Raw genomic sequence first — 920,222 nt, forward strand, 5'->3', positions numbered from 1 at the left:
CGTCCCTACATGATTTCCCTGTTCCGCAGCCGCAACGGCTTGCGCTACTACCTTTTTCGCGGCATAGGCCTGAGTATCCTGCTGGTACTCGGCATATTCGGCGAGGGCGCATGGCAGGTGTACCACACCGGCTCGCAGCCCCTGCCCGGTCATGTCCGCGCCGATGCCGCCCTCGTGCTCGGCGCCGCCGCGTGGGACAAACGGCCTTCGCCCATCTTCCGCGAACGCATCAACCACGCCATCACCCTCTACCAAAGCCACCGCGTCGAAAAAATCGTTTTCACCGGCGGAACACCCAAAAAAGGCTACATGACCGAAGCCGAAGTCGGTCGGCGCTACGCCCTCAAGCAAGGCATACCCGCGCACAACATCCTCTTTGAAAATACCTCGCGCAACACCTACGAAAACATCCGCAACATCCGCCCGATATTGCGCGCCGAAGGCATCGGAAGCATCATCATCGTTAGCGACCCCTACCACCTCGCCCGCGCCCTCGAAATCGCCTCCGACCTCGACATCGAAGCCTACATCTCCGCCACGCCGACCACGCGGTTCGACCAAAGCAAAGAAAAAAACAAATTCCTGCTCCAAGAAAGCTACGCCCTCTTCCTCTACCGCATCGGCAAATGGAGCGAAAACTTTTGGGACTGGCTGACAATGAGTAAAACAGAAGACGAATAAAGGAAAAAAGGTCGTCTGAAAACCGAATTTTCCGGTTTTCAGACGACCTTTCATTGTCTGATTCCGTCTAAAAACAGTAAAATACCCGTTTTAAAAGATTCTGGAGCCATCATGACCGTCAAAACCCGTTTCGCCCCCAGCCCCACCGGCTACTTACACATCGGCGGCGTGCGCACCGCCTTGTTTTCATGGGCGTTTGCCCGCCATCACAAAGGCGAATTCTTATTGCGTATCGAAGACACCGACTTGGCGCGTTCTACCGCCGAATCCGTCAACATCATCCTCGACGGCATGAAATGGGTCGGTCTCGATTACGACAACGCCGACAACGTCGTGTATCAAACCCGCCGTTTCGACCGCTATACGGCCTGAGCCTATGATTTTTGCAGCCGCTATTTCAATCGGATGTAAAACGTACCGTCCGGCACGACGGGCAGGTATTTGCGGTAGAAGTCCAGATAGGTCTTGTTTGGGTCTATGTCGGCAAACTGCTGCGGATACAGGGTTTTGGCGATAAATTGCGCGCTGGCCAAATCGGAGAGCGAGCGGGAGGCGGTGTGGTAGATGCCGTAAACGCGTTTGTTTTTGACGGCAGGAATGTCTGCCCAACCTTTGCGTTTGACAAATCCGGCCAGGCGGCGTTGCGCATCGGCCTGGCTGATGCCTATGCCCATCGCCATAATGCCAGGCTTGTCTTTATGGCCGTTTTCCGTCCCCGAAATGACGATGACGTCGGGTTTGGCCGTCAGGAATTTTTCAGGGTTTATCGGTCCCCAGTTTTTAACGTAAGGCGCGGCGATATTGTTGCCGCCTGCTGTGTCGGCAATCGCGCCCCACATATCTTTGCCGAAGGTGTAGCTGTATTCGGACGGGCCTTTGTCGCCGAACTCGATATAGATTTTCGGTTTGGACTGCTTGGCGCGCGCGACGCGTTTTTGGATATCGGCAATGCCTCGGGCGTATTCGGCGGCAATTTTTTGGGCGCGCGCCTGCGTACCGTTGAGTTCGCCGAAAATTTCCGCACTGCGCGTGTGCCGCGCGACGGTTTCGGCGTTGAAATCGACCACGACGACGGGTATGCCTGCCGCTTTAATGCGCGGCAGGTGGGTGGCGACGGCCTTATACTGCCAGTCGGCCAGAATCAATACGTCCGGCTTGAGCGCGAGCGTTTTCTCCAGTGAAAACGTGCCGGTGTTGATGTTGCCGATGTCCGCAATGTTTTGCAGCGTAGGCAGCTTCTGTTTGAACATCGCCCAGCTGCCGGGATTGAATTTCTCCCAAAACTCACGCGAAATGCCGATGACGTTTTTAAATTTGTCCGCGCCCGTTACCGCGATATAGTCGGGATAGTAAAACGCCAAAACCGCGCGTTTGACAGGGACATCGACTTTGACTTCGCGTCCCAATACGTCTTTGATAGTTTTGATTTCGGCTTGGGCAAAAAGGGGCAGGAGGGCGAGGGCGGCAAATAAAGCGCGTTTGTTCATGAGCGGATACTTTCAAAGAAATGATTATCATTTGTCTTGTTTTCAGGAGAAAAGTTCCCAGACGGTCCTTCTGCGCCGACATTATTTTCAGACGGCCTTACATTGTTTAAACCTTGCCGAAAAAGTAAAATACCTGTTTTCAAAGACTTTGGAGCCATCATGACCGTCAAAACCCGTTTCGCCCCCAGCCCCACCGGCTACCTGCATATCGGCGGCGTGCGCACCGCCTTGTTTTCATGGGCGTTTGCCCGCCATCACAAAGGCGAGTTCCTATTGCGTATCGAAGACACCGACTTGGCGCGTTCCACCGCCGAATCCGTCAACATCATCCTCGACGGCATGAAATGGGTCGGTCTCGATTACGACAACGCCGACAACGTCGTGTACCAAACCCGCCGCTTCGACCGCTACAAAGAAGTCATCGCCGAACTCTTGGAAAAAGGCGCCGCCTACTACTGCTATTGCAGCAAAGAAGAGCTGGAAGCCATGCGCGAGAAAGCCGAAAAAGAAGGCACGGCGACTTACGACCGCCGCTGGCGCCCCGAAGCAGGCAAAACTCTGCCCGAAATCCCTGCCGACGTGCAACCCGTCGTCCGCTTCAAAACGCCTTTGGACGGCGTTACCAAGTGGACGGACTTGGTCAAAGGCGAAATCTCCATTCCCAACGAAGCGCTCGACGACCTGATTATCGCCCGCGCCGACGGCACGCCGACCTACAACTTCTGCGTCGTGGTGGACGACTACGACATGGGCGTTACCCACGTTATCCGCGGCGACGACCATGTGAACAACACCCCGAAACAAATCAACATCTTAAAAGCCATCGGCGCGAACCTGCCCGAATACGGCCACCTGCCCATGATTCTCAACGAACAAGGCAAAAAAATCTCCAAACGCAGCGGCGATACCGTCGCCATCACCGATTTCGGCGCGATGGGCATCCTGCCCGAAGCCATGCTCAACTATCTGGCGCGTTTGGGTTGGGCGCACGGCGACGACGAGTTCTTCACGATGGAACAATTCATCGAATGGTTTGATTTGAAAGACGTTTCCCCGTCTCCAAGCCGCATGGACTTGAAAAAGCTCTACTGGATCAACGGCGAACACATCAAAATCACGCCCAACGAAAAACTCGCCGAACTCGTCAAACCCCGCCTTGCCCTGCGCGACATTTACGACACGGCAAAACCCGCGTTGGAAGACGTGTTGGCACTGGTCAAAGACCGCGCCCAAGACCTGAACACCCTCGCCGACGAGTGCCTCTACTTCTACGTCAAACAAACGCCTGCCGAAGCGGACGTGCAGAAACACTGGGACGACGAAGCCGCCGCCCGTATGCTGCGCTTCGCCGAACGCCTCGAAGGGCTGGAAGACTGGAACGCCGAAGCCATCCACGACCTGTTCAAACCTTTCTGCGACGAAGAAGGCATCAAAATGGGCAAACTCGGCATGCCCCTACGCCTCGCCGTCTGCGGCACGGCGAAAACACCCAGCGTCGATGCCGTGTTGGCATTAATCGGCAAGGAAGAAGTGTTGAAACGGATACGTTCTTAAAACGTTGAAAAGGTCGTCTGAAAATTTTCAGACGACCTTTTTGGTTTCTCAGGGACTTATTCTTCGCTTTGGTTTTTATCTTTTTTGCGCCATAAGCCTTTAAACAGCGCGCCTGCACCAATCACGCCGACAGCAATCAATTTGCCGAATTTGGCGAGCAATGCGCCTGCAAGAGCCAACAAGCCCAGTTTTTTCGCAGCCAATCCGCCGACTAGAGCTGCCAATCCGTATTCCGCCACTTTGTCGGTCGCGGCATTGAAATCGCTGTAACGCTTGCCTTCATTGAATTCGATATTGCCCAATAATTCCCGTGCGATAGGTTTGTATTGGTCTACGCTATTCAAATCAGTAACCATGGTCAGTTCGATAAAACCTTCGCGGCCGAGCTGGTAAGTGTTGTAGTTGATGGCAGGATTTTGGTCGGGTTTGTTTTTCTCCAAAACGTCAATCGACCAAATCAGGCGGTGGGTAGCCGCATCATATTGCGGTTTTTCCACCCAGCCGCGCGTTTCCAATTCAGGCAGGTTGCGGGCGGCACGTTCTTTGTTTTGCTCCTCAGAACCTTCTTTCAGCTGCTTGAGCATGCCTTCGACATCCCATTCTTTGGCATCGTCGTCTTTGATGTAACCGGAATCATTGAAATTCAAATCGACCCACCAAGGGGCTGCGGTGTCTTTATTTTTTTGCTCCGGAATAATCAGCCCGTAGCGGTCGGGATTTGTGCCATTACCCCATTCTTCCATCAAGCTATTGGCGGCATCTTTTTTAATAAAGACCATTTTGGCGGGCAGTTTTAGTTTTGCCTGGTTACCCAAGTCGATAACTGCCGGGCCGGTGATTGTTTGTTTGGCGATCTCGTCCTCTGAAACAGTTGAAGCATTTTTCGAGTTCGGCGCAGATGCTTCGACGGCTGAAGCAGTATCCGGTTTGGCGGCATACGCAGGCAAGGTTTGGAGGGATAACAAGGCTGCCAAAACAGCGCAGGCGAGACGGTTGCTTTTCATCATGGGGTTTCCATAAAAATGAGTTAAAAAATGCGGACAGCCGAAACACCATACGCTCCGGCATGACCAAAGGAGGAGGTTTGCAATAAACAAACCTATGCTTGCATATTAATATGCCTATGGTTTGAAAAAAAATGCAGATAAATTTTCCGATTGGCAGCAATTTACTACCCAAAGGTATAGGCAGCGTTTTCGTCGGCTTAACGGACTGACTGGACGAATATTTCGAGCATTTTCGCAGTATCACGCCGCAACCGTTCCCACCAATCAAAAAGGTCGTCTGAAAACCGGAAATTCCCATTTTCAGACGACCTTTTCATGTTTCAGCTCCTATCAAGCGTCAATGTTTTGCGCAATCAGGGCGTTGTTTTCGATGAAGGCGCGGCGCGGTTCGACTTCGTCGCCCATCAGGGTAACGAACACTTCGTCGGCGGCGATGGCGTCTTCGATGCGCACTTTCAACAGGCGGCGAACGGCGGGATCCATCGTGGTTTCCCAAAGCTGCTCGGGGTTCATCTCTCCCAAACCTTTGTATCGCTGGATGGACATGCCTTTTTGGGCGTTTTGGAGCAGGATGTTCAACGCGGTTTCAAAGCTGTCCACGTCGTACTCGCTCTCGCCTTTGTAGAGCTTGGCGCCCTCGCCAACCAAGCCTTTGAGCGCGGCGGCGGTTTGGGTGAGGGTTTGGTAGGCTTTGCTGTTGAGGAACTTAGGTTCGATGTAGCTGACCATGACGTTGCCGTGCAGCTTGCGGGTGATTTTGATGAAGCGGTTGCCTTCGTGTCCTTCGATGCGTTCAAGGGCGACTTCTTTTTCGTCGAGTAAACCGGAAAGTTCGGCAATGGCTTTATCGGCGTTTTCAGACGACGTCAAATCAATAGGCGATGCGTGCAGCATGGCGCGCAGGACGAGTTCGTCCACAAAGCGGCTTTCCTGTTCGATAACGGTTTTCGCCAACAGGAATTGTTTGGCGATGTCGGCAAGTTCTGCGCCTTCGATGGTGCGGCCGTCTGAAACGATTTTGGCTTTTTCCAAAGCAAGACCGAGCAGCCATTGGTCTTTTTCAAGTTCGTCTTTGAGGTAACGCTCCTGCTTGCCGTATTTGGCTTTGTAGAGCGGCGGCTGGGCGATGTAGATGTAGCCGCGCTCGACCAGCTCGGGCATTTGGCGGTAGAAGAAGGTCAAGAGCAAGGTGCGGATGTGCGCGCCGTCCACGTCGGCATCGGTCATGATGATGATGCGGTGGTAACGCAGTTTTTCAGGGTTGAACTCTTCTTTGCCGATGCCTGCGCCCAGCGCGGTAATCAGGGTGGCGACCTCTTGGCTGGCGAGCATTTTTTCAAAACGGGCTTTTTCGACGTTCAAGATTTTGCCTTTGAGCGGCAAAATGGCTTGGAATTTACGGTCGCGGCCTTGTTTGGCGGAACCGCCTGCGGAATCGCCCTCGACCAGATAAAGTTCTGACAATGCGGGGTCTTTTTCTTGGCAGTCGGCGAGTTTGCCGGGCAGCCCCAAGCCGTCCATCACGCCTTTGCGGCGGGTGATTTCGCGGGCTTTGCGGGCGGCTTCGCGCGCGCGGGCGGCATCGACGATTTTGCTGGTAATGATTTTGGCTTCGTTCGGATTTTCTTCGAGGAAGTCGGTCAGTGCTTGGTTGATGACTTCGTTGACGACGGGGCCGATTTCGCTGGAAACCAGTTTGTCCTTGGTTTGGGACGAGAATTTGGGGTCGGGCAGTTTGACGGACAACACGCAGGTCAAACCTTCGCGCATATCGTCGCCGGCGGTTTCAACTTTGGCTTTTTTGGCGACTTCGTTGGCTTCGATGTAGCTGTTGATGGTGCGCGTCATGACTTGGCGCAATGCGGTCAGGTGCGTACCGCCGTCGCGTTGCGGGATGTTGTTGGTGAAGCACTGTACGCTTTCCTGATAGCTGTCGTTCCATTGCATCGCGCATTCGACGCTCATGCCGTCTTTCTCGCCGAACGCGTAGAAGATTTTTTCGTGCAACGGCGTTTTTTTGCGGTTCATGTATTGCACGAAACCAGCCACGCCGCCGGAGAGGGCGAAGCTTTCGTGTTTGCCGTCGCGCTCGTCAATCAATTCGATGTCCACGCCGTTGTTCAGGAAGGAAAGTTCGCGGATGCGTTTGGCGAGGATGTCGAAGCTGTATTCGACGTTGCCGAAAGTTTCCGCGCTGGCGAGGAAGCGCACAGTCGTGCCTTTTTTATCGGAATCGCCGACAACCCTTAACGGCTCTTCGGTTTCGCCGCGCACGAAGCGGACGAAGTGTTCTTTGCCGTCACGGTAGATGGTCAGCGTTACCCAGTCGGACAGCGCGTTGACGACGGACACGCCCACGCCGTGCAGGCCGCCGGAGATTTTGTAGCTGTTGTTGTCGAACTTGCCGCCCGCGTGCAATACGGTCATGATGACTTCGGCGGCGGAGCGTCCTTCTTTCGGGTGGATGCCGGTGGGCATACCGCGCCCGTTGTCGGCCACGCTGACGGAATTGTCGGCATGGATGGTTACGGTGATTTTGTCGCAATGTCCCGCCAGTGCTTCGTCGATGGCGTTGTCCAATACTTCGAACACCATGTGGTGCAGGCCGCTGCCGTCCTGCGTGTCGCCGATATACATACCGGGGCGTTTGCGTACCGCTTCCAAGCCTTCCAGCACTTGTATGCTGTCGGCGCCGTATTCTTCGTGTTTTTGGTCAGTCATGGTCTTTATCTGTAAGATTTTTTAAAAGAATTTCTGCTGAGGTCGTCTGAACGACAGTTGGGCGCGCCACCCGGACGGTCAAGCTGTCCGACGGACGGAAATAGACCGCCATTATACCTGATTCTGCTGGAAAATTCAGCAGCTTAGCACGTTTGCGGCGAGGTTTGGGGCAGCAAAGTTTCGTTATCAAACTGCATTGTCTTCAGTCTGCTTCGGTTTGCCCACCGTTCCATCTGGGCACGCCTTCGGTTTCGATGTCGAACATGTCCAAGGCATGTGCCACGCTGTGGGTAATGATGTCGTCAACGGTTTGCGGCTGCTGATACATAGCGGGGATGGGCGGGAAAATAATGCCGCCCATCTCAGTCACTCGGCGCATGTTTTCAATATGGGCGAGGTTTAACGGCGCTTCACGCACCATCAACACTAAGCGCCGGCGTTCTTTCAAGACCACATCGGCAGCGCGGGTCAACAGATTGTCGCCGAATCCGTGTGCGACAGATGCCAGCGTCCGCATGGAACAAGGCGCAATCAACATACCGTCCGTTTTAAACGAGCCGCTGGCAATGCGTTCGCCGATGTGGTTGACGGAATACACGACATCGGCGAGTGTATAGACTTCTTCTTTGGTGTAGCCCGTTTCCAAAGCGCGTGTCATTTCCGCACCTTTGGAAACGACCAAATGCGTTTCGACGTCATGTGCGCGCAAAAGCTGTAAGGCTTTGACTCCATATTGGAAACCGCTGGCACCGCTGATGCCGATAATCAGGCGTCGGGTCATAAATAATCTTTCTGTGGGTCGTCTGAAAAATAACCGAGGGGGTTCATTATAGTAAAAATCGCTACTTGGAATAACACAGCAATACAAATTGTCGGCGCTTGTGAATATCCGATAGAATACTGTTTTTTCATCCTTAGGGTCGTCTGAAAGGGACACGATATGGCAAAAGCAAAAGGCGGTTTGGGCCGCGGTTTAGATTCCCTGATTTCCAACGGCGTTGACAACAGCAGCAGCGACCGCCTGACTACCGTCGCCATCAACGACATCCAGCCCGGTCGCTATCAGGCGCGGGTTCAGATGGACGACGAAGCCTTGCAGGAGCTGGCGGATTCGATTAAAGCGCAAGGCGTTATCCAGCCGGTCATCGTGCGCGAACACGGCCTTTCCCAATACGAACTGATCGCCGGCGAACGCCGCTGGCGCGCATCCCAGCTCGCCGGACTGACCGAAATTCCGGTCGTCATCAAAACCATCAGCGACGAGACTGCGCTGGCAATGGGTTTGATTGAAAACCTGCAACGCGAAAACTTAAACCCGATTGAAGAAGCGCAAGGTTTGAAACGCCTTGCCGACGAGTTCGGACTGACTCATGAAACCATCGCTAAGGCAGTCGGCAAAAGCCGCAGCGCCATTTCCAACAGCCTGCGCCTGTTGAGCCTGCCCGAGCCTGTCCAAGAAATGCTCTACCATCGCCATCTTGAGATGGGACACGCCCGCGCCCTGCTGACCCTGCCTGTGGTCGAGCAGCTCGAATTGGCGCGAAAGGCAGTGAAAAACGGTTGGTCGGTACGCGAAGTCGAACGCCGCAGCCAAGCCGCCCATCAGGCAAAACAGGAAATCAAAAAAACCATCAGCCCCGATATACGTCGTCTGAACGACGTATTGACCGAAAGGCTGGGCGTTTACGCGGAAGTCAAAACCACCAATCACAAAAAAGGCAAAATCGTCCTCCACTTCGATACGCCGGAAACATTTGAGTATCTGTTGAAACAGTTGGGTATCGATTATCAGGCATAAGACGAAAATCAGATATCGACCAAAAGCCTTTTCAACCACTTTTTAAGCCGGATTTTGCATGATGCGAAACCCGGCTTTTTCAATATATAGAGACCTTTGCAAAATTCCCCAAAATCCCCTAAATTCCCATCAAGACATTTAGGGGATTTCTCATGAGCACCTTCTTCCGGCAAACCGCACAAGCCATGATCGCCAAACACATCGACCGCTTCCCACTATTGAAGTTAGATCAAGTGATTGATTGGCACCCGATCGAACAATACCTGAATCGTCAAAGAACCCGTTACCTTCGAGACCATCGCGGCCGTCCCGCCTATCCCCTGTTGTCCATGTTCAAAGCCGTCCTGCTCGGACAATGGCACAGCCTCTCCGATCCCGAACTCGAACACAGCCTCATCACCCGCATCGATTTCAACCTGTTTTGCCGTTTCGACGAACTGAGCATCCCCGATTACAGCACCTTATGCCGCTACCGCAACTGGCTGGCGCAAGACAACACCCTGTCCGAATTGCTGGAACTGATTAACTGCCAACTGACCGAAAAAAACCTAAAAGTAGAGAAAGCATCCGCCGCCGTCATTGACGCCACCATTATTCAGACCGCCGGCAGCAAACAGCGTCAGGCTATAGAAGTCGATGAAGAAGGACAAATCAGCGGCCAAACCACACCGAGTAAAGACAAAGATGCCCGTTGGACAAAGAAAAACGGCTTATACAGACTCGGTTACAAACAACATACCCGTACCGATGAGGAAGGCTATATCGAGAAACTGCACATCACCCCCGCCAATACCCATGAGTGCAACCACCTGTCGCCTTTGTTGGAAGGCATTGCAGAGGGTACGACCGTCTATGCCGACAAAGGCTACGACAGTGCGGAAAACCGACAACATCTGAAAGAACATCGGTTGCTGGACGGCATTATGCGCAAAGCCATCTGAAGGCGATGTGTTTAAACCTGTTGAAAGCGGCTAACAGGCTAAGTGTGCCTGTTGCCGCCTAAAAGGCGGTCGGATACCTGATTGATCAGGTATCCAAGGTGAATTACGGGGATATTTGAGTAGAATCAGTGGATATTTGAAACAAAAACAGCCGAAAATCTTTATTTGGATCTCGGCTGTCGGAAGGAAAGGAATTTTGCAAAGGTCTCTCCTTACCTTTAATCTATGAAAAACTAAACTTATGCAGTTTCGTTATATAAAAGGCCGTCTGAAACTGGATTTCAGACGGCCTTTGCGATTATTTCACAAACCGTACATCTGCCATAAACGGCCGTGTAGCGGCTGGTTTGGCGGAATAGAAGCGGGAGAAAGTGCTGTCGATTTTGGTCTGTATCGGCTTACCGTCCAATGTTGCCGATGCTTCCAATTTCACACCACCGCCACTGGTTTCGCCCAATTTCATATTTGGCAACGTCAGTTTGGCAATATTGAGTTTCACATTTTCCACTTTGGTATCGGGAGACATCAGCTGCTTGCCGACCGGACGGATTTTTTCACCCTCATCATGAGGCGCGGCACCACCGTTGTCGTCAACTACGCCGATATTAATCAATCTGGCAGACGCCAAATCCATCTTGCCGTTTTTGACCGGAATGCCGACAAACAGTTTTACGCCGCGATGAATGAACGTATTGTCCCGCCACTGAGTTTGGCCCTCTTTCGGCGGTTTGGTTTCTGCCGCCACCGAATAAGTGCGGCCCATAATCATCAATTTATAACCTGGAATTTTTTTCGAACCGAATCCATCAGTGATATCTTCGACCAGTTGCGGCGCAGTCAGGGTTTCGTTTGCCAAAATACGGGCTGAAGTTTCTGCCAGATGGGCAGGCTTGCCGTCTATGGTCAATGCCTGTTCATGGCCGAAATCAGACGCAAATGCAGGCACGGCGGCCAGTGCAGCGGCCAATGCTAGAATACGGATGGTTTTCATTGCAGACTCCTTAAAAATGTAATTGGGTTGATTACCCGATAAAATCCGAGCGATATTGGTAGGAGTCAATATTTTATATAAATGATACAGATTATCAAGAATATTTGTATTTCAAAATAAAAAAGGCCGTCTGAAACCTAGTTTCAGACGGCCTTTTCAATCTACTTAAAACCTTCTATCAGTCTTTGAAGCGTTTGAATACCAATGTGCCGTTGGTACCGCCAAAGCCGAAGGAATTGGAGATGGCAACGTCGATTTTCGCGTCGCGCGCTTCGTTGGCGCAGTAGTCCAAATCGCAGCCTGCTTCGATGTCTTGTTCGAAGATGTTGATGGTCGGCGGGGATTTCTGCTCGTGTACCGCCAACACGCTGTACAACGCTTCCACGCCGCCTGCCGCGCCGAGTAAGTGGCCGGTCATGGATTTAGTGGAGTTGACGATGACTTTGCGGGCATGGTCGCCCAGCGCGCGTTTGAGCGCTTTGGTTTCGTTGGCATCGCCCAGCGGAGTGGACGTGCCGTGTGCGTTGACGTAATCGACGTCTTCGGGATTCAGTCCGGCATCTTTCAGCGCGCGGGTAACTGCCAACGCAGGGCCTTCTTCGTTCGGAGCGGTGATGTGGTAGGCATCGGAACTCATGCCGAAGCCGACGATTTCGGCGTAGATTTTCGCGCCGCGTTTTTTGGCGTGTTCCAATTCTTCCAACACCAGCACGCCCGCGCCTTCGCCGATAACGAAACCGTCACGGCCTTTGTCCCACGGACGGGAAGCGGTGGCGGGATCGTCGTTGCGGGTGGAAAGTGCTTTCATCGCAGCAAAGCCGCCCACGCCCAAAGTGCTGATCGCGCCTTCGGCACCGCCTGCAATCATCACGTCCGCGTCGCCGTATTTAATCAGTCGGGCGGAGTCGCCGATGGAGTGTGCGCCGGTGGTACAGGCGGAAACCATGCCGTAGCTGGGGCCGCGGTAGCCTTTGAGGATGGTAACGTGACCCGCAATCAGGTTGATCAACGAACCGGGAATAAAGAAAGGATTGATTTTGCGCGCGCCGCCTTCAATAACGGCTTTACCGGTGGCTTCGATGCTGGGCAGACCGCCGATACCGGAACCGATGTTCACGCCGACGCGGTCTTTATCGAGGCTTTCCAATTCGTCCAAACCGGCATCGTCAATGGCTTGCAGCGCGGCGGCGATGCCGTAGTGGATGAACACGTCCATGCGGCGGGCTTCTTTGGCGCTGATGTATTGGCCGATGTCGAAATCGCGCACTTCGCCGGCGATTTGGCTGTTGATGTCGGATGCGTCAAAGCGGGTAATCCGGCCGATGCCGCTTTTGCCTGCGAGCAGGTTGCTCCATGCGGTGGCGACGTCGTTGCCGACCGGTGATACTTGGCCGAGGCCTGTGATGACTACTCTTCTCTGACTCATGATAATCTCGCTGTTGGTTTTCGGTGGGATGCGGCAAGATGCCGTCTGAAAATGATAATAGCGGTTCGGAATCGGATTCCGGGCGGCTATTATAACGGATTTTGCCCCACATATATAAGGTAACAGCCTCTATTGCGCTAACGCAGCAGAGGCTGGGGATGTTTGGTGCGGCCGATTAGCCGTTGTGGGCGTTGATGTAGTCGATAGCCAGTTGTACGGTAGTGATTTTTTCGGCTTCTTCATCGGGGATTTCGCAACCGAAAGCTTCTTCCAAAGCCATAACCAATTCTACGGTGTCCAAAGAATCTGCACCCAGGTCGTCTTGGAAGGAAGATTCGTTTTTGACTTCGGCTTCGTTTACGCCCAGTTGTTCAGCAACAATTTTCTTAACTTGTTGTTCGATGTTTGACATATCAGTCGTTCCTTTTGCCTTGCGGCGGGTTGTTTAAGAGAAATAAATTCGTCGGTATTGTACCGAGTTCGGATAGAGTTTTCCATCTAAGTCTGCATTCTAACACAGATTATTCTGGAAAAACCTGTTGTTGTGCATATTAGCATAGCCTGATTTTAACCTACAAGCGGGAATTTGTTTTTGTTTGTCGTCAGACGGTTAGTATTTTTTTCAACCCACCCCGGCTTTTACGGATGTCATTTTCCGTTCCGACCGTTCTCTGCGTCCTTCATCAGCACAATCACCAATTCGCTGTCGTCGGTTATTTTGATGGCGACATATTCGCTGCCGTCCGCCTTCAGGACGCTGCCCGGCCGCAATTCCTGCCTTTTTCCGCCGTCAAACAAAAATACCGAGCTGCCTTTGGTTTGGGTAACCAGCAGGGTGTGGCCGGGGTGGTTGTGGCGGGGGATTTCCTTGCCTTTGGGCAGGGTTTCGCGGATGACGGTGTAGTTGGTGCCTTCAAAGACTTTGCCCGTGCTTTGGGCGATTTCGGCGGCAGGCGCGGCAGCGGCGGAGAGGCCGATGAGGACGGCGAAAAGTTGGGTTTTGATGTTTTTCATGATGGTTTTCCTTTGGTTGCAGACAAAATTTATGGCGGACTAAAATCGCAATGATACGGCGTTGCCAACGCCCTTATGTATTCTAGCTGTACACAGCAGGCGTTGCTGTCTTGTCTCATTTTTATTTTAATCCACTATATGTTTCGGTCGGTTTGGGTCGTCTGAAAGCGGAATATGGCTGCGTTATTTGTTTTCGTAACCGGTTTGATTAGACTCCGTGCGGCGGTTTTCGTTTCGTTCTGAATGTAAGCCTACGGCTTACTGCCCTCTCCCTAACCCTCTCCCACGGGGAGAGGGGACGGGTTGCCGCAGCCTCGCTGTTTGCCGCATAAGCTCGAGTGCGGACTGCCATCGGTCTGAATCTTTGATTCTGCCGATCGATGCGTGTGCCTGTGGTGTTTCAAAAGGTCGTCTGAAAACGGAGCTTCAACGAAGTGAAAATTTACCTGAACCTTAAAGACAGCCTGCAACCCAATCCCCTCTCCCCGTGGGAGAGGGCTAGGGAGAGGGCGGCAAACGTAGGTTTGCTTGAGCGGTATTTTCAACGTGCAGGCTGCTTTTTGCTTCTTTTACAGCTTAGGTTTTAGCTTCGCAGAAACCCCCGCTTCCTTCGGAAGCTCCGTTTTCAGATGGCCTTTCAGTTTTCAGTGCACAGGCTTTGTGAAAGCGTTATCGACTTTGATGTAAGCCTGCGGCTTACTACCCTCTCCCTAGCCCTCTCCCACAGGGAGAGGGCTAGGGAGAGGGGACGGGTTGCCGTAGCCTCGCTGTTTGCCGCATAAACTCGGGTGCGGGCTGCCATCGGTCTGAACTTTGATTCAGCCGTTCGATGCGTGTGCCTGCGGTGTTCCAAAAGGTCGTCTGAAAATGGAGCTTCAACGAAGTGAAAATTTGCCTGAACCTTAAAAGCAGCCTGCAACCCAATCCCCTCTCCCCGTGGGAGAGGGCTAGGGAGAGGGCGGCAAACCGTAGGTTTGCTTGAGCGGTATTTTCAACGTGCAGGCTGCTTTTCACTTCGTCAAACCCGCGTTTTAGCTTCGCAGAAACTCCGCTTTCTTCGGAAGCTCCGTTTTCAGACGCCCCCCTACTCTTTCCCCGCCGCAACGGGTTCGGCCTTTTCAAACGCCGCCTTCAACTGTTCCGCCGCCTGTATCAACTGCCGCGCGCCGCCCGCGACAATGTAGTTCGCGGCAGGCATGACGATGATTTGCTTGCGCTTCCAAGCGTTCGTGCCGCGTACCAGCGCGTTATCCAACACTTCCATAGCCGCCGGCCCTTCCTGCCCGATGGCGGCGGTACGGTTGATGATGAAAATCCAGTCGGGGTTTTTCTCTTTGATGTATTCGAAGGAAACGGGCTGCCCGTGCCCCTCGTTGCGTAAAGATTCGTCCACGGGCGGCAGGCCGATGTCGCCGTGTATCCAACTTGCCAACCGCGACTGCGTGCCGAAGGCGGACACCTTGTTGCCCGTAACCGACAGCACCAGCCCGCGCCCTTTGCCTTTGGCGGCTTCGCACGTTTGGGCGAACAGCGCGTCAATCTGCGCCTTCAATTCCGCCGCGCGCGCTTCCTTGCCGAAAATCCGCGCCAGGGTTTCCATCTGTTTTTCGCCGCTGGTGCGGATATTGCCGTTGTCCACCGTCAGGTCTATGGTGGTCGCCTTTTTCGCCAACTGTTCATACGCTTCCGCGCCCGGCCCGCCGGTAATGACAAGCTGCGGATTGTAGCAGTGCAGGGCTTCGTAATCGGGTTCGAACAGCGTCCCCACCGTTGCCGCCTTGTCAAATGCAGGCTGCAAATAATCCACGCGCACCGGCGCGGTGGTTGCGCCCACATTCACGCCCAGCTCGGTCAGCGTATCCAACGCCGCCCAGTCGTAGACGGCGACGCGTTCGGGATTCTTCGGCACAATGGCATCACCCCGCGCGGTCGGCACGGTCAGCGTGGCGGCAGATGCAGATGCGGCTTGGGATGCGGCGGATACAGTTTTTTCGGCGGCAGGTTCGGGCGAACAGGCGGCCAGCAGGACGGCGCAGGCTGCCCAATAAAAACGTGGCTTCACGGTGTGCGGTTCCTTTGCATACGAATAAGAATGTTTATTATTAAACAAATAATCTGCAGAAACCACGCCGCAAAACGCAAAATTCCCGAAACGGCAAAACAAATTCCCGAAACGGGAAAGGCCGTCTGAAACACCCTTTCAGACGGCCTTTTCCGTTTCAACCAATCCCTGCGCTTGATTATTGGCAATAATTCCTATTTAATCCGCTTATCAGACAACCCGTTCCCATCCAAACATGAACACCGCCGCCATCTACCGCCAGTACCAAACCTATGTCCGCTCCGATAAATCCGGCTGGGCGTTGGACGGCTGTTCCGACAACGCGCTCATGGCGCAGGTAAAACAGCCCGGTTTGCATCTGGAAATGTGCATCAACCGCTTCGACTCGGGCATCACCCTGTCGCGGATGCGCGGCGGCGGAACGGGCGCGTTTCCCACCGAAATCCACAATTTCAGCCACAACTGCGCCCTGTTCGTCATGGTGTCGGGGCAGAACCGGTTACAAATGGGCGGCAGGGAATACCGCCCGTCTGCCGGAGAAATCTGGCTGGTACGCGGCGAACTGGCGGACGTATCCGAAACCCTGCTGCCCGACAACGGCGGCATGTGCGCGCTGCATTTGGATTTTTCGCTGGAAAAACTGCGCCGCTGGCACGATGAAGGTTTACTGGACGAACGCCTGTTTTCGCCGCAAACGATAGGCCGATTCGCCCTGCAACGGCTGGCGCAAAACGCGGCGGCACTGACGGCGGCGGCCTGCCCCCTGCTCCAACGCCCGTTCGAATCGGACGGCTTCGGCCTGCTCGCCGACGAAGCCGCCGCGCTGGAACTCTCCGCCCGATTATTGCGCTTCACCTTCCGCCGCCACGACAACGGCTACCGCCGCCGGCGCATAGACGAAGCCGCCGACATCCTGCAAAACGAATTCGCCCGCCCGCTGACCATCGCCGAAATCGCCCGCCGCATCGGACTGAACGAATGCTACCTGAAACGCTATTTCAAAGCGCAAACCGGCGAAACCGTCGCCGGACGCCTGCGCCGCCTGCGGCTGGAACACGCGCTCGCCCTCATCGAATCCGGCAGCACCGTCCAAGCCGCCATGCACTTTTGCGGCTACCGCCACGCGGGACGGTTCAACGAAGCGTTCAGACGGCATTACGGATTTTTGCCTTCGGATGTGAAGAAGTGCTGATGGGGCCGGCGGCATAGATATAGTGGATTAACTTTAAACCAGTACGGCGTTGCCTCGCCTTAGCTCAAAGAGAACGATTCTCTAAGGTGCTGAAGCACCAAGTGAATCGGTTCCGTACTATCTGTACTGTCTGCGGCTTCGTCGCCTTGTCCTGATTTTTGTTAATCCACTATATTTTGATTTGAAACAACCATTAAAAAAGGTCGTCTGAAAAAGCAGTTTCAGACGACCTTTTTTCATTCGCGGCGGCAGTGTCGCTCCCCGCCCTTACCCTAAAAATTCTTTCAAAAACAGCAACACGCAGGCGAGTTCATCGGCGGATTCGCGTTGCGTACCGTTGCCGGTATGGCCGCCGCCGTCCGGAGCGTAGAGCCACGATTGCGCGGAGGTTTCGCGCAGTTTGGCGTAGAACTTGAGCGCGTGGGCGGGATGGACGCGGTCGTCGCTGAGGCTGGTGGTAATGAGTACAGGCGGATAATTGATGCCGTCTGAAAGATTGTGATACGGCGACAATTCGCCCAGCCAGCGTTTGCAGACTTCGTATTTCTGCGGGTTGCCGTATTCGTCCGTCCAGCTTGCGCCGGCGGAGAGCAGCGGATAGCGGATCATGTCGGTCAGCGGCACTTCGCACACCAGCGCGCCTATGCTTTGCGGCTCGCGCACGAAGGCGGCGGCGGTAATCAGGCCGCCGTTGCTGCCGCCCTGCAAACCGATGTGTTGGGGCGAACTCATGCCGCGTTCGGACAAATCGCGTACGACGGCAAGCAAATCGTCGACGCTTTTGTGTTTGCTGATTCCCTGCGCCGCCTGATGCCAGCGCGGACCGAACTCGCCGCCGCCGCGTATGTTCGCTAACACGAAGGCGTTGCCCTCTTCCAGCCAGTATTTGCCGATACTGCCCAGATAATGCGGCAGCTCGGGCACACCGAAACCGCCGTAGGCATAGACCAGCGTCGGCGTATCGGGCGCGGCGTTTTTGCCGACGTGGAAATAAGGGATGCGCTCGCCGTCGGACGAAACCGCCCAAAACTGCCGCACTTCGAGGTCGTCTGAAACGAACTGCTGCGGCTGGCGGCGCATGACGGTCAGTTCCATCACGTTCAAATCCAGCGCAAACAGCGTCAGCGGCGTGGTGAAATCGCTGGCGGCAAGGTAAACCACATCGCCGCCCCACGGCTGGTCAGTCATTTCCAGCGCGCCCGAAGGCAGACACGGCAACTCGGCTTCCTGCCATTTGCCATCAGTAAAACGCCACGCTTTCAGACGACCCTGTACGTTTTCCAGCAGGCTCGCCACCACAAAACGCTTGGTCGTTTCCACGCTTTCCAATGCCTGCGTTTCATCGGGCGCAAACAAAAGCTGCGCCGCCCCGAGTTCGCCCCGATTCAGCCTCACCGCCACCAGTGCGCCGCTCGGATAGCTTTGGTTCGCGCGGTTCCAGTCCTTGCGCAACGTCAGCAGAAGATGCCCCGCCAGATAGCCGACCACGTCGCAATCGGCGGGCAGGTTCAACGGTTTCGCCTCGCCTTCGGACGACACCTGCAAATACGTCTTGGTGTAAAAACCGTCCGACGCTTCAATCAAATCAATCGGCGAACCCTGCGGATCGAGGTAACGCCACGCGTTCACCATCATCCCGTCTTCGCCGATTTGGTACACCGGCAGGCTTTCCTCGAAACTCTTGCCGCGCTCCACCAGCCACACCTCGCGCGGATAGCCCGATTCGGTCAACTGCCGTTCGTCCCAAGCCGGACAAACCCACACGCTGTTTTCATCGCGCCACGACACATGGTTTTTGCCTGCCGGAAAATGAAAGCCTCCCTCGACCAGCTCGCCCGCCTCCAAATCCACTTCCAGCGTATAAGCCGTATCGCCGCCCGACTTGCTCAAGGTCAGCAGCGCGCGGTTGGGCTGCTCCACCAAGTGCGACACCCCGCCCAAATACACATCGTCGCCGAGCAGCTCGTCGAAATCCGCCACTGAAAACAGGATTTTCCACTCTGGATAGCCCGAACGGTAGGTCGCCGCCGTACACACGCGGTACACGCCCTTCGGATACTCCGCGTCCTGATGGAAATGGTACATCCGCGCGCGGTGTTCCTGACAAAACGGAATCTGCCGCGTATCCTGCATCTGCGCCAAAATCCCGTCCGACAGCACACGCGCTTTATCGTTGTCCAAAAAACGCGCACGCGTTTCGGCATGCGCTTCAGCGGCGAAGTTTTGCGTTTCGGGGGCGTCGAGGTTTTCGAAATGGAGATAGGAATCGGGGTAGGATTTCATAGAAAAGAGGTCGTCTGAAAATAGCGAAAGCGGGAATTATAGCGGGAAAGCCTTGCAGACAGATGAAAAGGTCGTCTGAAAGCCGACAATATCAGCTTTCAGACGACCTTTTGCTGTTTTCAAACCCGAATCAGTCAAACAAATCGCCCACTTTATCCCAGAACGATTTTTTACGCGGGGTTTGGCTGCGGTCAAGTCCGGTGGAGATTTTTTCAAACTCTTCCAGCAATTCTTTTTGGCGGTCGGTCAGGTTGACCGGTGTTTCCACCACAACGTGGCAGTATAAATCGCCCGTCGCGCTGGAACGCAGGGATTTGATACCTTTGCCTTTGACGCGCATACGGCGGCCGGTTTGCGTTTCTTTCGGGATGCTCAGTTTGACTTTGCCGTCCAAGGTCGGGACTTCGACTTCGCCACCCAAGGCTGCGACGGCGAAACTGATGGGCAGCTCGCAATGCAAATCCAAGCCGTTGCGCTCGAAGATTTTGTGTTCTTTGACGCGGACGTTGACGTACAAATCGCCTGCGGGCGCGCCGTGCGTACCCGGTTCGCCTTCGCCGCTCAAGCGGATGCGTTGACCGTCGTCGATGCCGGCGGGAATGTTGACTTCAACGGTTTTGCTGGTTTTGGTGCGGCCTTCGCCACGACATTTGACGCATGGGTCTTTGATTTCCTTGCCTGTGCCGTGACAGGTCGGACAAGTCTGCTGCATCTGGAAAATGGCTTGGCGGACGTGTACCGTGCCGGAACCGTGACAGGTCGAGCAAGTCGATGCGGAGGTACCGGGTTTCGCGCCGCTGCCGTGGCAGACATCGCATTCTTCGTAAGTCGGGATGTTGATGCGTTTTTTGATGCCTTTGGCGGCATCTTCCAGCGTGATTTCGACGCCGACCTGCAAATCTGCGCCTTGATAGTTTGGCTGACGGCCGCCGCCCCCACCTCCGCCGAACATTTGGCTGAAGATGTCGGAGAAGTCGAATCCTTGTGCGCCGCCGAACCCGCCAAAACCGCCGAATCCGCCTGCGCCGCCGCCCATGCCCTGTTCGAACGCGGCATGGCCGTATTGGTCGTACATGGCGCGTTTTTCTTTGTCAGACAAGGTATCGTAGGCTTTTTGAACCTCTTTAAACTTCTCTTCCGCTTCTTTATTGTCGGGATTGCGGTCGGGATGGTATTTCATCGCCAGCTTACGGTAGGCTTTTTTGATTTCGTCGTCGCTCGCACCGCGCGCCACGCCGAGTGTTGCATAAAAATCTTGGTTGCTCATGATAGTAATGGTTGTTGATATGTGTAAAAACTAGGCTGGATATATGGGTGGGGTGGTGAAAACTCAAGTGTCTGAATGCGAGGTCGTCTGAAAAATACCGTTCTGTTTTCAGACGACCTTTGTCAAACCGACCTAACGACAACCTGCTATAATCCATCCTTTATTTTTCCTAACGTTTTCAAGCGAAAAACAGAATGACCATGCAAGAACATTACCAGCCCGCCGCCATCGAGCCTGCGGCGCAGAAAAAATGGGATGACGCCCGTATTTTCAACGTCTCCGAAGACGCTTCCAAACCCAAATACTACTGCCTCTCCATGTTTCCCTACCCCAGCGGCAAGCTGCACATGGGGCATGTGCGCAACTACACCATCGGCGACGTATTGAGCCGCTTCAAACTCTTAAACGGCTTCAATGTCATGCAGCCTATGGGTTGGGACGCGTTCGGCATGCCGGCGGAAAACGCGGCGATGAAAAACAACGTCGCCCCCGCCGCCTGGACCTACGACAACATCGAATACATGAAAACCCAGCTCAAAAGCCTGGGTTTTGCGATTGACTGGGAACGCGAAGTCGCCACCTGCAAACCCGAATACTACCGCTGGGAACAATGGCTGTTTACCAAGCTGTTTGAAAAAGGCATTGTCTATCGCAAAAACGGCACGGTGAACTGGGACCCGGTCGACCAAACCGTCCTTGCCAACGAGCAAGTCATCGACGGACGCGGCTGGCGTTCGGGCGCGTTGATCGAAAAACGCGAAATCCCGATGTATTACTTCAAAATCACCGATTACGCCGAAGAGCTGCTCAATGATTTGGACAAGCTGGAACACTGGCCGGAACAAGTCAAAACCATGCAGCGCAACTGGATCGGCAAATCACGCGGCATGACCGTGCGCTTCGCCGTTTCAGACGACAGCAAACAAGGTTTGGAAGGCGATTACGCGAAATTCCTGCAAGTTTATACCACCCGCCCCGACACGCTGATGGGTGCGACTTATGTTGCCGTTGCCGCCGAGCATCCGCTGGCAACCGCCGCAGCCGCCGACAAACCCGAATTGCAGGCATTTATCGCCGAGTGCAAAGCCGGCTCGGTTGCCGAAGCCGATATGGCGACGATGGAGAAAAAAGGCGTGCCGACCGGCCGCTACGTCGTCAACCCGCTCAACGGCGACAAGCTGGAAGTGTGGATTGCCAACTATGTATTGTGGGGCTACGGCGACGGCGCAGTGATGGCGGTTCCGGCGCACGACGAACGCGATTTCGAGTTCGCCACCAAATACAATCTGCCTAAAAAACAAGTCATTGCCGTCGGCGACAACGCATTCGACGCAAACCAATGGCAAGAATGGTACGGCGACAAAGAAAACGGCGTATTGGTCAACAGCGGCGACTTGGACGGCATGAATTTTCAGACGGCATTCGACGCCATCGCCGCCAAGCTGCAAAGCCAAGACGCAGGCGAACCGAAAACCCAATACCGCCTGCGCGACTGGGGTATTTCGCGCCAACGCTACTGGGGCTGCCCGATTCCCATCGTCCATTGCGAAAAATGCGGCGACGTACCCGTCCCCGCCGACCAACTGCCCGTCATCCTGCCTGAAAACGTCGTACCCGACGGCATGGGTTCGCCACTGGCAAAAATGCCCGGGTTTTACGAAACCACCTGTCCATGTTGCGGCGGCGCGGCGAAACGCGAAACCGACACCATGGACACCTTCATGGAATCGAGCTGGTATTTCTTCCGCTATATGTCGCCCAAGTTCGCAGAAGGCATGGTATCGACTGAAGCCGCGAAATACTGGGGCGCGGTCGACCAATACATCGGCGGTATCGAACACGCGATTCTGCACCTCTTGTACGCGCGCTTCTTCACCAAACTGATGCGCGACGAAGGCTTGGTCAGCGTGGACGAACCGTTTGAACGCCTGCTCACGCAAGGCATGGTCGTCTGCGAAACCTACTACCGCGAAAACGCCAACGGCAGCAAAGACTGGATCAACCCCGCCGATGTCGAATTGACTTTCGACGACAAAGGCCGCCCCGTTTCCGCCGTCCTCAAAGCCGACGGACTGCCCGTCGTCATCAGCGGCACGGAAAAAATGTCCAAGTCCAAAAACAACGGCGTCGATCCGCAAGAGCTGATTAACGCCTACGGCGCGGACACCGCCCGTCTGTTCATGATGTTCGCCGCACCGCCCGAACAGTCCCTCGAATGGAGCGACAGCGGCGTCGAAGGCGCACACCGCTTCCTGCGCCGCCTGTGGCGCACCGTTTACGAATACCTGAAACAAGGCGAAGCAGTCAAAGCGTTTGCAGGCAACCAAGACGATTTGTCTAAAGAACTCAAAGACCTGCGCCACAAACTGCACGCCACCACCGCAAAAGTCAGCGACGACTACGGCCGCCGCCAGCAGTTCAACACCGCCATCGCCGCCGTGATGGAATTGCTCAACCAATACGACAAAACCGACACCGGCAGCGAACAAGGCCGCGCCGTCGCTCAAGAAGTATTGGAAACCGCCGTACGCCTGTTGTGGCCCATCGTGCCGCACATCTGCGAAACCCTGTGGAGCGAATTGAACGGCGCGAAACTGTGGGAAGCAGGCTGGCCGACAGTCGATGAAGCCGCCTTGGTCAAATCCGAAATCGAAGTGATGGTTCAAGTCAACGGCAAACTGCGCGGCAAAATCACCGTCGCCGCCGACGCCTCCAAAGCCGACCTCGAAGCCGCCGCACTCGCCACCGAAGGCGCGGTGAAATTCATGGAAGGCAAACCCGCCAAGAAAATCATCGTCGTACCTGGCAGACTGGTGAACATCGTGGTGTAAAGCCCGATTCGGCATTGATTGCTGTAATTAAGAAAGGTCGTCTGAAAACTTGGAAACAGGGTTTTCAGACGACCTTTTTGCACAGTATGTTTTCGCAGACAAAGCCCGCATCACGAATTAATTAAGAGAACTCTTTAAAAGACAGCGGAAAAATGTGGTCCGATATATTAGAATAGCCCTCTTTTCCAGACCGACTGGAAACACGGGTTAAAAAATCCTAACAAAGCTGATAATAAAGGAAAAAACATGAAGAAATTTACACTCGTTGCCTTATTAAGTGCCACCCTGCTTGCAGGCTGCTACAGCCTGCCCAAACCGACGATCATAACGATGGAGCAAATCCGCAACCTCGACTACGGACGTTATCCGAGCGACTACGAACAAATCGTCAAACGCCATCTCGCGCGCACCCTCATCGACCCCAATTCCTTGATGCTGGATGGTATTTCCAAGCCGCGCAAATTTGTACGTCTCGAGCGGACCTCCCTTCCGGTAAAAACCGACACACCCATCCGTGACATCCGCGGTTACATTGTATGCGCCCGTATCAATGCCAAAAACAGATACGGCGGCTATACCGGCTGGCAAGAACGTGCCTACATCATCTATAACGGGCAACTGTATGAAGATGTGCTCGGTGCCCAGTGTTTCAACCAAGACGAACTTATGGTATCCGTCGAAGCAGGGGCTTACATCAAAGTAACAGAAAATGGTAACGAAATCCAAGTATACTAATAAGCCATACCCTTTACTTACCATCTTACCAAACCACGAGCGGGCTATTTATATCCAGCCCGCTCTCATTACAAACACGCATTTCCTAAAGTGGAAATTTATCCCTCGAACAACAGCCAAGACATCAAAAAATATTCAACAAACCGTAGCGTGGGCTTTGCCCACGAACAGGGTTTGACGACACGCCGGTGTAAAAATAACCGCTTTATTTATAGTGGATTAAATTTAAATCAGGACAAGGCGACGAAGCCGCAGACAGTACAGATAGTACGGCAAGGCGAGGCAACGCCGTACTGGTTTAAAGTTAATCCACTATACATCACAAAGGTCGCCTGAAAACCTTGTTTTTACGGGCGGTAGTGAAACATAGAGCCTGCTCTAAAGGGTGTTTTTCGCTATCTTCATCCGCGGGCAAAGCCCACGCTACGCTGTAAGTCTGAGATCAAATATTTGCAAAACGGTTGCCGATATTCAAAATGGATTCCCGCCTGCGCGGGAATGACGGCATGGGGGAATTTTTGTTTAATTGATGGGCTGTTTTCGCAGAAAAGTCCGCATTACAGGTTGAAAAACAAACAGCCGTAGCGTGGGCTTTGCCCACGGATTGTTTTTGGAAAAGCAAAGGTCGTCTGAAAGCCTGCGTACAGGTTGAACTGGCCCCCAAATCTTGGACACTCATAAAAGCCTTTTCAGGCGCTCTGTGTAAGCTGGGTTCTGTATGCGACAGGACTCAGCTTTTTCAATTTCAAACTGCAACGCTCCCGGTTGTAGTAATCCATATAGTCATCTATCTGCTTCATCAATTCGTCCACCGTCAATTCACCTGCGTTATAGAAACACTCCGTCTTCAACACCGCAAAGAAGCTTTCCATCGGCGCATTGTCCCAGCAGTTCGCCTTTCGCGACATGCTTTGAACCATGGAATGTTGGGCAAGCAATTCCCTATATCCCGCCGTACGGTACAGCACGCCTTGGTCGGAATGCAGCATCGTTCCTTCGCCGGTCAGCCGGGGCGCGGCTTTTTCAAGCATTTCCTTCACCATTTCGCTGTTAGCATTGCGGCTCATGGCGTAGGCGACGATCTCGCGGTTGAACAAGTCCAAGATTGGCGAGAGGTACAGTTTGCCGTCCTTTCCTTTGAGTTCGGTCACGTCGGTCAGCCATTTTTCGTTGGGCTTTCGGGCTTTGAACCGGCGTTTGAGGAGGTGTTCCGATATTTCGCCCATGGCGGGATGGCGGTAGGCTTTTTTCGCCCGTATTTTGGCTTTCAGCCCCATCTGCGTCATCAACCGCGCCGCTTTTTTGCGGTTCCAATCCAATGCTGCGGCAATGCGCCTTTGCCCGTAGCGTCCTTTATGCCGTTTGTAGGTTTCGACAAGGAGGGCTTTGTCGGCTTCATCGGGGTCGGGCCGGTCTTGATGGTGGTAGTAAAAGCTGCTTTTGGGCAGGTTCGCGATGTGCAGCAGGTATTTGAGCGGGTGTTGCGCCCTCAGTGTTTGGACGGTTTGGCTTTGTCCTTTTCGGTCTGCTTTTGGCTGAGGGCTTTTAACTCCTTTAGGTAGGCAACCTCTGCGCGCATATAGCACAACTCTTCGATAAGCTCCGCCTGTGTTTTTTCGTGGTCGGGTTTGTCGGCGATGAAGGGGTTTTTGCGGTGTTCGGTCATGGTTTTGGATTGTGGATGTTCGAGTGCGCCGATGCCGCCTTCTTGATAGGCGCGTATCCATCGTCTCAGGTGGGTTCGGGAAATGCCGTAGTGGTCTGCGGTACGCTGTTGGCTGCGTATATGCAGGTAGTGGAGTACGGCTTGGTATTTGAAGTGTAATGTATATTTGCTCATAAAAAAACTGCACCTTGTGAGTTGGAGGGGGGATGTCCAACTTTTGGGGTGCAGTTCAGGTTTCAGACGACCTTTTATATTTTCGCGGGCATAGCCCACGCTACCAGTTGAACACTGTTGGAAATATCGCTCTTTTCGATCGTGTTTCCCTTGATGTGGCGCAGTAAGCCGTAACCTGAATCTCTACTAACCGCGTGCGTGGCTACGCCACTCACCCTACCTGCGGGCGGCACAAACTTTAAAACCGAGGTGTAGGGTGTGTGCGGTACGCACGCACGCGGTTTTTGCTATTCTCAAACCATTGTTTCAAACTTTCAGACGACCTCAGACGTCGTCTGAAAACCCAAAACTTACAATCTGTCCTTACGAGCGGTAGTCTGCGTTGATGGAGACGTAGTCGTGCGACAGGTCGCAGGTATAGACCGTGGCGGCGGCTTGTCCGCGGTGGAGTTTGATGCGGACGGTGATTTCGTCTTTCGCCATCACTGCCTGCCCTTGTTCTTCGGTGTAGCTTGCGGCGCGGCCGCCGTTTTCGGCAACCAATACGTCGTCCAGATACATTTCGAGGGCGTCGGCATCCAAATCGGCGATGCCGGCGTAACCGATGGCGGCGAGCAGTCTGCCGAGGTTGGGGTCGGAGGCGAAGAAGGCGGTTTTAACGAGGGGCGAGTGGGCGACGGCGTAGGCGACTTGGCGGGCTTCGTCGCGGGTTTTGGCGTTTTCGACGCGGACGGTGATGAATTTTGTTGCACCTTCGCCGTCGCGAACGACGGCTTGGGCAAGTTCGAGGGCGAGGCTGCCGAGCAGGTCTTTGAGCTGTTTGTAGCGCGGGTCGGCGATGTTGTCGATTTCGCTTTGGCTGTTTTTGCCGGTGGCGATGATGACGAAGCTGTCGTTGGTGCTGGTGTCGCCGTCAACGGTGATGGTGTTGAAGGTTTCGTCGGCGATTTCTTGGGTCATCAGCTGGAGGATGGGTTGTGAAACTTTGGCATCGGTGGCGATGAAGGAGAGCATGGTCGCCATGTTGGGATGAATCATGCCGGAGCCTTTGGCGATGCCGGTGGCGCGGACGGTGTGTTTTTCGCCGACGCTGCCTTCGCGCGAGGCGGATTTGGGTATGGTGTCGGTGGTCATGATGGCGCGTGCGGCGTCTGCCCAGTCGGCGGGCTGCATTTTGGGCAGGGCGGCGGTGATTTTGCCGACAGGCAGAGGCTCGAGAATGACGCCTGTGGAGAAGGGAAGGACTTGGGAGGGTTTGCAGCCGGTTTGTTCGGCGGTGGCGGCGCAGGTTTCGATGGCGTCGATTCTGCCTTGTGCGCCTGTGCCGGCGTTGGCGTTGCCGGTGTTGATGATGATGGCGCGCACGCCGTCTTCGTCGAAGAGGTGTGATTTGGCGATGTGGACGGGGGCGGCGCAGAAGCGGTTGGTGGTAAACACGGCGCCGACGGTGTTGCCGCCAGAAAGTACCATCAGGGTAAGGTCGGCGCGGTCGGCTTGTTTGATGCCTGCGCAGGCGGTGAAGAGTTGGATGCCGTCGATGTTCAGCAGTTGGTCTGCGGTTTTTTCTGTAAGGTTGACTGCCATTTTGCTGCTCCTTTGTTTGGGGTTGTTGTTGATTTGGTTTTCAGACGGCCTTTTTGGTTCATCGAGAGTCGTCTGAAAAGTGTTCAGAATCCTAATACGGGGATGATAATCGGGGCGATGGCGGCGGTCAGTACGCCGTTGAGGGTCAGCCCCAGCCCTGCGTATGCTGCCATGCGCCGGCTGCGTTCGAGCGAGGCGGCGATGCCCATGGCGTGTGAGGCGGTGCCGAGCGACATGCCGACCGACGAGGGCATGCCGACGGTGTTTTTAAGCACGGTATAACCGGCTATCTGCCCGACCAGTCCGGCGACGATGACAGTGGCGGCGGTAATGGCGGGGATGCCGCCTATGGTGCGGGTGATTTCGATGGCTATGGGGTTGGTCACGGATTTGGCGGCGAGCGAGAGGACGACTTCACGTTCCGCGCCCAGCCATTTGGCAAAATACATGCCTGTGATGATGCCGGTAACGCTGCCGGCGAGCTGCGAGACGATGACGGGCAGCCACTGGCTGAAGATTTTTTGACGGTTTTGATAGAGCGGGACGGCGAGCGCGACGACGGCGGGCTTGAGCCAGAAGTCGATAAACTGCGCGGCATCGTGGTACACGGCGTAATCGATGTCGAGGATTTTGAGGTAGGCAATCAGGGTAACGGTGCTGATTAAAACGGGGTTGAGCAGCAGGTAGCCCGTCCGCGCGCGAAGGAGGAGTGCCAACGCGTACACCGCCAGCGTCAGGAAAAGCAGGACACTGGGCTGCTGCCACAGGGAAAGGATGCCGTCCATCAGATTTTCTCCCGTATCCATTGGTGCACCTTGCCCGTTACCAACAGGACGCACACGGTACTGGCGGCGGCGGAAACGAGTATCGACAGCCAACTGTCGGCAATCAAATCCAAATAGCTGATGACGGCGACGCAAGGCGGCACGAGGAAAAGCGTCAGGTTTGCCATCAGCGCGTCGGTAAGCTGCTGCAACCACTCGGCTTTCACCCACCCCGACTGAAGCATGGCAAACAGAATACCCATACCGATGATGCTGCCGGGCAGTTTGATGCCCGTAAGATAAGCGGCGGTTTCGCCGAGCGCGAGGCAGCCGAGCAGGACGAGCAAGGCGCGGATGGTGTGCATGGGTCGGGTTTCCTCTATGGTTTGCCGCTTTGCAGACGGGCGGTTTATGAATCTTTGTTAATATAATGGATTAACTTTAAACCAGTACGGCGTTGTCTCGCCTTGCCGTACTATCTGTACTGTCTGCGGCTTCGTCGCCTTGTCCTGATTTAAATTTAATCCACTATAATTAAATCATAACGCCCTTGGGGTCGTCTGAAAAGTATGGTTCAGCCCAAATGCAACATCGATTTGCTGTTTTTCGTATTTATCCGAATCAATCCATGTTGAAACCAAACGATAAGGTCGTCTGAAAGCATCTTGCCGGCTTTCAGACGACCTTGTTTTGTCGCTATTCATAAAAACGGCAAGGAATCAAACCTTGCCGTCGGATAGGATTTTCCGCCTAAGATTTCCGATATGGGTTTTCCACACCTTCAATCAAGGCTTGCAGGTATTCGCGCAACTGTTTTTCACTGCAGCCCATCAGAAGCGCGTCTTCAAATGCGTCTTGTGCTGCTTGATAAAGCTCGGTCATGTTTTCCGTCATGACTTTCACTTTTTCAGTGCAGGATACGATTTGCCCGTCGTCGTCATACCATTTGGGCATTTCAGGCATACTCACGTTGGTGCTTTCCTAGACTTAATTGAGGAAACGGGACGGATCGTTTTTCTTCACGCGGCGGGCGAAGGCGTATTTGGCATTCCAGTATTTGTTGCTGAGGCTGGTAACTTCGATACGTTTGCCGGTACGCGGCGCGTGGATGAAACGGTTGTTGCCGATGTAGAGGCCGACGTGGGAGATTCTGCCGCGACCCATCGTGCGGAAGAACACCATGTCGCCCGGCTGCAATTCGCTACGCGATACGCCGACACCCATTTTTGCCTGTGCGGCGGAAGTGCGCGGGAGGTTTACGCCCATCGAGCGTTTGAAGATGTGCTGCATGAAACCGCTGCAGTCGAAACCTGTGGACGCGGATGTGCCGCCGTAGCGGTAGGCTACACCCAAAAGACCCATCGCGCTGCTGATAAGTTCGTCTGCATTGTCTGATGACTGTACAGAGCTTACGGGTTGGCGGGGAGCGATCGCGGCAGTGATTGCGCGTCCGGGTTGGAGGAGTGCCGGGGAAGCAGGTTGTCTTGCATCTTCAAATTGGTTTAAAACCTGCTGTCTGCTTCTGACGAACGAATCGAGATCGTCGGCGTTTGCAAAATGAATGCCGGACAGCATATAGACCGAAGCCAATAGTGCCGCCAGCCTGGATAAGGCTTTCATGTTTGACTGATTCCATTTTCAGACGACCTGTCTGCCGCCTGCTATTATGTTATTCTGTATCTGGGATATTCAGGCGATTGTATATAAAAAACAGGATGTTTGGCAAAAAAGCGTCTGTTATATTGCGTTAAAGCGTTGTTTATAAAAAATTTTGCGAAGATACCCAACCAATGATGATACCTACTCTGCTCGCTATGCGCGACTTTTCCAGAATGCGCGAAATTATTACCGTACTGACGAAATACGGCTTGGGCGGCTTTGTGCAGCGCATCCGTTTGGGCGCGGCGGGCGGGGACGAAGTGCATCCCGACAGCCGTTATATGAGTACGCCGCGACGCTTTCGCAAAGCGTTTGAAGAGCTGGGTCCGACCTTCGTCAAGCTCGGGCAGGTATTGTCCACGCGGGTCGATATTTTCGGGGCGGAGTGGATTGAAGAGTTTGAACAACTGCAAAGCAACGTCGCGCCGATACCGTCGTCTGAAATCTATACTTTGGTCGAAGCCTATCTGGGCAAACCCGTTTCCGAAGTGTTCCGCAGCATAGACCCGAAACCCGCAGGCAGCGCATCGGTGGCACAGGTGCACCGCGCCGAACTTTTAGACGAAACCGCCGTCGCCGTCAAAGTCAAACGCCCCGACATCGAGCCGGTCATTCAGGCGGATTTGCGGATTTTGAACCACCTTGCCAGACTGATGGAATCCGAAATCCCCGAAGTGCGCCGTTACCAGCCCGTATTGATGGTCGCCTATTTTGCCAAGAGTCTGGCGAAAGAAACCGACTTATCGGTGGAGCTGCGCTATATGCAACGGTTCGGTCAGACCTTTTCAGACGACCCCTTGGTCCGCATCCCCGCCGTCTATCCCGACATTTCCAATCGGCACATCCTCGTACAAGACTACATCGGCGGCACGCTGCTGAAAGACGCCGACCTTGAAACCATGCCCCATACCTTGCGCAGCGGGCTTGCCGGACGGATTACCGACACCCTCTTCACCATGATGCTGCGGCAAGGCTTTTTCCATGCCGACCCCCATCCAGGCAACATCTTCATCAACGACAACGGCGGCATCACCTTCATCGACTTCGGGCTGGTCGGACACCTCGGCAACACCCGCCGCCGCGAAATCCTCAACCTTATCAACGCCCTGACCAACAACGACGCGCTGCTCATCCAATACGTCCTCAGCGACTGGGCGCAGGGTGATTTGCCCGACGAAAACCTGCTCGGCGCAGACGTCTTGGAAATGCTGCTTAACTACGAACATACCGCCGTCCGCGACCTGCGCGTCAGCCAAGTCATTAACGACATCACCTCCATCATGCGCCGCCACGGGCTGACCCTGCCCGGCGACCTCGTGATGCTCTTCAAGACCCTCATCACCCTCGAAGGCGTCGTCAAACGGCTCGACGGCAGTATCGAACTGCTCGAACGCGCCAAACCCATCACCGAAGCCGCCGTCAAAGAACAAGCCTCCGCCGCCCACATTGCCCGAAACGCCAAAACGCAACTACGCACCCTGTTGCAAATGGCGGAGTCGTTGCCGCAAGACTTCTTCAGGCTGACCAGAATGCTGCAAAAAGGCAAGCTCGGCGTTACCCTAGACCTCAAGCACTCAGACCGTATCAGCCATCAAATCGACAGCGCCGCCAACCGCCTGACCATGGGCATCGTCACCGCCGCCCTGATTATCGGTTCGTCCATCGTCATGAGTATAGACACCGGCCCCAAGTTTATCGGCTTCGTCGGCTACCTGATCGCCTTCGCCAACAGTTTGTGGATTATCTGGTCGGTGTGGCGGTCGGGGAAACACTAAATAAACTGCCTGCTTCCGAAACAGACCGCCTCAAAAGCAGGCAAGGTATTGTGTGCCTTACACGCCTTACGGCACGGTATTAAAACAACTTACGCACTTCGGCTTCGATATCCGCCGCACGCATAAAGGTTTCGCCGATTAAGAACGTATGCACGCCGTGACCGCGCATAAAGTCCACATCGTCTTTGTTTCGGATACCGCTTTCCGTGACGACCGTTTTGCCCGACAAATCGGGCAGCAGGTCTAAAGTTTGCTGGAGCGTGACTTCAAAAGTCCGCAGATTGCGGTTATTCACTCCCCAAAGCGGCGTGGTCATACTGCGGCATTTTTCCAATTCGGATTGGTCGTGCAATTCCAGCAGCACGGTCATACCCAAATCGTGGGCAACGGCTTCAAAATGCGCCAACTGCGCAGCATCCAAAGCCGCCGCAATCAATAAAACCGCATCTGCGCCCCATGTGCGCGCCTGATAAATCTGATAGTCGTCGATAATGAAATCCTTGCGCAACACCGGCAGGCTGACCGCCGAACGCGCCTGTTTCAAATATTCGGGCGAACCTTGGAAATACACTTCGTCGGTCAACACAGACAAACAGGCCGCCCCTGCGCTTTCATAAGCGCGCGCAATATCCGCAGGATGAAAATCAGGCCGTATCAGCCCTTTGCTGGGACTGGCTTTTTTGATTTCCGCGATAATGGCAGGCAAGTTTTGGGCGTGTTTGTTGCGGATGGAAGCAAAAAAGTCACGCACAGGTTCGGCATCGCGCAACTGTGCTTTGACTTCCGCAAGCGGTGCTGCCGCTTTTTGCGCGGCAACTTCTTGGGCCTTGGTGGCAAGGATTTTATTGAGGATATCGGTCATAAATGGCTTTCGGTCAATACATGGCGGAACCACGCAAAACAGCAGGCAACCCGATGCCGCCGCTTTTTGCGTCCTTCCATACCGTAAAGGGAAAAACGGTTTATCTTAACATTTACGAGGTCGTCTGAAAAACAGAAGATGGTTTCAGACGACCTCCCCGCGATGACAACACAACATACCCACCCCGCCCGCAACCGAAATCTACCGCCCATCCCGTCTTGCCGGTCAGACAATCCGCATATGCTATGATGTTTCACTGCCGCGCCATCCAACCGATATCCCGCCGCACACACCCGATACACCCAAAGGAATCATTTATGAAAAGATGGATAATATGGGGCCTCCTCCCGCTTCTCCTCATCTGGGCGACCAGCGTGGCTTGGCTGCATTACCAAGCCGTCCAAGCAGAAAAAGCATCCCAAAACATCAAACCTGCCGACATCGCCGTCATTTTAGGCAATTCCGTCAACAGGCGCGGCAAGCCCAATCCCTGCCTGCGTTCCCGAGTGGAAGCAGGCGTCGCCCTCTACCGCCAAAACAAAGTCAGCGGGTTGCTGATGAGCGGCGGCACGGACGGCGACGGCAGCAACGAAGCGGCAGCCATGCAATCTATGGCGATAGACATGGGCATCCCGCCCGAACACATCCGCATCGAAAACAAATCGGAAAGCACCTTTGAAAACATCGCCTTGAGCGCCCCGCTGTTGCAAGACGTATCCAACGTCATCATCGTCAGCGACGCCTTCCATCTCGCACGCGCCGAGTGGCTTGTCAACCGTCATTTAAAAGGCAAAAACGTCCAGTTTTACGCTTCCGATTCCTGCGGCGACTCCACGCCCAATTACCTGCGCAAGCTCTCCCGCGAAATACCCGCGTGGATTAAAGCCATGATTATGCACCGCTGAATCCTGTCCGTCCGAAGCAGACGGCTTTCGGTTTGGCAAGCAGCGTTCACAGCTAGACATTGTCTGCATGGTTCATCATTGACAAAAGGTCGTCTGAAAACCGAAATCCGTTTTCAGACGACCTTTCCGTTATTCATCCCTTCAAACGCCATAACTGCAAACACCAAGCCACATATCGCCGCAAACGCATTTCCGTTATATCCAAAGAAGCAAACAATATTTCCCGCGCGATTCCCACCTTGTTATATTCCCCGCTCAAGTATTTGTCTGATAAGGAAAATATGATGGGACTCAAATCATGGCTGGGCATTATCTTCATCGGCGCGACGGTGTGGCTCGCCTCATGCGGGCAGTCCGGCGGCACGTCGACAGGCAAACCCGAACGCGTCGTCATGTTGAATGTATCGTACGACCCGACACGCGAGTTCTACCGCGAATACAACCCGTTTTTCCAACACTACTGGCAAAAAACACACGGACAGGAAGCAGATATCCGCCTCTCCAACGGCGGTTCGGGCAAGCAATCATTGACCGTGCAAAACGGCTTGAAAGCCGATGTCGTGACGCTTGCGCTGGCATCCGACATCGACGCGCTCCATCACAGCAAAGCAGGCAGACAACTCTTGTCGGCAGATTGGCAAAAAGCCCTGCCGCACAACAGCACGCCCTACACTTCGACCATCGTGTTCCTGGTACGCAAAGGCAACCCCAAGCAGATTCATGACTGGGACGACTTGGTCAAAGGCGACGTACAAATCATCACGGCAAACCCGAAAACCTCAGGCGGCGCACGCTGGAATTTCCTATCGGCTTGGGCATACGCACAAGAAAAAGGCGGGGATGCGGCGGCAGAACAGTTTGTCTCCGAACTCTACCGCCGCGTGCCGGTCATGGACGCAGGCGCGCGCGGTTCGACCATAACCTTTACACGGCGCGGATTAGGCGATGTTTTGCTGGTATGGGAAAACGAAGCGCACCTCGCCTTGCAGGAAAATCCGAACCAATTTGAAATCATCACGCCGTCAATATCCATGCTGTGCGAACCGCCCGTCGCCGTGGTCAGCGCAGTAGCAAAAGAAAAAGGCACCGAACAAATCGCCAAAACCTATTTGGAAATGCTGTATAGCAAAGAAGCGCAACGAATGGCGGCACGCCATTTCTACCGCCCCACCGACGAAGCCGTACGCGCCGAATTTAAAACACGCTTCCCCGATTTGAAACTGGTCAGCATCGACGAAACCTTCGGCGGTTGGCGCAAAGCACAAGCACGATTTTTCAACGACGGCGGCGTATTCGATAAGATTTACCGACCGCAAAGCTGATTGCATTCAGATATAGTGGATTAACTTTAAACCATTACGGCGTTACCTCGCCTTGCCGTACTATCTGTACTGTCTGCGGCTTCGTCGCCTTGTACTGGTTTAAAGTTAATCCACTATAAAACAAAGGTCGTCTGAAAACCTGTTTCCAAGTTTTCAGACGACCTCTTGGTCTTCATACGCTTACACGAGCCAATCAGAAAAACAGCTCGCGCCAGCTGATACGTTGCAGACCACAGATACGGCCTTTTACTTCCAGCGATTGCGCATTATTCAGCAACAAACTGCGCTGGTCACCCTCTTTGCCTGAGAAGCATTTGTTGTTGGGCGTACCAGAACCCAACCCAAGCTCTTTATCCGTACCGGTTTCACCGCTGTCACCATCGGCAGTAACAGGATCGTCTGTACGCTTGTTCGGATCGATAAAGGTGAAGCTGACAATACCTTCTTGAGTCAAACCGTTGGCGTATTGCGTACCGAAACCACTCAATTCACGCTTAAATATATCAGGCGTAAAACGTGCGCTACGGCTATTGAGTGCACCGCCATTATCGGCATTGATGCCGAGGAAGGTTGTGCTGGTTACGGTTGACTTATTGTTGCTGACAGGCATACACAAGTCTTTTTCCGCTTCCTCCTTGCCGATAGTCTTACCGCCATCGGAAGCGTACTTGCGTATTGTAACGATGGCAGTACGCAGAATCATGGTCGGCTTAATGCTGACACGCTCGCCGGAACGCAGATTGATGAACCAGCCCTTATGTTTCTCTTCAATTTTTTCGTTGCTCAGATACAAAGCTTTACTGGTTTGCGGCTGATTGTTTCCATCGTTATATGACTGCTCTACCTCAGTAATAGTTTGTTCGCGCAGATTTTGCTCAGCAATATCTTTATTTGCCTTGTCTTCGAACAAATCTTTCGGCGTTTTATCCAATTTTTGGACAATACCGTAAATCGATTGTGTCTCAGTATTGCTCAAATCACTTTGGTAGATTTCACTACCCGTACCGAAAATCACGACGTATTCCTTAGCTCCTTTTCGTGATACGGCAGGAGCCGAGGTAATCGGCTTGCTTGACGAACCGGAGAAGATTTTAACCGCAGTCCAATCTTTCGGAGCGGCCCCGCGCAGGTCGAAGCGGTACATATTACCCCCTCGGTCGCCTGCAAAGGCAAAATCGACAACTCCGTCAAAATCGGTATCAAGCAGTGTCGGTGTAGACAGGCCGCCTACACCCCCCTTCACGACAATTTTCGCCAGTTGATCACCGGGTTTACCTGCAGCCTGACCGCGTTTCTCGCCTGTACCGACTTCTTTACCAAGCATTTCGTAAACATATAACGCCGTTTCGTTGGCTGTCGCATCTTTTTCTTCGGCTGCGTAGCCGCTGGCAAGGAAGCCCGCATAACGGATGTTTTCATCCAGTTTGGCACTACCATCGGTTTCACGTTTGATGGAAACACGACTGATTTGTGGCGTACCGATGGTAAAGCCCAAAGTATTGTCTTTACCTTTGGCCGTTTCAAACAAAGGAACTTTATCGCTCCAAGCAGCCGCATCCAGACCGGTATTGGTGGTTTGATCTTCTTTACCGCCTATATTGAGAGCGTATGCACCACGTCCGCCTTGTCCCATTGCGCCAAACATAAAGACACGTTGCTGAAACTTACTGCCTTGTTCTGCAACAGGGGTCTGACGCAAGGTAAAGCCACCATTCACGCCGTATTTATGGTTTTCAATGGATTTTCCGTAATCCGCATGCGCAATGTCTTTCAATACTTTGGCAAGCGTAATCGGGTTGCCTGACGCATCGTTTTCACGCTCCATCGCTGAAGGAAGATAGCTGACTTTCAAATCATAAGGATAGTCTCCTGCCGTGCTTTGGAAAATATGCACCATGCCATCGTTGGCTGCGGCAACCAAATATTTGCGGCGACCATGCTCAAGATTGCCGACTGCAGCAACAGAACCATCCAAAATATCGCCCAAATCACGCTCTCCGGGTTTACGGTCACGGTAAGGCTTGTATGCACTGTCATCATTGCCGACCCTGCCCGTCCAATTGAGCAGTTTTTTCCATTCGTCTTTGTCACTATTCTCAATGCCGAAATAGGCATTGTTGACTTTATCGGTAGGGATGGCGTCGATAGAGTAAGTATTAGAACCTGTGTTAATCAATGTTTTACGATTACCAAAGGAAGGCTGGGTAACCGTACCTTCCCGTCTACCATCACTATTATTCAATTTATTAAATAAAATCTGACTGCTCCAAGAGCCGGTATTCAGCTTGATGGTTGCCGCCAAATCGGGAATACCGCTGCTGGAAGTTGCCGGAGCGGTACCGCCATCCAAAGTAATCGGTTCACTTTGGCTATCATTTTTAATCGTATCTGTAATAGTTTTGAATGCCTCAAGTAAGGTTTCTGATTTATTAGCAATGTAATACCACTCTTTTTTACTGGCGCCTCGCTTCAGATAATCTTCACCTGCCAGGGTAATATCGCCACCAAAACCTACAGTAAATGTTTGAACAGTTTGCTTTTTGTAGTCCCCAAAATCATTTGGATCGCCATCCCAGCTCTTACCCGCTTTATCCTTACCACCGACTTTAAAGTCTTTTTCTGCTAGTTTTTTACTGAAAAAGGCCAAACCGTTACCGCGATCCCAAAACTGATCGTAGGAAGGCTCTGCCCTCATACAACGTAAAAGCCTATCCTGCCCTTTTCGTTCGCCGAAATATTCGTATGCTTTCTGGTAATCTTCACTATCATAAGCATTATGAACTCTCCAATTGTAATCTTTAGCAGCATAATAAAAACGACGGGCATCATAATCAAAAATCGTCCTATCTGGCCAATATGGAGAATTACCACAATAAGAGCTATAGTTAGCATCGCCATCCGACATCATGACGACATACGATTTTTGACAACGGTACTCAACCTTAGGCATAACAATCGTACTGACAATTTCAAAATAGCGGCGTGTTGCTGGGGTTGCATAGCCAGTACTCATCTTGTTGACACGCGTTTTCATTGCCTCTGGGTCAGAACTGAAAAAATCAGCATCTGATCGACCATTGTTATGAAGCGTCTGCAACCCCCAGTTAAACTGATCCTTATATTGATCAAGAATATCATTTAGCGCATTTTTCGTTACTTCTAACCTATTTAAAGGTTCCCCCCTTTTCCCCCTGGCTCCAGGTACAATAGAACCCATACTCGCCGAATCATCAATAAAAAACATAATGTTATGTTTGACTTTCGGCTGCTCTGTAATTTGGCTTTCGTTTTGCAAATAAAGCGGGGTTTTGGCAAATTGCGCTTGCGCTTGCGATGCGGCCCCCATCAGGGCGAGCGCGGAGGCGATGCTGTAAATCATCGGACGGATGGAGCCAGGGCAACGTGAAGATTTGTTTTTCATAATGCGTTCTTTTTTCATAAAATCGTCGGTTGACGGATGATGACGTTGTTTTTATTTTCTCGGAATGAGATTCTAACATTTACGATGTCATTTATGTGGGGTTCGGGCTGTTTTTTTTATCTGACGCGGCGAACAATGGCGAAAATGAAACAGGCGGCGCGATTGTAAAGGCAAAATCCGTTGCCAAGTCATAGCTTGAACGATGCGGCTTTTTGACGTAGAATGCATTGCTTCTACGGCATAGGCAGCTATGCCTGAAAAAGCACGTTACGCAGCAAAATCAAGGCTGCGGGGCGTGTTTTTTTTTAGCCGATATTTTCTCAGGCGGTCTTTTTTGTAAACAATTTTCAGACGACCCCTGCCCGTTTCTGCAAACCGACCATCATCAGGCAACAGGATTCCATCATGACCACTCCGGCTCTTCTCGTTCTCGCTGACGGCAGCGTATTTCACGGCACATCAATCGGTTACGAAGGTTCGACTTCCGGCGAAGTCGTGTTCAACACTTCCATGACCGGCTATCAGGAAATCCTGACCGACCCTTCCTACTGCAAACAAATCGTTACCCTTACCTATCCACACATCGGCAACACCGGTACCAACGCCGAAGATGAAGAAAGCCGCTGCGTTTACGTCGCCGGTTTGATTATCCGCGACTTGCCGCTCTTGCACAGCAACTTCCGCGCATCCGAAAGCCTGCACGACTATTTGGTACGCAACAAAACCGTCGCCATCGCCGATATCGATACCCGCCGCCTGACCACCCTGTTGCGTGAAAAAGGCGCGCAAGGCGGTGCAATCTTGACCGGTGCGGACGCTACGGTTGAAAAAGCACAAGAACTGATTGCCGCATTCGGCAGCATGGTCGGCAAAGACTTGGCAAAAGAAGTTTCCTGCACAGAAACTTACGAATGGACCGAAGGCGAATGGGAATTGGGCAAAGGTTTCGTTACACCTTCCGAACAGCCTTACCACGTCGTCGCCTACGATTTCGGTGTCAAAACCAACATCCTGCGCATGCTCGCCTCACGCGGCTGCCGCCTGACCGTCGTTCCCGCACAAACCAGCGCGGAAGACGTCTTGGCACTCAATCCTGACGGCGTATTCCTATCCAACGGCCCCGGCGACCCCGAGCCTTGCGGCTACGCCATCAAAGCCGTACAAAAACTGATGGAAAGCGGCAAACCGATTTTCGGCATTTGCTTAGGACACCAACTGATCAGCCTCGCCATCGGCGCCAAAACCCTGAAAATGCGCTTCAGCCATCACGGTGCCAACCACCCTGTACAAGATTTAGACAGCGGCAAAGTCGTCATCACCAGCCAAAACCACGGTTTCGCCGTCGATGCCGACACTCTGCCCACCAACGCACGCATTACCCACAAATCCTTGTTCGACAACACCTTGCAAGGCATCGAACTGACAGACAAACCTGTATTCTGCTTCCAAGGCCACCCCGAAGCCAGCCCGGGCCCGCAAGACGTCGGCTATCTATTCGACAAATTCATTGACAATATCAAAGCAGCAAAACAATAAAGCTGATTTTTTCAGACGGCCACACTCAACTCGACAACAGGCCGTCTGAAAACCAAACTTCAAAAATATAAATTCAGCCCCCTCTCAACATCTGTACAGCCTGAAAACCCAATCGTCTAATCAGAAAGGAAAACCAATGACTGAAAAACAAATGCACATTCTTTCCGTCACCGCCACCCTGGCCGGCGTCGGTATGTACGTTTCTTATATCCCGCAAATCCAAAACAACCTTGCCGGCAACCCCGGCTCGCCGTTGCAACCCCTCGTCGCCGCCATCAACTGCACATTATGGTTTGCCTACGGCTTTTTGAAAGAAAAACGCGACTACCCCATCATACTGGCAAACGCCCCAGGCATTATTTTGGGTTTGATTACATTTATCACTAGTTTTTAAGGAAGTTTTCAGACGGCCTGTGCAAATCAACATCTGTACAGCCTGAAAACCCAATCGTCTAATCAGAAAGGAAAACCAATGACTGAAAAACAAATGCACATTCTTTCCGTCACCGCCACCCTGGCCGGCGTCGGTATGTACGTTTCTTATATCCCGCAAATCCAAAACAACCTTGCCGGCAACCCCGGCTCGCCGTTGCAACCCCTCGTCGCCGCCATCAACTGCACATTATGGTTTGCCTACGGCTTTTTGAAAGAAAAACGCGACTACCCCATCATACTGGCAAACGCCCCAGGCATTATTTTGGGTTTGATTACATTTATCACTAGTTTTTAAGGAAGTTTTCAGACGGCCTGTGCAAAATAAAAACGCAAACGGTCGTCTGAAAAAAGTGGCCAAAATATCAATAGCAGGAATTTTTCAGGTAGTTTTTTATCGCAAGGCAGATGGAACAAACCCCGCGAGCGTTTTTTCAGACGGCCTTTAATATGTACCGCAAGGCACGCACGCGATGGGTTAAAGTGCAGGGAAAATGGAGAACGCGTGCGTATCGCACGCACCCTGCATACAAGCTAATAGCTTGCTATCTAAATACATTTGAGGAAAAAAGAATATGGACAAGTTTTCATCTGAAGTTTGCAAAGCCCTTGCATATTACGTTTACCGCTTAATTGACCCAAGAAATGGTGAAACTTTTTATGTAGGCAAAGGCAAAGACAACCGGGTTTTTGAACATTTGAAACAATGTTTGAAAATAGCGGAAGATGGCGAAGATGAACTGAATTTAAAATATAGTAGGATTCGCGCTATCCAAAAAGCCAAATTGGAAGTTATCCATGTCATTCATCGACATGGCATGAATGAGAAAACCGCTTTTGAAGTAGAAGCTGCTTTAATAGATGCCTATCCGGGGCTATCAAATGAACAAAGCGGACATGGCAATAGTGAATTTGGTTCGATGCATGTATCTGAAATACAAGATAAATACGATGCACCTGTTGCACAATTTGACAGCGATCATAATCTATTGATTATTAATATTAATCGTTCTTTAGATAAAGAAAAATCGGCTTATGATGCTGTTCGCCTAGCCTGGCGGCTTGATGTTGAGCGGGCAAAACGTGCGCATTACATCTTGGCGGTTGAAAAAGGCTTAATTGTGGATGTTTTACAAGCGCATGAATGGCTGCCAGCTACTAAGGAAAATTTTCCTGAGCTTAATGAAACCATAGTAGGACGTTTTGGTTTTCACGGCGAATCACTTTCTAAAAATGATGAAGTCCGCCAAAAATACCAACGTAAAAGGCTGCCTGAAGAATATCGTAAACGGGGTGCCAGCAATCCCGTTAAATATAGTTTTAAATAACCTGAAATCTCTAAGGTAAAACACCATGCCCAAACGTACCGACCTAAAATCCATCCTTATCATCGGCGCCGGCCCTATCGTTATCGGTCAAGCCTGCGAATTTGACTATTCGGGCGCACAGGCCTGCAAGGCTTTGCGTGAAGAAGGCTATAAAGTCATTCTGGTGAATTCCAACCCCGCCACGATTATGACCGACCCTGAAATGGCGGATGTTACCTACATCGAGCCGATTATGTGGCAGACGGTGGAGAAGATTATCGCCAAAGAGCGGCCCGACGCGATTCTGCCCACGATGGGCGGCCAGACTGCGCTGAACTGTGCGCTGGATTTGGCGCGCAACGGCGTGTTGGCGAAATACAATGTCGAGTTAATCGGCGCAACGGAAGACGCGATCGACAAGGCGGAAGACCGCGGCCGCTTTAAGGAGGCGATGGAGAAAATCGGCCTCTCCTGCCCGAAATCCTTTGTCTGCCACACGATGAACGAAGCCTTGGCGGCGCAGGAACAGGTCGGCTTCCCGACGCTGATTCGTCCTTCTTTCACCATGGGCGGTTCGGGCGGCGGTATTGCCTACAATAAAGACGAATTTTTGGCAATTTGCGAACGCGGTTTTGATGCGTCGCCTACGCATGAATTGCTGATTGAGCAGTCCGTTCTCGGCTGGAAAGAGTACGAAATGGAAGTTGTACGCGATAAAAACGACAACTGCATCATTATCTGCTCGATTGAAAACTTTGACCCGATGGGCGTGCATACCGGCGACTCTATTACTGTTGCGCCTGCACAAACATTGACTGACAAAGAATACCAAATCATGCGTAATGCTTCGTTGGCAGTATTGCGCGAAATTGGTGTGGACACGGGCGGCTCGAACGTGCAGTTTGCGGTGAACCCTGAAAACGGCGAGATGATTGTGATCGAGATGAACCCGCGCGTGAGCCGTTCGTCCGCGCTGGCTTCCAAAGCGACGGGCTTCCCGATTGCGAAGGTGGCGGCGAAGCTGGCGGTCGGCTTTACGCTGGACGAGTTGCGCAACGACATCACCGGCGGCCGCACGCCTGCGTCGTTTGAGCCTTCCATCGACTATGTGGTAACCAAAATCCCGCGTTTTGCGTTTGAAAAATTCCCCGCTGCAGACGACCGCCTGACCACGCAGATGAAATCTGTGGGCGAAGTGATGGCGATGGGCCGCACGATTCAGGAAAGCTTCCAAAAAGCCCTGCGCGGCTTGGAAACAGGCTTGTGCGGCTTCAATCCGAGAAGCTCCGACAAAGCGGAAATCCGCCGCGAACTGGCGAACCCCGGCCCCGAACGTATGCTGTTTGTGGCAGACGCATTCCGCGCGGGCTTTACGCTGGAAGAAATCCATGAAATCTGCGCCATCGACCCTTGGTTCTTGGCGCAAATCGAAGACTTGGTGAAAGAAGAACGGCAGGTAAGTGCAGGCTGCCTGCAAGATTTGGATTTCGCCGCCCTACGTCGTCTGAAACGCAAAGGCTTCTCCGACAAACGCATCGCGCAGCTTTTAGGCGTAAAAGAAAAAGAAGTGCGCGAACACCGCTACGCGCTGAACCTGCATCCCGTCTATAAACGCGTCGATACCTGCGCCGCCGAGTTCGCCACCGAAACCGCCTACCTCTATTCCACTTACGAAGAAGAATGCGAAGCGCGTCCTTCCGACCGTAAAAAAGTGATGATTCTCGGCGGCGGCCCGAACCGCATCGGTCAAGGCATCGAGTTTGACTACTGCTGCGTCCACGCCGCGCTCGCCCTGCGCGAATCGGGCTTTGAAACGATTATGGTGAACTGCAACCCCGAAACCGTGTCCACCGACTTCGACACCAGCGACCGCCTGTATTTCGAGCCGCTGACGCTGGAAGACGTGTTGGAAATCGTCCGCACCGAAAACCCGTGGGGCGTGATTGTGCATTACGGCGGTCAAACCCCGCTCAAACTCGCCAACGCATTGGTTGAAAACGGCGTGAACATCATCGGCACGTCCGCCGACAGCATCGACGCCGCCGAAGACCGCGAACGCTTCCAAAAAGTGTTGAACGACTTAGGTCTGCGCCAGCCGCCCAACCGCATCGCCCACAACGAAGAAGAAGCGCTCGTCAAAGCCGAAGAAATCGGCTATCCGCTGGTCGTGCGCCCGTCTTACGTCCTCGGCGGCCGCGCCATGCAGGTCGTCCACTCCGCCGAAGAGCTGCAAAAATACATGCGCGAAGCCGTGCAGGTATCCGAAGACAGCCCCGTGTTGCTCGATTTCTTCCTAAACAACGCGATTGAAGTCGATGTGGACTGCGTTTCAGACGGCAAAGACGTCGTTATCGGCGGCATCATGCAGCACGTCGAACAGGCAGGCATCCATTCCGGCGACTCCGGCTGCTCGCTGCCGCCCTACTCGCTCAGCGAAGAAATCCAAGACGAAATCCGCCGCCAAACCAAAGCCATGGCCTACGCGCTGGGCGTGGTCGGTCTGATGAACGTACAGTTTGCCGTGCAGGACGGCGTGGTGTTCGTATTGGAAGTGAACCCGCGCGCCAGCCGTACCGTCCCCTTCGTCTCCAAAGCCACTGGCGTGCCGCTCGCCAAAGTCGGCGCGCGCTGCATGGCAGGCATTTCCCTGCAAGAGCAAGGTGTGGAAAAAGAAGTCGTCCCCGATTTCTATGCCGTTAAAGAAGCCGTGTTCCCCTTCATCAAATTCCCCGGCGTGGACACCATCCTCGGCCCGGAAATGCGCTCCACCGGCGAAGTGATGGGCGTGGGCGCAAGCTTCGGCGAAGCCTACTACAAAGCCCAACTCGGTGCAGGCGAACGCCTGAACCCGACCGGCAAAATCTTCCTCGCCGTGCGCGACGAAGACAAACCGCTCATCGTCAAAACCGCGCAAAACTTCCAAGCACTCGGCTACGGCGTCTGCGCCACACGCGGCACCGCCGAATACCTGAAAGAGCACGGCATCATCGTACAAGCGGTAAACAAAGTGCAGGAAGGTCGCCCGCACATCGTGGACGCGATTAAAAACGGCGAAATCGCGTTGGTGGTCAACACTGTCAGCAGCTCGACACAATCCATCGCCGACAGCCACAGCATCCGCCGCACCTCCCTCACCCAACGCGTGCCGCAATACACCACCATCGCCGGCGGCGAGGCCATGAGCGAAGGCGCAAAAAGCCGCGACCACCTGGGCGTGTACAGCGTGCAGGAGTTGCATGGACGGTTGAAGGCGCTGAAGTAATGAAAATACAGGCTGCCTGAAAATAAAAAACAATTTCAGGCAGCCTGCAATTTGACAATACACAGCAAAAGGAAAATAAAATGTTTTGGTTATTAGTGATTTTGATAGTTATCGTTTTGTGGCTGGTGAAGGTATACAACAAGTTACAAAGCAGTATGCAGAATATCCGTGAAGGATTTTCCAATCTGCAGGCGGGATTAAAAAAACGTCAACAACTGAGCGGGCAAATTATTGAAATTGCTTCAGGTTATTTAGAACACGAACAGGTCACTCAACTGCGTGTGGCTCAGTCGCAGAACACCCAACAACTGGCTGCGATGGCACAAAATTTCCCCCAACTGAGAGCAGATGCTACCTATCAAAAACTGATGGGGCAGCTCGAAACATTGGAAAATGACATTTTGGCGCGCCGAGAAAATTATAATAACCGCGTGAAGCAATTCAACAGCTACCGTAATTCATTTCCTGCGGTGTTAGTAGCGCAAAAACTGTCGTTTGGCACAGTGGATTACTTTGACAGCGATGATGAAAAATTTGATGCACAAGTACAAAATTTTGCGCGCGATGATAGCGCTGTACTGCAAGAAATTATCGGAAGCAGCGCAAAAGCAGTAAAAAATATTTCCAGTCAGGCTGTTCAGGTGGTACAGGGCAACAAAAAACAACTGGGAAATCAGACTAACGATGTAACGCCACCCGCCAACAGCGCAGACAATACCGCTGATACACCGTCCGAAAAACCAGAATAAGCCTAGCCTGAGTACCAGGCAGTAAAGTTGCCAACGGTGCAATCTAAAAAGCCGCGACTATCTGGGTGTGTACAGCGTGTAGGAATTGCATGGACGGTTGAAAAGCAGAGGCTGAATCCAAATCAAATTTAGCTTGAACAAAAGGTCGTCTGAAAACCAATTTTCCGGTTTTCAGACGACCTTTTCTTTATTATCTGCCTACCTTATTCGGGACGCATCTGCGGAAACAAAATCACGTCGCGGATGGTTTGCGAATCGGTCAGCAGCATTACCAGGCGGTCGATGCCGATGCCGCAACCGCCTGTCGGCGGCAGACCGAATTCCATCGCGCGGATGTAGTCGGCATCGTAGTGCATGGCTTCGTCGTCGCCTGCGTCTTTTTGCGCGACTTGCGATTTGAAGCGTTCGGCTTGGTCTTCAGGGTCGTTCAACTCGGAATAGCCGTTTGCCAGTTCGCGGCCGACAACGAACAATTCGAAACGCTCGGTCAGACCTTGTTTCGTATCCGAAGCGCGTGCCAACGGGGAAACTTCGACCGGGTAATCGACGATGAAGGTCGGGTTCCACAGTTTGCTTTCGGCGCAACCTTCAAACAGGGCGAGTTGCAGGCTGCCGATGCCCGGGGACGGCGGCAGGCTTTCACCGTGTTTGACAATTTCTTTTTTCAGCCACTCCGCATCGTTCAACTGATCGTCGGTGTAGTGCGGATTATATTTTTTGATGGCTTCGAGAATGGTCAGGCGTTCGAACGGGCTTTCCAAATCGACTTCTTTGCCGTTGTAGCTGATTTTCGCCGTACCGTTTACCGTGCGCGATGCGTTGCGGATGATGTCTTCCGCCATCTGCATCATGCGTTCGTAGTCGGAGAAGGCTTCGTAGAATTCGATCATGGTGAATTCGGGGTTGTGGCGCACGGACATGCCTTCGTTGCGGAAGCTGCGGTTGATTTCAAACACGCGCTCCAAACCGCCAACCACCAAGCGTTTCAGATACAACTCGGGGGCAATGCGCAGGTAGAGCGGGATGTCCAAAGCGTTGTGGTGGGTCACGAACGGTTTCGCCGTCGCGCCGCCGGGAATCGGGTGCATCATCGGAGTTTCGACTTCGAGATAATGCTCGTTCACCATGAAATTACGCACGGATTGGATGATTTGGCTGCGTTTGATAAACGTATTGCGCGATTCTTCGTTGGCAATCAAATCGACGTAGCGTTGGCGGTATTTGGTTTCCTGATCGCTCAAGCCTTTGTGTTTGTCGGGCAGCGGGCGCAGGGATTTGGACAGCAGGCGGATGTCGGACACGCGCACGGTCAATTCGCCGTGGTTGGTTTTGAACAAAGTGCCTTCCGCGCCGACGATGTCGCCCAAGTCCCAGTGGTTGAAATCGTCCAAAACTTCCTGACTCACGCCTTTGTTGTTCAGATAAAGCTGGATTTGGCCGGTCACGTCTTGGATGGTAGCGAAGCTCGCCTTGCCCATTTGGCGTTTGAGCATCATGCGGCCGGCAATTTTGACGGGAACGGCTTGCGGGTCGAGTTCTTCTTTGCTGATTTCGCCGTATTGGGCGTGCAAATCGGCGGCAAAGCTGTCTCGCTTGAAGTCGTTGGGATAGGCAATGCGCTGTTGGCGGATGTTGTGCAGTTTTTCGCGGCGCAGGGCGATGATTTGGTTTTCGTCCAACTGCGGCTCGGTTTGCGGATTGTTTTGTTCGCTCATGGTGTTTTCCGGAAAAATAAATCAGGCGCAATCTGTTTCAGACGACCTGATTGAATCACAAAATTTGCGCATATTTTACGCGATGTCGGTGTTTTTTTCTATCCGGCTCAAAAGGTCGTCTGAAAAACATTGGACAGGGGTTTTCGGTCAATCCGTTTGGCGGGAAAAAAATACCTGAAATCAAGTTTGGAAAAACATTTGGCTTTTTTGCTGTTATACTCATTCCATTTATTTCAAATCAATATCTGAAGATTATGTACTGGTCTATTCCTGATATCCCCGATACCATCGTCGCCCGCAAAAACAGTAAGTGGAATACCCCTTGGGTATGGCTGACGGTATTGGCTTTGCTTTTCATTGCGGCGTTGATTGTTGTGTTGTGGCTGAAAATCAGCCCGTTTTATCTGTTGATACCGGTTGGCGTTTGGGGCGCGGCTTTGCTGTACCGCTTTATCTTGTCGATGAACCGCAGCGCGGCGGCAGATGCTTGGGAAACCGAAAAATCGAATATCCGCAAAAAATGGACGGATTGGGCGCAAAGAAGCATCGTGTTGGTCGATTCGCATACCATCCTGCCTGAACCCTTGTCGCTGCCGGACATCATTACCCAAGCGTCAGGCGGACGAAATGCCGACCTGTTTCTGTTTCCGCGTGACGAAGACGAAGACCTGTGGCGCAGCGGCTATCCTTACGTTGCCGAACATTTTCACCAAAAATTGAGCGAATTGGCGGAGTATCGGCAGCCTGTGACCCTGCACATCGATGCGCCGGATGAAGAAGCGTATTTGAACTGGCAGCAAAGATTTGAAGAAATCGCCGAAACGATGGGTGTCCGCGCGACCATCAAGTCTCTGTCTGATGGCGAAAACTTGATGGGTGATTGGGTGGAAAACCGTCAGTTTGAAGGCATCCATGTGATTTTTTCGGCATGGCTGAACGAAGACGCTTCAGATGCCGAGTTTACGGAAAACGCGACTTGGCTGGTGTTTGCCTCGTCTTATGCCGCCAAACAGAATAAATTGCCCGTCAAAGCGGTTTTGCAGCGCCCGATTGCCATCTCCTTGTCCGATGAAACGGCACAAAACAAAGCGTTTGGACATTACGCCGATTACGCTTTGAAAAACCGCACCGTCCATGCCGCTTGGTTTGCCGCACCTCCTAAAGATACGCAACAATACGTCGGCAAACTTCGCCAAGCAGGTGTCAGCTGGAACGATAATTTCGATCTGCCCCTCATACACACGCCCGAACCCTATACCGGTCAGCTTCCACGAGAAAGCCACTGGCTGACTTTGGGCTTGATGGCTGAAAACAGCGACCAGCAAAACCAATTGTTCGGCTGGCAGAAAGACGGCAATCTCTATATGGGCTGCCTGATTCATCAAAATTCAGTAGCATAAGCCGACTATCTTGTCATGGTACGAAAGGTCGTCTGAAAACTTGGAAGTTGAGTTTTCAGACGACCTTTTATTTAATCCACGCCAGTTTGTAGCGTGGGCTTTGCCCACGAAATCTATCTTCTAAAAACTGAATTGGATGGTCACGTTTCACTGATTTCGTGGGTAGAACCCACGCTACGGATTGCAGCAACGGCAACTTGTCCCTTCCCCCGTCCGACGGAGGAAGATTAGGATGGGGGTGGCTTTGTGGGTCTAGGTAAAATCAAATTCGTTTGACCCGTAGAACCACCCTCTCCCCAGCCCTCTCCCGCCAGACGGGAGAGGGGGCAGGTTGCAAGTAAAAATCAGGTCGTCTGAAAACGTGAAAACCGGTTTTAGTAAACTCGTTCACGCTCGTTTTCAGACGACCTCGTTTGTTCAATCAACGCGTGCTTGGGATAACTCAAGTAGCGTGGGCTTTGCCCACGAAATCCACTACTTAACCATTCAAATTAGACAATAATTGAATTTGCTTTCATCTCGTGGGCAAAGCCCACGCTACTCGTTGCAGCAACAGCAACCTGTCCCTTCCCCCGTCCGGCGGGGGAAGGTTAGGATGGGGGTGGTTCTATGGCTTGGGGTAAAATCAAATTCGTTTGCCCCGTAGAGCCGCCCTCTCTCCAGCCCTCTCCCACCGGACGGGAGAGGGGGCGGGTTACAGATAAAAACAAGGTCGTCTGAAAACCTGAATCCCAAGTTTTCAAACGACCTCTTTATTTTCAAACCTGACTTACTTGACGCGCCCTGCTTTCAACACGCGTTGGGCGAAGAACACCATGCCTGTGATGAAGAACGCCAGACCCAGCCAGGATGCGGTGGTTTCCCAGTTTTCCAGACCCAGTGCAAGTGGGGCGTCGGAGCCGCCGTTGGTCACGGAGAAGGCGATGATGAATGCCATCACTACACCGACCAGGCTTTCGCCGACAATCAAACCGGCGGAGAACAAGGTGCCGATACGTTCGGCGTTTTGAACTGCACCCCAAAAGTTGGACACATCCCCTCCAACTCACAAGGTGCAGTTTTTTTATGAGCAAATATACATTACACTTCAAATACCAAGCCGTACTCCACTACCTGCACATACGCAGCCAACAGCGTACCGCAGACCACTACGGCATCTCCCGAACCCATCTGCGACGATGGATACGCGCCTATCAGGAAGGCGGCATCGGCGCACTCGAACATCCCCAATCCAAAACCATGACCGACCACCGCAAAAACCCCTTCATCGCCGACAAACCCGACCAAGAAAAAACACAGGCAGAACTTATCGAAGAGTTGTGCTATATGCGCGCAGAGGTCGCCTACCTAAAGGAGTTAAAAGCCCTCAGCCAAAAGCGGACCGAAAAGGACAAAGCCAAACCGTCCAAACACTGAGGGCGCAACACCCGCTCAAATACCTGCTGCACATCGCACACCTGCCCAAAAGCAGCTTTTACTACCATCACCAAGATCGACCCGATCCCGACGAGGCCGACAAAGCCCTCCTTGTCGAAACCTACAAACGGCATAAAGGACGCTACGGACAAAGGCGCATTGCCGCAGCATTGGATTGGAACCGCAAAAAAGCGGCGCGGTTGATGAAACAGATGGGGCTGAAAGCCAAAATACGGGCGAAAAAAGCCTACCGCCATCCCGCCATGGGCGAAATATCGGAACACCTCCTCAAACGCCGGTTCACAGCCAAAAAGCCCAACGAAAAATGGCTGACCGACGTGACCGAACTCAAAGGGAGCGACGGCAAACTGTACCTCTCGCCAATCTTGGACTTGTTCAACCGCGAGATCGTCGCCTACGCCATGAGCCGCAATGCTAACAGCGAAATGGTGAAGGAAATGCTTGAAAAAGCCGCGCCCCGGCTGACCGGCGAAGGAACGATGCTGCATTCCGACCAAGGCGTGCTGTACCGTACGGCGGGATATAGGGAATTGCTTGCCCAACATTCCATGGTTCAAAGCATGTCGCGAAAGGCGAACTGCTGGGACAATGCGCCGATGGAAAGCTTCTTTGCGGTGTTGAAGACGGAGTGTTTCTATAACGCAGGAGAATTGACGGTGGACGAATTGATGAAACAGATAGATGACTATATGGATTACTACAACCGGGAGCGTTGCAGTCTGAAATTGAAAAAGCTGAGTCCTGTCGCATACAGAACCCAGCTTGCACAGAGCGCCTGAAAAGGCTTTTATGAGTGTCCAAGATTTGGGGGCCAGTTCAGTTTTTCAGACGACCTTCACGGTTTTCCGCTTGCTTGCCGATGATGTGTTTCAACACCGCCGCCAACACTGCGCCGATCACGATAGGCATAGTGACGGACGGCGGCAGGTAGATGCCCATGCCGACTGCGAGGACAGGCAGTGCGCGTTTGCCGCCGGACGATTTTTTCAACACCAAATCGACGACGATCAACACCGCGCCGATCGCGATACCGGTGAAGATGTACGCCCATTCAAGGTTGTGGGCGAAAATACCTGACGCGATGGTCGTCATCAAAGTTGCTTGGGGAGCCGCCAAAGCCTGCGCCGCGTCCATGCCTTCGCGCGGCATTGCGCCGGTAAAGCCGTAGGCTTCGTAGAGCAGTTCCAACACGGGCGAGATGACGAATGCGCCGACGATACAGCCGATAATCAACGCAATCTGTTGTCTCCAAGGCGTTGCTTTGAGCAGGTAGCCGGTTTTCAAGTCTTGCAGGTTGTCGTTGGAAATCGAAGCCACGCAAATCACTGCCGAACCGCAGAACAAGGTCAGAGCCAGCAAGAATTTGCGGTTGGCTTCATCCGCCATCAAGCCGCCGGATTCGCCCACGACCAACAACACCAGCGAAATGATAACGATGGAAACGATGCCCACGCCCGAAATCGGGCTGGAAGACGAACCGACCAAACCCGCCATATAACCGCAGGCGGCGGCGACCAAAAAGCCGATGACGGAAGCCAAAAGCGTACAAACGACCACCAAAAGCCAAGCCATGCCGCCCGTAATGTGCGAATCGCCGATAAAGTGATAAAACGATACGCCCAAAATCAGCATCATGGACAATACCCAAAAAATCATGGCTTTAGGTGACAAATCCTGTTCGGCGCGTTCCGCAGCGGGCGTACCGCCGCCGAAACTCTTGAACGACATTTTCAGGCCTTCCAGCATCGGCTTAAGCAGCATCAAAAGCGTCCAAACCGCCGCGATACCGATGGTACCCGCGCCGATAAAGCGTACTTTTTCCTTCCACAGCTTCATCGCAAACGCCGCCATTTCCATATCGGCAGGCTGCGGAATGTGCGATGAAAAATACGGCACGGCAATGCCCCAAGCAATCGAAATACCCAGCAGGATGGCGATACCGCCCGTCAGCCCGACCAAGTAGCCCGCGCCCAACAATGCCAGCGAAAAGCCCATCGGCAGTTGGAAAATCGCCGTGCCGCTTTTAAACCAATAACTCGCGCTGTCGGCAATCACGCGCAAACCGTTGGAACAAAAGCTCATAAAGCCCGCCAACGCGCCGCCTGCCGCCAGCTCTTTAATGCCGCTGCCACCCTGACGGCCTTCCTCCTCGTGGCTGCCGACTTTCAAAATCTCCGCCGCCGCCACGCCTTCGGGATAAGGCAACTCGCTTTTCACCACCATCGCGTAACGCAGCGGAATGGTAAAAATCACCCCCAAAATCCCGCCGGCAATACATAAAAGCGTCGTCTGCCAAAACGGGAAACCGCTCCAGTAGCCCGCCATCAGCAAACCGGGCAGGACGAAGATGATGGTCGAAAGCGTACCCGCCGCCGAAGCCTGCGTCTGCACCATATTGTTTTCCAAAATATTGCTGCCTTTGCAAAACTTCAAAACCGCCATCGAAATCACTGCCGCCGGAATCGACGAAGCAAAGGTCAGACCGACCTTCAAGCCGAGGTAAACGTTCGACGCGGTAAAGATCACGGTAATCAGCGCACCGAGTATCATGCCCCGAAGCGTCAGCTCGCGGCAATCCGCGTAAGGATCGTGGGTGGATTGTGTCATCGTAGATAGCCTTTCGGTTGATAAAAAACACGACGGCAGGCTCGAACCGGCTGCCGAATCTGCCTTTATGGTGTTGCGGCGGCAAGGAAATGTCAAGTTAGACAAAGAATGTGCAAAGAAAACGGAAAAGTATAGTGGATTAAAATTGCAATGATACGGCGTTGCTAACGCCCTTATGTACTACCCGTACACGGCGGGCGTTACCGCCTTGTCTCATTTTTATTTTAATCCACTATAAAAGGTCGTCTGAAACCGGTGTCCGCATTTTTAGACGACCTTAGCGGCTCAAATCGCCTCACCCAACCCTGAAAAAACCTCCGAATCCCACCATTTATAGTGGATTAACTTTAAATCAGGACAAGGCGACGAAGCCGCAGACAGTACAGATAGTACGGAACCGATTCACTTGGTGCTTCAGCACCTTAGAGAATCGTTCTCTTTGAGCTAAGGCGAGGCAACGCCGTACTGGTTTAAAGTTAATCCACTATATTCCTTCAATGACCGACCGTCCTTATATAAAAAAATCTGTTCCTCCCGTTGACGGATCGTTCAGATTCAGAGCCTGCTCCGGATTTCAGACGACCTGTTGTCGCTTTTACGCCACTTCAAACAACTTTAAAGATAACGTCATTTCATGACAAAACCTTGCAATCGGCTTGCAATCGCGTTCCAGCCGTGATTTCAACCTGATAGATACAGGAAATTTCACTTCAGACGGCCCAAACGGATTGAATAGCCAAGATTTACACGGTAAACTTATACAATTAAAAAATTTTATGATTTACTCACTATTATGAAACCCGCCTTCGACATAAAGTCAGCCCGGCTTGACGTGCTGGCTATTCACCTGCATACCGCAGACTTGACCGAACTGGAAGAATTTTTGCGCCAACGCGCCGGTCAATACCAAGAATTGGATGTCGTCCCCTTCGTTTTGGATGTGCAGGATTTTGACCATCCCGAGTCATTGGACATCGGTTCCATGATTTCCCTTTTCGCCCGTTACGGCATGCAGATTCTGGGGCTGCGCCACGAAAGCGAATATTGGGCATCCTTCGCAGCACGTTACCATTTGGTTTTCAGCCGTAGCGACAAATCCGAGCCGCAACAGCCCAAAATCAACCAAGAGCCTGCACCCGTTCAGGCAACGGTCATCAGCAACCCGACCGTCCTCATCAGCACCCCCGTCCGCACCGGACAACAGGTTTACGCGGAAAACGGCGACCTTATCGTTACCGGTATCGTCAGCCAAGGTGCGGAACTCATTGCCGACGGAAACATTCATATCTATGCGCCCATGCGCGGCAGGGCGTTGGCAGGCGCGAAAGGCAACACCAACGCGCGCATCTTCATCCACTCCATGCAGGCGGAACTGGTCTCCGTAGCGGGCATCTACCGCAATTTCGAACAAGACCTGCCCGACCACCTGCACAAAAAAGCCGTACAGGTTTCATTGCAAGACAACCGCCTGGTTATCAGCGCAATCGACACAGATTAACCATTCCAAGCATTTGATAAAGGAAACATCGTGACAAAAATCATCGTAGTAACTTCAGGCAAAGGCGGCGTAGGCAAAACCACGACCAGCGCCAGTATCGCAACCGGACTGGCTCTGCGCGGCCACAAAACAGCCGTCATCGACTTTGACGTCGGCTTGCGCAACCTCGACCTGATTATGGGTTGCGAACGACGCGTCGTTTACGACCTGGTTAACGTTATCCAAGGCGAAGCCACACTTACCCAGGCCCTGATTAAAGACAAAAACTGCGAAAACCTCTTCATCCTGCCCGCATCGCAAACCCGCGACAAAGACGCGCTGACCCGTGAAGGCGTTGAGAAAGTCATGCAGGAATTGAGCAGTGACAAAATGGGATTCGAATACATCATCTGCGACTCCCCCGCCGGTATCGAACAAGGCGCATTGATGGCGCTCTACTTCGCCGACGAAGCCATCGTCACCACCAACCCCGAAGTATCCAGCGTCCGCGACTCCGACCGCATCTTGGGCATCCTGCAAAGCAAATCCCGCAAAGCCGAACAAGGCGGCACGGTCAAAGAGCACCTGCTGATTACCCGCTACTCGCCCGAGCGCGTCAACAAAGGCGAAATGCTGTCCGTACAAGACATTTGCGACATCTTGCGCATCCCGCTCATCGGCGTCATTCCCGAATCGCAAAACGTCCTGCAAGCGTCCAATGCCGGCGAGCCCGTCATCCACCAAGACAGCGCAACTGCCGCAGAAGCCTACAAAGACGTTATCGCGCGCCTCTTGGGTGAAAACCGTGAAATGCGTTTCCTCGAAGCCGAGAAAAAAGGCTTCTTCAAACGGCTGTTTGGAGGCTAAGTCATGTCATTAATGGATATGTTGTTCGGCAGAAAACCGAAAACCGCCGCCGTTGCACGCGACCGCCTGCAAATCATCATTGCACAAGAGCGCGCCCAAGAAGGTCAAGCCCCCGACTATCTGCCTACCCTGCGTAAAGAATTACTGGAAGTATTGTCCAAATACGTCAACGTTTCTTTGGACGACATCCGCATTTCCCAAGAAAAACAGGATGGTATGGACGTTCTCGAATTGAACATCACCCTGCCTGAACAAAAAACGGAACAGAAAAAGGCTTAACACATGACCTTGACCGAATTGCGTTACATCGTAGCCGTCGCGCAGGAGCGTCATTTCGGACGCGCCGCGCGCCGCTGCTTTGTCAGCCAGCCCACCCTTTCCATCGCCATCAAAAAGCTGGAGGAAGAGCTGTCGGTATCCCTGTTTGACCGCAGCAGCAACGACATCATCACCACCGAAGCGGGCGAGCGCATCGTTGCCCAAGCCCGCCGCGTGCTAGAAGAAGCCGAGCTGATCAAGCACCTTGCCAGCGAAGAGCAAAACGAATTGGAAGGCGCATTCAAACTCGGTCTGATTTTTACCGTCGCCCCCTACCTTCTGCCCAAGCTCATCATTTCCCTGCGCGAAACCGCGCCGAAAATGCCCCTGATGCTTGAAGAGAACTACACGCACATCCTGACCGAATCGCTCAAACGCGGCGACGTCGATGCCATCGTAGTCGCAGAACCCTTCCAAGAGCCTGGTATCGTCACCGAGCCTTTGTATGACGAGCCTTTCTTCGTCATCGTCCCTAAAGGACACCATTTCGAAGAACTCGATGCCGTTACTCCGCAGATGTTGGGCGAAGAACAGGTTTTGTTGCTGACTGAAGGCAACTGTATGCGCGATCAAGTTTTATCAAGCTGTTCCGAACTTGCCGCCAAGCAGAAAATCCAAGGTCTGACCAACACCCTGCAAGGCAGCTCCATCAACACCATCCGCCACATGGTTGCCAGCGGTCTCGCCATCAGCGTCATGCCCGCTACTGCATTGACCGAAAACGACCATTTGCTGTTCAGCATCATCCCTTTTTCAGGCTCCGTACCGCACCGCCGCGTCGTTTTGGCATACCGTCGGAACTTCGTCCGCCCCAAAGCATTGACTGCTTTGCGGACCGCCATCCTCAATTCCCATCTTCACGGCGTTACTTTTGTCCAAGAGTAAAGCGCATTGAATGCCGGGCATCGATTAAATCATGCACAGGGCTGTCAATTGTGATGATATTCAACAAGCCGCCGATTTTTTTCGGCGGCTTGTTTTATTTGTGTCTTAGCAAATGGGTAAGCCGAAAATCGTGTAGAACGTTCGAGCAGATAAACTTGTACTTAATGCCTTAAAACATGGTTTCCTGCGAATTTGAGCAGGACAAGGCCTCCCACCCATTTCCAATCAAGCCAATCAACTGACCATCCAATACAAAACGTCGTCTGAAAACCCTCAATACAGTTTTCAGACGACGTTTTATTTTTAATTGCCTTAAATCTCGCTACCGCCGACGGTCAGTCCCGAATCAATCCGCAAGGTCGGTTGTCCGACGCCGACAGGAACGCTTTGCCCGTCTTTGCCACACACACCGACACCGCTGTCCAACGCAGTATCGTTACCTATCATGGAGACGTGTTTCAACACTTCAGGGCCGTTGCCGATGATGGTTGCGCCTTTGACGGGATATTGCAGTTTACCGCCTTCGACCCACCACGCTTCGGATGCGCTGAAGACGAATTTGCCACTGGTGATGTCCACCTGTCCGCCGCCGAAATTGACGGCGTAAATGCCTTTGTCGATAGACGCGATGATTTCGTCGGGTTCGTAGCCGCCGTTTTCCATAAAGGTATTGGTCATGCGTGGCATAGGGGCGGAGGCATAGCTTTCGCGGCGGCCGTTGCCGGTGGATTGCGTACCCATCAGGCGAGCGTTGGTTTCGTCCTGCATATAGCCGACCAAGATGCCGTCTTCAATCAATACGGTGCGGCGTGTTTCGTTGCCTTCGTCGTCGATATTGAGCGAACCGCGTCTGTCGGCGATGTCGCCCTGATCAACGACGGTAACGCCTTTGGCGGCAACGCGCTCGCCGATTCTGCCTGAAAAGACGCTGGTTTCTTTGCGGTTGAAATCGCCTTCCAAGCCATGTCCGACGGCTTCATGCAGCAACACGCCCGGCCAGCCGTTGCCCAAGACAACAGTCATTTCGCCTGCGGGCGCAGGGCGCGACTCAAGATTAATCAGGGCTTGTTTGACGGCTGAATCGACAAATTGCCGCACGAGGGTTTCATCAAAATAAGCCAAGTCGTAGCGTCCGCCGCCACCCGCACTGCCCTGCTCTCTCCGGTCGCCCTGTTTGGCGATGACGGTAACGTTCAGGCGCACCATAGGACGAATATCCGCGGCGTGTCTGCCGTCGAGGCGGGCGATGTAAATCATGTCGTATTCGCAGGTCAGCCCCGCCATCACTTGCACAATGCGCGGGTCGGCGGCTTTGGCAAGCGTTTCCACTTTGTTCAATAAGGCAACTTTGGCGGCGGAATCGAGACCGATAATGGGATTCAGCACCGCATGGACGGATTTGCCGTTTGCAACGGACGGCACTTTGACAGAAGCTTCGCCGCCTGCCGCGCCGATAACGCGGACGGCTTGGGCGGAACGGTTGATCGAATCGATACACAAACTGTCCGCATAGGCAAAAGCGGTTTTTTCACCCGAAACGGCACGTACGCCCACGCCCTGATCAATTTGGAAACTGCCCGATTTGACGATACCCTCTTCCAAGTGCCAGCTTTCAAAAGCAGTGCGCTGGCAGTAGATGTCGGCGTAATCGACGTGATGCGCGCCGATGATGCTCAGGCTTTTAGCGAGCAGCTCGGGAGAAAGGTGATTGGCTTCGAGCAAATCGCGCTGTACGGTGGCGTAAGTTGAGTGCATGGTTTTCAGACGACCTTCAGGGCTGGGGAAACTTGGGGCTTGATTATACGGCATTTGTTCTCTTTCTAGTCGAATAGATAACAAGCGTACTCAAGTTTCCGCTGCTACATTACAGACGGCAGGCAAGGCAGCATCATACCTTTACATTTTGTCTGATAGCTTGAGCGGGCGGCTTGGATTGTTTTTGCACTGGGGGTCGTCTGAATTGCTTGCCTGCAAAATTCCATCCTATTCATTTGAATGAATAATCGGCTTGCCCTAGCGTGTTAAATCATGTTAGGTTATGATGTTTCTTTTAATATATAAATAGATGGCCGACAGGTCGTCTGAAACGGAGAAAAGGCATGAATGCCGTAGTGGTTGCAGTAATCGTTATGCTCGTGTTGTCGCTATCGCGGGTACACGTCGTATTGAGCCTGACTGTCGGTGCGTTCGTCGGCGGACTGGTGGCGGGAATGCCGCTGGAAAACATCGTGGATACGGCGGGCAATGTCACTCAGTCGGGGATTATTCCCGTGTTTAACGAAGGCTTGAAGGGCGGCGCGCGGATTTCTTTGTCTTATGCGATGCTCGGTGCGTTCGCGATGGCGATTACCTATTCGGGGCTGCCGCAGCAGCTTGCGGGCGGCATTATCCGCAAACTCAACAACAGTCAGGATGCCGCGAAAGGCGAAAGTTCGGTGAAATGGACGCTGTTGCTGATTATTTTGGCGATGGGCATCATGAGTCAAAACGTCGTGCCTATCCATATCGCGTTTATTCCGATGATTATTCCGCCGCTTTTGCTGGTGTTTAACCGTTTGAAAGTCGACCGCCGCCTGGTGGCGTGTGTGATTACGTTCGGTTTGGTGACGACTTATATGTTCCTGCCTTACGGCTTCGGTGCGATTTTCTTGAACGACATCCTCTTGGGCAACATCAAATCTGCGGGCATGGACGTAAAAGGCATTAGCGTCATGCATGCGATGGCGATTCCTGCGCTGGGTATGGTGGCGGGGCTGCTGGCGGCGTTTGTCCACTACCGCAAATCGCGCATTTATCAAACCAATACCGTCGATACGGAAGACAACCGCGAAGCATCCGAACAGCCCCAGCCTTCGGCTTACCGCAGTCTGGTGGCGGCGGTGGCAATCGGCGTGTGCTTTGCGATTCAGTTGATGTATGAAGATTCGCTGGTGTTGGGCGCGATGTTGGGTTTTGCCGTCTTTATGATGCTCGGCGTGATGAACCGAGACGCTGCCAGTGATGTGTTCGGCGAAGGCATCAAAATGATGGCGATGGTCGGTTTCATCATGATTGCGGCGCAAGGCTTTGCGGCAGTCATGACCGCGACAGGCGAAATCAAACCGCTGGTCGAACACAGTATGCAACTTTTCGGCAGCAATAAAGGCATGGCGGCATTTGCCATGTTGTTTGTCGGATTGTTGGTCACCATGGGCATCGGCTCTTCTTTCTCTACTTTGCCGATCATTACCGCAATTTATGTGCCGCTGTGTATCAGCCTCGGCTTCTCGCCGCTGGCAACCGTCGCCATCGTCGGTACGGCGGGCGCATTGGGCGACGCCGGTTCGCCCGCGTCCGACTCGACGCTCGGCCCGACCATGGGTTTGAACGCCGACGGACAACACGACCACATCCGCGACTCCGTCATCCCAACCTTTATCCACTACAATATCCCGCTGATGATTGCCGGCTGGATTGCCGCTATGGTGCTGTAAATGAGTGAAATGGACGAATTGGAACACCGCATCATCGAGCTGGAAATCCAAACCGCGCTTCAGGAAGACTTAATCGGCAGCCTGAACGATACGGTGGCGAAAATGCAGCAGACGCTGGATTTGCAGCAGGCGCAGTTGAGGCTGCTTTATCAGAAAATGCAGGACAAAGGCGCAAGCGGAGAGCGCGAACCTTACAGCCTGCGTGATGAAATTCCGCCGCATTATTGAAACGGAAATATGAAAAAAGGTCGTCTGAAAAATGGTTTTCAGACGACCTTCAAATTTTAAAACCCAAATTAAAATGACGAACCTTCCTGTTTCAAAAATTCCGCCTCTTCCTCCGTGCCTTCACGCCCCAATACGGCATTGCGGTGCGGATAGCGTCCGAAGCGGTCGATGATGACTTTGTGTTTGATTTCAAAATCCAATGCGTGTCCGTCGGTATAGCGTTCAAACAGCGGAACGGCTTGTTCGTGGACAACTTGGCTTTCGCTGTGCATCAACGGCATAAGCATGAAATGGCGTTCGTGCGGCAGGAGGTCGGCGAAACCGGGCTGACGGACGGCTTCTTGGGCAAGGATGAGAGCGGCCAAATCTTGGCCAAATGCTTGGGGGCTGTTGCGAAACAGGTTGCGTGAGAATTGGTCGAGCAGGATGATTTCGGCGAGCCTGCCTTGCAGGGTGTCGCGCCAGTGTGCAAGCTCGCCATGGGCCGCCTGCTGCCAGACATCAAAAAATCGCGCGCGAATCTTGGCATCGAATTCATCGTTTTTGGCAAACAGAAAAGGACGGTTTTCTTTGGCAAACCAGAAATCTAAGACGGTTTGGGGTGTCATGAACATTCCTTGCAATAGAAGATTATAGTGGATTAAATTTAAATCAGGACAAGGAGACGAAGCCGCAGACAGTACAGATAGTACGGAACCGATTCACTTGGTGCTTCAGCACCTTAGAGAATCATCCTCTTTGAGCTAAGGCGAGACAACGCCGTACTGGTTTAAAGTTAATCCACTATATTAAGTGCAAGGTCGTCTGAAAAACTGAATCAAAGTTTTCAGACGACCTTCTTTATTACGCCTATATCTCGACAGCTTTTGATTAATCCACCCGCTCCAACTGACTTTTATGAACATATCCTTGGGTAGTCGTATCTTTTAATTGAACGAGATACCAATCCTTACGAACGGTTTTCAATTTTTCTACTATGGCGTTGTCGTCCAAGCGTTTGATTATGTCGGCATGAGCATCCGGTTGGCTCCTGAGATTAACCTTATGGCTATCTGTGGATTTAACGATGAAATCATTATTCATAATCAACGAGTAAATACAGCCCGAATCAGGAATTTGTTTAGCTGTTGTTTTTGGAATTTTTTCAAATTTTATAAGTTTGGCAGAATAATATTTACCATCACAAATGACTTCCGTACCCACTTTACCCATAGTAATTTGGGCAGGCTGTTTGACAGAATCTTCCTGATAGACGTAAAAATTCGGTGGAAGCACCAATTCTTTCAAAACAGCAGCTTGCTGCGATTTGCTCAAATTAAGGGAGATTCGGTTTTGATTCGATATTTTGGTGTCTTCAGGAATAAAGTCAAAATATAAAACCCTTTGACTCCGAGCATTACCATCTAAACTTTTACCCCAATAAACCCACAGCATGCCTTTTTGAGGAACGCCTTGTGCAAATGTCAGCTGCAATACGCTCAAAATAAAGCTGACAAAAATACAATAAATAAATTGTTTATTTTTCAAAGCCATTTTCAATGATGCTCAGAATCTACTTACCGAAATTACCCTTCTTTAAGTCCGACAGCAAACAATATCGTTGATTGTTTAATATATTCATAACAGAGGTCGTCTGAAAACAGTCACGAACCTCTCAAGCCAGTATTACTTCGCCAATTCTTTGTCGATTTCCTGATAAAGCGCGGCGAAGTCCGGCTCGCCGACAAAGGTTTTCAGGATTTCGCCTTTTTTATTAATCAGAAAAGAAGTCGGGTAAACCTGCGTGCCGAACGCTTGGGCGGCGGCTTTATCGGCATCAAACATGACGGTAAAGGGCAAACCGTATTCTTTGACGTATTGGTTCACACTTTCCAGCGGGTCTATCGGTTGGGCAATGCCGAGTACTTGAAAATCTTTTCCTTGATAGTCTTTGGACATTTTGATGACTTTGGGCATTTCACTGACACAGCCCGGGCAGGAAGGGAACCAAAAATTGATGAAGCTGACTTTGCCTTGCAAATTGGCGTTGGACACCGGTTTGCCTTGCAGGTCGGACAAAGAGAATGCGGGAGCAGGTTTGTTATCCGGAATGAGGACGATGGCGAGCAGCGCGCCGATAATGGCGACGGCGGCAATGGTAATGAGTTTTTTCATGCTTCAGCGTATTGTTTTAAAAGGGTAAATAGAGATTCGGGAATACTGATGCTCCGCCCGCTTTCTGCGCTGACAACCATCAGCGTACTTTCGGCTTCAACGGCATTTTTCCCACTGGGCAAAACGATATTTTGAGTAAGGATAATGTGGCGCGAGGTCAGCTCTTTCAGACGACCTTCAAAGCGCAATATGTCGCCATCGACGGCGGCACGACGATAACGGATGTCGGTGCGGACGACCACCAGCATCAAGCCGTCGATTTCAGACAAAAACCCGTGTTCCTCAAAAAATGTCCAGCGCGCTTCTTCGAGAAATTCGAGATAGCGCGCGTTGTTGACATGACCATAGCCGTCAAGATGGTAATTGCGGACGCGGACGTTCATCAGTTCAGATTAAAGGGTTGAAAGGCTTCACGGGCGAGCGGTTCGTGTTCGAGGTCGGTAATGACGGTAGAAAGCTGGATGTCAAACCATTCGTTGAAAATATCGGCGTCCAAATCAGGCCACTCGCTCTCATCTTCACACCAGTCGGCAAGTTCGGCAGCGAAAATGTCTTCAAACCGCGCTTCGATTTCGTCCCATACTTCGTCAGCGGTTTCACACGGACGAACGAGATAAGAATTGGCATCGGCTTGAATATCTTCAAGCGTCAAACCGTCAAGATGATTACCGGGCAGGGTTTGCAGCCAGTTCCAAAAAGGATCGAGCGGGATGAGCAGGAAGACGCTGCGGTTGACTTCGTACATGATGTTTTCCTTGGTTTCAGATAAGGGAATGATATAGCAAAGGCCGTGGAAACGCCATCTTTGCCTACTGAAGGATAGATAAGTTGGGGCAAAGCGATGTTTAAACTGCAACCCGTTTTCTGCTTCATTACTTTTTTGTAAATCTGATTACCGCTCTTTTCTCTTGTTGAATCAGCAAGTCAAACTAAGATTTGAAAAAACCAGCTTCTTCCAACACTGCATTTGCCACCAGTGTATCGGTATCTTTTCTCAATAATAAATGCAGCTCATGAAAATCTTGTTTCAAACGGGCAACTGCTTCCGGATGTTCATGCCAATAAATCATGGCTTCTGCCAGTTTTTCAGGCGTCGCATCATGTTGCAAAAGCTCTGGAACAGCACATTTGTTCAGCAAAATATTGGGCAAACCGACATGTGGCACTTTAACTTTACGCTTCACATAAGCATAAGTCAGAGGAGATATCTTATAGCTGATCACCATAGGACGTTTGCACAAAGCCACTTCCAGCGTTGCCGTCCCGCTGGTTACCAAGACCACATCTGCCGCAGCACAAACAGTATCTGCTTGTTTATCGACTAACGTAATAGGAAGACCCGAAAATTGCGCAGATGCAAGAATTTTTGATATACGACGGCGGGTTGCCTGCGTAGCAACCGGCATCAGAAACTGCGCCTGTGGGTAACGCTTCAACAGAAGTAATGCGGTTTGAAAAAACACGGGAGCCATGTAATCAATTTCGCTAACACGACTGCCAGGCATCAAGGCAAATACTGGGATAGACGGTGCAACTCCCAACTGACGACGCGCAGAAGATTGATCAACATCTACAGGCATGGTTTGAGCCATCGGATGACCGACAAACTCAGCCTTACCACCGGCATCTAAATAGAGTTGTGGTTCCATTGGGAAAAGGCACAACACCCGGTTAACTTGATGAACGATTTTGTTCACCCGTTCACGCCTCCACGCCCAAACAGAAGGGCTGACATAGTGAACCGTTGGAATACCCGTTTTCTTCAGTTTCTCTTCCACCCAAAGATTAAAATCAGGTGCATCAATCCCAACAAAAACATCCGGTTTTATACGAATAAGGTCATTAACCAGACCTTTTCGGATTTTCAATATTTCGGGCAAACGTTTAACTACCTCAACAAAGCCTCGTACTGCCAATTTTTCTTGGTCATAAAGACTTTCAAATCCTTCCGCCTTCATACGCTCGCCACCGATACCAATAAATCTTGCATCAGGACAACGTTTTTTAATCGCACTAATAAGATGTGCACCAAGCAGATCACCCGATGCCTCAGCAACACTCATTGCAATCGTGAGAGAAGTAGTCATATAAAATTATGGGATACAAAAAAGAATTTGGTAAGTGTAATACCTGGCGGCAAAGAAGTTCTTAGTTAAATTTCAGTTATAGAGACCTTTGCAAAAATAGTCTGTTAACGAAATTTAACTCATAAAAATACGCTAAAATTTTCAATTGACCAAAACCTTTATGATTTTGAGTAAAAGCTAGGAAAAATCAGAAAGGTTTTTCATTTTGAAAATAGTATTGAACATAAAATTTTAGTAACTTATGTTATTTAAAATATCTCTTATAATATGATACTGGAAAGAAATACTCTATCTATGGCAAACTCACTTACCTATCATTACAAAACAGAAAGAATAACTTCAATATACCGAGAGTATTTTAAATAGAGCATTTAAAATACTCAAAAGGTAGCTTGCATATAACAAAACACCATTTGAGAAAACAAATGGTGTTTTGTTATGGTGTATTAGATTACTCGGCAGCTTCTGCTGCTTTGTCTACTAATTCAATCAATGCCAAAGGTGCATTGTCGCCTTTGCGGAAACCATATTTCAGTACACGAACATAACCGCCATTACGGGCAGCAAAACGTGGACCTAACTCATCAAACAATTTAACTACAACATCACGATCACGAGTGCGGTCAAATGCCAAACGACGGTTTGCCAAGGAAGGTTTTTTACCCAATGTAATCAAGGGTTCTACTACGCGGCGCAATTCTTTAGCTTTAGGCAAAGTTGTCACAATAGTCTCGTGAGTCAACAATGAGTTCGCCATATTACGCAGCATTGCAGCGCGATGGCTGCTTGTACGGTTTAATTTGCGGTTACCATTACGATGACGCATGTCATTATCCTTTAATCTTCAAACTTACGGCTTTTCTAAGCCTACAGGCGGCCAAGCTTCCAATTTGGAACCTAGTGTCAAGCCTTTAGATGCCAACACTTCTTTGATTTCATTCAAAGATTTACGACCCAAATTCGGAGTTTTAAGAAGCTCTGTTTCAGTACGTTGAATCAAATCGCCGATATAATAAATATCTTCAGCTTTCAGACAATTAGCTGAACGTACAGTTAATTCCAAATCATCTACCGGACGCAGCAGGATAGGGTCAATAGGAGGAGCTTTTTCTTCAACTTCTTCTACTGGAGTACCTTGCAAATCAGCAAAGATAGACATTTGATCAATTAAAATACGAGCGGCACTACGTACAGCTTCTTCAGGATCAATAGAACCATCAGTTTCAATATCCAAAACCAATTTATCTAAATCCGTACGCTGCTCTACGCGTGCAGGTTCAACTTCAAAGCTAACACGACTGATGGGCGAAAAGCTCGCATCCAACTGAATTGCACCAATCTGGCGGTTTTCATCGCGCACAACACGACGACCGGAAACAGATTGATAGCCACGCCCCTGCTCAACTTTGATTTCCATCTCAATTTGACCATTCTCGGCCAAATGACAAATAATATGCTCAGGATTTAAAATTTCCACATCATGTGGTAATTCAATATCACCGGCAACTACTGTACCGGCCCCTGACTTTTTCAAAGTTAACTGAACTTGGCCACGCCCATGCAGCTTAAATACAATACCTTTGACATTCAACAAAATATCGACGACATCTTCTTGAACGCCATCAACAGTAGAGTATTCGTGCAATACACCGGAAATGGCCACTTCAGTAGGAGCAAAACCATTCATGGATGACAGTAAGATACGACGCAAAGCATTACCTAAAGTATGACCAAAACCGCGCTCAAACGGCTGCATAGATACTTTTGCACGAGTGGTAGATAAAGTATCGACATCAATTTGACGAGGTTTCAAAAATTCGGTTGTGCTATTTTGCATTTAACTGTCCCTCACTGAGCTAGCGTTATTTAGAGTAGAATTCTACCACCAGCTGTTCATTAATATCGCCAGTTAATTCTGAACGATCCGGCATATTTTTAAATACGCCTTCCAATTTGTCTGCATCAACAGAAACCCAGCTTGGTAAACCGATTTGAGTTGCCAGACTTAAAGCTTCCTGGATACGAACCTGTTTTTTAGCTTTCTCACGAACAGCTACAACATCACCAGCTTTAACTTGGAAAGAAGGAATATTTACAACCTGACCGTTAACGGTAATTGCTTTATGAGAAACCAGCTGACGCGCCTCAGCACGAGTCGAGCCAAATCCCATGCGATATACTACATTATCCAAACGAGACTCTAACAATTGCAGCAGCAATTCACCAGTAGAGCCTTTACGTCGATCTGCTTCTGCAAAATAGCGGCGGAATTGACGTTCCAATACGCCATAAATACGACGAATCTTTTGCTTCTCACGTAATTGCAAACCATAGTCGGACAAACGCGGTTTTTTTGCGCCGTGCTGACCAGGAGCGGAGTCCAGTTTACATTTAGAATCCAAAGAACGACGAGCGCTCTTCAAAAATAAATCAGTACCTTCACGGCGTGCTAATTTACATTTAGGGCCAATATAACGTGCCATGTTTCAATCACTCCTTTAAATACGACGTTTTTTAGGCGGACGGCAACCGTTATGAGGCAACGGAGTAACGTCGGTAATACTGGTAATTTTAAAACCAAGAGCGTTGAGTGCACGTACAGAAGACTCTCGACCGGGACCAGGGCCTTTTATACGAACTTCTAAATTTTTAACGCCATATTCTTGGGCAACTTTACCAGCTGCTTCTGCAGCCACTTGAGCTGCAAACGGTGTACTTTTACGAGAACCTTTAAAACCAGCGCCGCCAGAGGTAGCCCAAGACAATGCATTGCCTTGACGGTCAGTGATTGTAATGATGGTATTGTTGAAAGAAGCATGTACATGCACAATACCTTCGCTTACGGTTTTACGTACTTTTTTACGTACACGCGAAGCTGTGTTTGCTTTAGCCATTAATAAAATTCCTTAAAAATTATTTTTTACCAGCAATCGCTTTACGCGGACCTTTGCGGGTACGAGCGTTTGTGCGAGTGCGTTGACCACGACAAGGCAAACCTCGACGATGACGGAAACCACGGTAACAACCCATGTCCATCAATCGTTTGATGCTCATCGTTACCTCACGGCGCAAATCGCCTTCCACTTCATACTTGGCAACTTGTTCACGCAAAGCGTCTAATTGAGCCTCGTCCAAATCTTTTGCTTTTGTAGTGGGAGCAATATTTGCTGCCTCGCAAATTAATTTAGCACGAGTAGCACCGATACCATAAATAGCCTGCAAGCCAATTACGATATGTGCATTATTAGGGATATTTACCCCTGCAATACGAGCCATATTTTTTCCTTTAAACGGCAAAGTTCGTCACTATACCACAAAGTCTTGCTAAAAGAAAAGTTCCCTTAACCTTGACGCTGTTTGTGACGAGGATCAGTACAAATTACACGAACCACTCGATTACGACGGATAATCTTACAGTTGCGGCAAATTTTCTTTACAGACGGTTGTACACGCATTATCTTTCCTTATATCGTTTTATCTAGCTCGGAAGACAATCCGAGCTCGAGTTAAATCATAAGGTGTCAGTTCTACCGTCACCTTATCCCCAGGAGAGATCCGGATATAGTGCATACGCATTTTCCCGGAAATATGACCTAATACAATATGGTCATTCTCAAGCTTTACTTTAAAAGTTGCGTTAGGTAGAGTTTCAAGAATCTCCCCCTGCATTTGTATGGTATCTTCTTTAGCCATAATTCTACTTACGTGATAAAGATTTCATATCAAGACCGCTCATTAAACTCTCATATTGCTGAGTCATGCGGTAAGAGTTAATTTGGGTACTAAAGTCCATTGTCACCACGACTAAAATCAGTAAAGATGTACCACCCAAATAAAAAGGAACATTCAAAGCTGTTGTCAAAAATTCTGGAATTAAACAAATAGTTGTAATATATAATGCACCAAACAAAGTGAGGCGCAATACAACCTGCTCCAGATACTGAGAAGTTTGCTTACCAGGTCGAATTCCCGGCACAAAAGCACCGCTTTTCTTCAAATTCTCTGCCATTTCTTTTGGACTAAAAACCAAGGCTGTATAAAAATAGCAGAAGAAAATAATTGTCACTGTAAATAACAAAATATATAAAGCTTGCCCATGCTGAAGCAAACCAGCAATTTTATGCAACAAACTACCGGTATCATTAGAACCAAACCAGCTTAACAAAGTGGATGGAAACAAAATAATACTTGACGCAAAAATAGGAGGAATGACGCCTGCCATATTCAACTTAAAGGGCATATGTGTATTAGAACCTTGCATTACACCACTACCAACTTGGCGTTTCGCATAATGCACGGGAACTTTACGCTGTGCACTTTCAAAATATACAACAATATAAATTAATAGCAATGCACCAATAACAATTGACACAGCCGTAGGCATACCAATTGATCCTTGACTCGTTAAAGCTAATAATCTTGCTATACCGGAAGGAATACCGGCAGCGATACCAGCAGTAATAATCAAGGAAATTCCATTCCCAATCCCACGCTCCGTAATCTGCTCACCTAACCACATCAGGAACATTGTACCTGTGACTAAGCTCACTACCGTAGAAATATGGAACTCCAAAGAATTAGTGACAACCACACCTTGCTGGAATACAAAGGTAGCCACACCAAAACTCTGTAAGATGGCTAATAGCACTGTACCGTATCTTGTATATTTTGTAATAACTTTTCGACCCGCCTCCCCTTCCTTTTTTAATGCCTTTAAAGAAGGAATAATTTCAGAGGCCAACTGAACAATTATTGATGCTGAAATATATGGCATTATGCCAATTGCGAATATACTAAAGCGCTCTAACGAACCACCAGAAAACATGTTCAACATGCCTAGTATGCCGTTCCCAGCGCTTTCGTATAATTTAGCTAAAGCAACAGCATCTACGCCAGGTACAGGGATATGGGCTCCAATACGAAAAACAATTAACGCCCCTAAAAGAAACGTTAGACGTTTTTTCAGATCTCCAAATTTGGACAAGCCTGATAAAGATTGTTGATTAGCCACTATAATGCAAGCCTTATTCTTCCACTTTACCACCAGCAGCTTCAATTGCTGCTTTAGCCCCTTTAGTGGCTTTAATGCCCCTCAGGACAACAGCTTTTGAAAGCACACCAGAGGCAATAACTTTCACATTGGAAACAGTTGTAGGAACCAGCCCAGCTTGCTTGAGAACTAATACATCAATCTCATTCACAGCGAGCAAGTTCAATTCACTCAAACGAATCTCAGCATTTGCAGCAGCAGTCAACGATTTGAAACCACGTTTTGGTAGGCGACGTTGCAAAGGCATTTGACCACCTTCAAAACCTACTTTATGAAAACCACCAGAACGGCTTTTTTGACCTTTATGACCACGACCACCGGTTTTACCTAAACCGCTACCAATACCACGACCTACACGACGACGAGCGTGGGTAGCACCCTCAGCAGGTTGAATAGAATTTAGAAACATATCAAGACTCCACTTTCAACAAGTAGCTGATTTTGTTAATCATGCCACGGTTTTCAGGGGTATCTAAAACCTCTACTGTATGCTCACGATGACGCAAACCTAAACCACGAGCACATGCACGATGAGATTCAATTGTACCAATCAGGCTCTTCACCAATGTAACTTTAATCTTTTTTTGCTCAGTCATGGCTTGCTCCTAAAATGTCTTCTACTGTTAAGCCACGTTTAGCAGCGATATCAGCAGGTGTATACAACTTAGACAAGCCGTCTAATGTAGCTCGTACAATGTTATAAGGATTTGTAGAACCATGTACTTTAGCAGAAATGTTATGAATACCCATAGCATCGAAAACTAAGCGCATAGGACCACCTGCCTTTACACCACTACCTTCTTTAGCAGGTTGCATAAAGACTTTGGTAGCACCATGACGTCCAATAACCTCATGATGAATCGTACCATTTTTTAGAGGTACTTTAATCATAGAGCGACGAGCCTGATCCATTGCTTTTTGAACAGCTACCGGCACTTCTTTTGACTTACCTTTGCCCATACCAATACGACCATCACCATCACCAACAACTGTTAGCGCAGAGAAAGCCATGATACGACCACCTTTAACTACTTTAGTTACGCGATTAACTGCGACCATTTTTTCAATCAGGCCGTCACCACGTTCTTCAATTTCATGTTTTGCCATCTGAAAGTCTCCAATTATTAGAAGCTTAAACCATTTTCACGTGCAGCTTCAGCCAAAGCTTTCACACGACCGTGATATTGGAAACCTGAACGATCAAAAGCAACTTTTTCTACACCTACTGCTTTAGCTTTCTCAGCAATGCGCTTTCCTACTACTGCAGCTGCCTCGACGTTGCTACCAGATTTCAGACTACCACGCACTTCAGCTTCCAATGTAGAGGCTTGAGCCAATACTTTATCACCCTCAGCACTAATTACTTGAGCATAAATATGATTATTGCTACGGAACACACATAATCTTACCATTTTCAAGTCCGCAATACGTGCACGGGTTTTGCGTGCACGACGGAGTCGGGTTGTATGTTTATCCATTAGTGAACCTCAATTATTTTTTCTTGGCTTCTTTCATCACTACCACTTCACCTACATAACGAACACCCTTGCCTTTATAAGGCTCAGGAGAACGGAATGCACGAATTTCAGCAGCGACTTGACCAACTACTTGTTTATCTGCACCAGTCAAAACGATCTCTGTTTGGCTAGGAGTTTGAACAGAAACACCTTCAGGCATTTCATATACGATTGGATGAGAAAAACCCAAAGACAAATTCAAAACTTTGCCTTGAGCTTGAGCACGGTAACCCACACCAATCAATTGTAGTTTTTTCTCAAAACCTTCTGAAACACCTTTAACCATATTATTAACTAATGCACGAGCAGTACCTGACATAGAATTTGCCTGTTTACTGTCATTTTTTGCAGCAAAAGTTAATTTACCATCGTTTAATTCAATGGCGACATCAGAATGCAAAGGAAAGGACAACTCGCCATTCTTACCCTTGATAACCAATGCTTCTGTTCCAAATTTTACTTCTACACCAGCAGGAACAGTCACTGGGTTTTTTGCGACACGTGACATTTACTTTTCTCCACTAGGCTACAATGCACAACAACTCACCACCAACACCCTCAGAACGAGCCTTGCGGTCAGTCATCACACCTTTAGAAGTACTAACAATAGCGATACCCAAGCCATTCATAACATTAGGAATTTCGCTAGAAGCTTTGTAAATACGCAAACCTGGACGTGAAACACGTTTAATTTGCTCAATCACAGGGCGACCTGCATAGTATTTCAATTGAATTTCCAATACCGGCTTCGCATCAGCAGAAACCGAAAAATCCTCGATATAACCTTCTTCTTTCAAGACTTTTGCAATTGCACACTTTAATTTGGAAGAAGGCATGGCAACTACTACCTTATTAGCACGTTGCGCATTACGAATACGAGTCAACATATCGGAAATAGGATCATGCATACTCATTATTAATACTCCTATTACCAGCTAGCTTTAACAACACCCGGAATCTCGCCACGCATAGCGATTTCACGGATTTTAATACGACCCAAACCGAATTTACGGAAAGTACCACGAGGACGGCCTGTCAAAGCACAACGACGGCGTTGACGTACAGGAGCTGCATTACGCGGAATGGATTGGAATTTCAGACGAGCTTCAAAACGCTCCTCTTCAGTTGCATTCGCATCATTAATAACAGCAAAAATTGCCTCACGTTTGGCTGCAAACTTTTTCGCCAAAGCTTGACGTTTCAGTTCACGATTAATAAGTGCTTTCTTAGCCATGATTATCCTTTAAACGGAAACTTGAACAGCGACAATAAAGCTTTAGCTTCTTCATCAGTTTTTGCAGTAGTTGTAATAGTAATATTCAAACCACGCAAAGCATCAATTTTATCGTATTCAATTTCCGGGAAAATGATTTGCTCGCGAACACCCATGTTGTAATTACCACGTCCATCAAAAGATTTGCCACTTACACCACGGAAGTCACGTACTCGAGGTAATGCAATAGTAATCAAACGATCCAAGAATTCGAACATTTGATCACGACGCAATGTTACTTTGCAACCTACAGGATAATTATCGCGAATTTTAAAGCCAGCGATAGATTTACGAGCAACAGTAACTACTGGTTTTTGACCAGCAATTTTCTCTAAATCAGATACTGCGTGCTCCATAACTTTTTTATCAGCAACGGCCTCTCCAACCCCCATATTTAAAGTAATTTTTTCAATACGAGGAACTTCCATTACTGACTTGTAACCAAATTGTTTAATCAATTCAGGAACAACTGTATCTTTATAAAACTCTCTCAAACGAGCCATGTTATCTCCTTACGCTCCAATAACAGAGCCATTTGATTTGAAGAAACGAACGCGCTTAACTTTGCCTTCATTCTCAATCAGTTTAATACCAACACGGTCTGCTTTATTAGTTTCCGGATTCAGGATTGCAACATTAGAAATATCCAACGGCATTTCTTTTGAAACAATACCACCTTCAATACCACGCATCGGATTAGGTTTTTGGTGACGTTTTACAACATTAACACCTTCAACCACAACTTTACTACCCAATACGCGAACTACTTGACCTTGCTTACCTTTATCCTTACCAGTGATCACAACAACTTGGTCACCTTTAATGATTTTATTCATCGCGCTATTCCTTATAACACTTCAGGCGCCAATGAAACGATTTTCATAAATCGCTCAGTACGCAACTCGCGGGTTACCGGTCCAAAAATACGTGTACCCAGAGGTTCAAGTTTATTGTTTAACAACACGGCGGCGTTGTTATCAAATTTAATCAACGCACCATCAGGACGACGCACACCTTTAGCAGTACGAACAACAACCGCATTGTACACATCACCTTTTTTGACACGACCACGTGGGGCCGCATCTTTAACTGCGACTTTAATAATATCGCCAACAGAAGCGTAGCGACGCTTAGATCCGCCCAACACTTTGATGCACATCACGCGACGCGCACCAGAGTTATCAGCCACATCTAAGATGGTCTGCATTTGAATCATATTAGTACCTTTAAATTAACCAACTTAATTTACCATTTTCATATAACTCGCCCACTTATTTAAATTGAGCTAACTAAATGAAACCATCATGGTTCTAGTAAACCAGTCTTGGATCCCGAAGGGAAGAAACTTCCAGAAGAAACTGAAAGATAAGAAACGAAGTTTACACGCAAATTCACTTTGGCGCAACACTTCGTTTCTTATTAAAGCTAACTGTCTTAGATTTTAAACAGTACGTGCTTTCTCAACCAGTTCTTTAACAACCCAAGATTTGGTTTTTGACAGTGGACGAGATTCCGCAATTACTACTACATCACCAATTCCATATTGATTATTTTCATCATGGGCATGGATTTTAGTTGATAAACGGATGATTTTACCGTACAGAGGGTGTTTCACTTTACGCTCAACCAGCACTGTAACAGTTTTGTCCATTTTGTCGCTTACCACTTTGCCTTGCAAAGTACGAACATTTTTATTTTCGCTCATTACTTAGCACCTTTTTCAGTTAAAATGGTTTTAATACGAGCAATATCGCGACGTACACGTTTTAATTCGCTTGGCTTACCCAATTGACCAGTTGCGTTTTGCATACGTAAGCCAAACTGAGCTTTCAACAAGTCCAACAAATCTGCATTTAATTGCTCAATAGATTTGTCTTTCAATTCATTTGCTTTCATTATTGACCTACCTGTCTTACTACAAAGGTCGTAGGAATAGGCAATTTGGCAGCGGCCAATTCAAATGCTTCGCGAGCCAATGCCTCTGGAACACCGTCCATTTCATACAACACTTTGCCTGGTTTGATTTCGGCAATGTAATATTCCACGTTACCTTTACCGCCACCCATACGAACTTGAATAGGTTTTTCAGTAATTGGTTTATCAGGGAATACACGAATCCAAATACGACCACCACGTTTAATGTGGCGAGTCATTGTACGACGAGCAGCTTCGATTTGGCGGGCAGTCAAACGGCCACGACCAACGGCTTTCAAACCGAACTCACCGAAACTTACTTTGTTACCGCGAGTAGCAATACCAGTATTGCGACCTTTTTGTTGCTTGCGGTATTTCAGTCTAGTTGGCTGCAGCATTACGTCCACCTGCCTTTCTTTGTTTCTTTTCATGCTCAGGTTTAGCTGAAGTCTTTACATTACCTTCAGTATAGACCCAAACTTTCAGACCCAGCACGCCATAAGTGGTATGGGCTTCGCTAGTCGCATAATCTACGTTGGCACGCAAAGTATGCAGCGGTACGCGACCTTCACGATACCATTCGCTACGAGCAATATCTGCACCATTCAGACGACCTGAGGTCATAATCTTGATGCCTTTTGCGCCTGAACGCATAGCATTTTGCATTGCGCGCTTCATAGCACGGCGGAATTGAACGCGTTTTTCTAATTGCTGTGCAATACCATCAGCAATAATTTGCGCATCCAATTCAGGTTTACGGATTTCTTCGATATTCACATGAACAGGCACGCCCATCAAGGCTTGCAAATCACGTTTCAGAACTTCGATATCCTCACCTTTTTTACCAATTACTACGCCTGGACGAGCAGAGTGAATAGTAATACGTGCAGATTTCGCAGGACGCTCAATAACTACGCGACCAACAGAAGCATTCGCCAATTTTTTACGCAGATAGTTACGAACATCAATATCTTGTTTCAAAACAGCAGAAAAGTCGGTGCTTTTAGCAAACCATTTTGAAGCCCAGTCTTTAGTTACCGCCAGGCGAAAGCCTGTAGGGTTAATCTTTTGTCCCATAGCTTTTCCTTAGTTGCCCACTGTCACATTGATATGACAAGTTTGTTTTTCAATGCGGTTACCGCGACCTTTGGCACGAGCTTGGAAACGTTTCAAGCTTGGACCTTTGTCAACAAAGATAGTGACCACTTTCAACTCATCAATGTCGGCACCGTTATTGTGCTCGGCATTAGCAATAGCTGATTCCAATACTTTTTTAATCAACTCAGCACCTTTTTTAGGACTGAAAGTCAAAATATTCAAAGCTTGGGCAACGTCTTTACCGCGAATCAAATCAGCTACCAAACGAGCTTTTTGAGCTGAAATACGGGCATTTTTATGTTGTGCATTTACTCTCATGATTCACCTTATTTCTTTTTAGCCTTTTTATCAGCCAAGTGGCCTTTAAAGGTACGGGTCAATGAGAATTCACCTAATTTATGACCAACCATGTTATCGCTGATAAACACGGGCACATGGGTGCGGCCGTTGTGTACAGCAATGGTCAGACCGATAAAATCAGGCAGAATGGTAGAACGACGAGACCAGGTTTTAATCGGGCGTTTGTCGTTGCTTGCACGAGCAGCATCTACTTTTTTCAGCAAATGCAGGTCTACATATGGGCCTTTTTTCAATGAACGAGCCATACTAATTAACCTTTATTTGAGTAACGACGACGAACAATCATGTTATCCGTGCGTTTGTTATTACGAGTGCGGTAGCCTTTAGCAGGAGTACCCCATGGACTAACCGGTTCGCGAGCTTCACCGGTACGACCTTCACCACCACCATGCGGGTGATCGACAGGGTTCATGACAACACCACGAACGGTCGGACGAATACCGCGCCAACGATTGGCACCGGCTTTACCGATTTTTTTCAGGCTTTGCTCTTCGTTACCGACTTCACCGATGGTTGCACGGCAATCTACGTTGATTTTACGAACTTCGCCAGAGCGCAGACGGATTTGAGCGTATGCGCCTTCTTTAGCCAGCAATACCGCAGAAGCACCGGCAGAACGTGCAATTTGAGCACCTTTGCCAGGTTTCATTTCGATACAGTGGATAGTCGTACCAACGGGGATGTTGCGAATCGGCAGGGTGTTACCTACTTTGATGGCAGCTTCAGCACCGGAAACCAATACAGCACCAGCTTGAATACCGCGAGGAGCGATGATGTAGCGACGCTCACCGTCTGCATAGCACAACAGCGCAATGAAGGCAGTACGGTTAGGATCGTATTCGATACGCTCTACTTTTGCAGGGATACCGTCTTTGTTACGTTTAAAGTCTACAACACGGTAATGGTGTTTATGACCGCCGCCTTTGTGACGGGTGGTGATATGACCATTATTGTTACGACCGGCAGTAGAATTTTTCTTTTCGAGCAAAGGTGCATAAGGCGCACCTTTGTGCAAACCTTCTGTTACCACGCGAACCATGCCGCGACGGCCTGCAGAAGTTGGCTTCATTTTAACGATTGCCATTTTGTTTATTCCTTATCTGCAGCTGCAGCAGCGGCTTCCAAATCCAACTCTTGACCGGCAGCCAAGCTTACATAAGCTTTTTTAACATCGCTGCGGCGGCCCAAAGTACGACCAAAACGCTTAGTTTTGCCTTTAGTGGTAACGGTAGTTACAGAAGCAACTTGAACACCGAACAGCAGCTCAACAGCAGCTTTGATTTCAGGTTTGGTTGCATTTGCCAAAACTTTAAACGTCATTTGGTTGCGTTTTTCAGCCAATACGTTGCTTTTTTCAGAAACGATAGGTGCCAAAATCACTTGAGTCAAACGTTGTTGATTCATACCCATTGCTCCTCTAATTGTGCAACCGCATCTTTAGTGATGATTACTTTTTTGTAACGCAGCAAGCTGTAAGGATCAACTTGTTGAGCTTCCAAAACCAACACGTTTGGCAAGTTGCGTGAAGCCAAGTAAACATTCTCATCGAGCTGTTTGGTTACAAACAGCACTTGCTCCAGACCCAGATTTTTCACTTGTTCAGCAAAAACTTTGGTTTTAGGAGTTTCAGCAGTCAACGCTTCGATAGCAAACAAACGTTCGTCACGGGCCAATTGGGACAGGATAGTCGCCATACCGGCACGGTACATTTTACGGTTTACTTTTTGAGTGAAGTTTTCGTCGGGTTTGTTCGGGAACGCACGACCACCTTTACGCCACAGCGGAGAAGAAGTCATACCGGAACGGGCACGGCCGGTACCTTTTTGACGCCATGGTTTTTTGGTTGAGTGTTTTACTTCGGCACGGTTTTTTTGAGCACGGTTGCCAGAACGGGCGTTTGCCAAGTAGGCATTTACCAGCTGATGAACCAACGCCTCATTGTATTCGCGAGCGAACAAAGCATCAGAAACAGACAGACTGCCTGAAACTTGTCCTTTAGCGTCAATTACTTTCAATTCCATTACGCACCTACTTTCACGCTAGGACGAACTACAACATCGCTGTTGACCGCACCCGGAACAGCACCCTTAACCAACAGCAGTTGGCGTTCTGCATCAACACGGACAACTTCCAGTTTTTGGACAGTTGCTTTGGTGTTGCCGTATTGACCGGCCATGCGTTTACCGGGGAACACGCGACCTGGGTCTTGCGCCATACCGATAGAACCTGGAACACGGTGAGAACGGGAGTTACCGTGGGAAGTACGTTGGGCACCGAAGTTATGACGTTTGATCGTACCGGAGAAACCTTTACCTTTAGAGGTACCGGTTACATCGACCAATTGACCGACTTCAAACATAGAAACGGTGATTTCGTCACCGGCTTTCAATTCAGCCAGTTTTTCTTCAGTCAAAGCAAACTCAATCAAACCGCGACCGGCCTCAACACCTGCTTTTGCAAAGTGCCCGGCTTCGGCTTTGTTGACACGGTTAGCTTTTTTCTGACCAAAGGTAACTTGAACGGCAGTATAGCCGTCAGCATCTTTGGATTTTACTTGTGTAACGCGGTTGGCAGACATATCCAAAACGGTTACCGGAACAGAAACACCCTGTTCGTCAAACACGCGGGTCATACCAACTTTGCGTCCAACCAGACCTAAAGTCATGATTATTTTCCTTTTAAAGTAAAGGGGCGGGCTACGATTGGCCTGCCTTCGGACAATGATAAAACTTGGCACATTTGCACCAAGCCCTGCACTATACCACGACAATAAAGAAGTTTTCAAGCAAAATCTTAGGCTTGCCGCAGATTATTTACCGCTATCCGACAGATTTGAGGTTTACCCAATCCATCGATATTCTGTTCTGAATTTTGACAGTCTTAATTATTGTTCAACGATATAAAAGGTCGTCTGAAATTTCATCTACAACAAAATTTCAGACGACCTCTTCTCAATATATATGGTTTATTTTAAACCACTCAGATGCGCTTCATATCGAAACTGCTATTTCTGCAACTCCGTCGGCGGAGTTTGTTCGGGCTGGCGCGTGTGCAACTTATACCAGCCAAACAGCCGCACTAAACATAAAAAGGCAATAAACGGCATGCACAAGGCGGAAATCAAATAGCGCGGATTGTTGGTATTAAGGACATTCCCGCCCGCTGATAGAGCCAATGCGGCATTAAACCATTCCCACAACGAAGGCACGCTGAAAGCCAACACGGCAATCAATCCCAGCGTTCGAAAAATACCGATAGGCAAAATCTGCCGTTTTAGCACTGTACGGTTTAGCTGCAACAAGACAATCAATCCAAACCCGATGATGAGGACCATGCCGCCGTTTGCAACGATTTGCAGGCTGTTGAAAGCGATATCGGGCGTTACCGCCAGACCGCTGTCTGAAGCAGGCGTCGCTTGCTGCTGAAGGTTAAGCCCTTGAATAATATTTAAAACGAAACCATAAACCATATCGGCAAGCATAATACCTATGGGCAAGGAAGTGAGCATTCGTCTTAGCATGGTTGTGTCAGATAATGATGAAATAAGGTATGAATGGAAAGATGATGCCGTTTCAGACGACGTATTCGCACTATATCTATATATGTCTATTTATGAGGTCGTCTGAAAAGTTGCAGACGGTATTGTAGCGGATTGCCGGCTCTAACGTATGTAAAATTAAATTTAGCCTAAGTCATAAAATCCTGTAATTTTCCACCAATCATTTAACTTTGGGAGTAAAATTCCAAAATATTAATTTGCTTCATGATTTACGGCTTGGATATCTCAGTGTAAGTTTTAGATTTACAGTTTCAGACGACGTTGGGACGCTATTTTGTAATTTTCCAACAAAGCCGTATGCCATTTATCAACGGATTGACCGAAAGGACGCTTCACATGAGTAATGCAAAACGCGATGTAACCCGCATCAGCCACAACACCAAAATCGTCGCTACGTTGGGGCCGGGCAGCAACAATGTTCAGTTGTTGGAAGACATGATCCGTGTAGGCGGTCTGAATGTCGTCCGTTTCAATTTCAGCCACGGCACACCTGAATTCCATCAGGAAAACGCCCGCATCGTGCGTGAAGCGGCAAAACGTGCCGGACAGGAAATCGCCATCCTTGCCGACTTGCAAGGTCCGAAAATCCGTGTCGGCAAAATCGCCGGCGGTAGCATCGAATTGAACAAAGGCGAAACGCTGGTACTCGATGCCGCACTCGAAGGCGAAGGCACGCGCGACGCGGTCGGTTTGGACTACCGCGACCTGCCTGATGATGTCGTCGCAGGCGATGTTTTGTGGTTGGACGACGGTCTGCTGACTTTGACCGTGGAATCCGTTGAAGGCAGTAAGATTGTTACTAAAGTTGAAAACAGCCATGTGTTGAAAAGCAACAAAGGCATCAATAAACGCGGCGGCGGTTTGTCCGCAGGTGCGTTGACCGAGAAAGACTTCCGCGACCTGAAAACCGCGATTGCCATCGGTTGCGACTACCTCGCCATCAGCTTTGTGAAATCCGCCGAAGATTTACACATCGCCCGCGCCAAAGTAGAAGAAGAAATGAAAGGCAGCACTGCCGTTCGCCCCGGTTTGGTGTCTAAAATCGAACGCGTGGAAGCGATTGAAAACTTAGACGAAATCATCCTCGCCAGCGACGGCATCATGGTGGCACGCGGCGACTTGGCGGTCGAAGTTGGACACGCAGCCGTCCCCGCCCTGCAAAAACGCATGATCCGCCGCGCACGCGAGTTGCGCCGCTTCAGCATTACGGCAACCCAAATGATGGAATCCATGATCACCAACCCCGTACCGACCCGCGCGGAAGTCAGCGACGTGGCAAACGCGGTATTGGACGGCACCGATGCGGTGATGTGTTCCGCCGAAACCGCCGTCGGCGCGTATCCTTTTGAAACTGTCAGCCAAATGGCGATTATTTGTGCGGCAGCCGAAAAAGAGCAGGACTCGCTCAACGGCGTTGCCGAACAGGTCGAGTATCCCGAAGCCGTCAGCACCAACTTGGCGATTGCCGGCGGCGCGGTCGGCGTGGCGCGTGCGGTTCACGCCAAAGCGATTGTCGCCCTGACCGAAAGCGGCTCAACCGCCTTCGAAATCAGCCGCCACAACATCACTTTGCCGATTTTCGCACTGACCCCGAGCATTTCCGCCCAACGCCGTATGGCGATGTACCGCGGCGTGCGCCCGATGATTCTGGCGACCAGCACCGACCACGATACCGCGCTGAACGAAGTGGAAGCCATGTTGGTCGAACATAAAATCTTAAGCTCCGGCGACCAATACATCATCACCAGCGGTTCGCAAATGCGCGAATCCGGTTCGACCAATACGCTGGAAGTGTTGCGCGTTAAATAATCGATACACAAACGGCAGATAAACAAGAGGTCGTCTGAAAACTTGGAAACGGGTTTTCAGACGACCTTTTCGTTTTCTTTTGAAGTAAGATTTTTGAACACTGAAACAGTAGGAGTCTATAATTTTTTATAGTGGATTAACTTTAAACCAGTACGGCGTTGCCTCGCCTTGCCGTACTATCTGTACTGTCTGCGGCTTCGTCGCCTTGTCCTGATTTAAATTTAATCCACTATAATAGCCTCAAGTCTAGACGCAAAGACAGAAAAGTGTGCTGCTTTGAAAGCTGGAGAATATCTAACAGGCTTGAGGGCTAATGTAAGAGCTTCAACCAATCAACTTTCAATAAGAAAGAAATAAATATGCCCAAAGATCAAATGAAAGATAATTTTTTTGACCTTATAGAAGAATTTCTAAATTTATTTAATCAGAGAGATTTTAAACAACTCGAAATCAAATTTCAGATTAACAAAGGTGTGTATGAGGAAATTTTGGAAGAACTGGATGATGAAAATCTTTTAGATAAAAAATTATCATTACCTCCCAAAGCAATAGCATTGACCGCACGAAATGATAATAGGGCAATATTTGAAACATATGAAATGAATGGCACGGAAGAAGTTATAGGAATCGAATGCTGTTTATATGCAGATAACAGGGAAACTGACCTAACCCTAGAAGGTCGTTTTCATAAAAAAGATGGGAAATTTATTTTTGTTTATCATGGTCTTCGTGCTTAAGATTTAACAGCGGAACCAGACTAGCACAAAATCCCTCACTGACATCTTTACCACAGTCCCGCCCTCTCCTATCTGCGCAACACGCAAGTTTTTCTGAAAGAAGCCAAAAATATTAGGCAAAAGCGATAACGTGGTATAGAATCGAGCACCTACACTAATCAAACGGAATGACCGCTAGGAAACAACTGTACTTTGATTGAAAAACCGTTGCCCTTCAGCCCAAAATTCATGTCAGCCAGTCATTTGCTGCATTTTTTGCCTTGAAGGCCATCGTTTCTATTCAAAATACCGATTCCAAACCGTCAGCCCGCTCCCGATACGGAGGCGTTTGTTTCAGACGACCTCTTTATTATTTGTCCGCAGGTATAAGAAAATGACACACTCACCCATCAAACAAACCGTAATCTTACTCAGCGCAGTCTTCTTTTCCGGCGCAGTCCACGCTTCGGGCTACCACTTCGGTACGCAGTCGGTCAACGCGCAAGGCACCGCCAACTCTTCCGGCGCAGAAGCAGCCGACGCATCGACCATCTTCTACAACCCTGCAGGTCTGTCCAAACTCGACAGCAGCCAAGTTTCCGTCAACGCCAACATCGTCATGCCCAGCATCCGCCACGAGGCCGATTCCGCCCAATATTATCAAGGCGGCGATGTTTCCGGCTCGAAAAGCGGCAAAATCACCAAAACCACCGTCGCTCCGCACCTCTACGGCGCATACAAAGTCAATGACGATGTAACTTTGGGCTTGGGCGTTTACGTCCCCTTCGGCTCTGCCACCGAATACGAAAAAGATTCCGTGCTGCGCCACAACATCAACAAACTCAGCCTCACCAGCATCGACATCGAGCCGGTTGTCGCTTGGAAAGCCAATGAAAACCATGCTTTCGGTGCAGGTTTGATTGCCCAATATTCCAAAGCCGAATTGCGCAAATATTCCGACTGGGATGCCTCCGGCGCCATCAGCCAACTCGCCAGCGGCCTTGCCTCACGCGCAGCCGGCCGTCCTGTTTCCGTCAGCGCGCAAGGCAAATCTGATGGGCACGCCGAAGTGAAAGGCCACGACTGGGGCTTCGGCTATCAACTCGCTTGGATGTGGGACATCAACGACCGCGCACGGGTTGGCGTGAACTACCGCTCCAAAGTAACCCACACCCTAAAAGGCTCGGCAGAATGGGAAGCCGACGGCGCATACGCCCGCCGCGCTTGGGATTTGGGCGCACTTGCCGCCCGCGGTTACGTTCCGCATGAAAAAGCAAGTGTCAAAATCGTAACCCCCGAATCCTTGTCCGTTCACGGCATGTACAAAGCCACCGACAAATTCAACCTGTTCAGCGATGTAACTTGGACGCGCCACAGCCGCTTCAACAAAGCGGAACTGGTTTTTGAAAACACCAAAAACATCGTCAACGGCAAATCCGACCGCACCGTCATCACGCCCAACTGGCGCAACACTTACAAAGTCGCGCTCGGCGGTTCTTACCAAGTGACCGACCCGCTGCAACTGCGCGCAGGTATCGCCTTTGACCGCTCGCCCGTCAAAAACGCCGGCTACCGCATGAACAGCCTGCCCGACGGCAACCGCATCTGGTTCTCGCTCGGCGCGAAATACCATATCGGCAAAAACCACGTCCTCGATGCCGCTTACAGCCACATCCACATCAACGACACCCGCTACCACACCGCCCGAGCCACCGGCAACGATGTGGACAGCAAAGGCGCATCCAGCGCGCGCTTTAAAAACCACGCCAACATCGTTGGATTGCAATACACTTACAAATTCAAGTAAACCGTTTGGCGACGACATCAAAAGGTCGTCTGAAAACCTGAAACGAGGGTTTTCAGACGACCTTTTTGTTTGACTTGTTGGTGTGCTTATATTTCTATGCGGATGAACAGCGTCTCTAGGAAATCGCTATAACGTTGATTTGCTTTACTTTACGGTAAATTTTGCCGTTATAGTGGATTAAATTTAAACCAGTACGGCGTTGCCTCGCCTTGCCGTACTATTTGTACTGTCTGCGGCTTCGTTGCCTTGTCCTGATTTAAATTTAATCCACTATACTTTTTGGCTTGCTTAAATAACGGCTTACTGATTAAATAATAAAAATTATTTGCATTTGTATGATTCAATTTATAAACTCTTGCTTTTCAAGGCAGACAGATGGCGGTACTTTGTCAGACTTGGGATAAAGAGACGGAGGAATCAAATATCCAATAGATATTTTTGGCGTATCAGACAGTATTTCAAACCCGATATTTTCAAACAAAATTTCTACTGCCCTGTCTAACCGGGGTCGTCTGAATTTTTAGAGAGGTTTGTCATGTCCGTCATGCTGATACCGATAACCCTTTTCTTCTCTTTCTTCTTTTTTGCCTTATACCGCTCTATCGCGCCCGCGCCCGATAGGGTGTTGAACGGTGACACACTTATTTGTTTTAGCCGTAACAAGTTCTTCAGCCGTGAGCTTTTGTATTGCGGAACGCAGGGTGTGTTTGTTTATCGCGGACGGACTTTGATAGCGCATTACCGATTTGAAGAGGTCGTCAGACTGGCGAAGACCAGTTGGCATATCAACAAAGTCAGCGTTTGGGAAATCGAATGCGTATCGGGCGGTAAACATGCGCGGCATACATTTTGCCCGAGGGGAAGCCTGTGGTTCGGTCATGAAGGTTTCGACAGGCTTCATGAACATATGCTGCGTGTGAATCCGAATGCGGTGAAGACCAAATGGACTGGTTTTCCTCCTCATATTGATATTATTAAGTTTTAAGGTTTGTTTTATATATGTTGATTGCTTTTTTGATTATGTTGCGCGAGGGTATCGAGGCGGCTTTGATCGTCGGTATCGTCGCGGGTTTTTTGAAACAGTCGGGACATTCGCGGCTGATGCCTAAGGTGTGGCTGGGTGTGGCTTTGGCTGCGCTGATGTGTTTGGGCATCGGATACGGTATCCATTCGGCAACGGGCGAGATTCCGCAGAAGGAGCAGGAATTTGTGGTCGGCGTTATCGGTTTGGTGGCGGTGGCGATGCTGACTTATATGATTTTATGGATGAAAAAAGCCGCCCGTTCGATGAAGCAGCAGCTTCAGGATTCGGTTCAGACCGCCTTAAACCGCGGCAACGGCCAAGGCTGGGCTTTGGTCGGCATGGCTTTTCTGGCTGTGGCGCGCGAGGGGCTGGAGAGTGTGTTTTTTCTCTTGGCGGTGTTTCAGCAGAGTCCGACTTGGTCTATGCCCGTCGGCGCGGTATTGGGGCTGCTGACCGCAGTGGTCATCGGCGCGCTGATTTATCAGGGCGGTATGCGTCTGAATCTGGCGAAGTTTTTCCGTTGGACGGGCGCGTTTTTGATTGTGGTGGCCGCCGGTTTGGTGGCCGGTTCGCTGCGCGCACTGCATGAGGCGGGCGTGTGGAACCACCTGCAAGAGGTGGTGTTTGATTCTTCCAAATACCTGCATGAAGACAGCCCGCTGGGTGTGCTGCTCGGCGGCTTCTTCGGCTATACCGACCACCCGACGCAAGGCGAGGTGCTGGCGTGGCTGCTGTATTTGGTTCCCGTCATGATTTGGTTTCTGCACGGCAGCAGGCCCGCCGCAGTGCAGAGGTCGTCTGAAAGCCACTAGTGGCGCTTAAAAATTCCGTATCTCATTCTTATCAACATGCCAAAGAGGTTTGAAATGAAAAAACTCAATATAACTGCTTTATCCGTGATGCTGGCTTTGGGTCTGACCGCGTGTCAGCCGCCTGAAGCGGAAAAATCTGCGCCTGCCGCGTCAGGTGCTTCGGGTGCATCCGGCGCGAATACCGGCGGCGCCGTCAACGTCGGCGTGAACGACACTGCCTGCGAACCGATGGAACTGACCGTGCCGAGCGGACAAGTCGTGTTCAACATCAAAAACAACAGCGGCCGCAAGCTGGAATGGGAAATCCTCAAAGGCGTGATGGTGGTTGACGAACGCGAAAACATCGCCCCCGGACTTTCCGACAAAATGACCGTCACCCTGCTGCCGGGCGAATACGAAATGACCTGCGGCCTTTTGACCAACCCGCGAGGCAAGTTGGTAGTAACCGACAGCGGCTTTAAAGACACCGGCAACGAAGCCGATTTGGAAAAACTCGCCAAACCGCTTGCCGACTATAAAGTTTACGTCCAAGGCGAAGCCAAAGAGCTGGTTGCCAAAACCAAAGCCTTCACCGACGCTGTCAAAGCGGGCGACATCGAAAAAGCCAAATCCCAGTTTGCCTCCGCCCGCACCCACTACGAACGCATCGAGCCGATTGCCGAACTCTTCAACGAACTCGACCCCGCCATCGACGCGCGTGAAGACGACTTCAAAGACAAAACCGAAGACGCGGCCTTCACCGGCTTCCACCGTATCGAACACGCCCTGTGGGTCAAAAAAGACGTATCCGGCGTGAAAGACATTGCCGACAAACTCATGAAAGACGTTGAAGCCCTGCAAAAAGAAATCGACGCCCTCTCCTTCCCGCCAAACAAAGTCGTCGGCGGCGCGGCAGTGTTGATTGAAGAAGTTGCCGGCAGCAAAATCAGCGGCGAAGAAGACCGTTACAGCCACACCGACTTGAGCGACTTCCAAGCCAACATCGAAGGCGCGCAAAAAATCGTCGAACTCTTCCGTCCGATGATTGCCGAGAAAAACAAAGCCCTGCTCGAGAAAGTCGATGCCAACTTCAAACAAGTAACCGACATCCTCGCCAAATACAAAACCAAAGACGGCTTTGAAACCTACGACAAACTCAGCGACGCAGACCGCAAAACCCTTCAGGCACCGATTAACGCCCTTGCCGAAGACCTGAGCCAACTGCGCGGGACACTGGGTCTCAAATAAACTTGACCCGCCCGTTTCAGACGACCCCTTACCACTTAAGAGGTCGTCTGAAAACTTATCGCTGACAGCAGTCATGCCCGCGCGGCAATCGCAGACGTAGCGTGGGCTTTGCCCGCGAAAAAACCAAAGCCGTGTAGGTCGGACACTTGTATCCGACAAAGCAATCGTAGGTTGGGTCGAGACCCAACAAAACCTCTTCATTCCAACGTTTTGTCAGGTTTACCAACCCAACCTAACTCTGCCGTCAGCCCGTAACGTAGGCTTTGCCCACAAAAAAACTAAAACCGCGGCACACCTTGCCGCCATACCAAAATACATTCAGGAATCGTACATTACTTACCGTGTATCGGATTGACCGACAATTCAAAGTTTTCAGACGACCTTAAACGTCGTCTGAACATTCGACATAGCAAACTGTAAACGCAACACCCGCGTACCTACCGCAGCCCGAATCCCCCGCAAAGGACTCCGCCATGAGCCAAGACAACAACCCACAACCCACCCAACCGACCAAACGCACCCTGTTCAAAACCGTCCTCGCCGCAGGCGCAGCCGGCGCGGCAGGCTGGTTCGCCGGCAAACAACAAGGCGAAACCGCCGCCGAGACCCGCCTCAACGAACACTCCCCGCAAGCCTACCCCTGCTACGGCACCCACCAAGCCGGCATCACCACCCCGCACCAGCTCTTCGGCATCATGTGCGCCTTCGACGTAACCGCCAAAGACCCCAAACAACTCGAAAACCTCTTCCGCACCCTCACCGCCCGCATCGAATTTCTCACCCAAGGCGGTGAATACCAAGACGGCGACGAAAAACTCCCCCCCGCAGGCAGCGGCCTGCTCGGTAAAACCTTCCGCCCCGACGGCCTCACCATCACCGTCGGCGTCGGCAGCAGCCTCTTTGACGACCGTTTCGGACTCAAAGACAAAAAACCCCGCCACCTCCAAGAAATGCGCGACTTCCCCAACGACCGCCTCCAAAAATCATGGTGCGACGGCGACCTCAGCCTCCAAATCTGCGCCTTCACCCCCGAAACCTGCCAAGCCGCCCTGCGCGACATCATCAAAAACACCGCCCAAACCGCCGTCATCCGCTGGAGCATAGACGGCTGGCTGCCCAAAGCCGAACCCGGCGCCATCGCCGCCCGCAACCTCTTAGGCTTCCGCGACGGCTCCGGCAACCCCGACGTATCCGATCCCAAAATTGCCGACCAAGTCCTCTGGACAGGCATCGCCGCCAACAGCCAAGAAGAACCCGCCTGGACGAAAAACGGCAGCTACCAAGCCGTCCGCCTCATCCGCCACTTCGTCGAATTCTGGGACAGAACCCCCTTGCAGGAACAAACCGAAATCTTCGGCCGACGCAAATACAGCGGTGCCCCCATGGACGGCAAAAAAGAGAGCGACACCGCCGACTTCGCCAAAGACCCCGACGGCAAAACCACCCCCAAAGACAGCCACATGAGGCTCGCCAACCCGCGCGACCCCAAGTTCATGAAAAAACACCTGCTCTACCGCCGCGCCTTCAACTACTCCCGCGGCCTTGCCGCCAACGGCCAGCTCGACGTCGGCTTGGTGTTCATCTGCTACCAAGCCAACCTCTCCGACGGCTTCATCTTCGTCCAAAACCTGCTCAACGGCGAACCGCTGGAAGAATACATCAGCCCCTTCGGCGGCGGCTATTTCTTCATCCTGCCCGGCGTCGAAAAAGGCGGCTTCCTCGCCCAAAGCCTGCTCAGCGCGTGAACACAGATTTAGGATAAACCAATCCGTAGTGTGGGCTTTGCCCACGACCTTCCACCGAACATCCGAATCAAATTATCCCTGTTCATTCTGACAACGCAGAGGTCTTATCCATAAAACTCTTCCTGCAAAAAGGTCGTCTGAAAACTAAGTATTCCGGTTTTCAGACGACCTTTCCGTCAAATGGGCACAGACTTGGGGCAAACCGAACCCGTAGCGTGGGCTTCGCCCACGATCTTCCACTCAAACATCCGAATCCAATCATATCCGTTTATTCGTGGATAGAATCCACGCTACGGGCGGCTTGGTTTTTAATCAGCATTATGAACCACCATTCCCGCGCAGGCGGGTTTGCTGCATATTCTGAGGTGTTGCCACAAAGTGCCGCCGTTGCTTTTGTCTTGGCGGAGGTAGCGGTAAACGGTGCTGTGATGGAGCGTGATCCCGTGGTGTTTGCGCAGGTAGGCGCATACTTGTTCGGGACTGAGTTTGCGGCGGATAAGGGTGTCGATGTGTTGAATCAGCTGCGAATCGAGCTTATAGGGCTTTCGCTTACGCTGTTTGATAGTCCGGCTTTGCCGCTGGGCTTTTTCGGCGCTGTATTGCTGCCCTTGGGTGCGGTGCCGTCTGATTTCGCGGCTGATGGTGCTTTTGTGGCGGTTGAGCTGTTTGGCGATTTCAGTGACGGTGCAGTGGCGGGACAGGTATTGGATATGGTATCGTTTGTCTTGGGTCAGTTGTGTGTAGCTCATGGCAATCTTTCTTGCAGGAAAGGCCGTATGCTACCGCATACTGGCCCTTTTCTGTTATGGAAAGTTGCACTTCAAATGCGAATTCGCCGAATACTGAAACATGAACGCACAAAGACACCCGCCTCACTCTATACCACCAAGACATTTAGCAGGCCTACACACAAGGGAAGGAAAGCGTTACCTCCCCGGTACGCCGCTACCAAGTCAGCCGTATCACCATCTACAGCGCACTTAAGGCCGAAAGGGGTAAGTAACAATATTGTAGGAATCGCCGAAACGTTACATTGTCTTTCCCTGCCCTTTGCCACGGTAACAAGATCGGTTCAACAAACAAAAACGCCCACTCCCTTCCGGGATTGGACGTTTTTTATAGTCAATTAAAATCAAAATAGGACAGTAACGCATCGTCAAATCGGGCGTAATCAGACAATACGGTTCGCAGATACCGCTTAATATTCGCCCACACCTTCTCAATCGGGTTGAGCTCAGGTGAATAAGGTGCAAGAGGCAATACCTTATGTCCCCATTTTTCCGCCATTTCCCGTAAGACACCCATACGGTGAAATCGCGCATTATCTAAAATAATCACCGATTTTTGAGTCAATGCGGGCAGTAGGCATTGCTGAAACCACGCTTCAAAAAAGACTCCGGTCATCGTATTTTGATAAACCATCGGAGCAATCAGCCGGTTGCCGACTTGTGCGGACACCAGAGATAAGCGTCGGTATCTTTTCCCACTTATCTGCGCTTTCACTATTTGCCCTTTCAGGCTGCGGGCATAGGGGCGGAACAGGTAGCGGTCAAATCCTGTTTCATCCAAATAAACACGTTGGTAGTCGGAAAATTCGGCCGGCTGTGTCAAATAATGCGTTACTTTGGCCGGGTCTTGTTCTTTGTAAGTGGTGGTCTTTTTTTGCGCGTCATCCCCATCTGTTTGAGTGCATAGCAAACGGCGGCTGGCGTACAATCAAAATGTTTGGCGATTTCATGCAGATAGGCATCCGGGTGTTGCCCAACATATTGAGCCAGTTTTTGCCTATCCAATTTGACGGCATTTAGACCGGTAACTTGATGTTTTAGGCTGCCTGTTTGTTTTTTAAGGCGAATCCACAGGTAAAGCGTGTTTCTTGACAAGTTAAACGTCGCTGCGGTTTGGCTGATGTTTTTGCATTGTTCGTAATAGTTTAAAGCTTTGTTTCTTAAGTCCGCAGAGTATGCCATGGTTAGACCTTAAAAGTTGAGTATTGTACTATTTTGTTTTTAATTAACTATATCTGTACTGTCTGCGGCTTCGTTGCCTTGTCCTGATTTAAATTTAATCCACTATAGTTTGGCCATCGTATTCACACCTTCAATTCCATGAATACGCAAATAAGGCTATTTTTTAGGTGATGGGACGGCGTTTTTAGCTTTTGGGTTGACAGGTGCCGGGGCGACGGTTGCCTCCGCCTTCAGTTTGGAGAAGATGCCCTCACCGATACCTTTGACGTTTTTCAACTCCTCCACCGATTTGAAGGCACCATGTTGCTGACGGTAGTCCACAATGGCTTTGGCTTTGGCAGGGCCGATACCGGGCAGGGCTTCCAACTCGGACGGGGAAGCGGTATTGATGTTGACGGCGGCCAGAGACAGCGAAGCGGTCAGCAGGGAGAGGGCGGCAAAGAGGAATTTTTTCATAAGAAGGTACTCCATAGTTTGTGAATGCGGATGATGCCTGTGTGTGCGGCACCGTAAAATAGTTGGCTATCATATCCGTCTTACCGTTTCCGTTCAAACGATACCTGAAGATTTCTTAGTTTACTATCTCTTTATGTATTGATTCTGCAACATCCCTATTCTACCCGCACCCTCCCAATCCGTCACATTTACCCGCTGCGCCATCGTCGCACCCGCCTATCTCCACTCGTGAGCAAGTAAGCCATAGCAAGAAGGCAAGAAGGCAAGAAGGCAAGAAGGCAAGAAGGCAAGAAGGCAAGAAGGCAAGAAACAGCAATGACGAGTTTCAAGTAAAGGTATGAATAAAATATGAGATAAAAGTAAAAGCCCCCGACATCTGTCGGGGGCTTAGAATAGGTGTTTGGCAGTGACCTACTTTCGCATGGAAGAACCACACTATCATCGGCGCTGAGTCGTTTCACGGTCCTGTTCGGGATGGGAAGGCGTGGGACCAACTCGCTATGGCCGCCAAACTTAAACTGTACAAATCGGTAAAGCCTTAATCAATATATTCGGTGATGACTGAATCAGTCAGTAAGCTTTTTATTTGAAGTTCTTCAAATGATAGAGTCAAGCCTCACGAGCAATTAGTATGGGTTAGCTTCACGCGTTACCGCGCTTCCACACCCCACCTATCAACGTCCTGGTCTCGAACGACTCTTTAGTGCGGTTAAACCGCAAGGGAAGTCTCATCTTCAGGCGAGTTTCGCGCTTAGATGCTTTCAGCGCTTATCTCTTCCGAACTTAGCTACCCGGCTATGCAACTGGCGTTACAACCGGTACACCAGAGGTTCGTCCACTCCGGTCCTCTCGTACTAGGAGCAGCCCCCGTCAAACTTCCAACGCCCACTGCAGATAGGGACCAAACTGTCTCACGACGTTTTAAACCCAGCTCACGTACCACTTTAAATGGCGAACAGCCATACCCTTGGGACCGACTACAGCCCCAGGATGTGATGAGCCGACATCGAGGTGCCAAACTCCGCCGTCGATATGAACTCTTGGGCGGAATCAGCCTGTTATCCCCGGAGTACCTTTTATCCGTTGAGCGATGGCCCTTCCATACAGAACCACCGGATCACTATGTCCTGCTTTCGCACCTGCTCGACTTGTCGGTCTCGCAGTTAAGCTACCTTTTGCCATTGCACTATCAGTCCGATTTCCGACCGGACCTAGGTAACCTTCGAACTCCTCCGTTACTCTTTGGGAGGAGACCGCCCCAGTCAAACTGCCTACCATGCACGGTCCCCGACCCGGATTACGGGTCTGGGTTAGAACCTCAAAGACACCAGGGTGGTATTTCAAGGACGGCTCCACAGAGACTGGCGTCTCTGCTTCAAAGCCTCCCACCTATCCTACACAAGTGACTTCAAAGTCCAATGCAAAGCTACAGTAAAGGTTCACGGGGTCTTTCCGTCTAGCAGCGGGTAGATTGCATCTTCACAACCACTTCAACTTCGCTGAGTCTCGGGAGGAGACAGTGTGGCCATCGTTACGCCATTCGTGCGGGTCGGAACTTACCCGACAAGGAATTTCGCTACCTTAGGACCGTTATAGTTACGGCCGCCGTTTACTGGGGCTTCGATCCGATGCTCTCACATCTTCAATTAACCTTCCAGCACCGGGCAGGCGTCACACCCTATACGTCCACTTTCGTGTTAGCAGAGTGCTGTGTTTTTAATAAACAGTCGCAGCCACCTATTCTCTGCGACCCTCCGAGGCTTACGGAGCAAGTCCTTAACCTTAGAGGGCATACCTTCTCCCGAAGTTACGGTATCAATTTGCCGAGTTCCTTCTCCCGAGTTCTCTCAAGCGCCTTAGAATTCTCATCCTGCCCACCTGTGTCGGTTTGCGGTACGGTTCGATTCAAACTGAAGCTTAGTGGCTTTTCCTGGAAGCGTGGTATCGGTTACTTCATGTCCGTAGACACTCGTCGTCACTTCTCGGTGTTAAGAAGACCCGGATTTGCCTAAGTCTTCCACCTACCGGCTTAAACAAGCTATTCCAACAGCTTGCTAACCTAACCTTCTCCGTCCCCACATCGCATTTGAATCAAGTACAGGAATATTAACCTGTTTCCCATCGACTACGCATTTCTGCCTCGCCTTAGGGGCCGACTCACCCTACGCCGATGAACGTTGCGTAGGAAACCTTGGGCTTTCGGCGAGCGGGCTTTTCACCCGCTTTATCGCTACTCATGTCAACATTCGCACTTCTGATACCTCCAGCACACTTTACAATGCACCTTCATCGGCCTACAGAACGCTCCCCTACCATACCAGTAAACTGGCATCCGCAGCTTCGGTTATAGATTTGAGCCCCGTTACATCTTCCGCGCAGGACGACTCGACCAGTGAGCTATTACGCTTTCTTTAAATGATGGCTGCTTCTAAGCCAACATCCTGGCTGTCTGGGCCTTCCCACTTCGTTTACCACTTAATCTATCATTGGGGACCTTAGCTGGCGGTCTGGGTTGTTTCCCTCTTGACAACGGACGTTAGCACCCGCTGTCTGTCTCCCGAGGAACCACTTGATGGTATTCTTAGTTTGCCATGGGTTGGTAAGTTGCAATAACCCCCTAGCCATAACAGTGCTTTACCCCCATCAGTGTCTTGCTCGAGGCACTACCTAAATAGTTTTCGGGGAGAACCAGCTATCTCCGAGTTTGTTTAGCCTTTCACCCCTATCCACAGCTCATCCCCGCATTTTGCAACATGCGTGGGTTCGGTCCTCCAGTACCTGTTACGGCACCTTCAACCTGGCCATGGATAGATCACTCGGTTTCGGGTCTACACCCAGCAACTGTTCGCCCTATTAAGACTCGGTTTCCCTACGCCTCCCCTATTCGGTTAAGCTCGCTACTGAATGTAAGTCGTTGACCCATTATACAAAAGGTACGCAGTCACACCACAAGGGTGCTCCCACTGTTTGTATGCATCAGGTTTCAGGTTCTATTTCACTCCCCTCCCGGGGTTCTTTTCGCCTTTCCCTCACGGTACTGGTTCACTATCGGTCGATGATGAGTATTTAGCCTTGGAGGATGGTCCCCCCATATTCAGACAGGATTTCACGTGTCCCGCCCTACTTTTCGTACGCTTAGTACCACCATTGAGATTTCGAATACGGGACTATCACCCACTATGGTCAAGCTTCCCAGCTTGTTCTTCTATCTCGACAGTTATTACGTACAGGCTCCTCCGCGTTCGCTCGCCACTACTTGCGGAATCTCGGTTGATTTCTTTTCCTCCGGGTACTTAGATGGTTCAGTTCTCCGGGTTCGCTTCTCTAAGTCTATGTATTCAACTTAGGATACTGCACAGAATGCAGTGGGTTTCCCCATTCGGACATCGCGGGATCATAGCTTTATTGCCAGCTCCCCCACGCTTTTCGCAGGCTTACACGTCCTTCGTCGCCTATCATCGCCAAGGCATCCACCTGATGCACTTATTCACTTGACTCTATCATTTCAAGAACTTCTCTGACTTTGCCTGACATTCCGTTGACGAGAACATCAAACTTGAATTTCCTACTCTGATAAAGCTTACTGCTTGTTGTGTCTTAATCCCGCCTTTTGTCTTTCGGGATTAAGTCGATACAATCATCACCCAAATACTGTACCTGTTTTTCTTTTCCTATCCAGGAGACAACTGACCGTTTGCAATCGGTCAATCATCAAAAACAGATACATTGTCTTTGTTTGTTGATTTCGGCTTTCCAATTTGTTAAAGATCGATGCGTTCAATATTGCTATTTACTTCGCAAATCAAAATGAGCTGATTATTATAGCAGCCTTTCTTTTTCCGTCAAACTGATTCACAATCAGACTTCTCTTTAGAAAAAAAGAAAGCAGTTACACTGCCTTTTTAACTCGCTTTGATTTGGAAAGTATTGGTGGAGGCAAACGGGATCGAACCGATGACCCCCTGCTTGCAAAGCAGGTGCTCTACCAACTGAGCTATGCCCCCGTTCTTGGTGGGTCTGGGAGGACTTGAACCTCCGACCCCACGCTTATCAAGCGTGTGCTCTAACCAGCTGAGCTACAAACCCGGATTCTCTTCTTAAGCGAATCTTGTCTTCACTCAAGCATTTTTCCGCATCTTCTACAGTTTACCGATAAGTGTGAATACGACAGCCTCTTCTTTCTCTAGAAAGGAGGTGATCCAGCCGCAGGTTCCCCTACGGCTACCTTGTTACGACTTCACCCCAGTCATGAAGCATACCGTGGTAAGCGGGCTCCTTGCGGTTACCCTACCTACTTCTGGTATCCCCCACTCCCATGGTGTGACGGGCGGTGTGTACAAGACCCGGGAACGTATTCACCGCAGTATGCTGACCTGCGATTACTAGCGATTCCGACTTCATGCACTCGAGTTGCAGAGTGCAATCCGGACTACGATCGGTTTTGTGAGATTGGCTCCACCTCGCGGCTTGGCTACCCTCTGTACCGACCATTGTATGACGTGTGAAGCCCTGGTCATAAGGGCCATGAGGACTTGACGTCATCCCCACCTTCCTCCGGCTTGTCACCGGCAGTCTCATTAGAGTGCCCAACTTAATGATGGCAACTAATGACAAGGGTTGCGCTCGTTGCGGGACTTAACCCAACATCTCACGACACGAGCTGACGACAGCCATGCAGCACCTGTGTTACGGCTCCCGAAGGCACCCCTCCGTCTCTGGAGGGTTCCGTACATGTCAAGACCAGGTAAGGTTCTTCGCGTTGCATCGAATTAATCCACATCATCCACCGCTTGTGCGGGTCCCCGTCAATTCCTTTGAGTTTTAATCTTGCGACCGTACTCCCCAGGCGGTCGATTTCACGCGTTAGCTTCGCTACTAAGCAGTCAAGCTGCCCAACAGCTAATCGACATCGTTTAGGGCGTGGACTACCAGGGTATCTAATCCTGTTTGCTACCCACGCTTTCGGGCATGAACGTCAGTGTTATCCCAGGAGGCTGCCTTCGCCATCGGTATTCCTCCACATCTCTACGCATTTCACTGCTACACGTGGAATTCTACCTCCCTCTGACACACTCTAGTCACCCAGTTCAGAACGCAGTTCCCAGGTTGAGCCCGGGGATTTCACATCCTGCTTAAGTAACCGTCTGCGCCCGCTTTACGCCCAGTAATTCCGATTAACGCTCGCACCCTACGTATTACCGCGGCTGCTGGCACGTAGTTAGCCGGTGCTTATTCTTCAGGTACCGTCATCAGACAGGGGTATTAACCCCGCCCTTTTCTTCCCTGACAAAAGTCCTTTACAACCCGAAGGCCTTCTTCAGACACGCGGCATGGCTGGATCAGGCTTGCGCCCATTGTCCAAAATTCCCCACTGCTGCCTCCCGTAGGAGTCTGGGCCGTGTCTCAGTCCCAGTGTGGCGGATCATCCTCTCAGACCCGCTACTGATCGTCGCCTTGGTAGGCCTTTACCCCACCAACTAGCTAATCAGATATCGGCCGCTCAAACAGCGCAAGGCCAAATGGTCCCCTGCTTTCTTCCTCAGAAAATATGCGGTATTAGCTAATCTTTCGATTAGTTATCCCCCACTGCTCGGTACGTTCCGATATATTACTCACCCGTTCGCCACTCGCCACCCAAGAAGCAAGCTTCTCTGTGCTGCCGTCCGACTTGCATGTGTAAAGCATGCCGCCAGCGTTCAATCTGAGCCAGGATCAAACTCTTATGTTCAATCTCTAACTTTTTTAACTTCTGGTCTGCTTCAAAGAAACCGACAGGACAATGTCTAAAACATCATCTTGTCTGTCTTTCAAACAGTGTGAGGCTGTCGCACTCACACTTATCGGTAATCTGTTTTGTTAAAGAGCAAAAACGAATTATAAAGCATTTCAAATCATTGTCAATCAAAACTTTTCACAAAACCTCGAAAAATCAGACCAACTGTGATATACTTACCTGTTCGTTCAACCACCGCCGAAGCAGCGAAGAACCGAACTATACCCCCACCCGCAAAAACCGTCAACTCCTAAACCGCAAAAAATTCTAAAAAACCTAACAACAATCTGAAATAAAACAGATTTTAGTTCACTTCCTCAAAACATCATTTCAAAACACCCTCAATCCAAAATCCAAACAGCCCAAAACCATCCAACTCGCACAAAAACAAACAGCAACTCAACTCCCAACAAACACCAAAGGTCGTCTGAAATCTCTTTTTAGACGACCTTTGTATTTTCTTACTGCCTAATTCAATCAACCGATTTCGTTATTTTAGTCGGCAAACTGTTTTTTCATACGTTCGCGGCGTTCTTGTGCCTCTACGGAAAGTGTAGCAGTCGGGCGGGCAAGGAGGCGTTTGAGGCCGATGGGCTCGCCGGTATCTGCGCAGAAGCCGTACTCGCCTTCGTCGATGCTGCGGATGGTTGCTTGTACTTTGCCCAGAAGTTTGCGCTCGCGGTCGCGGGTGCGCAATTCCAGCGCGTACTCTTCTTCTTGAGTGGCGCGGTCGGCAGGATCGGGAGCGGATTCGTGTTCTTGCAGGTGGCCGGTGGTGGCAGATGCGTTTTCAATCAGTTCGTCTTGCATTTTTACCAGCAGTTCGCGGAAGAATGCCAACTGGTCGCTATTCATGTAGTCTTCTTCCGGGCCGTCCCAATTCAAAATGTCTTGTTCTGTCAGCTTTGCCATAATTTTTCTTTCAATCTATTGTGGGAAACGAAATGCTACTCAAGTGGTTTATTTTATTGATTTCTTAGAACTTCTTTTCTCAAGTCCGTTTAGAAATGGCGGCATAATACCATGTTTTCACAGCCGTGGTTTTGATTTTCACTTTTTTGCATTTTGCTTACGTCATACTGCAAATTCTTAATGAACTCGCTGTCTATTGCAGTAACCACAAGTTGATTTGACGGGTAATTTGAGGCGATAGACTGCTTAACCAAATCCAAAGTAATAATGCCAATATACTACCTGAAAAATCGTAGCGTTCGTACTTTAAAAATTGCACGGGAGAAAGTATGGGGCGATATATCCGTTCCAAAGCGACGGAAAGTTGGGAATAAGGATCTTTAATACTGAGCGCCATGCGGATAAACAACCCTATCAACAACACATAAGCTGCTGATTTAATTGTATTCAATACGGCCAGTATAAAATTGGCGATGATGATTTTGACGCTGAATGCGGTAGGCTGCGCCACTAAAGTGATGAAGGTCAATACGATGTAATATAACAACAGTCCTGACAACAGGCAGGCGGGGTCGTATTTTTTAACTGGCAGGATTTTGTGCAGCGGCTTAACCAGCCAATCGGTTGATCGCTTGCTGAACGCCAATAGCGCATGATTTTCACTCAATCCCGCCGCTTGCAGGAAGAGGCGTGCCAAACACAGGATAACGATGCCGTCGGCAAGCAATATCAATAAATCTCCTCGCATTTTCAGACGACCTTATATTGTTGTGCCATTTCCTGCGAACGCTTGACGCAGGCTTCAACGCCTTGGGCAATGGCTTCGGCGACGTGGCATGATTTGAACGTTTCGATGGCTTCGTGGGTGGTGCCACCTTTGGAAGTAACGTTTTGCTGTAATCGCGCGAAGTCTTCGCCGCTTTGTTCTGCCAAGGCAACCGCGCCTTTGAATGTCGCGAGACTGAGGGCGCGCGCATCTTCTTCGTCAAACCCTTGCGCCTGAGCGGCGGCTTGGAGTGCGCCGAGCAGGTAAAAGACGTAGGCGGGTCCACTGCCGCTGATGCCGGTAATGTTGTGCAACTTGTCTTCTTCGTCCAACCAAACGGTCAAACCGACGGAACACATAATCCGGTCGGCAGCGGCGCGATCGGCTTCGGAGACTTCCGCTGCGGCAAACATACCGGATACGCCCAAACCGATTTTCCCCGGCGTATTGGGCATGGTGCGGACGATACGGCGCGTTCCACCAAGGTAGCGACTGAGGGTATCAATAGACAAACCGGCAGCAACGGAGAGCACCAATGCGCCGTTGGCACGAACGTTGCGGCACGCGGCTTCCATATCCTGCGGTTTGACGGCAAGGATTAATACGTCGTCTGAATTCAGTTCGGGCAGGGATTCGGAAACCTCGACATTCAATTCTTTTGCCAAACGCTCGCGTTTTTCCGCGCCACGGTTGGCGATGTGAATGCGGTATCCGCCCTGCTTGACCAATCCGCCCGCAATGGCGGCTGCCATATTTCCACCGCCTAAAAAGTAGATGTTCATAAATTTCCTTAATTTTTTAAATGAGATACATTTGCTGAGGTCGTCTGAAATGCCGTTTCTATCAAACCGGAAAAATTTCAGACGACCTTTTTACCAACGGACGCTTTCGGGCAGCGATGTTCGGTATAAACCCTGTTTTTCCAAACAATCTAAACCTTCTTGTTTGAAAGTTTCCGCCAAAGGGCGTTTATCGCGGGTATGCCAAGCTAGTCCGCAAGCTTCAAACTTTTTGATTTTCCTCATGAAATAATCATTAGCTGCGGTACGGTAAGCATTGTCGTCAACAGAATAACTCCCGTCTGCAAAACGTGTTCCGCGGAAATCCTCGATAGAAGGCGGCGGCTCGCCTTTAATTTCCCAAAAATCTATTGCTGCCGGCTTTTTAGGCTTACACCAGCCTGATAAGGACTCACATTGATACCAGCCCATCACCCGACAACCCGTTAAGGTCAAACCAAGCAAAACGACCGAGACGATATGTTTCATTGACTATCTTTCCCTTTTTACTTCCGCCTGCCGAAAATCGCGCTGCCGATGCGCACATGCGTTGCGCCGCACGCGACCGCCACAGGCATATCGCCGGACATCCCCATCGACAACACATCCGCATCAACGCCCGCCGCATTCAGGTCGGCAAGCAGTTTCTGCATGGTTTGGAACTGAACACGCAATTCTTCATCATCGCTGTCGGCTTTGGCGACACACATCAACCCGCGTACAACCACATTCGGCAACTTCGCCACTTCCACCCCCAGCGCGACCGTTTCATCGGGCGCAACGCCGTGTTTCGCCTCCTCGCCTGCGATATTGACTTCGATGCACACCTGCAAAGGCGGCATTTCGGGCGGACGCTGTTCGCTCAGGCGGCGGGCGGTTTTCAGACGACCTATCGTATGCACCCAATGCGCGCGTTCGGCGACAAATTTGGTTTTGTTCGACTGCACATCGCCGATGACGTGCCAAACGATGTCGGGCAAATCCGCGAGCGTTTCCGTTTTCTCGTACCACTCCTGAATATAGTTTTCACCAAAATCACGCTGTCCTGCGGCATATACCTCGCGGATGTCGTCTGAAGGGAAGGTTTTGCTGACGGCAATCAGACCCACTTCGCCCGCCTGCCTGCCTGCCTTTTGCTCGGCCTCGGCAATACGGCGGCACACTTCCGCATAATTTTGTTGCAATACCGACATGATTTCTTCCTTTATTACATCAATTACAGCGATTTTGAAAATTTTACTTGGTCTGAACGGTTTATGTATTTAAAATAATACAATTTATCGGAACCTGAACAGGGAAACGCCCGGCATTCCGCGTCCGCATTTTAAATCGGGTTCCGCCTCATTATTCTAAACTAAAACAAGGCCACATTATGCAGATTACCGACTTACTCGCTTTCGGCGTCAAAAACAAAGCTTCCGACCTTCACTTAAGCGCCGGAATGTCCCCCATGATCCGTGTTCACGGCGACATCCGCCGCATCAACCTGCCCGAAATGTCCGCCGAAGAAGTCGGCAACATGGTCACTTCGGTCATGAACGACCATCAGCGCAAACTGTTCCAACAAGATTTGGAAGTGGACTTCTCCTTCGAGCTGCCCAACGTCGCCCGTTTCCGTGTCAACGCATTTACCTCCAACCGCGGCCCTGCCGCCGTCTTCCGTACCATTCCGAGCGACGTATTGACACTGGAAGACCTGCGCGCCCCGCGTATTTTCCAAAAAATCGCCGATAACCCGCGCGGCTTGGTATTGGTAACCGGCCCGACCGGTTCCGGTAAATCGACCACGCTGGCGGCAATGATCAACTACATCAACGAAACCCAACCCGCACACATCCTCACCATCGAAGACCCGATCGAGTTCGTCCACCAAAGTAAAAAAGCCCTCGTCAACCAGCGCGAGCTGCACCAACACACCCACAGCTTCGCCAACGCCCTGCGTTCCGCATTGCGTGAAGACCCCGACGTAATCCTCGTAGGCGAGATGCGCGACCCCGAAACCATCGGCCTCGCGCTGACTGCCGCCGAAACCGGCCACTTGGTATTCGGTACACTGCACACCACCGGCGCCGCCAAAACCGTGGACCGTATCGTCGACGTATTCCCTGCCGGCGAAAAAGAAATGGTGCGTTCGATGTTGTCCGAGTCCCTGCGCGCGGTTATTTCGCAAACCCTGCTGAAAACCCGCGACGGCAACGGTCGTGTTGCCGCACACGAAATCCTCATCTCCACTCCCGCAGTGCGCAACCTGATCCGCGAAAACAAAATCGCCCAAATCAACTCTGCCCTGCAAACCGGTCAAGCACACGGCATGCAAACCCTCGACCAAGCGCTGCAAACCCTCGTCCGCCAAGGCACCATCAGCCCCGACGTAGCCCGCAGCAAAGCGCAAAACAGCGACAGCATGAACATCGTCTGATCAGCACACCATTATCGGGAACAGACAAGGTCGTCTGAAAACGCAGTTTACACAACGAGAAAACCCGTTTCCCGTTTTCAGACGACCTCCGCAAGGCAGGCAACACCCAATAACAAACAAACCGCCCGCCGGTCTCAATATTCACTTACTGATAAAGAGTACACAAAATGAGCGAAACAACCCCTTTACACGACTTACTCAGCGAAATGGTGCAAGCCTACTCGCAAAAAAACCAACCGCCGCACATCCCCACCCCCGCCGAAATCGGCACACACCTCCATCCCCTGCTCGACCGCATGTGCGTTGAAGCAGAAAAACGCGGCGCATCCGACATCTTCATCAGCGCAGGCTTCCCGCCTGCCGTCAAAGTCAGCGGCACCCTGACCCCCGTCCCGCACAAAGCCCTGACCGGCGAAGACACAGCCGCCATCGTCGAATCCACCATGAACCCCGAGCAGCTTGAGACCTTCAACCGCGAATGGGAACTCAACTACTCCGTCCAATCCCGCAGCAACACCCGTTACCGTGTCAACGCCTACCACGAACAAGGCCGCGTCGGCATGGTCTTGCGCCGCATCAACCAAGAAATCCCCGAAATGGAGAGCCTCGGCCTGCCCGCCAAACTCAAAGACCTCTCCCTTTCCCCGCGCGGCCTGCTGATCCTTGCCGGCCCGACCGGTTCCGGTAAATCAACCACCATGGCATCCATGCTCGACTACCGCAACCACAAAATGCCCGGCCATATCGTCACCATCGAAGACCCGATCGAATTCATCTACAAACCCCGCCGCAGCATCTTCACCCAGCGCGAAGTCGGCATCGACACCAACGACTGGAAAATCGCCGTCCAAAGCGCGATGCGTCAAGCGCCCGACGTCGTCTGTATCGGTGAGGTGCGCAGCGAAGCCAGTATGGAATACGCCCTCCAGCTTGCCCAAACCGGCCACTTATGCGTCTTCACCATCCACGCCAACACCGCTGCCCAAACCATCGAGCGTATCATCAACTTCTACCAAGAAGACCGACGCAAACAAGTTCTCATGGATTTGGCACTCAACCTGACCGGCATTATCGGCCAGCGCCTCGCCATCAAGAAAAACCGCAGCCAGCGTACCGCCGTCGTCGACCTGCTGCTCAACACACCCGCCATGCAGGATTTGATTTTCAAAGGCGAACTCATGGAAATCCGCGAACTCATGATGCGCTCCGGCACAGACGGCATGCAGACTTTCGACCAACACCTGTTCGAACTCTACATCCAAGGTCAAATCGAATACGACGAAGCCCTGCGCCAAGCCGTTTCCACCAACGACCTGCGCCTGCGCATCCAAATGCACGAAGAAGGCAACGACCCCGACCGCCTCTACGACCGCATCAGCGATTTGAACCTGATTTCGTAAACACCCGATGTCAGGCAAGACAAAGGTCGTCTGAAAACCTGAAATACGGGTTTTCAGACGACCTTTTTTATATTTTATAGTGGATTAACTTTAAATCAGGACAAGGCGACGAAGCCGCAGACAGTACAGATAGTACGGAACCGATTCACTTGGTGCTTCAGCACCTTAGAGAATCGTTCTCTTTGAGCTAAGGCGAGGTAACGCCGTCCTGGTTTAAAGTTAATCCACTAGACCTTTTGCGAAAGTATCCTGAAGATTTACAATTCCCAAATGAAATACGAAAACCTCATCCAAAGAAGCGACAGGGAATTCAAACGGCTCACAGGTGTAACGCCCGTCCTTTTTCACGAAATGCTGAAAGTCACCACAGAAGCAGAAAGCCGGAAGGTCAAGTCAGGCAGGCCGCATACGCTCAGCTTGGCAGACCAACTGCTGCTTACCCTGAGCTATCTGCGTCATTACCATACCCAACTCGAATTGGCCGCCATCTACGGCCTTTCTGAAAGTAATGTCTGCCGCACCATCCGTAAAACCGAGGACGCCCTCATCCGTTGCAAACGCTTTTCCCTGCCAAAACACAAGAATCTGGGCGATCAAACGGTCATCATTGACGTTACCGAAAGCCCGATTGAACGTCCCAAAAAAACAGCGGCAGTATTACAGCGGCAAGAAAAAGCGGCACACGGTTAAAATCCAGGTCATATACGGCAGAGAAACTGAAAAAATCATCAGCATCCGGACGGGGATGGGTGCTCAGCATGACATGCGTTTAGCCAAGAGGCACCTTGCAGAGCTTTATCCCTACAAAATAGTCATTGCGGATAAGGGTTATCAAGGATTGGCTAAAACCGGATTACAGACCCCGAAAAAGAAATCCAAACATCATCCGCTGAACAAACAGGATAAAGAGGCGAACAGGCGGTTAGGCAAACTCAGAACCGTCATCGAGCACATCAACAGGAAACTGAAGATATTCAAAATCTTGTCGCTGCCTTACCGCAACAGGCGGAAACGGTTCGGGTTAAGGGTAAATCTGATTGCAGGACTGGTTAATGCGATGGGATGAATATTTTCGCAAGAGGTCTACTATATTTGATACGGCGATTATCCACCCCCTTATCAAGAAGGTTTTAGGGAAAGCACAACCATCGGATTGGCTTTAACCAGAACCAACACCCAGTTTTGCATGAGCGCTAATCTTAATGCCCTCTTTGCCGGAAGAAGCAGATTACCGAATACGATGTTTGCCGTTTCTGTCGATTTTTACCAATTTGACGTCGAATATCAAAACGGAATTCGGACCGATTTTATTGCCAAGCTTTTCTTCTCCGTAAGCAAGTTTGGCAGGAATATAAAAGGTAGCCTCGCCGCCTTCTTTCAAAAGCTGCAAACCTTCTATCCAGCCCGGTATGGTTTGGTCAAGCTGAAAAGAAATAATGCCGCCTACTCCATCATCACTTACACCTTCTTTACTGCTGTCGAAGACAGTACCGTCAATCAGGCGGCCTTCATATTCGACATGTACGAGATCGTTTTTCCGAGGCTTTCTGCCTGTACCCTCTTTGATCATTTTGTACTGCAAACCGGATGCTGTTGTTTTCACGCCCTCTTTAGTGGCATTTTCTTTCAAAAAAGCTTCGCCTTTTTCTTTATTGGCTTGGGCTTCTTCCTCGTATTTTTTCGTTGCTTTAGCTTCAAGTTCTGTCATGATTTCCACCTGCGCTATGCTGGCTTCCGATTCACTCAATTTAGTCTGTTTACCATCGTATACGGACTGTACGGCGTTAAAGAAGGCTTTCATATCAACTTCGAAACCCTGTTCCTTCATCTGCTTCAAGGATTTGCCAACGTCCATACCCATTGCATAGCTGCCTTTTTCATCCAAACTTTTGAAAGATGAAGATGTATCCGATTCAGCAGAAGCCTCGGTTTCTTTTGCAGTTGTACCATTAAGAGATGAAGGCGTGGTCGTAGTTGAAGAAGTATCGATGGTTTTATTGCTGCAGGCTGTCAGGGAAAACGTGGCAATCAGTGCCAACATGCTTAATTTCAAGGTTTTATTCATAGTATTTCTCTTTGCGAGAGGTTGGAAGAAGCAGGGATTATAACCTTCGCATAAAGAAATCAGAAAAAAATCATATAAACACGATAAAACAAAGGTCGTCTGAAACCCGAAAACCAAGTTTTCAGACGACCTTTCTCACGCTTATGGCAATAAAGCCACATCAACCAATGTAAACCGTCATCTAAGCCTTTATCATTTTTTCTACACTCCGCCGCCGCCGCCAAACGCCCCTCTCTCCACACAGCAAGCTCCATAAATCTTCATACTTTTCATCGTACTTTACGCAAATTATAAATCGCGCACCTCGACATTTCGGCCGGCACAAATTCAGTCGTTTCAATGAATTACAAACGTTAAGCACTTGAGAAAATGGGTAACGCCTCGGCAAAGGCGGTTGCGGGTCATCCGCAAGCGTCCGATACTGGATTCGTCGGAAGCAGAAACAAGCTTCCTGTTTATCCGTGAAGGAGCATTATCATGAAAAAAACCTTACTGACTGTTTTATTGGCTACCGCTTCCGCCATCACTTTCGCTGACGGTTCATTTACCGGCGCAGGCTTGGAAGTCGGCGCGGGCGTGACCAAAAGTGATGTGCGCAATGCCAAGCTGAATGAGAAAACCAAAGGCGACGTTGCCGTACGCGGCAGCTACAACACACAATTCGGACAAAGCAACTGGATTGGCGGCGTTGAAGCCGGTGTCAAACCGCTGCACCGCAAAATTGCGGGCAATGCGAAACAAAAAGTCGATGCCAACGTTTCCTACGTCCAAGGCTACCGCCTGACTGACAACGCGCTGGCTTACGGTAAGGTCGGCTACCACTACGGCCGCTTCGACAATCTGGGCGCGAAACGCAACAATATGAACGGCCTGGGCTACGGTGTGGGCGCGAAATACGCCGTTGCACCGAATGTCGAAGTCGGCGCAGAATGGGAGCAAACCCGTTATAAAAAAGACGATTTGAAAGTCCACAACAATAGCTACATGGCTACTGTCGGCTATCGCTTCAAATAATCTTTTTTAAACAGACAAAGGTCGTCTGAAACTGGATTTACGGTTTCAGACGACCTTTTTATAGTGAATTAACTTTAAACCAGTACGGCGTTGCCTCGCCTTGCCGTACTATCTGTACTGTCTGCGGCTTCGTCGCCTTGTCCTGATTTAAATTTAATCCACTATATCGATTCGGGCATCTTAGCGATGCCCTCTTCTTTCAGCCTTTAGTCTTTGCGCGTTTCCACCAAGACCATTTCGGCGGCGGCAACGGGTTCGGCTTCAACTTTCGGCACATCCGAGCGGCGCAGGCCGGATTCAGGTTCGGGCTGAACCTGTTCGGCAAAAGCGGCGACGGCTTCGGGATTGGTTTCGACAAACACCAAACCGCCTAAGTCGGGCATAACGGCAACGGCAGGAGCAGCAGTTTCTTCCGGTTCGGTTACTTCCACTTGGCTTACTGCCGGCACAGTTTGCGGTTCGGATTCTGCTGCTTGGGCAGCTGCGGCAGCCGCTGCTGCTGCGGCAAGGGCTTCGATGGCGGCAGCGGCTTCGCGCTCGGCTTTCCAAACGACCAGTTCTTCCTCCATTTCGGCAACGGCTTCGACCTCGCCTTCGGCAGGGACGGCGGTCATCGGTTGGTAGCCGTCTTCGGTTTCGATGGCGAACACGGAAGTCGAAGTTTCTTCAACGCTGCCGATGGCGGAGTCGATGATGCTGCATTCGTCATCGGTGCTGTCTTCGATCAGGATGTCGCTATCCACATCTTCGCCTTCGATGGAGAACACGAACGCTTCTTCAGCAACGGTAACGGGTTCGGAAACCACGACAACCAAAGGTTCGCCGCTATCCTCAGGAGCGGGGATGGTTACGGCAAACGGCTCTTCTTCGACGGTATCGCCCATAACGTGTGCGGCTGCGAAGAGGACTTTGTCGGCGGTATCGTGAATATTCAGGTACTGCTCGATTTTGGCGGCAGACGGAATATTGCGTTTTTTACCGTTTTGACGGCGGTCGCGCTGATTGTTGCGTTCGCGGCGGTCGCGTTGGTTGTTGCGCTCGCGTTGGCGGCGTTCGTTGCCTTTCGGTGCATTAGCCTCGGCAGTTTGTACGCCCTCTTCCGCCACGTTGTCCACTGCTTCGGACAGGGTTTCTTCCGCGCGGATGTCCGCTTGTTCGCGGTTGCGTTCGTTGCGGTTGTTGTTGCGGCGGCGTTTGTTGCCTTGCGCCTGCTCGCCTGAACGGGATTCGTTTTCAGACGACGTTGCGGCGGCAAGTGCTTGGACTTCGAGGTTTTCGGCTTCCGCTGCGGCGTTGCGCTCGTTTGGGCGGTTGCGGCTGCGGCGGTTGTCTTTGGCGTTGCGGGTTTCGTTTTCCGCTGCCTGATTGTCCGCTGCTTTGTCTTTGAAGTCCGCCACTTCGCGCACTTCTACCTTGCTGCCGTCGTGCCTATTGTTGCGGCGCGGGTTTTGGCGGCGGTTGTTTGCGCGGCGGTTGCCGGAATGGCTGTTGTTGCGGTTGTTGCCGCTTGAAGTGCGTTTTTCTGCCACTTCGGCAACAGGCGCGGTTTCGGCTGCGGTATTGCCGCCGAAAATGCGTTTGAGCCATGCTTTGAAGCTATCCCACCATGAACCGCTTTTCTGTTCGGATACGGTCGGCGCAGGCTGGGTATGGCGCACGCCTTTGACGGCGGGTTCGGGACGGGCGGCTTTGGCTCTTTCGCTGCCGAAAGGTTTGGCGGATTCGTCTTCTTCCGGCTCGGCAACGCGTTTGTAACTCGGTTCGCCGTCTTCTTCTACGTCGTCGATGCGGATGCGGTTGATTTCGTAGTGCGGATTTTCCAGATGGATATTCGGAATCAGGACGACGTTGACGTCCAAACGCTCTTCCATCGCAAACAGCTCGGCGCGTTTTTCGTTCAGCAGGAAGGTGGCGACATCGACGGGCACTTGTGCGTGCACTTCGCCGGTGTTGTCTTTCATCGCTTCTTCTTGAATGATGCGCAAAACGTGCAGGGCGGTCGATTCGATGCCGCGGATGACGCCGGTACCGGCGCAGCGCGGACAAGCAACGTGGCTGCTTTCGCCCAAAGCGGGTTTCAGGCGTTGGCGGCTCAATTCCAAAAGGCCGAAGCGGGAGAGTTTGCCCATTTGGACGCGGGCGCGGTCCTTTTTGAGCGCGTCGCGCAGGACGTTTTCAACATCGCGCTGGTGCTTGGGGTTTTCCATGTCGATGAAGTCGATGACGACCAAACCGCCCAAGTCGCGCAGGCGCATTTGGCGGGCGACTTCTTCAGCGGCTTCCATATTGGTTTTGAAAGCGGTGTCTTCGATGTCCGAGCCGCGGGTGGCACGGGCGGAGTTGACGTCAATGGAAACCAGGGCTTCGGTGTGGTCGATCACAATCGCGCCGCCTGAAGGCAGGCTGACGCTGCGGGCGAACGCGCTTTCGATTTGGTGTTCGATTTGGAAGCGGGAGAACAGCGGCGTGTGGTCTTGATAGAGTTTCAGACGGCCTACGTTGCTCGGCATGACGTAGCTCATAAACTCGGCAACTTGGTCATAAACCTCTTGATTATCCACCAGAATTTCGCCGATGTCGGGACGGAAATAGTCGCGGATGGCGCGGATGAGCAGCGAGCTTTCCATGAAGAGGAGGTAAGGGTCGTGGTGTGCCTTGCCGGCTTCCTCGATCGCCTGCCAAAGCTGTTTGAGATAGTTCAAATCCCATTCCAACTCTTCCGCGCTGCGGCCGATACCGGCGGTACGCGCGATGATGCTCATGCCGTTCGGAATGTCGAGTTCTGCCATAGCGGCTTTGAGTTCTTGACGCTCTTCGCCTTCGATACGGCGGGATACGCCGCCGCCGCGCGGGTTGTTCGGCATCAATACCAGATAGCGTCCGGCAAGGCTGATGAAGGTGGTCAGCGCCGCACCTTTGTTGCCGCGTTCGTCTTTTTCGACTTGAACGATGACTTCCATGCCTTCTTTGAGCACGTCTTGAATACGCGCCCTGCCGCCTTCGTAATCGCGGAAATACGAACGCGATACTTCCTTAAACGGCAAAAAGCCGTGGCGGTCGGTTCCGTAATCCACGAAACATGCTTCCAGCGACGGCTCGATACGGGTGATGATACCCTTGTAAATATTACCTTTGCGCTGCTCTTTACCCAGCGTTTCGATGTCCAAATCCAAAAGGTTTTGCCCATCGACAATAGCAACGCGCAGCTCTTCGGCCTGCGTTGCATTGAACAACATTCTTTTCATAATGATTACCTCGCACAGGCGGGCAGCCTTTTTCAGACGACCTGCCTGCTCTTTGTCAGACACTCTGCGAGACAGATGGGATTGGGCATAGCCCACGCCCCTTTTCGGCGCGGGATGCAGAAACCCGGATGAGCAATCAGTTTTTGAATTGAAGTCCGCAAGGTTGCACGCCGCCCAAAACAATGCGGCCGTGTGCGGAAGGGTACGGATAAAGAAGGCAATAAAGAACAATGCGGCGGAACGCTCCGTCCGCCGCCGAAGTCCGGACGGTACAGGTCCGGCTTAGAAAACAGGTAGCCGACATCTTCTTATTATCGTTATGCCGGAAGTTTCGAACGGTGCGGCGCGGCAGGTTTGTCAAACACCCGCCCCTCGTCTTATGCCCGGTCAAATCGGCAAAATCAAATCAAACTTAATTACGCTCCTGCGTTTACGGGCTTTGGCATAAACGCAGGGAAAATGCTTTGCAGAGTGCGTTTTTAATATAAAATCTCGTTTTAACAATACCATCCGTCCCATACGGCCTGTTTGTACAGGTTTCTGCCGAAACGGATGTTCGGGATTATAGATGAAAACGCACGCAATAAGCAAAGATTCAGTCAGCCTGATTACCGTCGCCGAACACGAAGCTGGCCAACGCCTTGACAACTATCTGATAAAAATCCTCAAAGGTGTACCCAAAAGCCATATCCACCGCATTATCCGTGCCGGCGAAGTGCGCCTGAACAAAAAACGCTGCAAGCCCGACAGCCGCATCCAAACAGGCGACCTGCTCCGCATCCCGCCCGTGCACACCGCCGAAAAACAAAGGTCATCTGAAAACCGCGCCCAAGCCGTACCCGCGCGCGAATTCAACATCATCTACGAAGACGACGCGTTACTCGTCATCGACAAACCCGCAGGCACCGCCGTCCACGGCGGCAGCGGCGTGAGTTTCGGCGTCATCGAACAAATCCGCCGCGCCCGCCCCGAAGCACGCTATCTCGAACTCGTCCACCGCCTCGACAAAGACACCAGCGGCCTCTTGATGATCGCCAAAAAACGCAGCGCACTCGTCAAACTGCACGAAGCCATCCGCAACGACCACCCCAAAAAAATCTACCTCGCGCTGGGCGTAGGCAAACTGCCGAACGACAGCTTCCACGTCAAACTGCCCCTGTTCAAATACACCGGCGCGCAAGGCGAAAAAATGGTGCGCGTCAGCGAAGACGGACAATCCGCACACACCATCTTCCGCGTACTCAACCGCTTTTCAGACGACCTCCTGCACCAAGTCGGCCTCTCACACCTCACCCTCGTACAAGCCACCCTGAAAACCGGCCGCACCCACCAAATCCGTGTCCACCTGCAATCCCAGCAATGCCCTATCGCCGGCGACGAACGTTACGGCGACTACCAAGCCAACAAACGCCTCCAGAAACTCGGTTTGAAACGAATGTTCCTCCACGCCGCCGAGCTGCACCTTGACCACCCGCTGACAGGCGAAAAACTCATCTTAAAAGCCCCGCTGCCGCAAGACTTGGCACAATTTGTCTTAATGCTGGAAAACGCAAAGAAGGTCGTCTGAAACCCGTAGCGCGGGCTTTACCCGCGACATGAGTGCAAAAACGATGGGCAAATTCGAATCGTCAGGCAGCAAGTTTCGTGGGCATAGCCCACGCTACAACTCGCTCAGAAAATTAAATACCAACCGCTCCTCGAAAACACCCGAAGGTCGTCTGAACCCCGTAGCGTGGGCTTTGCCCGCGGCATGAGTGCAAAGACACGGATGGATTCAAATTATCAGGCGGCAAGTTTCGTGGGCGTAGCCCACGCTACAACTCGCTCGGAAAATGAAATACCAACCGTTCCCGAAAACACCCAAAGGTCGTCTGAAACCGTAGCGTGGGCTTTGCCCACGAAATAAATGTGAAAATAAAGATGGTTTCAAATTGTCAGACAACAAGTTTCGCGGGCAAAGCCCACGCTACAACTCCACCGCCTTGAGAACCTAATCCCTTAATAACCCACGCCTTTCAGACGACCTTTTTTTCCGCTACCATAACGCCCGACACAAACACGGACAAACACCATGACCCCGACACAGCAACTCCAATCAGGAATACAGGCATTAGGTTTGGACCTATCCGCAGAACAGCAAACCCAACTGCTCGCCTACACCGACCTGCTCAAAAAGTGGAATAAGACCTACAACCTCACCGCCCTGCGCGACGAAGCGCAAATGGTCAGCCACCACCTGCTCGACAGCCTGACCCTGCTCCCCTACCTCCAAGGCGCGCACACTATGCTGGATGTCGGCTCCGGCGGCGGACAGCCCGGCATTCCCGCCGCCATCTGCCGTCCCGACCTCAACATCACCCTTCTGGACGCCAACACCAAAAAAACCGCCTTCCTGCAACAAGCCGTCATCGAACTCGGACTAAGTAACGTCCGCGTCGTCAGCGGCCGCGTCGAAGCCGTTCAAGACTTCCAAGCCGACATCATCACCAGCCGCGCCTTCGCCGAACTTGCCGACTTCGTCAACTGGACGGCACACCTGCTGAAAGACGGAGGTCGCTGGATCGCCATGAAAGGCGTATACCCCGAAGAAGAAATCGCCAAACTCCCCGACACCGTCGCCGTCGAACGCGTCGAAGCCCTCCACGTCCCAGGCTTGGATGCAGAACGGCATATGGTGGTTTTGAAGAAGGTTTGAGCCTTCCGAACGTTGATTCTGAATATTGCCAAGGTCGTCTGAAAACCCGAAACAGGGCTTTTCAGACGACCTTTCGTTTTATGGCTGCTTCGTTGCAAAATATATAGTGGATTAAATTTAAACCAGTACGGCGTTGCCTCGCCTTGCCGTACTATTTGTACTGTCTGCGGCTTCGTTGCCTTGTCCTGATTTAAATTTAATCCACTATAAACACGATTTGTCATAAATAAAGATAATTATTATCAATTATTTCGATTAAGCAAAAATATTTCCTATAATAGACCTTTTGCGAAAGTATCCTGAAGATTTACAATTCCCAAATGAAATACGAAAACCTCATCCAAAGAAGCGACAGGGAATTCAAACGGCTCACAGGTGTAACGCCCGTCCTTTTTCACGAAATGCTGAAAGTCACCACAGAAGCAGAAAGCCGGAAGGTCAAGTCAGGCAGGCCGCATACGCTCAGCTTGGCAGACCAACTGCTGCTTACCCTGAGCTATCTGCGTCATTACCATACCCAACTCGAATTGGCCGCCATCTACGGCCTTTCTGAAAGTAATGTCTGCCGCACCATCCGTAAAACCGAGGACGCCCTCATCCGTTGCAAACGCTTTTCCCTGCCAAAACACAAGAATCTGGGCGATCAAACGGTCATCATTGACGTTACCGAAAGCCCGATTGAACGTCCCAAAAAAACAGCGGCAGTATTACAGCGGCAAGAAAAAGCGGCACACGGTTAAAATCCAGGTCATATACGGCAGAGAAACTGAAAAAATCATCAGCATCCGGACGGGGATGGGTGCTCAGCATGACATGCGTTTAGCCAAGAGGCACCTTGCAGAGCTTTATCCCTACAAAATAGTCATTGCGGATAAGGGTTATCAAGGATTGGCTAAAACCGGATTACAGACCCCGAAAAAGAAATCCAAACATCATCCGCTGAACAAACAGGATAAAGAGGCGAACAGGCGGTTAGGCAAACTCAGAACCGTCATCGAGCACATCAACAGGAAACTGAAGATATTCAAAATCTTGTCGCTGCCTTACCGCAACAGGCGGAAACGGTTCGGGTTAAGGGTAAATCTGATTGCAGGACTGGTTAATGCGATGGGATGAATATTTTCGCAAGAGGTCTAATGTCGCATCCCTTCATCTTACGAGTTGAACATGCAATATTCTGCCCGCCTTTCCCTGCTTCCCGCCCTGATTGCCTCCGCCTTCCCGCTGTATGCCGCCGATACCACCGATAGCGAACATTACACTGCCACCCTGCCCACCGTTACCGTGGTCGGACAGTCCGACACCAGCGTACTCAAAGGCTACATCAACTACGACGAAGCCGCCGTTACCCGCAACGGCCAGCTCATTAAAGAAACGCCGCAAACCGTCGATACGCTCAATATCCAGAAAAACAAAAATTACGGTACAAACGATTTGAGTTCCATCCTCGAAGGCAATGCCGGCATCGACGCTGCCTACGATATGCGCGGCGAAAGCATTTTCCTGCGCGGTTTTCAAGCCGACGCATCCGATATTTACCGCGACGGCGTGCGCGAAAGCGGCCAGGTGCGCCGCAGCACTGCCAACATCGAGCGCGTGGAAATCCTGAAAGGCCCGTCTTCCGTCCTTTACGGCCGCACCAATGGCGGCGGCGTCATCAATATGGTCAGCAAATACGCCAACTTCAAACAAAGCCGCAACATCGGTGCGGTTTACGGCTCGTGGGCAAACCGCAGCCTGAATATGGACATCAACGAAGTGCTGAACAAAAACGTCGCCATCCGCCTCACCGGCGAAGTCGGGCGCGCCAATTCGTTCCGCAGCGGCATAGACAGCAAAAACGTCATGGTTTCGCCCAGCATTACCGTCAAACTCGACAACGGCTTGAAATGGACGGGGCAATACACCTACGACAATGTGGAGCGCACGCCCGACCGCAGCCCGACCAAGTCCGTGTACGACCGCTTCGGACTGCCTTACCGCATGGGTTTTGCCCACCCGAACGATTTTGTCAAAGACAAGCTGCAAGTTTGGCGTTCCGACCTCGAATACGCCTTCAACGACAAATGGCGCGCCCAATGGCAGCTTGCCCACCGCACGGCGGCGCAGGATTTCGACCATTTTCATGCAGGCAGCGAAAACGGCAGCCGAATCAAACGCAACTACGCCTGGCAGCAAACCGACAACAAAACCCTGTCGTCCAACTTCACGCTCAACGGCGACTACAACATCGGCCGTTTTGAAAACCACCTGACCGTAGGCATGGATTACAGCCGCGAACACCGCAACCCGACAGTAGGTTACCACCGCGACTTTTCCGCCTCCATAAACCCCTACGACCGCGCAAGCTGGCCGGCTTCGGGCAGGCTGCAACCCGTCGTCAGCCAAAACCGGCACAAAGCCGACGCCTACGGCATTTTCGTGCAAAACATCTTCTCAGCCACGCCCGACTTGAAATTCGTCCTCGGCGGCCGTTACGACAAGTACACCTTCAATTCAGAAAACAAACTCACCGGCAGCAGCCGCCAATACAGCGGCCATTCGTTCAGCCCCAACATCGGCGCAGTGTGGAACGTAACGCCCGCCCACACGCTCTACGCCTCATATAACAAAGGCTTCGCGCCTTACGGCGGACGCGGCTATTTGAGTATCGACACTTCGTCTGCCGCCGTGTTCAACGCCGCCCCCGAGTACACCCGCCAATACGAAACCGGCGTCAAAAGCAGTTGGCTGGACAATCGTTTGGACACCACCCTGTCGGTTTACCAAATCGAACGCTTCAATATCCGCTACCGCCCTGATGCGCAAAATGATCCCTACACTTGGGCAGTCAGCGGCAAACATCGTTCGCGCGGCGTGGAGCTGTCCGCCATCGGACAAATCATCCCCAAAAAACTCTACCTGCGCGGATCATTGGGCGTAATGCAGGCGAAAGTGGCTGAAGACAAGGAAAATCCCAACCGCGTGGGCATCCATTTGAATAACACCAGCAACGTTACCGGCAACCTGTTTTTCCGTTACACGCCGACTGAAAACCTCTACGGCGAAATCGGCGTAACCGGTACGGGCAAACGCTACGGCTACAATTCGAGCCAAAAAGCAACCACCACGCTTCCCGGCTTCGTCCGCACCGACGCCATGCTCGGCTGGAACCGCAAAAATCTGAACCTCACTTTCGCCGTCGGCAATCTGTTCAATCAAAAATACTGGCGTTCCGACGCCATGCCCGGCGCGCCGCGTACTTATACGGCGCGGGTGAATTACAGTTTCTAAATCCGGACAGGAAACAGAACAAAGGTCGTCTGAAAACTCGTGTTTCGAGTTTTCAGACGACCTCTCGTTTTGGCATGCGGGATACGCCTTATCCCAGCGAGACCATTTCGATTTGTTCCATGCTGCGTCCGAGGAAGCGTTCGCCTATGGTGCGGAAGCGCAGGGGGATGTCGCTGACGTAGAAGCGGTAGTCGGGGCTGTCGTTTTCAGTGTTGAGCAACCCTGCTTGGGCGAGTGCTTGGGCGGTGGCTTCGGCGGTGGTGATGGCGGAATCGACCAGGGCGACGTTTTGCGCCTCCTTGCCGATCAGGGGCTTGAGTAGCGGGAAGTGGGTACAGCCGAGGACGAGCGTGTCGATGTCGTCCACCAAGAGCGGTTTGAGATATTCACGCACGGTCAGGCGGGTCACTTCATGGTCAAGCCAGCCTTCTTCCACCAGCGGCACGAGCAGCGGCGTCGCCTGCGTGCGCACGAGCGTGTCGGGGTTTTGGGCGTGGATGGCGCGGGCGTAGGCGTTGCTGTTGACGGTGGTGTTGGTGGCGATGATGCCGATTTTGTTGTTGCGCGTGGTGTTCAGAGCGGCCTGTGCGCCGGCGGAAATCACGTCCAATACAGGCATATTGCCTGCTTTTTGGCGGATTTTCTGTCCGGCAACGGCGGCAATGGTGTTGCACGCGATGACCAGTGCCTTAACATCGTTTTCCAGCAGGAAATCGACAATCTGCATGGCGAAGGTTTCGATGGTGGCGCGGGATTTGGTGCCGTAGGGAACGCGGGCGGTGTCGCCGAAGTAGATGATGTTTTCCATCGGCAGGCGTTCCATCAGGGCACGGACGTTGGTCAGGCCGCCGACGCCGGAATCGAAAACGCCGATGGGGCGTTGTTTGCTGATAGTCATGATGCGGTTTGTACGGATTAGGTATGATGGGGCGGATTGTACACGTTCGGCGCAAGGCTTAACAGGGACGGAGGTCGTCTGAAAGGGTTTGAGTTGTGCGGAAACGGTATTTTCAGACGACCTCTGCGGCGTTTGGACGGCAGACGGCAAAGATGCCGATTGAACATCTTTATCTAACTTTATCCTCCCTTATGTTTGCAAATGCCCGTAAATACAGCATAATTAAGGTCTTTAGAACACGATAAGGCTGATTTCATGAGCGAGGGCGCAACCTTTTCCCGCCGGCTTCCCGACGAAGAGTCCACACTCGAGTTGGGCGGAAGTTGGGCAAAATCGCTGCGTGCGCCATTGGTCATCCATCTGCAAGGCGATTTGGGCGCGGGGAAAACCACGTTCACGCGCGGCATCCTGCGCGGACTCGGACACACCGGCGCGGTCAAAAGCCCGACCTACGCCATCGTCGAATCCTACCCGCTGGAAGCGTTCACGCTCCATCATTTCGACCTTTACCGCTTTGCCTCGCCCGAAGAGTGGGAAGATGCGGGTCTAGACGACCTGTTCTCCCCTGACAGCGTCTGCATCATCGAATGGCCGCAACAGGGCGGCGCGTTCACGCCGCCCGCAGACATCACCGTATCCCTGAATCACGCCGAGCAGGGCAGAACCTGCACCGCTACCGCACACACCGCCAACGGACAAAAAAGTTTAGAAGCATGGTTAAATTCAAACTGACACGAAGACAAGTCGTCCGCCAAACTGCCGGACTGTTGTTCACCCTCACGCCGATTGCCTCCGCCCTCGCCAAAGCCGCGCCGCCCGCCCAATTCGTCGCCGCCCGTATTTGGCCTTCGCACGCATATACCCGCATCACCATCGAAAGCTCGCGCGCGCTGCAATATCAGCATTTCGCCTTGGAAAACCCCGGCAGGCTCGTCGTCGACATCCAAAACGCCAACATCAACAGCGTCCTGCAAGGCATTTCCGGCAAAGTCCTGCCCGACGACCCCTACATCCGCAGCATCCGCGCCGGACAAAATACCCCGACGACCGTGCGCGTCGTGATCGACCTCAAGCAAAACGCTCATCCGCAAGTCTTCTCGCTTGCCCCTGTCGGCGGCTTTAAAAACCGCCTCGTGATCGACCTTTATCCGCACGGCGTCGATGCCAACGACCCGATGATGGCGCTGCTCAACGGTAACCCGCCGAAACGCATGCAAACCCAACGTCCTGCCGAGCGCACAAACATTGCCCAAGACACGCCTGCGCGTTCCAACCGCGGCGGACGCCGTCCCGTCATTATGATAGACCCCGGTCATGGCGGCGAAGACCCCGGCGCCATCGGACCCAGCGGCTTGAAAGAGAAAAACGTCGTCCTCTCCATCGCCCGCGAAGCCAAAAACCGCCTTGAAAGCATAGGCTACACCGTTTACATGACCCGCAACGAAGACATCTTCATCCCATTGGGCGTGCGCGTCGCCAAAGCCCGCGCCCGTAATGCCGACGTGTTCGTCTCCATCCACGCGGACGCCTTCACCAGCCCGTCCGCGCGCGGTACCGGCGTGTATATGCTCAACACCAAAGGTGCGACCAGCTCCGCCGCCAAATTCCTCGCCCAAACCCAAAACAACGCCGACGCCATCGGCGGCGTTGCCAAAAGCGGCAACCGCAGCGTCGATAATGCCATTCTCGACATGACCCAAACCGCCACCATGCGCGACAGCCGCAAGCTCGGACATTCCGTCCTGACCGAATTGGGCAAACTCAACCAACTCCACAAAGGCCGCGTTGACGAAGCCAACTTCGCCGTCCTGCGCGCGCCCGACATCCCGTCCATCCTCGTCGAAACCGCCTTCCTGTCCAACCCGACCGAAGAGCGGCTGCTCGGCAGCGATTCCTTCCGCCGCCAATGCGCCGACGCCATCGCCACCGGCATCCAAAAATACGTCAACAACGCCGTATTGCGCAGAGGTTAAACTGGGTTTGCCGGAAAAGATAAAAGGTCGTCTGAAACGGTTTTTCTGTTTTCAGACGACCTTTTGAATTCATACAAGCTATGGCTTGCTTATATTTATAATTGTCTAAATTTCCAATAATCTCTCCCTTCAATTTTCCAGTAACAGAATTCGTCTGGTATTAAATATCCAAAATCCATTGCTTTTGAAAACCAGACGTCATAGACATAATCTTCATGACATCTGTCCCAATCCATATGCAGATACACTTCCGTATCAAAATTGATATAGAACAAAGGCAGCCTCGAAGAAATCTGATTGATTTTTAAGAAATCGCTTTGCTGGCCAGAGTCTGAGATAGGATCATTGTACGACAGCTTGTTCTCAACAACGGAATATAACCTTACTGCTTCAGCAGAAGTAAACCCCTGAAACATCAGTTCCTTCAATTCATCCTTTTTTAATACAATGACTGAATCTGATTGAAGATAGCTTTCGAAATTGTCCTTAGTTAACTGCCAGATGCCGTTTCGGTAATAATAACTATTCATTTCATCCTGATATTGTTCTAACGTAATATTACCGTTTTTAAAATCCAAATCTAGGTCTAATTTCATGTTTAATATGAAATTTTCCAAATTATCTATAATAAATAATACGGATTTATTTATGACAAAAATAGATAAAGCTTTTCTATGATTAAACAAAGAACAAGTTAATTCATCTATATAGAAATTACTTTTTATAGCGACCAAACTCTTTTTTAAATTGTTTTTCATTTAAAACTCTCGCTTTAGAGGAATGTTTTTCTAAAAGAACCTCCCAAACTGGAGGTATTTTGTAAAGGTTTCAGCTTGTGCGGTTTGTTGGAAGAAAGTGCTCATGAGAAATCCCCTAAATGTCTTGGGTGGGAATTTAGGAGATTTTGGGGAATTTTGCAAAGGTCTCGGCTAATTTGTTACTCCAATGAAAAAGGTCGTCTGAAACCCTGTTTCGGGTTTGAACTGCACCCCAAAAGTTGGACACATCCCCTCCAACTCACAAGGTGCAGTTTTTTTATGAGCAAATATACATTACACTTCAAATACCAAGCCGTACTCCACTACTTGCATATACGCAGCCAACAGCGTACTGCAGACCACTACGGCATTTCCCGAACCCACCTGAGACGATGGATACGCGCCTATCAAGAAGGCGGTATCGGCGCACTCGAACATCCCCAATCCAAAACCATGCCCCAACACCGCAAAAACCCCTTCATCGCAGATAAACCCGACCAAGAAAAAACACAGGCAGAGCTTATCGAAGAGTTGTGCTATATGCGCGCAGAGGTCGCCTACCTAAAGGAGTTAAAAGCCCTCAGCCAAAAACAGACCGAAAAGGACAAAGCCAAACCGTCCAAACACTGAGGGCGCAACACCCGCTCAAATACCTGCTGCACATCGCAAACCTGCCCAAAAGCAGCTTTTACTACCACCGTCAAGACCGGCCCGACCCCGACGCAGCCGACAAAGCCCTTATCGCCGAAATCTACGAACAGCATAAAGGACGCTACGGACAAAGGCGCATTGCCGCAGCATTGGGTTGGAACCGCAAAAAAGCAGCGCGGCTGATGAGGCAGCTAGGACTGAAAGCCCTCATACGGGCGAAAAAAGCCTACCGCCATCCCGCCATGGGCGAGATATCGGAACACCTCCTCAAACGCCGGTTCACAGCCCGAAAGCCCAACGAAAAATGGCTGACCGACGTGACCGAACTCAAAGGAAAGGACGGCAAACTGTACCTCTCGCCAATATTGGACTTGTTCAACCGCGAAATCATCGCCTACGCCATGAGCCGCAATGCTAACAGCGAAATGGTGAAGGAAATGCTCGAAAAAGCCGCCCCCCATCTGACCGGCGAAGGAACGATGCTTCATTCTGACCAAGGTGTGCTGTACCGTACGTCGGGATATAGGGAATTGCTTGCCCAACATTCCATGGTTCAAAGCATGTCGCGAAAGGCGAATTGTTGGGACAATGCACCGATGGAAAGCTTCTTTGCGGTGTTGAAGACAGAGTGTTTCTATAACGCAGGTGAATTGACGGTGGACGAATTGATGAAGCAGATAGATGACTATATGGATTACTACAACCGGGAGCGTTGCAGTTTGAAATTGAAAAAGCTGAGTCCTGTCGCATACAGAACCCAGCTTGCACAGAGCGCCTGAATAGGCTTTTATGAGTGTCCAAGATTTGGGGGCCAGTTCAGTTTTCAGACGACCTTTTTATCTGATATCACTAACTCAAAATGCCCAAACCATTAAGAGAATAAAAAAATATAGTGGATTAAATTTAAATCAGGACAAGGCGACGAAGCCGCAAACAGTACAGATAGTACGGCAAGGCGAGGCAACGCCGTACTGGTTTAAAGTTAATCCACTATATAGTGAAACTGATTAGCTTGCTAGGGCAGCGTAAAACGGTTGCAACCATACATTGATGTAATCATCCGGATTACCACTCCATTCCGCATCGAAGCCTTGCTGCTGCAATAAAGAAACTATGTTATCCGCCAATTCAGCAATACCGCTTTCATCCTCCGCAATCATGCCGTAGTTCAGGTATAGACAACCAAATTCCCTTGCCCGATTTTTATTAGGCTCAGTATAGAAGCAGTAACCCGTGAAACGGCTGCGGTCGGGCTGCTGTTCCAATTTATCGAAGCATTCAGCAATACATTCTCCAACGGTATAGCTTGCGTTAGGTATAGCGATGATGCCTGCGCGTTCCAGTTGGGCAAAGGCTTTTTTGATTGCAGCTGTGGTTTTACGCCATGTGGCGGTATCGGTGCGCTGTTCGGGATATTTGGGCAGTGGGGGCGGTTCGGGAAGCGGCTGTCCCGTCAGTGTGCTGAGTAGTTGTTGAACGGCTTTTTGTTCTTGGAGATTGTCGATGCAGTCCACCACATGCCTGCCGTCGGATTCCAGCGTGGCTAAATCTGCGCCGTTGTCGATCAGGAATTGTACGATTTCAGTGTCGGGGCAGAATTCAGCGGCTATCCAAAGCGGCGAACGCGGGTGGCTGCCTTTGCTGATTTGATTGATCGGGCAGCCTGCATGAACCAAAAACCGCACCAATTCAAAATTGACATTGCCGCAATTATCAGCAACAAGTGTTTCGTGCAGCGCGTTGAAGCCGTATTTGTCCGTCGTGAAAACGGTTTGGGGATCAGCTTGAACCATATCCTGCACGGCAGCCAAATCGCCGGCACGGGCGGCAGCGCAGATATCGGAGTATTTGGGCATGGGCCTTTCCTTTAAAACGGAACAGATCGGATGACAAGATGTTTGAACGGAATGGTTTTACAGCCTGCACCGTTGGGTGGCACAGGCTGTTTCCGTTACAAAAGGCTAAAACGTAAACCCGGTTTCCAATTCATAATCGCCGACCAGTTCGACCAACAGCGCGTAAAGCGGTGCAAGTTCGGTGTAGCGGCGGGAGGTGCGGCGCAGGTAGTTGAGGAAACGCGGGATTTCGGGGCGGTATTTGTCTTTGCCGTCGCGGTAGTACAGGCGGGCGAAGATGCCGGCGACTTTCAGATGACGCTGTACGCCCATCCATTCAAACCAGCGGTAAAACTCGTCAAACGCGGCGGGTACGGGCAATCCGGCGGCGCGGGCTTTTTCCCAGTAACGGATGACCAAGTCCAATACGAATTCTTCTTCCCATTCGATGAAGGCGTCGCGCAGGAGGGAAACCAAGTCGTAGGAAATCGGGCCGTAGAGTGCGTCTTGGAAATCGAGTACGCCGGGTCGGTCGGTTGTGAGCATGAGGTTGCGGACGATGAAGTCTCGGTGGACGTACACCTGCGGCTGGGCAAGCAGCGGCGGCAACAGAGTGTCTACGGTTTGCTGCCAAAGCTGGCGTTGTTTGAAGTTGAGTTCGCGTCCGAGTTCTTTGGCGACGAACCATTCGGGGAAAAGGTTGATTTCGCGCAGCATGATGTCGCGGTCGTACTCGGGCAATTCGCCCGCGCGGCTCGCTTTTTGCAGCTCGACCAGTTCGTCTATGGCTTCAAGCAACAGGACTTTGTGTGCATCCGTGCCTTGCTCTTGCTGCATGGCGGTCAGGAAAGTGGTGCTGCCCAAGTCGTTGAGCACCATAAATCCTTGCGCTTCGTCGACGTGCAATACTTGGGGAACGTTAAGCATATTGAAAAGTTTTTGCACTTTTAGGTAAGGAGCGACGCTCATTTTATCGGGCGGCGCGTCCATGCAGATGACGGTCTTGCCGTCGGCAAACGTAGCGCGGAAGTAGCGTCGGAAGTCGGCATCGGCGGCGGCGAAGCTCAATTCGAAGTTTTGTTCGGGATAGACGGCGTGAAGCCAATTTTGTAATTCGGTTTGTCGTTGCATAGCGGTGTCGCGGATTTTCAGGTTAAAATAACCGCTATTCTAACTGGCAAACCGATTTAAGGGGCGATTTTGGCTCGTTTATTTTCACTCAAACCATTGGTTTTGGCGTTAAGCGTCGGCTTCGGCGCGGAAGGGGCATATGCGCAAAATGCATCTTTGCCGCAACCTGCCGATTACGAGCCGGTAAAGGCCACCCCGCCTGCGGTTCAAAGCGTGGAGAACCATCGTCCGGCCGATCAGGACAAATTGTCCTTAGGCGATACCTGCCTGTTTTGCCAGCATCAGGCTTCCGAAGCAAACAAGCAACCTGAAATCAAACGCAGTGGCGAAGAAGCCCTGCCGCAGGATTACACCCGCGTGATTGCGGACAAGGTTGCCGGACAGTCTAAAGTCGCCGTCCGCGCCGAAGGCGATGTCATCATCGAGCGCAATCAGGAAGTGTTGAACGCCGATTGGGCGGATTACGACCAAACCAGCGATACCGTCAGGGCGGGCGACCGCTTTACGTTGTATCAAGACGGTTCGACCGTCAGCGGCGATACTTTGGTGTACAACCTGAAAGACAATACCGGCTCGAGCGAATACGTCCGCGTCGATGCCGAAAAAGACGGCCGCCGCCTCCAAAGCGTCAGCGAAAAGGCGGAAATGAAAGGCAAAGGGCTGTACAAGCTCATCAATACCAAATTCAATACCTGCTCGCCCGGTGATGCGAGTTGGTTCATCAAAGCGAAAAGCATCGAAACCGATCAGGAAACGGGCATAGGCGTGGCAAAAGACGCGTCGCTGGTGTTCGGCGGCGTTCCCGTACTTTATACGCCTTGGGCGGATTTCCCGCTCAACGGCCATCGCAAGAGCGGTCTGTTGGTGCCGACCTTGTCAACCGGTTCGGACGGTTTGGAACTCGCCCTTCCCTATTATTTCAACCTCGCCCCCAACTTGGACGCCACCTTCCGCCCCGGCATCATCAGCTCGCGCGGCGTGCAGCTTGGCGGACAGGTCCGCTATCTCGAGCCGAAATTTAACGGCGTCATTGACGGCGATTGGATGCCGCACGATAAAAAACGCCATGAAAACAACCGCTATCAAATCAAGTTTGACCACAACCACCAACTGACCGACAAACTCAGCGGCGGCATCAACTTCAATCAAGTTTCAGACGACAATTACTACCGCGATTTCTACGGACGCGAGGACATTGCCAGCAACGTCAACCTCAACCGCCAATTGTGGCTGAACTACGGCGACAATATCTGGGGCGGCTCTTTTGACGGCGCGTTGAACGTACAGAAATACCAAACCCTTGCCAACCAAAACGGTTACAAAGACGAACCCTACGCCATCATGCCGCGCCTGACCGGACGTTGGCAGAAAACCATAGGCAAGGCGAATATCAACGTATTCAGCCAGTTCACCCGTTTCGTCCACGACAGCAAACAAGACGGCAGTCGTACCGTGCTGTATCCCAGCGTGCGTTGGGATTTCAACAACCAATGGGGTTATATCCGTCCGAAAATCGGCGTACACGCGACTTATTACGACTTAGGCTCGTTCGGCAACCAATCCAGCCGCCGCGTCAGCCGCGTATTGCCGATATTCAACGTCGATACCGGCATGACCTTCGAGCGCAACGCCAATGTGTTCGGCAAAGCCTATCTTCAAACCCTCGAACCGCGCCTGTTCTACAACTACATCCCGACCAAGTCCCAAAACGACTTACCCAATTTCGACACCTCGGAAAACAGCTTCTCTTACAACCAACTTTTCCGTGAAAATCTGTACGTCGGCAACGACCGCATCAACTCCGCCAACAGCCTGACCGCCGCCGCGCAAACCCGATTCCTCAATCCGAACAACGGTGCCGAGCTGTTCCGTGCCGGCATCGGACAGAAGTTTTATTTCAAAAACGACAACGTATTGCTGGACGGCAGCGTCGGCCGTTATGAACGCAGCCAATCCGACTGGGTCGGCTTCGCGCACGGCAAACTGAGCGACAGCATCCATGCCGGCTTCGATATCCACTACAACCAAAACGAAAGCCGCGCCGAAAGCTACGCCGCGACCGTCCGCTACAATCCCGAACCGGGCAAAGTATTGAGCGCGCGTTACAAATACGGCCGCAACGAACGCATTTACCTGCAATCGGACGGCAACTATTTCTACGACAAAATCCGCCAAATCGATTTGGCGGCGCAATGGCCCATCCGTAAAAACCTTTACGCCGTCGCACGTTACAACTACGAAATCCAAGCCAAGAAACCGCTTGAAATCTCGGTTGGCGCGGAATACAAAAGCGATTGCGGCTGCTGGAGCGCGAGCCTCGTCGGACAACGCTACGTAACCGGCGAAAACAGCCGCAAAAATGCCGTATTCTTCAATCTCCAACTCAAAGACCTGAGCAATCTCGGCAACAATCCATTTGAAAAACTGCGCTTGGCCATTCCCGGCTACAGCAAAACCAACGAGGTAGTTACCCCATGAACGTCAAACCCCTGATTCTTGCCGCCGCACTCGGTCTGGCATTGAACGCACACGCCGCGCCCAAAGCCGCATCCAAAGGCAAGCCGGTCAAAACGCAGAAAGCAGCAAAACAGGCAGCGGCAGCCACGCCTGCCGATTCGGGCGCCGTACGCCTTTCCGACGGCATCGCCGCCATTGCCGACAACGAAGTCATTACCCAGCGCCAGCTGGCACATGCTATTGCCGAAGCACGCCAACACCTTCCCAAAGGCACGCAAATCAGCGAAGACGAACTCCGCCAGCAAGTCCTGGCGCAACTGGTCAACCAATCCCTGATTGTTCAAGCGGGCAAACGCCGCAACATTCAAGCGACCGATGCCGAAATCGATGCCGTCATCGCCCAAACGCCGTCGCTGAAAAATCCGTCCGCACACACCCGTCGTGAAATCGCCGACACCATCATTATGGAAAAAGTGCGCCAGCAGGCCGTGATGCAAAACAGCCGCGTCAGCGATGCCGAAGTCAACAGCTTCATCGAACGCGCGCGCCAACAAGGCGTTGCCCTGCCCGAAGGCGAACCGATGCGCCAATACAATGCGCAACACATCCTGATTAAAGCCGACAACGACAACGCGGCGGCAGGCGCGGAAAGCACCATCCGCAAAATCTACGCGCAAGCCCGCAGCGGCGCTGACTTTGCCGGTTTGGCGCGCCAATATTCGCAAGACGGCAGCGCGAGCAGCGGCGGCGATTTGGGCTGGTTCGCCGACGGCATGATGGTTGCGCCGTTTGAAGAAGCCGTCCACAAACTCAAACCCGGTCAAGTCAGCCCACCCGTACGCACGCAATTCGGCTGGCACATCATCAAGCTTAACGACGTCCGTGACGCCGGTACGCCCGAAGAGCGTCAACGCAACGCCGTACGCCAATACATGTCCGAGCAAAAAGCCCAACAGGCTACAACCAACCTGCTGCGCGACCTGCACTCAGGCGCGTATGTCAACATCCGCTAATAATGTTGTTGAAAAAGGTCGTCTGAAAAGTTTCAGACGACCTTTTTTTGTTTGAGGACAACTTCCCTCTAACACATCAGCCTAATCGCAAATCGAATATCCATCGGGACAAAACAACGTAACCACGGGCAATTTGGCGGACAGCATCATACCGTCCGCGCCGATTCCAAATATAGTGGATTAACTTTAAATCAGGACAAGGCGACGAAGCCGCAGACAGTACAGATAGTACGGAACCGATTCACTTGGTGCTTCAGCACCTTAGAGAATCGTTCTCTTTGAGCTAAGGTGAGGTAACGCCGTCCTGGTTTAAAGTTAATCCACTATACATCTTAACCAAAAATAAATATTCTTATCTCATTAAGACACTCCCTAAAACATCCGCTAATTCTCCTCTAACATTCCCCCTCTAGAATGATGTTCAAGAAAAAAGAAAAACAAAAGTCTCCTCACATAACGAACGATAGTCTGCTCACACTGACACCGACGGAACATTATTTTCCCAACCATCGTTTTTCCCCTAAGGAGCGTATCATGAAACTGAATCTGCAAAAAACCACCGCTGCTGTTTTGGCTGTTTTGTTCAGCGCAGGCGTATTTGCCGCCAACAATGCCTACAATCCATTTGATTACGGTTACCAAAACCACAAATACGGCAAAAAATGGGGCAAACCCGCATCTGAAGCCGAAGGCGAAAAAGTGATGAAACACGCTGCCTACCGTTCAGGCGTACACTACACCAACGTAAACCGCATGCCCGGCAATGTAGACCGCAACGGCGTCAAAACCGTACAGGTTAACGACGCATACACCCGTCAAAACCTCGGCCGCTATGCGTTCAACACCATCAAGAGCGGCGGCTCTGAAGTGTACTACGGTGAATGGGTCGGCAAAGAATACGCTAAAGGCACCAATCGTGGCGTTTTCTACTCTGGCGACAAACGCGCTACCTCTATGCCGGTATCAGGCGTAGCCAACTACGCAGTTAAAGGCATCAACAACTACACCGGCAACAACCCGATGGCGGGTACTTTGCGCGCAGACTTCGGTCAACGCGTCTTGGCGGGTTCTATGAAGAACAACGCGGTAAACATGGATGTCCATGCCCGCATCAAACCGTCTAGCGCATCGTTTGAAGGTTATGCCCGCGCCAACGGCCACTTCGGTAAAACCGAAGGCCACTTCTTCGGTCACAACGCAAGCGCGCTGGCCGGTGTTGCCAAGTTTAAAACCGACCGCAACTTGGATACGGCATACGGCGGTGTAAAACGCTAAAATCCGTAGTTAAGTAAAATAAAGCCTGCTTCACGCAGGCTTTTTTAAACACCAGCCCGCCAACCACCTTCTCAAGGTCGTCTGAAAACCGCCGACCGGAAAGCCGACATCATGTACAAACCGTCTGCCTGCCTTCTCCTCTTTCTCGCCGCCCCCGTCCTTGCCGCGCCACGTTCTGACTTTTCAGACGACCGTACCGCACAACGCCTGTGGCAGGACACCCGCCAAACCATGCAGGAACAGGAACAAAAAGTGCGCGAATACCGCCTCGACATTCCAGCCGAAAACATCGGGCAGGCAGCCGAAACCAACCCCGAAGCCGACCAAGGCGAAGCCCTGTTTAACGCCGTCAACCGCAGCGACTGGCAAACCGTGCGCCCGCTGCTTGAACGTTATACACAGCAAACCGAATACGACCCCGACATCGCCCTCTTTGCCCGCGCCTCGCTTGCCCGCGGCGAAGGCAGATGGAAAGCCGCCAAACAAGACTACGAAACCCTGCTGCAACGCCACCCCGACTTCACGCGCGGACGGCTCGATTACGCCCGCCTGCTCTTTGAAGGTCGTCTGAACCGCGAAGCCACTTCCGAATTTATGCGCCTTCAAAACGAAGACCTGCCCGAAGCCGTCAAAGAAAACATCGGACATTTCCGCGATTCCTTAAACCAACGCCAAAGCTGGCAGGGCAGCCTTTCCGTCGGCGCCGTCCACAACAGCAACATCAACGAAGCCAGCGGCAAAACGTGGTGTAAAACCGAAATCGACGGCGAATGTTGGGAAGAATTTTCAGGCGACAAACCCATTTCCGCCAACGGCATCAAATACGAAGCCGCCGCCGTCCGCCGCTGGCAGATTAAAGGACACCACGGCATCGCCGCCCGCGCGCTCGGCTACGGCCGCTTCTACCGCGACCATAAAGACTTCAACGAACACACGCTCAACCTCAGCGCAGGCTACCAGTTTGAAAACCACCGCCACACCTTCGCCCTTGCCCCGCTTGTCGAATGGAACGGCAGCGGCGGCAAAACCCTCAACCGCGCCTACGGCGTGCGCAGCGAGTGGAACCTCGACAAAGGCAGCTGGACGTGGAACACCGAAGCCGAGTGGAAACACCTCTCCTATTCCGACAAAACCCGCCTGCTCGACGGCAACCTCATCTCCGTTTACAACACCCTGTCCTACTTCCCGCGCAACGACCTCATGCTCTACGGCGGCATAGACTGGCAGCAGCGCAAAGCCAAAGAACCGGTGGACAGCTACCGCCTCATCTCCGCACGGCTGGGCGCGGCAAAAATGTTTGAAGCCGGCTTCGACGCCTCCGCCTCCGCCACCTTCGGCATCCGCAGCCACCGCGAAGAAAACGCCGTACTCGAACAACGCCGCCGCGACAAAGAACAAACCTACCGCCTCAGCATAGGCGCGGACCGCTGGAAATTCGCCGGCCTCAAACCCGTCCTCAGCTACAAACACCGCCGCGTCCACGGCAACACCGACTGGCTGTACAGCTACAAACAAAACGAAGTCGGTCTGTCGCTGGTCAAATCGTTCTAACGCAGGACGCAGAAACACAAAGGTCGTCTGAAATTCAGTTTTCAGACGACCTTTTCGCGTTTTATAGTGGATTAAATTTAAATCAGGACAAGGCGACGAAGCCGCAGACAGTACAGATAGTACGGCAAGGCGAGGTAACGCCGTACTGGTTTAAAGTTAATCCACTATAAATTATTCCCCGTCTTTAACCGGATGATCAGGCAAGTACACATCGAAGCGGGTGCTTTTGCCCGTGTATTGGTAGGCGGGTTTTTCGCCGTTGAGAAACTCGCCGAGTCGCGGGCGTTTGACGACGACGCGTTTTTTGGCGACGGCGCGGGCGGCGGCAAGCAGCTCGGCTTCTTCTTGGGCAGCACCGACGACGCTGTGGAAATACGCCATTTCTTTTTTGACGGCGGCGGATTTTTGGCGTTCGGGGTACATGGGGTCGAGGTACACGATGTCGGGGCGCGATTGGGTGGCAAGTTCGCGCATCAATTCGACGGCGTTGCCATAATGGAAAGTCATGCGGCGGGCGATGTCTTGAATTTCAGGCTCTTGCAGCGCGCGTTCGAGGCCGTCGGCAAGCAGGCAGGCGACGGCGGGATGCTGCTCGAAAGTGTGGACGTTCAAACCAAGCGAGGCGAGGACGAAACTGTCGCGCCCGAGTCCGCCGGTGCCATCCCAGACGGTCGGTTTGGCTGTATGGTTGACCGCCTTGGCAATCAGCTCGCCGCCGCCTTTGGTGCGTCGGTATTGGGCTGCACCGCCGCCGAAATCGACACGGACGCGCCCCTTCTCCCCCGCGCGGCACAAGCTGACGCCTTCCGCATCGGCAAGCAGGTATTCGCCGCTGTCGGGCAGGTCGGACAAAATCGGAAGCTGGAATTGCCGTGCCAAACGGCGGGCGTGTTCGGTGGCGGTGTCGGCGAGATAAATGGGCGTCATAGCGGTTGCGGGTCGGGTCGTCTGAAAAAGGCGGATTATATAGTGGATTAAAATAAAAATGAGACAAGGCGGAAACGCCCGCCGTGTACGGGTAGTACATAAGGGCGTTGGCAATGCCGTATCATTGCAATTTTAATCCACTATATCGGGAATCCGCTTGAAGCCGATATGGCTTCATCAATACGGATTTTATCCGTTCTTGGGACAAAGGTCGTCTGAAAATCGGATTTCGGGTTTTCAGACGACCTTTGCCGTTCTTTACGCGCTGAATTTCCGTCCGTGTTCCATGTCCTGCCTTGCAGGTAAAGGAGAACGGTCAATGCGGCGCGGATAGAGGTTTTGGCTATATCCAAAGCATCAGGAGTTATTTAGCCTGCGTCAGCCCGTTTGTTAAAATCCGTCATTCTGCCGTTTGATTGAACGGCATTTTCCAATAGAAACAAACAATAACCATGACCCACACACAGCAAAAATCCCCCAACCTTTGGCTGGTGACCGCCGCTGCCGCCGCCATCCTGCTGATTACCATCGGTATGCGCATGACTATGGGACTGTTTGTCCGTCCCGTCGTCGACTCTACCGAGCTGAGTATCCAAGAGTTCAGCCTGATTATTGCCGTTTTCCAGTTGATGTGGGGCGTGTCCCAGCCGCTTTCCGGCGCGCTTGCCGACCGCTTCGGCGCGTTTAAGGTTTTGGGCGGCGGCGCGTTGCTGTTGGCTTGCGCCTGCCTGATGGTGCCACAGATGCCGACTTATTGGGGGCTGATGCTGGCAATCGGGCTGCTTTTTGCATTCGGAACGGGCGCGGGCGGTTTCTCCATCATCATGGGGCAGGTCGCGGCGAAAGTGCCGCCGCACAAACGCGGTTTGGCTTCGGGGCTGGTCAACGCGGGCGGTTCGGCGGGGCAGTTTCTGTTTGCGCCGCTGGTGCAGGGTTTGCTGGTGTTGCCCGCCGTCGGCTGGACGGGGACGTTTTATGTTTGGGGCGGGATTGCGCTTTTAATCCTGCCGATTTCGTGGTGGCTGGCGGGCGGCAAAAACGCTGTCGCCACGCACCACACGTCGTCTGAAAACGGGCAATCGCTGGGGCTGGCAGTCAAAGCGGCGTTTAAAGACCGCAGCTACATCCTGCTTCACTTAGGCTTTTTTACCTGCGGTTTCCACATTGCGTTTTTAGTGACCCACCTGCCCAACGAAATCGCGCTCTGCGGCCTGCCCGCTTCGGTCGCTTCGACTTCGATTGCGATTATCGGTTTGGCGAACATCGCGGGCTGCATTTTTTCGGGCTGGTGTACGGGGCGGTTTTTGGGCAAATACGTTTTGTTCGGACTCTACGCCTCGCGCGTGGCGATGGTGCTGATCTACCTTGCCGCACCGAGAACCGATGTCAATTTCTACATTTTCGCCGCCGCGCTGGGCTTCACTTGGCTCGCTACCGTCGCTCCGACCGCTGCGATTACGGGCAAACTGTTCGGCACGCGCTATCTGGCGACGTTGTTCGGACTGACGATGTTGAGCCATCAAATCGGCGGTTTTTTAGGCTCGTATATCGGCGGCATCGTGATTTACCGGTTCAACGATTACGGCTGGATGTGGTATGCCGATGCGGTGTTGGCGGGGACGGCGGCTTTGCTGAACCTGCCGATACGCGAAAAGAAAGCGGCGTAAACCGCTGACGCAACCAAGACAGGTCGTCTGAAAATCGGATTTCGGGTTTTCAGACGACCTTTTTTCCGCCGTTACATCAAGTCAGTTCAAAAGAGGCGTGGGCGAAGCGGCAAAATCGGCTAGAATAGGCTCGGGAAACCGGAAGTTCAGCGACAGGCCGTTTGAAACCGTCAACCGCCTAGAATCCGCACCGTCCGCCACCCCGTCCGTACCGTTTTCGAGTGGAATACATGAATCGTTGGTTTTACACGCAATTATGGCGCATCGCGCCGCCGCTTATCCGCCACTATCTCAAAAAGCGCGCCGTCAAATCGCCTGCCTACCTCTACCATTGGGGCGAGCGTTTCGGCGAACCGTTTGACCGACCTGTGCAGCATCCGATTTGGGTGCATGCCGTATCGGTCGGCGAAACCCGTGCCGCGCAGCCCTTGGTGGAAGCACTGCGCCGCCATTTCCCCGACGCGCCGCTGCTCATGACCCAAATGACGCCGACCGGACGCGCCGCCGCGAAAGAACTGTTCCCCGACGCGCAATGCCGTTACCTGCCTTACGACAAACCCGAATGGGTCGCCCAATTCCTGAAGGAACACCGCCCCCTGTTCGGCGTGCTGATGGAAACGGAAATCTGGCCCAACCTCATGCACGCCTGCGCCGACGCGCACGTCCCCCTGTTTCTTGCCAACGCCCGCCTGTCTGAAAAATCGCAGCGCGGCTATTTGAAAATCCGCAACCTGTTCGAGCCTGCACTGCAAACCTTAAGCGGCTGTTTCGCGCAAACCGCCGAAGACGCGGAGCGGCTGCACTTGATCGGCGCGTCCAACGTCCATGTCTGTGGCAACACCAAATACGATATTTCCCCGCCCGAACGGATGCGCGCACTGGCGGCGGCCTTCCGCGAACGCATAGGCACGCGCCCCGTCGCCGTCTGCGCCAGCACCCGTTTTTACAAAGACCAAGACGAAGCGGCGCTCTTGCTCGAAGCATGGAAAAAATATACCGGCGATGCCTTGCTGGTCGTCGTCCCGCGCCATCCGGAGCGTTTTCAGACGACCTTTGAAACGGCGCAGGCATTGGGTTATACCGTTCAAAAACGCAGCGACAACCTGCCGGTTTCCCGGCAAACCCAAGTCTGGGTGGGCGACAGCATGGGCGAACTCTTTGCCTACTACCTCAGTTCGGATGTTGCCTTTGTCGGCGGCAGCCTCGTGGACAGCGGCTGTCAAAACATCATCGAGCCGATAGCCTGCGGCATTCCGACCGTGTTCGGCTTTTCCACCTACAACTTTGCCGCCGCCTGCCGCAGCGCGTTGGAAGCCCAAGCGGCGGTGCAGGTGCAAAACGCGGACGAATGGTGCACCTTCGTCTCAGCCTGTTTGGAAAACCCGAGCGAGCGCAGCCATTTCGCCCAACAAGCGGCACACTTCGTCGCCGGCCATCAAGGTGCCAGCCGTCGGATGGCGGACGAAATCGCCGCGTCTGTGCGCCATCTGACACACGAAAAAGCTTAAGGACAAAATAAAGCTTATCCACAAACGAAAAGTCGTCTGAAACCCGAATTTGGGTTTTCAGACGACCTTTTGCATTCGCGGCAGCTCAGGCGACGTTGTCCGCCCTGCCCTGACATTGCGCCTATTCCCGTGCAGCTCAATACGGCAAAACGGTTTCCACCTTACTTCGCCATTTCCGCAAACACTTGATGCGCGGTGGCGATGGTTTCGTCAATCAGCTCGGGCGTGTGCGCGGCGGAGACGAAGCCTGCTTCGTAGGCGGACGGGCCGAAGGCAGTGTTGCGGTCGAGCATACCGTGGAAGAAGCGTTTGAAGGCGTCGATATTGGAGCGCGCCATGTCGCCGTAGTTTTGCGGGGTGTGTGCGGCGAAATACAGACCGAACATGCCGCCCACGCTGTCGGCAGTGAACTCGATGCCGTGTGATTTGGCGGCGGCGGCAAGCCCGTCGGCGAGGCGGCGGGTCAAAGCGGTCAGGTTTTCGTAGAAGCCTTCGCGCTGGATGATTTCGAGCGTTTTCAAGCCGGCGGCGACGGCAATCGGGTTGCCCGACAATGTGCCTGCCTGATACACGCCGCCCAGCGGGGAAATACATTCCATGATGTCTTTGCGTCCGCCGAACGCGGCAAGCGGCATACCGCCGCCGATGACTTTGCCCATCGTGGTCAGGTCGGGCGTAATGCCGTGCAGCGATTGTGCGCCGCCGAGCGCGACGCGAAAGCCGGTCATCACTTCGTCGTAAATCAACACCGCGCCGTGTTTTTCGGTCAATTCGCGCAGGGCTTTGACGAAGGCTTCGGTCGGGCGGACAAGGTTCATATTGCCGACGAAGGGTTCGAGGATGACGCAGGCGATTTCGTCGCCGTTGCGGGCGAACGCTTCTTCGAGTTGGGCGATGTTGTTGTATTCGAGGACTAAGGTGTGTTTGGTGAAATCGGCGGGAACGCCTGCGGAAGACGGGTTGCCGAAGGTAAGCAGGCCGCTGCCGGCTTTGACGAGCAGGCTGTCGGAATGGCCGTGGTAGCAGCCTTCGAATTTGATGATTTTGTCTCGTCCGGTAAAGCCGCGTGCGAGGCGGATGGCGGTCATGGTCGCTTCGGTGCCGGAGCTGACGAGGCGCAGCCGTTCGACCGACGGCATGATTTTGGCGATTTCTTCGGCGATGACGATTTCGCCTTCGGTGGGCGCGCCGAACGACAAACCGCCCAAGGCGGCTTCGCGCACGGCTTCGATGACTTCGGGGTGCGCGTGTCCGACAATCGCAGGTCCCCACGAACCGACGTAATCGGTATAGCGCGTGCCGTTTTCGTCCCAAACATACGCGCCTTCGGCTTTTTTGATGAAGCGCGGCACGCCGCCGACGCTGCCGAATGCGCGGACGGGGGAATTCACGCCGCCGGGGATGATGGCTTTGGCGCGGTCAAACAGGATTTCGTTACGGTTCATAGCGGGTTCTTTCTGAGGTCGTCTGAAAAATAAGCGGTATTTTATCATCAGATTGCCCGCGCCAGCCGTTTCAGACGACCCCCAAAGCCCAAACCGCCACGGCACAACGCCGTATCTGAAAATGAAAATTGTTCTGTAAAAACAATCACTCTGTTCATATTTGAAGCGTTTGTGCTATAATCCGCACCCATTTATACCATAAAGAAAACATCATGTTACGCGGATTCATTTTAATGCTTACCCTTTTGGTTTCCACCGCCTCCTACGCCGCCCAGCGCAAGCTGCCGAGCGATATGGACGCGGCGGTTTTGAAACAGGTCGAACTGCCTTATCTGAAAGTGAGCCGTGGCGGCTTCTCATGGACGCGCCTCTTAACGCTGGGCATTGCCGACGGCAATTCCGCCAAGCTGCAAATCACCCGTTTCACCAAAATCCACGACGAAAACGACCGCTTCATCCCGATGGGGCGGCTGGCGGGCAAAACCGGCAAAACCATCGCCTTCAAACACAACGACACCAACGCCCTCGTGCGCGAAGTGTGGGTTTTGACCGACGACGAAGCCTCCCGTTTTACCGCGCAAAAAGAAGTCCGCGACGAGGTTAAAAAAGACGCGCAATAAGCCGTCGTTTGCCCGTTTCAGACGGCCCAAACACACACCGCGTGGTTGGCTGTTGCAGCCGCAGCAGCGCAACCGCGCATTTTTGCGCCCTGACGAATCTGCGTTTCAGACGACCTGCCCACGTTCCAAAGGTCGTCTGAAATGAAGATTTTTATAACAATCAGCCCCGCAATTACGGGCTACCTGAGAAAGACACAAACCATGAAAAAAGTATTTATCCGCACCTTCGGCTGCCAAATGAACGAATACGACAGCGAAAAAATGCTCGCCGTACTCGCCGAAGAAAACGGCGGCATCGAACAAGTAACCGAAGCCGACGAAGCCGACATCATCCTCTTCAACACCTGCTCCGTGCGCGAAAAAGCGCAGGAAAAAGTGTTCTCCGACTTAGGTCGCGTGCGCCCGCTCAAAGAAAAAAATCCCGACCTCATCATCGGCGTTGCCGGCTGCGTCGCCTCCCAAGAAGGCGAAAACATCATCAAACGCGCGCCTTATGTGGACGTCGTCTTCGGCCCGCAAACGCTGCACCGCCTGCCTAAAATGATTGTGGATAAAGAAACCAGCGGCCTGTCGCAAGTCGATATTTCCTTCCCCGAAATTGAAAAATTCGACCACCTGCCGCCCGCCCGCGTCGAAGGCGGCGCAGCATTCGTATCCATCATGGAAGGCTGTTCCAAATACTGCTCGTTCTGCGTCGTCCCCTACACTCGCGGCGAAGAGTTCTCCCGCCCGTTGAACGACGTTTTGACCGAAATCGCCAACCTCGCCCAACAAGGCGTTAAAGAAATCAACCTCTTGGGGCAAAACGTCAACGCCTATCGCGGCGAAATGGAAGACGGCGAAATCTGCGACTTCGCCACCCTGCTGCGCATCGTCCACGAAATCCCCGGCATCGAGCGTATGCGCTTCACCACCAGCCACCCGCGCGAGTTTACCGACTCGATTATCGAGTGCTACCGCGACCTGCCCAAGCTGGTGTCGCACCTGCACCTGCCGATTCAAAGCGGTTCCGACCGCGTATTGAGCGCGATGAAACGCGGCTACACCGCCTTGGAATACAAGTCCATCATCCGCAAACTGCGCGCCATCCGCCCCGACTTGTGCCTAAGCAGCGACTTCATCGTCGGCTTCCCCGGCGAAACCGAACGCGAGTTCGAGCAAACCCTGAAGCTGGTGAAAGACATTGCCTTCGATTTGAGCTTCGTCTTCATTTACAGCCCGCGCCCCGGCACACCCGCCGCCAACCTGCCGGACGACACCCCGCACGCCGAAAAAGTGCGCCGCCTCGAAGCCCTGAACGAAGTCATCGAAGCCGAAACCGCCCGCATCAACCAAACCATGATCGGCACGGTACAACGCTGTCTGGTCGAAGGCATCTCCAAAAAAGACCCCGACCAGCTCCAAGCCCGTACCGCCAACAACCGCGTGGTCAACTTCACCGGCACGCCCGACATGATCAACCAAATGATCGATTTGGAAATCACCGAAGCCTACACCTTCTCCCTGCGCGGCAAACCGGTCGAAGCGTAAAGCCGTTCCGCCATAGCAAAGGTCGTCTGAAAACCTGTATCGTGATTTTCAGACGACCTTTTTGTATCTTGGGCAAGTTCGGAAAGACTTAGTGTTTATAAACGTACTTTAATTGACTTGTTCCACCAAAAAATCCACAAAAGCCCGGATTTTCGGGCTGACTGCATTATCGCCGTAATAGACGGCATAAAACGGTTTGGCTTCGTTTAAGGCGCGGTCGGACAGGAGTTCGTGCAGGTGTCCCGCTGCAATATCGGCGGCGACGGTGAAATCCGACAGGCAGGCGATGCCGTTGCCTTCCAGACACAGGCGGCGGATGGTTTCGCCGCTGTTGGCGGACAGTTGCGGCACGGCGGCGTAGGGCGTGTGGCCGGTGTCGGCAAACGGCCAGTTGTTCAGGGTTTTGGGCTCGGAGAAGCCGATGAGGGTGTGCTGCGACAGGTCGGCGACGGTTTGGGGCGTGCCGTGACGGGCGAGATAATCGGGCGCGGCAACGAGTTTCAGACGACTGTCAAACAGATGGCGGGCACGCAGGGCGGAGTCGTGCAGGCTGCCTGCGCGGATGGCGATGTCCACGCGCCGCTCGATGAGGTCGATGTAGCCTTCGGACGAGGTGAGCAGCAGCGACACCTGCGGGTAGTGTTCGCAGAACGGGCGTACCAGCGGGGCGACGAGGTGCAGCAGCGTGGGCGTGGCGGAATCCACCCGAAGCACGCCCTGCGGCGCGCCGCCTGCGGAGAGGATTTCGGCCTCGGCGGCTTCGATGTCGTGCAGTATCTGCCGCGCGCGCTCGAAAAAGCGGCAGCCTTCTTCGGTAAGCCGCAGTTGACGCGTGGTACGGTTGAGCAGGTTGGCGGAGAGTTTGTCTTCCAGCCGCTTCACGGTGCGGCTGACGGCGGAGTTGGCCAGCCCGAGCCGTTCTGCCGCGCGGCTGAAACTGCCGCTTTCCACCACCTGCACGAACACGGCCAGTTCGTCTGAATGGATTTTCATTGTTGCTTTTCCTAGAAAAGTGTTTTGCAATTATTGCTGTTTTCATTATAAAGCATCGGGGTACAATGATACTTTTTCAACGCAAATATTTGAGGAATGAACATGAATATTCTGTTAATCGACGGCGGCCAACATTTCGGCCATTCCGCCGGCCGCCTGAACCACACGCTGCACCAAACCGCACGCGACACGCTGAACGCACTCGGTCATGCGGTGAAGGAAACCGTGATTGAAGAAGGCTACGACAAAGATGCCGAAGTGGAAAAATGGCTGTGGATGGACGCGGTGGTTTGGCAGATGCCCGGCTGGTGGATGGGCGAGCCGTGGACGGTGAAAAAATATATCGATGAAGTGTTTACCGCAGGCGTGGGCGAGAACAAGCTGGTGGCCAACGACGGCCGCCACCGTGTAAACCCGACGGAAGGCTACGGCACGGGCGGCTTGCTGCATGGCAAAAAACACATGATTTCATCCACTTGGAACGCGCCGATTGAGGCGTTTACCCGAGAAGGCGATTTCTTTGAGGGCGCGGGCGTGGACGGCGTGCATTTCCATTTTCATAAAGCCAACGAGTTCCTCGGCACGACGCGGCTGCCCTCGTTCATCTGCAACGATGTAATCAAGAATCCGCAGGTGGAACGGTATTTGGCGGATTATCGGGCGCATTTGGAGAAGGTGTTCGGTAGGGCATAGTCGAGATGGCCGACCCGCCTGATTGCCGATACGGTATCTGCTATCCGCCGTATCGATGTAGGTAGGTTGGCTATACGCAGAGTAATTTGATATTCGTGTACACCAAATATAGTGGATTAACTTTAAATCAAAGGTCGTCTGAAAACCTGTATCGTGGTTTGAACTGGCCCCCAAATCTTGGACACTCATAAAAGCCTTTTCAGGCGCTCTGTGTAAGCTGGGTTCTGTATGCGACAGGACTCAGCTTTTTCAATTTCAAACTGCAACGCTCCCGGTTGTAGTAATCCATATAGTCATCTATCTGCTTCATCAATTCGTCCACCGTCAATTCACCTGCGTTATAGAAACACTCCGTCTTCAACACCGCAAAGAAGCTTTCCATCGGCGCATTGTCCCAGCAGTTCGCCTTTCGCGACATGCTTTGAACCATGGAATGCTCCGCAAGCAATTCCCTATACCCCGCCGTACGGTACAGCACGCCTTGGTCGGAATGAAGCATCGTTCCTTTATCAGTTAGACGGGGTGCGGCTTTTTCGAGCATTTCCTTCACCATTTCACTGTCGGCTCTGCGGCTCATGGCGTAGGCGACGATCTCGCGGTTGAACAAGTCCAAGATTGGCGAGAGGTACAGTTTGCCGTCCTTTCCTTTGAGTTCGGTCACGTCGGTCAGCCATTTTTCGTTGGGCTTTCGGGCTTTGAACCGGCGTTTGAGGAGGTGTTCCGATATTTCGCCCATGGCGGGATGGCGGTAGGCTTTTTTCGCCCGTATTTTGGCTTTCAGCCCCATCTGCGTCATCAACCGCGCCGCTTTTTTGCGGTTCCAATCCAATGCTGCGGCAATGCGCCTTTGCCCGTAGCGTCCTTTATGCCGTTTGTAGGTTTCGACAAGGAGGGCTTTGTCGGCTTCATCGGGGTCGGGCCGGTCTTGATGGTGGTAGTAAAAGCTGCTTTTGGGCAGGTTCGCGATGTGCAGCAGGTATTTGAGCGGGTGTTGCGCCCTCAGTGTTTGGACGGTTTGGCTTTGTCCTTTTCGGTCTGCTTTTGGCTGAGGGCTTTTAACTCCTTTAGGTAGGCAACCTCTGCGCGCATATAGCACAACTCTTCGATAAGCTCCGCCTGTGTTTTTTCGTGGTCGGGTTTGTCGGCGATGAAGGGGTTTTTGCGGTGTTCGGTCATGGTTTTGGATTGTGGATGTTCGAGTGCGCCGATGCCGCCTTCTTGATAGGCGCGTATCCATCGTCTCAGGTGGGTTCGGGAAATGCCGTAGTGGTCTGCAGTACGCTGTTGGCTGCGTATATGCAGGTAGTGAAGTACGGCTTGGTATTTGAAGTGTAATGTATATTTGCTCATAAAAAAACTGCACCTTGTGAGTTGGAGGGGGGATGTCCAACTTTTGGGGTGCAGTTCAGTTTTCAGACGACCTTTTTGTATCGTGTCGGCATCAACAGTCGGCTCACCGAATCCCGCCTGTCTTTTAGCAATTTCACGATACCGCGTATTGACAGCCCCATAGGGGTCGTCTGAAAATCAGTTTTCGCACTTTCAGACGACTTTTTTACATTTAAGAACCCGTCCGAAGCCGCCCTATATCCTCCGCGAGAAAAACCATGTCCCTGCAAAACCTTTCCAACATCCGCACCCTTGTCGTCAAAGTCGGTTCCAGCCTTGTTACCGCGGGCGGCAAAGGCATAGACCAAGCCGCACTCGACCGCTGGGCAGCGCAAATCGCCGAATTGGGCAAACAAGGCGTGCAAACCGTCCTCGTTTCCAGCGGCGCCATCGCAGAAGGCATCAAACGGCTGGGCTGGAGCAAACGCCCCACCGCCATCAACGAACTGCAAGCCGCCGCCGCCGTCGGACAAACCGGCATCGCCCAAGCCTACGAAGCCGCGTTCGCACCGCACGGCATCCGCACCGCCCAAATCCTGCTCACCCACGACGACCTGAGCAACCGCACCCGCTACCTCAACGCCCGCAGCACCCTGCAAACCCTGTTGTCCAAAGGCATCGTCCCCGTCATCAACGAAAACGACACCGTTACCACCGACGAAATCAAACTCGGCGACAACGACACCCTCGGCGCGCTCGTGACCAACCTCATCGAAGCCGACGCCCTTGTCCTTTTGACCGACCAAAAAGGCCTGTACGACAGCGACCCGCGCAAAAATCCGCAAGCCAAACTGATTCCGACCATAGCGGCCGACCATCCCGACCTCGAAAGCATGGCGGGCGGCGCAGGCAGCAGCGTCGGTACAGGCGGCATGTACACCAAAGTGACCGCCGCCAAACGCGCCGCACTCAGCGGAGCCGCCACCGTCGTCGCATGGGGCGGCGAACCCGACATCCTCGTCCGCCTCAAACAAGGCGAAAGTATAGGCACGCTCTTTACCAGCGCGCACAGCCGCGTCGCCGCCCGCAAACAATGGCTGCTCGGACACGTCCAAACCGCCGGCAGCCTGACCGTCGACAGTGGCGCGGCAAAAGCCCTGACCGAACAACATGCCAGCCTGCTGCCCGTCGGCTGCATCCGCGCGGACGGCCATTTCCACCGCGGCGAACTCGTCGCCATCCTCGATACCGAGGGCAAAGAAATCGCCCGCGGCCTGACCAATTACAGCAGCGGCGAAACCGCTAAAATCCTGCAAACCCCGTCCGAGCGCATCGCCGAAAAATTAGGTTACGCCCACGAAGACGAACTCATCCACCGCGACAATATGGCGTCGCATTGGTAAAAAAGGTCGTCTGAAACCATATGTTTGTGTTTCAGACGACCTCCTTTCCCATCCAACCAAAGGAAACCCGCATGAAAAAATTCTTCTTCCTCACCACCACCCTCCTGCTCCTCAACGCCTGCGCCGCCCAATCCGGACAAGGCAGCTCTGCACAAGTCTATGGTGAAATCAAAGGCGGCGTAGAAAGCAGCCACGTCCATTAAGCGGGCGGAACGGCAGGCATTGCCCACGCAGAAGATGCTGCCCCAATCATCCGTTCCCCTGAAATCCGCAGTGCCATAAAATCAAAAGGTCGTCTGAAACTTGGTTTACCCGGTTGAACTGCACCCCAAAAGTTGGACATCCCCCCTCCAACTCACAAGGTGCAGTTTTTTTATGAGCAAATATACATTACACTTCAAATACCAAGCCGTACTTCACTACCTGCATATACGCAGCCAACAGCGTACTGCAGACCACTACGGCATTTCCCGAACCCACCTGAGACGATGGATACGCGCCTATCAAGAAGGCGGCATCGGCGCACTCGAACATCCCCAATCCAAAACCATGACCGACCACCGCAAAAACCCCTTCATCGCAGATAAACCCGACCAAGAAAAAACACAGGCAGAGCTTATTGAAGAGTTGTGCTATATGCGCGCAGAGGTCGCCTACCTAAAGGAGTTAAAAGCCCTCAGCCAAAAGCGGACCGAAAAGGACAAAGCCAAACCGTCCAAACACTGAGGGCGCAACACCCGCTCAAATACCTGCTGCACATCGCAAACCTGCCCAAAAGCAGCTTTTACTACCACCACCAAGACCGACCCGACCCCGACGAAGCCGACAAAGCCCTCCTCGTCGAAACCTACCGGCGGCATAAAGGACGCTACGGGCAAAGGCGCATTGCCGCAGCATTGGGTTGGAACCGCAAAAAAGCGGCGCGGTTGATGAAACAGATGGGGCTGAAAGCCCTCATACGGGCGAAAAAAGCCTACCGCCATCCCGCCATGGGCGAGATATCGGAACACCTCCTCAAACGCCGGTTCAAAGCCCGAAAGCCCAACGAAAAATGGCTGACCGACGTGACCGAACTCAAAGGGAGCGACGGCAAACTGTACCTCTCGCCGATATTGGACCTGTTCAACCGCGAGATCGTCGCCTACGCCATGAGCCGCAGAGCCGACAGTGAAATGGTGAAGGAAATGCTCGAAAAAGCCGCACCCCGTCTAACTGATAAAGGAACGATGCTTCATTCCGACCAAGGCGTGCTGTACCGTACGGCGGGGTATAGGGAATTGCTTGCGGAGCATTCCATGGTTCAAAGCATGTCGCGAAAGGCGAACTGCTGGGACAATGCGCCGATGGAAAGCTTCTTTGCGGTGTTGAAGACGGAGTGTTTCTATAACGCAGGTGAATTGACGGTGGACGAATTGATGAAGCAGATAGATGACTATATGGATTACTACAACCGGGAGCGTTGCAGTTTGAAATTGAAAAAGCTGAGTCCTGTCGCATACAGAACCCAGCTTACACAGAGCGCCTGAAAAGGCTTTTATGAGTGTCCAAGATTTGGGGGCCAGTTCAGGTTTCAGACGACCTTTTCTATTGGACTGAAGACGAATGTTTGTACGGCAATCATTCCCGTGCCAAACAGGAAAGGACAAGCTGATGTTGCGACAACGTCGTCTGAAATAATGAAGTCTTCTTACATAAAATTTGTATTCAAAACTTTATTGGCTATAAGGATAATTTTGAACAATCTCATGTATTGTGGGATCAAAGTCATCAGCAATCCATAATCCTTCTGAACTCAAATGATCTTTTTCCCAGCCTTTATTTTTTTTATACGGACAAGCAATAAATTTCCAAATACGTACTTTATGTAAGAAATGATTTGAAAGATTACCATTTATGCCAGTATTCTCAAACCAATTAAATGCTTTAGCTCCTCTATCTTCATTATGAATTTCTCGTAAAACATTATAAATGAACTGACACATTTCATCTTTTAATCTTTGTTTTGGGGTTCTTCTTGTATTTCCATTTACTTTACGCTTAGATATTTGATTACCATGATACCCTGCAGCGCCCATTAAAACATCACATACTTGTAAACATATATTATTTGCACTATTTATGTATGAAACTTTATAGTCTAAATCATTTCGATCAAATATTCTTGGTAAATTTGTAATAAAATCACTCAATACATTTTTATGATGCTGACTTGAGTGTGTATCTAATCTCAGAATAATCTGATGAGGGTTTCTCTCGGAACCACCCCTTAAGTATTTTATTCCAAATGCTAATTTTAAAAATTGGTAATACTGCTTGAATTGAATATCCAAAGCTGTTCCATTAGCACCACCAACATAATGGTAAGAACGATCTTTAAACATCTGCCGATATTTAATATGTCCTGCGGTTATATGTTCTGCTAAACATCCAACCAACTCTTTATACATTTCTAGATTTCTGAAATCCAAATTTGACCATTTGATCTCTATTTTAGGACAATTATGTCTTTGTTTTATACGTTCCAAATGGGTAATCAATCTATCAATATATTTTTCTTCCCCCATGATACCACCAAAAAAATTATGGTATCGATTCAATGGTAGGCTTTCATGAGTCCATGCTTCATCTGCATATATGATGTATTTTGCCATTCTAAGAGTCCATAACTCATAAACGAAAAAGAACCCTAATTTCCTAATAACGCCGCTAATCATACAACTAGAAGCTCGGAAAAAAGAGTTCTTGCTAAGCATTATAGCAAATTTTTACTGCTTCACAAGCTTTATGTGTAAATAATGTTTATAAAGAAGAATGTTAACGGATAATCCCGCGCGTGGATTGGGCGAAGAAGTCTTTAAACACCGCCAGCTCTGCCTGCGTTTCGGCGCGGCGGAGGATGTCGGCTTTGGCTTCTTCAAACGGGATGCCGCGGTGGTAGATGGTTTTATACACATCTTTGACGGCGGAGATTTGCTCGGCGGTGAAGCCGTTGCGGCGCATGCCTTCGCTGTTGATGCCTGCGGGTTCGGCGCGGTAGCCTGCCGCCATGAAGTACGGCGGTACGTCTTTGTGTACGCCTGCGGCGAAGGCGGTCATGGCGTAGTCGCCGATTTGGCAGAACTGGAACACCAGCGTGTAGCCGCCCAAAACGACGTAGTCGCCGATGGTAACGTGTCCGGCGAGCGAGGCATTGTTGGCAAAGATCGTGTGGTTGCCGATGACGCAGTCGTGTGCGAGGTGGCAGTACGCCATAATCCAGTTGTCGTCGCCGATGCGGGTTTCGCCGATGCCGGTTACCGTGCCGAGATTGAAGGTAGTGAATTCGCGGATGGTGTTGCCGTTGCCAATAATCAGCTTGGTCGGCTCGTCGCGGTATTTTTTGTCCTGCGGGATTTCGCCGAGGCTGGCAAATTGGAAAATGCGGTTGTTTTCGCCGATGGTGGTGTGGCCGTTGATGACGGTATGCGGGCCGATTTCGGTGTTCGCGCCGATTTGGACATTGGGACCGATGACGGTGTACGCGCCAACTTTGACGCTGGAGTCGAGTTCGGCTTTGGGGTCAATGACGGCGGTCGGGTGGATGAGGGTCATGTTTTTCCTTTCCTGTCGTGTTGCCGCGAAGATGCGCGACGGCAACAGGTCGTCTGAAACTTTCAGACGACCTTTTTCTGAACACTCAAACCACGCGTTTGGCACACATGATGATGGCTTCAACGGCGACTTGTCCGTCCACTTTGGCGACGGCGCTGAATTTGCCGATGCCGCGTTTGTTGGTCAGCAGCTCGACTTCGAAAATGAGTTGGTCGCCGGGGATGACTTGGCGTTTGAAGCGGGCTTCGTCTATGCCGGCGAAGAAGAAGAATTCGTTTTCTTTGCGGCCGCCTTCGCTGAGGATGGCGAGTGTGCCGCAGGCTTGCGCCATGGCTTCGATGATGAGTACGCCGGGCATGACGGGCAGGTCGGGGAAATGGCCTTGGAACTGCGGCTCGTTCATGGTGACGTTTTTAATCGCGGTCAGGGTTTTCATGGACTCGAAGGCGGTAATGCGGTCGAGTTGCAAAAACGGGTAGCGGTGGGGAATGAGTTTTTGGATGTCTTTGGCTTCGATGGGGAGTTGTACGTCCATGTTCGTCGTATTCCTTGGTATTTCGGGTTGGCTGGGCGGTTTCATCGCGGGCATGCTTTAAAACGTTGGGCTTTCTCGCTTTGTTTGATCCTAAAGCGCATCCGCCATGCAAACCGATTGTGGGATTATTCGTCTTTTTCGCTGTCGCTCAGACGGTTTTCCAATGTTTTGAGGCGTTTGTTCATTTCACTCAGGCGGTGGATGTAAACGGCGTTGCGCGCCCATTCTTTATGGGTGGACATCGGGAAGATACCGGCAAGGTGTTTGCCGCTTTCGGTAATGCTGTGGGTGACGGACGTGCCGCCGCCGATGGTGGTTTTGTCGGCGATTTCGATGTGTCCGACCGTACCGACGCCGCCGCCGATGATGCAGTAGCTGCCGATGGTAACGCTGCCGGAAATGCCGGTTTTGGCGGCGATGACGGTGTGCGAACCGATTTTGCAGTTGTGTCCGATTTGGACTTGGTTGTCGATTTTGGTGCCGTTGCCGACGGTGGTGTCGCTCATCGCGCCGCGGTCAATGTTGGTGTTCGAGCCGATTTCTACGTCGTCGCCCAGCGTTACCGCGCCGGTTTGCGGGATTTTAAACCATGAATCGCCGGCGAAGGCGAGTCCGAAACCGTCTGCGCCGATGACTGCGCCGCTGTGGATTTCGACGCGGTTGCCCAGTGTGCAGCCGTAATAAACGACGGCGTTGGGACGCAGGACGACTTCGTCGCCCAGTTTGCAGTCGTGTTGGACAACGGCGTTTGCCAAGATGCGGCAGCCTTCGCCGAGTACGGTGTTCGCGCCGATGTAGGCGTTCGCGCCGATTTCGCAGCTTGCGGGAACGGTCGCGCTCTCTTCGACGACGGCGGTCGGATGGATGGCGCCGCACGCTTTGACGATGGGTGAAAACAGGCGGGCGACTTTGGCGAAATAGAGATAGGGATCGTCGGCGACAATCAGGTTGCGCCCTTCAAATTCGTCCACTGCTTTGGCAGAAACGATGACCGCACCCGCGCTGCTGTCGTGGACTTCGGCTTTGTATTTCGGATTGGCGAGGAAGCTGATGTGTTCTGCCTGCGCGTCTGCGAGCGGGCGCACGGCGGCGACGGAAATGTCCTTGCCGCGCCATTCGCCGCCAAGCTGCGCTGTGATTTGGGACAGGGTGTAGGTTTTTGAAGTCATGATGTTTCGTAAGCTTTGAGATGAGGTCGTCTGAAAAGGGACGGCGGGAGCAGTCGGACAGAACGGTTTGCTTAAAACGTATGCCGGCAGGAGTGATAAGACAGGTAATTATATCGTTTATTGGATTTTCAGACGACCCTTCGCTTGAAAGAGGTCGTCTGAAAACAGGTTTGTCGTATCTCGTTCAGCCTTCCGATTAACGTGTATTCAAGGCTTTAATCACGCTGTCAGTGATGTCGTAACGCGCATTGACGTAAATCACGTCCTGCAAAATCACATCGTAACCTTCGCGTTTGGCAAGATCGACGATGATGCGGTTGGCGTTTTGCTGGAGGGCGGCAAATTCTTCGTTGCGGCGCAGGTTGTAGTCTTCTGCCAGCTCCGCCTGTTTCTTGCGGAACTGCTGAACCAGCTCGCCCCAGCGTTTTGCCGCAGCTTCACGCTCTTTGCCCTGCAATTTGCCTTCGGTCAGGGATTTTTCGAGCTTTTCACCTTCTTGCTGCAATTTCTGCAAAGCGTCCTGACGGCTGCGGAATTCTTTTTCCAAGGTCGTCTGAATGCGTTGCGCCTGCTTGGACTCAAGATAAACGCGCTCGGTATTGATAAAGCCGATTTTCTGCACGGCTTCCGCCGCCACAGCTTGGTTCATCAACCCGAAGCCCAATAAAGCCGCGCCGCCGAGGCGGAAGGCGTTGGCAATGATGTTCATCTGGATTTCCTTGATTTTGTATCCCGCCCATCAGCGGGATGACGGTTTGTTTTTTAAAAAGAGGCAGAACGCCCTGCCCCTTTTCCTTCAGGTCGTCTGAAAACGTTTTACCCATCGGTATTTCAGTTTTCAGACGACCTTTTTCTGTCTACGTCAGAATGTTGTACCCAATTGGAACTGGAAGCGTTGGATTTCGTCGCTGTCTTTTTTCTTCAGCGGGTAGGCGTAGCTGAACTTCATCGGACCCAGCGGCGAGAGCCAGGTTACTGCCGCACCGGCGGAGTAGCGCAACTCTTCCTTGAAGGTCGATTTGTGGGTCGTGCCTAAGCCGTATGGGTTTTGAGGCTTCTTGCCAATCTCAGTAGGATTGCTACTGTCGTTGTTATACGTTTTGCCATCCCATACGCTGCCCGCGTCGGCGAACAGGCTCAGACGGACGGAGCGGGAATCTTTGATGCCCGGCATCGGGAACAGCAACTCGGCAGAAACGTTGGCTTTTTTGTTGCCGCCGTAGCTGATTTTCTCGCCGTATTCGTCATAAACTTTCGGACCCAGCGTGCCGGTCTCATAACCGCGTAGAGAACCTAAGCCGCCGCCGTAGAAGTTTTCAAAGAACGGCATGGTTTTGGTTTTGCCGTAGCCGTTGCCGACACCGACTTCGCCGCCGAGCATCAGGGTAAAGTCTTTGGTCAGCGGGAAGAACCAAGTTTGGTTATGGGTCAGCGTGTAGTATTGCAGGTCGCTGCCCGGCAGGGCGATTTCGCCGTTGATGCCGGTCATGTAACCGCGGGTCGGCCACAATGCGCTGTCGGTTTTATTGCGTCCCCAACCGATCGTACCTTTGTACAGCCAGCCTTTGAAGTTACCTAATCCCTCAACACATTCTTTGCCTTTTGTATCAATACCATTGGCACACTTACCATGTTCTGCCACAAATTCAGCATAACGTTTAGGCGCGCCTTTGTAGGTATTCACGGTCAGGTGTTCCGCTGCCAGACCTAAATTGACGCGGTCGTATTCGGTAACGGGGATGCCCATGCGCACACCGCCGCCTGCGGTGGTGGTTTTATATTGTTTCGCGCTGGAAGAGGCTTTACGCGGGTCGTAAGACTTGCCGTAAATATCGTAACCGAGGCTCACGCCGTCGGGTGTGAAATACGGATCGGTAAACGACAGCGAGCCGTTGAGCGTGGTTTTGCTTCGTGAAGCGCGCAGGGAAACGGATTTACCCGTACCGAACAGATTGTCTTGGGAAACGCCCACAGACATGACCAAGCCGGTATCCTGAACCCAGCCCGCACTCATATCCAAAGAGCCGGTAGAACGCTCGTTCACGCTCATGTTCAAATCGACTTGGTCGGGCGTATTCGCAACCGGCACGGCATCGAATTGTACGTTGTCGAAGTAACCCAGCAACTCGACGCGCTCTTTGGAACGTTGCAGCTTGGAGGTGTCGTAAGGCGCGGATTCCATCTGACGCAATTCGCGGCGCACGACTTCGTCACGGGTTTTGTTGTTGCCGGTGATGTTGATTTCGTTCACATAGATTTTGCGACCGGGTTCGACGTTCAGGACGAAATCGACAGTTTGGGTCTCAGCATTGGGAACGGGCTGAACATTGACTTCGCTGAACGCGTAGCCTGCCGTACCCATGCGGTTTTGGATGGATTCGAGCGATTTGACCATTTGGGCGCGTTCGTACCACTTGCCCTTTTTCATGGTCAGCAGTTTTTGCAGCTCTTCTTTCGGCACTTCGCGGGTGTCGCCTTCTATGCGCACGTCGCCCCAACGGAAGCGTTCGCCCTCGTCAACCGTAACTTTGATGGTTTGCTTGGTTTTGTCTTCGTTGGTCTGGATGTCGGTATCCAGAATGCGGAAATTGAAGTAGCCGTTGTTTTGGTAGAACTCGCTGATGCGCTCCATGTCTTGCGAGAATTTTTGCTCGTTAAACTGGTTGCTCTTAGTCAGCCAAGTCCACATGCCGCCTTCGCTCAAGGACATTTGTTTCATGAGCTTGCGGTCGGAATAGACTTTGTTGCCTTCAAATTCAATGTCGGTAATCTTGGTGGTTTTACCCTCATCGATGGCGATGTCGATGGAAACGCGGTTACGCGCGAGTTTGGTAACGGTCGGCGTGATTTGGACCGACTGTTTACCGCGGCTTTTGTATTCTTCCTTCAGGCTGGCGACAGACTGGCTCAGCGTGGCAGGATTGAAGTATTGGGATTGCGCTAAACCGAAGGATTCAAGGTTTTTCTTGATAACATCGTTTTGCAGCATTTTCGCGCCGGTGATGTTCAGCGTGCTGATGGTCGGGCGTTCGATAACGGTCAGTAAGACCTGATTGCCCATGGTCTCTACGCGGACATCGTCAAAAAAACCGGTCGCATACAGAGTTTTGATGATTTCTTCGCTGCGTGCGTCGCTAAATTGATCGCCAACTTTGACGGGCAGGTAATTGAAGACCGTACTCGGTTCGGTGCGCTGCAAACCTTCGACGCGGATGTCTTGAATGGTGAAGTCGGCAAATGCCAAAGGCGACATGCCCAATACCATCAAAGCAGAAGCAATCTGTTTCAATTTCATAAAATTATCCAAACAAACGGTTGATGTCATTAAAGAAAGCCAGTGCCATCATTAAGAGCATGGCAGCCAGTCCGAGGCGCAGGCCGATTGCCTGTATGCGCTCGCTCAAGGGCTTTCCGCGTATCCATTCGGCAGTGTAGAACACCAAATGCCCGCCGTCCAACACGGGGATGGGCAACAAGTTCAACACGCCTAAACTAATGCTGACCAATGCGAGAAATTCCAAATAGCTTTGAAATCCCAGCTGTGCCGTTTTTCCGGCGACGTCGGCAATGGTCAGCGGGCCTGAAATATGATTCAGGGAGGCATTGCCTGTAATCAGTTTTCCGAAGAATTTTACCGTCATCCATGCGTTGTTGACGGTTTTGTCCCAGCCCATCGCAAATGCTTCTGCGACAGACGGCTTATATTCGCGCTTGATTTCTTTTGCCCACGCTTCGTCGCTTTGGTGACCGAAGCCTACCCTGCCGACCAGCGTTCTGTCGGGTTGCTGGATACTGTCGGGGCGGATGGTCGTCTGAACGGTTTTACCGTCGCGCTCATAAATCAATTCGATTTTCTTACCCGGGCTTTGGCGTACGATTTCCACCCATTGCTGCCAAGACTCAATGTCTTGTCCGTCGGCACTGATCAGCTTGTCGCCTTTTTTCAAACCGGCTTTTTCAGCCGGGCTGTTTTCTTCCATTTTGCCGACACGGGTGGTGATTTTAAAAGGCGACAACCCGATATAGCCTTGGTTTTTCGCAATTTTACCTGCTTCAGGCGTGCCTGCGGCATCGATAATCCGCATGGTTTCTTGTCCCGAGGTCGTCTGAACGGCAACATTTACCTTGCCTGACTCGATGTTCAACACGATTTCTTGCTGGGCTTTTTCCCACTCGCCGACGTTAACGCCGTTAACCGAAATAATTTTGTCTCCAGGCTGAAAACCAGCTTTGGCGGCAATGGTATTTTGCTCGACCATGCCGACATAAGGGCGGATTTCGGTAACGCCGAAGGAAAAACTCAAGCCGTAAAGCAGAACCGCCAGAGCGAGATTGGTCAGCGGGCCTGCGGCGACGATGGCGATGCGTTTGGCGGGATGCTGTTTGTCGAAGGCGTAAGGCAGGTCTGCCTGCGCCACTTCCCCCTCGCGCGTATCCACCATTTTGACATAGCCGCCCAATGGGATGGGCGCCAAACACCATTCGGTATCGCCGCGCTTTCTGCTGAAAAACGGTTTGCCGAAGCCGACGGAAAAGCGCACAACCTTGACGCCGCACAATCGGGCAACGATGTAGTGTCCGAACTCGTGCAGGCTGACCAAAATCAGGATGGCAAAAATAAAAGCTAGAAGGGTTTGCAAAAGAATCTCTCTGGTTGGGTATGGGTTGACGTTGTCGATGTTTCAGACGACGTATCAAGGCAGAGGGGTCGTCTGAAAAGCATTCGCAATGTGTAGAAAATATTATTGGCGTTATTTTGCCGATTATAAAGTCAGTCTGCCGTTTTGTCCGCCACACATGACGGGTGGGCGGGTTTTCAGACGACCTGTCATTTTTTATAGTGGATTAACTTTAAACCAGTACGGCGTTGCCTCGCCTTGCCGTACTATCTGTACTGTCTGCGGCTTCGTCGCCTTGTCCTGATTTAAATTTAATCCACTATATCGTTGCGGCACGGTTTATCCCAATGCGGCGATAAATTCCTGCGCCTGTCTGCGGGTAACGGCATCTTGCGCCAGCAGGTTTTCGATATTACCGAGGTCGTCTGAAAAGTCTTGCGCAAGACAATGGGCGACGGTTTTGGCAATGTCGGTAAACTTAATCTGTCCGTCCAAAAAGGCGGCGACGGCAGCTTCGTTGGCGGCATTCAATACGCAGGGCGCGGCTCCGCCCGCGTTCATGGCTTCATAGGCGAGCTTCAGACAGGGGAAGCGGTCAAAGTCGGGCTTTTGGAAAGTCAGTGCAGACAATGCGTCGAAATCCAGGTCGCCGACACCCGAATCGATGCGCTCGGGCAAGCCCAAACAATAAGCGATGGGTGTACGCATATCGGGGTTGCCCAGTTGCGCCAACACGGAGCCGTCGCGGTAACGCACCATGCTGTGTATCACGGACTGCGGATGAATGACGACTTCGAGCTTGTCAGGCGGACAGTTGAACAGCCAATGCGCTTCAATCAGCTCCAAACCTTTGTTCATCATGGTGGCGGAATCGACGGAGATTTTGCGCCCCATGCTCCAATTGGGGTGTTTGACCGCTTGGGCGGGCGTAATGCTGTCGAACGTGCCTAAATCGGCCGTCAAAAACGGGCCGCCGGAAGCGGTCAGGATAATCGAACGGATGCCGTGTTCGTTCAGACGACCTGTGTAATCGCGCGGCAAAACTTGGAAAATGGCGTTGTGTTCGCTGTCGATGGGCAACACTGCCGCACCGTTTGCGCGCGCCGTTTCCATAAACAACGCGCCGGAAACCACCAGCGTCTCTTTGTTTGCCAGATAAATGGTTTTGCCTTTTTGCGCTGCCGCAAGTGCTGAAGGCAGCCCCGCCGCGCCAACAATGGCGCACATGACACCGCTGACTTCGTCGGCAGAGGCAACGTCAACCAATGCCTGCGCGCCGTGTAAAACCTGCGTCGCCGTGCCGTCGCGTTTCAACAGGGCTTCAAGTCGGGCGGCATGTTCGGCATCGGCAACGACAGCATAGTCGGGGCGAAACGTCCGGCATTGCGCTGCCAGTTTCTCAACCTGCTTATGCCCCGCCAACGCGAATACGCGGAATTTTTCAGGGTGGCGGGAGACAACGTCCAGCGTGCTTTCGCCTATGCTGCCGGTACTGCCTAATATGGTCAGGACTTGTGGTGTCATGGTGTGTTCTTTATGTACTGCTTCCGGATTTCAGACGACCTTTGGGCTTGGGGTCGGAAAGGTCGTCTGAAAACGCTTATTCGATATTGTGTTTGATGTGTTCCAACGATTTTTATAGTGGATTAACTTTAAACCAGTACGGCGTTGCCTCGCCTTGCCGTACTATCTGTACTGTCTGCGGCTTCGTTGCCTTGTCCTGATTTAAAGTTAATCCACTATAACCGCTTCAGAACAAGCTTTCAAAGGCGGCATAGACGCTGACAACGGCAATCAGGCTGTCCACGCGGTCGAACACGCCACCGTGTCCGGGCAGCAGATTGCTGCTGTCTTTAATGCCCGCCGCGCGTTTGAGCCAGCTTTCCAACAGGTCGCCGCATACGCTGACAACGGTCAACACCAAACCGATTAACACGGTATTGAACCAGCCTGCGTCAAACGTGAGCCAACCAGCCCACCACACCACAGTCATGTACACTGCCACGCAAATCGCGCCGCCGATTGCGCCTTCCCAGCTTTTGCCGGGGCTGACGGTCGGTGCGATTTTGTGTTTGCCGAACGCTTTGCCGCTGAAATACGCGAAAACATCGGCAACCCACACCAAACCCATCACGGCGAGCAGCGACAAGGCATAATCGGGATGCGGTCGCAGGGACATGAGTGCGAACCAAAACGGCATGACCAAAAGCCAGCCGACGGTATAAGCCTGCCAGCCGCCGTTCAATTTCCATTTGAATTTCAGCCACAAAGGCATGACGACCAGCCAAAACGCCAAAACAGCGTACCAGACGATATCCGGCAGCGTCCAACCGCCTGCGTAGGCAATCACGCCGAACACCAGCGTCGCGGCAAGATAATGATTGGTTTTCAGTTTCTCCAATCCACTCATGCGAGAGTATTCCCACAGCGTAACCAGAGAAATCAATCCGCAAAATGCCGCCCACAGCCATTGCGGCGCGTAAAACAGCATACCGAGCATCAACGGCAGCATCCAAAGCGCCGTGATAATCCGTTGTTTCAACATTTTTAACCCCTTTGCTGCTCTACCGGCAGCTGTTCCGAAGTGCGCCCGAAGCGTCGTTCGCGTTTTTGGAACGAAGCGACTGCATCGTCTAAGGCTTTGCTGTCAAAATCGGGCCACAGGGTATCGGTAAAATAAAGTTCGGCATACGCCATCTGCCAAAGCAGGAAATTGCTGATGCGTGTTTCGCCACCGGTGCGGATGAACAAATCCGGTTCCGGCGCATCGCCCAGCATCAAGTGTTTCGCCAGCGCGTCTTCCGTAATCTCGGATACGCCTTCGGCAATCAGTTTGTTTGCCGCCTGCAAAATATCCCAGCGGCCGCCGTAATCCGCAGCGATGCTCAGGGTCAGGCCTGTATTGTTTGCCGTCAAGGCTTCCGCCTCTTCGATACCTTGCAGAATTTGCTGATTAAAACGTTCGCGGCTGCCCAACACCTTGAGGCGCATATTGTTTTCGTGCAGACGGCGCACCTGTTTTTGCAAAGCCTGCAAAAACAGCCCCATCAGGAACGACACTTCGTCTTCGGGGCGACGCCAGTTTTCAGTCGAAAAGGCAAACACGGTCAGATATTGCACACCCAGTTTGGCGCAATGCTTCACCATATTTTCCAACGCGTCCAAGCCGCGTTTATGCCCCATTACGCGGGGAAGGAAACGCTTTTTCGCCCAACGGCCGTTGCCGTCCATAATCACGGCGATATGCTTCGGAACCGAAGTATGTTCCAAAATGGTCTGCGTGCTGCTCTTCATATCTGCCTTTCGCAGCGCGGCGGTTCAAAGGTCGTCTGAAACGCCGCGGACAAGGGTTTAAATCGCCATCAAATCTTCTTCTTTGGCAGCCAGCGTTTTATCGGCTTCGGCGATGTATTTGTCGGTCAGTTTTTGAACCGCCTCTTCGCCGCGACGTGCTTCGTCTTCGGAAATTTCTTTGTCTTTCAAGAGTTTTTTGATGTGGTCGTTGGCATCGCGGCGCACGTTGCGGATGGACACGCGTCCTTCTTCCGCCTCGCTGCGTACGACTTTAATCAAATCTTTACGGCGCTCTTCGGTCAACATAGGCATAGGCACGCGGATCAAATCGCCGACGGCTGCCGGGTTCAGACCCAAGTTTGAATCGCGAATAGCTTTCTCGACTTTGGCCGCCATATTGCTTTCAAAAGGTTTCACGCCGATGGTGCGCGCGTCCAGAAGCGTCACGTTGGCAACTTGGCTGACTGGAACCATGCTGCCCCAGTATTCGACTTCCACTTGGTCCAACAGACCGGTATGCGCACGGCCGGTACGCACTTTCGCCAAATTCTCTTTCAGCACTTCTACCGAGCGCTGCATTTTGCTTTCCGCTGTTTTTTGAATATCGTTAATCATTTTATACTTTCAAATAAGATACTGAATTTAAAACCTCGCCCGGACGCATGACCATCCGAACGGCAATCAAGCTGTTAACTGCGCATAGTACCGTCATTCGGCAATTCCGACAAGGCAGGGGCGGTTTTGGGCCTTGTTTCTTAACTGATATTTATAGTCAATTAAAAATAAAATAGTACAATACTCAACTTTTAAGGTCTAACCATGGCATACTCTGCGGACTTAAGAAACAAAGCTTTAAACTATTACGAACAATGCAAAAACATCAGCCAAACCGCAGCGACGTTTAACTTGTCAAGAAACACGCTTTACCTGTGGATTCGCCTTAAAAAACAAACAGGCAGCCTAAAACATCAAGTTACCGGTCTAAATGCCGTCAAATTGGATAGGCAAAAACTGGCTCAATATGTTGGGCAACACCCGGATGCCTATCTGCATGAAATCGCCAAACATTTTGATTGTACGCCAGCCGCCGTTTGCTATGCACTCAAACAGATGGGGATGACGCGCAAAAAAAGACCACCACTTACAAAGAACAAGACCCGGCCAAAGTAACGCATTATTTGACACAGCTGGCCGAATTTTCCGACTACCAACGTGTTTATTTGGATGAAACAGGATTTGACCGCTACCTGTTCCGTCCCTATGCCCGCAGCCCGAAAGGGCAAATAGTGAAAGCGCAGATAAGTGGAAAAAGATACCGACGCTTATCTCTGGTGTCCGCACAAGTCGGCAACCGGCTGATTGCTCCGATGGTTTATCAAAATACGATGACCGGAGTCTTTTTTGAAGCGTGGTTTCAGCAATGCCTACTGCCCGCATTGACTCAAAAATCGGTGATTATTTTAGATAATGCGCGATTTCACCGTATGGGTGTCTTACGGGAAATAGCGGAAAAATGGGGACATAAGGTATTGCCTCTTGCACCTTATTCACCTGAGCTCAACCCGATTGAGAAGGTGTGGGCGAATATTAAGCGGTATCTGCGAACCGTATTGTCTGATTACGCCCGATTTGACGATGCGTTACTGTCCTATTTTAATTTTAATTGACTATAAATGCCGTTACACATGAGTTTGGGACGGAAAAGCATGGACGACCTCGATACAGCCGAATTCATTTGCGTATAGACAAAAAGGTCGTCTGAAAACCTTGCCAACCGGTTTTCAGACGACCTTTATCCTATCCTACCTCCCAACCTCTCTATGGCTAAAGGCAGGGTGAAAAACAGAAAAATACGCTCCTGTTACGATGCAATCACGAACCAAAGGCCTCGAAGAAGCAGGTATATCAATAATGCGATAGTGATGTTGTTGTATCGCCATTTCATTTGGTTGATGGAAAAAACCAGCAGTATGAGGAGAAAGAATTGTCCTATGTATACCCATACCATGTCTGCTGACACCAATGCGGCACAAATCAATCCCAAAGGCAACAGAATCATCCAAGCAGGCAACGAAGCAATCGCCCACTTCGGTTTTCTATTACGTGCACGGACAAATTCTCCAACAGAAGAAAAGGTCGTCTGCTTCTGCGTAATCAAAGACAAAATACTCATGCCGCCATAAGCTACGGCGCAAATATACAGCAATTGTTTATAGTTGCTTACGAAGCTAATCGCAGCTAAAGGCGTAAGAAGTCCAAGTACGATAAAAGTCAATCGAGAAGAGCGCAGGTGCAGGCGTTCTGCCATAGCCGCGCGGGCGGCAACGCTGCATAAGACAACAGAAACAATGGAAGCAATAATTGGAGATACTGTATTGGATACACCTTCACTCAAGTATGAAAGATCTTCCGCGGCGGACAACATACCGGTTACGAACATGACCATGACAACAAACAGCAATAGGAGTTGCAACAGAGATCCTTCCCATTGATTGTTGCCGCGTTTGAACTGCAAAGCATTGACCAATATCAGACAGGCAAGCGCCCATGAATTAAGCGGCATAATCAACCATATGATGAAAACATCGCTGTCTTCATGGTTGAAATGAAACATCGTTAGGCCGAGCAGTATCCAGCCAACAAGGAAAATAACCCAACCGGTCAAAGGCGCGACAACAATCCTCGCCCAAGCCATCTGCCACGGAGACAAAGAGGACATACGCAACTGGTCAAATGCATTGCTGGATACATCTTGGCGCAAACTGCGCTCAATCTGCAGATAAAGGGCGATATTTGAAATGAATGCGCCGAATGTACCGACTCCGGCAATATATTCCACCAAGTCCTCAGAATTTGCTTTAGCAAAGATAAACAGGCTGTAGAGTATGATGATGCCTGCAATCATGCCCCAGCTCATGTTGAGCCACATCAGCCTTTGGAATTCGGCGTTAACCCGGATTTTAGGGATATTCAATTTATTGTCCATCGGCTTGCTCCTGTTTGTGGGGATTGAGGCTGTTTTGATAACTGTGCAGCAGCGACGCTTTAATGACGGCAGCTTCGCTCAAAGGCAAGTTTTGCTCAAACAGCTTACGCAACAAGGCTGCACGCGCTTCTTCTCCCGCATCCAATACGACGGTAACGGCATGATTGCTCCATTCTGCCCTCTTCACCCCTTCCGTATTGCGGACGCTCTTGAATATGGCTTCATCCAAACCGACAAATTGCAGCGAAACAGTCTGATCTTCGTTAACATCATCATTAACAGATTGAAATGCCTGAACACGTCCGCCTTTGATCACCAGCATATGCGAACAATATTCATCCAGCTCGGAAAGAATATGGCTCGATACCAAAATACTCATGCCTTCATCTTTGAGCTTCAGCAGCAACAAAGACAATTCATGTCGTGCCTCAGGGTCAAGACCGCTGGCGGGTTCATCCAAAAGCAAGAACTTAGGACGATGGATGATGACTTGTCCGATACCGACACGCTGCTTCTGACCGCGGGAGAGGTCGCTGACTTTGGCATAGAGTTTATGTTCCAAATTAAGCAGGCGAACGGTTTCCAGCAGCAAATCAGGAAGTCGCGCATCAGGAATACCGCGGGATTTGGCGGCATAAGTTAAGCACTGGATTACGCTCAAACCATCCGGCAAACCAAAAAAATCAGGTAGGTAGCCGAGTTTGGAAAAGCTGTCGCGCGGATTATCAAGAATAGGCAGACCATCAAGTAAGACATCCCCGGATGTCGGGATTTCCAATCCTGCCATACAGCGCATCAAAGTGGATTTGCCGGCACCATTAGGTCCGATTAATCCGGTAATACTGCCCTGCGGAAGCTCAACCGAGACATCGTATAAGGCCTGCGTATTGCCGTAGTAAAAATCTAGATGTTGGACATTAATCATAATATTTATAAGATATGAAGGGGTTGGATGCAAAAATCGGGAACGCTAACGCCAACTGATAAACCTTTATCACGCAGATGAAATGACAAAATGGCTTTTCAGACGACCTCAAACATTCCTTGGCATTTCATGATAAACATTCAGCCTCAGCAGTTCCGATCTTGAAGCCTTCGTATTATCAACAAAAAACTGTTTGACATACAAAAAACTGCTTCTGCGGTCGCTTTAATCGAAGGACGGATAACTTTACCCTATATTAGTGGACTTAAAAAAGCGGCAAGGACACCTTCCAAGCCGCTTTTTTGTCATTGGTTTGTTACCTTCCAACCTATAAATGGCATATGGAACATCATCAAACACCTCAAGAGATACGTTTTCAGACGACCCCACAATGACTTAGGGCGGCAACAAACGAATAATGGACAAATCCTGTTACCATATTTTCGACAGTTTTTCTTTAACTTTAGTCTCCATTTCAGCACTCAAATGGCGACCCAATATTTTGCCGAAATCCTCTTCAGGCGTATAGTTCACCAACTCAGGGGCTTTGACGACATCTCTAGCGACACTATATACGCTGCCGAAATCATCAATCAATCCCACTTCTTTAGCCTCCGAACCGGTATAGATACGGCCGCTGAAAACATCAGAATACTGCTGATCTTTCAAACGCTTTCCGCGTCCGAGTTTAACCGATTTAATAAATTCCTTATGGATATCGGTCAGCATTTTTTCCCAAATCTGAGTTTGTGCGGGCGTTTCAGGAGAAAACGGATCGCCCATGCCTTTATTGCTGCCCGCGATTTTCAGACGACGTTTGATACCGATTTTATCCATCAGCCCCGTCGCATCAAACCCTCCGCCAATTACACCGATACTGCCTACCACGCTGGAAGGATCCGCATAAATCTTGTCAGCCGCAGCCGCAATGTAATAACAGCCCGATGCACACATATCTTCCGCCACCACATACACAGGAATGTCTTTATGCTCCGATTTCATACGGCGGATTTCGTTAAACGCAATATTGGAAACCACAGGCGATCCGCCCGGACTATTGGCGCGGATGATAATCGCTTTAGCATTGGGATTATTGTAAACCGCCTCCATACCGGTGCGCAGCATCTCAACCTGATCATCAAGTTCATTGCCGATTTCGCCTTTCAAATCGATCACTGCTGTATGTTCCCCACTGCTTTGCACTGCATCGGTATCGTCTCCAAACAGTGACGCAATAAACATGAGAAATAAAATCACACCGATAACACGCCAAATATTGCGCCAAATACGTGCGCTACGCTGCTCTTTATAAGAAGCCAGCAATACTTCGCGTAATACTTCGCGCTCCCAAAACGAGCCGGAATGAGATGAGGGATTATTCCCCTCGCGAGAATAAGGTTCCTGCATGATCGGTACTTTCATTGTTCAAATTTTGACACTCGGAACCACAATTCAGGTAGCTCCAACATTTTAGAGGATGTCTCCTATCCAATACCCCCGCATTCTACCGTCCTAAAAGATAAAATTTCAATCATCAGCAAATATTTGAACAAAGTTTTCATTTTATAACGAAATTTTTGTTTTCCACATCAGGGGGAGTTCAAAGAGAACAGCGTCGGAAAATGATATGGGATATTATGCGTAATGATAAAAGCTTGAAGATGATTTATGATGCCTATTTTAAGTACGCAGTTTATACCTATCATAATGCTATTTTGTTCGGCAAAAAATACCGATACCGTCGATATAAACATTAAAAGTGCAGACAAACCGAACATCAAATGCCATCCTTCCGAGTATCGATTCAATATGCTGCCTCCGCCAACGCCTATTTTGGAAAACGCTTTTTTCAAAACATCCGAAGGAGTGCAGTAAGCGTAGATTGGGTTGGAAATCCAACATCTATCAAGGTCGTCTGAAAGTTTTCAGACGACCTCTTTGCCAATAGCAGTCGTCCTGTTTAATTATTCATATGGCTGTGATACACCGCCATCACAAACCTGCCGACCACATTTTCTAGGTAAAGAATTGATTGTTCGCTAACGGAGAAAAGGCTAAAAGCACAAAGAAACTATGAAAATGCCAAAAAAAACGTTGGAAAAATGCAGAAACCAGCCCCAGATGATTTAAATAACTTACTTGTCTATTTAAGGACTAAAATGACCAATCAAGTTAAATATGATCGCAATAAAGACCGTCAGGGATTGTTTAAAGAAGATTTTTTTAAAACCAGTTATTCTGAAAATCTACAACTGCTGCAAGAGTGGATAGAAGAAAGTAAGAGTGATTCAACTATTCCTTCAGATGCACTGCCTCAACAGCTTTATCTAACAATGCTTACCGAATACACCGCAGGATTTCCGATAGAAGAAATCAAGAAGCGTATGAATCAAATAGTTTATTACTGTAAGCAATGCCTGGATATACACAGGCAATACGGGCAAAAGGAAGACATCATGTTTATTTGGGGGCCGGAGGAGTGGGCGGGAGAAGAGCAACCCAACATTATCGGACTTTGCCTCTTGTTCGAACGGATTGACTGGCTGGAAACCATTAAAGACAGCCTCAATCCCTATAACGATGACGAAATGTATTACGACCCCTCGTTCAGGGCTTTGATGAATATGGCGATACCCACGAAATTTGATCCCCGCGCCAAATTTGCCAAAGGCGGACACAACTTCCGCAAACCCCTACTGCAAGCAATCATGGCAGAAAGCAAGGAAGAGTCTCTAAAATATCTCAACACCTACCTCTCCAGCTGGTACGAAGGCAACCGAAAAATCGGCAATCTCCTGATTGACACACATTTGAACCAAGATCCCGAATATGGCGGCTATATCGGCTACTGGAGTTTTGAATCCGCCGCCGTCGCCTATTTGAAAGATTTGGACGACACCTCCCTGCGGCAGTATCTGTACTATCCTAAAGATATGGTGGACTGGGCACGGGAGCAGGAGCAATACGACAAAGGTGGATTGATATGAAGAAAATCATTTTATTATTCTTTATTTATAGTAGTTTCGCTATGGCAGAACAAAATATTTTTCCTGTTCGCGAGGTGCAAAATTTGTTGGGTTATGGGCAGCTAGAGTTTTTAAAGCCAAATAAAAAAAACATTTTTATGCGCTATACGATGAAAAATAAAGGAATAAAAACATATTCCTTACAAGATGGCTGTTATCAAAAAGATGAAGTAGATAATTGTGTATCTGAAATGGTTTATCTGGAATCTTCGCCTGATGGCAAGTATTCGATATTTATGCACATAGAAGGAGGCATGGTAGAGGATTTGGAAGAAAATTCCTCGCATTACCATGAAACTAATAATATTTTGATTTTAAATCATAAAAGCGGGTGTTTGGTTATGGCGCCTTCTAAATACTACGTTAATTGGAAAGGAAAACATACCTTAAGTGATGGAGATAGAGATAGAGATATTGATTTAAATAAATATTTTAGAGGAATACCTATATTTTATAGAAATAATAAATTGGATGCGGAAAATTATTATGGCGTGGATAATGTAAATAGTTGCCGTAAATTTCAATGGTAAAAATTATAGTGGATTAACTTTAAACCAGTACGGCGTTGCCTCGCCTTGCCGTACTATCTTCTGTACTGTCTGTGGCTTCGTCGCCTTGTCCTGATTTAAATTTAATCCACTATACCTTCTTATTGGTGCTATCCAGCAAGCGTAGATTGAATTGAAAGTCTGTTATTGAGGTCGTCTGAAAAATTGAGGATTTCTGTTTTCAGACGACCCTTCGTCAAGTGGATACAGATTCAGGATAAACCGACCCGTAGCGTGGGCTTCACCCACGACCTTCCGCCCGAACATCCGAATCTAATCATCTCTGTTCATTCGTGGGTAGAACCCACGCTACGGGCGGCTGGCTCTCCCGTCTGGCGGGAAGGGGCTCTACAGTTTGCACGAATTTGATTTTACCTAGAACCATAAAGCCACCCCATCCTAACCTTCCCCCGCCGGACGGGGGAAGTGACAAGTTGCCGTTGCAGCAAATCGTAGCGTGGGCTTCGCCCACGACCTTCTGCCCGAACATCCGAATCAAATTATTTATGTTCATTCGTGGGCAAAGCCCACGCTACGGCTGCTAAAAATATAGTGGATTAACTTTAAACCAGTACGGCGTTGCCTCGCCTTGCCGTACTATCTGTACTGTCTGCGGCTTCGTCGCCTTGTCCTGATTTAAAGTTAATCCACTATAAGTGGGGCACAATATAAAAAACAGAGGTCGTCTGAAAACCCGAAATGCGGTTTTCAGACGACCTTTTTCTTACTCCTTATTGTAATTCGCGAACCTTATTCGCCGTAATAGGCTTTGGTCAGGATTTCTTCCATGTCGGCGACCAATGCCAGACGCGGGTTGGCGGGGGTGCATTGGTCTTCGAAGGACAGCATTGCCAGTTCTTTGCGGCCGTCGATGAAGGTTTTTTCGTCGATGCCCTGCTCTTTGAACGACATTTTGATGCCGACGTTGACCGCCAGTTCATGACAGGCGCGGGCGAAGGATTCTACGCCTTCGGCAGGGGTGGCGCACGGCAGGCCTAAGGTACGGGCGATTTCCTGATATTTCAGGTCGGCTTTGTAGTAGTTGTACTTCGGCCAGGTGGCGGTTTTCTGCGGGCGCGTGCCGTTGTAGCGGATGACGTGCGGCAGCAGGATGGCGTTGGCGCGGCCGTGCGGAACGTGGTATTTGCCGCCGATTTTGTGCGCCATTGAGTGGTTGATGCCGAGGAATGCGTTGGAGAACGCCATGCCTGCGATGGTGGAGGCGTTGTGCATGTGTTCGCGCGCTTCGGGGTCGGACGCGCCGTGTTTGTAGGAGCGTTCGAGGTATTGGAACACGAGCTTGATGGCTTGCAGGGCGAGGCCGTCGGTAAAGTCGTTGGCGAGCACGGAAACGTACGCTTCTACGGCGTGGGTCAGTACGTCCAGACCGGTGTCGGCGGTTACGCCGGCGGGAACGGTCATGGTAAATGCGGGATCGACGATGGCGATGGTCGGGGTCAGCGAGTAGTCGGCGATGGGGTATTTTTTGTCGCCGTCGCTGATGACGGTAAACGGCGTGACTTCGGAGCCTGTGCCCGATGTGGTGGGGATGCCGATGAATTTGGCTTTGCGGCCCAATTCGGGGAAGCGGAAGGCGCGTTTGCGGATGTCCATGAATTTTTGGACGAGGTCTTCAAAGTCGACTTGGGGCTGTTCGTAGAAGAGCCACATGGCTTTTGCCGCGTCCATCGGCGAGCCGCCGCCCAGCGCGATGATGGTGTCGGGTTGGAAGCTGCGCATCAAATCGGTGCCTTTATAGACGGTTTGGACGCTCGGATCGGCCTCGACATCGGTGAAAAGCTGGATAGTTACTTTGTTTTTGCGTTGGTGGAGCTGGTGGGTCACTTTATCGACGAAACCCAAATCGACCATCGAACGGTCGGTCACAATCATGACTTTTTCACAGTCTTTCATATCTTGCAGATATTGGATGGAATCGCGCTCGAAATAGATTTTGGCGGGTACTTTGAACCATTGCATGTTGTTTCTCCGACGGCCTACTTTTTTGATGTTTAACAGGTTGACTGCGCTGACGTTGCCGCCGACGGAGTTTTTGCCGTAAGAGCCGCAGCCCAAGGTCAGTGACGGCAGGAAGGCGTTGTAAACGTCGCCGATGCCGCCGAAGGTGGAGGGCGAGTTCCAAATCACGCGCAGGGCTTTGACGCGGGTGCCGAAGGTTTTTGCCAATTCATGATCGGCGGTATGGATGGCGGCGGAGTGTCCCAATCCGTCGAAGGCGACCATTTGTTCGGCAAACTGCAAGCCTTGTTCGGTGGAATCGGCTTTGAGCATCGCCAATACGGGCGAGAGTTTTTCGCGGGTCAGCGGCTCGTTGGGGCCGACTTCGCGGCATTCGGCGATGATGATGTTGGTTTTTTCGGGGACTTTAAACCCGGCCTGTTCGGCAATCCACGCTGCCGGTTTGCCCACAACGGCGGAATTGAGTTTCGCGCCGCCGCAGTTGGCGCAGTTTGCCGTGACGCCGAAGATGAAGTCTTCGAGCATGGCTTTTTCTTTTTTGTTGGCGAAGTACACGCCGTAGGATTTGAACTCTTCAACCAGCTCTTTATAAATCTCTTTGTCGGCGATGACGGCTTGTTCGCTGGCGCAAATCATGCCGTTGTCGAACGCTTTGGACATCACGATGTCGTGTGCCGCCTGTTGGATGTTTGCCGTTTTTTCAACATAAGCAGGCACGTTGCCCGCCCCGACGCCGAGCGCAGGTTTACCGCAGGAATAAGCGGCTTCCACCATCGCATTACCGCCGGTCGCCAAAATCGTCGCCACGCCCGGATGTTTCATCAGCGCGGAAGTACCTTCCATAGACGGTTTTTCAATCCACTGGATGCAGTTTTCCGGCGCGCCGGCGGCAATCGCGGCATCGCGCACGATTTGGGCGGCGTGGGCGGAACACTGCTGGGCGGAAGGGTGGAACGAGAAAATAATCGGATTGCGGGTTTTCAGCGCAATCAGGGATTTGAAAATGGTGGTGGAAGTCGGATTGGTGGTCGGCACGATACCGCAAACGACCCCGACCGGATCGGCGATTTCGGTAATGCCGGTTACATCGTCTTCGCTGATGACGCCCACGGTTTTCAAATCGCGCAGGCGGCGCACGACGTTTTCGCAGGCAAACAGGTTTTTGGTCGCCTTATCTTCAAATACACCGCGTCCCGTTTCTTCGACCGCGTGCATGGCGAGTACACCATGTTTGTCCAGCGCAGCAATGGAGGCTTTGGCAACGATATAATCAATCTGCTCCTGATTCAACTTGCGAAACTCGTCCAACGAGCGCAAACCCTTTTCAACCAAACTGTTGACCTCGGCTACGGCGGGGCTGACGACATTGTCGGCTGATGCGTTCATGGTGTATCTCCTTGATATAAGGTGGCAATAAAGTCGATAAATTTTCACTACGATTACTATAAGTAATTTTGTTACATTTCTCTTTGACTTACATCACAAACCATGCATGCTGTTTTCAGACGACCTCTTTCAGGATTTTTCTGTTTTTAATACATTGAAATAAAATCATTTTAACGAGTTTGATAAAAGGGGCTGCCGAGTCTTCCCCTTTGCCATATCGCTATTGTTTTACCCGCTGCAATTCATATGAAAATGAAATTTTTTGAATTTTGTATCGGAATTACAAATCAACATTTCAAACAAAATTTGCAGGCAAAACGGACAAGGTCGTCTGAAAACCAAATTAAAGTTTTCAGACGACCTTGTCGCATATTCACAAGAGATTGTCGGGAAAACGATAGTTTTTTTCTACAATTTCAGACATCAAACTTATAAAATACAACCATTCTCATTTGTACAATGAACGGAGAAATTGATGTTCCGACCCAATCTGACCGCTGCCGCCGTTGTGGCCGCTTTATCTTCCACTGTATTTGCCGCCGAAACGGTCGAGCTGGATACTGTCCATGTGAAGGGGCAGCGTTCGTATAACGCGATTGCCACCGAGAAAAACGGCGATTACAGCTCGTTTGCCGCCACCGTCGGCACAAAAATCCCCGCCTCTTTGCGCGAAATTCCGCAATCCGTCAGCATCATCACCAATCAGCAGGTAAAAGATCGTAACGTCGATACCTTTGACCAATTGGCACGCAAAACGCCGGGCCTGCGCGTGTTAAGCAATGACGACGGACGCTCGTCAGTTTATGCGCGCGGTTACGAATACAGCGAATACAACATCGACGGCCTGCCTGCGCAGATGCAGAGCATCAACGGCACACTGCCTAACTTGTTTGCTTTCGACCGCGTCGAAGTGATGCGCGGCCCGAGCGGCTTGTTCGACAGCAGCGGTGAGATGGGCGGTATTGTGAATTTGGTGCGCAAACGCCCGACCAAAGAGTTCCAAGGCCATGCAGCGGCAGGGTTTGGTACGCACAAACAATATAAAACCGAAGCCGACGTTTCAGGTCCTCTGAACGCCGACGGCAGCGTTCGCGCCCGTGTGATGGCGCAAACTTCGGGCGCGTCTCCCCGTCCTGCCGAGAAAAACAACCACCACGAAACCTTCTACGCGGCGGCGGATTGGGACATCAACCCCGACACGACTTTGGGCGTAGGCTATCTCTACCAGCAACGCCACCTCGCACCGTACAACGGCCTGCCCGTCGGCAGCAGCGGTAATTTGCTGTCCCTGCCCAACCACACCTTTGTCGGCGCGGATTGGAACAAATTCAAAATGAACAGCCATGACGTGTTCGCCGATCTGAAACATTATTTTGACGACGGCGGCTACGGCAAAATCGGTATGCGCTATTCCGACCGCGATGCCGACTCCAACTACACCTTCGCCGCCAACAAACTTTCTGCCGACAATAAGGCAAACGTCGTCGGCTTAGGCACGGAAATCAAACAAAAAGCCTTCGCAGTTGACGCAAGTTACAGCCGTCCGTTTGCCTTGGGCAACACCGCAAACGAACTCGTCGTCGGCGCGGACTACAACCGCCTGCGCAGCACCAACGAACAAGGCCGTGCAGCCGTTGCGCGTAATGTTGCCTTGGGCGATTTCCACTCTGTTCCCTATGTCAACCTGATGCAGAACGCCCGTGCCGGCGCGCGTGGTTACAGCCATACCGTCGCTACTGAAAACCTTGACGAATTCGGCGTTTACGGCAAATCCGTCTTCCATCCGGTCGACAGGCTGTCGCTCATCGGCGGCTGGCGTTTGGGACACTACAAAATCGAAGCGGGCGAAGGCGACGAGTTGCACAAAGCCAGCAAAACCAAGTTCACCGGCTACGCAGGCGCAGTTTACGACTTGAACGACAACAACAGCCTCTACGCCAGCTTCTCCCAACTCTACACGCCGCAAACCAGCCTCGGCACCGACGGCAACCTGCTCAAACCGCGCGAAGGCAACCAGTTTGAAGTCGGCTACAAAGGCAGCTACATGGACGACCGCCTCAACACCCGCATCTCCCTCTACCGCCTGAAAGACAAAAACGCCGCCGCACCGCTGAACCCGAACAACCGCAACACCCGTTACGCCGCCTTGGGCAAACGCGTGATGGAAGGCGTTGAGACCGAAATCAGCGGCGCGATTACACCGAAATGGCAAATCCACGCAGGTTACAGCTATCTGCACAGCCAAATCAAAACCGCCGCCAACTCGCGCGACGACGGCATCTTCCTGCTGATGCCCAAACACAGCGCAAACCTGTGGACAACTTATGAAGTTACGCCCAAGCTGACCCTCGGCGGCGGCGTGAACGCGATGGGCAGCATCTCCTCGGCAGCAGGGCTGCGTGCAGGCGGCTACGCCACATTCGACGCCATGGCGGCATACCGCTTCACGCCTAAACTGAAGCTGCAAATCAACGCCGACAACATCTTCAACCGCCACTACTACGCCCGCGTCGGCAGCGCAAACACCTTCAACATTCCCGGCTCGGAGCGCAGCCTGATGGCAAACCTCCGCTACGACTTCTAAAAACGGGAAAAGCAAAAGGAAAACAAATCACCGCCAAAAACCAGAAGACCAACACATTACGGAAACAGACCGGACAGGCAGGGAACACCACCTGTCCGGTTTTATCATTTATAGTGGATTAACTTTAAACCAGTACGGCGTTGCCTCGCCTTGCCGTACTATCTGTACTGTCTGCGGCTTCGTTGCCTTGTCCTGATTTAAATTTAATCCACTATATGTTCATGTTTGACATAGAGAAACAGCAGATATAGCCCAAAGGTCGTCTGAAACATCCGACAACCCGATAACACACACCCCACCCCACCAACACAACCGACAACCCCGCCATGACCTCACGCACCGCACACTGGCAAGCCGCCCGCCTGCTGCAAGCCGAAGAAACCCACATCCGCTCCGAGCACACCGGCCGCAGCTACCGCATCCAAACCGCCGCCGTCGGCGACCCGCCCCCGCAAGGCTATCCCGTCCTCCATATCCTCGACGGAGATGCCTTCTTTCCCGCCGCCCTCAGCATGGCGCAATCCCTGCTCATCAACCCCATGACCCGAAGCCGCGCCGCCTGCCTCATCGTCAGCATCGGCTACCCCAACGGCGAAGTCCGCGACCTGACCCAACGCGCCCTCGACTACACCCCACCCCTGCCCGAAACCGCCACCGAAGCAGACCGCCGCCAATACGGACAAGCAGACCGCTTCGCCGCCTTCCTCGACCGAGAACTCGCCCCGACCCTTGCCGCCAAATACCCCGTCAACCCCAAAGAACAAGCCCTGTTCGGACACTCCTTCGGCGCATTGTTCGGACTCTATTCCCTCTTCACCGCCCCCGACCGCTTCAAACACAACCTGCTCGCCTCCCCCTCCGTCTGGTGGCACAACCGCCGCGTCCTCGACTTCCTCCCGTCCGCCCTTCCCGCCGACACCGCCGTCCGCATCAGCGTCGGCGAACACGAAGGCCGTAGCAACCGCCCCGAACAAATCGGCAGGGAAATGGTCGCCCAAGCCAAACTGCTTGCCGGCACCCTCCAACACCTCGGCGCAGACGCACAATTTACCCTCTACCCCAACGCCAACCACGGCAACACCCCCTTCTACGCCCTCCCCGACCACATCGAATACCTCCGCCAAGCGTGGCAGAAGAAATAAACCGGCAGAAACGACAAGCCGTATTCCAAACAGAGAGGAATACGGCTTGAGTGATGGCGGTTGGGGATTTTCAGACGACCTTGGATTCAATTTTTTATGCAATCAACGCAGGTTTTATTCAATTAAATTGGAAACCCAACCCGTAGCGTGGGCTGTGCCCACGAAATCTGCCACCTAATAATCTGAATCAGTTATCTTTGTCCGTGTATTCACCTCATGAGCAAAGCCCACGCTACTTATTGCCGCAACGACAACTTGTCCCTTCCCCCGCCCGGCGGGGGAAGGTTAGGATGGGGGTGACTTTTGAGGTTTAGGTAAAGCAAATTCGTGCAAACCGTAGAGCCACCCTCTCCCCAACCCTCTCCCGCCGGACGGGAGAGGGGGCAGGTTACAGGTAAAAATAAGGTCGTCTGAAAACTTTGGGATTTGAGTTTTGGAGAAACTCGTTCATCCCCGTTTTCAGACGACCTTTATTCAATCAATACAGGCTTGTGATAACCCAAGTAGCGTGGGCTGCGCCCACGAAATCCGCCACCTAATAATCTGAATCAGTTATCTTTGTCCGTGTATTCACCTCGTGAGCAAAGCCCACGCTACGGGAGACCGCAAAAAAGCCCTTCCTGTCGTCGGCAATCCGGATTTATTCTGTCTGAATCTTTTTTCTAAAAATCTTAGTGATTAACCATCCCAGTAAAAACCACCAAATTGCATTCAGAAAGATAAATACCCAATTGGCTAACGGACCATTTACATAATTGGAAACGAATAAGGACAAAATGGAAAAGGGAAAGGCTGAGACGAAGAGAAGAAAACCTCCCCAGCTCCCCTCTGTACTATCACCCAAAATAACCATTGATGCGATTAGATAGATTAATGCCAGCCAGATACCTAATTTATTTTTAAAGAAAGGCATATATCATTTCCTCTTGTTTTCTATAATTATAAAGCATAAATCAATCAAAACGTTCACCAAATCGGGCGCTGCGTTCCATATGGGCGGACGCTTCCGCGGCATCTCCGGTAAAGGGCTGCAATCGGTTTATGTTCAGGAAAGGCGATATCTGTCCGACGGCAGGCTGCGCATTACCCGCAAACCCCTGATTAACGGCAAATGAAAACCTCCGGCACCACTAATCGACAAGCTCGGAAGAAACCCAGTCCGTAGCGTGGGCTTTGTCCGCGAACCTGCTGTCCGACAATCCGAATCGGGCGGTTGTCTTTATCTTCATTTCGTGGCAAAGCCCACGCTACGGGTCGTCTGAAAACCTGTTTTCAATTTTCAGACGACCTTCTTGCAACGTCCACCTTGCCTGTGCTCAAACCGTCCTAACGCTCGATGCCGCCGCACAACCGTTCGACGATTTCCGCCGCGCTGCCGGGGCGGCACAGTCCTGCGTTTTGTCCTGCCCAAAATGGAGAAAAGTCGTAGCAGCCTTGTTTTTCGGCGGTGGCTTTCAATGCGCCGACGGCTGCGCCTGCCAAGGGGAACGGGAGCGCTGCGTCATTCATCGGACCGGCTTCACGTATGAAGCGGTTGTAAAGCCCGCGTGCCGCGCCGCCGCTGAACAAGTTGGTCACCACGGTATCTTCAGGACGAGCAGTTTGGATGGCGGCGCGGTGGGCGGGTTTGGTCAGGGCTTCGTCTGCGAGCAGGAAGGCAGTTCCGACCTGCACTGCAGACGCGCCCAATTCCAAAGCGGCGCGGACGGCGGCGGCATCGGAAACGCCGCCTGCGGCTATGACGGGCAGGCGCACGGCCTTGCGGACGGCGGGCAACAGGGCGAACAAGCCGCTTTGGCTGTCGGGATTGCGGTTTAAAAACCATCCCCGATGACCGCCCGCCTCCCACGCTTGGGCAATCACGACATCCGCGCCGTTTTGTTCCAGCCAAACGGCTTCTTCGACCGTCGTCGCGCTGCTCCACACTTCCGCACCCGTCGCTTTGACGCGCTGCAAGTATTCGGGCGCGGGCAAGCCGAAGTGGAAGCTGACCACAGGCGGACGGTAACGTTCCACACATGCCAACGCATCGGCATCAAACGGCTGCCGTCCGCCGCCGCTGGGAATGTCGTTTTCCGTCAGCCCGTAAGCTTCGAAATACGGACGCAACACGGCAAACCAGGCATCGTATTGCGCGCGTTCGGCAGACGGCGTGCGGTGGGCGAAAAAGTTGAGGTTGTACGGACGGTCGCCGCCTTCCTGCTTCATCCGTGCCAACGCTTTTTCCAAACCCGCAGCGTCATACATCGCCCCCGCCAACGAACCCAAAGCGCCGGTTTTGCCGACAGCCAAAGGCAGCTCTGTGTCATGTGCAAACGCCATCGGTGCTTGAATCAGCGGATAGCGCAGTGAGGATAAAATGCGGCTCATGTCTGTTTCTCCTTGTAATCTGTTTGGTCAGCCGGCTTGAAATTTCTTCAGTTTAAATACGCGGACTGACCATGTGGAACATGGCTGAATTTTGCCACAAAAAATAGTCGGACATGACTGCAAGGTCGTCTGAAAACAAATCTTAGCGTTTTGTGTCAAGCGAGTGTTTGCGAAACCGAGCATATTGGAAAACCACCCCCTCCCATGCAATCCGATATAGAAAAAGGTCGTCTGAAAACCCTGTTTCGGGTTTTCAGACGACCTCTGCTTTGCCTTCAAACAGGCTTTAGGTCAGGATTACCATTGGTAGCCGACACCTGCGGTCGCGCCGTAGTGGCCGCGCGAGTTGCCGGTAGCGGTACCTTTGATGATCCAGTTGCCGCCGTCGGAGATGCTGGAGAAGCCGACTGCGTAGCCGCTTTCACCGCGGTAAACGCCGCCTGCAACCGCCATCATGCTCTTACCGGGCAGGTAGGCTTGCGGCAGACCTGCCACCGCCATGGCTGCTGCGGTACCGGCTTTGGAGTCGCTTTCCACATTGTCGATACGTTGGTTGATTTGGTTGCCCATGTTCACCACGTAATTGCCGATGTTGGTCACGTTTTGGTTAATCGCCTGATTGGTGTAATACAACTGGCTGCCGTTGATCGCATCGGTCGAATCCGCCGATACCACACCTGCCGCCACACCTTGTACCTGACGGGTTTCGTCCGTGCCGTTGCCGACGGTGACGACGCCGGCGACTTTGTTCGCTGCGGCAGCCGAACCTGCTTTGCCTGCCACGGCTTTGTCGTTCAGACCGCCGTAGGTGTAGGCTTCGCCTTTGGCCGCATCAGCCGTGCGGATGCCTTGGGTTTGGGCGCGGTCGCCGAGGTAGACGGAGTCTTTAACCGTGGCTTTGATGTTGCTGCCCAGTGCGTAGGCGTTGTCGGCGGATACGTTGTTGTTGTTACCGATGGAGTAAGAGCTGTTGCCGCTTACTACGGTCGGGTCACCGATGGCGCCGGAGTTTTTGCCGCTGACGATGTTGCCGGTACCGATGGCGATGGTGTTCTCGGCGTTGGCTTTGGCTCCTTTACCGATGGCGATGGCGTTGGTGCCTTTGGAGGCGGCTTGGAAGCCGACCGCCGTGGCGTATGCGCCGCTCGCGCTGGAGTCTTCGCTGTTGCGTGCCTGTACGTCGGGGTTCACTTCGCCGTCGTTGGTATGGAAGAACTTGATACCTTGTTCGTTCATACGGCCTACGGCTTCGATGACGTTGTTGGTCACGTACATGCCTTGGTCTTCGACGTTGTAGGTCACGAGGCTGTAACCGTTGGACTGGGCAATCTTGGTCTCGTTCGTGACGTTGGTCACGTTCGGATTATTGCTGTTGTCCACCAGGGTAATGTTTTTGATATTACCCAAGCCTGCTTTGCCGTCTGCTTCGACTGACGGTGGTGCGGTGTTGACGTTGCCGCCGTTGCTGCCGATCAGTTCGTAAACTTGGTGCAGTTGTCCGCCGTTGACGGCATCGGTGCTGCCTGCGGCGACGGTGCCTGCGGCGACACCGGTCACTTTCTTACCGCCTGCGTTGATACCGTCGGCAGTGATGTTGACATCGCCTGCTTTCAGACCGTCTTTGTCCAGCGCCACTTTGTCGCCGACGTTGACGCCGTTGTTGTTCACAACCGTATCGCCTGCTTTGACGCTGTCTACTTTCAGGTCTTTGTTGAGGCCGACCTGAATGCCGTTCGCGCCTGCGGTAGTGGTGATGTTGGCATCGCCTTTAACCGCCACGGTATCGCCCAGTTTGTTGGCTACGGTCGTACCGCTGTCGCCTGCGAAGCTGATGCCTTTGTTGTCTACCGCGTCTTTCGCCGCGACGCCTTTGGCGATGTCGGCTTTGACGGCTTTAGACAGGTCGACGGCGTAGTCGGTCACGTTGTCGGCGTCTTTGTTGCCTTTGGTCACGACGATGTTGTCGGAACCTGCGGAAACGCTCGCGCCGTCTGCGTTCACGGTGTAAACGGTTTGACCGTTCGCACCTTGTTTGCTGGTAACGCTTGCAATGTTGGTACCGGCTTCGACTTCGGTCTTGGCGGCGGCAGTCAGACGGTTCAGCTGTCCGACGTTGGCGGCATCGGTGTCTTTCACACCGGCGGCTACGTTGCTGATGACTTTGTTGCCTGCATTGATGCCGTCAGCAGTAATGTTCACATCGCCTGCTTTCAGACCGTCTTTGCCCAGCGCCACTTTGTCGCCAACTTTGACGCCGTCGTTGTTCACAACGGTATCGCCTGCGGTGAAGCTGTCGGCTTTGAGGTTAGGTGCGGTCGCCACTTTGTAAGTGGTGCTGCCGTCGGCATTTTGCTCTGGTGTGACGACGATGTTGTCGTTGCCGCTATCCACTTTGGACGTGGCTTTCGCTGCGGCTGCTTTGAGCTGTGCAACGTTCACTGCGTCGGTGTCGTCCGTACCTTTGGCTACGTTGGCAATTTTATTGCCTCCGTTGTTCAGACCGTCTTTGGTCAGGCTGACAGGTTTGCCTGCCTTGCCGTTGCCCACAGTCAGTCCGTTGTCGGTCAGGACGCTGCCGCCAACAGTTACTTTGTCGAAGGAGACGTCGTCTGAAGTCGCGACGGTGATGTGTTTACCGTTGCGGCTGACTTTGACGTTTTTGCCTTCTTTAAAGGTTACGGTGTCGCCTGCGGCAATTTTTTCAGACGAGGTTTCGTCGTTGGCGTTCAGGTTCCAGCCTTTGTCGGCAGTTTCTTTGACTGCGGCAATGGCGTCGTGGACGTTGTCTTTGCCCGTGCCGCCGATGTCGGTGGTGGTCACGTTGCCTTTGTCGTTGGCCGCGTTACCGCCGAGCAGTTTCGCCAGGTTGGCTTGGGCTGCGTTCAACTGCTCTTCGCTTGCAGCTTGACCTTTAGTGGCAAAGTCCGCACCGCCCAGGGTGGTGTTGCTCAGACCGCTGACTGTGCCGTTTACGCCGTCGATGCTGACAGGTTTGCCACTGTCTTGTCCGATTTTGACGGTGTCGGCAAGTTTCAGTTGTACGCCGCCTTCAACGGTTTCGCTGGTAATGTTGCTGTCGCCTTTGATGTTGACAGTGTCGCCCAATGCGTATTTGTTGCTGCCGCTTGTACCGCCGATATTGATACCTTTAGCAATATTTTCGGCATTGGTGTTGGCTTTCTGATCAACTTTGTACAGTTGCGCTCCGTTAACAGCGTCGGTGCTGTCAGCCGCAAGCGTGCCTTCGGCAACCTTAGTAATCTTGTTGCCGCCGTTGTTCAGACCGTCTTTGGTCAGGCTGACGGCTTCTTTGCCGCTGCTTGGCACCGGGGTCAGGGTGATGCCGTTTGCTGTGGTTTCGGCAATATTGCCGTCTTTGTCAGCCAAGGAAACATTGCCGCCGTTGATGGTGGTCACGTTGCCGTCGGTTTCAAATTGTGCGCTGTTCAAACCTTGCAAATCTTTGGCAAGTTTGACGTTGAGCGTGCCGTTAAGGTCGTCTGAAACCACGCCGATGTTGTTGTCGGACAGTTTCGCCGCATCCGCACCGCCTTTGACGAAAACTTGGTTGCCGAGTTTGCGCTCGAAATTCTTGTCTGCGTTGTCGCCGCCGAAAGTCAGGCCTTTTTGCAGCTCGGTACCGATGTTGTCCAACGCGCCTTGTACGGTGTTGACAGGTGCGGCCTGCGTGCCGTCGGTTTTGGTTACCACCAGATTCGGTACTTCAACCGCGCCGGTAGTCGGATTGACGGTTGCGCCCAATGCGGTTGCCAACGGAGTGAGCTGGCTGACGTTGACGGCGTCGGTATTGTTCACACCGGCAGCGATGTCGGTTGCTTTCTTACCGCCGTTAGACAGACCTTCGGTCGTCAGTTTGACGGGGTTTGCCGCCGTGCCGACGGTCACGCCGTCTGCAGAAACGGTGGTTTTGCCGCCTGCTGCGTCGATGAATTCAGACGAGGTCAGACCTTTCAGCTCTTTCGCCAGTTTGACGTTGAGTGTGCCGGTAGTGTCGTCTGAAACCACACCAATGTTGTTACTGTCGGACAGTTTGGTTGCATCGGCTTCGCCGCCTTTAACGGTGACAGTGCTGCCCAAACGTCGAGTTGAGGGCGTACCGGTATCTGCGGCAAACGTCAACGGTGTGCGTGCTGCATCGCTTAACGCACTTAATGCTTCTCCGACAGTATGGTAAGTCGCTACGCTGCTACTATCCGGATTGCCAGAAATAACTGTGTAATTCGGTGCAGTAATAGTGCCGTCAGCAGGATTAACCTGTGTGCCAAGTGCTTTGGCAACTTTGTCCAGCTGCGATACGTTTACCGCATCGTTTTGCTTCTGACCATCTTTAACGTTACCGATAATAGTCGGAGTCGAAGTTTGAGGATCAGTCGGATTCAATGCGGCAATGGTTACGTCATTGCCTGTATAGACAGATTCATTCTCTACATCGACAAACTTAACGGTGCGTGTTTGCGTCAGCGGATCAATGGCTACTTCGCGTCTCAACATTTTGCCGTTGGAACCAACATAAGAGAACGGTGTTGAATTACTAACCGTAGTCAATGTAGTTACATGGACGTTTTTAATCGCATCTGATAACTGCTCAAAATTCACTGCATCAGACGGATCACTACCTTTGGCAACATTGATAATCTTGTTGTTTGCCATATCCAGGCCGCCATTTGCAGTAATCTTGCCGGCAAAAGTCGGATTATCAACAGTATTGATGCTGACTGCACCTTTATTTTGGCTCAAACGGATATTTTGACCTGCTTCCAGCGTAATGGTCGCTCCATTGGTAATTTCTTCCAAAGAATAGTTTTCAGCAACACCATTGGTATTGTTGGTTTTAGCTGTATTCAGCTTGAACGATTTGTAGGAAGCGTTGTGGATAGAAGCAATGGCATCATGAATAGTGCTCTCACCCGTACCACCGATGTTAGTCATCTTAACAGTGCCGTCATTCGCAATAGTTGCGTTTCCACCCAATACGCCGACTGCGCTCTTACCGATTTTGTTCATGACGTTTTGAGTTGCATAAAGCTGGCTGCCGTTTACTGCGTCGGTGCTGCTGTCGCTAATGCGGCCTGCGGCGACATTGGTAATCGTACGCTCTTTGCCTGCCGTGCCGATGCTGAGTGTGGATGAAGGTGCGTTACCTGCGAAGTTGCCGAAGGTCAAATCGCCAACGGTAGCAGAGGTCGTCTGAACGGCTGCTTCAGTCGCGGAATTGACACCCAATGCGATGGAGTCTGCATGAGCGGCATTGGCTTTTTTACCGAAGGCAATGGCATTGCTTGCAGAAGCTTTTGCCGAATCGCCGAAGGCAAAGGAATCGCCTGCGGTGGCTTGGGCGTTTTTACCGAAGGCTACGGCACGGTTTTGCGTGGCTTGGGCTTTGTAGCCGATGGCGATGGTATCCTCTCTTTGCGCATCTGCTTCGTTACCCAATGCTAAGGCATTGTTGGCAACGGCTTTGCTGTTCCGACCTGCCGCGACGGTACCGAAAGCAGTTGCGCGGGTATTGAAGCCCAACGCGGTCGCACCCGCCTCTGTGGACTGGCTGTATGCGCCGATTGCAGTAGCGGAGTCTTGGGTGGCCTGCGCGCCGTCACCGACCGCTACGCTGGATTTACCCAACGCTTTGGAAGACTGACCGCCTGCGAAAGAGTTTTGACCGTAAGCATTGGATGATTGACCGACGGCGGTAGCATTGGTGCCGCTGGCTTTGGTGTTCGCACCAATAGCGACGGAACCTTCACCTTTAGTCAAACCGTTGACGGCAGCGACAGAGGCGGTATCTTCGTTGACAGAGGCGTTTTTACCGATGGCGATAGAGTTGGAGATCACTGCCTGCGCGCCTGTACCGACGGCTACGGCAAAGTCACCGGCAGCTTGGGCATCAGCGCCTGCCGCCAGAGCATCCAGCCCGGTTGCGCCGTTATTGTTGTAGTTGCCTCGGGTATTGGAGGCCGTATTAACGCTGTAAAAATGGCTGGAGCTGCCGCCGCCCAATTGGTCAATTTTATTGTTCATCGCTTCTAAAGCGTCGTGAACATTGGCTTTGCCTGTACCACCTAAATTGTTCAGGGTCAGATTGCCTGCATCGTCGATTTGGGTACTGCCACCCAAGGCATCTTTGACGTTTTTACCCAAGTTGAGCAGGTAAGAATTGGTCGCGTAAAGCTGGCTGCCGTTGATGGCATCGGTACTGGTTGCGCTGATGACACCCGCGGAGACGTTTTGAATTTGACGGGTGAAGTTGTTGGCAGGGGTGGTTGCATCGACTTTACCGACGGAAACCGTACCGTAAGACCATGTACCGGCGGCTGTGTAGTTACCGTTCAGTGTGTAATCGCCACTGTGGTGCGCTTCGGTCAAACTGCCGCCACCCAAAGCAACATCGTTTTCATTGACGGCATGGGATTCGTAACCCAAGGCAAGTGCTTTGACAGCATCAGCTTTGGTATATGCACCCAAAGTAACCGCACCTGCTTTTGCCGAAGTCGCAGATACACCCAAGGCGACAGTATTGCCTTCCGCAGCATTGGCGGAATGACCGATAGCAATAGCTTCTGCAGCAAGTGCTTTAGTCGTATTACCAAAGGCAATCGAGCTGTTGCCCGTTGCTTGGGTGTCAAGACCCATCGCCATTGCATAGTCTTCTGAAGCGACAGCGTTGCTGCCGATGGCAATGCCGTTGAGCTTGCTGTTGGTCACCTTTGCCATGTTACCGATGGCTACGGCAAAACGACCGGAGGCATTGGAATCGATACCCAATGCAACCGCCTCACTGCCCGAAGCGTTGGCACGCTGACCGACAGCGACGGAAGAAACGGCTCCGGCAACGGTCTCATGACCGATGGCTATGGTTTCGTGTGCGCTGGCATTGGCGGTCTTACCGATGGCGACGGAATTGTCGCCGCTGGCTTTGGAAACCATACCGACGGCAACTGCGGATTCTTTTTCTGCCAAGGCCGTTTTACCGATGGCTACGGTGTTGCTGAAGCTGCCTTTTGCAGCTTCACCGATGGCGACAGTGGAGGTGACGTTCAATTTTTGGGCATCCGTACCCATGCCTGCTTCTTTACCGATAGCGACGTTGTTCGCGCCAACCACAAATGCACCGGAACCCAGGCCGAGGGCGATGTTGTCAACACCGGTGGCGTTATTGCCCGTACCTTTACCGATAGAGATTTGGCGTTCGTTGGTATAGGCATTGCGACCGCTGTCCGCACCGATATAGACGGTGTCCGCGCCGACCTTGCGTCCTGCGGAAACAGTATCGTCGTACACGCCCGCGTTCGTACCCACTACGATATTGCCTGTACCTGCCGCTACGGCTTTGTTACCGATGGCAACGGCGTTGTTAGCGGTCGCTTTGCTGTTTTGACCGAGCGAAGTAGAAGTTTCTTTGGTGGCAATGGCTTCTTTACCGACCGCTACGCTGCTTAAACCGGTTGCCTGAGTGGAAAAACCGACGGCAATCGCGCCTTTGGCTGAAGCAGCGGTTTGCGGGCCGACTGCCAAGGCGTTTTCTGCATCTGCATTGCTGTCTACACCGAAGGCTGTGGCGCGCAGACCGTTTGCCGAGCTGCTTTTACCGACGGCAGTAGTATCGTGATTGACTGTCTTAGCACCATAGCCGATAGCTGTTGAGAAATTGCCGGTTGCGTTCGTACCTTTAGTCGGATCCTGACTACCGCCAATCGCGATGGAGGAAGCACCTAACGCATTCGCTTTACCACCGATGGCAATGCCGTAAGAGCCCGAACCTAAAGCCGATTCACCCACGGCAATAGCCCGTTGTCCGGTAGCAATGGCAGTACTCATAATCGCAAGGCTGGCTGCACCTGATGCATTCGCACCCTTGCCAACGGTACTCGCACCACCGATGGCTACGGCGCTCATACCCGAAGTATTGGAATTGAAACCGATGGAAATACCGTTACCTGCTGCTTCAGTAACAGTGGCGCTGGTGCCGATGGCAACAGATGATCTGCCTTGCGCATTTGAAGAGTCGCCGATGCCGACACTGCCGCTTTTGGTTTTCGCCAAGTTACCGATAGCGACGTTTTTGGTTTCCATACCGTTTGCGCCATTACCGATGTAAATGGACTGGGTACTGTCACTGCCACTGCCTGCGTTGGTACCGATGGCGATCACGTTATCGCTGTTCGTGCTGCTTTGTAACGCATTTTCACCGATAGCGATGTTTCGCCCGTTTGCAGAACTGGAGCCGGGACCCGCACCTTTACCGATAGCAATGTCAGCCTGACCTTTCGTTGCCGCACCTTGACCGATGGCAATAGTCTGGTTTTTGGCAGCATTGGCGGAAGAACCGATGGCAATAGAGCCGGTTTCGGCAGTAGCCGAATTCGGACCGATGGCGACGTTACTTTCCCCTTTGGTTTGAGCTCCTTGTCCGATGGCAACAGATTTACCTTGTTTCGGGGATTGTCCGTTATCTTGAGGAATGAAATCTAACGCTGTCGTATTATCATCGCCGCAGACAACGTTGTAGCTGACGGTATCGAAATAGCAGGTGTTATATTCGGTACCTTCGACAGCCTCGGCAACAGCTTTACCATTGGCAAGGGTTTTGCCGCTATTTTCTGCGGCCATAGCTTGACCGCTGGCAAGCAGCAGACCGGACATGATGGCGGTAAACGCGAAGCGCACGCCTGCGGAGGCAACAATACCGCCTATGCCTGATGAAGCTGTTTTCCCATGCGCTTTGGCAAATTCTGCCACCGCGTTCCACGTCTGTGTGGTTTCGTTCCATACGACACGATAGATTTTATTCATGCTGACTCTCTGATTTAAAATGTTAAACAAATAAACTTAATATATTATTGAACTGATGGAATAACCTGCTTTTCAAACATCCAATCCAATAACCAAAAATGAAAATATCGTATTTGATACCGATATTTCGATTGCAAAATTTATTCAACGGATATGACGCATATTGTCACTTTCAAACAAATTTCAGGATTTATCTATACCTCAGATAACAATCTCCCAAACATTGTTTGTCGACCTTTTGGCTATTTATCTATCCGATTATCTTTGATGACTTCTATTTTCTTAACTTTATTTTGCAATTAAAGCGAAACTTTATCTTTTTATCTGAAAGCAATTTATATGCCAAAACCCTTTTTACCTGAATTCATCCGTACTGAAAAAATGATATTTTTAAGTATCCGACATCCAAAAATAAGAAAAGAGGTCGTCTGAAAACGTTTCAGACGACCTCTGTAAAACTTATGTTAATTCAATATTAATGAATAGCTTTTAAAATACTATCCTCAGCAAGTTGGCGATGTTAGACGGCATTATTCTGTATAATGCCGCAATGTTTTTGAAACAAGGAATAAAAATGCTTACCCCAGAACAAGTCAAATCGCTGATTGAAGGCGTCGCCGCTTGCGAACACGTCGAAGTCGAAGGCGACGGACATCACTTCTTCGCCGTCATTGTCTCTTCCGAGTTTGAAGGCAAAGCCCGCCTCGCCCGCCACCGCCTGATCAAAGACGGTCTGAAAGCGCAATTGGCCAGCAACGAATTGCACGCGCTGTCGATTTCTGTTGCCGCCACGCCTGCGGAATGGGCGGCGAAGCAGCAATAAGCCGTTACCTCAGACAAAAAAAGGTCGTCTGAAACCTGAATCGGAGTTTCAGACGACCTTTTTTAATTTACACAATGTTGAATTGCCGCTTAATAAACATCAGGAATGCAGGCAGATCGGTGTTGCTCCTTATGCCGCCGCTTCGAGTTTTTCGACCATGCCGACGCCGACGCCGCAGATGCCGACGTGCACCGCCACCACCGGCGATACGGGGACGCCGTCATCCAAACAGATACCGGTCCGCTTGAAGAAGCGTTCTGCAAATATCCGATACCGGTCGCGTTCGCCCGTATAAAGACCGCCGAGGATAAATTGTTCCCTGTTTTTGCCTTGCATCAGTTTCAACACTTGGTCGATGATGGCATCAAACATTTTTTCGTCATCGGAAGTGGATTCGACCCGGCACAACTGATCTTGCGAAAAGCGCAATACGGCGCGCAGCCCCAACCAGTCGCACAACGAAGCGCCCAATCTTGCCATCGTGCCGCTGCCGACAAGGGATTTGATTGTGGACAGTCCGAAAATGATGTTGCAACGTTCTTTTAATTTTTCCAGATAGGCAACGATTTCAGTCGGATTTTTTCCTTCGCGCAACAGGCGGTCTGCTTCCAAAGCAAAAAAGCCTTCAGGCATACAGCATGTCCCTGTATCGACGACATGGACTTTTAATTGCGGAACCTGTTCGGCAACTTGACGCACCATATCGGCAGAATCACTTAATTTGTGGCTCAACGTCGTCACAATGGCTTCGTGATAACCTTGACCGACCAAATATTGAAAAGTCCTCAATAAATCTTCAGACGACGGCGGTGTTGTAGAAACATCGCTGTCCAAATGCTCGCGGCGCCAATTGCAATATTCTTCATTGCTGATTTCCAGTCCGTCAGCGAACTCTTGTTGTTCCATAAATACATTCAGATGCAGAATCTGAATCGGGCTGTCCCGATCAAGTATGCCCGACAAAGAGCCACTCGACGTGGACAATACCGCGCAACGATATAAGGCATAAGAGCCTGTCATACACTGCTCCCTTGTGCATCAAACAATGCAAAATCTCAAATAAATAAAGGACCATCTAAGCGGTCTATTTTAATGATAAACGGTATGTAAATTTTTGTCTATATATTAATAGTTTTGAACATTATTTTGAAACTAAACACTATATTCTAAAATAATAGTCATCATTCATTGCCATATGGTTTTTACGCCTCGTTTTGAACACCGGCGTTTACATATCGTTTACAATACATCTACTTATCAATCAAAAGACTATCCCATGCAGAAAATCACCCTTATTGCCGCCTGCGCACCCGACCGTTGCATAGGCATCAACAACACCATGCCTTGGCACTTGCCCGAGGACTTCGCATTTTTCAAATCCTATACCCTCAACAAACCCGTCGTGATGGGGCGGAAAACTTGGGAATCCCTACCCCGCAAGCCGCTGCCCGGACGCCGCAATATCGTCATCAGCCGTCAGGCAGGTTATACAGCGGAAGGCGCGGAAACCGTCGGCAGCCTTGAAGAAGCGTTGGCATTATGTGCGGCTGTGGAAGAAATCACCATCATGGGCGGCGCACAAATCTATGCCCAAGCCCTGCCGCTCGCCAGCGATTTACGGATTACCGAAGTGGCATTGAGCGTACAAGGCGATGCGTTTTTCCCTGAATTTTCGCCGTCAGAATGGCGCGAAGCAGCCCGCGAAACCCACACTTCTGCCAACGGCACAGGTTACGCATTCGTCCATTACACCCGCATCCGATAAACGAAAACAGGCGGTTTGCCGTCAAACCGTCCGCCAGCGATGCGATGAATCAATAAAATCACAAAGGTCGTCTGAAAACCGGTTTTCAGACGACCTTTGTGATTCTCAAACAGCCGATATAGCGAATTAAATTAAGCCAACCGTAGCGTGGGCTTCGCCCGCGAATCTGCCGATCAAATCCCGAACCGGACAATCGTCCAAGCCATTTTCCGCGGGCAAAGCCCACGCTACAATCCGCGACCAGTATCAGCGGCGTGCCGTTGTTCCCCAACCCGCCTACCAAGTCGAATAAGGATGTTTGCTCAAATACGCATTGGTAAATTTTCCTTCCGACGTAATCTCCGCGCCCAGCCAGTCCGGTTTTTCAAAGGGCGTATCTTCCGCAGGCAGCTCAAGTTCCGCCACCACCAAAGGCTCGTTGTCGCCGAAATACTCGTCGATTTCAAACACAAAACCTTTAAACTCCACCCGATAACGGTGTTTTTCCATCTTAAACGGACACATCGTCTCCATCATCTGCTGCGCGTGCGCCAAAGGAATTTCGTATTCAAACTCGCTGCGGCTGACATCCGAAATATAGCCTTTCAAAGTCAGCCAAGCCTTGTCGTCAATAATGCGCACGCGGATGGTGCGCTCTTTTTCCACGCTCAAATAGCCCTGCTGCAACACCTGCGGCGCAGAGGCTTCGCGCTTCCAATCATCGTTTTTCAACAGGAAACGGCGTTCGATTTCAATAGTCATCTGTTTGATTCCAATATAAAAGAAGGTCGTCTGAAAACAGGTTTTACAAACACATCAAAACGGCTTGAACACCACCATATACAAAGCAACAACCATCATCAATACGGGCACTTCGTTAAACACCCTGTACCACTTGTGCGAATGCGTATTGCGTTTTTCCTCAAAGCCGCGCAGCAGCGCGCCGCAATAAAATTGATAAGCCAAAAGCAGCAGGCCCATCAAAAGCTTTACATGCAGCCAGCCTTGCCCCCACCAACCCGTAACAAACGGAATCAAAATGCCGCACACCAGCGTCCCGAATCCCAACGGCGACATAAACTTATACAGCCGCCGCGACATCGCCGAGAGCCGCTCATATTCCACCGGCTGCTCCGCCGCTTCGACCTGCGCCAGATTCACAAAAATACGCGGCAGGTAAAACAGACCGGCAAACCACGAAATCACAAAAAACACATGCAAGAGCTTAAACCACAAATACATTTTCAGACGACCTCACGCTCGAAAACGCGTATTTTACCCGCCAAACCGCAGCGGCTGTTTTCTTTATATCAACGACTGTCTGTTTTACGCCCGAAAAATTGTAAATTACGTCATAATTTCGCACAGTCGATATGCAATAAGATTAAACTTTGTTAAAATGCGCATGTAATTAAAACTAATAGCCGCCATACCTCGCGGAACAAACACAAAACGGAAAGAAAACATGATTAAGCAATTTGAAATCAGCACCAGCGTTCAAAAACAACTCGGCGACTACCTCGCCGCCAACCAGACCGACCTCAAAACCGCCATGGCGGACGAAACCCGCAACGGCGAAGTCGCCGCCATCATCCATGCCGGCCTGCCCATGATGGTTCGCAAAATCTATTCTCTGGAAAAAATGAAAAACTTCTTCTGGACGAAAAAAGAGCTGATGGTCGAATTCGTCGCCATGCGCCTTGCCGCCGCCGAAAAGAAAAACGCCAAGAAAAAACGTTAATCCTTCCGGCTCATTGAAGAAAAAGACAAAAAGGTCGTCTGAAAACCAAAATCAAGGTTTTCAGACGACCTTTATCATTGTGAAATCACTATATAATACCGTCCATTAAATTTCCGATACGAGCCAGCCATGTCCGCATCCCAACCCACCATCGCCGCCATCGCCACCGCACCCGGACGCGGCGGCGTCGGCGTGATCCGTCTTTCCGGCAAAAACCTGCTGCCTTTGGCGCAAACCCTCAGCGGCGGCAAAACGCCCAAACCGCGCACCGCGCTTTACACCGACTTTCTCGGCGGCGACGGACAGCCGATAGACAACGGCATCCTGCTCTACTTCTCCGCCCCCGCCAGCTTCACCGGCGAAGATGTGATTGAATTGCAGGGACACGGTGGCCCCGTCGTAATGGACATGCTGCTCTCGCGCTGTCTCGAACTGGGTGCGCGCATGGCGGAGCCGGGCGAATTTACCAAACGCGCCTTCCTCAACAACAAACTCGACCTTGCCCAAGCCGAAAGCGTCGCCGACCTCATCGACGCCTCCAGCAAATCCGCCGCACGCATGGCGTTGCGTTCGCTCAAAGGCGCGTTTTCCCAACACATACACGAGCTGGTGGACGACCTTATTACCCTGCGGATGCTGGTTGAAGCCACGCTGGACTTCCCCGAAGAAGATATCGATTTTCTCGAAGCCGCCGACGCGCGCGGCAAGCTCCAAGCTCTGCAAGGTCGTCTGAAAACCGTCCTCGCCAGCGCGGAACAAGGCGCGATTTTGCGCGAAGGCATGAACGTTGTCCTCGTCGGCGCGCCCAACGTCGGCAAATCCAGCCTGCTCAACGCCTTGGCGGGCGACGACATTGCCATCGTAACCGACATCGCCGGCACCACCCGCGACACCGTGCGCGAACAAATCACCCTCGACGGCGTGCCCGTCCACATCATCGACACCGCCGGCCTGCGCGAAACCGACGACGTGGTCGAACAAATCGGCATCGAGCGCAGCCGCAAAGCCGTCTCCGAAGCCGATGTCGCCCTGATTCTGATTGACCCGCGCGAAGGCGTGAACGCCAAAACCCAAGCCATTTTGAACAGCCTGCCCGAAGGTTTGAAAAAAATCGAAATCCACAACAAAGCCGACCTGACCGGCGAACCCGTCGCCGTCCGTTCAGACGGCCTCGCGCAAACCGGCGCGGACACCGTCATCAGCCTGTCCGCCAAAACCGGCGCCGGCCTCGACTTGCTCAAACACGCGCTCTTACAAGAAGTCGACTGGCAGGGCGAAAGCGAAAGCCTGTTCCTCGCCCGCAGCCGCCACCTCAACGCCTTGCACGAAGCCGAAGCCGAGCTGGAAAACGCCGCCCTTTGCGGCAACAACCAAATCGAGCTTTTCGCCGAACACCTGCGCCTCGCCCAAAACGCGTGCAGCGAAATCACCGGCGAATTCACCGCTGACGATTTGCTGGGCGTGATTTTCTCGCGTTTCTGCATCGGCAAATAAGATTAAACCTTATCCATATGCGAAAGGTCGTCTGAAAACCAAGATTCAGGTTTCAGACGACCTTTGCCGTTTCAAAACATCGGTTTTTAATAAAATCCACGGATTGCTCACAACTTATCCACAATCCGAACCCCGCTCCAATTTAATCAAATCAAACCTAATCTATTGAAAAATATCAATATACAAAAGGTCGTCTGAAAATTTTCAGACGACCTTCTAAATTGTTCACAAAATTATCAACAGGGCTAGGATTGTCAGCGTCAAACCAAATTCTGCGGATTGCCCGCGACGAAGCGGTTGATGTTGTCCACAAGGATGTCAAACAGACGGTTGGCGGCCTCTTGGCTTGCCCATGCAATGTGTGGCGTGACAATGAGGTTGGGCAGTCGGGCTTTCAGCAGAGGGTTGCCGTCGCGCGGCGGCTCTTGTGTTAACACGTCAAAACCTGCCCCGCCGATTTGCCCGTATTTCAAGGCGGCGATGAGCGCGTGTTCGTCCACCAGTCCGCCGCGTCCACAGTTGATGATGACGGCGCCGGGCTTCATCTGCTGCAATTCGGCTTCGCCTATCATATTTGCCGTTTCCGGCGTGAGCGGGCAATGCAGCGACAGCGCGTCGGCAGTGCGGACGGCTTCGTCAAAGGAAACGTAGCCGTCGCGGACGGTTTCGGCGTGTTTGTGTTCGACAAACACGACCTTCATTTTGAACGCCTGTGCATAAGTTGCCAGCGTCTGTCCGATGTTGCCGCGACCGAAAATCGCCAGTGTTTTACCGTTTAAATCGCGCATCGGTGCGCCGAGGTGGCAGAAAAACGGCGAGTTTTCCCACAAGCCTGCTGCAACGTCTCGCTGATAGGCAGGCAGGTTGCGCATCAGGGTAATCATCATCATAAACGCGTGTTCCGCCACGGATTCATTGCCGTAAGCGCGGATGTTGCACACGCTCACGCCCGCTTGCTTGGCGGCAGCAAGGTCAACATTGTTGACGCCCGTCGCGGCTAGCGCAATCAGTTTGAGCTGCGGGTTGGCGGCGATGTGTTCGGCGGAAATCACGACTTTGTTGGTAATGATGATGTCCGCGCCCTGTATGCGTTCGGCGGTCTGATGCGCCTCAGTCGAACCATAGCTGCTTAAAGTATGCGGAAAATCAAAGTCAAACGGACGATCGGCAAGCGTGTCGCGGTCGAGAACGGCAATGCACAGTGGATTCATATTTCACCTATCAAAAATAAAATAATGATTTAAATAAACTAACATCAGATAAAACATTCAAAATATACGGCATAGTTGAGAATGGTTATTATCCGAATCATACAGACATCACCATATCAGGAAACCATCATGATTAAAACCATGACCTTTGCCATTTTACATTTCGCCACCGCGTTTGGCGTTGCCTATATTTTGACCGGCAGCATTTGCATCTCAAGCGCAGTCGCGCTGGTCGAGCCGCTTGCCAACACCGTCGTTTTCTATTTCCACGAAAAAGCATGGCGACGCTACGAAAAGAATAAAACCGTGAAACAGGAATGGACTACGCCGCTGCACCATTGTGGATAAGTTTTGACTGGAGGTCGTCTGAAAACGGATTAGGAAATATTGTTTCTCAATAGTAAATATTCTTTCAACAAAATAGATATTTATCAATCAAAAAGAAATCAATAAAATGCTTTCCATCGCTTGAACGCCTATGCAGTTCATCGTTTATATTCAACATCATAAGGAAAGTATCATGAAAAAAGCATTCTTCACCTCCCTCATCGCCGTAGCCGCCGCCGCATCTTTCGCCGATAGCCGCATTCCTGAATGGAACCATGCCAACGACTCCGGCCCCATTCCGGGCTTAACCCAAGTCGAATATCACGACGCGCACGATATGCGTAAAGATGATGACCGCGTGAAATTCACCGCACCTGCCACAGGCGTGCGCGAAATCACCGGCATCGGCTACAACGACACCTATGCCCGCTCATTGCAAAACGGCTCAAATTGATTGCCCATCGGTTGACGATAAGTTGAAAAGTCGTCTGAAAACGTACCCATCCGTTTTCAGACGACCTTTTGCTTTATCGGAAACGGCAGCTATGATACCCTTCAGCGCGGAATATCGAAGAGTCGATATTGTTAACTGATTGAAAACGCTATGAAAGGATAAAACATGAGCGGTTTGATTATTGAAGATTTGCAGGAAGGCCACGGCAAAGAGGCCGTGAAGGGTAAAGAAATTACCGTGCATTACACCGGTTGGCTGGAAGACGGCACCAAATTCGACTCCAGCCTCGACCGCCGTCAGCCGCTGACGATTACGTTGGGCGTGGGTCAGGTCATTCAAGGCTGGGACGAAGGTTTCGGCGGCATGAAAGAAGGCGGCAAACGCAAGCTGACCATTCCCGCCGAAATGGGCTACGGCGCACGCGGCGCCGGCGGTGTGATTCCGCCTAACGCAACGTTGGTGTTTGAAGTAGAGCTGTTAAAAGTTTATGAATAATGCCTGACGGTGTTGGGATGGATTTTCTGCTTTGAACTGAGCGAAAGGTCGTCTAAAAACTGTGAACTGGCCCCCAAATCTTGGACACTCATAAAAGCCTTTTCAGGCGCTCTGTGCAAGCTGGGTTCTGTATGCGACAGGACTCAGCTTTTTCAATTTCAAACTGCAACGCTCCCGGTTGTAGTAATCCATATAGTCATCTATCTGTTTCATCAATTCGTCCACCGTCAATTCTCCTGCGTTATAGAAACACTCCGTCTTCAACACCGCAAAGAAGCTTTCCATCGGCGCATTGTCCCAGCAGTTCGCCTTTCGCGACATGCTTTGAACCATGGAATGTTCCGCAAGCAATTCCCTATATCCCGCCGTACGGTACAGCACGCCTTGGTCCGAATGAAGCATCGTTCCCTTATCAGTCAGCCGGGGTGCGGCTTTTTCGAGCATTTCCTTCACCATTTCGCTGTTAGCATTGCGGCTCATGGCGTAGGCGACGATCTCGCGGTTGAACAAGTCCAAGATTGGCGAGAGGTACAGTTTGCCGTCCTTTCCTTTGAGTTCGGTCACGTCTGTCAGCCATTTTTCGTTGGGTCTTTCGGCTGTGAACCGGCGTTTGAGGAGGTGTTCCGATATCTCGCCCATGGCGGGATGGCGGTAGGCTTTTTTCGCCCGTATGAGGGCTTTCAGTTCCAACTGCTTCATCAACCGCGCCACTTTTTTGCGGTTCCAATCCAATGCTGCGGCAATGCGCCTTTGTCCGTAGCGTCCTTTATGCCGTTTGTAGGTTTCGACAAGGAGGGCTTTGTCGGCCTCGTCGGGATCGGGTCGATCTTGGTGATGGTAGTAAAAGCTGCTTTTGGGCAGGTTTGCGATGTGCAGCAGGTATTTGAGCGGGTGTTGCGCCCTCAGTGTTTGGACGGTTTGGCTTTGTCCTTTTCGGTCCGCTTTTGGCTGAGGGCTTTTAACTCCTTTAGGTAGGCGACCTCTGCGCGCATATAGCACAACTCTTCGATAAGCTCCGCCTGTGTTTTTTCGTGGTCGGGTTTGTCGGCGATGAAGGGGTTTTTGCGGTGTTGGGGCATGGTTTTGGATTGGGGATGTTCGAGTGCGCCGATGCCGCCTTCTTGATAGGCGCGTATCCATCGTCGCAGGTGGGTTCGGGAGATGCCGTAATGATCTGCGGTACGCTGTTGGCTGCGTATATGCAGGTAGTGGAGTACGGCTTGGTATTTAAAGTGTAATGTATATTTGCTCATAAAAAAACTGCACCTTGGTGGTTGGAGGGGATGTGTCCAACTTTTGGGGTGCAGTTCACTGAATTTTGAGGTTTTCAGACGACCTTTTTGTTTAATTCAAGCAGGTTGGGGCAAACCAAGTTGGTAGCGTGGGCTTTGCCCGCGAAACCTGCTGTCTAACCATGTCAGACAATAATCTCATTTGCTTTCATCTCGTGGGCAAAGCCCACGCTACGGGTGGCTGCAACGGCAATCTGTTCCTTCCCCCGTCTGACGGGGGAAGGCTAGGATGGGGGTGGTTCTCTGGCCTCGGGTAAAATCGAATTTGTGTAACCCTAAGAGCTACCCTCTCCCCAACCCTCTCCCGCCGGACGGGAGAGGGAGCAGGTTGCGAATAAAAACGAGGTCGTCTGAAAACCTTGAGATTCGGTTTTTTAGAGAAACTCGTTCATCCCTGTTTTCAGACGACCTTGGATTCGGATTTCAAGTGCAACACTAGTGTATCAGCGGTTTGAACAGATTCAAGAATAAAACACTTGGCGTTTCGTAGCCAAGTGTTTTTCTTGGCCGGTGGTTCAACTCATCTTGAACCCTGCGTATCTCCCGATCACTGATGTTGCGGAAATCGGTTTGTTTGGGGAAATATTGTCGGATGAGTCCGTTGGTGTTCTCATTCAGCCCTTTCTCCCAAGAATGGTAGGGGCGGCAAAAATAAGTCTCCGCTTTCAATGCTTTGGCTATTTTGGTGTGCTGGTAGAACTCTTTGCCGTTATCCATGGTGATGGTGTGGACTCTGGCTTTATGTGCCCTTAATACCCTAATGGCCGCTAGGGCAGTGTCTTCGGCCTTTAAGTTATCCAATTTGCAGATGATGGTGTAGCGGGTAACGCGTTCGACCAAGGTCAATAATGCGCTTTTCTGATCTTTGCCGACGATGGTGTCGGCCTCCCAATCGCCGATGCGGGTTTTCTGGTCGACGATGGCGGGTCGGTTTTCTATGCCGACGCGGTTGGGCCACTTTGCCTCTGGTCCATGTGCTGCCGTAGCGTTTGCGGTAGGGTTTGCTGCATATTTTGAGGTGTTGCCACAAAGTGCCGCTGTTGCTTTTGTCTTGGCGGAGGTAGCGGTAAACGGTGCTGTGGTGGAGTGTGATTTGGTGGTGTTTGCACAAGTAGGCGCATACTTGTTCGGGACTGAGTTTGCGGCGGATAAGGGTGTCGATGTGTTGAATCAGCTGCGAATTGAGTTTATAGGGTTTTCGCGGGTGCTGTTTGGTAAGCCGGTTTTGCCGTTGCGCTTTTTCGGCACTGTATTGCTGTCCTTGGGCACGGTGCCGTTTGATTTCGCGACTGATGGTGCTTTTGTGGCGGTTAAGCTGTTTGGCGATTTCGGCGATGGTGCAGTAGCGGGACAGGTATTGGATATGGTATCGTTCGTCTTGGGTCAGTTGTGTGTAGCTCATGGCAATCTTTCTTGCAGGAAAGGCCGTATGCTACCTCATACTGGCCTTTTTCTGTTATGGAAAGTTGCACTTCAAATGCGAATCCGCCGACCTTTTCCCCATCCCGTACCCGCAAGCGCCTTTCCACCTGTCAAATCCCCCCGAAAAAGCGTACAATCCCACGTTTATTTTTGAATTCATTATATTTTCAGACGACCTCTGTCAGAGAAAAGAGGTCGTCTGAAACCATTAGGCACGTTGACACACATGACCCACATGATTTACCCCAAAACCTACGACGTCATCGTCGTCGGCGGCGGCCACGCAGGCACGGAAGCCGCGCTTGCCGCCGCCCGCATGGGCGCGCAGACGCTTTTGCTCACACACAACATCGAAACGCTCGGACAAATGTCGTGCAACCCCTCCATCGGCGGCATCGGCAAAGGCCATCTTGTGCGCGAACTCGACGCGCTCGGCGGCGCGATGGCGTTGGCCACCGACAAATCCGGCATACAATTCCGCCGCCTGAACGCCAGCAAAGGCGCGGCAGTGCGTGCCACGCGCGCGCAGGCGGACCGCATCCTGTATAAAGCCGCCATCCGCGAAATGCTGGAAAACCAAGAAAACCTCGACCTCTTCCAGCAGTCGGTTGACGACGTAACGCTCGACGGCGACCGCATTTCAGGCGTAATCACCGCGATGGGCGTGGAATTTAAAGCCCGCGCCGTCGTGCTGACCGCAGGCACGTTTTTGTCCGGCAAAATCCACATCGGTTTGGAAAACTACGAAGGCGGCCGCGCCGGCGACCCCGCCGCCAAATCGTTGAGCGGACGTTTGCGCGAATTGAACCTGCCGCAAGGCCGTCTGAAAACCGGCACGCCGCCGCGCATCGACGGGCGCACGATTGATTTCTCCCAACTTACCGAACAGCCCGGCGACACCCCCGTGCCCGTCTTTTCCGTGCGCGGCAACGCCGATATGCACCCGCGCCAAGTGTCCTGCTGGATTACGCATACCAATTTGAAAACACACGACATCATCCGCAGCGGCTTCGACCGCAGCCCCATGTTTACCGGCAAAATCGAAGGCGTCGGCCCGCGCTACTGCCCGTCTATCGAAGACAAAATCAACCGCTTCGCCGACAAAGACAGCCACCAGATTTTCCTCGAACCCGAAGGCCTGACCACCAACGAATACTACCCCAACGGTATCTCCACCAGCCTGCCGTTCGACATCCAAATCGCCCTCGTGCGCAGCATGAAAGGCCTGGAAAACGCCCATATCCTGCGCCCCGGTTACGCCATCGAATACGACTACTTCGACCCGCGCAACCTCAAAGCCAGCCTTGAAACCAAAACCATCCAAGGCCTCTTTTTCGCCGGACAAATCAACGGCACGACCGGCTACGAAGAAGCCGCCGCACAAGGCCTGCTCGCAGGCGCAAACGCTGTGCAATACGTCCGCGGACAAGACCCGCTCCTGCTGCGCCGCGAACAAGCCTACCTCGGCGTATTGGTGGACGACCTCATCACCAAAGGGGTGAACGAACCCTACCGCATGTTCACCAGCCGCGCCGAATACCGCCTGCAACTCAGGGAAGACAACGCCGACATGCGCCTGACCGAAGACGGCCACAAAATCGGCTTGGTGGGTGAAGAGCAATGGCGCATGTTCAACGAAAAACGCGAAGCCATCGAACGCGAAATCCAACGTTTGAAAACAACATGGTACACGCCGCAAAAACTCGCCGAAGACGAACAAATCCGCGTGTTCGGACAAAAACTCAGCCGCGAAGCCAACCTGCACGACCTCCTGCGCCGCCCGAACCTCGACTACGCCGCACTGATGACGCTCGAAGGCGCAAAGTCGTCTGAAAACCTCTCCGCCGAAGTCATCGAACAAGTCGAAATCCAAGTCAAATACCAAGGCTATATCGACCGCCAAAACGAAGAAATCGATAGCCGTCGCGACATTGAAACCCTAAAGTTGCCCGACGACATCGATTACAGCAAAGTCAAAGGTTTATCCGCCGAAGTGCAGCAGAAGCTCAACCAGCACAAACCTGAAACCGTCGGACAAGCCAGCCGCATTTCCGGCGTAACGCCTGCGGCAGTGGCATTGCTGATGGTGCATTTGAAGCGCGGGTTTAAAGGGGCGAAATAGGCTTACCCGCAGATAGGAAAAGGTCGTCTGAAACCGAACATTAGGTTTCAGACGACCTTTTTTAATACCGACACATATTTATGTAGATTAAAATAGAACGCACCCCCTGCCGTCATTCCCGCGCAGCGTCGTAGCAACTGTATTTTTCACCCCGTCGGGCAAAAATACCAAAACTCAAATCAAGCCGTTTGGATACCATTTTCGGCAAAGTAATCACGCATCCGGGCATTCAATACCGTCAGCAGTTTGCGCATACATGCCGTAACGGCAACCTTATATGGCTTACCCTTGGACAGCAGGCGCTGGTAGAAATCCCGAATAAGCGGTTCAAAACGTGTCGCTACCATGGTAGCCATATACAGCGCCTTACGCACCGCAGACCTTCCGCCGAAGCAGCGGCTTTTGAATTTGGTTTCCCCGCTCTCCCTCGGGTGTGGCGCAATACCGACCAGACTCGCCAGCCGTTTGTGGCTCAGCCGCCCCAATTCGGGCAGCATCGCCATCAGCGTAGCCGTCGTTATCGAACCGATGCCTTTGATTTGTTCCGCTACTTGGGCTTTGCCGTCAAAATGCGTGTGGGTGTGGTCGTCGATTTGTTTGTCCAATTCGTCAATCAGCCGGTCAAAATGGGCAATCAGTTGTTTGACGCTTTCGACTTGCGTTTCATGAACCTGATGCAGACGGTTTTTCTCGGCAGTCCGCATATCCACCAGCTGGTTGCGGCGGTTAACCAATGCTTCCAACACTTCTTCCGCTTCGGTGGGCGGGTGGTAGAGCATGGTTTGCCAATCCTCTTTCTGTGCCGTCATCTGCGCGAAGAAGGCGAGCATTTTGGCATCTTTGGCGTCGGTTTTGGTCAGCGACTGTGATTGGGCAAACTGATGCGTCTGACGCGGGTTGGCGATAATCACGGCCATACCTGCGCGGTGGATGGCTTTGGCGGCGGGGATTTCGAGACCGCCGGTGCTTTCCATCACGACGAGGGCGACGTTGTGTTTTTTAAGGTATTCGACGGTATGGGCGATACCTTTGGGGTTATTGGTTTCGGTTTTGGTTTTAGACAAAGACGAAACGGCGATGACGAAGTTTCGTTTGGCGATGTCGATGCCTGCGTAATTGTATTGGGTACTCATCATAAACCTGCCTTGCATTCGGTTGTGTTGTCTGGCAACTGTCCGGTCGTGTCGATGGGTTGCCCGACCGCTCCCTGAGCTACGCAACGGTTGTTTGCCTTGGTCGGATGCGGGTGGCGGCCGGGCGGTTTGTTGCTATGATACGGGTGTTCCGATATACAAGGTCGGATTCTCGAATCCGACATCTTGGACTGTGTCGGATACAAGTATCCGACCTACGGCTTGCTGTGGCAGGCCTTCTACCGGGCCGACATCGAACGCAAAATCCGCGACGAATACCTGCTCGACAAAAGCGGTGCAGGCTGCTATAAAATCCGCAACGCCCTGAAAAAGGCCGCTCCGCAAACCGACTTCGCCCCCTTCGAAACCACCTACGCCGCCCTCGCTGCCAAACTCGAACCACTGGTGTACGAATACGGCTTTTTGAAAGAATAGGCAGCCTGAAAAAAGCAGCCTGCACCCCCAAAACAAGGAAACCCCATGCTCCCCACACAACACACCGTACTCATCACCGGCGGCGCCACCGGCATCGGCTTTGCGCTGGCAAAAAAGTTCCATGCAGCGGGCAACCGCGTGATTTTGGTCGGACGGCGCGAAGACGCGCTACGCCAAGCCGTAGAACAACTTTCAGGAGAACAGCTTTCAGGCAGCCCGCACGATAACGGCGCACGTTGCGGATATGCCGTCGCCGACGTTTCCCAAGCCGAAGACCGCGCACGGCTGGCGGCGCAGTTTCCCGAAACCAGTATCCTCATCAACAACGCCGGCATCCAGTTCACCAAACGGTTAGACGAGCAGACGGACGACGAAATCGCGCAGGAAATCGCCGTCAATCTCACCGCGCCCGTGCAGCTCACCCGCGCCTTCCTACCCATGCTGGCGGGCAAGCCGCAGGCCGCCGTTATCAACGTATCATCGGGCTTGGCGGTGGTGCCCAAGGAAACCTGCGCCGTTTACTGTGCCACCAAAGCCGCGCTACACAGCTTTTCGCAAGTGTTGCGCTGGCAGTTGGAAAACAGCGGTATCCGCGTGTTCGAAATCCTGCCGCCCATGGTCGCCACGCCCATGTACAAAGGCAAGGGGCACGCGCACCTGATAATTTCGCCCGACGAATTGGCAGACGAATTTTGGCGTGATTTTGAACGCAACCGCTTTGAAAGCATGATTGGCAAAACGAAGTGGCTCTATTGGATTAACCGCCTCTCCGCACGGCTGGGGCAGCGGATTATGCGGAAGGGTTTGTAATCATGAACGCTCCGTCTTCAGATTATCGTGCCGTATTGGATTTTTGGTTTCGCGAAACTGCGCCGCAGCAATGGTTTGCCCGATCCGATGCGTTCGACGGCATCATCCGCCAACTCTTTTTTGCCGTGTGGCAACGCGCCGCACAGGGCGAACTGGCCGACTGGCGCGCATGCCGTGCAATACGTCCGCGGACAAGACCCGCTCCTGCTGCGCCGCGAACAAGCCTACCTCGGCGTATTGGTGGACGACCTCATCACCAAAGGGGTGAACGAACCCTACCGCATGTTCACCAGCCGCGCCGAATACCGCCTGCAACTCAGGGAAGACAACGCCGACATGCGCCTGACCGAAGACGGCCACAAAATCGGCTTGGTGGGTGAAGAGCAATGGCGCATGTTCAACGAAAAACGCGAAGCCATCGAACGCGAAATCCAACGTTTGAAAACAACATGGTACACGCCGCAAAAACTCGCCGAAGACGAACAAATCCGCGTGTTCGGACAAAAACTCAGCCGCGAAGCCAACCTGCACGACCTCCTGCGCCGCCCGAACCTCGACTACGCCGCACTGATGACGCTCGAAGGCGCAAAGTCGTCTGAAAACCTCTCCGCCGAAGTCATCGAACAAGTCGAAATCCAAGTCAAATACCAAGGCTATATCGACCGCCAAAACGAAGAAATCGATAGCCGTCGCGACATTGAAACCCTAAAGTTGCCCGACGACATCGATTACAGCAAAGTCAAAGGTTTATCCGCCGAAGTGCAGCAGAAGCTCAACCAGCACAAACCTGAAACCGTCGGACAAGCCAGCCGCATTTCCGGCGTAACGCCTGCGGCAGTGGCATTGCTGATGGTGCATTTGAAGCGCGGGTTTAAAGGGGCGAAATAGGCTTACCCGCAGATAGGAAAAGGTCGTCTGAAACCGAACATTAGGTTTCAGACGACCTTTTTTAATACCGACACATATTTATGTAGCTTAAAATAGAACGTACTCTTGCCGTCATTCCCGCGCAGTGCTGTAGGTCGGATTCTCGAATCCGACATCTTGGACGGCTGTGTCGGATACAAGTATCCGAACTACGGCTTGCGATCAAAATTAAATTTTAGGAATTATTATGAAATTAGCGGAGCTGGTTAATCATTACAGAGCTAAATTGGATATTCTTTCTGATGCGGTTTTGATTGGGGAAATACCGGAGGGAATAGGTGAAATTCCTGATGAATTAAAGAAATTTTTAGTTTTAGAACATCAGGACTTTCTTAAGATATGCAATGGAGGGGCATTCGGAGATATTGTCCTTTGGAGTACGGATGAAATTTTAGACAACCAATTTCGCGTACCAAGTATTTTCAAGGATAAGGCGTATGAAATAGGTCAAGTCCTCTATGAACCTGTATTTCTTGATAGAATTTCAAAGCAAATCCGCTTTGAAGTGGATGTCGAAATAATATGCCCGTTTGATCAATTCATCACTGGTTATATTTTTGGGGATAATTATTCAAATATTTTCGCAAATGCAGCACAGGACGATATGTGGTTTGATTTTGTTGAAAGAAATAAACCTTTAGAATAGGCAGAATTTTAATCTTTTCAGCAGCCACAGGTCGTAGCAGCCGTAGGTCGGATACTTGTATCCGACACAACTGTTACTCTACGATGTCGGATTCAAGAATCCGACCTTGTATATCGGAACACCCGTATCATAGCAACAAACCGCCCGGCCGCCACCCGCATCCGACCAAGGCAAACAACCGTCGCGTAGCTCAGGGAGCGGTCGGGCAACCCATCGACACAACCGGACAGTTGCCAGACAACACAACCGAATGCAAGGCAGGTTTATGATGAGTACCCAATACAATTACGCAGGCATCGACATCGCCAAACGAAACTTCGTCATCGCCGTTTCGTCTTTGTCTAAAACCAAAACCGAAACCAACAACCCGAAAGGTATCGCCCATACTATCGAATACCTTAAAAAGCACAACGTCGCCCTCGTCGTGATGGAAAGCACCGGCGGTCTCGAAATCCCCGCCGCCAAAGCCATCCACCGCGCAGGTATGGCCGTGATCATCGCCAACCCGCGTCAGACGCATCAGTTTGCCCAATCGCAGTCGCTGACCAAAACCGATGCCAAAGATGCCCAAATGCTTGCCTTCTTCGCACAGATGATGACGCAGAAAGAAGGTTGGCAAACCATGCTCTACCAACCGCCCACCGAAGCTGAAGAAGTGTTGGAAGCATTGGTCAACCGCCGCAACCAACTGGTGGATATGCGGACTGCCGAGAAAAACCGTCTGCATCAGGTTCATGAAACGCAAGTCGAAAGCGTCAAACAACTGATTGCCCATTTTGACCGGCTGATTGACGAATTGGACAAACAAATCGACGACCACACCCACACGCATTTTGACGGCAAAGCCCAAGTAGCGGAACAAATCAAAGGCATCGGTTCGATAACAACGGCTACGCTGATGGCGATGCTGCCCGAATTGGGACGGCTGTCGCACAAACGGATAGCGAGTTTGGTCGGCATTGCCCCGCACCCGAGGGAGAGTGGGGAAACCAAATTCAAAAGCCGCTGCTTCGGCGGAAGGTCTGCGGTGCGTAAGGCACTGTATATGGCTACCGTGGTAGCGACACGTTTTGAACCGCTTATTCGGGATTTCTACCAACGCCTGCTATCCAAGGGTAAGCCGTATAAGGTTGCCGTTACGGCATGTATGCGCAAACTGCTGACGATATTGAATGCCCGGATGCGTGATTACTTTGCCGAAAACGGTACCACCGAAAACGGTATCCGAACGGCTTGATTTGAGTTTTGGTATTTTTGCCCGACGGGGTGAAAAATACAGTTGCTACGGTACCTGGTCTACGGCAGCACGGTACTTAAAAACACGCCATAAAAAGACGAAGTAAATGAAAAGAAGCATGTTGTATAAATTATCCAGAGAAACGCTTTATCCTTCCTATGTAGAACTTAAGGCATCTGGGGTAAGCGAAGAAACATTAGGAAAAATACAGTTTCTTGATGAAAATCCAACTGAACTATTTTGGGAGACATATATTTCTAAAACAGAAGATAGGGTTGCATATTTTGAGCATGATTTAACCATAAAATATTGCTATTCAGATTACACAGAATCAGAGGAAGAACTGTTTTATTCTGATCTTGATGCAGAGATTGGCGAAAATAAGATTTTTATACTTTTCCAAAGTTCAAAAATAAGTTTCTGTTTTTCAGAAGAAAATTTAAAAGAAATTTTAGATGCAATATATTTCATGGATAATGAGGATAATTTGCTTTATTGCCTTGATAGTAAAGTAATAATTACTGGAGGGTATAGGGGGTTCACTGTTTGGGAAAAATTAAAATCTAAATAGGTAAGCAACCGTAGGTCGGAATCTCGAATCCGACACGATCATTACACCCAAAAGTCAGATTCAAGAATCCAGTCTGAGGCAGTTTGCCGGAAAAGCAAAATCAAAGGTTCATGCAAATGAAACAACCCTACCAAATACACTCTGATTTTTTTAAGAAAATGATAGCTTCAGGCTGGTATGAAAATAGAGAAATTATTTTACATTCTCTACCTTCCCATCTGGAGGAATTGCCTGATGATGTCAAAAAATTCCTAAGAGAAATATGGTATTTAACCGTCAGCTATGATGCTTATTATCGGAGTAATGACCGTATTTTTCTGTCTACGGTATTGCATAGTTTTGGAGAAACCACCAATGCCTTGGTTGATTATTCGCTAGATGATGAAGATTTCAATTTTTATCAACAATCCATTGGTAAAAGATTAAGAAATTTCGGTTTTGCAGATAATCGGGAAATTCTGATTGATGAATTGGGCAGGATTTATTTTATTCCCGATTCAGGAGACTTATATTATCTGGGAGGAAAATTTTATGAAGGATTATACAATTTGATATTCAGAACCGGACAATCATATATCGTAGGCGATGATGGCGAACTCTTTGTCGAATCAGAAGAAGGCGTTTCGTCAGGAAATATAAATATTAGAGATACGGAATAAAAGCCGGTCTTAGCCCATAACCCCCCAAAAAACTTTCCAACCCATGAAAAAAATAAAAATCTTACTTACTTCCTTTGTTGCAACCCTGCTTGTTTTAGGCATTTTGTCCCAACTGTCCGTCTGGTACGACAACCGTGCTGCCGCGCCGGCAAAGCGTCTGTTGCAGGGTGAAATACCGCGCGGCGACAGTGAAGGAACGGATGCACTGTGGTTGATGCCTTACGATATTCCCGATGCCGACGAACGCCGTCAAATCATGGCAAAACTGGGCAATAAAGTGCCGGAGGACGACCAGCTGCCCGAAAGCCTCCGCCAGCGCAAACTGATTACGAAGGATGAAGAAGGGCAAAGCCTCGACTGTATATCTAGAAACAATGATGGAGCTATTGTTGCAGACTGCCTGCAAAACGTGCGCGCCCACGCCGATGCCTACCGTGCTGTTGTGGCGAAATATGCCAAACTTTTTGACAATGCCGACCGCGTGTCGCAATACAGCAATTTGGATGTGCGCGCTCTAAATATTTCGGATGCTTTTCCAACATACCACTATCTTGTTTACCAAACTACGCCTGCCGCCGTGGACTGGCTGGATGGCAAACCCGAAGCCGCATTTGCCCGAATCTGCCGCAACATCCGCACAGGTAAAACCTTACAGCAATCGCGTGGCGGACTCCTTCCTGCAATGGTTGGCGTCACCATGATCCAGAACAATACAAGACTCGCCGCCGCAATGCTCGCCGAGCAACCGCAATGGGCAGGCAAACTGCCTGAACACTGTGCCGACGCGTTCGCACCGACTGGCGACAACGCAGAAAACTACTGCCGTATCATGCAGTTCGAGTATCACTATATGGATGCCCTCATCGCCAATCTTCCGACCCAACTGAGCCAAGAAATGCCCGCATGGATCGTGCCCGTGTTGTTCTCGCCTGAGCACTCGCGAACACTTGCCAGCAAACAATTTGCTTTTGGCTGCGAGCCTCAGGCACAGCAGGCCTTCGCGCAAGATCTGCCTGTATGGGCGCCGCAGGATGCCCAAATGCCGCACACTTTCTGGCAGCAGTACGGCAGCCTTGCCTGTCTGCGTAACGCGCTGGGTTGCCGGTTTATTAACGGAGATTACGGCGGCGACGTTGATCCCTATGCCCGCCGCCTGCAAGACACGCAAATGCAGCAGCGTGCTTTTCAGGCTGCACTTGCCTTATACAGACTGCCCGAAAACCAACGTACCGCCGAGCTGCCCAATGTCCTTGCACGCTATGGCAGCCCATCCCGTGAGCTGCACTACGACCCCGAAGCGAAAGCCATCGTGTTTACCCCGTATCAACACCATGTACGGTTTATCTTGAATGTTCCGCTGGCATTGCCGCAGGGACAACATAATGAAATGACGAATAAACTGCCAAAGTCGCAGCAGCAATGAAATAGCGTAAACAACCTTGCTTCGCGCGGGAAACAACACCATGAAGCGCAAAAACTGAGAAGAGCAGCATTTTTTATCTGCTAAATAAACGTCAGCAAACCTTATTTGCATCCGCTCTCTATGAAAAAGGTCGTCTGAAAACATAAAAACCAAGTTTTCAGACGACCTCTCTTTATCCAAGCTGGTGCCGGAGAAGGGAATCGAACCCCCGACCTTCGCGTTACGAATGCGCTGCTCTACCGACTGAGCTACACCGGCACGGTGTTCGTTATCATATACATAAACGGGATAATCAGCAAGTTCGTATTTCCCGACAAGGTCGTTGCTCGGTGAAAATATATGCCGCGTTTTCAGACGACCTTTCTAAATTATCGATACATTAGGCAAAGCCAAACGCAGAGGAGATTTAATTAACAGCCGATAAGATTGCGTAAAGGCTTGGGGCATCTACGCATAATTCTTCTTTTCCCGAGCGGTAGCAGGTCCAGCTTTTGCCTTTGAATGTACGCTCGGAGGTGGTGTAAGTCTTGTTATTCATCAGTTTGGTCGAATGAGTCCATTTGCCGCCTGTCGGGTTGGATTCTTTCGTTTTCATAAAGGCTTCATACGAAAAAATAATCGTTTTTCCATTTTTCAATTTGTACTCTTCCCCGTTCCCCGCGATATAGCCGCCGCGTTTTTCATCGTAGACTTGTGCGCTTTCCCAAGTCAGGCTGCTGCAAGCCGTTGTTTGCGGTTGGCTGTTTGAGGCGGTCAAATCTTGGTATGTGCAAGTCAAATTGTCTGATGAATAGGTGTGGCTGGCATAGGCAGCCGTAGACAAAAACAGGATGGTAAAAAATATTCTTTTCATTTTGGCTTACCTTTTAAAAATCAAAACGATACGGAGTAAAACGACCTTATTCCACTTGGGAACGATGCGGCGCTCCGAATAGCAGACACCGAGAAGACGGGTATTGTACTTCCATCCGCGGAACACGTCAGCAAACCTTATTCGATTATCACGTTTTCAGACGACCTTGCCGCGCAAAATACGCTACAATACGCCCTATTTCAAGTTTCTAAAATTAAAAGGAAAATTCAATGTTCAGCTTCTTCCGCCGCAAGAAAAAACAGGAAACGCCCGCTCAAGAAGAAACCCGCATTCAGGAAACCGCCGCCGAAGCCGTAGAACACGCCGAAACTGCCGTTTCGCAAACGCTTGAAACGGTTCAGGAAAATATCGGCGAAAAAGTGGAAGAACTGACGGCGGCAGTCGAAACGGCGGTAGAAAGTGCAAAAGAGCGCGTTGAAGACATCCGCGAGACTGTGGCTGAACATGTTTCCGAAACGGTCGAACACGTCCGCGAGGCAGTCAGCGAAACGTCGTCTGAAACGGTCAAACAGGTGGAAGAGCACGTTGAAGCCGTCGGCGAAACCGTTGCCGAAAATGTTTCCGCAGCGGTAGAACACGTCCATGAAGCGGTCAGCGACGGGTCGTCTGAAACCGTAGAAGCCGTTGAAACCTTAGAAACCCAAGCTGAAGCCGCGCCTACAACATCTGAAGAACATTCCGTGCAAACCCTTAAAAATACAGCCGTCGCAACGTCGTCTGAAACCTCTGAACCGTCCGAAACCGAACCCAAACTCGGCTGGGCGGCGCGTTTGAAACAGGGTTTGACCAAATCGCGCGACAAAATGGCGAAATCGCTGGCGGGCGTGTTCGGTGGCGGGCAAATCGACGAGGATTTGTACGAAGAGCTGGAAACCGTGCTGATTACCAGCGACATGGGTATGGAAGCGACGGAATACCTGATGAAAGACGTGCGCAACCGCGTCAGCCTCAAAGGGCTGAAAGACGGCAACGAGTTGCGCGGCGCGTTGAAAGAAGCTTTGTACGACTTGATTAAGCCGTTGGAAAAACCGCTGGTGTTGCCCGAAACGAAAGAGCCGTTCGTCATCATGCTTGCGGGCATCAACGGCGCGGGCAAAACCACCTCCATCGGCAAACTCGCCAAATATTTCCAAGCGCAGGACAAATCCGTGCTGCTTGCTGCCGGCGACACCTTCCGCGCCGCCGCCCGCGAGCAGCTTCAGGCATGGGGCGAACGCAACAACGTAACCGTCATCTCGCAAACCACGGGTGATTCCGCCGCCGTCTGCTTCGACGCCGTCCAAGCCGCCAAAGCGCGCGGCATCGACATCGTGCTGGCCGACACCGCCGGCCGCCTGCCCACGCAGCTTCATTTGATGGAAGAAATCAAAAAAGTGAAGCGCGTGCTGCAAAAAGCCATGCCCGACGCGCCGCACGAAATCATCGTCGTCCTCGATGCCAATATCGGGCAAAACGCCGTCAACCAAGTCAAAGCCTTTGACGAAGCGTTAGGATTGACCGGCTTAATCGTCACCAAACTTGACGGTACGGCAAAAGGCGGCATCCTCGCCGCGCTTGCCTCCGACCGCCCCGTCCCCGTCCGCTACATCGGCGTGGGCGAAGGCATAGACGATTTGCGCCCGTTTAACGCACGCGCGTTTGTGGACGCGTTGTTGGATTAAACAACGCGGGCAAACAGTTTCATCACGGAAAATCCCGATAAACGGCAATGCCTGCGGACGCGTTTTGATTCAACACAGCCATTTTGCCGAACCATGAAAAAGGTCGTCTGAAACCGGAAAACAGGTTTCAGACGACCTTTGTTTGATGTGGCGGACGAAATATCGCTGCCGTTATAGTGGATTAAATTTAAACCAGTACGGCGTTGCCTCGCCTTGCCGTACTATCTGTACTGTCTGCGGCTTCGTCGCCTTGTCCTGATTTAAATTTAATCCACTATAATTTGTGCAACGCCTATTTCCTCCTGCCGAAAAGGCGAAAACCGTTTGAAAGCAACCCTTACGGAGACAAGTAGCTTTACAAACGGTTTTCAGGTCGGCCTAGCGACCCACCAACGATTATTATACCAACATCATGCTTTTTTGACAAACTCTGATTTCAAATTCATCGCGCTGCCGTCGATTTTGCAACCAATATTGTGGTCGCCTTCTTGCAGGCGTATGCCTTTTACCTTGGTTCCTTGCTTGATGACCATGGAGCTGCCTTTGACTTTGAGGTCTTTAATCAGGACGACAGTGTCGCCGTCTTGCAACACGGCGCCGTTGGCATCTTTGACGCTCATGGTTTCTTCGGCGGCTTCGCCGTCGTTTTCCGTCCATTCAAACGCGCATTCGGGACAGATGTATTGGCTGCCGTCTTCGTAGGTGTATTCGGATTGGCATTGCGGGCAAGGTGAGAGGGACATGGTGGGGATTCCTTTGGTTGAGAAGCGGGGAATTATAGTGGATTAAAATAAAAATGAGACAAGGCGTCAACGCCCGCCTTGTACGGGTAGTACATAAGGGCGTTGGCAACGCCGTATCATTGCAATTTTAATCCACTATATAAGGGAAAGGAGGCAAGGATACGACGGCTTTGTGCTGATGCTTCAATACAAAACGACCTGTCTTGCAACAGGTCGTCTGAAAACACGGATGCGGCTTAGAGGGACAGCGAAGCTGCCTGAATCAGACCGCGTGCTTTGGCTTCGGCTTCGGCGGCACGCTCTTGCGAGGTGAACGGACCCATTTTGACGACGTATTCGTAGTCGCGTTTCTCCATGGAAACTCTCGGGCTCATCATGCCGGCGGAAAGGTTTCTCGCCGCCTGGTTCATATAGGCTTGTGCTTCGCGTTCGGTACCGAAGGATTTCAAATCGACGAAAATATCTTTGCCATCATAAACTTGGGTGCTTTGACCCGGTACGATTTGTTCGACTTTGACATGTGCCGTGCCTTGGTTGATGAAACCCAATTGCTGGGCGGCGGCTTTGGACACGTCGATCACGCGGTTGCCGTGGAAAGGACCGCGGTCGTTGACGCGGACGATGACGCTTTTACCGTTTTTGGTGTTGGTCACACGGGCGTAGCTGGGAATGGGGAGGGTTTTGTGGGCGGCGGTCAGGGCGTTCATGTTGTAACGCTCGCCGCTGGAGGTTTTACGGCCGTGGAACTGGTTGCCGTACCATGAAGCGTTGCCGGTTTGGACGAAGGAGGATACTTTGGTCATCGGCGTGTAGCGTTTGCCGGCGACTTTGTAGCTGCGGTTGGCGGAGGAATGCAGCTTCTCGGTGCGGACGATGGAGTCGGCTGAGGCGGAATGAATGGAAAGGATGCTGATTGCAACGGCAGTCAGGGTGGAGAAAAGGGTAGTTTTAGATAAAGTCAAAACGTAGTCCGTTCTTGAGTTGATAACGCGGCGGGATGGCTCCCAGGCGGTTTCAGACGACGTATCGGCGGTTTGACAAAAACCAAGCTGTTGTCGGACAGTATGGCCTTGGTTTTTGTCAAACGGCTCAGGGAGACTCCCTTGCGGATGTTATACACCGCCTGCGTAACCGTTTTGCCGCCATGCTTCAAACAGAATCACGGCGACGGTGTTGGAAAGATTCATACTCCGGCTGCCGGGCTTCATGGGCAGGCGCAGCTTTTGCCCTTCGGGCAGGGTGTCGAGGATTTCGGCGGGCAGGCCGCGTGTCTCGGGACCGAACAAAAAGACATCGCCCTCAACAAAGGAAACTTCGTCGGGACGGGTTTTGCCTTTGGTAGTCAGCGCGAAAATGCGGCGTCCTTCCAAGGCTTTGAGACAATCTTCGAAATTCTCGTGTACCGTCAGTTTTGCAAACTCGTGATAATCCAAACCTGCGCGTTTCATTTTTGCCGAATCCAGCGGAAAACCGAGCGGCTTGACCAGATGCAAATCTGCTCCGGTGTTGGCGCATAATCGGATGATATTGCCCGTATTGGGCGGGATTTCGGGTTGGTACAAAACTATGGTAAACATATAAATCAATCACTTATAGAGCGGCATAATGCCGAAATGTTCCGTAGGTGTCAAAAACTTTAAGCTATTTTTTCATTGGCGGACGCGCCAAACTCCAGCAAAAAATCTTGCCTGCGCCTGATTTTTTCAGCGTCCGCGCCAGTTCGTTCAGAGTCGAACCGGTGGTGAACACATCGTCGATTAACAAAATATTACAGTTTTTCGGGATATGACCATTGATTTCAAAAGCATTTTTTATATTGCGAACCCTGTCTGCGCTTTTCAGCGTGCTTTGCGGCTCGCGATGTCGTCTGAAAACCGTCTGCCGCGGCAGCAGCGTCCAGCCGTAATGTTCGGACAGAATATCCGCCAATTCCTCGCTTTGGTTGAAGCCGCGGTGCAGCCGCCTTTCTTTGCTCAACGGCACGGGCAGCACAAAATCGAAACGCTCCGTTTCCAGCCAGTCGGGCGCATGGCGGCGCATCAGTTCCGCCAGCGGACGGCTCATGCCGAGGTCTGCCAAATGCTTCAACGCGCGTATCATACTGCTGACGGGCGGCTCATAATACAGCGAAGCCCACATCCGCTCAAATGCCGGCGGTTTCTTCTGGCAACCTCCGCACACCGCCCCGCCCTGTATAGGGCGGAAACACAAAGGGCAACTGTTTGCCGCGTCCGTAAAAAACTCTTCCAAGTCCGCCGCGCAGCCGCCGCAAAAACCGCCATACGGCGAGGTTTCGCACGCTGAAACCAAGGCGTGGCATAATACGCAACGGCTTTTGTTCCGCCATCCCGCATTGCGCCACCAAGAAAACACATCTATAGAGAAAACAGCCATGCCGTACTCCGCCAAAAAAGTTTATCTGATACACGGCTGGGCAGCGAACCGCCACGTCTTCGACGACCTCATCCCGCGCCTGAGTGCCGATTGGGACATCCGCGCCCTCGACCTGCCCGGACACGGCGACGCGCCCTTTGCCGAACCTTTCGACATTGCCGCGATTGCCGAAACCTTTGCCGCACAAATCGACACGCCCGCCCACATCCTCGGCTGGTCGCTCGGCGGCCTGGTCGCACTGTATCTTGCCGCGCTTTATCCCGACAAAATCCGTTCGCTCTGCCTGACCGCCGGTTTCGCCCGCCTCACTGCCGACACGGATTACCCCGAAGGGCTTGCCAATCCCGCCCTGGGCAAAATGGTCGGCGCGTTCCGGCAGGATTATGCCAAACATATTAAACAGTTTCTACAATTACAGTTGCTGCATACGCCTAATTCCGCCGAAATCTTACACAAAATCCTGCCCGACCTCTCCCGCCACGGCACACCCGCCGCCCTGCAAGCGGCGCTGGATGCCGTCAATCAGGCCGATGCCCGCCCCCTGCTCGCCCATATCCGAACCCCGTCGCTTTTGGTGTTCGGACAAAAAGACGCCATCACCCCGCCGCGCATGGGCGAATACCTCAACCGCCACCTGACGGACAGCGAATTGGTCTTGATGGAAAAAGCGGCACACGCCCCGTTTTTAAGCCACGCAGATGAATTTGCCGAACGCTACCGCGGCTTTGTTGAGAAGGTCGTCTGAAAAATATCTTTGATAACTATATTACAAATAATTAAAATGCAATTACATTGCAATTTAATAAGTTTTATCTTTAAATTTTATCTTAAAGGGACTATTAAACATGACTGGAAAGACTGTTTATTTTCGCCTACCCGAAACCGAACAAAAACATAAAAATTCTGTAACACAAGAAATGCTCGGGAAAAGTATTTCCCGTGCTTTTCGTTCCTACAAAGCGCAATTTCCGCAATATTCAAGCAAAGAATATGAGGCTGTTGCGAAACAGTTTTGCGAAGATTTCTTCTTAGCCGATGAAGCAATTGTTGCTAATTTTGCCAATCTTTCTTTGCAAGATAATGCGGAAAAAAGGATTTCTTTATCTATTCGAATTTCTTCCCATCCTATTTTCAATCAACATATCTCTCATAACATCGCGGTAGCCGTTATTGGGTATTGTCCGACTGCAACTAGTAGTCCTGTTTTTATTCCCGAACGAGTATTTCTCACATATGGAGGAATGGATGCGACTGCTTATGAAAAGCAAATTGAAGCTCATTTTTATCAATTACAGGAAAATTCATATCCGCCTCGCAGTCAACCTAATTTGCTTTCCTCTGATTTTACAAAATCCCTACCGGCATATGCCGCTAAAACTAAAGAACGCTTGTCGGGTTGGTTAGACTTTTTGACCTTTAAAAATAAGTTAATCAAACACAAAACTCAGGGGTTACGATACCTGAATTGGCAGTTCAATGAACAAACAGGGCAGGTACACTTTTTGGTCATTGCGGAAGATGAACAGGTATTGAAAAAAGCACGTGCCGCATTTAGCCGTCAAAACCTGCATGCTTTTAAAAGAGAAACTTCCGATCAACCCTTCCGTTTTTTACTACCTCAAAAAGACGCCTCGCGTGTGGAGAGTGCTTTCTCACAATTAGGACAACTTGCGAAAGACGGTGTCAAAATTATCCAATTCAACCATTCAGATAAAGCCAAGGTGAAAGCTTGTGAGGATTATCGTAAAGCGTTGCAACAAGAAAATGCAGGTGAAAAAAATCAATTTGATTTCAGCAAGGCGGTATTTGCCGATGTTTTTGTCGATATTTCCGAGGAGCTGAGTAACAAAATTTCCCAATTTGAAGATAATACCGATTCAGATAAGCAGGACGGTAATCAACATTCCCGCCAAGATAAAATTGATCATTTATTCCGAAATCTTCCCAAAAACGGTTTCTTGTCTATTTCTTTAGTCGGCGATTTAGCGTTGATTGAGCGTTATCGCCGGGCGGTAAAAAACCTGCAACAAAATGAAGGTTGTTATGCGCCGTATCTTTCAAGTTATCTGTTTGATATTGAAAATGCCAACCGGCCGAACGAGATTCCCGAAATTACCGAATGGGAAAATAAAAATCTGAATGACAAACAAAAATCTGCCGTACAAAAAATGCTGGCGGCACCTGATATATGTTTGATTCAGGGACCACCGGGAACCGGCAAAACCACGGTCATCGCCGAGGCCTGCCTGCAATTTGCCAAGCGCGGAGAAACGGTCTTGCTTGCAAGCCAAGCTCACGACGCATTGGATAATGCTTTGTCGCGCCTGCAAAACCATCCTGAATTAAGGGCTGTCCGTTTGGCAAAAAGTGCCAACCGCATTACGGAAGAAGGCAAACAATTTACCGGCGAAAGTATATTGAGCAAACATTATGTATCGTTGCGCAATTATGTGGCCAAAGAATACCTACAACCGTTTAATGAGTTGTCGGCTGAAACTGAAAAACTGCGCGAATGGGTACAACAGGCTGAATTTGTGGCACATGATTTGCAACGGCTTCGTGAAGAATACCGTACCAATCAAGGTCATCTGAAACAGGCAGAACAGGCACTTATCCAAGCTAAAATTGAGTTTGACGAACAGCAGGATATTTTCAGACGACATAGCCGCGATATAGAAAACATTGCACAGCTTATCGGCTTACTCAATGAGGAAAATTCCGGTGAAGCCTTGCGCAACAGCGATTTTGTTTTACCCGAAACACTTTATCCATTGGTAGAACATCTTACCAACTTTGAGCATCTGCATATCAGCCAACCGTTTTCTTACGAGCTGTTTCTTGCCGAAAGAGAAAACCAAGCTGCCATTCTTTATAAACTGATTCAACTTTATCAGCGTATTCAGGCAGTTTTGCCAAAAATGGAAGCAGATTTAGCACGATTGAACGGTGGCAATGGCACAATGGGGGCAGATACGAAAACCCTACTGAAAATAGAACAGTTACAGCAGGAAATCGATGAAATCGCTGACAAAATGGAAAATGATGACAGCGATGAGCTTTCCGCTCAATGGAAAGAAAAGCGCAAAGAATTACGTCGTCTGAAAGATAAACCGTCGGACGGTCTAAATCTCGAACCTTACCAAATTTTTAACGATGCAGAACGTTTTGCGCAAAATAATCCTGCAATGCTCAAACCGTTGCTGATACAGCGCGTTCAAAATCTAACCATATTCCAACAGCAATATCAGACATTGGTACAAGCCACAGTTTGGGATTTGAACAATCAGTTGCAAGGCTATGATTTGCAACCGCCAAGTGATAAAACCATACAGGAAAAGCAAGCTGACCTTGAGTCACTAGAAGAGATTAAATATCAAATTACCGAACGAGATCGTCTGAAAAAACAACAGTCAGCACAAATACTTATCGATGGCGGGTTTTCTGCCGAAGCAGACTTTTTGGCAGAATTTGCCACACAGCAAAGCCGTTTGAACTTATTAGAAAGAGAACTGCAAACCCTGCAAACACAAAACCAAGATTTTATGCCTTTATTCTCCCATTGGCAGGAAATCCTGAAAGAGCCGGAAAAAAGAGCGGAAAAAGATTGGAGCGAATTGGAAAAGCCATTTGTGGAAAGTTGCAATCTGGTTGCCATTACCTGCAACGAAAACGAGCGGACACTAACCGATAATGATTTTGACGGTTTTGATGTAGTCATTATCGACGAGGTATCCAAAGCTACACCGTTGGAAATGTTGCTGCCTCTTATGCGTGCCAAAAAAGCCATTTTGGTGGGTGACCATCGTCAATTGCCACCGATATTCAATGAAGCCGACGGACTGACATTTGAAGATGAAGTCGAACAAAGCGAAGCACAGGAAAACAAGCAAGATTCCGATACGGATTTGACCGAGGATAATCTGCATAAATTCGAAAAAATGGTCACGGCGAGTCTGTTTAAAGAATTGTTTGAAAAGGCTCCGGAAAGTTTACGCGAACGCTTAAATATTCAATTTCGTATGCACCCTGACATCATGAAGATGATCAACTACTTTTATGAAGGGCAATTGACCTGCGGCAATCCGGATGCCGAACGGCCTCATGGGATTGAGTTTAAAGGACTATTGTCCCAAAAAGACCATGTGCTGTGGATTGATACGACAGATGATGAAAAAGGAAAGCGTTTTTCGATTAATGACGGACAAAGCAATATCAACGTATTAGAGTCAAGAATGATTGCCAAAACATTGGTGGATATGAACCGTCAGCTTGAGACATTGGGTTATGGCAAGGACAACAAAATGAAAGTAGGTGTCGTTTCATTTTACCAGCCTCAATGCCGCGTCATTCGTGATGAAATCCGAAAAATCAATAAAGATAAATTATCGTTTTCCGCCATTGATGTAGAAATCAATACGGTTATCCGCTATCAAGGCAAAGAAAAACCGATTATTTTACTAAGCCTGGTAAAAAACAATGGTGGTGATAGAACCCAAAAATTCCGAGCCGGCAGAGCAAACATCGCCCGTTTTGAATTTATCAATGTGGCAATGTCTCGCGCACAAAATCTTTTATTGATATTCGGTGCAAGAAATATGCTGGAAAACCGGGAAGTCAAACTGCCTCGAATGGATAAAGCAGGATACGATAAAAAAATGGTTTATAAGAATATGTTCAAATATTTAGAACATTGGGCAGAAACAGGCGGAATTTGCGATGCGAAAGAATTTTCCGCCATCCTGCCAAACATACAACCTCAGCAAAAAGGGCGTAGATAATGGATAAATTGCTGGCAAAAAAGACCTTTTCCTATCCGATTTACCGCGCGGATACAGAGTATCGCTACCGTAAAATTGGTACGCCGACCGTATTTGCCGAGTTGTTGATGGGTCTTGCCCATAATGATTTTCCACAGTTGGCAGATAACAACTTGGCGCAGATTGCCCATATACTGAAACTGGATTTTACCTTTATCCGCTATACGTTGGAAAATCTTAATGATACGGGTTTAATTGAACATATTGACTTACCTGATAAGAAAGATGATTTAGATAAGTTACCTCTAATCGATTTAAAGCTGACCGACAATGGCAAAAAGTTTTACCATGAGAAAAAAATGCCGGGACGGCGTAGAACGGAATATGCTGAATTTTGGTTTAATCCATTATTGAATGAATATATCGGCAAACCAAAACAAAGCGCAAGCAACGTAGAAGATGTTGTTGAGCTGAATTGTTCCCTTTTCCCTGTTAATGAAGCTTTATTGCAGCAATTGAGTGGGCTGGAGTCTACAAATCAAAAATGGTTTGATGCCGAAACCGAATTGGAGCATGACGGCATCAGCGTAACGTGTGATGAAGATACATCTTTACCGCAAACTGTCCCTGTCAAGCTCACACTGGACGGCAACCGCTATTTGAATATCGATAGCGAAGACAAGCTGTTCTCCCAATGGATAAATACGCGCGAGCCACAAGTCATCAAAGAAGTTCTGCTTGAACCTATGATTTTTGATGCTGAAGACGCAATCGAATGGGATGTAGATTTGGATTTGCCTGAAAATGGTTTGCTGTCGCTGGTTTTGGCAGATCAGGAATCCGACACACGCCAAATCGGCGATGCGGTTGAAGTCAAATTCAATGAAGATCAGGAACTTGACGATAAAACACCACTGATTGTCTTCTCTAACATTGCCGAAGCTGAATTACACGGCAAACATCTTTTTATTCCTGCACGCTTAGATGATTCAGACGGTCTGACCCGCATATTTTTCCGTTTTTCGGATAATACGCTTTTCGTGGAGGAAACAGGTTATCTTGAGTGCTATTTCGATCATCAGCCGTGTCCGTTACCGGCAAAAATTTTATATCAAGAATCTGAAAATTGGCTTGCCGACCAGCCCGCCCTTTCTCAGCCAAATATGGCGGTTTTGGCATTTATGGCAAATTTTGTCCCCGCAGTCGATATTCTGAAAAAATTGCCTGAGATGACGATAACTCAAGCAGTTGGCTTTGCCAAATTGATTAAAACGACTTGGAACAAGCCGTTCAAACCCGAGGGCTGGGAAGAAAAAATCGAGCCTCTTAATAATGAAAACGATTTGGAACAATTTGCCGAACTTTTCCCCAATACAGATTTGAGCTTGGCAAGATTTTCAGCAGAAGCGCAACGGCAAGCCTTTGATTGGGCGGTCAATAATGAAAAATCGACGGCACGGAAAATTCCCGAATTGTCCGACCTGCTGGCGCAACATAAAGCATTAGGTCGTCTGAAACCCGACGAATTGAGGTTAAAAGACATCAAGCAAAACAGTTTGGAACAAATCGGTCAATGGCAGAAAAACGTTGAAAAAATCGACCGCACTTTTCCTGCAATTTCCGCTTCAAACGGCATTGTCAAACTGTCGGAGCGGCTAAAACAATGGCAAACAGCGGTATTCCGACTTTTCGAACCCCTAGATGAAACTCGGAAATTTGCCGTATTGGATACCAACTTTGTCCGCAAATGTCCCGGCAGTCTGTCTGCAATCCAAACGGAAGGTACGGTAATCCTTCCTCAAACCGTGTTAAACGAATTGGATTATCAAAAAGAGAAGTTCAAACGGGATTTAGCTACCGCCAAACAAGCCTTAGTGGAAAAAACCGAGCAATGTGAAGCCATTGTTTCAGTCGACATTGATGCACAAATTGCAGATTGCGATGCCCTTTTAGATCGTCTGAAAGCAGAGTTAGATGCGGTCAGAATGCAGTTGAACCAGTTAAACAGTAAGGAACGGCCAAATGGCTAAAAAAAACAAAAACAAGCAAAAACAGCAAAACCAAATCAACGGACAAGTCAAATCAGCGGTAGAAAAATCACCCGCAACGCTGGCGTTGGAGAAACAGCGCGATGAATTGAACGCGCAAATCCTACAAGTCCAAAACCAAAAATCCAAATGGGAAAAGAAAAAACGCGATTTGGATTTGAAGCGGCAGCAGGCAGAAAAAGAAAAAATCCAAGCGGAAGAAAGCGTTGAGCGGTTGGAACGGGAAGCCGCAGAAATACGCGCAGCCATACGCAAGATTGAAGAATTGAAACTGGCGCGGCATACGGAATCCGCCGAACCGGAAATTTTGGCATTAATGGGTGCAGAAGCAGACGGTCAGAACCGCAACGGACAAAACGATCAAGCCATCCTGGCTGTTGCCGCACGATATAAGTTGAATGATGTTGTGCTTTATACGAAAGATAAAAACCTTAAAAATCACGCTACGGCTGTCGGCATTAAAACCACATCTGAACCGTAACGTCGTCTGAAAACGATTTAGGAGACGAATAAAATGAGTCAAATCAGCGAAAACCGTTGGCAATTGGAACGCGAACGGGAAATCCGCGAAGCCGCACGCAAGGCAAGGGAAGCCGAAATCAGCCAAACAACGGAAATTTATCTGCGCCGTTACGAACAGCAGCTAAACGATTTGGAAAACAGCGATCTGGCTGAATTTGCTTTGCAAAACATCGCTACCATACGCACTGAGATTCAACGGGTACGGCATATGAACGCTTATGACGGACGTAACCGCAGTTTTGCTATTGGTCAGCTTGTACAAGCCATACGTTACGAAGCACAGGAAAATAAAAGGGTAGCGGAAGAACACCAACATCTGTTGCGTGAAGAGGCGGAACGTGCGGCGGAACGTTTGCGTGCTGAAATAAAAAACGTATGGATACAGGAAACAAGTAATTGGGAAAATAAGCAGGCACGAAATTTGGCATTCAAACCTTTAGCAATACTTCGAAAACGTATTACGGAGGAAAATCTAAGTATTGCTGACATAAAATCGGCGATTCACGAAATTAAACAATCGGCAGAGCAACAAGCCGAAGAAATACGGAAAAATTTTGCTAAAACCGTACAAGACGAAGTTGCACAAACACAAAAGTCCGATCTTTTAAGATTTATTGAAACGGCCAATCTGCCACAATCGGAATCCGAGCGGTTAAAACAAAAAATTGAGCAAGAAAATCAGAAGGATTTGACAGAAATCATCCAAGAAGCCCACCAAATCGAAGATACGGTGATTGAAAACGAAGCAGTCCGTAAGGAAATGGTCAAAGCCGTACATCAATCGCTGAAGCAAGCCGGTTTTACGGTTTTGCCGCCGGTCAAACAAGGTGTCGGCGAAGACAGCGTCGTTGTCATCCAAGCAAGCCGCCCGCAAGGAAACCGGGCAAAATTCCGTGTACGTTTAGATGGTGCGGTTCGCTATGAATTTGATAACTATAAAGGGCAACGCTGTAAAGAAGATATGCAAAAAGTATTGCCGAAACTATCCGAAGTTTATGGTGTAAATTTATCTGATGAACGTGTTCTTTGGGAAAATCCGGATGACGAACATGCCGATGCCAAACCCATCAATCCAACACATACGGCAAAATCGCACTAAGGTAAAAAAATGAACGAATACATCAATACATGGCTAGAAAACTTTGAACGTCAATCTATGATACGTCGGGCTTTAATCATCAGCGGAAACATCATTGACTTAGGTTTCAACCGTTATAACAAATTAATGCCGATAAACAGAATTATTGAAGAAAGTTTAAAAGCACAAGGTTTCGAACAGGTTGTATTTTACTCACGCTTGAATGGTATATCAGGTGTTTCCTCTCAGGAATGGGATGGATTGAACCGGCTCGGCATGCAGGCCGAAGTCGGTGAAGCTTACGATTTTGACGATGACGGTGAAGATAATAAAGCAATATCCGGATGCATTCCCATTCAGCCTCAGGATTTTTTTGCTACCGTTGAACAAGTCATGACCAAAACACAGAAAAAAGCCGCCTTTATCGTAGATTGGTCAAATTATCTGTTCGGGCAAATCAATGCCTTGAGTGAAACGGAACGGGCTTGGTTGCAACAAATCGCTACTGGCCTACGGGATGCCGAACAAACAACAACCGCAGAAGCGATGGGCCAACCGCAAAGCCTGTTGGTTTTTCTGTGCTCGGGCAATACCGCCTTACCGCCATCCGTTTATCTGAACAATCCTTTATTTGCCGAAATAACCATCCCCCTACCTAATATTTCCGAACGCGAAGCCGCTATTTTGGCAAGACAAACACAGTGGAAGGTTAGTGATAATTTGAGTGCGGGAAGTCAATCGTTGGCAGATTTTGTTACGTTGACCGACACCCTGACTTTACGCGATATAGATAACCTTGTCCGCTTATCCAGACAACAGCAGGCACCTATCAATATACAGAATTTAGTATCGCTGTACCGTTATGGTAAACGCCACTCCCCTTGGGAAAAATTGAATTATCAAAGATTGAAAGATGCCCAAATCACGCTGCAAAGGCGAGTCAAAGGACAAGAATCGGCAATTGGAGCCGTAAACAAGATTTTGATACGGGCATATACCGGGCTTTCAGGGTTGCAACATTCAGTTAAAGCCCGTATGCCTAAAGGCTCGCTGTTTTTTGTCGGACCGACAGGTGTAGGCAAAACCGAATTAGCAAAATCATTGGCACAATTTCTATTTGGTGATGAGGATGCCTGCATCCGCTTCGATATGTCCGAATTTAATCACGAACACGCCGATCAACGCTTAGTCGGCGCACCGCCGGGATATGTCGGTTTTGAAGAAGGAGGTCAATTGACCAATGCAGTGAAAACACGCCCATTTTCCCTGCTATTGTTTGATGAAATCGAAAAAGCCCATCCGCGGATTTTAGATAAGTTTCTACAAATATTAGAAGATGGCCGATTGACCGACGGCAAAGGCGAAACCATTTCTTTTGCTGATACCTTTATTGTTTTCACTTCCAATATCGGTGCAACTAATATTCGACCTGACGAAGATAATAAAGAAAATATTGCAGAACAATTTAAGCAGGCAGTGCAATCTCATTTTAGAGACGAACTAAACCGCCCAGAATTATTAGGACGTATAGGCGATGCAAACATTATCCCGTTTAACTTCATACAGGATGATGTTGTATTAAAAGATATAGCCCGCGCAAAACTTAAACCGTTGACAGGCCGTCTGAAAGAAAAATGGGGGCTTGAAAAACTTGTATTTGAAAATGAGGATAAAGCACTAGATGCATTAATCAAACAAGTAAATTACCAACACGGGGGACGCGGCGTATTAAACGTGTTAACAAAATATTTATTCGACCCACTGGCAGAATTTCTCTTTGAGCAAGTAGAACAGCCCCATAAATTAAAAGGCAGGACATTAAAAGTCTTGCAGGCAGGAAAATATTTTGATTTCGAGTTGGAATAATGCACTGGCTGAATATATCCCATATTGTTGAAGCTACCGAAGCTGAAGGACCGGGTCTGCGTTTTGTAATTTGGGTTCAAGGATGTCTGAAACGGTGTAAAGGTTGTTGCAATGGTGAATTACTGAAAATAAAACCTGCCCATCTTATGCGATCGAATGAAATCATCCAATTACTTAAAAACGCAACAGAAAAATATCCACTGGAGGGTCTTACCTTTCTTGGTGGAGAGCCTTTTTTACAAGCTGAAGGATTAGCCGATATTGCCGAGGCTGCACATAATCTAAATCTATCTGTAATGGTTTTTTCCGGTTACGAATATACCGAACTGTCAGAAAATAAATTTTCAGGCAGCAAAAGGCTATTAAACTCTACAGACCTATTGATCGACGGAGAATTTGATAATACACAAATAGAAACAACAAGAAATTGGGTGGGTTCGACAAACCAAAAATTCCATTATTTGACAAATCGTTATTCAGATGAGATTGAGACTCAAGAATTGTCGGTAACTAATGAGTGGAGAGTGGATAGTTGTAATAATATTCAAAGTAATGGATTACCTATTAAATTTTATCCATATTAATTTAACAACATTAAAATAATACATTTCTACCTATTATACGAAGACTTATACTATCAAATTATAAATAAAAAGGTCGTCTGAAACATGAACCCCCAAGACAAACGCTGGCAAATCCACCGCCATCTCGCCCAAGACACCGACGAGCGGCTGCAAATCGTCCGCAACGCGCCCAAGCGCATCCTGCTGGTCGGTGCGGACGCGGACATCAGCCGCAGCCTCCTTGCCGCGCGTTATCCGAACGCCGTATTCGAAGAATACGACCCGCGTGCCGATTTCCTCCAAACCGCCGCAGCCGCACGCAAAAGTGGTTTTTGGCAAAAACTCACCGGCAAAACCGTCGTCCAACACTGCCAAGCCCTCACCGACCCGCTGCCCGAAGCCTCCGCCGATATGTTGTGGGCGAACCTCAGCCTGCCCCGCGCGGACGGAATCCTGCCCGTCCTGCAAAACTGGGCAAACGCCTTGAAAACAGACGGTTTATTATTCTTCACCCATTTCGGCCGCGACAGCCTGACCGAGCTGACAGGTCGTCTGAAAGACGCGGGGATAGCGTGTGAAACGCCGATCTTAATCGATATGCACGACCTCGGCGACATGCTTGCCGACAACGGTTTCTACGACCCCGTTACCGATACCGCCAAGCTCGAATTGAGCTACCGCAAGGCGGCGACGTTCCGGCAGGACATGGAAACCTTAGGGCTATGGCACGCCTTGAAATTCAGCGACGCCCAAGCGGCTGAAGCGTTTGTGGATAAGATTTTCGAAACCGAAGGCGGTCTGACCGTTACACTCGAAACCGTGTACGGCCATGCCGTGAAAAAACTGACGCTGCCCGAGGGGGAAAATGTGGTGCGGTTTTATCCGAAAGGCTGAACGGTTTGTCGGAATAAATATAGTGGATTAAATTTAAATCAGGACAAGGCGACGAAGCCGCAGACAGTACAGATAGTACGGAACCGATTCACTTGGTGCTTCAGCACCTTAGAGAATCGTTCTCTTTGAGCTAAGGCGAGGCAACGCCGTACCGGTTTAAAGTTAATCCACTATAAAAGGTCGTCTGAAAACGTCTGACGAATGGCGTTAAAACGTTTTCAGACGACCTTTTTACGCGGCGGCAAGCCTGTTTCCTTTCCATTTCCGTCCAATGCCCGTTCGGACAGATGGCTCAATTCGACTCAGGCGTTCTGCTTCAATCCACGCTAACGCTGACAAAAGAGGTCGTCTGAAACCCAAAATCCGGTTTCAGACGACCTCTTTTCAAACCCGTATCCGTCAATAAAGTTCTAACGGCACGTCCAGCAATGCCTGCGCGTTTTCAATCTGCGCGGCGCAGGCGTAAACCTGCGGCAGGACGTGGGCGCAATAGACGCGGGCGTTGTGTTGCTGCGCGGCGTAAAAACCGCTGCCGAAGCCGTCGGCGTCGTCCTTTTGGGCGGCTTCGGCGGCAAGGTAGGCGCGGGCGAGTCCGATGGCGCCGAGCGTCAGCCCCATTTGTTGCAGGTAGGCGTTGGACGCGGCGGCGGCGAGGGCGGAACGGTCGGCGTATCCGACCATGCGGGCGATGCTTTGTTCCGCCGTTTCAATGGCTTGCGCCAGTTGCTGCGCGGCGGCGGGTTCGGCGGTGGCGAGTTTGTCCGCCAGCCCTTTGCCTTCGGCGAGCAGCTTCAAAGGCAGCGCACCGTTTTTGCCGGTGGTTTTACGGCCTGCCAAATCGGCGGCCTGTATGCCGTTGGTGCCTTCGTAAATCGGCGTAATCCGCACGTCGCGCAGGTATTGTGCCACACCGCTTTCTTCGACGTAACCCGCACCGCCGTAAATCTGGACGGCGAGGTTGGTCAGGACGACGCCGTTGTCGGTCGGCCAGGCTTTGACGATGGGAATCAGGAAATCCAGTTCGCGCTCGGCTTCTTTGCGCAATACGTTGTCGGAGCAGGCGGCGGCAACATCGGTCAGGGCGGCGGCGCGCAGATACAGGGCGCGTTGGGCGGCGAGCGTTGCCTTTTGTATCAATAACATACGGCGCACGTCGGGATGGCAGATAATCGCCACGTCGTCTGAACCGTCCGCCTCGTCGCGACCCTGCACGCGTTCTTTCGCATAGGCGAGCGCGTTTTGGTAGGCGCGTTCGGCGACGGCGTGTCCTTCAATGCCGACGTTCAGCCGCGCGGTTTTCATCATGGTAAACATATACGCCAAACCCTTGCCCGCCCTGCCGACCAGATAGCCTTCGGCGTTGTCGAACTCCATCGTACAGGTCGGGCTGGCGTGTATGCCGAGCTTGTGTTCGATGCCGATGGCGCGCACGCCGTTGCGTCCGCCCAAGCTGCCGTCCGCGTTCACCAAATATTTCGGCACGATAAACATCGACACGCCCTGCACGCCCGGCGCGGCATCGGGCAGACGCGCAAGCACCAAATGGACGATGTTTTCCGTCATTTCCTGATCGCCCCAAGTGATGAAGACTTTCTGACCGCTGAGGGCATACGCACCGTTTTCCTTCGGTACGGCGCGGGTGGCGATGTGGTTCAAATCCGAACCTGCCTGCGATTCGCTCAAATTCATCGTTCCCGCCCATTCGCCGCTGCACATTTTCGGCAGGTAGGTCTGTTTCTGCTCCTCGCTGCCGTGTTTGAACAGCGCATCCACCGCACCCAGCGTCAGCATCGGCATCAGCGACAGGGCAAGGTTGGCGGCGCACCACATCTCTTCACACGCCGCCGACACGACCGCCGGCAGCCCCTGTCCGCCAAACTCCGCCGGCGCGCGCAAACCCGCCCAGCCCGCTTCGCAGAAATCATAGTAGGCACGCGCCAAATCCGGATGGGTGGTAATCAGGTCGTCTGAAAAACCCGCGCCGTGCAGGTCGCCGGTGCGGTTGGTGTCCGCCCATTGCTCCGACGCAAACCGCGCCGCCTCGTCCAGCACCGCATCCACCGTTTCCGCATCCAATCCTTCCGCATGGGGCAGTTGCAGGATTTCGTCCAACCTGCCGTGCACGCGGATGCCGAAACGCAATTCGTTTACAGGGGCCGTGTAGCTCATGGAATCTCTCCGAAGTGAATGATTTGAAATGGATTTAGGATAAATTGGTATAGTTATACTAATCCTAAACCACAGGTTTGCAAAGCGCAGGTTTTCAGACGACCTCGGGCAAAATATAGTGGATTAAATTTAAATCAGGACAAGGCGACGAAGCCGCAGACAGTACAGATAGTACGGCAAGGCGAGGCAACGCCGTACTGGTTTAAAGTTAACCCACTATACAAGGCTATCCTTTTATTTTTAAAAAAATTATTTCAAATCAGGCAGCATGGGCGGAGCGCAGCAGGTTTGAGCGCGGTCAAAGTAGGTTGAGGTCGTCTGAAAAAGATTTCGGGCTTTTCAGACGACCTCCATTTACTAACGACAAGTTATCGTTTCTTCAAAACAATTGGCGGGACTTCTTCCATTTATCGTAATACATAAAACCCATTTGATCGATTTTCCATTCCCCGCCTTCCAAAACCAGCGTATAGGTTTTCTTTTCCTCCCCATTTTCCAACACATCTATTTCGTATTTTTTATCACTGATTTTCCGTTCGGCTGTAATGGTTTGGTTATATTCTGGCGGCATTTGAAAATCAGGAGCTTCTTGTCTAGCTTGCCTTAAAGATAAAGCTTTTTTAGATAAAAATTGGTGATGTATTTTTTTGATTTCATCAGATTGTTTTTTACTGTTTTCATCTACATCAATTTCAAAAAAAGTACCTTCATCCAAACTTTTTTGAGTAAGCCCTCCCCAATACAATTCATAATCTTTCATTTGTTGAATGAACTCAGCTAATGTTTCATGCGCGGTTTTCATATTACGAATTTCCTTTGAAGTGTTCTAAATTGCATTTTACTCATTTTCTATAAAAAGGTCGTCTGAAACGATTATCCGTGTTTCAGACGACCTTTTTAAGAAAACAAATTTTCCGGGAATCAGCCCTTCAATCAACTTTATCAAGGTATTGATTCTTAAGCCAACCGATGACAAGTTATCGTCTATTCAAAACAATTGGCGGGACTTCTTCCATTTATCGTAATACATAAAACCCATTTGATCGATTTTCCATTCCCCGCCTTCCAAAACCAGCGTATAGGTTTTCTTTTTCTCCCCATTTTCCAACACATCTATTTCGTATTTTTTATCACTGATTTTCCGTTCGGCTGTAATGGTTTGGTTATATTCCGGTGGCATTTGAAAAGAAGGAGCTTCTTGTCTAGCTCGCTTTAAAGATAAAGCTTTTTTAGATAAAAATTGTTGGTGTATTTTTTTGATTTCATCAGACATTTTTTTACTGTTTTCATCTTCATCAATTTCAAAAAAAGTACCTTCATCCAAACTTTTTTGAGTAAGCCCTCCCCAATACAATTCATAATCTTTCATTTTTTGAATGAACTCAGCTAATGTTTCATGCGCGGTTTTCATATTACTAATTTCCTTTAAAGTGTACCCAATTGCATTTTACTCATTTTGTATAAAAAGGTCGTCTGAAACGCTTATCCGTGTTTCAGACGACCTTTCGCTTTCAGGATTTAAAAAAACGGATTGCGCCGTTTTTCATGCCCGATGTCGGTCATTCTGCCGTGTCCCGCGATGACGCGTGTGTCTTCGGGCAGGACGAACAGTTTGGTGCGGATATTATGGATGAGGTCGACGTGGTTGCCGCGCGGGAAGTCGGTTCTGCCTATGGTTTCGTAAAACAATACGTCGCCCGCGATGAGCAGCCCTGCTTCGGCGCAGTAGAAAACGACGTGGCCGGGCGTGTGGCCGGGGATGTGCAGGACTTGGAAGGCGTGGCTGCCGACCTTGAGCGTTTCGCCTTCGGTCAGCCAGCGGGTCGGCTCGAACGCGGGGGAAACGGGAAAGCCGTATTGGGCGGTCGTGTCGGGCAGGGCTTGCAGCAGGAATTCATCGTCCGCATGGGGGCCGATGACGGGGACGGGGCGGTGTTCGCGCAATTCCACCACGCCGCCGGCATGGTCGAGATGGCCGTGGGTCAGCCAAATGGCGGTCAGGGTGAGGTTTTTCGCGTCCAGCTCTTGCAGGAGGTAGGAAACGTCGCCGCCTACATCGATCAGGACGGCTTCGCGGGTTTCGTCATCCCACAAGAGGGTGCAGTTTTGGCGGAAAGGGGTAACGGCAATGATTTCGGCTTGAAGTGCCATGAGGCGGGATTCCTTGGGTAGTGGTTGGACGGAGCGGATATTTTCAGACGACCTTCGGTCTGCTTATGCGGTATCATTATTATATTTGAAATAATCACTCACATTACAGGAACGTTTATGAGAACTTCAATGCAGGGCATGATACCGATTTTTGCCGCTTTTTTCATCCAAACGGCGCTCGGCGCGGATTTGATGCTGGCGCAGGAATACAAAGACCAAGACATTACAGGCTGGGCGATGAGTGAGAAGCTCGACGGCGTGCGCGCGTATTGGGACGGGCGGCAACTGGTCAGCAGGCAGGGCTACGCGTTTACCCCGCCCAAAGGCTTTACTGCGCAGTTCCCGCCCTATCCGCTCGACGGCGAGCTGTATCGCGGGCGCGGACAGTTTGAACAGATTTCCGCCGCCGTGCGCTCGTCTTCCGGCGATTGGCGCAGCATCCGCCTGCACGTTTTCGATGTACCCAAAGCGCAGGGCAATCTCCACCAACGCCTCGCCGTCGCAACGCAATGGCTGAAAACGCATCCGAACGCGCCCATCACCATCATCCCGCAAATCAAAGTCCGCGACCGGCAGCACGCGATGGATTTTTTGAAACAAATCGAAGCGCAGGGCGGCGAAGGCGTGATGCTGCGCCAACCCGAATCGCCTTATAGCGGCGGCAGGAGCAGCCAATTATTGAAGCTGAAAAGCCAATACGACGACGAATGCACGGTAACGCGGCATTATGAAGGCAAAGGGCGCAACGCCGGACGGTTGGGCGCGGTCGGCTGCAAAAACCGACACGGCGAATTCCGCATCGGCAGCGGCTTCAAAGACAAAGACCGCGACAACCCGCCCAAAATCGGCTCGGTCATCACATACCGCTACCGTGGCTTCACTCAAAAAGGCACGCCGAAATTTGCGACGTTTGTGCGGGTCAGGACGGACAGGTAAGAGCGGATGGTCGAAAGGTCGTCTGAAAACCGTATTTTTAGGTTTTCAGACGACCTTTTCACAAGTTTGACGGATACTGAATTAGTTTTCTGCTTTGGCGGAGAAAAGGAAGGCTTCGGTATATATAGTGTACAATTTTCGTCTGATTGGTTTTTAATGGATTGGTTTGATAGAGGGATAGATGATGGATGTGAATGATTTGATTAATGCAGCTTCCCAATTATTATTTAAGGAGAAAAAATACGCTGAAGCGATTGAAAAGCTGTATCAGGCTTTAGACGGGATTACGGATAAAAGCACTCAGATTGCAGAGCAAATTAGAATTAAATCTTGGCTTGGTCATTGTTATTACAAACAGGCCATGAAGGTTAAAGATACGGATGAAGCAGATAAATTGTTTGTCAATGCGATTACATATGTTCACAAGTCGTTAAAACTTGCCCAGAAACTGGAAAATGAACAATTACAACAATTACGTAGTAAGATACAGATCACTTTACAATTTTGGCTTGGTCATTGTTATCTTGAATGGATTAAGAGAACTAAAAGTACATCCAAAACGGTACAGGCTAGCGAAAAATTTTCTGCTGCCTCCGAACAATTATCAAATTTAAGTGATGAAGCAGAAAAAAAGGAATGGGAAAAAAACATCCGTCAAGGTTTAAGAGATATTGACTACCTCAATAAAGATTGGCATTCCTATTTCGAAAAGAAAAAACAAGAAATACAGGAATCGCTTTTCAAAGGCAAAACTTCACAACCGCAAGATGCCGTTTCAGCCGTGTTGGCGGTTCTCCATATTACGCCGATAGAGTTGGGCTTTACCCCGATGGCGCATTACACTTCCCCCCATGTATGCCATATATTATTCGGGATTGATGGCAACGAAATCGACAGTAAGATGCGGCTCGGCAGCTCGACCTATATGAACGACCCGTCTGAAGGCAAGGCTTTGTTGGACTTGCTGAACCAACAGGATTTAGGATTGGAAAACAAGGCGGATAGCGCGTCCCACAATGCCTTTTTTACCTGCTTCTCCAGCCGCGTCAACGACTTGAACCAGTTCCGCCTGTATGGCAAAGAAGGTGACGTAGAAGCTTCGGGCTGCTGCTTGGTGTTCAATAAAAACGGGGATTGGCTGGAAGAAGCAGATGTTTCCGCTTCGTTCCATAACCCGTCCCCAAAAAAAACTAGACAGGATTCAGACGACCAGCCGAAAGCCGATTCTCCGGATGATGAATACGAAAAGCTGCCGCTTTATCAAGTCGCTTATATTGCCTACAAAGATGAATATATTGCAGATAAGAAATGCGAAATATGGCTTTCTGCGCCCAATAAGGCTTTCGACCTTCATCAAAATTTAGCAAAAAAAAATTTGGGTTCGTCCATTCGATTCACGTTAAATACAAACATCAGTCGATTCGGTATCCGCCTGAAACCCGTCGGAAATGAAGAATGGCATCAGTTCCGCTTGGGAAAATTAAAAGAAGCGTTGGAAGAGCTTATCGGGTTTTTCAAGGACAAATCCGCCGTCAGTGACGAAGATAAAGAAGCCTTGGAATACATCCGCTATCTGTTCAAAGACTTTGCTTTCCGCGACGAAGAAGAGTTCCGTATGCTGGTCATCAAGCCAATCGATTCGGAGGAAATCGAATATTGCGATAAGACCCAATCCGTCTATGTCTCTTACGCCTATATACAGGATCAGGTGGACGAGGTGATTTTGGGTACGAATTACGAAAAAACCGGCAATCAACGCAAGGCGGAAGTGTTCCGCTATCAGATGAAGCAAAAATGCCCCGACGTCAAAGTCTCCCGCTCAACGCTGCCGATTAATCCGCCGAATAAGTAGCTTGGTTTGCGCGGCAATGCCGAACCGGCCGTAGGTCGGATACTTGTATCCGACAAAAACCTGCCATCCCAAAAACCGTCGGATTCAAGAATCCGACCTACTGAAACTGAAACCAAGCCAGTTCGGCGCATTCCGCCAACGCCCGCCACGCGGGATTTGCCTGCGAAAAGGGTTTTCCTGCTCAAAAAACGGCAATACGGGTCAAAGCGGCAGCGGGATTTCAGCCGTAGGTCGGATACTTGTATCCGACAAAAACCCGCCATCTCAAAAGCCGTCAGATTCGAGAATCCGACCTACTGCTACTGCAACTGATAGCTAGGCCGGTGTATTGAAAGCGATGGCAAAACCCGCTTCTCTGTTTTCAGACGACCTCAGCCCGATTTGGGTTTATAATTTCCTTTTTCCCAACTGATTTCCCCGTTTACCATGATCGATTTAGAAACCAAACGCCTTGAAACCCAAGCCATGCTTGATAATGCCGAGCTTTTGTTCGACCAAGACCAATGCCGTGCCGCGCTGCAAAAAGTGGCGGACGAGATTACGCGCGACTTGGGGGACAAATATCCGCTCCTGCTGCCTGTGATGGGCGGGGCGGTGGTGTTTACGGGGCAGTTGCTGCCGCTGTTGCGCTTTCCGTTGGACTTTGATTATGTTCATGTTTCCCGTTACGGCGACAAGCTGGCGGGCGGGGCGTTCAACTGGAAACGGATGCCCGACCCAGAGCAGATTCGGGGTCGCCATGTGGTCGTATTGGACGATATTTTGGACGAAGGGCACACGATGTCAGCGATTCAGTCCAAGCTCTTGGAGATGGGGGTGGCAAGCTGCCGTGCGGCTGTGTTTGCCAACAAGTTGATCGACAAGGAAAAACCAACCAAGGCGGATTATGTCGGAATGGATGTTCCCAACCGCTACGTCTTCGGCTACGGTATGGATGCAGCGGGCTGCTGGCGCAATTTGGGCGAGATTTACGCGCTCAACCAAGGCTGAGACAAGATTAAAAAAGGTCGTCTGAAAACCTTTTCAGACGACCTTTGTGCCACCATATCGCGCTATGTGGCGGGTGAACGGACGATACTTTCGCCCACACCGGCCGAATAAAATCATCAGGGAACACATCATGATCAACCTTTTAATCATTACCCACGAGGCAGTAGGCGAAGCCTACCGCAGCCTGACCCATCATTTCTTCCCGACGGGAATGCCGGAAAACATCCGCATCCTCGGCGTAGAGCCTGACGAAGACCAAAACGACATTATCAACAATGCCATCGCCGCGCTGCAAGAGTTTCCTGAAAACCACGGTGTATTGATTATGACCGACATCTTCGGCGCGACGCCGTGCAACGCCGCCCGCAGGCTGGTTCGCGCGGGCAAATCCGCCATCCTGACCGGACTGAACGCGCCGATGATGATTAAAGCGACCCAATACTCGCCCATGGCGGAAGACCTCGCCGCCTTCACTGAAACGGTCAGGGAGGCCGCCGTCAAAGGCATTTTCGCCATCACCGCCGAACCGGAAGATTTGGTGTGCAAACAGCACGCCGAAGCCGTCTAACCCGACTGACACGTTTTCAGACGACCCTGCACACCCGAAAGCCGAACATGCAAAAACAACAAATCGAAATCATCAACAAACTCGGACTCCACGCCCGCGCTTCAAGTAAATTCACCCAAACCGCGTCTCAGTTTCAAAGCGAAGTCTGGGTAACGAAAAACGGAAGCCGCGTCAACGGCAAAAGCATCATGGGCTTAATGATGCTCGCCGCCGCCAAAGGCACGGTCATCGAACTGGAAACCGACGGCTTGGACGAAGTCGCCGCCATGAAGGCATTGACTGATTTAATCAACGACTACTTCGGCGAGGGCGAATAATGAGTATCGTGCTGCACGGCGTGGCGGCGGGCAAAGGCATCGCCATCGGACAAGCCCACCTGATTACGCGCGGAACGGCGGAAGTGCCGCAATACGATGTTTCAGACGACCTCATCGACGCCGAAGCCGCCCGTTTCGATGCCGCCATCAAAGCCACGCGCAAAGAGTTGGAACAGTTGCGCAGCGCGATTCCCGAAAACGCGCCGACCGAATTGGGCGCGTTTATTTCGCTGCACCTTATGCTGCTGACCGACGTTACCCTCTCGCGCGAACCCGTCGATATTTTGAAAGAACAAAAAATCAACGCCGAATGGGCGTTGAAACAGCAAAGCGACAAGCTTGCTGCCCAGTTCGACAACATCGAAGACGACTACCTGCGCGAACGCAAACAAGACATGTTGCAAGTCGTCCGCCGCATCCACAACAACCTCGTCGGGCAAAGCAACGACCTGAATTTGACCGAAGGTTTGTTTGAAGACACCATCCTGATTGCCCACGACCTTTCGCCTGCCGACACCGTCCTCTTTAAAGAGCAGCGCATCACCGCTTTCGTTACCGACGTCGGCGGCCCGACCAGCCACACCGCCATCCTCGGCCGCAGCCTCGACATCCCTTCCGTCATCGGGCTGCACAACGCCCGCAGGCTCATTACCGAAAACGAAACCGTCATCGTCGACGGCATCAACGGCGTCCTCATCATCGACCCGGACGAAGTCGTCCTCAACGAATACCGCCGCCTCGCCCGCGAATACCGCCTCCACAAGCGCGAACTCAACAAGCTCAAAAAAACCGCCGCCACTACCGCCGACGGCATCAACATCGAGTTGCTCGCCAACATCGAATCCGCCGAAGACATCAAAGCCCTGCACAATTTCGGTGCAGACGGCGTCGGACTCTTCCGCAGCGAATTCCTCTATCTCAACCGCGACACCATGCCGACCGAAGACGAGCAGTACGAAGTGTACAGCGCGATTGTGAAAAAGATGAAAGGCAAAAGCATCACCATCCGCACTGTCGATTTGGGCGTAGACAAAAACCCCCGCTGGTTCGGTCAAAATTCCACCCCCAACGGCAGCCTCAACCCCGCGCTCGGACTCACCGGCATCCGCCTGTGTCTCGCCGAACCCGTCATGTTCCGCACCCAAATGCGCGCCATCCTCCGCGCCGCCGCCCACGGTCCCGTGCGCATGATGTGGCCGATGATTACCTCCTTGTCCGAAGTGCGCCAATGCCTTATCCACCTTGACACCGCCCAACGCCAGCTCGCCGAACGCGGCGAAACCTTCGGCACGGTCAGCGTCGGCTGCATGATTGAAATCCCGTCTGCCGCCCTGACCGTCGGCAGCATCCTCAAACTCGTCGATTTCATATCTATCGGCACCAACGACCTGATCCAATACATCTTGTCGGTTGACCGCGGTGACGACAGTGTCAGCCACCTCTACCAGCCCGGCCACCCCGCCGTCCTCAAAATGCTGCAACACATCATCCGCACCGCCAACCGCATGGAAAAAAGCGTCTCCATATGCGGCGAAATGGCAGGCGACACCGCCTACACGCGGATGCTGCTGGGCATGGGGCTGCGCCGTTTCTCCATGAACCCCAACAACCTGCTGCCCGTCAAAAACATCATCCTGCACAGCAACACCGCCCTGCTCGAAACCGAAACCGCCAAAATCCTACGCAGCGAAGATTCGGAAAAAACCGAAAAGCTGCTGAAATTGCTCAACAGCGCGGAACACGAAGAAGAGCGGCCGGAAGAAGACAGCCCGATAGCTCATGCGTAAACAGGGTTCTATAGTGGATTAAATTTAAATCAGGACAAGGCGACGAAGCCGCAGACAGTACAGATAGAGACCTTTGCAAAATTCCTTTTCCCCCATCAGCCGAAACCTAAACAAAGATTTTCGGCTGTTTTCGTTTCAAATATCCACTAATTCTACCCAATGCCCCCTTAATCCTCCCCGGATACCCGATAATCAGGCATCCGGGCCACCTTTTAGGCAGCAACAGGCACACTTAGCCTGTTAGCCGCTTTCAACAGGTTCAAACACATCGCCTTCAGATGGCTTTGGACACTCACTTTACACAGACCAAAATAGGGCTGCCCGGGCGTAGCGGAATTTACGGTGCAGCGTACCGAAGCTTTGTTCGACCACATAACGGGTCTTCGACAAATATCGGTTGCGTTTGGTTTGCACTTCCGTCAGCGGACGGTTGCGGTGGGCTTTGCGCATAATGCCGTCCAGCAACTGATGTTCTTTCAGATGTTGCCAGTTTTCCTCGCTGTCGTAGCCTTTGTCGGCATAGACGGTCATACCTTCGGCAATGCCCTCCAACAAAGGCGACAGGTGGTTGCACTCATGGGTATTGGCTGGGGTGATGTGCAGTTTCTCGATATAGCCTTCCTCATCGGTACGGGTATGTTGTTTGTAACCGAGTCTGTATAAGCCGTTTTTCTTTGTCCAGCGGGCATCGCTGTCCTTACTCGGTGTGGTTTGGCCGCTGACTTGTCCTTCTTCATCGACTTCTATAGCCTGACGCTGTTTGCTGCCGGCAGTTTGAATAATGGTGGCGTCAATGACGGCGGCGGATGCTTTCTCTATTTTTAGGTTTTTTTCGGTCAGTTGGCGGTTAATCAGTTCCAGCAATTCAGACAGGCTTGGATTCGGATTTCAAGTGCAACACTAGTGTATCAGTGGTTTGAACAGATTCAAGAATAAAACACTTGGCGTTTCGTAGCCAAGTGTTTTTCTTGGCCGGTGGTTCAACTCATCTTGAACCCTGCGTATCTCCCGATCGCTGATGTTTCGGAAATCGGTTTGCTTGGGGAAATATTGTCGGATGAGTCCGTTGGTGTTCTCATTCAGCCCTTTCTCCCAAGAATGGTAGGGGCGGCAAAAATAGGTTTTCGCTGCTAATGTTTTGGCTATTTTGGTGTGCTGGTAGAACTCTTTGCCGTTATCCATGGTAATGGTGTGCACTCTGGCTTTATGTGCCCTTAATACCCTAATGGCCGCTAGGGCAGTGTCTTCGGCTTTGAGGCTGTCCAATTTGCAGATGATGGTGTAGCGGGTAACGCGTTCGACCAAGGTCAGTAATGCGCTTTTCTGATCTTTGCCGATGATGGTGTCGGCCTCCCAATCGCCGATGCGGGCTTTTTGGTCGACGATGGCGGGTCGGTTTTCTATGCCGACACGGTCGGGCACTTTGCCTCCGGTCCATGTGCTGCCGTAGCGTTTGCGGTAGGGTTTGCTGCATATTTTGAGGTGTTGCCACAAAGTGCCGCCGTTGCTTTTGTCTTGGCGGAGGTAGCGGTAAACGGTGCTGTGATGGAGCGTGATCCCGTGGTGTTTGCGCAGGTAGGCGCATACTTGTTCGGGACTGAGTTTGCGGCGGATAAGGGTGTCGATGTGCTGAATGAGCTGCGAATCTAGCTTATAGGGTTTTCGCTTACGCTGTTTGGTCAGCCGGCTTTGCCGTTGGGCTTTCTCGGCGCTGTATTGCTGCCCTTGGTTGCAGTGCCGCTTGATTTCGCGGCTGATGGTGCTTTTGTGGCGATTAAGCTGTTTGGCGATTTCGGCGATGGTGCAGTAGCGGGACAGGTATTGGATATGGTATCGTTCGTCTTGGGTCAGTTGTGTGTAGCTCATGGCAATCTTTCTTGCAGGAAAGGCCGTATGCTACCGCATACTGGCCTTTTTCTGTTATGGAAAGTTGCACTTCAAATGCGAATCCGCCAGGGTGTCGTCTTGCGCCAGCCAGTTGCGGTAGCGGCATAAGGTGCTGTAATCGGGGATGCTCAATTCGTCAAAACGGCAAAACAGGTTGAAATCGATGCGGGTGATGAGGCTGTGTTCGAGTTCGGGATCGGAGAGGCTGTGCCATTGTCCGAACAGGACGGCTTTGAACATGGACAATAGGGGATAGGCGGGACGGCCGCGGTGATCTCGGAGGTAACGGGTTCTTTGGCGATTCAGGTACTGTTCGATCGGCTGCCAATCAATCACTTGATCCAACTTCAATAGTGGGAAGCGGTCGATGTGTTTGGCAATCATGGCTTGGGCGGTTTGCTGGAAGAAGGTGCTCATGAGAAATCCCCTAAATGTCTTGGTGGGAATTTAGGGGATTTTGGGGAATTTTGCAAAGGTCTCAGATAGTACGGAACCGATTCACTTGGTGCTTCAGCACCTTAGAGAATCGTTCTCTTTGAGCTAAGGCGAGGCAACGCCGTACTGGTTTAAAGTTAATCCACTATATAAACCAAAAGGTCGTCTGAAAACCAACTTCGGTTTGAACTGCACCCCAAAAGTTGGACACATACCCTCCAACCACCAAGGTGCAGTTTTTTTATGAGCAAATATACATTACACTTTAAATACCAAGCCGTACTCCACTACCTGCATATACGCAGCCAACAGCGTACCGCAGATCATTACGGCATCTCCCGAACCCACCTGCGACGATGGATACGCGCCTATCAAGAAGGCGGCATCGGCGCACTCGAACATCCCCAATCCAAAACCATGCCCCAACACCGCAAAAACCCCTTCATCGCCGACAAACCCGACCACGAAAAAACACAGGCGGAGCTTATCGAAGAGTTGTGCTATATGCGCGCAGAGGTCGCCTACCTAAAGGAGTTAAAAGCCCTCAGCCAAAAGCGGACCGAAAAGGACAAAGTCAAACCGTCCAAACACTGAGGGCGCAACACCCGCTCAAATACCTGCTGCACATCGCAAACCTGCCCAAAAGCAGCTTTTACTACCACCGTCAAGACCGGCCCGACCCCGACGCAGCCGACAAAGCCCTTATCGCCGAAATCTACGAACAGCATAAAGGACGCTACGGACAAAGGCGCATTGCCGCAGCATTGGGTTGGAACCGCAAAAAAGCAGCGCGGCTGATGAGGCAGCTAGGACTGAAAGCCCTCATACGGGCGAAAAAAGCCTACCGCCATCCCGCCATGGGCGAGATATCGGAACACCTCCTCAAACGCCGGTTCACAGCCCGAAAGCCCAACGAAAAATGGCTGACCGACGTGACCGAACTCAAAGGAAAGGACGGCAAACTGTACCTCTCGCCAATCTTGGACTTGTTCAACCGAGAAATCATCGCCTACGCCATGAGCCGCAATGCTAACAGCGAAATGGTGAAGGAAATGCTCGAAAAAGCCGCCCCCCATCTGACCGGCGAAGGAACGATGCTTCATTCTGACCAAGGTGTGCTGTACCGTACGTCGGGATATAGGGAATTGCTTGCCCAACATTCCATGGTTCAAAGCATGTCGCGAAAGGCGAATTGTTGGGACAATGCACCGATGGAAAGCTTCTTTGCGGTGTTGAAGACAGAGTGTTTCTATAACGCAGGTGAATTGACGGTGGACGAATTGATGAAGCAGATAGATGACTATATGGATTACTACAACCGGGAGCGTTGCAGTTTGAAATTGAAAAAGCTGAGTCCTGTCGCATACAGAACCCAGCTTGCACAGAGCGCCTGAATAGGCTTTTATGAGTGTCCAAGATTTGGGGGCCAGTTCAGTTTTCAGACGACCTTTTTTGTCAAACGACAAATTATTTAGCAGCGTCTTTCATTTTGTCCGCAGCTTCTTGAGTCGCATCAGCAGCTTTGTTCAAAGTGTCTTTAGCAGCTTCGGTAGCGGCTTCTTTGGCTTTACCCGCAGCTTCTTTAGTTTCGGTTACTGCTTTATCAGCCGCTTCTTTTACATCGGTAGCAGCTTTGTCAGCAGCTTCTTTAGTTTCAGTCATGGCTTTATCAGCAGTTTCTTTTGCGTCAGCGGCAGCGTCTTTGACTTTATCTTTGGCTTCTTGAGTGGCAGAAGCAGCAGAATCAGCGGCAGAAGCTGCAGTGTTTTTAACATCGGACGCAACGGCTTGAGCTGCTTCCTTAGTCTCTTGCTTGGCTTCTTGGGAACAAGCCGCCAGAGCAGCCGCCATCATCGCAGCGATCAGTAATTTTTTCATGTCCTATCCTTCTTGAGTTTTTGATTAAGATTTTGGTTAAAATACTGTTTTATGAAAACAGCTGGAAAAATTGTAACACATATCATGTTAATAATCTCTTTTATATGACGATAAACAGCGCTTTAAGTTCTATTTTGTTCCGAAAAAATACAGAAAAACATTGACACCGCTCATATGTTTCTATAAAATTCACAGCTTATCGGGTCGTTAGCTCAGTCGGTAGAGCAGCGGACTTTTAATCCGTTGGTCGAGCGTTCGAATCGCTCACGACCCACCAAATTTAAAAAGCTGAGTTGAAAAACTCAGCTTTTTTATTGCCTTTCTGCCTTAGTTCTAACATTCAGGCCGCGCCATCGTTAATCAAAGAACAGGTCGTCTGAAAACAGGATGATGTTTCAGACGAGCTTCCATCAACTTCCTGTGTAGTGGTCGAAGTCAGTTTGAATCAGGACAAGGCGAGACAATACCGCATTGATTTCAGCTTAATTTTATACCGTTTTCCATCAAAGCAAATCCGAACTATCTCGAAGCTTGGCAGTTTTACCATGAAAAAACGCACCTTGTAATAAGGTGCGTTTTGATTTGTACGGCTTAGAATTTGGCACCGGATTGGTTTGCCATATAGTCAGCCGCCGCTTTGACTTCGTCGTCGCTCAGGTTGGTATTACCGCCTTTTGCCGGCATGCTTTTGAAGCCTTCGAGTGCATGCTTATGCAGGGTTTCTTTGCCTTGTTTGATGCGCGGAGCCCAATCATCATTTTTACCGACGACTGGAGCGCCCGGGATGGTACCGCCGTGGCACATTTTACAGTTGGCTTCGAAAACGGCTTTGCCGTCCACTTTGGCGGACGAGGCATCTTTTTTCTCGTCGGCAGGCGCAGCTTCTGTTTTTTCAGCCGGTTTGGTTTCAGAGGCAGGAGCTTCTTTTACTTCTGATGCGGCTTTGGCGGCAGTATCTTCTACTTTGCTCGCCGCTGCTTGAGCGGAAGATACAGCAGCATCGGTAGCAGAAGCCGCAGCGTCTTTAACCTCGGAAGCTACGGCAGAAGCCGCCTCCTTAGTTTCCTGTTTGGCTTCTTGGGAACAAGCCGACAAAGCGGCCATCATCATCGCAGCAATTAGTAATTTGTTCATGTTCTATCCTTCTTAAATTTTTTAGTTAAGGTACTGTTTTATAAAACAGCTGGAAAAATTCTAACACACATCATTTTCATGTTCCCGCCGATGTAGTGGGTTGTAGTAACAAATATTGGCATAAGTCATGTTTTGTTCTGAAAAAAGGCAGAAAATGTTGACACCCACGCAATCATTCCTATATAGCCTCCGGCTTATTGGACGGTTTGAACCTTGTTTGCCATGCCTTTAAATCCGCCCAAATCCTGCCCAATTTCAAAATCCCGGCTTAAAAAGCCGGCTTTTTTATGGGCGCGCCATTTCATCCCAACTCATGCTCAAATCAATCCCTATTTTCTTTTTTCATCAAAAAAGGTCGTCTGAAACCCTACATCAGGTTTCAGACGACCTTCTTAACCTTATCCGCCAGCCTCAAAACATCTTTTTCATGGCTTTATGAATAAGGTCGAGTTGTTTTTTATATTCTCGGCAATGGGGGCATATCAGCAGGTGGCTGCCCAGAAAAACGCGTTCGGGAACGGTCAGGCGGGTTTCGTCCTGTTTTTTGGAGAGCAGGTAGGCGGTTTTGCGGCATTTGTTCATCGTGTTTTCCTAACGGGTTTAACCGGCATGTCCTGCATTGCCGAACCATTTGATTTGCAGGCATTGGCGCAGGGTTTCGCGGGCGCGGTGCATGATGGTGTGGTAGTTGGACATACTGATGCCGCATTGCTCGCGGATTTCGTCGGATGAGAAGCCGAGGATTTCCTTCATGGTAAACACGCGGGCGGTGTTTTCGGGCATTTGGTAGAGGCAGGTTTGCAGGATTTCACGAAACTCTTTGTTGTCCAACGTTTTTTCGGGCGAGGACCAAGTTTGCGGATGGCCGTCCGCCGTCCAATGCCCGTCTGATGCAAACCGTTCTTCAAAGGCTTCGTCCAACATTTCTTCCGCAGGCGTGGCGAATATTTCGCGCTGCCGTCCGATTTGGCGCAGGCAGTCGGTGATTTTGTTTTTCAGAATGGCAAACAACCAGCTGCCGACTTGTGCATCTCCTTTAAAACCTTCCGCAGCACGGTAGGCGGAAAGCATGGTTTCCTGCACAAGGTCTTCCGCCAAATCGGGGCGGTCGGGCAACTGGATACGGGCGAAACGCAGGAGCAGCTTGCGGGATTCGGCAAGCTCGGCGTCGGTCAATTCGAGTAGGGACATAATGTATCAGCATTGAATGAATTATGGCTGTGAACTTCTGATTTTACGCTGATACTGAGCGTGTGTGTCATCAAATACATAAATGATTGACGTAGCTTTTTTGTTTCTCAGTAACCGGCTACGCGTTTTCAGACGACCTGCCAAGCCTTTTAGCGGGTCTTTACCCCCAATATAAAAAAGGTCGTCTGAAAACAGTAAAGACCGCCGACATTTCGATTTCTGCCTGTCTCTGTGCCGTTTCCTTCGGGAAGGGGGGTACGATAGTGCCTTTATAGGAATTTCCTGCCCACTACGTCAATTCGATCATTTCAGACGACCTCGGCTGATGCGGCAACCAAAATGCCTTGTTCCAGCCAGTCCGCCCATTTTTGCCTTAATGCGTCCTGCCAGCCGCTTTCAGACGACATGAACTCTGCCAGCATGGCTTGCAGACCGTTTAGGGAGGCGGGCGTGTCTGCCAGCGTTTCCAGCAATAATGCGTCGAAATCGTCGAGGGTTTGGTACATCACGTCGTCTTCGCTGTCGCGCCATACCAAAACGGCGGTTTCCGCCTCCTGCAACTCGTCGGTCACGTCATACTGATAACGGCGGACAAAGGCGGCGGGAGAAAGGGTGTACGCCAAATCGTCTGAATCGGCGGGCGAGGCTTGGCTGTCGGTTTGGGCGACTTCAGCGAGCAGTTGGGTGTGTTCGAAGTCCATCAGTGCCAAGAGGTCGTCTGAAAGCGGCAGGCTTTGACAGTATTGGAGGAATTCGCCAGCGATTTCTTGGAAATAGGGGGTTTGGGCGCGCGCGTCTCGGATGAAGTCTTCTTTCAGACGACCCCATTCTCCGCTGTCGAGATATTGCGGCGTTTCGGTATAACAGCGGTCAATGAAGCTGTGGATATTGTTGCGTATCAGGCGGATATAGACGTTCAATCGGTCTTGCGGCAGTCCGTCGGCGGCTTCGCCCTCGCGTATGGCTTGGGCAAAGCGTTGTTGGTATTGGGCGGAGGTTTCAGGCTGCACGGCGGTATTCCTTTCCGGCGCGCGTTTGATATTCGGCGATTTTGGCGACTTCGGCTTCGAGTTCGGCAAAAGGCGGGAAATTGAAATCGCGTTCCAACAGGGTGGGCGGGATGGTCGGCAGCTTGGTGTAGGCAAGTTCGAGCAAGTCCCAAACGGTCGGTAAAACCGCCGCGCCGTGGGTATCAATCAAAAGCTCGGGGGTTTCGACGTCGTGTCCGGCGATGTGGATGTAACACACGCGCCCTGCGTCAACGTTTTCCAAAAAGGCTTCGGGCGACAACAGTCCGTGATTGACGGCGTTGACGTAGATATTGTTCACATCGAGATGAATGCCGCAGTCGGCTTCGCGGACAACGGCGTTGAGGAACTCGACTTCGTTCATTTCGGCAAGCGGGGAATGCAGGTAGTAGGAGGTGTTTTCTACGGCGATGCGGCAGCCCAATCGGTCTTGCACTTCGCAGATACGCCGCGCGGTATGCCGCACCATTTCTTCGGTGAAGGGCAGCGGCAACAGGTCGTAGAGATGGCCGCCGTCGTGGCAGTAGCTCAAATGGTCGGAGAAAAACGTGCAATCGTAACGGCGCATCATCTCTTTGATGCCGTCTATCAAGGCGGTATCCAGCGGGGCTTGTCCGCCCAGCGACATGGATAATCCGTGCAACGCCAATGGCAGCCGTTCCGCCACGCGGTCAAACTGTTTGCGCGCCCTGCCGCCCATTTTCAGCCAGTTTTCGGGGGCGGCTTCGATAAAGTGTATCGGGCTGTCGTCTGAAAGCGAGAGGAAGTCTTCTGCCAAGTCGCGGCGGTAGCCTAAGCCTGCGTGTTGAATCATGATGTTGCTCCGTTTTGGATGGTGTTCCGACGGTTTTGGTACGAAATTGCTGTCAAAATCAGATAAAAAGCCGCATTTATCAATAAAATGCGGCTTTTTGTTCTAAATTATTTAGAACCGCATTTACCTTCGCCGCATTTGCCTTCAACTGCTTTAGCTTTGGCTTTTGCTGCTTTGGCGTTTTTAGCGGGGGCTTTTTTCACGGTTGAACCGCATTTACCCTCGCCACATTTGCCTTCGCCTGCTTTAGGAGCAGCGGCACCGCATGAACCTTCAGCAGCTTTAGCCGCACCGCAAGAGCCTTGGGCAGATTTTTGAACGCCTGCTTTGCTGCTTACCGGTTTGTCAGCGGCAACAACGCCGGCAGCCAAAGACAAAGACAAAGCACCTGCAAGGGCAGCGGCTACATTTTTTTTCATATTGATTTCCTTTTTAAAGTATCAAGTTAAACAGATTAAGAATTTGAGTTGGCGCGTTTAAAGTCCGCTCCCCGACCTTTTTCATTGATTTCCGACGCGGCATTTCGGGCAGAAGCGTTTTTTCAACAACGCATCCAACGATAAACAGCCCGCGCCTTGCAGCAGAATCGGGATTAAAACCACGATATAAATCAAAGCCATTTTATAGCCGTTGTCGCAGACATTATAACCCGCACCGGCATGGACTGCCGCCCATGCTACCCCCGTTACAATGATTAATCCCAAGGCAGACAGGCGGGTCGCCAATCCTAAAATCAGCAAAACCGGAAAAACCAGCTCCGCCCACATCGCCAAGTTCCAATTCACGCTGTCGGGCAGCAGATAAAACGGAAAAGGAAATTGGTTGTTGATTTCGGCAAACCAGTTTTTGCCGTTAAATTTCTGCGTTCCCGCTTCCCAAAATTCGTAAGCGGCAAAAAGGCGCAAAACCAATAAGCCTAAAGCTGATTGCCACGGGGCTGTGATATTCGTTTTCATGATAACCGTTCCATAAAATCGTTTCATGCCCGATTAGACGCGGCAGTCTGAAAATGCTTACAAGCGAATTGAAAAAATTTTGTTTGTTATTGTTTTATAACGATATTAATATAGTGGATTAAATTTAAATCAGGACAAGGCGACGAAGCCGCAGACAGTACAGATAGTACGGAACCGATTCACTTGGTGCTTCAGCACCTTAGAGAATCGTTCTCTTTGAGCTAAGGCGAGACAACACCGTACTGATTTAAAGTTATAGTCAATTAAAAATAAAATAGTACAATACTCAACTTTTAAGGTCTAACCATGGCATACTCTGCGGACTTAAGAAACAAAGCTTTAAACTATTACGAACAATGCAAAAACATCAGCCAAACCGCAGCGACGTTTAACTTGTCAAGAAACACGCTTTACCTGTGGATTCGCCTTAAAAAACAAACAGGCAGCCTAAAACATCAAGTTACCGGTCTAAATGCCGTCAAATTGGATAGGCAAAAACTGGCTCAATATGTTGGGCAACACCCGGATGCCTATCTGCATGAAATCGCCAAACATTTTGATTGTACGGCAGCCGCCGTTTGCTATGCACTCAAACAGATGGGGATGACGCGCAAAAAAAGACCACCACTTACAAAGAACAAGACCCGGCCAAAGTAACGCATTATTTGACACAGCTGGCCGAATTTTCCGACTACCAACGTGTTTATTTGGATGAAACAGGATTTGACCGCTACCTGTTCCGCCCCTATGCCCGCAGCCTGAAAGGGCAAATAGTGAAAGCGCAGATAAGTGGGAAAAGATACCGACGCTTATCTCTGGTGTCCGCACAAGTCGGCAACCGGCTGATTGCTCCGATGGTTTATCAAAATACGATGACCGGAGTCTTTTTTGAAGCGTGGTTTCAGCAATGCCTACTGCCCGCATTGACTCAAAAATCGGTGATTATTTTAGATAATGCGCGATTTCACCGTATGGGTGTCTTACGGGAAATGGCGGAAAAATGGGGACATAAGGTATTGCCTCTTGCACCTTATTCACCTGAGCTCAACCCGATTGAGAAGGTGTGGGCGAATATTAAGCGGTATCTGCGAACCGTATTGTCTGATTACGCCCGATTTGACGATGCGTTACTGTCCTATTTTGATTTTAATTGACTATAATCCACTATATTTAGAAGGTCGTCTGAAAACCTTTATACAGGGTTTTCAGACGACCTTTTTCTGTGTCTTTTTAACGGTCAATCCGCCGTACAGATTTCTATGATTTCTTCGCCGTATTGGTCCAACCATTCCCCGCTCACGCCCTCTATTTTAGAAAGTGCTGTCAAAGTTTGCGGCCGGGCTTTGGCGATGGCACGTAAAGTCTGTTTTTTGGCGACGGCATGCATCTCTCCGCCTTCATATCGGGCGGTATCGAGACACCATTGGAACAGGCGGCGGGCGAGCTGGCGTTCTGCCTGTTTCGGCTCGGAAAGCCCGTCTGCGTAAGGGCGGCAGATGTCGAGTATTGCCTGCCCGTACTGGGCAATTCTTTCGCTGCCGATGCCGTAGATACCGAGCAGGTCGGCTTCTTCGGCGGGCGTGAAGACGACGAGGTCGGTCAGGCTGATGTTGGAAAAGATTTTGCCCAAGGCACATTGTTCAACGGCTGCCTGTTCGGCACGCCAAGTTTCCAGCTTTTGCTGTAATTGCTGTTCGCGCTCGGTTTGGGGGGTGAATAGAGGTTCTTCGTTGCTCGTTTTCCCGCTTTGGTTTTCGGCTGCGTTCTCGCAGACATTGAGGATGTCGATGCCGAATTTATTGATTTTCGCCTCACCCAAACCGTAGATTTGGTGCAAATCTTCCAGCGTTTGCGGCATTTTTTCGACGATGTCGCGCAGGGTTTTGTCGCCGCAGACGACGTAGGCGGGGACTTCTTCGGCATGAGCACGCTGCTGCCGCCAATGCCGCAATGCCTGCCATAGGCGTTCTTCGCGTTCGGTACGTAGCCAGTTGTCTTTGGGCTTTTGAGTGGCGGCTTTTTCGCGGCGCAATGGGCGCAACATGACTTCGGTTTCGCCTTTGAGGACTTTTTTTGCGGCTTCAGTCAGTTGCAATGCCTGATATTGGGCGACGTTGACGGTGAGGTAGCCGAGGCTGATGCATTGGCGGATGACGCTGCGCCATTCTTTGTCGGTTTGCCCGCTGCCGATGCCGAAGGTGGAGAGTTTGTCGTGGCCGTTGCGCCGTATCCAGTCGTCGCTTTTACCGCGCAGCAGGTTGATGATATAGCCGGCAGCAAAGCGTTGTCCGGCGCGGTATACGCAACTGAGGAGCTTTTGTACGAGGACGGTGCCGTCGAAGCGTACCGGCGGATGCAGGCAGTTGTCGCAATGGCCGCAAGGGGCGGATTCTTCGCCGAAATGTTTGAGTAGGAGGACGCGGCGGCAGGCGGCGGTTTCGCAGACGGAAAGCATGGCATCGAGCTTCTGCATTTCGATTTGTTTCTGCACTTCGTCGCTGTTGCCTTCGGCGATGCGCTCGCGCAGCAATACCCAGTCGTTCAGACCGTAACACAGCCAACTCACGGCAGGCAGCCCGTCCCTCCCGGCGCGGCCGGATTCTTGGTAGAAATGTTCGACGCTTTGGGGCATATCGAGATGGGCGACGAAGCGCACGTCCGGTTTGTCTATGCCCATACCGAAGGCAACGGTGGCGACGACGATAATGTTGTCTTCGCGGGTAAAACGGCGTTGGTTTGCTTCGCGCACTTCCATGCTCAAGCCGGCATGGTAAGGAATCGCCTCCAATCCGTTTTCGCAGAGGAATTGGGCGATGTCTTCGACTTTTTTGCGGCTGAGGCAATAGACGATGCCGCTTTGCCCTTCCATTTCTTTGCGGATGAAGTCGAGAAGCTGCTTTTTACCGTTGTTTTTTTCGATGACCTGATAATAGATATTCGGGCGGTCAAAGCTGGAGATGAATTCGGGCGCGTCTTCGAGATGGAGGAAATGTTTGATGTCGGCGCGGGTCGCCGCATCGGCGGTCGCAGTCAGGGCAATGCGCGGCACTTGCGGATAGCGTTCGGCAAGTAGCCCTAATTGCTGGTATTCGGGACGGAAATCGTGCCCCCATTGGCTGACGCAATGTGCTTCATCTATGGCGAAAAGGCTGATGGTTTGCTGGTCGAGAAAACGTAGAAAACGGTCGGTAACAAGCCGCTCCGGTGCGACGTAGAGCAGTTTCAGACGACCTTGGGCGAGTTTGTCCGCCACTTCGCGGGCTTCTTCCACCGTCGTGCTGCTGTTGACCGCTGCCGCCTCTATGCCTGCAGCGTGCAGGCTCGCCACTTGGTCGTTCATCAGGGCAATCAGTGGCGAAACGACGATGGCGACGCCTTCGCGCATCAGCGCGGGAATTTGGTAACACAACGACTTGCCCCCGCCCGTCGGCATCAATACCATCAGGCTTCCGCCGCCTGCCAATGTATTGACGACAGCCTCCTGCTTGCCGCGAAATTCGGGATAGCCGAATACTTCGTGCAAAATCTGTTGGGCGGAAGGCTGGGACATGATGGTTCCATAGGGAGGGAAAAGCGTTATTTTAGCGGTTTTAGACACTGCCTGCATGGGGGATATTTGAGTTATCCACATGGGGTCGTCTGAAAACGGATTATGCTTGGTTGGGTATCGTGGATTGATTTTTGATTGAGACAAGATGGCGGAACTGCTGACAATACGGATATGGGAAACTGATTCACTCAATGCGTTACCGTTCTCTTTAATCTCAGGCAAAGCGGCGGCATACCGGTTTCAAGTCAATCGGCTAGAAAACCTGTTTTCAGACGACCTTTTCATTTTTTGGCGGTTTTAAGACTTTGCAAAGCCGATTTACTGCCCCGCCGTCTTCGCGCATAATACGGCAGTCTAATAATTTATCCTAAGCAACCAAAACTTATGAACATCAAACACTTTTCCTTTATTTCGACTTTATCGGCAACCCTACTCCTGAGCGCCTGTCAAACGACTACGACCACAAGCGGCGGCGTCAGCGGCAACTGGGACAACATCGGCACGATTTCCGACGGCAATATCAAAGTGGCGATTGATAAAAACAGCATCAAGAAAAACGGTACTTTGGTTACTTTCCGCGATAGAAAAACCGTGTCAAAGATGAAAGAAGAACGCTTCGTCAACACGCCTGCCTACAAAACCGCCATCGGCGACTGGGAAATCCATTGCACCAACAAAACCTACCGCCTGACCGCTTTGCAGCTTCTTGACGAACACGGCAAAGAAATTTCCAAACACAACTACACCGCGACAAATATCCGCCCGATGAGCGTGATGAACGGTACGATTACCGAAAAACAATTCGAAGCCGTATGCGGCAGCAAGCTCTAATACTCAACTTATCTACATACTTATCCACAAGATAGTCAAATCAAAAGGTCGTCTGAAAACCATGAATATGGGGATTCAGACGACCTTTTTGATTTTTTTCGGGAAAGTTATATTCAGGATTATCCACATTTTATTGAAGTCGCGGTTTATCGGTTCAAACCATAATTTCTGCTCATCTCATCCATCCGATTTCTAACGCAAACGAACACCTGTTTCCCCATCAATAATCTGACTCGGCAACTTTTGTTTGCCGATTAAACCGTCGACTACCCATACATCTCTTCCAAACTGCCTTCTTACTTCCCGCTCCGTCCTACACGCGCGTTTGCCTGCGCGGTTGCACGAAGTCGAAACCAAAGGTGTTTTCAAAGCCTGACACAAGCGGCGCGCACCTACATGGGCAGGAACCCTGACCGCCAGTTTGCTGCGCCTTTTTCCGCGTAATGCGGGCAAAACGTCAGCAGCAGCAGGAAGCAGAAAGGTTTTGGGCGCAGGCCATTCGTTTCTGAGCATAGTTTGAATGTTTTCAGACGACCTTTTGAGCAGGGGCTGTAATTGCTCCAATTGGTTGCCAATGACAATCATGCCTTTATGTTGCGGTCTTTTTTTCAGATGAATCAGTCGGTTAAGTGCTTTAGGCAAGGTCGGGATACAGCCTATGCCATAGCAGGACTCGGTAGGATAGGCGACCAAGCCGCCTTTTTTAAGATGGGATTGCAGCTTGCGAAGCGTCGAAGCTGAAAGGATTCTGGGGAATGACATGACAGGGAAGGTCGTCTGAAACACAATCATGTTTTCAGACGACCTGTTTCTTTGATTAACGGTTGATGGCTTTGTCGGCAATGTCTTTACGGTATTGCATACCGTCGAAGCTGATTTTTTCCAATGCGCTATACGCCTTGGCTTTGGCTTGAGCTACATCGTCACCCAATCCTACGACACACAATACGCGACCGCCGTTGGTCAATACATCGCCTTTCTCGTTTGCCGTTGTGCCTGCATGGAAAACTTTGCCGATTTGGTTGGCTGCATCCAGACCGGAAATAACCTCACCTTTTTTGGGCGTTTCGGGGTAATTTTGCGCCGCCAGCACTACACCTACGGCAGTTTGCGGGTTCCATTCCGCTGTTATGCTATCGAGTTTGCCGTCTATTGCCGCTTCGACCAAATCCGACAAGTCGCTGTTCAGACGACTCATAATCGGCTGGGTTTCGGGATCGCCGAAACGGCAGTTAAACTCAATCGTATAGGGTGCGCCGCTTTGATCAATCATCAAACCTGCGTACAGGAAGCCGGTGAACTCATACCCTTCCGCTTTCATTCCCGCTATGGTCGGCAAAATAATCTCGTTCATCGCGCGCTCGTACACGGCGGGCGTTACCACAGGCGCGGGACTGTACGCGCCCATACCGCCCGTATTCGGGCCTTTATCGTCGTCTAAAAGACGCTTGTGGTCTTGGCTGGTCGCCATAGGCAACACATGATTGCCATCAACCATGACGATAAAGCTCGCTTCTTCGCCTTGCAGGAAATCTTCAATCACAACGCGCGCGCCGGCATTGCCCATTTTGTTGCCCAGCAGCATATCGTCAATCGCGGCATGCGCTTCATCTAAAGTCATCGCCACAATCACGCCTTTACCTGCCGCCAAACCATCGGCTTTGATGACGATAGGCGCACCTTTCTGATTGACGTAATCGTGTGCAGCATCGGCGTTTTCAAAGGTTTGGTATTGCGCGGTCGGAATATTGTATTTCGCCATAAATGCTTTGGCGAAATCTTTAGAACTTTCCAACTGCGCCGCATATTGTGTCGGACCAAATATTTTCAGCCCTGCGGCACGGAAATCATCCACAATACCCGCCGCCAAAGGCGCTTCAGGGCCGACGACGGTAAAAGCAATATTTTCTTTGCGGCAGAATTCGATCAAATCCTGATGCGCAGTCAAGGCGATGTTTTGCAACTTGGGTTCAATCGCCGTACCGGCATTACCGGGCGCAACAAATACTGTTTCCACTTTGGGCGACTGCGCCAATTTCCAAGCCAGCGCGTGTTCGCGACCGCCATTACCGATAACCAGCAGTTTCATGCCATCTCCTTGACAAATATGTACTTTTAACGAAAACTCGACACAAGGGGACTATTGTCCCATTCGAAGAAATTTTGGTGGAATCAAACAATAGACCACTTCATTCCACTCTGAAACCTATTCAACTTATCCACAAAATTAAAAAAGGACAAGCAACCATGCAAAAACGTATTGATGAAATCCAAAGCAAATACCGCGAATGGTGTCATTTGCTACCGCAATTGGAAGAAGACCTAAAACGCTGGAAACATGCCGTCGCTTTGATTCGCGATATGGATAATTTCTATACCCACGAATATCAGGCGTGTCATCAGGCTATTGAAGACGGAGCAGAACTGGATTTTCGTACGGAAGGCGAATACAGCATTATGAGTGAAGACGCGCTATGGAACGCGCTGGGCGAATTCCATCAACTGGCTTGGTTATATTTGCGCTCCAGCGTCGATGCCTTGAACAGATATACACAAGAAGAAGATTAATGAGCAAAGAGGTCGTCTGAAATACCATCACAAAGCATTTCAGACGACCTTTCATTCAAAAGGCTTTTCTGTGTTTACTTCAATCTGCCGTGTATTCTTCCAAGCCGCAACACAGGCCTCATAATTTGCTAACGACAAACTTACCGTCAATCGGCAATCCAACTGTAAATCCTGCTCCAATATATCCGCCTGATGTTGTTTAGCGATGCGTATCGCTTCATTCAAAAACGGATATTCACATCTCAGCCAAACGGTTTTTTCAATATTCTTTTCAACTACTTCCGCAACTGCCAACGCTTGAGCCGTTGCCTCTTTATACGCATGTATCAGACCGGGAACACCCAATAAAGTACCGCCGAAATAGCGCACGACCACGATCAAAACATCGGTTACACCCACCGAATCAATCTGTCCCAAAATTGGTCGCCCAGCGCTTCCTGACGGCTCTCCATCATCGTTGGCACGAAATTGCATGCCATCCACACCCAAACGATAGGCATAGCACCAGTGTCGCGCTTTATGGTGCTCTTCCTTTAACGGATCGAGGTATTTTTTCACATCAGCTAATGTCCGAATCGGATAGGCAAATGCAATAAAACGGCTGCCTTTATCTTTAAACTCAGCCTGCGTCGGGGAAGTAATGGTCTTATAAGTCGTAATCATGCTGAAAAGTTTTCAGACGACCTCATTAATAACAAGGTCGTCTGAAAGTTTCACGTGAAACATCAATTTTTCAATACTTCTGTTAATTGTGGAACGATTTCAAATAAATCGCCAACCAATCCGTAATCGGCTACATTGAAAATCGGCGCATCAGCATCTTTATTGATTGCAACAATCACCTTGCTGTCTTGCATACCGGCAACGTGTTGAATCGCACCTGAAATACCGATTGCAAAATAGAGCTGCGGCGCAACCACTTTACCAGTTTGTCCGACTTGCACGTCATTTGGCGCATATTCGGCATCAACTGCCGCACGGGATGCACCGATTGCCGCACCTAAAACATCTGCCAGCGGTGTCAGCACTTCATTGAATTTTTCCGCACTACCCAGCGCACGACCACCGGAAACAATGACTTTTGCCTGAGTCAACTCAGGACGATCGGAATGAGAAAGCTGGCGGTTCACAAAACGGCTCAGATTTTGAGCAGGGGTTGCTTCAACATTGATTGTTTCAGCATGACCACCCTGCGCTGCTGCTGCATCAAAAGCCGTCGCACGGAAGGTCAGCACCAATTTTTCTGAATCGGCTTGCACGGTTTCAAATGCATTACCCGCATAAATGGGGCGCACAAAAGTCGTGTTATCCACAATCTCGGTCAAATCAGAAATTTGTGGTACGTCCAATAAGGAGGCTACGCGGGGCAGAAGGTTTTTACCGAATGTGGTTGCCGTTGCTGCAACATAGCGGTAATCCGCCGCCAATTTGACAACCAGCGGAGCCAGTTCTTCAGCCAAACCTTCAGCATAATGGGCAGCATCTGCAACCAAAACTTTTTCCACCCCGGCTACTTGCTTCGCGGACTCCACTACGGCCGATGCACTGCTTCCGGCAACCAATAAATCGACTTTGCCCAGTTTGGCGGCAGCAGTAACAGCATGCAAAGTGGCAGGATTCAACTGTTTGTTGTCGTGTTCAGCAATAATCAATACGCTCATTTCAGTCTCCTCAAATCACTTTGGCTTCGTTTTTCAATTTTTCAATCAATTCGGGAACACTTGCTACTTTTACGCCTGCCTGACGCGCTTTAGGCTCTGCGAATTTTACTGTTTTCAGACGAGGTGAAATGTCGGCAACCAAATCGGCAGGCGCCAGTTTTTCCAAAGGTTTTTTCTTTGCCGCCATAATATTGGGGAGTTTGACAAAGCGCGGCTCGTTCAAACGCAAATCCGCACTGATCACAGCGGGCAATTTCAATGCTATGGTTTCTTCACCGCCATCGATTTCGCGCACAATCTGTACTTCGTCGCCTTCAATTTGTACTTTGGAGGCAAACGTACCTTGCGCCGCATTCAGCAAAGCTGCCAGCATTTGCGCCACTTGGTTGGCATCATCATCGATCGCTTGTTTGCCCAAAAAGAAAATTTGCGGATTCTCTTTGTCCGCAACGGCCTTCAGCAGCTTGGCAACGGCCAGCGGCTCCAATTTCGCATCGGTTTCAACATGAATGGCACGGTCGGCACCCATCGCTAAAGCTGTACGCAACGTTTCTTCGCATTTTTTCTCGCCCAAAGAAACCGCTACGATTTCGCTTACTTTTCCGGCCTCTTTCAAACGGACGGCTTCTTCCACAGCGATTTCATCAAACGGGTTCATCGACATTTTGACATTGCCGATATCCACATCCGAACCATCGGCTTTTACACGAACTTTGACGTTGTAGTCCACTACGCGCTTTACTGCGACCAGTGCTTTCATTGAATTCTCCTAAAAAGAACGTTGCTTTCACTATTCAGCGAAGCCAAACCTTCTTCTCTATAAAATCAAATCCGTTTTTCTTAAAAACGAATTCATTCAGAAATCTTTCAGATAATGCTTGCCGATTATACCATTTTTAAAGCATTTACTCAGGCTGGTAGATATACATTCTTATGCTTAACAAACTGAAAAATATCAGGCGCTATATCAGTTTCAGACGACCCTTTAGCCTTTGTCTGCTGCAACACAATCCATCAGCGTTTGATAAACCAAATCTGCGGTCGGAATCTGCCCGATATTGCCCAAATTTTTTGCAACAGCCGAAACCTGAACGCCTGTTTTAATCGGATCGGTATCGGTATAAATGCCGACCACAGGTTTTTCCAAGGCATTTGCCAAATGCAGCAAACCGGTATCCACGCCGACAATTCCGACCGCGTGTTTAAGCAGATACGCTGCCTGCAATAAATTCATTTTGTCGCACACGATGGCAAACGGCAGCCCATCTGCAATCTGTTCGGCACGCGCTTTTTCAGCTTCATTTCCCCATGGCAGATAAACGTTGCATTGTTGCTCTTCATTCAGCTTTTGCAGCAATGCTCGCCAGTTTTCCATAGGCCATAACTTACTGTCTCGGCTGGTCGCGTGCAAAGCCGCATAATACGGCTGCTCTAAATTTTTCAGACGACCTGCTTCGGGAACGGTCAAGCCGAATACCTGCGTTTCCGGCATTGCATACCCAAATACTTGGGCGAACAGCTCACGATTGCGCCAAACAGCATTTTTCCCTTTCGGTACAGCGTATGTTTTCGCATACGCCAGCGCAGCCAGTCCCTCGCGCGCGCTGTTTTTATCCAAACCATAAATAGGGGATTTTGCCATTTTGGCGAAACAAGCGCTTTTAATCAGACCTTGACTGTCCAATACAAAATCAAATGCTTCCTGCCGCAAAGCCTGTTTCAGACGACCTATTTCCCGCCAAGTTTCTGCTTGAAAAAGATGTTTGCGCCATTGCCGCCATTTCATCACATGGATTTTTTTCACAAACGGATGCAGGCGCGCAATATCCGCAAATCCGGCTTCACACAACCAATGGAGTTCCACATCAGGGCATTGTCGCGCTAAATCTTCAATTGCGGGCAAAGTGTGAATTAAATCGCCCATACTGGACAAGCGGACAAGCAAAATTTTCATATTCAGTAAGGGGGTTTCACGTGAAACAATTATAAATTATTGATTATTAATATATTTTTTAATTTCGTCGGCGTTTTTAAAGATGATTGCACCGGCAGAACGCATTTCCTGCCATGCCGTTTCAATGGTGTCCGGCGCAATACCGCGACAAGCCGCTTCATTGACGATAACCTGCCAATTGCCGCCTTTGAGTAACTGCAAAACCGTTGTTTTCACACAATAATCCGTAGCCAAGCCGCCGACAATGACCGTATCCGTATTTTGACAACGCAGCCATTCAATCAACCCTGTGCTCAGTTTTTCCTCGATATCGTGAAAACACGCGCCGTAAGGATGCAATTCAGGATCGACGCCTTTCCAAACGCAATAATCGTATTCTTTAGCAGAAGGCAGCCCGTCCAACAATTCATAGCCGCGCGTACCGACCATCGCATGAGCCACCCAAGTCAAATCCGCATCGGGCAAACCTGTCGGCTTCAACATATCAACAGGGTTATCCACAAGCCATTTCGCTGCCGCATGATGCGCATCTTTCGTCATCACGCGCAAATCCGCCAAAGCGGCTTGGGCATTCAATTCTTCGACAATCAAATGCCCCTCGTTCACAGGCAGCTCGTCAGGACACAAAGGCGTAAAAGTTTTTTGTGCATCAACATCAATGGAAACAATCATCTCATCATTTCAACGCGATTAAAATGCCCTGTATTATAACAAATTACTGCCCAAAAGCGGTAAAACCGGCTGTGATAAGATAACGTTTTTCCGAAAAACTTGTCCACAATCCTCATGACTTACACCATCGCCCCCATCGCCACCGCCCGCTCGCCCTACAAACAGAAATTCGGCGTCGCCCGCCAGCCCGGTTTGGTTCCCGCCGCAGAAGTTTGTATCGAGCTGAATCCCGAATTTACCGCAGACAGTGTACGCGGACTGGAACACTTCGACTATGTGTGGATAAGTTTCATCTTTCACGGCGTATTGGATGAAGGCTGGGCACAAATGGTGCGCCCGCCACGGCTCGGCGGCAAACAAAAAATGGGCGTATTCGCCACGCGCAGCCCTCACCGCCCCAATCATCTCGGACTATCACTCTTAAAACTCAACCGCATCGAAACCGGCAAACCCGTCCGCCTTTATTGCAGCGGCGCAGACCTGCTCGACGGCACGCCGATTGTCGACATCAAGCCCTACATCCCCTTTGTCGAATCCAAACTCGACGCCTCATCCGGCTTCGTCAGCGGCAAACCCGAAGAGCTGGAAGTCGTATGGCTGGAAAACATCGGCGCAGAAAATTTATCTGAAAGCACCAAAAACCTTATCAATCAAAGCATTGCCCAAGACCCGCGTCCCGCCTATCAAAATATTCCTGAACGGATTTACGTCATGAATATAGAGGATTATGAAGTCAGGTTTCAAATTGAGGAAAATCGTGCGACGGTTATCAGGATAAGCGTTGTTTAAATTTTTAGTGTCCGCTCCCATTCAAAAAGGTCGTCTGAAAACCGAATTACACGGCGAAATATGGTTTTCAGACGACCTCTTCAAAAAATTGGCATAAAACTTGCATGAAATTCAAGCGAGAAATTTACGTTTCACCCGAAATTTGATTAAACATCAAAAGAAACAACCAGTAACGCGATTTTACCCGTGCCAAACACACGCTTGCCTGAAGACGATATATCATCGCTTCCATTTATGTTCGTATGAAATTGTTACAAAGTGACAATAAATGTCATCAGAATGAAAAAGGCGGCGCACGGATAACATCGAATCTTGACCATGCAACAGGCGGTCTGACCAAAACTGCCGCCACCAAAAAGGATTAACCATGAAAACGTCCCGCATTGCCAAAACCGCCCTTTACCTCGCCGCCGCAGCCGTATTGTCAGCCTGCGCCGGCAAAAGCCACGTTAAAGCCGACGGAACCACAGACAACCCCGTCTTCCCGAAACCCTATTCCGTAACCTTTAACAAAAACCAAGGCACATTCCCGACCGCCGATGAACTCGAACTCATGAAACCGGGTCTGAGTAAAGACGACATCTACAAAATCCTCGGTCGTCCGCACTACGATGAAGGTATGTTCGGCGTGCGCGAATGGAACTACCTCTTCCACTTCCGCACCCCAGGCGTTCCCGCCAACCCCCACATCGGCTCTGACGTAGAAGGCATTACCACTTGCCAATACAAAGTCTTGTTCGACAAACACAAATACGCCCGCAGCTTCCATTGGAAAGCCGTCTTCCCGGAAGATGCCGTCTGCCCGCCCGTACAAGAAGTTGCCCCACAACCCGCGCCCGAACCTCAAATCATCATCCGTGAGGTTGCGCCTGAAACACCCCACCGCATCCGCAGATAATAGGAAACCATGTTTAAAAGAATCATCCTCGGCGTATCGCTGCTGGCAGGGCTGAACAGCTTTGCAGCAGCCGATGCCGCCAAAGAATACATGCAACGCAAAAAAGTCATCGTCAACACCGCCAAAGCTGAGCTGTGCTTTGCCGACGATGGTCAGTGTCACCCCGTACTCATCGGTAAAACCACGCCCAAAGGCAAATTCGACATGCAGTTGATGAAGACTTCCAAACCCGGCTACGGCGGCGAAGTCATCGGCTTCAAGCAGGAAAAAGACTTCCTCTTTGCCCTGCACCGCGTTTGGACGCTCAAACCTTCCGAACACCGCATGAAACGCATCGCCTCCGATGTCGTCTCCGACCGCATCATGACCAACGGTTGTATCAACGTAACCGACAAAGTGTACGACAAGCTGCGCAATTACTTCGTTTTAGAAGTGATTTGACGGACTACTCCGCATAACAAGGATGCAGAAAGGTCGTCTGAAAATCTGAAATGGTTTTCAGACGACCTTTTTATTTAATCAAAGCGAATCTTATTCAATGAACTTAGGATAAACCAAATCCGTAGCGTGGGCTTTGCCCACGAAACCTACCGTTTAACCATTCGAATGGGGTGGTTGTCCTTGCATTTTATTTCGTGGGCAAAGCCCACGCTACTCGTAGCTGCAACGGCAATTTGTCCCTTCCCTCGTCCGGCGGGGGAAGGTTAGGATGGGGGTGGCTTTGTGAGTTTAGGTCAAATTGAATTCGTACAAACCACAGAACCACCCTCTCCCCAGCCCTCTCCCGCCGGACGGAAGAGGGAGTAGATTGCAGGCAAAAACAAGGTCGTCTGAAAAAATTTTCAGACGACCTTTTCTCTTACTTATCCACAGACTGGTTTATCCAATTCGAAATCTTTTAGATTTTGCCTGCGAAGTATTCCAAAGTACGGACGAGTTGGCAGGTGTAGGACATTTCGTTATCGTACCAAGCGACGGTTTTCACCAGTTGTTTGTCGCCTACGGTCATCACGCGGGTTTGGGTGGCGTCGAAGAGCGAGCCGTATTCGATGCCGACGACGTCGGAAGAAACGATTTGATCTTCGGTGTAGCCGTAAGATTCGTTGGCGGCGGCTTTCATTGCGGCGTTGATTTCTTCTTTGGTCACGGGGCGTTCGAGGATGGAAACCAATTCGGTCAGCGAGCCGGTGGCGACGGGGACGCGTTGGGCGGAGCCGTCGAGTTTGCCGTTCAATTCGGGGATAACCAAACCGATGGCTTTGGCGGCGCCGGTGCTGTTGGGCACGATGTTGAGCGCGGCGGCGCGGGCGCGGCGCAAATCGCCTTTGCGGTGCGGTGCGTCAAGGGTATTTTGGTCGCCGGTGTAGGCGTGGATGGTGGTCATCAGACCTTCGACTACGCCGAACTCTTTTTGCAGGACTGCCGCCATCGGGGCAAGGCAGTTGGTGGTGCAGGAAGCGGCGGAGATGACGGTTTCGCTACCGTCCAAAATGTCTTGGTTCACGCCATATACGACGGTTTTCACGTCATTGCCGCCGGGCGCGGAAATAACGACTTTGCGCGCACCGGCGCGGATGTGGGCTTCGGCTTTGGTTTTGCTGGTAAAGAAGCCGGTACATTCGAGGACGACGTCTACGCCCAATTCGCCCCAAGGCAATTCTTCAGGATTCGGATTGGCGAAGACTTTGATTTCTTTGCCATTCACTACGATGGCATCGTCTTTCAATTCGGCAGTACCTTGGAATCGGCCTTGGGTGCTGTCGTATTTGAAAAGGTGCAGCAGCATATCGGCAGGGGTCAGGTCGTTGACGGCGACGACTTCGATGCCTTTGGCTTTTTCAATTTGACGCAATGCCAGACGGCCGATGCGGCCGAAACCGTTAATCGCTACTTTGATGCTCATTTTGATACTCCTGTCAGTAGGGAAAGGGATAAATTTCAATAAGGGCTATTGTAGCCTGAAATAAAACTACTACCTAGAATTACACGATGCTACTTTTAAAATGTTTGATTTAAATAAAAAAACCGTGAAATAGGTCGTCTGAAAATGTAGATTGGTACGGTTTGTCCCCATATTTGGGGATAAATTTTGGTTGTTTTTAAAATTAATATGTAATTATTTAAAAAAATGATGATGGTGATGAGTACCTTCCCGTTTTGTGGATAACCTTATTACTGGTTGTATAATCAATTTGTTGGATTCATTTAAAGGCTGCGTTCAAGTTCTGTTTTTTGTGAGAACAAAGTCGGATAATCTGTAATCGTTTGAATTTTTCTGTGGATAAAATCGGATTTTTCCACTCGGATTACACGGCATATTGTGGATAATCTTACCGGTACAAAGGGTCGTCTGAAAAATCTATGGTTCTGAAACACCTACATTAGCAAATACTATTAAAAATAATAGATTATTTTTTCCTTTTTATCGTATTATCCAAACATCAAACCAATTATTGAATAAGGAGGCGGTTTATGCTGCAACGAACTTTGGCAAAATCCATCAGCGTAACCGGCGTCGGGCTGCATTCGGGCGAACGGGTCGCGCTGACCCTGCACCCTGCGCCCGAAAACAGCGGGATTTCCTTCCGCCGTACCGATTTGGACGGCGAAATGGGCGAAACCATCAAACTTACGCCTTACCTCATCAACGATACGCGCCTGTCGTCCACCATCGTAACCGACAAAGGCGTGCGCGTCGGCACGATCGAACACATCATGTCCGCGCTGTCTGCCTATGGCATCGACAATGCGCTGATTGAGTTGAACGCGCCCGAAATCCCGATTATGGACGGCTCCAGCCTGCCGTTTATTTATCTTTTGCAAGATGCGGGCGTTGTCGATCAAAAGGCGCAAAAGCGGTTTTTGAAAATCCTCAAGCCTGTCGAAGTCAAGGAAGCGGGCAAATGGGTGCGCTTTACGCCGTATGACGGCTTTAAAGTGACGCTGACCATCGAATTCGACCATCCGGTTTTCAACCGCAGCTCGCCCACTTTTGAAATCGATTTCGCGGGCAAGTCCTACATCGACGAAATCGCGCGCGCGCGCACCTTCGGCTTTATGCACGAAGTGGAAATGATGCGCGCCCACAATCTCGGACTGGGCGGCAATTTGAACAACGCCATCGTGATTGACGACATGGACGTTTTGAATCCGGAAGGTTTGCGTTATCCCGACGAGTTCGTCCGCCACAAAATCCTTGATGCCATCGGCGATTTGTATATCGTCGGACACCCGATTATCGGCGCATTCGAAGGCTACAAGTCCGGCCACGCCATCAACAACGCTTTATTGCGTGCGGTTTTGGCGGACGAAACCGCTTACGAATGGGTGGAATTTGGTGACGATGAGAATTTGCCGTCCGCCTTCCACGAGCTGCCGGCGGCTTGAGATAAGACAGCGTACAAAAAGGCTGTGGATAAACAATCATCCACAGCCTTTTTATTGGATAAAGGTCGTCTGAAATCTTGATTTTAAGTTTTCAGACGACCTTTCAAGCGAGACAACCATCTCCCGCCAATATTTCAGACATGATTATCCACATGGCTATCTAATCTATCCTTCTGAAAAATAAAAAGATTATATTTTTTCTCAAATTTTATACACACTTTATCCATAGCTTTTCTCCAACGATAAAAAAGGTCGTCTGAAAACCCAAATTCGGATTTCAGACGACCTTTTATCCACAAGCCGATCGGTGATTAATCGCCCATGACTTTACCTTCGCGACGCGGGTCGGCACCGCCGAGCAAACCGTCTTTGCCGATCACAATGCCTTGTACGCCGGAATTCAAATCGCGGATTTGGACTTTGTAGCCCAGTTTTTCCAATGCTGCCGCTTTGTCCGCCGCCGCGGTTTTTTCCTCGATTTCATACTGGCTGCCGCGATTGAGCATATTCGGCAGGGAGATTGCCGCCTGAATGTCCATGCCCCAGTCGATATGCGCCACCAGCGTTTTGGCGACGAAACCGATGATGCGGCTGCCGCCGGGCGAACCGACTGCCAGATAAGGCTTGCCGTCTTTCATCACGATGGTCGGCGCCATTGAAGAACGCGGCCGTTTGCCGCCCGCCACGCTGTTGGCAACGGTTTTACCATCCGTGCCGACAGGGTTGAAAGCGAAATCGGTCAATTCATTGTTGAGCAGATAGCCGTTTGCCATCAGCCCCGAGCCGAACGCGTTTTCAATCGAAGTCGTCATCGACACGACGTTGCCGTCTTTATCCACAACCACCAAATGGCTGGTGGACGGCAGCTCTACCGCCATGCCCTGCGCGTATTTCTTGCCAAACTTGCCCGCCTGAATGTTTTCCAGCGCCTTGTCGGATTGACGGATTTCTTCGGCACGCGGTTTCAGGTAAGCCTGAGAAATCAAGGCACGGGTCGGGACGTTGACAAACGCGGGATCGCCAATGTAATGATCTCGGTCGGCAAACGCAATTCGCGACGCATCGCCTATCCAGCGCCAACTGTGGATATTTTCCGATCCCAACGCCTTCATATCCTGATTTTGCAAGACGCCCAAAATCTCGCCCAAAGCAATCGCCCCCGAACTTGGCGCGCCCATGCCGCAGACTTCGTATTCGCGATAAGGCGCGCAAACCGGTTGACGCTCGATAACGCGGTAGTTTTTCAAATCTGACAAACTGATTTTGCCGGGGTTATCCACAGCACCGGTAACGGCACGGACAATATTCTGTGCCTGCGCGCCCTGATAAAACGGCGCGCTGCCTTTTTCCGCCAACAGGCGCACGGAGCGGGCAAATTCAGGGTTTTTCAACACCGTTCCCGCTGCCAAAGGCTTACCCTCAGGCAGGAAATAGGCGGCGGTTTGCGGATAACGTTGCAACGGCTCCAGATTCTGCTCGATGGATTTCGCCATGCGCGGTGAAACCGTAAAGCCTTGTTCCGCCAAAGCAATCGGTTTGTCAAACAGGCTTGCCCACGGCAATTTGCCGTAACGTTTGTGAACATCTTCCAGCAGCTTCGGAATCCCCGGCACGCCGACCGAACGACCGCCGACCACTGCGTTCATAAAGCCCATCGGTTTGCCGTTCTCATCCAAAAAAAGCTCCGGCGTTGCCGCTTTCGGCGCCGTTTCACGAGCATCAAACGTCGTCAGTTTTTTCGCCTTATTGTCCCAATACACCAAAAACGCGCCGCCGCCCAAACCTGAAGACTGCGGCTCGGTCAGACCCAAGGTCGTCTGAATGGCGATCATCGCATCTATCGCACTGCCGCCGCGTTTCAAAATCTCGTATCCCGCCTCGGTCGCCAACGGATTGGCAGACGCCGCCATGTAATGCTTGGCGCGGATCAGTTTCTGCTCGGTCAGCCCCGTCCCTTGTTCCGGCGCATGGTTATCCACAGCCGTCGGCACAGGCGCGGCATCAGGTTTCTGCATCGGCTGGTGCGCGCACGCCGCCAAAACCAAAACTGCCAACAGGTTTAAGCCAAAGGAAAATTTCATATCTGCTCCCTTTTAATGAGATATTTTTCAGACGACCTTTACAGGGCTAAAACACGCAAAAGGTCGTCTGAAACATGAAAAACAATTGGACTCTTTATCTCGTCATACAGTTCCGTTTGAGATCGGTATAAAACCGGCAGGCTGTGTGTATAGCCGGAAAGTTATACACAAAACCAAACCGGATTTCAAAATTATCCACATCTGCCAACAAGGCAAACAGCGGTTTATCCGCATCCAAAATCTACATTCAACTCATTGAACTGAAAAAGGAATCAAAGTTATACACAAGCAAATGCACTACTCAATATAATCATCTATTTATTATTTAAAATCTTATTTATAGTTTGTTTTCCCATCGCGCAGCCAACGCCCGCAACGTAAAGGCATCTTTTCAAAAAATTAGATAGTTAAGGATTGTTAAACCTCTGTAAATCAGATAGAGTTACGGCTGATAAATTAAATTAATAATGGAGCTTCCATCAATGAAAGGCGATATCGGCGTCATCGGCTTGGCCGTTATGGGTCAAAATTTGATTTTGAATATGAACGATCGCGGTTTCAAAGTCGTGGCGTACAACCGGACCACTGCTAAAGTGGACGATTTTCTCAACGGCGCAGCCAAAGGCACCAACATTATCGGTGCCTATTCATTGCAAGATTTAGTGGATAAATTGGAAAAACCGCGCAAAATCATGATGATGGTACGTGCAGGTTCTGTCGTTGACGACTTTATCGAGCAACTTGTCCCACTTTTGGAGCAAGGCGACATTATTATTGACGGCGGCAACGCCAACTATCCCGATTCCACCCGCCGCACACACGAGCTGGCGGCAAAAGGCATCCGCTTTATCGGCGCGGGCGTTTCCGGCGGAGAAGAAGGCGCGCGTCACGGCCCGTCCATCATGCCCGGCGGCGACGAAGCCGCATGGCCTGCCGTCAAACCCATCTTCCAAGCCATTGCCGCCAAAACCCCGCAAGGCGAACCCTGCTGCGACTGGGTCGGCCGCGACGGCGCGGGCCATTTCGTCAAAATGGTGCACAACGGCATCGAATACGGCGATATGCAGTTGATTTGCGAAGCCTACCAATTCATGAAAGACGGCTTGGGTCTGAGCTACGACGAAATGCACCGCATTTTCAGCGAATGGAACCAAACCGAGCTGGATTCCTACCTCATTGAAATCACCGCCGCGATTTTGGGCTACAAAGACGAAAACGGCGAACCTTTGGTCGAAAAAATCCTCGATACCGCCGGACAGAAAGGCACAGGCAAATGGACCGGCATCAACGCCCTCGATTTGGGCATCCCGCTGACGCTGATTTCCGAAGCCGTGTTCGCCCGCTGCGTGTCCGCGTTCAAAGACCAACGCGTTCAAACCGGCAGCTTGTTCGGCAAAACCGTTATCCCCGTCGAAGGCGACAAAGCCGCATGGGTCGAAGCCCTGCGCCAAGCCCTGTTGGCATCCAAAATCATTTCCTACGCACAAGGCTTCATGCTCATCCGCGAAGCTAGCGAAAACAACGATTGGGCATTGAACTACGGCAACACGGCCCTTCTGTGGCGCGAAGGCTGCATCATCCGCAGCGCATTCTTGGGCAACATCCGCGACGCATACGAAGCCAATCCCGATTTGGTGTTCTTGGGTTCCGACCCCTATTTCAAAGGCGTATTGGAAAACTGCCTGCCCGCATGGCGCAAAGTCGTCGCCAAAGCCATCGAATGCGGCATCCCCATGCCCTGCATGGCTTCCGCGATTACCTTCCTCGACGGCTACACCACCGAACGCCTGCCCGCCAACCTGCTGCAAGCCCAACGCGACTACTTCGGCGCGCACACCTACGAGCGCACCGACAAACCGCGCGGCGAGTTCTTCCACACCAATTGGACAGGCAAAGGCGGCGATACCGCATCGACTACTTACGATATTTGATTTGTTTGAACCAGCAAAAAGGTCGTCTGAAAACCATGAATTTTGGGTTTTCAGACGACCTTTTTATTTGAATCTTTCAATTTGAGGCACGCTTGTTATGGGAATCTCAGCGACAAACTTCGGTTTTAAAAACGGATGCTTGCGGGCGCAGAAGGGTGGGGAAAACGCCCTGTAAAATCTACTGCTTGCGCACAACTTATCCACATTTTAATCTCAGTTAATCCACTATAAAAGCATGATTCATTGAACGCCGTCCCTATACAAAAAGGTCGTCTGAAAATCTTGGAACTGATTTTTCAGACGACCTTTGATGTCTCCGTAGCTTAAAAGACAAATGATTTAAAGCGTTTAATTTTTCCGCGCAGTAACAAATTCCGCCAAGAGCCGCAAATGCAGGGCTTTTGCGCCGAAGGGTTCGAGCAGGGCGGCGGCTTCGGCGGTCAGGGTTTCGGCGTAGGCGCGGGCGGCTTGCAGACCCATCAGTTTGACGTAGGTGGGTTTGTCGTTGTCGCTGTCTTTGCCGGCGGTTTTGCCTAGGGTGGCGGTGTCGGCTTCGCAGTCCAACACGTCGTCGATGACTTGGAACGCCAAGCCGAGTTTGGCGGCGTAGCTATCTAAGGTGCGGACGTCGTCTGAATTCAAATCGGGGCAGGCAAGCGCGCCCAATACGACGGCGGCGCGGATGAGGGCGCCGGTTTTGAGGCTGTGCATCTGTTCCAACTGCGCCTGATTCATGGCTTTGCCGACGTTGGCAAGGTCGATGGCTTGTCCGCCCGCCATGCCGAGGCTGCCGGATGATTTGGCGAGCGTGGACAACATGGCGATTTGGCGTTCGGCAGGCAGTCCGGTCGGACGGCTCAATACATCGAAGGCTTGGGTTTGCAGCGCGTCGCCGACTAAGAGGGCGGTGGCTTCGTCGTATTTCACATGGCAGGTCGGCTTGCCGCGCCGCAGGCTGTCGTTGTCCATGGCGGGCATATCGTCGTGTACCAAGGAATAGACGTGCACCATTTCAATCGCCGCCATGGCTTGTTCGACGGCGTTTTGGTCGGCATCGCCCAATTCGGACGCGGCGAGCACCAAAAGCGGGCGCAGACGTTTGCCGCCGTCGAGGGTAACGTAACGCATGGCTTCGTGCAGCGTGTGCGGCACTTGGTTTTCAGACGGCAGGAAACTCTCCAGCAGCAATTCGGTCTGCGCTTGGGCTTTTTGCTGCCAGGCTTTCAATTCATTCGCCGGGTTCAAGGTTCAGCTCCTTCAGTTCGTCCGCGTCCAATACTTGCAGCTTTTGTTCGACTTCCGCCAGCTTGGTTTGGCAGTATCTGACCAGCTCGTTGCCTTCCTGATAGGCTGCCAGAGCGTCTTCCAGCGGCATTTCGCTGCTTTGCATGGATTGGGTCAGGGTTTCGAGGCGGGCGAGGGCTTCTTCAAAAGATTTGGGGGCTTTTTTCATGATGATGCGGGCAAAAAATCAAAGCGGTATTGTAGCATTTTATGGGCTGCTTCTTGGACGGGAACGGAAAAAGGTCGTCTGAAAACCTGATTTCCAAGTTTTCAGACGACCTTTTGAGCTGATGATACGGTAAAAATCATTCTTTCAGAGCGGCGGCACCAAACGTACCGTTTTTAGATTCCAGAAGATGATCGAATCGGCCGGTAAGCTCTTCTGCTTGGGGGCCGAGGAACATACCCGACATGATTTTTTGTTCTTTCTCATCCACATGGAAGAAGCGGTTGCCGACGATTTGACCTTCCAGATTCACTTCATCAAATTCACCGTTTTCGGAGTAAACCGCACCGGAGAGGGATTTGCGGCCGAAGTCCACCATAAAGATGGAGTTGCCGAACGTATTGGCTTGTCCGACATCGCTGTAAAGCGCATAACCGCGGTAAAAAGCCTGACCCTCTTGAGGCATCGCTGCTTCCGGAGTAATAACGCCTTGGTAGAACATATACGATGTATGGATGTCAGTATCTCCATTTTTCAAGCCATAAAACCCGTAGCGGCCGTATTTCAGATGAGTGGCGGCAACCAGGACAGATTTTTCGTTCACATTACCGAATACTTCAGCCCTTTGAGGCTCAGTTTCGGGCAACAGCGGGATTTTTTGTCCATCCAATTCAAGAACATTAATGTCGCCGGTATGGGAAATATCGTCACCCGTCATTCCTGATTGGGAAATTTTGCTGTAATAGCCGTCAATTTGTTGGGTTACAGCAGCTTTGGCGGCTTTGCGTTCTGCTTCCACTCTAGCTTTCTCGGCTTCTTCAGCAGCCTTACGTTCGGCTTCCGCTTTAGCTTTTTTGGCTTCTTCAGTAGCCTTACGTTCTGCCTCAGCCTTAGCTTTTTCAGCCTCTTCAGCGGCCTTACGTTCAGCTTCAGCCTTAGCTTTTTCGGCTTCTTCAGCGGCTTTGCGTTCAACTTCGGCCTTAGCTTTCTCGGCTTCTTCAGTAGCCTTACGTTCTGCCTCAGCCTTAGCTTTTTCAGCCTCTTCAGCGGCCTTACGTTCAGCTTCAGCCTTAGCTTTTTCGGCTTCTTCAGCGGCTTTGCGTTCAACTTCGGCCTTAGCTTTCTCGGCTTCTTCAGCAGCCTTACGTTCAGCTTCAGCCTTGGCTTTTGCAGCCTCTTCAGCAGCTTTGCGTTCTGCTTCGGCCTTAGCTTTTTCAGCCTCTTCAGCAGCTTTGTGTTCTGCTTCGGCCTTAGCTTTGGCAGCTTCTTCCGCAACTTTACGTTCTGCTTCGGCTTTAGCTTTTTCAGCTTCTTCGGCAGCTTTGCGTTTTACTTCGGCTTTAGCTTTTGCAGCCTCTTCAGCAGCTTTGCGTTCTGCTTCGGCCTTAGCTTTTTCAGCCTCTTCAGCAGCTTTGCGTTCTTCTTCAGCTTTAGCCTTCTCAGCCTCTTCAGCAGCTTTGCGTTCCGCTTCAACTTTAGCTTTCTCAGCCTCTTCAGCGGCTTTGCGTTCCGCTTCGGCTTTGGCCTTCTCAGCCTCTTTACGTTCAGCTTCGGCCTTAGCTTTCTCGGCTTCTTCAGCAGCGTTACGTTCAGCTTCGACTTTGGCTTTCTCGGCTTCTTCGGCAGCTTTACGCTCTGTTTCAGCCTTAGACTCCTCAGCGGCTTTACGTCCCGCTAGGCATTCGGCGTTGCATTCTATTTTGGGTTGATTGGTATCGCTTGAGGTCGTTGACGGCGAACCGCCGCCTCCACCGCCTCCGCAGGCGGCAAGTAACGATAGGGCAAGGTAAGACAGGATATGTGGATAGTTTTTCATCGTAATGTACTTTTATATTTAAAATAGTTATGTGATATTCATTTTATGGGCTTTTTTATAACATGTCATTTATTTATTTGACGAACGGTACTTTTTGTTTATAAATAGTTTATTTTATTTGAATTTTTATGTTGCGAAATCGGCAAATTTTTTGATAGGCGGTTTTTTTGGTGGTCAAACGGTTGTAATTTGCTTGTGTTATAATCCGCACTTCATACAGGTCGGACAGACAGTCGCCGCGTATCGCGTAAGGCATACGGGGAGGAAAGTCCGGGCTCCGCAGAGCAGGATGCCGGCTAACGGCCGGGCGCGGAAACGCGACGGAAAGTGGAACAGAAAGCAATACCGCCGACGGCCGCCTTCGGGCGGCACGGGTAAGGGTGAAAAGGTGCGGTAAGAGCGCACCGTGCACTTGGTAACAAGGCGCAGCAGGCTAAACCCCATCCGGAGCAAGACCAAACAGAACGCTTTGACGCTGCTCGCCGAGCGTTCGGGTAGGTTGCTGGAGTGCATCAGTAATGGTGTGCCTAGAGGAATGACTGTCCGAGACAGAACCCGGCTTATCGTCCGGCCTGTATGTCCCGATTATCGAAAAGGTCGTCTGAAAACTGATTTTTGGTTTTCAGACGACCTTTTACCTTCGATAACCCGTTTCATCAAACCTATTCCCGCTGCTTTTTCAGACGACCTTTCCCCCGTCTCGCCCGCACGATTTACGGTATAATTCCCCATCTTTATCCATTGTTTTCCAAAGCATAAACCATGACACGCAAAATCCTCGTTACCTCCGCGCTGCCCTATGCCAACGGCAGCATCCACCTCGGCCACATGGTCGAACACATCCAAACCGACGTTTGGGTGCGCTTTCAAAAACTGCGCGGCCACGAGTGCCACTACTGCTGCGCCGACGACACCCACGGCACGCCCGTGATGCTTGCCGCGCAAAAACAAGGCATCGCGCCCGAAGACATGATTGCCAAAGTGCGCGAAGAGCACCTCGCCGACTTCACCGGCTTTTTCATCGGCTACGACAATTATTACAGCACCCATTCCCTTGAAAACAAACAGTTTTCCCAAGACATTTACCGCGCGCTGAAAGCCAACGGCAAAATCGAAAGCCGCGTCATCGAGCAGCTTTTCGACCCCGAAAAACAAATGTTCCTGCCCGACCGCTTCGTCAAAGGCGAATGCCCCAAATGCCACGCCCAAGACCAATACGGCGACAACTGCGAAGTCTGCGGCACGACCTATTCCCCGACCGAACTGATCAACCCGTATTCCGCCGTTTCCGGTGCCAAACCCGAATTGCGCGAATCCGAACACTTCTTCTTCAAACTGGGCGAATGCGCCGACTTCCTCAAAGCATGGACTTCCGGCAACAACCCGCACGACGGCAAGCCCCATCTGCAAGCCGAAGCCCTCAACAAAATGAAAGAATGGCTGGGCGAAGGCGAAGAAACCACCCTGTCCGACTGGGACATTTCCCGCGACGCGCCGTATTTCGGTTTTGAAATCCCCGACGCGCCGGGCAAATACTTCTACGTCTGGCTGGACGCGCCCGTCGGCTACATGGCGTCGTTTAAAAACCTGTGCGACCGCATCGGCGTCGATTTCGACGAATACTTCAAAGCCGACAGCCAAACCGAGATGTACCACTTCATCGGCAAAGACATCCTCTATTTCCACGCCCTGTTCTGGCCCGCCATGCTGCATTTCTCCGGCCACCGCGCCCCGACCGGCGTGTACGCACACGGCTTTTTGACCGTCGACGGGCAAAAAATGTCCAAATCGCGCGGCACCTTCATCACTGCCAAATCCTATCTGGAACAAGGTCTGAACCCCGAGTGGATGCGCTACTACATCGCCGCCAAGCTCAACAGCAAAATCGAAGACATCGATTTGAACCTGCAAGACTTTATTTCCCGCGTAAACAGCGACCTCGTCGGCAAATACGTCAACATCGCCGCCCGCGCGTCAGGCTTTCTGTCCAAACGCTTTGAAGGTCGTCTGAAAGACGTTTCAGGCAGCGCATTGCTGGCAAAGCTCGCCGCCGAAAGCGACACCATCGCCGAGCAATACGAAAACCGCGAATACGCCCGCGCCCTGCGCGACATCATGGCATTGGCGGATGCCGTGAACGAATACGTCGATGTCAACAAGCCGTGGGAGCTCGCCAAACAGGAAGGCCAAGACGCACGCCTGCACGAAGTATGCAGCGAACTCATCAACGCCTTCACCATGCTGACCGCCTACCTCGCCCCCGTGTTGCCGCAAACCGCCGCCAACGCCGCGCGTTTCCTCAATCTGGACGCGATTACCTGGGCGAACACGCGCGAAACCTTGGGCGAACACACCATCAACAAATACGAACATTTAATGCAACGAGTGGAGCAAAAACAAGTGGACGATTTAATCGAAGCCAACAAACAAAGCATTCAGACGACCCCCGCGCCTGCCGCCGAAGAGGGTAAATACGAAAAAGTCGCCGAACAAGCGAGCTTCGACGACTTCATGAAAATCGACATGCGCGTCGCCAAAGTATTGAATTGCGAAGCCGTCGAAGGCAGCACCAAACTCTTAAAATTCGACCTCGATTTCGGTTTTGAAAAACGCATCATCTTCTCCGGCATCGCCGCGTCTTATCCCAACCCCGCCGAATTGAACGGCCGCATGGTCATTGCCGTCGCCAACTTCGCCCCGCGCAAAATGGCAAAATTCGGCGTATCCGAAGGCATGATCCTCTCCGCCGCCACCGCCGAGGGCAAACTGAAGCTCCTCGATGTCGATGCCGGCGCGCAGCCCGGGGATAAAGTGGGCTAAAACGCTGAAAAAAAGCTGTCTGAAACAATCATGCAAGATGTTCGGACAGCTTTTTTTGTATCTTGAAACCAAGGAAAAACTGATGAAAAAACTGAAAAAACTGCTTTTTATCTTTTTGGGGCTGGCAAGTTTTAATATCTATGCCAACGGCTGTCCCGGACAATTTGACCCCGTCAGCGGTATTTGCCGCTTTCAGGGGAATAACGGGGAAATGGTTCAATATAATATGGCTCCACCCCAATCCTCCAACCGCGGTTCCGTGCAAAACGGTTCTAAAGTCGTCAACATCAACGTCCCATCCAAATATGGCGCATGGGCGGTTAACCTTAAAACGGGTATTGCAGGCGGCGCCCTCAACATGGATTCGCGTGAAGCTGCGGAAAAAGAAGCGATTAAAACCTGTGAAAAAGGCGGTCGCAATGCACCTTGCAAAATAGGAGCTTCTGTCAGGAATGGTTGTATTGCCGTTGCACAAGGTAAATTAGGGAATAAATGGAAAGCCTTTACTGGAATAAAAAAACCTGGTCTTGCAGAGGAGGAGGCGCTAAGGAAATGTCAGGCTTCCGGTTATTCGCAATGCACCATTTTTGCTCCTGAAGGCTGCTCGATGCCGCAATATTAACAGGCAAAAGGTCGTCTGAAAGTTTTCAGACGACCTCGGTATCAGGTTCTTGCTTTAAGAAAAGAGATTACGACCAAACAAAGGAATAAGACTAATGAAAAAACTGCTTTTTATTTTATTGGGGCTGGCGAGTTTTAATGTCTATGCCAACGGCTGCGGCGGAGAGTACCAGCCCGCGACGGGAACTTGTCGCATTATCGACAGCTCGGGACGGCAGATTTTATACAATGTCGGTACGCCACAATCTTCTAACGGCGGTTCTGTTCAAAACAGTCCTAAAGTCGTCAACGTCAATGTTCCGTCCAAATACGGTGCATGGGCGGTTAACATTAAAACGGGTATTTCGGCAGATATTATCAATGCCCCTTCCCGTGCCGTTGCAGAAAAAGAAGCGATAAAATCCTGTGAACAAGGTGGGCGTAATGCGCCATGTGTAGTGGCTGCTTGGGTTAGAAACGGCTGTATTGCCGTTGCCCAAGGGAAATCTGCCAAAAAGGTGAAGACTTTTTATGGAATAGAGGCTCCCGGACAGGCTGAACCAGCAGCATTAAGAAAATGTCAGGCTTCTGGGGCGATACAATGCAAAATCACCACGCCCGAGGGCTGCTCAATGCCTAAATATTGACAGGCAAAAGGTCGTCTGAAACCTTTTTTCAGACGACCTCGGCATCAGGTTCTTGCTTTAAGCAAGCAAAGAGAGATTACGACCAAACAAAGGAATAAGACTGATGAAAAAACTGCTTTTTATCTTGTTGGGGCTGGCGAGTTTTAATGTCTATGCCGCCGACCCAACCTATGATGCAACCAAAGGCGCATTGCAGAATAATTCGGCATTGTGTGCATACGGCTACAATTCCAACTGCGCATCTCCCCGCCAGTCTCGGCAGCAGCCTACGGAAATCGTCAATATCAACGTCCCGTCCAAATACGGCGCATGGGCGGTCAACCTTAAAACGGGTATTTCGGCTGGTTCAATCAATATGGATTCGCGTGAGGCAGCGGAAAGAGAAGCCATCAAATCCTGCGAACAGGGTGGACGCAATGCACCGTGTGTGGTGGGTTCTTCGTTTAGAAACGGCTGTCTTGCTGTTGCCCAAGGGAAATCGGGCAAAAAATTGAAGACTTTCTACGGAGGCGCAGCTCAAATCGGACAGGCTGAACCAGCAGCATTAAGAAAATGTCAGGCTTCTGGGGCGGTACAATGCAAAATCACTACGCCCGAAGGCTGCTCGCTGCCTAAATATTGACAGGCAAAAGGTCGTCTGAAAGTTTTCAGACGACCCCTGTATATAAACTATTCATCATTTTCCCATCTGTTTTTTGAAAGTACCCATATGAAAAAAGCCTTTGTATTTTCTTTGCTGCTCGCTGGTTTGTCCGCTTCTGCCGCCGCGCAAAACCAAACCGGTGCGTCATCCGATGCTGCGGCAAATAAAAAGCTTGCCGCTGAGTGCGGGCAATTGTTTAAAGATACCAATACTTTGGCGAACGGTTCGCTTTGTTATCGGGACAATAAAGAGACCGCCGAATATTTCGACCTTTTGTCTATGGTTTTGTTGTTTAACCATCCGAAAGTCGATCAGTGCCGACAATATCCGAAACTGGAGGAGGAATTCAAAAAACAAAGCTTTCACCATCTCGAAGATAAGGAGTTGAAGCGCCTTTGCGGGGAAAGCCGCGAAGAACGCGACCGTTTGCGCCGCCAGGTAGAGGCGTATATGGACAGTAAGATAAAACAGTATGCGGAAGAAGAAGCCCCACGCCGCGGTGTTCCCGTTGATGAATTGCTGCGTAAAACCGTTGCCGAAGAAGCCGAACGCCGCGCCAAAGCCGATGCCTTTATCCGTCAGAAAGATGGCAGATAGGGATAGACGGGGTCGTCTGAAAACTTCGGGCATGAATGTATAGTGGATTAAATTTAAACCAGTACGGCGTTGCCTCGCCTTGCCGTACTATTTGTACTGTCTGCGGCTTCGTCGCCTTGTCCTGATTTAAATTTAATCCACTATAATGCGTTCCGATATTCATGCTTTATTTGAAAATATCATTCCGGTTTAAAAGGAAAAACCATGAAACAATCTGCTTTAGGCTTACTTGCTTTGACTTTATCTTTTTCAGCCGCCGCGCAAGAGTCCGCCGTCAGTTTGAATGCGGAGCAGGTCGAACATTGCCGGCAAATGCTGCAAGATGCGGCGCTGATTGAGGCTACGGTGAATGTATGCGGCGGCAATGAGGACATCAAAGACTATGCCGGGCATTTATACTCTTTGTACATGGCTGCCGATCCGCAAGCCTTGCAATGCGTCAATTACAGCATGGCGATGGAAAAAGCGGGGAAACCGCTGCCTCATTACGGTTATTCCCCTGAGCAAGACAGCAAACAATATTGCGCCCAAAGCCGCAAAGAACGCCATCTTGCCCAACAACGCGCCGAGGCTTTGGTTGAAAAAGAGCTGCCGAACATTGCCCGCAAAGTCTCCGAAGAATCGAATGCGCTTTATCAAGAGCATCAAAAGCAATTGGCGCAACGACAAAATGCAGAACCGGACAACTGGGAAAAACCGAAATCTTCCAAGCAAATCTTGAACGAAATGCGCGAACAACTGGCGGCAAGCCGTAAAAAAGCGGAAATTGCCCGCCGGAAAATAGAAAAACAGTAACGAAGTTTCGGACAATATGGACAGACGGTCTGCCCTGACCGGATCCAAGAAACCCGCTTTTTGAAGCGGGTTTTTATCTTGGAATCGATTAAGGTTTTCAGACGACCTTTTGGCAGATTGGATTTCTATAGTGGATTAACTTTAAACCAGGACGGCGTTGTCTTGCCGTACTATCTACTGTCTGCGGCTTCGTCGCCTTGTCCTGATTTAAAGTTAATCCACTATAAGCTACCCACCTTAAGCCAACTTGACGGCGAGTTCTGCCAGCCGTTTGCCTTGTGCAAAGGCGATGTCGTTTTCTTCGGCGGTCAGGACGGGTTTGCCGTCATATCCGGCAACGTGGGACGCGCCGTAGGGGGTGCCGCCGCTTTGGGTGTTGCTGAGGGCGGATTCGGTGTAGGGGATGCCGCTGATGATCATGCCGTGGTGCAGGAGGGGGAGCATCATGGTGAGGAGGGTGGTTTCTTGTCCGCCGTGCAGGGAGGAGGTGCTGGTGAAGACGGTGGCGGGTTTGCCGGCGAGTTCTGCGCCGAGCCATTGGGGGATGGTGCCGTCGATGAAGTATTTCATGGCGGCTGCCATGTTGCCGAAGCGGGTGGGGCTGCCTAGGGCGAGGGCGGCGCAGGTTTTGAGGTCTTCGGCGGTGGCGTAGGGTGCGCCGCTGTCGGGGATGTCTTTTTCGACGGCTTCGCAGACGGTGGAGACTTTGGGGACGGTGCGCAATACGGCTTCGCAGCCTGCGACGCTTTCGATGCCGCGTGCGATTTGGCGGGCGAGGTTGAGGGTGCTGCCGTTTTGGGAGTAGTAGAGGACGAGGATTTTGAGGGGATTTGGGTTCATTTGGGTATTCCGTTACAATGGGGTTGATGGGAAATGGGTGTTAACTTCACTAAAGCTGTGTTTTCAGACGACGTGGTGTGTGCTGCGGGCGTTTTCTGTTTTTTTATTTTTAATTGGTTATTTTTTCGGGAAAGATTATGCCGTTTTTGAAATGGTGGCAAGGTTTGTCGGACAGTAAGGCGTTTGCTTTTGCGTGGTTTGTGGTTCGGCGTTTCGATGAGGAGCGTGTGCCGCAGGCTGCGGCGAGTATGACGTTTACGACGCTTCTGGCTTTGGTGCCGGTATTGACGGTGATGGTGGCGGTCGCTTCGATTTTTCCTGTGTTCGACCGTTGGTCGGATTCTTTTGTTGCGTTCGTCAATCAGACTATTGTGCCGCAGGGTGCGGACATGGTGTTTGATTATATCAATGCGTTTCGTAATCAGGCGGGGAAGTTGACGGCAATCGGTAGCGTGATGTTGGTGGTGACGTCGCTGATGCTGATTCGGACGATTGATAATGCGTTTAACCGGATTTGGCGGGTCAATTCGCAGCGGCCTTGGATGATGCAGTTTTTGGTGTATTGGGCGTTGCTGACGTTTGGGCCGCTGTCTTTGGGCGTGGGGATTTCTTTTATGGTCGGGTCGGTGCAGGATTCTGCGTTGGCTTCATTTGCGCCGCAATGGGTGGTGGGGTTACTTCAAACCTTAGGTACGCTGTTTTTTGCCACGCTTTTGCTGTGGGGGCTGTACCGTTTCGTACCCAACCGCTTTGTGCCTGCGCGGCAGGCGTTCGTCGGGGCTTTGATTACGGCGTTTTGCTTGGAGACGGCGCGTTTCCTGTTCGCTTGGTATATGGGCAATTTCGACGGCTACCGCTCAATTTACGGGGCGTTTGCCGCCGTGCCGTTTTTTTTGGCGTGGCTGAATTTGCTGTGGACGCTGGTGTTGGGCGGCGCGGTGCTGACTTCGTCGCTGTCTTATTGGCAGGGCGATGCGTTCCGCAGGGGCTTCGATTCACGCGGGCGGTTTGATGATGTGTTGAAAATCCTGCTGCTTTTGGATGCGGCGCAAAAAGAGGGCAAAGCTTTGCCTGTTCAGGAGTTCAGACGACATATCAATATGGGCTACGATGAATTGGGCGAGCTTTTGGAAAAGCTGGCGCGACACGGCTATATCTACAACGGCCGTCAGGGCTGGGTGTTGAAAACGGGGGCGGATTCGATTGAGTTGAGCGAACTCTTCAAGCTCTTTGTTTACCGCCCGTCGCCTTTGGGAAGGGATCATGTGAACCAAGCCGTCGATGCGGTAATGACGCCGTGTTTGCAGACTTTGAACATGACGCTGGCGGAGTTTGACGCGCAGGCGAAAAACCGGCAGCAGTCTTCTTAAGGATTTTGAAACACACAAAAGGTCGTCTGAAAACGGTTTTCAGACGACCTTTTGCTATAATCGGACTTCATCGTCCCGTTCGGTTTGGAAACTCATGAAAACGCTCGTCCTGCTGCTGCTTTCCTTCTCCACTGCCACCGCTTTTGCCGCATACGGTTTGGGTTTGGGGCAGGAGCCAAAATATCCCGCCGACTTTCGCGCCTACGAATACGTCAATCCCGACGCGCCCAAAGGCGGCGTGTTTTCCCTGCCGATGCAGGGCGGCTTTGATACGTTCAACCCGTTTACCCTCAAAGGCGACAAAGAAGTCGGCGTCCTTACGCTGACCGTGGACATGCTCACGGACAACAGTTGGGACGAACCCTTCTCCATGTACGGCTTGCTGGCGGAAGACTTCTGGCTTGCCGAAGACGGACTGTCGGCAACATTCAAGCTCAACCCGAAAGCCAAATTCCACAACGGCGATCCCGTGCTTGCCAAAGACGTCGCCGCCTCCTTCCGCCTGCTTACCCAAGACAAAGCCGCCAATCCCTCCTACCGTATCTACTGGAGCGATGTTGCCAAAGTCGAAACGCCCGACGACAGGACAGTCGTTTTCCACTTCAAACAGCGCAATGCCGAATTACACATGGTCTTGGGGCAACTGCCTGTATTTTCACATAAAAGCTATCCCGAAGGGCTGGAAAAAGGCGCGAACAAAATGCCCATCGGCTCCGGTCCCTACCGCTTCGTCAAAGCAGACATCGGACGCATGAGCGAATACGCGCGCGACAAAAACTACTGGGCACAAAACCTTCCGACCCGCAAAGGCAGATATAACTTCGACACCGTCCGCTTCAAATATTTCAAAGACAACAGCGTCCGCCTCGAAGGACTCAAAGCCGGACAATACGACTTCGTTTACGAAAATGTTGCCCGGAACTGGGCGCGGGGCTATTCCGACGAAATGCTCACCAAACGCGGCATGGGCAAGCACGAATGGGTGCAGAAAAGCGACGCCGGCATGCAGGGCTTCGTCATGAACCTGCGCCGCGCCCCGTTCAACAACATCCTCGTGCGGCAGGCGATGGTCGAGAGTTTCGACTTTGAAAGCATCAACGCGCGCATTTTCTACGGCGCATACCGCCGCAGCAACAGTTTCTTCACCAACAGCGAGATGGCGGCGACAGGCAAACCGCAAGGCGCGGAATTGAAACTGCTCCAGTCCCTCGGCAACACCCTCGACCCCGCCGTTTTGAACCAACCCGTCCCCGAACCGCCCCAAACCGCCCCGAAGACAGGCATACGCCCCAACCTGCTCAAAGCCCGTGCCCTCTTTGAAAAAGCAGGTTACCACTACAAAAACGGCAAACTGACCGACAGCCGAGGCAAACCCCTGACCTTCGAGTTCCTGACCGCCTCCAAAACCTACGAACGCATTACCGCCAAATGGCAGCGCGACCTCGCCAAAATCGGCGTCACCATGAGCATCCGCGTTACCGACCCCGCCTTATACCAAAGGCGTCTCAACGATTTCGATTTTGACATGACCATTACCGCCTATGCCAACAGCGAAAGCCCCGGCAACGAACAATACGATTATTTCGGCTGCGAAGCCGCCAAAATCCCCGGCAGCCGAAACCTCGCCGGCGTGTGCCGCCCCGAAGTCGAAAAGCTGCTCAAACATTTTGGCAGCTTTACCAACCGCGAAGAGCTGAAAACCACCTCCCGGGCACTAGACCGCACCATCCGCCACCAATACATCATCGTCCCCGCCTGGTACGCCGACCGCTACCGCGTCGTTTACCGCAACAACCTCGGCATCCCGCAACAACTGCCGAAATATTACGACCCGGTATCTTTTTCGCTGAGTACGGGGTGGTGGAAATAGGAGGAGTGAGCAGATAAAAGGTCGTCTGAAAACGGATACGGCAGCAATGCGTAGCGTGGGTTCTACCCACAAAATGAACGCCAATTCGGCTGTTGTTTGATTTGGTTGTTGGATGATTGGGGTTGTCAGACGGTGGCTTTCGTGGGCAAAGCCCACGCTACTCGTTGCCGCAAGGCAACTTGTCCCTTCCCCGTCCGGCGGGGGAAGTTTGCGTACGTATGCTAATATATTGCGAGAATTGTGCCTGTCAGATTTAGCCGTAATGGCAAGGCATTATTTCATTACTCAAAAATTCTCTATGAATTAGATATTTAAAATAAACTATTAAAATTTTAGGATACGCACATGCAAGATCAGGAAGAAAGTAAAAATCAGGAAATACAAGAAAAGCAGGAACAAGAAGACAAGGGTGCCATGACCAAGTTGCAAGATGTGTTCAATCTTTCGCATGACCAAGCTCATCCTGACAAAATCGATTCCGTCATCCGCGCCAATACTCGGGTGTCCGGAACCAATATGTGGGTATTGATGTTTGCCATTGCCGTGGCGAGTATCGGTCTGAATGTGAACAGCACGGCGGTAGTGATTGGCGCGATGTTGATTTCGCCGTTGATGGGGCCGATTGTAGGTATGGGTTACGGTTTGGCGGTAGGGGATACTGCGCTGATCCGTCAAGCCGGGCGCAATATTATTATATTCGTCGTCATCAGCTTGATTACCGCTACGTTGTATTTCCTGTTAACCCCGCTTAAAGAGGCGCAAAGCGAGCTTTTGGCGCGTACTCAGCCGACCCTTTGGGATGTGTTGATTGCCTTCTTCGGCGGTAGTGCGGGTATTGTGGCGCTGACTCGAAAAGAAGGAGGCAATGCCATACCGGGTGTGGCGATTGCTACTGCATTGATGCCGCCCCTGTGTACTGCGGGCTACGGACTGGCACATGGCAACTGGCAATATTTTTTCGGTGCTTTTTATCTCTTTGCCATCAACTGCGTGTTCATCGCTTTTTCGACCTTGTTGTTTTCCAAGCTGCTCAAGCTGCCGCGCAGGGGCCTGGTAACGGAATCCAAACGCCGGTTGCAAAGCATCATTATTACCGCCGTCGTGTTGGCTGTGATGATTCCGAGCGGCTATATGGCATCAGGACTGGTGCGTCAGGAGATCTTCAACACCAAAGCCAATGCCGCCATTGCCACTGCGCAGCAACAGGAAGGTTTTTTCGTGCTGCGTAAGGTGTTGAACCACAGAGAAAATATGGTCGGTCTGATTGTCAATGGAACGGGTAATGCCGAGAAAATTTCCGCCTTGCTGGTGAAAAGCCTTAACGCGTCGGGGGTGAAAGAGCCGAAGGTCAAAGTGGTCTATGCGGGAGGGGACGATGCCAAAATCGAAGAATTGCTGGCAAGCCGAAACAACCCGGTTCAGCAGCAAAATGAGCTGAAAGAGCAGCAGGCCTATATCGATGCCGTACTGGCAGACAAAGCCTCCGATATCGACGATGCAGCGGTACTCAAGGAATTAAAAGCCCAATATCCCGAAGCGGAAAAAATCGTTGTCGGACGCGGCTTGGTTTGGGAGAAAGCGCAAACAGAGCCTGTTTCCGAGCAGCCTGAAAGCAGCAAAAATACTAAATCGGAAACAGGCGAACATGACGATATTGTCGTGGTTTCGCTCGAATTTAAGGAGCCTTTGCCTGCCAAAGATCGCGAACGCTTACAGGCGTGGTTGAACCAGCGTTATGAAGGTAAGGTGGTGCGCATGTTTGTGAACACTCAAGTTTCAGACAGATAAACCGTCTAACGAATAATCGCCTTCAGGCTTTATCCATTTCCGAGAAATCATTTATTGTTCCTAGTACACCAAATCCGCCTCAAACACGCCCCTTAAGGCGTTGGAGAGGCGGATTTTTTCTGCGCGTTCGAGCATGTCGCGGGTGATGTGCGTTTCGATGACTGCGTCCGCGCCCAAGTAGGTTTGCGGCTGCTGCAACACGGCTTGGCGCATGACGCCGTTGAGGATATCCAAATCCAGAGACGGGGTGAGCCATTGCCCTTTGTATTTAATGAATACGTTGCTTCTGCCGCCTTCGAGCAGGAGGCCGTCTGAATTGAAAAACAGGCTGTCGAACGCGCCTTGTGTTTCGGCGGTTTGCCACGCTTGGTCGTACAGGGCGCGGCGGGTGGTTTTGAAGCGGCGCAGGTAGTCGCGGCGCGGAAGGGGTTGCGGGGCGGGGATGACGCGCTGCGGGGCGGGCAGCTCGGCGGTGGCGGCATGACTGAGGATGAGGCCGTCTGAAACGAGTTCGGCTTTCAGGCGGAAGAGGCCGTCGGGCAAGTCGGCGATGTATTGCCGGATTCGGGTTTCGCAGTCGTCGGGCAGGGGCAGGTTGAGGGCTTGGGCGGAGGTTTTCAGACGACCTAAATGCAGGTCGAGCAGGCGGCATTGCCTGTTTTCCACGCGCATGGTTTCGAAGATGCCGAAGGCGGGGCGCAATTCGTTGAGGAAACGGGCTTTCCAGCCGCATTCCCGATATTCGGCGGCGGGGTCGCTGTCGATGACGATGCCGGAACCGACGCCGTACACCCCTTGATATAGTGGATTAACTTTAAACCGGTACGGCGTTGCCTCGCCTTGCCGTGTCTGCGGCTTCGTCGCCTTGTCCTGATTTGTTAATCCACTATCTAGGTCGTCTGAAAATGGAAGGTCGTCTGAAATCGGGTCTGAAACGGGTTTGAGCGATAAGGTGCGGATGACGACGTTGAATATGCCTTCAAACCCAAGCCCACTTTCACATGGATTCAGGTAGCCGATGCTGCCGGTGTACAGGCCTCGCGGTTCGGCTTCGAGCGATTCGATAATCTGTATGCTCATGCGTTTGGGTGCGCCGGTGATGCTGCCGCAGGGGAAGGCGGCGCGGAGGATGTCGGCGGCGGTAATGTGCGGCAGAGCTTGGGCTTGGATGGTGCTGGTCATCTGCCAGACGCTGCCGAAACGCGATACTTTAAACGGCTCTGGCACGCATACTTTACCGGTTTGGGCGATTTTGCCGAGGTCGTTGCGCAGCAAATCGACAATCATCACGTTTTCGGCGCGGTTTTTCGGGTCGGCTTGCAACTCGGCGGCGCGGCGTTCGTCTTGACCGTCGCCCAAAATCGGCGCGGTGCCTTTCATCGGTTCGGTGCTGATGGTGCCGTCCGCACCGATTTTGAGGAAGAGTTCGGGCGAGAAACACAGCGTCCACGCGGATTGCCCTTCCGCATCGGGCAGGTGGGACAAGGCGGCATAGGGGACGGGTTGGCGCAGGCGGCGGTAGAGGCTGACGGGATTGCCGTAGGCTTGCAGGTGCAGGCGGGTGGTGTAGTTGATTTGATAGGTGTCGCCGCGTCGGATGGCTTCGTGGATTTGGCGGATGCGGTCGAGGTAATCGGCTTCGGATACGGAGGATTGCGGCGTGGAAATGCCGGCGGGGAGGTCGTCTGAATTTTGGGCAAGCCAGCTTTCGGCATTGATATCGGCGCAGTCGGCAAACCAGTGCAGGGCAAGGTTGCCGCCGCGTTCGGACTCAATCCCCATCAGCGGCAAACCGAATTCGTAGTCTGCAAACAACACAGCATGCAGCCCTTTTTGCCAGCCCTTTTGCAGCGTATCGTCTAGCGAATCCAGTTCGTTATGATGGAAAAGGCGGCTTTCCACATGATTTTGATAGAGTTTTGCGCGGCCGCTCACGGCATCGTCAAACAGGGCGAAATAGGGCATGGCTGTGGTGCAAATAGCCTGATTATACGCCGTTTTTACACAAATTAGCAGACCGCGCCGAAAAAAATGGAGCAGTGTAATTTTATGTAGTCCGCAGCAGTATAAAAGGAGTAAAATCAGGTCATCCCATACCATATCATTTCAAACTTAAGCAATAAGGAGACCCTATGGCAGATCATCAGTTAGAACCCTTCGAAAACGTTGAATTGGGCGAAAAGCAAAACCAGTTGCAAGTTTTCGAAAAAGCCGTTTTGGAACACGAAGGACGCGGTACGGACGAAGATTCCGGCAGTGCGCCGCTCCCCGCCAATTACCCCTACAAGCAACGTATGCGCCGCGCCGCATACGAAAAAGAAAAACAAAAGCTGCAAATCGAATTGCTGAAAGTGCAAAGCTGGGTCAAAGACTCCGGCCAACGCATCGTCAGCCTGTTTGAAGGCCGCGACGCCGCAGGTAAAGGCGGTACCATCAAACGCTTTATGGAACATTTGAATCCGCGCGGCGCGCGCGTTGTCGCTTTGGAAAAACCGACCACTACCGAACGTGGCCAATGGTATTTCCAACGCTACATCCAAAACCTGCCGACCGCAGGCGAAATGGTATTCTTCGACCGCTCATGGTACAACCGCGCCGGCGTAGAGCGCGTGATGGGCTTCTGCGAACCCAACGAATACCTGCTCTTCATGCGTCAAACCCCTGAATTGGAACGTATGCTTGTTGCCAGCGGCATCCACCTCTTCAAATTCTGGTTCTCCGTATCCCGCGAAGAACAACTGCGCCGCTTCATCTCCCGCCGCGACGACCCTCTGAAACACTGGAAACTCTCCCCCGTGGACATCCAGTCGCTCGACCGTTGGGACGACTACACCGAAGCCAAAAACGCCATGTTCTTCCACACCCACACTGGCGACGCCCCTTGGGTCATCATCCGTTCCGACGACAAAAAACGCGCCCGCCTCAACTGTATCCGCTACTTCCTGCATCAGTTGGACTACCCGGGCAAAGACGTGAAAGCCATCGGCAAAGTGGACGAAAAAATCGTCCTCATCCCCGATACGCGCTACAAAGAGAAAACCGTCGATATCGGTCATGACTGATTGAGCGGTCAGCCGTTTGAGCAGTAAAAAGGTCGGTCGTCTGAAAACCTGAAATACGGGTTTTCAGACGACCTTTTGTTTGTTTCAACCGTTTGCCTCAACGCTACGCCGACAGCCGTTTGGGAACATTATTCAAATTGTGCGAAATAAGACAATACGGTTTGCGGCAGCCATTGCAGGTTCAGACAACCCCCGTCGCGGCTGACGAAGCCGACATGTCCGCCGTGTTCGGGCTGCAAAAGCGTGACGGACGGAGACACTTCGTTCACATTCGGCAGGGCTTCGGGCGGCAGGAAGGGATCATTGACGGCGTTGAGCAGCAACAAAGGACTCGCGACTTTTTTGAGCCAAGGTTTGCACGAGGCGCGGCGGTAATAGTCGAAACGGTCGGCAAAACCGTGCAGCGGGGCGGTAAACGTATCGTCGAAGTCGCCCAGCGTTTTGCATTGTTTCAACAGGGCGGCAACATTGCGGTCGGGATGGGCATTCTGCAAATCGGCAACGTCGCGGGCTTTGGGCAGCAACGAGTTCAAAAAATAACGCGTATATAACAGGCGCGACATGCCTTTGTCGAAACGCGTACCCGCCAGCGTCGCATCGACCGGCGCGGAAATGACGGCGGCGGCGCGGGGCAGCGCATTGCTGCCTTGTTCGCCCAAATATTTTGCCAAAGCATTGCCGCCGAGCGAAACGCCTGCCGCGTAAATGACGGGATAACGTGCGGCAAGCGTGTCGAGCATAAAGGTGATTTCGGGCGTATCGCCCAAGTGGTAGAACACGGGCGCGGTATTGGGGATGCCGCCGCAACTGCGGAAATGCGCGACCACGCCGTTCCAGCCTTTGTCTTGTACCGCGCGCATCAACTCGACCGCGTAATGGCTCTGGCTGCTGCCTTCCAAGCCGTGAAACAAAACCACCAGCGGCGCGTCGGGATTGGGGCTGTCGACAAAATCGTAGGCGACTTGTGCTTTGCCGGTGCTGTCGGGCAGCAATTCGCGCCGGTATGCGGGGGAAGGGCGTTGCAGGAATTTGGCAAAGATGGTGTCGGCGTGGCCGTTGCGCAGCCAAAACGGCGTATTGGGCGATAAGTTATTCATAATCTGAAGATATTTGGGAGACGGCAGGGTCGTCTGAAAGATAGCGGCCCCTGAACACGAAATAATAAACCAACAACGCGGTCAGCGTACCGTTTGTCCAGCCCGCCCAAACGTCGGTCGGGTAATGCACGCCCAGATAAACGCGAGAAAAACCGGTACTCAGCGCAAAGGCGATGCCGATCAGCCACGCGACACGCCGATAGGGCGTCTCACGACACAGCATAATCATCATGACGGCGATGGCGGCGGAAAAGGTGCTGTGTCCGCTGGGAAACGAAAAGTTGGTCTCTTCAATCATGCGCGGCCAAAACAGCGGTCGCGGACGCTCAAACCAATTTTTAATCAACAACATATTCAGCGTCGGTATCAAGGCGGCGGAAACGCAAAACAATGCGCCGCGACGGTTGCCGACCCGATACAGCCACCAAGCCGCGATGCCGATTAGAGGGACGGCAATGGCGGTTTTGCCCAAATAATGCAAAACAGTGGCAATCGGGAAAAAGCCCTCGCCGATGTTATGGTGAACCCACATCATCAAAGGTTTTTCAAATTCAAAACCGCCGTGCGTGTGCAAACGGACGGCAATCAATATTGCCAAAGGCAAAAATACCACAGCGGCTATGAGCGCCACGCGGCGGAAACGGATATGAAAATTATGCATAAATCAAATAAAAATAGAGATTTGGAAAGGTTTTCCTGTTAATGAGCCATGTTTGATAAAAAACATCCGAAAGTGATAGTGCTTTTTATTGATTGTTGATAATTATTGCTTTTTTCTCTTTGATAAATTAGGTAAATACACCAAGTGACTATTCTGACAATGCTATTCTGAGCGCCCGGCAAAGCGGTTCAATATAGTGGATTAACAAAAATCAGGACAAGGCGACGAAGCCGCAGACAGTACAGATAGTACGGAACCGATTCACTTGGTGCTTCAGCACCTTAGAGAATCGTTCTCTTTGAGCTAAGGCGAGGCAACGCCGTACCGGTTTAAAGTTAATCCACTATAAAAGGGTATCCGCGTAAAGCCGCTAACTGCCTTACGGTACGCCATGATACCGAACGGCAGTATCAATAATAAACACAACAGCAAACATTTCGGAGGCTATATGTCAATTTTGTTTTTAAATTTAATCATGATCATCAGTTTGGCATCCATCGTCACACTCGCCGCAGTCTGGATGATGGAGCCCAAATTGTAATACCGATCAAAGGTTGACTGCCGAACGCAGTCGGTTTTCTAAAAAGGTCGTCTGAAAACAAGCATAGCACGGTTTAAACCCGCTACCTTTGTTTTCAGACGACCTTTTTTGCATTGGTTCTTTATCATCAACCCGCGATAACGCGCTTTACCGCCTGCACCATATCGGCAACCGCGTTTTCAGCGGTATGCAGGTAAAGGGCGGGTTCGACGAGTTCCAATTCATTGAGCAGCAACCTGTCGCCAATCAGCGTCCCGTCTATTCGGGCGTATGCCGGTATTTCAGGCAGCATGGACAATATCTGCCGTGCGGTTTCGATTGCTTTTTCCGGCGGTGCGGCAGGGCTGACGGCGACGCCGTAGGCGGAATTGGCGCGCCATTCGCCTTGGGGCGGCATACGCAGTACGGCATGGCTGAAACGCCCGTCCAAAAACACCAGCGAGGTTTCGCCCGCCGTTTCGATTTCGCGGATATAAGGCTGGACGATGATGCCTTGCGGATAATCCTCCGCCTTCAACGACACTTCTCCCGCCCTGATTTTCGCCACGCCGCGCCCGCTCTGCCCGATTACGGGTTTGACCACCGCTTCCCGCCAGCCCCGACTCTCTAAAACTTCTTCCAATTTTTCTTTTTCAGACGACGTCTGCACACTCGGAATCACGTCCGCTCCCCATTCTGCCAAATCGCACAAATAACGTTTGTCCATGTTCCAACGCATCAGCCCAACGGGGTTGATAAACCTTTGCCCGCACGCTTGCGCTTCGGTCAGCCACTGCCCAAACGCTTCAGGCTCCGCCGCATAATCCCATGCGCACAAAGGCAGGATAAAGGCGGATTTCGGGCGGTGTTGCCAGGGTGCGAAGGCGGTGGGGATGCCGTTTTGTGTCAGCGCATCCGCCAACGGCAGCAGGTTGGACGGCGGTTCGGGATAGGCGAGGCAGGTGGTAATCGTCAGCATGGCGGACTTTCGAAAAATGAAATGACAGAATATTGACAAGGGGTTATGTCTTTGCTTGATATTTCAGACGACCTTTTATCGGGCAAACGGCAGGCGTTGTTTGAACAATAAACACCATCACGTTTGCAATAAAAACTTCCCTGAATAACGGAACTTTTCCGTTTATTTTAAATCCATTAGTCTTGCATTATAAATAAGAAAGATTATTATTTATATACAAATCAGATATAACATTATTTATTACAAGGATTTTACTCTAATGAAACTTTCGCGCTTCTCCTCCCTTGCCCTTGCCGCCGCATTGGCATTCGGCACTGCCGCCGCCCATGCCAAACCGGTTCAAATTACCGATGTCAATGGCCGCAAAGTAACCGTCGACCTGCCCGCCAAACGCGTGGTTTTGGGCTTTTATTATCAAGACTACATGGCCATCGGCGGTAAAGACGCGCTGAATAATGTGGTCGGTTTCTCCAAAGCGGTTTGGTCCGACTGGGCGCCGCCGAGCTGGGCGGCGTTCAGCAAAGCCGTGCCCAAGTTGAACCAGCTTGCCGATGTGGGCGAGTTGGAAGTCGGCACGTTCTCCGTTGAAAAATTATTGGCATTGAAACCCGATTTGCTGATTCTGGCAGACTGGCAGTACAAAGCTCTGGGTTCAGACCTCGCCCGCATCAACAAAGCGGGCATTCCGATTGTGGTGTTGGACTACAACGCGCAAACGGTCGCCAAACATATCCAATCAACCAAACTTATCGGCACGCTGACCGGCCAGCAACAAAAGGCGGACAAGCTGGCGGCAGACTACAAACGCATCGCCGACACCATCCAGGCGCGCGTGAAAAAAGCCAACCTGCCCAAGCCTAAAGTGTATGTCGAATTCGGCAACAAAGGCCCTGCCGAACACAGCGTAACCTTTGGCAAGAGTATGTGGGGTTCGATGGTGACACTGGTCGGCGGCAACAATATTTCCGCTTCTTCGGTCGAATTCTACGGTCCGATCAATCCTGAAAAAGTCCTTGCCGCCAAACCCGACGTGATCGTGATTACCGGCCGCGAAACCGAATTGAAGAAAAACCCTGCCGCCATGGTCATGGGCTGGAGCATTTCGAAAGCGGAAGCGGAAAAACGCTTGGCAGGCTTTGCCAAACGCGCCGGCTGGGCCAACCTGCCTGCGATTAAAAACAACCGCCTCTATGCCGCCTACCACGCCAACTCGCGCACGCTGTCCGACAGCGCATCGATTCAATTTATGGCCAAAGCGATTTATCCGCAGTTGTTTAAGGATTTCAACCCTGAGAAGACCTATATGGACTTCTACCGCCAAAACCTGCCTGTTGTACCAAATGGTACGTTCTACCTGTATCCGAAAGGTCAGTAAGGCTGGTTTGCAGGTTTCAGACGACCTTTTTATGCGGAAGGTCGTCTGAAAGCAGCATGGGTTTTGTACAGAACCGTAGCGTGGGCTTTGCCGATGGGTGACGTTTGCGAAAATGATGGCGAATGGTATGAGGTTCCCCGTTTTCGTGGGCAAAGCCCACGCTACGACTTTCCGTCGTGCCGAGTGGGGGGCTTCAGGTGGGTTTGACTGTTTTGACCCTCTCCCTAACCCTCTCCCACGAGGAGAGGGGATCAGATAACTGAAGTCCGACCATTGTTTTGATTCCCTACAATTTGCTCCCTCTCACACGGGGAGAGGGAATCGGATAACTGAAGTCCGACTATTGTTGTGATTCCCTACAATTTGCCCCCTCTCCCCGTGGGAGAGGGTTAGGGAGAGGGTAAAGCCGTTTGGAATGCCGTTATCCCGATTTTCAAAAAACCACCCTTCAAAACGGATACAGACAAAAGAGATTGTCGGACATGAATATCCGACCTTGTTCCTTAATTTCAAAGGTTTAAAAAATGAATGATTCGGTTGTCGCCGAGATTGTGAGGAACCAGCGCAGGCTAGAAGGCAAGCGTTGGTTGATTGTTTTGATGTTTTTAATCATCGCGGCGGTCAGTTTTTTATTCGACATCGCCACCGGCCCGGCAATGACGGACACGCTGCCCGTCGGCGAAGTGGTCAATGTTTTGCTGGGCAAACCCGAAGTCGATGAAATGAACCGCCTGATTGTGATGGATTTGCGCCTGCCGATTGCGGTGATGGCGCTGGTGGTCGGTGCGGCTTTGGGTGTCGGCGGGGCGGAGATTCAGACGTTGTTGAACAATCCGATGGCCAGCCCTTATACGCTGGGTTTGGCGGCGGCGGCGGGTTTGGGCGCGTCGGCGGTGATTGCGTTCGGCGGTTTCGGGCTGCCTGAAACGGTCGCCGTCCCCATCGGTGCGTTTGTGATGACCATGCTGGCTTCGGGCATCTTGTTTCTGTTTGCCTCGGCGCGCCGCTTCAATTCGGCGATGCTGGTGTTGGTGGGGATTGCGCTTTTGTTTCTGTTTCAGTCGATTTTGTCGCTGATTCAGTTTATCGCCGCGCCTGAGATTTCGCAGCAGATTCTTTTTTGGCTGTTCGGCAGCCTGACCAAGGCGACTTGGGAAACGGTCATCGTTACGGCGGCGGTTACGGCGGTGTGCGTGTTGCTGCTTTCGCGCGATGTGTGGAAACTGACCGCGCTGCGCTTGGGCGAAGAACGCGCGGTCGGGCTGGGCATCAATCTGCAACTTTTACGCCTGAAAACGCTGGTGCTGGTGGCGGTGATGACGGCAACGGCAATCAGTTTCGTCGGCGTGATCGGCTTTATCGGACTGGTCGCGCCGCATGTGGCGCGGATTCTTTTGGGCGAAGACCAACGTTTCTTCCTGCCCGGCGCGATGCTGGCGGGGGCGGCGTTTTTATCGGTGGCGAGCGTGTTGTCCAAGGTGATTATCCCGGGCGCGCTGTTTCCGGTGGGGATTGTTACGTCGTTTGTCGGCGTGCCGTTCTTCTTCTGGATTGTGTTAACGAAACGGTAGGTCGTCTGAAATGTTGAAACTTGAAAACGTCCATATCCGGCGCGGCGATTATGTGGTCGCCGACAATATCGATTTGACGCTGGAACAAGGCAAAGTCTATTCCGTGCTCGGCCCGAACGGCACGGGCAAATCCTCGCTGATGAAAACGATTTTCGGCGAAGTGGCGCACAAAGGCACCATCCGCTACGGCGATGAAGCGTTGAGCAAAATCCACCTGCAAAGCTGGCGCAAACGCATAGGCTATATGCCGCAGGACACCGCCGCCGAAGCCTCGCTGACCGCGCTGGAAGTCGTGTTGCTCGGCCGCATGGACGCGCTGCACATGCACGTCGGCGACGAACTGCTGCACGAAGCCGCAAGTATCATGGCGGAGCTGGGCATCGGCCATCTGGCGCACCGCGACGTCATGCGGCTTTCCGGCGGACAGCGGCAGCTCGTCATGTTTGCCCAAGTCATGCTGCGCCGCCCCGAAATCCTGATGCTGGACGAACCGGTCAGCGCGCTGGATATGCACCACCAGTTGAACCTCTTGGAGCGCGTGGTGCAATACACGCACGAACACAATCTGGTTACGCTGATGGTCTTGCACGATTTGAGCCTCGCCGCGCAGTTTTCAGACGGCGTGATTCTGCTCGGCGAAGGCAAAGTACAGGCGCAGGGCGCGCCGCAGGACGTATTGCAGGCAGACATGATAGGCAGGCTGTACAAAGTGGACATCGAACTTTTATACGACAGCAAAGGCCTGCCCGTTATCCGCCCGATGCGGCAGAGTGCGTAACTTAACCGCCGTCGTCATTCCAATGGATTCCCACCTGCGCGGGAATGACGACGGTTGACAATTAACAATCCGCTCCTGCAAATGTCGGATTTGAGCATCCGGCCTGCGAACTCCCTGCAACTTATCCCCTCTCCCGCGGGAGAGGGAGAGGGCGGTAAGCCCAAGGCTTACCTCTCCGACTCATCAGCCCGTCCCATATTTTTTATAGTGGATTAACTTTAAACCAGTACGGCGTTGCCTTGCCTTAGCTCAAAGAGAACGATTCTCTAAGGTGCTGAAGCACCAAGTGAATCGGTTCCGTACTATTTGTACTGTCTGCGGCTTCGTCGCCTTGTCCTGATTTTTGTTAATCCACTATATCCTTAGAAAGGACTCCCCCCATGAAAAAATCCCTCTTCCTCCTGATGCTGACCGCTTCCCTCGGCGCATACGCCGCCAACCACGAAGTCAAAATGCTCGACAACGGCAAAGACGGCAGCATGGTGTTCGAGCCCGGCTACGTCAACGCCAAAGTCGGCGACACCGTAACCTTCAAAGCCGCCAACAAAGGCCACTGGGTGCAAAGCAAAGCCCTGCCCGACGGCGTTGCCGACTTCCTGTCCGAAGACGGCAAAGACTTCACCCTCAAACTCGACAAAGAAGGCGTGTACGTCTACACCTGCCCGCCGCACCGCATGATGAACATGAGCGGCGTGATCCAGGTCGGCAAACCGGTAAACAAAGCCAAAGCGCAAGCTGTCGTGGACGAACTGGAAAACCGCGCCATGCAGAGCAAGGGTCGTCTGAAAAAATACATGCAGCAAGTCAAATAAACCGCCGCACAAACAAAAGGTCGTCTGAAACCGTTTTCCGTTTTCAGACGACCTCTTTATAGTGGATTAAATTTAAATCAGGACAAGGCGACGAAGCCGCAGACAGTACAAATAGTACGGAACCGATTCACTTGGTGCTTCAGCACCTTAGAGAATCGTTCTCTTTGAGCTAAGGCGAGGCAACGACGTACTGGTTTAAAGTTAATCCACTATAGTTTTGGACGATGACCTTATTGCCCATCCGCCGAAATCTTCTCGTTCAGAAAATCAATAAAACTGCGCACTTTCGCGCTCAAAAACGCCCTGTCCACATAAACCGCGTTTAATTGATCGGTCCGCACGCGATAGTCCGGCAGCAGGCTGACCAGTCTGCCTTCCGCCAAATCCTGTCTGACCGACCACAGCGGTTGATAGGCGATGCCCGCGCCCGCCCTGACCAATTCGCGGATCATCAGCGTGTTGTCGCTTAGAATCACCGGATTGAGTGTCAGAATGCTTTTTTCGCCCGTTTCCCGATGGGTGATTTCCAAATTGCGTTGGTCGGTGTAGGACGGCAGGATGGCGGGATGGCGCATGACTTCTTCGGGCGTTTGCGGCGTGCCGTGTTTCGCCAGATAGTCGGGCGAGGCGAGCAGGACGAATTGGATTTGCGCAAGCGGCTTGATAATAAGCGACGGCGACAGGGTTTTTGCCACGCGCAAGGCGAGGTCGAAGCCTTCGGCGATTAAATCGACGTGGCGGTTGTCGAGTACCAAATCGAGCGTGACTTCGGGATAGCGTTCGCGGTATTCCGCCAGCCAGTTGCCGATTAAATTGCCCGCAAACCAAAGCGGCATAGTTACGCGCAACATACCCTGCGGCGTGTCCGCCCCGCCTGCCGCCTTTTGCGCGGCGGTGTCGAGCGTATCGAGCGCGTAGCTGCATTGGCGGTAGTATTCTTCGCCCGCTTCAGTCAGGTGGAGGTTGCGGCTGTTGCGGTGCAGCAGCTTGGCTTTAATCGAATTTTCCAGATGGCTGACGTGTTTGCTCGCCATCGCGGTGGAAATATCAAGCTGCTCGGCGGCGCGGGTGAAGCTGCCGCTTTGGACGACTTGGCGGAAAACTTTAAGGCTGAACAGGGTATCCATGTTTTCTTTTGGGGAAACGTTGTATCAATAAAAGCAGTATATATCTACTGGCAGTAATTATCTATACTGCCCAGATAAGATTAGTTTTCATTCCGTTCTTACATTTTGATTAGGAGTATGCCATGTCTGCAACCTGCGCCCGTATCCAACCTATTTTATTGTCCGTATTGCGTATCGTAACCGCCTACCTCTTCCTCTTGCACGGTACGGCGAAATTCTTCGGTTTCCCGACCGCCATGGGCAGCGGCTCGCCCGAAGGCTTGATGCTGGTGGCGGGCATTTTGGAAATCGTCGGCGGCATCATGCTGATTCTCGGAATGTTTACCCGTCCTACCGCCTTCGTCCTGTCCGGTCAGATGGCGGCTGCCTACTTTATGGCACACGCTGCCAAAGGTTCAGCGCTGTTCCCGCTTGCCAACGGCGGCGAATCGGCAGTCTTGTTCTGCTTCGTATTCCTCTATCTCGCAGCAGCCGGCGGCGGCTCATTGGCATTGGACAACCTGATTGGCAAAGACAAATCCTGATGTACTCAAAGGTCGTCTGAAAACAAACGACGCGGGTTTTGCGCATCCATTTCCAAACCCGCCAACAAATTAAACATCAATCAAAGGAAAAACAAAATGACTTATCAAACCTTACAACAAGCGGCCGAAACCCGCCGTTCCATTTACGCGCTGAACAAAAACCTGCCTGTCAGCAACGAAGAAATCAGCGAAATCGTCAAACACGCCGTTTTGCACACGCCTTCTTCCTTCAACTCGCAATCCACCCGCGTCGTCGTCCTCTTCGGCGAAGAACACGGCAAAGTCTGGCAATTCGTTGAAGACGCATTGCGCGCCATCGTGCCAGCCGAACAATTCGAGCCGACCGCGCAAAAATTAAACCTGTTCAAAGCAGGCGCGGCGACCATTTTGTTCTTCGAAGACCAAAACGTCGTCAAAGGCCTGCAAGAGCAGTTCCCTTCTTATGCCGCCAACTTCCCCGTTTGGGCGGACCATGCGAACGCGATGACGCAATACGCCATCTGGACAACGCTTGCCGCCGCCGGCGTGGGCGCGAACCTGCAACACTACAACCCGCTGCCCGACGCCGCCATCGCCAAAGAATGGAACCTGCCCGAAAGCTGGCTTCTGCGCGCGCAAATGGTTGTCGGCGGCATCGAAGCGCCTGCCGGCGAAAAAGCCTTTGAACCTGTGGAAAACCGTTTGAAAGTGTTCGGCGCATAATTGCCCGTCAAACAGAAAAAGGTCGTCTGAAAACCAACTTCGGTTTCAGACGACCTTTTGGTCAAATGGGTAAGGCTCAGGATAAACCAATCCGTAGTGTGGGCTTTGCCTGCGATCTTCCGCCCGAACATCCCTATCCAATCTTCCCTGTTTATCCGTAGGTAAAACCTACGCTGCGGGCGGTTGGCGGTTTAACGGATAGGGCAAAGCACAAAAGGTCGTCTGAAAAATTGGGATTCCGGTTTTCAGACGACCTTTCGCCCACTCTCTGCAATCCTTCTATAGTGGATTAACTTTAAATCAAGACAAGGCGAGGCAACGCCGTACTGGTTTAAAGTTAATCCACTATATAATAGGGTCTCCACCCAACCCCATATTTCGGGGAAACCCGCCCAGCGAAAGGACATCCCATGACCGCCCTGCAAACCATCGCCGAACACCTGACCCGACACCGCCAAACCGTCACCTGCGCCGAATCCTGCACCGGCGGCCTGCTGGCGGGCGCGTTCACCAGCATTGCGGGCAGCTCGCAATGGTTTCATCAAAGTTTCGTCACTTACAGCAACCAAGCCAAAGAAGAGCGCCTCGGCGTCATGCCCGACACGCTGCTGCAACACGGCGCGGTCAGCCGCGAAACCGTGTACGAAATGGCGCGCGGAGCGAAAGCCGTCTCCCAAGCCGACTACGCCCTCAGTATTTCCGGCATCGCAGGCCCGGGCGGCGGCAGCGCGGCGAAACCTGTCGGCACGGTTTGGTTCGGTTTGTCCACGCCGACCGAATCATTGGAACAGATGCAAGTCTTCAGCGGCGACCGCGAAGCCGTCAGAACACAGGCCGTCGAGTTTGCCCTTAATCTTTTGGCAAAACATTTGGTCTGACCGTTTTTTGTCGGCTGCGAATCCGTTGGCTTTCGAAAACCCGACGTATGCGGTTTTCACATACCACATAAAAAAACAGGGATGCCATCACGCACCCCTGTTTTTTATTTTCAGACGACCTTAAAACCTTGTGCCCAAGCTGATGTGCCAACGGAGTTTTTTGTCTTGGTGTCCGTAGGCGACGTCGAAGGAGAACGGGGCGACGGGGCTGAACCAGCGCACGCCGACGCCGGTACCGTGTTGCATACTCATGTTTTTGAAGTTGCTGGTAACGTCGCCGACATCGTGGAAGATGGCGCCGGATACGCTTTTGGTAATTGGGAATTGGTATTCGAGGCTGCCGACCAGTAACGCCCTATCGGGTAGGACGGAATTTTTCGGGCCTTCCAAACCGATGCTGTCGAGTTCGTAACCGCGGATAGAAGATGCGCCGCCGGTGCGGAACATGAGGCTGGAAGGTACGTCTTCGCCTTCGCGGGCGTAAACGTAGCCTGCCTGTCCGCGGACGATGAAGGTGCCGAGTTTTTTGTTTTCAGGCGTGTAGAAATAGCCTGCGCGGGCGGTGGCGCGCGCCATGGCGGTGGAAGAAAGGAGCTTGCCCAGTGTTACGCCGATTTTGCCGTCGAGGTAGTAGCCGTTTTCGGGACGCAGTTCGGTTTCGATGTTTTGGCGTTTCCACGAGGCGGTCAGCATGGTGGCGTGGCTGCGGCCGAGGTCGTAATTGGTATCGGGCACTTTGCGGTCTTCGGTAATAAATTCGATACCGAGGCGCGATTCGATGCCGTTGCGGTCGCGCACGCGCCAAATACCGCTGGTCAGGGCGCGTTTTTCAAGGTTTTGCGTAGTCGAGCGGTTGTAGGACGTGTTGGTCGTCCAGTATTTGCCTTCGCTGTTGCGCGGCTGGCTGATACCGGCGGCAAGGGTGGTTTCGTATTTGTCCATGTCCCAAACAACGGAGCCGATGTAGCCTTTGTTGAAGAGGTTGTAGTAGTCGTAGCCGATACGTCCGCCGAGGCCGTATTCGGAATCGTAGCGGATACCGGTTTCGAGTTTGTGGCGTTTGACTTCGGTTACGTTGACTTTGACGGGCACGCGATCGCCTTGGAGGCGGTCGAAGTCGGCTTGGACGGATGCGCCGGAGTAATGCCCGTTTTGTTCGAGCGCTTGTTGGAAGTCGAGCAATAGGTCGAGATCGTAAGGCGCGCCGGGTTTGAAGCGTGCCAGGCCGGCAACGACGTTTTCGGGATAGCGGCGGGTGCCGGTGATTTCAAAGTCGCCAAAATAAATGGGGCGGTTGCTTTCGACGGTAACGTTCAGATCGGCGGTGTTGTTGTTGGGATTGACGGTGGCTTGGCTGTTGCTGAGTTTGGCAAGCGGGTATTTTTTGCGGGTTACTGCGCTGAGGACGGAGGTTTTGCTGCTGCTCCAGCCTTCTTGATCGAAATTTTCGCCGACGGGCTGCTGCCAGTTTGCCATGGCTTTTTGGTAATACTCGGCAAGGTTGTTGTCTGACAGGATGTCGCCGAGGATGGCGACGCTGACGTTGTCGATTTTGGTGCGCGGGCCGGGATTGACGGTGACGGTGTAGCTCGAACCGTTGTCTTGGACGTTGACGCTGCCGTTGAAATAGCCTTTGGTTTTGAGCATGGTTTTGACGTTGTCGGGCGTTTCTTCGGCGAGGAAGCCGACCTGCTCTTTGTCCAACTCTTCGTCCTGCTGCTGGGTAATCAGCGGCAGGTATTCTTCGAGCATGGATTTGACTTCGCTGTTTTTGGTTTCGATTTTGACGGGAAACTTGGGCGTCAGTTTGCCTACTTTGGCAGCCTGCTCGGATTGCCCGCCCTGCTTGAAGCCGGGAATCGGTTCGTAGTCTTCGGCACGCGGCAGGTCTGCTGCGGCTGCGTGTCCGTAGGCAAGGGCGAGTGAGGCAATCAAGATGGGCGAAGTCAGTCTGATCATGGCAAAAAATGTTTCAACGACAGAAGAGTGCTAAATTCTACCATTATTTTCAATCGGGTTTAAAACCCGCCCGAGACGGAGGGGTCGTCTGAAAAGGTGGATACCAAAAAACACATTTACCCATTCAATACAAAAAATCAGGCACAAACTGTCCGACAAGTCCAAAAACAGGGCATTTTCCGCCACAACAATCGATTTGATATGTAAACCTGCGCAATAATTGATATTTTCTTTTAAAATGCAACGTTTCTTAACACATAAAGTAAGAGGATGTATCATGGCAAGTGGTAATCCACTGCTAAACGCAGTCAACCGTATCGGACTCGTACCGCAAATCATCATCGGTTTGATGTTGGGCGTCTTGGTCGGTACCATCTCCCCGAAAGCAGGCTTGGGCGCAGGGCTGCTCGGCGAATTGTTCGTCGGCGCATTGAAAGCCGTCGCCCCCGTATTGGTGTTTGTCTTAGTAACCGCCGCGCTGGTGCAATACCGCAAAGGCGGCGAAGCCAAAATCAAACCCATCATTATTCTGTATCTCGTCGGCACATTTGCCGCAGCTGCCGTCGCCGTTGCCGCCAGTATGGCATTCCCGACCGCGCTGGTGTTTAAAGACGTAGCCACCTCCACCCTCGCCCCGCCCTCCGGCATCATCCAAGTCCTCAAAGAGCTTTTGATGAAGCTCGTGTCCAACCCGATTAACGCCATCGCGGAAGCCAACTACATCGGCATTCTCGCATGGGCGTTGGTTTTAGGCTCCGCATTGCGCCACCACGGCTCCGACACCACCCGACAAGTCGTCTCCGACCTCTCCGAAGCCGTTACCACCGTCGTACAATGGGTTATCCGTTTCGCCCCCTTGGGCATTTTCGGACTGGTCTCCCAAACCGTCGCCGAAACCGGCTTTGCCGCCTTCCTCAGCTACGGACGCCTGCTGGCAGTCCTGCTCGGCAGCATGGCATTCATCGCCCTCGTTGTGAACCCGCTCATCGTCTGGTCGCAAACCCGCAAAAACCCTTACGGACTGGTCTTCACCTGCCTGCGCGAAAGCGGACTCTACGCCTTCTTTACCCGCTCCTCCGCCGCCAACATCCCCGTCAACATGGCATTGGCGAAAAAACTCGGCTTACATGAAGACACCTACTCCGTCTCCATCCCGCTGGGCGCAACCATCAACATGGCAGGTGCAGCGATTACCATTACCGTCTTAGCCATGGCAGCCGCCTACACCAAAGACATCGTCGTCGACTACCCAACCGCCCTGCTCCTGAGCCTCGTCGCCACTGTCGGCGCATGCGGCGCATCCGGCGTTGCCGGCGGCTCGCTGCTGCTGATCCCCGTCGCCTGCAGCCTCTTGGGCATAGACAACGACTTCGCCATGCGCGTCGTCGGCGTCGGCATGATCATCGGCGTAATCCAAGACTCCGCCGAAACCGCCCTCAACTCCTCCACCGACGTACTCTTTACCGCCGCCGCCGACTTAGGCAGCCGCCGCAAAGACTGAAAATTCGGTTGTTTTGTAAAACGTTAAAAAGGTCGTCTGAAATTTCAGACGACCTTTTTTAATCTAAATTACGGGTGAGCTTTAAGACATTGCCCCGTAGCTGCCATGTTCAGTTTCATCACTTCGGCTTTGCCTTCAGCCTCCGAAACCTGTTTCACATTTGCGCCACCGACAAAAGCGCCCATTTTGATATATTGACGTACGAAATAATGTTTGCCCGCTTCCATATGTAGCGACAGACTATTGGTGGAGAACTCCGAAGCAGTCGTTACCATATGCTCTTTGCCCCCATCAACTTCCGTATAGAAGAACACATTCGGTGCGGACGTACCCAAGCAGTGACCATCTACCCAAATATCTTTCTTCAATGCACCACCTAAGATACCCGAACGGTACACATACAGCCCCGCCTTGCCTTCCGATGGAGGAGCAAAAGTTTTGGCTTTTGAGGAAACATCTGCATTACCCATCGGTACGGAAGTGACACAGGCGGATAGCATCAAAACGGCAGATACTGCCGCCAGCATTGAAAATTTCATTATATTTCTCTTTCTTTATACATTAACAAAATTGCTACTGGGCAGGGTAGGTCGACACTCATACTATGAATTAAGCCAACCCACCCCAAAAGCTGCAAGAGTTTAATGAATTGCGCCGCGTTCCGCGCTAAAGCTGGTGTTTAAACTTTCCAGTTGCCCGACAATTGCTTGACCTTGGAATGTTGCCTTACCAGCCACTTCTTCCGCTTTTGGTCCGTAAAACTTACCTTCATAGCGGCCTTCTACGGTACGGAACAGGATATTGTCCTCACCTGCGGTTGCCTTGCCTGCAAACCCGTTACCTCTAATGTCAGCTTCTTTCAAAGAAATATCACGTCGAATACCATTAATTGCCAATTCACCACTGATTTTTTTCCGTCCGAAATCGGCATACAAAGTTGATGTTCCGATATTAGTTACGTTACCAGAAACATTGTCGTAACGGCTGGCATTACCCCTATATGTCGCAATACCTGATTTCGGCATATCGGCTGTAGTTGTCTCCAAGCCAAAATAGAAAATGTCACGTTTCGGGTCTTTACTGGCGTTATAAGCAGTTTTTAGTGCATAAGTTAAGGCTTGAGCTTGTAATCCTGCAAGTCCTGTGGCTTCTACACCTTTATTGATTAAATGTATCACTACCTTATCAATGACAATTTCATCTAATTCTTTATCTTTTTTCATTGCGCCATTGAAAGAGTAACTCCGGTTATAACCTGATAAGGTTGCAATACGCTTCCCACCAATTTTCATTCCAATATTGGTTAATTCCCCTTTTTCAAATTGGTTTTTATCCAAATAAATACCTGTATTCTCTAGTTTCGTTATTTCTTTAATTTCAGGTTTAGTTTCACTAGGAGAAGAAGGCTGGGCTTCTACTTTACTAGTATTATCAGTTTTGACCTCGTTTGGTTTGATTTCTCTCGGAGCAGGCGGTGTACTGGGTGCTGCTGTTGGCTCAGGCATTTTTGTTTCGGTTGCTTCGGTTTGAGTATTTTTAGTTGTTTCAGTATTGTTATCTGAAATAGTAGGTGTAGGTTCTACTGGTTTGTTATCTAAATTCACCGTTGGTGTCGGTGCTGCTGTCGGTGTCGCACCACCACCTCCGCCTCCTCCGCAAGCTCCTAATAGAATTGCTGTCGCACAAAGCAAGAAAGATTTTTTCATTTTATATTCCTGTGTTTGAATAGAAGATGTATTGAAAAATGTAATAGCTAGTTATTGCCGACATTTTGCTTTACTAATTAATGCATAAATTTGCAAAGATATGCCATTCAGGATAATATATTTACCGCGCATCACTTATCAATACCAATTATTATGATTTAAGACCGTTTATCGGAATAAATTCCCAATTTTAATTACATTCGACTACAAGGAGGCTGTGAATGTCCGTCAATGACAAAATCCGTGCTTTGCGCGAGTTGAACAATTGGTCACAGGAAGATATGGCAGAACGGCTGAATATGTCGAAAAGCAGTTATTCTCGGCTTGAACGGGACGAGAGAAAATTGGATTTAGCAAAAGACCTTTTGCGAAAGTATCCTGAAGATTTACAATTCCCAAATGAAATACGAAAACCTCATCCAAAGAAGCGACAGGGAATTCAAACGGCTCACAGGTGTAACGCCCGTCCTTTTTCACGAAATGCTGAAAGTCACCACAGAAGCAGAAAGCCGGAAGGTCAAGTCAGGCAGGCCGCATACGCTCAGCTTGGCAGACCAACTGCTGCTTACCCTGAGCTATCTGCGTCATTACCATACCCAACTCGAATTGGCCGCCATCTACGGCCTTTCTGAAAGTAATGTCTGCCGCACCATCCGTAAAACCGAGGACGCCCTCATCCGTTGCAAACGCTTTTCCCTGCCAAAACACAAGAATCCGGGCGATCAAACGGTCATCATTGACGTTACCGAAAGCCCGATTGAACGTCCCAAAAAAACAGCGGCAGTATTACAGCGGCAAGAAAAAGCGGCACACGGTTAAAATCCAGGTCATATACGGCAGAGAAACTGAAAAAATCATCAGCATCCGGACGGGGATGGGTGCTCAGCATGACATGCGTTTAGCCAAGAGGCACCTTGCAGAGCTTTATCCCTACAAAATAGTCATTGCGGATAAGGGTTATCAAGGATTGGCTAAAACCGGATTACAGACCCCGAAAAAGAAATCCAAACATCATCCGCTGAACAAACAGGATAAAGAGGCGAACAGGCGGTTAGGCAAACTCAGAACCGTCATCGAGCACATCAACAGGAAACTGAAGATATTCAAAATCTTGTCGCTGCCTTACCGCAACAGGCGGAAACGGTTCGGGTTAAGGGTAAATCTGATTGCAGGACTGGTTAATGCGATGGGATGAATATTTTCGCAAGAGGTCTAAAGTTGGAAAAGCTGGCGGCAATTTTTAAAATCGATATTGGCGAGTTGGTTGCTTCGGATGATAAAGAATTAGTTTTGTTGATCGGAATGAACAACAGCAACAATCCCGATTATGGGGCAAATGGGCAGATTACGATTGAACTCGAAAAACTAAAGCTAGGCTTGGAACACAGCCGTGAACTGCTGGCTCACAAGGATTTGCTGCTGGCGCAAAAGGATCGGGAGATTTCAGCTTTGCGGCAGTTGGTAGCACAGCTGCAAAAGTAAGTTATTGAAGAATGGGAGGTCGTCTGAAATTTCAGACGACCTTTTGTTGTATAAACTTCGTAAAATTAAGGAATAATCGGAACCTGCTCATACAGCCGCGTTCCAATTACTTTCATCATTTTAGGATTCGGATGTTCAAAAAAACCCTTGTTTTTATATTGATTTTGTTCTTTACCGCCGCGCTTTTGCCGCTGTGGATCATGTGGCGCGATTTCCAGGTGTCGCGGTTAGATGCGGATACAGTGCGTCCGGCGGATGCTGCGGTTGTGCTTTCGACGCGTTCTTATGAAGGGGGGCGTCTGAATCCTTGTTTGGTGGCGCGCGTTGAGGCGGCTGTCGAGCTGTACCGTGCCGGTAAGGTGAAGAAGCTGGTGATGTCGGGCGGACTCAGCCGCGATTTTCAGTCTGCTTCAGGCAATATGCAGATGATTGCGGAGAAAATGGGCGTACCGAAGGCGGACATTATCCAAGAGCGGCGGGCGGAAAATACGTTTGAAAACATCGTGTTCAGCCGAAAATTTATCGAAAACAGCCCGCGCGTCGTCATTGTCAGCGCCGGTTTTCATTTGGCGCGGGCGCGGATGATGGCAGACAGGCAGTGGCAGGGACACGATATTCAGGTGTATGCCGCGCCGTTTTGTTCCGAGCCTTACGGCGGCTATGGTTACACGGTATTGCGCGAGTCGGCGGCGTTTGTCAAAAACGCTTTGAAGGGCAGGTTGTAGTTTCAGACGACCCCAAGTTGCCGAGTCAAATCATGTATAATTGCAAACAATTTGACTGTTTGATTTAACCGTTTGACCGACCTACCGACAGGACTCCGACATGATCAACCCTATCGCTGCACTTTCCCCCCTAGACGGCCGCTACGCCCAATCCGTTGAAGCATTGCGTCCGATTTTCTCCGAATACGGCCTGATGAGGGCGCGCGTCAAAGTCGAATTGAGCTGGCTCAAAGCCCTCGCCGCCGAACCGAAAATCACCGAAATTCCCGCCTTCAGCGATTTCACGCTTGCCGAAATCGACAAAGTCATTGAAAACTTTTCATTGGAAGACGCAGCCGCCGTCAAAGCCATCGAAGCGACCACCAATCATGATGTCAAAGCCATCGAATACTGGCTTAAAGAACGCTTCGCCGGCGTGCCCGAAGTCGCCGCTGCCAGCGAGTTCATCCACTTCGCCTGCACCAGCGAAGACATCAACAATCTGTCCCACGCCCTGATGTTGCAAGAAGCGCGCGAAACCGTCATCCTGCCGAAACTTGCCGAAATCATCGAAAAGCTCACCGGCATGGCGCACGACCTTGCCGCCGTCCCCATGATGAGCCGCACCCACGGTCAGCCCGCCACGCCGACCACCTTGGGCAAAGAAACCGCCAACATCGTGTACCGCCTGCAACGCCAGTTCAAAAACCTTCAGGCGCAAGAATTCCTCGGCAAAATCAACGGCGCCGTCGGCAACTACAACGCCCACATGGTCGCCTATCCCGACGTCGATTGGGAAACCCACTGCCGCAACTTCGTCGAAATCAGCCTCGGCCTGACCTTCAACCCCTACACCATCCAAATCGAACCGCACGACTACATGGCTGAATTCTTCCAAACCCTCAGCCGCATCAACACCATCCTGATCGACTTCAACCGCGACGTTTGGGGTTATATTTCATTGGGTTACTTCAAACAAAAAGTCAAAGCGGGCGAAGTCGGCTCTTCCACCATGCCGCACAAAGTCAACCCCATCGACTTTGAAAACTCCGAAGGCAACCTCGGCATGGCCAACGCAGTATTGGGCTTCTTATCCGAAAAACTGCCCGTCTCCCGCTGGCAGCGCGACCTGACCGACAGCACCGTCCTACGCAACATGGGCGTAGGCGTAGGCTATGCCGTGTTGGGTTTCGCCGCCCACCTGCGCGGCCTGAACAAGCTCGAACCCAACCCCGCCGCGCTGGCCGCCGATTTGGATGCCACTTGGGAGCTGCTCGCCGAGCCGATTCAAACCGTTATGCGCCGCCACGGTGTCGCCAATCCTTACGAAAAACTGAAAGACCTGACGCGCGGCAAAGGCGGCATCACGCCCGAAGTGCTGAAAGTCTTCATCGAATCATTGGAAATCCCCGCCGAAGCCAAATCCCAACTGCTCGCCCTGACCCCCGCGCTGTACATCGGCAAGGCGGAAGAATTGGCGAAACGGATTTGATGCAGCCTTAATGATTTAAGATTGAGTTGAGACGACCTTTTCGTCAAATATAGTGGATTAACTTTAAACCAGTACGGCGTTGCCTCACCTTGCCGTACTATCTGTACTGTCTGCGGCTTCGTCGCCTTGTCCTGATTTAAAGTTAATCCACTATAAGAGTAGCATGGGCTTTGCACACGACTTTCAACCCAGACATCAGAATCCAATCATTTTTATTCATTCGTGGGTAAAGCCCACGCTACGGGTTCGGTTTATCCATAGCGTGTTTGGATTAATAAAAGGTCGTCTGAAAACTGGGAAACCAAAGTTTTCAGACGACCTCTTTCAATCTCAAACCTGCCTTCTTAATCAACGTAGGAAATGAATAAGATACCGTCAAAACAAACCGTAGCGCGGGTTCTACCCGCGAAACAGATGCGAGGACAACTGCCCGATTCAGACTGACAGGCGGCAAATCTCGTGGGCAAAGCCCACGCTACAGGTTCGGTTTATCCAAAGCGCGCGTCGATTTAAAAAAGGTCGTCTGAAAACTTGGTTTCCCAGTTTTCAGACGACCTTTTACCGTTCCAATCAGACTTTATTCAACCGTAACCGATTTCGCCAGATTGCGCGGTTTGTCCACGTCCGTGCCGCGTGCGAGGGCGGCGTGGTAGGACAAGAGCTGCACGGGGATGGTGTGCACGATCGGCGAGAGTACGCCGACGTGGCGCGGGGCGCGGATAACGTGCACGCCGTCGGTGGCGTTGAAATTGCTGTCCAAATCGGCGAAGACGAAGAGTTCGCCGCCGCGTGCGCCGACTTCCTGCATGTTGGCTTTGACTTTGTCCAACAAGCCGTCGTTCGGTGCGATGACGACGACGGGCATGTTTTCGTCCACTAATGCCAGCGGACCGTGTTTCAATTCGCCTGCGGGATAGGCTTCGGCGTGGATGTAGGTGATTTCTTTCAGCTTCAACGCGCCTTCGAGGGCGATCGGGAAGTGGATGCCGCGGCCTAAAAACAGTGCGCTGTTTTTCTTGGCGAATTTTTGCGCCCAGGCGGCGATTTGCGGCTCAAGGTTGAGGGCGTGTTGGATGCTGCCGGGCAGTTGGCGCAGCTCTTCGACGTATTCGCGCGCTTTTTCGGCGGAAACCAAACCGCGCTGTTTGCCCAGCGTTACCGCCAAGCCAAACAAAACAACCAGTTGCGTGGTGAACGCTTTGGTTGAGGCGACGCCGATTTCTGCGCCGGCGCGGGTGTATAGCACCAATTCGCTTTCGCGCGGCAGGGCGGATTCCATGACGTTGCAGATGGACAGGCTGTGTTTGTGTCCCAAAGACTGCGCGTATTTCAGGGCTTCCATGGTGTCCAAGGTTTCACCGGATTGGGAGATGGTGATGACCAATTGTTTCGGATCGGCAATCACGTCGCGGTAGCGGTATTCGCTGGCAATTTCCACGTCGGTCGGCATTTTGGCGATGGATTCGAGCCAGTATTTGGCGGTCAGCGCGGCGTAGTAGGACGTGCCGCAGGCGAGGATTTTGATGCTGCGGATGTCGTCGAACACTTCACGTGCGTTCGCGCCGAAGTTTTCGGGTTCGAAGCCGCCGTCAAGGAACACTTCGGCGGTATCGGCGATGGCGCGCGGTTGTTCGTGGATTTCTTTTTGCATGAAGTGGCTGTAAGGGCCCAATTCCAGCGACGCGAGCGACAGTTCGGATACTTTGACGGTGCGTTGGGTTTCAGTACCGGTTTTGTCAATGAGTTTGTCGATGCCGTTTGCGCTTAGAAGGGCAATGTCGCCGTCTTCCAAATAGGCGATGCGGCGGGTAAAGGCGATGACGGCGGATACGTCGGAGGCGATGAAGGTTTCTTGATCGCCCAGTGCCACCAAGAGCGGGCAGCCCATGCGTGCAACGACCATTTCTTCGGGTTTGTCCTGCGCCATCACGGCGATGGCATACGCGCCGTGAAAACGGGCGGTAGCTGCGCGGACGGCTTCAAACAGTTTGCCGCCGTTTTGGGTGTATTCGTGATTAACGCTGTGGGCGATGACTTCGGTGTCGGTTTGCGATTCGAAGGTGTAACCCAAGGATTGGAGGCGTTCGCGTTCGGCTTCGAAGTTTTCGATGATGCCGTTGTGGACGACGGCAATCATGCCGCCGGAGATGTGGGGGTGGGCGTTGGGTTCGGTTACGCCGCCGTGGGTCGCCCAGCGGGTATGGCCGATGCCGATATGTCCGAACACGCCTTTTTCGCGCGCCGCATCCTCCATCAGCTGCACGCGGCCGACACGGCGCACGCGCTTGATTTTGCCGTCCATGTTCACGGCGATACCCGACGAATCGTAGCCCCGATATTCAAGGCGTTTGAGACCGTCGGTCAGAAAATCGACTACATTGTGATTGGCGCGGATGGCGCCGACGATACCGCACATATAAGTTCCTTAGTATCTAAAGTTGAAAAAAGACAAGACGCCGGCTTCCGTACGCCTTGCCCGCACATTATATCAGAGCGTAATATATCATACTGAATTTTAAAGAAATTAACAGTAAATCCAACTGATTAATTGCTTTAAAAATAGTTTCAAATATCAGGCTTTCCGCCGTTTGAGTGCCATATGGCGGATTAGTTTTATCGAATAGGTTGATATGCTGTTTGTATAAATATAACATGAATCGGCTGGCTATTTCAGACGACCTTATACATTTCTTAACTGTCCAGCGTAAAAAGACGTACAAAAACCAAGCTGTCGCAATTGAATCATTTATAATTTCATGAAAATAAAAACAAGGATTTCACACCATGGCAAAAAAATTCCCCATCTTCCCCAAAGCGCCGGAGCGCATCTGCTGGGGTTGCGACAAATATTGTAAAGAAGACGATTTGCAATGCGGCAACGGCTGCGAGCGCATCCAACACCCCATCGAATTGGACGGGCGCGAGTGGTATAAAAAAGGCGACTGGAGCAATTTGTTGAGCGAAGAGCAGCAAATCGAACTGGGCTTGAAAGAAGCACCCAAACCCGCCAAGCCGCATATCAAACTGCCGTTGCGGAACAAAACGGCTTAAGCACCCCGCTGAACTTAAGGGGTCGTCTGAAAACCGAAGGGGCGCAATCATGCGCCCTTATCTTTAATTTCAACGATACACCAAGAAATTGACCCCACACGCGCCAAACCGCCGCTGCCCATCTCCCTAGCAAACATACTGAACTTTAAATATGGTATGTCATCAAATTCCGTCATTCCCACCCGCCTGCGCGAGGACAGGAACGCCAACGGTTCAAATCCCCTGTCCCGATATGGATTTCCTTAATAAAAGGTCGTCTGAAAATAAAAGGTCGTCTGAAAACGCAAAAATATGCTTTTCAGACGACCTTTCCCATCTCTCCCGAACCCGTCCGCGAAAAATGCTAAAATAACAAATTCATAAGCAAATCCACCTTTTCAGACGACCTCAATGCTCACCGATTTAGAAAAAAACGCCATCCGCGACCATTACCAAAATATCGGCAAAAACCTGCCCGGTTTCCGTCCGCGCGCTTCGCAGCGGGAAATGATTGCGGCGGTTGCCAACGCTTTTTCGCGGACGTTGACGCGCGAAGAGGGCGGCGAGCCGCCCAAGCGCGAGGGCGAGAGCATTGCCGTGATCGAAGGGCCGACCGGCGTGGGCAAATCGCTTGCCTACCTGCTGGCAGGCGGCATTATGGCGCAGACACGCGGCAAACGGCTGATTGTGAGCAGCGCGACGGTTGCCTTGCAGGAGCAGTTGGTTGACCGCGACCTGCCGTTTTTGGTGGAAAAAAGCGGTTTGGAACTGACCTTCGCGCTTGCCAAAGGGCGTGGCCGTTATCTCTGCCCCTACAAACTCTACCAACTCACGCAAAGCAACGCCCAGCAAAACCTGCTCGGCTTCGAAGCCCCCGCCGTGTTGTGGGACAGCAAACCCAAGCCCGAAGAATTGAAGCTGCTGCGCGACATCGCCGACGAATTTTCCGCCCGACGGTTCAACGGCGACCGCGACACTTGGCCGGAAAAAATCGACGACACCATCTGGATGAAGGTGAACAACGACAACTACGGCTGCCTCAAAGCCGCCTGTCCCAACCGCCCGGAATGCCCGTTTTACCTTGCCCGCGACACGCTGGAAACCGTCGATGTCGTCGTAACCAACCACGATTTGCTGATGGTCGACATCAGCATGGGCGGCGGCGTGATTTTGCCCGACCCTGAAAACAGCTTCTACTGCATCGACGAAGCGCACCACCTGCCCAAGAAAGCCCTCAGCCAGTTTGCCGCCGAGCATTCGTGGAACCAAGCCGTGTGGGCGTTGGAAAAACTGCCGCAGGTTACCGGCAAAATCGCCGCACTTACCGACAAAGGCGAGTTGGCGAACCTTGCTGACGAAGCCGCCGCCTCGCTGCTCGAAAGCCTACACGAATGGCAGTTCCACCTCGCCGAAGAGCCGTCTTTGAGCTTGGGGTCGTCTGAAAACGACAGACGGACCAACAGCGAACCGACTTGGCTGTGGGAAGACGGCAAAATTCCCGAATGTCTCGAAACCACCGTTTCCAACACCGCCATCGCGGCCCGCAGCCTCTACAAACACATCAACAGCCTCAACGACGCATTGTCCGCCGCCCGCCGCGACAAAGACCAAAACAGCGCGCAAATCGACCGCTTGAGTACCGAATTCGGCGTATTCCGCGCCCGCATCGAACAAATCACCGCCACATGGGATTTGCTCTCCACCGTCCCGCTCGAGGGCGAAGAACCGCTGGCAAAATGGATAACCCGCCGCGCCGACGACAAAAACGACTACATTTTCAACGCCAGCCCCATCAGCAGTGCGTCCCATCTCGCCAACAGCCTGTGGCGGCGCGCGGCAGGCGCAGTGTTGACTTCCGCCACCCTGCAATCCTTGGGCAGCTTCAACCTGATCCTGCGCCAAACCGGACTGCAATGGCTGCCCGAAACCACCACCCTCGCCCTAGAAAGCCCGTTTGATTTCGACGCGCAAGGCGAACTCTACATCCCGCCCGTGCACGCCAGTCCCAAAGACCCCGCCGCGCACACCGCCGCCATTGTCGAATGGCTGCCCAAGCTCATTTCGCCCACCGAAGCCATCGGCACGCTCGTCCTGTTTTCCTCGCGCAAACAAATGCAGGATGTCGCCCTGCGCCTGCTCGAAGACTACCTGCCGCTCCTGCTCGTACAAGGCGAATTGCCCAAAGCCGTCCTCCTGCAAAAACACCACCAAGCCATAGAAGAAGGCAAAGCTAGCATCATCTTCGGACTCGACAGCTTCGCCGAAGGACTCGACCTGCCCGGCACCGCCTGCGTGCAAGTCATCATCGCCAAACTCCCCTTCGCCATGCCCGACAACCCCATCGAAAAAACCCAAAACCGCTGGATAGAACAGCGCGGCGGCAACCCCTTCATCGAAATCACCGTTCCCGAAGCCGGCATCAAACTCATCCAAGCCGTCGGCCGCCTCATCCGCACCGAACAAGACTACGGCCGCGTGACCATCCTCGACAACCGCGTCAAAACGCAGCGGTACGGCCAACAATTACTAGCCAGCCTGCCGCCGTTTAAAAGGATAGGTTGAAACCCATAAAGAGGTCGTCTGAAACCTGATTTTCAGTTTCAGACGACCTCAACACAAACACAATCAACACATACCATGAACAAACTTACTTTCATCGCCCTGCTTGTCCCCCTGCTGGCTTCCTGCGGTTCGGTTTCACTTTCCCAATCCGACCGCAATTACACCCAAACCCATCCTGCCCCCAAAGCCTTTGACTCAAAGCGTACCCAATACACCTGCGCGACTTGGACACCGCCGTCCCCGCCCGATGCCGAATCCCATCTTTGGTATCGCGCCGCCACCCTGCTGGATGCCAAAGACTGGCGTATGAACAAACAGGAATTTCAGGACATGATTGTCTTGTACGAAGCTGCGGCATCAAAGGGGCATTATCAGGCAATCAACAACCTTTACCTGCTCTACACCCATGTACAAGGTTCAACCGGCATCATGTACAACCCCTTGCACAACCGCGCCCGCAAATGGCTGCATTACGGTCTGGACAAAAACTGGGCGATGGCAAACTATTGGCTGTTTGACGCTTTGTATGAAGGCAATGCAGGTTATCGTCGCAACCCACAACTTGGTCTTGCCTATCTGCAAAAAGCGGTGGATTTGGGTGTGCCGCTGGCGCAGTATGAGCTGTCCTTAATTTATGATAAACAGTTTAAAGATATGAATGCCCGTGAGTTACTACTTGGTTGTGCTGCCAAGCAGGGTTTTTCTGCTGCTATGGAAGAATTATCTAGAATCAAACGAATCCGTTATGAAAATCTGCAAGAATCCCTGCTGCTGATGCACAACGCAGTGCGCCAAGGAGGAGAAGGAGGTGGAGGGGCTGCTTTAAAGCTAAAAATGGTCTTTGCTAAGAATAAAGAACTTATGGATCAATTTTCTGACATCCATGCAGACCCCATCCGAGAAACGGCTTATAAAGAATTAAAAGTTGCTTTGAAAGGCACGGGCACAAAAAGCGGCAACCCCTTCTACACCTTCCCGCGCCTAGACGAAGTCCTCCCTTTACCGCCCGCTAAAACCCATTGGAAAGGCATCTACTCCGCAATGAGTAAAGAAGACGCGGCGTTCTATCAAAATCCACCCGACACCGCCGCTTTGGCCGCCGAGATCCTTAAACGCGGCATCGTCAAAAAAGAAGACGTCTATTGGCCGCCGCGTAAAGACTAAGACAAAAAGGTCGTCTGAAACCTGATTTTCAGTTTCAGACGACCTCAACAAAAACACAATCAACACATACCATGAAAAAACTCACTTTCATCGCCATACTTATCCCCCTGCTGGTTTCCTGCGGTTCGGTTTCACTTTCCCAATCCGACCGCGATTACACCCGCACCCATCCCGCACCCAAAGCCTTTGACTCGAAGCGTACCCAATACACCTGTGCGACTTGGACGCTGCCGTCCCCACCCGATGCCGAATCCCATCTTTGGTATCGTGCCGCCACTCTGATTCATGCTGAAGGTTGGCGCAAGAATACGCGGCAGGCTCAGGATATGATTACCCTATATGAAGCGGCAGCGTCGAAGGGGCATTATCAGGCAATCAATAACCTTTATTTACTTTATACCAACGGACAAGGGGCAAGCGGTACTTTGTATGCTCCCCAGCCCAGTCGCGCCCGCAAATGGCTGCACTACGGTCTGGACAAAAACTGGGCGATGGCAAACTACTGGCTGTTTGATGCGCTGTATGAAGGCAATGCGGGCTATCGCTATAACCCTAAACTCGCTCTTGCCTACCTGCAAAAGGCGGTGGATTTGGGGGTGCCGCTGGCACAATATGAATTGGCACGGATTTACGATAAACGATTTAAAGATTACAACACGCGCGAACTGCTGCTTGATTGCGCAGCTAGACAGGGTTTTTCTGCTGCCATGAGAGAATTGTATATGGTAAAGATCATACGCTATGACAATCTAAAAGAAGCACTGTTATTAATGCATAATGCGGTACGACAAGGTGGAGAGGGTGGAGGCAAAGCAGCATTAGGAATGTCTATGATTTATGCCAAAGATAAGGAGATTATGCATCAATTTACCGCTACTCCCGCCGATCCTGTTCGTAAAGCAGCTTATACTGAATTGAATAAAGCTCTTCTAGGTACAGGTACCAAAAGCGGCAACCCCTTCTATACCTTCCCGCGCCTAGACGAAGTCCTGCCCCTGCCGCCTGCCAAAACCCACTGGAAAGGCATCTACTCGGCAATGAGTAAAGAAGACGCAGCGTTCTACCAAAACCCGCCTGATACCGCTGCTCTTGCTGCCGATATTCTCAAACGCGGCATTGTCAAAAAAGAAGACGTATATTGGCCTCCGCGCAAAGATTAAGATAAACAGGCCCCTCACCTTTACCCGTACAAACTCAGGACAAACACGACATGACCTTAGACCAATGGCTGCGACATTCGCAGTTGCCGAGACTCGAAGCCCGTATGTTGCTGCAACATGCAGGCGGTTATAGCCGTGTGCAGTTGGTCACGCAAGGCGCCGATCCGCTGCCGGAAGCAGTAGCAGCGCAACTGGATATTCTGCAGGCACGTCGTCTGAAAGGCGAGCCGATGGCGTATATTTTAGGCGGACGGGAGTTTTACGGACGATGGTTTGAAGTCAGTCCCGACGTGTTGATTCCCCGTCCTGAAACCGAGCATTTGGTGGAGGCGGTAATCGAACATCTCCCCGCAAACGGGCAGGTTTGGGATTTGGGAACGGGCAGCGGGGCGGTCGCCGTGACTGTGGCGTTGGAAAGAACGGATGCGGTAGTGCGCGCTTCCGACATCAGCGGCGGAGCGTTGGCGATTGCCCGTAAAAACGCGAAAGCTTTGGGCGCAAGGGTCGAGTTTGCATTGGGTTCATGGTTTGAGACGGATAAGACGTCGTCTGAAGACAAACACCGCTTTGATGTCATTGTTTCCAATCCGCCTTATATCGAAGCAGGCGACGAGCATTTGAGCCAAGGGGATTTGAGATTCGAGCCGCAAACGGCGTTGACAGATTTTGCCGACGGCTTGACCTGTATTCGAGAGCTGGCGCAGCGCACGCCGGAATTTTTGAAAGAGGGCGGATGGCTGCTGCTGGAACATGGTTACAACCAAGGCGCAGCAGTGCGGCAGATTTTGACGGCAAACGGCTTTGCGAAAGTCAGTACGCAACAAGATTTGGCAGGGCTGGACAGATTGACCTTAGGCATGTTCCGCCACGTTGAATAATGTTCTTAGTGGCTGAAAGTGAAGCCGCCAATCTGCCGCCCGCCGCATCAAGTCAGTTTATAGCGGTTTAATCATGCAGCGTCGCAGCATGTAAAGTATTTTCCAATAAAGTAGCAATCGTCATCGGACCGACTCCGCCAGGTACTGGGGTAATCATACCGGCACGCTCTTTGGCGACATCAAACTCTACATCGCCACACAAGCTGCCGTCTTCCAAACGGTTAATCCCGACATCAATCACCACCGCGCCGGGTTTAATCCATTCCCCTTTGACAAAATTGGGAATCCCGACGCCCACCACCACAATATCGGCAGCCCCGACTTCTTTGTCTAGGTTCTCCGTCGCGCTGTGGCAAATCGTTACCGTGGCGCGGGCAAGCAGCAGCTCCAATGCCTGCGGGCGTCCGACAATATTCGATGCCCCGACAACCACCGCCTTCTTGCCTTTCGGATCGATGCCGTAAGCCTCCAGCAGCGTCATCACACCCTTGGGCGTACAAGGGCGCATCAGCGGCATTTTTACCACCAAACGACCCACGTTATAAGGATGGAAGCCGTCCACATCTTTGTCCGGATGGATACGTTCCAAAACAGCCTGACTGTCTAAGCCCTCAGGAAGCGGAAGCTGCACCAAAATACCGTCTACTTCCGCGTTCCCGTTCAATTCATCAATCAGCTTCAGCAAATCTTCCTGAGAAGTCGATGCAGGCAGTTCATAAGACAAAGACCTGATGCCGCATTTTTGGCAGGCCGATTTCTTGTTGCGGACATATACGGCACTGGCAGGATTGTCACCGACCAACACCACGGCCAAACAAGGCGCGCGCAATCCGGATTCAAGCCGCTTGGCTACCGCAGCGGATACCAGCTGCAAACGCTCCTGCGATATTTTTTTACCGTCAATCAATTGGGCTGTCATGAAATTTCCATTTGGTTATCAATAAATAGCAAACGCAATTATCGCATTTTTAAACCGATTTGGCAGTCGGATAACAGCAAAAACCGAAACTGTATTTTTGAACGGCATTACACCCGGTATGAAGTAGGCAAAAAATTAAATTTTAAATAAAAATAAACAGATAATTTAGAAAAAAGAAAAATGATCTTAAATTGGATTGACAGTGTTTCGACACATCTGTATATTCCCATTCTTCAGTCGGGGCGTAGCGCAGCCCGGTTAGCGCATCTGCTTTGGGAGCAGAGGGTCGTGAGTTCGAATCCCACCGCCCCGACCACCAAAATTCAGCACGAATCGGCATGAGCGCCCGTAGCTCAACCGGATAGAGCACCGACCTTCTAAGTCGGGGGTTACAGGTTCGATTCCTGTCGGGCGTGCCAAAAGTTAATGGTGGCTGTAGCTCAGTTGGTAGAGCCCTGGATTGTGATTCCAGTTGTCGTGGGTTCGAGCCCCATCAGCCACCCCAAATAAAAAATCCTGCATAGCAATATGCAGGATTTTTTATTGTCTATTGCATTTCAAATAGCGGTTGGACTTGCACATCATCCATGAGAATTGAAGTATTTGGTTTTTGAAGTGTCGTGGTATGTAAGATAAACTTTTAGGTGACTTTGAGGTCGTCTGAAAACAAATCTTCTGAAAGTAACAAATTTTCTGTGAAACTGAAGACTCCCTAGAGAAAAGGAGAACCATCATGCCCGTCCCTACCCACTTGCAGCCTTATATTCACGCTGACAGTCTGCATAGTTTCGATGGTATTGAGTACCGTTTTGCCATAGCCCATAATGGTTCAAACCGTTTCTACATCCGTTATTATGGCGAATTTTGCGATAGCCTGATTACTGATGCAGACAACGCCCCGGTCAAAGTTGTCGCCGTTGAGCCTGAAAGCGGACAGGAAATCCTGCTGTTTGATGGCGGTAGGCACGGCTACAATGCCATGTTGTGCGATGAACATTCTGAAGATTCTCTGAATAATCGCCCCCTGCAAGATTTGGATGACACGCTGTACCAAATTGAAGTTCATGCCTTCTACAATATCGACTATGAAGCCGAACGCGAAGATTTTTGCGATGAAAACGGCAAAGTAGAGCTGATAAACGGGGAAATCATAGATTTTGATCGCCTACGGCAGAGTGGTATAGATGCGATAGTCATTGAGCTTATTGATCCGCAAGGGAAACGGCGTGAAATTGTGAGGGAAGAGCTGGCTTAATCCATCAATCCCCAAAATGATAATTTTTAATGTCTCATCTAAACATGAAAAAGCACATCGACGACTTGCGCAATGTCGTGTATATCCATGACTTAACCGTTGCCTTAGAAGAAGATATCTCTGCTTTCCCCGCGACGTGGACGCTGACCCATCCTTATTTCACGCTGCCGATGACCATTGCTTTTTATAATGTGAACGATATCAGCGTTATACCGCTGCACGAGAGTTTCGGTTGCTATCTGATGGAGCAGCCCGAAATATCGCTGTATTTCACCAAAACCAACCGCCATTCGTGGCAGCATGATTTGACCGTTTTTATTAAAACGCTGATGCAATACATTCACTCAATCGAAGCGAAACGCGACAAGGCTGTCCGAAAGGACATTTGAACAAACGGTCTTCCGGTAAACACGGTTTTCCAAACAAAGAGACGTCGTCTGAAAACAGTAGAAGTTTTCAGACGACGTCTTTGCTTTTACGCAATGTTTAGAAGCGGTAGTTAACGCTCAGACGAACATCGCGGCCCGGTTCAGGCAGGGAGTTGGCACCGGCACGTTGGCTGTGCGGCTTGTAGTTTTTATTCAAGACATTGTTGACGGCGAAGTTGACGTTCAAGTCGTCTTTGCCCGTCGGCTTCCAGTTGGCGAAGACATCGTTGACGCCGTAGCCCGCACGGACAACATTCAGAGCTACGTCAGAGCCGCGCGATGTCGGGGCATAGCCTGCATTTTGGACATAACGCCCGCGCCAGCCGATTTCCAGATTCGGATTGTCGAATTGGTACGACAGACCTGTCGTCCATGTACGTCCCATCGGGATAGCGGTTGTCACGATGTCGGCGGTATCTCCGTTCAACTTCGGTCTGCTGTAAGCTACGCCTGCGCGGGCGGTCAGACCTTTCCAACGGTAGGCGGCGTTCAGTTCGTAACCTCTGTTTTTCAGCTTGCCGCCGTTATACCAGACGTAGTTTCGGCCTTCTTGGCGGATGGCTTGCACATCTTTGATTTGTTGGTGGAAGTAGCTGCCGGACAGTGTTAGGGCAGAATTCCAGTGGTAGTTAAAGCCGATTTCTGCATTTCGCGAGCGTTCTGCTTTCAAGTCAGGCGATGCAACAATCGGCCTGTTGTTTGCTAAAGCTGCTTCGTACAGGCGGGGGCTGCGGGTTGCATAGTTCAGGCTGGTGTTGATGGAGAATTCTGGAGAAATATCATAAACCAACCCGATGCTTGGATTGAAGTTGCCGTCTGAGTTTTCTGTTTTGCTGCTGGTTTTCATTTTCCAACGGTCATAGCGCAGACCTGTGGTCAGAGTAACCGGTGAGAGATCCCAAATACCTTCAACATATGCGCCTGCATCGTTTTTCTTCTCTCCACCTTCTCCATTTGAGCTACTTTTTTGAGTACGCCAGTTTAATCCGTATTTTAAGGTGTGACGGTCAAATAGACGACTGTCGAGATTGAGGTTGGCTCCGTATGTCCGTACTTCGCCGTCCAATTCATAATTTGGATTGGGGACTTCATCACGTTTGGTGTTCAAACGGTAAACATTGGCTTTGATTTTGTCGATAAAGCCCAAGTTTCCGCCTTTGAATTCCAAGTTAGTGGTGTCTTGGGTCAGCGTGCGGTAACGCGGCGAGTTGTTGGCGGTATTCGGAATGCGGTTGCCGTTGGCATCCAAAATGTATTGACCCGTGCGGCGGTCGGTTTGGAATACTTGTGAGAAATCAAACTCCTCACGCAGAGCGCGTTCCCCATATTGTTTCTCTTGGCGGTGGCTCAATTCAATACGGTTGTCTTCATTGAAGCGATAGCCGATTTTGCCCAGCAAGCCGCGCGAACCCAATGCACTGTTCAAAACCTTATCGCTTCCGAGCAGATTACGGTAGCCTTTGCCTGCCGTGTATTCTTTGTCGCGTACGAAATTGCCTGAAACCAAAGCATCAAAACCGCCTGCTTGACCGTAAACGCTTGCGCCGCGTGAATAGCCTTTATTGCTGCTGATACCGGCATTGACTTTGAAACCGACGTTTTGACCTTCTCTCAGCAAATCTTTGGCTTCAACCGTTTCGGCAACAATCGCGCCGCTGGTTGCACCGATACCTGCTGAGGCCGAACCCGTACCTTTTTGTACGGCAACGACTTTTACCAATGCGGGGTCAAGCATAAAGCGGCCGTTGTGGTGGAAAATCTGGCTGTCAGTGTAAGTATCGTCAACTTTATAGTCTATTTGGTCTTGTCCCATGCCTCGGATGGTTACCCATTGCGACTGACCGTTGCCACCGCCGAAACTGATAGAGGGTTCGTTGAACAATACGTCTTTTAAATCAGTGGAAGTCGTTTCTTCCATACGTTTCGTTGTTACACGGTGTGTGGCGCTTGTAGCCTGACCTTTGACGGTAACAGTATCAAGGGTAACGCTTTCTTTCGCTTCGTTTTCCGCGTGGGCAAAGCCGGCGGCGAGTGCCAGTGAAAGCAGGCTGAATCGGAACAGGGGGGGAGTCATGTAAATTTCCTTTTTGGATAAGTTTCAGTTCTTTAACTAAACTATTTATTAATAATAATTTCTATTTATTTTAAAGATAGGATATTATTTTGTAAAGGCGTGCATAGGTTTGCATCCATCGTTTCATGCCTTTTGCTGATAGAACCATTTGAAGCTCGCCGACTGTAAAAGTTCATCTGAAAATGTTTGCCTGTTTGAACCGTATTGAGAGATGGTGCGCAATCTGTCATGCCCGTTTTCAGACGACCCTGCATAGAAAATTTTTACTTCTTCCCTTGAATTTATCGGGCCGAACCCTAATTTGCCGCTGTGTTCAGGTAAGTTTGTTGACAAACTTACCGCCTTATTTTTCAAACCGCATCTGCCGGCTGAAGGCAGATGATTGTTTTCAAACTATTTATCGGAGCATAAAACATGACCATCCGTCCTTTACACGACCGCGTCGTCGTCAAACGCTTGGAAGCTGAAGAGAAAACCGCATCAGGCATCGTCCTGCCGGGCGCAGCCGCCGAAAAACCCGATATGGGCGAAGTAATCGCCGTGGGCGCAGGCAAAATCGGTAAAGACGGCAACCGCCGTCCGCTGGATGTCAAAGTTGGCGACAAAGTCATTTTCGGCAAATACAGCGGTCAAACCGTAAAAGCCGACGGCGAAGAGCTGTTGGTAATGCGCGAAGAAGACATTTTTGGGATTGTGGAATAAGCATTCCGTGCATTCAAAACGATAGGTCGTCTGAAAAGGCTATACAAGGTTTTCAGACGACCTCAGACAGAATCAAATGTATTAAATAAATTAGGAGAATCAAAATATGGCAGCAAAAGACGTACAGTTCGGTAACGAAGTCCGCCAAAAAATGGTCAGCGGCGTGAACACTCTGGCAAACGCCGTCCGCGTAACTTTAGGTCCTAAAGGCCGCAACGTAGTGGTTGACCGCGCATTCGGCGGTCCGCATATCACTAAAGACGGTGTTACCGTCGCTAAAGAAATCGAATTGAAAGACAAATTCGAAAACATGGGCGCGCAAATGGTGAAAGAAGTGGCGTCCAAAACCAACGACGTAGCGGGTGACGGTACGACTACCGCCACCGTACTGGCTCAAGCCATCGTTGCCGAAGGCATGAAATACGTGACCGCCGGCATGAACCCGACCGACCTGAAACGCGGTATCGACAAAGCAGTTGCCGCTTTGGTTGAAGAGCTGAAAAACATCGCCAAACCTTGCGATACTTCCAAAGAAATCGCCCAAGTCGGCTCGATTTCCGCCAACTCCGACGAACAAGTCGGCGCGATTATTGCCGAAGCGATGGAAAAAGTCGGCAAAGAAGGCGTGATCACCGTTGAAGACGGCAAATCTTTGGAAAACGAATTGGATGTCGTCGAAGGTATGCAGTTCGACCGCGGCTACCTGTCCCCTTACTTCATCAACGACGCGGAAAAACAAATCGCCGCGCTGGACAATCCGTTTGTATTGCTGTTCGACAAAAAAATCAGCAACATCCGCGACCTGCTGCCTGTTTTGGAACAAGTGGCAAAAGCCAGCCGTCCGCTGTTGATTATCGCTGAAGACGTAGAAGGCGAAGCCTTGGCGACTTTGGTCGTGAACAACATCCGCGGCATCCTGAAAACCGTTGCCGTTAAAGCCCCCGGCTTCGGTGACCGCCGCAAAGCCATGTTGCAAGACATCGCCATTCTGACCGGCGGTACCGTGATTGCCGAAGAAGTCGGCCTGTCTTTGGAAAAAGCCACTTTGGAAGACTTGGGTCAAGCCAAACGCATCGAAATCGGTAAAGAAAACACCACCATCATCGACGGCTTCGGCGACGCAGCCCAAATCGAAGCGCGTGTTGCCGAAATCCGCCAACAAATCGAAACCGCAACCAGCGATTACGACAAAGAAAAACTGCAAGAGCGCGTTGCCAAACTGGCAGGCGGCGTGGCAGTAATCAAAGTCGGTGCTGCTACCGAAGTCGAAATGAAAGAGAAAAAAGACCGCGTGGAAGACGCGCTGCACGCTACCCGCGCAGCCGTTGAAGAAGGCGTGGTTGCCGGCGGCGGCGTAGCCCTGTTGCGCGCCCGTGCCGCTCTGGAAAACCTGCACACCGGCAATGCCGACCAAGACGCAGGCGTACAAATCGTCTTGCGCGCCGTTGAGTCTCCGCTGCGCCAAATCGTTGCCAACGCAGGCGGCGAGCCTAGCGTGGTCGTGAACAAAGTGCTGGAAGGCAAAGGCAACTACGGTTACAACGCAGGCTCCGGCGAATACGGCGACATGATTGAAATGGGCGTACTCGACCCCGCCAAAGTAACCCGTTCCGCGCTGCAACACGCCGCGTCTATCGCCGGCCTGATGCTGACGACCGATTGCATGATTGCCGAAATCCCTGAAGAAAAACCGGCTATGCCTGATATGGGCGGCATGGGTGGTATGGGCGGCATGATGTAAGGTTGCCCAAACCTGAGCGCAAACAAAAACCTGCACGGACAACCGTGCAGGTTTTTTCTTTCAAAGAAGGTCGTCTGAAAACGGGTAGGGCGGATTTTCAGACGACCCCTAGCTTATCTTGCCTGCTCCATAGCAGCCATTAATGCATTAAAGTTTTGCATTAGCGTTGCTTTATCGAACCAGCCAGCCAGTGTAAACAGCTGTATAAAAATCCCTATAATCACAACCATACAGCAGAAGTACAAAAGATAGCCTTTGAATACCGTCCAAACTTTAACCTGCCCCATTTTCATCAAGCCGACAGCCTGCGCCCCAAACGCCCAAGTCTTCCAAAACATCAACAGCGGCGTAATTTGCGGGATATAAAACACAAGCAGCGCCGGAATCATCAAAGCCTCCGATGCCAAGATGAATCCCCATAAAGGCAGGCGCGGCGCGCCATTTATGCTTAAAACATAACGCATCACACGGCTCAAAATCAGCCACCTTATAACGGTAACCAACACGCCAAAGACGACAGCGGCAGTGCTGACGCCGAGCAAGGGAGACATATCTGCCGCATTAATCATGCCCAACAGCAGCAAAATCGCCAAAATGACAGGCAGCGTATAGAAATAATCAGCAGGATTTTTATAGCGCAGACGCAGAATATCCCACATATCTTTTAAAAAATCATACAACATCAAACAGATATCTTCAGAAACAAAAAAGCGATTGTATCTTAAAACGACACATAGGTCGTCTGAAATTGACAATCCATCCCCGATGGAAAAATTATGGGTGCTGACGGTCGATATCCGGCGGATTTTGTTCAAAATCATCGAAATTTAATTTAAGTTAAAACAAAAGTTTATAAAATATCTCTGCGCCATTTCAAAATAAACCTTGCATGAACCCGTTGTTTTTGGTTTAATGCCCACTTCCCTGCAACGCAGATGAAGGCCAGATAGCTCAGTTGGTAGAGCAACGGATTGAAAATCCGTGTGTCGGCGGTTCGATTCCGCCTCTGGCCACCACAAAAACCGCCTAAGGCGGTTATTTTTTTATCTCATGCCATCAAGCATCATCAAGCTAATCCCTCTTGATAAGACATCCCACAATTTTCAGTTGCATTCTGTTATCTGACCCTGCCCCTTTCCGCTAATCGAAACGTCTTTTGTATTTGAAATACAAAACGAAGGTCGTCTGAAACCTTGCAGACGACCCCATCCGACCAAGGAACCCCATGAACATCACCGTCCTCACCCTCCCGCACGGCATGGTGCGCGTCCTTCTGACCGAACAGCTCTACCGCGCCGTCTCCATCCTCCACAACCATCCCTACCACCGCGAATAACAAAAGCCGTTCCCGCAGGCAGGCTTCGCGTGTCCACCGCATAAATCGGGCGCAGGCGTATCTGTTGCGAATTAAATACATCAAGAAATAGTAAACTGGGAAATATTCAGATATTGTTTGAATGCCCGTCATAAGGACGATAAGATACCGACCTCATTTGATAAGGGATTGATTCAGAAACAGTTCGGGCTTGCCGAAGGCAACTTCGCCGTATGGTTTTGAAGTGAGCCACGATAAAACATCAATCCCCATTTTTATTTCACACAACAATAAACATCAAATTATTCGGTTTATGTTTCGAAAGGGGGCGGAATGAAGGAAATTCAGCGGGGATTTTCTTTGTCTCAATTGGTTTTCACCATCATGATGGTAGGGATTTTGGCGGCGATTGCTTATCCGTCTTACCAAAAATACGTCGCAGATACCAAGTTGCAGGAAGTGCGTGCCGCCATGCTGGAAAACGCCCAATTTCTGGAGCGTTTTTATCAAAAAAACGGAAGTTTCAAACAAAGCTCTACCCAATGGCCGGATTTGCCGATTAAGGAAATCGGCGATTTTTGCATCAAGGTGCAAGGTGACGCCAAAGGCACGCCGGACGGGCGGTTTACCCTGAAGGCAGTAGCGCGGTCGGATAAAAATCCCAAGGTATTGAAGATCAACGAAAGCTTTGTCACGGTATCGTGTGAAACGACCGAAAGCACCTGCGAAGACAAGGCGCAGCATTTCGCCAATACGGACAAATCATGCAAGATATTTGAGTCTTGAGGCATCGATAGCAAAAGGTCGTCTGAAACCGAAGTTGGTTTGCCGTTTTGCTTTTTCGGTGCCGCATTACTGCCCTTGGTTTCAGTGCCGCTTGGTTTCGCGGCTGATGGTGCTTTTGTGGCGGTTAAGCTGTTTGGCGATTTTGGCGACGGTACATTGGAGGGACAGGTATTGGATAGGGTATCGTTCGTCTTGGGTCAGTTGCGTGTAGCTCATATGGAAAGTTGCACTTCAAATCCGAATCCGCCGTCGTCTGAAAACGGATAGGGAGCGCATCCCCAAACTGAAAGGCTTTGATTTATAGTGGATTAACAAAAATCAGGACAAGGCGACGAAGCCGCAGACAGTACAGATAGTACGGAACCGATTCACTTGGTGCTTCAACACCTTAGAGAATCGTTCTCTTTGAGCTAAGGTGAGGCAACGCCGTACTGGTTTAAAGTTAATCCACAATAAAAGGCTTTAATTTACTTAATCTTTAGCCCATAAACCCGCTTGGTGGTTTATGGGCTATAAACGATCAAACCTTACAAACAAGCCATTTCGTTTGCCATTTGCTGTTCTAAGGTTTCGCGTCGGCGGATAAGCCGGTATTCATTGCCGTCCACCAAGACTTCTGCCGCCCGGTTGCGCGTGTTGTAATTGCTTGCCATGCTGGCGCCGTATGCGCCTGTGCTGCGGATAACCAGCAAATCGCCTTCTTCGCAGGCAAGGGTGCGGTCTTTGCCGAGGAAGTCGCCGGTTTCGCAAATCGGGCCGACGATGTTGGCGGTCAGCGGCGGGATGTTTTTTTGCTCCACCGCTTCGATATGGTGATAGGCGTCATAGAGTGCGGGGCGCATGAGGTCGTTCATGGCGGCATCGACCATGACGAAGTTTTTCTCTTCGCCGTGTTTGACGAACTCGACACGCGTCAGCAGCGAGCCTGCGTTGCCGACCAGGCTGCGGCCGGGTTCGAGGATGAGTTTCAGACGACGTGTGCCGATTAGTTTTTGAACTGCTTGGGCATACGCGCCCAAATCGGGGACGGTTTCGTCTTGATAAACGATGCCGACGCCGCCGCCTAAGTCCAGATGTTCCAAAACGATGCCTTCGGCGGCAAGTGCGTCAACCAAAATCAAAATGCGCTCGCAGGCTTCGATGAGCGGGCTTAAGTCGGTCAGTTGCGAACCGATGTGGCAGTCGATGCCAATGATTTTGAGGTGGCTTTGGCGGGCGGCGTGGCGGTAGGCTTCGAGCGCGTCGGCGTAGGCGATGCCGAATTTGTTGGCTTTCAGGCCGGTGGAGATGTAGGGATGGGTTTTGGCATCGACATCGGGGTTGACGCGCAGGGAGACGGATGCGGTTTTGCCCAAGCGTTCGGCAACCTTTTGAATGCGGTCGATTTCGGGGATGCTTTCCATATTGAAGCATTTCACGCCTGCATGGAGCGCGAACTCGATTTCCGCCTCGCTTTTGCCCACGCCTGAGAATATGGTTTTCGCCGCGTCGCCGCCCGCCGCCAAAACGCGCGCCAATTCGCCACCGGAGACGATGTCGAAACCGCTGCCCAGCGAGGCGAAGTGTTTGATGATGCTCAGATTGCCGTTTGCCTTGACGGCGTAGCAGACGAGCGGGGAAAGCGCGGCAAACGCGGTTTGGTAGTTTTCAAATGCTTCGGTCAGCGCGGATTGGCTGTACACATAAAGCGGCGTGCCGAATTCTTCGGCAAGGCGGGGGTAAGGGACTTGTTCGCAATGCAGGGTCATGGTGGTAAGACTTAGTCGTTGGTTTGATTGGTCGGCTCTTTGGAAGAATGGATTTTCAGGCCGGTTTGAACCACGCCGAAACGCGCCTTGTCGCCTTCTTTGGGCAGGTAGAGGTCGCCTTTGTAACCGCAGGCCGAGAGCAGGAGGGCGGTCGCCGCAGCAAAAAATACGCCGTATTTCATCGGTAAACTTCCTTCATAAGCGCGAATGTGGCAAGATTCGGTATCTTAAACAAAAAACACATAAAAAGCCATGATGACCGAAAGCGAATTCATCCGCATGAGCGAAGAATTGTTTGAACACATCGAAGACCAAATCGACGAAAACGGCTGGGATTTCGACTGCCAGTTTGCCGGAAACGTCCTGACCATCGAAGCGGCGGACGGCACGCAAATCATCGTCAACCGTCACACACCAAACCAAGAATTGTGGATTGCCGCTAAAAGCGGCGGCTACCATTTCGCCGAGCAAAATGGCAAATGGCTGGCAACGCGTGACAGCCGCGATTTCTACGATGTTTTGAACGAAGCACTGAGCGCGGCTTCAGGCGAAGCGGTTGAAATTGCCGAATTGTAATTTGAGAGTGATCACAAAGAGAGCGTTACCCAATGGCACAATTACCGCTATATCTGACTTCCGAAATCAAAGACTTTACTGTCGGCACGCCCGAAGTTTTACAATCATTTTTCGAACATGTCCCTTATGGCGTCGTCTTTGAAGACGACGGCGACACAGGCTACTTCTATGCTGCCTCGAAAGATGGGATTTTGGATGCTTTGCATATCTACAATGTCGAAGATGTATCCGACAAACATATCCCCAATCATGTTTTGATCTTATGGGACGATGCCTGCACTTTGGCAGCTTTGTGCATCAACGACTACATCCATGCTGTCTATGATTTTGTCGAGCAGGCAGGATATTGCCGCAACGGCTTCCCTGAAACAGACGGAGAATGGGTGAAAGTCGAAAACCGCGTCTTGGACGATGAATTGCTGGACAAAATCCTATCCCGAAAACCTACATAAACCACTCAAAAGGATAACAAAATGCCCCTGTTAGACAGTTTCAAGGTTGACCACACCCGTATGCACGCCCCTGCCGTGCGTGTGGCGAAAACCATGACCACGCCCAAAGGCGACACCATTACCGTATTCGACCTGCGCTTTTGCGTTCCCAACAAAGAAATCCTGTCCGAAAAAGGCATCCACACGCTGGAGCATTTGTTCGCAGGCTTTATGCGCGACCACTTGAACGGCAACGGTGTCGAAATCATCGATATTTCCCCGATGGGCTGCCGCACCGGTTTCTACATGAGCCTTATCGGCACGCCCGACGAGCAGCAGGTTGCCGACGCATGGCTCGCTTCAATGCAGGATGTGGTCAATGTCAAAGACCAAAGCAAAATCCCCGAGTTGAATAAATACCAATGCGGCACCTACATGATGCACTCGCTTGCCGAAGCGCAGGAAATCGCGCAAAACGTATTGACGCGCAAAGTGGCGGTGAACAAAAACGAAGATCTGACGCTGGATGAAAGTTTGCTGAACGCTTAAACGATAGGTATTGAAAAAGGTCGTCTGAAAACGGGAAACCGATTTCAGACGACCTTTTGTTTGAATAGAAAGGATGGACAGATTGTCCATCGAAGCGACAAACCGTTTACCGCCCTGCTTTGGTTCCGCCCGGACCATACACAGCACCCCACGCGGCATCGAGCTGCTGCCCAGCCTGTCTCAAGGTTTCCGCCTGCTGGCTTTTCACATTCATTGCCGCCTGAAGCTCGCCCTGCAAGCGGACGATGTCGGCTTGGGCTTTTTGCAGGCGGTATTGCGCGTCTTCAAGGTCACTTTGCAGGGAAATGATTTTGCTGTCGTTGCCGGTTTGCTGTTTCAGTGCGGCGCGGTAGGCGGAACGCGCGTTCATCAAATTGTCTTTCGCAGTGTCTGCCATTGCGTTCAGCGAAACGCCGATTAATATCAAGGCGATGAGTTTGTTGTTCATAAAACATCCTTTGATGCTGTCCCGCGATGTATAGTGGATTAACTTTAAACCAGTACGGCGTTGCCTCGCCTTAGCTCAAAGAGAACGATTCTCTAAGGTGCTGAAGCACCAAGTGAATCGGTTCCGTACTATTTGTACTGTCTGCGGCTTCGTCGCCTTGTCCTGATTTTTGTTAATCCACTATATTAGAGGTCGTCTGAAAACGGAAAAGCTGTTTTCAGACGACCTTTTTGATGCGGTAGGCTATTGATTAATATTGATATGCGGCGAGTTTGCGCTTGATTTCGGGCAAGGCGGCACGGGCGGCTTCTTCACCCAGCTGGATGGCGCGTCGTTTTTGGTCGAAACCGCCGATAGAACCCATCTCCAACACTTGCGGTTTAATCACGACGTTTGCCTGACCCAATTCATGTTGGAGCAGCGGAATGCTCATGACGTTGAACGTTTGGTCGAGGTAAGAGAAAAAGCCTTGGTTGACGTTTTTCACCGGACGGGCGGAAATATCGACGGCGATAATGAAATTGGCGCCTTGTTTTTTAGCCGCGCTGACGGGAACAGGCTGCGACAGACCGCCGTCAACGTATCGGCGGCCGCCAATCATGGTGGGCTGGAACACGTTGGGGATGGACGCGGACGCGCGGACTGCCTGTCCGACGTTGCCTCGGTTGAAGGCGACGGCTTTGCCGCTTTCAAAATCGGTGGCGACGGCGGCGAATTTAATCGGCAATTGCTGGATGGGGCGGTTGCCGACTTTTTGGTTGATGTAGTTTTGCAGTTTTTCGCCTTTGATGAAGCCGCTGCTGGATAGGGTCAGGTCAACCAAGTCGGTTTTGCCCAAAATTTCGGCTTCGAGTTCGAGGCGGTCGGGCGACATGCCTGAAGCGTACAGGCTGCCAACGATGGAGCCTGCGGATGTGCCTGTCACGACTTTGACGGGAATATTGTTTTCTTTCAAGACTTTGATAATGCCGATATGGGCAAAACCTTTGGATGCGCCGCCGCCGAGCGCGAGTGCGACCACGGCTTTGGGCTTGGCGGTATTCGCGGTATGGGTATGCGGCTTGGCATCCGATTTGTCGGAGGTATGGCTCGGACAGGCAGCGAGCATGAGTACGACAGACGCTGTCAGCGTAGTGCGCAGTGTTTGAATCAGCAATGGTTTCATTTTCAGACGACCTTTATAGATGGATTTTTGGTTTGGAACATATTGTCAGCCGAATGGCGCGAAACCCGTCACGGTATGCGCTCCGTCGTGTTTTTATCGGCGCGGCTGCAGTATAGTGGATTAAATTTGAATCAGGACAAGGCGAGGCAACGCCGTACGGGTTTAAAGTTAATCCACTATAAAGTGGCAGAAAACCTGTTGCCCGCTTGGTCATGAAAACAGGCGGAATCAGGGGAACAGGCAATCTGCCATCCGCCTTGTCAGGCGGCATAAGCGGGAAGTTTAGCGCATCGTTATGCCGAAATCAAAAAAGGTCGTCTGAAACCTGATTTTCGGTTTCAGACGACCTGTTGCTTGTCCGCTTTATCGGGCGGTTTTTAATGCTCCCACTCGACGTGTTCGTTGAGGAAACCGCCGCTCTGGTGCGCCCAAAGTTTGGCGTAGAGGCCTTGTTTTTCAAGGAGTTCGGCGTGGCTGCCTTCTTCGATGATGCGGCCTTTGTCCAAGACAATAAGCCTGTCCATCGCGGCGATGGTGGAGAGGCGGTGGGCGATGGCGATGACGGTTTTGCCGTCCATCATTTTGTCGAGGCTTTCTTGGATGGCGGCTTCGACTTCAGAGTCGAGCGCGCTGGTGGCTTCGTCGAGCAGCAGAATCGGCGCGTCTTTGAGCATGACGCGGGCGATGGCGATGCGCTGGCGTTGGCCGCCGGAGAGTTTCACGCCGCGTTCGCCGACGTGCGCGTCATAGCCGCGCCGCCCTTTGGCGTCGGAAAGGTTGGGGATGAAGTCGGCGGCTTCGGCGCGTTCGGCGGCGGAAATCATTTCGGCGTCGGTGGCGTCGGGGCGGCCGTAAACGATGTTGTCGCGCACGGAACGGTGCAGCAGCGAGGTGTCTTGCGTCACCAAACCGATTTGGGCGCGCAGGCTTTCTTGGGTCACGCTGTCCACGTTTTGCCCGTCAATCGAAATGGTGCCGCTTTGCGGTTCGTAGAAGCGCAAAAGCAGGTTGACGATGGTGGATTTGCCCGCGCCGCTGCGCCCGATCAAGCCGACTTTTTCGCCCGGGCGGATGGTGAGGTTGAAGCCGTTGAGCAGCGGTTTGCCGGCTTCGTAGGAGAAATCGACGTGTTCGAACTTGATTTCGCCTTGCGACACTTTCAGCGGCAGGGCGTTCGGCTTGTCGAGGATGGTTTGCGGTTTGGACAGGGTTGCCATGCCGTCGTTGACGGTGCCGATGTTTTCAAACAATCGGGCGGATTCCCACATGATGTATTGCGACAGACCGTTGACGCGCAACGCCATAGCGGTGGCGGTCGCCACTGCGCCGACGCCGACCTGTCCGTGATACCAAAGCCAGATGCCCAGCGCGGTCGTGCCGGCGGTCAGCGAGCTGTTGACGATGAAGCTGCATGTGTACAGGAGCGTCGCCAAACGCATTTGGGCGTGTACCGTAACCATAAATTCTTCCATCGACTGCTTGGCATAAGCCGCTTCGCGCGCGCCGTGGGAGAAGAGTTTGACGGTGGTGATGTTGGAATAGGCGTCGGTAATGCGGCCGGTCATCAGCGAGCGCGCATCCGCCTGACGCGAAGCGGTTTTGCCGAGCTTGGGAATCAGGAAGCGCATCACTAAGGCGAAGCCAATCATCCAGCCGATAAAGGGCAGCAGCAGCCAGCCGTCGAGCGCGACCAGAATCACGCCGGAGGTGATGAAATACACCAGCACATAAACGACCATGTCGGCAACCGTCATCACCACGTCGCGCAACGCCAGCGCGGTCTGCATGACTTTGGCGGACACGCGGCCGGCAAATTCGTCCTGATAGAAACCGAGGCTCTGCCCCAGCATCAGGCGGTGGAAATTCCAGCGCAGGCGCATGGGGAACACGCCTTGCAGGGTTTGCAGGCGCACGTTGGACGCGAGGAAGGTCCAGAGGGCGAAAAACACCATCATCGCCGCCATCGCCGTCAACGCCCAGCCTTTTTCGGCAAACAGGGTGGCGGGCGTGTATTTGCCGAGCCAGTCCACGACTTTGCCCATAAATTGAAACAGCAGGGCTTCCATAATGCCGATACCGGCGGTAAACACCGCCAAAACGGCAATCCATTTGCGCAAGCCTTCGATGTTGCTCCAGATAAACCGCCACAGCCCTTTTTCAGGTGTTTTCGGGGCGGCTTCGGGGTAAGGGTCGATTCGGGATTCGAACCATGAGAATATTTTTTGAATCATTGTATTGGGTTTAATTGAGAGAGAATGGATTTCAGACGACCTCTACGGTGGGGACAGGTCGTCTGAAAACAAGTATCGGGAGTTAAAGGCATTATTTTACAGGAAAAAACGGCGGGAAGACACCGTAAAGAAGTCGGGACGGACAAAGTGCCGTGATTGATGAGGGGTCGTCTGAAACAGCGTGCCGATAAGGAATACGGCTTTTATCCGTCCTTATATGGTCAAATTGCAGCTGAAATCCGTATCAAACCCATCGGCGTATCGGCTTATATCCATTCCAATTTTATTTTGAACGGACTGAAGCCAAAAAACAAAACCGAAAAAAATGTGCTTGTTCTCAGGCGTCACGCCGAATATGCCGTCACTTTGATGCGAAATCTGCAGGTCATCCAATATAGACAAGAAGTTCTCCAGATTTTGCCTGATGTCTTCTATCTCGCTTTTTTGAAGCTCCTCAATCAACAGGACTTCATTATCCAGACCGATGATGGTGGGCAACTGGGTCAGTTTTTCATAGATCGCTTTAACAGACATTTTTCAATACCTGTAAACCCGACGCGCGGGATACGGGCGCGGGTAAGGCGGGTAGGGATAGCCGTAGCGGTGTACCGGCTCGCTGTCCTGATAGATGACGGTCGTCCCCGGCGGGGCGTTGACGGTAACGGTTTTGTTGATGGTGGTTTGGGAATGGACGGGCAGATCGAGGACGGCAGTGCGCCCGTAAGGGGTTTCGGTGTAGAAACAGCCGCCCAGTGCGGTCAGCGTGAAGGCGTAGAGTAGGGGCTTCTTCATGGATTTCCTTCATTCAAAACGAAACGGGAAGGTCGTCTGAAAACACGGTTTCGATGCGGTTGAAGCCGTTTTTGGGTTTTCAGACGACCTTTCCGCTTACCTTAACACGGTCTTCGTCCAGCGGCCGACCCATTGTTTCTGTTTGGTGTCGATGTCGTTGCGGCTGGGCGAGTCGGTGTGTTTCGGGGCCTGGGCGAACTCGAACACTTTGGGCAGCGGCGTGTTTTTCACGGCGGGATAGACCCACATTTCGGTCGGCAGGACTTTTTGCACTTCGCCGCTTTGCAGCCACTGTACGAGTTTCGCCGCCAGCTCGGGCTGTTTCGCGCCTTTCAAGACTGCCGCGCCTTCGACTTGTCGGAACACGCCGCCTTTGAGGAAGAGGTTGCCGGTCGGCGGCACGCTGTATTTGCCTTTGGAGTAGTGGACTTCGGCAGCGGGGCTGGCGGCGTAGCTGACGACGAGCGGATATGCGCCGCCGTTTTGGGTGAAGTCGGTGTAATAGGCTTCACTCCAGCCTTTGGCAACTTTCACGCCGTTTTGACGCATCTGCGCCCACCATTTGAACGCGCCCTCTTCGCCCATGCCGCCGATGTTCGCCATCAGGAAGGCAAGTCCGGGCGAGGAAGTGGCGGGCGAGGGCGTAACCAGCAGGTTTTTATATTCGGGGCGGGTCAAGTCCTGCAAGGTTTTGGGCAGCGGCAGTTTTTTCTGTTCAAACCATTTTTTGTCGTAGTTGAGGGTAACGTAGCCGTAATTGACTGCCGCGATGACGGGCATCCCCGCTGAAACGGGCGCGGATTTGGGCTGCGCCGCCGCCAGTATGCCTGCTTCGCGCGCTTTGCCGATGTTGGCGTTGTCCAAACCGTACACCGCGTCGGCAATCGGGTTTGCCTTGCTGAGAATCAGCTTGTTGAGCATTTCGTTGCCACTGCCCGCCTTGATGACGGAGACTTTGGCGTCGTTGGCTTTTTCAAACTGCGCGATGACGGATTGGGGCAGGCTGAAGGATTTGTGCACGGCAAGGCGCACTTCAGTCTGGGCGGATAAGTTTGCCGAAGCCAGCAGGAGGGCGAGGGCGGATAATTTCAGTTTCATTCTCTAACCTTTGTACGGGTAAAATACGAAACATCATAACAAAATCCGCACCAACACACGACATGAACCTTTCCCCCGTCTGGCTCTTTGACCTCGACAACACGCTGCACAACGCCGATGCAGGCATTTTCTACATCATCAACCGCGCCATGACCGGCTACATGGCGCAACGCCTCAAGCTCTCCGAAGAAGCGGCGTCCGACCTGCGTCAGGACTATTGGCACCGATACGGCGCGACGCTTGCCGGCCTGCAAATCCACCACCCCGAAATCGACATCTGCGAATTTCTGCGCGAAAGCCATCCCATCGCGCAAATCTTGGCAAAATTGCAGGGCATGGAGGGAACCGAAAGCGTTTTAGGTCGTCTGAAAGGACGCAAAGCCGTTTTTTCCAACGGCCCTTCGTTTTACGTCCGCTCCATCATCGGGGCATTGGGTTTAGCAAACCGTTTTGACGCACTCTTCGGCACGGACGACTTCGGGCTGCGCTACAAGCCCGACCCGCAAGCCTACCTGACCGTCTGCCGCCTGCTCGACGTTGCGCCCGGACAGTGCATCATGATCGACGACAGCGCGGACAACCTGCACCAAGCCAAAGAGCTGGGCATGAAAACCGTATGGTTCGGCAGCAAAGCCCATCTCCTGCCCTTTACCGACGCCGTTGCAAAAGATATGCAGGCGCTCGCCGAATGTGCCGAAAAACTGTCGGCACTCGTCTGAAACCTTTACAATATCGGGTTTGAACAACGGCACCAAGCCGCCCGACCACAAGGACAACCATCATGCGATACACCGCCCTCATCCTCGCCGCCGCAGCCGCCCTGACCGGCTGTACCTGGGAAACCTACCAAAACGAATCCGGCCACACCTCCCTGCGCCCCAAATACGAAAAAGGCACGCGCATCTATTACGAAGACGGCACCTACTCCCGCGATATGCGTTACAACCAATACCGCCCCGAACGCCGCACCCTCAAACCGCTGCACGGCGACCAAGAAAACGTACGCGGTACGGTATGGAACAAACCCCAAGGCGCCGGACACGCCGCGCCCGAAACGCAAACCGAAGAATAATCCGCCCGCAGAGGTCGTCTGAAACCGCCTTTTCCGTTTCAGACGACCTCAAACATAACCGCCATCCCGTTCGTCCCATATCTGCCGTCCTTCACAAGGAGAAAACCATGCGTTCCCTCGCCCTGATTTTCGTTACCGCCGCCATCCTGAGCGGCTGCACCACAGACCGCTACGACTTCGACAGCCGTCCCGCCGACACATCCGCGCGTACGCCCTTGAAACCGACCACACTCGACCGCTTGGAACACGGCAGCCATGCCGACTCTTACCGGTTCACTCCCAAACCCAACAAACCATAACCTCCAAACGTCCGCACGCCAAACCCAAATAAAAAGGTCGTCTGAAACCCCGAAACCCGTTCAGACGACCCCTAAATACCCCCTTCATCAACATTGCATTCGAGAAAGCCCATCATGTCCGCCACACCCCTCAACATCGTCATCCTCGCCGCCGGCAAAGGCACGCGCATGTATTCCAAAATGCCCAAAGTGCTGCACCGAATCGGCGGCAAGCCCATGGTCGAGCGCGTTATCGACACCGCCGCCGCGCTGAATCCGCAAAACATCTGCGTCGTTATCGGACACGGCAAAGACCAAGTTTTGGACACCGTCAAACGCGACGTCGTTTGGGTCGAGCAAACCGAACAGCTTGGCACCGGCCACGCCGTCAAAACCGCCCTGCCGCACCTTGCCGCCGAAGGCCGCACACTGGTGCTGTACGGCGACGTCCCCCTGATTGACACCGCCACCCTCGAAACCCTGCTCGAAGCCGCCGGCAGCGAAGTCGGCCTGTTGACCGACGTTCCCGCCGACCCGACAGGCTTGGGCCGCATCATCCGCGACAGCCAAGGCAGCGTAACCGCCATCGTCGAAGAAAAAGACGCCGACACCGCCCAAAAAGCCGTCCGCGAAATCAACACAGGCATCCTCGTCCTGCCCAACGCCAAACTCAAAAACTGGCTGGACAACCTCTCCAGCAACAACGCCCAAGGCGAATACTACCTGACCGACCTCATCGCCAAAGCCGTTGCCGACGGCATCAAAGTCCATCCCGTCCAAGTGCGCGCCTCCCACCTCGCCGCCGGCGTAAACAACAAACTCCAGCTCGCCGAACTCGAACGCATCTTCCAAACCGAACAGGCCCAAGCCCTGCTCAAAGCAGGCGTTACCCTGCGCGACCCCGCCCGCTTCGACTTAAGGGGTCGTCTGAAACACGGACAAGACGTCGTGATTGACGTCAACGTCGTCCTCGAAGGCGACATCGAAATCGGCGACAACGTCGAAATCGGCGCAAACTGCGTCATCAAAAACGCCAAAATCGGCGCAAACAGCAAAATCGCCCCCTTCTCCCATCTCGAAGACTGCGAAGTCGGACAAAACAACCAAATCGGCCCCTACGCCCGCCTGCGTCCGCAAGCCCGCCTTTCAGACGACGTACACGTCGGCAACTTCGTCGAAATCAAAAACGCCGCCATCGGCAAAGGCACCAAAGCCAACCACCTCACCTACATCGGCGACGCCGAAGTCGGCAGCAAAACCAACTTCGGCGCAGGCACGATTATTGCCAACTACGACGGCGTGAACAAATACAAAACCATCATCGGCGACGAAGTCCGCATCGGCTCCAACTGCGTCCTAGTCGCCCCCGTCAAACTCGGCAACAAAGTCACGACAGGCGCAGGCAGCACGATTACCAAAAACGTCGAAGACAACAAACTCGCCCTCGCCCGCGCCCGCCAAACCATCATCGAAGGCTGGGTGCGCCCCGAAAATGGCGATAAGAAATAAAGCGGTAAACCGCCCAGCGCAACTCGTTGCAGCAACAGTAATCTGTCCCTTCCCCCGTCCGGCGGGGGAAGGTTAGGATGGGGGTGGCTTTGTGGGTTTAGGTCAAATCAAATTTGTACAACCCATAGAGCCACCCTCTCCCCGGCCCTCTCCCGCCAGACGGGAGAGGGGGCAGGTTGCAGATAAAAACGAGGTCGTCTGAAAACTTTGAGATTTGAGTTTTAGAGAAACTCGTTCTCCCCCGTTTTCAGACGACCTCGTTTATTCAATCAATACAGGCTTGTGATAACCCAAGTAGCGTGGGCTTTGCCCGCGAAATCTACCACCTGACAATTCAAATCAGACAACAGCCGAATGGGTATCCATTTCGGCATTTATCCCGTGGGCAAGGCCCACGCTACTCGTTGCAGCAACAGCAATTTGTCCCTTCCCCCGTTTAGCGGGGGAAGGTTAGGATGGGGGTGGCTTTGCGGCTTTAGGTCAAATCAAATTCGTACAACCCGTAGAACCACCCTCTCCCCAGCCCCCTCCCGCCGAACGGGAGAGGGGGCAGGTTGCAGATATAGTGGATTAAATTTAAACCAGTACGGCGTTGCCTCGCCTTGCCGTACTATTTGTACTGTCTGCGGCTTCGTCGCCTTGTCCTGGTTTAAATTTAATCCACTATAAAAACGAGGTCGTCTGAAAGCTCGGGGATTTGAGTTTCAGACGACCTTTTGCTATCGATGCCTCAAGACTCAAATATCTTGCATGATTTGTCCGTATTGGCGAAATGCTACGCCTTGTCTTCGCAGGTACTTTCGGTCGTTTCACACGATACCGTGACAAAGCTTTCGTTGATTTTCAATACTTTGGGATTTTGATCCGACCGAGCTACTGCCTTCAGGGTAAACCGCCCGTCCGGCGTACCTTTGGCGTCGCCCTGCACTTTGATGCAAAAATCGCCGATTTCCTTAATCGGCAAATCCGGCCATTGGGTGGAACTTTGTTTGAAACTTCCGTTTTTTTGATAAAAACGCTCCAGAAATTGGGCGTTTTCCAGCATGGCGGCCCGCACTTCCTGCAGCTTGGTATTTTCAACATATTTTTGGTAAGACGGGTAGGCAATCGACGTTAAAATCCCCACCATCATGATGGTAAAAACCAATTGAGACAAAGAAAATCCCCGCTGAATTTCCTTCATTCCGCCCCCTTTCGAAACATAAACCGAATAATTTGATGTTTATTGTTGTGAGATAAAAATGGGGATTGATGTTTTATCGTGGCTCACTTCAAAACCATACGGTGAAGTTGCCTGCGGCAAGCCCGAACTGTTTCTGAATCAATCCCTTATAAAATGAGGTCGGTATCTTATCGTCCTTATGACGGGCATTCAAACAATATCTGAATATTTCCTAGTTTACTATTTCTTTATGTATTGAATTCGCAACAGATACGCCTGCGCCCGATTGATGCGGTGGACACACGAAGTCTGCCTGCGGGAACGGCTTTTGTCATTCGCGGTGATAGGGATGGTTGTGGAGGATGGAGACGGCGCGGTAGAGCTGTTCGGTCAGCAGGACGCGCACCATGCCGTGCGGGAGGGTGAGGCTGGAGAGGCGCATCATCATGCGGGCTTGTTGTTTGAGGCGGTCTGTCATGCCGTCGGCGCCGCCGATGACGAAGCAGACGTGTTCGCCGTTTTGCTGCCAGCTTTTGAGGTATTCCGCCAACTCGACGGAGGTCGGGGCTTTGCCGCGTTCGTCGAGGACGACGAGGAACGCGCCTTGCGGGATGGCTTCGAGGATGCGTTTTTCTTCCGCCGCCATGCCTTGTGCGGCGTTGACGCCTGCGCCGCGTTTTTCGGGTTTGATTTCTTTGAGGGTGTAGGCGACGTCGCGTCCGAAGCGTTTGGCGTATTCGCCGACGGCTTCGTCCACCCAGCGGGGCATTTTGGTGCCGACGGCGAGGACGGTGATGTTCATGGGTTTCCTTGGTCGGATGGGGGCGTCTGAAAGGTTTCAGACGACCTTTGGGTTTGACGGATGATGTTGAAACGGGATTTCTGAAGCCGATATAGTGGATTAACTTTAAACCAGTACGGCGTTGCCTCGCCTTAGCTCAAAGAGAACGATTCTCTAAGGTGCTGAAGCACCAAGTGAATCGGTTCCGTACTATTTGTACTGTCTGCGGCTTCGTCGCCTTGTCCTGATTTTTGTTAATCCACTATATTGTTCGGTCAAGGGGTCGTCTGAAAACTTTGGTTTGGGCAAAGGGGGTTCGGGCGTGCGCAATAAAGCCGTCTGTATGCACAGACGGCTTGGGATGATGGTTTAGTCGGCGGCGTGCCAGGGTTTTTGCGCGCCGGCGTGGAAGCTGGGTTTTTCGCCGCCCCAGAGGGTGTCGATGTCGTAGAAGTCGCGGACGGCGGGCAGCATGACGTGGACGACGAGGTCGCCTGCGTCAACGAGCGTCCATTCGCCGCTGTCGCCTTCGGTGCTGAGGATTTCGAAGCCGGCTTCTTTGAGGCTGACGGCGACGTTGTTGGCGAGGGCTTTAACTTGGCGGGTGCTGTCGCCGCTGGCGATGATCATGCGGGCGAACAGTGAGGTTTTTTCTTGGGTTTCGAGGACGGAGATGTCTTTGGCTTTGATGTCTTCGAGGGCTTCGACGGCGGTTTCGACCATTTTTTGCAGGTCTTGCAATTCTTGTTCGTTCATTATTTTCCTAATGGTGGGAATGAAATGGGGTTTGGACGGTATTATAACTTATCTGTATGAATTTACGCTATTTTCCGCTTTGGTACAGTTTGTGTTCGCGGATGTAGCGGGCGACTTGGGGCGGGAGATCGTCTGAAAGTCTGCCGCTTTGGAGGGTTTGGCGGATTTGGGTGGAGGAGGTGTTGTGCAGGGGGGCGTTGAGGATGCGGACGCTGCCGTTTTGGAGGGCTTCGCCCAGCCAAGCGTGGAGTTCGCGCGGGGTTTGGTTGAGGTTGTCGCCTTGGCGCATGGCGACGGCGATGTGGGTTTGGCGCACGAGGGTCTGCCATTTTTTCCAAGTGTGCAGTTTCATGAGGCTGTCGCTGCCCATGAGCCACCAAAGTTGGGCAGCGGGGAATTGCTGGCGGAAGATTTGGACGGTGTCGAAGGTGTACGTCGCGCCGTCGCGGACGATGTCGCAGTCGCTGGCGGCGAAGCGGGGGTCGTCGGCAATGGCGAGTTCGGTCATGATGAGGCGGTCTTGGGCGGAGGCGCGGGACGGGTCTTTGTGGTAGGGGTCGCCTGCGGGTAGGAAGACGACGGTGTCGAGTCCGATTTCGTCGGCGAAGGCGCGGGCGATGTGGAGGTGGCCGTTGTGGATGGGGTCGAAGGTGCCGCCGAAAAGTCCGATGTTTTTCATGGGTGTCCTTGGGTGTGGGGTGTGCGCTCTGTTTGGGTTTCAGACGACCTGTCGGGTTTATGGGTTGGCGGGGTCGTCTGAAAGGCTTTTTGCCTCGGGGCTGCCGTCGACAACCAGGGTGAGTTTGCCGGTGGTCGGGTGGATGACGAGTCCGTGGACGGCGATGTCGGCGGGCATAAGCGGGTGGTTGCGGATGACTTTGACGGTGTGGCGGACGCTATCTTCTACGTTGTCGAAACCGGTCAGCCAGTCGTCGAGGTCTATGCCGGCGTTGCGCAGAGTTTCGATGCGGTCGTCGGGGATGTCGCTTTCGTGTACTTTTTCAAGGAAACCGGCGGCATTCAGCCCCTTCATGCCGCAGTCGTGGTGGGCGATGACCATGATTTCTTTGACTTTGAGTTCGAACACGGCGACCAAAAGGCTGCGCATGACCGACCCCCAAGGATGGGTAACGACTGCACCGGCGTTTTTAATGAGCTTGGCGTCGCCGTTTTTCAGTCCGAGCGCGTTGGGCAGCAGCTCGATGATGCGCGCGTCCATGCAGGACAGGATAGCGAGTTCGCGGCCGGGATATTTGTCAGTGAAATATTTTTCGTATTCGCCCGATTCGACAAAATTTTGGTTATAGGCGAGAATTTCGCTCAATTCGCTCATGGTGTTGTACCTCCGACAGAATGCGATGATTATAGCCTTTTTCGGACGGTTTGGCTTTGCAGCGTGTGCCGCCTGATTGCGGGCGGGATTGGTTGCAAATTGAAGCGGAGCGGATACAATCCGCTTTATGTTTATGTATTGATTGGATTGAGGAACAGCCATGTCTTCGCGCCCTTGTTTTTCCGAAACGCCCGACCGCCGCACCCATGACGCGCTCTACGATTGGGCGCGGGCAAGTTACGGCGCGGCAGACGACTGGAACACGCTCTATCTGAACGGGCTGGCTTTGGGTCGTCTGAATCCGTTTTGGCGCGAACGGATCAAACAAGACTGGCAGGAAGGGCTTTCTGAAATTTCAGACGACCTCTACCTGCAAACGGACAACTGGCTGGCGATGGGCGACAGTTTGCAGCACTTGGCGCACGAATGGAAAAGCCTCGGACTGCTGCACGGCTGGCGCGACGAAAAGTTTGACGTATGCGACGACGCGGGCAAAGTTCTTTTTGCGTTGGAACGCGCCGCCTTCCGCCCGTTCGGACTCATGAGCCAAGCCGTCCACCTCAACGGACTGGTGCAAACCGACGGCGGCTGGCATTTTTGGATAGGCCGCCGCAGCCCGCACAAAGCCGTCGATCCCAACAAACTCGACAACCTCGTCGGCGGCGGCATTGCCAGCGGCGAAACCCCGTTTGAAGCCGTCTGCCGCGAAAGTGAAGAAGAAGCCGGACTGATGCCGCCCGCCCTCGACACCCTCCGATCCGCCGCCCGAATCCACAGCCTGCGTCCCGTATCGCGCGGCATCCACAACGAAATCCTGCACATCTTCGACATCGTCCTGCCCGAAACCGTCCGCCCCGAAAACCAAGACGGCGAAGTCGCAGGATTTGAATTGATGAACGTTTCGCAACTCATCGAAACCATGTTGTCCCAAACCATGATGCACGATGCCCAGCTCGTTACCCTCGAAGCCCTCAAACGCTACGGCGCGCTCGACAGGCAGCACCCGTTAAGCCTTTGGCTGGACAGCCTTTGCCGCTGAACGAAACCAATAAACAAAACCCCGCCGTTTCCCTTTCCCGATTCCCCAAAAGGTCGTCTGAAACCCATGCTCCGACTTACCGACATCTGCAAACGCTTCGACAGCAAAACTGTCGCCGACCGCATCAGCCTGACCGTCGCCGCCGGCGAAACCCTCGCCGTCCTCGGACGCTCCGGCTGCGGCAAATCCACCCTGCTCAAAATCATCGCAGGCATCGTCAAACCCGACAGCGGCGAAGTCTGGCTGGACGGGCAGAACATCACCGCCGTCCCGCCCGAAAAGCGCAACGTCTCACTGATGTTTCAAGACTACGCCCTGTTCCCGCACCTGACCGCCCAAGAAAACGTCGGTTTCGGACTCAAAATGCGCCGCCTGCCCAAAGCCGAAATCGAAGCACAAACCATGCAGGCGCTGCGCGACATCGGTTTGGAAAACGAAGCCCGCCGCAAACCCGGCAGCCTCTCCGGCGGCGAACAGCAACGTCTCGCCCTCGCCCGCGCCTTGATTATCAAACCGTCCCTGCTCCTCTTGGACGAAGCCTTCTCTAGCCTCGACACCCACCTGCGCCACAACCTCTACCACCTGACCGACGAGAGCATCCGCCGTCAAAACATCTCCGCCGTCCTCGTGACCCATTCGCCCGAAGAAGCCGCCGCGCTGGCAGACCATATCGCCCTCATGCACGAAGGGCGCATCCTCCAATACGGCACGCCCGCCGAACTCTTCCGCCGCCCTGCCAACGCCCAAGCCGCCCGCCTGCTCGGGCTGCCCAACACCGACGAGACGCGCCACATCCCTACACACGCCATCCGTCCCGACCCGCAAGGCACACCCTGCCGCATCCTGTCCCTCACCCCCCTGCCCGACAGCCTGCGCCTGACTTTCACCCACCCCGAATACGGCGAACTGACCACCCTGTTACCCGCCGGACACTTACCCGTCGGCGATACCGTGCCGATCCATATCGATAAAGAACAAATCGTTTGGTTTGAACCATCGAGATGATGTTTTGTGTCCCGCCGTCGTTTGACCCGTCGGACAAATCAAAAAAGGTCGTCTGAAAATTTTCAGACGACCTTTTATGTTAACGCATCAAGGCGTTATCAAATATTGGTTTCCAGATAAACGACTTGGGTTTGCAGATATTCTTCCAAACCGTGTTTGCCGTCCGCGCCGCCGATACCGGATTTTTTCCAGCCGGCGTGGAAGCCCTGCATGGCTTCGAAGTTTTCGCGGTTGATGTAGGTTTCGCCGAATTGCAGGCGGCGGGTGACGTAGAAGGCTTCGTTCAGGTTGGTGGTGTAAACGGAGCTGGTCAGACCAAATTCGCAGTCGTTTGCCAAGGCGATGACTTGGTCGAGCGTGTCGAAAGTGGAAACAGGCAGGACGGGGCCGAAGGTTTCTTCCTTCATGATGTCCATGTTGTTGTCGGTGTCGGTCAGCAGGGTCGGCTCGAAGAAATAGCCGCGTCCTTCGGCGCGTTTACCGCCGCAGACCAGCGTCGCACCTTGTTTGACGGCGCGTTCCACTTTTTCGGCAACGGCTTTGACGGCGCGTTCTTCAATCAGCGGGCCCATTTCCAGCGCGCCTGCTTCGGCTTCGGCAGGGTTGCCGTAGCGCACGCCTTTCATGGCGGCGGTCATTTTTTCAATGAACGCGTCTTTCAGGCTGCTGTGGACATAGACGCGCTCGGCGCAGTTGCAGATTTGACCGGTGTTGCCGACGCGCGAAGCCAAGATGGATTTCACTGCCAAGTCCAAATCCGCGTCTTTCAAAACGATGGCAGGCGCTTTGCCGCCGAGTTCCAGCGAGACTTTGGTGATGTTGGCGGAAGCGGCTTCCATCACTTGGCGGCCCGCTTCGACGGAGCCGGTCAGGCTGACCATATCGACTTGCGGATGGGCGGACAAGGCATTGCCGATTTCCGCACCCGGACCGTTCACCACGTTGAACACGCCTGCGGGCAGTCCGACGGCATCGACGATTTCGGCGAAGATGTGGCAGTTGATCGGGGTCACGCTGCTGGGTTTGACGACGATGGTGTTGCCCGTGACCAAAGCGGGGCCCATTTTGCGGGCAATCAGGAAGAAGGGGAAGTTCCACGGCAGGATGCCTGCCACGACGCCCAGCGGACGTTTGAACAATAAAATATTTTCGCGCGGGCGGTCGCTTTGGATGATTTCGCCTTCATAACGGCGCGCCCATTCGGCTTGGTAATCGAGATAGTCGGCGGTAAACATGACTTCCACGCGCGCCAAGTCTTTGGTTTTGCCGCCTTCGGCAACGATGGTGTCGGTCAGCTCGTCGGCGCGTTCGCGTATGCCTTGGGCGATTTTGCGCAAATACGCGCCGCGTTCGACCGCAGGCAGCCGCTCCCATGCCGGTTGCGCCGCACGCGCCGCCGCTACGGCGCGGTCAACGTCAGCTTTGCCGCCTTTGGGTTCGCGGGCGATGGTTTCTTCGGTGGAAGGGTTCAATACGTCGCGCCATTCGCCATTGAAATCATTTTCAAAGCGTCCGTTGATGTACATGGCCAATTGTTTCATTTCAAGTTCTCCTGTCGTTGTAGTCGTGTGTGGTCAGTGTATGCCTTTTATGCCGCCGCTGCAATGGAAATGCTGTTTGAAAATGCAAATTTAATATAGTGGATTAACTTTCAACCAGTACGGCGTTGCCTTGCCTTGCCGTACTATCTGTACTGTCTGCGGCTTCGTCGCCTTGTCCTGATTTAAATTTAATCCACTATAATATGGACGTTTGTTTTCAGACGACCTTTTGCTTTTTTATGTGCAAGGCTGTAAGGTTTGGGCATTTACAACGTCTAACTAAACAAACCGTCCACACAGGAAACATAGAGATGAAACCCCGTACCTTCTTTTCCCTTTGCGCCAAGTTCGGCTGTCTGTTTGCGCTGGGTGCCTGTTCGCCCAAAATCGCCGACGCCGAAGCCGCGACCGTGCCGCACACTTTGTCCACTTTGAAAACCGCGGACAACCGCCCCGCCAGTGTTTACTTGAAAAAAGACAAACCTACCCTGATTAAATTCTGGGCGAGCTGGTGCCCTTTGTGTTTGTCCGAATTGGGGCAGACCGAGAAATGGGCGCAGGACAAGCGCTTCAGCTCCGCCAACCTGATTACCGTCGCCTCCCCCGGCTTTCTGCACGAGAAAAAAGACGGCGACTTTCAAAAATGGTATGCCGGTTTGAACTATCCCAAGCTGCCCGTCGTGACCGACAACGGCGGCACCATCGCCCAAAGCCTGAATATCAGCGTTTACCCTTCTTGGGCGTTAATCGGTAAAGACGGCGACGTACAGCGCATCGTCAAAGGCAGCATCAACGAAGCGCAGGCGTTGGCATTAATCCGCGACCCGAATGCCGATTTAGGCCGTCTGAAAAACGCGTTCTACAAACCCGACACACAGAAAAAGGATTCAGCAATCATGAATACGCGCACCATCTACCTCGCCGGCGGCTGCTTCTGGGGCTTGGAAGCCTATTTCCAACGCATAGACGGCGTGGTGGACGCCGTATCCGGTTACGCCAATGGCAAAACAAAAAATCCGAGCTACGAAGACGTGTCCTACCGCGACACTGGCCATGCCGAGACCGTCAAAGTCACCTACGATGCCGACAAACTCAGCCTCGACGACATTCTGCAATATTATTTCCGCGTCGTTGACCCGACCAGCCTCAACAAACAAGGCAACGACACCGGCACGCAATACCGCAGCGGCGTGTACTACACCGATCCCGTCGAAAAAGCCGTCATCGCCGCCGCCCTCAAACGCGAGCAGCAAAAATACAAACAGCCCCTCGTCGTCGAAAACGAGCCGCTGAAAAACTTCTACGACGCCGAGGAATACCATCAGGACTACCTGATTAAAAACCCCAACGGCTACTGCCACATCGACATCCGCAAAGCCGACGAACCGCTGCCGGGCAAAGCCAAAGCCACCCCGCAAGGCAAAGGCTTCGACGCGGCAACGTATAAAAAACCCGGCGATGCCGAACTCAAACGCATCCTGACCGAAGAGCAATACCAAGTGACCCAAAAAAGCGCAACCGAATACGCCTTCAGCCACGAATACGACCATCTGTTCAAACCCGGCATTTATGTGGACGTCGTCAGCGGCGAACCCCTGTTTTCTTCCGCCGACAAATTCGATTCCGGTTGCGGCTGGCCGAGCTTCACCCGCCCGATTAACGCCGCCGCCGTTACCGAACACGATGATTTCAGCTACAACATGCGCCGCACCGAAGTGCGCAGTCATGCCGCCGATTCGCACTTGGGACACGTCTTCGCCGACGGCCCCAAAGACAAAGGCGGCCTGCGCTACTGCATCAACGGCGCGAGCCTGAAATTCATCCCGCTGGAACAAATGGACGCGGCAGGCTACGGCGCATTGAAGGGCAAAGTGAAATAAAGGCGCGATAACACGAAAGGTCGTCTGAAAACAGAGGGTCGGGCATGAATGGCTTGCCCCGCTGTTTTTCAGACGACCTTTTTATCTCAGCTTTATCTCAGTGATAACTTTGTCTCAAAAGACATCAGGACGGACACTATAAAAAAAGGCGCATCATGCGCCCTTTTTGTCTTGAACCCACATCGTCTGAAACCCGACGACGGACAAGCCGTCAATCTTCTTTCTCCTCCTTCAAACCTTTATCCTGCAAAGCATCCTGCAAGGCGGATTCTTGGGCGATTTCTGTCAAATCGCGTTGCAGGCGTTTGGTGGTTTTCACGCCCAGCGCACGCAGTTTTTCGGCGCGGCTGACCAAATTACCCTTGCCCTGCGAGAGCTGTTTGTAGGCTTGTTGGAACTGGTTTTGCGCTTGGTCGATGTTTTTGCCGACGCCCTCAAGCGTTTGGACGAAGCCGGTGAACTTGTCGTAAAGCCTGCCGCCTTCAGCCGCGATGGCAAGGGCGTTTTGGTTTTGCTGCTCGTTGCGCCAGATGTGGGCGACGGTGCGCAGGGTGGCGAGCAGCGTACTCGGGCCGACCGGCATGATGCGCTTGTCGAAACATTCTTGGAACAGGGCGGCATCGTGTTGCAGGGCGAGCAGGTAGGCGGGTTCGACGGGGATGAACATAAACACGAAGTCCAGCGTGCGCACGCCTTCGAGGTCGGTATAGTCTTTTTGCGAAAGGCTGCGGATGTGGGCGCGGATGCTGGCGACGTGGGCGGCGAGTTCGCGCTCGGCGGTTGCGGCGTCGGCGGCTTGGGTGTAGCGGACGTAGGCGGTCAGCGAGACTTTGGAATCGATGACGATTTGTTTGCCTTCGGGCAGGTTGACGAGGACGTCGGGCTGGAGGCGGCGTGCGCCGTCTTCTTCTTGGCGGACGGCGGCGGCTTGGACGGTGTATTCGCGCCCTTTTTGCAGGCCGGAATGTTCCAAAACGCTTTCTAAAATCATCTCGCCCCAGTTGCCTTGGGTTTTGTTTTGCGTGCCGGTGAGCGCGTCGGTGAGGGCTTTGGCGTCGCTGTGCAGTTGGGTGTTGAGGGTTTGCAGGCGTTTGAGTTCGTTTTCGAGGGTCAGCCTTTCGCGCGCTTCTTTTTCGTAAGTTTGCTGAACCAGCTCGCTGAAGCCGTGGATGCGTTCGTTGAGCGGGGTCAGCAGTTGGCTGAGATGGTCGCGGTTTTGCTCGGTGAAGCGGCGGCTTTTCTCTTCCAAAATGGTGTTGGCGAGGTTTTGAAACTGGTCGCCCAAGCTTTGTCGGGCTTCGGCAAGGAGCTTGAGTTTTTCGTCGGCGGCGAGGCGTTCCTGTTCGAGCTGGATATGGAGGCGTTCGTTGCGGACGTGCAGGTTGTGCGCGTTTTCCTGAAGCTCGGCGTAATCTTGTTTCAGACGACTTGCTTCCTGTTCGCGCTCTTGGAGGTAGCCGATTTGGCGTTCGGCGGCGGCAAAACGGTTGCCCAATTCCTGCAACTCACCCTGCAAATCTTGGACGTGATAACGAGCATCGGCAAGCTCGGCAGTGGTTTGCGCCTGATTTTGTTCGGCAAATTCAAGATTTTGGCGGCACTCGGCAAGCGATTGCATCAGGGCAAACTGCTGCGTCTGCGCCTTATTTCGGGCGAGCAGCCAAGTGATGAGCGCGCCGGACAAAAAGGCAAGCGCGGCAGTCAGAAGGAGCGGGACATTCATAGGTTAGGTCGTCTGAAAACGGAAAAAAGCAAAAACGGCAATATAGCATGTTTGCAGGACAAGCTCGCTGCGCGCTTGCGTAGGATAGGGCGGAATGGCTGACAAACCGATGCCGAGCAGCGGATTTCAGAACGCAGGACGCAGAAACGGTACGGAACCGATGTGCTTGGGGCGTGAACGGTAGCACCGCCGCGACGTCCTTTCAGACGACCCTGCTAATCCATAAACACAAATAGGTCGTCTGAAAACCTGAAAACAAGTTTTACACGTTTCGCTGCGCCCAAACAGAGCTTTTACCGCCGACAGCTTGGAAAAACCGCCCACTTTAGGCAAAGCGGAACAATGCCGCAGCGCCGGATGAGAGATTTGCTGAGCAATTTCACAAGAAAACAGCGGATTCCGGTTTGTCGGGCAGGGATTTTGGTTTCAGACGACCTGTTTTTGCCAAAAATAGATAGATAATTTAAAAAATAGCAATGGTAATTATAGTCTGAAGCTAAAAACCCAAAAGCCAGGCGGAAAATTGTTGTTTTTTATCTAATTGAAAAAGAAAAGGAAAATTTAAAAATTTTCTAAAATGATGTAATTTGGCAACAAAAAATCCAAGAGCATCTATTCTAAAATAAACGATTTGTAATCGGCTTGTAACTAAGACATCGGTGTCATTCTTCAAGACATCGGTGTTATTTTCAAAAATAAAAATAATTTATCAAAATAATTACATTGAAGCATTTATACCGATATTTTCTTTACAAAAAAACTGTATAATTTATCAATTAAGGCGGTATCATGACACCTGTCGATATGGCAGACATGCCGATGATGGACACAGATGTTATTAAATAACATTTGATTAATATGTAAAAGGATTGCCCGAAATGAAAAATTTATTGACCTTGGCCGCAGCCTCTTTAATCGGTATGGCCGGTGTTACCGCTTCAGCCTCTATGGTTGCCCGCAATATCGAAACCGCTGCAAAAAAATAATTTGAAAACAAACGAAATATTTTAAACGCTTCCCAAACCCCACAAACAACCCTTCCCGCCCACGGCGGAGCGGCTTTCGGCTATCAACCGATTCCGGCATCAGATGCCGACACAAGCGCGAACCGCAGACCGCCAAGTTCGGCGGCGGGAACAAAAGAAAGAGAGATGACCATGAAAAACTTAATCAAATTGGCAGCCGCCTCCCTGATTGGCATGTCCGGTCTGACCGCCAGCGCGACGACCATCGCCAAAAACATCGCCGAAGCCGGCAAATAATAAGCCGACCCGACGATAACATCCGCAACACAAACACAAGAAAGAGACTCAAAATGAAAGAATTGATCAAACTCGCCGCCGCATCGCTGATCGGTATGTCCGGTCTTGCCGCCGGCGCAACCCACATCGCCGACAATATGCGTACCGCGATTAAAAAATAAGCTCGGGCTGTTTTAAATTCCCAAACTCTTGGAAGTCAAAGCAAAGGTCGTCTGAAAAGTTTCAGACGACCTTTTTTGATGAGGCTGGGTTTACGGATAAGGCGTAAGCCTCAAAACGGGGGCAGCCGTATTGGAGAAACTGTTTTCCTTTTGTTATCGGGCGGAAGAAAAGACAAGCTTGTCCGTCATGTCGAAGAGGTCGTCTGAAAACATGGAAACGGATTTTCAGACAACCTCTTTGCATTGAATCGGGTGTTCAGGCAAAGGTTGAACCGAATAAAAAACCGACCGTCCGTTTTGCAGCGGATGGTCGGTTTTATAGTGGATTAACTTTAAACCAGTACGGCGTTGCCTCGCCTTGTCCTGATTTGAATTTAATCCACTATACAAAGCGTTATGCCAATTCCAGCTGTTTTTCCAAGCTTTCCACCAGATTGTCGTCCAGTCCCAAGGCTTGCGACAGGCGGCTGAGGAAGACGATTTCTTTGCGCGACAAATCGGCGCAGACCAATCGTGCCGCCAGATAAGTTTCCGCTGCCAATGCCTGATCGCTGCCGACGGCGGCGGCGAGTTCTTCTACCGTTGCCGGATTGGCGTATTCGGCCGCAAGCCATGCGGCAGTTTCGGGGTCTTCGCCGCTTTCACGGGCGATGACTTGTTTTTCGGTTTCGTCAATCAGACCGTCCGATGCTGCTGCGGCAATCATGGTGCGCAAAATCACGCGGCTGTGGTCTTCGGCGAGCAGTCCGGCAGGCTCGAACGCGCCTTGCGGCACGACTTCTTGCTGTTGGTTTTTCTGCCAATTTTGATAACCCTGATACGCCAGATAACCCAACGCTGCGACGGAGCCGACTTTGACCAGCGATTTGGCGGTTTTTTTCTTCATCAGCATGGACGCCAGTCCGCCGACCAAGGCGCCGCCGCCAAAAGAATTGAGCGGGCTGTCGGAAACGGATTTGCCGCTTTTTTGAACGGTTCCCAAGATTTGATTGAGCAGGTTGTTGAAGTTCATGATGGTCCCCTCATGGTTGTCGGTTTGGGTCTGAAATGGATGCTCGGGGTCGTCTGAAATCGGGATGGGTGTTTCAGACGACCTTTTCGCACAAGGCTCTTAACCGCGTACCCGTTCGATTTTCGCGCCGACTTGACCGAGTTTTTTCTCGATGTATTCGTAGCCGCGGTCGAGGTGGTAGATGCGTTCGACGATGGTTTCGCCACCTGCGACCAAGCCTGCCATGACGAGGCTGGCGGAGGCGCGCAGGTCGGTCGCCATGACGACGGCGCCGGAGAGTTTTTCCACGCCTTTGACGAAGGCGGTGTTGCCTTCGGTGGTAATGTTCGCGCCCATGCGGTTGAGTTCGGGAACGTGCATGAAGCGGTTTTCAAAGATGGTTTCGACGACGCGGCTGTCGCCTTCGGCAACGGCGTTCATCGCCATAAACTGCGCCTGCATGTCGGTTGGGAAGCCGGGGTGGACGACGGTGCGGATGTCCACGGCTTTGGGGCGCTGCTGCATGTCGATGGAAATCCAGTCGTCGCCCGCTTCGATGATGGCGCCGGCTTCGACGAGTTTGTCCAAAACGACTTCCATGGTTTTGGGGGCGGCGTTGCGCAGGACGACTTTGCCGCCGGTCATGGCGACGGCGCAGAGGAAGGTGCCGGCTTCGATGCGGTCGGGCACGACGCTGTGTTCGCAGCCGTGCAGCTCTTTCACGCCTTCGACGGTCATGGTGGAAGTACCGATGCCGCTGATTTTTGCGCCCATTTTGACGAGGCATTCCGCCAAATCGACGACTTCGGGTTCGATGGCGCAGTTTTCGAGGATGGTCGTGCCTTCGGCGAGGGTTGCCGCCATCAGCAGGTTTTCCGTACCGCCGACGGTAACGACGTCCATGACGACGCGCGTGCCTTTCAGACGGCCTTTGGCTTTGACGTAGCCGTGTTCGATGGTGATTTCCGCCCCCATGGTTTCGAGGCCTTTGAGGTGCTGGTCGACGGGGCGAGAACCGATGGCGCAGCCGCCGGGCAGGCTGACTTGGGCTTCGCCGAAACGCGCCAGCGTCGGGCCGAGCACGAGGATGGAGGCGCGCATGGTTTTCACCAGTTCGTAGGGGGCGCAGGTGTTGTTGACGGTGCCGCCGTTGATTTCGAATTCGTGAATGTTGTCGGTCAAAACGCGCGCGCCCATGCCTTGCAGCAGTTTTTGGGTGGTTTTGACGTCGGCGAGCATGGGTACGTTTTTCAGGCGCAGGGTGCCGGAGGTCAAGAGTCCGGCACACATCAGCGGCAGGGCGGCGTTTTTCGCGCCGGATACGATGATTTCGCCGTTGAGCGGGCCGTTGGCGGTGATTTTGAGTTTGTCCACAGTGTTTCTTTCGTTGTTAAGACAAGTCCCGACGGCGCTGCCGGCAGGACGGGATTCGTTTAGATTCGGAATTATAAGGGATTTTGACGGTTTTTGCGGGCGGGCGGGAAGAATTCTTCCGAAGGGCGTTTACGGGGTACGAATGGTCGGAAGGGTCGTCTGAAAAAAGGTTGGGCGCAGCTTCGCCGATGTCTGTTCGGACTTCGTTGAAACTGCGCTTTCAGACGACCTTTTTACCGTTTGGCGAAGTGAAACCGCTGTGTTGCCCAAGCCTTGTCCGACAGACCGTATCCGCCGGACAAGGATGGGTAAAGGCGTTATTCGGCACCGACGACGACAATGTGTAAATCTTCAGGTTTGACGCGGCGCTGCCAAGCGTCTTTGACTTGCTCGACGGTCAGTTTGCCGATGGCTTTGGGGTAGGCTTCGAGATAGTCGTTGGGCAGGTTGTGGTAACCGATGATGCTGAGGTATTTCACCAGTTTGGCGTTGGAATCGAAACGCAGGGGGAAGCTGCCAATGATGTTGGCTTTGGCTTGTGCCAATTCTTCTTCAGTCGGGCCTTCTTCGATGAATTGTTTGATGACCGCCTGAGCCTGTACGAGCGAATCTTTGGTGTTTTTCTTCTGGGTGGAATAGGCGATGGTGAACATACCCGCTTCGGTCGCCGGTTCGAGGTTGCTGTATACGCCGTAGGTGTAGCCGTAACGGTCGCGCAAGACTTTCATCAGGCGGCTGTCGAAACCGCCGCCGCCGAGGATGTAATTACCCGCAACCAATGCGTAATAGTCGGGGTCGTGGCGTTTAATCAGCGGCATGCCGAGCAAGACTTGCGCCTGTTCGCCGGCAAACGGGATGTCGCGGCGTTGTGCCGGTTGTTGTTGAACCGCTGGGACGTTTTTAGCGGCGCTGCTGCGTTCGGGCAGTCCGTTCAACACGTTTTTCACAAGGCGGTCAGCCTGTTTGCGGTTGATGTCGCCGACGATGGCGACGATGGCGTTGTCTTTGCCGTAATGGCTGAGGTGGAACGCGCGGATGTCGTCAAGATTGACTTTGCGGATGCTCTCCGCGGTGATGTTGGCGCCGCTGCCGTAAGGATGGTCGGGATAGGCAAGCTTGGTCAGGGCGCGTCCGGCGGTGAAGTCGGGGGTGGTTTCCTGTTGTTGGAGGGCGGTAACCGCCTCTTTTTGACGGCGGTCGAACACGGCGGGGTCAAAACGGGGGCGGGTCAGGGATTGGTTGAGCAGTCCGGCGGCTTGTTTGAGCGTTTCGGGGCGGCTCAGGCTGCGCAAGACGGCGGCAGAGCTTTCCTGTCCGCTGCTGCTGTCGATTTGGGCGGCAATATCGTCGGCGGCGGCATTAAAGGCTTCTTCGTCCAGCTTTTCCGTACCGTCGGTCAGCAGGGCGGCGGTAAATTCCGCCACTTCGCTTTTGCCTTCGGGGTTGAACACGCTGCCCGCGCCTTTGAAGTTGACCTGCATATCGACGATGGGGTTGTCGTGTTGCTCGACCAAAAGGACTTCTGTGCCGTTGCCGGTGGTCCAGCGTTGGATGTCCACGCCTGCCTGCGCGGTGGTGGAGAGGGCGAGGGCTAATATGAGGGGAAGGGATTTCATCGGATATTCCTTTGCGGTTGAACCGGTTTGTCAGAGCGGAAGGGCGTTTGCCGCCGTATTCCGTCGCGTTCCGAGTCGTTTGCCACTTCGGGCGGGGCGGTTCGGAGGTCGTCTGAAAACGGGGAAAGCGGTTTCAGACGACCCCTTTCATCGGTTTATTTAGGTTGCGGCTTGTTTGCAGCCTGAACAATCGGGCGGTACAGGACTTTCGGATCGGGCATCACGACCACGGTCGCCAAACGGTCATCCGTCAGCAGCTGCGCGGCTGCCTGCACGTCTTCGACGCTGACGGCTTTCAGGCGGCGGCGGATTTCCGCTTCATCGCTGTATTGGAAGCCGCGTGCTTCCAGCCGTCCGAGCATCGAGGCTTGCGCTTCCATAGAATCGCGCTCGTAGATTTCAGACGCTTCCGACTGTGCTTTGATGCGGTTCAGCTCTTCGTCGCTGACGCCGTTTTCAGCGATGTCTTTCAATTCGCGGCGCAATTCGGCGATGACGGCATCGACTTCAAAGTTGTCGGTCGGCATGGCGAAGATGCTGAACAACGGCATCTCACGGCTGATCAGGTCGTAATTCGCGCCCGCACTCAAAGCCATCTGTTTGCCGCGTATCAGGTTTTTATCCAAGCGGCTGGACGAGTTGCCTGACAAGATTTCCGACAAGACATCCAGCGCATAAGGCAGTTTGTCGTCCAGACTTTCCAGTCCGGGGACGCGGTAGTTCAAGCTGACCAAGGGTTGGCGCGTGACCACCGAGGTCGTCTGAAAATTCACAGGTTCGCGTTTGAACGGTTCGTTGGCAAGCATATTGCGGTCGGGCTGCTGTTTGGCGGGAATGTTGCCGAACAAATCCGCCGCCGTTTTGAGTGTTTTCTTGGCATCGACATCGCCGACAATCACCAAAACGGCATTGTTCGGCGCGTAATATTGCTGATACCAGTCGCGCAAATCATCAGCTTTGAGCGTGTGCAGATCATTCATATAACCGATGACCGCGGCTTTCATCGAAGGCAGGGTAAAGCTGTTCAGATACACTTGTTCCCATAGTTTACCGTCCGCCGTATCTTCCGTGCGTTGGCGGCGTTCTTCGCGGATGACGTTCATTTCATTGAGAAATTCTTCATCGCTGAAATTGAGGTTGTGCATCCGGTCGGCTTCGAGCTTCAACACTTCGGGCAGGTTTGCTGCCGCGATGTTTTCGTAATAAACCGTCTCGCTGCGGTTGGTGTAGGCATTGTTCTCTCCGCCCAAAGCGGCGACGCGGCGGTTGAATTCTCCCGAAGGCACTGCCTGCGTGCCTTTAAACATCATGTGTTCCAAGGCATGGCTCAAACCGCTTTTGCCCTGTTTTTCATCCACGCTGCCGACTTTATACCAAAGCTGCGACACGGCGACCGGCGCGCGGCGATCTTCTTTCACAATAATCTTCAACCCGTTGGGCAAGGTTTGTGACACGGTCTGCGCCAGCGTGAGTACGGGCGCGGACAAAGCAAATATCAGGGCAAGATGGCGTAAGCTGTTCAATCTGGATTCCTCTCAGTCGGTCTGGCGCAGAGCAGTCTCTGCTTGAGTGCAAAATATTACCGAGAACGGGACGAAACGGCTGTCCGCCCGTTTCAGTCTGCGCTGAAGCAAAATCAATAAAAACGGTGATGAAGCCGCCGTTTTCGAGTGATTCCGCTTCAGCCCAAATATGCCGGAGAAACTTCAAATCAGACAAGGCGCGGCAACGCCGTATCGCTTTGAAGTCAATCCTTTTATAGAACGTTGCAATGATAAACAGTTCCCATACGCGTAAATAAAAAGGTCGTCTGAAAATCAAAGATTGGGTTTCAGACGACCCCTGCGTCACAAGATGGGGGTGAAATTCAATCAGATTGCCCCTCCAATACCAATTCCATCACCGACACCGTCTCGCCGTTGTGCAGACAGGTCGCGATTTCACACCAGCCGTATTTCTCGTAAATCGACTGTACGTCAGGCGTATAAAGGTAAAGCTTGGGCAGGCGCATTTGGCGGGCGGCGGCGAGGCAGTGTTCGATCAACAGACCGCCCGCGCCCGTCCCCCTGTGTTCGGGCAAAACGAACACATCGCCCAGCCAATATTCGTATTGGGGAAACTCTTCCATATCGTGCCGTTTGAGCGCGGCAGAACCCAGCAGCGCGCCGCCCTTTTCGACGGCGGCAAACGCCAGCGGCAGGTTTTCACCATTCAGGCATTCCGCGTAATAGGCGCGGATTTTGTCCATAGACGACCACGGCGCAAAATCGTGCCATTGCTGATAAAGCGCACGGGCGAGCGGTTCGACGTGTTCGGGGCGTAAAGGCGTGATGTTCATAAAAGGCATAATACGCCCGCGCCTTCCGCCTGAAAATGCCCCCTTTCTGCCGATACGTTTCAGACGACTCCCGCTTAAATCAAAATGCGGTTTCCCTGTTCGGCCTCAAACCTTTGCCATATGCCGTTTGACAAGCGTTTCAGATTCGGCTAAAACCGAAAAATGTTTGGCATCGTAAACTCCTGTAAATCCGAATAAAACCTTCGGATACGGGCGTTTCCGCCAAACCCGAAGGGTGCGGCAGGCAATCCTTAGGCACGCACCCGCTCTAAGAAAAATATTGAAAATGCCGGTGGGGAGGGCAGGTTTCCGCCGGGGCGGTCCGTCTGCCAAACCTCTGCCAACAGGAGAACTTTAATATGTCTGACAACCAGTCCGCCCGCAAGGAAAAAACCTTCTTCGGGCATCCCATCCAGCTTTCTACCCTATTCCATATCGAATTGTGGGAACGTTTCTCGTTTTACGGTATGCAGGGTATCTTATTGATTTATTTGTATTACGCTGCCAATAAAGGCGGTTTGGGCATAGACAAGTCGCTCGCCGGCGGCATTGTCGGCGCATACGGCGGCAGCGTGTATTTGTCCACCATACTCGGCGCATGGCTTGCCGACCGGATTTGGGGCGCGGAGAGAACGCTGTTTATTTCCGGCATCGTGGTCATGCTCGGACACATCGTTTTGGCAATCGCACCGGGGCTGTACGGGCTATTGAGCGGCTTGGTGTGTATCGCATTGGGCAGCGGCGGCGTGAAATCGTCGGCAAGCTCGATGGTCGGCTCGCTTTATGAGGCGGATCACATGAAGCCCCTGCGCGATGCGGGTTTTTCGATTTTCTATATCTCCATCAACATCGGCGGCTTTTTAGGCCCGCTCCTGACCGGCTTGCTGCAAACGAAGATGGGTTTCCACTACGGCTTCGGCGCGGCGGCAGTCGGTATGGCTTTGGGGCTGTGCCTTTACTCTGCGGGACGCAAACTGCTGCCGCATACGCCTGCCCCCAATCCGCTGCGCCCTGAAAAAGTGCAGACCGCTGCGGCAGTCGCCGTGTTGATTGTCTTGATTATCGGCAGCCTGATTGCCTCGGGCACGCTCAATTTGGACAACTTCCCCAAATTCCTGCTCGGTACGGTCATTCTGACCATTATCGCCTATTTCTCGCGCCTGCTCGGCAGCAGCCATGTGTCGTCTGAAAACAAACGCCACATCATTGCCTATATTCCGCTGTTTCTGACCATCTGCCTGTTTTGGGCAGTCTGGTCACAAGTCTATTCCGTAGCAACGGTATATTTTGACAAAACGGTTGACCGCACCCTATTCGGCTGGACTGTCCCCGTTGCTTGGAAAGATTCCATCCAAAGCATGTGGGTCATCCTCTTCTCGGGCATGATGGCGGCAATTTGGACGAAAATGGGCAAATATCAGCCGAAAACCCCGTTTAAATTCGTGTTGGCGATGATTGTTGTCGGCGTATCCTATCTGATATTCGTACCGTATGTCTCATCAGAGACACCCATGCCGATTAGTGTTTTCGCACTGTTCCTGCTCGTCCTCACCATAGGCGAACTGATGATTTCGCCGATTGCACTTTCCATCGCGACCAAAATCGCCCCGCCCATGTTCAAAACGCAAATGGTCGCGCTCAATTTCTTGGGTTTTTCAGTGGGTTTCACTTTGGGCGGCGTGTTGTTCAAAGAGGGATTCAAGGAGAAAGCACCGCTGGATTTCTACTGGATGATTTGCGGCATAGGCGTGATAACCGGTTTGGTATTGTTGCTGCTTGTACCTATTTTGAATAAAATGCTCAAAGGCGTAGATTAAATACTGATTCATTAAGAAGGTCGTCTGAAATGCCGTTTCAGACGACCTGTTTTTAAGGACTTTGAACCCATGAAACCCCACTCTTTCCTCCTGCTCCTCCTGCTTGCCGGAGCAGCCCATGCCAACGACAGCACGGGTACAGTCAGCACGAGCGGCATCAAATATCTGAAAAATCCGCATATCGATATGCAGAGCGAAGATTTGTACATCAGCGAACACCAGATTCGCGTGCATTACCGGTTTAAAAACACCTCCTCGCAAGACATTACCGAAACCGTCCTTTTCCCTTTGCCGATTGTTCCTTCCTTCACATATTCCGACTTTGCCGACACTAAGGGCTTGGTTGACAGCTTCCGAATTTACGCCGACGGCAAACCTGTCCGCCCGCAAGCCCACGTCCGTGCCTATTTTGAACGGAGTAACGGCTCGCTGGTGGACGTGACCGCCGATTTGAAGAAATGCGGTTTGAGCGATCAGGAACTGATGCACCCTTGGACGCAAAAGCAAGACGGTGAAAAAATCGGCAGCAAAATCAGAGCCTGCCGCTCCGCCAAAGTCCAATCCATGCTGCCCAAGCAGCCGGATGAACTGCCCGATTGGTCGGCGCAGATTGTTTACAGCTGGAAGCAAACCTTCAAAGCCGGCAGCGTCACCGAAATCAAACACCAATACACCCCGCTGGTCGGCGGCAGCTTCCTGCCTTCGCTCAAAGCCAAAGACAGCAAAGCATTTATTGACGCTTACTGCATGGATGAAAACTTCCTCAACAACTTTAAAAATGTGAAAGAAGAAAAGGTCTATCACCATTTGGGCTATATCCTGACCACAGGTGCCAACTGGGCAAAACCCATCGGTAAATTCACCCTGACCATAGACCGCGAGCCCAATACCGTACTGTCGCTCTGTTGGGACAAATCCCTGCGCAAAGTCGGGCCCAACCGCTTCCAAGCAGTCAAAGAAAATTTCCTGCCGAAAAAAGACTTGGACATTATTTTCGTTTACGACTAACCCAAAGCAGCATACATAAAAGGTCGTCTGAAACCTTGTTTTAGGGTTTCAGACGACCTTTTGCTACAATAAGGCTTTTCCGTTTTGCAAGGCATTCCCATGAGCAAATCCGCCGTTTCCCCGATGATGCAGCAGTATCTCGCCATCAAATCGCAGCACGCCGACAAGCTGGTGTTTTACCGCATGGGCGATTTTTACGAGCTGTTTTTGGATGACGCAGTGGAAGCGGCGAAGCTGTTGGACATCACCCTGACCACGCGCGGGCAGATGGACGGCGTGCCGATTAAGATGGCGGGTGTGCCGTTTCACGCGGCGGAGCAGTATCTGGCGCGGTTGGTGAAGATGGGCAAAAGCGTGGCGGTGTGCGAGCAGGTGGGCGAAGTCGGCGCGGGCAAAGGGCCGGTAGAGCGCAAAGTCGTGCGCATCGTTACGCCCGGCACGCTGACCGACGCGGCGTTTTTGGAAGACAAGGAAACCAACCGCATCGCGGCGGTGAACGCGGATAAAAAACACGTCGCCATCGCGTGGGCATCTTTGCAAAGCGGCGAATTCAAAACCAAGCTGACGACGGCAGACAAACTCGCCGACGAGCTGGCGCGTTTGCAGGCGGCGGAAATCCTGTTGCCCGAAGGCAAAAGCCTGCCTAATGGTTTTCAGACGACCTCCGCCAACATCACGCGCCTGAACTCGTGGCAGTTTGCCGCCGACGCCGGCGCGAAATTGTTGACCGAATACTTCGGCTGTCAGGACCTGCACGGCTTCGGTTTGGACGGCAAGGAACACGAAGCCGCCGTCGGCGCGGCGGGCGCGCTGCTGAACTACATCCGCCTGACGCAAAACCTGATGCCGCAACACTTAGACGGCATTTCGCTCGAAACCGACAGCCAATATATCGGCATGGACGCCGCCACGCGCCGCAATCTCGAAATCACGCAAACCCTCTCCGGCAAAAAATCGCCGACCCTGTTTTCCATACTCGACGGCTGCGCCACCCACATGGGCAGCCGTCTCTTGGCACTCTGGCTGCACCACCCCTTACGCAGCCGCGCCCACATCTGCGCCCGCCAAGAAGCCGTTGCCGCGCTGGGTTCGCAATACGAAGCCCTGCAAGGTCGTCTGAAAAACATCGCGGACATCGAACGCATCGCCGCCCGCATCGCTGTCGGCAACGCCCGCCCGCGCGACCTCGCTGCCCTGCGCGACAGCCTGTTTGCCCTGAATGAAATCGAACTGTCCGCCGAGGGCAGCAGCCTTTTGGAAACCCTCAAAGCCGTTTTTCCCGAAACCCTGTCCGTCGCCGAAACCCTCAAAGCCGCCGTGATGCCCGAACCCGCCGTCTGGCTCAAAGACGGCGGCGTCATCAACCAAGGCTATTCGGCAGAACTTGACGAGTTGCGCCACATCCAAAACCACGGCGACGAATTCCTGCTCGACCTCGAAGCGCGCGAACGCGAACGCACCGGCCTTTCCACCCTCAAAGTCGAGTTCAACCGCGTCCACGGCTTCTACATCGAGTTATCCAAAGTCCAAGCCGAACAAGCCCCCGCCGACTACCAACGCCGCCAGACCCTCAAAAACGCCGAACGCTTCATCACCCCCGAACTCAAAACCTTCGAAGACAAAGTCCTGACCGCGCAAGAGCAGGCATTGGCATTGGAAAAACGCCTGTTTGAAGCCCTCCTCAAAGACATTCAGACGACCCTACCCCAGCTTCAAAAAGCCGCCAAAGCCGCCGCCGCCCTCGACGTACTCTCCACCTTCGCCGCCACCGCCGCCGAACGCGGCTTCGTCTGCCCCGAGTTCGCCGACTACCCCGTCATCCATATCGAAAACGGCCGCCATCCCGTCGTCGAGCAGCAAGTGCGCCACTTCACCGCCAACCACACCCGCCTCGACCACAAACACCGCCTCATGCTCCTGACCGGCCCCAACATGGGCGGCAAATCCACCTACATGCGCCAAGTCGCCCACATTGTCCTCATGGCGCACACCGGCAGCTTCGTCCCCGCCGACACCGCCCAAATCGGACCCATCGACCAAATCTTCACCCGCATCGGCGCATCCGACGACCTCGCCTCCAACCGCTCCACCTTCATGGTCGAAATGAGCGAAACCGCCTACATCCTCCACCACGCCACCGACCAATCCCTCGTCCTCATGGACGAAGTCGGACGCGGCACCTCCACCTTCGACGGCCTCGCCCTCGCGCACGCCATCGCCGAACACCTGCTGCAAAAAAACAAATCCTTCAGCCTCTTCGCCACCCACTATTTCGAGCTGACCAAACTGCCGGAAGCACACGCGACGGCAGTCAACATGCACCTCTCCGCGCTCGAACAAGGACAAGACATCGTCTTCCTCCACCACATCGAACCCGGCCCCGCCAGCAAAAGCTACGGCATCGCCGTCGCCAAACTCGCCGGCCTGCCCACCCGCGCCCTCAAAGCCGCCCAAAAACATCTGGACGAACTCGAAGCCCAAGCCGCCGCCGTCCGCCCGCAGCTAGACATCTTCAGCACCCTGTTGTCTGAAAACGAATACAGCGGGTTTAGCCAAGACGAAACAGCAGACACTGAAGCCCAAACCACCGCAAGCCAAGAAAACCACCCCGCCCACCACGCACTCGCCGAAGCCCTAAACCAACTCCGCCCCGACGACCTCACTCCCCGCGAAGCCTTAGACGCACTGTACCGCCTCAAACAGATTGTTGAAGGTGTTGAAGGCGGGGAATAACGCGTTGGTTTATATAAACAAGGTCGTCTGAAAATTTTCAGACGACCTTTTTAACGGCAAGTTCACAGACAAAGCCCACGCTACTTGAGTTATCCCAAGCCAGCTTTCATTGCATAAATGGTCGTCTGAAGCCCAAAATTCAGGTTTCAGACGACTTCAAAAAGACTACAAAAAGTACGGGGATTGGTTGTATCAAGGAGGCTTTCAGCAAATACAGCCCTGGTGTTGTCATTTCCAATGTTCCAAGTACACCTGCTCCACTAAGAGGAAGAAAGCTTGAAGAAAATGTTATTATTAGGGATACAACAGGAAAGATTTACAAATGAAGAAAGATATTTTTTATTGTGAGCAGTGGTCTTATGGTTATAAGAAACTTCATAAGCCTTTTTCTGAGAAACAAGCTGAAGAAAAACATATTAAAGGGGAGTTATATACTGCCGTAATAGGTTCGGTGACACAACCTGAATATGTAATTACCTTGCGAGAGGAAGTAGGTTTTTTTTCGGTAAATTTTTTCGATAAATTTGGAAGGGATTATTTAACCCATCAATTTCAAAAATATTCTAATTCGAATTATTATTTTCTTTCTACGGCTGTATGGAGAGATTATATAACTTTGGAATCTCATGATTTGGCAGAAGGATATACTTATTTCTTCAATGAAAATACAGATGATTGCTATGTTTTGAAAGAGGATTTTATTAATAATGAGCGATATGAAAAAACAGAATTATATCCCCAAAAAGATAAGGTAATCCTATTTCCAAAGTTTGGTGAATATGATTTGGTGCTGAATCCGGATATTATTTGATTGAGTTTTAAGGTTCCTGGATTCGGATTTCAAGTGCAACACTATGGTACCAGTGGTTGGTGAACTGGCCCCCAAATCTTGGACACTCATAAAAGCCTTTTCAGGCGCTCTGTGCAAGCTGGGTTCTGTATGCGACAGGACTCAGCTTTTTCAATTTCAGACTGCAACGCTCCCGGTTGTAGTAATCCATATAGTCATCTATCTGTTTCATCAATTCGTCCACCGTCAATTCTCCTGCGTTATAGAAACACTCCGTCTTCAACACCGCAAAGAAGCTTTCCATCGGTGCATTGTCCCAACAATTCGCCTTTCGCGACATGCTTTGAACCATGGAATGTTCCGCAAGCAATTCCCTATACCCCGCCGTACGGTACAGCACGCCTTGGTCCGAATGAAGCATCGTTCCCTTATCAGTCAGCCGGGGTGCGGCTTTTTCGAGCATTTCCTTCACCATTTCGCTGTTAGCATTGCGGCTCATGGCGTAGGCGACGATCTCGCGGTTGAACAAGTCCAAGATTGGCGAGAGGTACAGTTTGCTGTCCTTTCCTTTGAGTTCGGTCACGTCTGTCAGCCATTTTTCGTTGGGTCTTTCGGCTGTGAACCGGCGTTTGAGGAGGTGTTCCGATATCTCGCCCATGGCGGGATGGCGGTAGGCTTTTTTCGCCCGTATGAGGGCTTTCAGCCCCATCTGTTTCATCAACCGAGCTGCTTTTTTGCGGTTCCAATCCAATGCTGTGGCAATGCGCCTTTGTCCGTATCGTCCTTTATGTCGCCGGTAGGTTTCGACAAGGAGGGCTTTGTCGGCTTCATCGGGGTCGGGTCGGTCTTGATGGTGGTAGTAAAAGCTGCTTTTGGGCAGGTTTGCGATGTGCAGCAGGTATTTGAGCGGGTGTTGCGCCCTCAGTGCTTGGACGGTTTGGCTTTGTCCTTTGCGGTCCGCTTTTGGCTGAGGGCTTTTAACTCCTTTAGGTAGGCGACCTCTGCGCGCATATAGCACAACTCTTCGATAAGCTCTGCCTGTGTTTTTTCGTGGTCGGGTTTGTCGGCGATGAAGGGGTTTTTGCGGTGTTCGGTCATGGTTTTGGATTGGGGATGTTCGAGTGCGCCGATGCCGCCTTCCTGATAGGCGCGTATCCATCGTCGCAGGTGGGTTCGGGAGATGCCGTAGTGGTCTGCGGTACGCTGTTGGCTGCGTATGTGCAGGTAGTGGAGTACGGCTTGGTATTTGAAGTGTAATGTATATTTGCTCATAAAAAAACTGCACCTTGTGAGTTGGAGGGGATGTGTTCAACTTTTGGGGTGCAGTTCAAAACCTTGTTTCGGGTTTTCAGACGACCTTTCGTTTGCCTGCCGATTAATATAGTGGATTAACAAAAATCAGGACAAGGCGATGAAGCCGCAGACAGTACAGATAGTACGGAACCGATTCACTTGGTGCTTCAGCACCTTAGAGAATCGTTCTCTTTGAGCTAAGGCGAGGCAACGACGTACTGGTTTAAAGTTAATCCACTATATCACGCGGCCTGCGGGATGGCTTCAATGTCGTGCAGGCTGCGGTAGCAGGGATCGAGCTGGTTGGCGATGAGGGTGAGCTGCCGGTGGAGGATGTGGCTTTGACGTTCGTCGCCTGCTTCTGTTTGTAAGGCTTCCAAGTCGGTTCGGATTTGGGAGAGGGTCGTCTGAAAATCTTGTTCGCTTGTTTGCGGGAGGCGTTCGAGCAGGTCGGCGATGCGGTAGCCGCTTTGGTAGAACTTGCGGACGAAGTCGGGGCTGCACGCGCCGTCCATTTCGCTGCGGTATGCGCCGAGCGCGGAGATGTAGCCGGTCAGGGCGTAGCTGGTTTTGAGGAGGGTGAAGCCGCTTTGCAGGTTGTTGCCGTATTTTTTGGGTTCGCTGCTCATGTCGGAGAGGGTGCTGCTGAGGGTGGCGGTGCGTTCGTGGGCTTGGCGGCGGACGGTGCGGTATTCGACGTCATCGGCGATGCCGTATTGGAGCTGGTCGAGGATTTTTCTGAGGTAGGCGCCGTTGCCGCCGACGGTTTGGGCGGCGGTTTTTTCGAGGGTGAGGTAACGCCAATCCGGCCAGAGGTAGGTGACGGCTGCCCACGCGAGGACGGAGCCGACGATGGTGTCGATGATGCGGACGGGCATGGCGGCATAGACGTCCAGCCCGGCGAGGGAGAAGCTGGTGAGGGCTTGGATGGTGATGAAGAAGGTGGAGAAGCTGTATTTGTAGCTTCGGGTCATGAAAAACAGGGTGGTGCTGGCGATGACGATCCAGAGTTTGGTTTCGACGGAGGGGGTGAAATAAGGCACGAGGGAGCCGACGATGACGCCAAGGATGGTGCCGGCAATGCGTTGGTACACGCGGCTTTTGGTGGCGGTGTAGTTGGGTTGGCAGACGAAAACGGCGGTCAGGAGTATCCAGTAGCCGAGGTTGAGATGGAGGATTTCGACGATGGTGCAGGAGGCGGCAACGAGGATGGAGAGGCGCGTGGCGTGACGGAACACGCCCGACTCGAAGTTAAGCTGGCTGCGGACGGTCTGCCAGACGTTTTTCAGGCTGCTGTTTTCGAGGGCGGCGATGCGGGTGTCGCTGCTGTTGTCGTTTTCGGCGGGGGAGTCGCTGTGTTGGAGTTGGCGCAGTTGGTGGTCGACGCTGCCGAGGTTGTCGAGCAGGCGGCGGATGTGGTGGATGTTGCGGCTTTCGGGGTGGTCGTCGGTGTAGTGGGCGAGGGATTGGCGGCAGCCTTCCATCGCGCGTCCGAGGCGTTTGCTGTATGTGTAGTCTTTGCCGTTCCTCAGGGCGGCGGCAACGTTGCGGCACGCCTGCCCCTGCATTTCGAGCAGGCGGCGGATGCGGAAGATGAGGTCGGTGTTTTTAAGGGTATCGGTCAGCTCAGTGTAGTCGGCGTGGGCGGAGCTGACGCGTTCGTGTATGTCTTGGGCGGTAAAGTAGTAGCGCAGCATTTTGGCGGTGCGCGGGTGGCGGTGTTTGCCGCGCAGGCGGTAAAACAGGGCGGCGCGGCATTGGTTGAAGGCAGTGATGACGCCGGTGTTGCTCATGGCAAGATCGATTTGGCGGTTGCCAAGCCAGGCGGCTTCGTCGGGATCGAAAAAGTCGGCTTTGGCGTCAAAATAGCCGCCGAGCGCTTCGTAGGCGTTGGCGACGCTTTCTTGGACGGGGCGGTGCGGGAGGATGATTTGGAAAACAAGTGTGCAGGTGCTGTATAACACGGTCCCGAGCAGAATCATGACGGGATTGGTCAGCCAGAAGGTGTCGGGGGTGTAGGTGAGCGTGGTGTAGGTGGCGACGGCAAGTGCGCCGAACGCGAAGGTGCGGTATTTCAGTCCGACCGCGCCCAAAATGGTAAAGCCGAAGGTCATCAGGGTCATGGCGAGAATAAAGGGCAGACCTGTGCCGAGCGTGCTTTGGGCAACGAGCGATGAAATGGTAAACAGGGCGACGGTGATGATGATGTTTTTCAGACGACCTGTCAGGCGGTTGTCCAAATCGACGAGGCCGCCCGCAATGATGCCGAGTACAAACGGCATGGCGAGCTTGGGCGTGCCAAACCGCCAGACGAGGGTCGCGGCGATAAAGACGCTGGCGAAGACGGGCAGCGAGGTGATGATGAGGGGTTTGAGCGGCGGGAGTTTCATCGTATTGGGCGCAGCTTTAAATGGGAATGGTTTGATTATTATGAATGAAATGAAACGGTATTCTAACAGGATTTTAGGGCGGGACGGGGGCTATGGGGTCGTCTGAAAACCTGTCCGACAGCGCCCCTGCGGAACGGATATGACCGACCTGCCTACCTATCCTCTGAAAAAAGGAACAGGATAGCCGCGCATGAAAAAGGTCGTCTGAAAACCCTAAAGTGTGGTTTTCAGACGACCTTTTCCTTTCAGTCGGCGTTATTGCATTTGCGCGGCTTTTTGTTTTTCCGCTTCTTCGATTTTGCGGTCGTCTTCGTAATCCGAACGGAAGAGCCTGTCGAAACGGATGGTGTATTTCAACTCGCCGCCGTATGAACGGCTGCCGACGCGGGCAACGGCTTGGATGGCGCGGGTGAGCTGGTACACGAGCTTGACCGACTGTTCGGCACTGGAAAGACCGTATTCGTAACCTGCGTAGAGGTTGTTGGTGAACTGCTTGCCGACGGTCAGCACTTGTTCGGCGGGGTTGAGTTCGCCGGTTTGGGCGTTGCGGCTGCGTTGGCTGGTGATGCCCAAATCGTCCACCAGTCCGAGCCTGTCGTTGACCTGTCCGGCAAGGAGCGCGCCTGCTGCTGCAGAAAGTGCGGCATTGTCGCCGTCGCTGCCGCTGCTGGCACGGTTGAGGATGAGCCAAGAAAGTTTGTCTTTTTCGCTCATCGCTTCTTTGGCAACGAGGGTCACGCGCGGATTGTTTAGGCTGCCGAGGACTTCGACGCCTGCACCGACGGGGGAAAGACGGCGTTCGGCGCGGATGTTCAAGTTGGGGTTGTTGAGCGGGCCGACGAAAGAAACCGTACCTTTAGTGATGTCGAGGTCTTGTCCGTAGGCTTTGTAACGGCCTTTGACGACTTTCACCGTACCGATGCCTTGGATGGCTTCGCCCGGGCGGGAAGTGATGGTCAGCTTGCCGCCTATGGTGATGTCTGCGCCGTAACCGACGAAACGGATATTGTCGTTGAGGTTGAGCGTGAGGTTGAGGTTGATAGGCGTCACGGCGGCGGTTTGTTTTTTCTCTTCGCCCAACACGACGACATCGTCGTCCAACGAGGGCATGGAGGATTTTTGCGAACCGAACATACCGTAGTCGCTGTTCAACGTACCGTTGAGGAACACGCCTTTTTGCTGGTTGTATTGCACTTTCGCGCTGCCGGAGAGGCGCAGGCGGCGGTTCGGACGGGAAAGGGTGTCGTATTTGTCGAAGACGACATCCACGTCAACGTCAGGGTCGGCGTTGGCAAGGTTGACCGAGCCTTTCAGCTCGAGCGTACCGCCTTTATGGAACTTGAGGCTGTCGATGACCCAGCGCTGTCCCTGCAAATGGGAACGTAAAACGCCGTTGTCGAGGATGAGGCCTTGGGTTTGGTTGCGGTAGTAGAGGTTTTCGCCGTTGAGCGTACCGGAAAGCTGCGGTTCGCCGACGCGTCCGCCAAGGCTGACGGCGGCATTCAGACGACCTTTGACGGTTTGTCCGACGGGCAGGAAGTTGCGGAAGACTTCGAGGTCGGCGACGTTGAGGTTGAGTTTGCCGCTCAAAGGCGCGGTGTCCATGCTGGCGCCTTGTCCGATGTTGACCGTACCTTCGGCTGTGCCGTAGTTGCTGGTGCCGTTCAAGGTGGCTGCGATGGTGGGCGAACCGACGCGCCCGCCTATGGTGGCGGCTGCGTTCAGACGACCTGTAATGCCTTGCGCGGTGGCGGGCAGGAAGGTTTTGATTGCGCCCAAGTCGGGGACGTTGAGGTTGATTTTGCCGCTTATGGGCGCGTTGGCGATTTTGTTGCCGAACTGCTGGCTGATGCCCAGATTGGCGTTGACGCTGCCGAAACGGGTGCTGCCGTCAAGCGTGCTGTCGATGCGGACGTTTTGGAAACGGGTGCGCAGGGAGAGCGCGCTTAAGCCCAAAGGCATCTGTTTTTTCGGGTCTTTGTTCGGCAGGATGATGTCGCCGCTTTGGCGGTTGATGTTGAGGTAGCCGCGGGCATTTTGACTGTACGCCAAATCCCAATCGCCGCCGAGTACCAAGTTGTGTTCGACGGGGATTTTGACGAAGTTTTGCAGCTCGGTGATGTGCAGGCTTTGCGCGCTGCCTTTGCTGGTGATGCCGGCTTTTTTGTCCCAAACGAAGTTTTGCAGGTTGAGGCTGCCGCCCATCGCGCTCCAGCGCGCCGCGCTCATGGAAACACGCTCCGCGCCTGCTTCGAGGTTCATGCGGTTTTGCAGTTTGAGGTTGAACGCGCCGCCGATGTCGAGCGTGTCCACGCTGCCTTTCCACTGATTGAAGTCTTTGTTCAGACCGCCCGCCGCGTTGACTTCGAGTTTGTAAGGTTTGCCGTCCAACGCCATGCTGCTGCTGCCGTATATGCGGTGTTGCGCACCCGTGCCGTTGAGCGACAGGTTGACCGCATCGATGACGGTTGAGCCGCCGGAAAGGGCGATGTGGCTGCCTTTGATGTCGGCGGCAAGCGGACGGTTGATGTCGGGCGTGCCTTTGAGCTTGAAGTCAAGCATACGGATGTTGACGGCATCGCCGACACGCAGTGCGCGCGCTTCGCCGGAAAGGTCGGCTTCGTAGGTTTTCAGCCCGCCTTTGAGGTCGCCTGAAATATAGCCGCGCATGTTGAGCAGCCCGCCCAGTCCGAAACCGAAACGGGAAAGGTCGGGAGCGGTGATGTCGATATTGAGACGGTCGCCTTTTTTGCCGAAGCTGCCGTTAGTTTTAACGATATTGTTGCCCAAACGCAGATCGGTCAGCGCGCGCGGGAGATGTCCGGATTCGTAAACGACGTCGGCTTTGCCGCTGAGGGGGACGTTGTTTAACGTACTCGGCGCAAACTGCATTTTGCCGGCGAATTTTTCTTTCGCCAGTTCGCCCGAGAGGTTGATGGTGCCGTTGACGCTGCCGGCGGGCAGTTTTGAGTCGAGGCGGGAAGGATTGAACGCCTTGCTGGAAACATCGAGCTTGAGCAGGCGGTCTTTGAAAAGCTCGAGCGAACCTTGCGCCGTCAGTTCGCCGCCGTTTTGCGGCGCGACGCGGACGCGGTCGAGTTTGAGGGTGCGTTGACCATGTTGTCTGTCGGTAACAAAGGATAGCAGACCGGAAAGTTGCGCGTTGCTGCTTTCAAGATTCCAGTCCACAGAGGGCGAGGCGGTTTCGCCTTTGACGCCGATAAATCCGTTCCACTGACCGGCAACATTGGTGCGGACGAGGTCGTCTGAAACCAGGTTGTTCACATTAATCTTGAGCGCAAGCGCGTTTTTCACCGTATCGACCGTACCGGCAACATTGAACGAACCTTCCTCCAACAACCCGATTTCAGACTCTTGGACAGTTACCACGCCGTTGTCGTTAATCGTGAAGTCCGCCAAAATATTGCGTACCGGAATGGCTTTGTCATCGGCAAAACCCGCCGCCTTGTTTTCCAAGTCGAGCGAACCGTCCAGCGCGATACCGTGCGTAAACGAAGGCACGACGGTCGCGTCAAACGTCAGGTTTGCCTTAGGCAGCGACGGCAGGAACGCGGTCGGGTTGATGTTGAAACCCTTAATCAGCACCTCGCCGATCATCTTATCCAGCGAAGCGGCAAACGGATGCACCGTCGATTTCGCCGACAAATGCACATTGTCGCCGTCCAGCAGAATTTCAGTCTGCACGTCCTGCAAACTGCCCCACAGACGCGCCTTACCCTCTATCGTCTCGCCTTCCAGCTCGCCCTTCGTCTGAATCGTCGTATTGAGCGCAAACGGCTTCTCCAGCCCGACCACCGCCGAACCCGTCGAATTGCTCCACGGCGTATCGAGGGCTTTCAAATCCAAGCGGTGTTCTTTCTGATCGTAATGGTATGCCGCATTCAGATGGTCGAGATAGACCGTCTGCTTGTCAAAATTTTTGCCCACGCTGAGCCTGCCCGTTTCCAAACGGTCAACGAACACCAACACAGGCAAATCAATACTCTCAGGCAGTCCTTTGGACGGCTTTTTCTCTTTCGGCGGCGTCTGCTTCGGCACGACCGCAATATCGCCCGCCACAATTTCAGTAATGTGCAGGCTGCACTGAAACAGCTCGGACGGCTTCCAATCAAAACGGAACGCACTGATTTTCACATCCGCCCCATCCGTTTCAATCATCCACTTATCGCCGTGAAAACCCTTAACCAGCGTACCTTCCAGCGTTTCCGACGCAATCTTCACGCCAAACCACGACGGAATCTTGTACAAACCGAAACGCAAGCCCGATTCCGTCCCCACCAGCCAAGCAATAACGCCCGCCAGCGCGCACACCAGCACAACCAACGTCAGCAACAGACCCCGCAACCAGCGTCTCTTGCGCTTGGGCGGGGTGGGTTGTGTTTCAGACGGCGTAGGCACACTGTTTGGCGTTTCTTGGGTTTCTTGGACTGCTGTTTCGGACATCTTGACTTTCTTGTATGACTTAACGGCTGCACAGGACTCCGCCGCACCCGACGGAATCGACTTTCCAGACGACCTATATTACCTATATTAAGGACAGGTCGTCTGAAAAAGGATAATCATATCCCATTGCGGCGAATTGTGCTTGGGAAAGACAGCATTTCAGGTTTCAGACGACCCCATATGCCCGAACGTCATGCCCGAAGCGGTAAAATGCCAACAAGAGACCTTTGCAAAAAAGCCCTTCCCCCGACAGCCGAAACCCAAACACAGGTTTTCGTCTATTTCCGCCCCCCCAAATCACTCCTAATTTTACCCAAATATCCCCTTAATCCTCCCCGGATACCCGATAATCAGGCATCCAGGCCGCCTTTTAGGCAGCAACAGGCACACTTAGCCTGTTAGCCGCTTTCAACAGGTTCAAACACATCGCCTTCAGATGGCTTTGCGCACTCACTTTGAGCAGACCAAAATAGGCTGCCCGCGCATAACGGAATTTACGGTGCAGCGTACCGAAGCTTTGTTCCACCACATAACGGGTCTTCGACAAATACCGGTTACGTTTGGTTTGCGCTTCCGTCAGCGGACGGTTGCGGTGGGCTTTGCGCATAATGCCGTCCAACAACTGGTGTTCTTTCAGATGTTGCCGGTTTTCCTTACTGTCATAGCCTTTATCGGCATAGACGGTTGTGTCTTTGGCTATTCCTTCCAGCAAAGGCAACAGGTGGTTGCACTCATGGGTATTGGCGGGGGTAATGTGCAGTTTCTCGATATAGCCTTCCCCATCGGTACGGGTATGTTGTTTGTAACCGAGTCTGTAGAGACCGTTTTTCTTTGTCCAACGGGCATCTTTGTCCTTACTCGGTGTGGTTTGGCCGCTGACTTGTCCTTCTTCATCGACTTCTATAGCCTGAAGCTGTTTACCGCCGGCGGTTTGAATAATGGTGGCGTCAATGACGGCGGCGGATGCCTTCTCTACTTTTAGGTTTTTTTCGGTCAGTTGTCGGTTAATCAGTTCCAGCAATTCGGACAGGGTGTCGTCTTGCGCCAGCCAGTTGCGGTAGCGGCACAAGGTGCTGTAATCGGGGATGCTCAGTTCGTCAAAACGGCAAAACAGGTTGAAGTCGATGCGGGTGATGAGGCTGTGTTCGAGTTCGGGATCGGAAAGGCTGTGCCATTGTCCGAGCAGGACGGCTTTGAACATGGACAACAGGGGATAGGCGGGACGGCCGCGGTGGTCTCTAAGGTAACGGGTTCTTTGACGATTCAGGTATTGTTCGATCGGCTGCCAATCAATCACCTGATCCAACTTCAATAGCGGGAAGCGGTCGATGTGTTTGGCAATCATGGCTTGTGCGGTTTGCCGGAAGAAGGTGCTCATGGAAAATCCCCTAAATGTCTTGATGGGAATTTAGGGGATTTTGGGGAATTTTGCAAAGGTCTCAACAAATGTAAAAAGGTCGTCTGAAAAGACTGCGGCAGTTAAACCCACATTTTCAGACGACCTCTGCGTATTTCAGCAACCCAACACAAATCAATGAAAAGAAATGCGTCAAGTTGCCTCAAGCTGCGGCTTACCTTCCCGTCAATACCGCCGCACCTGCTTTCGCGACGCTTTCGTCTTCATCGACCGAGCCGCCGCTCACGCCGACGCTGCCGACGATAACGCCGTTTTTATCCACCAGCAGCACACCGCCGGCAAAAATCACCAAACCGTCGTTGGTCACCTCAATACCGTAAAGCTCACCGCCCGGCTGCGAAGCCTTGCCCAAATCGCGGGTGGACATATTGAAATAGCGCGCCGTTTTCGCCTTTTTCTGCGCAATATCAATGCTGCCGATAAACGCGTCGTCCATACGCGCAAACGCCTTCAAATTACCGCCCGCGTCCATGACCGCGATATTCATCGGCACCTTGATTTCACGTGCCTTTTTCATCGAAGCCTGCACCACCGCCTGCGCCTGAGCCGTCGTCAAATCGCCCGGCAGCGTTTTGGTCAAACCCGCCGAAAACGCCGGCGCACCCAATGCCAAAGTACACAACAATGCAACTGATTTTATGCCGCGCATAACTGTCTCCTTGTATTGAATCAATGAAAGGTACTGCACTTTTGATTGTATGCCTGTCGGCGGGAAGAATAAAGGTCGTCTGAAAACCTGATTTTCAAGTTTTCAGACGACCTCGGATGGGTTAGGGTTTGGTAGTTTCAGTAGCAACTGTATTTTTGACCCCGTCAGGCAAAAATACCAAAACTCAAATCAAACCGTTCGGATACCGTTTTCGGCAAAGTAATCATTCAATATCGTCAGCAGTCGGTATACATTGTAGCGTGGGCTTTGCCCACGATAATGTTGGGTAAAAGAGGTCGTCTGAAATTTTGAGTTTGATTCGTGGGCAAAGACCACGCTACGGGTTTCTATTCTCTCCTGCTACGGTTTTTGCCGTAGGTCGGATTCTCGAATCCGACGGCTATTTGAGATGGCAGCGGCTGTTGTCGGATACAAGCCTCCAACCTGCGACCGGCTACGGTTTGCCCAGCATTATTTGCAACGCATCAGCGTACGCGTCCGCCAAACTTTTTTGCCTGAGCCGTCCGTCGAGTAATCACGGAATCTTTGCATCAGCACGCCTCGGTTTAACGAAAACTCAAAATTATCGTTATAAATCTGCGTACCTTGCTCCGGCTCCTCTTCCCGAACGCGTGCCGTACCTGCAATTTTATCGGGTGAATAAATTCGATAATTCAGTTTCGTATATTTCGCACCCCATTCCCAACCATTTAATTCAATTGATTTTTTACCTATTTCAATATAAAAGCCGCTATCTTCCGACACATCGACATTATCTATAGCAGCGTTTTCATCATAACCCATGGCACATAAAGCCCTTATATGTTTGGGAGATACCTTCCCTTCATAATGCCCGGCCCATTTGCCTTGAAACGCTTGCGGAATATCTTGGGCAGCGGCTTGGAATCCAAGAAGGAGCAAACCGGCGGTCAGAACAGATTTTAAAGTGAGCGACATTATTTTTGACCTTTCAAGAAAAAGTGTTCAAATCAATATGAATAATACAGGAAACGGAAAGAATATAAAAAGGTCGTCTGAAAACATTTAGAAGGTTTTCAGACGACCTTGGATGGATTTTGGGTTTCAAGCACCGCGTGCGTGCGTACCGCACACACCCTACACCTGATGCCCAGTTTCAGTAGGTCGGATTCTCGAATCCGACGGCTATTTGAGATGGCAGCGGCTTTTGTCGGATACAAGTATCCGACCTTGTATATCGGAACTCCCGTATCATAGCAACAAACCGCCCGGCCGCCGCCCGCATCCGACCAAGGCAAACAACCGTTGCGTAGCTCAGGGAGCGGCCGGGCAACCCATCGACACAACCGGACAGTTGCCAGACAACACAACCGAATGCAAGGCAGGTTTATGATGAGTACCCAATACAATTACGCAGGCATCGACATCGCCAAACGAAACTTCGTCATCGCCGTTTCGTCTTTGTCTAAAACCAAAACCGAAACCAACAACCCAAAAGGTATCGCCCATACCGTCGAATACCTTAAAAAACACAACGTCGCCCTCGTCGTGATGGAAAGCACCGGCGGTCTCGAAATCCCCGCTGCCAAAGCCATCCACCGCGCAGGTATGGCCGTGGTTATCGCCAACCCGCGTCAGACGCATCAGTTTGCCCAATCGCAGTCGCTGACCAAAACCGATGCCAAAGATGCCCAAATGCTCGCCTTCTTCGCACAGATGATGACGCAGAAAGAAGGTTGGCAAACCATGCTCTACCAACCGCCCACCGAAGCGGAGGAAGTGTTGGAAGCATTGGTCAACCGCCGCAACCAACTGGTGGATATGCGGACTGCCGAGAAAAACCGTCTGCATCAGGTTCATGAAACGCAAGTCGAAAGCGTCAAACAACTGATTGCCCATTTTGACAGGTTGATTGACGAATTGGACAAACAAATCGACGACCACACCCACACGCATTTTGACGGCAAAGCCAAAGTGGCGGAACAAATCAAAGGCATCGGTTCGATAACGACGGCTACGCTGATGGCGATGCTGCCCGAATTGGGGCGGCTGAGCCACAAACGGCTGGCGAGTTTGGTCGGCATTGCCCCGCACCCGAGGGAGAGCGGGGAAACCAAATTCAAAAGCCGCTGCTTCGGCGGAAGGTCTGCGGTGCGTAAGGCGCTGTATATGGCTACCATGGTAGCGACACGTTTTGAACCGCTTATTCGGGATTTCTACCAGCGCCTGCTGTCCAAGGGTAAGCCATATAAGGTTGCCGTTACGGCATGTATGCGCAAACTGCTGACGGTATTGAATGCCCGGATGCGTGATTACTTTGCCGAAAACGGTATCACCGAAAACAGCATCCGAACGGCTTGATTTGAGTTTTGGTATTTTTGCCCGACGGGGTGAAAAATACAGTTGCTACTGCTGCTGGATGATATGCACGTCTCGCTGCGGGAAAGGAATATTGATATTGGCAGCACGCAGGTTTTCCACTACCTGCTCGTTCAGCCCGAAGCGGAACGCGCCCAAATCGGCTTCGTTCGTCCACGCCCAAAGCGTGATTTCGATGGCACTGTCGGCCAAGTTGGTAATATATGTTACTGCCTCTTTGCCTTGGGTCTGTACGCACAAAGGATGTTCGGTGGCGGCTTTCAAGACGGCGGCTTTGGCGGCTTTCAAATCACAGGCGTAATCCACACCGACCACCACCTGCACGCGGCACAGCGGCATGGAAGAACGATTCACGATACAGTTGCTCATGACAACGCTGTTGGGCAGGATGACTTCTTCGTTATCCGGCGTACTCAGCGCGGTCTGCACCATTTTAATTTCGCTAACAAAGCCTTCGAAGCCGTTGACCTTGATGTAGTCGCCGACTTTAAACGGGCGGAACAGGATAATCAGCGCGCCGGCGGCAAAGTTCGACAGTTGGTCTTTCAGCGACAAAGCCACCGCCAAACCCGCGCCGCCGATTAAGGCGGTAACCGACGTGGTCGGGATGCCCAGTTTGCCCAGCGCGGCAATGATGATCAGGATTAACAGGCCGACATTAGCCACATTGCCAAGGAAGCTGACGAGCGTTCTGTCCACTTTGGCGCGGGTTAGCGCAGCTTTCATCAAAATAACAAGGCGGGCGGCAATCCATCTGCCGACAAAGAAAATCGCCAGCGCGGCAACGAGGTTGGTACCGAATGCCATGCCGGTTTCAGCAAGACGTTCCCAGCCCGCGAATGAAGAGAGGTTTTCAAGATCGAAATTCATGATTTTTATTTCTGGTTAAAGGATGGTTGGAAATCTGGATATTATTCGGTTTGCAGCAAGCCTGTCTATTTTTTCAGACGACCTTGGATGGGTTGGTTTTTGGGTTTTAACAACCGCGTGCGTGTTGTTGAGATACATACACAGTTCTAGTTTAATAGTTCTAACCTTGAGATAGCGCAGCTATAAACGAAATAGGAAAGTATATCAATAGGCTTTGGTGGATTCTGAAATTCAATCATTAAATTATAAAATATATTTATACACAAAGTTATCAACAGGCTTGCTCAAGAATTTTTTGAAATCCTTCCTAATTCCTAGGAAAAAAAATATTTTTATTTTATAATTTGAAAAAATCAAGGAGTTTTTATCATGAAAAGTCAAGATATTCTGCTACTATTAAAAATCTTTAGTCTTTCCTACTACGAAAAAATTGATCTTACCAATAAGAAAATGGCGAAGTCGGAATTTCTTACCGAGCAGCAAAGGAAACAATATTATTTAAATATTATTTATAAAAATAAAGAGTCGAAATACAACAACTATTACTTGAATAAGTATTATGGAGAAATTGAAAATTTCTATTCTAGAATAGATTTTAATAGCCTTTTAAACGAGAATAAATATTCGCTTTTGGCATTGGAAAAAAGTACAGGCATCAGCAAATCTCAAATCAGTCTCTCGTTAAAACGATGTATTGATTTAAAATTGCTACTAATTCGAGATAAAATACCCTATGTAAATACTCAGGATCTCCTGAATGTTGTAATCCCCGCATTGAGATTTTTTTTCCCTATAAAAAAAATAGGTAATGTTAGAGGAATACCTATTTCATATTCATCACCTTTTTTGTATGAGAACATCATATCAGGCAAAAAACTTCCGATGGTATGGGAAGATGCTAATGGTACGGTAGTAGGGGATGCTATTGAGCCACTATATAAAACAGTTCCATATGCTGCAGTAAAAGACCCTCTGCTATATGAATTATTAGTGCTGGTAGATTCAATTAGGCTCAATGCACCTAGGGAAAAGCAAGTAGCATTTGAGCAATTAAAAGATATTTTTATGGGAAAATGATGAATACGGCAAGTAAATTGCATTTTGATATGCTGAAAAAAGTAGTATCGAAGTTAACACCTTCATTAAGAGAAAAAATTGTTTTTGTAGGAGGCTGTACAACTTGTTTATTTGTAGATGATGTAAGTCAAGAAGATATTCGCAGTACAGAAGACGTAGACTTGATTATTTCTGTATTAACACATGGTGAATACAGACATTTTCAAGAAGAATTAAAAAGTTGCGGATTTAAAGAGCTTGGCTTAGAAGATGAGGAAGGGCCAATATGCAGAATGAAATTAGAGAATATCTTAATAGATCTAATGCCAACAAACGCTATTTTAGGTTTTGAAAATAAATGGTATCCAATAGCTTTTGAAACAGCTGAAAATTATCAATTAGATGACTTTATAATTAAATTAATTCACCCAATTTATTTTTTAGCAACCAAATTTGAAGCTTACAACAATCGAGGTAATGGAGACATTCTTGAAAGTAAAGATATTGAGGATATTTTGATTGTAATAAATGGACGACCCCAGATTTATGAAGAACTTTTTGAGTTTAAATCTAAATTTAAAGATAATAAGGTAATAGAATTTATTCAAGAGCAACTTAAGATATTAAAGAATGAAGCTTTCTTTTTATATAAACTAGACGAATACTCACGTGTAGAAGATAAGATTATCAAGATATTGGAATTATAATGAAAGTGATTTGGAGAAGTTGTCAGGGGAAAGATAGGAAATATAATAGCGATTATGGTGTTTTTTGCAATTATTCCAATTGCTATGTTTTTATAATTGGAGATGCAAAAGAAGAAATTGAATCCCAAAATTTTATTAAATATATTTTGGAATTCATTGCAAAAAAAATAAATTCAGAAAATCGAAATATTTTAGGCATATTAAAACATGCTAAGGAGTCATACGTTAAAGCAGTAGGAATACCAAACAAATTGCCAAATCAAATAGCATCTTTACATATATTGATAGTTGATAAGGGAAATTTCCAAACACAAAGTTTTAATCTTGGTGATTGTAGATTTGGTTGTAAAACAAATAACGAATGGAAATGGTTGACGGAACCGCATGTTATATCTGGATTGGAACACTATGTAACCCAATCATTTCGTACAAAGAAGTCAATTGGAGAAATTTGTAAACAAGAATTTATTTTAGACAAAACGAAAAGTTATTGTTTAGGAAGCGATGGATATTGGAAAGAAAATATGAATCAGTCTGATGACCATAGTCAATTATTAATATTAGAACTAGATATTGAGACACTAGAGACTAGTGATACAACAATAAATTTTAGTATATTTTGAATTATATCTTGAATGAAATGTCGTCTGAAATTTTCAGGCGGCATTTCATTCATACCATCTCAATGCGCCTCTTCCCAATTCATTCCCACACCAACCTCAGCCACCAGCGGCACTTTCAACATCCCTTCATCCACTTTCGCCATAATCTGCGGCAGTTTTTCTTTGACCAAATCCAGTTCGGCTTCGGGTACTTCCAACACCAGTTCGTCATGCACCTGCATAATCAGCTTGCTTTGCAAGAGGTCGTCTGAAAGCCAGAGGGATACGTCTATCATGGCGCGTTTGATGAGGTCGGAGGCGGTGCCTTGCATGGGGGCGTTGATGGCGGCGCGTTCGGCTCCGGCGCGGGCGTTGGCGTTTTTGTTATGGATGTCGGGCAGGTAGAGGCGGCGGCCGAACAGGGTTTCGACGTAGCCTTGGGCGGCGGCTTGTTCTTTGGTGCGCTGCATGTATTCGGCGACGCCGGGGTAGCGGGCGAAGTAGCGGTCGATGAAGGTTTTGGCGGACAGGTTGTCTATGCCCAGCGATTTGGCGAGTCCGTATTGTCCCATGCCGTAAATGAGACCGAAGTTGATGGTTTTGGCATAGCGGCGTTGCTCGGACGAGACGTTTTCGGGAGCGATACCGAATACTTCGGCGGCGGTGCGGCGGTGTACGTCTTCGCCGTTTTGGAACGCGGCGATGAGGGTTTTGTCGCCTGAGAGGTGCGCCATGATGCGCAGCTCGATTTGGGAATAGTCGGCGGAAACGATGACGCTGCCTTGCGGTGCGGTAAAGGCGCGGCGCACGCGTCGGCCTTCGGCGGTGCGGATGGGGATGTTTTGCAGGTTGGGGTTGTTGCTGGCGAGGCGGCCGGTGATGGCGACGGCTTGGGCGTAGGTGGTGTGCACGCGGCCGTCTTTGGGCGAAATCATTTCGGGCAATTTGTCGGTGTAGGTGGATTTGAGTTTCGCCAGGCTGCGGTTTTGCAGGATGATTTTGGGCAGGGGGTAGTCGGGCGCGAGCTGTTCGAGCACGGCTTCGTTGGTGGAAATGCTGCCTTTGGCGGTTTTTTTCAGGCCTTTGGTGGGGATGCCCATTTTGTCGAACAGGATTTCTTGAAGCTGTTTGGGCGAGTTGAGGTTGAACGGCTGTCCTGCGGCGGCATAGGCTTCTTGTTCGAGCTTCATCAGCTCGGCGCCGAGCTCTGCGCTTTGACGGGCGAGTTCGGCGCGGTCGATTTGCACGCCGTTGCGTTCCATTTCAAACAACACCTGCGCGACGGGCAGCTCCATTTTTTCATACATTTCAAGCTGCTTGGTGTCCATCTGCGCGCGCAGGTGCGCTTCGAGGCGCAGGGCGAAATCTGCGTCTTGGGCGGCGTATTCGGTCGCCTGCTCAATGGCGACGTCGGCAAAACCGATTTGCTTCGCGCCTTTGCCACACAGCGATTCGTAGGTAATGGTTTCCAAGCCCAGCCAGCGTTCGGACAATTCGTCCAAGCCGTGTCCGAGATGGCTCTCGATGATGTAGGAAGCGAGCATGGCGTCGCCGGCAATGCCGTTCAGGGCGATGCCGTAGTTGGCGAAAACGTGTTGGTCGTATTTGAGGTTTTGCCCGATTTTTTTCAGGGCGGGGTTTTCCAAATGCGGTTTCAGACGGCCTAATACGTCTTGCAAGTCAAGCTGTTCGGGCGCGGCAGTCAGGCTGTGTCCTACGGGAATGTAAACCGCTTCGCCTGCTTGGAACGCGATACTGATGCCGACCAGCGAGGCGTTCATCGCGTCTAGGGACGTGGTTTCCGTATCGATGCCGATTTTTTCCGCTTGCGACAGTTTGTCCAACAAGGCGGCAAACTGCGCTTCAGTAGTAACGGCTTGATAATCCAGCTTTTCGGGGGCTGGGGCATGTTCTATGATTTTTTCAGACGACGTTTCCATGTCCAACGCCGCCTGTTCGCCTATCGTATCGCTGCCAAACAAATCGCCGTCCGCCGCTTCGTGCATACGGCTTTCCGCTTCTTTCAACCAAGTGCGGAAGCCCCAGCGTTTGAAATCGACCGCAAGCTGCGACCATTTCGGCGAAGTGCGGCGCAGGCTTTCGAGGCCGTCTGAAAGCTCGGTGTGCAAGTCCACATCGGTTTTAATCGTCACCAAATCATACGACAGCGGCAGTTGGGGCAGCGCAGCTTGCAGGTTTTCGCCGACCTTGCCCTTGATTTCCGCAGCGTGTTCCATCACACCAGCCAGCGAGCCGTAGGCTTCCAGCCACTTCACCGCCGTTTTCGGGCCGCACTTCTCCACGCCCGGCACGTTGTCCACCTTGTCGCCCATCAGCGCGAGATAATCGCGGATTTGGTCGGGGCGCACGCCGAATTTTTCCTTCACGCCTTCAATGTCCAGCGTTTCGCCGCTCATCGTGTTCACCAGCGTCACGCGCTCGTTCACCAACTGCGCCATGTCCTTATCGCCGGTGGACACCACCACATTCCAACCCGCTTCGCCAGCCATCGCCGCCAGCGTGCCGATAACGTCGTCCGCTTCGACTTGCGGAATGACCAACACCGGCCAGCCCATCAACCGCACCAAATCCGGCAAGGCTTCCGCCTGCGGGCGCAAATCGTCCGGCATCGGCGGGCGCGTCGCCTTGTAGTCGGGGAACATCTCGTGGCGGAAATTCTTACCTTTCGCATCAAACACCACCGCGCAATAATCGTGCACATAATCCGCCCGCAGCCGGCGCAGCATGTTCAACACACCGTAAAGCGCACCCGTCGGCGCACCGTCAGACGCGGTCAACTGCGCCATCGCGTGATACGCGCGGTAGAGATAAGAAGAGCCGTCAACGAGGAGAAGGGTGGGTTTGGACATGGTGAACCTGCTTGAAATAAGTGAAAAATAGATGGATGGATTATAAAGGAAAAGCTCGGTTCTCCCTATGTATCTGCAAACGTGTTTCAGCGTGCCCTAAGGTTTACATAAATAAACCATTTCAAATATTGCGCCTTGTCATCTCATCTTGTATATTCGTATACAAATGAATACAAATCAAATCAAACGAATATGAATGCGACAAACCGTATCCCCGTTAGCGTGAGAATTACTCAGGAAGATGCTGATTTTATTGCTGAATTAAAAATCGAAGGAGCGAATACGCCGTCTGAAAAAATCCGCGAGCTGCTCAAGCAGGCGCGTTTGGCGCATACGCAGACGCGCGATTACGGTTCCGCGCTGACGGCGCAGGAGCAGTTTTTCCAAGCGGCGAAACATGATGTATTGCACGCGGAAAAGCAGGCAGGGGTGCATTCGCATATCGTGGCGCGTTTGTTTGAGCAGTTGCCCGACTTGGGCGCGACGCTCGCCGCCGATCTACCCGAAGAAGCCGACCTCGACAGTTTGAAAAAATACGAACGCGAACTGATGTGGCGCATCGTCCGCCTGACCGACAGCATCTTGCAGCTCGCCGTAACCGGCAAAGGCGCGGCATACGACGATACCGTGCTGCAACAGCTTGAAAACACTTTGAAACTGGCGAAGATTGTGCAGCAGGCAGGCAAGGTTTGAGGCGTGAAGGAAAGGCTGAATGAAAAATGGAGTACGGCAGCGAGAAAAGTGGGCGCATGATACCCAAAATAAGCAAAACAGATTTGATTGCCGCCGTGATAATGCTCAGTGTACCACTGGTTTTAGTGGGCAGTACGATGGCACTAAGTCTGTTCCAGCCTGTACGTGAAGAAGCTGTGCGCCTAAGTGGCGATATTCAATATATTCCACCCAAACGCCCTCCCTTTGCCGCACTGGAGTATGGTGGGAAGCATTATTCCGTGAATACCGCTCGGTTTGTTGACGGGCAAGGACTCAAGTTTTTCGATAACCACCGTCCGGAAAAAATCATCAGCATTGAAGGCTTCCGCTTCTATACGCCGTTAAGCTATCGAGACACGCCACAGGGTTTGGTGATACAGCAGATGGAATATGTAGAGGATGGTAGACATCAAGTGTTGGTTGTGCCGCCGGAACAATTGGCTGTCGCGTTGAGAGATAAACGGCTTGAGCCTTGGTTTGACCGCTTGGTCTGTTACGGCATGTATCTAGCCGCTTGCGGCAGTTTGTATGCGTTTTATCGAAAAGAAAAATTAAAAGGAAAATCCAAATGAGCGAAACCCTATCTTGCAGATTGGGTTGTTTAGTGAGTGGCGATTTTCATGCCTTGATTGTGCAGCAGGCGAGGAAGGTTTGAGGTCGTCTGAAATCCCCTTCCCTCTCATTCCTAAACATCCATGTCGGACATCAAAGACAGAGGCAAACTAATGGAAAAATGGATAGCAGAAGCATACGAATTATTTGCACCTTACAGCGTGCGCTTCCCGCTGAATATCTGCACTTGCAATAGCTGCTCTCCCGAAGACTTCCAACAGGCGTTGTTGGAATATCCGTTGCGCAAGATTCCTACCGATATGTTACAGGCGTATTTGGGCAGCGTGCCTTTGGACAAAGGAGCTGCGACGGCTTTAGACATGAAACATTTTCTGCCGCGTATTTTGCAGGCTTTGGTCAACGAGGAAGATGTCCGATCGCTTGATGAAACGTTGCTTGATAAGTTGCGTTGCGATTTGCCCGAATGCTGGACAAAAGAAGAAATCGATTGGTTAAAACGTTTCGCCGCCGCTTGGTTTGACTTGCAACTGACCGCGCCACGCTATGAAGGCTGCTTGGTCGTTTGGCTGAATATGTTTCAATTCGCCGGATTGGATGTTGTTGACGAACTGCTGGCAGTGTGGACGGAACAGGCGGATAAAACGGCAGCTTTACGCGATTTTGTCGATTTGTACTTAGACATTCCGTATGGCAGCAACGAGCCGGATTGGTACAAAGTCTGCTATCTGCCCGAGCATTGTCCGAATAGAACGCAATTCGCTGCCCGACTGTCGGCTTGGTTTACCCACCCAAATACCCGCACTACATTCAGACGAGCTTTAGAACAAGCCCTGCTGGAAGGCAAAGAAGACGAAAACGAAACATTGTCATGGGAGCAATGTTACGACTGGTTGGCACAATCGGATGCCGGCTAAACACAATATTTCTCATGATTTTATAAAGAAAGGAAAATCCAAATGAGCGAAACCCTATCCCGCAGAGTGGGCCGTCTGGTGAGCGGCGGATTTCATGCCCTGATTGATGCGGCGGAGAACCTTGCGCCTGAGGCGGTCATGAACGAGAGCATCCGCGAAATTGAGCGGGCGGTGGACGAGGTGCGTGCCGAATTGGGCAAAGTGTTGGCGCAGAAACACCTTGCCGCCAAGAAAATGGCGGACGAGAGCAACCGCCACGAAGCCATCGATGCCAACCTGCAAGCCGCCGTAGCCGCTGGGCGCGACGATCTTGCCGAGGCGGGCATCGCCGAACAAATGGACATCGAAGCGCGTCTGCCTGTTTTGGAAAACACCATTGCCGACTGTGCCGCGCAGGAGAAAGAGCTTGAGGGCTTTATCGCCGCCTTGCAGGCGAAAAAACGCGAGATGCAGCAGCAGTTGCAAGACTGGCGCGCCGCGCAGCAAAGCACGGGCGCAGGCAAAGCGGCAGGCGGCAGCGACCTCAACCGCATCGCCCGTGATGCCGAAAAAAGCGGCAACGCTTTCGACCGCGTGATGGGTCGTCAAAACGCGGTACACAGCAGCACCGATGCGGCGCAGTTGGCAAAATTGAAGGAATTGGAAGACTTGAGCCGCAACAACCGTATTGCCGAACGATTGGCAGCGTTGAAGGCGGGGAAATAAGATGAATTTTGTTGATAAGATTCATGAGCTTGATGAGCAGATTGCTTACTACCATAAGATGTTGAATCACCATGCTGCATGGTTGCTGTTATCAACTGTTGCGGTTTGGTCTCTTAGTGATAATCACCCCATTCCCGCAATAGTTGCTGCTATTTTAATCGTGGGATTCTATGTTGTTATTATTACGGATGACTTGAAGGCAAAATATGACGGAAAATTGATTGTGGATGTCTGGAAAATCCATATCAAAAAAGCCATAAAAATGCTGAAAGCAGAGATTTCGGAAGGTTGTGAAGAGTCGGAGCGGCAAAAACTCTTAGATTTATTAGAGGAGAAATGCCATAGCCGGATAAAGTTCAAAAATTCCCTCAAGTACCGCCCGTTTCTAATTGCATATATTTTTTGGGTTTGGATGTTTTATGAAAATTTGATTGCATTTCTTCGTTATATAAAATAAACCAAGTTTTCAGACGACCCTCTCTATCGGAAAGGTCGTCTGAAAAGAAAAACGCCGCGCGGAGCTTGTCCTTGCGGCGTATGGCGGAACAAATCAGTAGTCGATGCGTTCGCTGATGATGCGTAAATCCGGCCATGAGAAAACGATGTCGTATTCGCGTCCGTTTTTGAAGGCTTCGGCTTTCAATACGGGGCGGCCGCGGCGGTCATCGGCTTCGATTTCGTGAACTTGGTAGCCGCGTCGTTCGAGAATCCGCATCACTTGTGCGCGTTTTTGCTCGAAAGACGGATCGCTGTAAATTTGGTGTTCGATGTAGTCGTCATCGTAATACTTGCCGTCGCGGTAACGGTAGTCGTCATAACGGTCGTAATCGCGCTCATAACGGTCATCATAGCGGTCATCGTAACGGTCATAACGCTGCTCGTAGCGGTCGGTACGATAGTCGTCATCGTAATAGTCGTAAGGATAAGGGGCGGCACAAGCGGTCAGTGCGATGCTGCCTAGGAGTAATGCCGGTAAAAGTTTTTTCATGTCGTATCCTTTCGGGACGTGGGGTAAGTCAAATTAAGAATATTCGGAAGCGGATTATAAATCGACGCGTTCTACGAGTATGTTCAAATCGGGATAAGACATCACGATTTTGTATTCCAAGCTGCCTTTGTAGGCCTCAAATTCCAAAACGGGTCTTGCCCAATGCAGGTCGGTGTCGGAATCGTGGACCTCATAGCCTCTGCTGTGCAGGATGGACAAAGCGCGGTCGTGGTGTTGCGCGAACGCAGGGTCTGTCTCCATGCGGTATTGGGCGTAGTCTTCGTAAAGGTCGAAACCTTCTGCTGCAAGAAAAATGGCGCAAACAGCGGCGACAGGAAGCAGCAATTTTTTCAAAAGCGGTTTGGACGGTTTTGTATATTGCGACTGAGAATGTTTCATTTCGTTCCCTTTGCGTCTGTTGTCGGTATAGACATTTAAACACGCAGGACTTAGGGAAAAGTTAGGAGCAGTTTCAGACGACCTTTCTTTACGATACGCACAGGTCGTCTGAAAAATAGGGGAATTTGATGATTTTTGCCATTTTGATCGGTTTGCTAACCGCCGTATTGCTTTACTTTGTGATGTTTAAGGATTGGGAAGAATTTGTCGAATGCATCGAATTCTATTGCACGCCCGACATTATCAGCGCGCTGCGGGGGAGGTATTGGGATGACGTATGGGCGGAAACCAAAATCCTGCTGTGGCTGGGCATCAGCGTGATGGCCGGCGTATCTGCCTATTTCTGGCTCGAATAGAACCGACGTTTTAAGGCTGATACGGTCTTATTGCCGCGAACAGTAAATAATTGAAAGGAATGTCAAAATGAGCAAAAAACACACCTACCGCACCGCGACAACATGGACGGGCAATCTCGGCGAAGGCACATCATCCTACACCGCTTATTTGCGCAACTTTACCGTTTCCGCCGAGGATAAGCCCGACCTGCACGGTTCCGCCGACCCTGCTTTCCGCGGCGATGCAGGTCGCTGGAACCCCGAAGAAATGCTGTTGGCCGCCGTTTCTGCCTGCCACAAACTATGGTACCTGCACCTGTGTGCCGATGCGGGCATCTGCGTTACCGCCTACACCGACCACGCCGAAGCGGTGATGGACGAAGGTGGGAATGGGAACGCGGGGCGTTTCGTCTCCGCCGTGTTGAAGCCGCGCGTTACCATCGCCGCAGGAAGCGACCGCGCCAAGGCTTTAGAACTGCATCACGAAGCGCACCGCCTGTGTTTCATCGCCAACTCGGTCAACTTTCCGATTGAATGCCGCGCAGAGATTGAGTGCAAAGAGGTCGTCTGAAAACCCAATACCCCTTTGAAATGCAAGAATAAAAAGGAACACGATAATGTGGAATTTAATCAACGCCCCCGAAACAGAAATCTTCGGCATCGCCATCGCGCTGATGGTTTTACTCGGCGTGTTGGAAGTCATCTCCATGCTGGCGGGCGGCATCAGTGACTGGCTGGACAACCTGCTGCCCGACAGCCTGACCGAAACCGCACACGCCGAAGTCGGGCTGGACGCGGCGGACGCGGGCGTGTTCGTCAGGTTTCTGAGCTGGCTGTATGTCGGTCGCGTGCCGGTGTTGATGCTGATGGTGGTGTTCCTTGCCGTGTACGGACTGACGGGCTATCTCTTTCAGACGACCTTTGCCGCCGTGTTCGGCAGCTATCTGAACGGATGGCTGGCGGCAGTAGCCGTGTGGTTCCTCTCGCTGCCGCTGGTGCGCCTGACCGCGGGCGGACTGTACAAAATCATGCCCAAAGACGAAACCACCGCCGTTTCGCAGGAAAGCCTGATCGGACGCATCGGCACGGTAGTGCTGGGTGAGGCGCGGGCAGGCAGCGCGGCGCAGGTGCGGGTGAAGGATGTGTACGGACAGCAGCATTATGTGATGGCAGAACCGGATTCCGACGAAGTGTTGAAACAGGGCGACGCGGTGTTGCTGGTGTCGCTGGAGGGAAATACGTTTAAAGCGATTTTGAACCCGAGCGGGAGTTTGGTGGATTGAGGTCGTCTGAAAAGATATAGTGGATTAACTTTAAACCAGTACGGCGTTGCCTCGCCTTGTCGTACTATCTGTACTGTCTGCGGCTTCGTCGCCTTGTCCTGATTTAAATTTAATCCACTATAAACGTCGGTTTGCAATGAACCATCATTTTTATCAATTAATTAGAAAAACAAAACGGGGATAGATATGGATCATTTGGCGCAGTCCGAGCGCGATATGCAATCCCGCATCGAAGCGTTGAAAAACAAGCTGCCGCGAGGTGTCATCGTTGTCGGCGACGGGCTGCTGTTTAAACATTCATTATTCAGAGGTTTGTTGTTTCAACCCTTGGTTGCTTTCTTGTTCGGCCTCATCGGCGTAGGCGGTCTCTGGCTGAAGATAGTGAAATGGATGGATCTATCACTTTCAAGCAACATGACTTGGCTGCTGGCTATTATGCTCACGCTATTGTGGCTGTGGCGCGTGGAACGTTGGTGGAGTGGGCTGACGACCCGGAAATCAATTTATATTGATCACGAAAAATTGATTATTTACGGCGCATTCGGACGCATCCGTTATCAAGGCGGGCATGACGGGGCTTACAGGAAGTTTGACCGTATCCATATGAGTGACATCGTCGGAGTCAGTCTGATTACCGAACGCAGGGGAACAACAGTCATTTTCGGGCTGCTGGGCTTAGGAAGGCACAATATTTGTACAACAGCTTCTCGAAACGCATTGATTGAATTAACAGGTTGGCAGTGATATTCAAGGTATAAGCTCGGCAGGTCGGATTCTTGAATCCGACAAATTGCCCCGCTTCAGCCGTATTGCACATAACCGAAATTGTCGGATTGCAAGAATCCGACCTATCTTTAAAACCCCAGATTTTTAACCTTTCAGACGACCCCAAACCCTAAAAAACCGTCTGAACCGACGCCCCTCAAGAGGTCCGTAGCGTGGGCTTCGCCCACGAAGCAAACATCTCGGATGATCGTTTGATTCAAACGACAGTAGGTCGAGGGTAAAGCCGACGCTACGGTTTGCAAAAAACAGAAATGGTAGGTCGGATTCTTGAATCCGACGAACCGCTCCGCTTCAGCCGTATTGCACATAACCGAAATTGTCGGATTCAAGAATCCGGCCTACCTTTAAAACCCAAAATTTTTAACCTTTCAGACGACCCCAAACCCTAAAAAACCGTCTGAACCCACACCCCTCAAGGGTATATCGACAACAAGAAAGGAAAACCCATGAACTTAGTTTCCATCGGCATCATCGCCGGCGTCATACTCGTTGCGCTGTTCGTACTTGGCCTCATCCTCACCCGCCTGTACCGCCGCGCCAGCAAAGAAGTCTCCTTCGTCCGTACCGGCTTCGGCGGCGAAAAAGTCATCATGAACGGCGGCGCGATGGTGCTGCCCGTGCTGCACGAAATCATCCCCGTCAACATGAACACATTGCGCCTCGAAGTGCGCCGCGCGGCGCAGCAGGCGTTGATCACCCGCGACCGGATGCGCGTCGATGTGATGGCGGAATTTTACGTCCGCGTCAAACCCAGCGCCGAGAGCATCGCCACCGCCGCGCAAACGCTGGGTATGAAAACCATGTCGCCCGACGAATTGAAAGATCTCGTCGAAGGTAAATTCGTCGATGCCCTGCGCGCCGTTGCCGCCGAAATGGCGATGGAAGAGCTGCACGAAAAACGTGTTGATTTCGTTCAAAAAGTGCAACAAGTCGTGAGCGAAGATTTGTTTAAAAACGGCCTCGAACTCGAAACCGTTTCCCTGACCGGCCTCGACCAAACCAGCTTTGAATTTTTCAACCCGCAAAACGCCTTTGACGCGGAAGGTCTGACTAAACTGACCGAAACCATCGAAGGCCGCCGCAAAAAACGCAATGAAATCGAACAAGACACCGATTTGGCGATTAAAACCAAAAACCTCGAAGCCGAGCAGCAACGCCTGAAAATCTCGCGCGAAGAAGAATACGCCAAACTCGAACAAGAACGCGAAATCGCCGTGCGCCGCGCCGAACAGGAAGCCAGCATCGCCGAGCAGGAAGCGCAGAAAAAACGCGAGGCGGAAGAAGCCAAAATCGCCGCCGAACGCGAAGTGGATTTGAAACGCATCGCCGCCGAACGCGACATTAAAAACGAAGACATCCGCAAAGCCCAAGCCGTCGAGCAGGCGGAGGTCGAGCGTCGCAAAGCCATCGAGCTTGCCGAACAAGACCGCGCCATCGCCGTCGCCGAAAAATCGCGTGCCGAATCCGAAGCCAAAGCCGAGGCCGACAAAGCCCGTGCCGCCGCCGTGCGTGAAGAAGAGAGCGTGATTACCGTACGCGAAACCGAACGCGCCGAGCGTGCCAAAGCCGTCGAACTGATTGCCGCCGAAGAAGCCGCGCAAAAAGATGCGATTTCGCTTACTGTCGCCGCCGAAGCCGAGAAACAGGCCGCGCAAGACCGCGCCGAAGCCGTGCGCATCGCCGCCGAAGCCGAAGCCGAGAAACAACGCCTGCAAGCCAAAGGTGAAGCCGATGCCAAAGTCCTGTTGGCACAAGCGCAAGAGCAGCAATACAAAGTCGATGCCGAAGGTACCCGTGCCGTGAACGAAGCCGCCAACGTCCTGAGCGTCGAGCAAGTCGAAATGCAAGTGCGCCTCGCCCTGTTGAAACACCTGCCCGACATCATCCGCGAATCCGTGCGCCCGATGGAAAACATCGACGACATCAAGATTCTGCAAGTCAACGGCTTGGGCGGATTCAGCGGCGCTGCCAACGGCTCCGAAGGCGTGTCGGAAGGTCAAACCACACAAGCCAGCCTCGCCGACCAAATGGTCAACAGCGCACTGCGCTACCGCAGCCAAGCCCCGCTGGTTGACGGCCTCTTGAAAGAGTTGGGTCTGAACGGCGGCGACATCAACGGTCTGACGCAAGGGCTGGATAAAGGAATCGGCAAAGAATAAGCCGCGCCGTTAAGAAAGTCTGAAAGCAAAGGTCGTCTGAAAACTGAACTGGCCCCCAAATCTTGGACACTCATAAAAGCCTATTCAGGCGCTCTGTGCAAGCTGGGTTCTGTATGCGACAGGACTCAGCTTTTTCAATTTCAAACTGCAACGCTCCCGGTTGTAGTAATCCATATAGTCATCTATCTGTTTCATCAATTCGTCCACCGTCAATTCCCCTGCGTTATAGAAACACTCTGTCTTCAACACCGCAAAGAAGCTTTCCATCGGTGCATTGTCCCAACAATTCGCCTTTCGCGACATGCTTTGAACCATGGAATGTTGGGCAAGCAATTCCCTATATCCCGACGTACGGTACAGCACACCTTGGTCAGAATGAAGCATCGTTCCTTCGCCGGTCAGACGGGGGGCGGCTTTTTCGAGCATTTCCTTCACCATTTCGCTGTTAGCATTGCGGCTCATGGCGTAGGCGATGATTTCGCGGTTGAACAAGTCCAATATTGGCGAGAGGTACAGTTTGCCGTCCTTTCCTTTGAGTTCGGTCACGTCGGTCAGCCATTTTTCGTTGGGCTTTCGGGCTGTGAACCGGCGTTTGAGGAGGTGTTCCGATATCTCGCCCATGGCGGGATGGCGGTAGGCTTTTTTCGCCCGTATGAGGGCTTTCAGTCCTAGCTGCCTCATCAGCCGCGCTGCTTTTTTGCGGTTCCAACCCAATGCTGCGGCAATGCGCCTTTGCCCGTAGCGTCCTTTATGCCGCCGGTAGGTTTCGACGAGGAGGGCTTTGTCGGCTTCGTCGGGGTCGGGTCGGTCTTGGTGGTGGTAGTAAAAGCTGCTTTTGGGCAGGTTTGCGATGTGCAGCAGGTATTTGAGCGGGTGTTGCGCCCTCAGTGTTTGGACGGTTTGGCTTTGTCCTTTTCGGTCCGCTTTTGGCTGAGGGCTTTTAACTCCTTTAGGTAGGCGACCTCTGCGCGCATATAGCACAACTCTTCGATAAGCTCTGCCTGTGTTTTTTCGTGGTCGGGTTTGTCGGCGATGAAGGGGTTTTTGCGGTGTTCGGTCATGGTTTTGGATTGGGGATGTTCGAGTGCGCCGATGCCGCCTTCCTGATAGGCGCGTATCCATCGTCGCAGGTGGGTTCGGGAGATGCCGTAGTGGTCTGCGGTACGCTGTTGGCTGCGTATGTGCAGGTAGTGGAGTACGGCTTGGTATTTGAAGTGTAATGTATATTTGCTCATAAAAAAACTGCACCTTGTGAGTTGGAGGGGGGATGTCCAACTTTTGGGGTGCAGTTCAAACCTGATTTCAAGTTTTCAGACGACCTTTTGCATTCATGCCGGTCCAGCCTTAGCGAAAACTAAGCCTCCGCCACAGAATCGCGGCTGAAGGTTTTTTCGCAGTAGTGGCATTTGAGCTTGGTCTGCCCGCTTTGTTTGCGGACGTAGAAGCGGCTTTTCACCGGCTCGCCGTGGCTGGCGCAGTTGGTGTTCGGGCAGCGGAACACTTCGGCGATTTCGTCGGGCAGGGTGAGCCGGCGTTTGTTGATGACTTTGAAGTGGTCGATGGTGTTGACGACGGCTTCGGGGGCGAAGAGGGCGAGGCGGTTGGCGGCGTTGTCGTCCAGCCAGACGCCGGTGATTTTGATGATGTCTTTGCTGCCTTGGGTTTTGCTGGGCAGGTTGAAGCCGACGGTGACGGCGCTGCCGTAGTGCAGCAGTTTGAATTGGCGCAGGATAATCAGGCCTTTGCCTGCGGGGATGTGGTCGATGACGGTGCCTTTTTCGATGGCTTCGACGCTGAGTTTAGGGGTTTCCATATTTGCTCCTTATACTTCTTCGTTCAACACCAGCGATAAAATCGCCATGCGGGCGTAAACGCCGTTGGTCGCCTGCTCGAAATAGTAGGCGTGCGGCGTGGCATCGACGTCGGGGTGGATTTCGTCAACGCGCGGCAGGGGGTGCAACACGCGCAGGTTGGGGCGGGCATTGGCGAGCATGGCGGCGTTGAGGTTGAATTTGCCTTGTATTTTGGCGAACTCTTGTTCGTCGAAGCGTTCGCGCTGGACGCGGGTCATGTACAGGATGTCCGCCCATTCGACGGCGGCTTCGAGGTCGGGCAGGATTTGGTAGCGGCAGCCTGCGGCTTCGAGTTCTTCGGTGATGTATTCGGGCATGGCGAGGCTGGGCGGGGAGACGAAAGCGAATTCGCAGTCCCAGCGTTTGAGGGCTTGGCAGAGGGAATGGACGGTGCGGCCGTATTTGAGGTCGCCCGCCATGGCGATTTTGAGCTTGTTCAGACGACCTTGGGTTTCGTAGATGGTCACGAGGTCGAGCAGGGTTTGGCTGGGGTGTTGGTTGGTGCCGTCGCCGGCGTTGATGACGGGGACTTTGGAAAACTCGGCAGACACGCGCGCCGCGCCGTCTTTGGGGTGGCGTTGGATGATGGCATCGGTGTAGCTGGAAATGATGCGGGCGGTGTCAGCGAGGGTTTCGCCTTTTTTCGCGCTGGTGTTCGCGCCGTCGGAGAAGCCGATGACTTTGCCGCCCAAGCGTTGTACGGCGGTTTCAAACGACAGGCGCGTGCGGGTGGAGGGTTCGAAAAAGCATGAGCCGATGAGTTTGCCTTCGAGCAGGTCGTCGCGCGGGTCGGCTTTGAGCTTGAGGGCGGTTTGCAGGAGCAGCTCGAGCTGTTCGGTCGTCAGGTCGGAAATGGAGATGACGTGTTGTCGGTAAAGCGGGTTGGGCATTCGGCTTCCTTTCTTCAATTCGGCAAAAACCCCGCTAAGGCGGGGTTTTACGAAACAACGACGGACGCGCCGCGGCGTGCGGTACGGGCAAAACGGGCGGGGCGGGCGTTAAGGCACATGGGTCGTCTGAAATCGGTTTGAGGTGGCGGTATTATCGCATATTTGACGACGCAGGGCTTCGGATTTTCGTGCAAAGGGGTCGTCTGAAAATGGGGTTGCATCCGTTTCAGACGACCTCTCTTATTCGGTTTTGCCCGTCAGGACTTTCATACAAAGCTGATATTCCGCCTTGCCCGTATCGCGGGCGAAGATGGCGTAGTCGGATTTGGGGACGGCGTTCAAAGCCGATTGCGGAAAGTGGTATATGTTTTGCGCGACGCGTTCGGTTAGCCCTTGAATGAAAGAGCGGCTGTAATCGTTTTTGGCAACAACCATAAAGCGTTCGTTCATTTTCTCTACGGCTTGTTCCATGCCCGTGCCGGACAAACGTTCGCCCATGGCGGTTTGAGCCATCAGTCCGACCAGGGCGCATTGGTCTTGGAAGGAGGCTTCTTGCGGTTCGGCGTGTACAACAGAGAATGTGGCGGCGAGCAGGAGGGCTGCGGTATATTTTTGTATGTTCATGGAGGTTTCTTTGGAATAGAGGTTGTTGGAGCAGGCGGGAATTTACATGAAGTATTCTGTGGTGGCAACAACACGAAGACGGCAGGATTTCAGGCGTGAAAAAGCGAGAAGGCGAAACCGTTTACCGTTTGGGCATTATTCGCGGGCGAAACGGCGACGAACATCAGACGCAGGTCGTCTGAATTTTACTTGCCGGAATAATTTAAGGCTATTTGAAATAGTTTCAGACGGTCTTATGTTATTCCCTATGAATTTAAGCAGTTGCCGGAAATTTTGTGAAAACATCATAGAACGTACCGATAATTTGAGAACTTATCTTCCTGTTTAATAGTCTATTTTATTGTCGAGAATACCCCGACAGGATTCCATGATATGCAAAATCAAAATGAAGCATCCGTTAGGTGCGGGTCGTCTGAAACCGCTGTTTCCCGACTTTCTCTGCTGCTTTGGGCGGGAATTGTAGCGGCGGTGTGCTGGACTGTTGCCGATATGCTGCTGGTCGGATTCGTGCAAACGCCGGAACGTTATCCTTTGCTTTCGCAGACGCTGGCGCCTCAGTTGGGCGAGGCGGCGGATTTTGCCGTGCTGATGCAGGCCGGCTCGCCCGAGCGGCTGCTGTGGGGTGTGTTGCCGGCGACGTTTTCTGCGGCGCTGTATCTGGCGGCGGCATTTGGCGTTTACCGGTTGATGCGGCCTGGGTGCACGGCCAGGGTCGGTTTTGCAGTGCTGTTTTTCGGATATGCGTTGTCGCCTTTGGGACATGCCGGTTTCTATTTCACGGGCATGGCCGCCAAGGTGCTGCTGAATGCTGCGCCGGACGATTATCCGGCGTTGCTTGCGCTGTTCCGCCATTTTTACCGGATGCTGGAGGTGCACTGGATGGCGTCGGTCGGTTCGATTGCGGCGGGATGGCTGCTGTTGCTGGTACAGACGCTGCGCCGCAGGACGCTGCTTCCGCGTGCCGCCGCGTGGTGCAATCCGTTGCCGGTAGGAACGGTTATTGCGGTTTCGTGCAGCCTGTTTCCGCAATCGCCCGTTGCCGCCGCACTTGGCGGGGCGACGTTTAATCTGGCGCAGTTGGTGTTTTTTGTTTGTGCGGCGGCGTGTGTCCGCAGGCGGGAAATAGGGATGCAGCCGGGCTGAAATAAAACGATGCCGCCTTTGCCGGACGGCAATCATCCGCCTTTGCGCCGATGCTTGTAATACAGGTAATCCGCCGTTTCGTCCCAAACCCATCACACATTATATTGCTGCTACGGCTCAAAGGTCGTCTGAAATTTGACGCTCCATTTTCAGACGACCCCTTGTCATTTTCGAAAAACCAACACCGCCCCCGAACGCCACGAAGCACGGACAGTAGGGTATAATTGCGAAATATATTCTTTTGTGAAATCAATAAAAAACAAAGACGCACAGCAGTTTTTGAAAGGTTTCACCCTAATTTCAAACTCTACACAGGAAACCGCCATGTTAGTCTGCAACCCCTACGAAGTCGTGATTCACGGCACAACCAACAAAGGCAAGATTTTCCGTCCCAGTGACTGGGCAGAACGCCTGTGCGGCATATTGTCCTCATTTACCAAAGACAACCGGCTGTCCTACTCCAACTGGGTGCGCCCCATGCTGGTGGACAACGTCCGCTGCGTCGCCGTCGATAAAAAACTCGAAGAAGACAATCCGCAGATGTTCCGTTTCCTGATGGACTTCGCCGCCGACAACGACCTGCGCATCATCGACTGCAAAGAGCTTTTGAAAGAACAGGAAGACAAAGCACAAGGCGAACCGGCCGAACGCGTCCTGCTGGCACAAGCCATCGAAGAAAAACACGCCGCCGAAAAAGCGCCGGTCCAAGCCGCCGCTGCCGACTACGTTTTGCGCGAAATCCCGCCCGAAGATACATCCACCGCCTTCGCCGCCCTCAGCGTCCTACGTTCTTCATTGACCGACATCAGCAAATTCACCGAACAAATCAACACCATCCAACGCCCCGCCGGCTACCGCCTCTTAGGTATTTTTGAAGAAGGCAAACACAACGCCGTCGCCGTCTGCGGCTTCCGCGAGTCTTGCAACCTTGCCAGCGGCCGCCATATCCACATCGACGACATCGTTACCCTGCCGCAAAGCCGCCGCAAAGGCTACGCCTCCCGCCTGTTGGCAGAGGTCCGTAAAATTGGCGCGGAAACGGGCGTAACCAAAATCCACCTCAACGTCCACGTCAATCACGACCGCGTCGATGCGCACCGCCTGTATTTCAAAAACGGCTTCGAAATCTGCGCCTACCATTTCCGCTGCGATCCTAAATAAACGAAAAGGTCGTCTGAAAGTTTTCAGACGACCTTTTTTAAAGTTGGGTTTTTAACCTAACCTATGCTAGCTAATCAGTATTTTTTACCTTTATTTTTCAAATAGTCGGTATATATCTTCGGCAGTGGGTCTTGATAGCTTTCGTCTATTTTTATGCCCTGCCTTTTCAGCTCGCGTTCTTTTTCCATACGGTATTTATCATTAGACTGCAATACTTCTTCCACCATGGGCAGCCACTTTGCAGGGATAAAGCGGTCGTCGTTATCTCGCTTGTAAACACCACTGTAATCCTGAAATTTATATTCCAAAGCATCAAACTCCATACTAATCTTATATATCGAGTAGCCTTGCCAATATTCATTGGAGTCCGCATTAAGGCTAATAGACAATAAAACTCCGTCGGCATACAGTTCATAGGAAAGGCTTTCAAGTCCTTGGGTAAAGACATTTAGCCACTCCTGCTCGCTCGGTTCGTAATCTATATAGACATATTCCCCACCCTGAAAAATATCTATTTTATCGACCATCCGTGCGCCGCCAGGATAGTAATACCGCTTCCAGCCTTTAGCTTGCAGCTCCCGCAGCAACTCCAAAAACTTTTTCCTTGCCTGAAGATGTTTGTCAGGTTGGTCGGAGCGGTAAAACTCCGCATCCACTTCAATACTGGTTACGCCCCAGCCGTTTCCTTCCTGACTGGAAGCCAGTATATGACTGTTGTCCGGCAGCATAAAGCCGTGTTCCCCATGCTTGAAGCGTATCTTGGGATAACCGCCCAGACTGATAAAGGCTGTACTGTATATTTGTTCGTAACCGCCGTTTAAGCGGTTAACCAAATCTTGCTCGTTTTCACGCAGGGAGATTTCGGGAATGCCTGTATTAATTTTCCAATCCTTTTGGGCAAACAGGGGGGTATATGCAATAGCGCATACGGTAAATACTGCTAAGACAGGGAGGATTTTGAGTAGTTTTTTCATATACGCTTCAAATTCTAAAAAACTTTATCTTAAGCGGTTTTGCCACACTTGTATAAATCTTACTACTATGCTTGGGTATGCTGACAACCACTACTTTGCCTATTACTCTCTACTATGTCCACTTTTACACCTGACCCCAGCATAACACTAATCTTATTGAGACCTTTGCAAAATTCCCCAAAATCCCCTAAATGTCTTGGTGGGAATTTAGGGGATTTTGGGGAATTTCGCAAAGGTCTTAACCCCTTAAAACTTAGGTTCTTTCTGCAAATAAGGTAGTAAATCGGGATCCTGATAGCCCTCATCGATTTTATACCCCTTGCTAACCAACATGGCCTCCTCTTTTTTGCGTTTTGCCAATTCGATGGCACGGTAGCGTTGCCAGTATTCCGGCAGGCTGGAGCTGATTTTATCCATTTCTTTTTGAAGTTTATCGATATCATAACCGTTAGGTATAAATGTGTTATATATGTCATTTCGGGTGCTGTAGCGCGCGGTCGTGAATGAGATCCTCATCATATACTGCCCCCATTCTTTAAAACTCAATGTTTTATTAATTTGATCTAAATCTTCTTGGTCTCTGACGGTTCGATCAAATGTAAGACTCATTTCAATACCATCTAAATAAAAATCTGCAAAAATGGCTCGTTGTATTATCACGCTATACCATGTATTGAAATCTGGAACTGCACCGGGATCGGTAATATTACCCAAGCCAAAATTTTCTTCATCTTGGAAATATCTGATGGCATCTTTACCTGTCAGCCGAGGACTGGATAAATAAATATAACGTTGCCAGCCACTGTCCTGTATCCGCTTCATCAGCTTAACCCATAAATCATAGGCTTCACGATGGCGGATAAGTTCGCCGGCACTGATGCCGCTGTTTAAAACAATATTATTTACTCCCTCTCCCTCAGGTTCGGAACGTACCGATCCCATGGCGGTAAAGGTATGCGGAATAGTCAGGTCATGGCCGCTGTGGCGGATGGTGACGGTTCCCAATTGTTTTGACGGCCACTTCAAATCTAAAAAGCCGACCAGTTCTCCTGCGGTATGGTGATCTGCAACCGCCCCTGCCTGTTTGAAGCTTTCCGGCCCTTTTTTGCCCAATTGTAAAGTTACTTCCTGCGGCATGATTTTCTCCTTGTCGTCTGAAGCATGAACTGTTAATGAGATCAGAGCGAGCAAAAGAGTAGCGAGCAAAGCTGCTACAACCCGCTCACTGATTGCCTTGTGGGTCGTTCCAAGATTCATGGTTTTCTCCTTTTTTGGTGCTACCTATCCAGCCTGCTATGGTTTGCAGGTGTCTTTCGATATATTCCTACTTTTCGGATTCGGACAATACGGCTTCCTGCGGACGGATTTCAAATGCTGCGCGCTGATTGAGATAGGAATACAGTGGCAGGGAGGAATCGGTCGAGGTGGCGGTGATTTCGACGCGGTAGGCGGTGTTGGCGGCTTCGGAGGCGGTGAAAGAACGAACGGAGAGGGAGGGGGAGAAACGGGCGAAGGTGAGATGATAGGATTGGCAGGCAGTCATGGCGTTGAATTTAAAGATAACAATGAGGTTCGTATGGTAACTTGAGCGTCATTAACGGTAAAGCAAATGGGATAAACGGTAGAAAGGTCGAGACCTTTGTAAAAATAGTCTGTTAACGAAATTTGACACATAAAAATGCACCAAAAAATTTCAATTGACTAAAATCTTCCTAATATTGAGCAAAAAGTAGGAAAAATCAGAAAGGTTTTGCATTTTGAAAATGAGATTGAGCATAAAATTTTAGTAACCTATGTTATTGCAAAGGTCTCAGGTCGTCTGAATGGAGGTTTTTCAGACGACCTTGATAAATTCAATCTGTACTTGCTTGAAACTTAGTCAAGGATTCAAATAATGAAAGATTTAACTCAATAATCGCCCCAAGCAAAATCCTTTAACTGCTTCATCTTTAATTATCTCTCCACTGCTCCCAAGATAAATATGCCTCTCACAGAAATCGCCCGAGTCGCGATGAATTTCCATGAACTTCTGCTTTGGAGTTGGTACAGATTCATCTGTATAGAATACATCATCATTATCTGGCTGGAAAAAAGAAAAACCAAGATAGAGGGTTTCATTAATATTTTTTTTATTATATGAGAAGTAGATCGGGGAAGATTCATTCTTCTCTAAATTGAAACCCCAGTAATTTTTCATTGCTTCATCCTCAGTCTGATTGTCATACGTTCTAGAAACATTGACTTGCAGCCAATAAGGAGATGAATTATGGATGACGATTTGTCGTTTTTGTTCAGTAATAAAGTCATGTATCACAAAGGGAAACACGCAAAGCAATATTAGGAAAATTATTTTTTTCATGATAGGTTAGGAAACCAAAGGTTCAAAGGGGGGGCTTTTTCTGCTCAATAAAACAATTCAACCAGCCACTGGATAATTTTTGCATCTATCCGTTGAAGGAGGTTTGGGTGCAGTGGAGCAACAGGACCGCCGTCAGGTCCACCACTCCAGCCGATATATTCGTCATCGATAGAGGGTCTTGCAAAATTTTCAGGAACCCATTCGGTGCCAAATGGGGATGTATCTCGATAATAGTAGAGCAAATTATCCTTTTCATCGGCAATAAAGATTGCTGTCCTAAAACCATTCCATCCTCTACAGGCAAAGATTTTTCTATTTTGTAATGTCTTTTGATCCTGTAATAATTTATTTTTAAATCTAATTATCTCTTCAACTTTTTCTTTCTCTCTGCTATGTCTGGTTTCACAAAACTCATATTCCTTATCATCAGATAATCCTTTTGAGATTTTGTTTATAAAATAAAATCCACAAGAATAATTGTTATATTCAATAAAGTCATTATTCTGGTAGCATTTGCTATTTATATCCAGGTTATTAATTTCCTTTCCAATATCCTTGATTCTCCAATATTCCACTAACCCAAATATCAATATAAAGAAACCAAACCATTTCACTATTTTTTTCTTTTTCATAAATTTTGCCTATTATTTCAAAACCACTTCAATTGGAGGGTTACAACGATATTTTTTCAAAGATGAAAATATCAGCAGATCCCCGCCTAGTTTGTTTAAATCTCGCCATTTGTTGAAATGGCTGTTCCTAACTGGGTAGAAACGGTCTTCCGGCTTGGAATCGAAAAGAGAAGGGGGGCTGCTATATAGGCTGAGGCTGCTATAATCTCATTTTTCTTATCTGAAAGCTGATGGCTATAAAACACATCAAATCCTGTATGATTCCAATGCCCTAGGTATTGATATCCGCCATTATCGTTAAGAAAATCAAATGTATCTCGGATATAGAGATAAACGCTTTCTACAATTAATTTATTTCCAGGCATGCGGTATTTTCCGATGGCAGCTGCCAAAGTACAGCCTGCGACAGTGGCGAAAAATTCGTCTTTCAATACACTTTACAAATATTGAATATCTACGGTTTAATACAAAGTCCATCATATTGTTTAACATCGGAAATTTTCTGATTTTCATCCAGGTAAATTTCCATGGTACAAAAGGTTATATCTTCTTTTAAAAAGATAGCTGTGTCATGTTTTGATATTAAAATAATACCATCTGGCTCAGATGACCAATCGAATGGAAAATAAAAAGTTACATTATTAGTAAAAAAAGGACGCAAGTATTCCTTACTACCATCACTCCTAATTAAGGTAATACTAGTGCGCTTACCTTCATTATAGTAAAAATATGTTACCTTAGGGTGGAGATTTTTATAAAAAAAACATAATAAAAAGATACATAAAACCATTAAAATTTTTTTATTCATAATCTATAACTTATTTTTACTTTCTAAACAAGTATGCCTTTTTCTTGCATCTGGCAATTTATTATCAGGAAGTTTATTCAGCTCATCCAATACATCATTTGCAGTTAGTTTATCAGCAAATTTACCAAATTTCTTATACAAAGAAAAGCCTATATTAATTGCAGTAACATCATCAATCGGATCTCCGGCATCCCCTCCTGAACTATCTATTATCTGTGCCAAATTTGCTCCATTTAATAGCGTTTCCTTTTGAAAACCAACACTTAAACCAACATACCCATAATGTATGTTTGACCAAATATCATATCTGTAATCATAATTTTTATATTTATGCCAATGCTTTTTGAATGTCCGATTTTGTTTAAGTTTATGAGAATAAGCCGAACGCACAACTGCATAACCCTTAAATGTTTCAATGATATATTCTTTATGATCCCACGGTCTCCCCTTAAAAACACGCTCAGTCCATAATGTTTTTGCTATTATTAAATTGCGTGGATCAGGCTGTGTCAATAACCTCACTATAAGAGACGAATTTTTCCACTCGTTGAACCTCTTCGTATACTCCTCTTCAGAAGCGTAATATCTAATATTCTCCGCTATTTTACTCCGAGTGTTCTTTTTGATTTCTCTGACTATATACTCCGCCACCTTTACCGCACCATCGATTTTATGTTCGCAAGGAGTCGTAATTTTCTGCTTGACCAAAAAATTATCTCCTTTGACAAATTTTCCTTTTGTCGTCTTCAATTCATTTCCCATGATTTTCTTCTTCCTTTAGATGTAAGTGAATTTTGGCAATACTGGCTTTTTCGCTGTAAAACACCTGTGTCATTCCATTTTCGTCTGTAACACCTTCCAGCTTTTGATAATCGGATAAATAAACCGTGTATTTCTTATTGGCATGCGGGAGATTATTATCATCCGTCAGTTGATATTGCAACTTGTAAGTCCCTGTCATTTTAAAAAGTGGCAATGCCGGAATGGAAAGACTTTCCACCCCACCCACCTCCATCGGCGCCTTCACCCTAACCAGCTTCGGACTCCCAATCTCAACCTCCCCGTTCGCCAGTTTGATATACGCCCCTTTGCAGGTAATCAGAATCTCCTCCTTCGCCGCAATGGTGATTTTCCCTGCGCTGCTGGTTAACGTTGCATCCTTCAGCGCATTCAGCTGCAACTCGTCATTCTGTGCCTGTACTTCCACTTTACCCTGATTGGCCTGTACCTTAATGCCGCTGCTTTGGGCAAACAGGTTGAGGCTTTCTACTGCATGGGCGGTCAGGCTTTGTCCGGCGGTGATGTCGGTATGGTTGCCGCTGACGAGATGGATGTTTTCATTGGCGGTGTGCAGTTGGCTTTGCTGGGTTGCGGTAGCAATACCGGCAGGGGCGGTTTGGATCAAGCCGGCTTCTTTGAGGTCTTTAAGGGCGTCTTTCAGACGACCCCTTTGGGTTTCTTCATCGGTGTGGTGGTTGTTGGCGGTTTGGGCGGCTTTGTTCAGGCTTTTGGCGAGGGAAAGTGCCTGTTCGAGTTGGGAAATGGCATCGTCCATATCCAGCACTTTGCCGTTGGCGTCTTGGTTTTGTGCGCTGACGAGTATGCCTTTCCCCGCCCGTACGGCACCCCAGCCGTCGGTTCTGAGTTCGAAGCCTTCGCCGTTCTCTCCGCGTTTCTCCCTACCGCTGTCAACGATGTGGCCGAGGTTGAGTTGGGATTTCTGGTAGTCGGTGGCGAGTTTGATGTGTTCCTGTCCCTTTTGGTCTTCCATCCTGAGTTTGTTGTTCGCCCAGGTACGGATGACGTTCCTTGTGTTCCAATCGGCAGGAATATGGTCGGGATGGGCACTGTCGTGCATGACGCCGGAGATATACGGGCGGTCGGGGTTGCCTTGGACGAAGGACAACATAACTTCGGTGCCCTCGTGCAGGGGGAAGTGGATACCGTATTCGGGACCGGCATAGGGTTTGGCGAGTCGGACGGGACGGCTTTCTCCGCCGGGGCTCCATTCGTCCAAATCAAACGGCAGTTTGACGCGGTAGCGTCCCATGTCGTCGATGTAGGCGTAGGTGCAGTTCTCTGCCGCGGTCACCCGTGCGGGCAGTGTGCCGGCGATATGGGGACGCGGGGTGGTGCGTTCTGGACGGAAGGCGAGTTGGGCGGGTATGGCGGTAAAGGTGTGGGTGTAGGCGGTATCGCGGCTGCCGCTGTGTTCCATGCTGAGTACCAGCCAGCCGTCGGGTGCTTCGGGGAAGGCGGTATCGGTTTGGAACACTTTCATCGGTGCCATGGAGACGACGTTGCCGCTGCCGTTGGCGACGGTTTGGCGGCAGAGGACGGCTTCGTTCAACAGGGTCGTCTGAACTTTGGCTTCATCGGGGGTTTTGGGATGAAGGCCCCAGTTTTGCTGTTTGCCCAATAAGACGGTATTGTCGGCAGACTCTTCGGATTGTTTGTTGTCGGTTTCGGCAAAGAGGTCGGTATCGGCAGTGCGGTAGTTGTAGTCGGCACTGCGTATGCCTTCGACGATGGGATTGTGACGGATGCTTAAGTTGAAGAGTGCTTCGGTACCGACGCTTTCCAGTCCGGCATGGGGACGGTAGGAAACGGGTAGGCTTTGGTCGCGGAAGTAGTGTTCGGGACTGTCGCCGAAGACGACGATATCGCCGTGTTGTTCATGCTGTTCGAAGGCATACCAAATGCCTTCTTCCTCACACAGACGGTTGATAAAGGCAAAGTCGCTTTCGAGATACTGGGTCACATACTCGCGGACGCTGTAGCTGCGGCTTTTTTGGAAACGGTAGTCGACACCGGAGAAGCCGTGGTGCTTGAAGACGGCGGCAACGATGTCGGGGACGGTTTGGTTTTGAAACAGTCGGGAAGATTGGAAATGTTTTAAAGCCGCGAAACGCGGCTCTAAAACAAAGCGGTAAACGGTTTCATCCTTGGAGACCGACAGTTTCTCGCATGAAGTCACAATGCCCTGCCATTGTTTCGCCGGAGACTCGTCCGAACCGGCTGCGAAGGCGGCGGCGACTTCGGACAATACGGCCTCCTGCGGACGGATTTCAAATGCTGCGCGCTGGTTGAGGTAGGAAGACAGCGGCAGTGAGGAATCGGTGGAGGTGGCGGTGATTTCGACGCGGTAGGCGGTGTTGGCGGCTTCGGAGGCGGTGAAGGATTTAACGGAGAGGGACGGGGAGAATCGGGCGAAGGTGAGATGATAGGATTGGCAGGCAGTCATGGCGTTGAATTTAAAGATAACAATGAGGTTCGTATGGTAACTTGAGCGTCATTAACGGTAAAGCAAATGGGATAAACGGTAGAAAGGTCGCCTGAATGGAGGTTTTTCAGACGACCTTGATAAATTCAATCTGTACTTGCTTGAAACTTAGTCAAGGATTCAAATAATGAAGGATTTAACTCAATAATCGCCCCAAGCAAAATCCTTTAACTGCTTCATCTTTAATTATCTCTCCACTGCTCCCAAGATAAATATGCCTCTCACAGAAATCGCCCGAGTCGCGATGAATTTCCATGAACTTCTGCTTTGGAGTTGGTACAGATTCATCTGTATAGAATAGATCATCATTATCTGGCTGGAAAAAAGAAAAACCAAGATAGAGGGTTTCATTAATATTTTTTTTATTATATGAGAAGTAGATCGGGGAAGATTCATTCTTCTCTAAATTGAAATTCCAGTAATTTTCCATTGCTTCATCCTCAGTCTGATTGTCATACTTTCTATAAACGTTGACTTGCAGCCAATAAGGAGATGAATTATGGATGACGATTTGTCGTTTTTGTTCAGTAATGAAGTCATGTATCACAAAGGGAAACACGCAAAGCAATATTAGGAAAATTATTTTTTTCATGATAGGTTAGGAAACCAAAGGTTCAAAAGGGGGGGGGCTCTTTCTGCTCAATAAAACAATTCAACCAGCCACTGGATAATTTTTGCATCTATCCGTTGAAGGAGGTTGGGGTGAAGTGGCGCAGCAGGACCGCCGTCAGGTCCGCCACTCCAGCCGATATATTCATCATTGACAGATTGTCTTGCAAAATTTTCAGGAACCCATTCCGTACCAAATGGGAATGTATCTCGATAATAGTAGAGCAAATTATCCTTTTCATCGGCAATAAAGATTGCTGTCCTAAAACCGTTCCATCCTGTACAGGCAAAAGTTTTTCTATTCTTTAAAATTCTGCGATTATCTGCCAAAATCTTTTTTTCCAATTCTATTTGTTCTAAACGTTCTACTTTATGTTGATATAAATACTCACATTCGGGGTTATCTTTGTAGCGTAATTCCCGATAAATTGCTTCAGGATTTTGCATAAAATATAGTCCACAAGAACCTTCTTGATAGTTCACTAAATATTTGTTTTGGTAACAATCACTACTCACAGAGAGATTTTTTATCTCTTCTCCCATCCCCGTTATTCGCCAATACTCAACCAACCCAAATATCAATATAAAGAAACCAAACCATTTCACTATTTTTTTCTTTTTCATAAACTTTGCCTATTATTTTAAAACTACTTCAATTGGGGATTGAAACAATATTATTTAAGGATAAAAATACCGGCAGATTTCCACCTGCCTTTTAAGTAATTGAATTATATAAAATAATATAGATTAAAATTTTATTTATGGCATAAATTATCAATAAATTTTGCTTCTATCCTATGGAAAATAGATGGGTTTATAGAAAAGGACTCTGCTTGAGCATATAGACCTAAATCGAATATACCTTCTTCATCTAAGTTCAAGTCTAATGGCATTCCTAGCCAAACCTCATTATAGAGATAATAAAAAGACAGTAATTTACCTTATTCATCATATAAATAGATACCGGAGTTGAGGCCGTCTATGCTCAAAAAATTTCCTATACTATCCAAACAAACAACAATTTTTTTATTTTCACTTACGCTAAACCTTTCACATTGGTCTCCATCACTAGGAACTTGATAACTAGGTAAAGTCTTTTCTTTATAATGGCAATATGCGCTATATCTAAAATAAAAATAAGAAAAAATTATAGTTAACAAAATGGTTATTAAAGCAAATTTTTTAAACATGATTCCACTTCAAAAGAAGGTCGTCTGAAAAGGCTCAGATGACCTTTATCAATTTTGGATTTCAACTCAATCTGTACCTACTCAATACATTGATTAAGAAGAGCTTTCTTCTTATTTAAATATTTTTTTATTTCCCTGATATTTTTTAATTTAAATTTCGTTTTTACATCAGAGCCACCATCATATCCTGAAACATTTTTACCTAAAATATGATCTACAGATATAATTTGTATTTTACTATTTTCTTCACCTTTATAAATTTGATATAAATGAATCGTATAATCTTTACCCTCAGGTTGAGGGTAACAACAAAATTCCTCTGAAAATAGAGTAATAAGCAATGGGGGATGGCGATTATTCTTATATACACTCACTGCTTCCAAGTTGATTTTCCTACTTGGACTATTCTCTTTTCTAAAACTTTTTAATTCATATTTTTTCCCATTAACCAATATACTGTTATGGATTATTTCTTCTATTCCATCTATTCCGTTGATTTCGTCTATTTCTTCATTATGAATGGTGATACAGTGTGATGCCGAAAATAAAGCATCATTTGTTTTGAAAAGGCTTAATTTGTAATTCTGATCATCACATGATCCATCATTTTTAATGGGATGAATTTCCTGGGCGATGCAAAAGCCGGATGAACAAAACAGGATTATAGATATGATCAAAGATCTCATGATGTAACCTTTAGCAAAGAGGGTAAGTAGATTGGTAAGTAGGTTGGGCGTAGCGCAATAACACCTTCAAATCGCTAAAAATATTGGATTCAGCCCACTCTAGGATTACAGTTCTTTTTTAAGCGTTCGTGTATCAAAGTCGATGACAAAAGGCTTGGATCGATAGCCACGCTCCATTCCTTCATAGAACACAGCTATACATTTAAATGTATATCTTTTTTGTTCAAATTTATCCTGTACACAATTAAATCGGTCATCGTTGCTGCATAATCGTACACTTCCTGTCAACCTATCACTCTGGCTATTTTTTATATCACTAGATTCCGAATCAACAAAACCTAATAACTCTATAACATATGTTTTTTCGCTACTTTCACAATGAACAGGTTTTGTATTGGTTTGCTTTAATTTATTTATCATTTCCTGTTTTGTATTGATAAAATCCATATCAAATACAACTTCATCAAATTCTTTGTTGATCACATAATTTTTAGGTTGTAGTTCATAATCATTAAAAGAAACGATACATGAGGTCAGGAATAAAACTGCGATAAAAATTAAATATTTACCTTTCGACACTTTTTAACTCCTCTGGATAAGATGGCAAAAGCAGGTTTGTCTGTTTTCGAATTACTTTTGCGTAAAATGACGATGAACGAAGCTGACCAGTTGCTTAAATATTAGTGCTTACTACGGCTGTTGTTTAAGCATCCGTGTATCAAAGTCGATGAGAAAAGGCTTGGATCGATAACCGCGATCCATTCCCTCATAGAATGCAGCTACACATTTAAATGTATATCTTTTTTGTTTAAATTTTTCCTGTATACAATCAGATGAGTTATGGTATCTGCACAAGCGGATACTTCCTGTCAAACTATCAGTCTGACTATTTTTTAGCTCACTATATTCTGGACCAAGAATAAATCCAAATAACTCTACTTCACCAAATAACTTTGCATCATGTGTTTTTTCTACACTTTCACAATTGGCATGGTGTGTATATGCTTTTTGTAAATTATGTATCATTTCCTGTTTTGTATTAATAAAATCTATATCAAATAAAACTTTATTAAATTCTTTGTTGATCACATAATTTTTAGGTTGTAGTTCATAATCATTAAAAGAAACGATACATGAGGCTAGAAAGATAACCGCGATATAAAGTAAATATTTACCTTTCGACACTCTTTAATTCCTCTCGATAAGGCAGCAAAAGCAGGTTTTGTCTGTTTTCGAATAGCTTTTGGGTAAACATGGCAGAGAAAGAACGGGGTAGAACTAGCGGTCAGCCATGACGGTTTGGATGGGTTTATGATGAAAGTCTGAATATAAGTCAAAATGACAGGTAGGATAAACAACGGAGGATAAGAGGTAAAGATGTTGTATGGGTGGTTTTGTAAGGGAGGGAGATGAATGGGTCGGGGATGAAAGAAGGTCGTCTGAAAGTGGGTTTTCAAACGACCTTTTGACGTTAGACGGGTTCGTGGGCGAAGCCCACGCTACTTTTGATTTCAGACGACCTTGGGTCAGAGGTCGAAGGCGGCGTTGATGAGGCGTTTGGTGTAGTCTTTTTGGGGGTGGTGGAAGATTTGGTCTGCGCTGCCGTATTCGACGAGTTCTCCGTGCTGCATGACGGCGACGTTGTCGCTGACGGCGCGGACGACGGAGAGGTCGTGGCTGATGAAGATGTAGGTCAGTCCGTATTTGGTTTGGAGTCCGCGCAGCAGTTCGACGACTTTGATTTGGACGGAGCGGTCGAGGGCGGAGGTGGGTTCGTCGAGGAGGATGAACTTGGGCCGCAGGATGAGGGCGCGGGCGATGGCGATGCGTTGGCGTTGTCCGCCTGAGAATTCGTGCGGGTAGCGGTTGAGCGCGTCGGCGGGCAGGGAGACTTCGTCCAGGACTTTGAGGACGAGTTCGGTGCGTTGGGCTTTGGTCATTTCGGGGCGGTGGACGGTGAGGCCTTCGCCTATGATTTCGCCGACGGTGAGGCGGGGGGAGAGTGAGCCGTAGGGGTCTTGGAAGACCATTTGGCGTTCGGCTTTGAGCTGGCGCGCGCGTTCGGGGGTGAGGGCGGCGAGGTCGCTGTTGTCGAAGTGTATGCTGCCTTGGTAGGGGAGCATTTGCATGATGGCTTTGCCGAGCGTGGATTTGCCGGAACCGGATTCGCCGACGATGCCGAGGGTTTCGCCTTGGCGGATGGCGAGGCTGATGTTTTTGACGGCGTGGAAGGTTTTGAGGGGTTTGCCGAAGAAGTTGTGTTTGAGGGTGAAGTGGACGTTGATGTTGTCGGCACGGATGAGCTCGGGCGGGTTGCCTTCTACGGGGTCTTTCATGCCTTTGGGGACGGAGTGGATGAGTTGGGCGGTGTAGGGGTGGGACGGGTTGGCGAAGACTTGTTTGATTTTGCCGCGCTCGACGATTTCGCCGTCTTTCATGACGCAGACGGTTTCAGCGTAGTGTTCGGCGAGTCCGAGGTCGTGGGTGATGAAGATAATCGCCATGCCCATTTGTTTTTGGAGGTCGTGCAGGAGGTCGAGGATTTCTGCTTGAATGGTGACGTCGAGGGCGGTGGTGGGTTCGTCGGCGATGAGCAGGGCGGGGTCGTTGAGCAGCGCCATGGCGATCATGATGCGCTGGAGCTGGCCGCCTGAGAATTCGTGGGGGTATTGTTTCAGACGACGTTCTGCTTCGCGGATGCCGACGCGGTTGAGGAGGTCGAGAATGCGTTCGCGGGCGGCTTTGCGGGTGATGGTTTTGTTGTGGACGCGCAGGGCTTCTGTGAGCTGGGTGCCGATTTTCATGAAGGGATTCAGCGAGGTCATGGGCTCTTGGAAGATGAAGCTGATGCGTCCGCCGCGCAGGCTGCGGAGGGTTTTTTCGTCTGCATCGAGGATGGATGTGCCGTCGAAGGTGATGCGCGAGTCTTGTCCGTAACGGGTACTATTTTCGGGCAGGAGGCGCATGAGGGACATGGCGGTAACGGATTTGCCGGAACCGGATTCGCCGACGAGGGCGAGGGTTTCGCCTTTGGCGACTTGAAAGCTGATGTTGCGCACGGCGTGGACGGTTTTTTCGTGGAGTTGGAAGCGGATGTCGAGGTTTTCGACGGTGAGTAATGGGGTGGTCATGGGTGTGTCCTCGTTGTGTGTGTCAGCGGTCTTTGGGGTCGAGTGCGTCGCGCAGGCCGTCGCCGATGAAGTTGAAGCAGAAGAGGGTGGCGACGAGGAAGAAGCAGGGGACGAGGAGCTGCCATGGGGCGGCTTCCATGGAGGCTGCGCCCTCTTGGAGCATGGAACCCCAACTGGTTTTGGGTTCTTGTACGCCCAATCCGAGGAAGCTGAGGAAGGATTCGAACATGATCATGCCGGGGACGAGCAGGGAGGCGTAAACCATGACGACGCCGAGTACGTTGGGGATGATGTGGCGGGTAACGATGCGGCGGCGGGATACGCCTGTGATGCGGGCGGCTTCGACGAATTCTTTGTGTTTGAGGCTGAGGGTTTGTCCGCGGACGATGCGGGCGACGTCCAGCCATGAGACGAGTCCGATGGCGACGAAGATGAGTAAGAGGTTGCGTCCGAAGAAGGTGGTCAACAGGATGACGAAAAACATAAACGGAAAGGCGTTGAGGATTTCGAGCAGGCGCATCATGACGGAGTCGAGTTTGCCGCCGAAAAAGCCTGCGAGTGCGCCGTAGAGCGTGCCGATGACGACGGCGACGAGTGCGCCTGCGATGCCGATGAGCAGGGAAATGCGTCCGCCGGCGGCGGCTCGGGTAAAGAGGTCGCGTCCGAGCAGGTCGGTGCCGAAGTAGTGGCGGGTGGCGAAGGAAGGCGGGATTTGCATGTTGTCCCAGTCGGTGTGGTCGTAGGTGTAGGCGCTGACCCAGGGGACGGCGATAACGAAGAGGATAATGGCGGCAAGGATGAAGACGCTACACAGGGCGGCTTTGTTGTTGCTGAAACGCCGCCATGCGTCCTGCCACAGGCTGCGTCCGTGTACTTGTGCCTGTTCGGCGGCTTCTGCTATGGCGCGGGAATTTTTCTTGTTGAATAGCATGGTGTTCTCCGTTTTTTGTTCGGGGGTCGTCTGAAAACGGCAAAACCGGTTTTCAGACGACCTTTTTTGCTTTTAATAGCGGATTTTGGGGTCGATCAGGGCGTAGAGGATGTCGAGTATGGCGTTGAAGACGATGGTCAGTACGCCGACGAGGATGGTCAGCCCCAAGATCATGCCGTAGTCGCGGTTGAGCGCGCCGTTGACGAAGAGTTGTCCGATGCCGGGCAGACCGAAGACGCTTTCGATGACGATGGCGCCGGTGATGATGCCGACGAAGGCGGGAACGAGATAGGAAAGGATAGGCAGCATGGCGGGACGCAGGGCGTGGCGCAGGACGATGCTGTTCATTGATAATCCTTTGGCGCGGGCGGTGCGGATGTAGGGGCTGTTCAACACTTCTATCATCGCGCCGCGCGTGATGCGGGCGAGGCCTGCGACATAGCCTATGGAGAGGGCGGCGACGGGCATGATGAGGCTGGTCAATGAGCCGTCATTCCAGCCGCCGGCGGGCAGCCATTTGAGGGTGATGGCGAAGATGAAAATCATGATGGGGGCTTTGACGAAGCTGGGGACGACGATGCCGGTCATGGCGGCGGTCATGATGGTGTAGTCCGCCCATGTGTTGCGCCTGAGTGCGGCGATGGTACCCATGAGTACGCCCAAGACGGTGGAGATGATGAAGGCGTACACGCCCAGCTCGACGGAAACGGGCAGGGCTTGGGCGAGCAGCTCGTTGACGTTGTAGTCTTTGTATTTGAACGAGGGGCCGAGGTCGCCGTGGGCGAGTTGTTTGAGATAGTTGAAGTATTGCAGGTACATCGGGTCGTTCAGATGATATTTGGCTTCGATGTTGGCCAGTACGGCGGGCGGTACGTTTTTGTCGCCGGTGAAGGGGCTGCCGGGTGCGAGCCGCATCAGGAAGAATGAGACGGTAATCAGTACCAGCATGGTGGGGATGGCGGAAAGTATGCGGCGGATGATGAATTTCAGCATATCGTACCTGCTCGGGGCGTGGTGGGTCGGAATATGCCTGAATACGGGAAGGCGGTCTGAATGGGGTTCGGACGCTTGGGGTGGTTTCTCTTCTTTGTAGTCAGGCCCTTGGTTTTGGAGTGTGCGGGCTTTTGTTTTATGGTCGTCTGAAAACTTTAGAATAGGATTTCGGACGGTTTTTTATTGTGGCAGTCGCGGGCGGAAGCCTGCGTTTTGGGTTTGTTTCGGAGGTCGTCTGAAATCGGATTTTTGGTTTCAGACGACCTTTTTGCTGGTGTTTCTCGTGGGCAAAGCCCACGCTACGGCCTTTTTCAGACGACCTTTGCGGTTAACGCGCCAGCGGTTCGGTGCGTTTGATCAGCCATGCTTTTGCCGCGCCTTCGGTCAGCGGCTCGAGGCGGCGGCGGACTTCGGCGTGGTAGCGGTTGACCCAGTCGATTTCGCCGTCGGTCATCATGGCGGTATCCATCAGGCGGGTGTCGATGGGGCAGAGGGTCAGGGTTTCGAAGTAGAGAAAGCTGCCGAACTCGGTTTCCTGCGGGTTGGCAACAGCTTGGTTGGCGGCGAGGTTCTCAATGCGGATGCCCCATTTGCCGGGACGGTAGAGTCCGGGTTCGATGGAGGTAACCATGCCTTTTTTCATGGCGTGCTGCGGGCCGGGAACGGCGGCACAGGCGATGACTTGCGGGCCTTCGTGGACGTTGAGGAAATAGCCTACGCCGTGTCCTGTACCATGACCGTAGTCGCATTGCGCCTGCCACAAGGGTTTGCGGCAGATGGCGTCTATCATCGGCGAGAGGATGTTTTCGGGGAACACGGCTTCGGCAAGCGCGATATGGGCTTTGAGAACGAGGGTGTTGTCGCGTTTTTGTTCGGCGGTCGGTGTACCGACGGGGACGACGCGGGTGATGTCGGTCGTGCCGCCTTTGTATTGCGCGCCGGAGTCGATGAGCAGCAGACCGTTGCCGCTGATGGTGCTGTGGCTTTCGGGCGTTGCGCTGTAATGCGGCAGGGCGGCGTTGGCGTTGAAGCCCGCGATGGTGTCGAAACTCAATGAAATGAAGCCCGGACGTGCGCTGCGGTGGCGGTGGAGTATGGTGTCCACGTCGATTTCGGTCAGGCTGCCGCCGTTGTCGATGATGTCTTCAAACTCGGCGAAGAATCCGCACAACGCCGCGCCATCTTGTTCCATCGCTTCACGGATGTGGGCGATGTCGGCTTCGGATTTGACGGATTTGAAGAAGGTGGACGGGTTGATGCCTTCGATCAGGCACAAGCTTTCGGGCAGGCGCACGAGGGTGCTGACGGCGGTTTTGTTCGGCTCGATAAGCAGCGTGCCGCCGATTTGCGCGAGTTTGTCGGCAACTTGGGCGTAAGGTTCGATCGTGATGCCTGCGGTTTGCAGCGCGGCGGCGACTTCGGCGTTCAGACGACCTTGGTCGGTAAACAGGACGGCGTTGTCTTTGCCGATAAGCAGGAAGGATACGAAAACGGGGTTGAAAGGCACGTCGCTGCCGCGCAGGTTGGTCAGCCAAGCGATGTCGTCAAGCGAGGAAACCAAGTGGTAATCCGCGCCTTTTTCCGCCATGACGGCGCGCACGCGGGCGAGTTTTTCGGCGGCGGTTTCAGAAACGTAGGCGGGGTCGTGGATGAACACTGTTTCGGCGGGGATGGCGGGACGGCTTGTCCACACTTGGTCAAGCAGGTCGTCGGGGTGTTCGATGTGGATGTTTTTTGCGGCTAGGGATTGCGCCAAAGTGCGTTTGCCGGTGAGCGACACCATATCGGAAGGGATGCCGACGGCGGCGTTTTCGGGCAGGTTTGCCGCGAGCCATTCGTTGTACGGCGGAACTTGCCCGCTTTTTTGCAGCTCGATGCCGCTGCCCGCAAGCTGTTTGGTCGCCTGCTCCCAATAGCGGCTGTCCACCCAAACGCCCGCTTCATCGGCGGTAACGACGAAAGTGCCGACCGAGCCGGTAAAGCCCGACAATTCGCGACGCGCCTGCCAGTGTGCGGGCAGGTATTCGGAAAGATGGGGGTCGGCGGAGGGGATGACGAGTGCGTCCAAGCCTTGCGCCTTCATGGCTTCGCGCAATGCGGACAGGTAATTCGATACGGTATTCATGAACGGGATTCTCCAATAGGGTTTCGCGGTTTCAGACGACCTCTTCAATTTAGTGTACAGGGAGGTCGTCTGAAAAACGTGTCTATGTTATCAAATCACTTCTTGGGTGCAAACGACCAATTCTTGACGGTGTAGTTTTTCAGCGGGTCGCGGTCGGAGTAGCCTTGGATGTCGGGTTTCACCAGATTGATGCTGACTTGGTGATACAGCGGGATAAAGGCGTCGTCGCGTTGCAGCATCGCCTCGGCGCTGACGTAGCGGCGGGCGCGCTCTTCGGCGGAAATGCCCGCTTCGAGCGTGCTGTTCATCAGCTTGTCGAATTCGGGATTCTTGTAATGGAAGGCGTTGTTCGGATTGTTGGATTTGAAAATATTGAGCATGCCCGCAGGGTCGTTGTAGTCGGAACACCAGCCTGCAAACGCCATGCTGAAATTACCTTGCATACGCTTGTCCAAGAAGGTTTTCCATTCTTCGTTCATCAACGTGGGGCGAACGAACGGCACGGTCGCCTTCCAAATGGATTGCAGCGCGGTGATTTGTTTTTTGGCGGCCTCGCTGGTGGTATAGACGATTTGGAACTCGAACGGTTTCTCTTCGCTATAACCCGCTTCGCGCAAGAGTTTTTCTGCTTCGGCAATACGCGCTTCGCGTTTCAGCGGCTTCCACGCAGGCGCAGACTCGCCGCCGCCCTGCATATTCGGCGGGGTAAGCTGGAACGCTTCCTTGTCGCCGCGTGCGGCAACCTTGGTAATGATGGCGCGGTCGGTCAGCAGGTTGAGCGCGCGGCGGACTTTGGGATTTTTAAATTCGGCGGATTCCAAGTTCGGCTCTAAAAACCAAGAACACAGCAAAGTCGCGCGCCGAACCTGACCGGGAAATTCTTTCTCGGCAATCTTAATCTGGTCGGAAGGGATGCCGTAGGTAACGTCCACTTCGTCGGCGCGGTAGCGGTCGTATTCTTTGCCGCTGGCGAGGAACACCGCCCGCGGGATGGATACTTTTTTGCTGTCGTAATAAGCAGGGTTTTTATCCATGGTGATGTGGCTGTTGACGTGCCATTCTTTGAGGATGTATGCGCCGCTGGAGACATAATTGCCCGGCTGCGTCCATTTTTCGCCGAATTTCTCGACGGTGGCGCGGTGGACGGGATAGGTGAACTGCTGAACCAGCATATCGGGGAAATACGGCACAGGCGCGGTGAGCGTGAATTGCAGCGTTTTCGCGTCCAAAGCCTTCACGCCCAAAGTATCGGGCTTCGCCTTGCCTTGCAAAATCTCCGCCGCGCCCTGTACTTTCGCGTCCTCCAAGTAGCTGCTGTTAGGTGCGGCGGTTTCGGGATCGGCGAGGCGGCGGAAGCTGTAAACGAAATCTTCGGCGGTAATCGGGTCGCCGTTGCTCCATTTTGCATCGCGCAGGTGGAACGTCCAAACACGCCCTTCATCCGACGACTCCCATTTCAACGCCAGCGCAGGAATGGTTTTGCCTTCGGCATCCGTACTGACCAAGCCATCCATCATCTGACGGATAATCGCGCCTGCCGCCATATCCGAGCTTTTTTGCGGGTCGAGCGTACTCGGTTCGACCGCGTTGCTGATGACGATTTTATTGTATTCGCTGCGTTTGAATTCAGGCGCGGGCTTGACTTCGCGGTTGCACGCCGACAGCGCGAACACCACGGCAAGCGATAAAGCCGATATGGAATAAAGTTTGTTCGGCAGCACGTTTTTTCTCCTCTTCTCGTTATCTCCCTCAGGTTTGAGTCTTGCAGAAATAAAAATTACATATGACTACAAGATAGGGGAATATTCTGAATTTAGGCGAATAAAAAGATTTATTCTCTATAAATATCTGAAACAATCCGCCTGTTCTTGGAATTGGTTTGCAAGATAACACAAAAAAACGCCGTAAAAAACATTTTTGAAAATAAAAGTTACAAGCGATTACAAAAATATTGATTTTTTTGCACGCCTAAAATAGTATAAAACCCTGTTTAAACGCAGACCCAGAAAAATCAAGTAAAAGGAGAATAAAATGAAGAAGTTATTAATGATTGCGGTTGCCGTCCCGCTTGCCGTCCCCGCATTGGCATCCGATAACGAAGCCAAAATCGGCGGACGGATATTTACTTCTATCGAACACGAACGCAACGGCAAAGGGCAATCCGCTACCGATATATCCGACAACAACAGCCGTATCTGGATTATGGGCAGTGAAAAACTCGACAAAGACCTCAAGCTCATCTACGGCATCAATTCATTCGTCGCCTTCGACTACAACGGCTGGAGTACAGACGACTCCTATATCGGTCTGCGCGGCGATTTCGGTACCGTCCGCGCCGGCTGGCTCAGTACCCCCATGCACTACCTGACCGGCGAACAAGACGCGTTCAACGGCAACAACCACACCCAAACCATGGGGCGCATGACCCGTTTCGGCGGCCGTGAAATCGCCCTGAACTACGAATCCAAAACCTTCGACAACGGCTTCAACTACCGCGTCCAAATCGCGCCCGGTGCCAACAAATATAAAGACAGGAAACGCAACGGCGACTGGATGGCGGGCTTAGGTTTGCACTACAAACACCCGACCAACGGCTTCAACGCCCACTACGCCCTCGAATACGCCCGCAACGGCTCGCCTGACGATACCAAAGACAGACAGGTTCATTCCATGAAAGTCGGCTACGACAAAGACAACCTCTACCTCGCCGCCGGCATGATGTACGCCCGCAATGTCGCCGACAAATTCCACTGGGAAGACGAAACCAAAACCAATACCAACACCCGCGATTTCCAAGTGACCGCCGGCTACACCATGGGCAACATCACCCCCAAACTCGGTGTCGCCTACGGCCGCTCCGATACCGGCAAGAACTACAAACAGCTTGCGTTCAACACCGAATACAAATTCTCCAAACGCACGACCCTCTCGTTCAACTCAGGCGTAGTCAAAGAAAGCAAAGACCCCAAAACCGGATGGGCGGCAGGCGTGTCATTGGAACACAGTCTGCAATAACGCGGGATTTGAAGCATAAAAGGTCGTCTGAAAACCTGAATATGGTTTTTTCAGACGACCTTTGTGTTTATCAAATACCTGTCAGACGCATTCTTGCAAACGATGCTTCCGATATTCAAACCCTCATGAAAAAACGTCGTCTGAAACTGATTTTCAGACGACGTTTGTCATTCATGTGTATGGCAGAGTTATTCCGCTTTCTCCAGTAAGGCGAAGCCTTCCGCTTTGTTTCTCGGGCGCGCGCCCTGCCAGATTTTCGTCCAGCCCGGCGGTGCGTCGGTGTTTTTAGGCTGCTGCACCAGACGGTAGCGGCAGGCAGCGTCGTCGATATGGGGTTTCAAGTTGCTGTATTGCGCCCAAGCGATACGGGCGCGGTGGTCTTCGTTGGCGATGCTGATACATTCTAGGTCGTCTGAAAGCCGTTGTTTCAGTTCGGGAGAGAGGGCGGCTTCCATTTGGAGGACGACGGGCGCGTGGCTTTTGGCGGCGTCGAGCCACGGCAGGAACAGGGTCATCAGCAATGCCCATGCCAGCGTAACGCCTGCCGCCCAGTTGGTCACTGCCTGTCTGCCGCGGATGTTTTTGCGGGTAATCGCCCACAGCCACAGCGGGGTAAACAACAGGGCGACCGCCATCGGTATCGGGTCGATGTCGGGCGTGTAATACGGGCTGAAATAGGCGGCGCGTTCGGCGAGTTTGGCAGGCCAGCCGTAGTTCATGGCGAAGAAGCCCGTCCACAGGAAAATGGCGAAAAGTCCGAACGCCATGACGCCGAACCAGTTGATAAACGCCGCCGCGCCGCGCCGCAGTCCGTCCAGTTGCGCCGCGCCGAGCAGGGCAAGCGGGGGCAGCAGCCAAACGAGGTTGTCTTGCAGGCGTTGCGGGCTGACGGCAAGAATACTGAGGACGATAAAGAACCATGAAATGCACAATACGCTCCAGTTTTTTTCGCGTATGCGGGGGCGGCTCAACGTCCATGCGGCGAGCGGCCACGCGGGCAGGGTAAACCAGAGCAGGTTTTTCAGGTAATAGAACAGGCTGAAGGTCGTCTGAAAATCACCAAAGCCGCCGAATGCGCCGAGCGAGTGATGTTGCAGCCAGATGGAAAACAGTTCGGGCTGCGTTCTGGAGAAGATGAGCGGATAAACCGTCAGCAGCGGCAGCCCGATGGCAAATGCGCCGACCAGCGTCAGGTAATAACGTTTGACGCGCCATTTCTCATCGAGCAACAGGGCGGGTGCTAAAAACATCAGCGCGGCGGTCATCAGATAGCCCGATGAAAGCGACAGTAACGCCCAGCCACCGCCCAGCAGCAGTGAGGCAGTGATGACGCGGCGTTGCGCCAATGAAAAGCCGCACAATATCATGCCCGATGCGGCAAAAGCGGCGGAAGCGGGGTTGAGGAAGTGCGCGACCGAGAGCAGTCCGATGCTGCCGATCAAGATGAGGACGACGCTGCGTCCGTGGTGCCTGCCCAAAAAGTTGAATCCGGCAAAACCGCAGGCGGTCAGCCCGATAATCGTGAAGAAAACGCCCGCAAAACGCGCGGCATCATAAGCGTCCGCCGCCCAAGGCGACAAGAGGTGTTTGAATGCCGCCGCCACCCACAAATAGACGGGCGGAATCTGAAAATCCGGCTGTCCCAACACATGGGCAACCAACGGCGTCGCGCCTGCGTCTAAGGCTTCGACGGCGGTAAAGACGGTGGGTTCGGCGGGGTTCCACAAGTCGTGCGAAAATACGCCCGGCCACAGCCAGGCAAATGCCATCAGCAGCAAGAGCCAGGGTTTTTCATGGGTTTTGGCAGGTTGGCGCGGGTCTGGCGGGGTGTAAGTGAGCATAGGTTTGAGGGTGTTGAACGTATTTTCGTGTAGTTTAGCAAAGATTCGGCGGGAGGTCGTCTGAAAGGAAGGATTTGGTTTTTTACTGCATTCAAACCACGTTTTCAGACGACCTTATATCGACCCTACCGCTGACGCAAATCAAGTGCAGACAAATCCCGCCTTTACCGATGCGCCCCGTTCGCGGATAATTGAGAACATTCCCATTTCCGTTTCCAACCTTCACAAAGGATACATCATGGCATTTCTGAAACTGACCGAACAAAACGTGCAGGGCAAAACCGTCCTCATCCGCGCCGATATGAACGTGCCGTTCAAAGACGGCAAAATCAGCGACGACACCCGTATCCGCGCCTCGCTCGCGTCCATCAAATACTGCTTGGACAACGGCGCGTCCGTTATCGTGATGACCCACTTGGGCCGCCCGACCGAAGGCGAGTTCCATCCTGAAGACGATGTCGCGCCCGTTGCCGCGCACTTGGGCGGCCTGTTGGGCAAAGACGTGAAAGTATTGAACGACTGGCGTGAAAACAAACCCGCCCTGAACGCGGGCGATGTCGTCATGCTGCAAAACGTGCGCATCAACAAGGGCGAGAAGAAAAACGATTTGGAACTGGGCAAAGCCTATGCCGCCTTGTGCGACGTGTTCGTCAATGACGCGTTCGGCACCGCCCACCGCGCCCAAGCCTCGACCGAAGCCGTTGCCCAAGCCGCGCCCGTTGCCTGCGCCGGCGTATTGATGGCGGGCGAACTCGACGCTTTGGGCAAAGCCCTGAAAGAGCCCGCGCGCCCGATGGTGGCGATTGTCGCCGGCAGCAAAGTGTCCACCAAACTGACCATCCTCGAATCGCTGGCGGACAAAGTCGACCAACTCATCGTCGGCGGCGGCATCGCCAATACCTTCCTCTTGGCGGAAGGCAAAGCCATCGGCAAATCGCTGGCGGAACACGATTTGGTGGAAGAATCCAAAAAAATCATGGCGAAAATGGCGGCCAAAGGCGGCTCCGTACCGCTGCCGACCGATGTCGTCGTTGCCAAAGCCTTTGCCGCCGATGCCGAAGCGGTCGTGAAAGACATTGCCGACGTTGCCGAAGACGATATGATTTTGGACATCGGCCCGAAATCCGCCGCCGCACTTGCCGAACTGCTCAAAGCCGCAGGCACGGTGGTGTGGAACGGTCCGGTCGGCGTGTTTGAGTTTGACCAATTCGCAGGCGGCACGAAAGCACTTGCCGAAGCCATCGCCCAAAGCAAAGCGTTCTCGATTGCGGGCGGCGGCGACACGCTGGCGGCGATTGCCAAATTCGGCGTTACCGACCAAATCGGTTACATCTCCACCGGCGGCGGCGCGTTCCTCGAATTCTTGGAAGGCAAAGAGTTGCCCGCCGTAGCCGCTTTGGAAAAACGCGGCGCGTAAGCGGTTTGACGTAAAAAAGAGGTCGTCTGAAAACCTGAATCGGGTTTCAGACGACCTTTTTGTATGGTTGCCGCGTTTTGACGGCAAGGTAGGATATGTTTTATTTCAACAGATTTTTCAAAGCCAAGCGCACGCCTTCGCCGACTTCCGTGCCTTTCGGAATACCCTTGATGGCGGCTTTTGCCTCGCGTTCGTTGTAACCCAATGCAATCAGGGTGTTGACGATGTCGTCCGTTTCGTCGGCGGCAGGCGCGGCGGCGAAAAGCCCATCGGCAGCGGCATGGGAAACCAGTTTGCCGCGCAGTTCCAAAACCATGCGTTCGGCGGTTTTTTTGCCGATGCCCGGGGCGGAGGACAGGCGTTTGATGTCTTCGTCGGCGACCGCGCGGGCAAGCTCGTCGGCGGACATGGCGGAGAGTATGCCCAGCGCGGTTTTCGCGCCGATGCCGCTGACTTTGACCAACTGGCGGAACGTCGCCCGCTCGTCGGCAGTGGCAAAGCCGAACAATAAATGCGCGTCTTCGCGGACGACAAGCTGGGTGTAAAGCTGCACGGTTTCGCCCAAGGCGGGCAGGTTGTAGAAAGTCTGCATGGATACGTCGGCTTCGTAGCCGACGCCGTTGACGTCGATGACGATTTGCGGCGGGTTTTTCTCGATGAGTTTGCCGGTCAGTCTGCTGATCATGTCGATTCCGAGTGGGGTTGTAGGGAGAGGGGTCGTCTGAAAACGCGGTTTTGTACGATAGCGGCGTTTTAGACAGCCGAGATTGTTTGGCGGGTTAGTTTTAAACCGATACGACGTTTCTGTATGGTTTGGGTTGCGTGTATCTGAAAGATAATAAAAAAGCTGAGTTTTTCAACTCAGCTTTTTAAATTTGGTGGGTCGTGAGCGATTCGAACGCTCGACCAACGGATTAAAAGTCCGCTGCTCTACCGACTGAGCTAACGACCCGATAAGCCGTGCATTATATGGATGCCGTTGGAGTGTGTCAACTTATTTTTGCCGGTGTCGCATAATTTTTTGTTTCTAATGGGTTTTATGTTTGATTGTCCGGCGTGTTCGGTAAAAAAAGCGATGTGCTTACAGCAGCCAGCCGCCGTCGAAACGGTTTAAAAATTCGCTAAATTGCTGTTGCGCCCTCTGGATGACGATTGCGTCCTGCGTTTCCAATACGGCTTCAAAACGCGCCACTTCCGCAGCGATGATGTGCCGGTTGTCTCCGAGAAATTCTTCGTATAGGCGTTTGGCTTTTTCTAGTAGATAGATATTGTGCTGCTGGTCGCGCGGATGGATTTTCAAGGCGGCGAGTTTGCGCAGGGAGGCTTCGATTTCTTCAGGCGTCAGGCTTTGGCTGTTTTGACGGAAAACCTGATTCATGTGCAGATTCAGGTCGCGGTTGCTGATATCGACTTCCAAAAGCCCGTTGACATCGTAGCTGAAGCGGACGTCTATCGATACCTGACCTTTCGGCTTGGGCGGGACGTTGACCGACAGTTCGCCCAGTTTCAGGTTTTCTTTCGCCAACATGGATTCGCCCTGCAAAACTTCGACACTGATCACTTTCTGCCCGTCGTGGGAAGTAATGAAAGTTTCGACGCGCGAAACGGGAACGGGCATATTGCGTTCAATAATTGGGAAAAACCGTCCGGTAACGTATTGGTCGCCGATGTCCATGCCGGCTTCCGTGCCGAGCGAGAAGGGCATCACGTCGGTAAGGACGACTTCTTCCACGCTTTCGTTACGCGCAATCAGTGCTGCCTGCACCGCCGCGCCGCGTGCGATGGCTTCGTCGGGATTGACCGAAACAAGCGGGATGCGGCGGAACAGTTGGGCAATGGAATGACGGATCATCGGCATCCGCGTCGCGCCGCCGACCAAGATGATGCCGTCGATTTGCGAAGGGTGCAGCTTGGCATCACGCAATGCGCGTTCCAGCGGTTGACGCAGGCGGCCCATTAATGGCGTGGCGGCTTCTTGGAATTCCTCGCGGCTGATGACGGCAGAGTGAACCGTGTCGCCGTAATGGAAACGGATTTCCGCCTGCATTTCTTCGCCGAGTTTGCGCTTGGCGGTTTCCAATACCTGCCACAATTCGCTGTTTTGCGCCAGTTTGTCGCTTTCAGACGACGTCAGTGTCGTACATTTTTTCAGGAAGCACTGGCGCAAGACGTTGACGAAATCTTCGCCGCCCAAATGGTTGTCGCCCGCGCTGGCGGATACTTGGACGACGCCGTCGAAATAATCGAGTACGGATACGTCAAACGTCCCGCCGCCCAAGTCGTAAATCAAAAAGCGCGTGTCGTCGGGTTTTTCCTGCAAACCGTAAGCAAGACCGGCGGCAGTCGGTTCGTTGAGCAGACGCAAGACGTTCAAACCTGCCATCTGCGCCGCGTTTTTCGTTGCCTGACGCTGAATGGCGTTGAAATAGGCGGGAACGGTCAGCACGACATCGCATACTGGTTCCCCCAAAAAGGCTTCCGCATCTTCTTTCAGGCTTTTCAAAATCAGCGCGGACAATTCTTCGGCGCGGAACGTGCGCTTGCCCAAATGGAAAGTTTTATCCGTTCCCATAAATCGCTTGAATGCCGAGGCGGTCAGCGTCGGGGCGGTGGAGAGGCGTTCGCGTGCGGCGATGCCGGTCAGGATGCTGCCGTCTTCGGCGACGCTGATGACCGACGGTGTCAGAAAATGGCCGTGTTGGTTGGGGATCAGGCGGGTTTCGCCGTTGTGGAACTGGGCAATCAGGCTGTTGGTCGTGCCTAAGTCGATACCGATTTGCAGGGTCATGAATGTCTCGTTTCGGAGGGGTTTGAATGTGTTTCAGACGACCTTTCACATCATTCGCATGGGGTCGTCTGAAAGAGGGAAGATTGCAAAATCATAACATTTCTTCCATTTATATGGAAAATCCGGCGGTGTTTCAGACAGGCGGATGGCGGGCTGCGTTGCCGTTTGGGGGAAGGGAAAAGGGGTTGGAATGGTTTTTATAGTGGATTAACTTTAAACCAGTACGGCGTTGAAACCAGTACGGCGTTGCCTCGCCTTGCCGTGCTATCTGTACTGTCTGCGGCTTCGTCGCCTTGTCCTGATTTATAGTTAATCCACTATATCGTAAGGCGGTTTTTGTATTTGCCGACGTTTCTAATCCTACATTGTTCTTGTCAATATAAATAAAAATAATAATTATTCTCTAATTTGGGAAAATATGTTAGGCTGATTTCTTTATTGTGTTAACGACTTAAGACGATGCCTGATATCAGCTCAACCAACCTCATCACCGCCTTCGGCATCGCCCTCGCCGCCGGATTGTTCACCGTACTCGGCAGTGGGTTGGTGATGTTTTCTAAAACGCCCAACCCGCGCGTATTGTCGTTCGGATTGGCGTTTGCGGGCGGGGCGATGGTGTATGTGTCGCTGACGGAGATTTTCAACAAATCCAGCGAAGCCTTCGGGCAGGTTTACGACAAAGACAAAGCCTTTGCCGCCGCGACGCTGGCTTTTTTGGCGGGCATGGGATCGATTGCGCTGATTGACCGCCTTGTGCCGAACCCGCATGAAACGCTCGACCCGCACGACCCCGCCTTTCAGGAAAACAAACGCCGCCACATCGCCCGCGTCGGCATGATGGCGGCGTTTGCCATTACCGCACACAACTTTCCCGAAGGTTTGGCAACGTTTTTCGCCACGCTGGAAAACCCCGCCGTCGGGATGCCGCTGGCGCTCGCGATTGCGATACACAATATTCCCGAAGGCATTTCCATTGCCGCCCCCGTTTATTTCGCCACCCGCAACCGCAAAAAAACCGTCCTCGCCTGCCTCGCTTCAGGGCTTGCCGAACCTTTGGGCGCGGTTTTGGGCTACACCCTGCTCAAGCCGTTTTTATCGCCTTTCGTGTTCGGCGCGGTGTTCGGCGTGATTGCGGGCGTGATGGTGTTCCTCGCGCTGGACGAATTATTGCCCGCCGCCAAGCGTTATTCCGACGGACACGAAACCGTTTACGGTCTGACGTCCGGTATGGCGGTGATTGCCTTGAGTTTGGTGTTGTTTCATTTTTAAATCTGAACTAGACAGGCGCGGCAGAGTCAAACGCAGTGCCGAGGTCGTCTGAAACTTTAAGCAGGGCGGGTTGGCTAAGGAATGCGGATAAATCGAAAAGATAAATAAAGGTAGTAAGTATAATATGCTAAAAATGCATATAAAATCGCATATTTCAACTGCAAATTAGGCTTTTCGTAACATAAATTTACGAAATTTTATAGGTTTATTATTCAATAGAAATAGAATCTATGTGAAATTAATATCATTATTCTGCTATACTTAAAAACACTTTCTTAATATTGACTATCCGTTTGGAGAAAAAAATGTCCGAAAATACACCTCTGCAATCTTCTCGTATTACCGATGACAAACGACTTGTTGCCTCTGTTTTGGCGTTCTTTTTAGGTTGCTTTGGGGTGCATAAATTTTATTTGGGCGTAAACAAAGTCGGTATCATCTACCTGTTGATTTGTATTTTAGGTTCGTTTATTCTCGTTGGTCCGATGATTGTTTTTGTTTTCTGTATCATCGACATCGTTAAATACCTGAAATGTACGCCGGAAGAATTTGAACAAGTTTATGTTATCGGTAAGAAAGAGTGGTTTTAAGCATTGGCTGATGCCTTTGAATATTGAGCGGATCGATAGCGCGAAGTTTCAAATATTCAGTACATCGTAAAAACCAAAAAAGGTCGTCTGAAAATTTTCAGACGACCTTTTGCTATTGCGGGGAATGAAACGACTAACCTGGAAACGGCATCAGCCGCCCAGATACCAGAATTTCAACGCCCACAATACGGCGACTATCCACACCATAGGCGGCACGTCTTTGACGCGGTTGCATAAAAGTTTAATCACGGCATAGCTGATGAAGCCGAAGGCGATGCCGTCGGCAATCGAGTAGGTGAACGGCATGAACACGATGGTCAGGAAAGCGGGAGCGGCTTCGGTCATATCGTCCCAGTCGATTTCACGCGCGCTGCGCAGCATTTGCGCACCGACGTAGAGCAGCGCGGGCGCGGTGGCGAAGCCGGGGATACTCTGCACTAGCGGCGAGAAAATCAGACACGCCAACATCAATACGCCGACGGTTACGGCAGTCAGACCGGTGCGGCCGCCTGCGGACACGCCTGCCGCGCTTTCGACATACGGCGTGGTCGAGGACGTACCCAGTGCGGCACCGGCGACGATGGCGGTCGAGTCGGCGAATAGGGCGCGTTTCAGACGAGGCAGTTTGCCGTCTTCCAGCAGGCCCGCACGGTGGGAAACGCCGACCAGCGTGCCGGTGGAGTCAAACAAATCAACCAGGAAAAAGACGAAAATCACGCTGATCATGCTGATTTTAAAGAGACCATTGAAATCCATCTGCATGAAAGTCGGCGCTATGCTCGGAATTTCTCCGACCACGCCTTTAAAATCGCTCAAGCCCAGCAGGGTGGAAATGGCTGTGATTGCCAGAATGGTCAGGATAATCGCTCCTTTGACGCGGAAATGCCCCAAAGCCACCACCATAGCGAAGCCTGCCAGCACCAAAAGCGCGGCAGGTTGGTGGATGTCGCCCAGTTTCACCAAAGTCGCGTCGCTGGCGACGATGATGCCGGAACCTTTGAGCGCAATCAGCGACAGAAACAGTCCAATACCGGCGGCAATCGACATTTTCAAACCCATAGGCAGCGCGTTCACCAGCATTTCGCGCACTTTGAAAAAGCTGAATAAAATGAAAATGATGCCGGAAACGAATACCGCGCCCAAAGCCACCTGCCAGGGCACGCCCATGCCTTTGACGACGGCGAAAGTAAAGTAGGCGTTCAAGCCCATGCCCGGCGCGAGCGCAATCGGATAGTTGCCGACGAAGCCCATCACGAAGCAGCCGATGGCGGAAGCGATGCAGGTGGCGACGAATACCGCGCCCATGTCCATGCCCGTCTCGCCGAGAATCAGCGGATTGACGATGATGATGTAACACATGGCGAGGAAGGTGGTCAGACCTGCCATCAGCTCTGTGCGCACATTCGTGCCGTTTGCGCTTAAATTGAATATGCGCTCCAGCACATTTTGATTTGAAGTAGTCATGATTTATGCTTTTCAAAAAAAAGGAAAATTTGCGGGCGGTATTATACTGAAAACGCCTTGCTGTCGGGTGAAAAATTGTCAACATTCCACTTGGGGCAACGTGCTGCTATTTTTACCGTATCTGTGCGTAAATGAGAACAGGGCAGAGCGTGAGGTCGTCTGAAACCGTGTTCCGAATACATTGTCCGCACTGGCACGCAAGCGTAAAATTTCCGTTTTCCCAAAATGTGCCACACTCATGGAAACCGCCCTGCTCCTCGCCGGCAAAATCACCGAGCTGACCCTGATTGTCCTGATGGGCATGGCGTTGGTGAAATCCAAGCTTCTGAATTCCGAACACAGCCGCACGCTCTCCGTCATCGCGCTCTACCTCATCAGCCCGTCGGTGATGATTCACGCCTTCCAAATCGAGAACACGCCCGACATCATTGACGGGCTGAAACTCTCGGTCGCCTTGGCGGTCGTGTTCCATATCCTGCTGATCGCGCTGGGCAGGCTTTTCAAAACCCTGTTCAAGCTCGACACGCTCGAACACGCCGCCACGGTTTACACCAATTCCGGCAACCTCATCATCCCGCTGGTGATGTCCATTTTCGGACCGCAATGGGTGATTTACACCAGCGGCTTCATCATCGTCCAAATGTTCCTTTTCTGGACGCACTTGCGCCTGCTGCTTTGCGGGCGCGGCAATCTTGCGTGGAAAACCGTACTCACCAACATCAACATCCTTTCCATCTTTATCGGCGTGTTCATGTTCGCTTCCCAAATCAAACTGCCGCACATCATCGACAATACGCTCGCCACCGTCGGCAGCATGATCGGTCCGGTCGCCATGCTCGTTGCCGGAATGTTGATTGCCTCTCTGCCACTCAAAGAAATCGTCCTCTCCAAACGGATTTACCTAGTCGCCTTCCTGCGCCTGATACTTATCCCGCTGATTCTGCTGGTGTTTGTCAAAGTTTCAGGCATAGCCCATCTCGGCGGACACAGTGACACCGTCGTCCTTATCAGCTTCCTCGCCACTGTCAGCCCCGCCGCTTCCACTGTTACCCAAATGGCGATGGTTTATGGTCAGAACGCCCGTAAAGCCAGCGCAATTTACGGCATCACGACGCTACTGTGTGTCATCACCATGCCGCTGATGATCGCGTTGTATCAAGCGATGGTTTAAAAGGGTTGGGAAAAGGGAAAGGTCGTCTGAAACACCTCGAACAGGGTTTTCAGACGACCTTTTCTTGCTACAATCCGTTTTTTTTCTCATTGCCATTATCATGAAAACCAGCGTCTGTCTCTCACTATTGTTCCTGCTCGCCGCCTGCCAACCCGACTCCGCAGCCGTAGATACCGCCGCGCCGACCGCGCGCAAGCCTTCTTATCTTGAGTCTGACAAACGCCAAGCCGCCACGCCGGTTAAAACGCAAACGCCCGCGCTGTCCGCCATCCGCAGCCGCGCCGATTTCGACCTGCTTTCGCGCGTTTACGAACAAGACAGCGAATATGAAATCCCGCACGTCCTCTTCCTTATCGACCGCGAAGACAACAACCGCACCGACTACATCAACACGCCGAAATACCGCCTGCACGAAAACTATCTCGCCGAGATTTTGAAACCGATGCCGACGCGCAAAGAATTGTTGGAACAATACCGCAGCCCGAACCGCCGCTTCCTGTTCGGCACCATCAGTTGGCAGAACAGCACTCAAGAATACGTTTACGAATTTTGGGAAGGTGACAAAATCACGCCCGAATTGCTGAAATTGGCAGAAGGCCGTCTGAAAGACAGTTTCTTCGCCCCGCTGCGCTACAAAACCAATTCCCTGTGGCAGGAAACCGTTGCCGCGCAAAGCAAAGTCCCCTTCGTCACCCAAGAAAGCCTGATACAGAATTTCCCCTATCTGCCGTTGCACAGGGGGAAAGCGGTAGGCACATTGCGCGTCATCACTCAGGAAGACGACCTTTACGATGTCGGTGCGGACGACATCATCATTTTGAAAGAAGTGCCGCTGGTGTTGCCGCCCGTAGCAGGCATCATCAGCGAAAAACCGTCCACCGCGCTGTCGCATGTGAACGTCTTGGCGCGCGGCTGGGGCATTCCCAACATCTACCTCAAAGACGCGGAAAAAATCCTCGCGCCCTACATCGGCCGCCGTATCGAACTGGCAGCCGACGCAAAACAATACCGGGTCACCCAAACCAACCGAAACACAGCCGCCAAAACATTTTCAGACGACCTCTCCCTGCCGCAGCCCGACACTTCCGATTACAGCCTGCGGCCGCTTGCCAACTTGCGCCGTGAAGACAGCCGTTACTGCGGCAGCAAAGCCGCCAACCTCGGCCATATCCGCGCCCATATCGCAGGCAGCAACGTCCCCGACGGATTCTGCATCCCCTTCGCCTACTACCGCGCCATGATGGACAAACTCGGCATCAACGCGGCAACACTGGCGCAAATCGAAACGCAAAGCGGCGGCGACAACCGCAAACGCCGCACCGCCTTACTCGCATTGCAGAAAAAAATCACCGATGCCGAAATCCCGTCCGAATGGAAACGCACATGGGCGGAACAATGGCGCAGCCAATTAAACAGCAAAGGCGTGTTCGTACGCAGTTCGTCCAATTCCGAAGACCTGCCGAATTTCAGCGGCGCAGGGCTGTACACCACCGTGCCGAACGTAACCGGCGAAAACGCGCTGGCGGAAGCAGTGAAACAATCTTGGGCTTCCGTCTTCAATTACAGCGCGTATGAAGCCCGCCGCATCGCCGGACTGCCGCACGACAGCGTGAAAATGAGCGTCTTCGTCCAACAAAGCATCAATGCCGACCTCTCCGGCGTACTCGTTACCGTCAATCCCTACGATACCGCGCAGAAAAACACTTCCTACATCGCCGCCAAACGCGGTCTGGGCATTCGCGTGGTCGAAGGAAAACGGGTGGCGGAACAAGCCGTTTACAACCGCCGCAACGACGCCGTACAACGCCTCAGCTCCTCCAACGAAACCACCGCGCTGCAACTGGATGAAAACGGCGGCATCAGGGAAGTACCGATAACCGGCGGCAACGTCATGAACCACGACCAAATCCGCCGCCTCGACCAAGCAGGACAGCAAATCAAACAGCTTTTCGGCAACGGCGAACAAGACATAGAATGGGCTTTCGCAGGCGGAAAACTCGTCATCCTTCAGGCAAGGCCTTATTTAAACGGCGGACGGTAAAATGGGAAAGGGAAGAGGTCGTCTGAAAACGCAGCTTCAATGAAGTTCAAAACCAAAATCTAGCAAAGGAAATATCATGAATTATCAGGATTTCATCAGCCAAACCGAAACACAATACGGCATCTCCCTGCCCAACCTATACAAACGCCTCGCTGCCGACGGTATGTTGGACTGGGGCGAATTGGGTAGCAAATGGTATAGCGAAACCTTTCCCAAGTTGCTCGAATATCCGCCTTTACTGCTGGTCGGCTCGGAATTTGAACTGCCTCACGCCGACGAATTGCAGGGAATCAACGAACAGCTATGCGACGACAGTGAATGGATGAGTTTGAAACCCGAATACCGTGGCAAACTCATCGCCTTTGCCGGAGCGGGTAACGGCGATTACTACGCATTCGACTACCGTCAAGAAGGCGAACCATGTATCACACGCTTGTATCACGACGACGACTTCAGCGTAGTAGAAGCCGAAAATTTAGCAGATTTTATCTTCCGCAGACTGTTGCAAGCCCAAGCGGACTATTTCCCCGAAGAAGATACTTCCCCCGAAGACTACCGCAGGCAACTGTTTGCCCAATTGGAAAGCCACCACCCCTACCTCTCCGCCGAACAATATGAATTCCTCCGACAAACCTATCAAAAACCCTATCAAAAAGACCAATGGGACGGATTGTTCATGTTGAGCGATGAAGAAACCAAAGCCGCCGAGCAACAGTTCATCTCATGCGAACGGCTGGACGAAGAGTTCGAACCTTTCGACTACGACTAGTGGGTATATTGGTTTCGGTTTAAATCAGGATAAAAATACTAAAGAAAAAGATGTAAGAAAATACCGCATTGTTTACATAACAGGTGTAGATTGAATTGGAACCCCAACTTTCACAAAGGTCGTCTGAAAGTTTTCAGACGACCTTCTTTCGTCCCAAATCTATTCACCCATCACTTTCAGAAACCATCCATACGACATTTTTACCGTTTGTCATTATCCGTTTGTCTTGCTCGCTTTTTTGATTTATGTTCAAGCTTTCATCATAAATCCTCCAGATCGTCATGACTGCCCGCCAATCCTACCACCTCACCTTCGCCCGTTTCTTCCCCTCCCTCTCCGTCAAATCCTTCACCGCCTCCGAAGCCGCCAACACCGCCTACCGCGTCGAAATCACCGCCACCTCCACCGATTCCTCACTGCCGCTGTCTTCCTACCTCAACCAGCGCGCAGCATTTGAAATCCGTCCGCAGGAGGCCGTATTGTCCGAAGTCGCCGCCGCTTTTTCAGCCGGTTCGGACGACGCTCCGGCGAAACAATGGCAGGGCATCGTGACTTCGTGTGAGAAGCTGTCCGTCTCCAAGGATGAAACCGTTTACCGCTTTGTTTTAGAGCCGCGCTTCGCGGCTTTAAAACATTTCCAATCTTCCCGACTGTTTCAAAACCAAACCGTCCCCGACATCGTTGCCGCCGTCTTCAAGCACCACGGCTTCTCCGGTGTCGACTACCGTTTCCAAAAAAGCCGCAGCTACAGCGTCCGCGAGTATGTGACCCAGTATCTCGAAAGCGACTTTGCCTTTATCAACCGTCTGTGTGAGGAAGAAGGCATTTGGTATGCCTTCGAACAGCATGAACAACACGGCGATATCGTCGTCTTCGGCGACAGTCCCGAACACTACTTCCGCGACCAAAGCCTACCCGTTTCCTACCGTCCCCATGCCGGACTGGAAAGCGTCGGTACCGAAGCACTCTTCAACTTAAGCATCCGTCACAATCCCATCGTCGAAGGCATACGCAGTGCCGACTACAACTACCGCACTGCCGATACCGACCTCTTTGCCGAAACCGACAACAAACAATCCGAAGAGTCTGCCGACAATACCGTCTTATTGGGCAAACAGCAAAACTGGGGCCTTCATCCCAAAACCCCCGATGAAGCCAAAGTTCAGACGACCCTGTTGAACGAAGCCGTCCTCTGCCGCCAAACCGTCGCCAACGGCAGCGGCAACGTCGTCTCCATGGCACCGATGAAAGTGTTCCAAACCGATACCGCCTTCCCCGAAGCACCCGACGGCTGGCTGGTACTCAGCATGGAACACAGCGGCAGCCGCGATACCGCCTACACCCACACCTTTACCGCCATACCCGCCCAACTCGCCTTCCGTCCAGAACGCACCACCCCGCGTCCCCATATCGCCGGCACACTGCCCGCACGGGTGACCGCGGCAGAGAACTGCACCTACGCCTACATCGACGACATGGGACGCTACCGCGTCAAACTGCCGTTTGATTTGGACGAATGGAGCCCCGGCGGAGAAAGCCGTCCCGTCCGACTCGCCAAACCCTATGCCGGTCCCGAATACGGTATCCACTTCCCCCTGCACGAGGGCACCGAAGTTATGTTGTCCTTCGTCCAAGGCAACCCCGACCGCCCGTATATCTCCGGCGTCATGCACGACAGTGCCCATCCCGACCATATTCCTGCCGATTGGAACACAAGGAACGTCATCCGTACCTGGGCGAACAACAAACTCAGGATGGAAGACCAAAAGGGACAGGAACACATCAAACTCGCCACCGACTACCAGAAATCCCAACTCAACCTCGGCCACATCGTTGACAGCGGTAGGGAGAAACGCGGAGAGAACGGCGAAGGCTTCGAACTCAGAACCGACGGCTGGGGTGCCGTACGGGCGGGGAAAGGCATACTCGTCAGCGCACAAAACCAAGACGCCAACGGCAAAGTGCTGGATATGGACGATGCCATTTCCCAACTCGAACAGGCACTTTCCCTCGCCAAAAGCCTGAACAAAGCCGCCCAAACCGCCAACAACCACCACACCGATGAAGAAACCCAAAGGGGTCGTCTGAAAGACGCCCTTAAAGACCTCAAAGAAGCCGGCTTGATCCAAACCGCCCCTGCCGGTATTGCTACCGCAACCCAGCAAAGCCAACTGCACACCGCCAATGAAAACATCCATCTCGTCAGCGGCAACCATACCGACATCACCGCCGGACAAAGCCTGACCGCCCATGCAGTAGAAAGCCTCAACCTGTTTGCCCAAAGCAGCGGCATTAAGGTACAGGCCAATCAGGGTAAAGTGGAAGTACAGGCACAGAATGACGAGTTGCAGCTGAATGCGCTGAAGGATGCAACGTTAACCAGTAGCGCGGGGAAAATTACCATTGCGGCGAAGGAAGAGATTCTGATTACCTGCAAGGGGGCGTATATCAAGCTGAGCAACGGGGAGGTGGAGATTGGGAGTCCGAAGCTGGTTAGGGTGAAGGCGCCGATGGAGGTGAGTGGGGCAGAAGAAATCAATATCCCGTTACCGACAACACCGCTACATCGATATGCTCGGCAGTTTGTCTTACAGGATGAATGGACAGGCGAGGTTTTGGCAGGAGTACTGTATAAGATATATAGAGGGAAAGAACTTTTGTTAAAAGGAAGGTCGGATAAAAATGGACTGACCAAATTCGTAACCACTGAAAATATGGAAGAAATCCGTATTGAAATTGAAACCAGGGAGTAAATCATGGCAGACAAAATAGAAACACATGGTACATATATGACAGTTACAACGGAAGAAGCAACTACCGTATTAATAAATTCGCCGGGAAAACCTTTTCCGGTAAGACTTCCTCCCAAATCAAGAAAATTAACTTCAGGAGAAATCGCTTTGGCACGACTTATCTTCAAAGAGTCGATTCCTTATGAAAAAGTTAGGATTGTAAGGGGAGGGTTGCTGGGTATACCTGACAATTCAAGAAATGCAATGACTCCATTTGGCGAAATTCACTTGCCGATTAAAGTTTATGATGTGATTAAAGATTTTTCTGGTCCTTTGACAAACAAAGAGGATAATCAACGATGGTTTATTCATGAAATGACACACATTTGGCAATATTTTGCAATGGATTTAAGTGTAGCCTGTAGAGGGGTGCGATTGGCATCAATTGGAGGATATACTGAAAGAGATAGATCAGGACGTTTAATGGCTTATGCATATGACTTATTAGGCATAGATAGAGGTAAAGAGTTTAAGGATTTCAATATTGAACAACAGGCAGATATCGTGTGCCATTATTACTTAGTTAAATATCATGCGAACTATGTATCTCAAGAACCACAATTACGGAATTTGATCAGTCAACAATCACGTAGAGAATATGTTTTGAGAGATTTTTTGAGAAACCCTTTAGATAGAAAATTAAAATCTGAAGAATGGACAACGAAAATACATCATCAGAGAGAGAAAGAAAATAATAGAATTTGGTATGAGGCGATGACTAAAGTTCGTACTTTTTAAAATAAAATTATTTATAGAAGATTTTTATGAGAAGAAGTAAATTTTTATTTATTTATTATGTCATATTGAGTTTAAACGCATACGGATTTTCTCATATGCCTTATCCTGACGGAGATGTGAATGTTATTATAAAAAATAATAAACCTTGTGTCTATATTGATGCTAATGGTTTAACGGGTAGTTATATGTTAAGGATTGGTTATGTTGACGAAAATACCGGAAATTCAGAATATTGGCGTTATTTAAGTTCATTCGAAAAACAATATCCTGTAAAGGAAAAATGTATTTTTGCGGATGAGTCAAACTTTCCAAATATAAATTTTAGGAATAATGTAAGTTATAGTTTTACTCTAAAGGCAGCTTCAGTACCTAGAGATGATAGGTATATTCCTAATAATTTTGATGGATTTAGCAGTACGTATTGCTTAAAAAATACTAATGGAAAATTTGAGGTTCAAGATTTTGATTTTTCAAAGAATAGGTGTGTAGATAAAGTTGAAATATTATCTTCTTCTGATACAAAACAACGGATAAGCTGGTTAGATTCGTTATTTAGATGGTTTATGGACTTATGGAAGTAAGTAAATTTCGTAGTTAAGGATCAACAAGTGTAGGTTGATCATGATTCCTACATTTTAGATCGTTCAATAACTTTTTTAGAGGCAACTTAATCTATATTTGCATGGAGATGGATAAACGAACGGGGCAGGATGATTAAAGCCTGGACGCAAAAGTAGTTGATGCAGCCCTTGAAGCCCTAAAAAAGGCGACCGACTGGACGATAGAGGAAATTAAAAAGATAGGCTGGATGCAGGTCATCGCTGTCGGTACGTCGTGGTTCTGGTTATTGTCATCGGCGTGGTGGTCACGTTTTTTACCGCTGGGACGGGTACAGTTCCGTACACCGCTTCGGTTAAGGTTTTTTTGACTTCTATTAGGAGTAGGTACGGCGGCAGTCGGTGCGGCTGCCATGTAAACGAACAGGCCGAAAATTTTAATAACTTATGTTATTGTAAAGGTCTCTATCTGAGACCTTTGCTTCGTATCCGTTACAATATCTGTTTTAAACCCTGCCTACCCGTTCCATGAAAACTCTGTTTCGCTCGTTTCCTGCTACTGTTTTGCTTGCGCTGTTGCCTTTGGGTTTCTTGGTGGTGATGGTGGTTGCGCCATTGGTGGCGATGGCGGCTTATGACGGGTCGGCTTGGTCGTTGGTATTGGCCGATGATTATATGCAGCATCGCTTGGTTTGGACGGTGGTTCAGGCGGCGGTCACTTGTGTGCTGGTTTTGCTGCTTGGGATTCCGGTGGGGTGGTCGTTGGCGAGGTTGTCGTTTCGCGGGCGTGAGGTGATTTTGCGGCTTTTGATGTTGCCGTTTGTGATGCCGACTTTGGTGGTCGGGGTCGGCGTGTTGGCTTTGTTCGGGGCAAACGGTGTGTTGTGGGCGGGCTGGCAGGATACGCCGTATTTGTTGCTTTACGGTAATGTGTTTTTCAATTTGCCTGTGTTGGTACGCGCGGCGTATCAGGGTTTTTTGCAGGTGCCGCAGGCGAGGCTGCAGTCGGCGCAGACGCTGGGTGCGGGGGCTTGGCAGCGGTTTTGTTTTGTGGAATGGCCGGTGTTGCGCCCTTGGTTGGCGGGCGGGGCTTGTTTGGTATTTTTGTATTGTTTTTCGGGTTTCGGACTGGCTTTGTTGCTCGGCGGCAGCCGTTATACGACGGTCGAGGTGGAGATTTATCAGTTGGTGATGTATGAGCTGGATATGGCTCAGTCGTCGGTTTTGGTGTGGATGGTGTTGGGTGTGACGGCATTGGCGGGGCTGCTGTATGCGTATTTGAGTCGGCAAACGGCTTCTGATAAAGCGGTTCGTGCTTTGCTGCCGCATCGTCCGCAATCTTTGGGCGAACGTGTTTTGCTGGGTTTTTCTTTAATGGTGTTGCTGCTGTGTTGTCTGTTGCCTTTGGCGGCGGTGGTTTTTCTGGCGGCATCGGCAGGCGGGTCTTGGGGCGTGTTGTTGGAACGGGAAACCTTGGCGGCGGGATGGAATACGCTGCGGTTTTCGGGGATGGCGGTTTTGACGGCGGTTGTACTGGGTGTGATGTATGCGGCAGTTGCGCGACGGGTGGCGTGGGTGCGCGGTTTGGTGTTTTTGCCGTTTATGGTTTCGCCTGTCTGCATTGCCGCCGGTATATTGCTGCTTTATCCACAATGGACGGCATCGCTGCCTTTGTTGGTTGCCACTTATGCGCTGCTGGCGTATCCGTTTGTGGCAAAAGACGTGTTGGCGGCTTGGGACGATTTGCCTGAAGATTATGTGTCGGCTGCGCGCGGTATGGGGTCAAATGCTTTTCAGACGACCTTGTATGTGACCGCTCCGTTATTGAAACCTGCTTTGCGACGCGGTTTGACTTTGGCGGCGGCAACCTGTATCGGCGAATTTGCCGCCACGCTGTTTTTGTCGCGCCCCGAATGGCAGACGCTGACCACGTTGATTTATTCGTATCTGGGTAGGGCAGGGGCAGACAATTATGCGCGGGCAATGGTGCTGACGACGGTTTTGATGCTGCTGTCGCTGATGGTGTTTTTGCTGTTGGACGAACGTGAAAAAACTTGATACCTGCTTTTGAAATGTAGCATGATGTTTATAGAGGTCGTCTGAAAACATTTCAGACGACCTCAAATCCATTCGGATTGTCAGCAATTCCATTCAAAAATATAGTGGATTAACTTTAACCCAGTACGGCGTTGCCTCGCCTTAGCTCAAAGAGAACGATTCTCTAAGGTGCTGAAGCACCAAGTGAATCGGTTCCGTACTATCTGTACTGTCTGCGGCTTCGTCGCCTTGTCCTGATTTAAAGTTAATCCACTATAAAAAGATACGCGGCGAAACCATGCCCCGACATTTTTATTTTCATTCGCTATCCTTTACAATACCTTCCTTTATCTTTCATTCCAGCTTCCTTATGAACGAACACGTTTCCGTCCCATCCCCCGTCGGCGAAGACTACCTTCTTTTGGGTCAGTACGCCGAACGCGCCTATCTCGAATACGCCATGAGCGTGGTCAAAGGCCGCGCGCTGCCTGAAGTTTCAGACGGTCAGAAGCCCGTGCAGCGGCGCATTTTGTTTGCCATGCGCGATATGGGTTTGACGGCGGGGGCGAAGCCGGTGAAATCGGCGCGCGTGGTCGGTGAGATTTTGGGTAAATACCACCCGCACGGCGACAGTTCCGCCTATGAAGCGATGGTCCGCATGGCGCAGGATTTTACCTTGCGCTATCCCTTAATCGACGGCATCGGCAACTTCGGTTCACGCGACGGCGACGGGGCGGCGGCGATGCGTTACACCGAAGCGCGGCTGACGCCGATTGCGGAATTGTTGTTGTCCGAAATCAATCAGGGGACGGTGGATTTCGTGCCGAACTACGACGGCGCGTTTGACGAACCGCTGCACCTGCCCGCCCGCCTGCCTATGGTGTTGCTCAACGGCGCGTCAGGCATCGCAGTGGGCATGGCGACTGAAATTCCGTCGCACAATTTGAACGAAGTGACGCAGGCGGCGATTGCGCTGTTGAAGAAACCGACGCTGGAAACTGCCGACCTGATGCAGTACATCCCCGCGCCCGATTTTGCCGGTGGCGGTCAAATCATCACGCCGGCGGACGAATTGCGCCGGATTTACGAAACCGGCAAAGGCAGCGTGCGCGTGCGTGCGCGTTACGAAATCGAGAAACTGGCGCGCGGGCAATGGCGCGTGATTGTGACCGAACTGCCGCCGAACGCCAATTCCGCCAAAATTCTTGCCGAAATCGAAGAACAGACCAACCCGAAACCGAAAGCGGGCAAAAAGCAGCTCAACCAAGACCAGCTCAACACCAAAAAGCTGATGCTGGATTTAATCGACCGCGTGCGCGACGAGTCAGACGGCGAGCATCCCGTACGCCTTGTGTTCGAACCAAAATCCAGCCGCATCGATACCGATACCTTCATCAACACGCTGATGGCGCAGACTTCGCTGGAAGGCAATGTGTCCATGAACTTGGTGATGATGGGGCTGGACAACCGTCCCGCGCAGAAAAACCTGAAAACGATTTTGCAGGAATGGCTGGATTTCCGCGTCGTGACCGTAACACGTCGTCTGAAATTCCGTTTGAACCAAGTGGAAAAACGGCTGCACATCCTCGAAGGCCGTCTGAAAGTCTTTCTGCACATTGACGAAGTGATTAAAGTCATCCGCGAATCAGACGACCCGAAAGCCGATTTGATGGCGGCGTTCGGGCTGACCGAAATCCAAGCCGAAGACATTTTGGAAATCCGCCTGCGCCAGTTGGCGCGTTTGGAAGGTTTCAAACTCGAAAAAGAATTGAACGAATTGCGCGAAGAACAAGGTCGTCTGAATATTCTTTTGGGCGACGAAAACGAAAAACGCAAGCTGATTATCAAAGAGATGCAGGCGGACATGAAGCAGTTCGGCGACGCGCGCCGCACGCTGGTGGAAGAAGCCGGACGCGCCGTGCTGACGCAAACCACCGCCGACGAACCCATCACGCTGATTCTGTCGGAAAAAGGCTGGATACGTAGCCGAGCCGGACATAATCTCGATTTGAGCCAAACCGCGTTCAAAGAAGGCGACCGCCTCAAACAAACCCTTGAAGGCCGTACCGTTTTACCCGTCGTCATTCTCGACTCATTGGGTAGGACCTACACGCTCGATGCCGCCGAAATCCCCGGCGGACGCGGCGACGGCGTGCCGGTTTCATCGTTAATCGAGCTGCAAAACGGCGCGAAGCCCGTCGCCATGCTCACCGGGCAGCCCGAACAGCACTACCTGCTCTCAGGCAGCGGCGGCTACGGCTTCATCGCCAAGCTGGGCGATATGGTCGGACGCGTAAAAGCGGGCAAAGTGGTGATGACCGTGGACAGCGGCGAAACCGTCCTGCCGCCGATTGCGGTTTATGCCTCTTCTCTCATCAATCCCGACTGCAAAGTCGTACTGGCCAGCAGCGACCACCGCCTCTTGGCGTTTTCCATCGGCGAACTCAAAGTCATGCCCAAAGGGCGCGGTTTGCAGTTGATGTCGCTGACCGACGGCGCGTCTTTGGAACACGTCCTCGTGACCACGGCTGCGGAATTTATCGTCGAAACCGTCGGTAAGCGCGGTGCGGCGCATCAGGAAAAATTGCGCATTTGCGATATCGACGGCAAGCGCGGCAAAAAAGGGAAGGTTTTGGACATCTCAGGTCGTCTGAAAACCTTGTCCGCTGCCTTCGCATAAACAACAAAAGGCGCGGTAACACATTGAAAACCTAGAAAACACGGTCGTTTTATGTTATGCTGACAAAATTAAAAAAATATTTACGACCATCTGCGGCAATGTCGCAGAACGATTTCAAAAACAGGTACTAATAATGATAAAAATAAACAAAAAGGGTTGCGGATATGAGTAAGTCCGGCTTTCAGGAACTGGGAAACCTGAGCGAGCGGATACCCGGTTTAATCAATATTGCCCGCATTGCCATCGTGCTGCCGCTGTTGGTCATGCATGCTTTCGGCGTTTACAGCAATGGCACCCATATCGGCATGTCATTCCCCCCCGTCGAATTTTACAGCTGGGCAGCGCTGTATTCTTTCCTCATCTTGTTATCCGTCGCCCGTCCGGACTGGCAATGGCAGACTTTGGATTTGCCCAATGCCAGCGCAGTCGTCGATATTTCGATGATGATGATACTGGTGTATATCGCCGGCGGAGTCGATTCGGGCTTCGGCATCCTTGTCCTTCCTTTCGTCGCGACGTCCTGCCTCCTCAGCTACGGGCATTATCCCATGCTGTACGCAGGCTACGCGTCCATGCTGTTCTTCTTCAATCTGCTGCTCGACGGCAGCATCCGCCTGCATCCGTTTGATTGGGATACACAACCCCTGATTACTACGGTCCTGCTCTGCGGCGCGTGTTACCTTGTCGCCATGCTGACTTCGTTCGCCGCCCGCTATTTGGAACAGGCGACCGAATCTGCCAGCCGCCATCAGCTTGCCTACCGCCGTATCAGCGGGTTGAACCGCCTCGTTCTCAACCGCGTGCAGGAAGCCGTTATCGTTATCGACAGCACCCAGCGCGTCTGGCTTTTCAACAAACAGGCAAAAACCTATTTCCCCGGTTTGGTGGTTGACCAGCAGGAAGTCGTGTTCGGCGAATTGGTTACACGCTGGCAATATCATCCCGACAAACCGTTTGAAACCGATATCCACATCTTCCAACACGCCATGCACGTCCGCGCCGTCCCTCTGATTCAGGAACAGACGGAACTGCTCATGCTGTATGTCCGTTCGCTGCGCGAAGTCGCAGCAGAGGCCATGTCCACCAAGCTCACCTCGCTCGGACAGCTTACCGCCAACCTCGCCCACGAAATCCGCAATCCGATGTCCGCCATCCGTCACGCCAGTGATTTGCTGCAGGAAAGTGATGACGATGCCGAACCCGATCCTGTTAAAGCCAAGCTTTGCGGCATTATCGACAGCAACATCCAGCGCATCGACAAAATGTTGGAAGACATCTCCCTGCTCAACAAGCGCGACAACATCAGCCGCGAGCCGATCAACCTGATGAAATTCTGGCTCGACTTCAAACAAGAGTTCACGCTCAACAATTCTGAAGCCATCGGCTGCCTGCGCATGAACATGGACGGCAACAACCTTACCGTCCTCGCTGATGTGATGCACATCCAACAAATCATGTGGAACCTCTGCAATAACGCATGGCGGCACAGCCGTCAGGACGAAAACGCGATTACCGTCCTGATCCGCCCCAGCGGCAGGATGCACATTTCCATCGTCGTTGCCGATAACGGCAAAGGCATTTCGCCCGAAGTCCGCAACCATCTCTTCGAGCCGTTCTACACCACTGAAAAACAAGGTACGGGATTGGGATTGTACGTTGCCCGCGAACTAGCACACGCCAATATGGGCCAACTCCATTACCACCCCGAAATGAACGGATTTGAACTGATTTTACCGAGAGAACACAATGAGTAAGCTGCAAGACCCAGTATTGGTCGTCGACGACGAGGCCGACATCCGTGACTTGATGGAAATGACGCTGATGAAGATGGGACTGCGCGTGCAGACCGCCGTCGGCGTAGAAGATGCCAAAGACAAGCTCGACAATAACGACTATTCCCTCGTCTTGACCGATATGCGGATGCCCGACGGCTCCGGTCTCGAAGTCGTCCAATACATAGACGAACTCATGCTCGACACCCCTGTCGCCGTCATTACCGCCTTCGGTAATGCCGACCAGGCTGTCGAAGCCCTTAATGCGGGTGCGTTCGACTACCTGCAAAAGCCGATTACCCTTTCCCAACTGCGCTCGTTGGTTAAATCTGCCGTTTCCGTTTCCAACAGTACGGACGAAATTACCCAGCCTCCGATAGAAAAACCATCTGCGCCCGTCGCCGCCGCATTCAACAAACCGAAAACGCCCCCCAAACCGCCCAAGCGCGATTTGAGCGGCTCCGTTACCGTTCCTGAAGGTCTGCGTTCCATGAAAGAACGCTTTGCCACCGGCGAAATCGCCATGCGTGCGAACGAAGACGTACCGGAATTGGGCGGCGAAGAGGATATGCCGCGACTGCTCGGCAGTTCGCCCCAAATGGTCGAGGTCCGCCACCTGATCCGCCGCCTGGCCCGCAGCGGTGTGCCCGTCTATATTTCCGGCGAATCGGGTACCGGTAAAGAACAGGCAGCGCGTACCATCCACGAATTGTCCGATCGTGCTGACAAGCCCTTTATCGCCGTCAACTGCGGCGCGATTCCTGAAAATCTGATGGAAAGCGAATTCTTCGGCTACAAAAAAGGCAGCTTTACCGGCGCCGACCAAGACCGTCTCGGCTTTTTCCAACACGCCGACGGCGGTACGCTGTTCCTCGACGAAGTTGCCGACTTGCCGCTAGCCATGCAAGTCAAACTCCTGCGCGCCATCCAAGAAAAAGCTGTACGCCGCATCGGTGATGCCCGCGAAACTTTCGTCGATGTCCGCATCATCTGCGCTACCCACAAAAACCTCGAAGCCCTTGTTGACAGCGGCGCATTCCGTCAAGACTTATATTACCGCCTCAACGTCGTTACCCTGCACATGCCGCCCCTGCGCGAAATGCGTGAGGACTTGGGCGCGCTGATTCTGTACCTACTCTACAAACACCGCCACGGTACGCAAACCTACAAACTCAGCCCCAAAGCGCAAGAAGCCCTGCTGCATTACAGCTATCCCGGCAACTTCCGCGAACTCGAAAACATCCTTGAGCGCGCCGTCGCTCTGACTGTCGGACAAGTTATCCAACTGGATGATTTGCAAATCCAAAATACGCCGACACCGAAAAACGACCATCCAAACCTTGATCTCGACGACATCGCCGATTCCGAAACACGAAAAGGCGAAACTTTGGATCACCAGCCGCTTCCGCCGTTTGACCCGCGCACCATGCAGATTCAAGATTACCTTGACCAAATCGAGCGCGGCATTATCGAACAAGCGTTGCAGCAAACCCGTTACAACCGCACTCAGGCTGCCAAGCTTTTGGGTATCAGCTTCCGCTCCATGCGCTACCGTATGGAACGTTTGGACATCAATTAAGCTTGCACTTTATATTGTCTGCACGTTTAGGAGACAAACTCCGAATATGTGCTTCAAATCTCAAACCGCGTATCTGCCATTCAGTCGGATACGCGGTTTTTGACGTTTGTTATGTGCAGGGGTCGTCTGAAAATTTTCAGACGACCTCTCTGTTTTAGGAGATTTATGGATAAATACGGTTGAATATAGTGGATTAACTTTAAATCAGGACAAGGCGACGAAGCCGCAGACAGTACAGATAGTACGGAACCGATTCACTTGGTGCTTCAGCACCTTAGAGAATCGTTCTCTTTGAGCTAAGGCGAGGCAACGCCGTACTGGTTTAAAGTTAATTCACTATGAAATGGTGGCGACAATCACGCCTGTAATATTGTGTTGTAAAGCCGTCAGTCCGACGCTTTGCCTACCGCCGTCCATATCTGGGCAAACTATCAAAAAAACGCCGAAATCTTTATAATTCGGCACATATCCTATTTTTCAGACGACCTATCTCCGATAGCGCATCCTTTTGTGGATTAACTGTGGATAAGTTTGTTCTGACCCCTTTCCAGGAATACCTTATGATCCGTTTCGAACAAGTTTCCAAAACCTATCCCGGCGGTTTTGAAGCCCTGAAAAACGTCAGCTTCCAAATCAAAAAAGGCGAAATGATATTTATCGCCGGCCATTCCGGCTCCGGCAAGTCCACCATCCTCAAGCTGATTTCCGGTATTACCAAGCCCAGCAAAGGCAAAGTGTGGTTCAACAACCAAGACTTGGGAGAATTGAGCGACAACCAAATCGGCTTCATGCGCCAGCATATCGGCATCGTGTTCCAAGACCACAAAATCCTCTATGACCGCAACGTCCTGCAAAACGTCATCCTGCCGCTGCGGATTATCGGTTATCAGCCGCGCAAAGCCGAAGAGCGCGCCCGCATCGCCATTGAAAAAGTCGGCTTGAAAGGCCGCGAATTGGACGATCCCGTAACCCTGTCGGGCGGTGAACAGCAACGCCTGTGTATCGCCCGCGCCGTCGTCCACCAACCCAGCCTCCTGATTGCCGACGAACCGTCCGCCAACCTCGATCGCGCCTACGCGCTCGACATCATGGAATTGTTCAAAACCTTCCACGAAGCAGGAACCACCGTCATCGTCGCTGCCCATGACGAAACCCTCATGGCAGACTACGGCCACCGCATCCTGCGCCTCTCGAAAGGACGACTCGCATGAGCATCATCCACTACGTCTCGCTGCACGTCGAATCCGCGCGTACTGCGCTCAAACAGCTCCTACGCCAACCCGTCGGCACGCTGCTCACCCTCCTAATGCTCGCCGTCGCCATGACCCTGCCGCTTTTCATGTATTTGGGTATCCAAAGCGGACAAAGCGTTTTAGGCAAGCTCAACGAGTCGCCGCAAATTACCCTCTATATGGAAACCGACGCGTCCAAAGCCGACAGCGATGCCGTCCGCAACCTGTTGGAACGCGATGCCCGCCTCAACAAAATCCGTTTCATCAGCAAGCAGGAAGGCTTGGAAGAGCTGCAATCCAACCTCGACCAAAACCTTGTTTCCATGCTCGACGGCAACCCCTTGCCCGACGCATTTATCGTAACGCCCGATCCCGCTACGCCGCCCGCACAAATGCAGGTGATTTATCAGGATATGGTCAAGCTGCCCATGGTCGAATCCGCCACCATGGACACCGAATGGGTGCAAACGCTGTATCAAATCAACGAGTTCATCCGCAAAATTTTATGGTTTCTTTCACTGACGCTGGGCATGGCGTTCGTCCTTGTCGCGCACAACACCATCCGTCTGCAAATCCTGAGCCGCAAAGAAGAAATTGAAATCACCAAGCTGCTCGGTGCGCCCGCATCGTTTATCCGCCGCCCCTTCCTCTACCAAGCCATGTGGCAGAGTATCTTCTCCGCCGCCGTCAGCTTGGGACTGTGCGGCTGGCTGCTTTCCGCCGTGCGTCCGTTGGTCGATGCCATCTTCAAACCCTACGGACTCAATATCGGCTGGCGTTTCTTCCATTTCAGCGAAGTTTCGCTGGTGTTCGGCTTCGTCATTGCCTTAGGCGTCTTCGGCGCATGGCTTGCCACCACGCAACATTTGTTGGGCTTTAGAGCCAAGAAATAAAACATTGGATTGAAGCAAAGGCAAAAGGTCGTCTGAAACTCTAAAACAAAGTTTCAGACGACCTTTGATTGGCTGCCATTTATTGTATAAGGAAATAATATGCAGGGGAATCTACTGCCACTCGACTATGACCTGAGTTTGAGCAAATTCTTGAGAAGGATGGCGCAGATACTGTTCATCTTATCCTTGTGCTTACCTGCCGTGAATGGAGATATGGGTTTGCAAATTTGGTCGGCAGGCTTATTTTTCCTTTGGCATCCGGTAGGTTGGCCTACATTTGCCAATGTAATTTTTATTGTTTTATATATCAGATTGAATGATGAGAAAGAGATCTTGCCTTTGTTACCCTGTTTAATGTTAACCCTGATGATACCGGGGTCGATATTTGGGTTATCTGGTGTATTTGGCTGGGGATATGTGGTTTGGGTGATGTCGGGTATGCTTTTATGTGCAGATTGGTTATGTAGCCTTATGCCGCACAAACAGCGCCTGATTGTCAGGTTGGCAATCATGGTTTGTCTGATATGGGCTGTCGGCTTAATAGGGCTTGGGCAGTATCAGCAAAACTCAAACGATAAGGGTGCCTTTGGAGATCATTTTAGTGTGTTTTACAATCCGTTAGGTCATCTATAAGCTTTGTATCAACAGTGAAAAGCCAAATCCGGTTGTAACCATCTTTAAAGACTCTTTGAGATTGGACGGTTTACGATGGGGTTTTGAGTAACGTTGATGGGTCGATTTTTGATTTAAACTCTTTAAAATCATCATAGTGCTATAACTTATTTTGTCGTATGGATTTTGATTGGGTAATGTTTTACTGAAGTGTAACGATAAAGTGCTTGACAGTTTTTTCAAGAGTCTGTCGTTGTCAGATGCCATCTTCAAACCCTACGGACTCAATATCGGCTGGCGTTTCTTCCATTTCAGCGAAGTTTCGCTGGTATTCGGCTTCGTCATCGCCTTAGGTGTCTTCGGCGCATGGCTTGCCACCACGCAACATCTGTTGGGCTTTAGAGCCAAGAAATAAAAACATTGGATTGAAGCAAAGGCAAAAGGTCGTCTGAAACTCTAAAACTAGGTTTCAGACGACATTTGATTGGCTGCCGTTTATCGTGTAAGGAAATAATATGCCGGGCAAGCTACTGCCACTCGACTATCACATAGGTTTAAGAAAATCCTTAAGAAGGATGGCGATAATGCTGTTCTTCTTATCCTTGTGCTTGCCTGCCGTAAAAGGAGCGCTAGGTTTAGAAATATGGATGACAGGTTTGATTGTTTTTTGGCATCCGGCAAGCTGGCCTACATTTGCTAATGTAATTTTTATTGTTTTATATTTCAGATTGAATGATGAGAAAGAGACCTTACCTTGGTTACCCTGTTTAATGTTAATCCTGATGATACCGGGGTCGATATTTATGTTGCCTGGTGTATTTGGTTGGGGGTACGTGGTTTGGGTGATGTCAGGTATGCTTCTATGTGCGGATTGGTTATGTAGCCTTATGCCGCACAAACAGCGCCTGATTGTCAGGTTGGCAATCATGATTTGTCTGATATGGGCTGTCGGCTTAATAGGGCTTGGGCAGTATCAGCAAAACTCAAACGATCAGGATATCTTTGAGAATCTATATTTCAGTGTGTTTTACAATCCGTTAGGTGTGATGAGAGGATCTTTTTATCAATAGTGAAAAGCCCAAAAACCGCTTGCAATCATGTTTAAAGGCTCTTTGAGATTGGACGGTTTACGATGGGATTTTGAGTAACGTTGATGGGTCGAATTTTGGTTTGAGCTTTTTAAAATCATAAGGTTGTTGGAATTGATTTTACCGTTGCGAATTTGAATGGTTAATGAATTGCTCAAATTCGGCGACAAATAGCTTGACAGTTTTTTCAAGTATCTGTATAGTTCTATTTTCTGACGCGGGATGGAGCAGCATGGTAGCTCGTCGGGCTCATAACCCGAAGGTCGTAGGTTCGAATCCTGCTCCCGCAACCAAATTTTCAAACCCTCGGTTCTGCCGAGGGTTTTTTCTTGGTCTGATGACTGGGGTAAGTGAATCCCTATACCTTAAGAAGGTCGTCTGAAAACTTGATGTTCGGGTTTTCAGATGACCTTTGTTTTCAATCATTTTCGTGGACAAAGTCCACGCTACGAAACCACGGCGCAAATGTTGCCAAAAAACTTTGTAGCGTGGGCTTTGCCCACGAATCACTAAACATTTCAGACGACCTTTCCTACACCTTCCCGCATCGGCAATATCTGGCTTCACTTCTGTCCGCTTTGTTCCACCTGCCGTTTGAAGCGTGTGCCTGCGGCATGGTAGAAGGGGAGGGGGGAGAATTGGCGGGAGACTTGTGAGGCGAAGATGCAGGCGATGAGCAGCCAGAACAGGAGGTTTTGTCCGCCGGTCATTTCCATCACGACGACGGCGGAGGTGAGCGGGGATTGGGTGGCGCCGGCGAGGAAGGCCGCCATGCAGAGGAGGACGAGGACGTGGGTGCCTTGGGTAAGTCCGGTGAGGACGGCGATGCGTTCGCCCAAGACTGCGCCTATGGTGAGGGAAGGGGTGAAGATGCCGCCGGGTGTGCCTGTCCAGTAGGTCAAGACGGTGGAGAACCATTTGGCGACGGCGAGTCCGGCGGGGGCTTCGTGGATGCCGCGCAGGGCTTGGGCGGCTTCGTGGTAGCCTGTGCCGTAGGTTTTGCCTTGGTAAAGCGTGCCGATGGCGGCGAGCAGGATGCCGATGAGGGCGGCGGTAATCAGGGGATGGCGGCGGATGTGTTCGCGCCATTTGGCGGGGGCGAAGGCGGTGGCGCCGAGATACAGGGTGCGCCCGAACAGTCCGCCTGCGATGCCGCACGCGAGTCCGCAGCCCAATACCCAGCCGAGCATATTGTCGAGTGCGCCGCCGCTGAAGCCTGAGAAATAGGGGTTGTTGCCTTGGATGGCGACTTGGATGAAACCGGCGGCGAGGACACCGAGCAGGATTTGCCGTTCCCAACGCAGCATGACTTCGCGCCCGAGTTCTTCGATGGCGAAAATCACGCCTGCCAGCGGGGCGTTGAACGCGGCGGCAAGCCCGCCTGCCGCGCCTGCGGCGATAAGGTCGTTTTCCTGCATACCGCGGAATGCGAAGCCGTGTTTTTTGCACCATGCGCCCCACGCGCTCATGACTGCCGCGCCGACTTGGACGGACGGCCCTTCACGTCCGACGGATGCGCCTGCAAACATAGCGAGGAAAGTCAGCGGGATTTTAAGGAGGGTTTCGCGCAAGCGGATCAGGCGGGTTTTGTTGGCGCCGTAGGGCAGGGCGAGGCTGGCGAGCACTTGCGGGATGCCGCTGCCGGATGTGTAGGGGGCGAAACGGCGGGTAATCCAGACGATGAGCGGCAACCCGAAGGGCAGGGCGACCCAGGCAAACCAAGGATATTTTTGCACCAGCTCTGCATTCGTTTCTAACGCGAAATCCGCCATCCAGGCAAACAGGAGGGCGGTCAGTGCGACCAGCGCCGAACCTGCCAGCAAGAACAGAAAAGCAATGCTTTTGCGCGAAATGCGGCGGGTTTGGCGGATTTTGTGCGTGATGTGGTAGGCGGGCGGTTTGGTCGGCATAGTATGCGGAAGTGTGGAAAAGGTCGTCTGAAAAGGGTTATTGCGGAAGGCGGTTTATCAATGCGCCAAGATAGCCTAAACGAAAGACAGTAAAAATGCCGAAGCGATGCCGACACCCCAGTAAATAGATCGGTGCTGAGTAGGTTTGTCAGTGTTGGCGCGCAGCAGTTTGAAATAGAGTGCGAACGTGGCGGATGAGATGGCGAAAATCAGTAAACAGCCTAAGAGGGAGACAGATGAATAAGAGACGTAGACGATTATTGCAGGTTTCAGTGTGTAAAGCACGCCCGCGCCTACCGCCCATTTCCAGATGGGATAGAGCCTGTCGGGGAAATCCAGTGTCCCCACAGCTTGAAATCTGCCGAATGCCAATATCAAAGCAATGTCAAAAAAGATGGATGCAAAGAGTAACACCATAAAATAATTTCCTTGTGAGTAAGATTTTTTTTGTTTTTCAGACGACCTCGAGGTCGTCTGAAAAAAGAGGGTCGGCATTCAACCTATTACCCCTCCAGTCAATGCATAATAAATAAGTTCGCCAAATAAAACAATTTTTCGGTCAGTAGGGTTAAGGCTATACCTGAAAGAATGCCCACTCCCCAATAGATAAACTGGCGGCGTTTCGGGTTGGACGTGGTACGCAACATTCTGAAATACAAAAGCAAGCAGCCGAACATGCAGATAGTTTGAAACAGAATGAGGGGGAGGCTGTCAATGGCTTTGGAAATCGAATCAGAAAGGCTGCTTGTCACTGTGCGTATACATAAATAAATCAAAGCCGAGCCTGCCGCCGAATGCCAAAAAGGGATGGGCGTGTCGGATGAGTCGGGTGTCCTGTGGGGTTGAAGCCTGCCGAATAACAATATAAATACAATGTCAAACATAATGAGTCGCCTTGACGTAAGCTGTTTTTGTTTTTCAGACGACCTCGGGGTCGTCTGAAATGTTATGGTGCGGCGATATGGAGTAATACCGCGCTAAGGTGTGTCAGTACGTTGATCATCTGCAATGTCGAAGCGGCTGCCATATCCCTGTAAATACAGTGATGCAGCAGAACAGTATGGGCTTCTGCTGATAAAGCCCGCGTTACGGTTTTGTGCTTGGTCTAAAGGTCGTCTGAAACGGTTTTCAGACGACCTTTTTTCGTACTGCCTTAACCTGTATTGCGCAAACCTTGTGCCACGCCGTTGATGGTCAGGTGTACCATCAGGAGGGTGTGCGGGTCGTGCGGGTCTTTGCGCAGGCGTTTGAGCATGGCGACTTGCAGGCCGTTGAGCGCGTTCAGGTACGGAATCCGCAGGGCGAGCGAACGGGCGAGGCTGCGGTTGTCGCGCAAGAGTTCGTCGGTTTGCAAAAGGTCGAGCAGGGCTTTGCGGCTGCGTTGGTATTCTTCCTTAATCATGCCGAAGATGACGGCGGCTTTTTCGGGCGATTCGCTCAAGCCGGCGTAGTTTTCGGCGAGGGTGATGTCGGTTTTCGCCATGACTTGTTCCATATTGGAGAGCATGGCTTGGAAGAATGGGTTGTGCTGCGCGTGTTCCCGCAGGGCGGCGAGGGTTTCGGGTTTGCCTTCGCACAGGTTTTCCACTGCGCTGCCGAAGCCGTACCACGCGGGCAGCATGAGGCGGTTTTGCATCCATGAGAATACCCACGGTATTGCGCGCAAATCCTGTATCCGCGCCAAGGTCTTGCGGCTGGCGGGGCGGCTGCCGAGATTGAGCGTGGCGATTTCCTGTATGGGGCTGGTTTGCAGGAAATAGTCGATGAAGTCGGGGTGGGTAATCAGCTCGCGGTAGTATTTGAACGATACGTCCGACAATGCCTGCATGAGCGCGGGTTCGGGGTCTTTTTGATCGGGCAGCAGGCTGGCTTCGAGCGTTGCGGCGACGAGGGTTTCGAGGTTGCGCACGGCGTTACCGGGGTCGGCGTATTTGGCGGTGATGACTTCGCCTTGTTCGGTGATGCGGATTTGTCCCGCCACGCTGCCCGCCGGTTGGGCGAGAATGGCTTGGTAAGACGGGCCGCCGCCGCGTCCGACGCTGCCGCCGCGGCCGTGGAACAGGCGCATACGGACATCGTATTTTTTGAAGAGTTCGACCAAACCCAATTCCGCCTGATAGAGACACCAAGAGCTGGTAACGTAGCCGCCGTCTTTGTTGGAATCGGAATAGCCGAGCATGATTTCCTGAATGTTGTCGCGGCTTTGCAGCAGGTCGCGATACCATTCGTTGCTGAACATGGTTTCCATGACGGGGCAGGCGTTTTCGAGGGCTTCGATGGTTTCGAAGAGCGGGACGATGTTGATGCGGCTTTGCGGTTTGCCGTTTTCGATTGTCAACAAACCGCTTTCTTTAAGCAGCAGCGCGAGCGCGAGCAGGTCGCTGGGCTGTTCGCAGTTGGAGATAATGCTTTGGGTAACGGCGTTTTCACCGAATTCGTCTTTGATGTTGCGCGCTTCGTTGAAAATCGCCATTTCGCGGCGGATGTGTTCGCTGTACGTGATGAACGGGCTGGACAGCGGACGCTGGTGTTTCAACTCGCGCAGCAGGACGGTTTGTTTTTCCGTTTCGGAAAGGCTGGCGTAGTCTTCCAAACCGGCGTGTTTGAAGAGTTCGGCAACGACATCGGCGTGTTTTTCCGCGTGTTGGCGCAAGTCGAGCGGCATCATGTGGAAGCCGAACACGGACACGGAACGGATCAGGTCGGCGAGTCTGCCTTCGCCCAAAAGCGCGCTGCCGTTGTCGCGCAGGGAGCGTTGCAGCTTGTGGAGGTCGTCTGAAAACTCTTGCGCGGAGGCGTAAGGCAGCATGAAGCCGAATTTGCAGCCCATACCCAAACCGAGCGAGCGGGCTTTGCCCATGACGCGCGCCATGATGTAGGCGATGGCGCGGCGGTACGGCTCTTCGGTGCGGGCGATTTCTTCGTCGGGCGATTCGTCGGACAACGCCATCACGTCATCGTTGACTTTGACGCGGCGGACGGAAAGCGGCAGCTCGCGGTAGAGTTTGTCGAGTTCGCCGCGGTAAAAACGGAACACCGCGTCGGCATGGCGGCGGAAAGCGAAACGCAGGGTCTCGGCGGAGACAAACGGATTGCCGTCGCGGTCGCCGCCTATCCAGCCGCCGATTTTTAAGATGTCGGGCACGTCAACGTCAGGATAGGTCGTCTGAAACTCGCGCTCCATGCTGCGGTAGAGTTTGGGCAGCGCCTCGAAGAAACTCATCGGGAAGATGGATACGCCGTTGTTGATTTCATCGTTGACGCTGAGTTTGTGGTGGCGCGTTTCGCTGGTTTGCCACAAGCCCAATAAGATAGTGTCGATTTCGCGGCGCAATTCCGCCAGCGCGTCGGCATGGGTGCAGCGTTCGCGGCGGGGCAGGAGGGCGCGGATGCGGCGGTTGAAGTTCAACACGGTTTGGCGTTGCACTTCGGTCGGGTGCGCGGTCAGAACGGCGGTAACATTGGTTGTATTTAATTGTTTTTGAACTGCCTTGCCGCCGATTTTCGCCGCTTTGAGTTTGCGTACCGTTTCCGCCAGGCTGCCTTCCGCGCCGCCGTGTCCCGCTTCTTCGTGGATTTGGCGGCGGCGTTCGTGGTGCACGTCTTCGGCGATGTTCAGAATCTGCGCGAACAAGCCGCAGGCAAGTGTCAGGTCGTGGGTTTGCTGTTCGTCCAGTTGCGGCAAAACCTTCTCAATCAAAGCCGCGCTGTCGTCCGAAGTGGACAACAGCTTGACCGTTTCTACCACCAAAGGCGAGGCTTCTTCGTGCAGAAGTTTGTACAAAGACTGTTTCAAAAATTCCGCGTCTGCTGCCAGAGCGGCGTCCTTGGGATTGTTCAGGATATGCAGTTGCATGATTTTCTCTCTTTATTTATTTATCTCAAAAACAAACGTAAAACATTGTATAGCAGGTCGTCTGAAACCGCCATCGGAAAAGGTGTTGCAAAACGCTGAAACTTGATGTAACCCGCGTCCGCACAAGTCGAGCCGTTAATTGCTTAACAAAGTCGCGCGTGCATTTCAGTCCGATTATTCTGCCGTTCGTATCCGCAGCATAGTCCGAAGCGCAGAAATCCCGTAAAATATAGTGGATTAACTTTAAACCAGTACGGCGTTGCCTCGCCTTAGCTCAAAGAGAACGATTCTCTAAGGTGCTGAAGCACCAAGTGAATCGGTTCCGTACTATCTGTACTGTCTGCGGCTTCGTCGCCTTGTCCTGATTTAAATTTAATCCACTATACTACGACATAAAATCCTATTTTCACGCAGGCACAGTATGTTCAACTTCAATTCCGTACGCGAAAACGACAAACGCCAACCCACCGTCCGCACCGCCGTGGCAAGCGGCTCCATCAATATGAGTACCTCCGCCATCAAAGTTTTGGCGGAAAACGCCACCCAAAACGCAGGCATCCTCAACGTCGCCCGTATCGCCGCCGTACAAGGCATCAAGCAGGTCGGACTGCTTGTCCCGCTCTACCAACCCCTCCCCCTGCAACACGTCCGCGTCGATTTCGATGTCGATATCGAACTCGCCTACGTCAAAGCCACCGTAACCGTTTCCTCGGAAGTCGGTAAAAGCATCACGACCGAAGCCATCACCGGCGTCAACATCGCCCTCATATCCATCTACGACATGATGAAAGAAGTCGACCAGTCCATGATGATGACCCGCATCCACCTCGAATCCGAAAGCGGCGGCGAACGCGGCCCGTTCGTATTCGACGATGCCTACGAAAACATCGAATTCTGATTGAACAAAAAAAGGTCGTCTGAAAACCGGTTTGAGGTTTCAGACGACCTTTGGCATGAGGCATACGAATGGATACAACAGGGGGCAAACGTCGGTACGGCGTTGCCCGTTTTGCCGATTCCATCCGCGATACAACATTCAGACGACCCATCATGAACGACCACCAACTGCTCCGTTACAGCCGCCACATCCTTCTCGACGAAATCGGTATCGAAGGGCAGGAAAAAATCCTTGCCGCCAGCGTCCTCGTTGTCGGCTGCGGCGGACTGGGCGCGGCAGCCATCCCGTATCTTGCCGCTTCGGGCCTCGGCAGACTCATCATCGCCGACCACGACACCATAGACGACACCAACCTCCAACGCCAAACCACTTTCACCGAAGCAGATATCGGACAAGCCAAAGCGCAAGTGATGGAAGGTCGTCTGAAAGCCGTCAACAGCGCGTGCGACATTACCGCTCTGACCGAAAAGCTGGACGAAGCCCACCTGACCGAACTCATGCGCGCCGCCGACATCGTCCTCGACTGCACCGACAACTACCCCACCCGCCAAGCCATCAACCGCGCCGCCGTCGCTACCCGTACCCCGCTGGTTTCCGGCGCCGCCGTGCGTTTTGAAGGACAAATCGCCGTGTACCGCCCCGACTTGCCTGACAGCCCTTGCTACGCCTGCTTGTTTGACGGCGATAACGCCGACGACGGCGCCTGCGCACTGTTCGGCGTATTTTCCCCACTGGTCGGCATCATCGGCGCCACCCAAGCCGCCGAAGCCCTCAAAATCCTGACCGGCGCAGGCGAACCGGCACACGGCAAACTGACAACTTACAACGCCCTTACCGCCAAATGGCAGACATTCCGCGTCCATAAAAATCCCGATTGCGGCGTATGCGGCAAAGCGCACCGGTCGTAGTGGGACAGTTCGCTAAAAGTGATAAAAGATAAGGAAACGGTGTTTCAGACGACCTTTTCAAGAAGGTTTAAGCCGTAGGGAAGGTCGGTTTTGCATCGATAAAACTGCCCCACGCGGCTTATTTCACATAAAATGGGGTTGCCTGAATAACCAGCAATCTTGGGATACGCTATGGACACAGACCTCCAGCAAACTGAACACCTGCAAATATCCTTCTCTCCTACCGATCAAGACAGACGCTATGTGGGAAGGCGGCTTTTGCGTTATATAGAGCCTGCTTGGCGGCGCAAATATTGGTTTGGTTCGGCTGCATTCCTGCTGGTGTGGGGTAGTCTATTCGTCTTTGCTTGTTGGTTGTTTAACGGCATCAACAACACCTATGTTCAAAACTGCTATCTGTTTGCCGATTCGCAAACTGATAGTTTGGAGTACTGTCTGTATAAAGCTGGGGACGACGGCAGCTCCCTATGGATAATGGCAGGTCTCATCTACGCCACCACCATGGTGATGTATTTCGATCAGCGTTGGACATATCGCAGCTTTACCCGCATAGTCAGCCATCCTCTGGATGGGCGACGTTTCTCCGTCATCCTTTCAGCCGAAGGCCTTACTCAGGAGGAGGCAGGGCGCAGCAGGCATTTCCATCATTGGGCAGGCGTGGAACGTATCATCGAAGACCAAGCATTCCTGCTGTTTTATATCGACCGTAACATCGCCTATTTTATTCCGATTGCCGCTTTTGCAGAGGCGGGAATGGATGCCCACGCGTTTTATACCCGAGCGATGGAGTTGAAGGCTGCGGCAGAGTAGGTAAATCCAAACGAGACAAAGGCTACCTGAAAAACCATTTTTGGTTTTCAGGTAGCCTTTTTTCTTCAAATACAGGGCTGATTCAGTCTTTCAACTTCGCCAACTGATTTTGAACTTTCGCCATTTTGTCTTCCAATTCTGCCAAATGGCAGACATTCCGCGTCCAAAAAAATCCCGATTGCGGCGTATGCGGCAAACCGTATCGACCCTAGAGCGACAGTTCGTTAAGAGTGATAAAAGATAGGGAAACCAAGTTTCAGACGACCTTTGTTATTATCAAGTACAATTAAGAGACCTCGTATATAGTCACACAAGGGATGCCTGCAAATTCAGCAATTTTCTTGCACAAGCTGCTAGCTGACACTTCGCCAACATTCGGGAAAACAACAGCAAAATCGGAATAAGCCATATCGGCATCAGTGGTATCCGACGGTAAAAAGCGATAATACAAATCTTCAGTTCCACAAACAGAACAAGTGAGATAGCCACCTTCGTCATCAAAATCAAACGAAGGCAATAGGTCTTCTATATCCATCTCCTCACCTTGAGCATAATGTTGACTGCAATGCGGACAAACAAGCTCGCCGTTTCCAAAGTTTTCCAAAGCAGTGAACAGCGTCGGCTCATCTTCAATCTGAAAGTAGATGCCGCGGGAATATCGGGCATTTCTTTCATCTACAAATTCAATAATTCCTTTGTTGGTAAACGTATAACCTAGCTCTCCATAATAAAAAACTTCTTGCAACTCAGGATGAATCCATCCTTGCTCCAGCATATAATTTCGGATCTGTTCTGCAAGCTCCTTTTTTTTCTTCCCTACGGGAGAGACAGGAACTATATAGTAGCGATGATCAGACATTTTTTTCCTTTCTAAAAAGGTCGTCTGAAACCCATTTTCAGACGACCTTTCCGTTTCTTCAACCTATCAGTCTTTCAACTTCGCCAACTGATTTTGAACTTTCGCCATCTTGTCTTCCAACTCCGCCAAATCGGCTTTGTCTTTTTCCACCAGATGCGCGGGGGCTTTTTCGGTGTAGCCGGGTTTGGAGAGTTTGGCATTGAGTTTGTCCAAAGCTTTTTGCAGCTTCTCGGCTTCTTTGCTCAAGCGGGCGGTTTCGGCGGCTTTGTCGATTTCGACTTTCAGCATCAGGCGCGCGCCGTTGCAGACGGCGACGGGCGCGTCTTCGCTTTCGGGCAGGGCGGCGACTTGCTGTGCTTCGGTCAGGCGGGTCATCATCGGCAGGTATTTGAGGTAGTCCGCCAAGTCGTCCGCGCTTTCGACAAACAGCGGGGCTTTCACGTTGGGCTGGATGCCCATTTCGCCGCGCAGGTTGCGGACGGCGCCGATCAAATCCTGCAACACGGTCATTTGCTCGAAGGTCGTCTGAACGATTTGTTCGCGGTCGGCTTCGGGAAAACGGGCGAGCATGATGCTGTCGGCGGTTTTCGCGTCGCACATGGGGGCGACGGTTTGCCACAGTTCTTCGGTGATGAACGGGATAATCGGGTGCAGCAGGCGCAGGGCGGCTTCGAGTACGCGCAATAAGGTATGGCGTGTGGCGCGCTGACGGCTGGCGCAGCCGGTTTGGAGCTGTACTTTGGCGAGTTCCAGATACCAGTCGCAATAGTCGTTCCACACGAAGCTGTACAGGGTTTCCGCAGCCAAATCAAAGCGGTAGGTTTCGTAGGCTTGCGTAACCTGCTCGATGGTTTGATTCAGACGGCCTATGATCCACATATCGGGGAAGGAGTAGCCGCGCGGTTCGGTGGCGGTTGCGCCGTAGCCGCAGTCTTGGTTTTCGGTGTTCATCAAGACGAAGTTAGTGGCGTTCCAGATTTTGTTGCAGAAGTTGCGGTAGCCTTCGGCGCGTTTGAAGTCGAAGTTCACGCTGCGACCCAAGCTGGCGTAGCTTGCCATGGTGAAGCGCAAGGCGTCCGCGCCCATGCTGGGGATGCCCTCGGGGAAGAGTTTTTTCGTGGCTTCTTCCACTTTCGGCGCGGTTTCGGGTTTGCGCAGACCGGTCGTGCGTTTCACCAGCAGTTTGTCCAAGTCGATGCCGTCAATCAAATCGACGGGGTCGATGACGTTGCCTTCGGATTTGGACATTTTTTTGCCTTCGTGGTCGCGCACGATGCCGTGGATGTACACGTCTTTAAACGGCACTTTGCCGGTGAAGTGGGTGGTCATCATAATCATGCGCGCCACCCAGAAGAAGATGATTTCGTATCCGGTAACCAAGACATTGGACGGCAGGAAGGCTTTGAGTTCGTTGGTTTCAGACGGCCAGCCGAGCGTGGAGAACGGCACGAGCGCGGAGGAGAACCATGTGTCCAATACGTCTTCTTCGCGGGTCAAACCGGTTTTGCCGGCTTGTTTTTCGGCTTCCGCCTGATTGCGGGCGACGTAAACATTGCCTGCTTCGTCGTACCACGCGGGGATTTGATGGCCCCACCACAGTTGGCGCGAGATGCACCAGTCTTGGATGTTGTTCATCCATTGGTTGTAAGTATTGACCCAGTTTTCGGGGATAAAGCGTACCGCGCCGCTGTCAACGGCTTTTTTGGCTTTGTCGGCGAGGCTTAAGCCTTTGAATTCGCTGTCAGGCTCGCCGCCGTTTGGCGTGGCGGACATCGCCACAAACCATTGGCTAGTCAGCATCGGCTCAATCACTGAGCTGGTTCGGTCGCCTTTCGGCGTCATCAGCGTGTGCGCTTTGATTTCGACCAACAAGCCTTGTTCCTGCAAATCGGCAACCATTTGTTTGCGCGCGGCAAAGCGGTCTAAGCCTGCATATTTTTCAGGCAGGGCAAAGCCTTGTTGCGCTTCGCCTTTGAAGTTGAACACTTCGGCGTTTGCCAGCACTTTGGCTTCCAAGTCGAACACATTAACCAAGCGCGTGTCGTGGCGTTTGCCGACTTCGTAGTCATTGAAGTCGTGCGCAGGCGTGATTTTCACGCAACCTGTACCGAAGTCTTTTTCAACGTATTCGTCGGCAATCACGGGAATGGTGCGGCCGGTCAGCGGCAAGATTAATTCCTTGCCGATTAAATGGGTATAACGTTCGTCTTCTGGATTGACGGCTACGGCAACATCGCCCAGCAGCGTTTCAGGACGGGTGGTCGCCACGATAACGGCTTCGGCGGGATTGTCCGCCAGCGGATAGCGGATGTGCCACATAGAGCCTTGTTCTTCCACGCTTTCCACTTCCAAATCCGATACCGCCGTGCCAAGAACGGGATCCCAATTCACCAAGCGTTTGCCGCGGTAAATCAAGCCCTGTTCATACAGGCGCACGAACACTTCGGTCACGGTTTCGGCGCGCACGTCGTCCATCGTGAAATACTCGCGCGTCCAGTCGGCAGAGCAGCCCACGCGGCGCATCTGCTGCGTAATCGTGCCGCCGGAAACTTCTTTCCATTCCCACACTTTTTCCAAGAATTTTTCGCGGCCCAAGTCATGACGGGACACATTTTGCGCGGCAAGCTGACGCTCGACCACGATTTGCGTGGCAATGCCCGCATGGTCGGTGCCGGGAATCCAGGCGGTGTTGCAGCCTTTCATGCGGTAGTAGCGGGTCAGGCCGTCCATAATGGTTTGGTTGAAGGCATGGCCCATGTGCAGCGTGCCGGTTACGTTGGGCGGCGGCAGTTGGATGGAAAAAGACGGTTTGGTCAAATCCATATCGGGCTGGAAATAACCTTGGGTTTCCCAGTTTTGATAGTGTTTGGATTCGATTTCGGCGGGATTGTATTTGTCTAACATGGTAAAAAATGCTGTCTGTAAAAGGGTTTGCGGGCAAACGTCTGTTTAAAAAATAATTGCGGATTATAGCGCAAAAAGGTCGTCTGAAACGGAATATCGTTTCAGACGACCTTTTTGAAACAAATCGAAACGGGCTTATTTGCCTTTGTCGGATTTGGCTTCTTTTTTCAAGGAAGCGTACAACTCAGGGTCGCGGTTTTTCAGCAGGGAGGCAATTGCCAAGTCGTCGCGGTTTACTTTTGCCAAGTCAACGCGTTCGATGTGTACCAAGCGCAGCAGCTCGCGTACAGGTTTGGGCATATTACGACCGGATTCGTAACGTGAACCACCGGACTGAGTTACGCCGATACGGCTCCAAAAGTCCATTTGGTTCAAACCGAGTTTTTTGCGGATATCGCGGATGTTGTCAATTTTCTCAAACGACTTCATGAAAATTCCTTTTTCTTCTGTATTGTTTGTTGATAAGCAATTCTGCTTCTTCACATTGGGAAAGTGCAAATTAGTTTTCGGCAGCAAAGTTCCTTACAGGGGGAATCATTAATTGCGACATAGAAAACTATCTATACTGAATTGTTAGACAGTATATTCGAAAGAAGTTTTGTAGAATTCTTCATAAATTGGCTAAATATTTCCAAGTTAAATATTTTATAGAAGAAAAAACATTTAAAACAATAGGATAGTAATTGGGTGTCGGTAATATTTTACACAAATAAACAGTCGTTTCGGGAATGTTGCGTTTGACATTATTTATTATACATAATTGTTTTGCATGAAATTATGGAGAAAGTACAGTGGAGATGGGCAGATTTGTCTATATCTCAGCCCGATGTTTAGATCTGGATTGGGTGGTCGGGAATGGTTTTGATGGAGGCAATTTAAAAGGTCGTCTGAAAACGAGGTTTGCGGGTTTCGCCAACAACCTTGTTTATATTTCAGACGACCTTTTTGCTTTGAAAGCGGGATGGTTTGACAGATTAGGGTTTGCCGGTGGCAGGGCTGATGGTCAGGATTTCGTAGCCGGTTTCTGTCACTAAAACTTCATGTTCCCATTGGGCGGAGAGGGAGCGGTCTTTGGTCACGACCGTCCAGCCGTCGTTTAGGATGCGCAGGTGGCGTTTGCCTTGGTTGATCATCGGCTCGATGGTGAAAATCATACCGGGCTTCAGGACGACGCCTTGTCCTTTTCGGCCGTAGTGCAGGACTTGCGGGGCTTCATGGAAACCGCGTCCGATGCCGTGGCCGCAAAATTCTTGTACGACGGAGTAGCCTGCGTTTTCGGCAACTTGTTGGCAGGCGTAGCCGATGTCGCCCAAGGTTGCGCCGGGTTTGACGGCGGCGATGCCCGCCATCATGGATTCGTGGGTAACGTCAATCAGGCGTTGGGCGATGGGGGAGACTTTGCCGACGGTAAACATACGGCTGGAGTCGCCGTGGAAGCCGTCTTTTTTGATGGTCAGGTCGATGTTGATGATGTCGCCTTCTTTGAGCGGCTTGTCGTCGGGAATGCCGTGGCAGATGACGTGGTTGACGGAGGTGCAGCAGGATTTGGGGTAGGGCGGGTTGCCGTAGTGCAGGGGGGCGGGATAGCCGCCTTGGACGTTGACGTGGTAGTCGTAAACGAGTTTGTCGATTTCGTTGGTGGTCACGCCGGGTTTGACGAATTGTCCGATGTAGTCGAGGGCTTCGGCGACGAGTTTGCCCAGTTCGCGCATTTTCTCGATTTCTTCAGGGGTTTTGATGATGATTTCGTTCATGTTGTTTCCTTGATGGTTTCAGACGACCTTAGTGCGGCACAAAGGTCGTCTGAAAGGGAAGGGGATGAGTCGGCAGCTTGCTTTAAGCACACTGCAACGAGGCGTGCGGACGTTTCGGCTTTTTTGGATTCGCGACTGATGCCGGAAGTTCAGATTAAAGCCGAACGCCAGTCCGCACTAGAATAGATTGTCGATGACTTCTTTGGATTTGGAAGGGGCCTTAGGTTTCGGAGTCGGCTTAGGTGCAGGCTTGGCTGCTTCGGGTTGGCGTTGTTCGGGTTTTGCCGCAGGTTTGGATTCGGTCGACTGTTCCGACGGCGTACGTCTGTTGCCTGCTGCGGGAAGTGTACTGCGCGGCGTTTTTTCTTCGGTATCGGGCGTTTCGGTTACAGCAGGTTTGGCGTTTGCTTTGTTATTGGCGGGTTTGTCTTCTGAGGCTTCGTCCGCGGTCGGGGTGCTGTTGCTGTTTTTGCCGTTTGATTTGTTTTTAGGCGGGATGACGGGATTGCGGGAATCGGTTTTTTCGTCATCGTCAAGCTCGGCTTTGGCGGCAGGCTTGGTTCTGTCCTCTTCGGGAGCGCCGATGGGACGCCAGACTTCGACAGGGGTGTCTTTGGGAACGGGTTTGTTTTTAATGGCTTCGCGTTCTTGGGAGTCGTGGCTTTTGATGGTGCTGATGACGCCGATGACCAAGGCGGCAACGGCAATGATGCAGACGCCGAAAAAGGCTCTGATTAAATGTTTAGGTTTGAGTTGGAATGAGGATTTAGGGGTTTTGGACATGATAAATCGGTAAAAATGAAATCAATCGGGCGGATTGTATCGTAATAGGTCGTCTGAAACAAAATTGGGTTTCAGACGACCTCTCAGTCAAGGAACAATCCTATGGCTGTGGGGTGTAGTTTTGATACAGGGTAACGACTTTTTGTACGCCCACGGTGGTGCTGACGCGTTGGGTCACTTTTTCCTGTTCTTCAGGCGTCAGGATGCCCATTACATAGGTCACGTTGCCGTAGGTCACGATTTTGACGCGCGCCTGCGTGGTGGGTTTGAGGCCCAAAAGGGCGGTGCGGACTTTGGATGTGCCCCATGTGTCGTTGGTTACGTCGCCGAAGGTGCGTCCTTGGGGGGCAACGGTGATGTAGTTGTACACGCCTTCGGCGGCTTGTTCGGCACGGGCGATTTGTTCGACGAATTGTTTTTCGCCTTCAGTGGCGACTTGTCCGAGCAGCAGCAGGTGGCGGTTGTAGCCGACGACGTTGAGTTTGGGTGTGTACCCCTGCGCTTGGTTGTTTTGGCGCAGGTAGGAGCGGGCAGTGGTTTCGACGCGCACTGCCATTACGTTGTCGTCGGTTTGCGCGCCTGTGGTGCGGCGGTCGACGGCGGATTTGGTGCCGACTGCCGCGCCGCCGAGGAGTACGCCGACACAGCCGCTGAGTGTCAGGCTGAGGAGGAGGGCGGTCAGAACGGGTGCGGTATGACGTTTGATGTTCATATTTTTTCCTTGATGATGGGTTCGGCGGATATGTTTCAGACGACCTTTAAAAGAGGTCGTCTGAAAAAAAGGCTTACATTCCTTCAAGCAACATGGAGTCGATGCAGTCGCACATAGCGTGTATCAGCAGGATATGGTTTTCCTGAATGCGGGCGGTGCGCGGGTAGGGGACGTTGAGCAGTACGTCGGTGTCTTTGAGCATAGCGGCGATTTTGCCGCCGTCGCGGCCGGTCATGGCAATGACGTGCATATCGCGTTCGTGTGCCGCTTTGATGGCTTCGATAACGTTGGCAGAGTTGCCGGAAGTGGAGATGCCGACCAAAACGTCGCCGGCACGTCCGAGCGCGCGCACTTGTTTGCTGAACACATGGTCAAAACCGTAGTCGTTGCCGATGGCGGTCAGCGCGGAAGTGTCCGTCGTCAGCGCGACGGCGGCAAGTTCCATTCGCTCTTTTTCAAAGCGTCCGGTCATTTCGGCGGCGAAGTGCTGCGCGTCGGCAGCCGAACCGCCGTTGCCGCAGGCTAAAATTTTGCCGTCGTTCATCAGGCATTGCAGCATCAATTCGGCTGCTTGAGCAGTCGGCTCGACCAGCACTTTTTCGGCTTCCTGCTTGGCAAGGATGCTTTCGGCGAAATGGGCGGCAACGCGCTCTTGTAAAGTCGTCATATCGTCAACCTGTAATATTCTTTATCCATTCGGGCGGGCGGTTTCCTTCTATCAGTACCGCATCGATGCGGCACGCGGTATCCGTCATGCCGTTTTGTTGCAGATAATACTCCGCAGACCGTTGCAGTTTCAATAACTTAGACGGCGAAATACTGTATGCGGCACCGCCGAAACCCTGATTTTTGCGGTATTTTACTTCAACAAACAGAATCATGTTACCGTTTTTGACAATCAAATCGATTTCGCCGTAAGCGCAGTGCCAGTTACGCGCCACGAGTTTGCAGCCTTGCGAAAGAAGAAACGCCAGTGCGGCATCTTCGCCCGCCACCCCTTGTTTGTGGTTCAGACGCATGGAGGTTTACCCCGTATAATATCGTTATATTGTTTTCAGACGACCTGATAAAGCCATGTTTCAAAAACACCTTCAAAAAGCCGCCGACAGTATTGAAAAACGGACATTATACGTTGTCGCCACGCCCATCGGCAATTTGGCGGACATCACCCTGCGCGCGCTCGCCGTCCTGCAAAAAGCCGACATTATCTGCGCCGAAGATACGCGCGTTACCGCACAGCTTCTGAGCGCATACGGCATACAGGGCAAGCTCGTCAGCGTGCGCGAGCATAACGAACAACAGATGGCGGACAAAATCATCAACCATCTTTCAGACGACCTCACTGTCGCACAAGTTTCCGACGCAGGGACGCCTGCCGTCTGCGATCCCGGTGCAAAACTCGCCCGCCGCGTGCGCGAGGCTGGGTTCAAAGTCGTCCCCGTTGTCGGCGCGAGCGCGGTCATGGGTGCATTGAGCGTCGCAGGCGTTACCGAACCCAATTTCTACTTCAATGGTTTTTTGCCGCCGAAATCCGGCGAACGGCATAAGCTGCTTGCCAAATGGGCGCAGGCTGATTTCCCCGTCGTGATGTTTGAAACCCCGCACCGCATCGAAGCCACCCTTGCTGACATGGCAGTCCTCTTTCCCGAACGCAGCCTGACCCTCGCCCGAGAAATCACCAAAACCTTCGAAACCTTCCTCAGCGGCACGGTTACTGAAATTCAGACGACCCTGAAAAACGACGGCAATCAGGCGCGCGGCGAAATGGTGCTCATCCTCCATCCTGCGCCCCGTGAAAAACACGATACCTTGCCCGATGCCACCCAAAACGTTATGAAAATCCTCGCCGCCGAGCTGCCCACCAAGCAGGCCGCCGAACTTGCCGCCAAAATTACCGGCGAAGGCAAAAAAGCCTTGTATGATTTGGCATTGGAGTGGAAACGGGTTTCAGACGACGTTTGAAGGTGAAAGGTCGTCTAAAAAAGAGGGAAGGGCAGTTATTGAATGATGATGGTATTAACGTGGGTTATGTCCTGAATCACAGAATATTCTGCGAAAAGAAAATCCGCCAAAGACTTGCCTGATTTTTATCGTTTTATTTTAAACGAAATAAAACAGAAACCCTCATAAAGCCTGATGTCGAAGGTCGTCTGAAACGTTCAGGCGACCTGCTTTTAAAGTTAAGGTGGAAATATTGAAAATTCTGCAATCTAATGTCTGTAATTGTATGTAATGCGTGATATAATGCGAACTCTTTGCCTTACGTTAAGACAAAGTTGGATATGAACTCACAAAGATTAACATATTGCTTGACGTTCATAGGCTTCTTGATTATATTTAGCCTCGCATTACTGTCGGGATTTCCCGTTTTTATGAAGCAGATTCTCATCTTACAAATTCTGGTTTTGACAGCGGTTGCGCTGATTAGCGCCGCATTTTCAGGTTTGGCAGGATTTTGGTCTGCTGTTGCAGGTGGGTTTTCCTACCTTGTCCCTTCCGCTTTCGCAGTTTTACTTTTAAAACTTTCCAAACGTAATCCTTTGTATCATGGTAAGGCTTTCATTATTGGGGAAGTTTTAAAAGTAGTGCTGTCGCTGGTGATGATGCTTGCCGTATTTATGGTTTGGCATCAGTCTTTGATATTCTTTCCGTTCTTGTTCGGATTGCTCGGTGTCAGCCATTTGGTTTTTTTAGTATCGTTGAGAGTGAAGCATTATGGCAGGTGACAAAATTACTGCTACTGATTACATCACGCACCACTTGCAAAGTTTAACCAGCCTTTCCGATGTAACTAAAGGACAGGGCTTGGACAATATTGCTGATTTTTCTTTTATTAATATCGATGCAATATTTTTCTCTGTATTGTTGGGCGTAATCGGCAGTTTCCTACTTTTGCGTGGAGCCAAGAAGGCGACAGCAGGTGTACCCGGTCGTTTTCAGGCTGCTGTCGAGATTTTGTTTGAATTTGTGGATGATATGTGTAAAAGCATTATTCACAACGAACAATCCCGAAAAGCCATTGCTCCGTTGGGCTTGACCCTGTTCGTATGGATTTTCCTGATGAATGCCATGGATATGCTGCCGGTGGATTTGTTCCCGTGGCTGTGGCAAAACATTATTACAGGTAACCATCATGCATTGCTGCGCATTGTGCCGACTGCAGATTTGAATACTACTTTGGCGTTGGCTATCGGTGTCTTGGTAATTTGTATTTATTACAATATCAAAATCAAAGGTGTTCGTGGTTGGATTCATGAGTTGTTCAGCGCTCCGTTTGGCGCCAAACTTGCTCCCGCCAACTTTCTTTTGAATCTGGTTGAATTCCTCTCTAAAACAGTTTCTCACGGTATGCGGTTGTTCGGTAACATGTATGCCGGTGAGCTGGTGTTCCTCCTGATTGCTTTGCTGGGTGGTGCTTGGGCATCATCTGGAAGCGTTGAAGTGTTGGATCCGATTCTGTTTGGTTTCCACATCCTTGCCGGATTGGCATGGGCGATTTTCCATATTTTGGTGATTACCCTGCAGGCATTTATCTTTATGGCCTTGGCGTTTGTCTATATCGGACAAGCTCATGATGCACATTAATTATTAGGTAGTTTTTCATTAACTTTCTTTGTTTCCTCAAGGAGTAAAAAATGGGTTTGGTAGCAATTGCATGTGGTTTGATCGTAGCATTGGGTGCATTGGGTGCCTCTATCGGTATCGCAATGGTTGGTTCCAAATATTTGGAGTCTTCTGCGCGTCAACCTGAATTGATTGGTCCGCTGCAAACTAAATTGTTCCTGATCGCTGGTCTGATTGATGCTGCATTCCTGATTGGTGTGGCTATTGCGCTGTTGTTCGCCTTCGTTAAACCATTTGGTGCATAATCAAACGGCGTGTTCCGTCTAGGTACAGACTTTGGTCTGTTTGATTAACACTAGTACGAAGGTTAACTAACGTGAATATTAATGCAACCTTATTCGCTCAAATCATCGTCTTTTTCGGTTTGGTTTGGTTTACCATGAAATTTGTGTGGCCGCCGATCGCAAAAGCATTAGATGAGCGTGCCGCAAAAATTGCCGAAGGCTTGGCTGCTGCCGAGCGCGGTAAGAGCGATTTTGAACAGGCAGAGAAGAAAGTTGCAGAACTCTTGGCTGAAGGGCGTAACCAAGTTTCCGAAATGGTAGCTAACGCCGAAAAACGTGCCGCCAAAATCGTAGAAGAAGCGAAAGAGCAAGCTACTGTCGAGGCGGTGCGAATTACAGCACAAGCTAAAGCTGATGCCCAGCAAGAAATGAATCGTGCACGCGAAGTTTTGCGTGAACAGGTTGCTGCGTTGGCGGTTAAAGGTGCCGAGTCTATTTTGCGCAGTGAAGTGGATACTTCAAAACATGCGCAGTTGCTCAGTGCTTTAAAACAGGAGCTGTAATCTTATGGCTGAGTTCGCAACGATTGCCAGACCTTATGCGAAAGCATTGTTTAATCTGGCGCAGGAAAAAAACCAAATTGAGTCTTGGTTGGGCGGACTGGAAGAATTAGCCGCGGTTGTTCAAAATGAGAAAGTCATTTCTTTGATTGAGCGACCTGAAACAAATACTTCTGAAAAGGTAAATGTGCTTGCCGAACTCGTTGAGTTAAAAAGTGATGAATTGAAAAATTTCATTACTGTTCTGGCAGAGCAAAAGCGTTTGCCTGTATTGCCTGAAGTCTATGCTCAATATCAAGCTTTAACCTTGTCATTCAATCATACTAAGTCCGCTGTAATTTACAGCGCTTATCCATTGACTGAAGATCAACTGGCTGAGTTGGCTGAAATATTGAAAAAACGCTTTGACAGTAAGTTGCAAATTACAACTGAAGTTGCGCCTGAGTTAATTGGCGGTGTCAAAGTTGAAGTGGGTGACCAGGTCTTGGATTTGTCGGTGCAGGGTAAATTGAATGCCCTGTATGCGACTATGACAAATTAGGAGAGTTTTCATGCAGCTTAATCCTGCTGAAATTAGCGATTTGATTAAAGCTAAAATTGAAAATCTGTCTGGAAATACAGAAGTACGTACCCGTGGTACGGTTATTTCTGTAACAGACGGTATTGTTCGTATTCATGGCTTGTCAGACGCAATGCAAGGTGAGATGCTCGAATTCCCGGGTAACACTTTCGGTTTGGCGATGAACTTGGAGCGTGACTCCGTCGGCGCCGTGGTGTTGGGTGAATACGAACATATTAAAGAAGGCGACACAGTTACTTGTACCGGCCGTATTTTGGAAGTGCCTGTCGGTCGTGAATTGGTTGGTCGCGTTGTAGATGCACTGGGTCGCCCGATTGATGGCAAAGGCCCGATCAATACATCTTCTACTGCACCTATCGAAAAAATTGCACCAGGTGTGATTGCCCGTAAATCAGTTGACCAACCTATGCAAACCGGTCTGAAGGCCATTGACTCAATGGTTCCGATTGGTCGCGGTCAACGTGAGCTGATCATTGGTGACCGTCAAACAGGTAAAACAGCCGTAGCATTGGATGCTATTGTCAACCAAAAAGGTACAGGCGTTATCTGTATTTATGTTGCAATCGGTCAAAAAGCGTCTTCTATTGCTAACGTAGTACGCAAATTGGAAGAGCATGGTGCAATGGAACACACTATTGTGGTTGCTGCGACCGCTTCTGAGGCTGCCGCTCTGCAATATATCGCACCTTATGCAGGTTGTACGATGGGCGAGTTTTTCCGCGACCGCGGTGAAGACGCATTGATCGTATATGATGACTTGTCCAAACAAGCTGTTGCTTACCGTCAAATTTCCCTGTTGCTGCGCCGCCCACCTGGTCGCGAAGCATATCCTGGCGACGTTTTCTATCTGCATTCCCGCTTGTTGGAACGTGCTGCCCGTGTAAATGAACACGAAGTTGAAAAACTGACTAATGGCGAAGTGAAGGGTAAAACAGGCTCTTTGACTGCATTGCCGATTATTGAAACCCAAGCCGGTGACGTATCTGCGTTCGTACCGACAAACGTGATTTCGATTACCGACGGTCAGATTTTCTTGGAAACCGACTTGTTTAACGCTGGTATCCGTCCTGCGATTAATGCCGGTATTTCAGTATCGCGCGTAGGTGGTGCAGCGCAAACTAAAGTAATTAAAAAATTGGGTGGCGGTATCCGTTTGGCACTTGCCCAATATCGTGAATTGGCAGCCTTCTCGCAATTTGCTTCTGATTTGGATGAAGCTACACGCAAACAGCTGCAACACGGTGAAGTGGTTACTGAATTGATGAAACAAAAACAATTCAGCACTTTGGATACAGCTGAAATGGCTTTGACTTTATGGGCCATTAATAATGGTTCTTACGAAGATGTACCGGTACCCAAGGCATTGGCTTTCGAAGCGGAATTTTTGAGCTTTGTACGCACTCAGCATCCTGGTGTTTTAGAAGCAATCAACGCATCAGGTGCGATGTCCGATGAAAGTGAAAAAACATTGACTGAAGCCATGAATTCTTTCAAATCTTCTTATGCTTACCAAGCCTAAGAGCTGAAATGAAAGGAGTCTGAAATGGCAGTCGGAAAAGAGATTCTCACCAAAATCCGTAGTGTTCAAAATACCCAAAAGATCACTAAAGCGATGCAAATGGTGTCAACCTCTAAAATGCGGAAGACTCAGGAACGGATGCGCTTAGCGCGTCCGTATGCCGAAAAAGTGCGGACAGTTATGAGTCATTTGGCGCGAACCCATGAAGATCACGGTATTAAATTATTGGCACCTCATCGTGAAACACGTCGGGTAGGTTTCATTTTAATCACCTCTGATAAAGGTCTTTGTGGTGGTTTGAACGCGAATGTTTTGAAGAAATTCTTAGCGCAAGTCCAAGAATACCAAGAACAAGGCATTGAAGTTGATGTCGTCTGTTTAGGTAGTAAAGGTTTGGCAGCTTGTCAAAATATCGGTTTGAACGTTATTGCCAGTGCGATTAATTTGGGTGATACCCCAAGAATGGAATTGCTGCTTGGTCCATTGACTGAAATCTTCCAACGTTACGAGAAGCATGAGTTAGATAAGATACATCTGGTGTATTCATGTTTTGTGAATACCATGCGTCAAGAACCACGGTTGGAGGTTCTGCTGCCTATCGGCGAAAATGTGATAGAAGACGAGGAGAGTTATTCTTCATTCAGTTGGGAATACCGTTATGAGCCAAGTCCTGTCGCTGTGTTGGAATATCTGGTTCGCCGCTATTTAGAGTCTGTGGTTTACCAAGCATTGAGTGACAATATGGCATCTGAGCAAGCTGCGCGTATGGTGGCAATGAAAGCAGCCACCGACAATGCGGGCAATGCCATTAAAGAGTTGCGTTTGGTATATAACAAATCGCGTCAAGCTGCGATTACCACGGAATTGTCAGAAATTGTAGCAGGTGCGGCGGCAGTTTAATGTCGTCTGAAACCTGAACAGGAAATTAGGATACGATAATGAGCCAAGGCAAAATCGTACAAATTATTGGTGCGGTAGTTGACGTGGAGTTCCCGCGTGATGCCATTCCGCGTGTTTACGACGCCCTGAAATTGGATGCAAACGGCCTGACTTTGGAAGTGCAACAGCTTCTGGGTGACGGCGTAGTCCGTACTATTGCAATGGGTAGTTCGGATGGTTTGAAACGCGGCATGACTGTAAGCAATACAGGTGCGCCGATTACAGTACCGGTAGGTAAAGGTACTTTGGGACGTATTGTCGATGTATTGGGTACGCCTGTTGATGAGGCAGGTCCGATTGATACCGACAAACACCGTGCCATCCATCAGACAGCTCCGAAATTTGATGAACTGTCTGCGACTACTGAGCTGTTGGAAACCGGCATTAAAGTGATTGACTTGCTGTGTCCGTTTGCTAAAGGCGGTAAAGTAGGTCTGTTCGGTGGTGCCGGTGTAGGCAAAACCGTCAACATGATGGAATTGATTAACAACATCGCCAAAGCACATAGCGGTTTGTCCGTGTTTGCAGGTGTGGGTGAGCGTACCCGTGAAGGTAATGACTTCTACCACGAGATGAAAGATTCCAATGTATTGGACAAAGTGGCGATGGTTTACGGTCAGATGAACGAACCTCCGGGTAACCGTCTGCGTGTAGCCTTGACCGGTTTGACGATGGCCGAATACTTCCGTGATGAAAAAGACGAAAGCGGCAAAGGCCGTGACGTATTGTTCTTCGTGGACAATATCTACCGTTACACCCTGGCCGGTACCGAAGTATCCGCATTGTTGGGCCGTATGCCTTCAGCAGTAGGTTACCAACCGACATTGGCTGAAGAAATGGGTCGTTTGCAAGAGCGTATTACCTCTACCCAAACAGGCTCCATTACTTCTATTCAAGCCGTATATGTACCTGCGGATGACTTGACTGACCCGTCTCCTGCAACGACATTTGCCCACTTGGACGCTACTGTCGTATTGAGCCGTGATATTGCCTCCTTGGGTATTTACCCAGCAGTTGACCCACTCGATTCCACTTCGCGCCAACTGGATCCGATGGTATTGGGTCAAGAACACTATGATGTAGCCCGCGGCGTACAATCTACCCTGCAAAAATACAAAGAATTGCGCGATATTATTGCCATTCTGGGTATGGACGAATTGTCAGACGAAGATAAACTGACCGTGATGCGTGCGCGTAAGATTCAACGCTTCCTGTCGCAACCGTTCCACGTTGCCGAAGTATTTACCGGCTCTCCCGGCAAATATGTATCGCTGCGTGACACCATTGCCGGCTTTAAAGCTATCTTGAACGGTGAATACGACCATCTGCCTGAACAAGCTTTCTACATGGTAGGCGGTATCGAAGAAGCGGTCGAGAAAGCGAAAACCTTAAACTAAGGAGGTCGGCATGAGCATCATGCGAGTTGAAGTGGTAAGTAGCGAGCAGAACATCTATTCAGGCGAAGCCAGTTTTGTAGTGGTTCCGACTGTTCAAGGTGAGCTCGGTATTTATCCGCGACACGAGCCGATTATGAGTTTGGTACGTCCCGGTGCATTGCGTTTGACCGTGCCGGGCGAAGCCGAAGAAGTTCTTGTTGCCGTTTCCGGTGGAGTGCTGGAAGTGCAGCCCAACCAACTTACTGTGTTGGCGGATGTTGCCGTACGCAGTTCCGAGATGGATCGGGAGCGCGCGGAAGCTGCCAAGAAGGCGGCGGAAACAGGCATTTCTCAAGCCAAAGACGATAAATCGCTGGCTGAAGCGCACAAAGCCTTAGCCGCAGCGATTGCCCAGCTCAAAACCTTGGATTATCTTCGTTCGCACAAAAACAAATAAGCAGTTTTGTTTTACAAAAAGCACGGTTGATTACCGTGCTTTTTTATTTTTGGGATTGGCTGAGCGTATAGATGATCAAGGGAAAGATAGAAGCAGGTCGTCTGAAAACCATGCTCAAGGTTTGATGCCATGGAGGCTGCGTTTTCAGACGACCTTTTCATCGCTATTGCTTCACAGGTTTCAAAGTCGGCAAAACCGTATCCCAAATCGCCAGCACTTCGGCTTCGCTGCGCTTCGTCCCGTCTTTCTTCTCCGCGCCGAACTGTATCATGATACGCGGATCACCGCCGTCACGCTCCCAAAAGAACATATATGTGTTGCCGCCCCATTTCACCAATTTTTCCTCGCCGGACATGCCGTTGATGGTGCGTTTTCCTTGGCGGATGGTGTGCGTTAGGGCTTTAACCATTACACCCTTATCTAAATTAACCTTGCGTTTCAACAGCGTCGGCTCACCTGCTTTCAACACGTCACCATGCATGATTTCCAGACTCATATCATGTTGCTTGGCAAATTCGACGGTGCTATGAACTTCAAACGGTTTTTTACCGTCATCGGCGATAAAACCGCCTATCAAGCAGATGCCGTGTTTATTTGGCACTTCAAATTCCTGTCTTGTTTTCAAACCGCTGAGAATTTCTTGGCGGAATTTTTTCTCTATGGTGTTGATCGCTTCTTTTTCTTGGGCTTTCCAGTTGGCAGGAGCTTTGCCGTTTTCGGCGGGGATATAGAAAAAACTGCGTACGATATAAGCGTCATCATTATCCAGCTTGAAATATAAGTCGGCTTCGTAGGGCATACCGTCCTTCCCGATAATATTTTCCCAATGGAATCCCCCGCGCGTTACCTGCATCATCGCCCGATCCGGAATCAGAGTGCGGGTATCGACGACAATATCGGTTCCATCATACCCACTATGTTTGAACCTCTTGATAGTCCTAACGTTTCTATTCCAATCATTAAACATGACCATCACGCTCCAGCCGTTGTAACCAAGATGCGTACTGCCATGACGGCGTTTGGATGGCAGGCGCAATTGATAGCGGCCGCTGCAATAGGGCTGTTCTGTCCAGTAGGCGGTGTCGATGGCGGTTTTGGTAACGGTTGGCGAAGTTTCTGCCGATGGGGACGCGGTAGGCGTGCAGGCTGCGACGGCAAGGATCAGGGATAATGTAGTCAGACGGATGGTCATGGATAAGCTCCGTGATTGAATAGGGGTCGTCTGAAAGTATAGTTTGATTCAGACGACCTTTGTCATAAAACGGACTTGGCGGTATTTATTGAATATGGGTGGAAATCTGAGGTGTGTTTGGGCGTGCTTGAGGTTTGGGATGGCTTTTGCTGCCTGATGGTTTGAGACAAGTCTGTGTTTATGTCGAACTATTTTTTCTTCTTTATTGAAACCCAATGAGATAAATATATAGGAATGATGAGATAAATGGGAAGAAGTGGGATGATGGGGGATTAGGCGGGATGGAAAAAGTGAAAAAGAGTTGCAAATAGTGAAACAAAAAACGGACGGTTTTTTCTCGTCCGTTTTTTGTTGTCAGAGTCCTTTTTTGAGGGCGGCGATGGCGATGTCTAGGATTCGGCGTTCGGCGTCTGGTTGGGGTTGGTTGTTGCCGTTGATGGGGAGATAGGGGCGCGCGGGGAGGTTGGTTTTGTGGCCGCGGCCTGCTTGACCGCCGAGGTGGTGGATGGCGGCGTATTTTTTGTTGCTGCCGATGCGGGCATAGTTGCTGCCGACCTGTGTGGTCAGGCTGGCGGCAAGTTGCCCGCTTTTTTGCAGGGTCTTGCCTCCCTCGTCTGCGGCGCGCCGGCTTTGTTTCCATCTCTGTCCGCCCCAACCTTCGGATTCGAAGTTTTCTTCGGTCATGGACAGCAGCTCGGTGGCGATGCCCCGCATCATGGTGCGGGTGTCAGTGGCGTTTTTGAGCAGTGTACTTAAACCGTGGTCGAGCCTCTCTGCATCTAATTTAATCTCAAGCATGGTCAGCCCCTCAGTAATTCGCGCACCCATGCCAATGATTCGGGGGTTAGGGCGTTTTTGAATTTTCGGTTACCCATCATGGTCTTGATGGCGATACGGGCGATGTCCGGATGGGTTGCCTGTGCTTTGTCTATGGAGATTTGCGCCATGCGGGACAGCATGGATTTACCTTGGTTGGCATTGAAGCCTGCGTTTGGGGCGATAAATTTGTTGTTGATGCGGATGCCGGTTCGTTGTGCGTAACGCTCCTCGCCGGTATAGGGATTTGAACCTATATCGACGGTAATGGTTTCGAGCGTCGGGCGGGGTTGGACGCGTCCCTCACCCGCACTGCGCGAGAGGGGTTTGACGCGGCACCGACAGCGGAAATCAAGTGGCGGATATAAGGTATCCCAAACAGGGTCGTCGGCAGCATAGACACGGTTGTGCATCATACGGTGAGTATCGCGGGTGCGGCTGTCGTTGATGGCGACGTACTGCCAATAAGGGTGTGTGTCAATGGAGTCCATCATTTCGGCGTAGCGACCTGCCATGTAGGCTGACTGCATATTGGTCAGATAGATGGTTTTCAGGCGGTGGGGGCTGCCGAGCTGTACGCTTTGGGTTTCGCCTTCGGGATTTTTAATTTCCTGCCTGCCCCACCAGCCTTTGCGTTGTAAGACGGGGGCGAGTTCGCGGCTGAACTCTTCCAGCGTACGACCTTGTTCGGCGGCATCGACAACGGCGGAATAGATGTCGGAGAGCACATCCATTTTGGCGGTTTTGGCCACCGTAAAGGCAGTGGCGTGCGCGTCGTCCAACATATCCTGCCAGTCCCAAGATACGACAATGCCTTTTTGCTTGAGATAGGCGACGGCGGCTTCCGGCTTCATGCCGAAGACGGCTTTAATATCTTCGGAGTTCACGATTTAATCTCCCGCGCTACTTCAACTTTTCCAACCAATTCTGAAAGAAAAATCAGGCGTGCCAACTCGTTTTGCAAGGCGGTATCGTCCATATTCGGATAGGCGGCGGACAGACGGTCGAGCAGGTTTTCGGCGGTTTCTCCACGACTTAATTCGGCCACTAGGACGGCAGTCAGCCATTCGCCTTGTTTATTCAGAATGTCTGTATCGGGGGCGAGTCCGTCGATGACCGAACCTGCATCCGTCAAATCGAACTCCGCAAAATCAGCAGCTCTACCCTCTTGGGTTGGTTGGACTGCGTCCGCCAAGTCGCCGTCCTCAAGGCCGTATGTGCGCTGCCAGTATTGGTTGGTGAACTTGGCACCGGCATCCACCATCATCTTATCTCTTTCGGCCCGTTCTTTTGTGCCGCTCTCCTCGTTTTCAAACAGCACGAATTTCGGCGCAGATACTTCCCCGAAATTAATCTCCACCACCCACTTTATCAACTGATTTAATGCCGCCTCAACAATACGGGTATCGCCGTCACGGATGTCGTCCGTTACCTCCAAACCAGCGGTCGCGCTGGCGTGGGTACTGTCTTTTTCGGTAGTTTGGTCTTGTCCGAGCAGAGCAATGCTGATTTCGGAGCGGCAATAACGTATGAGCTTGTCGTAGGCATCAATAGATGATGCCTTGCCGCTTGCCTCGTGGATTTCGACGCTGGAATCATTGGGAATGGTGCCGACGCTGTTGCCGATTAGAGCTTCGAGCGCGTCTAGCAATTTGTCGGTATCCTGCGGGGTATTGGAACGCGGCTCTTTACCAATCAGCCAAGGCGCACCGTACTTTTCGGTGAATTGCATCCAGAATTTAAGGCCGCCGCGTTTGAAGGTGACCAGCCAAAAAACCAAGCCCAAATCGCCCAAACCGTAGGGGTTGAGATAATCTGCCTCGTGTGTTGGGCAAAGAAACTTATAAGGCGGCGGAACGGTATCGGTCAGCCCGTTTTGGATGTAACGCAACTCGCCGTCGTCGTTGAAGGCGAACCACTCTTGCGGCTTGGCGATGATTTTGTCAGGCAGCCATGCAGAATCGGTACGCCAAATCAGCTCGATGGGTTGATAGCCGTAAAAAACGGCGTTTAAAACGTCTTTAATCAGGCGGTAAACATCGGTTTCAGCCAGCCAGCTATCAATAAAATCCCGGACATTTTTAGGCGTATCGTCGCCCTCAAGTCGCCATTCGAGGCGGGCGACGGCGGCTTTTCGGCGGCGTACCAACGAGCCGACCAAGGGGTCGCGCATCAGCTCGCGGTAAACGGAGATTTGCCTGCCCATTTTGCGCAAAACGGGGTCGGGATTAGGCAGCCAGCCGTCAAAACCGCTGAAAAACGGGCGGGAAACGGCGAGATGGGCAGATAAATCCTGCGGCTTGAAGGTCATGATGCCTTGACTGGTTTTGAGTTTGAGGTGGGGTTTGGGCATGATATGTACTCTTTAAATACCTTAATAACCTTTGGTTAATGCGCTTTTTCGGCGGATTCGGCGGCTGGCTACGCGTATCGGGCCGGTATTCAGCTCGCGGCTGGCGTAATGGGCAAGGACAAAGGCAATCGCCGCGTCTCCGTGGCGTTTTTTGCCGTCTTGACCTTTGGTGCGTACATCGGGGATGCGCGGCACGCCTCTGACCAGCTCGAAGGCGCGCAGGTCGGTCAGGATGTCTTCGTCTTTGGGGATTGCGTCCAACGTGCCGTCTTCGAGTGCGGCTTTGAACGGAGCTGTATGGGTGCGGTACCAGTTTTCCGAGAGCATGACCGACTCGCATACCTCCGCGCCAAATTCGTCGCGCATGGCTTCGGCGATTGATTGACCGTTGCCGCGCGCGTCCAATGCCGCTCCGCGCAGATTGGGTAAGCCGTGCAACAGGTGTTTCATGATTTGCTCTTGTTGGGCAAACGGCATATTGCCCAACTCCAACACGAACGGCGACTTAAGGCTTAAATTAGTCTGCTGCAACAAAGGGACGATGACGGTACGGTCTCCGCTGCGGGCAAAGTCTTCGCCGACAAAGCTGGTGCGGGTTTTATCCAAACCATCGAGCAGCGGTTGCAGGGTGTCGGCTATCCAGTCCGCCACTTCGGCAGCGCGGCGCGGCTCGGGCAAGAGGCCGAACTCATCGCTTTGGTCGTATCTGATAACCGGCGTATAAGGACTCATACGGCTCTCAATCAAGGCTCGGTTGAGCCATTTGCCGCCGCCGTTTTTAGGGATGCAGTCCAACTCTTCGCTGGCATCTTCACCGTAGAAATCGCGGATTTCCTTGCACCACGCGGCTTCGCCGTCTGCCGTCCACTCTTTGCCCAAGCGCAGGCAAATGCGGCGGTAGAGGCCGTCTGAAACGGCCTCGTCGAAAGTAATGCGGTGGATGGAGTACGGCTTTTTGCCCGCACGAATGTCGGTAATCAGCTCGTTGAACGGATTGTCCACCCCGTCATGCGTAGAGATGATATGCACCTGGCCGCCCCACATCAGCAATGCCATTGCCGCTTTGAGCAGCTCGCCGAGCTGCTCGTGGAACGCCGCCTCGTCGATGATGACGCGCCCCTGCTTACCGCGAAGGTTTGAGGGGCGACTGGATAAGGCAGTAACGCGCCAGCCGGACGCGAAACGGATGACGAAGGCGAGGACGGATTTTTTGTCGTCCCCCTCGACGAACACCTCCTCGGTCTCTTCGATTTCTCCCGCCGCCAAACCGTAGAATTTCGCCCAGTTGGCACAATCACGGATAAACTCCAAAGCCATGTCTTTGTTGTAGCCTATGTACCATGCGTCCATGCCGCCCGATGAGGCGGCAAGTAAGGCGGTATCGGCAGCCTCGCCCCAGCTCAGACCGATGCGTCGGGATTTTTCGCAGAGTTTGACGGGAGAGTTATCGGCGCACCAACGCTGCTGGTAAGGCAGCAATGCCGATGGCGTTCGGTCTTCGGTTTTGGTCGTCATGATGCGATACCTAAAATCTGTTTGCGGATGGCTTCGGCAGCCGCGTCGGACAGCCCGCCTTTTTTTGCCTGCTTGGCCACGTTTTCGGCGGCGGCTTCGACTTTGGCTTTAACTTTTGCCTGATATTCCTTCAGGCGCGTACCGGCGGTAATCAGCCCGCTGATTTTGCGCGCGCCCTCGCTCATAATACCGAAGCGGTCAAGCGCGTTTAACTCGTCTTCGGGCATCTCACCAATCTGCACCAATGCCTCAAACAACTCTGTCTGCAACATCGCCATCAAGGCTTCGGAGCGGGTATCCCCCTCGTCTGCCGCACCTTCGGCAATCAGGCGTGCCGCTTCGGTGCTGTTTTTGATGGCGGCAAACCGACGCTGTACTTTTTGGCCGTACCGATGGGCGGCGGAGCGGCTGATTTCGTATCCCTGTTGCTGCAACCATTCGGATAATGCCTGATAGTCGGCGAAGCCGTTTTCGACGAGTTTCCGTTCGAACTCGTGGCGTACAGCTTCGGGGAGTTGGTCGATGACGCTGCGTTTTGCCATATCAGCTCCACACTTTTTCGGGGCGGGCGATACCGGCGCGGCACTCGACTGTGTATTCGGCAATATCGACACCCAAACTGGTCAGGTCGGCAAACCACAAGCCGTGCGGTGCTTTATTCAGCTCGACCATTTTGCGGTCGGCAAGGTAGTCGAGCTGCTGGCGCAGTTCGGTGGCGGTGGTCTGCGGGTAAATCGCGTTCATGATGTCCAGCAGAAAGGCCTCGCTGGTGGTATGAGGGCGGGCTTTATTAAGGGTGTTGATGATGTTCCAACGCATCCCCTCGCGGCGTTGTTTGGCAATCAATTCTTGGCTAATCATTTCTTTACGCTTTCCATTTTGTATATTTCGGTGAGTTTTTCGGCGACGTTGTCGAGCTTGGCTTCGAGGACGACCTGATTGCGGATGTAGTCTTCCCGCAAAACATAGGTCAGGGGCAGTCCGGCGTTGAATTCCGCCAGTTTGTTTTCCATGATTTCGACTTTGCCTTGCAGGCGCTCTTGCTGTTTTTGGCGTTCGTCCTGCTGCTCGCGGAATTGCGCCAGCAGCATTTTGCCGAAGGTAAAACAGATGCCGAGGAAGGAGAGAAGAAATCCGACCAACTGCCAAAATTCGATGTGTATAAAGGTTTTTTCCATTTTTAAGGCCATCCGTGTTCGAAATATTCTTGGCAAACGATGCAGCGGGTGCAGCCTTTGACTGCTTTTCGCCTTGCGTCCGGTATCGGGCTGCCGCAATCTTCGCAATGGCTCAGGCTGTCGGCACGTTCCGGTGTGTTTTGATGTTTCGCCAGGGACTCTTCCAAAAATATGGCTTCACGCTCTGATGCGCGGTCGGCAAAATCAGTCATTTTTCAGACGGCCTTTCGTGTACCAGTCCTGCCACCCGGAGACTTGGACTTCCAATTTTTGGCAGTATTCGCCGTAACGTACGGCATGGTTTAAGAGTTGTTCGGGTGAGCCGCCGGTCGGACGCTCAGGGCGTTCGTATTTGACCAGCAGCCCGGTAGATACAGGCGGCAAATCCACTGTCGGTACGGTTTTAATCGGGGTATCCGAAGGCACGGTTGTATAGGTGCAGGCTGTTAGAGCCGATACCGTTAAAACCATTGCCGTCTTTTTTAATCGCGTCATGCGTTTGCTCCTGTAAAGTGTTTTTATTTTTATCCAGTTCGCTCAGGGCGGATGCCAGCTCGATGCTTTGATGCTGCGCGAAGTCATGCCAACGCTTCGTTTCCGCCTGCGCTTTTTTAAGCTCGTCGGCGTATTGTTTGGCTGCCGCCATTGATGAGTTTTGGTAGGCGGTAATCAGGGCGGTTTGCTTGGCATCGGCTTTGTCGGCGGCATAGTGATAACCGCTTAGCCAGATGCCCAAAACAATCAATGCACGCCATGCCAATGCCGATTTGTTTTTGTACAAAAAATCAATCATTGCCGCTCCATTCTTCCGGATTCTCGGATTTTTTGATTTCCGCCAACTGCGGTACGGTGGCAATGCCGCGTTTGATTAAGGCGTAGCCGCCGACCATTGCTCCGTATGCCCACCAAAGCCATTCGGGGGCATCGGGCGCGAGCGAGAATTTATAGGTCATCGCTGCGGCGGCAACGTTTGCCCATAATTTGGTATGGCTGATTTTTCCGGTTGCGGGATTGGAGACTAAACCGCCCAGCCATCGGAAAAAGCCGGTCATTTTTGACGGTTTTTCTTCGCGGCGCGTTTCGCTGCTGCTACCCCGCTTGGACGGTGAGGCATCGTCCGACATCCCTGAGAAGGTATAGCTGAACGAATGCCCAGATCGACGCTGAAACTGGGAGACATCACGGCGGCCATTAGGGCGAGTAAAGACTTTTTTGACATGATTGCTCCTTTTTTAATCAATGTTGTCCGCTGATGCGTGGATCAGGTTTTGCGCGACGCGGCGGACCCAACCTTTACCGAAAGACGTGAACGTACCGAGCTTGGTATAAAAGACCAGACGCTCGGCGTTGAACCGCAATAAAAGGTCGTTTTCGGGGAGGGAATTGATGGCTTTGAGACTGATTTCGCCGATGATGCCGTCGTCCGGCACGCCTGCGGCGCGTTGGAGCATACGGGCGGCATTGCCGTAACCGTGGTTGACGCAGGCATCAAAAAATTGGAAAGCGACCGCTTCGGGCATTTGGTCTGCGTGGTAACGCTCCCAAAACGCCTTTCGATAAATGCCGATAGCCTGTTCGCGGGTCATGGCGCGCATGGAACCGTTAAAGCCGTTTGCCATTGCGGTACGCTTGGTGATGCCCCAGTTGGTTTCGCCGCCGGGGTCTTTGGGATGGTTGACGTAACCGCCCTCGTGAGAGAGGACGCGGTTGATGAATTGGTTGAATTTGTCTGACATGGAAAAATCCCTGTATTGAGGTTGAAATCAATACAAGGATTTTAGAAAAGGTCGTCTGAATGGGCTTTTAAAGGGGGTTAAAACTCAAGTTTCAACTAATCTGATTAAATAAACTCAAGTTGTATGAGATTACAAATGTTATTCAATTTATTCAGCTTTTGCTGTCAAAACCACGCTCGGTAAATTGGTAACGGTAGCTTTATAAACCACCCCGCCGCGTACCCATTCTCGGGTTGGGTCTTTTTTCGCATTATGGTTGTCAATCGCTATTTTGATTTGGTCGCCGGTATCACGCAGCAGTGTGCGGTCTTCCGGGGCGGTTGCCGCAATCAATGCTGCGGCAGCTTTGGACAGTTTTCCCGCTTTTTGAGGCACTGCATCTGTGTTCCAGACCACTCGGACGGCAGTGATTTTGTCAGCTTTATCGGTATCAACGGTTAATGTGAGGCCGTCTGAAAAATCATGCAGCAGATTCTTCCCTTCTGCATTATCGGTTGGGGATACATGTTCAGGCAGGGATAGCCCGGTTTTTTGGTCGGCAAGCCCTTTATTGGCTGCTGCTTGATATTCGGCATAGCTTGCCGACATGGTTTTCAATTCGGATTGAACTTGCTCTTGAGGCTGGGCAGGTGCCGGTTGCTCTTCAGATTGGCCGCTACACGCAGATAAAGCACAGGTAGCGGCAATTAATAAAGCGAGTATTTTCATTCTATTTCCCTTTTTGATTGTGGCTAGTTCAGGTCTTTTGAAATCTGAACCACTTGGCCAATAACCTGTATGTCCGGATGGTCTGACAACATCAGCGGCATGGGCGGATAGGTTGAATTGTCAGAAATCAAGAGCAGGCTGCCGTCGATTTGGCGTTGGACTCGCTTTACCCATAACACGTCGCCGCTGCGGATAACGTAGATATGGCCGTCGCGCGGATTGGTTTTGGAGGTATCAACCAGCAGCGTGTCTTTGCTGCTGATGGTCGGCTCCATGCTGTCTCCTTTGGCTGTAACGATGTTGAGGTCTTGCTCATGCAAGCCGCGCTGGAGCAGCCATTCTCTTCTGAATGCCAGATGATTGGCGGGGTCGGTTACACCGTAGGCAGTCGTGCCGTTACCCGCAGATACTTCTACATCGAACATGGGGATATAGGCGTAATCGTCTGACAATGCCGTCAAACTAGAAATATTCCTTTTACTATTCTTTTTTCCAGAAATCAGCCAGTTTGCATCAACATCAAATTTGCTCAATATTTTTTCCACCATATCAAATGGTGGACGCTGTTTTCCGCTTAAAACATCATTTACCCTAGATACTTTTTCATCTATCAAATCGGCAAATTCGGCGATAGTCAGCTCTTCTTTCGCAAGAAGTTCACGAATATTTCCAGTAAAAATCAAACTCATAGAATTAATCCTTAAAAATAAACTAGAAATAATCTTGCTAGCTAGAAATATTCCTATTATACTTGCATCAAGTTTGATACAAGATTGTTTAAAGATTTAAACAATCAGGATTTTAACACGAGAACCAAACAGGAGATATTCCGTGAAAGCAGAAAAAATAAAAGCAGGTTTCCGAGAGCGCGGCGAAACGATTAAGGATTGGTGCATGTCGCGTGGCTATGACCCGACTTATGTGTCCCGCATTCTGAACGGAACCGTCAAGGCAAATCGGGGGAAGGCGCATCAAATCGCGCTGGAACTCGGGCTTAAGTCCAAACAAGACGCAGCGTAGGAGTCGATATGGCAGAAAGTAAAAGGGTACAGCGACTATTGAGGGTCTTTATCGCGCTTGATGAACATCCAATTATCGGCCTGAGTAATAAAGATTTATCGGTTGGGCTGGGGATGACACCAACACAAATCAGTAGGGATCTCGATGATTTGATTGCTTCTGGGTTGGTGGTCAAGTTGGATAACGGAAACTACGCCTACGGCATCAAAACCCTGCAAATCGCAGAGCGATTTAGAAAACAGCAAGAGCGGTTAAATGCGCGCTTGCAAGAATTGGAAAACCGAATTTACTAAATGCGACGACGTCGTCGTATTTGAGGAGCAAAAGAAATGGCAACAGAAATTTTAGGACATACGGTCGGCGCAACGGCAAACGAGCTGGCTATCCATAGCATGGAGGTTATGGACAAGTTTTCGAGCGGCGAGGCCTACAACGAGACGGTATGGATCGAGCGCGGACGATTTGCGGTACGCCAAACGATGGAAGGGATGTTTGAGCTGGGACGCGCACTGATCATCATCAAAGAACATACGCCGCATGGGCGGTTTGCCGAAATCGCTGAAAAAGAATTCGGCATCGGACGGCGGGAATCTCAAAGATTGATGAATGCCACCCTCCGATTTATCGACCCGAAAATGAAACAGGTTCAGCCTAAGCTGATGACGTTGGGCAAATCCAAACTGCTCGAGCTGCTGGTTGAAGACGATGACACTTTGTTGGAGCTTGCCGAAGGCGGTGAGGTCAACGGCAACACTTTTGACGATGTTGACCGTATGACGGTCAAGGAGCTGCGCGTCGCCCTGCGCGAAATCCGCGAAACGGCGGAAGCGAAAGATAAGGTAATTGCCGATAAAAATAAAAAGGTCGATGAACTGGCAGAAAAGCTGTCGAAAAAGCAGACGGGTGTCAAAGAGCCTAAACCTGCGGATGTGGGCATCGAGCTGACGATGCAGCTTGGCAGCTTGGAAGTCGGTATCCGCTCGCAAATCAGCCGATTGCGCGAGATGTTCGAACAGATGGCGGCTCACGGCGAGGCGCATGGATTTGACCACCGCGCGAAGATGGTCGGCACGCTCAATCAAATTATTTTGGACTGCGAGCAACTGCGCGAAAGCTATGCCCTACCGACCGAAGCACCGACAGACAATGTGCCGGAATGGTTGGGCGGTGAAACGGGAGAAGGCGATGAATCCGGCAATGATTGAGCGTCTTAAGGCAGTCGAGAATCAGGCGGAAGCAATGGGACGCGGCGCACGCTCTGCATATCTTAAGCAGCAGGCGCAGGAATTGGGCATCAGCCTTGCCACGCTATACCGCAAGCTGGAGGCGGTCAGCGTCAAGCCGACGCGCAAACGGCGCAGCGATGCGGGCAAGACGGAACTGAAACCAGAAGAAGCCAAATTGATTTCGGCGGTTTTGGTGGAGGCGATGAGGCGCAACGGCAAGCGGTTGATGTCGGTGCGGCAGGCGGTGGAAATGCTGCGCGCCAACGGAAAAATCGAGGCGGCGCGGATTGATGAGGAAACCGGGGAAGTCATCCCCCTTTCTGAAAACACTATTACCCGAGCTTTACGAGAGTACAAGCTGCATCCCGACCAACTGCTCCAACCCGACCCGGTCAGTCGGATGAAATCAGAACATCCGAACCATTGTTGGCAAATCGACCCGAGTTTGTGCGTTTTGTATTACCTGCCCCGTCAGGGTAAGGATACGGGGCTGCGGGTGATGAAGGAAGAGGAGTTTTATAAAAACAAGCCGAAAAACGTCGTCAAAATCGAAAACGACCGCGTCTGGCGGTACACGGGGACAGACCATGCCTCCGGCACGATTGCGGTGCGTTATTACTTCGGCGGCGAGACCAGCGCGAACCTCTGCGACTTTTTCATCTACATGATGCAGCAAAAGGCAGACTCGCTAAAAGACCCGTTTCGCGGCGTACCACGCATGGTCATGCTTGACCCGGGCAGCGCGAATACTTCGGCGGCGTTTAAAAATTTGTGCAAGTCGTTGGATGTGCATGTGCAAATCAACAAGCCGGGAAATCCGAGAGCCAAAGGGCAAGTAGAAAAAGCCAACGATATTGTCGAAACGGCATTTGAGAGCGGGTTGCGCTTTACCGAGGTACACGACATCGACCAGCTCAATGCTTTATCGGAACGGTGGATGCGTTACTACAACGGTACGCAAAAGCACAGCCGCCACGGCATGACCCGCTATCAGGCCTGGAACAAAATCAAACCCGAGCAGCTCATCCTGCCGCCGCCTGCGGATTATTGCCGAGAGCTTGCCATCAGCGCGCCGAAAGAGGCGAAAGTCTCGGCGGATTTGGAAATCCGCTTCGGCGGACGGGTATATAGCGTGAAAGGCATCCAGGGGATTTTGGTCGGTCAGAAGGTTTTGGTCGGTAAGAACCCTTGGGAGGTAAACGGGGCGCGGGTCGCCACTTATGACGAGGAGGGTAACGAGGTTTGGGTATCCGTACCCGAAGTGGTGTTTGACGAGATGGGCTTCAGGGCTGATGCGGCAGTCATCGGGGCGGAATACAAAGCTCCTGCCGATACGGACGCGCAGCAGCATCGAAAAGAGCTGGACAAGCTGGCGATGGGGGCGGAAACGCTGGAGGAGGCAGCCGCCAAACGCAAAGGCAAAGCAGTCCCATTCGGCGGCGAAATCGACCCGTACAAACATCAGGAAGATACGCTTGCCGCGCGCAATACGCTCTTTATGCCCAAACAGGGACAGCAGATGGCGTACAACCGGATGGAAGTCTCTGAGCAGGTATTGAGCAAGGTCGAAATCGCCAAACGCTTAAAACCCCGCGTCGAGGCAGACGGCGGCGACTGGAAACCGGCGATGGCGGTCATCCTCAAACACTACCCGGAAGGCGTGGTCGAGAGCAAATTGGACGAGGTTTACGACAGGCTTAAGACGATGGGTCGTCTGAAACTGCATAAAACCGGTTAGGCAAATGCGACGACGTCGTCGCATTTGAAAAAGGGAAAGCATGAAACAGACCTTTAAGCAAATCGGCAAATCCTATGCCGCCGCAGCAGCCGAAATCGGATGCAGCAAGCCGATGCTGGTGGCGGTAGTCAATCACGGGCAATGGCCGAAAAAAAACGCAGCCGAGCTGCGAAGGAAATTGAAACAATTTTTTGAAACGAATGGTGCGGAAATCCCAGCGAGCCTGAGAAACGAGCCGGAAGCCGCACCTGCCCAAGCAACTTACGAAGACAAGGACAATGAGATGTTACTACGAAAAGCAACTTTAAACCAAGCGGCAAAACAACATTTTAGCTTATTCCGCGACCCGTTTAACGACGAAATCCAGTCTGCGGACGATGTGTATATGACGCCGGATGTGCGCTATGTGCGCGAGGCGATGTTTCAGACGGCCTGCCACGGCGGTTTTGTGGCGGTGGTCGGCGAAAGTGGAGCGGGTAAATCCACACTGCGCGAAGACCTGCAAGACCGCATCAACCGCGAAGGCCGACAAATCATCCTGATCGAGCCTTATGTGTTGGCAATGGAAGACAACGACCAAAAGGGCAAGACACTCAAAGCGGTACATATCGCCGAAGCCATTTTGGAGGCGGTTGCGCCTGGAACCAGCCCGAAACGCAGTCCGGAAGCACGTTTCCGCCAAATCCACCGCGCTTTGTCGGAAAGCGCGAAAGCAGGCAACAAACACCTGCTCTTGATTGAAGAGGCGCACGGTCTGCCGCTGCCAACCCTGAAACACCTGAAACGCTTTTTTGAGCTAAAAAACGGGTTTGAACGCCTGCTCGGGATTGTCTTAATCGGTCAGACGGAGTTGGCACAAAAACTTAGCGAAAACAATCCTGCGGTGCGCGAGGTGGTGCAACGCTGCGAAGTGGTTACGCTCTTGCCGCTGACCGACGGCAAGCTCGAAGGCTATCTCAAGCACAAATTTGACCGCGTCAATGCGGATATGGCAAAGATTTTAGACCAGAGTGCGATTGATGCAGTTGCCGAGCGTCTGACAGTCAAAAGCCGCACGAGCAAGGGATTAGAAACCAACAGCCTACTCTATCCGCTGGCGGTCAACAACTTGGTGGCGGCAGCGATGAATCAGGCGGCGGAGCTTGGTTTTGAGATGGTTGACGGCGATGTGGTACGGGGGGTGTGAGATGGATAACAAATTCGGAAAATTTATTGACCCCAATCACTTGCTGCTCCCACTTAGAAAACAGGTAGCTACCGGGAAAGTCGGCAGCATGGAATACACGATGGAAATCTCTGTGGGATGTGAGCCGATGGTCGTCAGTAAAGCTACTGGGAAGCGGTTTGTATTGACTTGGCAGGACATAGTGGAGTTAGCCGTTCTGGCCGGAATCAACGAATCGGAAGAGTCTGAAAAATAAAGGGGAAATCATGAAAAAAGATGAAATCGAATTTGCCATTGTAATTGTGCTGCTGTCCATCGTCGTGGCCATACAGGCAATGCTGACCGAACCTTGCCGCCAAAAACAGCCTATGCAGATCAACGTCTATGACAGGGGGCAGTACAAATGAGGGGTTTATGGATATTAACCGTCATGTTGGCCTCCTGCCAGCCGGTCGCGGCAACGGCAGAACAAAGGGATGCTCTGGAAGCTGATAAAAACTGGGAAGCAGTTTATGGCGGAATGAGCGAGACAGACAAAATAACAGGCGTGGTTTTGGAACCCGCGGGAGAAGAAAAATGAACAGGGATTACAGCAAAATAAAAGTATCAGTTTGGCGGGAGAAAGGCGGTCATCTTGCCGCCGAGCTGACAACGGTATCGGGTCAGTTTGTGATGATGTATGTGTCGTCTCAACTATCGGATGAAGTTGAGGATGTGGTTCAGACGGCATTGCGGTGCTTGAGCCGTAAGGATTTGGAGGCGGCGCGATGACAATTTATCTAAATATCGCCCGCGACGGCATTATCAAGATTACTCAGGATGCTGCTTTGGGTAACCAAGAAGGCGATACAGATTACCTGAGTAAAGAGCTGAATGAGGGCTGTACGCTTGAAGAAGTTTATGCGGTTGTCGCCGCAAATACATCTTGGAAAAACGGGTTGTTTTATTTCCCTCCGGTGGATGTAGAAGATGGTGATCGGGCATGTGATGCAGCTATTGATTTTTCCGACTTGGTTTACTGCAGCCTTAAAAGTCTGATGGAGGCGAGAACATGAAAGTACGCTGCCCTACCTGCGGTGCGGTGATGAGCTTGGATGTATTAATCGCCCATGACGATGCCCGCGAAGCCCTGATTGCCCTGACCGGCATTTCAGACGACCTTTTTAAGGCGGTATTGCGGTATCTGACGCTTTTTCGCCCCGCCGAAAAGGATTTAAGTTTTAACCGGGTTTCAAAGCTTGTCGGCGAGATTGCGCCGATGATACGGGACGGCAAGATTGTCCGTAACCGAAAAACGTACCCGGCCCCGCGCGAGGCTTGGATTTGGGCGGCAACACGATGCCTTGAGGCACGGGATGCGGGAAAGCTGACACCGCCGCTGACCAGCCACGGTTATTTGTTGGAAAACATCACGTTTTGGTCGCCCGAAAAGACGGCGGGAATTGCGGTTTTGCCCTCTTCCCAACCCTCTCCCGCGAGAGAAGGGGTAAATACCAAATTGAGGAGCGGGTTGGGCGGTTTGATGGAGTGGTCAAATGGAGGACAACAATAGCTGGCTGAAAAAAGCAATCGCGCAGGGTTTTATGATGCTCGCCGCCTTAAACCTCAAAGGCCGCCCTGCCTCGGCGGATTTGACGGCAGTCGCCGAACTTTGGTTGGGCATACTGAGCGGCCGGCCGTGGCAACCGGAACAGGACGGAATCAGGATACAGGCAGCCTTTAGAGCTATCGCGGCATCCTCGTCAGAGTGGCCAAACCCTGCCGACCTTATCAAACACCTGCCGCCGCCCGAAATCAGGATGGTGCCGAAATTGGAAAAGAAGCACCGTCCGACCGAATACGGCAAAGCGCAGGCCGCCAAACTCAAACAGACACTCAGCCTGCTGGAAAGATCCCCTTGCATGGACAGGGATTGGATACACGGGCCACGCCACCGGTCAGTGGATGAGTGTAAAAGGATTAATGCCGCAAGGCAGAAAGGTAAAACAAAATGAATAGCGTTGACATGAAAGAATACAAACAGGATGCCAAAGGCAATCTCGTGCCTCTGGCCAATATTAAAGAAATCGACCTGCTGCGTGACGAGCTGGTGCTGGAAATTGCTGCCAAAGCGCGCGCCGTGCAGGATGACTTAATCACTTTCAAACGCGAGGCGATGGACGATATTGCCGCGTTTGTGCAGTTGAGTGCCGACCGCTACGACGTAAATGTCGGCGGCAAGAAAGGCAATATCAGCCTGCACAGCTTCGACGGCGCGTACCGAGTCAACCTTGCCATGCAGGATACGTTGGTATTTGACGAAGGTTTGATTGCCGCCAAAGCCTTGATTGATGAGTGTATCAACGAATGGACGGAAGGCAGCCGCACGGAATTGAAAACGCTGATTAACGCGGCGTTTCAGGTGGATAAGGAAGGCAATATCAGCACTGCCCGCGTACTCGGACTGCGCCGCCTGCAAATCACCGACGAAAAATGGCAACGGGCGATGGACGCGCTCTCCGACAGTTTGCAGGTGCATATCAGCAAGCCGTTTGTGCGGGTGTATCAGCGCGGCGAGGATGGGGAGTATCAGTTGATGAATTTGGATGTGGCGAAGGTGTGAACATGGCGACGGTAAATATCCTCATCAGCGATCAGTCGGGTGGTCTGTTTGTCAAGCTGACTTCGGACGAACCGATGCCGAAGGATGACGAAGACGGTGGCAGCATCGCCCAAAGTGCAGGCCTTTTGTGTCTGGCCATCCTTAACCGAGAAATTCGACAGGTAACCGGCAAAGAGCTGGAGTTAGTCAATATCCAATAAACCGCGCGGCACGGTCTGCCGCATTTAAATCTAAATAGGAGTCAAAAAGTGAATAAATCCGAATTAATCCAAGCCATCGCCGATGAGGCGGAATTGAACAAACGCGATGCGGCGGAATTTGTCGATGCGTTTGTCAGCGTGGTAACGCAGACGCTTAAGGACGGCAAAGACGTTACGTTGGTCGGCTTCGGCTCGTTCCACACCGCCCAATCTGCCGAGCGTAAAGGCCGCAATCCGAAAACGGGCGAACCGCTGACCATCGCGGCACGAAAAACGCCTAAATTCCGTGCAGGCAAGGCGTTGAAAGAAGCGGTTAACCGTTAAAGCCGCTGATGTTTAAAAGGTCGTCTGAAGAGATTCAGGCGACCTTTTTTGCGTCCTTCCGTTTTAGTTGCACTGCGCAAAAATCCCGAATAGAATATCATTATTTATTGATTTTCTTGAAAAAAGTGAAACGTTGTTTCACTTTTTTGAGGTTCTTAGGGGGCTGGAAATGGAAACCCGTGCTCAGAAAAAACAGCGGTTGATACGGCTCATCCATGTGGCTAAAACCCAGTTGATGATGGACGACGGCGAATACCGCGCGCTGCTCGCCAACCTGTCATGCGGCAAGACGAGCAGTACCAAACTGTCGGTCGAAGAGCTGGAGCTTGCCGTACGGGCAATGAAGATGCGGGGTTTTGTGGTTACCACAAAAGCGCAGGCGGCATCAAGCAAGCCTGATTTGCCGGTGCATATGCCCAACCGCATGATGGAGGCGCAGGTCAAAAAGATACGCGCGCTTTGGTTGGAGCTGCACCATTTGGGCGCGGTGCGAAGCCCGTCTGAATTGAGCCTGGCTCGATTTGTCAAACGCATGACGGGCATAGATTATCATGGATGGTTAGGAACTGATGACGCGATACGGGTCATCGAGCATTTGAAGAAGTGGAAAGTGAGGGTGGAAAATGGCAGACAACAGAGTGCCTGAGCTGGTGGCGGACTTGGAAGACCAGGCGGTCGCCTGCTTGATGTCGGTATTGCCGATGGAGCGGCAGCAGGCGGTCGAGGTATCTAAAAAGCTGTCTCATCATCTGACCAGCAACTGGGGCGGGCAGTTGATTTATTTCCCCAAAAACCTTTTGGGCAGGGTATCCGAGCGCGACCTGAAGATTTATAAGGAGTTTAACGGCAAGAATCATGTGGAGCTTGCCCGCAAATATGATTTGACCGTCCAGCACATCTACCGCATCGTCAAGGAGGTCGGGTTGGCGGAGCGGGCAAAAAATCAGGGAGATTTGTTTGTGTGATTACCCGATTTATTCAAGATAGCGGTCAGGATTCGTCCTGACCGCTTTTTTAGCGCATTTGTCGGCTCGGATAAGGGTTTGCCTATCCCAATGGTAAAACGCTCTAAAAACGCGATTTTAACGCCTTTTTGAACAATCATTCTTTAAGCCGCATTAAAAGCGGTTTCAGACGGTCTTTGCCACAATAGCCTCATCCATCCGATGAGGCTTTTTTATGTCTTACGAAATTTTCCGTGCAGGAACGCGCACCGATGCAAACGGCAATACGGTAACGATTACCGAGGCCGACCTTGCCGCCGCTGCCCAAGCATATGACCCGAAGGTGCATGAGGCTCCTATTGTGGTCGGGCATCCCAAGGCAGATGCGCCCGCCTACGGCTGGGTCAAGTCGCTTGGTGTGCAAAACGGCGTGCTGACGGCGGACTTTGCCCAAGTTGATGAAGGCTTTGCGGATTTGGTTAAAGCCGGACGATATAAAAAAGTGTCGGCAAGTTTTTACCCGCCAACCAGCCCGAACAATCCTAAACCGGGTGTTTGGACGCTACGCCATGTCGGCTTTTTGGGCGCGCAACCGCCCGCAGTCAAGGGTTTGTCCGCCATCAGTTTTGCCGAGGGCGAAGTTTATGTCGAGTTTGCCGAAGACGCACACCTTCAGACAGCCTCGTTATTAAGCCGTTTCAGAGACTGGTTTATCGACCGTTTCGGTCTGGAAGAAGCCGATAAAGTGCTGCCTGACTGGCAAATTGAGGCAATTAAAGAATTGGCTGCCGTGCCTCAAACCCATGCGCCTGCCGAATTTACCGAATCACCCCCACCCCCAGAAAACCATGAAAACAAGGAGACCCCTATGTCGTTGGAACAAGAGCTTGCAGCCGAAAAGGCCGCCCGCGAAGCTGCCGAGAAGGAGGCCGCCGAATCGAAGGCGGAATTGAAAAAGCTGCAACACGAGCAGCATACCGCCCTGCGCGATGGTGCGCATGAGCAGAATGTCGAATATGCCGAAGGCTTGGTCAAGACAGGCCGTCTGAAACCTGCCGACAAGGATTTGGTCGTCAAGGTTTTGGATTTTGCTGAATACCCCGCCGACGTAACCGCCGACTTCGGTGAAGGCAGTAAGAAGCAGCCTTTGTCTGATGCGCTGCGTGCGTTTTTTACCGCTGTCCTGCCTAAGCAGATTCAGGGCGGCGAGATGGCTAAAGGCGAAACGCCGTCAGGATTGGCGGCAGACTTTGCCGAAGCGTCGGACCCGGAAGCCTTGAGCCATCACCAACGTGCATTGGCATTGGCGGCGAAGGAAGGTATCCCTTACGAAGAGGCTGCCCGCCGTACTATTGCTTAAATCATCAACCCATCAAATGCGACGACGTCGTCGCATTTGACCTAAAAAAGGATAAAACATGAGTGCATCTCATTTGCGCGGTCTGCGCGGCCAGCTTGATCCGGTTTTGACCAAGCTCGCACTGGGCTACAAGCAGGCGGATTTTATTGCCGAGAAAATCTTCCCGGAGGTTTTTGCTGACAAAGAAGGCTTGCGTGTGCCTGTGTTCGGCAAGGGTTCGTTTGTCGAATATCAGACCGAACGTGCGGTCGGCGCGGCATCGAATGTGATTACGCTGGACTCGCCAAACTTTATGCCGGTCGTGCTGGAAGAACATGATTTGGCCGCCGGTGTGGATTACCGCGAACAAGCGGAATCCATGTACGACGAGCGCGCCAAGGCAACACGCCGCGTGGTCAAGGGCGTGCAGCTGCGGCAGGAAATCGAAACTGCCGCCCTCCTGCAAAACAAATCGGTTTATCAGTCAGGTTTCAGCAAAGATTTGGCCTCCACCCAAAAATGGAGCGATAAAAACTCTGATCCGTTGGCAGACATTGAAACCGCCCGCGAAACGGTTCGCGCAGGCTGCGGTGTACGCCCGTCGGTGCTGGTGGTTGGTGCAAGCGTGTTGGCAGCACTGAAACGCCACGAGAAGCTCATCGGCGCGCTGGGTGCGAATGAACGCAAGTCCCTGCTCACGGTCGAGCAGCTGAAAAACCTGCTGGAGCTGGACGAAATTATCGTCGGCGAGGCGGTATCTACACCTGCCGCCAATAAGGCCACCCAAGATATTTGGGGCAAATTCGCCAGCCTGATTGTGCGTCCGAATATAGCTTCCGGTGGCAATGACGAGGGTGAGCCGAGCTTTGGCTATACCTTCCGCCGTCGCGGTATGCCGGTAGTCGACCGCTACGAAGAGGTCGGCGGCAAGGTGGAATACGCGCGCTATACCGACATCCGCAAAGCGGCGGTGGTCGGCGGTGCATGCGGGTTCTTGTTTGAAAACGCGGTTGCTTGATAAGTAAAAGGTCGTCTGAAAGGCTTCAGACGACCTGTGGAGAGAAAAATGGCACAAACGAAACAAGTGGTCTTGGTAACCACGGTCAAAACATCAGGCAAGGTGGTCAAAAACCGCTTTGTGGATTTTGCAGGCAAACAGGCCGCCGCCGGTGTGAAAGTGCTGGGTACTGCTACTTTGGATGCGGATGCGGGCGAAATGTTGGCCGTTGATGTATTGGGTATCGCCTTGGTCGAGGCAGGCGGCACGATTGCCGTTGGCGATGAGGTGGCAGCCGATGCGCAAGGCGCGGCAGTCAAGGCGGCAGGTAATGCCAAGATTGCCGGTACGGCGCGCTCTGCGGCAACGGCGGCGGGCGAAGTCATCCAAGTATTTCTGAAAGGCTGATCATGGCTAAAGTTTATATCGCAAACACCCCGTTAATTTTGGAAAACGCCCAAGGCGGCCAATTCCGCGTCGAAGCCGGCGAAGCGGTCGAATTGACAGCGGAGCAGTACGAATCAGTTGCGGCACACGTTACCCCGACACTGACAACCGGCGAAGAGCCGGATGCGCAACAAAATGGCACTCCGCCGTCCGAGGATACGCCGTCAGATGATACAGGCAATGCCGCTGCGGGCGAAGTTGAAAAACCGAAACGCGGTAAAAAACCGGCAGCTGCCGAAGAGGCGGAGTAAGCCATGTATATTGGTGCGGATGATTTGACGGCTGCGATGGGCAAAATGGAGTTGGTACAACTGACCAACGACAATGCGCGCGGGACGGAACCCGACGCTCAGGTCATTGATGCGGCAGTGCGTTATGCCTGCGATTTGGTGGACGGATACCTGCGTGGCAGATATGTGCTGCCTTTGGCGGAAACGCCGACGGTGTTGCAGCCTTTATGCATCAACATTGCCCGCCATTTTTTGCACAGCCGCCGAATCAACCGCGCCGACTTTCCGAAACCGCTGGAAACCGCCTACAACACGACGATTAAAACACTTGAGTCTATCCGCGACGGCAAAATCCATATCGGTATCGCCACATTGGACAAGCCGTCGCAACCTGAGCCGGGCGCATATCACGTCCGAGTGCGCGACAAAATGGATTTGGGAGGCTACTGATGAGCGCGACACGTCCGATTATTGATGCGGTAGTAGAGCATTTGCAGGCAGCTATCCCGTGGGTCAGCGTTGAGGCTTTCCCCGAGCGTCCGTCCGAATACCAATTTATCCATCCCGTCGGGGCAATCTTGGTCGGCTACGGCGGCAGTAAATTTGGCGATATTGAGCAGCTCGGTCGTATTGCGCAGCAGCGCGATGTCAGGCTGATGCTGACCATCTTTGGCAGCAGCCTTAATGCGGATGACGGCACTTTGGCCATCTTGGATGAGACACGTCTTGCTATGGTTGGTTTCGCACCGCCGAACTGCCAGCCCTGCCACCTTATCAGCGAGGAGTTTTTGGCCGAGGATGCGGGTGCATGGCAGTATCAGCTGGTTTTGCAGACCGAAACCCAGCAGGTCGAAGTCTGCCGCAAAGAAAAACGCCCGCTTTTCATCGCTGCCCACTACCGCCGCCCCGACCAAGACCTCAACCCCGATTTAAAACCTAAAAAATAGGAGTATCCATCATGGCAGCAGCCTACCATCACGGCACGGAGACCATCCGCATCGACGGCGGCTCCAATCCCGTCTATACCGTTGACGGCGCAATTACCGCTATCGTCGGCACTGCGCCGGTCGGTGCGGTCAACGAGCTGACTGTATGTCAAACGAAGAAAGACTTTGGCCAATTCGGCGGCGAGCTGACTGCTCAAGGCTTCACTCTGCCGGATGCCGCACACATTTGGACGCGCTACGGCAGCGGTGTCGCCTATGTTGTCAATGTTTGCGACCCCGCCAAACATAAGACAACCGTCAGCAACGAAGTATTGACGGTTGATCCTGACACCTTGACAGCCAAAACTGCCAAGCCTGCTCTGCAAAGCGGCTACACACTGACGGACGGCGGCAATACGCTGACCGAAAACACGCACTACACCATCAACACCCTGACAGGTGAGATTACCTACAAAACCAAACCTAACTCGCCCAAAATCAGTTATACCTATACCGACCCGACCAAGGTTCAGGCTGCCGACATCATTGGTGCTTACGTTGCCGCTACAGGCAAACGGACTGGATTAGAGCTGTTGACGGAAGGGTTCAACCGCCAAGGCGCGGACGCCAAAATCATTATTGCGCCTGATTTTGATCGCCATGCCAATGTGCGCGCGGCGATGGAAGTCATTGCGGGCAAGCTGAAGGCCATTGCTTATGTGGCTGCTCCGCAAGGTACGAGCCTGAGCAAAGCTCTAGAAGGTCGTGGTCCGTTGGGTACGATTAATTTTCAGACATCGTCCGACCGCTGCCAACTCTTTTATCCACACGTCGTCGGCTTACTCGGTCTTGAAAACCTTGCCACCCATGCGGCAGGTCTGCGGATGAAAACCGATGTGGAACAGGGCTACTGGTTCAGCATCTCCAACCGCGAGCTCTTGGGCGTAACGGGTGTGGAAATCGGTCTGACCGCTCGTGCGGACGATCCACAGTCCGAAACCAACCGTCTGAATGAAAAAGGTATTACGACTGTATTCAACAGCTATGGTACGGGCTATCGTATGTGGGGTAACCGCCTTGCCTGCTTCCCGACTACATCGCATATTAAAAATTTCGAAGTGGCGCAACGTACCGGCGACATTATTGACGAGTCTATCCGTCGTTTAGAGTTGCAGTATGTTGATAAACCGATTGATGCAGACGATCCGAATGCCTTGATTGACAGTCTGCTTGAGAGCGTCCGCACCTATATGTCTACGCTTAAATCTATTGTGGGCTTCTCGGTGGATTTGGACTATGAATACGATTTAGTCGATGCGTTTAGCAAAGGTCAGGTCCCCATCGTTTACGACTACACGCCGAAACTGCCGGCCGAGCGTATTACCAATACCAGCGTGATGACCCGCAAGTATCTTGTCAATCTGTTATCGGCTAACTAAGGGTCGTCTGAAAAGGAAGAAATATGTCTGCAATCAATGCAATCTACAATGCCAATATCTATATCGACGGCAACAGCCTTTTGGGTAATGCATCCGAGTTTAAATTGCCTGAGTTTGAGTTTGGTCAGGACGACTTTACCGGTTTGGGTATGGTCGGCACGATTAAGCTGCCAAACGGCGTCGAAGCCCTGGAAGGCGAAGTTACTTGGAACAGCTTTTATCCTGAAGTGGCTAAGAAGGCATCCAACCCATTCAAGGCCGTGCAACTGATGGTACGCGGTAACCTGCAAACCTTTAATGCAGCAGGTTTGGCGGAAGAAGTCCCCATCGTAACTACGGTAACGGCGATGTTTTCAAAAAACGCCTTGGGCGGTTACAAGCCTAAGGAAAAGGCGGAATTTAGCTCAACCTACCAGGCGACAGAAGTCCGCCAAGTCGTCGGCGGTCGAGAAGTGCTGTACTACAACGCGATGAAAAACATCTACCGCGTAGACGGTCAGGACGTTTTGAGCCAAATGCGTAAAAACATTGGTGCTTAATCTTTAAATCGGATTAAAAGCCGTTTCAGACGACCTTTGACTACAATCACCGTATCTTTACCGATACGGTGATTTTTTATTTTTATAAACGTTTTGGAGATGGAAAATGAATGAAGCCAAGCAGTTGCAAGAACATTTGGGTGTAAATACCGTTGTGAAACTGAAATATCCGGTCAGACTGGCGACGGGTCAGATGTTGGATCAGGTAACCGTCCGCCGTCTGTGTGTGGGTGATTTGCGCGCCGTCTCGCATCTGACGAATGAGGCAGAGCAGGAGCTGGCCCTGTTTGCCCGCATGACAGGCATGATTCCAGAAGACTTGGATTGCTTGGATTTGGTGGACTGGAAACAGTTGCAGGAAACGTTTCGCCGATTCACGGAATCCGACCAAAACAAATAGTCCACCTCTTTCAAAGCCTGAGGCGCAGCGGCAGTTGCTGTCTGCCGCTGCTGATTTGGCATGGTGGTTCGGTTGGAGCGTGGATGAGGTTTATACGCTGCCGCTGGACGAATTTGAAGACTGGCAGAAAGAAGCAACCCGCCAAATGAAGGCGGGTTATCGAAGAGGTGGGATTTAGAATTTCAGAGCCGTGCCGTTCGCGGTACGGCTTTTGATTTTGTCTTTAATAAATATTGTTGCAGCCGATAAACCTCCAACCAGCACTCCGACAATAAATGTAGGAATGAATCCGACAAGCAACCAAGCTATTGCCCCTAAAAAACATGCCAGCAGCAGAACGGGCAACATGACGGCAAGGTCGGCAGGCGTATTAGTTATAACAGCCCAAGCAATGCCGAGCATATAAACGGCAAACAGACCTTTTGCCGCCAGGTCGCTGACGCGGTCAAACACAGTTTCATATTTGCTGTTGATATACATGGCCATCCCTTTCTTTTCTTGAACAAATTCTAAATTGCAGGCAGTCATATGGCAAGCGGTTTTTCTTTAGGCATTACCATCGGCGCATCGGTCGGTGGTGCAGTTGCCGGTATCAAATCAGTCAAGTCGTCTTTGGACGTTTTGGATAAAACAGTCAAAGGTCTGGCGGCACGGCAAAGCCTGCTTGGCGAAACGTTGCAAAATCCTCTACGGATGAGCCGCAAACGTGTTGGCGAACTTAGACGAGAATATGACCAGCTTGGTCAGACTATCGCCAAAATTAACCGCAAACGCAGCCTCGTTGCTGATTTGCAGCAGCAGAAACAGGCTCATTACGACCGCCGCCGCGCGATCAAAGACGAATTTTGGGGAGCAGCCGGAGCTGTGGCGGGGGTGGCATTCCCGGTGAAACTGGCCGTCGAATTTGAATCGGCAATGGCAGATGTCAAAAAGGTCGTTGATTTTGATACGCCCAAGCAGTTTAAGGAAATGGAACAGGACATTTTGCGCCTGACACGCACTATCCCTATGGCAGGGACAGAGCTGGCAAAAATCACTGCATCAGGCGGTCAGCTGGGCGTGGCGCGCAAAGACTTGCCTAAATTCACAGAGACCATCGCCAAGATGTCGGTAGCGTTCGATATGGCTGCCGATCAGGCAGGTGACAGCATGGCAAAACTTGCCAATGTCTATCAGATACCAATCGACCAAATCGGCAAACTGGGCGATGCAGTCAATCATTTGTCCAACTCAAGCCCTGCCAAGGCGGGCGATATTATTAATACGCTCGGTCGAGTGGGTGGCGTTGCCAAACAATTTGGATTGACCGAAATTCAGACGACCTCTTTATCCAATGCGTTTATCAGCCTAGGCAAAACGCCTGAAATCGCCGGTACGGCAATTAACGGTATGTTGACCAAATTGATGACTGCGGATAAGCAAGGAGCGAAATTCCAAAAAGCCCTGAAAAATATGGGGATGGAATCAAAAGATTTGAAGAAAGCCATCAAGGAAAACGGCGAGCAGGCGTTGATGGACTTTTTGAAACAGGTCGGAAAACTGCCTAAAGAAAACCAAATGGGCGCACTGGTTGATTTGTTCGGCCTGGAATATGCCGATGATGTCGCGGTATTGGTTAGCGGGTTGGAGACCTATAAGAAATCAATCAATGAACTCAAAAAAACCTCAAAAGACGGTAAACCTGCGTTTATCGGCAGTATGGATAAAGAGTTTGCCGCCAGGTCTGCCACGACAGCAAACAACTGGCAAATCTTTAAAAATAGTTTGACGGAAATCGGTATCACAGCGGGCAGTGTATTGTTGCCCGCGCTCAATCAGCTGATGACGACCATCCGCCCGATTATAAACAGTTTTGCAGATTGGGCATCAAAAAATCCCGAAGTTGTATCCGCACTCGTGCATCTTGCGGCAGGGTTTGCGGCGTTGAAGGTCGGTGGGCTAATGTTCCGTTTTGTAGGGAATGAGTTGTCCGGGTTGATGGTGTCGTTCAGGCTTGCAAAAGCCTTGCTCGGCGTTGACTGGCTTGCCACTGTTATCAGGTTTAAATCAGGCATTGGTGCGCTGGCCCGTATTTTCGGTGTAGTAAAAACGGCGGCAACACTGTTAGGTAGTGGTCTGATGAGTCTGGGTAGGTTTTTATTAATGTCGCCTATTGGCATTGCTTTAGCACTTCTTGGTGTTGCCGCTTATATGCTTTATAAAAACTGGGATGGTGTAGTCGGTGGTGCAAAAGCATTGTGGCAAGATTTAAGTAATTTCATCAGCGGCGTAGTTAATTCCATAGCCTCTTTTTTCGGTGCATGTTGGGAACGCATCAAGGCATTTTTCAATAGCGGCATAGGCAATATCTCAGCGCAGATTATCAACTGGTCGCCGTTAGGGTTGTTTTATCAGTCGTTTGCCTCTGTTATGTCTTGGTTCGGCGTACAGTTGCCGTCCAGCTTTACCCAGTTTGGTGCCAATATCATCCAGGGGCTGTGGAACGGTCTCAAATCAAAAATTGAATCGGTCAAAACTTGGTTTGCACAACAGGCCGCATCTCTCAAGCAAACTTTTGCCGGTGTAATGGGCATTCATTCGCCCAGCCGTGTTTTCCGCCGTTTCGGTGGATGGATGATGGAGGGGCTGCAAATAGGTTTAGACAAAGGCGCGTCACGCCCAATCACTTCGGTGGCCAATACGGCTGGTCGTCTGAAAAGCGGGTTTGCAAACCATATGGGACAAATGGCGGCGCGGATATCATCTGGCCGCGCTGCATTTGCGGATGCACGCAGCTCTCAGTCAACGGGTGGGATGACCATCAATTACAACCCGACCATCAATGCGCCGGGCGGTAATCCTCAGCAGATTGAGGCTGCGCTGCAGATGGGTTTGCGTGAATTTGAAGCAATGTTCCGCCGTATGATGGAAGACAAAGCACGGAGGGCTTATTGATGTATGCGATGTTAGGTGATGTGCGCTTTGAGCTTTTAAACAGTTTTACTTCGCTGGAGATGGAACATGCAGCGAACTTCGCCAAACATGAGGTCTTAAAAGGCCGACCGCGGCTGCAGGCCTTGCAAAACGAACTGACGACGCTGCGTTTTTCTCTCAAGTTGCATTGGCGGCTGGGCAATCCTGATACGGCTTATAAGGGTCTGCTGTCGGCTTTGGAAGCGCAGCAGGCGGTGTCTTTGGTTTACGGCAGCGGTCGTTTTGTCGGATGGTTTGTGCTTGAGCGGTTGACGGAGCGCACGTTGATTCAGGACGCGCAAGGCCGGACGGCGGCGCGGGAATTGGATGTAGAGTTGACCCAGTTTGTCGGCGATCCGAATAATCCGCTCCCGACTCCTGCCGTCAAGTCGGGCGGTCAAAATCCGCTCCTATCCTTATTGCCGGAGAGCGTGCAGGCAAAAGCGGGCAAATTGGTTTCAGCGGTGGAAAAAGGTGTGAAAATTTACCGTGCCGCTGAAGCGGGTATCAGCGATATGCAGAATCTGATACAGGCTGCCAAAAATCTGAAAAACGACCCGTCAGGGGCATTAAACCTGTTAGGGGACGCACTCAATATTGGCGGCAGCACTTTAGGACGGCTCAATGCCTTGCCGGAGGTAACAGCGGTTTTCGGCGACATAAAAGGCGCGGCTGAATTTGCATTGCAGGCCGGGCAAGCGGCCAACAGGCTGGGCGGTGCCGTCGGTGCATTGCGTGCCGGGTATGAGAGCGGCTCCATCGGCGGCTGGCTGACTGCTGTCGGGGAAGGTGTTGCCGAGGCATCTGATGCGATGGCAAACGGCTCTGCCGCTGCCCAGGCTTTGACCGGCTGGTTGGCGGCAAGAAAGGATAAATGATGAGTGCGGTAATACGCTACACCACCCAAGACGGCGACCGCTGGGATTTGATTGCGCACAAGCATTACGGCAATGCGCTGTTGATTGACGGCCTGATTGCGGCCAATCCTCACTTGCCGTTGGCGGAGGAGTTTACGGGCGGCCTAACGGTCTTTGTCCCTGTCCTCGAAACTAAGCCGAAAAACAACCAAGAGGAGCTACCGTGGTGGATGCGTTAGGTGCGTTTTTAAAATCAAAAGGCCTTGACGGCGGAGGCAGCACTCATCCGGTTACCATGCCCGATTTTGTCCTGTCTTACGAAGACAAGGATATAACGGCAGATGTCGCGCCTTATCTGATTTCGTTTAGCTATACCGATTATCTTGAGGGGCAGTCGGACGAATTGCAGGTTGAGTTTGAGGATGCGGACGGACGCTGGCTGCGTCATTGGTATCCCGAACAGGGTGATGCTTTGTCTTTGAGCCTGGGCGACCAATTTACCGGGCTGTTGTCTTTTGGCAAATTTGAGATTGCCGAGATTGAGTACAACCATCCGCCGTCGACGGTCAGCCTGAAGGCCCTATCGACCGGGATTACCAAGTCTAGCCGCACTTTGCGCGGTAAGGCGTATGAAAACACGACTCTGGCCGCCATTGTCCGTCAGGTGGCAGGCCGTTTGAAGCTGGAGGTAACGGGTACGGTCAAAAACATCCCCATCAAACGTGTTACGCAGTACCAAGAGCGCGACATCGAGTTTTTGGCACGTTTGGCGCAGGAGTACGGCCACAGCTTTAAAATCGTCGGCAACAAACTGGTATTTGCCGATAATACCGAACTAAAACAGCGTCCTGCCGTTGCCGTATTGCTGCCCGAGGACATCATCCGTATCCGCCTGCGCGATTTGATTAAGGGGGTTCCGTCTAAAGTAGATGTCAAAGGCTACGACCCTAAATCCAAACAGACCGTGTCGGCGAGCCGCAGCAGCAAATCAAGACGCGGCAAAGCCAAACACGGCAGTACGGGCGATACATTACGTATCGTGCCTAATAAGGGGGAGAGTACCGCCCAATTAAATGCCAGGGCAGATGCCAAATTGGCAGATGCGCAGGACGACCAATGTGCGGGTACCGTTACACTGGTCGGCAATGCGCTGTTGGTGGCAGGTCAAATGGTACGGCTTAAAGGATTTGGCAAGTTCTCAGGTAAATATCTGGTCAAGCAATCAAGACATGATTTCACGCGCCACGGCGGATGGACGACCGAATTGGAGATCAAAATGACGGAGTATGTCGCAGACGAGGAGGAAAACAATGAACACTCATGATTTTACGGCAACGATGCAATTTGGCATTGTATCGGCGATTGATGCGGCGGCGCACAGCTTGCGGGTAAAAATTCCCGTACTCGACGACATGGTAACCGACTGGCTACCTATGGCGACCCCTGCGGCGGGCGGTAACCGGTTTTACAGCCTCCCCGATGTGGGCGAACTGGTTGTCTGCCTGCTGGATGTGCGGGGTGAGACCGGCTGCGTTATCGGCGCGATTTACAATGCCTCAGATAAGCCACCGGTATCCGACCAAAACAAATGGGTCAAACGGTTTACCAATGGCACGGTCATCTCACATGACCGCAGTAGCGGCGAAGTAGTCGTTGAGACGCCGGGTAAAGTCCGAATAAAAGCGGCGAAAAAAGTAGACATCCAATCACCGGAGACAGAAATCACGGGCAATGCGACGGTAAAAGGGCTGTTGACTTATACCGCAGGTTTGACGGCCAGTAATGCCGGCGGAGGTGAGGCGGCGAATATTAAGGGTAAAGTCATCATTGAAGGCGAACTTATCGTCAACGGCATCAATATCGGCAAGCACATCCATGACGGCGATTCAGGCGGACAAACCGGCGAGCCGAAAAATCATTAAACCGCATTAAAAGGCGTTTCAGACGGCCTTCTCTACAATCCCTGTATCTATAAGCGATACAGGGATTTTTTGATGTTTTACGCCGCGCCCATCTCAAAACACTGGCAGCTCGCACCTGAAGGTTCGGGCGTGGTTCAGGGTGCGGACGACATCGACCAATGTATCCGCAATATCCTGTCCACCCGCAAAGGCGCGGACGTTACCCGTCCTGATTTCGGCTCCGACCATTACAAATGGCTGGACACCCCCGAAGATGTGTTTGTCCCCAATATCGTGCGTTCGACCATGTTGGCAATACAGACGTGGGAGAAGCGGGTGGTGGTCGAAGACATTATTTTCGGCGGCGCTGCGCCGCATCTGACGATGACGGTTTACTGGCGCGTCTCAGATGAGGTTGCGGGCGAGATTTATACGACAGACATTATCTTGGAGCAGGCAGTATGGATTTGAGCAAACTTAAGCGGGAAGAGGTTAAGGTGGTTCCAGACGATCTCGCTGAAGTGCTGGCACAAACCATTGCCGACTATGAGAACCGCAGTGGTAAAACTCTGCAACCCGCCCACATCGAGCGGCTGCTCATCAATACCTACGCTTATCGCGAGACTTTGGCGAGAAAAGCATTCAATGAAGCTTATCGCCAACAGCACCCGCGTTTTGCAACGGGGTTGATGCTGGATTTGTGCGGCGATGACGTCAACACCCCGCGGCTTGAGGCCTCTGCCGCCCGATGCACCATCCGTTTTACGTTGGTTGCCGCCAAAGCGGAGCCTGTTTTGATTGTACAAGGCACTCAAGTGGCCGCCGGGGCGACCGTGTTTCGGACGGTTGTATCCGGCACGCTCTCGCCGTCGAGCCGTACTTTGGATTTGGAGGCTATCTGCCTCCAAACCGGCGTGTCCGGTAATGGTTTTGCCGCAGGGCAGGTTAATACGCTTATCAATCCGATTGACGGCGTTACAGCCGTCAACACTACTGTGCCGACGGGCGGCGCGGCGGAAGAATCTGATGAGGCATACCGCCAACGCATCCTGCTTGCCCCCGAAAGCTTTAGCGTTGCAGGCCCTGTCGGGGCTTATGAGTATTTTGCCCGCCGTGTCAGCCCTGCTATTTGCGACGTACATGTGGGCAATTTAACGGGGTCGGACGGCCTCCCGATAGGGGGGCAAGTAAGGGTAACGCTATTAACCAAAAACGGGTTGCCGTCTTCGGAGTTGGTGAGCGAGGTGCAAAGGTTTTTGTCCGGAGAACGCGTCCGTCCGCTTTGCGACACGGTAACCGTAACTGCTCCGACAGCAATCGACTATACGCTGGACGCAGAGCTGGTTTTGTATACCGGGGTTAATGCTGCCGAGGTTTTGGCGGCAGCAAAACAAGCATGGGCGGAGTATGAAGTAACGCGAAGTGAAAAATTGGGCATGGATATTGTGCCTTTAGACATCCAAACAGTTTTAAAAGTCGCTGGCGTTTATAACGTAGTCCTTAAAAAACCGACCCTAACCGTCGTCACGCCCGACCAATGGGCAAGATGTACGTCCGTCAATATCCGGGCATTGTCCGAAACGGCAGAGGGGTAGCAACAATGGCAACACTGAGTTATGCCTCCGTTATCAAGCGCGATCAACGTTATCGGATGCTGGCCGATTTAGGCTTGAGGATGAGCGACATTGACGCGGTCAAGCTGATGCCGCGTTTGACTGAGCTGGTCGCGCCCGAACATTTGGAACTGTTGGCGGAGAGTCGAAGCATATTGGGCGAGGACGGCTATTGGCTTGCCGAGAGCGATGAAACCCGCCGCAAACTCATCAAGGGTGCCTACCAGCTCCACAGGTACAAAGGCACACCCTGGGCAATACGCGAGATTGTGCGCCGTCTCGGGTTCGGCGAGGTCGAGATCGTCGAGGGCTTAAGCAATAAGCTGCACAACGGCGAAATCCACCGTGACGGTAGTTATACACACGGTCATACAGACCGTTGGGCGCATTACCGCATCATTATGACCAATACCATTACCAACGATCAGGCAGCCTTGCTGAGGCGCACATTGCGGGCGTTTGCACCTGCCCGATGTGTTTTGGCGGCATTGGATTACCAACACGTCTCCTTGAGGCACAACGGACAAGCATTAAGGGACGGCACGTTTAATCGAGGGACAGCATAGATGGCAAATTTAAGCGAGATAAGCCGCTGGGAGGCGGGCATTTACCAATGGGAGACCTCCGACCCTGTGCAGGGCGGCCCTAACGGTATCGACAACCGCCCGACACGGGAGCTGGCAAACCGTACACGCTGGCTTTATGACGAGCTGGGCAGGGTAAAAGCCCGCATGGACGACCCCAATTTTTACAAAAGCATCACCGTATCCGACAGCAAGGCATTGTTTGATGCCGGTAATTATCTTCACATCGGCGCTGATGCCACCGGTGGCTACATCCGCAATAAAAAGACAAACAAGGGCATACGGCTTCAGAATGATGGCACGCTCCAGTACGACGGGTCAGACATTATTACCGCCCGCAAAGTAAGCCACAACCCTGATGACTACACGGTTGCAACCGTCCCGTCATCGTTTGCGCTCAATAAGGCGTTTGACAACTCAATCAAGCGCGGAGGCGCAATCGGGCTGGGCGGCACGGCGCATCAGATTGCTATTGGCTGGGATACGCCCGGACTGGTCGCCAAAGTAGACACCCAAACCTTTAACGTCGGCGTCCCGACAGGTGCAATCGCCTATTTTGCCCATACCACCATCCCCTTTGGCTGGCTAAAAGCAAACGGCGCGGCAGTGTCGCGCACCGTCTATGCCAACTTATTCGCCCTCATCGGCACCACTTATGGCGCAGGCGACGGACGAACTACCTTTAATCTCCCGGATTTGCGCGGTGAATTTATCAGGAGTTGGGATGACGGGCGAACTGTCGACAACGGACGTGTCATAGGCTCATGGCAGGCAGATGAATTCCGAAGTCACAGCCACGGCATCGGTGTCAAAAGCATGTCCGACACCGACAGGGGTAGCAATACGTCAACCGTATCGATTGACACTGTCGGCCAAACCGACCCGGCTGGCGGCATTGAAACCCGCCCTAGAAATATCGCCCTGCTGGCATGCATCAAGGCATAAGCCGCCTTAAACCGTTTAGAAAGGTAAAAAAAATGACCCAAAACATCCAATGGACAAAACCCGTCTGTCAACTTGATGACGAAAATCTTTATATCGGACAGGTGGCTGCCGATCTCGACATTATGGCGCGCGACGGCAGCTATATCATCCCGGGCGGCTGCATCAATACCACCCCGCCTGAAATCCCTGCCAATAATGTCGCCCGCTGGACGGGCGATAAGTGGGAGTTCGTCGAAGACCATCGCGGCAAGGTTGCGTATAAGAAAGACGACGGCGAGGAGATGCTCGTACTCAAAGTCGGCGCGCTGCCGGACACCCTAACCCTGCTGCCGCCACCGTCGCCATACTGCGACTGGGATGGCGATAAATGGGTTGAGAACCCAGCCAAAAAAGCGGAGGCGGAGCAACGCTATCTCAATCTTGTCAAGACGATGGATCTTAACGACATCGCCAATGCGGCTCAAGACATCGTTGCCGAAAAGTCAGGTATGGACAAGCTGCCCGCCTTTGAGGTGGGTACTTGGCCGCTGCAGGCGGCTGAGGCTCACGCATGGCAGGCGGATAACAATGTCAAAACGCCGCTACTCGACCAAATTGCCGCGTCGCGCGGCATCGACCCGGTCGAACTCAAGGCTGCCGCCCTGCGCAAAACCCTTGCATATGAGGCATTGTGTGCAACCGTTGCAGGGCAACGGCAGGCGATGGAAAAGCAAATAGAAATGGCCGAAACCGTCGAAGCGGTCCGTGCGGTAAGTCCTAGATTTAAGGTCGTGATATGAAAGCATATTTTAAAAATATCGCCATCGCCGCCGATCAGCTTGCCAACGCCATGATTGCGGGCAGTCCGGACGAAACCGTCAGCAGCCGTGTCTATCGAGGTGCAGTGTTGGCGGCACAGCCGACCCGCGTTGCCCGAATGGCGTATCGCGTAATAAATACACTGTTTTTTTGGCAGGACGACCATTGCCGTGCGGCCTACCTGCGCGAAAAGCAACGCGCGCATTTGCCGGATGGGTTGAAATGACTGCCCGCGTTGATTTTGCAGTGAAGCGCGGCACAACTATGCCGATAACCTTCGTTATTGTGGATCGGAAAGGTTATGTACATCCATCTCTTAAACATTTGGATTCGGCGACATTGGTCATTACACCAACCAGCGGGGATGCAGTCAAAGTTCCATTGACCGTCAAGCCCAATACAATCAATTCAGACGGCGGCGTCGGCACGGTTTTAACAGCCGAGCAGACGGCGGCTTGGACATGGCGTTGGGCGCGATATGAAGTTCAGGTTGAAGTTAAGGGCATCCGCTCTGTGGTTTATGAGGGGAATTTAACCCTTGAGAATAATTTAGGAGCTTAAGAATGGCCGAAATCAAAGGCGGTATTACCGTCACCGGCGACAGTGTCGATACGATGCCCGTCATCTTGGATGGTAGGCAAAGCCTTTATGAAGAGGCAATTGAGAAAGGCACCATCTCAAGGGATACCTCTTATGAGGAATTCTTGGAGCGTTTGGCAGTCAAGCCTTCGGAGCTTAGTCAGGCAGTTAAAGATGCAGTAGAAAAGCAGTTAGACAAAGCAGTCAAGGTTGCTGTTGATGCTAACTTGGAAACTGCGGTCAATACCGCCGTGGATACGGCGGTAGATAAGGCTGTCGCTGCAGCAGTCTCTGCTGCTATTGCCAAAATTGAAGCAAATCGAGCAAGTAACCCAGCACCGACGCAACCGGCAACAGGTGACACTGGTGCCAACACGGCGGCAACGCCCAATCCTGCCCCAACACAACCGGCAACTGGCGGCACGGGTAACAACGCAGCAGCAACGCCCACTCCTGCTCCAACACAACCGGCAACGGCCGGCACGGGTAACAACGCGGCAGCAACGGACAATAGCGGGGTTAGTGATGAGGCACTGGCAGATATTTTGAAGGATTTGGGTAGTTAAAAATGGCTAAAGAATTGAATAATTTGGAAAAGGCGTTATCGGCGATTGCCAAAAATACGAAGATTGCAAAGGATAATGCGGCTGAGGCGAAAGAAATGGCTGCTCCCGCCAAAATCACCACTGCCGTAAACAGCGCGCTATCCGAAGTTGAGACTGCTACCAAAGTGGCGGCGTTGCAAGCCAAGCACGAAACAGGTATGAAGCTGGCAGTCGAGCGCGGCGTGTACTACCTCGAAGACGCGCTGACTGAAGAATTGCGCGAAAAAGTCTTGTCTGGCTTCTTCAAAACCAATAAACAGACTCCTACCGAAGCTGCTGTAATCAGCCGTGCCGTTACCGAATACATCGAACGTATCCCCAATGGTTCATATATTACCGCTCGTCAGGGTTCGGTTTTCAGTGTGGATAAAAACGTGGGGTATAAGCCTGATGTTTTTGGTGCGGACGGTCGAAAAGTCACGGTCGGTGGGATGACCCTGACTATTGACGGCGCGCAGCCGTGTATCTACATCCGCAATAAGTCTAATTGTTTCTTCGATTTCCGCGGTGTCATGTTTATTGCCGAATCCTTTGGCGTCAACGTGTTCGAAATGGACGGCGGCGAAGGTAACGTTATTATGCATGGCGGTGTTATTCGTACCCGTCGCTGGATGGAAAAAGGCTATGTCGGCGGGCGTCAAGGGTTGTTTGCGCCGATTGATGGCTGGACGCCCGAGAATCCGCATATCGGCTATGGATATGCGGATAAGGGGTTGTATGACTTAGGTTTTAATACCACTCGCCTTTTACATGACCTTGCCCGTTACCGTAACAATGCTGCTCAGGTGCAAGATGTCAAAAAACCTGATGATTTAACATGGGCAAAAATCAAAGAATACGAACGTCAACAGTCAAGAAAAGTTGATTTAGGCGTTGGCGGCTATTGGAACGCTGACGGCACGAAAAATGAGTTCCCGCAGGAAGACGGCACTGTTTCTGAGACGTGGGGTAAATGGAGCGGTGGTCAGCGCGGGTCTTCGGCAAATGGCTGGTTGATTTATGATGTTTACCACTTGGTCGTCTGGGATTTTGATGTTCGCGGGATGACCGGTAGTGCAATACAGTTTGGTCTTTATTCTACCCGAGATTGTCGTGACGTTAGCGGCGGTGATATTGATACCGCCATTCGCGAGAAAATGGTTTGCTACGACTGCAAGGTTTACGGCGGCTTCATGTCTGACAACTATATCGGCGGCATTGGCGTTGTCCGTGGTGTCGGCATTACTGTCGAGGGTATGAACTGTCTGCAAGGGCGTGTCGGACATCCGGATGCTTCGGTCGAGCATTCCCGCGACAACAGTCAAGTTACCGTTGACCCAGGCTATTGGTTGTGGACAAGCCGATACCTACCGCAAATTGGTATCCGCTTCATCAACAACCACTTCGGTTTCGCTGCGCGTAAAGTTGCTGATGCACATACTGGTAACAATATCCAAATTATCGGTAATAGCGGCTCATGCCTCTACTACGGTACGGGTGTCGTCATCGAGGAAACCTTCGCGCAAGACACCACTAAGGGCGGTCGCGCAGACAATAGCAGCTTTAAATATCAGGAATCCAATATTGTCATCAAAGACAATGAGTTTATCAGCGGCATGAATGGGATTTTCCTGATTAATGGTGCAACAGGGGTAAAAGCCCGAAAAGATAAGGATTTGTGGTGGCTGCGTGCCAATATCACTGTCCAAAACAATCGCATTTACGCGCCGCGAGGCGTACCGTGTAATTTCGGTCACAACCGATTCACGATTTCGGACAATTCCTGTACTTTTGCCCTGCCTTTTGGTGAGGCGTTTGGCCTCCGCTATTTGAGCAATATTGCCATTAAAAATGGCGGAACCGGATACAGTGCGGATACCAAGATTGTGATTACAGGCGGCGGCGAAGGTGCGCGCGGCGCGGCGGCAACCTGTACGGTCGAAAATGGTGTGATTACGGGTATTCGAATTACCGCCAGCGGTACGAAATATTCCGATGCGAAAAGTCTGAGTATTGAGGCCGTCGATCCAGCCGGAAGCGGTAGCGGTGCAGTATTTGAAGGATTTGTGAATGACTCTACTTATGCTTACTTGATAGGCGCAGAAAGTAGATACGGCACAATTGATGGCAGCTATTTTGCGAACAACACCGCTCGAAATGGCCCTGACGGCAACTATGCCCGTCAGTTTTTAGCGGGCAATCTGACTGGTTGTACCGTTCGGGACAACCGTTTGGATGTGACGCCTTATACCAAGGGGGATAAGCCTGCGAAGCCTTATATCTCGGATTACGCCTATGTTCATCGTAGTGGTATAGCGAGTCAGGGATTCTATCAAACTGGTACGCATACCGATTGTTGTCACGACAACAATAAAACATGGGATCAGCGAACAGGGGTATTTACCGACCATGTTTTCCGTAATACTACGACTGCCAAAGGCACTGCTGAGGCGAATGTCAAACTGACGAAAACTGAAGTTCAGGCGCTTATTGATGCCGCCGTTGCAGCGGCTGTTGCCAAGCTGAATGTCGGTAAGGGCGAAAGTAGTGGTACGGCGACAGATACTAAGCCTGCTAACCCTGCCGAATCTCCTAAAGCAGAGGGTGGTGAACAATCATCGGCAACAACACCCGCCGAATCCCCTAAAACGGAGGGCGGAGAACAAGCGGCAACAACACAGCCTGCACAGCCTCCTAAAACGGAGGAAGGTGGCCAACCAGCTACGCCGCAACCTACTACACCGTCTGAAAGTGCAACTGAAGAGCCTGCCGCAAAATCCGCAACATCCATCACGTTTACTTTTGATGGGCTTGAAGCCACAGCAGCCGAGGCAATTGGTAGTAATAATGTGGCGAAATTGAAATCAGTTAATAATTCCGAAAGAGCAGGTGAGCCTGAAGGTTGGGCGGGGGCATTCGGTGAGGATTCTGGCCATAAAATCATGCGTTCTTTAGTGGCCGGCGAAGGTAAAGGTATTAGATTCATTGAATCGGATGGACTGACCTCTGATGGTTCGACTGATTCAGCAATCATCATTCCGTTTAAACAATCCGCTGGTGGAACGGCTGGTTCAGGATTTACAGCAATCGTTTTGAAAGGACGTAGTGTTGTAAGTAATGGTCTAATTTCTACCAACGAAGAAACTGGCTTCAAATTGCGTTATTTCGAAGGTACAACAATTAACGGTAAACCTATTTCTACAACAACAGTTTATCCATATGATAAATGGCATGTTGCAGTAATTCCTGTATTAGCAGGTACTGATAAAGCCTTCGATAAAATCAGAATAGGCATGAATCATGCAGGCAATGTGGGACGAAACGTCATAGTCGGCGCAGGCATTGAATTTATTCAAGGTGACATCAGTAAGGTGGAGGAGAAAGTCACTGCACTGATGAGTGAGTACGGTATCAGTTAAGAGAAAAGGTCGTCTGAAATTTCAGACGACCTTAGAGAGGAGATTGAAAAAATCAGTGGGACGGCGACGTAGCGGTGCGGGAACACCGCTACGCCAGCCAAGCAGATAGTGCCTGCATTGACTTCTAGGCCGCCTTAGTCTCTAGAGACCGAGGCATTCTATCCGTGATATGGGAGTGAGTGCAAATGCAAATCTACCGCGAAATGCGCTGCAAATACTGCGGCAAACTGCTTGCCAAAGGCAGCGGATACGTGCAAATCAAATGCGCACGTTGTAAAAACATCAATTCATTCAGTAACTAAAAAATCAGCAGAGTGCCGTTGAGCATCACATTTTATCTGACTCCGAGCGTCCCGAATGCCGTAAATTAGGAGTATATATATGATGCAAAAAACACAACAAACTCTACCGATTATCCCTTGGATGGGCGGTAAACGCCGATTGGCAAAACACCTGTTGCCCATGTTCCCCGAGCATTCTTGTTATGTTGAGCTGTTTTCCGGCGGCGCGGCGTTGTTCTTTATGCGCCCAACGCCTGCTAAAGTAGAGGTACTTAACGACATCAACGGACAGCTCATCAATCTCTACCGTGTGGTACAGCACCACTTTGACGAGTTCGTCCGCCAGTTTGAGTGGACACTGACAAGCCGAGAGGTATTTGCTCGCCTGCAAAGCACACCGCCTGACTGTATGACCGATATTCAACGTGCCGCTCGGTTCTTCTACCTTCAACACAACGCCTTCGGCGGCAAGACCATCCATCAACATTTTGGTACGGCAACCACATCAAAAGCGTGGGATGCGTCGCAGATTAGAGCAAAACTGACAGCAGCCCAAGCCCGGCTGAGAGGTGTGTTCGTCGAAAACGAGACGTGGAATCGATGCTTCAAGCGGTATGACCGAGAGCATACCTTCTTCTACGCAGACCCGCCGTACTGGCAAACCGCAGGTTACGACCACACCTTCGATTGGTCGCAGTATGAGCTGCTGACTAAAGCGATGGCGGAGAGCAAAGGCAAATTTATGCTATCTATAAACGACCATCCTGATATAAGGGAGTTGTTCAAAGACTTCCGTATCACACAGCTTGAGCTTGCCTATACGGTTGGCAGAGACAAAACCGGTAAAACAAGCGGCGAGCTGGTCATATGTAATTGGTAAAATAAAAAGCGACGGTGACGTCGCTTTTTAAAAAGTGAAAAAGAGTTACAAATAGTGAAACAAAAAACAAAATAAATTTTCTCAAAAAATGGTTTATTTTTTCGCGGGCGGCTTCACTTTATTGTCTTTCCCAAGGTATCGTCTTTTGTTACGGCTTTATTTGCAAAAATTGTTAATATCCGAAAATTTGATTATACTCATAAAGTATTAGTGCTTTTGGTTTATAATCTATTGTTGTAGATTCACTTTTTAGTCTGAATCTGCCAATGCCCGATTGAAGACCGTTATGTAAAAAATGGCAGCGATGCGTATTTCGATTGCTGTTTTTCTCGGTGGATTTAAATAAACAGGCAAGGCAGGAGCTTGGCGTTTTATTTCAATCCGCTCAAAACAACAGAGAGAATTTATGGACACAACCAAACCTACTCCTCGTTCCGAACAACAAGCGAACCGCCGCTATCTGACCGTGTGGCGGTGGCATTTTTATTTCGGACTTCTGGTCGCCCCCTTTCTGACACTGCTTGCCATCACAGGGTTGGGAATGCTGCTATTCGCCAACATTACCGGCAAAGAGGGTGAGCGTATACACGTTACCCCGCAGGCGCAGGTGCAGCCTTTGTCGGCGCAGGCGGAAGCGGCGCGGCAGTCTGTGAACCCTGAAACCGCTTCGGTGGTGCAATATATCGCGCCGCGCGCCGACGATATGGTTGCCGTGTTCCGCGTGAACAACGACGACAAAGCGACCATGGTCGCCGTCGATCCTTACACGGCGAAAGTCGTCAGTTCCATGCCGCGCAATGAGGGCTGGTATCACACGATGGACGGAATCCACGGCGATATGATGCTCGGCACGGTGGGCGATTATCTGATAGAAACCGCCGCGTCGCTGACCATCCTGATGATGATTACGGGGATTTATTTGTGGTGGGCGAAACAGCGCAGCCTGAAATCCATGCTTGTGCCGCAAACGGGCAAAGGACGCTCGTGGTGGCGTAGCATGCACGGCGCATTCGGCACTTGGGTTTCTTTGATTTTATTGTTGTTCTGCCTGTCGGGTGTTGCTTGGGCGGGCATTTGGGGCGGTAAGTTCGTTCAGTCGTGGAGCCAATTCCCCGCCGGCAAATGGGGGGTCGAACCGAACCCCGTATCCGTCGTGCCGACCCACGGCGATGTGTTGAACGACGGCAAAACCAAAGAAGTACCGTGGATTCTGGAACTCACGCCCATGCCTGTTTCCGGTACGACGAAGGGCGAAAACGGCATCAATCTGAGCGAACCGATGACTTTGGAAACGGTTGACCGCTTCGCCCGCGAAATCGGTTTCAAAGGCCGCTACCAGCTCAACCTGCCCAAAGGAGAAACGGGCGTGTGGACGCTGTCGCAGGATTCGATGAGCTACGACATGATCAGCCCGACCGCCGACCGCACGGTGCACATCGACCAATACAGCGGCAAAATCCTGGCCGACATCCGTTTCGACGATTACAACTTCTTCGGCAAATTCATGGCGGCCAGCATCGCGCTGCACATGGGGACGCTGGGCTGGTGGAGCGTGTTGGCGAACGTTTTGTTCTGCTTGGCGGTCATCTTCATCTGCGTCAGCGGCTGCGTGATGTGGTGGAAACGCCGCCCTGCCAAAGCGGGCGGACTGGTTCCTCCGGCGCAGAAAATCGAGCTGCCGGTATGGTGGGCAATGGCTGTGCCGCTGTTGATTGTGGCGGTATTGTTCCCGACCGCCATCGCCGCCATCGCTGTGATTTGGATTTTAGATACGGCTTTGCTGTCGCGGATTCCGGCGCTGTCGCGGTGGTTCAAATAAACTATAGTGGATTAACTTTAAATCAGGACAAGGCGACGAAGCCGCAGACAGTACAGATAGTACGGCAAGGCGAGGCAACGCCGTACTGGTTTAAAGTTAATCCACTATAAACGCTTATGGCGCGTGGCAAACGATAAACCGTCAGGCTTGATTTGCCAAAGCTAAAAGGTCGTCTGAAAACCAAATTAGGTTTTCAGACGACCTTTTTTGACGATTAACTGCAAATACTTGAATCGGTCAGAAGCTGAGGGGAGATAATCTACACCGGTTCCTTAATTATTTTTTGGGTTGTATGAAATGCTCCGCTTCCTTCAAGATTTCAGGTTTCACGATTCCCTGCAAATCCTTAGTGGGGATAGTAAACTCAGGTCTGCCTAAAACATATGCACCGATTTCGTAACTTTGATACAGGAAAGTCAAACCGTTTTTATCGAAACGCCAGTTTTCCGTAGCGGAAAATTTGTCACTATTGTATCCACTAATGTAATTACGTGCTTCTTCTTCGGTGTCACCACTATTTTCCTTCAGGTATTTGACATAGGCTTCTTCAAGCAGGTGTGTCAGTTTTCCTTCTTGATTGGGTAATAAGATGTCGTTCAATTGAAGAGGCTTTGGATTAGCAATGCCGCGCTTCAATACTGTCAGCGTGTGCACGCCGTATCCGTGCGGGCCACAATTGTATTCCCAGTCTTCTTTTCCGAAAACGGCATAATTGGGCGTATAGCCTTCCAGTTCCAACGTATCTATATAGTCCAAAGCACAAGGATACTCACCGGCTTTGTGGAGTTTTTGGTTTTCCTTATTGGTCTCCTTTACGTCTTTGTCGCGTATTAAGGTCGTCTGAACCGATTTCTGCGTAGGCAGTTTGCCCCCCATTTGTTTTCTGACCCAGTTATCCAAATGCTTGTCGCCCGTAATCGGATAGCCGACGGTAAGTTGATGGCAAAGGGGTTTGCCATCTCTGTCTTTACCGTCACAGGATTTGGCTTCCAAGGTTTTGGATTGAAACGATAAAGGGGCAGCCTGAACATTTGCAGAGAAAACGAGGGACAGTGCTGCGGCAGCAAGCGTTTTGCGGAACATATCAACACCTATTAGGATTTGGATTTAATCAGCGGGAAGCCCAATGCTTCTCGGCTTTCGACGTATTTTTGCGCCACGATACGGCTGAGGGCGCGGATGCGGCCGATGTAGGTGGCGCGTTCGGTCACGGAAATGGCGCCGCATGCGTCTAAGAGGTTGAAGGTGTGTCCGGCTTTGAGGACCAGCTCGTAGGCGGGCAGGGCAAGGCTGGCGTTTTCTTCGGCGAGCAGGCGTTTGGCTTGCGCTTCGTAGTCGTTGAACTGGCGCAGCAGCCAGTCGGCATCACTGTATTCGAAGTTGTAGGTGGATTGTTCGACTTCGTTTTGGTGGTACACGTCGCCGTAGGTGACGGTGTTGCCGTCCAGCGTTTTTGCCCAAACGAGGTCATAGACGTTTTCTACGCCTTGCAGGTACATCGCCAAGCGTTCGATGCCGTAGGTGATTTCGCCGAGTACGGGGGTGCAGTCAATGCCGCCAACTTGTTGGAAGTAGGTGAACTGAGTTACTTCCATGCCGTTGAGCCAGACTTCCCAGCCCAAGCCCCATGCGCCGAGGGTGGGGTTTTCCCAGTCGTCTTCGACGAAGCGGATGTCGTGGACTTTGGGGTCGATGCCCAATTCGCGCAGGGAATCGAGATAGAGGTCTTGGATATTGGCGGGCGCGGGTTTGAGGGCGACTTGGAATTGGTAATAGTGTTGCAGGCGGTTGGGGTTGTCGCCATAGCGGCCGTCTTTGGGGCGGCGGCTGGGTTGGACGTAGGCGGCAAACCAAGGCTCGGGGCCGAGCGCGCGCAGGCAGGTGGCAGGGTGGGAAGTACCGGCGCCGACTTCCATGTCGAAAGGTTGGATGACGGTGCAGCCTTTGTCTGCCCAGAATGTTTGCAGTTTGAAGATGATTTGTTGGAAGGTGAGCATGGCTTATGTTTCGGATTGGGATAAAAGGGGGATTTTACTGTTTTGACAGTGTTTTGGGTAGGTGTACAGGCAGATGGAATGGCGGGTCGGCGGTGTGATTTGACTGTCAATAAATGCGGAAACATGCCACAATGCCGTTATCCTGTTGTCTGTTTTAATCTGTTTTGATTGAATTTGAGGAGTCGCCCATGACCCCGATTTTGGCTTTCGATATTGAAACCGTGCCTGATGTGAACGGCATCCGCCTGTTGTACGATCTGCCTGCTTCTTTGCCGGACGACGAGGTGGTCTTGTTCGCCCAGCAGAAACGCCGTGCCCAAAACGGCTCTGACTTTATGCAGCACCACCTGCACCAAGTGGTCGCCATTTCCTGCTGTATGCGCTGGGGGCAGGACAAAATACACGTCGGCACCATAGGCGAAATGCACGACAGCGAAGAGGAAATGATCGCCAAGTTTTTCGACCTTATCGAAAGCCATACGCCGCAATTGGTGAGCTGGAACGGCGGCGGCTTCGACCTGCCCGTCCTGCATTACCGCGCGCTGATACACGGTATTGCGGCGGCGCGTTATTGGGATATGGGCGAGGGCGATTTTGGCGACAGCCGCGATTTCAAGTGGAACAACTACATCAGCCGCTATCACAACCGCCATTGCGACCTGATGGACTTGCTCGCTCTGTACCAGCCGCGTGCCAATGTGCCGCTGGACGATATGGCGAAACTTTGCGGTTTCCCCGGCAAATTGGGCATGGACGGCAGCAAAGTTTGGGAGGCGTTCCACGTAGGTCGTCTGAAAGACATCCGCGATTATTGCGAAACCGATGCGGCAAACACTTATTTGATGTTCCTGCGCTTTCGCCTGATGAGCGGCGCTTTGGATGCGGACGAGTATGAAGTGGAAGTCAAACGGCTGAAGCATTACCTGACCGGACAGGCCCAGGACAAGCAGCATTGGAACGAGTTTGTCGCCGCGTGGCGTTAACAACGCGGTGATTTTCTAAAGCCCTGACGATGGGCGGAAAGCCGCTAATTTACAAGAGTGTTGTATCGGGCTGGATTGTTTTCCTGATACTGACAAGCAGTTGGCATTTGGTTTGGTAAAGCGGTTATTGGGAAAAAAGGGAGCGCGGGCGGTTTGATTGTAAGGATGTGAACGATATTGGATGAAAAAGGTCGTCTGAAATTTGTCGGCTCCTATATTGTTAGGGAACTGAATTTCAGACGACCTTTGCATTCGGAAAATTCCTTTGCTTTTAGAACAACACTCCTGTCGGTTCGCTGCCTTCCGGGATGTCATATTTCGGATAGCTCGGCGTGCTGGCGGGGGCGTTGTACAGTTTTGCCGGATTTGCTTCAGGACGAACGCTTTGGTTTGGTGCGGAAGCGGGTGTATCGTCAGCTTCGACTTCGATTTCAGTACCTTTAGGCAGAACCACATCTTTGACCGGAGCAGGCTTAGGCGCAATTTTAGGTTTGCTGAAAGCGCTGGAGCCGCTCGTCCAGGCGAGTGATTTCAACGGGGTTTTGAGTTTGACGCCTTTGGCACAGGTCAGACAGTTGGCGGCACCGGTGCGGTTTTTTAAAATAGCGTCTACTTTAGCCGGATTAATGGTTTTACCGTGTGCTTTTGCCCAAGCGGCAATACTTTTCTTCAAGACGGCAGTATCCAGATTTTTTTTGCCGTATGGGTCGTGGTATGCGGCCAGCCAAAGGTTTTGGTTGGCATCTTCGTTGAGGCTGGCCATTTGGTAGATGACGGAGGCGGGAGCGCCGGAGGCGATTGTTTTGGCAAATTCCAGTGCATCCGGAGACTTCATACGGACGCAGCCGTGACTGCGGACGCCCGGTACGCTGGCAGGGGCATTAGTGCCGTGAATGCCTAAACCGAGTTTGGGATCGCCGAGACGGACAAAAACGGGACCGAGCGGATTGTTAGGGCCTGCTGGTACACTTTTGACGCCGTCGCCACGTTCTTTTTGGATGGATTTAGGGATGTGCCAAGTCGGATTGAAGGCTTTTGCACCGATTTTGTGTTCGCCCAATGTGGTTTGGGTCATGGCCTTGCCGACGGCGACAGGATAGATTTTGGTCAGTTTGCCGTCTGTATATAAGAATAAGCGTTGTTGCGGAATATTGATGACGACGTGCTGACCTTCAGAAACGGGAGAGACGTCCGGGATGGGTGTGTTGGCTGAGGCGGCGGTAACGAAGAAGGCAGCGGTCAGACCGAAAATGGTTTTTTTCATGTGTCGTAATACTTGTAATAAATGAAAAGAAGATTTTGGGAAATCATACCTGAATCTGTATTTTTTTGTGCGAAAATATGCCCTTTCGGTTGCTTGTCGATTTGAGCGGCAGGTATGGATTGGGGTCGTCTGAAAAGATAAACCGGGTGTCGAGTGGATAAGTGATGGCTGATACGAAATGTTTTGACGGCGTGGCTGATGTTTTTTCTTTGGATTATGAGGGGCGCGGCGTTGCCAAAGTACATGGCAAAACAGTCTTTATTAAAGGTGCGCTGCCTACTGAGAAAGTGTCGTTTCGGGTGCTGAGGGAGAAGAAACAGTTCAGCGAAGCAGAGACAGTAGAAGTATTAAAAGAGTCGGTTGAACGAGTCCGCCCTGCGTGTGGTTATTATGAGACATGTGGCGGCTGCTCGTTGCAACATGTGTCTCCAACCGCTCAAGTTGCATTGAAGCAACGTATTTTAGAAGAGCAGCTTGAACGTATCGGCAGGGTCAGGCCGGAGCAGATTTTGCCACCTATTTATGGTTCGGCTTGGCATTATCGGGATAGGGCGCGACTGAGTGTTTCAGTTGATAAGAATGGTCGTCTGAAAATGGGTTTTCAGGCGAAAAAAACCAATGAAGTAGTCGATATTGAGGTATGTCATGTGTTGCCGCAGCATATTTCAGATGTCCTGCCTGTGGTGAAATTATTGTTGCAAACGCTGTCTGATGGCGGGGCGGCAGTCCAATTTGTAGAATTTTTTAATAGCCGTGAATTGGTTGTTTTGAACATTTGTTTCATAAAAAAACCGTCTAGCCACTCTTTGAAGCAAATTGAGGAATGGTTTGATAGGATATTGGGTGGGGCAAAACGGGCTTGGCAGATTTGGGTTCAATATGGGCGTGAGCCATCATCTGCGCTATATCCTAAAGATTTGCCTGAATTGAAGTACAGTTTGCCTGAATTTTCTGTGGAAATGCCTTATCAGCCAGGTGATTTTACGCAGATTAATGCAGAATTGAATGCTGTAATGATCAGCAGGGCTTTGCGCCTGTTGGATATACAGCCCAATGACAGGGTGGCGGATTTGTTTTGTGGTCTCGGCAATTTCAGCCTGCCTATGGCAAAGAGTGGTGCATCAGTAATAGGTATTGAAGGTCTGGATTCGCTTGTTTTACGTGCAAAACAAAACGCTCTTCGAAACAGTTGTGTAAAATATGTGTCGTTTAAGACGGCAGACTTGTTCGATACGGATGAAAAAACAGTAGCCTCATGGGGTGTGTTCGACAAAATATTACTCGATCCGCCAAGGAGTGGCGCTTATGCTGTTGTCAAATCGCTACACGCTCCATATCTGCCGAAAAGAATCGTATATGTTTCATGTAACCCTTCAACTTTTGCGCGCGACGCGGAAGTCTTGGTAAATAAGGGATACAACTTCAAATCCGCAGGCGTAATGAATATGTTTGCACAGACTTCACACGTCGAATCCATCGGCGTGTTTGAGTTGTAAATCCGATAGTGGGAGTGTCTGACAAATGGTTTTTAATGTAATTATTGGTTGAATCATGTTATCATAATTCAATTGGGGAATAGATGATTCGGCTGTTTCCATAAATGCCGAACATCGAATATATGTAGTTTTATTTGCTGCACCACAGTATCGGGAGGTGTTCTTGAATTATCTTTTAATCATATTGCTAGTGCTTTTGTTTATGGTGTTACTGTTTATTTTTTATAAACAGAACGGCACAGCTAAAACTAAAAAGACGACAAAAGCAGCTAAAGCATCATCCAAAAAAAACCATCACCCAAATCAAGAAAGTATTGAAGGGGGAAGTCCGGATTGGGTTGATCAAATCAATCAATCCGTTTCCGATCCGGATCAACAAGATTGGGAATGGGGAGGCAGTAGTTCTGCCGGTTCAACTACGTCGGTATCTGCGCAAGAAGTCGATCCGCTGACGGAATATCAAGTATATAAGCAATTCGGTTATGAGAGTAAAGCTGCCGAATCCTTGGCAGGTTATTTGAATGGCCTGAGCGACGGTGCGCCTGAAAAATTAGTGCATGAGCTTGTCGGGCTGAGTCTGCGGGTTGGCAATATCGATATGTTGACAGATGCCTTGGAGCGTCATGGCTCTGTCTTGTCTGAAGAAAGTTTGGCTGAGTACGTTAAAGCAGGCTTGATGTCCGATCAAACACATTTGCCATTACGTGTATTGGCAGAAGGACGTTTGGGCTGGAGTATGCAGGAGATCGAGCGTCAAATCGGAGAACAACCTGATTTGGAAGAGACATCCGCATCCGCGCCTGCTACAGCTAATGATAATACTGGTGCCCATCATGCTCCTGGCGTTTCTAAACGTTCTTCTATCGTATTAGGCAAGAAAGAGTTTACGGATATTACGCCAGAAGAGATGGGTGCTGTTATCGGGTTCGTTAAACCTGAACAAAGTGCCAAAATCTTGAAAGACAAAGTAGGTTATGAAACTGCTGTTCAACAATATAACCGTGCCATTCAAAGTTCTTCCAAGCCTGCAAGCCTTATCATTGATGCATTAAAACTTGACTATCAACATGAAGAAATTAGTCAGTTTGCTAAACACTTGTGGAAGCTGTACCACTCATTGGGTCAGTATGGCCGCCAAGTGAAAGAACGCATGCTAGGTTGGGGGTATAGCCTTGGTTATCATGAAGTATTTGATGATTTGGAGAAAGGACCTAACGAAAATAAAATCAGAGAAATTGGTTTGGAAAGGGGTTATATCCAACCTACTTCTCTACAAATGAAAGCTAAATATCGCGAACTGGTACAAAAGGATTCTTCTATTATTAGTGTCAATGCCTCTCCTGCGGATGAAGCATTGAAAGAAGTGGAATCTTTGCTGATGTACGGTCAGTTGGATTTGGCCATAGGTACTTTGGAACAAGCTGTTTTACAGTACCCGCAAGAATCTCAATTGTATGTGATGCTGTTCGATCTTTACGAAAGAGTAGAGGATTGGGCGCGTCTGGAACAATTCTTGCGCTTATTGCGTGAACGCGTTGTCAGCCTTCCAGAAGAAGTGGTATTGGCAATGAGCCGTTTGCTGCAACATGTAAATCAACATTCAAAAAAATAAAATAATTAGAGAGTACCATGATGGATAATCTGTTACCTAAAATCAAAACCATACGGATTATGCTGCGCGATATGAGCGAGCAGCAAGAAGCCGTTTTCCGTATGGCCTTTAAAATGCACAATACGACGAACTATCAGATTCTTGACTCAGATTCAGATGAAATACCAGATTTAGTATTGGTAGATACTGATACTGCTGAGGGCATTGAAACTTGGAAAACGCTCAAAATCAAATATCCTGATATTCCTGTTGCGATGTTTTGTTCGCAAGAGCCATCTGTTACAACGCCGTATTTGGCTAAGCCGGTTAAATTCGATACCTTATTCCCGATTTTGAGAAGTTTGGCGCAGGGCGGGAATATTTTTGATGCTTCGGCTCAAAAGGCGGGAGTACAAGAAGGAACGCAAAACGGTAACGAAAGTAGAAAGGCTACTATTCGTCGCTTTAATCCGAATAAAGGATTACTTGGTGCTTTGAAGTTTGCCAGTCAAGGCCATCAGGATATTGCCGTTTTACATGAGGGCAAACCGGTATTAATTGTTTTCCCAAGTATTCAAAGGGTATTGCTGACAGTCAACGCCCATGAGTTAGAAGGGCTTTGTAAAAATGACAGTTTGTCTGTTGTATGCAAAGTCGTGCCGGATAATCCCCAGTGGAAAGAAAAAGCCAAAGTAACGATTATGTCTTGTTTGTGGCAGATGGCAATTTGGACTGCTCAGGGAAGATTGATTTATCCGATGACTCCCCAAACGATTTTCACTTTAAAGCGTTGGCCTAATTTGACCAGGCTTGCTCCGGTTCCAGAGTCTATGAGGTTATCTGCGTTTTTAACTAAAACATCAGTCAACTTAAATATCCTCTATAAAGTTATGCCTTTGGAAATGCCGGATATCTTGAATTATTTGGCGGCAACTTCTGTAACAGGCTTTTTGGCAACCGATAGCGAATATGCTCCGAATCAAGCTAATCAGCATGCCAATATTTCTGAACATGTTAGTGTTAATAGTGATGTGCCTGATAGTCAGATGGTTAAGGATGCAGAAAAAGTGGCAGGTCCTTCGCAAGAGCAGCCACGCGGTTTGTTACAGCGCTTAATGCGTAAATTATTGGGAAAACGCTAAAAAGGACATGTAATGAAAGAAAATAAAATTATCTTTACCGGTCCGGTTGGAGTAGGTAAAACAACAGCAATTTCTGCGTTATCAGATGAGCCGCCTGTACAGACAGATGCATCTGCATCAGATATGACGCTGGTTCGTAAGGGGTATACCACCGTAGCAATGGATTATGGTGTGATCCATTTGGATGAAGAAGTCAAAGTTCATTTATATGGTACACCGGGGCAAGAACGTTTTAACTTTATGTGGGAAATTCTAAGCCAGGGTAGTATGGGATTGGTATTGCTTTTGGATAATACACGAACAAACCCATTGAAGGATTTGCAATTCTTCTTGGAAGCATTCCGAGAATTATTGAAAACAGCGCCATTAGTAGTAGGCGTTACCAAAATGGATATTCGTTCATTGCCAAGCGTTGATGTATATCAGAAATATTTAGCACAAAATAATTTTAATGTACCGGTTTTTGAGATTGATGCTCGTAGAGAAGATGATGTCAAACAATTGGTTAGCGCAATGTTGTTCTCAATTGATCCGGGTTTAGAGGTATAAAATGGAATCAACACTTTCTTTGCAATCAAATTTATATCCCAGAATTACACCTGCTGGTGCTTATTATGCAGTAACCAGCGATACACCAAGTGCAAGTAGAACATTGCTATATAGCTTATTGCGTGCAAACCCGTCAGAGGTCATTAGTAGCGAAAAAATTCTAGCTTGGGCTGATACCAGTGATATCAATACGGCTTTAAACTTGTTGTACCGTTTGCAACGTTTAGAGTTTTTATATGGTGATGAAAATATTAGTAACGAAGATATTCATTTAACAGATGAGCAGTTACCGGAATTGTTAGAGCAGTTGTCTAATTCAGGTAAAGCTTTGCTGGCTGATGAGAATGGCCTGTATTTCGCCAATGCTAATTTTCATCATGAAGCTGCTGAAGAGTTGGGCCTGTTGGCAAGCGAGGTGGCTAAGATGGAAGATGGTCATCGCCTGCTGATTCGTAACAATTTGCATATCAATAATAGTGCATGGGGGATTTGTGATCCTTCTGGTCAGAGCGAGTTAACATTTTTCCCATTGTACATTGGTGAAACTAAGCTGATTCTAGTTATAGGTGGTATGCCTGACTTAAATAAAGAGGCGTTCGTGACACTGGTTAAAGTGTTGTACCACAGATATGGTAGCCGCCAGCAAACTATATAACTAAAGTTATAATTTGAGAATGGAATAAATATGCAACAATTATTAATCTCTGTGTTGAGTGATTTAAATAATACTTCTCCCGATATTACAGCTTCAGCTGTAATATCGACTGATGGTTTGCCAATTGCTACAATGCTTCCATCACATTTGAATGCGGACAGAGTTGGTGCTATGTCTGCAACATTGTTGGCATTGGGCAATCGTTCAGTGCATGAGCTGGCATGTGGTGAGTTGGATCAAGTGATGGTTAAAGGTAAAACAGGTTATATTCTGTTGAGTCAAGCAGGTGATAATGCAGTATTGGCACTGATGGCGAAGGAAAGCGGTAAGCTGGGTTTGATCTTGCTGGATGCTAAACGTGCTGCTAAACATATTGCAGAAATTTTATAAAACCACATATAAATCATATCATTAATGATAATAGGGGATTAATTCTTGACTTCTTGTTTTTTTAAGATATAATCCCTTTTCTAATTCCCCGATAGCTCAGTCGGTAGAGCGACGGACTGTTAATCCGCAGGTCCCTGGTTCGAGCCCAGGTCGGGGAGCCAAATATCAAAAGCCTGAACATCGAAAATATGTTCAGGCTTTTTTATAAGGTAAATTGTATTGATATTTTCTTTATTCAATTGTTTCGTGGAATTGAATTGTTGTCATAAAAGCGCAAACCTGTTGCATCTTACAAATAGTAGCAATGCATGGACGGATTTTCAGACGACCTTGGATTCGAATTTGAAGTGCAACTTTCCATAACAGAAAAAGGTCAGTATGCGGCAAGTGTTGTACTTCCAATCCGAATCAGACGACCTCCTCAAACCATTCTCAGTTTGATACTTTTGATCAAGATTCTCAGTTTAAAAATACTGAAAGTCAGTATCTGCAGACTGTAAATTTGCACTAAATCTCTGTTTTTCAAAGGTCGTCTGAAACCATCCTTTCTTCATATGAAACCGTCTTTTTCGCATCAAACCATATATCAAACTGTAAAAATACAATAAAATCCCATATTAGACTGAAAATCACGGAGTAAACATGAAACTGAAAACCCTTACCCTCGCTGCCGCCCTACTGGCGCTGACCGCCTGCGACAACAAAGCCCAAACCAGCGTACCTGCAGCCTCAGCAGCCTCCGCTGCGCCTGTCGCTTTAGTTGAGGGGCTTAACTACACCACTCTCAGCACCCCCATTCCTCAGCAACAAGCAGGCAAAGTCGAAGTCCTCGAATTTTTCGGCTACTTCTGTCCGCACTGCGCCCACCTCGAGCCCGTTTTGAGCAAACACGTCAAAACATTCAAAGACGACACCTACCTTCGTACCGAACACGTCGTCTGGGGCGATGAGATGAAACCGTTGGCGCGCCTTGCTGCCGCCGTCGATATGGCGGTCGCAGACACCAAAGACATTGCAAACAGCCATATCTTTGATGCTATGGTTAATCAGAAAGTCAAACTGCAAGACCATGAAACTCTCAAAAAATGGTTGGCCGAGCAAACCGCTTTTGACGGCAAAAAAGTCCTCGCCGCCTACGAATCCCCCGAAAGCCAAACCCGCGCAGACAAAATGGCAGAGCTGACCAATACCTACAAAATCGACGGCACGCCTACCGTCATTGTCGGTGGTAAATACAAAGTCGAATTTGCCGACTGGGAATCAGGTATGAAAACCATAGACCTGCTTGTAGACAGAGTGCGCGAAGAACAAAAAACTGCCAAATAATCCCAAAAAAGCAAACAGCCGTCCGAAACCGCGATTTCAGGACGGCTGTTTTCACAAAAAAACCGGCAAAAAACCAAGAGGGACAGAGAAACGGGCGCACATCCCCCATATCCCTTATAATATCCCCCATTCCCATTTTTTCAGACGACCTCCGCACAAAAGGTCGTCTGAAACCCAAAATACAAGAGAACACCATGAAATTCATCGACGAAGCAAAAATCGAAGTCGCCGCAGGCAAAGGCGGTAATGGCGCAACCAGTTTCCGCCGCGAAAAATTCGTACCGCGCGGCGGCCCCGACGGCGGCGACGGCGGCAAAGGCGGCAGCGTCTGGGCAGAAGCCGACGAAAACACTAACACCCTTGTTGAATACCGCTTCGTCAAACGCTACCAAGCCAAAAACGGCGAAAAAGGCCACGGCTCCGACCGCTACGGCGCAGGGGCGGACGACATCGTCCTCAAAATGCCCGTCGGCACCCTTATCCGCGACCTCGACACCGACGAAATCGTCGCCGATCTCACTTACCACGGTCAGCGTGTCTGCCTCGCCAAAGGCGGCAAAGGCGGCTTGGGCAACATCCACTTCAAATCCTCTGTCAACCGCGCCCCAAAACAATCCACGTCCGGCGAAGAAGGCGAAACCCGTTCCCTGCAACTCGAACTCAAAGTCCTCGCCGATGTCGGCTTATTAGGCATGCCCAATGCCGGTAAATCCACCCTGATTACCGCCGTATCCGCCGCACGTCCCAAAATCGCCAACTATCCCTTCACTACACTGCACCCGAATTTGGGCGTCGTACGCATCGACGAAAACCACAGCTTCGTTATGGCAGACATCCCCGGTCTGATTGAAGGCGCTGCAGAAGGCGCAGGCCTCGGCCATCGCTTCCTCAAACACTTATCGCGCACCGGTCTGTTGCTGCACGTCGTCGATTTAGCCCCCTTCGACGAAACCGTCAACCCCGCCGAAGAAGCCCTTGCCATCATCAACGAATTGCGCAAATACGACGAAGAACTTTACGGCAAACCACGCTGGCTGGTGCTGAACAAACTTGATATGCTTGACGAAGAAGAAGCCCAAACGCGCACGGCCGCCTTCCTCGAAGCCATCGGCTGGGATTACCCCAAACCGGACGACCGCTTCCAATTCGACATGGAAACCCCGCGCCTCTTCCAAATCAGCGCACTGACACACCAAGGTACGCAGGAGTTGGTACACCAAATCAACCAATACCTGACTGAAAAAAAACGCATCGAAGCCGAGAAAGCAGAAGTGGAGCAGGCAGCAGCAAATACCGAGATTGCCGAGCAACAGCCTAAAACCGATACAGGCGTGTTTAAGCCGGAATAAAAAATTTCAGACGACCTTTATTTATTAAAGAGGTCGTCTGAAAAATATGAAATAGAACAAACACAGTAATGGCTTCCCACCATAATCTTGGTAGACAGTAATCATCGTTTTTTAATCATTATTAGAACTAAAAGTTACTGAATATCCACAAACTTGTTTTAGAATCTAAATAAACTTGATTCCATTGGTAGACGTCGTCTAAGCGGTTTTCAGACGACCTCATATACTAACGACACCTTTTAGTGAAAACCCATGACCACCATCTACAACACCCTTACCCGCCAAAAAGAACCCTTCGCCCCCATCGACCCCAAAAACGTGCGTATGTACGTTTGCGGTATGACCGTTTACGACTATTGCCACTTGGGTCATGCCCGCGTGATGGTTGTGTTCGACATGATTGCCCGCTGGCTGCGCGAGTGCGGTTATCCGCTCACTTATGTGCGCAATATCACCGACATCGACGACAAAATCATCGCCCGCGCAGCTGAAAACGGCGAGACCATCGGCGAACTGACTGCGCGTTTCATCCAAGCCATGCACGAAGATGCCGATGCTTTGGACGTATTGCGTCCCGATATCGAGCCGAAGGCGACGGAAAACATCCCGCAAATGATTGCCATGATTGAGACCCTGATTCAAAACGGCAAAGCCTATCCTGCTTCAAACGGCGACGTTTACTACGCCGTGCGCGAGTTTTCGGCTTACGGACAATTATCGGGCAAATCGTTGGACGACCTGCGCGCAGGCGAGCGTGTGGAAGTGGACGGTTTCAAACGCGACCCGCTTGATTTTGTGTTGTGGAAAGCGGCGAAAGCAGGCGAGCCAGCATGGGAAAGCCCGTGGGGAAACGGTCGTCCGGGCTGGCACATCGAATGCTCTGCCATGAGTGAAAACCTGTTCGGCGATACCTTCGACATCCACGGTGGTGGCGCGGATTTGCAGTTCCCGCACCATGAAAACGAAATTGCCCAAAGCGTCGGCGCCAGCGGTCATACCTGCGGCCACGACCACGCGCAAACCCACCACGGGCAAAGCATTGCCAGCCACGTCAAATACTGGCTGCACAACGGCTTCATCCGTGTGGATGGCGAGAAAATGTCCAAATCGCTGGGTAACTTCTTCACCATTCGCGAAGTGTTGAAACAATATGACCCGGAAGTCGTGCGTTTCTTCATCCTGCGTGCCCACTACCGCAGCCCGCTGAACTACTCCGACGCGCATCTGGACGACGCAAAAGGCGCACTGACACGCCTGTACACCACCTTGAAAAACACCCCAGCTGTCGCGTTCGAATTGTCCGAAAACGCCAACGACTACACCCGCCGCTTCTACGCCGCCATGAACGACGATTTCGGTACGGTTGAAGCAGTTGCCGTGTTGTTCGAACTGGCAGGTGAAGTGAACAAAACCAACGACGCGCACCTCGCCGGCTGCCTGAAAACCTTGGGCGGTATCATTGGTTTGTTGCAACGCGATCCGACTGAGTTCCTCCAAGGCGGCGCGGTTTCAGACGGCCTCTCCAATGAAGAAATCGATGATTTAATTGCCCGACGCAAACAGGTGCGCGCGGATAAAAACTGGGCAGAGTCCGACCGCATCCGCGACCTTCTGAACAAACACAAAATCATTCTGGAAGACAACGCCGGCGGTACGACTTGGCGGCGCGGCTAATTTGATTTGATATATAAAGGTCGTCTGAAAACATTTTCAGACGACCTTTATATATTTGGTTGGAAACCGTGATGTGTGTACTTAATCTTCTAACAGGTTCTTCTTGATGACCGCAGGATTCCCAGCGGCGACGCAATACGGCGGTACATCTTTAGTTACCACCGCCCCCGCGCCGATGACCGCTCCTTTGCCTACTCGGACACCGCCCATAATAATCGCGCGCCGTCCGATCCAAACATCATCCTCAATCACAATCGGATTGACCCCCGTGTAGCCCTCATACTTCAAAGTCTCGCGATTAAACTTATGATTATTAGAATAAAACAAACATTCCGGCCCCATCATGACATTATTGCCTATCGTCAAGCCGTAGCAAATTTCGCAATTAACGCCGATGCCCGAGTTATCGCCGATCACCGTATCCGGCATGACGTACGCGCCTTTGTCAATATTGACGTTTCTGCCGATATGCGAAGAAATTCCCGATGCAAGGAAAGCTCTGATTTTTTTAGAAGGCGGTCCTATAACCCTCATATAAGACTGGGGCAACATTCCGCCCAGTCCGCGTAGCAGCCAAGAACAGGTTTTTGTTTTAAAACTCATCATCCAACTTTCCATTTTAAGGGCAGGTTTGCATGAGACCCGACCTGTAAGATGAAGTTTATGAAAAATGGTAAATTTCGGTATGTTTATAATCTAAACAACAATAACAAAAAGTATAATGTCATTTGTGGATTATTCGCTAGAATGGTAGAAGCTTGGCGAGTACAAGGTCACTGCTTCAAGACAATCCACCATCTTAAATCTGCAGCTTAATAGTTGGAGGCGTTAAAAGAAACCTTATTTACAACAAATATTGCTCAGACGGATACCTGCTGACCATAACGTTTTCTCAGCAAATTCGCATATCGTGCCGATAAATAACGATTTTTCCAGAACCGTATCCGGCGTAGAGGTAATATCTTCTTGACAAACAAACAAAAATTATCAATAATCGCCAGCTTGTTTGAAGCATAGGTACATCCCCTATGCCCGCTTAATCGAAAGGAAACAACATGAAACAAGACATCCATCCTAATTACCACGAAATCAATGTTACCTGCTCTTGCGGTAACAAATTCGTCACCAAATCCGCTCTGGAAAAAGACAGCTTCAACATCGAGGTTTGCTCTTTGTGCCATCCGTTCTACACCGGTACTCAAAAAATCGTCGACACTACCGGTCGCGTGGATAAATTCAACAACAAATTCGGCAACCTGTTCAAACGCTAATCGCCGCTTTGTGACAAAAAGGACTGCTATACGCAGTCTTTTTTGTTTTCATGCCCTAAAAACAGTCAATTTGTAACCCAATGACATACTGCGTAGCGTAACAAACAACGGTTTATACGCCGATATGTTGCCATCATCAAAAATGGGTAAAATGATTTATCTAAATTATTTGCTGAGTATTTGCCCGTCTTATGCAGATGATGTATTTGTGCAACATATTTTCACAATATGCAAAAAAGTTATGCAAAATACTTGCATTTAAATTTCATTTTTTTACAATTGCAGGTGCAACTTTCTTCAAGTGACTATCACCGTTAAGACCATGCGGTGTCACTTTTTCAGTTTACGGGGAAAAGAGAAGCTTGAATAACGTCCTTACACCCACCACAAAAAGGTAAAAAACATGAAAAAATTTAACGTAAAAGCATTGAGTCTGGCTGTTGCGGCAGCTGTAGTGAGCAGCGCTGCGGGCGCGGCTGAAAGAGATTTGGGTTCAATTCCCGAAAAAGCACAAAATGCTATGGCATTTCAGACCGTTTTTGGTGAAAACACCAAATTCGATGAAGATACTGGGAAATTCACTTTTGACAAGGATAGCTCAGCCCTGTTGTTGAAAACTATGGAGCTGGAGCAGGCAGTTAATGGCTTTGCTGCTGGCAGCAACTTCGTCGCTACTAATGAAGATGGCAGTAAAACCGTCCGTGAAGCCACTAATGCAGATATCGAAGCCGACAGCATGAAAGGTGTGGGTTTGGCAGGCGGTATTACCGCTGTCAACACACGAGTGGATAATTTAGCTAAAGACATAGATGAAGCTTTGGATGAGCAGGACCAAACTGTAGAGCAACTGAAAGCCGCTATTACCAGCAATAATGAGCAGATTGCCAAAGTCTCTGAAGATATGGCAGGAATGGGCAAAGAAATTTCCACCAAGTTTGACGAAGTGGACAGTGAAATCTCCAAAGCCTCAGACGAGCTTTCTGGAGCCATTGAAAAAGTAAGCGAAGACGTAACCGCAGTAAACACCCGTGTGGACAGCCTGACGCAAGACACATCAGATGCCAAAGCCGCTGCCAAAGCCGCCGAAGACAAAGTAACCGAACTTTCTGCCAACGTTGACAGCAAAGTAAAAGAAGCCAAAGATGCCGCCGATAAAGCCGTAGATGCAGCTTCTAAGATTGACGCAGTTACCGAAAAAGCTGACAAAGCAAGCAAAGGCGTAGAAGACTTGGCTAAAGAGTTAGAGGCTACACAAAAAGCTGCTGCGCAAGCCGCATTGGCAACAATTGAGAATGCCCAAGAGCTCAACGGTTTCAAGGAAGGCGATCAAATTGTTGTAACTAAAGACGACGGTTCAAAAGTCATCCGTACTGCCACAAAAGAAGATGTTGAAAATGATGATTTAGATGGATTGGGCTTAAAAGAAGTTGTGGCACAACACGACGCCAGCCTGTACGATCTGACTGAAACCGTCAACGACAACAGCGAAGCATTGGTAAAAACCGCTGAAGTTGTTAATGCCATCAGCGCAGATGTGACTGCCAACAAAGAGGCCATCAAAACCAAAGCTGACAAAGCAGATGTAGAAGCAGCCCAAAAAGCTGCTGCACAAGCCGCATTGGCAACAATTGAGAATGCCCAAGAGCTCAACGGTTTCAAAGAAGGCGATCAAATTGTTGTAACTAAAGACGACGGTTCAAAAGCCATCCGTACCGCTACAAAAGAAGATGTTGAAAATGATGATTTAGATGGATTGGGCTTGAAAGAAGTTGTGGCACAACACGACGCCAGCCTGTACGATCTGACTGACACCGTCAACGAAAACAGCGAAGCATTGGTGAAAACTGCAGAAGTCGTTAATGCCATCAGCGCAGATGTAAATGCCAATAAAGCAGCATTGGAAGAGCAAAAAGAAGCTAACGAAGGCTTCAACAATGCGATCGCCAGCTTGGATAAAGACATCGGTGATCTTGCCTCGGCAGGTAAAGCTGCGATGGAAGCTTTAGAAGTTAACCGCCAAGATATTGATGCCAACAAAGCAGCCATTGAAACTAAAGCCGATAAAGCTGACTTCGAAGAATTGGCAAAATACACTGCCGACATGGGCAAAAAAGTTAACGACATCGGTGATGAAGTAACTGCCCTGAGCGACGCAACTAGCGCGGCTATCACTCGCCAAGATAAAGACATCGTTGACTTGGCGAAGGGCTTGCAGCTTGCGGCAGAAGCTGTAGAAGACAATCGTAAAGATATTGATGCCAATAAAGCTGATATCGAGATTGCTAAAAAAGCAGCTGTTGAAGCTGAAAAATCAGCTAAGTCTGTACAAGGTTCTGTTGAAGTTGCCCAAAAATCTGCTGAAACTGCTGAAAGCCATGCCAAAGCTGCAAAAACATCCGCTGATGCTGCCAATAATGTAGCAAGTGCGGCGCAAACTGCTGCTGCTCAAGCCCAAGATGCAGTTAAAGCTAATGCCTCACAAGTTGCCGCTAACAAAGCCGATATTGCTACGCTGCAAACAGCAAGCAACCAACACGCTGCAGGCATTGCTAAAAACTCCGCGCGTATCGACAGCTTGGATAAAAACGTAGCTAATCTGCGCAAAGAGACCCGCCAAGGTCTTGCTGCACAAGCAGCCCTCAGCGGTCTGTTCCAACCTTACAGCGTTGGTAAGTTTAATGTTACCGCTGCTTTGGGTGGTTTCAAATCTGACACCGCAGTTGCAGTGGGTGCAGGCTACCGCTTCAATGAAAACTTTGCGGCTAAAGCCGGTCTTGCAGTGGGCACCTCTTCAGGCAGCTCCGCATCTTACAACGTAGGCGTGAACTACGAATGGTAATACCGGTTTAGTGTTAAATAGGTATCAAACCCGCAGCTATGCTGCGGGTTTTTTGTTTTGTCTGGCGGGTTTGCTCAAGCGTACATGAATCTCGAAGAAAAGGCTTAACTCCTGATGCCTATACATAAAGAGAGGTCGTCTGAAAACCCAATTTCAGTTTTCAGACGACCTCTCTTATATTTCCTGCCGATTACATTCCGGGGAACATTCCTTTCATACCCTTCATGCCTTTTGCCATACGCATCAGTTTGCCCAGTCCTTTTCCGCTAAACATTTTCATGACTTGTTGCGATTGTTCAAACTGTTTGAGCATTTTGTTGACTTCCTCTACGCTGGTGCCGGCGCCTGCGGCAATGCGGCGTTTGCGGCTGGCTTTGAGCAGGGCTGGATTAGCGCGTTCTTTGGGCGTCATGGAGTTGATGATGGCTTCGACTTTACCCATGGCCTTTTCTGCCGTACCTTCGGGAATTTGTTTGGAAATCTGACCCAGTTCGCCCGGCATTTTTGACATCAGGCTTTCCAGCCCGCCCATATTGCGCATTTGCTGGATTTGTTCTTTAAAATCATTGAGGTCGAAGCCTTTGCCTTTTTGCAGCTTTTTCGCCATTTTGGCGGCAGCTTCTTCGTCTATGCCTTTTTGGACATCTTCAATCAGGCTTAATACGTCGCCCATACCGAGGATACGGCTGGCGATGCGGTCTGGGTAGAAGGGTTCGAGTCCTGTGATTTTTTCACCGATACCGATAAATTTGATGGGTTTTCCGGTGACGTGGCGCACAGACAATGCCGCGCCGCCGCGTGAATCGCCGTCCATTTTGGTCAGGATGACGCCGGTCAGCGGCAAGGCTTCGTTAAATGCTTGTGCGGTGTTTACAGCGTCTTGACCCAACATGGCATCAACGACGAATAAGGTTTCTACAGGATTGACGGCTGCGTGCAGCGCTTTGATTTCATTCATCATCTCTTCGTCAATCGCCAAGCGTCCGGCGGTATCGACCATCAAGACGTCGTAAAAGTGTTTTTTTGCATAATCAATCGCAGCAGTGGCAATTTCGACAGGTTTCTGATTGGAGTCGGAAGGAAAGAAGTCAATGCCGACTTGCTCAGCCAAAAGGCGCAACTGTTCGATGGCGGCAGGGCGGTACACGTCGGCTGAAACGACCAAGACTTTTTTCTTCTGTTCGTTTTTCAGCAGGCGGGCGAGTTTGCCGACGGTGGTGGTTTTACCCGCACCTTGCAGACCCGCCATTAAAACGACAGCAGGCGGTACGGCCGCCAAGTCCAAAGAGGAATTTTCCTTACCCATCAATTCGATCAGGGCTTGGTTGACGACACCGATAAAGGCTTGGTCGGGAGTCAGGCTGCCGGCAACTTCCTGTCCGAGGGCTTTTTCTTTGACGTTGTTGACAAATTCTTTTACAACGGGCAGGGCTACGTCCGCTTCGAGCAGGGCAAGGCGGACTTCCCGCAGCGCCTCTTTGATGTTGTCTTCTGTCAGTTTTGCTTGACCGCGGATATTTTTGAAAACTTTACTAAAGCGGTTGGTTAAGTTGTCTAACATGCTTGTCCTTGGTAATGATAATAGCTGCCCTGTTTGGGGCATTCTTTGCTAAAATAAAATTGAGATTATTTTACACTATCGCGTGCGGTTATGTATGCGTGCCAAGAAAGTTTGTTATGCCGACTATCCTGATTTGCCTGATACTGGTGTATGCCGGATTGGGTATATTCGTTTGGTTCAACCACAAGACCCGAGAGATTAAAGATTATCCTCTAAAAGCCGAGTTGGCTGTTTTGGGTGCTGCGCTGACCATGCACGGTGCTGTATTGCTTATGCCTGTCATTCAAGACAAGATTTTGATTATGGGCTTTGGGTATTCCATCAGTTTGATCGTATGGTTGATGCTGCTGGTGTATTTCGTTGGTAGTTTTTTCTATCGTCTGCGCGGATTGCAGCTACTTTTATATCCGTGTGCAGCGTTTACCTTATTATTGGGCGCGCTGTTTCCAGGAAAATATGTCGGTTACCAAATCAATGATTTGCCGTTTATGTCGCACATTGGTACATCGCTGCTGGCATACGGTTTATTCGGCATTGTGACCTTGTTTGCCGTTTTGATTTTGCTGCTCAACCGTAACCTGCATAGGCGACGTGTTTCCAGTTTGTCCGGTTTTCTGCCGTCTTTACTGAGTTTGGAAAAGCTCATGTTCCAGGGGATGTGGGTAGGTTTTATTTTATTGACCTATTCGGTTGTCAGCGGGACATTTTTTGCAGAGGCTGTATTCGGTAAACCCGTTACATTTACCCATAAAACCGTATTCGGCATTCTCTCATGGATAATTTACGGTGCGTTGCTGCTTAAGCACAGTATGACGGCATGGCGGGGTAAAAAAGCAGCCGTTTGGACAATCATCGGGTTTGTCAGCCTAATGTTCGCTTATGTAGGAAGCAAGTTTGTATTGGAAATCTTGCTGCAGCGTTAAGGTGAGAGTTATTCGGGTAATAGTGTATTTGGATTAATAAAGGTCGTCTGGAAGGGATTTCAGACGACCTTTGCTGTTGATTGAGTTTGGTTTGAGAATATTTTGAAATAAAAGTCTTTGTATTTCAGGTTGTTGTTAGGTTTTGTGGAATTTTTTGTTATTTGGGAGTTGACGGGTTTTGAGGGGAGGGGTATAGTTCGGTTCTTCGCTGCTTCGGCGGTGGTTGAACGAACTGGTAAGTATATCACAGTTGGTCTGATTTTTCGAGGTTTTAAGAAAAGTTTTGATTGACAATGATTTGAAATGCTTTATAATTCGTTTTCGCTCTTTAACAAAACAGATTACCGATAAGTGTGAGTGCGACAGCCTCACACTGTTTGAAAGACAGACAAGATGATGTTTTAGACATTGTCCTGTCGGTTTCTTTGAAGCAGACCAGAAGTTAAAAAAGTTAGAGATTGAACATAAGAGTTTGATCCTGGCTCAGATTGAACGCTGGCGGCATGCTTTACACATGCAAGTCGGACGGCAGCACAGAGAAGCTTGCTTCTTGGGTGGCGAGTGGCGAACGGGTGAGTAATATATCGGAACGTACCGAGCAGTGGGGGATAACTAATCGAAAGATTAGCTAATACCGCATATTTTCTGAGGAAGAAAGCAGGGGACCATTTGGCCTTGCGCTGTTTGAGCGGCCGATATCTGATTAGCTAGTTGGTGGGGTAAAGGCCTACCAAGGCGACGATCAGTAGCGGGTCTGAGAGGATGATCCGCCACACTGGGACTGAGACACGGCCCAGACTCCTACGGGAGGCAGCAGTGGGGAATTTTGGACAATGGGCGCAAGCCTGATCCAGCCATGCCGCGTGTCTGAAGAAGGCCTTCGGGTTGTAAAGGACTTTTGTCAGGGAAGAAAAGGGCGGGGTTAATACCCCTGTCTGATGACGGTACCTGAAGAATAAGCACCGGCTAACTACGTGCCAGCAGCCGCGGTAATACGTAGGGTGCGAGCGTTAATCGGAATTACTGGGCGTAAAGCGGGCGCAGACGGTTACTTAAGCAGGATGTGAAATCCCCGGGCTCAACCTGGGAACTGCGTTCTGAACTGGGTGACTAGAGTGTGTCAGAGGGAGGTAGAATTCCACGTGTAGCAGTGAAATGCGTAGAGATGTGGAGGAATACCGATGGCGAAGGCAGCCTCCTGGGATAACACTGACGTTCATGCCCGAAAGCGTGGGTAGCAAACAGGATTAGATACCCTGGTAGTCCACGCCCTAAACGATGTCGATTAGCTGTTGGGCAGCTTGACTGCTTAGTAGCGAAGCTAACGCGTGAAATCGACCGCCTGGGGAGTACGGTCGCAAGATTAAAACTCAAAGGAATTGACGGGGACCCGCACAAGCGGTGGATGATGTGGATTAATTCGATGCAACGCGAAGAACCTTACCTGGTCTTGACATGTACGGAACCCTCCAGAGACGGAGGGGTGCCTTCGGGAGCCGTAACACAGGTGCTGCATGGCTGTCGTCAGCTCGTGTCGTGAGATGTTGGGTTAAGTCCCGCAACGAGCGCAACCCTTGTCATTAGTTGCCATCATTAAGTTGGGCACTCTAATGAGACTGCCGGTGACAAGCCGGAGGAAGGTGGGGATGACGTCAAGTCCTCATGGCCCTTATGACCAGGGCTTCACACGTCATACAATGGTCGGTACAGAGGGTAGCCAAGCCGCGAGGTGGAGCCAATCTCACAAAACCGATCGTAGTCCGGATTGCACTCTGCAACTCGAGTGCATGAAGTCGGAATCGCTAGTAATCGCAGGTCAGCATACTGCGGTGAATACGTTCCCGGGTCTTGTACACACCGCCCGTCACACCATGGGAGTGGGGGATACCAGAAGTAGGTAGGGTAACCGCAAGGAGCCCGCTTACCACGGTATGCTTCATGACTGGGGTGAAGTCGTAACAAGGTAGCCGTAGGGGAACCTGCGGCTGGATCACCTCCTTTCTAGAGAAAGAAGAGGCTGTCGTATTCACACTTATCGGTAAACTGTAGAAGATGCGGAAAAATGCTTGAGTGAAGACAAGATTCGCTTAAGAAGAGAATCCGGGTTTGTAGCTCAGCTGGTTAGAGCACACGCTTGATAAGCGTGGGGTCGGAGGTTCAAGTCCTCCCAGACCCACCAAGAACGGGGGCATAGCTCAGTTGGTAGAGCACCTGCTTTGCAAGCAGGGGGTCATCGGTTCGATCCCGTTTGCCTCCACCAATACTTTCCAAATCAAAGCGAGTTAAAAAGGCAGTGTAACTGCTTTCTTTTTTTCTAAAGAGAAGTCTGATTGTGAATCAGTTTGACGGAAAAAGAAAGGCTGCTATAATAATCAGCTCATTTTGATTTGCGAAGTAAATAGCAATATTGAACGCATCGATCTTTAACAAATTGGAAAGCCGAAATCAACAAACAAAGACAATGTATCTGTTTTTGATGATTGACCGATTGCAAACGGTCAGTTGTCTCCTGGATAGGAAAAGAAAAACAGGTACAGTATTTGGGTGATGATTGTATCGACTTAATCCCGAAAGACAAAAGGCGGGATTAAGACACAACAAGCAGTAAGCTTTATCAGAGTAGGAAATTCAAGTTTGATGTTCTCGTCAACGGAATGTCAGGCAAAGTCAGAGAAGTTCTTGAAATGATAGAGTCAAGTGAATAAGTGCATCAGGTGGATGCCTTGGCGATGATAGGCGACGAAGGACGTGTAAGCCTGCGAAAAGCGTGGGGGAGCTGGCAATAAAGCTATGATCCCGCGATGTCCGAATGGGGAAACCCACTGCATTCTGTGCAGTATCCTAAGTTGAATACATAGACTTAGAGAAGCGAACCCGGAGAACTGAACCATCTAAGTACCCGGAGGAAAAGAAATCAACCGAGATTCCGCAAGTAGTGGCGAGCGAACGCGGAGGAGCCTGTACGTAATAACTGTCGAGATAGAAGAACAAGCTGGGAAGCTTGACCATAGTGGGTGATAGTCCCGTATTCGAAATCTCAATGGTGGTACTAAGCGTACGAAAAGTAGGGCGGGACACGTGAAATCCTGTCTGAATATGGGGGGACCATCCTCCAAGGCTAAATACTCATCATCGACCGATAGTGAACCAGTACCGTGAGGGAAAGGCGAAAAGAACCCCGGGAGGGGAGTGAAATAGAACCTGAAACCTGATGCATACAAACAGTGGGAGCACCCTTGTGGTGTGACTGCGTACCTTTTGTATAATGGGTCAACGACTTACATTCAGTAGCGAGCTTAACCGAATAGGGGAGGCGTAGGGAAACCGAGTCTTAATAGGGCGAACAGTTGCTGGGTGTAGACCCGAAACCGAGTGATCTATCCATGGCCAGGTTGAAGGTGCCGTAACAGGTACTGGAGGACCGAACCCACGCATGTTGCAAAATGCGGGGATGAGCTGTGGATAGGGGTGAAAGGCTAAACAAACTCGGAGATAGCTGGTTCTCCCCGAAAACTATTTAGGTAGTGCCTCGAGCAAGACACTGATGGGGGTAAAGCACTGTTATGGCTAGGGGGTTATTGCAACTTACCAACCCATGGCAAACTAAGAATACCATCAAGTGGTTCCTCGGGAGACAGACAGCGGGTGCTAACGTCCGTTGTCAAGAGGGAAACAACCCAGACCGCCAGCTAAGGTCCCCAATGATAGATTAAGTGGTAAACGAAGTGGGAAGGCCCAGACAGCCAGGATGTTGGCTTAGAAGCAGCCATCATTTAAAGAAAGCGTAATAGCTCACTGGTCGAGTCGTCCTGCGCGGAAGATGTAACGGGGCTCAAATCTATAACCGAAGCTGCGGATGCCAGTTTACTGGTATGGTAGGGGAGCGTTCTGTAGGCCGATGAAGGTGCATTGTAAAGTGTGCTGGAGGTATCAGAAGTGCGAATGTTGACATGAGTAGCGATAAAGCGGGTGAAAAGCCCGCTCGCCGAAAGCCCAAGGTTTCCTACGCAACGTTCATCGGCGTAGGGTGAGTCGGCCCCTAAGGCGAGGCAGAAATGCGTAGTCGATGGGAAACAGGTTAATATTCCTGTACTTGATTCAAATGCGATGTGGGGACGGAGAAGGTTAGGTTAGCAAGCTGTTGGAATAGCTTGTTTAAGCCGGTAGGTGGAAGACTTAGGCAAATCCGGGTCTTCTTAACACCGAGAAGTGACGACGAGTGTCTACGGACATGAAGTAACCGATACCACGCTTCCAGGAAAAGCCACTAAGCTTCAGTTTGAATCGAACCGTACCGCAAACCGACACAGGTGGGCAGGATGAGAATTCTAAGGCGCTTGAGAGAACTCGGGAGAAGGAACTCGGCAAATTGATACCGTAACTTCGGGAGAAGGTATGCCCTCTAAGGTTAAGGACTTGCTCCGTAAGCCTCGGAGGGTCGCAGAGAATAGGTGGCTGCGACTGTTTATTAAAAACACAGCACTCTGCTAACACGAAAGTGGACGTATAGGGTGTGACGCCTGCCCGGTGCTGGAAGGTTAATTGAAGATGTGAGAGCATCGGATCGAAGCCCCAGTAAACGGCGGCCGTAACTATAACGGTCCTAAGGTAGCGAAATTCCTTGTCGGGTAAGTTCCGACCCGCACGAATGGCGTAACGATGGCCACACTGTCTCCTCCCGAGACTCAGCGAAGTTGAAGTGGTTGTGAAGATGCAATCTACCCGCTGCTAGACGGAAAGACCCCGTGAACCTTTACTGTAGCTTTGCATTGGACTTTGAAGTCACTTGTGTAGGATAGGTGGGAGGCTTTGAAGCAGAGACGCCAGTCTCTGTGGAGCCGTCCTTGAAATACCACCCTGGTGTCTTTGAGGTTCTAACCCAGACCCGTAATCCGGGTCGGGGACCGTGCATGGTAGGCAGTTTGACTGGGGCGGTCTCCTCCCAAAGAGTAACGGAGGAGTTCGAAGGTTACCTAGGTCCGGTCGGAAATCGGACTGATAGTGCAATGGCAAAAGGTAGCTTAACTGCGAGACCGACAAGTCGAGCAGGTGCGAAAGCAGGACATAGTGATCCGGTGGTTCTGTATGGAAGGGCCATCGCTCAACGGATAAAAGGTACTCCGGGGATAACAGGCTGATTCCGCCCAAGAGTTCATATCGACGGCGGAGTTTGGCACCTCGATGTCGGCTCATCACATCCTGGGGCTGTAGTCGGTCCCAAGGGTATGGCTGTTCGCCATTTAAAGTGGTACGTGAGCTGGGTTTAAAACGTCGTGAGACAGTTTGGTCCCTATCTGCAGTGGGCGTTGGAAGTTTGACGGGGGCTGCTCCTAGTACGAGAGGACCGGAGTGGACGAACCTCTGGTGTACCGGTTGTAACGCCAGTTGCATAGCCGGGTAGCTAAGTTCGGAAGAGATAAGCGCTGAAAGCATCTAAGCGCGAAACTCGCCTGAAGATGAGACTTCCCTTGCGGTTTAACCGCACTAAAGAGTCGTTCGAGACCAGGACGTTGATAGGTGGGGTGTGGAAGCGCGGTAACGCGTGAAGCTAACCCATACTAATTGCTCGTGAGGCTTGACTCTATCATTTGAAGAACTTCAAATAAAAAGCTTACTGACTGATTCAGTCATCACCGAATATATTGATTAAGGCTTTACCGATTTGTACAGTTTAAGTTTGGCGGCCATAGCGAGTTGGTCCCACGCCTTCCCATCCCGAACAGGACCGTGAAACGACTCAGCGCCGATGATAGTGTGGTTCTTCCATGCGAAAGTAGGTCACTGCCAAACACCTATTCTAAGCCCCCGACAGATGTCGGGGGCTTTTACTTTTACCTCATATTTTATTCATACCTTTACTTGAAACTCGTCATTGCTGTTTCTTGCCTTCTTGCTATGGCTTACTTGCTCACGAGTGGAGATAGGCGGGTGCGACGATGGCGCAGCGGGTAAATGTGACGGATTGGGAGGGTGCGGGTAGAATAGGGATGTTGCAGAATCAATACATAAGGAGATAGTAAACCAAGAAGAGACCTTTGCAAAATTCCTTTTCCCCCGACAGCCGAAACCCAAACACAGGTTTTCGTCTATTTCCGCTCCTAATTACTCCTGATTTTACCCAAATACCCCCTTAATCCTCCCCGGATACCCGATAATCAGGCATCCGGGCCGCCTTTTAGGCGGCAACAGGCACACTTAGCCTGTTAGCCGCTTTCAACAGGTTCAAACACATCGCCTTCAGATGGCTTTGCGCACTCACTTTGAGCAGACCAAAATAGGCTGCCCGGGCATAGCGGAATTTACGGTGCAGCGTACCAAAGCTTTGTTCGACCACATAACGGGTCTTCGACAAATATTCGGTTGCGCTTCGTTTGATTTTCCGTCAGCGGACGGTTGCGGTGGGCTTTGCGCAATGCCGTCTAACAACCGATGCTCTTTCAGATGTTGCCGGTTTTCCTTGCTGTCGTAGCCTTTGTCGGCATAGACGGTCGTACCTTCGGCAATGCCCTCCAACAAAGGCGACAGGTGGTTGCACTCATGGGTATTGGCTGGGGTGATGTGCAGTTTCTCGATATAGCCTTCCTCATCGGTACGGGTATGTTGTTTGTAACCGAGTCTGTATAAGCCGTTTTTCTTTGTCCAGCGGGCATCTTTATCTTTACTTGGTGTGGTTTGACCGCTGACTTGTCCTTCTTCATCGACTTCTATGGCCTGACGCTGTTTGCTGCCGGCGGTCTGAATAATGGCGGCGTCAATGACGGCGGCGGATGCTTTCTCTACTTTTAGGTTTTTTTCGGCCAGTTGTCGGTTAATCAGTTCCGGCAATTCGGACAGGGTGTCGTCTTGCGCCGCCAGTTGCGGTAGCGGCATAAGGTGCTGTAATCGGGGATGCTCAATTCGTCAAAACGGCAAAACAGGTTGAAATCGATGCGGGTGATGAGGCTGTGTTCGAGTTCGGGATCGGAGAGGCTGTGCCATTGTCCGAGCAGGACGGCTTTGAACATGGACAACAGGGGATAGGCGGGACGGCCGCGGTGGTCTCTAAGGTAACGGGTTCTTTGACGATTCAGGTACTGTTCGATCGGTTGCCAATCAATCACCTGATCCAACTTCAATAGTGGGAAGCGGTCGATGTGTTTGGCAATCATGGCTTGGGCGGTTTGCTGGAAGAAGGTGCTCATGAGAAATCCCCTAAATGTCTTGGTGGAAATTTAGGGGATTTTGGGGAATTTTGCAAAGGTCTCAAGAAATCTTCAGGTATCGTTTGAATGGAAACGGTAAGACGGATATGATAGCCAACTATTTTACGGTGCCGCACACATAGGCGCCATCCGCATTCACAAACTATGGAGTACCTTCTTATGAAAAAATTCCTCTTTGCCGCCCTCTCCCTGCTGACCGCTTCGCTGTCGCTGGCCGCCGTCAACATCAATACCGCTTCCCCGTCCGAGTTGGAAGCCCTGCCCGGTATCGGCCCTGCCAAAGCCAAAGCCATTGTGGACTACCGTCAGCAACATGGTGCCTTCAAATCGGTCGAGGAGTTGAAAAACGTCAAAGGTATCGGTGAGGGCATCTTCTCCAAACTGAAGGCGGAGGCAACCGTCGCCCCGGCCGCTAAAAACAAAGCCGACGTGCCTGCCGCTAAAAAATAAACCTGAACACCCTCCCAAACGGGAATGTGCGCAACAGACCGCGTGATATAGTGGATTAAAATTGCAATGATACGGCGTTGCCAACGCCCTTATGTACTACCCGTACAAGGCGGGCGTTGACGCCTTGTCTCATTTTTATTTTAATCCACTATAAAAGGCCGTCCGAAACCCTCGGGGATTCGGGCGGCCTTCGTGTCGGGCAGGTATGACGTCGTGACTGTTCTTGTTTCATTCACCGTCAGAACGGGATAGACGGAGGCATACGGATGGATTGGGGAGGAAGAATAGGTCGTCTGAAAAGGTAGCGGGCTGCAATACTGTCTTAGTATGCGCTGTGAGAACGCTTGTTATTGGATACGGCTGCCTTGCTCGCGCGCAATGCCGACTACGTCCCCACCAAATAGCGCGTTCACGTCCGTTTCGTCAAATACGTATTTGGTGTGGCAAAAGTCGCAATCGATTTGGATACTGCCTTGTTCTGCAACAATACCGCCAACTTCTTCTCTGCCTAACATAAGCAGCATATCGCTGACTTTGCCGTGCGAGCAGGTACAGGCAAATTCGATGCTTTCGGGATCGAAAACCCGCGGAGGGGTTTCATGGTAGAGACGATAGAGAACGTGTTGTGCGTCTAGAGTAGTTAGTTCTTCAGGTGTCAGCGTTTGGGTCAGTGTGCTGATGAGCTCCCATGATACGGTGTCCAGTTCTTCTTCGGGCAGACGTTGTACCAGCAATCCTCCGCTGACATGATCTGAAGCACTGAGGACGATGTGAGTGTCGAGTTGCTCGGAACGTTTTATATAGTTCATGAGCATTTGGGCGATATTGTCGCCTTCAAGCGGGACAACGCCTTGCCAAGGTTCGGCATCTTTGGGTTGATGTGTGAGTACGAAAACGCTGTTGCTGCCCAAAAGGTCGGTCAGGCTTTCGTCATCACGGATATCGGCGGTTTCATCCCAGCGGGCGGTAGCGCGAACGGTGTTGTCGGAAGTGGCTTCGACCACAAGCATTTTCAGACGACCTTGTCCTTGTACCTGGACAATGAGCGTACCTTCGTTTTTAATGTTGCTGGAGAGAAGCGCACCTGCAGCGAGAAGTTCGCCTAAAGCTCGGCGGATGGCGGCAGGGTAGTGTTTTTGTCCGACAATGTGTTCCCACACGTTTTCAAGGCGGACGTGCAGCCCGCGTACAGGCATATCGTCAAAGATGAAACGCGTGCGGATATCGGCGTGTTTGATGTCGGTTTGCGGCATAAATTCCTCTGTTTTTCTGAATGATGGGTTGACGGCTATATGGTTGCGCTTGCAGAGAAATCAAGGGACTTTATAATCTGTCCTGCCTTCTTAACATTTTGCTCTTAATCGCCATGTTCTACCTCTACCAATCCAACCGCCTCGAATCGCTAGCTGCCCTGTTTGCCGGGATCCAAAGGGTCAGGCCGCTTGAGTCTGCTTTTGCGGCGGAACAGATTGTGGTGCAGAGTCAGGGGATGAGGCGTTATTTGAGTGTGTATCTGGCGCGCGAACTGGGGGTAGCGGCGAATTTGCAATTCAGCCTGCCGGCGGGTTTGACGTGGCAGTTGATGCAGAAGCTGATTCCCGATATTCCCGCGCTCAGTCCGTTTTCGCCGGAGGTAATGCGCTGGCGGCTTTTGGATTTGTTCCGCAGCGAGCGTTTTCAGACGACCTCTGAATTTGAAAACGTCCGCTCTGTCTTGCAAAGCTATTTGGGCAGCGGCGAGTCGGCGGATTATCAGTTGGCGGGGCAGTTGGCGGATATTTTCGACCAGTATCTAGTGTACCGACCGCAGTGGATTGATGCCTGGCAGGAAGGCAAATTTCTGGGGCTGGGCGACGACGAGGTCTGGCAGGCGCAGCTTTGGCGGTATTTGGACGACGGCAACCAATCCGCGCCGCACCGTGTGGCGTTGTGGGAAAAGCTGCTGTCGTCTTTGGATAAGGCGCACCTGCCTGAGCGGTTTTTCGTGTTCGGCATTTCGACGATGGCGCCGATGTATTTGCAGCTTTTGCAGAAAATTTCAGAACATTGCGATGTGTTTGTGTTCGCGCTCAATCCGAGCGGCCAGTATTGGGGCAATGTGATTGAGGCGGCGCAGCTGTTGAAGGGCGACGACGATGCGGATTTGTCGCAGACGGGGCATCCGCTCTTGGCATCGTTGGGCAAGCAGGGGCGTGATTTTTTTGATTTTCTGACGGAAATCGGCTTGGAGGAGCAGCCTGTGTTTGAAGAGGTTTCAGACGACACGCTGCTGCACTGCCTGCAAAACGATATTCAAAACCTGCGGATGCCGTCTGAAAACAGCCGCACGGATTTGCTGGACGACGGTTCCGTCCGTATCGTCTCGGCACACAGCCCCTTGCGCGAATTGCAGATTTTGAAAGACAAGCTGTTGCGGATTCTGCACGAACATCCCGACTGGCAGCCGCACGATATTGCCGTTTTGACGCCGAACATCGAGCCGTACAGCCCGTTTATCGAAGCGGTGTTCGGGCAGGCACAGGGTGGGGCGCAGGCTTTGCCGTATTCGGTGTCGGACGTGAAACTCAGCCGCCGCCAGCCGCTGCTTTACGCGCTGGAGCAGACGCTGGATTTGCTGGAAAGCCGGTTTGAGGTCGATAAAGTGCTGCCGCTGTTGGAAAGCGGTTTGGTGCTGCGCCGTTTCGGGCTGACGGCGGACGATTTGCCACTGCTGCATGACACCGTTGCCGAATTGAACGTGCATTGGGGTTTGGACGGAACGATGCGCGGCGCGGCGGACAATCTGTTTACTTGGCAGCAGGCGTTGGAACGCATCGTGTTGGGTTGGATGCTGCCCGACGACGGCAGCCCGCTCTGGCAAAACGTCAGCGCGTGGCACGGCGATGTCAACCGTCTTGATGTGTTCGGCCGCTTTGCCGCCTTCATCCGCACGCTGTCCCGTCTTGCCGCCGAGTGGCGCAAACCCGCAGCGGCGGAGGAGTGGACGGAACGCTGCCGCGATTTGGTGCAGTCATTGTTCCTGCCCGACGCCGACGACCAATACGCCTTGCAGCAGTTTGAGCAGGCGTTGGCAAAATGGCAGGAAGAAACCGCGTTGGCAGGCTTTAACGGCACTTTGCCGCAACACACCGTCATCCGCCACATCCGCCACTTTTTGGGCAGCGAAAGCCAAGCGGGATTCCTGCGCGGCGGCATCACCTTTTGCAGCATGGTGCCGATGAGGAGCCTGCCGTTTAAAGTCATCTGCCTCTTGGGTCTGAACGACGGCGATTTCCCGCGTAACACCAAAGCCGCCGTGTTCGACCTGATTGCAAAACATCCGCAAAAAGGCGACCGCGCCCGCCGCGACGACGACCGCTACCTCTTCCTCGAAGCCATCATCAGCGCGCGCGACATCCTTTATCTCTCCTACGTCGGCCGCAGCATCCGCAACGACGACGAACTCGCCCCGTCCGCCCTCGTCAGCGAACTCATCGACACCATTGCCGCCATGACCGGACGGCGCAGCAAAGAGCTGGCGGCACACTGGGTCGAGCAACATCCCCTGCAACCGTTCTCACACCGCTATTTCATCGCAGACAAAATTTCAGACGACCTCTTCAGCACGCGACAAGACTACACCGAAGCCCTCAACCGCCCGCGCGAACAGGCGCGTCCGTTTTTCAGTGAAGCCCTCGAAGAAAACAGCCCCGAACCGACCGTTTGGCAGGACGACTTTATCCGCTTCTGGAAAAATCCCGTCAAAGCATGGCTGCAACAAACCTTGGGCTGGCGCGAACCCTACCGCGACGAAGCATGGGAATCCGCCGAACCCTTCGAGCCGCAACGCGCCGACAAAATTGCCGCCGCCTACCTCGACGCCCGCCGCCACAACCAAGACTTTCAAGAAACCGCCGTCCGCCTCGACGCCGAAAGCCTGTTGCCCGCCGGTGAACTGGGTAAATTGTGGCAACAGAATTTCCAAGCCGCCGCCAAACGTATAGACGGCGCATTGCTGCAAAGCCCCAAACTGCCGCCTTTCGCTTACGAAATTCCGTTCGACGGGCAAACCCTGCAAGGCAGCCTCGGCAACCTTTACCAATGCGGCCAAGTGTTCTACCTCGACCGAAAACCCAACGCCCCGCAGCGCATCGCCCTCCTGCTCGAACATTTAATCTTTTGCGCGGTAGGGCTGTCCGAAACCGAAACTCGCCAAACCCATATCGTTCAGCCTGAAGAAACGACGTTTTATCCCGCAATCCCTAGCAGCCAAGCGCAACAAATGCTGCAAAAATGGCTGACGTTCTTCAACCTCGGACAAACGCGCCCGCTGCCTTTCTTCGCCAAAACCAGCCTCGCCGCCGCCGAAGCCTACGGCAAAAAACAGAACTGGGAAGATGCCCTGAACAAAGCCAATGAAAGCTATCACGGCAACAAAGTCAGCAAAGGGCAAAAAGACTATACCGAAGTCGCCCTAGTGTTCGGCAACGAAGACACCGAGCCGGTGGAAGGAGCGTTGTTCCAAAGATTGGTGGAAGAGCTGTTGATACCGCTGTTGGACGCGGTCAAGGAGGAATCGTCCGATGCGGCATAGAAGCCGCAAATCGGAAGAGGTCGTCTGAAAACGCAAACGGAGCAAATCATGTTGAAACATTTCATTGCGATTGCTGTCGCCGTTTTATTGAGTCAAACGGCGTACAGCCAAACCAAACCGAGACCAGCCATGTACACCGACTACACTGCCATTGTTGAAGACAAATGCGCCATCGCGGCGGACGGCGGCAGCATGATGCTGACCGTGCGCAATGCGGCTGGTAAGGAAACGGTTTTCTTTATCAACCGTGGCTTTGATGTCAAAAATACGCCTAAGTACAACCAAGTCCGTGATGATAAAGGACGTAAACGGAGCGACAGCGAGAAACAGCAGTTGTTTGCACATCTGAAGACTTTAAAAACAAGGTGTCGCAACAAGGACTGCGCCGAGTTTGTGGATTTGTTCGTCAGGTAAGCCGCATATCGTTTCGGATGGTATTTCTTGTTTTCAGACGACCTTTGGCTTCAAGAACTTATGTGATAAACGAAATCCGGTTTCAGGAATGCGGGTCGATATGGCGCGCCATTTCCAACGCAGTGGCAACGGCGGTCATGAGGCTGCCTGAGTCTGCTTTGCCCGTTCCGGCAAGGTCGAGGGCGGTGCCGTGATCGACCGAAGTGCGGATAAAGGGCAGCCCGAGCGTGACGTTGACGCCTTGTCCGAAGCCTGCGTATTTGAGCGTGGGCAATCCTTGGTCGTGATACATCGCTAAAACGGCATCGGCATCTTTGAGCAAGAAGGGCTGGAACACCGTGTCGGCGGGATAGGGGCCGCGTGCGTCTATGCCTTCGCTTTGCAGCTGCTTGAGCGCGGGGATGATGATGTCGATTTCCTCATTGCCGAGATGACCGTTTTCGCCTGCGTGCGGATTCAGTCCGGTAACCAGAATACGGGGGCTGTCGATGCCGAATTTGTCGCGCAGTTCGGCGTGAAGGATGCGGGTTACGGATTTGACCAGCGGGCGGGTAATGGCGGCGGCGATGTCTTTGAGCGGAAGGTGGGTAGTGACGAGCGCAACCCGCAATCCGCCGCCTGCGAGCATCATGACGACTTGTTCGGTTTGGCTTTTTTCGGCGAGGTATTCGGTGTGGCCGCTGAAGAAATGATCGCTGGCGTGTCCGTCGTTGATGACGCCTTTGTGCAGCGGCGCAGTAACCATGCCGTCGAAGAGGTCGTCTGAAATGCCTTGATAGGCAGTGTCTAGCAGTTTGAGGACGTAGGCGGCATTGGCAGGATTGAGTTTGCCCGCTTGGCAGGGCGCATCTAAAGGAATGTGCAACACTTCCAATATGCCGCGTTCGGGCTTGCCGCCCTGCGGGTCGAAATCTTGCAGGGTGATGGTTTTGCCTAATTGCTCGGCACGGCGTTGCAGCAGATATTTGTCGCACAATACGACACAACGGCACGGCAAATCGGCAAACGCCAAATCCAAGCAGATATCGGGGCCGATGCCGGCAGGTTCGCCCGAAGTGACGGCTAAAACAGGTAAAGTCATGCGGATTCCTTATTGGATGAATCGGTTGCAGAGAAATGAAATAAGCGTTGTATGGTATGCTTGAGGTCGTCTGAAAAGTTTTCAGACGACCTTTTGCTTATGCCCGCATCAGGCTGCGGTAGGCATTTTGTTTCAAAACGAGCATCAGCCAGCCGAGGACAAAGGCAATCGGGTAAAACCACAGCATCCGATTTCCGCCAAGCGGCAGGATAAGCGTCAGCATACATGCCAGTACGCCGAAACCCAAAGGCGTCCAAATATCATTCCGTTCGGTATAGTCGGCACACCGCTGCGGCAGCGTCAGCATCCAAACCAGAGCGGAGGCGAATGAAGCGGCTGCCCTGACAGGAAAGGATGCGTTGGGCGAACAAGGTGCCAGCTGGAATTGTGCCTGTTTTTTTGACAGATGGGGATGGAACGACCGTAGATACAGATTGGCGCTGAACCACAACAATATCATCAAAGCCGTCAGGATAAGCAATACCGAGTTGCCCGCCGTTTGCTCCAAGTGTTTGTTTAGCACATTGATTATCGGAAACATGGACATCAAGGACAGATTGACCGTCAGACCGCCGACAATACTCCGTTCGCTTTTGATGTAGGAGAAAAAGGTACACCATGAATATATCCATGCGAGTACGGTCAGCAGGAAGAACATTACCGAACCGGTCGGGGTCAGGCACACGGCGGTCATCACGACAGGCAATACGAAAGCGCGCACAATCGCCGCTTTTTTAAACACAAAAGTCGCCGTGAAGAGTTTGTATAGAGACGGCAGCCATGTGAAAAACATGCTTCGGAAGGCATTGACCAAGAAACACAAGAGCGCCAGTGTGAGGGTGGAGACGAGGGCCAACGAATAATACGTCTCGATATAGGCGGATAAAGCGTCATCGGCTGCCGCTGTAAACATGGCGACGAATATCGCCACAATCGGCAGCACAATCCGCATCTGCCGCCATGATTGCGCTTTCTGTAAAACAGACGTCAGTTTCGTCTTGCACCTCATCAGCGCCGTGCGTACGGATGGCGATATTTCTTCCTGTAAAGCCGTGTTCAGGAAAAACGCATTCACCGTTGCCCGCATATCGCGCCCTTGCTCGGTCAGGCGGTTCAAACTATGTAAGAGCGGGAATTTGCCATTGGCGTTGTCAGATAAAACTTCTGCCGCATTGATGTAGTCATAAACCCACTCCAGCTCGTCCGTGCTCATACGGTGGAGAACTTCGCGGCTCTCGTGCCAGCGGAAATAAGACGCCCATTGCGCCCATACGATGATATTTGAAATATACCGATCGCGCAGAAAATCCAAAAAATCCCAAGCAATATATTCCGATTCGCCCAAAGGCAGCCGGTCCAATAAAGCGCGGATGTCGTGCCAGGAGCGTTCCAACGCTTCACTTTTCCCTTCATCGTGAATGCGTCCGATTTCCGCCAAAATATAGTCTGAATCTACGCCATCGTATCCATTGTATGAATAAGCCTCGGCAGTTGCGCCGCTATATCCGTAGGGGTCGTCTGAAACATCAGTTTCTTCAATATAGTCGGTTTCTGCGTCTTTCCATGTATCGTGCGGATAGGCTTGGGTCGATTCATATTCTGCCGCTGCCCCGTCAACATATTCAGTCTGTGCTTCATCAGGGTCGTCTGAAACATCCGCCTCATCGTTATCGGCATGATCCCAAGACCAATCGTCTGCGTCCTCTTCCTCATCGATGTAGGGCGCACGCGCCAAAGCTTCATCAAACGCCTCGCGCAGCCGCTGATATCCCTCTGCGTCATCGTCCGGACGCGTCGATTTCAACAGCTTCGCATAAGCACGCCTGATGGCACGTTCGTCACAGGTAGGCGCAATTTGCAGAATTTCCCAGCAATCCATAGATTTCCTTGTTGTGGTATGAACAGCGACAAGTCATAAAGTATACAGCCTGGTTTGGTTCAAATTCAAAGGAAACGATACCGATATCGGCAGAACACAACGCCACTTGCCTTCAAAATATAGTGGATTAACTTTAAACCGGTACGGCGTTGCCTCGCCTTAGCTCAAAGAGAACGATTCTCTAAGGTGCTGAAGCACCAATTGAATCGGTTCCGTACTATCTGTACTGTCTGCGGCTTCGTCGCCTTGTCCTGATTTAGTTAATCCACTATACCGTTAAAAAGGTCGTCTGAAACCCGATTCCGTTTCAGACGACCTTGTTATTCAAATCCCGTTATTCGTATTTTTCGCAACGGATGGCAGAGTCTTCGCAGAACATCGCCGAAGTTTCCGCATCGCAGGCAGTGCGGACGGCGCGGCGCGCCTCCCATTCGTTTTTCCCCGAAGCCTCAAACAACTTCTGGAACGGCTTGACGCTGCACACATAAACCCGATTCGGGTTGTACTATTTTGACTTGGCAAGGCGTTTTTCCAATTTACTGATACGGGCTTCCAAAGCCGCTATCCGCTCATCCTCTCCCATGCCGGAACGCGCCTCCTGTGCGGCAATCAAAGCCTCAATACGCGCCAGATCCGCAGCTAACCGCGCCAGTTCCGTTCCCATCTCAACCTGTGCTGATTCCAACCGAGCCTGTTCGGCAGTCAAAGCCGAAATCTGCCCATCCCGTTCGGTAACCGAAGCCGCATTGGCAGCAGGCAAAACAGCGGCAAGCATCAGGGCAAAGAAAGATTTTTTCATGGTATATCTCTACGACAGTTAAAAAAACGGCATATTGTATAGAAAACCCATATTGAATCAGCCGGCATTACCTTGCTTTGTCTGGATTTAAAGAAAATTTACCGAAACGCAGACAGAAATGCGACAAAGATGCCTCCCCTCACTGAAGCTCCTTTTCAGACGACCTTATACCCATTTCAAGCAAAAAACGTTAAAATTCCGCCATTCACCTATCCGACAGCAGCAAAAACATGAGCGCACAAATCCTCGCCGTCGCCAACCAAAAAGGCGGCGTCGGCAAAACCACCACCACCGTCAACCTCGCGGCATCGCTCGCCTCCAAAGGCAAACGCGTCCTCGTCATCGACCTCGACCCGCAAGGCAACGCCACCACAGGCAGCGGCATAGACAAAGCCCGCCTCGAAGAAGGCGTGTACCAAGTCGTATTGGGCGATACCGACATCAAAACCGCTGTCGTCCGCAGCGGAGACGGCAGCTACGACGTACTCGGCGCAAACCGCGCGCTTGCCGGCGCCGAAATCGAGCTGGTGCAAGAAATCGCCCGCGAAATCCGCCTCAAAAACGCCCTGCAAACCGTCGAAAACGACTACGACTTCGTCCTTATCGACTGCCCCCCTTCGCTGACCCTGCTCACGCTCAACGGGCTCGTCGCCGCCAACGGCGTCATCGTCCCCATGTTGTGCGAATACTATGCCCTCGAAGGCATCTCCGACCTCATCGCCACCGTGCGCAAAATCCGTCAGGCAATCAACCCGCGCCTCGACATCACCGGCATTGTCCGCACCCTCTACGACAGCCGCAGCCGCCTCGTCGTCGAAGTCAGCGAACAGCTTTTCCAACATTTCGGCAACCTGATGTTCCAAACCGTCATCCCTCGCAACGTCCGCCTCGCCGAAGCCCCCAGCCACGGCATGCCCGCACTCGCCTACGACGCCAACGCCAAAGGCACCAAAGCCTACCTCGCCTTGGCGGAAGAATTGTTGGAGCGTACTAAAGGTTGATTGAGCCTGAAAGATAAAGTCTGAAAGATAAAAAGGTCGTCTGAAAACTTGATTTTCAAGTTTTCAGACGACCTTTTTGTATTGAAGGGTCTCTTTTAGCAGACAGTAAGCAATGAGTCAAAAGGCAGTAGGTAGCCATTGCGATGTAAGCGAGGATATAAGCAGTTAGATAGTGAGGTTGCCACAAAATTTCCTCGTTTATCAGTTTCGTATGATCTCATCACACCGTCGGTCTTGAAATTATAAAAATTTCTTTAGTTATATTTTATTGGTTGTCAAGTTTCTCATTTCGGAGAAAAGGGGTAGGTTTTTAATTGTTTTATTTGTAGGTTTTAATAAATTTGTTAAATGGATCGTGATTAATTTTACCTTTTTTGAAAATGTAATGGCTGATTGTTCAAAAAAATGTATCTTAAGTGCGACAGTGAAAAAATAATTTAAAAATACAATGGTATGCAAGGTATTGATTTTTATGCGTTAGTGATAAAAAATCATTGTGTAGTCAACAGAATAGTAAAATATCCTAGATTTGTTTATTTGTCTGGTTATTTATTTGTTGTAAAATTTTTTCGACTATAAAAGTCATTAATTTACATTAATTATTAAATCTTCAAGGTTAAGGATACAAATTTATGAATAAAACTATGAAAACAACAGCATTGGTTTGTGCTGCTTTATTCGCGGTAACGGCGTGCAGCAGTGGCGGTGGCAGTGGCCCACAAGCTAATCCCTCAACCTCTACGCCTGCCAAACCCGCTACACCGGCAGCACCTTCCAAACCAGCAACACCTGCTACACCGGCAGCACCTTCCAAACCAGCAACACCTGCTACACCGGCAGCACCTTCCAAACCAGCAACACCTGCTACACCGGCAGCGCCTTCTAAACCAGCAACACCCGCTACACCGGCAACACCTTCTAAACCAACCACTCCTGCCAAACCTGCTACTCCAAGCGCGTCTGTTAGTGGCAATGCAATGGTAAGTAAAAACTTTTCTCATAATACAGCCAAATATACTGCGCCCAGTGGCAATATGAATACCAGCGTAACGGTTGACGGTCGTACCATTGATCTGTCCAAAGCCAATGAAGCATTTCGCTTCAAGGAAGAGATAGCTGCAGCTGAAGGCAATATATCTACCCGACAAACTCTTTTGAGCGGTCGTAAATACAGTCATGTCCGATTTGGTGGGCAAGGCATGGGTGTTGTCGATGCGAATTATCGACCAACGCATTACCATGATACTTTCGCAATCGGTAACATTACGCCGTTGAATGGAGCAGATGCAATGCCAACATCAGGTAAGGCAACCTATATCGGTGATGCCGTGGTGGGCACAGCAGGAGTTTTGCTTTCCTCAGAATCTAAATTTAATGTGGATTTTGGGGCGAAGACCATCAAAGGTTATATTGACACTGCGTACGAAATTCCTCTGTCAGGTAAGATCGTCGGTGCGTCTTTCAGTGGTGACCAAGACGGTGTTACGATGAAGGGCAATTTCTTTGGACCTAAGGCTGCAGAATTGGGTGGCGTGTTCAGTGCCGAGCATCGCAACAGTTCTTACCAAGGTGCATTTGGCGCGAAAAAACAATAATTAGCCGTTTCTAACCGTCCGGCAGACAGCCGGACGGTTTGTTTTATTAGAGGTCGTCTGAAAAAAGACTCTTTTTATTTTTCAGATGATTCGAATCAAGAGGGAACATCATGCGTTATCCGACTTTGGCTTTAGTTTTATATGCGGTGGCTTGCTATGCCGCGGCCGCTCCCTCCCCACGAGATGAAATTCTGCCTGATCTCAACCGCAATCAAATCCGTCAGGCCGAGAGTCAGAGAGTAGAAGATACTGAAGAGTCTGAACAGAAACAGGTTTCGATGTCATCCGAAGATCTGCTTCAATATCCCGAAATGCTGACTGATGCAATGGATACTGCTTTGGAACGACAAAACATCGATAATGTCCGTTTCTTATTGCCACTCTACCGCCGTCTGGAAGGGTACGACGAAACCATGGCATCCTATGCCGATGCAATCCTCTATCGTGCGGATGGCGATTACAAGGCGGCAGAACAGAGTTTCCACAACATCATCAAAGAACATCCCGATTACGCTCCTGTACGCCTGCAGCTGGCACTGACCCTCTCGCAGGACGGCAAAGCGCGTGAAGCGGCAAAAGAGTTGCAGGAAGTCCGCAATACCCCCGATCTGCCTGAATCGATGAAAGAGTATTTAAGTCAGTTTGACAAATACTTAAAAAAAGACAGGGCTTGGAACTTTGATGGCAATCTTTCCTATGTTCGAGAAAGCAATGTATCCAATGCACCAAAGGAAAGAACTTACGGTGGTCTCGAATTTGAACCTCCACGCAAGGCACATGGTGTGATTTATGATGTGTCCGCACAGAAAAATACCCCGATTAAAGGGCATTGGGTTTGGAAAAAGAACCTTTCCGCTGGCGGTAAGTTTTATTGGGATGCGCACGCTTACGACGATTTAACTATCCGTGCTGAAACGGGTGCAGGATGGCGCAATCATGAGCAAGAAATTTCGTTGTCGCCGTTTTATGAAAAACGTTGGTATGGTACCGAACCGTATTCCGATACTGCGGGCGGCGTCCTGCGCTATTCGCATATGTTGTCACCCAAATGGCAGGTGTTCGGCGCATGGCAATCTGGTTATCGTAAGTATAAAGAGCGGAAGTTCCTGAACGGGGTAAACCATGTTGCGTCAGTATCAGTGTTATACAGGCGGACTGGCGGGGAGTATTTTGTTCTGGGAGCGGGTAAAGGTTACAGTAGTGCTCGCGACCGTTCTGACGCTTATCAACATGAAAACCTGCGGGCCGGCTGGACAAAAGCATGGGGTAAAACAGGTAATTTTTCGACTTCGTTCAATGGTACAGTGCAATATCGCCGCTATCAGTCAGAAGACATTTTTAACATCAAACGGAGTGATAGAGAGACTTATGTCAATTTGGCGGTATCACATAAGAAGTTGTCTTGGAAAGGTTTCACTCCCCGCTTGAACTGGGCTTGGACGCATGTTCACAGCAACCATTTTTATTATCGTCAGAACCAACATCGCGTATTTTTTGATGTTTCCAAGCATTTTTAGAAGGGATGGTTGTAAAAAAGGTCGTCTGAAAACTTGATTTCCAAGTTTTCAGACGACCTTTTTAGTTATCAAGTCCATATTCTGATGAAAAGAATTGTCAACAATAATATCATTCAGATTAAAAATATTTAATTAATAAACAAAAGTAGTCTTGTGTAATGGCATGATGATTATAAATATTTTGATGATTTTAAAAATGCCATATGTAAAAAATTCGAAAACAAAAGGCTATTCTTTGACAATTTTTAACTCATACCCTAATATCCATTCGTTTGAATCTTATCGGGCAAATACTCGAAAAGAACAATAGAAAAACATTTTTTGAGAGGTAAAACAATTATGGAATGGGAATTTAACAGCTACTACACGTTGATTGCCGCCACATTGGTTTTGTTGATTGGTAAGTTTTTGGTCAAAAAAATCAAATTCCTGCGCGATTTCAGCATTCCCGAGCCTGTGGCAGGTGGCGTGGTTGTTGCGATTATCCTGTTTGCACTGCATCACGCTTACGGCGTGAGCTTCAAGTTTGAAAAACCGCTACAAGACGCATTCATGCTGATTTTCTTTGCATCCATCGGTTTGAGCGCGGACTTCTCCCGCCTGAAAGCAGGCGGTCTGCCGTTGGTGATTTTCACTGCTGTTGTCGGTGTGTTTATTGTCGTTCAAAACATTGTCGGTGTCGGCTTGGCATCGGTTTTGAACTTGGATCCGCTGTTGGGTTTGATGACCGGCTCGATTACCCTGACCGGCGGACACAGTACGGCTGGCGGCTGGGGGCCCGACTTTGAGAGCAAATTCGGCTTATCCGGAGCGACCGCATTGGGCATGGCTTCGGCTACCTTCGGATTGGTGTTCGGCGGTTTGATCGGCGGTCCGGTCGCACGTCTTCTGATTAATAGAATGGGTCGTAAGCCGGTCGAGCAGAATGCGCAAAAAAATGAACACAACGATTCAACCGACGATATCTTTGAACAGGCGAAGCGCACCCGCCTGATTACTGCGGAATCCGCTATTGAAACGCTTGCCATGTTTGCTGTATGTCTTGCGTTCGCGGAAATTGTAGACAGTTATGACAAGGAATATTTGAAGGAATATTTGCTTGACTTGCCGAAATTCGTATGGTGTCTGTTTGCCGGTGTCGTCATCCGTAACATTCTAACCTCCGCGTTCAAAGTCAATATGTTTGACCGTGCCATTGACGTATTCGGCAATGCTTCCCTGTCGCTCTTCCTTGCCATGGCGCTCTTGAACCTGAAACTGTGGGAACTGACCGACATTGCAGGCAAAGTCAGCATCATTCTTGCCGTACAAACCGTTGTGATGATTCTTTATGCGACTTTCGTTACCTACGTCTTTATGGGACGCGATTACGATGCGGCGGTTTTGTCGGCGGGGCATTGCGGTTTCGGTTTGGGCGCCACGCCGACCGCCGTTGCCAATATGCAGTCCATCACGCAAACCTTCGGTCCTTCGCACAAAGCTTTCTTGATTGTGCCTATGGTCGGCGCGTTCTTCGTGGACTTGATTAATGCGGCGATTCTTTCCGGCTTTGTCAATCTGATCCAACAGTTCAGACATATCCTTACTTAAGACCGTTTATCTGAAAAAGCACTTGCAACATTTACTTGTTGCAAGTGCTTTTGTTATGATGGTCGTCTGAACGACAAAACGATTCGGTTTTCGAGCCGTATCAAGGAGTATTATTTATGCACAAGAAACTGCTGGCTTTACCGCTTATCGCCCTGATGTTGGCGGCGTGCGGCAAAGAAGAACCCAAGCAGGCTTTGGAGTGTGGCAATCCTGCCGCCATTCAAAGTATCCGCAACCAAATCCAAGAAACCATCAAGCGCGAGGCGCGTTCCTTTGTCCGTGCCGACAGCCGCCAATTTGTCGATGCCGATAAAATCATCGCTGCCGGTTCTGAGCTGAATATCGTCTTGGACAATCCGCAAGAAATTACGGAAGACAACAAATCCTTGTGCAGCGCCGATTTGAAAATCCAAATCCCTGCCGAAGTATTGCGTACCGCCGATGCCAACAGTCTGCTGATTTACAGCAATACCGGCTTGACCGAAATGCTTCAGCAGAAAATCATGGGCAGCAACCTGAGCTTTGAGAACAACACGTTCTCAACCAGCGTCCGCTATACGCCCGATCCGAAAGTCGGTACGGTTTCTTTGGAAGACAATACCGTTACCATGACCGCGCAAACCCTGTCTTCCTTACTGTTGCCTTACGGCGTCAAAAGCATCGTGATGATAGACGGTAAGGCAGTCAGCAAAGAAGAGGCGATCAAAATCCTACAAAGCAAAGCCGCTGAAGAGCCGCCTGTCGCCAAAGCAGAAGATATTTTGGAAAACAACGCGGCGAGCCAAGCTTCGGGCGTACCGCCTGCTGCGGGCCTTGAAACCGAAATCCTGCGTCCTGACGGCGAAGAGAAGCAGGAGCAGCCTTCGTTCTCTCAAAGCGACTTAGATAATGCCCGTTCGCAAAACCATCAGGCAGAGGCGGAAATCAAAGGCGTATGGGACGGCATGGAGCGTACTGTCCAACAGGAAATGCTGGCAGAACAACGCGCTTGGATTCAAACCAAAAACCAAAACTGCCAACAGGCGGCAGCAAGGGCGGACAGTCCGGCGCAAAACGAATACCTCAAGCTCCAATGCGATACCCGCATGACGCGCGAGCGTACCCAATATCTGCGCGGCTATTCGATCAACTGACGCTGCAAAGCCGACGGCAGGCGGGTGTCGATACGCCTTCCGTCCTTTATCAAAAAGGTCGTCTGAAATGCTGTTTGGCGTTTCAGACGACCTTTGTATTGCGGTACAATCCACATTGCTCGTTGCATAATATAGTCAATTAAAAATAAAATAGTACAATACTCAACTTTTAAGGTCTAACCATGGCATACTCTGCGGACTTAAGAAACAAAGCTTTAAACTATTACGAACAATGCAAAAACATCAGCCAAACCGCAGCGACGTTTAACTTGTCAAGAAACACGCTTTACCTGTGGATTCGCCTTAAAAAACAAACAGGCAGCCTAAAACATCAAGTTACCGGTCTAAATGCCGTCAAATTGGATAGGCAAAAACTGGCTCAATATGTTGGGCAACACCCGGATGCCTATCTGCATGAAATCGCCAAACATTTTGATTGTACGCCAGCCGCCGTTTGCTATGCACTCAAACAGATGGGGATGACGCGCAAAAAAAGACCACCACTTACAAAGAACAAGACCCGGCCAAAGTAACGCATTATTTGACACAGCTGGCCGAATTTTCCGACTACCAACGTGTTTATTTGGATGAAACAGGATTTGACCGCTACCTGTTCCGTCCCTATGCCCGCAGCCCGAAAGGGCAAATAGTGAAAGCGCAGATAAGTGGAAAAAGATACCGACGCTTATCTCTGGTGTCCGCACAAGTCGGCAACCGGCTGATTGCTCCGATGGTTTATCAAAATACGATGACCGGAGTCTTTTTTGAAGCGTGGTTTCAGCAATGCCTACTGCCCGCATTGACTCAAAAATCGGTGATTATTTTAGATAATGCGCGATTTCACCGTATGGGTGTCTTACGGGAAATGGCGGAAAAATGGGGACATAAGGTATTGCCTCTTGCACCTTATTCACCTGAGCTCAACCCGATTGAGAAGGTGTGGGCGAATATTAAGCGGTATCTGCGAACCGTATTGTCTGATTACGCCCGATTTGACGATGCGTTACTGTCCTATTTTAATTTTAATTGACTATATAGTGGATTAACTTTAAATCAGGGCAAGGCGAGGCAACGCCGTACTGGTTTAAAGTTAATCCACTATAAAAGCATCAGATGAAGCACCGAGTTAATCGCATTCTCCCTCATTTTTCCCGTAAACCATAAGAAAGCACATTGATGAAAACCCTCGCATTCCTCCTGCTGACAAGCTTTTCCCTGCACGCTGCCGCACAAGATTATGTTCTGACGGAAGACCGTCTCAGCAGCGGCTCATTGACACTTAACGGCAAACAGGTTTCTGTCGATACAGTCAATCCAAACGGCCATGTCTGTAATTATGAAGGCACAATCAAAAACCGTACCAGCAAAAACCGTAATGGCTGCGTCGTACATTTCTCCTTTACCAACAACAGCGTGAAGCTGAACATTCCGGATTCAGCCCGCGAAGCCTGCCAAGAATACTGCGGACATAATGCATCTTTCGAGGCGACCTATGAAAAATTGCCTGCCGCCTGTTCCGCAAAAGGCGCGGCAGCAATGGAAAAACGTTTTCAGGCCGCCTATCAGGGAAAACGCTACCGCGATGCTGTCGCTATCAAACAACGTTATCTCAACGAATGCGACAAGTTCCTCGATCTGACCGAATGGATGCGGACGCTGAACGACTTGTCCGTCAGCTATAAAAATGCCGGAGACAAAGCGGCATGCCGCAAGGCGCTTGCCCCGATGGATGAATGGCTGGAGGGTTACCAGCCGAGCTACCTCTACGAAGACGCATACAAACGAGAAGCCGCTGCCGCACAATTTAATTTGAAGCAATGCAGCGACAAATAATCGCCGTCCGTCATCGAATCCCACGCTAGTCAGGGAATAGGAAAAGTTCGCCTCTTCGGCAAACAAGGTCGTCTGAAAACAAACGCCGCAGGTTGTGTTCAACCTGAAGCCGTTTTCAGACGACCTTTTGTCTGGTTTGGAAAGCCGGCGTATTATAGTGGATTAACTTTAAACCGGTACGGTGTTGCCTCGCCTTAGCTCAAAGAGAACGATTCTCTAAGGTGCTGAAGCACCAAGTGAATCGGTTCCGTACTATCTGTACTGTCTGCGGCTTCGTCGCCTTGTCCTGATTTAAATTTAATCCACTATAAATTTAAATCAGAGCGGGCAGTGCAGTGCCGTACGGGGTTGAACTTAACCCATACCCCCTTCAAACAAAACGGGCGGCTTGGATGGCCGCCCGTTTGATTGTCCCGTTGTTTATTTGATGATTTGGTTCAGCTCGCCTTTGGCGTAGCGGTTTGCCATTTTCTCAAGGGAAACGGGTTTGATTTTGCCTGCCTGACCTTCGCAACCGAATGCGAGGTAGCGGTCGAGACAGATTTGTTTCATGGCTTCGACGGTTTTGCTCAGGTATTTGCGTGGGTCGAATTCGGACGGGTTTTCTGCCATGAAGCGGCGGATGGCGCCGGTGGAGGCGAGGCGCAGGTCGGTGTCGATGTTGACTTTGCGCACGCCGTGTTTGATGCCTTCGACGATTTCTTCTACGGGTACGCCGTAGGTTTCGCCGATTTTGCCGCCGTATTCGTTGATGACTTTCAGCCATTCTTGCGGAACGGAGCTGGAGCCGTGCATGACGATGTGGGTGTTGGGCAGGGCTTGGTGGATTTCTTTGATGCGGTCGATGCGCAATACGTCGCCGGTGGGCGGACGGGTGAATTTGTATGCGCCGTGGCTGGTACCGACGGCGATGGCGAGCGCGTCCACGCCGGTGTCTTTGACGAAGCGCACGGCATCTTCGACGCTGGTCAGCATTTGGTCGTGGGAGAGTTTGCCTGCCGCGCCTACGCCGTCTTCTTCGCCGGCTTCGCCGGTTTCGAGGTTGCCCAATACGCCGATTTCGCCTTCGACGGACACGCCGCAGGCGTGGGAGAAGTTGACGACGGTACGGGTGGCGTTGACGTTGTATTCGTAGGTGGACGGGGTTTTACCGTCTTCGAGCAGCGAGCCGTCCATCATGACGGAGGAGAAGCCCAGTTGGATGGAGCGTTGGCACACGTCGGGCGATGCGCCGTGGTCTTGGTGCATGACGACAGGGATGTGCGGGAATTCTTCGACGGCCGCCAGAATCAGGTGGCGTAAAAACGGCGCGCCTGCATATTTGCGCGCGCCGGCGGATGCTTGAACGATAACGGGGGCGTTGACTTGGTCTGCGGCTTCCATGATGGCGCGCATTTGTTCGAGGTTGTTGACGTTGAATGCGGGCAGGCCGTAGCTGTTTTCGGCGGCATGGTCGAGCAGTTGGCGCATGGATACGAGTGCCATTTAAATCTCCTTGGTGAGGTAGCGGGATGGTGATGTGGGAAATTATAATGTTTTTCTTATTAAAAAACTACACAGGGCTACATCAGTTTTATATATTAATGAGATTTTGAGCGGCTGCGGCGGGCAAACGGTGCGGTCGGTATTTGTCTGACATGGTTTATAATAACGGTTTGTTTTCGGGGTCGTCTGAAACGGCGGCGGGAGGTGTGTGATGGGTAAGTTTGCAATAGCGGATATGGATGCGGTGTTGTTTCAGACGACCTTGCGCGTGCAGGTGGGCGATGTGAATTACGGCGGCCATCTGGCGAACGATGCCGTTTTGCGTTTGTGTCATGAGGTGCGGATGCGCTGGCTGGCGGGTTTGGGCTGGAGCGAAACGGACGCGGGCGGCGCGGGGCTGATTATGGCGGACGCGGCGGTGCAATATTTGGCACAAGGCTTTTACGGCGATGAATTGTCGGCGGAGATGGGCGTCGAGGATATCGGCAAGGGCGGGTTTGCGCTGCTGTTCCGCCTGACGCGCATCGCGGACGGCAAGGTGCTGGCGCGGGTGCGCACGGGCATGGTGTGTTTCGATTATGCGCGCCAAAAAGTGTGCCGATTGCCGGAGGCTTTGAAAACCGTGTTGGAGGTCGTCTGAAAATGTTGGCGCGCGATTTCGGACTGTCTTTGGACGGCTATTTGAAAATGTTGGGACAACAAGGCAAGTCGGCGCACACGCTGTCTGCCTACGGTCGCGATTTGACCGAACTCGTGCGGCTTTTGACGGAGGGGTCGTCTGAAACGGCGCAGGATTTGACGCGGCGCGATTTCGTGGCGGCGTTGAAACGGCTGTCGCAACAAGGCTTGAGCGAACGGACGCTGGCGCGCAAATTATCGGCGTGGCGGCAATATTGCGGCTGGCTCGTGCAGTCGGGCATGATGGACAACGACCCGACCTTCAACCTGAAAGCCCCGCGCCTGCCCGAACGCCTGCCCAAAGCCTTGCCGCAGGAAGAGTTGAACCATATGCTCGACAGCTCGCCCGACGACGACGGTTTGGCAGTGCGCGACCATGCCTTGTTTGAACTGATGTACGGCAGCGGTCTGCGCCTGAGCGAGATACACGGCTTGGATTTGGGCGATGTGTTGCTGGACGAAGGTTGGGTAAGCGTGACCGGTAAAGGCAGGAAAGAGCGGCAAGTCCCGCTATCGGGCAAAAGCGTCGAAGCCTTGTGCGCCTATTTGTCCGAACGCGTGGCGGCAAGCGGCGAAACCGCGCTCTTTACCGGCAAAAACGGCACGCGGCTCGGACAGCGGCAAATCCAAAAACGCCTTCAGGCATGGGCGGTGCAGCAGGGCAGCGGGCAACATATTTCCCCGCACATGATGCGCCACAGCTACGCCAGCCACCTTTTGCAATCCTCGCGCGACATCCGCGCCGTGCAAGAGCTGCTGGGGCACAGCAACCTCTCGACTACGCAGATTTACACCAAGCTGGATTTCGACCATCTGGCAAAGGTTTACGACGAGGGGCATCCGCGGGCGAAACGCAAGAAGTGAAGAGGGCGGCTTGAGCGGTTTCCATCTCTAAGGCTGTGCATAAACAAAGGTCGTCTGAAACTTGAAAATCAAGTTTCAGACGACCTTTAAGGCATTGATTAAACGTTATAGTGGATTAACAAAAATCAGGACAAGGCGACGAAGCCGCAGACAGTACAGATAGTACGGAACCGATTCACTTGGTGCTTCAGCACCTTAGAGAATCGTTCTCTTTGAGCTAAGGCGAGGCAACGCCGTACTGGTTTAAAGTTAATCCACTATAATTAAACATCAATCTTCCCGCTTGCGCACCTCCGCGGGCGTGCAGTCGAAATATTGTTTGAACGCCTGCGTGAAGCTGGAAGTGTGTCCGTAGCCACAGCGATAGGCGATTTCGCTGATGCTCTCTTTGCCCGTCGTCAACGCATACAGCGCATATTGCATGTGTTTGTGCCGCAGCCAGTCGCTGACGGTAATCCCAAAATAATCCCGCAGGCGGCGTTGCAGCGTCCGTTCGCTGACGTGCAGCGCGGCGGCGAGTTCCGCCACTTGGTGCGCGCCTTGGTCAAATGCCTGATTCAAACCATGCACAAACCCGTCCCCATCCGACGGGCGAACCGTCCCGCCTGATTTTTCAGACGATGGCGACAACGGATAACGGCTGCAAAAATCGCGCCACAATCCCGCGAGCAACTGCAAAGCATCGGCTTCGCGCTGCAAAACATCGCCCAGACCGTCGCCTTGCGCCGACAGCATCAAACTGTTTTCCACCAAAGCGCGCAATTCATCGCTCAAATGCCAATGCCGCACCGTCTTGCGGTAAACCGCCGGCAACATCGCCGCGTATTGCGGTTGCGACAGCCATTGCTCTATGCCTTTCAACGTGATTTTCGCCGTTTTCTCCCCTTGATAGAGATAACGGCTGAACAAAATCTCCTCCTCCGCAGCAATCAGCACCACCCGTCCGCCGTCAGCCTCAATCTGATAGCGGTTTTGATTGATGGCGAAATCCAAACGCCCCTCCAGCAGCAGGATGAACGAAATATACGGCTCGGCAAGCTGCGTGCTTTGGAAATCCTTTTGCGCGGTCACAGAGCCGCCATGCACGGAAATGCCGCTGTGCAGCGTATCGAAACGGTAATTGCCGCTCAGATAATCGCTGCCGCCGCCTTGTTGTACCAGTCGGACGAAATGTTGGCTGTTTAAAGAGTCTCTTTCCATAAATCATTTTATTTTCAACAGACTGCCGAACACAATAACACCGATTTCCCTTCAGGTAAACTAACACGAAGGTCGTCTGAAAACCAAGTCCACGCCCTTGTTCCCCAAACGCTTCCGATAAAAAAGGGGCGGTCGGTTGCAGCGGGTGATGTAGAGCGAATACAAAAAGGTCGTCTGAAAACCTGATTCTCAAAGTTTTCAGACGACCTTTGCTATGTTTGGCTGTTAAGCGGCGGCAACGGTAAAGCGTTCAAACAAATACGCTTTGTTTTCTGCGTCGTCAGCGATGGCGACCGCCAAATCCGCCACGCTGATGCCTGCCGGAATTTCAGCATCCATCAGCAAATCGTCCTTGCCCAAGCGGTATTTGCCGGTTTTGTCTTCGCTGAACCCGCCGTCCGCGCCCAATCGTGCCGGTGGGGAAACGAAAGACCAGTTCACATCGCGGCGCGGCAGGAGTGCGGTCAAGAGATGGCGTGCGGCATTGGCGCCGTCGTAAATTTCTTTGGGAAAGTCGGGCGTATCGACAACTTGCAAATCAGGTGCGGCATACAGGCTGCCTGCGCCGCCAACGATTAAGAGATACGGCACTTGAGCCGCTTTTGCCGCTTCGACGATGCTGTTTGCGCCGCATGTGAAATCCGCGCCGATATTGGGATTGGTCCAGCCGGGATTGAACGCGCTGACCACGGCGTCAAAGTCTGCCAGCTTGTCGGCGAAGTCCGCCGCGTTGACATCTGCGGAGACGGCGGCAACATTTTGCGCTTGGAACACTTTATCCGTATTGCGCGCGAAAGCGGTCACTTCATGCCCGCGACCCGCCAATTCTTGCACGACTGCGTTGCCGACATAACCTGTTGCGCCGATGACTGCGATTTTCATGTTTGACTCCTTGTTGAAGTGTGATTGATTAGATGAACACATTGTAAGGTCGTCTGAAACGCTTGATAATCCCTGATTTGCTGTTGTTATTATAAAGTTAAACTAAATAATAGGATGAAAAAAGGTTGTCTGAAACGGAGTTTAAAGTTTCAGACGACCTGTTGTCAGTGGATGGATTCGATGCCGGTAATGTTCCCCTTTGAATCAAACGAGACACAGAAATAGTATTCGCCATCGGGTATCAATGCGTCGTCATCATTGTGAAACACGATATCGAAATCCTGATTGAAAAAATCCAATTTTTGCAGCTTTAAGTCTTGGAGGAAGCTTTCCGCCGTCGGATGCGGATTGGGAAAAAATCCGTCTTTGGTGCGGATGCCGTTGTGTTTGCGGATATGTTCGAGCAGGTATGTGTTGAGGGAGGCATAGAGTTGCGTCTGTTGGGCAAATACTTCCGGCAAGCGTTTGAGCGTACCGCCCGCCGGTTTGTCGTCCTCTGCGTTCAAAGACAATTTCACAGGCAGCCCCGCCCATTCCGCCTTGGCTTCGAAATTTTCCATAAATGTGTTTAATCTGAATGTTGCCAGCGGATGGGTAAACAAAACGGGATTCAGATATTCGCGGCGTAGGTTTTCCAATTCTTGATTGTGTACATCGCTTTCGAGTACCTCAACTAAAAGTATATGGCTCAACCACTCGCCTCCGAATGGCTCCCAATCCATGGCTAACTTACTTCGGATACGGTACACAGTCAGTGGCTTGAGTGTCTGAAATGAACAGTTTTTAAAGGGGTTGTTTGCATCGTCTTCCGCCCAGGTCAGCTTGTATACGGGCTGATCCATGAACGTACCGCTTTTAACATGGACATAGCCTAAAATTGGGCAGCTTTTGGCTTGGAATTGTTTTTTGCCGCCACCTATACCTGCGTTAATCCTGAATGTTCCTATTTCAGGGTCGAAATCCGAAGTCAAAACCAGCATTTCTTCCGATTCGTTGGCGAATAAGTCGGCATAAACCGCCGTATTCAAATTCAAAGCCGCCAAACGCGCACGCTCTTGTTCATCTTCGGCAGAAGGGCCGATACCCAAAAAGCGCAGCAGGCGCGTCAGTATGCCTTCGCGTTTGACGCGGCCCGATTCGTCGAAAGAAGCCATCATAAAATCCTTTTAAAATGTGAATATCAATTGGCGGTATACCTGAAAAAGGGTAGATATGCAAATGGCGATAAACGAATATGGCTCAACCGCCCAATCAGTTCCACGCCGATTTATTGTCAGCACTATATAATCCGCAATATTGCCAACAGGTCGTCTGAAAACCCCGATTCCAACCCGGTAAACACCATGCAAGACATCAAACCCCTGCTTGTTTTCGCCGCCGTCCTCGAACACGGCAATATGAACGCCGCCGCTGCCGCGCTGGGCATGACCCCGTCTGCCGTCAGCCAGCACATCAATCGCCTCGAAACCCTGCACGGCATCAAGCTGTTAAACCGCAGCACGCGCAGCCTTGCGCCGACCGATGCCGGCCGCGCTTTGGGCGAATACTGCCGCCGCCTCGCCGCCACGCTTACCGATACGCGTACCGTTATCGACAATCTGAAAACCGAACCCGTCGGCGAATTGCGTATTTCCCTGACTTCCACCGTCATCGAGTCCCGCGCTTTTCAGACGGCGTTTTCACGATTGCAAGCCGAGTTTCCCAAAATCCGCCCCGTCCTCAATTTCAGCGATGCCTTGGACGACCTGCAACACAGCCAAACCGACATCGCCATACGCGGCGGTGACCGCGCTTTGGACGATCCCAATTTGGTTGCGCGTCATCTCGTTACCTGGCCGTACACCATTTGCGCCGCGCCCGATTATCTCGACCGCCATCCGCCCATTACCCATCCCTCGCAGCTTCACGCCCACCGCTGGCTGCACTTCCTGCCCGTCCGCACGACCTTGCAATACGGCGGCGAAAGCTATTTCCTCGACGTCGCCGACAGCATGGCCTGCACGCATCTTGCCGCCGTGTGCAGCCTGACCGAAAGCGGTTTCGGTTTGTCTTTGCAAGTGGGCGGCGAAGTTCGGGAAAAAATCGCCCAAGGTTGTCTGAAAACCGTTTTGCCCGAGTGGACGCTGCCGCCGGTCAGCCTCTATTTGGTGACGCCTTACCGCGTCCAGTCCGCCAAAACCGAAGCTGCCGTCCGTATCTTCACGGAAAGTTTCGCCAAGGAAGCAGACGCATGAACGCGGAAAATTGGCGCGTTTACCTGATTCTGTGTGAAAACGGCGCGCTTTACTGCGGCATCAGCAACCGCCCGCAAGAGCGGTTCGCTGCCCACCTCGCCGGCAAAGGCGCGAAATACACGCGTCTGAACAAACCGACGGCGATGCGTATCGTTTCAGACGACCTCTCCAAAAGCGAGGCGCTGAAACGGGAAATTACCATCAAAAAACTGACGGCAGGGAAGAAGCGGGAATTGTGGGAAGCGGCGGCGGGAAATGCGGTTGCTTTAGAATAGCGGGTTTTGCCGCAAAATAGGCTTATGTCGGTAAGGGAAGAAACTTCTGAGGATGAGTAGGTAAAAATTCATATTGAATGTTATCATTCTTCATATCTTAAAGGGCTTGAGCCAAAATGAATGGATATTTAAGGAAAGATATGATTTTTTCTCAACTCAACCGCGCAATCTTATTCGTGTTTTCACTCACGGCTTTGGCGGCTTGCCGCGTCGAACCGGCAGCTTCCCAAGAAACACTTGCTGATCAAAACAGCAAAAAAGAGTCTGCCATATCGTCCCAAAAAACCGACAAGGATAAGTGCTACATCAATTATCCTAAGGAACAGAAGCATTTGGCAGAGGCAGAATGTTTAACCTTGCCTATTTCATCTAAAACCTGGTTTCAATCCTACCCGAGACAGTCAAATGGCTTTCTGGATTTGAATAAGATTAAGGCACCAAAGGATGTTAAAGAATATATATATGCTGTTCCAACAAGTGTCCCCGAGCATGCAAAAGTTTTGGGTGTGATTCCTTATAATGATTCATTTGCATGGCTTGTTGTTGCCATTAATGGAGAGTCGGAAGAATCTGAAGGAAATAGCATTGTTGAACAAGAATATGTTATCTATCTGGTCAATAGAAAGGATGGAAGCATAGGTCAAGACCATACCGGTCTTCCAGCTTTAGGCTTAATAGAATTGGTATATGAATCATTCTATGACAATAAAAACTTGTTGCGCCCGCCCTTCAATTTTAAAAAAATAGATGGAATACTGAGTTACCATGTAGCAGATACCTTGTCCTTGAAGCCACAGGGAAAATGTGTGATGGAATTTGAACTCAGCAAGGAGTTTGTATTAAAAACAGATAGGGTCTGCTATGAATTTCATCAGGGTAAAAAATCCATATCTTCTACAGATAAGACGATTTGGAAGCTAAATCCGGAAAGTATGAAATTTGAAGATCAAGAAATTTCTTCAGAAAATTAAAAGCCGTATCACATTAATATTTTGGATTGATTGGAATCTGCCTCAAGGCGGATAAGTTTGTCATCCGCATTAAACTGAAAATACACGGATGGCGGGTGTGCAGAGTCTGCATAGTTGTTTGACTTTGAATGATTGAGCCACCCTGAGAGGTCGTCTGAAAACGGGTATTCAATGAATGGGAAATAGGAATTTCCGTTGAAGTCGATATTTCAGACGACCTTTTTGTAACGGTCATTCTGATTTTATAGTGGCTTAACTTTAAACCAGTACGGCGTTACCTCGCCTTAGCTCAAAGAGAACGATTCTCTAAGGTGCTGAAGCACCAAGTGAATCGGTTCCGTACTATCTGTACTGTCTGCGGCTTCGTCGCCTTGTCCTGATTTAAATTTAATCCACTATATGCTGCGGGGCAGGCTTGGTAGTGAGTCGCGCAAGCAGACTTATGATTCTCTAAAACGGCATAGAAAAAGGTCGTCTGAAACCCTGAAATGAGGTTTCAGACGACCTTTTGCATGGAAACCGGATTAATCGTTTGCCGCATCATCGGCTGGAGACCTTTGCAAAATTCCCCAAAATCCCCTAAATTCCCATCAAGACATTTAGGGGATTTTCCATGAGCACCTTCTTCCAGCAAACCGCACAAGCCATGATTGCCAAACACATCGACCGCTTCCCACTATTGAAGTTGGATCAGGTGATTGATTGGCAGCCGATCGAGCAGTACCTGAATCGTCAAAGAACCCGTTACCTTAGAGACCACCGTGGCCGTCCCGCCTATCCCCTGTTGTCCATGTTCAAAGCCGTCCTGCTCGGACAATGGCACAGCCTCTCCGATCCCGAACTCGAACACAGCCTCATCACCCGCATCGATTTCAACCTGTTTTGCCGTTTTGACGAACTGAGTATCCCCGATTACAGCACCTTATGCCGCTACCGCAACTGGCTGGCGCAAGACGACACCCTGTCCGAATTGCTGGAACTGATTAACCGCCAACTGACCGAAAAAGGCCTAAAAATAGAGAAAGCATCCGCCGCCGTCATTGACGCCACCATTATTCAAACTGCCGGCAGCAAACAGCGTCAGGCTATAGAAGTCGATGAAGAAGGACAAGTCAGCGGACAAACCACACCGAGTAAGGACAGCGATGCCCGTTGGACAAAGAAAAACGGCTTATACAGACTCGGTTACAAACAACATACCCGCACCGATGAGGAAGGCTATATCGAGAAACTGCACATTACTCCCGCCAATACCCATGAGTGCAACCACCTGTCTCCTTTGTTGGAAGGCCTAACCGAAGGTATGACCGTCTATGCCGACAAAGGCTACGACAGTACGGAAAACCGGCAACATCTGAAAGAACATCAGTTGCTGGACGGCATTATGCGCAAAGCCCACCGCAACCGTCCGCTGACGGAAGCACAAACCAAACGCAACCGATATTTGTCGAAGACCCGTTATGTGGTGGAACAAAGCTTTGGTACGCTGCACCGTAAATTCCGCTATGCCCGGGCAGCCTATTTTGGTCTGCTCAAAGTGAGTGCGCAAAGCCATCTGAAGGCGATGTGTTTGAACCTGTTGAAAGCGGCTAACAGGCTAAGTGTGTCTGTTGCTGCCTAAAAGGTGGCCCAGATGCCTGATTATCGGGTATCCGGGGGGGATTAAGGGGATATTTGGGTAAAATTAGGAGTGATTTGGGGGAGAGAAATAGACGAAAACCTGTGTTTGGGTTTCGGCTGTCGGGGGAAGGGCTTTTTTGCAAAGGTCTCGGCTGGTGTTACCGGTTTGGATAGGGGTGTATAAATAAAGGTCGGCAGTTTCGCCTGCAGAGGTATTGGAGGCATCTGCCCCGGCTTCGGCAGGCAGATCGCTGTCCACCAATTCGTCGATGTCGATATTGTCATCTTCGCCTTGCGGTAATGTCCCGCCGGTTTGGCGGCTGCGCACTTTCATGTAGAGGTCACGGGTGTAGCTGTATTTGTCGATGGCGGCGTCTTCCAAACCGTCGGTCAGGTCAAGCAGGGCTTCGCGGGTGTTGACGATGTTCAAGCCGGTGGTGCTCCAGCGGCCTGCGGGGGTGTGGAACACGGCGCTTTTGACGGGATAGACGGTGGTAATGGCGTTGCCTGCGGTGTCGCGGACGGTGGAAGGGCCGAGCAGCGGGACAACGAAGTAGTTGCTGTTTTTCCAGCCCCATGTGGCGAAGGTGTCGCCGAGGGTGTTTTTGTTGTCGGGAACGCCGCCTGCTCCTGCGACGTCAATCAGGCCGCCGAGTCCGAAGGTGGTGTTGATGCCGACGCGGACGAGGTCTTCGCTGGCGCGTTTGACATCGAGACGTAAGACGTTGCTGCCGAAGCTGACGACGTCGCGCAGGTTGTTGAAGAAGTTGCTGACGCCGGTGCGGACGGGCTTGGGCGTTATCTTGCGGTAGCCGCGTGCGACGGGGGCGAGGACGTATTGGTCGGCCTTGTCGTTGAATTTGAAGATGGCGCGGTTGTAGCCTTCGTAGGGGTCGGCGGGGTTGTTCTCGGCAAATGCGGGGGTTGAGGCCATGCCGATGAGGAATAGGAGTGAAGCGGTGGTTTTTTTCATGGGTTTAACCAGTCTTTGATTTCGTAAAGCTCGGACAGGGTGCGCACGGATTCGGGTATGCCTTGCAGGGTGATGTTTCCGTCCGGGCGGCGCAGTGCGTCAAGCAGCAGGGACACGCAGGCAGAATCGGCGCGCCCGACGCCGCTCAAATCGACCGCACGGGTATCTTTCAGACGACATTGCTGTCTGAAGCGGGTAAAGGCGGAGGCGGTCAAGGTTTTGACGGTTACGTCACCGCTGATGTGCAGCGTACCGTCGCGAAGTTCGGTTTGCATGGCTGTCTTGTCAACTTAATCTTGGATGATAAAACCTGAAGGTCATGGTGTGCGAAAGCCATGTCGTCTGAAAACGGACGGCATGGCTTGTCTTTGCATTATTTGCTGCCGTTTTTGGCTTTCAGCTCGGCAATCAGTCCGTCCACACCTTTGGCTTTGATGGTTTCGCCGAATTGGTTGCGGTACACGGTTACCAAGCTCGCGCCTTCGATGGCGACGTTGTAGGCACGGTATTTGTTGCCGCTTTGATAGGTGGTGAAGTCCATGTTGACGGGTTTTTGACCGGGTACGCTGACTTCGGCGCGGACGATGATTTCTTTGCCGCCTTTATTGACAACGGGGTTGTCTTTGACGTTGACGTTAGCGTTTTTGAATTTCAACATGGTGCCGGAGTAGGTGCGGATCAGCAGGGTTTGAAATTCTTTGGTTAATGCTTGTTTTTGCGCGTCAGACGCGGTGCGCCAAGGGTTGCCGACTGCCAGCGCGGTCATGCGTTGGAAATCGAAATAAGGAATCGCATAGGCTTCGGCTTTTTGGCGGGCGGTGTTGGCATCGCCGTTTTTTAAGATGCTCAATACTTGAGTGGCGTTTTGACGGATTTGGTTCACTGCGTCGGCAGGGGCGGCAACCGCCATGCTGATACTCAAGATACCGATGCTCAGTGCGCTGATGAAAGAGGTTTTTTTCATGATTAAGTGTCCTAGTTTGAATATGATGGTGTACGTTTATTTGGTGGCTTTTGCCGCATCGTCGCCGCCTGCCGCGTTTTTCTCGGCGAAGCTGGTCATGAATTTACCGATCAGGTTTTCCAGAACCATGGCGGAGCTGGTAACGGAAATGGTATCGCCTGCGGCAAGATTCTCGGTGTCGCCGCCTTGTTGCAGGCCGATATATTGTTCGCCCAACAGGCCGGAGGTCAGGATTTGCGCGGAAACGTCGCTGCTGAACTGATATTTGCTGTCCAAATCGAGGCGGACTTTCGCTTGATAGGATTTCGGGTCAAGCTCGATAGAGCCGACACGTCCGACCAATACGCCCGCGGATTTGATTGGCGCGTTGGCTTTCAGGCCGCCGATGTCGCTGAAATCGGCATATACGGTATAAGTCTTGCCGGAATTGCCGAATGCCGCGCCGCCCGCCACGCGGAAAGCGAGAAAACCGACCGCTGCCACGCCGAGCAAGACAAACAGTCCGACCCAAAATTCCAATACATTCTTTTTCATTAAAGTTCCTTGAATATCCAATGTTCTTTGTTTCGTTTTCAGACGACCTGTCATTCCGTAAACATCAATGCGGTCAACACAAAGTCAATCGCCAAAATCGTCAGGGCGGACGAAACCACCGTGCGCGTGCTGGCGCGCAAAATGCCTTCCGAGGTCGGTACGCAGTGGAAGCCCTGATGCACGGCAATCAGCGTTACCGCCACGCCGAACGCGGCGGATTTGATCAGACCGTTGATTACATCGTAATGGATCGTGATGTTGTTCTGCATTTGCGACCAGAAAATGCCGCTGTCCAAACCCAGCCAAGTCACGCCGACCAAATACGCGCCGTAAATGCCTGCCACGTTGAAAATCGAAGCCAACAGCGGCATGGAAAACACGCCCGCCCAAAAGCGCGGCGCAACCACGCGGGCGACAGGGTTTACCGCCATCACGTTCATCGCTTCGAGCTGTTCGGTCGTTTTCATCAAACCGATTTCACTGGTCATCGCACCGCCCGCGCTGCTGGCAAACAGAATCGCCGCCAATACCGGACCCAGTTCGCGCAACAGCGAAGCCGCGACCATATAGCCCAAAATATCGGCGGATTTGAATTTCGACAACTGCGTATAGCCCTGCAAACCCAAAACCATGCCCACGAACAGCCCTGAAACGGCAACAATCAACACCGACAGCACGCCGGCAAAATACACTTGGCGCACGCTCAGGCGCGGACGGACGAAAGCTGTACCGGATTTCGCCAGAATGTTCAGCAGAAACAGCGTAATACTGCCGAGAGATTGAATAAAGCCGAGGGTTTTCGCCCCGACGGAACGGATAAAATTCATAGGTTTCCATTACGGATTAACGGGTTTCAGACGACCTTTTAGGATGATGATGGGTCGTCTGAAAAATAATTTCGGCTTCAGGCAACAACGGTTCAAACATTTCAGACGACGTCTGCAAACCGAGGTCGTCTGAAAACTACCCAAGCAAATCTTGCTGCAACGACGTTTGCGCCGGATAGCGGTATGCTACGGGGCCGTCTGCCAGCCCGCCGACAAACTGGCGCACCCAAGGCGAATCCAGTTCGCGCATTTCCTGCGGCGAGCCGGAGAACATAATTTCGCCGTGCGCCAAGAAAATCACCTGATCGACGATTTCCAAAGATTTTTCAATGTCGTGTGTCACCATAATGCTGGTCGAACGCAAAGCCTTGTTGACGCGGCTGATCAAGTGGGCAATCACACCCAAGGAAATCGGATCGAGGCCGGTAAACGGCTCGTCGTACAACATGATTTCAGGGTCGAGTGCAATCGTGCGGGCAAGCGCGACGCGGCGCGACATTCCGCCGGACAGTTCGGACGGCATCAGGTTTTCCACGCCGCGCAGACCGACCGCGTTCAATTTCAACAAAACCAAATCACGGATAACTGCTTCCGGCAGGCGCGTGAGTTCGCGCATCGGAAAAGCGATATTGTCGAACACAGACAAATCGGTAAACAGCGCGCCGTGTTGGAACAATACGCCCATGCGGCGGCGGTGTTCATACAGTTCGTCAGCCGAAAAGCCCGCCAAATCACGTCCTTCAATCAAAACCTTACCCGACTGCGGATGAATCTGGCCCGTAATCAGCCGCATCAGCGTGGTTTTGCCGCTGCCCGAACCGCCCATCACGGCGGCGAAGTTTCCTTGGGGAATGCTGAAATTGATATTGTTCAGAATCGGACGGTCGCCATACGCGAAGGCAACGTCTTTCATTTCGATGAAGGGTACGGAACTCATGAAAGGGAAGATAAGGCGGGATGTATTTTAATTACTTGCATTGTAAAGCTTATCAAGGTGTCGGGCAATTTTCAGACGACCTTATCAAGAAAACGTCTGTTAAGAAGCGTGAAAATCATGTGTTTTGCAGAAATTTTAAGACCATTGGGATGGTTAAGATTGGAATCTTGCAACCTGTTGTCTTCATTTCAGAACGGGCGCGTTACAGAACTTAATAATCCTAAACATACCGTTTTTCGCCGGCGCGTGAAATTTTAAATTTATGGCAAAATTTGTAGGCAAAGACACAACATTCTATAGTGGATTAAATTTAAATCAGGACAAGGCGACGAAGCCGCAGACAGTACGAGACCTTTGCAAAAATAGTCTGAGACCTTTGCAAAATTCCCCAAAATCCCCTAAATTCCCACAAAGACATTTAGGGGATTTCCCATGAGCACCTTCTTCCAGCAAACCGCACAAGCCATGATTGCCAAACACATCGACCGCTTCCCACTATTGAAGTTGGATCAGGTGATTGATTGGCAGCCGATCGAACAGTACCTGAATCGTCAAAGAACCCGTTACCTTAGAGACCACCGCGGCCGTCCCGCCTATCCCCTGTTGTCCATGTTCAAAGCCGTCCTGCTCGGACAATGGCACAGCCTCTCCGATCCCGAACTCGAACACAGCCTCATCACCCGCATCGACTTCAACCTGTTTTGCCGTTTTGACGAACTGAGCATCCCCGATTACAGCACCTTATGCCGCTACCGTAACTGGCTGGCGCAAGACGACACCCTGTCCGAATTGCTGGAACTGATTAACCGCCAACTGACCGAAAAAAACCTAAAAGTAGAGAAGGCATCCGCCGCCGTCATTGACGCCACCATTATTCAAACCGCCGGCAGCAAACAACGTCAGGCCATAGAAGTCGATGAAGAAGGACAAGTCAGCGGCCAAACCACACCGAGTAAAGATAAAGATGCCCGTTGGACAAAGAAAAACGGCCTTTACAAACTCGGTTACAAACAACATACCCGTACCGATGAGGAAGGCTATATCGAGAAACTGCAGATTACCCCCGCCAATACCCATGAGTGTAACCATCTGTCGCCTTTGTTGGAAGGCATTGCCGAAGGTACGACCGTCTATGCCGACAAAGGCTACGACAGCAAGGAAAACCGGCAACATCTGAAAGAGCATCGGTTGTTAGACGGCATTATGCGCAAAGCCTGCCGCAACCGTCCGCTGACGGAAGCGCAAACCAAACGTAACCGGTATTTGTCGAAGACCCGTTATGTGGTGGAACAAAGCTTCGGTACGCTGCACCGTAAATTCCGTTATGCGCGGGCAGCCTATTTTGGTCTGCTCAAAGTGAGTGCGCAAAGCCATCTGAAGGCGATGTGTTTGAACCTGTTGAAAGCGGCTAACAGGCTAAGTGTGCCTGTTGCTGCCTAAAAGGTGGCCTGGATGCCTGATTATCGGGTATCCGGGGAGGATTAAGGGGGTATTTGGGTAAAATTAGTGGATATTTGAAACGAAAACAGCCGAAAATCTTTGTTTAGGTTTCGGCTGTTGGGGGAAAAGGAATTTTGCAAAGGTCTCAGTCTGTTAACGAAATTTGACGCATAAAAATGCGCCAAAAAATTTTCAATTGCCTAAAACCTTCCTAATATTGAGCAAAAAGTAGGAAAAATCAGAAAAGTTTTGCATTTTGAAAATGAGATTGAGCATAAAATTTTAGTAACCTATGTTATTGCAAAGGTCTCAGAGTACAGATAGTACGGCAAGGCGAGGCAACGCCGTACTGGTTTAAAGTTAATCCACTATACAAACAAAACTTACATTTCAATTCAATTTGTGAAAGTCCTCCCATCCAAAACAAACCGGTCTGCCTGCAAAACAAAGTTTGTTTCACAGACAGACCGGTGATTAACTGCGTCAATTAAGCAGCGATTTTTTCGCACTCTTTGATGCAGGCAAGGCAAGACTCATAGCATTGTTTGCATTCTGCGTGGTGACCGACGTGTTGTTTACACGCGGCGGAACATTGTTTGCACGCTTCAATGCAGACTTTTGCCAAAGATGGAGTCAGCGGAGAGTTTTGGGCGGCAAGGTTTTGCAGCGCGCCGCACAATGCCAGCATTTGGTTGACACCTGTTGCGCAATCTTTCATGGAAGTATCGCCTTGGCTCAGCAGTCTGATGCAGTGTGCCAAACAGATTTGACCTGCTTCAACACAGTGGGCAGCCGCTTTTCTGGCTGCTTCATAGGTTTTGGACGCAGTAGCAGGGGCAGCGTGTGAATGGCCTTTATGGTCATGATGTCCGTGGGCGCGGGCGAATGAAGCGGCAGCTGCCAAAGAAACGGCTGTACCACCCAAGAATTGACGACGGTTCATACTGTATTTCCTTATGTAATCATTGATATGAAGTGAAACATAACGAATCGCTAAAAATTTGGATACGGCAGTTTTCTATACATCATTGATGTCGTTTGAAATCAGCCGTTTATGAAATTTTGAGCGATTGCACTACACTTACCGCCGCAATCCTATCATTCAACGGTTCGACAGACAATAAATCGAAAGTTGATAAATAATCAATGAAGTTATTTTATTTCTGATGTTGTTTACACAGCCTGAAACCAGCTCTGTTCAAATTTGCTATGGCAAATCATTAAATTCCAAAATCCATTATCTTGCAGAAGTTGGTTTTATCCGGTTTTGAAGTAGTGGGAATCAAATCAAACGGTAAAAAGGGGTGGGCAAAGATTCGGTATCGGTTTCAGAAGCAGTCTTTTATGTAAATTTATGATTGCGACACTTTAAAATGCTTTGAACGCTACCACTTATCCTCAAACGGCGACGTAGGCATATTTTTATGCCCAAGCCAATAATTTGCTGATAGAATCAGGACTCTTTTTGTTTTCACACATTTTTTCAGGAGCAAACGCCATGCGAAACGACGTTTACGACTATCCTCTTGCAGGACAAGTTTCCCAAAACATTGTCTTGCAAAAAACTTACCGCCTGCTGGGTTTGTCTTTCATTCCCGCTATTGCCGGCGCATTTGCCAGCAGCGCTTTGAACCTAAACCTGTACGCTATGTTCGGCGCACGCTGGATGGGTTTTGTAGCTGTATTGGCATTCTTCTACGGTATGATTTTCCTTATCGAGAAAAACCGTTACAGCAATACGGGCGTTGTCTTGTTGATGATTTTCACCTTCGGTATGGGTGTGTTGATCAGCCCGTTGCTGCAATATGCGCTTGCTATCCGTAATGGTACTCAAATCGTAGGTGTCGCCGCAGCCATGACCGCCGGCGTATTCTTTACGATGGCAGCTATGGCGCGCCGCACAACGATGAATATGAACTCGCTCGGACGCTTCTTGGCAATCGGCGGTGTGGTTCTGATGATTGCAGTGGTTGCTAACTTCATTCTGCAAATTCCGGCTCTGAGCCTGGCGATTTCCGGCGCGTTCGTTGTGTTCAGTTCGCTGGTTATTATGTGGCAGGTGCGTACCGTGATTGACGGTGGCGAAGACAGCCATATCAGCGCGGCCCTGACCATTTTCATCTCGATTTACAATATTTTCAGCAGCCTGTTGCGCATCTTGTTGGCATTCACCAGCGACGATTAATTGCTTAGGTTCTGATATCGAGGTCGTCTGAAATCTGAAAAGGTTTCAGACGACCTTTTTTATATGCGTAGGTTTAGGATGTGTGGATTCGTTTTGAATCAGATGGGCAATCATGCGGCGGTTCGTCAGGAGGTAGAAAGCTGATTGGCTTGGTGCTTGGTGGGGTATTAAACATTGCTGAGAAGCAAACTTGATGGGCTGCATTTGGGAAGTTAAAGGTTTGGCTAGAGCTTCGATGTTTGAAAAAATGTTTGCTTCAAACTTGTACAACGTAATGCTGTATTGCTTGAAGTTAGCTAGTTGAAGGCGCATCATTGAGTTTTGCTCTGGTGAAAAAAACGCGGTTCCCGTTGATGAGAGGCGTTTCATCATAAACGGCGTCGTTTTCAGACGACCTTTTTGACCAATATAAAAAAACGTCGTCTGAAATTTTCAGACGACGTTGTGTTGCCGGCAATTTATCAATATTTATTGATGTTGCTGTGGATATTGTATTGGTTGTGCTCCGTATCGTGGGAATCTTGCGGCTCGTTGCGGACGTGCGGTTTGTCGTCAGACATGTTGTCCAGGTCGCGGCCTGGTTCGGATACGGTGTCGCCGATGTTGATGCTGGTCAGGTTTTCCAAAATGATGGCGGACGACAGATGTTCGCCGGTGCGGTATACCATAGCCAATGCGGTTTCTTCGGCAGGGATGGAAACATATTTAACGATGTTCTTACGGCCTTTTTTGCCGTCTTCCAAATCAACTTTCACTTGGCGGTCGCGTTTGTAAATGCTCAAGACCGTGCCTTTGTCCAAGCCGTCGGCGGAACCTTTGTTCAGAGTAACGGTTTGGAATTGTCCGGCTTCGTGTACACCGTCGAGGATGGAGATGACTTTACCGTCGATGTGTTGCGTCGGCGCGTGCGGCATGATTTGGAAGGGCTCGGTTTCGCCGTCCATTTTCAGCAGGAAGTCGCCTTTGCGGATTTCGGAAACGGCTTCTTCCACAATCATAGGCTGCGCGGTTTGGGTCGGTACTTTCGCCAGTGGATGCAGGCGGGTGTAGTATTCGCCGTCTTTCAGGTATTTGCGGTCTTCGTCGGAGGCGGAGTCCAGCGCGCTGTTGGTGTAGGGCAGGGTGCTGACGATGCCGCTGAAGACGACTTCTTGTCCGAGGTATTTGCGGGTATCGGGATCGGTCAGGTCTTTGACGGCGCGGTAAACCAGATAGCGGCCAGGTTCGGTAACGCCGTAGGCGTACACGCGTTCGCCTTTGCTGTACATGATGCGGTTGTCAGGGCCGTCGATCAGGCGCGGTGCGTCTTGGGTCTTCATTTGGTCGATGAACTGCGGGTGTTGCATGAACATGCGGTAGAAGTTCACGTTGACGGTTTGGATACCGTAGCCTGAAGAGGTTTCACGAACGCGCGGGCTGAGCTTGATGACGGGGATGCCGTCATTGCCGGTGGAGCCGTTTTCGAAGCCCAGTTGCGGGCGGCCGTTGACGTAGCGCAAAACCAACACTTGACCCGGATAGATCAGATGCGGATTGCGGATTTCGCCGCGATTTGCGCCCCAAAGGCGGTTCCACTGCCACGGGCTGTACAGATATTTGCCGGAGATGCTCCAGAGTGTGTCGCCGTTTTTCACGACGTAGCGTTGCGGCGCATCGGGGCGCACTTTTAATGAAGCTGCTTGAGTGTGGGCGGAAATTGCCATGCCCGCAACACAAAGCAGGGTTATAATACGTTGTTGCATAACCGTTCCCCTTGAAATTGATTCGGTTTGTCTTTAAATGATAAACGGAGAAAATGAAATGGCCGGGAGTTTGCAAAAACCGCCGTCCCCCTTTAAAAAACGTCAATGGGCGTTTCGTGCGCATTGAACGGAAATTCATTGGTACATATTTTATCATTGAATGTTAGTGTCATCACGGGAATTGTGAAGACAGACGCAAAATTTGTATGAAAACACACACAATCTGCTGCCGGATGCGTTTGAATGCGCGTCCCAAGTATTGAAAAACGAAGAGAAAATTATGGCTTTACTGAATATCCTGCAATACCCCGACGAGCGACTGCACACTGTGGCAAAGCCTGTCGAAAAAGTCGATGAGCGCATCCAAAAGCTGGTTGCCGATATGTTTGAAACCATGTACGAAGCGCGCGGCATCGGTTTGGCGGCGACGCAGGTCGATGTGCACGAGCGCGTCGTCGTGATGGATTTGACCGAAGACCGCAGCGAGCCGCGCGTGTTCATCAACCCCGTCATTGTTGAAAAAGACGGCGAAACCACTTACGAAGAAGGCTGCCTGTCCGTGCCGGGCATTTACGACACCGTTACCCGCGCCGAACGCGTCAAGGTCGAGGCTTTGAACGAAAAAGGCGAGAAATTCACGCTGGAGGCGGACGGGCTGTTGGCGATTTGCGTGCAGCACGAGTTGGATCACCTGATGGGCATCGTTTTTGTCGAACGCCTGTCTCAGCTCAAGCAGGGTCGGATTAAGACCAAACTGAAAAAACGTCAGAAACACACCATCTAAAAGCCGAATGATTACGGTTGGACAGGTCGTCTGAAAGAGGGAAGCGGCAGCAAGCCGTTGTTTTTCAAACTTTCAGACGACCTGTCGCAATGTTTGCCTATTCTTTTAAGATAGTGGTTAGAAACAGTAACAGCCGTATCCCGTAATCTGTTCCTTTCCGTCAGACGGAGACAAGCTTGCCGTTGCGGTACAGAGGTCGTCTGAAACCCATTTCCAAGGAGTTTCTCCATGAAAGTCATCTTCGCCGGTACGCCCGATTTTGCCGCTGCCGCCTTAAAAGCCATAGCCGCCGCCGGTTTTGAAATCCCGCTGGTGTTGACCCAGCCCGACCGTCCCAAAGGACGCGGGATGCAGCTTGCCCCGTCTCCCGTGAAGCAGGCCGCATTGGAATTGGGTTTGCGCGTAGCGCAGCCTGAAAAACTGCGCAACAACGCCGAAGCCCTGCAAATGCTCGAAGAGGTCGAGGCCGACGTGATGGTCGTTGCCGCCTACGGACTGATTTTGCCGCAAGACGTGTTGGATACGCCGAAACACGGCTGCCTCAACATCCACGCCTCGCTGCTGCCCCGTTGGCGCGGTGCGGCGCCGATTCAGCGAGCGATTGAAGCAGGCGATGCCGAGACGGGCGTGTGCATCATGCAGATGGACATCGGTTTGGACACCGGCGATGTGGTCAGCGAACACCGTTACGCCATTCAATCGACCGATACGGCGAATGAAGTACACGACGCGCTGATGAACCTCGGTGCGGAGGCTATTGTTGCTGATTTGCAACAATTAAAGGCAGAGGGTCGTCTGAAAAGCGTCAAACAGCCCGAAGAAGGCGTGACTTACGCGCAAAAATTAAGCAAAGAAGAAGCGCGTATCGATTGGAACGAAAGTGCGGCAGTGATTGAACGCAAAATCCGCGCCTTCAACCCCGTTCCCGCTGCGTGGGTGGAATATCAAGGCAAGCCGATGAAAATCTGGCGGGCTGAAGTAGTGGCACAACAGGGCAGGGCGGGTGAAGTGTTGTCTTGTTCGGCTGACGGCTTGGTCGTTGCCTGCGGCGAGAACGCGTTGAAGATTACCGAATTGCAGCCTTCCGGCAGCAAACGGATGCCGATTGCGGCGTTTGCGGCGGGGCACAAGATTGAGGTTGGAACGGTTTTGTAGAAGCCGTTTGCAGACTCATTAATTTTCAGACGACCTTTCTTCGGATAGCTTAGAGGTCGTCTGAAAATATCAGTAGGGAAACATTTGGTTTTGTTGAACTGACGACAAGATTCCCCACGTTTAGGAGCAGATCATGGCAGTGTTTGAAGTAGTCGAAGGCGATATTACGAAACTTGAAGTCGATGCCATCGTGAACGCCGCCAATTCCTCGTTGTTGGGCGGCGGCGGAGTGGACGGCGCGATTCACCGCGCGGCGGGGCGGGAATTGCTGGAAGAGTGTAGGCAGTTGAACGGCTGCCGCACGGGCGAAGCGAAAATTACCCAAGGTTATCGGTTGCCGGCGAAATTTGTGATTCACACCGTTGGGCCGGTTTGGTTCGGCGGACACCGCAGCGAAGCGGTCAAGCTGGCGGAGGCGTATCAAAATTCGCTGCTGCTGGCGCAAGAACACGGCATCCGCAGCATCGCCTTCCCCTGCATCAGTACAGGCGTGTACCGTTTTCCTGCCGATTTGGCCGCTGAAACCGCTTTGGTGATTTTGAAAAAAACTTTGCCGCAGTGTCCGACTGTCGAAAAAATCGTTTTCTGTTGCTATTCGCCGCAGGATGCCGAACGTTATCGGGCACTGTTGGAACGGGACGGGGCGGTCGTCTGAAAGTCCCAAATCAGGCAAAACGGCAGATAAAATGTTTTCAGACGACCTTAGGCAAGTTTGAGGTCGTCTGAAAACAGAAAAGCCGGACATGCAGTAGTCCGGCTTCCTTAAGAATCCATTAATCGTCGCAGTGGTTGTCGGTATCCACTTTGATGACGCGTCCGCTTTGTGAAGAAACGTCCACATCGTATTCGGTGCAGCCTCTGCGGATTTCGATTTCCCAGCGTCCGTCGCTGTGGTCGATGTCGGTAACGCGGCCGCCGCCGACGCGTTTCTTGGCGATTTTAACGGCTTGCGCTTGGGAGATGGAGCGGGAATGTTTGTGCGGTGCCGCTGCGGCGGTCAGACTGCCGGAAACGAGTGCGGCGGAAACGGCAAGCAGGGAAAGGAAGCGTAAATTCATGATGAATCCTTATGTGTGTTGAAAAGAACGGACTATATGGATATTGTCATGAGCGGGCAATCGGATTAACACAATTTGAATCTTGCCCCGAACACCGCCCGAACCGCTTGTGCGGCGTTTACATTTTTAACGAACAAATCGAACCGAAGCAGTCATTTAAGGAATTGAATTTATGAGTATGTCCCTCGCCCAAAAACTCGCCGCCGACAGCATTGCGGCAGTCGCCGAAGGGCGCAACCTTCAGGATGTGTTGGCGCAAATCCGCGCAGCGCATCCCGAGCTGACGGCGCAGGAAAACGGCGCGTTGCAGGATATTGCCTACGGCTGCCAGCGTTATTTGGGCAGTTTGAAACATATGCTCGCGCAGATGCTGAAAAAGCCGATTGACAATCCGCAGCTCGAAAGCCTGCTTTTGGCGGCGATGTACCAACTGCATTACACGCGCAACGCGCCTCATGCGGTGGTCAACGAGGCGGTGGAGAGCATCGCGAAAATCGGGCGCGGACAGTTCCGCTCGTTTGCCAACGCGATTTTGCGGCGTTTTTTGCGCGAGCGGGAGAAGCTGGAGGCTTCGTGCAAAAAAGACGATGTGGCGAAACACAACCTGCCGCTGTGGTGGGTGGCATACCTGAAAAACCATTATCCGAAACACTGGCACAATATCACTACCGCGCTGCAATCGCATCCGCCGATGACGCTGCGGGTCAACCGCCGCCACGGCAATGCCGAATCGTATTTGGAAAAGCTGGCGGCAGAAGGCATTGCGGCTAGGGCGTTGGACGAATATGCGGTAACGTTGGACGAGGCAGTTCCCGTCAGCCGGCTGCCCAGTTTTGCCGAAGGGCTTGTGTCGGTGCAGGATTTCGGCGCGCAACAGGCGGCGTATTTGTTAAACCCTCAAAACGGTGAACGGATTTTAGATGCGTGCGCCGCACCGGGCGGGAAAACAGGGCATATGTTGGAATTGGCGGATTGTCATGTTACCGCTTTGGATATAGACGAGGGTCGTCTGAAAAGAGTGAAGGATAATCTTGACCGTTTGGGGTTTCAGACGACCGCTCTGACTTGCGCCGATGCGCAGGACTTGGCGGCGTGGTATGATGGAAAGCCTTTCGACGCCATCCTTGCCGATGTGCCGTGTACCGCTTCGGGTGTAGCGCGGCGCAATCCCGACGTAAAATGGCTGCGCCGTCCGACCGATGCCGCCAAAACCGCCCGTCAGCAGGAGGCATTGCTGGACGCGCTTTGGCAAACCCTGACGAAAAACGGCAGAATGCTGCTTGCCACCTGCTCGGTGTTCGTCGAAGAAAACGACGTTCAGTTGCAAAAATTCCTCAACCGCCACGCCGATGCCGAGCTGATCGAATCGCGTGTGCTTTTACCGAACAAACATCAAGATGGCTTTTATTACGCGCTTATCAAAAAGCAGTAAACGGCTGTTTGGAACGCTGTTGCTCGCCCTGTCGCTGAATGCGGCGGCGGAGGGCATCAGCGTGACCCGCTCCGAGGCGAAGCTGACCGAAACCGGACAGCTTTCCGTCAGCAGCCGTTTCCGCACCGATTTGCCCGACCAGCTCAAACAGGCGCTCCGGCAGGGTGTGCCGTTGAATTTCACTTTGAGCTGGCAGCTTTCTGCGCCTTCCATGCCGTCTTACCGCTTCAAGTTTGACCAGTTGCTCAACAGCGACAACACCATCCACTACAAACTTTCCTTCCATCCGCTGACCAACCGCTACCGCATAACCGTCGGCACGTTTTCCACCGAATACGACACGCTTGAGACCGCCTTGCGCGGCGTAGGGGCGGTCGCCAACTGGAAAGTGCTGTCCAAAGGCGCGTTAAGCGGCGTTGCAGCGAAAGACACGCAAGCCGAAATCCGCCTGCTGCTCTCGACGGCGAAGCTGCCCAAGCCCTTCCAAATCAACGCATTGACTTCTAAAAACTGGCACTTGGATTCCGGCTGGAAGTCTCTGACCATCTCTCAGGAGTAAACCATGCGCCGCTTTCTCCTGATTGCCGTGTTGGCGGCGGTGGGACTGCTTTACGGACTGACCATAGCAACGGGCAGTACCAGCCCGCTGGCGGAATATTTCTGGTGGATTATCGCCCTGTGTGCGCTGCTGATGCTGGTGTTGATATCGGTTTTGACGCGCTATGTCCTGCTCCTCATGCGCGACAAAAGCAAAGGTGTGTTCGGTTCGCAGATTGCGCGGCGGCTGTCGGGGATGTTTACGCTGGTGGCGGTATTGCCGGGTGTGTTCCTGTTCGGCATTTCTGCGCAGTTCATCAACGGCACGATTAATTCATGGTTCGGCAACGATACCCACGAAGCCCTCGAACGCAGTCTGAACTTGAGCAAATCCGCGCTGAATCTGGCAGTGGACAACGCCGTCAGCAATGCTACGCCGGTGCAAATCGACTTGATCAGCACTGCGTCTGTGGACGGCGACTTGGGCAAAGCCCTGACAAATGCGGCTAAATCGGGCGGTTTTACCCAACTTTCGCTCTATGATGTCAAAACACATAAAACCGAGAAAAGTGTCAATCCGCTGAAACTAAACCAGCCCGAACTCGACAAAGAAGGATGGGATACGCTGGAGCAGACCGGCTCGATACGCAGTTTGGAAAACATAGAAAATGTCTTGTACGCGCAAGGCTGGATGCTGATCGGCGCGCACAACGGACGCGATTACGCCTTGTTTTTCCGCCAGCCCATCCCGCAGGATGTGGCGCAAGATGCGACGCTGATTGAAGCGGCGCGGGCGAAATACGCCGAATTGAGCTACACCAAACAAGGCCTGCAAACCTTCTTCTTGGCGACTTTGCTGGTTGCCGCGCTGTTGGCGATTTTCCTTGCCTTGGTGATGGCGCTGTATTTTGCCCGCCGCTTCGTCGAGCCAGTATTGTCGTTGGCAGAAGGTGCAAGGGCGGTGGCGCAGGGCGATTTCAGCCAGAAACGCCCCGTGTTCCGCAACGACGAATTCGGCAGGTTGACCCAGTTGTTCAACCACATGACCGAACAGCTTGCCATCGCCAAAGAAGCCGACGAACACAACCGCCTGCGCGAAGAAGCGGCGCGCCACTATCTTGAATGCGTGTTGGAAAGTTTGACCACGGGCGTGATTACTTTGGATGCCGAAGGTCGTCTGAAAACCTTCAACAAAGCCGCCGAACGGATTTTGGGCATTGAATTGGTGCCGCTTTGGGGCAGCAACTGGCACGACTGGCGCGGACAATCGCCGCAACAGACCCTGCTTGCCGAAGTGTTTGCCGCGATTGAGGAAACCGCCGATGCCGTCAAACCCGTCCAAGTCGAATACGCCGCCCCCGACGACGCGCGCATTCTCTTGGGTAAAGCCACCATCCTGCCCGACGACAACGACAACGGCGTGGTGATGGTGATTGACGATATTACCGTCCTTATCCGCGCGCAGAAAGAAGCCGCATGGGGCGAAGTGGCGAAGCGGTTGGCACACGAAATCCGCAATCCGCTCACGCCTATCCAACTTTCCGCTGAGAGATTGGCATGGAAATTGCATGACAAATTGGACGAACAACACGCCCAAATCCTCAGCCGTTCGACCGACACCATCGTCAAACAGGTGGCGGCATTGAAAGAAATGGTCGAAGCCTTCCGCAATTACGCCCGCGCCCCGTCGCTGAATTTTGAAAAACACGATTTGAACCGCTTGGTTGAAGAAGTGTTGCTGCTGTACGAGGGCGGGGCGTGCCGCTTTGTTCCGAACTTGTCCGACAAACCGCAGCCGATTTCCGCCGATACCACCGCCATGCGGCAGGTGTTGCACAATATTTTCAAAAACGCGGCGGAAGCAGCCGAAGAAGCGGAAGTTCCGCAAGTGAATGTCAGCGTCGGTGAAGATAGCGACGGACAGGTTTTATTGACCGTTTGTAACAACGGCAAAGGTTTCAGCAAGGAAATGCTGCATAATGCCTTCGAGCCGTATGTAACCGACAAACCGACAGGTACGGGACTGGGATTGCCCGTTGTGAAGAAAATCATCGAAGAGCACGGCGGCCGCATCAGCCTGAGCAATCAGAACGAAGGCGGCGCGTGTGTGAAAATAGCCTTACCCCGATTGGTAGAAACTTATGCGTAGCAGTGATATTTTAATTGTAGATGACGAAGTAGGTATCCGTGACTTGCTCTCGGAAATCCTCCAAGACGAAGGTTATTCCGTGGCTTTGGCGGAGAACGCCGAAGAGGCGCGCCAACTGCGCCACCAGACCCGTCCCGCCATGGTGTTGTTGGACATATGGATGCCTGACTGCGACGGGATTACCCTGCTCAAAGAGTGGGCGAAAAACGGACAGCTCAACATGCCCGTGGTGATGATGAGCGGACACGCCAGCATCGACACCGCCGTCGAAGCCACCAAAATCGGCGCGCTCGATTTTTTGGAAAAACCGATTGCCCTGCAAAAGCTGCTCTCTACCGTCGACCGCGCCCTCAAACACGGCGAAATGCAGATGGCGGCGGGCTTGTCCTTCGATAAACTCGGCAACAGCCCCGCCATTCAAGAATTCAAGCAACAGCTTGAGCCTGCCGTGAAAAAAAGCGGCCCCGTGCTGCTCAGCGGCGAAACCGGTTCGCCGTTTGAAATCGTTGCCCGTTATTTCCACAAAAGCGGTACGCCTTGGGTCGGACTCAGCCGCGTCGAACTCATTGCCGACGCGCCTTTGGAACTGCTGCAAAAAGCATCGGGCGGCACGCTTTATCTTGGTGATGCCGCGCAGTACAGCAAAAACATCCAAAACGGCATCAGCTTCATCCTCGGTAAGGCAGACCGTTACAACGTGCGTGTCATTGTCGCCGGCAGCCATGCCGCCGATGAAAGCCCGGCAGACGCCATTGCCGATGCCAAGTTGTCCGAACTGCTCTCCGGCAACGTTATCAGCATTCCGCCTTTGCGCAGCCAATCCGAAGACATCGCTTTCTTGGTCAACCAGGTCATGACCGAATTGGCGGACAGCGAAAAAATCCAGCCCGTCAAATTCAGCAACGGCTCGTTGACCGTCCTGTGTCAATACAATTGGCCGGGCAATTTCGACCAACTCCGCAGCGTCGTGAAAAACCTGATGCTGGAGGCGGACGGACAAGAAGTTCACGAGCAGGCAGTCGTTGCCGCATTGGGGCAAAAACGGGCAACGGTTGCCACTGAAATCGTCGGCGGTTTCAATTTCAACATGCCTTTGCGCGAACTGCGTGAAGAGTTGGAACGTCGCTATTTCGAGTACCACATCGCCCAAGAAGGGCAAAACATGAGCCGTGTCGCCCAAAAAGTCGGCTTGGAGCGCACTCACCTCTACCGCAAACTCAAACAATTAGGCATCAGCGTTTCCCGCCGGAGCGCAGCGGAAAAAGCAGAAGAGTAGGGCGGCAGTAGGATAAAAGGTCGTCTGAAAGCATACGGCACGCCGAGGTATGTTTTCAGACGACCTTGTTTGCCATTAATCTATTCGCTTTTGCCGTATCCAACTCACTGATGCGAATCCGGTTCATTTATTGAGTGCGCCATTTCCGTGCAGGGTGAGAAGGAATCACGGCTGCGTGCGACAATCATTTGAATAACAGATATTTCTACCGTATCGTGTAGAATATAAAAATATTACAAAAGTTACTAACGAGCTGCCGGCTGTTTGGCAGCATCCGCATGACGGTGAACGGACAGGAAACCGGAATCAGGCGCGGGAACGCTGTATCGGCTTAAAGCTTGCCGGCTTTATCTTTAAATACTGACATTTATCCGTTTTCAGACGACCTCCCGAACAAAGGTCGTCTGAAAACAACAAGGGGACACAATTCATGACGGAAAACGACCGCCTTGCCTGGCTGCAACTGGCGTTTACGCCTTATGTCGGCGCGGAGGGTTTCTTGCTCCTGCTACAACGTTTCGGCAGCGCGAAAGCCGCGCTGGATGCTCCGGCGGAGCAAATCGCCGCGATAGTGCGCCACAAGCAAGCAGCCGAATCTTGGCGCAAAGCGGAAAAACGGGCGTTGGCGCAAAAGGCTGCGGAAGCGGCGTTGCAATGGGAAACGGAGGACGGCTGCCGTTTGTTGCTGCTGCAAGATAAGGATTTTCCTGAAATGCTGACGCAGGGCATTACCGCACCGCCGGTTTTGTTTTTGCGCGGTAACGTGCAACTGTTGCACAAATCTTCCGCCGCCATTGTCGGTAGCCGTCATGCCACGCCGCAGGCGATGCGGATTGCTAAAGATTTTGGCAGGGCGTTGAGTGAAAAGGATATTCCCGTCGTGTCGGGTATGGCTTCGGGTATCGACACCGCCGCCCACCAAGGCGCGTTGCAGGCGGGCGGCGGCACCATCGCCGTCTGGGGAACGGGCATAGACCGCATTTACCCGCCGTCCAATAAAAACCTTGCCTATGAAATTGCCGAAAAAGGATTGATTGTCAGCGAGTTTCCTTTGGATACGCGCCCATTTGCGGGCAACTTCCCGCGCCGCAACCGCCTGATTGCCGCGTTGTCGCAGGTTACGCTGGTGGTCGAGGCTGCGTTGGAGTCCGGTTCGCTGATTACCGCCAAGCTGGCGGCGGAGATGGGGCGGGAAGTGATGGCAGTTCCCGGTTCGATAGACAATCCGCACAGCAAAGGCTGCCACAAGCTGATTAAAGACGGCGCGAAATTGGTGGAATGTTTGGACGACATCCTTCACGAATGTCCGGGGCTATTGCAAAATGCGGCAGTTCCATCATATTCTATAAATAAGAAAAACAAAAAAACGGAAAAACGCACTGCCGTCAGAGAGACGTCGTCTGAACCTGTTTTGCCGTTTTCAGACGACCTTCATGTCCGAAAACAGCCGGCCCCAGCCAATACGGTTGCCGCGCCGACATCAGAAGACGAGCTGCTGAACGCCATGGGTTACGACCCCGTGCATCCCGATATATTGGCGCAACAAACCGTATGGGCGGCGGCAGACGTTTACGCCCGACTGCTGGAATACGAACTCGACGGCATCGTCGTCGCCTTGCCGGGCGGACGCTACCAGCGCATAAAAGCATAATCGATTCATTCATTAAGGAACCAGCATGACAGAAGTCATCGCCTATCTCATCGAACACTTCCAAGATTTTGACAACTGCCCGCCGCCGGAGGATTTGGGCCGCCTGTTGGAAGATGCAGGTTTTGACGTAACGGAAATCGGCAATACGCTGATGATGATGGAAGTGTTGTTCAACACGTCCGAATTCGCCGCCGCGCCGTTCGACAGCCATGCCCTGCGCGTGTATTGCAACGAGGAAGTGGAAAACCTGCCGCAGGAAGTCATCGGGCTGATGCAGTATCTGGTTGCCGAACGCGCCATCACTTACGAGCAGCGCGAAATCGTCATCCACGCCCTGATGCACATCCCGCCCGAAGAAATCACGCTCGATACGGCGAAAGTGCTGGTGTTGCTCTTATTGTGGGCGCACAAAAGCGAATTGCCCGTCTTAATCGGCGACGACCTGATGGGCGCGCTCAACGGCAAAGCGACCATGCATTAAACCTTTTCAGACGACCTTTTGACGCAGCTTGTTCAGAAAGGTCGTCTGAAACGCATCATCCAATACATTAAAAGAGAACAAACAATGGCGAAAAACCTCTTAATCGTCGAATCACCGTCCAAAGCCAAAACCCTGAAAAAATACCTTGGCGGCGATTTCGAAATTCTGGCCTCCTACGGCCACGTCCGCGACCTTATCCCCAAAAACGGTGCCGTCGATCCAGAACACGACTTCGCCATGAAATACGAGCTGATCAAACGCAACGCCAAACACGTCGATGCGATTGTTGCCGGAGCCAAAGAAGCCGAAAACATCTACCTCGCAACCGACCCGGATAGGGAAGGCGAAGCGATTTCCTGGCATCTTTTTGAAATCCTCAAATCCAAACGCGGCCTGAAAAACATCAAGCCGCAGCGTGTCGTGTTCCACGAAATCACCAAAAACGCCGTCCTCGACGCCGTCGCCAACCCGCGCGAAATCGAAATGGACTTGGTTGATGCGCAACAAGCCCGCCGAGCTTTGGACTATTTGGTCGGTTTCAACCTCTCGCCATTGTTGTGGAAAAAAATCCGCCGCGGTTTGAGCGCGGGCCGTGTGCAAAGCCCCGCCCTGCGTCTGATTTGCGAACGCGAAAACGAAATCCGCGCGTTTGAAGCGCAGGAATATTGGACAGTGCATCTCGACAGCCACAAAGGCCGCAGCAAGTTCACCGCCAAACTCGCCCAATACAACGGCGCGAAACTCGAACAATTCGACCTGCCGAACGAAGCCGCGCAAGCCGACGTGTTGAAAGAACTCGAAGGCAAAGAGGCAGTCGTTACCGCCATCGAAAAGAAAAAGCGCAGCCGCAATCCCGCCGCGCCGTTCACCACATCCACCATGCAGCAGGATGCCGTGCGCAAACTCGGTTTCACCACCGACCGCACCATGCGTACCGCCCAGCAGCTTTACGAAGGTATAGACGTAGGGCAGGGCGCTATCGGTCTGATTACCTATATGCGTACCGACAGCGTGAATTTGGCCGATGAAGCGTTAACCGAAATCCGCCATTACATCGAAAACAAAATCGGCAAAGAATATCTGCCGAGTGCCGCCAAACAATACAAAACCAAATCCAAAAACGCCCAAGAAGCGCACGAAGCCATCCGTCCGACTTCCGTGTACCGCACGCCCGAAAGCGTCAAACCCTTCCTGAGCGCAGACCAGTTCAAACTCTATCAAATGATTTGGCAACGCACCGTCGCTTGTCAGATGACGCCCGCCAAATTCGACCAAACCACCGTTGATATTACCGTCGGCAAAGGCGTATTCCGCGTAACCGGACAAGTGCAAACCTTCGCAGGCTTCCTCAGCGTTTACGAAGAAAGCAGCGACGATGAAGAAGGCGAAGACAGCAAAAAACTGCCCGAAATGAGCGAAGGCGACAAATTGCCTGTGGACAAACTCTACGGCGAACAACACTTCACCACCCCGCCGCCGCGTTACAACGAAGCCACACTGGTTAAAGCCCTCGAAGAATACGGCATCGGCCGCCCCTCGACCTACGCCAGCATTATTTCCACGCTCAAAGACCGCGAATACGTTACCCTTGAGCAAAAACGCTTCATGCCCACCGACACAGGCGACATCGTCAACAAATTCCTGACCGAACATTTCGCCCAATACGTCGACTATCACTTCACCGCCAAACTCGAAGACCAGCTCGACGAAATCGCCGACGGCAAACGCCGCTGGATTCCCGTGATGGACAAATTCTGGAAACCGTTCATCAAACAAGTGGAAGAAAAAGAAGGCATCGAACGCGCCAAATTCACCACGCAGGAACTCGACGAAACCTGCCCCAAATGTGGCGAACACAAACTGCAAATCAAGTTCGGCAAAATGGGCCGCTTCGTCGCCTGCGCCGGCTATCCCGAGTGCAGCTATACGCGCAACGTCAACGAAACCGCCGAAGAAGCCGCCGAGCGCATCGCCAAAGCCGAAGCCGAGCAAGCCGAACTCGACGGACGCGAGTGCCCCAAATGCGGCGGACGGCTGGTGTATAAATACAGCCGCACCGGTAGCAAATTCATCGGCTGCGCCAACTACCCCAAATGCAAACACGTCGAGCCGTTGGAAAAACCGAAAGATACCGGCGTCCAATGCCCGCAATGCAAAAAAGGCAACCTCGTCGAGCGCAAATCCCGCTACGGCAAACTGTTTTACAGTTGCAGCACCTATCCTGACTGCAACTACGCCACGTGGAACCCGCCCGTCGCCGAAGAATGCCCGAACTGCCATTGGCCGGTCTTGACCATCAAAACCACCAAACGCTGGGGCGTAGAAAAAGTCTGCCCGCAAAAAGAATGCGGCTGGAAAGAGCAGATTGAACCGCCTGCACCGAAAGAGTGAGATTAGGTTGGTTTGAAAGAGAAAAGGTCGTCTGAAAAATTTTTCAGACGACCTTTGCTTTTCTGTGATTGGTTTATTTGAATCCGCGTGTCGTTTTAAAGTCCGATAAAATACGGTTCATTTCTGGTTCAAATAAGGCTATGTAATCGTAAGATAGACCGCGACTGGCACTGGGGTGGGGAAAACAAACGACTTCGCAATTTTCAAACGATTGGAATCTGATTTTGAAACGTGTGCCGCTAAAATCTTTTTGTACTACTCGCAGCGGTTGAGTTTGTTTTCCGACAAGCTGCTCGAAGCGCGGCAATACATTTGCGTGATTAAGATAATTTGTCAGATTGCTTCCCATGAAGAGAATCAATTTAGGGCGTAGTTTCTCAATGTGGTAGAGAAAATTATCGACGTGTTCAGGCTGGAGAAATTTGTTTGGATTGTCGATTTTGTTGCCCTGAGTAGCTGCCCAGTTGGTTTGTACCAGGGATTTTTCAAATGCACCGCCCAATTCATTTTCGTCTAAGGGGTGTCCCCACATTTCAAACCAAATTTTTATCGTCTTGTCGTAACGCCACTTTTTTGCCTGTTCACCGAAATAGAGGGATTTATTGGCAAATGTATGGTCGATTTTGTTTTCAGGGAGTTTGTATTCACCTGCTACATAAGCAGCCTCATCGGCTTTACTCCAACCCCATTCATACCCACAAATCATTAAGCCATGTTTGTCGTTGTAACCTTGAAATATACTGTTACTGAGATTCAGATCTGACATGATAGTAGCCTTACATTAATGTTTCAAAAATGACTACTCATTATAAATAAGCAAATGTAATTTATCTAGTTTTATGTTTAAGTTGAAAACATACTTCACACGGTGAAACGCAGTTCAATATTTCATGTCGTCAAATTCAAAACCAAAAGGTCGTCTGAAAAATTTTTCAGACGACCTTTTGGTTTTGTAAAAGACAAGTTTTAACGCCGCGCGAAAACCAACGTGGCAAGAAAGAATAAACTGACTATCAAAGCAACGGTTTTGCCGATTAAGGGCAGGCAGAAGACGAACCAAAGCAGACCGCGCCCCAAGTTCGGTATCAATCCCAAGTGGCGGTAATATTCGTCAAAGAAATGGGCGTGGGCGGTGAAGGCAATTACACCGCCGATATAAACACCAAAAATAATTTTCCAAAGCGGCATTGTCAGCCATCCATATTTTCATTAAGTATTATGGTTAATAGACTGAAAAAACGGTGGGAAAGTTCTAATGGCGGACGTAAGCGACCTTTTTATTTGAGAAAATATTTTATGATTTATAAAATTTTGTAAGTTTACCATCATAAAAAATAAATTTTTGCGATGGGTCGATTTGTTCTCATGCTGCCTTAAATGAAAAAGCGCTGCGGTATAATAGCTGTTTTGTCATTCTTTAAAGGTCGTCTGAAAGTGTCGGACGATTTGTTTTAATCATGAGCAAACACAGCAAACATTCAAATCAAGTCCGCATCATCGGCGGGCAATGCAGGGGACGGAAACTGGTTTTTGCAGATGCGGACGGTCTGCGTCCGACGCCTGACAGTGTCCGCGAAAAACTGTTCAACTGGCTCGGTCAGGATTTGACCGGTATGAATGTGTTGGATTTGTTTGCCGGAAGCGGCGCGTTGGGATTTGAAGCTGCGTCCCGTAACGCGAAAAGGGCTGTGTTGGCAGACAATAACCGTAAAACTGCCGATATGCTGCGGCAAAACGCCAGAGGATTGGGTTTGGATAAGCTGGAAATCCTCAATACCGATGGTCTTGCGTATTTGCAGAGGTCGTCTGAAAAGTTTGATGTGGTCTTTTTGGATCCGCCGTTTGCGTGGCAGGGTTGGGAAAATTTGTTTACTTCTTTGAAAAACAGCTTGAAAAACGGGGCAATGGTCTATATTGAAGCAGGGGAGCTGCCCGATTTCCCGGAGTGGCTGGAGCCTTATCGCGAAGGGCGGGCGGGTAAGAGTGGTTTTGTGCTCTTGCAGTTTGTCCAAGTGGCTGAATAGTAAGAGATTTGAGAATCATTACCAGGGTGTAAACATTCGCCTAAATGGATTGTTTTTGACGCGTTTGTGCTATAATCCGCGCCCAATCGGTTTTGATAATTTAAATGAAAAAGGAAAAGAAATGTCGCTCTTTATTACAGATGAGTGCATTAACTGTGACGTTTGCGAGCCGGAGTGCCCCAATGACGCCATCTCGCAAGGCGAGGAAATTTATGAAATCAACCCTAATTTGTGTACGCAGTGCGTAGGTCACTATGATGAGCCGCAATGTCAGCAGGTATGCCCTGTAGACTGTATCTTAATTGATGAAGAGCATCCTGAAACGCACGAAGAGCTGATGGCAAAATACGAAAAAATCATTCAGTTCAAATAAATTCTTTTTTAAAGCAATAAATTGAGTGATTTTTAAAAAACAAAATTAAAAAAGAGCTTGACGAAAATCTGAGTCGCGAATAAAATTGCGTTCTCTTTTGGTGGGATTCCCGAGCGGTCAAAGGGGGCAGACTGTAAATCTGTTGCGAGAGCTTCGAAGGTTCGAATCCTTCTCCCACCACCAAATTCCAATGTGTTGGAGCATTGATGCAGTAAGTCTGCGGGTGTAGCTCAATGGTAGAGCAGAAGCCTTCCAAGCTTACGGTGAGGGTTCGATTCCCTTCACCCGCTCCAATAGTCTATTGGCCCATGTAGCTCAGGGGTAGAGCACTCCCTTGGTAAGGGAGAGGCCGGCAGTTCAAATCTGCCCATGGGCACCAAATACCATTTTCTCAGTATTTTAAAGATAGGAAATTTGCCATGGCAAAGGAAAAATTTGAACGTAGCAAACCGCACGTAAACGTTGGCACCATCGGTCACGTTGACCATGGTAAAACCACTCTGACTGCTGCTTTGACTACTATTTTGGCTAAAAAATTCGGCGGTGCTGCAAAAGCTTACGACCAAATCGACAACGCTCCCGAAGAAAAAGCCCGTGGTATTACCATCAATACCTCACACGTAGAATACGAAACCGAAACCCGCCACTACGCACACGTAGACTGCCCGGGTCACGCCGACTACGTTAAAAACATGATTACCGGTGCCGCACAAATGGATGGCGCAATCTTGGTATGTTCCGCTGCCGACGGTCCTATGCCGCAAACCCGCGAACACATCCTGTTGGCCCGCCAAGTAGGCGTACCTTACATCATCGTGTTCATGAACAAATGCGACATGGTTGACGATGCCGAGCTGTTGGAACTGGTTGAAATGGAAATCCGTGACTTGCTGTCAAGTTACGACTTCCCAGGCGACGACTGCCCGATCGTACAGGGTTCTGCGCTGAAAGCCTTGGAAGGCGACGCTGCTTACGAAGAAAAAATCTTCGAACTGGCTGCCGCATTGGACAGCTACATCCCGACTCCTGAGCGTGCCGTGGACAAACCGTTCCTGTTGCCTATCGAAGACGTATTCTCCATCTCCGGTCGTGGTACAGTAGTAACCGGCCGTGTAGAGCGCGGTGTCATCCACGTTGGTGACGAGATCGAAATCGTAGGTCTGAAAGAAACCCAAAAAACCACTTGTACCGGTGTTGAGATGTTCCGCAAACTGCTGGACGAAGGTCAGGCCGGTGACAACGTAGGCGTATTGCTGCGCGGTACCAAACGCGAAGAAGTGGAACGCGGTCAAGTATTGGCTAAACCGGGTACCATCACTCCGCACACCAAATTCAAAGCGGAAGTGTACGTATTGAGCAAAGAAGAGGGTGGCCGTCATACTCCGTTCTTCGCCAACTACCGTCCTCAATTCTACTTCCGTACTACCGACGTAACCGGTGCGGTTACTTTGGAAGAAGGTGTAGAAATGGTTATGCCTGGTGAGAACGTAGCCATCACTGTAGAACTGATTGCACCTATCGCTATGGAAGAAGGTCTGCGCTTTGCGATTCGCGAAGGTGGTCGTACCGTAGGTGCAGGTGTGGTTTCTTCTATCATCGCTTAAGTTTAGAGGCCAATAGCTCAATTGGTAGAGTATCGGTCTCCAAAACCGAGGGTTGGGGGTTCGAGACCCTCTTGGCCTGCCAAATAAAAAATTAACCGGCCCTGTGCCGGTTAATTTTTTTGCATTTCTTTTTTAGTAATTAATTTAAACCATTGCATGAGTGAGATAGTGCGACTTTGATGCTGTGGTGAGTGAGTAAAGATGACTGAGCATACATCTGAACATAAAGCAGAAAAGTCGGGTCAGCTTGTAACATCCGGCAATCATTCTACGCCGCCTAAGCGAGAAGGGCTGCTTTCCTATTTTAAAAACTCATGGTCTGAGTTTAAAAAAGTTGTTTGGCCTACGCGAGATGATGCAGTTAAGATGACGATCTTCGTCGTTATATTTGTAGCAATCTTGGCAGTATTTATTTATGCGGCAGACAGTGCTATTTCTTGGCTGTTTTTTGATGTGTTGTTGAAGAGGGGGTAAAAATGTCAAAACGTTGGTATGTTGTGCAGGCTTATTCCGGCTTTGAGAAAAATGTCCAGAAGACCCTAAAAGAGCGTATCGCTCGCGAAGGCATGGAAGGTTATTTCGGTCAGATTCTTGTTCCGGTTGAAGAAGTGGTCGATATTAAAAATGGTCGCAAAACCATTAGCGAGCGTAAGTTTTATCCGGGCTATGTTTTGGTCGAAATGGAAATGACCGATGATTCATGGCATTTGGTGAAAAGTACCCCTCGAGTTTCAGGTTTTATTGGTGGTACGGCAAATAAGCCTACTCCGATTTCTCAAAGAGAGGCTGATGCAATCTTGCAACAGGTTCGTTCTGGGGTTGAGAAGCCTAAACCTAAAGTTGAATTTGAAGTGGGGCAGCAAGTTCGTGTAAACGAAGGCCCTTTTGCTGACTTCAACGGTATTGTAGATGAAGTGAATTATGAGCGTAATAAATTGAGGGTTTCTGTTCAGATTTTTGGTCGCGAAACCCCGGTTGAGCTGGAGTTTGGTCAAGTAGAAAAGATTTAAGTTTTTAAATCCCTTGAAAAAAAATCTCTAAGTAAATATAATGCTGAATTCTTTTTTGGGAAGCGGAAATGGTTCCGCGCTATACCCGTTTTTAGGAGTCCTATAAGTGGCAAAGAAAATTATCGGCTATATCAAACTGCAAATTCCTGCAGGTAAAGCCAATCCATCTCCCCCAGTTGGTCCTGCTTTGGGTCAACGTGGTCTGAATATTATGGAATTCTGTAAGGCATTTAATGCTGCAACTCAAGGCATTGAGCCTGGTTTGCCGATTCCAGTTGTAATTACTGCATTTGCGGATAAGTCATTCACTTTTGTGATGAAAACTCCTCCGGCCTCTATTCTGTTGAAAAAAGCCGCCGGTTTGCAAAAAGGTAGTTCTAATCCTCTGACAAACAAAGTGGGTAAATTGACCCGTGCTCAGTTGGAAGAAATTGCTAAAACTAAAGAACCTGATTTGACTGCTGCTGATTTGGATGCCGCTGTTCGCACTATTGCTGGTTCTGCTCGTTCAATGGGTTTGGATGTGGAGGGTGTTGTATAATGGCTAAAGTATCTAAACGCTTGAAAGCTTTGCGCTCTTCTGTTGAAGCCAATAAATTATATGCAATTGATGAAGCAATTGCTTTGGTAAAAAAAGCAGCGACTGCTAAATTTGACGAGTCTGTTGACGTATCTTTCAACTTGGGTGTTGATCCGCGTAAATCTGACCAAGTTATCCGTGGTTCAGTTGTTCTGCCTAAAGGTACTGGTAAAACAACCCGCGTGGCAGTATTTACTCAAGGTGCAAATGCTGAAGCAGCTAAAGAAGCTGGTGCTGATGTTGTCGGCTTTGAAGATTTGGCTACTGAAATCAAAGCAGGTAATCTGAACTTTGACGTTGTTATTGCTTCTCCTGATGCAATGCGCATCGTTGGTCAGTTGGGTACCATCTTAGGTCCGCGTGGTTTGATGCCGAACCCTAAAGTGGGTACTGTTACTCCTAATGTGGCTGAAGCAGTTAAAAATGCAAAAGCAGGTCAAGTGCAATATCGTACAGACAAAGCCGGTATTGTTCATGCAACTATCGGTCGTGCTTCGTTCGCTGAAGCTGATTTGAAAGAGAACTTTGATGCGTTGCTGGACGCTATCGTTAAAGCCAAACCCGCTGCTGCTAAAGGTCAGTACCTGAAAAAAGTTGCTGTATCCAGCACTATGGGTTTAGGTGTTCGCGTTGATACATCAAGCGTGAATAACTAATCTAAGAAATTTTCAAGCAACTCTATTTTTGAGTTGCTTGAATTTGGGCTACTTAGAATTAAGTAGATGTCCAAGACCGTAGGGATCGCAAGATTTAATCGTAACTGCCCTACGCAGACGGTAGTCCTGAAACACATTGCAAGATTGCTTGTAAGATGTCTTTTTAGGTTACCGCGCTGGTGGGATATCATTTCGATATCCTGTTTATAAACAGTGGGAGGTAGACCTTGAGTCTCAATATTGAAACCAAGAAAGTAGCCGTAGAGGAAATCAGCGCAGCAATTGCTAACGCCCAGACTCTCGTGGTTGCTGAATATCGCGGTATCAGTGTTTCCAGTATGACTGAGCTTCGCGCTAATGCGCGTAAAGAAGGCGTTTACTTGCGCGTTCTGAAAAACACATTGGCTCGTCGTGCAGTAGAGGGTACTTCATTCGCAGCTTTGGCTGATCAAATGGTTGGTCCATTGGTTTATGCTGCTTCTGAAGATGCTGTTGCTGCTGCTAAAGTGTTGCACCAATTCGCGAAAAAAGATGACAAAATTGTAGTTAAAGCCGGTTCTTACAATGGTGAAGTGATGAATGCTACTCAGGTTGCTGAGTTGGCTTCTATTCCGAGCCGCGAAGAGCTGTTGTCCAAACTGTTGTTCGTTATGCAAGCTCCTGTATCAGGCTTTGCGCGCGGTTTGGCTGCTTTGGCAGAGAAAAAAGCAGGCGAAGAAGCCGCTTAATCAATTTTGTTTCTGTTAATCAATTATTTTTTAATACAATATTTGGAGTATAAATAGCATGGCTATTACTAAAGAAGACATTTTGGAAGCAGTTGGTTCTTTGACCGTAATGGAATTGAACGACTTGGTTAAAGCTTTTGAAGAAAAATTCGGCGTTTCTGCTGCTGCTGTTGCAGTTGCGGGTCCTGCTGGTGCTGGTGCTGCTGCTGCTGAAGAAAAAACTGAATTTGACGTAGTATTGGCTTCTGCCGGTGACCAAAAAGTTGGCGTGATTAAAGTAGTCCGCGCAATTACTGGTCTGGGTCTGAAAGAAGCTAAAGACATCGTTGATGGTGCACCTAAAACTCTTAAAGAAGGTGTTTCTAAAGCTGAAGCTGAAGACATCCAAAAACAATTGGAAGAAGCCGGCGCTAAAGTCGAAATCAAATAATTTGATGCTTCCTGTGAAGGCTGGCAGTTTTCTGCCAGCCTTATTTTGCTTGTTGTTATTAGGTTAATCGGTTATTTACATTTATTTGCAATTTATTCGCTAGTTAAGTTTAAATAAATGTAAATAACACACAAACAATTGGCGTTATTTCAGACGACCTCTTTCTTTAAAATTGCTTTTCGGAGTGTATATGAACTATTCGTTTACCGAGAAAAAACGTATCCGTAAGAGTTTTGCAAAACGAGAGAACGTATTGGACGTTCCCTTTTTGTTGGCAACACAAATTGATTCTTATGCGAAATTTCTGCAATTAGAAAATGCTTTTGATCAGCGTACTGACGATGGTCTTCAGGCTGCATTTAATTCTATTTTCCCTATCGTAAGCCACAACGGTTATGCGCGTCTGGAGTTTGTGCATTACACGCTGGGTGAGCCTTTGTTCGATATTCCTGAATGTCAATTGCGTGGAATCACTTATGCCGCTCCCCTGCGTGCGCGTATCCGATTGGTTATTTTAGACAAGGAAGCGTCTAAACCGACAGTCAAAGAAGTTCGTGAAAATGAAGTGTATATGGGCGAAATCCCATTGATGACTCCAAGTGGTTCGTTTGTCATTAATGGTACCGAACGTGTGATTGTTTCTCAGTTGCACCGTTCTCCCGGTGTGTTCTTTGAGCATGACCGTGGTAAAACCCATTCCTCCGGTAAATTATTGTTCTCTGCCCGAATCATTCCTTACCGTGGTTCGTGGTTGGATTTCGAATTTGACCCGAAAGATTTGCTGTATTTCCGCATCGACCGTCGCCGCAAAATGCCGGTTACGATTTTGTTGAAGGCTTTGGGCTACAACAATGAGCAGATCTTGGATATTTTCTACGATAAAGAAACGTTCTATCTGTCTGAAAATGGTGTTCAAACCGATTTGGTTGTAGGTCGTCTGAAAGGTGAAACTGCCAAAGTTGATATCTTAGATAAAGAAGGCAACGTATTGGTTGCTAAAGGTAAACGCATTACCGCAAAAAATATCCGTGATATCAGCAATGCGGGATTGACTCGTTTGGATGTGGAGCCGGAAAGTTTGATTGGCAAAGCTTTGGCCGCGGATTTGATTGATCCTGAAACGGGTGAAGTATTGGCTGTGGCCAACGATGAAATCACTGAAGAGTTGTTGGCAAAATTTGATATCCATGGTGTAAAACAGCTTACTACGCTTTACATTAATGAATTGGATCAGGGTGGCTATATTTCCAATACTCTGCGTACTGATGAGACTGCTGATCAGCAAGCAGCACGTGTTGCGATTTACCGCATGATGCGCCCGGGCGAGCCGCCTACCGAAGAGGCAGTCGAGCAATTGTTTAACCGCTTGTTCTTCAGTGAGGACAGCTACGATTTGTCTCGCGTAGGCCGTATGAAATTCAATACGCGTACTTATGAACAAAAATTGTCTGAAGCACAACAGCAGTCTTGGTATGGCCGTTTGTTGAATGAAACTTTTGCAGGAGCTGCCGAAAAAGGCGGTTATGTCCTGAGCGTCGAAGATATTGTTGCCTCAATTGCTACTTTGGTTGAATTGCGTAACGGTCATGGCGAAGTGGACGATATTGACCACTTGGGTAACCGTCGTGTGCGGTCGGTAGGTGAGTTGACTGAAAACCAATTCCGCAGTGGTTTGGCTCGTGTGGAACGTGCCGTAAAAGAACGCTTGAATCAGGCAGAATCAGAAAACTTAATGCCGCATGATTTGATTAATGCGAAACCTGTTTCTGCTGCCATCAAAGAATTCTTCGGCTCAAGCCAATTGAGTCAGTTTATGGATCAGACCAACCCCTTGTCTGAAGTAACTCATAAACGCCGTGTATCTGCGTTGGGCCCGGGTGGTTTGACCCGTGAACGTGCGGGTTTCGAGGTGCGAGACGTGCATCCGACCCACTATGGTCGCGTATGTCCGATTGAAACGCCTGAAGGTCCGAACATCGGTTTGATTAACTCATTGTCCGTTTATGCGCGTACCAATGATTATGGTTTCTTGGAAACTCCTTACCGCCGCGTTATCGACGGCAAAGTAACCGAGGAAATCGATTACTTGTCTGCCATTGAAGAAGGCCGCTATGTGATTGCACAGGCGAATGCTGATTTAGACAAAGACGGTAATTTGATTGGTGACTTGGTCACTTGTCGTGAAAAAGGTGAAACCATTATGGCAACGCCTGACCGTGTGCAATATATGGACGTGGCAACCGGTCAAGTGGTATCCGTAGCGGCATCCCTGATTCCGTTCTTGGAACACGATGATGCGAACCGTGCATTGATGGGTGCCAACATGCAACGTCAGGCCGTACCGTGCCTGCGTCCTGAAAAACCGATGGTTGGTACCGGTATCGAGCGTTCTGTTGCCGTTGACTCTGCTACCGCAATCGTTGCCCGTCGCGGCGGTGTGGTTGAGTATGTTGATGCCAACCGTGTTGTGATTCGTGTTCATGACGATGAAGCGACTGCCGGTGAAGTGGGTGTCGATATTTACAACTTGGTTAAATTCACCCGTTCTAACCAGTCTACCAATATCAACCAACGTCCTGCCGTTAAAGCCGGCGACGTTTTGCAACGCGGCGATTTGATTGCTGACGGCGCATCCACCGATTTGGGCGAATTGGCTTTGGGTCAAAACATGACCATCGCCTTCATGCCGTGGAACGGTTATAACTATGAAGACTCGATTCTGATTTCCGAAAAAGTGGCTGCGGACGACCGATATACTTCGATTCACATTGAGGAATTGAATGTCGTTGCCCGCGATACCAAGCTGGGTGCGGAAGATATCACCCGCGATATTCCGAACTTGTCCGAGCGTATGCAAAACCGTTTGGACGAATCCGGTATCGTTTATATTGGTGCGGAAGTGGAAGCAGGCGATGTGTTGGTAGGTAAAGTAACGCCTAAAGGCGAAACCCAACTGACTCCTGAAGAGAAACTGCTGCGCGCCATCTTTGGCGAAAAAGCATCCGACGTAAAAGACACCTCGTTGCGTATGCCTACTGGCATGAGCGGTACGGTTATCGACGTTCAAGTCTTTACTCGCGAAGGTATCCAACGCGACAAACGTGCTCAATCCATTATTGATTCCGAGCTGAAACGTTACCGTCAAGACTTGGGAGACCAGTTGCGTATTTTTGATAACGATGCATTCGACCGTATTGAGCGCATGATCGTCGGTCAAAAAGCCAACGGCGGTCCAATGAAGCTGGCTAAAGGCAGTGAAATCACTACCGAATATCTGGCGGGTCTGCCTAGCAAACACGATTGGTTCGATATCCGTTTGTCAGATGAAGATTTGGCCAAACAATTAGAACTGATTAAATTGAGTCTGCAACAAAAACGCGAAGAAGCGGACGAGTTGTACGAAATCAAGAAGAAAAAACTGACCCAAGGCGACGAATTGCAGCCTGGCGTACAAAAAATGGTGAAAGTCTTTATCGCCATCAAACGCCGTCTGCAAGCCGGTGACAAAATGGCGGGCCGCCACGGTAACAAAGGTGTGGTATCGCGCATTCTGCCTGTAGAAGACATGCCTTATATGGCGGACGGTCGTCCTGTGGACATCGTATTGAACCCGTTGGGCGTACCTTCCCGTATGAACATCGGTCAGATTTTGGAAGTTCACTTGGGTTGGGCGGCAAAAGGTATCGGCGAGCGTATCGACCGTATGCTGAAAGAGCAACGTAAAGCCAGCGAGCTGCGCGAGTTCTTGAACAAACTCTACAACGGCAGCGGTAAGAAAGAAGATTTGGACGCTCTGACTGATGAAGAAATCATCGAACTGGCTTCCAACCTGCGTAAAGGCGCATCTTTTGCATCGCCGGTGTTTGACGGTGCGAAAGAATCCGAAATCCGCGAAATGCTGAATTTGGCTTATCCAAGCGATGATCCTGAAGTCGAAAAACTGGGCTTTAACGACAGCAAAACCCAAATCACGCTGTATGACGGACGCTCTGGCGAACCGTTTGACCGCAAGGTAACAGTAGGTGTGATGCACTATCTGAAGCTGCACCACTTGGTTGACGAAAAAATGCACGCGCGTTCTACCGGTCCATATAGTTTGGTTACTCAACAGCCTCTGGGCGGTAAAGCTCAGTTCGGTGGTCAACGTTTCGGTGAGATGGAGGTTTGGGCGCTGGAAGCATACGGCGCAGCCTACACGCTGCAAGAGATGTTGACTGTGAAGTCCGACGACGTAACAGGCCGTACCAAAATGTACGAGAACATCGTCAAAGGCGAACACAAAATCGATGCCGGTATGCCTGAGTCCTTCAACGTATTGGTTAAAGAGATTCGCTCACTGGGCTTGGATATCGATTTGGAACGTTACTAAACAGAAGTTTTCAGACGACCTCTCTAGGTCGTCTGAAAAAGCGGTTGCAGAATAAGAATGAATGAATCGAAATCTGAAAATATCAGGTCGTCTGAAACCGTAACGTACCGTTTCCAATATCGAAAATCCGCCATGCGGTAAAAATACTTCCTTCAAGGAGCAAAAATGAATTTGTTGAACTTATTTAATCCGTTGCAAACTGCCGGCATGGAAGAAGAGTTTGATGCCATCAAAATCGGCATTGCTTCTCCCGAAACCATCCGTTCATGGTCTTACGGCGAAGTTAAAAAGCCTGAAACCATCAACTATCGTACGTTCAAACCTGAGCGTGACGGTCTGTTCTGCGCCAAAATCTTTGGTCCGGTCAAAGACTACGAGTGCTTGTGCGGAAAATATAAACGCTTGAAATTTAAAGGTGTAACCTGTGAAAAATGTGGAGTGGAAGTAACTTTGTCCAAAGTGCGCCGCGAACGCATGGGTCATATCGAATTGGCCGCACCTGTGGCACACATTTGGTTCTTGAAATCCCTGCCTTCTCGTTTGGGCATGGTGTTGGACATGACTTTGCGCGACATTGAACGCGTATTGTACTTTGAAGCATTTGTTGTGACCGACCCCGGCATGACTCCGCTGCAACGCCGTCAATTGCTGACTGAAGATGACTACTACAACAAACTGGACGAATACGGCGACGATTTCGATGCCAAAATGGGTGCGGAAGGTATCCGCGAATTGTTGCGCACCTTGGATGTAGCAGGCGAAATCGAAATTCTGCGCCAAGAGCTTGAGTCGACCGGTTCAGATACCAAAATCAAAAAAATCGCAAAACGTTTGAAAGTATTGGAAGCCTTCCATCGTTCCGGTATGAAACTGGAGTGGATGATTATGGACGTGTTGCCGGTATTGCCGCCTGATTTGCGTCCTCTGGTTCCGTTGGACGGTGGCCGTTTTGCCACTTCCGATTTGAACGATTTGTACCGTCGCGTCATCAACCGTAACAACCGTCTGAAACGCCTGCTGGAACTGCACGCTCCTGACATCATTGTTCGCAACGAAAAACGTATGTTGCAAGAAGCGGTTGACTCGCTGTTGGATAACGGCCGTCGCGGTAAAGCCATGACCGGTGCCAACAAACGTCCGCTGAAATCATTGGCCGACATGATTAAAGGTAAGGGCGGTCGTTTCCGTCAAAACCTGCTGGGTAAACGTGTGGACTACTCCGGTCGTTCCGTGATTACCGTAGGTCCATACCTGCGTCTGCACCAATGTGGTTTGCCGAAAAAAATGGCTTTGGAACTGTTCAAGCCGTTCATTTTCCATAAACTGGAAAAACAAGGTTTAGCTTCTACCGTTAAAGCAGCGAAAAAATTGGTAGAGCAAGAAGTACCTGAAGTATGGGACATCTTGGAAGAAGTCATTCGCGAACATCCTATTATGCTGAATCGTGCGCCGACCCTGCACCGTTTGGGTATTCAAGCGTTTGAACCCATCCTGATTGAAGGTAAAGCCATTCAGCTGCATCCGTTGGTATGTGCCGCGTTTAACGCCGACTTTGACGGTGACCAAATGGCGGTACACGTTCCATTGAGCTTGGAAGCGCAAATGGAAGCGCGCACCCTGATGCTGGCTTCAAACAACGTATTGTCTCCTGCCAACGGCGAACCGATTATCGTACCTTCCCAAGACATTGTATTGGGTCTGTACTACATGACCCGCGACCGCATCAATGCCAAAGGTGAGGGCAGTCTGTTTGCTGATGTGAAAGAAGTGCATCGTGCATACCATACCAAACAGGTTGAGCTGGGTACGAAAATCACCGTACGTCTGCGCGAATGGGTGAAAAACGAAGCTGGTGAATTTGAGCCTGTCGTTACCCGCTACGAAACGACTGTCGGTCGTGCATTGTTGAGCGAAATCCTGCCTAAAGGCCTGCCGTTCGAATACATCAACAAAGCGCTGAAGAAAAAAGAAATTTCTAAGCTGATTAACGCATCGTTCCGCCTATGCGGTTTGCGCGATACGGTTATCTTCGCCGACCACTTGATGTACACCGGTTTCGGATTCGCAGCCAAAGGCGGTATTTCCATTGCTGTTGACGACATGGAAATTCCGAAAGAAAAAGCGGCCTTGTTGGCTGAAGCTAATGCCGAGGTTAAAGAAATCGAAGACCAATACCGTCAAGGTTTGGTCACCAACGGCGAACGCTACAACAAAGTGGTGGATATTTGGGGTCGTGCCGGCGATAAAATTGCTAAAGCGATGATGGATAACTTGTCTAAACAGAAAGTTATCGACCGTGACGGCAACGAAGTCGATCAAGAGTCATTCAACTCCATCTATATGATGGCAGACTCTGGTGCCCGTGGTTCTGCGGCTCAGATTAAACAGTTGTCCGGTATGCGTGGTCTGATGGCTAAACCTGACGGCTCGATTATTGAAACGCCGATTACCTCAAACTTCCGCGAAGGTCTGACCGTATTGCAATACTTTATTGCGACCCACGGTGCGCGTAAGGGTTTGGCGGATACCGCATTGAAAACTGCGAACTCCGGTTACCTGACCCGTCGTCTGGTAGACGTAACTCAAGACTTGGTCGTTGTTGAAGACGATTGTGGCACTACAGACGGCTTTGTCATGAAGGCAGTTGTGCAAGGCGGTGATGTGATTGAAGCATTGCGCGATCGTATTTTGGGTCGTGTTACCGCGTCTGACGTTGTCGATCCGTCAAGTGGCGAAACCTTGGTTGAAGCCGGTACGTTGTTGACTGAAAAACTGGTGGATATGATTGACCAATCCGGTGTCGATGAAGTCAAGGTCCGTACCCCGATTACTTGTAAAACCCGCCATGGCTTGTGCGCACACTGTTATGGTCGCGACTTGGCACGCGGCAAATTGGTCAATGCCGGAGAAGCAGTCGGCGTGATTGCCGCTCAGTCTATCGGTGAACCAGGTACCCAGTTGACCATGCGTACGTTCCACATCGGTGGCGCGGCATCCCGTGCGGCAGCAGCCAGCCAAGTTGAAGCCAAATCCAACGGTACGGCACGATTCAGCAGCCAAATGCGTTATGTTGCCAACAACAAAGGCGAATTGGTTGTCATCGGACGCTCTTGCGAAGTCGTTATCCATGATGATATTGGCCGTGAACGTGAGCGCCACAAAGTGCCTTACGGTGCGATTTTGATGGTTCAAGATGGTGAAGCCATTAAAGCCGGTCAAACGTTGGCAACCTGGGATCCGCATACCCGTCCGATGATTACCGAACACGCAGGTTGGGTGAAATTCGAAAACGTGGAAGAGGGTGTAACCGTTGCTAAACAAACTGACGATGTAACCGGTTTGTCCACCTTGGTGGTTATCGACGGTAAACGCCGCTCCGGCAGCGCATCCAAACTGCTGCGTCCGACTGTGAAACTGTTGGATGAAAACGGTCTGGAAATCTGCATCCCGGGTACCTCCACCCCAGTATCTATGGCATTCCCTGTGGGTGCAGTGATTACCGTACGCGAAGGTCAGGAAATCGGTAAAGGTGACGTATTGGCGCGTATCCCGCAAGCCTCTTCCAAAACCCGCGACATTACCGGTGGTCTGCCGCGCGTTGCCGAGCTGTTTGAAGCACGTGTGCCGAAAGATGCAGGTATGTTGGCAGAAATCACCGGTACCGTTTCATTTGGTAAGGAAACTAAAGGCAAACAGCGTCTGATTATCACTGATGTAGACGGCGTAGCATACGAGACTTTGATTTCCAAAGAGAAACAAATTCTGGTTCACGACGGTCAAGTGGTAAACCGCGGTGAAACCATCGTGGACGGAGCTGTTGATCCGCATGATATTCTGCGTTTGCAAGGTATCGAAGCACTGGCACGCTACATTGTCCAAGAGGTGCAAGAGGTTTATCGTCTGCAAGGTGTGAAGATTTCTGATAAACACATCGAAGTCATCATCCGTCAGATGCTGCGCCGTGTGAATATTGTCGATTCAGGTGAAACCGAATTCATTACCGGTGAGCAAGTCGAACGCGGTGATGTCATGACAGCCAATGAAAAAGCTTTGGAAGAGGGCAAAGAACCGGCACGTTACGAAAACGTATTGTTGGGTATTACCAAAGCCTCCTTGTCAACTGATAGCTTCATTTCTGCCGCATCCTTCCAAGAAACGACCCGCGTTCTGACCGAAGCCGCCATTATGGGTAAACAAGACGAGTTGCGCGGTCTGAAAGAGAACGTAATCGTAGGTCGTCTGATTCCTGCCGGTACCGGTTTGACTTACCACCGTAGCCGCCGCCAGCAATGGCAGGAAGCGGAGCAAGAAGCTTCCGAAATCGAAGCAACAGATGAGTAATCCGTAGGATGTTTGTTTGAAAGAAAACCGCAAGGCAATATCACTTGCGGTTTTCTTTTTCAGACGACCTGTGTGGATTATCAGTGTCGTTATGAAAAGTACGGTAGGAAGGGTGGCTCTAATAGAGTTGCAAACCGATTTATGCTTGATAAAGGTCGTCTGAACAAAGAGTGCGTATCGTTTGATGATTTTTATCCATTTCAGACGACCTCAGTTGCTAAATAGTTCTTAGTAAATACAAAATACCAACTTTTATCCGCCGTTTGCTTGACTAAACTCTTGCAATAAAAATATAATTCCACTCTTGCCGACATGGTGTCGGCAAGTATTTAACTCAACAGGATGAGAAAATATGCCAACTATCAACCAATTGGTACGCAAAGGCCGTCAAAAGCCTGTGTACGTAAACAAAGTGCCTGCACTGGAAGCTTGCCCGCAAAAACGCGGCGTGTGCACCCGTGTATACACAACTACCCCTAAAAAACCTAACTCTGCATTGCGTAAAGTATGTAAAGTTCGCCTGACCAACGGTTTTGAAGTGATTTCATACATCGGCGGTGAAGGCCACAACCTGCAAGAGCACAGCGTCGTACTGATTCGCGGCGGTCGTGTAAAAGACTTGCCGGGTGTACGTTACCACACTGTACGCGGTTCCTTGGATACAGCAGGTGTTAAAGACCGTAAACAAGCCCGTTCTAAATACGGTGCTAAGCGTCCTAAATAATTACAGGGGCTTAAATAGGCACGTCGGCCGCCTAAGCTGAACAACGGCCGAGTAAGTGAATACTCTTTTGGGTATTCATGGGAATTGACCCAACTGAATAGATTAAAGGAAATTAAAATGCCAAGACGTAGAGAAGTCCCCAAGCGCGATGTGTTGCCTGATCCTAAATTCGGCAGTGTCGAGCTGACTAAATTCATGAACGTATTGATGATTGACGGTAAAAAATCTGTTGCCGAGCGTATCGTTTACGGTGCGTTGGAGCAAATCGAGAAAAAAACCGGCAAAGTAGCAATCGAAGTATTCAACGAAGCCATTGCAAACGCCAAGCCTATCGTGGAAGTGAAAAGCCGCCGTGTAGGTGGTGCAAACTACCAAGTTCCTGTTGAGGTTCGTCCTTCACGCCGTCTGGCTCTTGCAATGCGTTGGGTTCGCGATGCGGCCCGCAAACGTGGTGAGAAATCCATGGACCTGCGTTTGGCAGGCGAATTGATTGATGCGTCCGAAGGTCGCGGCGGTGCGTTGAAAAAACGTGAAGAAGTACACCGCATGGCTGAAGCAAACAAAGCATTCTCTCACTTCCGTTTCTAATTTTGAAAGGCTAATAAAATGGCTCGTAAGACCCCGATCAGCCTGTACCGCAACATCGGTATTTCCGCCCATATTGACGCGGGTAAAACCACTACTACAGAACGTATTTTGTTCTATACCGGTTTGACCCACAAATTGGGCGAGGTACATGATGGCGCGGCTACTACCGACTACATGGAACAAGAGCAAGAGCGTGGTATTACCATTACCTCTGCTGCCGTAACTTCCTACTGGTCCGGTATGGCGAAACAATTTCCCGAACACCGTTTTAATATCATCGACACCCCGGGACACGTTGACTTTACCGTAGAGGTAGAGCGTTCTATGCGTGTATTGGATGGTGCGGTAATGGTTTACTGTGCGGTGGGCGGTGTTCAGCCACAATCTGAAACCGTATGGCGTCAAGCCAACAAATACCAAGTGCCACGCTTGGCGTTTGTAAATAAAATGGACCGTCAAGGTGCCAACTTCTTCCGCGTTGTCGAGCAAATGAAAACCCGTTTGCGCGCAAACCCTGTACCTATCGTAATCCCGGTTGGTGCAGAAGACAGCTTCAGTGGCGTTGTTGACCTGCTGAAAATGAAATCTATCATCTGGAACGAAGCTGACAAAGGTACAACCTTTACCTATGGCGATATTCCTGCTGAGTTGATTGAAACTGCTGAAGAATGGCGTCAAAACATGATTGAAGCCGCAGCAGAAGCCAGCGAAGAATTGATGGATAAATACTTGGGCGGCGACGAGCTGACTGAGGAAGAAATCGTAGGCGGATTGCGTCAACGTACTCTGGCAGGCGAAATCCAACCTATGTTGTGTGGTTCTGCATTTAAAAACAAAGGTGTTCAACGTATGTTGGATGCAGTTGTGGAATTGCTGCCTGCTCCTACCGATATTCCTCCCGTTCAAGGTGTTAACCCTAACACTGAAGAAGCCGACAGCCGTCAAGCCAGCGATGAAGAGAAATTCTCTGCATTGGCGTTCAAAATGTTGAACGACAAATACGTTGGTCAGCTGACTTTCATTCGCGTTTACTCTGGTGTCGTGAAATCCGGTGATACCGTATTGAACTCTGTAAAAGGTACTCGTGAACGTATCGGTCGTTTGGTGCAAATGACTGCTGCAGACCGTACTGAAATTGAAGAAGTACGTGCTGGCGATATCGCAGCCGCTATCGGTCTGAAAGACGTTACTACCGGTGAAACCTTGTGTGCGGAAAGCGCACCGATTATCTTGGAACGCATGGAATTCCCTGAGCCGGTAATCCATATTGCCGTTGAGCCGAAAACCAAAGCCGACCAAGAGAAAATGGGTATTGCCCTGAACCGTCTGGCTAAAGAAGACCCTTCTTTCCGCGTTCGTACAGACGAAGAATCCGGTCAAACCATTATTTCCGGTATGGGTGAGCTGCACTTGGAAATTATTGTTGACCGTATGAAACGCGAATTTGGCGTGGAAGCGAATATCGGTGCACCTCAAGTGGCTTACCGCGAAACCATCCGCAAAGAAGTTGAAGCCGAATACAAACACGCCAAACAATCCGGTGGTAAAGGTCAATACGGTCACGTTGTGATCAAAATGGAACCTATGGAACCGGGTGGTGCAGGTTACGAATTTATCGACGAAATTAAAGGTGGTGTGATTCCTCGCGAATTCATTCCGTCTGTTGATAAAGGTATCCGCGATACCCTGCCTAACGGTATCGTTGCAGGCTACCCTGTAGTTGATGTGCGCGTACGTTTGATCTTCGGTTCTTCACACGACGTTGACTCCTCTCAGCTGGCCTTCGAATTGGCTGCTTCTCAAGCCTTCAAAGAAGGTATGCGTAAAGCCAATCCTGCTCTGCTTGAGCCGATCATGGCAGTTGAAGTGGAAACTCCTGAAGAATACATGGGTGACGTAATGGGCGACTTGAACCGTCGTCGCGGCGTTGTATTGGGTATGGATGATGACGGTATCGGCGGTAAAAAAGTCCGTGCCGAAGTACCTCTGGCAGAAATGTTCGGTTATTCTACCGACCTGCGTTCTGCAACCCAAGGCCGCGCTACTTACTCTATGGAGTTCAAGAAATATTCTGAAGCTCCAGCCCACGTAGCTGCTGCTGTAACTGAAGCCCGTAAAGGCTAATCAGGCAAAATAGGTCGTCTGAAAGGCTAAAATGATTTTTCAGACGACCTCTGTTCTTTAATCGATCTTTAATGTAAAGGAATTAGCTCATGGCTAAGGAAAAATTTGAACGTAGCAAACCGCACGTAAACGTTGGCACCATCGGTCACGTTGACCATGGTAAAACCACTCTGACTGCTGCTTTGACTACTATTTTGGCTAAAAAATTCGGCGGTGCTGCAAAAGCTTACGACCAAATCGACAACGCTCCCGAAGAAAAAGCCCGTGGTATTACCATCAATACCTCACACGTAGAATACGAAACCGAAACCCGCCACTACGCACACGTAGACTGCCCGGGTCACGCCGACTACGTTAAAAACATGATTACCGGTGCCGCACAAATGGATGGCGCAATCTTGGTATGTTCCGCTGCCGACGGTCCTATGCCGCAAACCCGCGAACACATCCTGTTGGCCCGCCAAGTAGGCGTACCTTACATCATCGTGTTCATGAACAAATGCGACATGGTTGACGATGCCGAGCTGTTGGAACTGGTTGAAATGGAAATCCGTGACTTGCTGTCAAGTTACGACTTCCCAGGCGACGACTGCCCGATCGTACAGGGTTCTGCGCTGAAAGCCTTGGAAGGCGACGCTGCTTACGAAGAAAAAATCTTCGAACTGGCTGCCGCATTGGACAGCTACATCCCGACTCCTGAGCGTGCCGTGGACAAACCGTTCCTGTTGCCTATCGAAGACGTATTCTCCATCTCCGGTCGTGGTACAGTAGTAACCGGCCGTGTAGAGCGCGGTGTCATCCACGTTGGTGACGAGATCGAAATCGTAGGTCTGAAAGAAACCCAAAAAACCACTTGTACCGGTGTTGAGATGTTCCGCAAACTGCTGGACGAAGGTCAGGCCGGTGACAACGTAGGCGTATTGCTGCGCGGTACCAAACGCGAAGAAGTGGAACGCGGTCAAGTATTGGCTAAACCGGGTACCATCACTCCGCACACCAAATTCAAAGCGGAAGTGTACGTATTGAGCAAAGAAGAGGGTGGCCGTCATACTCCGTTCTTCGCCAACTACCGTCCTCAATTCTACTTCCGTACTACCGACGTAACCGGTGCGGTTACTTTGGAAGAAGGTGTAGAAATGGTTATGCCTGGTGAGAACGTAGCCATCACTGTAGAACTGATTGCACCTATCGCTATGGAAGAAGGTCTGCGCTTTGCGATTCGCGAAGGTGGTCGTACCGTAGGTGCAGGTGTGGTTTCTTCTATCATCGCTTAATTGAAGGATATCGATAAATGGCAAACCAAAAAATCCGTATCCGCCTGAAAGCTTATGATTACAGTCTGATTGACCGTTCTGCTCAAGAAATCGTTGAAACTGCAAAACGTACCGGTGCCGTTGTAAAAGGTCCGATTCCGTTGCCGACTAAAATCGAACGTTTCAACATTCTGCGTTCTCCACACGTGAACAAAACTTCTCGTGAACAATTGGAAATCCGTACCCACTTGCGCCTGATGGACATCGTGGACTGGACTGACAAAACTACCGATGCACTGATGAAACTGGACTTGCCGGCCGGTGTTGATGTAGAAATTAAAGTTCAATAATCGTTGCTTTTGATAGAAAGCCGAATGGTTTATCCGTTCGGCTTTTTATTTTTTAACCCATTGAAGCATTTATGGTGGATTCAAATAGAAATAGGGCATTCTGTTGATTGGTATTTTGCACAATCGAGACTTCATGTATGGAATTGAGTTTTTGAATTTTATTAGGTCTTGCTTACTGTTAAAGATCGATATGTGCATCATTGGAAATCGGTTTATATAATCAATTAAAATCAAAATAGGACAGTAACGCATCGTCAAATCGGGCGTAATCAGACAATACGGTTCGCAGATACCGCTTAATATTCGCCCACACCTTCTCAATCGGGTTGAGCTCAGGTGAATAAGGTGCAAGAGGCAATACCTTATGTCCCCATTTTTCCGCCATTTCCCGTAAGACACCCATACGGTGAAATCGCGCATTATCTAAAATAATCACCGATTTTTGAGTCAATGCGGGCAGTAGGCATTGCTGAAACCACGCTTCAAAAAAGACTCCGGTCATCGTATTTTGATAAACCATCGGAGCAATCAGCCGGTTGCCGACTTGTGCGGACACCAGAGATAAGCGTCGGTATCTTTTCCCACTTATCTGCGCTTTCACTATTTGCCCTTTCAGGCTGCGGGCATAGGGGCGGAACAGGTAGCGGTCAAATCCTGTTTCATCCAAATAAACACGTTGGTAGTCGGAAAATTCGGCCAGCTGTGTCAAATAATGCGTTACTTTGGCCGGGTCTTGTTCTTTGTAAGTGGTGGTCTTTTTTTGCGCGTCATCCCCATCTGTTTGAGTGCATAGCAAACGGCGGCTGCCGTACAATCAAAATGTTTGGCGATTTCATGCAGATAGGCATCCGGGTGTTGCCCAACATATTGAGCCAGTTTTTGCCTATCCAATTTGACGGCATTTAGACCGGTAACTTGATGTTTTAGGCTGCCTGTTTGTTTTTTAAGGCGAATCCACAGGTAAAGCGTGTTTCTTGACAAGTTAAACGTCGCTGCGGTTTGGCTGATGTTTTTGCATTGTTCGTAATAGTTTAAAGCTTTGTTTCTTAAGTCCGCAGAGTATGCCATGGTTAGACCTTAAAAGTTGAGTATTGTACTATTTTATTTTTAATTGACTATATTTGTATGGGGAGCCGGTGTTCCGGTGTTAGATAAATAATTCTTTGAACACTTTCCGTGGGTAAAGCCTACGCAACGTTTTCTCCCTTTATTCAGGACAAAGGTCGGGTGCAACAGGTCAAAGAAACCATGTTGAGGTCGTCTGAAAACAGATGGTTGGCGAAATTCATTTGAGCTTTTGCGAAACCTATATTGAAGTACGGCAAATTTTGATGGGTTATTGCGATTCGGCTAACTCTTGTCCAAAGGATGCAATAAGCTGGTGGTAAATTTGATAAGCTGAGACCTTTGCAAAATTCCTTTTCCCCCGACAGCCGAAACCCAAACACAGGTTTTCGTCTATTTCCGCCCCCAATCACTCCTGATTCTACCCAAATACCCCCTTAATCCTCCCCGGATACCCAATAATCAGGTATCCGGGCCGCCTTTTAGGCAACAACAGGCACACTTAGCCTGTTAGCCGCTTTCAACAGGTTTAAACACATCGCCTTCAGATGGCTTTGCGCACTCACTTTGAGCAGACCAAAATAGGCTGCCCGCGCATAGCGGAATTTACGGTGCAGCGTACCAAAGCTTTGTTCCACCATATAACGGGTCTTCGACAAATATCGGTTGCGTTTGGTTTGCACTTCCGTCAGCGGACGGTTGCGGTGGGCTTTGCGCATAATGCCGTCTAACAACTGATGGTCTTCCAGATGTTGCCGGTTTTCCGTACTGTCATAGCCTTTGTCGGCATAGACGGTCGTGCCTTCGGCAATACCCTCCAACAAAGGGGACAGATGGTTGCACTCATGGGTATTGGCGGGGGTGATGTGCAGTTTCTCGATATAGCCTTCCTCATCGGTACGGGTATGTTGTTTGTAACCGAGTTTGTAGAGGCCGTTTTTCTTTGTCCAACGGGCATCTTTATCTTTACTCGGTGTGGTTTGGCCGCTGACTTGTCCTTCTTCATCGACTTCTATGGCCTGACGCTGTTTGTTGCCGGCAGTTTGAATAATGGTGGCGTCAATGACGGCGGCGGATGCCTTCTCTACTTTTAGGTTTTTTTCGGTCAGTTGGCGGTTAATCAGTTCCAGCAATTCGGACAGGGTGTCGTCTTGCGCCAGCCAGTTGCGGTAGCGGCATAAGGTGCTGTAATCGGGGATGCTCAGTTCGTCAAAACGGCAAAACAGGTTGAAATCGATGCGGGTGATGAGGCTGTGTTCGAGTTCGGGATCGGAGAGGCTGTGCCATTGTCCGAGCAGGACGGCTTTGAACATGGACAACAGGGGATAGGCGGGACGGCCGCGGTGGTCTCGGAGGTAACGGGTTCTTTGACGATTCAGGTACTGTTCGATCGGTTGCCAATCAATCACTTGATCCAACTTCAATAGTGGGAAGCGGTCGATGTGTTTGGCGATCATGGCTTGGGCGGTTTGCTGGAAGAAGGTGCTCATGAGAAATCCCCTAAATGTCTTGGTGGGAATTTAGGGGATTTTGGGGAATTTTGCAAAGGTCTCAAGCTGATAAACGGTTGCGATTTTGGTATTTTTCATCCTCTTTTGCGGGGGAGAGGAATAGGGAAAATACAGAAATAGCGGAAATATAGTGGATTAACTTTAAACCAGTACGGCGTTGCCTCGCCTTGCCGTACTATCTGTACTGTCTGCGGCTTCGTCGCCTTGTCCTGATTTAAAGTTAATCCACTATAAAATGAAACGGCTTTGCAGCAAGTTTATTGATACAAAAAGGTCCTTGGATTCGGATTTCAAGTGCAACACTAGTGTATCAGTGGTTTGAACAGCTTCAAGAATAAAACACTTGGCGTTTCGTAGCCAAGTGTTTTTCTTGGCCGGTGGTTCAACTCATCTTGAACCCTGCGTATCTCCCGATCACTGATGTTGCGGAAATCGGTTTGTTTGGGGAAATATTGTCGGATGAGTCCGTTGGTGTTCTCATTCAGCCCTTTCTCCCAAGAATGGTAGGGGCGGCAAAAATAGGTTTTCGCTGCTAATGCTTTGGCTATTTTGGTGTGCTGGTAGAACTCTTTGCCGTTATCCATGGTAATGGTGTGCACTCTGGCTTTATGTGCCCTTAATACCCTAATGGCCGCTAGGGCAGTGTCTTCGGCTTTGAGGCTGTCCAACTTGCAGATGATGGTGTAGCGGGTAACGCGTTCGACCAAGGTCAGTAATGCGCTTTTCTGTCCTTTGCCGACGATGGTGTCGGCTTCCCAATCACCGATGCGTTTTTTTTGGTCGACGATAGCGGGTCGGTTTTCTATGCCGACGCGGTTGGGCACTTTGCCTCTGGTCCATGTGCTGCCGTAGCGTTTGCGGTAGGGTTTGCTGCATATTCTGAGGTGTTGCCACAAAGTGCCGCCGTTGCTTTTGTCTTGGCGGAGGTAGCGGTAAATGGTGCTGTGATGGAGTGTGATCCCGTGGTGTTTGCGCAGGTAGGCGCATACTTGTTCGGGACTGAGTTTGCGGCGGATAAGGGTGTCGATGTGTTGGATCAGCTGCGAATCGAGCTTATAGGGCTTTCGCTTACGCTGTTTGATAGTCCGGCTTTGCCGCTGGGCTTTTTCGGCGCTGTATTGCTGCCCTTGGGTGCGGTGCCGTCTGATTTCGCGACTGATGGTGCTTTTGTGGCGGTTAAGCTGTTTGGCGATTTCTGTGACGGTGCAGTGGCGGGACAGGTATTGGATATGGTATCGTTCGTCTTGGGTCAGTTGTGTGTAGCTCATGGCAATCTTTCTTGCAGGAAAGGTCGTATGCTACCGCATACTGGCCTTTTTCTGTTATGGAAAGTTGCACTTCAAATGCGAATCCGCCGTCGTCTGAAATCCGATTTTCGTTTTCAGACGACCTTTTCAGTAAATGAAGGTGTTATTTTGGCTCTTGTGGTACATAACCTTGAACGGCATCTGCGCCGTCGCCGAAGAAATACTGTTCCATTTGTTGTGCCAGATATTCGCGTGCGCGCGGGTCGGCGAGGCTTAAACGGTTTTCGTTAATCAGCATGGTTTGGTGGCGTGTCCACGCATTCCAAGCTTCTTGGGATACATTTTCAAAAATACGCTTGCCTAATTCGTTGGGCAGCGGTGGGAATTTCATACCTTCGGCTTCTTTGCCGAGTTTGACGCAGTGAACCATACGGGTCATGGCAGGTTTCCTTAAAAAACGGGGTTTCAGACGAGGTATATTTTAACGTATCGGCTGACGTTCGGAAAGGCAGGGCGGTTACCTTACCACATTGCTTTTCTGCGCAAAGGCTCGTTATGGTCGTCTTTGACCAGCTCCCAAATCGTCAGGCCCATTTGGGGTCCGAGAAGCACATCTTGTGTCCGCACCCCCTCTCCTTCAGGAAAAATTTCGCCTTTATTGAAATGGCGGGTTTCACCGTCAAAGCTGGTGATTTTCCACATACCCGAAATCGGAACAGGCTCTTCCTCAACACCGATGATTTCCTGCGGCGCTTGGATGTAGATCCGCTTGCCGTCCTTTTCTTCGACTTCCCAGCCGTCCCATCTTCTCGACCAATAATACATCTGTTCGCGGGTGATACCGCCCATATTCTCACGCGGATATTTTTCGCGTATCGGTTCTAAAGCGCGGTTTAGCGCAATGTAGTCCAAGGGTAGATCTTCGCGGATATCCCCTGTTTCGGGCAGGCTACCGATTTTGAAAATCTTGATGCCTGCGATGTCGCGCAGAGTAATATTGGGATGATTTGCCAAAACAGGCTCTATCCTGCCTGCCGGTAGCTGTCCGTAAAGTTCCCTGCCGACCAGTGTGTACCAACTGATACTGCGGATATTATAGTCATAAAAGTCTGCCAAATAATCGGTCGTGACCGGAATCAACCCTAAATTCTCGCGGCAAACCCCGTATTCATACGGCGCACCGTCGTGATAATTATGCGGTGGAATCGCTGCCAGTCCGATATAGCCGTGGAAAACATCCAGCTTCTCTGAAATCTTACCGACAAATTCATCCAGCTTTGCCAAATCTTGGGGAGAAGACAAAATTTCTAGTGGCAGATTAAAAAGTAGGGTGCCTCTTGATATATCTGGATCGTTTGCAAAGTAGGCGGCAAAAGAGGTGATATTGAAATAATAGGATGCACTGGTATTTGCATGCTCGCTTTGCATTCCCCAATCAACCTCGGAAGCATTTTCGGTTCTTTCATCCAGCCAACGGTACACTTTATCCCGTTCTTTAAGGTACGACTTTTCACTCAACTTGATCTCGCGCATCCGACCGCTTCTGTTCCGTGTACCTGTTCCTATCTCATGGCTGGCTATTGTTAGCTTGTTTTTTCCCCATTCGTAATAGAAATCCATCAAACCGGTTAAGGCATCGGCGACATTATCACGGGTATTGAAATAGACCACGCCGCGTATGCCCAGTTGCAACAGGGTAAAGCCATGTTCGTTGTAGCGTTTGGTGCGGTCGGCGGTGTAGCGGATGGCGGCGAGTTGTTTTTCGATGTCGCTCATGGAATGTCCTTATGGTGATATGACAGACGTCGTCTGAAGGAGTGTAGCGTTTTCAGACGACCTTTACCGTCAAACAGGATTATTCGGCAGGAATATTGGTTGAACGGAATAATGCGGCAAGGGGTGGGGTCGTCTGAAAACCGTGCCCGGCTTTGCAGCATAACCAGCCCGCCTGTCGCTCGACCTTTCGCTTAGGCTTCAAACGTACCCAGCCAAATTCGCCAGCTCTCGTCGGTATCGGCACAGACGGTCAGGGTTTCGCCGTTTTCGATGCTTTGGAACGACAGGCTGCGGGCGTGGAGCATGAGGCGGGTGGTGCCGAGGTGGGCGGCGGTGGCGTGGTTTTGGCGCAGGTCGCCGTAGTTGGTGTCGCCGACGATGGGGTGGAAGATGTGTTTCATGTGGCGGCGCAGTTGGTGTTTGCGGCCTGTGTGCGGGATGAGTTCTGCCCACGAGTAGCGTGAGGTCGGGTAGCGGGCGGCGGATTGGAAGGGCAATTCGGTGCGCGCAAGGCAGCGGTATTGGGTTTGGGCTTCTTGGAGGGTGGCTTCGGTTTGGGATTCGGCGATTTTGTCGGGCTGATATTTGAGGGGGTAGTCGATGAGTCCGTCGTCGGGCAAATATCCGCGCACGATTGCCCAGTAGGTTTTGCGTGTGGTTTTTTGTTCGAACTGCTGCGTCAGCAGGCAGGCGGCTTCGGGGTCAAGGGTAAACAGGAGGACGCCGGATGTGGGGCGGTCGAGGCGGTGGGCGGGATAGACGTGTTGTCCGATTTGGTCGCGCAGGGTCTGCATGACGAACTGTGTTTCGTGGCGGTCGAGCCAGCTTCGGTGGACGAGCATTCCAGCGGGTTTGTTGACAGCGATGGTGCGGCTGTCGCGGTAGAGGATGTCGAGCATGGCGGGATGTGGGCGGAAATGGGGGATTGTAACGCAAGCGGTCGCGGCTGCAATGGCAATCTTGGGCTGGAACGCATGATTCGGTTCAAATAAGGAACACTTGCTGCCGTTCGTGTTTGCGTTTTCAGACGACCTCGGGTTCTGTCGGTTACAATGTGGGGGTTCAACAAAATAAAGGAAAAACCGTGAGCCTGCTCAAAAAACTGCCCAAGCCCATGCTGACCGATGAGGCGCGCCGCGAGATTCAGGCGCGGGAGTCGTATCATGTTTTGAAGATTATTTCGGAATTTGTCGAAGCGGGCGAGGAGCTGCGGGCAATTCAGCCTGCGGTCAGCATTTACGGCAGCGCGCGCACGCCGGAAAATCATCCCGATTATGAATTTACGCTGCGTCTGGCGCGCAAGCTCTCGGATGCCGGTTTTTCAGTTATTTCGGGCGGCGGGCCGGGGATTATGGAAGCGGCGAACAAGGGCGCATTTGCGGGCGCAAGCCCGGCGGTGGGGCTGAATATCGTGTTGCCGCACGAGCAAAAAGCCAATCCGTATCAGGATTTGTCCATCAAGTTCCAACATTTCTTCCCGCGCAAAGTGATGTTTGTGAAACACGCGGTTGCGTATGTCGTCATGCCCGGCGGCTTCGGCACGCTGGACGAGCTGTTTGAAAGCCTGACGCTGGTGCAGACAGGCAAAACGCCCGACCGTCCGATTATCTTGGTGGGCAAGGATTTCTGGTCGGGCTTGTTGGACTGGATACGCAAAGAGTTGCTCGGGCGCGGGCTGATTTCGGAAGCGGATATGGATTTAATCCGACTGATTGACGGTGAAGACGAAATCATCGAAGAAATCTTCGCGCACTACGAAAACCGCTTGGAAGATTTTTCCGAAGGCGTCAACGCGTGGTCGCTCGGATTGTGACGGGTTGAGAGGTCGTCTGAAAACCTTCCGAATCTCGCGGGTGAGTTGAAATCAAGACAAGCGGCAACGCCGTATCGGTTTCCAGTTAACCCGATATATAGTGGATTAAATTTAAATCAGGACAAGGCGACGAAGCCGCAGACAGTACAGATAGTACGACAAGGCGAGGCAACGCCGTACTGGTTTAAAGTTAATCCACTATAGAATCGTTTCAGACGATTCCTGCCTATTTCGGTACAATACCTTTTCTCTTCGCCGCAAGGCAGCCACGCCGCTGCGAACATTCCCTTTATCCACCCCACCCGACCCAACCGTTCATGACCGATACCGCCCAAATCATTACCAGCTACGGCCGCCGCTACATCGTGCGCACGCCCGACGGCAAAACCTACGAAGCCAGCACGCGCAAAAAGCGGGTGGACTTCGCCTGCGGCGACCGCGTGCATATCCAAACCGTCAACGCCGAACAAGCCGTCATCGAAGACTACCTGCCGCGCGAAAGCCTGCTTTACCGCCAAGACGCTTGGAAAACCAAGCTCATCGCCGCCAACGTCAGCCAGCTCCTTATCGTTACCGCCGCCGTTCCCTCGCCCAGCGAAGCCCTGCTGCAACGCGCCCTCCTTGCCGCCGAAGCCGCGGGTATCCAAGCTGTCATCATCCTGAACAAAGCCGACCTGCCCGAAACCGCCCTCTGGCGCGAAAAACTCAAATTCTACGAAACGCTCGGTTATCCCGTCATCGAAACCCGCGCGCTGGAAAACGCCGACGTCCTGCGCCCCGTCCTGCAAGGGCATACCAACATCCTGCTCGGACAAAGCGGCATGGGCAAATCCACCCTGACCAACGCCCTCTTGGGCAACCAAACCGCCCGCACCGGCGACATCTCCACCGCGCTCGATTCAGGCAAACACACCACTACCCACGCCCAGCTTTACGATTTAAATGAAGCAACCCAATTAATCGACTCCCCCGGTTTGCAAGAATTCGGTCTGCACCACCTCCAAGCCGCCGACCTGCTGCAATACTTCCCCGATCTGAACCACCTTGTTGGGCAATGCCGCTTCCACAACTGCACCCACCGCGCCGAACCCGGCTGCGCCGTCAAAGCCGCCGCAGAAGCAGGCGAAGCCAAGCCCGAACGCATCGAGTTTTTGCAACGGATAACGGATGAGCTGTTGAGATAGGGATAAGCGGTTGGTCTCGGTGAACTAACAAAGGTCGTCTGAAAACTTGAGGGGCAGGTTTTCAGACGACCTTTTTCATTGTGGGGTGGATTGGGGATGGAGAAGCGATTGGCTCGTTCGATACGGAAGATTTCTCCGAACAGGTTTGCTTCGTCCGATGGTCGGCAGCACGCCGCAATGCTTCGAGAAAAGCGTAACGTGGGCTCTGCCCGCGATATTTGCCAATCGGTTTCCAAATCAGACCATAAACCGAGTTTTTTCGTGCGCAAAGCCCACGCTACTTTGTGAACTAAAAAAGGTCGTCTGAAAACTTGGGAAATAGGTTTGAACTGGCCCCCAAATCTTGGACACTCATAAAAGCCTATTATTCAGGCGCTCTGTGTAAGCTGGGTTCTGTATGCGACAGGACTCAGCTTTTTCAATTTCAAACTGCAACGCTCGCGGTTGTAGTAATCCATATAGTCATCTATCTGTTTCATCAATTCGTCCACCGTCAATTCACCTGCGTTATAGAAACACTCCGTCTTCAACACCGCAAAGAAACTCTCCATCGGCGCATTGTCCCAACAGTTCGCCTTACGCGACATGCTTTGAACCATGGAATGCTCCGCAAGCAATTCCCTATATCCCGCCGTACGGTACAGCACGCCTTGGTCCGAATGAAGCATCGTTCCTTCGCCGGTCAGCCGGGGTGCGGCTTTTTCGAGCATTTCCTTCACCATTTCGCTGTTAGCATTGCGGCTCATGGCGTAGGCGACGATTTCTCGGTTGAACAGGTCCAAGATTGGCGAGAGGTACAGTTTGCCGTCCTTTCCTTTGAGTTCGGTCACGTCGGTCAGCCATTTCTCGTTGGGCTTTTCGGCTGTGAATAGGCGTTTGAGGAGGTGTTCCGATATCTCGCCCATGGCGGGATGGCGGTAGGCTTTTTTCGCCCGTATGAGGGCTTTCAGTTCCAACTGCTTCATCAACCGCGCTGCTTTTTTGCGGTTCCAATCCAATGCTGCGGCAATGCGCCTTTGTCCGTAGCGTCCTTTATGCCGTTTGTAGGTTTCGACAAGGAGGGCTTTGTCGGCCTCGTCGGGATCGGGTCGATCTTGGTGATGGTAGTAAAAGCTGCTTTTGGGCAGGTTTGCGATGTGCAGCAGGTATTTGAGCGGGTGTTGCGCCCTCAGTGTTTGGACGGTTTGGCTTTGTCCTTTTCGGTCCGCTTTTGGCTGAGGGCTTTTAACTCCTTTAGGTAGGCGACCTCTGCGCGCATATAGCACAACTCTTCGATAAGCTCCGCCTGTGTTTTTTCGTGGTCGGGTTTGTCGGCGATGAAGGGGTTTTTGCGGTGTTGGGGCATGGTTTTGGATTGGGGATGTTCGAGTGCGCCGATGCCGCCTTCTTGATAGGCGCGTATCCATCGTCGCAGGTGGGTTCGGGAGATGCCGTAGTGGTCTGCGGTACGCTGTTGGCTGCGTATATGCAGGTAGTGGAGTACGGCTTGGTATTTAAAGTGTAATGTATATTTGCTCATAAAAAAACTGCACCTTGGTGGTTGGAGGGTATGTGTCCAACTTTTGGGGTGCAGTTCAGTTTTCAGAGGACCTTTTTATCGTGGGGTGGATTGGGGATGGAGAAGCGATTGACTCATTCAATACAGGGCTTTTTTGAATAGGTACGCCTAGCCCGATGATCGGCAGCACGCCGCAATGCTTCGGGAAAAGTGTAGCGTGGGTTTTGCCCACGAAAAAATGGTTCGGATTATGGTTCGGTTTGGGGGTGATTGATGGATTTCGTGGGCGAAGCCCACGCTACGGATTGGTGGTGGAGCTAGGGTTTAATTCAAACCGATACGGTGTTGCCTCTCGGTTGTCCGGAACACTCTGCCGTTTTGCTCAAAGAGGTCGTCTGAAAACAGCCAAATGTAGCGTGGGCTTTGCCCACGAAAAAACGGTTCGGATTATGGTTCGGTTTGGAGGTTGATTGATAGATTTCGTGGGCAAAGCCCACGCTACGGCTTGGCGGTCGATCTGTTTTATAGTGCGTTAAACTTTTCCCGCCCAATCAAACGTTTCCAAAAAATCAGGCAGTTCTGACAGGCTGTCGAGTATGGCGAGATGAGGGGCGGTGTTCAACATGGCGGCGGAGTGTGCGCCTGTGGTGAGGGCGACGGCGGGGGCTTTGGCGTTGGCTGCCATTTCCAAGTCGTGGGTCGTATCGCCGACCACCAAAGTTTCCTGCGGCGTCAGCCCCAGTTCGTCGCAGAGTTTGAAAACCATGTCGGGTGCGGGTTTGGAGGCTTGCTCGCTGGCGCAGGTTGTCGCCATCCAAAAATCGGCAGTACCGGTTTGCGCGATGGAGCGGTCGAGTCCTATCCTGCCTTTGCCTGTGGCGACGGCGAGCCAGTAGCCTTGGTTTTGCAGGGTGTGCAGGCAGGGCAGGGCTTCGGGGAAGAGCGTCATGTTGTGGTTGTTGGGATTGAGATAGTGTGCGGCGTAGGTTTCCGCCAATTCTTCGCGCATGTGTTCGCCTGCGTGCGGGGCGAGGCGGCGGATGATTTCCGGCAGGCTGTAACCAATGAGGGCGCGGACGGCATCGTCCTCGGGGATGGGCATGCCGCAGTCGGCAAAACTTTGTTGGAAGGTGAGGATAATCGGGCGCGTCGTGTCTGCCAGCGTTCCGTCCCAGTCGAAGATAATCAGTTTAGGTTTCATCGTGCGCTTTCTTTCAAACGACCTTTGAGCAAGATAGAAAAATCATAGCAGAAAATCCGATGCCTGCCTGCTTACAGATTGATGCAAACTTTAAAAATCCTAACTGAATTCAAACGCTAAGGACGGATGAATTTGGGCAAAGGGGTCGGCGGATTCGCATTTGAAGTGCAACTTTCCATAACAGAAAAAGGCCAGTATGAGGTAGCATACGGCCTTTCCTGCAAGAAAGATTGCCATGAGCTACACACAACTGACCCAAGACGAACGATACCATATCCAATACCTGTCCCGCCACTGCACCGTCACTGAAATCGCCAAACAGCTTAATCGCCACAAAAGCACCATCAGCCGCGAAATCAAGCGGCACTGCAACCAAGGGCAGCAATACAGCGCCGAAAAAGCCCAGCGGCAAAGCCGGACTATCAAACAGCGTAAGCGAAAGCCCTATAAGCTCGATTCTCAGCTGATCCAACACATCGACACCCTTATCCGCCGCTAACTCAGTCCCGAACAAGTATGCGCCTACCTGCGCAAACACCACAGGATCACGCTCCATCACAGCACCGTTTACCGCTACCTCCGCCAAGACAAAAGCAACGGCGGCACTTTGTGGCAACACCTCAAAATATGCAGCAAACCCTACCGCAAACGCTACGGCAGCACATGGACCAGAGGCAAAGTGCCCAACCGCGTCGGCATAGAAAACCGACCCGCCATCGTCGACCAAAAATCCCGCATCGGCGATTGGGAGGCCGACACCATCGTCGGCAAAGGACAGAAAAGCGCATTATTGACCTTGGTCGAACGCGTTACCCGCTACACCATCATCTGCAAATTGGATAGCCTCAAAGCCGAAGACACTGCCCAGGCAGCCATTAGGGTATTAAAGGCACATAAAGCCAGAGTCCACACCATTACCATGGATAACGGCAAAGAGTTCCACCAGCACACCAAAATAGCCAAAGCATTAGCAGCGAAAACCTATTTTTGCCGCCCCTACCATTCTTGGGAGAAAGGGCTGAATGAGAACACCAACGGACTCATCCGACAATATTTCCCCAAACAAACCGATTTCCGAAATATCAGCAATCGGGAGATACGCAGGATTCAAGATGAGTTGAACCATCGGCCAAGAAAAACACTTGGCTACGAAACGCCAAGTGTTTTATTCTTGAATCTGTTCAAACCACTGATACACTAGTGTTGCACTTGAAATCCGAATCCAAGGTCGTCTGAAAAGTTTCAGACGACCCCTTTTTATGGGTTTTCTTATTGAGGAACATGAAGGGAGACGGTGTCCCGATTTCCGGCTTATCTTTTCATTTTGTGAAAAATAATGGGTTGCTCCTGCGCGCGGGTCAGTTGGCGCGGCAGCGTCAGCATCGCCAATATCCAGACGCTCAATGCGTAAAGAAATATCCCGCCTTGCCGCATGCCGCCCAATGCCGCGCTGCCCAACAGGGATTCCAAGATAATCACGACCAAAGCAGCCGCACACGCCGCCGCGCCGCTTAAAAACAGGGCGTAGCGGAAATGGCGGCGCATCATTTTTTTGTAGGCGAGTTTGGTCAGACCGCCAGCAATCATTAGGTTGAAAAAGCCGAATACGCCGCAGATAAACCAAACGATGGCGTCATCCCAGCCCGCTACTTGCCGCAACTGCCCGTCTTGGAAGGTCAGCAGCAGCCCGGAATGGCGGAACAGCCCGACTGTGATGATTTCGTGCAGCAGCAATGCCAGAGGCAGGGTCAGGAAAATCAGGGCAATCAGCAGCGGGCGGTAGGGTTTTTCTTGGGTGAGATACATGATGGATAGGGAAGGGGTCAGATGTGGTGCGGGATATGTTTGGAACGCTGTCGGCGTGCCTTAATTCAGTATCTGCCGCACTTGTTTCAAAACCTGCCAAGCTTTTGCTTTGAGCTGCGGTTGGCGCAGTAGGCGGGCAGGGTGGGGAAGAATGAAGTGGGGGGTGTTGCCGCAGAGTGTGTCTATCAATGGGGCAAACTCGGGTTTTTCAAAGATTTGACCCACCAATAAAACAGCCTTCGCCTGCGTATCGGCAAGCTCTCGGGCAAGCTGGGGCAGCTCGGCTTGGATTTGTTCGTCAGTAGGGTGCGGGCTGAAAACGGGCGCTGCTTTGACCCAACTGGTTTTGTAGGCTTGTTGGGGCGATAGGCGGATGGAGGCAAGCATATTGTCGAGCAGGACGCCGACCGCGCCGTGAAAGAGTTGCCCGTGCAGGCTGTCTTCGGTTGCGGGGCAGATGCTGATGATGATGACTTCGGACGGACGCGCTTCGGTTTGCAGGCGCGGGAGGTCGTCTGAAACGTTTGTAGTGGCGGCTTTGGCGGTATCTTCGGGCGCGGAGTTCGTCCGTGCGGACGGAGCAGGCGAGTCAACCGGCGCAGCAGTCGGCGGTACGGGAGGCGTTGCCGCTGCGGGGGCGGTTTTTTCGTGTTGAACTGCCGCCATCGCCGCCATACGGGCATGATGTGCCGATGCGGAAATCGTGCGGACGGCTTCGGCAACTTGGGCGGCGGCAGGTTTTTGCGGCTGCGTAACGGGCGTATCACCCGCAGGCGGGATGACTTTGGCGTTACGGTTCAGCCACATCGGGCCTAAGCCTAATGCCTGATGCAAGTGGAGATAGCGGCTGCTTAACATGGTTTTTCCATTAAAACGGCGTCTTCATGCCCGCCTTCGGGCAGGGAATAGTAATGTTTGCGGATGCCGACCTCGGTAAAGCCATATTTGAGATACAGCGATTGGGCGGCAGCATTGCCTGCGCGGACTTCCAACAACAGGCGCGTGATACCGGCGGTTTGGGCGTGGCGGAACCAATGTTCCAAAAGCGCAGCGGCAATGCCTTGGCGGCGGTATTCGGGGGCGGTGGCAATCAAATGCAACTCGGATTCGTCCAGTATATCCTGCCACACGATAAAGCCGCTGATGACGCCGTCGGTCTCGCAGACCCATAGTTTATCCGTAGGCTGCGCCAATGCGGAGGCGAATTGTTTGGCAGACCACGGCGACGGGTTGCTGACCGCATCAATGGCGGCAAGGGCAGGGCAGTCGTCTGAAAAAGCGGGGCGGATATTCATGCCTGCGCTTTCCGTTCTGCCTGCTCTTTGGCGGTCAGGGCGACTTTGTTGCGGACATAAAGCAATTCGGCGTGTGCCGCATCGGACGCGGGATAACGCCCGCTGAGTGCTAGCTTGAGATAGTCGGAAGCGGCAGGCATTTGCGGCGTGCCGGCAAAGGGCGGCGCATCGCTCAGGGCAAACGCATTGCCTATGCCGCCGGTAAACGCACGACCTTCGGGTTCGACAATTTCAGCCGCTTTGCCGACCTGATAATCGCCAAGCCGCCGGTGCGCGCCCGTGTCGAACCATGCGTAAAACACCTCGCCCATACGCGCGTCGGTCGCCGCCAGTACGCAGCTTTGTTCGGGCAGCAAATACGCCGCCGCATCCAGACAGGGGATGCCGATGAGGAGCGTGCCAAACGGTGTCGCCAAACCTTGCGCCACGCCTGTTCCGATACGCAAACCGGTAAACGCGCCGGGACCTTGTGCATAAACGATGACGCCCAAATCCGCCGCCGTGATGCCCGTTTGTTCAAACAAAACACGAATCTGCGGCAGGATCAAATCGGATTGCTTCGTGCCGACATCTTCATGAAACGAAACAATCTGCCCGTCGGTTTGCAACGCGAGGGATAGGTAGGAAGTGCTGGTGTCGATGGCAAGGACAGGTCGTCTGAAATCGGCTTGCATGGTGTGTTCTTCAAGATAAAAATTTCAGGATGGATTATAGCATTGTCGTCTTGATTCATGCCCGATAGGGTTTTCAGACGACCTCGATAACGTTTCAACACTTTAGAAAAGGACTGTCTCGAAACTTGAGCAGGGTAGGAGTAGAGAAACCACCGTCACACCGATTCCTCCACTCAAATCGATCTTGCACAAAATGGTCAATTTGTTCACCACAGGATTGACGACAATCGGCTGACAGTTTTAAAATGAATTTAAGAATCGTTATTATTTTCACATAATCAGGAGAAAATTCATGGCAAAAAAAGTCAGTATTTTAGTAGGCAGCCTGCGTAAAGGCTCGTTCGCACGCAAAGTGGCGCAAAACGTCATCCCCATGTTCCCCGAAGGCTACGAAGCCCAAATCGTCGAAATCGGCGGCTTGCCGCTCTACAATTTCGACTACGACGACCCCGCCGAAACCGATTTCCCCACGCCCGAAAGCTATACCGCCTTCCGCGAAACCATCAAATCCTCCGACGGTGTATTGTTCGTTACCGCCGAAAACAACCGCACCATCCCCGCCTGCTTGAAAAACGCGGTAGACATCGGCTCCAAACCCAACGCCGATGTTGCATGGAAAAACACGCCCGCAGGCATCATCAGCCATTCCGTCGGCAAAATGGGCGGTTACAGTTCGCAAAAAAACCTGCGCCTTGCCTTGTCCTACTTCAATATGCCGCTGACCGGACAGCCCGAAGTCTTCCTCGGCAACTCCCCCACCTTATTTGACGACAACGGCAAACTCATCGAATCAGCGCGCAGCTTCGTTCAAGGCTATATCGACCAACTCGTCGCCCTGATCGAGAAGAACCCCAAATAAACACAGCAGAAAAACTGTTGACTTTAAAAAATAGCTGACTTTCTAAAAATCGAAGGTTTAATGCAGAAAAGGTCGTCTGAAATCTAAGGTTTCAGACGACCTTTCTTTTAAATGAATAACATTCGAGAAGGAACACATCAAAGCTCGTCTGAAAGAAACAACGCCAACAAGACGCCATTCAGACGACCCATTAGCCGGTTATCCCATTCGCTTTACCCACCACATCGTTCAAGCTACTATACGAACCACGTTGTCATTTAAAATGCGCTGCCATAAGCCTCATGGCAGACAAAAATGAAAAAAATGAAAAAATATAGTCAATTAAAATCAAAATAGGACAGTAACGCATCGTCAAATCGGGCGTAATCAGACAATACGGTTCGCAGATACCGCTTAATATTCGCCCACACCTTCTCAATCGGGTTGAGCTCAGGTGAATAAGGTGCAAGAGGCAATACCTTATGTCCCCATTTTTCCGCCATTTCCCGTAAGACACCCATACGGTGAAATCGCGCATTATCTAAAATAATCACCGATTTTTGAGTCAATGCGGGCAGTAGGCATTGCTGAAACCACGCTTCAAAAAAGACTCCGGTCATCGTATTTTGATAAACCATCGGAGCAATCAGCCGGTTGCCGACTTGTGCGGACACCAGAGATAAGCGTCGGTATCTTTTCCCACTTATCTGCGCTTTCACTATTTGCCCTTTCAGGCTGCGGGCATAGGGGCGGAACAGGTAGCGGTCAAATCCTGTTTCATCCAAATAAACACGTTGGTAGTCGGAAAATTCGGCCAGCTGTGTCAAATAATGCGTTACTTTGGCCGGGTCTTGTTCTTTGTAAGTGGTGGTCTTTTTTTGCGCGTCATCCCCATCTGTTTGAGTGCATAGCAAACGGCGGCTGCCGTACAATCAAAATGTTTGGCGATTTCATGCAGATAGGCATCCGGGTGTTGCCCAACATATTGAGCCAGTTTTTGCCTATCCAATTTGACGGCATTTAGACCGGTAACTTGATGTTTTAGGCTGCCTGTTTGTTTTTTAAGGCGAATCCACAGGTAAAGCGTGTTTCTTGACAAGTTAAACGTCGCTGCGGTTTGGCTGATGTTTTTGCATTGTTCGTAATAGTTTAAAGCTTTGTTTCTTAAGTCCGCAGAGTATGCCATGGTTAGACCTTAAAAGTTGAGTATTGTACTATTTTGTTTTTAATTAACTATATTTAGGGTTTTGGGCTTGGTCGTTTTAGTCGCCGCTCTTCCGGTTCTATCAATCTATGCTTCTTCAATAAAAGAAATCTTCAATCAAAAGGATGATTTTTTTGTGGATACCGATCAGGAGCGCTCGTTTTTATTCATGCTAAACAACTATTCCGACCAAGGTGTCATGATAACTTATCACAAGGCTGGAGAGACATGGACTTTAAGCGATATAGGGCCTTATTCAGAGGAAGGAGGAGGACAATGTTGCGTTTCCATCCCGGCATGAGGGGATGACGCTGCCACTGACCTTGACGATAAGCACGGATACAAATGAATTTGAAGAGCGTAACGTTAATGCTAAGGTAGATAAATTTACCGATGAAGACAACGGATTATTGCAGTTTCACATTTTGCCGGATTATTCAGTGCGTGTATTAATTTCAAGTTACGGTAGGCAGAGGCCGGAAAATCCCATGCATCAGTTTCATGAAACTTTGAAAAAAGATAACGAAGCATACCGTAAGGAAAATCCGGATTTTTAAATTTAAGAGATGAGACAACAAGATAAGCAAAGTTGAATAATTATTTTCGCAAAAAATGTTTTACATAAATAGTGTACTCTGTTAGTTATTTCCTATAGGTTATCAGGTAGCTGTCATTACTTATGTCGCCAGTCCGAATATTTGTTGTCGAGAGAAAATATGAATTTAGAAATCAGACGTAACGGTATAAATTGGCATGTAAAAAGAAATGATTTAAAAGAAATAATTTCTTCATTACAAAGAGAAGGGAATTATTGGGAGGGGCAAGTTTTTTTAACAAAGCGCAAGAAAGAATACAAGCTTTCCTTTAGAATTTTTCTGAATTCAAATGATGAAGATGAGTTTGATGTAACTGACGGTCAGCTTATTCTTTCAATATCAGATGATACCTTTTCCTTGTTGGAAGAATATAGTGTTATGGTCGGTAAATATGGCACGCCTTTTTCACATGAATTGAATGAACTGTATTCCATACCATTAAAAAAATGGTTGAGTTGCTATATTTATGTAGAAAGTTATTAGTGTGTCTTTATCTATGTCTGCAGCGAGTATGGGATATATGTATAAACAGGTTGAGATTAGATTTTTATCCCCGAAGTAGGTCGTCTGAAAACCTCCATTCAGACGACCTTTCTACCGTTTATCCCATTTGCTTTACCGTTGATGACGTTCAAGTTACCATACGAACCTCATTGTCATCTTTAAATTCAACGCCATGACTGCCCGCCAATCCTATCACCTCACCTTCGCCCGTTTCTCCCCGTCCCTCTCCGTTCGTTCTTTCACCGCCTCCGAAGCCGCCAATACCGCCTACCGCGTCGAAATCACCGCCACCTCCACCGATTCCTCACTGCCGCTGTCTTCCTACCTCAACCAGCGCGCAGCATTTGAAATCCGTCCGCAGGAGGCCGTATTGTCCGAAGTCGCCGCCGCTTTTTCAGCCGGTTCGGACGACGCTCCGGCGAAACAATGGCAGGGCATCGTGACTTCGTGTGAGAAGCTGTCCGTCTCCAAGGATGAAACCGTTTACCGCTTTGTTTTAGAGCCGCGTTTCGCGGCTTTAAAACATTTCCAATCTTCCCGACTGTTTCAAAACCAAACCGTCCCCGATATCGTCGCCGCCGTCTTCAAGCACCACGGCTTCTCCGGTGTCGACTACCGTTTCCAAAAAAGCCGCAGCTACAGCGTCCGCGAGTATGTGACCCAGTATCTCGAAAGCGACTTTGCCTTTATCAACCGTCTGTGTGAGGAAGAAGGCATTTGGTATGCCTTCGAACAGCATGAACAACACGGCGATATCGTCGTCTTCGGCGACAGTCCCGAACACTACTTCCGCGACCAAAGCCTACCCGTTTCCTACCGTCCCCATGCCGGACTGGAAAGCGTCGGTACCGAAGCACTCTTCAACTTAAGCATCCGTCACAATCCCATCGTCGAAGGCATACGCAGTGCCGACTACAACTACCGCACTGCCGATACCGACCTCTTTGCCGAAACCGACAACAAACAATCCGAAGAGTCTGCCGACAATACCGTCTTATTGGGCAAACAGCAAAACTGGGGCCTTCATCCCAAAACCCCCGATGAAGCCAAAGTTCAGACGACCCTGTTGAACGAAGCCGTCCTCTGCCGCCAAACCGTCGCCAACGGCAGCGGCAACGTCGTCTCCATGGCACCGATGAAAGTGTTCCAAACCGATACCGCCTTCCCCGAAGCACCCGACGGCTGGCTGGTACTCAGCATGGAACACAGCGGCAGCCGCGATACCGCCTACACCCACACCTTTACCGCCATACCCGCCCAACTCGCCTTCCGTCCAGAACGCACCACCCCGCGTCCCCATATCGCCGGCACACTGCCCGCACGGGTGACCGCGGCAGAGAACTGCACCTACGCCTACATCGACGACATGGGACGCTACCGCGTCAAACTGCCGTTTGACCTGGACGAATGGAGTCCCGGCGGAGAAAGCCGTCCCGTCCGGCTGGCCAAACCCTATGCCGGTCCCGAATACGGTATCCACTTCCCCTTACACGAAGGCACCGAAGTCATGCTGTCCTTCGTCCAAGGCAACCCCGACCGCCCGTATATCTCCGGCGTCATGCACGACAGTGCCCATCCCGACCATATTCCTGCCGATTGGAACACAAGGAACGTCATCCGTACCTGGGCGAACAACAAACTCAGGATGGAAGACCAAAAGGGACAGGAACACATCAAACTCGCCACCGACTACCAGAAATCCCAACTCAACCTTGGCCACATCGTCGACAGCGGTAGGGAGAAACGCGGAGAGAACGGCGAAGGCTTCGAACTCAGAACCGACGGCTGGGGTGCGGTACGGGCGGGTAAAGGCATATTGATCAGCGCAGATGCTCAGGGTAAAGCAGATGGAAATGTCTTGGATATGGAGGCTGCAATCAAGCAGTTGAAAGAAGCCCTAGACATGGCGCAAGGATTGGCAAAAGCAGCCAAACGAGCGGAGATTCCCTTGGGAGATCAAGAATCGTCTGGTTCCAGTAAAAATCTGATGGAGCAAGGAGAAAATTATGGTAATGGAGTCCCAGTAGACCTGGATGCTGATGGTTTGAAAAGTGCAGGTTTAATTGCCAGTGCTCCTGCTGGAATCGTATTGAGTACCCCAAAGGATGTGCAAGCCAGTGCCACTGAAAACATTATGCATACAGCAGGTAATAACATTCATAACAGTGCATTTAAAAAATTTACTGTTGCTGCCGGCGAGGTAATTCGAATGTTCGCACAAACGCTGGGTATCAAAATGGTTGCATCCAAAGGAGATGTAGTGTTGCAGGCGCAGCAGGACAATATCACTGCTGCTGCGGCTAAAGATGTCCGAATCGAAAGTGTCAATGGCGAAGTAATTATTTCTGCATCTAAAAAGCTTACTTTAGTTTGTGATGGTTCATACATCACAATTGGAGGAGGACAGGTTGAAATTGGAACACCTGGGCAGATTATCAACAAATCATCCGCTTGGCAGAAAGTCGGTCCTGCCAGTCAATCCGTCCAAAGCTCTATGCCCAAAGCAGCCAAAGGGCAGCTTGAGTTGCTTCATTATTATGCAACGCCAAAGAAAGATGGGGTAGCTGGAGGCAAATTCACAGTTATCGACAGCTCTGGACAAGTGCGCAAAGGTATTTTAGATAGTAATGGTTATGCAGTTGTGAGCGGGCTGGCTGAAGGTGCAGCAAAGGTGGTCTTTGGTAAAGATCCGAGAGATGGCCATGATGAAAAAGATATCATCGAAGAAGCTTTTAGGGTTTTGCCAATTGGTAAGCAAATCACATCAGATAAAAATCAAATTGCACAATTTGAATTTGCAAAAAAAGAAGTGAATTCACTTTTGGCAGATGTCAAAAATTTGGCTTCACAAGTGCAAGCATTGAAGCAAGTTTCTGACAACGTAAAAAATCTATCGTATAAAGATTTAGCCAAAAGCTTATCCATCAAGCAACAGCCTGTTTCAGCTGAAAAGATTATATCTAATATCAAAAAGAAATAATCTGAAATCCATTCAATTTTTATTGTTATATCAGTTTACATTTTAAAGAGTAATATCCAGATGTCTTTGAAAACAATGCCACATACAAAAGTTGCAGTTAGTCCTGCAAATACTTTTACCAAAGATGCCCGAGCAGGAGCCAACAAATTTGACAGTTGGCTCAGACAGATTTCAGACGGCTATATAACTTTGGATAGGCTGGCCATGGCTGCCGGATCCATACCTGTAATCGGCAATGCAATGGCCGTTGTTGATACCATGTTTGCGATTAGGGATATGGTTAACAAAAGAAATACCGATACGCTCGACTGGATGAATTTGGCCATCAGTGTTATCGGAATCATTCCGGGAGCCGGTAATGCCGCAAGGGTAACATTACGCCCTACCCTGCATTTAGTACGTGACCAGGCATTGCGACACAAAGGATTTCTCACTGAAGCGGCTGTTACAGCAATCGTGGACCATATTTTGGCAGGACACAAGAGCGATGTTGAAAAATATGTAGAAACCATTCAAGGACAAATAAATAGCATGCTCAAAGAAGTCAGCCGGCATGCCCAACGAACCTTGTTGACCAGTGCGGATGCCTTATCAAAAATAGCCTCCGGCCAAGTTTTTGACACCCGTTCATTACATCAAAAATCAAATGATACTTATCGCAAGGGAACTGTATGGACAGAAGAGGGTCGCAATTTATATCGTGTGGCGGCGGGATATAAAATCGAAGCTGTTGCAAAAGATGCGGCAAATGCGGCTATTGCCAGGATAGTTCCCGGACCAATTAAAACCAAATTGGGAACAATCGCAGAACAATTGAAGGGATATAGCCATAAAGTGGATGCCCGGATTATGGGTCTGGCAGGGGATTTATTAAAATTATTAAGCTTACTTTTAGAGGCACTTAAAAGACGTAAAAATCATGGCCGTTCGGCTGCAGTTACTGGTAAAGCTCAGAAAACCAACCCAAATGCCCGCCTAGATGCATCCACTCAGCAAAATAAAAGTAAAGACAAGCCTTCTGACTGCAAAAGTTGCGGTACTGGTGCTTCTAAAAAATCTATTGATTTTGCTACCGGACAGGAAACCTTCACCCATACCGACTTTACCTTGCCCGGCATTATGCCGATAAGCTGGGGTCGTACCTACTGTTCCGGCCTTATCACCTATGAAAAAGGTGAATTGGGCGCACGCTGGATTACCCCTTATACCGCCCGCATCGGTATCCGCAAAAAAGAATTGTTGTATCACACCACTGACGGTCGGACCGTGTCTTTCCCATTATTGGAACCTGACAGGGCTTATCACCATCCGATAGAAGATTTTACGCTGATGCGGGTCAGTGAAGATATGCTGACCCTTAACGTTGGCAAAGATCTGCTGGAGATTTATGAGCGTTATGGGAATGCTTTCCGATTATCGGCCATTAAAGATCGCAATGGTAATGCACTTGGTTTCCATTATTCAGGGCAGCATTTGATTGGGATTAATGATACCAACAACCGCCTGGTGGTTATTCACTATAACGAACAGGATAAAATCAGCCGTATTGAATTAGCCGGTGATAATGCCCGTTTATTGGCAAGCTACGAATATGATCAGGCTGGAAATCTTATCAAGGCTACTGATGAGGCGGGAGACGTTTACGAATATGCTTACCAAGACCACTTAATCACGCGTTATACGGACCGTACCGGTAGAGGTGTCAACCTTGAGTGGCAGGGACGTCGCCATTGGGCTAAATGTATTCGGGAATATGCTGATGACGGTAGCGGAGAATTAAGGTTGCGATGGGATGAAAACATCCGTGAAACAATCGTAACTGATGCTTACGGCCATGAAACCAGTTATTTGTATGATGCGGAAAATTATACTTACCGGATTATTTATCCTGATCATACTGAAGAATGGTTTTTCCGAGATGAGCGTAAAAACATTACGACCCATATCCATCCTGACGGTAGCGAGGACAATTACACCTATGATGACAAAGACAATCTGCTCGAGCACATCCGAGCCGATGGCAGTGTCGTTTCTTTCGAATACGATGCCGATAATAATCTGACTGCCGTTACCGACCCCGAGGGACACCGCTGGTTGCGTCAATATGATGCCAATGGCAACATGATTCTCGAAACAGACCCCGAAGAGAACGAAACCCGCTATCGCTACAATGATGCAGGCTTACCGATAGAAATCACCGACGCACTGGGTGGCATTAAAACCCTGACTTGGACGAAGGATGGACAAATTGCAAGTCATACCGACTGCTCCGGCTATACCAGCCGCTGGCAATATGACGACAGAGGCCGTCTGCAAACCCAAACCGATGCCGAAGGCAATAGCACACACTATAGCTACGACTCAAGGGGCAATCCCGAGGTTGTGGTCCAAGCAGACGGCACGAGGGAATCCTATCTGCATGATGCGGAAGGCAGATTGCTTGAGCATACCGATCCACTCAAGCAAAGCACCCGCTATACCTACGATAAAGGCGGCCGTCTCTTCATCCGTACCGATGCACTCGGACAACAAGTCCAATACCGTTACGACCTCAATAGCCGTTTGGTCGGGCTGCTGAACCAAAACGGCGATCTTTACGGCTTCCGCTACAACAGCGTCGGCGCGCTGACCGAAGAAAAAGGCTTTGACGGTAAAATCACCCGCTACCATTACACCCAAGGCAGCGGCGTACTCGAACGCATAGACGAAGCCGGTACCGTCACCAAATTGGACTACGACCCCGCCGGCCGTATCGAAAGCCGCAGCATCCTTGTGACCGATGAAAACGGCGAGACACACGAAACCGACAAAGAAAACTACGCCTATGACCCAAGCGGCAGGCTGGCAGGAACCCAAAACGCCCACAGCCGCCACCAATACTTCTACGACAAACTCGGCAACCTCATCAGGGAATACCGCCACGACAGCCTGGACGGCACAGCCCGAAGCCACGTCTGGCATCACCGCTATGACGCATTGGGCAACCGTACCGAAACCATCCGTCCCGACGGGCAGCGTATCGGTTACCTCCACTATGGCAGCGGCCACCTGCACGGGATTACCCTCAACCGTAACGAAATAGTCGCCTTCGAACGCGACAAACTACACCGCGAAACCGAACGCACCTTTGGCAAACATATCCGCCAACAAACACAATACGACCCCATGGGCAGAATCCTGCAGCAAATCCACAACCGCAGCCGGCGCGAATACGGCTACGATGCCGCCGGACAACTGACCCATATCCAAAGCAGAGGAGGTCAAACCCAATACCGCTACGACCCCATCGGCAGACTGATCGCCGCCGTCACTCCCGACTTTAGCGAAACCTTCGCCTTTGACCCAGCCGATAACCGTCTTGACCTAAGCGGCAACAAACAAGACCATACAGGCCAAACAAACAGCCAAGAAAAACCGTCCCTAAACAAAGTCTGGGGCAACCTGCTTAAAGAGTACGCAGGCGTACACTACGACTACGACCAACGCGGCAACCTGATCCGCAAAACCCGCAATGGCGAAACCACAGACTACCATTGGAACGGCTACAACCAACTCGTTAAAATAGAAAACCGCAACGGCAGCACCGAATACCGTTACGACCCCTTGGGCAGGCGTACCGCCAAAATCCGCAACGGAGAAACCACCGTTTACCACTGGCAGGAAGACACCCTTGCCATCGAAAGCACCAACGGACAAAATACCCATTACCTGTTCGAACCCGGTACATTCGAACCGCTGGCGCAATTTCAGACGACCTCGCCGATAGGCATAGAAAGGGAAGACAAACCCGCCGAACCGTACAGCTACGACCCCGAAACCGATCCGCTGCTGAAAATCCCGCCCGAACCCCAAGAGCAGTCCGAAGTGCGGCCCGAATTGGTTTATTACCAACTCGATCATCTCGGTACGCCGATTACCGCGCACAATGCCAAAGGCGAAGCCATATGGACGGCGGAATACGAAGCATGGGGCAGAATCCGTAACGAAACCGTTTCAGACGGCCTCAAAGTCAACGTCCCGTTCCGCTTCCAAGGTCAGTATTACGACGAAGAAAGCGGGTTGCACTACAACCGTTTCCGGTATTACGACCCGCAGATTGGAAGATTTATTAGTCAGGATCCGATTGGGTTGATGGGTGGCATTAACTTATTTGAATATGCTCCCAATACCACTAGATGGATTGATCCTTTAGGGTTAAATAAAAAAACAAAACAAAATAAATCTTCTCAAACAAATAAGAATCAAAATGATGGTTGTAATACCCCTAGCTTAGTTGATGTATATCATTACACTGATGAAAAAGCATATAAGGCTATTATTTCACAACGACCAAATTATCTATTCAAAGCATCACAGCCTGACTCAGTGCATGCAAAAGGAGTTTATGTTACCCCTATGTCTCCATCTCAAATTTTACATAAACCAGGAGGATTTAAAAGTTACTTAGGAATAACAAAAGAAAAATCTCAATATTATTTCAAGTTTAAAGTTGAAAAATGTAAACTTAAAAAGATTAAGGGAATGAGAGGTAATCACGTATGGTTCTCTCCAACAAATTTACTTGTAACTCAGCACCAAATGTTGGAGCATGGTAAAACTGCTAAATAATTAACACAGGATTATTGATATGAATATAACAGGAATGGAATACTTTGTTATCTCAAATAAAAAACCTGATATTGTTTTGAATGGTTTCAATAAAGCAATGGTTGAGCTATGGCCAAATTGCATTATTTATGAGAATGACAAACTATTTGATGGCAGTTTTTTTTATGGGTATGTTAAAGATCATGAAATGGAGAATTTCTCAGATGAGAATGCCTATAAACTCGATCAACATGGAGAAGGTCAAATATCATTGGCATGCCAGTACTATCGTTCATTAAGAATGAATACAATGGCAGATTATGCGTATTATGATGGATATGAAGACCTATATGATGACTGTCCTAAAGACAGTATCTTGAGAAAGAATATTTTTATACTTCATGAAGTATATTACTACACTCTTATATTACCGGGTACACATGAACATCCTTTTAGCAGAAAAATAATTAATATTTTAGAGGAAATTCTTTTACAAGAATCTGCAATATAATTCGATTAATCAAGAATATAGAGATGATTTTTAAAAATTTTGAAGAGTTTGAATCGATTTTAGATAAATTATTTGATGATGAGTAATATGAAGTAGCTGATAAAATCATGGAAAATCAAATAGATAATATTTGCAGACTATCTTCCTTGGAAGAAATTGATCAGTATCTATGGTTTTATGCTTCTGTCGCTGGAGATTGCGAATCTTTCGGTAGATTTCAGCAATTATGTAGACAATTAGTGTCTTTAAACAAGATAAAATCGAGTGATTTAGCCAAATATGAAGAAAAATGTCCTGCTAATAGGTGGTATTAGATAAGGGTAGGTTGGATTGAAAACCCAACACATATAAAGGTCGTCTGAAAAGTTCTCCCCTTTTTCAGACGGCCTTTCAGTTAAAAAATAGGATCGGTTAATATGCAACTCTATACAATTTTCCCTCAAAAAAACATTAATGTTGATTTTTCTTTTAATTTAAAAGGTAACAACAAGGATAGCATTTCAGACTATTTTAAATTTAATATTGATGATAGCTTCCTAAAAAAACCTCGTATAAATCTGACATATGACGATGAGTTTGAATCTCAACTTTCTGAAATTTTGGATGCGGATTTTTATTTCTCATCTTCAGGGATTTTATTGTTTTCAAAAAAATTTCTTGAAATTTCACAGGATAAATTGAAAGAGGAAGCTCTATTTTTTCCATGTCTAATCAACAATACTCCATCTGATATATATGCTTTGTATATAAAAAACAGTATTGATTTTCTAGATAATAATTCCTTAGATTGTTATAAAGATATTTCTTATAAGTACATATTTAGAGACGAGTTAAAACCTTATATATATGGGGTTACGGATGAATTTAAAAAGATGGTCATAGAGAATAATTTAAAAATGCAATTCCTAGAATTATACAATATAGATAATATGGGAAATATGTACTTTATTCTAGAATAATATAGGCTATTCTTAGAGAAGTAAGAGGAAGTCGGGTTGAAAATCTAACCTTTATAAAGGTAGTCTGAAAAGCTTGAACCCCTTTTCTGACAGCCTTAAAAAGTAAAATCACCCGCTACCATTACACCCAAGGCAGTGGCCTACTCGAACGCATAGACGAAGCCGGTACCGTCTCCAAACTGGACTACGACTCCGCCGGCCGTATCGAAAGCCGCAGCATCCTTGTGACCGATGAAAACGGCGAAGTACAAGAAATCGACAAAGAAAACTACGCCTATGGCCCAGGCGGCAGGCTGGCGGAAACCCAAAACGCCCACAGCCGCCACCAATACTTCTACGACAAACTCGGCAACCTCATCAGGGAATACCGCCACGACAGCCTGGACGGCACAGCCCGAAGCCACGTCTGGCATCACCGCTACGACGCATTGGGCAACCGTACCGAAACCATCCGTCCCGACGGGCAGCGTATCGGTTACCTCCACTATGGCAGCGGCCACCTGCACGGCATTACCCTCAACCATAATGAAATAGCAGCCTTCGAACGCGACAAACTACACCGAGAAACCGAACGCACCTTTGGCAAACATATCCGCCAAGAAACACAATACGACCCAATGGGCAGAATCCTGCAGCAAATCCACAACCGCAGCCGGCGCGAATACGGCTACGACGCCGCCGGACAACTGACCCATATCCAAAGCAGAGGAGGCCAAACCCAATACCGCTACGACCCCATCGGCAGACTGATCGCCGCCGTCACACCCGACTTTAGCGAAACCTTCGCCTTTGACCCAGCCGACAACCGTCTCGACCTAAGCGGCAACAAACAAGACCATACAGGCCAAACAAACAGCCAAGAAAAACCATCCCTAAACAAAGTCTGGGGCAACCTGCTTAAAGAGTACGCAGGCGTACACTACGACTACGACCAACGCGGCAACCTGATCCGCAAAACCCGCAACGGAGAAACCACAGACTACCATTGGAACGGCTACAACCAACTCATTAAAATAGAAAACCGCAACGGCAGTACCGAATACCGCTACGACCCCTTGGGCAGGCGTACCGCCAAAATCCGCAACGGGGAAACCACCGTTTACCACTGGCAGGAAGACACCCTTGCCATCGAAAGCACCAACGGACAAAACACCCATTACCTGTTCGAACCAGACACTTTTGAGCCGTTGGCACAATTTCAGACGACCTCGCCGATAGGCATAGAAAGGGAAGACAAACCCGCCGAACCGTACAGCTACGACCCCGAAACCGATCCGCTGCTGAAAATTCCGCCCGAACCCCAAGGACAGTCCGAAGCGCAGCCCGAATTGGTTTATTACCAACTCGACCATCTCGGTACGCCGATTGCCGCACACAATGCAAAAGGCGAAGCCGTATGGACGGCCGAATACGAAGCATGGGGCAGAATCCGTAACGAAACCGTTTCAGACGACCCCAAAGTCAATATCCCGTTCCGCTTCCAAGGTCAGTATTACGATGAAGAAAGCGGGCTGCACTACAACCGTTTCCGGTATTACGATCCGCAAATTGGAAGATTCATTAGTCAGGATCCGATTGGGTTTGCCGGTAGTGATAATTTCTATGAATATGCGCCAAATCCAATTGTTTGGGTCGATCCTTGGGGTTTACAGAAACGAGAACCTAATTATGGGCGGACAGGTTGTGGATTAAAAGGAATGGTGAAGTTTCAGGACCATCATATTATCAGCGATACAAATAAATATACTAAGAATCATCCCTTATTAATTAAGGCTGGTGGAGTAGGGCTATTACAAAATCCGAGGAATAAAATTATGCTTCCAACTGATCCTTCATACCATCCTACGAAATCAATTCATTGTGGAAGACATGATGAAGTAGTCAATCGTTATTTATCAGAGCAAATGGATAGTGTTGTTAGAGATGGGAAACAGAAAAAATGGAATCAAGAGCAATATAAATCAGCACTTTTTGGAATAATGGATGCAGAGAGAATTAAGTTAATATCAGGGGAAAGAGCACTTAATAAGAATAGAAGGAAATGGGCGAAACCATTACCTGGGCAATTATGATTAAATGATTAAGGAAGAAAGAAATGGCAAAGCGTATATATGAATTAAATCAATCTGGGAAATTTTCAGCTTTTTATTTAGATCAAGATAAATTTAGTTATTTCGGGTTTTGTGACTCAACAAGATTAAGTTTAGATTTTATACCTAGATTTGAAATAGAAGCAAAAAGTACGAAATTAAAAAACCATCATATACTACTGACTAATGCAACAACCATTTTAGTAGATAGAAAGTTAGCTGATTTTTTAATAAATAAATATAATCAAGAAATTCAGATAATTCCCATTGAATTGGTATGTAAAGATACTATTCTGTCGGATAAATATTTTCTAGTTAATTCGTTACATACTGAAAATATAATTGATGAACAAGAATCAGAAAGAATTTATATCGATGAGAATACTTCGTTTTTATCATTGGATAATATGAAATTAAATGATAATTCACTGAAAGTTATAGGTATTGGTAGGCATAACAACCCAGCATATTCAACGAGCTTATTTTTTTCTGATGAATTGATATTTGAGTTGCATGAACATGGGTTTGATAAAGGATTTATATTTGCTTAGTTAATTTTAGCTTAGATTAAGATCAATGCTTTAATAAAGATTATTAATAACCTGATTCTAATCAAATATAGTAAGAGGTTACTAATATGTTAGAAAAATTGAAAATTAGATTTAATAGTAAACAAAAAGAAATATTTGAGATTTTAAAAAGCCCATCATTTTTTCATGGGAATTTTAATCTTCAAGGGTATTTTGTTATTCATAATAAATCAGAGGCTCAAGATTTATATGAAACGCAAGATCCAGATTACACCATATATAGCAGCTATCCAGATTTGCTTGGAGAAAGAACCCCTCTGACTTACCTTTTTGAAGGAATGACCATGGAAGCAGAATTAAAAGCAGAATATTTGTGGAAAACCTATAAAGATCAGTTATGGAATTTAATTTTACAGCTACAACAAGAAAATCAAGATTTGTTTCCTGAGCCGTTTATAGATTTTGTTTATAATGACTTCTTAACTTTTGCTGCATATGGGATCTTTTCTAAAATAAAAGATGATTTTATTGAAAAGCAAATTGAAGTCTATAAAAATGGTGGCTTTCCTTGTGGTTGGAAAGGGGAGTTTCCGGATGGTGTAATGGTTGTTTATTCGCCTGAATAACTGTTTGTCTTTCTATTTGTTAAAAAGTAAAGTAAGGCCGTCTGAAAAGCTTGCCCTCTTTTCAGACGGCCTTTAGATTGGGAAGCCGTTATTCGTAAACATGTAAGAGGTAAATAGCAATGAAAAAGAATTTGAATCAAATACTTGAATTAGCGCAACCTGTGGTTGATTTTTTGTCTTCAGACAGTTTCTTTTCCCGTCCTTATGACGGCGATCGTGAAAGATTTATCGTTACCGCCTCTCCGGAGGAAGCCAGATATCTGTTAGGCGATGAATGGGATGAGTGGCAGGAGATTATAGAAACTCAGCAATTCTCGGATTTGGAGGATTTCGATTGGCACTACTTAATTAGTAGTAAATTAATTAAGACCAATTGCCTGGGGGCTCTAGATAAGAATTTACATGGGGCAGATAAAAAGCTCACGATAGAGGGTGTAGTAAACTTCCTTGAGGAAACAATGCCTTATTATATGAAAATTTTATTGAATTGTTACGCCAATAACTATATACCGGAAATTTGGAAAGATATTTTGTATGTTTTCCAGCATAACGGTTTCCCTTGCGGTTGGAAAGGAGATTATCCGGAAGGGAAAATGATCGTTTTTTCTAATGAATAAATGATGAGAAAACTGTACCCCGTTTGAAATCTTAATTCATGTGTATGGGTGGGTTTGAAAAGGTCGTCTGAAAAGCTTGCCCTCTTTTCAGGCGGCCTTTAGATTGGAAAGCCGTTATTCGTAAACATGTAAGAGGTAAATAGCAATGAAAAAAACTTGGAATCAAATACTTGAATCAGCGCAACCCGTGGTTGATTTTTTGTCATCAGACAGTTTCTTTTCCCGTCCTTATGATGGCGATCGTGAAAAATTTATCGTTACCACCTCTCCGGAGGAAGCCAGATATCTGTTAGGCGATGAATGGGATGAGTGGCAGGAAATTATAGATGTTCAACAATTCCCAGATTCGGATGATTTTGATTGGCACTACTTGATTGGTGCTAAATTAACTAATACCAATTGTCTGGGGGCTCTAGATAAGGATTTTCATGGGGCAGATAAAAAACTCACAGATGAGGGAAGTGGAGCAAATTTTATTGAGGAAACAATGCTTTATGATATGGATATTTTATTGAATTGTTATGCCAATAACTACATGCCGGAGATTTGGAAAGATATATTATATGTTTACCAACATAACGGTCTCCCTTGCGGCTGGAAAGGAGATTATCCGGAAGGAAAAATGATCGTTTTTTCTAATGAATAAATGATGAGAAAACTGCACCCCGTTTGAAATCTTAATTCATGTGTATGGGTGGGTTTGAAAAGGTCGTCTGAAAAGCTTGCTCTCTTTTCAGGAGACCTTTTCAGTTAAAAGTATTGGATCGCCATAAAGTAAAGATATTCGGGCAACTACCAAACCCTACAGCTACGACCCCGAAACCGATCCGCTGCTGAAAATCCCGCCCGAGCCCCAAAAGCAGTCCGAAGCGCAGCCAGACTTGGTTTATTACCAACTCGACCATCTCGGCACACCGATTGCCGCACACAATGCAAAAGGCGAAGCCGTATGGAAGGCCGAATACGAAGTATGGGGTAGAATCCGTCAAAAAACCGTTTCAGACGACCCTAAATCCAACATCCCGTTCCGTTTCCAAGGTCAGTATTACGACAAAGAAAGCGGGCTGCACTACAACCGTTTCCGGTATTACGACCCTGAAATCGGGCGGTTTGTGAGTCAGGATCCGATTGGGTTTGCCGGTAGTGATAATTTCTATGAATATGCACCTAATCCAATCAGGTGGATAGATCCTTATGGGCTTGCTCCATGCAAGAAAAAAGTTGCCAATCCAAGAATTAATATGGAACATATTTTTCATGGGGAAATTAATCGTAAAGGGCAGGCAACGGGATTTCATCATGAAGGATCAATTGGGCATAATACTAGAGCAAGAATTACGAATATTACTCGGAAACAGAATCTACATGGGGTATATGTAGGAAATGTTGAAATTTTTGATTCCACAAAAGGAAAATGGATTAAAAAAACGATAGCTTCATCGTTTTATCCTAAAACATGGTCTCGAAGCCGAGTAATTTCTGAGATTAAAAGTGCATATCATAATGGTTGTATTATTGGAAATAAATTTTCTGGAGTATCAACTAGCGGTGTTGTAATCTCAGGATATGTTAATCAAAAAGGATATGATATTAATACAGCATATCTGATTTATTAAGGATTTTTATGTATTTTTATATAGATAGTTATAACATCTGCAGAGTCAAACGTAACAATTTAAAATTTTCTGATGAAATAATTGCAGATTTTCTGGAAGAAGATGTCATGGGAGTAGAAAATAATGTTGATTTAATAATAGACAATATTAGTCAAGTTCAAAACGGTAAGATAGAAATTTGGGAAGGTACGGGTAATGCCCACACAATTTCCATAACAAAAGATAAGATAAATATTTTTAACGAATTTACTGAAATGGAAGTAACTATTTATGACTTTGAATACTTTTTGTCCCTTTTATATCAATGGAAAAAATTGATTGAAAGTAGGAACTAATTGCCTAATATAGTTAGTTCTATCGCTGACAACGGTAATAAACTGCTTCCAAGGTCAGTATTACGACGAAGAAAGCAGACTGCACTACAACCGTTTCCGGTATTGTGAGCCTGAAATCGGGCGGTTTGTGAGTCAGGATCCGATTTGGTTGAAAGGCGGGGGAAATTTGTATACCTATGTTGTCAACCCGACTTTATGGATTGATCCATTGGGGTTGGATCATAGAAGTGTCTTCTGGAAAGCTGAGACTTTTGCAAAATAGACAATACAAAATATGGAAATAACATTATTCATGGTAAAATTGCTTGGAAAAATTTTTAGATGACCTTCCATCTTTTATAATTATTCACGCTGCCAGTATTTAGATGATGTTTTTTAAAAGGAATTTTATGAAAAAATTATTGATTGTTTTATTTGTTGCAGACGCATTGAGTGCCTGCTCGGCAATTAAGGATAATTCAGAGGCAAGTTTTGCATCTCATCACCACCAATTTAGCGTATACAAAACAGGCAAAACTGCGCTTCCTATTCCTGCCAGTGCGCAAGATTGGGAAAAATATTCCGTCGCTAAAACATCCAAACTAATTGATGTTCCGTTACAAGAGAAGAAAGTCTATTACTTTACGCCCAAATTCAAACTGGCAAAACGTCCTGCTAAAGGAGGTTTTTATCGCGAGATTTTGGGTAAGACCGCTGATGGAAACTTAGTGATTCAGGATTTTTATCAGGATAGTGGAACTAAACAAATCGACCCGGCTGTGGTCTCGGTTAAAAATGAGAAAAACTCTGATTCTTCAGCAGTTGAGGATGGTATCTTAACTTTCTACTCAGAGGATGGGAAGGTATCCAGTTTCAAACAAACAGATGTTGCGCGCAATGAAGTTGTCTATGGCAATTATGTGGATGGCAAACTGGTCATGACGATTGAAACCGATCTCAAAGAGGAAAATGTACTCACTACGTTTTTTTATCCTAATGGTAAGAAAATGATTCAAATTCAGGGATCTATTTTTAGTGGAGAGGAAGAATATTTTGATGATGACGGGAAATTGTTATTTAGCCAATTAACCAACGAGTTTCCCAAAGAAATAATGGAGTCGGAAGAGAAATATAATAAACTGATCGAGAAACTAAGTGAGTTAAGTCTTAAAAAAGTTGAAATTCTTGAGAAATTAGGTGTTTTACCTTAATAAGGTGTTGAAAGGTCGTCTGAAATTTATACATTTCAGACGACCTTTTCAGTTAAAAATAGTAAACCGCTCCGAAACGCGGTAAAATACGCTCCGTTTCCAACACGACGCCTGAATCAGCAGGCTTTTATTATGGATCTTCCCAGTTCGTTTTTACTGAACTTCCCTTCCGGTTTATCCCGAAATACACGATAACCATCCCGCCGAAATGCCCTCCCGCATCCGGCGGGCGGAGCATTTATGAGCATCGAACAAACCCCTCCGAACCTTGAAAACGACGGTATCGAAAGCGACGTAGAGCGCGTTTCCGCCGATTTCGACCGTATCCACGCGCTGTGCGAAATCCTTTCGCCCGCTTTCCCGCAGATTGAGGAAGGCGTGCCGATTGAGGACGAGGCGTTGCGCGACAAATTTACCGAGCTGACCGTCCTTTTGAACGAGCTGCACCCCGCCGATGTGGCGGCGGTGTTGGAATCGTTGCCGCCGCGCGAGCGTAATATCGTCTGGCTGCTGGTCACGCCTGAAGACGACGGCGAAGTGTTGCTGGAAGTGTCCGACGCGGTGCGCGAAACGCTGATCGAGTCGATGGACAAAGACGAGCTGTTGGCGGCGGTCGATGACTTGGATGCGGACGAGCTGGCGGAGCTGGCGGGCGATTTGCCGCACCAAGTGGTCTATGAAGCCTTGCAGACGCGCGACGAGGAAGAGCGCGCCCAAGTCAAGGCGGCGATGTCGTATGAAGACAACCAAGTCGGCGCGATTATGGACTTCGAGTTGGTCAGCATCCGCGCCGACGTTGCCTGCGAAGTGGTGCTGCGTTACCTGCGCCGTTTCGAGAGCCTGCCCGACCATACCGACAAGATTTTCGTGGTCGATGAAAATGACATCCTGCAAGGCGTGCTGCCCATCCGCAAACTTTTGGTCGCCGATCCCGAAGACTTGGTGGCGGACGTGATGGCGACCGAAGTCGTGCGCTTCCGTCCCGAAGACGATGTGGAAGAAGCGGCGCAGGCGTTCGAACGTTATGACTTGGTCACCGCACCCGTGGTCGATGAAAACAAAAAGCTCATCGGCAGGATTACCATCGACGAGATGGTGGACGTTATCCGCGAAGAATCTGAGGCAGACATGTTGAACATGGCGGGTTTGCAGGAAGAGGAAGATTTGTTTGCGCCCGTGTGGGATTCGGTAAAAAACCGCTGGATGTGGCTTGCTGTCAACCTCTGCACCGCCTTTCTCGCCAGCCGCGTTATCGGCGCGTTTGAAGGCAGTATCGAAAAAATCGTCGCACTCGCCGCGCTGATGCCCATCGTCGCCGGTATCGGCGGCAACTCCGGCAACCAAACCATCACCATGATTGTCCGCGCGATGGCGATGGGGCAGTTGACTGGGATGCAGGCGGGACGGTTGTTGAAAAAAGAAGTCGGCGTCGCCTTGGTCAACGGCATCATCTGGGGAACAGTCATGGGCGTGGTGTCATGGCTGCTGTACGGCAGCATCGGCATCGGCTTGGTCATGGTCGCCGCGATGACGCTGAACCTCTTACTCGCCGCCTCGGTCGGCGTACTCATCCCCGTCATCATGGAAAAATACGGTCGTGACCCTGCCTTGGGCAGCTCGGTGCTGATTACGGCGGTAACAGATTCCGGCGGTTTTCTGATTTTCTTGGGGCTGGCAACGATATTCTTACTGTAAGACCGTCTGAAAAACGGATTGAAAAGATTAAAGGTCGTCTGAAACCATAGGGTTATGGGTTTCAGACGACCTTTTTGATTTTTATGGGGGAGTAAAGTGAATCTGGGATAGGTAAACAACTTTTTCATGAAATACAAAAATTTTCCTTGATGGGCAAATCCAACGCGGCGGCGGGTAGGGCGTTGCGATGCCTGTTGCGGATTGTAGTGTGGGCTTTGCCCACGGAGTTGATTACTTGGTTTTCGAGTCAGGTGATAACATGGCGTCGCTTTTTCGTGTGCGAAGCCCACGCTACGGCTGGGAACGAGGTCGTCTGAAATCATAGAGTTACGATTTTCAGACGACCTTTTTATATTTAAAACTACATACGACTACATTTTTTAATTAGATTGTTTTTATTGGTAAATCATGATGTTATTTAAATTCTGGTCGTCTGAAAAGGGCGTGGATACAAAATTGGGTGGTTTGAGCGGTTTGGATGCTGTTTTTTGCAGTTAAGCAAAAATTCCTGAAAAATGAATTAATTATATTTGATTTTAAGAAGTATTGTTTAAAATCGTTCTGATTGGTTAGAGGTGGTACAGGCTTTGTCCGGTAAGGATTTTGGGTATTTTAAAGTGGGGGTTTTGGGTTTTGTTTCTGAAGTATTGTTCATTAATGATTGAATTTTTTAAAAATATTTTAGAAAAAGTGTTTGACAGCCTGAAAATTATTTTTTAAATTTGTCCATACTTATAAAAACTACATTGAACTACAAAGGAACCCTATCATGAATCTGTACCAAACTTCTCCGTCTTGTTATAGATCGTCTTCTATCTCTGCCGCATCCGTCGTCGTCTGCTTTTGGGCAGCCGCGGCGGTCTGACGGCTCTTTGCCCGAATCGGGGTTTCCGCATTTCTGCGGACGGTTTGGGTTTTGAAAATTCTGTCTTTCCAGCTTTATTTCTTTTCTGAATATTAAAAATATTAAAAAATTCCGTATACCTCCGCTTCAGCCGAATTGTTTGTATTGAATTTGTTAATTGATTGTTTTTATTGATTTTGATTTTTCAGAGAACCCGATGGGTTTGGTTTTGAAAGGTCGTCTGAAAACGGTTTTGAAACCATTGTTTCTTTTTGAACGGTTCGTTTCAGGTTTCGCGGAAACTGGGCCGCTGAGTCGATACTGAAAAAAATCTAATCTACAAAGGAGAAATATCATGAGCCAACTTTCTGCCGGCACCCGTTTCCGCCAAGCTGTGAAGGAGTCGAATCCCCTTGCCGTGGTCGGCTGTGTGAACGCTTATTTTGCGCGGCTGGCGACGCAGAGCGGGTTTAAGGCGGTGTATCTGTCGGGCGGCGGCGTGGCGGCCTGTTCGTGCGGGATTCCGGATTTGGGCATCACCACGATGGAAGATGTGCTGATTGATGCGCGGCGGATTACGGACAATGTGGATACGCCTTTGCTGGTAGACATTGATGTCGGTTGGGGCGGGGCGTTCAATATCGCGCGCACGATTCGCAACTTCGAGCGTGCGGGCGTGGCGGCGGTGCATATCGAAGATCAGGTGGCGCAGAAGCGTTGCGGCCATCGTCCGAACAAAGCCATTGTTTCTAAAGATGAAATGGTTGACCGCATTAAAGCCGCCGTGGATGTGCGCGTGGATGAGAATTTTGTGATTATGGCGCGGACGGACGCGCTGGCGGTGGAAGGTTTGGATGCCGCCATCGAGCGGGCGCAGGCTTGCGTGGAAGCGGGCGCGGACATGATTTTCCCCGAGGCGATGACGGATTTGGCGATGTACCGGCAATTTGCGGACGCGGTGAAAGTGCCCGTGTTGGCGAACATTACCGAATTCGGCGCGACGCCGCTTTATACGCAGCGCGAGCTGGCGGACAACGGCGTGTCGTTGGTGCTGTATCCGCTCTCGTCGTTCCGCGCCGCGAGCAAGGCCGCGCTGAATGTTTATGAGGCGATTATGCGCGACGGCACGCAAGCGGCGGTGGTCGATACCATGCAGACCCGCGCCGAGCTTTACGAGCATTTGAATTATCACGACTTCGAGCAGAAGCTGGATAAATTGTTTCAGAAGTAAAAACCGTTTTCAGACGACCTCCAACCTTGAATAGGTCGTCTGAAAACCCAAAACCCATAAAAACACAAAGGAGAAATACCATGACTGCAACCCCCGAAACCCCGACCTTCAAACCGAAAAAATCCGTCGCCCTCTCCGGCGTGGCGGCGGGCAATACCGCGCTGTGTACCGTCGGCCGTACCGGCAACGATTTGAGCTACCGCGGTTACGACATTCTCGATCTGGCGCAGAAATGCGAGTTTGAAGAAGTCGCCTACCTGCTGATTCACGGTCATCTGCCCAACAAATCCGAACTCGCCGCCTACAAAACCAAGCTCAAATCCATGCGCGGCCTGCCTATCCGCGTGATTAAGGTTTTGGAAAGCCTGCCCGCGCACACGCATCCGATGGACGTGATGCGTACCGGCGTGTCCATGCTCGGCTGCGTTCATCCCGAACGCGAAAGCCACCCCGACAGCGAAGCACGCGACATCGCGGACAAACTCATCGCCAGCCTCGGCAGCATCCTGCTCTACTGGTATCAATATTCGCACAACGGCAAACGCATCGACGTCGAAAGCAAGGAAGACACCATCGGCGGCCACTTCCTGCACCTGTTGCACGGCAAACGCCCGACCGAATCGCAGGTTAAAGCCATGCACGTTTCGCTGATTCTGTATGCCGAACACGAGTTCAACGCCTCCACCTTTACTGCCCGCGTGATTGCCGGTACAGGCTCGGACATGTATTCCTGCATCACCGGCGCCATCGGCGCGCTCAAAGGTCCGAAACACGGCGGCGCGAACGAAGTTGCCTACGACATCCAAAAACGCTACCGCAACGCCGACGAAGCCGAAGCCGACATCCGCGAACGCATTACCCGCAAAGAAATCGTTATCGGGTTCGGCCATCCGGTTTACACCATTTCCGACCCGCGCAACGTCGTGATTAAAGAAGTGGCGCGCGGTTTGAGCCGAGAAGCGGGTGATATGCGCCTGTTCGACATCGCCGAACGCTTGGAGAGCGTGATGTGGGAAGAGAAAAAAATGTTCCCGAACTTGGACTGGTTCTCCGCCGTGTCCTACCAAAAACTCGGCGTACCGACCGCCATGTTCACGCCGCTGTTTGTAATTTCGCGCTCCACCGGCTGGGCGGCACACGTCCTCGAACAGCGCAAAGACGGCAAAATCATCCGTCCGAGTGCGAACTACACCGGCCCTGAAGATTTGGCGTTTGTGGAGATTGAAGAACGCTGAGACAGACCACAACCGTAGGAGACGCCAATCGGATTTCAGACGACGTGTAGCGTGGGCTTTGCCCGCGGCAAACTGAATCCCGCCTATGGTTAAGCTTTTCAGACGGCCTGTTGAAAGATGCGAGAGAGAAGGTCGTCTGAAAAACCAGCCGCAACGTCTGCCGTCATTCCCGCCCCCGCCTAAGCGAGGACAGGCCGCGGCGGGAATGGCGGAGGCAGCGCGGCAACTTTTTTCACGGCTTCGCCAAAACTGCGAGCCGAACGGATTTCAGACGACGTGCAATATCGTTGTTACCCATTAAAACCGAATATTAAAGTTTCAGACGACCCCTTCAAAAACGTCGTCTGAAACCCCAAACCACAAGAAAAATAGATCCACAGGAGAACTGAACATGGCTGCCAACCAACGTTACCGCAAACCGCTGCCCGGTACGGATTTGGAATACTACGACGCGCGTGCGGCGTGTGAGGACATTCAAGCCGGCTCTTACGACAAGCTGCCTTACACGAGCCGCATTTTGGCGGAGAACTTGGTCAACCGCGCGGACAAAGTCGATTTGCCGACGCTGCAAAGCTGGCTGGGCCAGTTGATAGAAGGGAAGCAGGAAATCGATTTTCCGTGGTATCCCGCGCGGGTGGTGTGCCACGATATTCTGGGGCAGACCGCGCTGGTGGATTTGGCGGGCTTGCGCGATGCGATTGCAGAGAAGGGCGGCGATCCTGCCAAAGTGAATCCGGTGGTGCAGACGCAGCTTATCGTCGACCACTCGCTGGCGGTGGAATGCGGCGGCTACGACCCCGATGCGTTCCGCAAAAACCGTGAAATCGAAGACCGGCGCAACGAAGACCGTTTCCACTTTATCAACTGGACGAAAACCGCTTTTGAAAATGTGGACGTGATTCCGGCGGGCAACGGCATCATGCACCAAATCAATCTGGAAAAAATGTCGCCCGTCGTCCAAGTCAAAAACGGCGTGGCGTTCCCCGACACCTGCGTCGGCACGGATTCGCACACGCCGCACGTCGATGCGCTGGGCGTGATTTCCGTAGGCGTGGGCGGTTTGGAAGCGGAAACGGTGATGCTGGGGCGCGCGTCCATGATGCGCCTGCCCGATATTGTCGGCGTGGAGCTGACGGGCAAACGGCAGGCGGGCATTACGGCGACAGATATTGTGTTGGCGCTGACCGAGTTTCTGCGCAAAGAACGCGTGGTCGGGGCGTTTGTCGAATTTTTCGGCGAGGGCGCAAGAAGCCTGTCCATCGGCGACCGCGCGACCATTTCCAACATGACGCCGGAGTTCGGCGCGACTGCCGCCATGTTCGCCATCGACGAGCAAACCATTGATTATTTGAAACTGACCGGACGCGACGACGCGCAGGTGAAATTGGTGGAAACCTACGCCAAAACCGCGGGGCTGTGGGCGGACGACCTGAAAACCGCCGTTTATCCGCGCGTGTTGAAGTTTGATTTGAGCAGCGTAACGCGCAACATGGCAGGCCCGAGCAACCCGCACGCGCGTTTTGCCACCGTCGATTTGGCAGCGAAAGGGCTGGCGAAGCCCTACGAAGAGCCTTCAGACGGCCTCATGCCCGACGGCGCGGTCATCATCGCCGCGATTACCAGTTGCACCAACACTTCCAACCCGCGCAACGTCGTTGCCGCCGCACTCTTGGCGCGCAATGCCAACCGCTTCGGGCTGAAACGCAAACCGTGGGTTAAAACCTCGTTCGCCCCCGGCTCGAAAGTGGCGGAAATCTATTTGAAAGAAGCGGGGCTGTTGCCCGAAATGGAAAAACTCGGCTTCGGCATCGTCGCCTTCGCCTGCACTACCTGCAACGGCATGAGCGGCGCGCTCGACCCGAAAATCCAGCAGGAAATCATAGACCGCGATTTGTACGCCACTGCCGTACTGTCGGGCAACCGCAACTTCGACGGCCGCATTCACCCGTATGCGAAACAGGCTTTCCTCGCTTCGCCCCCGCTGGTGGTGGCATACGCCATCGCGGGCAGCATCCGTTTCGATATTGAAAACGACGTACTCGGCGTTTCAGACGACGGCAAGGAAATCCGCCTGAAAGACATCTGGCCGACCGACGAAGAAATCGATGCCGTCGTTGCCGAATATGTGAAACCGCAGCAGTTCCGCGACGTGTATGTGCCGATGTTCGACACCGGCAAAGCGCAAAAAGCCCCGAGTCCGCTGTACGACTGGCGCCCGATGTCCACCTACATCCGCCGTCCGCCCTATTGGGAAGGCGCGCTGGCGGGCGAACGCAGCCTGACGGGAATGCGACCCTTGGCGATTCTGCCCGACAACATCACCACCGACCACATTTCGCCTTCGAACGCGATTCTGGCAGCGAGTGCGGCAGGCGAATACTTGGCGAAAATGGGTTTGCCCGAAGAAGACTTCAATTCCTACGCCACCCACCGCGGCGACCACCTCACCGCCCAACGCGCCACCTTCGCCAATCCCAAATTATTTAACGAAATGGTGAAAAACGAAGACGGCAGCGTACGCCAAGGCTCGCTCGCCCGCGTCGAACCCGAAGGCGAAACCATGCGCATGTGGGAGGCCATCGAAACCTATATGAACCGCAAACAGCCGCTCATCATCATCGCCGGCGCGGACTACGGACAAGGCTCCAGCCGCGACTGGGCGGCGAAGGGCGTGCGGCTGGCGGGCGTGGAAGCCATCGCCGCCGAAGGTTTCGAGCGCATCCACCGCACCAACCTCATCGGCATGGGTGTCTTGCCGCTGCAATTCAAAGCCGGCACCAACCGCCACACCCTGCAACTGGACGGCACGGAAACCTACGACGTGGTCGGCGAACGCACGCCGCGCTGCGACCTGACCCTCGTGATTCACCGTAAAAACGGCGAAACCGTCGAAGTCCCCGTTACCTGCCGCCTCGATACCGCAGAGGAAGTGCTGGTGTACGAAGCCGGAGGCGTGCTGCAACGGTTTGCACAGGACTTTTTGGAAGGGAACGCGGCTTAGAGGTCGTCTGAAAACCCAAATCAGAAACAAGGAGAAACAGAATGCCACAAATCAAAATCCCCGCCGTTTACTACCGCGGCGGTACATCCAAAGGCGTGTTTTTCAAACGTTCCGACCTGCCCGATGCGGCGCGGGAAGCGGGCAGCGCGCGCGACAAAATCCTGTTGCGCGTACTCGGCAGCCCCGACCCCTACGGCAAGCAGATAGACGGTTTGGGTAACGCCAGCTCGTCGACCAGCAAGGCGGTGATTTTGGATAAGTCCGAACGTGCCGACCACGACGTCGATTACCTTTTCGGGCAAGTTTCCATCGACAAGCCTTTCGTCGATTGGAGCGGCAACTGCGGCAACCTCACCGCCGCCGTGGGCGCGTTTGCCATCGAGCAAGGCTTGGTCGATAAAGCCAAAATCCCTTCAGACGGCATCTGCACGGTGAAAATCTGGCAGAAAAACATCGGCAAAACCATCATCGCCCACGTTCCGATGCAAAACGGCGCAGTCTTGGAAACAGGAGATTTTGAGCTGGACGGCGTTACCTTTCCCGCCGCCGAAGTGCAAATCGAATTTCTCGACCCCGCCGACGGCGAAGGCAGTATGTTTCCGACCGGCAACTTGGTGGACGAGCTGGACGTTCCGGACATAGGTCGTCTGAAAGCCACGCTCATCAACGCGGGCATTCCGACCGTTTTCCTGAACGCCGCCGACTTGGGCTACACGGGCAAAGAGTTGCAGGACGACATCAACAACGATGCCGCCGCGCTGGAAAAATTCGAGAAAATCCGCGCTTACGGTGCGCTGAAAATGGGCCTGATTAACGACGTGTCCGAAGCCTCCGCCCGCGCGCACACGCCGAAAGTCGCCTTCGTCGCCCCCGCCGCCGATTACACCGCCTCCAGCGGCAAAACCGTGAACGCCGCCGACATCGATCTGCTGGTACGCGCCCTGAGCATGGGCAAACTGCACCACGCCATGATGGGCACCGCCTCGGTCGCCATCGCCGCCGCCGCCGCCGTCCCCGGCACTCTGGTCAACCTCGCGGCAGGCGGCGGAACGCGCAACGAAGTGCGCTTCGGCCATCCTTCCGGCACATTGCGCGTCGGCGCGGCGGCAGAATGTTCGGACGGCATCTGGGCGGTGAAAAAAGCCGTCATGAGCCGCAGCGCGCGCGTGATTATGGAAGGGCGGGTCAGGGTGCCTGAGGATTGTTTTTAAATCGACGTAGCGTGGGTTTGCCTGCAAAACCCAAAGAGGTCGTCTGAAAACACCCCGCCCAACGCCCATCCTCTTTCAGACGACCCTACACCAAAAAAACAACCACAAACTACAAGGAGAAATATCATGTCCGACCAACTCATCCTCGTCCTGAACTGCGGCAGTTCCTCGCTCAAAGGTGCCGTTATCGACCGCAAAAGCGGCAGCGTCGTCCTAAGCTGCCTCGGCGAACGTTTGGGTACGCCCGAAGCCGTCATCACCTTCAACAAAGACGGCAACAAACGCCAAGTTCCCCTGACCGGCCGCAACTGCCACGCCGGCGCGGTGGGTATGCTCTTGAACGAACTGGAAAAACACGGCCTGCACGACCGCATCAAAGCCATCGGCCACCGCATCGCCCACGGCGGCGAAAAATATCACGAGTCCGTCCTCATCGACCAAGACGTCCTCGACGAACTGAAAGCCTGCATCCCGCTCGCCCCGCTGCACAACCCCGCCAACATCAGCGGCATCCTCGCCGCGCAGGAACACTTCCCCGGCCTGCCCAACGTCGGCGTGATGGACACCTCGTTCCACCAAACCATGCCCGAACGCGCCTACACCTACGCCGTGCCGCGCGAATTGCGTAAAAAATACGCCTTCCGCCGCTACGGTTTCCACGGCACCAGCATGCGCTACGTCGCCCCCGAAGCCGCGCGGATTTTGGGCAAACCGCTGGAAGATTTGCGCATGATCGTCGCCCACCTCGGCAACGGCGCGTCCATCACCGCCATCCGAAACGGCAAATCCGTCGATACCAGCATGGGCTTCACCCCCATCGAAGGCCTCGTCATGGGTACACGCTGCGGCGACATCGACCCCGGCGTGTACAGCTACCTGACCGCCCACGCCGGCATGAACATCGAGCAAGTCGATGAAATGCTGAACAAAAAATCAGGATTGCTCGGCATCTCCGAACTCTCCAACGACTGCCGCACCCTCGAAATCGCCGCCGACGAAGGTCACGAAGGCGCACGCCTCGCCCTCGAAGTCATGACCTACCGCCTCGCCAAATACATCGCCTCGATGTCGGTTGCCTGCGGCGGCATAGACGCCCTCGTCTTCACCGGCGGCATCGGCGAAAACTCCCGCAACATCCGCGCCAAAACCGTTTCCTACCTCGACTATTTGGGTTTGCACATCGACACCAAAGCCAATATGGAAAAACGCTACGGCAACTCAGGCATCATCAGCCCGACAGGCTCCAACCCCGCCGTCTTGGTCGTGCCGACCAACGAAGAACTGATGATCGCACTCGACACCGCAGCACTGACAGGCTTTTTGCAAGAAGCAGGCTAGAGGTTAGGGCAGAGCGTTTTTGAAAGAGAAAAGAGGTCGTCTGAAAGATGGGGTTCAGACGACCTCTTCTTTTGTGGGAATGACGACGGAGGATTGTTTAGTGTGGTTTGATTGTGAACGAGGTCGTCTGAAATTCATAAATCCCAATTTTCAGACGACCTTTTGCCGTATCAGCAATCCTGTTCATTTCCCGTCTGGCGGGGGAAGGTTAGGATGGGGGTGGCTTTGTGTTTCTGAGAAAAATCAAATTCGAGCAGCCTGTAGAGCCACCCTCTCCCCAACCCTCTCCCGCCGGACGGGAGAGGGGGGCAGGTTGCAGCAGATGGTAAGGTGATATGGGGAAGAATGGCGGTAGGTAAGGTGTTTACTGTTTAGAACCGATTAAAAAGGTCGTCTGAAAACAAGATTTTGGTTTCAGACGACCTCTTGCCATATCAGCAACCTTGTCCCTTCCCCCGTCCGGCGGGGGAAGGCTAGGATGGGGGTGGTTTTACAGGTTTAGGTAAATAAAACTCGTGAGGTCCATAGAGCCACCCTCTCCCCAACCCTCTCCCGCCGGACGGGAGAGGGGGTAGGTCGCAGGGGAGGAGAAAGGAGTGGATGGAGATTGCGGCGGGTAGGGTGTTTGCTGTTATTTGAATCCATTAAAAGAGGTCGTCTGAAATCCATAAATTCTTATTTTCAGACGACCTCGTTCATTCGGCAAAAGCGTTTTAAAACTGTTTCTTCACGCCCAGCATGATTTCGTTTTGGCGGTAGCGGTAGAACACGGAATTGCTTTTGACGGTGGTGTGTTTGAAGCGCAGTTCGGGGTAGAAGCCGCCGATGTGCCATTGTCTGAAGCCTGCGGCGGCGAGCCAGACGGTTTGGCGGTCGCTGCGTCTTTGTCCGTCTGCGGCGATGCCTGCGCGGTCGTAGAGGTTGCGCCGTTTCATGACGAGGGCGTTGAGGTAGGTGCCGTTGTCAAACAGGGTGTATAAGCCTGTGCGGAGGGTGTATTCGCGGTGGTCGGATGTGCCGCCGTTGTAGGTGCGGCGGGTGTAGTCCGATCCTGCGAACAAGCCGGTTTTTGGGGTTAGGGCGTATTCTGCACCCAAGCCTGTGCGGTATTCGGTGTAGTCGGCGGCGTAGGTTTTGGCGGTGCCGCTGTGGCGGTAGCGTTTGCCCGACCAGTCGGCGTTGACCTGCCATTTGGGGTTGAAGGTATGCGTCCACGAGGCTTCGGCGCCGTAGGCGTTGTGGTAGGTGTGGCGGTTGCGCCGTTCGTGTTCGTAAACGGGCATCAGTGAGAGGCGGCTTTGTGCGTCGGCGTATTCGTAGCCGGCAGACAGTGTGCCGGTTTGGCTGCCGTAGTCGGACAGGGCGGCGTCTGTGTCTTTGCGGCGGTAGTGTGTGCCGTAGGCGAGAAGGTTGGTTTTGAGGCTGTGGTGTCCTTTGACGGGGGTGATTTTGCCTGCGCTTATGCTGTAATTCCATGCGGGGGAGCTGATGGGGGCGGGCAGGTTTTGGTAGGCGAGGCATTGACCGCCAAGCGGCAGGATGCAGCGGACGGAGCCGTCGGATTGGTTGATGTTGCTGTTGTAGCCGTAAGCGATGCCGATTTGTCCGTGCCAGCGGCTGCGTTTGTCGATTTCGCCGAGATATTGTCCGATCAGGGCGCGGGTTTCTTCGGGAATGTCGGCGGCTTGGGCGCGGGCGAATGCGCTTTGGGCTTCGCGGTTTTGGTTGTCTTCGGTATAAAGGCGCGCGGTTTCGAGCAGGATGCGCGGGTTGTCGGGGTTGAGTGTTTCTGCCGTTTGCAGGTTTCGTAAGGCTTCGGCGAGGCGTCCTTCGGCGCGTTGTTTCAAACCGAGCACCAATTTGGGCAGGGCGGGATTGTGGTCGGGCAGGGCGGCGTAGCGTGTGGCGAAACGCTCTGCCTTTTTCCATTGACGTTCGTTGATGGCATGGTAAATCGCGCTTTCCAGCTCTTCGGTATTGTTGCCGACGGTGTAAATTTGACCACCGATGCGGATGTATGCGTCGTCGTTTTCGATATCGCCTGCAGGTGTGCCGCCGTCCAGCCAGCCGCTTTCCCGATATTGCTGCTGCACGCGCCCGTTTTCTTCAGACAGGCGGCGTAGGTCGTCGCTGTCTGCGTGGGCGGACAGGGGCAGCAGGGCAAGCAGGAGGAGGCAGAATTTGTTCATTCGTATTCTTTCGGGCTGGGTGTGTGGTAAGCAATTTTCAGACGAGGTGGATTATGGTGAGGCGGAATAGGTCGTCTGAAAAGATGCAATGTTCAATATTGCTTTGTTTTTAATCTGTTTCCGTTTTCAGACGACCCTTTTAGATAGAGACGAGCACAAAAGGTCGTCTGAAAACGGAAACTGCGGAAATTCGTCCGCAACTTGCCATAAAATGGGGAAAGCACGGCAATCCGCGCCTTCCCCGTTATGGTCCCATCGTCGGTTTATTGTTTTATACCGCCGAAGGAGATGTCATCGGCGCGGCTTTCCGTACCACGGGTCGCAGTACCCACCAATGCGGCGGCATTTTGACCGTAGAACTGACCTTTGATGCCTTCGTGGTTGCGGGCGGCGTCAGAGGCGAAAGTACCGTTGCGGTTGTCGATTTTCACGCCGGCAAAGTCCAGAGTGTCGGTATGGCGCGCCAGTTTGCCGGTCATGCTGCCGCTGTCGCCTGAACCGAAATAGGCTTTGACGGTACCGGTATAGATATCGCGTTCGCCGGCTTTATGACCGTTGACACCGACTACGTTGTAAGTCGCAGTTGCCAAGCCTTTGGTGCTGCCAGTCGGGTTTTTGCCATAGAACCAAGCAGGATGCGCGTTGCCTTTGACATGCGCAGTAGCGGCGGCTTCTGAAGCAGGCGCCCATTCGCCGAAGAACACATTGCCCGAAGCAGTCGGAATTTTGCCGACGGTCAGCAAGCCTTTTCCTTTGCCGTCTTCAGTATTCAGGCTGAACAGCTCGATCTGATTGATGCGGCGTTCGCGGATGACGCGCTCGCCCTTGCCTTCGATTCTGTCGATAACAAACAGGATTTCTTTGTTTTTCAGGTTGTCGGCATCAGCAACGCGGACGGAATTTTTGACTGTGTATTGAGGTTTTGTCACTGCGTTATTTGGATTGTAGGCAGGAGGTGCGTCGGCTGTGGTCATGACGCCGACAGGTGTTGTCGAAGTACGTTTGCCATAAATTGGCTCAGAGTAAGGGAAGTTACCATTGTTGACGACGGGTTTAGACGGAGGAGGCGCAATCGGTTTGCCGATAGGGCGGGCAGGAGGTTGGGAAGCTGTGCTCATCACACCACTGTCCGGTATCGAAACATTGCCGCCGATTGGCATGGAGTAAGGGAAATTCTGGTTAGCCAATGGCGCACGTTGTGGGGGAGGCGCAGTCGGTTTGACCGGACGTGCAGGAGGCAGGGTCGCACCCGCCAGCGTCATTACGTCGTCGTGTGCTTTCAAATAAGGTTTGCCGTCGCGGGCTGCGTTAGGATTAATCGGCATGGAATAGGGGAAATTGTGGTTGTCCAAAGTGCTGCGTGCGGGAGCAGAGGTGGGGCGGGAAGCGTCATATGCAAACGCAGAATGCGCTGTGATAACCGCCGTTGCTGCAAAACAGGTTTTTAGAATAGAGGAAGTTATTTTTTTCATAGCAATACTCTTGTCGATAATTAATTAGGATATTGTCTGTATGCATGCAACAATAAACTGCTTGATGAAACAAGCTGATACATACAGGGGAGGCGAGGATAGCATGGCAAAAAGGAAATGTAAAAAATTACTGTGGGATTATGAATATAAACTGATATTACTCAACTAGATTAAATTTAATAAGGCGATTTGCCCATGACTTGATGAATGCCGAAGGATTAAAATAGAAAATGCCCACCTCCTGACATTTGTCACATCTGTTATATAGTGGATTAAATTTAAATCAGGACAAGGCGACGAAGCCGTAGACAGTACAAATAGTACGACAAGGCGAGGCAACGCCGTACTGGTTTAAATTTAATCCACTATAAAAAAGGTCGTCTGAAACCCGTGTAATAGGTTTCAGACGACCTTTTGACTGTCAGGTGTTGCCCACCTGCTTTTAAAATTACGCTTCTTTATTTTCGGTTGCTTTCTGACGCAGGCGCAAGCTCAATTCGCGCAACTGTTTGTCGTCCACCGCATTAGGTGCGTTGGTCAGCAGACATTGGGCGCGTTGGGTTTTCGGGAAGGCAATAACGTCGCGGATGGATTCGGCGCCGGTCATCAGCGTTACCAGACGGTCGAGGCCGAATGCCAAACCGCCGTGAGGAGGCGCGCCAAATTTCAGGTTGTCCAAGAGGAAGCCGAATTTTTCTTGTTGCTCTTCGGGGCTGATTTTCAGAGCGGCGAACACTTTTTCCTGTACGTCGGCACGGTGGATACGGATGGAACCGCCGCCTATTTCCCAGCCGTTCAACACCATATCATAGGCGCGTGCCAGGCAGTTTGCCGGGTCAGAAACCATCAGGTCTTCGTGACCTTCTTTAGGCGCAGTAAACGGATGGTGTACGGCAACGTAGCGGTCGGCGTCTTCGTCGTATTCAAACATCGGGAAATCGACAACCCACAAAGGTTTCCATTCGTCCACGAAGTAGCCGTTTTCTGCGCCGTGTTCCAAACCGACTTTGATACGCAGCGCGCCGATGGCTTCGTTCACGACTTTGGCTTTGTCTGCGCCGAAGAAGATGATGTCGCCGTTTTGTGCGCCGGTACGTTCAATGATTTCTTTCAGGGCGTTTTCAGACAGGAATTTCACGATTGGAGATTGCAGACCGCTGTCTTCGCCGTTGGAAAGGTTGCTGACATCGTTCACTTTGATGTATGCCAAACCTTTCGCGCCGTAGATGCCGACAAATTTGGTATATTCGTCGATTTCTTTGCGGCTGAATTTCGCGCCGTTCGGTACGCGCAGGGCAACCACGCGGCCGCCTTTCATGTCGGCTGCGCCACGGAAGACTTTGAATTCTTCCGTTTTCATCAGGTCGGTCAGCTCGGTGAATTTCAGGTTGATGCGCATATCGGGCTTGTCGGAGCCGTAGTAGAACATGGCTTCGGCGTAAGGCATACGCGGGAAATCGCCCAAGTCCACGCCCAGCGCGTCTTGGAAGACTTGTTTTGCCATGCCTTCGGTGATGTCCATGATTTCATCCTCGTTCAAGAACGAGGTTTCCAAGTCGATTTGGGTGAATTCGGGCTGGCGGTCGGCGCGCAAGTCTTCGTCGCGGAAGCACTTGGTGATTTGGTAGTAACGGTCGAAACCTGCCACCATCAACAGTTGTTTGAACAATTGCGGCGATTGCGGCAGCGCGAAAAACTCGCCCGGATGAACGCGGCTCGGCACGAGGTAGTCGCGCGCGCCTTCGGGCGTGGAGCGGGTCAGCATCGGGGTTTCGATGTCGATGAAGCCTTGCGCGTCCAGATAACGGCGAACGCCCATAGCGACTTGATAACGCAGGCGCAGGTTGCGCTGCATCACCGGACGGCGCAGGTCGATAACGCGGTTGGTCAGGCGTACGTTTTCGCTGATGTTTTCGTCGTCGATTTGGAACGGCGGCGTCGCAGCGGCGTTCAAGACTTCGATTTCTTTGGCGAGGATTTCGATTTTGCCGGAAATCATTTTGTCGTTGGTTGTGCCTTCGGGACGGTTGCGCACGCGGCCGGTAATGCTCAAAACGTATTCGTTGCGGGCGGAATCGGCAGTGGCAAATGCTTCGGGCGTGTCGGGGTCAATCACGACTTGGACAATGCCTTCGCGGTCGCGCAGGTCGATAAAAATCACACCGCCGTGGTCGCGTCGGCGGTGTACCCAGCCTTTGACGGTTACGGTTTGGTCTAAGTATTGCTCGCTGATCAGGCCGCAATAGTTGGTACGCATAAAATCACCTTTTTATATTGTTCAATTTGAAAAGAAGGAAAAGGTCGTCTGAAAAAGAGACCTTAATTGTTTTGTTCTGTATCGCCGTTTTCAGACGACCTGTGTTCTGCCAAAGCCTTGACCCGAACTTCATCCGGCATCACCATGCCCAACGAAATCACATATTTCAATGCTTCGTCCACGCTCATATCGAGTTCGCGCACGTCGCTTTTTTTCACCATGATGTAATAGCCGCCGGTCGGGTTGGGCGTGGTCGGCACATAGACGGAAAGATAGTCGTCATCGTGCGGCAGGCTGCCTTTGAGTTTGTCGGGAATATGCCCTGATACAAAGGCAATCGTCCAAATATTGGGTTGCGGGAATGGAACCAGCACGGGCGTTCTGAACGAGCGGCTACTGTCGGAGAGCAGGGACTCGGATACTTTTTTGACGCTGGAGTAGATGGACTTGACGACGGGAATCCGTCCCAACAGGCTGTCCCATGCGGCGAGGATTTGACGCCCCAAAACGTTGGCGGCGAACACGCCGGTCAGAAATAAGACGACAATGGCGGCAATAATGCCCAAGCCGGGAATGTTGAATCCCCAGAAATATTGGGGCTGCCATTGCTCGGGCAGCAGACTGATCAGCCGGTCGGCGGCAGATATGATATAGCTGACCGCCCAAATGGTTACGGCTATCGGCAGCCACACCAACATGCCTGTAATCAGATATTTTTTTAATGCCTTGGCAACTTTTCCGCCTTCGGCCGTTTGTTCTGTCATCTTCTGTGTTATTCCGACAAATATCGCCCAAACGTTGCATTATACGCGTTTGGGCGATAGGAAACGAGTGTTTTTAATATGGGAAGGGTGTTTGTTTTGCTTTCAGACGACCTGCGTGCAACATGGTATAAAAGGTCGTCTGAAAACAAGATTCGGCATTAAATTCCGTCCCAGTCGTTGAACATCAGACCGATGCCGATGCCGTTTTGTTTGTGGTTGTAATCAATCAGGCTTTCGCCGTAGCCGTGAAAGCCGCGCACGACGCCTTTGAGTTTGCCTTTAATCGGGAAAGTATAGGCGGCTTCAACCGCGCCGTGTCCGGTTTTCGGATTGTAGCGCAGCAGGGACGAAATATTTTGTTTGTCGTTCAGGCGGTATTGCAGCTTCAAATCGCCATAACCCATATAGTCGGTAATGTCGGGATTGTCGTTGTTTTCGCCAGTCTGATCAAATGCGCGCATCCACACGCGCGGGATGACAGTCAGCTTGCCCCATTCCATCCCTGCCAATGCGTAAACGCGGTTCCATGAGCGGGATTCGGGACGGCTTTGTCCGTTGGATTGGTGGACGAAGCCTGCGCCGACCATCCGCAGTTTGCCGCCGAACGGTAAATCTGCCTTCACGGGCTGGGTCAAGAAGATTTCGGGTTCGTAATCGGTATTGCGGAACGGCGCGGATTTTCTGCCTTGGTTATAAATCTGCCAATCGGATTTTTGGGTGTAGCCGAACCACAAATCCGCGCGGGTTTTAAACAAATCTTCGGCGATTTTGCTTTTGAACGAAACTTGCAGTTTGGTTTCTATGTGTTTCTGTTCGCTGAATTTTTCCTGATTGGTCGTGCCGCGCGAAGGGGAATGGGGATGCAGGTTGGGCGAGCTGTTGTACCATGCGGGCATCAGGTACATGGGATTGTGCTCGCGCACGCTCAACAAGCCGCGAGAGTCGTTTTTGTCCAAATCGTACATCAGGCTCAATGGCGTGTAGGCATCGGCTGTGGTGCGGAGATTATCTTCCGAAAGGGTGGATTGTTCTTTATTTTCGTCAAACACAATCGTCGCCGCTTTTTTCTCGCGGCTGGTGCTGATGGTTTTGGGTAAATCGACAGGAGCTTTGGCGGTTTCTTCGCGAATAACGGGCAGCGGTGCTTGCGGCGGCAGTTGAGCCGAGTAAATGCTGTCGTAACACGCCAAACGGGTGGCATTGTCTTGAATGGAGGTGCATTGCAAAGCCGTGTCGGCATAGGCGACAGGGGCGGCGGCTCCGCTGACAAGGATAAGCATCAAGGCGCGCCGACATTTGGATAATGACGGTTTCCCGTTTTTTTGGGCATCGCTTTGCGCCAACTTGTGTTTCAACATCTTGTTCATCATTTCATTCATGGGATTGCCGATTGGATGTTTTCAGACGACCTTTTGCCTGAAAATCGAGATTAATCGTGTGAAAAACAGATCAAACCGCATTTTACCGCCTTGCGCCTGCTTTACGGCAGGTCGTCTGAAAAGTTTACATCAACTTGCATCACATACGGCAATGCCCCTGAAAGATTAAGACCTCAGGGGCATCGTTACCTGCTTGCCCGTCCCGACGTGATCAAACACCAAGACGATAGGCGAAAAAGATTAAGCCAATGCTTTTACTTTGGCAGACAGACGGCTCTTATGGCGGGCTGCTTTGTTTTTGTGGAATACGCCTTTGTCAGCGATACGGTCGATGACTTTGACGGACTCTTGGTAAACTGCTTGAGCAGCAGCTTTGTCGCCGGCTTCAACTGCTTTCAACACTTTTTTCACTGCGGTACGGAATGCAGTACGCAGGCTGGCGTTGTGGGCGCGTTGTTTAACCGATTGGCGGGCACGTTTGCGGGCTTGTGCGCTGTTTGCCATATTGAATATCTCCTGAAAAATAAATTCTGTAAACGCGCAATTTTAAAGACAGATTTCTCTATATGCAAGTATTTTCTCTGTTTGCGCGCGCAAATCGCCCGTATTTTGCCCAAAAACGACATCTTGCGCAACGCCGTTTTCCCGAGTCTAAGAAATCGTGCCTTATTTCAATAAAAATCAGTCAGATATTGCTTTGAGTTCTCACCTACTTCCATTACAATAGCCCCGCTTTGCGCCGGGGTATTGATGGGGTGCAGAGTGTTCATTTTCTGTTAACAATCTTTCATCAGGAATCTGCCCGTATGAAAAAATCCGTATTAACCGTATTGGCGGCATTATCGCTGGCCGCTTGCGGCGGTGGCGAGAAAAAAACCGAGCAACCTCAAGCAGGCAGCGCGCCTGCTGCCAATGCCGAAGCAGCCGCCACCGATACTTTGAACATCTACAACTGGTCGAACTACGTTGACGAGAGTACCGTTGAAGACTTCAAAAAAGCCAATAAGCTGAAGCTGACCTACGACCTTTACGAAAACAACGAAACCCTCGAAGCCAAAATGCTGACCGGCAAATCCGGTTATGACTTGGTCGTTCCCGGTATCGCTTTCCTGCCCCGCCAAATCGAAGCGGGTGCTTATCAGAAAGTCAATAAAGACCTGATTCCCAATTACAAAAACATCGATCCCGAATTGTTGAAAATGCTGGAAACTGCCGATCCGGGCAACCAGTATGCCGTTCCTTATTTCTCCGGCGTCAACACTTTGGCAATTACGGCGAAGGGCAAAGAACTTTTGGGCGGCAAGCTGCCTGAAAACGGTTGGGATTTGCTGTTCAAACCCGAATACACCAACAAGCTGAAATCATGCGGTATCGCCTTGTGGGATACGCCGAGCGAAATGTTCCCGATTTTGCTGAACTACTTGGGTAAAGACCCCAAAGGCACAAATCCTGATGATTTGAAAGCGGCGGCGGAAGTGCTGAAAGCCATCCGTCCTGATGTAAAACGTTTCAGTCCGTCTATCATTGACGAATTGGCACGCGGCGACATCTGTCTCGCAGCGGGTAACGGCGGCGACTTGAACTTGGCGAAAGCCCGTTCCGAAGAAGTGAAAAACAACGTCGGCATTGAAGTTTTGACGCCGAAGGGTATGGGCTTCTGGATTGAATCTTGGCTGATTCCCACCGATGCGAAAAACATCGCCAATGCCCATAAATACATCAACTACACGCTTGATCCCGAAGTGGCTGCGAAAAACGGCATTGCCGTTACCTTCGCGCCCGCAAGCAAACCGGCACGCGAGAAAATGCCTGCCGAGTTGGTTAATACCCGCTCCATCTTCCCGAATGCTCAGGATATGAAAGACGGTTTTGTGATGCCGCAAATGAGTTCGGATGCGAAGAAACTGTCGGTTAACCTGTGGCAGAAGATTAAAGTCGGTTCGAACTAATGGTTTGATGTTTTAAAGTGAAAGGTCGTCTGAAAACCTTGAATTGGGGTTTTCAGACGACCTTTGCTTATGTTGGTTTCGTGATGGGCTGTTGTATAGTGGATTAACTTTAAACCAGTACGGCGTTGCCTCGCCTTAGCTCAAAGAGAACGATTCTCTAAGGTGCTGAAGCACCAAGTGAATCGGTTCCGTACTATCTGTACTGTCTGCGGCTTCGTCGCCTTGTCCTGATTTAAAGTTAATCCACTATAAGAACGACGGCGGATAAAAAGGTCGTCTGAAAACGGCAAGGGCTTGCATCGTTTTCAGACGACCTTTTATCTGAGACCTTTGCAAAATTCCCCAAAATCCCCTAAATTCCCATCAAGACATTTAGGGGATTTTCCATGAGCACCTTCTTCCAACAAACCGCACAAGCCATGATCGCCAAACACATCGACCGCTTCCCGCTATTGAAGTTGGATCAGGTGATTGATTGGCAGCCGATCGAACAATACCTGAATCGTCAAAGAACCCGTTACCTTAGAGACCACCGCGGCCGTCCCGCCTATCCCCTGTTGTCCATGTTCAAAGCCGTCCTGCTCGGACAATGGCACAGCCTTTCCGATCCCGAACTCGAACACAGCCTCATCACCCGCATCGACTTCAACCTGTTTTGCCGTTTTGACGAACTGAGCATCCCCGATTACAGCACCTTGTGCCGCTACCGCAACTGGCTGGCGCAAGACGACACCCTGTCCGAATTGCTGGAACTGATTAACCGACAACTGACCGAAAAAAACCTAAAAGTAGAGAAGGCATCCGCCGCCGTCATTGACGCCACCATTATTCAAACCGCCGGCGGTAAACAGCTTCAGGCTATAGAAGTCGATGAAGAAGGACAAGTCAGCGGCCAAACCACACCGAGTAAGGACAAAGATGCCCGTTGGACAAAGAAAAACGGTCTCTACAGACTCGGTTACAAACAACATACCCGTACCGATGGGGAAGGCTATATCGAGAAACTGCACATTACCCCCGCCAATACCCATGAGTGCAACCACCTGTTGCCTTTGCTGGAAGGAATAGCCAAAGACACAACCGTCTATGCCGATAAAGGCTATGACAGTAAGGAAAACCGGCAACATCTGAAAGAACACCAGTTGTTGGACGGCATTATGCGCAAAGCCCACCGCAACCGTCCGCTGACGGAAGCGCAAACCAAACGTAACCGGTATTTGTCGAAGACCCGTTATGTGGTGGAACAAAGCTTCGGTACGCTGCACCGTAAATTCCGTTATGCGCGGGCAGCCTATTTTGGTCTGCTCAAAGTGAGTGCGCAAAGCCATCTGAAGGCGATGTGTTTGAACCTGTTGAAAGCGGCTAACAGGCTAAGTGCGCCCGCTGCCGCCTAAAGGCGGCTCGGATGCCTGATTATGGGGCGTCCGGGGAGGATTAAGGGGGTATTGGGTAGAATTAGTGGATATTTGAAACGAAAACAGCCGAAAATCTTTGTTTAGGTTTCGGCTGTTGGGGGAAAAGGAATTTTGCAAAGGTCTCTATATATGGATTTGACTTTAATGTGATGTTCTTTTGTTTTATTTTGCGGCGGTATTGGCTGTGATTTGGTTGTCTTGTGTTGATTTTAAAGTGGGTTCACTCTGTTTGTAATGATTTGAGTGATAAAGAAAAAGCACAGTTTAATTAAACTGTGCTTTCGGAATTTGGCACGCCCACGGGGAATCGAACCCCGGTTACCGCCGTGAAAGGGCGATGTCCTAACCGCTAGACGATGGGCGCGGATAAATTTTGTTGGCGCACCCGGAGCGATTCGAACGCCCGACCCTCTGGTTCGTAGCCAGATACTCTATCCAACTGAGCTACGGGTGCATTTTCATCACTTCGCGACTGCGTCGTGAATCAAGAAGACCGAATAATATACAAGCTGTCAGCGGCTGTCCAGCATTTTCTGGATAAAAATATTTATAATAAAATAACAATATGAAAATAAAGAATATTAATTATCTTAAAATGCCTACGCCTGATAAATCTTGTGCCATTTTTGCGGCGGCGTTGTCTGTCATGCCGCCGACAAAATCTAAAATTTTCATGTATGCACGATACAGGCTGTCGGTTTCTTGGATGGGGTCGTGGTTTTTTAGCAATTCAAGCGCGAGGGATTGGCGTACATCGACCTGTTTTTGCGCAATCATGGCGTATGCGGCGGGAACCAATAAATCCAAAATGGAGCCGAGACACGGGAAAGTGGCGATTTCGGTCATGAGTTTGGTGCGGTGGCGGAAAATGCGTGTGCGGGCAAGTTCTTTCGCTTTTTCCAAGGTGTTTTGAACTTGCGGGCTGCACAACGCCAACAGGTCTTTGCCTTTGAAGTTGCCGTTTAGCAGGTCGGATTGGTGCATCATGAAGGTTTGGGCGACGTCTTCTATCGCTTTGCCGATGGCGATGCCGCGCAACATGGCGCAACGTTGGCGGCTGGATTGTGCGTGCCAAGTGCTTTCTTCAAAAGTGAGTTCGGATAATACGCTTTCGATTTCGGCGTCGCTCAGCAAATCCAGTTCGACTGCGTCTTCCAAGTCTAAGAGGGCATAGCAGATGTCGTCGGCTGCCTCCATCAGGTAGGAAAGGGGATGGCGTATCCAACAGTCTGTTCCTGATTCAATCAGCCCCAATTCGTCGGCAACGCGACGGATGAAGGGTAATTCGGTTTGGTAAATATTGAATTTTTTTCTTCCGTTGGGGTGTTGCGTGGTCCAAGGGTATTTCAGCAGTGCGCCTATGGCGGCGGACGTCAGGCGCATGCCGCCTGCGTCGGGATACATTTCCAGACTTGCCGTGATGCGCAGGCTGTGGGCATTGCCTTCATAGGTTTGGATGTCGTTGCGCTCAGCTTCGTTTAATGTCTGTAAAAACGGCTGGTTTTGAGGATTGCGGAACCAGTCGCGCAATGCGTCTTCTCCGGTGTGTCCGAACGGGGGGTTACCCAAGTCGTGTGCGAGGCAGGCGACTTGGACGACGGCGCCGATGTCGCTGGGCGTATTGTTTTCCGGTAAAAAACCGCCTGCCTGAAGCATCACGCCTACGCGGTTGCCGATGCTGCGTCCGACGCTGGCGACTTCGACGCTGTGCGTGAGGCGGTTGTGGGTCAGGTCGTGTTCGGCAAGAGGGTGGACTTGGGTTTTGCGTCCCAGTCTGCGGAATGCGCCAGAGAACACGACGCGGTCATAGTCGATATGGAAGTCGGTGCGCAAAGCGTCTGCGCCTTCTTGGGTGGAAGGCGTGACAGTAGGGATGATTTCGCCGTTTTTCGTGCGGAAACGTTGTGTGGAGAGTAGGTTTTTCCAATTCATCTGCATGAAATTGCTCCTTGCGGGTTTTCAGACGAGCTTTGTAGGATGGACGGGATATTACTGCATTGCGGGACGGTTTGAAATCCCGATTGGCGTAGGGCGGCTGCTTGGGCAGTTGGTCTGAACAGGACTTTGTTTTTCAGTTACAATACGCACTTATTATAATGATCGACAGTTTGAAGAGACGCGATGAAAGAACATAAGGCCCGGAAACGCTTCGGGCAGAATTTTTTGCAGGACACGCGGATTATTGCCGATATTGTCAACGCCGTTCGCCCGCAGGCGGATGATGTGGTGATTGAAATCGGACCGGGCTTGGCGGCAATTACCGAGCCTTTGGCGAAAAAGCTGAACTGCCTGCACGTTATCGAAATCGACCGCGACATCGTACGTCGTCTGAAAACGCTGCCGTTTGCGGATAAGCTCGTGATTCATGAAGGCGATGTATTGCAGTTTGATTTCAACAGCATCGCGGGCAAAAAGAAAATCGTCGGTAATCTGCCGTACAACATTTCCACGCCGCTTTTGTTCAAGCTGGCGGAAGTGGCAGACGATGTCGTCGATATGCACTTCATGCTGCAAAAAGAAGTGGTCGAACGCATGGTCGCCGCGCCGAAAAGCAACGACTACGGCCGCTTGGGCGTAATGCTGCAATATTTTTTTGATATGGAGCTGTTGATTGACGTGCCGCCCGAATCGTTTGACCCTGCGCCGAAAGTGGATTCTGCAGTGGTGCGCATGATTCCGGTGAAACACCGCATCGGCAAGGCGGACGATTTCGAGCATTTCGCCAAACTGGTGAAACTCGCCTTCCACCAACGCCGCAAAACCATACGCAACAATTTAAAAGAACTTGCCGGCGACGAGGATTTGCAGGCAGTCGGCATCAGCCCGCAAGACCGCGCCGAACACATCGCGCCGGAGAAATATGTGGAACTGAGCAATTATCTCGTCCGTAAGGTCGTCTGAAAACATTTGGAAACAACATGATTAAATTCAAAAACGTACATAAACATTTCAAAGACCTGCACGTCATCAACGGCGTCAATCTGGAAGTGAAGCAGGGTGAGGTGGTGGTGGTTTGCGGACCTTCGGGCAGCGGCAAATCGACGCTCATCCGTACCGTCAACCAGCTTGAAAGCATTGAGAGCGGCGAGATTTGGGTGGACGGTATCAATGTTGCCGATCCGCAAACGGATTTGAACAAGGTGCGCGAAGAAGTGGGTTTTGTGTTTCAAGGCTTCAATCTATATCCGCATCTGACCGTATTGGAAAACATCATCCTGTCGCCGATGAAGGTGAAAAAACAAAGCCGAGAACAGGCTGAGGAAAAAGCGATGGAGCTGTTGGAACGCGTGGGTTTGGCGCATAAAAAAGATGCTTTTCCCAGCCAGCTTTCCGGCGGTCAGCAGCAGCGCGTGGCGATTGCGCGCGGGTTGGCGATGGAGCCGCGTGTGATGTTGTTTGACGAACCGACTTCCGCGCTCGACCCGGAAATGGTCGGCGAAGTGTTGAAAGTGATGCAGGACTTGGCGGAAAGCGGCATGACCATGATGTGTGTTACGCATGAAATGGGCTTTGCGCGCGAAGTGGCAGACCGCATTATTTTTGTGGATAAAGGGCAGATTTTGGAAAACGAAACACCGGAAGAGTTCTTTACCAATCCGAAACACGAACGCGCCAAACAGTTCTTGCAGCAAGTGATGACGCATTAACAGCTTGTCAAAAGGTCGTCTGAAAGACAGATTTAGGCTTTCAGACGACCTTTGGCGAATGCAACCGACTAGATATAGACGGCAAAGCAAAAAGGTTTTCTCTGCTTTTGCCGTTTCAAAGGAAAACCATGTATTTTGTTGACCGTACCGCCGTCGTGCTTAAGCCGACCGCCCGCTTTTTGGAATGGCTGAAATCCGCCGATGAAAATATGCCCGACCTGACCATCGAGCAAATCCGTGCCAACTGCTCCGTATTCCTCGTGCCGCAGTTTGACGAGCCGGAAGAGGTGATTGCCTATTTTGACGAACGCTACCAACAGATTTTCGAGGCGGAGCTGGCAGGCTGGGACATCGATAAAAACAAGTGGCCGCAAGACATGAGCCTGAAGGCGTTTTGGGAATTTTTCGATACAGAAATCCACGATATGGTTTTGGACATGGAAGAAGCGGAATTGAGCATTACGCCCGTGTTCGACAATATGATGTAAGGCGATGCGCGCTTTTCAGACGACCTTGAAGCCGTCCCGTTCTTTAAAAGCCTTGTCCGTCTTGTTGCATTTGTCCGCAGTGGCCGTGTGTCTGATATGGTTTTACGGCTGGATGATGTGGTTCGGGCTGGCGGCGTTGGCGGGCAGTTTTGTCCACGCTTGGCGCGTGGTGAATTTGCGGACGGCGGGTGCGGTAAAGAAAATCGCCATCAACCGCCATGCGCGTGCTTCCGTATTTTGCGGAGACGGAGAAGGGCAGGGCGCGGTGTTGGACGGTGCGACCATGCTGACTCCTTACGCTTTGTTTTTACAGTGGAACGCCGACGGCAAAACGATACGGCAATGCGTTACGCCCGATATGGCGGATAAAGAATCTTACCGTCGTCTGAAAGTTTGGGCGCGCTGGTGTCAGGCTCAGGATGACGCGAATCCGATTTAATCTCAGCAAGGCGGATTCCCGTCTTGTCCTCGTCAAATTAAACCCAATATAAAAATAGTTGACATAAACAGCCGAAACCGTCCGAATTATGACTAAACGACGGTTTCAGACGACCTTTTGAAAAACGAAACACACATGAAAACATTACAAGACTGGCTCTTGCATTTGGAAACCGCCCACAGCGGCGGCTTAATCGATATGGGCTTGGAACGCACGAGCGAAGTGAAAAAACGCATGAAGCTCGAGCCGCAATGCCCCGTCGTCGTTGTCGCGGGAACAAACGGCAAAGGTTCGGTCTGCGCCTACCTGACGCAGATTTACAAACAGGCAGGCTTTAAAGTCGGTACGCTGACCAGCCCGCATTTATTGCGTTACAACGAACGCATCGCCGTCAACGCCGAGCCGGTTTCAGACGACCTCATCACCGCTTCCTTCGAACGCATCGAAGCGGCGCGCGGCGAAATATCGCTGACTTATTTTGAATTCAATGCCTTGGCGGCGGTCGATATTTTCATACGCGAACAAGTCGATGTGATGATATTGGAAGTCGGCTTGGGCGGACGTTTGGACGCGGTCAATGTGTTCGACTGCGATTGCGCGGTGGTTACCAGCGTGGATTTGGACCATCAGGCGTTTTTGGGCGATACGGTCGAGCAGGTCGGCTTTGAAAAAGCAGGCGTGTTCCGCAGCGGCAAACCCGCAATCTGCGGTCAAAACCCCGCGCCCGAATCGTTGGTTGCACACGCCGAAGCCATAGGTGCGAAACTGCTGATGGTGCAGCGCGATTTCGATTTTTCCTCATTGGAAAACATCCAATGGAACTACCGCTTCCATCCGCAGCATTCAGACGACCCCGCACGCAACCGCAATTCCCTGCCGTTCCCCGCATTGCGCGGTGCATACCAACTTTCCAATGCCGCCTGCGCGTTGACCGTGTTGGAATGTTTGAACGACAAACTGCCGGTGGACATCGGCGCCATCAAGCGCGGATTGTTGCTGGTTGAAAATCCCGGAAGGTTCCAAGTCCTGCCCGGCCGTCCGCTGACCGTTTTGGATGTCGGACACAATCCCCACGCCGCCCGCGCCCTGCGCCGCAGCCTGATTAATCTGGCGTTTGCGCAAAAACGCACCGCCGTATTCAGCATGCTGTCCGACAAAGACATAGACGGCGTGTTGGAAATCGTTAAAGACCAGTTTGACGAGTGGTATATCGCGCCTTTGGACGTGCCGCGCGGCATGACGGCGGAAGCCTTGCAGGCGAAACTGGAAGCACAAAATATCGAAAATATACAAACTTTTACCTCCGTTCGCGAGGCGTACCGCGCCGCTTTGGCTAAGGCGGGCGAAAATGATAGAATCGTTGTTTTCGGCTCATTTCATACCGTTGCCGACGTGATGGCGGCGTTGTAAAAGGAAATCTCCATGTCTGACAATAAGCAAAATGAAGTTCTGACCGGTTACGAACAGCTCAAACGCCGCAACCGCCGCCGCTTGGTTATGGCATCGGGGTTGGTGGCGGCATCGACCGTTTTATTGGGCGTCGCCCTGTCAACCGGACCGGAAAACAAACAAGAAGAAAACGCCCAAACCACAACCATCCAACAGAATAATGCCAACGCAGAACCTGCCAACCTGGCGGATGCGACCGTGTTGGAACCTTCTACCAAAGAAGATTTGGAAGCAGCGGCAGAAGCGGCCAAAAATGCCGATGCCGAAGTAGCGGAAGCAGCGGATAAGCCTCAGGAAATCGGCACATCGGAGCGAAATGCCCAAGCGCAGCCCGAGCCGCAACCTGATGCACCGCCGGCAGCGCCCGAAGATGTAGGCCCGCCTTTGGTGCTGATTAACGATACCCTGTCAGACAGCGACATCAAAGGTTTGGAAGAGTCTGAAAAAATCCAAAAGGCCGAAGCCGTCAAACGCGAAGCAGCCGCACGTCGCGCGGAAGAGCGCCGCCGTAATCGTGAAGAGCAGCGTAAAGCGCAGCAGCTTCAAGCACAAGAAGCAGCGGAGCGAGAAGCCAATGCCGCCGCACGCAAACGCGCCCTTCAAGCCGCTAAAGCCGAGAAGGCGGAACGCGCTGCCGCAGCCGAACGCAACAAACTGGCACAATTGGAAAAAGCTGAAAAAGCCGTTGCCGAACGTAAGGCGTTAAAAGCCAAAGAAGAAGCGGCGGCGAAACACAAAGCGGCAGCGGAAAAAGCCAAAGAAGCCGTCACAGCATCCGCATCCGAACCTAAAGAAAGAATTCGGGTAGATGCTTCCAAATACGAAAAAATCGAAACAGCCAACAAAAAAGCTTCTGCGGTAAGAGAAGCCGAAGCGAAAGTTGCCAAAGCCAAAACCGAGCCGACAGCAAAAGCAGAGAAAACCGCTGCTGCCGAAAGGTCGTCTGAAAAGGCAAAAACCAAAACCGCCGAAGTCAAATCAGGTAAAAAAGCCGCGATTCAGGCAGGTTATGCTGAAAAAGAACGCGCCTTGAGCCTGCAACGCAAAATGAAAGCGGCAGGTATCGACTCGACCATTACCGAAGTGATGACGGACAAAGGCAAGGTTTACCGCGTCAAATCAGGTGCATACAAAAACGCCTACGAGGCCGAACGCGATTTGAACAAATTGCGCGTACACGGCATTGCCGGACAGGTAACCAATGAATGATATTCCGCTAGCCGACATACTCGCCTTCGGCGTGATTGCGGCGTGTATCGTGATGTCGATGATACGTGGCGTCATTGCCGAAGCGGGTTCGCTGTTTGCGTGGGTGATTTCCTTTTTGTTGGCTAAAACGTTTGCCGTGCCGTTTTCGGAAGTGGCGTTTAAATCGATTCAACCGCATGCCTTGGGCGTTGCCATTTCGTTTGTCGTGATTTTCTTTTTGGCGCGTTTTTTACAGCAGTTTTTGCGCACCATACTGACCAACGCAGCGTCATCGATGGGGTTGGGCAGCGTCAACAGAGTTTTGGGCGGCGTGTTTGGCGCAGCCAAAGGCGTGTTGCTGGTGACTTTGGCGGTCATGGTCTGCGCCCACACCGATTTGCCGGAAACGGAAGATTGGCAAAGCTCGTACAGCATTCCTTATTTCCAATCATTGTCTGAAGTCATCATGCCTTATCTGCCCGGTCAGAAGGATAAGACGGAAGATAAGGCGGAATTGTAAACCGACCGGTTTCAGACGACCTCGATTACATCAAAGGTCGTCTGAAACCGGTTTTTTCATGAGGGTTAAAAGTTCGGCGGCTATATTTGCCAATCGCGCTGCCTGTAGTCTGGATTTTCGATCGAGGTACGGGTGGAGTGTTGATAACGTGATGAAATAGAAGCGTTTATGGTGTGGTTAGGTTTTGTTTTCGATGCTTTGTTTTGCCGGATTGATTCATCAATAAGTCATAGTCCGTATCCGCGTTCAAGCTAAACGGACGAATGATTGTCAACAATTTGGGCAACTTTGTCCGATTTATTCTATAATTCTAGTTTCCAAGTTAACCTCGAATTCGGAGAAAACGATATGTGCGGTGTATTAGGTTTGGTCAGCCATGAGCCGGTAAACCAGCTTCTGTACGACGGTTTGCAGATGTTGCAACACAGGGGGCAGGATGCGGCGGGCATTGTAACGGCCGAAGGCGGCACGTTTCACATGCACAAAGGCAAAGGCATGGTGCGCGAAGTGTTCCGCACACGCAATATGCGCGATTTGATCGGCAACGCGGGCATCGCCCATGTCCGTTATCCTACGGCGGGCAACGCGGGCAGCAGCGCGGAGGCGCAACCTTTCTACGTCAGCTCGCCTTTCGGCATCGTTTTGGCGCACAACGGCAACCTCACCAATACCGCCGAACTGTATGAAAACGTATGCAACAAACACCTGCGCCACGTCAACACCAGCTCCGATTCCGAAGTCTTGCTCAACGTATTCGCGCACGAATTGCGCCGCGAAGTCTCTAAAAACGCCAATCCCCACCGGCTCAATATCGACAATATTTTCAACGCCGTTGCCGAAGTCCATCGCCTTGTGCGCGGCGCATACGGCGTGGTTGCCATGATTGCGGGCTACGGCATGGTCGCATTCCGCGATCCTTACGGCATCCGTCCGTTGGTGTTGGGTTCGCAAACTGACGAGGCAGGCAGAAAATCCTATGCCGTCGCCTCTGAATCCGTTGCCTTCAATGCGCTTGCCTACGATTTGGAACGCGATATCCAGCCGGGCGAAGCAGTATTCGTCGGCTTTGACGGCACACTGATTGCCCGTCAATGCAGCGACCGCACCAAACTCAGTCCATGCCTCTTCGAATACGTCTATTTTGCCCGCCCCGACTCCGTGATCGACGGCGTGTCCGTTTACCAGTCACGTTTGGACATGGGCGTGTCACTGGCGGAAAAAATCAAACGCGAGCTGCCCGTGGACGACATCGACGTCGTGATGCCCATTCCCGACACCAGCCGCCCCAGTGCGATGGAACTTGCCGTCCACCTCAAAAAACCTTACCGCGAAGGTTTGATTAAAAACCGCTATATCGGCCGCACCTTTATCATGCCCGGTCAGGCGACGCGCAAAAAATCCGTGCGCCAAAAACTCAGCCCGATGGAAACCGAGTTTGAAGGCAAAAGCGTGTTGCTGGTGGACGACTCCATCGTGCGCGGGACGACCAGCCGCGAAATCGTCGAAATGGTACGCGCAGCGGGCGCGCGCAAAGTTTATATCGCCTCCGCCGCACCCGAAGTGCGCTATCCCAATGTGTACGGCATCGATATGCCCACGCGCGAAGAATTGATTGCCAACGGACGCAGCGCGGCGGAAATTGCCGCCGAAATCGGCGCGGACGGCATCGTTTTCCAAAATTTGAGCGATTTAGAAACCGTCGTCAAAGCACTCAATCCGAAAATTGAGTCCTTCGATTCTTCCTGTTTCAACGGCATCTATCAAACCGGCGACATCGACCAAGCCTACCTCGACCGCCTGTCCGCCGAGAAATCCGGCTGCGGCGGCTTGAAAGTCCATCCGAGCCGGATGGAACACAGCATCAGTATCAGCGATGCGGGCGACGAAGAATAAAACCGGATTGAACGATTAAGAAAAAAGGTCGTCTGAAATGGGGTCATGTTTCAGACGACCTTTGTATAGTGGATTAACAAAAATCAGGACAAGGCGACGAAGCCGCAGGCAGTACAGATAGTACGGAACCGATTCACTTGGTGTTTCAGCACCTTAGAGAATCGTTCTCTTTGAGCTAAGGCGAGGCAACGCCGTACTGGTTTAAAGTTAATCTACTATATTATTTTTAACGGCAAGATTATGAGTACCGAAACCAAAAACTACATCACGCCCGTCGGCTGGCAGGCGTTGAAAGACGAGCTGTATCAACTGGTCAATAAAGAACGTCCCGAAATCGTCCAAATCGTCAACTGGGCGGCAAGCAACGGCGACCGAAGCGAAAACGGCGACTACCTTTACGGCAAACGCCGTATGCGCGAAATCGACCGCCGCATCCGTTTCCTGACCAAGCGTTTGGAAGCCGCCGTCGTCGTTGATCCCGAATTGCGCGAAGCGACCGACCAAGTGTTTTTCGGCGCAACCGTCGGGCTGTTGCGCGGCGACGGGCGCGAGCAAACCGTCAAAATCGTCGGCGTCGATGAAATCGATACCGCGCAAAACAAAATTTCTTGGATTTCCCCGTTGGCGCGTTGTTTGATTAAAGCGAGGGAAGGGGACGAAGTCGTCTTGAATACGCCGGAAGGGCGCGAAGAGATTGAGATTTTGTCGGTGGAATACATACGGATTGATTGAATGGCAGTCGGATTATGCCGTATTTGTCGAGATGAAAAGGTCGTCTGAAAACATCAAGGTTTTCAGACGACCTTTTGTTTGAAGCCGCCGCTTCGCAAACTGACCTGTCCGCTGGATGTAATAATCTTTCTTTTGAGCCAAAGCAAGGCGGCGCGACCGCATTTTAGGTTTAATACACTATTGTTTTTTATCCGATAAGACCGTACACCGGCATCCCCTCAACACTGCCCTACCGCGACAGTTTTGCCATCTTAAGAAACGGCGTTCCCACCTCAATCCACTTTAAGGAAAATCATGGCTTCGCGCGATTTATACCCACAGGAAATTTTACAGGTCGTCCTCGATAAAAGCTGTGCTAAGGCACAATCCAGCATTCCTACGCTGGCGGTTTTGAGCGTTTTGGCGGGCGGATACATCGGCTTCGGTTATCTTGCTTATTTGAAAGTGGTCAGCGGCATTCCGCACGAATGGGGCGGCTTGGCGACTTTGCTCGGCGCGGCAATGTTCCCCATCGCCTTGATCTGCATCCTGCTCGGCGGTGGCGAGCTGGTAACAAGTAATATGATGATTATGTCTTTGGGGCGTTTGGCAGGGCGGATTTCCACAAAAATGCTGCTGCGCAACTGGGTCGTCGTGTGTCTGGGCAATTTGGCGGGAACGCTGGCGATGGCGTTTTTCCTTGGACACTACGTCGGCATGACCGAAGGCAGCGTGGCGGAAAAAACGATTGCGGTGGCGGAAGCCAAAGTCCACATGGATTTCGGCAGAGCTTTCGTCTCGGCGGTCGCGTGTAACTGGATGGTGTGTATGGGCGCGTGGCTGCACTTTGCCGCCAAGCATACGGCAGGGCGGATGTTGGCGATTTGGTTTCCCGTAATGATTTTCGTATTAAACGGCTTCCAACACCTTGTCGCCAATATGTTCGTCATCCCCGCCGGTATTTTGGCGGGCGCAGACATCACATGGGGGCAGTTTTTCTTCAACATGATTCCCGTGTTTTTAGGCAATGTCGTCGGCGGCGCATCGTTTGTCGGCGCATCATACCTTTATACTTATAAAAATACGCTGAAAGATTGCGCCGAATAAGTGCCTTTGAACATACAAAACCTGCTTCAAAAAGCAGGTTTTGCTGTTTCAGACGACCCCTGTGCCGATTGCCGATGCAGTCCGTCTGATATAATGCCGCCTGAAAATAATCAGATACATGAAACACATGACTCAAGCCTCCCTCCCGCCCCGCCGCCTTTCCGTTGCCCCCATGCTCGACTGGACAGACCGGCACTACCGCTACCTCGCCCGCCAGATTACCCGCAACACATGGCTTTACAGCGAAATGGTCAATTCCGGCGCCATCGTCTATGGCGACAAAGACCGCTTTTTGATGTTTAACGAAGGTGAGCAGCCCGTCGCCCTGCAACTGGGCGGCAGCGACCCGTCCGATTTGGCGAAAGCAGCCAAAGCCGCCGAAGAATACGGCTACAACGAGGTCAACCTCAATTGCGGCTGCCCCAGCCCGCGCGTACAGAAAGGCTCGTTCGGCGCGTGTCTGATGAACGAAGTCATGCTGGTTGCCGACTGCCTCAACGCCATGCAGGACGCGGTCCAAATCCCCGTTACCGTCAAACACCGCATCGGCGTCGACAGACAAACCGAATACCAAACTGTCGCCGATTTCGTCGGCACGCTGCGCGACAAAACCGCCTGCAAAACCTTCATCGTCCACGCCCGCAACGCATGGCTGGACGGGCTTTCGCCGAAAGAAAACCGCGACGTTCCGCCGTTGAAATACGATTACGTTTACCGCCTGAAGCAAGAGTTTCCCGAGCTGGAAATCATCATCAACGGCGGCATCACCACCAACGAAGCAATCGCCGGACACCTTCAACACGTTGACGGCGTAATGGTCGGACGCGAGGCGTACCACAACCCGATGGTCATGCACGAATGGGACAGGCTGTTTTACGGCGACACCCGCAGCCCGATTGAATATGCCGATTTAGTGCAGCGCCTTTACACATACAGCCAAACCCAAATCCAAGCCGGACGCGGCACAATCTTGCGCCACATCGTCCGCCACAGCCTCGGGCTGATGCACGGTCTGAAAAACGCCCGCACTTGGCGGCGTATGCTTTCCGACGCGACGCTCTTGAAAGACAACGACGGCAGCCTGATTCTCGAAGCGTGGAAAGAAGTCGAGCGGGCGAACGTATGGGAACATCGCGGCTAAGTTGATTTTCAATTGCCGTTGTCCTGCATCAGAAAATCAGTTCTCCGCCCAAAAATTTAAGGTCGTCTGAAAACGGAACAGGTTTTCAGACGACCTCTCCTTATCCTGTATGACACAATCGGCGCAGTCTATTAAAATCTCCGTTTCAGACGACCTTTAAAGAAAGAACACTATGTATCACGCATTCGGCGGCGCGGCAGGCGTACGCAACCTGACCGACCGCTTTTACGACTTGATGGAACTCGAGCCGCAATACCGCGCCCTGCGCCAGATGCACGGCGAAGACATGACGCTGATTCGCGAAAAACTCTACGAATTTTTCAGCGGCTGGCTCGGCGGCCCACCCTTGTTCGAGCAGAAATACGGCCATCCCATGCTGCGGGCGCGCCATATGCCCTTTGCCGTGAATATGCAGGTGCGCGATGAATGGATCGCCTGCTTCGCCCAAGCCATGAACGAACTGGAAATCAGTAAAGACCTCGCCGAGCCAGTCCTCATCCGCATTTTTGCGATGGCGGACTGGATGCGCAACCAAAACGAAGAGGGCGTAGAACCGCCCATGCCGCCGATGGCAGTCGATCCCACAATCCGCATTCCCGAACTGAAAAATGTATTAAAGCAATACGGCGTGGACGGTTATTTCCCAACCTTCCCGGCTTGAGGTCGTCTGAAAAAAGCGAATCCCTTCCCGTTTTTCCTGTTTGATAAAAGGGCTGCTGCTGTAAAGTTGCAGCCGTTGCACTCAATCAATGGCGGAGAATCCCAATAACGATATTTCTGCCGGTAACAGTCAGGCAAAGTGGCAAAATAGCATTTTAAATGCAGTCAGGATAGAATTACGACATTTTCAGACGACCTCGACCGTCGTCTGAAAATGTCTTGATTTTTTATGAAACATATAGTGGATTAAATTTAAAGCAGGACAAAGCGACGAAGCCGCAGACAGTACAGATAGTACGGAACCGATTCACTTGGTGCTTCAGCACCTTAGAGAATCGTTCTCTTTGAGCTAAGGCGAGGCAACGCCGTACTGGTTTAAAGTTAATCCACTATAATGTCGGATTCGAGAAGCCGATGTGAAACCAAACAGGAGAAAAACCATGAAACAACCAACCAAATGGCTTGACGCCGCCCTGATTGCCTTGGGCTTGAAGCAAGCGGCATGGGCGGATGACGTACCGGATTTTCGGGAAAACTTGCAGGCGGCAGAACGGGGGGATGCCCATGCCCAAGCTTTGTTGGGCGAGATGTATGCCAACGGACGCGGCGTGCGCCAAGACTATGCCGAAGCGGTCAGATGGTATCGGCAGGCGGCAGCACAGGGGTTCGCCGCAGCCCAAAACAATTTGGGCGTGATGTATTACACAGGACGCGGCGTGCGCCAGGATGATGCCGAAGCGGTCAGATGGTATCGGCAGGCGGCGGAGCAGGGGGATGCCCAAGCCCAAAAGAATTTGGGCTGGATGTATGCTAACGGACGCGGCGTGCGCCAGGATGATGCCGAAGCGGTCAGATGGTATCGGCAGGCGGCAGCGCAGGGGGATGCCGAAGCCCAATACACTTTGGGCGTGATGTATGAAAATGGACGCGGCGTGCGCCAAGACGATGCCGAAGCGGTCAGATGGTATCGGCAGGCGGCGGAGCAGGGGGATGCCCAAGCCCAATTCAATTTGGGTTGGATGTATGACAATGGGCGAGGAGTCCGTCAAGACTATGTAGAGGCAGTGCAGTGGTATCGCAAGGCTGCAGAACAAGGGCATGCCCAAGCCCAAGATAATTTGGGTGAAGCGTATGAAGAAGGGCTAGGGGTTCATCAAGACGATGCACAGGCGGTGCAGTGGTATCGCAAGGCTGCAGAACAAGGGCATTTATGGGCCCTATTTAAAATTTAATTTGGGTTGGATGTATGCCAATGGGCACGGCGTGCGCCAAGACCTTACGCTCGCCCAAGAATGGCTTGGTAAGGCGTGTCAAAACGGAGACCAAAACGGCTGCGACAATTACCAACGCCTGAAAGCGGGTTATTGAACAGCTCGCGATGCCGTCTGAAAGCGGCTTGGGCAGGGGCGGGCATCCCCCTGCACAATATGATTTGTTTTAGGACAAACCAAAATGACTTTTCAAAACAAAAAAATCCTCGTCGCCGGGCTTGGCGGCACGGGCATTTCCATGATTGCCTACCTGCGCAAAAACGGCGCGGAGGTGGCTGCTTATGATGCGGAGCTGAAAGCCGAGCGCGTGTCGCAAATTGGTAAGATGTTTGACGGGCTGGTGTTTTATACGGGCCGTCTGAAAGATGCGTTGGACAACGGTTTCGATATTCTGGCGCTCAGTCCCGGCATCAGCGAGCGTCAGCCGGATATCGAGGCGTTCAAGCAAAACGGCGGGCGCGTGTTGGGCGACATCGAATTGCTGGCGGACATTGTGAACCGCCGCGGCGACAAGGTGATTGCGATTACCGGCAGCAACGGCAAAACGACGGTAACGAGCCTGGTCGGCTATCTCTGCATCAAGTGCGGGCTGGATACCGTTATCGCGGGCAATATCGGCACGCCGGTTTTGGAGGCGGAATTGCAGCGCGAAGGCAAAAAGGCGGACGTGTGGGTGTTGGAGCTTTCCAGCTTCCAACTGGAAAACACTGAAAGCCTGCGCCCGACTGCGGCGACGGTGCTGAACATTTCCGAAGACCATCTCGACCGCTACGACGATTTGCTCGATTACGCGCATACCAAAGCCAAGATTTTCCGTGGCGATGGTGTGCAGGTTTTGAATTCAGACGATGTGTTCTGCCGCGCCATGAAACGGGCGGGGCGCGAGGTGAAATGGTTTTCGTTGGAGTACGAAGCCGATTTTTGGTTGGAACGCGAGACAGGCCGTCTGAAACAGGGCGATGAAGATTTGATTGCCACGCAAGACATTCCGTTGCAAGGCTTGCACAACGCCGCCAACGTCATGGCTGCCGTCGCCTTGTGCGAAGCCGTCGGTTTACCGCGCGAAGCATTGCTCGAACACGTCAAAACCTTCCAAGGCCTGCCGCACCGCGTGGAAAAAATCGGCGAGAAAAACGGCGTGGTATTCATCGACGACAGCAAAGGCACGAATGTCGGCGCGACTGCCGCCGCGATTGCCGGTTTGCAAAATCCGCTCTTCGTGATTTTGGGCGGCATGGGCAAAGGGCAGGACTTCACGCCCCTGCGCGACGCGCTTGCCGGCAAGGCAAAAGGCGTGTTCCTGATCGGCGTCGATGCGCCGCAAATCCGCCGCGATTTGGACGGCTGCGGTCTGAATATGACCGACTGTGCCACTTTGGAAGAAGCCGTTCAGACGGCATACGCCCAAGCCGAAGCGGGCGATATCGTGCTGCTCAGCCCCGCCTGCGCGAGCTTTGATATGTTTAAAGGCTATGCGCACCGTTCGGAAGTGTTTATCGAAGCGTTTAATGCTTTGTGAGGTCGTCTGAAACATGAAAAGAGGGTTGAAAATCAGTTTGGCGGCGGTTTTGCTTTTGGCAGTCGCTGCCGGAGTGGTTTGGTATTCCATACCCATCCGCTCCGAGCAGACTGTTGCAACATCAGGAGAACCCGCCGTTGCTGCGCCAAGCGAAACGCTGCTTCCCGCAAATGCCGTTATCGACAGATTGGTCGTACATAAAAGCAAGCGCACCATGTCGGCGTATTCGAAAGGCAAATTGCTGAAAACCTATCCCATTGCGCTGGGCAAGCAGCCCGTCGGGCATAAACACTTTGAAGGCGACGGCAAAACGCCCGAAGGGAAATACCGCATCAACGATCGCAATCCCAACAGCGCATACCACAAAAACCTCGGCGTTTCCTACCCTAACGACGCCGACAAAGCCTACGCGGCGGCACAAGGTAAAAGTCCGGGCGGGCTGATTAAAATCCACGGCATCAAAAACGGCTGGGGTTCTATCGGCAAAAAACACCTGCAAAGAGACTGGACCAACGGCTGCATCGCGGTAACGGACGAGGAAATCGACGAACTCTACCGCAGCGTGAAACACAACGCGGAAATTGAGATTTTGCCGTAAACCTTGTACGCCATCGCCTCAAAGGTCGTCTGAAAACGTCAAGGCGGTTTCAGACGACCTTTTTGCAGCAGCGGCAAACTTGTTCTTTTCCTTTATCCGGTGTGACTGTTTCTTAAAAATTGCCTATGCGGGCAAACGGCGAGGCGGCGGGCAGCCATGCCTGACCGAAAAAACGTGTGTTTATCAATCCGAAAGGAAAACCCATGAATTTTCAAGACTACATCCGTTACGATGCTGTCGGTTTGGCAGAGCTGATCCGCAAAAAAGAAGTCTCCGCCGATGAAGTGTTGCAGGCTGCTTTGAGCCGCTTGGACGAAGTCAATCCCAAGCTCAACCTGTTGGCGCATGATTTGCGCGAACGCGCGGCGGCGTGGCAGGGGTCGTCTGAAAATGCCGATACGCCGCTGGCGGGCGTGCCGTTTTTGCTCAAAGACCTGCTGGCGGATTGGGAAGGCGCGCCGACATGGTCGGGTTCGCGCATGATGCAGCATTACATTGCCAAGCAAAACAGCGATTTGACCCAAGCCTATCTCGATGCGGGGCTGCGCGTGTTCGGCAAAACCACCACGCCCGAATGGGGCGCGTATCCCGTTACCGAAACCGAAATTTACGGCATCACGCGCAATCCGTGGCATTTGGACTACACCGCGGGCGGCAGCAGCGGCGGCGCGGCTGCGGCAGTGGCTTCGGGCGTCGTCCCCGCAGCGCACGGCAGCGACGGCGGCGGTTCCATCCGCTTACCCGCGCACAACTGCGGCGTGTTCGGGCTGAAACCCACGCGCGGCCGCAGCAGTTACGCGCCGAACGCATCGGAAGCATGGCAAGGTTTGGTATGCGACCATGTCTTGACCCGCAGCGTGCGCGACAGCGCGGTTTTGCTGGACATCGCCGCCCAAACCCAAGAGCGCGCCCTGTATACCTGCCCGCCGCCACCCGAAAACGGTTTTGCAGACAGCCTGAAACAAGAAACAGGTCGTCTGAAAATCGCTTTTTGGAAGCAGACATGGTTTGGCGGCGGCAACGACGAAGGCACGGAAGCCACGTTCGCCCATAGTTTGAAACTGATGCAAGATGCGGGACACGAATTGGAAGAAGCCACGCCCGATTTTGCACCGCTCGAACAGCTCAACCGAGCCGCCCGCGTCATCGTCATGGGCGAAACGGCAAAACTGTTCTACCAATATCAATACGAAACCGGACAAAAACTGCCGCACCGCCTGCTTGAGCCGACAACGTGGGCAATGATTGTGCAGGGGCGGCAAATCAGCGCGGGTGAAATGGCTTGGGCGCGCGACGTGATGCTGGCGCAGGAACGTGCCGCCAAAGCATTTTTCACGCGCTACGACGTGTTGATGACGCCCGTCTGCCCGCGCACCACGCCGAAAATCGGCGAGATGATGCCGCCGCCCGCCGCGCAAAAAGCCATGCGCCTGCTGTTCGGCACGCTGCGCTTGGGTTTCCTGTTGAAAAACAACCCGTTTTTGGAAAAAGAAGCCGCCGCCGCGCTGCAATACGTCGGTTATACGTCGCCGCTGAACATGAGCGGCAACCCCGCCATGAGTGTGCCGCTCTACCGGCATAACGGACTGCCCGTCGGTACCCAGTTCGCCGCCGCCCACGGGCGCGAAGACACGCTGCTTAGCCTCGCTGCGCAGTTGGAACAGATACAACCGTGGGCGGAAATACCGCAGTTGGCTTAGGGTTTGCATTGGATAAAAAGCGGTCTGCGCTGACAAAACGGATTGCATCCTCTATATCAAACTGAAGGAATTTTACCTTGTCTTTCTACCAACGCTATCTGAACGGCGAATACCACCAAGTTTATGCCGACATCGCCCGACTGCGGCAAAAAGCCTTTCAACCCGAAGCAGCAGCGGAAATCGACCGCTTGCTTACCGAAACCTTTCGGCGTGTGCTGCACAACGCGAATATCGTTGCGGAGACCCTGCCGCAGTTCGGCTATCGGTTCAACCAATGGCGCGATAACGTGATTACGCCGCCCCTGCCCGATGCGGACGAACATATCCGCCGCCTTGTCCAAGCTGTGCAGCCTGTCGGTTTCATTCCCCTTTCGCTGCAATACTTCTACCGGATTGTCGGCGAAATCAACTTTATCTGGGACTATGACGAATATCCTGAAATTGTGTGGGAATATGCCGACCCTTTGTGTGTGTACGGCATAGATTTTGTTTTGGAAGAAGTGGAAAACGAAGACAACGAGTGGCTGGAATGTACCCGAGAATTGCTTGCGGAAAACCCAAAATGCCCGATTGGTTTGCCATTTTCGCCCGATGATTACCACAAAGACAATGTAAGCGGCGGCGGTGCTTATGAAATCGCATTAAGCACCAAGCCAAGTGTGGATGGTAAAGTGCTGTACGCCCCGCAAAATACGCAATTTATCGCGTATCTTCGCCACATTTTCGCCAACGGCGGCTTTGGCAGCGAAGTGGATGCGCCCGAATTCCAAGACTATCTGCAAACCGTATTGCCCAAATTGCTACCGTTTTAAAGGCAGCCCATAAGGTCGTCTGAAAACATCAAAACGTTTCAGACGACCTTTTTTGCGTGTGTGATGGGTAGGGGAGGGCGCAAAGCCCACCGCAACCGTCCGCTGACGGAAGCGCAAACCAAACGTAACCGATATTTGTCAAAGACCCGTTATGTGGTCGAACAGAGCTTCGGTACGCTGCACCGTAAATTCCGCTACGCCCGGGCAGCCTATTTCGGGCTGATTAAAGTGAGTGCGCAAAGCCATCTGAAGGCGATGTGTTTGAACCTGTTGAAAGCGGCTAACAGGCTAAGTGTGCCTGTTGCTGCCTAAAAGGTGGCCCGGATGCCTGATTATCGGGTATCCGGGGAGGATTAAGGGGGCGTTTGGGTAGAATTAAGGAGTGATTGGGGGAGGAAACAGCCGAAAAACTGTGTTGGGGTTTCGGTTGTCGGGAGGAGGGCTTTTTTGCAAAGGTCTCGGTCTTTAAAGAATCTGAATTGTTGCTTTGCCAAGAAACCTTTAGAATGACGTTTTTCTGATTCACGCTATTTTTTCAGACGACCTTCGATGTTCCGATTAGGTGGAGGGTCGTCTGAAACGCTTTGTTCTGGTTGTTTCGGGGCGGATTTTTCCGTCTGCCCGCATACGGATGTTTTTCATGATTAGTCTTTCCAAACTTCTCGACCGCCCGATTTCTTTGGACGGTCGGAAATTCGATGTGTCACTGTTGTGGATGGTCGTTTTGATGACCGCCTTCAGCCTGGTGATGATTTATTCTGCGTCGATTGCCTATGCCGCGTCCGAAGGCGGCAATCAGTTTTCTTTTGTCAGCAAGCAGGCGATGTTTGTCGGCGCGAGCGTATTGGGCTGCCTCGGGCTGTCGCTGTTGAGCATGAGTTTTTGGCGGAAAATCATTCCGTTTTATTTTGCTTTTTCCGCGATTTTGCTGGTGGTGGTGTTGTTTGTCGGCCGTGAAATCAACGGGGCGACGCGTTGGATTCATATCGGGCCGGTCAATCTTCAGCCGACCGAGTTGTTTAAGCTGGCGACGGTTTTGTATTTGTCCAGCCTGTTTACGCGACGCGAGGAAGTGTTGCGCAGTATGGACTCTTTGGGTTTGAAGCCGCTGTTTGTCGGTTTGTTCAATGCTTTTCTGTGTCCGTTCAGCAAGGAAGCACGTCAGAAAACTTGGCAGAAGCTGAAAAAGTTTAAAAACATCTTGCTGCCCATTGTGATGATTGCATTGGGTTTGGTTCTTGTGATGGCGCAACCTGACTTCGGTTCGTTTGTCGTGATTGTGGCGATTACGATGGGTATGCTGTTTTTGGCAGGCTTTCCGTGGAAATATTTTGCCGTCTTGGTACTGAGCGTATTGGGAGGCATGGGTGTGATGATTTTGGCGGCACCTTACCGTATGGCGCGCGTGTCGGCATTCTTAGATCCTTGGGGCGACCCTTTGGGCAAAGGTTATCAGTTGACACATTCGTTGATGGCGATTGCGCGCGGCGAATGGTTCGGTCAGGGTTTGGGTGCGAGTTTGGAAAAACGCTTCTACTTGCCTGAGGCGCATACCGACTTTATCTTTGCCGTTATCGGCGAAGAATTCGGGTTTGTGGGGATGTGTATTTTGGTGTTCTGCTACGGCTGGCTGGTGATGCGCGCGTTCTCCATCGGCAAGCAGGCGCGTGATTCCGGACTGATGTTCAGCGCGTATGTCGCCAACGGCATCGGTATTTGGATAGGTATTCAAAGTTTCTTCAATATCGGTGTCAACATCGGTATCCTGCCCACCAAAGGCCTGACTTTGCCGTTGATGTCTTACGGCGGTTCGGCGGTTGCCGTTATGCTGGTGTGCGTTACCTTATTGTTGCGTATCGATTATGAAAACCGCAAAAAAATGCGCGGTTACCAAGTGGAGTAAATCATGGGCGGTAAAACTTTCATGTTGATGGCGGGCGGCACCGGCGGCCATATTTTCCCTGCGCTGGCGGTGGCGGATTCATTGCGCGCGCGCGGTCATCATGTGATTTGGCTGGGCAGCGAAGGCTCGATGGAAGAGCGCATCGTGCCGCAATACGACATACTGCTCGAAACGCTGGCGATTAAAGGCGTGCGCGGCAACGGCATCAAACGCAAGCTGATGCTGCCGTTTACTTTGTATAAAACCGTCCGCGAAGCGCAGCGGATTATCCGCAAACACCGCGTCGAATGCGTCATCGGTTTCGGCGGCTTTGTTACCTTCCCCGGCGGTTTGGCGGCGAAACTGTGCGGTGTGCCGATTGTGATTCACGAGCAAAACGCCGTGGCTGGTTTGTCCAACCGCCAACTGTCGCGCTGGGCGAAGCGGGTGTTATACGCTTTTCCGAAAGCGTTCAGCCACGAAGGCGGTTTGGTTGGCAACCCCGTCCGCGCCGATATTGCCAACCTGCCCGCGCCTGCCGAACGCTTCCAAGGGCGTGAAGGTCGTCTGAAAATCTTGGTGGTCGGCGGCAGTTTAGGGGCGGACGTTTTGAACAAAACCGTTCCGCAGGCGTTGGCTTTGCTGCCCGACGATGCGCGCCCGCAGATGTACCACCAATCAGGCCGGGGCAAGCTGGGCAGCTTACAGGCTGATTACGACGCGCTGGGCGTAAAAGCCGAATGCGTGGAATTTATTACCGACATGGTATCCGCCTACCGCGATGCCGACTTGGTGATTTGCCGTGCCGGCGCGCTGACGATTGCCGAGTTGACGGCGGCGGGGCTGGGCGCACTGCTGGTGCCGTATCCTTATGCAGTTGATGACCACCAAACCGCCAACGCGCGTTTTATGGTGCAGGCGGAGGCAGGATTGCTGTTGCCGCAAAGTCAGTTGACAGCGGAAAAACTTGCCGAAATTCTCGGCGGCTTAAACCGCGAAAAATGCCTTAAATGGGCGGAAAACGCCCGCACATTGGCGCTGCCGCACAGCGCGGACGACGTGGCGGAAGCCGCCATCGCGTGTACGGCATGATGACATAATGCGATAAACGAAACAGAGGTCGTCTGAAAACCAAGAAATCGGTTTCAGACGACCTTTTTGCAACTTGGCAGCCGTATTGTGCGGGAGTATGATGTAAATAGGAATTTTTCTCATTGGAGGCTGCCATGTCTGCAAAAATCTCTCCCGAAACCGTTTCCGCACTGTCCAGTACCATGCTGATTCCCCTGTGGGCAAAGGCCGTAGAGCAGGGTAGGGCGCAGCCGCTTTTGCGTGATGACGAAGCCGTGCGGATGTTGGACAAGATAGACTACGACTTCGGCAAGTTTGCCAAAGCCAAAGCATCGCAGGTCGGCTGTTGCGGGCGGGCGAAGCTGTTGGACGATATGACCCGGCACTTTATCGCCGAACATCCCGATGCCGTCGTCGTGCAAATCGGCGCGGGGCTGGATGCGCGTTACGAACGTTTGGGCAGGCCGCGCATTACCGATTGGTATGATTTGGATTTGCCGGAAGTGATTGAAGTGCGGCGTATGCTGCTGCCCGAGTCGGACAATCATTATCTGGGCGCGTCCATGTTCGACGAAACGTGGATGAACACCGTCGCCGCGCATGGCAAACCCGTGTTGCTCGTGATCGAAGGCGTGTTGATGTATTTCGAAGAAACGCAAGTGCAGGACTTTTTCAAACGGGTTGCCCGCCGCCTGCCGAACGCCCAACTCGCTTTCGACACTATCCCCAAGGCCTACATCGGACAAAGCAAACGCCACGACGCACTCGGTAAAATGGACAAGCCGCCCGAGTTCCGCTGGGCGATAAGCGGCACGGACGACATCCGACGGCTGATGCCGGGTGTGGAAATCATCGAAGAAGCGGGCTTGAGCAGCGTCTGCAAACCGCGTTATCCGTGGCTTTTGCGCCTTTTGTATGCGACCGCGTGGGGACGGCGCAAATTGGATATGCGCTTGATGAGGATACAGATGCCGTCAAGTTGATAAACGAGAGGTCGTCTGAAAACCGGTTTCAGACGACCTTCAGGCTTTGATGGTAAATTTATATCGTCATTCCTGCATAGGCGGGAGTGACGAAGCGAACTTGCATAACCTCATAATCATATAGAAAATTTCGATTTTGAATTTCCAACTTCCCGAGAAACCATCATGGAACCCCAAGAACTCGAAACACTAGACCTCAACGGAGCCCTTGCCGAAATCTTGCAAGCCCATGGCTATACCTGCCAAATGCAGAGCGAAAAAATCCTGCCCAATTTCGCCGTACCCGTACAACTTGAAACTTGGGCGTTTCCGAGCGAACACGCCAACGGCGCAGTGATAAGCCGTTTCGATGTCGGCATTACCCTGCCTGACGGGCGCGAACTCTATGAATGCTGCGGCGATATTGGTGAGAATCTGGAAGAGGCCCTTTCACGCAACCTGCAAAGCTTCTGCACCAACAGCCTGCATGTTTTGCTGGATACATTTAATCCCAACGAAAACCATTGCCCGCACGAAATCTGGACAGCCCGCAACGGCAACCGTTTCCAAGCGATTTTGGGCGACTGGGTAACGAAAAATCTGGCAGAAGACGCCGACGGCGGTGATACGGAAACAATCGGCAACATCATCCCCGAAGCACTGGAAAGTACACTGCAAACCATCATCTGCAATCAAAACCTCAAAGCACAATATCATTTAATCCGCTTCTTCTTCGCCCAATCCGACAATGTTACGATGAACGTGGAATTTATGGTTGACAACCAAGAAGATGCTGCTGAAGAAGAAAAACAGCTTGCCGGTCTCCCTTGGTTGCGCAGGGAAGCCTATTACAGCGTACGCCGTTGCATCATGCTCAAGTCCTTAGATTCTGTATAAGGTTATTGAAACCGTCAAAACCAATCCGTCTGCAAGATTTCAGGTCGTCTGAAAACGGTTTTCAGACGACCTTATCTTTTGTTTTTGCAGATGTTTTGTTGAGTAAGGTAGAGTTTGAAAAGGGACGAAAAAGCAAAGATTCGCCGCTGCAATCAGCTCCTTTTTTACCCATATTGCCACCAATGTGAAATCCTGTATGCCGAAACATCTTTAATTTACAAGAAAACTATGGCGCAGAAGCGGATAGCCCTTTAAAATAACGCCTTTACGCATCGAAAATCCACCGGAACGCAACATCATGATGAAAAATCGAGTCACCAACATCCATTTTGTCGGTATCGGCGGCGTCGGCATGAGCGGTATCGCCGAAGTTTTACACAATTTGGGCTTTGAAGTTTCCGGTTCGGATCAGGCTAGAAATGCGGTTACCGAGCATTTGAGCAGTTTGGGTATTCAAGTTTATCCCGGTCATACTGCTGAACACGTCAACGGCGCGGATGTTGTCGTAACTTCTACCGCCGTCAAAAAAGACAATCCCGAAGTCGTCGCTGCACTGGAGCAGCAAATCCCCGTCATTCCGCGCGCCTTGATGCTGGCGGAACTGATGCGCTTCCGTGACGGCATCGCCATCGCCGGTACGCACGGCAAAACCACGACCACCAGTCTGACCGCTTCCATTCTCGGCGCGGCAGGTCTCGACCCCACTTTCGTTATCGGCGGCAAACTCAATGCCGCAGGTACCAACGCCCGTTTGGGCAAAGGCGAATACATCGTCGCCGAGGCTGACGAGTCCGATGCGTCTTTCCTGCATTTGACCCCGATTATGTCCGTCGTCACCAATATCGACGAAGACCACATGGACACCTACGGACACAGCGTCGAAAAACTGCATCAGGCGTTTGTCGATTTCATCCACCGTATGCCATTCTACGGCAAAGCATTTTTGTGTATCGACAGCGAACATGTCCGCGCGATTTTGCCCAAAGTGAGCAAACCTTACGCCACTTACGGCTTGGACGATACTGCCGATATTTACGCGACCGACATCGAAAACGTCGGCGCACAGATGAAGTTTACCGTTCATGTCCAAATGAAAGGAAGTGAACAAGCGCCGTTTGAAGTCGTGTTGAACATGCCCGGCAGACACAATGTCCTCAATGCCTTGGCTGCTATCGGCGTGGCGTTGGAAGTCGGTGCTTCCGTCGAAGCGATTCAGCGCGGCTTGCTCGGTTTTGAAGGTGTCGGCCGCCGCTTCCAAAAATACGGCGAAATCAAGTTGCCCAACGGCGGAACCGCACTTTTGGTGGACGATTACGGACACCATCCCGTCGAAATGGCGGCAACCCTCTCCGCTGCACGCGGCGCGTATCCGGAAAAACGTTTGGTGCTTGCCTTCCAGCCGCACCGTTACAGCCGCACACGCGATTTGTTTGAAGACTTCACCAAAGTCCTCAATACCGTTGACGCGCTGGTGTTGACCGAAGTTTATGCCGCCGGCGAAGAACCGATTGCCGCCGCCGACTCCCGCGCCCTTGCCCGCGCCATCCGCGTATTGGGTAAACTTGAGCCGATTTACTGCGAAAACGTCGCCGACTTGCCCGAAATGCTGCTGAACGTTTTACAGGACGGTGATGTCGTGTTGAACATGGGCGCAGGCAGTATCAACCGCGTGCCTGCCGCGATGCTGGAGTTGTCGAAAAAAGCGTGAGGCGCAAACTTTTATCGTGATGCCGCGATAGCCGCCTGATGAAGCGGTGTTTTATCAGGCGGAACAAACAAGATTAAGGTCGTCTGAAAACCCGATTTGTTTTTAGACGACCTGTATCAAACAAAGAAGCAATCAAGAAAGAACAAAAACAATGCAGAATTTTGGCAAAGTAGCCGTATTGATGGGCGGCTTTTCCAGCGAACGCGAAATCTCGCTGGATAGCGGTGCCGCCATTTTGAATGCCCTAAAAAGCAAAGGCATAGACGCACACGCCTTCGATCCTCAAGAAACACCCTTGGCGGAATTGAAAACCCAAGGTTTCCAAACTGCTTTTAATATCCTCCACGGCACTTACGGCGAAGACGGTGCCGTTCAAGGCGCGTTAGAATTGTTGGGCATTCCTTATACCGGCAGCGGTGTCGCCGCTTCAGCCATCGGCATGGACAAATACCGCTGCAAGCTGATTTGGCAAGCCTTGGGGCTGCCTGTTCCCGAGTTTGCCGTTTTACACGAAGACTCGGATTTCGATGCCGTCGAACAGCAACTCGGCTTGCCCATGTTCGTTAAACCGGCAGCCGAAGGCAGCAGCGTCGGCGTGGTAAAAGTCAAAGAAAAAGGTCGTCTGAAAAGCGTTTATGAAGAATTGAAACACCTTCAAGGCGAAATTATCGCCGAGAGATTCATCGGCGGCGGCGAATATTCCTGCCCCGTGTTGAACGGCAAAGGCTTGCCCAGCATACACATCATCCCCGCTACCGAGTTTTACGACTACGAAGCCAAATACAACCGCGACGACACTGTTTATCAATGTCCGTCCGAAGACTTGAGCGAGGCTGAAGAAAACCTGATGCGCTCTCTGGCAGTCCGCGGGGCTCAGGCAATCGGGGCAGATGGCTGCGTGCGCGTCGATTTCCTCAAAGATACCGACGGTAAGCTGTACCTCTTGGAAATCAACACGCTGCCCGGCATGACGAGCCACAGTTTAGTACCGAAATCCGCCGCGCATACCGGCGTGGATTTTGCCGATTTATGCATTGAAATTTTGAAAACCGCACATGTGGGATGACGCAAGCGCACTGGGTCGGCTGACCCGCTGGCTGTTGCTGCTGATGGCATTGCTGCTCATCGGCACCTGCATAGCCTGGCTATACAACTCCAATCATTTTCCCGTCAAACAAGTGTCCATACAGGGCAAGCTGACTTATTCGGACGGGAAAGCCCTTCAGCGAGCCGCTCAACAGCATACGCGCGGTAATATTTTCCGTGCCGATTTGGACGGTATTCAGGCAGCCTTTCAAAAGCTGCCGTGGGTGGATTCCGCCATGGTGCGCCGCCGCTTCCCCGATACCGTCGAAATCCATTTGGCCGAGCGCGTGCCTGTCGCCCATTGGCGCAGCGGCGGCTTGGTCGATTCCAAAGGCAATGTGTTTGACGCCCAGCTCAAAGCCAAGCTGCCCATTTTTGAAGGACAGCCCGGTACGGGTAAAGATATGGTCAAACACTACGAAGAATTTTCCGGCATCCTCCGCCGGCAAAATCTGGCGATTAAAGAACTGATTTACACGCCACGCTCCGCCTGGTTGGTGGTCTTGGACAACGGGATTACCGTCAGACTGGGAAGAGAGAACGAAATCAAACGCCTACAGCTTTTCGCCGAAATTTGGCCGACGCTGTTGCGTAAAAATCAAAATCGGTTATCCTACGTTGACATGCGGTATAAAGACGGATTTTCCGTGCGTTACACATCAGAGACGTCATCTGAAAATGTTTCAGACGACTAAAGCCAAGCAAACAACGTGAAGCAAACTATTGCCAATACAGACAAATAGTTATAACTCCAGCGAAATAACGAGCAAATATAATGGAACAACAAGGTAAATATATCAGTGCCCTCGATATCGGCACATCCAAAGTCATCGCCCTGATTGGCGAAGTACAGGACGACAACGAAATCCATATTGTCGGACTCGGGCAGGCACCGTCTCGCGGCCTTAAAGCAGGCATGGTAACCAATATCGACGCAACAGCCCAAGCCATTCAGCAGGCGGTCAATGAAGCAGAATTGATGGCGGACACCAAAATCAGCCACGTTACAACCGGTATCGCAGGTAACCATATCCGCAGTTTGAATTCGCAAGGGGTTGTCAAAATCAAAGACGGTGAAGTTTCGCAAGCCGACATCGATCGCGCTATCGAAACCGCCAAAGCCATCAATATCCCGCCGGATCACAATATCCTGCATACTGTGGTACAAGAGTACATTATCGACAACCAGCCCGGTGTCAAAGAGCCTATCGGCATGAGCGGCGTCCGACTCGATACCCGTGTACATATCATTACCGGTGCCAATACCGCCCTGCAAAACATCCAAAAATGTATCCATCGTTGCGGTTTGCAAATGGATCAAATCATGCTTCAGCCTTTGGCGAGCGGTCAGGCTGTTTTGACTGAAGACGAAAAAGATTTGGGCGTATGCGTCATCGACATCGGTGGCGGTACGACCGATATTGCCGTTTATACCAACGGCGCCATCCGCCATACTGCCGTGATTCCCGTGGCGGGCGATTTGATTACCAAAGATTTGGCACAAGCACTGCGCACCCCGCACAGCGCTGCCGAATACATCAAAATCCACTATGGCGTGGCGATTCCCGATATGGACGGCTTGGACGAAATGGTCGAAGTTCCCAGCGTCGGCGACCGCCAACCCCGTCAGATTTCACGCCGCGTTTTGGCAAGCGTTATCGGTCCTCGCGTCGAAGAAATCTTAGAGTTGACCCTTAACGAATTGCGCCGTTCCGGCTTCCCGGAAGAAGTCCTCACATCGGGCATCGTTCTGACTGGCGGCGCATCTATGCTGACCGGTATCGTTGAGCTTGCCGAAGAAGTGTTCGCCCTGCCTGCACGCATCGGCGTACCTCAAGAAATGGGCGGCGTATCCGAACGCATCCGCAATCCGCGCTACTCAACCGCCATCGGTCTTTTGCAGGCGGCAAGGGGAGAGGAAGACGGCGCGCCGGTGACTGGTGCTATTGTGGTTCACGATCAGGCTGAAAAAATCAGTCTGTGGGCAAAACTGATGAAATTCTTTAAAGACAATTTCTGATCGTTCCGTTACTTGCTTACAGGGAAAATGAATTGCCGTCGGAATAGTTCCAATCGCAATAATTAAAAACTTGTGTGCTTTCGTTAAAAAATGTAGTAAAAAAATAACGGTAATGGTGAATGAATAAGAAGTATTTTGCCAGCGTCGGAATACTTCTTATATAATACGGGTAATATCTAAATTTTTGGACCGTCCTCGATGCAGGGCGCGCAGGAGTATTTGAATGGAATTTGTTTACGACGTAGCTGAATCAGCCGCAAGCCCTGCGGTCATCAAAGTAATCGGCTTGGGTGGTGGCGGTTGCAACGCTATTAACAACATGATTGCCAACACCATTCAAGGTGTTGAATTTATTAGTGCCAATACTGATGCACAATCTTTGGGTAAAAATAACGCAGCCAAGCGCATCCAATTGGGTACTAATCTGACCCGTGGTTTGGGTGCGGGTGCCAATCCTGAAATCGGCCGTGCTGCCGCACAAGAAGACCGCGAAGCCATCGAAGATGCTATTCGCGGCGCAAATATGCTGTTCATCACCACCGGTATGGGTGGCGGTACCGGTACCGGTGCGGCTCCGGTGGTTGCCGAGATTGCCAAAGAAATGGGCATCCTGACTGTTGCGGTCGTTACCCGTCCGTTCGGCTACGAAGGCAAACGCGTACACATTGCCCAAGAAGGTCTGGAGCAGCTCAAAGGTCAGGTCGATTCATTGATTATCATCCCGAACGACAAACTGATGACCGCATTGGGCGAAGACGTGACCATGCGTGAAGCGTTCCGTGCGGCGGACAACGTTCTGCGTGATGCCGTAGCCGGTATTTCCGAAGTGGTTACCCGTCCCGGTTTCATCAACCTTGACTTCGCCGACGTTAAAAACGTAATGGGCATCAAAGGTATCGCCATGATGGGTTCTGGTTTTTCCCAAGGCATCGACCGCGCCCGTTTGGCAACCGAACAAGCGATTTCCAGCCCGTTGCTGGATAATGTGACTTTGGATGGCGCGCGCGGCGTATTGGTGAACATCACTACCGCTCCGGATTGCCTGAAAATGTCCGAATATCGTGAAATCATGAAAGTGGTTAACGAAAATGCGCATCCTGAAGCAGAATGCAAATACGGTACTGCTGAAGACGACAATATGGGCGAAGACGCTATCCGCGTAACCATCATTGCGACCGGTTTGAAAGAAAACGGCAGCGAAAACCAAATGCGTGCGGCTGTCCGTGCACAAAAACTGGTTAGCGGAGTCGATGATTCCCATGTTCAACAGCCGGGTAGTGTAGAAAGCTTGGTAAGAACCAACCGCGGTATCCGCTCCATGAATCTGACTGCGGCAGATTTCGGCAATCAGTCTGTTTTAGATGATTTTGAAATTCCTGCGATTTTGCGCCGTCAGCACAATCCTGATAAATAATCGATAAAAAGCCTGCTTTAAGCAGGCTTTTTTGTATCTGTGCAATGTAGAGATACGGTATAGTTTTACAGGGAATCAAAGAGAGGGGGGGTGGTATCCTTTGATATTATTCTTATGTGAATAAAAATCTATTGTTAAGATTCAGCTTTGAGTTTTATAGTGGATTAACTTTAAACTAGTACGGCGTTACCTCGCCTTGCCGTACTATCTGTACTGTCTGCGGTTTCGTCGCCTTGTCCTGATTTAAATTTAATCCACTATATTAGTGAGTTCCCGTTTTAAAACTGGATTTCCATTTGCGTGGTAACGGTGGTCTTTATTTGTGGGAAGTCTGCTTCAAAAAATTGAAATAAGAGAAGTGGGCAAGCTGCATTGGTGAGAAATTGAAAAGGGGTTGTCTGAAACGTACTTAAACATGATTTTCAGACGACCTCTTCTCATGCTTGGAATAGACAACCTTAAGCAGGGCGGCAGGCAATCATATAATTCACTTCCGTCGAGTCGCATAAAGAATAGCGGCGGGTCAAGAGGTTGTAGGTCATGCCCTTGGTGTCAATCACGTCCAATCCCGCTTGTCTGCACATCCGCGCCAGCTCGGCTGGCGTGATGAATTTTTGCCAATCGTGCGTCCCCTTGGGAACGAAGTTCAACACATATTCCGCGCCGATAATCAGATGAAGATAAGATTTAGGATTGCGGTTGATGGTGGAGAAAAACACCATGCCATCGGGCTTTACCAGTTCCGAGCAGGCTTTGACGATGGCGGAGGGATCGGGAACATGTTCCATCATTTCCATACAGGTTACAACATCGAAGCTGTGTGGCTGTTCGGCGGCGAGGTCTTCGACGCGGATGCAGCGGTAATCGATGTTGTCCACGCCTTCAGCAGCGACATGGGCTTGGGCGGTTTGCAGCGATTTTTCCGCCATATCGATGCCGGTAACGTGCGCCGCGCCCCGTTTTGCCATGCTTTCCGACAAAATCCCGCCGCCGCAGCCGACATCCAAAACGCGTTTACCTGCCAACTGTGCGAACGAGTCGATATAGCCCAAGCGCAGCGGATTGATGTCGTGCAGAGGTTTGAACTCGCCGTTTTTATCCCACCATTTATCCGCAATTTGGCTGAATTTAGCGATTTCGTCCGCATCGACGTTGTGTTGTCCGGCTGCTTCCATCATGATTTTCCTGATTTGGATTTTGGGTTGAAGAGGGTTTCGATTTTATAGCAAAGCAGCAAGATGGAACAGAGACAAACCGCCGCCAGCCGCCAAAAGGTCGTCTGAAAACGCCGCTTACCCTTTTCAGACGACCTTTGACTTGTTTTTACCCCATCCGCCTTGTTTGCCGCGACCTTTCCCATTAATTTATATAAACTTGCCCACGCATTGCCGAAGCAGCAAACACCCCATTCCTCATCAAAAAGAAACCCAATGAAACCATTTATCCGCGCCGCATCCCTACTCTTCCTTGCCGCCGCATCCGCGCTTGCCTCAGGCAAAGACTTTATCATTTACGACCGCATGGACTACGTCGGCAAACCCGACCTGACTGTCGACAAATTGTCCAAAGTATTCCTAATTTACGAATCCGAGCTGGTGATGCCCGATCCTGCCGGCAAGCGCAAACACGGCGTATTGAACGAAAAACGCATCCGCGAATTGGCGCGCCAATCCTATCGCGAAGGCTACCGCACCATTTCCACCGACATCGAAACCTGGTTTGCCGAAAAAGACGGACAAATCCTCACGCCTCAAGAACTTAAAACCGATTTTGCCCGTATGTACCAGATTTTCAAAGAAGAAAATCCCCGTGCCTACATCAGCAACTACGGCTTGCCCGACGAACACCTGCACGCCATCCGCTACTACCAAACTCAGGCGGACAACGAAGCAGTATTGGCAAAATGGCGGCAGTTCAGCAAACGCCGTCAAATGAGCGCAGCCATCAGCGACTACGCCAATCCCGTGTTCTACATCACCACGCCCGATTTGGCGCAATGGGAAAAAGACGTCCAAACCACCGTCGCCGAGATTCGAAAACGTTATCCCGACAAAAAAATCATCGGCTATCTCTGGCCGCAATATTATTCCGCAAGCAACAGCCCGTATTTCAAACAATTTATCGATGCCGAACGCTGGCAGAAAATGCTTGAAATCAGCAGCAAATATATGGACGGCGTGATTATCTGGTCAGATAAGCGCGATGAAAACCATCAAATCGTCCGCTGGAACGACCCGCGCATACAGGCAATCATGCGCGCGACCAAATCCTTTATCGCGGCGCACCCCAAAGACATCGCCGTCGAAACATTGCAGCCGCCGACATCATCCAAATCATTGAAAAACAGCAAAGTGAAATAAAACAACGCATTTCCTGCCGTTAATCTACTAGAGAAAAGCATGAAGGCGGGCGGATAAATCCGCCAAGCAAAAAGGTCGTCTGAAACCCAAAATTTAGGTTTCAGACGACCTTTTTGTCGCAATGGCGGTTTTGTTGCTTATTAATCCACTATAACAGGGAGAGTGATGTCCATGATCTTGTTGCAGTTTATTTTCAGACGACCTTTTTTCAAAATTCGCTTACGGCATTTTTTCATTTTAGTATAAATGCTTTATGGAAGTCTGAAAGCATGAATCAGATATGTCATCTTTGGCATGGTAATTGCAGGATAAAGGTCATAGTTCTATATTGTTTAGTAAATAAATGTTAATTTTAAAAGCAAAGTTATGGATTATCGGAGCTTTTTCTAAATAAACGGTAAGGTTAATTAGCTTAAAACACTATTTCCCAAGATATAGATATGTTCTAAAAATTGTATCTAAGTGACAATTAACGTCAGCTTGATTGGTTTTCAATAATATATAAACAAAATAAATGAATGCCTGCCTCATAAAATCCGCGTGTGCCTGAAGAAGAAGATCCGGCGGCGGGGCAGCGCGGGGAGTACGTCTCGTTTTGACCGTATATATTTGAATTCAATCTGAAATTTTTTAATAAATCCAAACAAGAGAGATTGTTATGAATAAGATTTTCAAAGTTGTATGGAACCGTACCATCGGCTCTTTCGTCGTTACTTCCGAATTGGCGAAGGGACGTGTCAAATCAAGCAGCGAAGGTGCTGAAGGGGATGTACGCGCCTCAGAGGAAGGTCGTCTGAAAACCTTATTCAGGCTGACGGCGTTGAGTGCGGCATTATTGGGATTTTCCGAAGGGGCTTGGGCAGTGGTTGCGCCTACCGCTGCGGTTGCAAATGGTGGAGGTGGTGAAACTGCTGTCAATGGCGCTCATGCTAATGGTACAGGCGCTGTTGCAGTTGGTGCCTATGCGCGTGCAGGAACAAGGGCTGCGCCGCCTAATGGTTTAAACACGGGTGCTATTGCAATTGGTGGTAGTGATCCAACTACAGCTACATATGCTGATGGTAATAATGCGATTGCTATTGGTACGGGTGCAAATTCAAACGCAGCTAAGGCAACCGCTGTTGGTGCGGATACTGTTGCATCAGATCAATGGACTACTGCTTTGGGTGGTCGTGCCGAGGCGAAGGCAAGGGGTGCAACAGCCATTGGTAGTTGGACACAGGCTACAGGCCAATTTGCGGTTGCTATTGGCGGTAGTGACCGCTTTGGGCGAGATAAAAATACAGAATTGAATGACGGCAGTGGCGCGACTTTGGCTTCAGGGGCTCGCAGTACCGCCATTGGTCGACGCGCGAAGGCATCTGGTAATGATACGCTTGCTTTCGGTACAAATGCGGAAGCCACAGGCGTAGATGCGGTTGCTTTTGGGACGAACGCGAATGCATCAATTCTTAAATCGATTGCTATCGGTAAAAATACACAGGCAACGGGAGAAGCCTCTATCGCTATTGGTAGTGATGATCCTGTTTATAAAGAGATTAAAGCAACTTCTAGACAAGGTATTGCCATCGGTACGGGAGCTAAGGCGACAGGGAAGAACCAAGCGGTTGCCATAGGTCCGGATGCCACTGCTTCGGGTCAGCAATCAACCTCCATTGGTAACAATACCCGTGCGGTAGGGGACTCGTCTATCGCCATCGGCGGTGATGACTGGGATATTGCAAAAGAAAGCGTAAATACACAGTACAAGAAATTGACTGGTTCTGATATGTCCAATGGTTATCAAGGTACTACGGCTGCTACGGCAGCGGTTGCGGTAGGTGTGAAGGCGCAGGCGACAGGTGCTTTGTCTACGGCTTTTGGTCCGGGTACGATCGCTAGCGGTTTGGGTGCATCAGCGTTCGGTGTGGGTGCGTCCGCTACTCAGGATAAGTCCGTCGCCATCGGTGCGGGTTCGCACACTAATACCGATGCAACGGCTGTGACAACTGCGACAGTCAATGGCATTACTTACGGCGGTTTTGCGGGAACGACACATATTACGTCGGGTTCGCAAGTTTCTTTCGGTTCGGCAGGTTACGAACGTCAACTTAAACATGTCGCCCCAGGTGCGATTACTGAGACTTCTACAGACGCAATTAACGGCAGCCAGCTTTACGCGCTTCATGCAGGTTCGGGCAATATCGCCAAAGCGGTTGCCGATGCATTGGGTGGCGGCGCGACTGTGAGTACTGATCCTACAAACCGTCAAGGTACGGTAACGCTGCCGTCTTATGATGTGTTCAAAGGTAGTGACACGCCGAATACAGCAGGTAATGGTACAGTCAAATTCAATACAACCTCTAAGAACGTCGCTGGCGCGCTGACCAATCTCAATACTTACGTCAACCAAGGCTTTGTCGTCAAAGACAATGGAGGAGAGAACAAAGGCATTGTTACGCCCGGCGAAAGCGTACAGTTTGCCGACGGCAATGTGACTACCGTTACCGTTGATACCGAAGCAAACGGCAATACTAAAATCAAATACGACGTTAAGGTGGACGACAAAACCATCAAAGTTGTTGACGGTAAGCTTACCGGTACGTCGCAAACCCATTTTTATAGTGTAAATAGCACAGATCAAACAAAAGCCAACTACAACAACGACGGCGCAACTGGCGAAAATGCGATTGCCGCCGGTCCTGAAGCCAGGGCGGCTGCGAGCAATGCGGTTGTGATAGGTAGCAAGGCTGCTGTTGAGGCGGCAGCAGGCTCTGATTCCACTATTAATGGCGATACTACTGGCGAAGGTTCAGTTGCCGTCGGTTCGCTAAGTAAGGCAAACGGTAAGAACGCGACTGCCATCGGTCAGCAAGCAAATGCCTATGGTCAAAACTCGTTTGCTGGCGGTCAAGATACTGAGTCATCAGGTAAATCGAGCGTGGCCATAGGTGATGGCTCAAGAGCTACTGATAACTCTACTACTGCCGTTGGTCCATATGCCAAAGCTCAAAAAGCAGGTGCATCAGCATTCGGTTTCAATGCCAATGCTCAAGCAATAGGCTCTGTGGCAGTGGGTCGACTGGCACAAGCTCTGAATTTGAATGCTGTTTCGGTAGGTAATGAAAGCAAAGCAAAAGGAGAAGATACTGTTGCTATCGGTAACGGTGCTGATGCTGTACAAAATCGGGCAATGGCAATCGGTAAAGGGGCTTTTGCTAATGATGCCGACACGATTGCATTCGGTGCCGGTACGAAGGCTGATAAAAGATATGCTATTGCAATCGGTTCGGGCAATAATGCTTGGAAAGAAGATTCTATTGCGTTAGGACGTGCCGCCAATGCAGACGGTGCGGCTTCTTTGGCGCTTGGTTTGAACAGCCATACCCGTTTGGAAAACGCTATTGCTTTAGGTAATGGTGCAAACGCCGATTATAGTAATAGCATCGCCATCGGTAAATCCAGTCATGCAGCTGAATCCGCGGGAGTTGCTATCGGTAATGACGCACGGGCTTTGAAATTTAGCTCCGTTGTTATCGGTGATCAGGCTCAATCCAAGAACTCCCGCTCTGTTGTGATTGGTTTCAATGCTTCTGCAAACAATACCGAAATACCAAAGTCTGGGCAACCTGATTACAATCAAACCGTTGCTATCGGTGCATTTTCTAATGCATGGGGCGATCAATCTACTGCCATCGGTAACAATGTAACCGCCAAAGGCAATTCTTCTATCGCTATCGGTGCGGACGACTGGGATACCGTTGCAGCGAAAACTGTAGACGGTACGGGTAAAACGGTTAAAGAAGTTTATGAAGACTATACCGGTGATGTGATGGTAACCGGTAACTATGTTCATACGACCTCAGGTGAAGCTGCGGTAGCTATTGGTACTCAATCACAGGCGACAGCCGAATTGTCTACCGCCTTCGGTACGGGTACGCGCGCTCAAGGCGTCGCCTCTGCCGCATTCGGTATGGGTGCGAAAGCCACTCAAGGCAACTCTGTGGCCATCGGTGCGGGCAGTACGACTACAACCAATGCAACCGAAGTCAACGAAGCTACTGTCAACAATCTGAAATACTCAGGCTTTGCAGGCGGCAACCATATTACCTCTGGCGACCAAGTGTCTTTCGGTTCGTCAGGCTACGAACGTCAACTGAAAAACGTTGCTCCGGGCGAAATCTCTAACACTTCTACTGATGCCATCAACGGCAGCCAGCTGTACGCGGTACAAAACGTTTTGGGCAATACTGCCAAAACTGTTAAAAATGTATTGGGTGGAGATGCCGCAGTCGGCGAAGATGGCGGATTTACAATGAGCAACATCGGCGGTACAGGTCAAAATACCATTGATGCGGCTATCCGTGATCTGAAAACTAATGCGTACAAGCCATTCAAACTGACAACAGCGAAAACCAATGGTACCAACGGTACGGTACAAGATGACTCGCTGCAAGATGTTACCAGCGGTTCAACCATTACGCTGGAAGCGGGCAAAAACATCTCCCTGCGTCAGAGCGGTGCGACTGTCAGCATCAATACCGTTGATGCGCCTGAATTCACGGGCAAAGTTACCGCTAAGGGCGGATTGGATATGGGCGGCAACAAGATTACCAATGTTGCCAAAGGCGATACTGTTAACGACGCGGTTAATCTAGGTCAGTTGCAAGATGCAATGGCAAACCTGCGCGTCAGCACGCTGACAACTGTCAATAATGATGCTCCGTTCTCTTATATTGATAAAGACGGTAGATTGCTGAAGCGCGAGGTAACAGTAGATTCGGGTACAGGAGCGAAAACCGTATCGTTCAAACATATGGATGACAGCACTCCGTACACAGGCGATGTAACCATTGCCGCATTGAACCCGACCGATCCGCAAACCACTACTCCGACCACAGTCGGCAATGTGAAGAACGGTGCTAAAAACAATGATGCGGTCAATGTTTCCCAATTGAACAAAATTGCTGAAGCCATCGGTACGCAAGTGAATCCCGACGGCACGATTACTGCGCCGACTTACAACGTCATTTCAGGCGATCCTTCAAAAACAAGCGTAGCTAATTACAACACTGTAGGTGGTGCGCTTACCGCTTTGAGCAGCGCTGTACGCACGCCGTTATATTTTGAAGGTGATTCAGGTGAAAAAATCGACCGCTTGTTAGGCAGCACCGTAGCCGTTAAAGGCGGACAAAACAATGCAGACAAACTGTCTGAAAACAATATTGGCGTCGTTACGGACAAAAACAGCGGCACGCTGAATGTCAAACTGGCAAAAGAATTGACCGGCCTGACTTCCGCAGCCTTTAGTGACGGTGTTACTACTGGCGGCACGACCGTTAACGGCTCCGGCGTAACCATCGGCTCAGGTAGCAACCCAGTGAGCCTGACTGCAGGCGGACTCTCCAACGGCGGCAACAAGGTTACCAACATTGCCGACGGCGTGGCAGATAATGACGCAGCAAGCTATAAACAAGTTAAAGCCGCGAAAACCGAGGTTCAAGGGGGTACGAATGTTGCCAGCGTAACCAAAACCGATAACCCGACTGACGGACATACGGTTTACACCGTCAACGCCAAAGGCGCAGCCGTAGCGCTCGACAGTAGTGTAGATGGTTTGAAACTGACGTCGTCTGAAAATACAACCACCAATGTCACTACCTACAATTTGGATTTGTCAGACAAAACCAAAGCCTCTTTGACAAAAGCCGACAGCGCATTGCAAAACATTGGCGTACAAGTTAACGGCGAAGATGCTAAAACGTTGAATCAAGCTGATTCCAAGCTGAACTTCGTTAATGGCACAGGTACGACCGCCGAAAACAAAAACGGCACCGTCGCGTTCAATGTCAATAAATCTACATTGACAGCGGGTACGGGTGGTACGGTTAATGCTGGAAAGACGGGCGATGCTTTCGCCACGGCTGCTGATGTTGCACAAGCCATCAATGAGGCTGTTGCCAACAGCGAAAAAACCAGCGCGGTAGAAAAGGGCGACAATACCCATGTTACTGCTGTGGAAGCAGGTAATAAAACGACCTACACCGTTCATGCTGACAATACCACGGTCAGCACGAAAAACGGTGGTAAGCTGAAATTAACGTCGTCTGAAACGACAAACGGCAATCTAACCAAAACCACCAACTACGAAATTGACCTTTCAGATGACGCCAAAGCTGAGATTCAAAAGGGTGTGGAAGCAAAAAATATCGTCGATACCAAAGGTATTACCTTTAGTGGCAACAGCGGCTCTCCTGTAACCAAAAAACTGGACGAAACGCTGGCAATTAAAGGCGACAACAAAAACGTTGAAACCGAAGCAGGTACAGACGGCATTAAAGTCAAACTGAAAGACGAAATCACATTGACTAGCGTAACCGCTAATACTTTAAAGGCGGGTGATAGCGTACTGACGAATGATGGACTGAACATTGCCAACGGTACGGCAGGTTCGCCCGTATCCCTGACCAAGTCCGGCTTGAACAACGGCGGCAACAAAATAACCAAAGTTGCCAAAGGTGAAAATGAAGATGATGCTGTGAATTATGCCCAGCTTAAAGAGCTGGCTGACAAAGGTCTGACTTTCGAAGCGGACGGCAGCACTTCGACCTCAAGCAAAAAACTGGGTGAGCGCGTCGGCATCAAAGGCGGTAGCAACATCACCACTTCCGCAGACAACGACAACGTTACCGTCAAGCTGAATGACGATATTACGGTGACCAGCGTAACTGCCACTACCTTGAAAGCAGGCGACAGCACGCTGACGACTGCAGGATTGGTTACGCCTAAAGTAACCGCGGGTAATAGCGTGTTGGAGGATAACGGATTGACCATCTCCAACGGCACGGCAGGTTCTTCTGTCTCCCTGACTAAAAACGGTCTGAACAATGGCGACAATAAGATTACCAAAGTTGCCAAAGGTATGGCAGACACCGACGGAGTGAACGTCAGCCAAATCAAACCGCTTGCAGAAGCATTGAACACGACCGTCAGCTCTGATGGTACGGTCGGAAAACCAAGCTTTACCGTCAATCATGCCGACGGTACGGCAGGTACTACCGTACATACCGTTCAAGACGCATTGACCGAGGTTGGTAAAGAGTTGAACAAAGGTCTGAACATTGCCGCAGACAAAGGCGATGCAGACAAAGTCAACCTGGGGGAGACCGTTACCTACACGAGCAAAGACAAGAACATCGTGACGACCGTAGCGAACAACGAAATCGACTTCAGCCTTGCCGAAAAAATCACCATTGGTAAAACCGACGGTAAGAAAGTTGTTATCGATGGCACGAACGGCACAGTAAGCGGACTGACCAACAAAACCTTGGGCGGTACGGATTTTGCAGCCAAAGGTCAAGCTGCAACAGAAGAGCAGATCAATGCCGCACAAACCAATCTGGCAAATGTTTTGGGTACAGGTTCAACCAACCAAAACGGTACGGTAACGGTTACTGACATCGGCGGAACAGGCAAGACTACCGTCAGCGATGCGATTAAATCCGTCAAAGAAACTGTTGAAAAAGGCTGGAACCTACAAGCCAACAGCGATACTGCCGAAAAAGTGGCCGCTGGAGAAACGGTAACGTTCAAGGATGGTAAAAACATCAAAGTAACCCGCGACGGTAAAAACATCACCGTAGCGACTTTGGATGAAGTGGCCTTTGACAAAGTTACTGTCGGCGGCAGCGAGTTGACAGGTGCAGGGTTGAATACGCCCAAAGTAACCGCAGGCGACAGCGAGTTGAACGGTAGCGGATTGACCATCTCCAACGGCACAGCAGGATCTTCCGTATCCCTAACTAAAAACGGTCTGAACAACGGCGGTAACAAAATCACTAAAGTTGCTGAAGGTGCGCTTGCAGTTGACAGCACTGATGCTGTTAACGGCGCGCAACTGTACAAAGTCGATCAGAAAGCCGATACCAACGCCGCCAATATTGCCAAAGGCATTCGTATCGGTGGCACGAACGACAGTAACAAATACGCGCTGGGTGACACCGTCAACATCAAAGGTGACAGCAACATCGTCAGTGAAACTGTTATCGGCGGCGTACAACTGAAACTTGCCGACACCGTCAAAATCGGTCAAGACACAGGTAAACCTGTCAGCATCGATGGTACGACGGGAACAGTGAGCGGTTTGAGCAATACTACGTTAGGCGGTACTGGCTTTGCGACTTCAAACAAAGCCGCAACCGAAGCTCAACTGGACGCTACCCAAGCCAACCTGAAAACCATCTTGGGCGGTAATGCAGAAAACACCAACGGCAATATCGCCATGAGCAATATCGGCGGGACTAACCAAAATACGGTTCACGACGCGATCAAGTCAGTGAAAGAGACTGCTGAGAAAGGCTGGAAGCTGAAAGTCAACGAAGAAACTTCGGCACAGGCCGAAAAAATCAGTCCTGATGATGAAGTAGCCATAAAACAAGGTAAAAATATTACCGTGACCCGCGATGGTAAGAATATCACCGTAGCCACTTCAGACGACGTTGCTTTCAATAAAGTCACGGTCGGCGACAGCGTGTTGAACGGCAACGGACTGACTATTGCCAATGGCGCAGCAAACGCTCCTGTTTCCCTGACTAAAAACGGTCTGGACAATGGCGGCAACAAAGCCTCCAACATCGCTAAAGGCACTGCGGATACCGACGCAGTAAATGTCGAGCAACTTAAACCGATTGCAGCCGCATTGAACACAACAGTCAACCCGACAACGGGTGAAGTTGCTGCGCCCGCGTTCACCGTAACTAAAGCGGACGGCACGAAAAATAACGCTGTCGGTACGGTTCAAGAAGCCTTGGATAAGGTGGGCGAAGAGTTGAAGAAAGGTTTGGTCATTGCCGCTGATGAAGGGTCGTCTGAAAAAGTCAACTTAGGTGACACCGTTACTTACACCGGTACCGATGGCAACATTAAGACCAAAACTCTGCAGGGAGGCAAAGTTGATTTCGGTTTGAACGACAAAGTTACGTTGGGCAAAGCCGGCGGCACTCCGATTGTACTTGACGGTACGAACGGCACGGTAAGTGGACTGACCAACAAAACCTTGGGCGGTGCGGACTTTGCCACCAAAGGCCAAGCTGCAACCGAAGAACAGCTGAATGCTAGCCAAGTGAATCTAAAAACCATCTTGGGCGGTAATGCAGAAAACACCAACGGCAATATCGCCATGAGCAATATCGGCGGGACTAACCAAAATACGGTTCACGACGCAATCAAGTCAGTGAAAGAGACGGTGGAAAAAGGTTGGAAGCTGCAAGCAAACGACGATACAGAAGAGAAAGTTGCTGCCGGTGAAACGGTTAACTTTAAAGATGGTAAAAACATCAAAGTGACCCGCGACGGTAAGAACATTACTGTAGCCACTTCAGACGAGGTAGCCTTTAACAAAGTAACTGTTGGCGACAGCGTATTGGACGGCAATGGACTGACCATCTCCAATGGCGCAGCAAATGCTCCTGTTTCTCTGACCAAAGACGGTTTGAGCAACGGCGGCAACAAGATTGTCAAAGTTGCCAAAGGTACGGAAGACACCGACGCAGCAAATGTTGAGCAAATCAAACCGCTTGCAGCCGCATTGAACACGACCATCGGTGCGGACGGTACGGTCGGACAGCCGAGCTTTACCGTCAAACAAGCCGACGGTACGGCAGGTACTCCTGTACATACTGTTCAAGAAGCATTGGACAAAGTGGGCGACGAGTTGGGTAAAGGTCTGAAGATTGCCGCTGACGAAGGGTCGACTGAAAAAGTCAACTTAGGTGACACCGTTACTTACACCGGTACCGATGGCAACATTAAGACCAAAACCCTGTCGGGAGGCAAAGTTGATTTCGGTTTGAACGACAAAGTTACGTTGGGCAAGACCGGCAGCACTCCGATTGTGCTGGACGGTACGAACGGCACGGTAAGTGGATTGACCAACAAAACGTTGGGCGGTACAGACTTTGCCACCAAAGGACAAGCTGCGACCGAAGAGCAGCTGGATGCTACCCAAGTGAACCTGAAAACCATCTTGGGCGGAGAAGCCAAGAACGAGAACGGCAATGTATCCACTGCCAACATCGGTGGTACAGGCAAAGACAACGTCCACGAAGCCATTGCGGCAGTTAAAGAAACTGCTGACAAAGGCTGGAACCTGAACGCCAACGACGAGACCGAAAGCGAGAAAATCGCTGCAGGCGACACCGTGACCGTGAAACAAGGTAAGAACATCCGAGTGAAACGCAGCGGTAAAGATCTGACGGTTGAGACTTCAGACGACGTTGAGTTTGCTCATGTCAAAGCTGATTCAGTAGAAGCTACCAGCGTAGTTGCTGAAAGTGTTATCGCAGGCAACAGCGTCTTGACTACCGACGGCCTGAAGATCGGTGCAGACAGTTCTCCGAACCAAGTGTCTCTGACTACTGCCGGTCTGAACAACGGCGGTAACAAGATTACCAAAGTTGCCAAAGGTACGGCAGATACTGACGCGGTTAACGTCAGCCAGCTGAACCCGATTGCCAAAGCTTTGAATACCAGCATCAACCCGACTACCGGCGCGATCGACGCTCCTGTCTTTACTGTAACCAAAGCAGACGGCACGAAACATGAAGCCGTAGGCACGGTTCAAGACGCTTTGGATAAAGTGGGCGAAGAAGTTGGCAAAGGTCTGAACATCGTTGCGGACAACGGGTCGTCTGAAAAAGTGAACTTGGGCGATACCGTTACCTATACAAGCAAAGACAAGAACATCGTTACCACAAGCGGTACAGGTAAAGCGATCGACTTCAGCTTGGCTGAGAAAGTCACCATCGGCAAAGACGCAGCGAACGGCGGCAAACCGGTAGTGATTGACGGTAAAGAAGGTATTGTCAGCGGACTGACCAACACCACCTTGGGTGCCGCCCCATTGGCAGGATCGAACAAAGCCGCGACCGAAGCCCAACTGGACGCTACCCAAGTGAATTTGGCAACCATCTTGGGCGGCAACGCAGCCAACAACAACGGCAACGTTACGACCAGCGATATTGGTGGTACAGGCAAAGATAATGTTCACGACGCCATTGCCGCAGTGAAAGAGACCGCAGGCAAAGGCTGGAATCTGAAAGCCAACGATGAAGCTGACAGCGACAGTGAAAACATCGCTGCAGGCGACACTGTGACCGTGAAACAAGGTAAGAACATCCGAGTGAAACGCAGCGGTAAAGATCTGACGGTTGAGACTGAAGACGATGTTGAATTCGGTACCGTTTCTGCTACTACCGTACTGGCCGACAGCTTCATCTCCGGCAACAGCGTGCTGAGCGGAGAAGGTCTGAAGATCGGTGCGGACGGTTTGCCAAGCCAAGTGTCTCTGACCAATTCCGGTCTGAACAACGGCGGCAACAAGATTGCCAACGTAGCCAAAGGTACGGCAGCCACCGACGCCGTCAACGTCGCCCAGCTGAACGAACAACTCGCCGCCACTGAAAAAACCACCACCGTCGTCGCCGGTAAGAACGTGACCGTCAGCGAAAAAGTGGATGGCAACAACACCGAGTACACGGTTAACGCCGACAAGACCACCCTCAGCCAAGCGGCTAACGGTGCGGTTAAAGTCAGCGAAGGTGCGAAAGACGCCGACGGTGTTACCGATTACGCCCTCGACCTGACCGACGAAGCCAAAGCCGACATCGCCAAAGGCGTAGCGGCGAAAGACGCGGTAGACACCAAAGGTCTGACCTTTGCCGCCGACAACGGCACGACCGGTGCGAAGAAACTGGGTGACAGCCTGAGCGTCAAAGGCGACGGCAACATCCTGACCCGCGCCGACGAAAACGGCATCGGCTTCTCGCTGGCTGACAAGATTACCGTCGGCAAAGCAGGCAAAGGCAACAAACCGCTCGTGATCGACGGTACCGCCGGTCTGATTTCCGGTCTGAGCAACACCACCCTGGGCGGTGCGGACTTTGCCACTAAAGGTCAAGCTGCAAGCGAAGAGCAGTTGAACGCAGCCCAAGCCAACCTGGCGAAACTGCTCGGCGGTAACGCGGCCAACGACAAAGGCAACGTGACCACCACCGACATCGGCGGCACGGGCAAAGACAACGTCCACGACGCCATTGCCGCAGTCAAAGAAACTGCCGACAAAGGCTGGAACCTGAACGCCAACGACGAAACCTCGTCTGAAAAAATTGCCGCAGGCGACACCGTAACCTTTAAAGAAGGCAAAAACGTCAAAGTCAGCCGCAACGGTAAACACATCACCGTCGCGACTTCAGACGACGTCTCCTTCGACAAAGTAACTGTTGGCGGCAGCGTCCTGACCGACAACGGACTGACTGTGGGCAACGGCAAGGCAGGCAAACCTGTCAGCCTGACCAAAGACGGTCTGAACAACGGAGGCAATAAAATTGCCAACGTAGCCAAAGGTACGGACGACACCGACGCAGTGAACGTTGCACAGCTCAAAGCAGCCGCAGCGAAAGCCACGTCCAAAGTGGATAGCGGCAACGACAACATCGTCGTCACACCAGAGCAAAATGCCGACGGCAGCACCACTTACAAAGTGGCGACCGCACCTAACCTCAAAGCCGACAGCTTCACCGCAGGCGATACCGTTGTGAACAACGACGGCGTCAAAGTTGGCGACAAAGTGGCGCTGGGCAAAGACGGTCTGAAAGCAGGCGATGTGAACATTACTGCTGACGGCATCAATGCAGGCAACAAAGTCATCAGCAACGTAGCCGCCGGTGTGAAAGACACCGATGCCGCCAACGTCGGACAGCTGAACCGTCTGACTGCCGCCGCCAAGACCGAAGTCGAAGCCGGTACCAACATTGCAAGCGTTACCAGCAAACAAGGTGCGAACGGTCAAACCGTTTACACCGTGAACGCAGACGGCGCGAGCGTTTCCGCAGGTTCCGACAACATCGTCGTGACCAAAGGCAACAAAGACGCCGACAACGTGACCGACTACGCCGTCGACCTGTCTAAAGCCGTCAAAGCCGACATCGCCAAAGGCGTCGCGGCGAAAGACGCGGTAGACAACAAAGGCATCAGCTTCGCAGGCGACAGCGGTACGACCGTAGCCAACAAACTGGGCGATACCGTGGCGGTTAAAGGCGATGCCAACATCACCACTACCGCAGGCGCGAACGGCATTCAGGTCGGCCTCAACAAAGACCTGAAAGTAGACAGCGTCAAAGCAGGCGATACGGTTGTGAACAACAACGGCGTCAACGTCGGCGACAAAGTGGCGCTGGACAAAGACGGTCTGAAAGCAGGCGATGTCAACATCACTGCCGACGGTATCAACGCAGGCGGTAAGAAAGTGACCGGTGTCGCCGCAGGCACCGTCGCCGCAGGCAGCACCGATGCCGTCAACGGCGGACAACTGCACCAAGTTTACGAACTGATCGGCAGCAACGGCGGCAACGTCAACACCGCACCACCGTCAGTCGAAGCAGACGGCAAAGCAGGCTTGGGTAATATCAAAAACATTACCCTGGTGGACAACAGCAATAATCCGAACGTGACCAACGTCACGAACGAGACCAAGATTGCCCAGTCCAACGGTTACAGCCTCGTGACCTACAACGTCGAAGACCAAGGCATGTACGTGACCAACAACGTCATCGAAGCCGTAGGCCGTATGAACGAACAAGGTATCAAGTTCTTCCATACCAACGACGGCGAAGTGAACCCCGACGTACAGGCACGCAACAGCGAAGACTCCAGCGCGAGCGGCGCATACGCCACGGCGGTCGGCTTCCAAGCCGCCTCCAAAGGCACCAACGCCATCGCCATCGGTAAAGGAGCCAAAGCCAACGCCGAGAACACCATCGCCATCGGTACCGGCAACATCGTCAGCGGCAAAAACTCCGGCGCCATCGGTGACCCGACTGTAGTAAGCGGCAACAGTTCTTACTCCATCGGTAACAACAACAACGTATCCGCCGACAACGCCTACGCACTGGGCAGCAACATCAAAGCCACGGTTAAAGACTCCGTCTACCTCGGCGACCGCGCCCAAACCCAAGGCATCCGCACGGCTGATGCGGCCAAAGGCGAAGCCTACACCTACGGCGGTCTGAACGACAAAGCCGTGGCAGGCAAAGCAGGTTCGGCTGCCGCAGCGAACAAAGTCGCCGGCGTCGTCACCGTCGGCAACGGCACGGACGAAACCCGTCAGGTACAAGGTGTGGCGGCAGGTGTGGTATCGGCGGATTCGACCGATGCGATCAACGGCAGCCAGTTGTATTACACCAACCAGGCGATTGCCAACGTAGCGACACAAGCGACGGCGGCGAAAACCGAAGTTACCGCAGGTAAGAACGTCGTCGTTAACCAAACGACCGGCAACAGCGGTCAGACCGTGTACAACGTTGCTACTACCGATAAACTCGACGTAACCAGCGTGACCGCAGGCGGCGTAACCGTTAACGCGCAAGGTGTCAGCATTGCTGCTCCGACCGCTAACAATCCGGCGAATACCGTCAGCCTCAGCCCGATTGGTCTGAACAACGGCGGACAACGCATCACCAACGTTGCTCCAGCGAAAGAAGGTACCGATGCGGTCAACCTGAACCAGCTCGCCGGCATGGGTAACGCCCTGCAAAACAACATCGAACGCGTTGGCAAAAAAGCTTACGCAGGTGTAGCGGGTGCGATTGCACAAGGCTCGATTCCGCAAGTAACCCGTCCGGGTGCGACCGGTATCGGCGTAGGTAGTGGCTACTACGGTGGTCAATCTGCCATGGCAATCGGCGTGTCTGCGATGAGCGACGGCGGTAACTGGGTTGTTAAAGGTAACTTCTCTGCCAACACAGACGGTCACGTCGGTGTCGGAGCAGGTGCGTTGTACCAGTGGTAAGCTAACGGCTCTTAGCTGAAGCAAAGCAAAGGTCGTCTGAAATCCAAAACAGGGTTTCAGACGACCTTTTTTTATATGAACGAAGGGAGCGTGAAGAAAGTAATTGCAAATAGAGAGGATTTGTATATTGTCGATATAAGACGGCGGGTATCAAGCAAAACTAAAAACTATTTGCAGAAGGGCGGTAGCGTTATGGAGAAAGTTGGACAAGGGTAAACCGAAGTGGAAATATCTGTGCCAGAAATGGCAGCTCATGGCTTGGCTTGTTTGTATTTGAATCCACGACAGTCCAGCATATCTGCGGTTTGCCGTCTTATATAGTGGATTAAATTTAAATCAGGACAAGGCGACGAAGCCGCAGACAGTACAGATAGTACGGAACCGATTCACTTGGTGCTTCAGCACCTTAGAGAATCGTTCTCTTTGAGCTAAGGCGAGGCAACGCCGTACTGGTTTATAGTTAATCCACTATATTTGCTTGACTGTTTTCTCTATTCTTGATTTGCATCGTTGTAAAAAAGGTCGTCTGAAACCGAATACATTGGTTTCAGACGACCTTTCATTTTGGTGTCGTGTTTAAGCAGATTGTTCTTTTTTATCTCCGTTCCAAGGCGCAACTTTAAACAGCAGCAACATACCCGGAATCCCCAACATAAAACACAGCCAGAAGAAGTTGACATAGCCCATCTTTTCAATCAGAAAACCTGCTGACGCATTCATAAACGTACGCGGTACGGCGGATAGGCTGGACAGTAGCGCAAACTGTGTGGCTGTAAATGCAGTATTGGTTTGTTGCGCCATGTACGACACAAATGCCACGGTACCCAAGCCCACGCCCACTGCCTCGGCAGCAATGACGACTGCCAGCATGGTTCGTTCTGATGCGCCCACATGCTCGAAATGCCCGAAACTTGCTAGCCATGCAAAACCTAAAATCGTGACCCATTGTACCAAGCCGAACAGCCACAATGCACGGTTCACCCCCAACTTAGTTACCCAAATACCGCCGATAATCCCGAAAATTACCGCCGGCCACAGTCCCGCGTTTTTCGCAATCAGGCCCATGTCAGTTGGTGAGAAGCCCATATCGATATAAAACGGGTTTGCCAGCGCAGTTGCCATACTGTCACCCAGTTTATACAGCACGATAAAAGCCAAAATAATCAACGCCTGTTTAACGCTTTGACGGGTAAAGAAATCACGGAAAGGCTCGATAACGGTATCTTTCAAGCCTTTTGCACCGATGGGTTGTTGTGCCGGTTCTCGCGCGACAAATAAAGTAGCCAATAAACCCGGAATCATGAATAGAGCGGTAATGACGAATACAGATGACCAAGGCATCCTATCGGCTAAAATCAGACTTAATGAAGCTGGAATCAGCGAGGAAATACGATAGGCATTCACATACAGCGAGTTACCTAAAACCAACTCTTCATCGGACAACACTTCGCGACGGAAAGCATCAATCACAATATCCTGACTGGCAGAAAAAAATGCTACTACCAAAGACAGCCCCAAAATAATCGACAAATGTTCTTGTGGGCGGACAAACGCATAGGCAGCCAAAAGCAGCAAAAGCGCGATCTGCATCACCAACATCCAACCGCGTCGCAAACCTAAAAACGGCAGGCGTACAGAGTCCAGAAGCGGAGACCAGATAAATTTCCAAGTGTAGGGAAAACCAATCAGAGCAAACAGCCCGATGGTTTTCAAATTAACCTCGTTGAGGCGCAGCCACGCAGGAATCAGGCTATATAGGAAATAAAGCGGCAGCCCCGATGTGAAGCCCGTAAAAATACAAATCAGCATATTGCGCGAAAAAATCCGCTGCATAGTGCTTGGTTGGGAATCAGTCATAATGGATGAGCAGTACAAAAAGAAAGGCACATTGTAACAAATCCTGCGAAGCAGGGCGGGATTGCCTACTGTAATGGTTTAAAAACAAATGAGAATGAGAGGGCGTGAATTGCCGCAATATGTGTCAAAGAGCTGCTTGGTATCTGGATGGGGTCGTCTGAAAATTTAGATTCCGTCAGTAAGAGACAAGCGGCAATATAGTGCCGACTATTCATTTATAGTGGATTAACTTTAAACCAGTACGGCGTTGCCTCGCCTTGCCGTACTATCTGTACTGTCTGCGGCTTCGTCGCCTTGTCCTGATTTAAAGTTAATCCACTATATTTATTCAATTGCCGATTGCTTCCGCTATCATTGCCAGAGTTGCATAGAAAAGTTAATATCCGTTAAATTATGGCAATCGCCGTCATGTATAACAACCTACAAAGGAGCAAACTATGAACTTTCTGACTGCCGTCAGCCGGCAAATGACCCGATTTACCGCCCTGATTATCGTCCTTGCCTCTATCGTCGCCTTTATCGAACCCGCTACCTTTTCATGGGTGAAAGGCGACACGCAAGTCGTCGTACTCGGCATCATTATGCTCGGCATGGGCATGACTCTAGGCAAAGAAGATTATCAAATTTTGGCTAAACGCCCGCTCGATATTTTCATTGGTGCAGTTGCCCAATATACCATTATGCCGCTGCTCGCCATCGGTATTGCCAAAGTCTTCAACCTATCTCCCGGATTGACGCTGGGTTTGGTTTTGGTCGGTACTTGCCCGGGCGGTGTTTCGTCCAACATCATGAGTTTCCTTGCCAAAGGCGATGTTGCCTTCTCAGTCGGCATGACCACCGTCTCCACCGTCCTCGCCCCCGTTATGACGCCGCTGTGGATGACTTACCTTGTCGGACAAACCGTCGAAATGGACGGCTGGGGCATGTTCAAGTTTATGTTGCTCGTTACCCTGTTGCCCGTCGTTATCGGCTCTGCCGCCAATATGTTGCTGCACAAAAAACACTGGTTTGAAGATGTACGCGCCATTATGCCCGCTGTCGCCGTGGTCGCATTTGCCTGCATCGTCGGCGGTGTTGCCGCTGTTCACGGTCACCGCTTCGCCGAATCTGCCTTGGTTATGGTGCTCGCCATTGCTGCCCACAATATCGGCGGCTACATACTTGGCTATTACAGCGGCGCACTGACCGGCATGAATACAGCCAAAAAACGTACACTCGCCATTGAAGTCGGCGTACAAAACGCCGGTCTCGCCACCGGTCTGAGTGCCAAATTCTTCCCAGGTAACGCCGAATCCGCCGTTGCCACCGCCGTCGCCTGCGTCTGGCACTCCGTATCGGGAACCGTCTTAGGCAACTTATTCGCTTGGTGGGATAAGCGTAAGCAATAAGCTTCGGTATTCGGTTGCAAACCTTGCACAATAATCAAAAGGTCGTCTGAAAAACATTTTTCAGACGACCTTTTTGTCATGCGGATGAAAACGGCTTTAGCGGTTTTTCAATTCCAAAACGTCCTGCATATCATACAAACCCGTTTTGCCGTTGACCCAAACTGCTGCGCGGACGGCACCGGCGGAGAAGGTCATGCGGCTGCTGGCTTTGTGGGTGATTTCGACGCGTTCGCCGTCGGTGGCGAAGAGGGCGGTGTGGTCGCCGACGATGTCGCCTGCGCGGACGGTGGCAAAGCCGATGGTGGATGGATCGCGCGGGCCGGTGTGGCCTTCGCGGCCGTAAACGGCGCATTGTTTGAGGTCGCGGCCGAGTGCGTCGGCGATGACTTCGCCCATGCGCAGGGCGGTGCCGCTGGGGGCGTCGACTTTGTGGCGGTGGTGGCCTTCGATGATTTCGATGTCGTAGCCTTCGTTGAGGACGCGGGCGACGGTGTCGAGGATGTGGAAGGTGAGGTTGACGCCGACGCTGAAGTTGGCGGCGAAGACAACGCCTGTTTTTTCGCCTGCGGCTTGGATGGCAGCTTTGCCTGCGTCGTCGAAACCGGTGGTGCCGATGATGATGTTGACGCCTTTTTCAACACATTTTTGCAGGTGTTTCAGGGTCGGCTCGGGGCGGGTGAAGTCGATGAGTACGTCGCTTTGGGCGAGGACGGCATCAACGTCGTCTGAAATGGCGATGCCGGTTTTGATGCCGGAGGCGAAACCTGCGTCCAAGCCTAAGACTTCGGAGCCGGAGTGTTCGAGTGCGCCGGAGAGGACGGTGTCGGGATGGTTGTTGACGGCTTCAACCAGTACGCGCCCCATGCGGCCGTTGACGCCGGCGATGGCGATTTTTAATGCGCTCATGCGTTTTCCTTGTGATTATTGTGCGGTTTGGGCTGCTCTTTGTTCGGCTTGCAGGGTTTCGATGGATTTTTGGATGGCGTCGCCTTCTGCGCGGACAAGGACGTCGTTTTCAAAATAAACGGTGAGGTTGCTGCGGTCTTTGATGATGCCGTTGCGGCTGGTATTGAAGGTGTAGTCCCAGCGGTCAGCGTGGAATGCGTCGCGCAGCAGCGGGGTGCCGAGCAGGAGTTGGACTTGGTCGCGGCTCATGCCTGCTTGGAGGGAGACGACGGCGCGGGGATCAAGTTCGTTGCCTTGGATGACTTTGAGTTTGTAAGAGGGGAACAGGGAAACGCGTTCGGCGCTGCATGCGGAAAGTCCGATGAGGGCGGCGAGGGCAAGACAGAGGGTTTTGTTCACAGATATGCCTTTCTGTTCGAATTCGGGTGGAAGGGTATCATTGCTTGAATTTTTTGAAAAAGCAAACGATAATCATCTCTTTGATTATAATTTCAGCCAGCTATCGTTTGTATGCAAACAAAACTTGTGGTTTTATTGCAAACCGCTATGGCGTAATAGTGGGCAAGCGGGCTGAAATTGCGTATTATAACGTCTATTACTTTACAGGGATATTGAATATTATGGAAAAATTCAGCAATATTGCGCAATTGAAAGACAGCGGTTTGAAGGTTACCGGTCCGCGTTTGAAAATCTTGGATTTGTTTGAGTCTCATGCTGAAGAGCATTTGAGTGCCGAAGATGTGTACCGTATTTTGCTGGAAGAGGGTGTGGAAATCGGAGTAGCGACGATTTACCGCGTGTTGACCCAGTTCGAGCAGGCAGGCATTTTGCAGCGCCATCATTTTGAAACCGGCAAGGCGGTTTACGAATTGGACAAAGGCGACCACCACGACCATATCGTCTGCGTGAAATGCGGCGAGGTAACGGAATTCCACAATCCCGAAATCGAAGCCCTGCAAGACAAAATCGCGGAAGAAAACGGCTACCGCATCGTTGACCATGCGCTTTATATGTACGGCGTGTGCGGCGAGTGCCAAGCGAAGAGCAAACGCTGATTCCGTTTTAAGATGCTTGATGTTCAGACGACCTCGGATGAGAATTTGGGGTCGTCTGAAATTTTTTGCGGAACATAAACAGTGTGTCGCTGAGAACCAGAAAATATTTTAGGATTTCCGATGAGTATCCCTTTGCTTTACCCTAATGATTACACTTTCCCCGATCCGTTTTACGCGCTGGAAGAACGAGACGGCTTGGTCGGTATCAGCCGCGATTTGGATACGGGACGGCTGCTGTCGGCGTATCGGCAGGGGATTTTTCCTTGGTTCAGCGAAAACGGTTGGTTTTTTTGGTACACCATAGATCCGCGCGCTGTCATCGTTCCTGAAAATCTGCATATCGGGCGTTCGTTGGCGAAAACCTTGCGCAACAAACCCTATCGGGTAACGGTTAACCAATGCTTCGAAACCGTCATTGCGCATTGCGCCGCCTTTCCGCGCCCCGGTCAGGACGGCACATGGATTGTTCCTGAATTCAAAGCCGCTTATACCGAGCTGCACCGCTTGGGTCATGCGCATTCGTTTGAATGTTTCTATCCCGATGAAACAGGTCGTCTGAAACTGGCGGGCGGCTTTTACGGCGTACAAATCGGACGGGTGTTTTACGGAGAATCCATGTTTGCCCTTGAGCCGGATGCCTCCAAAATCGCCTTCGCGCGAGCTGTCCCGTTTCTTGCCGGATTGGGCATCGAGTTGATTGACTGTCAGCAAGATACCCTGCATATGCATCGTTTCGGTTCGGAACCGATACCGTTCGCCGAATTTCAGACGACCTTGCAACGCTTGAACGCTTTGCCTTTGAAGGAAGCGTTGGGCGCGAGGGTAGTGGGTGGAACGTTGGACTAGCGGCAGGATATAGAGTCGACTTCGAGTCAGAAGCGAATAGCAAAAGGTCGTCTGAAAAACCAAAAATGAGGTTTTCAGACGACCTTTTTTAAAGATTACGCCTTACAAATCAAATTCAGCGACAACCGGCGCATGGTCGCTGGGGCGTTCTTGCGCGCGCGCATCCAAATCGACATAAACGTCTTTCAACACAGCAGACAGGGCGGGGCTGATAAGCTGGTGGTCGATGCGCAGTCCGAGTTTGCGTTGGAACATCGCGCCGCGATAGTCAAACCAAGTGTAAAACGCGCCTTCGGGGTGGATTTGGCGCAGGCTGTCGGTTAGGCCCAAATCCAACAGATTTTTGAACCACTGTCTCTCGATGGATGAGCAGTGGATTTTTTCATGCCATTTTTCAGGGTCGTAGCAGTCGGCATCGGCGGGCGCAATATTGAAGTCGCCGAGCAAGACCAGTTTTTCGTGGCGGGTCATTTCGTCGCGGACAAATTCAGTCAAAGCGGCAAACCATTGTTCTTTATATTGGAATTTCGGGCTGTCGAGGGCTTCGCCGTTGACGCAATAGACATTGATGACGCGCACGCCGTTGACGGTTGCGGCAATGACGCGGCGTTGCGGGTCGTCGGGCAGGGCGGGCAGACCGACGTGTACGTCTTGCGGTTCGCTGCGGCTGATGATGGCGACGCCGTTGTAGGTTTTTTGTCCGCTCCAAACGCTGTGCCAACCCATCATTTGCAGGGCGGCGGCGGGGAATTTGTCTTGGTCGAGCTTGAGTTCTTGCAAAACGAGGACATCGGGCTGATGGTCGGCAAGCCAGTTTTGTACCTGAGGCAGGCGCACGTTGAGGGAATTGACGTTCCAAGTGGTGATTTTCATGCGGATTCCATGTGTGAGGGTCGTCTGAAAAGCGTTTCGGGCTTTTCGGGCACAATAAGGACAAAACAAAAGCGGTTCATGCAAAACCGCTTTGTTGGGTAAACGGGACGTTATTGTAACATCAGGGGATTTTGGCGGCTGCTGGTTTTGAAACAAAAATCCGTTTGAGAAAACAAGGCTCAACAGCCTTTAGGCGGCTTTACGGTTTTCCAAATTGCGCAACGTATCGAGGATGACGGCGGCTTCTTCGGATACCAGCCGGTATTCGATGATGCGGTGGTAGCGGGTGAAATCGATCAGACCTTCGGAGCGCAGGCGCGCGAGATGGTTGGAAACGGCGGTTGCAGGCTGTCCGAGCGCTTCGGATAATTCGGCGATGCTGCGTTCGCTGTCCATCAGCATGAACAAAATGGTCATGCGGTCGGGGTTGGCGATGAGTTTGAGAAGGGAAGAGAGACGTTTGGTTTCCATAGTGAGGCTTTCTTTATCAATAAGATTAGTTTTTGGGGGCTGAAACGGTAGGGCAAAATGAGTTCGATTCTTTTTGCGTTTATCCGTAAATTCAACCGTTTATATCGGGTAAGTATAAAGCAAGCAGTGTGAAAAAGGAGTATCTCCGTTAAAATTTATCGTAAATAATTGTTGTTTCGCCGGCTTTTGAGGCAGTAACTGAATCGGGTGAATATGTTTTTGGAATGTGGATAAAGGTTCTTGTTTTATTTTTATGTTTATAAAAACTAAAGAAACTATTTCTATACAAAGTGTTATCGGCGGTGTCGTATTTGGGAACTGTGTTGGGAGGTGGGAAATATTATTGGAGTCGTCTGAAAACAGAGGCAGGGAAGGGCTGTCGGAGAGTGTGATATTTTGCCGACACTTAAAGAGGTGTGGCGGATTGATGTCACAGATTATTTTTGTAGTGGGATTGGGGTTTTGAAGGTTTGCGCGTCGGTTTCGGATTAATTTATGATGAATGCTTGAGATTGAATAATCAGGAGATTTTTTGGATTTGGAAAGTGAAGGGATGGAAACGGTCAGGCAATGTCAGTCTGAAGAATGACTGATTCAAAAAATGATAAGCGGTGTAAATTTTATACAAATGGTATTTTTTATTGTAAATAATATAAATTGCGTTATAATCATAAAAAATTACATTAGCATTATAAATAAGCTAATACATTATAAAAAATAACATTTTTGCCGTCTGTATGGGGTATGGGGAGTGCTGTTCATGCAGGAGCGGCAGTATTTGCGGGAAAATATCATTTATGGATACCGACTTTCTGTCTTCAGGCGGTCTTGTGCTGACGGGTTGTGCAGCGGCATTTGCGCTGGCAACCTGCCTGTCTAAAAATACGCCTGTCAAACAATTTATTAACCGTTTTGCCGTCAATGTCCGTGCGGATTGCAGCTTGGACGAATCTGTCTATCATGAGTTTCGCGGCTTGGATATTTATCGGGACGGGCAGCATGAACAGATTGATTATGTTTATGTGTCCTGTTTCGGGATTTTCGTGGTTGCCACGCCGAATTATCAGGGCAGGATTTGGGGCGACGACGGCAATGGGATGTGGACGCATAAGTTTCACAAAAGCAAGACACTGTTCCCGAACCCTTTGTTGAAAAATCAGCAATACATTCGGATTTTGTCCGAGAAGCTCCACCTGCCGACGCGGGCGTTTTCTTCGGTGGTGGTTTTTCCGGGTAATTGCCAATTTCAAACCATGATGCCGGACAATGTTACGGAAGACTCTGATTTTGCCGAATATATTTCACAATATACAGAAGTCGTGCTGATGCCCGAAGAAGTCAAGCAAATCAGGGAAGTGCTGGAAGGCTATGAATTTGATTTGGTTTTCAACCGGCAGAGGTTTGAATCGCATGTATGAACAGGGTGGGGCGGTTTGGACGGATTGGGCATAATCGGTTTTTATGTATTGCAGATTACCCACTTCATAAACCTTCCACCTAGAAAGGACAAAACGTCGTCTGAATCGTTTTCAGACGACGTTTTTCTTCAGATGTTTTTAAGGTTCCGAACGTCCCAAAACCATCGCATCCCCGTAGCTGAAAAAACGGTATTCATGTTCGACCGCATGGCGGTACACCGCGCGGATGTGTTCCATGCCCGAAAACGCGCTGACGAGCATCAGAAGCGTGGATTTGGGCAGGTGGAAATTGGTAATCAGGCGGTCGATGACGCGGAAGCGGTAGCTCGGCGTGATGAAAATATCCGTGTCGCCCTGTCCGGCTTTCAGACGACCTGTCTCGCGCGCGGCAGATTCGAGGGCGCGCATGGAAGTGGTGCCGACTGCCCAAACTTTGTTTCCGCGCGCATGGGCGGCTTCGATGGCGGCGACGGTTTCGGACGGCACGTCAAACCACTCGCTGTGCATTTTGTGTTCTTCGATTTTGTCCACGCGCACGGGCTGGAACGTTCCCGCACCAACGTGCAAGGTTACTTCTGCCGTTTCCACGCCTTTGGCTTTCAGACGACCTAAAAGCTCGTCTGTAAAATGCAAACCCGCCGTCGGCGCAGCGACCGCGCCCTGATGTTTCGCATAGACTGTTTGATAGCGCGTGTCGTCATCCGCGCCGGCGGCGCGTTCGATATAAGGCGGCAGCGGCAAATGGCCGTTTTGCTCCAAAAGTTCGTAAACGGTTTGTTCGCCTTCAAAGCGTAGGCAGAACAGCTCGTCCGCACGCTCAACCATGACGGCACAAATATCGCCTTCAAAAATCAGCTTCGTGCCCGGTTTGGGCGATTTGGACGAGCGGATGTGCGCCAGCGCGGTGTGATTGTCCAAGACGCGCTCTATCAGGGCTTCGATTTTGCCGCCGCTCTCTTTTTGCCCGAACAGCCGCGCTTTCATGACTTTGGTGTTGTTGAACACTAAAACGTCGCCCGCCTCAATATAATCAGGCAAATCGCCGAACGCCCGGTCTTGCAGCGGCATATCGGGCAGCGCGACCAAAAGACGGCTGCTGCCGCGCACTTCGGGCGGGTGCTGGGCAATTAATCGGTCGGGCAGGGTGAAATCGAAATCGGAAATGTCCATAATCTTATTTTGGTGCTTACAAATTTTGTCAGGCGGTCATTATACGCACTTTGGCTTTTTTCAGACGACCTTTTCCCTTCATAAACCAACAAATTAGAATAAACACTCATTGAAAAAATACGCATTCGGACGAAATCTCCGAATCTGCCCGTTTTGTTCAAAAACCGCCTTTTTTCGAGATTTTGCTAGACATTTGTCGGCAAGTTCGGGAAAATAGTCAAATTCATTTACGGGTTTTCTGCTCCTGAGAATGCCCCTTTATGCAACAAAATACTGTCCGGTTTGCGCCGTTGCCGCAGGCCGGTTGTTTTCTGAAATATCCCGCAACAAACACGGCCGCTTCACAACATTTCGGCCGTATCGTAAAGGAACGAAAATGGATTTGCGCAAGTTAAAAAAACTGATTGATTTAGTAGAAGAATCAGGTATCGCCGAAATCGAAGTGACCGAAGGCGAGGAAAAAGTCCGCATCACCCGCGCCACCGCCGCTCCGGCTCCCGTTTATGCCGCGCCCGCCCAAGTAGCGGTGCCTGCCCCTGCACCCGCCGCCGCGCCTGCCGCCGCAGCAGCCCCCGCTCCCGCAGCCCCAGCCGCCCGCGACCTGTCCAACGCGCAAAAATCGCCTATGGTCGGTACGTTCTACCGCGCGCCCGGTCCGAATGCCGCCGCCTTCGTCGAAGTCGGTCAGCAAGTCAAAGCCGGCGATACGCTGTGTATCATCGAAGCGATGAAGTTGATGAACGAAATCGAAGCCGAGAAATCCGGCACGGTTAAAGAAATTCTGGTGGAAAACGGTACGCCTGTGGAATTTGGCGAGCCGCTCTTCATCATCGAATAATTCGTTTTCAGACGACCTTCCGGATTGCGGGCAGGTCGTCTGAAATGCTTTCCAACTCAGGATTTCCACCATGCGCCTGCTGTTAGCCATCTTCCTGCCCTTTGCCGTATTCTTCACCATCGGCCGTCCGATTGCGGGCATCATCTGCCTGATTCTCCAATTCACCTTAATCGGCTGGATTCCTGCCGCCATGTGGGCGGTGTACGCATTGAGCCAATACAAGACCGATGAAAAAATCCGCAATGCGTTGGGCAAAAGGTAACAAGCAGGTCGTCTGAAACCACAGGAAAGGTCATCATGCTGAAAAAAGTATTAATCGCCAACCGAGGCGAAATCGCGCTGCGCGTCCTGCGAGCCTGCCGTGAAATGGGCATCGCCACCGTCGCCGTGCATTCCGAAGCCGACAAAGACAGTCTGCACGTCAAACTTGCCGACGAATCCGTGTGCATCGGCCCTGCCGCTTCCGCACAAAGCTATCTCAATATTCCCGCCCTCATCGCCGCCGCAGAAGTAACCGGCGCGGATGCCATCCACCCGGGCTACGGCTTCCTTGCCGAAAATGCCAATTTTGCCGAACAGGTCGAACAATCCGGCTTCATCTTCATCGGCCCACGCGCCGAAACCATCCGCCTGATGGGCGACAAAGTTTCCGCCAAACACGCGATGATTGAAGCGGGCGTCCCTTGCGTTCCCGGTTCGGACGGCGCCCTGTCCGACGATCCCGCCGAAATCCTCAAAACTGCCGACAAAGTCGGTTATCCCGTGATTATCAAAGCATCGGGCGGCGGCGGCGGACGCGGTATGCGCGTGGTCGAGAAAAAAGAAGACCTCATCAAATCCGTCGAAATGACCAAAGCCGAAGCAGGCGCGGCGTTCGGCAATCCGATGGTCTATATGGAACGTTACCTGCAACGCCCGCGCCACGTCGAAATCCAAGTGCTCGCCGACGAACACGGCAACGCCATCTACCTTGCCGAGCGCGATTGCTCCATGCAGCGCCGCCACCAAAAAGTCATCGAAGAAGCACCCGCTCCCTTCATCGACGAAAAAGCCCGCGAAAAAATCGGCAAAGCCTGTACTGACGCCTGCAAACGCATCGGCTACCGTGGCGCAGGTACGTTTGAATTCCTGTATGAAAACGGCGAGTTTTTCTTTATCGAAATGAACACCCGCGTCCAAGTCGAACACCCCGTTACCGAGCTGATTACCGGCGTGGACATCGTGCAGGAACAAATCCGCATTGCCGGCGGTCTGCCTTTGCAATACAAGCAAAAAGACATCCACATCGAAGGCCATGCTTTCGAGTGCCGCATCAATGCCGAAGACCCGTACAACTTCATCCCCAGCCCCGGTCTGATTGAAAGCTGCCACCTGCCCGGCGGCTTCGGCATCCGCGTGGACAGCCATATTTACCAAGGCTACCGCATCCCGCCGTACTACGACAGCCTGATCGGCAAAGTCTGCGTCATCGGCAAAACCCGCGAGCAGGCAATGGCAAAAATGCGCGTCGCCCTCGCCGAGCTTGCCGTAACCGGCATCAAAACCAATACCCCGCTGCACCGCGATTTGTTCAGCGACCCCGGTTTTGAAAAAGGCGGCGTCAGCATCCACTATCTGGAACACTGGCTGGAAGAACGCAAAGCCAAACAGGACAAATAAAACCGTCCCGCTTGGATAGTCGAAGGTCGTCTGAAAAACCGCATGGCTTTCAGACGACCTTTTTTCAGACAGGTTGAAACCTGACTTCGGGTGTACTCAGAGATTGCCGACAAGCCTATAATTATGACTGAGTAAGCCTGTCAGCCGCCATTTCACGCAAGAAAAAAACGTGTTCAGGCAGAAAAACGATTCAATCACACTGTTACGCCAATAGCCGAAACATACCGCAAACAACCAAAATTGCGTATTTGACCGCCATTACCTATAGTGGATTAAATTTAAATCAGGACAAGGCGACGAAACCGCAGACAGTACAGATAGTACGGAACCGATTCACTTGGTGCTTCAGCACCTTAGAGAATCGTTCTCTTTGAGCTAAGGCGAGGCAACGCCGTACTGGTTTAAAGTTAATCCACTATAATTTCAGACGACCCCACCGAGAAAGCCCACCATGTCCTATCAACAAATCACCATCAACGTCAACGACGCCGTCGCCGAACGCCTCGCCGACGCCCTGATGGAACACGGCGCACTCTCCGCCGCCATCGAAGACGCCTACGCAGGCACCGAAAACGAACAAGCCATCTTCGGCGAACCCGGCATGCCGACCGAACAAATTTGGCAGCAAAGCAAAGTCATCGCCTTGTTCGGCGAAAACGACGATGCCGCAGCCATGATTCAAGCCGCCAGCCAAGCATGCGGGTTGAAAGACTTGGCATACACCAGCGAAATCCTTGCCGACCAAGACTGGGTGCGCCTGACCCAAGCGCAGTTCGACCCCATCCAAATTTCCGAACGCCTGTGGATTACCCCCTCTTGGCACGAAGCGCCCAACAGCAACGCCGTCAACCTCCAGCTCGACCCCGGCCTTGCCTTCGGCACCGGCAGCCATCCGACCACCCGCCTCTGCCTCAAGTGGCTGGACACACAACTCAAAGGCGGCGAAAGCGTCCTCGACTACGGCTGCGGCTCCGGCATCCTGACCATCGCCGCCCTCAAGCTCGGCGCAGGTTCTGCCGTCGGCGTCGATATTGACGAACAAGCCATCCGCGCCAGCAAGGACAATGCCGCACAAAACAACGTCGACGCACAGTTCTACCTGCCCGACGGTTTACCGCAAGGACAATTCGACATCGTCGTTGCCAACATCCTCGCCAACCCCCTGCGCATGCTCGGCGAAATGCTCGCCGCCCGCACCAAACAAGGCGGCCGCATCGTGTTGTCCGGTTTGCTGGATGAACAAGTCGAAGAACTCAGCAGTATTTACAGCCAATGGTTCGACATCGAACCCGCCGAAATCGACGAAGGCTGGGCAAGGCTCAGCGGCGTCAAACGCTGATAACGATACGTTCAAACAAAAGGTCGTCTGAAAACCGATTCAGGTTTCAGACGACCTTTTTCATGCTAATTCTGTATTAATAATTGGTCGAGCAGAACTGCTCACGCTTGTCCGCATCGGCGGCATAACACGTCAAGCCCATGCCCGCCGCGTTGCTGTTGTTCGCCTTCGCCCCGGGTTTTTTGTTCACCAAAACCTTGCCGTTTTTCCCGATTTCCACGGTTACGCCTTTACCGTTTTTCAGCTTCCACTTCAATACCTGCGCATCGGCATTCTGACACTTGTTGATCGAACAGCCGCCTTCAGTCGCTACATTACCGTTTTTATAAATCACACACTGCTGCTGACTGTCGGTACAGGCCGCATAGGCAGCAACAGAAAAACAGGAAATCAGCGCGGCAAACAAAACAGGTTTCATGGTTTGGACTCCTTGGGTGGTGATGATGGGTTTGCAATATCTCAAACTATACGCCTGTTTATATCGGTAAGCCATCGACTATGACGTCTGGTTGCAATTGCATTGCCGTTAAAGCATAATGTCATAATCGACACTGTTGTATGATAAAAGGAATAATAAATGAAGAAGTTGTTTTTGGCTGCCCTTGTTTCCGTCACATTGGCAGGCTGTTTCGGTAATAATTTCAGCTGGACCAGCGCCCGGCAAATCAGGCAGGGCATGAGTGAAAGAGAAGTGATTGCATTGATGGGCAAACCGACCAGAATCCAACCTTCCCCGATAGGGCTGGTCTATATATGGGGACACCTCAATGCCGTCACCGGCTCCGTTAAGACGACATCAGTCATCGTCAATGATGGTGTTGTGGCTGCCGACCCTATCATTCTGGGTGATCGCAGCCTACCGCTCAATATTTATTGATGGTTTAAAAATAACAATATAAACCGCCTGTTTGGGGCGGTTTTTGCATTTTCAGGTCGTCTGAATTGACGCTTTTTTTTGACAGAAGGGTTTGAACTTTGGGCATGTTCATCAAATATAGTGGATTCGATTTAAAAAAAGAGCCGCAAATCATTTTGCAGCTCTTTTGGATACCCGCCTTACCGCTTCAACTTCGCAAACGCATCCGCCATTGCCGAATTGGTCGGGGCGCGGTCGTTGCGTTGTGGTTTGCGGTCACGGCGTTCCTGATGTCGGGTTTCAGACGACCTATTGCCTTTGGTTGCGCCGGCTTCGTCATCCAGCCGCATGGTCAGCGCGATGCGTTTTCTGGCGGCATCGACTTCCAGCACTTTCACTTTCACCACGTCGCCGGCTTTCACCACTTCGCGCGGGTCTTGGACGAACTTATTGGACAGGGCGGAGATGTGCACCAAGCCGTCTTGATGGACGCCGATGTCCACGAACGCGCCGAAGTTGGCGACGTTGGAAACCACGCCTTCGAGTATCATGCCGACTTGCAAGTCGCTGATTTCGTGGATGCCTTCGGCGAATGATGCCGTCTGAAACTCGCCGCGCGGGTCGCGGCCGGGTTTTTCCAGCTCGGACAAGATGTCCAGAATGGTCGGCAGGCCGAAGCGTTCGTCGGTGAAGTCGGACGCTTTGATTTGCTTCACGCGCTCGCGGTTGCCGATGAGTTCGGCGGCGGTAATGCCTTGTTGCGCCAGCATTTTGGCGACGACGGGATAGGCTTCGGGGTGGACGGCGCTCGCGTCCAGCGGCTCTTTGCCGCCGTTAATCCGCAAAAAGCCCGCCGCCTGCTCGAAGGTTTTTTCGCCCAAACGCGGCACTTTCAGCAATTTTTTGCGGCTGTCGAACGCGCCGTTTTCATCGCGGTAGGCGACGATGTTTTGGGCAAGGGTCTGATTCAAACCGGAAATCCGCGCCAAGAGCGGGGCGGAGGCGGTGTTCACATCCACGCCGACGGCGTTCACGCAGTCTTCGACCACCGCGTCCAGCGATTTGGCAAGCTGGCTTTGGTTCACGTCGTGCTGATACTGGCCCACGCCGATGGATTTCGGGTCGATTTTGACCAGTTCGGCGAGCGGGTCTTGCAGCCTGCGGGCGATGGACACCGCACCGCGCAAGGAAACATCCAAGTCGGGGAACTCGCGCGCCGCCAGTTCGGATGCGGAATAAATCGACGCGCCGGCTTCGGAAACGACGATTTTGTGCAGCCCCATTTCCGGCATTCCGCGCACCAGTTCGCCCGCGATTTTGTCGGTTTCGCGGCTGGCGGTACCGTTGCCGATGGCGATGAGCTTCACGCCGTGTTGTTTAATCAGGCGCGACAGCGTTGCCAACATATTGTTTTCTTGATGCAAATAGACGATGACGGTATCCAGCAGCTTGCCCGTGTCGTCCACCACGGCACATTTCACGCCGTTGCGGTAGCCGGGGTCGAGACCCAAAGTGGTCAGCCGTCCGGCGGGCGCGGCGAGCAGCAAGTCTTTGAGATTGCGGGCGAACACGGTAATCGCGTCGGTGTCGGCGGCTTCTTTCAGACGGCCTAAGGCTTCAAGTTCCAGCGATAAAAAGATTTTCGCGCGCCAAGTCAGGCGCACGGTGTCGCGCAGCCATTTGTGGTCGTCTGAAACCTTGAAACGGCGGGCGATGATTTGCTCGTATTCGCTTTGCTGAGTAATCGGCGTGTCGTCGGGCTGGTATTTGAGCGCGATGTTCAACACGCCTTCGTTGCGGCCGCGCAAAACCGCCAACGCGCGGTGGCTGGGCATGGCGCGGACGGGTTCGCGGTGGTCGAAATAATCGCTGAATTTTTCGCCTTCGGTTTCTTTGCCTTCAACGACTTGTGCGTGGATTTCGGCTTCGTTCCACAGCTTGTCGCGCAGCGTGCCGATGAGTTCCGCGTCTTCGGCAAACTGCTCCATCAGAATCGCGCGCGCGCCGTCCAGCGCGGCTTTGGTGTCGGGGACGTTTTCGTTCAGGTAGCCTTGCGCGGCGGCTTCCATGTCCTGCGGCTGCTCGGCAAGCAACACGTCCGCCAGCGGCTGCAAACCGTGTTCGCGCGCGATTTGCGCCTTGGTGCGGCGTTTGGGCTTGTAGGGCAGATACAGGTCTTCCAGCGCGGTTTTGTTGTCGGCGGCTTCGATTTGCGCCTTGAGGTCGTCTGAAAGTTTGCCTTGCTCTTCAATGCTTTTTAACACAACGGCTTTGCGCTCTTCCAACTCGCGCAGGTATTGCAGCCGCTCGGCAAGCTGGCGCAACTGCGTATCGTCCAGCCCGCCCGTGGCTTCCTTGCGGTAGCGGGCGATAAAGGGCACGGTCGCGCCGTCGTCCAAAAGCTCGACGGCGGCGGTGATTTGGGCGGCAGTGGCGGAGAGTTCTTGAGAGAGGATTTGGGTGATGTTCATGGGGCTCCTTTTGATGGGTGCAGGCTGCCTGAAAGCGTTAGTTTTAACGAAGTTGAAAAGTGCAGGCTGCTTTTTTGGGTTCGGGTTAGAACGAAATTTTCAGGTAGCCTGAAAGGTTATTTTTGAGGATTTTTTTTGTGCTCCCAAGTTTCAAGTAAATAAACTGCTAGTGCTCCTGATAAATTAACAGCTAATTGTGCATGACGGGGCTTGGGATTAACACCTATTTTTCCCTTACCGTGAGCATCGCTTAAACGGTTTCGTAATGCACCTAATCCTTCAATGATAGCAGTGCAGCCACCTAGTATTTGCTTGAAAATATCTTCCGTATGTTGTGAAGGAGCAAGATTGAGATATTCGGCTGTTTGTTTATACAGTTTTTGTAAATCCTGTCTGTCATCGTAAGTAATTTGTGCTTCATCCAAGATATATTTGCATACACTTTCTATCAATGTTCGTGCAGATGTAATTGCTCCTTCTGGGTCATCAATCCGTCTTTCGAGAGCCTTTTTCCAAGCATTTTCTATATGAACAGCGTCGATTTTTTGAATACCTTGGTTGATTAATTCGTCAGAAGGACAAGTTTTGCCATAACTAAATTCTATAAAATTCAATAATGGTTCAAATGCTTTATAAATAAACTCCCTACGTTCCGCATATGTCTCAAATCGCGGTGCTTTTACTTCATTCCAAAATTGATGTAAATCCCTACATGTAAGTAAAAAACTTGGGATGTATTTTTCAAACCCTTTGTTTGAGATAAATAATTGCCTTAGCTGCAAATATTGTGCATTAGATTCTCTTTCGTTGGCGGATGTAATTCCGCCAGTGGCACGAGAAATTAATAAATTTTGTAGACTTTGCGCTTGAATTAATAAATCTTGCATTTTTATACCTATCTGTTCATTTAATTTATTTATTTCAGGCTACCTGAAACTATCGTTTCAACACTTCCAATTCGGCAATATCTTCCACTTCCGCCTGCTGCGCCATGTGTGCCAAACGGTTTTTCCTGAACAGCCCGTATTGTTCACCGGCAAACGCTTCCATTTGCTTGTGGCTGCGCGTGCCTTTGCCTTCCAATACGGCGAAGCCGTTGTCGGCGATGATGCTGTCTATGCGGCTTTGCCAAAACGCAAGCGTCAGGCCTTGCCGGTTTTTGGCGCGTAGTTCCGCACTTTCCAGAAAGATGACGGTCAGGCGGTTGAGCGTGTCGATTTCGTCGGCGTTCAGGTAGTTTTTGGCGATGACGATGTCGGCTTTGCGCACACGTTCGCCGCTCCATGATGTCAGCCCCATATTGGGGGCGTTGCCGTTGGCGCGGTGGCAGACGAGTTCGGCGGCGGTTTGCTGCGTTACGGCATAAATCAGTTTGTTTTGCGCTTGGGCGAAAAACATCTGCGTGGCTTTGTCGGTGGGGTCGTAGTCGGCAGAGAGTTTGAACAGTTCGCGCACTTTTTGATAAAACCGCATTTCGCTGGCGCGGATATCGCGGATTTTTTCCAGCAGTTCGTCAAAGTAATCCACGCGTCCATTGGGATTTTTCAGGCGTTTGTCGTCCAGCACGAAGCCTTTTTCCAAATAGCCCGTCAAAACCTCGTTAGCCCAACGGCGAAACTGCACGCCGCGTTTGCTGCGCACTCGGAAGCCGATGGCCAGAATCATTTCCAAAGCATAGTGTTTGACTTGGTATTGCTTGCCGTCTGCGGCAGTTATTAAGAAATCCTTAATAACTGAATTCTCATCCAACTCTTTGTCTTCCAATATATTTTTGATATGCGTTGCGATGTTTGGCACGGAGGTGTCAAAAAGTTCGGCAAGTTGGCTTTGATTGAGCCAAACGGTGTGTTCCTGCACCAGCAGGTTTACTTGGGTGCGGCCGTCTTCAGTTTGGTAAATCAGGATGTCGGACATGGGTTTTCCCCGTTTGCAGGTAAAGGTCGTCTGAAAAATATCGCCGGTTTATTCATCATCACATTCTTCGTCATCTTCATCGTCGTAGGAGGTGTAGAGCCAATTGTCCCAGCCGAACAGTTCGAGCAGTGTGTCAAAGCGGTCTTGGTCGGCAGTGCCGATGAATACGCCGCTTGTGTTGCCGTTTTCGGCGAAGCAAAGCAGGATGATTTCGTGAAAACCGTCGGTGTAGAAGCGTTGGTTTTTTTGGCGGAGTTCTATGATTTCGGTGCGGTTTTGTTGGATAAAACGTGCAGCTTGGGCATCTGTCGATTCTTCGTCCATGATGTTGGCGCAGTAGTGCAGCCCGCCCATGGCGGCGTTGGTGTAAGCCAGTTCCAGCAGTAGGGTGCGGGTGTCGGGCAGGTGCGGCTGCCATTTGTAGCTTTCGGTTTCATCGGTGTAAAAGCCGATATGGACGGGCGGGTTGTCTTGCGCCAAATCGGCTCTGGCAATGCCGCACAGAAACACGCCTTGGTTTTCTTCCATCAGCACCAGATAATCGCCGTCAAAATCCATCTTTTCCAATGGCAACAATCGGTTAAACGATTGATTGACCGCCTCGCTGCCGCCCAATATGAGCAGATATTCGCGCAACATGGCGGGGAAGCGGATGCCTAGGCGTTGTTCGGCAGCGGTGATTTCGGATTCGGGCAGACCGCAGGGTAGGGGGGCAAGTTGATAGAGGGTGGCGATATTTTGCAGATAATTCATGGAGTAATCTGGTGCAGGGGTCGTCTGAAAAACACGCTATTATAAAGGATTAACTTGGTGCTGAACGTCCTTTCAGACGACCCCTTCCTACATTTTCAGCTAAAATACGCGCCATTAAAGGACAAAGCCATGATGACGCCCGAAACCCAGAAACAGCTCAAAATTACCGACGTTTCCGCTAAGAAGCTCGACAAACTCAACCTCCATACCGCATGGGATTTGGTTTTGCATCTGCCGCTGCGTTACGAGGATGAGACGCACATCATGCCGATTAAGGATGCGCCGATCGGCGTGCCGTGCCAGGTCGAGGGCGAGGTCATCCATCAGGAAGTCACGTTCAAACCGCGCAAGCAGCTTATCGTCCAAATCGCCGACGATTCCGGCAGCGTCCTTTTCCTGCGCTTCATCCACTTTTACGCCAGCCATCAGAAACAGATGGCGGCCGGCAAACGCATCCGAGCCGTGGGCGAGATCAAACATGGGTTTTACGGCGATGAGATGATTCATCCCAAAATCCGCGATGCCGAGAGCAGCGGTTTGGCGGAAAGCCTCACGCCGATTTATCCGACCGTAAACGGTTTAAATCAACCCACTTTGCGCCGCATCATTCAGACGGCGTTGGACGTTACGCCGCTGCATGACACGCTGCCCGATGCCTTATTGGGTCGTCTGAAACTGCCGCACCTCGCCGAAAGCCTGCGCCTTTTGCATTCGCCGCCACCGAGTTTCACCATCCACCAGCTTTCCGACGGCGCGCTTCCTGCATGGCAGCGGCTCAAATTCGACGAACTTTTGGCGCAACAGTTGTCCATGCGGCTGGCGCGGCAGAAGCGTGTCAGCGGCACGGCGGCGGCATTGGGCGGCGACGGTACGTTGACCCAAGCCCTGCGCCACGCTTTGCCGTTTGCCCTGACCGATGCCCAAGAAAGAGTCGTATCCGAAATCCGCCGCGACATGGCGCAAACCCACCCCATGCACCGCCTGCTGCAAGGCGATGTCGGCAGCGGCAAAACCATCGTCGCCGCCTTGTCCGCGCTGACCGCCATCGAATCGGGCGCGCAGGCGGCTGTGATGGCGCCGACCGAAATCCTTGCCGAACAGCATTTCATCAAGTTCAAACAATGGCTTGAACCTTTAGGACTCGAAGTCGTCTGGCTCTCCGGCAGCCAGCGCAAAAAAGCCAAAGACGAAGCCAAAGCCAAACTCGCCGACGGCACCGTCAAAATCGCCGTCGGCACACACGCCCTGTTTTCAGACGACGTCGAGTTTCAAAATCTCGGCTTGGTGATTGTGGACGAGCAACACCGCTTCGGCGTCGCCCAACGCCTCGCCCTCAAAAACAAAGGGCGCGATGTCCACCAGCTGATGATGTCCGCCACCCCCATCCCGCGCACGCTCGCCATGAGTTTTTTCGCCGACTTGGACGTGTCCGTCATCGACGAATTGCCGCCCGGGCGCACCCCGATTAAAACCCGCCTCGTCAACAACGTCCGCCGCGCCGAAGTCGAAGGCTTCGTCCTCAACATCTGCCGCAAAGGGCAGCAGGCATACTGGGTCTGCCCGCTGATTGAAGAAAGCGAAACCCTGCAATTGCAAACCGCTACCGAAACCCTCGAGCAGCTTCAGGCGGCATTGCCCGAACTCAACATCGGCTTGGTACACGGGCGCATGAAGGCCGCCGAAAAAGCCGAAGTCATGGCGGAGTTTGCCGCAGGCCGTCTGAACGTCTTGGTCGCCACCACCGTTATCGAAGTCGGCGTAGATGTGCCCAACGCCGCCCTGATGGTGATCGAACACGCCGAACGCATGGGCTTGGCGCAGCTGCACCAATTACGCGGACGGGTAGGGCGCGGCGCGGCAGAAAGCGTGTGCATCCTCCTGTTTGCCGAACCCTTGAGCGAACTCGCCAAAGCACGGCTGAAAGTCATTTACGAACACACCGACGGCTTCGAAATCGCCCGCCAAGACCTCAACATCCGCGGTCCCGGCGAATTTCTCGGCGCGCGCCAAAGCGGCGTCCCCATGCTGCGCTTCGCCAACCTCGAAGAAGACCTGCACCTCTTGGAACAAGCGCGCGAAATCGCTCCGATGCTGATTGAACAAAACCCCGAAATCGTCGAAGCGCATCTGGCAAGATGGCTTGCCAGCAGGGAAGGGTATTTGGGTGTGTGAGGTCGTCTGAAAAGGCTTCGCCTGCGGATATAGTGGATTAACTTTAAACCAGTACGGCGTTGCCTCGCCTTAGCTCAAAGAGAACGATTCTCTAAGGTGCTGAAGCACCAAGTGAATCGGTTCCGTACTATCTGTACTGTCTGCGGCTTCGTCGCCTTGTCCTGATTTTTGTTAATCCACTATAAATGAACAAGGGATGCATGATCGCGCCCCTTGTTGTGCGTTTGAAGGAAAGGGAGATGGTTCAACACAAAAAGGTCGTCTGAAAACTTTTGAACTGGCCCCCAAATCTTGGACACTCATAAAAGCCTATTCAGGCGCTCTGTGCAAGCTGGGTTCTGTATGCGACAGGACTCAGCTTTTTCAATTTCAAACTGCAACGCTCCCGGTTGTAGTAATCCATATAGTCATCTATCTGCTTCATCAATTCATCTACCGTCAATTCACCTGCGTTATAGAAACACTCTGTCTTCAACACCGCAAAGAAGCTTTCCATCGGCGCATTGTCCCAACAGTTCGCCTTACGCGACATGCTTTGAACCATGGAATGTTTTGCAATCAATTTCCTATATTCCGCCGTACGGTACAGCACACCTTGGTCCGAATGAAGCATCGTTCCTTTAGCAGTCAGACGGGGTGCGGCTTTTTCGAGCATTTCCTTCACCATTTCGCTGTTAGCATTGCGGCTCATGGCGTAGGCGACGATTTCTCGGTTGAACAAGTCCAAGATTGGCGAGAGGTACAGTTTGCCGTCCTTTCCTTTGAGTTCGGTCACGTCGGTCAGCCATTTTTCGTTGGGCTTTCGGGCTGTGAACCGGCGTTTGAGGAGGTGTTCCGATATTTCGCCCATGGCGGGATGGCGGTAGGCTTTTTTCGCCCGTATTTTGGCTTTCAGCCCCATCTGTTTCATTAACCGAGCTGCTTTTTTGCGGTTCCAATCCAATGCTGCGGCAATGCGCCTTTGCCCGTAGCGTCCTTTATGCCGCCGGTAGGTTTCGACGAGGAGGGCTTTGTCGGCTGTGTCGGGGTCGGGTCGGTCTTGGTGGTGGTAGTAAAAGCTGCTTTTGGGCAGGTTTGCGATGTGCAGCAGGTATTTGAGCGGGTGTTGCGCCCTCAGTGTTTGGACGGTTTGGCTTTGTCCTTTGCGGTCCGCTTTTGGCTGAGGGCTTTTAACTCCTTTAGGTAGGCGACCTCTGCGCGCATATAGCACAGTTCTTCAATAAGCTCTGCCTGCGTTTTTTCTTGGTCGGGTTTATCTGCGATGAAGGGATTTTTGCGGTGGTCGGTCATGGTTTTGGATTGGGGATGTTCGAGTGCGCCGATGCCGCCTTCTTGATAGGCGCGTATCCATCGTCGCAGGTGGGTTCGGGAGATGCCGTAGTGGTCTGCGGTACGCTGTTGGCTGCGTATATGCAGGTAGTGGAGTACGGCTTGGTATTTAAAGTGTAATGTATATTTGCTCATAAAAAAACTGCACCTTGGTGGTTGGAGGGGATGTCCAACTTTTGGGGTGCAGTTCACTTTTTCAGACGACCTTTTAGACTTTATAGAGAACAGATTTATTTCGTGCCGTAATTGGGTTGCAGCAGGGCGCAGGGTTGGCGTTCCCTGCGGCTGCGGCGGCTTCGTCCGGCGATGGTGCCGCAGGCGGCGCCGGGATCAGCTTTGTCCGCTTGGGGGGATTTGTCGCCGCGGTCATTACGCTCGTTACGTTCATTGCGTTCGCTGCGGTTGTTCCGTTCGGAACGGTTTCTGTCGCTGCCGCGGCTGCGTGTTGGGGCGGCTTGGGTGTCTGCGGCGGCATCGCCGTCGGCGTCCGCGCCCCACCAGTTCGGCTCGAAGCCTTCGATGCGTTCGACTGCCAAGTCGTTGCCGGTCAGCTCTTTGATGGCTTCAAACATTTTCTGTTCGGTTTTATCCATCAGGGAAATGGCGACGCCGTCCGCGCCTGCTCTGCCGGTGCGTCCGATGCGGTGGACGTAGTCTTCGGGCTGGGTCGGCAGTTCGTAGTTGATGACGAAGGGCAGCTCGGCGATGTCCAGTCCGCGTGCAGCGACGTCGGTGGCAACAAGAACGCGCAGGCTGCCTTCTTTGAAGGCGTTGAGGGTTTCGAGACGGCTTTGCTGGGATTTGTCGCCGTGGATGGATTGGGCGGCGAGGTTGCGGCGCATGAGGTCGCGGGTCACTTGGTCGACGCTTTGTTTGGTTTTGCAGAATACGATGACTTGGTTCATCTGCAAATCGACAATCAGCCGCTCTAAAAGATTGCGTTTTTTGAGTGCGTCAACGGCGATGATGTGCTGCTCGACATTGGCGCTGGTGGTGTTTTGCGCGGCGACTTCGACGATTTCGGGCGCATTCATGAAGTCTTTGGCGAGTTTGCGGATGGGCGGGGCAAACGTTGCGGAAAAGAGCAGGGTTTGGCGTTGTTTAGGCAGCATCTGCATGATTTTGCGGATGTCGTCGATGAAACCCATATCCAACATGCGGTCGGCTTCGTCGAGAACGACGATTTCGACTTTGTTTAAATTGATGTTTTTCTGTTTGACGTGGTCAAGCAGCCTGCCGACGGTGGCGACGACGATTTCGCAGCCGGCGCGCAGGTCGGCGGTTTGTTTATCCATGTTGATACCGCCGAAGAGGACGGTATGCCGCAACGGCAGATTTTTGATGTAACCCTGCACGTTTTGGTCGATTTGGTCGGCGAGTTCGCGCGTCGGGGTCAACACCAGCATACGCACGGGGTGCATCGCGGGCGAGGTGCTGGAAGTGGCGTAGCGTTTGAGGCGTTCTAGGCTGGGCAGCATAAAGGCGGCGGTTTTGCCTGTGCCGGTTTGGGCGGCGGCGAGCAAGTCGTGGCCGGCGAGTGCTTTGGGGATGGCGGCGGCTTGGATGGGCGTCGGGTTTTCGTAACCTTGTTCGGTCAGCGCGGAAACGATTTCGCTGCCAAGCCCGAGTGAGGCGAATGGATTCATGACGGTATCTTTCTGTCCGGACGGGATGCGGAATGCCGCATGGGGTCGTCTGAAACGGGAGGATGTTTTGATTGTGTGTTCGGTAGGATGCCGCCGGCAAAGTGTGTGGCCGGTTTACGGCAAACCGCAGAAGTGGGGATGTGGTCTCTGCGGTATGGAAAGGTAAGCGGGATTATGCCATAAAACCCTTGCGCCGCCCAACGGCAGGCGGTCGGGGCGTTGGGATTAGGCGGTGTTGCCGGAGTGGAAAGGGGATTTTTTACATTGCCATGCCGGCGGCGTTTATGTCCCTTAAATTTTTGAAACCGCTTATCATTTCCTGACGGCATTTACTGTCATAGTTCAAACTTATCGAAAACTTTCATATGTAAATGAAACTAAATCGTACTGATGAGACTCTGTTTTGAGACAGACGCAAATTTGCGCTGTAAACCATCAATCACAATAGGAATATACGACATGAAAACTTTATTGATCGCCGTTGCCGCTGCAAGCCTGATGCTGGGTGCCTGCTCTAGCAGCAAAACTACTGAAGAAGCTAAAACTCCTAGCGTAAGCGTTGAAGAGGCAATCGCTCAATGTCAACAAGCTTCCGGTGCAAACCAAGACCGCGCCGTGTTCGATGCATGTATGAAAGACAAAGGCTACCAACGCAGCGCCGCTGAAGGCGCAGCCGCAGCTGCTGCTTCTGCACCTGCCGCACAATAAGCACAGCTAGGAATTATTGATGTATCACCCGATCTGTTCGGGGTCATACATCAACAATTTCTCGCCATGCTTGTTCCGCCTGATTCCATTCACTCCCGGAAGGTAGGGCGGGCGCAAACGGAAAGGTCGTCTGAAAACTGTTTTCAGACGACCTTTCCGTTTGTTTTATCCGGCGGATTCAGTTATTACAAGGCGTGGTCGAAATACAGCGGCACGCCCGATGCTTCGCTCATGCGCAGCAGGTAGTCCATAACCTTCTGCGGCCACTCGACACCGCGCACGACGGTCAGGTTGCGCAATATCGGGAACACCAATATGTCTTCCATGCCGATTTCGCCGTTCAAACCTGCGCCGCCTTCGGCCATCAGCGTTTCCAGTTCCGCCAAATCCCCGTTCAGCCGTTGCACATACTGACCGGTTTTCTCCAAATTGGCGGCGAAGCTGCCGATGCTTTTCTCTTTTTTGTCCGTGAAATATTTCACCGCTTCCGGCGTTTCAAATTCGGGCAAACCGATTTTCACGACGCGCGGATGGACGAGTTTGGTGTTGTAGCCGCCCACTTTGTCAAACCACGCCTGTATTTCCGGGCGGATTTCATTTTTCAGACGACCCTCGCGGTCAAGATAGCGGACAACGTCCAAACTCTCGCCCATAAACGAACCGTCTTCTTTTTGCAGGATGGGCACTTGTTTCGCGCCGATCATGCCGATCGGTGTTGCCTCGTCGTCGTTTGCCAGCACGACGTCTTCAACGTCCGCGCCCAACAGCCCCGCCGCTATCCGCGCCCGCACGCAAAACGGGCAATGGTCATAGTAATACAGTTTCATTAAAAATCCTCCGAAAATGGGTTTGATTGGGCAAAGGCCGTCTGAATGCTGAACTGCACCCCAAAAGTTGGACATCCCCTCCAACCACCAAGGTGCAGTTTTTTTATGAGCAAATATACATTACACTTTAAATACCAAGCCGTACTCCACTACCTGCATATACGCAGCCAACAGCGTACCGCAGACCACTACGGCATCTCCCGAACCCACCTGCGACGATGGATACGCGCCTATCAAGAAGGCGGCATCGGCGCACTCGAACATCCCCAATCCAAAACCATGACCGACCACCGCAAAAATCCCTTCATCGCAGATAAACCCGACCAAGAAAAAACGCAGGCAGAGCTTATTGAAGAACTGTGCTATATGCGCGCAGAGGTCGCCTACCTAAAGGAGTTAAAAGCCCTCAGCCAAAAGCGGACCGCAAAGGACAAAGCCAAACCGTCCAAACACTGAGGGCGCAACACCCGCTCAAATACCTGCTGCACATCGCAAACCTGCCCAAAAGCAGCTTTTACTACCACCACCAAGACCGACCCGACCCCGACACAGCCGACAAAGCCCTCCTCGTCGAAACCTACCGGCGGCATAAAGGACGCTACGGGCAAAGGCGCATTGCCGCAGCATTGGATTGGAACCGCAAAAAAGCAGCTCGGTTAATGAAACAGATGGGGCTGAAAGCCAAAATACGGGCGAAAAAAGCCTACCGCCATCCCGCCATGGGCGAAATATCGGAACACCTCCTCAAACGCCGGTTCACAGCCCGAAAGCCCAACGAAAAATGGCTGACCGACGTGACCGAACTCAAAGGAAAGGACGGCAAACTGTACCTCTCGCCAATCTTGGACTTGTTCAACCGAGAAATCGTCGCCTACGCCATGAGCCGCAATGCTAACAGCGAAATGGTGAAGGAAATGCTCGAAAAAGCCGCACCCCGTCTGACTGCTAAAGGAACGATGCTTCATTCGGACCAAGGTGTGCTGTACCGTACGGCGGAATATAGGAAATTGATTGCAAAACATTCCATGGTTCAAAGCATGTCGCGTAAGGCGAACTGTTGGGACAATGCGCCGATGGAAAGCTTCTTTGCGGTGTTGAAGACAGAGTGTTTCTATAACGCAGGTGAATTGACGGTAGATGAATTGATGAAGCAGATAGATGACTATATGGATTACTACAACCGGGAGCGTTGCAGTTTGAAATTGAAAAAGCTGAGTCCTGTCGCATACAGAACCCAGCTTGCACAGAGCGCCTGAATAGGCTTTTATGAGTGTCCAAGATTTGGGGGCCAGTTCATGCCTCACGCAAAAGGATTATCCTGCCAAATATCTTTGGAAGCCATATCTGATAACGTGTTTATACGGCCGGGATATATGCAGTATTTTCTCCGGGCAGTATAACCGATGTTGAAATTTCCGTCGGATACACGACATCAGCGGCTGTCTCTGCTGAAATTTCACCTGCCAACTCATTGTAAATTCCTTTGTCGTTTTGGAAATCAATATCGGCAACCTTGCGCCTTTCCCCGTTTTCCAAAACCACTTCTGATTCAAATAATATTTTATTATCGGTTTCATCTTTCAGATTGATTTCTGCAAAATCCAAAGAGATCGACTGGATATTCCAGTCGGACAATAGAGAAAGCTCTCCTTCCTCCGTTTTCCCGTTACTGTTTTCGTCATGCCAGATTCTTAGCTCGCCCCACAATTCATCATATTGATTAATGATATTATTATTGTCGCTGTCCAAATCTTTCAAAGCTTCTACGCCGTTTTCTGCGCGCTTGCCGTCAGACATAACTGTTGCCTCACCAAACATCTCCGTTCCGTCGTTTACCATGCCGTCTCCATTTTTATCCCAAACCAAAAAACCGCTGCCTTTTTTGAGCCAAGCCGTCTGTTCGGCCATCCCGTCGCCATCCATATCAAAACTCACTCCATCCTCTACCGAAGTCGTGAGCAACTCTTCTCCATACAGCTCGATAGCAAGAGGAGTATGGTAATTTTTGGCAATTTGGTCAAAATTCTGCTGAAGATTATCCACTCCGCCCTGCAAATCAAGTGAAATATTGGCTTTGTTCAGTAAATCCTGCAAAGCTTTCAAAGCTTCGTTTTCATTATGAATTTCTTTGCCTTTTCCTGATGCCTGTTCGGATTTTTGCTGTTCGACCAAAGCAGCCAAGCGGTTCACTGCATTGGAATGAAGCCTGCTGGCTGAAGTAATCAGTGCCGCATACGCACTTTTTGAGTAATTTACTAAATTATCGTTGAAGCTGACACTCTTGCCCGCGCTGCCGATACCGAATTCAATCGCCCCCTGCTTTCCGCCTGAAGAATAATATAACGCTGTTCTTGCAGCCGTCGTTACCGTACCGTCTGCCAAACGGCTGTTGGCAGGTACAAATACCACCATCAGCGTAGGATTTCCACGCGCCATCATCGGCATCAGACTAAGCGGCATATTTGGATCGGTTTTCTGAAAGCGAACCCGCTCGTCACCTACGCCAAACAGTCTGTTGGGATGGTCAGGCGCTGCTTCATCCATTCCTGATTGCAGAATTTTTTGCTTTTCGGCCGGAGTTTTACCGTTTAGCAGGTTTGGATTGGTTTCCTCAAGGAATATAGATTTCGCCCATGTCCAATAAGTATGGCTGGGCTGGCCGCTGGGGTTTTGGGTTTTCATTTTATGGGCAAAATAATCAACAGCCTGTTGCTGGTTCATCGCCTTGATTGCTGCCGTATCCGATCCGTATTTGGTTTCTTTGGGATTGTTCCGCAAATCAAACTGAAAACGGTTGTATTCGGCTTTTCCTTCTTCATACAAAAAACGGCGGGCATACTCATTTGCAGTAAGGTTTTTTGTTGGATTTCTCTCATCAGCAAGATCTAGTCTATAAAGAGTATCAGAAATACCATGCTCGATTTCATGGGCATAATCAGAAGCCGTAAGATAATCTTTTCCAAATACCATCTCACGGTATTCAATGTCTCCTTTTAATTTTCTCGTTGTATAAGTGGCTGGAACATGATGATCGACACGAATACTTGATAGCCCCCATTTATTGATAAAAATATGAGTCTTTTGCATAATAACATTATCCCGCATGATGCTATCAATCTCCTTTTTAGGCATGCCCATGCGAATAAAATGCTGCCGGATTTGTGCATTTTGAACTGTTGCCATAATAATTCTCCTATTAATTGTTTGAGTAAATTTTTAATTTTAATTGGTGATAAAATAATTTTTTTCATATTGAATATAAGATATTTCCTTGCTACATCTCATATTTTCTTGGTTATCATGCATAAAGTATAGAGATACACTATCTTTAATAGACAATCTTGCATGAAAATCCTTAATATGACCGTTGTTGTCAATAGCCTCTAATGATTTTTCAAAACTTACAGCAGAATCAGAACAAAGTATAGGCCTAAACATTGGATGCAAAGCAATTCTTGGCAGGGGCAAATCCTCGGGATAACGGTTGTCAGGAAACAGCGAACGGTAATGCTTTAAATAATCAGGCGTTGCTTCGATTTCTAAAAAAGTACTGCCGTTGTAGTTGGTCTGATGCACTACCGTAAAGCCGTCGGTCGGCCGTTTTAGCTTACGCCGCCTGTGTTTGAGCCATTTCTGCCGCTCTGCCTTGTCTTTCCATCTGAGTACCGCCTGTTTTTCTCCGTCAGGCCGCAAACGGCCGGAAAGCCGCACATAGCGCCGGTACACGGGAATCTGCCACTTTTTCGCTAAATCTTCAGGCGGCATATCAAGCAAACAGGCACTATGCAGCGTGCCTGCCATCTGCCTGAACAAACTCTCGAAGCTATTTACAGGATAAAGCTGCTCGCAGCCCGTTGCGTCATCCGCATATGCTTGAGAAACAGAGACCGTCTGAATGCCGCTATCGGCATGAGACAAAATGGGCAGCAACATGGCCGGCCACAGCAAAGCAGCTAAAAATTTCACACTCATCTCCTTCTTGATAAAAATTATTACTTGCATTGATATTATTTCTAATATTTTTTCACTGCAAACACATTTACACACTAATTGTTTGTTTTATTTTTCAGAAGCAGTCAGATATCTTTTGTCTGCCGTACCAAATACAATACTTCTATTTTCTTTACTGCCAATTAGTTTGCTTTGGAAAAATATGCCGGAATATTTAGTGTTTGCTTGAATACTCCTTAACCCCCATTGATTGATAAAGTTATGGGTTTGCCCCAGTAAAATTGAATCCCGAATAATCTGATTAACTTCCGAAACAGGCATCCCTAATTTTAAAAAATGCTGCCGGATTTGTGCTGTTGTAGCCATACCATATACCTTTAAAATTAAATACTATCGACTATCTGATAAGAAAGATGCTGGAAATATCATTAATGCATTTGTCTGTTGGATGCTGAAATAATATTCCTGCACCTTTCCCCTCCCTTATAATCAAATGTCTATCACTCCCGATCAAACGGTTGTCTTCATCTACTGCTACTTGATTTACTACCGTATACCTGGGGAAATTCTTTCTTGTTCCGTCGTTAAAGCATACGCTGACCGGGCTTAGGATATGAGATGAAACATAGGGTTTCGGCAAATCATCAGGATAACGGTCGTCAGGAAACAGCGAACGGTAATGCTTTAAATAATCAGGCGTTGCTTCGATTTCTAAAAAAGTGCTGCCGTCGTAGTCGGTCTGATGCACTACCGTAAAGCCGTCGGTCGGCCGTTTTAGCTTACGCCGCCTGTGTTTGAGCCATTTCTGCCGCTCTGCCTTGTCTTTCCATCTGAGTACCGCCTGTTTTTCTCCGTCAGGCCGCAAACGGCCGGAAAGCCGCAGATAGCGCCGGTACACGGGAATCTGCCACTTTTTCGCTAAATCTTCAGGCGGCATATCAAGCAAACAGGCACTATGCAGCGTGCCGGCCATCTGTCTGAACAAATTCTCGAAGCTCTCTACAGGATAAAGCTGCCCGCAGCCCGTTGCGTCATCCGCATATGCTTGAGAAACAGAGACCGTCTGAATGCCGCTATCGGCATGAGACAAAATGGGCAGCAACATGGCCGGCCACAGCAAAGCAGCTAAAAATTTCACACTCATCTCCTTCTTGATAAAAATTATTACTTGCATTGATATTATTCCCAATATTTTTTCACTGCAAGCACATTTACACGCTAATTGTTTGTTTTATTTTGATGTTTATATGTTATTGCAAGTTGGGTAGCCCAGGTCGTCTGAAACATGCTTTGTCGCAAAATACGGGCAAGCTGCTACAATACAGCCGCTATGTCGAAACAAAACAAACGGAGAAACGGCACGCCATGAGCAACACACGACAAACACCGGAAATCCCCGCCGCACCGCTGCAAGAATCCCGCGCGTGGTTTGACGCGCACACCGCCGGTTTGCCCGAACCTGCGCAAAAGCTGCTTCAGACGGCCTTGTCGCTGGCCGAGACGCATTATCCTGCTGATGCGGCCACGCCTGCGGGCGAGCCGCTTTTGGCGCACCTTTTGGGTGCGGCGCGTATGGTGAACGAATTGGATTTGCTGCCCGATGCGGTGGCCGCCACGCTTTTGGCCGACATCGTGCGTTTTGTGCCCGACTGGCGCGAGCTGCTCACGGAACGCTGCAACAGCACCGTCGCCGAGCTGGTCAAAGGTGTGGACGAAGTGCAGAAGCTCACCCACTTTGCCCGTGTGGACAGCCTTGCCACGCCTGAAGAGCGCGCCCAACAGGCGGAAACCATGCGTAAAATGCTGCTGGCGATGGTAACTGACATCCGCGTCGTGTTGATCAAGCTCGCCATGCGTACCCGCACCATGCAGTTTCTCAGCAATATCCCCGACAGCCCCGAAAAACGCGCCGTCGCCAAAGAAACCCTCGACATCTTCGCCCCGCTCGCCAACCGTCTGGGCGTATGGCAGCTCAAATGGCAGCTCGAAGACCTCGGCTTCCGCCATCAAGAACCCGAAAAATACCGTGAAATCGCGCTGCTTTTGGACGAAAAACGCACCGAACGCCTCGAATACATCGAAAACTTCCTCAACATCCTGCGCGCGGAGCTTAAAAAATACAACGTCCACTTTGAAGTCGCCGGCCGCCCGAAACACATCTACTCCATTTACAAAAAAATGGTGAAGAAAAAACTCAGCTTCGACGGGCTGTTCGACATCCGCGCCGTGCGGATTCTGGTCGATACCGTCCCCGAGTGTTACACCACGCTGGGTATCGTCCACAGCCTCTGGCAGCCCATCCCGGGCGAGTTCGACGACTACATCGCCAACCCCAAAGGCAACGGCTATAAAAGCTTGCACACCGTCATCGTCGGCCCGGAAGACAAGGGCGTGGAAGTACAAATCCGCACCTTCGATATGCACCAATTCAACGAATTCGGTGTCGCCGCGCACTGGCGTTATAAAGAGGGCGGCAAGGGCGATTCCGCCTACGAACAGAAAATCGCCTGGTTGCGCCAACTCTTGGACTGGCGCGAAAACATGGCGGAAAGTGGCAAGGAAGACCTCGCCGCCGCCTTCAAAACCGAGCTTTTCAACGACACGATTTACGTCCTGACCCCGCATGGCAAAGTCCTCTCCCTGCCTACGGGTGCGACCCCCATCGACTTCGCCTACGCCCTGCACAGCAGCATCGGCGACCGCTGCCGCGGCGCGAAAGTCGAAGGGCAAATCGTGCCGCTGTCCACCCCGCTTGAAAACGGACAGCGCGTCGAAATCATTACCGCCAAAGAAGGGCATCCTTCCGTCAACTGGCTCTACGAAGGCTGGGTCAAATCCAGCAAGGCAATCGGCAAAATCCGCGCCTATATCCGTCAGCAAAACGCCGACACCGTGCGCGAAGAAGGCCGCGTCCAACTCGACAAGCAGCTTGCCAAACTCACGCCCAAGCCCAACCTGCAAGAGCTTGCCGAAAACCTCGGCTACAAAAAACTCGACGACCTCTACACCGCCGTCGGACAAGGCGAAATTTCCAACCGCGCCATCCAGAAAGCCTGCGGCACGCTGAACGAACCGCCGCCCGTACCTGTCAGCGAAACCACCATCGTCAAACAGTCCAAAATCAAAAAAGGCGGCAAAACAGGTGTACTCATCGATGGCGAAGACGGTTTGATGACCACGCTTGCCAAATGCTGCAAACCCGCGCCGCCCGACGATATTGTCGGCTTCGTTACCCGCGAGCGCGGTATTTCCGTCCACCGTAAAACCTGCCCCTCTTTCCAACACCTCGCCGAACAAGCACCCGAGAAAGTGTTGAACGCAAGCTGGGCGGCGTTGCAGGAAGGGCAAGTGTTCGCCGTCGATGTCGAAATCCGCGCCCAAGACCGCTCAGGGCTTTTGCGCGACGTATCCGACGCGCTCGCCCGCCACAAACTCAACGTTACCGCCGTGCAAACCCAGTCCCGCGACTTGGAAGCCAGCATGAGGTTCACGCTCGAAGTCAAACAGGTCAACGACCTCCCGCGCGTCCTCGCCAGCCTCGGCGATGTCAAAGGCGTGTTGAGCGTCACGCGCTTGTAAGGAGGAGCAAAAGGTCGTCTGAAAAACGGATTTCAGGTTTTTCAGACGACCTTTTTGGCAAGTTTGGTATCGTAATCGACATTGGAAATATCTGTTCTGTCCTTCCTGCCTGCGCGGAAATGACGGCAATTTGAGCAGCTTTGCTAAATCGCTGTCTGCCTTTTAAAAACAGCCAAGCTTGTAAATCAAAGGTCGTCTGAAAACTGCAATATGCGGTTTCAGACGACCTTTTGTGTTGCCAAGTTCAAAGCAAGGCTGAACCTAATTTGGGCGAGAATCAGTGATCGACGGTGATGCCTTTGCTTTCCTGCTGTTTCTGTTCGTCCAGTTTCTTTTGCAGCGTGTCGCACGGGGTGTCGCAGTCGCAGACTTTTTTCATGCCCAGCGAGGAGATGCCGCCGCAGCTGCCTTTGATGGTGCGCTTGGAAAAAATGTAGCCGACCGCCATGCCGAGGATGACGAGGAGGAAGAGGCCGAAGGTGAGGAGTAGGGTTTTCATGATGGTGTTCCTGTGGGGATGGATATGAGTCTGTAGATATTAATGGAGTAGTTTTTTAAACGCGCCGGACATTTCGGTATGGTAGCCGTTTTGGTCGCGGATAATCAGGAAAACGGCGAGGTTTTGCTGTTCGGCGAGTTTGAGGGCTTCGGTTTCGCCGAGTACGAAAAGTCCGGTGGACAGGCCGTCGGCGGTGGTGGCGTTGTCGGCGATGACGCTGATGGAGGCGAGGCGGTGCGACAGCGGGCGGCGGGTTTTGGGGTCGATGATGTGGGACAGCCGCCTGCCTTGCGGGTCAACGTGGAAAATGCGGTAGTCGCCGGAAGTGGCGAGGGAGCGGTTGTCGAGGGGGACGACGATTTGGGTGTTGCCGCCTTGGACGATGTTGGGCTGTTCGATGCCGATGCGCCAAGGTTCGCCTTGGGCGTTGCGGCCTTTGCCGTGCAATTCGCCGCCGATTTCGACAAGGTAGTTTTGGATGCCGAGTTTTTCAAGTTCGCCTGCTACTTTGTCCACGCCGAAGCCTTTAGCGATGGAGGAGAGGTCGAGGTAGGCTTCGGGTTGGGTTTTGGCGAGGGTGGCTTGTTTGCCGTTTTGCGTGAGGATGATTTTGTCCGTACCGGTTTGGGCGGCGGCTTTGTCGATTTCGGCTTGGGTGGGTTCGCGGGTGATTTCTTTGTTCGGTCCGAAGCCCCAAAGGTTGACGAGCGGGCCGACGGTTACGTCGAGTGCGCCTTGTGTGAGGCGGTTGAGGCGTAAGGCTTCGGCGGTTACGGCGGCGAAATCGGCGGAAACGGGCATGGGTTTGCGGGTTTCTCGCATTTGGTTGAAACGGCTGATTTCGGAGTCTTCGCGGTAGGTGGACATTTGGCGGTTGACTTCTTCGAGCGCGCCGTCAATCTGTTTTTTCACGGCTTCGGGCGCGGGCGGGTTGGAGAGGTCGTCTGAAAGGTATTTGACGGTATAGGTCGTCCCCATCGTTTCGCCCTGAAGTACGGTTTGTTCGGATGTTTTTTTGCCGCACGCACCCAGTGGTAAGGTAAGGACGAGGGCGGTGGCAAGGGCGGGAATGGCGGAGGGCAGGTGCATGATAGGGTGTTCGGGTGTTTTCAGACGACGTATTGTAACGTAAAACGCAGGGGCGCGCGGCTTGCGGGAGAGGGGCTTTTCTGCTAACATCCGCGCTGCATTAAGAGTTGGGAATTCCATGCCAACCTGCTTTTCAGACGGAAAGGTAAGGTGGACGGCTGCAAAGCCGATGTGGTCCGAGAGGGCAATTCAAATCCCCCCGCTTGATGCGGGAATTTTTTTGCCTGTATGTTTTGTACAGGCAGGATTCCGAACCGTTTTATCCAAGTAGGAATATTTATCATTTGGATGGAGCGCAGGTGGAAATTTTGTTATGATTTCCGTTGTGGGATATATATTGAAACAACAGGTCGTCTGAAAGCAGACGGCTTGTTTTTGAAGGAAAATATTGAAATGAGCGAATATCTGTTTACTTCCGAATCGGTTTCCGAAGGCCATCCGGACAAAGTAGCCGACCAAGTGTCCGATGCGATTCTGGATGCGGTTTTGGCGCAAGACCCCAAAGCGCGCGTCGCGGCGGAAACTCTGGTAAACACCGGTTTGTGCGTGTTGGCGGGCGAAATCACCACCACCGCCCATGTGGACTACATCAAAGTCGCACGCGAAACCATCAAACGCATCGGCTACAACTCGTCCGAGCTGGGCTTTGATGCCAACGGCTGCGCGGTCGGTGTGTACTACGACCAGCAATCCCCCGACATCGCCCAAGGCGTGAATGAAGGCGAAGGCATAGACCTGAACCAAGGCGCGGGCGACCAAGGTCTGATGTTCGGCTACGCCTGCGACGAAACCCCGACCCTGATGCCGTTTGCCATCTATTACAGCCACCGCCTGATGCAGCGTCAAAGCGAATTGCGCAAAGACGGCCGCCTGCCTTGGCTGCGTCCCGACGCAAAAGCCCAACTGACCGTGGTTTACGACAGCGAAACCGGCAAAGTAAAACGCATCGACACCGTCGTCCTGTCCACCCAGCACGATCCTGCCATCAGCCATGAAGAACTGAGCAAAGCCGTGATCGAGCAGATTATCAAGCCCGTTCTGCCGTCCGAAATGCTGACTGCCGAAACCAAATACCTGATTAACCCGACCGGCCGTTTCGTCATCGGCGGCCCGCAAGGCGACTGCGGCTTGACCGGACGCAAAATCATCGTCGATACCTACGGCGGCGCGGCTCCGCACGGCGGCGGCGCGTTCTCCGGCAAAGACCCGTCCAAAGTGGACCGTTCCGCCGCTTACGCCTGCCGCTATGTTGCGAAAAACATCGTAGCCGCCGGTTTGGCGACCCAATGCCAAATCCAAGTTTCCTACGCCATCGGTGTTGCTGAACCGACTTCGATTTCCATCGACACTTTCGGCACAGGCAAAATCAGCGAAGAAAAACTGATTGCCTTGGTTCGCGAACATTTCGACCTGCGCCCTAAAGGCATCGTCCAAATGCTCGACCTTTTGCGCCCGATTTATGGCAAATCCGCCGCATACGGCCATTTTGGCCGCGAAGAGCCTGAATTTACTTGGGAGCGCACAGACAAAGCTGCCGCATTGAAAGCAGCCGCAGGCGTATAAAAAAGCTATCGAGGTCGTCTGAAACTCCTTTTCAGACGACCTTTTTTCGTCCGTTCAAAAACTTTTTTGCAAACGACGTATCATATGTTTGTTTTACAAGAACAGTGCGGCGCTGTTTGACATTGCCGCACTGTTCTTTGTTCGTCCACTCATAAAATAAAATCAAAGGAATACATCATGAAAAAATGGCTGCTGGCTGTTTTGCCCGCCACCGCACTGGCCGCTCCGCCCCAAGGCTTTTATCAAAATTACCAAGACTGGGACATTGCTTGCGACAATACCGGCACATGCCGTCTCGCCGGATATCAGGCGGAAGAAACGGAAACGCCGGTTTCCATCTTGTTTACCCGACAAGCGGGCGCGAATGCTGCCGTTGCCGGCGAAGTTTCCCTGCTGCCGTTTAACGACGACGAGCGACAACTCGCCCGCGTGGCAGCCCGCAGCGAATTGATGCTGGACGGCAAATCGCTGGGCAAATTGGCGTTGAGCAAAAAAGGCAAAGGCAAATTGACCGGCGCGCAAACCAACGCCTTGCTCGAAGCGTTGAAAAAAGAAAGCAAAATCAGCATCCGCGCCGGAAAATTTGAATGGCACTTGTCTGACAAAGGCGCAGCGGCGGCAATGTTGAAAGCGGACGAATTCCAAGGTCGTCTGAATACGCCTTCCGCGCTGATTCGCAAAGGCGGCAGCAGTCAGGCAGTCCTCAGCCCGCAGCCCAAACCCGTTATCCGTGCCGTTGCCGTGCCGAAAAAAGCGGGCGATATACTGGAACAAGACACACCGCGCCACAGCGCCGTCATGAAGCTCTTGAGCGACAGCAACCGCGTTTCCGAAGGCGACGATAATTACTGTCGCGCCCTGCATAATAAAGAGCAAATGCATTGGAACCGCAGCCTGTATATCCATCCGCTCAACGAACGTCAGGTGTTGATTTCGGCCATCTGTATCGGCGGTGCTTATCAAACCAGCGGCTACTATGCCATTGCCGATAAAGAGTTGACGAAAATCGAACAAGTGTTGCCGCCGATGACATACGGTGGACACGGTGGATTCAATGAGAAAACAGCCACCCTCAGCGGCAGCTTCAAAGGCCGCGGCATAGGCGACTGTTGGACAAGCAATACGGCGGTGTGGGACGGCAAGAGCTTCGTCCGCAGCGGCGAACACACTACCGGCTCGTGCAAAGGCTTTACCGGCGGCGCGTGGGTTATGCCGATTTTTGATGCCCGCGTCGAGCGTTAAAATAAACCGAATATCGAAACAGGCGGCAAAAGCCGTTTCAAAAATGCCCGCAAGATTGAGCGATTTTGCGGGCATTTGCTACACTTGGGCGATGTTTGGAAAGGAAAAGGCGCAGCAGCAGAATGCCCGTTTTCAGACGACCTTTTTCCTTATACAATACGCTTGGATTTTATATATTCTGATATAAAGGATACGGATTATGTTCGGCAAACAACTCTTTGAAGAAGTCAGCGCAAAAATCAGCGAAACCATCGCCAACAGCCCCGCCAAAGACATGGAGAAAAACGTCAAAGCCATGCTCGGCAGCGCGTTCAACCGTATGGACTTGGTCACGCGCGAGGAATTCGACATCCAACAGCAGGTCTTGATCAAAACCCGCACCAAATTGGTCGAGCTGGAAGAGCGTCTGGCAAAACTCGAAGCCGCGCAAGAGCCTGAGCAGACCGCATTGGAAGCTGCACAAGCCGCAGCCCAAGAAGCCGTTGAAGAAATCAAACAGCAAACCGAAGCCGGCGAATAAGGTCGTCTGAAACATGTCGCTTGCCTTGGTTTACAGCCGCGCCTTGAGCGGCATGAATGCGCCGTTGGTCGAAGTGGAAGCCCACCTCGCCAACGGCCTGCCTCATTTCAATATCGTCGGATTGCCCGACACCGAAGTCAAAGAAAGCCGCGACCGCGTGCGCGCCGCCATCATCCAAAGCGGTTTCGACTTTCCCGCCAAAAAAATCACCGTCAACCTCGCCCCTGCCGACCTGCCCAAAGAATCGGGACGTTTCGACCTGCCGATTGCGCTGGGCATCCTCGCCGCATCCGGACAAATCGCACCCGAAAAGCTCGCGCAATACGAGTTTGCCGGCGAATTGGCGCTTTCCGGCATGTTGCGTCCCGTGCGCGGCGCGTTGGCGATGGCGTGGCAGGGTATGCAGGCGGGGCGTTCTTTCGTCCTGCCGCAGGAAAACGCAGAACAAGCCGCCGTGATGCGCGGCATTACCGTTTACGGCGCGCGTTCGTTAGGTGAAGTTGCCGCACATTTGAACGGCATCGAACCTTTGGCGCAAACCGACTGCCAAGTCCCGCAGAGGTCGTCTGAAAACGCCAAACTGCCCGACCTCATCGATGTCAAAGGTCAACACACCGCCCGCCTTGCTTTGGAAATCGCTGCCGCGGGCGGACACAGCCTTTTGATGATGGGCCCGCCGGGAACGGGCAAGTCCATGCTTTCCCAGCGGCTGCCCGGCATTCTGCCGCCTTTGACCGAAGACGAATTGGTCGAAGTATGGGCATTGCGTTCGCTCCTGCCCAACCACCAACAACAACTCGACAGCCACCGTCCTTTCCGCAGCCCGCACCATAGCGCCAGCTCGGCAGCCATGGTCGGCGGAGGTTCCGACCCGCGTCCGGGCGAAATTTCATTGGCGCATCACGGTGTTTTATTTTTGGACGAGCTGCCCGAGTTTGACCGCAAAGTTTTGGAAGTCTTGCGCGAACCTTTGGAAAACGGCGAAATCCATATTTCCCGCGCAGCGCGTCAAGCCGTCTATCCGGCGAAATTCCAGCTTGTCGCCGCCATGAACCCTTGTCCTTGCGGTTATCTCGGGCATCCCGTCAAACCCTGCCGCTGCACGCCCGAAAGTGTCGCACGTTACCGCAGCAAAATTTCCGGCCCGCTGCTCGACCGCATCGATTTGACCATCGAAGTTCCGAGCTTGTCCGCCGCCGAACTGATGCAGCAGGAAGCAGGAGAAAGCAGCGCCCGTGTGTTGGAGCGCGTCATCGCCGCCCGCGACAAACAATACGCGCGGCAAGGCAAAGTGAATGCCGCCTTGAGCGTCAGTGAACTCGACGCATCCGCCCGCATCCAAAAAGAAGCGCAGGAAGCCTTGGGCAACCTATTGGAAAAACTTTCACTCTCCGCCCGCAGCTTCCACCGCATCATGCGCGTGGCGCGTACGCTGGCAGATTTGGCGGGCGATGAAGAAGTCGGCAGAAGCCATGTTTTGAAAGCCGTCAGCTTCCGCCGCGCGTTGTAAAAATTTTTCAGACGACCTTGAATACTGAAAACGGAAGATTCAAGATATAGTGGATTAACTTTAAACCAGTACGGCGTTGCCTCGCCTTAGCTCAAAGAGAACGATTCTCTAAGGTGCTGAAGCACCAAGTGAATCGGTTCCGTACTGTCTGTACTGTCTGCGGCTTCGTCGCCTTGTCCTGATTTAAAGTTAATCCACTATAAAAAGCCGAGACAGTTTGGGTATATCGCTGGTGTTTTAAGTGCGGAATATTCTGTTTTATCAGGAAAAATTCCGTTGCTGGTAAACTGTCAGCACGTCCTAACATCACGGCGGTTTTCGTAAAAACCATGTAAACAAACGGCGCATTTTTGCCCAATATAAAGGATATTGATAAAATGACCCGTCCCTGCCGATGGCAGCAGCAGATTCATCTGCCGCCAAAAGGTCGTCTGAACGGCATCATCAATATAGGTATCTCATGAATAAGAACACTCAATACGGCAAAGGCCTTTTCGGCTTTTTCTTCGGCCTCCTCCTCGCTACCGGCGTGATCGGGGGCATCCTGTATTTTCTGAATCAAGACACACCGAACGCCTTCAAAGGCGCGACCGAGCCGCAAAAACAGCAAACCGAGCCTGAAATCCTCAAGCCTCAGGAAAAATCCAAACCTGAGGCTAAGCCTGAAGCCAAGCCTGAAGCGGAAGAACCGCCTGTCGTTGTTCCCGTAGAGAAAGAGCGTCCGGCCGAAGAATCCAAGCCTGAGGCGAAACGCAGCGAGGCTGACGACGATGCCGCAGCCAAAGAAAAAGAACGCGCCGAGAAAGAAGCGCAAGAAAAGGCAGATAAAGCCAAATCCGACAAAGAGCGTGCAGACAAAGAAAAAGCGGAAAAAGAACGTGCCGTCCGCGAAGCGGAAGACGAAACCCGCGAAACAGAAAAAGCCCTGCGCGAAGCTGAAAAAGAAGACAAAGACGCTGCCGAACGCGAGTTGAAACAAAAACTTGCCGAGAAAAAAGCAGAGCTTGCGAAAAAACGCGAAGAAAAAGCCAAAGCCGACAAAGAAGCTGCCGATAAAGCCAAGAAGGCAGCCGAGTTGACCGACAAACAAAAAGCGCGCGCCGAGCGCAAACTTGCCGAGAAAAAAGCGGCAGAGAAGAAAGCCGCCGAAGCCAAGAAAACTGAAACGGCTAAAACCAACAAACCGACCCCTGAGCAAATCCTGAACAGCGGCAGCATCGAAAAAGCCCGTCAGGAAGCAAACAAAGGCGCGGCGAAAGAAGCGAAGAAAGCCGAAGCGGACAAACAAACCGCCAAAGCCGACAACACCAAAGCCGAAGCCAAAACTTCGGAAGGCGGTAAAAAAGTCATCCTGCAAATGGGTTCGTACGCCGACCGCAACAGCGCCGACGCGCAACGTGCCAAACTCGCCATGCTGGGCATTTCGTCCAAAGTGGTCGAACGCACCAACGGCGACAAAACCGTTTACCGCGTACAAAGCAACAGCATGTCGTCTGAAGCCGCGAAAAACGTTCAGAAAGACTTGCAAAAACACAATATCAACAGCCTGATGCGTTCGGCTCAATAAGGAGGCGGCAATGAAACGGACAACCAAACCGGCAGCCGTCCTCCTCAGCCTCGCGCTTGCCTTTTCCGCAAGCGCGCAGGCTGCGGTCGAAGGCGTGGATTACACGGTTTTGAACAAACCGATTCCACAACGAGACGCATCCAAAATCGAAGTTTTGGAATTTTTCGGCTATTTCTGTATACATTGCCAAAACTTTGATCCCGTCTTGCTGTCATACAGCAAAACTTTCCCGAAAGACGTTTACCTGCGTACCGAACACGTCGTCTGGATGCCTGAAATGTTGGGCTTGGCGCGGGTTGCTGCGGCGGTTAACGCTTCGGGTTTGAAGTATCAGGCAAACCCCGCTATTTTCAAAGCCGTACACGAGCAGAAAATCAATTTGGCGGATGCCGCCACTTTCAAAAGCTGGGCGGCGGCACAAAAAAGCTTTGACAGCAAAAAACTGATTGCCGCATACGACGCACCCGCCAGCCTTGCAGCCGCTAAAAAAATGCAAAGCCTGACCGAGACTTACCGTATCGACGGCACGCCGGACGTCATCGTCGGAGGCAAATATCGGGTCATATTCAGCAGCGATTGGGCGAATGGGCAGAAAATCATAGGCGAGCTGATTAACAAAGTCCGCCAAGAGCGTTCCGGCAAAGCCGCGCGCTGACGGAATTTAGCCAGACAGTTTCGGAATGACCGCAAAGATAAGGCGGTTTCCGAACTGTCTGTTTGTTTTGGGCGGCGTAAAATCCATAAAAACGAATACTGCTGAGGAATAGGGCGAATGCCGTCATACCGCAGCAGTTTTCCGATTCCGATACCGCTTCATCCTGAAATCCAGACGGGCAAACGTCGTCTGAAAACCAAAAAGAAAGCAATATGGACATTTTGACCTTATTAAAAGCCCTGCTTATGGGCATTGTGGAAGGCTTGACGGAATTTCTGCCGATTTCAAGTACCGGCCACTTGATTGTATTGGGCGACTTGCTCAATTTCCACAGCAACGGCAAAGTCTTTGAAATCGCCATCCAACTGGGCGCGGTGCTTGCCGTGATTTTTGAATACCGTCAACGTTTTACCTCCGTTTTGTCCGGATTGGGCAAAGACCGTGCCGCCAACCGCTTTGTGCTGAACCTTGCCATCGCATTCGTGCCTGCCGCTTTGATGGGATTTCTGTTTAGAAAACAAATTAAATTATATCTATTTAACCCAAAAACCGTGGCTATCATGCTGGTGTTGGGCGGGCTCTTTATTCTGTGGGTCGAAAGACGCCAAAGCAAAGTCAAACCTAAAGTCAAAAGCGTGGATGAAATGCGTCCGATTGACGCGCTTGTGGTCGGCTGCGCCCAAGTGTGCGCGCTGGTGCCGGGGACTTCGCGTTCGGGCAGTACGATTATGGGCGGTATGCTGTGGGGCATTGAGCGAAAAGCCGCGACCGAATTTTCTTTCTTCCTTGCCGTGCCGATGATGATTGCCGCCACCGGCTATGACGTATTTAAACACTATGAACTCTTCACGTTGCAGGATATCGGGCTGATTGCCGTCGGTTTTATCGCCGCCTTCTTGGCAGGTTTCTTAGCGATTAAATCGCTGTTGAAATTCGTGTCCAGCAAAAACTATGTTCCGTTTGCCTACTACCGCATCGTTTTCGGCGGATTGATTCTGCTGACTTCGTATATGGGCTGGGTCAAATGGACTGTATGATGTTGAAGCAGGGATAACCTGCCATGATCAAAGGTCGTCTGAAACCTCAAAAACAAGGTTTCAGACGACCTTTGATTTATCCAAACACACAATCCCGCAATAGATTCAGATAGTCCCGTTGGAAAGTTTATAGTGGATTAAATTTAAACCAGTACGGCGTTGCCTCGCCTTAGCTCAAAGAGAACGATTCTCTAAGGTGCTGAAGCACCAAGTGAATCGGTTCCGTACTATTTGTACTGTCTGCGGCTTCGCCGCCTTGTCCTGATTTAAATTTAATCCATATATGCTGCTAAAGCCGCCGTACGCGGGAATGAACGTTGCGGACTATTGTTTCAACGAAAAGGTCGTCTGAAAAACCATCGTTTAAGGTTTTCAGACGACCTTTTGATAAGGATTTCAGACAGGATTATTCGATGATTTCGGTGAAAACGACGGTTTTTCCGCCGCGGGTCAGCGTGGCGAAACCGTCCTGAAGCTGCCATCTTGTGCTTGCGTTGCGGTATTCCGTGGTTTTGGTCATCGAATGGGTTTGCGTCAGTTTTTCGACCGTACTTCCCTGACGCAGTTCGACCGTCATCGGGCTGTTGCTGTTGACGTAGATGGCGGAGATGCGGCTGCCGTCGGCGGCTTGGTAGCGGATGGCGTTGTTTTGCGCTTCGGCGACGACGGCGAGAGGGGCATCGGGGCGGACGGCTTTATACGAACCGCAGGCGGTACACAGTCCGAGCAACAGCAGGAGGGCGTATCTCTTCATAGCGTCTCAATAATGGTGGTGGGGAATGTGGCCTTCGAGATGGTAACGCGTTCCGCAGTAGGGGCATTCGATGTCGCTGTCGGACTGAATCGGGAGGAAGACGCGCGGATGACCGTTCCAAGTTTCGTGGTTGGGACCGGAGCAGTGCAGCGGCAGGTCTTTGGGGTAGATAATGACGGTTTCGGTGTTTGCGTTCATGATTTTTCCTTGGTAAGTCCAGTCTTATTGTACGATATATCGCCTGCTTGTGCAGCGTAAAAGGTCGTCTGAAAATAGGTTTTGGTTTGATAATGCTTTGGTTATAATGCGGTTTTTATGATGAATCGGCTTTAAATCACTTTATTTTCAGGCAGGCTTTAACATGACGACACTTTTCCGGCAGGATGATTTGAACCCTCAAGACGCCGCAGAATTTCTCTACACATTGAGCGCGGCGTATTTGGATTATACGGATGCGGCAGGCGATGAGGAAATGCGGTGTTTGAACGACGAGCAGCACACACTGACGGCTTACTGCTATTTGGACAGCCAAGTGCAGGAGGGCGGTTTTGTGCAACTGATTGCGGCGGGTTACGGCGAATATGTGTTCCATAACCCCGTCGCCGACAGCCTGCGCCGCTGGCGGATTAAACCGACACCTAAGATTTTGGATAAGGCGAAGGCTTTATACGAGCGGGACGGCGCAAAAATCGAGGAAATGGCGGACAGCGGGGCATCTTTGGACGCGATTCGTGCCGAGTTTCCCGATTTTGAGGAATTGGACGGCGAATATTACGAAATCGCGGATGACGATATGGCGGCGGCTGTGGCGTATGTGTTGGCAAATTGGGAGAAGTTTGCGGAGATTGCGGATTGAGTGAACGTTAAGAAATATTGAACGGATTTCCCTGTTTGGGTGATCGATAGCAAAAGGTCGTCTGAAAACCTGATTCGGTTTTCAGACGACCTTTTTTTCAGACGGCCTTAAGCGTAATGCCGCTCTTCGCCTTTGCCGTCCACATTCTCGGCGCAGCGTTTGCAGATGGTTTCATGACCTGCGACTGTGCCGATGTCGTGGGTGTAGTGCCAACAGCGTTCGCATTTTTCGCCGTCGCTGGCTTTTGCGGTAACGGCAAGTTCGCTGCCGGTTTTGACTTCGACTTTGGACACCAAGAGGGCAAAGCGCAATTCTTCTCCTAGGGCGTTCAGGTAGTCGGCGGTGGCTTCCGGCGCGGTGATTTCGGCTTCTGCCTGCAAGGACGAACCGACGGTTTTGTCGGCGCGCAAAGGCTCAATGGCGGCGGTTACGGCTTCGCGGGCTTCGCGGACTGCCGTCCATTTTTTCACCAGTTCGGCTTCGGCTTTTTCGTTGATGGGCGGGAACTCGTGCCAGGTGTGGAAGAGGACGCTGTCTTCTTCGCCGCCGCCGATGATGTCCCATGCTTCTTCGCCGGTGAAGCACAAAATCGGTGCAATCAAGAGAACCAGGCTGCGTGTGATGTGATACAGGGCGGTTTGCGCGCTGCGGCGGGCGTGGCTGTCGGCTTTGGTGGTGTAGAGGCGGTCTTTCAGGATGTCGAGGTAGAACGCGCCCAAGTCTTCCGAGCAGAAGGCAACGATGTCTTTCACGGCGAAGTGGAAGGCATAGCGCGGATAGAAGTCGCCTGCCAGACGCTCTTGCAGCTGACGCGCCAACACTAAGGCGTAGCGGTCGATTTCGACCATGTCTGCCTGCGGTACGGTGTGTTCGAACGGATCGAAGTCGCTGAGGTTGGCAAACAGGAAGCTCAAGGTGTTGCGGATGCGGCGGTAGCTTTCGGTGACGCGTTTGAGGATTTCTTTGGAAATCGCCAATTCGCCGCTGTAATCGGTGGATGCCGCCCACAGGCGCAGGATGTCGGCGCCGAACTCGTTATAGACTTCTTGCGGCGCGACGACGTTGCCGATGGATTTCGACATTTTGCGGCCGTTTTGGTCAACCACGAAACCGTGGGTCAGAAGCTGTTTGTACGGGGCGCGGCCCATTGATGAGGCGCAGCCGGTCAGCATGGAGGATTGGAACCAGCCGCGGTGTTGGTCGCTGCCTTCGAGGTAGAGGTCGGCGGGCCAGTCCAATTCTTCGCGCTGTTTCAAGACGGAATAATGGGTCGAGCCGGAGTCGAACCATACGTCCATCGTGTCGGAAAGTTTGTCGTAGTTTTCGCAGTCTTCCGCGCTCAGTAATTCGCTTTTATCGAGTGAGAACCATGCTTCAATGCCTTTTTCTTCGATTTTCAGGGCGACTTTTTCCAAAAGCTCGGCAGAGTTCGGATGCAGCTCACCGGTTTCTTTGTGGACGAAGAAGGTCATCGGCGTGCCCCAATAGCGTTGGCGCGAAACGACCCAGTCGGGGCGGCCTTCGATCATGGCTTCGAGGCGCGCGCGACCCCAAGACGGGAAGAACTCGGTGTCGTCCACGGCTTTGATGGCTTTGTCGCGCAGGGTTTTGCTGTCGCTTCCGGCTTTGTCCATGCCGATAAACCATTGGCCGGTCGCGCGGTAAATCAGTGGGGTTTTGTGACGCCAGCAGTGTGCGTAGCTGTGTTCGATTTTGCTGCTTGCCAAGAGGTTGCCGGTTTCTTCCAGCCATTGCAGGATGACGGGATTCGCCTCCCAAACGCTCATGCCTGCGACGCGCGGCGTTTCGCTGATGTATTTGCCTTCGGCGTTGACGGGGTTGTAAAGCTCGATGCCGTATTTGTTGCAGACGGCGTAGTCTTCCAAACCGTGTGCGGGGGCGGTGTGCACTAAGCCCGTACCGGCGTCGGTGGTAACGTGTTCGCCGTTGAGCATGGGAATATCGCGTTCGAGGAACGGATGGTTCATGTGCAGGTTTTCCAGCTTGTCGCCGGTGGTTTCTGCCAATACTTTCAGGTCGTCTGAAGTAAAACCGTAGCGTTTGAGCGCATCTTCCGCCAAATCTTTCGCCAATACCAATTTGCCTTTGGGCGTATCGATTAATTGATACACCACGTCCGCACCCGCAGACACGGCTTGGCTCGCAGGCAGCGTCCAAGGCGTGGTCGTCCAGATGACGGCAAACGCTTTGCCTTCGATGCCGGACAAACCGAATGCGGCGGCAAGCGCGGCGGTGTCTTTAAACGGATAGCCGACGTCAATCGCAGGCGATACTTTGTCTTTGTATTCCACTTCCGCTTCCGCCAGCGAAGAGCCGCAGTCCAAGCAGAACTGAACCGGTTTCGCGCCGCGGTAGAGATAGCCCGATTTGTAGATTTCGCCGAGCATACGCACGGTATCCGCCTCGGTTTTGAAATCCATGGTCAGGTAGGGGTTGTCCCAGTCGCCCAACACGCCCAGACGGATGAAGTCTTTTTTCTGGCGAGCAATCTGTTCGGCGGCGTATTCGCGGCACAATTCGCGGAAGCGCGCTTTGGGCATGTCTTTGCCGTGCAGCTTTTCCACCATCACTTCGATGGGCAGGCCGTGGCAGTCCCAGCCCGGCACATAAGGCGCGTCGAAACCGGCTTGGGTTTTGCTGCGGATAATGATGTCTTTGAGGATTTTGTTGACGGCATGACCGATGTGGATGTCGCCGTTGGCATACGGCGGACCGTCGTGCAGGATGAATTTCGGACGGCCTTTGGCGATTTCGCGCAGTTTTTGATAGCGTTTGTGCTCGTACCAGCTTTTCAGCCACGCAGGCTCGCGCTTGGCAAGGTTGCCGCGCATCGGAAACGGGCTTTCGAGCAGGTTTACGGTTTTGCTGTAATCGGTCATGTTGTGATTCTCTATGGTTTCGGTATTTCGGTTTCAGACGACGTTTTTCAAACAAGGTCGTCTGAAAAAAATGCAAAGGGCTATTGTAGCGGAATTGTATTGTTTTTATAAGGGGTTCGGACGAAAGCTTGGGGATTGGCGCAAGGGTGGAGGAGTCGGTTTTGCCGTAAATTTTGCGGTTTGACGGATGCACATTAAACCGAGGCGGCATTGTCTCGATTTGCTTTGATTTTTCGTTACTTTTTGATGAAGGTTGACCTGATGCCAAAATTAAATGATAATTTGTATCATTATTATTATAAATAGATGAATTTAATTTTATTACTTTGCAAAACATCCTGCGGTTCACTTGCGTTTTGCGTCTGCTCGTCTCTTAAACCTCAAAATAGGCGACATATTCAAGCAATGCTTTTCAAATCAAAATTTACCCTTCTTTTTCTAGCGGTTTCCGCTATTCCCGCTTCTGCTGTTGCCGAATCTTCCAACCATCCAATTACCCCCGACGAATACCGTGCAGCTGCCGTGGACGTACTGCCGACGGTTGAAGTGCGCGGGAAGCGTGCGGACAAGCCGTTTCGAACGCCTTCTGCGGTCAGTCACCGCGATGCGGACGAATTGGGGCAGGATGCGAACACGCTGATCCGCACCATGCCCGGCACGTTTACGCAGCACGATTTGGGGCAGGGTGGTTTTGCCGTCAACATCCGCGGACTGGAAGGTTTCGGGCGCGTGAATACGACGGTGGACGGCGTGACGCAGACCTTTTTCCAAGCCAATCCGGCGCACGGTTGGAACGGCAACACGACTTACGTCGATGAAAACTTTATTGCGGGCATTGATGTATCGCGCGGTTCGGTTGCCGGCGTGGGCGGCGTGAACGCCTTGGCGGGCAATGCCGAATTGCGGACGCTGGATGTGGATGATTTGGTTGCCAAAGACCGCAAATTCGGTTTTCAGACGACCTATCGTCAAGGTACGAACGGCTACGGAAAAAACGGCATGATGGGCGCGGCGGTTCGCCACGAATTTGAAAACGGCGGCAGCATCGGCTTTCTCAGCGCGATCAGCGGCAAGCGCAAGAGCGGCTATAAAAACGGTGCGGGTGAAGTGATTACCGGCGATGAATTTGACGCGGATACGGCGGCGGAAAGCGGCATCCGTTCGTGGGGTACGCTCAATAAGCTGCACATCCGCCCCAGCCGCTACCACAGCATCATTCTCGGTCATATGATGAACCGTGCGCGCTTCACCAACAACCACAGTCCTTTGCAGGTCAATACGCAGACGGGTTTACTGAAATACCGCTACAACCCTTTGTCCGACTGGGTGGATCTCCAACTTGACGCATCTTTCAGCAATGCGCGGCAGAAGTTTTTACAGGGCGAAAGCGCGCGCGAGGATTACGTCGGACGCACCACGCGCAGCCCGACCACTTCGCTGACCCTGCAAAACCGCTCGACCACCGACATCGGCAACAGCGAATTGTCGTTGAACTACGGCGCGAAATTCATGCGTACGCGCTACAACAGCAATTACGAAAACAACACCATGCTGCTTGCCGAAGGTAAACAAAACCTCGACAGCGCATTTTTCGATGCCGAGTGGAAACCCGGAAAATGGACGGTTCATGCCGGTTTGGGCTATGAACGCTACGGCCTGCGCGGCTATCTGCCGCCGACCGACGACGACGGCGCGATTATCCTGCCGCGCGGCGGCGACATCCGGTTCAACCGTAAAGAAGACCATCTGAATCCGCGTTTCGGCGTCGCTTACAAGCCGTGGGACTGGTTGCAGGTTTACGCCAATATTGGCAAAAGCAGCCGCAGCCCGACCGTGCAGGAATTCATGTACGTCAACAACGTCCAAGGCAGCCCGTATTCGGTCAATCCTTATCTGAAAGGCGAATCTTCGTTCAACCGCGACATCGGCTTCAACATCCACAAACACGGCATCTGGAAAGCGGACGACACCCTCAACTTGAAAGTCGGCTATTTCAACAACCGCGTGAAAAACTATATCGTCCAAGACCAGTTTTATATCTGTCGGGACAACGGTGTACAGCGTTGCACCATCGACGAGGCGGTCGGCAGCGACAGCAACACGATAGGCGTGTTCCGCAATATGCCCGACACCACCAAGATGCGCGGTTGGGAAATCGAAGGCGGTTACGACTTCGGACGCGGCTACATCAATCTCGCGTGGAGCAAAACGCGCACCACCTTCCCGCATGATTTCCTTGCCGATTTGGGCTTCTCCCATATCCGCGCCATGCCTTCCAGCGTTTGGACGGTGGATGCGGGAACGCGCTGGCTGGACAACCGCCTGACAGTCGGCACGCGCATCAGCTATACGGGCAAAGACACCGTAGCGGAAGGCGTGGATGTCGATACTCAGGTTCAGACGACCCGCCAAGTTGCCGGCAATCCCAAAATTATCGACCTTTACGCCACTTGGCAGGCGCGTAAAAACCTGCGTTTCTTCTTCAATATCGACAACCTGACCAACCGCGTTTACAACTACCCGCTCAGCGGCGGCACGCTCGCCACAGGCAATCTGGGCGAGGGCAACAACGTCAACCAAGGTACGGGACGCGGTCGCACGATATACGGCGGTCTGACCTTGAAATTCTAAAAGGTCGTCTGAAAAGCGCAAACGCCGTTTCAGACGACCCCAAACCGACAGGACAAACATGATGTTCAAACCGATTTTATACAGGCTCGCCGCTGCTGCTTGGCTGTTCGCGGCAGCCGCTGTCCACGCTGCCGCGCCGCAAGGGCGGATTTACGATACGCAGGCGGGGCGGGAGATTGCCCCTGAAGCCTTGGTACAGCAGCTGAAGCAGGCGGATGTTGTCTTAATCGGTGAAAAACACGACGAGGCGGCGCACCACAACGCGGAAGCATGGCTGTTGGCGCAGACTGCCGACGCAAGGCAGTCAGGCTCGGTACTTTTGGAAATGCTGGACGCTTCGCAGCAGCGGCAGGTCGGCGAAGTGCAGGCATGGATGCAGTCGGGCGGCAAAACCACGCCGCGCCGCCTGAATGAAAAAATGGGCTGGAACAACGCATGGCAATGGCAGGATTACAGCACGCTCGTCCATTTTCTGATGGGACAAAAAGCCAAAGTTTTGGCGGCAAACCCCGACCGCGCCGCTGTGCGCCAAGCGGCTTCGTTCGTGCCGCAAGGGAAAGCGGGTGGCGATGCGCGCGTGCGCGAGGCTTTGGGAAAAATCATGGGCGGCAACCACAGCAGCACCGACGGGCTGGTGTCCATGCAGCAGTTTAAAGACCACACGATGGCGCAAAACCTGATTGCCGCGCCCAAACCCGCCTGGATGCTGGCGGGCGCGATACATACGTCCAAGCAGCTCGGCGTCCCCTTGTTTCTGCGCGATGCGGGCTATGGCGGCAAAGTGAAGGTCGTGATACTCGCCGACCCTGCCAACAGCCCCGAAAACGAACATGGCGATTTTATTTGGTATGTGAAATAGACGTGCAGTCAAGATACAGGTCGTCTGAAAACGTAGGTCGGAACACCCGTATCATAGCAACAAACCGCCCGGCCGCCACCCGCATCCGACCAAGGCAAACAACCGTTGCGTAGCTCAGGGAGTGGCCGGGCAACCCATCGACACAACCGGACAGTTGCCAGACAACACAACCGAATGCAAGGCTGGTTTATGATGAGTACCCAATACAACTGTGCAGGCATCGACATCGCCAAACGAAACTTCGTCATCGCCGTTTCGTCTTTGTCTAAAACCAAAACCGAAACCAACAACCCCAAAGGTATCGCCCATACCGTCGAATACCTTAAAAAACACAAGGTCGCACTCGTCGTGATGGAAAGCACCGGCGGTCTCGAAATCCCCGCCGCCAAAGCCATCCACCGCGCAGGCATAGCCGTAATCATCGCCAACCCTCGTCAGACGCATCAGTTTACCCAATCGCAGTCGCTGACCAAAACCGATGCCAAAGATGCCCAAATGCTCGCCTTCTTCGCACAAATGACGGCACAGAAAGAAGGTTGGCAAACCATGCTCTACCACCCGCCCACCGAAGCGGAAGAAGTGTTGGAAGCATTGGTTAACCGCCGCAACCAGCTGGTGGATATGCGGACGGCCGAGAAAAACCGTCTGCATCAGGTTCACGAAACGCAAGTCGAAAGCGTCAAACAACTGATTGCCCATTTTGACCGGCTGATTGACGAATTGGACAAACAAATCGACGACCACACCCACACGCATTTTGACGGCAAAGCCCAAGTAGCGGAACAAATCAAAGGCATCGGTTCGATAACAACGGCTACGCTGATGGCGATGCTGCCCGAATTGGGACGGCTGTCGCACAAACGGATAGCGAGTTTGGTCGGCATTGCCCCGCACCCGAGGGAGAGTGGGGAAACCAAATTCAAAAGCCGCTGCTTCGGCGGAAGGTCTGCGGTGCGTAAGGCACTGTATATGGCTACCGTGGTAGCGACACGTTTTGAACCGCTTATTCGGGATTTCTACCAACGCCTGCTATCCAAGGGTAAGCCGTATAAGGTTGCCGTTACGGCATGTATGCGCAAACTGCTGACGATATTGAATGCCCGGATGCGTGATTACTTTGCCGAAAACGGTATCACCGAAAACAGCATCCGAACGGCTTGATTTGAGTTTTGGTATTTTTGCCCGACGGGGTGAAAAATACAGTTGCTACGTTTTTCAGACGACCTCCCAACCCACCACAAGGAAAGACGGAAAAATGCCCGAACCAACCCTTTACGAACGTTATCTCGAACTCAAAAAACAAGGCGTCCACCAGCGCGATGCCGTTGCCCGTCTGGGCGTCAGTGAAGGCGAACTCGTTGCCGCCTTCCCCGAGACGCAATATCTGGGCGGCAACTGCGCCGACTTCCTGACCGAACTCGAAGCCTTGGGCGAAGTCAGAAGCGCGGTGCGCAATGTTGCCGCGTTGTCCGAAAAAACAGATATTTACCGCAACCTCGAACTCTCGCCCATGATGGGGACAGCCATCAATTTGGGCGGGCTGGATTTGCGCCTGTTCATGCGCCATTGGAAACACATCTTCGCCGTCCGCAACGGCGAGGCGCGCGCGTTTCATTTTTACGACGCGGCGGGCAAAGCCATTCAGAAAGTCCATCTGACCGAAGCTGCCGCCATACCCGTATGGGAACGTTTGTGCGCCGCCTACCGCACGGATGACTCACCCGTTTTTGAAACGCCGCCCGAAGCTGTGCCCTACGAAAACATCGAGCTGACGGACGAGGCGCTTGCCGCCTACCGCGAAGAGTGGAAAGGGCTGAAAAACGTCCACCATTTCCGCATCGTCCTCTCCCAATTCGGCATAGACCGCCTGCAAGGTTTGGAATACGCGCCTGAAGGCGATGCGCAAAAACTGAAGCGCGAAGCCGTCGAGTTCATTTTCCGCCAATGCGCCGCAAGAGGCATGACCCTGCTCGTGTTCGTCAACAACAGCGGCATCGTCCAAATCCAAACCAGACAGGTTCACCATGTCGATCGTGCCGACGGCTGGCTGACCGTCAGAGATTTTGCCGAAGAAAAATTCAATTTCTTCCTCGACGACGCCAAACTCGCCGAACTTTGGTTCGTCCGCCGTCCGGGCAGCAACGGCATTGTTCACAGCATCGAAGCCTATGACGAACGCCGCAATTTGGTGCTGCAACTGTTTGGCAGACCTGCCGATGCCGAAGCGGAATCCGAAGCGTGGCGCGCGCTGATTGCCGAAGTGCGCCAAACATACGGGCTGTAATCTTTTTAAACCCACACCTCGTCTGAAACCTTGTCATCGGTTTTCAGACGACCTCCAAACCCTGCAAACCATACGGAAACATCATGAAAAAAACCATCATCGCCGCCGTCCTGACCCTGCTTGCCGCCCATGCCGCCGCGCAGCGCGTCGTTATTCTGACGCCCGACGTTGCCGACATCGCCGCCAAACTCGGTGCGGACAAAGAAGTCGTCGGCATCCACGAGTTCAACCGCAACCCCGCCTATAAAAACACGCCGTCCATCGGCTTCTACCGCAATTTCTCCGCCGAACCCATCATCGCCAAAAAGCCTGATTTGGTCATCGGAAGCTGGATGGCGAAACCCGACGGCATTTACACCCAACTCAGCCGCGCCGGTGTCAAAGCGGAAAACGTCAATTCAAACGAAACGCTGGAGCAATACCAGCAAAGTTTCGCCCGCATCGGCAAATTGTTGGGCAAGGAAAAGCAGGCGCAGGCTTTGGCGCAGCAGTTTAAAAGCAGTATCAAGGCGCAGCCTGCCAACGGCAAACGCTACATCCTCAGCTACGACGGCCGTTATGTTGCGGGTAAAAACACCGTCGGCGACGTGCTGATCCGTCTCGCGGGCGGGACGAACGCCGCCGCTTCGGTGGACGGACTCAAACCGTTCTCGCGCGAAGGCTGGCTCAACGCGAAACCTGACGTCATCATCATCGCCAAACACAATGAAAAAGCCCTCGGCGGCCTCGACAAAATCATGACGCGCCCCGAAATCGCCTCCAGCCCCGCCGGGAAAAACAAACGCATTCTGTTCTGGCAGGCGGACGACTATATGCGCTACGGTCTCTACACGCCCGACATCGTCCGCAAGCTGCACGATTTAGGGAAATAAGGCGCGGTCGTCTGAAAGTTGCGTGATGGCACGAAGTCGGATGGGCAATCCGGCTTTTTGTCGGTTTCAGACGACCTTCTTTTGCCATCGTTGTTTCGGAACGGGGACACATGAAGGCAGCAGCTTTCTGCGTTCGTTTATTGCGAACAGGTCGTCTGAAAAGCAATCAACGGCGAATCCGTCGGCGTTTCGCAGCCGCTGCCGAAATACTCTTCAAAGAATCACAACATGAAAAAATGGCTTCCGGCGTTGCCGGTTTTATCTTTGTTTCTGATCTGGTTTTGCGCCGGAGTGGGCGAGGGGGGGTGGAGCAATCCGCTTGCTGCCGATCCCGTGTTGATGGAAATCCGCCTGCCGCGTATTTTTGTCGCTTTGCTGGTCGGCGCGGCACTTTCCGCCAGCGGTGCGGCGTTGCAGGCGTTGTTTGAAAACCCGCTTGCCGACCCGAGCCTGATCGGTACGTCGGGCGGCGCGGCAATGGGTGTGGTGCTGGCGATTGCGATGGGCTGGAGCATCGCCGTGCCACTGGCGGCATTTTCGGGCGCGTTTGCCGTCTGTATCCTGATTCTGCTCGGACACCGTCTGGTCGGCGGCGGCAAGCTGGGGCTGTTGGTCATGGGTTTTGTGGTCAGCGCTTTGTGCGGCGCGTTGGTCAGCCTGATTCTTTTCCTTTCAGACGACATGGCATTGCGCAGCGCCATGACTTGGCTCTCGGGCAGCTTTTCCGAAGCAGGCTTTGTTTCGCCCGCCTACGCAGGCGGCGTGATGTTGGCGGGTTTGGTCGTGTTGACTGCTGTCGGTCGCCGTCTCGACTATCTGCTCTTGGGCGACGAAACGGCGCACACCATGGGCATCAGCGTCGCCGCCACCCGCGTGGCAACCATCATCGGCGCGGCTTTGATGACCGGAGCCGCCGTCTCGCTCGGCGGCATTATCGGTTTCGTCGGCATGATGATACCCAACGTATTGGCGCAGGCGGTCGGCGGCTCGCGCACCCGCCTGATTATCCTGTCCGCCGTCGTCGGTTCGATTTTTATGTTGCTCGCCGATACGTTTGCCCGTTGGGTGGTCTATCCCATCGACCTGCCCGTCGGCATCGTCATCGCCATTTTGGGCGGGCCGTTTTTCCTGTGGCTGATTGTCAAAGACCAAAGGAGCTGACATGGCATTGCTGATCGAAAACTGCACCGTCAAAGCCGGAAAACGCACCATCCTGTCTTTGGAACGCGCCGAATTTCCCCAATGCGCCGTCAGCGCGGTCATCGGCCCCAACGGCGCGGGCAAGTCCACCCTGCTCAAACAGTTCCTCTACCATCCGCAAGCAAGCTGGTGTGGAACGCCCATGAAGGACGCGCTCAAACAACATAAAATCGCCTGGGTCGGTCAACACGAACATTTCAACCTGCCCATGACCTTGTCTGAATACGTCCTCATCGGGCGATACCCCAAACTCGCCTGGTATCGGCGGCCCAAACAGGCGGACACCCGACGCGCACAAGCCCTGCTCGAGCATTTCGACCTCGCTGACCTGCAACACAAACGCATCCAAACCCTCTCCGGCGGCGAACAGCAACGCGCCGCCGTCATCCGCGCGCTGTTACAGGACGCCGAAGTCCTCTTTCTCGACGAACCGACCAACCATCTCGACGTCCGCTATCAACACAGCCTGATGCAACACCTTACCACCTTGCCCGAACAGGGCATGACCGTCGTCATGGTGTTGCACGACCTCAACCTCGCCGGCCACTACGCCAGCCACATCACCTTGATGAAAAACGGCAACATCACCGCCGCAGGCGCAACCGCCGATATCATGGACGCCGAACGCCTCAGCCAAACCTACGACTGGCGCATCCTCGAATGCACCGCCAACGGTAAAACGTGGTTTCAAGCGGAGACTTTGTGAGGGGTCGTCTGAAAAGCGGGTGTATCACGGGTGGTTTGTAAAATGAATCTCCGCAAAAAAGGTCGTCTGAAACTTGAACTGGCCCCCAAATCTTGGACACTCATAAAAGCCTTTTCAGGCGCTCTGTGTAAGCTGGGTTCTGTATGCGACAGGACTCAGCTTTTTCAATTTCAAACTGCAACGCTCCCGGTTGTAGTAATCCATATAATCATCTATCTGCTTCATCAATTCGTCCACCGTCAATTCTCCTGCGTTATAGAAACACTCCGTCTTCAACACCGCAAAGAAGCTTTCCATCGGCGCATTGTCCCAACAGTTCGCCTTACGCGACATGCTTTGAACCATGGAATGCTCCGCCAGCAATTCCCTATACCCCGCCGTACGGTACAGCACACCTTGGTCGGAATGCAGCATCGTTCCCTTATCAGTCAGACGGGGTGCGGCTTTTTCGAGCATTTCCTTCACCATTTCGCTGTTAGCATTGCGGCTCATGGCGTAGGCGACGATCTCGCGGTTGAACAAGTCCAAGATTGGCGAGAGGTACAGTTTGCCGTCGCTCCCTTTGAGTTCGGTCACGTCGGTCAGCCATTTTTCGTTGGGCTTTTGGGCTTTGAACCGGCGTTTGAGGAGGTGTTCCGATATTTCGCCCATGGCGGGATGGCGGTAGGCTTTTTTCGCCCGTATTTTGGCTTTCAGCCCCAACTGCCTCATCAGCCGCGCCGCTTTTTTGCGGTTCCAATCCAATGCTGCGGCAATGCGCCTTTGCCCGTAGCGTCCTTTATGCCGCCGGTAGGTTTCGACGAGGAGGGCTTTGTCGGCTGCGTCGGGGTCGGGTCGGTCTTGGTGGTGGTAGTAAAAGCTGCTTTTGGGCAGGTTTGCGATGTGCAGCAGGTATTTGAGCGGGTGTTGCGCCCTCAGTGTTTGGACGGTTTGGCTTTGTCCTTTTCGGTCCGCTTTTGACTGAGGGCTTTTAACTCCTTTAGGTAGGCGACCTCTGCGCGCATATAGCACAACTCTTCGATAAGTTCTGCCTGTGTTTTTTCGTGGTCGGGTTTGTCGGCGATGAAGGGGTTTTTGCGGTGGTCGGTCATGGTTTTGGATTGGGGATGTTCGAGTGCGCCGATACCGCCTTCCTGATAGGCGCGTATCCATCGTCGCAGGTGGGTTCGGGAGATGCCGTAGTGGTCTGCGGTACGCTGTTGGCTGCGTATATGCAGGTAGTGGAGTACGGCTTGGTATTTAAAGTGTAATGTATATTTGCTCATAAAAAAACTGCACCTTGGTGGTTGGAGGGTATGTGTCCAACTTTTGGGGTGCAGTTCAACTTTCAGACGACCTTCCTTATAACTATTTACACGCTTTCTTCACAACAAACCTTCCGCTTTAACCCATGCCAAAATATCGGCTTCTACGGCTTCGGGCGAACCGGGGTTGTCGATTTTGACGCCGTATTCGTCCGCGCCGAGTTCTTCCAGAATTTCCAATTGCGAATCCAGCATTCCCGCCTTCATGTAATGCCCTTGGCGCGCCATCATGCGCTCGAGGTTGATGGCTTGCGGCGGTGTCAGGTGGATGAAGGCGGTTTTGCCTTGTGCGCCGCGCAGGATGTCGCGGTATTGGCGTTTCAAGGCGGAGCAGGTAACGATGGTGTACGCCGCGCCGCTTTGCGCCTGTTCCGTCATCCAGTCGCGCAGGTTGCACAGCCACGGATAGCGGTCTTCGTCGGTCAGCGGGATACCCGCGCCCATTTTGTCGCGGTTGGCTTGGGTGTGGAAATCGTCGCCTTCGGCGTAGGGGCATTGGTCGAGATGTTTTTGCAGGGACAGGGCGGCGGTGGTTTTGCCGCAGCCGCAAACGCCCATCATCACAAAATGCGTCGTCATGTTCTCTTCCTTTGTTTGAGTGGAAAGATACAGTGGATTAACTTTAAACCGGTACGGCGTTGCCTCGTCTTGCCGTACTGCCTGCGGCTTCGTCGCCTGGTCCTGATTTTTGTTAATCCACTATATAAGGTCGGGCAGAGGGTTTAGAGCGTCTCAAAACCGTTTTCAGACGACCTCAAACCACGGCAAACAGCAGCGCCGACACTGAAAAGCCGATGGCGGCAATCAGCGTTTGGTTGACCGTCCATGTTTTCAGCGTGGTCGGTACGTCCATATCCAAAAGGCGGCCGACCAGCCAGAAGCCTGAGTCGTTGAAGTGGCTGCAACCGACCGAGCCTGCCGCGGTTGCCAAAACGACGCAGGCGAGTTGCCAGTCGTTGAAGCCTGCGGCGGCAACGGCAGGCGCCATCAATGCGGCGGCGGTCGTCAGCGCGACGGTTGCCGAACCTTGCGCGATACGCAGCGCCAAAGCCACCAAGAAGCAGCCCAGCAATACGGGTATGCCCAAATTTGCCATGCTGTCCGCCAACGCCTGACCGATGCCCGATGCGCGCAACACGCCGCCGAACATTCCGCCCGCGCCGGTAATCAAGATGACCGAACAAACGGGAGCGAGTGCGCCGTCCACCGTTTTCTCCAGCGCGCTTGCCTTTTCGCCGCATTTTCTGCCCAAAACATAAAGTGCCACCAAAACCGAAATCAGCAGCGCGACAGGGGTCGAACCGATCATGCGCGCCACCTGTACCCAATGTTCGTCCGCGCTGACGACTTTTTCACTGATTAAGGTGGACAGCCCTGTGTTCATAAAAATCAACAGCATAGGAATCAGCATAATGCCGACCACGGTCGAAGCCTTGGCAGGCGTTTGCGGCCGGTCGTTGTCCACCGCGCCGCCGCTGAGCAAATCGGGAACGGGAACGCGGATGGTGCGTCCCAAAATTTGACCCAGCAAATAGCCGCTGACATACCAAGTGAACATGGCGACGGGCAATCCCAAAATCAGCACCTGACCGATGTTCGCCGAATAAAACTCCGAAGCCGCAATCGGACCGGGGTGGGGCGGCAGGAAAACGTGCATTACCGAAAACGCGCCGATAGACGCCAACGCATAAGGCAACACGTCCTGCTTCATGCGCCGCGCCGTTGCGAAGACAATCGGTAGCATCACCACCAATCCCGCATCAAAGAAAATCGGGAAACCGAAAATCAGCGACGCCACACCCAAAGCAAACGGCGCGCGCTTTTCGCCGAACATCCGAATCAGCGCATCCGCCAGCGACTGCGCCCCGCCCGAAGTTTCCACCAGCCGCCCGAGCATCGCGCCCAAGCCGACCAGCAAAGCCACGCTGCCAAGCGTGCCGCCGAAGTTTTTCAGCAGAACGTCGTTCACAATCTTATCCATCGGCAGCCCCGTCGCTACCGCCGTCAGTAGGCTCACCGACACCAAGGTCAACAGCGCGTGGACACGCAGTTTCACAATCAACAGCAAAATCAGCACAATCGCCATCACCGCAATACCCAGCAGCCAGCCCGCGCTCAAAGTCTGAGTCCAACCGTCCATTTTGAAGCCTTTCTTTGTAATCAGAATACAAGGTATAGTGGATTAACTTTAAATCAGGACAAGGCGACGAAGCCGCAGACAGTACAGATAGTACGGCAAGGCGAGGCAACGCCGTACTGGTTTAAATTTAATCCACTATAGTTAAGGTTTTTCAAACGTATCAAATAGACCATAGCACGATTTGCAACGGGGCGGTATGGCGATTTTTGATGCTATAAGCGATTAATTTTTTGATGAATTTTAATGATGAATGAGAGATGAAATAGAGGGCGGAAAAGACAAGGTCGGATAAGGTATTAAATAAGGTGGAGAGGTCGTCTGAAAGTTTCTTTATCGGGTTTGGAACATGAAATATTATGCAAAAAAGGTCGTCTGAAACTTTCAGACGACCTTTTCATTACATCAACCTTACTATCAAGCCGCGTTGTCAAAGCCGCTGTGGCGCAGCAGTGCGTCTATGCTCGGTTCGCGTCCACGGAAGGACTTGAAGGATTCTGCCGCGCTGCGGGAGCCGCCGACGGCGAGGATTTCCTGCCAGAAGCGTTTGCCTGTGGCGGCGACGTCGTCGCTTTCTTCAAAGGCGGCGTAGGCGTCGGCGCTGAGGACTTCGGCCCATGCGTAGCTGTAATAGCCTGCGGAGTAGCCGCCGGCGAAGATATGACCGAAGCTGTTGGCGAAGCGGTTGTATTCGGGCGGTTGGATGACGGCGACTTCTTTGCGCACGCTGTCTAAAACCTGTTGCCAGTTTTTCAGACGACCTTCGTTGTCTTCGCTGTAAATGGTCATGTCGAAGAGGGCGAATTCCATTTGGCGGACGAGGAACATGCCGCGTTGGAAGTTTTTGGCGGCGAGCATTTTGTCGAAGAGTTCTTTCGGCAGGGGATCGCCGGTTTCTTCGTGGGCGGACATTTGTGCCAAGACGTCGTATTCCCAGACGAAGTTTTCCATAAACTGGCTGGGCAGCTCGACTGCGTCCCACTCGACGCCGTTGATACCGGATACGCCCAGTTCGTCCACTTGGGTAAGCAGGTGGTGCAGGCCGTGGCCGGTTTCGTGGAAGAGGGTGAGGATTTCGTCATGTCTCAGGCGGGCTTCTTTGCCGCCGACGGGCGGGGTGAAGTTGCAGACGAGGTAGGCGGTGGGCAGTTGCAGCGTGCCGTCGGCGAAGCGGCGGCGGCCTTTGTAGTCGTTCATCCACGCGCCGCCGCGTTTGCCTTCGCGGGCGTAGAGGTCCATATAGACGCCGCCTATGGTTTTGCCGTTTTGTTCCAGCTCGAAGTAGCGCACGTCTTTGTGCCAGACGGGAACGGTTTTTTCGGCGAATCCGATGCCGTAGAGTTTTTTGATTTGGGCGAACAGGCCTGCCAGAACTTTGCTGACGGGGAAGTATTTTTTGACTTCGGTTTCACTGAATGCGTATTTGGCTTCGCGCAGTTTTTCGCTGGCGTAGCTCAAATCCCACGGCTGCGGGTCGGCGAGGTTCAGGCTTTCGCGGGCGAAGGCTTTGACTTCGGCGAGGTCTTTTTCGGCGTAGGGTTTGGCGCGGCGGGCGAGGTCGTGCAGGAAGGTGAGGACTTGTTCGGGGGTGTCCGCCATTTTGGTTGCCAGCGACAATTCGGCGTAGTTTTTGAAGCCGAGCAGTTTGGCGGTTTGCAGGGCGTTTTCGAGCGTGCGGTCGATGTTGGCGGTGTTGTCGAATTTGCCGTCGTCTGAAAGTTCGCTGGCGCGGGTAACGTAGGCGCGGTAGATTTGTTCGCGCAGTTCGCGGTTGTCGGCGTATTGGATGACGGCGAGGTAGTGCGGAATCTGCAAACCGATTTTGTAGCCTGTTTTGCCTTCGCTTTGTGCGGCGGCGGCAAACATGGCGAGCGAGTCTTCGGGAATGCCGGCAAGCGGTGCGGCGTCGTCGAAGTAGAGGGCGAAGGCGTCGGTCGCATCTAAGACGTTTTGCGAGAATTTGGCGGAGAGTTGCGCGCCTTCGGTTTGCAGTTTCGCCAGTTCTGCCTGCTGTTCGGGCGGCAGTTCCGCGCCGCTGAGGACGAAATCGCGCAGGTCGTGGTTGAGCTTGGTTTGCTGTGCGGGGGAGAGGGTCTCAAATTCGGGGGAGTTTTTGATGGTTTTGAAGCGGTTGTACAGCTCGATGTCTTGTCCGATTTCGGTGAAGAAGATGGTGATTTCGGGCATCAGTTCGTTATAGACGGCGCGCAGTTCGGGCGTATCGACGACGGAGTTGAGGTGCGACACGACGCCCCAAATCCTGCCGACGCGCTCGGTAATGCCGGTCAGGCGTTCGACGGTGTTTGCCCAGTCGGTGTGCGTTTGGGCTTTGACTTCGGCAATCTGCGCGCGCGCTTCGGCGATGGCGGTTTGCAGGGCGGGTTTGATGTCGGCGGTTTGGATTTGGTCGAAACGGGGTTCTTCGCCCAAATGGAGCAGTACGTTGTCGGTCATGGATGGGATTCCTTTGTGTGGGTGGCGGGTTCGGACGGAGGTCGTCTGAAAAATGGCTGCCGCCTGAGTCAATGGGAAAATGGGGATAATGTGTGTCTGGGTTTTAGGTTTGCCGTTCGGGCGAACCGATTGTGTTTTCAGACGACCTGTTTGGATTCGGGGTCGTCTGAAAACGATGGGGCAAACGATAGGGGAGATATAGTGCCATCTTGTCGGGCTTAAAGCGTCTTTCCTTGTTTTTACGCTATTCTGCGCCGCGCGGGTTGGATTTGAGCGGGGCGGCGAGGTCGAGGCTCATCGGTGTGCCGGCGGGGGCGAACACGGCTTGTGCGATATTGGTTTGCAGTGAGTCGGCAAACGCGCCGCGGTAGATTTTCGCGCCTTGGTGGGTCAGGTTGGATTGGACGTCGACATAGACTTCGCCGCCAATTTGCTGCCACAGGCGGCAGAATGTGTAGTCTTCGGAAAGGTAGCGTTTGCTTTCGGGATCGACCATGCAGTCGAAGAAGCGGTAGTGCAGCCCTTTGTCTTCGCGCTTGTAGTCGCTGTCGGAGATGTAGTTCAGCTCGGGGTAGGCTGTCATCATTTTTTCAAACACGCTGCGTTTGATGACCATGAATCCGGTCGGTGCGTCATCGACTTTCATAAAGCCTTCTTCATCGACGCGCAGGACGATTTCGCCGTTTTCGTTTTTATCGCCTGTGTTGACGGTGTAGGCGGTGTACATCCGCTCGAAATCCGCTTGGGTCGTGCCGGCGGGAACGCCTTCGTCCGGCCAGTTTTCGCGTTTCAGCGGATAAATGCCGGCAACGACGTTTTTATCTGCCAAAAGCAGGCGGTAGAACGCTTCGGCGGAAAAACCGATGTCGGAGTCGATCCAGAAGAGGTGCGTCCATTCTTTGTTTTCTAAAAAGGTCGCCACGCAATTATTGCGCGCGCGGGTAATCAGGCTTTCGCCGCGCTGCATCATCACTTGCAGCGGCCAGCCGTTTTGCGCGCTGGTGTTGACGATATTGAGCAGCGAAAGGACGTAATTGTGGAAATATTTCCCGTCGTGGCTGGGCGTCATGATGACGGGGTACATTTGCGTAAGGGCGGATTCGGGCAACATAGTATTTTCCTGATTATTAATAGATTATGGGGTTAAGCTTGAGGGTTTAGCAGGCGGTATTGTACGCGCAAAAACTCATCTAACACCGCCTGCTGGATTTCTAAACGCTTCGCCACGGGCGAGGCATAGCGCACAATGATAAGGTACACCTTGTCGTCATGCGGCACGCGGGTTACGCGTGGCTGGGCGGCGGGAGTGATAAATAATTTTTCTGCCTGAACATTATCCAAATGCTGTTGGATAGCAGGCACATAAGGTTGGCATAAAGGCTCGAGTACGGCTTTCAGACGACCTACAATCACATCCGAATCCAAATGAATCGGCACGGGAATCTCCACCGTATGAATCACATAATCGCCCAAGATATTGTCGCGGCGGACGGAATGGTTTAAAAGCAGGCTGTTCGGGAACGACAGCGTTTTACCCGAAAGCTGACCGACCAGCGGGTTCGGACCGATCTGCATCATCAGCGTGTTCAAAAGATTAATATCGACCACGCGCCCGCGCAGGCCGTTGACTTCGATATAGTCGCCGACAGAATATTGTTTCGTTACCGAGCGCAAGATGCTGCCCGACAAACACATAATCAGTTCCTTCGTCGCCACCACAATCGCCGCCGCTACGGCAAACATCGACAGCGCCAGCGTCTGAATTTGTGTCGCCCAAATCACTGCCAACCCGAAAATGGTCAAAATCAGCGTCAGATTGCGACTGAGTACCAAGGAGCGGCGTTTTTCCTCGATGCTGTAATGCGGGTGCCGGCGCAGATACAGGTTCAGCAAAACGCCCCGAAAAACCAGCAGCGCCATGACCATCAGCACCGATTCCACCACTTCCTCGCGCACCGGCAGCGTATGCAGCCATTGCCGTACTGTGTCCCACATAGTGTAAAAATCCTATATTTATCTTGATATTGTTTTCAGACGACCTATACGCATCATCGGCATGAACTGCCAAGCCGTCTAGGAAATGACATTATAAATGATAACGAATGGTGAGGTCGTCTGAAACATCCGCAAGAGTCATAATATCGAAATGGCGCGTTCAGACGACCCTCAAAGCCTATAATGATATACCGTAACACTATGTTAATAAAGAGAAAATTGTTTACCAGGTTGCCAAAAAAGGATACTATAGGGGCGTAACCTAAAGGGTTTGAATTAACTACCGATAACGAGGAATCAAAATGACTTGCAAAATCCACGATCATCATGATCATACCCACGGTGCCGGTTGCGGCCATACCGCCATCAAACATGACGACCACACCGACTATCTGCACGACGGTCATCTGCACCACGAACACAACGGTCATTACGACGAACACAGCTTAAGCGTCAATGAAACCAATCCTGACGGCTGCCATCCTGTCGATACCTGCAAAGGCCACGTTCACGGCGAAGGCTGCGGTCACGAAGCCGTACCGCACGGCGATCACACCGACTACATCGTCAACGGCCGCCTGCACCACCAACACGGCGACCACTGCGACGATCACGGTCCGGTTGAGATTGTGAAGTAAACGCAATAGAAGAAGTTTCTTCCGAATAAGCGTTAAAAACAAAAGGTCGTCTGAAAATGCTGCTTCCGTAAAAAAAACGGAATGGCGTTTTCAGACGACCTTTTGTGTTTTCCATCTTATTGGGAAGGAGAGGGGGAGAGGTAAATGGCTTTATTTTTTGTTTGTTAAACCAGGTTCTATTAGATAGTTATGCTCTATCGTTTATGATTTCAATAAATCCGATAAGCTATCATCTTCTTCCGCTGCAACCGTATATTTCTCTTGTGCCCATTCGCCTAAGTCAATCAATCGGCAACGCTGACTGCAAAAAGGACGGTATTTGCTCTCTTCATTCCATATCACCGGCTTTTGACAGGTCGGACATTTCACAGTCGTTACTTCAGTCATTATTTATTCCTTCCAAATCATTTATGCTTTGTTTGTTGCTTGAGATATTTCACTTTAGGGCAATAATGTACTAAATTTTGAGTTGCCGGCATATCCCAGATATAGTGGATTAAATTTAAATCAGGACAAGGCGACGAAGCCTCAGACAGTACAGATAGTACGGCAAGGCGAGGCAACGCCGTACTGGTTTAAAGTTAATCCACTATAAAACCTGTGCAAGCCCTGAATTTTCTTGGTCAATTCAGATAAAGTCCCTTCATTTTCTAAGACATCATCTGCATAGAGCAGCCGCGTTTTGCGGCTGGCCTGAGTGTTTATAATGCGCTTGATCTCTTCTGTATTCAAACCGCTTCTTTGCTGAACACGAAGAATTTGCGTTGCTTCAGAAACGTCGATAACCAACACTCTATCGACAGCCGCTAAAAATTCCGGATTTTCAATCAGCAAAGGTACATCGATAATGCCGTATGCTGCGTTAGGGTAGCGGGTTTTTGCCGATTTGATTTCATTTAAAATCAAAGGCAGCAACACCTCCTCCAATTCTTTTTTGGCTTGAGGTCGTCTGAAAACCAGATCCCTCAAAGCAGCACGGTTCAGACTGTTTTGAGTATGAAAAACCTTGTCGCCAAAAAGACGGCGGATAGCCGGTAATGCTATACCGTTATCCGCCGTCAGATTTCGATTCAGGGCGTCGGCATCAATGTGCGGGACACCCAAATCAGAAAAGATTTTTGCTGCTTGAGATTTCCCGCTGCCGATACCACCCGTCAAACCTATCCATAAAGTCATATTAAAACCCTGATTTGGTCAGCCACCAAGTGACGGCACGATGTACCGGCTCATTAGCTACCAAAATAATCCAGCCGGCAATGGCCAAACTCGGACCGAAAGCAAAATATTGTCCTTTGGCAACCCGTCCGACAATCGCACCAATCAGACCAATTAACGCTGCCATAAAGACCAATACAGGTAAAATGCCGACCCCAAGCCATGCACCTAGAGCAGCCAGCAATTTAAAATCGCCGTTACCCATACCGATTTTTCCAGTCAAAAGCTTATAAATGAAACATAACAACCATAAGCTCATGTAACCGAAAACTGCACCTAAGACGGCGGATTTCAATGGCACGAATGTACCGTTCAAATTAAACAGCAAACCTAACCATATCAACGGCAGGGTAAGGCTGTCAGGTAAATATTGAGTATCCGCATCGATAAAGGTCAATGCAATCAATATCGCAGTCAATATCAAACCACCGAATGTCGCCATGGTCCAGCCATATTGCCACGCCACTACGCCAAACAATATACCGGTCAATAATTCAATTAAGGGATAACGGATGCTGATGGGCGTTTTACACGAACCACATTTACCGCCAAGCATCAGATAACTGACAATCGGAATATTTTGCCAAGCCTTTACCGGAGCATGACACTTAGGGCAGCGGGAATCCGGTTTCATCAAATTGAATGGTTGCTGCTCTTGCTCAGTTAATTCAAGTTGCAAATGCTCTTTCGCAAACTGAGTCCAGCCGCGTTCCATCATGACAGGAACGCGGTAAATGACGACATTAAGAAAACTTCCGATTAACAAACCAACGACAATAGATAGCGGAATAGCGAATGGCGCTAATGTATCCAAAGATTCCAACATATTAACCTACTACGTTGCCGAGGTTAAACAGCGGCAGATACATTGCTACCAACAGTGTGCCGATGATAGAGCCTAAGACTACCATAATAATGGGCTCCATCAGTGAGGATAATTGTGCTACAGAGTTATCAACTTCATCCTCGTAAAATTCAGCAGCCTTATTCAGCATATCATCGAGGGAGCCGGATTCTTCACCAATAGCAGCCATTTGAATAACCATATTGGGGAACATATCCGTACTTTGCATACTCGAAGTCAAAGAAAGACCTTGAGTAACTTTCGCACGAATGTCCTGTGTTGCCTCCTCATAAAGGATATTACCGGCTGCCCCTGCTACTGAATCTAAAACTTCTACCAAAGGTACACCTGCTGCGAACAGGGTGGAAGTGGTACGAGCCCAGCGAGCAATAGTTGCTTTACGGACAATTTGACCAAAAATTGGTAAACGTAAAACCATTGCATCTATACGTTTCTGGAAATTTGGTGATTTTTCATGTAGTTTATAAACACCAAAACAAATGGCAATCACCATAACAATCATCAGCCACCCATATTCCACGAATATTTTAGAAATATCCATAACAATTTTGGTTAAACCAGGCAATTCAGCACCCATCCCAGCATAAACTTTACCAAATTCGGGCAGTACCCAACGCATCATCACGAAGATCAATGCTATTGCAACAACTACAATGGAAATCGGATACGTCAGTGCGGTTTTTACTTTTTTCTTAATGGCTTGCGTTTTCTCTTTATATACAGCAAGTTTATCCAATAGGCTTTCCAAAACACCACCAGCTTCGCCAGCCGCAATCAGATTGCAATAAAAACGGTCGAAATATTTTGGGTATTTGGCAAATGATTTACCTAATGCACTACCTTGTTCCACATCTGCACGGACTTGCATCAACATTTCAGTCATGGATGGGTTGGAGTGTCCGCGTGCGACAATTTCAAAAGCCTGCATTAAAGGCAGACCTGCTTTCATCATGGTGGCAAGTTGACGGGTAAAGACAGTGATGTCTTCCTGAGTAATACGACGCTTTTTAGTTGCCTTTACTTTACTGATACGTAAAGGGCGTATCCCGCGACGTTGGAGCTTTTTACGCGCTTCTTCTTCGTCTTTGGCGACTACTTCGCCTCGGACTAATTGATCAGTATTGGTATTTTTACCTTCAAACGTAAAACGTTTGCCTTTGTTTTTTTGAGCGAATAAGCCTTTTTTTTGCTCTGCTTGAGCCATTTTGTTACCCCTTGGTTTAATGTTTAAGAATGAAGAAAACAAAAGTCCCCGTATTTCTTCGATTCAATGGTTTAATCGTTAGTGTGAGCAATAACTTCTTCTAATGAAGTCAAACCTTGCATAACTTTTAATAAGCCTGCGCGGCGTAAATCGACCATGCCTTCTTTATAGGCCATGTTCATAATATCAACTTCCGTACCATTATTCATAATGACACGTTGCATTTCCTCGGTAATCGGCATCACTTCGTAGACGCCGACACGGCCTTTGAAGCCTTTACCACGGCAACTATCGCAGCCGACAGGACGGTAGAGTTTCCAATCCTTTGCTAAATCTTCATCTGTAAATCCTGCTTTTTTTAATGCGGGAACTGGAGGACGCTCAACCTCGCGTTTACAACTTGAACACAGACGACGCAATAGTCGTTGCGCCATAATTAAGCTGACGGAACTGGCAATGTTGAATGGAGCGACCCCCATGTTCAACATACGGGATAGGGTCGCAGGCGCGTTATTGGTATGCAACGTTGAAAACACCATATGTCCGGTTTGTGCCGCTTTGATGGCAATATCCGCGGTTTCCAAGTCCCGAATCTCACCTACCATGATAATGTCAGGGTCTTGTCGCAAGAAAGATTTCAACGCCGCAGCAAAAGTCAACCCTTGTTTGTCATTGACGTTGACTTGGTTAATGCCGGGTAAATTAATCTCGGCCGGGTCTTCTGCGGTGGAAATATTGACGTCTTCTGTATTTAAAATATTCAAGCAAGTATAAAGTGATACGGTTTTACCGGAGCCTGTCGGACCTGTTACCAATACCATGCCATAAGGGCGATGAATGGCCTCAAGCAACATTTCTTTTTGGAAAGGCTCGAACCCCAGTTGGTCAATATTTAAAGTCGCTGCGTCAGAATTCAGGATACGCATTACCACTTTTTCGCCAAAAAGTGTAGGTAACGTGCTTACACGGAAGTCAATGGGACGACCATGTTTATGGAAAGCGATTTGGATACGACCATCTTGTGGAACGCGTTTTTCAGAAATGTCTAAACGTGCCATTACTTTGATGCGTGAGGCCAGTTGTCCGCGTACGGCGACAGGTGGTTGAACCACTTCCCTTAGCTGTCCATCTACACGAAAACGGACACGAGCCATTTGTTCATAAAATTCGAAATGTATATCGGATGCGCCTGCATTTAGTGCATCTGATAAAGTTTTGTGAATAAAACGTGGAATAGGCCCATCTTCAGCCTCTTCGTTGTCAATATAAAGCGCCTGAGAGGGCTGGGCAGCTTCTTGTTCTTCACTAATTTCTTTTAAGATGGTAGTAGAACGTTGTCCTAACCATTCTAGAAGGGAACTTAATTGATCGTCAGGTACGACAACCAAATCTATCGTCACACCTGAAGAAAAAGTGATTTTTTGGAAGTTTTGGATTTGTGTCGGGTCGGATACGGCCAAATAAACTTTACGGCCGCGACGGAATATGGGTATGCAGCGATTTTGAACCATTTGTTCTTCGCTTAAAACATCAGTTATGACATTACTGCGAGGATAATGATGCAAATCCAATAAGGGGTAGCTGAATACACGTGCGACTAATTCTCCCAAGCTTCTAGGAGAGATGATGCCGTCCGCAAAAAGCATGGGTAAGATTTCTTTACCTGATTTTAAGGCGCTGCCGTAATGTTCAGCTTGTGCATTTGTAATGGTCTGGCTTTGAAGCAGTACGCGTAATAGTCCGATACTCATTATTCAATTATCCATTTCTTGTATAACCTTTTATACAGTAAATATTTTCAGGCATCATACCGATGAAATATCTTACAAAAAGGAGCCCCCATTGGTTACTTGATATTTTGTATTCAACTGTATTAAAAGGAAATTTTATTTTAAGTGTCTTTATTTATTGTTAAGGAATAATATGATATTCCGATGGTATGTGCAATCCCTTATTTATGCAGAATATTATAGGGAGGGTGGTTTGGAAATTTTTAAGGAGCCGCTATTATAAGGCAAACAATACAGTTGCAACACTTCTCGGCGGAACTTTGTATGAGACTCTCTTAGAGTGATTGCTTTGGATGCTGTTTCTAGCGGGATAATTTGGTGGTATTTAAGAGACAGTATGGTGGGGATAGACCACATGTAGGTTGTCTGAAAACTAAAAATGCGAAAAGCCGAATCATGTTTGAGTACATGATCCGGCGTTGATTTGATATGAGCGACTATTTCAGTAAATTAAAAATAGGGACTCAGTTCATTAGTCGATAATTTATTGGCGAATACGAGTTTGCGCGGGAGCAGGTGCAACTTCGCGAATAATGACTTCACGAACAACTTGAGGTTCTGCTTTTTTCGGACCGCAGCCTTCAGGCATCCAATAGAATGATTGGGCATTTTTGTCTTTATCGAACAGAATTTTGAATTGGCAAGTTTTGTGTTCGCCATTTTCACGGTAGTTGAACAAGTAGTCCCACTCACGCACGCCATAAAGACCTTCTTGGAAGTGAGGACGTCCAATCAGTTCATAGATTTGGTCTTTATTCATGCCGGCTTCAATTTGACGGACATTATCCCAGTTTGGCCAAGAACCATGTTGGGTACCATCGTGACGCAGGGTGGTTTTTGCTGCATCAGGCCATACGGGATTGTCAGTAGTGCCTTCTTTGCTAACTTTGCTCAGATTACCACAGGCTGCCAAGGCGAGTGCTGCAATTGCAGGCAATGCGAATTTCGATAATTTCATGTTTTTTTCCTTTTATATCAAATCTTTCATAGATAGAGATGCTTTTAAGTCATCCCCTCTAGGTCTTACCATTGGTAGCCGACGCTTCCACCCCAGTTAACATCTTTACGGGTGTTTACGCTTACGCCGGTTTTAATAGACCATTTGTTGTTATCGGAATTGTGTGCATAGCCAACAGCGATTGCTTGTTGACCACGATAGCCACCTACAGCTGCAGAAACGATGCTTTTACCTGCTTCGTTCGGACGTTGCAGGAAGCCAATTGCCGTAGCACCAGCGATACCTGCACGCAGGTCTTTATTCATGTCGTTGATACGGTCTTGGAGATTATTGATAACGACGCTGTTGCCGTTTGTTTGTGCGGCTACTTGGTACAGTTGGCTGCCGTTGATGGCGTCTGTGCTGGTAGGTGTGATGCGACCTGCTGCAACGTTAGTAATTGTACGTTCGTTACCTGCTGAGCCCACACTCACTGTGGATGTAGGAGTGGTGCCGGCAAAGCCACTGTAAGTTACGCCGTTTACAGTAGCGCTGTTAGTGCCTACTGCAGCAGAAGTAGTAGAATTTGCGCCTAAAGCAACAGAGTATTCATCACTTGCAATCGCTCCGCGACCGATAGCGACCGAAGAACCGCCTTTAGCTTGAGCCTGCAAACCAGAAGCTACGCTAGCTTTTCCGGTAGCTTGGGAGGCAGCGCCTGTGGCAATAGAATAGTCACCTTCGGCAACAGAAGCAGAGCCTATGGCAGCTGAAGAAATACCGTTGGCTCGGGCTTTTTGACCTACTGCAACAGTGTAAGCGCCAGTTGCTTGAGTGCCTTGTCCAACCGCAGTAGAGGCAGGAGCTGTAGCGTTAGAGCCAGAACCAAATGCAGTAGAAGACAGACCTTCGGCTACAGAAGCAGAACCTACTGCGGTGCTGCTGTTGCCTTTGGCAGCTGCTTGACGACCGATTGCAGTAGCGGCATTAGCAGTTGCGTTGGCGCCTTGACCGAAAGCTGCGGCGGCAGTGCCTTCAGCTTTGGAGAGTGTACCAACTGCAGTGGCAGATTCATCTTTAGCAGAAGTTTCTGTACCAATTGCAATGGTGCCGTGGCTTTGTGCGCTGGCGTTAACGCCGACAGCTACGCCGTAACGACCAGTTGCGCCTTGACTGTCATAGTTGCCACGACCATCTTCGTTGTTATCGTTAATGCTTACATAAGAAGCATTTGTCAGCGCTGCTGCAAACGCAGGCGAAGCAGAGACAAGACCTGCGGCTGCCAATGACAAAGCCACTGTTTTGTTGAGCGCGGTAAAACGATTCATGTGTGTTTTGTGTTTCATAATTATCTCCCTGATAAAAACACATAAATAATAATATGGATGAATCTATATATTTTGCATATTTTGATTGACAAATATGTGCCGTTTATCTAATATGCATACCACTGGTCGTTGAGCAGTAGTGAAATACATAAAATTTTATTTCTAAAAAATAAAATTGATTCAGAAAACAAATGGTTCGAAGCACGATTTACTACTCCGTACATGATGACCATTATATGAAGTTCCTTATTTTGTATTTATTATTTTTTTTTATCAAATATTAACTTTATTATAAAAAAACAATCGATTTCCTCATTATCTATATGTAATATATAACAAAAAAAATAATAACACATATAATATATTTATGTTTTTTGATTAATTTTAGTTTTAAATTGCGTTTTTTGCTTTTTAGTTAATTAAAAATATCTTATTTGTTCGGTTTGGTCATTGTTGAAATCAAGCGTTGCATTTTATATATTTAATATGGTAGGAAATTTTATATGAAGATAAATTTTTTCTACTAGAAACGATATTTTTCTTTTTTATATCTCTGTTAATTATTCCATAGATTTGTGTTGTATTTTCGATACTTGTGCCATGATGTAGATAAGAGGTGTTTTTGTTTGGATGGTATATATTGGAATAAGCTGAGATTTGTAAAGATAATTCCGAGTTTTCAGACGACCTTTTAGTCACAAATAAAGCCCGATTATTGCGATCGGGCTTTATTTGTTTATCGTTGCATCATTCAATTACGATTTTTGGGAAGCGGCTGCTGAAATCTTTGCCTTTGTCTGCAATGGTCAGGGCGATTTGGAAGGCTGCGTCGGTGTAGATTTTGGCAATGGCGGGATGGTCGTCAAACAACTGTTTCGCCTCGCCGTCATCCATTGCTTCGCGTACGGGCAGGCTTAACGGGAGCTGTCCGAGCAGCGGGACATTCAGACGACCTGCCAAGTTTTTGCCGCCTTCAGAACCGAAAACAGCTTCGGCATGACCGCAGTTGGAGCAGATATATACTGACATGTTTTCCAGTACGCCGAAAATCGGGATATTGACTTTGTGGAACATATCGACCGCCTTGCGCGCGTCAATTAGGGCGATGTCTTGCGGCGTGGTAACGACGACCGAGCCAGTTACAGGGATTTTCTGCGACAGGGTGAGTTGGATGTCGCCAGTACCTGGTGGTAGGTCGATGAAAAGGTAGTCCACTTCATCCCACTCGCTTTGGAACATCAACTGCTGCAAGGCTTGGCTGACCATCGGGCCGCGCCAAACGACGGCTTGGTCGGTATCGACCAGAAAGCCGATGGACATCACTTGGATGCCGCTGTCGGCTTCGACGGGAATCAGTTTTTTGTTTTGTTGGTCAGGTTTGCGGTCTTGCACGCCCAACATGGTCGGCTGGCTCGGACCGTAGAGGTCGGCATCCAACACGCCTACGCGCGCGCCCATGCGTACCATGGCGGTGGCGAGATTGGCTGTGGTGGTGGATTTGCCGACACCGCCTTTGCCGGATGCAACGGCGATAATGTTTTTGACGCCTTTGATGGTGGCAACGCCGGGCTGTACTTTATGCGTTGTGATTTCAGTATCGATGCTGAGGTGGATGTGTGCATCGCCTGTGATGCCGATAATGGCTTCTTGCAGGCTGTTGGCGATGTCGGCGGCGATATGGCCGACAGGGAATCCGAATTTGAGTCCGATATGGAGACCGTCGGCGCGTTCTTCTAGTAGTTTGATGGCTTTTTCACTGCCGAGCGTGCGTGTGGTGTTGGGAATTTGTACTGCTTCCAGTGCAGTTTGAATGGCTGCAATATTCATGGCGTATCTCTGGTTGATGAGGAAGATAATTGAATCAAAGATGATTCATATTTGGTGTGTGGATGCAAGAAATACAATAGGTGTGGAATAAAAAATACGATCCATATTTCAGGATGAATGCGCGGATGCTGTAATAAATTTTCTTGCAAAAGAAACTGTATCTAAAGTCATCATAATCGATATCAAAATATTATTTGAAATATAGAGTTTTTATGTAATAAATTATCGATAGGAATATAGTACTTTATGTAATTATATTTCCAGGCTTTATATTATGTCTCAATGGATGCAAGCGAGCAGAATGGTGAATGTTAATCCCAGTTTGCGGCAAGTTCATTTGCTGTTTTCAGTCGTTCCGTTGTGCCGACATCCAGCCATAATCCATTGTGTTGTTCGCCGGTAACGCGGTGTTGGTTCATGGCTTCCCTCAATAGAGGTGCGAGTTTGGCGATTTGATTGGCGGGTGTGTTATTGAAGAGGTCGGGGTGATATATGCCTACGCCGCTGAAGGTTAGTGCAACTCCCTCGGTTTTATTAGAGTGTACCTGTCCATCGGGGGAAATGGAAAAATCGCCCTCCGGATTGTGCGGAGGATTGGGAACTAACCAAATATGGGCCAGTAGGTTGGATGTTTGTAGGGATGCAGCAGCTTGTCGGGCAGAGTTGAAATCGATATCGGTCAGAACATCTCCGTTAATGACAAGGAAAGGAGCGTCGCCCAGCAAGGGTAGGGCGGTAGCGATTCCGCCGGCGGTCTCCAATCCGCCTGTTGATTCGGGGGAGTAGGCTATGTTGACTCCGTATTGCGCGCCGGTACCAAGTGTGGTTTCGATTTGTTCGCCTAGCCATGCGTGATTAATAACAATTTCGGTAAAACCTGCGTTTTTCAGACGACGTATATGCCAGCCGATGAGTGGTTCGCTGCCGACTTTTAGAAGTGGTTTGGGTGTATGGTCGGTCAGGGGGCGCATCCTTTCTCCGCGCCCTGCTGCCAGTATCATTGCTTTCATGGCTGTCCTTGTTTGGGATGGGATTATAGTCATTTGATGTGAAAGTATACAGTGTTGTGCCGTCAGGGTTCAAAGAGAATGATGCTTTGATTATTGTGTATTGATTGGTCGTTGATGAGGGAATACGGAATCAAGAGGTCGTCTGAAAACAAAGATGGGTTTTCAGACGACCTTGTGTTTAGGCCAATGATTTGAATTGTCGGCGGAAATACAGTAGCGCTGCGTTATCGGTGTGGGTCGTGGTGATTTCATCGATGCGGACATAAAAGATGAAATGTGTGCCGATTTCGTGTTGCTCGATAATGTGGCCGTGTAAATGAGCCAGTGCGCCTTCAACTTCGAGTTGGCCGGTTTGCCCTCTATGCCAAATGTGGTATTCGAAGCGTTCTTCGGGGGAAAGGTTGGTGAGTCCTGCGAAGTGTTCGGCGATGTCTTGCTGATTTTCTGACAGGGTATTGATACAGAGGTTTCGGTTTGCCTGCAATATGGGAATGATGCCTGCCTGCCGGTTGATACATAACATAACGGTAGGCGGCTCGTCGGTAATTGGTGCTACTGCCGTCATGGTGATACCGTAACGTCCGGACTGTCCGTCTGTTGTGATGACGTGGACGCCTGCGGCGCAGGATGCCATAGCATCTCGAAATGGACTCTTGAGTGTGTGTGCGGAATCTGTCATTCAGTTTCTTTTATTTTAGTGACTGCTCAATTTGCGCGAGTTGGAGCAGCAGCTCTTTCAGTTCGAGCATTTTTTCTTTGGATAAGATTTTTTCGATGGCGTCGTAGCGTTCGTCTACTTGCGCGCCTATGGTTTCGTACAGTTTTTCACCTTCTTGGGTCAGCTTCAGGTAAACGCGGCGTTGGTCGTTGGAAGGTTTCAGGCGTACCGCCAAACCTGCTTTTTCCAGTCGGGTCAGGATGCCGGTCAGGCTAGGGCGTAAGATACAGGCTTGGTTGGCGAGGTCTTGGAAGTCTAATGTGCCGTTTTCTGCCAGAAGGCGGATGATACGCCATTGCTGGTCGGTAATATTGGCTTGGTTCAGAATAGGGCGGAATTGGGTCATCAACGCTTCTCGGGCTTGAATCAGTCCAATATTGATAGATGCATGTTTAGATTGGTTAGGCATTATAAGTCTCCATTGTTATCAAAAATCAAACCGTTGAAGCGCGAGGCAGGTATGTAAAAGGCGTTTTTTGATTATAAGCCGTCATTGGAGCGGCAAGGATATATAGGAACAAAAGCATCATTGTTTGGGTATGTTGGGAATACGCTAAACAGTTTGTTTTGATAATAATGTTCCCATGTTTTCTTATAATCCTATCTTAGTCTATTTTCTGCGCAATCTCAACAAAATCATCAAGTACGGATTTTTTGGGTAATTCGTTTCTTTAAAAAACAAATATATTTTGAAGCGATGGATATGCCGTATGGTATTTGGGTTCTTTATATTTTAAGGATTTTAATAGGGGCGTGGTCAGTAGAAGATGTCCATTAGCCAGATTCTGCTGCGTAAGCCCCAGTAACTGCTTAACCCTGAGGTGTGATGTATCATTTTTCCGTTTTTAATCAAAATGATGGTCGGGGTAACGGCAATTTTCCAGTTGGCTGCCAATTGGTCGTCTGAATCGTTGACTGTCGGGAATTGCAGTTGGTGTTCCTTCATATAGGACTGAATCTCTGTATCGGAGCCGGAATGTACGGCGACGCCGAGCGCAGGAATGCCGTTTTGATGTAAGCGGTCGATTGTCGGGGATGTGTATGAGCAGATATGGCACCATGTTCCCCAGAAATAGACGACGGCAATGCGTTCTTTACTGAGTGTTTCAAGGGAAGTGCTGTTTCCATTGATAACATGGAGGGATTCCGATGAGGCTTGCATCGGCTGATTGGGTTTCCGCCACCAGTCAACGGCTACGGAAATCAGAATAAAGAGAAGGAGGGCTTGGATAAGGGATTTTAGATAAGGTAAGAGTCGTTTCATGTGGTGTCTGCATAAAACAGGCTGAATATAAGGGAATCTGTATGTACTGCTACAAAGTTGGCTCGCGGTAATCATCTGCGGCTTGCCCGCCTTGCATCGGTATATTGGGTGTTCCTTTATAAACAGCCTGCCTATATTTGAATCGTTGAAGTACGATATCAAAGTTTACAACGTGTTATGGTTATAGGTTTTAGCGTTTTTTAAACTTGCGTGTATAAATTGCCAAGATAATGACGGCAAATACGGTGGAAGCAATCCAGCCCGCCGGTTCGCCGACGTTATACCAACCTGCTTTTTGTCCGACAAAACCGGCCAGTGCGGAACCGCCAATGCCTAACAGGGTAGTCATGATGAAGCCTAAGTTGTCTCTACCCGGGTGCAGGAATTTTGCCAATACGCCGATTACAAAGCCAATGATGATGGTAGTAAGCCAACCCATATTGCTTATCTCCTTATGTGTGTTGTGGTGAATGTGTGTGTGTGTGAAACTGCAGTATACAGTGTTGTTTTGTCCTACTGTGCTATCTTTACAGTTTATATCGTTGTCTCTTATAGTGAGAGTGGGCGGCGGTATTATTAGTCAGTATTGATTCATGCTAAAAAGGTCGTCTGAAATCTTTTTCAGACGACCTTTTGACTTGCCGGGGCAAATTCTGATTATTGGGCAGATTCAGCGTTTTCGGGAACTTCTTCAGAAACTTCTGAGGCAGCTTCGTTTTCTTGTTCCGACATGTCGTCGGCAGATGTTTCTTGCTCAGGGAGGCTGTTGGTATCAAATTTTTCAGAAGGCATGTTGTTCATTGGTGCTTCATATGCAGGCTGTCCAAAATTGTGTTGCTGCATTGCTGCGGCAGGAAGGTTTTTCATTATAAAAAATACTAGTGGGATCATGATAATGAGGCAAACCAGAGCAATCCACAAATAAGCTTGCATGAGGTGTTTGCGGTTTTTATTGCCGTCCCCAAATGCCCAGACAAATATCATGATAGGGTTTACTATAGGAATAGCGAGTATCAGGAGTGTGATGATCCAATCCTTGACGGTCATGACTGCAGTGTCGTTGGGTACATTAGGGTGGGGAGTGTTATTTTGATCCATGAATAAACTACCTAAATGAAAGTAAATGAATAGGTCGGCAGCGGGCGGTTTTATAGTGGATTAACTTTAAACCAGTACGGCGTTGCCTCGCCTTGCCGTACTATCTGTACTGTCTGCGGCTTCGTCGCCTTGTCCTGATTTAAAGTTAATCCACTATAATTTCTAATGTTTTAAAATGTCCTGAATGTTAAAGCGGTGACGCTGTGTAGAATCATTTTGCACCTTTACCCGACTGTCCGGCGATTGCAACATATATTTTATCCCAGCTGCAAGGAGGGAAATGTTATCTTTCATTCCGTTTTCATGCAAGTGGGCGGGTGGCAGGATGGGATATCGGAATAGGATGTGTTGGATTTTGGGTCATATGTGGATGGGTTTTAATGGAATGTGGCAGCTTTGCCGTGTTCCATTAAATTCAATCCACTATGGGTAAGAAACTCAGAAGCGAGTTGATGAGATTGGGGGATGTGCGGGTTGGTGTCGCAAAAGGAAATTTAATGTAAAGGTCGTCTGAAAATAGGTTTTCAGACGACCTTTAGGGTGGTGAACTATTCGGTGGCAGGTTTTACCGTACTGCGGACATCGCCGCTTTTTTCTTTATGTTTCAGCACCGCGCGGTCAAGCTTGTCCATCAGAACATCAATGGCGGCGTACATATCTTGTTCAACGGCCTCGACGTGGAGGTCTTTGCCCGCCAAATGGATGTCTGCTTCAGCCTGTTGATTGAGTTTTTCCACGGAAAGGGTAATGGTAACGGAAATGGCGTTGGCTGCGTGGCGGTTGATGCGTTCCAATTTTTCGGAAACGTAGTTTTTGATGGCCTCGGTAACGTCGAAATTCAGACCGGTGATTTTCAGATTCATAATACAGCTCCTTCGGTGGGGTTCAGTCCGTTAGAAACGGAACGGGAAAACTGCGGTTTAAAACTGTCATTCGGTAAGTTTGCGTTTGTGTGCCGGCGGGATGTCGAGCGATTCCCTGTATTTGGCGACGGTGCGGCGGGCGATGTCTATGCCCTGTTGTTTGAGGAGGCGGACAAGGGTTTCGTCGGAATGGGGCTTGCTGCTGTCTTCGTTTTCGATAATCTGCCCCAAAACGGCTTTAATCGCGCCTTGGCTTAAGCCTTCTTTGTCGCCTTCGGAATTGACTGCTTGTGTGAAGAAATAGCGTAACGCAAATAGTCCGCGCGGGCAAGACAAATATTTCTGGTTGGCGGCGCGCGAAATGGTACTTTCGGCAAGCCCCAATTCGGCGGCGGCGTCTTTCATAAGCATGGGCGCGAGTCCGATTTCGCCGAATATGAAGAAGTCTTCCTGATTTTTGACGATGTATTCGGCAAGGCGGATGACGGTGCTTTTGCGCAGTTCGAGAGAGTCGATGCGCTGCTTGGCTTCGTTGATTTTTTCTTTCCATTCGGGTGCGCCGTCTTCTGCGGATTTCATGAGGTCGCAGTATTCGCGGTTGAGTTGCAGTTTGGGCCAGGCGGCTTCGTTGCCGATGACTTTCCAGCCGTCTTTGCCTTCTTTGACCCAAACGTCGGGCTGGATGTAGGCGGTCGGTTCGGAGGAGGCGAAACCGTAGGCGGGGTAGGGGTTGAGCGTGGCGATGATGTCGAGCGCGGCTTCTATGGTTTCGCTGTCGATTTCGGGAAAGAGTTTGCGGAAGCGGATGATGTTTTGTTTGCGGTTTTTGCCTAAGTCGTGCAGCGAGCTTTGGATAAGGTGGGCGGCAGCTTGACGCGCGGGGCTGGCGGGCAGGCGCATGAGCTGGAGCATCAGGGATTCGGTCAGGTCGGCGGCGGCAACGCCCGGCGGGTCGAAGGTCTGCAAAAGGTCGAGGGCGTTTTGCAGCTCGTCTTCGTCCAGCATCCATTCCAAGGGTGTGTTGTCGATAACGTCTTGAATGCTGTCGGTGAAATAGCCTTGGTCGTCAAGGAAGTCGATAAGGATGTGGACGTATGCGGCTTCTTTGTCGGAAAGGGGATGTTCGCACACTTGGGCGTGCAGGTATTGGTTGAAATCTTCTTCTTTGGCGATGTTGAGCCACGCATCTTCGGCATCGTCGCCGCCGAGGTGGTTGCTGCGCGGCATGGTGGTACCGTGATTGAACTCTGCGTCTGCAAATTCGTCGGCTTCGGGACGTTCGAGCAGGGGATTGTCCTGCAACCAGTCTTCGACCTCGCGTTCGAGTTCGATACCGGACATTTGCAGGATGCGCAGGGATTGTTGCAGACGTTGGTTGAGTTGTTGGGTCTGCCTGAGTTTGAGGCCGAGTAAGGTCATGGTGCAATGTATGTTGATTAGTTTTATGGTGGATTGGGCTTGAAGCGGTGCGGCTTGGTTACATTACGCTGTCAACTGCTTCTTGTTTATCCACTATATGATTTCAGACGACCTTGGGCTTGGTTATTGGGTAAGGAAAGGTCGTCTGAACGGATTTTGTGGTGTGTTTATAGGCGTTTGGTCAACGCTTTTTATTTTTTATCCTAGATATGTATTTCAACATTTTGCCTTGCCGCCGTCAACTGACGAGGCGTGTTTGAAGATAGGCATTCGGATATCAATGATGTGAGTTGAAGATTCGTTTGTTGATGGTTTTTATAAAAACTTAAATAAATCATATGTTTGATTATATTCAAGATGTAATTGTTTGAACAACGTGCGTTTCATTGCATATGAGGCTGATTTTTGTCTAACGTGTCATTTGAGGGAAAAGGATGTGGGATCGAATGATATGGGTCATGAAATGGCATAAAGGTCGTCTGAAATCCTGTTCTCTAAAGCTTTGGGCTTTGTTGAACCTGAATTTTCAGACGACCTTACTTCATTTACCGTTTATTTATTGTTCGGATGGGATTCCATCGGTGCAGATAAAGGCAGTTCGGGTACGGTGCGGGCGGAGTCGGAAACGCTGCCGGACAGTGTTTTCAGGAAGGCAACGATGTTTTCGGTTTCTTCCGGAGTCAGGTCTTTACCCAGCTGCGCTTTACCCATGATGGTAACGGCTTTGTCCAATTCCCAAACGCTGCCGTTGTGGAAATATGGATAAGTTTTGGCGACGTTGCGCAAGCCTGGGACGCGGAAGAAGAATTCGTCTTCGGCTTTTTTGGTGACGTCGGCACGACCTTTGTCTTGTTTCGGATCTTCAATGAATTTCCAGTACGGACCTTGAACCAAACCGAATTTTTGGAAAGTTGTGCCGCCGAGGTTGACGCCGCTGTGGCAGGCGATACAGCCGCTTTCCATAAAGGCGCGCACGCCCTTGCGCTCTTGTTCGGTCAGGGCATTGACGTTGCCTTTGAGGTAGTCATCCCATTTGGTCGGCGTCAGCAGGGTGCGTTCGAATGCGCCCAGTGCGGTGGTAATGTTTTTGAAGGAAACTGCACCGTCTTCAGGGAAGGCGGTTTTAAACAGTTCTTGATACTCGGGGATTTTGGTAATTTTGGCAGCAGCTGCTTCTTGTGAGTCGTTTGCCATTTCCACAGGGTTGACCAACGGTCCGCCGGCTTGTTCTTCAACGTCGGCCGCGCGACCGTCCCAGAACTGCATGCCGAGCAAGGCGGCGTTTAAAGCAGTCGGGGAGTTGCGTCCGCCGAACTGTCCTTTATGGCCTTGGCTGGTCGGCAGGTTGTCCACGCCTGCGGTGGCGAGGTTGTGGCAGGAGTTGCAGCTTACGGTGTTGCCTTTGGAGAGGCGTGGCTCATACCATAATTGATGGCCGAGTTTGACCTGTTCTTCGGTAAACGGGCGCAGTTTCTGCATTTCTTCAGCGCTTGGCAGTGGTTTGAAGATGCCTTGCGCGCGTTTGAGCAATTCTTGGTCTTCAGGTGAAGCATTGCTGTCAACGGCGACTTGGGACGCTGCTGAGGCGGTTGAAGCAGCTTCAGGGGTTGTCTGAACGGCAGAGGCTTCGGTCGGTGCGGAAGCAGGTTTTTGTTCCTTGCTTTCCTGTCCGCCACAGGCGGCCAATGCGGACAAAACAGCAAGCGACAGGAGCAGTCGGGTGTTGCCGTGATGAATGGCGGGCGAAAATGGGGAATGGCATTCCGCTTTGTTTACGTCCGTTTGATATGTCCGGCTTTTTTGTCCGCGAAGTATAAACAGCGGGCGTGGTTTGCCCTTTGCGGTAAATCAATATTGGATTTTCAATAGAAATAAGCAATATATGTGATAGCTTCTGCATTTTCATGCGGTTTTCATGTTGAATAGGCCTCTATCGCTTGCACTGCCAAGCCGATTGGTTTAAATTAAACGACAATTTACCGTTGGAAGACACACAATGAAAATCACCGTCATCGGCGCAGGTTCTTGGGGTACAGCCCTTGCCCTGCACTTTGCCCGCCACGGCAACGAAGTCGCCCTTTGGACACGCAATCCCGAACAAGTCCGTACATTGCAGGCAGAACGTGAAAACAAACACGGTCTGCCCGGTTTCCCTTTCCCTGAATCCTTAACCGTTTACGCCGATTTGGGTGATGCACTCAAAGACAGCGAACTCGTCCTTGTCGTAACTTCTGTCGCGGGTTTGAGAAGCAGCGCAGAACTCCTCAAACAACACAATGCCGACCACGTTCCCGTCCTTGCTGCCTGCAAAGGCTTTGAACAAGATACAGGGCTGTTGACCTTCCAAGTATTGAAAGAAGTATTGCCTGAGAACAAAAAAATCGGCGTGCTGTCTGGTCCGAGCTTTGCCCAAGAACTCGCCAAACAACTGCCTTGCGCCGTAGTTATCGCCTCAGAAAATCAGGAGTGGATTGAGGAATTGGTTCCACAACTCAACACCAACGTAATGCGCCTTTACGGCAGTACGGACGTGATCGGCGTGGCTGTCGGCGGTGCTGTCAAAAATGTGATGGCAATCGCTACCGGCCTTTCCGACGGTCTCGAATACGGACTCAATGCGCGTGCGGCGCTGGTGACGCGCGGTCTCGCCGAGATTACCCGTCTTGCCATGGCTATGGGCGCGCAGCCTAAGACCATGATGGGGCTTGCCGGCATCGGCGACCTTATCCTGACCTGTACCGGCGCGCTTTCGCGCAACCGCCGTGTCGGTTTGGGTTTGGCAGAAGGAAAAGAACTGCATCAAGTGTTGGTGGAAATCGGTCATGTTTCCGAAGGTGTCAGCACCATCGAAGAAGTGTTTAACACCGCTGTGAAATACCAAATCGACATGCCCATCACCCAAACCCTGCTGCAACTCATCCGCAAGGAAATGACCCCGCAACAAGTTGCAGAAAGACTCATGGAGCGCAGCGCACGCTTTGAGTAAGACCGAACGGTAAAGGTCGTCTGAAAACATCAAACCAAAAAGTTTCAGACGACCTCAAGATTCGGCAGCGATTGACATCCCTGCATCATCATCCTAATATCCTGACCGCCTGCCACCATGCGGCAATATGGAAGCCTATACATGAATCAATCACTCGACACCTTGGAAGTCAGCGTTTACCAGCTGGCCCAAAAATTTGAAACCCTTGTTGGTGAAAACCGCCGCCTTAATGAAGAAATCGACCGCCTCAAGCTCGAGCATGAACAACAAAAGCGCGAACATGAAGCCGCCGTTGACGAATTGAGTGAAGCGTTGCTTGTACAAGTCGGCAAACTCAAAGAAGACCTACAAGGCAAAATCGACAATCTTAATGCCGAAAAAGAACAATACCGCAGCGCATTGGAACAGACTGCAGAAAAAATCCGCCAGCTCATTTCCCGCCTGCCGCAAGAAACACAATCATAAGGATACGCCATGAGTATCGAACAAGTCAGCCTCGACATCATGAATGTCAATTTCACCATCAACACCCCGAGCGAAGAAAAAGATACCCTGCTCCAAGCCGTTGATATGCTCAACAAAAAAAGTGCCGCCATCAAAGAGAGCGGACGCATTGTCGGCAGCGATAAAATCGCCATTATGACCGCGCTCAACGTTGTCCACGACCTCCTTAAAATTACACTCAAAGACGATTTGGCAATAGGCGAATTTGAGCGTAAAATAACTGACATGAACAACGCCTGCCAAAAAGCTTTGGCGCGGTTGGAACAAAACTGATTTTTCTTTTTCCCTGCGGTGTCCGCGAAGGCATATATTCCTTTGAACCAATAAGTTCGCTTAAGGTTGCCGGGAGTTGCAGTGGGCGCGAGTGTCTATTCTTAGATGCACCCGAAGCTGCCCGAGGTGACCGCCTTGTCAACAAGGTTCAAGCGGATTCAGCCAAAACGGCTCTCGCGGGGATTCCCATATCAAGCCATGCCCAATTTGCGGCATGGCTTTCATTTATCATTGGCTCCGACGTCGTCTGAAAACCAAGCATAAAATTGAAAACACATCCCGATATTTTGAATCATCAGTAACGTTTTCCAGCTTAAAAACAACATCTCCCTATGCATAAAACCGCCATCATAGAAAAAACACTTTCAGACGACCCCAATCCGATTGACAAAAGCCAATCCCATCTTTAAAATTCACAACTTTCTATATCTATCTGGATTTCCACTATGAAAACCTTTTCAGCGAAACCCCACGAGGTGAAGCGCGAATGGTTCGTTATCGACGCCCAAGACAAAGTTTTGGGTCGCGTTGCAGCCGAAGTCGCCCACCGTCTGCGTGGCAAGCACAAACCTGAATACACCCCCCACGTTGACACCGGCGACTACATCATCGTCATTAACGCGGACAAATTGCGTGTAACCGGTGCCAAATTCGAAGACAAAAAATACTTCCGTCACTCCGGTTTCCCCGGAGGTATCTACGAGCGTACTTTCCGCGAAATGCAAGAGCAATTCCCGGGCCGCGCTTTGGAACAAGCCGTAAAAGGCATGTTGCCTAAAGGCCCATTGGGTTACGCAATGATCAAAAAACTGAAAGTGTACGCTGGTGCAGAACACGCCCATGCCGCACAACAACCCAAAGTTTTGGAATTGAAATAAGGACACGACATGAACGGTAAATACTACTACGGCACAGGCCGCCGCAAAAGTTCAGTGGCTCGTGTATTCCTGACTAAAGGTACCGGCCAAATCATCGTAAACGGTCGTCCCGTTGACGAATTCTTCGCCCGCGAAACCAGCCGCATGGTTGTTCGCCAACCTTTGGTTCTGACTGAAAACGCTGAAGCGTTCGACATCAAAGTCAACGTTATCGGCGGCGGTGAAACCGGTCAATCCGGCGCTATCCGTCACGGCATTACCCGCGCCCTGATCGACTTCGACGCTGCGCTGAAACCTGCCTTGTCTCAAGCCGGTTTCGTGACTCGCGATGCCCGTGAAGTTGAACGTAAAAAACCAGGTCTGCGCAAAGCACGCCGCGCAAAACAATTCTCCAAACGTTAATTCGTTTTTGGAATCTCAAAAAGCCCTGCAATGCAGGGCTTTTTTTATTTGTTGCAGCTATCGGATTGCCTATACATTTTTGAGACTGGTTGAGAGAGGGCGGACGGCTGAGCGATAGTAAGTTGAGACGGCAGGATTCGCGTTAAGTTTTTCTATTTCTTCAAATATCGAAAATGTGAAATTTCTTTTCGCATTCCCCATTGATACAATGAGGTTTTTTGCAGGGTCGTCTGAATATGACGGATTTCTCAAAGGGACTTGTGGCGGCGATAGCTTCCAATGTATTGTTTTCCATGCTGTTTCTGTACAGTACTTGGATGCACCCGATGAATGGGACGGAAGTTTTCGCTTGGCGCATGGTCGCAATGTTGGCGTCCGTATGCGTATTGATGGGCATGGGCGATGGCTGGAAGGCGGCAGGGCGGTTTGTTCGTGAAACAGGCAGGAATTGGAAACGTTGGTTTTTGATTATGCTGCCTGCGCCTATTTTTGCAAGCCAGCTTTGGCTGTTTGTCTGGTCGCCGGTCAATGGCGAAGGCGTGAACGTGGCAATGGGCTATTTCCTGTTCCCATTGGCGATGCTGGCGGGCGGCAGGATTTGGTTTAAGGAAACGCTTAACCGTCTGCAAATAGTAGCGGTCGTATCGGCATGTTTGGGCGTGGCATGGGAGTTGGTACGATCCGGCGCATTTTCATGGGCGACGGTATGGGTATTCGGGACATATCCCATCTATTATTTGGTGCGCCGCAAACTGGGCGTGCCGGCATTGATAGGGCTGACGTTTGATTTGCTCGTGATTGCGCCTTGTGCCTTATTTTATATTCTGACGCAAACCGATACCATCAATTTGATTGCGTCCACCCCCAAGCTTATCGGCTTTATCGTTTTGTTGGGCATCAATAGCACGGTCGCCATGCATTTGAATTTAAAAGCAAGCCAATTATTACCCATTGCCGTATTCGGTATGTTGAGCTATTTGGAACCGGTCTTGCTGTTTATCATTTCGATTGCATGGCTGGACGAACCTTTGGAGAGTGGGGCATTAAGCAGCTACGGATTCATTTGGTTGGGTTTGAGTTTGATGATGGTAAACGGATGGCTGGCAATGAAGAGAAGGGTCGTCTGAAGCCGCTGTTTTATATAGTGGATTAACTTTAAACCAGTACGGCGTTGCCTCGCCTTGCCGTACTATCTGTACTGTCTGCGGCTTCGTCGCCTTGTCCTGATTTAAATTTAATCCACTATAGATTTCAGACGACCTTTGCCGTTTCCATTAAAATACCGTATTCCCATTTTTCAGACGACCTCTTCCCATGTTTCCCGACCAATCCGCCCCCAATCTGCTGCAAGGCTTGAACCCCGAACAACTCTCCGCCGTAACCTGGCCGCCGCAATCCGCCCTTGTGCTGGCGGGTGCGGGCAGCGGCAAAACGCGCGTACTGACCACGCGTATCGCATGGCTGCTGCAAACCGGCCAGGCAAGCGTACACAGCATTATGGCGGTAACGTTTACCAACAAAGCCGCCAAAGAAATGCAAACCCGACTCGGCGCGATGATTCCCATCAACGTCCGCGCCATGTGGCTCGGCACGTTCCACGGTCTTTGCCACCGCTTTCTACGGCTGCACTACCGCGACGCCGGTCTGCCGTCTTCCTTTCAAATCCTCGACAGCGGCGACCAGCTTTCCCTGATCAAACGCCTGCTCAAAAGCCTCAACATCGCCGAAGAAATCATCGCGCCGCGTTCGCTGCAAGGCTTTATCAACGCGCAAAAAGAATCCGGTTTGCGCGCTTCCGTGTTGAGCGCGCCCGACCCGCACACAAGCCGCATGATTGAATGCTACGCCGAATACGACAAAATCTGCCAACGCGAAGGCGTGGTCGATTTCGCCGAACTCATGCTCCGCAGCTACGAAATGCTGCAAAGCAACGAAATCCTGCGCCAGCACTATCAAAACCGCTTCAACCACATTCTCGTCGACGAGTTCCAAGACACCAACAAACTGCAATACGCCTGGCTCAAACTCATGGCGGGCGGCAACGCGGCAGTCTTTGCCGTAGGCGACGACGACCAAAGCATCTACCGTTTTCGCGGCGCAAACGTCGGCAATATGACCGCGCTGATAGAAGAATTCCACATCGACGCGCCCGTCAAACTCGAACAAAACTACCGCTCCGTCGGCAACATCCTCGCCGCCGCCAATGCCGTGATTGAAAACAACGACGAACGCCTCGGCAAAAACCTGCGCACCGACGCCGAAGCAGGCGACAAAATCCGCTACTACTCCGCCTTTACCGACCTCGAAGAAGCCCAATTCATCGTTGACGAAACCAAAGCCCTCGAACGCGAAGGCTGGGATTTGGACGAAATCGCCGTCCTCTACCGCAGCAACGCCCAATCCCGCGTCATCGAACAAAGCCTGTTCCGCAGCGGCATCCCCTACAAAATCTACGGCGGCCTGCGCTTTTACGAACGCCAAGAAATCAAACACGCGCTCGCCTACCTGCGCCTCGCCGTCAATCCCGACGACGACAACGCCCTCTTGCGCGTCATCAACTTCCCACCGCGCGGCATCGGCGCACGCACCATCGAAAACCTTCAGACGGCCTCAACCGAACAAGGCATCACCCTCTGGCAGGCAGCCTGCAACGCCGGCGCAAAAGCCGCCAAAGTCGCCGCCTTCGTCCGCCTGATTGAAGCCCTGCGCAACCAAGTCGGACAAATGCCCCTGCCCGAAATCATCGTCGGCATCCTCAAAGACAGCGGTCTGACCGAACACTACAAAACCCAAAAAAGCGACAACCAAGACCGCCTCGACAACCTCGACGAACTCGTCAACGCCGCCATCGAGTTCAAACCCGAAGACAGCAACTTCGAAATCCTGCCCGACAACATTTCAGACGACCCCGCCTTCCCCATCCTCGCCTTCCTCAGCAACGCTGCCCTCGAATCCGGCGAAAACCAAGCAGGCGTGGGCGAAAAAGCCGTCCAACTCATGACCGTCCACGCCGCCAAAGGCTTGGAATTTAACGCCGTATTCCTCACCGGCATGGAAGAAGGCCGCTTCCCCAGCGAATATTCCCTCGCCGAACGCGGCGGCCTCGAAGAAGAACGCCGCCTCATGTACGTCGCCATTACCCGCGCCCGTAAACGCCTCTACATCACCATGGCGCAACAACGCATGCTGCACGGACAAACCCAATTCGGCATCGTCTCCCGCTTTGTCGAAGAAATCCCACCCGAAGTATTGCATTACCTGTCCGTCAAAAAGACCGCCTACGACAGCTACGGCAACCCGCGCCAAACCGCCGCGCCCAAAGACAAAATCATCGACGACTACAAACAGCCCCAAACCTACGCAGGCTTCCGCATCGGGCAAAACGTCCGCCACGCCAAGTTCGGCACAGGCGTCATCATCGATGCCGTAGACAAAGGCGAATCCGCCCGCCTGACCATCAACTTTGGCAAACAGGGCGTGAAAGAGCTGGATACCAAGTTTGCGAAATTGGAAGAGATGTAAAAGGGAAATGGCAGAGGTCGTCTGAAACCCGTAGCGTGGGCTTTGCCCAGGAATCAAACCCAAAATTTCAGACGACCTCTTTTAGCCGCCATTATCGTGGGCGAAGCCCACGCTACAATGTACATCGACGAGGCAAATGGTCGTCTGAAAACGAGAGCAACGAGCTTTGCTGAAACCTCTGCCGTCATTCCCGCGCAGGCGGGAATCCAGAAGTTTGAGGTCTCAGCAGCCTTGAAATATTTCTGAAATGCCAAGGTCTGGATTCCCGCCTGCGCGGGAATGACGGCGGTAGGTTAGCTTCCATGCTTAAGAGGGGCGACTGTATCTACGGTTTAGGTTAGTGGATTACTTTTTTAAGTCAATCCAATGATTATGATTAATTTAGAGAAAAATAATGGAACGAACATACAAGAAAATAGACATGGAAACCGCAGTATCCATGTTGGAAGACCATCAGTTATGGCTTTCAAGTGGTGGTAAAGAAGGTAAACAAGCTGTTTTTACGGGATATGATTTAAGCGGTTTAGATTCAGATTATGCAGAAGCGAGATACATAGTCCCTCCTTTTTGGGAGAAGAATCTCTTAAAAATAGACTTGAGTTATTCAAACCTAAGTGGATTGTATTTTAGGGAAGTAAACTTGAGCCAAGCTGATTTTCGCGGTGCAAATCTGAAAAACACCCATTTTTATTGGGCAACTTTATTTGATGCAGATTTCAGCGGGGCGGATATTAGTGAGGCAAACATTGAGGAAAGCTCTCTGGTTCAAGCAAATTTGACGAAAGCAGATCTCTTTAAAACAGGTATAACCTATTCATATCTCGAAAATGCAAACCTTCAAGATGCGAACTGTCAAGAAGAGACCTTTGCAAAATTCCCCAAAATCCCCTAAATTCCCACAAAGACATTTAGGGGATTTCCCATGAGCACCTTCTTCCAGCAAACCGCACAAGCCATGATTGCCAAACACATCGACCGCTTCCCACTATTGAAGTTGGATCAGGTGATTGATTGGCAGCCGATCGAACAGTACCTGAATCGTCAAAGAACCCGTTACCTTAGAGACCACCGCGGCCGTCCCGCCTATCCCCTGTTGTCCATGTTCAAAGCCGTCCTGCTCGGACAATGGCACAGCCTCTCCGATCCCGAACTCGAACACAGCCTCATCACCCGCATCGACTTCAACCTGTTTTGCCGTTTTGACGAACTGAGCATCCCCGATTACAGCACCTTATGCCGCTACCGTAACTGGCTGGCGCAAGACGACACCCTGTCCGAATTGCTGGAACTGATTAACCGCCAACTGACCGAAAAAAACCTAAAAGTAGAGAAGGCATCCGCCGCCGTCATTGACGCCACCATTATTCAAACCGCCGGCAGCAAACAACGTCAGGCCATAGAAGTCGATGAAGAAGGACAAGTCAGCGGCCAAACCACACCGAGTAAAGATAAAGATGCCCGTTGGACAAAGAAAAACGGCCTTTACAAACTCGGTTACAAACAACATACCCGTACCGATGAGGAAGGCTATATCGAGAAACTGCAGATTACCCCCGCCAATACCCATGAGTGTAACCATCTGTCGCCTTTGTTGGAAGGCATTGCCGAAGGTACGACCGTCTATGCCGACAAAGGCTACGACAGCAAGGAAAACCGGCAACATCTGAAAGAGCATCGGTTGTTAGACGGCATTATGCGCAAAGCCTGCCGCAACCGTCCGCTGACGGAAGCGCAAACCAAACGTAACCGGTATTTGTCGAAGACCCGTTATGTGGTGGAACAAAGCTTCGGTACGCTGCACCGTAAATTCCGTTATGCGCGGGCAGCCTATTTTGGTCTGCTCAAAGTGAGTGCGCAAAGCCATCTGAAGGCGATGTGTTTGAACCTGTTGAAAGCGGCTAACAGGCTAAGTGTGCCTGTTGCTGCCTAAAAGGTGGCCTGGATGCCTGATTATCGGGTATCCGGGGAGGATTAAGGGGGTATTTGGGTAAAATTAGTGGATATTTGAAACGAAAACAGCCGAAAATCTTTGTTTAGGTTTCGGCTGTTGGGGGAAAAGGAATTTTGCAAAGGTCTCAAGAAACGAATTTTCGGAGCACACAACTGCAAGGGGCAAATTTGCATGGGGCTAATTTTCATAGTGCAGACTTTGGAGGTGCAACTATAGAAGAAAATCAATTAATTCATATCAGATTTGCGGAAAATATCGATTTTGATATTGTTAAAGTAGAGAATGAGTCTCTAAAAAATCAAATATCCTTATTCAGGGATAAAATTCAACTCTTACAGAAAGGGTTGGAACAGACACAATCGGAGTCTAATAGTAGAGAAAATCAGGAAGAAATTGACAAACTACAGAAACAAATCAAACAGATAGAGGAAGAGAAAAATCAAAGTTTAGAAGACCTGAAAAAGTCATTAAAATTACAATGGCGCAATCAAATTCAGTACGCCAGAAATTCACTCGCTCATGCCTTAAAAAATACCGACAACCAAATCAAAAATAACGAAAATACAGCCTGTTGGTTCAAGCGGTTAGGTATTGCTTTGTTCATTATCACCATAATTTTACTATTGATTTTCAGTATATTCGTTTTATGTGCTCCCGATTCTTTCCTTACCCAAAATTTCAATATTTTATTTTACACATTCCCTATCATCACTCTAATGCTGATTGGCACAACCTGTCTACGCCATCAGAAAAATCTGTTGGGGGAAGTCCGTCATTTTTCCAATATGAAACACCAAATCGAACTGTGTAGTGGTTTACTTGAAGCCTCTCAGCATGCTGCCGCCAGCTTCAATAATCCGGAAAAAGCGGATGAATATGTGCAGGAAACCTTTACCCAGATACGAAATCGTTTGCTCAATAGTCAATATCTGCCCGATAATTCATCGGCAGACAAGCAGTCGGAAAATGATTTGGGATCAGATAAGGTGCTTGATTTATTAAATAAGATTGCCGATTTATCCGGAAAGAAAACTATGGGGAATTAGCCAAGAGACAGTTGTTACCCCAAAGGTCGTCTGAAAACGTTTTGGCGAAACCGGCTATCTGTTTTCAGACGACCTTGGATTCGGATTTCAAGTGCAACACTATGGTACCAGTGGTTGGAACAGATTCAAGAATAAAACACTTGGCGTTTCGTAGCCAAGTGTTTTTCTTGACCGGTGGTTCAACTCATCTTGAACCCTGCGTATCTCCCGATTACTGATGTTTCGGAAATCGGTTTGTTTGGGGAAATATTGCCGGATGAGTCCGTTAGTGTTTTCATTCAGTCCTTTTTCCCAAGAATGGTAGGGGCGGCAAAAATAGGTTTCCGCCTTCAATGCTTTGGCTATTTTGGTGTGTTGGTAAAATTCTTTACCGTTGTCCATGGTGATGGTGTGCACTCTGGCTTTATGTGCCCTTAATACCCTAATGGCCGCTAGGGCAGTGTCTTCGGCTTTTAAGTTATCCAATTTACAGATGATAGTGTAGCGGGTAACGCGTTCGACCAAGGTCAGTAATGCGCTTTTCTGTCCTTTGCCGACGATGGTGTCGGCTTCCCAATCACCGATGCGGGTTTTCTGGTCGACGATAGCGGGTCGGTTTTCTATGCCGACGCGGTTGGGCACTTTGCCTCCGGTCCATGTGCTGCCGTAGCGTTTTCGGTAGGGTTTGCTGCATATTTTGAGGTGTTACCACAAAGTGCCGCCGTTGCTTTTGTCTTGGCGGAGGTAGCGGTAAACGGTGCTGTGATGGAGCGTGATCCCGTGGTGTTTGCGCAGGTAGGCGCATACTTGTTCGGGACTGAGTTTTCGGCGGATAAGGGTGTCGATGTGTTGAATCAGCTGCGAATCGAGCTTATAGGGTTTTCGCGGGCGCTGTTTGGTCAGCCGGCTTTGCCGTTGCGCTTTATCGGCGCTGTATTGCTGTCCTTGGGTATGGTGCCGCTTGATTTCGCGACTGATGGTGCTTTTGTGACGGTTAAGCTGTTTGACGATTTCGGCGATGGTGCAGTGGCGGGACAGGTATTGGATGTGGTATCGTTCGTCTTGGGTCAGTTGTGTGTAGCTCATGGCAATCTTTCTTGCAGGAAAGGTCGTATGCTACCGCATACTGACCTTTTTCTGTTATGGAAAGTTGCACTTCAAATGCGAATCCGCCGACCTTTTGCCGTTTCCATCATCTATATATATAGATTCAAATCAAGACCACGCAGCATCATTGTCATTGTTTCAATGCAGGCAGAATCTGCCAAAAATAATGTGCAAAATCGAAAAAAGGCAGGGCGGGTATCCCTATCGATTATCCCCTTTTTAAAAGAGGCTTCGAACGCTTAAAACAATCATTCAAAATTAAATTAATTTCCATAAATTTCTATTATAAATTGCCGTCTATCCTAAATAAATACCGAATATCAAAATATCATATTAAAAAATATTATATGAATCAATTTATTAAAAATATTTAAATTTCAAGAATACCGCTTATCTAAATAATCATACCGTTTGTCAAAATATTCAAATATTATTAAAAACAGCTTTCAAAAGTGACGAAACACGGCATGTGACACAAAACGTCTTCTTCACTTCCCCAAAAAAAATCAAAAAATGACAAAACACGTCATATCGCAGAAACAATCCTACGTCATAAAAAAGCCAAAATCTGCCCGAAAAATCCTTCAAGACAAACTTAAACTTATTAAAAACATAAAATTACAAAATATTTTCACAAAAAATCCAAAAAAATCCAGACTTGGCACATCCCCTGCTTGATACATTACGTCCGGCAAGGGAAACGAAGCAACGAAGTCCGAACCGGGAAGCTGTATATTCCTTCTACTTGATGGTTTTACTCATAAAACAAGAGAGCCAAACACATTACGGTTTTTTAACAACAAACATTTTTATTCACAACACTTTTTAAACTGGAGTTTATTAAATGAAAGCAATCCAAAAAGGTTTCACCCTGATCGAATTGATGATCGTCGTAGCAATTATCGGTATCCTGGCCGCTATCGCCCTGCCTATGTACGGCGACTACACTGCCCGCGCACAAGCGACTGAAGGCTACGAACTATTGGGCGGTTTGAAAACGCCTTTGGTTGAGGCAGTAGCTGCAAGCAGTAACGCTATTGCTTGTAAAGGCACAACAGGTGATGCTGCTAACAGTCAGCCTTGGTTCAACTCAGCAGTAACTACTGGTAAGTATGTGCAAAAAGTAGTTGCAGCAGTAGATGGTTCTAACTGTAAAATGACTGCCACTTTCAAAGCAGCTTCTGCAGGTGTCAACGACAAAGTAGCTGGTCAAACTATTAATATGACCCTGACTCCTTCAACCGGTGCTTGGGCTTGTACTACCAGCTTAGATAAAAACGTAGCGCCTGCTGCTTGCCGTGATGCTGCCGCCGCTCCTGCTACTCCCGCTTAACAATAACAGCTAAATTTATAAATTGTTATGAAATAACAAAGCCCGCTCTGGCGGGCTTTTCTAACATTTATTCAAGCAACTCAAATCGGGCAAACTGATTCTGTTCCAAACTCACTTCATTAAAGGTCGTCGTATGAAACAACAAGGCTTTACCATTACCGAACTGATGATTGTTGTCGCTATTCTCGGCATACTTGCCGCCATTGCCCTGCCGTTGTTCGGCAACTATACCGCCAAGGCGCAGGCAACTGAAGGGCATGAAATCCTTGCTGGTCTGAAAAGCCCGCTGGTCGAGGCTATTTCTACCGAGGGTATTAATGCCTGTGATACCACCAAACCTTGGTTTGCCTCCAGCGTGCATACAGGCAACTTCGTCAATGACGTCGCTCTGGAAAAGAATGACACAAAATGCCTGCTGACTGTTACTTTCAAAAGCAGTGGCGTAAACGACAAAATCACCAATAAAAAAATTAATATCCGCTATACCGTAGGATCGGGAGTATGGGAATGCGGTACAGACGTGGAAAAAGAATTACGCACCGCTTCATGCCAAGGCGACTTGCTGTCGCTGTAATTAAAGACGTAGCAGAGTAGCGTGGACTTTGCCCACGATAAGAGCGGAGGAAAAGACTCGTCTGAAATTTTGGGTGTGGTCGTGGGCAAAGCCCACGCTACGGATTGGGTAGATTGGGTTGAAGCCAACAAAACCTGCATTATCTGCTTAAAAAATATCAATAAAGGGAAAATTATGAAGCTGAATTATAGGCAGCTTGCTTTGGAGCTGACTATGAAAATAATGGCAGTCACGGCTTTGAGTTATTTTATCAAAACCGTTTTAGAAAATTATATGATGACGGGAAATCCAGTCGTATTGCTGTTGTTGGTAGGGGAGTGTATTACGGTTTTTCTCGTGGTTTTCTCTAAATTTACGGATACTCGAAATTTCTCTCCTTTACCCGTATTGGCAACGATGGGGGCGACTTTTTATTTTTTTGCCATTGCGTTGGGTGGCGGTGTCAAATTGATTTCCGATAATGTTGCATCTGTCTTGCTCGTTTTCGGCATCTGTTGGCAGATTTACGCCAAAATTTATCTGGGTAGGAGTTTCGGACTTTTACCTGCCTGTCGAACCGTGGTGGATACCGGCCCTTATCGCTTGGTACGGCATCCGATTTATTTTGGCTATTTCATCGGGCATGTGGCGTTTCTACTCAATAATTTCTCATTGTGGAATATTGAAGTGTTGACACTGCTGTATCTGCTTCAGTTTTTACGCATGAATTATGAAGAACAGGTGCTTAGCCGAAATGAGCAATACAGGGAATATAAATCGCGTGTGAAAAACAGGTTTATACCGTTTTTGCTGTAAACCACACATAGTTAAAACCCTAGTATGGGCTTTGCACACGGGGAGATTATTGGTAGTAAGGTCGTCTGAAAAGCGTTTTCAGACGACCTTTTGTTTTGATGGCGTAGATGGTAGCGTGGGCTTTGCCCACGAAAATGTTGGGTAAAAGAGGCCGTCTGAAATTTTGGGTGTTTCGTGGGCAGAGCCCACGCTACGGGTTTTTATTCTCCTGCTACAGTTTTTGCCGTAGGTCGGATTCTTGAATCCGACATTTCCAACAGCGGTATTTCGGAAACGATAGCTGCGTCAAATGTTTTTGTCGGATACAAGTATCCGACCTACATCTAAATCCCCACCTACACGGGAATGACGGCGGAGGTTTCGGCAAAAATTGCTCCTCTAGTTTTCAGACGGCGGCGGATTCGCATTTGAAGTGCAACTTTCCATAACAGGAAAAGGCCAGTATGCGGTAGCATACGGCCTTTCCTGCAAGAAAGATTGCCATGAGCTACATACAACTGACCCAAGACGAACGATACCATATCCAATACCTGTCCCGCCACTGCACCGTCACTGAAATCGCCAAACAGCTCAACCGCCACAAAAGCACCATCAGCCGCGAAATCAAGCGGCACCATACCCAAGGGCAGCAATACAGCGCCGAAAAAGCCCAGCGGCAAAGCCGGACTATCAAACAGCGTAAGCGAAAGCCCTATAAGCTCGATTCGCAGCTGATTCAACACATCGACACCCTTATCCGCCGCAAACTCAGTCCCGAACAAGTATGCGCCTACTTGCGCAAACACCACGGGATCACGCTCCATCACAGCACCATTTACCGCTACCTTCGCCAAGACAAAAGCAACGGCGGCACTTTGTGGCAACATCTCAGAATATGCAGCAAACCCTACCGCAAACGCTACGGCAGCACATGGACCAGAGGCAAAGTGCCCAACCGCGTCGGCATAGAAAACCAACCCGCCATCGTCGACCAAAAAGCCCGCATCGGCGATTGGGAGGCCGACACCATCATCGGCAAGGATCAGAAAAGCGCATTACTGACCTTGGTCGAACGCGCTACCAGCTACACTATCATCTGAGACCTTTGCAAAAATAGTCTGGTAACGAAATTTGACGCATAAAAATGCGCCAAAAAATTTTCAATTGCCTAAAACCTTCCTAATATTGAGCAAAAAGTAGGAAAAATCAGAAAAGTTTTGCATTTTGAAAATGAGATTGAGTATAAAATTTTAGTAACCTATGTTATTGCAAAGGTCTCATCTGTAAATTGGATAACTTAAAAGCCGAAGACACTGCTTTGGCAGCCATTAGGGTATTAAAGGCACATAAAGCCAGAGTGCACACCATCACCATGGACAACGGTAAAGAATTTTACCAACACACCAAAATAGCCAAAGCATTGAAAGCGGAGACTTATTTTTGCCGCCCCTACCATTCTTGGGAGAAAGGGCTGAATGAGAACACCAACGGACTCATCCGACAATATTTCCCCAAACAAACCGATTTCCGAAACATCAGTGATCGGGAGATACGCAGGGTTCAAGATGAGTTGAACCACCGGCCAAGAAAAACACTTGGCTACGAAACGCCAAGTGTTTTATTCTTGAATCTGTTCAAACCACTGATACACTAGTGTTGCACTTGAAATCCGAATCCAAGGACCTTTTGTCCATGAATGAAAAGGTGTCATCGGAAAAGGGGCTTTCGCCAGTTTGGCTTTTTATAGTGGATTAAATTTAAATCAGGACAAGGCGACGAAGCCGCAGACAGTACAAATAGTACGGCAAGGCGAGGCAACGCCGTACTGGTTTAAATTTAATCCACTATACAATGCTCAGTTTGACGGGGATTCCGTTTCGTTCTCCATACAAACACAAAACCCGCTGTCGAGATAGCGGGTTTTGTGTTTTTCGGTTTTGAGTATCTGATATAAATGGGAACGGTATTTCTCGTATATGCGCACTCCAGAGGTAATGAGACAAAAAGAAGAGGGGATAATCTGTCGTTTAATGGCTCGGAGCGGACGGCTTCCGAGTGGTTTTGATTATACGCTAATAGAAATAATTATCAATACTAAAAAGATAAGAAATTGTAAATTACGCCTAATGCTATGAAAAATAATAAGATTTAATGGCTGGGGTTGGTGGTGTTGAGAAGAAAATGAAATAAAAGTGGATAAATTGGGATTGGTTTGAAGCGTTGGAATGGGAATGTTGAGGCTATCAAGCATGTGGAGCATTAGACGAGGCTAGGCTGCATTGCTTTGATTAAACGTTGATTGGCTGTACATGTTTGACTTTGAATGATTCAAACTCAAAGGGTCGTCTGAAAACGGATTTCAGACGACCCTTTGATTTATCTGGCAAACACGTTCAGAGGATTTGCGCAGAGACCTTAAACTTTGGTTTCTTCGGCTTGCTGTTCTTCTTGAGCGGCTTGCTCCGCTTTAATCGCTTCCAATGCGGCGAATTGTTCGGCGACACCTTGTTCGATTTTGGACAGGCTGGCGGATTTTGCTTCGTGGTAGGCTTCTTCTAAGGCGTAGCTGAAGCCGATATCATCTGTGCCGCCGTGGCTTTTGATGACGATACCGCGCAGGCCGAGCAGAATGGCGCCGTTGAATTTGCGCGGATCCAGTTTGCTTTTCAAGCCTTTTAGGGCGGGGAGGGCGGCGACGGCAGCCATTTTGTTGAACAGGTTGCGTTGGAATTCCTGACGGATGGCTCCGCTCATGAATTTGACCGCGCCTTCGATGGTTTTGAGCATGATGTTGCCGACAAAGCCGTCTGCGACAATCACGTCGGCTTCGCCGTACAGGACGCCGTTGCTTTCGATGTTGCCGATGAAATTCAGTTTGCTGCTTTTGAGCAGTTTGAAGGTTTGTTTGACGGTGTCCGTGCCTTTGATGTCTTCGGTGCCGACGTTAAGCAGTCCGACGCGCGGGCTGCCTTTTTGCGGGTAGAGGGCTTGGAAGAGTTCGTTGCCGATGATTGCGAACTGTACGAGCTGTTCGGGCGTGCAATCGACATTTGCGCCCAAATCGAGTGCAAGGGTCAGGTGTTCGCTGTCGGATGGCAGGAATTTGGCGATGGCGGGGCGGTCAATGCCGGGAATGGTTTTGAGGACGAAGCGGGCGGTCGCCATAAGCGCGCCGGTGTTGCCGGCGGATACGGCGGCTTGCGCGTTGCCTTCTTTGACTTGGTTGATGGCAATGCGCATGGAGGAGTCTTTTTTATTTTTCAGGGCAAGCTGCGGGGCTTCGTCCATGCCGACGACTTCGGAGGCGTGGAGCACGGTAATGCGCTCCATCGGCGCGTTGGCTGCGGAGAGGGCTTGGCGGACGGCGGATTCGTCGCCGACCATAATGAGGTGTACGTCTTGCTGCTGTTTCAAAAAGGCAAGGGCACCGGGGACGGTAACTGCGAGACCTGAGTCGCCGCCCATGGCATCTACGGCCAATGTAATCATGTTGTTCTCCGGTTTGTGCCGTGAAGCGGAAGAGGGGCGGTGTCGGCTGCCTCTGTGGGTTTGTTCGGCTTCACAATCGGTTTCAGACGACCTTTGGATGATATGCGGTATGGAGGTCGTCTGAAAATGGGGTGTATGTGTGGTCGGGTGCTTCGGATTGAAGTGTTGCGTTCCACATTCTAATACGTTTTATGAAGATGCGCTGAAAAGAGGCGAAATCTCGTTTTATCGGTATGGTACGGATTTTGCCGTTGCCGTTTCGGGAGAAGGCGGGCTTCTCCGTTGCGGACTTATTTTTTACCTTCAGCGGCGAGGCGGTTGTGCTCGTCGATGTCGAGCGCGTCCCAAGGGTAGTTGATCCACCAGTCTTCTACGGTAAGGCCGCTGAAGTAGGGGATACCTTCGGGGATTTTGCCGACTTTGGCTTTGATTTTTTCGTGCAGGACGGCAACGCCGACGGTGCCGAAATCTTCTTTTTGCAACTCGGTCAGGCAGAATTCCATGGTTACGCGGCTGTCGTCGACTTCATCGACTACGAGTACGTTCTTGCCTTTCAGTGCGTCAGGGACGGGGTCAAGCCATTGGACTTTTTTGACTTCTTCCGTTACCTGTCCTTCGTTGTCGCTGTCGTAATAGGCGGTGGTTACGGCGTAAATCGGGATTTCCAGAAAGCAGCGCAGCATACGGGCGGGGATGAAGCCGCCGCCGCCGATGGCGATCATGGCATCGTATTTGACGCCGGAGTTTTGGATTTTTTTCGCCAACGCTTTGATTACGCGGTGGATGTCGTCGTAGGTGTACCAGATTTTCTGTTTCATGGCGATTCCCGATTGGATTGGGGGTATCAGTTTGAACTGTGAGGATTTCGTGCCGAGTGTTGAGATGGATTCAGGCATGAAGTCGGGCAGTTCGGATGTAATGTAAAAAAGCCAGCATTGCATGGCAATATTCTGGCTTTTTCAGTCAGTCGAATAAGATTATTCGCCTTTGGCTTTCACTACTTTACGGCCGCGGTACATACCGTTGGGGGAAATGTGGTGCGGGCGGTGTACTTCGCCGGTTACGCTGTCAACAGACAGAGAAGGCGCGGTCAAAGCGTCGTGAGAGCGGTGCATACCGCGTTTAGAAGGGGATTTTTTGTTTTGTTGAACGGCCATTTCAAGCTCCTAGATAAATAAAACTGTGTCCTGGTTAACTGCTTTTCAAACCTGCTAAAACAGCAAAAGGGTTGGGTTTGTCCTGATTGACTTGTTCCAGCGCGGCATTGTCGCAGTTTTCGTGGCGCGGGGAGAAGGGGAGCGACATTAGGATTTGGTCTTCCACCAACCCGCGTACATCGAGTTCTTTCTCAATCGGCATGCCTTCCAACTCTTCGTCGGCAAGCATCGCTTCATCCAAGTCCTCTTCATTGGCGAACAAAACAATGCGGCTGGTTTCGTCGAGCGTAAACGGCATGGGGCGGATACATCGTTGGCAAATCAGCGGCATATCGGCTTTGACGTTCAAATCGAGAAACAAACGCTGCAGTCGGTCGCGTCCGCCGTTCAGCGTAAACGACACTTTGGTCTGTTTGTCGGCCGGATAATCGTGCGAACGGACTCGTTCGTCCAATTCCTCAAGCATGAAGCTGCCTTGCAGGCTCTGCTTTTCGGAGGCGAAAACTTCTGGGTCAATCAAATTAGGGTCTGACATAAACGGGGTATGATATAATTTCGACAGTCTAACGTCAATATTTTTAAGCAAAATATGAGTGCAAAACTGCCTTTGATATTGGGTTCGGGTTCGGTGTTCCGCCGCGCGCAGCTTGAGCGTTTGGGTATTGATTTCCAAACTGCCGCGCCTGATTTCGATGAAACGCCTGCTGCGGGTGAAAACGCGGCAGATACTGCCTTGCGTTTGGCGGAAGGGAAGGCGCGTTCGCTGGCGGCTCGATTTCCTGCTGCGTTGGTGATCGGCGCGGACCAAGTGGCGTGGTGCAATGACCGCCAGTTGGGCAAACCGATGAACGTCGCAAATGCACAACAAATGCTCAGGGATTTGAGCGGCAGAAGGATTGAATTTTACAGCGCAATCGTGCTTTTGAATACTGCTTCGGGCCGTATTCAGCGTCATGTCGATAACACATCGGTCGTGATGCGCACGCTGACAGACGGGCAGATTGAGCGTTATCTGGCGCGCGAACCGGACGCGGTTTACTGCGCGGGTGCGGCGAAGAGCGAGGGCTTGGGCGCGGCGTTGCTGGAGCGTATAGACAGTAGCGACCCGAACGCGCTTATCGGTTTGCCCATCTTCAAACTGGTCGAGTTTTTAAAAAACGAAGGCGTAGAAGTCATTTAGGTCGTCTGAAAACAGCCGTTTGACGGTTTCAGACGACCTTCCGTATAGGAAACACCATCATGTCCCCGATTCTTTACCTGATTCCCACTCCTTTGGGCGCACCCGATACGCCCTGCCTGCTGCCGCACGAACAGGCGCAGATTACCGGTTTGACCGATTTCGTGGTTGAGGCCGAGAAAACCGCCCGCGGCCATTTGAAACATTTGGGTATCACGACGCCCATCCGCGAGCTGAACCTGCAAACTTTAAACGAACACACCGACTTAAAAAACCTGCCCGAGCTTTTGAAACCTCTGCAAGAAGGGCGCAGCATGGGCATCCTCAGCGAAGCGGGGTGTCCCGCTGTTGCCGATCCCGGCGCGAATCTGGTGGCATTGGCGCACCGACACGGCTATGAAGTCCGTCCGCTGGTCGGCCCGTCCAGCCTGTTGCTGGCACTGATGGCGTCGGGTGCAAACGGGCAGAATTTCGCGTTCAAAGGCTATCTGCCGTCGGAGAAAAGTGAGCGTATTGCCGCTTTGAAGAGCTTGGAACAGCGTTCGCGTCAGCAAAACGAAACCCAGCTTTTCATCGAAACGCCTTACCGCAACGACGCGCTGCTTGCCGACGCGCTGGAAACTCTGCACCCTGAAACCCGCCTCTGCACCGCAACCGACCTGACTTTGCCGACACAGGAAATCATCAGCCAAACCGTTGCCGCTTGGCGGAAAATGAAAACGCTGCCGAATTTGAAAAAACGCCCGACGATATTTGTGTTGCACGCGGGTTAGGAAAGTAGGGAGGTTTGTCGGATTAGCCCGCCATACTGAAAAAGGTCGTCTGAAAACCTTGTAGAGAAGGTTTTCAGACGACCTTTGCTTTATAGTGGATTAAATTTAATCCACTATAAAGCAGGACAAGGCAACGAAGCCGCAGACAGTACAGATAGTACGGCAAGGCGAGGCAACGCCGTACTGGTTTAAAGTTAATCCACTATATTTGGGAATACTTAAAACCAATGCAGCAATCCGACAGCCATCAACACTGCCGTGATACACGCTAAGAGCGCGCAGATTTGCAGGGCTGTCGAGTTGGCTTTGGGGTAGCCCATCAGATTGGGCAGCGGGTTGGACGGCAATATCATGCCGTAGACGAATTGAAGCAGTCCGCCTGCGACCATAGGCAATGTAAATACCGGCAATATCAGGCTGATGGCGGCAAGTACGAGGCTGATTCTGAACATCCATATCGCCGGATAATGTCCCTTTCCGGCATCATTGCAGCGCTTTTCCAGCCAGGTGCTTTGATAGTGCAGCAGGCCGTAAAGGGCGATGGCAAAGACATGCACTGCGCCGCCGACCTGCCGGTTGATGCCGCATTGACCCAAGCATGATTGGGTAATCCACAGCAATAGTGCGGATACTGCGCTTATGCCCAGCAAAATGGGCAGGTTTACTGCTGCAAATCGCGTACGGCTGGCGCGGCGGTTGTCGAAGGGATCGGGCCTTTCGTCGTACAGGATGAAGCCGTCGGGTTCTTCGGAGTATGTGTTCATGATGTGGTGTGGTGAGTGATGACTTAATTGTAATGTGGTGCGGTTTTGCGTTTTCAGACGACGTCTTTGAATGGTTTATCAAACGTCGTCTGAAAATAAAGGTTTGGTTTTGTATTTTAATGGCGATGCAGTTTAAACGGCAGTTTTCCGTCGCTGTTTCAGACGATCTCTGCGCCTTACCAATTCACGCGCACTGCCCTGCTGCCGAGCAGTTTTTCCAGTTCGTCGAATAACGCGGAGCTTGGTGTCACCATCCATTTCGGCGGCACTTGAAACCTGCCCGACGCTTTGCCGTTGCTGTACGACAGTTGCAGCGGGATGTGCGACGTATCGGGCAGGCGGTGGGCAGTGAGGATGGCGGCGAGGCGTGCGATGTCGTGGCCGGGGGCGAGGGCGAGGCTGAGGCTGCGGGCGTAGCGTTCGCGCGCCATTTGCAGGGTCATGACTTGGTTTGCCATGATGCGCAGCCCGTCGCCGCCGCCGTAGTCGTCGCGGCTGACTTTGGATTCGATAATCAGCACTTGGTCGGATTTGAGGTAGTCGGCGCAGTTTTCCAGCGTCTGGCCGCTAACCATGATTTCAATCTGCCCGCTCAAATCTTCAAGGCTGACGAAGGCGATTTTGCCGCGTTTGCCCATCATGGTGCGCACGGCGGTAACGAATCCGGCGAGGCGCACGCTGTCTTGCGGTTTCAGACGGCCTAATTTGGTCGGGGCGATTTGGCGGACTTCTTGGGCATACGGGCCGAAGGGATGGCCGGACAGGTAAAAGCCGATGACGGTTTTTTCTTCGGCGAGTTTTTCCGATTCGCTCCACATGGGCGCGTCGATGAGCTGCACCGGTTCGATGGCGTCTTCCATCATGTCGAAAAGTCCGCCCTGATTGGCGTTGGCGGCTTTTTGGTCGGCATTGTTCATGGCGAGGTCGATGTTTGCCAAGAGCATGGCGCGGTTGGGTTCGATGCTGTCGAACGCGCCGCCGCGTATCAGGGCTTCGAGGGTACGGCGGTTCATGTGTTCTTTGCCGACGCGCTCGCAGAAGTCCAACAGGCCGGTAAACTTGCCGCCACTTTGCCGCGCGGCGATGATGGATTCGACGGCGGCTTCGCCCGTACCTTTAATCGCGCCGAGTGCGTAGCGGATTTTCATGTTCGGATACGGCGTGAAGCGGTAGTCGGATTCGTTGATGTCGGGCGGCAGGAACTCGATGCCGTTGGCGCGGCAGTCGTCGTAGAAATGCTTGAGCTGGTCGGTGTTGTCCAATTCAGACGACATGGTTGCCGCCATAAATTCGGCGGGGTAGTGGGCTTTGAGCCATGCGGTCTGATAGGAAATCAGGGCGTAGGCGGCGGCGTGGGATTTGTTGAAACCGTAGCCGGCGAATTTTTCCATGTAGTTGAAGATTTCGTCGGATTTTTCGCGTGAAATGCCTTGTTTTGCCGCACCTTCGGCGAAGATTTCGCGGTGTTTCACCATTTCTTCGGGCTTTTTCTTACCCATGGCGCGGCGCAGCAGGTCCGCACCGCCGAGCGAGTAGCCACCTATAATCTGCGCCGCCTGCATCACTTGTTCCTGATACACCATAATCCCGTAGGTCGGCGCGAGGATGCCTTCGAGCAGCGGGTGGATGTATTGGAATTCCTGCCCCTTCATGCGCGCGACGAAGTCGGGGATGTTGTCCATCGGGCCGGGTCGGTAGAGCGATACGAAGGCGATGAGTTCTTCAAACTTGGTGGTGTGCGCCGTTTTCAGCATTTTTTTCATGCCGGTCGACTCGAACTGGAATACGGCGGTGGTGTTCGCATCGCGGAAGATTTTGTAGGCGGCTTGGTCGTCGAGCGGGATTTTGCCGACATCGACAATATCGCCGGTGGTGTTTTTGATGTTGTTCTGCGCCATTTCGATAATGGTCAGGTTGCGCAGGCCCAAAAAGTCGAACTTCACCAAACCGACGTCTTCCACGTCGCCCTTGTCGTACATGGATACGGGTGAGGCGGATTCGTCCGCCTGATACACGGGGCTGTAATCGGAAATCTTGCCCGGCGCAATCAACACGCCGCCCGCGTGCATACCCAGACCGCGCGTCAGGTCTTCCAGCTTTTTCGCCAGCGTAATCAGTTCGTCCGCTTCTTCCGCTTCAATCAATTCCTGAATCTGCGGCTCCGCCTTCATCGCATCGTCCAACCCCAAAGGTTTGTTGGCTTCCAGCGGAATCAGCTTCGACAGTTTGTCGCACAGGGTAAACGGCAGCTCCAGCACGCGCCCCACGTCGCGGATCACCGCTTTGGACGACATCGTGCCGAAGGTAACAATCTGGCTCACCGCCTGCGCGCCGTATTTATCGCGCACATATTCAATCACGCGGCCGCGGTTGCTTTGGCAAAAGTCCACGTCGAAGTCGGGCATGGAAACGCGTTCGGGGTTCAAGAAACGTTCGAACAGCAGCGCGTATTTCAGCGGGTCGAGATCGGTAATTTTCAGCGAATACGCCACCAACGAACCCGCGCCCGAACCGCGTCCCGGCCCGACCGGACAGCCGTGCGTTTTCGCCCAGTTGATAAAGTCTTGTACGATAAGGAAATAGCCGGGGAATTTCATCTGGATGATGATGTTCAACTCAAAATCCAGCCGCTCCTGATATTCCGGCATTTTCGCCGCCCGCTCCGCCTCGTCGGGATAAAGCTGAACCATGCGTTCTTGCAAGCCCTCGTTGGACAGCTTCACTAGATAATCGTCCAGCGACAGACCGTCGGGCGTCGGGAACAGGGGCAGGAAGTTTTTGCCCAGCGTGATATGGATATTGCAGCGTTTGGCGATTTCCACTGTGTTTTCCAAGGCTTCGGGCAAGTCGGCGAAACGCTCCAGCATCGTTTCCGGCGGAATGAAAAACTGGCTCGGCGTAAAATCGCGCGGACGTTTCTTGTCCGTCAGCACCCAGCCGCCCGCGATACACACCCGCGCCTCGTGTGCGTTGAAATCGTCGCGGCTCATAAACTGCGTCGGATGCGTCGCCACCACCGGCAAACCCAATTCCTCCGCCAGCTTCACGCTGCCCGAAACGCAAGCCTCCCATTCGGGGCGTTCGGGCAGGCGTTGCAGCTCCAGGTAAAACGCATCGGGAAACCACGCCGCATACTTCAACGCCGCCGCACGCGCCGCGTCTTCATTGCCGTTCAACAGATTCACGCCCACTTCGCCGTAATGCGCGCCGCTCAAACAAATCAAGCCGCTGTTGTCGCCGTTTTCCAGCCATTCGGGATTGAGTTCCGCATGATGGACATTGCGGTCTTTGCCGACATAAGCCGCCGTCAAAAGCTCGCTCAAGCGCAGATAGCCCGCATCGTTGCGGATAATCAGCATGGCGCGGAACGGCTTGTCGGGCGCATTCGGATTGCCTATCCACACGTCCGCCGCCCCGACAGGCTTAATCCCCGCGCTGCGGCAGGCTTTATAGAATTTCACCAAACCGAATTCGTTCATCAAATCGCTGATGCCCAAAGCAGGCAAACCGTATTCCTGCGCTTTGGCAATCAGTTTTTTAATCCGCACCATACCGTCGGTAATCGAAAACTCGGTATGCAGGCGCAGCGGGATGTAGGTCGGCTCGGTCATGGCAAAATCGGCGTGAACAATAAAAGGCGTATTGTAGCAGGGTTGGAAAAAGGTCGTCTGAAAACGAGCACGGCGAGTTTCGCTAAAACGAACGTAGTGAGTTTCGCCAAAAGGAGGATAACGGGCTTTCAGACGACCTCAACGGTAGAGACAGATGGCGGCAGCATCATGGTGTCGGGTTGTTTGGCAATCGGGCGGGACTGTGAAACGGCTTCACAAAAATGAAAAGACAACGGTATAAACTGCAAAGGCAGGCAAAACGGTGAAATAGTGATGATGAATATTGATTTAAATCATGCGTCATCTAACGATGAATACTATAATTATGAATATGTTATCAAACAACTTTAAACGAAAGGAAAACTATGAAAGCCGTCCGCTTGGTTCTTGCCGCATCTTTGGTTTCTACGCTTGCCGCCTGCGGCAGCTCCTCTTCCGCGCTGTCCGATGCGATAGGCAAAGGCTTTGATCCTAAGGCTAAGGGCGTGAAATACATTACCGTTTTCGAGAGCGTTCCTGAAAACGGCACGATGCAGTTGAGTGCCAACAATAAGGTACAAACGCTTAAAAAAGGCGACAATTTGGACACTGCCTTTTTGAAGCGCGACAAGATTTCCTATTATGACTACGTCGGCAAAATCAATGTCAACGGACAGGTCATCGATTTGGAAAGCGGCGATTTTATGGTTTACAAGCAAGACAATTCGGTTGTCGCTGCCAAATATATCAAGCAGAAAGCCGATCCTACCGACGGCAACAAGCTGAAAGACTTGCAAGCGTATGAATTTAAAGTCGGCGAAGTGCAAGGTAAGGAAGTTGCCTTTAAAGACCTGCCACAACTGGGCAGCTATACCTACCGCGGCATTGCGTTTAACGGTGATGACAATAGCGGCCGCCTGACGTACACCATTGATTTCGAGAAAAAACAAGGTCAGGGCAAAATCAGCGGCATGGCACCCGATTACAATGTCGACTTGGCTGCCGCCAACATTGCCGCAGCAGGGGCAGGTTCGGCAATAAACGGACGCGCGACGCTCAATAATGAAGACAAAGGCAGCTACCGTTTGAACATTTTCGGCAGCAAGGCTGAAGAGATTGCCGGTAAGGCGCAAGTGAAAGTCGGCGATAAAGAGAAAGACATCGGACTTGCCGGTAAAAAAGAATAATTGAAAGAGACGTGTAATATAGTGGATTAACAAAAATCAGGACAAGGCGACGAAGCCGCAGACAGTACAGATAGTACGGAACCGATTCACTTGGTGCTTCAGCACCTTAGAGAATCGTTCTCTTTGAGCTAAGGCGAGGTAACGCCGTACTGGTTTAAAGTTAATCCACTATAAGGTCGTCTGAAAACGCAGTTCAACTAGGTTTCAAGCCCAGTTTACTGCTTTTCAGACGACCTTTTTTAATGGGGCGGATATTTGGATCCAGATGGATTATCCGGCTATGGCAGGCGGTCTTGGAAGGGGCGTCTGAAACCGGATATCAGGCGTAGTGGCCTGCACCCAAGATGCAGGCTTTGGCTGCACCGGTCGCATGGTGCGGACTGCTGGGCGTTCGGTTTATCCAACAGGCGGCGAGCCAGGCGAACGCGGCGGCTTCGACCCATTGCGGATCGAGATGGAGCGCTGCGGTGCTGTTCAATCCGACAGCGGGGGAGAACAGGTCCGCCAAATCCTGCATCAAAACCGGATTGCGGATGCCGCCGCCGCAGACATAGAGATTGCGCGTGTCGGGGGCGGCTGTGTCGACGGCGGTGTGGATGGTTTGCGCGGTGTAGCGAACCAAGGTTCTTAAAACATCTTCGGGCTTTTCACCGCCTTTCAGACGACCTTGAAGCCAGTTTAAGGAGAAAAGCTCCCTGCCTGTACTTTTGGGATAGGGTCGTCTGAAATAGGGGTGGTCGAGCAGGTTGTCCAGCAAATCAGGCAGGATAGTGCCTTGCGCGGCGCGTTGTCCGTCGCGGTCGTATGACTGCTGCCAGTTGTGCTGCATCCACGCATCCATCAGCATATTACCGGGGCCGGTATCGAAGCCGAAAGCGGCTTGCTGCGGCGGTAAGACGCTGATGTTGGAGATGCCGCCGATATTGAGGACGACGCGGGTTTCCTGCGGATGTTGGAACAGGGCTTGATGGAAGGCGGGAACCAGCGGCGCGCCTTGTCCGCCCGAAGCCAAATCGCGGCTGCGGAAATCGCCGATGGTAAAAATGCCGGTCAGTTCCGCCAGTAGAGGAAGGTCGGCAAGCTGGATGCTATAACCGTGTTCGGGGGCGTGGCGGACGGTTTGCCCGTGGCAGCCGATGGCGGTAACGGCTTCGGCGGGCAGGTTTTGTTCTGAGAGGAGGGTGTGGACGGTTTGCGCGTAAAGGCGGCTGAGGTTCTGGGATAGGATATTGCTGCGGTGCAATTCGTTGTCGCCGATATTTTGAAGGTTCAGAAGCTCCTGACGGAGGTCGTCTGAATACGGGGTAAAGGCATGAGCCAGCGCGCCCTGCCATTGATTGCCCTGCATACGGATAAGCACGGCATCTGCACCGTCCATGCTGGTGCCGGACATGATGCCGATATAAAGTTGGGTATTCATGGGTTGTGGTTCGTATTAGGCCGTAAAAGAACATTTTAACGCGGTTTTGCGATTTGTCAGGTATTTGGCGCGGCGCAGGTAAATAAATGTTTCAAGAAAGATTGCAAAAAGGTTACAATAGTCCGAAACACATCCGCAATTCTTAAGGAAGCTGATCCTATGGCTCAAACTCAGATGAGTGCCAACTTGAAGCTGATTAACGCTGTCTTTGCCGCTATGCTGGTGGGCATGGTCGGCTATTTTATTTACTGGGGCTTGGGCTATACCCATTACAACCATTCTATCTTGTTCATTATCGCTACCATGTTCGGCGTTTTCATGGCGTTTAACGTGGGCGGTAACGATATCGCCAATTCTTTCGGTACCAGCGTCGGCTCCGGTACGCTGACGATTCCCCAAGCTTTGCTGATTGCGGCGGTGTTTGAAGTCAGCGGCGCGGTGATTGCGGGCGGCGAAGTGACCGATACCATACGCAAAGGCATTGTGGATCTGAACGGCATCGACCTCCAGCCCATGCAGTTTGTCTTTATCATGATGTCTGCGCTGCTCGCGGCGGCATTGTGGCTCTTGTTTGCCTCGCGCAAAGGTCTGCCTGTTTCCACTACACATGCCATTATCGGCGGTATTGTCGGTAGCGCGGTGTGTATGGCGGTGATGAACAATATGAATGCGGGCGAGCTGATTCAATGGAGCAAATTGGGCGAAATCGCCTTGTCTTGGGTCTTGTCTCCCGTCTTGGGCGGTACGGTTTCCTATTTATTGTTTTCACGAGTCAAGAAAAACGTCTTGGATTACAACGCTTGGGCGGAAGGCACGCTCAAGGGCATCAAACAAGAAAAAAAGGCTTACAAAGAACAGCACCGCCTGTTTTTTGAAGCCTTGAGCGAAATCGAAAAAGTCGAATACGCCACCAAAATGGCGCACGACGCGCAAATCTACGACGAGCCGGATTTTGATCCCGCCGATCTGAAAAGCGACTACTACCGCGGCCTGTACGATTTGGACAACCGCAAAAACAACGTCGACTCCTATAAAGCCCTTCATTCTTGGGTTCCCTTTATCGCCTCTTTCGGTGGGATGATGATTGCCGCCATGCTGATTTTCAAAGGGTTGAACAACCTTCACTTAGGCATGAGTAATGTCAACAGCTTCCTGACCATCTTCATGATCGGCGCGGCAGTGTGGATGGGTACGTTCGTATTCGCCAAAAGCCTGAAGCGCAAAGATTTGGATAAATCCACCTTTCAAATGTTCTCATGGATGCAGGTATTTACCGCCTGCGGCTTCGCCTTCAGCCACGGCGCGAACGATATTGCCAACGCCATCGGCCCGTTTGCCGCCATCATGGACGCATTGCGCACCAACAGCATTACCTCCCAAAACGCCGTTCCGCCGATTGCCATGCTGACATTCGGTATCGCCTTGATTGTCGGCTTGTGGTTTGTCGGCAAAGAAGTGATTAAAACCGTCGGCAGCAGCTTGGCGGAAATGCACCCCGCTTCGGGCTTTACCGCCGAACTCTCCGCCGCCGCCGTCGTGATGGCCGCCTCCTTTATGGGGCTGCCCGTATCCAGTACCCATATTTTGGTCGGCGCGGTACTTGGCATCGGTTTGGTCAACCGCAACGCCAACTGGAAGCTGATGAAACCCATCGGCTTGGCATGGGTCATTACCCTGCCTGCCGCTGCCATCCTGTCCGTGACCTGCTACTTGATTCTGCAAGCCCTGTTCTAATATCGGATTGCTACACAAAAGGTCGTCTGAAAGCACTGTTTCCGCTTTCAGACGACCTTTTTTATGGCGAAATCAAGATAAAAGAGAGGTAAGATAAGATGCTTGGTTGTGAATGGGTTTGGAACGTAGGACGTTGCCACTTGAGCAGCAAGAAGGATGATGGGACGCAATTTTTAGATATTTTCTTGAAGTTTGTCGGCTCAAACCTTTTTGAAATGTTCCCAAACCGGTTTGCAGTTGTCCGGCAGTTCGGGACACGCGCCGAGGATGCCGCCGCTGAAGTCGTTTAAGCGGTGGAAATCGCTGCCCGCGCTGGCGAGCATACCGAAGCGTTCTGCCAAAAGCGCGTAGTTGAGGCGGTCGTTTTTGCAGCAGTTGCCGCTGTGGACTTCGATGCCTACGCCGCCGAGGTTTTTAAATTCTTCAAACAGATTGCGCTTGGCGGTGGCGGATAAATCGTAGCGCATGGGGTGGGCGATGACTGCCATGCCGCCCGCGCCGTTGACGGCGGAGACGCAGTCTTCCAGCGTCGTCCATTCGTGCCGGACGGCGCAGGATTTGCCGTCGCCCAAGTATTTGGTGAACGCCTGCTGCTTGTTTTTGACGTGTCCCGCTTGGATGAGGAACTCGGCGATGTGGGTGCGGCTGACCATTTCTTTGTTTGCCGCCAGCGCGAGCGCGCCGTCGTATGCGCCGCCGATGCCTTTCTTTTCGAGCTTGGCAGCGATGGCTTCAAGGCGTTTCAGACGACCTTGCCGTACTTGTGCCAACAGGTTTTGCAGGTTTTCGTCCTGTTCGTCGAAATCCAAACCGACAACGTGTATGGTGCGCCCGCGCCAAGTTACGGAGATTTCCACGCCGTTGACGAAACGCAGCCTGAGCTTGTCGGCTTCGGCGCGCGCTTCGGCGATGCCACCGGTGTGGTCGTGGTCGGTCAGCGCCAGCAGCGTGCAGCCGTTTTGATGCGCGAGGCGCACGACTTCGGCGGGGGAGAGCATACCGTCGGAAACGGTGGAATGGCAGTGCAGGTCTATCATGGGGCGTTATGTGTGTGGTGAATGAAGGGTGGGGCGGTCATGTTGAAAACAGAATCTGACAAAGGTCGTCTGAAAATCAGTAGCTCGGATTATTGAATCCGATATTTCAAATTGCGCATATTAAAACTTTGTCGGATACAAGTATCCAACCTACGGCTTTTGAAAAGTAAAAGGTCGTCTGAAAACGCGGTTGCCATCCAGCCGAACCGTTTTCAGACGACCTTTCCGTTCTCTTCGTCGTCCGACCAACCCGCTTCTTTCAATTTCCGCTGTTGTGCGTCGTAGCGGGCTTTATCCGACCAATAAATTGTCTGGATGCAGGCATCGCCGCAATCGCTGCCGCAGCATTCCCACGACTCGGGGCGGACGGGTTCGTCTAGAAGCGGCTCGCCCAAGAGGGCTTCGGCTTTATTCTTCAGGGTCGTATCCATCGGCGATTTCCAAGCGCGCGCCGTCAAACTCGATGACTTCGCCGCCGCGTATTTTGGCGGTTTTGCGGGTTTCGGTTTCGCCGTTGCGCAACACCAGTCCTTCGGCGATAAACGCTTTCGCCTGTCCGCCGCTTTCGGCAAGTCCGGCGAGTTTTAACAGGTCGCACAGGGCGATGTATTCGTTGTCTTCGAGGTAGACGGTGGCTTCCATGAGGTTTCCTGTGATGGGGAAGGTTTGAATGTGTGAAATTGTAGCATAGGTCGTCTGAAAGCCGTTTCAGACGGACAAAGGCTTCGGCATCAGCGTTGCAATTCGCGTTGCAAGGCTCTGCAGGCGGCATCGTTTTCGCCCATGCAGGAACGTTGCAGTGCCTCCAGCCGTTCTTGGCGTTTGGCTGCACGGTCTTCTGCCGTTTGATTACGCATTTCCTCTTCGGTTTCTTTGGCGTTGCGGCAGGCGTTGTCATAGCCGCCTTTGCAGGCTTTGCGGTAGAGTTCGAGGGCTTTGGGGTAGTCCATGCCCAGTCCGCTGTATGGGTCTAAATAGAGGTTTGCCAATACGTTGCAGCCCTTCATGTTTTTGCCGTCGCAGGCTTTCTTCAGCGGCAGGTAGGCATCGGTGGGACTTTCCAGATAGTCGCGGGTCCAAATGCCGAGAGTGACGCAACTGTCGAGCTGGTTGTGGGTGCATTGTGTGATTAGCTTTTGATAGGCTTCGTCGTCATAGTCTTCGGCGTATGCTGCCGGCAGCAGTCCGAGCAGAAGGGCAAACAGCAGGGAGGTTTTGGCGGGTTTCATGGTTTCTCAAGAAGCTTTGTGCGGATAAGGGTTTGTCAGTGGTTTATAGTGGATTAAATTTAAACCAGTACGGCAAGGCGAGGCAACGCAACGCCGTACTGGTTTAAATTTAATCCACTATACAACGTGAAGGCGATATCGGTGTCAATCTATTCAGATGTTCAAAAAGGGTTTGACTGCCGCCTAATCTGTTGCATCTTTGCAAAAGGTCGTCTGAAAACTTTCAGACGACCTTTGGGTTTTATTTGCAGGTTTTCATGTTCAGGCTGCCGTAGCGTCCGACGATGTTGCGGATTTCCTGTGCGTCTTTTTCATCGACCGACATGAAGATAATGGTCATGCGGGAGACGCTGAGGGTGCTGTCAGCGGCGTTGCCTTTGTCGTCTTGTTCGACGATGCGCGCGCCGCCGAAGCCTGCTGCGGACAGGCGCGAGATGAGGACTTGGGCGGAGGAGCGGCTTTTCATGACGCCGAGGCTGATTTCGCCGTTGTAAAGCGTGCCGTTGAAGCCTTTGTTGCCGAGTGCTTCGAGGCGGTTCATGGCTTCGCTGTCGGCGGGCAGCAGGACGCGGAAGGTTTTGGCGGCTTGGTCTTTTGCTGCGCCGCGTTTTTCAACGGTGCGGCTGGCGGCGTGCGGCCAACGGGTCAGCAGGCCTTTGATGCGGTGGTAGTCGTCTTCGTCCAGGGTAACGCTGGCGTTAGACGTACATTGGCGGGCGGCGGATGCGTTTTTGGCGGCGGGATTTTCGTTGGCGGCAGCAGCCGGATTGGTGTTTTCGGCGGCGGCTTTTTCTTTTTCGCGGCGGGCTTTTTCTTCACGTTCTTTTTTTTCTTTTTCGCGGCGCACCTGTTCCTCTTCTTCTTTTTTCTTGCGTTCGGCTATGGCTTCTTCGGATTCGGGCTCGGGCAGGTCGGCTTGTGTTTCGTCGGTTTGCAGCCAGTCGGGTTGCGCGTTGTCGGCAGGCGCGGGGGCTTGCTGCGGGCGCAGGGATTCGGGTTGGGCGAGTTCGTGGGCACCGCCTTCTACGGGTGCGGCGTTGGGGGATTTGGCGTTGTTGAGGCGGTGCGTAATCATGCCGCCGAAGACGATGATGTTGAGTGCCACGAGGGCGGCGAAAAGCCATTTCATGAGTTGTTTTCCTTTTTTGTGTTTGGTTGCCGTTTCGGTGTGCGGGCGGTTTTGTGTTGTTATTGGTTGTGGCGGATCGGCGTCAAAGCCAATCGGCTGAAGTTTGCTGCGTCTGAAGGTCGTCTGAAAAGCGGTGTTGCGTTTCAGACGACCTCTTTGAATCTGCGCTACGGCATTGCTGCTTATTCGGGCAATTTATCAGGCTGTTCATGCTCTTGCGCGACCCAGTTCAATAAGCCGTAAATGACGAGATTATCTACAATTTTTACTGTATTGTCCAAAACAAACTGCTTGGGCAGGGCGTTGACGACTTTGCTTGCGCCGCCGCCGGTGATGATGACGTCAACGGGTTTGCCTTCGCCCGTTTTTTGTTGCAGCCGCCCGTGCATCATGATGACGGCGCCGCAAACGGCATCCATCATGCCGCTGGTGATGGCGTTGGGCGTGGTGGTGGGGAAGGGGTACACTTTTCCGGCGGGGCGGTCGAGGTTGGCGGTTTTGGCGGCGAGGGCTTCTTTCATGAGGTGGAAGCCGGGCATGATGGTGCCGCCGAGGTAATGGTTGTCTTCGGTGAGTGCGTCGGTGGTTACGGCGGTGCCGCAGCTGACGACAACGCAGGCGTTTTGGCTGAAACGGCGGCTGCCCAAGGCGTTGAACCAGCGGTCGGAGCCGTGTTCGGCGGGGTTGCGGTAGTGGTTGCGGATGCCGAGCGCCTGCGGCATGGAGGGCAGCCAGCGGACGGGCGCGGTCAGGTGGGCTTCGACCAGGGCTTTTTTGAGGTCTCCGCACACGGCGCAGCCCACGATGCGGGTGCGGTCGTCTGAACGCGCTGCCCATTCTTCGCCGAGCCTGCCCAAGTCGCGGTACGGCGCGCGGGTAACTTCGTTGAATACGCCGTTTTCCACCCATGCCCATTTGAGCTGGCTGTTGCCGCCGTCGAGCAGGAGGAGGCGTTCGGGCGCACGCGGCGTTGCGGCTTTGGGCGTGTCGTCGGGGCGCAGGCTGATTTCGCCGCTGACGACGGTTTGTTCGCCTGTGGCTGTTATCAGGTGCAACGCGCCTTGCGCATCCACGCTGAGTACGGTGCCTTCGCTTACGGTTTGCCCGTCACGCAGGAGCAGGACAGGTCTGCCGTGGTCGCGGTGGGCGGTTTGGTATTCTTCGAGGAAGGGGGCGAACCCATTTTGCGCGTATTGCGTCAGCACGGCATTGAGTTCGCCCAACAATTTGTCCAACAGCGTTGAAGCGGGAATGCAGTGTACGGAGGCGGTGCCGCGGGCAAGCTGCGCGTTGTGAAAAAGGGCTTGGACGGAGGCGGCGTTTTCAACTTCTTTGGGCAGGACGAAATTGATGCCTATGCCGATGACGGCGGCGGTTTTGCCCTCGTTTCGGACGGTTTCGATTAGGATACCGCCGAGTTTGTCCCTGCCGGCGACCAAATCGTTCGGCCACTTGATTTGTATGTCCAAACCCGATGCTGCCAAGGCACGGCGGCAGGCGAGCGCGACGGCGGGGGCGAGCGAGCCGAGTTCGTGCTGCGGTTTGCCGAATACCCAGCCGAAGCTGAACATCAGGCATTCGCCCAGCCGGTGTGTCCACTTGCGTCCCTGCCGTCCGCGGCCTTTGGTTTGCAGATGCGCGACGCAGAGCGATTTATGGGCTTGTTCGGGAGAAATACGCGCCAGATTCAGGATTTCGTCGTTGCTGGACGTGCATTCGTGTTTTAAGGTCGTCTGAAAACCGCGTTCCGCGCCCAAACGCTGCAACGCTTCTTCGTCAAACAAGGCAAGCGGGCGCACGAGCCGCCATTGCCCGTCGTGCTGGCGCAGCAGTCCGCGGATGTGTGCGGGCATCTGTTGCCAAAAGCCGTTGAGCTGGTGCGGCTTCACGCCTGCGATACGCGCCAGATGGGAAACGTGTTGCGGCAGACCGTCGGCAAGCTCCGCCAAAACCCGACTGTGCGGCAGTTTCGGCGCGGTCATTTGCCGCCCTCGGCTGCTCGGATTTTTTCCAGTGTTTTCGTGGTGGAAGTCTGGTGCAGGAACGGAATGGAAAACACTTTGCCGCCGCGCGCCAGCGTTTCTTGCGCACCGACGATTTTTTCGACTGGCCAGTCGCCGCCCTTAATCAGGATGTCGGGTTTGATTTGCTCGATCAACTCGGCGGGCGTGTCTTCGTCGAACCAAGTAACCAAATCCACGCTCGCCAATGCCGCCGCCACCGTTGCGCGGTTTTCCAGCGGGTTGACGGGGCGGTCGTCGCCCTTGCCCAAACGGCGCACGGACGCATCCGTGTTCAAAGCCAGCACCAACGCCGCCCCCGCCGACCGAGCCTGCGCCAGATAGGTAACATGCCCCCTGTGCAGAATATCGAAACAGCCGTTAGTAAACACCAGCGGGCGGGGAAGCTCGTGCAAACGCTGCGCCAATTCTTCGGGCGGGCAGATTTTGCGTTCGAAATCGGGGAGGGACCAGTCAGACATAATCGGGATTCCGTTGGGGATAAACAGACAGGCGGTATGATACCGAAGCGGGCGGAAAAGGTAAATTTGAGGGAAAGAGTAAGGGGTCGTCTGAAAAGGCGGATTTGGACAAAATTGCGACTTTTAGGTAATGAATAGGCTGAGACCTTTGCAAAATTCCCAAAATCCCCTAAATGTCCGTGTGGGAATTTTGCAAAGGTCTTGAACTGTCCGAACCTGTTTTCAGACAGGTATTTTTAATCGAAAACAGCAGGTTGTTTTTCAGTAAGGTATTTCCAATAGCGTTGCGGCATTTGTTGGCGGTGCAACCTGGGATTGCGTCGGGATGGAATATTGCTGCTGTTGAAATAGTCCTGCCAAAGGGCTTGGTAACTGCGTTCGTTTGGGGCATACGATGTTTGGATGCGGTCGGCTTCAAGCCCGTTGATTGCGTGCAGGCCGTTTGGGTCGCTTAAGATGCCGTAATGGCGCTGCATATCGAATATCGCCCATTGCTGTTGCGGATAACGGTTGCGGAAATGGCGTGTAATCAAAGGCAACACGTCGTATTGAGGTTCGATACGCGCGAGATACAGACCGTCTGACAGCTCTTCAAAACGGACAAACGCTTCCATCCGGTGTTTTTCATGTCCGACGGTTTTCACCCATTGCACCCATTGCATCACATCGTAAAGACCGTAATCGCAGAGCACGTTTTTGCGCATCGGGCGGGCAAGCATCAGGTTGACAATGCGCAGAAAAGTGTCGGGCATCTCAGGCAGGGCGATTAAAAAACCATACAGCAGTTTGACCATACCGCTGCGCCCGATTTGTTGTTCGAGCCGTTTGAAAACGCGCTGGGCGCGTTCGGGGGAGGTGGTAACGGTTTCGCTGCGGCTGAATAAATCCGTATCCTGCGCATCATGGGTAATATGCACGTCTTCAGGAGCGTATTTGCAGGCGTAAACATGAAACACGGTGCTCAACAGACCGTCGAAGCTGCCGTCGTAGTGCAAAGTGATTTGCATAATGTTGACCTTTTCATTATCAGCCGAACAGATCGCTTTGCACGGCATCGCTTTGGCTGAATTTGGAGCGTGTGTTTTGTAAAAGCAGGCTTCGCAGTTGCGGGCTGTCGATTAGGTCGGCGTAGCGGTTGGGTTCGGGCAGGGTGATGAAATAGCGTGCGCGGTTTAGTGCCACGCCCATTTTTCTCAGTTGTGCCATGGTGATCATGCGGAAGCGACGGGCTTGCACGATTTTGCGGGCGGACTTTACGCCGATGCCGGGCACGCGCAAAATGATTTCAAGCGGCGCGTGTTGCAGCGGCACGGGAAACCATTCGCGGTGGCGCAGCGCCCAAGCGAGCTTGGGATCGAAATCCAAGTCGAGAAAAGGTTGCTGTTCGTCTAAGATTTCATGATCGGAAAAGCCGTAAAAACGCATCAGCCAATCTGCCTGATAGAGCCGGTTTTCCCGCCGCAGCGGCACTTGCGTCGATAAAGGCGGCAGGCGTTTGTCTTCCAATACCGGTACATAGCCCGAGTAATACACGCGTTTGAGACCGTAATGGCGGTAAAACCCGCCGGCAGCGCGGATGATTTGGCGGTCAGTTTCGCCTGCCGCGCCGATAATAAACTGCGTGCTTTGCCCGGCAGGGGCGAACTTGGGCGTGGATTTGATGGTTTTGCGGCTGTCGGCAAAGGAAACGATTTCGTTACGGACAAACGCCATCGGTTGCGTCATATCGCTGTGTTTTTTTTCGGGCGCGAGCAGCTTGAGGCCGGAAACGGTGGGGATTTCCATGTTGACGCTGAGGCGGTCAGCATACAGCCCGGCTTCATGAAGGATTTCGGCAGACGCTTTGGGAATCGTTTTGAGGTGGATGTAGCCGTGGAATCCGTGTTCTTCGCGCAATTTTTTGGCAATCCGCACCAAGCGTTCCATGGTGTAATCGGCATTTTTAAAGATACCGGAACTCAAAAACAGCCCTTCGATATAGTTGCGGCGGTAAAAGCTCATGGTCAAATCCACCACTTCATCGACCGTAAACGCCGCGCGCAGGATGTCGTTGCTGCGGCGGGAAGCGCAATAAGCGCAGTCGTAGATGCAATGGTTGGTCAGCAGGATTTTCAGCAGCGATACACAGCGGCCGTCTTCAGTGAAACTGTGGCAGATGCCCGCACGCGAAGAGTTGCCCAAGCCTTGCCCGCCGTTGCCGCGCGAACCGCCGCTCGACGAGCAGGAAACATCATATTTGGCGGCATCGGCTAAAATTTCGAGTTTTCGGCTGATTTTTTGATAATCCATAGCTGAACTTTTATTAAGTGGAATAATATTTTTTATTATAATTGTTAGATTTTATTTAGTCATCTAAATTTTTTCTTAGTTCGTGAGGAGTGATTCAGACAGGTATGATGCCTAGCGGATTTGGATTTGGATTTGAATTTGGATTTGAAGTGGAACTTTCCCTAATAGAAAAGACCAGTATGCGATAGCATACGACCGTTTTCTGCAAGAAAGACTGCTATAAGCTACACAAAAATGTACATAGGGAATCATCCGGCAATGCTTCCCTAAACAAACCGATTTCCGAAAGATGAGTGATTGGGAGAGACGCAGGGTTCAAGATGAGGTGAACTGCCGACCAAGAAAAAAACACTTGGCTATGAAACGCCAAGTGTTTGTTGTACTTGAAATTAGAATCTAAGGTCGTCTGAAAACGGCTTGGGCATACCCAAGATTGGAAGGTGTTTTAACCTTGTTTCAGGATTTCAGACGACCTTTGGTTCAACTATTCAGACGAAGGGATTAATCGTCGTCGTAATCATAGTAATCATCGTCCCAGTCGCGGTAGTGTTTGCGATGATGTTTGTGTTTGTATTTCTTTTTGTAGTGCGTATCGCGGTAGTACGAATCGCCGTAGTCGTAACCGTAGCGGTCATAGTCGTAGTCATAGTAGCGGGAATCGCGGTAACGGCGGTCGCGCAAGGCGATGTCTTCATCTTTTTGGTTCATTTTTTTGTTGTGGTAGGCATAGGCGTTGCCTGCCAAACCACCTGCCACTGCGCCGATGATTGCGCTTTGTCCGTCGTTGCCCAGCAGACCGCCCAAGGCTGCGCCTGCCGCTGCGCCGGCGAGGGTGGCTTTTTTCTGGTTTGCCGTGCCTCGCGCTTCCGCGTGGATGGCGGGGAGGCTGAGGCTGGCGGCGAGCAATACCGCCATAAGTGGTTTCATGGTCATTGTTTCTTCCTTTCGTGAAACACGGCAGATGCCGGAGTTATTTTCATTATAATCAGCCCTTTGTTTACCTTCGCCCGCCTGTGGAAAATTAGCGTAAACAAATAGACCTCTTGCGAAAATATTCATCCCATCGCATTAACCAGTCCTGCAATCAGATTTACCCTTAACCCGAACCGTTTCCGCCTGTTGCGGTAAGGCAGCGACAAGATTTTGAATATCTTCAGTTTCCTGTTGATGTGCTCGATGACGGTTCTGAGTTTGCCTAACCGCCTGTTCGCCTCTTTATCCTGTTTGTTCAGCGGATGATGTTTGGATTTCTTTTTCGGGGTCTGTAATCCGGTTTTAGCCAATCCTTGATAACCCTTATCCGCAATGACTATTTTGTAGGGATAAAGCTCTGCAAGGTGCCTCTTGGCTAAACGCATGTCATGCTGAGCACCCATCCCCGTCCGGATGCTGATGATTTTTTCAGTTTCTCTGCCGTATATGACCTGGATTTTAACCGTGTGCCGCTTTTTCTTGCCGCTGTAATACTGCCGCTGTTTTTTTGGGACGTTCAATCGGGCTTTCGGTAACGTCAATGATGACCGTTTGATCGCCCGGATTCTTGTGTTTTGGCAGGGAAAAGCGTTTGCAACGGATGAGGGCGTCCTCGGTTTTACGGATGGTGCGGCAGACATTACTTTCAGAAAGGCCGTAGATGGCGGCCAATTCGAGTTGGGTATGGTAATGACGCAGATAGCTCAGGGTAAGCAGCAGTTGGTCTGCCAAGCTGAGCGTATGCGGCCTGCCTGACTTGACCTTCCGGCTTTCTGCTTCTGTGGTGACTTTCAGCATTTCGTGAAAAAGGACGGGCGTTACACCTGTGAGCCGTTTGAATTCCCTGTCGCTTCTTTGGATGAGGTTTTCGTATTTCATTTGGGAATTGTAAATCTTCAGGATACTTTCGCAAAAGGTCTAATGTTGCTTTTGTGCGGTACGGTTACTCGGCTGATAGATGGAAAGCTTGGTCTGTCTTGGATTTGGCGGCAATAAAACGCCCCGAAGCCACAACGCGGTTTCGGGGCGTTTGGGTTTCAGACGACCTGTGCGGTGTCTGCAACACTTGTTGGAAAAAAGCCTATTCTTCAGGCAGCCGCCATACGGACAGAATGAATCCGCCCCAGATGACGACGAGTGCGATAATCATCATGACGATGGCTGAGGTGCTCATTCTTTGTCTCCTTGTTCATGTTCGTGTTCGTCTTTGACGTTGAAGTTTTGACCATGCTTCCAAGGCAGAAGCGACAGTACCACGGAGATGACAATCAGACCGATCGACATGCCCCAGCCGAAGATATTGAGGAAATCGCTGGGATATTTCGAGTAGTTTTCTTTAAGCAGGCCGATTGTGTCTTGGTACAACATATAGCCGAGCATGGCAACGGTAAAGATGACGCTGGCAGTCCAAATCGCACCGACGCGGACGGAGGAGAGCGCGTTCAGGTGGTTGCGCAGTTCGGGCAGTTTGCGCAGGGCGATGATGGCCAAAACATAGACGAAGCCGGCGGCGACGATGCCGTAGGTGTTGACGAATTTGTCCAATACGTCCAAAACGGGCAGGCCGGTGGTCGTGCCGAAGAGCAGAGTGGAGATAATGCCCATCGGAATGCAGACAAGCAGGGTAGCGTTGACGCGGCCGATGTTCAATTTGTCCTGAATGGCGGCAACGATGACTTCGACGATGGAAATCATCGAGGTAATGCCTGCGAATACCAGCGAACCGAAGAACAATACGCCGATCAGCGCACCCATCGGAGCTTGGTTGATGATGGTCGGGAAGGCGATGAAAGCCAAACCGATGCCGCTGGAAGCAACTTGACTGACGGCTTGTCCATTGGCTTGTGCCATAAAGCCCAGCGCGGCGAATACGCCGATGCCGGCGAGCAATTCAAAGCTGCTGTTGGCAAAGCCGACAACCAAGCCGGTACCGCCCAAATCGGTTTTTTTCTTCAGGTAGGAAGAGTAAGTCACCATGATGCCGAAGCAGATGGAGAGCGAGAAGAAAATCTGACCGTATGCGGCGACCCAAACTTTGGGATCGGAAAGTTTCGACCAGTCGGGCGTAAACAGCGCGTCCAAGCCCTTAGCCGCGCCCGGCAGCGTCAGCGAGATGCCGACCATGATGATGAACATAATCAAAAGCAGCGGCATGAAAAACGACGATGCGCCTGCCACACCTTTTTGTACGCCCAAAGCCATGATGATGCAGGTAAACAGCCATACGCCGATCAGCGGGCCGACGACTTTGCCGACAAAATCCAAGCCCAAGGCTTCAGGGCCTGCCATGTTTAAGAAGTCTTTAAAGAAAAACGCCTGCGGATCTGCGCCCCATGCCGCGTTCAGCGAGTAATACGCATAGCTTGCCGACCAGCCGATGATGACTGCGTAGTAGATACAGATGATGATATTGGCCATTACGTTCCACCAGCCCACAGGCTCGAACCAGCGGCCGAGGCGACGGAAAGCCAGCGGGGGCGAGCCGCGGTAGCGGTGGCCGATGGCGTAGTCGATCAGCAGCAGCGGGATGCCCGCAGTTAAGAGCGCGACCAGATAGGGTAGGAGGAACGCACCGCCGCCGTTTTCGAAGGTGATGTAGGGGAAGCGCCAAATGTTGCCCAGGCCGACGGCAGAACCGATGGCGGCAACCATAAACGCGCGGCGGTTGCTAAACGTCGCGCGTTCGTTTGTTTTGGAATCAGACACGTTGATACCTCTTGCTTTGATGTGGTATGAAAACAGCCGCTTGGCAGCTTACGGTTATAGAAATGAGGTCTGACAGGGGTAATGTCGTCTGAAAAAACAGTCGGCTTGTGGCCTTTGTTTACAATCTATGGCTGTATCGTAAAAAAATTTAACAGGCTTGGCAAGTGGGAAAAACGGATTTTTAGCTGTATTTCAGGCAGTTTGGTGAAGATACGGGAGTATGGTCGTCTGAAAACAGGATTTAAGGTTTTTCAGACGACCCTTCTTTTGAAGAGGAGCATCCATCGTTCTTGGATGTAAAAAATTAATAACGTTATCAAGTATTTATTTTGTTTAAAAATATATTTTTTAATTTATTTCGATTATAATGATATCGTTTTACATTTGTATTCGGTAGAAAGTAATCTTTTTAACAAGTTGTATTTCCTATAACCCTCTGATTTTCATCGAAAGGAATCTTCATGAAAAGTTTTGGCAGCACTTTGTTTATCCTAGGTCTTTTAGCGTTCGGTTTGAATTATATGAATGCTGTGCCGAAAGTTTTAGCATGGATTTATAACTGGGGAGAAGATACTGCAATGTGGATTAAAGCCGGTGTTACCGGTGGCGGCGCTTTGATTTGGCTGCTGGGTCATTTTGCCGAAAAAGGTGCACAAGAAGAATTGGAAGACGACGAGTAAAGTGAGTGTCAATGCTGCGGTCGTTGTCGATATACAATGATGCAGCGCTTTCAAAACGAATGATAAAAGGTCGTCTGAAACGGGTTTGGCTTAGTTTGCCAAGCTTGTTTCAGACGACCTTTTGGTTTGTCAGCGCACGCTGAATACTGCGGTTTTATTTTTTCATCGCATCAGTCAAGGCTTTGACGTTGTAGCGATACATGCCGATGTAAGTATTGGCAGGTGCGCCGCCGAGTGCGTCGGAGTAGAGCTTGCCGCTGACGTTGACGCCGGTTTCTTTGGCGATGCGGTCAACCATGCGCGTGTCTTTGATGTTTTCGGTGAACACGGCTTTGATGCCTTCGCGTTTGATTTGGCGGATGATGGAAGCCACTTGTTTGGCGGACGGTTCGGCTTCGCTGCTCACGCCTTGTGGGGCGATGAACTCGATATTGTAGCGTTTGCCCATGTAGGAGAAGGCATCGTGTCCGGTCAGGACTTTGCGCTTGGCAGCGGGAACGGCGTTAAACGCAGCTTGAGCGTCGCTGTGCAGTTTTTTCAGCTGTACTTGGTAGTTGCCCAAGCGTTGTTGGTAATAGGCTTTGCCTTCGGGGTCTGCCTGAATCAGGGCGTTGGCGACGTTTTGGGCGTAGGTCGTCATCAAGACGGGGTCGGTCCAGACGTGCGGGTCAAATTCGCCGTGGTCGTGGTGGTGGCCTTCGTGGTCGTGATGATGTTCGCCTTCTTCGGCTTTAAGCGCCTGTATGCCTTTGGTTGCTTCGGCAAAGGGGACTTTGCTTTGTTTGACGGCACGCTGCACGTCGGCGGCTTCCAAACCCAAGCCGTTGAGCAGGACTAATTTGGCACTGCGGATTTTTTTGATGTCGCCGCTGGTCATGTGATAGGCGTGGCTGTCTTGGTTGGCGCCGACCAAATTTTGTACGGCAACACGGTCGCCGCCGATTTGTTTGGTAACGTCGCCCAAAATGCTGAAGCTGGTGACGACGTTCATCGGGGCTGCGTAAACTGCGCCGGACATTAATGCAGCGATGACGCCGAGTTTCCAATGTTTCATGTTTTTCTCTCTCCAATTGATATAACGTAACATTTTTATTTTAAAACAGTGGGACGGAATCTTCAAGCAGCCTCCGCTTAAGAACGCGCTTTATGCCTTGAAAACGGGAGATTTGGGGAGGAGGGTAGGGGTTTGTTAATTTATTATGAAATTAGGCATAGGATTGTATTTATTGATTTTTAAGATAAAAGGGAGGGAATGGCGGGGAGTTTTGTTGCGTGATGTAGCGGAATTTGGTTGGAGATTATCTTTTTCAAATAAATAAAATCAGAAAGATGCGGGTTTTCCCTTTTTTGAGAGAGTGGGAAACCAAGATTAAATGTGTATATTTTAAATATAATTGAAATATAAATTTCCTTATATGGTGTTTTGTAGAACAAAATAATTCATTATCTTTTTGGGATAAAAATAAGCAGATATGATTGAACAAGATTTATTTGATAAAATGTTAATTACATCACACTACAATTTTGCTATAATGCGCGAATCAGTTAACCACCCTATACCCCAAAAGGAAAAAACATGGGCATTAAAGTCGCCATTAACGGATATGGCCGCATCGGCCGCCAAGTATTACGCGCCATCTACGATTACAACCTGCAAGACCAACTTGAAGTCGTCGCCGTCAACGCCAGCGGCAGCCTCGAAACCAACGCCCATCTGACCAAATTCGATACCGTTCACGGTCGCTTTAATGCCGACATTTCCCACGATGCAACCCATCTCATCATCAACGGCCGCAAAATCCCATTTTTCTCCACCCGCAACCCCGCCGAACTGCCCTGGCGCGACTTGGGCGTGGACTTGGTAATGGAATGCACCGGCTCGTTCACCAGCAAATCCAAAGCCAATGTCCATCTCGAAAGCGGCGCGAAAAAAGTGCTGATTTCCGCACCTGGCGAGGCTGACGTTGATGCGACCATCGTCTACGGCGTGAACGACGACGTGATTACCGACGACATGACCGTCATCTCCAATGCTTCCTGTACCACCAACTGCCTCGCTCCAGTCGCCAAAGTATTGAGCGAAAACATTGGCATCGTCAAAGGCGCGATGACCACCATCCACGCCCTGACCAACGACCAAACCGTGACCGACGTGCGCCATAAAGACTTGCGCCGCGCCCGCAGCGGTGTGGAAAACATGATTCCGACCAAAACCGGTGCGGCAAAAGCCGTCGGTTTGGTATTGCCTGAACTGAAAGGTAAACTCGACGGCCTCGCCATCCGCGTGCCGACCGTCAATGTCTCATTGGTGGATTTGAGCTTCCAAGCCGCGCGCGATACGAGTGTCGAAGAAATCAATGCGTTGATGAAGGCCGCTTCAGAAGAAGGTCGTCTGAAAGGCGTATTGGGCTACAACACGCTGCCGCTGGTGTCTATGGACTTCAACCACACCACCCAAGCCAGCACCTTTGACGCAACGCTGACCAAAGTAACCGACGGCAATATGGTCAAAGTGTTCGCCTGGTACGACAACGAGTGGGGCTTCAGCTGCCAAATGCTGAACACTGCCCGCCGTATGTTCGGTTTGGAAGTGCGCCCGTTTGAATAAAACGGATGGTTTGATACGCTAAAAGGTCGTCTGAAAACTTGAATTGCCCGGCAAAAATTGGGCGCGTATAAGAGACTGTTCGGACGTTTTGAATAAAACCGGGTTCTGTATATTGCAGGACTCGGCTTTTTTAATTTTAAACTGCAACACTCATGGTTGTCGTCATACCTAAAAAGATGAAGCACCTAGTTGTAGGCAGGAATAAAAAACTGCACCTTTGTGAAGGTGCAGTTTACGGGTTTCAGACGACCGAATGATTGATTTTGTCCTTAACGCTGCAAGCTTTTTGGGAAAGATTTTTTCTGTGAGACGGGCGCAAACTCAAACACTTTCTTGCGTGCATTCCATTGTAGCGGACGGATACAATTTTGATATTGTGCGCGTACTTTACCGCGTGTGTCTTCGCCGCATAATTCTCCACCCACGCCTAAATAAAGTTTGTTGCCGATGATTTTTGTTCCGACTGCGCCATGAAGAAATGCCTGTTTGGCAGAACCATCCGGTTGACCTGCAAAAACAGTGACCGCCCAGTCGCCGGAGCCGCCCAGATCAGGTGCGTTGGCGCAAGTGACCTTGCTCATGTCGTAGACAAAATCATGATAACCGTCGTTATTCAAATCGATAATATCCAAAGCTTGACCAACAGAGAATTTTCCCCCCATTTCACGGCAGGTTTGTTTATCTTCATTGATGGCTTCCTGTACTTTTTTAGGAATTGCTATGGGTGCGCGTTCGGCGGCAGCAAATTGCATGCTTGCCATGAATACTGCCGCTAAAAGCAGTTTTTGCATGATTTTCTCCGAATTAGGCTAAATTGGTCGGCTGTATCAGGTATCTATGCTTGTTGCTATACTGAGTTTTCAGACGACCTAAACCAAGACTTATGGTGTTGCGACTGTAAATGTAACATCCACATGATCTTTTTGCTGTTTCAATTCGAAACAATCGAATCCCTCGCTATTTACGCAAACATTGACTATTTTTTTGCCAGTCCATTGAATGGAGGTTTCCGTTTCTTCGTTTATTTGACGTTTCATATTACGGGTTGGCAGGGTTTTGGGCAGTACTCCGTTTCCCCCCTCTTTTTTTAAAGCAGCAGTATAAGCGTCAGATAAAGAGTTACCTGAATAACGGCATTTGGTCACGCCGAATTCTGTTCCATCCCATTTCTGTTTGCCGCAGGAGAGTTTGGCTCCGCCGGCGTTTGCGGCAGCAGTGGTCAGAAGCAGGGCGACAGCCAATACAATTTGTTTTTTCATCAACATTCCTTCAAATCATAGACGTAGATTGCATAAAAAAGATTCTAATCGTCTGTCCTGTCAGGGTTTCAGACGACCTTTTTAATCTATTACAGTTTTACCGAATGCTCGCGCGTTTCGTGGAACACGATGTCCGGCCAGCGTTCTTGTGTAAGTCCCAAATTCACGCGGTTGGGTGCGAGGTAGGCGAGGTTGCCGCCTGCGTCGATGGAGAGGTTGCCCGCGTTGGCTCTTTCAAACTCCGCCAGTTTTTTCTTGTCTTCGCACGATACCCAGCGTGCCGACCAGATGGATGCGCTGTCGAACACGGCTTCCACGCCGTATTCGTTGGCGAGGCGCGAGGTAACGACTTCAAACTGCAACACGCCGACCGCGCCCAAAATCAAATCTGCGCCGCTCATCGGTTTGAATACTTGAACCGCACCTTCTTCGCCGAGTTGTTGCAAACCTTTTTGCAGTTGTTTGATTTTCAGCGGGTTTTTGATGCGGACACTGCGGAACAGTTCGGGCGCGAAGAAGGGGATGCCGGTGAACGCCAGTTGTTCGCCTTCGGAGAAGCTGTCGCCGATTTGGATGTTGCCGTGGTTTGGGATGCCGATGATGTCGCCCGCGTAGGCCTCTTCCACCAGCTCGCGGTCGTGCGACATGAACGTAACCACGCTGGAGGCGGCGATTTCGCGGTTGATGCGCAGGTGTTTCATCTTCATGCCGCGCTCGAATTTGCCGGAGCAGACGCGCAAAAAGGCGATGCGGTCGCGGTGTTTCGGGTCCATATTGGCTTGGATTTTAAAGATAAATCCGGAAAACTTCGGCTCGTCCGGTTCGACCATGCGCACGGTCGCGTCGCGCGGTTTCGGCGCGGGCGCCCAGTCGATCAACGAATTGAGGATTTCCTGAATACCGAAGTTGTTAATCGCCGAACCGAAGAACACGGGCGTGAGTTCGCCGGCGAGAAATTCGTCGAGATTGAACTCGTTGGAAGCCGCCTGCACCAATTCGATTTCGTCGCGCAGCTGCTGGATTTCCAGCGGAAAGCGTTGTTCCAATTCGGGATTATTGATGCCTTTGATGATGTCGAACTCGTGCGGCAGGCGTTCGCCGCCTGCGTCGAAGAGATAGATTTCGTCGTTCAGGATGTGGTACACGCCTTTGAAGTTTTTGCCCATGCCGATCGGCCAGGTTACGGGCGCACAGCGGATTTTTAAAATGTTTTCCACTTCGTCCAGCAATTCCAAAGAATCGCGCACTTCGCGGTCGTATTTGTTCATGAACGTCACAATCGGCGTATTGCGCAGGCGGCAGACGTTCAAGAGTTTGATGGTTTGTGCTTCCACGCCTTTTGCCGCGTCGATGACCATCAATGCGCTGTCCACGGCGGTCAAAACGCGGTAAGTGTCTTCGGAGAAGTCTTGGTGTCCCGGCGTGTCCAAAAGGTTGACGGTGTGGTCTTTGTAGTCAAACTGCATCACGCTTGATGCCACGGAAATGCCGCGTTGCTTCTCGATTTCCATCCAATCGGAGGTGGCGAATTTGCCGGTTTTCTTGCCTTTCACCGTACCCGCGCTCTGAATCGCGCCTGAAAACAGCAAGAGTTTTTCAGTCAGCGTGGTTTTACCCGCGTCGGGGTGGGAGATGATGGCAAACGTGCGGCGGCGGCGCACTTGGTCGAGGATTTCTTGGGACATGGGCTTTCTTTGCAAAAAGGTTCAGGCCGCTTTTGCGACGGCCTGAGAAAGGGTTGAGATGGCGGGGATTGTACAAAAAAACATTAATCGGTTCAATGATTAGGGGATAAAAAAGGTCGTCTGAAAATTTTCAGACGACCTTTTTACGATTGCGGATTAAGCCTTGTCGTGGAATTCGTGGAATTCATATTGGTAGGACAAGTCTTTGCCGGCTTTTTTCTGCGCCAGATAATCGTCGTAAACGGCGCGGATTTCCTTGCGCAAGAGGAATAGGGCGATTAAGTTGGGGATGACCATGAAGCCGTTGAACATATCGGACAGGCTCCAAACCAAATCGACTTTGCCCAGCGTACCCAACACGATAGCCAGCAGCACGAGCGCGCGGTAGATGCCCAAGTGTTTTCCTCTGAAGAGGAAGCGGATGTTGGACTCGCCGAAGTAGTACCAGCCGATGATGGTGGTGAAGGCGAAGAAGGTCAGACAGACGGCGAGCAGTTGCGAACCGAAGCCGGGGAAGGCTTTGCTGAAGGCGAATTGGGTCACCGCCGCGCCTTGTTCGCCGGAAAGGTTGGCATCGGTCAGGAGGATAATCAGCGCGGTGGCGGTGCAGACCAATATGGTGTCGATGAAGACGCCGATAAATGCCGCCAAGCCTTGTTGAACGGGGTGGTTTACGTCGGCGGTAGCGTGTGCGTGCGGCGTCGAACCCATACCCGCTTCGTTGGAGAACAAGCCGCGTGCCACACCGAAGCGGACGGCTTCGCGCATACCGATACCGGCTGCGCCGCCTAAAACGGCTTCAGGATTGAAAGCGGCGGTAAAGATGTGGTTGAACATCGGTATGATGTGGTCGGAGAATTTGAACAGGATAACGACGGCACACAAGATATAGATAATCGCCATAAACGGCACGACGAATTGGGCGATGTTGGCAATGCGGTTAACGCCGCCGACGATGATCATGCCCGCGAGGACGGCGAGGACGATGCCTACTGCCAATGCCGGTACGTTAAAGGCGATGGTAACGGAGGAGGCGATGGAGTTTGCCTGCGTCGCGTTACCGATGAAGCCCAGCGCGATAATCAGGGCGATAGAGAAGAAGCCCGATAAGAAACGTGCCGCCCCGCGCCCGATTTTCGGGGTCAGACCATGCGTGATGTAGAACGCGGGACCGCCGATGTATTTGCCGTGGCTGACGACGCGGTATTTTTGCGCGAGCAAGGCTTCGGCAAAAATCGTGGACATCCCCAAAACGGCGGAAAGCCACATCCAAAAAATCGCACCCGGCCCGCCTGCGGTAATGGCGGTTGCCACGCCGGCGACGTTGCCCGTACCGATTTGGGCGGAGACGGCAACGGCGAGCGCTTGGAATTGCGACAAAGATTTATCGTCTTTGTCTTTTTTGGAAAACAAACCGCCGAAAACGGATTTAAACCCCGCCCCCAATTTAGTAATCTGCGGCGCGCCTAGATAGAGTGTGAAAAACAGGCCGATGCCCAAAAGGGCGTAAATCAACATGTAATCCCACAGAATCAGATTGACTGCGCCCACCAGTGCAGACAATGTTTCTTCCATAATTACAAACCTTATATTGAAAAATGAACAGATGACGGCAATCTGCGGCGGTTACTCCGTCGAATGCCGTTGTGTCGGACGGTGCGGCGAGCAGGCCGGCTTCGTCCGTTTTGCCCCAAGTTGTCAACAATCCTGAAGCAGGCCTGCATGATACCGTAAACCTTTTGTGAGGCAAACGAAAAAAAGGGTCAGGTTTGGGCAAAGACAAGATTTTTGCGTTTTTTCGGGCGCAGGCAGCGTTTTCAGACGACCCTTTGGCAGGATGAAGGGTCGTCTGAAATATTTTAGGCATATCCAACCTATGTTAAAATGCGCCCTTTGAAAATGAGCAAAAGCCCGCCGGATAAGGCGGAAAATCGAAAGGAATCCATATATGGCAGGTCATAGCAAGTGGGCGAATATCCAGCATAAAAAAGCCCGTCAAGATGCCAAACGCGGCAAAATCTTCACCCGTTTGATTAAAGAAATCACCGTTGCAGCCCGCATGGGCGGCGGCGACCCCGGCGCCAACCCGCGCCTGCGCCTGGCTTTGGAAAAAGCCGCCGAAAACAATATGCCCAAAGACAACGTGCAACGCGCCATCGACAAAGGTACGGGCAATTTGGAAGGCGTGGAATACATCGAGTTGCGCTACGAAGGCTACGGCATCGGCGGTGCAGCGTTGATGGTGGACTGCCTGACCGACAACAAAACCCGCACCGTCGCCGACGTGCGCCACGCATTCACCAAAAACGGCGGCAACTTGGGCACCGACGGCTGCGTGGCGTTCAACTTTGTGCATCAAGGTTATTTGGTGTTCGAACCCGGCGTTGACGAAGACGCGCTGATGGAAGCCGCTCTGGAAGCCGGTGCGGAAGACGTGATTGCCAACGACGACGGCTCCATCGAAGTCATCACTGCCCCGAACGACTGGGCGGGCGTAAAAGCGGCATTGGAAACCGCAGGCTACAAATCCGTTGACGGCGACGTCACCATGCGCGCCCAAAACGAAACCGAACTCTCCGGCGACGATGCCGTCAAAATGCAGAAACTGATTGACGCGCTGGAAGATTTGGACGACGTGCAGGACGTTTACACCTCCGCGGTTTTGAATCTGGATTAATAGAAAAGATTGAAAGCAGACCTGTTGGGTCTGCTTTTTTTGCGTCTGGGATTTTAGGCGGTTTGCTGGAATCTCCAATGGCTCGTGGGCATAGCCCACGCTACATAGCCTGTTGACAACACTTACGCCGTAGCTGTAGCGTGGACTTTGTCCACGAAAACGATTAACACAAAGGTCGTCTGAAAACTCAAAAATCGGGTTTTCAGACGACCTTTATGTTTGAACTGCCTATCGGTTTTGGCTGGCTCGGTAGAAGGCGATGAGGCCGTTGGTAGAACTGTCGTGCTGCGGGTCGCCGCGGTCGAGTTCGGGTTCGATGGTTTTGGCGAGTTCTTTGCCGTATTCGACGCCCCATTGGTCGAAGGGGTTGATGCCCCAAATCGCGCCTTGGATGAAGGTGCGGTGTTCGTATGCCGCCATGAGTATGCCGAGGCGGCGGGGGTCGGTAGCGCTGAGGAGGAGGCTGTTGCTCGGGCGGTTGCCGGGGAATTCTTTTTGCGGGGCGAGGCGTTCGCGTTCGGCTTCGGGCAGGTCGGCAAGTTCGGCGCGGGCTTCTTCGAGGGTTTTGCCTTTCATCAGGGCTTCGGCTTGGGCGAAGGCGTTGGCGACGGTGAAGCGGTGTTGGCGGTTGATGCCGTAGGCGGTGGTCATGGGGACGATGAAGTCGCAGGGGATGAGCCGTGTGCCTTGGTGGAGGAGTTGGAAATAGGCGTGTTGGCAGTTGACGCCTTCTTCGCCGAAGACGATGCCGCCTGTGGTATGGGGAACGGGTTGTCCGTCGGCGGTGCGGTTTTTGCCCAGGCTTTCCATGTCGAGCTGGTTGAGCCACGAGGGGAGGTGGCGCAGGTTGTGGCTGTATGGGACGGCGGTTTGTCCGTCGGCGTGCTGGAAGTTGTTGTACCAGATGCTGATGAGAGCCATGAGGACGGGGATGTTGCGGCGGTAGGGGGTTTGGAAGAAGTGGGTGTCCATGGCGTGCGCGCCGGCTAGGAGTTCGCGGAAGCGGTCGGTGCCGACGGCGACCATGACGGGCAGGCCGATGGTTGACCAGACGGAATAGCGTCCGCCGACCCAGTCGAACATGGCGAAGACGTTGTCGGGGGCGATGCCGAAGTTTCGGGCGGCGGCAACGTCGGAGGAGATGGCGCAGAAGTGGCGGTAGATGCCGGATTCGGGCAAACCTGCATCACGATACCAAGCGCGGGCGGCGTAGGCGTTGAGCAGGGTTTCGGGCGTGCGGAAGGATTTGCTGGCGATGCTGAATACGGTGGTTTCGGGCTTGAGGTGGGCGAGTGTGCGGCTGATGTCGGCGTCGTCTGAATTGCTGACGAAGTGGACGCGGATGTTTTGGCGGTAGGCTTTGAGGGCTTCTACGCACATTCTGGGGCCGAGGTCGGAGCCGCCTATGCCGATGTGGACGAAGTCGGTGATGGGTTTGTCGGTGATGCCCCTGTGGCTGCCGTTGTTGAGTGATTCGGCGAAGGCGAGGGCGCAGTCGAGTTCACGGTGGATTTTGGGGAGGATGTTTTCGCCGTCAACGTAAACGGGCGCGGCATCGGCAGGCAGGCGCAGAGCGGTATGGAGAACGGCGCGGTGTTCGCTGAGGTTGATTTTTTCGCCGTTTTGCATGGCGTGCATTTGTCCGGCAAGGGGCGAGGCTTCGGCAAGGCGGCACAAGAGTTGCAAAGTGTCTTCGCCGAGGCGGTTTTTGCTGTAATCGAAGAGGAGGCCGTCGAGGGTTTCGTGCATATTGCCGAAGCGGTCGGGTTCGGCGGCGAAGCGGTCGCGCAGGTGGAGGTGTTGTGTGTCGAGCCGGTGTTGTTCAAGGGCTTGCCATGCTTCGGTAAATGCGGTCATCGGGTTTCCTTCGGGATTGGGTTCGCCCCGCTCATTCGGGGGATGTGATTCAGTTATAGATTGTCGTTGTGGTGATTGGTTCGATAGGGTGAATATTTATGTAGTCGTATGTAGTTTAACAAAGGGGCGCGGGTTTGGCGAATATGGATAGTCAAACGGCGTAGGAATTGTATGCAATTGGCAATTTATATGCTTGATTTTTATCAAGGTTTTTTAAAATTTTCGGTATGACACCGATGTCTGGTGTGCTATGCTACGTAATCAAATGAAACAGGGCTGAGGCGGGAGTCGTAAGATGGCTACAATTTATGATGTTGCTGCTTATGCGGGCGTCTCACCCAAAACGGTCAGCCGCGTCATCAACGGCGATGCGCCAGTCAGCGATAAAACCCGTGCAAAAGTCGAAACAGCGATTGCGGCTTTGGGTTATATCCCGTCTTCGGCAGCGCGGGTGATGCGGTCGAACCGCTCGGACTTGGTCGGACTGATTACCGGCGCCATCTCACGCACGGGCGAATACGGCGGGGTACACGGTCTGCCGGACATGTTTTTAATCAAAGGTATCCAGCAGAAAATCCGCGAAGCGGGCAAAACGCTGATGATTGCGGATACGGACAACCGCTACGAGCAAATCGACCCTTTGGTCAGGACGTTTATGGAGCACCGCGCGGAAGGCATTTTGTATGTAACCGAATCGCACCGCGAAATCGTCCTGCCCGAACTGCCCAACCGCTGTCCGATGGTTTTGGTCAACTGCTTCGACGCGGCAGGTACGCCGTCGGTGTTGCCGGACGACGAGCGCGGGCAATACGATTTGGTACGCAACATCATCCGTCACGGACACCGCCGTATCGCCTACATTACTTTGCAGGTGGGCGCAGAAGCGACGCGGCTGCGTTTGGCGGGCTACCGCCGCGCTTTGGATGAATCGGACATGGTATTCGATCCCGACTTGGTGCAAACCGGCATCACCGACTTTGCCAACGACAGCGAACCTTTGATTGCGGCAGTATTGAAATTATTGTCGCTTGCCGACCCGCCGACGGTCATTTGCTGCGGCAACGACGAAATGGCGGTTCGCGTTTACGGCATTTTGAGGACGCGCGGCGTGCGTGTTCCGGAGCAGGTATCGGTGGCAGGTTACGACAACCACAGCGCGATTGCCGAAACCCTGTTCCCGCCGCTGACCAGCACCGAGCTGCCCTATATGCGCATGGGCGCGCTGGCGGCGGAAATCCTGTTCGACATTATCGAGACCAAAGAAACCGTCCGTCCGCCCGTTCGGGTTGTCGGGGAAACGATTTGGCGACAGTCGGTTACGGCATTGAAGTAAAACATTCTTTCAGACGACGTCTGCTTCATGAAGCAGCAACATACGACAATAAAAGGTCGTCTGAAAACACAAACAACACATCACGCTATCCATTTGCAACGTATCAACACGATACGCCAAAGAATAAAGAAAGCGGCCCAACCGCTTCGATTACGCAGTGTTCCCGCAGTTTGTTTGTTCCATGTTTTCTTCTTATAAAGTCCAGGAGTCGCTTCAAAATGAAGATTTCCCCACAAGTATCCCTGACGCTTCGCCAGATTATGCTGATGAACTTCGGCTTCTTCGGCATTCAATACAGCTTCGGTTTGCAGCAAACCGCCATCAACCCGATTTTCAGTTTCTTGCAAGCTGACCCTGCAAAACTGCCTTATCTCAATATGGCAGGACCGATTACCGGTTTGCTGGTGCAGCCCCTTATCGGCGCCATGAGCGACCGTACATGGATTCCCGGACTCGGCCGCCGCCGTCCGTATTTCCTGCTCGGCGCCATCGGTTGCAGCTTGTGTCTGTTCTTCTATCCGCACGTTACCGCATTGTGGGTTGCCGTATTGCTGCTGTGGCTCTTGGACATCAGCAACAATACCGCCATGGAACCCTTCCGCGCCTTCATCGCCGATACCGTCCCCGAACACCAACAATCCACCGGCTTCTTGATGCAGTCCGTGTTTACCGGCTTGGGCATTACCCTTGCCAACATATCGCTCTATGCCTTCAAGAAAATTGACTGGTTGAACCAAACCTCCGAAGCAGGCATCCCCTACTGGGTATTCGGCTCGTTCTATATTGGCGCCGTCTGCTCCATCGGTTCTGTTTTAGTGACCGTATTGTCCACACCCGAGCATGAGCCTTCCCCTGAAAAAATGGCGGAGGTTAAAGCCCAATCCGGCGGTCCTGTTGAAGCCGTTAAAGAAATTTACCATGCCATCAAAGACATGCCGAAACCCTTATGGCAGCTCGCTTCGGTTTACCTCTTCCAATGGTACGCACTCTACATCTACTGGCAATTCATCTCCCACAGTATTGTCAAATCGGTCTGGAATTCCACATCCGCCGACCCTGTCGCCTATAAAGAAGCAGTGGCATGGACCGGTGTGGTCAATGGTTTTTACAACGTCGTTACCTTCATTTCCGCCTTCGGATTGATGTGGATGGCGCGCAAATACGCCGCCAAATACGTCCACGCCTTTGCCGTTACCCTTGCCGCACTCGCCCTTTTGGCGATTCCGCATGTTACCGATAAAAACATGATGCTCGCCCCGATGATCGGATTCGGCATCGGCTGGGCAAGTATGATGGGCGTGCCGTTTATGATTGTCGTGCATTCCATCCCGAAAGAGCGTTACGGCGTGTATATGGGCATCGTCAACATGATGATTGTGATTCCGATGCTGATCCAAACCCTTACCTTCAGTAAAATCTATGAGAACTTGCTCGGCGCCGACCCGGGACATGCCATGACTTTTGCCGGTGTCCTCCTTATCATCGCCGCCGCACTGACCCTGACCATCAAAACGTCAAACAAACCTTATGGCGTAGAATCGGCAGGCTGATTCAGGCATTTGCCAAGAGGTCGTCTGAAAACTCGGAATTAAGGTTTTCAGACGACCTTTTTGTTTGATTGTGCCGCTTTGTTTTAAACGGGGGCGGTTTGTATAGTGGATTAACTTTAAACCAGTACGGCGTTGCCTCGCCTTGCCGTACTATCTGTACTGTCTGCGGCTTCGTCGCCTTGTCCTAATTTAAATTTAATCCACTATAGAAGCCCGGATTGGGTCGGAAGATCGCCGTATCCCCGCAAAAGCTGACGGCAAAGCGTTTACATGGCAAAATACCGCCTGTTTGCAGGTCATCCGAATTTTTCAGACGACCTTTTACCCTCTTCAAAAGGAATCCCCATGTCTTTGCAAAACATCATCGAAACCGCCTTTGAAAACCGCGCGGACATCACCCCGACCACCGTTACCCCCGAAGTCAAAGAAGCCGTGTTGGAAACCATCCGCCAACTCGATTCAGGCAAATTTCGCGTCGCCGAACGCTTGGGTGTGGGCGAATGGAAAGTCAACGAATGGGCGAAAAAAGCCGTCCTGCTTTCCTTCCGCATCCAAGACAACGAAGTCCTCAACGACGGCGTGAACAAATACTTCGACAAAGTGCCGACCAAGTTTGCCGACTGGTCGGAAGACGAATTTCGCGCCGCCGGTTTCCGCGCCGTACCCGGTGCCGTTGCGCGTCGCGGCAGCTTCGTTGCTAAAAACGTCGTTTTGATGCCGTCTTATGTCAACATCGGCGCATACGTTGACGAAGGCGCGATGGTCGATACTTGGGCGACCGTCGGCTCTTGCGCCCAAATCGGTAAAAACGTCCACTTGAGCGGCGGCGTCGGCATCGGCGGCGTACTCGAACCCCTGCAAGCCAGCCCGACCATTATTGAAGACAACTGCTTCATCGGCGCGCGTTCCGAAATCGTCGAAGGCGTGATTGTCGAAGAAGGCAGCGTGATTTCCATGGGCGTGTTCATTGGTCAATCTACTAAAATCTTTGACCGTACTACCGGCGAAATCTATCAAGGCCGCGTACCGGCAGGCTCGGTGGTCGTGTCCGGCAGTATGCCTTCCAAAGACGGCAGCCACAGCCTCTACTGCGCCGTCATCGTCAAACGCGTGGACGCGCAAACCCGCGCCAAAACCAGCGTCAACGAATTGCTGCGCGGTATTTAACCGGCGCACAGAAAAGGGGGAGGTCGTCTGAAACAGCCCGAAACATAAACGGGCTTCAGTCAAACGGTTTCCCTTGTTTGAATGGAAAGAGGTCGTCTGAAAATCGGATTTCGGGTTTTCAGACGACCTTTTCATAGGGTGAATCGGTTAAAGTCAGGACGGCATCGCTCCGCATGATTGGATGCTGTTTTCTTTGCCATAAAAAAAGCAACGGATAAACCGTTGCTTTTTTGTTTAGTCTGTAAATCTTACAAACTGCCTAACACGATGCGCAACACGCGGCGCAGGGGTTCGGCTGCGCCCCATAAGAGCTGGTCGCCGACGGTGAAGGCGCTGATGTATTCGCCGCCCATGCCCAGTTTGCGGATGCGTCCGACGGGGACGGACAGCGTACCGGTGACTTTGGCGGGCGTCAGCTCGTGGATGCTGGCTTCTTTTTCGTTAGGGATGACTTTCACCCAGTCGTTCGCGCCTGCCAAAATCGCTTCGATTTCAGAAACGGGCAGGTCTTTTTTCAGCTTCAGGGTGATGGCTTGGCTGTGGCAGCGCATAGAGCCGATGCGGACGCACAAGCCGTCAATCACGGTCGGATTGTCGCTGCGGCCGAGGATTTTGTTGGTTTCCACGCCGCCTTTCCATTCTTCTTTGGACTGGCCGTTGCCTAAATCCACGTCAATCCACGGAATCAGGCTGCCGGCAAGCGGTACGCCGAAATTGGCTTTCGGATAGTCTTCACTGCGCAGGAAATCGGACACTTTGCGGTCGATGTCGAGAATCGCACTGGAAGGATCGGCAAGCTCGTCCGCTACTTTGGCGTGAATCGCGCCCATGCCGCTGATGAGTTCGCGCATGTTTTTCGCGCCCGCACCGGATGCGGCTTGGTAGGTCATGCTGGTCGCCCATTCGACCAAATCGTTTTGGAACAGGCCGCCCAACGCCATCAACATCAGGGAGACGGTGCAGTTGCCGCCGATATAGTTTTTCACGCCGTTTTTGAGGCCGTTGTCGATGACGTTGCGGTTGACGGGGTCGAGGACGATAATCGCGTCGTCTTTCATGCGCAGGGAGGACGCTGCGTCAATCCAGTAGCCGTTCCAGCCGCTGTCGCGCAGGGGTTGGAATACGGATTTGGTGTAATCGCCGCCTTGACAGGTTACGATGATGTCCATTTTCGCCAGTTCGGCAACATCGTTCGCGTCCAATAATGTTTTAGCCGCCTGACCGAAATCAGGTGCCGCGCCGCCGACGTTGGATGTGGTGAAGAAGAATGCTTCGGGAATGTGGGCGAAGTCGTTTTCTTCTTGCATACGCTGCATCAAAACCGAACCGACCATGCCGCGCCAGCCGACGAAACCTACTTTCATGTTGAGCTCCTTAGGGGGGAATTGTTAACAAATTTCTGAATAGGGGAAAAGGAAGAGTTTTAAACCTGTTTGAGGTAAATGTAAAGTTTTTTATGCTGTTTCGGGAGTGTATGGGGGAGGTCGTCTGAAAAAAAGCGTTCCTGCCAAACCGGAATGTTCCGAAAGCAAACCTGACGATAAGTCGCAGGCTTGCATTTGGGAAAGATTCAAGGTTTTGCAGGAACGCCAGCATCATTGAAAGCACAGTTCGAGCAAGCATTTTGATAACCGAAATGCCGCACTGTTTTTCAGACGACCTATCGGATCAGTATCGGATATCGACGGTTACCTTATCCTTATATTCGCCCGGGGTGTAGTCGGTATTTTGGACTTCTGCCGCAACGGTGTATGTCTTGCTGCTGCCGTCGCCGGTGGCTTTTTGCCAGCTGCCCGTACCGGAAGGCTGGTTGCCCCAGAGGTGGGCGTTCGTATTAGTGCCCTTTTTGAGGCGGTAGGGGACTTTGTCGGTGTTGGTGGGATTGGTGGATTTCATCTCACCCCTGCCTTCCTGATTACCGTTGGAAGGAATCAGACCGACGGTGTAGGGCGTGCCGTTGGTGCAGCGGACGGTGAGGTTGCCCGACTGTTTCAGGTTGGTACTGCCTGCGGTGTGTGTGCCGAAGTCGATGTCGTCGGCGGAGATGAACTCGCAGACGGGCGCAACATGGGCTTGGACGACGAAGGGGAAGCGGTTGTTGGTCAAGATGTTCCCACAATCTGAGGGGTTGGGACCTCTAGCATAACGTTCAGCCTTCCAGCTTAATGAGGTGGAGCCACCGGTAAAGTCTGCGATATAAGATCCCAAGTTCGTGGGAATGGCGTTGCTTTGCCCGCTAATCAATCTGGCTTTGATGGGAATGGTTCCGCTGACAGTGCTGTTGAGTCCGATGTGGAAAACGTTGGTTGCAAAGCTGCTGGGAGAATTTGCCGTGTTATCCGTTCCCCAATTGGTATCATCGGGCTTAAGTAATGATAGTTGCAGTGTTTGGGCGTTATTCCGACTATGAACCATTGTTCGAGGAATATATTTATCGGGAGATTTTCTGCCTCCATCAATATTAAAGCACAAGCGTACTTTTGCGGTATAGGTGTCAGTATTGGTACATTGGTAGTGGATGGTCGCTTGAATATCTTCCGGCTGGTTGTTGTTCAGAAGGTTGACCCCGTTGCCTTGACTTCCAAATACCAAGGCAGGATGGCCGTTGAAGGTTCCGTTTCCTTGTACTGAGGCAGTACATTTCACAAATGGACCCGCTTCGCCGCTGTTTGCCCAAGCTTGCCCTGCGGACAGGGACAGCAGTCCGAATACGACAGGCAATGTCATTTGTCGGAAAAGACGGTTTGCGGTTTTCAGACGACCTCTCTTTATATTTATCTGCATATGATGTCTCCCAGTTCCGGGATGGAATCCGGATTGTGTGTTTCAGGGTAGTCCGCTTCGAAGGTGCAAGTGCCGCCGTTTTCGGGGAGGGTGACGGTGAAGCGGTTTCTACCTTCTTTCATGTTTTCAATATATGTTTTGCCGTCGAAGCCGGTTACGGCTGCCGGTGTGCCGTCTTCGGCAGTAATGCTGCCGCCGCTCGGGAGTAATTGGTTTTGTGCGTCTTTCAGCGTCATGGTGGCGGCGCGGGTGCGCTGGATTTTGAATTCGACGCGCATGCCCGAGCGTTCGGGCGGGGCGATTTCGGCGACGGTGTGTTCAAGCTGGACGTCCAGCGGCAATTCGGCAATATCGACGCTGACGGTGTTTTTTTGGTAGGCGGAGAGGCTGGGGATCAGTGCCAGCCCTTTGCGGTTGGTTTTGCCTACGGGCATGCCGCCTGCGCGGATGGGGACGTCCGCCATATCGCCGGTGCTGACGACGGCGAAACTGTCGTTGACTTGGCGGGTGGCGAAGAGGCTGCCGCCCATGAGGACGAGGCCGCCCCTCCAGCCTGCGTTCCAGTTGCTGTTACCGCTTTGGCTGTAAACGTTTGCCCAGCCGTCGCCGTAGGTGTTTTGATGGCGGATGTTGCCGTTGAAAGTGTTGCTGCGGCTGCCGTTTGCGTTGTCGTTTTGCTGCCAGCCTATGCCCCAGCTGGTGCTGCCCATGCCGCTGCTGGTTTTGTTCAGGGTTGCTTGGTAGCTGTTGTTGTGTTTGTTTCTGCTGATGCCTGCGGAGGTCGAATAGCCGTTGTCGAGGCTGACGGAGAGGCCTGCGTGGAAACTCAGTTCGCGCCTGTTGCGGAAGTTTTTATTGGCGCCGGCGTAGAGCGAGGTGCGGTTTTTGAAGCTGCGGCTCCAGCCGAACGAGCCTACGCCGTCGGCGGGACTGCCTTCGGTGTGGGAATGGACGTAGGATAGGCTGAATGAGCCGAGTTTGTCGCTGCTCCAGCCTGCGGATGCGGAGGCGGATGTGGTGGGGTGGCGTGTGGCTTTGAAAAAGTCTGCGCCGTATGCAGTGTCGCCCAGTTCGGCAAATTGCCCGTTGGTACGGCTTGCGCCCGCGCTGAAGGAGAGCCTGTCCCATTGGGTGCTGAAAAACGCGCTGCCGCGCCGTCCTGTTTTGCCCGCAAAGCGGCTTTCGGCATAATTAAGATTGAGTTGTCCGAGCGAACCCAATACGGTGTCGGCGGCAATGCCCGCCTGACGGTAGCCGCGCGCGGCTTCGCCGTGGATTTGGGCGGTCAGGGTATTGCTGACGCCGTAACGCAGTGTGCCGGAGGCGGCGGGGTCGGATTGGTATTTGGCGGAACGGATGCCGTAATCGCGGCGGACGTGGCCTGCTTCAAACGACCATTCGTTCAAGCCTTTTGCCAAAAGTCCGCTGCCGCCGTAAAGCGGCATATCGACGACGACGGTGCGCCCCAGTACGTCGGTGGCGACGACTTGGGCGTTGCTGCGGCCGCTGATGGACGGCGGCAGGATGAGTTCGTATTCGCCCGCTTCGATGTCGCGGCTCATCTGTTTGACGCCGTCGAGGTAGAGGTCGACCGTGCCGGGTAGGGTGCTTTTACCGAGGTAGGAACGCAGCGGGGCGGTTTGTTTCCACGGGCGGGTGTTGTAAGTGCGGGAGATTTTGATACCGCCGATGCGTGTGCCGCCCCATGAGCCGATTTGTCCGGTCAGGGTGTCGCCGACGGTCAGCGATATGCCTTGTTCGGGCCAGACGGTGCGCCAGTAGGTATCCAGACGAGCGGTGTTGCCGCGGGAGCCGCTTTCTTTGTTGCGGCTACGGTTGGCAAATTGGGTGTGGTTCAGATAGCCCCAAGGCGTACTCAGGCGCATTTCGCCGAAAACGCCCTGCGTGCCGTTGCCGGAGCGGTTGCGCGAGATATTGGCGTCATAGTTCAGAACGGCGGCAAAGCCGGGTTTGGCGATGGCGTAGCGGTTTTCCTGCGGTGCGCCGATTCGGGCGGTTTTCAGGTCAGGCTGCCATTCGAGGGGGCGGTGAGATCAAGGGTTTGCGCGGCGGCATCGTATTTCGCCTGCAATCCGGGGATGGCGGAGAGTTCGAACCATACGCCCGCGCCGGGTGCGGACGCGCCGTCCTGTATTTCAGGCACGACGCCGTTTTTGCCTGCTTCGGCAGCTTCTGCGTCGGGCAGGGCAATGCCGTAGGCGCGCAGGGATTCGGGGCGCGCATACAGCACGCCGTTACGCGACATGAAGGGTTCGATACCGTCGCGTATGCTGCCGTTGATTTTGACCTGCGGGTAAACAGTCAGCCATGCCTGCTCGTAGGCGGCAGGTGCCGCCTGCGTCAGGATGTCTTGAGCAGGAGAGGGCAGGGCGTAGAAACACAGCATCAGCGCGGCACTCAGCCGGGTGAGCCGTGTCCTTAGGTCATGGGGCGGCAAACCGAACCTCCGTTTGGATCGGCATACCGTTTACCGTGGCATTCAGACGACCTTTGCAGATGTTTGGGGGCGTTGGGAAATAACTGATGGACAATAGCCCGACGGATATTGCGGATGATGGGGTGAATTGTCTTTGCGGATAAAAAGGTCGTCTGAAAATCTTGATTTGAGGTTTTCAGACGACCTTTGTGTTTCTATCAATCCGTCAGGCGTTTACAGGTTGGGATTGACGATGATTTTGACGGCGGATTCGTTGTTGTGAATCAGACGCTCGAAGCCTTCGGAAACCAGCTCGTCCAGCTTGATACGCTGGGTGATGAAAGGTTCGAGGTTGATTTTGCCTTCTTCCACCAGTTTGATGGTTTCGGCGTGGTCGTTGCAGTAGGCGATGGTGCCGCGCACGTCCAGCTCTTTCATCACGACGCTGTGGACGTTGATGGTGGCGGGGTGGCTCCAAATGGATACGATGACCAAGTTGGCAGCAGGTTTGCAGGCAGCCACTAAAGTATCCAGCACTTTGTTGACGCTGGTGCATTCGAATGCCACATCCACGCCTTCGCCGTTGGTCAGTTTTTTCACTTCTTCGATGACATCGACTTCGGACGGGTCGAGGATGTAGTCGGCAACGCCTGATTCGCGGGCTTTGTCTTTACGCGCCTTGCTCAATTCGGTAATGATGACTTTGATGCCTTTGGCTTTCAACACGGCGGCAAGCAGCAAGCCGATCGGGCCAGCGCCGCCGACCAATGCGACGTCGCCGGCTTTCGCGCCGCTGCGGACGTAGGCGTGATGGCCGACGGACAGGGGTTCAATCAAAGCGGCTTGGTCTAACGGGATTTTGTCGGAAATCGGATGCACCCAGCGGCGTTTGACGGCGATTTTTTCGGCAAGGCCGCCACCGCAGCCGCCCAAGCCGATGAAGTTCATGTCTTTGGAGAGGTGGTAGTTGCTGCCTTCGCCGGTCGGTACATCATCACGGATGATGTAGGGTTCGACCACGACGTGTTGTCCGACTTTGAGGTCGTCCACGCCTTCGCCGACGGCATAAACCACGCCGGAGAATTCGTGTCCCATCGTTACGGGCGCGGACTCGCCGGAAATCGGGTGCGGATGGCCGCAGGGCGGGATGAAAATCGGACCTTCCATAAATTCGTGCAGGTCGGTACCGCAGATGCCGCACCAGGCGACGTTGATGCCGACGGTGCCGGGGGCGACGGTCGGTTCGGGGATGTCTTCGATGCGGATGTCGCCTTTATCGTAAAAACGTGCTGCTTTCATTGTAACGCTCCTTGTTTTGAGGTTGAAAAGAAAGGTCGTCTGAAAGGTAGGACGGCTTTTCAGTAAGAGCGGGAAGGATGTGTGGGATGTGCGACGAATATATGGTTATTTTAATGATGCGGCAGGGCGGGTTGTGTAGGATAAGCAACACAGGCTGCGCGATATTGCTTTGATATTTTGTTATTTTACTACATTTCAATGTGAATGATATGTCGGCTTGCGTAAAAACGAAGCAGGGCTTGTCCGCGGTCAAGTTTTGGATGAAATAGTCTTATAGGTATTCGTCAAAAAGATGCTGTCGGAAGGCGGGAGGATTATTGGGGAAGGATGAAAATTGTTGACAACGCAGGTATTGCTTATTGAATTAATCAAAATTTTATTGCGAAAAAATTTGAATTTTAGAAATTTAAATATATAAAAACAGCAAAAATTTAATTTTTTGAAATAAAATTGCCGTAATATGGCTAAAAGGCTTGTTTAAAACAGGTAAAGAAGGTAATCTATGCCTTAATTTATCTGAATTTGAAAGCAATAACAATGACCCAACAATACCCTACCGACGATATTAAGATTAGAGAAGTCAAAGAGCTGCTGCCGCCGATTGCCCATTTGTACGAACTGCCGATTTCCGAGGAAGCGGCAGGGCTGGTACACCGCACGCGGCATGAAATCGCAGATTTGGTTCACGGCAAGGACAACCGCCTGTTGGTGATTATCGGCCCGTGTTCCATCCACGACCCCAAAGCCGCCTTGGAATACGCCGAACGTTTGCTGGTGTTGCGCAAGAAATATGAAAAAGAATTGCTGATTGTGATGCGCGTGTATTTTGAAAAACCGCGCACGACGGTCGGCTGGAAAGGTCTGATTAACGACCCGCACTTGGACGGCACGTTCGACATCAACTACGGCCTGCGTCAGGCGCGCAGCTTGCTGCTGACGCTGAACAATATGGGCATGCCCGCTTCGACGGAGTTCCTCGACATGATTACGCCGCAATATTACGCGGACTTGATTTCTTGGGGCGCGATCGGTGCGCGGACGACGGAGAGCCAGGTACACCGAGAACTCGCCAGCGGTCTGTCTTGTCCGGTCGGTTTCAAAAACGGTACGGACGGCAATCTGAAAATCGCCATCGACGCGATTGGCGCGGCAAGTCATCCGCATCACTTCCTGTCTGTAACCAAAGCGGGGCATTCCGCCATTGTGCATACCGGCGGCAATCCCGACTGCCACGTTATCCTGCGCGGCGGTAAAGAGCCGAATTACAGCACCGAACACGTCAAATCGGCGGCGGAACAATTAATAAAAGCCGGCTTGTCGCCCAAGCTGATGGTCGATTGCAGCCACGCAAACAGCCGTAAAGATTACAGACGGCAGATGGAAGTTGCCCAAGATGTTGCCGCGCAACTGGAAAACGGCGAGGACAATATTATGGGCGTGATGGTGGAAAGCCATTTGGTTGAAGGCAGACAGGACAAGCCCGAGGTTTACGGGCAAAGCATTACCGATGCCTGCATCAGCTGGGATACTACCGAAGAAATGCTCGCGCTTTTGGCTGCGGCAAACCGTAAACGGGTCGCGCCTTAAGCCGGTTTGAGTGGTGAAAAAGAGGTCGTCTGAAAGGTCTGTGTGTGGGTAAAAACAGACAGTTTCAGACGACCTTTTATTTAATTTGTCTGATTTATCGGATTATGGTTTTTTCTAACTGTCCGCCTGTTAAGTTATCCTAGTTTAAAATGACTTTACTTATTGGAATAAATATTAATGACTTGGTGTGACATACTTTCGTTACTGAGTTAACCCACAACGGAGAACACACCATGAGCAAGTCTTTCTTGACTAAAACTTTGACCTTGATCGCCATTGCTACTTCTCTGAGTGCATGTGCGGGCATGACCCAAACACAACGCAATACTGCTACTGGCGCGGTATTGGGCGGTGTAGCGGGTAACTTGATCGGTGGCGATACCGGCTCTACTTTGGGCGGCGCTGCATTAGGCGGCGTCATCGGCAGCCAAGTCCACAGACATCGTTAATTTTTAAAACGATAAAAGCCGGTCGGACCTTAAATAGGTTCGACCGGCTTTTTTATTTGGCGTGATTGAATCAGAAGAATGTTTGCGCAAGGGGACGGGTTTATTGGCGTTCAAACTGAATTGCTTTTCTGTGGGTTGGGCGAGTATGCCGGTTTGTTGTCAGGCTAACGCGTCGCCGCGCATTCGCCGTTCTCAAACACCAACACCTTCTCCGGCCAGCGCAATGCCGCCAGCCTGAACTGTTCGGGACGGTATTTTTGCGGGAATTTCCTTGCCCGCCAGCTTGCGCCTATCGAAAAATCTACGCAGAACACATTGCGCCGCGCGCCGTGCCAGACATCCGGCTGCGGCGGCAGCAACAGCCGTTCGGCGGCAACGGCAGCGGGGGACGGCTGCCAACTGCGCCAATAATGGCCGATAACGACGGGCTTATCGTCGCGGTAGTCGTTCCACCACGCGCAACGGGTCGTACCGCGCCAGCGTCCGCCGGCGTAAAACGGCTCGTCCGCCAAACGCTCCACGCCGCTGGTGAGGGCGCGTATCGGATGCAGGCGGCTGCGTTCGAGTTCGTATCGCGCCGTGGCGGGCATGGGCGGCGGCGCATGGTCGGGATTTTCCGCCTGCGGGGCGTAATGCGCCTGTTCGTAGAGGTAGTCGGGATACCAAGAGGCCGTCTGAAGGCGGTGTTTCAACTCGGCATCGAAGCGGCGGTATTGTGCGGTCAGGCTTTCGCCTTTTGCTTCTTCGAGGCGTTCGATTTGCGGCGGCAGCCAGGCGGCGTGGACGATGCGCAGGTCTTCGCGCTCCAGCAGCAGCGGCTGTTCGGCAAGCCATGCGCGCAATTCGGTTTTCTCTTTCTCTTCAACGCAATGCCACGGCGCGTAATGGGCGTCTTTTTCGGCGCGGACATCGAAAAACCAGCCGGAGCCGTCTTTCGGGTCGTCGGCAAGGATGTTCAATTCGTGGTTGCCCAAAACCATCCATGCCCATCCGCGTTCGTAAGCCTGTTTGAACCACGCCAGCATCGCGGGGCTGTCGGGGCCGCGGTCGCACAAATCGCCGACAAACACCAGCCGCCGCCCGTGGGGATGGAAACCGTCGTCGCGGTAGCCGAGCCGGTGCAGCAGCGATTGGAAGGCGGCAAATTCGCCGTGAACGTCGCCGACGATATCCAGCGGCGTGTCGGGCAGGGATTGGCGGTATGGGTAGGACATGATGATGGGAGGTCGTCTGAAAAGTGTGCCGACGGTGTTTTCAGACGGCCTCGGGCAGTTTCAAGAAGTTTTCGCGGTAGTAACGCATTTCCTCGATGCTTTCGAGAATATCGTCCAAAGCCTGATGCGAACCGCGTTTCACCACGCCTTTGGCAACGGGCGGATTCCAACGTTTGGCGAGTTCTTTCAGGGTGGATACGTCCAGATTGCGATAGTGGAAATACGCTTCGAGGCGAGGCATGTATTTGACCATAAAGCGGCGGTCTTGATGGATGGAGTTGCCGCACATCGGCGTGGCTTTTTCGGGAATCCATTGCGCGATAAAGTCGAGCAGTTTTTGTTCCACGTCGGCTTCGGTCAGTTGCGATTCGCGCACGCGTTGGGTCAGCCCCGTGCGGCCGTGGGTGGCAGTGTTCCATGCGTCCATGCTGTCGAGCAGTTCGTCGCTTTGGTGGACGACATAAACTTCGGACTGCGCCAAGACGTTCAAATCGGAGTCGGTAATAATCATGGCAACTTCGATGATGCGTTCGCGCTCGGGATCAAGCCCGGTCATTTCCATATCGAGCCAGCAGAGGTTGCTTGCGTTTTGAGTCATTTCAGACGACCTTTCGTCGGTTTAAAAACAATGGGCGGTATTATAGTGGATTAACTTCAAATCAGGATAAGGCAAAGCGGTCGCGTAAATTAATAGTCGTCTGAAAACGAGGATAACAGGCTTTGCCAAACTGTTTTTAAACGCCCTTTTTATAAATGCTGAACTAAAATCGAACTTTCTTTATTGATTTAACTCAGATTAAAAATTTAACAAACCAAGAGGTACTATTATATGAAAGATGATGTAATTCTAGTCTGTAAAATCATTTACGAACCAGCTAAAGATTCATGGAATAGATTTAAGGCGCTCTTCCCAATTTGTTTCTTAATGGGAATATTAATAAATTTATCTTTCAGCATGATATCTAATATCTTTAGTCAAGCTATTTTACTCTCATCGATATTATCAACATTTGTATTTTTTTATTTACAGGAATTATTTCGTTATGAAAATTTTAAAAAATGGAAAAATAAAATTGCTCTTTAAACGCTGGAATATATAACAATCACCTTATTTTCATTCATTATGTTCGTAATGTTTTATATTTTAAAAAGTTTGTTATTTAAACAAACAGTCCCTATGTCAGAAATAAAACTTTCTATTGGGATTTCTATCTTGCTTACAGGTTTTTTGGGATATATTACATATTAATTTACTGGGTAAATAAAGGCTGTTTCCAAGAATTCATAGAGTATTTACAAACTTTCGTGATTAAAAAAAATAAAAAAACTAAAAATGCCAAAATAGTAGCAATGGCAGTGGCTCATATATCAACAATTATAATAATTATCAGTGCGGCGTACTATTTATTACAACAAGTTGAAAAAGATTCTCAAGCCCAAATTATTTTAAAAACTTTCAGTATTAACTAAGAGCATTTAATAATTTATTAATTATATGATTTAAATGAAAGAGGTCGTCTGAAAACCATTTTCAGACGACCTTTGCCGTTTTATTTCACTTTCAATTCAAATCAGAACAAGCCGTGAATCACGCCGTCTGCGTCCACGTCGATTTTCTCGGCAGCGGGGACTTTGGGCAGGCCGGGCATTTTCATCATGTTGCCGCACAGGGCGACGATGAAGCCTGCGCCGGCGGAAACGGTGATGCCGCGCACGGTGATGCGGAAGCCTTCGGGGCAGCCCAAGAGTTTGGCGTTGTCGCTCAGGGAATATTGGGTTTTCGCCATGCAGACGGGCATTTTGTCCAAGCCCAGTTTTTCCAGCGAGGCGATTTCGGCGGCGGCTTCTGCGCTGAAATCGACGTCTTCCGCGCCGTACACTTTTTGGGCGATGGCGCGGATTTTGTCTTTGATGTTCAACTCGACATCGTAGGCGAAGCGGAATTCGTTGGGTTGGTTGTCGATGGCGTTGACAACTTTGCGCGCCAAATCTGCGCCGCCCGCGCCGCCTTTGCCCCACACTTCGGTCAGGGAAACTTCGACGCCGTGTTCGGCGCAGGCTTTTTCAATCATTGCCAACTCGGCATCGGAGTCGGACACGAAGCGGTTGATGGCGACGACGACGGGCAGCCCGAATACGTTTTTCAGGTTGGAAATGTGTTTCAGCAGGTTGGGCAGACCTTTTGCCAAGGCTTCGAGGTTTTCTTCGCCGAGGTTGGCGCGTTCTACGCCGCCGTTGTATTTCAAGGCGCGGACGGTGGCGACGACGACGGCTGCGTCGGGTTTCAAACCGGCCAGACGGCATTTGATGTCGCAGAATTTTTCCGCGCCCAAATCCGCGCCGAAGCCTGCTTCGGTAACGGCATAGTCGGCAAGGTGTTTCGCCAAACGGGTGGCGGTAACAGAGTTACAGCCGTGGGCGATGTTGGCGAACGGGCCGCCGTGTACGAAGGCCGGAGTACCTTCGATGGTTTGCACTAAGTTGGGCTTGATGGCGTCTTTGAGCAATGCCGCCATCGCGCCGTGGGCTTTCAAATCTTTGGCGTAAACAGGGCTGCCGTCTTTGGCGTAGGCGACGAGGATGTTGCCCAAACGCTCTTTCAAATCGCTGATGTCTTTGGCAAGACAGAATACCGCCATCACTTCGGAGGCGACGGTAATGTCAAAGCCGTCAGGACGCATCACGCCGTCAACAGGTTTGCCCATACCGTCGATGATGTTGCGCAACTGGCGGTCGTTCATATCGACCACGCGCCGCCACAGGACGCGTTTGGGGTCGATGTTCAATTCGTTGCCTTGGTAGATGTGGTTGTCGAGCATGGCGGCGAGCAGGTTGTTCGCCGCACCGATGGCGTGGAAGTCGCCGGTGAAGTGCAGGTTGATGTCTTCCATCGGCAAAACTTGGGCATAGCCGCCGCCCGCCGCGCCGCCCTTGACGCCGAACACAGGCCCCAAAGAAGGTTCGCGCAGGGCGATAACGGCGTCTTTGCCGATGTGGCGCAACGCGTCCGCCAAACCGATGGTCACGGTGGTTTTGCCTTCGCCCGCCGGAGTCGGGTTGATGGCGGTAACCAAAATCAGACGGCCTTGTTTTTGCGGCAGTTTGAACGCCTCGGCAGGATTGATTTTGGCTTTGTAATGGCCGTAGGGTTCGATATTGTCCACGTTCAAACCCAGCTTGGCGGCAATTTCGCCAATCGGACGCATGGTGGAAGATTGGGCGATTTCGGCATCGGTTTTGAAGCTCATGATTTTCCTTTACTGAATGGAGAAGAAAAAGAGGAGGGTCGTCTGAAAGCCCATCGGAAAGACAAACGCTGATGGATTCAAAAGAATATTAGGCATATTATAGCGTTATCTGAGAATGAATCGCAGTGAAAAATTCGATAATTCAACAAAAATACGGTTCATATTGTTGACAATCCACAAGAGAAACGGACAAACATGGGCAGCAACGCATGGCTTTTCTGGGCATTGGCTTCCGCAGGCTTCGCCTCGCTGACGGCGATTTTCGCCAAAATGGGTTTGCAGGGCATCGATTCGGATTTCGCCACCTTCATCCGCACGCTGGTCATCCTCGCCGCGCTGGTCTTGTTCCTGACCTATACCGGCAAATGGCAGGGCGTGAACGGGTTTACCGGTCGCAACTGGACATTCCTGATTCTCTCCGGCCTCGCTACCGGCGCATCTTGGCTCGCCTACTTCAAAGCCCTGCAACTGGGCAACGCCTCGCAAGTCGCCCCCGTCGATAAATTCAGCCTGGTTTTGGTTGCGCTGATGGCGGTGGTCTTTCTGGACGAACGCCCCAGCACGCAGGAATGGGTAGGCTTGGGACTGGTTACGGCGGGCGTGTTGACGTTGGCTTTGAAGCGGTAGGGCTGAATGATTTTTCAGACGACCTTTTAAGCCGAGAGGTCGTCTGAAAATATTGCGTTGCAAAAATAGGGCTGCTGAAGACTTGTTGTCATTTGCGGCGATGGTTTTGTGTGTAGTGGATTAACTTTAAACCAGTACGGCGTTGCCTCGCCTTAGCTCAAAGAGAACGACTCTCTAAGGTGCTGAAGCACCAAGTGAATCGGTTCCGTACTATTTGTACTGTCTGCGGCTTCGTCGCCTTGTCCTGATTTTTGTTAATCCACTATAAAATGAATCGAGTCAAACAAAAGGTCGTCTGAAAAACAAAATGTTCAGACGACCTTTTTGTCTGCTCCGTTTTCAACATTCCACAACGCGGACGGAGACGGGGACGGCTTTTTTCTGGAGGGTGATGGCGAGTCCGGCAAGCGAGGTTTCTTTGTAGGTGGACTTCATGTCGCGCCCTGTCTGCAGCATGGTTTGGATGACTTCGTCGAGCGAGACTTTTTTGTCCGTGCCGTCTTCCAGCAGGGCGAGGGTGCCGAGTTTTAGGGCTTTTTCGGCGGCGATGCCGTTGCGTTCGATGCAGGGGATTTGCACCAATCCGCCGACGGGGTCGCAGGTCAGGCCCAAATGGTGTTCCATCGCCATTTCGGCGGCGTTTTCCACTTGTTTGGGCGTGCCGCCGATGACTTCGGCGTATGCACCCGCCGCCATCGAGCAGGCGACGCCGACTTCGCCTTGGCAGCCTACGTCTGCGCCGGAGATGGAGGCGTTGGTTTTGTAGAGGATGCCGATGGCGCCTGCGGTGAGCAGGAAATTTTCGACGCGCTCTTGTGTGGCGTGCGGGTTGAACTTGCGGAAGTAGTGCAGAACGGCGGGGATGATGCCGGCGGCACCGTTGGTTGGGGCGGTCACAACGCGTCCGCCGGCGGCGTTTTCTTCGTTGACTGCCATGGCGTAAACCATCGGCCAAAGTTGGGTGTTGACGATTTCGGTTTCGCGCAGGGCTTTGAGTTTGGCGGCAAGCTGCGGGGCGCGGCGGCGGACGTTCAAGCCGCCGGGTAGTTCGCCGTCCGCTGCCAGCCCGCGTTTGATGCAGCCTTCCATAACGTCGGCAACGCCGGCGACGCGGCGGCGGATTTCGGCTTCGCTGCAACCGACAAGCGCGGCTTCGTTTGCCAATACGGCTTCGGAAATGTCGAGCTGGTTCATGCGGCATTGGGCGAGCAGTTCGGCGCAGTTGGTGTAGGGGTAGGGGACTTGGCGCGTTTGTTCGGCTTGTTGGTCAAACTCTTGATCGGTAACGATAAAGCCGCCGCCGACGGAGTAGTAAATTTGTTCTTTGAGTTTGCCGCCGTCTTGACCGTAGGCGGTGAAATTCAGCCCGTTCGGGTGTTTGGGCAACACTTGGTCGCCGCGTATGTTCAGGTCGCGGTCGAAGTTGAAACTGATTTCGCGTCCGTTGAGGTGGAGGATGTGTTGCGTGCGGATGCGTTCGAGGCGGTCGGGGATGTCGGCAAGGGGGATGTCGTGCGGCAGGCTGCCTTCCAAGCCAAGTAGAAGGGCGTCGAATGTGCCGTGTCCGCGTCCTGTCAGCGCCAGCGAGCCGTAAATGTCGATGACGATGCGCTCGGTTTGTACGTCCAGTCCTGATTGTTTGAGGTCGTCTGAAAAGGCTGCAGCGGCTTTCATGGGTCCGACGGTGTGGGAGCTGGAAGGGCCGATGCCGATTTTGAAAATGTCGAAAATGCTGATCATGATGTGTTTTCCCTGATATTGGCTGTTTGTGCGACGGCTTGCGGATGTTGGCGCAAAAACCGGTTGAGTTGCGTGTCCGCTGTTGTTGGTTTGTCGGGTGTTTTAGGCGTTTGAAAGTCTGCGTATTTTAGCCTTTTTTGTCGGACGGATGAACAAGACAGCCGTTGCGTAAAAGGTCGTCTGAAAGGTTCTTCTTCGGGTAATGCCGCGCACTCTCGCCGTCGCAAAAGTATACGGCATTATCCTGCTTTGCAGGGTGGGCGGATAGTGGGGAAGATGGTTTGTATAGTGGATTAAATTTAAACCAGTACGGCGTTGCCTCGCCTTGCCGTACTATTTGTACTGTCTGCGGCTTCGTCGCCTTGTCCTGGTTTAAATTTAATCTACTATAACGGATTTGTGCGGTTTGCCGAGCGTAGAAAGAATCGATGAGGTCGTCTGAAACCTTGTTTGTGCTTGAAACGGGGTAAAACAGGGTTTCAGACGACCTTGGTGTATCGGCGCGTTGCACGGTTCAGCCTAATGCAAACAATTCGCGCCCGTGGGCTTTCAGCCATTTTTCGGCGGCTTGGGTGTGTGGGGTGAGGCGGTTGACGGTTGCCCAAAACTGCGGGCTGTGGTCGGGGTGGGGCAGGTGGCAGAGTTCGTGGATGCAGATGTAGTCTGCGACGTAATCGGGTGCGCCGATGAGTCGCCAGTTGAGGCGGATGCCGGTGGTGTGGCGGCAGACGCCCCAGAAGGTTTTGGCGTTGGAGAGGGCGGTCGCGGCGGGAGTGAGGGCGGTGGCGCGGGCGTGGTGTTCGAGGCGCGGCAGCAGGTATTCGCCGGCGCGTTCGTGCAGGAAGCGGCGCAGGTGGGTCAGTTGGGCGGCAGGTTCTTTATCGGGCAGTAGGATTTCAGACGACCTGATTTGGATGTGGCTGCCGCTGTGGACGGACAGGGTCGTCTGAACGCCTTGATACCAAATCCATTCGGGGAGGGTGTCGGCGGATGCGGCGGCGGTCGGGGTTTTGGCGAGGGTGCGGCGCAGCAGGGGTTCGTTGTCGGTCAGCCATTGGGCGAGAAAGCGATGGCTGACAAACGGGGGAACGTTGATGCTGACGGTGTCGTGTGATACGGGGCGCAGAATGAGGTTTTTCTTGGCGCTGCGTTTGAGCCGGATTCGGATGGACTGGCCGTCTGAAAGGGTGTGGGCGTAGTGTTGGGACATGGATTGGGCTGGTGTCGGGGAGATGCGTTTTCAGACGACCTTTGCAACGGCAAACGGTCCTTTTCCTTCAATCAGGGGTTGTTGCGTTTCAATCCGTTTTTCGCATTCCTTCATCAATTCGGCTTCGGTGCCGCTGCCGTGGGGGATAACGGGGTGGATGACGACGGTGATGGTGCCGGGGTGTTTGAGGAAGGAATTTTTCGGCCAAAATTCGCCGCTGTTGAGGGAAACGGGGACGATGTCCATTTCAAACATTTTCGCCATGCGCGCGCCGCCGAGTTTGTAGCGGCCTTTTTCGCCGGGTGGTAGGCGTGTGCCTTCGGGGAAAATGGTGATCCAGTAGCCTTCGTTTTTGCGCGCCATGCCTTGTTCCATCAGCTGTCTGTTGGCTTCGCGGCTGTTGCTGCGGTCTATGCCTATGGTTTTGACGAGTTTCAGACCCCAGCCGAAAAAGGGGATTTTGAACAGCTCGCGTTTGGCGACGTAAACCTGCGGCGGGAAAATTTCTTGCAGGGCGAGGGTTTCCCAGCCGCTTTGGTGTTTGGCGCAGATGATGGAGGGGCGGTCGGGGATGTTTTCGGCACCGATAAGATGGTATTTGAGTCTGATGATGTGTTTGAGCGACCAATTGAGGATGCGTACCCAGATTTGCGCCATTTTGTGCGCGCCGCCTTGGACGGGCAGGGCGAGGAGCATGAAGGGGAAAAGTAAAATCAGGCTGGTGCTGAGGATGAACCAGTAGGTCAGGTTGCGGATGAGGAGCATGTTTTTACCTGTCGGATGGGTCGTCTGAAATCTTGTTCGGGCTGGAAACGGGGCAAAACAGGGTTTCAGACGACCTCGTGTATTTATGGGTTTGCCTGTCCGTCTGCACAATCTTGCGTGGTTTCGTGCATGATGTATTGGGAGAAGGCGAGCAGGTTGTCGAAAACTTGGGTGTTTTCGGGTAATTCTTTTTCCTGTTGCGACAGGGTTTTCTTGCCTTTGCCGGTCAGGACGAGCGCGGTTTTGCCGCCTGCTTCGTGCATAGCCTGCAGGTCGCGCAGGCTGTCGCCGACCAGCCAGGTTTCGGCGGGGTTGGCCTTGAAGCGTTCGAGGATGTCGTAAATCATGCCGGGCTTGGGTTTGCGGCAGTCGCAGTTGTCGGCGGCGGTGTGCGGGCAAAACCAGATGCCGTCGATTTCGCCGCCTGCCTGACGGACGAGGCGGTGCATTTTCGCGTGCATTTCGGTCAGGTCTTGGACGGTAAAATATTTGCGTCCGATGCCGGATTGGTTGGTAGCGACGGCGATGTTGTAGCCTGCCTGCGTCAGGAAGGCGATGGCGTCCATGCTGCCTTCGATGGGTATCCATTCGTCTACGGATTTGACGAAGTCGTCACGGTCTTGGTTGATGACGCCGTCGCGGTCGAGGATGATGAGTTTCACGGTTGCTCTCCGGCAGGGGATGCCAAATTGTTTTTCCATTGCTCAAACGCTGCTTGGAAGACGGGTTTGAGGCGTTTGTAGATTTCGGGGGTGTTGGGGACGTGGTAGAAGCCGCCGAGCGACGGGGTGTCGAGGGTGCGGACGTAGTCTTCTAAAAATGCACCGTAGCCGTCTTCTTCATTGTCGTAGTAATAGGAGGTGAATTTCTGCCCTTGTTCGGTGAAGTCGTCGGGCGTGAGCGCGCCGTCCATGTGTTTGAGCAGGAAGCGGCGGCCGCTGGTTCTGCCTTTGAGCATATTGGCGAAATCTTCCGCACTTTCGGGGGCGGTTTGCCAAACGGGATTCGCCAGCCCTGCCTGCGCCGCCCATATCCAGTACATGCCAATATGCGTGGCGGCGTTTTCGGACGGCAGTCCTTCGGGATATTCTTCATCTAGGTGGAAGCGGATGTTGTCGTACATGGACGGTCGTGTGCTGTGATTCTGAGGGTGTTTATTGTAACGGAAAACGGGAGAGGTCGTCTGAAATCTGTTTTCAGACGACCTCCGGGGTGTCGATTTGCTTGTCAGCCTTTGAACACGGGGACGAGTTCGAGCTGGCTCAATACCTGCGCGGCGATGTTGATGACACCGAAGAGGAAAACCCAAACCATCAGCCCGAATCCGCCGTAAATCTTGTAGTTTTTGCCTGTGCCGAATTTTTGGCGCGAACGGTAGAGCAGCATGGCGGGGATGATGCCGGTCCAAATGGTTGCCGCCAGACCGACGTAGCCGATGGCGGTAACGAAGCCGGTGGGGAACAGCAGGCAGGAAATCAGGGGCGGCAGGAAGGTGAGGGCGGCGGTTTTGGTGCGGCCGGACACGCTGTCGTTCCATTTGAAGATGTCGGCGATGTAGTCAAAGAGGCCGAGCGTTACGCCGAGGAAGGAAGTGGCAATCGCCATATAGGAGAAGAAGGTCAACACTTTGTCCATGCTGCCGGTTTGGGTGAACTTGGACAGGGCTTCGATGAGGACGGAGACTTTCCCTTCGGTGGCAATCACGGGGGCGAACTCGCTGCGCGGCAAGTTGCCTTGGATGGCGATTTGCCACAGGACGTAAATCACTAGCGCGACCAACGTACCTGCCCAAATGGATTTGGCGACTTTGCGCGCATCGCCTTTAAAGTATTTGAACAGGCTGGAGACGTTGCCGTGGAAGCCGAAGGACGTGAGGCAGACGGGCAGGGCGGTAGCGGCGTAAATCCAGTAGCTGGTACCTGCGGGGGCTTGGGTGTCGAAGAGGATGGGCAGTTTGACATCGGCAATCAGCCCGCCGGTCGCCCAGATGAAAGTCAGCACCATGCCGCCGATGAGGATGGAGGTGAAACGGTCCACTAGGCGGGCGGATGCCCATACGCAGGTAGCGAAAATCAGGAAGAATGCGAGTTGTCCGAAGGTCAGAGGGATTTTTACACCGAACGTGCTGCCCAGTCCTTTGGCGGTCAAGTCGCCGCCAACGAAGATGTAGGCGTAGGTGAGCAGGTATAAAACGAAGGCGACAGCGATGCCGTTGATGGCGTTCCAAGTCGGGCCGAGCAGGTCTTTGACCATGGTGTCGAAGCTGGCGCCGTGCGGATAGTGGGTGTTGACTTCAAGGATCATCAGACCGCTGGAGAGCATGGAAAACCAAGTATAGAGCAACACAATCAGCGAGCCTGTAAACCAAACGCCGGAGGTGGCGGTCGGGTTGGCAAGCATACCTGCGCCGATAACCGTACCGGCGATAATCATGGCGCCGCCGAAAAGCGACGGGGTTTTGACGGACATGAAATTCTCCTCGGAAAAACAGTCCGCCATTATGCCGTAAAGTGTAAGGATTGGTAAGGAGGTCGTCTGAAAACTTTGTTTCGAGCTTTTCAGGCGACCTCGTTGCATTCCGATACTCTAAATCCATTATCGCCTCGATACGACAGGATTCGTGGGCAAAGCCCACGCTACGCCGTCGAAAGCATGCAAAGTTGGGGAAACCCTTAGCGGGAGTTGTTGTGTTGGTTTGTGGGATAACAATCGTAGCGTGGGCTTTGCCTACGAGAATCTGCCTCCTCTCCCGTCTGGCGGGAGGGTTGGGGAGAGGGTGGCTCTTTGCCCTTTATTGCCGTATGTCCGCAAGCCACTCCTATCCTAGCCTTCCCCCGTCGGACGGGGGAAGGAATAAGGTTGCTGTAACTAAAAAAAGGTCGTCTGAAAACCTATTTCGAGCTTTTCAGACGACCTTTCATCTATATTTCAAACACTATCTAAATCAGCTTCTGCTGTTTCAACTCATTCTTCAGATACGCATAATAAACCGGTGCGACGATGATGCCGCCGACGCCGAAAATCCGTTCGAACACGACCATCGCCACCAGCAATTCCCACGCGCTTGATTCGATTTCCGAGCCGATGATTTTCGCGTTCAGGAAATATTCGAGCTTGTGGATGACGACTAGGAACACCAGCGAAGCGACCGCCACATATAAAGACGCGCCGAGGCTCAAGATGATAATGATGGTGTTGGAAATCAGGTTGCCCGCGACGGGAATCAGCCCGACGATGAAGGCGATGACTAACACGGTTAGTTTAAACGGCAACTCCACGCCGAAAAGCGGCAGGATTAGATAAAGGTACACGCCCGTCAGTGCGGTATCGATCAGCGAGATTTTGACCTGCGCCAGAAACACGCGCTCGAAGCTGGTTTCGAAGTTCACAATCCGCCGCACCAGTTCTGCCTTGAAGGGTGGCATTTTGCGGCGGTTTTTGCGCATGTTGAGGCGGTGGAAACTGAGCATCGCGCCGATGATGATGCCGATAAGGATGTACACGAACGAGGTGAAGCTGTTTTTGCTGATGCGCGTCAGCGCGGCACTGTATTCTTCAATCAATTTGACCGCATAGGCTTTGATTTCGGCGGTATTGTTGGGCAGCATGTTCAAAACCGACTGCGGCAGGCTGCTGCTGTTTTTCGTGTCTTCCAAAATCGCCGCCAGCTTGGTCAGCATCACGGTGATATGCCCGCCGTGAATCAGGTGGTAAATCCCTAGCGACATCAATAGGATAACCGTCAATACGATGCCTATGGTCAGCGTGGTCGAAATCAGGTTGATATTGTGCGCGTTGAGCGATTTGTGCAGAAACGTATTGCGCGCGAGCGTACGGCGGCGCAGCCAAAGAATCAGGCCGTTGGTCTTGGTGATGAAGACGTAGGTCAGGATGACGGCGAGTAAAAGGGGCAAAAAGTGGAAATACAGCACCACAAACAGGGCAAGCCCCATCAGGATGTAGGATGCATTGCGGAATCGGGAGTGTTCGAAAATCATCGGATGTAATGCCATGAAATATATAAATTTAAACAATCAAGTTATGAGGTACGATTAATAAAGCAGGACAAGGGGGTTAACCCTCCTTTTGAAACTTTATTTCAATTTCGCTCGAGCTGACTTCGGTTTACAAACAAACCGTTACAATAAAAACTCAATCGCACCAAGCAGTTATGCGATTGTCTTTACGCAAATTGCCATTTGGCATTTGACGGAATGATTTTATCAGACAAATTTCCCGAAAGGATATTACACATGAAAACATTGTCTAAATTGACCTCCCTCGTTCTTGTTTCTGCCGGCCTGATCGCTGCTCCTGTGGCTATGGCCCAACCTGCTTCCGGCAAAGCCGCTAAAGCAGAACACGTTCACAAAAAAGCCAACAAAGCTAAAAAACAAGCCAACGACCTGAAAACCGACAAAGCTGCTGAAACTGCTGCACCGGAAGCCGAAGCTGCCAGCCCGCTGACCGGTCAAGGTAAAACTACTACCGAAACTGCACCTGCCGCTGCTCAAGAACAGGCTCCTGCTGTTAAATAAGTAGGATATAGTGGACTGAATTAAAAGAGGGATTCTGTTCCCCGCGCACCGTTTTGACGGTTGTCGTCCTTTTTGAATTTAGGCCATTAGAAATCTCGCAGGCAGATGTCTGCATCTTAGGAAAAAGGTCGTCTGAAAAGATTTTCAGACGACCTTTTTCAATTCGTATCTGGTGGTTGTGGCTATATTTTCAATACGTTTGCTGCCATTTCTTTGCGTCTTCTATGTCTTGTTCGATTTGACGTTTTAATGTTTTGATATCGCTGAATTTTTGTTCGTCACGCAGCTTGTGTAGGAAGCGCACTTTCAAACGTTGACCGTAGAGATTGCCGTCGAAATCGAATAAATGGACTTCGAGTTTTTGCGAATTGTTGTTGCTGACGGTCGGGTTGAGACCGAAGCTGGCAACGCCGCGCCGTGTGCCGAATGCGCCGTCCGCTTCGACGACGAATACGCCGCGCAGGGGATAGCGGTGGGGCGGAAGTTGGATGTTGGCGGTAGGAGCGTTGATGGTTCTGCCGAGTTTTTTGCCGTGTTTGACTTTGCCGCTCAAAACATAATCGTGACCCAAAAGCTTTTTTGCGTACGCCAAGTTGCCGTCTGTCAAGGCGTTGCGCACGGCTGTGCTGCTGGTGCGGATGTCTTCGACGATGACGGAAGGTGTACGCTCGGTTTGTATATCGCTTTGCTGCTTTAATAAGTCGAAACAGCCTTCGCGTCCGGCGCCGAAGCGGAAATCATCGCCTATGAGCAGGTAGCGTGTGTTGAGTGTTTGGCGCAGCAGTTTGTCGATGAAATCCTGTGCGCTCATGTTGGCGAAGTCTTGACTGAAACGTAACACCCATACGGCGTCGATGCAGCCGGTATCGCGCAGCAGCTCGAGTTTGGTGCGCAAGGGGGCGATGCGGCATGGGGGCGTAAAGCCTGCTTTTCGGGAGAAAAATTCTTTGGGTTGAGGCTCGAAAATGACGACGATAACGGGAAGGTTGCGCGAATCGGCTTCGTTTTTGAGTTTTTGCAGAATGTGTTTGTGACCGAGGTGTACGCCGTCGAAATTACCGATGGTGACGGCCGCTCCTTGCGGAAAATCAGGTGCATTGTGCTGACCGAGTCGGATTTTCATGGGCGGTTGGTGCGAGTAGTGGAATAGTCGCGTATTGTAAACGTTATTGGTGTTTCTATAAACAGGGCGGCTAAACGGTGGTGCAGACGCATCACCATCTGCCGGCAAATATTTTTTTTGATTGCCAGAATTTCCATTTTGAAAACGGCGTGATGTGTAAAGTGCCACCGTTTTCTCCGTCGGTACTGATAGATAGTTTTTTCAGACGACCTTCAGAGACTGCCTGCCAAAGCGGGGCAAACCAGCGGGTTTCCCAACTTTCTAAAATCTCTTGGTATGTCTGAATATCGCCCGTTTGTTCCGTAATTGCCAAGTCGTCTAGAAAGATAACAGGGTTGGCAGGGCGAATACCCGATTCATCAACCGCATCCAGCCAAGCCTGAAAATCATAAGGCGCATCCAAGCTGAGGTCGTCTGAAAATTGCGCCCAGATGCTGTCGGAAGCGATTAAGTCCGCAGAACGCAGCCCCGTCAAATCTTGCCAGAGCCAAAGACCGTTGATGGTAGGGATATCGTTTTGAGTGCGGATTGTGTTGAGCGGGTGTTGGTGCAGCCACATTTGAATTTCAGTCTGCATTCCCAGCCATTGCAAAGCATCTTTTCCATTCGCTTGGTCAGCCGATCCGATTTGCCCGTAGATATCCAATACCGGCGCAATCCCCCAATCGCTTTCCGATGGCAAAGTAATCAGCCACAAATCGGGACGGACAGGCAGAAAATACCAACCTTCTTTGCTGTAAAACTCAGACAGCTCCAAACATAATTGAGCCGCTTCTTCTTGAGTGATGTGCAGATGTTCGCCGTTGACTACGCTGACTTGGTACAATCCCATTTGCTGCCATATCGGGCTGGCAAACGCAGCCGCCTGATGCGGTGAAATCCCCATCAGCTCTTTGACTTGCGCCAACAAGCTTCCCTTCCATAAATATCGGCGATAAAAATCAGACGGCTTCATTTCTTGTTTATGTAATAACCCATATCGCAAGATTTGGTTAAACGCAGGAAGCGGGAGAGGAGGAAGTGTCTCATCTTTTTGACGGTTGAGAGAGGGGAGGGCAAGCGTCAGATTCATGGCAGTCGGCAGAACGGAAAAAGCTTATTTTACGCGAGAAAATACAACATACTCAAAATAACCAATGTCATTATCAGGCAGGATGATGGATAGCGTTTTTGAGTTGGAAGTGTGCATATGTTATAATTAAGTCCGCGTAAATTTCAGAAAAAAGGGGTGTAAATCAAAAGAATAGCCCCGATAATCTTGCTCGGTTCTGAGTAAATTTGATTGTTTATTTTATTCACTTGGTATACATATTGTCTGGGAGAGACCGTAAACGCGGTTGATAAGATAAACAATTAAACTCAATAATTTCAAATGACATAATAGATGCGGTAGTAGAGTGATTATTACCGTATTGAAGGATAATGCGTGACTAAAACAACTCGATTTTCATTCATGCGCCGTTTCTGGCACAACAAACCCGTACGTTGGTCATTGTTGGGCATCCTGCTGCCTGTATCAGGAGTAATGACTGCCTATGCGGTCACTGAGCCGGTTTCCAATCCTCAAGGCATTGCGTTGGAGCGGATTTCTGAGGAATTGCCCGCCGTTTATGTTGAAACCAACAATTTCCAGTCTAGCTATTGGGCGCAGGAAGTTGTCCAACAGGGCGACTCCCTTGCGGACGTTTTGGCGCGTATGGGCGTGGCGCAGACCGACATCAAACAAATCATGGCGAAAAACAGCGCAGATCAAAATATGCAGCATTTGCGCGCCAACCAATCCGTCAACATCCGTATCGATTCATCAGGTCAGGTAACCGATGTGCAATTCTTTACCGATGAAGAGTTGGAGCGAAACCTTGTCGCGCTGGAAAAAGTCAAAGGCAAATGGCAGTTGTCTACTTCTGAAGTAGACATGAAAGTCATGCCGACTTTGCGCTCTATTGTTGTGCGAACTTCCGCACGCGGCGCGATGGCACAGGCCGAAATACCTGTCGAAATCCGCGAATCACTCAGCGAAATTTTCTCTGACGTACTGAGCTTGGAAGAATTGCAGGAAGGCGATGTCGTGCGTCTTCTGTACAACAATATGTATTTCCGCGGCCAGCAAATGGGTACCGGCGATATTCTGGCGGCTGAGATTGTCAAAGGCGGAAAAACTTATCAAGCTTATTATTACAGCCAAGGCAAAGGCGACGAAGAGAGCGGCAGCTATTATGATCAAAACGGTAAATCCCTCCAGCAAAAAGAGGGATTCAACATTGAGCCGGTTGTCTATACCCGTATTTCCTCGCCGTTCGGCTACCGAGTTCACCCCGTTTTGCATACCGTCCGTATGCATACAGGTATTGACTATGCCGCACCAACAGGCACACCGATTAAAGCCTCTGCCGACGGTGTGATTACCTTCAAAGGCTGGAAAGGCGGTTATGGTAATACCGTCATGATTAGACACTCTAATGGCGTCGAGACACTTTATGGACACATGAGTGCATTTACGCCGGCGGAAGGTAATGTCCGGGCAGGCGAAGTGATCGGCTTCGTCGGTACAAGCGGACGCTCGACCGGCCCACACCTTCACTACGAAGCACGCGTGAACGGTCAGCCGGTCAATCCGACGACAGTTGCATTGCCGACTCCGAAACTGACGCCTACCAATATGGCAGCGTTCCGCCAACAGCAGAAAACTGCCAATACCATGCTTGCCGCAATACGCGGTTTGCCGGTATCCGTTGCACAGTTGGACTGATGGGATTTGCTTGAAAAAAGGTCGTCTGAAAAATTTCAGACGACCTTTTTTGATGTTTGGTGGAATTGATACGGACTATCTGCATCAACATTTTTACAACTTGCTTTTGCCCCATGCTTGATATTGCTGGGGGGTGGATAAATAAATGTATTCGATGGAAAAATCCGCTATAATTCGCACCCATTACGTTTTAAGAAACAGCGTTCCCTGAAAACAACATTGGAGAGGCTCATTCTCGAAAACAATCGTTTTTTCATCAAACAGCTTGAATGAATGCTGCTTTTTATGGTATAAATCACGTTTTACTATTTTAGAAGTTTGGAGACTAACCATGGCACGAGTTTGCAAAGTGACCGGTAAGCGCCCGATGTCTGGCAACAACGTATCACACGCCAACAACAAAACCAAACGTCGTTTTTTGCCTAACTTGCAATCACGTCGTTTCTGGGTAGAAAGTGAAAACCGCTGGGTTCGCCTGCGCGTTTCTAACGCTGCATTGCGTACCATTGATAAAGTAGGCATTGATGTCGTATTGGCTGATTTGCGTGCTCGCGGCGAAGCTTAATTTAAACTGTTAATTAAGGATTACTGCAATGCGCGATAAAATCAAACTGGAGTCAAGTGCAGGTACTGGTCACTTCTACACCACTACCAAAAACAAACGCACTATGCCCGGCAAATTGGAAATCAAAAAATTTGACCCTGTTGCCCGTAAACACGTTATCTACAAAGAAACCAAATTGAAATAATCCGGTTTCTGAAAAACTAAAAAACCTCTGTCTGACAGAGGTTTTTTTCTTGGTTTCTTATATTTGATTCAAGTAAAAGCCGAAATCGGTGATCCAGCGGATGGTTTAGGCCGATTTGTTCATGTTTCCAAAGTATGCCTTAAACCAAGTTAGAATCTAGTTTCTGTTTTCAGACGACCTATTTGGCTTGCAGGGCCGGTATTTTCTTTCTTCTGTCCACCGCGTTTCAAATGCTTTTGATAAGCGGCGACATAGCCTGCTTTGGGGAGTCCTGCCAAGACGCCGATATGGGCTGCGGCGGATTTTGCCAAAGGTTCGAGCGTGTAGCCGCCTTCCAGTACGGAGACGATTCTGCCGGGGCAGCTTGGAGCGGCTTGGATGATTTTGTGTGTCAACCAAGCGAAATCGGCTTCGTGCAGGTTCAGACGACCTGTTTCGTCTTGTTTGTGTCCGTCGAAACCTGCGGACAGGAAGACCAGTTCGGGTTTGAATGAGGTCAGTTTGTTCAACCATTTTTCGCGTACGGTAGTGCGGAAGACGCGGCTGCCGGTGTTGGAAGCGAAAGGCAGGTGCAACATATTGGCGCCGTTGGCGGAATGGTTGGTTTCGGGAAATGGGAAGAGGTCGGTTTCAAAAAGGTTCATAAACAGGACGCGCGGGTCATCTTTGAAGATTTCCGCTGTGCCGTCGCCGTAATGGACGTCAAAGTCGATGATAGCGATGCGTTGGAGTCGATATTCGGCGATGGCGTGCATGACGCCTGCGGCGACGTTGTTTAATAGGCAGAAACCGCCGGCTTTATCGCTGTGCGCGTGATGTCCGGGTGGGCGGACGGCGCAAAAGGCGTGCCATGCTTTCTTATTCATCACCATATCCACCGCCTGAACGACAGCACCTGCGGCGTGACGGGCAGCTTTGAGCGAACCATGACTCATGACGGTGTCGCCGTCGAGACGGTAGATTTTGTCCGGCTGGGGCAGGCAGGCTTCGAGTGAGCGCAGGTATTTGCGCGGATGAACCAAGGCGAGGCGGGCATCGCTGATTTCTTCGGCTTCGACAGTTTGCAGATGCCGCCAAATATCCTGGCGTTTGAGTTCGGCTTCGATAACGGCAGTGCGTTCGGGCGAGTCGGGGTGTCCTACGCCGGGGTGGTGTTGTGCAAAAACGGGATGAGAAATCCAGACCGTGCGCGCATTTTTACCCAAAAGGCGGCGTAGGCGCGTACGCAGTCGTCGAATGAGTTTTTTCATGAGGAAAAGGGCGCGGGGCCTGTCGTTGGTGGGAAGAAGTCAGGTTTTAAATGTCGTTGAAACTTCATTTTCAGACGACCTGACATGATAAATATGGTTAATAAATAGGGAAAGGCTTGGAAATTTTTCAGACGACCTTTAGAATAGCTTAATTTTGCGGCTGTACCAATGCTTTTTTCTGCCGCAAGCGGTGTTTTACTTAATTTTAATCTCTTAGAAAACGGACGAATTATGAATCAAACTGTGGCCCAATTTGCCCCTTTAGTGCTGATTATGGTGGTGTTCTACTTCCTGATCATGCGTCCCCAACAAAAGAAATTCAAAGCACACCAAGCCATGCTTGCTGATCTGAAAGTCGGTGATAAGGTTGTTTTGGCAGCAGGCTTCAAAGGCCGTGTTACCAAAGTCGGCGAACAGTTTTTCACCGTAGACATCGGTCAAGGTGCAAAAATCGAAGTCGAAGTGGAACGTAACGCGATTGCCGCCAAAGCCGAGTAATCCGTATTTTTGCCAAGAGCCGCCTCGGAAAACTGAGCGCGGCTGTTTGTCTTCATAATAAATCGAAGGTTTACCATGAACCGTTATCCTTTATGGAAATACCTGCTGATTGCGTGCACGATTTTGGTTGCCGTAGTGTATTCGCTGCCCAACCTTTTCGGTGAAACGCCCGCAGTACAGGTATCAACCAACCGACAAGCCATCGTTATCAACGAACAGACCCAGTCCAAAGTGGATGCCGCGCTGAAACAGGCTGGTATTCAGACCGACGGGATGTTTGTTGCGAACAACTCGCTGAAAGTGCGTTTCAAAGATACCGAAACCCAGCTTAAAGCCCGCGACGTTATCGAAAATACTTTGGGCGATGGCTATATCACCGCGCTTAACCTGTTGGCGGACAGCCCCGAATGGATGGCCAAAATCGGCGCTAACCCGATGTTCTTGGGTTTGGACTTGCGCGGCGGCGTGCATTTCACCATGCAGGTGGATATGAAAGCTGCGATGCAGAAAACGTTTGAACGTTATTCGGGCGACATCCGCCGCGAAATGCGCCGTGAAAAAATCCGTACCGGTACCGTCCGTCAGATTGAAAACGGTCTGATTGTTCCGATGCAGGACACTGCCGACGTACAAAAAGCCATGCCTAAGCTGCGTCAGCTTTTCCCTGAGGCAAATTTGAACGCTGATGGCAATAACATCACGCTGACATTATCCGAAGAAGCGATTAATAAAGTACGCTCTGATGCGGTGAAACAAAACATCACCACCTTGCATAACCGTGTCAACGAGCTGGGCGTGGCTGAACCTGTCATCCAGCAATCCGGCCTCGACCGCATCGTCGTGCAGCTGCCGGGTGTGCAAGATACTGCTAAAGCAAAAGATATTATCGGCCGTACCGCGACTTTGGAAGTGCGTATGGTAGAAGACGACCCTGTCAAAGTGCGCGAGGCTTTGGAAGGCAATGTTCCGAGCGGTTTCGAGCTGTTGTCCAGTAGTGGTGATCATCCACAAACCTTGCTGATCAACAAACAAGTTGAACTGACCGGTGACAATATTAACGACGCACAACCAAGTTTCGACCAAATGGGTGCTCCAGCAGTCAGTCTGAGCTTGGATAGCGCAGGCGGCAGTATTTTTGGTGAATTGACCGCCGCCAACGTCGGCAAACGCATGGCGATGGTGTTGATCGATCAAGGCAAATCCGAAGTGGTTACCGCACCGGTTATCCGCTCAGCTATTACCGGCGGACGCGTGGAAATTTCCGGCAGCATGACGCAGGCGGAAGCCAATGATACTTCTTTGTTGCTGCGTGCAGGTTCTCTCGCTGCACCGATGCAAATCGTGGAAGAGCGCACCATCGGCCCGTCTTTGGGTAAAGAAAACATTGAAAAAGGTTTCAATTCCACCTTGTGGGGCTTTGCTGCCGTTGCGTTGTTTATGGTGGTTTACTACCGCTTGATGGGCTTTTTCTCGACCATCGCCCTGAGTACCAATATTTTGTTCTTAGTCGGTATATTGTCTGCCATGCAGGCAACGTTGACGCTGCCCGGTATTGCCGCATTGGCGTTGACGTTGGGTATGGCGATTGACTCCAACGTATTGATTAACGAACGTATCCGCGAAGAGTTGCGCGAAGGCGTGCCGCCGCAACAGGCAATCAACCTCGGTTTCCAACACGCATGGGCAACCATTGTCGACTCCAACCTGACCTCGCTGATTGCCGGTATCGCCCTGTTGGTATTCGGCTCCGGTCCGGTTCGCGGTTTTGCCGTCGTACACTGTCTGGGTATCCTGACTTCGATGTACTCATCCGTCGTCGTCTTCCGCGCCTTGGTTAACTTATGGTACGGACGCCGCCGCAAATTGCAGAATATTTCCATCGGCGCAGTATGGAAACCCAAAGCCGAAACAGTGGCAGGCAAGGAGTAAGACATGGAACTCTTTAAAATCAAACGCGACATCCCGTTTATGAACTACGGCAAACTGACGACCTTTATTTCGTTGGTAACCTTCATTGCCGCCGTATTCTTCCTCATTACCAAAGGTTTGAACTTCTCCGTCGAATTTACCGGCGGTACCGTGATGGAAGTGCAATATCAGCAGGGCGTGGACGTCAATAAAACCCGTGAAAAACTCGATACCCTGAAAATGGGCGATGTTCAAGTTCAGGCGTTGGGTACGAACAAACACATTATGATTCGCCTGCCCAATAAAGAAGGCGTAACTTCAGCGCAGCTTTCCAATCAGGTTATGGACTTGTTGAAAAAAGAGCAGCCTGACGTTACCCTGCGCCAAGTCGAATTTATCGGCCCGCAGGTCGGTGAAGAGTTGGTAACCAACGGTCTGATGGCATTGGGCTTTGTCGTGGCGGGTATCATCGTTTACCTGTCGATGCGCTTTGAGTGGCGTTTTGCCGTATCCGCCATCATTGCGAATATGCACGACATCGTGATTATTTTAGGCTGCTTTGCCTTCTTCCAATGGGAATTTTCACTGACCGTACTGGCGGGTATCCTTGCCGTATTGGGTTATTCCGTGAACGAATCCGTCGTCGTCTTCGACCGTATCCGTGAGAACTTCCGTAAACCAAGTATGCGCGGACACACCGTTCCGCAAGTCATCGATAATGCGATTACCGCCACCATGAGCCGTACCATCATTACCCACGGCTCGACCGAAGCAATGGTCGTTTCCATGCTGGTGTTCGGCGGCGCAGCGTTGCACGGTTTCTCAATGGCATTGACTATCGGCATCGTGTTCGGTATTTACTCTTCGGTATTGGTAGCCAGTCCGCTCTTGCTGATGTTCGGCTTAAGCCGCGACAATATCGCGAAGGAAGTGAAGAAGAAAGAAGAAGTCGTGGTCTGATTTTTTCATGATCGCGATTTGAAGAGGTCGTCTGAAAACTGGGAAAGTTTTCAGACGACCTTTTTGTTGCGTCATCAAACATGGCATTCAAACCGGCTTTGTGCTATATATAATGGATTAACTTTAAACCAGTACGGCGTTGCCTTGCCTTTCCTTGCCGTACTATCTGTACTGTCTGCGGCTTCGTCGCCTTGTCCTGATTTAAATTTAATCCACTATAGAGGGTTCGTTTTGAACGGATAGACCTTGTTCTTGCCAGCCTAAAGAGAATCGCTTGCTAAGCGTTTAAGCGTTGGTAAATCGGTTTGCACCATCTGTCGCAGTATTTTCCGCATACAGTCAGTATCGATTGGATGGTTTGATAAGGAATCCTGTTCAAGATGAATCCGATGTTTCAAATGAATTGAAAGATAAAATATGGATGCTTTACAACTTTTGACCACACGTCGCTCGTCTAAAAAACTTACCGCCCCCGCGCCGAATGCGGAACAGCTCGAATATATGCTGCAAGCGGCTACGCAGGTTCCCGACCATGGCAATATGCGTCCGTTTCGTTTTACCGTCATTCAAAGCGAGGCAGGCTTGCAACGTTTCCGCGAATTGTTGCGTCAAACGGTTACCGAGTTGAACTTTGGCGATGATGCGATGAAAAAAGCCGAGAAAGTCGGCAATATGGCGCCTATGGTGATCGGCGTGACTTTTGCGCCCAACCGAGAAGTGGCGAAACCTAAGCCAGAGTGGGAGCAAATGTTGAGTGCGGGCTGCGCCGCTTACGGGTTGCAGCTTGCCGCGTCCGCGCAAGGCTTTGACAATGTGTGGATTACCGGAATGTGGGTCAACAGCCCGCTTTTGCGCGAAGCGTTTGATTGTGAAGACAAAGATAAAATCATCGGGCTGATGATGGTCGGTTCGCCGACCGAAGCGGGTAGTGGTGCAAAAAATACCGATTTGGGGCAGTTCGTGACGGTTTGGTAAACAGTCCGAAAAATAGGCTTAAACGTAAGCATTTGTTTTGAAAAGTCAATTGGCTATATAAAAGGTCGTCTGAAAACAGAAAATCCGTTTTCAGACGACCTTTTGTTGTGAATGATCCGTTGATGACAAACATCAAGCCGGATTCATTAAGCTTTCGATTTCCTGTAAGGAAATGTCGGGCGTTGCGCCGTGTCTGGAGGCGACTAGGGCGCCGAGTGCGCAGGCGAAGGTAATGGCTTCTTGCGGCTCGGCATTGTTGAGCAGTTTGTAAGTCAGTCCTGCCAAGAAGCTGTCGCCGGAGCCGACTGTATCGGCAACTTTGATGCGGAAGCCGCAGTGGCGGTAGAGTTCGCCATCTTTGTATAAAACCGCGCCGTGTCCGCCCAAAGTCACGCAGATGATTTTTGCGCCGGTTAGTTGGGTGAGGTAAGTAATGTTTTGTTCGATGCTGTGGTAGGGCGAGCCGTAAACTGCGGACAGTTCGTACAATTCGTCGTCATTGAGTTTGAGCATATCCGCACGCTTCATGGTGGCAAGCAGGCGGTCGGTATCGTAGTGGGGTTTGCGCAGGTTGACGTCGAAGATTTTGAATTTGGCTTTTTCCATCAGTTTGTCTAATGCCGCACGGGAAATCTCGTCGCGGGTGGCAAGGCTGCCGAATACGAAGGCATCGGATTCGGCGACACGCTGCAAGGCGGCATCTTCGACGATGATGCGGTCCCAAGCGCAGGGATACACGATTTCGTATGACGCGCTGCCGCATTTGTCCAAGATGACTTTGACAAGGCTGGTATCACATTCTTTGCACACTTGCAGCAGGTCGGTATTGACGTTTTTCGCTTTGATTTGTCGCAGCAGCTCTTCTCCGTCGGCATCATCGCCGCGACGGCTGATGATGGCGGTATCGACTCCGAAGGATTGCAAACGGACCAAAACGTTCAGCGGCGCACCGCCCAACACTTTGCCGCTTGGAAAATCGTCCCACAACACTTCGCCGAAACTGGTTACTTTCATTTTAGGCCTTCCTTGCTTTGAGTTGATTGGCTGGAACTGCTGCGCTGCGTACGGTTTACCCATCATTTATTTGTAGTAAAACTCCAATACTTAGGCGCGTAAGCATTATGTTTTAAAATCTACCGACTGACAAGCAATCGCGGGTTTATCTGTCAGGAAGTTTGATTCATCACAAATTGCGTCTAAAGTGTTTGAATAGAAGGGTGATTTTTGATTTTGTTTTCTTTCGGTTGGCTGGTTTTGATCATGCGGATAAAGCTGCTTTTTTGAAATTTAAATACAAGTTGTGCGGGTGAGCTATCATCGGAAACGGATAATATTTCAAATTAATGCACAATTATCTGCCCTAAATAAAAGGTCGTCTGAAACCCGATTTTCGGTTTCAGACGACCTTTGCTTGTATAAACCTTAAGCGGCTTCCCAATAGTCGATGTAAAGCTGCAATTCCATCTGATTGCGCCACTCGTTTGCCACGGGGCGGTAAACCGTGCGGATGTATTCGGGGATGTCTTCGCTGCACCGCCAGAACATGGCTTCAAATTCGTAGCCATCTTTTTGCAGCCAGACTTTTTTGTGTTTACCCTCCGCGCCCAAAGGCTGCTGGCGGATGACGTGAAACTCGTCGGTAAAGCTCGGCGGCGCGAAGCCTTGTCCCCAAACGTGGCGGGCGAGGTTTTGCGCCTGTTCCAGCGTGATGTCGCAGGCTTTCAGGCTGCCGTCGGTGATGAAAGTTTGCGACAAATCGTCTTCGCACACCATTTCGCGCACGGCTTCTTCAAAGGCCGTCTGAAACGCGGGAATGTTGTGTTCGAGTATGCTCAAGCCCGCCGCCATCGCGTGTCCGCCGAATTTTAAAATCAAATCGGGGTGGCGTTTGGACACCAAATCCAAAGCGTCGCGCAGGTGCAGATTGGGAATGGAACGCCCCGAACCGCGCACTTCGCCGTTGTCCGCGGGGGCGAACACGATGGTCGGGCGGTAGAAGCGGTCTTTGAGGCGGCTGGCGACGATGCCGACCACGCCTTGATGAAAGTCGTCGCGGTAGGCGACTAGGGTCGTCTGACCTGAAGGGAGTGTTTCGGGAAAGGCGTTCAGCGCGTCTTGCAGCATGGATTGCTCAATTTCGCGGCGTTCGATATTGAGGTCGTTCAACTGCGCCGCCAATGTCTGCGCTTCTGCGTCGTCGCGCGCCAACAGGCAGGCGATGCCGACCGACATATCGTCGAGCCGTCCGGCGGCGTTGATGCGCGGACCCAGTGCGAAACCCATATCGAAAGGCTGCGCTTTGCGCCAGTCGCGCCGCGCCACTTCAAACAAGGCGCGGATGCCGGGCCGCATTTTGCCGGAACGCATCCGTTTCAAACCTTGCGACACGAGGATACGGTTGTTGTGGTCGAGGGGGACGACGTCGGCGACGGTGCCGAGTGCGACCAAATCCAAAAGTTCGCCCAGATTCGGTTCTCTGAGGTCGTCTGAAAAATAATCGCGGTGGCGCAATTCGGCACGCAACGCCATCAACACATAAAAAATCACGCCCACGCCTGCCAGACTTTTGCTGGGAAAGCCGCAGCCTTTTTGGTTCGGATTGACGATGATGCAGTCGGGTACGGTTTCGGCGGGTAGGTGGTGGTCGGTTACGATGACGGCCAAACCCAATTCCTGCGCCCGCGCCACGCCCGCGATGCTGGCGATGCCGTTATCGACCGTAACCAGCAAATCCACGCCTTGCGCGGCGGCGATTTCGGCAAGTTCGGGCGTCAAGCCGTAGCCGTGTTCGAAGCGGTTGGGTACGAGGAAATCCACCGCCGCGCCCATCGCCGCCAAGCCGCTCATGCCGACGGAACACGCGGTCGCGCCGTCTGCATCGTAGTCGGCGACAATCAGGATTTTTTCCTTGCGCTCGATGGTATCCGCCAAACGGCGGGCGGCGGCTTCGCAATGCGTCAGCAATTGATAAGGCAGAAGGCCGGCGAGTTTGTCGTCCAATTCGGCGGGACTCTGCACGTCGCGCGAGGCGCACAGCCGGGCGATTAAAGGGTCGGCGCCGGCGGTGAGCAAGTCATCGAGGATGTTTTGGTTGACGGGTCGAGTTTGGATTTTGACGGGCATGGTGTGTGGAAATATGTTTGATGTATTCAAGGACGGAAAGGTCGTCTGAAAACGGGCGTAACGGGTTTGTTAAAAGCTTGGGGTAAAGCTGGGACCTGTCATCATGGCAGGAATGAACAGTACCGGGGTAAGGGCGTCAACGGTGAGCGTCAGCGGTGTCAGCAACAGAGTACCTACTACTTTCACCGGACTGGTGTATACGCGAGAAGTGGTATAGCCGATGGAGACAGGAATGCTTTGTTCAAATTTGTAGTCGGCGGGCAGGTTTTTCGGGGTGGCGTAGTATTTGCCTTTGGCGTGAACACAGCGGTGGTAGACAGTGTTGTTTTTACCTTTGCCGGTTTCAAATGACAGGTTTTTCAGTTTGGCGATTTCGTCAGCTTTTTGAGTGTCGTAGCGTAGGCAGAAATCGGTGGTGAAATCAGCTTCTTTTTCATTGTTGACCACAACAGGCAGGGCTTTGAGGTCTTTTTTATATTTTTTGGCATCGGCAATTTGGAATTTTTTGTCGAGTTTGACATTAAGGATAGGCGTCAGGTCTTTTGAATCTTTGGCATTAATGACGAACCAGTATTTTTCGCCCATCATGATGATGCTGCCTTTTTCAAGTTGGTCATTGTCTTTGTTGACGATGCCGAAAGAGTGTACTTGGTCGGAAGTAATCGGATGAAAAGTGATTTTTTCTACTTTTTTATCCTCTTCCCACAGTTCTTGAGTCATACAGCCGTTTAATGATAAGGCAAGGAGGGCAGTGAGGGTAAGGCGAAGTTTCATAAGAGTAGTCCTTGAAAAGGTTGGTTTGTTTTATTGTTAAAGGGATGTCTGAAAAATGACGATATATTTTAATAAGATTATATGAAATTTGAAAAGGTCGTCTGAAAACGGGGCGGTGGGATTTACAGAACCCCCAACCCGTTTTCAGACGACCTCGATATTTATTCTGCCCAATCCTGCGTTTCTTCCGAATCGCTCTGATCGCCTTCCATGACGGATTTGATTTCTTGGAAGAGGGCGCGGAAGTTTTTCGGCGGTTTGTTTTGTTCCTGCTCTTTTTTCGTGTTGCGGATTAAGGTGCGCAATTTGCCTGCATCGGCATGAGGGAAGTCCGCCATAAACTGGGTAAGCGCGTTGTCGTCTGCCAAGAGGCGCGTGCGGGCTTGTTCGACGCGTTGCAAGAAGGCGTTGTGTGCGGTATTTTCGCCGCGCAGTTTGGCGAGGAAGGCTTCGATGGGCGCGGGGTCGGTGTCGCGCATCAGCCTGCCGATGAATTGGCTTTGGCGTTTGAGCGCGCCGTTGGACGTGATTTTTTTGTAGGTAACGACGGCTTCGTACAAATCTTCGTCCAAGCCGATTTTTTTCAGCGTATCGGTTGAGAGTTTGGTCAACTCCATGCCCAAAGCCTGCAAATCGTTCATTTGCTTTTTCATTTGGGTTTTGCTGACCCATTCGTCTTCGTTTTCAAACATTTTGATAAACCTTTAATTTTGTTTCGGGTATTTTAGCACGTTCGGGCAGGTTTCACGTCAACGCCCTGTTGAAACGGCGTTTTCAGACGATCTTTTATAGTGGATTAAATTTAAACCAGTACGGCGTTGCCTCGCCTTGCCGTACTATTTGTACTGTCTGCGGCTTCGTCGCCTTGTCCTGATTTAAATTTAATCCACTATATCTTCTGTGGCGGTATTTTTGCCGAGGTCGTCTGAAAACGGTTAAAATGCCGCAAACCTCTGTCAGGAAACCTTTTATGCTGTTTAACCACACCGCCTCCGAGCTGACCGGCTTATGCGGACACGCCTTGGATTTGGCAAAAAACATGGGCGCGGCGGCTGCCGAAGCCGACTTTAGCGAATCCATCGGACAAAGCGTCAGCGTACGGCTGGGCGAAATCGAACAAATCGAATTCCAGCAAGACAAATCGTTGGATATTACCGTGTACGTCGGCAAACGCAAAGGACGTGCCAGCACCGCCGACTTCTCCGAAAAAGCCCTGCAAGACACCGTCAAAGCCGCCATCGACATCGCCCGCTACACTGCCGAAGACGATTGCGCAGGTCTGGCAGATGCTTCGCTTATGGCGCAACACGTCGGCGAACTCGACCGTTACCACGAATGGGATTTAAGCACGGAAGCCGCCATCGAGTTGGCAAAACAATGCGAACAAGCCGCCCTGAGCGCGGATGAACGCATCGAAAATTCCGAAGGCGCAGGCGTTCAGACCGGACATTACCAATACGTTTACGGCAACACCCACGGCTTCACCGCCCACCAACAAGGCACGCGCCACAGCATTTCGTGCAGCATCGTCGCCGCCGACGAAAACGGTATGCAGCGCGACTACTGGTACGACGCAGCCTGCCGCCATCAAGACATGGACAGCCCCGAGCAAATCGGCAAAACCGCCGCCGAGCGCACCTTGCGTCGTCTGAACAGCCGCAGCATCCCGACAGGCAGCTATCCCGTCCTCTTCGATACCACCGTCGCAGGCGGCCTTATCGGACACCTCGTCGGCGCACTCAGCGGCGGCGCGCTCTACCGCCAAAGCAGTTTCCTGATTGACAGCATAGGCAGAAAAGTCCTGCCCGACTTCCTCAGCCTGCGCGAAGAACCGCACATTCCCCGCGCCTTCGGCAGCACTTATTTCGACTCCGAAGGCGTCGCCACGCAGCCGCGTTTCGTTATCCGCGACGGCATCGTCGAAGGTTATTTCCTCAGCAGTTACAGCGCAAGAAAACTCGGTATGCAGACCACGGGCAACGCCGGCGGCGCACACAACCTTTATTTGAACCATACGCACGAAACGCAGTCCGACCTGCTGAAAGAAATGGGCACGGGATTGTTGGTTACCGAACTGATGGGTCAGGGCGTGAACACCATCACGGGCGACTATTCGCGCGGCGCGGCGGGTTTTTGGGTGGAAAACGGCATCATCAGCCACCCCGTCCAAGAAATCACCATCGCCGGCCGCTTGCAGGATATGTACCTTGGCATCGTCGGCACTGCCAACGACGCGCTGCGCCGCTCTTCCAACAAAATCGGTTCGGTGCTGATTGAGAGTATGACCGTGGCGGGGGAGTAGTTTCTAGGGCGGCAAGGTCGTCTGAAAACCACAGTCTTGATAAAACAAAGCCTGAAGGCGGGATTTAATCGTGCAAAACCGTCCAAATTGTGGCATAATCCGCCCGTCTTTACAAAAAGACTTCAGGAGTTTGAACGGGTTTCCTGCTCGTCAAACTTGTCCGAACCCGAGTTTTAACAAATGACGGTTCTTTTATTTTTCGGAGTTATCCATCATGGCATTGACCGTAGAACAAAAAGCACAAATTGTTAAAGATTTCCAACGTAAAGAAGGCGATACCGGTTCTTCTGAAGTACAAGTCGCTCTGTTGACTTTCCGTATCAACGACCTGACTCCCCACTTCAAAGCCAACCCTAAAGACCACCACAGCCGTCGCGGCCTGTTGAAAATGGTCAGCCAACGTCGCCGTCTGTTGTCTTACTTGCGCCGTACTCAACCTGATACATACCGCACCCTGATCACCCGCTTGGGTCTGCGCAAATAATTGCTGCTTTACCGGACACCGCTTGCGAAAGCGGTGTTTTTTCATATGGGTTGACGATAAATTATAAAAACAATAGCGCAGGTTTATCGGGGTCGTCTGAAAACATATCCGTGTCTCAAACAACATCGTTTCAGGATAAATAATGAATCAAAATCTGACCAACCTGTTCGCCAAATATCAAAATAACTTGGCTTTCTCCTCGCATCCCCGTATTGCTTCCGTGCATGATGTGGGTACTATGGATGAAACCTTGCTGAATTTGGCAGTCATCAATCAAGCTCGCGAAGATGTTCTATTGCTGATTCAACATGGCGCGGATGTCAACAAACAGGGCGAAATGGGTTTTACGCCCATCCAAAACGCCTGTTTCAACGGCAATGTGGCGATACTTGAAATACTTTTGGCAAACGGTGCCAACCCGAACATCAAAAATGAATTGGGCAATCAAGCAGAAGATTTTGTCACTGACGAGCGGCATGGAAAAAAGAAAGCAAAAGAAATGATGGCATTGTTGAAATACTATAAAAATCATCACTCAAAATGAAACATACGGATCAAAATTTCAGCCGGTGTTTGCCCGACTCGATTTGTTTTCTCTAACTTTTTTGAACAAATAACATGAATATTTACGACTTCACATTAAACGATGCGCAGGGCAATCCGGTTTCCCTGAGTGTTTACCGAGGAAAGGTGCTGCTGATTGTTAACACCGCGACGCGCTGCGGATTGACGCCGCAATATACGGCATTGCAGCAGCTTTATGAACGTTACAGCGGGCAAGGTTTGGAGATATTGGATTTCCCTTGCAACCAATTTCGCGGACAGACGCCGGAGAGCAGTCGGGAAATTGCTTCCGTCTGTCAGACAAAATTTGGTACAGCGTTCAAAATTTTTGAAAAAATCGACGTAAACGGCGCATCCGCATCGCCGCTTTATGCGTATTTAAAAGCGCAACAGCCGCAGGATAGGGGCGGGCATATGTTGAAAGAAGCGGTGTTGCGGTTGGCGGCATGGGGCAGCAAGCATCAGGCAAGCGATATCCGCTGGAACTTCACCAAATTCCTGATTAATCGGCAAGGCGAAGTGACGGCACGGTTTGCGCCCAGCATGACGCCGGAAGAAATCGAAAACGATATCAAGAAGTTGCTATGAGCGTGTATGCCGTTTCAGACGACCTCGTCTGAAAAAATGTGCCGAAACCTTACGGTTTTTCACATTCGCCCGCCTTGAAAGTAGGGCGCATTATCTTTATGTTAAGGGAAGCCGATTGTTTGGCAAGAACAAAATGTCGGTTGGTTATATCTAATAAGATTCAATAAGATATATTGAAATTGCGACTAATACGTGTCGGCTTGCGCGGCATGAAGCGGGTTTGGAATTTAAAGGATCAGAAATGCAGTATTTCGGTGTGGGTTTCTTAATATTATTGTTTTTGGAAATTATGTCCATCGTTTGGGTGGCAGATTGGTTGGGTGGCGGATTCACTTTCCTGCTGATGATTGCCAGCTTTATCGGCGGCACGATGATGCTGCGCCATACTGGGCTGTCCGGCATTTTGCTGGCGGGTGCGGCCATCCGCAGCGGGGACAATATTTCCATGTATCAGATGTTGTGGCCGATACGTTATACCGTCGCCGGGATTTTACTGCTCAGTCCGGGTTTTGTGTCCACCATTATCGCCTTGCTGCTGCTTTTGCCGATTAAAGGTCGGCCTGTGGCCCAAATGAATACGCAGTCATTCCGTCAGCAAACCTTTACGCACCGTGGTGAAGATGACGGCGATATCATCGAAGGCGAATATACGGTAACCCGCGCCGATCCTCAAGCCAAACACCAAGAATATATCGAACACAAACGCGATTAAAGGGTGGAAAATCGGCATGGCGGCAGCAGTCTGACTGCCCGGTTTTGGAAAGGTCGTCTGAAAAGATTTTCAGACGACCTTTTATCTATATGAAAAAATGACTGAAAATGTCATGCAGTTTCGCCCGAAACAGACAGTCAATGCTATACTTGCCAACTTATTGTCGATGAAAACCGGCTTGAAACAGCCGTTATGGAAACGAGAAATCAAGATGAGCAGAATCCAGCAAACCTTTGCCGCGCTTGACGGCGCAAAAGCCCTGATTCCCTATATCACCGTAGGCGATCCCAATCTCGACACCACGCTTGCGCTGATGCACAGTTTGGTTGAAAACGGCGCCGACATCCTCGAATTGGGCGTTCCTTTTTCCGACCCGATGGCGGACGGCCCGACCATCCAGCGCGCCGCCGAGCGCGCGTTGGCAAACAAAGTTTCCCTCAACGACGTATTGAATATCGTGCGCCGCTTCCGCGAAACAAACGGCAATACGCCCGTCGTCCTGATGGGTTATCTGAATCCGATTCACAAAATAGGTTATCAGGCATTTGCCCAAGCAGCGGCTGAAGCCGGCGTGGACGGCGTGCTGACCGTCGATTCTCCTGTTGAAACCATCACCCCGCTGCACGATGCACTCAAAGCGCGCGGCATCGACTGCATTTTCCTGATTGCCCCGACCACGACCGAAGAGCGCATTCAAACCATCGCCCGCGTTGCAGGCGGCTTTGTCTATTACGTTTCGCTCAAAGGCGTTACCGGCGCGGCAAGTTTGGATACCGAAGAAGTTTCGCGTAAAATAGAGCTTTTGCGCAAGTATATCGACATCCCGATCGGCGTCGGTTTCGGCATCAGCAATGCCGAAAGCGCGCGCAAAATCGGCGCCGTTGCCGATGCCGTCATCGTCGGCAGCCGCATCGTCAAAGAAATTGAAAATAACGCAGGCCGCGAAGCAGAAGCCGTCGGCGCGTTGGTAAAAGAATTAAAAGACGCAATCCGTTAAGGCCTTTTCCGAAAACACACGCAAAGGTCGTCTGAATCCCGAATTCTAAGGAGTCATCCATGAGTTGGTTAGACAAAATCCTACCGCCTAAAATCAAAAACCGCAGCAAAAGCGAAGGCTCGTCCAACGTTCCCGAAGGCCTGTGGCACAAATGCCCTTCCTGCTCGGCAACCATCTACTCGACCGAACTTCAGCAAAACGACCAAGTTTGCCCGAAATGTAACCACCACAACCCGCTTTCCGCGCGCGAACGCCTCAATTTGCTTTTGGACGAGGAAGGCCGCGAAGAAATCGCCGCCAATATCAAACCGACCGACCCGCTGAAATTCAAAGACAGCAAAAAATACCCCGAACGCTTGGCCGCCGCGCGCAAAGCCACCGGCGAAGATGATGCGTTGGTCGTGATGAAAGGCTTTATGAATGGCCTGCCCGTCGTGATTGCCGCCTTCGAATTCCGCTTTATCGGCGGCTCTATGGGTTCTGTCGTTGGCGAACGTTTCGTCCAAGGCGTGCGCCGCGCCGTAGCCGATAACTGCTCTTTCATCTGCGTTGCCGCATCGGGCGGTGCGCGTATGCAGGAAGGAGTCAACTCATTGATGCAAATGACCAAAACCAGTGCGGCATTGCATCTTCTGACTGAAAAACACCTGCCGTTCATCTCCGTCCTGACCGACCCGACCATGGGCGGCGTATCCGCCAGTTTCGCCTTCCTCGGCGATGTCGTGCTTGCCGAACCCAACGCCCTTATCGGCTTTGCCGGCCCTCGCGTTATTGAACAAACCGTCCGCGAAACCTTACCCGAAGGCTTCCAACGCGCAGAATTCCTGCTGGAAAAAGGCGCTATCGACCAAATCGTCGACCGCCGCAACATGAAACAGCGCATCAGCGACCTGATTACCCTGCTGCGCCGCCAAGATAAAGTCAACGCTGCTTAAACCGAGAAGGTTTGAAATAACAAAAGGTCGTCTGAAAATTGATTTTTCGGTTTTCAGACGACCTTTTTGTGATGTGTTCCCGCTAAGTGGCTGAGTGCTTGATACACGGCAGCAAGTAACAGTGAAGGATTGGGGCAGGGCAATGCAACCAACCCATTGCCAAGAATGCGAGCGGGCGATGAAGATTTAAGCTTTCGATTTGCAGTTTTCACCAGCATCCATACTAAAAAGGTCGTCTGAAAACACATTTTCAGACGACCTTTTTCAAGTTTGGCTTCCGTATCTATCAAACAATCTGGTCAGATACAGCCGCGCCAATCAATAACGACCCGGAACGGTTCCCATACGCTGTTTTAACGAAGTTTGCGGTTCGTTGAACAGGGATGCGTAGTAGGTCGCGTTGGTCATGACTTTTTTGACGTAGTCGCGGGTTTCGGTGAAGGGGATGGTTTCGGCGTAAATCGCGCCTTCCAGAGGCGTAGAAGCCTGCCAGTTGCGGGCACGGCCGGGGCCGGCGTTGTAGCCTGCGGTTGCCATCACTTCGTTGTTTTGCAGGCGGCGTTTGGCATCTGCCATGTACCATGTACCCATACGGATGTTTCCGTCCATGGTGTAGAGTTCGCTGCTGCTCATACCGATTTTGCCGGCGATTTCGCGGGCGGTGGCGGGCATAACCTGCATCAGGCCTTGCGCGCCGACGCTGGATTGTGCGCCCATGACGAAGCGGCTTTCTTGGCGGATCAGGCCGTAAACCCAAGCGGGATCAATGCCTGCTTGTGAGGCGTAGCGGACGGTGGTCTCTTTAAACGGAGAGAGGTAGCGCAGGTTGTAGTTGAGTTTGCGCTCTGTACGGTCGGCGCTGTTGATCGCCATGTCGTAGAACTGGTTCTCAAAGGCGACTTGCGCGGCGGTCAGGAGGTTGTCCTCGTTGAAATCGCGGGTGGCAAAACGCCATTCAGCCTGCGCTTGACGGCGCATTTTGGCATCGTTGCTGCTTTGGCTGTTTTTAAACAGAACCAGCGCGCGTTTGATGGCGCCGTCGTCTGCCATGCGGCGGACGTCTTTTTTATCGGCATCGGAGACGTTGTTTTTGGTGTTGACGCGGCGGCCGAGTTCTTCGCCTGCTAAGACGGCGTAGAAATTGCGTCCGCTTGCGGCGGCTTTTTCGTACATGTCTTTAGCGCGGCTTTGGTTGCCTTGTGCGGCGTAGCTGCGACCCAGCCAGTATTGCCAAGTCGGGTCTTTTTGCAGGTTGTCGGGCATTTGTTGGATGATGCCGGACAATTCGTTCCAGCGTTGCAGACGCAGGGAGGCGCGGGCGTACCATTCGAATTGTTCGTCGGTCAGTTGTTTGCGGTCGGAAACGCGGCCGTAGTAGCTCAACGCGGTCTGCATGTTTTGATTTTGCGCTTGGTGGAGTCCCAATACGCCCCATGCGAAGCTGCTTTGTTCGCGGCTTAAGCCGGATTCCATGCCGGACAGCGTGGAGGCTGCGGAAGAAGATTTGCGCGCGTCTTTGCCGATGATGTTCAAAAGGCTGTATTCGCGCGAACCTTGCGTACCGCCTTCAAACGGGCTGCCCAATGCGGCTGCCAAGCTGCGTGCGTCGCTGGTTTGGCTGTTGCTCAACAATCCGCGTACGCGGCGCCATGCGTCGTTGCTGTTCAGACGACCTGCCGATGCCGCACTTTCAACCAAGCGGGTACAGCCCGCGGGCAGTTTATTGGTAACGCGCACAAGCTCTGCCGCCATGTTGTAGCTGCCGCTGCTCAGCTCGGCATAACATTGCACTTCCTGCACCCGACCCGCTGCATTCAGCTTTTTGTTTTCTTGGCGGAACGTATCCCATTGTCCGCGCGCGCCGAGGCTTTTGAGCCATTCGTTGCGGACGTTTTCAGCCATCGCGCTGTCGCCCGCCTGCGCCAAGAATTGTTGCACCCACATATCGTCGCCGCGTTTGGCAGCGTCCAGCGCGCCTTGATATTGACCGTAATCGGACAATACTTTGGATTCGCCTTCCGCGCGACGGGCGGGGATGGAGGCGGGTTCGGTCAGGGAAGAGGCAGGCTCTTTGGATGAGGTGTCGTTTTCAGAGACGCACGCCGACAAGACGGCTGCGGCAATCAGGCTGAGCGAGAGGGAAAATATGCGTTGTGCGTTCATTACTTGCCGTATCTTTATTAGAATCAATTAGAACCGCATTTTAAACGATTTGGCGGCATTATCCGAATCTGAAACCGATATTTACATTAACCGCGTAATCAAGGACAACAAAAAGGTCGTCTGAAAAAGCAGGATGGCTGTTTCAGACGACCTTTGGCGCATGGGACAAAGTTTACATGCAGCCTTCGTTTTGCAGTAGGGTAAACAGGGGAACGCCGTTTTCGCGGATTTTGCTGCCGCCGATTAAGTCCGTAAATTCCAAAATCGCCGCTGCTTCAACGACTTCGCCGCCAAGTTTGCGGATTAGTTCCACGCCAGCCAGCATGGTGCCGCCGGTTGCGACCAAGTCATCGACCAGCAGCACCCGCGCACCGGGTTTGACCGCATCTTTGTGGATTTCGACCGTTGCTTCGCCGTACTCCAGCGCGTAGCTTTGCGAAATCGTATCAAAAGGCAGCTTGCCTTTTTTGCGGATGGGGACGAAGCCGACGTTCAACTGATACGCCAACGCCGCGCCGATGATGAAGCCGCGTGCGTCCAAGCCTGCCACGACATCGATTTTCTGACCCATATAGCGATAGACCAGCAAGTCCACCAAAAGGCGGAAATATTCCGCGCTTTGAAGCACCGGTGTAATGTCGTGAAATAAAATGCCTTTTTGCGGCCAGTTTTCGATTTTGCGGATTTTGTCCGCCAATTCGGCGACGCCCATCGCCTCAGGATGAACCAACATTTTGCGTGTTCCCAAATGAAAAGTTTTTAACACGATATTGTAGCCGTCAGACGGCCGGTTGCCAAATCCATCGGGGTGGTTTAACCATTCCCCGAAGCGTTCATGACATGGCGTGCGACACGGTAATGCGGCTCAATCATCTTTAAGATTAATAAAGGTCGTCTGAAATGCCGGAAGATGGGTTTCAGACGACCTTTTGACTGTTTGATAACGTGAATATGGATTTATTGGTGCGCAGCGAGGAATTGTTCCAATTCTTCTTTGAAAGGCATCCCGTTTTGCGCGCCGTCTTGGGTAATGGAAAGCGCGGCGGCAGCACATGCCTTGCGGACGGCGGTTTCGATGCCTTGATTCCAGAAGACGGACAACGCGCCGTTGAATGCGTCGCTGGCGCCGGTAGTGTCGGCGGCGTCCACTTTAAAGCTGGAAACATAACGCAAACTGTCTTTACCGTCTTTATAAACTGCGCCTTTGTCGCCCATGGTCATCAGGACGGGGCAGGGGGCTTTTAGAATCAGCTCTTCGGGATTCAAGTCTTGAGACAGACCGAGGCAGTCGGCAAGTTCGTAGCGGTTGGGGGTCAGAAGGGTGACCAATTCCCATAATTCCGAAGGCAGGAATTGGGCGGGAGCCGGGTTGAGGATAAAGGGCTTGCCGTATTTCTTCGCCAATTTTGCGGCGGCGATGACGCAGTCCATCGGAATTTCGAGCTGGCTCAAAACCACATCGGCGGAGGCGATTTGCTGCTCGGCGTTTTCGATGTCGGCAACCGTCAGTCCCATATTGGCTCCAGCGATAACGATGATGGCGTTTTCATCGTCGGCAACGGTAATGTTTGCCATGCCGCTGGGTAGGCCGGTGAGGGTTTGGATGTGTTCGGTAAAGATGCCTTCGCGGCAGAGGTTGGTGGTCATTTCATAGCCGAAATCGTCATCGCCGACCGCGCCGACTATACAGACGTCTGCCCCCAAACGTGCCGCTGCAATCGCTTGGTTTGCGCCCTTGCCGCCCATGAAGCGGTGAAACGAGCTTCCCAGTAATGTTTCACCCGCTCTGGGAAATTTTGAAGCGCGGGTAACTAAATCCATATTAATACTGCCGATAACGACAATTTTAGCTTGGAGCATCCTTGATATCCCTTTTATGAAATGCAATAGACCGTTTGAAACGGTCTTATTTTGTCTGCTGTCCCCAAATATCAATCATAGTTTGAAATAATGGACAAGATAGTCTGAAATTGTACCTGCTAATATTATAAATGCAAAATTAATTGTCAATTTCATATTACTTTGGATTAATTTTGTTGCGATAAAATCAACATATCATAGGATTTAAGGCGGAAATGACGGTGCTTGGGGAGGAATTGTTTTTATTTTAATAATCTGTGTTGCAACGCTGGCAGTCTAGTGCGCACGCTTTGCAGCCTTGTGCCGTCCAAATCGGCAATGACAATACCTTCGCCTTCGGGCAATACACCCAAGATTTCGCCCCACGGGTCGATAATCATACTATGGCCGAATGTGCGCCTGCCGCTTTCGTGCTCGCCGCCTTGCGCCGAAGCGATGACGTAGCATTGGTTTTCCACTGCGCGGGCGCGCAGCAGCAATTCCCAATGCGCTTTGCCTGTCGTGTAAGTGAAGGCTGCGGGCAGCAGCAAAACGTCAAACGGCTGCTGGGCGCGGAAAAACTCGGGAAAGCGCAAGTCGTAGCACACGCCTGCGGCAAGCGGCACGCCGTCGGCAGCCAATTTCGGCACATCGCCGCCCGCGCTGATGGTGTCCGCTTCGGCATAGCGTTCGCCCAGGCCTGAGAAACCGAACAGGTGCATTTTGTGGTACAGCCCGATTTGCGTGCCGTCGCGGTCGTACACCAACATCGTGTTCATAACCTTGCCTTCGTCTGGGCTTTGCAGCGGAATCGTGCCGCCAAACAGCACCACGCCGCATTCCGCCGCCGTTTCGCTCAAGGTCGTCTGAAAACGAGCGTAGCGAGTTTCGCCAAAACGAGCGCAGCGGGTTTCGCTAAAATTACCGCCGACTAAAGGCTCGGCAAAAGCCAGTTTGTCGGTATCCTTGCGCCCCATCAGCGGCCAGTATTCGGGCAGCAACACCCAGTCCGCCCCTTGCTCGGCTGCTTGGTGCACAAGGCGTTTCATGGTTTCGATGTTGACATCGGGATTGGTGGAAGAAATCATTTGCACGGCGGCGGCGCGGATGTTTTGCATGGCGGGTTTCCTGTCGGGTCGTCTGAAAAGGGTAAGAGATGGTTGGTTTTATAGTGGATTAAATTTAAATCAGGACAAGGCGACGAAGCCGCAGACAGTACAGATAGTACGGAACCGATTCACTTGGTGCTTCAGCACCTTAGAGAATCGTTCTCTTTGAGCTAAGGCGAGGTAACGCCGTACTGGTTTAAAGTTAATCCACTATATAACGAAATCGTTTCAAAAAAACAATCAATAAGGAAAGCAGTGTTTCAGACGACCTTTTAATTTTCTGAGCCGTTTTTGTGATGATTTGAACGGCAGGTTTGGCATTACTTTATATAAATATATTATTTTTTATTTTTTGTTGATTTTAAAAAAGAATTTTTTAAATGCTAATAAATCGATAAAATATAAATGTTTTCAAAACTTAACGTCTGTATATAAGCTGTTGATTCTTTGTTTGGTTATTTCATAATTGGGCTGATTTCTTGAAAATTTGTATTGCTACGGTTTGCTAAGTAAGAAGTTATCAGATAAGGTTGTACTACAAGCGGTTACATCCGTGAGTATGAAATTAATCAATAAGATAGTTGATTAAGTAATTAAAACTGTTAAATCCCACAAAAAACGGACAGGTTATCCTCAACCGTTTGCACATCAAACCGTTTGCACACTAAACAGAAAGGAAAAAACCATGCTTCATTATGCAGTTGTTTTCTTTGTCATCGCCATTATTGCAGCCGTACTGGGCTTTGGTGGTATTGCAGGCAGCGCGGCAGGTATCGCTAAAATCCTGTTTGTCGGTTTCCTGATTTTGTCAGTGTTGTCCCTGATTTTTGGCAAGAAAAAATAAAACTGACAAACAGATTAGGTTGCAAACACGCTACCTTCTGAATGAACGTTTTTTAAAACAAAGGTCGTCTGAAATTTTCAGACGACCTTTCTTCATATCAAGCCTTAATCTTCATACGCTTCCGTCGGCGGGCAGGAGCAGACCAGATTCCGGTCGCCGTACACGTCGTCCACGCGTTTGACGCTCGGCCAGAATTTGTTTTCGCGCACGAAAGGCAGCGGGAAGACGGCTTCTTCGCGGGAGTACGGATGCGCCCATTCGCCGGTTACGTCGGCGGCGGTGTGCGGGGCGTTGACCAGCGGGTTGTCGTCTTTCGGCCATTCGCCGCTCTCGACTTTCAGCACTTCCTGTTTGATTTGTTTCAGGGCGGCGATGAAGCGGTCGAGTTCGGCTTTGCTCTCGCTTTCGGTCGGCTCGATCATCAGCGTGCCGGCAACGGGGAAGGAGACGGTCGGGGCGTGGAAGCCGTAGTCCATCAGGCGTTTGGCGATATCGGTTTCGGTGATGCCGCTTTCGGCTTTGAGCGGGCGCAAATCGACGATGCATTCGTGCGCGACGCGGCCGTTTTTGCCTGTGTAGAGAACGGGATAGTCTTCGCTCAGGCGTTTGGCGACGTAGTTGGCGTTGAGCAATGCCCAGCGCGTTGCCTGTTCCATGCCTTGTTTGCCCATCATGGTCAGGTACATCCAGGTAATCGGCAGGATGGACGCGGAACCGAAGGCGGCGGAGGAAACGGCGGTTTGCCCGGCACTTGCGCTGTGCGTGTCGGTCAAGGTATGGCCTGGGGCAAACGGGGCGAGGTGGGCTTTCAGACCGATGGGACCCATGCCCGGGCCGCCGCCGCCGTGGGGGATGCAGAAGGTTTTGTGCAGGTTCATGTGCAACACGTCCGCGCCGACTTCGGCGGGCTGCATGATGCCGATTTGGGCGTTGAGGTTGGCGCCGTCCATGTAAACTTGTCCGCCGTTTTCATGGACGATGCGGCAGATGTCGCGGATGCCTTCTTCGTACACGCCGTGGGTGGACGGGTAGGTAATCATGATGGCGGACAAGGTGTCTCGGTATTGTTCGGCTTTGGCTTTCAAATCGTCGATGTTGACGTTGCCGTGTTCGTCGGTATCAACGACGACGACTTTCAAACCGAGCATGGCGGCGGTGGCGGGGTTGGTGCCGTGGGCGGACTTGGGAATCAGGCAGATGTTGCGGTGCGCTTCGCCTCGGGCTTCCTGATAGCGGCGGATGGCGAGCATACCGCTGTATTCGCCCTGCGCGCCGGAGTTGGGCTGAAAGGAAATCGCGTCAAAGCCGGTGATGGCTTTCAGGCTGTTTTCCATGTCGGTCAGGAGTTCGCGGTAGCCTGCGGTTTGGGCTTCGGGGGCGTAGGGGTGGATGTCGGAGAACTCCGCCCAAGTAATCGGCAGCATTTCGGCGGTGGCGTTGAGCTTCATGGTGCAGCTGCCCAGCGAAATCATGCTGCGGTTCATCGCCAAGTCGCGGTCTTCGAGTTTTTTCAGGTAGCGCAGCATTTCGTGTTCGGTGTGGTAACGGTTGAACACGGGATGTTGCAAGATATTGTCTTGGCGCAGGAATTCGGTTTTCAGACGACCTTTGACGTCGTCTGAAAGCGTGAAAGTGTTGTTGCCCGTGAAGGCGTAGTACAACACGGCAAGGTCTTCGCGCACGGATGTTTCGTGGAAGGCTGCGGCGATTCGGGTGTCGCTGACGCGGCGCAGGTTGTAGCCCAGTTCCAAAGCGGTTTGGAACGCTTTGTCCGCTTTTTCTTTGCTGCCGAAATCGACGGTAACGGTATCGAAGAAGACTTCGTGAACCACTTTGAGGCCGTCTGAAACCAGCGCGTCGGCAAAGGTGGAAGCCAGCGCGTGAATGCGGTTGGCGATATGTTTCACGCCTTCGGGGCCGTGATAAACGACGTACATGCCCGCCAAGTTCGCCAGCAATGCCTGCGCGGTACAAATATTGGACGTGGCTTTTTCGCGGCGGATATGTTGCTCGCGGGTCGACAACGCCATGCGCAGCGCGGGTTTGCCCGATGCGTCTTTGGATACGCCGATGATGCGGCCCGGGGCGGAGCGTTTGAACTCGTCTTTAAACGCGAAATAAGCGGCGTGCGGCCCGCCGAAGCCCATCGGTACGCCGAAGCGTTGGGTGTTGCCCAACGCAATATCTGCGCCCAACTCGGCAGGCGATTTCAGCAAGACCAAGCTCATGATGTCGGCAGCAACGGCAACAATCGTGCCTTTGGTTTTCAGACGACCTATAACATCCTGCAAGTCTTGTACGTCGCCGTCTTTGCCGACGTATTGGAACAGCGCGCCGAAGTATTCGCCTTCATCCGCCTTGGCAAAATCGCCGACCACCAGCTCGAAGCCGAAATATTTGGCGCGGGTTTTCATCACGTCCAAAGTCTGCGGATAGACGCGCTCGTCCACGAAGAAACGCTCGGATTTCACCTTGCCCACGCGGTGCGCCATCGCCATCGCTTCGGCGGCGGCGGTCGCTTCGTCCAGCAAAGACGCGCCCGCCACGGGGAAACCGGTCAAATCGATGCACACCTGCTGGAAGTTCAACAACGCTTCCAAACGCCCCTGCGCGATTTCCGCCTGATACGGCGTGTAGGCGGTGTACCAGCCTGGATTTTCCAATACGTTGCGCAAAATCACGTTCGGCACACGGGTCGGATAATAGCCCAAGCCGATATAGGATTTGTTGATCACGTTTTTCGCCGCAATGGCTTTCAGCTTCGACAAAGCGTCCGCCTCGGTCAGGGCTTCGGGCAGGTCGAGTTCGGACGGCATACGGATGCTTTGCGGCACGGTGTTGCCGACAAAATCGTCCATGCTCTTCTCGCCGAGCGCTTCCAAAAGCGCAGCCTCGTCACCGAAACTCAAATGACGCGCGGCAAATTCGTTGGGGTTGAACAGTTCGGATAGTTTCATTTCTACTCCTTCGGTGTTGTAGGAATCTGCCGCGAAGGCAGGTGTTTTGTGTTTCAGACGACCTTACAGCTATGGGCGGATAATCGGACTTTGGTTTGCGTACTATGTCTACGACGTAGCAAGGGAACGGCGGGCAGGGTGTTATTTCCAGTCCTGTACCCGCTTCAAGTCGTTCTGCGCCAAGGTGTCGGCGTGTTCGTTGCGGCTTTTGTATTCCCTGTTTTGTAAGATGCTGTTGGCGACGTAGTTTAAATGTATTTTGGCTGCTTCAGCGGCATCGGCAGGGCGGCGTTCGAGTATGGCTTCGTAGATGGCGCGGTGTTGGGCAATCAGCTTGGGGCGCGGGTCTTCGGTTTGGTTGAAGTAGATGATGCTGCTGCGCGTCTGGCGGTAGAGCATTTTGAGCAGGCCGCCGGAGAGGTGGCTGAAGAGGATGTTGTGTGCGGCGTCGGCGATGGTTTGGTGAAAGCTCACGTCGGCTTCGCTTTGATGTTCCAGATTGCCGCTCTCGCAGGCGGATTCGAATTTTTGCCGCCAAAAATCAATCCGTTTCAAATCGGCATCGGTGCGCCTCTCGGCAGCCAGCGATGCCATGCAGCCTTCGATGTGGCAGCTGAAATCGAAAACGTCGGTTTCCCAGTTGGTATGTTTGCCGAGCAATTCTTGCCAGCTTTGGAGGAAATCCTGCTGCGGTTTGACGGAAACGTAATAGCCGTCGCCCTGACGCGCTTCCAAAACCTGCCGCGCAATCAGGATATTCAGCGCGACCCTGACCGACGGGCGCGATACGCCGAATTCTTCCGCGAGCGTGCGTTCGGGCGGGATTTTGCCGCCTTCTTCGTAAACGCCCGTCGCAATCCTCTCTTCTAATATCGACAATATTTGGTCGCTGATTTTTTGTGGCCGAACCAGTTTTGTCATTGTAATTCCCTCTTTTCCCTCATATTTTCTCTATGAAGAAGACTCAAATCCGATAATGTGGTGTGGCAGGTCGTCTGAAATGGCAACCTGCGTCAAAATTGGCATGACCAAATTGGCATGACCAATGTCGCCGTATTCTAATTACCGCCCCGTATCCCGTCAATATGGACGGTTCTACCCGAATGTGTTTCAAAATTACATCAGGCTACATTTTTACACTTCGTATAATGATTTGTTTTATTTAAAATTAAACAACGATTTTGCGCCGACGCAGCAAGGTCGTCTGAAAAAATAATTGACCGCCATATTAAAGTTTCGTAAAGTGTCCTCCGTTCTCAAAATTGGTTTTACCAATTTAAGAAAATATATTAGAAAAATATTCGGAGATTTTTCCCTATGGAAACTTGGATTCAAAACTATACCGCAGTGGGCGGCAGCCTGTATTTGACGGCAGCCGTCGCCCTCCTGCCCATTATCTTTTTCTTTGTCGCACTGACCATCCTGAAGCTCAAGGGTTATCAGGCGGGGCTTTATACGCTGCTGATTGCGCTTGGCGTTGCCATATTAGGCTTCGGAATGCCTGCGGGCATGGCGGTTTCTTCCGCGCTGTACGGCTTTGCTTACGGTTTGTGGCCGATTGCATGGATTATCGTTACTGCCGTGTTCCTGTATAAAATTACCGTGAAAACAGGGCAGTTCGACATCATCCGCGCTTCCGTGATTTCGATTACCGAAGACCAACGCCTGCAAATGCTGCTGGTCGGCTTCTCTTTCGGCGCATTCCTCGAAGGCGCGGCAGGCTTCGGCGCGCCGGTGGCGATTACCGCCTCTTTGTTGGTGGGCCTGGGCTTTAATCCGCTCTATGCCGCCGGTTTGTGTTTGATTGCCAATACTGCGCCCGTGGCTTTCGGCGCGATGGGCATTCCAATCCTGGTTGCTGGTCAAGTGTCCAACCTCGACCCTTACCATATCGGTCAGGTCGCCGGCCGCCAACTGCCGATCCTGTCGATTATCGTTCCTTTCTGGTTGGTCGCCATGATGGACGGCATGCGCGGCATACGCCAAACTTGGCCTGCCGTATTGGTGGCGGGCGTATCTTTCGCCACTACCCAGTTCATTACCGCCAACTTCATCGGCCCGGAATTGCCCGACGTGACCTCCGCATTGGTCAGCCTGGTCTGCCTGTCTGCCTTCCTGAAAAAATGGCAGCCTAAAGAAATCTTCACCTTCAACGGCATGAAAAAACCGTCCGAGCGCAAAGCGGGCGAATACACTGCCGGACAAATCATCAAAGCCTGGTCTCCTTTCGCCATCCTGACCGTTTTCGTCAGCGTGTGGACGATTAAGGGCGTTAAAGAGGCTTTGGGCGTTGCCACCATCAAATTCGACTGGCCGATGCTGCACAACTTGGTACAAAAAGCCGCGCCCATCGTCAGCGAACCGACACCATACGCCGCCGTGTTCAAAATCGACCTCCTCGGCGCAGTCGGCACGGCAATCCTGTTTGCTTCCATCGTTTCCGCCGTTTTGCTGAAAATGAAACCTTCCGACGCCGTCAGCACTTTCTTTGAAACGCTCAAAGAACTGCGCCTGTCCATCCTGTCTATCGGCTTGGTACTCGGCTTCGCATTCGTGGCAAACTATTCAGGCCTGTCGTCCACATTGGCACTCGTCCTCGCCGCTACCGGCACCGTGTTCCCGTTCTTCTCGCCGTTCCTCGGCTGGCTGGGCGTATTCCTGACCGGTTCGGACACTTCCGCCAACGCGCTCTTCGGCTCGCTGCAAGCCAGCACCGCGCATCAAATCAACGTCGTACCCGAACTGACCGTCGCAGCCAACACCACCGGCGGCGTAACCGGCAAAATGATTTCGCCGCAATCCATCGCCATCGCCTGCGCGGCAGTCGGTCTGGAAGGCAAAGAATCCAACCTGTTCCGCTTCACCGTGAAACACAGCTTGATTTTCTGTACCTTCGTCGGTCTGCTGACCCTGCTGCAAGCTTATGTCTTGCCGTGGACGCTGGTTTTCTTCAACAAATAAGCCAACCGGCTTGAAATAAAAGGTCGTCTGAAATCCAATTTGGGTTTCAGACGACCTTTTTGTCGTTGTGGGCGTGATCAGGTTCGCCGTCATTTCTGTTTCGTTTAAACAAAAGGAGAGGGGGTAAACCGAAGATGGTTTAAGTTGGGTTTCAAATATAGTGGATTAACTTTAAACCAGTACGGCGTTGTCTCGCCTTAGCTCAAAGCGAACGATTCTCTAAGGTGCTGAAGCACCAAGTGAATCGGTTCCGTACTATCTGTACTGTCTGCGGCTTCGTCGCCTTGTCCTGATTTAAAGTTAATCCACTATAAGAACGACGGCGGATAAAAAGGTCGTCTGAAAACGGCAAGGGCTTGCATCGTTTTCAGACGACCTTTTATCTGAGACCTTTGCAAAATTCCCCAAAATCCCCTAAATTCCCATCAAGACATTTAGGGGATTTTCCATGAGCACCTTCTTCCAGCAAACCGCACAAGCCATGATTGCCAAACACATCGACCGCTTCCCACTATTGAAGTTGGATCAGGTGATTGATTGGCAGCCGATCGAGCAGTACCTGAATCGTCAAAGAACCCGTTACCTTAGAGACCACCGTGGCCGTCCCGCCTATCCCCTGTTGTCCATGTTCAAAGCCGTCCTGCTCGGACAATGGCACAGCCTCTCCGATCCCGAACTCGAACACAGCCTCATCACCCGCATCGATTTCAACCTGTTTTGCCGTTTTGACGAACTGAGTATCCCCGATTACAGCACCTTATGCCGCTACCGCAACTGGCTGGCGCAAGACGACACCCTGTCCGAATTGCTGGAACTGATTAACCGCCAACTGACCGAAAAAGGCCTAAAAATAGAGAAAGCATCCGCCGCCGTCATTGACGCCACCATTATTCAAACTGCCGGCAGCAAACAGCGTCAGGCTATAGAAGTCGATGAAGAAGGACAAGTCAGCGGACAAACCACACCGAGTAAGGACAGCGATGCCCGTTGGACAAAGAAAAACGGCTTATACAGACTCGGTTACAAACAACATACCCGCACCGATGAGGAAGGCTATATCGAGAAACTGCACATCACCCCCGCCAATACCCATAAGTGCAACCACCTGTCGCCTTTGCTGGAAGGTATAGCCGAAGGCACGACCGTCTATGCCGACAAAGGCTACGACAGTACGGAAAACCGGCAACATCTGAAAGAACATCAGTTGCTGGACGGCATTATGCGCAAAGCCCACCGCAACCGTCCGCTGACGGAAGCACAAACCAAACGCAACCGATATTTGTCGAAGACCCGTTATGTGGTGGAACAAAGCTTTGGTACGCTGCACCGTAAATTCCGCTATGCCCGGGCAGCCTATTTTGGTCTGCTCAAAGTGAGTGCGCAAAGCCATCTGAAGGCGATGTGTTTGAACCTGTTGAAAGCGGCTAACAGGCTAAGTGTGTCTGTTGCTGCCTAAAAGGTGGCCCAGATGCCTGATTATCGGGTATCCGGGGGGGATTAAGGGGATATTTGGGTAAAATTAGGAGTGATTTGGGGGAGAGAAATAGACGAAAACCTGTGTTTGGGTTTCGGCTGTCGGGGGAAGGGCTTTTTTGCAAAGGTCTCTATCTGTGTGGCGAAACAGTAGAACAATCAGCTTTCGGATGCTTCCTGTTTCAAATCGACCAATCGCGTTCCCGCCAAGAAATCGTATAAAAACTGCCTGTCGGGGTTCAGCAGGGCGAAGCCCCACGGCAGGATGAGCCAGATAAGGGCGGCACCGAAGGCGGGCATGGGCGGGACGGCGAGCAGGTGGCGCAGGCCGGCGTAGGCGAGCAGGGGGATAAAGACGACGAAGATACACGACCAAATAAAGCGGATGCGCAGTTGCGACAATGGCGGCAGCGTGCCGTTTCTGCCGTGCAGCCCGATTTTCCACGTCTGCATGGCGAGGGTGCGGCCGGTTTTCGTCCAGTTGGTTTTGAAGTAGAGCCACCAGCTTCCTACAAAGATAACGCAGGTAACCAAGCTGGAAAGGAGCTGGGAGACGGGGTTGAGGAAAATCGCGGCGATGCCGGCAAGGAGGGCGGCGATGGCGGTCACGGCGCCGGTCAGCAGCAATTCGTACATCAGGGCGGCAAGGCGGCGTTTGACGGGGGCGGGGGGAAGGGCGGTCATGGCGTTCTGCTCGGTAAAAAGGTCGTCTGAAAAACGGAATACTTGGTTCGGGCGAAACCGCCGCATCCGTTTTCAGACGACCTTTGTGTGGGAGGAATCAGCGGTGGGGACGTTTTTGTCCGCGCGCCTGCTGGGCTGCCATTTGGTTCATTTCCTGACGGGTCGGGCGTTTTTTGAACATGGCGTGCGCTTCGTCGGCTGAACATTTTTGCGACAGACAGACCAACGTTATCGCGTCTTTTTGGTGTTGGCCGCCGCTGTGGTACATACGGCGCAGGTTGGCTTCGTTGATGCGGCCTTTTTCGGGGTCGATGTCGAATTTTTTCAGACGTTCGAGAAACTGGCGCTGCTGGCGGCGCGAAGTCCAGACAAAGCCGCCGGCGGCTGCGGCGACGATGATGACGGCGAGCAGGATGGCGAGCGGCCACGAATCGACGATTAAGACGATGAGCAGGCTTAAAACGGCGGTGGTCAGCACAAGCAGGCCGCCGATGCGGAGTTTGGTTTGGTTGTCCATGAAGTTGCAGTTCCTTGTAAGGGTGGGAGGTCGTCTGAAAAAAGGTTTGCAGCAGATAGGCAGGATTTCAGACGACCTCAAATATCATAACTTTATGTTTAACGGTATTTTACAGTATTTTTGCCGTTTGGGCGCGTACAGAAGCGATGCGGCATACAAACTTTCACGCTTTTTGCACAGGCGCGCCCTTGCCGCGAAAAGCGCCTACCCATGCCCGATGAAATCAGACTGCCAGCCCCGTCACCAACTGCTTAAATTCCGTCCACGCGTCGCCGTCTTCTGCGCCTTTGATGATGCGGTCGATTTTGGCGCAGGTTTTGAGGGCTTCGATCAGGCGGACGGCGGGAATGCGTTTGACGGCAATCGGCGCGAGGGTTTGTTTGTCGCCCCACAGGCGCAGGCTGTTGCGGACAGATTGTACGCTTTGCCCTTGTTTGAGCGCGGCGGTCAGGCGGATGAGGGTGCGGATGTCTTCGGCAACCGCCCACAGCAGCAAGACGGGTTCTTCGCCTTCTTCTTCGAGTCCGTCCAAAAGGCGGGCGACGCGCAGGGCATCGCCTTTCATCCATGCGCCGGAAAGCTGGAACACGTCGAAACGGGCGACGTTGGCGACGGCGGCTTCGGCATCGGCGATGTTGACGGTATGGTTTTGCGGGTGCAGCAGGGCGAGTTTGTCGATTTCTTGGCGGGCGGCGAGCAGGTTGCCTTCGACGCGTTCGGCAAACAGGGCGAGCGCGTCGGGTTCGATGTCGAGTCCGACCTTTTTCAGACGACCCTTTATCCACTGCGGCAGGGCTTGCGCGCTAATGGCTTTGGCTTCGAGTACCGTGCCTTTGGCGGCGAGCGCGGTGAACCATTTTGCCTGCGTTTGGGCTTTTTCGAGCTTGGGCAGCAGAATCAGGGTGACGGTGTCTTCGGGCAGGCGTTCGGCGAAGGTTTGCAGCGCGTCGCCGCCGTTTTTGCCGGGCTTGCCGTTCGGAATGTGGATTTCCAAAAGTTTCAAATCAGCGAAAAGCCCCGCACTGCCTGCGCTTTGCAGCAGTTCGTCCCAGTCGGCGCCGTTGTCCGCGGTAAAGACTTCGCGGTTGAGGTAGCCTTGTTTTTTGGCGGCGGCGCGCAGGGTGTCGAGGGCTTCGATGCGCAACAGGTCTTCTTCACCGTGAATGATGTACAGCGGCGAAAGCGGCATATCCGCGCTGACCTGTTCGATATTCATGACCGCCATCAATACGCTTTCAGGAACGTCAGGCGGCGGACGATTTGGTCGGCGGCGTCGGCGCGCATTTCCGCCCAGATGGTTTCGCTTTCTTCCTGTTTGCCCAACACTTCGCTGTCGTTGTAATCCATCGTGCGGTTGACGAGGATGGTCATCGGTTCGCCCACAGGCTCGCCGTTGCGCATGGATTGGGCTTCGACGCGCAGGGTCAGCAGGTATTCGTTGACCAGCGCGGCGCGGGTGATGGTGTAGATGTCCTGACGGGTTTCAATGTTCTTGATGTGCAAAGTCATTTGCGCTTCGGCGGCGGAAACGGGTTTGCCGTCGGCGCGGCGCAGGGCGTTTTCCAAAGCCTTTTGCATGACGGAGGCGTTTTGGATGTGCCAAGCGGGATACGGCAGCGTGCGTGCGGTGTCGCCCATGCCTTTGAGGTGGAAGCCGCAGGCGGACAGAAGCAACACGGCGGCGGTCATCAGGATTTTATTCATTTCATTCTTTCTGTTGCGCGGGTATCGGGGAATTATAGCGGATAGTCGGGCGGTCGGGAAACGCGGCGGCGGAAGCGGATTTCAGACGACCCCTTGCCGTTGTCGTTTGTCTGCCCGATGGGTACAATCCCAACGTCAGACAACAGGAGAAACATCATGCACCCCATCCGCGAACCCATCCGCAGCGGCCTGCTGCAAGTATCGGACGTCCATCAAATCTACTGGGAAGAATCCGGCAACCCCGACGGGCTGCCCGTCATCTTCCTGCACGGCGGCCCGGGCGCGGGCGCATCGCCTGCCTGCCGCGGCTTTTTCAATCCCGACGTGTTCCGCATCGTCATCATCAACCAGCGCGGCTGCGGCCATTCACTGCCTTACGCCTGCACCGATGACAACACGACTTGGGACTTGGTTGCCGACATCGAAAAAGTCCGCGAAATGCTGGGCATCCAGAAATGGCTGGTGTTCGGCGGCTCGTGGGGCAGCACCTTGTCGCTCGCGTATGCCGAAACCCATCCCGAACGCGTTGCCGGACTCGTTTTGCGCGGGATATTCCTGTGCCGCCCGTCCGAAATGGCGTGGCTCGACGAAGCGGGCGGCGTCAGCCAGATTTACCCCGCACAATGGCAGAAATTCCTCGCGCCCGTCGCCGAAGAAAAACGCGGCAGCCTGATTGCGGCATATCACGAAATGCTGTTCGGCGAAGACGAAGCAGGTCGTCTGAAAGCCGCCAAAGCCTGGGCGGACTGGGAAAGCTACCTGATCCGCTTCGAGCCGCAAGACGTCGATGAAGACGCCTACCAATCGCTCGCCATCGCCCGCTTGGAAAACCATTATTTCGTCAACGAAGGCTGGCTGAAAGGCGACAAAGCGATTTTGGCGAACACCGACAAAATCCGCCATATTCCGACCATCATCGTGCAAGGCCGCTACGACTTATGCACCCCCATGCAAAGCGCGTGGGAACTTTCGCAGGCGCTCCCCGATGCCGAACTGCGCGTGATTCAGGCGGGACACTCGTCGTTTGATCCGCCTTTGGCGGCGGCATTGGTGGAAGCGGTGGAAGACATGAGGGAACGTGCAGCGTGGGAAGATAAGGTATAGTTGACGCCATACTGCCGTTATAGTGGATTAACTTTAAATCAGGACAAGGCGACGAAGCCGCAGACAGTACAGATAGTACGGAACCGATTCACTTGGTGCTTCAGCACCTTAGAGAATCGTTCTCTTTGAGCTAAGGCGAGGCAACGCCGTACTGGTTTAAAGTTAATCCACTATAAATATAGAAAAGGTCGTCTGAAAACAAAATTTCAGACGACCTTTTTTGCTGCAAGCAATGTGATGCAAGCGGTCGGGCAGGGCTTTGCGCTTATGCCCGCTTATTCGTACTCGGGGTAGAGCGGCATGGTGCCGGCTTCTTCGAAGGTCGAGTGTGCTTTGACTTCTTGCAGGCGGCGGCTGATGCGGCGGGTGACGGCTTCGGCTTCGTTTTGGTGGTCTATGGTCAGTCCGGGGATGGTTTTGCCGAAAAGTTCGGCATCGAGCAGGCGCTCGGCGTGGATGCCGGGGCGGTAGTTGTGTCTGACGGCGGGGTCGCGTTCTTCAAAGAGGTAGCCGACGACGCTGTCGCGGGTCAGTGCGATGCCGAGTGCGGCATCTTCGCCGCCGAAGATTCGGAAGAGTTCGTCTTGCGGAAAGCCGCCGCAGGCGAGAAAGATGCTGCGGCGGAATACGGTGTTGCCGCCGACGGTCATTTGAAGCCGTTCCCATGCGGTAGGGAATTGCGGGTGGTTGAGGTAGTGTTCGGGAAAGCCGATCGGGCGCAGTTTGAGGCGGACCAGGCTGAGGTAGGAATAGGCTTCCAAGCCGAGGTAGGCGGCGTTGAGGACGTTGTTTTCATAGACGTCGTCGGCGTCGAGGAAGGCGATGAAATCGGCTTGGCTTTGCATGGCGCCCCAGTTGCGGGCTTTGGCTGCGCCACCGTTTTCGAGCATGTATTCGCAGCGGACTTTGGGATGGATGGCGGCGAGGTCGCTCATGATGAGGCGTGTGTCGTCGAAGGAGGCGTCGTCAATCAGCCAGACGTTTTCGACGGCGGGTTGGGAAACGGCGCTTTCGACAGCCGCTTGAAGGGTGGCGGCGGAGTTGTAGCAGGGGATGATGACGTCTAGTGTGGGTCTCATAATGTGATGCTTTAAGGGGTTGTTGTGTCAAACGGTGGGGAAAGGTCGTCTGAAAACGGTATTTCGGGTTTTCAGACGACCTTTTGGTATTGCCTGATGCGGATTACAACACTTTCACGATGCTTTCGCACAGGTAGTCGATGTTGTCATCGGTAATGCCGGCGACGTTGATGCGGCCGGAGCGCACGGCGTAGATGGCGAACTCGTTTTTCAGGCGGTCGACTTGTTCGGGCGTTAGGCCGCTGAAGGAGAACATGCCGTTTTGTTCGATGATGAAGTCGAAGTCTTGAGTCGCGCCTTTGGCTTTGAGAAGCTCGACGAATTTTTGGCGCATGGCTTTGATGCGGCCGCGCATTTCGTCGAGTTCGGCAATCCATTGTGCTTTCAAATCCGCGTCTTTCAACACGAGGGCGATGGTGTTCGCGCCGTGGGAGGCGGGGTTGGAGTAGAGGGTGCGGATGATGGTTTTGACTTGGCTGTGGGCGCGGGCGGCGGTGGCTTCGTCTTCTGCGACTAAGGTGAATGCGCCGACGCGTTCGTTATACATGCCGAAGTTTTTGGAATAGGAGCTGGCGATGAGCAATTCTTTGTTGTATTTCAGGAAGGTGCGCAAGCCGTATGTGTCTTCTTCGAGGCCGTTGCCGAAGCCTTGGTAGGCGAAGTCAAACAGGGGCAGCCAGCCTTTTTCGGCGGAGAGTTTGGCGAGGGTTTCCCATTGTTCGGGCGTGGGGTCGATACCGGTGGGGTTGTGGCAGCAGCCGTGCAAAAGGACGACGTCGCCTTTTTGCGCTTGGCTGAGGTCTTCAATCATGCCGTCCCAGTCTAGGCTGTGTTTGGCGGCGTCGTAGTAGCGGTAGGGCTTGTCTTGGATGCCGACGGCTTTGAAGATGGCGTTGTGGTTGGGCCATGTGGGGTTGGAAATCCAGATGGTTTGCGCGTTCAACTGGCGTTTGGCGAACTCGGCGGCAATACGCAACGCGCCTGTGCCGCCGAGGCTTTGGGCGGTTTTGGCGCGGCGGCTGGCGACGATTTCGTGGTCTGCGCCGAAAAGAAGGATTTGGGTTTGCTCGTTGTAGTCGGCAACGCCGTCGATGGTGAGGTAGTTTTTGGTGGTTTCGCTCTCGAGCAGGCGTTTTTCGGCTTCTTTGACGGCTTTGACGATGGGGGTTGCGCCGGATGCGTCTTTATAAACGCCGATGCCGAGGTTGACTTTTTCGGGACGGGTTTCGGCTTTGAATGCTTCGCCCAAGCCTAAGATGGGGTCTGCGGGGGCGGCTTCGATGTGCTTGAAGAACATGGTTTCTCGCTTTGCAAAAAATGAAGGGACGGGATATTTCCTTTGGGATTTTACGCTGTTTCAAGTCGTCTGAAAATGAATGCGGCAGGTTTTGCGCAAATGGTTTACATCATGCCTTTGATACCGGCGAGGATGATGCCGTAGCGCAGGATTTTTCCGGTCAGGAGCATGAGTGCGGAGGTGTAGGGGTTGAGCCTGAGCCAGCCTGCGGCAATGGGCAGCGCGTCGCCGATAACGGGCAGCCAGGCAAACAAAAGGGGCAGGGTGCCCCAGCGTCGGAGCAGGCGCAGGGTCTTTTCAGACGACATTTTCTTGGACGGAATCAGCCGCCCCATCCAATAGGAAACCATGCTGCCCAAGCCGTTTGCCAGTCCGGCACACAACCACGCGCCGTATGCCTGTTCGGGATAGGTGTAGATGAACGCGGCGAAGGCAGCTTCGGACGTGCCGGGCAGGATGGTGGCGGAGGTGAAGGCGGAAGCGGCGAGTCCGAGGTAGGCGTAAATGAGGGGCATGGCGGATAAGTTTGCGTCAGGTCAAAGGTCGTCTGAAATAAGATTTTAAGTCGTTTGCGGGCAGGTTAATTGTAAAATTCAGACGGATTCTGTCTACAAAAATGCGTTATCGGACAGAATCTTGCTGAAACTCTATGTAGTCGGCGTATTTCCAGTATTTGCAATAATGGCAAAAGCCAGTATGATTCAGCCCGTTATTAACGGATATTAACTGTTTATACGGTCAATTCCAATAAATCGAAAGGCAAATCATGTCTACGCCATCACAACAAAACCATAACCCCGCGCTGGTCGTCCTGACTACGCTCTTCTTCATGATGGGTTTCATCACCTGCATGAACGACATCTTGATTCCGCATCTGAAAGACATTTTCAAGCTGACCAACGTTCAGGCGATGCTGATTCAGTTCTGCTTCTTTACCGCCTATGCCATCATGTCAATTCCGATGGGGCATCTCGTCGGTAAAATCGGCTATAAAAACGGCGTTATCGGCGGCTTTTTGCTGACCGCCGTCGGATGCTTGTTGTTTTATCCCGCCGCAGAAAGCCTATCTTACCCGACTTTCTTGGGCGCGCTTTTCATTCTTGCTTCGGGCGTCACCCTGTTGCAGGTTGCGGGTAATCCGTATGTGACCCTGCTGGCGAAACCGGGCAAAGAATCAGTGACATTGACTTTGGTGCAGGCATTCAATTCATTGGGTACGACTATTGCTCCGAAAATCGGTTCATATCTCATTTTTGCCGATGCGGCTCAGAAAGCCAGCAAAACCGAGCAAATCGCATCCGTCCAAATCCCTTATTTGGGTTTGGCGGGATTTTTGATCCTCCTCGCCGTCTTCGTGAAAATGATCCGCCTGCCCGATGCGCGCAAAATTGCCGTTGAGGAAAGCGAACACAACCACGACGGCAAAAGCAGCGTGTGGCAATACAAACACCTTATTCTCGGTGTGGTCGGCATTTTCTGCTACGTTGGCGCGGAAGTATCCATCGGCTCTTTCATGGTCAATGTTTTGGGCTTTCTGAAAGGATTGAATCATGCCAAAGCTGCAGACATGCTGGCGTTATACTGGGGCGGTGCCATGGTCGGACGCTTCCTCGGTTCGGCAGTCATGGCTCGAGTCGCACCAAACCGCTACCTTGCCTTTAATGCCTCAGTTGCCACTGCCTTGCTCGTCATTGCCATCATGGTTGGTAAAGGTAATGCCGACATCGCCATGTGGGCGTTGATTGCCATCGGTTTTTTCAACTCCATTATGTTCCCGACCATCTTCTCGCTGGCAACCAAAAACCTCGGCAAATTTACCAATTCTGCTTCAGGTATTCTTTGTACCGCCATCGTTGGCGGCGCGCTGATTCCTGTTTTGCAAGGTAAGATTGCTGATGATTTCGGTATGATGATTTCTTATGTTGCACCTGCCGTGTGCTACCTCTACATCGTCTTCTTTGCGCTTAAAGGTTATAAAGCCGACGAGTAAGCATGGTTTGAACTGAAGGTCGTCTGAAAACTTGGAAATCAGGTTTTCAGACGACCTTTTTGCTTTGCGGCGGACTTGTAAACCTGATCCGTCCAAACCGAGGTCGTCTGAAAATACGGCAACAGATTTTAACCGGACCTTAAGCCCGTTTTCAAAAGGCAGAACGCGTCCGCAATACGGTCTGACTGACTTATGGCATAATGCTAGCGGCAAAAATACAGGAGGTCTTCATGTCGAAAATCATCTTATTACACGGACTGCATATGCATTCTTGGGTGATGAAACCTTTAGCGGATATGCTGGAAAAGCAAGGCTTTGACGTTGCCCTGTTCGGTTATTACAGCGTTTGGCACACCATGCAGCAGCACACGCAGGCATTGGCGGAATTTGTTGAAAAACACAATACGGGCGAGCCTCTGCATTTTGCCGGACACAGTCTGGGCGGGTTGGTGTTGCGCCATTTTGCCGCCGCCCATCCCGAAAAAATTACCGGACGCATCGTTACCTTCGGCACGCCCCACCAAGGCAGCAGGGCTGCGCAAAGGGTGTTCCGGCTCGGATTGAAAACCCCCGTACTCGGCGGTGCGTATCGCGATGCGCTCGACGGCGGCACGCCCGATTTGCCCGAACATATCGAACTGGGCAGCATCGCCGGCAATAAGCCGCTCGGACTGGGGCGCGTATTGGGTTTGCACGGCGAACACGACGGTACGGTTTTGGTCAGCGAAACCCGCTGCCCGAATATGCGCGACCACGTTATCTTGCCTGTCAGCCATAGCGGGATGCTGTTTAAACACATTACCGCCGAGCAAACCGCAACATTTTTGCGTGAAGTACGGTTTAATCATGGTTAAAAAGATATAAAATATTTTTTTATTTGAAATAATGATATTTTATTTCAAAAAATCAAAATTAAAATCATATCGCATCAACTGAAATCTGTTATTACATTCATAAAAAATCACGGGGTCGTCTGAAAAGCGGGTTTTCAGACGACCCCGTGTGCTAAACTTCGTTAAATAGACACAAAACAGGCAAAGCAATATGTTTGCATTCAAATCACTGCTCAATATGCCGCGCGGAGAAGCTCTTGCCGTCGTTGCGGCGTTAATCGGGGCGATGGGTTACACCATCATTTCGCTCGGTTGGCTGCCCCATATGTCCATCATTGCCGCCATTACCGTCCTCATCCTCTACGGTCTCGCGCGCGGGGTGAAATACAACGACATGCAAAAAGGCATGGTCGGCGCGGTGGGGCAGGGTATGGGTGCGATTTACCTGTTTTTCTTCATCGGGCTAATGGTCAGCGCGCTGATGATGAGCGGCGCGATTCCGACGCTGATGTATTACGGTTTCGGGCTGATTTCCCCTACTTATTTCTATTTTTCTGCTTTCGCGCTGTGTTCCATTATCGGCGTATCCATCGGCAGCAGTTTGACCACTTGCGCCACCGTCGGCGTTGCCTTTATGGGCATGGCGGCGGCGTTTCATGCAGATTTTGCGATGACGGCGGGCGCGATTGTTTCCGGCGCGTTCTTCGGCGACAAAATGTCCCCGCTCTCCGATACTACGGGCATTTCGGCTTCTATCGTCGGCATTGATTTGTTCGAACACATCAAAAACATGATGTACACCACCATTCCCGCGTGGCTCATCAGCGCGGCATTGATGCTGTGGCTTTTGCCCAATGTCGCCGCACACGATATGAACAGTGTCGAATCCTTCCGCAGCCAGCTTGAAGCGACGGGTTTGGTGCACGGTTATTCGCTGGTTCCGTTTGCACTGTTGGTCGTGCTGGCGCTGTTGCGCGTTAACGCCGTCGTCGCCATGCTCTTCACCATCATCGCCGCGCTTGGCGTTACTTATTTCCACAGCACGCCCGACTTGAACCAGCTCGGCACATGGTTTTACGGCGGCTACAAACTCGAAGGCGAAGCGTTTCAAGACATCGCCAAACTCATTTCACGCGGCGGTTTGGAAAGCATGTTCTTTACGCAAACCATCGTGATTCTCGGCATGAGCTTGGGCGGGCTGCTGTTTACGCTCGGTGTGATTCCGTCGCTGCTGGACGCCATCCGCGCGTTCCTGACCACTGCGGGACGCGCCACATTTAGCGTTGCCGCTACGTCGGTCGGCGTCAATTTCCTTATCGGCGAACAATATTTGAGTATTTTGCTTTCCGGCGAAACCTTCAAACCCGTGTACGACAAGCTCGGACTGCATTCGCGCAACCTTTCGCGCACGCTCGAAGACGCAGGTACGGTCATTAATCCGCTCGTTCCGTGGAGCGTCTGCGGCGTATTTATCAGTCATGCGCTCGGCGTACCCGTCTGGGAATACCTGCCTTATGCCTTCTTCTGTTATTTGAGTCTGATTTTGACGCTGCTGTTCGGCTGGACAGGTCTGACGTTGAGCAAGAAAGAAACCGCTTAACGCAGCGGGATAGACGGGTCGTCTGAAAACCTTCGGCATCGGTTTTTAGACGACCTTTTGCGCTATAATCGGGCAAACGATAAAGACACACACACAAATCCTACCCGTACCCCCATGAACAAACAGATCCGCCAAGAAATTTTCGAGCGTTTCCGCGCTGCCAATCCCCATCCGACCACCGAGCTTCATTTCAATTCCCCCTTCGAGCTTTTGATTGCCGTTTTGCTGTCGGCGCAGGCGACTGATGTGGGCGTGAACAAGGCGACGGCAAAGCTGTTTCCGGTTGCCAATACGCCACAGGCGATGCTGGATTTGGGGTTGGACGGTGTGATGGAATACACGAAAACCATCGGGCTTTATAAAACCAAGTCCAAACACATCATGCAGACTTGCCGCATCCTGCTGGAAAAATACAACGGCGAAGTGCCGGAAGACCGCGAGGCTTTGGAATCGTTGCCGGGCGTAGGGCGCAAGACGGCAAACGTAGTATTGAACACGGCGTTCGGTCATCCTGTTATGGCGGTCGATACGCATATCTTCAGGGTGTCCAACCGAACCAAAATCGCGCCGGGCAAGGATGTGCGCGAGGTGGAAGACAAGCTGATGCGCTTTGTGCCGAAAGAGTTTTTGATGGATGCGCATCATTGGCTGATCCTGCACGGGCGCTACACCTGCAAGGCGCAGAAGCCGCAATGTGGGAAATGTATGATTAATGATTTATGCGAGTATGGCGCGAAGTTGATGTAAACGTTGATAAATTGTAAACAATCAACAAAACAACCTTTCCATTAGGTTAAAATTTCTGACGGCATTTTTTTATTTAAAATGAAATGCTTGAAAAAATATGGGCAAAAGGTAAAATTCGACCTTATCGGGTTGGAAAACGATAAAAGTTTCAGACGACCCCGGTTTTTAAGATGCAAGAACACAATCCGTTATTCGGAAAAGGAAACGCGGTGCGCGAAAAAATGAAAAAATACAATTACTTTGCTTTAGTAACAGCTTCTGCGCTGGCTTTGGGCGGCTGCGACAAAATCAGCAGCTTCTTCGGCGGTGACAGTAAAAGCGAAGAATTCGTACAGAGAATCGAACCCTCGAAAAATGACGGCAGCGTCGGTATGCTGCTGCCTGATTTCGCACAATTGGTGCAAAACGAAGGTCAGGCGGTGGTCAATATCCAAGCGTCCCCCGCCGGACGTGCCGCAGGCAGCGGGCAGTCTGAAGAGCAGGGCATGGACTTGAGCCAGTTTCCGGACAACGACCCGTTTTACGAGTTTTTCAAACGCCTTGTTCCAAATATGCCCGATATGCCGGAAGACCAATCTGCCGACGATGATTTGAATTTCGGCTCCGGCTTTATCATCAGTAAAGACGGCTATATCCTGACCAATACCCACGTTGTTGCCGGTATGGGCAATATCAAAGTCCTGCTCAACGACAAGCGCGAATACACTGCCAAGCTGATCGGTTCAGATACGCAATCTGATGTTGCGCTGTTGAAGATTGATGCTTCGGAAGAGTTGCCCGTCGTCAAAATCGGCAATCCGAAAGATTTGAAACCGGGAGAATGGGTTGCCGCCATCGGTGCGCCGTTCGGCTTTGACAACAGCGTTACTTCGGGCATCGTGTCCGCCAAAGGACGCAGCCTGCCGAACGAAAGCTACACGCCTTTCATCCAAACCGACGTTGCCATCAATCCGGGTAACTCCGGCGGTCCGCTGTTTAACCTGAAAGGTCAGGTGGTCGGCATCAACTCCCAAATTTACAGCCGCAGCGGCGGATTTATGGGCATTTCTTTCGCGATTCCGATTGATGTGGCGATGAACGTTGCCGAGCAGTTGAAAACCAACGGTAAGGTTCAGCGTGGTCAGTTGGGCGTGATTATTCAGGAAGTGTCTTACGATTTGGCGAAATCGTTCGGCTTGGACAAAGCCAGCGGCGCGTTGATTGCCAAAGTGATGCCGAACAGCCCTGCAATGCAGGCAGGATTGCAAGTGGGCGACATCGTCCGCAGCGTCAACGGCGAAGAAGTGCGCGTGTCCAGCGATTTGCCGGTCATGGTCGGCTCGATGCTGCCGGGTAAGGAGGTCACGCTGGAAGTGTGGCGCAAAGGCGAGAAGATTAATGTGAAAGTCAAACTCGGCAGCATGGCGGAGCAGAACGAAACGTCTTCTCGCGCTACCGAGCAGCCGCAGCAGGCAAATCCGGCAGACGGCTTTACCGTCGATAATACAGGTCTGACCCTGCGCGTCGATGAAGGTGCAGGCAAAAGCCGCCTGATTGTTTCCCGCGTCAGCGGCGCGGCGGAACGTGCTGGACTCAAACGCGGCGACGAAATCCTCGCCGTCAGCCAAATCAGCGTCAACGACGAATCGAGCTTCCGCAGCGCGTTGGCAGGTGCGGGCAAAAATGTGCCGCTGCTGGTTCAGCGCGACGGCAATACGCTTTTCCTCGCCCTGACTCTGCAATAAGGTGCAACGCAAGCGCCATTCAATGATAGAATACCCGCCATCCTAAGGTGGCGGGTATTTTGTAATTTTAGCAACTGATTGATTTGTTTGTTTTTTGATGGTTTTGCTCTTTTGGCTTTGTCAACAATCGCATTCAAAGGTCGTCTGAAAACGTTCCGCTCCGATTGACTTCCTATTAATAAAAATATTATGCACCTGATTGATTATTCACATTCGTTTTTATCCGTCGTGCCGCCGTTTTTGGCGCTGGCACTTGCCGTCATTACCCGCCGCGTACTGTTGTCTTTGGGCATCGGTATTTTGGTCGGGGTGGCCTTTTTGGTCGGCGGCAGCCCGATTGACGGACTGACACACCTGAAAGACATGGTGGTCGGGCTGACCTGGGCAGACGGCGATTGGTCTTTGGGAAAACCTAAAATCCTGATTTTCTTATTGTTGCTCGGTATTTTTACTTCGCTGCTGACCTTTTCCGGCAGCAATCAGGCGTTTGCCGATTGGGCGAAGCAACACATCAAAGGGAGGCGCGGCGCAAAAATGCTGACTGCCTGCCTCGTATTCGTTACCTTTATCGACGACTATTTCCACAGTCTCGCCGTCGGCGCGATTGCCCGCCCCGTTACCGACAAATTCAAAGTCTCCCGCGCCAAACTGGCGTATATCCTTGATTCTACCGCCGCGCCGATGTGCGTACTGATGCCGGTTTCAAGCTGGGGTGCATCGATTATCGCCACGCTGGCAGGTCTGCTCGTTACTTACCACATCACCGGATACACGCCGATGGGTACGTTCGTCGCCATGAGCCTGATGAATTATTACGCCCTGTTCGCCCTGATCATGGTGTTTGTCGTCGCATGGTTTTCTTTCGACATCGGCTCGATGGCGCGCCTTGAAAAAGCGGCATTGCAGGAAACCCATGACGAATCCGCTGGCTCTGACGGCCCTAAAGGCAGGGTTTACGCGCTGATTATCCCTGTTTTGGTGTTGATCGCATCCACCGTTTCCGCCATGATTTACACAGGCGCGCAGGCAAGCGAAACCTTCACCATTTTGGGCGCGTTTGAAAATACCGATGTAAACACTTCGCTGGTGTTCGGCGGTACTTGCGGCGTACTCGCCGTCGTCCTCTGCACGCTCGGCACCATCAAGGCCGCCGACTATCCAAAAGCCGTCCGTCAGGGTATATCTTCGATGTTCGGCGCGATTACCATCCTGATTCTTGCCTGGCTCATCAGCACCGTCGTCAGCGAAATGCACACCGGCGACTACCTCTCCACGCTGGTTGCAGACAACATCCATCCCGGCTTCCTGCCCGTCATCCTCTTCCTGCTCGCCAGCGTGATGGCGTTCGCTACTGGTACAAGCTGGGGGACGTTCGGCATTATGTTGCCGATTGCCGCTGCGATGGCGGTTAAAGTCGATGCTTCGTTGGTTATCCCGTGTATGTCCGCCGTCATGGCTGGCGCGGTGTGCGGCGACCACTGTTCGCCCATCTCCGACACCACCATCCTGTCTTCTACCGGCGCGCATTGCAACCACATCGACCACGTTACATCGCAACTGCCTTACGCCCTGACCGTCGCAGGCGCGGCAGCAGCAGGTTATCTTGTGTTGGGCATGACTCAATCGGCTTGGCTGGGCTTTTTCACAACCGGTGTCGTCATGACCGCCCTCATCTTCATACTGAAAGACAAAAAAGGCAAAGTTGCCTGATGTGTTTTCCCGTTTTCAGACGACCTTTGATACTTTAAGGTCGTCTAAAACATTTTAAGGAACCCAAAAATGAACGCTCCCCATTACATCCCGCGCGGTCCCGTCATGGCAGACGTTGCCGCCTACTGTCTGACCGAAGAAGAAAAACAACGCCTGCTCGATCCGTCTGTCGGCGGCGTCATCCTGTTCCGCCGCAATTTTCAAAACGTCGAGCAGCTCAAAGCCCTGGTTCAAGAAATCAAAGCACTGCGCACGCCTGAACTCATCATCGCCGTCGATCACGAAGGCGGCAGGGTGCAACGTTTCATCGAAGGCTTTACCCGCCTGCCCGCCATGAATACCTTAGGGCAGATTTGGGATGCCGAAGGCGAAGCCGCCGCCAAAGAAAAAGCCGAGCAGGTCGGCTGGGTATTGGCGACGGAACTGACCGCCTGCGGCATAGACCTCTCCTTCACGCCCGTCCTCGACCTCGATTGGGGAACATGCCCCGTCATCGGCAACCGCAGCTTCCACCGCAACGCCGATACCGTAACCCAACTTGCCCTTGCCCTGCAAAAAGGTCTGAACCGAGGCGGCATGAAATCCTGCGGCAAACACTTTCCCGGACATGGATTCGTTGAAGGCGACAGCCATTTGGTTCAACCCGAAGACACGCGCAGCCTTGCCGAACTCGAAGCCGCCGACATCATCCCGTTCCGCACCTTAAGCGATGAAGGCATGGCGGCAGTCATGCCCGCACACGTCGTTTATCCGCAAATTGACGGCAAGCCTGCCGGTTTTTCCGAAAAATGGCTGAAACAAATCCTGCGTCAAGACATTGGATTTAAAGGCGTTATCTTTTCAGACGACCTCACCATGGAAGGCGCGGGCGCAGCGGGCGGCATCAAAGAACGCGCAAACGCCTCTTTCACGGCAGGCTGCGATATCGTCCTCGTCTGCAACCGCCCCGACCTCGTGGACGAACTGCGCGACGGCTTCCAAATCCCCGCCAATCCCGATTTGGCAAACCGCTGGCAATACATGGCGAACACATTGGGCAAGGAAGCCGCCCAAGCCATGATGCAAACCCCTGTTTTCAAAGCCGCCCAAGCCATGACCGCGCAACTTGCCACGCCTAAAGACACCGTCGGCGGCGTGAAAGTCGGCGAAGCGTTTTAAAGGCGTCTGATTTGGAAAACATGAAAGAAGGTCGTCTGAAAAGCTGAATTGGGCTTTTTCAGACGACCTTTCCACATCCTAAAGTCAGGAAAATACAGGCTTATACAATGCCTTGCGCCAGCATCGCATCGGCGACTTTGACGAAACCGGCGATGTTTGCGCCGTTGACGTAGTTGGTTTTGCCGTTTTCAGTGCCGTATTTCAAGCAGGACTCGTGGATGCTGTGCATGATGTCGAACAGGCGTTGGTCGACTTCTTCGCGGCTCCAAGCCAGACGGACGGCGTTTTGGCTCATTTCCAAGCCTGAAGTTGCCACGCCGCCGGCGTTGGAGGCTTTGCCTGGTGCATACAGGATGCCCGCTTTGACGAACTGCTCGACTGCGCCTAAAGTAGAAGGCATGTTCGCACCTTCGGCAACGACGTAGCAGCCGTTTGCCAACAGGGTTTTGGCAGCTTCTTCGTCCAATTCGTTTTGGGTCGCGCAAGGCAGGGCGACTTCGGCGGCAACGCTCCACGGTTTTTGGTTTTCAAAGTATTTCAAACCTTGTTCTTGGGCGTAGGTGGAAACACGTTCGCGGCGGACTTCTTTCAGCTCGATAAGCGCGGCGAGTTGGTCTTCGGTCATGCCGCTGTCGGGGAAGAGGACGAAACCGTTGGAGTCGGAAATGGTCAGCACTTTCGCGCCCAGTTGGATGGCTTTTTCGGCGGCGTATTGTGCGACGTTGCCGGAGCCGGAAATCAGCACGCGTTTGCCTTCAATCGAATCGCCGCGCGTTTGCAGCATGGATTGGGCGAAGTACACGGTACCGTAGCCGGTCGCTTCAGGACGGATAAGGCTGCCACCCCATTCGAGGCCTTTGCCGGTCAGGACGGAGGCAAATTCGTTGCGGATTTTTTTGTATTGTCCGAACAGGAAGCCGATTTCGCGGCCGCCTACGCCGATGTCGCCCGCAGGTACGTCGGTGTTCGGACCGATGTGGCGGTAGAGTTCGTTCATAAAGGCTTGGCAGAAACGCATCACTTCGGCGTCGGATTTGCCTTTGGGGTCGAAGTCGGAACCGCCTTTGCCGCCGCCCATAGGCAGGGTAGTTAGGGCGTTTTTGAACACTTGTTCAAAGGCGAGGAATTTTAATACGCCCAAATCGACGGTCGGGTGGAAGCGCAAGCCGCCTTTGTAAGGGCCGATGGCGGAGTTCATCTGAATGCGGTAGCCGCGGTTGACTTGGACTTGTCCTTTGTCGTCCACCCAAGTGACGCGGAACATAATGACGCGCTCAGGTTCGACGATGCGTTCAAGCAGGTTTTGTTGGGTGTATTTCGGATTTTTTGCCAAAAACGGGCCCAAGCTCATGAATACTTCTTCAACTGCTTGGTGAAACGGCTCTTGATTGGGGTTGCGTTGTTTTAGATTGGCAAACAAGGCATTTAGGTCAGTCATTTGGTGCTCCTTGAGAATAAGATTTGAAAGAGATAATGAATTTATGGAAAGAAATATAAACCTAATTTTTTTGCCTGCCAAGCGGTTTTGATGAAAATTGTTGACATTATTTTTTTGAGAATTTTATTATTTGGTATGTTTAACCAATAAAATATAAAAATATTTTTGAAAATTCCATTGTTTTAAAATAAATTGGTTATATATTCTAAGTAATTTAACTAGAAATTTGAAATGAAAGAGTGTAAAAAATTCAATCCGACACAAATTTTCATGTGAAAACGGCCAATATTGTCAACAATTTTACGAAAATTACCCTTGGAAAACAGGATTAGGAAAGAAAATAACACCTTAAAAAACGAATTTTGTTTCAGATAGAAAAACGTGTTTCAGGACAATCCATAACGGATAATGCAAAGGTCGTCTGAACCCCGTTTCCAGTTTTCAGACGACCTTGATTATGCTGTTAATCGACAAATTGCTATACAATACGCCCCAAATCATCTCCAACAACATACACCCTTAAAGGACACCAATGAAAGCCTACCTCGATTTAATGCGTCACGTTCTCGAAAACGGTACCGATAAATCCGACCGTACCGGTACAGGCACTCGTTCGGTGTTCGGCTATCAAATGCGCTTCGATTTGAGTCAAGGCTTTCCGCTGCTGACCACCAAAAAGCTGCACCTGCGCTCGATTATTTACGAGCTGCTTTGGTTCCTCAAAGGCGATACCAACATCAAATACTTGAAAGATAATAATGTTTCCATTTGGGACGAATGGGCGGACGAAAACGGCGACTTGGGGCCTGTGTACGGCTACCAATGGCGCAGTTGGCCTGCCCCCGACGGCCGTCAAATCGACCAAATTGCCAACGTCGTGGAGCAAATCAAGAAAAACCCCGATTCCCGCCGTCTGATTGTGTCGGCATGGAATCCCGCGCTGGTGGATGAAATGGCATTGCCGCCCTGCCATGCGCTGTTTCAGTTTTACGTTGCCAACGGCAAATTGTCCTGCCAGCTTTACCAACGCAGCGCAGACATTTTCCTCGGCGTACCGTTCAACATTGCCAGTTACGCGCTGTTGACCATGATGATTGCCCAAGTCTGCGGGTTGGGGGCGGGTGAATTTATCCATACTTTGGGCGATGCGCATCTGTACAGCAACCATTTCGAACAGGCAAAACTGCAATTGAGCCGCGATACCCGCACGCTGCCGGTGATGAAAATCAATCCGGAAGTCAAAGATTTGTTTGCATTTAAGTTTGAAGATTTCGAGTTGGAAGGCTACGACCCGCATCCGCACATCAAGGCCGCCGTGGCAGTGTAGGATGGGAAATGGCTAAAAGGTCGTCTGAAACTTTTTTCAGACGACCTTTTTTGTTGGTTTGCTTCACACTTCGATTTTATTGGGCGTGAAGGTTTCCCATTTGTTGCAGGCAGGGCAGTGCCAGAAGAAGACTTGGGATTTGAAGTGGCAGTTGCGGCAGCGGTACATGACGCTGCGTTGGAGTTGGCGGCCGATGACGGAACGCATCATGTCGGCGTCGGCTTTCCATGCGGGATTCATGTCGCTGATTTTCAAACCGAGCAGGCGGTATACGCCGTTGAGGTCGGGTTTTTGACGTACGAGGTCGATGGCAAGTTGGGCGGCTTCGCTTTCGCCTTTGAGCAGCAGGGCTTTTTCGTAAATGACGTTGATGAGGTCTAAATCGGGGAAAGTCTGCATATAACCGATGAGCCGGTTCAGCCCTTCTTCGTGTTTGCCTTGGGCGGCGTAGGCTTCGTAGAGTTTTTCGCCGACCATGCTCAGGTAGGCATGGTTTTGCTGCTCGATGGCGCCGTATGCTTCGACAGCGGCGGGGAAATTGCCCTGTTTGGTTTCGATGTCGCCCAAAATCATGTTGGCGCGGGCGCATTTTTTGTTGGCGTCCAAGGCTTTTTGGACGTTGTAACGGGCGGCGTCGAGATTGGATTTGAACAGCGCGGTTTGGGCAAGTTCGCAATAAAACTGTGCAATTTCAAATTGGTAGGTTTGCTCGTCGTGGCTGAGGAGTTGCGCGGTTTCGATGGCTTTTTCCCAGTCGCGGTCTTGCTGGTAGATGCTGAGCAGATGCTGACGGGCTTCGCGCGCCATGTTACCTTCCTGCAAGCCGATGAAGATTTGTTCGGCGCGGTCAACCAAGCCTGCGCTTTGGTAGTTTTGCGCGAGTTCGAACAATACCCGCGCGCGTTTTTCGTTGACGGTATCGGGCGAGTCGAGCAGGGCTTGGTGCATATTGATGGCTTTGTCGTTTTCGCCGCGCTGACGGTAGAGTTTGCCCAAGGTCAGGTTGAGGTCGTAAGACTGCGGCTGCTGGTCGATGACTTCCGCCAACTCGCGGGCGGCACGTCCGCTGTTGCGGTCAACCAATGCGTCCAGACTTTTGTAAAAGCCGGCAGGAACGCTTTTCGCCTGTTTCAACACGGTTTTCATGTCGATACGTGCGGCAAACCAGCCCATGGCAAAGAAGACGGGCAAAAGGGTAATGGGCAGCAGGATAACCCACAATTCGTTGTCCATGTGATTCCTTCTTTAAGGCTTGGGCGTTTGTACGGGTTGGTTGGCAGGGACGGTGGTTTGCGGTGCAGGTTGTTGCGGTACGGGGGCGACGAGGTCTTTTTCGCTCAAATGCGCGTGTTTTTTGACTTCGGCACGCAGGCGGTTGTTTTCGCTGCGCAGCGCCAAAAGTCTGCCGAACAGGGCAAACATCCCGAACACGATGCCGATGACAAACGCGCCGAAGAGGACGACAATCAGCGGTAAGTCGGCTTTTTGACCAGGCAGATAGTGGAAGGCGACGCTGTCGGTATTGATGACGGCGAGCAGTAAAAACAATAATAAAATGATGACTTTGATAATGGTGTAAATCAGTTTCATGGATGTCTCCGGCGGTATGCCTGTCGGAAAGTTTTGAAAAGGTCGTCTGAAAAATTCAGTAGGGCGGTCGATGTGGATTCTGTTTCTGAATCCGTTTACCGCAGATGCGGCTTAGTTTAAACGATTTGGATTGTTTCGGATAGGATGTGCGGCAGTTTTCAGACGACCTCGGGCTTCATTATATATATCTAGTAAACAGTAGGCATGATTGCTGACAATTTGTATCCATATTGGAATGGGTAGTTTTCCGTATTTCGTTATCAGGCAAAGGGTTGGGCGAAAGCTGTTTGCGAAACAAGTATTCGGACTTGTCAAAACCATCCGTACAGGCGTATCTTTCAACTTTTAATATCTAAACAGAACCAAACAGAATAAGAAAGGCAATCACCATGAGCAGACC

The 920,222-nt window shown here is 51.3% G+C and carries 833 protein-coding genes, 19 tRNA genes, 6 rRNA genes, 2 other RNA genes, 40 pseudogenes and 1 riboswitch (1 of these 901 only partly in view); of the genes and pseudogenes, 475 read left to right on the forward strand and 425 right to left on the reverse strand.

What is annotated here, in order from left to right:
- The first annotated feature begins 9 nt into the window (after positions 1 to 9).
- Together ACMYUL_RS04585 and ACMYUL_RS04590 are read left to right on the forward strand one after the other, a co-directional pair.
- Positions 10 to 681 carry a YdcF family protein gene (locus tag ACMYUL_RS04585; RefSeq protein ID WP_045074030.1) on the forward strand — a complete coding sequence of 224 codons (672 nt, stop codon included), beginning with the start codon at positions 10 to 12 and terminating at the stop codon, positions 679 to 681.
- A gap of 111 nt (positions 682 to 792) precedes the next feature.
- A pseudogene (locus tag ACMYUL_RS04590) lies at positions 793 to 1,044 on the forward strand (glutamate--tRNA ligase family protein); the annotation flags it as partial.
- Positions 1,045 to 1,073: 29 nt separating this feature from the next.
- Here ACMYUL_RS04590 and ACMYUL_RS04595 read toward each other — a convergent pair.
- Positions 1,074 to 2,168, reverse strand: coding sequence for an ABC transporter substrate-binding protein (locus ACMYUL_RS04595; protein WP_070682577.1), 1,095 nt, complete (start codon positions 2,166 to 2,168; stop codon positions 1,074 to 1,076).
- Between the two features lie 159 nt (positions 2,169 to 2,327).
- Here ACMYUL_RS04595 and gltX point away from each other — a divergent pair, with 159 nt between their 5' ends.
- The gene (gene gltX, locus ACMYUL_RS04600) at positions 2,328 to 3,722 is read left to right on the forward strand and encodes a glutamate--tRNA ligase (RefSeq protein WP_003761051.1); all 1,395 of its coding nucleotides are present in this window, start codon (positions 2,328 to 2,330) and stop codon (positions 3,720 to 3,722) included.
- A gap of 56 nt (positions 3,723 to 3,778) precedes the next feature.
- Here the strand turns inward: gltX and ACMYUL_RS04605 are convergent, their stop codons facing one another.
- The 3 genes from ACMYUL_RS04605 to ACMYUL_RS04615 all read right to left on the reverse strand — a co-directional run bounded on the left by ACMYUL_RS04605 (position 3,779) and on the right by ACMYUL_RS04615 (position 8,231).
- Entirely contained in the window at positions 3,779 to 4,729 is a 951-nt protein-coding gene (locus tag ACMYUL_RS04605) for a DUF2167 domain-containing protein (protein ID WP_070514194.1), read from the reverse strand.
- A gap of 330 nt (positions 4,730 to 5,059) precedes the next feature.
- Complete coding sequence (gene gyrB / locus ACMYUL_RS04610) at positions 5,060 to 7,450, reverse strand: DNA topoisomerase (ATP-hydrolyzing) subunit B (protein WP_070514193.1); 2,391 nt, start codon at positions 7,448 to 7,450, stop codon at positions 5,060 to 5,062.
- 202 nt (positions 7,451 to 7,652) lie between these two features.
- Positions 7,653 to 8,231, reverse strand: coding sequence for a UbiX family flavin prenyltransferase (locus ACMYUL_RS04615; protein WP_415772324.1), 579 nt, complete (start codon positions 8,229 to 8,231; stop codon positions 7,653 to 7,655).
- Between the two features lie 159 nt (positions 8,232 to 8,390).
- On the opposite strand from ACMYUL_RS04615, the gene ACMYUL_RS04620 reads away from it, so the two are divergent.
- Positions 8,391 to 9,248 carry a ParB/RepB/Spo0J family partition protein gene (locus ACMYUL_RS04620; protein ID WP_415772326.1) on the forward strand — a complete coding sequence of 286 codons (858 nt, stop codon included), beginning with the start codon at positions 8,391 to 8,393 and terminating at the stop codon, positions 9,246 to 9,248.
- A gap of 152 nt (positions 9,249 to 9,400) precedes the next feature.
- A pseudogene (locus tag ACMYUL_RS04625) lies at positions 9,401 to 10,251 on the forward strand (IS5 family transposase).
- Between the two features lie 236 nt (positions 10,252 to 10,487).
- Here the strand turns inward: ACMYUL_RS04625 and ACMYUL_RS04630 are convergent.
- The 6 genes from ACMYUL_RS04630 to ACMYUL_RS04655 form a co-directional block, all read right to left on the reverse strand.
- A complete protein-coding gene (locus ACMYUL_RS04630; RefSeq protein WP_107824870.1) occupies positions 10,488 to 11,180 on the reverse strand; it encodes a hypothetical protein in 693 nt (230 codons plus the stop codon).
- A 178-nt stretch (positions 11,181 to 11,358) separates the two neighbouring features.
- The gene (gene fabF / locus ACMYUL_RS04635) at positions 11,359 to 12,606 is read right to left on the reverse strand and encodes a beta-ketoacyl-ACP synthase II (RefSeq protein ID WP_415772328.1); all 1,248 of its coding nucleotides are present in this window, start codon (positions 12,604 to 12,606) and stop codon (positions 11,359 to 11,361) included.
- A 175-nt stretch (positions 12,607 to 12,781) separates the two neighbouring features.
- Positions 12,782 to 13,018, reverse strand: coding sequence for an acyl carrier protein (acpP, locus tag ACMYUL_RS04640; RefSeq protein ID WP_003742600.1), 237 nt, complete (start codon positions 13,016 to 13,018; stop codon positions 12,782 to 12,784).
- A gap of 236 nt (positions 13,019 to 13,254) precedes the next feature.
- The gene (locus tag ACMYUL_RS04645; protein ID WP_415772330.1) at positions 13,255 to 13,620 is read right to left on the reverse strand and encodes a cupin domain-containing protein; all 366 of its coding nucleotides are present in this window, start codon (positions 13,618 to 13,620) and stop codon (positions 13,255 to 13,257) included.
- 735 nt (positions 13,621 to 14,355) lie between these two features.
- Positions 14,356 to 14,724, reverse strand: a complete 369-nt coding sequence (locus ACMYUL_RS04650) for a hypothetical protein (protein ID WP_415772332.1) — start codon at positions 14,722 to 14,724, stop codon at positions 14,356 to 14,358.
- Positions 14,705 to 15,682, reverse strand: a complete 978-nt coding sequence (locus tag ACMYUL_RS04655) for a siderophore ABC transporter substrate-binding protein (RefSeq protein WP_415772334.1) — start codon at positions 15,680 to 15,682, stop codon at positions 14,705 to 14,707. Before ACMYUL_RS04655 ends, ACMYUL_RS04650 begins: the two co-directional genes overlap by 20 nt.
- A gap of 235 nt (positions 15,683 to 15,917) precedes the next feature.
- Here ACMYUL_RS04655 and ACMYUL_RS04660 point away from each other — a divergent pair, with 235 nt between their 5' ends.
- Positions 15,918 to 16,874 (forward strand): helix-turn-helix transcriptional regulator, encoded by a 957-nt coding sequence (locus tag ACMYUL_RS04660; protein ID WP_415772339.1) that lies wholly within the window; start codon positions 15,918 to 15,920, stop codon positions 16,872 to 16,874.
- A gap of 267 nt (positions 16,875 to 17,141) precedes the next feature.
- On the opposite strand, the gene ACMYUL_RS04665 is transcribed toward ACMYUL_RS04660, so the two are convergent.
- Together ACMYUL_RS04665 and dnaJ are read right to left on the reverse strand one after the other, a co-directional pair.
- Positions 17,142 to 19,157, reverse strand: coding sequence for a prolyl oligopeptidase family serine peptidase (locus ACMYUL_RS04665; protein ID WP_415772341.1), 2,016 nt, complete (start codon positions 19,155 to 19,157; stop codon positions 17,142 to 17,144).
- Between the two features lie 130 nt (positions 19,158 to 19,287).
- Positions 19,288 to 20,424, reverse strand: a complete 1,137-nt coding sequence (gene dnaJ / locus ACMYUL_RS04670; RefSeq protein WP_415772343.1) for a molecular chaperone DnaJ — start codon at positions 20,422 to 20,424, stop codon at positions 19,288 to 19,290.
- Between the two features lie 200 nt (positions 20,425 to 20,624).
- Between dnaJ and leuS the strand changes: the two genes are divergently transcribed.
- A complete protein-coding gene (gene leuS / locus ACMYUL_RS04675) occupies positions 20,625 to 23,255 on the forward strand; it encodes a leucine--tRNA ligase (protein ID WP_415772345.1) in 2,631 nt (876 codons plus the stop codon).
- Positions 23,256 to 23,501: 246 nt separating this feature from the next.
- A complete protein-coding gene (locus tag ACMYUL_RS04680) occupies positions 23,502 to 23,990 on the forward strand; it encodes a hypothetical protein (RefSeq protein ID WP_070515167.1) in 489 nt (162 codons plus the stop codon).
- Between the two features lie 689 nt (positions 23,991 to 24,679).
- Here ACMYUL_RS04680 and ACMYUL_RS04685 read toward each other — a convergent pair.
- The 7 genes from ACMYUL_RS04685 to ACMYUL_RS04715 form a co-directional block, all read right to left on the reverse strand.
- On the reverse strand, positions 24,680 to 25,576 hold the full coding sequence (locus tag ACMYUL_RS04685) for an IS3 family transposase (protein WP_415772348.1): 897 nt from the start codon (positions 25,574 to 25,576) through the stop codon (positions 24,680 to 24,682).
- Positions 25,480 to 25,830: a helix-turn-helix domain-containing protein gene (locus tag ACMYUL_RS04690; RefSeq protein WP_234396225.1), complete on the reverse strand. Its 351-nt coding sequence runs from the start codon at positions 25,828 to 25,830 to the stop codon at positions 25,480 to 25,482. Before ACMYUL_RS04690 ends, ACMYUL_RS04685 begins: the two co-directional genes overlap by 97 nt.
- Positions 25,831 to 26,193: 363 nt before the next feature.
- Positions 26,194 to 27,414, reverse strand: a complete 1,221-nt coding sequence (gene argJ, locus ACMYUL_RS04695) for a bifunctional glutamate N-acetyltransferase/amino-acid acetyltransferase ArgJ (RefSeq protein WP_070515169.1) — start codon at positions 27,412 to 27,414, stop codon at positions 26,194 to 26,196.
- 83 nt (positions 27,415 to 27,497) lie between these two features.
- A complete protein-coding gene (locus ACMYUL_RS04700; RefSeq protein WP_415772881.1) occupies positions 27,498 to 28,199 on the reverse strand; it encodes an LrgB family protein in 702 nt (233 codons plus the stop codon).
- On the reverse strand, positions 28,199 to 28,543 hold the full coding sequence (locus tag ACMYUL_RS04705) for a CidA/LrgA family protein (RefSeq protein ID WP_415772352.1): 345 nt from the start codon (positions 28,541 to 28,543) through the stop codon (positions 28,199 to 28,201). Before ACMYUL_RS04705 ends, ACMYUL_RS04700 begins: the two co-directional genes overlap by 1 nt.
- A 385-nt stretch (positions 28,544 to 28,928) precedes the next feature.
- Positions 28,929 to 29,147 (reverse strand): hypothetical protein, encoded by a 219-nt coding sequence (locus ACMYUL_RS04710; protein WP_342032122.1) that lies wholly within the window; start codon positions 29,145 to 29,147, stop codon positions 28,929 to 28,931.
- Between the two features lie 18 nt (positions 29,148 to 29,165).
- On the reverse strand, positions 29,166 to 29,798 hold the full coding sequence (locus ACMYUL_RS04715) for a C40 family peptidase (RefSeq protein WP_415772355.1): 633 nt from the start codon (positions 29,796 to 29,798) through the stop codon (positions 29,166 to 29,168).
- Positions 29,799 to 29,968: 170 nt separating this feature from the next.
- Here ACMYUL_RS04715 and ACMYUL_RS04720 point away from each other — a divergent pair, with 170 nt between their 5' ends.
- Positions 29,969 to 31,612, forward strand: coding sequence for an ABC1 kinase family protein (locus ACMYUL_RS04720; protein WP_415772357.1), 1,644 nt, complete (start codon positions 29,969 to 29,971; stop codon positions 31,610 to 31,612).
- Between the two features lie 79 nt (positions 31,613 to 31,691).
- On the opposite strand, the gene trpC is transcribed toward ACMYUL_RS04720, so the two are convergent.
- Positions 31,692 to 32,474, reverse strand: a complete 783-nt coding sequence (trpC, locus tag ACMYUL_RS04725; RefSeq protein WP_415772359.1) for an indole-3-glycerol phosphate synthase TrpC — start codon at positions 32,472 to 32,474, stop codon at positions 31,692 to 31,694.
- 317 nt (positions 32,475 to 32,791) lie between these two features.
- On the opposite strand from trpC, the gene ACMYUL_RS04730 reads away from it, so the two are divergent.
- Together ACMYUL_RS04730 and ACMYUL_RS04735 are read left to right on the forward strand one after the other, a co-directional pair.
- Positions 32,792 to 33,379, forward strand: a complete 588-nt coding sequence (locus tag ACMYUL_RS04730; RefSeq protein WP_070515175.1) for a YdcF family protein — start codon at positions 32,792 to 32,794, stop codon at positions 33,377 to 33,379.
- 281 nt (positions 33,380 to 33,660) lie between these two features.
- Positions 33,661 to 34,701 (forward strand): sulfate ABC transporter substrate-binding protein, encoded by a 1,041-nt coding sequence (locus tag ACMYUL_RS04735; protein ID WP_415772883.1) that lies wholly within the window; start codon positions 33,661 to 33,663, stop codon positions 34,699 to 34,701.
- A 193-nt stretch (positions 34,702 to 34,894) separates the two neighbouring features.
- Here the strand turns inward: ACMYUL_RS04735 and pilC are convergent, their stop codons facing one another.
- A complete protein-coding gene (gene pilC, locus ACMYUL_RS04740; protein WP_415772361.1) occupies positions 34,895 to 38,140 on the reverse strand; it encodes a PilC family type IV pilus tip adhesin in 3,246 nt (1,081 codons plus the stop codon).
- Between the two features lie 387 nt (positions 38,141 to 38,527).
- Here pilC and carA point away from each other — a divergent pair, with 387 nt between their 5' ends.
- From carA to ACMYUL_RS04770, 6 genes are all read left to right on the forward strand, one after another.
- A complete protein-coding gene (gene carA, locus ACMYUL_RS04745) occupies positions 38,528 to 39,658 on the forward strand; it encodes a glutamine-hydrolyzing carbamoyl-phosphate synthase small subunit (RefSeq protein WP_070656162.1) in 1,131 nt (376 codons plus the stop codon).
- Between the two features lie 136 nt (positions 39,659 to 39,794).
- Positions 39,795 to 40,052 (forward strand): SemiSWEET family transporter, encoded by a 258-nt coding sequence (locus ACMYUL_RS04750; protein WP_049225703.1) that lies wholly within the window; start codon positions 39,795 to 39,797, stop codon positions 40,050 to 40,052.
- A gap of 78 nt (positions 40,053 to 40,130) precedes the next feature.
- On the forward strand, positions 40,131 to 40,388 hold the full coding sequence (locus ACMYUL_RS04755; protein ID WP_049225703.1) for a SemiSWEET family transporter: 258 nt from the start codon (positions 40,131 to 40,133) through the stop codon (positions 40,386 to 40,388).
- 277 nt (positions 40,389 to 40,665) lie between these two features.
- On the forward strand, positions 40,666 to 41,418 hold the full coding sequence (locus ACMYUL_RS04760) for an LEM-3-like GIY-YIG domain-containing protein (RefSeq protein ID WP_049344526.1): 753 nt from the start codon (positions 40,666 to 40,668) through the stop codon (positions 41,416 to 41,418).
- 25 nt (positions 41,419 to 41,443) lie between these two features.
- Entirely contained in the window at positions 41,444 to 44,659 is a 3,216-nt protein-coding gene (gene carB, locus ACMYUL_RS04765; RefSeq protein ID WP_415772364.1) for a carbamoyl-phosphate synthase large subunit, read from the forward strand.
- 80 nt (positions 44,660 to 44,739) lie between these two features.
- Complete coding sequence (locus tag ACMYUL_RS04770; RefSeq protein ID WP_415772366.1) at positions 44,740 to 45,408, forward strand: LemA family protein; 669 nt, start codon at positions 44,740 to 44,742, stop codon at positions 45,406 to 45,408.
- A gap of 203 nt (positions 45,409 to 45,611) precedes the next feature.
- Here ACMYUL_RS04770 and lysS read toward each other — a convergent pair whose 3' ends face one another.
- Positions 45,612 to 47,123: a lysine--tRNA ligase gene (gene lysS / locus ACMYUL_RS04775; RefSeq protein WP_070515186.1), complete on the reverse strand. Its 1,512-nt coding sequence runs from the start codon at positions 47,121 to 47,123 to the stop codon at positions 45,612 to 45,614.
- 254 nt (positions 47,124 to 47,377) lie between these two features.
- On the opposite strand from lysS, the gene ACMYUL_RS04780 reads away from it, so the two are divergent.
- A complete protein-coding gene (locus ACMYUL_RS04780) occupies positions 47,378 to 48,523 on the forward strand; it encodes a hypothetical protein (RefSeq protein WP_415772369.1) in 1,146 nt (381 codons plus the stop codon).
- Between the two features lie 590 nt (positions 48,524 to 49,113).
- On the opposite strand, the gene ACMYUL_RS04785 is transcribed toward ACMYUL_RS04780, so the two are convergent.
- Together ACMYUL_RS04785 and ACMYUL_RS04790 are read right to left on the reverse strand one after the other, a co-directional pair.
- A complete protein-coding gene (locus ACMYUL_RS04785) occupies positions 49,114 to 49,266 on the reverse strand; it encodes a hypothetical protein (protein WP_168162018.1) in 153 nt (50 codons plus the stop codon).
- Positions 49,267 to 49,292: 26 nt separating this feature from the next.
- Positions 49,293 to 49,535: pseudogene (locus tag ACMYUL_RS04790) on the reverse strand (oligopeptide transporter, OPT family); the annotation flags it as partial.
- Positions 49,536 to 49,588: 53 nt separating this feature from the next.
- Here ACMYUL_RS04790 and ACMYUL_RS04795 point away from each other — a divergent pair.
- A complete protein-coding gene (locus ACMYUL_RS04795) occupies positions 49,589 to 49,939 on the forward strand; it encodes a helix-turn-helix domain-containing protein (protein WP_308862247.1) in 351 nt (116 codons plus the stop codon).
- On the forward strand, positions 49,843 to 50,739 hold the full coding sequence (locus ACMYUL_RS04800) for an IS3 family transposase (protein ID WP_415770255.1): 897 nt from the start codon (positions 49,843 to 49,845) through the stop codon (positions 50,737 to 50,739). Before ACMYUL_RS04795 ends, ACMYUL_RS04800 begins: the two co-directional genes overlap by 97 nt.
- A gap of 40 nt (positions 50,740 to 50,779) precedes the next feature.
- Here the strand turns inward: ACMYUL_RS04800 and ACMYUL_RS04805 are convergent.
- Positions 50,780 to 52,567 (reverse strand): annotated as a pseudogene (locus ACMYUL_RS04805) (OPT family oligopeptide transporter); the annotation flags it as partial.
- A 793-nt stretch (positions 52,568 to 53,360) separates the two neighbouring features.
- Here ACMYUL_RS04805 and minC point away from each other — a divergent pair.
- The 4 genes from minC to ACMYUL_RS04825 are packed head-to-tail and all read left to right on the forward strand — an operon-like array spanning position 53,361 to position 56,114.
- Entirely contained in the window at positions 53,361 to 54,065 is a 705-nt protein-coding gene (gene minC / locus ACMYUL_RS04810; protein WP_003762201.1) for a septum site-determining protein MinC, read from the forward strand.
- Between the two features lie 30 nt (positions 54,066 to 54,095).
- Positions 54,096 to 54,911, forward strand: coding sequence for a septum site-determining protein MinD (gene minD / locus ACMYUL_RS04815; protein WP_003762203.1), 816 nt, complete (start codon positions 54,096 to 54,098; stop codon positions 54,909 to 54,911).
- Between the two features lie 3 nt (positions 54,912 to 54,914).
- Positions 54,915 to 55,190, forward strand: coding sequence for a cell division topological specificity factor MinE (gene minE, locus ACMYUL_RS04820; protein ID WP_003765670.1), 276 nt, complete (start codon positions 54,915 to 54,917; stop codon positions 55,188 to 55,190).
- 3 nt (positions 55,191 to 55,193) lie between these two features.
- Positions 55,194 to 56,114 carry a hydrogen peroxide-inducible genes activator gene (locus tag ACMYUL_RS04825; RefSeq protein WP_049230000.1) on the forward strand — a complete coding sequence of 307 codons (921 nt, stop codon included), beginning with the start codon at positions 55,194 to 55,196 and terminating at the stop codon, positions 56,112 to 56,114.
- 312 nt (positions 56,115 to 56,426) lie between these two features.
- Here ACMYUL_RS04825 and tldD read toward each other — a convergent pair whose 3' ends face one another.
- On the reverse strand, positions 56,427 to 57,923 hold the full coding sequence (gene tldD, locus ACMYUL_RS04830) for a metalloprotease TldD (RefSeq protein ID WP_210398612.1): 1,497 nt from the start codon (positions 57,921 to 57,923) through the stop codon (positions 56,427 to 56,429).
- Positions 57,924 to 58,213: 290 nt separating this feature from the next.
- On the opposite strand from tldD, the gene ACMYUL_RS04835 reads away from it, so the two are divergent.
- Together ACMYUL_RS04835 and ACMYUL_RS04840 are read left to right on the forward strand one after the other, a co-directional pair.
- Positions 58,214 to 59,587 (forward strand): Na+/H+ antiporter family protein, encoded by a 1,374-nt coding sequence (locus ACMYUL_RS04835; protein ID WP_070515194.1) that lies wholly within the window; start codon positions 58,214 to 58,216, stop codon positions 59,585 to 59,587.
- Entirely contained in the window at positions 59,588 to 59,815 is a 228-nt protein-coding gene (locus tag ACMYUL_RS04840) for a SlyX family protein (RefSeq protein WP_415772373.1), read from the forward strand.
- 68 nt (positions 59,816 to 59,883) lie between these two features.
- Here the strand turns inward: ACMYUL_RS04840 and ACMYUL_RS04845 are convergent, their stop codons facing one another.
- From ACMYUL_RS04845 to ACMYUL_RS05015, 35 genes are all read right to left on the reverse strand, one after another.
- Entirely contained in the window at positions 59,884 to 60,423 is a 540-nt protein-coding gene (locus tag ACMYUL_RS04845) for a DUF924 family protein (RefSeq protein WP_070515198.1), read from the reverse strand.
- Positions 60,424 to 60,685: 262 nt separating this feature from the next.
- Positions 60,686 to 61,348 carry an SH3 domain-containing protein gene (locus tag ACMYUL_RS04850; protein WP_070515200.1) on the reverse strand — a complete coding sequence of 221 codons (663 nt, stop codon included), beginning with the start codon at positions 61,346 to 61,348 and terminating at the stop codon, positions 60,686 to 60,688.
- Positions 61,349 to 61,480: 132 nt separating this feature from the next.
- Positions 61,481 to 61,969, reverse strand: a complete 489-nt coding sequence (locus tag ACMYUL_RS04855) for a TlpA family protein disulfide reductase (protein WP_415772376.1) — start codon at positions 61,967 to 61,969, stop codon at positions 61,481 to 61,483.
- On the reverse strand, positions 61,966 to 62,352 hold the full coding sequence (locus ACMYUL_RS04860) for an acyl-CoA thioesterase (protein WP_070515204.1): 387 nt from the start codon (positions 62,350 to 62,352) through the stop codon (positions 61,966 to 61,968). Before ACMYUL_RS04860 ends, ACMYUL_RS04855 begins: the two co-directional genes overlap by 4 nt.
- Positions 62,352 to 62,714, reverse strand: a complete 363-nt coding sequence (locus ACMYUL_RS04865) for a hypothetical protein (RefSeq protein WP_016686442.1) — start codon at positions 62,712 to 62,714, stop codon at positions 62,352 to 62,354. The genes ACMYUL_RS04860 and ACMYUL_RS04865 overlap by 1 nt, the downstream gene beginning before the upstream one ends.
- Before the next feature lie 184 nt (positions 62,715 to 62,898).
- Positions 62,899 to 64,056: a lipid-A-disaccharide synthase gene (gene lpxB / locus ACMYUL_RS04870; RefSeq protein ID WP_070515206.1), complete on the reverse strand. Its 1,158-nt coding sequence runs from the start codon at positions 64,054 to 64,056 to the stop codon at positions 62,899 to 62,901.
- 451 nt (positions 64,057 to 64,507) lie between these two features.
- Positions 64,508 to 64,882, reverse strand: coding sequence for a 50S ribosomal protein L17 (gene rplQ, locus ACMYUL_RS04875; RefSeq protein ID WP_009313013.1), 375 nt, complete (start codon positions 64,880 to 64,882; stop codon positions 64,508 to 64,510).
- A 24-nt stretch (positions 64,883 to 64,906) separates the two neighbouring features.
- Positions 64,907 to 65,893 (reverse strand): DNA-directed RNA polymerase subunit alpha, encoded by a 987-nt coding sequence (locus ACMYUL_RS04880; protein ID WP_049229992.1) that lies wholly within the window; start codon positions 65,891 to 65,893, stop codon positions 64,907 to 64,909.
- Positions 65,894 to 65,918: 25 nt separating this feature from the next.
- Positions 65,919 to 66,539 carry a 30S ribosomal protein S4 gene (gene rpsD, locus ACMYUL_RS04885; RefSeq protein ID WP_003742907.1) on the reverse strand — a complete coding sequence of 207 codons (621 nt, stop codon included), beginning with the start codon at positions 66,537 to 66,539 and terminating at the stop codon, positions 65,919 to 65,921.
- Positions 66,540 to 66,554: 15 nt separating this feature from the next.
- Complete coding sequence (gene rpsK, locus ACMYUL_RS04890) at positions 66,555 to 66,950, reverse strand: 30S ribosomal protein S11 (protein WP_002216249.1); 396 nt, start codon at positions 66,948 to 66,950, stop codon at positions 66,555 to 66,557.
- 19 nt (positions 66,951 to 66,969) lie between these two features.
- Positions 66,970 to 67,332, reverse strand: a complete 363-nt coding sequence (gene rpsM, locus ACMYUL_RS04895) for a 30S ribosomal protein S13 (protein ID WP_003749295.1) — start codon at positions 67,330 to 67,332, stop codon at positions 66,970 to 66,972.
- 65 nt (positions 67,333 to 67,397) lie between these two features.
- The gene (rpmJ, locus tag ACMYUL_RS04900; RefSeq protein WP_003697674.1) at positions 67,398 to 67,511 is read right to left on the reverse strand and encodes a 50S ribosomal protein L36; all 114 of its coding nucleotides are present in this window, start codon (positions 67,509 to 67,511) and stop codon (positions 67,398 to 67,400) included.
- A 19-nt stretch (positions 67,512 to 67,530) separates the two neighbouring features.
- On the reverse strand, positions 67,531 to 67,749 hold the full coding sequence (gene infA, locus ACMYUL_RS04905) for a translation initiation factor IF-1 (protein WP_002215452.1): 219 nt from the start codon (positions 67,747 to 67,749) through the stop codon (positions 67,531 to 67,533).
- Between the two features lie 4 nt (positions 67,750 to 67,753).
- Positions 67,754 to 69,067 carry a preprotein translocase subunit SecY gene (gene secY, locus ACMYUL_RS04910; protein ID WP_049230002.1) on the reverse strand — a complete coding sequence of 438 codons (1,314 nt, stop codon included), beginning with the start codon at positions 69,065 to 69,067 and terminating at the stop codon, positions 67,754 to 67,756.
- 13 nt (positions 69,068 to 69,080) lie between these two features.
- Positions 69,081 to 69,515, reverse strand: coding sequence for a 50S ribosomal protein L15 (gene rplO, locus ACMYUL_RS04915; protein ID WP_036492727.1), 435 nt, complete (start codon positions 69,513 to 69,515; stop codon positions 69,081 to 69,083).
- 1 nt (position 69,516) lies between these two features.
- The gene (gene rpmD, locus ACMYUL_RS04920) at positions 69,517 to 69,702 is read right to left on the reverse strand and encodes a 50S ribosomal protein L30 (protein WP_003759717.1); all 186 of its coding nucleotides are present in this window, start codon (positions 69,700 to 69,702) and stop codon (positions 69,517 to 69,519) included.
- The gene (gene rpsE, locus ACMYUL_RS04925; protein ID WP_003742903.1) at positions 69,695 to 70,213 is read right to left on the reverse strand and encodes a 30S ribosomal protein S5; all 519 of its coding nucleotides are present in this window, start codon (positions 70,211 to 70,213) and stop codon (positions 69,695 to 69,697) included. The genes rpmD and rpsE overlap by 8 nt, the downstream gene beginning before the upstream one ends.
- 17 nt (positions 70,214 to 70,230) lie before the next feature.
- The gene (rplR, locus tag ACMYUL_RS04930; RefSeq protein WP_009175230.1) at positions 70,231 to 70,584 is read right to left on the reverse strand and encodes a 50S ribosomal protein L18; all 354 of its coding nucleotides are present in this window, start codon (positions 70,582 to 70,584) and stop codon (positions 70,231 to 70,233) included.
- A gap of 13 nt (positions 70,585 to 70,597) precedes the next feature.
- Entirely contained in the window at positions 70,598 to 71,131 is a 534-nt protein-coding gene (gene rplF, locus ACMYUL_RS04935; protein WP_415772384.1) for a 50S ribosomal protein L6, read from the reverse strand.
- Positions 71,132 to 71,144: 13 nt separating this feature from the next.
- Positions 71,145 to 71,537: a 30S ribosomal protein S8 gene (gene rpsH / locus ACMYUL_RS04940; protein WP_003742898.1), complete on the reverse strand. Its 393-nt coding sequence runs from the start codon at positions 71,535 to 71,537 to the stop codon at positions 71,145 to 71,147.
- A gap of 14 nt (positions 71,538 to 71,551) precedes the next feature.
- Positions 71,552 to 71,857 (reverse strand): 30S ribosomal protein S14, encoded by a 306-nt coding sequence (gene rpsN / locus ACMYUL_RS04945; protein WP_003684736.1) that lies wholly within the window; start codon positions 71,855 to 71,857, stop codon positions 71,552 to 71,554.
- A gap of 2 nt (positions 71,858 to 71,859) precedes the next feature.
- Complete coding sequence (gene rplE / locus ACMYUL_RS04950) at positions 71,860 to 72,399, reverse strand: 50S ribosomal protein L5 (RefSeq protein ID WP_003759725.1); 540 nt, start codon at positions 72,397 to 72,399, stop codon at positions 71,860 to 71,862.
- 9 nt (positions 72,400 to 72,408) lie between these two features.
- Positions 72,409 to 72,732 carry a 50S ribosomal protein L24 gene (gene rplX, locus ACMYUL_RS04955; protein WP_016686309.1) on the reverse strand — a complete coding sequence of 108 codons (324 nt, stop codon included), beginning with the start codon at positions 72,730 to 72,732 and terminating at the stop codon, positions 72,409 to 72,411.
- 11 nt (positions 72,733 to 72,743) lie between these two features.
- Positions 72,744 to 73,112 carry a 50S ribosomal protein L14 gene (gene rplN, locus ACMYUL_RS04960; RefSeq protein ID WP_002215434.1) on the reverse strand — a complete coding sequence of 123 codons (369 nt, stop codon included), beginning with the start codon at positions 73,110 to 73,112 and terminating at the stop codon, positions 72,744 to 72,746.
- Positions 73,113 to 73,337: 225 nt separating this feature from the next.
- Entirely contained in the window at positions 73,338 to 73,601 is a 264-nt protein-coding gene (gene rpsQ / locus ACMYUL_RS04965; protein ID WP_003707145.1) for a 30S ribosomal protein S17, read from the reverse strand.
- Entirely contained in the window at positions 73,601 to 73,792 is a 192-nt protein-coding gene (gene rpmC, locus ACMYUL_RS04970) for a 50S ribosomal protein L29 (protein WP_003675882.1), read from the reverse strand. The genes rpsQ and rpmC overlap by 1 nt, the downstream gene beginning before the upstream one ends.
- Positions 73,792 to 74,208, reverse strand: a complete 417-nt coding sequence (gene rplP / locus ACMYUL_RS04975; RefSeq protein WP_003675880.1) for a 50S ribosomal protein L16 — start codon at positions 74,206 to 74,208, stop codon at positions 73,792 to 73,794. The genes rpmC and rplP overlap by 1 nt, the downstream gene beginning before the upstream one ends.
- Entirely contained in the window at positions 74,192 to 74,887 is a 696-nt protein-coding gene (gene rpsC, locus ACMYUL_RS04980) for a 30S ribosomal protein S3 (RefSeq protein WP_003675878.1), read from the reverse strand. The genes rplP and rpsC overlap by 17 nt, the downstream gene beginning before the upstream one ends.
- A gap of 9 nt (positions 74,888 to 74,896) precedes the next feature.
- Positions 74,897 to 75,226, reverse strand: a complete 330-nt coding sequence (rplV, locus tag ACMYUL_RS04985) for a 50S ribosomal protein L22 (protein WP_003675877.1) — start codon at positions 75,224 to 75,226, stop codon at positions 74,897 to 74,899.
- Between the two features lie 8 nt (positions 75,227 to 75,234).
- On the reverse strand, positions 75,235 to 75,513 hold the full coding sequence (rpsS, locus tag ACMYUL_RS04990; RefSeq protein ID WP_002215422.1) for a 30S ribosomal protein S19: 279 nt from the start codon (positions 75,511 to 75,513) through the stop codon (positions 75,235 to 75,237).
- A gap of 5 nt (positions 75,514 to 75,518) precedes the next feature.
- Complete coding sequence (rplB, locus tag ACMYUL_RS04995; RefSeq protein WP_070515208.1) at positions 75,519 to 76,352, reverse strand: 50S ribosomal protein L2; 834 nt, start codon at positions 76,350 to 76,352, stop codon at positions 75,519 to 75,521.
- Between the two features lie 5 nt (positions 76,353 to 76,357).
- Complete coding sequence (rplW, locus tag ACMYUL_RS05000; RefSeq protein ID WP_002231529.1) at positions 76,358 to 76,672, reverse strand: 50S ribosomal protein L23; 315 nt, start codon at positions 76,670 to 76,672, stop codon at positions 76,358 to 76,360.
- Entirely contained in the window at positions 76,669 to 77,289 is a 621-nt protein-coding gene (gene rplD / locus ACMYUL_RS05005) for a 50S ribosomal protein L4 (RefSeq protein ID WP_049228594.1), read from the reverse strand. Before rplD ends, rplW begins: the two co-directional genes overlap by 4 nt.
- On the reverse strand, positions 77,289 to 77,933 hold the full coding sequence (gene rplC, locus ACMYUL_RS05010; protein ID WP_003675875.1) for a 50S ribosomal protein L3: 645 nt from the start codon (positions 77,931 to 77,933) through the stop codon (positions 77,289 to 77,291). The genes rplD and rplC overlap by 1 nt, the downstream gene beginning before the upstream one ends.
- 339 nt (positions 77,934 to 78,272) lie before the next feature.
- Positions 78,273 to 78,776: a hypothetical protein gene (locus ACMYUL_RS05015; RefSeq protein WP_070515210.1), complete on the reverse strand. Its 504-nt coding sequence runs from the start codon at positions 78,774 to 78,776 to the stop codon at positions 78,273 to 78,275.
- A gap of 387 nt (positions 78,777 to 79,163) precedes the next feature.
- Here ACMYUL_RS05015 and pyk point away from each other — a divergent pair, with 387 nt between their 5' ends.
- The 3 genes from pyk to ACMYUL_RS05030 all read left to right on the forward strand — a co-directional run bounded on the left by pyk (position 79,164) and on the right by ACMYUL_RS05030 (position 83,159).
- A complete protein-coding gene (gene pyk, locus ACMYUL_RS05020; protein WP_415772390.1) occupies positions 79,164 to 80,636 on the forward strand; it encodes a pyruvate kinase in 1,473 nt (490 codons plus the stop codon).
- 359 nt (positions 80,637 to 80,995) lie between these two features.
- Positions 80,996 to 81,373, forward strand: a complete 378-nt coding sequence (locus tag ACMYUL_RS05025; RefSeq protein WP_415772392.1) for a hypothetical protein — start codon at positions 80,996 to 80,998, stop codon at positions 81,371 to 81,373.
- Positions 81,374 to 81,746: 373 nt separating this feature from the next.
- Positions 81,747 to 83,159 carry an OmpP1/FadL family transporter gene (locus ACMYUL_RS05030; RefSeq protein ID WP_415772394.1) on the forward strand — a complete coding sequence of 471 codons (1,413 nt, stop codon included), beginning with the start codon at positions 81,747 to 81,749 and terminating at the stop codon, positions 83,157 to 83,159.
- Positions 83,160 to 83,329: 170 nt separating this feature from the next.
- Here ACMYUL_RS05030 and ACMYUL_RS05035 read toward each other — a convergent pair.
- Positions 83,330 to 83,460: pseudogene (locus ACMYUL_RS05035) on the reverse strand (IS5/IS1182 family transposase); the annotation flags it as partial.
- A gap of 234 nt (positions 83,461 to 83,694) precedes the next feature.
- Between ACMYUL_RS05035 and ACMYUL_RS05040 the strand changes: the two are divergent.
- The 4 genes from ACMYUL_RS05040 (at position 83,695) to efeB (ending at position 87,967) form a co-directional block, all read left to right on the forward strand.
- Positions 83,695 to 84,144: a hypothetical protein gene (locus ACMYUL_RS05040; protein ID WP_415772396.1), complete on the forward strand. Its 450-nt coding sequence runs from the start codon at positions 83,695 to 83,697 to the stop codon at positions 84,142 to 84,144.
- 14 nt (positions 84,145 to 84,158) lie between these two features.
- Positions 84,159 to 84,995: an iron uptake transporter permease EfeU gene (gene efeU, locus ACMYUL_RS05045; RefSeq protein WP_003743200.1), complete on the forward strand. Its 837-nt coding sequence runs from the start codon at positions 84,159 to 84,161 to the stop codon at positions 84,993 to 84,995.
- A gap of 54 nt (positions 84,996 to 85,049) precedes the next feature.
- Complete coding sequence (gene efeO / locus ACMYUL_RS05050) at positions 85,050 to 86,222, forward strand: iron uptake system protein EfeO (RefSeq protein WP_070512624.1); 1,173 nt, start codon at positions 85,050 to 85,052, stop codon at positions 86,220 to 86,222.
- 473 nt (positions 86,223 to 86,695) lie between these two features.
- Positions 86,696 to 87,967, forward strand: coding sequence for an iron uptake transporter deferrochelatase/peroxidase subunit (gene efeB, locus ACMYUL_RS05055; protein ID WP_415772398.1), 1,272 nt, complete (start codon positions 86,696 to 86,698; stop codon positions 87,965 to 87,967).
- A gap of 344 nt (positions 87,968 to 88,311) precedes the next feature.
- Here efeB and ACMYUL_RS05060 read toward each other — a convergent pair.
- Positions 88,312 to 88,716, reverse strand: a pseudogene (locus ACMYUL_RS05060) (transposase); the annotation flags it as partial.
- Between the two features lie 143 nt (positions 88,717 to 88,859).
- Here ACMYUL_RS05060 and ACMYUL_RS05065 point away from each other — a divergent pair.
- A pseudogene (locus ACMYUL_RS05065) lies at positions 88,860 to 88,967 on the forward strand (IS481 family transposase); the annotation flags it as partial.
- Positions 88,968 to 89,089: 122 nt separating this feature from the next.
- Here the strand turns inward: ACMYUL_RS05065 and ACMYUL_RS05070 are convergent.
- The 12 genes from ACMYUL_RS05070 to ACMYUL_RS05125 form a co-directional block, all read right to left on the reverse strand.
- Positions 89,090 to 89,937, reverse strand: a protein-coding gene (locus ACMYUL_RS05070) for an IS630 family transposase (protein WP_415772089.1) whose coding sequence is annotated in 2 segments (ribosomal slippage) — positions 89,090 to 89,622 and positions 89,622 to 89,937 — 849 coding nt in all. Because the reading frame shifts where the segments join, the coding sequence is not laid out codon by codon here.
- A gap of 156 nt (positions 89,938 to 90,093) precedes the next feature.
- Positions 90,094 to 90,393 (reverse strand): ComEA family DNA-binding protein, encoded by a 300-nt coding sequence (locus ACMYUL_RS05075; protein ID WP_415772400.1) that lies wholly within the window; start codon positions 90,391 to 90,393, stop codon positions 90,094 to 90,096.
- A 398-nt stretch (positions 90,394 to 90,791) separates the two neighbouring features.
- Positions 90,792 to 90,905 (reverse strand): 5S ribosomal RNA (gene rrf, locus ACMYUL_RS05080).
- A 93-nt stretch (positions 90,906 to 90,998) separates the two neighbouring features.
- Positions 90,999 to 93,890, reverse strand: a 23S ribosomal RNA gene (locus ACMYUL_RS05085).
- Positions 93,891 to 94,321: 431 nt separating this feature from the next.
- Positions 94,322 to 94,397 (reverse strand) — tRNA-Ala (locus tag ACMYUL_RS05090).
- Positions 94,398 to 94,402: 5 nt separating this feature from the next.
- Positions 94,403 to 94,479: transfer RNA gene (locus tag ACMYUL_RS05095), tRNA-Ile, on the reverse strand.
- A 101-nt stretch (positions 94,480 to 94,580) separates the two neighbouring features.
- Positions 94,581 to 96,121 (reverse strand): 16S ribosomal RNA (locus ACMYUL_RS05100).
- A gap of 540 nt (positions 96,122 to 96,661) precedes the next feature.
- Entirely contained in the window at positions 96,662 to 97,078 is a 417-nt protein-coding gene (gene dksA, locus ACMYUL_RS05105; protein ID WP_003744416.1) for an RNA polymerase-binding protein DksA, read from the reverse strand.
- 193 nt (positions 97,079 to 97,271) lie between these two features.
- Positions 97,272 to 97,826, reverse strand: a complete 555-nt coding sequence (locus ACMYUL_RS05110; protein WP_070514191.1) for a hypothetical protein — start codon at positions 97,824 to 97,826, stop codon at positions 97,272 to 97,274.
- 2 nt (positions 97,827 to 97,828) lie between these two features.
- Entirely contained in the window at positions 97,829 to 98,626 is a 798-nt protein-coding gene (gene proC, locus ACMYUL_RS05115; protein WP_070514190.1) for a pyrroline-5-carboxylate reductase, read from the reverse strand.
- A 90-nt stretch (positions 98,627 to 98,716) separates the two neighbouring features.
- The gene (locus ACMYUL_RS05120; protein ID WP_070514189.1) at positions 98,717 to 99,112 is read right to left on the reverse strand and encodes an RNA-binding protein; all 396 of its coding nucleotides are present in this window, start codon (positions 99,110 to 99,112) and stop codon (positions 98,717 to 98,719) included.
- 17 nt (positions 99,113 to 99,129) lie between these two features.
- A complete protein-coding gene (locus ACMYUL_RS05125) occupies positions 99,130 to 99,816 on the reverse strand; it encodes a YggS family pyridoxal phosphate-dependent enzyme (RefSeq protein ID WP_070514188.1) in 687 nt (228 codons plus the stop codon).
- A 179-nt stretch (positions 99,817 to 99,995) separates the two neighbouring features.
- On the opposite strand from ACMYUL_RS05125, the gene ACMYUL_RS05130 reads away from it, so the two are divergent.
- The 3 genes from ACMYUL_RS05130 to ACMYUL_RS05140 all read left to right on the forward strand — a co-directional run bounded on the left by ACMYUL_RS05130 (position 99,996) and on the right by ACMYUL_RS05140 (position 103,508).
- Positions 99,996 to 101,042 (forward strand): type IV pilus twitching motility protein PilT, encoded by a 1,047-nt coding sequence (locus ACMYUL_RS05130; protein WP_070514187.1) that lies wholly within the window; start codon positions 99,996 to 99,998, stop codon positions 101,040 to 101,042.
- 167 nt (positions 101,043 to 101,209) lie between these two features.
- A complete protein-coding gene (locus ACMYUL_RS05135) occupies positions 101,210 to 102,442 on the forward strand; it encodes a PilT/PilU family type 4a pilus ATPase (RefSeq protein ID WP_003759784.1) in 1,233 nt (410 codons plus the stop codon).
- A 270-nt stretch (positions 102,443 to 102,712) separates the two neighbouring features.
- Positions 102,713 to 103,508, forward strand: a protein-coding gene (locus ACMYUL_RS05140) for an IS5 family transposase (RefSeq protein WP_415771101.1) whose coding sequence is annotated in 2 segments (ribosomal slippage) — positions 102,713 to 103,078 and positions 103,080 to 103,508 — 795 coding nt in all. Because the reading frame shifts where the segments join, the coding sequence is not laid out codon by codon here.
- A gap of 162 nt (positions 103,509 to 103,670) precedes the next feature.
- Here ACMYUL_RS05140 and ACMYUL_RS05145 read toward each other — a convergent pair.
- The gene (locus ACMYUL_RS05145) at positions 103,671 to 104,507 is read right to left on the reverse strand and encodes an FKBP-type peptidyl-prolyl cis-trans isomerase (protein ID WP_070512975.1); all 837 of its coding nucleotides are present in this window, start codon (positions 104,505 to 104,507) and stop codon (positions 103,671 to 103,673) included.
- A gap of 59 nt (positions 104,508 to 104,566) precedes the next feature.
- Positions 104,567 to 104,761 (reverse strand): hypothetical protein, encoded by a 195-nt coding sequence (locus tag ACMYUL_RS05150; RefSeq protein ID WP_342031916.1) that lies wholly within the window; start codon positions 104,759 to 104,761, stop codon positions 104,567 to 104,569.
- Between the two features lie 223 nt (positions 104,762 to 104,984).
- Here ACMYUL_RS05150 and ACMYUL_RS05155 point away from each other — a divergent pair, with 223 nt between their 5' ends.
- Complete coding sequence (locus tag ACMYUL_RS05155; RefSeq protein ID WP_070512970.1) at positions 104,985 to 105,521, forward strand: porin family protein; 537 nt, start codon at positions 104,985 to 104,987, stop codon at positions 105,519 to 105,521.
- A 206-nt stretch (positions 105,522 to 105,727) separates the two neighbouring features.
- Here the strand turns inward: ACMYUL_RS05155 and ACMYUL_RS05160 are convergent, their stop codons facing one another.
- Positions 105,728 to 108,766 (reverse strand): Rne/Rng family ribonuclease, encoded by a 3,039-nt coding sequence (locus tag ACMYUL_RS05160; protein ID WP_415772884.1) that lies wholly within the window; start codon positions 108,764 to 108,766, stop codon positions 105,728 to 105,730.
- Positions 108,767 to 109,334: 568 nt separating this feature from the next.
- On the opposite strand from ACMYUL_RS05160, the gene ACMYUL_RS05165 reads away from it, so the two are divergent.
- From ACMYUL_RS05165 to rsmG, 3 genes are all read left to right on the forward strand, one after another.
- A complete protein-coding gene (locus ACMYUL_RS05165) occupies positions 109,335 to 110,333 on the forward strand; it encodes an RluA family pseudouridine synthase (protein WP_415772406.1) in 999 nt (332 codons plus the stop codon).
- Between the two features lie 201 nt (positions 110,334 to 110,534).
- On the forward strand, positions 110,535 to 110,672 hold the full coding sequence (locus ACMYUL_RS05170; RefSeq protein ID WP_415772408.1) for a hypothetical protein: 138 nt from the start codon (positions 110,535 to 110,537) through the stop codon (positions 110,670 to 110,672).
- A 165-nt stretch (positions 110,673 to 110,837) separates the two neighbouring features.
- Positions 110,838 to 111,461, forward strand: a complete 624-nt coding sequence (rsmG, locus tag ACMYUL_RS05175) for a 16S rRNA (guanine(527)-N(7))-methyltransferase RsmG (protein WP_415772410.1) — start codon at positions 110,838 to 110,840, stop codon at positions 111,459 to 111,461.
- An 86-nt stretch (positions 111,462 to 111,547) separates the two neighbouring features.
- Here rsmG and ACMYUL_RS05180 read toward each other — a convergent pair.
- Positions 111,548 to 111,673, reverse strand: a pseudogene (locus ACMYUL_RS05180) (IS5/IS1182 family transposase); the annotation flags it as partial.
- A 108-nt stretch (positions 111,674 to 111,781) separates the two neighbouring features.
- On the opposite strand from ACMYUL_RS05180, the gene ACMYUL_RS05185 reads away from it, so the two are divergent.
- Positions 111,782 to 112,577, forward strand: a protein-coding gene (locus ACMYUL_RS05185) for an IS5 family transposase (protein WP_415771101.1) whose coding sequence is annotated in 2 segments (ribosomal slippage) — positions 111,782 to 112,147 and positions 112,149 to 112,577 — 795 coding nt in all. Because the reading frame shifts where the segments join, the coding sequence is not laid out codon by codon here.
- A gap of 51 nt (positions 112,578 to 112,628) precedes the next feature.
- Entirely contained in the window at positions 112,629 to 114,734 is a 2,106-nt protein-coding gene (locus ACMYUL_RS05190; protein ID WP_415772412.1) for a TonB-dependent receptor, read from the forward strand.
- Positions 114,735 to 114,822: 88 nt separating this feature from the next.
- On the opposite strand, the gene murI is transcribed toward ACMYUL_RS05190, so the two are convergent.
- Positions 114,823 to 115,632, reverse strand: a complete 810-nt coding sequence (gene murI, locus ACMYUL_RS05195) for a glutamate racemase (protein WP_003779418.1) — start codon at positions 115,630 to 115,632, stop codon at positions 114,823 to 114,825.
- A 255-nt stretch (positions 115,633 to 115,887) separates the two neighbouring features.
- On the opposite strand from murI, the gene tsaE reads away from it, so the two are divergent.
- The gene (tsaE, locus tag ACMYUL_RS05200; protein WP_003767098.1) at positions 115,888 to 116,364 is read left to right on the forward strand and encodes a tRNA (adenosine(37)-N6)-threonylcarbamoyltransferase complex ATPase subunit type 1 TsaE; all 477 of its coding nucleotides are present in this window, start codon (positions 115,888 to 115,890) and stop codon (positions 116,362 to 116,364) included.
- On the forward strand, positions 116,346 to 117,605 hold the full coding sequence (locus ACMYUL_RS05205) for an N-acetylmuramoyl-L-alanine amidase (protein WP_415772414.1): 1,260 nt from the start codon (positions 116,346 to 116,348) through the stop codon (positions 117,603 to 117,605). Before tsaE ends, ACMYUL_RS05205 begins: the two co-directional genes overlap by 19 nt.
- A 95-nt stretch (positions 117,606 to 117,700) precedes the next feature.
- Here the strand turns inward: ACMYUL_RS05205 and ACMYUL_RS05210 are convergent, their stop codons facing one another.
- Positions 117,701 to 118,363 carry a hypothetical protein gene (locus tag ACMYUL_RS05210; protein ID WP_415772416.1) on the reverse strand — a complete coding sequence of 221 codons (663 nt, stop codon included), beginning with the start codon at positions 118,361 to 118,363 and terminating at the stop codon, positions 117,701 to 117,703.
- Between the two features lie 279 nt (positions 118,364 to 118,642).
- Here ACMYUL_RS05210 and ACMYUL_RS05215 point away from each other — a divergent pair, with 279 nt between their 5' ends.
- Both ACMYUL_RS05215 and ACMYUL_RS05220 read left to right on the forward strand, forming a co-directional pair.
- Positions 118,643 to 118,993, forward strand: a complete 351-nt coding sequence (locus ACMYUL_RS05215; RefSeq protein WP_003756443.1) for a helix-turn-helix domain-containing protein — start codon at positions 118,643 to 118,645, stop codon at positions 118,991 to 118,993.
- Positions 118,897 to 119,793, forward strand: coding sequence for an IS3 family transposase (locus tag ACMYUL_RS05220; RefSeq protein WP_415772418.1), 897 nt, complete (start codon positions 118,897 to 118,899; stop codon positions 119,791 to 119,793). Before ACMYUL_RS05215 ends, ACMYUL_RS05220 begins: the two co-directional genes overlap by 97 nt.
- Positions 119,794 to 120,021: 228 nt before the next feature.
- On the opposite strand, the gene ACMYUL_RS05225 is transcribed toward ACMYUL_RS05220, so the two are convergent.
- Both ACMYUL_RS05225 and amgK read right to left on the reverse strand, forming a co-directional pair.
- A complete protein-coding gene (locus ACMYUL_RS05225) occupies positions 120,022 to 120,870 on the reverse strand; it encodes a DUF6891 domain-containing protein (RefSeq protein WP_070513087.1) in 849 nt (282 codons plus the stop codon).
- A gap of 105 nt (positions 120,871 to 120,975) precedes the next feature.
- Entirely contained in the window at positions 120,976 to 121,980 is a 1,005-nt protein-coding gene (gene amgK / locus ACMYUL_RS05230; protein WP_415772420.1) for an N-acetylmuramate/N-acetylglucosamine kinase AmgK, read from the reverse strand.
- 69 nt (positions 121,981 to 122,049) lie between these two features.
- Between amgK and ACMYUL_RS05235 the strand changes: the two genes are divergently transcribed.
- The 4 genes from ACMYUL_RS05235 to ACMYUL_RS05250 all read left to right on the forward strand — a co-directional run bounded on the left by ACMYUL_RS05235 (position 122,050) and on the right by ACMYUL_RS05250 (position 128,276).
- Positions 122,050 to 124,458 (forward strand): LPS-assembly protein LptD, encoded by a 2,409-nt coding sequence (locus tag ACMYUL_RS05235; RefSeq protein ID WP_415772422.1) that lies wholly within the window; start codon positions 122,050 to 122,052, stop codon positions 124,456 to 124,458.
- The gene (locus ACMYUL_RS05240; RefSeq protein WP_415772424.1) at positions 124,455 to 125,450 is read left to right on the forward strand and encodes a peptidylprolyl isomerase; all 996 of its coding nucleotides are present in this window, start codon (positions 124,455 to 124,457) and stop codon (positions 125,448 to 125,450) included. Before ACMYUL_RS05235 ends, ACMYUL_RS05240 begins: the two co-directional genes overlap by 4 nt.
- 534 nt (positions 125,451 to 125,984) lie before the next feature.
- Positions 125,985 to 126,725, forward strand: a complete 741-nt coding sequence (locus tag ACMYUL_RS05245; RefSeq protein ID WP_342031694.1) for a Slam-dependent surface lipoprotein — start codon at positions 125,985 to 125,987, stop codon at positions 126,723 to 126,725.
- Positions 126,726 to 126,836: 111 nt separating this feature from the next.
- Positions 126,837 to 128,276, forward strand: coding sequence for a surface lipoprotein assembly modifier (locus tag ACMYUL_RS05250; RefSeq protein ID WP_415772426.1), 1,440 nt, complete (start codon positions 126,837 to 126,839; stop codon positions 128,274 to 128,276).
- A gap of 171 nt (positions 128,277 to 128,447) precedes the next feature.
- Here ACMYUL_RS05250 and ACMYUL_RS05255 read toward each other — a convergent pair whose 3' ends face one another.
- Both ACMYUL_RS05255 and ACMYUL_RS05260 read right to left on the reverse strand, forming a co-directional pair.
- Positions 128,448 to 129,203: a class I SAM-dependent methyltransferase gene (locus ACMYUL_RS05255; protein WP_415772428.1), complete on the reverse strand. Its 756-nt coding sequence runs from the start codon at positions 129,201 to 129,203 to the stop codon at positions 128,448 to 128,450.
- Positions 129,204 to 129,343: 140 nt separating this feature from the next.
- Complete coding sequence (locus ACMYUL_RS05260) at positions 129,344 to 129,556, reverse strand: hypothetical protein (protein WP_415772430.1); 213 nt, start codon at positions 129,554 to 129,556, stop codon at positions 129,344 to 129,346.
- A gap of 99 nt (positions 129,557 to 129,655) precedes the next feature.
- Here ACMYUL_RS05260 and ACMYUL_RS05265 point away from each other — a divergent pair, with 99 nt between their 5' ends.
- Both ACMYUL_RS05265 and waaA read left to right on the forward strand, forming a co-directional pair.
- Positions 129,656 to 130,870, forward strand: coding sequence for an MFS transporter (locus ACMYUL_RS05265; RefSeq protein WP_415772432.1), 1,215 nt, complete (start codon positions 129,656 to 129,658; stop codon positions 130,868 to 130,870).
- A gap of 230 nt (positions 130,871 to 131,100) precedes the next feature.
- Positions 131,101 to 132,378, forward strand: coding sequence for a lipid IV(A) 3-deoxy-D-manno-octulosonic acid transferase (gene waaA, locus ACMYUL_RS05270; protein WP_415772434.1), 1,278 nt, complete (start codon positions 131,101 to 131,103; stop codon positions 132,376 to 132,378).
- A 161-nt stretch (positions 132,379 to 132,539) separates the two neighbouring features.
- Here the strand turns inward: waaA and hemL are convergent, their stop codons facing one another.
- Positions 132,540 to 133,823 carry a glutamate-1-semialdehyde 2,1-aminomutase gene (gene hemL, locus ACMYUL_RS05275; RefSeq protein ID WP_070512610.1) on the reverse strand — a complete coding sequence of 428 codons (1,284 nt, stop codon included), beginning with the start codon at positions 133,821 to 133,823 and terminating at the stop codon, positions 132,540 to 132,542.
- Positions 133,824 to 134,035: 212 nt separating this feature from the next.
- Here hemL and ACMYUL_RS05280 point away from each other — a divergent pair, with 212 nt between their 5' ends.
- The gene (locus ACMYUL_RS05280) at positions 134,036 to 134,443 is read left to right on the forward strand and encodes a hypothetical protein (RefSeq protein WP_070512607.1); all 408 of its coding nucleotides are present in this window, start codon (positions 134,036 to 134,038) and stop codon (positions 134,441 to 134,443) included.
- 201 nt (positions 134,444 to 134,644) lie between these two features.
- Positions 134,645 to 135,973 carry a tRNA (N6-isopentenyl adenosine(37)-C2)-methylthiotransferase MiaB gene (gene miaB / locus ACMYUL_RS05285; protein WP_003743791.1) on the forward strand — a complete coding sequence of 443 codons (1,329 nt, stop codon included), beginning with the start codon at positions 134,645 to 134,647 and terminating at the stop codon, positions 135,971 to 135,973.
- Positions 135,974 to 136,081: 108 nt separating this feature from the next.
- On the opposite strand, the gene ACMYUL_RS05290 is transcribed toward miaB, so the two are convergent.
- Positions 136,082 to 136,966, reverse strand: coding sequence for a LysR substrate-binding domain-containing protein (locus ACMYUL_RS05290; protein ID WP_415772438.1), 885 nt, complete (start codon positions 136,964 to 136,966; stop codon positions 136,082 to 136,084).
- Between the two features lie 102 nt (positions 136,967 to 137,068).
- Here ACMYUL_RS05290 and ACMYUL_RS05295 point away from each other — a divergent pair, with 102 nt between their 5' ends.
- Positions 137,069 to 137,659, forward strand: coding sequence for an NAD(P)H-dependent oxidoreductase (locus ACMYUL_RS05295; RefSeq protein WP_415772440.1), 591 nt, complete (start codon positions 137,069 to 137,071; stop codon positions 137,657 to 137,659).
- 199 nt (positions 137,660 to 137,858) lie between these two features.
- On the opposite strand, the gene ACMYUL_RS05300 is transcribed toward ACMYUL_RS05295, so the two are convergent.
- Positions 137,859 to 138,755 carry an IS3 family transposase gene (locus ACMYUL_RS05300; RefSeq protein WP_415772442.1) on the reverse strand — a complete coding sequence of 299 codons (897 nt, stop codon included), beginning with the start codon at positions 138,753 to 138,755 and terminating at the stop codon, positions 137,859 to 137,861.
- Entirely contained in the window at positions 138,659 to 139,009 is a 351-nt protein-coding gene (locus tag ACMYUL_RS05305) for a helix-turn-helix domain-containing protein (protein ID WP_234396225.1), read from the reverse strand. Before ACMYUL_RS05305 ends, ACMYUL_RS05300 begins: the two co-directional genes overlap by 97 nt.
- Before the next feature lie 257 nt (positions 139,010 to 139,266).
- On the opposite strand from ACMYUL_RS05305, the gene proB reads away from it, so the two are divergent.
- From proB to ACMYUL_RS05325, 4 genes are all read left to right on the forward strand, one after another.
- On the forward strand, positions 139,267 to 140,391 hold the full coding sequence (gene proB / locus ACMYUL_RS05310; RefSeq protein WP_415772444.1) for a glutamate 5-kinase: 1,125 nt from the start codon (positions 139,267 to 139,269) through the stop codon (positions 140,389 to 140,391).
- A gap of 71 nt (positions 140,392 to 140,462) precedes the next feature.
- Positions 140,463 to 140,594 (forward strand): hypothetical protein, encoded by a 132-nt coding sequence (locus tag ACMYUL_RS05315; protein WP_415772446.1) that lies wholly within the window; start codon positions 140,463 to 140,465, stop codon positions 140,592 to 140,594.
- A 172-nt stretch (positions 140,595 to 140,766) separates the two neighbouring features.
- Positions 140,767 to 141,117, forward strand: coding sequence for a helix-turn-helix domain-containing protein (locus ACMYUL_RS05320; protein ID WP_308862247.1), 351 nt, complete (start codon positions 140,767 to 140,769; stop codon positions 141,115 to 141,117).
- Positions 141,021 to 141,917, forward strand: coding sequence for an IS3 family transposase (locus ACMYUL_RS05325; RefSeq protein WP_415771357.1), 897 nt, complete (start codon positions 141,021 to 141,023; stop codon positions 141,915 to 141,917). The genes ACMYUL_RS05320 and ACMYUL_RS05325 overlap by 97 nt, the downstream gene beginning before the upstream one ends.
- 186 nt (positions 141,918 to 142,103) lie before the next feature.
- Here ACMYUL_RS05325 and ACMYUL_RS05330 read toward each other — a convergent pair whose 3' ends face one another.
- The 8 genes from ACMYUL_RS05330 to ispC form a co-directional block, all read right to left on the reverse strand.
- Positions 142,104 to 143,042, reverse strand: a complete 939-nt coding sequence (locus tag ACMYUL_RS05330) for a DUF3800 domain-containing protein (RefSeq protein ID WP_415772448.1) — start codon at positions 143,040 to 143,042, stop codon at positions 142,104 to 142,106.
- 163 nt (positions 143,043 to 143,205) lie between these two features.
- Positions 143,206 to 143,982 (reverse strand): acyl-ACP--UDP-N-acetylglucosamine O-acyltransferase, encoded by a 777-nt coding sequence (gene lpxA / locus ACMYUL_RS05335; RefSeq protein WP_070636153.1) that lies wholly within the window; start codon positions 143,980 to 143,982, stop codon positions 143,206 to 143,208.
- Between the two features lie 85 nt (positions 143,983 to 144,067).
- Positions 144,068 to 144,517: a 3-hydroxyacyl-ACP dehydratase FabZ gene (gene fabZ, locus ACMYUL_RS05340; RefSeq protein WP_415772450.1), complete on the reverse strand. Its 450-nt coding sequence runs from the start codon at positions 144,515 to 144,517 to the stop codon at positions 144,068 to 144,070.
- Between the two features lie 125 nt (positions 144,518 to 144,642).
- Complete coding sequence (gene lpxD / locus ACMYUL_RS05345) at positions 144,643 to 145,686, reverse strand: UDP-3-O-(3-hydroxymyristoyl)glucosamine N-acyltransferase (RefSeq protein WP_070512599.1); 1,044 nt, start codon at positions 145,684 to 145,686, stop codon at positions 144,643 to 144,645.
- A gap of 196 nt (positions 145,687 to 145,882) precedes the next feature.
- Positions 145,883 to 146,386 (reverse strand): OmpH family outer membrane protein, encoded by a 504-nt coding sequence (locus ACMYUL_RS05350; RefSeq protein ID WP_372338144.1) that lies wholly within the window; start codon positions 146,384 to 146,386, stop codon positions 145,883 to 145,885.
- A 162-nt stretch (positions 146,387 to 146,548) separates the two neighbouring features.
- Entirely contained in the window at positions 146,549 to 148,981 is a 2,433-nt protein-coding gene (bamA, locus tag ACMYUL_RS05355; protein WP_415772452.1) for an outer membrane protein assembly factor BamA, read from the reverse strand.
- Between the two features lie 4 nt (positions 148,982 to 148,985).
- Positions 148,986 to 150,326, reverse strand: a complete 1,341-nt coding sequence (gene rseP / locus ACMYUL_RS05360; protein ID WP_415772454.1) for an RIP metalloprotease RseP — start codon at positions 150,324 to 150,326, stop codon at positions 148,986 to 148,988.
- A 318-nt stretch (positions 150,327 to 150,644) separates the two neighbouring features.
- A complete protein-coding gene (ispC, locus tag ACMYUL_RS05365) occupies positions 150,645 to 151,829 on the reverse strand; it encodes a 1-deoxy-D-xylulose-5-phosphate reductoisomerase (protein WP_415772456.1) in 1,185 nt (394 codons plus the stop codon).
- Between ispC and ACMYUL_RS05370 the strand changes: the two genes are divergently transcribed.
- Positions 151,823 to 152,029: a hypothetical protein gene (locus ACMYUL_RS05370; protein ID WP_415772458.1), complete on the forward strand. Its 207-nt coding sequence runs from the start codon at positions 151,823 to 151,825 to the stop codon at positions 152,027 to 152,029. The genes ispC and ACMYUL_RS05370 overlap by 7 nt on opposite strands.
- 26 nt (positions 152,030 to 152,055) lie before the next feature.
- Here the strand turns inward: ACMYUL_RS05370 and ACMYUL_RS05375 are convergent, their stop codons facing one another.
- The 3 genes from ACMYUL_RS05375 to frr are packed head-to-tail and all read right to left on the reverse strand — an operon-like array spanning position 152,056 to position 154,214.
- Positions 152,056 to 152,850: a phosphatidate cytidylyltransferase gene (locus ACMYUL_RS05375; RefSeq protein ID WP_415772460.1), complete on the reverse strand. Its 795-nt coding sequence runs from the start codon at positions 152,848 to 152,850 to the stop codon at positions 152,056 to 152,058.
- Positions 152,851 to 152,852: 2 nt separating this feature from the next.
- Positions 152,853 to 153,599: an isoprenyl transferase gene (locus ACMYUL_RS05380; RefSeq protein WP_070512582.1), complete on the reverse strand. Its 747-nt coding sequence runs from the start codon at positions 153,597 to 153,599 to the stop codon at positions 152,853 to 152,855.
- Positions 153,600 to 153,656: 57 nt separating this feature from the next.
- Positions 153,657 to 154,214, reverse strand: a complete 558-nt coding sequence (gene frr / locus ACMYUL_RS05385; RefSeq protein WP_003758927.1) for a ribosome recycling factor — start codon at positions 154,212 to 154,214, stop codon at positions 153,657 to 153,659.
- 204 nt (positions 154,215 to 154,418) lie between these two features.
- On the opposite strand from frr, the gene ACMYUL_RS05390 reads away from it, so the two are divergent.
- A protein-coding gene (locus ACMYUL_RS05390) for an IS630 family transposase (protein ID WP_415772463.1) occupies positions 154,419 to 155,266 on the forward strand; the annotation gives its coding sequence in 2 pieces (ribosomal slippage) (positions 154,419 to 154,734 and positions 154,734 to 155,266; 849 coding nt in all).
- Positions 155,267 to 155,460: 194 nt separating this feature from the next.
- On the opposite strand, the gene ACMYUL_RS05395 is transcribed toward ACMYUL_RS05390, so the two are convergent.
- The 3 genes from ACMYUL_RS05395 to ACMYUL_RS05405 form a co-directional block, all read right to left on the reverse strand.
- Entirely contained in the window at positions 155,461 to 156,585 is a 1,125-nt protein-coding gene (locus tag ACMYUL_RS05395) for a beta-carotene 15,15'-monooxygenase (protein WP_342031710.1), read from the reverse strand.
- On the reverse strand, positions 156,575 to 157,510 hold the full coding sequence (locus tag ACMYUL_RS05400; RefSeq protein WP_342031711.1) for an ABC transporter ATP-binding protein: 936 nt from the start codon (positions 157,508 to 157,510) through the stop codon (positions 156,575 to 156,577). The genes ACMYUL_RS05395 and ACMYUL_RS05400 overlap by 11 nt, the downstream gene beginning before the upstream one ends.
- A gap of 432 nt (positions 157,511 to 157,942) precedes the next feature.
- On the reverse strand, positions 157,943 to 158,917 hold the full coding sequence (locus ACMYUL_RS05405; protein WP_039863262.1) for a S49 family peptidase: 975 nt from the start codon (positions 158,915 to 158,917) through the stop codon (positions 157,943 to 157,945).
- Between the two features lie 1,049 nt (positions 158,918 to 159,966).
- Here ACMYUL_RS05405 and ACMYUL_RS05410 point away from each other — a divergent pair.
- Both ACMYUL_RS05410 and ACMYUL_RS05415 read left to right on the forward strand, forming a co-directional pair.
- Positions 159,967 to 160,497: a PoNe immunity protein domain-containing protein gene (locus ACMYUL_RS05410; RefSeq protein WP_415772464.1), complete on the forward strand. Its 531-nt coding sequence runs from the start codon at positions 159,967 to 159,969 to the stop codon at positions 160,495 to 160,497.
- Positions 160,494 to 161,066 carry a hypothetical protein gene (locus ACMYUL_RS05415; protein ID WP_070512566.1) on the forward strand — a complete coding sequence of 191 codons (573 nt, stop codon included), beginning with the start codon at positions 160,494 to 160,496 and terminating at the stop codon, positions 161,064 to 161,066. The genes ACMYUL_RS05410 and ACMYUL_RS05415 overlap by 4 nt, the downstream gene beginning before the upstream one ends.
- Positions 161,067 to 161,834: 768 nt before the next feature.
- Here ACMYUL_RS05415 and adhE read toward each other — a convergent pair.
- Positions 161,835 to 164,450 carry a bifunctional acetaldehyde-CoA/alcohol dehydrogenase gene (adhE, locus tag ACMYUL_RS05420; RefSeq protein ID WP_415772466.1) on the reverse strand — a complete coding sequence of 872 codons (2,616 nt, stop codon included), beginning with the start codon at positions 164,448 to 164,450 and terminating at the stop codon, positions 161,835 to 161,837.
- Positions 164,451 to 164,925: 475 nt separating this feature from the next.
- Between adhE and ACMYUL_RS05425 the strand changes: the two genes are divergently transcribed.
- Both ACMYUL_RS05425 and ACMYUL_RS05430 read left to right on the forward strand, forming a co-directional pair.
- Positions 164,926 to 167,034, forward strand: coding sequence for a TonB-dependent siderophore receptor (locus ACMYUL_RS05425; RefSeq protein ID WP_415772468.1), 2,109 nt, complete (start codon positions 164,926 to 164,928; stop codon positions 167,032 to 167,034).
- A gap of 326 nt (positions 167,035 to 167,360) precedes the next feature.
- Positions 167,361 to 168,176 (forward strand): alpha/beta hydrolase, encoded by an 816-nt coding sequence (locus ACMYUL_RS05430; protein ID WP_070870010.1) that lies wholly within the window; start codon positions 167,361 to 167,363, stop codon positions 168,174 to 168,176.
- A gap of 640 nt (positions 168,177 to 168,816) precedes the next feature.
- Here ACMYUL_RS05430 and ACMYUL_RS05435 read toward each other — a convergent pair.
- Positions 168,817 to 169,089: a succinate dehydrogenase gene (locus tag ACMYUL_RS05435; protein ID WP_070870011.1), complete on the reverse strand. Its 273-nt coding sequence runs from the start codon at positions 169,087 to 169,089 to the stop codon at positions 168,817 to 168,819.
- 79 nt (positions 169,090 to 169,168) lie between these two features.
- Between ACMYUL_RS05435 and ACMYUL_RS05440 the strand changes: the two genes are divergently transcribed.
- A complete protein-coding gene (locus ACMYUL_RS05440) occupies positions 169,169 to 169,291 on the forward strand; it encodes a hypothetical protein (protein ID WP_283127068.1) in 123 nt (40 codons plus the stop codon).
- Between the two features lie 211 nt (positions 169,292 to 169,502).
- Here the strand turns inward: ACMYUL_RS05440 and ACMYUL_RS05445 are convergent, their stop codons facing one another.
- Complete coding sequence (locus tag ACMYUL_RS05445; protein ID WP_070870012.1) at positions 169,503 to 170,546, reverse strand: NAD(P)H-dependent flavin oxidoreductase; 1,044 nt, start codon at positions 170,544 to 170,546, stop codon at positions 169,503 to 169,505.
- Positions 170,547 to 170,843: 297 nt separating this feature from the next.
- Entirely contained in the window at positions 170,844 to 179,357 is an 8,514-nt protein-coding gene (locus ACMYUL_RS05450; protein WP_415772471.1) for an ESPR-type extended signal peptide-containing protein, read from the reverse strand.
- Positions 179,358 to 179,931: 574 nt separating this feature from the next.
- Between ACMYUL_RS05450 and ACMYUL_RS05455 the strand changes: the two genes are divergently transcribed.
- Complete coding sequence (locus ACMYUL_RS05455; protein ID WP_029609441.1) at positions 179,932 to 180,180, forward strand: BolA family protein; 249 nt, start codon at positions 179,932 to 179,934, stop codon at positions 180,178 to 180,180.
- A gap of 129 nt (positions 180,181 to 180,309) precedes the next feature.
- Here ACMYUL_RS05455 and ACMYUL_RS05460 read toward each other — a convergent pair whose 3' ends face one another.
- Positions 180,310 to 181,200 (reverse strand): DegV family protein, encoded by an 891-nt coding sequence (locus tag ACMYUL_RS05460; protein ID WP_415772473.1) that lies wholly within the window; start codon positions 181,198 to 181,200, stop codon positions 180,310 to 180,312.
- 256 nt (positions 181,201 to 181,456) lie between these two features.
- On the opposite strand from ACMYUL_RS05460, the gene ACMYUL_RS05465 reads away from it, so the two are divergent.
- Entirely contained in the window at positions 181,457 to 181,945 is a 489-nt protein-coding gene (locus ACMYUL_RS05465; protein WP_070515044.1) for a dihydrofolate reductase, read from the forward strand.
- Positions 181,946 to 182,221: 276 nt separating this feature from the next.
- Here the strand turns inward: ACMYUL_RS05465 and ACMYUL_RS05470 are convergent, their stop codons facing one another.
- Both ACMYUL_RS05470 and ACMYUL_RS05475 read right to left on the reverse strand, forming a co-directional pair.
- Entirely contained in the window at positions 182,222 to 182,686 is a 465-nt protein-coding gene (locus ACMYUL_RS05470) for a CYTH domain-containing protein (RefSeq protein WP_070515042.1), read from the reverse strand.
- Positions 182,687 to 182,740: 54 nt separating this feature from the next.
- The gene (locus ACMYUL_RS05475; protein WP_070515038.1) at positions 182,741 to 183,166 is read right to left on the reverse strand and encodes a CopD family protein; all 426 of its coding nucleotides are present in this window, start codon (positions 183,164 to 183,166) and stop codon (positions 182,741 to 182,743) included.
- A gap of 223 nt (positions 183,167 to 183,389) precedes the next feature.
- Between ACMYUL_RS05475 and ACMYUL_RS05480 the strand changes: the two genes are divergently transcribed.
- Positions 183,390 to 183,665 carry a hypothetical protein gene (locus ACMYUL_RS05480; RefSeq protein WP_003762327.1) on the forward strand — a complete coding sequence of 92 codons (276 nt, stop codon included), beginning with the start codon at positions 183,390 to 183,392 and terminating at the stop codon, positions 183,663 to 183,665.
- Positions 183,666 to 183,794: 129 nt separating this feature from the next.
- Complete coding sequence (mnmE, locus tag ACMYUL_RS05485; RefSeq protein WP_415772476.1) at positions 183,795 to 185,159, forward strand: tRNA uridine-5-carboxymethylaminomethyl(34) synthesis GTPase MnmE; 1,365 nt, start codon at positions 183,795 to 183,797, stop codon at positions 185,157 to 185,159.
- Between the two features lie 260 nt (positions 185,160 to 185,419).
- Here mnmE and ACMYUL_RS05490 read toward each other — a convergent pair whose 3' ends face one another.
- Complete coding sequence (locus tag ACMYUL_RS05490) at positions 185,420 to 186,370, reverse strand: D-2-hydroxyacid dehydrogenase (protein WP_311151498.1); 951 nt, start codon at positions 186,368 to 186,370, stop codon at positions 185,420 to 185,422.
- A gap of 129 nt (positions 186,371 to 186,499) precedes the next feature.
- Between ACMYUL_RS05490 and ACMYUL_RS05495 the strand changes: the two genes are divergently transcribed.
- The 3 genes from ACMYUL_RS05495 (at position 186,500) to ACMYUL_RS05505 (ending at position 187,646) form a co-directional block, all read left to right on the forward strand.
- Positions 186,500 to 186,718, forward strand: a complete 219-nt coding sequence (locus ACMYUL_RS05495; RefSeq protein WP_342031935.1) for a DUF2061 domain-containing protein — start codon at positions 186,500 to 186,502, stop codon at positions 186,716 to 186,718.
- 172 nt (positions 186,719 to 186,890) lie between these two features.
- On the forward strand, positions 186,891 to 187,151 hold the full coding sequence (locus ACMYUL_RS05500; protein ID WP_415772479.1) for a hypothetical protein: 261 nt from the start codon (positions 186,891 to 186,893) through the stop codon (positions 187,149 to 187,151).
- Positions 187,152 to 187,316: 165 nt separating this feature from the next.
- Complete coding sequence (locus tag ACMYUL_RS05505) at positions 187,317 to 187,646, forward strand: FKBP-type peptidyl-prolyl cis-trans isomerase (protein WP_003743612.1); 330 nt, start codon at positions 187,317 to 187,319, stop codon at positions 187,644 to 187,646.
- A gap of 102 nt (positions 187,647 to 187,748) precedes the next feature.
- Here ACMYUL_RS05505 and ACMYUL_RS05510 read toward each other — a convergent pair whose 3' ends face one another.
- From ACMYUL_RS05510 to ACMYUL_RS05520, 3 genes and pseudogenes are all read right to left on the reverse strand, one after another.
- On the reverse strand, positions 187,749 to 188,645 hold the full coding sequence (locus ACMYUL_RS05510; RefSeq protein WP_415772481.1) for an IS3 family transposase: 897 nt from the start codon (positions 188,643 to 188,645) through the stop codon (positions 187,749 to 187,751).
- A complete protein-coding gene (locus ACMYUL_RS05515) occupies positions 188,549 to 188,899 on the reverse strand; it encodes a helix-turn-helix domain-containing protein (protein ID WP_242883573.1) in 351 nt (116 codons plus the stop codon). Before ACMYUL_RS05515 ends, ACMYUL_RS05510 begins: the two co-directional genes overlap by 97 nt.
- A 474-nt stretch (positions 188,900 to 189,373) precedes the next feature.
- Positions 189,374 to 190,340: pseudogene (locus ACMYUL_RS05520) on the reverse strand (IS30 family transposase).
- A gap of 246 nt (positions 190,341 to 190,586) precedes the next feature.
- Here ACMYUL_RS05520 and mnmG point away from each other — a divergent pair.
- Complete coding sequence (gene mnmG, locus ACMYUL_RS05525; protein ID WP_415772483.1) at positions 190,587 to 192,482, forward strand: tRNA uridine-5-carboxymethylaminomethyl(34) synthesis enzyme MnmG; 1,896 nt, start codon at positions 190,587 to 190,589, stop codon at positions 192,480 to 192,482.
- A gap of 179 nt (positions 192,483 to 192,661) precedes the next feature.
- On the opposite strand, the gene ACMYUL_RS05530 is transcribed toward mnmG, so the two are convergent.
- On the reverse strand, positions 192,662 to 193,615 hold the full coding sequence (locus tag ACMYUL_RS05530; protein WP_415772887.1) for an IS110 family transposase: 954 nt from the start codon (positions 193,613 to 193,615) through the stop codon (positions 192,662 to 192,664).
- Positions 193,616 to 193,801: 186 nt separating this feature from the next.
- Here ACMYUL_RS05530 and ACMYUL_RS05535 point away from each other — a divergent pair, with 186 nt between their 5' ends.
- The 9 genes and pseudogenes from ACMYUL_RS05535 to ACMYUL_RS05575 all read left to right on the forward strand — a co-directional run bounded on the left by ACMYUL_RS05535 (position 193,802) and on the right by ACMYUL_RS05575 (position 200,323).
- Complete coding sequence (locus ACMYUL_RS05535; RefSeq protein WP_415772485.1) at positions 193,802 to 194,050, forward strand: hypothetical protein; 249 nt, start codon at positions 193,802 to 193,804, stop codon at positions 194,048 to 194,050.
- Between the two features lie 45 nt (positions 194,051 to 194,095).
- Positions 194,096 to 194,860: an SDR family oxidoreductase gene (locus tag ACMYUL_RS05540; protein WP_415772487.1), complete on the forward strand. Its 765-nt coding sequence runs from the start codon at positions 194,096 to 194,098 to the stop codon at positions 194,858 to 194,860.
- Between the two features lie 2 nt (positions 194,861 to 194,862).
- Positions 194,863 to 194,970: pseudogene (locus tag ACMYUL_RS05545) on the forward strand (SpoVR like family protein); the annotation flags it as partial.
- Between the two features lie 52 nt (positions 194,971 to 195,022).
- Positions 195,023 to 195,748, forward strand: a pseudogene (gene gidA, locus ACMYUL_RS05550) (tRNA uridine-5-carboxymethylaminomethyl(34) synthesis enzyme MnmG); the annotation flags it as partial.
- 226 nt (positions 195,749 to 195,974) lie between these two features.
- Positions 195,975 to 196,433, forward strand: a complete 459-nt coding sequence (locus ACMYUL_RS05555) for a hypothetical protein (RefSeq protein WP_070512742.1) — start codon at positions 195,975 to 195,977, stop codon at positions 196,431 to 196,433.
- Between the two features lie 268 nt (positions 196,434 to 196,701).
- Complete coding sequence (locus tag ACMYUL_RS05560; RefSeq protein WP_415772889.1) at positions 196,702 to 197,670, forward strand: IS110 family transposase; 969 nt, start codon at positions 196,702 to 196,704, stop codon at positions 197,668 to 197,670.
- Between the two features lie 106 nt (positions 197,671 to 197,776).
- Entirely contained in the window at positions 197,777 to 198,241 is a 465-nt protein-coding gene (locus ACMYUL_RS05565) for a hypothetical protein (protein WP_070514491.1), read from the forward strand.
- Positions 198,242 to 198,357: 116 nt separating this feature from the next.
- Positions 198,358 to 198,900, forward strand: coding sequence for an SUKH-3 domain-containing protein (locus ACMYUL_RS05570; RefSeq protein ID WP_070514492.1), 543 nt, complete (start codon positions 198,358 to 198,360; stop codon positions 198,898 to 198,900).
- Positions 198,901 to 198,943: 43 nt separating this feature from the next.
- Positions 198,944 to 200,323 carry a hypothetical protein gene (locus ACMYUL_RS05575; protein WP_415772490.1) on the forward strand — a complete coding sequence of 460 codons (1,380 nt, stop codon included), beginning with the start codon at positions 198,944 to 198,946 and terminating at the stop codon, positions 200,321 to 200,323.
- Positions 200,324 to 200,505: 182 nt separating this feature from the next.
- Here ACMYUL_RS05575 and ACMYUL_RS05580 read toward each other — a convergent pair.
- Positions 200,506 to 200,581 (reverse strand) — tRNA-Thr (locus ACMYUL_RS05580).
- Positions 200,582 to 200,729: 148 nt separating this feature from the next.
- Entirely contained in the window at positions 200,730 to 201,176 is a 447-nt protein-coding gene (locus ACMYUL_RS05585) for a hypothetical protein (RefSeq protein ID WP_415772492.1), read from the reverse strand.
- A gap of 230 nt (positions 201,177 to 201,406) precedes the next feature.
- Here ACMYUL_RS05585 and ftsY point away from each other — a divergent pair, with 230 nt between their 5' ends.
- A complete protein-coding gene (gene ftsY / locus ACMYUL_RS05590) occupies positions 201,407 to 202,858 on the forward strand; it encodes a signal recognition particle-docking protein FtsY (RefSeq protein WP_415772494.1) in 1,452 nt (483 codons plus the stop codon).
- Positions 202,859 to 203,032: 174 nt separating this feature from the next.
- Here the strand turns inward: ftsY and ACMYUL_RS05595 are convergent.
- The 5 genes and pseudogenes from ACMYUL_RS05595 to ACMYUL_RS05615 all read right to left on the reverse strand — a co-directional run.
- Positions 203,033 to 203,143 (reverse strand): annotated as a pseudogene (locus ACMYUL_RS05595) (IS5/IS1182 family transposase); the annotation flags it as partial.
- Positions 203,144 to 203,268: 125 nt separating this feature from the next.
- Positions 203,269 to 203,601, reverse strand: a complete 333-nt coding sequence (locus tag ACMYUL_RS05600) for a zinc ribbon domain-containing protein YjdM (protein ID WP_342031930.1) — start codon at positions 203,599 to 203,601, stop codon at positions 203,269 to 203,271.
- Positions 203,602 to 203,837: 236 nt separating this feature from the next.
- The gene (locus ACMYUL_RS05605) at positions 203,838 to 204,563 is read right to left on the reverse strand and encodes a septal ring lytic transglycosylase RlpA family protein (protein ID WP_308860977.1); all 726 of its coding nucleotides are present in this window, start codon (positions 204,561 to 204,563) and stop codon (positions 203,838 to 203,840) included.
- Positions 204,564 to 204,713: 150 nt separating this feature from the next.
- Positions 204,714 to 205,178: a tRNA (uridine(34)/cytosine(34)/5-carboxymethylaminomethyluridine(34)-2'-O)-methyltransferase TrmL gene (trmL, locus tag ACMYUL_RS05610; protein ID WP_029609785.1), complete on the reverse strand. Its 465-nt coding sequence runs from the start codon at positions 205,176 to 205,178 to the stop codon at positions 204,714 to 204,716.
- Positions 205,179 to 205,242: 64 nt separating this feature from the next.
- Positions 205,243 to 205,995, reverse strand: coding sequence for a ComF family protein (locus ACMYUL_RS05615; protein ID WP_415772497.1), 753 nt, complete (start codon positions 205,993 to 205,995; stop codon positions 205,243 to 205,245).
- Here ACMYUL_RS05615 and bioH point away from each other — a divergent pair.
- From bioH to ACMYUL_RS05655, 8 genes are all read left to right on the forward strand, one after another.
- Positions 205,994 to 206,740 (forward strand): pimeloyl-ACP methyl ester esterase BioH, encoded by a 747-nt coding sequence (gene bioH, locus ACMYUL_RS05620; protein ID WP_415772499.1) that lies wholly within the window; start codon positions 205,994 to 205,996, stop codon positions 206,738 to 206,740. The two genes, ACMYUL_RS05615 and bioH, sit on opposite strands and share 2 nt — an antisense overlap.
- A 100-nt stretch (positions 206,741 to 206,840) precedes the next feature.
- Complete coding sequence (locus ACMYUL_RS05625; protein WP_415772501.1) at positions 206,841 to 210,773, forward strand: DEAD/DEAH box helicase; 3,933 nt, start codon at positions 206,841 to 206,843, stop codon at positions 210,771 to 210,773.
- Entirely contained in the window at positions 210,773 to 212,782 is a 2,010-nt protein-coding gene (locus ACMYUL_RS05630) for a PIN domain-containing protein (RefSeq protein ID WP_415772503.1), read from the forward strand. Before ACMYUL_RS05625 ends, ACMYUL_RS05630 begins: the two co-directional genes overlap by 1 nt.
- Positions 212,775 to 213,281, forward strand: a complete 507-nt coding sequence (locus ACMYUL_RS05635; protein WP_415772505.1) for a PIN domain-containing protein — start codon at positions 212,775 to 212,777, stop codon at positions 213,279 to 213,281. The genes ACMYUL_RS05630 and ACMYUL_RS05635 overlap by 8 nt, the downstream gene beginning before the upstream one ends.
- Positions 213,282 to 213,314: 33 nt before the next feature.
- Positions 213,315 to 214,421, forward strand: a complete 1,107-nt coding sequence (locus ACMYUL_RS05640) for a hypothetical protein (RefSeq protein ID WP_415772507.1) — start codon at positions 213,315 to 213,317, stop codon at positions 214,419 to 214,421.
- A gap of 9 nt (positions 214,422 to 214,430) precedes the next feature.
- A complete protein-coding gene (locus ACMYUL_RS05645) occupies positions 214,431 to 216,266 on the forward strand; it encodes an AAA family ATPase (RefSeq protein WP_415772509.1) in 1,836 nt (611 codons plus the stop codon).
- Complete coding sequence (locus ACMYUL_RS05650) at positions 216,266 to 216,850, forward strand: 4Fe-4S single cluster domain-containing protein (RefSeq protein ID WP_003686644.1); 585 nt, start codon at positions 216,266 to 216,268, stop codon at positions 216,848 to 216,850. Before ACMYUL_RS05645 ends, ACMYUL_RS05650 begins: the two co-directional genes overlap by 1 nt.
- Positions 216,851 to 216,934: 84 nt before the next feature.
- Entirely contained in the window at positions 216,935 to 217,723 is a 789-nt protein-coding gene (locus ACMYUL_RS05655; RefSeq protein ID WP_415772511.1) for a class I SAM-dependent methyltransferase, read from the forward strand.
- Between the two features lie 399 nt (positions 217,724 to 218,122).
- On the opposite strand, the gene ACMYUL_RS05660 is transcribed toward ACMYUL_RS05655, so the two are convergent.
- Positions 218,123 to 219,892: an acyl-CoA dehydrogenase family protein gene (locus ACMYUL_RS05660; RefSeq protein WP_415772513.1), complete on the reverse strand. Its 1,770-nt coding sequence runs from the start codon at positions 219,890 to 219,892 to the stop codon at positions 218,123 to 218,125.
- A 105-nt stretch (positions 219,893 to 219,997) separates the two neighbouring features.
- Here ACMYUL_RS05660 and ACMYUL_RS05665 point away from each other — a divergent pair.
- Positions 219,998 to 220,114 (forward strand): annotated as a pseudogene (locus ACMYUL_RS05665) (IS5/IS1182 family transposase); the annotation flags it as partial.
- A 157-nt stretch (positions 220,115 to 220,271) separates the two neighbouring features.
- On the opposite strand, the gene ACMYUL_RS05670 reads toward ACMYUL_RS05665, so the two are convergent.
- From ACMYUL_RS05670 to ACMYUL_RS05680, 3 genes are all read right to left on the reverse strand, one after another.
- Positions 220,272 to 220,694 (reverse strand): NTF2 fold immunity protein, encoded by a 423-nt coding sequence (locus ACMYUL_RS05670; protein ID WP_415772515.1) that lies wholly within the window; start codon positions 220,692 to 220,694, stop codon positions 220,272 to 220,274.
- 186 nt (positions 220,695 to 220,880) lie between these two features.
- Positions 220,881 to 221,303, reverse strand: a complete 423-nt coding sequence (locus ACMYUL_RS05675) for an NTF2 fold immunity protein (RefSeq protein WP_415772517.1) — start codon at positions 221,301 to 221,303, stop codon at positions 220,881 to 220,883.
- Between the two features lie 107 nt (positions 221,304 to 221,410).
- Positions 221,411 to 222,043: an MBL fold metallo-hydrolase gene (locus ACMYUL_RS05680; RefSeq protein ID WP_415772519.1), complete on the reverse strand. Its 633-nt coding sequence runs from the start codon at positions 222,041 to 222,043 to the stop codon at positions 221,411 to 221,413.
- Positions 222,044 to 222,172: 129 nt separating this feature from the next.
- On the opposite strand from ACMYUL_RS05680, the gene ACMYUL_RS05685 reads away from it, so the two are divergent.
- The 6 genes from ACMYUL_RS05685 (at position 222,173) to ptsP (ending at position 228,493) form a co-directional block, all read left to right on the forward strand.
- Positions 222,173 to 222,979, forward strand: a complete 807-nt coding sequence (locus ACMYUL_RS05685; RefSeq protein ID WP_415772891.1) for a DNA ligase — start codon at positions 222,173 to 222,175, stop codon at positions 222,977 to 222,979.
- Positions 222,980 to 223,163: 184 nt separating this feature from the next.
- The gene (locus ACMYUL_RS05690) at positions 223,164 to 224,831 is read left to right on the forward strand and encodes a sel1 repeat family protein (RefSeq protein ID WP_415772521.1); all 1,668 of its coding nucleotides are present in this window, start codon (positions 223,164 to 223,166) and stop codon (positions 224,829 to 224,831) included.
- Positions 224,832 to 225,257: 426 nt separating this feature from the next.
- On the forward strand, positions 225,258 to 225,821 hold the full coding sequence (locus ACMYUL_RS05695; protein ID WP_415772523.1) for a hypoxanthine-guanine phosphoribosyltransferase: 564 nt from the start codon (positions 225,258 to 225,260) through the stop codon (positions 225,819 to 225,821).
- 130 nt (positions 225,822 to 225,951) lie between these two features.
- Positions 225,952 to 226,389, forward strand: a complete 438-nt coding sequence (locus tag ACMYUL_RS05700) for a PTS sugar transporter subunit IIA (protein WP_003755891.1) — start codon at positions 225,952 to 225,954, stop codon at positions 226,387 to 226,389.
- Between the two features lie 47 nt (positions 226,390 to 226,436).
- Positions 226,437 to 226,706, forward strand: a complete 270-nt coding sequence (locus ACMYUL_RS05705) for an HPr family phosphocarrier protein (protein ID WP_003742589.1) — start codon at positions 226,437 to 226,439, stop codon at positions 226,704 to 226,706.
- The gene (gene ptsP / locus ACMYUL_RS05710) at positions 226,706 to 228,493 is read left to right on the forward strand and encodes a phosphoenolpyruvate--protein phosphotransferase (RefSeq protein ID WP_415772526.1); all 1,788 of its coding nucleotides are present in this window, start codon (positions 226,706 to 226,708) and stop codon (positions 228,491 to 228,493) included. The genes ACMYUL_RS05705 and ptsP overlap by 1 nt, the downstream gene beginning before the upstream one ends.
- Positions 228,494 to 228,705: 212 nt before the next feature.
- Here the strand turns inward: ptsP and ACMYUL_RS05715 are convergent.
- The 3 genes and pseudogenes from ACMYUL_RS05715 to ACMYUL_RS05725 all read right to left on the reverse strand — a co-directional run.
- Positions 228,706 to 229,369, reverse strand: a pseudogene (locus tag ACMYUL_RS05715) (IS5 family transposase); the annotation flags it as partial.
- A 24-nt stretch (positions 229,370 to 229,393) separates the two neighbouring features.
- On the reverse strand, positions 229,394 to 230,359 hold the full coding sequence (locus tag ACMYUL_RS05720; RefSeq protein ID WP_415772528.1) for an IS30 family transposase: 966 nt from the start codon (positions 230,357 to 230,359) through the stop codon (positions 229,394 to 229,396).
- A gap of 81 nt (positions 230,360 to 230,440) precedes the next feature.
- A pseudogene (locus tag ACMYUL_RS05725) lies at positions 230,441 to 230,797 on the reverse strand (transposase); the annotation flags it as partial.
- Positions 230,798 to 231,058: 261 nt separating this feature from the next.
- Here ACMYUL_RS05725 and ACMYUL_RS05730 point away from each other — a divergent pair.
- Both ACMYUL_RS05730 and ACMYUL_RS05735 read left to right on the forward strand, forming a co-directional pair.
- Entirely contained in the window at positions 231,059 to 231,409 is a 351-nt protein-coding gene (locus tag ACMYUL_RS05730; RefSeq protein WP_415772530.1) for a helix-turn-helix domain-containing protein, read from the forward strand.
- Positions 231,313 to 232,209 (forward strand): IS3 family transposase, encoded by an 897-nt coding sequence (locus ACMYUL_RS05735; protein WP_415772532.1) that lies wholly within the window; start codon positions 231,313 to 231,315, stop codon positions 232,207 to 232,209. The genes ACMYUL_RS05730 and ACMYUL_RS05735 overlap by 97 nt, the downstream gene beginning before the upstream one ends.
- A gap of 73 nt (positions 232,210 to 232,282) precedes the next feature.
- Here ACMYUL_RS05735 and ACMYUL_RS05740 read toward each other — a convergent pair whose 3' ends face one another.
- On the reverse strand, positions 232,283 to 232,693 hold the full coding sequence (locus tag ACMYUL_RS05740) for an Ag473 family lipoprotein (protein WP_070514235.1): 411 nt from the start codon (positions 232,691 to 232,693) through the stop codon (positions 232,283 to 232,285).
- Between the two features lie 201 nt (positions 232,694 to 232,894).
- On the opposite strand from ACMYUL_RS05740, the gene ACMYUL_RS05745 reads away from it, so the two are divergent.
- Positions 232,895 to 232,970, forward strand: a tRNA-Lys gene (locus tag ACMYUL_RS05745).
- A gap of 314 nt (positions 232,971 to 233,284) precedes the next feature.
- Here the strand turns inward: ACMYUL_RS05745 and ACMYUL_RS05750 are convergent.
- From ACMYUL_RS05750 to ACMYUL_RS05780, 7 genes are all read right to left on the reverse strand, one after another.
- Positions 233,285 to 233,827, reverse strand: coding sequence for a c-type cytochrome (locus ACMYUL_RS05750; protein ID WP_415772535.1), 543 nt, complete (start codon positions 233,825 to 233,827; stop codon positions 233,285 to 233,287).
- 411 nt (positions 233,828 to 234,238) lie between these two features.
- Positions 234,239 to 234,409 (reverse strand): hypothetical protein, encoded by a 171-nt coding sequence (locus ACMYUL_RS05755; RefSeq protein WP_003755864.1) that lies wholly within the window; start codon positions 234,407 to 234,409, stop codon positions 234,239 to 234,241.
- Between the two features lie 18 nt (positions 234,410 to 234,427).
- Positions 234,428 to 235,018: a sigma-70 family RNA polymerase sigma factor gene (locus ACMYUL_RS05760; RefSeq protein ID WP_415772537.1), complete on the reverse strand. Its 591-nt coding sequence runs from the start codon at positions 235,016 to 235,018 to the stop codon at positions 234,428 to 234,430.
- Between the two features lie 308 nt (positions 235,019 to 235,326).
- Positions 235,327 to 236,028 carry a DUF2063 domain-containing protein gene (locus ACMYUL_RS05765; RefSeq protein WP_415772539.1) on the reverse strand — a complete coding sequence of 234 codons (702 nt, stop codon included), beginning with the start codon at positions 236,026 to 236,028 and terminating at the stop codon, positions 235,327 to 235,329.
- A complete protein-coding gene (locus ACMYUL_RS05770) occupies positions 236,018 to 236,860 on the reverse strand; it encodes a DUF692 domain-containing protein (RefSeq protein ID WP_070514231.1) in 843 nt (280 codons plus the stop codon). The genes ACMYUL_RS05765 and ACMYUL_RS05770 overlap by 11 nt, the downstream gene beginning before the upstream one ends.
- Positions 236,861 to 236,967: 107 nt before the next feature.
- Positions 236,968 to 237,279: a hypothetical protein gene (locus ACMYUL_RS05775; protein ID WP_003755853.1), complete on the reverse strand. Its 312-nt coding sequence runs from the start codon at positions 237,277 to 237,279 to the stop codon at positions 236,968 to 236,970.
- Between the two features lie 81 nt (positions 237,280 to 237,360).
- Positions 237,361 to 237,816, reverse strand: a complete 456-nt coding sequence (locus ACMYUL_RS05780) for a DoxX family protein (protein WP_070514230.1) — start codon at positions 237,814 to 237,816, stop codon at positions 237,361 to 237,363.
- Between the two features lie 306 nt (positions 237,817 to 238,122).
- Here ACMYUL_RS05780 and ACMYUL_RS05785 point away from each other — a divergent pair.
- Positions 238,123 to 238,970 (forward strand): IS630 family transposase gene (locus ACMYUL_RS05785; protein ID WP_156798183.1). Its coding sequence is split into 2 segments (ribosomal slippage): positions 238,123 to 238,438 and positions 238,438 to 238,970, totalling 849 coding nucleotides; the frame shifts between segments, so codons are not numbered across the junction.
- 83 nt (positions 238,971 to 239,053) lie between these two features.
- Here ACMYUL_RS05785 and recQ read toward each other — a convergent pair.
- Positions 239,054 to 241,366, reverse strand: coding sequence for a DNA helicase RecQ (gene recQ / locus ACMYUL_RS05790; RefSeq protein WP_415772542.1), 2,313 nt, complete (start codon positions 241,364 to 241,366; stop codon positions 239,054 to 239,056).
- Positions 241,367 to 241,750: 384 nt separating this feature from the next.
- Between recQ and ACMYUL_RS05795 the strand changes: the two genes are divergently transcribed.
- Positions 241,751 to 242,197, forward strand: a complete 447-nt coding sequence (locus tag ACMYUL_RS05795) for a surface-adhesin E family protein (protein WP_415772544.1) — start codon at positions 241,751 to 241,753, stop codon at positions 242,195 to 242,197.
- 192 nt (positions 242,198 to 242,389) lie between these two features.
- Here ACMYUL_RS05795 and ACMYUL_RS05800 read toward each other — a convergent pair whose 3' ends face one another.
- On the reverse strand, positions 242,390 to 242,959 hold the full coding sequence (locus ACMYUL_RS05800) for an L-threonylcarbamoyladenylate synthase (protein ID WP_070514236.1): 570 nt from the start codon (positions 242,957 to 242,959) through the stop codon (positions 242,390 to 242,392).
- Positions 242,960 to 243,014: 55 nt separating this feature from the next.
- Positions 243,015 to 244,286, reverse strand: coding sequence for a phosphoribosylamine--glycine ligase (purD, locus tag ACMYUL_RS05805; RefSeq protein WP_070514227.1), 1,272 nt, complete (start codon positions 244,284 to 244,286; stop codon positions 243,015 to 243,017).
- A 158-nt stretch (positions 244,287 to 244,444) separates the two neighbouring features.
- Here purD and ACMYUL_RS05810 point away from each other — a divergent pair, with 158 nt between their 5' ends.
- Complete coding sequence (locus ACMYUL_RS05810) at positions 244,445 to 244,765, forward strand: DUF4298 domain-containing protein (RefSeq protein WP_415772546.1); 321 nt, start codon at positions 244,445 to 244,447, stop codon at positions 244,763 to 244,765.
- Between the two features lie 51 nt (positions 244,766 to 244,816).
- Here ACMYUL_RS05810 and ACMYUL_RS05815 read toward each other — a convergent pair whose 3' ends face one another.
- The 5 genes from ACMYUL_RS05815 to ACMYUL_RS05835 form a co-directional block, all read right to left on the reverse strand.
- Positions 244,817 to 245,428 carry an IMPACT family protein gene (locus tag ACMYUL_RS05815; protein WP_070514225.1) on the reverse strand — a complete coding sequence of 204 codons (612 nt, stop codon included), beginning with the start codon at positions 245,426 to 245,428 and terminating at the stop codon, positions 244,817 to 244,819.
- A gap of 62 nt (positions 245,429 to 245,490) precedes the next feature.
- A complete protein-coding gene (locus ACMYUL_RS05820; RefSeq protein ID WP_070514224.1) occupies positions 245,491 to 246,426 on the reverse strand; it encodes an electron transfer flavoprotein subunit alpha/FixB family protein in 936 nt (311 codons plus the stop codon).
- 10 nt (positions 246,427 to 246,436) lie between these two features.
- Complete coding sequence (locus ACMYUL_RS05825; RefSeq protein WP_070514223.1) at positions 246,437 to 247,186, reverse strand: electron transfer flavoprotein subunit beta/FixA family protein; 750 nt, start codon at positions 247,184 to 247,186, stop codon at positions 246,437 to 246,439.
- A 225-nt stretch (positions 247,187 to 247,411) separates the two neighbouring features.
- Complete coding sequence (gene waaC, locus ACMYUL_RS05830) at positions 247,412 to 248,380, reverse strand: lipopolysaccharide heptosyltransferase I (RefSeq protein WP_070514222.1); 969 nt, start codon at positions 248,378 to 248,380, stop codon at positions 247,412 to 247,414.
- 36 nt (positions 248,381 to 248,416) lie between these two features.
- A complete protein-coding gene (locus ACMYUL_RS05835) occupies positions 248,417 to 249,052 on the reverse strand; it encodes a nicotinamidase (RefSeq protein WP_070514221.1) in 636 nt (211 codons plus the stop codon).
- 114 nt (positions 249,053 to 249,166) lie between these two features.
- On the opposite strand from ACMYUL_RS05835, the gene tsaA reads away from it, so the two are divergent.
- The 3 genes from tsaA (at position 249,167) to ACMYUL_RS05850 (ending at position 251,180) form a co-directional block, all read left to right on the forward strand.
- Complete coding sequence (gene tsaA / locus ACMYUL_RS05840) at positions 249,167 to 249,841, forward strand: tRNA (N6-threonylcarbamoyladenosine(37)-N6)-methyltransferase TrmO (RefSeq protein ID WP_415772893.1); 675 nt, start codon at positions 249,167 to 249,169, stop codon at positions 249,839 to 249,841.
- A gap of 367 nt (positions 249,842 to 250,208) precedes the next feature.
- Positions 250,209 to 250,739 carry an outer membrane protein assembly factor BamE gene (locus tag ACMYUL_RS05845; protein ID WP_070514219.1) on the forward strand — a complete coding sequence of 177 codons (531 nt, stop codon included), beginning with the start codon at positions 250,209 to 250,211 and terminating at the stop codon, positions 250,737 to 250,739.
- A gap of 9 nt (positions 250,740 to 250,748) precedes the next feature.
- Positions 250,749 to 251,180, forward strand: a complete 432-nt coding sequence (locus ACMYUL_RS05850; protein WP_003755816.1) for a hypothetical protein — start codon at positions 250,749 to 250,751, stop codon at positions 251,178 to 251,180.
- A gap of 457 nt (positions 251,181 to 251,637) precedes the next feature.
- On the opposite strand, the gene gap (ACMYUL_RS05855) is transcribed toward ACMYUL_RS05850, so the two are convergent.
- Entirely contained in the window at positions 251,638 to 252,642 is a 1,005-nt protein-coding gene (gap, locus tag ACMYUL_RS05855; protein ID WP_003755815.1) for a type I glyceraldehyde-3-phosphate dehydrogenase, read from the reverse strand.
- 569 nt (positions 252,643 to 253,211) lie between these two features.
- On the opposite strand from gap (ACMYUL_RS05855), the gene lpxC reads away from it, so the two are divergent.
- Positions 253,212 to 254,126: a UDP-3-O-acyl-N-acetylglucosamine deacetylase gene (gene lpxC / locus ACMYUL_RS05860; protein ID WP_009312558.1), complete on the forward strand. Its 915-nt coding sequence runs from the start codon at positions 253,212 to 253,214 to the stop codon at positions 254,124 to 254,126.
- Positions 254,127 to 254,437: 311 nt separating this feature from the next.
- Here the strand turns inward: lpxC and ggt are convergent, their stop codons facing one another.
- A complete protein-coding gene (gene ggt / locus ACMYUL_RS05865) occupies positions 254,438 to 256,207 on the reverse strand; it encodes a gamma-glutamyltransferase (RefSeq protein ID WP_415772551.1) in 1,770 nt (589 codons plus the stop codon).
- A gap of 482 nt (positions 256,208 to 256,689) precedes the next feature.
- On the opposite strand from ggt, the gene gnd reads away from it, so the two are divergent.
- Positions 256,690 to 258,138: a decarboxylating NADP(+)-dependent phosphogluconate dehydrogenase gene (gene gnd / locus ACMYUL_RS05870; protein ID WP_415772553.1), complete on the forward strand. Its 1,449-nt coding sequence runs from the start codon at positions 256,690 to 256,692 to the stop codon at positions 258,136 to 258,138.
- A 348-nt stretch (positions 258,139 to 258,486) separates the two neighbouring features.
- On the opposite strand, the gene ACMYUL_RS05875 is transcribed toward gnd, so the two are convergent.
- The 3 genes from ACMYUL_RS05875 to ACMYUL_RS05885 form a co-directional block, all read right to left on the reverse strand.
- Complete coding sequence (locus tag ACMYUL_RS05875; RefSeq protein WP_415772555.1) at positions 258,487 to 259,383, reverse strand: polyprenyl synthetase family protein; 897 nt, start codon at positions 259,381 to 259,383, stop codon at positions 258,487 to 258,489.
- Positions 259,367 to 259,591, reverse strand: coding sequence for an exodeoxyribonuclease VII small subunit (locus tag ACMYUL_RS05880; protein WP_415772557.1), 225 nt, complete (start codon positions 259,589 to 259,591; stop codon positions 259,367 to 259,369). The genes ACMYUL_RS05875 and ACMYUL_RS05880 overlap by 17 nt, the downstream gene beginning before the upstream one ends.
- A gap of 136 nt (positions 259,592 to 259,727) precedes the next feature.
- On the reverse strand, positions 259,728 to 261,404 hold the full coding sequence (locus ACMYUL_RS05885) for a transferrin-binding protein-like solute binding protein (RefSeq protein ID WP_415772559.1): 1,677 nt from the start codon (positions 261,402 to 261,404) through the stop codon (positions 259,728 to 259,730).
- 217 nt (positions 261,405 to 261,621) lie between these two features.
- Between ACMYUL_RS05885 and rnpB the strand changes: the two genes are divergently transcribed.
- The 6 genes from rnpB to ACMYUL_RS05915 all read left to right on the forward strand — a co-directional run bounded on the left by rnpB (position 261,622) and on the right by ACMYUL_RS05915 (position 266,711).
- An RNA gene (rnpB, locus tag ACMYUL_RS05890) (RNase P RNA component class A) lies at positions 261,622 to 261,983 on the forward strand.
- 183 nt (positions 261,984 to 262,166) lie between these two features.
- Entirely contained in the window at positions 262,167 to 264,224 is a 2,058-nt protein-coding gene (gene metG / locus ACMYUL_RS05895) for a methionine--tRNA ligase (protein WP_415772561.1), read from the forward strand.
- Positions 264,225 to 264,261: 37 nt separating this feature from the next.
- The gene (locus tag ACMYUL_RS05900) at positions 264,262 to 264,846 is read left to right on the forward strand and encodes a DUF4189 domain-containing protein (RefSeq protein WP_415772895.1); all 585 of its coding nucleotides are present in this window, start codon (positions 264,262 to 264,264) and stop codon (positions 264,844 to 264,846) included.
- A gap of 94 nt (positions 264,847 to 264,940) precedes the next feature.
- On the forward strand, positions 264,941 to 265,471 hold the full coding sequence (locus ACMYUL_RS05905; protein ID WP_415772563.1) for a DUF4189 domain-containing protein: 531 nt from the start codon (positions 264,941 to 264,943) through the stop codon (positions 265,469 to 265,471).
- A gap of 103 nt (positions 265,472 to 265,574) precedes the next feature.
- Positions 265,575 to 266,093 (forward strand): DUF4189 domain-containing protein, encoded by a 519-nt coding sequence (locus tag ACMYUL_RS05910; RefSeq protein ID WP_415772565.1) that lies wholly within the window; start codon positions 265,575 to 265,577, stop codon positions 266,091 to 266,093.
- 87 nt (positions 266,094 to 266,180) lie between these two features.
- Positions 266,181 to 266,711, forward strand: coding sequence for a hypothetical protein (locus ACMYUL_RS05915; RefSeq protein WP_415772567.1), 531 nt, complete (start codon positions 266,181 to 266,183; stop codon positions 266,709 to 266,711).
- 13 nt (positions 266,712 to 266,724) lie between these two features.
- On the opposite strand, the pseudogene ACMYUL_RS05920 reads toward ACMYUL_RS05915, so the two are convergent.
- A pseudogene (locus ACMYUL_RS05920) lies at positions 266,725 to 266,862 on the reverse strand (IS5/IS1182 family transposase); the annotation flags it as partial.
- 53 nt (positions 266,863 to 266,915) lie between these two features.
- Between ACMYUL_RS05920 and ACMYUL_RS05925 the strand changes: the two are divergent.
- A complete protein-coding gene (locus ACMYUL_RS05925; RefSeq protein WP_415772569.1) occupies positions 266,916 to 267,506 on the forward strand; it encodes a hypothetical protein in 591 nt (196 codons plus the stop codon).
- 237 nt (positions 267,507 to 267,743) lie between these two features.
- On the opposite strand, the gene wrbA is transcribed toward ACMYUL_RS05925, so the two are convergent.
- The gene (wrbA, locus tag ACMYUL_RS05930) at positions 267,744 to 268,346 is read right to left on the reverse strand and encodes an NAD(P)H:quinone oxidoreductase (RefSeq protein ID WP_342032346.1); all 603 of its coding nucleotides are present in this window, start codon (positions 268,344 to 268,346) and stop codon (positions 267,744 to 267,746) included.
- Between the two features lie 137 nt (positions 268,347 to 268,483).
- Between wrbA and ACMYUL_RS05935 the strand changes: the two genes are divergently transcribed.
- From ACMYUL_RS05935 to ACMYUL_RS05945, 3 genes are all read left to right on the forward strand, one after another.
- Positions 268,484 to 269,716, forward strand: a complete 1,233-nt coding sequence (locus tag ACMYUL_RS05935) for a YihY family inner membrane protein (protein ID WP_415772571.1) — start codon at positions 268,484 to 268,486, stop codon at positions 269,714 to 269,716.
- Positions 269,717 to 269,810: 94 nt separating this feature from the next.
- Positions 269,811 to 271,586, forward strand: a complete 1,776-nt coding sequence (locus tag ACMYUL_RS05940) for an extracellular solute-binding protein (protein ID WP_415772573.1) — start codon at positions 269,811 to 269,813, stop codon at positions 271,584 to 271,586.
- 345 nt (positions 271,587 to 271,931) lie between these two features.
- Positions 271,932 to 273,374 carry a TIGR00341 family protein gene (locus ACMYUL_RS05945; RefSeq protein WP_415772575.1) on the forward strand — a complete coding sequence of 481 codons (1,443 nt, stop codon included), beginning with the start codon at positions 271,932 to 271,934 and terminating at the stop codon, positions 273,372 to 273,374.
- A 60-nt stretch (positions 273,375 to 273,434) separates the two neighbouring features.
- On the opposite strand, the gene ACMYUL_RS05950 is transcribed toward ACMYUL_RS05945, so the two are convergent.
- Complete coding sequence (locus tag ACMYUL_RS05950) at positions 273,435 to 275,339, reverse strand: bifunctional chorismate-binding protein/class IV aminotransferase (protein WP_415772577.1); 1,905 nt, start codon at positions 275,337 to 275,339, stop codon at positions 273,435 to 273,437.
- Between the two features lie 167 nt (positions 275,340 to 275,506).
- Here ACMYUL_RS05950 and ppk2 point away from each other — a divergent pair, with 167 nt between their 5' ends.
- A complete protein-coding gene (ppk2, locus tag ACMYUL_RS05955; RefSeq protein ID WP_107976578.1) occupies positions 275,507 to 276,436 on the forward strand; it encodes a polyphosphate kinase 2 in 930 nt (309 codons plus the stop codon).
- A 128-nt stretch (positions 276,437 to 276,564) separates the two neighbouring features.
- On the opposite strand, the gene ACMYUL_RS05960 is transcribed toward ppk2, so the two are convergent.
- From ACMYUL_RS05960 to ACMYUL_RS05970, 3 genes are all read right to left on the reverse strand, one after another.
- On the reverse strand, positions 276,565 to 277,533 hold the full coding sequence (locus tag ACMYUL_RS05960; RefSeq protein WP_415772580.1) for a YheT family hydrolase: 969 nt from the start codon (positions 277,531 to 277,533) through the stop codon (positions 276,565 to 276,567).
- Positions 277,526 to 278,194 carry a phosphatase PAP2 family protein gene (locus tag ACMYUL_RS05965; RefSeq protein ID WP_415772582.1) on the reverse strand — a complete coding sequence of 223 codons (669 nt, stop codon included), beginning with the start codon at positions 278,192 to 278,194 and terminating at the stop codon, positions 277,526 to 277,528. The genes ACMYUL_RS05960 and ACMYUL_RS05965 overlap by 8 nt, the downstream gene beginning before the upstream one ends.
- Before the next feature lie 668 nt (positions 278,195 to 278,862).
- Positions 278,863 to 279,693 (reverse strand): ATP-grasp domain-containing protein, encoded by an 831-nt coding sequence (locus ACMYUL_RS05970; RefSeq protein WP_070602997.1) that lies wholly within the window; start codon positions 279,691 to 279,693, stop codon positions 278,863 to 278,865.
- A gap of 259 nt (positions 279,694 to 279,952) precedes the next feature.
- Between ACMYUL_RS05970 and ACMYUL_RS05975 the strand changes: the two genes are divergently transcribed.
- From ACMYUL_RS05975 to ACMYUL_RS05990, 4 genes are all read left to right on the forward strand, one after another.
- Positions 279,953 to 281,068 carry an ABC transporter substrate-binding protein gene (locus ACMYUL_RS05975; protein ID WP_415772584.1) on the forward strand — a complete coding sequence of 372 codons (1,116 nt, stop codon included), beginning with the start codon at positions 279,953 to 279,955 and terminating at the stop codon, positions 281,066 to 281,068.
- Between the two features lie 524 nt (positions 281,069 to 281,592).
- Positions 281,593 to 282,639 (forward strand): FecCD family ABC transporter permease, encoded by a 1,047-nt coding sequence (locus ACMYUL_RS05980; RefSeq protein WP_415772586.1) that lies wholly within the window; start codon positions 281,593 to 281,595, stop codon positions 282,637 to 282,639.
- Positions 282,640 to 282,649: 10 nt separating this feature from the next.
- Positions 282,650 to 283,417: an ABC transporter ATP-binding protein gene (locus tag ACMYUL_RS05985; protein ID WP_049224957.1), complete on the forward strand. Its 768-nt coding sequence runs from the start codon at positions 282,650 to 282,652 to the stop codon at positions 283,415 to 283,417.
- A 380-nt stretch (positions 283,418 to 283,797) separates the two neighbouring features.
- The gene (locus ACMYUL_RS05990) at positions 283,798 to 284,229 is read left to right on the forward strand and encodes a plastocyanin/azurin family copper-binding protein (protein WP_003743313.1); all 432 of its coding nucleotides are present in this window, start codon (positions 283,798 to 283,800) and stop codon (positions 284,227 to 284,229) included.
- A 230-nt stretch (positions 284,230 to 284,459) separates the two neighbouring features.
- Here ACMYUL_RS05990 and ACMYUL_RS05995 read toward each other — a convergent pair whose 3' ends face one another.
- On the reverse strand, positions 284,460 to 285,356 hold the full coding sequence (locus ACMYUL_RS05995) for a LysR family transcriptional regulator (RefSeq protein WP_415772589.1): 897 nt from the start codon (positions 285,354 to 285,356) through the stop codon (positions 284,460 to 284,462).
- 122 nt (positions 285,357 to 285,478) lie between these two features.
- Here ACMYUL_RS05995 and ACMYUL_RS06000 point away from each other — a divergent pair, with 122 nt between their 5' ends.
- The 3 genes from ACMYUL_RS06000 to ACMYUL_RS06010 all read left to right on the forward strand — a co-directional run bounded on the left by ACMYUL_RS06000 (position 285,479) and on the right by ACMYUL_RS06010 (position 287,460).
- On the forward strand, positions 285,479 to 285,880 hold the full coding sequence (locus ACMYUL_RS06000) for a DoxX family protein (protein WP_415772591.1): 402 nt from the start codon (positions 285,479 to 285,481) through the stop codon (positions 285,878 to 285,880).
- A 96-nt stretch (positions 285,881 to 285,976) separates the two neighbouring features.
- Positions 285,977 to 286,582: a nitroreductase family protein gene (locus tag ACMYUL_RS06005; protein ID WP_415772593.1), complete on the forward strand. Its 606-nt coding sequence runs from the start codon at positions 285,977 to 285,979 to the stop codon at positions 286,580 to 286,582.
- Positions 286,583 to 286,992: 410 nt separating this feature from the next.
- Positions 286,993 to 287,460, forward strand: a complete 468-nt coding sequence (locus tag ACMYUL_RS06010; protein WP_415772595.1) for a CinA family protein — start codon at positions 286,993 to 286,995, stop codon at positions 287,458 to 287,460.
- Between the two features lie 120 nt (positions 287,461 to 287,580).
- Here the strand turns inward: ACMYUL_RS06010 and ACMYUL_RS06015 are convergent, their stop codons facing one another.
- A complete protein-coding gene (locus ACMYUL_RS06015) occupies positions 287,581 to 289,419 on the reverse strand; it encodes an autotransporter assembly complex protein TamA (protein ID WP_415772597.1) in 1,839 nt (612 codons plus the stop codon).
- A 277-nt stretch (positions 289,420 to 289,696) separates the two neighbouring features.
- Between ACMYUL_RS06015 and sstT the strand changes: the two genes are divergently transcribed.
- Complete coding sequence (sstT, locus tag ACMYUL_RS06020) at positions 289,697 to 290,920, forward strand: serine/threonine transporter SstT (RefSeq protein WP_415772599.1); 1,224 nt, start codon at positions 289,697 to 289,699, stop codon at positions 290,918 to 290,920.
- 68 nt (positions 290,921 to 290,988) lie between these two features.
- Here the strand turns inward: sstT and ACMYUL_RS06025 are convergent, their stop codons facing one another.
- Together ACMYUL_RS06025 and ACMYUL_RS06030 are read right to left on the reverse strand one after the other, a co-directional pair.
- Positions 290,989 to 291,459, reverse strand: coding sequence for a DUF2846 domain-containing protein (locus ACMYUL_RS06025; RefSeq protein ID WP_070514739.1), 471 nt, complete (start codon positions 291,457 to 291,459; stop codon positions 290,989 to 290,991).
- A 102-nt stretch (positions 291,460 to 291,561) separates the two neighbouring features.
- Positions 291,562 to 292,626, reverse strand: coding sequence for a Slam-dependent surface lipoprotein (locus tag ACMYUL_RS06030; RefSeq protein ID WP_415772602.1), 1,065 nt, complete (start codon positions 292,624 to 292,626; stop codon positions 291,562 to 291,564).
- A gap of 221 nt (positions 292,627 to 292,847) precedes the next feature.
- Between ACMYUL_RS06030 and ACMYUL_RS06035 the strand changes: the two are divergent.
- From ACMYUL_RS06035 to purB, 5 genes and pseudogenes are all read left to right on the forward strand, one after another.
- A pseudogene (locus tag ACMYUL_RS06035) lies at positions 292,848 to 292,967 on the forward strand (helix-turn-helix domain-containing protein); the annotation flags it as partial.
- 58 nt (positions 292,968 to 293,025) lie between these two features.
- A protein-coding gene (locus ACMYUL_RS06040) for an IS5 family transposase (RefSeq protein ID WP_415769999.1) occupies positions 293,026 to 293,821 on the forward strand; the annotation gives its coding sequence in 2 pieces (ribosomal slippage) (positions 293,026 to 293,391 and positions 293,393 to 293,821; 795 coding nt in all).
- Entirely contained in the window at positions 293,818 to 294,108 is a 291-nt protein-coding gene (locus tag ACMYUL_RS06045) for a hypothetical protein (protein ID WP_415772604.1), read from the forward strand. The genes ACMYUL_RS06040 and ACMYUL_RS06045 overlap by 4 nt, the downstream gene beginning before the upstream one ends.
- A gap of 131 nt (positions 294,109 to 294,239) precedes the next feature.
- Positions 294,240 to 294,833 carry a YdcF family protein gene (locus ACMYUL_RS06050; protein ID WP_415772606.1) on the forward strand — a complete coding sequence of 198 codons (594 nt, stop codon included), beginning with the start codon at positions 294,240 to 294,242 and terminating at the stop codon, positions 294,831 to 294,833.
- Positions 294,834 to 294,933: 100 nt separating this feature from the next.
- Positions 294,934 to 296,304 (forward strand): adenylosuccinate lyase, encoded by a 1,371-nt coding sequence (gene purB / locus ACMYUL_RS06055; RefSeq protein WP_049226392.1) that lies wholly within the window; start codon positions 294,934 to 294,936, stop codon positions 296,302 to 296,304.
- A gap of 577 nt (positions 296,305 to 296,881) precedes the next feature.
- On the opposite strand, the gene glmS is transcribed toward purB, so the two are convergent.
- Positions 296,882 to 298,720, reverse strand: a complete 1,839-nt coding sequence (gene glmS, locus ACMYUL_RS06060) for a glutamine--fructose-6-phosphate transaminase (isomerizing) (RefSeq protein ID WP_415772608.1) — start codon at positions 298,718 to 298,720, stop codon at positions 296,882 to 296,884.
- A gap of 368 nt (positions 298,721 to 299,088) precedes the next feature.
- Here glmS and ACMYUL_RS06065 point away from each other — a divergent pair, with 368 nt between their 5' ends.
- The 5 genes from ACMYUL_RS06065 to prmC all read left to right on the forward strand — a co-directional run bounded on the left by ACMYUL_RS06065 (position 299,089) and on the right by prmC (position 305,098).
- Positions 299,089 to 299,355: a DUF3079 domain-containing protein gene (locus tag ACMYUL_RS06065; protein ID WP_003766405.1), complete on the forward strand. Its 267-nt coding sequence runs from the start codon at positions 299,089 to 299,091 to the stop codon at positions 299,353 to 299,355.
- Between the two features lie 390 nt (positions 299,356 to 299,745).
- Positions 299,746 to 301,896: an ATP-dependent DNA helicase DinG gene (gene dinG / locus ACMYUL_RS06070; protein WP_415772610.1), complete on the forward strand. Its 2,151-nt coding sequence runs from the start codon at positions 299,746 to 299,748 to the stop codon at positions 301,894 to 301,896.
- Between the two features lie 75 nt (positions 301,897 to 301,971).
- Positions 301,972 to 303,060, forward strand: a complete 1,089-nt coding sequence (locus tag ACMYUL_RS06075) for a sel1 repeat family protein (protein WP_342031969.1) — start codon at positions 301,972 to 301,974, stop codon at positions 303,058 to 303,060.
- Between the two features lie 71 nt (positions 303,061 to 303,131).
- Positions 303,132 to 304,220, forward strand: a complete 1,089-nt coding sequence (locus tag ACMYUL_RS06080; protein ID WP_415772612.1) for a tetratricopeptide repeat protein — start codon at positions 303,132 to 303,134, stop codon at positions 304,218 to 304,220.
- Positions 304,221 to 304,270: 50 nt separating this feature from the next.
- Positions 304,271 to 305,098 carry a peptide chain release factor N(5)-glutamine methyltransferase gene (gene prmC / locus ACMYUL_RS06085; protein WP_415772614.1) on the forward strand — a complete coding sequence of 276 codons (828 nt, stop codon included), beginning with the start codon at positions 304,271 to 304,273 and terminating at the stop codon, positions 305,096 to 305,098.
- Between the two features lie 67 nt (positions 305,099 to 305,165).
- Here the strand turns inward: prmC and folD are convergent, their stop codons facing one another.
- The gene (folD, locus tag ACMYUL_RS06090; protein ID WP_003755680.1) at positions 305,166 to 306,017 is read right to left on the reverse strand and encodes a bifunctional methylenetetrahydrofolate dehydrogenase/methenyltetrahydrofolate cyclohydrolase FolD; all 852 of its coding nucleotides are present in this window, start codon (positions 306,015 to 306,017) and stop codon (positions 305,166 to 305,168) included.
- A gap of 238 nt (positions 306,018 to 306,255) precedes the next feature.
- Here folD and ACMYUL_RS06095 point away from each other — a divergent pair.
- The 5 genes from ACMYUL_RS06095 to ACMYUL_RS06115 all read left to right on the forward strand — a co-directional run bounded on the left by ACMYUL_RS06095 (position 306,256) and on the right by ACMYUL_RS06115 (position 307,661).
- Positions 306,256 to 306,333, forward strand: a tRNA-Pro gene (locus ACMYUL_RS06095).
- Positions 306,334 to 306,359: 26 nt separating this feature from the next.
- Positions 306,360 to 306,436 (forward strand) — tRNA-Arg (locus ACMYUL_RS06100).
- Between the two features lie 10 nt (positions 306,437 to 306,446).
- A tRNA-His gene (locus ACMYUL_RS06105) sits at positions 306,447 to 306,522 on the forward strand.
- 228 nt (positions 306,523 to 306,750) lie between these two features.
- Entirely contained in the window at positions 306,751 to 307,272 is a 522-nt protein-coding gene (locus ACMYUL_RS06110) for a hypothetical protein (protein ID WP_415772617.1), read from the forward strand.
- Positions 307,273 to 307,316: 44 nt separating this feature from the next.
- Complete coding sequence (locus ACMYUL_RS06115; protein WP_415772619.1) at positions 307,317 to 307,661, forward strand: hypothetical protein; 345 nt, start codon at positions 307,317 to 307,319, stop codon at positions 307,659 to 307,661.
- Positions 307,662 to 307,758: 97 nt separating this feature from the next.
- Here ACMYUL_RS06115 and ACMYUL_RS06120 read toward each other — a convergent pair whose 3' ends face one another.
- Complete coding sequence (locus tag ACMYUL_RS06120; RefSeq protein WP_415772621.1) at positions 307,759 to 309,774, reverse strand: TonB-dependent receptor domain-containing protein; 2,016 nt, start codon at positions 309,772 to 309,774, stop codon at positions 307,759 to 307,761.
- Positions 309,775 to 310,188: 414 nt separating this feature from the next.
- Here ACMYUL_RS06120 and groES point away from each other — a divergent pair, with 414 nt between their 5' ends.
- Both groES and groL read left to right on the forward strand, forming a co-directional pair.
- Complete coding sequence (gene groES, locus ACMYUL_RS06125) at positions 310,189 to 310,476, forward strand: co-chaperone GroES (RefSeq protein ID WP_003755668.1); 288 nt, start codon at positions 310,189 to 310,191, stop codon at positions 310,474 to 310,476.
- Between the two features lie 106 nt (positions 310,477 to 310,582).
- Entirely contained in the window at positions 310,583 to 312,217 is a 1,635-nt protein-coding gene (gene groL / locus ACMYUL_RS06130) for a chaperonin GroEL (protein WP_003744506.1), read from the forward strand.
- 113 nt (positions 312,218 to 312,330) lie between these two features.
- Here the strand turns inward: groL and ACMYUL_RS06135 are convergent, their stop codons facing one another.
- Positions 312,331 to 312,900 carry a hypothetical protein gene (locus ACMYUL_RS06135; protein WP_415772897.1) on the reverse strand — a complete coding sequence of 190 codons (570 nt, stop codon included), beginning with the start codon at positions 312,898 to 312,900 and terminating at the stop codon, positions 312,331 to 312,333.
- 257 nt (positions 312,901 to 313,157) lie between these two features.
- Here ACMYUL_RS06135 and ACMYUL_RS06140 point away from each other — a divergent pair.
- The 3 genes and pseudogenes from ACMYUL_RS06140 (at position 313,158) to ACMYUL_RS06150 (ending at position 314,318) form a co-directional block, all read left to right on the forward strand.
- A tRNA-Phe gene (locus ACMYUL_RS06140) sits at positions 313,158 to 313,233 on the forward strand.
- Between the two features lie 218 nt (positions 313,234 to 313,451).
- Positions 313,452 to 313,553 (forward strand): annotated as a pseudogene (locus tag ACMYUL_RS06145) (23S rRNA (pseudouridine(1915)-N(3))-methyltransferase RlmH); the annotation flags it as partial.
- 312 nt (positions 313,554 to 313,865) lie between these two features.
- Positions 313,866 to 314,318, forward strand: coding sequence for a type IV pilin protein (locus ACMYUL_RS06150; RefSeq protein ID WP_415772623.1), 453 nt, complete (start codon positions 313,866 to 313,868; stop codon positions 314,316 to 314,318).
- Positions 314,319 to 314,402: 84 nt separating this feature from the next.
- On the opposite strand, the pseudogene ACMYUL_RS06155 reads toward ACMYUL_RS06150, so the two are convergent.
- The 3 genes and pseudogenes from ACMYUL_RS06155 to lptM all read right to left on the reverse strand — a co-directional run.
- Positions 314,403 to 314,534: pseudogene (locus ACMYUL_RS06155) on the reverse strand (helix-turn-helix domain-containing protein); the annotation flags it as partial.
- A gap of 311 nt (positions 314,535 to 314,845) precedes the next feature.
- Entirely contained in the window at positions 314,846 to 316,066 is a 1,221-nt protein-coding gene (gene lysA, locus ACMYUL_RS06160; RefSeq protein ID WP_415772625.1) for a diaminopimelate decarboxylase, read from the reverse strand.
- An 11-nt stretch (positions 316,067 to 316,077) separates the two neighbouring features.
- On the reverse strand, positions 316,078 to 316,248 hold the full coding sequence (lptM, locus tag ACMYUL_RS06165; RefSeq protein ID WP_003755649.1) for an LPS translocon maturation chaperone LptM: 171 nt from the start codon (positions 316,246 to 316,248) through the stop codon (positions 316,078 to 316,080).
- Between the two features lie 70 nt (positions 316,249 to 316,318).
- Here lptM and cyaY point away from each other — a divergent pair, with 70 nt between their 5' ends.
- The 3 genes from cyaY to luxS are packed head-to-tail and all read left to right on the forward strand — an operon-like array spanning position 316,319 to position 317,622.
- On the forward strand, positions 316,319 to 316,642 hold the full coding sequence (gene cyaY / locus ACMYUL_RS06170; protein WP_070459616.1) for an iron donor protein CyaY: 324 nt from the start codon (positions 316,319 to 316,321) through the stop codon (positions 316,640 to 316,642).
- A gap of 32 nt (positions 316,643 to 316,674) precedes the next feature.
- Positions 316,675 to 317,094, forward strand: a complete 420-nt coding sequence (locus ACMYUL_RS06175; RefSeq protein ID WP_070497874.1) for a DUF2251 domain-containing protein — start codon at positions 316,675 to 316,677, stop codon at positions 317,092 to 317,094.
- Between the two features lie 21 nt (positions 317,095 to 317,115).
- Complete coding sequence (gene luxS / locus ACMYUL_RS06180; protein WP_415772629.1) at positions 317,116 to 317,622, forward strand: S-ribosylhomocysteine lyase; 507 nt, start codon at positions 317,116 to 317,118, stop codon at positions 317,620 to 317,622.
- 106 nt (positions 317,623 to 317,728) lie between these two features.
- On the opposite strand, the gene ACMYUL_RS06185 is transcribed toward luxS, so the two are convergent.
- The 6 genes from ACMYUL_RS06185 to ACMYUL_RS06210 form a co-directional block, all read right to left on the reverse strand.
- Positions 317,729 to 318,070, reverse strand: a complete 342-nt coding sequence (locus tag ACMYUL_RS06185; protein WP_415772631.1) for a hypothetical protein — start codon at positions 318,068 to 318,070, stop codon at positions 317,729 to 317,731.
- A 250-nt stretch (positions 318,071 to 318,320) separates the two neighbouring features.
- The gene (locus ACMYUL_RS06190; protein WP_415772632.1) at positions 318,321 to 319,235 is read right to left on the reverse strand and encodes a patatin-like phospholipase family protein; all 915 of its coding nucleotides are present in this window, start codon (positions 319,233 to 319,235) and stop codon (positions 318,321 to 318,323) included.
- Between the two features lie 377 nt (positions 319,236 to 319,612).
- Complete coding sequence (locus ACMYUL_RS06195) at positions 319,613 to 321,466, reverse strand: ABC transporter ATP-binding protein (protein ID WP_415772634.1); 1,854 nt, start codon at positions 321,464 to 321,466, stop codon at positions 319,613 to 319,615.
- 213 nt (positions 321,467 to 321,679) lie between these two features.
- Positions 321,680 to 322,000: a hypothetical protein gene (locus ACMYUL_RS06200; RefSeq protein ID WP_415772636.1), complete on the reverse strand. Its 321-nt coding sequence runs from the start codon at positions 321,998 to 322,000 to the stop codon at positions 321,680 to 321,682.
- Positions 322,001 to 322,003: 3 nt separating this feature from the next.
- Positions 322,004 to 322,258, reverse strand: a complete 255-nt coding sequence (locus tag ACMYUL_RS06205) for a hypothetical protein (protein ID WP_049231077.1) — start codon at positions 322,256 to 322,258, stop codon at positions 322,004 to 322,006.
- A gap of 96 nt (positions 322,259 to 322,354) precedes the next feature.
- Positions 322,355 to 323,356, reverse strand: coding sequence for a thiamine ABC transporter substrate-binding protein (locus ACMYUL_RS06210; protein WP_415772638.1), 1,002 nt, complete (start codon positions 323,354 to 323,356; stop codon positions 322,355 to 322,357).
- A 62-nt stretch (positions 323,357 to 323,418) separates the two neighbouring features.
- Between ACMYUL_RS06210 and ACMYUL_RS06215 the strand changes: the two genes are divergently transcribed.
- The 4 genes from ACMYUL_RS06215 (at position 323,419) to glmU (ending at position 326,215) form a co-directional block, all read left to right on the forward strand.
- The gene (locus tag ACMYUL_RS06215) at positions 323,419 to 324,075 is read left to right on the forward strand and encodes a pyrimidine 5'-nucleotidase (RefSeq protein WP_415772640.1); all 657 of its coding nucleotides are present in this window, start codon (positions 323,419 to 323,421) and stop codon (positions 324,073 to 324,075) included.
- 62 nt (positions 324,076 to 324,137) lie between these two features.
- The gene (locus ACMYUL_RS06220; protein ID WP_019271572.1) at positions 324,138 to 324,428 is read left to right on the forward strand and encodes a hypothetical protein; all 291 of its coding nucleotides are present in this window, start codon (positions 324,138 to 324,140) and stop codon (positions 324,426 to 324,428) included.
- A gap of 107 nt (positions 324,429 to 324,535) precedes the next feature.
- Positions 324,536 to 324,727, forward strand: a complete 192-nt coding sequence (locus tag ACMYUL_RS06225; protein WP_080613582.1) for a hypothetical protein — start codon at positions 324,536 to 324,538, stop codon at positions 324,725 to 324,727.
- 114 nt (positions 324,728 to 324,841) lie between these two features.
- Positions 324,842 to 326,215 carry a bifunctional UDP-N-acetylglucosamine diphosphorylase/glucosamine-1-phosphate N-acetyltransferase GlmU gene (gene glmU, locus ACMYUL_RS06230; protein WP_415772643.1) on the forward strand — a complete coding sequence of 458 codons (1,374 nt, stop codon included), beginning with the start codon at positions 324,842 to 324,844 and terminating at the stop codon, positions 326,213 to 326,215.
- A gap of 557 nt (positions 326,216 to 326,772) precedes the next feature.
- Here glmU and ACMYUL_RS06235 read toward each other — a convergent pair.
- The 6 genes and pseudogenes from ACMYUL_RS06235 to ACMYUL_RS06260 form a co-directional block, all read right to left on the reverse strand.
- Positions 326,773 to 326,883, reverse strand: a pseudogene (locus ACMYUL_RS06235) (IS5/IS1182 family transposase); the annotation flags it as partial.
- 107 nt (positions 326,884 to 326,990) lie between these two features.
- Positions 326,991 to 327,398 carry a type IV pilin protein gene (locus tag ACMYUL_RS06240; protein ID WP_415772645.1) on the reverse strand — a complete coding sequence of 136 codons (408 nt, stop codon included), beginning with the start codon at positions 327,396 to 327,398 and terminating at the stop codon, positions 326,991 to 326,993.
- Positions 327,399 to 327,708: 310 nt separating this feature from the next.
- A complete protein-coding gene (gene rlmH / locus ACMYUL_RS06245) occupies positions 327,709 to 328,179 on the reverse strand; it encodes a 23S rRNA (pseudouridine(1915)-N(3))-methyltransferase RlmH (protein WP_415772647.1) in 471 nt (156 codons plus the stop codon).
- Positions 328,180 to 328,527: 348 nt separating this feature from the next.
- On the reverse strand, positions 328,528 to 328,914 hold the full coding sequence (gene rsfS / locus ACMYUL_RS06250; protein WP_039410466.1) for a ribosome silencing factor: 387 nt from the start codon (positions 328,912 to 328,914) through the stop codon (positions 328,528 to 328,530).
- Positions 328,915 to 328,981: 67 nt separating this feature from the next.
- Positions 328,982 to 329,593: a nicotinate-nucleotide adenylyltransferase gene (nadD, locus tag ACMYUL_RS06255; protein ID WP_070493070.1), complete on the reverse strand. Its 612-nt coding sequence runs from the start codon at positions 329,591 to 329,593 to the stop codon at positions 328,982 to 328,984.
- 57 nt (positions 329,594 to 329,650) lie between these two features.
- Positions 329,651 to 330,247 (reverse strand): beta-class carbonic anhydrase, encoded by a 597-nt coding sequence (locus ACMYUL_RS06260; RefSeq protein ID WP_415772649.1) that lies wholly within the window; start codon positions 330,245 to 330,247, stop codon positions 329,651 to 329,653.
- Between the two features lie 160 nt (positions 330,248 to 330,407).
- Here ACMYUL_RS06260 and ACMYUL_RS06265 point away from each other — a divergent pair, with 160 nt between their 5' ends.
- Entirely contained in the window at positions 330,408 to 331,286 is an 879-nt protein-coding gene (locus ACMYUL_RS06265; protein ID WP_415772651.1) for an NUDIX domain-containing protein, read from the forward strand.
- A gap of 66 nt (positions 331,287 to 331,352) precedes the next feature.
- Positions 331,353 to 332,291 carry an ABC transporter ATP-binding protein gene (locus tag ACMYUL_RS06270; RefSeq protein ID WP_415772653.1) on the forward strand — a complete coding sequence of 313 codons (939 nt, stop codon included), beginning with the start codon at positions 331,353 to 331,355 and terminating at the stop codon, positions 332,289 to 332,291.
- 98 nt (positions 332,292 to 332,389) lie between these two features.
- Here the strand turns inward: ACMYUL_RS06270 and aldA are convergent, their stop codons facing one another.
- Entirely contained in the window at positions 332,390 to 333,832 is a 1,443-nt protein-coding gene (gene aldA / locus ACMYUL_RS06275) for an aldehyde dehydrogenase (protein WP_003742761.1), read from the reverse strand.
- Between the two features lie 311 nt (positions 333,833 to 334,143).
- On the opposite strand from aldA, the gene msrAB reads away from it, so the two are divergent.
- Positions 334,144 to 335,712, forward strand: coding sequence for a bifunctional peptide-methionine (S)-S-oxide reductase MsrA/peptide-methionine (R)-S-oxide reductase MsrB (gene msrAB / locus ACMYUL_RS06280; protein ID WP_415772656.1), 1,569 nt, complete (start codon positions 334,144 to 334,146; stop codon positions 335,710 to 335,712).
- 211 nt (positions 335,713 to 335,923) lie between these two features.
- Here the strand turns inward: msrAB and rmuC are convergent, their stop codons facing one another.
- From rmuC to ACMYUL_RS06310, 6 genes are all read right to left on the reverse strand, one after another.
- Positions 335,924 to 337,435, reverse strand: coding sequence for a DNA recombination protein RmuC (gene rmuC / locus ACMYUL_RS06285; protein ID WP_415772658.1), 1,512 nt, complete (start codon positions 337,433 to 337,435; stop codon positions 335,924 to 335,926).
- A 1,817-nt stretch (positions 337,436 to 339,252) separates the two neighbouring features.
- Entirely contained in the window at positions 339,253 to 339,870 is a 618-nt protein-coding gene (locus ACMYUL_RS06290) for a tellurite resistance TerB family protein (protein ID WP_415772660.1), read from the reverse strand.
- A gap of 99 nt (positions 339,871 to 339,969) precedes the next feature.
- A complete protein-coding gene (gene murA / locus ACMYUL_RS06295) occupies positions 339,970 to 341,223 on the reverse strand; it encodes a UDP-N-acetylglucosamine 1-carboxyvinyltransferase (protein ID WP_415772662.1) in 1,254 nt (417 codons plus the stop codon).
- 317 nt (positions 341,224 to 341,540) lie between these two features.
- Entirely contained in the window at positions 341,541 to 342,839 is a 1,299-nt protein-coding gene (locus tag ACMYUL_RS06300) for a M16 family metallopeptidase (protein ID WP_415772664.1), read from the reverse strand.
- A gap of 155 nt (positions 342,840 to 342,994) precedes the next feature.
- Positions 342,995 to 344,362 carry a M16 family metallopeptidase gene (locus ACMYUL_RS06305; protein ID WP_415772666.1) on the reverse strand — a complete coding sequence of 456 codons (1,368 nt, stop codon included), beginning with the start codon at positions 344,360 to 344,362 and terminating at the stop codon, positions 342,995 to 342,997.
- A gap of 344 nt (positions 344,363 to 344,706) precedes the next feature.
- On the reverse strand, positions 344,707 to 345,186 hold the full coding sequence (locus tag ACMYUL_RS06310; protein WP_415772668.1) for a GNAT family N-acetyltransferase: 480 nt from the start codon (positions 345,184 to 345,186) through the stop codon (positions 344,707 to 344,709).
- 350 nt (positions 345,187 to 345,536) lie between these two features.
- Between ACMYUL_RS06310 and ACMYUL_RS06315 the strand changes: the two genes are divergently transcribed.
- The 4 genes from ACMYUL_RS06315 to ACMYUL_RS06330 all read left to right on the forward strand — a co-directional run bounded on the left by ACMYUL_RS06315 (position 345,537) and on the right by ACMYUL_RS06330 (position 351,546).
- The gene (locus tag ACMYUL_RS06315) at positions 345,537 to 346,994 is read left to right on the forward strand and encodes an oligopeptide:H+ symporter (protein WP_415772670.1); all 1,458 of its coding nucleotides are present in this window, start codon (positions 345,537 to 345,539) and stop codon (positions 346,992 to 346,994) included.
- A gap of 69 nt (positions 346,995 to 347,063) precedes the next feature.
- The gene (locus ACMYUL_RS06320; protein WP_415772672.1) at positions 347,064 to 348,002 is read left to right on the forward strand and encodes a DUF4424 family protein; all 939 of its coding nucleotides are present in this window, start codon (positions 347,064 to 347,066) and stop codon (positions 348,000 to 348,002) included.
- Positions 348,003 to 348,101: 99 nt separating this feature from the next.
- The gene (mutS, locus tag ACMYUL_RS06325) at positions 348,102 to 350,735 is read left to right on the forward strand and encodes a DNA mismatch repair protein MutS (protein WP_415772674.1); all 2,634 of its coding nucleotides are present in this window, start codon (positions 348,102 to 348,104) and stop codon (positions 350,733 to 350,735) included.
- 322 nt (positions 350,736 to 351,057) lie between these two features.
- Positions 351,058 to 351,546, forward strand: coding sequence for a hypothetical protein (locus tag ACMYUL_RS06330; RefSeq protein WP_415772676.1), 489 nt, complete (start codon positions 351,058 to 351,060; stop codon positions 351,544 to 351,546).
- 100 nt (positions 351,547 to 351,646) lie between these two features.
- Here ACMYUL_RS06330 and ACMYUL_RS06335 read toward each other — a convergent pair whose 3' ends face one another.
- The 7 genes from ACMYUL_RS06335 to ACMYUL_RS06365 form a co-directional block, all read right to left on the reverse strand.
- Positions 351,647 to 352,543, reverse strand: coding sequence for an IS3 family transposase (locus tag ACMYUL_RS06335; protein ID WP_415772678.1), 897 nt, complete (start codon positions 352,541 to 352,543; stop codon positions 351,647 to 351,649).
- A complete protein-coding gene (locus ACMYUL_RS06340) occupies positions 352,447 to 352,797 on the reverse strand; it encodes a helix-turn-helix domain-containing protein (protein WP_415772680.1) in 351 nt (116 codons plus the stop codon). Before ACMYUL_RS06340 ends, ACMYUL_RS06335 begins: the two co-directional genes overlap by 97 nt.
- 263 nt (positions 352,798 to 353,060) lie before the next feature.
- Positions 353,061 to 355,208 (reverse strand): YccS family putative transporter, encoded by a 2,148-nt coding sequence (gene yccS, locus ACMYUL_RS06345; RefSeq protein ID WP_415772682.1) that lies wholly within the window; start codon positions 355,206 to 355,208, stop codon positions 353,061 to 353,063.
- A 255-nt stretch (positions 355,209 to 355,463) separates the two neighbouring features.
- Entirely contained in the window at positions 355,464 to 359,672 is a 4,209-nt protein-coding gene (locus ACMYUL_RS06350; protein ID WP_415772684.1) for a translocation/assembly module TamB domain-containing protein, read from the reverse strand.
- 370 nt (positions 359,673 to 360,042) lie between these two features.
- Entirely contained in the window at positions 360,043 to 361,050 is a 1,008-nt protein-coding gene (locus ACMYUL_RS06355) for an IS5 family transposase (RefSeq protein WP_415772686.1), read from the reverse strand.
- 193 nt (positions 361,051 to 361,243) lie between these two features.
- On the reverse strand, positions 361,244 to 361,738 hold the full coding sequence (locus ACMYUL_RS06360) for a GlcG/HbpS family heme-binding protein (RefSeq protein ID WP_070514104.1): 495 nt from the start codon (positions 361,736 to 361,738) through the stop codon (positions 361,244 to 361,246).
- A gap of 471 nt (positions 361,739 to 362,209) precedes the next feature.
- Entirely contained in the window at positions 362,210 to 362,695 is a 486-nt protein-coding gene (locus ACMYUL_RS06365; protein ID WP_070514103.1) for a hypothetical protein, read from the reverse strand.
- Positions 362,696 to 363,109: 414 nt separating this feature from the next.
- Here ACMYUL_RS06365 and ACMYUL_RS06370 point away from each other — a divergent pair, with 414 nt between their 5' ends.
- Positions 363,110 to 364,078, forward strand: a complete 969-nt coding sequence (locus ACMYUL_RS06370; RefSeq protein ID WP_415772899.1) for an IS110 family transposase — start codon at positions 363,110 to 363,112, stop codon at positions 364,076 to 364,078.
- 45 nt (positions 364,079 to 364,123) lie between these two features.
- On the opposite strand, the gene ACMYUL_RS06375 is transcribed toward ACMYUL_RS06370, so the two are convergent.
- Positions 364,124 to 364,966: a mechanosensitive ion channel family protein gene (locus ACMYUL_RS06375; protein WP_070512902.1), complete on the reverse strand. Its 843-nt coding sequence runs from the start codon at positions 364,964 to 364,966 to the stop codon at positions 364,124 to 364,126.
- Between the two features lie 369 nt (positions 364,967 to 365,335).
- On the opposite strand from ACMYUL_RS06375, the gene ACMYUL_RS06380 reads away from it, so the two are divergent.
- The 3 genes from ACMYUL_RS06380 to ACMYUL_RS06390 are packed head-to-tail and all read left to right on the forward strand — an operon-like array spanning position 365,336 to position 367,352.
- The gene (locus ACMYUL_RS06380) at positions 365,336 to 366,043 is read left to right on the forward strand and encodes a hypothetical protein (RefSeq protein ID WP_070512906.1); all 708 of its coding nucleotides are present in this window, start codon (positions 365,336 to 365,338) and stop codon (positions 366,041 to 366,043) included.
- Positions 366,040 to 366,729, forward strand: coding sequence for a nucleotidyl transferase AbiEii/AbiGii toxin family protein (locus tag ACMYUL_RS06385; RefSeq protein ID WP_070512910.1), 690 nt, complete (start codon positions 366,040 to 366,042; stop codon positions 366,727 to 366,729). Before ACMYUL_RS06380 ends, ACMYUL_RS06385 begins: the two co-directional genes overlap by 4 nt.
- Entirely contained in the window at positions 366,729 to 367,352 is a 624-nt protein-coding gene (locus ACMYUL_RS06390; RefSeq protein WP_070512913.1) for a hypothetical protein, read from the forward strand. Before ACMYUL_RS06385 ends, ACMYUL_RS06390 begins: the two co-directional genes overlap by 1 nt.
- A 59-nt stretch (positions 367,353 to 367,411) precedes the next feature.
- Here the strand turns inward: ACMYUL_RS06390 and polA are convergent, their stop codons facing one another.
- Positions 367,412 to 370,201 (reverse strand): DNA polymerase I, encoded by a 2,790-nt coding sequence (gene polA, locus ACMYUL_RS06395; protein WP_415772690.1) that lies wholly within the window; start codon positions 370,199 to 370,201, stop codon positions 367,412 to 367,414.
- Between the two features lie 192 nt (positions 370,202 to 370,393).
- Between polA and ACMYUL_RS06400 the strand changes: the two genes are divergently transcribed.
- The 5 genes from ACMYUL_RS06400 (at position 370,394) to ACMYUL_RS06420 (ending at position 373,564) form a co-directional block, all read left to right on the forward strand.
- The gene (locus ACMYUL_RS06400) at positions 370,394 to 370,894 is read left to right on the forward strand and encodes a hypothetical protein (RefSeq protein ID WP_415772692.1); all 501 of its coding nucleotides are present in this window, start codon (positions 370,394 to 370,396) and stop codon (positions 370,892 to 370,894) included.
- Between the two features lie 26 nt (positions 370,895 to 370,920).
- Complete coding sequence (locus tag ACMYUL_RS06405; RefSeq protein ID WP_415772693.1) at positions 370,921 to 371,487, forward strand: hypothetical protein; 567 nt, start codon at positions 370,921 to 370,923, stop codon at positions 371,485 to 371,487.
- A gap of 153 nt (positions 371,488 to 371,640) precedes the next feature.
- Complete coding sequence (locus ACMYUL_RS06410; protein ID WP_415772695.1) at positions 371,641 to 372,402, forward strand: hypothetical protein; 762 nt, start codon at positions 371,641 to 371,643, stop codon at positions 372,400 to 372,402.
- A 42-nt stretch (positions 372,403 to 372,444) separates the two neighbouring features.
- A complete protein-coding gene (locus tag ACMYUL_RS06415; RefSeq protein WP_049222777.1) occupies positions 372,445 to 373,107 on the forward strand; it encodes a PspA/IM30 family protein in 663 nt (220 codons plus the stop codon).
- 1 nt (position 373,108) lies between these two features.
- Positions 373,109 to 373,564: a hypothetical protein gene (locus ACMYUL_RS06420; protein ID WP_415772697.1), complete on the forward strand. Its 456-nt coding sequence runs from the start codon at positions 373,109 to 373,111 to the stop codon at positions 373,562 to 373,564.
- 93 nt (positions 373,565 to 373,657) lie between these two features.
- On the opposite strand, the gene ACMYUL_RS06425 is transcribed toward ACMYUL_RS06420, so the two are convergent.
- A complete protein-coding gene (locus tag ACMYUL_RS06425) occupies positions 373,658 to 374,095 on the reverse strand; it encodes a PepSY domain-containing protein (RefSeq protein ID WP_415772699.1) in 438 nt (145 codons plus the stop codon).
- A gap of 54 nt (positions 374,096 to 374,149) precedes the next feature.
- The gene (locus ACMYUL_RS06430; protein WP_003743670.1) at positions 374,150 to 374,494 is read right to left on the reverse strand and encodes a hypothetical protein; all 345 of its coding nucleotides are present in this window, start codon (positions 374,492 to 374,494) and stop codon (positions 374,150 to 374,152) included.
- Positions 374,495 to 374,622: 128 nt separating this feature from the next.
- On the opposite strand from ACMYUL_RS06430, the gene ACMYUL_RS06435 reads away from it, so the two are divergent.
- The 3 genes from ACMYUL_RS06435 (at position 374,623) to ACMYUL_RS06445 (ending at position 376,112) form a co-directional block, all read left to right on the forward strand.
- Positions 374,623 to 374,850 (forward strand): hypothetical protein, encoded by a 228-nt coding sequence (locus tag ACMYUL_RS06435; RefSeq protein WP_415772701.1) that lies wholly within the window; start codon positions 374,623 to 374,625, stop codon positions 374,848 to 374,850.
- Between the two features lie 67 nt (positions 374,851 to 374,917).
- Positions 374,918 to 375,400 carry an OsmC family protein gene (locus ACMYUL_RS06440; RefSeq protein ID WP_415772703.1) on the forward strand — a complete coding sequence of 161 codons (483 nt, stop codon included), beginning with the start codon at positions 374,918 to 374,920 and terminating at the stop codon, positions 375,398 to 375,400.
- Between the two features lie 46 nt (positions 375,401 to 375,446).
- Positions 375,447 to 376,112: a YqiJ family protein gene (locus ACMYUL_RS06445; protein ID WP_003767067.1), complete on the forward strand. Its 666-nt coding sequence runs from the start codon at positions 375,447 to 375,449 to the stop codon at positions 376,110 to 376,112.
- Here ACMYUL_RS06445 and ACMYUL_RS06450 read toward each other — a convergent pair.
- Positions 376,103 to 376,264 (reverse strand): annotated as a pseudogene (locus ACMYUL_RS06450) (IS5/IS1182 family transposase); the annotation flags it as partial. The gene ACMYUL_RS06445 and the pseudogene ACMYUL_RS06450 sit on opposite strands and share 10 nt — an antisense overlap.
- A gap of 34 nt (positions 376,265 to 376,298) precedes the next feature.
- On the opposite strand from ACMYUL_RS06450, the gene ACMYUL_RS06455 reads away from it, so the two are divergent.
- Positions 376,299 to 376,856, forward strand: a complete 558-nt coding sequence (locus tag ACMYUL_RS06455; RefSeq protein WP_415772705.1) for a hypothetical protein — start codon at positions 376,299 to 376,301, stop codon at positions 376,854 to 376,856.
- Between the two features lie 488 nt (positions 376,857 to 377,344).
- On the forward strand, positions 377,345 to 379,057 hold the full coding sequence (locus ACMYUL_RS06460; protein ID WP_003759828.1) for a flotillin family protein: 1,713 nt from the start codon (positions 377,345 to 377,347) through the stop codon (positions 379,055 to 379,057).
- 84 nt (positions 379,058 to 379,141) lie between these two features.
- Here ACMYUL_RS06460 and ACMYUL_RS06465 read toward each other — a convergent pair whose 3' ends face one another.
- The 6 genes from ACMYUL_RS06465 to ACMYUL_RS06490 form a co-directional block, all read right to left on the reverse strand.
- On the reverse strand, positions 379,142 to 380,038 hold the full coding sequence (locus tag ACMYUL_RS06465) for an IS3 family transposase (RefSeq protein ID WP_415772707.1): 897 nt from the start codon (positions 380,036 to 380,038) through the stop codon (positions 379,142 to 379,144).
- On the reverse strand, positions 379,942 to 380,292 hold the full coding sequence (locus ACMYUL_RS06470) for a helix-turn-helix domain-containing protein (RefSeq protein ID WP_262379027.1): 351 nt from the start codon (positions 380,290 to 380,292) through the stop codon (positions 379,942 to 379,944). Before ACMYUL_RS06470 ends, ACMYUL_RS06465 begins: the two co-directional genes overlap by 97 nt.
- Before the next feature lie 119 nt (positions 380,293 to 380,411).
- Entirely contained in the window at positions 380,412 to 380,870 is a 459-nt protein-coding gene (gene pyrI, locus ACMYUL_RS06475; RefSeq protein ID WP_003758869.1) for an aspartate carbamoyltransferase regulatory subunit, read from the reverse strand.
- Positions 380,871 to 380,879: 9 nt separating this feature from the next.
- Positions 380,880 to 381,800 (reverse strand): aspartate carbamoyltransferase, encoded by a 921-nt coding sequence (pyrB, locus tag ACMYUL_RS06480; protein ID WP_003758865.1) that lies wholly within the window; start codon positions 381,798 to 381,800, stop codon positions 380,880 to 380,882.
- A gap of 47 nt (positions 381,801 to 381,847) precedes the next feature.
- Complete coding sequence (locus ACMYUL_RS06485; protein WP_415772711.1) at positions 381,848 to 382,021, reverse strand: hypothetical protein; 174 nt, start codon at positions 382,019 to 382,021, stop codon at positions 381,848 to 381,850.
- 19 nt (positions 382,022 to 382,040) lie between these two features.
- Positions 382,041 to 382,424, reverse strand: coding sequence for a hypothetical protein (locus ACMYUL_RS06490; protein WP_415772713.1), 384 nt, complete (start codon positions 382,422 to 382,424; stop codon positions 382,041 to 382,043).
- A 372-nt stretch (positions 382,425 to 382,796) separates the two neighbouring features.
- On the opposite strand from ACMYUL_RS06490, the gene ACMYUL_RS06495 reads away from it, so the two are divergent.
- A complete protein-coding gene (locus tag ACMYUL_RS06495; protein WP_415772715.1) occupies positions 382,797 to 383,567 on the forward strand; it encodes a DUF6796 family protein in 771 nt (256 codons plus the stop codon).
- A gap of 324 nt (positions 383,568 to 383,891) precedes the next feature.
- On the forward strand, positions 383,892 to 384,728 hold the full coding sequence (locus ACMYUL_RS06500; RefSeq protein ID WP_415772717.1) for a GNAT family N-acetyltransferase: 837 nt from the start codon (positions 383,892 to 383,894) through the stop codon (positions 384,726 to 384,728).
- A 74-nt stretch (positions 384,729 to 384,802) separates the two neighbouring features.
- Here the strand turns inward: ACMYUL_RS06500 and ACMYUL_RS06505 are convergent, their stop codons facing one another.
- From ACMYUL_RS06505 to ACMYUL_RS06600, 20 genes and pseudogenes are all read right to left on the reverse strand, one after another.
- On the reverse strand, positions 384,803 to 385,702 hold the full coding sequence (locus ACMYUL_RS06505; protein WP_415772719.1) for a hypothetical protein: 900 nt from the start codon (positions 385,700 to 385,702) through the stop codon (positions 384,803 to 384,805).
- Between the two features lie 246 nt (positions 385,703 to 385,948).
- Positions 385,949 to 386,959, reverse strand: coding sequence for a hypothetical protein (locus tag ACMYUL_RS06510; protein WP_415772721.1), 1,011 nt, complete (start codon positions 386,957 to 386,959; stop codon positions 385,949 to 385,951).
- Positions 386,960 to 387,026: 67 nt separating this feature from the next.
- A complete protein-coding gene (locus ACMYUL_RS06515; protein ID WP_415772723.1) occupies positions 387,027 to 387,245 on the reverse strand; it encodes a hypothetical protein in 219 nt (72 codons plus the stop codon).
- Between the two features lie 360 nt (positions 387,246 to 387,605).
- The gene (locus tag ACMYUL_RS06520; protein ID WP_415772725.1) at positions 387,606 to 388,061 is read right to left on the reverse strand and encodes a hypothetical protein; all 456 of its coding nucleotides are present in this window, start codon (positions 388,059 to 388,061) and stop codon (positions 387,606 to 387,608) included.
- Positions 388,062 to 388,105: 44 nt separating this feature from the next.
- The gene (locus ACMYUL_RS06525; protein ID WP_415772727.1) at positions 388,106 to 388,693 is read right to left on the reverse strand and encodes a hypothetical protein; all 588 of its coding nucleotides are present in this window, start codon (positions 388,691 to 388,693) and stop codon (positions 388,106 to 388,108) included.
- A gap of 12 nt (positions 388,694 to 388,705) precedes the next feature.
- Positions 388,706 to 388,783 (reverse strand): annotated as a pseudogene (locus ACMYUL_RS06530) (hypothetical protein); the annotation flags it as partial.
- A 5-nt stretch (positions 388,784 to 388,788) separates the two neighbouring features.
- Positions 388,789 to 389,124, reverse strand: coding sequence for a DUF6402 family protein (locus ACMYUL_RS06535; protein WP_276308316.1), 336 nt, complete (start codon positions 389,122 to 389,124; stop codon positions 388,789 to 388,791).
- Positions 389,125 to 389,147: 23 nt separating this feature from the next.
- Complete coding sequence (locus tag ACMYUL_RS06540) at positions 389,148 to 389,501, reverse strand: hypothetical protein (RefSeq protein WP_036493024.1); 354 nt, start codon at positions 389,499 to 389,501, stop codon at positions 389,148 to 389,150.
- Positions 389,502 to 389,504: 3 nt separating this feature from the next.
- A complete protein-coding gene (locus ACMYUL_RS06545; RefSeq protein ID WP_003768473.1) occupies positions 389,505 to 390,263 on the reverse strand; it encodes a polymorphic toxin type 44 domain-containing protein in 759 nt (252 codons plus the stop codon).
- Entirely contained in the window at positions 390,253 to 392,745 is a 2,493-nt protein-coding gene (locus ACMYUL_RS06550; protein ID WP_415772729.1) for a type VI secretion system Vgr family protein, read from the reverse strand. The genes ACMYUL_RS06545 and ACMYUL_RS06550 overlap by 11 nt, the downstream gene beginning before the upstream one ends.
- A gap of 175 nt (positions 392,746 to 392,920) precedes the next feature.
- On the reverse strand, positions 392,921 to 393,214 hold the full coding sequence (locus ACMYUL_RS06555; RefSeq protein WP_415772731.1) for a hypothetical protein: 294 nt from the start codon (positions 393,212 to 393,214) through the stop codon (positions 392,921 to 392,923).
- A 209-nt stretch (positions 393,215 to 393,423) separates the two neighbouring features.
- Complete coding sequence (locus ACMYUL_RS06560; protein ID WP_415772733.1) at positions 393,424 to 394,017, reverse strand: hypothetical protein; 594 nt, start codon at positions 394,015 to 394,017, stop codon at positions 393,424 to 393,426.
- 643 nt (positions 394,018 to 394,660) lie between these two features.
- Positions 394,661 to 395,269 carry a hypothetical protein gene (locus ACMYUL_RS06565; RefSeq protein ID WP_070512983.1) on the reverse strand — a complete coding sequence of 203 codons (609 nt, stop codon included), beginning with the start codon at positions 395,267 to 395,269 and terminating at the stop codon, positions 394,661 to 394,663.
- Between the two features lie 105 nt (positions 395,270 to 395,374).
- Entirely contained in the window at positions 395,375 to 395,848 is a 474-nt protein-coding gene (locus ACMYUL_RS06570) for a hypothetical protein (protein ID WP_070512988.1), read from the reverse strand.
- A gap of 111 nt (positions 395,849 to 395,959) precedes the next feature.
- Positions 395,960 to 396,454 carry a hypothetical protein gene (locus ACMYUL_RS06575; protein ID WP_070512992.1) on the reverse strand — a complete coding sequence of 165 codons (495 nt, stop codon included), beginning with the start codon at positions 396,452 to 396,454 and terminating at the stop codon, positions 395,960 to 395,962.
- A gap of 341 nt (positions 396,455 to 396,795) precedes the next feature.
- On the reverse strand, positions 396,796 to 398,400 hold the full coding sequence (locus tag ACMYUL_RS06580) for an ABC transporter ATP-binding protein (RefSeq protein ID WP_415772735.1): 1,605 nt from the start codon (positions 398,398 to 398,400) through the stop codon (positions 396,796 to 396,798).
- A gap of 22 nt (positions 398,401 to 398,422) precedes the next feature.
- Positions 398,423 to 399,331 (reverse strand): oligopeptide ABC transporter permease OppC, encoded by a 909-nt coding sequence (oppC, locus tag ACMYUL_RS06585; protein ID WP_049231158.1) that lies wholly within the window; start codon positions 399,329 to 399,331, stop codon positions 398,423 to 398,425.
- A gap of 72 nt (positions 399,332 to 399,403) precedes the next feature.
- On the reverse strand, positions 399,404 to 400,324 hold the full coding sequence (gene oppB, locus ACMYUL_RS06590; protein WP_003741770.1) for an oligopeptide ABC transporter permease OppB: 921 nt from the start codon (positions 400,322 to 400,324) through the stop codon (positions 399,404 to 399,406).
- A gap of 328 nt (positions 400,325 to 400,652) precedes the next feature.
- Complete coding sequence (locus tag ACMYUL_RS06595; RefSeq protein ID WP_415772737.1) at positions 400,653 to 402,449, reverse strand: aminopeptidase P family protein; 1,797 nt, start codon at positions 402,447 to 402,449, stop codon at positions 400,653 to 400,655.
- A 95-nt stretch (positions 402,450 to 402,544) separates the two neighbouring features.
- Positions 402,545 to 404,170 carry a peptide ABC transporter substrate-binding protein gene (locus ACMYUL_RS06600; RefSeq protein WP_415772739.1) on the reverse strand — a complete coding sequence of 542 codons (1,626 nt, stop codon included), beginning with the start codon at positions 404,168 to 404,170 and terminating at the stop codon, positions 402,545 to 402,547.
- A gap of 310 nt (positions 404,171 to 404,480) precedes the next feature.
- Between ACMYUL_RS06600 and ACMYUL_RS06605 the strand changes: the two genes are divergently transcribed.
- Positions 404,481 to 405,464 (forward strand): porin, encoded by a 984-nt coding sequence (locus tag ACMYUL_RS06605; RefSeq protein WP_204827584.1) that lies wholly within the window; start codon positions 404,481 to 404,483, stop codon positions 405,462 to 405,464.
- A 188-nt stretch (positions 405,465 to 405,652) separates the two neighbouring features.
- Here ACMYUL_RS06605 and ACMYUL_RS06610 read toward each other — a convergent pair whose 3' ends face one another.
- Positions 405,653 to 407,305: an ArnT family glycosyltransferase gene (locus tag ACMYUL_RS06610; RefSeq protein WP_415772742.1), complete on the reverse strand. Its 1,653-nt coding sequence runs from the start codon at positions 407,303 to 407,305 to the stop codon at positions 405,653 to 405,655.
- 238 nt (positions 407,306 to 407,543) lie between these two features.
- Between ACMYUL_RS06610 and ACMYUL_RS06615 the strand changes: the two genes are divergently transcribed.
- A complete protein-coding gene (locus ACMYUL_RS06615; RefSeq protein ID WP_070857411.1) occupies positions 407,544 to 408,722 on the forward strand; it encodes a phosphoglycerate kinase in 1,179 nt (392 codons plus the stop codon).
- Between the two features lie 100 nt (positions 408,723 to 408,822).
- On the opposite strand, the gene ruvA is transcribed toward ACMYUL_RS06615, so the two are convergent.
- The 3 genes from ruvA to ACMYUL_RS06630 form a co-directional block, all read right to left on the reverse strand.
- Positions 408,823 to 409,407: a Holliday junction branch migration protein RuvA gene (gene ruvA / locus ACMYUL_RS06620; protein WP_003758809.1), complete on the reverse strand. Its 585-nt coding sequence runs from the start codon at positions 409,405 to 409,407 to the stop codon at positions 408,823 to 408,825.
- A gap of 191 nt (positions 409,408 to 409,598) precedes the next feature.
- Positions 409,599 to 409,674 (reverse strand) — tRNA-Lys (locus tag ACMYUL_RS06625).
- 129 nt (positions 409,675 to 409,803) lie between these two features.
- Positions 409,804 to 411,510: a molecular chaperone HscC gene (locus tag ACMYUL_RS06630; protein ID WP_070869966.1), complete on the reverse strand. Its 1,707-nt coding sequence runs from the start codon at positions 411,508 to 411,510 to the stop codon at positions 409,804 to 409,806.
- A 459-nt stretch (positions 411,511 to 411,969) separates the two neighbouring features.
- Here ACMYUL_RS06630 and zupT point away from each other — a divergent pair, with 459 nt between their 5' ends.
- Together zupT and ACMYUL_RS06640 are read left to right on the forward strand one after the other, a co-directional pair.
- The gene (zupT, locus tag ACMYUL_RS06635) at positions 411,970 to 412,779 is read left to right on the forward strand and encodes a zinc transporter ZupT (protein WP_070513022.1); all 810 of its coding nucleotides are present in this window, start codon (positions 411,970 to 411,972) and stop codon (positions 412,777 to 412,779) included.
- Positions 412,780 to 413,084: 305 nt separating this feature from the next.
- Entirely contained in the window at positions 413,085 to 413,369 is a 285-nt protein-coding gene (locus ACMYUL_RS06640) for a TM2 domain-containing protein (protein ID WP_070513025.1), read from the forward strand.
- A gap of 150 nt (positions 413,370 to 413,519) precedes the next feature.
- Here ACMYUL_RS06640 and ACMYUL_RS06645 read toward each other — a convergent pair whose 3' ends face one another.
- Positions 413,520 to 414,833 (reverse strand): NCS2 family permease, encoded by a 1,314-nt coding sequence (locus ACMYUL_RS06645; RefSeq protein ID WP_070602633.1) that lies wholly within the window; start codon positions 414,831 to 414,833, stop codon positions 413,520 to 413,522.
- 238 nt (positions 414,834 to 415,071) lie between these two features.
- Here ACMYUL_RS06645 and ACMYUL_RS06650 point away from each other — a divergent pair, with 238 nt between their 5' ends.
- The 16 genes and pseudogenes from ACMYUL_RS06650 (at position 415,072) to ACMYUL_RS06725 (ending at position 435,087) form a co-directional block, all read left to right on the forward strand.
- A complete protein-coding gene (locus ACMYUL_RS06650; RefSeq protein ID WP_415772746.1) occupies positions 415,072 to 416,004 on the forward strand; it encodes an AEC family transporter in 933 nt (310 codons plus the stop codon).
- A 100-nt stretch (positions 416,005 to 416,104) separates the two neighbouring features.
- Positions 416,105 to 418,045, forward strand: a complete 1,941-nt coding sequence (locus tag ACMYUL_RS06655; RefSeq protein WP_415772748.1) for a PEP/pyruvate-binding domain-containing protein — start codon at positions 416,105 to 416,107, stop codon at positions 418,043 to 418,045.
- Between the two features lie 76 nt (positions 418,046 to 418,121).
- Entirely contained in the window at positions 418,122 to 418,814 is a 693-nt protein-coding gene (locus ACMYUL_RS06660; RefSeq protein WP_415772750.1) for an SMI1/KNR4 family protein, read from the forward strand.
- A gap of 281 nt (positions 418,815 to 419,095) precedes the next feature.
- Positions 419,096 to 421,567, forward strand: coding sequence for a type VI secretion system Vgr family protein (locus tag ACMYUL_RS06665; RefSeq protein WP_415772752.1), 2,472 nt, complete (start codon positions 419,096 to 419,098; stop codon positions 421,565 to 421,567).
- 3 nt (positions 421,568 to 421,570) lie between these two features.
- Entirely contained in the window at positions 421,571 to 422,344 is a 774-nt protein-coding gene (locus ACMYUL_RS06670) for a hypothetical protein (RefSeq protein WP_415772754.1), read from the forward strand.
- A 95-nt stretch (positions 422,345 to 422,439) separates the two neighbouring features.
- Positions 422,440 to 422,925, forward strand: coding sequence for a hypothetical protein (locus ACMYUL_RS06675; RefSeq protein WP_070511744.1), 486 nt, complete (start codon positions 422,440 to 422,442; stop codon positions 422,923 to 422,925).
- A 504-nt stretch (positions 422,926 to 423,429) separates the two neighbouring features.
- A complete protein-coding gene (locus tag ACMYUL_RS06680; protein ID WP_415772756.1) occupies positions 423,430 to 424,959 on the forward strand; it encodes an ABC transporter permease in 1,530 nt (509 codons plus the stop codon).
- A 349-nt stretch (positions 424,960 to 425,308) separates the two neighbouring features.
- Positions 425,309 to 427,618, forward strand: a complete 2,310-nt coding sequence (parC, locus tag ACMYUL_RS06685; RefSeq protein WP_415772758.1) for a DNA topoisomerase IV subunit A — start codon at positions 425,309 to 425,311, stop codon at positions 427,616 to 427,618.
- A gap of 164 nt (positions 427,619 to 427,782) precedes the next feature.
- A complete protein-coding gene (locus ACMYUL_RS06690) occupies positions 427,783 to 429,372 on the forward strand; it encodes a sensor histidine kinase (protein ID WP_003765319.1) in 1,590 nt (529 codons plus the stop codon).
- Positions 429,365 to 430,969, forward strand: a complete 1,605-nt coding sequence (locus ACMYUL_RS06695) for a sigma-54-dependent transcriptional regulator (protein WP_070512708.1) — start codon at positions 429,365 to 429,367, stop codon at positions 430,967 to 430,969. The genes ACMYUL_RS06690 and ACMYUL_RS06695 overlap by 8 nt, the downstream gene beginning before the upstream one ends.
- A gap of 560 nt (positions 430,970 to 431,529) precedes the next feature.
- Positions 431,530 to 432,180: a cell division ATP-binding protein FtsE gene (ftsE, locus tag ACMYUL_RS06700; protein ID WP_003765335.1), complete on the forward strand. Its 651-nt coding sequence runs from the start codon at positions 431,530 to 431,532 to the stop codon at positions 432,178 to 432,180.
- On the forward strand, positions 432,177 to 433,094 hold the full coding sequence (ftsX, locus tag ACMYUL_RS06705) for a permease-like cell division protein FtsX (RefSeq protein WP_415772761.1): 918 nt from the start codon (positions 432,177 to 432,179) through the stop codon (positions 433,092 to 433,094). The genes ftsE and ftsX overlap by 4 nt, the downstream gene beginning before the upstream one ends.
- Positions 433,095 to 433,232: 138 nt before the next feature.
- Positions 433,233 to 433,727, forward strand: a complete 495-nt coding sequence (locus ACMYUL_RS06710; RefSeq protein WP_415772763.1) for a hypothetical protein — start codon at positions 433,233 to 433,235, stop codon at positions 433,725 to 433,727.
- A gap of 232 nt (positions 433,728 to 433,959) precedes the next feature.
- A pseudogene (locus ACMYUL_RS06715) lies at positions 433,960 to 434,121 on the forward strand (cell division protein FtsX); the annotation flags it as partial.
- 100 nt (positions 434,122 to 434,221) lie between these two features.
- Entirely contained in the window at positions 434,222 to 434,776 is a 555-nt protein-coding gene (locus tag ACMYUL_RS06720; RefSeq protein ID WP_070512698.1) for a hypothetical protein, read from the forward strand.
- 234 nt (positions 434,777 to 435,010) lie between these two features.
- Positions 435,011 to 435,087, forward strand: a tRNA-Met gene (locus ACMYUL_RS06725).
- 270 nt (positions 435,088 to 435,357) lie between these two features.
- Here the strand turns inward: ACMYUL_RS06725 and ACMYUL_RS06730 are convergent.
- The 4 genes from ACMYUL_RS06730 to ppc all read right to left on the reverse strand — a co-directional run bounded on the left by ACMYUL_RS06730 (position 435,358) and on the right by ppc (position 440,560).
- A complete protein-coding gene (locus ACMYUL_RS06730) occupies positions 435,358 to 436,704 on the reverse strand; it encodes a chloride channel protein (protein WP_415772765.1) in 1,347 nt (448 codons plus the stop codon).
- A gap of 75 nt (positions 436,705 to 436,779) precedes the next feature.
- Positions 436,780 to 437,121, reverse strand: coding sequence for a hypothetical protein (locus ACMYUL_RS06735; protein ID WP_415772767.1), 342 nt, complete (start codon positions 437,119 to 437,121; stop codon positions 436,780 to 436,782).
- 98 nt (positions 437,122 to 437,219) lie between these two features.
- Positions 437,220 to 437,588, reverse strand: coding sequence for a hypothetical protein (locus ACMYUL_RS06740; protein WP_415772769.1), 369 nt, complete (start codon positions 437,586 to 437,588; stop codon positions 437,220 to 437,222).
- A 269-nt stretch (positions 437,589 to 437,857) separates the two neighbouring features.
- The gene (ppc, locus tag ACMYUL_RS06745) at positions 437,858 to 440,560 is read right to left on the reverse strand and encodes a phosphoenolpyruvate carboxylase (RefSeq protein ID WP_415772771.1); all 2,703 of its coding nucleotides are present in this window, start codon (positions 440,558 to 440,560) and stop codon (positions 437,858 to 437,860) included.
- 421 nt (positions 440,561 to 440,981) lie between these two features.
- Between ppc and ACMYUL_RS06750 the strand changes: the two genes are divergently transcribed.
- From ACMYUL_RS06750 to ACMYUL_RS06760, 3 genes are all read left to right on the forward strand, one after another.
- Positions 440,982 to 441,458, forward strand: coding sequence for a cyclic pyranopterin monophosphate synthase MoaC (locus ACMYUL_RS06750; protein ID WP_070514363.1), 477 nt, complete (start codon positions 440,982 to 440,984; stop codon positions 441,456 to 441,458).
- A gap of 152 nt (positions 441,459 to 441,610) precedes the next feature.
- Complete coding sequence (locus ACMYUL_RS06755) at positions 441,611 to 442,366, forward strand: HesA/MoeB/ThiF family protein (protein WP_070514362.1); 756 nt, start codon at positions 441,611 to 441,613, stop codon at positions 442,364 to 442,366.
- Between the two features lie 171 nt (positions 442,367 to 442,537).
- On the forward strand, positions 442,538 to 443,176 hold the full coding sequence (locus tag ACMYUL_RS06760; protein ID WP_070514361.1) for a YcxB family protein: 639 nt from the start codon (positions 442,538 to 442,540) through the stop codon (positions 443,174 to 443,176).
- Positions 443,177 to 443,462: 286 nt separating this feature from the next.
- On the opposite strand, the gene ACMYUL_RS06765 is transcribed toward ACMYUL_RS06760, so the two are convergent.
- The 8 genes from ACMYUL_RS06765 to ACMYUL_RS06800 all read right to left on the reverse strand — a co-directional run bounded on the left by ACMYUL_RS06765 (position 443,463) and on the right by ACMYUL_RS06800 (position 451,207).
- Entirely contained in the window at positions 443,463 to 444,035 is a 573-nt protein-coding gene (locus ACMYUL_RS06765) for a hypothetical protein (RefSeq protein WP_415772774.1), read from the reverse strand.
- A gap of 66 nt (positions 444,036 to 444,101) precedes the next feature.
- Positions 444,102 to 446,939, reverse strand: a complete 2,838-nt coding sequence (locus ACMYUL_RS06770; RefSeq protein WP_070514359.1) for a valine--tRNA ligase — start codon at positions 446,937 to 446,939, stop codon at positions 444,102 to 444,104.
- A 135-nt stretch (positions 446,940 to 447,074) separates the two neighbouring features.
- Positions 447,075 to 447,368 (reverse strand): helix-turn-helix domain-containing protein, encoded by a 294-nt coding sequence (locus ACMYUL_RS06775; RefSeq protein ID WP_003744960.1) that lies wholly within the window; start codon positions 447,366 to 447,368, stop codon positions 447,075 to 447,077.
- A gap of 545 nt (positions 447,369 to 447,913) precedes the next feature.
- Positions 447,914 to 448,693: a type I methionyl aminopeptidase gene (gene map / locus ACMYUL_RS06780; protein WP_003780066.1), complete on the reverse strand. Its 780-nt coding sequence runs from the start codon at positions 448,691 to 448,693 to the stop codon at positions 447,914 to 447,916.
- A gap of 177 nt (positions 448,694 to 448,870) precedes the next feature.
- A complete protein-coding gene (locus ACMYUL_RS06785) occupies positions 448,871 to 449,476 on the reverse strand; it encodes a ribonuclease E (protein WP_070514358.1) in 606 nt (201 codons plus the stop codon).
- Positions 449,477 to 449,576: 100 nt separating this feature from the next.
- On the reverse strand, positions 449,577 to 450,188 hold the full coding sequence (locus ACMYUL_RS06790; protein ID WP_070514357.1) for a BON domain-containing protein: 612 nt from the start codon (positions 450,186 to 450,188) through the stop codon (positions 449,577 to 449,579).
- 73 nt (positions 450,189 to 450,261) lie between these two features.
- Positions 450,262 to 450,855 carry a phosphoheptose isomerase gene (locus ACMYUL_RS06795; protein ID WP_019270777.1) on the reverse strand — a complete coding sequence of 198 codons (594 nt, stop codon included), beginning with the start codon at positions 450,853 to 450,855 and terminating at the stop codon, positions 450,262 to 450,264.
- A 4-nt stretch (positions 450,856 to 450,859) separates the two neighbouring features.
- Positions 450,860 to 451,207 carry a YraN family protein gene (locus tag ACMYUL_RS06800; RefSeq protein ID WP_016686825.1) on the reverse strand — a complete coding sequence of 116 codons (348 nt, stop codon included), beginning with the start codon at positions 451,205 to 451,207 and terminating at the stop codon, positions 450,860 to 450,862.
- A gap of 55 nt (positions 451,208 to 451,262) precedes the next feature.
- Here ACMYUL_RS06800 and rsmI point away from each other — a divergent pair, with 55 nt between their 5' ends.
- The 10 genes from rsmI to ACMYUL_RS06850 all read left to right on the forward strand — a co-directional run bounded on the left by rsmI (position 451,263) and on the right by ACMYUL_RS06850 (position 459,467).
- Positions 451,263 to 452,150 (forward strand): 16S rRNA (cytidine(1402)-2'-O)-methyltransferase, encoded by an 888-nt coding sequence (rsmI, locus tag ACMYUL_RS06805; protein WP_415772779.1) that lies wholly within the window; start codon positions 451,263 to 451,265, stop codon positions 452,148 to 452,150.
- Positions 452,151 to 452,560: 410 nt separating this feature from the next.
- Positions 452,561 to 452,914: an ATP synthase subunit I gene (locus tag ACMYUL_RS06810; RefSeq protein WP_070497397.1), complete on the forward strand. Its 354-nt coding sequence runs from the start codon at positions 452,561 to 452,563 to the stop codon at positions 452,912 to 452,914.
- A complete protein-coding gene (atpB, locus tag ACMYUL_RS06815; protein WP_415772781.1) occupies positions 452,904 to 453,773 on the forward strand; it encodes a F0F1 ATP synthase subunit A in 870 nt (289 codons plus the stop codon). Before ACMYUL_RS06810 ends, atpB begins: the two co-directional genes overlap by 11 nt.
- A 50-nt stretch (positions 453,774 to 453,823) precedes the next feature.
- Positions 453,824 to 454,057, forward strand: a complete 234-nt coding sequence (gene atpE / locus ACMYUL_RS06820) for a F0F1 ATP synthase subunit C (protein WP_003760443.1) — start codon at positions 453,824 to 453,826, stop codon at positions 454,055 to 454,057.
- A 71-nt stretch (positions 454,058 to 454,128) separates the two neighbouring features.
- Positions 454,129 to 454,599, forward strand: a complete 471-nt coding sequence (locus ACMYUL_RS06825; protein ID WP_003760441.1) for a F0F1 ATP synthase subunit B — start codon at positions 454,129 to 454,131, stop codon at positions 454,597 to 454,599.
- Between the two features lie 4 nt (positions 454,600 to 454,603).
- On the forward strand, positions 454,604 to 455,137 hold the full coding sequence (locus tag ACMYUL_RS06830) for a F0F1 ATP synthase subunit delta (protein WP_003741657.1): 534 nt from the start codon (positions 454,604 to 454,606) through the stop codon (positions 455,135 to 455,137).
- A 10-nt stretch (positions 455,138 to 455,147) separates the two neighbouring features.
- Positions 455,148 to 456,695, forward strand: a complete 1,548-nt coding sequence (atpA, locus tag ACMYUL_RS06835; protein WP_003741656.1) for a F0F1 ATP synthase subunit alpha — start codon at positions 455,148 to 455,150, stop codon at positions 456,693 to 456,695.
- 24 nt (positions 456,696 to 456,719) lie between these two features.
- Entirely contained in the window at positions 456,720 to 457,595 is an 876-nt protein-coding gene (gene atpG / locus ACMYUL_RS06840) for a F0F1 ATP synthase subunit gamma (protein ID WP_003780079.1), read from the forward strand.
- 38 nt (positions 457,596 to 457,633) lie between these two features.
- A complete protein-coding gene (gene atpD, locus ACMYUL_RS06845; RefSeq protein WP_003760432.1) occupies positions 457,634 to 459,031 on the forward strand; it encodes a F0F1 ATP synthase subunit beta in 1,398 nt (465 codons plus the stop codon).
- Between the two features lie 10 nt (positions 459,032 to 459,041).
- Positions 459,042 to 459,467, forward strand: a complete 426-nt coding sequence (locus tag ACMYUL_RS06850; protein WP_003741652.1) for a F0F1 ATP synthase subunit epsilon — start codon at positions 459,042 to 459,044, stop codon at positions 459,465 to 459,467.
- Positions 459,468 to 459,630: 163 nt separating this feature from the next.
- Here ACMYUL_RS06850 and ACMYUL_RS06855 read toward each other — a convergent pair whose 3' ends face one another.
- From ACMYUL_RS06855 to ACMYUL_RS06925, 15 genes are all read right to left on the reverse strand, one after another.
- Positions 459,631 to 460,659: a T6SS immunity protein Tli4 family protein gene (locus tag ACMYUL_RS06855; RefSeq protein WP_107814316.1), complete on the reverse strand. Its 1,029-nt coding sequence runs from the start codon at positions 460,657 to 460,659 to the stop codon at positions 459,631 to 459,633.
- Between the two features lie 354 nt (positions 460,660 to 461,013).
- The gene (locus ACMYUL_RS06860) at positions 461,014 to 461,457 is read right to left on the reverse strand and encodes a phage virion morphogenesis protein (RefSeq protein WP_070870279.1); all 444 of its coding nucleotides are present in this window, start codon (positions 461,455 to 461,457) and stop codon (positions 461,014 to 461,016) included.
- A gap of 2 nt (positions 461,458 to 461,459) precedes the next feature.
- Complete coding sequence (locus ACMYUL_RS06865) at positions 461,460 to 462,362, reverse strand: phage minor head protein (protein ID WP_107812903.1); 903 nt, start codon at positions 462,360 to 462,362, stop codon at positions 461,460 to 461,462.
- Positions 462,359 to 463,828 carry a DUF935 domain-containing protein gene (locus tag ACMYUL_RS06870; protein ID WP_415772786.1) on the reverse strand — a complete coding sequence of 490 codons (1,470 nt, stop codon included), beginning with the start codon at positions 463,826 to 463,828 and terminating at the stop codon, positions 462,359 to 462,361. Before ACMYUL_RS06870 ends, ACMYUL_RS06865 begins: the two co-directional genes overlap by 4 nt.
- Positions 463,829 to 463,849: 21 nt before the next feature.
- On the reverse strand, positions 463,850 to 465,343 hold the full coding sequence (locus ACMYUL_RS06875) for a terminase large subunit domain-containing protein (RefSeq protein WP_415772788.1): 1,494 nt from the start codon (positions 465,341 to 465,343) through the stop codon (positions 463,850 to 463,852).
- Entirely contained in the window at positions 465,340 to 465,885 is a 546-nt protein-coding gene (locus ACMYUL_RS06880; protein ID WP_009426265.1) for a DUF3486 family protein, read from the reverse strand. The genes ACMYUL_RS06875 and ACMYUL_RS06880 overlap by 4 nt, the downstream gene beginning before the upstream one ends.
- Position 465,886: 1 nt before the next feature.
- Positions 465,887 to 466,204, reverse strand: a complete 318-nt coding sequence (locus tag ACMYUL_RS06885; RefSeq protein WP_070870275.1) for a hypothetical protein — start codon at positions 466,202 to 466,204, stop codon at positions 465,887 to 465,889.
- The gene (locus tag ACMYUL_RS06890; protein WP_013448349.1) at positions 466,201 to 466,521 is read right to left on the reverse strand and encodes a hypothetical protein; all 321 of its coding nucleotides are present in this window, start codon (positions 466,519 to 466,521) and stop codon (positions 466,201 to 466,203) included. The genes ACMYUL_RS06885 and ACMYUL_RS06890 overlap by 4 nt, the downstream gene beginning before the upstream one ends.
- Before the next feature lie 2 nt (positions 466,522 to 466,523).
- Positions 466,524 to 466,733, reverse strand: coding sequence for a TraR/DksA family transcriptional regulator (locus ACMYUL_RS06895; RefSeq protein WP_070870274.1), 210 nt, complete (start codon positions 466,731 to 466,733; stop codon positions 466,524 to 466,526).
- Positions 466,726 to 466,947: a hypothetical protein gene (locus ACMYUL_RS06900; protein WP_009426269.1), complete on the reverse strand. Its 222-nt coding sequence runs from the start codon at positions 466,945 to 466,947 to the stop codon at positions 466,726 to 466,728. Before ACMYUL_RS06900 ends, ACMYUL_RS06895 begins: the two co-directional genes overlap by 8 nt.
- Positions 466,925 to 467,314 (reverse strand): hypothetical protein, encoded by a 390-nt coding sequence (locus tag ACMYUL_RS06905; RefSeq protein ID WP_070870273.1) that lies wholly within the window; start codon positions 467,312 to 467,314, stop codon positions 466,925 to 466,927. The genes ACMYUL_RS06900 and ACMYUL_RS06905 overlap by 23 nt, the downstream gene beginning before the upstream one ends.
- Positions 467,307 to 467,645, reverse strand: a complete 339-nt coding sequence (locus ACMYUL_RS06910; protein WP_415772792.1) for a hypothetical protein — start codon at positions 467,643 to 467,645, stop codon at positions 467,307 to 467,309. Before ACMYUL_RS06910 ends, ACMYUL_RS06905 begins: the two co-directional genes overlap by 8 nt.
- A 108-nt stretch (positions 467,646 to 467,753) precedes the next feature.
- Positions 467,754 to 468,257 (reverse strand): glycoside hydrolase family 108 protein, encoded by a 504-nt coding sequence (locus ACMYUL_RS06915; protein WP_009426272.1) that lies wholly within the window; start codon positions 468,255 to 468,257, stop codon positions 467,754 to 467,756.
- A 147-nt stretch (positions 468,258 to 468,404) separates the two neighbouring features.
- The gene (locus ACMYUL_RS06920) at positions 468,405 to 468,965 is read right to left on the reverse strand and encodes a hypothetical protein (RefSeq protein ID WP_415772795.1); all 561 of its coding nucleotides are present in this window, start codon (positions 468,963 to 468,965) and stop codon (positions 468,405 to 468,407) included.
- Positions 468,966 to 468,988: 23 nt separating this feature from the next.
- Positions 468,989 to 469,654: a LexA family transcriptional regulator gene (locus tag ACMYUL_RS06925; RefSeq protein ID WP_415772797.1), complete on the reverse strand. Its 666-nt coding sequence runs from the start codon at positions 469,652 to 469,654 to the stop codon at positions 468,989 to 468,991.
- A gap of 142 nt (positions 469,655 to 469,796) precedes the next feature.
- On the opposite strand from ACMYUL_RS06925, the gene ACMYUL_RS06930 reads away from it, so the two are divergent.
- The 26 genes from ACMYUL_RS06930 (at position 469,797) to ACMYUL_RS07055 (ending at position 484,679) form a co-directional block, all read left to right on the forward strand.
- The gene (locus ACMYUL_RS06930; protein ID WP_415772799.1) at positions 469,797 to 469,985 is read left to right on the forward strand and encodes a DNA-binding protein; all 189 of its coding nucleotides are present in this window, start codon (positions 469,797 to 469,799) and stop codon (positions 469,983 to 469,985) included.
- A gap of 8 nt (positions 469,986 to 469,993) precedes the next feature.
- Positions 469,994 to 470,278, forward strand: a complete 285-nt coding sequence (locus tag ACMYUL_RS06935) for a hypothetical protein (RefSeq protein ID WP_009426279.1) — start codon at positions 469,994 to 469,996, stop codon at positions 470,276 to 470,278.
- A gap of 36 nt (positions 470,279 to 470,314) precedes the next feature.
- Positions 470,315 to 471,190, forward strand: a complete 876-nt coding sequence (locus ACMYUL_RS06940; protein WP_415772801.1) for a hypothetical protein — start codon at positions 470,315 to 470,317, stop codon at positions 471,188 to 471,190.
- Positions 471,183 to 472,949 (forward strand): transposase, encoded by a 1,767-nt coding sequence (locus tag ACMYUL_RS06945; protein WP_415772901.1) that lies wholly within the window; start codon positions 471,183 to 471,185, stop codon positions 472,947 to 472,949. The genes ACMYUL_RS06940 and ACMYUL_RS06945 overlap by 8 nt, the downstream gene beginning before the upstream one ends.
- 40 nt (positions 472,950 to 472,989) lie before the next feature.
- A complete protein-coding gene (locus ACMYUL_RS06950) occupies positions 472,990 to 474,135 on the forward strand; it encodes an ExeA family protein (protein ID WP_415772802.1) in 1,146 nt (381 codons plus the stop codon).
- A 1-nt stretch (position 474,136) separates the two neighbouring features.
- A complete protein-coding gene (locus ACMYUL_RS06955) occupies positions 474,137 to 474,370 on the forward strand; it encodes a hypothetical protein (protein WP_049351482.1) in 234 nt (77 codons plus the stop codon).
- A 10-nt stretch (positions 474,371 to 474,380) separates the two neighbouring features.
- Entirely contained in the window at positions 474,381 to 474,521 is a 141-nt protein-coding gene (locus ACMYUL_RS06960) for a hypothetical protein (RefSeq protein ID WP_160311361.1), read from the forward strand.
- Between the two features lie 169 nt (positions 474,522 to 474,690).
- Positions 474,691 to 474,885 (forward strand): hypothetical protein, encoded by a 195-nt coding sequence (locus ACMYUL_RS06965; protein ID WP_070539340.1) that lies wholly within the window; start codon positions 474,691 to 474,693, stop codon positions 474,883 to 474,885.
- Entirely contained in the window at positions 474,882 to 475,169 is a 288-nt protein-coding gene (locus tag ACMYUL_RS06970; RefSeq protein WP_415772805.1) for a hypothetical protein, read from the forward strand. The genes ACMYUL_RS06965 and ACMYUL_RS06970 overlap by 4 nt, the downstream gene beginning before the upstream one ends.
- The gene (locus ACMYUL_RS06975; RefSeq protein WP_415772807.1) at positions 475,166 to 475,666 is read left to right on the forward strand and encodes a hypothetical protein; all 501 of its coding nucleotides are present in this window, start codon (positions 475,166 to 475,168) and stop codon (positions 475,664 to 475,666) included. The genes ACMYUL_RS06970 and ACMYUL_RS06975 overlap by 4 nt, the downstream gene beginning before the upstream one ends.
- Positions 475,650 to 476,108 (forward strand): hypothetical protein, encoded by a 459-nt coding sequence (locus tag ACMYUL_RS06980; protein ID WP_415772809.1) that lies wholly within the window; start codon positions 475,650 to 475,652, stop codon positions 476,106 to 476,108. Before ACMYUL_RS06975 ends, ACMYUL_RS06980 begins: the two co-directional genes overlap by 17 nt.
- Positions 476,105 to 476,716, forward strand: a complete 612-nt coding sequence (locus ACMYUL_RS06985; RefSeq protein WP_415772811.1) for a DUF3164 family protein — start codon at positions 476,105 to 476,107, stop codon at positions 476,714 to 476,716. The genes ACMYUL_RS06980 and ACMYUL_RS06985 overlap by 4 nt, the downstream gene beginning before the upstream one ends.
- Positions 476,717 to 476,718: 2 nt before the next feature.
- Entirely contained in the window at positions 476,719 to 476,916 is a 198-nt protein-coding gene (locus tag ACMYUL_RS06990; RefSeq protein ID WP_070870260.1) for a hypothetical protein, read from the forward strand.
- A 15-nt stretch (positions 476,917 to 476,931) separates the two neighbouring features.
- Positions 476,932 to 477,240: an HU family DNA-binding protein gene (locus ACMYUL_RS06995; RefSeq protein WP_312267440.1), complete on the forward strand. Its 309-nt coding sequence runs from the start codon at positions 476,932 to 476,934 to the stop codon at positions 477,238 to 477,240.
- A gap of 169 nt (positions 477,241 to 477,409) precedes the next feature.
- Positions 477,410 to 477,886, forward strand: a complete 477-nt coding sequence (locus ACMYUL_RS07000; protein ID WP_415772813.1) for a gp16 family protein — start codon at positions 477,410 to 477,412, stop codon at positions 477,884 to 477,886.
- Entirely contained in the window at positions 477,864 to 478,205 is a 342-nt protein-coding gene (locus ACMYUL_RS07005) for a Mor transcription activator family protein (protein ID WP_210401155.1), read from the forward strand. The genes ACMYUL_RS07000 and ACMYUL_RS07005 overlap by 23 nt, the downstream gene beginning before the upstream one ends.
- A gap of 214 nt (positions 478,206 to 478,419) precedes the next feature.
- Complete coding sequence (locus ACMYUL_RS07010; RefSeq protein WP_415772815.1) at positions 478,420 to 479,544, forward strand: 2-oxoacid:acceptor oxidoreductase; 1,125 nt, start codon at positions 478,420 to 478,422, stop codon at positions 479,542 to 479,544.
- A gap of 58 nt (positions 479,545 to 479,602) precedes the next feature.
- Positions 479,603 to 480,541: a major capsid protein gene (locus ACMYUL_RS07015; protein ID WP_070870257.1), complete on the forward strand. Its 939-nt coding sequence runs from the start codon at positions 479,603 to 479,605 to the stop codon at positions 480,539 to 480,541.
- Positions 480,542 to 480,589: 48 nt separating this feature from the next.
- On the forward strand, positions 480,590 to 480,928 hold the full coding sequence (locus ACMYUL_RS07020) for a capsid cement protein (protein ID WP_039405103.1): 339 nt from the start codon (positions 480,590 to 480,592) through the stop codon (positions 480,926 to 480,928).
- A gap of 2 nt (positions 480,929 to 480,930) precedes the next feature.
- Complete coding sequence (locus ACMYUL_RS07025; protein ID WP_070870255.1) at positions 480,931 to 481,218, forward strand: hypothetical protein; 288 nt, start codon at positions 480,931 to 480,933, stop codon at positions 481,216 to 481,218.
- 3 nt (positions 481,219 to 481,221) lie between these two features.
- Positions 481,222 to 481,647, forward strand: coding sequence for a gp436 family protein (locus ACMYUL_RS07030; protein ID WP_039405099.1), 426 nt, complete (start codon positions 481,222 to 481,224; stop codon positions 481,645 to 481,647).
- A complete protein-coding gene (locus ACMYUL_RS07035) occupies positions 481,647 to 482,144 on the forward strand; it encodes a Gp37 family protein (RefSeq protein ID WP_070870254.1) in 498 nt (165 codons plus the stop codon). The genes ACMYUL_RS07030 and ACMYUL_RS07035 overlap by 1 nt, the downstream gene beginning before the upstream one ends.
- A gap of 11 nt (positions 482,145 to 482,155) precedes the next feature.
- On the forward strand, positions 482,156 to 483,562 hold the full coding sequence (locus tag ACMYUL_RS07040) for a phage tail sheath family protein (RefSeq protein ID WP_415772818.1): 1,407 nt from the start codon (positions 482,156 to 482,158) through the stop codon (positions 483,560 to 483,562).
- Positions 483,563 to 483,585: 23 nt separating this feature from the next.
- Positions 483,586 to 484,101, forward strand: a complete 516-nt coding sequence (locus ACMYUL_RS07045; protein WP_415772820.1) for a phage major tail tube protein — start codon at positions 483,586 to 483,588, stop codon at positions 484,099 to 484,101.
- Positions 484,102 to 484,207: 106 nt separating this feature from the next.
- Positions 484,208 to 484,501 (forward strand): phage tail assembly protein, encoded by a 294-nt coding sequence (locus ACMYUL_RS07050; RefSeq protein WP_415772822.1) that lies wholly within the window; start codon positions 484,208 to 484,210, stop codon positions 484,499 to 484,501.
- Positions 484,502 to 484,535: 34 nt separating this feature from the next.
- Complete coding sequence (locus tag ACMYUL_RS07055; protein ID WP_042508297.1) at positions 484,536 to 484,679, forward strand: GpE family phage tail protein; 144 nt, start codon at positions 484,536 to 484,538, stop codon at positions 484,677 to 484,679.
- Here the strand turns inward: ACMYUL_RS07055 and ACMYUL_RS07060 are convergent.
- Positions 484,676 to 484,981 carry a trehalose-6-phosphate synthase gene (locus ACMYUL_RS07060; RefSeq protein ID WP_157058137.1) on the reverse strand — a complete coding sequence of 102 codons (306 nt, stop codon included), beginning with the start codon at positions 484,979 to 484,981 and terminating at the stop codon, positions 484,676 to 484,678. The genes ACMYUL_RS07055 and ACMYUL_RS07060 overlap by 4 nt on opposite strands.
- Positions 484,982 to 485,029: 48 nt before the next feature.
- Between ACMYUL_RS07060 and ACMYUL_RS07065 the strand changes: the two genes are divergently transcribed.
- From ACMYUL_RS07065 to ACMYUL_RS07145, 17 genes are all read left to right on the forward strand, one after another.
- Positions 485,030 to 487,435: a phage tail tape measure protein gene (locus ACMYUL_RS07065; RefSeq protein WP_415772824.1), complete on the forward strand. Its 2,406-nt coding sequence runs from the start codon at positions 485,030 to 485,032 to the stop codon at positions 487,433 to 487,435.
- A complete protein-coding gene (locus ACMYUL_RS07070; RefSeq protein ID WP_107812886.1) occupies positions 487,435 to 488,331 on the forward strand; it encodes a phage tail protein in 897 nt (298 codons plus the stop codon). Before ACMYUL_RS07065 ends, ACMYUL_RS07070 begins: the two co-directional genes overlap by 1 nt.
- Positions 488,328 to 488,549 (forward strand): tail protein X, encoded by a 222-nt coding sequence (locus ACMYUL_RS07075; protein WP_070870247.1) that lies wholly within the window; start codon positions 488,328 to 488,330, stop codon positions 488,547 to 488,549. Before ACMYUL_RS07070 ends, ACMYUL_RS07075 begins: the two co-directional genes overlap by 4 nt.
- On the forward strand, positions 488,537 to 489,634 hold the full coding sequence (locus ACMYUL_RS07080; protein ID WP_070870343.1) for a phage late control D family protein: 1,098 nt from the start codon (positions 488,537 to 488,539) through the stop codon (positions 489,632 to 489,634). Before ACMYUL_RS07075 ends, ACMYUL_RS07080 begins: the two co-directional genes overlap by 13 nt.
- Entirely contained in the window at positions 489,621 to 490,232 is a 612-nt protein-coding gene (locus ACMYUL_RS07085; RefSeq protein WP_070870246.1) for a phage baseplate assembly protein V, read from the forward strand. Before ACMYUL_RS07080 ends, ACMYUL_RS07085 begins: the two co-directional genes overlap by 14 nt.
- Before the next feature lie 72 nt (positions 490,233 to 490,304).
- Positions 490,305 to 490,682: a GPW/gp25 family protein gene (locus ACMYUL_RS07090; protein ID WP_070870245.1), complete on the forward strand. Its 378-nt coding sequence runs from the start codon at positions 490,305 to 490,307 to the stop codon at positions 490,680 to 490,682.
- On the forward strand, positions 490,673 to 491,806 hold the full coding sequence (locus ACMYUL_RS07095) for a baseplate J/gp47 family protein (RefSeq protein WP_415772827.1): 1,134 nt from the start codon (positions 490,673 to 490,675) through the stop codon (positions 491,804 to 491,806). The genes ACMYUL_RS07090 and ACMYUL_RS07095 overlap by 10 nt, the downstream gene beginning before the upstream one ends.
- Before the next feature lie 5 nt (positions 491,807 to 491,811).
- The gene (locus tag ACMYUL_RS07100) at positions 491,812 to 492,390 is read left to right on the forward strand and encodes a phage tail protein (RefSeq protein ID WP_293211139.1); all 579 of its coding nucleotides are present in this window, start codon (positions 491,812 to 491,814) and stop codon (positions 492,388 to 492,390) included.
- The gene (locus ACMYUL_RS07105) at positions 492,391 to 493,353 is read left to right on the forward strand and encodes a phage tail protein (RefSeq protein WP_415772830.1); all 963 of its coding nucleotides are present in this window, start codon (positions 492,391 to 492,393) and stop codon (positions 493,351 to 493,353) included.
- A 32-nt stretch (positions 493,354 to 493,385) separates the two neighbouring features.
- Entirely contained in the window at positions 493,386 to 494,132 is a 747-nt protein-coding gene (locus ACMYUL_RS07110; RefSeq protein WP_415772832.1) for a hypothetical protein, read from the forward strand.
- Positions 494,129 to 494,377, forward strand: a complete 249-nt coding sequence (locus ACMYUL_RS07115; RefSeq protein ID WP_107812882.1) for a DNA helicase UvrD — start codon at positions 494,129 to 494,131, stop codon at positions 494,375 to 494,377. The genes ACMYUL_RS07110 and ACMYUL_RS07115 overlap by 4 nt, the downstream gene beginning before the upstream one ends.
- Positions 494,374 to 494,712: a hypothetical protein gene (locus ACMYUL_RS07120; RefSeq protein ID WP_107812881.1), complete on the forward strand. Its 339-nt coding sequence runs from the start codon at positions 494,374 to 494,376 to the stop codon at positions 494,710 to 494,712. The genes ACMYUL_RS07115 and ACMYUL_RS07120 overlap by 4 nt, the downstream gene beginning before the upstream one ends.
- Positions 494,713 to 494,714: 2 nt before the next feature.
- On the forward strand, positions 494,715 to 495,296 hold the full coding sequence (locus tag ACMYUL_RS07125; protein ID WP_415772834.1) for a hypothetical protein: 582 nt from the start codon (positions 494,715 to 494,717) through the stop codon (positions 495,294 to 495,296).
- A 2-nt stretch (positions 495,297 to 495,298) separates the two neighbouring features.
- Positions 495,299 to 498,733 (forward strand): hypothetical protein, encoded by a 3,435-nt coding sequence (locus ACMYUL_RS07130; RefSeq protein ID WP_415772836.1) that lies wholly within the window; start codon positions 495,299 to 495,301, stop codon positions 498,731 to 498,733.
- Positions 498,734 to 498,936: 203 nt separating this feature from the next.
- Positions 498,937 to 499,035 (forward strand): zinc finger domain-containing protein, encoded by a 99-nt coding sequence (locus ACMYUL_RS07135; RefSeq protein WP_234403843.1) that lies wholly within the window; start codon positions 498,937 to 498,939, stop codon positions 499,033 to 499,035.
- 79 nt (positions 499,036 to 499,114) lie between these two features.
- Positions 499,115 to 499,894 carry a DNA adenine methylase gene (locus tag ACMYUL_RS07140; RefSeq protein WP_415772838.1) on the forward strand — a complete coding sequence of 260 codons (780 nt, stop codon included), beginning with the start codon at positions 499,115 to 499,117 and terminating at the stop codon, positions 499,892 to 499,894.
- Between the two features lie 406 nt (positions 499,895 to 500,300).
- On the forward strand, positions 500,301 to 501,713 hold the full coding sequence (locus ACMYUL_RS07145) for a PepSY-associated TM helix domain-containing protein (protein WP_107814317.1): 1,413 nt from the start codon (positions 500,301 to 500,303) through the stop codon (positions 501,711 to 501,713).
- A gap of 276 nt (positions 501,714 to 501,989) precedes the next feature.
- Here ACMYUL_RS07145 and ACMYUL_RS07150 read toward each other — a convergent pair whose 3' ends face one another.
- A complete protein-coding gene (locus ACMYUL_RS07150) occupies positions 501,990 to 502,796 on the reverse strand; it encodes an RsiV family protein (RefSeq protein ID WP_107814318.1) in 807 nt (268 codons plus the stop codon).
- A gap of 11 nt (positions 502,797 to 502,807) precedes the next feature.
- The gene (glyQ, locus tag ACMYUL_RS07155) at positions 502,808 to 503,710 is read right to left on the reverse strand and encodes a glycine--tRNA ligase subunit alpha (RefSeq protein ID WP_107814319.1); all 903 of its coding nucleotides are present in this window, start codon (positions 503,708 to 503,710) and stop codon (positions 502,808 to 502,810) included.
- Between the two features lie 188 nt (positions 503,711 to 503,898).
- Here glyQ and ACMYUL_RS07160 point away from each other — a divergent pair, with 188 nt between their 5' ends.
- Positions 503,899 to 504,693: a 3'-5' exonuclease gene (locus ACMYUL_RS07160; RefSeq protein WP_070514352.1), complete on the forward strand. Its 795-nt coding sequence runs from the start codon at positions 503,899 to 503,901 to the stop codon at positions 504,691 to 504,693.
- Between the two features lie 271 nt (positions 504,694 to 504,964).
- Here the strand turns inward: ACMYUL_RS07160 and ACMYUL_RS07165 are convergent, their stop codons facing one another.
- Positions 504,965 to 505,957 carry a L,D-transpeptidase gene (locus ACMYUL_RS07165; RefSeq protein ID WP_003766634.1) on the reverse strand — a complete coding sequence of 331 codons (993 nt, stop codon included), beginning with the start codon at positions 505,955 to 505,957 and terminating at the stop codon, positions 504,965 to 504,967.
- 164 nt (positions 505,958 to 506,121) lie between these two features.
- On the opposite strand from ACMYUL_RS07165, the gene rlmD reads away from it, so the two are divergent.
- The 10 genes from rlmD to cysS all read left to right on the forward strand — a co-directional run bounded on the left by rlmD (position 506,122) and on the right by cysS (position 516,129).
- Positions 506,122 to 507,453, forward strand: a complete 1,332-nt coding sequence (gene rlmD, locus ACMYUL_RS07170) for a 23S rRNA (uracil(1939)-C(5))-methyltransferase RlmD (RefSeq protein WP_070514351.1) — start codon at positions 506,122 to 506,124, stop codon at positions 507,451 to 507,453.
- A 157-nt stretch (positions 507,454 to 507,610) separates the two neighbouring features.
- Entirely contained in the window at positions 507,611 to 509,065 is a 1,455-nt protein-coding gene (locus ACMYUL_RS07175) for a 23S rRNA methyltransferase (RefSeq protein WP_070514350.1), read from the forward strand.
- A 20-nt stretch (positions 509,066 to 509,085) separates the two neighbouring features.
- Positions 509,086 to 510,186, forward strand: a complete 1,101-nt coding sequence (locus ACMYUL_RS07180; protein WP_415772904.1) for a response regulator — start codon at positions 509,086 to 509,088, stop codon at positions 510,184 to 510,186.
- Between the two features lie 12 nt (positions 510,187 to 510,198).
- Positions 510,199 to 510,735, forward strand: a complete 537-nt coding sequence (locus ACMYUL_RS07185; protein ID WP_003760398.1) for a GTP-binding protein — start codon at positions 510,199 to 510,201, stop codon at positions 510,733 to 510,735.
- Between the two features lies 1 nt (position 510,736).
- Positions 510,737 to 511,390 carry a hypothetical protein gene (locus tag ACMYUL_RS07190; protein ID WP_009313121.1) on the forward strand — a complete coding sequence of 218 codons (654 nt, stop codon included), beginning with the start codon at positions 510,737 to 510,739 and terminating at the stop codon, positions 511,388 to 511,390.
- 30 nt (positions 511,391 to 511,420) lie between these two features.
- Positions 511,421 to 511,780: a roadblock/LC7 domain-containing protein gene (locus tag ACMYUL_RS07195; protein WP_003760395.1), complete on the forward strand. Its 360-nt coding sequence runs from the start codon at positions 511,421 to 511,423 to the stop codon at positions 511,778 to 511,780.
- 85 nt (positions 511,781 to 511,865) lie between these two features.
- A tRNA-Asn gene (locus ACMYUL_RS07200) sits at positions 511,866 to 511,941 on the forward strand.
- A gap of 481 nt (positions 511,942 to 512,422) precedes the next feature.
- Positions 512,423 to 513,106: a thiol:disulfide interchange protein DsbA/DsbL gene (locus ACMYUL_RS07205; RefSeq protein WP_415772844.1), complete on the forward strand. Its 684-nt coding sequence runs from the start codon at positions 512,423 to 512,425 to the stop codon at positions 513,104 to 513,106.
- Between the two features lie 194 nt (positions 513,107 to 513,300).
- Positions 513,301 to 514,455, forward strand: coding sequence for a GTPase ObgE (gene obgE / locus ACMYUL_RS07210; protein WP_415772846.1), 1,155 nt, complete (start codon positions 513,301 to 513,303; stop codon positions 514,453 to 514,455).
- Positions 514,456 to 514,707: 252 nt separating this feature from the next.
- The gene (gene cysS / locus ACMYUL_RS07215; RefSeq protein ID WP_415772848.1) at positions 514,708 to 516,129 is read left to right on the forward strand and encodes a cysteine--tRNA ligase; all 1,422 of its coding nucleotides are present in this window, start codon (positions 514,708 to 514,710) and stop codon (positions 516,127 to 516,129) included.
- A gap of 81 nt (positions 516,130 to 516,210) precedes the next feature.
- Here the strand turns inward: cysS and ACMYUL_RS07220 are convergent, their stop codons facing one another.
- The gene (locus tag ACMYUL_RS07220) at positions 516,211 to 516,732 is read right to left on the reverse strand and encodes an acyltransferase (RefSeq protein ID WP_415772906.1); all 522 of its coding nucleotides are present in this window, start codon (positions 516,730 to 516,732) and stop codon (positions 516,211 to 516,213) included.
- Positions 516,733 to 517,184: 452 nt separating this feature from the next.
- Here ACMYUL_RS07220 and rpmE point away from each other — a divergent pair, with 452 nt between their 5' ends.
- Positions 517,185 to 517,400, forward strand: coding sequence for a 50S ribosomal protein L31 (rpmE, locus tag ACMYUL_RS07225; protein ID WP_016686438.1), 216 nt, complete (start codon positions 517,185 to 517,187; stop codon positions 517,398 to 517,400).
- A 403-nt stretch (positions 517,401 to 517,803) separates the two neighbouring features.
- Positions 517,804 to 520,239 (forward strand): YadA-like family protein, encoded by a 2,436-nt coding sequence (locus ACMYUL_RS07230; RefSeq protein ID WP_415772850.1) that lies wholly within the window; start codon positions 517,804 to 517,806, stop codon positions 520,237 to 520,239.
- A 190-nt stretch (positions 520,240 to 520,429) separates the two neighbouring features.
- Here the strand turns inward: ACMYUL_RS07230 and ffh are convergent, their stop codons facing one another.
- Positions 520,430 to 521,800, reverse strand: a complete 1,371-nt coding sequence (ffh, locus tag ACMYUL_RS07235) for a signal recognition particle protein (protein WP_009313112.1) — start codon at positions 521,798 to 521,800, stop codon at positions 520,430 to 520,432.
- 116 nt (positions 521,801 to 521,916) lie between these two features.
- Between ffh and ACMYUL_RS07240 the strand changes: the two genes are divergently transcribed.
- The 6 genes from ACMYUL_RS07240 to rrf (ACMYUL_RS07265) all read left to right on the forward strand — a co-directional run bounded on the left by ACMYUL_RS07240 (position 521,917) and on the right by rrf (ACMYUL_RS07265) (position 528,513).
- Entirely contained in the window at positions 521,917 to 522,723 is an 807-nt protein-coding gene (locus tag ACMYUL_RS07240) for an inner membrane protein YpjD (RefSeq protein ID WP_049224579.1), read from the forward strand.
- 460 nt (positions 522,724 to 523,183) lie between these two features.
- A 16S ribosomal RNA gene (locus ACMYUL_RS07245) occupies positions 523,184 to 524,724 on the forward strand.
- 101 nt (positions 524,725 to 524,825) lie between these two features.
- Positions 524,826 to 524,902 (forward strand) — tRNA-Ile (locus ACMYUL_RS07250).
- 5 nt (positions 524,903 to 524,907) lie between these two features.
- A tRNA-Ala gene (locus tag ACMYUL_RS07255) sits at positions 524,908 to 524,983 on the forward strand.
- A gap of 431 nt (positions 524,984 to 525,414) precedes the next feature.
- Positions 525,415 to 528,306, forward strand: a 23S ribosomal RNA gene (locus tag ACMYUL_RS07260).
- 93 nt (positions 528,307 to 528,399) lie between these two features.
- A 5S ribosomal RNA gene (gene rrf / locus ACMYUL_RS07265) occupies positions 528,400 to 528,513 on the forward strand.
- Positions 528,514 to 528,898: 385 nt separating this feature from the next.
- Here the strand turns inward: rrf (ACMYUL_RS07265) and ACMYUL_RS07270 are convergent.
- Positions 528,899 to 529,904: pseudogene (locus ACMYUL_RS07270) on the reverse strand (IS5 family transposase).
- Between the two features lie 180 nt (positions 529,905 to 530,084).
- On the opposite strand from ACMYUL_RS07270, the gene ACMYUL_RS07275 reads away from it, so the two are divergent.
- A complete protein-coding gene (locus ACMYUL_RS07275; RefSeq protein WP_415769662.1) occupies positions 530,085 to 530,375 on the forward strand; it encodes a ComEA family DNA-binding protein in 291 nt (96 codons plus the stop codon).
- A 347-nt stretch (positions 530,376 to 530,722) separates the two neighbouring features.
- Here the strand turns inward: ACMYUL_RS07275 and hslO are convergent, their stop codons facing one another.
- A complete protein-coding gene (gene hslO / locus ACMYUL_RS07280; RefSeq protein ID WP_415769664.1) occupies positions 530,723 to 531,628 on the reverse strand; it encodes an Hsp33 family molecular chaperone HslO in 906 nt (301 codons plus the stop codon).
- Positions 531,629 to 531,741: 113 nt separating this feature from the next.
- Here hslO and recC point away from each other — a divergent pair, with 113 nt between their 5' ends.
- Together recC and ACMYUL_RS07290 are read left to right on the forward strand one after the other, a co-directional pair.
- Positions 531,742 to 534,948, forward strand: a complete 3,207-nt coding sequence (gene recC, locus ACMYUL_RS07285) for an exodeoxyribonuclease V subunit gamma (RefSeq protein ID WP_415772909.1) — start codon at positions 531,742 to 531,744, stop codon at positions 534,946 to 534,948.
- 48 nt (positions 534,949 to 534,996) lie between these two features.
- Positions 534,997 to 535,362 (forward strand): hypothetical protein, encoded by a 366-nt coding sequence (locus ACMYUL_RS07290; RefSeq protein WP_415769666.1) that lies wholly within the window; start codon positions 534,997 to 534,999, stop codon positions 535,360 to 535,362.
- Positions 535,363 to 535,444: 82 nt separating this feature from the next.
- Here ACMYUL_RS07290 and pdxA read toward each other — a convergent pair whose 3' ends face one another.
- On the reverse strand, positions 535,445 to 536,443 hold the full coding sequence (gene pdxA / locus ACMYUL_RS07295) for a 4-hydroxythreonine-4-phosphate dehydrogenase PdxA (protein WP_415769668.1): 999 nt from the start codon (positions 536,441 to 536,443) through the stop codon (positions 535,445 to 535,447).
- A 97-nt stretch (positions 536,444 to 536,540) separates the two neighbouring features.
- Complete coding sequence (locus tag ACMYUL_RS07300; protein WP_415769670.1) at positions 536,541 to 538,322, reverse strand: molecular chaperone DnaJ; 1,782 nt, start codon at positions 538,320 to 538,322, stop codon at positions 536,541 to 536,543.
- A gap of 356 nt (positions 538,323 to 538,678) precedes the next feature.
- Between ACMYUL_RS07300 and ACMYUL_RS07305 the strand changes: the two genes are divergently transcribed.
- Positions 538,679 to 538,810 carry a hypothetical protein gene (locus ACMYUL_RS07305; protein WP_415769672.1) on the forward strand — a complete coding sequence of 44 codons (132 nt, stop codon included), beginning with the start codon at positions 538,679 to 538,681 and terminating at the stop codon, positions 538,808 to 538,810.
- Positions 538,811 to 538,827: 17 nt separating this feature from the next.
- Here ACMYUL_RS07305 and ACMYUL_RS07310 read toward each other — a convergent pair whose 3' ends face one another.
- Positions 538,828 to 539,121: a response regulator FrzS gene (locus tag ACMYUL_RS07310; RefSeq protein WP_415769674.1), complete on the reverse strand. Its 294-nt coding sequence runs from the start codon at positions 539,119 to 539,121 to the stop codon at positions 538,828 to 538,830.
- A gap of 230 nt (positions 539,122 to 539,351) precedes the next feature.
- On the opposite strand from ACMYUL_RS07310, the gene ACMYUL_RS07315 reads away from it, so the two are divergent.
- The 5 genes from ACMYUL_RS07315 (at position 539,352) to ACMYUL_RS07335 (ending at position 545,957) form a co-directional block, all read left to right on the forward strand.
- Positions 539,352 to 540,122, forward strand: a complete 771-nt coding sequence (locus tag ACMYUL_RS07315; protein WP_003741993.1) for a ParA family protein — start codon at positions 539,352 to 539,354, stop codon at positions 540,120 to 540,122.
- A gap of 632 nt (positions 540,123 to 540,754) precedes the next feature.
- The gene (locus ACMYUL_RS07320; protein WP_415769676.1) at positions 540,755 to 541,717 is read left to right on the forward strand and encodes a transferrin-binding protein-like solute binding protein; all 963 of its coding nucleotides are present in this window, start codon (positions 540,755 to 540,757) and stop codon (positions 541,715 to 541,717) included.
- Positions 541,718 to 541,827: 110 nt separating this feature from the next.
- Positions 541,828 to 543,234 (forward strand): surface lipoprotein assembly modifier, encoded by a 1,407-nt coding sequence (locus ACMYUL_RS07325; protein ID WP_415769678.1) that lies wholly within the window; start codon positions 541,828 to 541,830, stop codon positions 543,232 to 543,234.
- A gap of 339 nt (positions 543,235 to 543,573) precedes the next feature.
- Positions 543,574 to 544,824, forward strand: a complete 1,251-nt coding sequence (gene gltS, locus ACMYUL_RS07330) for a sodium/glutamate symporter (protein WP_415769680.1) — start codon at positions 543,574 to 543,576, stop codon at positions 544,822 to 544,824.
- Positions 544,825 to 544,940: 116 nt separating this feature from the next.
- The gene (locus ACMYUL_RS07335) at positions 544,941 to 545,957 is read left to right on the forward strand and encodes a lysozyme inhibitor LprI family protein (protein ID WP_415769682.1); all 1,017 of its coding nucleotides are present in this window, start codon (positions 544,941 to 544,943) and stop codon (positions 545,955 to 545,957) included.
- Here the strand turns inward: ACMYUL_RS07335 and ACMYUL_RS07340 are convergent.
- Positions 545,942 to 546,085: a hypothetical protein gene (locus ACMYUL_RS07340; protein ID WP_415769684.1), complete on the reverse strand. Its 144-nt coding sequence runs from the start codon at positions 546,083 to 546,085 to the stop codon at positions 545,942 to 545,944. The two genes, ACMYUL_RS07335 and ACMYUL_RS07340, sit on opposite strands and share 16 nt — an antisense overlap.
- Positions 546,086 to 546,139: 54 nt before the next feature.
- Here ACMYUL_RS07340 and ACMYUL_RS07345 point away from each other — a divergent pair.
- Both ACMYUL_RS07345 and ACMYUL_RS07350 read left to right on the forward strand, forming a co-directional pair.
- Positions 546,140 to 546,987, forward strand: a protein-coding gene (locus tag ACMYUL_RS07345; RefSeq protein ID WP_415769686.1) for an IS630 family transposase whose coding sequence is annotated in 2 segments (ribosomal slippage) — positions 546,140 to 546,455 and positions 546,455 to 546,987 — 849 coding nt in all. Because the reading frame shifts where the segments join, the coding sequence is not laid out codon by codon here.
- 146 nt (positions 546,988 to 547,133) lie between these two features.
- A complete protein-coding gene (locus ACMYUL_RS07350; protein ID WP_049222699.1) occupies positions 547,134 to 547,790 on the forward strand; it encodes a hypothetical protein in 657 nt (218 codons plus the stop codon).
- A 420-nt stretch (positions 547,791 to 548,210) separates the two neighbouring features.
- Here the strand turns inward: ACMYUL_RS07350 and fba are convergent, their stop codons facing one another.
- Positions 548,211 to 549,275, reverse strand: a complete 1,065-nt coding sequence (gene fba, locus ACMYUL_RS07355; protein WP_003761919.1) for a class II fructose-bisphosphate aldolase — start codon at positions 549,273 to 549,275, stop codon at positions 548,211 to 548,213.
- A gap of 211 nt (positions 549,276 to 549,486) precedes the next feature.
- Here fba and ACMYUL_RS07360 point away from each other — a divergent pair, with 211 nt between their 5' ends.
- Entirely contained in the window at positions 549,487 to 549,915 is a 429-nt protein-coding gene (locus ACMYUL_RS07360) for an acyl-CoA thioesterase (RefSeq protein WP_070682638.1), read from the forward strand.
- A gap of 2 nt (positions 549,916 to 549,917) precedes the next feature.
- Positions 549,918 to 550,817: a tyrosine recombinase XerC gene (gene xerC, locus ACMYUL_RS07365; protein WP_415772911.1), complete on the forward strand. Its 900-nt coding sequence runs from the start codon at positions 549,918 to 549,920 to the stop codon at positions 550,815 to 550,817.
- Between the two features lie 270 nt (positions 550,818 to 551,087).
- Here xerC and ACMYUL_RS07370 read toward each other — a convergent pair whose 3' ends face one another.
- The 3 genes from ACMYUL_RS07370 to ACMYUL_RS07380 form a co-directional block, all read right to left on the reverse strand.
- Entirely contained in the window at positions 551,088 to 552,017 is a 930-nt protein-coding gene (locus ACMYUL_RS07370) for a helix-turn-helix transcriptional regulator (protein WP_415769689.1), read from the reverse strand.
- Positions 552,018 to 552,242: 225 nt separating this feature from the next.
- The gene (locus tag ACMYUL_RS07375) at positions 552,243 to 552,899 is read right to left on the reverse strand and encodes an NAD(P)-dependent oxidoreductase (RefSeq protein ID WP_415769691.1); all 657 of its coding nucleotides are present in this window, start codon (positions 552,897 to 552,899) and stop codon (positions 552,243 to 552,245) included.
- A gap of 164 nt (positions 552,900 to 553,063) precedes the next feature.
- The gene (locus tag ACMYUL_RS07380) at positions 553,064 to 554,053 is read right to left on the reverse strand and encodes a DUF7021 domain-containing protein (RefSeq protein WP_415769693.1); all 990 of its coding nucleotides are present in this window, start codon (positions 554,051 to 554,053) and stop codon (positions 553,064 to 553,066) included.
- A gap of 189 nt (positions 554,054 to 554,242) precedes the next feature.
- Here ACMYUL_RS07380 and ACMYUL_RS07385 point away from each other — a divergent pair, with 189 nt between their 5' ends.
- The 4 genes from ACMYUL_RS07385 to ACMYUL_RS07400 all read left to right on the forward strand — a co-directional run bounded on the left by ACMYUL_RS07385 (position 554,243) and on the right by ACMYUL_RS07400 (position 558,000).
- Entirely contained in the window at positions 554,243 to 555,133 is an 891-nt protein-coding gene (locus tag ACMYUL_RS07385) for a LysR family transcriptional regulator (protein WP_415769695.1), read from the forward strand.
- Positions 555,130 to 555,408: a GIY-YIG nuclease family protein gene (locus tag ACMYUL_RS07390; RefSeq protein ID WP_003764427.1), complete on the forward strand. Its 279-nt coding sequence runs from the start codon at positions 555,130 to 555,132 to the stop codon at positions 555,406 to 555,408. Before ACMYUL_RS07385 ends, ACMYUL_RS07390 begins: the two co-directional genes overlap by 4 nt.
- Positions 555,409 to 555,548: 140 nt before the next feature.
- Entirely contained in the window at positions 555,549 to 556,379 is an 831-nt protein-coding gene (locus ACMYUL_RS07395) for a hypothetical protein (protein ID WP_415769698.1), read from the forward strand.
- Positions 556,380 to 556,992: 613 nt separating this feature from the next.
- Entirely contained in the window at positions 556,993 to 558,000 is a 1,008-nt protein-coding gene (locus ACMYUL_RS07400) for an IS5 family transposase (protein ID WP_415769700.1), read from the forward strand.
- Positions 558,001 to 558,063: 63 nt separating this feature from the next.
- On the opposite strand, the gene ACMYUL_RS07405 is transcribed toward ACMYUL_RS07400, so the two are convergent.
- From ACMYUL_RS07405 to ACMYUL_RS07430, 6 genes are all read right to left on the reverse strand, one after another.
- Positions 558,064 to 558,972 (reverse strand): VacJ family lipoprotein, encoded by a 909-nt coding sequence (locus ACMYUL_RS07405; RefSeq protein WP_415769702.1) that lies wholly within the window; start codon positions 558,970 to 558,972, stop codon positions 558,064 to 558,066.
- Complete coding sequence (locus ACMYUL_RS07410) at positions 558,969 to 559,247, reverse strand: STAS domain-containing protein (protein WP_415769704.1); 279 nt, start codon at positions 559,245 to 559,247, stop codon at positions 558,969 to 558,971. Before ACMYUL_RS07410 ends, ACMYUL_RS07405 begins: the two co-directional genes overlap by 4 nt.
- A gap of 98 nt (positions 559,248 to 559,345) precedes the next feature.
- A complete protein-coding gene (locus ACMYUL_RS07415; RefSeq protein WP_045075293.1) occupies positions 559,346 to 559,936 on the reverse strand; it encodes a phospholipid-binding protein MlaC in 591 nt (196 codons plus the stop codon).
- Positions 559,937 to 559,972: 36 nt separating this feature from the next.
- Complete coding sequence (gene mlaD, locus ACMYUL_RS07420) at positions 559,973 to 560,470, reverse strand: outer membrane lipid asymmetry maintenance protein MlaD (RefSeq protein WP_415769706.1); 498 nt, start codon at positions 560,468 to 560,470, stop codon at positions 559,973 to 559,975.
- Positions 560,471 to 560,520: 50 nt separating this feature from the next.
- Complete coding sequence (mlaE, locus tag ACMYUL_RS07425; RefSeq protein ID WP_003742846.1) at positions 560,521 to 561,297, reverse strand: lipid asymmetry maintenance ABC transporter permease subunit MlaE; 777 nt, start codon at positions 561,295 to 561,297, stop codon at positions 560,521 to 560,523.
- A gap of 136 nt (positions 561,298 to 561,433) precedes the next feature.
- Complete coding sequence (locus ACMYUL_RS07430; RefSeq protein ID WP_003779745.1) at positions 561,434 to 562,234, reverse strand: ABC transporter ATP-binding protein; 801 nt, start codon at positions 562,232 to 562,234, stop codon at positions 561,434 to 561,436.
- A gap of 432 nt (positions 562,235 to 562,666) precedes the next feature.
- Here ACMYUL_RS07430 and ACMYUL_RS07435 point away from each other — a divergent pair, with 432 nt between their 5' ends.
- The gene (locus ACMYUL_RS07435) at positions 562,667 to 563,674 is read left to right on the forward strand and encodes an IS5 family transposase (protein WP_415769709.1); all 1,008 of its coding nucleotides are present in this window, start codon (positions 562,667 to 562,669) and stop codon (positions 563,672 to 563,674) included.
- A gap of 487 nt (positions 563,675 to 564,161) precedes the next feature.
- Here ACMYUL_RS07435 and ACMYUL_RS07440 read toward each other — a convergent pair whose 3' ends face one another.
- Positions 564,162 to 564,617, reverse strand: coding sequence for a four-helix bundle copper-binding protein (locus tag ACMYUL_RS07440; RefSeq protein WP_415769711.1), 456 nt, complete (start codon positions 564,615 to 564,617; stop codon positions 564,162 to 564,164).
- A 555-nt stretch (positions 564,618 to 565,172) separates the two neighbouring features.
- Between ACMYUL_RS07440 and ACMYUL_RS07445 the strand changes: the two genes are divergently transcribed.
- A complete protein-coding gene (locus ACMYUL_RS07445; protein ID WP_003760551.1) occupies positions 565,173 to 565,859 on the forward strand; it encodes a Bax inhibitor-1 family protein in 687 nt (228 codons plus the stop codon).
- Positions 565,860 to 565,904: 45 nt separating this feature from the next.
- Here ACMYUL_RS07445 and ACMYUL_RS07450 read toward each other — a convergent pair whose 3' ends face one another.
- Entirely contained in the window at positions 565,905 to 566,231 is a 327-nt protein-coding gene (locus ACMYUL_RS07450; RefSeq protein WP_415769714.1) for a hypothetical protein, read from the reverse strand.
- Between the two features lie 89 nt (positions 566,232 to 566,320).
- Entirely contained in the window at positions 566,321 to 567,601 is a 1,281-nt protein-coding gene (locus ACMYUL_RS07455) for a LysM peptidoglycan-binding domain-containing protein (RefSeq protein ID WP_070513916.1), read from the reverse strand.
- A gap of 280 nt (positions 567,602 to 567,881) precedes the next feature.
- Between ACMYUL_RS07455 and def the strand changes: the two genes are divergently transcribed.
- From def to ACMYUL_RS07470, 3 genes are all read left to right on the forward strand, one after another.
- Complete coding sequence (gene def / locus ACMYUL_RS07460) at positions 567,882 to 568,385, forward strand: peptide deformylase (protein ID WP_016688303.1); 504 nt, start codon at positions 567,882 to 567,884, stop codon at positions 568,383 to 568,385.
- Between the two features lie 228 nt (positions 568,386 to 568,613).
- Positions 568,614 to 569,540, forward strand: a complete 927-nt coding sequence (gene fmt, locus ACMYUL_RS07465; RefSeq protein WP_016688302.1) for a methionyl-tRNA formyltransferase — start codon at positions 568,614 to 568,616, stop codon at positions 569,538 to 569,540.
- Between the two features lie 133 nt (positions 569,541 to 569,673).
- On the forward strand, positions 569,674 to 570,195 hold the full coding sequence (locus ACMYUL_RS07470; RefSeq protein WP_415769720.1) for an O-acetyl-ADP-ribose deacetylase: 522 nt from the start codon (positions 569,674 to 569,676) through the stop codon (positions 570,193 to 570,195).
- 118 nt (positions 570,196 to 570,313) lie between these two features.
- Here the strand turns inward: ACMYUL_RS07470 and ACMYUL_RS07475 are convergent, their stop codons facing one another.
- Positions 570,314 to 570,598, reverse strand: a complete 285-nt coding sequence (locus ACMYUL_RS07475) for a PepSY domain-containing protein (RefSeq protein WP_308861361.1) — start codon at positions 570,596 to 570,598, stop codon at positions 570,314 to 570,316.
- A gap of 172 nt (positions 570,599 to 570,770) precedes the next feature.
- Between ACMYUL_RS07475 and rsmB the strand changes: the two genes are divergently transcribed.
- The 8 genes and pseudogenes from rsmB to topA all read left to right on the forward strand — a co-directional run bounded on the left by rsmB (position 570,771) and on the right by topA (position 580,515).
- Positions 570,771 to 572,030, forward strand: a complete 1,260-nt coding sequence (rsmB, locus tag ACMYUL_RS07480; RefSeq protein ID WP_415769722.1) for a 16S rRNA (cytosine(967)-C(5))-methyltransferase RsmB — start codon at positions 570,771 to 570,773, stop codon at positions 572,028 to 572,030.
- Complete coding sequence (locus ACMYUL_RS07485; RefSeq protein WP_003742625.1) at positions 571,996 to 572,589, forward strand: DUF4390 domain-containing protein; 594 nt, start codon at positions 571,996 to 571,998, stop codon at positions 572,587 to 572,589. The genes rsmB and ACMYUL_RS07485 overlap by 35 nt, the downstream gene beginning before the upstream one ends.
- Positions 572,590 to 572,592: 3 nt before the next feature.
- Entirely contained in the window at positions 572,593 to 574,716 is a 2,124-nt protein-coding gene (locus ACMYUL_RS07490; protein WP_415769724.1) for an ATP-binding protein, read from the forward strand.
- Entirely contained in the window at positions 574,709 to 575,992 is a 1,284-nt protein-coding gene (locus tag ACMYUL_RS07495) for a sigma-54-dependent transcriptional regulator (protein WP_003763191.1), read from the forward strand. The genes ACMYUL_RS07490 and ACMYUL_RS07495 overlap by 8 nt, the downstream gene beginning before the upstream one ends.
- 430 nt (positions 575,993 to 576,422) lie before the next feature.
- Positions 576,423 to 577,346, forward strand: a pseudogene (dprA, locus tag ACMYUL_RS07500) (DNA-processing protein DprA); the annotation flags it as partial.
- 141 nt (positions 577,347 to 577,487) lie between these two features.
- A pseudogene (locus ACMYUL_RS07505) lies at positions 577,488 to 577,643 on the forward strand (DNA-protecting protein DprA); the annotation flags it as partial.
- A gap of 25 nt (positions 577,644 to 577,668) precedes the next feature.
- Positions 577,669 to 578,124 (forward strand): DUF494 family protein, encoded by a 456-nt coding sequence (locus ACMYUL_RS07510; RefSeq protein WP_060974740.1) that lies wholly within the window; start codon positions 577,669 to 577,671, stop codon positions 578,122 to 578,124.
- Positions 578,125 to 578,208: 84 nt separating this feature from the next.
- Complete coding sequence (gene topA, locus ACMYUL_RS07515; RefSeq protein WP_415772913.1) at positions 578,209 to 580,515, forward strand: type I DNA topoisomerase; 2,307 nt, start codon at positions 578,209 to 578,211, stop codon at positions 580,513 to 580,515.
- Between the two features lie 73 nt (positions 580,516 to 580,588).
- On the opposite strand, the gene ACMYUL_RS07520 is transcribed toward topA, so the two are convergent.
- Both ACMYUL_RS07520 and ACMYUL_RS07525 read right to left on the reverse strand, forming a co-directional pair.
- On the reverse strand, positions 580,589 to 581,284 hold the full coding sequence (locus tag ACMYUL_RS07520; protein WP_415772915.1) for a hypothetical protein: 696 nt from the start codon (positions 581,282 to 581,284) through the stop codon (positions 580,589 to 580,591).
- A gap of 197 nt (positions 581,285 to 581,481) precedes the next feature.
- Positions 581,482 to 581,703: a hypothetical protein gene (locus ACMYUL_RS07525; protein ID WP_415769727.1), complete on the reverse strand. Its 222-nt coding sequence runs from the start codon at positions 581,701 to 581,703 to the stop codon at positions 581,482 to 581,484.
- Between the two features lie 269 nt (positions 581,704 to 581,972).
- Between ACMYUL_RS07525 and rsmD the strand changes: the two genes are divergently transcribed.
- From rsmD to rpsJ, 20 genes are all read left to right on the forward strand, one after another.
- Entirely contained in the window at positions 581,973 to 582,539 is a 567-nt protein-coding gene (rsmD, locus tag ACMYUL_RS07530; protein WP_415769729.1) for a 16S rRNA (guanine(966)-N(2))-methyltransferase RsmD, read from the forward strand.
- 121 nt (positions 582,540 to 582,660) lie between these two features.
- Positions 582,661 to 582,912 (forward strand): YfhL family 4Fe-4S dicluster ferredoxin, encoded by a 252-nt coding sequence (locus tag ACMYUL_RS07535; RefSeq protein ID WP_003679513.1) that lies wholly within the window; start codon positions 582,661 to 582,663, stop codon positions 582,910 to 582,912.
- A gap of 99 nt (positions 582,913 to 583,011) precedes the next feature.
- Positions 583,012 to 583,095 (forward strand) — tRNA-Tyr (locus tag ACMYUL_RS07540).
- A gap of 36 nt (positions 583,096 to 583,131) precedes the next feature.
- A tRNA-Gly gene (locus ACMYUL_RS07545) sits at positions 583,132 to 583,205 on the forward strand.
- An 11-nt stretch (positions 583,206 to 583,216) separates the two neighbouring features.
- Positions 583,217 to 583,291 (forward strand) — tRNA-Thr (locus ACMYUL_RS07550).
- A 40-nt stretch (positions 583,292 to 583,331) separates the two neighbouring features.
- On the forward strand, positions 583,332 to 584,516 hold the full coding sequence (gene tuf / locus ACMYUL_RS07555) for an elongation factor Tu (protein ID WP_003742643.1): 1,185 nt from the start codon (positions 583,332 to 583,334) through the stop codon (positions 584,514 to 584,516).
- A gap of 6 nt (positions 584,517 to 584,522) precedes the next feature.
- A tRNA-Trp gene (locus tag ACMYUL_RS07560) sits at positions 584,523 to 584,598 on the forward strand.
- A 119-nt stretch (positions 584,599 to 584,717) separates the two neighbouring features.
- A complete protein-coding gene (gene secE, locus ACMYUL_RS07565) occupies positions 584,718 to 584,990 on the forward strand; it encodes a preprotein translocase subunit SecE (protein ID WP_003779769.1) in 273 nt (90 codons plus the stop codon).
- Between the two features lie 2 nt (positions 584,991 to 584,992).
- A complete protein-coding gene (gene nusG / locus ACMYUL_RS07570) occupies positions 584,993 to 585,526 on the forward strand; it encodes a transcription termination/antitermination protein NusG (protein WP_003760509.1) in 534 nt (177 codons plus the stop codon).
- Positions 585,527 to 585,632: 106 nt separating this feature from the next.
- Positions 585,633 to 586,067: a 50S ribosomal protein L11 gene (gene rplK, locus ACMYUL_RS07575; protein ID WP_049224661.1), complete on the forward strand. Its 435-nt coding sequence runs from the start codon at positions 585,633 to 585,635 to the stop codon at positions 586,065 to 586,067.
- Positions 586,067 to 586,762: a 50S ribosomal protein L1 gene (rplA, locus tag ACMYUL_RS07580; RefSeq protein ID WP_415769733.1), complete on the forward strand. Its 696-nt coding sequence runs from the start codon at positions 586,067 to 586,069 to the stop codon at positions 586,760 to 586,762. The genes rplK and rplA overlap by 1 nt, the downstream gene beginning before the upstream one ends.
- 227 nt (positions 586,763 to 586,989) lie before the next feature.
- Positions 586,990 to 587,490, forward strand: a complete 501-nt coding sequence (rplJ, locus tag ACMYUL_RS07585; RefSeq protein WP_415769735.1) for a 50S ribosomal protein L10 — start codon at positions 586,990 to 586,992, stop codon at positions 587,488 to 587,490.
- 58 nt (positions 587,491 to 587,548) lie between these two features.
- The gene (rplL, locus tag ACMYUL_RS07590; protein WP_003677916.1) at positions 587,549 to 587,920 is read left to right on the forward strand and encodes a 50S ribosomal protein L7/L12; all 372 of its coding nucleotides are present in this window, start codon (positions 587,549 to 587,551) and stop codon (positions 587,918 to 587,920) included.
- 190 nt (positions 587,921 to 588,110) lie between these two features.
- Entirely contained in the window at positions 588,111 to 592,289 is a 4,179-nt protein-coding gene (rpoB, locus tag ACMYUL_RS07595) for a DNA-directed RNA polymerase subunit beta (RefSeq protein ID WP_415769737.1), read from the forward strand.
- 165 nt (positions 592,290 to 592,454) lie between these two features.
- Positions 592,455 to 596,630 (forward strand): DNA-directed RNA polymerase subunit beta', encoded by a 4,176-nt coding sequence (gene rpoC / locus ACMYUL_RS07600; RefSeq protein ID WP_415769739.1) that lies wholly within the window; start codon positions 592,455 to 592,457, stop codon positions 596,628 to 596,630.
- Between the two features lie 352 nt (positions 596,631 to 596,982).
- Positions 596,983 to 597,354 carry a 30S ribosomal protein S12 gene (gene rpsL / locus ACMYUL_RS07605; RefSeq protein WP_002218431.1) on the forward strand — a complete coding sequence of 124 codons (372 nt, stop codon included), beginning with the start codon at positions 596,983 to 596,985 and terminating at the stop codon, positions 597,352 to 597,354.
- Between the two features lie 117 nt (positions 597,355 to 597,471).
- Positions 597,472 to 597,942 (forward strand): 30S ribosomal protein S7, encoded by a 471-nt coding sequence (gene rpsG / locus ACMYUL_RS07610; RefSeq protein ID WP_002215391.1) that lies wholly within the window; start codon positions 597,472 to 597,474, stop codon positions 597,940 to 597,942.
- An 18-nt stretch (positions 597,943 to 597,960) separates the two neighbouring features.
- Positions 597,961 to 600,066, forward strand: a complete 2,106-nt coding sequence (fusA, locus tag ACMYUL_RS07615) for an elongation factor G (protein WP_415769741.1) — start codon at positions 597,961 to 597,963, stop codon at positions 600,064 to 600,066.
- A gap of 89 nt (positions 600,067 to 600,155) precedes the next feature.
- On the forward strand, positions 600,156 to 601,340 hold the full coding sequence (gene tuf / locus ACMYUL_RS07620; RefSeq protein ID WP_003742643.1) for an elongation factor Tu: 1,185 nt from the start codon (positions 600,156 to 600,158) through the stop codon (positions 601,338 to 601,340).
- Positions 601,341 to 601,357: 17 nt separating this feature from the next.
- A complete protein-coding gene (gene rpsJ / locus ACMYUL_RS07625; protein ID WP_002642322.1) occupies positions 601,358 to 601,669 on the forward strand; it encodes a 30S ribosomal protein S10 in 312 nt (103 codons plus the stop codon).
- A 220-nt stretch (positions 601,670 to 601,889) separates the two neighbouring features.
- On the opposite strand, the gene ACMYUL_RS07630 is transcribed toward rpsJ, so the two are convergent.
- The 6 genes from ACMYUL_RS07630 to truC form a co-directional block, all read right to left on the reverse strand.
- A protein-coding gene (locus tag ACMYUL_RS07630; RefSeq protein ID WP_156798183.1) for an IS630 family transposase occupies positions 601,890 to 602,737 on the reverse strand; the annotation gives its coding sequence in 2 pieces (ribosomal slippage) (positions 601,890 to 602,422 and positions 602,422 to 602,737; 849 coding nt in all).
- Positions 602,738 to 603,216: 479 nt separating this feature from the next.
- Positions 603,217 to 604,224 (reverse strand): IS5 family transposase, encoded by a 1,008-nt coding sequence (locus ACMYUL_RS07635; RefSeq protein ID WP_415769743.1) that lies wholly within the window; start codon positions 604,222 to 604,224, stop codon positions 603,217 to 603,219.
- Between the two features lie 323 nt (positions 604,225 to 604,547).
- The gene (locus tag ACMYUL_RS07640; RefSeq protein ID WP_415769745.1) at positions 604,548 to 605,513 is read right to left on the reverse strand and encodes an IS30 family transposase; all 966 of its coding nucleotides are present in this window, start codon (positions 605,511 to 605,513) and stop codon (positions 604,548 to 604,550) included.
- A gap of 142 nt (positions 605,514 to 605,655) precedes the next feature.
- Positions 605,656 to 605,931, reverse strand: coding sequence for an oxidative damage protection protein (locus tag ACMYUL_RS07645; RefSeq protein ID WP_003762149.1), 276 nt, complete (start codon positions 605,929 to 605,931; stop codon positions 605,656 to 605,658).
- An 83-nt stretch (positions 605,932 to 606,014) separates the two neighbouring features.
- A complete protein-coding gene (locus ACMYUL_RS07650) occupies positions 606,015 to 607,268 on the reverse strand; it encodes a type VI immunity family protein (RefSeq protein WP_415769747.1) in 1,254 nt (417 codons plus the stop codon).
- Between the two features lie 191 nt (positions 607,269 to 607,459).
- On the reverse strand, positions 607,460 to 608,167 hold the full coding sequence (truC, locus tag ACMYUL_RS07655; protein WP_415769749.1) for a tRNA pseudouridine(65) synthase TruC: 708 nt from the start codon (positions 608,165 to 608,167) through the stop codon (positions 607,460 to 607,462).
- 185 nt (positions 608,168 to 608,352) lie between these two features.
- On the opposite strand from truC, the gene ACMYUL_RS07660 reads away from it, so the two are divergent.
- Positions 608,353 to 609,081, forward strand: a complete 729-nt coding sequence (locus ACMYUL_RS07660; RefSeq protein WP_039404238.1) for a TIGR00730 family Rossman fold protein — start codon at positions 608,353 to 608,355, stop codon at positions 609,079 to 609,081.
- A 317-nt stretch (positions 609,082 to 609,398) separates the two neighbouring features.
- Entirely contained in the window at positions 609,399 to 610,265 is an 867-nt protein-coding gene (gene rsgA, locus ACMYUL_RS07665) for a ribosome small subunit-dependent GTPase A (RefSeq protein ID WP_415769751.1), read from the forward strand.
- A gap of 368 nt (positions 610,266 to 610,633) precedes the next feature.
- Here rsgA and ACMYUL_RS07670 read toward each other — a convergent pair whose 3' ends face one another.
- The 3 genes from ACMYUL_RS07670 to ACMYUL_RS07680 all read right to left on the reverse strand — a co-directional run bounded on the left by ACMYUL_RS07670 (position 610,634) and on the right by ACMYUL_RS07680 (position 612,964).
- Positions 610,634 to 611,530, reverse strand: coding sequence for an IS3 family transposase (locus ACMYUL_RS07670; RefSeq protein ID WP_415769753.1), 897 nt, complete (start codon positions 611,528 to 611,530; stop codon positions 610,634 to 610,636).
- Positions 611,434 to 611,784 carry a helix-turn-helix domain-containing protein gene (locus tag ACMYUL_RS07675; protein WP_242883573.1) on the reverse strand — a complete coding sequence of 117 codons (351 nt, stop codon included), beginning with the start codon at positions 611,782 to 611,784 and terminating at the stop codon, positions 611,434 to 611,436. The genes ACMYUL_RS07670 and ACMYUL_RS07675 overlap by 97 nt, the downstream gene beginning before the upstream one ends.
- Before the next feature lie 511 nt (positions 611,785 to 612,295).
- Complete coding sequence (locus ACMYUL_RS07680; RefSeq protein ID WP_415769756.1) at positions 612,296 to 612,964, reverse strand: HAD-IA family hydrolase; 669 nt, start codon at positions 612,962 to 612,964, stop codon at positions 612,296 to 612,298.
- A gap of 235 nt (positions 612,965 to 613,199) precedes the next feature.
- On the opposite strand from ACMYUL_RS07680, the pseudogene ACMYUL_RS07685 reads away from it, so the two are divergent.
- Positions 613,200 to 614,165 (forward strand): annotated as a pseudogene (locus ACMYUL_RS07685) (IS30 family transposase).
- Positions 614,166 to 614,275: 110 nt separating this feature from the next.
- On the opposite strand, the gene ACMYUL_RS07690 reads toward ACMYUL_RS07685, so the two are convergent.
- The 4 genes from ACMYUL_RS07690 to tsaB are packed head-to-tail and all read right to left on the reverse strand — an operon-like array spanning position 614,276 to position 616,739.
- A complete protein-coding gene (locus ACMYUL_RS07690) occupies positions 614,276 to 614,770 on the reverse strand; it encodes a hypothetical protein (protein ID WP_415769758.1) in 495 nt (164 codons plus the stop codon).
- A gap of 60 nt (positions 614,771 to 614,830) precedes the next feature.
- A complete protein-coding gene (locus ACMYUL_RS07695; RefSeq protein ID WP_415769760.1) occupies positions 614,831 to 615,628 on the reverse strand; it encodes a uracil-DNA glycosylase family protein in 798 nt (265 codons plus the stop codon).
- Positions 615,622 to 616,065 (reverse strand): ribosomal protein S18-alanine N-acetyltransferase, encoded by a 444-nt coding sequence (rimI, locus tag ACMYUL_RS07700; RefSeq protein ID WP_415769762.1) that lies wholly within the window; start codon positions 616,063 to 616,065, stop codon positions 615,622 to 615,624. Before rimI ends, ACMYUL_RS07695 begins: the two co-directional genes overlap by 7 nt.
- Entirely contained in the window at positions 616,062 to 616,739 is a 678-nt protein-coding gene (tsaB, locus tag ACMYUL_RS07705) for a tRNA (adenosine(37)-N6)-threonylcarbamoyltransferase complex dimerization subunit type 1 TsaB (protein ID WP_415769764.1), read from the reverse strand. The genes rimI and tsaB overlap by 4 nt, the downstream gene beginning before the upstream one ends.
- A 292-nt stretch (positions 616,740 to 617,031) precedes the next feature.
- Here tsaB and ACMYUL_RS07710 point away from each other — a divergent pair, with 292 nt between their 5' ends.
- Positions 617,032 to 617,598 carry an NADPH-dependent FMN reductase gene (locus tag ACMYUL_RS07710; RefSeq protein WP_415769766.1) on the forward strand — a complete coding sequence of 189 codons (567 nt, stop codon included), beginning with the start codon at positions 617,032 to 617,034 and terminating at the stop codon, positions 617,596 to 617,598.
- Positions 617,599 to 617,915: 317 nt separating this feature from the next.
- On the opposite strand, the gene ACMYUL_RS07715 is transcribed toward ACMYUL_RS07710, so the two are convergent.
- Positions 617,916 to 618,763, reverse strand: a protein-coding gene (locus ACMYUL_RS07715) for an IS630 family transposase (protein WP_156798183.1) whose coding sequence is annotated in 2 segments (ribosomal slippage) — positions 617,916 to 618,448 and positions 618,448 to 618,763 — 849 coding nt in all. Because the reading frame shifts where the segments join, the coding sequence is not laid out codon by codon here.
- A gap of 323 nt (positions 618,764 to 619,086) precedes the next feature.
- Between ACMYUL_RS07715 and ACMYUL_RS07720 the strand changes: the two genes are divergently transcribed.
- From ACMYUL_RS07720 to ACMYUL_RS07820, 21 genes are all read left to right on the forward strand, one after another.
- Entirely contained in the window at positions 619,087 to 619,338 is a 252-nt protein-coding gene (locus ACMYUL_RS07720; RefSeq protein ID WP_415769768.1) for a hypothetical protein, read from the forward strand.
- 159 nt (positions 619,339 to 619,497) lie between these two features.
- On the forward strand, positions 619,498 to 619,860 hold the full coding sequence (locus ACMYUL_RS07725) for a hypothetical protein (RefSeq protein ID WP_415769770.1): 363 nt from the start codon (positions 619,498 to 619,500) through the stop codon (positions 619,858 to 619,860).
- A 193-nt stretch (positions 619,861 to 620,053) separates the two neighbouring features.
- Entirely contained in the window at positions 620,054 to 622,861 is a 2,808-nt protein-coding gene (locus ACMYUL_RS07730) for a type VI secretion system Vgr family protein (RefSeq protein ID WP_415769772.1), read from the forward strand.
- Between the two features lie 849 nt (positions 622,862 to 623,710).
- Positions 623,711 to 627,469, forward strand: a complete 3,759-nt coding sequence (locus tag ACMYUL_RS07735; protein WP_415772917.1) for an RHS repeat-associated core domain-containing protein — start codon at positions 623,711 to 623,713, stop codon at positions 627,467 to 627,469.
- A 19-nt stretch (positions 627,470 to 627,488) separates the two neighbouring features.
- A complete protein-coding gene (locus ACMYUL_RS07740) occupies positions 627,489 to 627,959 on the forward strand; it encodes a hypothetical protein (RefSeq protein ID WP_415769774.1) in 471 nt (156 codons plus the stop codon).
- Positions 627,960 to 628,375: 416 nt separating this feature from the next.
- Positions 628,376 to 628,918, forward strand: coding sequence for a hypothetical protein (locus ACMYUL_RS07745; RefSeq protein ID WP_415769776.1), 543 nt, complete (start codon positions 628,376 to 628,378; stop codon positions 628,916 to 628,918).
- A gap of 224 nt (positions 628,919 to 629,142) precedes the next feature.
- Positions 629,143 to 630,990 carry an RHS repeat-associated core domain-containing protein gene (locus ACMYUL_RS07750; RefSeq protein WP_415769778.1) on the forward strand — a complete coding sequence of 616 codons (1,848 nt, stop codon included), beginning with the start codon at positions 629,143 to 629,145 and terminating at the stop codon, positions 630,988 to 630,990.
- Positions 630,991 to 631,013: 23 nt separating this feature from the next.
- Positions 631,014 to 631,559, forward strand: coding sequence for a hypothetical protein (locus tag ACMYUL_RS07755; RefSeq protein WP_415769780.1), 546 nt, complete (start codon positions 631,014 to 631,016; stop codon positions 631,557 to 631,559).
- An 86-nt stretch (positions 631,560 to 631,645) separates the two neighbouring features.
- Entirely contained in the window at positions 631,646 to 632,164 is a 519-nt protein-coding gene (locus ACMYUL_RS07760) for a hypothetical protein (RefSeq protein WP_415769782.1), read from the forward strand.
- A 119-nt stretch (positions 632,165 to 632,283) separates the two neighbouring features.
- Positions 632,284 to 632,781 (forward strand): hypothetical protein, encoded by a 498-nt coding sequence (locus tag ACMYUL_RS07765; protein WP_415769784.1) that lies wholly within the window; start codon positions 632,284 to 632,286, stop codon positions 632,779 to 632,781.
- Positions 632,782 to 632,926: 145 nt separating this feature from the next.
- Positions 632,927 to 633,427: a hypothetical protein gene (locus ACMYUL_RS07770; protein WP_415769786.1), complete on the forward strand. Its 501-nt coding sequence runs from the start codon at positions 632,927 to 632,929 to the stop codon at positions 633,425 to 633,427.
- Positions 633,428 to 633,662: 235 nt separating this feature from the next.
- On the forward strand, positions 633,663 to 634,397 hold the full coding sequence (locus tag ACMYUL_RS07775; protein ID WP_415769788.1) for an RHS repeat-associated core domain-containing protein: 735 nt from the start codon (positions 633,663 to 633,665) through the stop codon (positions 634,395 to 634,397).
- Positions 634,398 to 634,405: 8 nt separating this feature from the next.
- The gene (locus ACMYUL_RS07780) at positions 634,406 to 634,732 is read left to right on the forward strand and encodes a YacL family protein (protein WP_415769790.1); all 327 of its coding nucleotides are present in this window, start codon (positions 634,406 to 634,408) and stop codon (positions 634,730 to 634,732) included.
- Positions 634,733 to 634,769: 37 nt separating this feature from the next.
- Positions 634,770 to 634,994, forward strand: a complete 225-nt coding sequence (locus ACMYUL_RS07785; protein WP_415772919.1) for an RHS repeat-associated core domain-containing protein — start codon at positions 634,770 to 634,772, stop codon at positions 634,992 to 634,994.
- Positions 634,995 to 635,121: 127 nt separating this feature from the next.
- Positions 635,122 to 635,922, forward strand: a complete 801-nt coding sequence (locus tag ACMYUL_RS07790) for a hypothetical protein (RefSeq protein ID WP_415769792.1) — start codon at positions 635,122 to 635,124, stop codon at positions 635,920 to 635,922.
- A gap of 240 nt (positions 635,923 to 636,162) precedes the next feature.
- Positions 636,163 to 637,617, forward strand: a complete 1,455-nt coding sequence (gene mgtE / locus ACMYUL_RS07795) for a magnesium transporter (protein WP_415769794.1) — start codon at positions 636,163 to 636,165, stop codon at positions 637,615 to 637,617.
- Positions 637,618 to 638,816: 1,199 nt separating this feature from the next.
- Positions 638,817 to 639,692 carry a methylisocitrate lyase gene (prpB, locus tag ACMYUL_RS07800; protein WP_415769796.1) on the forward strand — a complete coding sequence of 292 codons (876 nt, stop codon included), beginning with the start codon at positions 638,817 to 638,819 and terminating at the stop codon, positions 639,690 to 639,692.
- 80 nt (positions 639,693 to 639,772) lie between these two features.
- Positions 639,773 to 640,927, forward strand: coding sequence for a 2-methylcitrate synthase (gene prpC / locus ACMYUL_RS07805; RefSeq protein ID WP_415769798.1), 1,155 nt, complete (start codon positions 639,773 to 639,775; stop codon positions 640,925 to 640,927).
- 391 nt (positions 640,928 to 641,318) lie between these two features.
- Entirely contained in the window at positions 641,319 to 643,928 is a 2,610-nt protein-coding gene (gene acnD / locus ACMYUL_RS07810) for a Fe/S-dependent 2-methylisocitrate dehydratase AcnD (RefSeq protein ID WP_415769800.1), read from the forward strand.
- 41 nt (positions 643,929 to 643,969) lie between these two features.
- Positions 643,970 to 645,139 carry a 2-methylaconitate cis-trans isomerase PrpF gene (gene prpF, locus ACMYUL_RS07815; RefSeq protein WP_415769802.1) on the forward strand — a complete coding sequence of 390 codons (1,170 nt, stop codon included), beginning with the start codon at positions 643,970 to 643,972 and terminating at the stop codon, positions 645,137 to 645,139.
- A gap of 126 nt (positions 645,140 to 645,265) precedes the next feature.
- The gene (locus ACMYUL_RS07820; protein WP_415769804.1) at positions 645,266 to 646,477 is read left to right on the forward strand and encodes an acetate kinase; all 1,212 of its coding nucleotides are present in this window, start codon (positions 645,266 to 645,268) and stop codon (positions 646,475 to 646,477) included.
- Between the two features lie 713 nt (positions 646,478 to 647,190).
- Here the strand turns inward: ACMYUL_RS07820 and ACMYUL_RS07825 are convergent.
- Together ACMYUL_RS07825 and ACMYUL_RS07830 are read right to left on the reverse strand one after the other, a co-directional pair.
- Positions 647,191 to 648,666 carry a surface lipoprotein assembly modifier gene (locus ACMYUL_RS07825; protein WP_415769806.1) on the reverse strand — a complete coding sequence of 492 codons (1,476 nt, stop codon included), beginning with the start codon at positions 648,664 to 648,666 and terminating at the stop codon, positions 647,191 to 647,193.
- 263 nt (positions 648,667 to 648,929) lie between these two features.
- Positions 648,930 to 650,138 carry a hypothetical protein gene (locus tag ACMYUL_RS07830; protein WP_415769808.1) on the reverse strand — a complete coding sequence of 403 codons (1,209 nt, stop codon included), beginning with the start codon at positions 650,136 to 650,138 and terminating at the stop codon, positions 648,930 to 648,932.
- Between the two features lie 245 nt (positions 650,139 to 650,383).
- On the opposite strand from ACMYUL_RS07830, the pseudogene ACMYUL_RS07835 reads away from it, so the two are divergent.
- Positions 650,384 to 650,506, forward strand: a pseudogene (locus tag ACMYUL_RS07835) (IS5/IS1182 family transposase); the annotation flags it as partial.
- 80 nt (positions 650,507 to 650,586) lie between these two features.
- Here the strand turns inward: ACMYUL_RS07835 and aspS are convergent.
- The 4 genes from aspS to rpsT form a co-directional block, all read right to left on the reverse strand.
- Entirely contained in the window at positions 650,587 to 652,395 is a 1,809-nt protein-coding gene (aspS, locus tag ACMYUL_RS07840; RefSeq protein ID WP_311151710.1) for an aspartate--tRNA ligase, read from the reverse strand.
- Positions 652,396 to 652,457: 62 nt separating this feature from the next.
- Complete coding sequence (locus ACMYUL_RS07845; protein ID WP_039407693.1) at positions 652,458 to 653,159, reverse strand: DUF502 domain-containing protein; 702 nt, start codon at positions 653,157 to 653,159, stop codon at positions 652,458 to 652,460.
- Positions 653,160 to 653,317: 158 nt separating this feature from the next.
- A complete protein-coding gene (locus tag ACMYUL_RS07850) occupies positions 653,318 to 654,538 on the reverse strand; it encodes a phospholipase A (protein ID WP_060974616.1) in 1,221 nt (406 codons plus the stop codon).
- 240 nt (positions 654,539 to 654,778) lie between these two features.
- The gene (gene rpsT, locus ACMYUL_RS07855; protein WP_002212556.1) at positions 654,779 to 655,042 is read right to left on the reverse strand and encodes a 30S ribosomal protein S20; all 264 of its coding nucleotides are present in this window, start codon (positions 655,040 to 655,042) and stop codon (positions 654,779 to 654,781) included.
- Positions 655,043 to 655,344: 302 nt separating this feature from the next.
- On the opposite strand from rpsT, the gene ACMYUL_RS07860 reads away from it, so the two are divergent.
- Entirely contained in the window at positions 655,345 to 656,487 is a 1,143-nt protein-coding gene (locus tag ACMYUL_RS07860) for an extracellular solute-binding protein (protein ID WP_415769811.1), read from the forward strand.
- Positions 656,488 to 656,873: 386 nt separating this feature from the next.
- Positions 656,874 to 657,881: an IS5 family transposase gene (locus ACMYUL_RS07865; protein ID WP_415769813.1), complete on the forward strand. Its 1,008-nt coding sequence runs from the start codon at positions 656,874 to 656,876 to the stop codon at positions 657,879 to 657,881.
- Between the two features lie 310 nt (positions 657,882 to 658,191).
- Here ACMYUL_RS07865 and ACMYUL_RS07870 read toward each other — a convergent pair.
- The 3 genes from ACMYUL_RS07870 to ACMYUL_RS07880 form a co-directional block, all read right to left on the reverse strand.
- Positions 658,192 to 658,266: transfer RNA gene (locus tag ACMYUL_RS07870), tRNA-Glu, on the reverse strand.
- A gap of 13 nt (positions 658,267 to 658,279) precedes the next feature.
- Positions 658,280 to 658,356 (reverse strand) — tRNA-Arg (locus tag ACMYUL_RS07875).
- A 131-nt stretch (positions 658,357 to 658,487) separates the two neighbouring features.
- Entirely contained in the window at positions 658,488 to 659,840 is a 1,353-nt protein-coding gene (locus tag ACMYUL_RS07880; protein WP_415769815.1) for a deoxyguanosinetriphosphate triphosphohydrolase, read from the reverse strand.
- Between the two features lie 183 nt (positions 659,841 to 660,023).
- Here ACMYUL_RS07880 and rsmA point away from each other — a divergent pair, with 183 nt between their 5' ends.
- From rsmA to ftsZ, 28 genes and pseudogenes are all read left to right on the forward strand, one after another.
- Positions 660,024 to 660,803 carry a 16S rRNA (adenine(1518)-N(6)/adenine(1519)-N(6))-dimethyltransferase RsmA gene (gene rsmA, locus ACMYUL_RS07885; RefSeq protein ID WP_016687675.1) on the forward strand — a complete coding sequence of 260 codons (780 nt, stop codon included), beginning with the start codon at positions 660,024 to 660,026 and terminating at the stop codon, positions 660,801 to 660,803.
- Between the two features lie 17 nt (positions 660,804 to 660,820).
- Entirely contained in the window at positions 660,821 to 661,549 is a 729-nt protein-coding gene (locus ACMYUL_RS07890) for an amino acid ABC transporter ATP-binding protein (RefSeq protein ID WP_003740819.1), read from the forward strand.
- A gap of 128 nt (positions 661,550 to 661,677) precedes the next feature.
- Complete coding sequence (locus ACMYUL_RS07895) at positions 661,678 to 662,037, forward strand: hypothetical protein (protein ID WP_415769818.1); 360 nt, start codon at positions 661,678 to 661,680, stop codon at positions 662,035 to 662,037.
- A gap of 4 nt (positions 662,038 to 662,041) precedes the next feature.
- Positions 662,042 to 662,476: a protein YgfX gene (locus tag ACMYUL_RS07900; RefSeq protein WP_415769820.1), complete on the forward strand. Its 435-nt coding sequence runs from the start codon at positions 662,042 to 662,044 to the stop codon at positions 662,474 to 662,476.
- Between the two features lie 135 nt (positions 662,477 to 662,611).
- Positions 662,612 to 663,886 (forward strand): bifunctional tetrahydrofolate synthase/dihydrofolate synthase, encoded by a 1,275-nt coding sequence (gene folC, locus ACMYUL_RS07905; RefSeq protein ID WP_415769821.1) that lies wholly within the window; start codon positions 662,612 to 662,614, stop codon positions 663,884 to 663,886.
- A gap of 12 nt (positions 663,887 to 663,898) precedes the next feature.
- Positions 663,899 to 665,134 carry an SPOR domain-containing protein gene (locus ACMYUL_RS07910; protein WP_070515273.1) on the forward strand — a complete coding sequence of 412 codons (1,236 nt, stop codon included), beginning with the start codon at positions 663,899 to 663,901 and terminating at the stop codon, positions 665,132 to 665,134.
- Entirely contained in the window at positions 665,127 to 665,633 is a 507-nt protein-coding gene (locus tag ACMYUL_RS07915) for a CvpA family protein (RefSeq protein WP_070515270.1), read from the forward strand. The genes ACMYUL_RS07910 and ACMYUL_RS07915 overlap by 8 nt, the downstream gene beginning before the upstream one ends.
- 348 nt (positions 665,634 to 665,981) lie before the next feature.
- Entirely contained in the window at positions 665,982 to 667,526 is a 1,545-nt protein-coding gene (purF, locus tag ACMYUL_RS07920; RefSeq protein WP_415769824.1) for an amidophosphoribosyltransferase, read from the forward strand.
- Positions 667,527 to 667,766: 240 nt separating this feature from the next.
- The gene (greB, locus tag ACMYUL_RS07925; protein ID WP_003779860.1) at positions 667,767 to 668,258 is read left to right on the forward strand and encodes a transcription elongation factor GreB; all 492 of its coding nucleotides are present in this window, start codon (positions 667,767 to 667,769) and stop codon (positions 668,256 to 668,258) included.
- A 294-nt stretch (positions 668,259 to 668,552) separates the two neighbouring features.
- Positions 668,553 to 669,344: a formate/nitrite transporter family protein gene (locus ACMYUL_RS07930; RefSeq protein ID WP_415769827.1), complete on the forward strand. Its 792-nt coding sequence runs from the start codon at positions 668,553 to 668,555 to the stop codon at positions 669,342 to 669,344.
- Between the two features lie 127 nt (positions 669,345 to 669,471).
- On the forward strand, positions 669,472 to 670,485 hold the full coding sequence (gene dusA / locus ACMYUL_RS07935; protein ID WP_415772921.1) for a tRNA dihydrouridine(20/20a) synthase DusA: 1,014 nt from the start codon (positions 669,472 to 669,474) through the stop codon (positions 670,483 to 670,485).
- A gap of 172 nt (positions 670,486 to 670,657) precedes the next feature.
- On the forward strand, positions 670,658 to 671,146 hold the full coding sequence (locus ACMYUL_RS07940; RefSeq protein ID WP_003779868.1) for a group II truncated hemoglobin: 489 nt from the start codon (positions 670,658 to 670,660) through the stop codon (positions 671,144 to 671,146).
- Positions 671,147 to 671,732: 586 nt separating this feature from the next.
- Positions 671,733 to 672,194, forward strand: a pseudogene (locus ACMYUL_RS07945) (tetratricopeptide repeat protein); the annotation flags it as partial.
- Between the two features lie 30 nt (positions 672,195 to 672,224).
- Positions 672,225 to 672,513: pseudogene (locus ACMYUL_RS07950) on the forward strand (tetratricopeptide repeat protein); the annotation flags it as partial.
- 84 nt (positions 672,514 to 672,597) lie between these two features.
- Entirely contained in the window at positions 672,598 to 673,935 is a 1,338-nt protein-coding gene (gene murD, locus ACMYUL_RS07955) for a UDP-N-acetylmuramoyl-L-alanine--D-glutamate ligase (protein ID WP_415769829.1), read from the forward strand.
- A gap of 13 nt (positions 673,936 to 673,948) precedes the next feature.
- The gene (locus tag ACMYUL_RS07960; protein WP_415769831.1) at positions 673,949 to 674,533 is read left to right on the forward strand and encodes a L,D-transpeptidase family protein; all 585 of its coding nucleotides are present in this window, start codon (positions 673,949 to 673,951) and stop codon (positions 674,531 to 674,533) included.
- A gap of 203 nt (positions 674,534 to 674,736) precedes the next feature.
- Entirely contained in the window at positions 674,737 to 676,233 is a 1,497-nt protein-coding gene (locus ACMYUL_RS07965; RefSeq protein ID WP_415769833.1) for an amidase, read from the forward strand.
- A gap of 77 nt (positions 676,234 to 676,310) precedes the next feature.
- Positions 676,311 to 677,045, forward strand: coding sequence for a hypothetical protein (locus ACMYUL_RS07970; protein WP_415769835.1), 735 nt, complete (start codon positions 676,311 to 676,313; stop codon positions 677,043 to 677,045).
- A gap of 78 nt (positions 677,046 to 677,123) precedes the next feature.
- Positions 677,124 to 677,357 (forward strand): annotated as a pseudogene (locus ACMYUL_RS07975) (transposase); the annotation flags it as partial.
- Between the two features lie 328 nt (positions 677,358 to 677,685).
- Positions 677,686 to 678,948 (forward strand): FtsW/RodA/SpoVE family cell cycle protein, encoded by a 1,263-nt coding sequence (locus tag ACMYUL_RS07980; RefSeq protein ID WP_415769837.1) that lies wholly within the window; start codon positions 677,686 to 677,688, stop codon positions 678,946 to 678,948.
- Positions 678,949 to 678,951: 3 nt separating this feature from the next.
- A complete protein-coding gene (gene murG, locus ACMYUL_RS07985; RefSeq protein WP_415769839.1) occupies positions 678,952 to 680,019 on the forward strand; it encodes an undecaprenyldiphospho-muramoylpentapeptide beta-N-acetylglucosaminyltransferase in 1,068 nt (355 codons plus the stop codon).
- Between the two features lie 134 nt (positions 680,020 to 680,153).
- The gene (locus ACMYUL_RS07990) at positions 680,154 to 680,981 is read left to right on the forward strand and encodes a class I SAM-dependent methyltransferase (RefSeq protein WP_415769841.1); all 828 of its coding nucleotides are present in this window, start codon (positions 680,154 to 680,156) and stop codon (positions 680,979 to 680,981) included.
- A gap of 165 nt (positions 680,982 to 681,146) precedes the next feature.
- The gene (locus tag ACMYUL_RS07995; RefSeq protein ID WP_415769844.1) at positions 681,147 to 681,857 is read left to right on the forward strand and encodes a DUF6348 family protein; all 711 of its coding nucleotides are present in this window, start codon (positions 681,147 to 681,149) and stop codon (positions 681,855 to 681,857) included.
- Positions 681,858 to 682,155: 298 nt separating this feature from the next.
- Positions 682,156 to 683,565, forward strand: coding sequence for a UDP-N-acetylmuramate--L-alanine ligase (gene murC, locus ACMYUL_RS08000; protein ID WP_415769846.1), 1,410 nt, complete (start codon positions 682,156 to 682,158; stop codon positions 683,563 to 683,565).
- A 151-nt stretch (positions 683,566 to 683,716) separates the two neighbouring features.
- Positions 683,717 to 684,631: a D-alanine--D-alanine ligase gene (locus tag ACMYUL_RS08005; RefSeq protein ID WP_070515241.1), complete on the forward strand. Its 915-nt coding sequence runs from the start codon at positions 683,717 to 683,719 to the stop codon at positions 684,629 to 684,631.
- Complete coding sequence (locus tag ACMYUL_RS08010) at positions 684,621 to 685,346, forward strand: cell division protein FtsQ/DivIB (RefSeq protein ID WP_070515240.1); 726 nt, start codon at positions 684,621 to 684,623, stop codon at positions 685,344 to 685,346. The genes ACMYUL_RS08005 and ACMYUL_RS08010 overlap by 11 nt, the downstream gene beginning before the upstream one ends.
- Before the next feature lie 80 nt (positions 685,347 to 685,426).
- Positions 685,427 to 686,671, forward strand: coding sequence for a cell division protein FtsA (ftsA, locus tag ACMYUL_RS08015; protein ID WP_415769849.1), 1,245 nt, complete (start codon positions 685,427 to 685,429; stop codon positions 686,669 to 686,671).
- Positions 686,672 to 686,894: 223 nt separating this feature from the next.
- Positions 686,895 to 688,085, forward strand: a complete 1,191-nt coding sequence (gene ftsZ, locus ACMYUL_RS08020) for a cell division protein FtsZ (RefSeq protein WP_003757229.1) — start codon at positions 686,895 to 686,897, stop codon at positions 688,083 to 688,085.
- Positions 688,086 to 688,543: 458 nt separating this feature from the next.
- Here the strand turns inward: ftsZ and ubiG are convergent, their stop codons facing one another.
- Positions 688,544 to 689,263, reverse strand: coding sequence for a bifunctional 2-polyprenyl-6-hydroxyphenol methylase/3-demethylubiquinol 3-O-methyltransferase UbiG (gene ubiG / locus ACMYUL_RS08025; RefSeq protein WP_415769851.1), 720 nt, complete (start codon positions 689,261 to 689,263; stop codon positions 688,544 to 688,546).
- Between the two features lie 252 nt (positions 689,264 to 689,515).
- On the opposite strand from ubiG, the gene ACMYUL_RS08030 reads away from it, so the two are divergent.
- Positions 689,516 to 690,445 carry a hypothetical protein gene (locus ACMYUL_RS08030; protein WP_415769853.1) on the forward strand — a complete coding sequence of 310 codons (930 nt, stop codon included), beginning with the start codon at positions 689,516 to 689,518 and terminating at the stop codon, positions 690,443 to 690,445.
- A 658-nt stretch (positions 690,446 to 691,103) separates the two neighbouring features.
- The gene (locus tag ACMYUL_RS08035) at positions 691,104 to 705,269 is read left to right on the forward strand and encodes a YadA-like family protein (protein ID WP_415769855.1); all 14,166 of its coding nucleotides are present in this window, start codon (positions 691,104 to 691,106) and stop codon (positions 705,267 to 705,269) included.
- Positions 705,270 to 705,845: 576 nt separating this feature from the next.
- On the opposite strand, the gene ACMYUL_RS08040 is transcribed toward ACMYUL_RS08035, so the two are convergent.
- Positions 705,846 to 707,102 carry an AmpG family muropeptide MFS transporter gene (locus ACMYUL_RS08040; protein ID WP_342031816.1) on the reverse strand — a complete coding sequence of 419 codons (1,257 nt, stop codon included), beginning with the start codon at positions 707,100 to 707,102 and terminating at the stop codon, positions 705,846 to 705,848.
- A gap of 461 nt (positions 707,103 to 707,563) precedes the next feature.
- Here ACMYUL_RS08040 and ACMYUL_RS08045 point away from each other — a divergent pair, with 461 nt between their 5' ends.
- Positions 707,564 to 708,514, forward strand: coding sequence for a bile acid:sodium symporter family protein (locus ACMYUL_RS08045; protein WP_415769857.1), 951 nt, complete (start codon positions 707,564 to 707,566; stop codon positions 708,512 to 708,514).
- A 96-nt stretch (positions 708,515 to 708,610) separates the two neighbouring features.
- Here ACMYUL_RS08045 and dapB read toward each other — a convergent pair whose 3' ends face one another.
- A complete protein-coding gene (dapB, locus tag ACMYUL_RS08050) occupies positions 708,611 to 709,420 on the reverse strand; it encodes a 4-hydroxy-tetrahydrodipicolinate reductase (protein ID WP_415769859.1) in 810 nt (269 codons plus the stop codon).
- Between the two features lie 15 nt (positions 709,421 to 709,435).
- Positions 709,436 to 709,819 carry an outer membrane protein assembly factor BamE gene (locus ACMYUL_RS08055; protein ID WP_016686935.1) on the reverse strand — a complete coding sequence of 128 codons (384 nt, stop codon included), beginning with the start codon at positions 709,817 to 709,819 and terminating at the stop codon, positions 709,436 to 709,438.
- 158 nt (positions 709,820 to 709,977) lie between these two features.
- Between ACMYUL_RS08055 and fur the strand changes: the two genes are divergently transcribed.
- Both fur and aat read left to right on the forward strand, forming a co-directional pair.
- Positions 709,978 to 710,475 (forward strand): ferric iron uptake transcriptional regulator, encoded by a 498-nt coding sequence (gene fur / locus ACMYUL_RS08060; RefSeq protein ID WP_003766333.1) that lies wholly within the window; start codon positions 709,978 to 709,980, stop codon positions 710,473 to 710,475.
- 120 nt (positions 710,476 to 710,595) lie between these two features.
- Positions 710,596 to 711,321 carry a leucyl/phenylalanyl-tRNA--protein transferase gene (gene aat, locus ACMYUL_RS08065; protein WP_415769862.1) on the forward strand — a complete coding sequence of 242 codons (726 nt, stop codon included), beginning with the start codon at positions 710,596 to 710,598 and terminating at the stop codon, positions 711,319 to 711,321.
- Between the two features lie 102 nt (positions 711,322 to 711,423).
- Here the strand turns inward: aat and xth are convergent, their stop codons facing one another.
- Together xth and ACMYUL_RS08075 are read right to left on the reverse strand one after the other, a co-directional pair.
- On the reverse strand, positions 711,424 to 712,194 hold the full coding sequence (gene xth, locus ACMYUL_RS08070) for an exodeoxyribonuclease III (RefSeq protein WP_070493371.1): 771 nt from the start codon (positions 712,192 to 712,194) through the stop codon (positions 711,424 to 711,426).
- Between the two features lie 189 nt (positions 712,195 to 712,383).
- Positions 712,384 to 712,665: an ArsR/SmtB family transcription factor gene (locus tag ACMYUL_RS08075; protein ID WP_003766347.1), complete on the reverse strand. Its 282-nt coding sequence runs from the start codon at positions 712,663 to 712,665 to the stop codon at positions 712,384 to 712,386.
- A gap of 797 nt (positions 712,666 to 713,462) precedes the next feature.
- Here ACMYUL_RS08075 and ACMYUL_RS08080 point away from each other — a divergent pair.
- Complete coding sequence (locus ACMYUL_RS08080; protein ID WP_070514201.1) at positions 713,463 to 714,083, forward strand: nuclease-related domain-containing protein; 621 nt, start codon at positions 713,463 to 713,465, stop codon at positions 714,081 to 714,083.
- A 138-nt stretch (positions 714,084 to 714,221) separates the two neighbouring features.
- Here ACMYUL_RS08080 and queA read toward each other — a convergent pair whose 3' ends face one another.
- A complete protein-coding gene (gene queA / locus ACMYUL_RS08085) occupies positions 714,222 to 715,253 on the reverse strand; it encodes a tRNA preQ1(34) S-adenosylmethionine ribosyltransferase-isomerase QueA (RefSeq protein ID WP_415769865.1) in 1,032 nt (343 codons plus the stop codon).
- 376 nt (positions 715,254 to 715,629) lie between these two features.
- Between queA and accB the strand changes: the two genes are divergently transcribed.
- The 4 genes from accB (at position 715,630) to prmA (ending at position 719,089) form a co-directional block, all read left to right on the forward strand.
- A complete protein-coding gene (accB, locus tag ACMYUL_RS08090) occupies positions 715,630 to 716,091 on the forward strand; it encodes an acetyl-CoA carboxylase biotin carboxyl carrier protein (protein WP_003757188.1) in 462 nt (153 codons plus the stop codon).
- A 70-nt stretch (positions 716,092 to 716,161) separates the two neighbouring features.
- Positions 716,162 to 716,353, forward strand: a complete 192-nt coding sequence (locus tag ACMYUL_RS08095) for a YqaE/Pmp3 family membrane protein (protein WP_003741645.1) — start codon at positions 716,162 to 716,164, stop codon at positions 716,351 to 716,353.
- Between the two features lie 35 nt (positions 716,354 to 716,388).
- Positions 716,389 to 717,750 (forward strand): acetyl-CoA carboxylase biotin carboxylase subunit, encoded by a 1,362-nt coding sequence (accC, locus tag ACMYUL_RS08100; RefSeq protein ID WP_415769868.1) that lies wholly within the window; start codon positions 716,389 to 716,391, stop codon positions 717,748 to 717,750.
- A gap of 451 nt (positions 717,751 to 718,201) precedes the next feature.
- Positions 718,202 to 719,089, forward strand: a complete 888-nt coding sequence (prmA, locus tag ACMYUL_RS08105) for a 50S ribosomal protein L11 methyltransferase (RefSeq protein WP_415769870.1) — start codon at positions 718,202 to 718,204, stop codon at positions 719,087 to 719,089.
- Between the two features lie 76 nt (positions 719,090 to 719,165).
- Here prmA and ACMYUL_RS08110 read toward each other — a convergent pair whose 3' ends face one another.
- A complete protein-coding gene (locus ACMYUL_RS08110; RefSeq protein ID WP_415772924.1) occupies positions 719,166 to 719,507 on the reverse strand; it encodes a hypothetical protein in 342 nt (113 codons plus the stop codon).
- Positions 719,508 to 719,666: 159 nt separating this feature from the next.
- Between ACMYUL_RS08110 and ACMYUL_RS08115 the strand changes: the two genes are divergently transcribed.
- Positions 719,667 to 719,966, forward strand: a complete 300-nt coding sequence (locus ACMYUL_RS08115; protein ID WP_415769872.1) for a hypothetical protein — start codon at positions 719,667 to 719,669, stop codon at positions 719,964 to 719,966.
- A 179-nt stretch (positions 719,967 to 720,145) separates the two neighbouring features.
- Here the strand turns inward: ACMYUL_RS08115 and ACMYUL_RS08120 are convergent, their stop codons facing one another.
- The 4 genes from ACMYUL_RS08120 to ACMYUL_RS08135 form a co-directional block, all read right to left on the reverse strand.
- Positions 720,146 to 722,416 (reverse strand): Tex family protein, encoded by a 2,271-nt coding sequence (locus ACMYUL_RS08120; RefSeq protein WP_415769874.1) that lies wholly within the window; start codon positions 722,414 to 722,416, stop codon positions 720,146 to 720,148.
- Positions 722,417 to 722,532: 116 nt separating this feature from the next.
- Positions 722,533 to 723,303, reverse strand: a complete 771-nt coding sequence (locus ACMYUL_RS08125; RefSeq protein WP_415769876.1) for an abortive infection family protein — start codon at positions 723,301 to 723,303, stop codon at positions 722,533 to 722,535.
- A 49-nt stretch (positions 723,304 to 723,352) separates the two neighbouring features.
- A complete protein-coding gene (locus ACMYUL_RS08130; protein ID WP_415769878.1) occupies positions 723,353 to 724,330 on the reverse strand; it encodes a virulence RhuM family protein in 978 nt (325 codons plus the stop codon).
- Positions 724,331 to 724,378: 48 nt separating this feature from the next.
- Positions 724,379 to 725,083 (reverse strand): SMI1/KNR4 family protein, encoded by a 705-nt coding sequence (locus tag ACMYUL_RS08135; protein ID WP_415769880.1) that lies wholly within the window; start codon positions 725,081 to 725,083, stop codon positions 724,379 to 724,381.
- Positions 725,084 to 725,212: 129 nt separating this feature from the next.
- Here ACMYUL_RS08135 and recG point away from each other — a divergent pair, with 129 nt between their 5' ends.
- A complete protein-coding gene (gene recG, locus ACMYUL_RS08140; protein ID WP_415769882.1) occupies positions 725,213 to 727,255 on the forward strand; it encodes an ATP-dependent DNA helicase RecG in 2,043 nt (680 codons plus the stop codon).
- Between the two features lie 313 nt (positions 727,256 to 727,568).
- Here the strand turns inward: recG and ACMYUL_RS08145 are convergent, their stop codons facing one another.
- From ACMYUL_RS08145 to ACMYUL_RS08155, 3 genes are all read right to left on the reverse strand, one after another.
- The gene (locus tag ACMYUL_RS08145; RefSeq protein ID WP_415769884.1) at positions 727,569 to 728,465 is read right to left on the reverse strand and encodes an IS3 family transposase; all 897 of its coding nucleotides are present in this window, start codon (positions 728,463 to 728,465) and stop codon (positions 727,569 to 727,571) included.
- Positions 728,369 to 728,719, reverse strand: a complete 351-nt coding sequence (locus tag ACMYUL_RS08150) for a helix-turn-helix domain-containing protein (RefSeq protein ID WP_415769886.1) — start codon at positions 728,717 to 728,719, stop codon at positions 728,369 to 728,371. The genes ACMYUL_RS08145 and ACMYUL_RS08150 overlap by 97 nt, the downstream gene beginning before the upstream one ends.
- A gap of 95 nt (positions 728,720 to 728,814) precedes the next feature.
- On the reverse strand, positions 728,815 to 730,230 hold the full coding sequence (locus tag ACMYUL_RS08155; RefSeq protein WP_415769888.1) for a DEAD/DEAH box helicase: 1,416 nt from the start codon (positions 730,228 to 730,230) through the stop codon (positions 728,815 to 728,817).
- Here ACMYUL_RS08155 and ACMYUL_RS08160 point away from each other — a divergent pair.
- Positions 730,229 to 730,396, forward strand: coding sequence for an ATP-dependent DNA helicase (locus ACMYUL_RS08160; protein WP_415769890.1), 168 nt, complete (start codon positions 730,229 to 730,231; stop codon positions 730,394 to 730,396). The two genes, ACMYUL_RS08155 and ACMYUL_RS08160, sit on opposite strands and share 2 nt — an antisense overlap.
- 293 nt (positions 730,397 to 730,689) lie before the next feature.
- Entirely contained in the window at positions 730,690 to 730,938 is a 249-nt protein-coding gene (locus ACMYUL_RS08165; RefSeq protein WP_003757173.1) for a hypothetical protein, read from the forward strand.
- 185 nt (positions 730,939 to 731,123) lie between these two features.
- On the opposite strand, the gene ACMYUL_RS08170 is transcribed toward ACMYUL_RS08165, so the two are convergent.
- A complete protein-coding gene (locus ACMYUL_RS08170) occupies positions 731,124 to 731,765 on the reverse strand; it encodes a GrxB family glutaredoxin (protein ID WP_415769892.1) in 642 nt (213 codons plus the stop codon).
- 105 nt (positions 731,766 to 731,870) lie between these two features.
- Between ACMYUL_RS08170 and ACMYUL_RS08175 the strand changes: the two genes are divergently transcribed.
- The gene (locus ACMYUL_RS08175) at positions 731,871 to 732,221 is read left to right on the forward strand and encodes a helix-turn-helix domain-containing protein (protein WP_415769886.1); all 351 of its coding nucleotides are present in this window, start codon (positions 731,871 to 731,873) and stop codon (positions 732,219 to 732,221) included.
- Positions 732,125 to 733,021, forward strand: a complete 897-nt coding sequence (locus ACMYUL_RS08180; protein ID WP_415769884.1) for an IS3 family transposase — start codon at positions 732,125 to 732,127, stop codon at positions 733,019 to 733,021. The genes ACMYUL_RS08175 and ACMYUL_RS08180 overlap by 97 nt, the downstream gene beginning before the upstream one ends.
- 100 nt (positions 733,022 to 733,121) lie before the next feature.
- On the opposite strand, the gene ACMYUL_RS08185 is transcribed toward ACMYUL_RS08180, so the two are convergent.
- The 4 genes from ACMYUL_RS08185 to ACMYUL_RS08200 form a co-directional block, all read right to left on the reverse strand.
- Positions 733,122 to 734,948, reverse strand: coding sequence for a hypothetical protein (locus ACMYUL_RS08185; protein WP_415769894.1), 1,827 nt, complete (start codon positions 734,946 to 734,948; stop codon positions 733,122 to 733,124).
- 39 nt (positions 734,949 to 734,987) lie between these two features.
- The gene (locus ACMYUL_RS08190) at positions 734,988 to 735,737 is read right to left on the reverse strand and encodes a hypothetical protein (RefSeq protein WP_250591242.1); all 750 of its coding nucleotides are present in this window, start codon (positions 735,735 to 735,737) and stop codon (positions 734,988 to 734,990) included.
- Positions 735,738 to 735,824: 87 nt separating this feature from the next.
- Positions 735,825 to 736,082: a hypothetical protein gene (locus tag ACMYUL_RS08195; protein WP_199901605.1), complete on the reverse strand. Its 258-nt coding sequence runs from the start codon at positions 736,080 to 736,082 to the stop codon at positions 735,825 to 735,827.
- 31 nt (positions 736,083 to 736,113) lie between these two features.
- Entirely contained in the window at positions 736,114 to 736,860 is a 747-nt protein-coding gene (locus ACMYUL_RS08200; protein WP_415772926.1) for a hypothetical protein, read from the reverse strand.
- 221 nt (positions 736,861 to 737,081) lie between these two features.
- Between ACMYUL_RS08200 and ACMYUL_RS08205 the strand changes: the two genes are divergently transcribed.
- Entirely contained in the window at positions 737,082 to 739,295 is a 2,214-nt protein-coding gene (locus ACMYUL_RS08205; RefSeq protein ID WP_415769897.1) for a RelA/SpoT family protein, read from the forward strand.
- Between the two features lie 277 nt (positions 739,296 to 739,572).
- Here the strand turns inward: ACMYUL_RS08205 and nqrM are convergent, their stop codons facing one another.
- Positions 739,573 to 739,794 (reverse strand): (Na+)-NQR maturation NqrM, encoded by a 222-nt coding sequence (gene nqrM / locus ACMYUL_RS08210; protein WP_003757168.1) that lies wholly within the window; start codon positions 739,792 to 739,794, stop codon positions 739,573 to 739,575.
- A gap of 39 nt (positions 739,795 to 739,833) precedes the next feature.
- A complete protein-coding gene (locus ACMYUL_RS08215) occupies positions 739,834 to 740,883 on the reverse strand; it encodes an FAD:protein FMN transferase (protein ID WP_415772928.1) in 1,050 nt (349 codons plus the stop codon).
- 92 nt (positions 740,884 to 740,975) lie between these two features.
- Positions 740,976 to 741,085: riboswitch (SAM-I-IV-variant riboswitch) on the forward strand.
- Between the two features lie 191 nt (positions 741,086 to 741,276).
- Between ACMYUL_RS08215 and metK the strand changes: the two genes are divergently transcribed.
- The 4 genes from metK to ACMYUL_RS08235 all read left to right on the forward strand — a co-directional run bounded on the left by metK (position 741,277) and on the right by ACMYUL_RS08235 (position 745,718).
- The gene (gene metK / locus ACMYUL_RS08220; RefSeq protein WP_415769899.1) at positions 741,277 to 742,446 is read left to right on the forward strand and encodes a methionine adenosyltransferase; all 1,170 of its coding nucleotides are present in this window, start codon (positions 741,277 to 741,279) and stop codon (positions 742,444 to 742,446) included.
- 177 nt (positions 742,447 to 742,623) lie between these two features.
- Positions 742,624 to 743,688, forward strand: a complete 1,065-nt coding sequence (locus ACMYUL_RS08225; RefSeq protein WP_415769901.1) for a DUF1176 domain-containing protein — start codon at positions 742,624 to 742,626, stop codon at positions 743,686 to 743,688.
- 199 nt (positions 743,689 to 743,887) lie between these two features.
- Entirely contained in the window at positions 743,888 to 744,208 is a 321-nt protein-coding gene (locus ACMYUL_RS08230) for an accessory factor UbiK family protein (protein WP_016686683.1), read from the forward strand.
- A 13-nt stretch (positions 744,209 to 744,221) separates the two neighbouring features.
- On the forward strand, positions 744,222 to 745,718 hold the full coding sequence (locus ACMYUL_RS08235) for a YifB family Mg chelatase-like AAA ATPase (protein ID WP_070682505.1): 1,497 nt from the start codon (positions 744,222 to 744,224) through the stop codon (positions 745,716 to 745,718).
- A gap of 26 nt (positions 745,719 to 745,744) precedes the next feature.
- On the opposite strand, the pseudogene ACMYUL_RS08240 reads toward ACMYUL_RS08235, so the two are convergent.
- Positions 745,745 to 745,956: pseudogene (locus ACMYUL_RS08240) on the reverse strand (hypothetical protein); the annotation flags it as partial.
- Positions 745,957 to 746,178: 222 nt separating this feature from the next.
- Here ACMYUL_RS08240 and ACMYUL_RS08245 point away from each other — a divergent pair.
- The 3 genes from ACMYUL_RS08245 to ACMYUL_RS08255 all read left to right on the forward strand — a co-directional run bounded on the left by ACMYUL_RS08245 (position 746,179) and on the right by ACMYUL_RS08255 (position 748,977).
- Entirely contained in the window at positions 746,179 to 747,285 is a 1,107-nt protein-coding gene (locus ACMYUL_RS08245) for an SPOR domain-containing protein (RefSeq protein ID WP_415769904.1), read from the forward strand.
- A 10-nt stretch (positions 747,286 to 747,295) separates the two neighbouring features.
- Positions 747,296 to 747,940 (forward strand): thiol:disulfide interchange protein DsbA/DsbL, encoded by a 645-nt coding sequence (locus ACMYUL_RS08250; protein WP_003763359.1) that lies wholly within the window; start codon positions 747,296 to 747,298, stop codon positions 747,938 to 747,940.
- Positions 747,941 to 748,152: 212 nt separating this feature from the next.
- Positions 748,153 to 748,977, forward strand: coding sequence for an undecaprenyl-diphosphate phosphatase (locus ACMYUL_RS08255; RefSeq protein WP_415769906.1), 825 nt, complete (start codon positions 748,153 to 748,155; stop codon positions 748,975 to 748,977).
- 406 nt (positions 748,978 to 749,383) lie between these two features.
- Here the strand turns inward: ACMYUL_RS08255 and ACMYUL_RS08260 are convergent, their stop codons facing one another.
- Positions 749,384 to 749,731 (reverse strand): hypothetical protein, encoded by a 348-nt coding sequence (locus ACMYUL_RS08260; protein ID WP_415769908.1) that lies wholly within the window; start codon positions 749,729 to 749,731, stop codon positions 749,384 to 749,386.
- Between the two features lie 6 nt (positions 749,732 to 749,737).
- Positions 749,738 to 749,929, reverse strand: coding sequence for a zinc-finger domain-containing protein (locus ACMYUL_RS08265; protein WP_003763364.1), 192 nt, complete (start codon positions 749,927 to 749,929; stop codon positions 749,738 to 749,740).
- Positions 749,930 to 750,092: 163 nt separating this feature from the next.
- Between ACMYUL_RS08265 and ACMYUL_RS08270 the strand changes: the two genes are divergently transcribed.
- Complete coding sequence (locus tag ACMYUL_RS08270) at positions 750,093 to 750,587, forward strand: DMP19 family protein (protein WP_009312793.1); 495 nt, start codon at positions 750,093 to 750,095, stop codon at positions 750,585 to 750,587.
- A 107-nt stretch (positions 750,588 to 750,694) separates the two neighbouring features.
- Here ACMYUL_RS08270 and ileS read toward each other — a convergent pair whose 3' ends face one another.
- Positions 750,695 to 753,487, reverse strand: coding sequence for an isoleucine--tRNA ligase (gene ileS / locus ACMYUL_RS08275; protein WP_415769911.1), 2,793 nt, complete (start codon positions 753,485 to 753,487; stop codon positions 750,695 to 750,697).
- Positions 753,488 to 753,892: 405 nt separating this feature from the next.
- Here ileS and ACMYUL_RS08280 point away from each other — a divergent pair, with 405 nt between their 5' ends.
- From ACMYUL_RS08280 to ACMYUL_RS08310, 7 genes are all read left to right on the forward strand, one after another.
- Positions 753,893 to 756,118: a TonB-dependent receptor domain-containing protein gene (locus ACMYUL_RS08280; RefSeq protein WP_415769913.1), complete on the forward strand. Its 2,226-nt coding sequence runs from the start codon at positions 753,893 to 753,895 to the stop codon at positions 756,116 to 756,118.
- 58 nt (positions 756,119 to 756,176) lie between these two features.
- On the forward strand, positions 756,177 to 756,977 hold the full coding sequence (locus ACMYUL_RS08285; RefSeq protein WP_415769915.1) for a ChaN family lipoprotein: 801 nt from the start codon (positions 756,177 to 756,179) through the stop codon (positions 756,975 to 756,977).
- A 192-nt stretch (positions 756,978 to 757,169) separates the two neighbouring features.
- Positions 757,170 to 758,138 carry an IS110 family transposase gene (locus ACMYUL_RS08290; RefSeq protein WP_415772930.1) on the forward strand — a complete coding sequence of 323 codons (969 nt, stop codon included), beginning with the start codon at positions 757,170 to 757,172 and terminating at the stop codon, positions 758,136 to 758,138.
- Between the two features lie 94 nt (positions 758,139 to 758,232).
- Positions 758,233 to 759,261, forward strand: a complete 1,029-nt coding sequence (locus tag ACMYUL_RS08295; protein ID WP_415769917.1) for a ChuX/HutX family heme-like substrate-binding protein — start codon at positions 758,233 to 758,235, stop codon at positions 759,259 to 759,261.
- Positions 759,262 to 759,344: 83 nt separating this feature from the next.
- Positions 759,345 to 760,133, forward strand: a complete 789-nt coding sequence (locus tag ACMYUL_RS08300) for a heme/hemin ABC transporter substrate-binding protein (RefSeq protein WP_415769919.1) — start codon at positions 759,345 to 759,347, stop codon at positions 760,131 to 760,133.
- Positions 760,134 to 760,361: 228 nt separating this feature from the next.
- On the forward strand, positions 760,362 to 761,294 hold the full coding sequence (locus ACMYUL_RS08305; protein WP_342031876.1) for an iron ABC transporter permease: 933 nt from the start codon (positions 760,362 to 760,364) through the stop codon (positions 761,292 to 761,294).
- A gap of 1 nt (position 761,295) precedes the next feature.
- Positions 761,296 to 762,039, forward strand: a complete 744-nt coding sequence (locus tag ACMYUL_RS08310) for an ABC transporter ATP-binding protein (RefSeq protein ID WP_415769921.1) — start codon at positions 761,296 to 761,298, stop codon at positions 762,037 to 762,039.
- A 114-nt stretch (positions 762,040 to 762,153) separates the two neighbouring features.
- Here ACMYUL_RS08310 and ACMYUL_RS08315 read toward each other — a convergent pair whose 3' ends face one another.
- The 4 genes from ACMYUL_RS08315 to ACMYUL_RS08330 form a co-directional block, all read right to left on the reverse strand.
- Positions 762,154 to 763,050, reverse strand: a complete 897-nt coding sequence (locus ACMYUL_RS08315) for an IS3 family transposase (RefSeq protein ID WP_415769923.1) — start codon at positions 763,048 to 763,050, stop codon at positions 762,154 to 762,156.
- Positions 762,954 to 763,304, reverse strand: coding sequence for a helix-turn-helix domain-containing protein (locus ACMYUL_RS08320; protein ID WP_311152684.1), 351 nt, complete (start codon positions 763,302 to 763,304; stop codon positions 762,954 to 762,956). The genes ACMYUL_RS08315 and ACMYUL_RS08320 overlap by 97 nt, the downstream gene beginning before the upstream one ends.
- A 99-nt stretch (positions 763,305 to 763,403) precedes the next feature.
- Entirely contained in the window at positions 763,404 to 763,922 is a 519-nt protein-coding gene (locus tag ACMYUL_RS08325; protein ID WP_003763385.1) for a gluconokinase, GntK/IdnK-type, read from the reverse strand.
- 175 nt (positions 763,923 to 764,097) lie between these two features.
- Positions 764,098 to 765,483 carry a GntP family permease gene (locus tag ACMYUL_RS08330; RefSeq protein ID WP_415769926.1) on the reverse strand — a complete coding sequence of 462 codons (1,386 nt, stop codon included), beginning with the start codon at positions 765,481 to 765,483 and terminating at the stop codon, positions 764,098 to 764,100.
- Positions 765,484 to 765,510: 27 nt separating this feature from the next.
- Here ACMYUL_RS08330 and ACMYUL_RS08335 point away from each other — a divergent pair.
- Positions 765,511 to 765,621: pseudogene (locus ACMYUL_RS08335) on the forward strand (IS5/IS1182 family transposase); the annotation flags it as partial.
- Positions 765,622 to 765,897: 276 nt separating this feature from the next.
- Here ACMYUL_RS08335 and ACMYUL_RS08340 read toward each other — a convergent pair.
- From ACMYUL_RS08340 to ACMYUL_RS08350, 3 genes are all read right to left on the reverse strand, one after another.
- Positions 765,898 to 767,934 (reverse strand): M3 family metallopeptidase, encoded by a 2,037-nt coding sequence (locus ACMYUL_RS08340; RefSeq protein WP_415769928.1) that lies wholly within the window; start codon positions 767,932 to 767,934, stop codon positions 765,898 to 765,900.
- A 244-nt stretch (positions 767,935 to 768,178) separates the two neighbouring features.
- Positions 768,179 to 769,045: a hypothetical protein gene (locus tag ACMYUL_RS08345; RefSeq protein ID WP_415769930.1), complete on the reverse strand. Its 867-nt coding sequence runs from the start codon at positions 769,043 to 769,045 to the stop codon at positions 768,179 to 768,181.
- 32 nt (positions 769,046 to 769,077) lie between these two features.
- Positions 769,078 to 769,929 (reverse strand): mechanosensitive ion channel domain-containing protein, encoded by an 852-nt coding sequence (locus ACMYUL_RS08350; protein WP_415769932.1) that lies wholly within the window; start codon positions 769,927 to 769,929, stop codon positions 769,078 to 769,080.
- Positions 769,930 to 770,231: 302 nt separating this feature from the next.
- On the opposite strand from ACMYUL_RS08350, the gene ACMYUL_RS08355 reads away from it, so the two are divergent.
- A complete protein-coding gene (locus ACMYUL_RS08355; RefSeq protein WP_070496033.1) occupies positions 770,232 to 770,567 on the forward strand; it encodes a hypothetical protein in 336 nt (111 codons plus the stop codon).
- Positions 770,568 to 770,768: 201 nt separating this feature from the next.
- On the opposite strand, the gene yacG is transcribed toward ACMYUL_RS08355, so the two are convergent.
- From yacG to ACMYUL_RS08440, 17 genes are all read right to left on the reverse strand, one after another.
- Positions 770,769 to 770,954 carry a DNA gyrase inhibitor YacG gene (yacG, locus tag ACMYUL_RS08360; protein ID WP_080980613.1) on the reverse strand — a complete coding sequence of 62 codons (186 nt, stop codon included), beginning with the start codon at positions 770,952 to 770,954 and terminating at the stop codon, positions 770,769 to 770,771.
- 141 nt (positions 770,955 to 771,095) lie between these two features.
- Positions 771,096 to 771,743 carry a dephospho-CoA kinase gene (coaE, locus tag ACMYUL_RS08365; protein WP_415769935.1) on the reverse strand — a complete coding sequence of 216 codons (648 nt, stop codon included), beginning with the start codon at positions 771,741 to 771,743 and terminating at the stop codon, positions 771,096 to 771,098.
- A gap of 1 nt (position 771,744) precedes the next feature.
- A complete protein-coding gene (locus ACMYUL_RS08370) occupies positions 771,745 to 772,608 on the reverse strand; it encodes an A24 family peptidase (protein ID WP_342031888.1) in 864 nt (287 codons plus the stop codon).
- 1 nt (position 772,609) lies between these two features.
- Positions 772,610 to 773,851, reverse strand: a complete 1,242-nt coding sequence (locus tag ACMYUL_RS08375) for a type II secretion system F family protein (RefSeq protein WP_342031889.1) — start codon at positions 773,849 to 773,851, stop codon at positions 772,610 to 772,612.
- A 71-nt stretch (positions 773,852 to 773,922) separates the two neighbouring features.
- Positions 773,923 to 775,602, reverse strand: a complete 1,680-nt coding sequence (gene pilB / locus ACMYUL_RS08380) for a type IV-A pilus assembly ATPase PilB (protein WP_342031890.1) — start codon at positions 775,600 to 775,602, stop codon at positions 773,923 to 773,925.
- A gap of 523 nt (positions 775,603 to 776,125) precedes the next feature.
- A complete protein-coding gene (locus ACMYUL_RS08385; protein WP_342031891.1) occupies positions 776,126 to 776,599 on the reverse strand; it encodes an outer membrane protein assembly factor BamE in 474 nt (157 codons plus the stop codon).
- 65 nt (positions 776,600 to 776,664) lie between these two features.
- Positions 776,665 to 777,924 (reverse strand): YadA family autotransporter adhesin, encoded by a 1,260-nt coding sequence (locus ACMYUL_RS08390; protein ID WP_415769938.1) that lies wholly within the window; start codon positions 777,922 to 777,924, stop codon positions 776,665 to 776,667.
- A gap of 729 nt (positions 777,925 to 778,653) precedes the next feature.
- The gene (apbC, locus tag ACMYUL_RS08395) at positions 778,654 to 779,733 is read right to left on the reverse strand and encodes an iron-sulfur cluster carrier protein ApbC (protein ID WP_415769940.1); all 1,080 of its coding nucleotides are present in this window, start codon (positions 779,731 to 779,733) and stop codon (positions 778,654 to 778,656) included.
- A gap of 311 nt (positions 779,734 to 780,044) precedes the next feature.
- Positions 780,045 to 780,743, reverse strand: a complete 699-nt coding sequence (gene murU / locus ACMYUL_RS08400; RefSeq protein WP_415769942.1) for an N-acetylmuramate alpha-1-phosphate uridylyltransferase MurU — start codon at positions 780,741 to 780,743, stop codon at positions 780,045 to 780,047.
- A gap of 178 nt (positions 780,744 to 780,921) precedes the next feature.
- Positions 780,922 to 781,422: a 4-hydroxyphenylacetate 3-monooxygenase, reductase component gene (gene hpaC, locus ACMYUL_RS08405; RefSeq protein WP_415769944.1), complete on the reverse strand. Its 501-nt coding sequence runs from the start codon at positions 781,420 to 781,422 to the stop codon at positions 780,922 to 780,924.
- Positions 781,423 to 781,432: 10 nt separating this feature from the next.
- Positions 781,433 to 781,870 (reverse strand): homoprotocatechuate degradation operon regulator HpaR, encoded by a 438-nt coding sequence (gene hpaR, locus ACMYUL_RS08410; RefSeq protein ID WP_049229506.1) that lies wholly within the window; start codon positions 781,868 to 781,870, stop codon positions 781,433 to 781,435.
- A 348-nt stretch (positions 781,871 to 782,218) separates the two neighbouring features.
- Positions 782,219 to 782,725 carry a protein disulfide oxidoreductase gene (locus tag ACMYUL_RS08415; RefSeq protein WP_070512546.1) on the reverse strand — a complete coding sequence of 169 codons (507 nt, stop codon included), beginning with the start codon at positions 782,723 to 782,725 and terminating at the stop codon, positions 782,219 to 782,221.
- Positions 782,726 to 782,915: 190 nt separating this feature from the next.
- Complete coding sequence (locus ACMYUL_RS08420) at positions 782,916 to 783,164, reverse strand: GlsB/YeaQ/YmgE family stress response membrane protein (RefSeq protein ID WP_070496004.1); 249 nt, start codon at positions 783,162 to 783,164, stop codon at positions 782,916 to 782,918.
- A gap of 218 nt (positions 783,165 to 783,382) precedes the next feature.
- A complete protein-coding gene (locus ACMYUL_RS08425) occupies positions 783,383 to 783,823 on the reverse strand; it encodes a hypothetical protein (protein WP_415769947.1) in 441 nt (146 codons plus the stop codon).
- A 548-nt stretch (positions 783,824 to 784,371) separates the two neighbouring features.
- Positions 784,372 to 784,686 carry a ribosome hibernation-promoting factor, HPF/YfiA family gene (gene hpf / locus ACMYUL_RS08430; RefSeq protein ID WP_101810571.1) on the reverse strand — a complete coding sequence of 105 codons (315 nt, stop codon included), beginning with the start codon at positions 784,684 to 784,686 and terminating at the stop codon, positions 784,372 to 784,374.
- A gap of 66 nt (positions 784,687 to 784,752) precedes the next feature.
- Entirely contained in the window at positions 784,753 to 786,105 is a 1,353-nt protein-coding gene (gene rpoN / locus ACMYUL_RS08435) for an RNA polymerase factor sigma-54 (RefSeq protein WP_415769949.1), read from the reverse strand.
- A gap of 552 nt (positions 786,106 to 786,657) precedes the next feature.
- Entirely contained in the window at positions 786,658 to 787,842 is a 1,185-nt protein-coding gene (locus ACMYUL_RS08440) for a cytochrome-c peroxidase (protein WP_415772932.1), read from the reverse strand.
- 259 nt (positions 787,843 to 788,101) lie between these two features.
- Here ACMYUL_RS08440 and ACMYUL_RS08445 point away from each other — a divergent pair, with 259 nt between their 5' ends.
- The 11 genes from ACMYUL_RS08445 to ACMYUL_RS08495 all read left to right on the forward strand — a co-directional run bounded on the left by ACMYUL_RS08445 (position 788,102) and on the right by ACMYUL_RS08495 (position 797,667).
- Entirely contained in the window at positions 788,102 to 789,091 is a 990-nt protein-coding gene (locus ACMYUL_RS08445; RefSeq protein ID WP_107814388.1) for an NAD(P)H-dependent glycerol-3-phosphate dehydrogenase, read from the forward strand.
- A gap of 141 nt (positions 789,092 to 789,232) precedes the next feature.
- On the forward strand, positions 789,233 to 789,556 hold the full coding sequence (locus ACMYUL_RS08450; protein ID WP_019271148.1) for a hypothetical protein: 324 nt from the start codon (positions 789,233 to 789,235) through the stop codon (positions 789,554 to 789,556).
- Between the two features lie 9 nt (positions 789,557 to 789,565).
- Positions 789,566 to 789,868, forward strand: coding sequence for a cell division protein ZapA (locus tag ACMYUL_RS08455; protein WP_003744050.1), 303 nt, complete (start codon positions 789,566 to 789,568; stop codon positions 789,866 to 789,868).
- Between the two features lie 7 nt (positions 789,869 to 789,875).
- A non-coding RNA gene (gene ssrS, locus ACMYUL_RS08460) (6S RNA) lies at positions 789,876 to 790,055 on the forward strand.
- Positions 790,056 to 790,314: 259 nt separating this feature from the next.
- On the forward strand, positions 790,315 to 790,746 hold the full coding sequence (gene rplM, locus ACMYUL_RS08465) for a 50S ribosomal protein L13 (RefSeq protein ID WP_003744049.1): 432 nt from the start codon (positions 790,315 to 790,317) through the stop codon (positions 790,744 to 790,746).
- Between the two features lie 9 nt (positions 790,747 to 790,755).
- Entirely contained in the window at positions 790,756 to 791,148 is a 393-nt protein-coding gene (gene rpsI / locus ACMYUL_RS08470) for a 30S ribosomal protein S9 (RefSeq protein WP_003744048.1), read from the forward strand.
- A 236-nt stretch (positions 791,149 to 791,384) separates the two neighbouring features.
- Positions 791,385 to 792,275 carry an EamA family transporter RarD gene (rarD, locus tag ACMYUL_RS08475; protein WP_415769953.1) on the forward strand — a complete coding sequence of 297 codons (891 nt, stop codon included), beginning with the start codon at positions 791,385 to 791,387 and terminating at the stop codon, positions 792,273 to 792,275.
- Positions 792,276 to 792,462: 187 nt separating this feature from the next.
- On the forward strand, positions 792,463 to 794,670 hold the full coding sequence (uvrD, locus tag ACMYUL_RS08480; protein ID WP_415769955.1) for a DNA helicase II: 2,208 nt from the start codon (positions 792,463 to 792,465) through the stop codon (positions 794,668 to 794,670).
- A 421-nt stretch (positions 794,671 to 795,091) separates the two neighbouring features.
- A complete protein-coding gene (locus tag ACMYUL_RS08485; protein WP_415769957.1) occupies positions 795,092 to 795,562 on the forward strand; it encodes a pentapeptide repeat-containing protein in 471 nt (156 codons plus the stop codon).
- Between the two features lie 30 nt (positions 795,563 to 795,592).
- Positions 795,593 to 796,600 (forward strand): IS5 family transposase, encoded by a 1,008-nt coding sequence (locus ACMYUL_RS08490; RefSeq protein ID WP_415769709.1) that lies wholly within the window; start codon positions 795,593 to 795,595, stop codon positions 796,598 to 796,600.
- Between the two features lie 134 nt (positions 796,601 to 796,734).
- Positions 796,735 to 797,667: a pentapeptide repeat-containing protein gene (locus tag ACMYUL_RS08495; protein WP_415769959.1), complete on the forward strand. Its 933-nt coding sequence runs from the start codon at positions 796,735 to 796,737 to the stop codon at positions 797,665 to 797,667.
- Positions 797,668 to 797,766: 99 nt separating this feature from the next.
- Here ACMYUL_RS08495 and ACMYUL_RS08500 read toward each other — a convergent pair.
- Positions 797,767 to 798,732, reverse strand: a pseudogene (locus ACMYUL_RS08500) (IS30 family transposase).
- 27 nt (positions 798,733 to 798,759) lie between these two features.
- Here ACMYUL_RS08500 and ACMYUL_RS08505 point away from each other — a divergent pair.
- The 7 genes and pseudogenes from ACMYUL_RS08505 to ACMYUL_RS08535 all read left to right on the forward strand — a co-directional run.
- Positions 798,760 to 798,996: a hypothetical protein gene (locus ACMYUL_RS08505; RefSeq protein WP_415769961.1), complete on the forward strand. Its 237-nt coding sequence runs from the start codon at positions 798,760 to 798,762 to the stop codon at positions 798,994 to 798,996.
- A gap of 601 nt (positions 798,997 to 799,597) precedes the next feature.
- Entirely contained in the window at positions 799,598 to 800,086 is a 489-nt protein-coding gene (locus ACMYUL_RS08510) for a pilin (RefSeq protein WP_342032431.1), read from the forward strand.
- A gap of 133 nt (positions 800,087 to 800,219) precedes the next feature.
- On the forward strand, positions 800,220 to 800,660 hold the full coding sequence (locus ACMYUL_RS08515) for a pilin (RefSeq protein WP_415769963.1): 441 nt from the start codon (positions 800,220 to 800,222) through the stop codon (positions 800,658 to 800,660).
- A gap of 21 nt (positions 800,661 to 800,681) precedes the next feature.
- Positions 800,682 to 801,455, forward strand: coding sequence for a methyltransferase family protein (locus ACMYUL_RS08520; protein ID WP_415769965.1), 774 nt, complete (start codon positions 800,682 to 800,684; stop codon positions 801,453 to 801,455).
- Positions 801,456 to 801,937: 482 nt separating this feature from the next.
- A pseudogene (locus tag ACMYUL_RS08525) lies at positions 801,938 to 802,528 on the forward strand (IS30 family transposase); the annotation flags it as partial.
- Between the two features lie 185 nt (positions 802,529 to 802,713).
- Positions 802,714 to 803,088, forward strand: a pseudogene (locus ACMYUL_RS08530) (IS30 family transposase); the annotation flags it as partial.
- A gap of 82 nt (positions 803,089 to 803,170) precedes the next feature.
- A pseudogene (locus tag ACMYUL_RS08535) lies at positions 803,171 to 803,284 on the forward strand (IS5/IS1182 family transposase); the annotation flags it as partial.
- A gap of 565 nt (positions 803,285 to 803,849) precedes the next feature.
- Here ACMYUL_RS08535 and plsX read toward each other — a convergent pair.
- The 4 genes from plsX to ACMYUL_RS08555 form a co-directional block, all read right to left on the reverse strand.
- On the reverse strand, positions 803,850 to 804,923 hold the full coding sequence (gene plsX, locus ACMYUL_RS08540; protein WP_415769967.1) for a phosphate acyltransferase PlsX: 1,074 nt from the start codon (positions 804,921 to 804,923) through the stop codon (positions 803,850 to 803,852).
- Between the two features lie 290 nt (positions 804,924 to 805,213).
- Positions 805,214 to 805,741: a phosphoribosyltransferase gene (locus tag ACMYUL_RS08545; RefSeq protein ID WP_415769969.1), complete on the reverse strand. Its 528-nt coding sequence runs from the start codon at positions 805,739 to 805,741 to the stop codon at positions 805,214 to 805,216.
- Between the two features lie 159 nt (positions 805,742 to 805,900).
- Positions 805,901 to 806,080 carry a 50S ribosomal protein L32 gene (rpmF, locus tag ACMYUL_RS08550; protein WP_003744026.1) on the reverse strand — a complete coding sequence of 60 codons (180 nt, stop codon included), beginning with the start codon at positions 806,078 to 806,080 and terminating at the stop codon, positions 805,901 to 805,903.
- A gap of 34 nt (positions 806,081 to 806,114) precedes the next feature.
- Positions 806,115 to 806,615 (reverse strand): YceD family protein, encoded by a 501-nt coding sequence (locus ACMYUL_RS08555; RefSeq protein ID WP_342031086.1) that lies wholly within the window; start codon positions 806,613 to 806,615, stop codon positions 806,115 to 806,117.
- 54 nt (positions 806,616 to 806,669) lie between these two features.
- Here ACMYUL_RS08555 and ACMYUL_RS08560 point away from each other — a divergent pair, with 54 nt between their 5' ends.
- Both ACMYUL_RS08560 and ACMYUL_RS08565 read left to right on the forward strand, forming a co-directional pair.
- The gene (locus ACMYUL_RS08560) at positions 806,670 to 807,260 is read left to right on the forward strand and encodes a nucleoside triphosphate pyrophosphatase (RefSeq protein ID WP_342031085.1); all 591 of its coding nucleotides are present in this window, start codon (positions 806,670 to 806,672) and stop codon (positions 807,258 to 807,260) included.
- A gap of 59 nt (positions 807,261 to 807,319) precedes the next feature.
- Complete coding sequence (locus tag ACMYUL_RS08565; protein ID WP_415769972.1) at positions 807,320 to 808,030, forward strand: SAM-dependent methyltransferase; 711 nt, start codon at positions 807,320 to 807,322, stop codon at positions 808,028 to 808,030.
- A gap of 218 nt (positions 808,031 to 808,248) precedes the next feature.
- On the opposite strand, the gene ACMYUL_RS08570 is transcribed toward ACMYUL_RS08565, so the two are convergent.
- Together ACMYUL_RS08570 and dnaE are read right to left on the reverse strand one after the other, a co-directional pair.
- Positions 808,249 to 808,794: a hypothetical protein gene (locus ACMYUL_RS08570; RefSeq protein ID WP_003756533.1), complete on the reverse strand. Its 546-nt coding sequence runs from the start codon at positions 808,792 to 808,794 to the stop codon at positions 808,249 to 808,251.
- A gap of 176 nt (positions 808,795 to 808,970) precedes the next feature.
- Positions 808,971 to 812,405, reverse strand: coding sequence for a DNA polymerase III subunit alpha (gene dnaE / locus ACMYUL_RS08575; RefSeq protein WP_415769975.1), 3,435 nt, complete (start codon positions 812,403 to 812,405; stop codon positions 808,971 to 808,973).
- Between the two features lie 365 nt (positions 812,406 to 812,770).
- Here dnaE and ACMYUL_RS08580 point away from each other — a divergent pair, with 365 nt between their 5' ends.
- Positions 812,771 to 813,571, forward strand: a complete 801-nt coding sequence (locus ACMYUL_RS08580) for a factor H-binding protein (RefSeq protein WP_415769977.1) — start codon at positions 812,771 to 812,773, stop codon at positions 813,569 to 813,571.
- 319 nt (positions 813,572 to 813,890) lie between these two features.
- On the opposite strand, the gene ACMYUL_RS08585 is transcribed toward ACMYUL_RS08580, so the two are convergent.
- Positions 813,891 to 814,991 (reverse strand): anhydro-N-acetylmuramic acid kinase, encoded by a 1,101-nt coding sequence (locus ACMYUL_RS08585; protein ID WP_415769979.1) that lies wholly within the window; start codon positions 814,989 to 814,991, stop codon positions 813,891 to 813,893.
- Positions 814,992 to 815,150: 159 nt separating this feature from the next.
- Between ACMYUL_RS08585 and ACMYUL_RS08590 the strand changes: the two genes are divergently transcribed.
- Positions 815,151 to 816,725 carry an inorganic phosphate transporter gene (locus ACMYUL_RS08590; protein WP_415769981.1) on the forward strand — a complete coding sequence of 525 codons (1,575 nt, stop codon included), beginning with the start codon at positions 815,151 to 815,153 and terminating at the stop codon, positions 816,723 to 816,725.
- 200 nt (positions 816,726 to 816,925) lie between these two features.
- Here the strand turns inward: ACMYUL_RS08590 and ACMYUL_RS08595 are convergent, their stop codons facing one another.
- The 9 genes from ACMYUL_RS08595 to ACMYUL_RS08635 form a co-directional block, all read right to left on the reverse strand.
- Positions 816,926 to 817,762: a PHP domain-containing protein gene (locus ACMYUL_RS08595; protein ID WP_342031078.1), complete on the reverse strand. Its 837-nt coding sequence runs from the start codon at positions 817,760 to 817,762 to the stop codon at positions 816,926 to 816,928.
- A gap of 212 nt (positions 817,763 to 817,974) precedes the next feature.
- Positions 817,975 to 818,193: a hypothetical protein gene (locus tag ACMYUL_RS08600; protein ID WP_009311034.1), complete on the reverse strand. Its 219-nt coding sequence runs from the start codon at positions 818,191 to 818,193 to the stop codon at positions 817,975 to 817,977.
- Positions 818,171 to 818,404 carry an RNA-binding S4 domain-containing protein gene (locus ACMYUL_RS08605; protein WP_002221492.1) on the reverse strand — a complete coding sequence of 78 codons (234 nt, stop codon included), beginning with the start codon at positions 818,402 to 818,404 and terminating at the stop codon, positions 818,171 to 818,173. Before ACMYUL_RS08605 ends, ACMYUL_RS08600 begins: the two co-directional genes overlap by 23 nt.
- An 89-nt stretch (positions 818,405 to 818,493) precedes the next feature.
- Positions 818,494 to 818,991 (reverse strand): sel1 repeat family protein, encoded by a 498-nt coding sequence (locus ACMYUL_RS08610; RefSeq protein WP_415769985.1) that lies wholly within the window; start codon positions 818,989 to 818,991, stop codon positions 818,494 to 818,496.
- 241 nt (positions 818,992 to 819,232) lie between these two features.
- Complete coding sequence (locus tag ACMYUL_RS08615) at positions 819,233 to 820,120, reverse strand: cell division protein (RefSeq protein WP_415769987.1); 888 nt, start codon at positions 820,118 to 820,120, stop codon at positions 819,233 to 819,235.
- Positions 820,121 to 820,302: 182 nt separating this feature from the next.
- The gene (locus ACMYUL_RS08620; protein ID WP_415769989.1) at positions 820,303 to 822,102 is read right to left on the reverse strand and encodes a bifunctional biotin--[acetyl-CoA-carboxylase] ligase/type III pantothenate kinase; all 1,800 of its coding nucleotides are present in this window, start codon (positions 822,100 to 822,102) and stop codon (positions 820,303 to 820,305) included.
- A complete protein-coding gene (gene rfaE2 / locus ACMYUL_RS08625) occupies positions 822,099 to 822,602 on the reverse strand; it encodes a D-glycero-beta-D-manno-heptose 1-phosphate adenylyltransferase (RefSeq protein ID WP_415769991.1) in 504 nt (167 codons plus the stop codon). Before rfaE2 ends, ACMYUL_RS08620 begins: the two co-directional genes overlap by 4 nt.
- A 236-nt stretch (positions 822,603 to 822,838) precedes the next feature.
- Positions 822,839 to 823,609: a TIGR03915 family putative DNA repair protein gene (locus ACMYUL_RS08630; protein WP_415769993.1), complete on the reverse strand. Its 771-nt coding sequence runs from the start codon at positions 823,607 to 823,609 to the stop codon at positions 822,839 to 822,841.
- A 19-nt stretch (positions 823,610 to 823,628) separates the two neighbouring features.
- Positions 823,629 to 824,891 carry a putative DNA modification/repair radical SAM protein gene (locus ACMYUL_RS08635; RefSeq protein ID WP_415769995.1) on the reverse strand — a complete coding sequence of 421 codons (1,263 nt, stop codon included), beginning with the start codon at positions 824,889 to 824,891 and terminating at the stop codon, positions 823,629 to 823,631.
- Positions 824,892 to 825,135: 244 nt separating this feature from the next.
- On the opposite strand from ACMYUL_RS08635, the pseudogene ACMYUL_RS08640 reads away from it, so the two are divergent.
- Positions 825,136 to 825,278: pseudogene (locus ACMYUL_RS08640) on the forward strand (IS30 family transposase); the annotation flags it as partial.
- 114 nt (positions 825,279 to 825,392) lie between these two features.
- Here the strand turns inward: ACMYUL_RS08640 and ACMYUL_RS08645 are convergent.
- The 4 genes from ACMYUL_RS08645 to ACMYUL_RS08660 form a co-directional block, all read right to left on the reverse strand.
- On the reverse strand, positions 825,393 to 825,824 hold the full coding sequence (locus ACMYUL_RS08645) for a glycine zipper domain-containing protein (RefSeq protein WP_415769997.1): 432 nt from the start codon (positions 825,822 to 825,824) through the stop codon (positions 825,393 to 825,395).
- Positions 825,825 to 825,946: 122 nt separating this feature from the next.
- Positions 825,947 to 826,742 (reverse strand): IS5 family transposase gene (locus tag ACMYUL_RS08650; RefSeq protein ID WP_415769999.1). Its coding sequence is split into 2 segments (ribosomal slippage): positions 825,947 to 826,375 and positions 826,377 to 826,742, totalling 795 coding nucleotides; the frame shifts between segments, so codons are not numbered across the junction.
- A 202-nt stretch (positions 826,743 to 826,944) separates the two neighbouring features.
- Positions 826,945 to 827,037: a methionine/alanine import family NSS transporter small subunit gene (locus tag ACMYUL_RS08655; RefSeq protein ID WP_009311042.1), complete on the reverse strand. Its 93-nt coding sequence runs from the start codon at positions 827,035 to 827,037 to the stop codon at positions 826,945 to 826,947.
- Positions 827,034 to 828,569: a sodium-dependent transporter gene (locus ACMYUL_RS08660; RefSeq protein ID WP_415770001.1), complete on the reverse strand. Its 1,536-nt coding sequence runs from the start codon at positions 828,567 to 828,569 to the stop codon at positions 827,034 to 827,036. The genes ACMYUL_RS08655 and ACMYUL_RS08660 overlap by 4 nt, the downstream gene beginning before the upstream one ends.
- Positions 828,570 to 829,030: 461 nt before the next feature.
- On the opposite strand from ACMYUL_RS08660, the gene ACMYUL_RS08665 reads away from it, so the two are divergent.
- Positions 829,031 to 829,249: a cell division protein gene (locus ACMYUL_RS08665; RefSeq protein WP_070496432.1), complete on the forward strand. Its 219-nt coding sequence runs from the start codon at positions 829,031 to 829,033 to the stop codon at positions 829,247 to 829,249.
- Between the two features lie 154 nt (positions 829,250 to 829,403).
- On the opposite strand, the gene ACMYUL_RS08670 is transcribed toward ACMYUL_RS08665, so the two are convergent.
- Positions 829,404 to 830,303: a metal ABC transporter solute-binding protein, Zn/Mn family gene (locus ACMYUL_RS08670; RefSeq protein ID WP_415770004.1), complete on the reverse strand. Its 900-nt coding sequence runs from the start codon at positions 830,301 to 830,303 to the stop codon at positions 829,404 to 829,406.
- Between the two features lie 522 nt (positions 830,304 to 830,825).
- Between ACMYUL_RS08670 and gap (ACMYUL_RS08675) the strand changes: the two genes are divergently transcribed.
- Positions 830,826 to 831,857: a type I glyceraldehyde-3-phosphate dehydrogenase gene (gap, locus tag ACMYUL_RS08675; RefSeq protein ID WP_060974969.1), complete on the forward strand. Its 1,032-nt coding sequence runs from the start codon at positions 830,826 to 830,828 to the stop codon at positions 831,855 to 831,857.
- Between the two features lie 269 nt (positions 831,858 to 832,126).
- Here gap (ACMYUL_RS08675) and ACMYUL_RS08680 read toward each other — a convergent pair whose 3' ends face one another.
- From ACMYUL_RS08680 to ACMYUL_RS08695, 4 genes are all read right to left on the reverse strand, one after another.
- Positions 832,127 to 832,648 (reverse strand): hypothetical protein, encoded by a 522-nt coding sequence (locus ACMYUL_RS08680; protein ID WP_415770006.1) that lies wholly within the window; start codon positions 832,646 to 832,648, stop codon positions 832,127 to 832,129.
- A 90-nt stretch (positions 832,649 to 832,738) separates the two neighbouring features.
- The gene (locus ACMYUL_RS08685) at positions 832,739 to 833,116 is read right to left on the reverse strand and encodes a cytochrome C (RefSeq protein WP_246830443.1); all 378 of its coding nucleotides are present in this window, start codon (positions 833,114 to 833,116) and stop codon (positions 832,739 to 832,741) included.
- A gap of 89 nt (positions 833,117 to 833,205) precedes the next feature.
- A complete protein-coding gene (locus ACMYUL_RS08690) occupies positions 833,206 to 834,801 on the reverse strand; it encodes a peptide chain release factor 3 (protein ID WP_415770008.1) in 1,596 nt (531 codons plus the stop codon).
- A 156-nt stretch (positions 834,802 to 834,957) separates the two neighbouring features.
- Positions 834,958 to 836,376, reverse strand: a complete 1,419-nt coding sequence (locus ACMYUL_RS08695; RefSeq protein ID WP_415770010.1) for an alanine/glycine:cation symporter family protein — start codon at positions 836,374 to 836,376, stop codon at positions 834,958 to 834,960.
- A 373-nt stretch (positions 836,377 to 836,749) separates the two neighbouring features.
- On the opposite strand from ACMYUL_RS08695, the gene ACMYUL_RS08700 reads away from it, so the two are divergent.
- Positions 836,750 to 837,478, forward strand: a complete 729-nt coding sequence (locus ACMYUL_RS08700; RefSeq protein WP_049229960.1) for a YebC/PmpR family DNA-binding transcriptional regulator — start codon at positions 836,750 to 836,752, stop codon at positions 837,476 to 837,478.
- A gap of 228 nt (positions 837,479 to 837,706) precedes the next feature.
- Here ACMYUL_RS08700 and pgi read toward each other — a convergent pair whose 3' ends face one another.
- Positions 837,707 to 839,335 (reverse strand): glucose-6-phosphate isomerase, encoded by a 1,629-nt coding sequence (gene pgi, locus ACMYUL_RS08705; RefSeq protein ID WP_415770012.1) that lies wholly within the window; start codon positions 839,333 to 839,335, stop codon positions 837,707 to 837,709.
- Between the two features lie 295 nt (positions 839,336 to 839,630).
- Between pgi and ACMYUL_RS08710 the strand changes: the two genes are divergently transcribed.
- The 3 genes from ACMYUL_RS08710 to dapD all read left to right on the forward strand — a co-directional run bounded on the left by ACMYUL_RS08710 (position 839,631) and on the right by dapD (position 843,385).
- Positions 839,631 to 840,668 carry a LacI family DNA-binding transcriptional regulator gene (locus tag ACMYUL_RS08710; protein ID WP_415770014.1) on the forward strand — a complete coding sequence of 346 codons (1,038 nt, stop codon included), beginning with the start codon at positions 839,631 to 839,633 and terminating at the stop codon, positions 840,666 to 840,668.
- Positions 840,669 to 840,886: 218 nt separating this feature from the next.
- Positions 840,887 to 842,218: an MFS transporter gene (locus ACMYUL_RS08715; protein WP_415770016.1), complete on the forward strand. Its 1,332-nt coding sequence runs from the start codon at positions 840,887 to 840,889 to the stop codon at positions 842,216 to 842,218.
- A 345-nt stretch (positions 842,219 to 842,563) separates the two neighbouring features.
- Positions 842,564 to 843,385 carry a 2,3,4,5-tetrahydropyridine-2,6-dicarboxylate N-succinyltransferase gene (dapD, locus tag ACMYUL_RS08720; RefSeq protein ID WP_342031092.1) on the forward strand — a complete coding sequence of 274 codons (822 nt, stop codon included), beginning with the start codon at positions 842,564 to 842,566 and terminating at the stop codon, positions 843,383 to 843,385.
- 248 nt (positions 843,386 to 843,633) lie between these two features.
- Here the strand turns inward: dapD and asd are convergent, their stop codons facing one another.
- From asd to ACMYUL_RS08745, 5 genes are all read right to left on the reverse strand, one after another.
- Complete coding sequence (asd, locus tag ACMYUL_RS08725) at positions 843,634 to 844,749, reverse strand: aspartate-semialdehyde dehydrogenase (RefSeq protein WP_070492507.1); 1,116 nt, start codon at positions 844,747 to 844,749, stop codon at positions 843,634 to 843,636.
- Between the two features lie 304 nt (positions 844,750 to 845,053).
- A complete protein-coding gene (locus tag ACMYUL_RS08730; RefSeq protein ID WP_415770019.1) occupies positions 845,054 to 846,169 on the reverse strand; it encodes a spore coat U domain-containing protein in 1,116 nt (371 codons plus the stop codon).
- Positions 846,160 to 848,055: a fimbria/pilus outer membrane usher protein gene (locus ACMYUL_RS08735; protein ID WP_415770021.1), complete on the reverse strand. Its 1,896-nt coding sequence runs from the start codon at positions 848,053 to 848,055 to the stop codon at positions 846,160 to 846,162. Before ACMYUL_RS08735 ends, ACMYUL_RS08730 begins: the two co-directional genes overlap by 10 nt.
- A 134-nt stretch (positions 848,056 to 848,189) precedes the next feature.
- Complete coding sequence (locus tag ACMYUL_RS08740; RefSeq protein WP_415770023.1) at positions 848,190 to 848,627, reverse strand: hypothetical protein; 438 nt, start codon at positions 848,625 to 848,627, stop codon at positions 848,190 to 848,192.
- A 213-nt stretch (positions 848,628 to 848,840) separates the two neighbouring features.
- Positions 848,841 to 849,905 (reverse strand): 2,3-butanediol dehydrogenase, encoded by a 1,065-nt coding sequence (locus tag ACMYUL_RS08745; RefSeq protein WP_415770025.1) that lies wholly within the window; start codon positions 849,903 to 849,905, stop codon positions 848,841 to 848,843.
- Between the two features lie 537 nt (positions 849,906 to 850,442).
- On the opposite strand from ACMYUL_RS08745, the gene aroG reads away from it, so the two are divergent.
- A complete protein-coding gene (gene aroG, locus ACMYUL_RS08750; protein WP_415770027.1) occupies positions 850,443 to 851,492 on the forward strand; it encodes a 3-deoxy-7-phosphoheptulonate synthase AroG in 1,050 nt (349 codons plus the stop codon).
- Between the two features lie 233 nt (positions 851,493 to 851,725).
- Positions 851,726 to 851,941 carry a glycine zipper 2TM domain-containing protein gene (locus ACMYUL_RS08755; RefSeq protein ID WP_003761681.1) on the forward strand — a complete coding sequence of 72 codons (216 nt, stop codon included), beginning with the start codon at positions 851,726 to 851,728 and terminating at the stop codon, positions 851,939 to 851,941.
- A 164-nt stretch (positions 851,942 to 852,105) separates the two neighbouring features.
- Here the strand turns inward: ACMYUL_RS08755 and ACMYUL_RS08760 are convergent, their stop codons facing one another.
- The 3 genes from ACMYUL_RS08760 to ACMYUL_RS08770 form a co-directional block, all read right to left on the reverse strand.
- Positions 852,106 to 853,155 (reverse strand): metallophosphoesterase, encoded by a 1,050-nt coding sequence (locus ACMYUL_RS08760; protein WP_415770030.1) that lies wholly within the window; start codon positions 853,153 to 853,155, stop codon positions 852,106 to 852,108.
- A 40-nt stretch (positions 853,156 to 853,195) separates the two neighbouring features.
- Positions 853,196 to 853,753: an oligoribonuclease gene (orn, locus tag ACMYUL_RS08765; protein WP_415770032.1), complete on the reverse strand. Its 558-nt coding sequence runs from the start codon at positions 853,751 to 853,753 to the stop codon at positions 853,196 to 853,198.
- Between the two features lie 973 nt (positions 853,754 to 854,726).
- Positions 854,727 to 856,403 (reverse strand): formate--tetrahydrofolate ligase, encoded by a 1,677-nt coding sequence (locus ACMYUL_RS08770; RefSeq protein ID WP_415770034.1) that lies wholly within the window; start codon positions 856,401 to 856,403, stop codon positions 854,727 to 854,729.
- A 195-nt stretch (positions 856,404 to 856,598) separates the two neighbouring features.
- On the opposite strand from ACMYUL_RS08770, the gene ACMYUL_RS08775 reads away from it, so the two are divergent.
- Positions 856,599 to 857,030, forward strand: coding sequence for an EamA family transporter (locus tag ACMYUL_RS08775; protein ID WP_003776540.1), 432 nt, complete (start codon positions 856,599 to 856,601; stop codon positions 857,028 to 857,030).
- Between the two features lie 339 nt (positions 857,031 to 857,369).
- Here ACMYUL_RS08775 and ACMYUL_RS08780 read toward each other — a convergent pair whose 3' ends face one another.
- The 8 genes and pseudogenes from ACMYUL_RS08780 to ACMYUL_RS08815 all read right to left on the reverse strand — a co-directional run bounded on the left by ACMYUL_RS08780 (position 857,370) and on the right by ACMYUL_RS08815 (position 864,743).
- Positions 857,370 to 858,770 (reverse strand): L-serine ammonia-lyase, encoded by a 1,401-nt coding sequence (locus tag ACMYUL_RS08780; protein ID WP_415770037.1) that lies wholly within the window; start codon positions 858,768 to 858,770, stop codon positions 857,370 to 857,372.
- 283 nt (positions 858,771 to 859,053) lie between these two features.
- Positions 859,054 to 859,167: pseudogene (locus ACMYUL_RS08785) on the reverse strand (IS5/IS1182 family transposase); the annotation flags it as partial.
- A 117-nt stretch (positions 859,168 to 859,284) separates the two neighbouring features.
- Positions 859,285 to 859,980 carry a M48 family metallopeptidase gene (locus ACMYUL_RS08790; RefSeq protein ID WP_415770039.1) on the reverse strand — a complete coding sequence of 232 codons (696 nt, stop codon included), beginning with the start codon at positions 859,978 to 859,980 and terminating at the stop codon, positions 859,285 to 859,287.
- A 30-nt stretch (positions 859,981 to 860,010) separates the two neighbouring features.
- Complete coding sequence (locus ACMYUL_RS08795) at positions 860,011 to 860,745, reverse strand: lysophospholipid acyltransferase family protein (protein ID WP_415770041.1); 735 nt, start codon at positions 860,743 to 860,745, stop codon at positions 860,011 to 860,013.
- Positions 860,746 to 860,828: 83 nt separating this feature from the next.
- Complete coding sequence (gene gmhB / locus ACMYUL_RS08800) at positions 860,829 to 861,407, reverse strand: D-glycero-beta-D-manno-heptose 1,7-bisphosphate 7-phosphatase (protein WP_415772935.1); 579 nt, start codon at positions 861,405 to 861,407, stop codon at positions 860,829 to 860,831.
- A complete protein-coding gene (locus tag ACMYUL_RS08805; protein WP_415770043.1) occupies positions 861,404 to 861,868 on the reverse strand; it encodes a cell surface protein in 465 nt (154 codons plus the stop codon). The genes gmhB and ACMYUL_RS08805 overlap by 4 nt, the downstream gene beginning before the upstream one ends.
- Positions 861,869 to 861,972: 104 nt before the next feature.
- Positions 861,973 to 863,214 (reverse strand): aromatic amino acid transporter, encoded by a 1,242-nt coding sequence (locus tag ACMYUL_RS08810; protein ID WP_415770045.1) that lies wholly within the window; start codon positions 863,212 to 863,214, stop codon positions 861,973 to 861,975.
- A gap of 470 nt (positions 863,215 to 863,684) precedes the next feature.
- Entirely contained in the window at positions 863,685 to 864,743 is a 1,059-nt protein-coding gene (locus ACMYUL_RS08815) for an AI-2E family transporter (RefSeq protein WP_049230204.1), read from the reverse strand.
- Between the two features lie 255 nt (positions 864,744 to 864,998).
- Between ACMYUL_RS08815 and ACMYUL_RS08820 the strand changes: the two genes are divergently transcribed.
- Positions 864,999 to 865,283: a late embryogeneis abundant protein gene (locus tag ACMYUL_RS08820; protein WP_246830436.1), complete on the forward strand. Its 285-nt coding sequence runs from the start codon at positions 864,999 to 865,001 to the stop codon at positions 865,281 to 865,283.
- A 190-nt stretch (positions 865,284 to 865,473) separates the two neighbouring features.
- Here the strand turns inward: ACMYUL_RS08820 and ribF are convergent, their stop codons facing one another.
- A complete protein-coding gene (gene ribF, locus ACMYUL_RS08825; RefSeq protein WP_049230202.1) occupies positions 865,474 to 866,406 on the reverse strand; it encodes a bifunctional riboflavin kinase/FAD synthetase in 933 nt (310 codons plus the stop codon).
- Between the two features lie 91 nt (positions 866,407 to 866,497).
- Positions 866,498 to 867,478, reverse strand: coding sequence for a hypothetical protein (locus ACMYUL_RS08830; protein ID WP_342031055.1), 981 nt, complete (start codon positions 867,476 to 867,478; stop codon positions 866,498 to 866,500).
- A gap of 354 nt (positions 867,479 to 867,832) precedes the next feature.
- On the opposite strand from ACMYUL_RS08830, the gene ACMYUL_RS08835 reads away from it, so the two are divergent.
- The 3 genes from ACMYUL_RS08835 (at position 867,833) to rpmG (ending at position 869,904) form a co-directional block, all read left to right on the forward strand.
- Positions 867,833 to 869,155 carry a M23 family metallopeptidase gene (locus ACMYUL_RS08835; protein WP_415770048.1) on the forward strand — a complete coding sequence of 441 codons (1,323 nt, stop codon included), beginning with the start codon at positions 867,833 to 867,835 and terminating at the stop codon, positions 869,153 to 869,155.
- 331 nt (positions 869,156 to 869,486) lie between these two features.
- Complete coding sequence (rpmB, locus tag ACMYUL_RS08840) at positions 869,487 to 869,720, forward strand: 50S ribosomal protein L28 (protein ID WP_002216391.1); 234 nt, start codon at positions 869,487 to 869,489, stop codon at positions 869,718 to 869,720.
- A gap of 28 nt (positions 869,721 to 869,748) precedes the next feature.
- Positions 869,749 to 869,904 (forward strand): 50S ribosomal protein L33, encoded by a 156-nt coding sequence (rpmG, locus tag ACMYUL_RS08845; RefSeq protein WP_003684373.1) that lies wholly within the window; start codon positions 869,749 to 869,751, stop codon positions 869,902 to 869,904.
- A gap of 149 nt (positions 869,905 to 870,053) precedes the next feature.
- On the opposite strand, the gene ACMYUL_RS08850 is transcribed toward rpmG, so the two are convergent.
- Positions 870,054 to 871,154, reverse strand: a complete 1,101-nt coding sequence (locus ACMYUL_RS08850) for a histone deacetylase family protein (RefSeq protein ID WP_415770051.1) — start codon at positions 871,152 to 871,154, stop codon at positions 870,054 to 870,056.
- Between the two features lie 231 nt (positions 871,155 to 871,385).
- Here ACMYUL_RS08850 and yajC point away from each other — a divergent pair, with 231 nt between their 5' ends.
- The 4 genes from yajC to ACMYUL_RS08870 all read left to right on the forward strand — a co-directional run bounded on the left by yajC (position 871,386) and on the right by ACMYUL_RS08870 (position 875,495).
- Entirely contained in the window at positions 871,386 to 871,652 is a 267-nt protein-coding gene (yajC, locus tag ACMYUL_RS08855) for a preprotein translocase subunit YajC (protein WP_049228571.1), read from the forward strand.
- A gap of 75 nt (positions 871,653 to 871,727) precedes the next feature.
- The gene (secD, locus tag ACMYUL_RS08860) at positions 871,728 to 873,581 is read left to right on the forward strand and encodes a protein translocase subunit SecD (protein WP_415770053.1); all 1,854 of its coding nucleotides are present in this window, start codon (positions 871,728 to 871,730) and stop codon (positions 873,579 to 873,581) included.
- Positions 873,582 to 873,584: 3 nt separating this feature from the next.
- Positions 873,585 to 874,520 (forward strand): protein translocase subunit SecF, encoded by a 936-nt coding sequence (gene secF / locus ACMYUL_RS08865; RefSeq protein ID WP_342031051.1) that lies wholly within the window; start codon positions 873,585 to 873,587, stop codon positions 874,518 to 874,520.
- A gap of 417 nt (positions 874,521 to 874,937) precedes the next feature.
- Positions 874,938 to 875,495, forward strand: coding sequence for a nitroreductase family protein (locus ACMYUL_RS08870; RefSeq protein WP_342031050.1), 558 nt, complete (start codon positions 874,938 to 874,940; stop codon positions 875,493 to 875,495).
- A 132-nt stretch (positions 875,496 to 875,627) separates the two neighbouring features.
- Here ACMYUL_RS08870 and ACMYUL_RS08875 read toward each other — a convergent pair whose 3' ends face one another.
- From ACMYUL_RS08875 to ACMYUL_RS08895, 5 genes and pseudogenes are all read right to left on the reverse strand, one after another.
- A complete protein-coding gene (locus tag ACMYUL_RS08875; protein WP_342031049.1) occupies positions 875,628 to 876,509 on the reverse strand; it encodes a carbohydrate kinase in 882 nt (293 codons plus the stop codon).
- 408 nt (positions 876,510 to 876,917) lie between these two features.
- On the reverse strand, positions 876,918 to 878,618 hold the full coding sequence (gene recJ / locus ACMYUL_RS08880; protein WP_342031090.1) for a single-stranded-DNA-specific exonuclease RecJ: 1,701 nt from the start codon (positions 878,616 to 878,618) through the stop codon (positions 876,918 to 876,920).
- Positions 878,619 to 878,687: 69 nt separating this feature from the next.
- On the reverse strand, positions 878,688 to 879,392 hold the full coding sequence (locus tag ACMYUL_RS08885) for a hypothetical protein (RefSeq protein WP_342031048.1): 705 nt from the start codon (positions 879,390 to 879,392) through the stop codon (positions 878,688 to 878,690).
- A 161-nt stretch (positions 879,393 to 879,553) separates the two neighbouring features.
- Complete coding sequence (yjgA, locus tag ACMYUL_RS08890; protein ID WP_342031047.1) at positions 879,554 to 880,084, reverse strand: ribosome biogenesis factor YjgA; 531 nt, start codon at positions 880,082 to 880,084, stop codon at positions 879,554 to 879,556.
- A 97-nt stretch (positions 880,085 to 880,181) separates the two neighbouring features.
- Positions 880,182 to 880,292: pseudogene (locus ACMYUL_RS08895) on the reverse strand (IS5/IS1182 family transposase); the annotation flags it as partial.
- 70 nt (positions 880,293 to 880,362) lie between these two features.
- On the opposite strand from ACMYUL_RS08895, the gene pmbA reads away from it, so the two are divergent.
- The 7 genes from pmbA (at position 880,363) to accD (ending at position 885,974) form a co-directional block, all read left to right on the forward strand.
- Positions 880,363 to 881,694, forward strand: coding sequence for a metalloprotease PmbA (gene pmbA, locus ACMYUL_RS08900; RefSeq protein ID WP_342031046.1), 1,332 nt, complete (start codon positions 880,363 to 880,365; stop codon positions 881,692 to 881,694).
- A gap of 214 nt (positions 881,695 to 881,908) precedes the next feature.
- Entirely contained in the window at positions 881,909 to 882,178 is a 270-nt protein-coding gene (gene rpsO / locus ACMYUL_RS08905; RefSeq protein WP_003679932.1) for a 30S ribosomal protein S15, read from the forward strand.
- Between the two features lie 142 nt (positions 882,179 to 882,320).
- Positions 882,321 to 882,722 (forward strand): ankyrin repeat domain-containing protein, encoded by a 402-nt coding sequence (locus ACMYUL_RS08910; protein WP_342031045.1) that lies wholly within the window; start codon positions 882,321 to 882,323, stop codon positions 882,720 to 882,722.
- 74 nt (positions 882,723 to 882,796) lie between these two features.
- Positions 882,797 to 883,330, forward strand: a complete 534-nt coding sequence (locus tag ACMYUL_RS08915) for a glutathione peroxidase (protein WP_415770058.1) — start codon at positions 882,797 to 882,799, stop codon at positions 883,328 to 883,330.
- A gap of 241 nt (positions 883,331 to 883,571) precedes the next feature.
- Complete coding sequence (locus ACMYUL_RS08920) at positions 883,572 to 884,042, forward strand: FxsA family protein (RefSeq protein WP_342031043.1); 471 nt, start codon at positions 883,572 to 883,574, stop codon at positions 884,040 to 884,042.
- A gap of 211 nt (positions 884,043 to 884,253) precedes the next feature.
- A complete protein-coding gene (gene trpA, locus ACMYUL_RS08925) occupies positions 884,254 to 885,039 on the forward strand; it encodes a tryptophan synthase subunit alpha (RefSeq protein ID WP_070440935.1) in 786 nt (261 codons plus the stop codon).
- 59 nt (positions 885,040 to 885,098) lie between these two features.
- The gene (gene accD, locus ACMYUL_RS08930; protein WP_342031042.1) at positions 885,099 to 885,974 is read left to right on the forward strand and encodes an acetyl-CoA carboxylase, carboxyltransferase subunit beta; all 876 of its coding nucleotides are present in this window, start codon (positions 885,099 to 885,101) and stop codon (positions 885,972 to 885,974) included.
- Between the two features lie 318 nt (positions 885,975 to 886,292).
- Here accD and ACMYUL_RS08935 read toward each other — a convergent pair whose 3' ends face one another.
- The 4 genes from ACMYUL_RS08935 to ACMYUL_RS08950 all read right to left on the reverse strand — a co-directional run bounded on the left by ACMYUL_RS08935 (position 886,293) and on the right by ACMYUL_RS08950 (position 891,094).
- The gene (locus ACMYUL_RS08935; protein WP_342031041.1) at positions 886,293 to 888,137 is read right to left on the reverse strand and encodes a lytic transglycosylase domain-containing protein; all 1,845 of its coding nucleotides are present in this window, start codon (positions 888,135 to 888,137) and stop codon (positions 886,293 to 886,295) included.
- A gap of 172 nt (positions 888,138 to 888,309) precedes the next feature.
- Positions 888,310 to 888,870: an adenine phosphoribosyltransferase gene (locus ACMYUL_RS08940; protein WP_039855310.1), complete on the reverse strand. Its 561-nt coding sequence runs from the start codon at positions 888,868 to 888,870 to the stop codon at positions 888,310 to 888,312.
- Between the two features lie 224 nt (positions 888,871 to 889,094).
- Entirely contained in the window at positions 889,095 to 889,997 is a 903-nt protein-coding gene (rbsK, locus tag ACMYUL_RS08945) for a ribokinase (RefSeq protein WP_342031040.1), read from the reverse strand.
- Between the two features lie 242 nt (positions 889,998 to 890,239).
- Complete coding sequence (locus ACMYUL_RS08950) at positions 890,240 to 891,094, reverse strand: carbon-nitrogen hydrolase family protein (protein WP_342031039.1); 855 nt, start codon at positions 891,092 to 891,094, stop codon at positions 890,240 to 890,242.
- Positions 891,095 to 891,770: 676 nt separating this feature from the next.
- On the opposite strand from ACMYUL_RS08950, the gene ACMYUL_RS08955 reads away from it, so the two are divergent.
- Positions 891,771 to 891,929 (forward strand): DUF1328 domain-containing protein, encoded by a 159-nt coding sequence (locus ACMYUL_RS08955; protein WP_003744611.1) that lies wholly within the window; start codon positions 891,771 to 891,773, stop codon positions 891,927 to 891,929.
- Positions 891,930 to 892,033: 104 nt separating this feature from the next.
- Here the strand turns inward: ACMYUL_RS08955 and gcvP are convergent, their stop codons facing one another.
- On the reverse strand, positions 892,034 to 894,886 hold the full coding sequence (gcvP, locus tag ACMYUL_RS08960; protein WP_415770063.1) for an aminomethyl-transferring glycine dehydrogenase: 2,853 nt from the start codon (positions 894,884 to 894,886) through the stop codon (positions 892,034 to 892,036).
- Between the two features lie 141 nt (positions 894,887 to 895,027).
- Positions 895,028 to 895,807, reverse strand: a complete 780-nt coding sequence (locus ACMYUL_RS08965) for a FadR/GntR family transcriptional regulator (protein WP_342031037.1) — start codon at positions 895,805 to 895,807, stop codon at positions 895,028 to 895,030.
- 396 nt (positions 895,808 to 896,203) lie between these two features.
- Here ACMYUL_RS08965 and ACMYUL_RS08970 point away from each other — a divergent pair, with 396 nt between their 5' ends.
- Complete coding sequence (locus ACMYUL_RS08970; RefSeq protein ID WP_415770066.1) at positions 896,204 to 897,847, forward strand: lactate permease LctP family transporter; 1,644 nt, start codon at positions 896,204 to 896,206, stop codon at positions 897,845 to 897,847.
- Between the two features lie 448 nt (positions 897,848 to 898,295).
- A complete protein-coding gene (locus ACMYUL_RS08975; protein ID WP_415770068.1) occupies positions 898,296 to 899,303 on the forward strand; it encodes an IS5 family transposase in 1,008 nt (335 codons plus the stop codon).
- A gap of 176 nt (positions 899,304 to 899,479) precedes the next feature.
- Here ACMYUL_RS08975 and ACMYUL_RS08980 read toward each other — a convergent pair whose 3' ends face one another.
- From ACMYUL_RS08980 to ACMYUL_RS09000, 5 genes are all read right to left on the reverse strand, one after another.
- On the reverse strand, positions 899,480 to 900,004 hold the full coding sequence (locus ACMYUL_RS08980; RefSeq protein ID WP_415770070.1) for an RDD family protein: 525 nt from the start codon (positions 900,002 to 900,004) through the stop codon (positions 899,480 to 899,482).
- 97 nt (positions 900,005 to 900,101) lie between these two features.
- The gene (locus ACMYUL_RS08985; RefSeq protein WP_009311100.1) at positions 900,102 to 900,521 is read right to left on the reverse strand and encodes a hypothetical protein; all 420 of its coding nucleotides are present in this window, start codon (positions 900,519 to 900,521) and stop codon (positions 900,102 to 900,104) included.
- 223 nt (positions 900,522 to 900,744) lie between these two features.
- The gene (gene holA, locus ACMYUL_RS08990; protein WP_101810272.1) at positions 900,745 to 901,746 is read right to left on the reverse strand and encodes a DNA polymerase III subunit delta; all 1,002 of its coding nucleotides are present in this window, start codon (positions 901,744 to 901,746) and stop codon (positions 900,745 to 900,747) included.
- The gene (gene lptE, locus ACMYUL_RS08995; protein ID WP_415770073.1) at positions 901,746 to 902,225 is read right to left on the reverse strand and encodes an LPS assembly lipoprotein LptE; all 480 of its coding nucleotides are present in this window, start codon (positions 902,223 to 902,225) and stop codon (positions 901,746 to 901,748) included. Before lptE ends, holA begins: the two co-directional genes overlap by 1 nt.
- Positions 902,226 to 902,257: 32 nt before the next feature.
- On the reverse strand, positions 902,258 to 902,383 hold the full coding sequence (locus ACMYUL_RS09000) for a hypothetical protein (RefSeq protein WP_415770075.1): 126 nt from the start codon (positions 902,381 to 902,383) through the stop codon (positions 902,258 to 902,260).
- Between ACMYUL_RS09000 and pip the strand changes: the two genes are divergently transcribed.
- Positions 902,382 to 903,329: a prolyl aminopeptidase gene (gene pip, locus ACMYUL_RS09005; protein WP_415770077.1), complete on the forward strand. Its 948-nt coding sequence runs from the start codon at positions 902,382 to 902,384 to the stop codon at positions 903,327 to 903,329. The genes ACMYUL_RS09000 and pip overlap by 2 nt on opposite strands.
- Positions 903,330 to 903,604: 275 nt before the next feature.
- Here the strand turns inward: pip and ACMYUL_RS09010 are convergent, their stop codons facing one another.
- The 3 genes from ACMYUL_RS09010 to ACMYUL_RS09020 form a co-directional block, all read right to left on the reverse strand.
- Positions 903,605 to 904,408: a glycosyltransferase gene (locus tag ACMYUL_RS09010; RefSeq protein ID WP_070514142.1), complete on the reverse strand. Its 804-nt coding sequence runs from the start codon at positions 904,406 to 904,408 to the stop codon at positions 903,605 to 903,607.
- A gap of 103 nt (positions 904,409 to 904,511) precedes the next feature.
- Entirely contained in the window at positions 904,512 to 905,705 is a 1,194-nt protein-coding gene (locus tag ACMYUL_RS09015; RefSeq protein ID WP_415770079.1) for an amino acid aminotransferase, read from the reverse strand.
- A 104-nt stretch (positions 905,706 to 905,809) separates the two neighbouring features.
- The gene (locus ACMYUL_RS09020) at positions 905,810 to 906,220 is read right to left on the reverse strand and encodes a YqaA family protein (RefSeq protein ID WP_070514140.1); all 411 of its coding nucleotides are present in this window, start codon (positions 906,218 to 906,220) and stop codon (positions 905,810 to 905,812) included.
- A 251-nt stretch (positions 906,221 to 906,471) separates the two neighbouring features.
- On the opposite strand from ACMYUL_RS09020, the gene ACMYUL_RS09025 reads away from it, so the two are divergent.
- The 7 genes from ACMYUL_RS09025 (at position 906,472) to nagZ (ending at position 915,467) form a co-directional block, all read left to right on the forward strand.
- Entirely contained in the window at positions 906,472 to 907,695 is a 1,224-nt protein-coding gene (locus ACMYUL_RS09025; protein ID WP_415770082.1) for a sugar MFS transporter, read from the forward strand.
- A gap of 230 nt (positions 907,696 to 907,925) precedes the next feature.
- The gene (locus ACMYUL_RS09030) at positions 907,926 to 908,549 is read left to right on the forward strand and encodes an esterase/lipase family protein (protein WP_415770084.1); all 624 of its coding nucleotides are present in this window, start codon (positions 907,926 to 907,928) and stop codon (positions 908,547 to 908,549) included.
- Between the two features lie 190 nt (positions 908,550 to 908,739).
- Positions 908,740 to 910,128: a Na+/H+ antiporter NhaC gene (nhaC, locus tag ACMYUL_RS09035; protein ID WP_415770089.1), complete on the forward strand. Its 1,389-nt coding sequence runs from the start codon at positions 908,740 to 908,742 to the stop codon at positions 910,126 to 910,128.
- Between the two features lie 114 nt (positions 910,129 to 910,242).
- Positions 910,243 to 910,875, forward strand: coding sequence for an endonuclease III (nth, locus tag ACMYUL_RS09040; protein ID WP_019269879.1), 633 nt, complete (start codon positions 910,243 to 910,245; stop codon positions 910,873 to 910,875).
- A gap of 170 nt (positions 910,876 to 911,045) precedes the next feature.
- Complete coding sequence (locus ACMYUL_RS09045; RefSeq protein ID WP_415770091.1) at positions 911,046 to 912,599, forward strand: DegQ family serine endoprotease; 1,554 nt, start codon at positions 911,046 to 911,048, stop codon at positions 912,597 to 912,599.
- 189 nt (positions 912,600 to 912,788) lie between these two features.
- Positions 912,789 to 914,309 carry a Na+/H+ antiporter NhaC family protein gene (locus ACMYUL_RS09050; protein ID WP_415770093.1) on the forward strand — a complete coding sequence of 507 codons (1,521 nt, stop codon included), beginning with the start codon at positions 912,789 to 912,791 and terminating at the stop codon, positions 914,307 to 914,309.
- A gap of 69 nt (positions 914,310 to 914,378) precedes the next feature.
- Positions 914,379 to 915,467: a beta-N-acetylhexosaminidase gene (gene nagZ / locus ACMYUL_RS09055; protein ID WP_415770095.1), complete on the forward strand. Its 1,089-nt coding sequence runs from the start codon at positions 914,379 to 914,381 to the stop codon at positions 915,465 to 915,467.
- Between the two features lie 100 nt (positions 915,468 to 915,567).
- Here the strand turns inward: nagZ and gdhA are convergent, their stop codons facing one another.
- The gene (gene gdhA / locus ACMYUL_RS09060) at positions 915,568 to 916,905 is read right to left on the reverse strand and encodes an NADP-specific glutamate dehydrogenase (RefSeq protein ID WP_415770097.1); all 1,338 of its coding nucleotides are present in this window, start codon (positions 916,903 to 916,905) and stop codon (positions 915,568 to 915,570) included.
- A 532-nt stretch (positions 916,906 to 917,437) separates the two neighbouring features.
- Here gdhA and ACMYUL_RS09065 point away from each other — a divergent pair.
- The gene (locus ACMYUL_RS09065; RefSeq protein WP_415770100.1) at positions 917,438 to 918,232 is read left to right on the forward strand and encodes a thymidylate synthase; all 795 of its coding nucleotides are present in this window, start codon (positions 917,438 to 917,440) and stop codon (positions 918,230 to 918,232) included.
- Between the two features lie 63 nt (positions 918,233 to 918,295).
- Here ACMYUL_RS09065 and lapB read toward each other — a convergent pair whose 3' ends face one another.
- Both lapB and ACMYUL_RS09075 read right to left on the reverse strand, forming a co-directional pair.
- The gene (gene lapB, locus ACMYUL_RS09070) at positions 918,296 to 919,465 is read right to left on the reverse strand and encodes a lipopolysaccharide assembly protein LapB (RefSeq protein ID WP_070513742.1); all 1,170 of its coding nucleotides are present in this window, start codon (positions 919,463 to 919,465) and stop codon (positions 918,296 to 918,298) included.
- 12 nt (positions 919,466 to 919,477) lie between these two features.
- Positions 919,478 to 919,822, reverse strand: a complete 345-nt coding sequence (locus tag ACMYUL_RS09075) for a lipopolysaccharide assembly LapA domain-containing protein (RefSeq protein WP_016687604.1) — start codon at positions 919,820 to 919,822, stop codon at positions 919,478 to 919,480.
- 389 nt (positions 919,823 to 920,211) lie between these two features.
- On the opposite strand from ACMYUL_RS09075, the gene ilvE reads away from it, so the two are divergent.
- On the forward strand, positions 920,212 to 920,222 hold the start of the coding sequence (gene ilvE / locus ACMYUL_RS09080) for a branched-chain-amino-acid transaminase (RefSeq protein ID WP_415770106.1). The gene runs 988 nt beyond the window's last position; 11 of the gene's 999 nt are visible here — the first part of the coding sequence; the start codon lies at positions 920,212 to 920,214; the stop codon falls past the right edge of the window.

Source organism: Neisseria sp. CP9, from assembly GCF_047758525.1.
GTDB lineage: Bacteria > Pseudomonadota > Gammaproteobacteria > Burkholderiales > Neisseriaceae > Neisseria.

Coding starts and splice junctions, on each gene's coding strand:
- ACMYUL_RS07030 (WP_039405099.1), top strand. CDS start 481,222: ATGTATATTGGTGCGGATGATTTGACGGCTGCGATGGGCAAAATGGAG.
- nadD (WP_070493070.1), bottom strand. CDS start 329,593: ATGAAAAACATCGGACTTTTCGGCGGCACCTTCGACCCCATCCACAAC.
- fusA (WP_415769741.1), top strand. CDS start 597,961: ATGGCTCGTAAGACCCCGATCAGCCTGTACCGCAACATCGGTATTTCC.
- gnd (WP_415772553.1), top strand. CDS start 256,690: ATGAAAGGCGATATCGGCGTCATCGGCTTGGCCGTTATGGGTCAAAAT.
- ruvA (WP_003758809.1), bottom strand. CDS start 409,407: ATGATCAGCAGACTGACCGGCAAACTCATCGAGAAAAACCCGCCGCAA.
- ACMYUL_RS09050 (WP_415770093.1), top strand. CDS start 912,789: ATGCACCTGATTGATTATTCACATTCGTTTTTATCCGTCGTGCCGCCG.
- ACMYUL_RS06185 (WP_415772631.1), bottom strand. CDS start 318,070: ATGAACAACAAACTCATCGCCTTGATATTAATCGGCGTTTCGCTGAAC.
- ACMYUL_RS06370 (WP_415772899.1), top strand. CDS start 363,110: ATGAGTACCCAATACAATTACGCAGGCATCGACATCGCCAAACGAAAC.
- ACMYUL_RS05225 (WP_070513087.1), bottom strand. CDS start 120,870: ATGCCCAAATACTCCGATATCTGCGCTGCCGCCCGTGCCGGCGATTTG.
- ACMYUL_RS08935 (WP_342031041.1), bottom strand. CDS start 888,137: ATGAACGCACAACGCATATTTTCCCTCTCGCTCAGCCTGATTGCCGCA.
- gap (WP_003755815.1), bottom strand. CDS start 252,642: ATGAGCATCAAAGTAGCGATTAACGGTTTCGGCCGCATCGGCCGTCTG.
- queA (WP_415769865.1), bottom strand. CDS start 715,253: ATGGACATTTCCGATTTCGATTTCACCCTGCCCGACCGATTAATTGCC.
- ACMYUL_RS08955 (WP_003744611.1), top strand. CDS start 891,771: ATGCTTCATTATGCAGTTGTTTTCTTTGTCATCGCCATTATTGCAGCC.
- ACMYUL_RS05530 (WP_415772887.1), bottom strand. CDS start 193,615: ATGAGTACCCAATACAATTACGCAGGCATCGACATCGCCAAACGAAAC.
- miaB (WP_003743791.1), top strand. CDS start 134,645: ATGAAAAAAGTATTTATCCGCACCTTCGGCTGCCAAATGAACGAATAC.
- ACMYUL_RS05575 (WP_415772490.1), top strand. CDS start 198,944: ATGAAAAAAATAAAAATCTTACTTACTTCCTTTGTTGCAACCCTGCTT.
- ACMYUL_RS05845 (WP_070514219.1), top strand. CDS start 250,209: ATGAAAACGTCCCGCATTGCCAAAACCGCCCTTTACCTCGCCGCCGCA.
- ACMYUL_RS07490 (WP_415769724.1), top strand. CDS start 572,593: ATGCGCCGCTTTCTCCTGATTGCCGTGTTGGCGGCGGTGGGACTGCTT.
- pip (WP_415770077.1), top strand. CDS start 902,382: ATGCACCCCATCCGCGAACCCATCCGCAGCGGCCTGCTGCAAGTATCG.
- ACMYUL_RS07135 (WP_234403843.1), top strand. CDS start 498,937: ATGCGCTGCAAATACTGCGGCAAACTGCTTGCCAAAGGCAGCGGATAC.
- ACMYUL_RS08175 (WP_415769886.1), top strand. CDS start 731,871: ATGAGCAAATATACATTACACTTTAAATACCAAGCCGTACTCCACTAC.
- ACMYUL_RS06050 (WP_415772606.1), top strand. CDS start 294,240: ATGTTCAAAAAAACCCTTGTTTTTATATTGATTTTGTTCTTTACCGCC.
- nagZ (WP_415770095.1), top strand. CDS start 914,379: ATGAACGCTCCCCATTACATCCCGCGCGGTCCCGTCATGGCAGACGTT.
- ACMYUL_RS05820 (WP_070514224.1), bottom strand. CDS start 246,426: ATGAGCGTATTGATTATTGCTGAACACGACAACAAACAGTTGAATCCT.
- rpmE (WP_016686438.1), top strand. CDS start 517,185: ATGAAACAAGACATCCATCCTAATTACCACGAAATCAATGTTACCTGC.
- mnmE (WP_415772476.1), top strand. CDS start 183,795: ATGTCCGCATCCCAACCCACCATCGCCGCCATCGCCACCGCACCCGGA.
- ACMYUL_RS06975 (WP_415772807.1), top strand. CDS start 475,166: ATGAAAGTACGCTGCCCTACCTGCGGTGCGGTGATGAGCTTGGATGTA.
- rplV (WP_003675877.1), bottom strand. CDS start 75,226: ATGAGAGTAAATGCACAACATAAAAATGCCCGTATTTCAGCTCAAAAA.
- oppC (WP_049231158.1), bottom strand. CDS start 399,331: ATGCTATTCAACAAGAAAAATTCCCGCGCCATAGCAGAAGCCGCCGAA.
- ACMYUL_RS07325 (WP_415769678.1), top strand. CDS start 541,828: ATGCGTTATCCGACTTTGGCTTTAGTTTTATATGCGGTGGCTTGCTAT.
- ACMYUL_RS06430 (WP_003743670.1), bottom strand. CDS start 374,494: ATGAAACATTCTCAGTCGCAATATACAAAACCGTCCAAACCGCTTTTG.
- rpsM (WP_003749295.1), bottom strand. CDS start 67,332: ATGGCTCGTATTGCAGGGGTAAATATCCCTAATAATGCACATATCGTA.
- ACMYUL_RS08745 (WP_415770025.1), bottom strand. CDS start 849,905: ATGAAAGCAGCACGTTTTTACGATAAAGGCGACATCCGCATCGAAGAC.
- ACMYUL_RS05770 (WP_070514231.1), bottom strand. CDS start 236,860: ATGATTCAACACGCAGGCTTAGGCTACCGCCGCGACTTGGCAGAAGAC.
- ACMYUL_RS07470 (WP_415769720.1), top strand. CDS start 569,674: ATGGCAGTGTTTGAAGTAGTCGAAGGCGATATTACGAAACTTGAAGTC.
- ACMYUL_RS07475 (WP_308861361.1), bottom strand. CDS start 570,598: ATGAATTTACGCTTCCTTTCCCTGCTTGCCGTTTCCGCCGCACTCGTT.
- ACMYUL_RS06695 (WP_070512708.1), top strand. CDS start 429,365: ATGAGTAAGCTGCAAGACCCAGTATTGGTCGTCGACGACGAGGCCGAC.
- ACMYUL_RS06415 (WP_049222777.1), top strand. CDS start 372,445: ATGAGCGAAACCCTATCCCGCAGAGTGGGCCGTCTGGTGAGCGGCGGA.
- ACMYUL_RS05940 (WP_415772573.1), top strand. CDS start 269,811: ATGAAAACGCTCGTCCTGCTGCTGCTTTCCTTCTCCACTGCCACCGCT.
- ACMYUL_RS04630 (WP_107824870.1), bottom strand. CDS start 11,180: ATGAAAACCATCCGTATTCTAGCATTGGCCGCTGCACTGGCCGCCGTG.
- ACMYUL_RS05630 (WP_415772503.1), top strand. CDS start 210,773: ATGGATAAATTGCTGGCAAAAAAGACCTTTTCCTATCCGATTTACCGC.
- ACMYUL_RS05925 (WP_415772569.1), top strand. CDS start 266,916: ATGAAACAATCTGCTTTAGGCTTACTTGCTTTGACTTTATCTTTTTCA.
- ACMYUL_RS08815 (WP_049230204.1), bottom strand. CDS start 864,743: ATGATTTTCGAACACTCCCGATTCCGCAATGCATCCTACATCCTGATG.
- ACMYUL_RS05685 (WP_415772891.1), top strand. CDS start 222,173: ATGCAGGGCATGATACCGATTTTTGCCGCTTTTTTCATCCAAACGGCG.
- wrbA (WP_342032346.1), bottom strand. CDS start 268,346: ATGAACCCAAATCCCCTCAAAATCCTCGTCCTCTACTACTCCCAAAAC.
- ACMYUL_RS07910 (WP_070515273.1), top strand. CDS start 663,899: ATGTCTGACAATAAGCAAAATGAAGTTCTGACCGGTTACGAACAGCTC.
- prpF (WP_415769802.1), top strand. CDS start 643,970: ATGCCACAAATCAAAATCCCCGCCGTTTACTACCGCGGCGGTACATCC.
- ACMYUL_RS06595 (WP_415772737.1), bottom strand. CDS start 402,449: ATGAATACCGTATCGAATTACCTGTCCGCATTGCGCGAAGCCATGAAG.
- ACMYUL_RS04585 (WP_045074030.1), top strand. CDS start 10: ATGATTTCCCTGTTCCGCAGCCGCAACGGCTTGCGCTACTACCTTTTT.
- ACMYUL_RS05015 (WP_070515210.1), bottom strand. CDS start 78,776: ATGCTCACTTCCTTGCCCATAGGTATTATGCTTGCCGATATGGTTTAT.
- ACMYUL_RS06850 (WP_003741652.1), top strand. CDS start 459,042: ATGAGCATCATGCGAGTTGAAGTGGTAAGTAGCGAGCAGAACATCTAT.
- ACMYUL_RS06665 (WP_415772752.1), top strand. CDS start 419,096: ATGACTGCCCGCCAATCCTACCACCTCACCTTCGCCCGTTTCTTCCCC.
- ACMYUL_RS08490 (WP_415769709.1), top strand. CDS start 795,593: ATGAGCACCTTCTTCCAGCAAACCGCACAAGCCATGATTGCCAAACAC.
- murG (WP_415769839.1), top strand. CDS start 678,952: ATGGGCGGTAAAACTTTCATGTTGATGGCGGGCGGCACCGGCGGCCAT.
- ACMYUL_RS05490 (WP_311151498.1), bottom strand. CDS start 186,370: ATGAATCCACTGTGCATTGCCGTTCTCGACCGCGACACGCTTGCCGAT.
- ACMYUL_RS06915 (WP_009426272.1), bottom strand. CDS start 468,257: ATGTCAGACAAATTCAACCAATTCATCAACCGCGTCCTCTCTCACGAG.
- lysA (WP_415772625.1), bottom strand. CDS start 316,066: ATGACCCTGCATTGCGAACAAGTCCCTTACCCCCGCCTTGCCGAAGAA.
- ACMYUL_RS07650 (WP_415769747.1), bottom strand. CDS start 607,268: ATGAGCGACATCGAAAAACAACTCGCCGCCATCCGCTACACCGCCGAC.
- ACMYUL_RS07695 (WP_415769760.1), bottom strand. CDS start 615,628: ATGTTAAGCAGCCGCTATCTCCACTTGCATCAGGCATTAGGCTTAGGC.
- recC (WP_415772909.1), top strand. CDS start 531,742: ATGTTCTACCTCTACCAATCCAACCGCCTCGAATCGCTAGCTGCCCTG.
- ACMYUL_RS08005 (WP_070515241.1), top strand. CDS start 683,717: ATGCAGAATTTTGGCAAAGTAGCCGTATTGATGGGCGGCTTTTCCAGC.
- amgK (WP_415772420.1), bottom strand. CDS start 121,980: ATGCAACGACAAACCGAATTACAAAATTGGCTTCACGCCGTCTATCCC.
- ACMYUL_RS07770 (WP_415769786.1), top strand. CDS start 632,927: ATGAAAAAAACTTGGAATCAAATACTTGAATCAGCGCAACCCGTGGTT.
- fba (WP_003761919.1), bottom strand. CDS start 549,275: ATGGCACTCGTATCCATGCGCCAACTGCTCGACCATGCCGCCGAAAAC.
- ACMYUL_RS06645 (WP_070602633.1), bottom strand. CDS start 414,833: ATGACTACTTCAAATCAAAATGTGCTGGAGCGCATATTCAATTTAAGC.
- ACMYUL_RS06195 (WP_415772634.1), bottom strand. CDS start 321,466: ATGATTCAAAAAATATTCTCATGGTTCGAATCCCGAATCGACCCTTAC.
- ACMYUL_RS08680 (WP_415770006.1), bottom strand. CDS start 832,648: ATGCAAAAACTGCTTTTAGCGGCAGTATTCATGGCAAGCATGCAATTT.
- ACMYUL_RS04845 (WP_070515198.1), bottom strand. CDS start 60,423: ATGACACCCCAAACCGTCTTAGATTTCTGGTTTGCCAAAGAAAACCGT.
- ACMYUL_RS07090 (WP_070870245.1), top strand. CDS start 490,305: ATGTTTTACGCCGCGCCCATCTCAAAACACTGGCAGCTCGCACCTGAA.
- ACMYUL_RS05425 (WP_415772468.1), top strand. CDS start 164,926: ATGTTCCGACCCAATCTGACCGCTGCCGCCGTTGTGGCCGCTTTATCT.
- dapD (WP_342031092.1), top strand. CDS start 842,564: ATGTCTTTGCAAAACATCATCGAAACCGCCTTTGAAAACCGCGCGGAC.
- lysS (WP_070515186.1), bottom strand. CDS start 47,123: ATGAGCGAACAAAACAATCCGCAAACCGAGCCGCAGTTGGACGAAAAC.
- ACMYUL_RS05560 (WP_415772889.1), top strand. CDS start 196,702: ATGAGTACCCAATACAATTACGCAGGCATCGACATCGCCAAACGAAAC.
- ACMYUL_RS06115 (WP_415772619.1), top strand. CDS start 307,317: ATGAAAAAGCACATCGACGACTTGCGCAATGTCGTGTATATCCATGAC.
- ACMYUL_RS08590 (WP_415769981.1), top strand. CDS start 815,151: ATGGCTCAAACTCAGATGAGTGCCAACTTGAAGCTGATTAACGCTGTC.
- ACMYUL_RS08605 (WP_002221492.1), bottom strand. CDS start 818,404: ATGGAAGCCACCGTCTACCTCGAAGACAACGAATACATCGCCCTGTGC.
- ACMYUL_RS05625 (WP_415772501.1), top strand. CDS start 206,841: ATGACTGGAAAGACTGTTTATTTTCGCCTACCCGAAACCGAACAAAAA.
- ACMYUL_RS08035 (WP_415769855.1), top strand. CDS start 691,104: ATGAATAAGATTTTCAAAGTTGTATGGAACCGTACCATCGGCTCTTTC.
- ggt (WP_415772551.1), bottom strand. CDS start 256,207: ATGAAATTTTCCTTTGGCTTAAACCTGTTGGCAGTTTTGGTTTTGGCG.
- ACMYUL_RS05265 (WP_415772432.1), top strand. CDS start 129,656: ATGACCCACACACAGCAAAAATCCCCCAACCTTTGGCTGGTGACCGCC.
- ACMYUL_RS05475 (WP_070515038.1), bottom strand. CDS start 183,166: ATGTATTTGTGGTTTAAGCTCTTGCATGTGTTTTTTGTGATTTCGTGG.
- ACMYUL_RS07320 (WP_415769676.1), top strand. CDS start 540,755: ATGAATAAAACTATGAAAACAACAGCATTGGTTTGTGCTGCTTTATTC.
- ftsX (WP_415772761.1), top strand. CDS start 432,177: ATGAGCATCATCCACTACGTCTCGCTGCACGTCGAATCCGCGCGTACT.
- rsmD (WP_415769729.1), top strand. CDS start 581,973: ATGAGCAAACACAGCAAACATTCAAATCAAGTCCGCATCATCGGCGGG.
- ACMYUL_RS05800 (WP_070514236.1), bottom strand. CDS start 242,959: ATGTCATTCCCCAGAATCCTTTCAGCTTCGACGCTTCGCAAGCTGCAA.
- ACMYUL_RS07075 (WP_070870247.1), top strand. CDS start 488,328: ATGATGAGTGCGGTAATACGCTACACCACCCAAGACGGCGACCGCTGG.
- ACMYUL_RS07930 (WP_415769827.1), top strand. CDS start 668,553: ATGGCTTCGCGCGATTTATACCCACAGGAAATTTTACAGGTCGTCCTC.
- ACMYUL_RS08580 (WP_415769977.1), top strand. CDS start 812,771: ATGAAAGCCGTCCGCTTGGTTCTTGCCGCATCTTTGGTTTCTACGCTT.
- ACMYUL_RS05375 (WP_415772460.1), bottom strand. CDS start 152,850: ATGTTGAAACAACGGATTATCACGGCGCTTTGGATGCTGCCGTTGATG.
- aroG (WP_415770027.1), top strand. CDS start 850,443: ATGACCCAACAATACCCTACCGACGATATTAAGATTAGAGAAGTCAAA.
- coaE (WP_415769935.1), bottom strand. CDS start 771,743: ATGACTTTATGGATAGGTTTGACGGGTGGTATCGGCAGCGGGAAATCT.
- ACMYUL_RS05950 (WP_415772577.1), bottom strand. CDS start 275,339: ATGCCCTATTTCGCCCTGTTTGACGATGCCGTGAGCGGCCGCGCAAAA.
- ACMYUL_RS05170 (WP_415772408.1), top strand. CDS start 110,535: ATGGATTCAAATTATCAGGCGGCAAGTTTCGTGGGCGTAGCCCACGCT.
- ACMYUL_RS08125 (WP_415769876.1), bottom strand. CDS start 723,303: ATGCAAGATTTATTAATTCAAGCGCAAAGTCTACAAAATTTATTAATT.
- tuf (WP_003742643.1), top strand. CDS start 600,156: ATGGCTAAGGAAAAATTTGAACGTAGCAAACCGCACGTAAACGTTGGC.
- ACMYUL_RS07190 (WP_009313121.1), top strand. CDS start 510,737: ATGGAATCAACACTTTCTTTGCAATCAAATTTATATCCCAGAATTACA.
- ACMYUL_RS05135 (WP_003759784.1), top strand. CDS start 101,210: ATGAGCGAAACAACCCCTTTACACGACTTACTCAGCGAAATGGTGCAA.
- ACMYUL_RS06765 (WP_415772774.1), bottom strand. CDS start 444,035: ATGTCTGATCATCGCTACTATATAGTTCCTGTCTCTCCCGTAGGGAAG.
- ACMYUL_RS08485 (WP_415769957.1), top strand. CDS start 795,092: ATGGAAACCGCAGTATCCATGTTGGAAGACCATCAGTTATGGCTTTCA.
- lptE (WP_415770073.1), bottom strand. CDS start 902,225: ATGAATAAAATCCTGATGACCGCCGCCGTGTTGCTTCTGTCCGCCTGC.
- rfaE2 (WP_415769991.1), bottom strand. CDS start 822,602: ATGTCTGACTGGTCCCTCCCCGATTTCGAACGCAAAATCTGCCCGCCC.
- ACMYUL_RS08595 (WP_342031078.1), bottom strand. CDS start 817,762: ATGATAGACCTGCACTGCCATTCCACCGTTTCCGACGGTATGCTCTCC.
- ACMYUL_RS06545 (WP_003768473.1), bottom strand. CDS start 390,263: ATGGGAAATGAATTGAAGACGACAAAAGGAAAATTTGTCAAAGGAGAT.
- rplL (WP_003677916.1), top strand. CDS start 587,549: ATGGCTATTACTAAAGAAGACATTTTGGAAGCAGTTGGTTCTTTGACC.
- pmbA (WP_342031046.1), top strand. CDS start 880,363: ATGCTGTTTAACCACACCGCCTCCGAGCTGACCGGCTTATGCGGACAC.
- fabF (WP_415772328.1), bottom strand. CDS start 12,606: ATGAGTCAGAGAAGAGTAGTCATCACAGGCCTCGGCCAAGTATCACCG.
- ACMYUL_RS06240 (WP_415772645.1), bottom strand. CDS start 327,398: ATGAAGGAAATTCAGCGGGGATTTTCTTTGTCTCAATTGGTTTTTACC.
- recQ (WP_415772542.1), bottom strand. CDS start 241,366: ATGTCCCAGCCTTCCGCCCAACAGATTTTGCACGAAGTATTCGGCTAT.
- ACMYUL_RS06380 (WP_070512906.1), top strand. CDS start 365,336: ATGAAAAGTCAAGATATTCTGCTACTATTAAAAATCTTTAGTCTTTCC.
- ACMYUL_RS08730 (WP_415770019.1), bottom strand. CDS start 846,169: ATGCAGATAAATATAAAGAGAGGTCGTCTGAAAACCGCAAACCGTCTT.
- ACMYUL_RS06015 (WP_415772597.1), bottom strand. CDS start 289,419: ATGATCAGACTGACTTCGCCCATCTTGATTGCCTCACTCGCCCTTGCC.
- ACMYUL_RS06075 (WP_342031969.1), top strand. CDS start 301,972: ATGAACAAACTTACTTTCATCGCCCTGCTTGTCCCCCTGCTGGCTTCC.
- ACMYUL_RS08095 (WP_003741645.1), top strand. CDS start 716,162: ATGCGCCTGCTGTTAGCCATCTTCCTGCCCTTTGCCGTATTCTTCACC.
- ACMYUL_RS07780 (WP_415769790.1), top strand. CDS start 634,406: ATGTATTTTTATATAGATAGTTATAACATCTGCAGAGTCAAACGTAAC.
- ACMYUL_RS08325 (WP_003763385.1), bottom strand. CDS start 763,922: ATGACGACGCATTTTGTGATGATGGGCGTTTGCGGCTGCGGCAAAACC.
- ACMYUL_RS08790 (WP_415770039.1), bottom strand. CDS start 859,980: ATGTCCCAACACTACGCCCACACCCTTTCAGACGGCCAGTCCATCCGA.
- plsX (WP_415769967.1), bottom strand. CDS start 804,923: ATGATTACATTGGCCGTAGATGCCATGGGCGGCGACTCAGGTCTCGCA.
- greB (WP_003779860.1), top strand. CDS start 667,767: ATGAGTACCGAAACCAAAAACTACATCACGCCCGTCGGCTGGCAGGCG.
- ACMYUL_RS07410 (WP_415769704.1), bottom strand. CDS start 559,247: ATGCAAACCGAACTTCGCGACGGTACGCTGCACATCAGCGGTGACGTA.
- ACMYUL_RS08345 (WP_415769930.1), bottom strand. CDS start 769,045: ATGTTGCCCGAATCCGCCCTTACGCAAATGTACCCCGTCATCATGACG.
- ACMYUL_RS06270 (WP_415772653.1), top strand. CDS start 331,353: ATGCTCCGACTTACCGACATCTGCAAACGCTTCGACAGCAAAACTGTC.
- ACMYUL_RS06670 (WP_415772754.1), top strand. CDS start 421,571: ATGGCAGACAAAATAGAAACACATGGTACATATATGACAGTTACAACG.
- ACMYUL_RS08690 (WP_415770008.1), bottom strand. CDS start 834,801: ATGTCCCAAGAAATCCTCGACCAAGTGCGCCGCCGCCGCACGTTTGCC.
- trpA (WP_070440935.1), top strand. CDS start 884,254: ATGAGCAGAATCCAGCAAACCTTTGCCGCGCTTGACGGCGCAAAAGCC.
- ACMYUL_RS08710 (WP_415770014.1), top strand. CDS start 839,631: ATGGCTACAATTTATGATGTTGCTGCTTATGCGGGCGTCTCACCCAAA.
- ACMYUL_RS07275 (WP_415769662.1), top strand. CDS start 530,085: ATGAAAAAATTCCTCTTTGCCGCCCTCTCCCTGCTGACCGCTTCGCTG.
- ACMYUL_RS08080 (WP_070514201.1), top strand. CDS start 713,463: ATGGATACCGACTTTCTGTCTTCAGGCGGTCTTGTGCTGACGGGTTGT.
- ACMYUL_RS05290 (WP_415772438.1), bottom strand. CDS start 136,966: ATGAAAATCCATTCAGACGAACTGGCCGTGTTCGTGCAGGTGGTGGAA.
- adhE (WP_415772466.1), bottom strand. CDS start 164,450: ATGAACGCATCAGCCGACAATGTCGTCAGCCCCGCCGTAGCCGAGGTC.
- ACMYUL_RS08615 (WP_415769987.1), bottom strand. CDS start 820,120: ATGAAATGGCTTTTCGCCGCCCTCGTGGCACTCAACATCATCGTCTTC.
- ACMYUL_RS04855 (WP_415772376.1), bottom strand. CDS start 61,969: ATGAAAAAACTCATTACCATTGCCGCCGTCGCCATTATCGGCGCGCTG.
- ACMYUL_RS08130 (WP_415769878.1), bottom strand. CDS start 724,330: ATGTCCGACATCCTGATTTACCAAACTGAAGACGGCCGCACCCAAGTA.
- ACMYUL_RS06680 (WP_415772756.1), top strand. CDS start 423,430: ATGAAAACTCTGTTTCGCTCGTTTCCTGCTACTGTTTTGCTTGCGCTG.
- ACMYUL_RS06580 (WP_415772735.1), bottom strand. CDS start 398,400: ATGACCACCCCATTACTCACCGTCGAAAACCTCGACATCCGCTTCCAA.
- ACMYUL_RS08295 (WP_415769917.1), top strand. CDS start 758,233: ATGCCCGAACCAACCCTTTACGAACGTTATCTCGAACTCAAAAAACAA.
- ACMYUL_RS08620 (WP_415769989.1), bottom strand. CDS start 822,102: ATGACCGCGCCGAAACTGCCGCACAGTCGGGTTTTGGCGGAGCTTGCC.
- pgi (WP_415770012.1), bottom strand. CDS start 839,335: ATGACCGCATTTACCGAAGCATGGCAAGCCCTTGAACAACACCGGCTC.
- ACMYUL_RS07455 (WP_070513916.1), bottom strand. CDS start 567,601: ATGCAACAACGTATTATAACCCTGCTTTGTGTTGCGGGCATGGCAATT.
- ACMYUL_RS06770 (WP_070514359.1), bottom strand. CDS start 446,939: ATGTTAGACAAATACAATCCCGCCGAAATCGAATCCAAACACTATCAA.
- atpE (WP_003760443.1), top strand. CDS start 453,824: ATGGGTTTGGTAGCAATTGCATGTGGTTTGATCGTAGCATTGGGTGCA.
- ACMYUL_RS08265 (WP_003763364.1), bottom strand. CDS start 749,929: ATGAACGCAAACACCGAAACCGTCATTATCTACCCCAAAGACCTGCCG.
- ACMYUL_RS06790 (WP_070514357.1), bottom strand. CDS start 450,188: ATGAACATCAAACGTCATACCGCACCCGTTCTGACCGCCCTCCTCCTC.
- ACMYUL_RS06355 (WP_415772686.1), bottom strand. CDS start 361,050: ATGAGCACCTTCTTCCGGCAAACCGCACAAGCCATGATTGCCAAACAC.
- ACMYUL_RS06990 (WP_070870260.1), top strand. CDS start 476,719: ATGGCGACGGTAAATATCCTCATCAGCGATCAGTCGGGTGGTCTGTTT.
- lptM (WP_003755649.1), bottom strand. CDS start 316,248: ATGAAATACGGCGTATTTTTTGCTGCGGCGACCGCCCTCCTGCTCTCG.
- carA (WP_070656162.1), top strand. CDS start 38,528: ATGACCACTCCGGCTCTTCTCGTTCTCGCTGACGGCAGCGTATTTCAC.
- ACMYUL_RS04615 (WP_415772324.1), bottom strand. CDS start 8,231: ATGACCCGACGCCTGATTATCGGCATCAGCGGTGCCAGCGGTTTCCAA.
- ACMYUL_RS06870 (WP_415772786.1), bottom strand. CDS start 463,828: ATGCCCAAACCCCACCTCAAACTCAAAACCAGTCAAGGCATCATGACC.
- polA (WP_415772690.1), bottom strand. CDS start 370,201: ATGTCCAAACCCACCCTTCTCCTCGTTGACGGCTCTTCTTATCTCTAC.
- ACMYUL_RS07415 (WP_045075293.1), bottom strand. CDS start 559,936: ATGAAAAAAACCTCTTTCATCAGCGCACTGAGCATCGGTATCTTGAGT.
- ACMYUL_RS05775 (WP_003755853.1), bottom strand. CDS start 237,279: ATGAAAAAAAATGTAGCCGCTGCCCTTGCAGGTGCTTTGTCTTTGTCT.
- ACMYUL_RS07880 (WP_415769815.1), bottom strand. CDS start 659,840: ATGCAGATGAATTGGAAAAACCTACTCTCCACACAACGTTTCCGCACG.
- ACMYUL_RS06650 (WP_415772746.1), top strand. CDS start 415,072: ATGGAAACCGCCCTGCTCCTCGCCGGCAAAATCACCGAGCTGACCCTG.
- ACMYUL_RS08155 (WP_415769888.1), bottom strand. CDS start 730,230: ATGAATCCATTCGCCTCACTCGGGCTTGGCAGCGAAATCGTTTCCGCG.
- lapB (WP_070513742.1), bottom strand. CDS start 919,465: ATGGACAACGAATTGTGGGTTATCCTGCTGCCCATTACCCTTTTGCCC.
- rmuC (WP_415772658.1), bottom strand. CDS start 337,435: ATGAATGTCCCGCTCCTTCTGACTGCCGCGCTTGCCTTTTTGTCCGGC.
- ACMYUL_RS07760 (WP_415769782.1), top strand. CDS start 631,646: ATGTTAGAAAAATTGAAAATTAGATTTAATAGTAAACAAAAAGAAATA.
- ACMYUL_RS06045 (WP_415772604.1), top strand. CDS start 293,818: ATGAATATTTTCGCAAGAGGTCTAAAGTTGGAAAAGCTGGCGGCAATT.
- ACMYUL_RS05660 (WP_415772513.1), bottom strand. CDS start 219,892: ATGAGCTACACGGCCCCTGTAAACGAATTGCGTTTCGGCATCCGCGTG.
- ACMYUL_RS06330 (WP_415772676.1), top strand. CDS start 351,058: ATGAAGAAAGATATTTTTTATTGTGAGCAGTGGTCTTATGGTTATAAG.
- cysS (WP_415772848.1), top strand. CDS start 514,708: ATGACCACCATCTACAACACCCTTACCCGCCAAAAAGAACCCTTCGCC.
- ACMYUL_RS05025 (WP_415772392.1), top strand. CDS start 80,996: ATGCCCAAAGATCAAATGAAAGATAATTTTTTTGACCTTATAGAAGAA.
- tuf (WP_003742643.1), top strand. CDS start 583,332: ATGGCAAAGGAAAAATTTGAACGTAGCAAACCGCACGTAAACGTTGGC.
- tldD (WP_210398612.1), bottom strand. CDS start 57,923: ATGCCGTATAATCAAGCCCCAAGTTTCCCCAGCCCTGAAGGTCGTCTG.
- ACMYUL_RS05155 (WP_070512970.1), top strand. CDS start 104,985: ATGAAAAAAACCTTACTGACTGTTTTATTGGCTACCGCTTCCGCCATC.
- atpG (WP_003780079.1), top strand. CDS start 456,720: ATGGCAGTCGGAAAAGAGATTCTCACCAAAATCCGTAGTGTTCAAAAT.
- ACMYUL_RS07860 (WP_415769811.1), top strand. CDS start 655,345: ATGAAAAAATCCGTATTAACCGTATTGGCGGCATTATCGCTGGCCGCT.
- truC (WP_415769749.1), bottom strand. CDS start 608,167: ATGCTCGACATCCTCTACCGCGACAGCCGCACCATCGCTGTCAACAAA.
- ACMYUL_RS05690 (WP_415772521.1), top strand. CDS start 223,164: ATGGATGTGAATGATTTGATTAATGCAGCTTCCCAATTATTATTTAAG.
- pyrI (WP_003758869.1), bottom strand. CDS start 380,870: ATGGAAACCCCTAAACTCAGCGTCGAAGCCATCGAAAAAGGCACCGTC.
- rsmA (WP_016687675.1), top strand. CDS start 660,024: ATGAAAGAACATAAGGCCCGGAAACGCTTCGGGCAGAATTTTTTGCAG.
- zupT (WP_070513022.1), top strand. CDS start 411,970: ATGCCTGATATCAGCTCAACCAACCTCATCACCGCCTTCGGCATCGCC.
- pyrB (WP_003758865.1), bottom strand. CDS start 381,800: ATGCCCAACCCGCTTTACCGACAACACGTCATCTCCATTTCCGACCTG.
- ACMYUL_RS08230 (WP_016686683.1), top strand. CDS start 743,888: ATGTTCGGCAAACAACTCTTTGAAGAAGTCAGCGCAAAAATCAGCGAA.
- aldA (WP_003742761.1), bottom strand. CDS start 333,832: ATGAAACAATTGGCCATGTACATCAACGGACGCTTTGAAAATGATTTC.
- ACMYUL_RS06730 (WP_415772765.1), bottom strand. CDS start 436,704: ATGCCGACCAAACCGCCCGCCTACCACATCACGCACAAAATCCGCCAA.
- ACMYUL_RS08165 (WP_003757173.1), top strand. CDS start 730,690: ATGAAAACTTTATTGATCGCCGTTGCCGCTGCAAGCCTGATGCTGGGT.
- ACMYUL_RS09020 (WP_070514140.1), bottom strand. CDS start 906,220: ATGCCCCTCATTTACGCCTACCTCGGACTCGCCGCTTCCGCCTTCACC.
- ACMYUL_RS07205 (WP_415772844.1), top strand. CDS start 512,423: ATGAAACTGAAAACCCTTACCCTCGCTGCCGCCCTACTGGCGCTGACC.
- ACMYUL_RS08200 (WP_415772926.1), bottom strand. CDS start 736,860: ATGAGTGTGAAATTTTTAGCTGCTTTGCTGTGGCCGGCCATGTTGCTG.
- ACMYUL_RS05885 (WP_415772559.1), bottom strand. CDS start 261,404: ATGAAAAACTATCCACATATCCTGTCTTACCTTGCCCTATCGTTACTT.
- ACMYUL_RS06260 (WP_415772649.1), bottom strand. CDS start 330,247: ATGAGCGAATTGAGCGAAATTCTCGCCTATAACCAAAATTTTGTCGAA.
- ACMYUL_RS07755 (WP_415769780.1), top strand. CDS start 631,014: ATGGCAAAGCGTATATATGAATTAAATCAATCTGGGAAATTTTCAGCT.
- efeU (WP_003743200.1), top strand. CDS start 84,159: ATGTTGATTGCTTTTTTGATTATGTTGCGCGAGGGTATCGAGGCGGCT.
- ACMYUL_RS05565 (WP_070514491.1), top strand. CDS start 197,777: ATGAAAAGAAGCATGTTGTATAAATTATCCAGAGAAACGCTTTATCCT.
- ACMYUL_RS08715 (WP_415770016.1), top strand. CDS start 840,887: ATGAAGATTTCCCCACAAGTATCCCTGACGCTTCGCCAGATTATGCTG.
- ACMYUL_RS08170 (WP_415769892.1), bottom strand. CDS start 731,765: ATGAAACTGTATTACTATGACCATTGCCCGTTTTGCGTGCGGGCGCGG.
- rpsQ (WP_003707145.1), bottom strand. CDS start 73,601: ATGAGCGAAAATAAAAATGTTCGTACTTTGCAAGGCAAAGTGGTAAGC.
- ACMYUL_RS05440 (WP_283127068.1), top strand. CDS start 169,169: ATGGGCGGACGCTTCCGCGGCATCTCCGGTAAAGGGCTGCAATCGGTT.
- folC (WP_415769821.1), top strand. CDS start 662,612: ATGAAAACATTACAAGACTGGCTCTTGCATTTGGAAACCGCCCACAGC.
- ACMYUL_RS06490 (WP_415772713.1), bottom strand. CDS start 382,424: ATGAACATACAAAAATATACCGCAGCCCTCCTGCTCGCCGCCACATTC.
- ACMYUL_RS05205 (WP_415772414.1), top strand. CDS start 116,346: ATGGTTAAATTCAAACTGACACGAAGACAAGTCGTCCGCCAAACTGCC.
- ACMYUL_RS08920 (WP_342031043.1), top strand. CDS start 883,572: ATGCAGTATTTCGGTGTGGGTTTCTTAATATTATTGTTTTTGGAAATT.
- ACMYUL_RS07720 (WP_415769768.1), top strand. CDS start 619,087: ATGACGCTGCCACTGACCTTGACGATAAGCACGGATACAAATGAATTT.
- ftsA (WP_415769849.1), top strand. CDS start 685,427: ATGGAACAACAAGGTAAATATATCAGTGCCCTCGATATCGGCACATCC.
- ACMYUL_RS07390 (WP_003764427.1), top strand. CDS start 555,130: ATGAACGCGGAAAATTGGCGCGTTTACCTGATTCTGTGTGAAAACGGC.
- ACMYUL_RS05330 (WP_415772448.1), bottom strand. CDS start 143,042: ATGGCAAAATACATCATATATGCAGATGAAGCATGGACTCATGAAAGC.
- topA (WP_415772913.1), top strand. CDS start 578,209: ATGGCGAAAAACCTCTTAATCGTCGAATCACCGTCCAAAGCCAAAACC.
- ACMYUL_RS04880 (WP_049229992.1), bottom strand. CDS start 65,893: ATGCAAAATAGCACAACCGAATTTTTGAAACCTCGTCAAATTGATGTC.
- ACMYUL_RS07125 (WP_415772834.1), top strand. CDS start 494,715: ATGGCCGAAATCAAAGGCGGTATTACCGTCACCGGCGACAGTGTCGAT.
- glmU (WP_415772643.1), top strand. CDS start 324,842: ATGTCCGCCACACCCCTCAACATCGTCATCCTCGCCGCCGGCAAAGGC.
- ACMYUL_RS08320 (WP_311152684.1), bottom strand. CDS start 763,304: ATGAGCAAATATACATTACACTTTAAATACCAAGCCGTACTCCACTAC.
- ACMYUL_RS05825 (WP_070514223.1), bottom strand. CDS start 247,186: ATGAAAGCACTGGTCGCAGTAAAGCGCGTAGTGGACTACAACGTCAAA.
- ACMYUL_RS08630 (WP_415769993.1), bottom strand. CDS start 823,609: ATGCAAATCACTTTGCACTACGACGGCAGCTTCGACGGTCTGTTGAGC.
- accC (WP_415769868.1), top strand. CDS start 716,389: ATGCTGAAAAAAGTATTAATCGCCAACCGAGGCGAAATCGCGCTGCGC.
- minC (WP_003762201.1), top strand. CDS start 53,361: ATGAAACCCGCCTTCGACATAAAGTCAGCCCGGCTTGACGTGCTGGCT.
- ACMYUL_RS07690 (WP_415769758.1), bottom strand. CDS start 614,770: ATGTATCTCACCCAAGAAAAACCCTACCGCCCGCTGCTGATTGCCCTG.
- ACMYUL_RS08010 (WP_070515240.1), top strand. CDS start 684,621: ATGTGGGATGACGCAAGCGCACTGGGTCGGCTGACCCGCTGGCTGTTG.
- ACMYUL_RS07830 (WP_415769808.1), bottom strand. CDS start 650,138: ATGAAAAAAATAACTTCCTCTATTCTAAAAACCTGTTTTGCAGCAACG.
- ACMYUL_RS05570 (WP_070514492.1), top strand. CDS start 198,358: ATGAAACAACCCTACCAAATACACTCTGATTTTTTTAAGAAAATGATA.
- ACMYUL_RS07400 (WP_415769700.1), top strand. CDS start 556,993: ATGAGCACCTTCTTCCAGCAAACCGCACAAGCCATGATTGCCAAACAC.
- ffh (WP_009313112.1), bottom strand. CDS start 521,800: ATGTTAGACAACTTAACCAACCGCTTTAGTAAAGTTTTCAAAAATATC.
- ACMYUL_RS06925 (WP_415772797.1), bottom strand. CDS start 469,654: ATGAGTTTGATTTTTACTGGAAATATTCGTGAACTTCTTGCGAAAGAA.
- ACMYUL_RS06860 (WP_070870279.1), bottom strand. CDS start 461,457: ATGCTTGAGATTAAATTAGATGCAGAGAGGCTCGACCACGGTTTAAGT.
- ACMYUL_RS05795 (WP_415772544.1), top strand. CDS start 241,751: ATGAACATCAAACACTTTTCCTTTATTTCGACTTTATCGGCAACCCTA.
- ACMYUL_RS08585 (WP_415769979.1), bottom strand. CDS start 814,991: ATGAATACCCAACTTTATATCGGCATCATGTCCGGCACCAGCATGGAC.
- ACMYUL_RS06630 (WP_070869966.1), bottom strand. CDS start 411,510: ATGACCCTGCAAATCGGTATCGACTTAGGCACGACCAACAGCCTGATT.
- ACMYUL_RS07110 (WP_415772832.1), top strand. CDS start 493,386: ATGACCCAAAACATCCAATGGACAAAACCCGTCTGTCAACTTGATGAC.
- ACMYUL_RS04760 (WP_049344526.1), top strand. CDS start 40,666: ATGGACAAGTTTTCATCTGAAGTTTGCAAAGCCCTTGCATATTACGTT.
- ACMYUL_RS07525 (WP_415769727.1), bottom strand. CDS start 581,703: ATGCCGCTTTGGAAAATTATTTTTGGTGTTTATATCGGCGGTGTAATT.
- rpmG (WP_003684373.1), top strand. CDS start 869,749: ATGCGCGATAAAATCAAACTGGAGTCAAGTGCAGGTACTGGTCACTTC.
- ACMYUL_RS06945 (WP_415772901.1), top strand. CDS start 471,183: ATGATTGAGCGTCTTAAGGCAGTCGAGAATCAGGCGGAAGCAATGGGA.
- ACMYUL_RS08235 (WP_070682505.1), top strand. CDS start 744,222: ATGTCGCTTGCCTTGGTTTACAGCCGCGCCTTGAGCGGCATGAATGCG.
- ACMYUL_RS08600 (WP_009311034.1), bottom strand. CDS start 818,193: ATGGATACGACCCTGAAGAATAAAGCCGAAGCCCTCTTGGGCGAGCCG.
- ACMYUL_RS08970 (WP_415770066.1), top strand. CDS start 896,204: ATGGAAACTTGGATTCAAAACTATACCGCAGTGGGCGGCAGCCTGTAT.
- ACMYUL_RS07645 (WP_003762149.1), bottom strand. CDS start 605,931: ATGACCCGTATGGTTCACTGCGTCAAACTCGGCAAAGAAGCCGAAGGT.
- ACMYUL_RS06010 (WP_415772595.1), top strand. CDS start 286,993: ATGACCGCCCTGCAAACCATCGCCGAACACCTGACCCGACACCGCCAA.
- ACMYUL_RS06485 (WP_415772711.1), bottom strand. CDS start 382,021: ATGCAACCCCATTTTCAGACGACCCCTTTGCACGAAAATCCGAAGCCC.
- ACMYUL_RS08670 (WP_415770004.1), bottom strand. CDS start 830,303: ATGAAACATTGGAAACTCGGCGTCATCGCTGCATTAATGTCCGGCGCA.
- ACMYUL_RS07790 (WP_415769792.1), top strand. CDS start 635,122: ATGAAAAAATTATTGATTGTTTTATTTGTTGCAGACGCATTGAGTGCC.
- ACMYUL_RS05460 (WP_415772473.1), bottom strand. CDS start 181,200: ATGACAGGCTCTTATGCCTTATATCGTTGCGCGGTATTGTCCACGTCG.
- ACMYUL_RS04620 (WP_415772326.1), top strand. CDS start 8,391: ATGGCAAAAGCAAAAGGCGGTTTGGGCCGCGGTTTAGATTCCCTGATT.
- ACMYUL_RS09000 (WP_415770075.1), bottom strand. CDS start 902,383: ATGATGTTTCTCCTGTTGTCTGACGTTGGGATTGTACCCATCGGGCAG.
- ACMYUL_RS05880 (WP_415772557.1), bottom strand. CDS start 259,591: ATGAAAAAAGCCCCCAAATCTTTTGAAGAAGCCCTCGCCCGCCTCGAA.
- ACMYUL_RS05600 (WP_342031930.1), bottom strand. CDS start 203,601: ATGTCCCTCTCACCTTGCCCGCAATGCCAATCCGAATACACCTACGAA.
- ACMYUL_RS08425 (WP_415769947.1), bottom strand. CDS start 783,823: ATGGATCAAAATAACACTCCCCACCCTAATGTACCCAACGACACTGCA.
- ACMYUL_RS08185 (WP_415769894.1), bottom strand. CDS start 734,948: ATGGCAACAGTTCAAAATGCACAAATCCGGCAGCATTTTATTCGCATG.
- ACMYUL_RS08120 (WP_415769874.1), bottom strand. CDS start 722,416: ATGAACATCACCCAAATCCTCTCTCAAGAACTCTCCGCCACTGCCGCC.
- bioH (WP_415772499.1), top strand. CDS start 205,994: ATGCCGTACTCCGCCAAAAAAGTTTATCTGATACACGGCTGGGCAGCG.
- ACMYUL_RS06895 (WP_070870274.1), bottom strand. CDS start 466,733: ATGACTGATTTTGCCGACCGCGCATCAGAGCGTGAAGCCATATTTTTG.
- ACMYUL_RS06515 (WP_415772723.1), bottom strand. CDS start 387,245: ATGACTGCCTGCCAATCCTATCATCTCACCTTCGCCCGTTTCTCCCCC.
- ptsP (WP_415772526.1), top strand. CDS start 226,706: ATGAGTATCGTGCTGCACGGCGTGGCGGCGGGCAAAGGCATCGCCATC.
- ACMYUL_RS06205 (WP_049231077.1), bottom strand. CDS start 322,258: ATGAAGAAGCCCCTACTCTACGCCTTCACGCTGACCGCACTGGGCGGC.
- gap (WP_060974969.1), top strand. CDS start 830,826: ATGGGCATTAAAGTCGCCATTAACGGATATGGCCGCATCGGCCGCCAA.
- ACMYUL_RS07485 (WP_003742625.1), top strand. CDS start 571,996: ATGGCTTTTATTACGCGCTTATCAAAAAGCAGTAAACGGCTGTTTGGA.
- nhaC (WP_415770089.1), top strand. CDS start 908,740: ATGTTTGCATTCAAATCACTGCTCAATATGCCGCGCGGAGAAGCTCTT.
- ACMYUL_RS08040 (WP_342031816.1), bottom strand. CDS start 707,102: ATGCAGCGGATTTTTTCGCGCAATATGCTGATTTGTATTTTTACGGGC.
- ACMYUL_RS04700 (WP_415772881.1), bottom strand. CDS start 28,199: ATGGACGGCATCCTTTCCCTGTGGCAGCAGCCCAGTGTCCTGCTTTTC.
- dusA (WP_415772921.1), top strand. CDS start 669,472: ATGACTCAAGCCTCCCTCCCGCCCCGCCGCCTTTCCGTTGCCCCCATG.
- ACMYUL_RS07825 (WP_415769806.1), bottom strand. CDS start 648,666: ATGAACAAATTCTGCCTCCTCCTGCTTGCCCTGCTGCCCCTGTCCGCC.
- gyrB (WP_070514193.1), bottom strand. CDS start 7,450: ATGACTGACCAAAAACACGAAGAATACGGCGCCGACAGCATACAAGTG.
- ACMYUL_RS06310 (WP_415772668.1), bottom strand. CDS start 345,186: ATGCCTTTTATGAACATCACGCCTTTACGCCCCGAACACGTCGAACCG.
- ACMYUL_RS07165 (WP_003766634.1), bottom strand. CDS start 505,957: ATGAAAAAAACCATTTTCGGTCTGACCGCTGCCTTCTTCGTTACCGCC.
- ACMYUL_RS08795 (WP_415770041.1), bottom strand. CDS start 860,745: ATGCTCCTCATCCGCAACCTGACCTACTGGTTCATCCTCAGCACCAGC.
- ACMYUL_RS06300 (WP_415772664.1), bottom strand. CDS start 342,839: ATGAAATCCCTTCCCCTCATATTAGCCCTCGCCCTCTCCACCACCGCG.
- ACMYUL_RS06735 (WP_415772767.1), bottom strand. CDS start 437,121: ATGGTGTTACTCTTTGCATCCATCTTTTTTGACATTGCTTTGATATTG.
- gcvP (WP_415770063.1), bottom strand. CDS start 894,886: ATGAAACTATCCGAACTGTTCAACCCCAACGAATTTGCCGCGCGTCAT.
- ACMYUL_RS06455 (WP_415772705.1), top strand. CDS start 376,299: ATGGATCATTTGGCGCAGTCCGAGCGCGATATGCAATCCCGCATCGAA.
- ACMYUL_RS06135 (WP_415772897.1), bottom strand. CDS start 312,900: ATGTTGTATGATTTTTTAAAAGATATGTGGGATATTCTGCGTCTGCGC.
- pilB (WP_342031890.1), bottom strand. CDS start 775,602: ATGAGTATCGGACTATTACGCGTACTGCTTCAAAGCCAGACCATTACA.
- ACMYUL_RS07450 (WP_415769714.1), bottom strand. CDS start 566,231: ATGATGAAACGCCTCTCATCAACGGGAACCGCGTTTTTTTCACCAGAG.
- ACMYUL_RS08205 (WP_415769897.1), top strand. CDS start 737,082: ATGAGCAACACACGACAAACACCGGAAATCCCCGCCGCACCGCTGCAA.
- ACMYUL_RS04750 (WP_049225703.1), top strand. CDS start 39,795: ATGACTGAAAAACAAATGCACATTCTTTCCGTCACCGCCACCCTGGCC.
- ACMYUL_RS08375 (WP_342031889.1), bottom strand. CDS start 773,851: ATGGCTCAAGCAGAGCAAAAAAAAGGCTTATTCGCTCAAAAAAACAAA.
- ACMYUL_RS06175 (WP_070497874.1), top strand. CDS start 316,675: ATGGCACAATTACCGCTATATCTGACTTCCGAAATCAAAGACTTTACT.
- ACMYUL_RS06425 (WP_415772699.1), bottom strand. CDS start 374,095: ATGAAAAAACTTTTACCGGCATTACTCCTAGGCAGCATCGCACTGACC.
- ACMYUL_RS08305 (WP_342031876.1), top strand. CDS start 760,362: ATGAAAAAATGGCTTCCGGCGTTGCCGGTTTTATCTTTGTTTCTGATC.
- ACMYUL_RS05615 (WP_415772497.1), bottom strand. CDS start 205,995: ATGGCTGTTTTCTCTATAGATGTGTTTTCTTGGTGGCGCAATGCGGGA.
- ACMYUL_RS06550 (WP_415772729.1), bottom strand. CDS start 392,745: ATGACTGCCTGCCAATCCTATCATCTCACCTTCGCCCGATTCTCCCCG.
- ACMYUL_RS05680 (WP_415772519.1), bottom strand. CDS start 222,043: ATGGCACTTCAAGCCGAAATCATTGCCGTTACCCCTTTCCGCCAAAAC.
- hslO (WP_415769664.1), bottom strand. CDS start 531,628: ATGCCGCAAACCGACATCAAACACGCCGATATCCGCACGCGTTTCATC.
- ACMYUL_RS05945 (WP_415772575.1), top strand. CDS start 271,932: ATGCAAGATCAGGAAGAAAGTAAAAATCAGGAAATACAAGAAAAGCAG.
- purF (WP_415769824.1), top strand. CDS start 665,982: ATGTGCGGTGTATTAGGTTTGGTCAGCCATGAGCCGGTAAACCAGCTT.
- ACMYUL_RS05655 (WP_415772511.1), top strand. CDS start 216,935: ATGAACCCCCAAGACAAACGCTGGCAAATCCACCGCCATCTCGCCCAA.
- ACMYUL_RS05555 (WP_070512742.1), top strand. CDS start 195,975: ATGAAATTAGCGGAGCTGGTTAATCATTACAGAGCTAAATTGGATATT.
- aat (WP_415769862.1), top strand. CDS start 710,596: ATGAGTATCCCTTTGCTTTACCCTAATGATTACACTTTCCCCGATCCG.
- rpoB (WP_415769737.1), top strand. CDS start 588,111: ATGAACTATTCGTTTACCGAGAAAAAACGTATCCGTAAGAGTTTTGCA.
- ACMYUL_RS08665 (WP_070496432.1), top strand. CDS start 829,031: ATGAAAAGTTTTGGCAGCACTTTGTTTATCCTAGGTCTTTTAGCGTTC.
- ACMYUL_RS05415 (WP_070512566.1), top strand. CDS start 160,494: ATGAAGAAAATCATTTTATTATTCTTTATTTATAGTAGTTTCGCTATG.
- rplO (WP_036492727.1), bottom strand. CDS start 69,515: ATGTTTCTAAATTCTATTCAACCTGCTGAGGGTGCTACCCACGCTCGT.
- ACMYUL_RS06890 (WP_013448349.1), bottom strand. CDS start 466,521: ATGGAAAAAACCTTTATACACATCGAATTTTGGCAGTTGGTCGGATTT.
- rsfS (WP_039410466.1), bottom strand. CDS start 328,914: ATGAACGAACAAGAATTGCAAGACCTGCAAAAAATGGTCGAAACCGCC.
- ACMYUL_RS04660 (WP_415772339.1), top strand. CDS start 15,918: ATGAACACCGCCGCCATCTACCGCCAGTACCAAACCTATGTCCGCTCC.
- ACMYUL_RS05125 (WP_070514188.1), bottom strand. CDS start 99,816: ATGTCGGTATTGCAACAAAATTATGCGGAAGTGTGCCGCCGTATTGCC.
- tsaA (WP_415772893.1), top strand. CDS start 249,167: ATGACTTACACCATCGCCCCCATCGCCACCGCCCGCTCGCCCTACAAA.
- ACMYUL_RS05670 (WP_415772515.1), bottom strand. CDS start 220,694: ATGAAAACCGCGCATGAAACATTAGCTGAGTTCATTCAACAAATGAAA.
- ACMYUL_RS07865 (WP_415769813.1), top strand. CDS start 656,874: ATGAGCACCTTCTTCCAACAAACCGCACAAGCCATGATCGCCAAACAC.
- ACMYUL_RS05960 (WP_415772580.1), bottom strand. CDS start 277,533: ATGAATAACTTATCGCCCAATACGCCGTTTTGGCTGCGCAACGGCCAC.
- ACMYUL_RS05675 (WP_415772517.1), bottom strand. CDS start 221,303: ATGAAAACCGCGCATGAAACATTAGCTGAGTTCATTCAAAAAATGAAA.
- ACMYUL_RS06795 (WP_019270777.1), bottom strand. CDS start 450,855: ATGACGACTTTACAAGAGCGCGTTGCCGCCCATTTCGCCGAAAGCATC.
- ACMYUL_RS08285 (WP_415769915.1), top strand. CDS start 756,177: ATGATGTTCAAACCGATTTTATACAGGCTCGCCGCTGCTGCTTGGCTG.
- ACMYUL_RS05700 (WP_003755891.1), top strand. CDS start 225,952: ATGATCAACCTTTTAATCATTACCCACGAGGCAGTAGGCGAAGCCTAC.
- ACMYUL_RS06655 (WP_415772748.1), top strand. CDS start 416,105: ATGAAAACCAGCGTCTGTCTCTCACTATTGTTCCTGCTCGCCGCCTGC.
- ACMYUL_RS07095 (WP_415772827.1), top strand. CDS start 490,673: ATGGATTTGAGCAAACTTAAGCGGGAAGAGGTTAAGGTGGTTCCAGAC.
- rplD (WP_049228594.1), bottom strand. CDS start 77,289: ATGGAATTGAAAGTAATTGACGCTAAAGGACAAGTTTCAGGCAGTCTG.
- ACMYUL_RS05190 (WP_415772412.1), top strand. CDS start 112,629: ATGCAATATTCTGCCCGCCTTTCCCTGCTTCCCGCCCTGATTGCCTCC.
- purD (WP_070514227.1), bottom strand. CDS start 244,286: ATGAAACTGCTGGTTATCGGTAATGGCGGTCGCGAACACGCGCTGGCT.
- rsgA (WP_415769751.1), top strand. CDS start 609,399: ATGACCGATACCGCCCAAATCATTACCAGCTACGGCCGCCGCTACATC.
- tsaE (WP_003767098.1), top strand. CDS start 115,888: ATGAGCGAGGGCGCAACCTTTTCCCGCCGGCTTCCCGACGAAGAGTCC.
- ACMYUL_RS05750 (WP_415772535.1), bottom strand. CDS start 233,827: ATGAACAAATTACTAATTGCTGCGATGATGATGGCCGCTTTGTCGGCT.
- ACMYUL_RS07990 (WP_415769841.1), top strand. CDS start 680,154: ATGTCTGCAAAAATCTCTCCCGAAACCGTTTCCGCACTGTCCAGTACC.
- ACMYUL_RS06025 (WP_070514739.1), bottom strand. CDS start 291,459: ATGAAATTTTCAATGCTGGCGGCAGTATCTGCCGTTTTGATGCTATCC.
- ACMYUL_RS06885 (WP_070870275.1), bottom strand. CDS start 466,204: ATGATTAGCCAAGAATTGATTGCCAAACAACGCCGCGAGGGGATGCGT.
- bamA (WP_415772452.1), bottom strand. CDS start 148,981: ATGAAATTGAAACAGATTGCTTCTGCTTTGATGGTATTGGGCATGTCG.
- ACMYUL_RS07105 (WP_415772830.1), top strand. CDS start 492,391: ATGGCAAATTTAAGCGAGATAAGCCGCTGGGAGGCGGGCATTTACCAA.
- ACMYUL_RS07370 (WP_415769689.1), bottom strand. CDS start 552,017: ATGGAAAGAGACTCTTTAAACAGCCAACATTTCGTCCGACTGGTACAA.
- folD (WP_003755680.1), bottom strand. CDS start 306,017: ATGACAGCCCAATTGATTGACGGTAAAAAAATATCGCAGGAGCGTTTG.
- ACMYUL_RS05640 (WP_415772507.1), top strand. CDS start 213,315: ATGAGTCAAATCAGCGAAAACCGTTGGCAATTGGAACGCGAACGGGAA.
- ACMYUL_RS08685 (WP_246830443.1), bottom strand. CDS start 833,116: ATGAAAAAACAAATTGTATTGGCTGTCGCCCTGCTTCTGACCACTGCT.
- rplM (WP_003744049.1), top strand. CDS start 790,315: ATGAAAACCTTTTCAGCGAAACCCCACGAGGTGAAGCGCGAATGGTTC.
- ACMYUL_RS08980 (WP_415770070.1), bottom strand. CDS start 900,004: ATGACCGCCCTTCCCCCCGCCCCCGTCAAACGCCGCCTTGCCGCCCTG.
- ACMYUL_RS05985 (WP_049224957.1), top strand. CDS start 282,650: ATGTTGAAACTTGAAAACGTCCATATCCGGCGCGGCGATTATGTGGTC.
- ACMYUL_RS05445 (WP_070870012.1), bottom strand. CDS start 170,546: ATGAGCCGCATTTTATCCTCACTGCGCTATCCGCTGATTCAAGCACCG.
- ACMYUL_RS05740 (WP_070514235.1), bottom strand. CDS start 232,693: ATGAAAAAATTACTGATCGCTGCGATGATGGCGGCTGCTCTGGCGGCT.
- ACMYUL_RS06525 (WP_415772727.1), bottom strand. CDS start 388,693: ATGAAAAAGAAAAAAATAGTGAAATGGTTTGGTTTCTTTATATTGATA.
- ACMYUL_RS08755 (WP_003761681.1), top strand. CDS start 851,726: ATGAGCAAGTCTTTCTTGACTAAAACTTTGACCTTGATCGCCATTGCT.
- rpsG (WP_002215391.1), top strand. CDS start 597,472: ATGCCAAGACGTAGAGAAGTCCCCAAGCGCGATGTGTTGCCTGATCCT.
- ACMYUL_RS07960 (WP_415769831.1), top strand. CDS start 673,949: ATGAAAAGAGGGTTGAAAATCAGTTTGGCGGCGGTTTTGCTTTTGGCA.
- ACMYUL_RS07150 (WP_107814318.1), bottom strand. CDS start 502,796: ATGTTCCGCAAAACGCTTGCTGCCGCAGCACTGTCCCTCGTTTTCTCT.
- ftsE (WP_003765335.1), top strand. CDS start 431,530: ATGATCCGTTTCGAACAAGTTTCCAAAACCTATCCCGGCGGTTTTGAA.
- proC (WP_070514190.1), bottom strand. CDS start 98,626: ATGAACATCTACTTTTTAGGCGGTGGAAATATGGCAGCCGCCATTGCG.
- gdhA (WP_415770097.1), bottom strand. CDS start 916,905: ATGACTGACCTAAATGCCTTGTTTGCCAATCTAAAACAACGCAACCCC.
- ACMYUL_RS05995 (WP_415772589.1), bottom strand. CDS start 285,356: ATGGATACCCTGTTCAGCCTTAAAGTTTTCCGCCAAGTCGTCCAAAGC.
- rpsJ (WP_002642322.1), top strand. CDS start 601,358: ATGGCAAACCAAAAAATCCGTATCCGCCTGAAAGCTTATGATTACAGT.
- ACMYUL_RS05110 (WP_070514191.1), bottom strand. CDS start 97,826: ATGCGAGGAGATTTATTGATATTGCTTGCCGACGGCATCGTTATCCTG.
- ACMYUL_RS08570 (WP_003756533.1), bottom strand. CDS start 808,794: ATGAACACATACTCCGAAGAACCCGACGGCTTCATCCTGTACGACGAA.
- ACMYUL_RS08885 (WP_342031048.1), bottom strand. CDS start 879,392: ATGAAACTTCGCCTTACCCTCACTGCCCTCCTTGCCTTATCATTAAAC.
- ACMYUL_RS05130 (WP_070514187.1), top strand. CDS start 99,996: ATGCAGATTACCGACTTACTCGCTTTCGGCGTCAAAAACAAAGCTTCC.
- ACMYUL_RS08810 (WP_415770045.1), bottom strand. CDS start 863,214: ATGTCCGTCAAAACCCCGTCGCTTTTCGGCGGCGCCATGATTATCGCC.
- recG (WP_415769882.1), top strand. CDS start 725,213: ATGATGACGCCCGAAACCCAGAAACAGCTCAAAATTACCGACGTTTCC.
- pyk (WP_415772390.1), top strand. CDS start 79,164: ATGAGTAATGCAAAACGCGATGTAACCCGCATCAGCCACAACACCAAA.
- ACMYUL_RS06445 (WP_003767067.1), top strand. CDS start 375,447: ATGTGGAATTTAATCAACGCCCCCGAAACAGAAATCTTCGGCATCGCC.
- ACMYUL_RS06970 (WP_415772805.1), top strand. CDS start 474,882: ATGACAATTTATCTAAATATCGCCCGCGACGGCATTATCAAGATTACT.
- def (WP_016688303.1), top strand. CDS start 567,882: ATGGCTTTACTGAATATCCTGCAATACCCCGACGAGCGACTGCACACT.
- ACMYUL_RS06460 (WP_003759828.1), top strand. CDS start 377,345: ATGAACTTAGTTTCCATCGGCATCATCGCCGGCGTCATACTCGTTGCG.
- ACMYUL_RS06940 (WP_415772801.1), top strand. CDS start 470,315: ATGGCAACAGAAATTTTAGGACATACGGTCGGCGCAACGGCAAACGAG.
- ACMYUL_RS08760 (WP_415770030.1), bottom strand. CDS start 853,155: ATGTCCTACCCATACCGCCAATCCCTGCCCGACACGCCGCTGGATATC.
- metG (WP_415772561.1), top strand. CDS start 262,167: ATGACACGCAAAATCCTCGTTACCTCCGCGCTGCCCTATGCCAACGGC.
- ACMYUL_RS05730 (WP_415772530.1), top strand. CDS start 231,059: ATGAGCAAATATACATTACACTTTAAATACCAAGCCGTACTCCACTAC.
- ACMYUL_RS07065 (WP_415772824.1), top strand. CDS start 485,030: ATGGCAAGCGGTTTTTCTTTAGGCATTACCATCGGCGCATCGGTCGGT.
- ACMYUL_RS04755 (WP_049225703.1), top strand. CDS start 40,131: ATGACTGAAAAACAAATGCACATTCTTTCCGTCACCGCCACCCTGGCC.
- ACMYUL_RS05965 (WP_415772582.1), bottom strand. CDS start 278,194: ATGCATAATTTTCATATCCGTTTCCGCCGCGTGGCGCTCATAGCCGCT.
- atpA (WP_003741656.1), top strand. CDS start 455,148: ATGCAGCTTAATCCTGCTGAAATTAGCGATTTGATTAAAGCTAAAATT.
- rpsE (WP_003742903.1), bottom strand. CDS start 70,213: ATGGCAAAACATGAAATTGAAGAACGTGGTGACGGCCTGATTGAAAAA.
- ACMYUL_RS04780 (WP_415772369.1), top strand. CDS start 47,378: ATGTACTGGTCTATTCCTGATATCCCCGATACCATCGTCGCCCGCAAA.
- ACMYUL_RS07440 (WP_415769711.1), bottom strand. CDS start 564,617: ATGAACCGTCGTCAATTCTTGGGTGGTACAGCCGTTTCTTTGGCAGCT.
- ACMYUL_RS08655 (WP_009311042.1), bottom strand. CDS start 827,037: ATGAGCACCTCAGCCATCGTCATGATGATTATCGCACTCGTCGTCATC.
- ACMYUL_RS07510 (WP_060974740.1), top strand. CDS start 577,669: ATGACAGAAGTCATCGCCTATCTCATCGAACACTTCCAAGATTTTGAC.
- ACMYUL_RS07360 (WP_070682638.1), top strand. CDS start 549,487: ATGGGTAAGTTTGCAATAGCGGATATGGATGCGGTGTTGTTTCAGACG.
- ACMYUL_RS06920 (WP_415772795.1), bottom strand. CDS start 468,965: ATGAAAATACTCGCTTTATTAATTGCCGCTACCTGTGCTTTATCTGCG.
- ACMYUL_RS08610 (WP_415769985.1), bottom strand. CDS start 818,991: ATGAAACCCGCCAAAACCTCCCTGCTGTTTGCCCTTCTGCTCGGACTG.
- infA (WP_002215452.1), bottom strand. CDS start 67,749: ATGGCTAAAGAAGATACCATACAAATGCAGGGGGAGATTCTTGAAACT.
- ACMYUL_RS06390 (WP_070512913.1), top strand. CDS start 366,729: ATGAAAGTGATTTGGAGAAGTTGTCAGGGGAAAGATAGGAAATATAAT.
- luxS (WP_415772629.1), top strand. CDS start 317,116: ATGCCCCTGTTAGACAGTTTCAAGGTTGACCACACCCGTATGCACGCC.
- ACMYUL_RS08545 (WP_415769969.1), bottom strand. CDS start 805,741: ATGAAACAGAAAATCTGGTACACCTACGACGACATCCACCGCGTAATC.
- ACMYUL_RS07435 (WP_415769709.1), top strand. CDS start 562,667: ATGAGCACCTTCTTCCAGCAAACCGCACAAGCCATGATTGCCAAACAC.
- rplP (WP_003675880.1), bottom strand. CDS start 74,208: ATGCTGCAGCCAACTAGACTGAAATACCGCAAGCAACAAAAAGGTCGC.
- ACMYUL_RS05305 (WP_234396225.1), bottom strand. CDS start 139,009: ATGAGCAAATATACATTACACTTCAAATACCAAGCCGTACTTCACTAC.
- ACMYUL_RS05695 (WP_415772523.1), top strand. CDS start 225,258: ATGATCGATTTAGAAACCAAACGCCTTGAAACCCAAGCCATGCTTGAT.
- ACMYUL_RS05320 (WP_308862247.1), top strand. CDS start 140,767: ATGAGCAAATATACATTACACTTCAAATACCAAGCCGTACTTCACTAC.
- ACMYUL_RS07000 (WP_415772813.1), top strand. CDS start 477,410: ATGGAAACCCGTGCTCAGAAAAAACAGCGGTTGATACGGCTCATCCAT.
- ACMYUL_RS06400 (WP_415772692.1), top strand. CDS start 370,394: ATGAATGCGACAAACCGTATCCCCGTTAGCGTGAGAATTACTCAGGAA.
- ACMYUL_RS05975 (WP_415772584.1), top strand. CDS start 279,953: ATGAAACTTTCGCGCTTCTCCTCCCTTGCCCTTGCCGCCGCATTGGCA.
- yacG (WP_080980613.1), bottom strand. CDS start 770,954: ATGACTGAAGTAACGACTGTGAAATGTCCGACCTGTCAAAAGCCGGTG.
- minE (WP_003765670.1), top strand. CDS start 54,915: ATGTCATTAATGGATATGTTGTTCGGCAGAAAACCGAAAACCGCCGCC.
- ACMYUL_RS06660 (WP_415772750.1), top strand. CDS start 418,122: ATGAATTATCAGGATTTCATCAGCCAAACCGAAACACAATACGGCATC.
- ACMYUL_RS07680 (WP_415769756.1), bottom strand. CDS start 612,964: ATGAAACCTAAACTGATTATCTTCGACTGGGACGGAACGCTGGCAGAC.
- map (WP_003780066.1), bottom strand. CDS start 448,693: ATGAACGAAATCATCATCAAAACCCCTGAAGAAATCGAGAAAATGCGC.
- acnD (WP_415769800.1), top strand. CDS start 641,319: ATGGCTGCCAACCAACGTTACCGCAAACCGCTGCCCGGTACGGATTTG.
- pdxA (WP_415769668.1), bottom strand. CDS start 536,443: ATGACTTTACCTGTTTTAGCCGTCACTTCGGGCGAACCTGCCGGCATC.
- ACMYUL_RS05040 (WP_415772396.1), top strand. CDS start 83,695: ATGTCCGTCATGCTGATACCGATAACCCTTTTCTTCTCTTTCTTCTTT.
- asd (WP_070492507.1), bottom strand. CDS start 844,749: ATGAAAGTAGGTTTCGTCGGCTGGCGCGGCATGGTCGGTTCGGTTTTG.
- ACMYUL_RS07635 (WP_415769743.1), bottom strand. CDS start 604,224: ATGAGCACCTTCTTCCAGCAAACCGCCCAAGCCATGATCGCCAAACAC.
- ACMYUL_RS06225 (WP_080613582.1), top strand. CDS start 324,536: ATGCGTTCCCTCGCCCTGATTTTCGTTACCGCCGCCATCCTGAGCGGC.
- murC (WP_415769846.1), top strand. CDS start 682,156: ATGATGAAAAATCGAGTCACCAACATCCATTTTGTCGGTATCGGCGGC.
- ACMYUL_RS04645 (WP_415772330.1), bottom strand. CDS start 13,620: ATGAAAAACATCAAAACCCAACTTTTCGCCGTCCTCATCGGCCTCTCC.
- ACMYUL_RS05720 (WP_415772528.1), bottom strand. CDS start 230,359: ATGAGCTACACACAACTGACCCAAGACGAACGATACCATATCCAATAC.
- ACMYUL_RS09075 (WP_016687604.1), bottom strand. CDS start 919,822: ATGAAACTGATTTACACCATTATCAAAGTCATCATTTTATTATTGTTT.
- ACMYUL_RS07640 (WP_415769745.1), bottom strand. CDS start 605,513: ATGAGCTACACACAACTGACCCAAGACGAACGATACCATATCCAATAC.
- secD (WP_415770053.1), top strand. CDS start 871,728: ATGAACCGTTATCCTTTATGGAAATACCTGCTGATTGCGTGCACGATT.
- ACMYUL_RS06215 (WP_415772640.1), top strand. CDS start 323,419: ATGAACCTTTCCCCCGTCTGGCTCTTTGACCTCGACAACACGCTGCAC.
- tsaB (WP_415769764.1), bottom strand. CDS start 616,739: ATGCAAGCCGATTTCAGACGACCTGTCCTTGCCATCGACACCAGCACT.
- ACMYUL_RS07040 (WP_415772818.1), top strand. CDS start 482,156: ATGGCAGCAGCCTACCATCACGGCACGGAGACCATCCGCATCGACGGC.
- ACMYUL_RS06985 (WP_415772811.1), top strand. CDS start 476,105: ATGAATAGCGTTGACATGAAAGAATACAAACAGGATGCCAAAGGCAAT.
- dnaE (WP_415769975.1), bottom strand. CDS start 812,405: ATGACCGAGCCGACCTACATCCCGCTGCGCCTGCATACCGAGTTTTCG.
- ACMYUL_RS08215 (WP_415772928.1), bottom strand. CDS start 740,883: ATGCACCTGCCCTCCGCCATTCCCGCCCTTGCCACCGCCCTCGTCCTT.
- ACMYUL_RS07995 (WP_415769844.1), top strand. CDS start 681,147: ATGGAACCCCAAGAACTCGAAACACTAGACCTCAACGGAGCCCTTGCC.
- ACMYUL_RS07430 (WP_003779745.1), bottom strand. CDS start 562,234: ATGAGTTCCGTACCCTTCATCGAAATGAAAGACGTTGCCTTCGCGTAT.
- ACMYUL_RS07195 (WP_003760395.1), top strand. CDS start 511,421: ATGCAACAATTATTAATCTCTGTGTTGAGTGATTTAAATAATACTTCT.
- ACMYUL_RS04705 (WP_415772352.1), bottom strand. CDS start 28,543: ATGCACACCATCCGCGCCTTGCTCGTCCTGCTCGGCTGCCTCGCGCTC.
- ACMYUL_RS07730 (WP_415769772.1), top strand. CDS start 620,054: ATGACTGCCCGCCAATCCTATCACCTCACCTTCGCCCGTTTCTCCCCG.
- ACMYUL_RS05635 (WP_415772505.1), top strand. CDS start 212,775: ATGGCTAAAAAAAACAAAAACAAGCAAAAACAGCAAAACCAAATCAAC.
- ACMYUL_RS06290 (WP_415772660.1), bottom strand. CDS start 339,870: ATGAACTTCAACAACCTGCTCAATCAAATCTTGGGAACCGTTCAAAAA.
- ppc (WP_415772771.1), bottom strand. CDS start 440,560: ATGCAACTGCATATCCTGAACAATCCCAAGGACGCCGCTCTGGCAGCA.
- purB (WP_049226392.1), top strand. CDS start 294,934: ATGATCAACCCTATCGCTGCACTTTCCCCCCTAGACGGCCGCTACGCC.
- ACMYUL_RS06190 (WP_415772632.1), bottom strand. CDS start 319,235: ATGAAACCATTGCTGATTCAAACACTGCGCACTACGCTGACAGCGTCT.
- ACMYUL_RS05150 (WP_342031916.1), bottom strand. CDS start 104,761: ATGGAGCTTGCTGTGTGGAGAGAGGGGCGTTTGGCGGCGGCGGCGGAG.
- rplX (WP_016686309.1), bottom strand. CDS start 72,732: ATGAATAAAATCATTAAAGGTGACCAAGTTGTTGTGATCACTGGTAAG.
- ubiG (WP_415769851.1), bottom strand. CDS start 689,263: ATGATGGAAGCAGCCGGACAACACAACGTCGATGCGGACGAAATCGCT.
- ACMYUL_RS08770 (WP_415770034.1), bottom strand. CDS start 856,403: ATGAGCTTCAAAACCGATGCCGAAATCGCCCAATCTTCCACCATGCGT.
- lpxC (WP_009312558.1), top strand. CDS start 253,212: ATGCTGCAACGAACTTTGGCAAAATCCATCAGCGTAACCGGCGTCGGG.
- ACMYUL_RS07710 (WP_415769766.1), top strand. CDS start 617,032: ATGGCAAAAAAAGTCAGTATTTTAGTAGGCAGCCTGCGTAAAGGCTCG.
- ACMYUL_RS05315 (WP_415772446.1), top strand. CDS start 140,463: ATGAAAAAATTCTTCTTCCTCACCACCACCCTCCTGCTCCTCAACGCC.
- nth (WP_019269879.1), top strand. CDS start 910,243: ATGAACAAACAGATCCGCCAAGAAATTTTCGAGCGTTTCCGCGCTGCC.
- lpxB (WP_070515206.1), bottom strand. CDS start 64,056: ATGACTACTTCTCTCACGATTGCAATGAGTGTTGCTGAGGCATCGGGT.
- ACMYUL_RS07120 (WP_107812881.1), top strand. CDS start 494,374: ATGACTGCCCGCGTTGATTTTGCAGTGAAGCGCGGCACAACTATGCCG.
- ACMYUL_RS06855 (WP_107814316.1), bottom strand. CDS start 460,659: ATGACCATCCGTCTGACTACATTATCCCTGATCCTTGCCGTCGCAGCC.
- ACMYUL_RS06030 (WP_415772602.1), bottom strand. CDS start 292,626: ATGAAAAAATCTTTCTTGCTTTGTGCGACAGCAATTCTATTAGGAGCT.
- rarD (WP_415769953.1), top strand. CDS start 791,385: ATGACGGATTTCTCAAAGGGACTTGTGGCGGCGATAGCTTCCAATGTA.
- oppB (WP_003741770.1), bottom strand. CDS start 400,324: ATGCTGAAATTCATCATCCGCCGCATACTTTCCGCCATCCCCACCATG.
- ACMYUL_RS06905 (WP_070870273.1), bottom strand. CDS start 467,314: ATGATTGATTTTTTGTACAAAAACAAATCGGCATTGGCATGGCGTGCA.
- ACMYUL_RS08565 (WP_415769972.1), top strand. CDS start 807,320: ATGTCCCCGATTCTTTACCTGATTCCCACTCCTTTGGGCGCACCCGAT.
- ACMYUL_RS06000 (WP_415772591.1), top strand. CDS start 285,479: ATGTCTGCAACCTGCGCCCGTATCCAACCTATTTTATTGTCCGTATTG.
- rpsC (WP_003675878.1), bottom strand. CDS start 74,887: ATGGGACAAAAGATTAACCCTACAGGCTTTCGCCTGGCGGTAACTAAA.
- rplW (WP_002231529.1), bottom strand. CDS start 76,672: ATGAATCAACAACGTTTGACTCAAGTGATTTTGGCACCTATCGTTTCT.
- ACMYUL_RS07185 (WP_003760398.1), top strand. CDS start 510,199: ATGAAAGAAAATAAAATTATCTTTACCGGTCCGGTTGGAGTAGGTAAA.
- ACMYUL_RS06540 (WP_036493024.1), bottom strand. CDS start 389,501: ATGAATAAAAAAATTTTAATGGTTTTATGTATCTTTTTATTATGTTTT.
- rpmD (WP_003759717.1), bottom strand. CDS start 69,702: ATGACTGAGCAAAAAAAGATTAAAGTTACATTGGTGAAGAGCCTGATT.
- ACMYUL_RS08160 (WP_415769890.1), top strand. CDS start 730,229: ATGACGGTATCTTTCTGTCCGGACGGGATGCGGAATGCCGCATGGGGT.
- ACMYUL_RS04795 (WP_308862247.1), top strand. CDS start 49,589: ATGAGCAAATATACATTACACTTCAAATACCAAGCCGTACTCCACTAC.
- ACMYUL_RS08780 (WP_415770037.1), bottom strand. CDS start 858,770: ATGATCAGCATTTTCGACATTTTCAAAATCGGCATCGGCCCTTCCAGC.
- rsmI (WP_415772779.1), top strand. CDS start 451,263: ATGTTTCAAAAACACCTTCAAAAAGCCGCCGACAGTATTGAAAAACGG.
- msrAB (WP_415772656.1), top strand. CDS start 334,144: ATGAAACCCCGTACCTTCTTTTCCCTTTGCGCCAAGTTCGGCTGTCTG.
- rpmF (WP_003744026.1), bottom strand. CDS start 806,080: ATGGCCGTTCAACAAAACAAAAAATCCCCTTCTAAACGCGGTATGCAC.
- ACMYUL_RS05480 (WP_003762327.1), top strand. CDS start 183,390: ATGATTAAGCAATTTGAAATCAGCACCAGCGTTCAAAAACAACTCGGC.
- nqrM (WP_003757168.1), bottom strand. CDS start 739,794: ATGAAAACCCTACTCCTCACCTTCGGCCTCTTCCTCCTCGTCATCCTC.
- ACMYUL_RS07160 (WP_070514352.1), top strand. CDS start 503,899: ATGACCCCGATTTTGGCTTTCGATATTGAAACCGTGCCTGATGTGAAC.
- rplE (WP_003759725.1), bottom strand. CDS start 72,399: ATGGCTCGTTTGAGAGAGTTTTATAAAGATACAGTTGTTCCTGAATTG.
- ACMYUL_RS08940 (WP_039855310.1), bottom strand. CDS start 888,870: ATGTTGGTTCATCCTGAGGCGATGGGCGTCGCCGAATTGGCGGACAAA.
- ACMYUL_RS05075 (WP_415772400.1), bottom strand. CDS start 90,393: ATGAAAAAATTCCTCTTTGCCGCCCTCTCCCTGCTGACCGCTTCGCTG.
- ACMYUL_RS06565 (WP_070512983.1), bottom strand. CDS start 395,269: ATGAGATCTTTGATCATATCTATAATCCTGTTTTGTTCATCCGGCTTT.
- prmC (WP_415772614.1), top strand. CDS start 304,271: ATGACCTTAGACCAATGGCTGCGACATTCGCAGTTGCCGAGACTCGAA.
- ACMYUL_RS06980 (WP_415772809.1), top strand. CDS start 475,650: ATGGAGGACAACAATAGCTGGCTGAAAAAAGCAATCGCGCAGGGTTTT.
- xth (WP_070493371.1), bottom strand. CDS start 712,194: ATGAAAATCACCACTTGGAACGTCAATTCCCTCAACGTGCGCCTGCCT.
- ACMYUL_RS08245 (WP_415769904.1), top strand. CDS start 746,179: ATGAATAAGAACACTCAATACGGCAAAGGCCTTTTCGGCTTTTTCTTC.
- ACMYUL_RS06960 (WP_160311361.1), top strand. CDS start 474,381: ATGAAAAAAGATGAAATCGAATTTGCCATTGTAATTGTGCTGCTGTCC.
- ACMYUL_RS06740 (WP_415772769.1), bottom strand. CDS start 437,588: ATGTTTGACATTGTATTTATATTGTTATTCGGCAGGCTTCAACCCCAC.
- ACMYUL_RS08455 (WP_003744050.1), top strand. CDS start 789,566: ATGAGTATCGAACAAGTCAGCCTCGACATCATGAATGTCAATTTCACC.
- ACMYUL_RS08985 (WP_009311100.1), bottom strand. CDS start 900,521: ATGGACAACCAAACCAAACTCCGCATCGGCGGCCTGCTTGTGCTGACC.
- proB (WP_415772444.1), top strand. CDS start 139,267: ATGTCCCTGCAAAACCTTTCCAACATCCGCACCCTTGTCGTCAAAGTC.
- ACMYUL_RS07310 (WP_415769674.1), bottom strand. CDS start 539,121: ATGAAAAAATCTTTCTTTGCCCTGATGCTTGCCGCTGTTTTGCCTGCT.
- carB (WP_415772364.1), top strand. CDS start 41,444: ATGCCCAAACGTACCGACCTAAAATCCATCCTTATCATCGGCGCCGGC.
- metK (WP_415769899.1), top strand. CDS start 741,277: ATGAGCGAATATCTGTTTACTTCCGAATCGGTTTCCGAAGGCCATCCG.
- ACMYUL_RS08075 (WP_003766347.1), bottom strand. CDS start 712,665: ATGGAAACCAAACGTCTCTCTTCCCTTCTCAAACTCATCGCCAACCCC.
- ACMYUL_RS04770 (WP_415772366.1), top strand. CDS start 44,740: ATGTTTTGGTTATTAGTGATTTTGATAGTTATCGTTTTGTGGCTGGTG.
- ACMYUL_RS04825 (WP_049230000.1), top strand. CDS start 55,194: ATGACCTTGACCGAATTGCGTTACATCGTAGCCGTCGCGCAGGAGCGT.
- rpsO (WP_003679932.1), top strand. CDS start 881,909: ATGGCATTGACCGTAGAACAAAAAGCACAAATTGTTAAAGATTTCCAA.
- ACMYUL_RS06750 (WP_070514363.1), top strand. CDS start 440,982: ATGTTCAACTTCAATTCCGTACGCGAAAACGACAAACGCCAACCCACC.
- ACMYUL_RS08195 (WP_199901605.1), bottom strand. CDS start 736,082: ATGGCTACAACAGCACAAATCCGGCAGCATTTTTTAAAATTAGGGATG.
- ACMYUL_RS07050 (WP_415772822.1), top strand. CDS start 484,208: ATGAATGAAGCCAAGCAGTTGCAAGAACATTTGGGTGTAAATACCGTT.
- ACMYUL_RS05500 (WP_415772479.1), top strand. CDS start 186,891: ATGAAAAAAGCATTCTTCACCTCCCTCATCGCCGTAGCCGCCGCCGCA.
- rsmG (WP_415772410.1), top strand. CDS start 110,838: ATGACCCCGACACAGCAACTCCAATCAGGAATACAGGCATTAGGTTTG.
- ACMYUL_RS05585 (WP_415772492.1), bottom strand. CDS start 201,176: ATGAAAAGAATATTTTTTACCATCCTGTTTTTGTCTACGGCTGCCTAT.
- gltX (WP_003761051.1), top strand. CDS start 2,328: ATGACCGTCAAAACCCGTTTCGCCCCCAGCCCCACCGGCTACCTGCAT.
- ACMYUL_RS08110 (WP_415772924.1), bottom strand. CDS start 719,507: ATGAAACCTGTTTTGTTTGCCGCGCTGATTTCCTGTTTTTCTGTTGCT.
- ACMYUL_RS05400 (WP_342031711.1), bottom strand. CDS start 157,510: ATGATTAATGTCCAACATCTAGATTTTTACTACGGCAATACGCAGGCC.
- ACMYUL_RS05505 (WP_003743612.1), top strand. CDS start 187,317: ATGAGCGGTTTGATTATTGAAGATTTGCAGGAAGGCCACGGCAAAGAG.
- holA (WP_101810272.1), bottom strand. CDS start 901,746: ATGGCGGTCATGAATATCGAACAGGTCAGCGCGGATATGCCGCTTTCG.
- dinG (WP_415772610.1), top strand. CDS start 299,746: ATGCTCACCGATTTAGAAAAAAACGCCATCCGCGACCATTACCAAAAT.
- ACMYUL_RS08950 (WP_342031039.1), bottom strand. CDS start 891,094: ATGCAAAACATCCGCGCCGCCGCCGTGCAAATGATTTCTTCCACCAAT.
- ACMYUL_RS08975 (WP_415770068.1), top strand. CDS start 898,296: ATGAGCACCTTCTTCCAGCAAACCGCACAAGCCATGATTGCCAAACAC.
- yajC (WP_049228571.1), top strand. CDS start 871,386: ATGAATCAAACTGTGGCCCAATTTGCCCCTTTAGTGCTGATTATGGTG.
- ACMYUL_RS08450 (WP_019271148.1), top strand. CDS start 789,233: ATGAATCAATCACTCGACACCTTGGAAGTCAGCGTTTACCAGCTGGCC.
- ACMYUL_RS07070 (WP_107812886.1), top strand. CDS start 487,435: ATGTATGCGATGTTAGGTGATGTGCGCTTTGAGCTTTTAAACAGTTTT.
- ispC (WP_415772456.1), bottom strand. CDS start 151,829: ATGACACCACAAGTCCTGACCATATTAGGCAGTACCGGCAGCATAGGC.
- ACMYUL_RS08910 (WP_342031045.1), top strand. CDS start 882,321: ATGAATCAAAATCTGACCAACCTGTTCGCCAAATATCAAAATAACTTG.
- ACMYUL_RS07005 (WP_210401155.1), top strand. CDS start 477,864: ATGGCAGACAACAGAGTGCCTGAGCTGGTGGCGGACTTGGAAGACCAG.
- ACMYUL_RS08370 (WP_342031888.1), bottom strand. CDS start 772,608: ATGTTGGAATCTTTGGATACATTAGCGCCATTCGCTATTCCGCTATCT.
- ACMYUL_RS07060 (WP_157058137.1), bottom strand. CDS start 484,981: ATGTATATCAACAGCAAATATGAAACTGTGTTTGACCGCGTCAGCGAC.
- ACMYUL_RS08225 (WP_415769901.1), top strand. CDS start 742,624: ATGAAAAAATGGCTGCTGGCTGTTTTGCCCGCCACCGCACTGGCCGCT.
- ACMYUL_RS07145 (WP_107814317.1), top strand. CDS start 500,301: ATGGACACAACCAAACCTACTCCTCGTTCCGAACAACAAGCGAACCGC.
- rpsH (WP_003742898.1), bottom strand. CDS start 71,537: ATGAGTATGCATGATCCTATTTCCGATATGTTGACTCGTATTCGTAAT.
- ACMYUL_RS08735 (WP_415770021.1), bottom strand. CDS start 848,055: ATGCGCCTGAGTACGCCTTGGGGCTATCTGAACCACACCCAATTTGCC.
- yccS (WP_415772682.1), bottom strand. CDS start 355,208: ATGAAACTCCCGCCGCTCAAACCCCTCATCATCACCTCGCTGCCCGTC.
- ACMYUL_RS06910 (WP_415772792.1), bottom strand. CDS start 467,645: ATGTCGGACGATGCCTCACCGTCCAAGCGGGGTAGCAGCAGCGAAACG.
- ACMYUL_RS04730 (WP_070515175.1), top strand. CDS start 32,792: ATGAAAAGATGGATAATATGGGGCCTCCTCCCGCTTCTCCTCATCTGG.
- ACMYUL_RS06375 (WP_070512902.1), bottom strand. CDS start 364,966: ATGAATTTCGATCTTGAAAACCTCTCTTCATTCGCGGGCTGGGAACGT.
- ACMYUL_RS07820 (WP_415769804.1), top strand. CDS start 645,266: ATGTCCGACCAACTCATCCTCGTCCTGAACTGCGGCAGTTCCTCGCTC.
- ACMYUL_RS09065 (WP_415770100.1), top strand. CDS start 917,438: ATGAAAGCCTACCTCGATTTAATGCGTCACGTTCTCGAAAACGGTACC.
- lpxD (WP_070512599.1), bottom strand. CDS start 145,686: ATGACTTCAAAAACCTACACCCTGTCCCAAATCACAGCGCAGCTTGGC.
- ACMYUL_RS05850 (WP_003755816.1), top strand. CDS start 250,749: ATGTTTAAAAGAATCATCCTCGGCGTATCGCTGCTGGCAGGGCTGAAC.
- ACMYUL_RS05645 (WP_415772509.1), top strand. CDS start 214,431: ATGAACGAATACATCAATACATGGCTAGAAAACTTTGAACGTCAATCT.
- ACMYUL_RS06880 (WP_009426265.1), bottom strand. CDS start 465,885: ATGGCAAAACGCAGCGTCATCGACCAACTCCCCGAAGCTGTACGCCAC.
- ACMYUL_RS05465 (WP_070515044.1), top strand. CDS start 181,457: ATGCAGAAAATCACCCTTATTGCCGCCTGCGCACCCGACCGTTGCATA.
- ACMYUL_RS07900 (WP_415769820.1), top strand. CDS start 662,042: ATGCGCGCTTTTCAGACGACCTTGAAGCCGTCCCGTTCTTTAAAAGCC.
- prmA (WP_415769870.1), top strand. CDS start 718,202: ATGTCCTATCAACAAATCACCATCAACGTCAACGACGCCGTCGCCGAA.
- ACMYUL_RS08700 (WP_049229960.1), top strand. CDS start 836,750: ATGGCAGGTCATAGCAAGTGGGCGAATATCCAGCATAAAAAAGCCCGT.
- ACMYUL_RS08830 (WP_342031055.1), bottom strand. CDS start 867,478: ATGAATCTGACGCTTGCCCTCCCCTCTCTCAACCGTCAAAAAGATGAG.
- ACMYUL_RS06640 (WP_070513025.1), top strand. CDS start 413,085: ATGTCCGAAAATACACCTCTGCAATCTTCTCGTATTACCGATGACAAA.
- ACMYUL_RS04665 (WP_415772341.1), bottom strand. CDS start 19,157: ATGAAATCCTACCCCGATTCCTATCTCCATTTCGAAAACCTCGACGCC.
- ACMYUL_RS04715 (WP_415772355.1), bottom strand. CDS start 29,798: ATGAAAGCCTTATCCAGGCTGGCGGCACTATTGGCTTCGGTCTATATG.
- rlmH (WP_415772647.1), bottom strand. CDS start 328,179: ATGAACATCACCGTCCTCGCCGTCGGCACCAAAATGCCCCGCTGGGTG.
- ACMYUL_RS05755 (WP_003755864.1), bottom strand. CDS start 234,409: ATGAACAAATGCCGCAAAACCGCCTACCTGCTCTCCAAAAAACAGGAC.
- ACMYUL_RS07180 (WP_415772904.1), top strand. CDS start 509,086: ATGGATAATCTGTTACCTAAAATCAAAACCATACGGATTATGCTGCGC.
- ACMYUL_RS09045 (WP_415770091.1), top strand. CDS start 911,046: ATGCAAGAACACAATCCGTTATTCGGAAAAGGAAACGCGGTGCGCGAA.
- ACMYUL_RS05515 (WP_242883573.1), bottom strand. CDS start 188,899: ATGAGCAAATATACATTACACTTTAAATACCAAGCCGTACTCCACTAC.
- rbsK (WP_342031040.1), bottom strand. CDS start 889,997: ATGCTCCAAGCTAAAATTGTCGTTATCGGCAGTATTAATATGGATTTA.
- ACMYUL_RS05900 (WP_415772895.1), top strand. CDS start 264,262: ATGTTCGGACAGCTTTTTTTGTATCTTGAAACCAAGGAAAAACTGATG.
- rpsL (WP_002218431.1), top strand. CDS start 596,983: ATGCCAACTATCAACCAATTGGTACGCAAAGGCCGTCAAAAGCCTGTG.
- ACMYUL_RS08330 (WP_415769926.1), bottom strand. CDS start 765,483: ATGGACGGTTGGACTCAGACTTTGAGCGCGGGCTGGCTGCTGGGTATT.
- ACMYUL_RS06830 (WP_003741657.1), top strand. CDS start 454,604: ATGGCTGAGTTCGCAACGATTGCCAGACCTTATGCGAAAGCATTGTTT.
- ACMYUL_RS06505 (WP_415772719.1), bottom strand. CDS start 385,702: ATGAAAAAACTACTCAAAATCCTCCCTGTCTTAGCAGTATTTACCGTA.
- ACMYUL_RS07020 (WP_039405103.1), top strand. CDS start 480,590: ATGGCACAAACGAAACAAGTGGTCTTGGTAACCACGGTCAAAACATCA.
- atpB (WP_415772781.1), top strand. CDS start 452,904: ATGGCAGGTGACAAAATTACTGCTACTGATTACATCACGCACCACTTG.
- glyQ (WP_107814319.1), bottom strand. CDS start 503,710: ATGCTCACCTTCCAACAAATCATCTTCAAACTGCAAACATTCTGGGCA.
- prpB (WP_415769796.1), top strand. CDS start 638,817: ATGAGCCAACTTTCTGCCGGCACCCGTTTCCGCCAAGCTGTGAAGGAG.
- ACMYUL_RS06755 (WP_070514362.1), top strand. CDS start 441,611: ATGAACGACCACCAACTGCTCCGTTACAGCCGCCACATCCTTCTCGAC.
- ACMYUL_RS08875 (WP_342031049.1), bottom strand. CDS start 876,509: ATGAAAGTAACCAGTTTCGGCGAAGTGTTGTGGGACGATTTTCCAAGC.
- ACMYUL_RS08150 (WP_415769886.1), bottom strand. CDS start 728,719: ATGAGCAAATATACATTACACTTTAAATACCAAGCCGTACTCCACTAC.
- dnaJ (WP_415772343.1), bottom strand. CDS start 20,424: ATGAGCAACCAAGATTTTTATGCAACACTCGGCGTGGCGCGCGGTGCG.
- ACMYUL_RS08290 (WP_415772930.1), top strand. CDS start 757,170: ATGAGTACCCAATACAACTGTGCAGGCATCGACATCGCCAAACGAAAC.
- hpf (WP_101810571.1), bottom strand. CDS start 784,686: ATGAATCTGAAAATCACCGGTCTGAATTTCGACGTTACCGAGGCCATC.
- rplN (WP_002215434.1), bottom strand. CDS start 73,112: ATGATTCAAATGCAGACCATCTTAGATGTGGCTGATAACTCTGGTGCG.
- frr (WP_003758927.1), bottom strand. CDS start 154,214: ATGATTAACGATATTCAAAAAACAGCGGAAAGCAAAATGCAGCGCTCG.
- ACMYUL_RS07940 (WP_003779868.1), top strand. CDS start 670,658: ATGTATCACGCATTCGGCGGCGCGGCAGGCGTACGCAACCTGACCGAC.
- ACMYUL_RS06110 (WP_415772617.1), top strand. CDS start 306,751: ATGCCCGTCCCTACCCACTTGCAGCCTTATATTCACGCTGACAGTCTG.
- hemL (WP_070512610.1), bottom strand. CDS start 133,823: ATGAACCGTAACGAAATCCTGTTTGACCGCGCCAAAGCCATCATCCCC.
- ACMYUL_RS06470 (WP_262379027.1), bottom strand. CDS start 380,292: ATGAGCAAATATACATTACACTTCAAATACCAAGCCGTACTCCACTAC.
- ACMYUL_RS08270 (WP_009312793.1), top strand. CDS start 750,093: ATGACGACACTTTTCCGGCAGGATGATTTGAACCCTCAAGACGCCGCA.
- ACMYUL_RS08190 (WP_250591242.1), bottom strand. CDS start 735,737: ATGAGTGTGAAATTTTTAGCTGCTTTGCTGTGGCCGGCCATGTTGCTG.
- ACMYUL_RS07085 (WP_070870246.1), top strand. CDS start 489,621: ATGAACACTCATGATTTTACGGCAACGATGCAATTTGGCATTGTATCG.
- waaC (WP_070514222.1), bottom strand. CDS start 248,380: ATGAAAATTTTGCTTGTCCGCTTGTCCAGTATGGGCGATTTAATTCAC.
- ACMYUL_RS06350 (WP_415772684.1), bottom strand. CDS start 359,672: ATGTCCGAAACAGCAGTCCAAGAAACCCAAGAAACGCCAAACAGTGTG.
- ACMYUL_RS06760 (WP_070514361.1), top strand. CDS start 442,538: ATGGACACAGACCTCCAGCAAACTGAACACCTGCAAATATCCTTCTCT.
- ACMYUL_RS08045 (WP_415769857.1), top strand. CDS start 707,564: ATGAACTTTCTGACTGCCGTCAGCCGGCAAATGACCCGATTTACCGCC.
- ACMYUL_RS07015 (WP_070870257.1), top strand. CDS start 479,603: ATGAGTGCATCTCATTTGCGCGGTCTGCGCGGCCAGCTTGATCCGGTT.
- ACMYUL_RS05905 (WP_415772563.1), top strand. CDS start 264,941: ATGAAAAAACTGCTTTTTATTTTATTGGGGCTGGCGAGTTTTAATGTC.
- cyaY (WP_070459616.1), top strand. CDS start 316,319: ATGATGACCGAAAGCGAATTCATCCGCATGAGCGAAGAATTGTTTGAA.
- ACMYUL_RS06675 (WP_070511744.1), top strand. CDS start 422,440: ATGCCTTATCCTGACGGAGATGTGAATGTTATTATAAAAAATAATAAA.
- glmS (WP_415772608.1), bottom strand. CDS start 298,720: ATGTGCGGTATCGTCGGCGCCATCCGCGCCAATCACAATGTAGTCGAT.
- ACMYUL_RS04720 (WP_415772357.1), top strand. CDS start 29,969: ATGATGATACCTACTCTGCTCGCTATGCGCGACTTTTCCAGAATGCGC.
- ACMYUL_RS09015 (WP_415770079.1), bottom strand. CDS start 905,705: ATGTTCTTCAAGCACATCGAAGCCGCCCCCGCAGACCCCATCTTAGGC.
- ACMYUL_RS07890 (WP_003740819.1), top strand. CDS start 660,821: ATGATTAAATTCAAAAACGTACATAAACATTTCAAAGACCTGCACGTC.
- acpP (WP_003742600.1), bottom strand. CDS start 13,018: ATGTCAAACATCGAACAACAAGTTAAGAAAATTGTTGCTGAACAACTG.
- ACMYUL_RS07290 (WP_415769666.1), top strand. CDS start 534,997: ATGTTGAAACATTTCATTGCGATTGCTGTCGCCGTTTTATTGAGTCAA.
- rpsD (WP_003742907.1), bottom strand. CDS start 66,539: ATGGCACGTTATATTGGCCCTAAATGTAAATTAGCACGCCGTGAAGGT.
- ACMYUL_RS04840 (WP_415772373.1), top strand. CDS start 59,588: ATGAGTGAAATGGACGAATTGGAACACCGCATCATCGAGCTGGAAATC.
- ACMYUL_RS07745 (WP_415769776.1), top strand. CDS start 628,376: ATGCAACTCTATACAATTTTCCCTCAAAAAAACATTAATGTTGATTTT.
- hpaC (WP_415769944.1), bottom strand. CDS start 781,422: ATGACAGATTCCGCACACACACTCAAGAGTCCATTTCGAGATGCTATG.
- nusG (WP_003760509.1), top strand. CDS start 584,993: ATGTCAAAACGTTGGTATGTTGTGCAGGCTTATTCCGGCTTTGAGAAA.
- ACMYUL_RS06935 (WP_009426279.1), top strand. CDS start 469,994: ATGGCAGAAAGTAAAAGGGTACAGCGACTATTGAGGGTCTTTATCGCG.
- ACMYUL_RS07405 (WP_415769702.1), bottom strand. CDS start 558,972: ATGAAAAAAACCACCGCTTCACTCCTATTCCTCATCGGCATGGCCTCA.
- ACMYUL_RS06720 (WP_070512698.1), top strand. CDS start 434,222: ATGCCGGGCAAGCTACTGCCACTCGACTATCACATAGGTTTAAGAAAA.
- ACMYUL_RS06080 (WP_415772612.1), top strand. CDS start 303,132: ATGAAAAAACTCACTTTCATCGCCATACTTATCCCCCTGCTGGTTTCC.
- ACMYUL_RS07395 (WP_415769698.1), top strand. CDS start 555,549: ATGATTTTTTCTCAACTCAACCGCGCAATCTTATTCGTGTTTTCACTC.
- rplC (WP_003675875.1), bottom strand. CDS start 77,933: ATGACTTTAGGTCTGGTTGGACGCAAAGTTGGTATGACCCGCGTGTTT.
- ACMYUL_RS06495 (WP_415772715.1), top strand. CDS start 382,797: ATGCAAAATCAAAATGAAGCATCCGTTAGGTGCGGGTCGTCTGAAACC.
- ACMYUL_RS08300 (WP_415769919.1), top strand. CDS start 759,345: ATGAAAAAAACCATCATCGCCGCCGTCCTGACCCTGCTTGCCGCCCAT.
- ACMYUL_RS05120 (WP_070514189.1), bottom strand. CDS start 99,112: ATGAAACATATCGTCTCGGTCGTTTTGCTTGGTTTGACCTTAACGGGT.
- ACMYUL_RS06120 (WP_415772621.1), bottom strand. CDS start 309,774: ATGACTCCCCCCCTGTTCCGATTCAGCCTGCTTTCACTGGCACTCGCC.
- ACMYUL_RS05780 (WP_070514230.1), bottom strand. CDS start 237,816: ATGAAAACGAATATCACAGCCCCGTGGCAATCAGCTTTAGGCTTATTG.
- ACMYUL_RS06315 (WP_415772670.1), top strand. CDS start 345,537: ATGTCTGACAACCAGTCCGCCCGCAAGGAAAAAACCTTCTTCGGGCAT.
- ACMYUL_RS07385 (WP_415769695.1), top strand. CDS start 554,243: ATGCAAGACATCAAACCCCTGCTTGTTTTCGCCGCCGTCCTCGAACAC.
- ACMYUL_RS06800 (WP_016686825.1), bottom strand. CDS start 451,207: ATGCGTCTGAACCACAAACAAGGGGTGGCGGGCGAAGATGCCGCACTG.
- ACMYUL_RS06410 (WP_415772695.1), top strand. CDS start 371,641: ATGGAAAAATGGATAGCAGAAGCATACGAATTATTTGCACCTTACAGC.
- efeB (WP_415772398.1), top strand. CDS start 86,696: ATGAGCCAAGACAACAACCCACAACCCACCCAACCGACCAAACGCACC.
- ACMYUL_RS06420 (WP_415772697.1), top strand. CDS start 373,109: ATGAATTTTGTTGATAAGATTCATGAGCTTGATGAGCAGATTGCTTAC.
- ACMYUL_RS06875 (WP_415772788.1), bottom strand. CDS start 465,343: ATGACGACCAAAACCGAAGACCGAACGCCATCGGCATTGCTGCCTTAC.
- ACMYUL_RS07895 (WP_415769818.1), top strand. CDS start 661,678: ATGTATTTTGTTGACCGTACCGCCGTCGTGCTTAAGCCGACCGCCCGC.
- ACMYUL_RS04595 (WP_070682577.1), bottom strand. CDS start 2,168: ATGAACAAACGCGCTTTATTTGCCGCCCTCGCCCTCCTGCCCCTTTTT.
- ACMYUL_RS06690 (WP_003765319.1), top strand. CDS start 427,783: ATGAGTAAGTCCGGCTTTCAGGAACTGGGAAACCTGAGCGAGCGGATA.
- rpmB (WP_002216391.1), top strand. CDS start 869,487: ATGGCACGAGTTTGCAAAGTGACCGGTAAGCGCCCGATGTCTGGCAAC.
- ACMYUL_RS09030 (WP_415770084.1), top strand. CDS start 907,926: ATGTCGAAAATCATCTTATTACACGGACTGCATATGCATTCTTGGGTG.
- ACMYUL_RS08260 (WP_415769908.1), bottom strand. CDS start 749,731: ATGAAGAGATACGCCCTCCTGCTGTTGCTCGGACTGTGTACCGCCTGC.
- rplQ (WP_009313013.1), bottom strand. CDS start 64,882: ATGCGTCATCGTAATGGTAACCGCAAATTAAACCGTACAAGCAGCCAT.
- ACMYUL_RS06440 (WP_415772703.1), top strand. CDS start 374,918: ATGAGCAAAAAACACACCTACCGCACCGCGACAACATGGACGGGCAAT.
- accD (WP_342031042.1), top strand. CDS start 885,099: ATGAGTTGGTTAGACAAAATCCTACCGCCTAAAATCAAAAACCGCAGC.
- ACMYUL_RS05245 (WP_342031694.1), top strand. CDS start 125,985: ATGAAACTGAATCTGCAAAAAACCACCGCTGCTGTTTTGGCTGTTTTG.
- ACMYUL_RS08775 (WP_003776540.1), top strand. CDS start 856,599: ATGGGCAGCAACGCATGGCTTTTCTGGGCATTGGCTTCCGCAGGCTTC.
- ACMYUL_RS07735 (WP_415772917.1), top strand. CDS start 623,711: ATGGGTCTGGCAGGGGATTTATTAAAATTATTAAGCTTACTTTTAGAG.
- argJ (WP_070515169.1), bottom strand. CDS start 27,414: ATGGCAGTCAACCTTACAGAAAAAACCGCAGACCAACTGCTGAACATC.
- ACMYUL_RS07850 (WP_060974616.1), bottom strand. CDS start 654,538: ATGAATGAAATGATGAACAAGATGTTGAAACACAAGTTGGCGCAAAGC.
- ACMYUL_RS07025 (WP_070870255.1), top strand. CDS start 480,931: ATGGCTAAAGTTTATATCGCAAACACCCCGTTAATTTTGGAAAACGCC.
- rpmJ (WP_003697674.1), bottom strand. CDS start 67,511: ATGCGTGTACAACCGTCTGTAAAGAAAATTTGCCGCAACTGTAAGATT.
- ACMYUL_RS05450 (WP_415772471.1), bottom strand. CDS start 179,357: ATGAATAAAATCTATCGTGTCGTATGGAACGAAACCACACAGACGTGG.
- ACMYUL_RS05410 (WP_415772464.1), top strand. CDS start 159,967: ATGTTTATTTGGGGGCCGGAGGAGTGGGCGGGAGAAGAGCAACCCAAC.
- leuS (WP_415772345.1), top strand. CDS start 20,625: ATGCAAGAACATTACCAGCCCGCCGCCATCGAGCCTGCGGCGCAGAAA.
- ACMYUL_RS07340 (WP_415769684.1), bottom strand. CDS start 546,085: ATGCAACGAGCAATGTGGATTGTACCGCAATACAAAGGTCGTCTGAAA.
- dapB (WP_415769859.1), bottom strand. CDS start 709,420: ATGAGCGCATTAAAAATCGCCATCGCCGGCGTCAACGGCCGCATGGGG.
- ACMYUL_RS06965 (WP_070539340.1), top strand. CDS start 474,691: ATGAACAGGGATTACAGCAAAATAAAAGTATCAGTTTGGCGGGAGAAA.
- ACMYUL_RS08850 (WP_415770051.1), bottom strand. CDS start 871,154: ATGAAAAAACTCATTCGACGACTGCGTACGCGCCTACGCCGCCTTTTG.
- ACMYUL_RS05435 (WP_070870011.1), bottom strand. CDS start 169,089: ATGCCTTTCTTTAAAAATAAATTAGGTATCTGGCTGGCATTAATCTAT.
- ACMYUL_RS07495 (WP_003763191.1), top strand. CDS start 574,709: ATGCGTAGCAGTGATATTTTAATTGTAGATGACGAAGTAGGTATCCGT.
- ACMYUL_RS06500 (WP_415772717.1), top strand. CDS start 383,892: ATGTTAGTCTGCAACCCCTACGAAGTCGTGATTCACGGCACAACCAAC.
- ACMYUL_RS06510 (WP_415772721.1), bottom strand. CDS start 386,959: ATGAATCTTGGAACGACCCACAAGGCAATCAGTGAGCGGGTTGTAGCA.
- yjgA (WP_342031047.1), bottom strand. CDS start 880,084: ATGTTTGAAAACGAAGACGAATGGGTCAGCAAAACCCAAATGAAAAAG.
- ACMYUL_RS06005 (WP_415772593.1), top strand. CDS start 285,977: ATGACTTATCAAACCTTACAACAAGCGGCCGAAACCCGCCGTTCCATT.
- atpD (WP_003760432.1), top strand. CDS start 457,634: ATGAGCCAAGGCAAAATCGTACAAATTATTGGTGCGGTAGTTGACGTG.
- ACMYUL_RS05835 (WP_070514221.1), bottom strand. CDS start 249,052: ATGATTGTTTCCATTGATGTTGATGCACAAAAAACTTTTACGCCTTTG.
- aspS (WP_311151710.1), bottom strand. CDS start 652,395: ATGCGTACCAACTATTGCGGCCTGATCAGCGAGCAATACTTAGACCAA.
- lpxA (WP_070636153.1), bottom strand. CDS start 143,982: ATGACCCTCATCCACCCGACCGCCGTCATTGACCCCAAAGCCGAACTC.
- rsmB (WP_415769722.1), top strand. CDS start 570,771: ATGAGTATGTCCCTCGCCCAAAAACTCGCCGCCGACAGCATTGCGGCA.
- ACMYUL_RS08645 (WP_415769997.1), bottom strand. CDS start 825,824: ATGACCATGAAACCACTTATGGCGGTATTGCTCGCCGCCAGCCTCAGC.
- ACMYUL_RS07010 (WP_415772815.1), top strand. CDS start 478,420: ATGTCTTACGAAATTTTCCGTGCAGGAACGCGCACCGATGCAAACGGC.
- ACMYUL_RS06810 (WP_070497397.1), top strand. CDS start 452,561: ATGAAGCAGATTCTCATCTTACAAATTCTGGTTTTGACAGCGGTTGCG.
- ACMYUL_RS07035 (WP_070870254.1), top strand. CDS start 481,647: ATGAGCGCGACACGTCCGATTATTGATGCGGTAGTAGAGCATTTGCAG.
- ACMYUL_RS08505 (WP_415769961.1), top strand. CDS start 798,760: ATGCTACCGCATACTGACCTTTTTCTGTTATGGAAAGTTGCACTTCAA.
- ACMYUL_RS07980 (WP_415769837.1), top strand. CDS start 677,686: ATGATTAGTCTTTCCAAACTTCTCGACCGCCCGATTTCTTTGGACGGT.
- ACMYUL_RS07350 (WP_049222699.1), top strand. CDS start 547,134: ATGAAAACCCTCGCATTCCTCCTGCTGACAAGCTTTTCCCTGCACGCT.
- ACMYUL_RS06560 (WP_415772733.1), bottom strand. CDS start 394,017: ATGAAAAAGAAAAAAATAGTGAAATGGTTTGGTTTCTTTATATTGATA.
- ACMYUL_RS04865 (WP_016686442.1), bottom strand. CDS start 62,714: ATGTACGAAGTCAACCGCAGCGTCTTCCTGCTCATCCCGCTCGATCCT.
- ACMYUL_RS06555 (WP_415772731.1), bottom strand. CDS start 393,214: ATGGAAAATTACTGGAATTTCAATTTAGAGAAGAATGAATCTTCCCCG.
- mutS (WP_415772674.1), top strand. CDS start 348,102: ATGAGCAAATCCGCCGTTTCCCCGATGATGCAGCAGTATCTCGCCATC.
- trmL (WP_029609785.1), bottom strand. CDS start 205,178: ATGTTTACCATAGTTTTGTACCAACCCGAAATCCCGCCCAATACGGGC.
- ACMYUL_RS04835 (WP_070515194.1), top strand. CDS start 58,214: ATGAATGCCGTAGTGGTTGCAGTAATCGTTATGCTCGTGTTGTCGCTA.
- parC (WP_415772758.1), top strand. CDS start 425,309: ATGAACGAACACGTTTCCGTCCCATCCCCCGTCGGCGAAGACTACCTT.
- ACMYUL_RS06150 (WP_415772623.1), top strand. CDS start 313,866: ATGAAGGAAATTCAGCGGGGATTTTCTTTGTCTCAATTGGTTTTCACC.
- ACMYUL_RS07845 (WP_039407693.1), bottom strand. CDS start 653,159: ATGACAGAACAAACGGCCGAAGGCGGAAAAGTTGCCAAGGCATTAAAA.
- ACMYUL_RS05145 (WP_070512975.1), bottom strand. CDS start 104,507: ATGAATAAAACCTTGAAATTAAGCATGTTGGCACTGATTGCCACGTTT.
- ACMYUL_RS05915 (WP_415772567.1), top strand. CDS start 266,181: ATGAAAAAAGCCTTTGTATTTTCTTTGCTGCTCGCTGGTTTGTCCGCT.
- ACMYUL_RS08560 (WP_342031085.1), top strand. CDS start 806,670: ATGAGTGCAAAACTGCCTTTGATATTGGGTTCGGGTTCGGTGTTCCGC.
- ACMYUL_RS07315 (WP_003741993.1), top strand. CDS start 539,352: ATGAGCGCACAAATCCTCGCCGTCGCCAACCAAAAAGGCGGCGTCGGC.
- ACMYUL_RS07675 (WP_242883573.1), bottom strand. CDS start 611,784: ATGAGCAAATATACATTACACTTTAAATACCAAGCCGTACTCCACTAC.
- ACMYUL_RS07740 (WP_415769774.1), top strand. CDS start 627,489: ATGAATATAACAGGAATGGAATACTTTGTTATCTCAAATAAAAAACCT.
- rpsT (WP_002212556.1), bottom strand. CDS start 655,042: ATGGCAAACAGCGCACAAGCCCGCAAACGTGCCCGCCAATCGGTTAAA.
- ACMYUL_RS05430 (WP_070870010.1), top strand. CDS start 167,361: ATGACCTCACGCACCGCACACTGGCAAGCCGCCCGCCTGCTGCAAGCC.
- ACMYUL_RS08340 (WP_415769928.1), bottom strand. CDS start 767,934: ATGACCGACAACGTACTGCTCCATTTGGGCGAAGAACCCCGTTTCGAC.
- ACMYUL_RS08445 (WP_107814388.1), top strand. CDS start 788,102: ATGAAAATCACCGTCATCGGCGCAGGTTCTTGGGGTACAGCCCTTGCC.
- ACMYUL_RS05280 (WP_070512607.1), top strand. CDS start 134,036: ATGTTACGCGGATTCATTTTAATGCTTACCCTTTTGGTTTCCACCGCC.
- ACMYUL_RS06775 (WP_003744960.1), bottom strand. CDS start 447,368: ATGAAGTCGTTTGAGAAAATTGACAACATCCGCGATATCCGCAAAAAA.
- ACMYUL_RS07140 (WP_415772838.1), top strand. CDS start 499,115: ATGATGCAAAAAACACAACAAACTCTACCGATTATCCCTTGGATGGGC.
- rpsI (WP_003744048.1), top strand. CDS start 790,756: ATGAACGGTAAATACTACTACGGCACAGGCCGCCGCAAAAGTTCAGTG.
- ACMYUL_RS05990 (WP_003743313.1), top strand. CDS start 283,798: ATGAAAAAATCCCTCTTCCTCCTGATGCTGACCGCTTCCCTCGGCGCA.
- rplB (WP_070515208.1), bottom strand. CDS start 76,352: ATGGCAATCGTTAAAATGAAGCCAACTTCTGCAGGCCGTCGCGGCATG.
- ACMYUL_RS07380 (WP_415769693.1), bottom strand. CDS start 554,053: ATGGCTTCTTTCGACGAATCGGGCCGCGTCAAACGCGAAGGCATACTG.
- ACMYUL_RS06785 (WP_070514358.1), bottom strand. CDS start 449,476: ATGTCCAAAACCCCTAAATCCTCATTCCAACTCAAACCTAAACATTTA.
- secF (WP_342031051.1), top strand. CDS start 873,585: ATGGAACTCTTTAAAATCAAACGCGACATCCCGTTTATGAACTACGGC.
- mgtE (WP_415769794.1), top strand. CDS start 636,163: ATGAGCATCGAACAAACCCCTCCGAACCTTGAAAACGACGGTATCGAA.
- mlaE (WP_003742846.1), bottom strand. CDS start 561,297: ATGAATTTTATCCGTTCCGTCGGGGCGAAAACCCTCGGCTTTATTCAA.
- ACMYUL_RS05495 (WP_342031935.1), top strand. CDS start 186,500: ATGATTAAAACCATGACCTTTGCCATTTTACATTTCGCCACCGCGTTT.
- ACMYUL_RS08510 (WP_342032431.1), top strand. CDS start 799,598: ATGAAAGCAATCCAAAAAGGTTTCACCCTGATCGAATTGATGATCGTC.
- ACMYUL_RS04605 (WP_070514194.1), bottom strand. CDS start 4,729: ATGATGAAAAGCAACCGTCTCGCCTGCGCTGTTTTGGCAGCCTTGTTA.
- ACMYUL_RS08390 (WP_415769938.1), bottom strand. CDS start 777,924: ATGAAACACAAAACACACATGAATCGTTTTACCGCGCTCAACAAAACA.
- sstT (WP_415772599.1), top strand. CDS start 289,697: ATGGCAAGTGGTAATCCACTGCTAAACGCAGTCAACCGTATCGGACTC.
- ACMYUL_RS08915 (WP_415770058.1), top strand. CDS start 882,797: ATGAATATTTACGACTTCACATTAAACGATGCGCAGGGCAATCCGGTT.
- ileS (WP_415769911.1), bottom strand. CDS start 753,487: ATGACCGATTACAGCAAAACCGTAAACCTGCTCGAAAGCCCGTTTCCG.
- ACMYUL_RS04735 (WP_415772883.1), top strand. CDS start 33,661: ATGATGGGACTCAAATCATGGCTGGGCATTATCTTCATCGGCGCGACG.
- ACMYUL_RS06360 (WP_070514104.1), bottom strand. CDS start 361,738: ATGCGCGGCATAAAATCAGTTGCATTGTTGTGTACTTTGGCATTGGGT.
- ACMYUL_RS04860 (WP_070515204.1), bottom strand. CDS start 62,352: ATGAACGTCCGCGTCCGCAATTACCATCTTGACGGCTATGGTCATGTC.
- ribF (WP_049230202.1), bottom strand. CDS start 866,406: ATGAAAATCCGACTCGGTCAGCACAATGCACCTGATTTTCCGCAAGGA.
- ACMYUL_RS07335 (WP_415769682.1), top strand. CDS start 544,941: ATGCACAAGAAACTGCTGGCTTTACCGCTTATCGCCCTGATGTTGGCG.
- ACMYUL_RS08820 (WP_246830436.1), top strand. CDS start 864,999: ATGAAAACATTGTCTAAATTGACCTCCCTCGTTCTTGTTTCTGCCGGC.
- ACMYUL_RS07115 (WP_107812882.1), top strand. CDS start 494,129: ATGAAAGCATATTTTAAAAATATCGCCATCGCCGCCGATCAGCTTGCC.
- ACMYUL_RS08805 (WP_415770043.1), bottom strand. CDS start 861,868: ATGTACGACAACATCCGCTTCCACCTAGATGAAGAATATCCCGAAGGA.
- ACMYUL_RS05910 (WP_415772565.1), top strand. CDS start 265,575: ATGAAAAAACTGCTTTTTATCTTGTTGGGGCTGGCGAGTTTTAATGTC.
- ACMYUL_RS07240 (WP_049224579.1), top strand. CDS start 521,917: ATGCCGACTATCCTGATTTGCCTGATACTGGTGTATGCCGGATTGGGT.
- ACMYUL_RS07220 (WP_415772906.1), bottom strand. CDS start 516,732: ATGAGTTTTAAAACAAAAACCTGTTCTTGGCTGCTACGCGGACTGGGC.
- rpsK (WP_002216249.1), bottom strand. CDS start 66,950: ATGGCTAAAGCAAACACAGCTTCGCGTGTACGTAAAAAAGTACGTAAA.
- ftsZ (WP_003757229.1), top strand. CDS start 686,895: ATGGAATTTGTTTACGACGTAGCTGAATCAGCCGCAAGCCCTGCGGTC.
- accB (WP_003757188.1), top strand. CDS start 715,630: ATGGATTTGCGCAAGTTAAAAAAACTGATTGATTTAGTAGAAGAATCA.
- ACMYUL_RS07130 (WP_415772836.1), top strand. CDS start 495,299: ATGGCTAAAGAATTGAATAATTTGGAAAAGGCGTTATCGGCGATTGCC.
- orn (WP_415770032.1), bottom strand. CDS start 853,753: ATGACTCAAAACGCAAGCAACCTCTGCTGGCTCGATATGGAAATGACC.
- ACMYUL_RS08695 (WP_415770010.1), bottom strand. CDS start 836,376: ATGGAAGAAACATTGTCTGCACTGGTGGGCGCAGTCAATCTGATTCTG.
- ACMYUL_RS05210 (WP_415772416.1), bottom strand. CDS start 118,363: ATGAAAAACAATTTAAAAAAGAGTTTGGTCGCTATAAAAAGTAATTTC.
- groL (WP_003744506.1), top strand. CDS start 310,583: ATGGCAGCAAAAGACGTACAGTTCGGTAACGAAGTCCGCCAAAAAATG.
- ACMYUL_RS05250 (WP_415772426.1), top strand. CDS start 126,837: ATGTACAAACCGTCTGCCTGCCTTCTCCTCTTTCTCGCCGCCCCCGTC.
- hpaR (WP_049229506.1), bottom strand. CDS start 781,870: ATGCCTAACCAATCTAAACATGCATCTATCAATATTGGACTGATTCAA.
- ppk2 (WP_107976578.1), top strand. CDS start 275,507: ATGGCAGATCATCAGTTAGAACCCTTCGAAAACGTTGAATTGGGCGAA.
- ACMYUL_RS05295 (WP_415772440.1), top strand. CDS start 137,069: ATGAATATTCTGTTAATCGACGGCGGCCAACATTTCGGCCATTCCGCC.
- rplA (WP_415769733.1), top strand. CDS start 586,067: ATGGCTAAAGTATCTAAACGCTTGAAAGCTTTGCGCTCTTCTGTTGAA.
- murU (WP_415769942.1), bottom strand. CDS start 780,743: ATGAAAGCAATGATACTGGCAGCAGGGCGCGGAGAAAGGATGCGCCCC.
- ACMYUL_RS08635 (WP_415769995.1), bottom strand. CDS start 824,891: ATGGATTATCAAAAAATCAGCCGAAAACTCGAAATTTTAGCCGATGCC.
- ACMYUL_RS05760 (WP_415772537.1), bottom strand. CDS start 235,018: ATGTCCCTACTCGAATTGACCGACGCCGAGCTTGCCGAATCCCGCAAG.
- ACMYUL_RS05470 (WP_070515042.1), bottom strand. CDS start 182,686: ATGACTATTGAAATCGAACGCCGTTTCCTGTTGAAAAACGATGATTGG.
- secE (WP_003779769.1), top strand. CDS start 584,718: ATGACTGAGCATACATCTGAACATAAAGCAGAAAAGTCGGGTCAGCTT.
- ACMYUL_RS08515 (WP_415769963.1), top strand. CDS start 800,220: ATGAAACAACAAGGCTTTACCATTACCGAACTGATGATTGTTGTCGCT.
- ACMYUL_RS07445 (WP_003760551.1), top strand. CDS start 565,173: ATGCGAAACGACGTTTACGACTATCCTCTTGCAGGACAAGTTTCCCAA.
- ACMYUL_RS07535 (WP_003679513.1), top strand. CDS start 582,661: ATGTCGCTCTTTATTACAGATGAGTGCATTAACTGTGACGTTTGCGAG.
- ACMYUL_RS06605 (WP_204827584.1), top strand. CDS start 404,481: ATGAAGAAGTTATTAATGATTGCGGTTGCCGTCCCGCTTGCCGTCCCC.
- apbC (WP_415769940.1), bottom strand. CDS start 779,733: ATGAATATTGCAGCCATTCAAACTGCACTGGAAGCAGTACAAATTCCC.
- ACMYUL_RS05455 (WP_029609441.1), top strand. CDS start 179,932: ATGCTTACCCCAGAACAAGTCAAATCGCTGATTGAAGGCGTCGCCGCT.
- ACMYUL_RS05395 (WP_342031710.1), bottom strand. CDS start 156,585: ATGGACAATAAATTGAATATCCCTAAAATCCGGGTTAACGCCGAATTC.
- dksA (WP_003744416.1), bottom strand. CDS start 97,078: ATGGCAAAGCTGACAGAACAAGACATTTTGAATTGGGACGGCCCGGAA.
- ACMYUL_RS08355 (WP_070496033.1), top strand. CDS start 770,232: ATGACTTGCAAAATCCACGATCATCATGATCATACCCACGGTGCCGGT.
- ACMYUL_RS08385 (WP_342031891.1), bottom strand. CDS start 776,599: ATGAAATTATCGAAATTCGCATTGCCTGCAATTGCAGCACTCGCCTTG.
- ACMYUL_RS07305 (WP_415769672.1), top strand. CDS start 538,679: ATGGCAGAGTCTTCGCAGAACATCGCCGAAGTTTCCGCATCGCAGGCA.
- ACMYUL_RS07915 (WP_070515270.1), top strand. CDS start 665,127: ATGAATGATATTCCGCTAGCCGACATACTCGCCTTCGGCGTGATTGCG.
- ACMYUL_RS05980 (WP_415772586.1), top strand. CDS start 281,593: ATGAATGATTCGGTTGTCGCCGAGATTGTGAGGAACCAGCGCAGGCTA.
- ACMYUL_RS04690 (WP_234396225.1), bottom strand. CDS start 25,830: ATGAGCAAATATACATTACACTTCAAATACCAAGCCGTACTCCACTAC.
- ACMYUL_RS09010 (WP_070514142.1), bottom strand. CDS start 904,408: ATGAGACCCACACTAGACGTCATCATCCCCTGCTACAACTCCGCCGCC.
- rimI (WP_415769762.1), bottom strand. CDS start 616,065: ATGAATATCCGCCCCGCTTTTTCAGACGACTGCCCTGCCCTTGCCGCC.
- murD (WP_415769829.1), top strand. CDS start 672,598: ATGACTTTTCAAAACAAAAAAATCCTCGTCGCCGGGCTTGGCGGCACG.
- ACMYUL_RS05970 (WP_070602997.1), bottom strand. CDS start 279,693: ATGCTGACGATTACCACCTGCCTCGCCTATCCCGAACCGCCGTCCAAC.
- ACMYUL_RS05380 (WP_070512582.1), bottom strand. CDS start 153,599: ATGAAGAGCAGCACGCAGACCATTTTGGAACATACTTCGGTTCCGAAG.
- ACMYUL_RS07230 (WP_415772850.1), top strand. CDS start 517,804: ATGAAAAAATTTAACGTAAAAGCATTGAGTCTGGCTGTTGCGGCAGCT.
- ACMYUL_RS06320 (WP_415772672.1), top strand. CDS start 347,064: ATGAAACCCCACTCTTTCCTCCTGCTCCTCCTGCTTGCCGGAGCAGCC.
- rplR (WP_009175230.1), bottom strand. CDS start 70,584: ATGGATAAACATACAACCCGACTCCGTCGTGCACGCAAAACCCGTGCA.
- groES (WP_003755668.1), top strand. CDS start 310,189: ATGACCATCCGTCCTTTACACGACCGCGTCGTCGTCAAACGCTTGGAA.
- recJ (WP_342031090.1), bottom strand. CDS start 878,618: ATGCCCGTCAAAATCCAAACTCGACCCGTCAACCAAAACATCCTCGAT.
- ACMYUL_RS08255 (WP_415769906.1), top strand. CDS start 748,153: ATGGACATTTTGACCTTATTAAAAGCCCTGCTTATGGGCATTGTGGAA.
- ACMYUL_RS06435 (WP_415772701.1), top strand. CDS start 374,623: ATGATTTTTGCCATTTTGATCGGTTTGCTAACCGCCGTATTGCTTTAC.
- rpoC (WP_415769739.1), top strand. CDS start 592,455: ATGAATTTGTTGAACTTATTTAATCCGTTGCAAACTGCCGGCATGGAA.
- ACMYUL_RS08965 (WP_342031037.1), bottom strand. CDS start 895,807: ATGACAAAACTGGTTCGGCCACAAAAAATCAGCGACCAAATATTGTCG.
- ACMYUL_RS06340 (WP_415772680.1), bottom strand. CDS start 352,797: ATGAGCAAATATACATTACACTTCAAATACCAAGCCGTACTCCACTAC.
- ACMYUL_RS05650 (WP_003686644.1), top strand. CDS start 216,266: ATGCACTGGCTGAATATATCCCATATTGTTGAAGCTACCGAAGCTGAA.
- pilC (WP_415772361.1), bottom strand. CDS start 38,140: ATGAAAAAAGAACGCATTATGAAAAACAAATCTTCACGTTGCCCTGGC.
- ACMYUL_RS06210 (WP_415772638.1), bottom strand. CDS start 323,356: ATGAAACTGAAATTATCCGCCCTCGCCCTCCTGCTGGCTTCGGCAAAC.
- ACMYUL_RS05165 (WP_415772406.1), top strand. CDS start 109,335: ATGAAAACGCACGCAATAAGCAAAGATTCAGTCAGCCTGATTACCGTC.
- trpC (WP_415772359.1), bottom strand. CDS start 32,474: ATGACCGATATCCTCAATAAAATCCTTGCCACCAAGGCCCAAGAAGTT.
- ACMYUL_RS06365 (WP_070514103.1), bottom strand. CDS start 362,695: ATGTCGCTCACTTTAAAATCTGTTCTGACCGCCGGTTTGCTCCTTCTT.
- rpoN (WP_415769949.1), bottom strand. CDS start 786,105: ATGACCTTACTCGGCCTCAAACTCAGGCAGACCCAACAACTCAACCAA.
- ACMYUL_RS05030 (WP_415772394.1), top strand. CDS start 81,747: ATGACACACTCACCCATCAAACAAACCGTAATCTTACTCAGCGCAGTC.
- ACMYUL_RS08115 (WP_415769872.1), top strand. CDS start 719,667: ATGAAGAAGTTGTTTTTGGCTGCCCTTGTTTCCGTCACATTGGCAGGC.
- fmt (WP_016688302.1), top strand. CDS start 568,614: ATGAAAGTCATCTTCGCCGGTACGCCCGATTTTGCCGCTGCCGCCTTA.
- waaA (WP_415772434.1), top strand. CDS start 131,101: ATGAATCGTTGGTTTTACACGCAATTATGGCGCATCGCGCCGCCGCTT.
- efeO (WP_070512624.1), top strand. CDS start 85,050: ATGAAAAAACTCAATATAACTGCTTTATCCGTGATGCTGGCTTTGGGT.
- rpmC (WP_003675882.1), bottom strand. CDS start 73,792: ATGAAAGCAAATGAATTGAAAGACAAATCTATTGAGCAATTAAATGCA.
- ACMYUL_RS07045 (WP_415772820.1), top strand. CDS start 483,586: ATGTCTGCAATCAATGCAATCTACAATGCCAATATCTATATCGACGGC.
- ACMYUL_RS08030 (WP_415769853.1), top strand. CDS start 689,516: ATGAAACCATTTATCCGCGCCGCATCCCTACTCTTCCTTGCCGCCGCA.
- ACMYUL_RS05810 (WP_415772546.1), top strand. CDS start 244,445: ATGCAAAAACGTATTGATGAAATCCAAAGCAAATACCGCGAATGGTGT.
- ACMYUL_RS07375 (WP_415769691.1), bottom strand. CDS start 552,899: ATGAAAATCGCAGTCATCGGCGCAACAGGTTATGTCGGCAACGCAGTC.
- ftsY (WP_415772494.1), top strand. CDS start 201,407: ATGTTCAGCTTCTTCCGCCGCAAGAAAAAACAGGAAACGCCCGCTCAA.
- murI (WP_003779418.1), bottom strand. CDS start 115,632: ATGACTATCAGCAAACAACGCCCCATCGGCGTTTTCGATTCCGGCGTC.
- mnmG (WP_415772483.1), top strand. CDS start 190,587: ATGACCCACATGATTTACCCCAAAACCTACGACGTCATCGTCGTCGGC.
- gltS (WP_415769680.1), top strand. CDS start 543,574: ATGGAATGGGAATTTAACAGCTACTACACGTTGATTGCCGCCACATTG.
- ACMYUL_RS07765 (WP_415769784.1), top strand. CDS start 632,284: ATGAAAAAGAATTTGAATCAAATACTTGAATTAGCGCAACCTGTGGTT.
- ACMYUL_RS06220 (WP_019271572.1), top strand. CDS start 324,138: ATGCGATACACCGCCCTCATCCTCGCCGCCGCAGCCGCCCTGACCGGC.
- mlaD (WP_415769706.1), bottom strand. CDS start 560,470: ATGAAAAAGAATGTATTGGAATTTTGGGTCGGACTGTTTGTCTTGCTC.
- rlmD (WP_070514351.1), top strand. CDS start 506,122: ATGGCTGATACGAAATGTTTTGACGGCGTGGCTGATGTTTTTTCTTTG.
- ACMYUL_RS08555 (WP_342031086.1), bottom strand. CDS start 806,615: ATGTCAGACCCTAATTTGATTGACCCAGAAGTTTTCGCCTCCGAAAAG.
- ACMYUL_RS08250 (WP_003763359.1), top strand. CDS start 747,296: ATGAAACGGACAACCAAACCGGCAGCCGTCCTCCTCAGCCTCGCGCTT.
- ACMYUL_RS07300 (WP_415769670.1), bottom strand. CDS start 538,322: ATGGATTGCTGGGAAATTCTGCAAATTGCGCCTACCTGTGACGAACGT.
- ACMYUL_RS04680 (WP_070515167.1), top strand. CDS start 23,502: ATGAAGAAATTTACACTCGTTGCCTTATTAAGTGCCACCCTGCTTGCA.
- ACMYUL_RS05405 (WP_039863262.1), bottom strand. CDS start 158,917: ATGCAGGAACCTTATTCTCGCGAGGGGAATAATCCCTCATCTCATTCC.
- ACMYUL_RS08415 (WP_070512546.1), bottom strand. CDS start 782,725: ATGAAACGACTCTTACCTTATCTAAAATCCCTTATCCAAGCCCTCCTT.
- ACMYUL_RS04850 (WP_070515200.1), bottom strand. CDS start 61,348: ATGGCTTTGAAAAATAAACAATTTATTTATTGTATTTTTGTCAGCTTT.
- ACMYUL_RS08280 (WP_415769913.1), top strand. CDS start 753,893: ATGCTTTTCAAATCAAAATTTACCCTTCTTTTTCTAGCGGTTTCCGCT.
- ACMYUL_RS06265 (WP_415772651.1), top strand. CDS start 330,408: ATGTCTTCGCGCCCTTGTTTTTCCGAAACGCCCGACCGCCGCACCCAT.
- prpC (WP_415769798.1), top strand. CDS start 639,773: ATGACTGCAACCCCCGAAACCCCGACCTTCAAACCGAAAAAATCCGTC.
- ACMYUL_RS06610 (WP_415772742.1), bottom strand. CDS start 407,305: ATGCTCACTTACACCCCGCCAGACCCGCGCCAACCTGCCAAAACCCAT.
- ACMYUL_RS05815 (WP_070514225.1), bottom strand. CDS start 245,428: ATGATTACGACTTATAAGACCATTACTTCCCCGACGCAGGCTGAGTTT.
- ACMYUL_RS07725 (WP_415769770.1), top strand. CDS start 619,498: ATGAATTTAGAAATCAGACGTAACGGTATAAATTGGCATGTAAAAAGA.
- ACMYUL_RS08350 (WP_415769932.1), bottom strand. CDS start 769,929: ATGTGGGACACAGTACGGCAATGGCTGCATACGCTGCCGGTGCGCGAG.
- ACMYUL_RS05215 (WP_003756443.1), top strand. CDS start 118,643: ATGAGCAAATATACATTACACTTCAAATACCAAGCCGTACTCCACTAC.
- ACMYUL_RS08310 (WP_415769921.1), top strand. CDS start 761,296: ATGGCATTGCTGATCGAAAACTGCACCGTCAAAGCCGGAAAACGCACC.
- ACMYUL_RS05240 (WP_415772424.1), top strand. CDS start 124,455: ATGAACGTCAAACCCCTGATTCTTGCCGCCGCACTCGGTCTGGCATTG.
- ACMYUL_RS05160 (WP_415772884.1), bottom strand. CDS start 108,766: ATGAAAAGAATGTTGTTCAATGCAACGCAGGCCGAAGAGCTGCGCGTT.
- fabZ (WP_415772450.1), bottom strand. CDS start 144,517: ATGGACGTACAACTCCCCATCGAAGCCAAAGACATCCAAAAACTCATT.
- ACMYUL_RS08135 (WP_415769880.1), bottom strand. CDS start 725,083: ATGAATTATCTGCAAAATATCGCCACCCTCTATCAACTTGCCCCCCTA.
- uvrD (WP_415769955.1), top strand. CDS start 792,463: ATGTTTCCCGACCAATCCGCCCCCAATCTGCTGCAAGGCTTGAACCCC.
- obgE (WP_415772846.1), top strand. CDS start 513,301: ATGAAATTCATCGACGAAGCAAAAATCGAAGTCGCCGCAGGCAAAGGC.
- ACMYUL_RS08870 (WP_342031050.1), top strand. CDS start 874,938: ATGGATGCTTTACAACTTTTGACCACACGTCGCTCGTCTAAAAAACTT.
- ACMYUL_RS06955 (WP_049351482.1), top strand. CDS start 474,137: ATGGATAACAAATTCGGAAAATTTATTGACCCCAATCACTTGCTGCTC.
- ACMYUL_RS07100 (WP_293211139.1), top strand. CDS start 491,812: ATGGCAACACTGAGTTATGCCTCCGTTATCAAGCGCGATCAACGTTAT.
- ACMYUL_RS08420 (WP_070496004.1), bottom strand. CDS start 783,164: ATGGGTTGGCTTACTACCATCATCATTGGCTTTGTAATCGGCGTATTG.
- ACMYUL_RS05540 (WP_415772487.1), top strand. CDS start 194,096: ATGCTCCCCACACAACACACCGTACTCATCACCGGCGGCGCCACCGGC.
- ACMYUL_RS06615 (WP_070857411.1), top strand. CDS start 407,544: ATGGCATTTCTGAAACTGACCGAACAAAACGTGCAGGGCAAAACCGTC.
- ACMYUL_RS05705 (WP_003742589.1), top strand. CDS start 226,437: ATGCAAAAACAACAAATCGAAATCATCAACAAACTCGGACTCCACGCC.
- ACMYUL_RS06950 (WP_415772802.1), top strand. CDS start 472,990: ATGAAACAGACCTTTAAGCAAATCGGCAAATCCTATGCCGCCGCAGCA.
- ACMYUL_RS06405 (WP_415772693.1), top strand. CDS start 370,921: ATGGAGTACGGCAGCGAGAAAAGTGGGCGCATGATACCCAAAATAAGC.
- rplF (WP_415772384.1), bottom strand. CDS start 71,131: ATGTCACGTGTCGCAAAAAACCCAGTGACTGTTCCTGCTGGTGTAGAA.
- ACMYUL_RS05255 (WP_415772428.1), bottom strand. CDS start 129,203: ATGACGCCCATTTATCTCGCCGACACCGCCACCGAACACGCCCGCCGT.
- ACMYUL_RS05935 (WP_415772571.1), top strand. CDS start 268,484: ATGCCGTTTTTGAAATGGTGGCAAGGTTTGTCGGACAGTAAGGCGTTT.
- ACMYUL_RS06200 (WP_415772636.1), bottom strand. CDS start 322,000: ATGTCTGTTAAAGCGATCTATGAAAAACTGACCCAGTTGCCCACCATC.
- ACMYUL_RS07965 (WP_415769833.1), top strand. CDS start 674,737: ATGAATTTTCAAGACTACATCCGTTACGATGCTGTCGGTTTGGCAGAG.
- ACMYUL_RS06520 (WP_415772725.1), bottom strand. CDS start 388,061: ATGAAAAAAATAATTTTCCTAATATTGCTTTGCGTGTTTCCCTTTGTG.
- rpsN (WP_003684736.1), bottom strand. CDS start 71,857: ATGGCTAAGAAAGCACTTATTAATCGTGAACTGAAACGTCAAGCTTTG.
- xerC (WP_415772911.1), top strand. CDS start 549,918: ATGTTGGCGCGCGATTTCGGACTGTCTTTGGACGGCTATTTGAAAATG.
- rpsS (WP_002215422.1), bottom strand. CDS start 75,513: ATGGCTCGTTCATTGAAAAAAGGCCCATATGTAGACCTGCATTTGCTG.
- ACMYUL_RS06065 (WP_003766405.1), top strand. CDS start 299,089: ATGGCAAAAAAATTCCCCATCTTCCCCAAAGCGCCGGAGCGCATCTGC.
- ACMYUL_RS09025 (WP_415770082.1), top strand. CDS start 906,472: ATGTCTACGCCATCACAACAAAACCATAACCCCGCGCTGGTCGTCCTG.
- ACMYUL_RS06385 (WP_070512910.1), top strand. CDS start 366,040: ATGATGAATACGGCAAGTAAATTGCATTTTGATATGCTGAAAAAAGTA.